General features: G+C 41.4%; 609 protein-coding genes, 5 tRNA genes and 1 riboswitch (1 of these 615 cut by a window edge). Of the genes, 308 read left to right on the forward strand and 306 right to left on the reverse strand.

From position 1 onward, the window contains the following. A protein-coding gene (locus tag G4420_RS03930; RefSeq protein ID WP_163322263.1) for a sensor histidine kinase crosses the window boundary here: on the forward strand, window positions 1-127 show its end. It extends 1343 nt beyond the left edge of the window; the window shows 127 of its 1470 coding nt (coding positions 1344-1470); the start codon falls outside the window, past its left edge; the stop codon is at window positions 125-127. 465 nt (window positions 128-592) lie between these two features. Beyond that, the gene (locus G4420_RS03935; protein ID WP_163322264.1) at window positions 593-1828 is read left to right on the forward strand and encodes a spondin domain-containing protein; all 1236 of its coding nucleotides are present in this window, start codon (window positions 593-595) and stop codon (window positions 1826-1828) included. 282 nt (window positions 1829-2110) lie between these two features. Here G4420_RS03935 and G4420_RS03940 read toward each other — a convergent pair whose 3' ends face one another. The 8 genes from G4420_RS03940 to G4420_RS03975 all read right to left on the reverse strand — a co-directional run bounded on the left by G4420_RS03940 (window position 2111) and on the right by G4420_RS03975 (window position 9246). Next, window positions 2111-2638 (reverse strand): hypothetical protein, encoded by a 528-nt coding sequence (locus G4420_RS03940; RefSeq protein ID WP_163322265.1) that lies wholly within the window; start codon window positions 2636-2638, stop codon window positions 2111-2113. Further along, entirely contained in the window at window positions 2635-3888 is a 1254-nt protein-coding gene (locus G4420_RS03945) for a DEAD/DEAH box helicase (RefSeq protein ID WP_045026121.1), read from the reverse strand. Before G4420_RS03945 ends, G4420_RS03940 begins: the two co-directional genes overlap by 4 nt. Window positions 3889-3953: 65 nt before the next feature. Continuing rightward, a complete protein-coding gene (locus G4420_RS03950) occupies window positions 3954-4814 on the reverse strand; it encodes a protoheme IX farnesyltransferase (RefSeq protein ID WP_163322266.1) in 861 nt (286 codons plus the stop codon). A 107-nt stretch (window positions 4815-4921) separates the two neighbouring features. Beyond that, on the reverse strand, window positions 4922-5872 hold the full coding sequence (gene coxB, locus G4420_RS03955) for a cytochrome c oxidase subunit II (RefSeq protein ID WP_163322267.1): 951 nt from the start codon (window positions 5870-5872) through the stop codon (window positions 4922-4924). A gap of 2 nt (window positions 5873-5874) precedes the next feature. Next, window positions 5875-6165: a cytochrome C oxidase subunit IV family protein gene (locus G4420_RS03960; protein WP_163322268.1), complete on the reverse strand. Its 291-nt coding sequence runs from the start codon at window positions 6163-6165 to the stop codon at window positions 5875-5877. A gap of 10 nt (window positions 6166-6175) precedes the next feature. Further along, complete coding sequence (locus G4420_RS03965) at window positions 6176-6805, reverse strand: cytochrome c oxidase subunit 3 family protein (protein WP_163322269.1); 630 nt, start codon at window positions 6803-6805, stop codon at window positions 6176-6178. A gap of 1 nt (window position 6806) precedes the next feature. Further along, entirely contained in the window at window positions 6807-8420 is a 1614-nt protein-coding gene (locus G4420_RS03970) for a cytochrome c oxidase subunit I (protein WP_163322270.1), read from the reverse strand. Between the two features lie 10 nt (window positions 8421-8430). Continuing rightward, complete coding sequence (locus tag G4420_RS03975) at window positions 8431-9246, reverse strand: SCO family protein (RefSeq protein ID WP_163322271.1); 816 nt, start codon at window positions 9244-9246, stop codon at window positions 8431-8433. 672 nt (window positions 9247-9918) lie between these two features. On the opposite strand from G4420_RS03975, the gene G4420_RS03980 reads away from it, so the two are divergent. From G4420_RS03980 to G4420_RS04065, 18 genes are all read left to right on the forward strand, one after another. Next, on the forward strand, window positions 9919-10836 hold the full coding sequence (locus tag G4420_RS03980; protein WP_163322272.1) for a 4Fe-4S dicluster domain-containing protein: 918 nt from the start codon (window positions 9919-9921) through the stop codon (window positions 10834-10836). A 19-nt stretch (window positions 10837-10855) separates the two neighbouring features. Next, window positions 10856-12214 carry an NrfD/PsrC family molybdoenzyme membrane anchor subunit gene (gene nrfD, locus G4420_RS03985; protein WP_163322273.1) on the forward strand — a complete coding sequence of 453 codons (1359 nt, stop codon included), beginning with the start codon at window positions 10856-10858 and terminating at the stop codon, window positions 12212-12214. A 6-nt stretch (window positions 12215-12220) separates the two neighbouring features. Beyond that, the gene (locus G4420_RS03990) at window positions 12221-13096 is read left to right on the forward strand and encodes a c-type cytochrome (protein ID WP_163322274.1); all 876 of its coding nucleotides are present in this window, start codon (window positions 12221-12223) and stop codon (window positions 13094-13096) included. Then, window positions 13097-13288 carry a cbb3-type cytochrome oxidase assembly protein CcoS gene (ccoS, locus tag G4420_RS03995; protein ID WP_163322275.1) on the forward strand — a complete coding sequence of 64 codons (192 nt, stop codon included), beginning with the start codon at window positions 13097-13099 and terminating at the stop codon, window positions 13286-13288. It begins immediately after the preceding gene. A gap of 11 nt (window positions 13289-13299) precedes the next feature. Beyond that, a complete protein-coding gene (ccoN, locus tag G4420_RS04000) occupies window positions 13300-15783 on the forward strand; it encodes a cytochrome-c oxidase, cbb3-type subunit I (protein ID WP_163322276.1) in 2484 nt (827 codons plus the stop codon). Then, the gene (locus G4420_RS04005) at window positions 15767-15955 is read left to right on the forward strand and encodes a cbb3-type cytochrome c oxidase subunit 3 (protein WP_163322277.1); all 189 of its coding nucleotides are present in this window, start codon (window positions 15767-15769) and stop codon (window positions 15953-15955) included. Before ccoN ends, G4420_RS04005 begins: the two co-directional genes overlap by 17 nt. Window positions 15956-15966: 11 nt before the next feature. Further along, the gene (locus G4420_RS04010) at window positions 15967-16539 is read left to right on the forward strand and encodes a cbb3-type cytochrome c oxidase N-terminal domain-containing protein (RefSeq protein ID WP_163322278.1); all 573 of its coding nucleotides are present in this window, start codon (window positions 15967-15969) and stop codon (window positions 16537-16539) included. 66 nt (window positions 16540-16605) lie between these two features. Further along, window positions 16606-17967: a cytochrome c oxidase accessory protein CcoG gene (gene ccoG, locus G4420_RS04015; protein WP_163322279.1), complete on the forward strand. Its 1362-nt coding sequence runs from the start codon at window positions 16606-16608 to the stop codon at window positions 17965-17967. Window positions 17968-18043: 76 nt separating this feature from the next. Further along, complete coding sequence (locus G4420_RS04020; protein WP_163322280.1) at window positions 18044-18484, forward strand: FixH family protein; 441 nt, start codon at window positions 18044-18046, stop codon at window positions 18482-18484. A 50-nt stretch (window positions 18485-18534) separates the two neighbouring features. Continuing rightward, window positions 18535-19296 carry a sulfite exporter TauE/SafE family protein gene (locus G4420_RS04025; protein ID WP_204273587.1) on the forward strand — a complete coding sequence of 254 codons (762 nt, stop codon included), beginning with the start codon at window positions 18535-18537 and terminating at the stop codon, window positions 19294-19296. Between the two features lie 20 nt (window positions 19297-19316). Continuing rightward, complete coding sequence (locus G4420_RS04030; RefSeq protein ID WP_163322281.1) at window positions 19317-21722, forward strand: heavy metal translocating P-type ATPase; 2406 nt, start codon at window positions 19317-19319, stop codon at window positions 21720-21722. 106 nt (window positions 21723-21828) lie between these two features. After that, entirely contained in the window at window positions 21829-22575 is a 747-nt protein-coding gene (locus G4420_RS04035) for a glycosyltransferase family 2 protein (RefSeq protein WP_163322282.1), read from the forward strand. Between the two features lie 9 nt (window positions 22576-22584). Continuing rightward, window positions 22585-24141 (forward strand): hypothetical protein, encoded by a 1557-nt coding sequence (locus G4420_RS04040; RefSeq protein ID WP_163322283.1) that lies wholly within the window; start codon window positions 22585-22587, stop codon window positions 24139-24141. A gap of 34 nt (window positions 24142-24175) precedes the next feature. After that, window positions 24176-25759, forward strand: a complete 1584-nt coding sequence (locus G4420_RS04045; protein ID WP_163322284.1) for an ArnT family glycosyltransferase — start codon at window positions 24176-24178, stop codon at window positions 25757-25759. A 38-nt stretch (window positions 25760-25797) separates the two neighbouring features. Then, window positions 25798-28065 (forward strand): hypothetical protein, encoded by a 2268-nt coding sequence (locus G4420_RS04050; RefSeq protein ID WP_163322285.1) that lies wholly within the window; start codon window positions 25798-25800, stop codon window positions 28063-28065. 96 nt (window positions 28066-28161) lie between these two features. Further along, window positions 28162-30378: an APC family permease gene (locus G4420_RS04055; protein ID WP_163322286.1), complete on the forward strand. Its 2217-nt coding sequence runs from the start codon at window positions 28162-28164 to the stop codon at window positions 30376-30378. Between the two features lie 65 nt (window positions 30379-30443). Then, window positions 30444-30920, forward strand: a complete 477-nt coding sequence (gene coaD / locus G4420_RS04060) for a pantetheine-phosphate adenylyltransferase (protein ID WP_045026106.1) — start codon at window positions 30444-30446, stop codon at window positions 30918-30920. A 5-nt stretch (window positions 30921-30925) separates the two neighbouring features. Beyond that, window positions 30926-32347 (forward strand): peroxiredoxin family protein, encoded by a 1422-nt coding sequence (locus tag G4420_RS04065; RefSeq protein WP_163322287.1) that lies wholly within the window; start codon window positions 30926-30928, stop codon window positions 32345-32347. Here the strand turns inward: G4420_RS04065 and G4420_RS04070 are convergent. Then, the gene (locus tag G4420_RS04070; protein ID WP_163322288.1) at window positions 32335-32961 is read right to left on the reverse strand and encodes an NUDIX hydrolase; all 627 of its coding nucleotides are present in this window, start codon (window positions 32959-32961) and stop codon (window positions 32335-32337) included. The two genes, G4420_RS04065 and G4420_RS04070, sit on opposite strands and share 13 nt — an antisense overlap. Before the next feature lie 22 nt (window positions 32962-32983). Here G4420_RS04070 and pyrE point away from each other — a divergent pair, with 22 nt between their 5' ends. Then, entirely contained in the window at window positions 32984-33616 is a 633-nt protein-coding gene (gene pyrE / locus G4420_RS04075; RefSeq protein WP_163322289.1) for an orotate phosphoribosyltransferase, read from the forward strand. 71 nt (window positions 33617-33687) lie between these two features. Further along, window positions 33688-34137 (forward strand): SRPBCC family protein, encoded by a 450-nt coding sequence (locus G4420_RS04080; protein ID WP_163322290.1) that lies wholly within the window; start codon window positions 33688-33690, stop codon window positions 34135-34137. A gap of 280 nt (window positions 34138-34417) precedes the next feature. Here G4420_RS04080 and G4420_RS04085 read toward each other — a convergent pair whose 3' ends face one another. After that, the gene (locus tag G4420_RS04085) at window positions 34418-35158 is read right to left on the reverse strand and encodes a biotin--[acetyl-CoA-carboxylase] ligase (RefSeq protein WP_163322291.1); all 741 of its coding nucleotides are present in this window, start codon (window positions 35156-35158) and stop codon (window positions 34418-34420) included. A gap of 80 nt (window positions 35159-35238) precedes the next feature. Between G4420_RS04085 and rsfS the strand changes: the two genes are divergently transcribed. The 5 genes from rsfS to G4420_RS04110 all read left to right on the forward strand — a co-directional run bounded on the left by rsfS (window position 35239) and on the right by G4420_RS04110 (window position 40019). Next, window positions 35239-35607, forward strand: a complete 369-nt coding sequence (gene rsfS, locus G4420_RS04090; protein ID WP_163322292.1) for a ribosome silencing factor — start codon at window positions 35239-35241, stop codon at window positions 35605-35607. 6 nt (window positions 35608-35613) lie between these two features. Further along, a complete protein-coding gene (gene ftsH / locus G4420_RS04095) occupies window positions 35614-37686 on the forward strand; it encodes an ATP-dependent zinc metalloprotease FtsH (RefSeq protein ID WP_163322293.1) in 2073 nt (690 codons plus the stop codon). Beyond that, complete coding sequence (locus G4420_RS04100; RefSeq protein ID WP_163322294.1) at window positions 37687-38301, forward strand: LutC/YkgG family protein; 615 nt, start codon at window positions 37687-37689, stop codon at window positions 38299-38301. A 130-nt stretch (window positions 38302-38431) separates the two neighbouring features. Continuing rightward, window positions 38432-39259 carry a phosphatidate cytidylyltransferase gene (locus tag G4420_RS04105; RefSeq protein WP_163322295.1) on the forward strand — a complete coding sequence of 276 codons (828 nt, stop codon included), beginning with the start codon at window positions 38432-38434 and terminating at the stop codon, window positions 39257-39259. 13 nt (window positions 39260-39272) lie between these two features. After that, window positions 39273-40019 carry a CDP-alcohol phosphatidyltransferase family protein gene (locus tag G4420_RS04110; protein ID WP_204273589.1) on the forward strand — a complete coding sequence of 249 codons (747 nt, stop codon included), beginning with the start codon at window positions 39273-39275 and terminating at the stop codon, window positions 40017-40019. Window positions 40020-40445: 426 nt separating this feature from the next. Here G4420_RS04110 and G4420_RS04115 read toward each other — a convergent pair whose 3' ends face one another. The 8 genes from G4420_RS04115 to G4420_RS04150 all read right to left on the reverse strand — a co-directional run bounded on the left by G4420_RS04115 (window position 40446) and on the right by G4420_RS04150 (window position 48186). After that, window positions 40446-41609, reverse strand: a complete 1164-nt coding sequence (locus G4420_RS04115) for a sigma-54-dependent transcriptional regulator (RefSeq protein WP_045026097.1) — start codon at window positions 41607-41609, stop codon at window positions 40446-40448. A gap of 249 nt (window positions 41610-41858) precedes the next feature. After that, entirely contained in the window at window positions 41859-42497 is a 639-nt protein-coding gene (locus G4420_RS04120; RefSeq protein WP_163322296.1) for a rhodanese-like domain-containing protein, read from the reverse strand. A gap of 27 nt (window positions 42498-42524) precedes the next feature. Then, the gene (locus G4420_RS04125; RefSeq protein WP_163322297.1) at window positions 42525-43136 is read right to left on the reverse strand and encodes a rhodanese-like domain-containing protein; all 612 of its coding nucleotides are present in this window, start codon (window positions 43134-43136) and stop codon (window positions 42525-42527) included. 14 nt (window positions 43137-43150) lie between these two features. Beyond that, a complete protein-coding gene (locus G4420_RS04130; protein WP_163322298.1) occupies window positions 43151-43753 on the reverse strand; it encodes a YeeE/YedE thiosulfate transporter family protein in 603 nt (200 codons plus the stop codon). Window positions 43754-43885: 132 nt separating this feature from the next. Then, window positions 43886-44422 carry a YeeE/YedE thiosulfate transporter family protein gene (locus G4420_RS04135; protein ID WP_163322299.1) on the reverse strand — a complete coding sequence of 179 codons (537 nt, stop codon included), beginning with the start codon at window positions 44420-44422 and terminating at the stop codon, window positions 43886-43888. A gap of 17 nt (window positions 44423-44439) precedes the next feature. After that, complete coding sequence (nrfD, locus tag G4420_RS04140) at window positions 44440-45381, reverse strand: NrfD/PsrC family molybdoenzyme membrane anchor subunit (RefSeq protein WP_163322300.1); 942 nt, start codon at window positions 45379-45381, stop codon at window positions 44440-44442. Window positions 45382-45400: 19 nt separating this feature from the next. Next, on the reverse strand, window positions 45401-45934 hold the full coding sequence (locus tag G4420_RS04145) for a 4Fe-4S dicluster domain-containing protein (protein ID WP_163322301.1): 534 nt from the start codon (window positions 45932-45934) through the stop codon (window positions 45401-45403). Further along, the gene (locus tag G4420_RS04150; RefSeq protein WP_163322302.1) at window positions 45931-48186 is read right to left on the reverse strand and encodes a molybdopterin-containing oxidoreductase family protein; all 2256 of its coding nucleotides are present in this window, start codon (window positions 48184-48186) and stop codon (window positions 45931-45933) included. The genes G4420_RS04145 and G4420_RS04150 overlap by 4 nt, the downstream gene beginning before the upstream one ends. Before the next feature lie 588 nt (window positions 48187-48774). On the opposite strand from G4420_RS04150, the gene G4420_RS04155 reads away from it, so the two are divergent. Together G4420_RS04155 and G4420_RS04160 are read left to right on the forward strand one after the other, a co-directional pair. Further along, entirely contained in the window at window positions 48775-49167 is a 393-nt protein-coding gene (locus tag G4420_RS04155) for a QcrA and Rieske domain-containing protein (RefSeq protein ID WP_163322303.1), read from the forward strand. Between the two features lies 1 nt (window position 49168). Next, window positions 49169-51874, forward strand: a complete 2706-nt coding sequence (locus G4420_RS04160) for a multiheme c-type cytochrome (RefSeq protein WP_163322304.1) — start codon at window positions 49169-49171, stop codon at window positions 51872-51874. 50 nt (window positions 51875-51924) lie between these two features. Here G4420_RS04160 and G4420_RS04165 read toward each other — a convergent pair whose 3' ends face one another. Genes G4420_RS04165 through sqr form a run of 4 tightly spaced genes read right to left on the reverse strand, consistent with a single transcriptional unit; the run spans window position 51925 to window position 54702 of the window. Then, window positions 51925-52428 (reverse strand): DsrE/DsrF/DrsH-like family protein, encoded by a 504-nt coding sequence (locus tag G4420_RS04165; RefSeq protein WP_045026088.1) that lies wholly within the window; start codon window positions 52426-52428, stop codon window positions 51925-51927. Window positions 52429-52447: 19 nt separating this feature from the next. Continuing rightward, on the reverse strand, window positions 52448-52759 hold the full coding sequence (locus tag G4420_RS04170) for a TusE/DsrC/DsvC family sulfur relay protein (RefSeq protein WP_163322305.1): 312 nt from the start codon (window positions 52757-52759) through the stop codon (window positions 52448-52450). A gap of 10 nt (window positions 52760-52769) precedes the next feature. After that, entirely contained in the window at window positions 52770-53450 is a 681-nt protein-coding gene (locus tag G4420_RS04175) for a DUF1641 domain-containing protein (RefSeq protein ID WP_163322306.1), read from the reverse strand. Between the two features lie 16 nt (window positions 53451-53466). Next, window positions 53467-54702, reverse strand: coding sequence for a type III sulfide quinone reductase, selenoprotein subtype (gene sqr / locus G4420_RS04180; RefSeq protein WP_163322307.1), 1236 nt, complete (start codon window positions 54700-54702; stop codon window positions 53467-53469). A 150-nt stretch (window positions 54703-54852) separates the two neighbouring features. Here sqr and G4420_RS04185 point away from each other — a divergent pair, with 150 nt between their 5' ends. Then, window positions 54853-55542, forward strand: coding sequence for a Crp/Fnr family transcriptional regulator (locus G4420_RS04185; RefSeq protein WP_163322308.1), 690 nt, complete (start codon window positions 54853-54855; stop codon window positions 55540-55542). Here G4420_RS04185 and G4420_RS04190 read toward each other — a convergent pair. Continuing rightward, entirely contained in the window at window positions 55528-56094 is a 567-nt protein-coding gene (locus tag G4420_RS04190) for a molybdenum cofactor guanylyltransferase (protein WP_163322309.1), read from the reverse strand. The two genes, G4420_RS04185 and G4420_RS04190, sit on opposite strands and share 15 nt — an antisense overlap. Window positions 56095-56148: 54 nt before the next feature. Continuing rightward, window positions 56149-56222, reverse strand: a tRNA-His gene (locus G4420_RS04195). A gap of 168 nt (window positions 56223-56390) precedes the next feature. Between G4420_RS04195 and G4420_RS04200 the strand changes: the two genes are divergently transcribed. The 6 genes from G4420_RS04200 to G4420_RS04225 all read left to right on the forward strand — a co-directional run bounded on the left by G4420_RS04200 (window position 56391) and on the right by G4420_RS04225 (window position 60607). Beyond that, window positions 56391-56954, forward strand: a complete 564-nt coding sequence (locus G4420_RS04200; protein WP_163322310.1) for an RNA polymerase sigma factor — start codon at window positions 56391-56393, stop codon at window positions 56952-56954. A 5-nt stretch (window positions 56955-56959) separates the two neighbouring features. Continuing rightward, window positions 56960-57466 (forward strand): hypothetical protein, encoded by a 507-nt coding sequence (locus G4420_RS04205; RefSeq protein ID WP_163322311.1) that lies wholly within the window; start codon window positions 56960-56962, stop codon window positions 57464-57466. A gap of 13 nt (window positions 57467-57479) precedes the next feature. Next, window positions 57480-58577, forward strand: coding sequence for a DUF4097 family beta strand repeat-containing protein (locus G4420_RS04210; protein ID WP_163322312.1), 1098 nt, complete (start codon window positions 57480-57482; stop codon window positions 58575-58577). Between the two features lie 146 nt (window positions 58578-58723). Then, on the forward strand, window positions 58724-59440 hold the full coding sequence (locus G4420_RS04215; RefSeq protein ID WP_163322313.1) for a head GIN domain-containing protein: 717 nt from the start codon (window positions 58724-58726) through the stop codon (window positions 59438-59440). A gap of 11 nt (window positions 59441-59451) precedes the next feature. Further along, a complete protein-coding gene (locus G4420_RS04220; protein WP_163322314.1) occupies window positions 59452-59943 on the forward strand; it encodes a hypothetical protein in 492 nt (163 codons plus the stop codon). A gap of 31 nt (window positions 59944-59974) precedes the next feature. Continuing rightward, entirely contained in the window at window positions 59975-60607 is a 633-nt protein-coding gene (locus G4420_RS04225; protein WP_163322315.1) for a hypothetical protein, read from the forward strand. Window positions 60608-60809: 202 nt separating this feature from the next. On the opposite strand, the gene G4420_RS04230 is transcribed toward G4420_RS04225, so the two are convergent. After that, entirely contained in the window at window positions 60810-61724 is a 915-nt protein-coding gene (locus tag G4420_RS04230; RefSeq protein WP_246241533.1) for a sugar phosphate isomerase/epimerase family protein, read from the reverse strand. A gap of 112 nt (window positions 61725-61836) precedes the next feature. On the opposite strand from G4420_RS04230, the gene G4420_RS04235 reads away from it, so the two are divergent. Together G4420_RS04235 and G4420_RS04240 are read left to right on the forward strand one after the other, a co-directional pair. After that, the gene (locus G4420_RS04235; RefSeq protein ID WP_163322316.1) at window positions 61837-62760 is read left to right on the forward strand and encodes a DMT family transporter; all 924 of its coding nucleotides are present in this window, start codon (window positions 61837-61839) and stop codon (window positions 62758-62760) included. An 11-nt stretch (window positions 62761-62771) separates the two neighbouring features. Continuing rightward, entirely contained in the window at window positions 62772-63272 is a 501-nt protein-coding gene (locus tag G4420_RS04240) for a YkgJ family cysteine cluster protein (RefSeq protein ID WP_163322317.1), read from the forward strand. 20 nt (window positions 63273-63292) lie between these two features. Here G4420_RS04240 and G4420_RS04245 read toward each other — a convergent pair whose 3' ends face one another. Beyond that, window positions 63293-65716 carry a TonB-dependent receptor gene (locus G4420_RS04245; protein ID WP_163322318.1) on the reverse strand — a complete coding sequence of 808 codons (2424 nt, stop codon included), beginning with the start codon at window positions 65714-65716 and terminating at the stop codon, window positions 63293-63295. Window positions 65717-65949: 233 nt separating this feature from the next. Between G4420_RS04245 and G4420_RS04250 the strand changes: the two genes are divergently transcribed. The 12 genes from G4420_RS04250 (at window position 65950) to G4420_RS04305 (ending at window position 78289) form a co-directional block, all read left to right on the forward strand. Further along, window positions 65950-66273: a hypothetical protein gene (locus G4420_RS04250; RefSeq protein WP_163322319.1), complete on the forward strand. Its 324-nt coding sequence runs from the start codon at window positions 65950-65952 to the stop codon at window positions 66271-66273. Window positions 66274-66305: 32 nt separating this feature from the next. Beyond that, entirely contained in the window at window positions 66306-67157 is an 852-nt protein-coding gene (locus G4420_RS04255) for an aldo/keto reductase (protein WP_163322320.1), read from the forward strand. Window positions 67158-67282: 125 nt separating this feature from the next. Further along, window positions 67283-67717: a GNAT family N-acetyltransferase gene (locus G4420_RS04260; protein WP_204273590.1), complete on the forward strand. Its 435-nt coding sequence runs from the start codon at window positions 67283-67285 to the stop codon at window positions 67715-67717. A gap of 139 nt (window positions 67718-67856) precedes the next feature. Continuing rightward, window positions 67857-68870 (forward strand): type IX secretion system protein PorQ, encoded by a 1014-nt coding sequence (gene porQ / locus G4420_RS04265; protein WP_163322322.1) that lies wholly within the window; start codon window positions 67857-67859, stop codon window positions 68868-68870. Between the two features lie 75 nt (window positions 68871-68945). After that, window positions 68946-69644 (forward strand): (d)CMP kinase, encoded by a 699-nt coding sequence (gene cmk, locus G4420_RS04270; protein ID WP_163322323.1) that lies wholly within the window; start codon window positions 68946-68948, stop codon window positions 69642-69644. Beyond that, window positions 69641-70504 carry a 4-hydroxy-3-methylbut-2-enyl diphosphate reductase gene (locus tag G4420_RS04275; RefSeq protein WP_163322324.1) on the forward strand — a complete coding sequence of 288 codons (864 nt, stop codon included), beginning with the start codon at window positions 69641-69643 and terminating at the stop codon, window positions 70502-70504. Before cmk ends, G4420_RS04275 begins: the two co-directional genes overlap by 4 nt. A 51-nt stretch (window positions 70505-70555) precedes the next feature. Continuing rightward, window positions 70556-73027 carry a replication restart helicase PriA gene (priA, locus tag G4420_RS04280; RefSeq protein ID WP_163322325.1) on the forward strand — a complete coding sequence of 824 codons (2472 nt, stop codon included), beginning with the start codon at window positions 70556-70558 and terminating at the stop codon, window positions 73025-73027. A 168-nt stretch (window positions 73028-73195) separates the two neighbouring features. Then, window positions 73196-74191 (forward strand): bifunctional heptose 7-phosphate kinase/heptose 1-phosphate adenyltransferase, encoded by a 996-nt coding sequence (locus tag G4420_RS04285; protein WP_163322326.1) that lies wholly within the window; start codon window positions 73196-73198, stop codon window positions 74189-74191. Window positions 74192-74314: 123 nt separating this feature from the next. Beyond that, entirely contained in the window at window positions 74315-75115 is an 801-nt protein-coding gene (locus tag G4420_RS04290) for a ParA family protein (protein WP_163322327.1), read from the forward strand. A 16-nt stretch (window positions 75116-75131) separates the two neighbouring features. Further along, a complete protein-coding gene (locus tag G4420_RS04295; RefSeq protein ID WP_246241535.1) occupies window positions 75132-75998 on the forward strand; it encodes a ParB/RepB/Spo0J family partition protein in 867 nt (288 codons plus the stop codon). A gap of 58 nt (window positions 75999-76056) precedes the next feature. After that, window positions 76057-76698: a DUF5683 domain-containing protein gene (locus G4420_RS04300; protein WP_163322328.1), complete on the forward strand. Its 642-nt coding sequence runs from the start codon at window positions 76057-76059 to the stop codon at window positions 76696-76698. Window position 76699: 1 nt separating this feature from the next. Continuing rightward, the gene (locus tag G4420_RS04305) at window positions 76700-78289 is read left to right on the forward strand and encodes a lytic transglycosylase domain-containing protein (protein ID WP_163322329.1); all 1590 of its coding nucleotides are present in this window, start codon (window positions 76700-76702) and stop codon (window positions 78287-78289) included. 6 nt (window positions 78290-78295) lie between these two features. Here the strand turns inward: G4420_RS04305 and G4420_RS04310 are convergent, their stop codons facing one another. From G4420_RS04310 to G4420_RS04320, 3 genes are all read right to left on the reverse strand, one after another. Then, window positions 78296-78880, reverse strand: a complete 585-nt coding sequence (locus tag G4420_RS04310) for a PepSY-associated TM helix domain-containing protein (protein ID WP_163322330.1) — start codon at window positions 78878-78880, stop codon at window positions 78296-78298. An 84-nt stretch (window positions 78881-78964) separates the two neighbouring features. After that, window positions 78965-80185 (reverse strand): glycoside hydrolase family protein, encoded by a 1221-nt coding sequence (locus G4420_RS04315; protein WP_163322331.1) that lies wholly within the window; start codon window positions 80183-80185, stop codon window positions 78965-78967. An 83-nt stretch (window positions 80186-80268) separates the two neighbouring features. After that, entirely contained in the window at window positions 80269-81063 is a 795-nt protein-coding gene (locus G4420_RS04320) for a hypothetical protein (RefSeq protein WP_163322332.1), read from the reverse strand. 87 nt (window positions 81064-81150) lie between these two features. Between G4420_RS04320 and G4420_RS04325 the strand changes: the two genes are divergently transcribed. The 8 genes from G4420_RS04325 to G4420_RS04360 all read left to right on the forward strand — a co-directional run bounded on the left by G4420_RS04325 (window position 81151) and on the right by G4420_RS04360 (window position 88937). Continuing rightward, a complete protein-coding gene (locus G4420_RS04325; protein ID WP_163322333.1) occupies window positions 81151-81666 on the forward strand; it encodes a TrmH family RNA methyltransferase in 516 nt (171 codons plus the stop codon). Between the two features lie 116 nt (window positions 81667-81782). Further along, on the forward strand, window positions 81783-82724 hold the full coding sequence (locus tag G4420_RS04330) for a LysR substrate-binding domain-containing protein (protein WP_246241537.1): 942 nt from the start codon (window positions 81783-81785) through the stop codon (window positions 82722-82724). A gap of 109 nt (window positions 82725-82833) precedes the next feature. After that, window positions 82834-82914 (forward strand) — tRNA-Leu (locus G4420_RS04335). An 80-nt stretch (window positions 82915-82994) separates the two neighbouring features. Then, window positions 82995-84356: a trigger factor gene (tig, locus tag G4420_RS04340; protein ID WP_163322334.1), complete on the forward strand. Its 1362-nt coding sequence runs from the start codon at window positions 82995-82997 to the stop codon at window positions 84354-84356. Window positions 84357-84473: 117 nt separating this feature from the next. Continuing rightward, a complete protein-coding gene (gene clpP / locus G4420_RS04345; RefSeq protein ID WP_163322335.1) occupies window positions 84474-85148 on the forward strand; it encodes an ATP-dependent Clp endopeptidase proteolytic subunit ClpP in 675 nt (224 codons plus the stop codon). Beyond that, a complete protein-coding gene (gene clpX, locus G4420_RS04350) occupies window positions 85148-86380 on the forward strand; it encodes an ATP-dependent Clp protease ATP-binding subunit ClpX (protein ID WP_317165261.1) in 1233 nt (410 codons plus the stop codon). Before clpP ends, clpX begins: the two co-directional genes overlap by 1 nt. A 260-nt stretch (window positions 86381-86640) precedes the next feature. Then, the gene (locus G4420_RS04355) at window positions 86641-87294 is read left to right on the forward strand and encodes a fasciclin domain-containing protein (RefSeq protein ID WP_163322336.1); all 654 of its coding nucleotides are present in this window, start codon (window positions 86641-86643) and stop codon (window positions 87292-87294) included. Window positions 87295-87461: 167 nt separating this feature from the next. After that, a complete protein-coding gene (locus tag G4420_RS04360; protein WP_163322337.1) occupies window positions 87462-88937 on the forward strand; it encodes a Gfo/Idh/MocA family protein in 1476 nt (491 codons plus the stop codon). A 77-nt stretch (window positions 88938-89014) separates the two neighbouring features. Here the strand turns inward: G4420_RS04360 and pyrF are convergent, their stop codons facing one another. The 4 genes from pyrF to G4420_RS04380 all read right to left on the reverse strand — a co-directional run bounded on the left by pyrF (window position 89015) and on the right by G4420_RS04380 (window position 93961). Then, the gene (gene pyrF / locus G4420_RS04365) at window positions 89015-89893 is read right to left on the reverse strand and encodes an orotidine-5'-phosphate decarboxylase (RefSeq protein WP_246241539.1); all 879 of its coding nucleotides are present in this window, start codon (window positions 89891-89893) and stop codon (window positions 89015-89017) included. A 10-nt stretch (window positions 89894-89903) separates the two neighbouring features. Then, window positions 89904-90989 carry a peptide chain release factor 1 gene (prfA, locus tag G4420_RS04370; RefSeq protein WP_163322338.1) on the reverse strand — a complete coding sequence of 362 codons (1086 nt, stop codon included), beginning with the start codon at window positions 90987-90989 and terminating at the stop codon, window positions 89904-89906. Between the two features lie 8 nt (window positions 90990-90997). Beyond that, entirely contained in the window at window positions 90998-92167 is a 1170-nt protein-coding gene (locus G4420_RS04375) for an AIR synthase related protein (protein WP_163322339.1), read from the reverse strand. Between the two features lie 129 nt (window positions 92168-92296). Next, window positions 92297-93961: an AMP-binding protein gene (locus tag G4420_RS04380; RefSeq protein WP_163322340.1), complete on the reverse strand. Its 1665-nt coding sequence runs from the start codon at window positions 93959-93961 to the stop codon at window positions 92297-92299. Between the two features lie 212 nt (window positions 93962-94173). Between G4420_RS04380 and G4420_RS04385 the strand changes: the two genes are divergently transcribed. Together G4420_RS04385 and G4420_RS04390 are read left to right on the forward strand one after the other, a co-directional pair. Beyond that, the gene (locus tag G4420_RS04385) at window positions 94174-94830 is read left to right on the forward strand and encodes an HD domain-containing protein (RefSeq protein ID WP_204273591.1); all 657 of its coding nucleotides are present in this window, start codon (window positions 94174-94176) and stop codon (window positions 94828-94830) included. 63 nt (window positions 94831-94893) lie between these two features. Continuing rightward, entirely contained in the window at window positions 94894-95283 is a 390-nt protein-coding gene (locus G4420_RS04390; protein ID WP_163322341.1) for a VOC family protein, read from the forward strand. Window positions 95284-95363: 80 nt separating this feature from the next. On the opposite strand, the gene G4420_RS04395 is transcribed toward G4420_RS04390, so the two are convergent. The 3 genes from G4420_RS04395 to gpmI form a co-directional block, all read right to left on the reverse strand. After that, on the reverse strand, window positions 95364-95699 hold the full coding sequence (locus G4420_RS04395; protein ID WP_163322342.1) for a hypothetical protein: 336 nt from the start codon (window positions 95697-95699) through the stop codon (window positions 95364-95366). A gap of 160 nt (window positions 95700-95859) precedes the next feature. Further along, window positions 95860-96435 (reverse strand): DUF3109 family protein, encoded by a 576-nt coding sequence (locus tag G4420_RS04400; RefSeq protein ID WP_163322343.1) that lies wholly within the window; start codon window positions 96433-96435, stop codon window positions 95860-95862. 89 nt (window positions 96436-96524) lie between these two features. Then, a complete protein-coding gene (gene gpmI / locus G4420_RS04405; protein WP_163322344.1) occupies window positions 96525-98057 on the reverse strand; it encodes a 2,3-bisphosphoglycerate-independent phosphoglycerate mutase in 1533 nt (510 codons plus the stop codon). A 234-nt stretch (window positions 98058-98291) separates the two neighbouring features. On the opposite strand from gpmI, the gene G4420_RS04410 reads away from it, so the two are divergent. The 9 genes from G4420_RS04410 (at window position 98292) to G4420_RS04450 (ending at window position 111855) form a co-directional block, all read left to right on the forward strand. Continuing rightward, window positions 98292-100694 (forward strand): hybrid sensor histidine kinase/response regulator, encoded by a 2403-nt coding sequence (locus tag G4420_RS04410; protein WP_163322345.1) that lies wholly within the window; start codon window positions 98292-98294, stop codon window positions 100692-100694. 75 nt (window positions 100695-100769) lie between these two features. Further along, window positions 100770-102047 (forward strand): MFS transporter, encoded by a 1278-nt coding sequence (locus G4420_RS04415; RefSeq protein ID WP_163322346.1) that lies wholly within the window; start codon window positions 100770-100772, stop codon window positions 102045-102047. A 67-nt stretch (window positions 102048-102114) separates the two neighbouring features. Further along, the gene (locus G4420_RS04420; RefSeq protein WP_163322347.1) at window positions 102115-103461 is read left to right on the forward strand and encodes a sigma-54-dependent transcriptional regulator; all 1347 of its coding nucleotides are present in this window, start codon (window positions 102115-102117) and stop codon (window positions 103459-103461) included. A 184-nt stretch (window positions 103462-103645) separates the two neighbouring features. Beyond that, window positions 103646-104554 carry a Cbp1 family collagen-binding glycoprotein adhesin gene (locus G4420_RS04425; RefSeq protein WP_163322348.1) on the forward strand — a complete coding sequence of 303 codons (909 nt, stop codon included), beginning with the start codon at window positions 103646-103648 and terminating at the stop codon, window positions 104552-104554. 128 nt (window positions 104555-104682) lie between these two features. Next, entirely contained in the window at window positions 104683-105546 is an 864-nt protein-coding gene (locus G4420_RS04430; protein WP_163322349.1) for a DUF4382 domain-containing protein, read from the forward strand. A 388-nt stretch (window positions 105547-105934) separates the two neighbouring features. Beyond that, window positions 105935-108067, forward strand: a complete 2133-nt coding sequence (locus tag G4420_RS04435; protein WP_163322350.1) for a TonB-dependent receptor — start codon at window positions 105935-105937, stop codon at window positions 108065-108067. A gap of 229 nt (window positions 108068-108296) precedes the next feature. Then, window positions 108297-108926, forward strand: a complete 630-nt coding sequence (locus G4420_RS04440; RefSeq protein ID WP_163322351.1) for a tetratricopeptide repeat protein — start codon at window positions 108297-108299, stop codon at window positions 108924-108926. 137 nt (window positions 108927-109063) lie between these two features. After that, window positions 109064-110116 carry a sensor histidine kinase gene (locus G4420_RS04445; RefSeq protein ID WP_163322352.1) on the forward strand — a complete coding sequence of 351 codons (1053 nt, stop codon included), beginning with the start codon at window positions 109064-109066 and terminating at the stop codon, window positions 110114-110116. A gap of 971 nt (window positions 110117-111087) precedes the next feature. Continuing rightward, window positions 111088-111855 (forward strand): LytR/AlgR family response regulator transcription factor, encoded by a 768-nt coding sequence (locus G4420_RS04450; protein WP_163322353.1) that lies wholly within the window; start codon window positions 111088-111090, stop codon window positions 111853-111855. 126 nt (window positions 111856-111981) lie between these two features. Here the strand turns inward: G4420_RS04450 and G4420_RS04455 are convergent, their stop codons facing one another. Together G4420_RS04455 and G4420_RS04460 are read right to left on the reverse strand one after the other, a co-directional pair. Then, window positions 111982-112866, reverse strand: a complete 885-nt coding sequence (locus G4420_RS04455; RefSeq protein WP_163322354.1) for a carbon-nitrogen hydrolase — start codon at window positions 112864-112866, stop codon at window positions 111982-111984. Window positions 112867-113002: 136 nt separating this feature from the next. Beyond that, window positions 113003-114040: an agmatine deiminase family protein gene (locus G4420_RS04460; RefSeq protein WP_163322355.1), complete on the reverse strand. Its 1038-nt coding sequence runs from the start codon at window positions 114038-114040 to the stop codon at window positions 113003-113005. A gap of 274 nt (window positions 114041-114314) precedes the next feature. Between G4420_RS04460 and G4420_RS04465 the strand changes: the two genes are divergently transcribed. Further along, window positions 114315-114698, forward strand: a complete 384-nt coding sequence (locus G4420_RS04465) for a VOC family protein (protein ID WP_163322356.1) — start codon at window positions 114315-114317, stop codon at window positions 114696-114698. A gap of 102 nt (window positions 114699-114800) precedes the next feature. On the opposite strand, the gene G4420_RS04470 is transcribed toward G4420_RS04465, so the two are convergent. The 8 genes from G4420_RS04470 to G4420_RS04495 form a co-directional block, all read right to left on the reverse strand. Further along, window positions 114801-115259 (reverse strand): hypothetical protein, encoded by a 459-nt coding sequence (locus G4420_RS04470; protein ID WP_163322357.1) that lies wholly within the window; start codon window positions 115257-115259, stop codon window positions 114801-114803. A 145-nt stretch (window positions 115260-115404) separates the two neighbouring features. Continuing rightward, window positions 115405-115560 (reverse strand): hypothetical protein, encoded by a 156-nt coding sequence (locus G4420_RS23230; protein WP_204273592.1) that lies wholly within the window; start codon window positions 115558-115560, stop codon window positions 115405-115407. Window positions 115561-115652: 92 nt separating this feature from the next. Beyond that, a complete protein-coding gene (locus G4420_RS04475) occupies window positions 115653-116183 on the reverse strand; it encodes a hypothetical protein (protein WP_163322358.1) in 531 nt (176 codons plus the stop codon). A gap of 36 nt (window positions 116184-116219) precedes the next feature. Then, on the reverse strand, window positions 116220-116801 hold the full coding sequence (locus tag G4420_RS04480) for a hypothetical protein (protein ID WP_163322359.1): 582 nt from the start codon (window positions 116799-116801) through the stop codon (window positions 116220-116222). A gap of 188 nt (window positions 116802-116989) precedes the next feature. Continuing rightward, the gene (locus tag G4420_RS04485; RefSeq protein ID WP_163322360.1) at window positions 116990-118723 is read right to left on the reverse strand and encodes a DUF2326 domain-containing protein; all 1734 of its coding nucleotides are present in this window, start codon (window positions 118721-118723) and stop codon (window positions 116990-116992) included. Continuing rightward, the gene (locus G4420_RS23510) at window positions 118714-118959 is read right to left on the reverse strand and encodes an ABC-three component system middle component 6 (RefSeq protein ID WP_394351176.1); all 246 of its coding nucleotides are present in this window, start codon (window positions 118957-118959) and stop codon (window positions 118714-118716) included. The genes G4420_RS04485 and G4420_RS23510 overlap by 10 nt, the downstream gene beginning before the upstream one ends. Further along, window positions 118956-119900, reverse strand: a complete 945-nt coding sequence (locus G4420_RS04490; protein ID WP_163322361.1) for an ABC-three component system protein — start codon at window positions 119898-119900, stop codon at window positions 118956-118958. Before G4420_RS04490 ends, G4420_RS23510 begins: the two co-directional genes overlap by 4 nt. 593 nt (window positions 119901-120493) lie before the next feature. Beyond that, the gene (locus G4420_RS04495) at window positions 120494-121375 is read right to left on the reverse strand and encodes a thymidylate synthase (protein WP_163322362.1); all 882 of its coding nucleotides are present in this window, start codon (window positions 121373-121375) and stop codon (window positions 120494-120496) included. 224 nt (window positions 121376-121599) lie between these two features. Here G4420_RS04495 and G4420_RS04500 point away from each other — a divergent pair, with 224 nt between their 5' ends. The 3 genes from G4420_RS04500 (at window position 121600) to G4420_RS04510 (ending at window position 127697) form a co-directional block, all read left to right on the forward strand. Further along, entirely contained in the window at window positions 121600-122868 is a 1269-nt protein-coding gene (locus tag G4420_RS04500) for a Gfo/Idh/MocA family oxidoreductase (protein ID WP_163322363.1), read from the forward strand. Between the two features lie 48 nt (window positions 122869-122916). Further along, the gene (locus G4420_RS04505; RefSeq protein ID WP_163322364.1) at window positions 122917-126318 is read left to right on the forward strand and encodes a DUF1080 domain-containing protein; all 3402 of its coding nucleotides are present in this window, start codon (window positions 122917-122919) and stop codon (window positions 126316-126318) included. Window positions 126319-126383: 65 nt separating this feature from the next. Next, complete coding sequence (locus G4420_RS04510) at window positions 126384-127697, forward strand: sulfatase-like hydrolase/transferase (protein WP_204273593.1); 1314 nt, start codon at window positions 126384-126386, stop codon at window positions 127695-127697. 93 nt (window positions 127698-127790) lie between these two features. Here the strand turns inward: G4420_RS04510 and G4420_RS04515 are convergent, their stop codons facing one another. From G4420_RS04515 to G4420_RS04540, 6 genes are all read right to left on the reverse strand, one after another. Further along, a complete protein-coding gene (locus G4420_RS04515) occupies window positions 127791-128033 on the reverse strand; it encodes a YkoF family thiamine/hydroxymethylpyrimidine-binding protein (protein WP_163322365.1) in 243 nt (80 codons plus the stop codon). 2 nt (window positions 128034-128035) lie between these two features. Further along, a complete protein-coding gene (locus tag G4420_RS04520) occupies window positions 128036-128680 on the reverse strand; it encodes a class I SAM-dependent methyltransferase (RefSeq protein ID WP_163322366.1) in 645 nt (214 codons plus the stop codon). Window positions 128681-128780: 100 nt separating this feature from the next. Further along, window positions 128781-129356 (reverse strand): PhnA domain-containing protein, encoded by a 576-nt coding sequence (locus G4420_RS04525; protein ID WP_163322367.1) that lies wholly within the window; start codon window positions 129354-129356, stop codon window positions 128781-128783. A gap of 109 nt (window positions 129357-129465) precedes the next feature. Then, the gene (gene trpS / locus G4420_RS04530; RefSeq protein WP_163322368.1) at window positions 129466-130467 is read right to left on the reverse strand and encodes a tryptophan--tRNA ligase; all 1002 of its coding nucleotides are present in this window, start codon (window positions 130465-130467) and stop codon (window positions 129466-129468) included. Window positions 130468-130625: 158 nt separating this feature from the next. Further along, entirely contained in the window at window positions 130626-131099 is a 474-nt protein-coding gene (gene ybaK / locus G4420_RS04535) for a Cys-tRNA(Pro) deacylase (protein ID WP_163322369.1), read from the reverse strand. 33 nt (window positions 131100-131132) lie between these two features. After that, a complete protein-coding gene (locus G4420_RS04540) occupies window positions 131133-131588 on the reverse strand; it encodes a hypothetical protein (protein WP_163322370.1) in 456 nt (151 codons plus the stop codon). A gap of 534 nt (window positions 131589-132122) precedes the next feature. Between G4420_RS04540 and G4420_RS04545 the strand changes: the two genes are divergently transcribed. Next, entirely contained in the window at window positions 132123-133499 is a 1377-nt protein-coding gene (locus G4420_RS04545; RefSeq protein WP_163322371.1) for a TrpB-like pyridoxal phosphate-dependent enzyme, read from the forward strand. 68 nt (window positions 133500-133567) lie between these two features. Here the strand turns inward: G4420_RS04545 and G4420_RS04550 are convergent, their stop codons facing one another. From G4420_RS04550 to G4420_RS04615, 14 genes are all read right to left on the reverse strand, one after another. Beyond that, window positions 133568-134515: a lipoate--protein ligase gene (locus G4420_RS04550; RefSeq protein WP_163322372.1), complete on the reverse strand. Its 948-nt coding sequence runs from the start codon at window positions 134513-134515 to the stop codon at window positions 133568-133570. A gap of 213 nt (window positions 134516-134728) precedes the next feature. After that, window positions 134729-135082: a carboxypeptidase-like regulatory domain-containing protein gene (locus G4420_RS04555; RefSeq protein ID WP_163322373.1), complete on the reverse strand. Its 354-nt coding sequence runs from the start codon at window positions 135080-135082 to the stop codon at window positions 134729-134731. 119 nt (window positions 135083-135201) lie between these two features. After that, complete coding sequence (locus tag G4420_RS04560; RefSeq protein WP_163322374.1) at window positions 135202-135660, reverse strand: toxin-antitoxin system YwqK family antitoxin; 459 nt, start codon at window positions 135658-135660, stop codon at window positions 135202-135204. A 253-nt stretch (window positions 135661-135913) separates the two neighbouring features. Further along, window positions 135914-137899 (reverse strand): hypothetical protein, encoded by a 1986-nt coding sequence (locus G4420_RS04565; protein ID WP_163322375.1) that lies wholly within the window; start codon window positions 137897-137899, stop codon window positions 135914-135916. Window positions 137900-138031: 132 nt separating this feature from the next. Then, window positions 138032-140773 carry a TonB-dependent receptor gene (locus G4420_RS04570; protein WP_163322376.1) on the reverse strand — a complete coding sequence of 914 codons (2742 nt, stop codon included), beginning with the start codon at window positions 140771-140773 and terminating at the stop codon, window positions 138032-138034. A gap of 548 nt (window positions 140774-141321) precedes the next feature. Continuing rightward, the gene (locus G4420_RS04575) at window positions 141322-143094 is read right to left on the reverse strand and encodes a sensor histidine kinase (RefSeq protein WP_163322377.1); all 1773 of its coding nucleotides are present in this window, start codon (window positions 143092-143094) and stop codon (window positions 141322-141324) included. Window positions 143095-143141: 47 nt separating this feature from the next. Continuing rightward, complete coding sequence (locus G4420_RS04580; protein WP_163322378.1) at window positions 143142-143825, reverse strand: response regulator transcription factor; 684 nt, start codon at window positions 143823-143825, stop codon at window positions 143142-143144. Between the two features lie 64 nt (window positions 143826-143889). Beyond that, window positions 143890-144573, reverse strand: a complete 684-nt coding sequence (locus tag G4420_RS04585; protein WP_045031467.1) for a phosphate signaling complex PhoU family protein — start codon at window positions 144571-144573, stop codon at window positions 143890-143892. A 28-nt stretch (window positions 144574-144601) separates the two neighbouring features. Then, complete coding sequence (gene pstB / locus G4420_RS04590) at window positions 144602-145384, reverse strand: phosphate ABC transporter ATP-binding protein PstB (protein ID WP_163322379.1); 783 nt, start codon at window positions 145382-145384, stop codon at window positions 144602-144604. 10 nt (window positions 145385-145394) lie between these two features. Beyond that, window positions 145395-146279, reverse strand: coding sequence for a phosphate ABC transporter permease PstA (gene pstA, locus G4420_RS04595; protein WP_163322380.1), 885 nt, complete (start codon window positions 146277-146279; stop codon window positions 145395-145397). Window position 146280: 1 nt separating this feature from the next. Further along, window positions 146281-147132, reverse strand: a complete 852-nt coding sequence (gene pstC, locus G4420_RS04600; protein ID WP_163322381.1) for a phosphate ABC transporter permease subunit PstC — start codon at window positions 147130-147132, stop codon at window positions 146281-146283. Window positions 147133-147217: 85 nt separating this feature from the next. Beyond that, window positions 147218-148288: a phosphate ABC transporter substrate-binding protein PstS gene (gene pstS / locus G4420_RS04605; protein WP_163322382.1), complete on the reverse strand. Its 1071-nt coding sequence runs from the start codon at window positions 148286-148288 to the stop codon at window positions 147218-147220. A 51-nt stretch (window positions 148289-148339) separates the two neighbouring features. Beyond that, window positions 148340-149329, reverse strand: a complete 990-nt coding sequence (locus tag G4420_RS04610) for a hypothetical protein (RefSeq protein ID WP_163322383.1) — start codon at window positions 149327-149329, stop codon at window positions 148340-148342. Window positions 149330-149967: 638 nt separating this feature from the next. Next, a complete protein-coding gene (locus G4420_RS04615; protein ID WP_163322384.1) occupies window positions 149968-150759 on the reverse strand; it encodes a peptidase associated/transthyretin-like domain-containing protein in 792 nt (263 codons plus the stop codon). 495 nt (window positions 150760-151254) lie between these two features. On the opposite strand from G4420_RS04615, the gene G4420_RS04620 reads away from it, so the two are divergent. From G4420_RS04620 to G4420_RS04650, 7 genes are all read left to right on the forward strand, one after another. Next, window positions 151255-152070 carry a DUF4405 domain-containing protein gene (locus tag G4420_RS04620; RefSeq protein ID WP_163322385.1) on the forward strand — a complete coding sequence of 272 codons (816 nt, stop codon included), beginning with the start codon at window positions 151255-151257 and terminating at the stop codon, window positions 152068-152070. A 39-nt stretch (window positions 152071-152109) separates the two neighbouring features. Next, on the forward strand, window positions 152110-152691 hold the full coding sequence (locus tag G4420_RS04625; RefSeq protein ID WP_163322386.1) for an RNA polymerase sigma factor: 582 nt from the start codon (window positions 152110-152112) through the stop codon (window positions 152689-152691). 48 nt (window positions 152692-152739) lie between these two features. Beyond that, window positions 152740-153171: an anti-sigma factor family protein gene (locus tag G4420_RS04630; protein WP_163322387.1), complete on the forward strand. Its 432-nt coding sequence runs from the start codon at window positions 152740-152742 to the stop codon at window positions 153169-153171. A 3-nt stretch (window positions 153172-153174) separates the two neighbouring features. Further along, the gene (locus tag G4420_RS04635) at window positions 153175-153705 is read left to right on the forward strand and encodes a Spy/CpxP family protein refolding chaperone (protein WP_163322388.1); all 531 of its coding nucleotides are present in this window, start codon (window positions 153175-153177) and stop codon (window positions 153703-153705) included. A gap of 130 nt (window positions 153706-153835) precedes the next feature. Next, window positions 153836-154402, forward strand: coding sequence for a Spy/CpxP family protein refolding chaperone (locus G4420_RS04640; protein WP_163322389.1), 567 nt, complete (start codon window positions 153836-153838; stop codon window positions 154400-154402). A gap of 51 nt (window positions 154403-154453) precedes the next feature. Then, on the forward strand, window positions 154454-155197 hold the full coding sequence (locus tag G4420_RS04645) for a DUF2202 domain-containing protein (protein WP_163322390.1): 744 nt from the start codon (window positions 154454-154456) through the stop codon (window positions 155195-155197). Between the two features lie 130 nt (window positions 155198-155327). After that, complete coding sequence (locus tag G4420_RS04650; protein WP_163322391.1) at window positions 155328-155987, forward strand: DUF2202 domain-containing protein; 660 nt, start codon at window positions 155328-155330, stop codon at window positions 155985-155987. An 83-nt stretch (window positions 155988-156070) separates the two neighbouring features. Here the strand turns inward: G4420_RS04650 and G4420_RS04655 are convergent, their stop codons facing one another. Genes G4420_RS04655 through G4420_RS04680 form a run of 6 tightly spaced genes read right to left on the reverse strand, consistent with a single transcriptional unit; the run spans window position 156071 to window position 162880 of the window. Next, the gene (locus G4420_RS04655) at window positions 156071-156697 is read right to left on the reverse strand and encodes a tetratricopeptide repeat protein (protein WP_163322392.1); all 627 of its coding nucleotides are present in this window, start codon (window positions 156695-156697) and stop codon (window positions 156071-156073) included. Further along, entirely contained in the window at window positions 156685-158004 is a 1320-nt protein-coding gene (locus tag G4420_RS04660) for a tetratricopeptide repeat protein (protein WP_163322393.1), read from the reverse strand. The genes G4420_RS04655 and G4420_RS04660 overlap by 13 nt, the downstream gene beginning before the upstream one ends. Then, complete coding sequence (locus tag G4420_RS04665; RefSeq protein ID WP_163322394.1) at window positions 157986-160211, reverse strand: urea transporter; 2226 nt, start codon at window positions 160209-160211, stop codon at window positions 157986-157988. The genes G4420_RS04660 and G4420_RS04665 overlap by 19 nt, the downstream gene beginning before the upstream one ends. Continuing rightward, window positions 160212-161552: an alanine racemase gene (locus tag G4420_RS04670; RefSeq protein ID WP_163322395.1), complete on the reverse strand. Its 1341-nt coding sequence runs from the start codon at window positions 161550-161552 to the stop codon at window positions 160212-160214. It lies immediately after the preceding gene. Window positions 161553-161564: 12 nt separating this feature from the next. After that, a complete protein-coding gene (locus G4420_RS04675) occupies window positions 161565-162611 on the reverse strand; it encodes an ATP-grasp domain-containing protein (RefSeq protein ID WP_163322396.1) in 1047 nt (348 codons plus the stop codon). Window positions 162612-162616: 5 nt separating this feature from the next. Beyond that, entirely contained in the window at window positions 162617-162880 is a 264-nt protein-coding gene (locus tag G4420_RS04680) for a PqqD family protein (protein WP_163322397.1), read from the reverse strand. A 301-nt stretch (window positions 162881-163181) separates the two neighbouring features. On the opposite strand from G4420_RS04680, the gene asnS reads away from it, so the two are divergent. The 3 genes from asnS to G4420_RS04695 all read left to right on the forward strand — a co-directional run bounded on the left by asnS (window position 163182) and on the right by G4420_RS04695 (window position 166741). Beyond that, a complete protein-coding gene (asnS, locus tag G4420_RS04685) occupies window positions 163182-164618 on the forward strand; it encodes an asparagine--tRNA ligase (RefSeq protein WP_163322398.1) in 1437 nt (478 codons plus the stop codon). 64 nt (window positions 164619-164682) lie between these two features. Continuing rightward, window positions 164683-166134, forward strand: a complete 1452-nt coding sequence (gene rpoN, locus G4420_RS04690) for an RNA polymerase factor sigma-54 (RefSeq protein WP_163322399.1) — start codon at window positions 164683-164685, stop codon at window positions 166132-166134. Between the two features lies 1 nt (window position 166135). After that, on the forward strand, window positions 166136-166741 hold the full coding sequence (locus tag G4420_RS04695; protein ID WP_163322400.1) for a phosphatase PAP2 family protein: 606 nt from the start codon (window positions 166136-166138) through the stop codon (window positions 166739-166741). Between the two features lie 294 nt (window positions 166742-167035). Here the strand turns inward: G4420_RS04695 and G4420_RS04700 are convergent, their stop codons facing one another. Then, window positions 167036-167734 (reverse strand): response regulator transcription factor, encoded by a 699-nt coding sequence (locus tag G4420_RS04700; protein ID WP_163322401.1) that lies wholly within the window; start codon window positions 167732-167734, stop codon window positions 167036-167038. 159 nt (window positions 167735-167893) lie between these two features. Next, a complete protein-coding gene (locus tag G4420_RS04705) occupies window positions 167894-168931 on the reverse strand; it encodes a sensor histidine kinase (RefSeq protein WP_246241542.1) in 1038 nt (345 codons plus the stop codon). 198 nt (window positions 168932-169129) lie between these two features. Between G4420_RS04705 and G4420_RS04710 the strand changes: the two genes are divergently transcribed. The 7 genes from G4420_RS04710 (at window position 169130) to G4420_RS04740 (ending at window position 181378) form a co-directional block, all read left to right on the forward strand. After that, window positions 169130-171400, forward strand: a complete 2271-nt coding sequence (locus tag G4420_RS04710) for an inorganic phosphate transporter (protein WP_163322402.1) — start codon at window positions 169130-169132, stop codon at window positions 171398-171400. 233 nt (window positions 171401-171633) lie between these two features. Beyond that, window positions 171634-173895, forward strand: coding sequence for an inorganic phosphate transporter (locus tag G4420_RS04715; protein ID WP_163322403.1), 2262 nt, complete (start codon window positions 171634-171636; stop codon window positions 173893-173895). A 187-nt stretch (window positions 173896-174082) separates the two neighbouring features. After that, window positions 174083-176824, forward strand: coding sequence for a TonB-dependent receptor (locus G4420_RS04720; RefSeq protein ID WP_163322404.1), 2742 nt, complete (start codon window positions 174083-174085; stop codon window positions 176822-176824). A gap of 93 nt (window positions 176825-176917) precedes the next feature. Then, window positions 176918-178033, forward strand: coding sequence for a phytase (locus G4420_RS04725; RefSeq protein ID WP_163322405.1), 1116 nt, complete (start codon window positions 176918-176920; stop codon window positions 178031-178033). An 18-nt stretch (window positions 178034-178051) separates the two neighbouring features. Then, a complete protein-coding gene (locus G4420_RS04730; RefSeq protein WP_163322406.1) occupies window positions 178052-179038 on the forward strand; it encodes a glycosyltransferase family protein in 987 nt (328 codons plus the stop codon). 491 nt (window positions 179039-179529) lie between these two features. Continuing rightward, window positions 179530-180975 (forward strand): hypothetical protein, encoded by a 1446-nt coding sequence (locus G4420_RS04735; RefSeq protein ID WP_163322407.1) that lies wholly within the window; start codon window positions 179530-179532, stop codon window positions 180973-180975. A gap of 1 nt (window position 180976) precedes the next feature. Next, on the forward strand, window positions 180977-181378 hold the full coding sequence (locus G4420_RS04740) for a hypothetical protein (protein WP_163322408.1): 402 nt from the start codon (window positions 180977-180979) through the stop codon (window positions 181376-181378). Between the two features lie 206 nt (window positions 181379-181584). On the opposite strand, the gene G4420_RS04745 is transcribed toward G4420_RS04740, so the two are convergent. The 5 genes from G4420_RS04745 to G4420_RS04765 form a co-directional block, all read right to left on the reverse strand. Continuing rightward, window positions 181585-184665, reverse strand: coding sequence for an efflux RND transporter permease subunit (locus G4420_RS04745; protein WP_163322409.1), 3081 nt, complete (start codon window positions 184663-184665; stop codon window positions 181585-181587). A 21-nt stretch (window positions 184666-184686) separates the two neighbouring features. Then, window positions 184687-185883: an efflux RND transporter periplasmic adaptor subunit gene (locus G4420_RS04750; RefSeq protein WP_163322410.1), complete on the reverse strand. Its 1197-nt coding sequence runs from the start codon at window positions 185881-185883 to the stop codon at window positions 184687-184689. 19 nt (window positions 185884-185902) lie between these two features. Beyond that, window positions 185903-187147, reverse strand: coding sequence for a TolC family protein (locus G4420_RS04755; protein WP_163322411.1), 1245 nt, complete (start codon window positions 187145-187147; stop codon window positions 185903-185905). Between the two features lie 219 nt (window positions 187148-187366). Further along, window positions 187367-188242: a pyruvate, water dikinase regulatory protein gene (locus G4420_RS04760; RefSeq protein WP_163322412.1), complete on the reverse strand. Its 876-nt coding sequence runs from the start codon at window positions 188240-188242 to the stop codon at window positions 187367-187369. Window positions 188243-188371: 129 nt separating this feature from the next. Next, complete coding sequence (locus G4420_RS04765) at window positions 188372-190759, reverse strand: penicillin acylase family protein (protein ID WP_163322413.1); 2388 nt, start codon at window positions 190757-190759, stop codon at window positions 188372-188374. Between the two features lie 83 nt (window positions 190760-190842). Between G4420_RS04765 and G4420_RS04770 the strand changes: the two genes are divergently transcribed. Next, complete coding sequence (locus G4420_RS04770; RefSeq protein ID WP_163322414.1) at window positions 190843-191286, forward strand: DUF2147 domain-containing protein; 444 nt, start codon at window positions 190843-190845, stop codon at window positions 191284-191286. A gap of 111 nt (window positions 191287-191397) precedes the next feature. Here the strand turns inward: G4420_RS04770 and G4420_RS04775 are convergent, their stop codons facing one another. Together G4420_RS04775 and G4420_RS04780 are read right to left on the reverse strand one after the other, a co-directional pair. Continuing rightward, entirely contained in the window at window positions 191398-192177 is a 780-nt protein-coding gene (locus G4420_RS04775; protein WP_163322415.1) for a radical SAM protein, read from the reverse strand. 96 nt (window positions 192178-192273) lie between these two features. Continuing rightward, entirely contained in the window at window positions 192274-193176 is a 903-nt protein-coding gene (locus tag G4420_RS04780) for a hypothetical protein (protein ID WP_163322416.1), read from the reverse strand. Window positions 193177-193368: 192 nt separating this feature from the next. On the opposite strand from G4420_RS04780, the gene G4420_RS04785 reads away from it, so the two are divergent. Continuing rightward, entirely contained in the window at window positions 193369-195702 is a 2334-nt protein-coding gene (locus tag G4420_RS04785; protein WP_204273594.1) for a TonB-dependent receptor, read from the forward strand. A gap of 262 nt (window positions 195703-195964) precedes the next feature. Here G4420_RS04785 and G4420_RS04790 read toward each other — a convergent pair whose 3' ends face one another. Together G4420_RS04790 and G4420_RS04795 are read right to left on the reverse strand one after the other, a co-directional pair. Next, window positions 195965-198334 carry a TonB-dependent receptor gene (locus tag G4420_RS04790; protein WP_163322418.1) on the reverse strand — a complete coding sequence of 790 codons (2370 nt, stop codon included), beginning with the start codon at window positions 198332-198334 and terminating at the stop codon, window positions 195965-195967. Window positions 198335-198501: 167 nt separating this feature from the next. Beyond that, complete coding sequence (locus G4420_RS04795; RefSeq protein ID WP_163322419.1) at window positions 198502-198855, reverse strand: hypothetical protein; 354 nt, start codon at window positions 198853-198855, stop codon at window positions 198502-198504. Between the two features lie 81 nt (window positions 198856-198936). Between G4420_RS04795 and G4420_RS04800 the strand changes: the two genes are divergently transcribed. After that, window positions 198937-199320 carry a DUF3859 domain-containing protein gene (locus G4420_RS04800; protein ID WP_163322420.1) on the forward strand — a complete coding sequence of 128 codons (384 nt, stop codon included), beginning with the start codon at window positions 198937-198939 and terminating at the stop codon, window positions 199318-199320. Here the strand turns inward: G4420_RS04800 and G4420_RS04805 are convergent, their stop codons facing one another. Together G4420_RS04805 and G4420_RS04810 are read right to left on the reverse strand one after the other, a co-directional pair. Further along, the gene (locus G4420_RS04805) at window positions 199321-199617 is read right to left on the reverse strand and encodes a hypothetical protein (RefSeq protein WP_163322421.1); all 297 of its coding nucleotides are present in this window, start codon (window positions 199615-199617) and stop codon (window positions 199321-199323) included. It lies immediately after the preceding gene. A gap of 60 nt (window positions 199618-199677) precedes the next feature. Then, window positions 199678-201633: an Ig-like domain-containing domain gene (locus G4420_RS04810; protein WP_163322422.1), complete on the reverse strand. Its 1956-nt coding sequence runs from the start codon at window positions 201631-201633 to the stop codon at window positions 199678-199680. A gap of 227 nt (window positions 201634-201860) precedes the next feature. Here G4420_RS04810 and rnr point away from each other — a divergent pair, with 227 nt between their 5' ends. The 3 genes from rnr (at window position 201861) to G4420_RS04825 (ending at window position 206801) form a co-directional block, all read left to right on the forward strand. Next, the gene (rnr, locus tag G4420_RS04815; RefSeq protein ID WP_163322423.1) at window positions 201861-204023 is read left to right on the forward strand and encodes a ribonuclease R; all 2163 of its coding nucleotides are present in this window, start codon (window positions 201861-201863) and stop codon (window positions 204021-204023) included. Between the two features lie 160 nt (window positions 204024-204183). Next, window positions 204184-204786: a TetR/AcrR family transcriptional regulator gene (locus G4420_RS04820; RefSeq protein ID WP_163322424.1), complete on the forward strand. Its 603-nt coding sequence runs from the start codon at window positions 204184-204186 to the stop codon at window positions 204784-204786. A 512-nt stretch (window positions 204787-205298) separates the two neighbouring features. Continuing rightward, window positions 205299-206801, forward strand: a complete 1503-nt coding sequence (locus G4420_RS04825; RefSeq protein WP_163322425.1) for a glycoside hydrolase family 10 protein — start codon at window positions 205299-205301, stop codon at window positions 206799-206801. Here the strand turns inward: G4420_RS04825 and G4420_RS04830 are convergent. From G4420_RS04830 to dnaG, 4 genes are all read right to left on the reverse strand, one after another. After that, on the reverse strand, window positions 206791-207546 hold the full coding sequence (locus G4420_RS04830) for an SOS response-associated peptidase (RefSeq protein WP_163322426.1): 756 nt from the start codon (window positions 207544-207546) through the stop codon (window positions 206791-206793). The two genes, G4420_RS04825 and G4420_RS04830, sit on opposite strands and share 11 nt — an antisense overlap. Window positions 207547-208127: 581 nt before the next feature. Further along, window positions 208128-209150 carry an NAD-dependent epimerase/dehydratase family protein gene (locus tag G4420_RS04835; RefSeq protein WP_163322427.1) on the reverse strand — a complete coding sequence of 341 codons (1023 nt, stop codon included), beginning with the start codon at window positions 209148-209150 and terminating at the stop codon, window positions 208128-208130. Between the two features lie 9 nt (window positions 209151-209159). Continuing rightward, on the reverse strand, window positions 209160-209642 hold the full coding sequence (locus tag G4420_RS04840) for a pyridoxamine 5'-phosphate oxidase family protein (protein WP_045026032.1): 483 nt from the start codon (window positions 209640-209642) through the stop codon (window positions 209160-209162). A gap of 4 nt (window positions 209643-209646) precedes the next feature. Continuing rightward, window positions 209647-211602, reverse strand: a complete 1956-nt coding sequence (gene dnaG, locus G4420_RS04845) for a DNA primase (RefSeq protein ID WP_163322428.1) — start codon at window positions 211600-211602, stop codon at window positions 209647-209649. 108 nt (window positions 211603-211710) lie between these two features. Between dnaG and G4420_RS04850 the strand changes: the two genes are divergently transcribed. Further along, window positions 211711-212445 (forward strand): SIR2 family NAD-dependent protein deacylase, encoded by a 735-nt coding sequence (locus G4420_RS04850; RefSeq protein WP_246241543.1) that lies wholly within the window; start codon window positions 211711-211713, stop codon window positions 212443-212445. Beyond that, window positions 212446-213054, forward strand: coding sequence for a porin family protein (locus G4420_RS04855; RefSeq protein ID WP_163322429.1), 609 nt, complete (start codon window positions 212446-212448; stop codon window positions 213052-213054). It abuts the gene before it with no gap. A 411-nt stretch (window positions 213055-213465) separates the two neighbouring features. Here G4420_RS04855 and G4420_RS04860 read toward each other — a convergent pair whose 3' ends face one another. Both G4420_RS04860 and G4420_RS04865 read right to left on the reverse strand, forming a co-directional pair. Then, a complete protein-coding gene (locus G4420_RS04860) occupies window positions 213466-213894 on the reverse strand; it encodes a globin domain-containing protein (RefSeq protein ID WP_163322430.1) in 429 nt (142 codons plus the stop codon). A 45-nt stretch (window positions 213895-213939) separates the two neighbouring features. Next, a complete protein-coding gene (locus tag G4420_RS04865; protein WP_163322431.1) occupies window positions 213940-214764 on the reverse strand; it encodes a hypothetical protein in 825 nt (274 codons plus the stop codon). A gap of 226 nt (window positions 214765-214990) precedes the next feature. Between G4420_RS04865 and G4420_RS04870 the strand changes: the two genes are divergently transcribed. From G4420_RS04870 to G4420_RS04885, 4 genes are read left to right on the forward strand one after another with little or no spacing between them, the layout of a single operon-like run. Further along, entirely contained in the window at window positions 214991-215500 is a 510-nt protein-coding gene (locus G4420_RS04870; RefSeq protein WP_163322432.1) for a YeeE/YedE thiosulfate transporter family protein, read from the forward strand. Window positions 215501-215536: 36 nt separating this feature from the next. Next, a complete protein-coding gene (locus tag G4420_RS04875) occupies window positions 215537-216139 on the forward strand; it encodes a YeeE/YedE thiosulfate transporter family protein (RefSeq protein ID WP_163322433.1) in 603 nt (200 codons plus the stop codon). A 6-nt stretch (window positions 216140-216145) separates the two neighbouring features. Then, window positions 216146-216757: a rhodanese-like domain-containing protein gene (locus G4420_RS04880; RefSeq protein ID WP_163322434.1), complete on the forward strand. Its 612-nt coding sequence runs from the start codon at window positions 216146-216148 to the stop codon at window positions 216755-216757. A 12-nt stretch (window positions 216758-216769) separates the two neighbouring features. Next, window positions 216770-217204, forward strand: a complete 435-nt coding sequence (locus G4420_RS04885) for a hypothetical protein (protein ID WP_163322435.1) — start codon at window positions 216770-216772, stop codon at window positions 217202-217204. A 24-nt stretch (window positions 217205-217228) separates the two neighbouring features. Here the strand turns inward: G4420_RS04885 and G4420_RS04890 are convergent, their stop codons facing one another. The 3 genes from G4420_RS04890 to G4420_RS04900 all read right to left on the reverse strand — a co-directional run bounded on the left by G4420_RS04890 (window position 217229) and on the right by G4420_RS04900 (window position 220161). Beyond that, a complete protein-coding gene (locus G4420_RS04890; RefSeq protein WP_163322436.1) occupies window positions 217229-218272 on the reverse strand; it encodes a rhodanese-like domain-containing protein in 1044 nt (347 codons plus the stop codon). 13 nt (window positions 218273-218285) lie between these two features. Further along, complete coding sequence (locus tag G4420_RS04895) at window positions 218286-219338, reverse strand: BRO1 domain-containing protein (protein WP_163322437.1); 1053 nt, start codon at window positions 219336-219338, stop codon at window positions 218286-218288. Between the two features lie 121 nt (window positions 219339-219459). Further along, window positions 219460-220161 (reverse strand): ComF family protein, encoded by a 702-nt coding sequence (locus tag G4420_RS04900; RefSeq protein WP_163322438.1) that lies wholly within the window; start codon window positions 220159-220161, stop codon window positions 219460-219462. 406 nt (window positions 220162-220567) lie between these two features. Here G4420_RS04900 and G4420_RS04905 point away from each other — a divergent pair, with 406 nt between their 5' ends. From G4420_RS04905 to G4420_RS04915, 3 genes are all read left to right on the forward strand, one after another. Continuing rightward, a complete protein-coding gene (locus G4420_RS04905; protein WP_163322439.1) occupies window positions 220568-222103 on the forward strand; it encodes an SUMF1/EgtB/PvdO family nonheme iron enzyme in 1536 nt (511 codons plus the stop codon). Between the two features lie 43 nt (window positions 222104-222146). After that, window positions 222147-223499, forward strand: a complete 1353-nt coding sequence (locus G4420_RS04910; protein ID WP_204273595.1) for a Gfo/Idh/MocA family protein — start codon at window positions 222147-222149, stop codon at window positions 223497-223499. Window positions 223500-223631: 132 nt separating this feature from the next. Beyond that, window positions 223632-224246: a hypothetical protein gene (locus tag G4420_RS04915; RefSeq protein ID WP_204273596.1), complete on the forward strand. Its 615-nt coding sequence runs from the start codon at window positions 223632-223634 to the stop codon at window positions 224244-224246. 328 nt (window positions 224247-224574) lie between these two features. Here the strand turns inward: G4420_RS04915 and G4420_RS04920 are convergent, their stop codons facing one another. The 3 genes from G4420_RS04920 to G4420_RS04930 form a co-directional block, all read right to left on the reverse strand. Beyond that, window positions 224575-225417 carry a sulfurtransferase gene (locus G4420_RS04920; RefSeq protein ID WP_163322440.1) on the reverse strand — a complete coding sequence of 281 codons (843 nt, stop codon included), beginning with the start codon at window positions 225415-225417 and terminating at the stop codon, window positions 224575-224577. Window positions 225418-225435: 18 nt separating this feature from the next. Further along, window positions 225436-226479, reverse strand: coding sequence for a porin (locus G4420_RS04925; RefSeq protein ID WP_163322441.1), 1044 nt, complete (start codon window positions 226477-226479; stop codon window positions 225436-225438). Window positions 226480-226544: 65 nt separating this feature from the next. Next, the gene (locus G4420_RS04930) at window positions 226545-227534 is read right to left on the reverse strand and encodes a rhodanese-like domain-containing protein (RefSeq protein WP_163322442.1); all 990 of its coding nucleotides are present in this window, start codon (window positions 227532-227534) and stop codon (window positions 226545-226547) included. A gap of 501 nt (window positions 227535-228035) precedes the next feature. Here G4420_RS04930 and G4420_RS04935 point away from each other — a divergent pair. Further along, on the forward strand, window positions 228036-228725 hold the full coding sequence (locus tag G4420_RS04935) for a Crp/Fnr family transcriptional regulator (protein ID WP_163322443.1): 690 nt from the start codon (window positions 228036-228038) through the stop codon (window positions 228723-228725). On the opposite strand, the gene G4420_RS04940 is transcribed toward G4420_RS04935, so the two are convergent. From G4420_RS04940 to G4420_RS04950, 3 genes are all read right to left on the reverse strand, one after another. Beyond that, on the reverse strand, window positions 228722-229414 hold the full coding sequence (locus G4420_RS04940; protein ID WP_163322444.1) for a Crp/Fnr family transcriptional regulator: 693 nt from the start codon (window positions 229412-229414) through the stop codon (window positions 228722-228724). The two genes, G4420_RS04935 and G4420_RS04940, sit on opposite strands and share 4 nt — an antisense overlap. A 377-nt stretch (window positions 229415-229791) precedes the next feature. Then, window positions 229792-230271 carry a rhodanese-like domain-containing protein gene (locus tag G4420_RS04945; RefSeq protein WP_163322445.1) on the reverse strand — a complete coding sequence of 160 codons (480 nt, stop codon included), beginning with the start codon at window positions 230269-230271 and terminating at the stop codon, window positions 229792-229794. Between the two features lie 129 nt (window positions 230272-230400). Continuing rightward, the gene (locus tag G4420_RS04950) at window positions 230401-231129 is read right to left on the reverse strand and encodes an MBL fold metallo-hydrolase (protein ID WP_163322446.1); all 729 of its coding nucleotides are present in this window, start codon (window positions 231127-231129) and stop codon (window positions 230401-230403) included. Window positions 231130-231269: 140 nt separating this feature from the next. Here G4420_RS04950 and G4420_RS04955 point away from each other — a divergent pair, with 140 nt between their 5' ends. Continuing rightward, complete coding sequence (locus tag G4420_RS04955) at window positions 231270-233219, forward strand: glycoside hydrolase family 97 protein (protein ID WP_163322447.1); 1950 nt, start codon at window positions 231270-231272, stop codon at window positions 233217-233219. 332 nt (window positions 233220-233551) lie between these two features. On the opposite strand, the gene G4420_RS04960 is transcribed toward G4420_RS04955, so the two are convergent. The 3 genes from G4420_RS04960 to G4420_RS04970 all read right to left on the reverse strand — a co-directional run bounded on the left by G4420_RS04960 (window position 233552) and on the right by G4420_RS04970 (window position 239582). Beyond that, window positions 233552-236443 carry a carboxypeptidase-like regulatory domain-containing protein gene (locus tag G4420_RS04960; RefSeq protein WP_163322448.1) on the reverse strand — a complete coding sequence of 964 codons (2892 nt, stop codon included), beginning with the start codon at window positions 236441-236443 and terminating at the stop codon, window positions 233552-233554. Then, window positions 236443-236802: a BlaI/MecI/CopY family transcriptional regulator gene (locus G4420_RS04965; protein WP_163322449.1), complete on the reverse strand. Its 360-nt coding sequence runs from the start codon at window positions 236800-236802 to the stop codon at window positions 236443-236445. The genes G4420_RS04960 and G4420_RS04965 overlap by 1 nt, the downstream gene beginning before the upstream one ends. Before the next feature lie 299 nt (window positions 236803-237101). Beyond that, window positions 237102-239582 (reverse strand): outer membrane beta-barrel family protein, encoded by a 2481-nt coding sequence (locus G4420_RS04970; RefSeq protein ID WP_163322450.1) that lies wholly within the window; start codon window positions 239580-239582, stop codon window positions 237102-237104. A gap of 491 nt (window positions 239583-240073) precedes the next feature. Between G4420_RS04970 and G4420_RS04975 the strand changes: the two genes are divergently transcribed. Next, on the forward strand, window positions 240074-240364 hold the full coding sequence (locus tag G4420_RS04975) for a CD225/dispanin family protein (protein WP_163322451.1): 291 nt from the start codon (window positions 240074-240076) through the stop codon (window positions 240362-240364). Window positions 240365-240370: 6 nt separating this feature from the next. Beyond that, entirely contained in the window at window positions 240371-240772 is a 402-nt protein-coding gene (locus tag G4420_RS04980) for a DUF2752 domain-containing protein (RefSeq protein ID WP_163322452.1), read from the forward strand. A gap of 55 nt (window positions 240773-240827) precedes the next feature. On the opposite strand, the gene G4420_RS04985 is transcribed toward G4420_RS04980, so the two are convergent. From G4420_RS04985 to G4420_RS05010, 6 genes are all read right to left on the reverse strand, one after another. Further along, the gene (locus G4420_RS04985) at window positions 240828-241760 is read right to left on the reverse strand and encodes a sugar phosphate isomerase/epimerase family protein (protein WP_163322453.1); all 933 of its coding nucleotides are present in this window, start codon (window positions 241758-241760) and stop codon (window positions 240828-240830) included. 20 nt (window positions 241761-241780) lie between these two features. Further along, a complete protein-coding gene (locus G4420_RS04990; protein ID WP_163322454.1) occupies window positions 241781-243187 on the reverse strand; it encodes a Gfo/Idh/MocA family protein in 1407 nt (468 codons plus the stop codon). 118 nt (window positions 243188-243305) lie between these two features. Further along, the gene (locus tag G4420_RS04995; protein WP_163322455.1) at window positions 243306-243734 is read right to left on the reverse strand and encodes a nucleoside 2-deoxyribosyltransferase; all 429 of its coding nucleotides are present in this window, start codon (window positions 243732-243734) and stop codon (window positions 243306-243308) included. Window positions 243735-243740: 6 nt separating this feature from the next. Next, the gene (locus G4420_RS05000) at window positions 243741-244694 is read right to left on the reverse strand and encodes a mechanosensitive ion channel family protein (protein WP_163322456.1); all 954 of its coding nucleotides are present in this window, start codon (window positions 244692-244694) and stop codon (window positions 243741-243743) included. Window positions 244695-244708: 14 nt separating this feature from the next. Beyond that, the gene (locus G4420_RS05005) at window positions 244709-245554 is read right to left on the reverse strand and encodes a mechanosensitive ion channel family protein (RefSeq protein WP_163322457.1); all 846 of its coding nucleotides are present in this window, start codon (window positions 245552-245554) and stop codon (window positions 244709-244711) included. 176 nt (window positions 245555-245730) lie between these two features. After that, on the reverse strand, window positions 245731-247398 hold the full coding sequence (locus G4420_RS05010; RefSeq protein WP_163322458.1) for a S41 family peptidase: 1668 nt from the start codon (window positions 247396-247398) through the stop codon (window positions 245731-245733). Window positions 247399-247652: 254 nt separating this feature from the next. Here G4420_RS05010 and G4420_RS05015 point away from each other — a divergent pair, with 254 nt between their 5' ends. From G4420_RS05015 to G4420_RS05065, 11 genes are all read left to right on the forward strand, one after another. Then, window positions 247653-248141 carry a Spy/CpxP family protein refolding chaperone gene (locus tag G4420_RS05015; protein ID WP_163322459.1) on the forward strand — a complete coding sequence of 163 codons (489 nt, stop codon included), beginning with the start codon at window positions 247653-247655 and terminating at the stop codon, window positions 248139-248141. A gap of 490 nt (window positions 248142-248631) precedes the next feature. Then, window positions 248632-249345, forward strand: coding sequence for a head GIN domain-containing protein (locus G4420_RS05020; RefSeq protein ID WP_163322460.1), 714 nt, complete (start codon window positions 248632-248634; stop codon window positions 249343-249345). Window positions 249346-249418: 73 nt separating this feature from the next. After that, window positions 249419-250132 carry a head GIN domain-containing protein gene (locus tag G4420_RS05025; protein WP_163322461.1) on the forward strand — a complete coding sequence of 238 codons (714 nt, stop codon included), beginning with the start codon at window positions 249419-249421 and terminating at the stop codon, window positions 250130-250132. 342 nt (window positions 250133-250474) lie between these two features. Next, a complete protein-coding gene (locus G4420_RS05030) occupies window positions 250475-251815 on the forward strand; it encodes a DUF5723 family protein (RefSeq protein WP_163322462.1) in 1341 nt (446 codons plus the stop codon). An 8-nt stretch (window positions 251816-251823) separates the two neighbouring features. Then, a complete protein-coding gene (locus G4420_RS05035) occupies window positions 251824-252096 on the forward strand; it encodes a DUF4834 family protein (protein WP_163322463.1) in 273 nt (90 codons plus the stop codon). 388 nt (window positions 252097-252484) lie between these two features. Continuing rightward, the gene (locus tag G4420_RS05040; protein ID WP_163322464.1) at window positions 252485-254020 is read left to right on the forward strand and encodes a glycine--tRNA ligase; all 1536 of its coding nucleotides are present in this window, start codon (window positions 252485-252487) and stop codon (window positions 254018-254020) included. Between the two features lie 141 nt (window positions 254021-254161). After that, window positions 254162-255319, forward strand: a complete 1158-nt coding sequence (locus tag G4420_RS05045; RefSeq protein ID WP_163322465.1) for a glycosyltransferase — start codon at window positions 254162-254164, stop codon at window positions 255317-255319. A 2-nt stretch (window positions 255320-255321) separates the two neighbouring features. Then, window positions 255322-256614 (forward strand): glycosyltransferase, encoded by a 1293-nt coding sequence (locus tag G4420_RS05050; RefSeq protein ID WP_163322466.1) that lies wholly within the window; start codon window positions 255322-255324, stop codon window positions 256612-256614. Window positions 256615-256675: 61 nt separating this feature from the next. Continuing rightward, on the forward strand, window positions 256676-257884 hold the full coding sequence (gene wecC, locus G4420_RS05055) for a UDP-N-acetyl-D-mannosamine dehydrogenase (RefSeq protein ID WP_163322467.1): 1209 nt from the start codon (window positions 256676-256678) through the stop codon (window positions 257882-257884). A 4-nt stretch (window positions 257885-257888) separates the two neighbouring features. Then, window positions 257889-259037: a non-hydrolyzing UDP-N-acetylglucosamine 2-epimerase gene (gene wecB / locus G4420_RS05060; protein ID WP_163322468.1), complete on the forward strand. Its 1149-nt coding sequence runs from the start codon at window positions 257889-257891 to the stop codon at window positions 259035-259037. Window positions 259038-259040: 3 nt separating this feature from the next. Beyond that, window positions 259041-260045 (forward strand): glycosyltransferase, encoded by a 1005-nt coding sequence (locus G4420_RS05065; protein ID WP_163322469.1) that lies wholly within the window; start codon window positions 259041-259043, stop codon window positions 260043-260045. Between the two features lie 21 nt (window positions 260046-260066). On the opposite strand, the gene G4420_RS05070 is transcribed toward G4420_RS05065, so the two are convergent. The 4 genes from G4420_RS05070 to G4420_RS05085 all read right to left on the reverse strand — a co-directional run bounded on the left by G4420_RS05070 (window position 260067) and on the right by G4420_RS05085 (window position 264515). Beyond that, window positions 260067-261566 (reverse strand): oligosaccharide flippase family protein, encoded by a 1500-nt coding sequence (locus G4420_RS05070; RefSeq protein WP_163322470.1) that lies wholly within the window; start codon window positions 261564-261566, stop codon window positions 260067-260069. Window positions 261567-261677: 111 nt separating this feature from the next. After that, complete coding sequence (locus G4420_RS05075; RefSeq protein WP_163322471.1) at window positions 261678-262613, reverse strand: glycosyltransferase family 2 protein; 936 nt, start codon at window positions 262611-262613, stop codon at window positions 261678-261680. After that, a complete protein-coding gene (locus G4420_RS05080) occupies window positions 262610-263569 on the reverse strand; it encodes a class I SAM-dependent methyltransferase (protein ID WP_163322472.1) in 960 nt (319 codons plus the stop codon). The genes G4420_RS05075 and G4420_RS05080 overlap by 4 nt, the downstream gene beginning before the upstream one ends. Further along, window positions 263544-264515, reverse strand: coding sequence for a glycosyltransferase (locus tag G4420_RS05085; RefSeq protein WP_163322473.1), 972 nt, complete (start codon window positions 264513-264515; stop codon window positions 263544-263546). Before G4420_RS05085 ends, G4420_RS05080 begins: the two co-directional genes overlap by 26 nt. Before the next feature lie 294 nt (window positions 264516-264809). Here G4420_RS05085 and G4420_RS05090 point away from each other — a divergent pair, with 294 nt between their 5' ends. Next, on the forward strand, window positions 264810-267308 hold the full coding sequence (locus G4420_RS05090) for a YfhO family protein (RefSeq protein ID WP_163322474.1): 2499 nt from the start codon (window positions 264810-264812) through the stop codon (window positions 267306-267308). Continuing rightward, the gene (locus G4420_RS05095; protein WP_163322475.1) at window positions 267292-268083 is read left to right on the forward strand and encodes a class I SAM-dependent methyltransferase; all 792 of its coding nucleotides are present in this window, start codon (window positions 267292-267294) and stop codon (window positions 268081-268083) included. Before G4420_RS05090 ends, G4420_RS05095 begins: the two co-directional genes overlap by 17 nt. Window positions 268084-268094: 11 nt before the next feature. On the opposite strand, the gene G4420_RS05100 is transcribed toward G4420_RS05095, so the two are convergent. The 4 genes from G4420_RS05100 to G4420_RS05115 form a co-directional block, all read right to left on the reverse strand. Continuing rightward, window positions 268095-268988 (reverse strand): Gfo/Idh/MocA family oxidoreductase, encoded by an 894-nt coding sequence (locus G4420_RS05100; protein ID WP_163322476.1) that lies wholly within the window; start codon window positions 268986-268988, stop codon window positions 268095-268097. Window positions 268989-269077: 89 nt separating this feature from the next. Beyond that, window positions 269078-270388 (reverse strand): nucleotide sugar dehydrogenase, encoded by a 1311-nt coding sequence (locus G4420_RS05105; protein ID WP_163322477.1) that lies wholly within the window; start codon window positions 270386-270388, stop codon window positions 269078-269080. Next, the gene (locus tag G4420_RS05110; protein WP_163322478.1) at window positions 270381-270953 is read right to left on the reverse strand and encodes an acyltransferase; all 573 of its coding nucleotides are present in this window, start codon (window positions 270951-270953) and stop codon (window positions 270381-270383) included. Before G4420_RS05110 ends, G4420_RS05105 begins: the two co-directional genes overlap by 8 nt. An 11-nt stretch (window positions 270954-270964) precedes the next feature. Beyond that, on the reverse strand, window positions 270965-272089 hold the full coding sequence (locus G4420_RS05115; RefSeq protein WP_163322479.1) for a DegT/DnrJ/EryC1/StrS family aminotransferase: 1125 nt from the start codon (window positions 272087-272089) through the stop codon (window positions 270965-270967). Window positions 272090-272192: 103 nt separating this feature from the next. On the opposite strand from G4420_RS05115, the gene G4420_RS05120 reads away from it, so the two are divergent. After that, entirely contained in the window at window positions 272193-272726 is a 534-nt protein-coding gene (locus G4420_RS05120; protein WP_163322480.1) for a DNA-3-methyladenine glycosylase, read from the forward strand. A gap of 233 nt (window positions 272727-272959) precedes the next feature. Here the strand turns inward: G4420_RS05120 and G4420_RS05125 are convergent, their stop codons facing one another. Both G4420_RS05125 and G4420_RS05130 read right to left on the reverse strand, forming a co-directional pair. Continuing rightward, window positions 272960-274402: an MFS transporter gene (locus tag G4420_RS05125; RefSeq protein WP_163322481.1), complete on the reverse strand. Its 1443-nt coding sequence runs from the start codon at window positions 274400-274402 to the stop codon at window positions 272960-272962. A gap of 490 nt (window positions 274403-274892) precedes the next feature. Then, entirely contained in the window at window positions 274893-275387 is a 495-nt protein-coding gene (locus tag G4420_RS05130; protein ID WP_163322482.1) for a response regulator, read from the reverse strand. A gap of 142 nt (window positions 275388-275529) precedes the next feature. Between G4420_RS05130 and G4420_RS05135 the strand changes: the two genes are divergently transcribed. The 15 genes from G4420_RS05135 (at window position 275530) to atpG (ending at window position 288262) form a co-directional block, all read left to right on the forward strand. Next, window positions 275530-276294: a type III pantothenate kinase gene (locus G4420_RS05135; protein WP_163322483.1), complete on the forward strand. Its 765-nt coding sequence runs from the start codon at window positions 275530-275532 to the stop codon at window positions 276292-276294. Window positions 276295-276393: 99 nt separating this feature from the next. Then, window positions 276394-278313 carry a 1-deoxy-D-xylulose-5-phosphate synthase gene (gene dxs / locus G4420_RS05140; RefSeq protein ID WP_163322484.1) on the forward strand — a complete coding sequence of 640 codons (1920 nt, stop codon included), beginning with the start codon at window positions 276394-276396 and terminating at the stop codon, window positions 278311-278313. A gap of 118 nt (window positions 278314-278431) precedes the next feature. Beyond that, window positions 278432-279613: a sensor histidine kinase gene (locus G4420_RS05145; protein WP_204273597.1), complete on the forward strand. Its 1182-nt coding sequence runs from the start codon at window positions 278432-278434 to the stop codon at window positions 279611-279613. A 173-nt stretch (window positions 279614-279786) separates the two neighbouring features. Next, window positions 279787-280323: a YceD family protein gene (locus G4420_RS05150; protein ID WP_163322485.1), complete on the forward strand. Its 537-nt coding sequence runs from the start codon at window positions 279787-279789 to the stop codon at window positions 280321-280323. Window positions 280324-280335: 12 nt separating this feature from the next. Beyond that, window positions 280336-280521, forward strand: a complete 186-nt coding sequence (gene rpmF, locus G4420_RS05155; protein WP_074780135.1) for a 50S ribosomal protein L32 — start codon at window positions 280336-280338, stop codon at window positions 280519-280521. A 277-nt stretch (window positions 280522-280798) separates the two neighbouring features. Continuing rightward, window positions 280799-281797: a beta-ketoacyl-ACP synthase III gene (locus G4420_RS05160; RefSeq protein ID WP_163322486.1), complete on the forward strand. Its 999-nt coding sequence runs from the start codon at window positions 280799-280801 to the stop codon at window positions 281795-281797. Between the two features lie 127 nt (window positions 281798-281924). Then, the gene (locus tag G4420_RS05165; protein ID WP_163322487.1) at window positions 281925-282347 is read left to right on the forward strand and encodes a bactofilin family protein; all 423 of its coding nucleotides are present in this window, start codon (window positions 281925-281927) and stop codon (window positions 282345-282347) included. Then, the gene (locus G4420_RS05170; RefSeq protein WP_163322488.1) at window positions 282310-282555 is read left to right on the forward strand and encodes an AtpZ/AtpI family protein; all 246 of its coding nucleotides are present in this window, start codon (window positions 282310-282312) and stop codon (window positions 282553-282555) included. The genes G4420_RS05165 and G4420_RS05170 overlap by 38 nt, the downstream gene beginning before the upstream one ends. A gap of 3 nt (window positions 282556-282558) precedes the next feature. Continuing rightward, window positions 282559-282939 carry a hypothetical protein gene (locus G4420_RS05175; protein ID WP_163322489.1) on the forward strand — a complete coding sequence of 127 codons (381 nt, stop codon included), beginning with the start codon at window positions 282559-282561 and terminating at the stop codon, window positions 282937-282939. Window positions 282940-283156: 217 nt separating this feature from the next. Next, complete coding sequence (gene atpB / locus G4420_RS05180) at window positions 283157-284311, forward strand: F0F1 ATP synthase subunit A (RefSeq protein WP_163322490.1); 1155 nt, start codon at window positions 283157-283159, stop codon at window positions 284309-284311. An 18-nt stretch (window positions 284312-284329) separates the two neighbouring features. Next, entirely contained in the window at window positions 284330-284593 is a 264-nt protein-coding gene (gene atpE, locus G4420_RS05185) for an ATP synthase F0 subunit C (RefSeq protein WP_038557555.1), read from the forward strand. 66 nt (window positions 284594-284659) lie between these two features. Beyond that, window positions 284660-285154, forward strand: a complete 495-nt coding sequence (locus G4420_RS05190) for a F0F1 ATP synthase subunit B (protein ID WP_163322491.1) — start codon at window positions 284660-284662, stop codon at window positions 285152-285154. A 2-nt stretch (window positions 285155-285156) separates the two neighbouring features. Beyond that, the gene (gene atpH / locus G4420_RS05195; RefSeq protein WP_163322492.1) at window positions 285157-285702 is read left to right on the forward strand and encodes an ATP synthase F1 subunit delta; all 546 of its coding nucleotides are present in this window, start codon (window positions 285157-285159) and stop codon (window positions 285700-285702) included. A 30-nt stretch (window positions 285703-285732) separates the two neighbouring features. After that, complete coding sequence (gene atpA / locus G4420_RS05200; RefSeq protein WP_163322493.1) at window positions 285733-287310, forward strand: F0F1 ATP synthase subunit alpha; 1578 nt, start codon at window positions 285733-285735, stop codon at window positions 287308-287310. Window positions 287311-287386: 76 nt separating this feature from the next. Then, window positions 287387-288262: an ATP synthase F1 subunit gamma gene (gene atpG / locus G4420_RS05205; RefSeq protein WP_163322494.1), complete on the forward strand. Its 876-nt coding sequence runs from the start codon at window positions 287387-287389 to the stop codon at window positions 288260-288262. A 222-nt stretch (window positions 288263-288484) separates the two neighbouring features. Here atpG and G4420_RS05210 read toward each other — a convergent pair whose 3' ends face one another. Further along, window positions 288485-289294: a ThuA domain-containing protein gene (locus G4420_RS05210; RefSeq protein WP_204273598.1), complete on the reverse strand. Its 810-nt coding sequence runs from the start codon at window positions 289292-289294 to the stop codon at window positions 288485-288487. Window positions 289295-289664: 370 nt separating this feature from the next. On the opposite strand from G4420_RS05210, the gene G4420_RS05215 reads away from it, so the two are divergent. Beyond that, window positions 289665-290579, forward strand: a complete 915-nt coding sequence (locus G4420_RS05215) for a nuclear transport factor 2 family protein (protein ID WP_163322495.1) — start codon at window positions 289665-289667, stop codon at window positions 290577-290579. Between the two features lie 125 nt (window positions 290580-290704). On the opposite strand, the gene G4420_RS23515 is transcribed toward G4420_RS05215, so the two are convergent. From G4420_RS23515 to G4420_RS05245, 6 genes are all read right to left on the reverse strand, one after another. Then, on the reverse strand, window positions 290705-290950 hold the full coding sequence (locus G4420_RS23515) for a GIY-YIG nuclease family protein (RefSeq protein WP_163322496.1): 246 nt from the start codon (window positions 290948-290950) through the stop codon (window positions 290705-290707). A gap of 94 nt (window positions 290951-291044) precedes the next feature. After that, entirely contained in the window at window positions 291045-291350 is a 306-nt protein-coding gene (locus G4420_RS23520) for a GIY-YIG nuclease family protein (RefSeq protein ID WP_394351184.1), read from the reverse strand. Then, window positions 291305-291379 (reverse strand) — tRNA-Val (locus G4420_RS05230). Before G4420_RS05230 ends, G4420_RS23520 begins: the two co-directional genes overlap by 46 nt. A 122-nt stretch (window positions 291380-291501) precedes the next feature. Continuing rightward, window positions 291502-292794 (reverse strand): NCS2 family permease, encoded by a 1293-nt coding sequence (locus G4420_RS05235; protein WP_163322498.1) that lies wholly within the window; start codon window positions 292792-292794, stop codon window positions 291502-291504. Between the two features lie 10 nt (window positions 292795-292804). Next, window positions 292805-293485 (reverse strand): DUF5020 family protein, encoded by a 681-nt coding sequence (locus tag G4420_RS05240; RefSeq protein ID WP_045025966.1) that lies wholly within the window; start codon window positions 293483-293485, stop codon window positions 292805-292807. Between the two features lie 250 nt (window positions 293486-293735). After that, the gene (locus G4420_RS05245; RefSeq protein WP_163322499.1) at window positions 293736-294386 is read right to left on the reverse strand and encodes a DUF2461 domain-containing protein; all 651 of its coding nucleotides are present in this window, start codon (window positions 294384-294386) and stop codon (window positions 293736-293738) included. A gap of 54 nt (window positions 294387-294440) precedes the next feature. On the opposite strand from G4420_RS05245, the gene G4420_RS05250 reads away from it, so the two are divergent. The 5 genes from G4420_RS05250 (at window position 294441) to G4420_RS05270 (ending at window position 301873) form a co-directional block, all read left to right on the forward strand. Continuing rightward, window positions 294441-295112, forward strand: a complete 672-nt coding sequence (locus G4420_RS05250) for a 2-C-methyl-D-erythritol 4-phosphate cytidylyltransferase (RefSeq protein ID WP_163322500.1) — start codon at window positions 294441-294443, stop codon at window positions 295110-295112. A 192-nt stretch (window positions 295113-295304) separates the two neighbouring features. After that, window positions 295305-295931: a TetR/AcrR family transcriptional regulator gene (locus G4420_RS05255; protein WP_163322501.1), complete on the forward strand. Its 627-nt coding sequence runs from the start codon at window positions 295305-295307 to the stop codon at window positions 295929-295931. Then, window positions 295915-297258 (forward strand): TolC family protein, encoded by a 1344-nt coding sequence (locus tag G4420_RS05260; RefSeq protein ID WP_163322502.1) that lies wholly within the window; start codon window positions 295915-295917, stop codon window positions 297256-297258. The genes G4420_RS05255 and G4420_RS05260 overlap by 17 nt, the downstream gene beginning before the upstream one ends. Window positions 297259-297282: 24 nt before the next feature. Further along, window positions 297283-298404, forward strand: coding sequence for an efflux RND transporter periplasmic adaptor subunit (locus G4420_RS05265; RefSeq protein ID WP_163322503.1), 1122 nt, complete (start codon window positions 297283-297285; stop codon window positions 298402-298404). A gap of 25 nt (window positions 298405-298429) precedes the next feature. Further along, window positions 298430-301873, forward strand: a complete 3444-nt coding sequence (locus G4420_RS05270) for an efflux RND transporter permease subunit (RefSeq protein ID WP_163322504.1) — start codon at window positions 298430-298432, stop codon at window positions 301871-301873. Window positions 301874-301996: 123 nt separating this feature from the next. Here G4420_RS05270 and G4420_RS05275 read toward each other — a convergent pair whose 3' ends face one another. Next, entirely contained in the window at window positions 301997-303085 is a 1089-nt protein-coding gene (locus tag G4420_RS05275) for a mannose-1-phosphate guanylyltransferase (RefSeq protein ID WP_163322505.1), read from the reverse strand. 166 nt (window positions 303086-303251) lie between these two features. On the opposite strand from G4420_RS05275, the gene G4420_RS05280 reads away from it, so the two are divergent. The 3 genes from G4420_RS05280 to G4420_RS05290 all read left to right on the forward strand — a co-directional run bounded on the left by G4420_RS05280 (window position 303252) and on the right by G4420_RS05290 (window position 305725). Further along, window positions 303252-303992 (forward strand): MlaE family ABC transporter permease, encoded by a 741-nt coding sequence (locus G4420_RS05280; RefSeq protein WP_045025958.1) that lies wholly within the window; start codon window positions 303252-303254, stop codon window positions 303990-303992. Then, window positions 303989-304744: an ABC transporter ATP-binding protein gene (locus G4420_RS05285; protein ID WP_045025957.1), complete on the forward strand. Its 756-nt coding sequence runs from the start codon at window positions 303989-303991 to the stop codon at window positions 304742-304744. The genes G4420_RS05280 and G4420_RS05285 overlap by 4 nt, the downstream gene beginning before the upstream one ends. A 132-nt stretch (window positions 304745-304876) precedes the next feature. Next, complete coding sequence (locus tag G4420_RS05290; RefSeq protein WP_163322506.1) at window positions 304877-305725, forward strand: damage-control phosphatase ARMT1 family protein; 849 nt, start codon at window positions 304877-304879, stop codon at window positions 305723-305725. A gap of 275 nt (window positions 305726-306000) precedes the next feature. Here G4420_RS05290 and porX read toward each other — a convergent pair whose 3' ends face one another. The 8 genes from porX to G4420_RS05330 form a co-directional block, all read right to left on the reverse strand. Then, entirely contained in the window at window positions 306001-307557 is a 1557-nt protein-coding gene (gene porX, locus G4420_RS05295; protein ID WP_163322507.1) for a T9SS response regulator signal transducer PorX, read from the reverse strand. Window positions 307558-307682: 125 nt separating this feature from the next. Next, window positions 307683-311378 (reverse strand): type IX secretion system periplasmic lipoprotein PorW/SprE, encoded by a 3696-nt coding sequence (gene porW / locus G4420_RS05300; protein ID WP_163322508.1) that lies wholly within the window; start codon window positions 311376-311378, stop codon window positions 307683-307685. A gap of 214 nt (window positions 311379-311592) precedes the next feature. Further along, window positions 311593-312708, reverse strand: coding sequence for an Mrp/NBP35 family ATP-binding protein (locus G4420_RS05305; RefSeq protein ID WP_163322509.1), 1116 nt, complete (start codon window positions 312706-312708; stop codon window positions 311593-311595). Between the two features lie 156 nt (window positions 312709-312864). Next, entirely contained in the window at window positions 312865-313188 is a 324-nt protein-coding gene (locus G4420_RS05310) for an MGMT family protein (RefSeq protein WP_163322510.1), read from the reverse strand. A 97-nt stretch (window positions 313189-313285) separates the two neighbouring features. Further along, window positions 313286-314026, reverse strand: a complete 741-nt coding sequence (gene trmB / locus G4420_RS05315; protein ID WP_163322511.1) for a tRNA (guanosine(46)-N7)-methyltransferase TrmB — start codon at window positions 314024-314026, stop codon at window positions 313286-313288. Window positions 314027-314070: 44 nt separating this feature from the next. After that, window positions 314071-314541: a gliding motility lipoprotein GldH gene (locus G4420_RS05320; protein ID WP_163322512.1), complete on the reverse strand. Its 471-nt coding sequence runs from the start codon at window positions 314539-314541 to the stop codon at window positions 314071-314073. Window positions 314542-314608: 67 nt separating this feature from the next. Next, entirely contained in the window at window positions 314609-315877 is a 1269-nt protein-coding gene (gene ricT / locus G4420_RS05325; protein WP_163322513.1) for a PSP1 domain-containing protein, read from the reverse strand. A 167-nt stretch (window positions 315878-316044) separates the two neighbouring features. After that, window positions 316045-317169, reverse strand: coding sequence for a DNA polymerase III subunit (locus G4420_RS05330; RefSeq protein WP_163322514.1), 1125 nt, complete (start codon window positions 317167-317169; stop codon window positions 316045-316047). Between the two features lie 824 nt (window positions 317170-317993). On the opposite strand from G4420_RS05330, the gene G4420_RS05335 reads away from it, so the two are divergent. From G4420_RS05335 to G4420_RS05350, 4 genes are all read left to right on the forward strand, one after another. Then, a complete protein-coding gene (locus G4420_RS05335; protein WP_163322515.1) occupies window positions 317994-319190 on the forward strand; it encodes a phosphoglycerate kinase in 1197 nt (398 codons plus the stop codon). A gap of 574 nt (window positions 319191-319764) precedes the next feature. Further along, window positions 319765-319953, forward strand: a complete 189-nt coding sequence (locus G4420_RS05340; protein ID WP_163322516.1) for a YgaP family membrane protein — start codon at window positions 319765-319767, stop codon at window positions 319951-319953. Between the two features lie 229 nt (window positions 319954-320182). Continuing rightward, window positions 320183-322777, forward strand: coding sequence for a beta-mannosidase (locus tag G4420_RS05345; RefSeq protein ID WP_204273599.1), 2595 nt, complete (start codon window positions 320183-320185; stop codon window positions 322775-322777). Window positions 322778-322960: 183 nt separating this feature from the next. After that, on the forward strand, window positions 322961-323488 hold the full coding sequence (locus G4420_RS05350) for a hypothetical protein (RefSeq protein WP_163322517.1): 528 nt from the start codon (window positions 322961-322963) through the stop codon (window positions 323486-323488). A 63-nt stretch (window positions 323489-323551) separates the two neighbouring features. On the opposite strand, the gene kbl is transcribed toward G4420_RS05350, so the two are convergent. Further along, window positions 323552-324739, reverse strand: a complete 1188-nt coding sequence (kbl, locus tag G4420_RS05355; protein WP_163322518.1) for a glycine C-acetyltransferase — start codon at window positions 324737-324739, stop codon at window positions 323552-323554. Window positions 324740-324942: 203 nt separating this feature from the next. On the opposite strand from kbl, the gene gltX reads away from it, so the two are divergent. After that, the gene (gene gltX / locus G4420_RS05360) at window positions 324943-326469 is read left to right on the forward strand and encodes a glutamate--tRNA ligase (protein ID WP_163322519.1); all 1527 of its coding nucleotides are present in this window, start codon (window positions 324943-324945) and stop codon (window positions 326467-326469) included. 74 nt (window positions 326470-326543) lie between these two features. On the opposite strand, the gene G4420_RS05365 is transcribed toward gltX, so the two are convergent. The 5 genes from G4420_RS05365 to G4420_RS05385 are packed head-to-tail and all read right to left on the reverse strand — an operon-like array spanning window position 326544 to window position 332550. Continuing rightward, on the reverse strand, window positions 326544-326789 hold the full coding sequence (locus tag G4420_RS05365; protein ID WP_163322520.1) for an LPXTG cell wall anchor domain-containing protein: 246 nt from the start codon (window positions 326787-326789) through the stop codon (window positions 326544-326546). Window positions 326790-326812: 23 nt separating this feature from the next. After that, window positions 326813-328756, reverse strand: coding sequence for a tetratricopeptide repeat protein (locus G4420_RS05370; RefSeq protein ID WP_163322521.1), 1944 nt, complete (start codon window positions 328754-328756; stop codon window positions 326813-326815). Beyond that, a complete protein-coding gene (locus G4420_RS05375) occupies window positions 328749-329666 on the reverse strand; it encodes a glycosyltransferase family 2 protein (RefSeq protein ID WP_163322522.1) in 918 nt (305 codons plus the stop codon). The genes G4420_RS05370 and G4420_RS05375 overlap by 8 nt, the downstream gene beginning before the upstream one ends. An 8-nt stretch (window positions 329667-329674) precedes the next feature. Next, a complete protein-coding gene (locus G4420_RS05380; RefSeq protein ID WP_163322523.1) occupies window positions 329675-331015 on the reverse strand; it encodes a Gfo/Idh/MocA family protein in 1341 nt (446 codons plus the stop codon). 11 nt (window positions 331016-331026) lie between these two features. Further along, entirely contained in the window at window positions 331027-332550 is a 1524-nt protein-coding gene (locus tag G4420_RS05385) for an SUMF1/EgtB/PvdO family nonheme iron enzyme (protein ID WP_163322524.1), read from the reverse strand. A 245-nt stretch (window positions 332551-332795) separates the two neighbouring features. Here G4420_RS05385 and G4420_RS05390 point away from each other — a divergent pair, with 245 nt between their 5' ends. After that, the gene (locus G4420_RS05390; RefSeq protein ID WP_163322525.1) at window positions 332796-335306 is read left to right on the forward strand and encodes a LamG-like jellyroll fold domain-containing protein; all 2511 of its coding nucleotides are present in this window, start codon (window positions 332796-332798) and stop codon (window positions 335304-335306) included. Window positions 335307-335315: 9 nt separating this feature from the next. Here the strand turns inward: G4420_RS05390 and G4420_RS05395 are convergent, their stop codons facing one another. Next, complete coding sequence (locus tag G4420_RS05395; RefSeq protein ID WP_163322526.1) at window positions 335316-336710, reverse strand: tryptophanase; 1395 nt, start codon at window positions 336708-336710, stop codon at window positions 335316-335318. 377 nt (window positions 336711-337087) lie between these two features. Here G4420_RS05395 and G4420_RS05400 point away from each other — a divergent pair, with 377 nt between their 5' ends. Further along, window positions 337088-337855 carry an HAD family hydrolase gene (locus tag G4420_RS05400; protein ID WP_163322527.1) on the forward strand — a complete coding sequence of 256 codons (768 nt, stop codon included), beginning with the start codon at window positions 337088-337090 and terminating at the stop codon, window positions 337853-337855. A gap of 42 nt (window positions 337856-337897) precedes the next feature. On the opposite strand, the gene folK is transcribed toward G4420_RS05400, so the two are convergent. The 10 genes from folK to G4420_RS05450 form a co-directional block, all read right to left on the reverse strand. Further along, a complete protein-coding gene (folK, locus tag G4420_RS05405) occupies window positions 337898-338281 on the reverse strand; it encodes a 2-amino-4-hydroxy-6-hydroxymethyldihydropteridine diphosphokinase (protein WP_163322528.1) in 384 nt (127 codons plus the stop codon). Beyond that, entirely contained in the window at window positions 338278-338631 is a 354-nt protein-coding gene (locus G4420_RS05410) for a dihydroneopterin aldolase (protein WP_163322529.1), read from the reverse strand. The genes folK and G4420_RS05410 overlap by 4 nt, the downstream gene beginning before the upstream one ends. A gap of 2 nt (window positions 338632-338633) precedes the next feature. After that, entirely contained in the window at window positions 338634-339362 is a 729-nt protein-coding gene (locus G4420_RS05415; RefSeq protein WP_163322530.1) for an SDR family NAD(P)-dependent oxidoreductase, read from the reverse strand. 105 nt (window positions 339363-339467) lie between these two features. Beyond that, a complete protein-coding gene (locus G4420_RS05420) occupies window positions 339468-340139 on the reverse strand; it encodes a riboflavin synthase (RefSeq protein ID WP_246241553.1) in 672 nt (223 codons plus the stop codon). A gap of 22 nt (window positions 340140-340161) precedes the next feature. After that, complete coding sequence (cysS, locus tag G4420_RS05425; protein ID WP_163322531.1) at window positions 340162-341634, reverse strand: cysteine--tRNA ligase; 1473 nt, start codon at window positions 341632-341634, stop codon at window positions 340162-340164. Between the two features lie 206 nt (window positions 341635-341840). Next, window positions 341841-342497, reverse strand: a complete 657-nt coding sequence (locus tag G4420_RS05430) for a lipoprotein signal peptidase (RefSeq protein WP_163322532.1) — start codon at window positions 342495-342497, stop codon at window positions 341841-341843. 85 nt (window positions 342498-342582) lie between these two features. After that, entirely contained in the window at window positions 342583-342957 is a 375-nt protein-coding gene (locus G4420_RS05435; RefSeq protein WP_045025927.1) for a TraR/DksA family transcriptional regulator, read from the reverse strand. Window positions 342958-343046: 89 nt separating this feature from the next. Further along, the gene (gene ileS, locus G4420_RS05440) at window positions 343047-346484 is read right to left on the reverse strand and encodes an isoleucine--tRNA ligase (protein WP_163322533.1); all 3438 of its coding nucleotides are present in this window, start codon (window positions 346482-346484) and stop codon (window positions 343047-343049) included. Between the two features lie 639 nt (window positions 346485-347123). Beyond that, window positions 347124-347438 carry an isoamylase early set domain-containing protein gene (locus G4420_RS05445; protein ID WP_163322534.1) on the reverse strand — a complete coding sequence of 105 codons (315 nt, stop codon included), beginning with the start codon at window positions 347436-347438 and terminating at the stop codon, window positions 347124-347126. A 401-nt stretch (window positions 347439-347839) separates the two neighbouring features. Continuing rightward, window positions 347840-348634 carry a BtpA/SgcQ family protein gene (locus tag G4420_RS05450; protein WP_163322535.1) on the reverse strand — a complete coding sequence of 265 codons (795 nt, stop codon included), beginning with the start codon at window positions 348632-348634 and terminating at the stop codon, window positions 347840-347842. Window positions 348635-348771: 137 nt separating this feature from the next. On the opposite strand from G4420_RS05450, the gene G4420_RS05455 reads away from it, so the two are divergent. Continuing rightward, window positions 348772-349476: a 3-keto-disaccharide hydrolase gene (locus tag G4420_RS05455; protein WP_163322536.1), complete on the forward strand. Its 705-nt coding sequence runs from the start codon at window positions 348772-348774 to the stop codon at window positions 349474-349476. Window positions 349477-349695: 219 nt separating this feature from the next. Continuing rightward, the gene (locus tag G4420_RS05460) at window positions 349696-350625 is read left to right on the forward strand and encodes a CPBP family intramembrane glutamic endopeptidase (protein ID WP_163322537.1); all 930 of its coding nucleotides are present in this window, start codon (window positions 349696-349698) and stop codon (window positions 350623-350625) included. Window positions 350626-350685: 60 nt separating this feature from the next. Here G4420_RS05460 and G4420_RS05465 read toward each other — a convergent pair whose 3' ends face one another. The 4 genes from G4420_RS05465 to G4420_RS05480 form a co-directional block, all read right to left on the reverse strand. After that, window positions 350686-351423 (reverse strand): hypothetical protein, encoded by a 738-nt coding sequence (locus G4420_RS05465; protein WP_163322538.1) that lies wholly within the window; start codon window positions 351421-351423, stop codon window positions 350686-350688. A 724-nt stretch (window positions 351424-352147) separates the two neighbouring features. Beyond that, the gene (locus G4420_RS05470; RefSeq protein WP_163322539.1) at window positions 352148-352909 is read right to left on the reverse strand and encodes a succinate dehydrogenase/fumarate reductase iron-sulfur subunit; all 762 of its coding nucleotides are present in this window, start codon (window positions 352907-352909) and stop codon (window positions 352148-352150) included. A gap of 37 nt (window positions 352910-352946) precedes the next feature. Next, window positions 352947-354887 (reverse strand): fumarate reductase/succinate dehydrogenase flavoprotein subunit, encoded by a 1941-nt coding sequence (locus G4420_RS05475; protein ID WP_163322540.1) that lies wholly within the window; start codon window positions 354885-354887, stop codon window positions 352947-352949. Between the two features lie 16 nt (window positions 354888-354903). After that, complete coding sequence (locus G4420_RS05480; protein WP_163322541.1) at window positions 354904-355593, reverse strand: succinate dehydrogenase cytochrome b subunit; 690 nt, start codon at window positions 355591-355593, stop codon at window positions 354904-354906. A gap of 443 nt (window positions 355594-356036) precedes the next feature. Here G4420_RS05480 and G4420_RS05485 point away from each other — a divergent pair, with 443 nt between their 5' ends. The 7 genes from G4420_RS05485 (at window position 356037) to G4420_RS05515 (ending at window position 362395) form a co-directional block, all read left to right on the forward strand. Next, window positions 356037-357068 carry a galactitol-1-phosphate 5-dehydrogenase gene (locus tag G4420_RS05485; protein ID WP_163322542.1) on the forward strand — a complete coding sequence of 344 codons (1032 nt, stop codon included), beginning with the start codon at window positions 356037-356039 and terminating at the stop codon, window positions 357066-357068. Between the two features lie 60 nt (window positions 357069-357128). Then, on the forward strand, window positions 357129-358256 hold the full coding sequence (locus G4420_RS05490) for a Gfo/Idh/MocA family protein (protein ID WP_204273600.1): 1128 nt from the start codon (window positions 357129-357131) through the stop codon (window positions 358254-358256). A 30-nt stretch (window positions 358257-358286) separates the two neighbouring features. Next, window positions 358287-359645 (forward strand): GntP family permease, encoded by a 1359-nt coding sequence (locus tag G4420_RS05495; RefSeq protein ID WP_163322543.1) that lies wholly within the window; start codon window positions 358287-358289, stop codon window positions 359643-359645. Window positions 359646-359657: 12 nt separating this feature from the next. Continuing rightward, a complete protein-coding gene (locus tag G4420_RS05500) occupies window positions 359658-360086 on the forward strand; it encodes an endonuclease domain-containing protein (protein WP_163322544.1) in 429 nt (142 codons plus the stop codon). Window positions 360087-360377: 291 nt separating this feature from the next. Continuing rightward, entirely contained in the window at window positions 360378-360830 is a 453-nt protein-coding gene (locus G4420_RS05505; RefSeq protein WP_163322545.1) for a GNAT family N-acetyltransferase, read from the forward strand. Window positions 360831-360833: 3 nt separating this feature from the next. Beyond that, complete coding sequence (locus tag G4420_RS05510) at window positions 360834-361568, forward strand: hypothetical protein (protein ID WP_163322546.1); 735 nt, start codon at window positions 360834-360836, stop codon at window positions 361566-361568. Window positions 361569-361651: 83 nt separating this feature from the next. Further along, window positions 361652-362395 (forward strand): hypothetical protein, encoded by a 744-nt coding sequence (locus G4420_RS05515; RefSeq protein ID WP_163322547.1) that lies wholly within the window; start codon window positions 361652-361654, stop codon window positions 362393-362395. Here G4420_RS05515 and G4420_RS05520 read toward each other — a convergent pair. After that, window positions 362392-362808: an LIM domain-containing protein gene (locus tag G4420_RS05520; protein ID WP_163322548.1), complete on the reverse strand. Its 417-nt coding sequence runs from the start codon at window positions 362806-362808 to the stop codon at window positions 362392-362394. The genes G4420_RS05515 and G4420_RS05520 overlap by 4 nt on opposite strands. A gap of 126 nt (window positions 362809-362934) precedes the next feature. Between G4420_RS05520 and G4420_RS05525 the strand changes: the two genes are divergently transcribed. The 8 genes from G4420_RS05525 (at window position 362935) to G4420_RS05560 (ending at window position 371946) form a co-directional block, all read left to right on the forward strand. Then, entirely contained in the window at window positions 362935-363495 is a 561-nt protein-coding gene (locus tag G4420_RS05525; protein WP_163322549.1) for a peroxiredoxin, read from the forward strand. 36 nt (window positions 363496-363531) lie between these two features. Beyond that, window positions 363532-363915 (forward strand): hypothetical protein, encoded by a 384-nt coding sequence (locus G4420_RS05530; protein WP_163322550.1) that lies wholly within the window; start codon window positions 363532-363534, stop codon window positions 363913-363915. Window positions 363916-363997: 82 nt separating this feature from the next. Continuing rightward, a complete protein-coding gene (gene mfd, locus G4420_RS05535; RefSeq protein ID WP_163322551.1) occupies window positions 363998-367339 on the forward strand; it encodes a transcription-repair coupling factor in 3342 nt (1113 codons plus the stop codon). Between the two features lie 191 nt (window positions 367340-367530). Then, window positions 367531-368238 (forward strand): hypothetical protein, encoded by a 708-nt coding sequence (locus tag G4420_RS05540; protein WP_163322552.1) that lies wholly within the window; start codon window positions 367531-367533, stop codon window positions 368236-368238. A 192-nt stretch (window positions 368239-368430) separates the two neighbouring features. Beyond that, window positions 368431-369147 carry a fibronectin type III domain-containing protein gene (locus G4420_RS05545; RefSeq protein ID WP_163322553.1) on the forward strand — a complete coding sequence of 239 codons (717 nt, stop codon included), beginning with the start codon at window positions 368431-368433 and terminating at the stop codon, window positions 369145-369147. A 169-nt stretch (window positions 369148-369316) separates the two neighbouring features. Next, window positions 369317-369694: a BlaI/MecI/CopY family transcriptional regulator gene (locus G4420_RS05550; protein WP_045025909.1), complete on the forward strand. Its 378-nt coding sequence runs from the start codon at window positions 369317-369319 to the stop codon at window positions 369692-369694. Window positions 369695-369696: 2 nt separating this feature from the next. Next, the gene (locus tag G4420_RS05555; protein WP_163322554.1) at window positions 369697-371283 is read left to right on the forward strand and encodes a M56 family metallopeptidase; all 1587 of its coding nucleotides are present in this window, start codon (window positions 369697-369699) and stop codon (window positions 371281-371283) included. Window positions 371284-371376: 93 nt separating this feature from the next. Then, window positions 371377-371946: a YdeI/OmpD-associated family protein gene (locus G4420_RS05560; protein ID WP_163322555.1), complete on the forward strand. Its 570-nt coding sequence runs from the start codon at window positions 371377-371379 to the stop codon at window positions 371944-371946. A 141-nt stretch (window positions 371947-372087) separates the two neighbouring features. On the opposite strand, the gene G4420_RS05565 is transcribed toward G4420_RS05560, so the two are convergent. The 8 genes from G4420_RS05565 to G4420_RS05600 form a co-directional block, all read right to left on the reverse strand. After that, entirely contained in the window at window positions 372088-372957 is an 870-nt protein-coding gene (locus G4420_RS05565; protein ID WP_163322556.1) for a sugar phosphate isomerase/epimerase family protein, read from the reverse strand. Between the two features lie 24 nt (window positions 372958-372981). After that, complete coding sequence (locus G4420_RS05570; RefSeq protein WP_163322557.1) at window positions 372982-374001, reverse strand: DUF6807 domain-containing protein; 1020 nt, start codon at window positions 373999-374001, stop codon at window positions 372982-372984. 127 nt (window positions 374002-374128) lie between these two features. Beyond that, on the reverse strand, window positions 374129-375466 hold the full coding sequence (locus G4420_RS05575) for a Gfo/Idh/MocA family protein (RefSeq protein WP_163322558.1): 1338 nt from the start codon (window positions 375464-375466) through the stop codon (window positions 374129-374131). A gap of 535 nt (window positions 375467-376001) precedes the next feature. Then, the gene (locus G4420_RS05580) at window positions 376002-377882 is read right to left on the reverse strand and encodes an alpha-amylase family protein (RefSeq protein WP_163322559.1); all 1881 of its coding nucleotides are present in this window, start codon (window positions 377880-377882) and stop codon (window positions 376002-376004) included. Between the two features lie 93 nt (window positions 377883-377975). Beyond that, window positions 377976-379814, reverse strand: coding sequence for a glycoside hydrolase family 13 protein (locus tag G4420_RS05585; protein WP_163322560.1), 1839 nt, complete (start codon window positions 379812-379814; stop codon window positions 377976-377978). Window positions 379815-379991: 177 nt separating this feature from the next. Next, window positions 379992-382301, reverse strand: a complete 2310-nt coding sequence (locus tag G4420_RS05590) for a family 65 glycosyl hydrolase domain-containing protein (protein WP_163322561.1) — start codon at window positions 382299-382301, stop codon at window positions 379992-379994. Between the two features lie 18 nt (window positions 382302-382319). Further along, a complete protein-coding gene (locus G4420_RS05595; RefSeq protein ID WP_163322562.1) occupies window positions 382320-383831 on the reverse strand; it encodes an MFS transporter in 1512 nt (503 codons plus the stop codon). A gap of 296 nt (window positions 383832-384127) precedes the next feature. Beyond that, window positions 384128-385144, reverse strand: a complete 1017-nt coding sequence (locus tag G4420_RS05600) for a LacI family DNA-binding transcriptional regulator (RefSeq protein WP_163322563.1) — start codon at window positions 385142-385144, stop codon at window positions 384128-384130. 348 nt (window positions 385145-385492) lie between these two features. On the opposite strand from G4420_RS05600, the gene G4420_RS05605 reads away from it, so the two are divergent. The 5 genes from G4420_RS05605 (at window position 385493) to G4420_RS05625 (ending at window position 395996) form a co-directional block, all read left to right on the forward strand. Next, on the forward strand, window positions 385493-388462 hold the full coding sequence (locus G4420_RS05605) for a SusC/RagA family TonB-linked outer membrane protein (protein ID WP_163322564.1): 2970 nt from the start codon (window positions 385493-385495) through the stop codon (window positions 388460-388462). Window positions 388463-388481: 19 nt separating this feature from the next. After that, the gene (locus tag G4420_RS05610; RefSeq protein WP_163322565.1) at window positions 388482-390044 is read left to right on the forward strand and encodes a RagB/SusD family nutrient uptake outer membrane protein; all 1563 of its coding nucleotides are present in this window, start codon (window positions 388482-388484) and stop codon (window positions 390042-390044) included. 19 nt (window positions 390045-390063) lie between these two features. After that, on the forward strand, window positions 390064-391146 hold the full coding sequence (locus tag G4420_RS05615; protein WP_163322566.1) for a SusE domain-containing protein: 1083 nt from the start codon (window positions 390064-390066) through the stop codon (window positions 391144-391146). Window positions 391147-391148: 2 nt separating this feature from the next. Beyond that, a complete protein-coding gene (locus G4420_RS05620) occupies window positions 391149-393173 on the forward strand; it encodes a SusF/SusE family outer membrane protein (RefSeq protein WP_163322567.1) in 2025 nt (674 codons plus the stop codon). A 72-nt stretch (window positions 393174-393245) separates the two neighbouring features. Beyond that, window positions 393246-395996, forward strand: coding sequence for an alpha-amylase family glycosyl hydrolase (locus tag G4420_RS05625; RefSeq protein ID WP_163322568.1), 2751 nt, complete (start codon window positions 393246-393248; stop codon window positions 395994-395996). A gap of 391 nt (window positions 395997-396387) precedes the next feature. On the opposite strand, the gene G4420_RS05630 is transcribed toward G4420_RS05625, so the two are convergent. The 9 genes from G4420_RS05630 to G4420_RS05670 form a co-directional block, all read right to left on the reverse strand. Beyond that, window positions 396388-397326: a PorP/SprF family type IX secretion system membrane protein gene (locus G4420_RS05630; protein WP_163322569.1), complete on the reverse strand. Its 939-nt coding sequence runs from the start codon at window positions 397324-397326 to the stop codon at window positions 396388-396390. After that, a complete protein-coding gene (locus G4420_RS05635) occupies window positions 397326-399329 on the reverse strand; it encodes a T9SS type B sorting domain-containing protein (protein ID WP_163322570.1) in 2004 nt (667 codons plus the stop codon). The genes G4420_RS05630 and G4420_RS05635 overlap by 1 nt, the downstream gene beginning before the upstream one ends. 33 nt (window positions 399330-399362) lie before the next feature. Then, window positions 399363-400178: a pilus assembly protein gene (locus G4420_RS05640; RefSeq protein ID WP_163322571.1), complete on the reverse strand. Its 816-nt coding sequence runs from the start codon at window positions 400176-400178 to the stop codon at window positions 399363-399365. A gap of 32 nt (window positions 400179-400210) precedes the next feature. Then, the gene (locus G4420_RS05645; RefSeq protein WP_163322572.1) at window positions 400211-400993 is read right to left on the reverse strand and encodes a hypothetical protein; all 783 of its coding nucleotides are present in this window, start codon (window positions 400991-400993) and stop codon (window positions 400211-400213) included. 26 nt (window positions 400994-401019) lie between these two features. Beyond that, window positions 401020-401985, reverse strand: coding sequence for a hypothetical protein (locus tag G4420_RS05650; RefSeq protein ID WP_163322573.1), 966 nt, complete (start codon window positions 401983-401985; stop codon window positions 401020-401022). A 572-nt stretch (window positions 401986-402557) separates the two neighbouring features. Then, window positions 402558-403055 (reverse strand): DUF4252 domain-containing protein, encoded by a 498-nt coding sequence (locus tag G4420_RS05655; RefSeq protein ID WP_163322574.1) that lies wholly within the window; start codon window positions 403053-403055, stop codon window positions 402558-402560. Window positions 403056-403141: 86 nt separating this feature from the next. Next, entirely contained in the window at window positions 403142-404716 is a 1575-nt protein-coding gene (locus tag G4420_RS05660; protein ID WP_163322575.1) for a PspC domain-containing protein, read from the reverse strand. A gap of 31 nt (window positions 404717-404747) precedes the next feature. Then, window positions 404748-405080 carry a PadR family transcriptional regulator gene (locus G4420_RS05665; RefSeq protein WP_163322576.1) on the reverse strand — a complete coding sequence of 111 codons (333 nt, stop codon included), beginning with the start codon at window positions 405078-405080 and terminating at the stop codon, window positions 404748-404750. A 63-nt stretch (window positions 405081-405143) separates the two neighbouring features. Beyond that, the gene (locus G4420_RS05670; protein WP_163322577.1) at window positions 405144-405575 is read right to left on the reverse strand and encodes a hypothetical protein; all 432 of its coding nucleotides are present in this window, start codon (window positions 405573-405575) and stop codon (window positions 405144-405146) included. 762 nt (window positions 405576-406337) lie between these two features. On the opposite strand from G4420_RS05670, the gene G4420_RS05675 reads away from it, so the two are divergent. The 3 genes from G4420_RS05675 to nadA all read left to right on the forward strand — a co-directional run bounded on the left by G4420_RS05675 (window position 406338) and on the right by nadA (window position 412256). Next, complete coding sequence (locus G4420_RS05675) at window positions 406338-409604, forward strand: TonB-dependent receptor (RefSeq protein WP_163322578.1); 3267 nt, start codon at window positions 406338-406340, stop codon at window positions 409602-409604. An 18-nt stretch (window positions 409605-409622) separates the two neighbouring features. Then, complete coding sequence (locus G4420_RS05680; protein ID WP_163322579.1) at window positions 409623-411119, forward strand: BACON domain-containing protein; 1497 nt, start codon at window positions 409623-409625, stop codon at window positions 411117-411119. A 144-nt stretch (window positions 411120-411263) separates the two neighbouring features. Next, window positions 411264-412256 carry a quinolinate synthase NadA gene (gene nadA, locus G4420_RS05685; protein ID WP_163322580.1) on the forward strand — a complete coding sequence of 331 codons (993 nt, stop codon included), beginning with the start codon at window positions 411264-411266 and terminating at the stop codon, window positions 412254-412256. A 295-nt stretch (window positions 412257-412551) separates the two neighbouring features. On the opposite strand, the gene G4420_RS05690 is transcribed toward nadA, so the two are convergent. From G4420_RS05690 to G4420_RS05715, 6 genes are all read right to left on the reverse strand, one after another. Continuing rightward, entirely contained in the window at window positions 412552-413010 is a 459-nt protein-coding gene (locus G4420_RS05690; RefSeq protein ID WP_163322581.1) for a helix-turn-helix domain-containing protein, read from the reverse strand. 1151 nt (window positions 413011-414161) lie between these two features. Beyond that, complete coding sequence (locus G4420_RS05695; RefSeq protein WP_163322582.1) at window positions 414162-415814, reverse strand: S41 family peptidase; 1653 nt, start codon at window positions 415812-415814, stop codon at window positions 414162-414164. 129 nt (window positions 415815-415943) lie between these two features. Next, entirely contained in the window at window positions 415944-416369 is a 426-nt protein-coding gene (locus G4420_RS05700; protein ID WP_163322583.1) for a deoxycytidylate deaminase, read from the reverse strand. A gap of 332 nt (window positions 416370-416701) precedes the next feature. Beyond that, window positions 416702-417199 carry an SPOR domain-containing protein gene (locus G4420_RS05705; protein WP_163322584.1) on the reverse strand — a complete coding sequence of 166 codons (498 nt, stop codon included), beginning with the start codon at window positions 417197-417199 and terminating at the stop codon, window positions 416702-416704. 139 nt (window positions 417200-417338) lie between these two features. Then, window positions 417339-417617 carry a hypothetical protein gene (locus tag G4420_RS05710; protein WP_163322585.1) on the reverse strand — a complete coding sequence of 93 codons (279 nt, stop codon included), beginning with the start codon at window positions 417615-417617 and terminating at the stop codon, window positions 417339-417341. 93 nt (window positions 417618-417710) lie between these two features. After that, complete coding sequence (locus G4420_RS05715) at window positions 417711-418535, reverse strand: 3'(2'),5'-bisphosphate nucleotidase CysQ family protein (RefSeq protein ID WP_163322586.1); 825 nt, start codon at window positions 418533-418535, stop codon at window positions 417711-417713. 160 nt (window positions 418536-418695) lie between these two features. Here G4420_RS05715 and amrB point away from each other — a divergent pair, with 160 nt between their 5' ends. Continuing rightward, window positions 418696-420123 (forward strand): AmmeMemoRadiSam system protein B, encoded by a 1428-nt coding sequence (gene amrB / locus G4420_RS05720; RefSeq protein WP_163322587.1) that lies wholly within the window; start codon window positions 418696-418698, stop codon window positions 420121-420123. Here amrB and recO read toward each other — a convergent pair. The 5 genes from recO to G4420_RS05745 all read right to left on the reverse strand — a co-directional run bounded on the left by recO (window position 420105) and on the right by G4420_RS05745 (window position 427262). After that, the gene (gene recO, locus G4420_RS05725; protein ID WP_163322588.1) at window positions 420105-420830 is read right to left on the reverse strand and encodes a DNA repair protein RecO; all 726 of its coding nucleotides are present in this window, start codon (window positions 420828-420830) and stop codon (window positions 420105-420107) included. The genes amrB and recO overlap by 19 nt on opposite strands. A 29-nt stretch (window positions 420831-420859) precedes the next feature. Beyond that, window positions 420860-423181, reverse strand: a complete 2322-nt coding sequence (gene porZ, locus G4420_RS05730; RefSeq protein WP_163322589.1) for a type IX secretion system anionic LPS delivery protein PorZ — start codon at window positions 423179-423181, stop codon at window positions 420860-420862. Next, window positions 423182-423760, reverse strand: a complete 579-nt coding sequence (locus G4420_RS05735; protein WP_163322590.1) for a non-canonical purine NTP diphosphatase — start codon at window positions 423758-423760, stop codon at window positions 423182-423184. 66 nt (window positions 423761-423826) lie between these two features. After that, window positions 423827-426823: a YfhO family protein gene (locus tag G4420_RS05740; RefSeq protein WP_163322591.1), complete on the reverse strand. Its 2997-nt coding sequence runs from the start codon at window positions 426821-426823 to the stop codon at window positions 423827-423829. Between the two features lie 136 nt (window positions 426824-426959). Next, the gene (locus tag G4420_RS05745; RefSeq protein ID WP_045025876.1) at window positions 426960-427262 is read right to left on the reverse strand and encodes an ArsR/SmtB family transcription factor; all 303 of its coding nucleotides are present in this window, start codon (window positions 427260-427262) and stop codon (window positions 426960-426962) included. A gap of 177 nt (window positions 427263-427439) precedes the next feature. Here G4420_RS05745 and G4420_RS05750 point away from each other — a divergent pair, with 177 nt between their 5' ends. Beyond that, window positions 427440-428414, forward strand: a complete 975-nt coding sequence (locus G4420_RS05750) for a polyprenyl synthetase family protein (protein WP_163322592.1) — start codon at window positions 427440-427442, stop codon at window positions 428412-428414. On the opposite strand, the gene G4420_RS05755 is transcribed toward G4420_RS05750, so the two are convergent. From G4420_RS05755 to G4420_RS05765, 3 genes are all read right to left on the reverse strand, one after another. Beyond that, window positions 428390-429187 carry a DUF2797 domain-containing protein gene (locus G4420_RS05755; protein WP_163322593.1) on the reverse strand — a complete coding sequence of 266 codons (798 nt, stop codon included), beginning with the start codon at window positions 429185-429187 and terminating at the stop codon, window positions 428390-428392. The genes G4420_RS05750 and G4420_RS05755 overlap by 25 nt on opposite strands. Before the next feature lie 63 nt (window positions 429188-429250). After that, window positions 429251-430027, reverse strand: coding sequence for a hypothetical protein (locus G4420_RS05760; protein ID WP_163322594.1), 777 nt, complete (start codon window positions 430025-430027; stop codon window positions 429251-429253). 64 nt (window positions 430028-430091) lie between these two features. Then, on the reverse strand, window positions 430092-431561 hold the full coding sequence (locus G4420_RS05765; protein WP_163322595.1) for a M28 family peptidase: 1470 nt from the start codon (window positions 431559-431561) through the stop codon (window positions 430092-430094). A 201-nt stretch (window positions 431562-431762) separates the two neighbouring features. Here G4420_RS05765 and G4420_RS05770 point away from each other — a divergent pair, with 201 nt between their 5' ends. Beyond that, complete coding sequence (locus G4420_RS05770) at window positions 431763-432164, forward strand: hypothetical protein (protein WP_163322596.1); 402 nt, start codon at window positions 431763-431765, stop codon at window positions 432162-432164. A gap of 60 nt (window positions 432165-432224) precedes the next feature. Here the strand turns inward: G4420_RS05770 and G4420_RS05775 are convergent, their stop codons facing one another. The 14 genes from G4420_RS05775 to hypD all read right to left on the reverse strand — a co-directional run bounded on the left by G4420_RS05775 (window position 432225) and on the right by hypD (window position 448862). Beyond that, a complete protein-coding gene (locus tag G4420_RS05775) occupies window positions 432225-433304 on the reverse strand; it encodes a PCMD domain-containing protein (RefSeq protein WP_163322597.1) in 1080 nt (359 codons plus the stop codon). Then, window positions 433301-434092 carry a hypothetical protein gene (locus tag G4420_RS05780; protein WP_163322598.1) on the reverse strand — a complete coding sequence of 264 codons (792 nt, stop codon included), beginning with the start codon at window positions 434090-434092 and terminating at the stop codon, window positions 433301-433303. The genes G4420_RS05775 and G4420_RS05780 overlap by 4 nt, the downstream gene beginning before the upstream one ends. Window positions 434093-434225: 133 nt before the next feature. Further along, the gene (locus G4420_RS05785) at window positions 434226-434630 is read right to left on the reverse strand and encodes a GFA family protein (RefSeq protein WP_163322599.1); all 405 of its coding nucleotides are present in this window, start codon (window positions 434628-434630) and stop codon (window positions 434226-434228) included. A 99-nt stretch (window positions 434631-434729) separates the two neighbouring features. Then, window positions 434730-434975 carry a hypothetical protein gene (locus G4420_RS05790; protein ID WP_163322600.1) on the reverse strand — a complete coding sequence of 82 codons (246 nt, stop codon included), beginning with the start codon at window positions 434973-434975 and terminating at the stop codon, window positions 434730-434732. A gap of 208 nt (window positions 434976-435183) precedes the next feature. Continuing rightward, window positions 435184-436311, reverse strand: coding sequence for an alpha-L-fucosidase (locus G4420_RS05795; RefSeq protein ID WP_163322601.1), 1128 nt, complete (start codon window positions 436309-436311; stop codon window positions 435184-435186). Window positions 436312-436542: 231 nt separating this feature from the next. Then, window positions 436543-437259 (reverse strand): RluA family pseudouridine synthase, encoded by a 717-nt coding sequence (locus G4420_RS05800; RefSeq protein WP_163322602.1) that lies wholly within the window; start codon window positions 437257-437259, stop codon window positions 436543-436545. 214 nt (window positions 437260-437473) lie between these two features. After that, the gene (locus G4420_RS05805) at window positions 437474-438004 is read right to left on the reverse strand and encodes an REP-associated tyrosine transposase (RefSeq protein WP_163322603.1); all 531 of its coding nucleotides are present in this window, start codon (window positions 438002-438004) and stop codon (window positions 437474-437476) included. Window positions 438005-438526: 522 nt separating this feature from the next. Further along, complete coding sequence (locus tag G4420_RS05810) at window positions 438527-438736, reverse strand: hypothetical protein (RefSeq protein ID WP_163322604.1); 210 nt, start codon at window positions 438734-438736, stop codon at window positions 438527-438529. A 47-nt stretch (window positions 438737-438783) separates the two neighbouring features. After that, window positions 438784-438981, reverse strand: a complete 198-nt coding sequence (locus G4420_RS05815) for a hypothetical protein (protein WP_163322605.1) — start codon at window positions 438979-438981, stop codon at window positions 438784-438786. 109 nt (window positions 438982-439090) lie between these two features. Continuing rightward, window positions 439091-439501: a hypothetical protein gene (locus G4420_RS05820; RefSeq protein ID WP_163322606.1), complete on the reverse strand. Its 411-nt coding sequence runs from the start codon at window positions 439499-439501 to the stop codon at window positions 439091-439093. An 863-nt stretch (window positions 439502-440364) separates the two neighbouring features. Further along, a complete protein-coding gene (locus G4420_RS05825) occupies window positions 440365-442689 on the reverse strand; it encodes an arylsulfatase (protein ID WP_163322607.1) in 2325 nt (774 codons plus the stop codon). Window positions 442690-442962: 273 nt separating this feature from the next. Beyond that, the gene (locus G4420_RS05830; RefSeq protein WP_204273601.1) at window positions 442963-444495 is read right to left on the reverse strand and encodes an arylsulfatase; all 1533 of its coding nucleotides are present in this window, start codon (window positions 444493-444495) and stop codon (window positions 442963-442965) included. Between the two features lie 820 nt (window positions 444496-445315). Then, entirely contained in the window at window positions 445316-446224 is a 909-nt protein-coding gene (locus G4420_RS05835; RefSeq protein WP_163322609.1) for a glycyl-radical enzyme activating protein, read from the reverse strand. Between the two features lie 178 nt (window positions 446225-446402). Then, window positions 446403-448862 carry a trans-4-hydroxy-L-proline dehydratase gene (gene hypD / locus G4420_RS05840; protein WP_204273602.1) on the reverse strand — a complete coding sequence of 820 codons (2460 nt, stop codon included), beginning with the start codon at window positions 448860-448862 and terminating at the stop codon, window positions 446403-446405. A 265-nt stretch (window positions 448863-449127) separates the two neighbouring features. On the opposite strand from hypD, the gene G4420_RS05845 reads away from it, so the two are divergent. From G4420_RS05845 to G4420_RS05855, 3 genes are read left to right on the forward strand one after another with little or no spacing between them, the layout of a single operon-like run. After that, complete coding sequence (locus G4420_RS05845; protein ID WP_163322610.1) at window positions 449128-450231, forward strand: AI-2E family transporter; 1104 nt, start codon at window positions 449128-449130, stop codon at window positions 450229-450231. A gap of 42 nt (window positions 450232-450273) precedes the next feature. After that, window positions 450274-450960, forward strand: coding sequence for a DUF4136 domain-containing protein (locus G4420_RS05850; RefSeq protein WP_163322611.1), 687 nt, complete (start codon window positions 450274-450276; stop codon window positions 450958-450960). A gap of 11 nt (window positions 450961-450971) precedes the next feature. Then, on the forward strand, window positions 450972-451559 hold the full coding sequence (locus tag G4420_RS05855; protein ID WP_163322612.1) for a hypothetical protein: 588 nt from the start codon (window positions 450972-450974) through the stop codon (window positions 451557-451559). A gap of 198 nt (window positions 451560-451757) precedes the next feature. On the opposite strand, the gene G4420_RS05860 is transcribed toward G4420_RS05855, so the two are convergent. Together G4420_RS05860 and G4420_RS05865 are read right to left on the reverse strand one after the other, a co-directional pair. After that, window positions 451758-452453 carry a DUF4956 domain-containing protein gene (locus G4420_RS05860; protein ID WP_163322613.1) on the reverse strand — a complete coding sequence of 232 codons (696 nt, stop codon included), beginning with the start codon at window positions 452451-452453 and terminating at the stop codon, window positions 451758-451760. A 12-nt stretch (window positions 452454-452465) separates the two neighbouring features. Further along, a complete protein-coding gene (locus G4420_RS05865; RefSeq protein ID WP_163322614.1) occupies window positions 452466-453539 on the reverse strand; it encodes a hypothetical protein in 1074 nt (357 codons plus the stop codon). Between the two features lie 191 nt (window positions 453540-453730). Here G4420_RS05865 and G4420_RS05870 point away from each other — a divergent pair, with 191 nt between their 5' ends. Continuing rightward, entirely contained in the window at window positions 453731-454405 is a 675-nt protein-coding gene (locus G4420_RS05870; RefSeq protein ID WP_163322615.1) for a hypothetical protein, read from the forward strand. A gap of 58 nt (window positions 454406-454463) precedes the next feature. On the opposite strand, the gene G4420_RS05875 is transcribed toward G4420_RS05870, so the two are convergent. Then, complete coding sequence (locus G4420_RS05875) at window positions 454464-456695, reverse strand: PT domain-containing protein (RefSeq protein WP_163322616.1); 2232 nt, start codon at window positions 456693-456695, stop codon at window positions 454464-454466. 19 nt (window positions 456696-456714) lie between these two features. Then, the gene (locus G4420_RS05880; protein WP_163322617.1) at window positions 456715-457317 is read right to left on the reverse strand and encodes a porin family protein; all 603 of its coding nucleotides are present in this window, start codon (window positions 457315-457317) and stop codon (window positions 456715-456717) included. Window positions 457318-457518: 201 nt separating this feature from the next. On the opposite strand from G4420_RS05880, the gene G4420_RS05885 reads away from it, so the two are divergent. Next, on the forward strand, window positions 457519-458208 hold the full coding sequence (locus G4420_RS05885; protein WP_163322618.1) for a porin family protein: 690 nt from the start codon (window positions 457519-457521) through the stop codon (window positions 458206-458208). Window positions 458209-458232: 24 nt separating this feature from the next. On the opposite strand, the gene G4420_RS05890 is transcribed toward G4420_RS05885, so the two are convergent. The 8 genes from G4420_RS05890 to G4420_RS05925 all read right to left on the reverse strand — a co-directional run bounded on the left by G4420_RS05890 (window position 458233) and on the right by G4420_RS05925 (window position 465002). Further along, window positions 458233-458856: a type 2 periplasmic-binding domain-containing protein gene (locus G4420_RS05890; protein ID WP_045025852.1), complete on the reverse strand. Its 624-nt coding sequence runs from the start codon at window positions 458854-458856 to the stop codon at window positions 458233-458235. Between the two features lie 14 nt (window positions 458857-458870). After that, a complete protein-coding gene (locus G4420_RS05895; protein WP_204273603.1) occupies window positions 458871-459662 on the reverse strand; it encodes a hypothetical protein in 792 nt (263 codons plus the stop codon). Between the two features lie 116 nt (window positions 459663-459778). After that, window positions 459779-460207 carry a DUF2541 domain-containing protein gene (locus G4420_RS05900; RefSeq protein WP_163322619.1) on the reverse strand — a complete coding sequence of 143 codons (429 nt, stop codon included), beginning with the start codon at window positions 460205-460207 and terminating at the stop codon, window positions 459779-459781. A 63-nt stretch (window positions 460208-460270) separates the two neighbouring features. Beyond that, window positions 460271-461287 (reverse strand): META domain-containing protein, encoded by a 1017-nt coding sequence (locus tag G4420_RS05905; protein WP_163322620.1) that lies wholly within the window; start codon window positions 461285-461287, stop codon window positions 460271-460273. Window positions 461288-461315: 28 nt separating this feature from the next. After that, window positions 461316-461495 (reverse strand): hypothetical protein, encoded by a 180-nt coding sequence (locus G4420_RS05910; protein WP_163322621.1) that lies wholly within the window; start codon window positions 461493-461495, stop codon window positions 461316-461318. 5 nt (window positions 461496-461500) lie between these two features. Then, window positions 461501-462370, reverse strand: coding sequence for a VOC family protein (locus tag G4420_RS05915; RefSeq protein WP_163322622.1), 870 nt, complete (start codon window positions 462368-462370; stop codon window positions 461501-461503). A gap of 270 nt (window positions 462371-462640) precedes the next feature. Next, on the reverse strand, window positions 462641-463621 hold the full coding sequence (locus tag G4420_RS05920; protein ID WP_163322623.1) for an HAD family hydrolase: 981 nt from the start codon (window positions 463619-463621) through the stop codon (window positions 462641-462643). Window positions 463622-463886: 265 nt separating this feature from the next. After that, the gene (locus G4420_RS05925; protein WP_163322624.1) at window positions 463887-465002 is read right to left on the reverse strand and encodes a formylglycine-generating enzyme family protein; all 1116 of its coding nucleotides are present in this window, start codon (window positions 465000-465002) and stop codon (window positions 463887-463889) included. Window positions 465003-465589: 587 nt separating this feature from the next. On the opposite strand from G4420_RS05925, the gene G4420_RS05930 reads away from it, so the two are divergent. Then, window positions 465590-466501, forward strand: a complete 912-nt coding sequence (locus G4420_RS05930; RefSeq protein WP_204273604.1) for an aldo/keto reductase — start codon at window positions 465590-465592, stop codon at window positions 466499-466501. A gap of 40 nt (window positions 466502-466541) precedes the next feature. Here G4420_RS05930 and G4420_RS05935 read toward each other — a convergent pair. Then, window positions 466542-466613 (reverse strand) — tRNA-Arg (locus G4420_RS05935). A gap of 209 nt (window positions 466614-466822) precedes the next feature. Between G4420_RS05935 and pheS the strand changes: the two genes are divergently transcribed. Together pheS and G4420_RS05945 are read left to right on the forward strand one after the other, a co-directional pair. Then, on the forward strand, window positions 466823-467842 hold the full coding sequence (pheS, locus tag G4420_RS05940) for a phenylalanine--tRNA ligase subunit alpha (protein WP_163322625.1): 1020 nt from the start codon (window positions 466823-466825) through the stop codon (window positions 467840-467842). A gap of 324 nt (window positions 467843-468166) precedes the next feature. Further along, window positions 468167-468334, forward strand: coding sequence for a hypothetical protein (locus tag G4420_RS05945; protein ID WP_157493528.1), 168 nt, complete (start codon window positions 468167-468169; stop codon window positions 468332-468334). Between the two features lie 69 nt (window positions 468335-468403). Here G4420_RS05945 and mgrA read toward each other — a convergent pair whose 3' ends face one another. Further along, window positions 468404-469387: an L-glyceraldehyde 3-phosphate reductase gene (gene mgrA, locus G4420_RS05950; protein ID WP_163322626.1), complete on the reverse strand. Its 984-nt coding sequence runs from the start codon at window positions 469385-469387 to the stop codon at window positions 468404-468406. Window positions 469388-469615: 228 nt separating this feature from the next. Here mgrA and G4420_RS05955 point away from each other — a divergent pair, with 228 nt between their 5' ends. Then, window positions 469616-470719: a universal stress protein gene (locus G4420_RS05955; protein WP_163322627.1), complete on the forward strand. Its 1104-nt coding sequence runs from the start codon at window positions 469616-469618 to the stop codon at window positions 470717-470719. 315 nt (window positions 470720-471034) lie between these two features. After that, window positions 471035-473176 (forward strand): tetratricopeptide repeat-containing sensor histidine kinase, encoded by a 2142-nt coding sequence (locus G4420_RS05960; RefSeq protein WP_163322628.1) that lies wholly within the window; start codon window positions 471035-471037, stop codon window positions 473174-473176. Between the two features lie 138 nt (window positions 473177-473314). Here G4420_RS05960 and G4420_RS05965 read toward each other — a convergent pair whose 3' ends face one another. The 12 genes from G4420_RS05965 to G4420_RS06020 form a co-directional block, all read right to left on the reverse strand. Beyond that, window positions 473315-473593: a hypothetical protein gene (locus G4420_RS05965; RefSeq protein ID WP_163322629.1), complete on the reverse strand. Its 279-nt coding sequence runs from the start codon at window positions 473591-473593 to the stop codon at window positions 473315-473317. A 131-nt stretch (window positions 473594-473724) separates the two neighbouring features. Further along, window positions 473725-474894 carry an alpha/beta hydrolase gene (locus G4420_RS05970; protein ID WP_163322630.1) on the reverse strand — a complete coding sequence of 390 codons (1170 nt, stop codon included), beginning with the start codon at window positions 474892-474894 and terminating at the stop codon, window positions 473725-473727. Window positions 474895-474994: 100 nt separating this feature from the next. Then, window positions 474995-477157 carry a hybrid sensor histidine kinase/response regulator transcription factor gene (locus tag G4420_RS05975; RefSeq protein ID WP_163322631.1) on the reverse strand — a complete coding sequence of 721 codons (2163 nt, stop codon included), beginning with the start codon at window positions 477155-477157 and terminating at the stop codon, window positions 474995-474997. 182 nt (window positions 477158-477339) lie between these two features. Then, entirely contained in the window at window positions 477340-478080 is a 741-nt protein-coding gene (locus G4420_RS05980; RefSeq protein ID WP_163322632.1) for a DUF6090 family protein, read from the reverse strand. A 3-nt stretch (window positions 478081-478083) separates the two neighbouring features. Next, complete coding sequence (locus tag G4420_RS05985) at window positions 478084-478839, reverse strand: DUF6090 family protein (protein WP_163322633.1); 756 nt, start codon at window positions 478837-478839, stop codon at window positions 478084-478086. Window positions 478840-478848: 9 nt separating this feature from the next. Continuing rightward, complete coding sequence (locus G4420_RS05990) at window positions 478849-479619, reverse strand: DUF6090 family protein (protein WP_163322634.1); 771 nt, start codon at window positions 479617-479619, stop codon at window positions 478849-478851. A gap of 3 nt (window positions 479620-479622) precedes the next feature. Then, the gene (locus G4420_RS05995) at window positions 479623-481665 is read right to left on the reverse strand and encodes an alpha/beta hydrolase family protein (protein WP_163322635.1); all 2043 of its coding nucleotides are present in this window, start codon (window positions 481663-481665) and stop codon (window positions 479623-479625) included. 170 nt (window positions 481666-481835) lie between these two features. Further along, window positions 481836-482585: a DUF6090 family protein gene (locus tag G4420_RS06000; protein WP_163322636.1), complete on the reverse strand. Its 750-nt coding sequence runs from the start codon at window positions 482583-482585 to the stop codon at window positions 481836-481838. 116 nt (window positions 482586-482701) lie between these two features. Further along, window positions 482702-483745: a DUF6090 family protein gene (locus tag G4420_RS06005; RefSeq protein WP_163321583.1), complete on the reverse strand. Its 1044-nt coding sequence runs from the start codon at window positions 483743-483745 to the stop codon at window positions 482702-482704. 48 nt (window positions 483746-483793) lie between these two features. Next, entirely contained in the window at window positions 483794-485131 is a 1338-nt protein-coding gene (locus tag G4420_RS06010) for an MFS transporter (RefSeq protein WP_163322637.1), read from the reverse strand. 15 nt (window positions 485132-485146) lie between these two features. Beyond that, on the reverse strand, window positions 485147-485653 hold the full coding sequence (locus tag G4420_RS06015) for an OsmC family protein (protein WP_163322638.1): 507 nt from the start codon (window positions 485651-485653) through the stop codon (window positions 485147-485149). Between the two features lie 454 nt (window positions 485654-486107). Then, entirely contained in the window at window positions 486108-486539 is a 432-nt protein-coding gene (locus tag G4420_RS06020; protein WP_163322639.1) for a hypothetical protein, read from the reverse strand. 489 nt (window positions 486540-487028) lie between these two features. Between G4420_RS06020 and G4420_RS06025 the strand changes: the two genes are divergently transcribed. Beyond that, complete coding sequence (locus tag G4420_RS06025; protein ID WP_163322640.1) at window positions 487029-488576, forward strand: acyl-CoA dehydrogenase family protein; 1548 nt, start codon at window positions 487029-487031, stop codon at window positions 488574-488576. A gap of 248 nt (window positions 488577-488824) precedes the next feature. Next, on the forward strand, window positions 488825-490306 hold the full coding sequence (locus G4420_RS06030) for a B12-binding domain-containing radical SAM protein (protein WP_163322641.1): 1482 nt from the start codon (window positions 488825-488827) through the stop codon (window positions 490304-490306). 312 nt (window positions 490307-490618) lie between these two features. Here G4420_RS06030 and tnpA read toward each other — a convergent pair whose 3' ends face one another. After that, window positions 490619-491077 carry an IS200/IS605 family transposase gene (gene tnpA, locus G4420_RS06035; protein ID WP_163322642.1) on the reverse strand — a complete coding sequence of 153 codons (459 nt, stop codon included), beginning with the start codon at window positions 491075-491077 and terminating at the stop codon, window positions 490619-490621. 271 nt (window positions 491078-491348) lie between these two features. Here tnpA and G4420_RS06040 point away from each other — a divergent pair, with 271 nt between their 5' ends. The 5 genes from G4420_RS06040 (at window position 491349) to G4420_RS06060 (ending at window position 495890) form a co-directional block, all read left to right on the forward strand. Beyond that, on the forward strand, window positions 491349-491567 hold the full coding sequence (locus tag G4420_RS06040; protein ID WP_163322643.1) for a Nif11-like leader peptide family natural product precursor: 219 nt from the start codon (window positions 491349-491351) through the stop codon (window positions 491565-491567). Window positions 491568-492023: 456 nt separating this feature from the next. Then, window positions 492024-492233 carry a hypothetical protein gene (locus G4420_RS06045; protein ID WP_163322644.1) on the forward strand — a complete coding sequence of 70 codons (210 nt, stop codon included), beginning with the start codon at window positions 492024-492026 and terminating at the stop codon, window positions 492231-492233. A 344-nt stretch (window positions 492234-492577) separates the two neighbouring features. After that, window positions 492578-494380, forward strand: a complete 1803-nt coding sequence (locus tag G4420_RS06050; protein WP_163322645.1) for an indolepyruvate ferredoxin oxidoreductase subunit alpha — start codon at window positions 492578-492580, stop codon at window positions 494378-494380. Between the two features lie 2 nt (window positions 494381-494382). Next, window positions 494383-495015 carry a 2-oxoacid:acceptor oxidoreductase family protein gene (locus G4420_RS06055; RefSeq protein WP_163322646.1) on the forward strand — a complete coding sequence of 211 codons (633 nt, stop codon included), beginning with the start codon at window positions 494383-494385 and terminating at the stop codon, window positions 495013-495015. Window positions 495016-495032: 17 nt separating this feature from the next. Further along, complete coding sequence (locus G4420_RS06060) at window positions 495033-495890, forward strand: hypothetical protein (RefSeq protein ID WP_163322647.1); 858 nt, start codon at window positions 495033-495035, stop codon at window positions 495888-495890. Between the two features lie 96 nt (window positions 495891-495986). Here the strand turns inward: G4420_RS06060 and G4420_RS06065 are convergent, their stop codons facing one another. Together G4420_RS06065 and G4420_RS06070 are read right to left on the reverse strand one after the other, a co-directional pair. After that, window positions 495987-496475 carry a DUF4395 family protein gene (locus G4420_RS06065; RefSeq protein ID WP_163322648.1) on the reverse strand — a complete coding sequence of 163 codons (489 nt, stop codon included), beginning with the start codon at window positions 496473-496475 and terminating at the stop codon, window positions 495987-495989. Window positions 496476-496690: 215 nt separating this feature from the next. Beyond that, window positions 496691-497023, reverse strand: coding sequence for a GYD domain-containing protein (locus tag G4420_RS06070; protein ID WP_163322649.1), 333 nt, complete (start codon window positions 497021-497023; stop codon window positions 496691-496693). 376 nt (window positions 497024-497399) lie between these two features. Between G4420_RS06070 and G4420_RS06075 the strand changes: the two genes are divergently transcribed. From G4420_RS06075 to G4420_RS06085, 3 genes are all read left to right on the forward strand, one after another. Further along, complete coding sequence (locus G4420_RS06075; protein WP_163322650.1) at window positions 497400-497885, forward strand: outer membrane beta-barrel protein; 486 nt, start codon at window positions 497400-497402, stop codon at window positions 497883-497885. A 10-nt stretch (window positions 497886-497895) separates the two neighbouring features. Further along, a complete protein-coding gene (locus G4420_RS06080) occupies window positions 497896-499464 on the forward strand; it encodes an FISUMP domain-containing protein (RefSeq protein ID WP_163322651.1) in 1569 nt (522 codons plus the stop codon). A gap of 944 nt (window positions 499465-500408) precedes the next feature. Then, entirely contained in the window at window positions 500409-501146 is a 738-nt protein-coding gene (locus G4420_RS06085; RefSeq protein WP_163322652.1) for a hypothetical protein, read from the forward strand. Window positions 501147-501525: 379 nt separating this feature from the next. Here the strand turns inward: G4420_RS06085 and G4420_RS06090 are convergent, their stop codons facing one another. From G4420_RS06090 to G4420_RS06120, 7 genes are all read right to left on the reverse strand, one after another. Continuing rightward, window positions 501526-501822: a hypothetical protein gene (locus G4420_RS06090; protein WP_045025796.1), complete on the reverse strand. Its 297-nt coding sequence runs from the start codon at window positions 501820-501822 to the stop codon at window positions 501526-501528. Window positions 501823-502445: 623 nt separating this feature from the next. Beyond that, entirely contained in the window at window positions 502446-503408 is a 963-nt protein-coding gene (locus G4420_RS06095; protein WP_163322653.1) for an HNH endonuclease, read from the reverse strand. Window positions 503409-503447: 39 nt separating this feature from the next. Then, complete coding sequence (locus G4420_RS06100; protein ID WP_163322654.1) at window positions 503448-504158, reverse strand: phospholipase D family protein; 711 nt, start codon at window positions 504156-504158, stop codon at window positions 503448-503450. A 30-nt stretch (window positions 504159-504188) separates the two neighbouring features. Next, complete coding sequence (locus tag G4420_RS06105; protein WP_163322655.1) at window positions 504189-506168, reverse strand: DUF2075 domain-containing protein; 1980 nt, start codon at window positions 506166-506168, stop codon at window positions 504189-504191. Between the two features lie 58 nt (window positions 506169-506226). Then, a complete protein-coding gene (locus tag G4420_RS06110; RefSeq protein WP_163322656.1) occupies window positions 506227-506484 on the reverse strand; it encodes a hypothetical protein in 258 nt (85 codons plus the stop codon). A gap of 57 nt (window positions 506485-506541) precedes the next feature. Continuing rightward, window positions 506542-507288, reverse strand: a complete 747-nt coding sequence (locus tag G4420_RS06115) for an N-formylglutamate amidohydrolase (protein ID WP_163322657.1) — start codon at window positions 507286-507288, stop codon at window positions 506542-506544. A gap of 58 nt (window positions 507289-507346) precedes the next feature. Further along, a riboswitch (SAM-I-IV-variant riboswitch) is annotated at window positions 507347-507445 on the reverse strand. A gap of 197 nt (window positions 507446-507642) precedes the next feature. After that, window positions 507643-508893, reverse strand: coding sequence for a PQQ-binding-like beta-propeller repeat protein (locus G4420_RS06120; RefSeq protein WP_163322658.1), 1251 nt, complete (start codon window positions 508891-508893; stop codon window positions 507643-507645). A 327-nt stretch (window positions 508894-509220) separates the two neighbouring features. On the opposite strand from G4420_RS06120, the gene G4420_RS06130 reads away from it, so the two are divergent. The 3 genes from G4420_RS06130 to G4420_RS06140 are packed head-to-tail and all read left to right on the forward strand — an operon-like array spanning window position 509221 to window position 512946. Further along, entirely contained in the window at window positions 509221-510018 is a 798-nt protein-coding gene (locus tag G4420_RS06130) for a hypothetical protein (RefSeq protein ID WP_163322659.1), read from the forward strand. A gap of 10 nt (window positions 510019-510028) precedes the next feature. Then, window positions 510029-511738: a hypothetical protein gene (locus G4420_RS06135; protein ID WP_163322660.1), complete on the forward strand. Its 1710-nt coding sequence runs from the start codon at window positions 510029-510031 to the stop codon at window positions 511736-511738. An 11-nt stretch (window positions 511739-511749) separates the two neighbouring features. Then, window positions 511750-512946, forward strand: coding sequence for a radical SAM/SPASM domain-containing protein (locus tag G4420_RS06140; protein ID WP_163322661.1), 1197 nt, complete (start codon window positions 511750-511752; stop codon window positions 512944-512946). Between the two features lie 215 nt (window positions 512947-513161). Here G4420_RS06140 and G4420_RS06145 read toward each other — a convergent pair whose 3' ends face one another. The 7 genes from G4420_RS06145 to G4420_RS06175 all read right to left on the reverse strand — a co-directional run bounded on the left by G4420_RS06145 (window position 513162) and on the right by G4420_RS06175 (window position 520750). Continuing rightward, window positions 513162-513968 (reverse strand): arsenite methyltransferase, encoded by an 807-nt coding sequence (locus G4420_RS06145; protein WP_163322662.1) that lies wholly within the window; start codon window positions 513966-513968, stop codon window positions 513162-513164. A 111-nt stretch (window positions 513969-514079) separates the two neighbouring features. Continuing rightward, on the reverse strand, window positions 514080-514649 hold the full coding sequence (sigZ, locus tag G4420_RS06150; RefSeq protein WP_163322663.1) for an RNA polymerase sigma factor SigZ: 570 nt from the start codon (window positions 514647-514649) through the stop codon (window positions 514080-514082). Between the two features lie 403 nt (window positions 514650-515052). Further along, window positions 515053-516075 (reverse strand): tocopherol cyclase family protein, encoded by a 1023-nt coding sequence (locus tag G4420_RS06155; protein WP_163322664.1) that lies wholly within the window; start codon window positions 516073-516075, stop codon window positions 515053-515055. A gap of 1 nt (window position 516076) precedes the next feature. Further along, complete coding sequence (locus G4420_RS06160; RefSeq protein WP_204273605.1) at window positions 516077-516607, reverse strand: CIA30 family protein; 531 nt, start codon at window positions 516605-516607, stop codon at window positions 516077-516079. 432 nt (window positions 516608-517039) lie between these two features. After that, window positions 517040-518329 carry an outer membrane protein assembly factor BamB family protein gene (locus G4420_RS06165; RefSeq protein WP_163322665.1) on the reverse strand — a complete coding sequence of 430 codons (1290 nt, stop codon included), beginning with the start codon at window positions 518327-518329 and terminating at the stop codon, window positions 517040-517042. Window positions 518330-518626: 297 nt separating this feature from the next. Further along, window positions 518627-519574 carry an alpha/beta fold hydrolase gene (locus tag G4420_RS06170; protein WP_163322666.1) on the reverse strand — a complete coding sequence of 316 codons (948 nt, stop codon included), beginning with the start codon at window positions 519572-519574 and terminating at the stop codon, window positions 518627-518629. Between the two features lie 63 nt (window positions 519575-519637). Further along, on the reverse strand, window positions 519638-520750 hold the full coding sequence (locus G4420_RS06175) for an acyltransferase family protein (RefSeq protein ID WP_163322667.1): 1113 nt from the start codon (window positions 520748-520750) through the stop codon (window positions 519638-519640). 286 nt (window positions 520751-521036) lie between these two features. Between G4420_RS06175 and G4420_RS06180 the strand changes: the two genes are divergently transcribed. From G4420_RS06180 to G4420_RS06200, 5 genes are all read left to right on the forward strand, one after another. Then, window positions 521037-521801, forward strand: a complete 765-nt coding sequence (locus tag G4420_RS06180) for a hypothetical protein (RefSeq protein WP_163322668.1) — start codon at window positions 521037-521039, stop codon at window positions 521799-521801. Window positions 521802-522078: 277 nt separating this feature from the next. Continuing rightward, window positions 522079-523368, forward strand: coding sequence for a citrate (Si)-synthase (locus tag G4420_RS06185; RefSeq protein WP_163322669.1), 1290 nt, complete (start codon window positions 522079-522081; stop codon window positions 523366-523368). 141 nt (window positions 523369-523509) lie between these two features. After that, window positions 523510-523713 (forward strand): YgaP family membrane protein, encoded by a 204-nt coding sequence (locus tag G4420_RS06190; protein WP_045025779.1) that lies wholly within the window; start codon window positions 523510-523512, stop codon window positions 523711-523713. 78 nt (window positions 523714-523791) lie between these two features. Continuing rightward, a complete protein-coding gene (locus G4420_RS06195) occupies window positions 523792-525057 on the forward strand; it encodes a T9SS type A sorting domain-containing protein (RefSeq protein ID WP_163322670.1) in 1266 nt (421 codons plus the stop codon). A 9-nt stretch (window positions 525058-525066) separates the two neighbouring features. Next, complete coding sequence (locus G4420_RS06200; protein ID WP_163322671.1) at window positions 525067-525909, forward strand: DUF5777 family beta-barrel protein; 843 nt, start codon at window positions 525067-525069, stop codon at window positions 525907-525909. Window positions 525910-525976: 67 nt separating this feature from the next. Here the strand turns inward: G4420_RS06200 and G4420_RS06205 are convergent, their stop codons facing one another. The 3 genes from G4420_RS06205 to G4420_RS06215 form a co-directional block, all read right to left on the reverse strand. Then, a complete protein-coding gene (locus G4420_RS06205; RefSeq protein ID WP_163322672.1) occupies window positions 525977-526771 on the reverse strand; it encodes a hypothetical protein in 795 nt (264 codons plus the stop codon). Between the two features lie 153 nt (window positions 526772-526924). Then, window positions 526925-527395, reverse strand: a complete 471-nt coding sequence (locus G4420_RS06210; protein ID WP_163322673.1) for an SRPBCC family protein — start codon at window positions 527393-527395, stop codon at window positions 526925-526927. A 2-nt stretch (window positions 527396-527397) separates the two neighbouring features. Next, window positions 527398-527970 (reverse strand): lipocalin family protein, encoded by a 573-nt coding sequence (locus G4420_RS06215; RefSeq protein WP_204273606.1) that lies wholly within the window; start codon window positions 527968-527970, stop codon window positions 527398-527400. Between the two features lie 367 nt (window positions 527971-528337). Between G4420_RS06215 and G4420_RS06220 the strand changes: the two genes are divergently transcribed. The 6 genes from G4420_RS06220 to G4420_RS06245 all read left to right on the forward strand — a co-directional run bounded on the left by G4420_RS06220 (window position 528338) and on the right by G4420_RS06245 (window position 532106). Continuing rightward, on the forward strand, window positions 528338-529030 hold the full coding sequence (locus G4420_RS06220; RefSeq protein ID WP_163322675.1) for a queuosine precursor transporter: 693 nt from the start codon (window positions 528338-528340) through the stop codon (window positions 529028-529030). 79 nt (window positions 529031-529109) lie between these two features. Next, on the forward strand, window positions 529110-529790 hold the full coding sequence (queC, locus tag G4420_RS06225) for a 7-cyano-7-deazaguanine synthase QueC (protein WP_163322676.1): 681 nt from the start codon (window positions 529110-529112) through the stop codon (window positions 529788-529790). A 53-nt stretch (window positions 529791-529843) separates the two neighbouring features. After that, a complete protein-coding gene (queF, locus tag G4420_RS06230) occupies window positions 529844-530314 on the forward strand; it encodes a preQ(1) synthase (protein ID WP_163322677.1) in 471 nt (156 codons plus the stop codon). Between the two features lie 117 nt (window positions 530315-530431). Next, complete coding sequence (locus tag G4420_RS06235; RefSeq protein WP_163322678.1) at window positions 530432-531022, forward strand: Crp/Fnr family transcriptional regulator; 591 nt, start codon at window positions 530432-530434, stop codon at window positions 531020-531022. A 150-nt stretch (window positions 531023-531172) separates the two neighbouring features. Then, on the forward strand, window positions 531173-531349 hold the full coding sequence (locus G4420_RS06240) for a MarR family transcriptional regulator (protein ID WP_163322679.1): 177 nt from the start codon (window positions 531173-531175) through the stop codon (window positions 531347-531349). 28 nt (window positions 531350-531377) lie between these two features. Then, window positions 531378-532106: an NAD-dependent epimerase/dehydratase family protein gene (locus G4420_RS06245; protein ID WP_163322680.1), complete on the forward strand. Its 729-nt coding sequence runs from the start codon at window positions 531378-531380 to the stop codon at window positions 532104-532106. A gap of 145 nt (window positions 532107-532251) precedes the next feature. Here the strand turns inward: G4420_RS06245 and G4420_RS06250 are convergent, their stop codons facing one another. The 5 genes from G4420_RS06250 to G4420_RS06270 all read right to left on the reverse strand — a co-directional run bounded on the left by G4420_RS06250 (window position 532252) and on the right by G4420_RS06270 (window position 540064). Continuing rightward, window positions 532252-533265, reverse strand: a complete 1014-nt coding sequence (locus tag G4420_RS06250) for an adenosine deaminase (RefSeq protein WP_163322681.1) — start codon at window positions 533263-533265, stop codon at window positions 532252-532254. 121 nt (window positions 533266-533386) lie between these two features. Next, window positions 533387-534700: a Gfo/Idh/MocA family oxidoreductase gene (locus tag G4420_RS06255; protein ID WP_045025769.1), complete on the reverse strand. Its 1314-nt coding sequence runs from the start codon at window positions 534698-534700 to the stop codon at window positions 533387-533389. 304 nt (window positions 534701-535004) lie between these two features. Continuing rightward, window positions 535005-536000 carry a sugar phosphate isomerase/epimerase family protein gene (locus G4420_RS06260; RefSeq protein ID WP_163322682.1) on the reverse strand — a complete coding sequence of 332 codons (996 nt, stop codon included), beginning with the start codon at window positions 535998-536000 and terminating at the stop codon, window positions 535005-535007. 82 nt (window positions 536001-536082) lie between these two features. Next, a complete protein-coding gene (locus G4420_RS06265; protein WP_163322683.1) occupies window positions 536083-537255 on the reverse strand; it encodes a Gfo/Idh/MocA family protein in 1173 nt (390 codons plus the stop codon). A gap of 427 nt (window positions 537256-537682) precedes the next feature. Then, entirely contained in the window at window positions 537683-540064 is a 2382-nt protein-coding gene (locus tag G4420_RS06270; RefSeq protein WP_163322684.1) for a TonB-dependent receptor, read from the reverse strand. Window positions 540065-540170: 106 nt separating this feature from the next. Here G4420_RS06270 and dtd point away from each other — a divergent pair, with 106 nt between their 5' ends. The 7 genes from dtd to G4420_RS06305 all read left to right on the forward strand — a co-directional run bounded on the left by dtd (window position 540171) and on the right by G4420_RS06305 (window position 545988). Next, window positions 540171-540626 (forward strand): D-aminoacyl-tRNA deacylase, encoded by a 456-nt coding sequence (gene dtd / locus G4420_RS06275; protein ID WP_163322685.1) that lies wholly within the window; start codon window positions 540171-540173, stop codon window positions 540624-540626. Window positions 540627-540643: 17 nt separating this feature from the next. Continuing rightward, window positions 540644-540982 (forward strand): nucleotide pyrophosphohydrolase, encoded by a 339-nt coding sequence (locus G4420_RS06280; protein ID WP_163322686.1) that lies wholly within the window; start codon window positions 540644-540646, stop codon window positions 540980-540982. Window positions 540983-541227: 245 nt separating this feature from the next. Continuing rightward, window positions 541228-542247, forward strand: coding sequence for a branched-chain amino acid aminotransferase (locus tag G4420_RS06285; RefSeq protein ID WP_163322687.1), 1020 nt, complete (start codon window positions 541228-541230; stop codon window positions 542245-542247). 16 nt (window positions 542248-542263) lie between these two features. Beyond that, window positions 542264-542845: an RNA polymerase sigma factor gene (locus G4420_RS06290; RefSeq protein WP_246241556.1), complete on the forward strand. Its 582-nt coding sequence runs from the start codon at window positions 542264-542266 to the stop codon at window positions 542843-542845. A gap of 15 nt (window positions 542846-542860) precedes the next feature. Then, the gene (locus G4420_RS06295) at window positions 542861-543907 is read left to right on the forward strand and encodes a hypothetical protein (protein WP_163322688.1); all 1047 of its coding nucleotides are present in this window, start codon (window positions 542861-542863) and stop codon (window positions 543905-543907) included. Between the two features lie 451 nt (window positions 543908-544358). Beyond that, on the forward strand, window positions 544359-545303 hold the full coding sequence (locus tag G4420_RS06300; protein ID WP_163322689.1) for an outer membrane beta-barrel protein: 945 nt from the start codon (window positions 544359-544361) through the stop codon (window positions 545301-545303). A gap of 88 nt (window positions 545304-545391) precedes the next feature. Then, entirely contained in the window at window positions 545392-545988 is a 597-nt protein-coding gene (locus G4420_RS06305; protein ID WP_163322690.1) for a methyltransferase family protein, read from the forward strand. Here G4420_RS06305 and G4420_RS06310 read toward each other — a convergent pair. Next, window positions 545979-547187, reverse strand: a complete 1209-nt coding sequence (locus tag G4420_RS06310) for an ATP-binding protein (protein WP_163322691.1) — start codon at window positions 547185-547187, stop codon at window positions 545979-545981. The genes G4420_RS06305 and G4420_RS06310 overlap by 10 nt on opposite strands. 578 nt (window positions 547188-547765) lie before the next feature. Then, window positions 547766-549400 carry an amidohydrolase gene (locus G4420_RS06315; protein WP_163322692.1) on the reverse strand — a complete coding sequence of 545 codons (1635 nt, stop codon included), beginning with the start codon at window positions 549398-549400 and terminating at the stop codon, window positions 547766-547768. 124 nt (window positions 549401-549524) lie between these two features. Between G4420_RS06315 and G4420_RS06320 the strand changes: the two genes are divergently transcribed. The 7 genes from G4420_RS06320 (at window position 549525) to G4420_RS06350 (ending at window position 557320) form a co-directional block, all read left to right on the forward strand. Continuing rightward, entirely contained in the window at window positions 549525-549860 is a 336-nt protein-coding gene (locus tag G4420_RS06320; RefSeq protein ID WP_163322693.1) for a hypothetical protein, read from the forward strand. Window positions 549861-549938: 78 nt separating this feature from the next. Further along, window positions 549939-552032 carry a TonB-dependent receptor gene (locus G4420_RS06325; protein WP_163322694.1) on the forward strand — a complete coding sequence of 698 codons (2094 nt, stop codon included), beginning with the start codon at window positions 549939-549941 and terminating at the stop codon, window positions 552030-552032. A gap of 1 nt (window position 552033) precedes the next feature. Continuing rightward, complete coding sequence (locus tag G4420_RS06330; RefSeq protein ID WP_163322695.1) at window positions 552034-553257, forward strand: MFS transporter; 1224 nt, start codon at window positions 552034-552036, stop codon at window positions 553255-553257. 19 nt (window positions 553258-553276) lie between these two features. Beyond that, entirely contained in the window at window positions 553277-554653 is a 1377-nt protein-coding gene (hemN, locus tag G4420_RS06335; RefSeq protein ID WP_163322696.1) for an oxygen-independent coproporphyrinogen III oxidase, read from the forward strand. Between the two features lie 5 nt (window positions 554654-554658). Beyond that, window positions 554659-556017: a protoporphyrinogen oxidase gene (hemG, locus tag G4420_RS06340; RefSeq protein WP_163322697.1), complete on the forward strand. Its 1359-nt coding sequence runs from the start codon at window positions 554659-554661 to the stop codon at window positions 556015-556017. Beyond that, complete coding sequence (gene hemH, locus G4420_RS06345; RefSeq protein WP_163322698.1) at window positions 556014-557030, forward strand: ferrochelatase; 1017 nt, start codon at window positions 556014-556016, stop codon at window positions 557028-557030. Before hemG ends, hemH begins: the two co-directional genes overlap by 4 nt. An 11-nt stretch (window positions 557031-557041) precedes the next feature. Then, window positions 557042-557320 carry a hypothetical protein gene (locus G4420_RS06350; RefSeq protein ID WP_163322699.1) on the forward strand — a complete coding sequence of 93 codons (279 nt, stop codon included), beginning with the start codon at window positions 557042-557044 and terminating at the stop codon, window positions 557318-557320. A 2-nt stretch (window positions 557321-557322) separates the two neighbouring features. Here the strand turns inward: G4420_RS06350 and G4420_RS06355 are convergent, their stop codons facing one another. The 3 genes from G4420_RS06355 to G4420_RS06365 form a co-directional block, all read right to left on the reverse strand. Beyond that, complete coding sequence (locus G4420_RS06355; protein WP_163322700.1) at window positions 557323-559794, reverse strand: glycoside hydrolase family 2 TIM barrel-domain containing protein; 2472 nt, start codon at window positions 559792-559794, stop codon at window positions 557323-557325. A gap of 18 nt (window positions 559795-559812) precedes the next feature. Beyond that, window positions 559813-561177 carry an NAD-dependent succinate-semialdehyde dehydrogenase gene (locus G4420_RS06360; RefSeq protein WP_204273607.1) on the reverse strand — a complete coding sequence of 455 codons (1365 nt, stop codon included), beginning with the start codon at window positions 561175-561177 and terminating at the stop codon, window positions 559813-559815. 84 nt (window positions 561178-561261) lie between these two features. Further along, window positions 561262-561678, reverse strand: a complete 417-nt coding sequence (locus G4420_RS06365; RefSeq protein ID WP_163322701.1) for an OsmC family protein — start codon at window positions 561676-561678, stop codon at window positions 561262-561264. A gap of 159 nt (window positions 561679-561837) precedes the next feature. On the opposite strand from G4420_RS06365, the gene G4420_RS06370 reads away from it, so the two are divergent. The 3 genes from G4420_RS06370 to G4420_RS06380 all read left to right on the forward strand — a co-directional run bounded on the left by G4420_RS06370 (window position 561838) and on the right by G4420_RS06380 (window position 563811). Next, window positions 561838-562539: a Crp/Fnr family transcriptional regulator gene (locus G4420_RS06370; RefSeq protein ID WP_045025746.1), complete on the forward strand. Its 702-nt coding sequence runs from the start codon at window positions 561838-561840 to the stop codon at window positions 562537-562539. An 86-nt stretch (window positions 562540-562625) separates the two neighbouring features. Beyond that, entirely contained in the window at window positions 562626-563462 is an 837-nt protein-coding gene (locus G4420_RS06375) for a GNAT family N-acetyltransferase (protein WP_163322702.1), read from the forward strand. A gap of 1 nt (window position 563463) precedes the next feature. Further along, the gene (locus tag G4420_RS06380; RefSeq protein WP_163322703.1) at window positions 563464-563811 is read left to right on the forward strand and encodes a hypothetical protein; all 348 of its coding nucleotides are present in this window, start codon (window positions 563464-563466) and stop codon (window positions 563809-563811) included. 109 nt (window positions 563812-563920) lie between these two features. Here the strand turns inward: G4420_RS06380 and G4420_RS06385 are convergent, their stop codons facing one another. From G4420_RS06385 to hemW, 5 genes are all read right to left on the reverse strand, one after another. Further along, window positions 563921-565123, reverse strand: a complete 1203-nt coding sequence (locus G4420_RS06385) for a murein hydrolase activator EnvC family protein (protein WP_163322704.1) — start codon at window positions 565121-565123, stop codon at window positions 563921-563923. Between the two features lie 89 nt (window positions 565124-565212). After that, complete coding sequence (locus tag G4420_RS06390; RefSeq protein WP_163322705.1) at window positions 565213-566088, reverse strand: DUF4292 domain-containing protein; 876 nt, start codon at window positions 566086-566088, stop codon at window positions 565213-565215. 6 nt (window positions 566089-566094) lie between these two features. Next, window positions 566095-567858, reverse strand: coding sequence for a tetratricopeptide repeat protein (locus G4420_RS06395; protein ID WP_163322706.1), 1764 nt, complete (start codon window positions 567856-567858; stop codon window positions 566095-566097). Between the two features lies 1 nt (window position 567859). Next, on the reverse strand, window positions 567860-568294 hold the full coding sequence (gene dut / locus G4420_RS06400) for a dUTP diphosphatase (protein WP_045025741.1): 435 nt from the start codon (window positions 568292-568294) through the stop codon (window positions 567860-567862). A 109-nt stretch (window positions 568295-568403) separates the two neighbouring features. Continuing rightward, window positions 568404-569531 carry a radical SAM family heme chaperone HemW gene (hemW, locus tag G4420_RS06405; protein ID WP_163322707.1) on the reverse strand — a complete coding sequence of 376 codons (1128 nt, stop codon included), beginning with the start codon at window positions 569529-569531 and terminating at the stop codon, window positions 568404-568406. A 39-nt stretch (window positions 569532-569570) separates the two neighbouring features. Between hemW and G4420_RS06410 the strand changes: the two genes are divergently transcribed. Next, a complete protein-coding gene (locus G4420_RS06410) occupies window positions 569571-569948 on the forward strand; it encodes a VanZ family protein (protein WP_163322708.1) in 378 nt (125 codons plus the stop codon). Between the two features lie 28 nt (window positions 569949-569976). On the opposite strand, the gene G4420_RS06415 is transcribed toward G4420_RS06410, so the two are convergent. The 4 genes from G4420_RS06415 to G4420_RS06430 form a co-directional block, all read right to left on the reverse strand. Then, window positions 569977-570420 carry an RrF2 family transcriptional regulator gene (locus G4420_RS06415; RefSeq protein WP_163322709.1) on the reverse strand — a complete coding sequence of 148 codons (444 nt, stop codon included), beginning with the start codon at window positions 570418-570420 and terminating at the stop codon, window positions 569977-569979. Next, complete coding sequence (locus tag G4420_RS06420) at window positions 570421-571788, reverse strand: lactate utilization protein B (protein WP_163322710.1); 1368 nt, start codon at window positions 571786-571788, stop codon at window positions 570421-570423. It abuts the gene before it with no gap. Next, window positions 571789-572241 (reverse strand): ribose 5-phosphate isomerase B, encoded by a 453-nt coding sequence (gene rpiB / locus G4420_RS06425; RefSeq protein WP_163322711.1) that lies wholly within the window; start codon window positions 572239-572241, stop codon window positions 571789-571791. Between the two features lie 112 nt (window positions 572242-572353). Further along, complete coding sequence (locus tag G4420_RS06430) at window positions 572354-573838, reverse strand: lipopolysaccharide biosynthesis protein (RefSeq protein WP_163322712.1); 1485 nt, start codon at window positions 573836-573838, stop codon at window positions 572354-572356. A gap of 103 nt (window positions 573839-573941) precedes the next feature. Between G4420_RS06430 and G4420_RS06435 the strand changes: the two genes are divergently transcribed. Next, on the forward strand, window positions 573942-575015 hold the full coding sequence (locus G4420_RS06435) for a glutaminyl-peptide cyclotransferase (RefSeq protein WP_163322713.1): 1074 nt from the start codon (window positions 573942-573944) through the stop codon (window positions 575013-575015). A gap of 117 nt (window positions 575016-575132) precedes the next feature. On the opposite strand, the gene ruvB is transcribed toward G4420_RS06435, so the two are convergent. Beyond that, window positions 575133-576155, reverse strand: coding sequence for a Holliday junction branch migration DNA helicase RuvB (gene ruvB / locus G4420_RS06440; RefSeq protein WP_163322714.1), 1023 nt, complete (start codon window positions 576153-576155; stop codon window positions 575133-575135). Window positions 576156-576166: 11 nt separating this feature from the next. Next, window positions 576167-576541, reverse strand: coding sequence for a response regulator (locus G4420_RS06445; RefSeq protein ID WP_163322715.1), 375 nt, complete (start codon window positions 576539-576541; stop codon window positions 576167-576169). 437 nt (window positions 576542-576978) lie between these two features. Between G4420_RS06445 and G4420_RS06450 the strand changes: the two genes are divergently transcribed. The 9 genes from G4420_RS06450 to G4420_RS06490 all read left to right on the forward strand — a co-directional run bounded on the left by G4420_RS06450 (window position 576979) and on the right by G4420_RS06490 (window position 589243). After that, window positions 576979-580266: a DUF4175 family protein gene (locus tag G4420_RS06450; protein ID WP_163322716.1), complete on the forward strand. Its 3288-nt coding sequence runs from the start codon at window positions 576979-576981 to the stop codon at window positions 580264-580266. After that, window positions 580256-580666: an ATP-binding protein gene (locus tag G4420_RS06455; protein ID WP_163322717.1), complete on the forward strand. Its 411-nt coding sequence runs from the start codon at window positions 580256-580258 to the stop codon at window positions 580664-580666. The genes G4420_RS06450 and G4420_RS06455 overlap by 11 nt, the downstream gene beginning before the upstream one ends. After that, window positions 580663-581100, forward strand: a complete 438-nt coding sequence (ybeY, locus tag G4420_RS06460; RefSeq protein ID WP_163322718.1) for an rRNA maturation RNase YbeY — start codon at window positions 580663-580665, stop codon at window positions 581098-581100. Before G4420_RS06455 ends, ybeY begins: the two co-directional genes overlap by 4 nt. Next, entirely contained in the window at window positions 581097-582977 is a 1881-nt protein-coding gene (gene mnmG / locus G4420_RS06465; protein ID WP_163322719.1) for a tRNA uridine-5-carboxymethylaminomethyl(34) synthesis enzyme MnmG, read from the forward strand. Before ybeY ends, mnmG begins: the two co-directional genes overlap by 4 nt. A gap of 27 nt (window positions 582978-583004) precedes the next feature. Beyond that, the gene (locus tag G4420_RS06470) at window positions 583005-583526 is read left to right on the forward strand and encodes an adenine phosphoribosyltransferase (RefSeq protein WP_163322720.1); all 522 of its coding nucleotides are present in this window, start codon (window positions 583005-583007) and stop codon (window positions 583524-583526) included. Continuing rightward, window positions 583527-585350, forward strand: a complete 1824-nt coding sequence (uvrC, locus tag G4420_RS06475) for an excinuclease ABC subunit UvrC (RefSeq protein WP_204273608.1) — start codon at window positions 583527-583529, stop codon at window positions 585348-585350. Between the two features lie 84 nt (window positions 585351-585434). Then, on the forward strand, window positions 585435-586484 hold the full coding sequence (gene mnmA, locus G4420_RS06480; RefSeq protein WP_163322721.1) for a tRNA 2-thiouridine(34) synthase MnmA: 1050 nt from the start codon (window positions 585435-585437) through the stop codon (window positions 586482-586484). A 519-nt stretch (window positions 586485-587003) separates the two neighbouring features. Next, window positions 587004-587741: an acetylxylan esterase gene (locus tag G4420_RS06485; RefSeq protein ID WP_163322722.1), complete on the forward strand. Its 738-nt coding sequence runs from the start codon at window positions 587004-587006 to the stop codon at window positions 587739-587741. Window positions 587742-587794: 53 nt separating this feature from the next. After that, window positions 587795-589243: a family 43 glycosylhydrolase gene (locus tag G4420_RS06490; protein ID WP_163322723.1), complete on the forward strand. Its 1449-nt coding sequence runs from the start codon at window positions 587795-587797 to the stop codon at window positions 589241-589243. 64 nt (window positions 589244-589307) lie between these two features. Here the strand turns inward: G4420_RS06490 and rsgA are convergent, their stop codons facing one another. From rsgA to G4420_RS06530, 8 genes are all read right to left on the reverse strand, one after another. Continuing rightward, window positions 589308-590258 carry a ribosome small subunit-dependent GTPase A gene (gene rsgA, locus G4420_RS06495; protein WP_163322724.1) on the reverse strand — a complete coding sequence of 317 codons (951 nt, stop codon included), beginning with the start codon at window positions 590256-590258 and terminating at the stop codon, window positions 589308-589310. 239 nt (window positions 590259-590497) lie between these two features. After that, a complete protein-coding gene (gene tdh, locus G4420_RS06500; protein WP_163322725.1) occupies window positions 590498-591526 on the reverse strand; it encodes an L-threonine 3-dehydrogenase in 1029 nt (342 codons plus the stop codon). Between the two features lie 177 nt (window positions 591527-591703). Further along, a complete protein-coding gene (locus G4420_RS06505) occupies window positions 591704-592936 on the reverse strand; it encodes an ABC transporter permease (protein ID WP_163322726.1) in 1233 nt (410 codons plus the stop codon). Window positions 592937-592974: 38 nt separating this feature from the next. Further along, window positions 592975-593319: a 30S ribosome-binding factor RbfA gene (gene rbfA / locus G4420_RS06510; RefSeq protein WP_163322727.1), complete on the reverse strand. Its 345-nt coding sequence runs from the start codon at window positions 593317-593319 to the stop codon at window positions 592975-592977. Window positions 593320-593414: 95 nt separating this feature from the next. Then, entirely contained in the window at window positions 593415-594935 is a 1521-nt protein-coding gene (locus G4420_RS06515; RefSeq protein WP_163322728.1) for an STN and carboxypeptidase regulatory-like domain-containing protein, read from the reverse strand. Continuing rightward, a complete protein-coding gene (locus tag G4420_RS06520; RefSeq protein ID WP_163322729.1) occupies window positions 594935-596503 on the reverse strand; it encodes an aspartyl protease family protein in 1569 nt (522 codons plus the stop codon). Before G4420_RS06520 ends, G4420_RS06515 begins: the two co-directional genes overlap by 1 nt. A gap of 12 nt (window positions 596504-596515) precedes the next feature. After that, window positions 596516-597559: a FecR family protein gene (locus G4420_RS06525; protein ID WP_163322730.1), complete on the reverse strand. Its 1044-nt coding sequence runs from the start codon at window positions 597557-597559 to the stop codon at window positions 596516-596518. 43 nt (window positions 597560-597602) lie between these two features. Beyond that, a complete protein-coding gene (locus tag G4420_RS06530; RefSeq protein WP_163322731.1) occupies window positions 597603-598184 on the reverse strand; it encodes an RNA polymerase sigma-70 factor in 582 nt (193 codons plus the stop codon). A gap of 144 nt (window positions 598185-598328) precedes the next feature. Between G4420_RS06530 and G4420_RS06535 the strand changes: the two genes are divergently transcribed. The 16 genes from G4420_RS06535 (at window position 598329) to G4420_RS06610 (ending at window position 622999) form a co-directional block, all read left to right on the forward strand. After that, complete coding sequence (locus tag G4420_RS06535) at window positions 598329-599708, forward strand: MFS transporter (protein ID WP_163322732.1); 1380 nt, start codon at window positions 598329-598331, stop codon at window positions 599706-599708. A gap of 61 nt (window positions 599709-599769) precedes the next feature. Next, window positions 599770-599853, forward strand: a tRNA-Leu gene (locus tag G4420_RS06540). A gap of 478 nt (window positions 599854-600331) precedes the next feature. Continuing rightward, on the forward strand, window positions 600332-600775 hold the full coding sequence (locus tag G4420_RS06545) for a phage integrase SAM-like domain-containing protein (protein ID WP_163322733.1): 444 nt from the start codon (window positions 600332-600334) through the stop codon (window positions 600773-600775). A 288-nt stretch (window positions 600776-601063) separates the two neighbouring features. Further along, the gene (locus G4420_RS06550) at window positions 601064-601579 is read left to right on the forward strand and encodes an IS982 family transposase (RefSeq protein WP_163322734.1); all 516 of its coding nucleotides are present in this window, start codon (window positions 601064-601066) and stop codon (window positions 601577-601579) included. Window positions 601580-602381: 802 nt separating this feature from the next. Continuing rightward, window positions 602382-602963 carry an RNA polymerase sigma factor gene (locus G4420_RS06555; RefSeq protein ID WP_163322735.1) on the forward strand — a complete coding sequence of 194 codons (582 nt, stop codon included), beginning with the start codon at window positions 602382-602384 and terminating at the stop codon, window positions 602961-602963. A 68-nt stretch (window positions 602964-603031) separates the two neighbouring features. After that, window positions 603032-604126, forward strand: coding sequence for a FecR family protein (locus G4420_RS06560; protein ID WP_163322736.1), 1095 nt, complete (start codon window positions 603032-603034; stop codon window positions 604124-604126). A 138-nt stretch (window positions 604127-604264) separates the two neighbouring features. Further along, on the forward strand, window positions 604265-607594 hold the full coding sequence (locus tag G4420_RS06565) for a SusC/RagA family TonB-linked outer membrane protein (protein WP_163322737.1): 3330 nt from the start codon (window positions 604265-604267) through the stop codon (window positions 607592-607594). Window positions 607595-607607: 13 nt separating this feature from the next. Further along, a complete protein-coding gene (locus G4420_RS06570; RefSeq protein WP_163322738.1) occupies window positions 607608-609062 on the forward strand; it encodes a RagB/SusD family nutrient uptake outer membrane protein in 1455 nt (484 codons plus the stop codon). Window positions 609063-609274: 212 nt separating this feature from the next. Beyond that, on the forward strand, window positions 609275-612241 hold the full coding sequence (locus G4420_RS06575) for an FAD-dependent oxidoreductase (protein WP_163322739.1): 2967 nt from the start codon (window positions 609275-609277) through the stop codon (window positions 612239-612241). A gap of 21 nt (window positions 612242-612262) precedes the next feature. Continuing rightward, entirely contained in the window at window positions 612263-613948 is a 1686-nt protein-coding gene (locus tag G4420_RS06580) for an FAD-dependent oxidoreductase (protein WP_163322740.1), read from the forward strand. 67 nt (window positions 613949-614015) lie between these two features. Next, window positions 614016-615704 carry an FAD-dependent oxidoreductase gene (locus G4420_RS06585; RefSeq protein WP_163322741.1) on the forward strand — a complete coding sequence of 563 codons (1689 nt, stop codon included), beginning with the start codon at window positions 614016-614018 and terminating at the stop codon, window positions 615702-615704. Window positions 615705-615869: 165 nt separating this feature from the next. After that, window positions 615870-618926: an FAD-dependent oxidoreductase gene (locus tag G4420_RS06590; RefSeq protein ID WP_163322742.1), complete on the forward strand. Its 3057-nt coding sequence runs from the start codon at window positions 615870-615872 to the stop codon at window positions 618924-618926. A 193-nt stretch (window positions 618927-619119) separates the two neighbouring features. Then, window positions 619120-620208: a hypothetical protein gene (locus G4420_RS06595; RefSeq protein ID WP_163322743.1), complete on the forward strand. Its 1089-nt coding sequence runs from the start codon at window positions 619120-619122 to the stop codon at window positions 620206-620208. A gap of 10 nt (window positions 620209-620218) precedes the next feature. Continuing rightward, a complete protein-coding gene (locus tag G4420_RS06600) occupies window positions 620219-621673 on the forward strand; it encodes a carbon starvation CstA family protein (RefSeq protein WP_163322744.1) in 1455 nt (484 codons plus the stop codon). Window positions 621674-621877: 204 nt separating this feature from the next. After that, on the forward strand, window positions 621878-622084 hold the full coding sequence (locus tag G4420_RS06605; RefSeq protein ID WP_163322745.1) for a DUF4981 domain-containing protein: 207 nt from the start codon (window positions 621878-621880) through the stop codon (window positions 622082-622084). A 180-nt stretch (window positions 622085-622264) separates the two neighbouring features. Then, window positions 622265-622999, forward strand: coding sequence for an ATP-binding protein (locus G4420_RS06610; protein ID WP_204273609.1), 735 nt, complete (start codon window positions 622265-622267; stop codon window positions 622997-622999). Window positions 623000-623259: 260 nt separating this feature from the next. Here G4420_RS06610 and G4420_RS06615 read toward each other — a convergent pair whose 3' ends face one another. Next, complete coding sequence (locus tag G4420_RS06615) at window positions 623260-626046, reverse strand: hybrid sensor histidine kinase/response regulator transcription factor (RefSeq protein ID WP_163322746.1); 2787 nt, start codon at window positions 626044-626046, stop codon at window positions 623260-623262. A gap of 267 nt (window positions 626047-626313) precedes the next feature. Between G4420_RS06615 and G4420_RS06620 the strand changes: the two genes are divergently transcribed. From G4420_RS06620 to G4420_RS06645, 6 genes are all read left to right on the forward strand, one after another. Next, window positions 626314-627657 carry a sugar porter family MFS transporter gene (locus tag G4420_RS06620; protein ID WP_214647205.1) on the forward strand — a complete coding sequence of 448 codons (1344 nt, stop codon included), beginning with the start codon at window positions 626314-626316 and terminating at the stop codon, window positions 627655-627657. Between the two features lie 12 nt (window positions 627658-627669). Continuing rightward, window positions 627670-628602, forward strand: a complete 933-nt coding sequence (locus G4420_RS06625) for a carbohydrate kinase family protein (RefSeq protein ID WP_163322747.1) — start codon at window positions 627670-627672, stop codon at window positions 628600-628602. A gap of 12 nt (window positions 628603-628614) precedes the next feature. Then, window positions 628615-631803, forward strand: coding sequence for a SusC/RagA family TonB-linked outer membrane protein (locus G4420_RS06630; RefSeq protein WP_204273610.1), 3189 nt, complete (start codon window positions 628615-628617; stop codon window positions 631801-631803). 26 nt (window positions 631804-631829) lie between these two features. Beyond that, window positions 631830-633566: a RagB/SusD family nutrient uptake outer membrane protein gene (locus G4420_RS06635; protein ID WP_163322748.1), complete on the forward strand. Its 1737-nt coding sequence runs from the start codon at window positions 631830-631832 to the stop codon at window positions 633564-633566. 81 nt (window positions 633567-633647) lie between these two features. Further along, entirely contained in the window at window positions 633648-635120 is a 1473-nt protein-coding gene (locus tag G4420_RS06640) for a glycoside hydrolase family 32 protein (protein WP_163322749.1), read from the forward strand. A gap of 39 nt (window positions 635121-635159) precedes the next feature. After that, the gene (locus tag G4420_RS06645; protein WP_163322750.1) at window positions 635160-636743 is read left to right on the forward strand and encodes a glycoside hydrolase family 32 protein; all 1584 of its coding nucleotides are present in this window, start codon (window positions 635160-635162) and stop codon (window positions 636741-636743) included. Window positions 636744-637007: 264 nt separating this feature from the next. Here the strand turns inward: G4420_RS06645 and G4420_RS06650 are convergent, their stop codons facing one another. From G4420_RS06650 to nirB, 10 genes are all read right to left on the reverse strand, one after another. Continuing rightward, window positions 637008-637721, reverse strand: coding sequence for a Crp/Fnr family transcriptional regulator (locus G4420_RS06650; RefSeq protein ID WP_163322751.1), 714 nt, complete (start codon window positions 637719-637721; stop codon window positions 637008-637010). 9 nt (window positions 637722-637730) lie between these two features. Continuing rightward, window positions 637731-638516 carry an ABC transporter ATP-binding protein gene (locus G4420_RS06655; RefSeq protein ID WP_163322752.1) on the reverse strand — a complete coding sequence of 262 codons (786 nt, stop codon included), beginning with the start codon at window positions 638514-638516 and terminating at the stop codon, window positions 637731-637733. Continuing rightward, window positions 638516-639391 (reverse strand): ABC transporter ATP-binding protein, encoded by an 876-nt coding sequence (locus tag G4420_RS06660; protein ID WP_163322753.1) that lies wholly within the window; start codon window positions 639389-639391, stop codon window positions 638516-638518. The genes G4420_RS06655 and G4420_RS06660 overlap by 1 nt, the downstream gene beginning before the upstream one ends. A gap of 59 nt (window positions 639392-639450) precedes the next feature. Next, window positions 639451-640545 (reverse strand): ABC transporter permease, encoded by a 1095-nt coding sequence (locus G4420_RS06665; RefSeq protein ID WP_163322754.1) that lies wholly within the window; start codon window positions 640543-640545, stop codon window positions 639451-639453. A gap of 153 nt (window positions 640546-640698) precedes the next feature. After that, the gene (locus G4420_RS06670; protein WP_163322755.1) at window positions 640699-642078 is read right to left on the reverse strand and encodes a CmpA/NrtA family ABC transporter substrate-binding protein; all 1380 of its coding nucleotides are present in this window, start codon (window positions 642076-642078) and stop codon (window positions 640699-640701) included. Window positions 642079-642127: 49 nt separating this feature from the next. Next, window positions 642128-643480, reverse strand: coding sequence for an alginate export family protein (locus G4420_RS06675; protein ID WP_163322756.1), 1353 nt, complete (start codon window positions 643478-643480; stop codon window positions 642128-642130). Window positions 643481-643666: 186 nt separating this feature from the next. Continuing rightward, the gene (locus tag G4420_RS06680) at window positions 643667-644380 is read right to left on the reverse strand and encodes a Crp/Fnr family transcriptional regulator (RefSeq protein WP_163322757.1); all 714 of its coding nucleotides are present in this window, start codon (window positions 644378-644380) and stop codon (window positions 643667-643669) included. A gap of 14 nt (window positions 644381-644394) precedes the next feature. Beyond that, the gene (gene cobA / locus G4420_RS06685) at window positions 644395-645198 is read right to left on the reverse strand and encodes a uroporphyrinogen-III C-methyltransferase (protein ID WP_163322758.1); all 804 of its coding nucleotides are present in this window, start codon (window positions 645196-645198) and stop codon (window positions 644395-644397) included. Between the two features lie 21 nt (window positions 645199-645219). Beyond that, window positions 645220-645573, reverse strand: a complete 354-nt coding sequence (gene nirD, locus G4420_RS06690) for a nitrite reductase small subunit NirD (RefSeq protein ID WP_163322759.1) — start codon at window positions 645571-645573, stop codon at window positions 645220-645222. A 5-nt stretch (window positions 645574-645578) separates the two neighbouring features. Further along, window positions 645579-648071, reverse strand: coding sequence for a nitrite reductase large subunit NirB (gene nirB / locus G4420_RS06695; RefSeq protein ID WP_163322760.1), 2493 nt, complete (start codon window positions 648069-648071; stop codon window positions 645579-645581). A gap of 81 nt (window positions 648072-648152) precedes the next feature. Here nirB and G4420_RS06700 point away from each other — a divergent pair, with 81 nt between their 5' ends. Beyond that, entirely contained in the window at window positions 648153-648731 is a 579-nt protein-coding gene (locus G4420_RS06700) for a DUF4202 domain-containing protein (protein WP_163322761.1), read from the forward strand. Between the two features lie 58 nt (window positions 648732-648789). Here the strand turns inward: G4420_RS06700 and G4420_RS06705 are convergent, their stop codons facing one another. The 3 genes from G4420_RS06705 to G4420_RS06715 are packed head-to-tail and all read right to left on the reverse strand — an operon-like array spanning window position 648790 to window position 655077. Further along, window positions 648790-650250: a rubredoxin gene (locus G4420_RS06705; protein ID WP_163322762.1), complete on the reverse strand. Its 1461-nt coding sequence runs from the start codon at window positions 650248-650250 to the stop codon at window positions 648790-648792. Continuing rightward, window positions 650237-653749, reverse strand: a complete 3513-nt coding sequence (locus tag G4420_RS06710) for a nitrate reductase (protein ID WP_163322763.1) — start codon at window positions 653747-653749, stop codon at window positions 650237-650239. The genes G4420_RS06705 and G4420_RS06710 overlap by 14 nt, the downstream gene beginning before the upstream one ends. Continuing rightward, window positions 653746-655077 (reverse strand): MFS transporter, encoded by a 1332-nt coding sequence (locus G4420_RS06715; protein ID WP_163322764.1) that lies wholly within the window; start codon window positions 655075-655077, stop codon window positions 653746-653748. Before G4420_RS06715 ends, G4420_RS06710 begins: the two co-directional genes overlap by 4 nt. A 680-nt stretch (window positions 655078-655757) precedes the next feature. Here G4420_RS06715 and G4420_RS06720 point away from each other — a divergent pair. Continuing rightward, window positions 655758-657926, forward strand: coding sequence for a TonB-dependent receptor (locus G4420_RS06720; RefSeq protein WP_163322765.1), 2169 nt, complete (start codon window positions 655758-655760; stop codon window positions 657924-657926). Between the two features lie 27 nt (window positions 657927-657953). On the opposite strand, the gene G4420_RS06725 is transcribed toward G4420_RS06720, so the two are convergent. Together G4420_RS06725 and G4420_RS06730 are read right to left on the reverse strand one after the other, a co-directional pair. Continuing rightward, on the reverse strand, window positions 657954-658148 hold the full coding sequence (locus G4420_RS06725; RefSeq protein ID WP_163322766.1) for a cysteine-rich CWC family protein: 195 nt from the start codon (window positions 658146-658148) through the stop codon (window positions 657954-657956). A gap of 149 nt (window positions 658149-658297) precedes the next feature. After that, window positions 658298-659137, reverse strand: a complete 840-nt coding sequence (locus G4420_RS06730) for an alpha/beta hydrolase (protein WP_163322767.1) — start codon at window positions 659135-659137, stop codon at window positions 658298-658300. A gap of 382 nt (window positions 659138-659519) precedes the next feature. On the opposite strand from G4420_RS06730, the gene G4420_RS06735 reads away from it, so the two are divergent. Continuing rightward, complete coding sequence (locus G4420_RS06735; RefSeq protein ID WP_163322768.1) at window positions 659520-660278, forward strand: hypothetical protein; 759 nt, start codon at window positions 659520-659522, stop codon at window positions 660276-660278. Between the two features lie 116 nt (window positions 660279-660394). Here G4420_RS06735 and G4420_RS06740 read toward each other — a convergent pair whose 3' ends face one another. Continuing rightward, window positions 660395-662011, reverse strand: coding sequence for a glycoside hydrolase family 43 protein (locus G4420_RS06740; RefSeq protein WP_163322769.1), 1617 nt, complete (start codon window positions 662009-662011; stop codon window positions 660395-660397). A gap of 475 nt (window positions 662012-662486) precedes the next feature. Here G4420_RS06740 and G4420_RS06745 point away from each other — a divergent pair, with 475 nt between their 5' ends. From G4420_RS06745 to G4420_RS06795, 11 genes are all read left to right on the forward strand, one after another. Next, window positions 662487-663062, forward strand: coding sequence for a hypothetical protein (locus G4420_RS06745; protein WP_163322770.1), 576 nt, complete (start codon window positions 662487-662489; stop codon window positions 663060-663062). 154 nt (window positions 663063-663216) lie between these two features. Continuing rightward, window positions 663217-664584, forward strand: coding sequence for a glycoside hydrolase family 27 protein (locus tag G4420_RS06750; protein WP_163322771.1), 1368 nt, complete (start codon window positions 663217-663219; stop codon window positions 664582-664584). A 12-nt stretch (window positions 664585-664596) separates the two neighbouring features. Then, entirely contained in the window at window positions 664597-666972 is a 2376-nt protein-coding gene (locus G4420_RS06755) for a glycoside hydrolase family 127 protein (protein WP_163322772.1), read from the forward strand. Between the two features lie 194 nt (window positions 666973-667166). After that, on the forward strand, window positions 667167-667577 hold the full coding sequence (locus G4420_RS06760; RefSeq protein ID WP_163322773.1) for a DoxX family protein: 411 nt from the start codon (window positions 667167-667169) through the stop codon (window positions 667575-667577). Window positions 667578-667730: 153 nt separating this feature from the next. Continuing rightward, window positions 667731-668324 (forward strand): RNA polymerase sigma-70 factor, encoded by a 594-nt coding sequence (locus G4420_RS06765; RefSeq protein ID WP_163322774.1) that lies wholly within the window; start codon window positions 667731-667733, stop codon window positions 668322-668324. A 75-nt stretch (window positions 668325-668399) separates the two neighbouring features. Next, a complete protein-coding gene (locus tag G4420_RS06770; RefSeq protein ID WP_163322775.1) occupies window positions 668400-669374 on the forward strand; it encodes a FecR family protein in 975 nt (324 codons plus the stop codon). A gap of 163 nt (window positions 669375-669537) precedes the next feature. Next, window positions 669538-672831 carry a SusC/RagA family TonB-linked outer membrane protein gene (locus tag G4420_RS06775; RefSeq protein WP_204273611.1) on the forward strand — a complete coding sequence of 1098 codons (3294 nt, stop codon included), beginning with the start codon at window positions 669538-669540 and terminating at the stop codon, window positions 672829-672831. Between the two features lie 18 nt (window positions 672832-672849). Further along, entirely contained in the window at window positions 672850-674361 is a 1512-nt protein-coding gene (locus G4420_RS06780; RefSeq protein WP_163322776.1) for a RagB/SusD family nutrient uptake outer membrane protein, read from the forward strand. Window positions 674362-674517: 156 nt separating this feature from the next. Continuing rightward, window positions 674518-676755: a cellulase family glycosylhydrolase gene (locus tag G4420_RS06785; RefSeq protein WP_163322777.1), complete on the forward strand. Its 2238-nt coding sequence runs from the start codon at window positions 674518-674520 to the stop codon at window positions 676753-676755. 11 nt (window positions 676756-676766) lie between these two features. Next, complete coding sequence (locus G4420_RS06790; protein WP_163322778.1) at window positions 676767-680375, forward strand: family 78 glycoside hydrolase catalytic domain; 3609 nt, start codon at window positions 676767-676769, stop codon at window positions 680373-680375. 111 nt (window positions 680376-680486) lie between these two features. Beyond that, entirely contained in the window at window positions 680487-682157 is a 1671-nt protein-coding gene (locus tag G4420_RS06795; protein ID WP_163322779.1) for a coagulation factor 5/8 type domain-containing protein, read from the forward strand. A gap of 96 nt (window positions 682158-682253) precedes the next feature. Here the strand turns inward: G4420_RS06795 and G4420_RS06800 are convergent, their stop codons facing one another. Together G4420_RS06800 and G4420_RS06805 are read right to left on the reverse strand one after the other, a co-directional pair. Continuing rightward, entirely contained in the window at window positions 682254-683606 is a 1353-nt protein-coding gene (locus G4420_RS06800) for a sensor histidine kinase (RefSeq protein ID WP_163322780.1), read from the reverse strand. Then, complete coding sequence (locus tag G4420_RS06805; RefSeq protein WP_163322781.1) at window positions 683603-684967, reverse strand: sigma-54-dependent transcriptional regulator; 1365 nt, start codon at window positions 684965-684967, stop codon at window positions 683603-683605. Before G4420_RS06805 ends, G4420_RS06800 begins: the two co-directional genes overlap by 4 nt. Window positions 684968-685258: 291 nt before the next feature. On the opposite strand from G4420_RS06805, the gene G4420_RS06810 reads away from it, so the two are divergent. From G4420_RS06810 to G4420_RS06880, 15 genes are all read left to right on the forward strand, one after another. Beyond that, window positions 685259-686611, forward strand: coding sequence for a TolC family protein (locus tag G4420_RS06810; protein WP_163322782.1), 1353 nt, complete (start codon window positions 685259-685261; stop codon window positions 686609-686611). Window positions 686612-686661: 50 nt separating this feature from the next. Then, window positions 686662-687918, forward strand: coding sequence for an efflux RND transporter periplasmic adaptor subunit (locus tag G4420_RS06815; protein ID WP_246241558.1), 1257 nt, complete (start codon window positions 686662-686664; stop codon window positions 687916-687918). Between the two features lie 81 nt (window positions 687919-687999). Continuing rightward, window positions 688000-688368 (forward strand): four helix bundle protein, encoded by a 369-nt coding sequence (locus G4420_RS06820; protein WP_163322783.1) that lies wholly within the window; start codon window positions 688000-688002, stop codon window positions 688366-688368. A 141-nt stretch (window positions 688369-688509) separates the two neighbouring features. Beyond that, the gene (locus G4420_RS06825) at window positions 688510-689208 is read left to right on the forward strand and encodes an ABC transporter ATP-binding protein (protein ID WP_163322784.1); all 699 of its coding nucleotides are present in this window, start codon (window positions 688510-688512) and stop codon (window positions 689206-689208) included. A gap of 87 nt (window positions 689209-689295) precedes the next feature. Continuing rightward, entirely contained in the window at window positions 689296-691644 is a 2349-nt protein-coding gene (locus G4420_RS06830; protein ID WP_163322785.1) for an ABC transporter permease, read from the forward strand. A 42-nt stretch (window positions 691645-691686) separates the two neighbouring features. Further along, complete coding sequence (locus G4420_RS06835; RefSeq protein ID WP_163322786.1) at window positions 691687-694011, forward strand: ABC transporter permease; 2325 nt, start codon at window positions 691687-691689, stop codon at window positions 694009-694011. A gap of 48 nt (window positions 694012-694059) precedes the next feature. Next, the gene (locus tag G4420_RS06840; protein ID WP_163322787.1) at window positions 694060-696453 is read left to right on the forward strand and encodes an ABC transporter permease; all 2394 of its coding nucleotides are present in this window, start codon (window positions 694060-694062) and stop codon (window positions 696451-696453) included. Window positions 696454-696535: 82 nt separating this feature from the next. Beyond that, a complete protein-coding gene (locus G4420_RS06845; RefSeq protein ID WP_163322788.1) occupies window positions 696536-698878 on the forward strand; it encodes an ABC transporter permease in 2343 nt (780 codons plus the stop codon). Window positions 698879-699056: 178 nt separating this feature from the next. Next, complete coding sequence (locus tag G4420_RS06850; protein ID WP_163322789.1) at window positions 699057-701390, forward strand: ABC transporter permease; 2334 nt, start codon at window positions 699057-699059, stop codon at window positions 701388-701390. A 63-nt stretch (window positions 701391-701453) separates the two neighbouring features. Further along, window positions 701454-703883: an ABC transporter permease gene (locus tag G4420_RS06855; RefSeq protein ID WP_163322790.1), complete on the forward strand. Its 2430-nt coding sequence runs from the start codon at window positions 701454-701456 to the stop codon at window positions 703881-703883. A gap of 18 nt (window positions 703884-703901) precedes the next feature. Beyond that, window positions 703902-706316 (forward strand): ABC transporter permease, encoded by a 2415-nt coding sequence (locus G4420_RS06860; RefSeq protein ID WP_163322791.1) that lies wholly within the window; start codon window positions 703902-703904, stop codon window positions 706314-706316. A gap of 176 nt (window positions 706317-706492) precedes the next feature. Next, entirely contained in the window at window positions 706493-707530 is a 1038-nt protein-coding gene (locus tag G4420_RS06865) for a metallophosphoesterase family protein (protein WP_163322792.1), read from the forward strand. A 387-nt stretch (window positions 707531-707917) separates the two neighbouring features. Then, window positions 707918-710260 (forward strand): ABC transporter permease, encoded by a 2343-nt coding sequence (locus tag G4420_RS06870; protein ID WP_163322793.1) that lies wholly within the window; start codon window positions 707918-707920, stop codon window positions 710258-710260. Window positions 710261-710366: 106 nt separating this feature from the next. Further along, entirely contained in the window at window positions 710367-711365 is a 999-nt protein-coding gene (locus tag G4420_RS06875) for an SMP-30/gluconolactonase/LRE family protein (protein WP_163322794.1), read from the forward strand. Between the two features lie 294 nt (window positions 711366-711659). Then, window positions 711660-712661: a DUF4097 family beta strand repeat-containing protein gene (locus G4420_RS06880; protein WP_163322795.1), complete on the forward strand. Its 1002-nt coding sequence runs from the start codon at window positions 711660-711662 to the stop codon at window positions 712659-712661. 3 nt (window positions 712662-712664) lie between these two features. Here the strand turns inward: G4420_RS06880 and G4420_RS06885 are convergent, their stop codons facing one another. Further along, a complete protein-coding gene (locus G4420_RS06885) occupies window positions 712665-713480 on the reverse strand; it encodes an SGNH/GDSL hydrolase family protein (protein WP_163322796.1) in 816 nt (271 codons plus the stop codon). A gap of 289 nt (window positions 713481-713769) precedes the next feature. Between G4420_RS06885 and G4420_RS06890 the strand changes: the two genes are divergently transcribed. The 6 genes from G4420_RS06890 to G4420_RS06915 all read left to right on the forward strand — a co-directional run bounded on the left by G4420_RS06890 (window position 713770) and on the right by G4420_RS06915 (window position 724811). Next, window positions 713770-716145 (forward strand): ABC transporter permease, encoded by a 2376-nt coding sequence (locus tag G4420_RS06890; RefSeq protein ID WP_163322797.1) that lies wholly within the window; start codon window positions 713770-713772, stop codon window positions 716143-716145. A gap of 213 nt (window positions 716146-716358) precedes the next feature. Then, entirely contained in the window at window positions 716359-718701 is a 2343-nt protein-coding gene (locus G4420_RS06895) for an ABC transporter permease (protein WP_163322798.1), read from the forward strand. Between the two features lie 16 nt (window positions 718702-718717). Then, window positions 718718-721135, forward strand: a complete 2418-nt coding sequence (locus tag G4420_RS06900) for an ABC transporter permease (RefSeq protein WP_163322799.1) — start codon at window positions 718718-718720, stop codon at window positions 721133-721135. Window positions 721136-721187: 52 nt separating this feature from the next. Then, on the forward strand, window positions 721188-721556 hold the full coding sequence (locus tag G4420_RS06905; protein ID WP_163322800.1) for a GxxExxY protein: 369 nt from the start codon (window positions 721188-721190) through the stop codon (window positions 721554-721556). A 57-nt stretch (window positions 721557-721613) separates the two neighbouring features. Next, window positions 721614-722282: an ABC transporter ATP-binding protein gene (locus G4420_RS06910; RefSeq protein ID WP_163322801.1), complete on the forward strand. Its 669-nt coding sequence runs from the start codon at window positions 721614-721616 to the stop codon at window positions 722280-722282. Between the two features lie 120 nt (window positions 722283-722402). Then, a complete protein-coding gene (locus G4420_RS06915) occupies window positions 722403-724811 on the forward strand; it encodes an ABC transporter permease (RefSeq protein ID WP_163322802.1) in 2409 nt (802 codons plus the stop codon). A 65-nt stretch (window positions 724812-724876) separates the two neighbouring features. Here the strand turns inward: G4420_RS06915 and G4420_RS06920 are convergent, their stop codons facing one another. The 6 genes from G4420_RS06920 to G4420_RS06945 form a co-directional block, all read right to left on the reverse strand. Next, on the reverse strand, window positions 724877-725872 hold the full coding sequence (locus G4420_RS06920) for a helix-turn-helix domain-containing protein (protein ID WP_163322803.1): 996 nt from the start codon (window positions 725870-725872) through the stop codon (window positions 724877-724879). A 443-nt stretch (window positions 725873-726315) separates the two neighbouring features. Beyond that, on the reverse strand, window positions 726316-727245 hold the full coding sequence (locus G4420_RS06925; protein ID WP_163322804.1) for a hydroxypyruvate isomerase family protein: 930 nt from the start codon (window positions 727243-727245) through the stop codon (window positions 726316-726318). 109 nt (window positions 727246-727354) lie between these two features. Continuing rightward, entirely contained in the window at window positions 727355-728929 is a 1575-nt protein-coding gene (locus G4420_RS06930) for a sulfatase (RefSeq protein ID WP_204273612.1), read from the reverse strand. Between the two features lie 10 nt (window positions 728930-728939). Continuing rightward, window positions 728940-730376: an arylsulfatase gene (locus G4420_RS06935; RefSeq protein WP_163322806.1), complete on the reverse strand. Its 1437-nt coding sequence runs from the start codon at window positions 730374-730376 to the stop codon at window positions 728940-728942. 15 nt (window positions 730377-730391) lie between these two features. Beyond that, window positions 730392-732830, reverse strand: coding sequence for a beta-galactosidase GalB (gene galB, locus G4420_RS06940; RefSeq protein WP_163322807.1), 2439 nt, complete (start codon window positions 732828-732830; stop codon window positions 730392-730394). A 287-nt stretch (window positions 732831-733117) separates the two neighbouring features. Next, entirely contained in the window at window positions 733118-735202 is a 2085-nt protein-coding gene (locus G4420_RS06945) for an ATP-binding protein (protein WP_163322808.1), read from the reverse strand. A 221-nt stretch (window positions 735203-735423) separates the two neighbouring features. Between G4420_RS06945 and G4420_RS06950 the strand changes: the two genes are divergently transcribed. After that, window positions 735424-736860: an MltF family protein gene (locus G4420_RS06950; RefSeq protein ID WP_163322809.1), complete on the forward strand. Its 1437-nt coding sequence runs from the start codon at window positions 735424-735426 to the stop codon at window positions 736858-736860. A gap of 360 nt (window positions 736861-737220) precedes the next feature. On the opposite strand, the gene fbaA is transcribed toward G4420_RS06950, so the two are convergent. Then, window positions 737221-738297: a class II fructose-bisphosphate aldolase gene (fbaA, locus tag G4420_RS06955; RefSeq protein WP_163322810.1), complete on the reverse strand. Its 1077-nt coding sequence runs from the start codon at window positions 738295-738297 to the stop codon at window positions 737221-737223. Window positions 738298-738548: 251 nt separating this feature from the next. Here fbaA and G4420_RS06960 point away from each other — a divergent pair, with 251 nt between their 5' ends. Both G4420_RS06960 and G4420_RS06965 read left to right on the forward strand, forming a co-directional pair. Continuing rightward, window positions 738549-739544: a class II fructose-bisphosphate aldolase gene (locus G4420_RS06960; protein ID WP_163322811.1), complete on the forward strand. Its 996-nt coding sequence runs from the start codon at window positions 738549-738551 to the stop codon at window positions 739542-739544. Window positions 739545-739879: 335 nt separating this feature from the next. After that, entirely contained in the window at window positions 739880-743119 is a 3240-nt protein-coding gene (locus tag G4420_RS06965; protein WP_163322812.1) for a ligand-binding sensor domain-containing protein, read from the forward strand. An 86-nt stretch (window positions 743120-743205) separates the two neighbouring features. On the opposite strand, the gene hcp is transcribed toward G4420_RS06965, so the two are convergent. Together hcp and G4420_RS06975 are read right to left on the reverse strand one after the other, a co-directional pair. Continuing rightward, on the reverse strand, window positions 743206-744861 hold the full coding sequence (gene hcp / locus G4420_RS06970; protein WP_163322813.1) for a hydroxylamine reductase: 1656 nt from the start codon (window positions 744859-744861) through the stop codon (window positions 743206-743208). Between the two features lie 90 nt (window positions 744862-744951). Further along, window positions 744952-745833: an ATP-binding protein gene (locus G4420_RS06975; protein WP_163322814.1), complete on the reverse strand. Its 882-nt coding sequence runs from the start codon at window positions 745831-745833 to the stop codon at window positions 744952-744954. Window positions 745834-745911: 78 nt separating this feature from the next. On the opposite strand from G4420_RS06975, the gene G4420_RS06980 reads away from it, so the two are divergent. From G4420_RS06980 to G4420_RS06990, 3 genes are all read left to right on the forward strand, one after another. Then, on the forward strand, window positions 745912-746589 hold the full coding sequence (locus G4420_RS06980; RefSeq protein ID WP_163322815.1) for a Crp/Fnr family transcriptional regulator: 678 nt from the start codon (window positions 745912-745914) through the stop codon (window positions 746587-746589). Continuing rightward, window positions 746582-747316, forward strand: coding sequence for a peptidoglycan editing factor PgeF (pgeF, locus tag G4420_RS06985; protein ID WP_163322816.1), 735 nt, complete (start codon window positions 746582-746584; stop codon window positions 747314-747316). Before G4420_RS06980 ends, pgeF begins: the two co-directional genes overlap by 8 nt. Window positions 747317-747384: 68 nt before the next feature. Beyond that, window positions 747385-748290 carry a PorP/SprF family type IX secretion system membrane protein gene (locus tag G4420_RS06990; RefSeq protein ID WP_163322817.1) on the forward strand — a complete coding sequence of 302 codons (906 nt, stop codon included), beginning with the start codon at window positions 747385-747387 and terminating at the stop codon, window positions 748288-748290. Window positions 748291-748493 lie beyond the last annotated feature (203 nt).

The following is a 748493-nucleotide window of genomic DNA, read 5'->3' on the forward strand; positions in this document are numbered from 1 at the left end:
CACCGGCCTCGGGCTGGCCATCGTTAAGAAAATTATCGATCTGCATCATTCAAACATCCGGGTGCAAAGCCAGTACGGAAAAGGAGCTAAATTTATTTTCGATCTGCCTAAGGCGTTTTCGGCATAAGATTCGTTCTACTATTCACTTGGCTCAATAAGAATGTTACCCTGTATGTCAGCTGACGGATTACGTGTCTGTTCTTCGAATCTGGCATTGCGAGACTCTGCCCAAACCGGGCATAATGAGTTAATGACAGGCGATTAAAACCACCTCCCACAGCTTCGCTGCGTACTCCTCCTGTAAGGAGGAGAAAATTCGTAAACCAATTTTGGCTTTACAATAAAAAACAATGTAAGTAGCCGGAAATTTAGCTACGCTGTTTTTAAATTCCCCTCCTCCCAGGAGGGGAGGACCGCGTTTACAGCGGTGGGGTGGTCTAATTTTTCACATCTGCTATTGGCAACAAAGTGAAGCAATCTTAAAGCATTACAAAACCCTGAAAAAAGTTTATAAAAGCTTGAAATTCTTGTGACTTTGCTGTGATACTTTCTTCGGAATTTTGATGTGAGTTAACATTAAAATCTAAAAAAAATGAAAGCATTAAAATTTACAATGGTCGCAGCTTTGGCTGTAATCCTTTTTACAAGTTGCGAGAAAGACGAAATGATGGAACCGGAAACAAAAAGCGGAATGTTACCCGATGTGGTTCCTGCAAAAATGTACACGATAACGGTTGAAAACGTTTCTGTACCCTACCACTATTTTGAAGCAGGAGCCGAATTTGGCGTTACAGGCGGCGATGCAACTCCTCCGGCACATCCCGGCGAAACCATTACGGCTCATTTTCATGCCGGATCAAGTCACAAATTATCTTTTGCCTCCATGTATGGCGCATCAAACGACTGGTTTTATGCTCCGGGCGACGATGGAATTGAACTATTTCCCGGAGGAACAGCACTGGAGGGCGACATTACAAGTATGATCTATTTGTGGGATGCCGGAACCGAAGTTGACGGATCGACAACCGACGAAGAGGAAAGTAACCCGGTCGACATGGTTTCAACAACTGAAGAAAATATTCAGGTGCTTCTTGAATACAACGGTGAAAGCATGTTTACACTAACAATCAATGTGCTTCCCGGATCGGCAACACCACTTTCACCAACTGCCTGGGTGGTTCATTCAATGGATCAGCACCCGATTTTTATGGAAGGCGAACTGGATTACGGAAAGGGACTGGAAGCTTTGGCAGAAACCGGAAATGCAGGTCCGCTGGGTGAATACCTGGAAATGCACAGCGGTTATGTTTCGCCTGTGGCTCCCGTACTTTGGGCGGTTCATGCAAAAGACGAAATGCCTATCTTCACCAACAACACAGCCGATCGTGGCGAAGGTTTGGAGTTATTGGCAGAAACCGGAAATCCAGGAGATCTGGCTGCCAGCCTGATTGGAATGGGATATCACGCAGGTGCTTACGCTGTTCCTGACGGAAAAAACAGTGCAGGTCCGCTTTTCCCCGGCGATAAATACACCTTTAGTATTGATGCCCAGCCGAACCAATACCTGAGTATTGCAAGTATGTTAGGTAACTCCAACGATATTTTCTTTGCCTTTGGCGACAGTGGCATTAAGTTGAACTTCGGTAACGAAGCCCAGGATATAACTGACGAAATTATGCTGTGGGATGCCGGAACTGAAGTAAACGAATACCCGGGAACAAAATCGATGGATGAAGACGAAGGCGGTCTGGTTCGTTTACTCGACGACGGCTTTATGTATCCTGACGTAGATAAAATTATTAAGGTAACAATCAGAAAAAGTAAGTAGGTGCGAGGGAAAATGAGAGCAAAGAATCCGTCGGTGAAAGCCGGTGGATTTTTTATTTCTTTTTTAAACGATTCGTACCGTAACAATCCATCCACCGTTCAGGGAACCAAACTTGAATAGAATTTCGAATGATGATTAACGATTTTTGATTGCAGAATGAGTAGGCAGTAAGCAAAAAACAGTCGGCAAAAGTAATTTGATCTTTGTGTCTTTGCGTCCTTGTGTTTAAACTCGTCTTCCAGCGATAATCAGCTAAATCAGTCTTATCAGCGTTCAAAACTTTTATTGTTTTTTCAATCGGTTGGTGCCAAAACAAGCCATTTCCCTTTCCGGGAAACCAACATCAAAAACAGTTTCTATCTCGTTATAGGCGATAATATTTATGGTGAAACGCGCCCGGCCTCCCGGAACAAAGTTTTCAATCCGCTCTGTTTCAAAAACCATCTTTTTAGGTGTTGAAATGGAATCATTCAAAGCATATTCAGTAAAATAACCTTCGTTGTGGTATTGACGGAACATCACCACTTTTCGGGCACTGTCGAAACTGATAATTCCTTTGTCGTCGTGTTTTTCACCTTCGGCATTTTGTGCTGTTGGTTCAAACTCTGAGTGGTGCTTTACTTCGATGTATTGTTTATTCATCAGCCACGAATAATCGGCTGTAATTTTTGATTTTGCATTTCCAAAACCCTCGCCGGTACCTTCCCACTTTCCAATTATGGTTTCAAAACGACTTAAAGGATTTTCCTGTGCAAACAAGCTAAATGAGGTTACAACCAAAATGAAAGTGGCTAATCCTTTCCAATTCATTGTTTCTTTTTTTTCTGGTACGACTGACGGTGTTTGTGCTGGCTGTTTCCTTTTTTGTATTTATGAAATTTCCCGTGTCCGTGCTTTTTCCCTTTCGAAGGAGTCCGCCATGCAGGGCCTTCGCCAAACTGCTCGGGTAGCGGAATTTTAAATACTTCGCGCTCGATCAGCTCCTCAATACGATGGAACTTGTACATGTCGTCTTCGTTCACCAGGGTAAGTGCCACTCCTGTTGAATCGGCACGCGCAGTACGTCCAACGCGGTGTACATAGTCTTCAGCATCGCCCGGCACATCGTAGTTGATCACCAGGTTAATATCTTTAATATCGATACCGCGGCTCATTACATCGGTAGCCACCAAAATACGAATCCGCCTGGATCGAAATCCGTTCAGCACATTTTCGCGCTCACGTTGTTCCAGATCCGAAGAAATAGCTTCGGCATCAAAACCTTTCTTTTTTAGCCTTTTTGCCAATTCGTTGGTTACGCGCTTGGTTGAGCAGAAAATGATTACACTGCTGTAATCCGGATTTTCCGAAATGAGGTGCGCCACCAAATCGCCCTTTTGTTTATCGTAAATAAGGTACGCGGCCTGTAACACGCCTTCTGCCGGTTTCGACATGGCAATGTTTATCTCCTTAGGATTATTCAGAATCTCCGAAGCCAGCTTCCTGATCTTCGGTGCCATAGTTGCACTGAACATCAGCGTTTGGCGCTCTTTTGGCAGGTACGAAATAATCTTTGTAATGTCCTCGTAAAAACCAATATCCAGCATCCGGTCGGCCTCATCAAGAATCAGAAATTCGATCTTATCAAATTTTACGTATCCCAGGTTCAGGTGCGAGATCAATTTTCCAGGGGTAGCAATAATAATGTCGGCTCCTTTGGTCAATGCCCGTTTTTGTTGGCCCCATTCGTCACCATCGCCACCGCCATACAAGGCAATGGAATGGATGCCCATGGTATAGCCAATTCCCTGCACCTGCTGATCGATTTGCATGGCCAGCTCGCGCGTTGGTACAATAATCAGTGTTGAGGTTTCTCCGCCGGGTAAATCGGCAATTAAATCAAGAATAGGGAGCAAAAAAGCTGCGGTTTTTCCTGTTCCGGTTTGGGCACAGGCTATAAGGTCGCTACCTTCCAATATAATGGGAATTGCCTGCTCCTGAATCGGAGTAGCATTTTTAAATCCCATGTATTCTATGGCATCTAATAAATCGTAATTAATGCCAAGTTCTTCAAACGTCATTCAATACTTTTAATATGTGCTTACAAATGTAGTTAAAATAAACGGCACAGTAGGATTACACCACCTTATGTATGAACCAAACTGTCAACAATTAAAAAGATCATCATAAAAAGGTAAAGGAAGTTGAGTTTGTAGAATGAGGGGCGTACTTTAAACTCGTCCTGAACAAAAACCGCCATGGTGAGCGACGACAGGAGGTAAAAGATGTAAAATAGTAGCAAGAACATGATGAGTTTGTTGCCGATAACAAAAAAGATAACCAGGAATGCGGATGCTATTGTTGTGAGAATCCAGGTGTAGGTTACCCGTTTTATTTGCAGTTCGGAAAAAAGCTGGTTCAGACTGGGCATTTTTGCCAGTTTATATTGCTCGCCAAACATCAACAGTAGCAACCAGAAATGCGGAATTTGCCCGATAAAAAAGAAGGCTGCTACCAATAATATTATTTCAGAGGAAAGACTTCCACCCGCTCCGGCCCAACCGATCATAGGTGGAATTGCGCCAACCATCGACCCGGGAATAACCGCAAAAGCCGATACTTTTTTTAGCGGGGTGTAAACGCCGTTGTAAAAGAAAAGCGTTAGCCAGCTTAAAGCCAAAGCCATCGGCGGATTGCTAATAATAAGAACGATTGAACCAACAAAAGCAAAAGCAATGGCCACCAATAAAGCATTTTGGGGGCTGATTTTTCCACTAGGCAGCGGCCGATCTTTTGTGCGTGGCATTTGAGCATCAACATCGCGCTCCTGCCAGTGGTTGAGAACACTCGAACTGCAAGCCATAAAAAATACGCCCAGCAACAACCACCACCCCTGTGCATCAACATCGTGTGTAAAAAGCACATAACCGGTTAATGCCGATAAAGCAATGGGTAACGATATTCGCACCTTGCCCAATTCGTATATTATTTTTAGCTGCTGTTTCATATTATTTGAACCACATTAGACACATAAAATACATTAGTATTTTGCCTATTGTATTTTGCCTACTGCCTACTCAATTTCAAATTAATCCTTTATCACTAATCCTTTATCTACTTCACCGTTTTCAGGTACTCAATAATATTATTAATATCGTCATCTGAAAGTTGCCCTTCGTACGATACCATTAAGCCTTTATTGTATCCGTCCACAACATCGGCATTTGGTTCGTATATCGATTTCCGAATGTAATCTTCGTCCACCGTAACCTGACGTTTTTCGCGGCCGGTTTGCACCGTTTGTTCTTCGCCCCAAATACCTTTAAAACTTGGGCCAACCAATTTTGTTCCATCCAGTGTATGACAGGCAAAACAACCGATATTTTGCATAATCCGTTTACCCGTTGCAGCAGGCGATTCTATTTCAGCCACCGAAGCAGCAACACTTGTTGTATCGGTTATCCACGACTGAAAAGCAGAATCTTCCATCACCTCCACATAAGTGTACATATAGGAGTGTTGCAACCCGCAATATTCGGCACAGAACAGTTCGTAGGTTCCCACTTTTTGCGGCTCAAACCACATGAAATTATCTTTTTTACCGGGTACCATATCCTGCTTCACACGAAATGCCGGGATGTAAAGACTGTGCAACACATCCATGGCCACCAGGTTTAATTTAACCGGCTGGTCTTTTGGCAGGAAAAGCGTATCGGTACGTCGGCCATTTTCATATTCAAAACTAAAGTTCCACATCCGTCCGTAGGCGGTAATTTCCATCGCGTCTTTTGGTGCGCGTTGCATGGGTTTCCACCCTGCCCAGCCGTAGTAAAACATCAGCATGGTAATAAGAAAAGGAATAACAGTCCAGATAATTTCCAATTTGGTGCTTCCTTCAATCTGTGTTGCTTTCGGATTTTTTTTCTTGTTGTATTTAAAAATGAAGACAAGCATTACCACCGTTAGCCCAATAAGGAACAAAAACGATATGCCCATTATGACAAGAAATGCAGTGTCGACACCCTGAACAAAATTTGAGGCTTTGGTTATTTCTGAGCTATACATAGTTATACTCTATAGAGGTAATCTAAAAAGGTTATCACAATCACAACCACAAAAATGGCAAACACAAAGGCCACCATAAGTTTAATGTATGGTTTGTCGTATTTAAGGTGCATGAAGTAAGTTAACACCAGTACCGACTTTATTACTGCAAACAGTAAAGCTGCGGCAACGGTATATTCACCCAGTTCTATTGAAGTTATTCCTATCGATGCAAAAGTTAGTGCCAACAGCGCCACCAAAACGATGACGTATAATCGGTATGGAACGATATGATGATGTTTATCTTCTGACATAGTGTTAGTTTTAATGGATGAGATAAAATAAGGGGAACAGGAAAATCCAGATCAGGTCGACAAGGTGCCAGTACAATCCGCAGTTATCGAGTAACGACGGGCGTTTGGCATTTACTTTTCCGTTGGCAACACCTCGCATTGCAAATCCCATAATTATGAGGCCCACAATAATGTGCAGTGCATGTAATCCGGTCATTACAAAGTATAAACCAAAGAAAAGGATTTCGCCCTGGCTCATTTCATTCAGCATCTGTTCCGATCCCGGCCAGATTCCGTGCGAGAATTTTACGCCCCACTCTATATACTTATTAACCAAAAAGCCAATGCCGATAAGAAATGTAATTACCAACAATGCAATGGCTACTTTTTTGTGTCCTTTCTGCAAAGCTGTTGTCGACATGGCAATCGTCATACTACTTACCAATAGAATAACGGTATTAAAGGCCCCAATAAAAGTGTTTAGTTCTTCGGCCGCCAGGTGAAATGCATCAGCATTCAGATAACGATAAACCGAGTACACGATAAAAAGGCCGCCAAACAACAGTAATTCTGTAAAAATAAACAGCCACATTCCGATTTTCGACGATTCAGGATCGTACATATCGGGGTGTTCGATATGAGCATGTTGATGTTCAGCCATATTAGTCATAGTTATAAGGTCCGTCTTTTTCTCCCAAAACAGGTTCTTTCTCAAAATTTAATACTGGTGGCGGCGAAGTAACCGTCCATTCCAGTGTTTTACTGTGCCACGGATTCATTTCTGCAGGAGGTCCTTTTCGGGCCGAGCGAACCAGGTTAACAACAATGATGATAAAACCGGTTACCAATACCCACGAGCCCAGTGTGCTCAGGATATTTCCTCCATGGAACTCTTCGAGGTAGTCGTAATAACGCCGTGGCATTCCCATCATTCCCAAATAGAACATGGGTGAATACAAGGCAAGAAAACCGATAAAGAAAACCAGCCAGCCAATATTGGCCCAGGCCTTATCATACATTCTTCCAAATATTTTTGGGAACCAGTAGTGCATTGCCGCAAAAAAGGCAAAGCCTGTACCGCCAAAAACAATGTAATGGAAATGGGCAACAACAAAGGCAGTGTCGTGCACATAAATATCGGTAGCCAGTGCCCCCAAAACAAGGCCGCTTAAACCACCAACCATAAACACAAAAATAAATGACACTGCCCAGTAAAAGGGCGTTTGGATATTGATCGATCCCTTATACATCGTCGATATCCAGTTAAAAACTTTTATTGCACTTGGTATGGCAACAATAAATGTGAGGAGTGAAAAATAATATTGTGCAGTTCCGCTCATTCCGGCAGTAAACATGTGGTGGCCCCAAACCAGGTAGCCCACAAATGCAATAGCCAATGTTGACGCGATAATTGCTTTATATCCAAAAATATGTTTTTGCGAAAATGTTGGAATAATCTCTGAAATAGCTCCCATAGCAGGCAGAATCATAATATAAACTGCCGGGTGCGAGTAAATCCAGAACAGGTGTTGATACAAAACAGGATCGCCGCCCAAAGCCGGGTCAAAAACGCCTACTCCGAATACCCGTTCAAGGGCAACCAATACCAGGGTGATACCAACCACCGGTGTTGCCAGCAATTGAATCCAGGCTGTTCCGTACAAAGTCCAAACAAATAGCGGAAGTTTTGTCCATTTCATTCCGGGGCAACGCAAGCGGTGAATGGTCACCAAAAAGTTTAACCCGGTTAAGATGGATGAGAATCCCAAAACAAATGCCCCGAATACGGCGGGCAGCAAATTGGTTCCGGTTTTAAAACTGTAGGGTGCATAAAAGGTCCAGCCGGTGTCGGGAGTTCCCGAACCAAACAACAGTGCGCAAAGCACCAAAACTACTCCGGCAATGTACAACCACCACGAAAGCAGATTCAGTTTCGGGAAAGCCACATCTTTGGCTCCGATCATTATCGGCATCATGAGGTTTCCGAAAACCGCGGGTAAACCGGGCACCACCACCATAAAAATCATTATAACACCATGAACTGTAAACGTAGCGTTATAGGTTTGTGCATCCATAATAGTTTTACCGGGAGCCAGCAATTCAAATTTCATGGCAAGCCCCAACAAAACACCTGTTGCAAACATGGTAGCTATCGAATACAGATAAAGAAGACCAATACGTTTATGGTCAGTGGAAAAAATCCATCCGAGCAAACCTTTGTATTTTCCCTGATAGGTTAAGTAGTTTGCTCCATTAACAGCATTTGTTGTATGCATAAAGTTTAGTTTAATTTACTTTTTTCTTTGGTTTTAATACCAGGAATAGCAGTAAAACCAGTCCAAAAAATATAATAACGATTCCGCTTACTTTAGTCACATTTAACACATATGTTTGTCCTTGCGGATCGTAGGAATAACAAAATCGTAATACTTTGTTCAGGGTAGGTCCCGATTGGCCCTTCGAGGCTTCAACAATGGCCATTTTCCATTCGAACGGCAAAAAGTACAGTCCATTTAAATAACGGGTAATTTTTTCATCGGGGCTTACAACGATTAACGATGCTGCATGCAGAAAATCGTTACCTGTTTTTTTGTATTTAAAACCTGTTGCTGTTGTAGCCCTTACAATACTTGCACTATCGGAAACAAAAAATAACCAGCCGGTTTTTGCTTCCTCCACTTTTTCGGGATTATTCATTAATTGCAGGTAATTTGTTTTTTTCCTGATTCCCAAATCGATTGTTTCTCGCGGATCAAAACTAATTGTCAAAACCTGGTAATCTTCCCCGGTAACAAGATCTGATTTGTCCATCACCCCGGCAACGGCTTCCATTAGCGGGCTACAAATTCCCGGACAGCGGTAATACACAAAATTCAGAATGGTTGGCTTATCTATTAAATCTGACAACCACACCTGCTCGCCGGCTTCATTTATCAGCGAAATACTATCGGGTAAATAATCGTCGAGATGTTCCACCACCCCTATTTCAACATCATCGTCGGTAGCGGCAGGATTAATTACGCTTTGAGAATTTGACACTTGAGCAAGTAGCAGAAAGACACCTGCAAGAAACGTTGTAATATAATTTACAGTCTTTTTCATAGAAGCCAGACCAATACGGCAAGGTTTATTTTAGTTTTTAAATGAATAGTACGTTATAACAGGTTTTAAGTTTTATCAATTTCGCGTCTCCGGCGAAATACAATAATACCTTTTTACCTTATTTCATATCTTAAAACCACAAAAGACTGATAATGTTTATGTAAAGAATAAGTTTCTTTTAATTTTTTGCGATTTTACTTCTTTCAGGTAATATATACGCTGAAAATACAGAATATTTAAAGCTTGAATTTTCAGGGAATCCCGTAACTTTATGCCATTCGTAGAGAAGCAGAGTCTTATTTAGAACATGTTTTGCAGCATATTTATATGTGACTTCAGTCACGTTCTTGCGGTATTCAGCTCTTCAAAAAAATCCTTTATAAACAACACGTAAATGCATTTGTTCATCCGAAAAATATATTTTTTTCAACCCCAAAACCTATCTCATCTGATATCAAGTTATTATACAAAAAATAAAATTTTACAAATACAGAAAAACACTGTAACTTACTCACTTATAACATTTAAAGTCAATTTGGTCTTTTATTATTGAGCGGACCGGATTAGTTTGCCGCTTTGCGCATATTTTATAAATTCGTAAGGTTGAGAAACTAAATTTAGCTGAAATAAGCATTGATTTCAGCACCATAGTTCTAAAATAAATGTCTGTTTATGGAAAATAAATCACGCAGAAATTTCGTGAAAAAGCTGGGTGTGTCAGTTGGTGCAGCCGGACTAGTTGGAGGCTCCAGTCTTTTAAGTTCATGTACCCAGGTGGAGACCGCCTCGGGAGACACAATTAAGCTGCTTACATCGAGTGGAGAACTTGTTGAAGTAAACAAGGCACAGCTGAAACCTGCTGACATGCCGAACCTTACGGAGCAACAAAAGAGGGGAAGAAAAGGCTTACCAGGCCGCAAATTTGTGATGGTAATCGACTTATCGAAATGCCGCAATGCCCGCGAGTGTATGAAAGGTTGCCAAAAGCACCATCAATTGCGTCCGGAGCAACACCATATTAATGTATTACAAATGCAGGATGCTGAAGATACTGCTCCGTATTACATGCCAAAACCATGTCAGCATTGCGATAACCCACCATGTACAAAAGTATGTCCGGTTAATGCAACTTTTAAACGCGAAGACGGCATTGTTCTTATTGATAATGAACGCTGTATCGGTTGTCGCTTTTGTATTGCAGCTTGTCCTTATTCGGCAAGGGTTTTCAACTGGTTTGAGCCACGCGATGCCGAAAAATACGAAGGCGTTACTTATAACATAGAAGCCAACGTTCCGCAGAAAAAAGGCACCATTTCGAAATGTTTGTTTAGCGCCGACCGTTTACGCGACGGGAAACTTCCAACATGTGTTTCGTCGTGCCCCAACGGAGTTTACTGGTTTGGCGACCAAAACGAAGATGCAGTTACAAACGGAACTACACACGAAACGGTTAGCTTCAGCAAGTTAGTTAGAGACAATGCAGCTTATACCTTAATGCCTGAGCTGGGTACCAAACCTCGTGTTTATTACCTGCCTCCAAAGGACAGGGCTTTCCCGTTTCAGGGCGAAATTGAAGATCACCACTCATAAACCGACTAATCTTTAAACGATGGAAAAAACAAAATCGCCGGAAGAATCCCGGAAATTATTGGATAAGATAACTTTCGACCTCACCCGTTCGATTGTAAAACGCGACGAGCTCACCCGTTTTTGGTATTTCATACTCATTATGTTTGCCGGCGTTGGACTGTGGGGATGGGGAATACAAATTCGCGACGGTCTGGGAGTTACCGGTATGCGCGACTACGTTTCGTGGGGAATGTATATTGCCAACTTTGTATTTTTTGTGGCAATAAGTTTGATTGGTTTTCTAATAAGCTCTGCATTGCACTTGTTAAAAATAAAGTGGTCGCACCCCATTTCGCGTGTGGCCGAGCAAGTTGCCATTGCCGGAGTAGCTTTAGCAGGTATTATTATTATTAACGACATGGGACGCCCCGACCGCTTTCTCAACGTATTTTTACACGGTCGTTTTGCCTCGCCTATCATCTGGGACGTAACAGTAGTTACTACTTACCTTACTATTTCAGTATTGCTATATTATCTTCCGCTTATTCCCGATCTGGCTTTAATACGCGACCGGGGTGGCGACGATATTCCGACCTGGAAAATGAAAGTATACAAAATCATGGCACTCGGCTGGAAAGGAAATGCAGAGCAATACAAACTGGTTTACCATGCCATGCGTATTCTTATGATTCTGATCATTCCGGTAGGTTTATCCATCCACACCGTAACATCATGGTTATTTGCAGCCACATTGCGTTCGGGTTGGGATACCACCATTTTCGGACCTTACTTTGTTGCCGGTGCTTTTGTAGCCGGTGCAGCAGCCGTGGTTATATTAATGTATGCCTACCGAGTTCGTTACCGTTTAGGCGAATATTTTGAAGACCTGCATTTCGATTATATGGGAAAACTGCTGGTTTTTGTTTGTTTGGTTTACCTGTATTTCAACATCAACGAATTTTGGGTACCGGCCTATAAAATGAAAACCGCCGAAGGTATTCACCTGCGCAACCTTTTTGTAGGAAGTTTTGCCCCCATGTTCTGGTGGACACAAATGACTGGATTAATATTACCGATTTTCCTGATGCTTTTCAGATTTTTCAGAAAACCGTTACCATTAACCATTATCTCCGTTTTCGTACTGATCGCATCGTGGTTAAAACGCTACATTATTGTTATTCCAACAATGGAACACCCGTTTTTGCCGGTGCAAAATGTGCCCGATTATTTCAAACATTATTCGCCAACCAGTATCGAGATCATGATTACCCTTTTCTCTTTTATGGCAGCACTGCTTATTATTACTGTACTGGCCAAAATGTTCCCTGTAATCACCATTTGGGAGTACGCCGAGGAAAAAGGTATTGACAAAAAAATTCTTGCTGAACCGAAAAAATAAAAGAACATGAAGATCAAATTATTATTTGCAGCATTAGTTTTTCTTGCACAGCAGGGAATGGCGCAGGAATGGTTGGTTCCTGAAGATCAGAAGAGTGTTCAGAATCCATCAGAATATAATCTCGACAACGTAAAAAAAGGAAAAGACCTGTATTTACAAAGCTGTAAATCGTGTCACGGAGATCCGGGTAAAAACAACGCATTACCATTGGTTCCTCCCCCACCCGATTTTACCAGCGACATCATGCAAGCCAACACCGATGGCGAATTATTCTATAAAATTACGCACGGCCGTGGTGGAATGCCACAGTTTGAGACCACAATTTCGGAAGACGACCGCTGGCGTTTGGTGAACTACATCCGTAACTTCAACCCCGAGAACGAACCGGTATTGGTGGAAGAACCGCCTAAAAAGGCTAAGATTTTGGCTTCGGTAAATGAAGAACAACGCCAGGTTGAAGTATTTGCCGAGTACCAGGATAAAGACAGTAATTATGTGGTGCTGGCCGAAACGCCAATTTCAATTGGAGCTAAAAAAGCTTTCGGAACGCTACCAATAGGGCAAGTGCTTACCAACGATGAAGGACGCGCGGAGTATCACATTCCTGAAAGCCTGATCGGCGATGAACAGGGAATGGTAACGCTGGTTATTGACCTGGGCGAAGGTTTTATTAACGAAGATGTTGTGCTCGACGCGGCAAAAGTAGGACAGCCAAAACCAACTCCAAAATTAATACAAAAGGAAGTGCTTTGGTCGACGAACGAAAATATACAAGTATGGCTGTTACTGTCTTACCTGGCAGCTGTTCTGGGAGCATGGGGAACAATTGGCTATGTGGTATTTCTGATTTTTAAAATTAGCCGAGCGGGCAAACAGGAATAAATGAACATTTTTTATCTGCTTATAGGAGTAAGTTTACTGGTAGCGCTCATTTTTTTGGGCGCATTTATCTGGTCGGTACGTTCGGGACAATACGACGACAACGAAACTCCATCGATGCGGATGCTGTTTGACGACGACGATGTAGAATCGGAATCTGAAACCATTGAAGAAAAAAAGAATAATAAAAAATAATTATCCAACTCATGGAAAATCAAAAATTTAATTACGACAACAAAATAGTTAAGTTGTTTATTCTGGCTACACTGGTTTGGGGTGTTGTTGGCGTACTGGTAGGCATTCTTGCTGCGGCACAGCTGGCCTTCCCGGTATTCAACTTTGGTCTGGAATATACCACTTTCGGAAGGGTGAGGCCACTGCATACCAATGCAATTATTTTTGCATTTGTAGGAAATGCCATTTTTGCCGGGGTGTATTACTCAATGCAGAAATTGCTTAAAACCAGAATGTTTAGCGATACCTTAAGTAAGATCCACTTTTGGGGCTGGCAACTCATTATTGTACTGGCGGCCGTTACGCTGCTGGCCGGATTTACCACTTCGAAAGAATATGCCGAACTGGAATGGCCAATTGATATTTTGATTACCTTAATTTGGGTGGTTTTTGGATGGAACATGATCGGAACAATTGTTGTTCGCCGTGTTCAGCACATTTATGCAGCCATTTGGTGGTACCTGGCAACTTTCCTTGGGGTGGCCATGTTGCACGTGGTAAACTCATTCGAACTTCCGGTTTCGTTGTTTAAAAGTTACTCTATTTATGCAGGTGCACAAGACGCGGTGGTGCAATGGTGGTACGGACACAACGCTGTGGCGTTTTTCCTTACAACACCGTTTTTGGGCCTAATGTATTATTACCTGCCAAAAGCTGCTAATCGACCGATTTATTCGTACAAACTGTCGATCATTCACTTTTGGTCGCTTATATTTTTGTACATGTGGGCCGGGCCACACCACTTGTTATACCAGGCTTTACCTGATTGGGCACAAGCTTTAGGTGTAACTTTTTCAATAATGCTAATTGCCCCAAGCTGGGGAGGTATGATAAACGGGTTGCTTACCCTGCGTGGCGCCTGGGACCGTGTTCGCGACAGCGCCGCACTAAAGTTTATGGTTGTGGCCGTAACTGCTTACGGTATGTCAACTTTCGAGGGCCCGATGATGTCGCTAAAATCAGTAAACCAAATTACCCACTTTACCGACTGGACAATCGCTCACGTACACATTGGTGGTATGGGCTGGAACGGTGGTCTTGTATTTGGTATGCTTTACTGGCTGGTTCCAAAACTGTTTAAAACAAAATTATTCTCCGAGAAATTAGCCAATACGCACTTCTGGTTGTCAACACTGGCAATTTTGGTTTATGCCATCCCGCTTTACTGGGCAGCTGTTACTCAATGGTTGATGTGGAGAAACTTCACCGAAGATGGTTTCCTTCAGTACCCGAACTTCCTGGAAACAGTAACACAGCTGATTCCGATGTACATAGCTCGTATTTTTGCCGGAATTCTCTTCCTTGTTGGATTCCTTATCATGGTTTACAACCTGGCAAAAACAATGGCTGCCGGAAGTTTTGTTAGCGACGAAGCTGCCGAAGCACCTGCCCTTGTACTGGCCGGAGCCCGCAACCCGATGAAAGAAACCTTACACCGATGGATGGAAAGAAAAGGAGTTCGTTTCTCTATCCTGGTATTTTTTGCACTGGCTATTGGTGGAGCTGTTGAGATTATTCCGATGATATTTATAAAATCGAACGTACCAACCATCGACTCGGTAAAACCCTATACGCCGCTTGAGCTGGAGGGCCGCGACCTGTATGTAAAAGAAGGTTGTTATGTGTGTCACTCGCAAATGGTTCGTCCCTTCCGTTGGGAAACTGATCGTTATGGCGAGTACTCAAAAATTGGCGAGTTCGTATATGACTATCCATTCCAGTGGGGATCGAAACGTACCGGCCCCGATTTGGCACGCGCCGGAGTGGTTGGCGGACCGATGTACAAAAATGCCGCATGGCACTACAACCATTTTATGGATCCGCAAAAGATGAACGAACAATCGATAATGCCGAATTATGCATGGCTGGCGGTTAAAAACACCGATCTTTCGCAAACACCGAAAAAGATCAGGGCCATGCAAACACTGGGCGTTCCTTACCCTGAAGGTTACGACGAAAAAGCTGTTGACGATTACCTGACGCAGGCGGAAGGAATAGTTGCCGACTTAAAAACTTCGGGTATTGAAACTGATGCGAAAAAACAGATCGTTGCATTAATTGCCTACATGCACAAACTGGGAAAAGATATTGCTGAGCAGCCGGAAGTAGCTCAAGTTGAACTACATTCCGAATCATTCACTGAGGCTGCCGCTCAAAAAGAGGTTAAGCTTTTAACAAGTCCTGAAGATCTGGCTGCCGGAGAGAAAATATTTAAAACAACCTGTGTCGTCTGTCATGGCCCGGAAGGAAAGGGGATTGCAACTTTCCCAAGTCTGGTTGATGACGAATGGCTTCACGGAAACTCTCCTGAGGAAGTTTTCCATTCTATTTCAGAGGGAAACGTAGCAAAAGGAATGGTGCCTTATAAAACGCAATTTTCCGAGAAACAGATCACACAGCTAACAAGTTATGTATTAACAACTTTACAAAATAAGGAAAATGAAGATCGTAAGTAATCTATTAACAAGTATCGAAGGAATCCAGATCTTTTACATCATCGGATTACTCATTTTTGTATTGTTGTTTATCGTGATCTTTATTCGCACTATGCGCATTCCAAATCAGGAAATGGAAGATATAAAGAATTCTATTCTAGCAGATGGTGATTCTAACCATATCAATACTTAAAAAATACAATTATGTCAGATAAAAATAAACAAATATTGGAGCAGGATGAGCACCTGATGGACCACGATTATGATGGCATTATGGAGTTAGATAATCCGCCGCCACGATGGATAATGATGTTATTCTATATCACCATTGGCTGGTCGATTATATACGCAGCTTATTATTTTTGGTTGAAAGAAGGCAACCTGCAAGATGCTGAATACGCAAAAAAATCGATGCAGCACGATGACAAATACCAGATCGCGGCAATTTCGGCTGACGACCTTGTAGCTTTCACCGATGAAGAATCGATTGCTGAAGGGAAGCAAATTTACACCGATTTGGCATGTATGGCCTGCCATGGCATGAATGGTGAGGGAAACGCAATTGGCCCTAACCTGACTGATGATTATACGCTGCATGGATGTGATTTCGAAAGCGCTTTTAATACCATAAAAGATGGTGTACCGGCAAAAGGAATGACCGCTTATAAAACGCAAATGAGCGACGAAAAAATCCAAAAAGTGGCCAGTTATATCATGTCGCTTAGAGGAACAAATCCGGCCAATGCCAAAGATCCGCAAGGAGAAAAATGTGAGTAAGATAAAATACCTTTAAAAGAATTGGGAAACATTGTTTCCCTTCTTTTTTACCTGCAAATTGAACATATGGCAAATCAAAAACTCGACTTCAGAGACTACCCCATAAACTGGAACGAGCGGGGAGGACGAAAATGGATATATGCCAAAAAGCCTTCGGGGAAATGGTTTACCCGCCGAACCATCGTTAGCTACTTTCTATTGTTGTTTTGGGTTGGTGTACCATTTATTCGGGTAAACGGCAATCCACTTATTCTGCTTGATATTGCCCACCGGAAATTTATCATTTTCGGAGCCATATTTTGGGCACAGGATACCTTTATCCTGGCACTTTTAATGCTCTCGTTTGTTCTTTTTGTGGTATTGTTTACGGTAACTTTTGGCCGGTTGTGGTGCGGCTGGACTTGTCCGCAAATCATATTTCTGGAAATGGTGTTTCGCAAAATTGAATACCTGATTGAAGGCGATTACCGCGAGCGCCATAAACTCGACAACAGTCCGTGGACCACAAAAAAAATCTTTAAGAAAACGCTGAAACACGGTATTTTCATGCTTATCTCGGTTGCCATGACCAATGTTTTTCTAATGTGGTTTATTGGCAGCGACAGATGGATTAAAATGATACAGGAACCGATCAATCAAAACATTTCAGGCTTTTTGATAATGCTGCTTGTTTCGGCATTTTTCTATTGGGTGTATTCCTTTTTACGCGAACAAATTTGTATCATGCTTTGCCCATACGGACGTATGCAAGGTGTTCTACTCGATTCGAAGTCGATTGCCGTTACTTATGATTATGTGCGGGGCGAACCACGTGGCGGGCAGGGCGATGGCGATTGTACCGATTGCAAACAGTGTATTTCGGTGTGCCCTACCGGAATCGATATTCGCAACGGTTCGCAACTTGAATGTATTAACTGCACCGCCTGTATCGACCAGTGTAACAAAATTATGCATGTTACCGGCAAACCTCCGGGTTTAATTCGTTACGCCTCAGAAGCGCAAATAAAAGGTCAGCAAAATTCGATATGGAATGCGCGTAACCGGGCCTATTCGGTTGTGCTACTACTTATTTTCTCGTTTTTTGTTTACACATTGTTTTCGAGACCGGTATTGGAAACGACTATTTTGCGCTCACCTGGGTTACTTTACCAGGAGCAGGACAAAACTTTATCGAACGTTTACAACATTAAAATAGTAAATAAAACACACGACGAACTTCCGCTTGAATTGCGTGTTATTTCTCATGATGGCAAAATTCAGATGGCCGGAAACACAATAATTTTGAAAGATCAGGATATGTATGAATCAACATTTATTCTTTTCTTGCCAAAAAGCGAAGTTACGAGTGACAAAACCGAGGTTGAGTTTGGTGTTTTCAGCAATAATGAATTAATTGAAACCTATAAAGCCAGTTTTGTAGGGCCATAAAAAAGCTGACAGTTGACAGTCGCAGTTTTTCAGTAAAAAATAAAGAAGGAAACAGGAATAATAAAAAAGGAAACAAATGAAGTTTAATTGGGGAACAGGGATATTTCTTTTTCTGGCGTTGTTTTTAGCCGGATCGGCTGTTTTTATTGTATTTGCAGTGCGCCAGCCGGTAAACCTGGTGCATAAAAATTATTACGAAAAAGGTGTTGATCATACCGAACAGATGAATGTAAATGCCCGCTCGAAACCGTTTGCACGATTGTTTGACGTGAACCTGAACAACGAAGCATTGGTTATTAACATTCAAAATGAACTGGCGACAAAAATCGATTCCGGCAATATGCAATTGTATCGCCCGTCGGATTACACAAAAGACATCAGGCACGAAATTTTAGCGGGAAACAGTCTGATCCAGTTCCCAAAAACCGAGCTGATAACCGGCCGGTACATTCTAAAATTCACATGGTATACCAACGGTTTACGTTATGAAATCGACCGCCCGGTAAATATTCAGTAAATTTACTACCTTTAAATCAATTACAACCTTTTGTTCAAATCAATAGCGCCATGACCATTTTTATATCAGCACTTATTTTAGGATTGATGGGCAGTTTTCACTGTGCCGGAATGTGTGGACCAATTGCCATTGCTTTGCCACTACATGGCAACACTGTTCCGCAAAAAATATTCGGAGGAACCCTTTATAACCTGGGGCGCACCTTAACCTACGGAATGATGGGAGCAATTTTCGGGCTTCTCGGCCAGGGACTTCAACTCATCGGATTTCAGCAAAAAGTATCGGTGATTATGGGAGCCTTGATGATCCTTTCGGTGCTGTTTCCCACATTGTTTAAAAACCAGTACAAGATGGATAAAAGCTGGTTTTCGGCAGTGGGTAAACTGAAAAAGAAAATCGGTGAAATGTTCTCGATCCGCTCCTTTCAAAGTCTGTTTTTTATTGGCATGCTTAATGGGTTACTTCCGTGTGGGTTAGTTTATATGGCCGTTGCCGGAGCCATTGGTACGGGCGGCGTTGCAGAAGGATCGCTGTATATGATCCTGTTTGGTTTGGGAACTATCCCCATGCTGCTGGCCATCTCGCTGGCAGGAAACGTATTGAGTTTAGCGGTACGAAAAAGAATCAACAAATTAATTCCGATACTGGTTGTTGTGGTTGGAATTCTGTTTGTATTGCGCGGATTAAGTTTGGGCATCCCCTATTTAAGTCCGCCAAAACAAAAAATAGAGCAGAAATTTGAAAAAAGTCTGGAGAAAGAAAGTGCTGCAATGCATACTGAAACAAAAGGAGATTGTTGTAAAGTAGATTAGCAGATAACAGATCTTGTGAAATGGGGAAAAAGGAGGAGAATAGCTGTGTACATTGTGGTGCCGATTGCGGAAGTAACCCGGTGGTGTGGAACGAACTGAATTTTTGTTGCACCGGTTGCAAAACGGTTTACCAGCTGCTAAACGAAAACAAACTTTACAACTACTACAAACTTGAAGAAACTCCGGGAATAAAGGTGGAGACCACCACCGAATTCGGCAATAAATATGCTTTTCTTGATAACGATGAAGTAAAGGAAAAGCTGATCTCGTTTTCTGAAGGCAGCATATCGAAAGTAAAATTTTATGTGCCGGTTATCCACTGCGCCTCTTGTATTTGGTTGCTGGAGCATCTGCATAAACTGCACAAGGGAATCCGTCATTCGTTTGTAAATTTTACCCGCAAAGAGGTAGACATAACTTTCGACGAAAAGGAAATTTCGCTGCGACAAGTGGTTGAGTTGCTGGCATCCATTCATTACATCCCCGATCTGTCGCAAAGCCTGTCGGACAAGAAAGACGACAAATCGTACAAAAAGCTTTTGTATAAAATTGGGGTTGCAGGTTTTGTTTTTATTAATGTAATGACCTACAGTTTGCCGGCTTATTTTAACGGCGAACCACTGAGCGAGAATCTACAATCGCTTTTTAGTATTCTTAGCTATATTTTGGTAATTCCGGTGGCATTTTACAGTGGCAGCGATTATTACATTTCGGCCATTAAAAACCTGATGAAAAAAAACATCAGCATCGACCTGCCCATTGCCCTGGGGATTATTGTGCTCTTCCTGGTAACCAGCTACGAGGTAATTTTTACCGGCGGGCCGGGTTACAGCGACAGTTTATCGGGCCTCATCTTTTTTCTGCTGGTAGGGAAATGGTACCAAAGCAAAACCTACGAAGCACTTTCGTTCGACCGGAATTACAAATCGTATTTCCCCATTGCGGTTACCAAAATCAATAAACAGATTGAAGAAAGTATTCTGATCGAAAAAATCGAGGTGGACGATGAACTGATCATCCGCAACAAAGAACTGGTTCCTGCAGATGCTGAGTTGGTTGATGGAGAAGGCCGAATCGACTATAGTTTTGTTACCGGCGAATCGACACCTATTGTTAAAAAGCCCGGCGACTTTATTTACGCTGGCGGACGACAAATGGGTGGAATCATACGCATTAAGGTAAAAAAGGAGGTGAATCAGAGTCACCTCACCAAACTTTGGAACCAGGATAAATCGTACGAAAAACCCAGCGACTCACTAAAAACTCTATCCGACCGGATTAGCCAGTATTTTACCCTGATTGTAATTGCCATTGCTATTTTCGGCTTTACTTTTTGGGCGCTTCGGGGAGAATACCACACGGCTATTTTTGTTTTCACTGCCGTATTAATTGTCGCTTGTCCGTGTGCGCTGGCGCTTTCTATTCCGTTTACCTTTGGCAACACCATGCGCATTTTTGGTAAGCGCGGATTGTACATTAAAAACACCGATGTAATTGAAAAACTTTCGCACATTAACAGCATTGTGTTTGATAAAACAGGCACTTTAACACAGCCCAACCAAAACAAAGTGGTGTATTCAGGCACCGAACTTTCGGCATCGGAAAAAGAAGCTGTTTTTTCGCTTACGCGTCAATCGACACACCCGTTGAGTACAGCGCTTTCGCAATCGTTCAACGGTTCGGCATACCATAATCCGGAACATTTTGTAGAAGTTGCAGGGCGGGGGATTTTTGGGAAAGTAAACGACTTGAATCTGCGAATCGGATCGGAAGAATATGTAACGAATGCACCTACCACAACAAAGAACAAAACATCAGTTGTATATGTGGCTATCGAAGATGAACTGAAAGGCTATTTTACCATTAGCAACCAGTACCGCCCAGGTTTCAAGAATGTATTAAGCTCGTTGAAACAAGGTTTTAACCTTTTCCTTATTTCAGGTGACAACGATGCTGAAGCTGAAAACCTGTCATCATTTTTTGATCGTGAACACATGCTTTTTGACCAGAAACCCGGCGATAAAGCAGCGTTTATAAAATCACAACAAGAGAAAGGAAATACCGTGTTGATGACCGGCGATGGATTAAACGATGCCGGTGCGCTAATGCAAAGCGATGTGGCCTTAACCATTGCCGATAAAGTCTACCATTTTTCGCCGGCCAGCGATGCAGTTCTGGAAGCCGAACAATTTAATCAGCTGGCTAATTTTATCCGCTTCACCAAAACGTCGCTGAACATTGTAAAACTCAGCTTCATTATTTCCTTTTGTTACAACATTGTCGGAATTGCCTTTGCCCTCAGCGGAAATCTTTCGCCGGTGGTAGCTGCCATTTTAATGCCCATTTCATCGGTATCTGTAGTTGCTTTTGCAACTTTTGCAACACGCCTGGCCGGTAGAATTAAATTGCGGAAAATCCTTGCATAAGGCTAAAAAACAAGGAGCTGAGAGATAACGAGCTAAACTAAACTTCACTATTAACAATAAATTCTGCCAACTCTTTTTATTTTTATGGGGTAAAACTATAAACCGAATGATTAACAACAAAAAAGTGGTAGTGGTGCTTCCGGCTTACAATGCAGCCAAAACGCTTGAAATTACCTATAAGGAAATTGATTTCGACATTGTTGATGATGTAATTCTGGTAGATGACATGAGCAACGACGACACCGTTGAAGTTGGTAAAAAACTCGGTATTAAGCACATTGTAGTTCACGAGCAAAACAAAGGCTACGGCGGAAACCAAAAATCGTGCTACAACAAAGCACTGGAAATTGGAGCTGATATTGTAATTATGCTTCACCCCGATTATCAGTACACCCCAAAGCTTATTCCGGCAATGGCCAATTTACTTGGAAACGAATTGTATCATGTGGTTTTGGGATCAAGGATTTTGGGAACCGGAGCACTAAAAGGCGGCATGCCCCTAATCAAATACATTGCCAACCGCGGCCTTACTTTTATTGAGAATATTCTTCTTAATGCCAAACTTTCAGAATATCATACCGGGTACCGGGCCTTTTCGCGCGAAGTACTGGAAACAATAAACTACAATGCCAACTCTGATAATTTTGTTTTCGATAACCAAATGCTGGCTCAAACCTGGTATGCAGGTTATGAAATTGCCGAAATAACGTGCCCAACAAAATATTTTGATGATGCCTCATCAATCAGCATTAAAAACAGTACGATTTATGCCATTGGTGTTTTAAGAACCGCCTGCCAATATCGTTTGCAGAAGTGGGGTTTGCTTAAGAACAAAATTTTTAATCATAAGTAGCAAGTGAGAATGAAAATCTTTGATCTTGGATTTCTTGATAGTCCGTCAGAAAGCAGATTTGTAGCAACTTTATACAAGATTTTGATTGTGGTTCTGTTTGCTTTTATCCTTCAGGCTGCATTTTTAAGGAATATGCAGAACTATACTGATCATGATGACAATCCTTATAATGCAGGAGCCAAGGTAACAGCTGAAGAAGGACTACTTCCCTACAAAGATTACCGGTTAATACACATGCCTTACTATGTTTTTACATACGCCTTAATTCTTGAGTTTACACCATCGCTTACATTAAGTGCAAGAATTATTAGCCTGGCATCGTTTTTTACTATGCTTGTACTTATTTTTTATTCTATACAAAACTCACTATATCATAAAAACCAAATATTCAGATTTGTTATTGGAGCTTCTGCTCTATTGTTTATAATGTACAATCCTTTTGTGCAATATGCCTTTGCAAGATTTACCTACGACTTCCCATTATTGCTTTCAATGCTGTCATTTTTAGTGCTTTCGTCAACCGACAGAAGCAGACGGCTTCCGCTAAAAGCAGCAATTAGTGGATTGTTGTTGGGAGTTGCAGTTGGGTTCAGAATGCATTTCATTTTTTTCATCATCCCGTTTGCACTGAGTATTTTATTGTTTCAAAAAGAGTCAACAACAGTTAAGTTTAAACAGTTCTTATACTTTTCGCTTGGTGTTTTTGCAGGACTGATTCCTGTGTTCATTCTAATTTCGATTGCCCCCAAAGGCTTTCTTTTCGACATCTACCAGTTTCATTTTAAAATCGATATGAAGGCTCAACCCGGAGCAGCACTTTCCTTAGGTGAAAAATTAACGGAACTTTTCGATAAGGTGCTGGAAAAATGGCAATCATCAGTTCTACTGGCAGGTCTAATTTTGGCACTGATACTCAAAGCTTTCAACCTTGTAAAAGACAACAGGTTAAATTTCAAGATAAATGTTCTGCTCATTACTTTACCATTTCTGGTATATCTCTCCGTTGGTAAATTACTTATTATTCAATACGTATATCCGCTATCGGTTTTTCTGATTGTTGTGATCTTTTATACTATTGGCACGCAAAAAAATTACTTTAACTATGTAGCCATCCTGTTTTTTGTGTTATCGATAATTCCGCCGTTAAAGGTGAATTATAAAAAAGCATATGACATGAAAACAACGGAATCATGGTATGCGCTTAGCCGACACAGAATAAGCACTTTGGTTGATGAAGCAATAAATGGTGAAGCAAAAGTGTTGACGCTATCGCCTGCAGAGATTTTAGAAAGTGATTCCATTAAAATTTATAAAGAATTTGTAAGCAGCCCTTTTATTTGGCGTACCTCACATTCGATTTCTGATGATACGAGAAAAGAGTTTAATATTATCTCGAAAAAAGAGGTGGATAATTTTATGCAAACCAATCAACCGGATGCCATTTTAACAGGCTATTACCTTGGAGATTTAGAGTTAAAATTTGTTGAGTTTGCACAAAAAAACGGGTATAAAAAAGTAGATCTGCCTACAGAGCGTGAACTAAAACTTTATATAAAAGAGAAGTAAGGTATAAACAATCTGCCAACTCAAACGAAAAAGGATGAAAGTGGAAATAAAAAATAAGAATGTACTATTTCTGTTCATTTTATTACTGGTTAGTTTACTTTACAATTACCACGAGATTATTCTAAAAGGGCCATGGTTTCCGCATATGTGGAGGGCTACCGACTGTTTGTCGATTGCAGTTAATTATTACAAAGAAGGCTTAAACTTTTTCGAACCTGAAGTTCACTGGACTGGCCCCAATGGAAATGGGAAAACCATATCCGAATTCCCGATTATATATTATACAGTAGCTAAACTTTGGACATTATTTGGCAAACAATATTTTATATACAGAGGGTTAAATATCTTACTTGTTTTTAGCGGATTATTTTCGCTTTATAAAATATCTTACAGAATACTTAAAGATAACTTTTGGGCCATATTTATTCCCATTTTTCTTTTTTCATCACCGGCACTGGTATTTTATACCAACAACTTTCTTCCCAATGCTCCGGCTTTTGGGCTTTCATTAACAGGAATATGGTGCTACTTTTTATATAACGATACCGGCAAAAAGAAATGGATCTGGATAGCGGTTGTATGTTTCACAATTGCCGGATTATTAAAAATAACTTCTTTAATCATCGTGGTTGCATTTTTATCATATCAACTACTACAAACCATATCTGATTTTCGAGAATACGGTATCCAGATAACCAAACAGCTTGGTAAATTCGTCCCATACATACTAATTGGTGCTATTATTTTTGTTTGGGTAAAATATACCGACCACTATAATTCAACCAACAATCGAATCTTTCTGCAAGATTTATTTCCCATTTGGGATTTAAATCAGGAAGAAAGAAATGAAATATGGAAAAGCTTGTATTTTACATTACTTCCGTCATTTTTCAATAAAAAAGCTTTGGCGGTTATTGGTATTCTCTTATTGACCAATGTTGTTTTTTGGGTAAAAAAGGGGAGCAACTACTTACTGATCATCTTTATTTCTTTTATCGGCGCTACACTTTACATCTTACTATGGTTCAAAGCTTTCGATGTTCACGACTATTACCTTATCAATTTACTCATTCTAATCCCTCTTATTTTACTGGGATTCTTAAGTGAATTTAAAAACAGGTTTACACTGGTTTTTAAGAGTAAACTCCTGAAATTAATTGCATTTGCAGGAGTAGTGACATTAATCTACCTAACAACTATGATGAACAGGTTGAAATATGATGTAAACGATCCGATGCTAAAATATGATATGGCCTTATCGGAAGCCGAGAAGGAATTATACGCTTATAAACAATACAAATATCGCAATACAACAGAAGCATTAGAATCAATAACTCCGTATTTGCGATCGTTAGGAATAAACAGGGAAGATCTCGTAATAAGTATTCCTGACAACAGTATTAACATCTCTCTGGTGCTAATGGATCAAAAAGGATTTACAGATTATGGTTATGTTCCTACTAAAGGGAAACCTAAAGAACGAATAGAAGAATTCAAATCAATCGGTGCGAAATATCTGATCGTTAACGACATTGACAAAATAGAACACCAGGAATTCAAACCCTATCTTCAAAATAAAATTGGCGAATATAAAAACGTCAGTATTTTTAAACTTTAATTTAAGCCATACCTAAATTGGTTCCTAAATAACTATCCATGAAAAAAAATGGGCTAATAATATTTTTCCTTACTCTAATAGCAATACTAATACTTTTCTTAAACCTTAAACCCGTTTTTCAACACCCAAATTCTATTTTATATTCGAAAGGTGGCGATGCGCTAAAAAGCTATTTCAATTTTTCTTACTATTTAAAATACGACGATGGCATTCGTCACGATGGAATTAACTATCCTTATGGCGACCATTTGCAATACATTAATTCGCATCCACTTTATGTGCAGTTTGTAAAGTTTATCGACAAGCATATTTACCCGCTTGCCAATCACGGTATAGCTGTTTTAAACCTGACAATGCTGGCACTCTTTCTTCTGGCACTACCCTTTATTTTTCTTATTCTCCGGCACTACTCGCTTCCGCGATGGTATGCCGGAATTATATCACTCATCATATTGTTTCTAAGTCCTCAATTCGATCGGATACATGGTCACTTCGAAATGGTTTATGCCGTTTTTCTGCCCATGTTCTGGTACTTCCTTATTCGTTGGCGGCAGAGCAAAAAACGAATACTTTGGTCCGCACTTCTGGTTCTTGCCGCCTTAATCGGAGGATTTACGAGCGCCTATTTTGTGGCTTTTTATACCATTTTACTCTTCGGCGTATTGATCGTCGAGTGCTGGAACCACAGAAAAAAACTCTCGGAATATTGGAAAACCGGTCTGTATTTATTTGCAATTGCAGTAATACCCTTGATTATTGTAAAAGGTATGGTTTCGGCAACCGATTGGGTAACCGACCGACCAGATAATCCCTATGGGTTTTACATTTTCCACGCCAACTTTTTTAGCATCTTCCTGCCTCCGGGTTCGCAACTTAAAAGTATTCTGGGAAATCATATCAATATGGATTTTGAATGGGAAGGACGCGCATATGTTGGGCTACCTGCCACTTTACTCGCTGTTTCAATGTTTATCATAGGACTTTTTAACCTGATCAGCAAAAAGAAAAGCAGCTGTAAGATTTTTAAACCCACAAAAAAAATCGAAGTATTTTTTTACGCTTCCATCCTGATTCTTTTATTCTCAATGTGTATTCCGTTTAAATACGGATTCGATTGGTTGCTGGATGTGCTGCCTCCGGTAAAACAGTTCCGGGCTTTGGGACGTTTTACATGGATTTTTTACTATGTGTTTACGGCTTACACCGCCTGGTTTATTTATCGTGTGTTCCGTGTATTAAAAAAGAAAGGATTGCCCGCGGTTGCAACTTTATTGCTGGTTTTTGTAATTGGCTACTGGGCCATAGATGCCGGAGTAAATATAAAACGAAGCACAAGCGGATTATTGAATAAGAACGACAAATTTGAATCGATCGATAGCGAATATCAGGCACGTTTTCAGGACGCAAAAGTGGATCCTAACGAGTTTCAGGCAATTTTCTTTTTGCCCTTTGCCAGCACATGCGGCGATAAACTAATTTTTGAGCACAGCCTGAATGGTTTTTCCGAAGCCATGAAATGTTCCTATCACACCGGATTACCACTTATTCAGAGCTTTTCGCCAAGGCTTTCTTTTTCGCAGGCACTAAGCAGTATTCAAATGCTGGCAGCTCCGGCAATTCGAAAAACCCGGCTCGACGATATGAACGATAAACCCATTTTGCTGGTCTGCACAAAAGAAAAGTTGAACGAGCGGGAAAAATGGCTGCAAAATAAAGCTGAAGTTTTTTGGGAAGATAAATATATCACGCTGTCCCATCTGCCGTTGTCCATATTTCATGACAATTACAAAGAGTGGCACGATAGAGTCAAATCGGAGATTCCAAACTTACAGTCGTTTGGAGAAATTGCAACAGACACATCTATAAACTCAATTCTATTTAATGGTTTTGAAGACGGTTCTGCTAAAACCGTTTTTAGTGGTAATGCCTCTTTTTACAGCAGAGAAGGTCAACAAGTTTTACTCGATAAAAAGATTGGCGCTCAATTTCAGGAAGGAAAATACGAATTGTCATTCTGGCTTTATGTCGACAGCCGAAAATACGAAATGCCCAAAGCAGAGGTGAAAGTGTTTAATACAGCGGGTAAGCAGAGGTTTTACAGACAAATGAACACCCGACACGTGTACGACACATATCAGGGATGGATTCGTGTTTCTGAGATCATAGAACTACACCACGAAGATACCCTCCAACTGGTAATTAACGACGAATATGTTTCGGTTGACAACCTTCTGCTAATGCCTTTAAATGCTAAAGTTCTGATAAAAACATCCAATCAGAATTTTTTCAACAACTACCCGTTATAAAAATGTTTCTTCTCTATATATATCCGACTAAATATCCTAAAATCGTTTGAAATTTCAGAATTATATTTCACCTTTAAAATCACAAACAGAGTTACTATGGCAAAATCGCTGGTAAACACAAATGCAAAATTTGGCACCCTGCCGGTTTTTTTAACGGCACTTTCTACCATACTCGGAGCAATATTATTTCTGCGTTTTGGCTGGGCTGTTGGGCAGGTTGGGTTTATTGGTGTTATTGGCATTATCGTTTTAGGCCATATAGTAACTATTCCCACAGCTTTTGCAGTTGCTGAAATTGCTACCAACCAACGCGTACAAGGTGGCGGTGCCTATTACATTATCAGCCGCTCGTTCGGATTGAATATTGGAGGCGCAATTGGAATTGCCCTATACCTTTCGCAGGCCATTAGCGTAGCTTTTTATGTAATTGCTTTTGGCGAAGCATTTGAGCCGGTGATAAGATGTATCGGTGAAACTTATAACTTTTTCATCCCCGACCGAAGGTGGATTTCCATTCCAACCATGGTGCTGCTATCAATATTAATCCTTACAAAAGGTGCAAATGTAGGAATGAAAGCACTGTACGTGGTAGTTGCCATTTTATTGACATCTATCGCCATGTTCTTTTTAGGCGATTCAACGATAAAACCCGAAGTGGTTAATTTCCACAGCAGAATTCCCAATAACCTGAATTTCTTTTTTGTTTTCACCATTATCTTCCCGGCATTTACAGGGCTTGCAGCAGGATTGGGACTTTCGGGTGATTTAAAAGATCCTAAAAAATCCATTCCACGAGGAACCTTGTGGGCAACCGTAGTTGGCATGTTGGTATATATTGCCGTTGCCTACAAATTTGCCGTTTCGGCAACACCCGAAGATTTGGTAGCTGACCAGTTAATTATGACCAAAATTGCCATTTGGGGGCCAATAATCCCAATCGGGCTGGCAGCGGCATCCTTAAGTTCGGCATTAGGATCGATAATGGTTGCACCCCGAACCTTACAAGCCATTGGCTACGACGATATTTTCCCACAAAGCCATATAAACCGCTGGTTTGCCAAAGGAAGGCAAAATGATAACGAACCCATTAACGGATCGTTGATAACTATTATTATTGCATTTGTTTTTGTTGTAGTTGGCGATGTTGACTTTGTAGCTCAAATTATCTCCATGTTCTTTATGGTTACCTATAGTGCCATCTGCCTCATCTCGTTATTGGAACATTTTGCCGCCGATCCAGCCTACCGCCCAACCTTCCGTTCAAGCTGGCATTTATCGCTTCTCGGAACACTTTCGTCGCTGTGGTTGATGTTTCAAATGAATGCCACTTATGCAGCTGTTTCGGTGGTAATTATGGCAATAATATATTACGTTATCATGCTAAACAACGAGGAGAACCAGGGACTTAACAAATTGTTCCGTGGAGTAATCTTCCAGCTTAGCCGCCAATTGCAAATTATGCTGCAGCGTGCCGACAGCGAAAAAGATAAAAGCTGGCGACCATTTGGTGTTTGTATTTCGCACGATACGTTTAAACGCCGCTCGGCATTCGATATTATGCGCTGGATTTCGTACAAATACGGTTTTGGAACCTACATTCATTTTATAAAAGGTTTGCTGAACGAGAAGAATACAACCGAATCGAAGAAAATTCTCGACCGCCTGATTCAACTATCAGCCGGAAGTCAGAACCGCGTTTATCTCGACACGATAATTTCGCCATCGTATACTTCTGCAATTGCTCAGGTGGTGCAACTTTCAGGAATATCGGGCAAAGGAAACAACCTTATTCTTTTTGAATTCTCGAGAACCGATCCGGGGAATCTGAAAGAAATTACGGGCAACTACCAGATTGTTGAATCGGCCGGTTTCGACATTTGTATTCTGAATACATCGTACAAAAGTTTTGGTTATAAGAAGGAGATACATATCTGGATAAGCCCGGAAGACTATGTAAACGCCAATTTAATGATTTTGCTGGGCTACATTATTTTAGGCCACCCCGAGTGGAAAAAAGGAAAGATTAAAATATTTGCGCTTTATCCCGAGCAGGATGTTGAGGAAAAACGCAATCAACTTTTGGAATTGATAAAAGCCGGACGTTTGCCAATCAGCCCGTCGAATATATCGATGGTGACGTTTGAGTCGGGCGACCGAAAAAGCAAAATCATGAAATACTCGGCCGATGCCGACCTTACAATCATTGGTTTTACCACCGATGCATTGAAAAATATTGAAGAATTCAGCGAAGGCTACAATGATCTGGGTAACATTCTGTTTGTGAGCTCAAACCGGGCAAAAGCAATAAACTAGCCGCCACCTTCGTTTTTTACACTTAGCATTTTTAGCTAATTTTGAAGCACTTTAAACGATTCAAAATGGAAAGAATAGCCATATTCCCCGGATCTTTTGATCCATTTACAGTAGGACACGAGTCGATTGTTCGGCGTGCCATTTCAATGTTCGATAAGATCTATATCATGATCGGTTTTAACGCCAATAAGAAACCATTCTTTCCCATTGAAAAAAGGATGAAATGGATCAACCAGGTTTTTGAAAACGAACCCACCATTGAGGTTCGCTTACACGAAGGTTTGACCGTAGATTTCTGTAAAGAGGTGGGCGCAAAATACATTTTACGAGGCATACGTACCTCCTCTGATTTTGAATACGAACGTTCAATTGCTCAGATCAATAAAAAAATGCACCCCGAAATTGAGTCGGTATTTTTGCTCACCCTGCCGGAACATACACCGGTTAACGCCAGTATAATTCGCGATATTGTTTCGCATGGCGGCGATGCAAGCCTGTTCCTGCCAAAGGGACTGGATATGAGCGAGTTTAAAATTGAATAACACCTATGAATCATAGCATACGTTTTCTGATAATCCTCATCGCGGCACTGAGCTTTTCGTTAAATGGAATGGCAACGAGCATTCGTTGTACTAATTCGGAATACGCCAACGAACAGCTAACTTTTTATGCCTTTGCCGATCCTATTTCGAACAACAATAAAGTGGCTTTCACTTTAAAATTCAACAGCAAAGGAACCTGCGAGACTTCTGTACAAATTGATGAGCCGTTTTTTACTTTCTCCGAGTTTGGCATTTACCGCGGGATGCTTTTACTGGAGCCGGGAGTAAGCATTGATTTAAAACTCCCTCCATTAAAAAAGAAATCGTTTGCCGACCAAAAGAATCCTTACTTTCAGCCAATTGCGTTTTGGATTTATACCAATAATGGCGATATGCTCAACGACAAGATCAGCCGCTTTGAGCAGAAACTAAACGAACTTACAGACAAAGATTTTAACGCATTATATTTTCAGCAATCCGAAGCTGCCTTTAACCGACTAAAAGCCGGTATCGACGAGGCTTTCCCTGAAAAAGGATCGGAGAGTTTTGAGCTGCATAAAACCTTGCGCTTAAAACTTATGGAAGCTGACATTTTTAGAATGAGCCCTGAAGATTATTCTGCTGTTTTCCAATCAATTTCGCCGAAATTCTGGGGACACCAGTCGTTTAAAACCTTATTCGACAAAACTTTCAACAAGCAACTTAGTTTTTCGGCAAAAGCCATTGGCGGAGCAAAAGTATCGGCTGCAGTTGCCGGTGAAAACATAAACGCCTTGCTTGATTTTATTTCGGAGAAATATAAACTCTCGGGAACAATGGCCGATTTGGTTTTATTAAAAATGTTGCACGATGGTTTTTACTCCAAAGAATTTCCGGTGAAAGCCATAAAAAATATGATTGCCAGCAAACACTTTACAGGCAACCGCGAATCAAAAATCCGTGAGGCAGCCAAAAACGTGTCTGCCAAAATCACATTTCTGGAAAAAGGAAGTAAAGCACCGACCATTTGTTTAAGCGACATTAACGGCAAAAAGCTTTGTACGAACGACAGCCAGGAGAAATTTAAATACATTGTTTTTGCCGATGTTGAAACGGTAATTTGTCAGGAGCACTTAAAATACCTGAGCCGCCTGAACGAACTGTTTAATAAAAACCTCGATATTTTTGTGGTGCTGCGAAACACCGACAGAGCGGGAATTGACAGTTTTTTTAAAGAAAATAAGGTGCCGGCGACCGTGCTAATCGATACCGAAAACATTGCCATTGCTGAATATAAAGTTCGTTCGTTTCCTCAATGTTTTCTGCTAAACGAAAAACACCAGGTCGTATTTGATGATGCCAAAGCACCGCTAAACGGTTTCGAGCAACAATTTGGCACCTGGCTGCGCAACGAACTTTTTATGCGTCAGCGCAATCAGGCCCGGTAAAGTTCTATCAGCGCTTTTAAGTTTTCATAGGTATTTTCGAACACCTCGTCCAACTCATTTGGAAAAAACCAGCGCACTTCGGTAATTCCTTCTTCTTGCTGAGGAATTGGCCTTTCCGAACCTTGATAGTCCATTTCAAACCAAAAGGTTTCTTTAAAAACCCACTGCCCCAGTGTTTGTTTGTACGGCGATTTGTAAATGTGATAGGTTGATGGCAGCGCTTTTACAATGGAATGATTTGTAATGTCACATTCTTCTTCCACTTCGCGTAAAGCAGCAGTTTCAACACTTTCACCTTTATCGATTTTTCCTTTTGGCAGATCCCACTTACCGTTTCTGAAAATAAACAGCAATTTGCCGCCTCGTTTTACAACACCGCCTGCTGCATCAACCGGCAAAAATGCCGTTCTAAAATTCTGAAACAGTTTCTCAACATCAGGATGTTCTACAACAGTTTCCTGAAAATCGCCGTTTTCAAAATCCTGCAACCAATCCAATATCGCCTCAAAGCCTCTGTTTTCAGTCAAAATCCAGCATAGTTTACTCAATGTTATATTCACGCCCGGCACAAAACCGATCTTCTTTTCATTCAAAAAAACTTTATACTTTTGCATTGAATTAAAATTGCACATTATTATGGAAGCCATACAAATTGAAGTAACTAAAAAATTACTTGAAATAAACACTATAAAGATACAACCCGATAATCCATTTACATGGGCTTCAGGTTGGAAATCTCCAATTTATTGCGACAACAGAAAAACGCTTTCTTATCCTGAAACCCGCTCTTTCATTCGCGATGCGTTTGTAAAGTTGATCCAGGAAAAATACCCGGAAGCGGAAGTAATTGCCGGGGTAGCTACCGGAGCCATTGCAATTGGTGCATTGGTAGCCGATAAATTGGGACTTCCCTTCATTTATGTTCGTTCGAAACCTAAAGGTCATGGCCTGGAAAACCTGATTGAGGGCGATCTGAAACCATTCAAAAAAGTGGTTGTGGTTGAAGATCTTGTATCTACAGGAATCAGCAGTTTGAAAGCTGCCGAGGCAGTTAACAACTTTGGTGGCGATGTTGTAGGAATGGTATCAATTTTCACCTACAATTTCCCGTTGGCAAAAGAAAACTTCGAGAAAGCGGGTATCGAACTGACTTCATTAAGCCGTTACCAGATCCTTATTGACCTGTCGCTGGAACAAGGCGACATTACAAAAGACCAGGTGGAGTCGCTGATGGAGTGGCGCGAAGACCCTGCAAACTGGGGAAAATAATCTGAAAGAAAAAGACATTAAATATTTCCCGCTCCTGATGGTTATTGGGGGCGGGATTTTTTATAACTACTATGGCACTCAACAAATACGTTAGCGAAGTAAAAGTTATCGAGCACAACCAGCAGGTGGTATTTAATTACCTGTCGAATTTCGAGAACCTGTCTACTTACCTTAATTCAGGACTGATAGAGAAAATAACTGAAAAGGTTCCGCAAATTAAAATTACCGATTTTGAGTCGGATCGCGATTCATGTAAATTCAACATCACCGGACTGGGACTTGCCGAAATTAAAATTGTTAACCGCGAGCCATTTAAAACAATAAAAGTTGAAAGTTCGGGTGGTTTACCGCTGAGTTTTACTTTCTGGATTCAGTTAATGCCGGTTAATGAATACAAAACAAAAATGCGCCTTACGCTGCATGCAGAAATGAGCATGATGATTAAAATGATGGCCGGAAGCAAACTGGAGGAAGGCATTAACCAACTGGCCGACACGCTCTCGAAGTTGCCTTATCAGTAACAGTTTTCAGTCGCAGTTTTCAGTTTTCAGCAGAGAAGGAATTTCGAATGATGATTAACGATTGTAGATTTTCGAAGGAATAGGCAGCTGGCAAATTAGTAGGCATTTTTTTTACCACAGAGTAACACAGAGATTTTCACAGAACAACACTGAGATATTATAGTTGAATGTAACTGATTATTTTGCAAAGTAGCATTCAACAATTTTTCAATTTGGCAATTTAACAATTCTTCAATTAATCACTCTGATTCAATCTTCCTTTCAATCCCATCAATCTTTTTTACACAACAAACTCCACCTCTTTAAACATATATTCCGTTACATTTCCGTCGGGCTCTTCCAACTGCAGTTGCCCAAAACTGCCAATGCCTGCAATTCTGGCGCTAAACTCTTTGCCGTCTTTCCGGTACGGATGCATACCCTCATTTCTGAATAAAGTTTGAAAATATTCCGCATCTACTTTTTCGAGTCTTCCCTCACGCAAAATCTCGATATAATTCTCAAGCTTCTGCAAAAAAGCTTTTAAAATATCCTCAATATCAAATTCTTTTTTCAAAAGCTGTTTCATCGATACCGGGTTGGGTGCATCCGACAGAAATTCCTCCTGATTAACGTTCACCCCCACTCCAACTATCGAAGAATCAAGCGCTATGCCCTTCACCGTGTTTTCAATTAAAATGCCGGCAATTTTCTTTTCGCCCACATAAATATCGTTGGGCCACTTAATTTTCACATCATTTAAATGCTGTTTAAGTACGTCAGCCAAAGCCAGGCTTACAACTTTCGAGATATAAAACTGCTTGCCGGCTTCTAAAAAACCGGGGTATAATAGCACACTGAAAAGCAAATTTTTATCGCGTTCGCTTTCCCAAAAATTACCAACCTGCCCACGTCCACTTTCCTGGTAATGTGCCAAAACGACAGTGCCTTGAGCCGCCTTTTCCCGCACCAGTTGCTTGGCATAGTTGTTGGTACTATCGAGCACATTAAAAACAATGATATTTTTGTCCGTTAAAAACATATAATTTCAAAAGTAAACCATTCTCTTAAAAAATGGTTAATGGACAAAAAGATTATCTTTGTAGGGTACAATAAATTTTTATGAATAAAGCAGAAGAATCAAAGGTTTTAATAGAAGCAATTCTTGAAGGTATTCATCGGATAAAAGGAAAAGAGATAAAACACGTTGATCTGGAAAGTATCGGCCACACTGAATGTGGACATTTTATTATATGCCACGGAACCTCCTCAACACATGTTGATTCAATTGCACACACGGTAGAAGAAACGGTAAAAGAAATTACCGGCGAAGATGTTTGGCATCGCGACGGCTACCGAAATGCACTTTGGATATTGTTGGATTACGGAGATGTAATGGTACATGTTTTCCAGGAAGAAGCACGCCGGTTTTATAACCTTGAAGGACTTTGGGCTGATGCAAAAATTACTAAAATTGAAGAAGAAGATTAAAAGACCATGACAGATAAACAAAATAACAAAAAAGATCAGAACAATCTGAACAACCCTTTTGGGAAACTAAATCCCAAAAACAACGGTAAACCGCCAAAATTCAATGCCTATTGGATTTACGGGATTATTGCTGTTGTTTTTCTTATTGTACAATACTACATCAGCACCAGCAAAGGCCCTGTTGACACATCGTGGCCCGAGGTAAAACAAATGTTGCAAAACGGCGATGTTAAACGTATTGTAGTAATAAATGAAAAAATTGCCCGGATATATTTGAAAGAAGACCGGTTAAAAAATTACGAATCACAGTTTGAAGGCAACTTTTCGAAACCATCAGATATTGGCCCGCATTTTAAACTAAATACCGGACCGATTGAAAATTTCGCCGATGACCTTAAGGTTGCACAAGAAAATATGGAAGACAAAGTCTTTCCGGTGTACGAAGATGAGCAGAATTGGGCACGCGACATTATTTGGTCGATTGGCCCGTTTGTTCTGATAATATTGCTGTGGTGGTGGATTTTCCGGAGGATGAGTCGTGGAGGTGCCGGAGGAGGTGGTGCCGGCGGTATTTTCAATGTTGGAAAGTCGCAGGCCAAAGTTTTTGATAAAGACCAGAGAGTATCGACAAACTTTAAAGATGTTGCCGGACTGGCAGAGGCCAAACAGGAAGTGGAAGAAATTGTAGAATTCCTGAAAAGCCCGGCAAAATATACCAAACTTGGTGGTAAAATTCCGAAAGGTGCACTTTTGGTTGGCCCTCCGGGAACGGGTAAAACCCTGCTTGCCAAGGCCGTAGCCGGCGAAGCAAACGTTCCGTTTTTCAGCATGTCGGGTTCCGATTTTGTGGAAATGTTTGTGGGAGTTGGAGCATCGCGTGTTCGCGACCTGTTTAAACAAGCCAAAGAAAAAGCACCGTGTATTGTGTTTATCGACGAGATTGACGCCATCGGACGTGCTCGTGGTAAAAACCCAAATATGGGATCGAACGACGAACGCGAAAATACGCTGAACCAGCTGCTTACCGAAATGGATGGTTTTGACACCAACAGCGGGGTAATCATTTTGGCAGCTACCAACCGTGCCGATATACTGGACCGTGCCTTAATGCGTGCCGGCCGTTTCGACCGCCAGATTCACGTTGAATTGCCCGACCTGAATGAGCGTGGTGAGATTTTCAATGTTCATTTACGTCCCTTAAAATTAAGCGAAGAGGTAAAAGTTGATTTTCTGGCCAAACAAACACCAGGATTCTCAGGTGCCGATATCGCCAACGTTTGTAACGAAGCTGCATTAATTGCCGCTCGCAGAAACAGAGATGCTATTGTTAAACAGGATTTCCTTGATGCTGTTGACCGTATTATCGGTGGTTTGGAAAAGAAAAATAAAATCATTTCCCAAGAAGAAAAGAAAACAATTGCTTTCCACGAAGCAGGTCACGCCACCATTAGCTGGTTGCTGGAATATGCACATCCATTGGTTAAAGTAACTATTGTTCCGCGCGGGAAAGCGCTGGGAGCTGCCTGGTATTTGCCTGAAGAACGTTCGATCACCACAAAAGATCAATTGTTGGATGAAATGGCATCGGCACTGGGCGGACGTGCAGCGGAGGAAATTACTTTTGGTAAAATTTCATCGGGAGCACAAAACGACCTGGAGAAAGTAACCAAACAGGCTTATGCCATGGTGAGTATTTTCGGGATGAGCGAAAAAGTTGGGAACATTAGCTTTTACGACTCAACCGGCCAATCAGACTTTACATTTACCAAACCGTACAGCGAAAAAACGGCAGAACTGATTGACTCGGAAGTAAAAGTTCTGATCGACAGCCAGTACAAACGTGCAAAACAGATACTACAAGAAAATAAAGAAGGGCACGCCAAGTTAGCAAAATTGCTGCTTGAACGGGAAGTAATTTTCAGTGAAGACCTGGAAGAGATATTTGGCAAACGCCCGTGGGACAAAAAACACGCTATCTCGGAAAATGGAAACGGCGATAAACCAGTAAACGCCGAGCTGAAAGAAACGAAAGAAACAAAAACCATAGAAAATCACGAGGAGGAAACAACAACAGAATAAATGGCATCGGCTCGCGAAGAAATACTGAACAAGCTAAAAAAAGCTATTCACCCCGAGCCGGAGATGCCAGATTTTGACGCTCCCGTTTATCACGCTATTGAAAAATCTTTAAGTCAGGCATTTAAAGAAAACCTTGAGGCGGTAAACGGGAGTGTTTATTTGTGCAAATCGGAAGAAGAGCTTATTGAGAGGCTGAAAACGGTGTTGCAGGATGTTCCAAAAACAGAAGTGGTTTGTGCTGAAAAAGAACTTCAGGAATTACTCACAAAAAACGAAATTGAACATCAAAATTACAGGGAAAGGCAACAAACAATAGAAGCAGGAATCACTTCCTGCGAGTTTTTAATTGCACACACCGGATCGGTTATGGTAAGTTCTGCATTACAGGGAGGCCGCCAGCTATCGGTGTATCCGCCGCAACACATTGTTATTGCCCGAAAAGATCAGCTGGTTGACTATCTGCATACCGCTTACGCTAAAATCCGCGAGAAGTATCGCGATCAGCTGCCTTCACAGATTACTTTAATTACAGGACCAAGCCGAACAGCTGATATTGAAAAAACGCTGGTTCTGGGCGCCCACGGACCGCGCGAATTGCATGTGTTTATCTACTAGCTTCACACTATTTAACTTATGGCAAACCATATTTTTTTAACTTTGCAGCATAAAACAAGCTTGGGAAATCATCTGTGCGCAAACACAGCTGCTTACACCAGAACTAAAGACCTAATCAAAGAATTAAAAGGTGAGTAATTTACTAAAACGCTCTTTAACAGGAGTTATTTATATAGCCGTAATGCTGGGTGGAACGCTGCTGCACCCCATCATTTTTGCAGTGGTGTTTGCAACGTTGTTATTTATCACCCAATACGAATTTTATGCCATGGTGGAAAAAGCCGGTCATCATCCTTCGCGAATTATCGGAAGTATTTTTGGCGTTATCTTTTTCCTGATTTGTTTTGGCTTATCGAATAACTATCTGCCGCGCCAGTTTGGCTTTAGTTTTATTGCCATTGTTGTTATCCTGCTTATTGTAGAAATTTTCAGAAGCGACAAAGACACCCTAAAGAATGCAGGTTCAAGCACACTGGGGTTTGCCTACATTGCGCTGCCGTTTAGTTTGATGAACTTTGTTGTGCACACATCAATTAACGGGCAAAATACCTTTTATCCGTGGATAATGGTTGGCGTATTTTTTATTTTGTGGATAAACGATTCGGCAGCTTACCTGGTGGGTACACAGTTTGGCAAACATAAAATGTGTAAAAATATATCACCTGCAAAATCGTGGGAAGGCCTAATTGGAGGTGCCGTTTTTGCCATAATTATGGGGATAGTAAATGCCGTTATGTTCCAGGCTGTAAGTATGCTTAGCTGGATTGTTATTGCAGTACTTACCGTGGCTTTTGGCACATTGGGCGACTTATTCGAATCGAAGATAAAACGCGAAATCGATGTAAAGGATTCGGGTACATTTTTACCCGGACACGGTGGCTTTTTAGACCGCCTGGATAGTTTGCTTTTTGTTATCCCTGCAATTTTTATTTGGCTCATTTTTACCGGAAACGTGTAAAGCGTAACAACAAATGAAGAACATTATTAAACAGATACCCAATTTCATTACCACCCTCAACCTTTTATCAGGAGTAATTGCTACCATATTTGCCATCGACGGGCACCTGATCTGGGCAGGAATTTTTATTTGTGCCGCATCGGTTTTCGACTTTGCCGACGGGCTGGCTGCACGAGCGTTAAAAGCCTATTCTGAAATCGGGAAACAGCTCGATTCCTTATCCGATCTGGTTTCGTTTGGTGTGGCTCCGGGTGCTATTCTTTTTACTTTGCTCGAATTTTCGTTATTCGCGGAAAACCAACCGATACACGAGATATCTGCAGATTGGTGGCAGTGGATTATTCTTTTCTCCGCATTTTTAGTTCCGGTTTTTGGTGCTATCCGTCTGGCAAAGTTTAATGTGTTTACCAGCGACGAACCATTTTTCAGAGGTTTGCCCATTCCTTCAAACGGAATATTTTGGGCTTCTCTGGGTTTAATGCTCGAATTTCCGAAATACCACGATATTTTTCAATCGCTGTATTCCACAAAAAACCTGGTTTTTCTGGGTATTTTCATGTCGGGGATGATGGTGATCAACATGCCCATGTTTTCGTTGAAAGTAAAAAACCTGCGTTTAAAAGATAACTGGTACCGGTACCTTTTCCTGACGATATCAGCCATTTTATTAATCGTTTTTATCGTTTACGGGCTGGCGCTGATCATCTTGCTTTACATTATTCTGAATGTGATTTTTTACCTGTTTAAGGTGGAATTTTAAAACGAGATAATATTGGTTATCCAACCCGTACCGGGTTGTTTGCTTTTTTCTTTCGAATCCCTATTATAATCGAACTCCTACGGAGTTTTTAAAGAGTAGTATCGTTTCACGCGAAGTAAAAAAAAGAAGCGCAAAGTTCGCAAAGGTGCTGAAATCTGATTTGCGTCCTTCGCGAAAACTTAGCGTTCTCTGCATGAAATTTCTATTTAATATCAGTGGGAAATTTGCAAAAGAAAAGCCTCTGAAAACGGAAGAAAATATTTTCCCGAGGGAAAGATTAATAATACGCCATGACAAATTGACTTCCGAAACCAGAGGCTAATATCTTTAGCAGCAAACGTTACAGAACGTTATAAACTACTTTGTTACATACTTAACAACAAATCAGTCAAGATGTTTTTAGATTGAGGAATAATTTAAAGAATTCTATTTTAAAGGAGCGGCGAATTTTAATACATCGGCTTCGGTAATTTCCTTATCGCACAAAATAATAAGCCTTTCAATTACATTCCGGAACTCGCGAATATTACCGGTCCAGTTAATTTTTTGCAACTCAGTTATACCCTTTTCGGTAATTGTTTTTTCCTGCATACCGTACTCGCCACAAATTTGTTTAATAAAATGATTGGCCAGTAAAGGAATATCATCAAGCCGCTCGTTAAGTGTTGGAACATGAATCAGAATCACACTTAAACGGTGATAAAGGTCTTCGCGGAATTTATTCTGATCAATCTCGTTGGCCAGGTTTTTATTGGTAGCAGCCACTACGCGTACATCAACTTTTATGTGTTTATCGCCTCCTACACGGCTGATAATACTTTCCTGCAGCGCACGTAACACTTTGGCTTGTGCCGAAAGGCTCATATCGCCAATCTCATCAAGGAAAAGTGTTCCGCCATTGGCCTGCTCAAATTTTCCTTTGCGCTGTTTTACTGCCGAAGTAAAAGCTCCTTTTTCGTGACCAAACAATTCACTTTCGATCAATTCAGAGGGAATAGCTGCACAATTCACTTCAACAAATGGCCCTGACGCGCGGTTGCTATGATCGTGAATCCGGCGGGCTACCAGCTCTTTCCCCGATCCGTTGGCACCGGTAATCAGCACCCGGGCATCGGTTGGAGCAACGCGGTCGGCCATTTCAATAATTTCGGTAATGGCTTTTGACTCGCCCACGATTTCAAATTTCTTATTAACCTTTTTCTTCAGAATTTTTGTTTCGGTAACCAGGGTTGATTTATCCATGGCATTGCGAATGGTGATCAACAAACGGTTCAGATCAAGTGGCTTTTCAATATAATCGAAGGCTCCTTTTTTTATCGAATCAACAGCGGTATCAATATTTCCGTGTCCCGATATCATTACCACCGGAGTATCGGGAGCCAAAACCACCAAGCGTTCCAAGACTTCAATGCCATCCAGTCCCGGCATTTTTATATCACAAAGTACAATATCGTACTCGGCCGAACGAATTTTCTCAATTCCTTTAGTTCCATCTTCTGCCAGATCTACTTCATATTTCTCGTATTCAAGAATATCTTTTAGCGTATTTCTGATGCTTCTCTCGTCGTCTATTACCAGGATCTTTGACATGTGTTTCTATTTTAATTTCGAATATAACAATTATTACAGGAGAACGCTTTACAAAAATGATTCCAATAAAATATCGTTGCGTATTTACTTATCAACCTGCTGACACTTCTCCAGTGATAGCCTTGCTTTGAGTGAGACCCTCACCAAAGTGCAGCGCATATCGGTGAGCAATTTCATTTCAGCGTAAGACAAAAAAAATCCCGATGAAAAATTTCACCGGGACTTTTAATATATACTAATATGGTTTTTTTAACACCCGCCAGCAGCAACACTGGATTTTTCGCGGCGACGCACCTGCACAGGTTTGTTATCCTGATCAGCATTTAGTTCAGAACCGTCTTTTGGAGCGGCCATTTCAGCATAGTTATACCGCGGAAATCCGCTAAAATATGCATCGTCGTCAATAGTACTGTACAAATCATCTTCATTGGCTTTGTAATACTCATAACCACCCAGTAACAGTTTGATGTTGTTAAATCCAACCTGGCGAAAAAACATCCACGGACCATTTGCCTGTAGCTCGTTTTCGCCATACAAAACAATGGTTACACCCATATCGCGAAGTGCTTCCAAACGTTCTAAGTTATCAGGGTCGGTCAAGGTATTTGCCGACAAATTCTCGGCTCCGGGAATATGTCCCTGCCCAAAAACAAAGTTATCGCGAATATCAAACAAAACGATACTATCGGGTTTATTGGCGATCACATCTACAAGCTCCCAGGGGTAGAAATAATCCTCACCATCAAGTAAAGCTTCGATACTTTCGTCCATGCTTTTTTCGTATTTAAACAAAGGATTTGGCATGGTTAAAAAGCCAATTGCAAGAATAACCACAAATACTGACACTGCGATTAATGTTCTCCACGGATTTAGTTCATGTATATGCATGTTTTTAATTTTTTCAATAGTTAGAAATTAGCAACCACCAGCTGCAACGTTTGATTTTTCTCTTCGGCGTACCTGCACTTCAACATTGTCGCCTTCAGGAGTTGCTGCTTCAGCTCCTGTAAAATAAATTTGTGCTCCTTTGCGAAATGCATAAAGTTTGTGATCAACAGAAGGCGCATCGGCATCAGGTTGCGAAGGTTCAATTATGGTTTGCATCCAGCAGTTTAAGCCACCTTTCATTACGTATGTGCCATCAACACCCAAACGTTTGGTTAACACCCATGTTTGATCGGCGCGGATATCGTCGTTGGAAATAAATACTACTTTAACTCCCGGTACTCCGAAGTATCCCATATTGCCTTCGTTTAAAAGTTCCTCAAGCGGAATATTTACCGAGCCCGGCAATGCATATTCGGCATACTCATCTGCCGGACGCACATCAATCATTAACAACGATGGATCGCCCTGGATGATCATCTTAGCCACCTGGTCGGTCGTTACATATCGTGTAGGCTGAATTATTTCCTGCAGCAGTTCCTCAGGATCAATTTGTTTTGGCTCATCATCGCTTGTTAAAAACAATGTTCCTACCGCCAACACAAGCATTAATATGGTTAGTAAAATATAATTTCGATTCATCACATTTCAGTCGTTTAGAATTTATATTGCTTCATGTTTTTACGCACGCGTTTCTCGATAAACATTGTTCCCCAGAAAGCTGCAAGTGCCACTACTGTAAATACTACAGCGAACACGGGTGCCGGAATACCTGTCAGATCGGTAAGCGTAACGTTTCCGAGGTTTCCACTCGTAAAGAAGTTTTCGAACAATGGAAATGCCAGCGAAAAACCGAAGATTCCCACGTAAAGTCCTATTGCAAAAAATACAGCATCGAGTTTACCAATGGCAATTCCGGTAAAACTGGTTCCCGGGCAAAAACCGCCCAGCACAAATCCAACTCCCATTATTACGCCACCAACAATCATTGGTCCTAAAAATGTTGGAAGAATAAATATTTGCGAGAGACTGATCCAGCCCACATAATCGAAATATAACAGGCCAACCATTGCTACGATTAACGCAGTAAAAAATACGCGAAGCACAACAAAGTTATAGCCGTAAAATACACCGGCCAGGTTTCGTGAAGAAGAAAAACCCGATGCTTCGAGAATAAATCCAAATGCGACTCCGAGCAAAATTGCGATAACAAAATCCCATCCGCCGCCAATTACACCATTAGGAATTAAAGGTCCCATATCTTAATTTTTTAATGTTCTATTATTTGAATGATAATTCATCCTTTTTTGATACCTGGTATTCAGTCTCAGTTCTCAGTCTCAGTTTTCAGGAATTGCTGCTAACTGCGACTGTTAAATGTCAACTTTCTACTATATCCAAAATTTTCTAAAAAAGTAAGCCACCAGGTACCCGGTACCAAAAATGGAAAACATTACAATTACTCCACCTAAGGCAAAAGTAGCGGTACCACTTAATGCGGCTCCACTGGTACATCCACGGCCAAACTGACTTCCCAATCCAAAAAGAGCTCCACCAATTAAGGCTAAAATGAGTCGTTTTTTATTGGAAATCTGTGGTCCTTTGTCAATTCTGAATTTCTTCATTCTTCCGAAAACAATACCGGAAAGAATTCCACCCAGTAAAAGCCCCAGCGATTCGAACACCAACCAGGTATTCATTGGCGAATGACCGTCGCTAAGAAACTGGCACATATATGCGTTAGCTTCAGTAGCTTTTGGAGCAATTGTATTTGATGTTGTTACAACTGCACTTTTAACCGCTCCGCTGGCACCCAGCCCGCGGCCCGTAATAAATACGGTTGCAAGAACCAGTAATCCGAGTAGTACACCGCCCAAATAAGGGTTGATGTATTTCGGCTCTTGTATATTTGTTTGTTCTGAACTCATATTATTATAGTTTATTTTTAGTAGAGATAACGTGTAATTTGTCCGGCTTCAACCATAATGAAACGGAACATAAATCCACCAAATAAGATCATTACCGGAGGCAACCATTTTGGTACGTGCATTCCCCAAATTTCGAGTGTCTCGAACAATGCAGGAAAGATTAAACCGATGGCCACAACAAATACCCAGAAACTTACAGTAAATTCTCCGCCCAGGAATAAGTTGGCAGCTTCGATTGCTGTTTCCGAACCGGCCAAAAATCCCATAAAAAGGTGAACGATCAGAAAGATTTCGATGAAAATAAAAACAAGGTCGATCCTGCTTAATATTTTCCGTTCGTTGGCATCTTTACTCATCCAGATAATGGTAGCTAGCCCGGTTGAAAATCCGGAAACAAGGAACAGTGGTCCGAGGATGGATGTATTCCACAACGGACGCGCATTAAATGCTGAAAGTAATATTCCGGTATAAACACCCAGAATAATTGCATAGATCATCATAATCCACGCCAGACTAACTCTGTGTTTTATAACAAAGGCTTCAAACTTCTCCAGAAAATCAAATTTCCAGTTCCAGCCCGGTATCAGTTCTTTCATGTAACTGGCCACCCAAATAAACGATATTGGAGTAATGATCATCAATGTCCAGGCTCCCCAACCCATCGGCGATTCCAATCGGATGGTGGTGTACAATTGCCAAAAGAAAAGTTTGTGTTTTAAATCAAGAAACAGCGCAAACAAGCCCAATATCAGTGCAATTGGAGCAATAATTGGCGCAATTTTTACTGTTGTTTTCATTTCTTTCTCTTTCCCCCTGACAACAAAATATCCGGCAAAAAACAATATGCCTGCGGCCAAACCACCTAAAAACAAATAGAGTGGAATTTGCCAGTGCCATATATTAAGGTATGGATCGATGTTCGGAATATTTCGTCCGCTTACAAATAATTCTTCTTTCATCTTCTATCAGGTTTAAGTGTTAGGTAAGAAAATACAATTGTGGTTTTGTTCCGGCTTCAGGGGCCAGTACTTTCCATGAACGGTCTTTGATAGCCAGCGAAACATCGCTGTTCGGATCGTCCAAATCGCCAAAATGCAAACACTTGGTAGGACACACATCAACACAAGCCGTTTTTTGTCCTTTCTGAACGCGGTGCAAACAGAAGGTACATTTATCAACATAACCATCGGGATGCGAGTAACGTGCATCGTATGGGCACGACTGAATACATGCGCCACAACCAATACATTTATGATGAGTTACAGTTACAATTCCACCTTCTTCAATATGACTTGCCCCGGTTGGACAACACCGCACACACGGTGAATTATCGCAGTGATTACAACGCTCCGAACGAAATTCAAGACTCAAACTTGGGTAAGTTCCGTCAACGCGTTCAACAATCCAGTCGCGACAGTATCCATGCGGTACATTATTTTCTGTTTGACAGGCCACTACACAGTCGCCACACCCAACACATTTTTTTGTGTCGATCGCCATTGCATATCTCATGCTTTAACCTCCTTTTCTTCCAGTGCAGGATCTTCTGTTAAAAATGTTATAAAGTTTCCTCTCATTCCGGTACCACCCATAATCGGATCAACGGCAACATTTGTTATCATTTCGGTATCGGCGGCTCCTTTTCCAAAAGCCCTTGAGAGTTTTTTGTTTTTATGACCAAATCCGTGAACCATATACACCGAGTCCCAGCGAATTCGTTCAGTTATCCGCACCTTAATTGGAAATGATGTGATGGCATCGTCCTGGTTTTTCAACCATACTTCCTGTCCGTTTTTCAGTCCCCACAAGTCGGCAACTTTTGGATTTACCCAAACGCTGTTCTCACTCATCAGGTCTGATAAATTCGGGTTGTTTGACGTACGGCTGAAAGTGTGCATTGGCGCACGACCGTAAATCAAACGATAGAAATTCTGTGGTGGTTCAGGATGTTTCGTATAGTTTGGAATCGGATCAAAACCGTGGTCGGCAAAATCAACTGAATACAGTTCAATTTTTCCGGTTGTGGTATTGAAATTATAATCTTCGCCATCACCCATATAAAGCGGGCCGGTTTTTCTCGGGTATTTTTTAACACCAATTTTCTTCATTTCTTCCAATGAAGTACCCAGCTGTTTTAACTGCCAGTCGATTACTTCTGAATAATCATCGTAGTTAAAGTAATCGTGTAAACCTAAACGTTCGCCAATTTGTTTGGCAATCCACCAACCTGGTTTCGAATCGTATTTTGGTTCGATAGCCGGCATACGCAATGCAATATTTGGCTCGCGGTTAGCTGCAGAACGAATTACATCGTAACGCTCGAGATAAGTTGCTTCCGGAAAAACCACATCGGCATAACCGGTAATATCCATCGGCATGGTATCCATTACTGCAATAAACTCAACCGAATCAGCAGCTTCTTTAAATAACGGTTTATCCGGCATCGACAGTGGTAGGTTTGTGCCGGCCACCAACCATGCTTTTAGCTGGTGTTTATAATTGTATCTTGGAATAGATGCTTTTAAGGCCTCAGTAGTAATCCCCATTGTTGCCAGTGGGTACCTGTCTTCATTCCAGTCTTTCCATGTCCATTTTGGCTCAGGGAAATGTGGGTGCGGATAAGCAGGAACAGAAACGCCCTCAGGGAAATATAATCCTCCGCGTTTTCCCCAGGAACCCAACAAGGCAGTAAGAATTGCCATGGCACGTCCGCGTTGTGTATCGTCGCCGTACCAAACCACGTGGCGTCCCGGGTGAATAATTACCGCAGGAGCTGCATCGGCCATCGCGCGTGCAGTTCTTCTGATTTCTTCCGGCTCGATGGTAGTGATACCATAAGCCCACTCCGGAGTCATATTTTTCACATGATCTTTTAAATAATCAAGACCAAATGTATATTGCTCAACGTAATCTTTATCGTATAAACCTTCGTAAATCAGCACATGGATCCATGCCATTAACAAAGCGATATCGGTTGACGGTTTAATGGGCAACCAGTGATTTGAATGCGCTGCTGCCGTTGAAAAACGCGGATCAACCGTAATAATAGTTGCGCCGTTATCAATGGCGTCCGACATTTCCTGCACCTGCGAATTGTGCATGTTCTCGCCCAGGTGCGAACCAATTAACACCAAACATTTGGTATCTCTGATATCGGTACATTCGGGCGAGCCAACATAGGCTCCAAATGTTGAAAAATAAGCCGACGAACGTGGACCACGACAATTGGCAAACGCAGGCTCGGCATTACTTTCCGAACCATAAGCACGTAGCAAATGGTGAAAATGACCTCCGGGAGTTCCGTGATTGAACAAACCAAAAGCTTCAGGACCGTACTTTTCTTTTACTTCCTTCATCTTATCGGCAACTTTGTTCAGCGCCTCATCCCATGTTGCTTCTCTGAAATATTGAGTACCATCCTTGCGAGTATCTCTTATCAGCGGTGTTTTTAAACGATCTTCGTCGTAAACCATACCAACGCCGCCTGTTCCTCGCGGACACAAACGACCGTTACAATGCGGGTCGTTCTTATTACCAACAACTTTTCGTATAGTTCCGTTTTTATCGACATAAGCCCACGCAGCACATTTCCAAAAGCATACTTCGCAATAAGTTGGATACGGAGTAAGATCCTCATCACTTACCGGACCTTCGGTCTTCGATTCGAAGAGCCCGAAACCTTTTGATCCCAAAGCCTTAAAACTTATGGCAGCAGCTCCGGCACCGGCAGTTGAAATTTTGATAAAATCCCGTCTTGTCTTCATTCGTCTAAATAGTTTATTTTATTGGTAACTCATGTAACACGCTTTCTTCAAACTCAGCATGAAAAATGCTTTCTCACATGGTTATTTATCTTTCTATTTCTTTAATGTTGAACACGTTTCTCATTCTTCCAAAACTGTTTCTAAAAAGCGCCAGAGAATAAGAGTTTAGCATCTTTTTACAGTTATTCATATATACCTATCTATATTTTTAGATATGGCCGCAAATATAGAAATCATTTTGTACAATGGTTATTAATGTGCTTAATTTGAAACCATTAAAAATAAGCACGATATCCTTGAAGGAACATCTCATCCTACCAATTCCATAGCACTTGTTTACAAACATTTACCCGAATCATTAAGAGGAAATAAAAATAGCCATAAATAACAGTGCGACCTTATCGGGAAACAGGTTTTTTAACATATAGCCCATTCTTTCGAAACGGAGTTTATTTGATCTGTTTAGCCACAAAATTTGACTTAATAGCACTATGTGATTTAGGTCACTTTCTTAACATTTATTAAACAGAAAAATTTCCAATTTCCTAGTTTTCTCAATTTATTACATTTGTCTCAAAGAAAATGGGAATGAAAACCAAAAACCGAAGAGTTTTTTTGAAAATAGTGGCGGTAGGATTTGTTTCGTTTTTTGCATTCATCTGGAATAAATTAACGCTCCAACATATTGCAACTTCCGGTGCAGAAGAAGTGTCGGTTCCGCTGAACATGAACAAGGAAGTGCAGTTTTTCGACAAATACATTATTGTAAATTCAGATCATCAAACAAAGGTTTTTTCATCGCATTGCAGCCACCTGGGATGTAAAATTGATAAAATGGAAAGCGGCAAACTGGTTTGTCCTTGTCATGGTTCGGAATACGATCTGCAAGGACAGGTTATAAAAGGACCGGCATACAAAAATCTTACGATACTCGACTCGACGGTTTCCGACGACGGAAAATCAATAACAATTAAAGGATAAAATGGCAAAGAAGAATGATAAAACAACGTTTGGAACAATAGCAGTGGCTATGTTCTGGCTAGTTATTTTATCCGGCATTTTGCTTGCCGTTCCTTTTAATGTTGAATCGCCTTACCTGAGTGTAAGCACAATGATCGTAGCCAATCCGTGGGCTGCGCTTATCCGTAACTACCATTACTGGAGCTCGCAGTTCTTCCTTGTTTTCAGCCTTATTCATCTTTACGATCATTTTCATTACAAAGAAAAAATCGGCCTAAAAAAAGGAATGGCATTCCGGCTGAGCATTGGTGTTTTAATCATATTCCTGGCCATGATCACCGGCTTTTTGCTGAAAGGGGATTCCGACAGCGAGCAGGCCCGGCAAATATTACAAACACTTGCCGAGCGCGTTCCGTTAATTGGCCAGTCGCTGGCATTTTCATTGCTGGGGCACCCGGAAAGCTACCAGCTAATTTATGTGCACCACATAGCCACATTTACCGTTTTTATTGCGGTAATAATGATTGAGCACAGCCGCAGAAAATACTGGCCCCCGGTGCTTGATTTTGTTATTTCGGCAATTGGCGTTTTGGCATTCAGCTACCTTTTCAGTGCACCCTTGCACGACAATCTGAATCCGGCAGTAAAAGGCCCGTGGTACTTTGTCGGTTTCCAGGAAATATTGCACTGGCTGAGCCACCCGGCCTGGTCGTTGTTACTTTTTTTGGTGTTGCTTGTTTTGCTTTACCTGGTTAATTCAGCCAAAGGTAAAACGATGTTTCTCAGCAAACGAAGTCTGCTTGTTTTCACCGGCTTCTACCTGGTCTTAACTATTATTGGTTTATTTTTCCGTGGAGAGCGCTGGCAATGGAAAAATCCGTGGCAGGAAAACTACCGCTACGAAGTACTGAATAATTTTAAATCGCCGAGAGTACAACTTACTCCCGAATTTGAACTGGGTACGGCAATCGCCTCCCCGGTTATCCAGGGACGAAAAGAAAGCTGCCTGGCCTGCCACTCGGAAACGCATGGCCTTACCGATTCGCATTCGCCTGAGGCCATTGGTTGTGTTTCCTGTCATGGCGGCAATCCGTTTGCAACCGGTAAAAATCAGTCGCATAATAATATGATCCTTATTCCGGGAAATCTGGCTACCGCGCCACAATCGTGCGGAACAACGCAGTGTCATCCGGAAATTGTTGAGCGCGTACCCACCGGTTTAATGGCTACATTAAGCGGAATGATCAGTGTTGATCGTTTTGTATTCAACGAACAGGATAATCCCGATGAACTGGCCAATGTACATCATCTCGGGAATTCGGCTGCCGACGAGCATCTGCGTAATTTATGCGTCCGCTGCCACCTTGGAAATCCAAAAACAGAATATGGCCCGGTTAACGAAAGCAGCCGTGGAGGAGGCTGCCTGGCCTGCCACCTGAATTACAGCCCCGAGGCAGAAATTGCACTTGCCAAGGTTAAAGACACCATTATTAATGCGCACCCGTCGATTAGTTTGGCCACTAGCAACAACCACTGTTTTGGATGCCACAGCCGCTCGGGCAGGATTTCAACCAATTACGAAGGTTGGCACGAAACAACACTTGAAGTCAAACAAATGCCTACTAACGACAATAACTATCGCCTGATCGAAGGAGAACGTGTATTTGTAAAAAAACAGCAAGACGTTCACCACGAGCTGGGAATGGAATGTATCGATTGTCATCATTCGTATGAAGTAATGGGCGACGGAACACTTTATGCCCACCAGGAAGATCAGGCGGATGTGCAATGTATTGATTGCCATTTTGACGGCGATGCAAGAACGATAAAAGCCGAAAATCTTGACAATGAATCGGCAATTATCGCGGCTTTACGACTTGGCAATATTTCAGGGAAAGAATTTTTGGTAACCGGCAAACGCAAGCACGCGCTGGTAAATACTTTTGTTGAAAACGACACGGCGTTTCTGCAAACCAAAAACAGCAAGATTAAAATGGCTTTAACCCGTCCGGCAGAAGTTTGTACAAGAAGCAATGCCCACTCTGACCTGGCCTGTTCAAGTTGTCACTCGTCGTGGGTGCCAACTTGTATTGGCTGCCACAACGAATACGATCCGAATGAGCCATCGTACAATATGGTAGCTAATAAAGAGCAAACCGGCGGCTGGGTTGAATTTTTTGGCGAGTATGAAGCGAAACTTCCGTCGTTGGGCATGCGAACTGAAGGCGAAAAATCAGAAGTTATACCTGTTGCTCCGGGAATGATTCTTACCATCGACAAAAGCGCTTACACCGACGACGCAGATAATTTGACTATTTTTCATCGTTTGTATGCGCCGGTTGCACCGCACACCACCACCAAAGAAGGACGGGATTGCAAAAGCTGCCACAACAGTTCGCTTGCCTTAGGTTATGGGGAAGGAAAACTGGAATACGAAATGGCAGACGGAAAGGGAAAATGGACATTTGCTCCGCTTTACCAGCGCGATGTTAACGACGGTTTGCCCGCCGATGCCTGGATCGATTTTCTGCAAACACGAACCGGCAAAGTAGCCACACGTTCGAATGTTTCTCCGCTAAGTGTTGAACAACAACAGGCCATATTAACAGTTGGCGCCTGCCTTACCTGCCATGATGATGACTCGAGAATAATGAAAGCTACGCTTAACGATTTTGAAGAGCAGCTACAAAAGCGAAGTTCTGCCTGTATTCTTCCCGAATGGAAATAAAAAAAGCGCCACCTGAAAACAGATGACGCTTAACTTCCTCGTATACTAGATTAAGTAAAAATAATCTGTGTTCCGTCGCCTCCCGACATAGCGTATAAGTCTCCAACTGTTATAATAGCTTTTACATGTTCACACAAATCATCTTTAGTGAGTTTGAACATATCGGCGGCCATTTTACAGGCATAAATCTCGCCGCCGCCTGCGGTTATCATATCCAAAAATTCGTCAACGGGTGGCACATCCAGCTCGTCCATTTGCTTTTTCATCATGGCCGAAACTCCGGCTTCAACTCCGGGAATTGCACCAAGCAAAGTTGGGAAAGCCCACCCGTTTGGCATTCGCATTCCCGGATTGCCAACTGTTGCCGTGTGCAATTTGTTCATCTGCTTTTTGGTAATGGCATCCAGTCCAAAAAATGTAAAAAACAATTTGGCCTCAATACCTTCCATGACTGCTCCATTCGCCATTATCAAACCTGCATATACATCTTCAATATTGGCTTTGGCTACAATTATCATCACCTTTTTTAAAGGCGTTTCTTTTACTTCAGTCATATTCTTAAGTTTTTGGTTTTTAAACGCAACTTGCCGGTTTTGAAATTCCGGCATATTTCGAAGATAATTTTAGCGGACCACCGGGAAACAATTCGTACAATCCCTTAATATCAACAATACCCGATTTACCAACTTTTCGTATTGTAAGGCTGGCACCTGATGCCTCCTGTTCACGCAAATAATCCAACACTTCGTAGTGTTTATCGGTCAGGTCAATACCATCTTCTTTTGCCATTTCTGCAGCAACTTCCTTGCTCCAGTCCGATTTGTTTACCAGGTAGCCTTCTGCGGTTACCTCAACAGTTTTTCCTGCGAAAGTTTTTTCTGCCATAATTTTATTTTTAATTGTTGTTTTTATTGGTTTCTGCAGCCATGTTCTTCATAAAGGTTACAAAGAATCCCAGCGCACGTTTCATCTCCGGTTGATTCATTTCGCGCATAACCTTAAAAATGGAATACTCAGGAACATTTTCCATTTCCATACTTCCGTAAATTTTAAGGCCATTGTTCATTGCATTCATCATTTCGGGTTGTGTTGCCGAGCGCACTGTCTCCATAATGGTTACAATGTTATCTGCCAGCTCTTTCACATCCGACGGTTTGTAATGTGCAATGATGTTATCAAAGATCTGTCCGGCCTCGGCAAAGAATTCGAAGTATCCTTTTTGATCCAGCTCATTCAGTTTTTTGGAGAAGTCGATGATCACCTCGTTAAGAATTGGCGAGGCATCTTTAACCAGATCATTCATACTTTCGAATAGTTCCAGAAAACGATTCATGTTATCGATGTTACGTAGAATACGCAACATTAGCCCCTTCACCTCATCAATATCAAGATGAACCATACGGTTATCCAGATCTTCCACCGCTGTATCGTACATGTCTTTTCCGACTATCGACAGGTCAGAGATCAAATCTTCAACTTCGTTGGTTTTAAGCCGCTGCTGGTTTACGTACTCCAGCAGCAAATCAACCTTTTGGTTCAGTTCCGATATTTGTACTTGTAATGATTTCTCTTCCATAATCAGGCTCCTTTCATTAATTCACCTTCTTTTTCCCGGCCATGGTCATCAGTGGTTCAACCGGAAGTTCTTTACCTTTTAGCAGTATGTGCCAGTAAATCCAGCGGAACATAACCTTACCATAGTGGTTGATTTTTGTATTTTTCAGCAAACCAAACGGCCCGATGCCCGGCAGCGGGAAAGTTCCCGGAAGTGGTTCTGTATCGTAATTAAAATCGATAAGTGCGCCTTTACCAAAACCTGTCTCGATGTAACAGTTGGCATGGCCATCAAATTTGGCGTGCAACGGACGTCCTTCAATGGCACTCATCAGGTTCTCGAATAAGATATCGGCGGCAAAGTGAGCTACCGATCCGGCTTTCGATGTTGGAATATTGGAAGCGTCTCCCAGTACAAAAATATTTTCGTGTGCCACCGACTGCAGCGTGTGTTTATCGGTTGGAACAAAATTCAGATCGTCGCCCAAACCGCTTCTTTCAATCATTTCGTCGCCCATGTTCACAGGCACTACGGTAAGCACATCAAAATCAATTTCCTTCTCGTCGTACGAAATAAGTTTCTTCTGGTCGTTGTCCACCCTTTCGATGTAGAAATCAGGAATTACTTCGATGTTCTTTTCAGCCAACAGCTCCGAAAGCATTTTGGTGGCTACCGGTTTGGTAAAAGCTCCCGGCATCGGGGTAACGTAAGCTATCTCCACCTTATCGCGCATGCCCAGTTCGGTAAAATAAGCGTCGGCCAGAAACACAAACTCCAGTGGTGCAACCGGGCATTTGTAAGGCAACTCGGTAATGGCCATTACCAGTTTTCCACCTTCCCAGCCTTTTAAGAACTTTTGCAGCGCCAAAGCTCCGTCGATGGTATAAAAATCGAATATTTCCTTGTACCACAACTTATCTTTCAAGCCCGGGGTTTCATCGGGATTGGTTTTGGTACCGGTTGCCACGATCAGGAAATCGTAATTCAATACCTGCCCACCTTCAAGATGTACTTTGTTGGCGTCACCTTCAATTCTGTCGATTGAAGAATAAATCATATTCACTCCGGCAGGAATAAAATCAGCCTTTGGTTTTATCACATCTTCCTTCTGGTAGATACCAAAAGGAATAAATAAAAATCCGGGTTGGTAATAATGTGTTTTAAACTGATCGACAATGGTAATCGCCCACTCTTCTCTGTCGAGGGCTTTTCGTAGCTTATTCGCCATCATTGTGCCCGCAGTTCCGGCGCCAAGAATTACTATCTTCTTCATTTTGAATCGTTCTATTGGTTTATCTGCGATTTAAAGTTACCAGAGCGCGAATAAGATGCTGTAAAACCTTCTATGATAATTATCAGAGAGTAATAAATATCATAATAAATTGGTACATTGCGGGTTAATGAAACACGAGTAAACCGGGCTATGGGAAACACAACTTGTACTTGCGAATATTGTCAGTTAAAAAACATTTTTTTTGCACATGTTAAAAGTGATGAACTCACCAATATCTGCGATTTAAAAGTTGAAAGAAGTTACTCTAAAGGAGAATCGATTATACAAGAAGGCGACCCGATTACCGAATTTGTATACATGAAAAAAGGTTTGGTTAAACTCTCAAAAGCTTCAATCGACGGCAAAGACCAAATTATCAGTTTCTCGAAACCTTTCGACTTTGTCAGCCTTTTGTCGGTATTTTCATCAACACAATACAAATATTCTGTTACAGCAATCGAACAAACTACTGTTTGTATTTTGCAATTGGATGTGGTGCGAAAATATGCCGAAGAAAATGCACTGTTTGCGATGGATATGATGTCGAATATTAGTCAGATGACCGATAAAATTATCCTCGACAACCTGGAGATAAAACGCAAACACCTGAAAGGACGTATTGCGCATGTGCTGCTTTATTTTTCCGACTACATATATAAAAAGGATGAGTTTGAACTTCCCATTTCGAGGCGCGAAATTGCTGAATATATTGGGATGACCACTGAGAATGTGATTCGCACTTTGTCTGAATTCCGCAAAGATGAAATCATAAAAATATTTGGAAAGAATATTCTTATTTCCGACAAAAAACGGCTGAAGAGTATTTCAGAGTTTGGATGATTCCAAATCTTCGGGTCGGTTTAAATTGGCAAATAAACGTTTGTTTTTGTTAAGGTATTCCTGCGCATCAACCCAATTTGTATTTACACTCTTCAGCAAATTGTGCATTTTGTACTCACCATTCTCTATCAACTTTTCCATTTTTGAGATGCAACTTCTGTTGTAAAGTGCAATAAGCGGTTCGCCACCTTTTTCAGAAAACGGAACCACGGCATCAAAATCACCGGTATTTTTTAAAAGAAACTGCAAAAAAAGTGCATCAACAAAAGCGGCATCAACACTTAAAACAAGGTTCCAATCGAAATTCGACTGTTTTAACCCAGAATAGATCCCTCCAATCGGACCACAGTCTTTCACCTCATCTTTAATAATCGGATAATTAAAACCGGCATGTAAATCACTATTCGAACTAATTAACAGTTCAGAAGAAAGTGGTTTACAAAGAGTAATTGCACGTTCGAGTAAAGTTTTTCCCCCGAGCTCCAACAAGGCTTTGTCGGTGCCCATTCGTTTACTTAAGCCGCCGGCTAGAATTATTGTGGTTATTTGCATGTTCTAAATGTACAGAAATAAAAAAAGCTTCAGAAAAATCTGAAGCTTTTATCGGGTGGATGATGGGATTTGAACCCACGACCTCCGGAACCACAATCCGGCGTTCTAACCAACTGAACTACAACCACCATTTTGTTTGCGGGTGCAAATATAAATATTTTATTCTTTCTACAATTCAAAATGAATTAAATTTTGAATGGTATTTTTGTTTAAGATTGTTTTCAAAACAAAAAAGATATCCTGCATTTTGCAACCACCGCAAAATATTCCTGTCATTAAAATTGAAAGATGAACAGTTGAGACAAAAAGAGCACATACATAAAAAAATTATCGAGGCCAGTAAGAAGGGAGATAACCGGGCACGATACGAGCTATATGGATTGTACTCGAAAGCCATGTTTAATATTTGTTACCGGATGATGAATAACCGGGAGGAGGCCGAAGACATGTTGCAGGAAGCATTTACACAGGCATTTACCAAACTGGAATCGTTCCGTTACGAATCGAATTTCGGGTCGTGGCTAAAACGAATAGTTGTAAACACCTGCATTAATGCCATTAACAAACGAAAAGTGGATCTTACCTATTGCGAGGAAATTTACGACTACGACAGTGAAGAGGAAAGCAACGAATACGAGCCGGAATATACAATAGCAAATATTACACAGGCAATGGAACAATTACCCGAAGGCGGACGAATGATTTTTTCACTTTATCTGCTCGAGGGGTACGATCACGGCGAAATTGCGCAAATACTGAAGATTAAAGAATCAACATCGAAAACCCAGTTTATGCGCGCCAAACGCCGTGTTGTTGAACTATTAAAACAAACCCATGGAGATGCTATGGATAAAATATAAGCCATATGGAGAAGAATAGATTGGAAGAATTTATAAAAGAAAACCGAGGGGAGTTCGATTTCAGAACACCATCGCCGGAAGTATGGGATAAAATTAACACTGCCACAAAGGAGACGAAAGTTGTTTCGCTGCGCCACTATTTTATGCGCGCTGCAGCAATAGCGGTTATTCTAATCGCTACAGGAGTGATACTTTGGCAAAATAATCTGAACAATCCTGTGCGCCTTGCAGAGAATGCAGATCCGGAACTAAAGGAACTAATCGAGGCTGAAGCATTTTACTCGTCGCAGGTGAATCAGAAACTGAAAGAAATACAAAAATGTTACTATACTTTTCCGGAACTGAAACACGAAATTGAAACCGATTTAAACGAACTGGAAGGTATGTACCAACTGCTTAAAAACGATTTGGAAGAAAATATTTCGAATAAAAGCGTAATTGAAGCAATGATTGAAAACAACCGCTACAGGCTGCAACTTTGCGACGATGTGCTGAACCAGGTTAAATGTTAGACAAGGAGGAAAAATGATAAAAATAAAGTGGAAATTAGTTGCCGGACTGTTTGTTTTACTTGCTCCGTTATTGGTAAATGCCCAGTTTACCGACACCAAAGAGATTCGGAAATCGTATGCCATTACACCCGAAACACAAATTGAAATTACCAACAAATACGGGAAAATCGATTTCAAGAGCTGGGACAAGGACTCGGTAAAATTCCTCATCAACATCAGGGTTGAAGAAAAAAAACTGTCGAAGCTGGAAGAATCGATTGAAGAGATTGATTTTGACATTACCAACAGCGAACACTACCTGATAGTGCGCACGATAGTTGAAAAAAACCTGGGCACACTGGGCCGCGAGATCAAAAAGTTTAAGGAGACCTTACTAAGCTCGGATGGAAATATCCAGGTGGATTACACGGTTTGGCTGCCCGACTCGAACCGCTTGAAAGTAGACAATAAATTTGGCGACATTTATATTGGCGACTATAAGGGTGAAGCTGACATCACCCTGTCGAACGGAAACATGAAAGCTCACGATTTCCGCCACCTGAATCTTACGCTGAACTTTGCCGATGCCACCATCAACAAAATAGAAAAGGGGCGCCTTGATTGTAATTTCAGCGAGCTGTTCACCAAAGAAATGGGAACCATACACCTGCAAAGCAAATCAACCGAGTTTGAGTTCCAGGAAGTGGAAAGCCTTTCGGCGTCATCGCGCCGCGATAAATTCAGAATCCGCCAGATTGAACTTCTTGATGCACAAAGCAGTTTTACCACGTTCCGAATAAACAAGCTTGTTGACCGTGCAAAAATTCAGGCGGAATACGGAGATATTGAAATAGAAGGAACCGAGGCTGATTTTAGTGGCGTAAATATCGAATCGCGGTCAACTGATATTAACCTGTATTTTAACAGCGAATCGGCATTCAGTTTCGATATTCAGCATACAAAAGCCGATGTGAGTTTTGACTCCGATTTTTCAATAGAAAAGGAAGACGTGTTAGATGAAAAAGAAAATGAAATAAAGATTACCGGAAATTTTAGAGAAACACAAAATCCTTCTGAAAAGCTTTATATCAGGGCGAACTCGGGCAATATTAACCTGCGTACCACCTATTAAATAAATTTTTAGCACGCATTTTGCAACCTCTCCCAAAAACACCTGTCTTTTAAAAGCAGAAAGAAAACAATTATTAACCACACGGGAATTGTTTGCCAAAGCCATGAAAACAATTAAGCAAACTTCCCACCAGAAGACTACTTGTTATGAAAACGATTAAATTATTCATTTGTGGGCTTGCTATATTCTTTAGCGCCACCAGTTGTATCGATGAATTTACTGTTGAAGGAAATGGAATCCGCGAATCGGAAAGCCGTATTGTTACCTCTTTTGAAAAAGTAAAATCATCGGGAGATTTTGAGGTACACATTACCGAAGCACAAAGCCACGATGTGTTAATAAGTGCCGAGGAAAACCTGTTGCAGTACATTGAAACGTATGTTTCGGGCGAAACTTTGCACATTGATGTAAAAGGAATCCGGAATTTGAAAAACCGTTTGCCCATGGAAGTATTTATCTCGACTCCAACCCTGCGAGGGATTAAACAAAGCGGATCGGGAATTATTACCACCGATTATTTTGTGAGCAACGAAATGGATGTAGTCCTGTCCGGATCGGGAAGTATAGTTACTGCCTTTGAAGCCGAAGAAGTTGATGCTTTACTCTCAGGATCGGGAACCATTGAATTCTCGGGCTTTGCCGACGATGCTGATTTTGTAATCAGCGGATCGGGAACGATTGATGCCCACCAGCTCGATCTGTACAATTGCACCACTTCCACATCCGGATCGGGCGATATGTATGTTACTGTTTCGCGGCATCTTCGCTCAAATATTTCAGGAAGCGGGAATGTATTTTATTACGGGAATCCGGACATTGAAACCCACATTTCGGGCACAGGCAGTGTAATCAGCGAAAACTAAAAATAACCACTATGAAACGTTTCCTCATTATCTTGTTATTTTGCCTGCCACTGGCCTTGTCTGCTCAAACTTTTGATAAAGCAATCGGTATCCGCGGCGGATACTCGGCGGGTTTCGAATACCGCTTTTACACCGACGATGCCAATTCGTACAAATTCCTTTTGGCCACCCGCGACGATGGGATTCAGCTGCATGCAATGAAAGAATTTCACGAGTACGACCTGTTTAGCTTCTCCGAGCAATTATCGCTGTTTTACGGACTGGGTGTTCATTTCGGTTACGAACAATGGGACAAACACTATGTGCAAAACAATACCAGCTGGTACGAAGAACGAACAGCACTGCTGGCAGGAGTAGATGCCGTTGTTGGCGTTGAATACCTGTTCTACGAGGTACCGCTCTCCATCGGATTCGAGGTAAAACCTTATGTTGATGTGCTGGGTCGCGATTTTTTCGACCTCGAACTATTCGATTTTGCCTTTACCATAAAATATCATTTTTAAGCCAAAACAACTATTTAACAAATTCAGAAAAATGAAAACATTAACACTTTTACTGGCCTTTTTAATGGCCGCCGGTTTTGCCATTGCGCAAGACGATTATCAAAACCACGAGGTAGAAACCATTTTTTCGAACCAAAGAAGTAACGGAGGTTACGGTGCTTTTACAATTGGTTATACTCAAATTGACGGGCGCGATGCCATGGTTGCCGGAGCTCGTGGTGCTTTTATTTTCGACCACTCGTTTGCCATTGGAGTGGCCGGATACGGTTTTGTTAACGACCTGGAGTACCACAACTACCAGGCAAATCCGGAAGACCGCTTCTTTTTAGCCGGAGGTTACGGCGGTGTATTTTTCGAGCCTATTGTTGGAGGCACAAAACCTGTACATGTTTCTTTTCCAATTGTAGTGGGAATGGGAGGAATATCGCTGGTAGAACACACCAACTGGGACCGGGATTACTACCACGATTACCAGGAATACGACACTGACCTGTTTTTTGTTTTCGAACCGGGTGTAGAGTTGGAATTCAACCTTACCCGCTTTTTCCGCATGGCAGCCTACGGAAGTTACCGCCTCACTTCCGACATTGAATTATACGATACCAATCCCGACGTACTGCGAGGTTTTAATGTGGGAATGACATTTAAATTTGGGAAGTTTTAAATTTTCTGAGAACAGAATGAGTTCCGGTTTATTATCCAATCCTCAAATTGATTGTCGCTCCCTTTAGGGATGGGGTAAACGAATTGATCTCAGGAATGATCATACATTTTTGGATATTGACAGGATACTCCCTAAAAACAAAAAGCGGCTGTCCGATAAATGTCGGGCAACCGCTTTTTTATTTCAATTGGTATAATTCCGTTTATTCGTAAAAATCAACATAATCCTGTGCTGCCAAATACTCAAAGCTTTTTTTACAGCTTTCAAGTGGCTCGAAATTGTAGCGCTCAACTTCCACAATACCGTATTTAGCACCTGATTTTTCGCGCTCAGCAAAAACTGAGGCAAAATCCATTTTTCCGCTTTCGCCCAGTTCTTTTTCGTCTTTTATGTGCCAAAGCTCAAAACGTCCGGGATATTTTTCGAAATAATCAACAGCGCTTTTACCACCTTCTGCAATCCAGTACAGGTCAAGCTGAAACATCACTTTTTCAGGGTCAGTCAATTCCAGCATCCAGTCGTAAAGCGGTTTGCCTTCGTATTCAGTTGTAAACTCTTTATCGTGGTTATGGTAGCCAAAACGAATGCCGGCGGCATTACATTTTTCGCCAACTGCGTTAAAATACTCACAGTATGCTTTAATTCCGTCGAGACTTTCGTATGCCGAACCACCCATCGATGGCTGAACGATCCATTTTGCACCGGCTGCTTTGTGTGCGGCAATACAGGTATCCCACCAGGCCATGGTTTCGTCCCAGGTTTCTTCAGTTGGAACCGATTGACCCGTGTGTGCTCCCAAAAATTGCAGGCCATTGCTTTCGCACAGGTTTTTAAACTCTACCGGATCGATGCCATACATTTTACCATCACCATAACCCGCAGTTTCAACAAATTTGTATCCGCTTTCGCCCACTGCTTTTAAGGTTGCAGCAACATCCTCTCCCATATTGTCTTTTACCGACCAGAGTTGTAGCCCGATAAAAAGTTCCTTTTTCACTTCGGTACTCTTTTCTTCAGCTTTTTTGGGTGCAGAATTGCAAGATGTAAGTCCTTGCATAAACAACACAGCAACAGCAATTGCTGCCACTAATTTTAAACTAATTCTTCTTGAAATCATTTTTAAATTGGTTTTAGGTATTTAATTATTATCACAAAGATGGCTTTTTTCAGCTATTATTCCCACAATCGAGTACACTTAATCGCTACTTTTGCCTCTTCAAATTTACAGCATGAAAAATAAAGACCTGACAGCGATACTTTCAGCCCTGGGCGCTGCTTTTTTCTGGAGTTTCTCGTTTGTATGGTTTAAAATCGCGTTTATTGCCTATAAACCAATAACAGTAGTAATATTAAGGCTGGCCATAGCCGCGCTGCTTATAACTGTTATTGCCTGGTTCTTAAAACGCTTACAAAGACCTGAAAGAAGAGACTACAAACTGTTTTTCTTTATGTCGATGTTTGAACCCTTCCTGTACTTTTTAGGAGAAAGTTACGGATTGCAATACGTGTCGTCAACAGTGGCCGCAGTAATTGTGGCTACAATTCCATTACTTACACCCGTAGCCGCCTGGTATTTCCACAAAGAAAAAGTAAGGTTAATGAACCTTTTAGGACTCCTCTTTTCATTTGTTGGTGTTGCTCTTGTTGTGCTAAACGGCAGTTTTAGGTTCGATGCTTCGCCATTAGGCGTTGGGCTTGAATTTATGGCCGTTTTATCAGCAATAGCTTATGCCATTATTCTTAAAAATCTGGCATCGCGCTATAACACGCTAACCATTATTGCTCATCAGAATTTTATCGGGGTAGTATTGTTTTTACCCATCTGGCTTGTCGTTGATGTAAAAGACTTTATTCAAACTCCTTTCCATCCTCAAGCCTTCCGGGCAATTGTTTTGCTGGCCGTTTTCTCGTCAACGCTGGCCTTTGTATTTTTCACCCAAAGTGTACGACAAATCGGAGTTACGCGCACAAATACGTTTATAAACCTTATACCAGTGTTTGTGGCCGTTTTGTCATTTTTTATTCTGAAAGATGAACTGGGACTTCAAAAAATCGTTGGTATAATTGTAGTTGTTACCGGACTATTCCTCTCGCAGATAAAGAAAAAGGATACGAACGGACGCTTAAAAGCGGTTGAGGTGCACCGGAAATAATTTGCGACAAAATGAACATCAATTATAAAACACCGGAAGAACTAAAACTGCTTACCGACAAAAGCCGGCCGGAAACCAATGCTTTGTTGAAAAAGCTGAAAAAGAAAAAACCCAAGCGGCTTGATGATGTGGTGCATGCGCTGCATTACGAAGCCTTTGATAATTTCGATTGCCTTGATTGCGCCAACTGCTGCAAAACAATTGGCCCGCGGCTGATCGACAAAGACATTGAACGACTGGCCAAACACCTGAAAATGAAAGTGGCCGATTTTATGGATCAATACATAAAAACCGACGAAGACGGCGACTTTGTTTTTAACGAACACCCCTGCCCTTTTTTGATGCCCGACAACTACTGCATGGTTTACGAAAGCCGGCCAAAAGCCTGTCGTGAATACCCACACACCGACCGAAAACGTTTTTACCAGATTCTCGATCTGTCGCACAAAAACTGCGAAACCTGCCCGGTGGTTTTGGACGTTTTTGAAGAGCTGAAGAAGGAAAATTTTTAATAGTTACTCCGGAAACGATGCTAGTTTTCGGCTTCCGGTGTAACCTCAAAATTCATTTCTCCAAAGCAAACGGTACCGGTAGTTGTAATCCCTTCCACCAAAACTTTGTAGCGGGCAATATCATCCGAGGTAAAAAATGAAATATTCGCCTCTCCGTTATAAAGTTTCACCGAAGGATTCCAGTATAGCGTAGTGCGATAATCCGGTTTTTCTGAATTCCTGTTTTCGGCAGTATAAGTTGGAGAATAGAACTCCCGGTATTTCGAAAAACCTTTTATCTTTTGTTTGATCATCCCCTTCAAATATTTTTCGCGCACCTCATCCGGAGCTCCGCGTTTGGTGTAAATAAAAACGGCACCTCCTGATCCTCTGGAACCCAATAAAGCCATGCCTGTTGGGTTATGCGTATTGATTATATCAATACGGTCAATACTCAAAATAGATATTGAAGACAGACCACGCGGTAGTCCATCTAACACACCATCAACATAGTATACAATAGGACTTCCAGCAAACATTGATAATGGCATAGGATTACTAAAAAATGTGGGCGCTTTTTCTAACAAATACTCCTCCAAATTGACAGACATAAAATCTCTATCTTTGGGTTTAATCATTATATCAGGTTCCGAATAAATCTGCGAAAATTTTACTTCCTCCTGCTCCGGGGCATTGGCCGTAACTTCTACCACATCAATCATTATCACATCTTTTTCAGGTTCAAATTCCTTTTCGGCCATACTTGCATAATAGTTCTGTCGGTAGAGTTCGAACGGAATTTTATTTCGTTCTGAATACTGTTTGAATATATTCGGATTAAAGGCCGCCGAAATGGTAGTCAACGGTTCAAGCGTTACCCTTGTGTTTTCACTTTCATCACTTTTTCGGGCCTGTAAGGTAATAGCTGCCGAATCGGCCAGATTGATATGCTGAAAAACGAAGCGGCCTTCTTCGTCAGTGGTTTCCCACGAGGAAAATAAACTATTGTTTTGCACCATAAGAAGGACTTCACTATTGCCCACCCGTTTCTTATTCCACAAGTTTGTTACATAACCTTCAATAGTAAAACCTGCAGTAAGAGGATACTTAAATTCCTTTTCATCAAAGTCCTCAATTTTATTCCAGATGTAGCTGCTCCAGCCGTGCGTTAACATCAATAAATCGAGTTTTTGTTCGGAAGAAATCTCGGGTTCATCGTTGAAATAATCGGCTGGCGATTCAATGTGACCAATAAGCTCAGCATCGAGGTACAACTGCGACAAAATGGTTTGCGATTCACCGAAAGCATTCAAACTATTTTCGTTAACAACAGCAACGGAAAGCCTCGCGCTATCCGATAGGAATTTTTCATCGGGAATCAACTTAAAATTTACCAAACTACGATTTGAATAAACTTGATCCTGCAATGCCACCCGGATGGAATTTGTTTCGATAATGTTGTTAAAATACAAACGCTCTGAAACCGGATTTAAATCTTCGTTTAATAACACCAGGCGGTTTATTCCGGTGCCAAATTTAGTCTTCTCAATATTTACACTAAAATCGTTTTGGTTTGGTTTTACCTTTTTATAGAAGATAACTTCTCCCCGATTCATGCAGGCCAGCGTGTATTTCTCGCGCAAATAATTTTTAGAGTTACTTAAAATACCAACATGCAAAAGATCTTCGGAATTGTTATACAGCTGAAGTTTTATGCCCTCTTTCTCCGGTTCCCAAAACCCAACTTTTAACCTTGGGAAGGCATTTAAAACCACAGTGTATTTTTCGCCGCTGTTTGGGTAAAAATCAAACTTGCCCAGCCCTTTGTAGTTGGTCTCGAAACGAGCTACAGTTTTTTTGTCTTCATTCAGCACCACTCCATTGGTGTTTATACTTTCACCATTCTTCCCCGTAATTTTTACGCCAATAACATTCGGCGTATGTTCCAGCAAGATACCACCTTCAGGGAAAAAACGAACCAGAGGTTCAACTTCCGAACTGTTATCTACTTCCGGTAAATCACCATCAATCTCAAACGAGTTTTTGGTTCGCTCAATGGTCAGCGATTTGGAAAAATAACTATCATCGCCAAAGTTTCGGAGGTAGTTGGTGTAAGCCCGGAATACAAGATTACCGGTGAGCACCGAATCAACAATTGGAATATTCCCTTCCCCGAATCCGTTGCACACAGGAAAAATTTCAGATTTGACTACCGTTCCTGTTGAGTCAATTAAATCAACATGCAAGTTCTGATCATTTTTAACCGGAATGTGTGTTTTCCCGTCGAGCAGATAAGCACTCAACCAAATGGTATCGCCCAGAAAGTAGATCTCACGGTCGGTTTGTACATACAGTTTTTGAAAATCAGGACGATTTTTAGCAGCATCGAAATCCGGATTACCTTGTGAGTAAAGGTTATGAGTGGAGAGTAAAAACAGAAATAACCATGTTAAAGGAGAGCGCATTGGTTTATTTTTTAGTTTCTGTTGATTCAGCTATAAATGTAGAAATAAATAACACAATGTTCAATTGCTTTTATTCATGAACAACCTTATTTCCAGTCTTTTCTTTATGTTATACACCATCTTTTTATAAATCAGTAACTAAGTCAAACTTTTCCTGAAAAGATGTGAGTCGTAGCAATCGACAGATTAAAAAGAAAATTTTTAACTTTAAGGCAAATCATAAAACCAACACCATGGGATACAACGGCCTCGGAATGCAACGCTGGATTTCAACGATGAAACCCAGAAAATACCTTGGAAGACGCAGTAAACCTGATGGAGGCGGCGGTGCTCCATCAGTAGGTCCGGAAGTAAACAGCTACTACCACATAAAAAAACGCGACTTTACCTTTCTAAAAAACAAAACTTATTCCGATAGCTACAAAAAAGAACTTCAATCGAAACTGCAAGAAGAGACAAGAATCAACAATCGGAAGATTATGATGAGTGTTGCAATTGGACTGGTAATAGTATTTCTAATATTTGTATACTTTAACGACCACTTCGATTTATTTTAAAATCCCCGTTATGTACCTAAAAATTACACCCTATGAAAAAACTACTATTAAACGACGGAAACGAACTACCAATAATTGGTTTCGGAACCTATAAATCAAACGAAGAAGAAGGAGTTGATGCGGTAAAATTTGCCCTGCAAAACGGTTACCGTTTAATTGATACGGCGGCCTTTTACTTTAACGAAGAAGCCGTTGGTAAAGGCATAAAAGCCAGTGGTATTCCGCGCGAAGAGATTATTGTAACCACTAAATTATGGCGCGATTGTTTAGGATACGGATCCGCCAAAAAAGAATTCGAAAAATCGCTAAAAAAGCTCGATCTGGATTACATCGACCTTTACCTGATACACTGGCCGGCCAATGCAAAAAACTACAACAACTGGCAAAAAGCCAATGCCGACACCTGGCGTGCCATGGAAGAACTGCAGGCCGAAGGAAAAATAAAATCGATTGGTGTAAGCAATTTCTGGCAGGAACATTTTGATGCCTTGTTTAAAACTGCCAATGTAAAACCGGCGGTAAACCAAATTGAGTTTCATCCGGGATACTGGCAGCCGGAATTAACCGCGTTTTGCAAAAATCACGATATTGTGCTTGAAGCCTGGTCGCCACTGGCGCGCGGACGTGTGTTCGATAATAAAACTTTGCAGCAAATTGCAAAAAACCATAATCAATCGATCGCAAAAGTTTGCCTGCGCTGGATCACTCAACACCATGTGGTGGTTATTCCAAAATCAACTACCCACGAACGAATTCTTGACAATCTGAACTTATTCGATTTCGAACTTACTAAGGAAGAGATGAACCAGATCGACAATCTCCCGGAAATTGGTTTTAGTGGCGAGTTGCCCAATATCTGGCCGGAGCGGCTTCCGGTTGATTAACTGCTGATGGTCTCACCCGGAGTAAGACTATCATTACTACCCGCTCATCAGTGTGCAAATACCGAAATATCATACCCACTTCAATGAAGATTAGAAGATATAAACCCGGGGAAGAAATTCAGTTGATGGAGGTTTTTGTTTCATCAGTAAGAGAAAATGCAGCAAATTATTACAGCCGGGAACAGTTACAAGCATGGGCTCCCAATTCTATTGATCGTGAAGAATGGAAAAATAAAATGCATCGAATCAATCCATTTGTAATACTTGATAATGACAAAATTCTTGGATACGCCGATTTGCAGTCCTCAGGCTATATCGATCATTTTTTTGTGCGCGGAGGATATTCAGGCAAAGGAATTGGAAAGCAGCTAATGAATTTTCTTCTCCAAAAAGCAAAAGAGAAACACATAACAGAATTAAGCTCTGATGTTAGTTTGGCAGCTCAGCCATTCTTTAAAAAATTTGGGTTCAAAACGATAAGAAGTAAAAAAGTTGAAGTCAGAGGAGTTGAGCTGGAAAATGCCTTAATGAAAAAAGATATGCTTACTAAAGGCAATTAAATGTTTTGATCGTTACATTACAGCGAATATCTTTTCAATCCGCGTCATAAGTGTTCCAATACCGATAATTCCTCCAATGTGTTTCCCCTATAATAATAATTAAATACCTTTGGCGTTTTAGAAAAAATGACGATCGCGCATGAAGCGAAAAATTTACCTTTTTATATTCTTTTGTTTTTCGATGTTTGCGGGAAAGGCCCAAATTGGAGGTGAATATACCTACCAGTTTCTGGAGCTGACCAACTCTGCGCGTATCGCTGCCTTGGGAGGTACTCAAATTGCCTTAAACGATTCAAGCGATCTGAACCTTTCCTACGCCAACCCGGCCCTGCTACAAGAAAACATGGACCACCGCCTTTTGGTAAATTACGTGAATTACCTTGCCGATGTAAATTATGGTTATGCTTCGTATGCCAAAACCTACGATGGAATTGGAAATTTTGCGGTGGGCATGCACTACATCAATTACGGGCAGTTTGATGAAGCCACAGAAGCCGGAGAACTTACCGGAATAACTTTTAAAGCGGCAGAATACGCACTTAACCTTATTTATTCGAACCGCTACAAACGGCTGAATTACGGGATCAACCTGAAACCTATTTTATCGTCGTTCGAAACCTACCAATCGTTTGGAATTGCTGCCGACCTGGGAGCAAGTTTCGCCAGCAAAGACGGTTATACAAACGTGGCTTTTGTGGTGCGCAACTTCGGTACGCAAATATCAAAGTACTATGATGGAGCCGATAGCGAACGCATTCCGCTAAATATTCAGGCAGGAATTAGCAAGCGTTTACAACACGCCCCGCTTGTTTTTTCCGCTACTTTGCAGCACCTTAACCACTGGGATTTGGCATCAAGCGATGAAGAAAAGGATTTTAACGGCGAAACCATTCACCAGCGCGAGGAGAGTTTTGCCAAACAAACCATGCGCCACCTGGTGTTGGGAGCAGAGATTCTTCCTTCCGAAAATTTTACCCTGAGAGTGGGTTACAATTACCAGCGGCGCCAGGAGCTAAAATTCGACAACAAAGCATCAACTGTTGGGTTTTCTGCCGGGTTCGGCTTAAAAATCAAACGTTTTCATTTTGATTATGCCATTTCCAGATTTCATTTGGCAGGCTCCTCTAACCTGTTTTCGGTTTCGGTTAACTGAATAACAACTTCTAAAATCAGACAATTGAATCTTAATTAAAATTTCCCCATATTTGCTCCAAATTCCTAAAGAAACATGAACGACAAAAAGATTATCATCGCCATTGATGGCCATTCATCTTGCGGCAAAAGCACTATGGCCAAGTCACTTGCTCAGCGACTTGGATACGTTTATATCGACACCGGAGCCATGTACCGTGTTGTAACCCTGGTTGCCCTGCGCAATGGATGGATTGAGAATAAGATTCCCGACACGCAAAAAATTATCGATGGATTGAAAGACATTAAAATCACTTTTAAATGGGATGAAAAAGCCGGAAAGAACACCACTTTCCTGAATGGTGAAAATGTGGAAGATGAGATCCGCCAGTTGGAAGTTTCAGAGAATGTAAGTCCTATTAGTACCATTGCCGAAGTACGTCATGAAATGGTACGCCAGCAACGCGAAAACGGTAAAAACAAAGGTATTGTTATGGATGGGCGCGATATTGGCACCGTAGTTTTCCCTGATGCCGAACTGAAAATATTTATGACCGCCTCGCCCAAAATCCGTGCACAACGACGCCACCTCGAACTCACTGAAAAAGGCGACAACGTAAACTTCGAGGAGATTTTAGCCAATGTTGAGGGGCGCGATAAAATTGATTCAACACGTGCCGTAAGTCCTTTAAAACAAGCCGACGATGCATTAATTCTTGATAATAGTGAGCTAACGCGCGAACAACAATTGGATTGGGCCGTTATGAAGGTAAAAGAAATTACTGAAGGAAAATGATTGTTGAGATAGATAGAAGATCGGGATTCTGTTTTGGCGTGATCAACGCAATCAAAGCAGCGGAGGATGAATTGAAGCAGGCGAACCAACTGTATTGTTTGGGCGATATCGTTCACAACGGAATGGAAGTGGAACGCCTCGAGAGAATGGGATTAAAATCGATCTCGAAGGAGGAATTTTTTACCCTCAGCAACTGCAAAGTTTTAATCCGCGCCCATGGCGAACCGCCGGAGACTTACGAATATGCCAAAGCCAATAACGTGGAACTGATTGATGCAACCTGTCCGGTTGTGCTTACTTTACAGGAGAAAGTTAAAAGCTCGTATTCCAAACATTCGCAAATTGAAGGGCAGGTAGTTATTTACGGTAAAAAAGGGCACGCCGAAATTGAAGGCCTCAACGGGCAAACCAAACACAATGCCATCATTATTGAAAGTATTGCCGATGTAGACAAGATCGACAAAAGCCGACCGGTTTCGTTGTATTCTCAAACTACCAAGCGAATTGAGGACTTTCATGAAATTGCCCAAAAAGTAAAAGAAACCACCGAGCCGGGCGTTCCGGTTGAAATAAAAGATACCATTTGCCGTCAGGTGTCGAACCGCGTTCCTAACCTGAAAAAATTTGCCGAACGTTTTGATATGATCCTGTTTGTTGCCGGGCGAAAAAGCTCGAACGGCCAATACCTTTACACCATTTGTAAAGAGGTGAATGACGATTCGTATTTCATTTCAAATCTCGACGAAATAAAACAGGATTGGTTTGATGGCGTTAAGTCGGTGGGTATCTGTGGTGCTACCTCAACACCTAACTGGCTGATGGAAGATGTGGAAAAATGGATCCACACCAACTTCGGTTAAGAATTTTAAGCGCATTCCATAAAATCCCGTACTTTTAGGCAAATATTTTTTATGCCTGAACTTTTTGCACAAGTAATATTACCCCTGTCGTTGCACGATAGCTTTACCTACAAGGTACCTGCATCGCTGGAAAACGAAATTGCTCCGGGGAAACGGGTAATTGTGCAGTTTGGCAAAAGGAAATTGTATGCGGCTTTGGTCATCTCGCTTTCGGATAAAAAGCCGGATGATATGGAAATAAAGGAAGTTCAGGAAATCCTTGATGACCATCCCATAATTTTTCCGGTAAATTTTAAACTGTGGCAATGGCTCGCGCAGTATTATTGTTGCACACTGGGCGACGTGTTTCGGGCAGCGCTGCCAACCGGGTTAAAACTGGAAAGTAAATCGAAACTTTTTTTAACCGGGGTTGACGAACCGGTACAACTGAGCGCAAAGGAAGAGCTCATCATACGGCAACTACAGGAAGATGTTTCACAACTTTCGGATATCGAGCACAAACTGGGAACTGAATTTTCGTACCAGGCACTGCGCTCGCTGATGAATAAAAAAGTGGTTTATGCCGAGGAAAAGATCAGCAGCAAATACAAACCAAAAACCGAAGCATTTATTAAACTACACAGCAGCATTTCTTCCGAGAAAGTGCTTCAGGAAAAGGCCGACTCGTTGAAGCGCGCAAAAAAACAACAGGAATTGCTTTTTCATTTTTGCACGGTTACCAATGCTTTTTCTGATGAGCAGATTAATGAAATTCCAAAAAAGGAGTTGCTGGTTGGTACTGCTTTTTCTCCTAATCTTGTAAAGGAGCTGGTAAAAAAGAAAATTCTTACTGAGCGCCAGAAACAGGTATCGAGGCTGGAGGAAGAAAAAATCGAACAGGTAAGCATTAATCTGCTGAACAAATACCAGGCAAAAGCTTACGAGGAGATTAAAACCACATTCGAAACGCAGCAGGTTACGCTGATTCACGGCATTACAGCCAGTGGCAAAACGGAGATTTACATTCATCTTATCGATGAGATGATAAAAACCGGAAGGCAGGCTTTATACCTGGTTCCGGAAATAGCACTTACCACACAAATTGTAAAACGACTGAAAAACGTTTTTGGCAACAAAGTGGGCATCTACCACTCGAAACTAAACAGCCAGGAACGTGTTGAAATATGGGAAAAAGTATTGCAGTTCAACGACAATCCGAAAGAAGGTTACCAGGTTGTTTTGGGTGCACGCTCAGCCGTGTTTTTGCCTTTCTCGAAACTGGGAATTGTTATCGTTGACGAAGAGCACGAAAATTCCTTTAAACAATTTGATCCGGCACCTCGCTACAATGCCCGAGATATGGCGGTAGTTTTGGGCTACCAGAACGATGCAAAAGTTTTGCTGGGTTCGGCAACTCCTTCGTTCGAATCGTATTACAACGCACTAAAAAACAAGTACGGACTGGTAAATCTGATGAAGCGCCACTCGGAAATGGAACTTCCCGAGATTCTGGTTGCCGACATAAAACGTGCTTATAAACGTAAACAAATGCGTTCGTTTTTAACACCCGAACTTTTCGAGATGATGGAAACTGCGCTGGAGAAAAACGAACAGATCATCCTTTTCCAAAACCGGCGGGGTTATTCACCGTACGTTGAATGTTTCTCCTGTGGCGATATTCCCAAATGCCGAAATTGCGACGTAAGTCTCACCTATCACAAGTACAAGCGGAGATTAAGTTGCCATTACTGTGGGTTTAGCTACCAGCTGCCCGACAAATGCGACAACTGTGGTTCGCCCGAATTAAAAACACGGGGTTACGGTACCGAAAAAATTGAGGACGAGCTGAAACCTTTGTTCCGAAATGCACGAATTGCGCGTATGGATTTGGATACCACGCAGTCGAAAAATGCCTTTGCCAAAATCGTTAAAAACCTGGAGGACCGAAAAACGGATATCCTGATCGGGACTCAAATGGTGACCAAAGGACTGGATTTTGAACATGTGAGTGTTGTGGGAATTTTAAATGCCGATAACCTGATCAACTTCCCCGATTTTAGAGCACACGAGCGTGCTTACCAGCTTATTTCGCAGGTGGCTGGCCGCGCCGGACGAAAGCACAAACAGGGGAAAGTGGTTATTCAAACTTCGCAGCCCGATCATCCGCTAATTCAACTTATTCGCGAGCAAAACTACCAGGCCACGCTAAAAGAACAGTTTGAAGAACGCCAGCTGTTTAAATATCCGCCTTTTTACCGCCTGGTGAAAATTGTGGTGAAACACAAAAATGTTCAAAGCGTCGACAGGGCTGCCAACCAACTGGCACAGCAACTAAAAAAACACAAACAGCTAATTGTTATGGGGCCGGAATATCCATTGATCAGCCGTATACAACTGTGGCACCACAAAGAGATCTGGATAAAAATTGATCGAAAACTTAACCTCGATCTGGTAAAAAAAGAAATCACCGCTGCCGTAAAAGCAGTCAGGCATCTCCCATCAAACAGCAGCTGCGTTTTTAATATCGATGTCGATCCGGCCTAACGATCAGATGACCACCAGAATCCAGTATCCAGTAACCAGTATCCATCTCACCAACAAAACATTTTCGATCCTTTAGCTTCCAGCGGTATCATAAAAACAGAATAAGTTTCGCTTTTTTACACTTCCTACCGTTGTTTTTTCTTAATTTTGTGCTCATAACATCGTTGTGTGAATAAAGCAGAAGTAGACGAAATATTCAACCGGTTTTCAAAAATACGCGCCATTGTAATTGGCGACGCTATGGTTGACACCTATCTCTGGGGAAAAGTTGACCGCTTATCTCCTGAAGCTCCGGTGCCGATTGTATCCGTTACAACACGCGAAAACCGTCTTGGCGGCGCGGCAAACGTCTCCCGAAATATTCAGGAACTGGGAGCTACTCCAAAACTTTTTGCGGTGGTTGGCGACGACGACAACGGTAAAGAATTCCTAAATCTTTTAGACAAACGTAAAGTCTCTTCCGAGGGGATATTTATCGATCCATCGCGAAATACAACGGTAAAAAACCGTGTAATTAGTTCCGGTAAACAAATCGTTCGAATCGACGAAGAATCAATTGATTACATTTCGGAAGAAATGGAAAACAAATTGATCGATGCCATAAAAACAGAAATGGAAACACATCCGGTTGATGTGATCGTTTTTGTTGATTACGACAAAGGTGTGGTTACGCCAAGTTTATTTAAAACCATTAACGAACTGGCGCAGGAAAAAGGCATCCCGACCTCTGTTGATCCAAAGAAACGCAACTTTAGCAACTATAAAAATGTATCGCTTTTTAAGCCCAACTTTAAAGAGTTTGTTGAAGGTACAAGGTTCCCGCTAAAAAAAGGCGACCTCGAAAACCTGAAAAAAGCAGCTGAAACCTTTAAAGCAGAGCACCAGTTAAAATTGATACTCATAACACTTTCAGAACTGGGAGTTTTTATCATCAATGGTGAAGAAGAACAATATTACCCGGTTGCAATTCGCGATATTGCTGATGTTTCGGGTGCCGGCGATACTGTAATAGCAGTGGCCAGTCTGGCAATGGCAGCAGGGCTCCCGCCAAAAATAATCGCACTGCTGTCGAACCTGGCAGGCGGATTAGTTTGCGAGAAAGTCGGGGTTGTTCCGGTTGATCAAACACAGCTGAAAAAAGAGATGAAATCTCAAAAAATTTGAGCGCTTTTCTGTTCAAATCCAAGCGCTTACCAAATTATCCCCCGGCCTGCCCCTAAAATTTCACTTTGGTTAATGGTAAATTGTTAACTTTGAAACCGCTCAAGAATAAAAAAGACGCTATAAATGGGAAAAATAATTTCGTTAGCAAACCAGAAGGGAGGAGTTGGTAAAACAACCACAACAATTAATCTGGCTGCAAGTCTGGCAGTACTTGAACAGAAGGTTCTGATTATTGACGCCGACCCGCAGGCAAATGCCACATCGGGTTTAGGATTCGACCTGAGAAATGTTCAATCGAGTATTTACGAATGTATTGTAAATGAAGTAGAAGCCGACAAAGCTATTTTAGCTACCGGTATCGATAACCTGGATATAATTCCTTCTCACATTGATTTGGTTGGTGCTGAAATTGAAATGCTAAACCTGCCGAACCGTGAGAAAGTGCTAAAATCAGCATTGGAAACGATAAAAGACAAGTACGATTTTATTTTTATCGACTGCTCACCATCATTGGGATTAATTACGGTAAATGCCCTTACCGCGTCTGATTCTGTTATCATTCCGGTTCAGTGCGAATATTTTGCATTGGAAGGACTTGGAAAACTGCTGAATACAATTAAGATTATTCAGAACCGTTTGAACCCGGAACTGGAAATCGAAGGATTCCTGCTTACCATGTACGACGGCCGTTTAAACCTGTCGAACCAGGTGTTGGAAGAAGTAAAACACCACTTCCAGGAAATGGTATTCGACACTGTAATTCAGCGTAACGTAAAATTAAGTGAAGCACCCAGCTACGGAAAACCGGTGGTACTTTACGATGCAAGCTCAAAAGGAGCAATTAACCACATGAACCTGGCGCGCGAAATATTACAGCGCAATGCCATGACTAAAATGTCGAAAGACAATGTTGTTATAAATTAAACATTCTTAAGTAAGTATGATGGCAAAAAGGAATGCACTTGGAAGAGGATTAGGCGCATTGATCGACGATGCTGAAAAAATGCAGCAAGGCGCCGGACTGGATGAAATTGAATTAAGCAAGATTGAAGCAAATCCTTTTCAACCCCGCACAAAATTTGACGAAGAGGCACTGGCAGAGCTTTCAGCCTCGATCAAAGAAATTGGATTGATACAGCCCATTACCTTACGAAAAGTTGGTGACAACAAATACCAGATCATTGCCGGAGAACGTCGTTTCAGAGCATCGCAACTGGCAGGGTTGAATAAAATACCGGCTTATGTGCGCAAAGCCAAAGATGATGGTATGCTGGAAATGGCGCTGGTTGAAAACATTCAGCGTGAAGACCTCGATTCCATTGAAATTGCACTAAGCTACCAACGCCTGATGGATGAGTTGGAATACACGCAGGAAGAACTGAGTGGCCGTGTAGGTAAAAAACGCTCTACCATTGCCAACTACCTGCGTTTACTAAAACTTCCGGCCATTGTCCAGAAAGGATTGATCGACAAAGAAATATCGATGGGTCATGCGCGTGCTATTATTAATATTGATGATGCTGATACGCAGATCATGATCTTCGAACAGATTATTAAACACGGGCTTTCGGTTCGGAAAGTTGAAGAGGTTGTTCGCGATTTAAATTCAGGCGAAGAAAAAGCAGGCGATTCAAAAAAACCTAAGTTCCCGAAAGAATTTAAGTTAATTAAAACGCAGCTTGACCAGATTTTTAGTAGACAAATCGACTTCTCGATGAACGAGAAAGGAAAAGGAAAGATTACCATCCCGTTTAGGTCGGAAGCCGACCTGGAAAGAATTGTTAAAATAATTGAAAATCAAAAATAAACCTTAAGAATCACACAATTACTAAGGGTATTTTCTATTTTTGCGCAAAATTATTAGTGTGATTAAACGCGTTTTTTTTTCTAAAATATTGCTTCTTAGCCTGCCATTGTTTTTCAGCATTACTATGTTGGGGCAAACCACTGCGCAGGATTCCGCTTTTATTGCACAGGCAAATGAAGTACCTACAAAGGTTGAACATTCGCCTAAAAAAGCCACCCTCTATTCAACATTTTTACCGGGACTTGGACAGGCTTACAACAAAAAATACTGGAAAATTCCTTTGGTTTATGCCGGTTTCGGGACCATTGGTTATTTTATTCACTGGAATAACGACAATTACAAGATTATGCGCCAGGCATATGCCGATTTAACGGATGGGGATGGACCATATGGAATAGAGGATCCAACAAATTCGTATATGGATTTGGAGGCGACGCAGTATTACGACTTAAATAATCCTACGCATTACAACAATTTTAAAACCGGGCTCGACAAACAACAAAGTTACTACCGGCGGAATCGCGACTTGCTAATTATCAGCATTATTGGATTTTACGGGCTGAATATTATCGATGCCAGTGTAGATGCGCACTTGTACGATTTTGACATCAGCGAAGACCTTACATTTAACTGGCAGCCTACAATGCAATACCAGGATTTTCAATACGTTTATGGTGTAAGCTGTACCTTTACTTTTTAACATGAGACACATTATCATTTATATATTTTCGCTATTTCTTTTTACCAATGCGTTGGCACAGGAAGCTGACACCGCACTTACATTAGATGACCTGAAACTGGAAGCAGATACCACCGGTTTTAACGCATTGGATGTTGAAGATATGCTGAATCCCATTTTTTCGGATCAGATGGACAGCATGATGAGCTCGTGGGATATTCAGAACCGCTTTAACTTCGATAACTCAGAAGTGCGAACACTTGATTTCCCTAAAAACCTGCCCGATTCAGTTTACATTAACCGTTTAAAAGAAATTGAGCAGGTTGTTGATCTGTCGTACAATTCGGTGGTAAAAAACTACCTGCAAATGTATACCGAAAAGCGTCGCGACCTGGTTGAAGTAATGCTTGGATTATCGGCTTACTACTTCCCTATTTTTGAGGAAACGCTGGACAAATACTATATGCCACTGGAGATAAAATACCTGGCTATTATTGAGTCGGCACTAAATCCAACGGCACGCTCGCGGGTTGGCGCAAACGGACTGTGGCAGTTTATGTACGGCACTGCCCGCAACATGAAACTGGAAATTACCTCGTTTGTTGACGAGCGCCGCGACCCGATAAAAGCAACCGATGCTGCAGCACGCTACCTTACCAAACTACACGATATTTATGGCGACTGGCATTTGGCCATTGCCGCTTATAACTGTGGCCCAGGAAATGTAAACCGTGCCATCCGCCGCTCGGGAGGAAAAAGAAATTACTGGGAAATCTATTACCGTCTGCCTCGCGAAACCAGAGGTTACGTACCGGCATTTATTGCGGCAACTTATACTTTCGAATATTACAAGGAGCACAACTTAGTCCCACGTTTCCCGGAGATCGAACTGTCGGTTGATACCGTGATGGTGAACGACTATCTGCATTTTGATCAGGTAAGTGCAAAACTACATATCGAGAAGGAAGAATTACGTGCATTAAATCCGATGTACCGCCGCGATGTGATTCCGGCTAAGGCAAGCAAGCCATATCCGTTGGTTTTACCGAATGATGTGATTTTGGATTTTGTTGACCTGGACACAGCAATTTTTGCTTTCGAGCGCAACAAATACTTCCCCAACAATACCTTAATGGACCCAACAAGCAGCAACAGCAGCTATTTTACGCCTGTTGATATTAAGGGAAAAGCAAAAGTTGTTTACACCGTTAAAGCAGGCGATAACGTTGGTTTTATCTCGTCGTGGTTTCATGTGCGTACTTCCGATTTGAGGTATTGGAACAACATTAACCGCGATATAATTCGTGTGGGCCAGAAACTGGCTATTTACGTTCCTGAAAAAGACAAGGAGAAGTACGAGCAGGTTGCCAGCATGAGTTTTGCTCAAAAACAAGCTTCTATCGGCAAAACATCAACACCTGCAACAACGAGCACTTCGAAACCACTTGATCCGAATTTCGAATATTACACCGTACGTAAAGGAGATACTTTGTGGGATATTGCTCAGAAATATGCAGGAATATCGGCTGATGAAATCATGCGGCTAAATGAGCTCAAAAACGATCGTGGATTGTATATCGGCCAGAAATTAAAGATCAAACGAAAAGGGTAATCCCAATTATTTTTGACTGTCGAGTTGCTTTCTTCTGCGTATACGTTTTGGTCCGTACCACAACCAAAATCCGGTTACACTAAACAACAATAACGCCAAACCAGTGATGCTGGAATAAAAAAGTTTCAGCCCGCCATCGGTGCGAAACCAGTGATCGAGCACCGAACCATCGTGTATATTTTCGATTAAATCCGACCAGCGGCGTTCAATTTGTAAAACGTCTCCCGTTGCACCGTCTAACTGAATACCCCAGTAGCCTTCGTTAAACACAAATTTTACCATCCCCTTCTTTTGCCGAACATCAATTTTATCCAGTTCGGGTACGGTTTCAGCAGAAATAGAATCACGGTAAACCTGAAGCGCAATACTTTGCAATCGTTCCAGGGGCAGCCATTCGCTCAACTCGGTTGAAGTTCCCTTTTGCGATTTGGGCAGAATAAGACCACCACTGTTCTTTTTCCACGTCAATAAAATTCCGGAAATGGCAACGAATAAGATAAATACAAATAATACAAGGCCTGTAATCCGGTGTATCTTTCTGAAATTCCGAATCAGTTTTGCTTGTTTTGCTCTGCTGGGATTTTGGCTCATACGAATAAACAAATGGTTAGTTGGCCGTAACTCTTTTTGGTTTTCCGGCTATAATTTTGGAGCCAAAAATAACAGAATTTCCCCTTATTTTACCTGAAGCGGAATTTGCACATTAAACGACTCACCTTTCTTTGTCGGGTTGATATTGATGATGGAACAAGCTGCGTAAAGAACCTGTGGATTTCCTTCTTCGTCAATTAACATTTGTGGACGCTCCAAACGATCGACCTTTATGGTGTCGCCCGATTGCAACACCACTTGCTTTTTCATAAAAAACGGATCGGCAGGTTTTGTCCATTTTATTCCGTCGATTGACTCAAGAATTGCCAAACCCGGATCGCCTCCTGTTATTTTGCCCGAAAAATCCTTAAAAACTGCATAAAATTTCTGCTGCGTTTTGTGGTACCAAACATACGGGTCTTCGGCCGATGCGATTTTCCCATCCTCAGTTCTGAAATCAAAAATAATGTCATCAAGTGGCGTAAACGGCCCTGTTGGAGAGTCGGAAAGTGCCACACCATGCACGCCGCGCCAGTTCGGATCGTAAAGGTTTCCTTTAAAGTACAGCAAGTATTTTCCATCAGCCGGGCGGTAAGTTACTGCCGGATTCACCACAATAATATTGTCGGGTTTTGGCTGCGTTCCTTCCGGCGACGGATTAACAATATTATCCGGTTTTACCCGGGTTCGGGGCGCCAACAATGGCTCGTCGGGGCGGATAAAATTACCTTCCACCAGATCCTCGAAACTATCAAATTCAATAACTGAAATTTTTTGGTTTTGCTGAACACGGTTGCGTTTACTCAGCTTTTCGCCGGGAGAACCTACGGGCTGCACCCCCGGATCTTTCGAGCCAATATAATAGAGGTAATATTTCCCTTTGAATTTTTTGAGGTGCGGATTCGACACCATTTGAGCGTCCCAGGCTGTGCTGTCGCCATTGAGCGCCTGCCCGCGCAATACTATCTTTTTAAACTTAAAATCACGGTCGGGATAATCCGAAACGGCATAAGCCAGCTTCGAATGCAGCACCCAACCATCGGTAAATGCCGGCAATGAGTCGCCACATTCAAAAACATTGTAAATCATGTGGTATTTACCGTCGTCGCCTTTTAATACGCTACCACCCCAAACAAAACGATCGGGATCGTTAAGCACTGAAGGCCCGGTAAGAATATTTCCATTAACCACAGCATCAATCGGCAATGCCTCAATACTTAATTTTTCAGAACTTTTATTGTTACATCCTGAAATGGCAAGGAGAAAAATAAACCCGATAAAAGTGTGCAATACGTTCTTTTGCATTTTATTCGATTTATTGGTTGAAAAATAACGTGCATGGTTTATACAAAAAACTCATATAAACACTTACAATTATTCCTGTGAAGCTATTGAATATTAATCTTCTGCCCCAGCGCTTTTATCTCCTGCTCCAGTTTATTGCGTTTTTTTATGGCTTTCGATAAAGCCAGTGCATCGCGAACAGCTTCTTTGTCGTAGGTTTCCAGAATAATATAATAGTATTCCTTACCCAGGAAAACAGCTTTCAGGTTCCGGTCAACATTGTTGGCAATAAACTCGATCACACCGTTGTCTTTTCCGTTTCGGTACGATACTTTTTCCCATTTGGCTTCCATAAAATCGCTGCGGTGGTTATCAACCGAACCAACCGGAATTTCCTCGGTCTTGGCATCGTCACCACTATCATACACCCGCAGCCCGGTATGATTAAGCCAGTTTTCGCCATGATAATTACTGCTTAAATACAATTCGCCTCGTTCATCCAAATGTACCTGAATATATGAGCGGTCCCACGCCCGTTTAAAGGTCTGGCGTTTGTGAATGTATTGTGCGTAACGATCGAATTCTGTTTTTTCTTTTACAAACGATTTCTCCAACTCTGCCACCTGTACTTCAACCGTATCAAGCTCGGCCTCTTTTCGCTGCATAACCTGGAAACGAACTTCCTGCAAAAGGTTTTTAGCTGCATTTGCCGAATACACCGCTTCGGGGTATAAAATTGAAATACTGTCTAACTGACCAATAGCAGCAGCAGTGTCGTTTTTCACCAGCAGATTTTTAGCCAGATCGATCTTTACACGCGCCTTATCTTCATCCGAGGGTCCACATGAAACAAAAATTATTAGCACTAAAAGCACCAGGTATTGAGCAGAAATCTTCATTCGTTTTTAATTGTTTATTTTTGGCAACTCACCTTTTGTACAAAAGTAGTATTTTAAATAGTAACGAAGAAAAGCCGGTTTATTATCATGAACACCAATTCCGTAGAGTTTTTTAATTCAAAGGACGAAGAGAAATTCCCTGAAACCAGTGCCATAATTATCGCTGCCTGGCACTTGTCGAATTCTGAGAATATCGGCAAGATCATTCGGCTGGCTCATAACCTCGGCGCTGCAGAGGTTTTGTTTGTGCGTGAATCGGAAAATCATCGTGAATCGAAAATTAAAAAGACTGCCGGTTTTTCGTACGATCAGATGAAGTGGCGTTTTATTTCGGAAAACGATTTTATTGAACTATTGAATGCCGGTTATCAGCTTACCATTTTAGAAACCTGCGAAGGAGCCACAAATATTTACCGCGAAAAATTGCCACAAAAAACCATACTGCTTGCCGGTAGCGAATCGCACGGGCTACCGGAAAACATTATCAAAATGGCCAATAAAAGTGTTTATATTCCCATGCCCGGAGGCTGCAAATCGTTAAATATTTCCAATGCATTGTCGGTTGCGGCATTCGAGTGGTACCGCCAGCAAACCTGTGTTTAAATTAGCGGTCTCATTGCCGGTTAATTCGTTATCATTTTACAAAATTGAAATAACTTTAACTTCATGCTCATAATTATAGATTTTTTCTATCTTTAAATCAAAAATCGACTTACGCCATGATTACCCTAACCCAATTAGAGTACATAACTGCCGTTGACACCCATCGTCATTTTGGCAAAGCTGCCGAGTCTTGTTTTATTACTCAGCCAACACTTTCCATGCAAATTAAAAAGCTGGAAGAAGACCTCGAAATCATTATTTTCGACAGAAGTAAACAACCACTTATCCCAACCGACGTTGGTGTTCGTATTATTGAACAGGCGAGGGTGGTTTTAAAACAAGCCGAAGAAATAAATAACATTGTAAAAGACCACAAAAACCAGGTTTCAGGAATGTTGCGCATTGGTATTATACCAACGCTGGCCCCCTACTTACTACCAATTTTTGTTGGAAATTACAAAAAGAAATATCCAAATATTTTCATTAAAGTTGTGGAAGCAACTACTGAAAATATTATCAATCTTTTGCATAAAGACCTTATCGATGTTGGTATTCTGGTAACTCCTCTACATGAAGAAAAGATACTTGAAAAGCCTTTATTTTACGAGGAAATGCTTATTTATGCCAACAGCGGACACAAATTGCACAAGCAAAAAGAAATTACGGTTGAGGATATTGCAACACCCGAAATTTGGTTGTTGAGCGACGGGCACTGTTTCCGCGACCAGGTGATCAATCTGTGTTCGTATATGGGAACTACCGATAGCCAGTTGCCATTTCATTTTGAGGCCGGATCGTTGGAAACATTGATGAATATTGTTGACCGCGAAGGAGGAATAACACTTATTCCGGAGTTGGCTAAAGCCACAATGTCGCAAAAAAGAGCTTACAACGTGGAGAACTTCACCAGCATAAAACCACTGCGTGAAGTTAGCCTGGTGTACTCGCGGCACTATGCAAAACACAAGTTGATTAACCTGCTTTGGCGTGAAATTAAAGATTCGGTTCCGCAAGAGTTACAAGACGAAAACCGTGGAACAATCGTAGAATGGCGCTAATTACATGTTGAAAACAGTAGTATTGATTGTTAAATAAAACTTACTTCCGAATTTTTCTTTCGGAATTTATTGCAAAATAAAATTTTTATATATCTTTGCGCCGCAATTCGCGGATGTGGCGGAATTGGTAGACGCGCTAGACTTAGGATCTAGTACCTATGGTGTGGGGGTTCGAGTCCCTTCATCCGCACTCAAAAAAAACCGCCGACCCTAATTTTTAAAAAGGGTTGGCGTTTTTTGCATTTTAGGGGTATAAATAAATTTATCATCATGAATATTAATATAGAAAACATCGACCAGGTTAATGCGGTAATCAATCTTACCATCGAGAAAACTGACTATGAAAAACAAGTTGCCGATGTTTTAAAAGACTATCGTCAAAAAGCTTCAATTCCAGGATTCCGCCCCGGTAAAGTTCCGGCAGGCCTTATCAAAAAAAGATTCGGAACCGCTGTTTTGGTTGAAGAGATAAATAAACTGATCTCTCAAAACCTGTCGAAATACATGATTGATGAAAAACTTCCTGTATTGGGCGAACCAATGCCAAACGACGAAAAACAAAAACCAATCGACTGGGAAAATGACGAGTCGTTTGAGTTCGCTTTCGATGTAGCTTTAGCTCCTGAAGTAAAAGTTTCGCTCGACAAACGCAACAAATACACTTACTACAATATTGCCGTTTCTGAAGACATGGTTCAGCAGCAAGTTGACATGGCAGCTTCTCAACTGGGAGAAAATGTTCCAGCCGAAGAAGCAAAAGAAGACAGCACAGTTCGTGGTAATTTTGTTCAGCTTGATGCTGAAGGCAACGAAGTGGAAGGCGGAATTGCTCCTGAAGGTGTACTTTTAGCGGTTGACAAAATCAAAGACGAAGAAATTAAAAATGCATTTATCGGTTGCAAAAAAGACGACATCATCGTTTTCAACCCGGTAAAAGCTTTCGAAAATAACCACGAAGTTGCGCACATGCTAAACATTAAGCATGAAGAAGCCGACACCTTGGAAAGCGATTTCAGATACACCGTTACTGAAATTCTTCAGTTCGAAAAAGCTGAATTGAACGAAGAGTTGTTCAAAAAACTATACGGAGAAGAAACAGAGATCAAAACGCTTGACGATTTCAAAGCAAAAATCAAAGAAGACCTGGCCAAAAACCTGGTATTCTCATCTGATCATAAATTTACATTAGACACCCGCGACGCGCTGGTTGAAAAAACTGAGCTGGAAATGCCGGAGGAGTTTTTGAAGCGTTGGTTAGTGGCTGTAAACAAAGAATTAACACAGGAGCAAATCGAAACCGAATTCCCTGCATTTATTCTTGATTTGAAATGGCAATTGATTAAAGACGCCATCGCAAAAGAAAACGAACTGAAGATTGAAGCTGAAGAGGCTGAAGACTTTGCCAAGAAAATGGCACTGGCACAATACCAGCAGTACGGAATCCACGATGTGCCTGAAGATCAGCTGGAATCGTTTGCTAAAATGATGCTTGATAAACCTGAAGAAAGAGAACGCATCTACAAACGATTGTTGGAAGACAAAGTGATAGAAGTGGTGAAAGAAAAAGTTACTATTCAGGAAGAAGAAGTATCGCAGGAAAAATTCAACGAAATGATGCAAGCCGCTCAATAGGCGCTGCAATCATCTGAAAATATTTTGCTGAGTGCATCAGCATGAATCTTTTTTATAACTTTGTGAATCGTGACAAACGTATTTACAAAGTTATTTTTTTACAAGCACTTATAAAAAATGGACAACAACGAATTTAGAAAATACGCAACTAAGCATGCTGGCATCAGCAGCTTAACAATGGACAGGTATACATCGGCATACAGCAATTATATTTCGCCAACAATTATCGAAGAGCGTCAGTTAAACATCGCGTCAATGGATGTGTTTTCGCGTTTGATGATGGACCGTATTATTTTCCTTGGTGTGCCAATCGACGATACTGTAGCTAACATTATTCAGGCACAATTGCTGTTCCTCGAGTCAACCGATCCGTCGAAAGACATTCAGATCTATTTCAACTCGCCCGGAGGCTCTGTTTATGCCGGTTTAGGTATTTACGACACCATGCAATACATTTCGGCCGATGTAGCTACCATTTGTACAGGTATGGCTGCATCGATGGCTGCCGTGTTGATGACAGCCGGACAAAAAGGAAAACGTTCGGCATTAACACATTCACGAATAATGATCCACCAACCAATGGGCGGTGCTCAGGGGCAGGCTTCTGATATTGAGATCACAGCCCGCGAGATCATGAAGATCAAAAAAGAATTGTACACCATTATTGCCAATCACTCAGGACAAACATTAGAACAAATTGAAAAAGACTCAGACCGTGACTACTGGATGACCGCACAGGAAGCAGTAGATTATGGCATGATCGATGAAATTTTAGTTAGAAATAACAAATAATGTCAAATAAAGAAAAGATGGACAAGTGTTCGTTTTGCGGACGGGAAAAGAAAGAAGTAAATCTTCTGATTGCAGGGATTGACGGACACATTTGCGACCGTTGTGCCGAGCAGGCTCATTCGATTATCCAGGAAGAGGTGAAGACTTCAAATTCTTTCGATTTGGATGATATCAAACTTCTGAAGCCTAAAGAGATCAAGGACTTTCTTGATCAATACGTTATCGGGCAAGACCGCGCCAAACGTGTGCTTTCGGTTTCGGTATACAATCATTATAAACGACTGACACAGAAAGTTGATGATGATGAAACTGAGATTGAAAAGTCGAACATCATCATGGTTGGCGAAACCGGAACCGGGAAAACGCTTTTAGCGCGCACAATTGCAAAAATGTTACATGTTCCGTTTACTATTGTTGATGCAACCGTACTTACCGAAGCCGGTTATGTTGGTGAAGACATTGAAAGTTTGTTAACACGATTACTTCAGGCTGCCGATTACAATGTGGAAGCTGCCGAACGAGGAATTGTTTTCGTTGACGAAATTGATAAAATAGCACGTAAAAGCGATAATCCATCGATAACGCGTGATGTTTCAGGCGAAGGAGTTCAGCAAGGTTTGTTAAAACTGCTGGAAGGTTCCATTGTAAATGTTCCGCCACAAGGTGGGCGTAAACACCCGGAGCAAAAGCTGATTCCTGTCGATACTAAAAACATATTGTTTGTTTGTGGTGGTGCGTTTGATGGTATTGAGCGCAAAATTGCTAACCGACTAAATACAAAAGTGATTGGTTACAGCGCTGCAAAAGATGCCGACCGCATCGAGCGCGAAAACCTGCTTCAGTATGTTTCGCCACAGGATTTAAAATCATTCGGGCTGATTCCGGAAATCATCGGTCGTTTGCCTGTGCTTACCTACCTGAATCCGTTAGACAAGGAGACACTGCGCAGCATTTTAACTGAGCCCAAAAATTCGGTTATCAAACAATACACAAAGCTGTTTAAACTGGATGAAATAGAGCTGAAATTTGATGAAGAGGCCTTGGAATACATTGTTGACAAAGCAATTGAGTTTAAACTGGGTGCACGTGGTTTGCGTTCGATTTGTGAAAACATTATGAACGACGCCATGTTTGATGCGCCTTCAGATGAAATTTCTGAGTTACGCATCACCAAAGAATACGCCGAAAATCAGATCGACAAATCGGGTATCCGACGATTAAAAGCAAGCTAATAGCTGATAAGATATAGTACTAAAAGCCGGACTTTTCAGTTCGGCTTTTTTATTGGTGTTGATTCGAATATCAAATCAAATTTTACATTTAACTTTTATTAACATTTTATCTAAATCTCTATACAACTAGGCATTTTAGACATATACATACTCTATATTCTCTTTTTTTGTTTATTTATTTTCACTTTTTCTTAAACATTATTTGATGAATTACTGTTTTTCAGATAAATACTTTTTAAAACTCATTAAAATCTACAACAATGAAAACAGTAAATTTGAAAAACATGTTGAACTTAAGAAGTTTGGCTATCGCCGCAGCAATAATTGTTAGTATGGCATTTGTTAGTTGCGAAAAAGAAAACGATGATTACATCCCTCAAAATGAACTCAGTGATGATTCAATGCTAAAAGCAGGAAAATCGCTTCCTCCTGGTGAAACTTCCATTGCAGCAATTGCGATTGATGCAGGTTTCTCAGAACTGGTTGGAGCCCTCTTTTACGTTGACGGAGAATTAGGCACCGAATTGGTAGATATGTTTTTAAATGGTACTGACCAGTACACCGTATTTGCACCAACAAACGATGCTTTCCAGGCATTATACGACAGTGAAGATTTGGAAAGTCTTTTAGGAGCCGAAGTAAATGGCATTACTGATATTCCGGCCGAAGTTGTGCTAAATGTACTGCTTTACCATGTTACCGATGGAAGAAGAGCTGCAAACAGCGTAGTTCCGAAAAACAATCCAAAAATGATTGAGACCTTACTGGAAGGCACCAGCTTTAATGTTGACAAAAACCTGAAAATTTGGGCAATTGGAAACACCGCTAACCTGGTTCCTCCATTCGTTAACATTTCAGCATCAAACGGAATCATCCATGTTATTGATGCAGTGATTCTGCCAATTGAGTTGTGATAGAAAATAAATATTTACGCCATGAAAAAGAAAAGAAGCGGCTTTTATAAGTCGCTTCTTTTTTTGTTGACAGCAAATTAGTGTTAATCTTTCTTCAAAAACCTTAAACAGTAGGTAAAGCCTAAGATTTTTTCTATTTTTCCGGGTATTTTTTCGAAAACAAGAAAATGAGCAATTTATCACGCAGAAAATTTATAGGCACAACAGCAACGAGTATTGCTGCTGCCACTATTCTTCCCTCGAATGTTATCGCGGGTTTAGGGCATAAAGCTCCTAGCGACAAACTCAACATTGCCGGAATTGGTGTTGGCGGAAAAGGTTTTACCAACCTGAAATTTATGGAGACCGAAAACATCGTTGCTTTATGCGATGTGGATTGGGAATACGCTGGCCGGAATGCTTTTGAACGCTGGTACCGGGCCAAACAGTACAAAGATTTCAGGGTGATGCTGGAAGAGCAAAAAGATATTGATGCCGTGATGATTGCTACTCCGGATCATACACACGCCCTGCCGGCATTGATGGCCATGCGCGAAGGCAAACACGTTTTTCTGCAGAAGCCATTAACGCATTCGGTTTACGAATCGCGGATTATGACTGAAACAGCAGCCCGTTACGGAGTTGCCACACAAATGGGCAACCAGGGAAACTCTGCTGACGGAATCCGACAAATTTGTGAATGGATTTGGGCCGGTACAATTGGCGAAGTTACTCATGTCGACACCTGGACGAACCGCCCGATATGGCCACAAGGATTAACACGCCCCGAAAAAGGAAAACGCGTACCAAAAACACTCGATTGGGATTTGTTTATCGGACCGGCAAAATTTACCGAATACAACCCCATTTACCACCCATGGAACTGGCGCGGCTGGTGGGATTTTGGAACCGGCGCACTTGGCGACATGGGATGTCATATTCTTGATCCTGTTTTTAAAGCACTGAATTTACAATATCCGAAAACGGTTGAAGGCAGTTCAACGCCTTTTAACAACGACTCCGCACCAAATGCAGAGTTTGTTCGTTACGAATTCGATCGTCGCGACAACCTGCCAAAAGTAGCCATGCCCGAAGTTACCGTTCATTGGTACGACGGTGGCTTTATGCCTCCCCGCCCCGATGAACTAAAAGACGGAGAACAAATGGGCGATGATGGTGGCGGTTGTATCTTTTACGGTACCCGGGGAAAAATTATGTGTGGTACTTACGCTGCAAATCCTACTTTATTGCCAACTTCGGAGATGGCGCATTTCCAGGAACCTGAAAAAACTATCCGACGTATTTCGAATGCGATGGAAGGTGGCCACGAACAAGATTGGATACGGGCCTGTAAAGAAAGTAAAGAGGCAAGAGTTGAAGCTTCGTCGAACTTTTCTTACGCCGGACCACTGAACGAAATGGTTGTTATGGGCGTGCTGGCCGTTCGTTTACAAAGTCTTCAGCGCAAACTGGAGTGGGACGGGCCAAATATGCGTTTTACCAATATCAGCCCTTCAGATACCATCCGCGTATTGAAAAAAGACAATTTTGAGGTAATAAACGGAGACCCAACATTTGATAAACAATACGAAACACTACCTGCATTAAAAATGGCTGAAGAGTGGATCAGACACACTTACCGAAGAGGTTGGGAGCAGATTTAGAATAATAATTTCGAATTAAATAAAAAGGAATGCCGTATAAACGACATCCCTTTTTTATGTTTGCATTTTTTTACAATCTAAATCAATCCGGCTTCCTGCAGCAATACTTCCATTTCTTTCTGAACTTCTTCGGCAGCAGCACCGGCTTTCTCTGCAAAATCAGCTTCCGACGATGCATAAATGATTCCACGCGATGAGTTCACCAACAAACCACATTTGCTGTTCATTCCGTTTTTAGCCACCTCCTGTAAACTGCCTCCCTGCGCGCCAACGCCGGGCACCAACAAAAAGTGATCAGGAACGATCGTGCGAATTTCTTTTAGTTTCTCGGCTTTTGTAGCGCCAACCACATACATCAGATTTTCTGTGGTTCCCCAGTTTTGCGAAGTTTTTAAAACAGTTTCAAACAGTTTGTCGCCGGTTTCTTTGTCCTCTATAAACTGGAAATCGTAAGCTCCTTTGTTCGATGTCAGTGCCAAAAGAATTACCCATTTGTCGAGGTAAGTCATAAACGGTTTCACTGAATCTTCTCCCATATACGGAGCAACTGTTACCGCATCAAAATCCTGATGATCGAAAAATGCCCTTGCATATAAATTCGATGTGTTACCAATATCGCCACGTTTGGCATCGGCAATCACAAAAATTTCAGGGTATTTCGATTTTACATACATCACCGTTTTTTCCAGGCTTTCCATTCCTTTCGATCCCAAACTTTCGTAAAATGCCAGGTTGGGTTTGTACGCCACCGAAAACTCGGCAGTGGCATCAATAATTTCTTTATTGAATGAAAAGATCGGATCTGATGTGTCTTTCAGGTGTTGGGGGATTTTTTGAATATCGGTATCCAAACCAACGCAAAGGAAACTGCGCTTTTTTTGGATCTGCTCAAATAGCTGCTGTTGATTCATGATAAAAAGTCGGAAGCCGGAAGACCGAAGTCCGAAGACTCCCATTTTATTGTTTTTAAATTTCTGCTTCTTTTAGTTTTGCGGCGTTTTCTTCAATCATCAGTTTGTCGATGATCTCATCGATTTCGCCGCCAATAATGGCCTGCAGGTTGTACAAAGTAAGGTTAATTCGGTGATCGGTTACACGTCCTTGCGGCCAGTTATACGTGCGGATTTTTGCTGAACGGTCTCCGGTCGATACCATCGTCTTACGTTTCGATGAAATCTCGTCGATGTATTTCTGGTACTCCATGTTGTACAAACGCGTACGCAATTCCGCCATTGCTTTGTCGAGGTTTTTCAACTTCGATTTCTGATCCTGACAAGTCACCACAATTCCGGTTGGAATATGTGTTAAACGAATTGCCGAGTACGTGGTGTTCACCGACTGCCCGCCCGGACCCGACGAACAATATTCATCACGACGGATATCTTCGGTTCTTAACTCCACATCAAACTCATCGGCTTCCGGTAAAACAGCTACAGTTGCTGCCGAAGTATGCACACGTCCCTGTGTTTCGGTTTGTGGTACACGCTGCACACGGTGTACTCCCGATTCGTATTTCATAATGCCATAAACACCTTCGCCGGTAATGTTAGCCACAATTTCTTTAAAACCACCTGCTGTACCTTCGTTGGCATTGGTAACTTCCATTCGCCAGCCTTTTTGCTCGCAAAATTTCGTGTACATGCGGAAGAGGTCGCCGGCAAAGATACTCGCCTCGTCACCACCGGTTCCTGCACGTATTTCAAGAATTGCATTTTTGGCATCTTCCGGATCAGCAGGAACAAGTAATAACTTAACTTCCTTTTCAATGCCCGGGATGCGCTTTTCCGAGTCCTCGATTTCCTCACGCGCCATTTCGCGCATTTCTTCATCGGTTTCTTCGGCCAGCATTTCCTTTCCGGTCAATATATTATCGACCATGTTCTTATACTCCTGAAATTTTGCAACTAACTTTTGCAGGTGTTTATATTCCTGGTTCAGCTTTACGTAACGCTGCATATCAGCAATCACCTCAGGATCGGTAATCTGCTGCTCTACTTCCTCGAAGCGGTGCTTTATCGATTCAAATTTTTCTAATAATGCGTATTCTGCCATGGCTTTCTTTAATAAATAAACTCGCCTTTCTCCGACTTAATTGTCAATTTCTTACCGTCGAAAGGTTCAACTTTTCCAATAATTTGTGCATCGATGTTAAACGATTTTGAGATTTCAATAATCTCATCGGCCACATCGGCACTGCAGTATATTTCGTAACGGTGCCCCATGTTGAACACCTTGTACATTTCTTTCCAGTCGGTTCCCGATTGCTCCTGAATCAGTTTGAACAGCGGAGGCACCGGAAACATATTGTCTTTTATCACATGCACATTGTCGACAAAGTGCAGCACTTTAGTTTGCGCTCCACCCGAACAATGAATCATTCCTGATATTTGCGTACGGTACTTATCCAGTACTTTTTTGATTACCGGGGCATAAGTACGTGTTGGTGAAAGCACCAGTTTCCCGGCATCAATATCCAAACCTTCAACTGCATCGGTTAATTTCTTTCCACCTGAATAAACCAATTCTGCAGGCACTGCAGGGTCAAAACTTTCAGGGTATTTATCAGCCAGGTAATTGGCAAAAACATCGTGACGGGCCGAAGTCAGTCCGTTGCTTCCCATTCCGCCGTTGTATTCTGTTTCGTATGTCGCTGTTCCTGAAGAAGACAAACCAACAATTACATTGCCGGAAGCAATTTTATCGGCCGAAACTACGTCGGCTTTTTTCATGCGGCAGGTAACAGTTGAATCAACAATAATGGTACGAACCAGGTCGCCAACATCGGCAGTTTCGCCACCGGTTGAATAGATGCTAACACCCATTTCGCGAAGGTTGGCAAGCAACTCTTCAGTACCGTTAATAATGGCAGCGATTACCTCGCCCGGAATATTGTTTTTGTTGCGGCCAATGGTCGACGACACCAAAATATTATCGGTGGCACCCACACAAAGCAGGTCGTCAACATTCATGATAAGTGCATCCTGGGCAATTCCTTTCCACACCGAAATATCTCCGGTCTCTTTCCAGTACAGGTAAGCCAGAGCCGACTTTGTTCCTGCACCATCGGCGTGCATAATATTGCACCATTCGTCGTCACCCCCTAAAATATCCGGAACGATCTTACAGAATGCCTTTGGAAAAAGTCCTTTGTCTACATTCTTAATCGCTTCATGCACATCTTCTTTCGAGGCCGAAACACCCCTCGCACTATATCTTGATTCCGTTACCATTTACTAAGAGATTTTTGTGGCTACAAAAGTAACAAATTCTAATAGATTGTCCTGAATTATTCCTATACAGGCAAACAAAAAAAGGAAAGACTTCATAAGTCTCTCCTTTTTGTTAAAATATCGTGATTGCTAAGCGTATAAAAAGCGCTTAATCTTTCTTGTCGGCGTACGTTCAAAAGGACTAGGCTGCAACACCACCTTATTGATCCTCGAGAACTTATTAACTTCCTGGTTCACTTTTTTCATGATTTCCTCAAGAATTTCATCCGATCGCTCCGAAATATAATTCTGGGCCTCCTCTTTCAACTGCTTAAAATGTTCTTCAATTTCCTCGGTATTCAAATGGATCATGGCAACCAGTTTCCCTTTTTTCTCCACTACCAGCGATTCCAATACAAAACGCATTTTGTTGATCACCGATTCTATTTCCTCCGGGTAAATATTTTCACCGCTGGCTCCAACAATCATTGTTTTAATGCGGCCTTTGATGTGCAGCAAATTGTTCTTATCGAACATTCCACGGTCGCCGGTGCGGAACCATCCATCTTCGGTAAACACGTCTTTTGTAATGTCCGGTGCTTTGTAGTAACCTTTCATCACATTTTCGCCTAAGGCCTGAATTTCGCCCTCGCCGGTTGCCGGATCGGGATTGGCAATTCGCAACGATACACCTTTCATGGCAATTCCGGTTGACCCCACTTTGCGGTTTTTGCCAACTGCTCCGGCCAAAAGTGGCGCCGTTTCCGTTAAACCGTAACCAATGGCGTACGGAAATCCTCCCTCAAACAGGAAGCGTTCAACTGTTTGGTCGAGTTTAGCTCCTCCTATTCCGAAAAAGCGCAATTCTCCCCCAAATGATTTATGCAATTTTTTTGCTGCAACCTTGTGCAACAATTTGCGTGTTGGTGCAAACGAAGTTAAAAAACGCATCGTTCCGCTTTTTTCGAAAGCAGGTTGAATTTTTGCCTTGTAAACTTTTTCGATTATCAGTGGTACCAACAACATTATTGTAGGTTTTACCTGCTGCAATGCGGGCATTAATACGGAAGCTACCGGCGGTTTACGCAGATAATGCACTGATGCACCGTACATCATTGGCAACAAAAATCCAACTGTATTTTCGAGTGTATGCGACAACGGCAGGATCGAAATAAACCGATCATCAGGATTAATTTCCTGCAGTGTGCGGCTTTGCTGTGCTGTCCACGCCAGGTTTTTGTGCGTTAACATCACACCTTTTGAATTTCCGGTGGTACCTGATGTATAAATTATCGATGCCAGTTCTTCTTCCTCCACATTTACCGGCAAAAATTTCCGGGTTGTTTGTGGCACCGAAGAAGTTAATTTCTTTAAATGACTGGCAGGAGTTTCTTTTGGAATAACAGCAAAACTATCCACCAGAATCATGTGTTCAACAATTGCTGCGACCCCCGGACTCACGGATTTATATAAACCTTCGGAAACAAAAAGTAATTTCGATTCTGAATGCTCTATAATAGTTTCAATCTCGTTCGAATGAAAATCGGGTAAAATAGGAACAGCAACCGCTCCAATTACCGAAACAGCAAAAAAGGCTTTCCCCCAATTGGGCATGTTAGCGCTTAATATGGCAACTTTATCTCCTTTTCCAATGCCCAGCTCGACCAGCAGTTCGGCCAAAAGTTCCACATCCTCTCCCATTTGCCTGTAGGTGAAATCCTCCTCACCGACAAATTTTACCGAGGTATTATTTGCAAATTTCTCTACCGAGTTATAAAACAATGCCGGCAAAGTCAATCTTGTTTTGTCAATCATATTTTATCTGTCCCTCTAAAAGCAAGTCTGTCTGCTCGAATAAACGCGGCAAAAATAGCAAAAAAACCATTCTTCAATGTGACTTCGATAACTAAGCGCTAAATCTCACCCTCGCGTAATACCTTTATATTCTGCATTTTACAGAATTCAAAATAAAATATTAACGTTTTTTATGGTTTAAAACATTAGTTTTAACAGCTAAAATTCGAATTATGGAGTCCAATATTCAACAAAAAGAGCTGATTTCAGCCACGGAAAACTTTATAAAACAGCACTTTGCGGCCGACAGCTCGGGGCACGACTGGTGGCATATTCACCGGGTACGAAATATGGCTGTTCACCTTGCAAAAAAGGAAGGTGGCGATTTTTTCCTGGTTGAAATGGCGGCTTTGCTTCACGACCTCGACGACTGGAAACTTAGCAACGGAGATAACACTTCGAAAACAAAAAGCTGGCTAAAGCAGATTTCCATCGATGAAAAAGATGCCGATAAAATTGAACAGATAATTGAACAAGTATCATTTAAGGGGGCCGGAGTCGAAACAAAAACCTCCAGCCTTGAAGCGCAAATCGTTCAGGATGCCGACCGGCTGGATGCCATTGGCGCCATCGGTATTGCGAGAACATTCGCCTACGGAGGCAACAAAGGGCGCTTACTCCATCACCCCGATATCGAACCTCAACTTCACAACAGTTTTGAAGAATACAAAAAAACCACAGCGCCAACCATCAATCATTTCTACGAAAAGTTGTTGCTGCTAAAAGACCGCATGAACACAAACGCTGCGCAGAAAATTGCTGAAGAACGCCATGTTTTTATGGAAATTTTCCTCGCACAGTTTTTTTCTGAATGGGATTGCAAAAAATAAGTGCCACTATTGTTTTTTAAGCGTTTGCTTTTGTAAATTTAGGAAGCCTAAAAACAATTATGTATGAAAGTCGAACATCTGGCCATTTGGACCTATAACCTCGAAGGAATGCGCAGTTTTTACATGCATTATTTCGATGCTTCGTCGGGCGATGTGTACCACAACCACAGTCGCGAATATCGCTCTTATTTTATATCGTTTAACGGTGATTGCCGCATTGAGCTAATGGAAATGCCGGGGATTCCGAAATCAAAAGATAATCCGCTAAAACAGTTTACCGGACTGATTCATTTTGCCATAAAAGTGGGATCGAGAGACAAAGTAAATGAGCTGACTGATACACTTCGGAAAGACGGATACAAAATAATTAGCGAACCGCGATCGACCGGAGATGGCTATTACGAGAGTGTTTTTCTTGACCCTGACGGGAACCGGGTGGAAATTATGGCCTGAAGAAGTTGCTCGCAGATATCGCAGATTTGCGCAAATGATTTTATAGCGTTTCGATAAAAAACAACCCTCTATAACGATCATTAATCCAGCTCATCACCACACTCCCAAACGATAACCGGGCGGTACTTGAGTGAATCAAAATCAGCAGGATCAACTGTAACACCCCACTCAACAAGGCTTCCGTTGTTGTGATAAACCTCGCAATTGGAACATGACCAGTAACCACAATAGAGGTGATAAAAATATTCTTCGTTGTAGGTCCAGCGCTGCACCCTGCAATCAAAACAGTCCCCCGAATTCTCCAATTCGGCCAGACGTGGTTTTATCCAATCAGGCACATTTATTGGATCAGGTTCGCGATCTTGGCAGGCTATCAAGGCCACAACAAAAAGTGCTATGTATAGAAGTTTTCGCATGTGCTCAGTATTTTGAATCTTTACGGCCGATTATTGACCAGAACATTTTTCAATCAATAAAGTTAATCATCATATATGGTAAAACCACTATTTAGCGTCCTTTATTCAACTACATTATTTCCGTGCTAAGATTCGCAGCACCAAACTTACAAATTGAATTCTATTTATCGGACAGAATATAGTCGGCTGCAATTTCAAGCTCTTTGTACCACTCGGCACCATATTTTGCGGTTAGTGGCTCTTTTAAGAATTTGTATAGCGGAAGTTTTTCCGAGGCACCACATTTACGCCCGGGCTTGCAGATATCGAGCTCCTGGTAGTTTACGGCATCAAAACGTTTGTATTCGGTAATTCGAATGGGAAATAAATGACACGACAATGGTTTGCGGAATTTTGTTTTCCCTTCAAAATGCGCTTTTTCGATGGCACATTTTAAAATACCTTGTTTATTGTAATAGGAGTAAACACACTGACGGTCGTCAACAAGTGGCGTTACCAAATCACCATCGCTATCGATTACCGAGTAGCCCTGTTTCTCCACTTCGCGTTTGTGTTTTTCTGGAAGCAAGTCTTCAAAAGTGTGATAATCTTCTTCAATAAGAATAGCCTCTTCATCGGTAAGCGGGGCACCCGAATCACCTTCAATACAACAAGCGCCTTTGCATTTTAATATATCACAAAGGAAATGTTTCTCAAAAACATCACGGCTTACTATGGCACGACCAATCTCTATCACCTCTTTTATTTTTTTTATTTACAAATATTAAAAAAACAAACCTTACTTGCAGCACAAGTAAGGTTTGAAATTATATCTAAAGTATCGCCTTATTTCTTAATAAGATTTTTACCGGTCATCTCAGCAGGAACTTCAAGTCCCATGTCGGCCAACAAAGTTGGAGCTACATCAGCTAAAATACCGTTATCCAATGTCACGCCCTCTTTTTCAGTTACAAAAATACAAGGAACCGGATTTAATGAGTGAGCTGTGTTTTCCGATCCGTCGGCGTTAACTGCATTGTCGGCATTACCGTGGTCAGCGATAATCATGATATCGTAACCACCTTTTTGAGCGGCAGTAACAACATCTTTTGCACAAGCGTCAACAGCCTGAACTGCTTTGTAAACCGCTTCGTAAACACCGGTGTGACCAACCATATCGCCGTTGGCAAAGTTCAGACAAACAAAGTCAGCCTCACCGTTTTCCAGTTTCGGAACGATAGCTTTTGCCACTTCCGGAGCCGACATTTCTGGCTGATGATCATAAGTAGGAACTTTTGGCGAAGGAATAAGAATGCGGCTCTCACCTTCAAATTCTGCCTCGCGGCCACCGCTAAAGAAAAATGTTACGTGGGCGTATTTTTCAGTCTCTGCAATACGAATTTGCTTTTTTCCTGCTCTTTCAACTATCTCACCCATTGTATTGGTAACGTTCTCTTTTTCGAAGATCACGTTAATACCTTTAAAATCGGCTTTGTAAGTTGTCATGGTGTACCATTGCAGGTTCATGGTGTGCATGTCATATTCATGCTTATCCTCTTGTGTAAATGCAATAGTTGTCTGACGCAAACGGTCGGTACGGAAGTTAAAGCAGATCACCACATCCTCATCTTCGATTTTTGCCAGTGGCTCGCCGGCTTCGTCAACCATTACTACAGGTTTCAGGAACTCATCGGTAACACCAGCCTCATACGATGCTTTCATCGACGCAAGAATATCAGTTGATTTTTCACCTTTACCTTGAGTATACAAATCATAAGCTAATTTCAAACGATCGTAGTTATTGTCGCGGTCCATTCCGTAGTAACGACCTATCAACGAAGCAAATTTACCAACGGTTCCTTCCAGCGCTTTCAGGTCGTTTTCAATAAAACCATAACCTGAACGTGGGTCAGTATCACGACCGTCAGTTAAACCATGGATAAAAACATCTTCCAGTCCCATATCAGTAGCAATCTGACAAAGCGCTACCATATGCGAACTTAAAGCATGAACTCCACCAGGGCCAATCAAACCAATCAGGTGAACCTTCTTTTTATTGTCTTTTGCGTAGTTGTACGCTTTTAAAATTTGCGGATGCTGCCACAACGACTTGTCTTTAATGGCACGTGTAATTTTTACCATGTCCTGGTACAAAACACGACCGGCACCAATGTTAAGGTGACCCACTTCCGAGTTACCCATTTGTCCATCTGGCAAACCAACATTTTCGCCACTTGCCAACAATTGCGAGTGCGGGTATTTTTCCATCAACGAATCGATAAAAGGAGTTGGAGCAGTTGCTACAATGTCACTTTTCGATCCATCACCGATTCCCCATCCATCGAGGATCATCAATAAAGTCTTCTGATTATCAGCCATTATATTCTGTTTTTATTAAATAACAATTTTAGAACGGACAAAAATATCCTTTTTTAAATCATTAAGGAAATTACAGCCGATATGTTCAGGTTGATTTAACAATCTTTTGGAATTAATTGCTACTAATAATTTAATTTTGCAAAGTGCGCTTTACGAAACATCGGCCACTACTAATTCATTATGGCAGGCAACTTCTAAAGCCGGCATCCGTTTTAGTTGTGAAACAGACTTTTTATGCAACGAATAAAAATTGAAATACCGGTAATTTTACTCACCATCGTAATCATTTCTTTATTGGGCTTGTCGGGGAATTTTGTGTACAAAAGTTTATCCGAAATTGTCAATTCCATGCTTTCCGAATCGAAACCCGACAACACACTCATCCTGGTGAAAGATGTGGCCTTAGATCTGAACGAAACCGAAAGTATGGTGAGACTTTATTCGCTCAGCAACGACAACGATTACCTCGACAATTACAGAAGCGTAAATGAATCGCTCGAAACAAAATTTGCAGAATTACAATCCATTTACAACCCAGACAGCAGCCGGCAAATGCTTGTTGACTCGGTATTGATTCTGGCCCGGCAAAAAGTCGTTGTTTGGGAAAAGATCCTAAACCTTCACTTTTCGCGCGGAAACGAGCACGAAGCTTTTAACCAGTATGTTGAAACGCTCGACACCGTATTAACAGTGCAGGACACCATACATTTTGAAGAGCCTGAGAAACGAGGCTTTTTCAAACGACTTCTTGGGAAAAAGCAGGAACCGCCAGAGCCTATAATTGTTGACCGCACTGTAGAGAAACAGCGCCTGCAACAAGAAATTGAAACCCTTGAAAATGAGCTAAAGCAACGTAACCAACGAATGAGTTCGGCCGAAGCGGTGTACATGCGCAAAAACTTTGAGATCAGCGAAAATCTTTCAGAAATTATTACTGCGCTGGAACGGCAGGAAGAAGAAAGTTTTCTGCAGCAGTCACAAGAAGCAGAATTGCTGGCAAACGAAACCTACGAACGTCTGTCATACTTTGCATTGTCTGTGTTTTTATTGCTGCTTTTGGTTTTGATCTTGTTTTTCCGCGACTTGCGAAAATCGCGCTCGCACCAAAAAGTGTTAAAGAAAGCCAAAATACACGCCGAAAACCTGGCACGTACCAAAGAATTGTTTGTAGCCACCGTGAGCCATGAAATGCGAACTCCTGTTAATGCGATTTACGGACTGAGCGAACAGCTGCTGCAAAAACAACACGATGAAAAAACACAGGAAGATCTGAGAGTAATCTTCGACTCCACCAAACATTTAGCCGAACTGGTAAACGATACCTTTGACTTTTCACGGCTGGAAAAACAAAATATCCAATTGATTCCGGTTCATTTTTCGTTGGACGATCTTCTCCATAAAATTGAGCTATACAACAAACCAAGTGCGGAGGCTAAAAACATCAGTTTTAAAATTGAGAATGATGTAGAAAATGAGCTGGTACTTTTTGGCGACGAAGGTCGGCTGAAACAGATATTGAACAACCTCATCACCAATGCTCTAAAATTCACTGATGAAGGAGAGGTTAAATTGGCCGTTACCGCAAAAGAGCAGAAAAAGCAAATACTCCTCGATTTTGAAATTTCAGACACGGGAATTGGCATACCCAAAGAAAGTCAGGACAAGATATTTGATGATTTTGTGCAGCTCGATACTGACATTAATAAAAAAGCAGGCGGCACCGGATTGGGACTTTACATCGTAAAAAAACTGGTCGATTTACTTGGTGGTAAAATATCGGTTGAGAGTGAAGTAGACAAAGGGACGCATTTTTATGTTTCCGTTCCGCTACAAAAAGGTGACAGTGAAAAGCTTCAGCAAACTTTTAAAAGTTTCGACACACCTGAAGTTTTAAAAGGAAAGGCTGTATTAATTGTAGACGACGAAGCGTTCAACCGCCACTTGCTAAAAAGTATTTTCACCAAATGGAAGGTTGATTTTGATGAAGCCGAAAACGGAAGGGAAGCAGTTGAGCTGGCAGCACAACACAATTACGCCCTGATTCTTATGGATATTCGAATGCCGGTAATGAACGGAACCGAAGCCGCACGTGCAATTACACAATCCGGACATAAAGCAAGGATCATTTCTTTGTCGGCAAATTCTGATTCTGCTAATCCTGATGAAAAAAGTGCGTTTGACAGTTCGCTGAAAAAACCTTTTGATGAAGCAGCACTGTACAATATTATTTGCAATACCGTTGAAGTAAAGCCGGCACAAGAAAAAACAAAACCGGCAACGACCTTGATCTATCGCCCTGATCTGAGCGAACTAAAACGAATGGGAAACGGCGATCCCAAATTCCTGAAAGAAATGATCGACCTGTTTTTAAAAACCAGTGCAGCCAGTATGCAATCGATCGACGAAAACCTGGAAAGTAAAAATTACGACGCTATTGCCGAGCTGGCACATAAACTGGCATCACCGGTAAAATACATGAATGTTACCGGTGTTTACAACACCATTAAGGAGTTGGAACGGCTTGCAAAAGAAGGAAGCGATTCAACGAATATCGAAGAAAAAACTACACAACTGCACCACGAAATCGAGGCGCTGAAAAAAGAGTTAGAAGCACTTCTCAACGAAAAGTTCGAATAAGCGGGAAATATTCCTTTCTGAATCCGGGCAGATTCAATACATTTGTTTTTTACTGAAAACCAAATCCAATTTTTTATGCACGAAAAACAAGTTACAATACCGGGATGGCTGCGATGGGTAGCACTGGTAGCCATCAGCCTCACAATGTTTGGAAGTTACTACATGTACGACAGTGTTGCTTATGTAGCCAAAGATTTTATTGAAATACTGGGCTTCAGCCAGACAAATATTGGCCAGTTATACACCATGTACAGTATTGCAGCCGTAATCGTTCTTTTCTTCAGCGGTGTTTTTATCGACAAATACGGCACACGCGTTTCCATGGTATTGTTTGGTGCCATTTGTAGTTTGGCAGGTTTTGTTACAGCTTTTAGCGACAATTTAACCATAATACTTATCGGCAGATTTATCCTAGGTTTTGGTAGCGAGCCATTAATTGTTGCGCTAACCGTTGCGCTGGCAAAATGGTTTAAAGGAAAAGAACTTGGTTTTGCACTGGGCATCAACTTGCTTATTGGCCGGGGCGGATCTTATTTTGTTGACCGCTCGAATACCTGGGCCAGTTCGATATACGACATGGGATGGCAGCCCGTTTTATACCTTGCTGCCGGAATCGGATTACTCTGCTTCTTTGGCGGTGTTATCTATTATTTTATCGAACGATGGACACAAAAACGTTATGTGCTTGGCAAAGCGGAAGAAACCGAAAAACTGGATTTTAAAGGCTTGTTCAAATACAGCCCTTCGTTTTGGTATGTAGTAATTCTTTGTTTAACGTTTTACTCGGCCATTTTCCCGTTCCGCGGATTCGCACCCACATTTTACCAGGATGCACACGGCGTATCCGAACAAATGGCAGGCAAGCTCAATAGTGTTCTTATTATGGCAACCATGTTTGCCACTCCGGTAATCGGGCTGCTGATCGACAAGATCGGGCGACGTGCATTAATGATGTTTATCGGATCAATAATTATACTCCCCGTTTATTTGATGTTTGCCTACGGAAACATGTCGTTGTACATTCCCGTAGCTTTAATGGGCATTTCATTTTCCCTGATTCCGGCAGTAATGTGGCCTTCGGTAGCCTATATTGTTGAAGAAAGCAAACTGGGAACTGCTTATGCATTAATGACTTTGTTACAGCAACTCGGTGTAGCAGCGATGGCTTGGTTAATCGGTGTAACCAACGATGTTTCGGGCGCATCGGCAAGCAATCCGGAAGGCTATATTCCCGGAATGTGGATATTTAGTATCCTTGGTTTTGTTGGTTTGTTATTCAGTTTTCTGTTGCGCCGTGCTGAAACAGGACCGAAAGGACACGGACTGGAAGAACCAAGCGGAAGTAAAGAATAATTTTAAACGTACAATACAAAACACAATACTGAGTTTAGAACCACAGAAGAGCTGATAGTAGCGAAAGATGGAAGTTAAGAACATTAAAATATTTGTTGTTGAAGATGATGAGTGGTACCGTCGTTTGCTGGTGCATAATCTTTCGCTGAATCCGGATTATGAGATACAAGCTTTCGGAACAGGGAAAGAATGTTTGAACAATCTTCACGAACTTCCTGATGTTGTTACGCTGGATTACCGCCTGCCCGATATGAAAGGTCTTGAGGTATTAAAGCAGATAAAAGCAATTAACGATGATATTCAGGTTATTCTCATTTCGGAACAAGACGACATTGAAGTGGTTGTTGACTTGCTAAAACATGGTGCTTACGACTACATTGTAAAATCGAAAGACATACGCGAGCGCCTGCTTAACACCGTAAATAATATCAGCAAGGAATTTAAACTGAAAGATGAGATTCGCTCGCTGCGCCAGGAGGTTAAAAAGAAATACAGTTACGAAAATACGATTGTGGGCAACAGTCCGGCTACGCAAAAAATTTACAATCTGATTGAAAAAGCCACCCGCACCAATGTTACTGTTTCAATAAGTGGAGAAACCGGAACCGGAAAAGAGTTGGTTGCCAAAGCCATTCATTACAATTCATCACGTGCCAAACAACCTTTTGTCCCGGTAAACATGGCAGCCATTCCGAATGAATTGATCGAAAGTGAACTTTTTGGCCACGAGAAAGGCGCCTTTACAGGAGCCGCGGCACGACGCATCGGAAAATTTGAAGAAGCACACTCGGGCACCTTGTTCCTGGATGAAATAGCAGAAATGGACATTTCGTTGCAGGCAAAACTTTTGCGGGCTTTACAGGAAAAAGAAATTATACGAATTGGTAGCAACAAAGTGGTAAAAATCGATTGTAGAATTATTATTGCCACTAACAAAAACCTTTTGGAAGAAGTAAAAAAAGGCAACTTCCGTCAAGACCTTTATTACCGGTTTTACGGATTACCCATTGATCTTCCACCATTGCGCGACAGGGGAAATGATGTTATTGTGCTGGCAAAAAGTTTCATCCAACAGTTTTGTAAAGAGAATAAACTGGAGCAGAAACAACTCTCTACTTCTGCCAGTAAAAAATTACTGACCTACCCTTTTCCGGGGAATGTGCGCGAGTTAAAATCGGTTATCGAACTGGCAGCAACGCTTGCCGATGAAAAAGAAATTACTGCCGACCATTTATTGCTCGAAGATGCCGAAAACATTGAAGGTTTGATAACCGAAGAGCTATCGTTACGTGAATACAATCTGCGACTGGTAAAACGTATGCTAGCAAAATACGACAACAAACCGAAAGTAGTTGCTGATAAACTGGATATTGGTGTTGCTACCATTTATCGTATGCTTAAAGAAGATCAATAGTTTCCTCAAACAATTATCATTTTGATAATTTCACTATCATATTGATAGATTTCCAATTTCCCCTATTTCTTCAACACCTTCATCTTCTGATTTTTAAGGATTCTGATTTTTAATGGCACAACAATTGGCTATTAAGAGACAGATTATTCAAAAAAAACTAATTCGGAGGAAAAAAATCATGAAAATGAATGGAAAAATACAAAATGCAATAAGCATTGTTTTAGTGGCAATAATAGTTGTTGCTGCTTTGGTTGGGATTTCAACTTTCACCCAAAAAACATCAGAGATTACCGAACTGCAAACACAGAATGCAGGAATAAACCAGGAGTTGCAGGATCGCGATTCGATGGTAAATGAGCTGGTTGGTGCTTTTGATGAAATTGAGCAAAACCTGAAGTTTATTAAAGAGAAACGCCAGGTTTTATCGGTGGAGTCGCAAAAAGAAGGAAACTACGACAGAAAGCAGGCGATTGTTGAGGACATTACTCTGATGAATGAAATGCTGGAAAAAAGTAGCGATCACATTGCCGAACTGGAGAAAAAACTTAAAAACTCAGGTATTCAGATCAGTTCATTCAAAAAGAAAATTGCGGCTTTAAATGCCAGCATTGAAGAGCAGAACAACCAAATTGTGGCACTTCAGGAGCAAATCCAGGAGCGCGATATAATGCTGGCCGACATGTCGCAGAAGATTGATACAATGCAGATTGCAATCCAGACCCAACAAGACTCATTACTTGAACAACAGATGTTAATCGACGAAAAGATTTACCAGTTGAACAAAGGTTTTGTTGCTTACGGTACATACAAAGAACTGGAAGAACATAACGTTTTGACAAAAGGCGGTGGTTTCCTCGGATTGGGAAAACAGATTAAGCTGAAAAGAAATCTGGACCAGGACTATTTTACCGAACTGGACATTCAGGAAACTAAAAGCATCCCATTGTTTTCGAACGAAGCAAAGATCATTTCAGAACACCCTGATAGTTCCTACTCATTTGTTGAACAAGACGGTGTAATTGCCTACCTGAATATTGATAATCCGGATGAATTCTGGAAGATCTCGAAATACGCGGTAATAGAAATTAAATAATATAGGTTTGCTGAAAGCAGGAGCGCGTGCAACAGAGGTTGTTCCCTTCTGCTTTCGTTTTAACAACCGCAGCCCCAAAACCGAAAGCAGGAAAACAAACATTTAGGAAAAACACAAATAAAGAAGATATGAAGAAAATTGGATTAGCACTTACGACGATTGTATTTGGAATCTTAATGATGGTGGCATGTAACGACGACAGCCAAACCACCAATTTTGCGGAAGGAAAAGGAAAAGTTAACGTGTATCTTACCGATGCTCCTTTCCCTATCGAACTGGTGTCTCAAACCATTGTAACAATCGACAAAGTTGAAATTAGAAAACAGGAAAATGACACAACAGAGTCTTCGTTCATTACCATTATGGAGGAACCTTTTGAAATTGACTTACTAAGCCTTTCAAACGGAATTACTGAACAACTGGCATCTGTTGAGCTGGAAGCAGGAACTTACGATATGATGCGTTTGCATGTAGTTGATGCCGAAGTAATACTGACTGATGAAACAGTATTTGACCTGAAAATTCCAAGCGGATCAAGCAGTGGTTTAAAAATTAAGATAGAGCCGGCATTAACAATTAACAGCGGCGAGACTTCTGACGTATTGCTTGACTTTGATGTAAGCAAATCGTTTGTAGCCAAAGGAAACTGGAAAGGTGGAATGATTAATGGTTTTAACTTTAAACCAGTTGTTCGCTGTGTATTGCTCGACCGTGCCGGAAGAATTGTGGGAACTGTCAGCGATACGGCAAATGTACTTTTACCTAACACAGCTGTAAGCCTTTTGACCGAAGTTAGCGACATGGAAGAAGACAGTTTAATTACCACCGCCTTTACCAATGAAATGGGTGCATATCAGCTGATTGGAATACCGGAAGGAACGTATTATATGATTGCAGAGCAGGATAGTTTCCTGACCGATACGATATGGAATGTGGATGTATTAAAAGGAGAGTCAACCCAGATTGACTTTGTTTTAACCCCTGAACCGTAAATGGTTGCAAGAGTGAGGATCAACCTGTAATCAATCAGTTTGGTTAAGCTTAGTGGTTTTCAAGTATGGGCTGTCCGTTAATTCGGGCAGCCTTTTTTCATGATAACGACCTCCGGATAATAAAAAGGAAAGTTCAGGCAGAGATCGCAAAGTTATTTGCAAAGCGCACAAGGCAGATTATTGCTGCTAAAACCTTTGCGAACTTCGCGCTTCTTCATCCCTTTGCGTGAAACGATAATTCTATCCTCTCATTCCTATTGGCCATCCTGTGAAGAATACATTTTTCTTTCCTTACAATTCATCCAACAAATTCCACAGTTCGGTAAAGCAAATTTCATGAGTTAATGTTTTCGCCGGAATTTTGAAGCGGAAAACAAAACAACAAGTCATGAAAACACTTTTAACATTTAGCTTCATTTTTCTGTCGGTCCTTGCTTTTGCGCAGATTACTATTTCAGGGAAAGTACTCTCCAAAAACGGCGAGCCCATTCCGGGAGTGAACATTTACCTTGAGAACACCTACGACGGAGCCAGTTCAGATGGTGAAGGAAACTTTAGTTTTGAAACAACAGAAACCGGAGAACAAACCCTGGTAGCATCTTTTATTGGCTACAAAACCTGGAGCCAAACTATCGATCTGCAAAACGACATGGTTGTGCAGATAGAATTACAGGAAAGTGTAAACAGTATTGATGCGGTTACCATAACAGCAGGAAGTTTTGCTGCCGATGATGAGTCGCGGGCTTCGGTAATGAAGTCACTGGATGTGTACACTACGCCAAGTGCCAACGGGGATGTTATGGCGGCCATTCGCACTATGCCCGCCACACAGGCTTCTGCCGACGACGGACGTTTACTGGTTCGCGGTGGCGATGCCTATGAAACTTCCACCTATATTGATGGATTGGTTGCAACAAAACCTTACTACTCCAAAACTCCGGATGTGGCTACCCGCGGACGATTTGCGCCATCTTTATTTAGTGGGGTTCAATTTAACACGGGTGGATACTCTGCCGAGTACGGACAGGCGCTGTCTTCGGTTTTGGTCTTGAAATCTACTGATCTTCCGGAAAGCGATAACACCGGTATATCGTTAATGACCATTGGAGCAGAAGCCAACCGCACGGAGCGCTGGGAAAATACATCGTTGAATGTTTCGGGTGGATATACCAACCTGAGTTTGTACGATAAGGTTTTTAAAAGCAATGTTGACTGGGAGAAACCTGTTGAATCGGTAAACGGAACTACAGTTTTTCGTCACAAAACAAGCTCAAGTGGTATGTTTAAAGCTTATGTTACGGCCGATTATAGTGATCTGGCTTACCTCGTTCCTGCCGGTAACGACGGAGAAAAAATGAAGATCAGCAGCAAAGGCGGAACCGTTTATTCCAATCTTTCGTACCGCGATTGTTTTTCAGAAAAATCGTGTTATCGTATTGGAGTTTCGTCAACCTACCAGGACAACCGTTTGGGATTCGGCGCCGACGATGTGAATACCAAAGAACTGAATATTGAATCGCGCTTTGCCCTTGTACACGATCTTTCCGAAGGTGTGAAACTAACCTGGGGAGCAAACGAAACTTACAACAAATATGATCAGGATTATATTGAAAATGAAGGTGCTGTATACAATGGCTCTTTCGACGACCATTTGCTGGGAGCTTTTATCGAGCCGGAGATCAAATTCACAAAAAACTTTGGTATCCGTCCGGGATTGCGCACCGAATACTCGTCGGTAATTAACAAATGGAACATAGCGCCACGCTTTGCCCTGGCTTTAAAAACGGGAGAAAAAGCACAACTGTCCGGCGCCTGGGGATTGTATTATCAAACGCCCCAAGCAGACTACCTGAAGATAACCACGGATCTGGATTTTGAGCAGGCTATGCATTATATTCTCAGCTACCAGTTTGGTGATAACTCGGAGCGTTTGTTCCGCACCGAAGCTTATTACAAAAAATACAACGACCTTATCACCTATTCGGCGGGCGAAAACGGATTGCCCGAAAACCTGCAAAACGATGGAAACGGTTACGCCGCAGGTTTAGATATTTTTTGGCGTGATCAGCTGAGCATAAAAGGATTCGACTACTGGATTACCTACTCTTACATCGATACTAAACGGAAATACCAGTATTACCCTGAAAAAGCCACGCCTTATTTTATCTCTGACCACAATTTTTCGGTAGTGGGTAAATATTGGGTGAATAAAATAAACACCCAGTTTGGCGCTTCGTTTACGGCTGCCAGCGGACGTCCGTTTAATGACCCAAACTCATCGAAGTTTAACGGTGAGCGCACCAAAATGTATTCCGATCTGAGCCTGAATATGAGCCATGTGTTTTACATTGGCAATCAATATTCGGTGTTGTACTGCTCGGTAAACAATGTTTTGGGAAATAACAATGTACTGAGCTACCGCCCTACAAACGTAGCCGATGCCCAGGGCAACTACTCACTTGTTCCGGTAAAACGCGATTTAAAACGTTTTGTGTTTATTGGTTTGTTCCTGAATTTTTAGACAGTCTCAAAAAAGCTGTCATTCCGACGAAGAATGAGGAGGAATCTCATGATTGAAACAGATTTCTCACACCTCGTGCCTCGGCATTCGAAATGACAATAAAAAGGAACCTACAATTCATCCCACAAAATCAACAGTTCGGTAAGGAAGAATTTCAAAAATGCCCGTTTCAGCGGAACTTTGAATCAACAAATAAATCAAACAGCAATAATCATTAATACTCAAAGTCATGAAAACAATTATCACCATCCTACTCGTAGTCCTTTCAACTACTGCTTTTTCTTCGAAGTACGAAGAAACCATGAAAACAAACATCGACAAATTGTACCAGCTGCACACTTCTGCCGAACTGCAGGTTTTAGCCAACCAGTTTGAACGTATTGGCAATGCCGAACAAGACAAATGGTTGCCCAACTATTACGCAGCGTATTGTTTTATCCGCTCAACCTTTTTTGATGAAATGGATGACGACAGCAAACATGCCCAACTAGACAAAGCACAGGCTTTAGTAGATCAGCTGATGAAAACAAACGACGACGAATCAGAAGTTTATGCTTTGCAGGCATTGTTGTATCAGATACGGATAACCGACATGAGCAAGGGTGCCAAATATTCGATGAAAGCATCGGATGCCATTAAACAGGCAGAACGTTTAAATCCGGAGAATCCACGGGTATATTACCTGCGCGGAAGCAATACTTTCCATACGCCGAAGTTTTTTGGTGGCGGTGCCGAAAAAGCCAAACCCGACCTGGAAAAAGCGGCAGTAATGTTTGAATCAAACCAACCAACCAATCCTCTGATGCCAACCTGGGGAAATGTGCACAATGCGCAGTTGCTTAGCCAGTGTGAGCAGTAAATTCCTTAGTTTTTAAGTATAAATAGAATGAGATGGGTGGAACTGCAAGTAAAATTCCGTTCCATCTTTCTCTTTTGATTTCTATCACTGGTAATTTTACTATCTTGAAAACTCAAAAATCAAATAAAACAAAACACATGCGCAAGCGCGTAATCATCAACTGGCTGGTAGCCATTGTTTTTTCCATTCTTATTGGCATGGTAACTTCTGTGCTTATGGGCGGATCGTTAAATGTTCCCTTCAGGCAGTTTCTGTGGAGTGCCGGTTATTCGTTAAGTCTGGGCCTCCCGTTATTTGCCAACGGTTATCTTTTCGGATGGTTCGAAAAACGGTATATCGATTGGGTAAATCGTCCGGGAACAAGCGTAGTTCGTGCCCTGCTTATGCATCTTTTATATTCCAGTTTTGTCATCTGGACCGTTAACTGGTTTTGGTTTATTCATGTAATGGATCGTGAGTGGGCCACATTTTGGGAATACAACCGCGGAACCATTATTGCGGAGTACATCATTTTTATTATCGTAGCATCGATTATTTATGCCATTTCGTTTTTTAAAGCCTGGCGTCACGAGGTTCAACAAAAGGAGGAGGTAAAACGCGAATCGCTCGCCCTGAAATACAAAGTGCTGCAGGATCAGATCAATCCGCATTTTCTTTTTAACAGTCTGAATGTGCTGGGAAGCCTCATCGATATTGATGTGGAAAAAGCCAAACAGTTTACACGCGAGCTCTCAAAATTTTACCGCGATGTGCTGCAGTTTAAAGACCTCGATATTATTTCGCTGAAAGAAGAGATCGATTTTGTGACGAAATACATTTACCTGCAGCAAATTCGTTTTGGCGAGGCGCTTCAGGTGGATATTATTGCCAACGAAAAGGTGGAAGGGAAAGTTATTCCGCTATCGGTGCAGGCACTGGTGGAGAATGCCATTAAACACAACGAAATATCAAAAGCCAATCCGCTAAAAATAGTGGTGGCTATCTCCGATGATTACGAGCTGGTGGTGGAGAATAACCTGCAGCCAAAAACACCTATTGAAGATTCGAGCAGAACTGGCCTTAAAAACATGGCCGGACGTTATGAATACCTTACCGGAAAACGAATGATCGTATCGAAGAACGGAGGTTATTTCAGGGTTAGTGTTCCGCTGATAAGGGTTGAAGAAGGAAGTGAGGAAGTGAGTAATTGAGGTGGTGAGTTAATGGGTGACTGAGGAAGTGGGGAAATGGAATTTCGATTGAAGAATGATGATTAACGATTTTAGATTTTGAAAGTTTTCAGTCGCAGTCTCAGTTAGCAGAATGTCATCCTGAGCGGAGTCGAAGGATGGAGGGAAATTAGGGAATGAGTGATTGAGGAACTGAGTTATTGAGTAATTGAGGAGTTGAGGGAATAAGTTATTGGGTGATTGAGGAATTTAGTAATTGCGGTGATGAGTTAATGGGTGATGAAGGATAAGCTCGAAGCTCGCAACTCGTAACTGATAGTTAATGAGTGAATGAGTAATTGGGTGATTGGGTGATTGAGGAAGTGAGGAGATGGAATTTCGATTGAGGAATGATGATTAACGATTTTAGATTTTGAAAGTTTGCAGTCGCAGTCGCAGTTTACAGAAGTCATCCTGAGCGGACCTGTCCCGATCGAAGCATCGGGAGTCGAAGGATGGAAGGAAATTAGGGAATGAGTAATTGGGTAATTGAAGTAGGGAGTTAATGGGTGATGAAGGAGAATCTCGCAGCTCGTAACTGATAGTGAATGAGTAATTGGGTGATTGGGTGATTGAGGAACTGAGAACTGAATTTCGATTGAAGAATGATGATTAACGATTGTAGATTTTGAAAGTTCTCAGTCGCAGTCGCAGTTTACAAAACGTCATCCTGAGCGGACCTGTCCCGATCGAAGCATCGGGAGTCGAAGGATGGAGGGAAATTAGGAAGTGAGTAATTGGGTGATTGAGGAACTTAGTGATTGAGGTGGTAAGTTAATGGGTGATGAAGGATAAACTCGCGACTCGTAGCTCGTGACTCGAAACTAAAATACAGGAATAACTTGAAGCTTGTAACTTGCAACTTGTAACTAAAAAGCAAATGCTTCAATCTTGAAAAGAATAATGCTAAAAACGAGCTTGTAGCTTGAAGCTAACAGCTAGTAGCTAAAAAAATGAAAATACTAATCGTAGAAGACGAACCATTGGCAGCGGCACAGCTGGCTGCGCATATTTCTGCCTTAAAACCGGAGGCGCAGATACTGGCAGTGTGCGATACCGTAAAAGCCACGGTTGAATGGTTGCAAAACAACGAAGCGCCTGAGCTGGCGTTTTTTGATATTCAGCTGGGCGACGGACTGAGTTTTGAAATATTTGAACAGACCACCTTCAACCAGCCCGTAATTTTTACTACGGCTTACGACGATTATGCCATTCGTGCTTTTAAAGTGAACAGTGTGGATTATTTACTAAAACCCATTGAACGCACCGAGCTAAAAAAGGCACTCGAAAAGTTTGATCAGTTAGCCAAACCGGCAACATCATCTTTTACTCCCGATATCCTGCACGAGGTTATGGCCTCGCTGAAAAAGAAAAATTACAAGGAGCGTTTTTTGGTGAAAGTGGGCGCCCATCTTAGGGTGATTGAAACCACCGATGTACTGTATTTCTACAGTTTTGAGAAAGGTACTTACGCCAAACTTTCGGATGGTAAGGATTACCTGCTCGACCAGAGCCTGGAGCTGGTGGAAACGATGGTTGATCCCAACCTGTTTTTCCGTATTAACCGCAAATACCTGGTGGCTTTAAAAAGTATCAGCGATGTTATTGCCTACAGTAACTCGCGTTTAAAACTAAAGGTACAACAGGGCAATGATGATGATTTCCTGGTGGCCCGCGAGAAAGTAAAAAGCTTTAAGAGCTGGCTGGAAGGATCAGTTTAGTTTTCAGTCTCATAAGACAGTTTTGCTGCCGCACGACTCTATCGTGTGGCTTTTGTTTTTTCTCTTACCACGCGAAAGGATTCGCGCGGTAGTGGATTTAAGTGAACGAATAGTTCGACAAGCTCTTTAATCGCGGTAACGTTTCAAAAGATCGTTGTAAGCATCGATGCGGCGATCGCGAAGGAAAGGCCAGATTCGGCGTACATCTTCGGTGCGTTTGCGATCGATTTCCACAACTTCTATTTGCTCGTCGTGTGCCGAGAGCTGTTTAATAAATTCGCCCTGAGGACCTGCAACAAATGAATTCCCCCAAAACTCGATGCCGTTTCCTGTTCCGGTTTCATCGGGTTCAAAACCGGTACGGTTAACGCTGATTACGGGCAAACCATTGGCAACTGCATGTCCGCGTTGCGAAATGATCCATGCATCCAGCTGGCGGGCTTTTTCATCGTCGGTATCTGCAGGATCCCAACCAATGGCAGTAGGATAAATGAGCATTTCTGCTCCGGCAAGAGCCATTAAGCGCGCTCCTTCAGGATACCACTGATCCCAGCAAACCAGCAATCCCAATCGCCCAACGGAAGTGTTAATGGGTTCAAAACCCATATCGCCGGGGGTGAAGTAGAATTTTTCGTAAAACCCGGGATCGTCGGGAATGTGCATTTTGCGGTATTTCCCTGCCGTCGATCCGTCTTTCTCAAAAACCACAGCGGTGTTGTGGTACAATCCGGCAGCACGTTTCTCGAAAAGCGAAGTAACCAACACAACGCCATTTTCTTTAGCTGCTGCGGCATATATTTCGGTATCTTTTCCCGGTATCGGTTCAGCCAAATCAAAAAGGTCGACATCCTCTACCTGACAAAAATAAAGACTGGCATGCAGCTCCTGCAACACAACCAATTCAGCTCCCATTTCGGCACATTTTTTAATGGCCTTTAAACTGTTTTGTGTGTTTTCTTCTTTGTTACCCGAACGTTTCTGTTGTATGATACCTACTTTTAGTTTGCTCATGATCTTTATTCAATGTTTTTTGCCGTTTCACTGACCCCCTGAATCCCCCAAAGAGGGACGGTTCCTCCCCGCCAGCTGGCGGAAGATTAGAAGGGGTTTTCGTAATGTATTAAGGCATTCAATTTTATAAGTTTACTTAACTCTTCAATTTTACCGCTTCCGGATACTGCATGGTTACACAGTGCAGCGACCCGTGTTGTTCGATCAATACCCTGCAATTTATTGGAATTATTTCTTTTTCGGGAAAAATCTGCTGCAAAATATCGATGGCTTCGGCATCTTGTTTTAACCCGTATACCGGTAGCAGCACTGCACCGTTGATAATGGTGAAATTTGCATAAGTTGCCGGTAAGCGGTTTCCTTCGTCATCAAAACAAGGATCGGCAAACGGAAGTTCAACCAGTTTGTAGGGCGTTCCGTCTTCGGTGGTGAACTTTTCCAGTTCGGCTTTCATTTTTTGCAGCGCTCCGAAATGCTCATCTTCCGGATTGTTACACCCCACCCAGGCAATGGTATTTTCGTTACACAGACGGGCAAGTGTATCGATATGCGAATCGGTGTCGTCGCCGGCCAGGTAACCGTTATTGAGCCACAAAACACGTTTTGCCCCAAAATTCTGTTTCAGAATAGCCTCTATTTCCTGTTGTGTATACTGCGGGTTACGGTTCTCTTCCAGCAAACAATCGGTGGTGGAAAGTATCGTTCCTAAACCATCGCTTTCAATAGAGCCGCCTTCCAATACAAAGTCGAAACTTTTTAATTCGCAATGCTGAAGAATTCCCTGATCAAACAAACTTTTTGTGATTCGATTGTCCAGTCCGGCTTCGAATTTTTTCCCCCAGCCGTTAAAAATATAATCCTGAACAATGGCCTTTCCATCCTCAAGAACGGTGATTCCACCATGGTCGCGTGCCCAGGTGTCGTTCGACGGAGCTTCAGCAAAATAAACATTCGAAGTATTTCGGAAATAAGCACGAACACGTTTCACATCGTCGCAAACCACCAGTACTTTCTGAAAGCGGGCAGCGGCTTCAATTATATCCACAAAACAGGCACTGGCTTCCTCTAAAAGATAAGCCCAATCGCTGTCGGGATGCGGAAACGTAAGTTGTAAAAACGACTGCGGCTCCCACTCGGCGGGCAAACGCAGACTCTGAACTGCTGAATTATTCATGCTTCTTTCTGTAAACTTTCGGCCTCAAAAATAAAACGAAATTACACAGTTTCAGCTATTCGGTAAAAGTTTCTCCACTCTTTTACGGGCAACATACAGATTCTCAATAAATCGTTATTTGAAACACCGAACCCGACCAGGATTTAAGTGATGATTTAAAACAGGTTGAGGGGGTGTAGTTTTTTTGAGAAAATGAATTAACTTTTAAACCGTAAAAATTAAAGAACCAGGAACAGAAAACCAATATTATTGATACTAACCTTAATACTAATTTATGCAAAGCAACATCGTTAGCTGGGTTGAAATTCCGGTAAAACAAATGGCACGCGCCATTAACTTTTACGAAACAGTTTTTAGTGTTGGATTGGAAAAAAATCGTGGCAGGGAATTCGACATGGCCTGGTTCCCTTATTCAGAAGGTAAATACGGATCGGGAGCGGCACTGGTTCTCCACAAGGAGTTTTACCAACCTTCGCCTAACGGAGTGGTTGTTTACTTGGCTTCGCCTGCGGGAGATGTAAACGTGGAACTGGAACGGGTGGAAGATGCCGGTGGAAAAATACTGCAGCATAAGAACAAGATCTCCGACGAATACGGATATCTGGCGGTTATCCTCGATACCGAAGGAAACAGGGTTGCATTGCACTCCAGGGAATAAGGGATTGATTACTGGATTCTGGATACTTGTTTCTGGTTACTGGATACTGGATTCTGGATACTTGTGACTTGTAGCTTGAAACTTGTAGCTAATGACTAGTGGCTAGTGGCCAGTGTTTACAATTTTATCAATTTGTGATTTTACTATTGAACACCCGATAAAATATGTAATCGAGGCGAATAGTAACCCAATAATCATTGAGATTAGTATCATTGAACTGACAAATAAGGTAAGCAAACCGATTAGCAGTCCGATTGAGATGGATAAAAACAATAATGCATCCAGCTTAACCTCCCAAACTATTCTGATTTTTGTTGTATCGATTCTTTCAATCCGAATTATTCCTTCTCTTACTAATTTCATCGCATCGATTTTATTCTGTCCCGAATGTGTCGTATTTCTCACTATTCGTTTGAATGTTATCGTATCGTTTTGAATTTCTGACTGGGCTTCAAAGGTTCTTAATGTTTCCTGAAGCTTTTTCTTGAAAGAATCAATATATAAATCTGAATCTTCATGAATTGTCTTTTCTGCTGTGTTCGAATATTTAAGTAAGCTCATATACTTTTCGATTTATGATGACATAAAATTTTTCTCTATTGTTGGCATTGAAAGTTAAATATCCAGACTAAGTCTGGTTGCCATTGTGTTCTATCCCTGCCTCACCCACGAAGTTTTGGGGGCGCGGTAGCGGAGAGCGGTGAAACTATTTCGAATCCATTTTTTTGATGATTTCTTTTAGCAGCTCGTTATGTTCCTGTTTTAGTTGAATAAATGTATTTACCCATTTAAAAATGAAATACAGAACGGCAACCACCAGGGCTACATAAATAAGAATTGGAAGAAAGATTAGTGTTTGCATTGTTTTGGTTTTTATTGTTTTTGAATTTTGTTCGTTATGTTTTGTCGTTACAAACGACTGTCTGTTTACCCCTCGTTACATACTTGAGGGAGTTAGAGAATTGAATCATCATTCTCTTTTATAATCTTTTTGACATTTAAATTTACCGCAACATTATTATACCTACACCATAGTTTTAAATCATTCTGCAACTGTTTGTCGTATAGGTTATCAAACCGGATAAGGCTATTATCTTTTAGTTTTATCTGGTAATAATCTGAATGTTTATCCACTTCTCCTCCAATATAAGCAGCCGCTGCACTAAACTCTGTTTTTATCTCGTAAACTAATTCTATACTGTCGATAGAATTCGCATTTATATTCGTTTGTTTAAATCCATTTACCATTTTCCCTAAACAGATATTGTTTCTATCGATTGAAATTGGTTTTGTTGTTTTGAGCGTTTGATAACCAAGGTATGCAACTAAAAAGAACAGAAGGGCTAATAGTAAGTTCTTAGGGAAAGTTGGGATGCCGAAAAGCATTAGAAGTCCAAATACAACCAGAACCCCGGCTACAGTAACATGTTTGTAGTTATTATAATACTTAAGCTGATGATATGTTTTTGAGTTGATTCTATTCATTTTAGGTTTTCCCTTGCAGTAACAATATTTTTAGAATTATACCTCATCGCTAATGCTCCATTTCCACCAGATCTTTGCTTCGCCGGTTGAAAATTCGGTATGGCGTTCGGCTTTAACTCCGGGTTTAAACTCGCTGCCAAATCGTTCGTCCATGTTTACAAAACCCATATCACGGTCTTTCATGCTACCGAGTATATTCCCGATCATGGGTATTGCCTTTTTGGCCACAACAAGCCAGGGTAATCCCGATCCCATAAGATCGGTTATAATCTCAAAAGCATCGCCGCCCAGTGTCTTCTGAAGGTTTGAGAGTGCTTCACCTACATTTCGTGTTTTATCTCTGCTTTGTCTCAGATAAACACGGGCTTTTATTTTTTTATCGGCAGGTAATCCGCGTTCGATTACAAACATTCCGTCGGCTCCCGGACTTCCTTCAGGCTCGAAGTTGATGATATTCTCTTTGTTGGGTTTTAGCCGGATATACGGATCGGGAAAAGTAGAAACAATCATTTTATCGTTATCCTCCGGATGTTCGGCAACCACGATAAAATACAGCCGCCATCTTTCTCTGTCTTTTAGAATCTGAAGTTTTGAGAATTCAAGGGTAATTGATTTCATTTGTTTTGTTTTTGGTTTTTATTCATTGTGTTTTGTTGTTGCAAACTTAGTGGAGTTGAAATTGAACGCTGATGACTTTGATTTTACTGATTATCGCTGAATCTTTTACTCGCGTAAGGAATTATGTTGTTGTAACTACAGCTTGCTTTCCCTTCGTAACAAACTAGGAGGAGTTGAGTTGAGGCAAACTATAAGTCATAATTTAAGTCAACCTGAATTCCAAGTAATTTATTTTCATCTGATTTGTCACTTAATTCAAGAACAATGTTATCTGTAATGTATTCTTTCATTTCCTCCGGTGTCAACTCATTTTCTAGACTGTCAGTTACATTTTGATTAATTGAGATAATATATTGAAAACCATTTTTACATTCTTTATTTGCAATTGTAAACAAAGTGCTTATTTGACGAGGATCCATACCATCTAAAATTCGGCTATCGTGAAAAAGAAAGTCAACGTTGTGATTGTTGCGAGCGGTTAATATTGTCCAATCATAGCAAAACAATTTTACTTCATTTACCGAATCCCCTGCATCATCAGCAATTTTGGCATTTATTTCGAATCTTTTTTTATTTACATTCTCATTGCTAAGAATTGTTATGCCACATTTTTTATCGTCATAAAACTGTTCAACAAATGATTTAAATCTTATTATATTATCGTTTGTTATAGATTTAATCTCATTTAAATACTTGCGAGTACTTGTGTTTTCATCAATAAAATCTTTGTTTATACCCTCAATTTTATCCTTATATTCTCCTTTAAGTTTTCGAAACTGATTGAGCTTAGTCAGTTTTTTATCGGTGTCTGATAGCTGTTTATTCAGTTTTGTGTATTCGTCTAATGCTCCATGCGCATTTAAATATTGAATTTTTTCATTTTCCCTTTTTGCTAGAATTTTGATGTTTGCCTGTATGTCGTGCAAATGCATTACAAACTTCTTCCTATCATCCATCAATCGCTTGATACGATTACTAATTATTTTATTATTGAAAACTTCTAGATCATCTAGTCGTTTAATTATCATGTCAGACAACTGGAATTTAGCTTCTTTATAGAGTTTCTTAATTTTTTGTTTCGATACATCAGGTTTGATTTCTAAACTTCTTTCGATATTTTTTAATGCATTTTCATATTTTGCTGCTTTGTTACTATATCTTTTGATCTCAGCTGAAAGGGCATCTGCTTCAAGCTCTATTTGTGCATAATCTTCCGCAATCTTAAAATTTGATAGATTAGTTTCAAGTTTTTTTAAAGTTGATTCAAGTTCAACTATTTTAATATCGATGTCCTCATCAGCATCTTCTCCTTCAAAATATGCTTTTAAAATTTCATCCTTCTCAATATTCTTCTTTTGTTGCTCAACTTTATCCAACGATTCTTTAAGCTCTGATTTCTTTAGTATTCTATTAATATCCAGGCCTAAAAGGAATGCATTGTTTATGGATTCAGTAATAGTTTTATCCTCCGCTTTAATGTATTTATCATACGATATATAACTGTATTTGTATGGTCTAATGAAGCGAGAGATTAATCCTCGGAAGCTAATATATTTTGAGTCCTCAGGAATATCAAATAGTTCGTTTTCTAGGTTCTTTCTAAACTTATCTAAAGTGAGTTTTTCTTCATTTAGGAAGATTTCAGATTGATTTTCACATGCTCTTCTAGCGGTATATTCAACGCCTTTAATCTTGAAGTCAAGAGAAAACTCCCATTCTTTTAGTTTTTCTTCAAACTCTGGATAGGGGTTTGACCCCAAACAAAAATGTATAAGTGCAATAGTTAGGGATTTTCCAACACTATTGAAAGTTTTCCTTTTTTCATCTGTCTCCTTGATTGCGCTAATTATTGATACGCCTGTGGGATTAAATGGAATTGTATTAAAACTCTCTTTGTTTGCTCTTAATTCAACTAATCGCATAACATTAATTTTCCTTTTTCATCAATATCGATTGCACCAATCAAGTATAGATAATTTAGAGCTAAGATTAAATTATCGAAATCATGATATGCGGGATATCGTTTACTGTTATTAATTTTAGAGTACTTGTGCCATAACTCATCTACACTTTGTGGGATTTTTAAATACCCTAATAAAATACCACCTAACCCTAACAATGATTCAGATAGACTTATATGTTTACTTGGTAAAATCATTCAAACAATGTTAGGTTTTTTATTTCTGGTGTTTCAAAAATATCACAATATTCAAAGTAATACGCCATCAAAATATAAACTGCGTTATGCACTGCTACATTGTTTCGGGGACTAGCTTGATTCCTAATGTAAAAGAAAAGTTCATCATTTTTAGTTTCACTTTCTGGTATTTCTGAAATACCTTTTTGGTAAATACTACTAAAACTTTTTCTCAAGTCATCTTTAACAAAATTGCTTTGCAAACTGAAGTATTCGCTGATAACATACGCTTGTCTTCTTCCTGCATTCAAATATTCACTTACAGATTTGCTCAAAGAATTGAAATTTATCTTATTATCAAAATTTGGGTCATCCGGTATTTTTTCACACGAATCGTTAACCTCTGATTGCAAAGTATATTTTATAACTTCAGTCATAATACTATAATCAGGTTCTTGTATATCCATGGTGTCAGGTAAGAAACCTATAATGTCAATAATTTTTTGGTCATCCATCCCGAGAAATAATTCCTCAAGATTCTTATTCCTAAATAACTCGGCAGTAATATTATTTCGCTGTGAAATATTATAAACATCAGCGATTAATGTAGGATAATTGCCTTTATATTTGTCATTAACAACGTAATAAAATTCTTTGATTGAAAATCCTCTTTTAGACCAATATTTCTGAAGTCCATCAAAATCTGCTATTAGTTTTTTTATTGCATCTCCCTCCTTTGAAGGTAAATCCTCTGGAGCATAAACCTGATAATACACTCCTTTTGTTTTGTCGAAACCATCATTCTTCCTATCACCGTATTTCCCTTGTGGCTTTACGGGTTCAAAGTTTGCATTATAGTTTTGCATTACACGAATAAAAAAGTCTTCATATGATTGTTTATCGCTTTCATAAACTTTATTCTTGAAAAGTAATCTAGCAATATGTTTTTCATCTCTGGTCATAAAATGATTTTAATTTGTTAGTCTCGTCGCTTGAGGGGGAAACAGCTTTTTGCGATCCGAAGAAACAGCCTGTATGTCGGGGCTTACAAATGAGCTATTTGTGTTTTGGTTTTTCATCAGTTTATATATGTTGCTGTGGTCTCATTGCATGAACGTCAACGCGCTTGTTTATATATTACATTAATGTCGCTAATTGAACATGTACTTTTAATCCCTGGGGTGGCAAAAAATCTCTCGCTGCTAATCGTTCTGGGTGTCACCGGATTAGGTGAGCCAATTTAATCATAATTATTATATAATGAAAATCGGTGTTGGGATTTGTTGTAAACATGTGTTGGGAATTGGGTGGTTATGGGTTGATTTACCCACCCTCCTGTCCCTCCCTTCGGGAATGGAGGGACGATTAGCCGGAGTTTCAAACAACTGTTTTGTTTACTTTTCGGGTAGGCGCTTTGAAATAAGGTTTCTCTTTTTCTATGCTAAAGGATTCGCACGGTAGCGGGGATAAACTGGATACTCGTTACTGGTTACTGGATAATTGTGACTAATGACTAGTGGCTAGTAGCTAGTAGCTAATGGCTAATGGCAAGTGACTAGTGGCCAGAAACATTTATCTTTTTAACAATCTCAGCCTCGGCATTGTCGTACACTTTACGGATTCGCGGATCGTTAAAATTCATGGTACGTTCTTCAAAAGCCATGTCGTTAATGCGCCCAAACAGGCGTTCTTTAGCACTGCGTATATCTTTTCCGTAGATGTGGTACGAATCGGCCTGCCAGTTCATGCGCCCCAGTTTTACAGTCCTACCCGTCTTCTCCGCAATCCCGGCAGCAACCACATCTTTGCTAAATTGAATAAATCCGAACATATTCAGGAATCCGGCATTCCAGGCATCGTTACTTCGGTAGCGGATATTGCTGTTTAGCCACCAAATGCCGTCTTCGTCTTCCAGAATGCGGTACCACAACGATTGTAAACTTGGCGGATCGTCGCAGGTAAAATCGATGTTCGGCATCCAGGTAATCATTTGCGCCTGTCGGGTAAAAGGCTGTTCGGCCAGTTTATTGATCACATTTTTAATCTGATCAACTTTAAAATCACCCACTTCTTTTGATTCTCCGTCCACCAGTTCTTTCCAAACACCATAGTTTTGCAGTCGCCCGTGATAGGTATATTCCGGACGTTTATCTTCCGGATCGTTCAAGTTTTTTACCAGGTGGTCTTTCAGTCCTTCCAGTTCCAGCACGTATTCGCGCAAATCTTCAACACCTCCGGGAAAGGCCATGTGAATCATCGGATCGGTCTCCGGCTCCAGAATCGTTAAATTCATGGTACAGTCGATACTCAGCGGATCACCCGGCCGGTCGTACTGCGTTTTAAAACGGGTTCCTTGCCCGTACAAATAAATAAGTGCTGTTTCATAAGCTTCGGCCAACGATCTTCCTGTTACCGATATTACCGGAATATTCTTCATCTTTAAAAGTTTAATCTATTCGATTGATCGAAAGGATTTAAAGATAGAAAAAAGGCAAGCGAATGAAACTTTGGCGCGTATAAAAAATGAATTGAAGCGACAATCAACTGATTTAGTTTTGCATTTTTTTAATAAGTCTTTAATTTCTTAGGAATTTATTTTCAAAACTTTTATACTTTTATCCGACTAAATGATTTTAAATTATAATCTATAACCAATTAACCATGAGTACTAAATCGACTTCGAGAAGAAGTTTCTTAAAAGGTGCGCTGGCTGCAGGAGCCGGCCTGGTTATCGTTCCGCGCCACGTGTTGGGCGGCAACGGATATCTCGCACCATCCGACCAGTTAACAAAAGCAATTATTGGTGTCGGCTCAATGGGCCGCGGTCATATTCCTTACGAAGGCACACGCGTTGTTGCCATTTGCGATGTGGATACCGAACACCTGAAACTGGCCAAAAACCTGATTAATCACGACGTAAAACAATTCACTGATTTTAGGGAAGTGTGCCAGCTGCCCGAAGTTGACATTGTGCACATTGCCACGCCGCCACACTGGCACGGAATTATGGCTGTTGAAGCCGCCAAAGCCGGGAAAGACATTTGGTGCGAAAAACCAATGACACGCACTATTGGCGAAGGTAAAAGAGTAATTGAAGCCGTAAATGCGCATGGCCGTATGTTCCGTCTGAACACCTGGTTCCGTTTTAAAGACCAGTTTTACGGACTGGGAACCGATGTAAAACCACTAAAAAAAGTGATCGATAGTGGCATTTTAGGATGGCCGCTAAAAGTTACTGTTAGCGGAATTACCGGCTACAACTGGAAGTTCTACTGGCAGGGCAAACATAACCTTGCTCCTCAACCGGTTCCGAAAAACCTTAATTACGATATGTGGTTAGGGCCTGCGCCATACAAACCTTACAATGTTGAGCGTGTTCATGCCAATTTCCGTGGCTACTGGGATTACGATGGCGGCGGATTGGGCGATATGGGTCAGCACTATCTCGACCCTGTTCAATACATGCTGGGCAAAGACGATACCAGCCCGGTAAAGATTGAGGTTGACGCACCACAGCAACATTATGATGCCGTTGGTACCTGGCGACGTGTAACTTATACTTATGCCGATGGATGCCAGATCATTCTCGATGGCGAAAACCGCGACAAAGATGCAGCCTATATTGAAGGTCCTAACGGCAAAATCTACCAGGGTTTCCGTTCGGATATTCCTAATCTGCAAAGCTTTATTAAATCTTTACCTGATCCTGAACCTCAGATCGGTGTTTTCTCTGAATCGGTGAAAACACGCAAGAAGTTTGCACTGAACGAGACCAACGGATTCCGGTCGGCAACGCTTGTAAACCTTGGTATTACCGCAGTCCGACTGGGACGCACACTGCATTTCGATCCTGAAAAACTTGAGTTTATTGATGATGAAGGAGCAAACCGTCTGATCAATCAGCCAATGCGCGCACCTTGGACGATTTAAAGGATGAAGGATTAGTTATTAAGGATTAATGATAAAGGATTAATTACAATGAAAAAATATATAGTTCAAATTACTACGATCCTGTTGCTGGCCTGCCTGAGTATGGCCGGAATGGCGCAGGATAACCGAACACTCGACACCAAAGTTGCCGATGTGCTGGCACAAATGCCAACCAAAAATCTGACTCACCGCGACAAAGCGATGAACGACATCTTTTTAATGGGTAACGAAGGTTACCAGAAACTGGCAGCACAACTTGTTCCGCTGGGCACCGGCGACGACACCGCCGTGCGTTTTGCGCTGAACAGTTTTTCGCGTTATGCCAGTCAGTTTGGTAAATGTGAAGAACGTGCTTTTGCCGAAGAGAACCTTTTAAAAGCACTCAACACTGCGAACGACGTTGAGGTAAAGACTTATCTTCTCAATCAGTTGAACCTGGTTGCCGGCGAGAAGACCGTTGAGCAGGTAAAAAGCTACTTAACTGATGAACAACTGACAGAACCGGCAGCACAAACCATTCTGTCGACCGAAGATCCGAAAACAGCAGAGGTGTTTCTTGCGGCATTCCCAAAAACTGAAGGGAATACACAAATGACCATCGTTCGGGCTTTGGGGCAGTTAAAATGCAAACGCGCCGTTCCGATGATTACTCCATTGGTTAGTTCAGATAGTGAGCCGATGCAAAAAACAGCTCTGGCCGCTCTGGCAAATATAGGATCTCCTGATTCGTATAAAACTTTGTTAAGTGCTGCGTCGGCTGTGGACTTTAATTACGATGCCACCAATGCAGCCGAAGCATTTCTGACCTACACCAAACGTTTGGGCGAGCAAAAAGAACTGGAGTTAATGGAAAAAGCTTGCAAGGCTATTTTTAAAGCCAATTCTGCAAGCGACCATTTACACAATTATTCGACAGCGCTTCGTATTTATGCCAACAACCTTGGCTACGAGGCTACCCCTCTTTTATTAGAGGCTGTTGACTCACCGGATAAAGCGTTTCGTTACTCTGCACTAAATATTGCCGAAAATCTGGGAGGTGTTGCCGATACGCGTAAATGGATTGCTAAAGCAGAGACTTCCAACGCCGAAGTAAAAGCAGAAATTATTGATATGTTGGGAAGACGTGGTTGCGCGCAGGCAAACGATTTTGTTTTGGCGAGCCTTAATTCAGCAAGTGAAGTTGTTCGCACAGAAGCAGTGACTGCTTTGGCAAACCTTCAGGGAAGTGAAGCTATTCCAACCTTAACTGCACATCTGGCGCAAGGAAAAGATATTGAAGCAACAACAAAGGTGTTAAACACGCTGCTTGACAAAGAGCATTTATACCTGAATGCAGGAAACCTCGATCAATCAGAAGGAAAAACCAAAGCCGCTTTTATCAATCTTGTCGGCGCTAAAGCAGGCTCGCAATATTTTGATGAAATACTGGCCGCCACTTCTTCTTCAAATGCAGATGAAACAGCAGCTGCTTTTGCCGCGCTGAAACAAGTTTCTTCTTACGAAAATACCGACGCACTATTAAAACTTTTGCTTTCAGTTTCTGAGCTTTCTGAAATTACTGAAACACAACTGGCGTTAATTTCGGCTGTTGACGGTATCGCCGAAGAGCAGAAAGCAAGCGGTAAAGTATTGAGCACATTGGAACAATCCAATAAAAAAGCCCGCCTCTTTCCTATTCTGCCAACAATTGGCGGAGAAACAGCCCTTGAAACTGTTACCGGATATTTTAATTCATCAAGCGGAGAGCAGAAACAAGCTGCATTTACCGCCTTAACCAACTGGCAGGATTATGCCGCTTCAAAGCCTTTATTCGAAATCTGTAAATCAGGAAATACAACTTTCAGCCAGCCGGCATTCGAAAGTTTTGTGCGTAGGGTTGCCGGTGCAGATCTTCCTGACGACCAGAAACTGCTGCAATACCGCAAGGTTATGCAATATGCTTCGTCAGCCTCCGAACAGAAAAACGTGATCGCTGCCATTGGACGTTTAAGAACATTCCTTTCGTTGGTGTACCTGGAGCAATACCTGGAAAAAGAAGAGCTGACAGCGACAACCTCGCGTGCGATTATGAATATCGCCATGCCAAACAGTGAAGGAGAAGGCGGTTTAACAGGCGACATCGTTCGTCGGATTTTGGGTAAAGCTGAACAGGCTTTGTCGGGCGAAGACAGTGCTTACGACAAAATAAATATTCAGAATTACCTGAAAGCGATGCCAAAAGACAAAGGTTATGTTTCGATGTTCAACGGCAAAAACCTGGACGGATGGCAAGGCATGCTTTTGGATGGCAACCCGATAAAAATTGCCAAACTAAGCGATACAGAGCGCGCCAAAGAGCAGGAATCAGCCAATATTAAAATGTTGGAAAACTGGAGCGTAAAAGATGGAATGATTATTTTTAACGGACACGGTGCGAACCTGGTTTCGAAAAAGATTTACAAAGATTTTGATATGATTGTTGACTGGCGCATTAGCAAAAAGGGCGACAGCGGCATTTACCTGCGTGGAACACCACAGGTACAGATATGGGATACCTCGCGTGTTGAAGTGGGTGCCCAGGTTGGCTCAGGTGGTTTATACAACAACAATCCTGAGAATGTACGCAATCCCTTGCTGGTTGCCGATAATCCGATTGATGAATGGAATACTTTCCGCATTACAATGATGGGAGAAAATGTAACCGTTTATCTAAATGGCGAACTGGTGGTTGACAATGTAAAAATGGACAACTACTGGGACCGCAGTATTCCGATTTTCAGCGAAGGAACCATTGAACTGCAGGCACACGGCAACGAACTGGCTTTCCGCGATGTGTATGTTCGGGAGATCAATACCAAAGAAATTGGGTTAACACAGGAAGAGATCGACGAAGGATTTGTTTCGTTGTTCAACGGTAAAAACCTTGATGGATGGCAAGGAAACAAGACCGACTATTACGCCGAAAACGGCGAATTGGTGGTAAATCCTAAAATGGGTGGCCATGGCAACCTGTTCACCGAAAAAGAATACGGCGACTTTGTTTTCCGTTTTGAATTTAAACTCACTCCGGGCGCTAACAACGGACTAGGAATTCGTGCTCCGCTTGAAGGCGATGCCGCATACGTGGGTATGGAATTACAAATTCTGGATAACACCGCACCTATTTATGCCAACTTGCACGAGTATCAATACCACGGATCGGTTTACGGAACTATTCCTGCCAAACGCGGCTTTTTAAATCTGGTTGGCGACTGGAATACACAGGAAGTTGTGGTGAAAGGAACTAAAATTAAAATCACTCTGAACGGTGAAGTGATTTTGGATGGCGATATTGCCGATGCCCGCGAGCATGGAACCAAAGATGGTAAAGATCATCCGGGCTTGCAAAACGACAAAGGTTTTATCGGATTTCTTGGACATGGCTCAGAATTGTGGTTCCGGAATATCCGGATTAAGGATTTGAGCGAATAATCAATTCAAAGAAATAAAGTGATGGTCTCGCACAAAATGAGGCCATCACTTTACAAAACTAACTTATGAAAATCAGTACTACCATTTTTACGCTACTGCTTGCACTTTTTGTTTGTGGCTGCCAAACAAACGACATGCCGACCAAACCCAATGTGGTATTGATTATGGCCGACGACATGGGTTACGAATGTATTGGCGCTTATGGTTCAACCTCGTATAAAACGCCAAACATTGATCGGTTAGCATCCAAAGGATTTCTATTCTCCAATTGTGTTTCTCAGCCTTTATGCACTCCTTCGCGGGTGAAAATTATGACCGGGAAATACAATTACCGTAATTACGATTTTTTTGGTCACTTAAACCTATCGGAGTATTCCATTGGAAACATCATGCAAGATGCCGGTTATGAAACTTGTATTGCGGGAAAATGGCAGTTAAACGGGCTGGCCTACCAAGACCAGATTGCCGACTGGAATGATAACACCCGCCCCAATAAATTCGGTTTTGATGAGTATTGTTTATGGCAGCTTACCAAAGGACGTGATCAGGGGGAACGATATGCCAATCCATTAATTGAACAAAACGGCCTGGTATTGGAGAGAAACGCCAACGATTACGGCCCTGATATTTTTGCGAACTATATTCTGGATTTTATTGAACGGAATCAAGACAAACCATTTTTTGCCTATTACCCGATGGTACTGGTTCACGATCCTTTTGTTCCAACACCCGCTTCGGAAGATTGGAACAAGCCTGAATTACGTTACAAAAATGATACAGCTTATTTTAAAGACATGGTTGCCTACACCGATAAAATTGTAGGAAAGATCATCGACAAACTTCAGGAATTGGGCCTGGAAGAGAATACCATACTAATTTTTACGGGCGATAACGGCACGCACCCAACTATTTATTCTCAATTAAGTGATGAAACAATTCAGGGAGCCAAAGGAAATACCATCGATGCAGGTATTCATGTCCCCCTTATTGTTTCGTGGCCTTCACAAATTCAAAACAACTCCGTTTTTGAACCCCTTATTGAATTCAGCGATTTCTTTCCAACCCTGGCAGATGTTGTGGGTGCCGAACTTGAATCGGATGGCAAAAGTTTTTATCCTTTATTACTTGGAGAAAAGTACGTTCCGCGCGAAACTGCATTTGTGCATTACGATCCGCAATGGGGAGCCAATGTAAACAAATACCGAAACCAGTTTATTCGCACATTAGACTATAAACTTTATCCCGACGGACGGTTTTTTAACGTACAAACAGATAAACTGGAAAAGGTTCCGTTACCTACTGATTCGTTGAATACGGAAGAGTTGGAAGTAAGATCGATGTTGGAAAAAGAACTGGAAAAACATCCAAAATGGCAATAACATTCAGATAGTGTCTGCATTAAACGTGCGAACCTCCCAAATTAAAATTTAAAAGGCCATTTTCCAGACTATTAGATGGTTTTTCAATACAGGTTACACCGGGCAGCAATTCGAGATCTTCAGATTAAAAACGGCCGGGCTTTGTGCAAAAACCTCTTCCATTGCCTGAGATAAGGCTTGCATAATATCAGCCAGCTCGCCGCTAATTATACTGCTCATTTTGCCGGGTTCCACTTCAATGGTTGGGTTGTTTGCCAAAAGTGACAAAAACGTATCGACAGGTTTTTCAAAGTCGTTGCTCAAGGGGTAAAGGCTTATTTCAACAGCAACTTGCATGGTTATTTTGTTTTCTGAACCAGCGCTACAATAAAAGCCGGTTCGTGATTATCTTTCTCAGCAGTTTGGTCCATTACCCGAAAATCGGGCGCAAAACGCACTCCGTAAGTCAACTCCGGAGCTCCAAACTTCGTTAATGCTTTCAATAAACTTTCAGGAGTATAGAATGCTGCATTTTTAAATACCGGATCGTTCTCAGCATTTTTTGCCAGCTGTGAGTTTCCATTCAGGCAACCCAGTAATAAATATCCTCCAGGTTTTAGTACACGATAGATTTCGTTCAACACCACATCTTTGCTGGTTACAAATTCCATCATCGTTACCGAAGCCACCACATCAAAACTTTCGTTTTTAAAAGGCAGATCTCCTGCATCGGCATTCAAAACCTCGGCATCCAGGTTTTTCTCAATAGCCTGGCACAACATCGCATCCGAAATGTCGGTGGCAATAACATCAAAATCCATGTTTACAAACAGCTCTGTCCAGTGACCGGTTCCGCACCCCAGTTCCAGCATTTTCCCTTTCGGGACTTTCTGCAGCGCTTCAACCAGTAGCTTTTTTTCTATCGCATCAATTTCTTTCCCTGCCTGAGTTTGGTAATAGTCATCGTACGCAACTGCTATTTCTTCATTTTTAAATACGTTCATCTTTATCGGTTTTGGTTCTCATCACACGAAAACAAAGATGCCATCTTTCTACATAAAGTAAAAAAAGATGGCATCTTTCCTGTTTCGATCAAGAGTTTACTTAATTCTTTTTCACATACTGCGTAAGAATTACGATCTGCTGGCCATTCACTTTCCCCTCAATTTGTTCGGGATTATCGTGTACCAACATGATATTTCGTACCGCAGTTCCGCGCTTGGCTGTGAAACCACCACCTTTTACGTTCAGGTCTTTTATCAATACAACTGTATCGCCGGCCTGTAAAACAGCGCCGTTGCTGTCGAGGTGTTTTACCACATCATCCGGGTCAATTCCTTCGCCTGTTGCTTCGGCCCACTCCTTTATTTCCTCGTCGAGGTAAAGCATATCAAGCAGGTCTTGCGGCCAGCCTTCGGCTTTTAAACGGTTTAACATTCTCCAGGCCACCACCTGAACGGCAGGAACGGTACTCCACATGCTGTCGTTTAAACAACGCCAGTGGTTGGCATCCATTGCTTCCGGGTCATTGACCTGACCAGAGCAGGTTGAGCAAATATAAATGCTGTCTTTTTCGCTTTCCTGTGTTGCAGGTGGCACAGTAAATACCCCCAGGTTATCTTCCGATCCGCATAATTCACAAACCGAAGTGCGTTTTTGTAATTCTCTTTCTACACTCATTTTGATTGTTCCTGTCATTTCGATGGAAGGATGACTGAGAAATCTGTTTCATACGGTGACAGATTTCTCCTCCTTCGTCGTCGAAATGACAATTTATTTAATGTTTTTCTTAGAACAGTTTTTTAAATCCGATTACGTCTTTTACTTCCTGCAAAGTTTTCGCAGCTGATTCCTGAGCTTTTTCAGCACCCATTTTTGCCACTTTTGCCAGGTAAGCATCGTCTTGCAGAATATCAATAATACGCTCGCGAATTGGCGATGTGTAAGCAATAATATCTTCTGCCAGTTGTTTTTTCAGATCGCCGTAACGAATTTCACACTTATTGTACAATTCATCAAAATGTGCCACTGTATCAGGTGTAGAAACGATATCCAAAAGCGTAAATAAGTTTTGAACAGCTTCCGGTTTTTCCTGGTTCATTTCAGTTGGGCCTGAATCAGTAACGGCACGCATCACTTTCTTACGAATCGATTTTGGATCTTCATAAAGGTTGATTGCATTTCCTTCCGATTTTCCCATTTTACCGCTGCCATCCAATCCCGGAACCTTGATCATGTCGCCACCACCGAAGGTATACGGACGCGGAATTGGAAATATATCACATTTATACATGCGGTTAAAACGTTTGGCAAATTTGCGCGCCATTTCCAGGTTTTGCTCCTGGTCTTTTCCAACCGGTACAAAATGTGCTTTGTGAATAATAATATCCGAAGCCATTAAAACAGGGTAAGTCAACAATCCGGCATTTACGTTGTCCGGATTCTGACGAGCTTTATCTTTAAACGAAGTTGTACGTTCCAGCTCGCCCAAATAGGCGTTCATGTTTAATAAAGCATACAATTCCGAAACCTCAGGAACATCGCTCTGAATGAATATCGTTGATTTTTCAGGATCAATACCACAGGCCAAATATTCGGCAAGCACCTGGCGCACTCCCGATTGCAAATTCTCTGGCGTTGGGTGCGTAGTCAGCGAGTGAATATCAGCAATAAAAAAGTAGCAGTTAAAATCGTCCTGCATTTTTAAGAAATTCTGCACGGCTCCAAAATAGTTTCCGAGGTGCAAATATCCTGTCGGTCGTATACCGCTTACAACTGTCGGTTTATTCATTATCTGTTTTTTATATGGTGATGTGCGCAAAGCGCAAAGCCATCTGATTTTTAAGTGAGTGCAAAAATAGAGATTCGTGGGGAAAGTAAAAAAATAAAATTCGCTACGGTCTAAAAATTAATACTGAAGAGGCGGTTTTGAATGAAAACGAGCAAAAATCACGAATCAATCAGGTCGGAAACCTGGGCTCCGGTACAAACGATCAGATCTTTTGGATTGATTTTTATCTGCATTCCGCGTTTCCCGGCACTCACAAAAATGTATTCGAAATTCAAGCAGGTTTCGTGAATAAAGATCGGGTACGGTTTTTTCATTCCCATTGGCGAACATGCACCACGAATGTATCCGGTGAGCCCCAGCAGTTCTTTCATCAGCACCATTTCCACGCTTTTATTCCCCGATATTTTTGCCGCCTTTTTCAAATTTAGTTCATCAGCTCCGGGAATTACAGCTACAAAAACTCCAGTGTTCTTTCCTCGTAGTACCAGCGTTTTAAAAACCTGCTCAACATTCTGCCCCAACGATTCGGCAACATGTGTGGCACTTAAATCGGCCTCATCAACGTGGTATTCAACCAGCTCGTATGCTATCTTTTTGCTGTCGAGTAAACGGGCAGCATTTGTTTTTTTCATGTTTACTAAATTCTTCAGTTTACTTTGGCTATTTTACTTTTCTACTCGAAATTCAGCATGGCCTGCCAACATAGAATTACTGATAATATCAACCTTCATTTCCTGATCGTCCAGCGACAGAACCTTCCATTGCATGTGACGGTACGGCACTGGGCTGATCAATTCCGGCAAGGTGATTAATTGATTATCATTAATAAGAGAAGTAAAATAAATTGTATTACCTTCAATAAAGTAGGGCCACTTGTTTTGAACAATCTCCTTAGGAGTTCTAACTTCATCGATAAGTTCATATCGGGGACCTGAAATAGTCACCGAATCGACATCAAAAGAATAGAAAAATTCATCTATCCCTAAATCAATATTTCGATAATCGCGATAGGCTTCGAAAACAAAACTGTACTCCTGCAACAAACTCATATTTACTGTTTCGTCTTTATCGCAAGAACTTACAAGCAATGCAATTACAATTATAAGGATGGTATTTTTCATTTGATGGTTGAATTTTACTTCTCTTCTGAGATTGTACTTTGATGCAGACAAAATTATAAATTCCAAAATATAGGGCAACAAAAGTACCATTTGAATACAGCAATAATTATCGAATATCAATTCATATCCACATGTTTGCCAAGCGTTAAAGAATCTGAAATATTTTTTCAGAAAAAAATATTAATTAGCTTTACGTACTGTTGATATAAATAGATGTACATGAATAACATATACGGAAAAGAATGGCACTGGCGTAACGTGAAAATGGAAACACGGGACGCTGCTTATTTTTTCTGTTATAAACTGAAAAGGGATTTGTCGTATTCGTAGGGCAAGTCCCTTTTTGTGTTTTGAATTGATAGCAAAATAGGAAAAGATTCCTCGCTTTGCTCGGAATGACACTTTGTATTGTGTTTTGGGAGTTTTGCAGGCTGTATTCCGCCTGCAAAACTCCCCGCTCCTAAATAAGCTTGTCATTCCAAACGTAGTGAGGAATCTCTTAACTGCATACATAAACCAATAAAATAACAAATCATGACTAGACAAAAGAAGATTTTGCTTGATGAATCGGAGATGCCCAAACAATGGTACAACCTGGCTCCCGATCTCCCATCGCCGTTGAACCCACCACTTGGCCCGGATGGAAATCCAGTGGGTCCTGAAATGCTGGCCCCGGTTTTCCCGATGAACCTGATCGAGCAGGAAGTTAGCCAGGAGCGCTGGATCGATATTCCTGAAGGAATTCGTGAAATTCTGGTACAATGGCGGCCAAGTCCCTTAATTCGTGCTTACGAACTGGAAGAAGCGCTGGGAACTCCGGCAAAGATCTATTACAAAAACGAAGGTGTATCGCCGGCCGGTAGTCATAAACCCAATACGGCTGTGGCGCAAGCATGGTACAACAAAGAGTTTGGTATTAAAAAACTAACCACTGAAACCGGTGCCGGACAGTGGGGTTCTGCCCTATCGTATGCCTGTGCTCAAATTGGCGGTATCGAGTGTAAAGTTTTTATGGTTCGTGTAAGTTTCGATCAGAAGCCTTTCCGCAAGATGATGATGGAAACCTGGGGCGGAAAATGTATTGCCAGCCCGAGCACAGAAACACAAGCCGGCCGCGATATTTTAGCACAGTTTCCTGATACCCCGGGAAGTTTAGGAATTGCCATTTCAGAAGCTGTTGAAGCTGCTGTTGCCGATCCAACAGGCGGCACTCGTTACTCATTGGGATCGGTGTTGAACCACGTAATGTTGCACCAAACTATCATTGGTTTGGAAGCCAAAAAACAGCTGGCAAAAGTGGGTATTAAAAACCCTGATGTGGTTATTGGCTGCTGTGGCGGCGGAAGTAACTTCGCTGGTCTTTCGTTCCCGTTTATGTACGATAAAATTCATGGTGCTGACATCCAGATTATCGGAGCCGAACCATTCAGCTGCCCAACTTTAACTAAAGCTCCGTTTATTTACGATAACGGCGATGTGGCACAAATGACACCGCTTTTGGCGATGAACAGCCTGGGACACAACTTTGTTCCGGCACCAATCCACGCCGGTGGTTTGCGTTATCACGGAATGGCTCCGCTGGTAAGTGCTGCGTTAAGAGATGGGTTAATGGAAGCGGTGGCTGTTCACCAAAGCGAATGTTTCGAGGCCGGTTTATTATTCGCCAAAACTGAAGGTATTATTCCTGCACCGGAAACAACCCACGCCATTGCTGCTACCATCCGCGAAGCTAAAAAAGCCAAGGAAGAAGGAAAAGAAAAAACCATTCTGTTCAACTTTAGTGGACATGGTTTGATGGACCTTGTTGGGTACAATAAATACTTAGGTGGTGAATTGCACGATTACGAATACCCGGAATCGGAAATTGCAGCTAACCTAAAAAAATTGGAAGGATACCCTTTGCCGAAATAGGAATATTGGAAGATTAGAATATTAGAATAGCGCACTGCAGTTTTGTAGTGCGCTTTTTTTTCTTTTTTTTAGAAGAAAGCGTAAATCAATTCTTCATTATCCGATTTTAAAACGTCGCGAATATCCTCGTAAAAATGTTGTTTCCCCACTAGCAATGCTGATAACTCAGTGGTGTAAGGTTCAACAAAATAGTTGCCTTGAAGATTTGCATTCTCAATATGACCTTTTTTTACTTCGAGATAGATTTCCAGTGTCCGGCCATCTATTTCCGCCTTATTGGTAAACGTGTATTTTGGTGAGTAGCCCCAACGCCAGTCCCAGGTTGTAAATTTTTCGTCAACCAGCTTTTTTATGGCTTCCTCATCATGTGCAGAAATCGTATAACTCTCAGCACCATCTTTTTTCAATTGCAAGTCAATAAGGAAATCGATAAATGCCTCAATATCCATTTCGTTTTTCAGGAACGGAGAAATATTGGCCACCTTGCTTCGGTTCGACTGCACCGCTTTACTTGTGTATTTCCCGGGGATAACTTTTATACTATTTCCCAGGTTTTCCAGATCGGAGTTAAATAACAAAGTACCATGATGCAACACCCGGTTTTTAAAAACATGCTCTGCATTGCCTGAAATTTTCAAGCCTTCAATCAGCAAATCATTTCTGCCCGATGTTGTGGCTTCAATATCCAGCTGAGCCAGCGCTTCAACCACCGGTTCGGTAAACTGTTTAAACGAAATCTCTGCCGGACTTTTTACATTTTTAATAAAGGCAAAATTTACATTTCCCGCATCGTGATAAACAGTGCCGCCACCCGAAATACGACGCGCTACAGTAATATTATTCTCACGTACGTAGCGGTAATTTACTTCGCCCAGCGCGTTTTGGTGTTTACCAACCACAACGGTTTTATCGCTTTGCCAAAGCATAAAAATATCGTCGTCGAAATTTTTTAGCAGGTACTCTTCAGTAGCCAGGCAGTAAAAAGGATTGTTGTTTTTAAGTACGATACAAAGCATAATCAAATTTTTACATTTTGCGAGTTACAAAATGTAAGTTACAAAATGTAACATTTGAGCATAAAAAAACCACCCGTCAATCGACGGATGGTATATAGTTAGCATATTGCTAATTCACGGGTTTAACTTAACACTCTGTTTCCGGTAAATATTAAAATGACAAAAACCGCCTCTGCTCTCAGAGGCGGATTCAATCTTAAGTTACCACAACCTTCAGTTCGAAGATTGCAGCTTTATTTTAATATTGTCTTTGTTAGCTTCTACATTTACAACTTCCGATTTTTTCTCGTACGAAATGTAAGTTGTAACAATTTTATATTCTCCCGGCTTAACACCTGCAAACGAGAAATTTCCATCAAAATCGGTGTAAGCTTTCATGTCGGTTCCTTCCAACTTTACTTCAACACCTACAAGCGACTCCCCTGATAATTCGTCGGCAATAGAACCTGAAATCATCATTGTTGCCTGGCTTTCGGTATCAGTACTTTTCGATTTGTTATCGTCTTCTTTTGCATTTACCGCTAAAACTGAAATAACCAGTAATGCTGCTATTAGTACCTTTTTCATAATATTCATTTTTTGTTTTGTCGATCTTGTAGTACAAAAATACAGGATGACAATTACGGAGTAGTTACACTTCTATTACAGTTTAATTAAATCCGTTTTTATTTTGTGCAGCCAAACAATTAGTATTTTCGCTCACTAATCAGGTTTCCCTGCTCATCGTATTTCTTCCAGACTCCGGTTTTTTCGCCATTGTCATATTCCAGTTCATACAACAAATGTCCGTAGTCGTTCCAAATCACCCATTTAGCATGTTTTTTCCCGTTTTTGTAACGTGCAACCGACACCTTAATTCCGTGCTCGTTATACATCACCCATTTGCCATGCATCTGGTTGTGTTTGTACGAACGTATTTCGTTAACATGCCCGTTTTTAAAGTAAATGGTTGCTTTTCCGTGTTTCTCGCCATTCTTTATTTTCACCTCGCTTTGCAGCGTATTATCGTCGTAATAGCCTTGGTAAGTTCCGGTGTACTTTTTGGAATTTTTGTAATAAATTCCATCAATTTCTTCAATTTTTTGCGCTTTCGATGCAGTGGTTATCAAAGCCAAAAATCCAACTAAAACCAATAATTTCTTCATCTGTTTAAAATTGTTAATCTGTTATGGTAACAGATGTAACTCTCGATGAATTTTAGTCATTCTCGTTTGTGTAATTTAGAATGCTAAAATTCATGGTCGTTTCATTCTAATTTATGTGAACTCAAAAAGAGGAAAGCCCCGGACTAAATCCGGAGCTTTTAAAATCGGTTTTTAGACCGACTTTAATAAACACTGCATTTTAAATGCTTTATATAACCTCTTTTGATTGTAGTTTAAATACATTAACAAGATCTTATAATTCAGCGCTGATCCATGTCCATCCTGAGATGTCGATAGGATCAGAATCTTTTCCTGAAGTTAAGGTGTAAGTTTTGGCGTCTGCATCAATTACAGTACCAACCGCATCAGAACCATCAATCTGTACATCCGATAATGCGCCTTCACCTTTCAGGTCAAGATCAACATCGTATCCAGTCAGGTGCAAGCTTGTAATTGTAGCTCCTGATTCTTTTTTGAGCTGTAGTCCTGTTCCGCCAACAGTTGAAATAGCAGTTACGTTAGTAAATATCGGATTGTTATTTACTTTATCACCTTCGAAAACTGTTGAGAAACCTGCGATAGTGTGAGAGATGTATGTGTTGGTAATTCCGCCACTCCAACCTTCAGTCCAGTCGATAGCATCATCTTCACAGTTTTCTACGTAAATATTTGTAACTGTTGCAGTACCGCCAAAGAATTCGATTCCATCATCAGAACCATCAAAAATTGCAAGGTTTTCGAAAGTTGTTCCCGATCCAACAGAGTACAATGAAACACCGTTGTATTGTGATTCTTCGTTGATTTGAGCACCGGTTCCGCGAATTACCAGGTTGGTAACAGATCCTGAATTGTCAGTATCGTCGGTTCCTCCATAGATAAATCCGCCAACTTCTGCTTCAGCATTTACACCGGCTGTAGTTGTTGCTTTTCCACAGATAGTTAAACCACCCCAGTCGCCCGGTTGGCTAAGGTCAGAAGCAATTACAACCGGATTGTCATTTTCTCCGTTAATAAAGATTTGACCTCCCATCAATACTGCAATGTAAACATCTGTACCACCGTTGTCAGCGTGAATTTTTGTTCCTGCAGGAATCGTCAGCGAAGCACCATCCTGAATGATGTACGAACCGGTTAAACGGTAAGTTTTACTTGCATCCAGGGTAACATCTGATTCAACGTTTCCATTCAACTCTACAACCTCTGCCAATTCTGCATCAATCCATGTCCATTCAGTAGGATCAACAGTTGCAGGAGCATTGTAAGATTTTGTCGGATCAGCAATTTCGCCATCAATGATTACATTCTCCAGCGGACCATCGTCTTTCATATCGATAGTTTTTGTGTAACCACTTAACGACAAACCGGTGATCGTCATTCCAGACTCTTTTTTGAACTGCAAAGCAGTACCGCCGGTAGTTGAAACAGCTGTAAGGTTGTTGATTTTTGGATTGTTATTGTCTTTATCGCCTTCGATTACAGTTGAAAAACCTTCGATACTGTGCTCAACGTAAGCGTTGTTTACTGTTCCGCTCCAACCTTCTGTCCAGTCGATCGCGTCGTCTTCGTTGTTTTGCAGGAACATGTTTGTTACTGAAACAGTTCCACCGAAGAATTCGATACCATCATCAGAACCATTGATTACAGCAATGTTATTCATTGTTGTTCCTGAACCGAGTGCATAACAAGAAACACCATTATATTGTGATTCTTCATTGATTTGGGCACCGGTTCCTTTTATTACCAGGTAAGTAACTGTTCCTGAATTATCCGAATCATCGTCGCCACCGTAGATAAAACCACCTACTTCAGCTTCTGAATTTGCTCCGGCAGTAGTTGTTGCTTTACCACAAATGGTTAAACCACCCCAGTCGCCAGGATTTGCATTAGGTGAAGACATTATAACAGGGCTGCTTGCAGTACCGTTGATTTCGATTTTACCACCCATTAATACAGCAAGGTAAACATCGGTACCACCTGCTTCGGCAACAATGTTAGTTCCGGCTGGAATAGTAAGTGTTGCACCATCGGCCACAATAAAAGAACCACTCAGATTGTACGACACACTTGCACTAAGTGTGTAGTCCTCTTCAAGCGTTCCATCCATAATACCATTGTTAAGATTTTCGATTACCTCGTCAACTACCGGATCAGGGTTAATCGGATCATCGTCGTCACAGCTCACAAATACTGCTGTTGCTAAAAAAGCAAGACCTAAAAATTTGATTGTTAATTTTTTCATTTTAAAATCGTTTAAATTATACGTTCCACTAATTTTTTAATTCATATGATTCATATAGCTTGTTTTTAAAGGCATCATATGTAATTCGCTAACCTCATTCATCATGCAATTGGCTTGAATTAATTATCTCGCTCATTTCAGATTTATTTTGAGACTTAAACTTAGGTTGATACCTTTTTTGTAAGAGTTAACCACGTCGGTGAAGGCCTCGCCCGACAAGGGCTTTATCTCCTGAGTTTGCTCTATTTCAGGATTTAACAGGTTCTTGGCTGAAAATTTTAGTGAGAATGTTTGATTAATAACCTTGCTCACTACCAGGTCAACTGTTGTAAATCCCTTTTCTATAATTTCGTTGTTGAACAGGGTGGCGCTGTTTACGAAGTCTTCAGGTGCACCCAGTGCCAGAATTTTATCTGATGAATAATTACCGGTTAAAGTGGCCTGAAACTCATTATCAGTATTGGTTGAATAACTTAAAGCACCGTTAAAAATAAATCCGGCTGCTCCCTGTAATTCGGTTTCGGTTTTACTGTTGTATTGGAAAATATCGTACAAATCCTGATTGTGCCACATTTTAGTAGCGTTCAGTGTCATGTTCAAATCCGGTGTTCCGGTAGTTTCTGCTTTAATGATATCGAAGCGAGCTTCAGCTTCCACTCCGTAAACGTCGGCACGTTCGCCCGTGTTGGCAAAGTAAAAGTTACCCGACGATCCGCGCGTTTGGGCCATGTTGATCGGATCGTTGATCATTTTGTAAAAACCGGTAACCGAGAATAACTCGCCACGATCAGGGAAAAATTCCCATTTCAGGTCGAAGTTATAATTGTCGGACTTTATCAGGTCGGGATTACCTTTTGTTACACGGCCGGTTGGGGAAACATATTCAAAGGGCGCTAATTCCTTAAACTCAGGAAGTGTAATTGTTTTACTGGCTACTAAACGCAGCGAGTGTTTGTCGTTAGCCTGGTATTTCAAAACCAACGCAGGCAAAATATTATCGTACGATTCTTTAAGGCTGCCAACTCTGCCTACATAGTTGGTTACATTCCAGTTCACCTCCAAATCATCGCGCTCGTAACGTACTCCAACATTACCGCTGAATTTATCCTTTCCGAAATCAACGTTCAGAAATCCGGCGTATACATTCAATGTTGCATCGTAATAATCAGGATCTACTTCGCGAATTCTCAAGTCTCCGCTATCATACAAGTCAAGATTCAGGAATGCCTCATCCATGTTGTCGATTGACTGTACTGTTACGTTTTTAGCGCGAACGCCGTAAGGCAGCGAATAGAAATCACGTCCTTTCATCCGGAAGTTTCCACCAAAATTCAGTTTCAGTGTTTTATCATCTTCATCAATAAAAGTGATGTTGTCTTTCAGGTAACCATTCAGTTCGTCGTCGCTAATGGTTTGCATCGACTTCTTTTGCTGGAAGTCGCCTACATAAGCAAAACCAACTGTATTTTCATCCAGCATATTTACTTCGTTGTGAATACGGTTCGGCTCGTCGGCGTCAACCATGTTGTAACCAGCTGCCCACTCCAGGCGGTTGATATCGGTAATTTCGTGTGTTCCGAGTAACTGGTTAATTATAATCTGCGTTTCTTTCAGGTTCTGGTCGCGGGTAAAGGCAGCCTCTTGTTGCGGCAACTGGTCGTAGGCGTAACCTTCTCCATTTCTACCTTGTTCGTACAACTCATCAACCGTTTTGAAAATTACCATGCTGTTGAAATTCAACGAATGCTTTGTATTAATATCGTAAGCCAGGTTTAGCAAACCGGTGGTGTTGAATTCGGTTTGAAATGTTTCGGCATCGGTAAACGAGTTATCCAATACATTCGAGCGGTATTTGCGGTAAGTACCGGTGCGGTATTCAAAATCGTTTGAGTGAGAAAGTGTAGCAAATACCGAGAAATCGTTATCAAACAACTCGAACTTTTTACCTCCCATTAACGATAGGCCGCGGTTTAACGGAAATTTCTGATCCTCGGTGTTCCAGCTTTGGTATTTTAAAGCGTCGCCAGTTGCATGAGTTCGGCTGTAACCACCAAATAAATTTACATCGTTGATATTTTGAGTGGCTTTAAAATCGCCGAATGTTCCATCTTTAATAATATTGGTTGATGTTCCGGTCGAAACTTCCAATTCAATATCTTCAGAATAGGTTTTCGACCCGATATTTACAGCTCCCGACGACTGGTCGCCGTAAGTGTCAACCGAAAAGGTTTTGTTGATTCCCACATTGCCGATAATATCTGTTGAGAACAGGTTCAGATTGATGTTTTTCTTTTCCACATCATCCGACGGAATTGGCAATCCGTTCATCGTTGTAGTTAAATAGCGGTCGCCCAAACCACGGATGTAAATATCGCCGCTACCTTCGTTTTTGGTTACACCGGTAATTTTTGATGTAGCCGTAGCCGCATCAGAAACTCCGAGGCTCGACATCCGTTTCGATCCGATACTCTCTTTAATACCCGAGGCATTTTTCTGATCGATAAGCAACATGGCTTCCGATTCGCGCTTGGCTTTTGCGACCACCTGAACTCCTTCAATTTCGAGTGTTGCCGGCAATAACGCTACATTTAATTCAACGTTATTGTCTGGTTTTACTTCAACCTGAAATTCCTGTGTATCGTACGAAATAAAAGAAACAGCGATAGTATGACTACCAACTGCTACATTTGGTATTACGTAATTTCCATCGAAATCGGTAATTGTTCCTTGTGTTGTTCCTTTGATTAAGACAGTGGTCCCGATCAGGGCCTCTTTTGTTTTGGCGTCGGTTACAGTTCCTTTAATTGTTCCTGTTTGAGCTGTAACTACCATTACCTGAATTAGCAATAGAATGCTAATAAAAAAACGTTTCATATATTTTAAAAGTTGCAGTGTTTATTTATAAACTCATAGAATTTATACAGGCAAAGCAACCCGATATATGTTACAGGCGAATTAAAGACTATTTAAACTTATATTACATTGTTTTAACGGTTTTGTAATTATCGGGGGAAAGGTGAAATGTTATTGCAATAAGTGATTTCGAATCTTAATCATCGGTATTCTCTTGCATTTTGAGAACAAAGCATACATGATTTTGGGCTTCAACACTGGAATGGAAGTGGATAATCTGTTGCTTAATTACCCTCTCTCCCTTGATGGTCCCATTTCATTTTCGTCCGGGAGTACGAACGATTTCTATCCAACTTTCTTCGCCGGACGAGATCTTTATCATTCTTCTACCCGGCGCTTCCTGACTGGCGTCAGTCACACCGGGTTAATGTCTGTCGTCCCGTTGGGGCTCTTAATAAAAAGCCATGAAAGTGTGTTCCGGAATAGCCCGGGGTTTCAATAAAAAAGGCCTCCGGAACTACCGAAAGCCTTCAATTTATCAATTTTGGCGTTTATATATTCTCTCGAATTTACTGTTTTGCCAGCGAGAACAGGAACTCAATACCTCCTTCGGGTTTATTGCGGGCCGAGATATTTCCTTTATGCAGCTGGATCGCATTTCTAACAATCGACAGTCCCAGTCCTGTTCCGCCCAATTCGCGGGTACGTCCTGAATCAATACGGTAGAAACGTTCAAAAATACGGTTAAGATGTTCCTCCGGAATTCCTCTACCGGTATCCGAATAACTGAAATAATGGAATTTGGTATCTTCCAGGTAATTCCGAATTTCAATTTTCACATTCTCTCCGGCATAATTGATGGAGTTTTCCAAAAGGTTCTGGAATACCGATGAGAGCAGCGAATCGTTTCCGTTTACCACCACATCTTTGTCAATATCCAGTTTACACTTCATGTTTTTGGCAGCCATTCTGCTCTCGAGGTTCTCCACCACATCCGAAACAATGTTTTTGATATAAACCGGTTTAATCTCGAACAATTCGCCGGCATCCTCAATATTATTCAACAACGAGATATCGTTTAACAGCAGATGTAATCTTTCGGCCTGTTTACTGGCTCTTTCGATAAAGTATTGCTGTTTCTCCTTGTCGATATTCGGATTCGACATCAGCGTTTCAATGTATCCTTTTATTGAAGCCAGCGGTGTTTTTAATTCGTGTGCAATGTTCGAAGTTAACTGCTGTTTTAGCAGGCGACGTTTTTCGGGCCGGGTAATATCGGTAATCAGAATCTCGAAACTTTTATCGGCAAACACAATACACATCAGTTTAAAATAACTGTCGTCTTTGTGAATCGTAAACTCGATTTGTGGCAACTCGTTACTTTGGAACTCAGTGTCTTTGTGCAGATTTTTTTCCAAAAATTTGTTGATCTTTTCAAACTCCGGAATGGTAAAAAAGTTTTCTGCCGAAATGGTCATTGTATCAGAAATGATACTTACAAACTGAATGAAGTTACTGTTCACCAGCATCTTCTTCTTTTGCGGCGTAAAAAATCCTATGCCTTCATTCAGAATGTTCATGTGATTGGCCAGGCGGTCTTTTTCCAGCGCAATTGAATTGTTGGCCTCGTGCAGGTTATTGTAGATTTTTACAATCTGCGAACCAATTTCACCCAACTCGTTATCAGGAAACTTGCCTTCTTCTTCGTTGATTGGCTCATTTTTACCGGCTTTTATCGCAAAATCCTTCAGTTTGGTAATTGATATGGAAAGACGTTTTGTAAGCTCATTAATCACCAACCAGATTACCAGGAAAATGGCGATGATAAAAAAGATGAATAAACGCTCGGCTTTCAGGAAGTTCTCCACGTTTACGTCGTACACCATGGCAGCCCGCACAAAATAGTCGTCGTAACTTCGGGCATAGTAATAAAAGTCGGTTCCGGTGGTTGCCGAGTGACGAATATTGGCTCCCTCGCCACCGAACAATGCTTTTTGCACTTCGGGACGCTCGAAATGGTTCTCCATTTTTTTGTATTCGTACACAAAACTGTCGTACAAAACAATCCCTCTCCTGTCGATAATGGTCAGGCGAATGTTGTCTTGCGGAATGAGAACTTTTAAAGTATCTGCACTGCTAAAGTTTTGCGTTTCCATTAAGTTGTAATGTTCGATGTAGTTGTGGGCTACCTCGGTAACATTGCGCAATGTATTTTCGAGCTGCGACGTTTTGTAGTTTTTCTCTCGCTGCAACTGAAACAACAATATTGCTACTGTAAACAGTAAAAATACTGCAATAAAGTAGTAAAAGATTTTCCGTCTGAATGTCTGCTGAATCGGCACCTTGTATTGTTTTAATTATTTTTATTCTGAACTGTTTACTATCGGATCTATGGCTGCTTAAACGCATAACCATAACCTGATTTTCCTTTTATATATTGACCGTATTTGCCAATCTTTTTCCGGAGTCGTGCAATGTTTACATCCACGTTTCGCTCGGTAACAATAACATCGTCGTTCCAAACCCGGTCGAGTATTTCATCTCTGCCAATGTATTGCCCCTGGTGTTTTAGCAAGAGTGTAATTATTTCAAATTCCTTACGGGTAAGACTAACGGGCTCGTCATCAATCTGCACGGTTTTACTGTTAGCATCCACCTCAAGGCTTTCCACCTTATAAACCTTGCTTTGTTTTATGTTTTGGTGTCCACGTTTCAGCACGGCTTTAATACGTGCCACCATTTCTTTAATCGAAAATGGTTTTGAGATGTAATCGTCGCCACCCACGTTAAACCCCGTTAGGATATCGTTTTCGGCGGTTTTGGCGGTCATAAAAATAATGGGCAGAGTAAGCTGCATTTCCCTTCTTATCTTATCGGCCATTTTGTACCCCGACATTTCTCCCATCATCACATCAAGCAAAATCAGGTCGAATTCCTCCAGCGGCAGTTTTAGTGCCTGCTCGGCCGAGTGTGCCACTGATGTTTCGAAACCTTCGCTTGACAAGTTGAACTCTAAAATTTCACATAAATCTTTTTCGTCGTCAACTACTAATATTTTCGGATTTGATCCCATGATAATTAATTTTCACTCTAACATTCAGGATACTAAAAATACATTATCCTTCATAAAAACAAGCTTACTTCAGGTCTTTATGTCGTATATCCTTGCCTTCGATGGAATAAATAGCCGCCTCTGCGATGTTTGTGGCCTGATCAGCAATACGTTCGATGGTGCTAACCATACTGTTCATATTAATGAAACTCATCAGTAGTTCTTTATCTTCGTTTGAGGACACACTTTTTTTAATGGCCTTTTTCAACATTTTTTTATTGAGCTCATCAACAACAGCATCGTTTTTTATCGTCCAGATGGCATAATCCTTATCATCGTTGGTAAATGCCAGCAACGATTTGTTAACCATATTGGAACTTTGAATAAGCATGTTTGAAACCACTTCAGAAAGTTTGGTGTACACTTCGGGGGTTTTAATGCTTTCAACAAAATTCAGTACATTAATTACCATATCACCTACCCGCTCAAGACTCATAATAATACGATAACAAGCCATAATTTTCCGGATATCGGAAGCCACCGGCTGGTATAAAGTGATGGTATTAATGATCTTGTCGCTGATTTTAACTTCCATCTTATCCAGCGTATTCTCGTTGTCGTACAACTCTTTGCTTTTTTCCTTCGGAAATTTTGTTTCGCCGGTTGAAATGAGCGTTTCCAACAAATCAAGCTGGTGAAGCACCAGGTTGGCAAACTCTTCAAAATCGCTCATTATCGCTTTTATGGCATCATCCTTCTTTAAAGTCATAACTGTAGAATTTTAATGAAGTTAAAAATTAACCGAACTTCCCGGTCAGGTATTCTTCTGTACGACGGTCTTTGGGGTTGGTAAACATATCTTTTGTTTTACCATATTCAACCAATTCACCAAGGTACATAAACATTGAATAATCAGAGATTCGTGCTGCCTGCGACATGTTGTGTGTCACCATCAGAATCGAATAATTCTCTTTTAACTTTACCAGCAGGTCTTCAATTTTTGAAGTTGCCACAGGATCGAGTGCGGAGGTTGGTTCGTCGAGTAAAATCACTTCCGGATCAAACGCCAGCGCCCTCGCAATACAAAGGCGTTGCTGCTGACCACCCGATAGAAATGTTCCTTTTCTGTGCAAGGTATCTTTTACCTCGTCCCAAAGTGTAACATCGCGTAATGAACGTTCAACCACCTCATCGCGTTCTTTTTTCTTTAAACGAATGCCGTTTAATTTATAGCCGGCAATTACGTTGTCGTAAATGCTCAATGTCGGAAACGGATTCGGACGTTGAAATACCATACCGGCCATACGACGTAATTGAATGGTTGGCATGTCGGTAATATCTTTGCCGTTTAAAATAAGCGATCCTTTTGTTTCGATGTTTTCGTACAACTCGTGCATGCGGTTAATGGCACGTAACATGGTACTTTTTCCACATCCCGACGGGCCCATTATTGCTGTTACCGCGTTTCGTTTAATATCGGCCGAAACGTCCTTTACAGCATAATTCCCCTTATCGTACGCAACCGATAGATTGCGGATAGAAAGTACAGGATCTTTTATATTTACACTATCTTCTTTCATTCTTCTATTTCTATTTCGTTCGGGCAGCTATTCGTTTCGATACCAGGTTCAGGGTCAGTACCATTCCCATCAGTAATAACGAAGAGCTCCAAATCAGGTCAACCATATTCGGGTCGTTGTAAAACTCCCATATTAACAATGGAATTGCACTTGTTGGTTTGGTAATGTCCAAATTAATGACTGAGCTACCGAGTGCTGTAAGCATTAATGGTGCTGTTTCTCCAAGAATACGCGAAATCCCCAACAGAATACCAGTTAGCAAACCGCTAAATCCGGTTGGAATAAGCACGCGCAGAATTACTTTGTAATAAGGTACCCCCAATGCTACAGCTGCTTCTTTTATCGATTGAGGAATCATTTTCAGCGTTTCCTCCGTTGAGCGTACAATCATTGGCAACATCATAATCGACAAGGATACACTTCCTGCCAGTGCTGAAAAACCGCTGGTAATGGGTTTTACGATCCACATGTAAGCAATAAGCCCCAGTACGATAGAAGGAACTCCCTGCAAAATATCCGAAATACTTCGGGTAAGATTTGCCAGTGGTTTACCCGGATTCTCGTACAGGTAAATGCCTGTAATTACACCAACCGGAATGGCAATAACCGAAGCCAGAACCACCATTAACAAGGTTCCGGTAATTCCGTTTGCAATACCTCCGGGAATTAACTCGCCATTGCTCAGTGCAGTCATTGCCTCAAAAGTGTTTGGTGGCGTTTTGATAATAAAATCCAGGCTGATCTGACGATAACCCTTTGCCACCAATTTGTAAATAATCAATACAATCGGCGAAATGGTTATCAGCGATAAAAAGAGCACCAGTCCTTTGAAAAGCTTGTCTTTCAAAGTTCTTCGGCTGAGGTTGGCCGCTGTTATTTTTGCTGCAGCATTCATGTTATCCCATTCGTTTTATAATGAACTTACCAATGGCATTTATTATACCTGTTAGCAGGAATAACAACAAACCTATCGCAATCAGAGAACTGAGCTTTAATCCATCGGCTTCGCCAAACTGGTTGGCAATTACCGAAGCCATTGTGTTTCCGGTGCTGAAAAATCCATCGGGGACGATATTGGCGTTACCAATTAACATGGTTACTGCCATGGTTTCGCCCAATGCACGTCCGAAAGACAGAATGTAACCGGCGATAATTCCCGATCGTGCCGATGGTACAACCACATTAAAGATCACTTCCGAGCGGGTAGCTCCAAGCGAATAGGCTGCTTCTTTCAGCTCATTTGGTACCATGGTAATAATCTCGTTACTAAGCGACGTGGCGTATGGAATGATCATAATTGCCAGAATAATACTGGCGGTGAAAATTCCAAATCCCTGATTGGGTAATCCCAAATCGATAAGCAACGGGCGAAGTACATAAAACCCCCACAAACCGTAAACAATTGAAGGAATTCCGGCAAGCAGATCAACCATGGTGCCCAGTATTTTTGCAATTCGGGTTCCGCGGTAATACTCGCCCAGAAACAATGAAACCGAAAACGATAAGGGTAAACTGATCAACAGCGCTGCTACCGACGTAATGATTGTTCCGGCAATAAACGGAAGCGCTCCGTAGTTTTCTTTCCCTTCCGTTGGATTCCAGTTGTTCGACCAAATAAAACTCAGCCCAAAACTTTTCAGTGCCGGAATGGCACCTTCAACCAATGAAAAGATCATTCCTCCGGCTACAAAAAGTATTACGAACGAAGAAAGCAGGAGAACGCCTTTTGTTATTTTATCGCTGTTCATTTGGTGGACTTTAAGAAGCTGAGAAAACTGCTTTGCCGGCAGCTTTCCCAGTTTCATTAAATCTGTTTTCTATAACTAAACCTAACTATTTTAACAATGGTTGCCCGTCGAAAGTAACCGAGCGCAAAATCGCTTTGGCTTTTTCGGCAGCTGGGTCAGGAAGCGGTGCGTAGTGTACCTTTTCGGCATCACCTTGTGCATCGGCACTTACCAGCCAATCAAGGAAAGTGACTGTTGCCAGCGCCTGATCTTTTGAGCGACCATCGTAGCTTTGCTCTTTGTAAAGAATGATCCAGGTAAATCCGCTGATCGGGTATGATTCAGGATCGTCAGAATTGGTCAGCATGATACGGGTATCGGCAGGAATTTCTCCTTTTGCAGCAGCACTAACCGAAGCAATTGATGGCTCGATGTAGTTACCGGCGCTGTTTTGCACCAATGCAGTTTGAATTTTCTGTGCAAAAGCATATTCCGATCCGATGTAACCAATGGCTCCTTCGGTTTGGCTGATGGTACCGGCTACTCCGGGATTTCCTTTAGCACCCATACCAACAGGCCATTGTAACGATTTCCCTGTTCCTACAGCATCAGCCCATTTTGTGCTAACTTTAGTCATGTAGTCGCTGAAAATGTAGGTTGTTCCGCTACCATCCGAACGATGTACGAAAGTGATTTCCATATCAGGAAGAGCCAGGCCTTCGTTGTTGGCTTTAATTGCCGGATCGTTCCAGTTGGTAATTTCACCCATGAAAATTTTCTCCAGCAATTCGTTCGACAGTTTAAGGCCATCAACACCAGGAAGGTTATAAGCAATAACAACAGCACCCAATACAGTTGGAATGTGAACTACTTCAGCAGGCATTTCAGCCAGTTTGTCGTCGCTTAAGTAAGCATCGGTTGCTCCAAAGTCAACCACTTTATCGGTTAAACTGCGGATACCTCCGCCAGAACCGATTCCGCCATAAGTAAGCAGTGTCCCAAATTCTGATGTATAGTTCTTAAACACCATATTATAATATGGCATCGGGAAAGTAGCTCCCGCAGCTGTTAAAGTCACTTTTGAAGTTCCGGCTTTTTCTCCACCTTGTTTGTTTGACGAGTTAGAGCAAGCTCCCAGAATAAATACTGTTAAAACCAGTAAGGCTAAATTCTTCATCTTTATTTATTTAAAATTTCCAGTTTTCTGTTTTCTGTTTTCTTTGGCTGATTAAAATTTAAACTCAGCACTTAAATACAGGTAGGTGATATTCTCTGCATCTACCTTGTCGGGGTTAAAGAAGCGTACGTTTGGTGTAAATTTCACACCTTTTACAGGAGCGTACTCCACACCTGCGATCATTAATTGGCCATCTTTGTTAATGTTCCATGCTTCAGCCTCGCCTTCCACTTTATCCGAGTTCAGATCATCGTAACGGGCAAACAGTTTCCACTTGTTGGTTGGTTTGTACCAGCTGTAGAACGATGTTCCGTAATGATTCTGACCGTCTACCATTTTGTAGTTCGACTGGTAGTTATACTCTCCGGCCAATGTAAATTTACCGTTGGTGTAAGCCAGCAGCGTAGCCAGCGACTTTTGTTTTACATCATCACCGGTTTGGTCAACAAACACTCGTGCCAATACATTTTTAACCGGCTTAATAGTTGCACCAGCTCCGTAGCGTAACAAGTCGTCGCCCTGAACTTTTTTGTAACCTTCGCCATTGATTACCGAAAAATCGGCACTGATAAAATCGGCAAATTTGTAATCGATGTTAAAACCAAGGTCGGCACTTGAGTTGAATTTGTATTCATCCTGGTACGATTTCATCATGTAACGGTTTCCCCATAATTTCTCCGATGCTTTAAACTGTGTGGTTGCAATCATTCCGAAATAAGCCTTTAACTTATCTTTTGAATATTCCACATAAGCATTTTTAAGAAATGCCGACAACTGGTGGCCACCTCCATCGTTCGGATCGCCAACATCAAACACAACCTTGGCGTAAAAATCTTCGCTAAAGTTGTAATCGTAACCTAAATAAGCACGGGTGTTTTCAAATTCGGAGGCTGTTTCCCCGTCAGAAAGCGCGGTATGAAAGTTGGTAAAAATCAACGCTAGTGGTTTCCCATTTGGTTTAAACTCTTCGGTTTTTTCCTGACTAAATCCTGTTAATACGATTCCTGGAATCAACAATAACAGCAATGACATTTTTTTCATTTATTACTTAAGATTGAATTTTGTCTATTTTACAATGGCAAAAGTGCGGTAACGCTATTACACGCGAATTACAATATTATTACAAAACGATTAATTTATTTCGCGCAATACAGCGTAAACCACTGTATTTCAACACCTGTTTTATTGCAATACTAAAATTACAAAAATGTAACACGCCATTTTTTAATTGAGGGAATAGAAATTATTGGATGGGATAGTTTGTTTTTGGCAGGCAAGGGAGCTTAGCGCATTCATTATCTCCGAGAATCACCAACAGAGATGAAAGTAAAACAAACTTTCAGCTAACTCTCCCTCACTCCCTCTCTACGAATAGAGAGGGACGATTGTGTCAAAGGCACAATCAGGGTGAGTCAATAAATTTTGAGCCAGATTTTGCTATTGGCTTTCACGTAACTTTCAGGGAAAAGAGTCCGGGGCTGTATAAACAGATAAACGTTGATTCAACCTCAACCTTGCTGGCTGAGGCACGATTTACAAAATCGCGCCAGCGGGGCGGATTTCGGAGAGCGTTCCTGTCCGCCAGCTGGCGGACATGGAACTGCGAAACGGGAATCCGCAGTTGGCGTACCACTGAACCCCGCCCTGCAATATGTACTGTGTTAACGAGCGTATTTTTTTTATTTATTAATTATCACGTCAAAATATTTCATCTCATATTTAAAATCACTACCTACGGTCAAATTCTTTCCTCCATATTCCAAGGAATCATAATTCTGCATTTCTGTAATTTTAATATTGAGAGTTAGTTTTCTCCTTTGTTTACTAATAATCTGCCCTGTAATTACGTAATCATAATCTTCTTCCGTGCAGTCTTTACAAAGTGAATAATGAGTACTTATTCTTTTTTCCGATGTATCTATTCCAAATGGGATTTTCACACTATCACCTATACTTAAATCCTTAAAATCATTTTTATTGGTTTTACTTAATTCTTTTAGTTCTTTTCTTATCGCATCCAGTTTCGGTTTATCAGGTTTAAATTCTCTTTCATAACAAATTGTCTTAGTTGTAAAGAGTCCTTTTTGTAAAGCATCGGAATGTATGTTGGGTAATTTTTCAAATCTTTTCTTACGTATTTTATCTATTTTTTTAAACGACATAAAATCGTAAGTTCCATCGTATATCATTACAACTTCTACTGTGTCACAATCTTTCTTCAGTCTAATGTCAGTCCACTCCATACCTACGAAGCGAAACAGCAAACTATCAGTTTCTTGTGGAATGCTAATTTTAAATTGACCATCCATATCTGTTTTCCCAAGGAGCACATTGTCAGAGTTTTCAATATGTACTCCTGGTAGTGGTTCTAAATATTCAGAAATCACTCTTCCGTAAATACTTCGAGTTTGTCCGTTAAGGTTCAAACTTGAAAGAAGTACAGCTAATATTGCGATGGTATTGATTCTCATTTTAGGTGATTTCAATATGGTTGCTAACGTATATGTTAGTACCAGCGCAACTAACATTCTAATATGCATCGAAGCTGTAAATTGCAGTTATTCTTACGCTTATCTATTATAACGTTATCCAATGTCCTATTTAATTTTGTAAGAGAAAATTTCAATGTATCGGGTATTTTGTTTTTAGTGCAATAAATAGAAATAAAATTTATGTAAATATCTGTTGGCAGGGTAAAAAACACAATCTGCTGTTGGCGGTATGCTTTCTGCAGTCAAAAAAAAGCTTCCGCAGGTGGTTTTTTGCTTTCCGCAGCCCCGGTAGTTGTCAAACTGTGATTACTACTTTCCTGATACAAATTGGATTTTTACAGTAGCCAAACGCTCTTAGCCATTCGAAACCGCTTAGCACATTCGCCACAGAAATTTTCTGAAATACCCGCGCAAGTTTTCCAAAGCTTCTGTGTCATACCTTAAAATTTAAACAAAGACATAAATTTAAAAGATATGAAAACGAAGTTTAGCTGGCGAGCCTTTATCAGTTTTGGGTTAACCTGGGGAATTTTAGTGATCCTGGTTTCGGGTGTAATTTTGTATGTAGCTCCCCCGGGGCGCTATGCCCATTGGGTAAACTGGGAGCTGGCAGGTTTGTCAAAAGAAGGCTGGCAGGCCGTTCATACCCTGTTTTCGCTGGCGTTTATCGTACTTTCCGTTTTTCACCTGTTTTCGGTAAACTGGAAAGCTTTTGTCTCTTATCTAAAATCGAAAAGCACAAAAGGCTTTAATAAAAAGAAGGAACTCATTTTTTCAATTGTAGTGGTGCTGGTATTCTTTTTTGGCACCGTATTTTCCATTCCTCCTTTTCAAACGGTTATGGATTTAAGCGAAACGGCCACCAACTCCTGGGAGAAAACCGAAGAGCGGGCACCTGTTCCTCATGCCGAGCTGTTAACGCTAACCGAACTGGCGCAGCAGTTGGATTTGGAATCGGTTGACGCCATAACCCGGAAACTGGACACGCATAAAATCGCTTACAACGATATTCATACCCAAAGTTTGCAGCAAATTGCCGGGGCAAATAATTCAACGCCTCTCGAGATTTACGAGATAATTGTTAAACAACCGGGCAATGCTGGACAGGGAATGGGTGTTGGGCGCAAAACCCTTGACGATTTCTCAAAAGAACTGAATAAAAGCACCGATGAGTTAATGCAAATTCTGGAAAAGAACAATATAGCGGCAAAACCAACAGAAACCCTGCGTGCTATCGGCGAGAATAATGACGTTACACCCCGCGATATTTACAAACTACTTTCTGAATAATTACAAGTACATTTACATAGTGGTTTTTTTCGAATCAGAATGTCCGACACCGATATAATTGATCAACTAAAACAGGGAAGTGAAGCGGCTTTTAAAACGCTGGTCGACACACATCAGAAACTGGTGGTGAATACCTGCTATGGTTTGGTGCAGAACCGCGAAGATGCTGAAGACATTGCGCAGGACGTTTTTGTTGAGGTGTACCGGAACATCGATAAATTCAGGGCCGATGCAAAACTCTCGACCTGGTTGTACCGTATTGCGGTTAACCGCTCGCTAAACCACATTCGCGACAACAAAAAGCGCAAGTGGTTTCATTCGTTCGAGGATGAGGTGGCAAACAAACGCCGGGAAGCGATGCAGGTAAGTACCTCGAATACCGACGAGCCGGAATACGAACTCGAGAACCAACAGCGGGCAATAATTTTAAAAGAAGCCATTAACAGTTTGCCACAAAACCAGAAAGTGGCTTTTACCCTGAGTAAATACGAGGAACTGTCGTACCAGGAAATTGCAGAGGTTATGGATCTTTCGGTTTCGTCGGTTGAGTCGCTGTTGTTCAGGGCCAAAAAAGGCCTGCAGAAAAAATTATACAAGTGCTTCAAAAAAAAGTGCCTGTAAGCGCAAGTTTTTAAAAATGAACGTGTCATACAAATAACAATACTGAAGATGAAGTGTAAAAACGTACATAACAAGTTGATTTTTTTCCTGGAAAAGGAGCTGCCGGTATCCGAAATGGAACAGGTTCAGAAACACCTGGACGAATGTTCGAAGTGTGCTCGTTTTGCAGCGGAAATGAGAAATACACTCCAAATTCTCGATAATGATAAGGTAAACGATGAAAATCCATTCTTTTATACCCGTGTAAAAGAGCGGCTATCGAAACAGGCCGAAGAACAGCCAGCGGTACGTCCGGTTTTGGTTCGTATTTTACAGCCGGTGGCCTTTTCAATGCTTTTGTTATTGGGTGTATATGGCGGGTTTATGCTGGGGCAGGCGCCTAACGCAAATATTGCCGGCAGTGGTTTCACTGAGCAGGAAGTGATTCCTTACTGGAACGAACTGGAAGCCGAACCAATCGAAGCATTTTTAATGGAATAACAAATGGCAACAAAAAATAAATATCGCATATTAATCTGGGTAGTTGTAATTCTGGCAGCCACAAACCTGTCGATGGGAATTTCGTTTTGGTACCACAAACAACAGGATAAAAAAGCAGCCGGAGCGCAACAACAAGTTGAAATGCCCTCGGAGCAACGGACGCGTTTTTTCCGCGAGCAGCTGAACCTGCAACCCGATCAGGTCGACTATTTTAGGGAATTGAACAGAAACTATAACCGGAGTGCACGCCGGATATCGGATCAACTTTCACTTCTTCGTGTTGAAATGGTGGAGGAAATGGGAAAAGCAGAGACTGACACCACGAAACTACACGCTATTTCAAGCGAAATTGGCGAGATGCACAAAACCTTAAAGGATTTGACGATAGATTATTATCTCGATATGAAAGCAGTTTGCGACGAGAACCAACAGGAGAAACTAAAAGAAATTTTCCTGTCGATGACAAAATTGAAAGAAGACGTTTCTTTACCTCAACGTGGCGGCCGTCGCTTTGGGCGGCAAAACAGAGAGTAAGTAACAACTTAAATTTTGAGAAGATGAAACAGGCATGAATTTTAGCTTTATAAAATCTGCAGGCAAGAATAATTAGAATTCATCGGGAGTTACATCTTATACCTTAAAAAAACTAATAAATTTTAATACGATGAAAACAAGCAAGTTAATTAACGTTGCCTGGGTGTTCTTTGCCCTAGTGTTAACAACAACAACTGTATTTGCTCAACGCGGAAGAAATGCAAATCAGGTACAAAACAACCCAAATCTTCCGTGTCTGGCTCAAATTTCTGACCTGACCGAGGAACAGAAAACAAGTATTCAGGAACTCGAAGCCAGTCACCAAAAAACGATGGCTGAATTACGTGAACAAAGGCGTTCAACCGTAAATGCGGTTGAGAAAAGCGAAATCAGAACAGAAATGCTAAAAAACGTGGAGGCGCACCGCAACGAGGTGAAATCGCTTTTAACTGAAGAGCAGCAGGCTCAATACAAGCAGCTTCAGGCTTCTGCCGGTTATGGCCGAAATCAAGGTTATGGGCAAGGTCGGGGAAATGGCCAATTCAACCGTCAGGGCCGTGGCAACGGTAATGCAGGTTTTCGTGCACAGGGTAACCGGTGTGGAAACCAGGTTTATGCCAGGGGTCAGGGTCAGGGCCGCGGCAATAAGAACGGGAACCAGGGACGACGTGGAAACTGTATCAGGTTGAATAACTAATCGCATTCTGCCGAATGGATAGTGATTAATAAACTTTAAAAATTTTGAAAGATGAAAACAAACATTGTATTTGGTTTAGTGGTAGTAATGGCAATGCTTTTAAATGCCTGTTCAGAGTCGGCAACCGGTGTTGCAGATGAAGAAATTATGGCCAGCGAAGAAGTAAAAAGTTCGGAAATAACAGCTTTATTGGGCGACAGCTGTAATTTCTCGGCAGACATAAACGATGCAGACATAGAAGGACTGTTGTTAATGCGCGAAGAGGAGAAGTTTGCACACGATGTTTATGTAACACTTTATGCAACTCATGGTCTTCCGGTTTTCAATAATATCTCGAAAAGCGAAACAGCACATACATCGGCAATTTTGTATTTAATTAACGGTTTCGGGCTGGAGGATTCTTATCTTGAAGGTGTAGGCAATTATACAAATGAAACATTTACAGTGCTTTATGCTCAACTAAGCGAACAGGGAAAAACAAGTGTGGCAGAAGCGCTGAAAGTGGGCGCATTTATCGAAGAATATGATATTGCTGATTTGAAGAACCGGATTGATGCTACAGAAAATGAAACGCTGAAACGGGTTTATGGTAATCTTTTGCGTGGATCGACATTTCACCTGAAAGCTTTTTCGGCTGTTTTAAACGCAATGGGAGAGAGTTATACGCCAACAGTTATTTCGCAGGAAGAGTATGACGAAATACGCAGTGGTAATTCAGCTGACGAAAATAGCGACAGTAGCAGCACATTTGTTCCCGGAACCGGAATTTGCGACGGAACCGGGCCGAATTTCTGACTCAGGGACGATGAAAATTTCATAAATAATTATTATGAAATTGGGCGAGCTCCGGATTTTAATCCGGGGCTTTTTTTTGCACAAGTTTTTTGTGTTTCCGGTGTCTAACTGGTAAATAAAATACTTAGAAATGAAAACATTAAAGTTTTATTCAGCATTGTTATTGCTTACGTTTTTTGTAGGCCTTGGCTCCCCGTTTGCTAATCCTTTAACCGAAAAAGAAAAGGCAGGTTTACAATTAATGCGTGAAGAAGAAAAGCTCGCCCACGATGTTTACACCGTACTTTACGAGAAATGGCAATTAATGCCTTTTAGTAATATTACCCGCAGCGAAACCCGCCATTTTGAGGCAATAGGTTTTCTGCTTGAAACTTATAAGCTGGAGGATCCGGCCTATGAAGAACCCGGAAAATTCAGAAATAAGGAGCTGGCAGCACTATATGATTCGCTCGTTGCAAAAGGATCAGAATCGTTGGTGGCAGCACTCGAGGTTGGCGCTTTTATCGAAGAGGTGGATATTAAAGATTTGCAGGAGCTGCTTGTAGCAAAACCCGAAGCACAGATTGCAACAGTTTACGAAAACCTGTTGTGGGGATCAGAAAATCATATTCGGGCATTTACCCGCAACTTATCGTTTCGCGATCAGGAGTATACACCAAAAGTTTTATCGGAAGCAACTTATGCCGAAATTGTTGGAGCTAATCAACAACATGGCCAAAATGGAAAAAGAATGGGCCAGCGGGCTTGTGGCGTGTGCAACGGAGGTGGAGCCAAATGCAGGAACAGGTAAACAGCGAATCGAAAACCGGCAGCGGTTGGTTTTATCCGGCTACCGGTTTTCAGGCTGAACTTTTTGCTTTAACAATACTGTTTTTACTTGATTAGCATTAATCCCTCGTTTGCCGAAGCGTCGTTGGGATTATTGAGTTTAACCTTGTTGAAAAGTACTTTTGCCTGGTTGTAGTTTCCGAGAAAATAAGAGGTCCATCCCAGCATCAGCAGTCCATCGTAGCCAAACGGATAAAGGTCGACCACCTTTTTAAACAAAGGATAAGCCTTGTCGTAATCCTTTCGGCCATAGTAAACCAGGCCAAGCCGATACATGGCCACCGTATTGTTCGGGTTGATTTCAAGTATTTTATTGTAAAGATCGATAACCTCATTCCATTTGCCCAGTGCAGCCAGAGGAAGAATCAGACCAAATCGTGATTCCTCGGCATAAGGTTTTAGTTTTTGTGCATTGCTGTAAAAGATAACCGACTCATCAAAAAGCCCGGCATTGTAATTCAGCCACCCTAAACGCAGATTTATTTCATACGACGATTCATCGTAAACTTTCTTTAACGGATCCATTGCCGCCGAAAAGTCGCCGTTTTTTTCAAACTCGTAACTTCTTCCGAAAGCGCTTTCCAGAGCTTCCTGGTTTGCCTGTGCAAAAACGTTTGTTGCCGTTGCCGCAAAAAGCAATAGGGCCAGTAATTTATTTCTTAAAATTTCCATGATATTCCTGCTGTAATTGTATGTTTTATGTAGTTGTACGCTTTCTCGTTAAAAAGGGTGGCGTTTTGGTAAACCCTGTACTGTTCGCTTACATCCTGATTCAGATAGCGCACCACAAACTGGTATCGTTTAGCAAAAGGGAAATAAATACTTCCCATGTATTTTCGGGTGGAACGGCCCGGAAAGTTGGCAATAACATAACCCCCCGACTCGATAAAGTTTTCCATTTCTCCGTTCAGGTAATTGCCGTAAAAGTGAAACTGCCCCAGCTGGAATCCGCCCGACAGGCCAAAAGTATTGTAGCCAAAACTGTTGTCGTTGTCGCTTCTAAAGTAAACACGCGGAGTTAAATACAGATTGCTGTTTGAAAGCGGGTATATGGTTAACCAGGCCGAAGCTTGTTTAAATCCCTCGTTGGCAATATTGGCAAGGTTAATTTCGGCGCCGGGCGAAAAATTACCCCAGTTGGTCCAGACAGACGTTGTAAAAATGTAATCGGAAAATTTATAGCTTGAAGTATAAAAGGTATTTGGATCGTAATTGCCCAGAAGTAATGCCGATTTACCCCAGGTAATGTTCATTGACGGGGAAAAATACAATTTTCCAAGCGCAAAAACCGGATTCAGGAAATACTGATTTTGTTTTACATCGATTTGGAAATTATAACGCGAGCCCCAAAAAAGTTGCTCCATCTTGTCAGTTCCAACATGCGTTAGATTATGATTCATAATTACCCCCGGTGCAATTTGATGGCTGTAATCCAACGATTCAAAATGGTAGTTCTTAAAAAAGAAAGCTTCTCCGTAGTCCGGGCCAACTTCCAAATCGTTATGCATGTTGCTTCCCAGCAGTTGATCAAAATCGGGATTCCAGCTGTAGCCTCCTTCAATTGCAATCTGCAGAGGTTTCATTTTTTGGAAATTGATTTTTTGTTGTAATTCATTGCTAAAATCCACTGCCAGTTTGCTGGCTTCCACATATCTGCCCGTATACACCAGACTATAATACAGGTACTCCTGCAGCCACTCAAAATGCTGGTCGTTTTCCCAAGCTTTAAAAAACCACTCACTGGCTTTCCGGTATTTTCCCAGGTTATACCAGGCAATTCCGGTGCGAGCCTGCAAATAAAAATATTCAATGCCTTTTTCGCAGGCCTCATTGTTGAATTCAATCAACTCTTTCCATTTTTTTTGCTGAAAAAGTTCGTACGACTTTTTGTCTACTTCGGTATAATTCAAGTTTGTTTGTGCATTTAATACCGAAAAAACAGCCATGAATAGTAGTACTGTTACAGTTCGTTTTGACATGTTATATTGATCTTTGCTTCGTTAAAATTCACTGAAATCTGAATCACATTCTCCTGCGAAATTTTGATTTCTATCTCATACGTATTCACCGTTTTTCCAAGTATCTTTTTGTTGATTTCGGCCTTCATTTGCACATCGCCCGATGAAAGAATATCTCCGGCATCTTTGATGACAAGTTTATAATCGATATTCAGAAAGAGATAAAGCGGTGCTATAAAATCCTGGAAGAACTTTAGTGCCCCTGTAAACATCAGGTTAATCGGGATGGAATCATTAATTCGGCTATTGGCAAGGAACCCGATTGGAACATTAAAAAGCGCCACAAAAAACCAGTAGAGTGGCGAATATTTGGTTCCGGTAAAATTGGTGAAATAATGCTGCTCGTCGTTGTTGTGGAGGTAAGCCAGACTTTGGTCTTTGTCGCATTTAATAAAAGTGCTGTTGTACACATCGGTTTGAACCAGCCACGAGAAATCGCCGGCCATTTTTTGCCACTTTTCTTTTGGCGAATCAACTTCAACGCTAATATTCATCCGTTGCCCGGGAATAAAATGCAGCGCCTTGGATAGCAACTCGTTTTTTACCGGATTAACTACAATATCGTCTTTCTTCGGAAACTCAAAATTCTTTTGTGTATAGCCATTGTTTTCTTTCAGCAGATAATTGACAAAAGGATAATCGAGCGTTACGGAACCAATATAAGGCGTAACCTGGAACTGAAAGTGCAAATGCGGGTAGGGCGAGCGGCCTGAATTTCCGCAGCGGCCCAGCAGCTGTCCTTTTTTTACCTGGTCGCCAGCTTTAACCTCCACCGAGTGATATTTTAAGTGGCTGAGTTTGGCATACAGGTAATCGTTGTGTTTTATGATGACTGTATTTCCCCAGTTTTCTTTAGTGTTTACATCGCCAATGGTGTTGTCTTTAATGTGATTTACAGCCTCAACCACGGTTCCATCGAACGGAGCCAGCACAGCCTTCCCGAAACAGTAATAATCTTCGTGAAAATCGCCCGAGCCGTTGTATTGTTCTCCGTTCCGATCGGTTATCACAAAATCCCAGGCATGACGCCAGGCATCTTTGTGTGTGTATTCGCCGCTGTGTCCCTGACTAACGGTCCACTCGCCTAAAAACGGTAAAGTAGCCGACACCGGATACGCAGCCGGAAACCGTTTTAAATTTCCAGAATACAGGTAGAGGTTTTTTTCGGGTTTACCTAATTGTACCGGAGTCTCCAGTAATTTTCGTGGTCGTTTTTCGCGTAGTTTCAAAGCATATAAAAACATTAAAACCACAATATTGAAGGGTAACGAATAGGCCGATACACGCAAAAGAATAAAAATTTGTTGCGTACTAGTGGTAATTAAAACCACTGCCGGTAACAGCAGGATGATCCAGCCAAAACTTACGCGCCCCGGAACAAGGTAGTAGCCGCCCAGTGCAATGGCAGTAAGAATATAATTAAAGCCAATAAACGTATAACCCAGCGAACTAAACTCGATGCCCACCAAGCGGTAAAAAAGAAAGGCCACCGAAAAACCAAGAATGGAAAGCACGAAGGTAATTCGAGAATAAATAAGCAATCCGATGGCAATGATAATACCTGCAAGCAAGTGACTTTGGAAGAAAATTGCTCCCAGCGAGTGAAAGTAGATCCTCACAAATGAATTGGAAATGTTTTTTTCCAGAAAGTCGTAAAAATCAACAAAATGTTGTCCGCCCAATGCATACAGTTCGTTGTAGGTAAATATGCCTCGTTCGCTAATATTCAGTGCTGTTAGGTCGCCTCCCGACAAGGCCACGATCCATATTCCGAACAAAAAAGGAATGCTCAGAAAAGGCAAACCGTATTTTCCGAGTACACCCTGAAAAACAATGGTAATAAAAAAAGTGACCACGGCAGCAATAACGATAAGCGCATAAACTTCAAAAGATGGCTGATAAAACAGCCCAACTCCCAGGCCAACAAGCAACGCATTATATCCATATATGCCGGAACTGATGAGGTATTTGTTATAGCCCAGACCATAGGCCAGCAGGTTTGCTACAAGCACCGCCAAAAGGCCGCCTATACCGGCACCGTAATCAAAAAAACTGATTATGATCAACAGCACCGCCAGAAAATTCGAACCTGAAAAAAATACCTGCGAGTAGCTGTTGAGTACCGACTGAACAATTTCTTTTCGTTTTATGGAAGGAAATGTAATCATTTATCTTTTCGGATTTTGTTCCAGACTTGTAAGCGTGTCAAGATTCTCTTTTTTGCGAACAATGTGCATTTTCCTCTCCAAATCGATCATCACAACATTGGGCCTGAAAGTAATGAACTGCATCCACTGTGTCATGTTGTAGGCACCTACCCGTTCGATAACCAGCTTCTCGCCGGTTTTTACCTGCGGAAAGTTAATGGCATCGCGGATTACATCGATGTTCATACAAAGCGGTCCGTAAATGGTGCTTTCTTCCAGGTGACTGGATAGTTGGCGTGTTGGGTAAACCCCCAGGTTATACCAGAAAGAGGTAAAAAGCAGGTTTACTCCGGCATCGATTACCATGGTTCTCCGCCCGGTAGTTGATCGTTTATTGGCCAAAACAGTTGTCAGCAGGTAGCCGGCATCGTCGATCAGTGCCCGGCCGGTTTCCAAAAACAGTACCGGAAGATTTTCGTGCGGAATTTCCGAGGAAATCAATGCATTTGAAATGGCTTCGGCATATTCATCAAACGACGGGCAGGTTTCTGTTCCCGGCATGTAAGCACCTTTTAGTGTGTTTTTCGATGCAAATCCTCCACCCAAATCGATGTATTTCAGCCAGTAATCGAACTTGCGATGCGTTGCCATGTAAAGGTTGGCCAGTTTCGATGCAGCAACTGCATAGGCATTTGCCGACATAATGTAAGTGCCGATATGTGTATGCAGACCAATCAAATCAAGTTTTTCAGCCAGCATAATCCGGTTAATGGCATTCCAGGCTTCTCCGTTTTCATAGTTAAAACCAAAACGGTCCCAAATGGGGTAAATTCCTGCATCGAGGTTAATGCGGATGGCCACCCTTGCTTTTTTATCCAGCTCGCGCGTTACTTTTATCAGCAAATACAGTTCATCAAAATGATCGATATGGATACAGGCATTATGTTCGATGGCCAGTTTCAAATCTTCTTCCGATTTTTCGGGGCCATTAAAAAGGATATTGGAACCGTTAACGCCTAGTGAAAGAGCTTTCTGAAATTCGAAAGCAGAAACTACTTCTGCCCAGGCACCTTGGTCGTGAAAAATACTGCAAACAGCATCGAGATAATTTGTTTTATACGACCATGCAAACTGTACTTTCGGGTAGCGGGTTTCAAAAGCCTGTTTGGCTTGGGCAAAGGTATTGCGCATCGTTTTTTCTGAAAGAACAAATACCGGAGAACCGTACTCTTCCATGATCATTTCAACCGGAATCCCGTCGATATCAGGAATAAACTTTTGCCTCGTAGGCAATCCAAATTTGGAGGGGATGCCAGCTGTAATCTTGCTGATTACAGGTTTTTCGTATGTTATTTTTGTCATGATTTCTGAGTTTTATATTTCCTTATTCATTGATATGGCCGCAAATTTTTCGAGGTCAACAATGGCATCGTACGAATAGCGGACGAACATTTTCCCGATTTTATATTTTGTCATCGCTTGTACGTCCATTCCGAGAGCAAGTTTTACAAGTGCCTCGGGAATATTTTGACCGGCACCAACGGCGAGGTAAACCCAGGCCGGAACGCGTGGATTAATCTCGATGAGGTAATATTCGCCTCCATTGGTTTTTATCAATTCGAGTTCCATACCGCCTTTCCATTTTGTTTTTGAAATAATGGAACGGGTAAGTTCCATCATCTTTTCGTCGGCAAGTGTGATGCCACCCCAGGCTTTTCCTTTATCGGTGATGTATTGTTTGCGCATGGGAACAGCGGCAATGGTATTTCCTTTTCCATCGCCCAGTGCAATTACGTTTACCTCGGTTCCTTTCACAAATTCCTGCGCAATTACCGGAAATCCCCATTTCGATGCGATCGTATGAAAAGCCTGTTTTGCCTGTTCTTCGTTGTGAGCTACATAAGCGTCGTAAAACTGGCCTTTTATCATCACCGGGTAGTCATATTTGTCTTCAAGGTCCTTGATCTGCCCCAGAGTACTCATGTTGATACTTCCCGGCACCTTAATGTCGTATTTCTTGCCAAATTCCGGGAGTTTGTCTTTTTCACGTTCCTGAAACTGTTTCAGGTTGGGCAGAAAAGTCTGAATTCCACGGCTTCGCAATCGCCCTTCATTTTTCATAAAAGAAAAAAGTTCGGCATCCAGATTTGGAATAAGAACATCGATTTGTTCCTGTTGATGAATATTTTCAATTCGCTCAATTAACTCATCCGAACCAGATGAAGGATAAGGTATCTGGAAAATTCGGTCGCACAGGTTTTCCATGTAAATTCCCGGTTCCAGGTTTTCATAAACCAGCCCGATAATGCGGGCATCAAACGCTTCCGATTCTTTAATGCCACGAATAAATGGTACGCCGGGCCCCGGATTATCGGTGTTGTTCAATCCGGTTACAGCAAGTGTGATTTTTTGCTTGTTCATGACTATTATTTGAAATCGAGCGGATTGTCTTGTAAAACAATTTGGTGATGCTTTAACAACGCGCAGAATTCGTAAAAATCCTTTTCAAACGAAAGGTCATCAATGTCGTATTTCTCCATAACCTCCGCTTTAATCTGATCAAAGCTTTTTTCAGCTTCAATATTTTTCATGAGTTCCAATGCGAAAGGATTCAGGTTAAATGAATCGCCGGTTCGTGAGTTGAAAACAAATCCGTTGTCGCTTATTTTTATATCCTCTGTGATTTTCATTTTACCGTCTGAATTAAATTATATCACTGGTTTGACACGGCCGGACTTAAAAACTTGCGTGGATAATAAAATTTTATCCAAAGGCACATTTTTCAGGAATTGTAGGGCTTCCTGTTAATTCAGCAGAAAGAAGTTGATTCGTAGGGTCAGTTTATTTCACGTAAGTATTAAAAATAGGACGAAAATGTTTCTTACAGCTACATAATTGCTAATAAAGTATAAATTTGTAAGCTCAAAATTCGAAAAGTTAAAAGGCTGTAAAAAGCTGAACAGACAAATTAAAGGCAGAAAAATATACATCATGGCACGTTTGAAAATTAAAGAGATTCTGAAGAATGGAGAAACAGGCAGCGAAGTTGTTGCCAAAGGTTGGGTAAGGACAAAACGCGGAAGTAAAAATGTAAACTTTATTGCGCTGAATGACGGATCTACCATTCATAATCTTCAGGTGGTGGTTGATGTTGAAAGTTTCGACGAAGCACTGTTACGCGATATAACAACCGGAGCAGCAATTGCAGTTACCGGAGAATTGGTAGAATCAGCCGGAAGTGGACAGAATGTTGAGCTGAACGCAAAATCAATTGATTTGCTCGGAAAAGCTGATCCGGAGAAATATCCGATTCAGCCGAAGAAACACTCGTTGGAGTTTTTGCGCGAAAATGCGCACCTGCGTTTCCGGACCAATACCTTTAGTGCTGTTTTTCGTATCCGCCACGCTATGGCATTTGCCATTCATAAATATTTTAACGAAAAAGGATTCAACTACCTGCACACACCAATTGTAACGGCCAGTGATGCCGAGGGAGCCGGACAGATGTTCCGCGTTTCAACATTGGATGCAAAAAATCCACCGTTAACCGAAGATGGCGAGGTAGATTACAGCCAGGACTTTTTTGGAAAAGCCACCAACTTGACGGTTTCCGGTCAGTTGGAAGGCGAGTTAGGAGCCTTGGCGCTTGGCGAGATTTATACTTTCGGCCCAACATTCCGTGCCGAGAATTCCAATACAACACGTCACCTGGCAGAGTTCTGGATGATCGAACCTGAAATGGCATTTTACGATTTGAAAGACAATATGGATCTTGCGGAAGAATTCTTGAAATATTGTATTCAGTATGCGCTCGACAATTGTATGGACGATCTGCAGTTTTTGGCACAGCGACTGAAAGAGGAGGAGAAAAATAAACCTCAGGACCAGCGCTCGATGGATTTGATCGAAAAGCTGGAGTTTGTTCTGAAAAACGATTTTATACGTTTACCATACACCGAGGCCATCGATATTCTGAAAAACTCGAAACCTTATAAAAAGAAAAAATTCCAGTTCCCTGTTGATTGGGGTGTTGACCTTCAAAGTGAGCACGAACGCTACCTGGTAGAGAAACACTTTAAGTGTCCGGTAATTCTTATTAATTACCCAAAAGACATTAAAGCATTCTATATGAAACAGAACACCGATGGTAAAACTGTCGGTGCAATGGATGTACTGTTCCCGGGTATTGGCGAAATTATTGGTGGTTCGCAACGTGAGGAAGACCTTGAAAAGCTGACGAAACGTATGGAGGAAATGAATATTCCGACAGAAGAAATGTGGTGGTACCTGGATACGCGCCGTTTTGGTTCGGTAGTTCACAGTGGTTTTGGCCTTGGCTTCGAGCGCCTTATGCTTTTTGTTACCGGAATGGGCAACATCCGCGATGTAATCGCCTTTCCGCGTGCACCTAAAAATGCTGAATTTTGATGGTGTAATTTAGAAAAGCTACTCCGAAAAAAATGTTATTTTTACGGAGGTAACAATTGGGATTATGGAGCAAAAACTATCACTACAACAGAAGCTGCTCCAAAAGTTATCACCTCAGCAAATTCAGGTGATCAAACTTTTGGAAATCCCAACTATGCAACTCGAGCAGCGGATTAAAAAGGAGCTGGAAGAAAATCCGGTTTTGGAATTGGAATCGGACACTCCTTCGTCGGATGACGAGCAATTGGATGACAGCCGTGATAATAATACGGATCTCGACAACGAAGAGTTTTCGATGGACGATTATTACGAGGATGAGGAAATTCCTACCTACAAGTTAAACGTAAATAATTATTCAAAAGACGATAAATACATTGATGTACCATTTTCGGTAGGTACAAGTTTTCATGAATTTTTACAGGAACAACTCGGGCTGGCCGATTTGGATGATGAGGAGCAGCAACTGGCCGAATATATTATCGGAAACATTGATGACGACGGATACCTCCGACGCGATTTAACGGCCATCAGCGACGATTTGGCTTTTAATATGAACCTCGATGTTCCGGAGGAAAAACTGGAGAAAATTTTATTGGCTATTCAGGACTTTGATCCTCCCGGAATAGCAGCACGCGATTTACGTGAATGTTTATTGTTACAACTCGAGCGGAAAGAGAACAAAGGATCTCAATTGGCAAAAACGATTGTAAAAGATTATTTCCCGGAGTTCACAAAAAAGCATTACGATAAAATCAGAACAAAACTGGAGCTTTCGGACGAGGAATTAAAAAAAGGTATCGACGAGGTACTTAAATTAAATCCAAAACCGGGCAGTTCTTACAGTAATCCTTTAAATAAATCAAATCAGCATATCGTGCCTGATTTTATTCTGGAATTGGTTGACGGGGAGTTAAGCCTTTCGTTAAACCAGCGTAACGTTCCGGAGCTAAAAATCAACGACACGTATACCGAGATGCTGAGAACCATGAGCCACAACCAGAAAGCGCAAAAGACCGACAAAGAAGCGGTAACTTTTGTGAAACAAAAGCTGGATTCGGCAAAATGGTTTATCGATGCCATACACCAGCGGCAAACTACTTTGTTGCTTACCATGTCGGAAATCATCAGCTTTCAGAAAGAGTATTTCCATGAAGGCGACGAAACAAAACTTCGCCCGATGATTTTAAAAGACATTGCCGAAAGAACGGGGCTCGATATTTCAACCATATCAAGGGTTTCAAACAGTAAATACATTCAAACACATTTTGGAATTTACCCGCTGAAATATTTCTTTTCCGAAGGTTTGGCAAAAGACGACGGTGAAGAGGTATCAACACGCGAGATCAAAAAAATTCTGCAGGAATGTATCGAAGGCGAGGACAAACGCAAGCCTTTAACCGATGAAAAACTGGCGAAGATTCTCAAAGAAAAATCATACAATATTGCGCGAAGAACTGTTGCAAAATACCGCGAGCAGCTGGGAGTACCGGTAGCTCGTTTACGAAAAGAATTATAAGATGTCGGAGAAAATAGCCAGGATAATATCAATAATATTTCACCCGGTATTGATTCCGACGATTGGCATGTTTCTGCTCTTGCACTCGGGATTTTATTTCGAACTACTTTTATGGGAAGCCAAACGTTTTGTGCTGCTGGTGGTGTTTTTTACTACCTGTATTTTGCCTATGCTTTCGGTGGCAGTACTCTCGCTAAATCCACGTTTTGATATTAATATGCCCGGCAACCGCGATCGTTTAATTCCCTTGTTAAGCGCATCGGTTTTTTACTACCTCGGTTTTATTTTATTACGTAAGGTACAGGCTGTCCCCGAGTTTAAACTGTTTATGCTGGCTTCGGTGCTGGTGCTTGTTGTGCTGCTTGTTGTTTCGCTAAAATGGAAGATCAGCAACCACATGGCAGCCATTGGAGGTTTAAGCGGAACCTTGTTTGCTCTGTCTTTCCGAAACGGGGTTAATCCGGTTTATTCGGTTTTAATTGTTGTTTTGCTATCGGGCTTAATCGGAACTGCACGGCTTATCCTTGGTAAACACGATCTGAAACAACTGATCGCCGGTTATGGGCTTGGTTTTATTGTACTTTATCTGGTACTTTATTTTGTTTGAGAAGCAAATAAGCATTCATAGCTTCAGGGATCACTTGCATTAATGAATGTTACAATTTGTCGTTAGTTTACCCTCTCTCCTGTCTCTCCCTTCAATTATGGAGAGATGATCAGTCTCCAATCCAAACAACGTTAAGCTTAAAAATAGATCTGATTTGATCCACCAGGCGCTCGCACTTCCTTGCTGGCAGGGAAGGATAAGAGGATGGGTAAAAACAGATATAGAACAGGATAGAAAACTTTTGCATAAAAAAAGGGACTTAAAAAGCCCCTTTAATATTAAAATATCTTATTGTTAGTCAACAAATTTGTACCCAATTCCTTTGAGCGTCTTGATGTGCTCGTTGCCGATTTTTTCGCGTAGTTTACGAATGTGAACATCGATTGTTCTGTCGCCAACCACAACGTTTTCGCCCCAAACCGAATAGTAAATCTCCTCGCGGGTAAATACTTTTCCAGGTTTCGAAACCAAAAGCGAAAGCAATTCAAATTCTTTTCTTGGCAATATCATTTCGTTGTCGCCAATACGAATAAGGTAGCGCTCTTTGTCAATCAGCAGGTTGCCAATTGTTACAGTGTTGGTGTCAACCACCTCAACAGGTTGCGTAGCTTCGCCGGTACGTTTTAACAGCGCTTTTACGCGGCTAACCAAAACTTTTGGGCGAACCGGTTTGGTGATGTAATCATCAGCTCCGGCCTCAAAACCTGCAATTTGCGAGTAGTCTTCGCCACGTGCAGTTAAAAAGGCAATAACGGTGCTGCTCAATGCCGGAATTTTTCGAAGTTCCTCGCATGCAGCAATTCCATCCATTTCGGGCATCATTACGTCGAGTATAATGAGGTGGGGTAACTGCTTTTCTGCAACCTTTATAGCTTCTGCACCATTTCTGGCGGTAAATACCTCGTATCCTTCTTTTTCAAGGTTGTAACTCAGAAATTCGAGAATATCCATCTCGTCATCAACCAATAAAACTTTAAATTGATTTTCACTCATAACATAAAATTCTTGACAAAAGTAAGTGCTACTTATTAAAGAACAATTAACTTTCCTTTAAACAAAAAATAAACACGAAACTAAAATAGTGCTTAATCGAACCAAAATACAAATTAATAGCCACTCTTACGTTTTTTTTTACGGAAAGTTTTGATTGGGCTACTTTTGCTTTTCGAGTGTAAAATTGAATGTAGTTCCTTGGTCAAGTACACTCCGTACGTTAATAGATTGATTATGAGCTTCGATAATGTGTTTTACAATAGAAAGACCAAGTCCTGTGCCACCTTGTTCGCGCGAACGCGATTTATCGACACGGAAGAAACGCTCAAAAATACGACGAAGGTCTTTTTTGTCGATACCAATTCCGTTATCGGCAACTTCAACAATTATATTGTCTTCTAAATCGTGAAACGAGATGTTTACATATCCGTTTTGTTTGCCATATTTTACGCCGTTAACAATAAGGTTGGTAATCACTTCGAGAATACGCTTTTTGTCGGCACGCACATAAATGGGCCTGTCGGGTTTGTTAATGATCTGCACCGTAATCTGGCTTTCTGATGCTTGCCAGTGCTCCATTTCAATTACTTCTTCAACGGTTTTTACAATATCAAAACGGGTCATGTTTAGCTGCAACTCTCCCGATTCCAGTTTGGTGATCGATTCCAGGTCTTCAACGATCGATACCATCCGGTCGATACTTTTTTCTGTGCGTTTCAGGTAAAGTTTATTAATCTTGGGGTCTTCCAATCCGCCTTCCAAAAGCGTAAGAACATAACCCTGTATATTAAAAATTGGAGTTTTCAGTTCGTGCGATACGTTTCCAACAAAATCTTTGCGGTATTTTTCCAGCTCTTTAAGTCGTTCAATTTCTTTTAATTGCGACTTGGCCCATTCTTCAACTTCGTACTTTACGTTTAGCAGCAAACTGTTTGAGTCGATCTTTTCCTCCATTTTTTTCCCACTCAGCGGTAAATCGCGAATGGTGTTATACAAGGGGCGGATACGATCGATGATGTATTTCTTGATAATGTATAAAATGGAAAAGTAGGCGGCGACAAAAAAGGCCACTGTAGAAATGGTAATAACCAAAATATTCTCGCCAAAGTAGTGTGCCAGCATTGCAATACCGAAAGCCAGCAGGGTTAAAATAATAGCAACCAGAATGGCAAGGAATTTTGAAGAATATGTTCTCATTTAATGTAGTTATGTTATATACTGTCTGTTATTCGAAAATCGAACTTTGCAAATTAAGGTTTCAAATGTCGTATAAAAAAGTGGTTATTAATTGGTTAATGGTAATTTCATGGTTAGTTAATATTTTATTAATATTACAAAACGATTAAACTTTTTACTTGCTTTATATTTGCCGACCTTTATCAAAACCAAAATTGAATGGAAAACTTTTACCTGATTCTCGTAATTGTACTTTTCGCATTAGCTATTTCAGACCTGATTGTAGGGGTTAGTAATGATGCTGTAAATTTTCTTAATTCTGCTGTTGGATCGAAAGCAGCTCCCAAATGGGTGATATTTCTAATGGCCAGTTTAGGGGTGCTAATCGGGGCTACTTTTTCGAGTGGAATGATGGAAGTAGCCCGAAAGGGAATTTTTCACCCGGAGATGTTTGTCTTTTCCGAAATCATGATCATTTTTCTGGCAGTAATGATAACCGATGTTATTCTGCTCGATATGTTCAATACCTTCGGAATGCCTACGTCTACAACCGTTTCCATTGTTTTCGAATTACTTGGGGCTGCTGTAGCCGTATCGGTTGTAAAAATCAAAACAGCGGGGGGCTCGGTATTGATGGAATTGTCGCAATACATCAATTCGAGTAAGGCACTGGCCATTATTACCGGAATATTGCTCTCGGTATTTGTGGCCTTTACGGTTGGAGCTCTCGTGCAGTATTTAACACGTATGTTGTTTACCTTTAAATATCGCGGACCGATGAAATATTTTGGTTCGGCTTTTGGAGGTTTGGCCATTACCGTAATTACCTATTTTATTGTGATAAAAGGTATGAAAGGTTCAACTTTCGCAGGTATTGAGTTAAGCAATGGCGAAACAATTCAGGAGTGGGTAAAACACCATACAGGTTTAATGCTAATCTATAGCTTTGCATTTTGGGTCGTATTTATTCAGTTGCTGAAATGGATTTTTAATATAAAAATATTAAAGGTTGTGGTGCTGGCCGGTACATTTGCGCTGGCTATGGCTTTTGCCGGAAACGATCTGGTAAACTTTATTGGTGTGCCGCTGGCCGGTTTTAATTCGTTCCAGGCCTGGGTTGCACAAGGAGCTACTGATCCGGATACTTTTTCGATGGCAATGCTGGCCGGAAAGGTTGGAACACCAACCTACATGTTACTGATTGCCGGACTGGTAATGATTGTAACGCTGATCATGTCGAAGAAGGCGAAATCGGTTATTGCAACTTCGCTCGACCTGTCGAGACAAAATGAAGGCGATGAGCGTTTTGGTTCGTCGTTTGCAGCCAGGGTAATTGTTCGAGGAGCGACAAAATTTAATAACCGCGTTGCCAATATACTGCCATCGGCATTAACCGGGGGAATAAGTTCTCGTTTCGAACCACATTCGTACGTTAGCGAAGATGATCAGGATCCGCCTTCGTTCGATAAAGTCAGGGCATCGGTAAACCTTGTTGTAGCCAGTATTCTTATTGCAATGGGTACTTCGCTTAAACTTCCGTTATCAACCACCTACGTAACCTTTATGGTTGCAATGGGTACTTCGTTATCCGATCGTGCCTGGGATCGCGAAAGTGCAGTATACCGTATCTCAGGAGTTTTTGCCGTAATAGGCGGCTGGTTTTTAACCGCCTTAATTGCTTTTTCAGTTTCGGGAATTGTGGCTTTACTAATTGCAGTTAGCGGTAAGTTCATGATCTTCGTTTTTGTTGTGGTTGCGATAATTATGGTTATCCGTACACACGCCTTAATAAAAAAACGTGATCAGCTGCAGGCTGAAGAGGATGAAGTTATTGAAGATGCTGATGCACAGGAAGAGATAATTGACAAGAGTTCGAGACAAATGATAAAGGCTGTAAAATCGAGCGATGAGGTGGTTAAAGATGGTATTAATTACTTCTTAAAAGAAGACCGGGCCGGCTTGAAAAAGGTACAGGAAACGTCCAGGAAATTCTCGAAACGGTCGAAACGAAATCGCGACAAGGTTTATTCAACAATTACAAAATTAGCTGAAGGCCCGTTTGATGCCAGTCATTTCTATGTACAAATGATGGAGCATAAACGCGAAATGGCACACGCCGTGCATTTTATGTTGGAGCCAATGATTAAACACATAGAGAATAACCATAAACCGTTTATTGAAGAACAGCATATTGAATTAAAAGATGTTGCAGCTAATATTGATAAGTTCTTTAAATCGGTATTGAAAGATATCGAAGGAAAGACTTTTGACGACATCGATCAAATAATTGAAGAGCGCGACAAGATTCTGGAACAAATTTACAAGATGGAGAAAAACCAGATCAAACGTATTAAAAACAAAATGGTTAATACACGAAACTCTCAGTTGTTCTTTAAACTGATTTCGGAGATGGAGTATTTGTTATTGCACACTATAAACCTGATTAAATCGTACCGCGATTTTATCACAAATACAGTTCAAAAGAATTAAAAATCAATACATAGTATTTTTAAAAGCCGGAATAGTTATTCCGGCTTTTTTATTTTGCGTAATTTGAAATCGATTATTGTTTATTCATATATTGCACCTGAGAGGTGAAAATGTAATCAAAATGTAATCGTTTTGTAACATTAATATTCTGTTTTTGGAACACCTTTGCCGACGATTACAAAATGATTAAAGTTTAAATTGAAATATCTGACAGCATAATTAAAAACGAATAAATGGAAAATTTTTATTTAATTCTGGTGGTCGTTCTTTTTGCTTTGGCAATTTCCGATTTAATTGTTGGAGTAAGTAACGATGCAGTTAACTTTTTAAATTCTGCAATTGGATCGAAAGCTGCACCTAAGTGGGTTATCTTTCTGATGGCCAGTATTGGTGTACTGGTTGGAGCCACTTTCTCGAATGGAATGATGGAAGTAGCCCGAAAGGGGATTTTTCATCCCGATCAGTTTTATTTTGCCGAGATCATGGTCATATTCCTGGCCGTAATGATCACCGATGTAATTCTTCTCGATTTGTTTAACACTTTTGGTATGCCAACATCAACTACGGTAAGTATCGTTTTTGAGTTACTTGGATCTGCCGTGGCAGTTGCTGCCGTTAAAATCAAGGGGATGGGACTTTCGGTAGCAGCCGAATTGTCGAATTACATCAACTCAAGTAAAGCACTGGCAATTATAACGGGTATACTTCTGTCTGTTTTTATTGCCTTTACGATTGGTGCGTTGGTAATGTACATTACGCGTTTTATCTTTTCATTCCGCTATCGCGGGCCAATGAAATATCTTGGATCCTTATTCGGAGGGCTTGCCATTACCGCAATAACCTACTTTATTTTTATTAAAGGAATGAAAGGCTCGTCGTATGCAGGAATCGAACTGGCATCGGGAGAGACCTTGCAGGATTATTTCATGCACAATGTAGGATTTATATTGCTGGTAAGTTTGGGTTTTTGGGTAGTATTTATTCAATTGCTGAAATGGATATTCAATATTAAAATCCTTAAGGTTGTTGTAATGGTTGGTACTTTTGCGCTGGCCATGGCATTTGCCGGAAACGACCTCGTAAACTTTATTGGTGTACCGGTTGCCGGTTTTAAATCGTTTCAGGATTGGATGGCCTCGGGAATGCCTGCCGACCAATTTTCGATGGCAAATCTTGCCGGGAAGAGCACTACTCCTCTTTACATGCTTATTGTTTCGGGGCTGGTTATGGTTATTACTTTAATCATGTCGAAAAAGGCACGCGCGGTTACCGAAACAGAGATTAACCTTAGCCGGCAGGACGCGGGTGATGAGCGATTTGGATCGTCGTTTGCAGCCCGGGTTATGGTTCGCGGATTTACGAACTTCAATAAAAAAGTACAGAAGAATATGCCGCCGGCCGTAAGCAATACGCTAAAATCACGTTTTGAAAAGCATTCCTATTATAACGACGACCCTGACGCACCGGCATTCGACAAAATTCGTGCATCGGTAAACCTGGTGGTGGCCAGTATTCTTATTGCAATGGGTACTTCGCTAAAATTACCGCTTTCTACTACTTACGTAACCTTTATGGTGGCAATGGGTACTTCGTTATCCGATCGCGCCTGGGATCGCGAAAGTGCAGTTTATCGTATTTCAGGTGTGTTTGCCGTAATTGGGGGCTGGTTTTTAACCGCTTTAATTGCTTTCTCGGTGGCAGGATTGATCGCTTTAATTATCTCGTTAAGCGGTAAGTTTATGATTTTCGTATTTGTTGCAGTAGCTGTATTTATGGTCATCAGAACTCAAATACTTTTCCGTAAACGTGCTAAGGCAAAATTAGCCGATGAAGAAGATAATATTGAAGAAGAGGATGAAACAGAAGTTATTATTGCAAAAAGTGCCAAACAAATTCTGAAAGGCCTGGGTAATACCGCCGAAATCCTGGATTTGGGAATGCAAAGCTTTTTAAAGGAAGACAGAGCCGGATTACGAAAAGCAGAAGAAGCTTGTAAGGTGTTGTCGAAAAAGGCTAAAAAGAATAAAGATAAGGTGTTTAAAATTGCAGAGAAGTTAATGGATAACTCGGCAGAAACAACACACTATTACGTGCAGATGATCGAGCATAAACGTGAAATGGCACATGCTGTACACTATATGCTGAGCCCGATGATAACCCATGTGGAAAACAATCACAAACCGTTTACGGAAGATCAGTCGATAGAATTATCATCAACAATTGTCAGTGTAACAGCTATCTTGAAAAAGATATCTAAAATGGTTAAAGAACAGCGCTTTGAAGGTATTGACGCACTGATTAATGAAATTGACCAGGTAATTGAATTGTTACGGAATAACGAAAAACAACAATTTAAACGTGTAAAACAACAGTTGGTGAATACGCGCAATTCGCAATTGTACTTTAAAATTCATACCGAATTAGAAAATCTGTTGCTTCATTCGATTAACCTGGTAAAATCGGAACGCGATTTTATTACGAATACAAGAAACTAGAAATAGTAAAACCTATAAGGAAAAGAGGAGATTTGCAGATCTCCTCTTTTTTTGTGCTTATTGTTAAACAAATATTGCAATTCTATTAACTCCGCTGCCTTTTTATTAATCCCCTTTTAATGGTTCTGCAATCGCTTTCAGAGAGCTAATGGCGAATTTTGAAGCCTATTAAATAACCAAATTCAAAATGAAAAAATTATCTCTCTTACTATTTATTCTGTTGTTTGTCAACGTGTTTAATGCGTTGGCAGAAGGTGAAGACGAAAATGCGGCGAATAAAGGAACCATTGCCGGACGAATTGTTGATACCGATAACCTGCCTCTGCCGGGGGCGGCTATTTTAATTGAAGATTTACAGAAAGGAGCCGTTACCGATGTAAACGGATTTTATCGGATTGTCGCGCTCGACCCGGGCGAGTATAAGGTCAGGGTTTCGTATATCGGGTTTAAAGAAGCGCTTAAAACAGTAACTGTTGCTGTGGGAAAAACCAGTACCCTAAACTTTCAGCTGGAAGCCGGTATCGATATCGAAGAAGTAGTGGTAAACGGTGCATTGCAGGGGCAATCAAAAGCCTTAAACCAGCAAAAAAACAGCATGAACATTACCAACATAATTTCATCTGACCAGGTGGGCCGTTTCCCCGACCAAAATGTTGGCGATGCCTTAAAACGTATCCCCGGAATCAATGTGCAGTACGACCAGGGTGAAGCGCGTTTTGGAAACATCCGCGGTACTTCGCCTGAATACAACTCAGTAGCTATTGATGGCGACCGTATTCCTTCGGCAGAGGCTGAAACCCGTTCTATTCAGCTCGACCTCATTCCTTCGGATATGATTCAAAGTATTGAAGTAAACAAGGTAGTTACGGCCGATATGGATGCCGACGCCATTGGCGGATCGGTAAACCTGGTAACGAAGTCGAATCCTTACTCGCGCCGTATTACGGGTTCGGTTGGCGGTACTTACAATGCACTGCGTGGCAAAGTGGCGCCTAATTTTTCGCTCTTGTACGCCGATCGGTTATTCAATAACAAACTGGGTGTTACACTGGCCGGATCGGTGCAGGATCACATGATGGGTTCCGACGATCTGGAAGCAGAGTGGAACGACGAAGGCATAATGAAAGAAATGCAGGTGCGTACTTACCTCATTGAGCGTTTGCGCCAAAGTTATTCGGGCGCACTTGATTATACTTTTGATGCCAATAATAAAATCGAGGCCAAAGTAATGTACAACCACCGTAACGACTGGGAAAACCGATATCGTGTTGTGTACAAAGATCTGGATGAAGATGTGGCAAAAATTGAACGACAGGTGAAAGGCGGTACCAACAAAGATGCACGTTTGGAAGACCAGCGTACTTATCATTTTTCCTTAGGCGGAGAACACCAGTTTGGCGCCCTTGAAATGAACTGGAAAGGATCGTACTCAAAAGCTAACGAAGATCGCCCGAATGAGCGTTACCTTCAGTACCGTATTAAAGATGTAGAGTTTAGCCAGAATCTTTCGGATACCGAAAAACCACAGGTAATTGTTACTACTCCGGAAGCGCAGGATTTTAACAGCAGCTGGGATTTTGACGAGCTGACTGAAGAACATCAGTATACGGAAGATATCGACAAAAAATTCAAAGTCGACTTTAAACTACCTTTTCAGAACGGAACCAGTGTTATACGTTTTGGTGCCAAGTACAAAGGCAAAAGCAAAAACCGAGATAACGATTTTTACGATTATTCGCCAAACGATGAAGATGCGTTTAATAGCGGTGCATTTAGCAATACCGTTGTTAAAACAAAAAGCGATTTTTTGGCCGGAGATTATATTGCAGGAACTTTTGTTGATGTGAAATATTTAGGTGGATTAGATTTGACTTCAGGCGATTTTGAAGGTGAAGAAAACCTGGAAGAGCTGGCAGGAAACTTTGATGCATCGGAAGATGTAACTGCCGCTTACCTGCGTTTCGACCAGTCGTTTGGCCGTTTGGATCTTGTTGCCGGTGTTAGGATGGAAAATACATCGATCAACTACTCGGGTAAAGAACTGATTTTGGACGAGGAAGGTGATGTGGAGGATTTGGTTGATACCGAGGAGGTAGATAACAACTACACCAATGTGCTGCCATCGTTGCTGTTGAAATACGAGATCGACCGAAACACGAATGTTAAAGCCAGTGTTACCAATACTTTGGCCCGTCCGAAATACATCGACCTGGTACCACGTGTGGAGGTGAATAACGAAGATGTTGAAATTGAAATCGGGAACCCTGATCTTACGCCAACTACATCGTGGAACTTCGATTTAATGGCCGAGCATTATTTTGAGTCAATTGGTTTGGTTTCGGGTGGAATCTTCTACAAAGACATCAGCGACTTTATTGTAAACGGAATTCAGTCGGATTACGAATACCTTGGACAAACCTGGGAGAAATTTACCCAGCCCATAAACGCCGGCGATGCGACCTTGTTTGGTGCTGAAGTAGCTTTTCAGCGTCAGTTCGACTTTTTGCCGGGCTTCCTTCGTCAAACCGGATTTTATGCCAACTATACCTACACCAAATCAACGGTGAGCAATTTCCAGATCGAGGATCGTGAAGATGATGACTTAACTTTGCCCGGAACACCTAAGAATACATTAAATGCATCGTTGTATTACGAAGGCAAAAAACTGTCAGCCCGTTTATCGTACAATTATGCCGGCGACTTTGTGGAAGAATACAGCGACAAGGCTTTTGAAGATGTGTACTACGATCAGGTTTCGTACCTCGATTTTAACACCAGCTATCATTTCAACAAAAACTTTATGCTGTTTGCCGAACTCAATAATATACTAAATACGCCGCTGCGTTATTACCAGGGCGAGTCGCAATACACTTATCAGGCCGAGTACTACGATATTAAAGTAAATTTTGGTCTGAAGTTTAATTTTTAGGAAACGTCATTTCCGCATAGAATAGATTTTAAAAGTTAAAGCTGAGGACACCCTTTGTTGTGTTCTCAGCTATTTACACAAAAACAAAAAACGATGAATTGTACTTGTAATCGTATTTTTTTAGCGAGTGTGTTACTGGCAATTTTGGTAGTAAGTATTGTTGGTTGCGAAATTAACCGCCCCAGCGAGGGTTCGCGTAATGCCGGCGAACACATTAAAAATACTGTTGTTGCGGTAGCCGAAACTGATCCTGTTCCGCAGAGTAAAAACGAAGATTCGGCTGACGACCCCGCCATTTGGGTCGATACAACCAATGTAATGAACTCGTTTACCATCGGTACCGATAAAAAAGGAGGTCTGGCCACCTACGATCTCAACGGGAAACAATTGAATTATTACGCCGATGGCAATATGAATAACTGCGATTTGCGTTACGGATTTCAACTGGGTGATAAAAGAGTTGATGTGCTGGCAGCCAGTAACCGTTCTACGCATTCTATATCCTTGTATGTGGTAAAAAAAGGCGGAGTGCTCGAGGAGGCTCATGCGCGGGTAATTACTTCCAAAATGCAGGATGATGTTTATGGTTTGGGCATGTACCGAAGTGCAAAAACCGGTAACTATTTTGTATTTCTGAATAGCAAAGCCGGTGAAGTGGAACAGTGGCTACTGATTGCCAAAGGTGATAAAATCGATGCCAATCTGGTACGTTCGTGGAGCCTTGGAACACAAACCGAAGGCGTAATTGCCGACGATAAACCCGGAGAGGTTTACATCGGAGAAGAAGTCGCGGGTATTTATAAATTCGATGCTGAACCCGATGACTCTACCGTAGGAAAACTGATTTCGATGAGTACGGAAAAAAATCCGGATATGCACTACGATATTGAAGGACTGGCGATTTATGCCACCGACAGTGTTAATGGTTACCTGGTGGCTTCGTCGCAAGGAAGTTACAGTTACGCTGTTTTCGAACGCCAGGGCGACAATAAGTACCTGGGAAGTTTCCGTATTACTGACGGTGACGTTGATGGCGTGGAAGAAACCGACGGAATTGACATCACGAACATTGCGTTGGGCGCACAATACCCTAAAGGAATGTTGGTGGTTCAGGACGGTTACAACTACGATGGCGAAGAACTGGTAAGCCAGAATTTTAAATACATCTCGTGGGAGGCCATTGAAAAGTTATTTCTAAAACAGAAATAAATCAGCCTGAATAGTTCGGTGAAGATTTTATATGCTATACAAGGCACGGGGAATGGTCATCTGGCGCGAGCCACTGAAATCGTTCCTTTGCTAAAAAAATTAGGAGAAACGGATATCCTTGTGAGTGGAATTCAGGGGGATATCCGTTTGCCATTTCCGGTAAAATACCGGCTTTACGGCTTTAGCTTTATTTTTGGAAATAAAGGTGGTGTAGCCATTTGGAAAACCATTACCAAAGCCCGTATTTTTCGGCTGGTAAACGATATCCACAAAATACCCGTTCACCAGTACGACGTGGTGATTAACGATTTTGAACCGGTAAGTGCCTGGGCCTGCAAACTGCGTAAGAAGACGTGTGTTGGACTTAGCCATCAAAACGCGGTTTTACATTCAAAAGCACCCCGGCCAACAAAAAAGGATGTTTTGGGCGAATGGATTTTAAAACATTACGCACCGGCAACATTTCGTTATGGTTTTCATTTCAAACAATTGGATGAGCACAATTTTGAACCGGTTATCCGCTCTGCTATCCGAAATGCAACTATTACGAATAACGGCCATTATACCGTTTATTTGCCGGCTTTTAGCAATTTGGAAATAGAAAAATTGCTTGGCCCTCATCAATCCATTCGCTGGCAGGTTTTCTCAAAACACTGCCCGAAAAGTTATACCAAAGGCTCCATTCAGTTTAACCCGGTTTCGCTCGAAGAGTTTAACCGGTCGTTTATCGCTTGCTCGGGAATAATGTGCACTGCCGGTTTTGAAACACCTGCCGAAGCATTGTTTATGGGTAAAAAGCTGTGTGTTATTCCCATGAAAAATCAATACGAACAGGCTTGTAATGCAGCCATGCTGGCCGATATGGGAGTCTCGGTAATTCAGAAAACCGGCTCTTGCCACGATATTCTTTCCAACTGGCTACAGTCGGGGCAGGCAATTAAAATTGCATACCCCGATAATACCCAAAGTATTTTAAAGCGGGTAATTCTAGCCATTACTAAATAGTGGTGCCCAAAACAAAGTACGGCTGCTTTATGCGCTAAGTGGTTTTCAAAGGTCTGTTACGCTTCTTTAGCAGGAGACTTTTTGCGTTCGATCCAAAAATAAGCAATGGGCAACACCATAGGGGTTAAAAATATCGCGGTTACCATGGTTGAGGTCATACTTTTAATGGCTGTGAAACCACGTTACATCTGCGGAGCAACAAAGGATGTCATCTTTTCGAAAAGATAGGAAACTATATACACCTCATCACTTTAAATACTTATTTATAAACACTTTAAATTACCCCCCCCCATTTTTAGTTTCTATTGTAATTAACAATAATAGTATTTATTTTAGGTGCTGTTGATTACAAACCTGTTTCTTTAAATTTATGAAACCCAAGCTGTAATTCCACTTGAAAAAACAATCCCGACTGAAGTCGGGACTGCAATACTATTTGTTTAACCGGGAAGTTGGGCGGCAACCCAAAATCCCACAAACTTTGTAAAATTATGAAAAAAATTGTCTGTTTATTTTTAATGGCCGGATTAATTCTGGCAATTAACTCTTGCAACGAATCGGAGCTTGAACAGGAAGAGCTCCTGAAATCTTCCGCTGGCTATGATGAACTTATTGAAAAAGCGGAAACATGGTACATTGATGCACCTGACGAAAATAGTTTTCCGGTCTTAGCTTTTGCCGATGAACTTATTTGGAATCAGGCTATGGTGCACGATGTTGATACTGCTTTTATGATTGAGGTTCCTATAAAATTGAAGAATCGTTACGGATTAGCAGATAAGAATGATAAAACCCAGAATGTTGAGCAACGAATGCTGTTTTGGTATGATGGTTGCGACTTCAAGTCGTATCTAGAATTAATTGTATCAACCGATAAAAAAGAGAATCTGCAGAACATCAAAAAAATTAATTTTGGTAATAAAGAAAATGGATTTACCGGTTCTTTTATTATATCCGATATTTCCAGGAAAAACATCAATGTTTGGAATTATACGGTTCAGGAAGACCAAGCTGTAGAAATGATAACAAAATCAATGCAAATGATCTGTATTTGGCTGGTATGGTATGATGAATTTGGAAATATTACCGAATACATCGATCTCTTGTATTGCTACCCAATTGGTGGTGGAAGTTCATCGGACACTGGTGGAGGTGGAGGTGGTTCTTCAGGTAGCTCACAAAATTTAGGAGAGATATGTAATTGCGAAATATGCTCCAATTGTGGATATTGTATTAAGGATAGTTTTCTTAAGTCTATCCCAAAGCCTGATGAAGGTGAAAGTGGAGAGGAAACGGTATATTGCCCAGAGTGTATTTGCCCTAAGGTTATTGAAGATCCTTCCTTTGAAGATACTAAAGCTGATTGTGTATATGATAAGTTAGTCACATCAAACCAAATGCAACAATTACTAAGCGAATATTTTGGATCTGATACCTACCACGTAACTTATAAAGTCGATTATTGGAGTACCCCTGGAGTAAACAGCACTGATCCAAGTTATGGTTTGGCCAAAGACAACGGTGACAACACTGTTACAATTAAAATCAACTCTTACTATTTTGATGAGGTTGCCCCTGTTACTACCGCAAAAACAATACTACATGAAACAATACATGCATACCTATATCAGGAGGTTAATAAATTGGGCGGTTTAGATAATTTGGAAAATACTACTTTTGAAAATCTGTTTGCTTACTATCAAACTTATGGATATCCTGATTATCAACATGATTACATGTCACAATATTACATCCCAAATATGGCACAAACATTGAGGCAGTATGATAACTATGCTCACGGGATTGATTATTACGAAGCGTTGGCTTGGCAAGGGCTTAGTTATACTTATGGTTGGCAACAGAAAACACAAGCTGAGAAAGATGCTATAAATGCAAAAGTAAATGAAATTAATTCGGGCAATAAAGAATGTAATTGATATGAAAACAATAATCAGCCTTCTTTTTATTGGAATCATTATTTCAGTAAGCAACGCACAGGATAAAATTCAGGAAAAACCCTTTTATATCCTTTTTGAAAACAATGTAGATGGTATGTTTAAAAAGACTGAAAATAATTCTGACAGCAGTTTTTACTATACGCCCAACCTTAACAGGGGTTTTTGGTTTGGTTTTCAGCCAATAGATGAAATGCAAATAATATCAAAACAATATTTCTATAGTAACCATAAAAATGAGCTCAAAGATATCGAATGGATAAGAGCCCTGATTGAAAATCGCCAAGATCCTTTACATGGAAAGAGAAACATTTATATTGTAGAAGAATTTGGTCAGGATAGTATCAAGCTAACCAGAACCAAACATTTCACTGTTATCGAATAATGCTGAAATAATATAGAACCGTTCTTTATGAATAAAGAACGGTTCCTGCTTTTATAAATTACAAATCGTATGAAAACAATATTATCCCGTTGGCGCGATTTTGTAAATCATGCCTCAGTCCGCAAGGCTGAAAATAGGTAAGAAAGCATTTTTATCAGAATAGTGATAGCCTCACCTTGAGTGAGACCATCACCGTTTTGCGCCGGCTACGCTTCTTTAGCTGGAGACTTTTTGCGTTCGATCCAATAATACGCAATGGGCAAAACCATAAGCGTTAAAAATGTAGAGGTTACCAGACCACCGATTACCACTGTTGCCAACGGGCGTTGCACCTCGGAACCGGGACCGGTATTAAACGCCATTGGAATAAAACCCAAACTCGCCACCAGCGCCGTCATCAACACCGGGCGTAAACGATCTACTGATCCTTCAATGATCAGCTTTTTGAGGTCGCCTTTTTTCTCCTTGCGTAACATATTTATATGGTCGACCAGCACGATACCATTAAGCACCGCAACCCCGAATAGAGCCACAAATCCAATACTTGCAGTTACCGACAAATACATTCCCCGAAGCCAGAGCAGGAACACTCCTCCCGACAAGGCAAATGGCAGGTTCAGCAAGATCAGAATTGCGTAGCGCATTTTACCAAAGTTCAGGTACATTAACCCGATAATGATAAAGATGGAAAGTGGCACTACGAGCATTAAGTGGCGCATGGCACGGCGCTGATTTTCGAATGTTCCGCCGTAATCGATAAAATAGCCTGACGGAATACTGGCGCTTTTATCGATCTGCTCCTGCAGTTGCGAAACATAGGTTCCCAGGTCAATGTCTTTTATGTTGATCCCAACGATTAAACGCCGCCAGCCATTTTCGCGCTGAATCTCGCGCGGGCCTTCCTGCAATTCGATATTCGCCACACGTTTTAAAGGAATATAACCACCACCCGGCAGATGCACCGGAGCCTCTGCAATTTTTGGTAACTGGTCGCGTATATTTTCGGGATAACGCACCACGATGCCGAAGTGTCGTTGTCCTTCGTACAATTGCCCGGCTTCCTGACCGCCAATACCGGCTTCAACTACTTTCTGCACATCATCCACATTTAAACCGAATGAGGCTACCGCTTCTCGATCGATATTTACGGTTAAGTAAGGTTGCCCCGCTGACTGCTCCACATAATAATTGTCAGTACCCGGTAAACCGGACAACAATGCCGAAATATTCTCACCAATTTCATCGAGCACATCTAAATCCTCTCCGTAAATTTTAACTGCCAGGTCGGATTTTACACCACTTGTTAACTCGTCAACCCGCATGGCAATTGGCTGGGTGAAGTTATATGCCAAACCCGGTTCGGTTTGCAAATAAGGTTCAATCCTGCTTATGATATCTTCTTTTGTTACGCCTTTCGACCATTCTTCGATGGGTTTAAGTACCACCCAAACATCGGTTTGATGCACGCCCATCCAGTCGTTGGCCAAATCCGAACGACCTGTTTTGGGAACCACGGTTTTAACTTCAGGAATATTTTCCATAATCTTTCCGGCCAGCCAATCGGCATTTTCCATCGATTCTTCCAACGTTACCGACGGCATCCTAACTTGTTCGATCAAAATAGATCCCTCATCCAATTCGGGCAGGAATTCCGTTCCCAACCGTGTCATTAAAAAAATCGAAACTAAAAAGATAGCCAAAGCTGAAGATCCCACAAACCAGATTTTGTTCATGTTCTTTTCCAGTCCTTTTTGGTAGCGCGGCCGCATCCATTCGATCAGGTAGTTTCGTCGTACTTTTACCTTTTTACGGAATACAACGGCCGACATAGCAGGAACAAAAATGAGTGCCAGCAACAAAGATCCAAACACAGCAGCTGCCACTGTTATCGCCATCGGGCGGAACAAAATACCTTCCATTCCCTTGAAGGTCATAATCGGAACATAAACCATCAGAATAATGAGTACACCAAAAAAGATGGGACGAACAACATGATTAGCCGCCTTTCGAATTATCTCATCTTTTGACTCTTTCTTATTCTTTTGCAGGTCGTGAACAATATTTTCCACCATTACCACCGAACCATCTACCACCATTCCAAAGTCGATCGCTCCCAAACTCATCAGGTTAGCAGCCAGACCAAATTCGCGCATTCCGATAAAGGCAAACAACATCGAGAACGGAATTACCATCGCAACAATCAGCGCTCCTGAAATTTCTCCCAAAAGCAAAAGCAACACAACAATTACCAAAAAACCACCTTCCAAAAGGTTGGTAGAAATGGTTGATGTTGTGCGTTCAATCAGATCCGACTGATCGTAAAATTTTTCAACGCTAACACCTTCCGGCAGACTCCGGTTTATTTCTTCAATTTTATCTTCGATCTCCGAAATTACTTCGCGGCCATTTCCTCCACGCAACATCATAACAATTCCGGTAATTACCTCACCTTTCCCGTCTTTGGTAACACCACCCTGCCTGATCTGCTTTCCTTCAACAACGCTTGCAATATCTTTTATAAAAATGGGCTTGTTATCAATGTTTTTTACGATGATATTCCGCACATCATCCATACTGGTAATTTGTCCAACTCCCCGAATAATGTACTGCTCGCCGTTGTGCTGAATGTAATTTCCGCCCGACACGCTGTTATTTTGTGCAATGGCATCCATCACTTCCGAAATACCGATACTGTAGGTGCGCAACAAACCCGGCTGAATGATAACATTGTACTGTTTTACAAATCCTCCAAACGAATTGATCTCCGTTACTCCCCGTACAATTTTTAATTGTGGGGCGATCAACCAGTCCTGAATTTCGCGCAGTTCCGACAGCGAATAATTTTCACCTTTAACTACGTACTGATATATTTCGCCCAATGCTGTTGAGATTGGCCCCAGTGAAGGACTTGAAACACCCGGAGGCAACTCATCGACAATGGATTGCAGCCGCTGACTTACGATCTGGCGGGCAAAATAAATATCTGTTCCCTCATCGAACTCAACGGTAACCGCCGAAAGTCCGAATTGTGAAATGGACCTAACTTCAGCCACATCGGGCAAACCGTTCATGGCCGTTTCTATGGGGTAACTTACCAGCTTCTCCACATCGAAAGGAGAATACCTGCCGGCTTTTGTAATCACCAAAACCTGCACCGGCGTAACATCCGGCTGCGAGTTAATGGGCAGGTTTATCAACGAAAAGTAGCCGGCAATAGCCATTAATACCACCAGGGATAAGGCTACGTATTTTTGACGAACACTAAATGAAATTATATTTTGAAGCATCAGCCGAGGATTTTTAAGGTTTTATTCTTCAGAAATGATATCGAAACGAGACAGCGCTTTCAGGCTAAAAACTTTTGTAACTGCCACTTCTTCGCCGGCCGTAAGCCCGGAGGCAACAAACACATAATCGCCTTTTATCTGATCCACTCCAATGGGCCGGCGTTCAAAAGTATTCGCATCTTTTTTCACAAAAACAATTGGCTGATCGCCATCATAAGTAAGCGCCTGTAACTGAATGGCCACTGTTTCTTTTTGCGACTCGGAAGTTATAGCCAACCGCAGGTTCTCCCCCGGTTTTGGCCAGCCATCTTCCGACGGTATGATAATATTCACCACTACCGAGCGGCTGGTTTCGTCAAGCCCCGGATTTACCGAAGTAATTTTCCCTTTTATTGTAACATCTTCCTGCTCGCGTTTCGAAATATCAACCGCATTACCCGGTTCCACCAATACCGCATCGCCGGGCGAAACATAACCTCGAATAAGCACCTCGTGTGTGTCGAGCACGCGGGAAAGGTTTTCCAACGCATTTACCGATTGCCCCAGTTCCACAAAATTCTTCTCAATTACACCATTTATCGGTGCCACAATTTTCAGTGTTGGTTCAACATTTCCTGATGCTGAAAATTTTTCAATTTCCGAATCTGGAACACCAACTGCCCGCAACTTGGCATAGGCCGCTTTTAACGACGCCGACGCCCGCTGGTATTCAGCTGTTGCCTGCTCTAATTCGCTGGTAGAACTAATTCGTTCTTCAACCAGTTGTTCCAAACGAGCCAGGCGGCTTTTCTGAAACGATTCCTGCGCATAAGCCTGCAAATATTCCGAAATCAGGTTCCCATATTCCAGACTTTGAATACGAAACAGTTCCTGGCCTTTATTCACCCAGCTGCCTTCGTAAACTTTAATGGCAGTTACCTGCCCGTTAATTGGCGTACTTATAATACTGGAATGCCCCGGTGACGGGAAAACAACGCCCGGCGCCAAAATCTGATGATCGACAAATTCGCTTTTTATCGCTTCCGTTTTTATCGAAAGTTCGTCGCGCTCTTTATCCGACAACTTGATTGTAACCACTTTTTCCGTTCCATCCTTTAACGATGGCGGAACATCGGTTTCAATCACTGCTTTTTCTTCTTTCGGCTCATTTCCTGAATTACAGGCGGCAAATGCGAAAAGGATCATTACAATTCCGAGGTGAATAAATTTGGCTTTCATATTTTTTGCTTGTGTATTGCTAATAGATTAATTCCTGATTGAGGTACTGCTCGAGGGCAGCCAATTGCATATAATAATCGCGGAGGGCAGTTAAATAACGCTGCTCACTTTTTAAATAGATCTGTTGCGCGTTCAACAATTCAAGGAGGTCAATTTCGCCCAGTTGGTAGGCTCGTAACGACATGCTCTGTAATTTCGAAGAACGCTCCTGCATCGAATCGTGATAACGGTTTACGATCGACCGGCTCACCGAATAATTGTGCCAGGCATATTCAATTTCCTTTTTCATGTTCAGCCGGATTTCCTTTTGGTTCCAGAGCAATTCCTCCTTTCGGGCGGTGGCCATTTGTATTTTTCCTTTCTGATCGAACGGATACCAAATTGGAATGCTTAAACCAACTTCGAAACCGTTAAAATCGTAGCCGGTTCCGTAATCCTGTTTGTATAAACTAAACCGAACATCGGGCAGAATGTTGCTTTTGGCTTCTTTCAGAAAATAATCGGAAGCATTCAGCATATTCATCGAAGCGCGGTAAGCAGGCTGCTCTTCCTGAACTGCCAGCGCCTGAATTTGCGAAATATCGATGTCGGTGGCATAAAGCGTGTCGGCAAACTGAATACTGTACTTCTGCTCTTCAACGGGCAATCCCATTACATTAAAAAGCCCGTAGCGTGCCTGGTGCAAAATCCACTCACTCTGGTCGAGATCATTCCGGGCTTCATCCAGCTGGATTTCGGCATTTGCCAAATCGATACCGTTTCCCAATCCCGTTTCAAACTTTGTATAAACAGCATTGTACAGGTCTTGAGCAAGCTTTAGCTGATTTTCGCGCGAGCGCTGCAGATAAAGCGCATACACCACTTCGATGTATTTACTTTTTACCTGCGAATTAATTTCCTTCTCTTTAGCAACAATAACATTTTGTTGCGCCTCCACTTCCTGCTTCAAAGCTTTTACACGATAAACCGACGTTAACGGGAAATCCACTTCCTGCGTTATGGCCACACGTTTTTCGGCAAACGGCGCCGTTGGATCATCGCTGATACCTTCTTTAAAATAACTGATTTCGGGAGCCGAAACGCCCGTGTTGGTTCTCCACTCGTTTTCTTTTTGAACCAAACGCGCCCGCATCTGGTTAAGCCCGGCATTTTTAGAAATAGCTTGTTCTACGGCCTGTTGAATAGTTAACAATTCGTCTTGTCCGTAAACACTACCAGCCAGAAATAACAGGAAAACTAAACTGAATTTTGTTAGTCTTATCATGGTTTTTTGAATTTACAATCAAGTTCTTGTGTATTAAGTTACAAAGACTTTCGCATTTTGTTTAACTAATAGCAGCAAAATTATTTATGACCCATAGTTAATAACAATGGTAACGATTGTAAACATTTGACACATTTTATTGAAAAAACCAGCACACCCGATGAAAGTAATTTTATACAGCATAATAATTTATGCCCGTTACCCCGGTGGTTTGCTCAATTATTCCTTCCCCGGTTCTGCCGGACCACTGTAAGGCGACACCAGTTTTCGCCCACGATATGAAAATCGTTTCGACATGTACGAAAGAATTTCGTTTGCTGTACTTTCAATGGGTTTATTGGAAACATTAATAACCGTAAATCCACCCCGGTCAAAAACAAACATGGCTTTCCGAATCTCTTCGCGCACGGCACGCTGATCGACATAGGATTCGACATGGTGATTCTCCCAACTGGCGATTCTTTTCTGACGATGTGCAAGTAACTGACTGGCTCCAATATGCAGGCCAAACACACGATTTGGATCAATTTGAAAAAGTTCATCGGGTGGCTGAACACCAGGCACCAGTGGTACATTTGCCACTTTCCAGCCATACATAGCCAGGTATACACTAAGCGGGGTTTTTCCGGCACGCGAAACACCGGTTAAAATTATTTCGGCATTACGTAAACGTTCGGGACTCATCCCGTCGTCTTGCGACAGCGTAAATTCTATTGAATCGATCCGATCGAAATACTGGTGGTTGATTTCGCGGTATAATCCCGGATGCACCATTGGCTCTACATCAAGCGTATCATCTAAATAGTTGGCCAGTTCACCCATTAAATCAATCACCCGAACCTTAAATTCTTCTCCCAGCTCATTGATTTTGTGTCGCAGGTCAGGGTTAACCATCGTATGAGCAATCAGTCCGTTATCGGCCTTAGCTTTCATGATAATATCGAAAACCTCGTCTTCGGTGGTCACTCTTCCGATAATCTCTACCGGAATTTTGTTTTCAGGATACTGAATTAATAAAGCCTGAACCAGGTTGTTACCGGCGATTCCTGTTCCGCCAGATACAACATAAATTGGTGCCGGTGAAGTTTTGCTCATAACGCTGCGCTTATCTTTTAAAGGGAACAAACAGAATAAGAACTTAGTTTATCACAAAAGCAAATTGAATTAACCCCTAAAGCCCCTGAAGGGGACTAGCTCCCCTTTAGGGGTTGGGGATAAGCGGCATTATTCCGGTTTTAATTGCATTTCAAAACGGGCGTTATTTTCTACATTTTGTTTTGAAAACAGATCCGGATGATAGTCGTTATCGAGGTATTTCGCGGTCTGATCGAGATAGAAGTCACTGGCCGGAATACCACTTGTCCCGGTTGGAATAATTGTCTCCGAATCGTCCCAGTTAGCTGTGCTGAAAATGTGTCGGTGTGATGCGCCGTGCACGGTTTCATACAAATTTTTGTACGAATACGAGTACGGGCATATGGTATGAAAACTTCCGGGTACCTCAAAAGGTCCACGGTTAAGTTTTAGTGCTTTATCCAAAACCGAAACAACGCCGAGCGGATGTTTTAAAGTGAACGAATGAATACTGCCCCACTTCCACAGTTCTACCTCAGTCCCAAATTTGTTAGTAAGATCAGCTACGGTTTCTTTGAATGATTGTGCAATAATATCATCAAAAGTTTCTATTTTATCAGTCATAACATTGTCGGTCCATTGCGATTGTCCTTCTGCCAACAGGTTTATCATCAGGTTTTGTAATAACATTTTCTGCCCTAACATTCCCTCAAATAATTCCGGCGACAGCTCATCTTTTACCAAGTTCTCCATCGATTTTCGGTACAGAATTTCAAAAATGGAAGCCGCCTGACTTTCGCGTGTAAGATTATAATCCCAGCTTTTTAATTTGCTGAAAGCCGCTTGTTCCGTTTCATTTAAATCCGATTGTTTTTTAAGCGATTCAACAAAAATCGGTGTCATCTGCTCTGCCGTTTTCGATTTCCAATCGCTTTGCATGGCTTTAAAGTCGTCGATACCCAGCTTCTCTTTTGCATCCAGCATTTCCCTTATCCTGTTGATGCGGCCTGGCATTGAAAACCAGTGACTGATGTAATAAGGATAATCATCGGGTACGGTTTTGTTATTGGCCGACGACACGTATCCCCTTTCCGGATTTAACTCGTAAGGCAGTTTCTCAAACGGCACCAAACCCTGCCAGTCGTATTTACTGCTGTCGCCCGGATAGATCTGAATACCCGAACCTTCGCGAATGGGTACTCCGGCGCTGCATTGCAAACCGATATTTCCTTTCACATCGGCGTAAACCACATTCTGGCTCACCGATATAAAAGTGCTCATGGCATCACGAAAATCGCTCCAGTTATTGGCACGGTTCAACAGGAAAACAGTGCGGATCTCGTTACTCATTTCATTGCCCAGCCAACGAATAGACAAGGGCGTTTCTTTTTCCTTTTTCATTCGATTCACCATCGGACCGCGGTGCGTGAACTTCAGTTCCTCTTCAAACTCCTCTCCTTCCTTGGTTTTTATGATTTCCTTTTTAATCAGTAAATCATGCCAGGCACCATCGAACCTGTATTTTGTTGAATCTTCGTTTAATTTCTCCGCATAAAAATCGAGATCGTCTACCATAACGTTGGTCATTCCCCAGGCAATGCTGTCGTTGTGTCCGCAAATCACAAACGGCTGACCCGGAACCACAAGACCTGTGACACTCCTTTTTCCCTCAACAACCTGGTGCATCTGGTACCAGATTCCCGGAGCGAATAAACCCAGATGCATGTCGTTAGCCAGAAGTGGCATTCCGGTTTGGCTTTTTTTGTCTGCAACCGCCCAGTTATTACTTCCGTTAAAAATCTCTGCACCCAGTTTCGTTAAATTTTCGGTAGCAGATAACAGAGTCTTCGATGCCTCAATTTCGATCTTCCCAAATTCAGGGTAGATTGCTGTTTTATGATTTTTAAGATCGGGAATCAGCTCGGCAATTTTCTCATCAGAAACTTCTGCACGCAACTGGTGCAGGAAATACTCGCTTCCCCATCCCATTGATAAATCCCACGACATGTAGCCAATCAGGTTGATACAATGCACCGGTTCCCACATTTCAGGTTTATACTGCAACACCTTAAATTCGGGTGGCAGCGGATATTTTCTGATGTATTGATTTATACCATCGGAATACGCTTCGAGCGCAGCAACAATTTCCGGCGATGAAGTTGCCAATATCTTTTCCGATTTTTCCTGAATACGAAGTGCACGCATCATCAGGTCGGTTTCCAGCTGGTCTTTTCCTAAGATTTCAGATAAACGCCCCTGTGTTACCCGCCGCAGCAAATCCATTTGCCACAGCCGGTCTTGTGCCATGGCAAAACCCACAGCACGGTACAAATCAGTTTCGTTTTCGGCGTAAATATGCGGAATGGCATGCTCATCGCGAAATATGGAAACCGGTCTACGGAGTCCTTCCAGTTTCAGGTCCTCGTTATAATCGGGCACTGCCGAAGTTTTGATATTTTGCAACACAAAGAAACCAACAACTAAAGCAAGAACAAGGAAGCCAAGCACCCCCAACAAAACACGTTTTAAGGTATTCATTTGAAATTGATTTTTTGGAACGGATGGATTACTCTCCGAATTTTCTATATTTAATCCTTAAAAATAATTCAAAATCAGACATTATGAAGAAGCTTGTAATTCTTTTTTTCCTTGGAGTTTATGCTTTGGCAGGTTTTGCTCAAGAGGCCGATCAAATTGTTGGCATTTGGTGGAACGATGAAAAAACTACCAAAATTGAAGTTGAAAAACAGGATGGAAAGTACATTGGAACCATCGTTTATATGATTCCTGAAAAATATGAAAACGGACAACCTCCGAAAGACGATGAAAATCCGGATCCGGCATTACGCGACCGGTCGATAATTGGTATACAAATTTTGAGTGGGTTTGAATACGATGCAAAAAAAGAAGAGTGGAAAAACGGCACTATTTACGACCCAAAATCGGGGAAAACATACGACTGCTATAGTTGGATGGAAAACAAGGATGTATTAAATCTTAAAGGTTTTGTTGCCGGAATACGAATGTTGGGCCGCAGCTCGGAGTGGTATCGAACAACGCTTTAGTTGTACATAGTTGTCATTTCGAAGGAGGCACGACTGAGAAATCTGTTTCTTAAATCATACAGATTTCTCCTCATTCTTCGTCGAAATGACAGCATTTGATGAACTCAAAAATTACCCCGAAACCTGAACATCAAAACCTTCTTCGCGAACTCTTTCTGCTATGGAATTCAGATCTTCCAACGAAACTTTTTCAAGTGTTTCAATTGGGGTATCGCGGGCAATCGTATAAATCATTACCTGCAGTGGTTTTATTTTTTTTAGCAAATCAATCCATGCCGAAATCTCTTTTTCAGTGGTATTATCAACGGTTTTGCCTTTATAAGTTCCGCGCACAAACATGGTTTGAATAATCACCTTTCCGTTAAAAGCAATCAATTGTTCGATGGTATCCGAGAGCTTGAAATTCCCTTTTGGGCAATCCAGCAACTTTACGGTTTCTTCAAAAGCCGAATCCAGTTTCTGAATGTTGTCTTTTATTTTCAATAAAGCCTCAAAAACCGATTTGCGGTGAATCATAGTTGCATTGGAAAGCACAGCAATTCGGGCATCCGGAGTGATCTCGTTGCGCAAGGCAATAGTGTCGTCAATAATTCCGGCAAACTCGGGATGCAAGGTTGGCTCACCATTTCCGGCAAAAGTAATCACATCGGGCAGTTCATTGGCAGCAACCATTTCGTGCAGTTTAACTTCCAGTCGCATTTTCACATCAGCCCGTGATGGGAATGACACTTTTTCCTTGTACTCGCCCGGTGTAAAACCACACTCGCAATAAATACAGTCGAACGAACAAACTTTGGCTTCGGTAGGCAGTAAATTTATACCCAGCGAAACACCCAAACGGCGGCTTTTTACCGGCCCAAATATTATTTTATCGAATAAAAATGTTGCCATAGAATAGATCTTTACAGTTAATAAATCACTGAAAAGGTTTGATTTTTAAAGGAAAGTCAGGCATTGCCTGCTGAACAAAATCTCGTTTTTTACCAATTACTGGATCTCAAAGGTTGTTTCGCCAATTTCGTTTCCATCGGCAAACAGGTTAATGGTATAAGTTCCCGGCATCAATTCAGGTTCGTTGGTATTGTCCCAGAAAATAGCCACCGGTAAATCCTGTCCTTCGTAAACTACCTCGCGCATTGCCGAATATTGAATTTTCAAATCTTCAAACTGAAAAACATCGTTTTCCGACTTCACCATTAACAGCTGATCGGGGCGCATAATTCGCACATATATATTTTTTGGACCTCGTTTGGTTGTCGTGTTCTGACCCAAAACAAAGTAAATACGCAATTTGGCAGTACGTTTGGCAAATTTGGTTTCCTTGCTTCTCTCATTTAAGGCCGTTGCTGTCAACTCGCGGGCTTCGAGCATAGCCGCACGTTTCAGGTTTTGTTGCAGCCGCTCTTTTTCCTGGTTAAGCTGTTGGTTGTGTTGTTCAACCTCTTTGTATTGCTGTTTTACCTCGCGGTTTTCGGCCATCAGCTCTTCGTTACGCCGGTTAAGCGAATCAATTTGTACCACAAAATCGCGCATAATTCCGCGCAAAGTGGTTACCTGTTTTTGGTAGTCTGAAATTTTCGAGAAGCTTACTTTTTTGGTCTGCTCCACTTCAATCAGCAAATCTTTAACCTTGTTTTGTGCCACAAACAGCTGTTCGCTAATTGTATCGTTTTCGGTTTTTAATGAATCGTAACTGGCAGCAATTTCGGTTAACTGATATTGAATGGAGTCTTTTTCAGCCGTGATTTCGTGCATTATCACTTTATGATCGCGTCGTTGCAAAAAGAACAACACTAACACTACGGCCAATACCACAGCAAGAACAACAACAATTATATTGTTTCTCATGTCTTTCGAATCTTTCTGCATTGCATCAATCTGACTACTCATAAACTTTATTTTTTTGTTCTGCCACCATTTAAAACGAAACAAAAATAACAATCTTTTATGCGGTGGCAAATCCGTTCAACAAATCAGTGTTTTTTATTGAATTTTAAGAAAAATGGTAAAAACAAAATTAAGATAAACAAGTGCGAACACGATTACAATTATTTTGTTTGAATAGACTAAACATTGATTATTATGAAATTTAAAATACTTTCCCTAAGTCTGCTTTTGCTTTTTATTTCGCCATTTCTCTTTGCGCAGAACGAACATTACGATGCCGTAATTATCGGGCACGTAGTTTCAAAAGGCCAGCATATTCCATTCGTAAATATTTATCTTGACGGAACCAACTACGGAACCACAACCGATGTTACCGGCCACTACATGATGGTCGACCTTCCTATCGGAGAGTTTACTATTGTTGCCAAGATGATTGGCTACAAGGAAAGCAAAAAACAGGTGGTTTTAAAGGCCGGTGAAACCGTTGAGGTTAAATTTGACCTGGAAGAAGACGTCATTCACATGGACGAAGTGGTAATTACCGGTACAAAAACATTTAAACGGCAAACCGAAAGTGCTGTGATTGTTAATGTATTGGATGCCCAGACCATTGAAAAAGTAGCGGCACAAACCATTGCTGAATCACTGAGTTTTCAACCCGGATTGCGCATGGAAACCGACTGCCAAACCTGTAATTACACCCAGTTACGAATGAACGGCTTGGGCGGTGCTTATAGCCAGATATTAATTAACGGCCGCTCTGTTTTTAGTCCGCTTATCGGACTTTACGGCCTCGAGCAATTGCCCACCGAAATGGTTGAACGTATTGAAGTTGTTCGCGGCGGAGCCTCTGCTCTGTACGGATCAAGCGCCATTGGCGGAACGGTAAATATCATTACCAAATTGCCGCAGCGAAATTCGTATGAAGTTACATCAAACAATTCTATTATCGGCAGCGATGCACTTGACTATAATGTAAGTGCTACACTAACCGCTTTATCGCAAAAACGAAATGCCGGAATGTCGATGTATGCTTTTCATCGCCAGCGTGACGCTTTTGATGCCAACGACGATAATTTCTCGGAGTTGCCGGAGATAAAAAATAATTCGTTTGGAATAAATTCCTTCTTCCAAATCGACGAAGACCAGAAGATTGAAGCCAATTTCTCGAGCACATACGAATACCGCTATGGCGGGGAAATGATTGACGGGCCGGCCTATCAGGCAAAACAATCGGAAGAACGGACGCATAATGTTTTAATGGGTGGAATTGATTACACTTACAACCCGACAATGCGCACCAGCTTTGTTCTTTACTCTGCCGGCCAATACACGCAACGCGACCATTTTACCGGCATTGCACCCGATGGCGGACAGGAATTACAAGACTATAACAATGCGCCACCTTACGGCGATTCAAAAAACTCAACCTTCCAGTTTGGAGCCCAGTTAAACCACGCCATAAACGATTTTGTTGGCGCCGGAACCAACATACTTACTTTTGGTACCGAGTTTATTTACGACGATGTTTTTGATGAAATTACGGCTTACGATTATTTGATCGATCAGCAAACCAAAAACTTTGGTGCATTTATTCAAAGTGATTGGTCGATTACCCAAAAAACAACGCTGCTGGCCGGAGTGCGTGCCGACAAACATAATTTTGTTGATAAACTGATTTTGAATCCACGTGTTTCCTTGCTTTTAAAACCCGATTCGTACACACAATTACGCCTGTCGTGGTCGACCGGATTTCGTGCGCCACAGGCTTTTGATGCGGATATGCACATTGCTTTTGCAGGCGGTGGAATTCAAACCATCGAACTGGCCGACAATCTGGAAGAAGAACGTTCGCAAAGTTTAAGTGCGTCGCTAAATTGGGATAAACCCACCGAAAAACACATTATTGGATTTACTCTGGAAGGCTTTTACACTCAGCTAAAAGATGCTTTTGTTTTAGAAGAAGTTGGAACCGATAACGCCGGAAATTCGTTGATGGAAAAAAGCAACGGCGGGAAAAGCCAGGTTTACGGTGCTACTTTTGAAGCGCGCGCCAATTTCGACCGCAAACTACAAATTGAGGGAGGAATAACTGTACAAAGCAGTGAATACGACAACGCGATTCAATGGTCAGAGGAATTACCGGGTGAGAAAAAGTATTTGCGTACTCCCGAAACTTACGGCTATTACACTCTAACCTGGACTCCAACGAACCGGTTCAGCGCATCGCTGTCAGGAGTGTACACCGGAACTATGCTGGTTCCTCATTACGGGTTGGCCGGCGATGCTGGGACGATCGATCAGGACGTTCTTTTTGATTCGCCATCGTTTATGGAAAACAACGTAAAAGTAGGTTACACTTTCGAGTTAAAACGAATCGATTCATCGGTTGAATTATTTGGCGGCGTAAGCAACATGTTCGATAATTACCAGGATGATTTCGACAAAGGTAAAAACCGCGACAGTGGTTATGTGTACGGCCCGGCAAAACCAAGGTCGGTTTTCTTTGGTATTAAGTTATTTAACTAGAAAACACAGTCGCCAAATTAAGATTATATACCCTCTCTCCTGTCTCTCCCTTCACAGAAGGGAAAGACGATTAGCCTCCAAAGGAATCGCCGTATGAGAATACATTGATTTGAAATTGCTACGAACCACAGGCCAATCGTCCTATCTTGCTGGCAGGGAAGGATAAGAGGATGGGTACGAATAAAACATCCGGCTACGTTGCAAACCAAAAAAAGCTGCCCGGCACATTCGTCGGGCAGCCTTAAAGCATGTATTTAAAAGTCTAATACAAGCTTCCGATCTTTATCCCAAAATAAATAGTTCTTGGAGATAATGGTCCATACACATACGATGGATCGCGATCGATGCCTGTATCAAAATCTTCCTGATAACTGTTAAAGATATTTTTTACACCTCCATTCAGCTCCACTTTCATATAATCCGACAAGCGGAAATGGTAACAGAGTTTTATTCCTGTATCAAAAAACGAATCGCTTTCGCGAAGCTCACCAACTTCAGGATTTGCTAGTTCCGGGCCAAAATACGGCACCAGCATTTTCCCGGTGTAATTTCCGGTAAGCGCAATATCAAAAACAGGTGTCGGGCTAATATTTGCACTTAGATAACCGTAGGTATTTGGCGTTCTGAAAAAGCGCTTTTCGCCAAATTCCTGTTCGGCCTCAAATTCACTTTTCTGAATGGTAAATCCCGATTGCAATTGGAATTTCTGCGATGGCGACGCGTTCAATTCAATATTAATTCCCTGCACGCGGGCACCGTCTTCGGCATTTACACGGGTGTAAACTACAGTTCCGTTTTCATCGGGCGTGCCGTATTCGTTGGCAAACGGATCAACCAATTGAGTGTAAAATCCTTCTACCAACAGCTGGTATTGCCAATCGCCAAACTCGTTAGAATAATCGAGCGAGGCTGTAAAACTGTTTGACGATTCCTGTTTCAGGTTCGGATCGTTTTCGTGAAGCACTTTTCTCGATCCCGACGTTTCAATGTGAAGGTCTTCATCAAAAATCTGCGGTGCTCGGAAACCACGCCCAAAACTACTTCTGAACTGCAGATGTTCAGCAATATTGTACAGCAAACTCACTCGCGGACTTATTACATCGCCATTCACATCGTCGTTGTTTTCAATTTTTTCTTCGATGTTGTAATGATCGAAACGCAAACCGGCACTAAAAACCACTTTATCAGTTTTCCACTCCGATTGCAAAAATGCGCCGTAATTGGTCATTCCCTGGTCGGCAATTTGAGTATTTCCGTAGTGCACATCCTCCGCAGCATCGTAGTAGCCCAGTTTTTCATCTTTCAATGAACTACCGCTTGTTTCTATTCCTGAAGTAATTGTTGCCGGAGAAAACAACAGGTAGTCAATATTTCGAATGTATTGCAAACCCGCGGCATAAGTTAAATCTTCGGTGTGGCCATATGCCGACGGATCTTGCTCGGCGCCGTAATACGAACCGCGGTCAACCCCCTGCATTGATATAAAAGCCGAGAATTTATCGTTATCGCGAAGCAGCAGATCGAAATTCAACGCTCCCGAATTAATCTGGTGCTGCACACTTTCCGAAATATCAGACTCGTGCAGCGGAAGCTCGAATTTATTTCCTCCACGGCGGTCTTCATTTATATTAAAATAATCGACAGTAATTTTTCCACGGCTCGCCACACGCTGGTAAAAACGGGCCCCGATGGTTGTATTGTTGATGCTTGCCAACTCCGAATATCCATCGCCGTTGGCATCAAAAGGATCGCGTTTGCGGTGAAATCCAAAAATGCTCATCCCGGTTTTATAATCGTCGGTTACAATCGAACCGTTAATGTTAATATTGTAATCGCTGGCTGCATCGTAGTCGCCTCCGGCGCCCACAAAACTATTGTTTACAGAGGTTTCGAAACTATTTGTTACCGGATCTTTTGTAATCAGGTTTATGGTTCCGGCAATAGCGTTACTTCCATACATCGACGAACCGCCACCGCGAATAACTTCTACCCGCTCAATCATGTTGGCTGGAATCAACTCCAGACCATAAACACCGGCCAATCCGCTAAAAACCGGGCGCGAGTTAATCAGAATCTGTGAGTACGGTCCTTCCAGTCCGTTCATACGTACCTGCGAAAAACCACAGTTCTGGCAGTTGTTCTCCATACGTAATCCGGGCGAAAAATTCAGTCCTTCGCTTAGCGTAACACTTTGCACACGGTCGAATAATTTTGGATTGATACTGTTTACAATTGTTGGCGTTTCTTTGCGGCTTTTGGCATTTCTGTCGGCCGAAACCACCACCTGTTCAATACCGATGTTATCAGGTTCCAGTTCGGCCAAAATGGTAACACTTGTTTTGGCTTCCATCTTCACTTCTTTCTCAAAAGTTTGGTAGCCAATGGCCGAAATTACAACCACTTGTTTTCCAAGCGGCAAATGGCTCATTTTAAAATGCCCGGTGGCATCGGCTGCAGTACCAATGGTAGTTCCTTTAATGGTTACAGTTGCAAACGGAATATGTTCTTCGCCCGATTTTACATCGCCAAAAAGCATGGCATCGGTTTTATTTTTATTGTCGTTCTCAGGCTCTTCTGCCGAGACAATCTGAAATGAAAAAAATAGCAATAGAATTGCATATATGGGTTTCATAATCTTTGTAATATGTTGTTTTCAAACTACTAAATCTGTTTTTTTTAAAAAGCGACAAATCATCGCTTCATCCATCGGCAAAACACGGATTAAATGGATTACAATCCGCTTAAACACTGATGACATGGTGGTTGCACATTTTGCAACGCTACTAAGTATTTTGAAAACTAGGCAGGAGGTGCCCGGGGAATGGTTTGTAATGAAACAGAAACTGGAATTTCCTGCTCATTGTAAACAATGTATTCGATATGATCTGCGGGCACTTCAAAATTGAAAGCGGTTAGTCCCGGAGTTTCATAAAGATCGGAATGCAGCGAGGAATAAAGATTAATCTCACGCTGCGAATGGTTGTGATTGTTTCCTGAACCATCCGAATCGGATGTTGGGTGCGAGTGGGTAACAACAATACCGTTAGCATAAACATGGGTATGCTTATTTTGTATTGATGTTTGAACGATGTACAAATACACCGGAAGAATCAGTACAAACAGTAAATTTGTATGTTTTCTTATTAAATTCACACAATCGATTAGAGGGAGCTAAATTAAGAACCTTTCTAAATAAAAAACATTACAATTGCTATTTTTGTATTTTATTTAACAATGGCAAAACGCAGACCAATATTTAAAATCTACAGTTACGGCGAGTACTCGAAATGGGATCGGGAAAGCAGGGACATCCCAAAGATATTGGATTTTACCACTGAAATTAAAGCTGAAATTGGAACTGAGTTTGGCTATGTGTTGCACATAAAAAATGGCAAGGGTGAGAAGGTTGATTTTCAGATCGATCATCCGCCGTTTACCGATGATGAAGGGAATTTGCGTCCTCCGTTTACCGGCGAACAGTTTATTCGCACCAACGATTACGAGTTTTATCTTGGCGATTGTATTTGGGAACCATTGGAAGACAAGCTGGGAAAATGGGAGCTAACCACCTGGTATAAAGGCAAAGTGGTTGCTCACAAAATTTTCACGTTGATTTAACTACCTGGCTACTTTTTTCACCTCGGCCGACAATCTTTCCAAAGCGGCATCGGCAGCAGACAGCATATCCTGAACGACCTCTTTGTAATATTGCTTCACCAGTTTTGGATTATCTTTTCCATCAGGATGAGTAGCACGCAAACGCAACTCGCGATGACTTTTTACAATATCGCCGGCAATTTCGTATACCGCTTTTTCGTCTACTTCATTGTTATATTCCATCACGTAAAAACAATCGCTTAAAGCCATCGACATAATCAAATCAATGTCCTTTTTAAGGTCTCTTACACTTGCCATAATTTTATTAATAAAGTTTATTAAAGGTAGATATTTTAACCGAAAATGTAGCTACCCAGCCTATCTCCGCTGAAAACCACCAGCGCCACTACCAGTGTCACCCGGTCGGATCATACTGTTATTTCGTTGCTCTTCCTCTTCTTTTTGTTGTTTCTCCAGTGCTTCTTCACGCTTCCGTTCTTCTTCTTCCTTATCGCGGATATTTTTACTAAAAAGCGGATCGGGCGTTAAATCCCAGCTGTGACTTTCGCTCCAGTTCGAGCGTAGCTTAATTACTTCCTGCACATACGCCACGCGTTCAGGTTGCACTTTGTCCTGAAAACTTCCGGCATCCCATTTGCCGTTTCCATTGGCATCGTAAATTACTTTTACCTTGTACTTTTCGGGTGCCAGGTATTCGAACAACACTGTACCATCTTCGGTAAAAGTTTTTTGGCGCAACACCTCTTCTTCATCGTTATTTTTCAGAACCTGAACAACCATTGGCATTGTTACATTCGAGAAATCAAATTCCAGGCTGCCGTAATAATCTTCTTCACGTGTTTTAAAACCTTTTGAAAAGGCCTTGCTTGTAATTCCAAAAATATTTACGCATGCTGCGGAGTCAATCACAAAGCTGTATTCAGTTTGTGGTTCCCAATTGTAACTAATTGAGTAACTCCGGTATTTTGCGGTGTCTTCTTGTACATTTATCGGGAGGGCATTTTCCAAGGTATCAGCAGTAAGATACATCTTCACCATCGAAGTGTTAAAACTCTGAACAGGCTCGGGCGATACAAAACGGATCACTCCATTCAACTCCATGGTTGACGGAATATCGGTTTGCCAGGTAAACTGCGGTATGGGTTCCGGCTTCTCTTCCTCTTCTTCCTCTTCCTTTCCCCGTCTGCGGCTTTTCTTTTCCTCCTCCACCTTTGGGTCGGCATAATGCATTAATATCGTATCGTTTTGCACGTATGGCATGCCTGCTGAATCCAGCTGCGTATAGCACAACTCCATATAAAGCGAGTCGTATCTCGAAACCATTGTGTCGGTAATCCACATCAGTATCGAGTCCTTATTCTGCCCGTATTCAAAAAGCTGCCAATCGCTTGCATCGTGGTCGATCAAATTTACCGAGAAGGTATCGGCAATCGATTCATTAAACTCAAAAAAACATTTATTGCGGCTCTGGCGTACGGTCGATTCAACATACTGTTCAAAAATATCTTCCATCACAAAGCGCATATAAAACGGCTCGGGAGAAAAATGTGTATGCCCCAAAACCAGCATCGAGTCAACGCCACTAACCATCGTATCGGCTTCGGCATGAAAATGCGCCTCAGGAATTACCAATGTATCCAGAAAAGCAATTTCCTCCGCACCTTCGTTATACATCAGGTCGTTGTTCATGTCGTTAATCGCAAACAAATTATAGGTTCCTTCGGCAATATTATCGATCATAAACAAACCTTCCTCATCGGTTTTTGCAATGTAATCGGGGCGTACCCTGAACACAGCCGAATCGTGCAAATTTGAATGCATAATCAATAACGAACCATCTTTATTTGGCTCAAGATTAAAGGCGTTTATAACGCGCCCAGCCACACGCAACGAGTCGTATTCGGGCCCAGTGCTAAACGAGAAACGCAGGTTTTTAAGCGGATTTTGCTCATTGTTATCTACAATCGCATTTTTAAAATCAAGCGAATACGTTACGCTGTCTTTTAAATCCTCGTTGAACTCAATAATCAGGGTTTTCGATTTGGTTTTAATTAACGGGCGTTTTTCCAGCGGAGGCGAAATGACCAGCTGTTCTGATATTTTATCCGTTTGTAAATATTCGTTGAATGTAAACCGGATATTGTCTTTATCAAAGTTCAATGCACGGTATTCCGGGCTGGTTTCCAGCAAAACCGGTGGCACCGAGTCGCGTGGTCCTCCGGCCGGCATCCCCATATTGGCACACGACGAAATAATAACAATCCAGGCCAGCATTGCAACAATAAAAAACGGTAGTTTCCCCTTTAACTTCATAGGCTTAAAATGTCTGTTTTCAAGGCGTTCAAAGGCAAGACACCGAACCCTTAAAATGGTTTACAAACATACAAATTCCTGTAAATATAGGAGGTGCCGAGTTGTTAAATATTCCGAAATAAACTTATAGCTACCTCAGTTCGATCTCATATTGTTCGCAACTTCCGCACTTATTATTAAAACATGAATAATAATTATTTTAACTTGCTTGTGATAATTAAAACAAAATGGGAAGAAAGAAAAAGAATAAGCTGCACAAAAAGAAACGCGGCGGCACATACAACAAGAAAAAGCTAAAAAACGCCATACTTTCAACACTTTACGAAAACCCGGGGAAGGCGGTTAATTACCGTCAGATTTCAGGCTCGCTGAGTATAAAAGATCCGGAGACTCGCAAATTGATAAACGTTGCCCTTCAGGAATTGGCCGACGATGGTTACGTTGATCAGATATCGCGGGGAAAATTCAAACTGAAAGCACGCACCGGAAAAGTTACGGGTATTATTGAAATGCAACCACAGGGTTTTGCATACGTCATCAGCGACGAACTGGAGCAACCGGCTGTTATTTCATCGCGTAACCTCAACCATGCCATGGAAGGCGACAAAGTACGAATCCATGTTTATGCGCGGCGCAAGAAACACGATTTGGAAGGCGAAGTTACCGAGATTCTGGAACGGGCAAAAACAATATTTGTAGGAACAGTACAAACCACCAAAAACTTTGCGTTTTTGATTCCGTCAGGGAAAGTTGGTTTCGATATTTTTATTCCGAAAGAAAAACTAAACGGTGCAAAAGACGGGCAAAAAGCCATTGCAGAAATTAAAGACTGGCCACAAAATGCGCGTAGCCCGTTTGGTGAAATTATTGAAGTGTTGGGCGACACCGGCGACAACGATGCTGAGATGCACGCTATTCTGGCCGAGTTTGAACTGCCACACAAATTCCCTCAAAATGTAGATAAGGCTGCCGAAAAAATTCCGCTGGAAATTCCGAAAGAAGAGATTAAAAAGCGGCGCGATATGCGCAATACCACCACATTTACCATCGACCCGGTTGATGCAAAAGATTTTGATGATGCCCTGTCGTTAAAGAAACTTGACAACGGAAACTGGGAAGTTGGTGTGCACATTGCCGATGTTACGCATTACGTGCGGCCAAATACCATTATTGAAAACGAGGCGCAAGACCGTGCAACCTCTGTTTACCTGGTCGACCGCGTTGTTCCGATGCTTCCCGAGCGCTTATCGAACGGTGTTTGTTCACTTCGTCCAAACGAGGATAAATTGTGTTTTTCGGCCGTTTTTGAAATTACCGAAGATGCAAAAGTAAAAAAACAGTGGTTTGGCAAAACAGCCATCCATTCCGACCGAAGATTTACCTACGAAGAAGCACAGGAAATTATCGAAACCGGACAGGGCGATTTTTCTGAGGAGATGCTAAAAATCAATGAATTGGCGATAAAATTGCGCGACGAACGTTTCGATACAGGATCGATTGCTTTTGAGCGTATTGAAATGAAGTTTGAAATTGACGAGAAAGGAAAACCAATATCCGTTTCATTTAAAGAATCAAAAGAATCGAACCACCTGATTGAGGAGTTTATGCTGCTGGCCAACAAAAAGGTGGCTGAGTTTATAGGCAAAGTTCCGGAAAAGAAAACGCCAAAAACCTTTGTTTACCGTATTCACGACAAACCCGATCCCGACAAACTTTCGTCGTTCAACACGTTTATAAAGCGCTTTGGGCATGGCATTCAACTGTCAACGCCGCGGGCCATTTCAACATCGCTAAACAAATTGCTTACCGAAGTAAAAGGTAAAAGCGAACAGAATGTGGTAGAAACACTGGCCATCCGCACCATGGCAAAAGCAGCCTATTCAACCCGGAACATCGGGCACTACGGGCTTTCGTTCGATTATTATACGCACTTTACCTCGCCAATCAGGCGCTACCCCGATATGATGGTGCACCGTCTGCTGGAAAAATATTTAGACGGCGCACGTTCGGTTAACGAGCAAAAATATGAGGGGCTTTGCAAACACTCGTCCGACATGGAGGCCAAAGCAGCCAATGCTGAACGGGCGTCGATAAAGTATAAGCAGGTGGAGTTTATGCAGGATCATATCGGAAAAACATACCCGGGAACGATTTCAGGTGTCACCGATTGGGGAATTTACGTGGAGCTGGAGAATAAAATTGAAGGCATGATTCCGATCGCACAAATGGATGATGATTTTTATATTTTCGACGAAAAAAATTATGCGTTGGTTGGACGTCATTCACGTAAGAGTTTTCAGTTGGGCGAAAAAATAAATGTACGTGTTTGGCGCACCAATCTTGAAAGAAAGCAGCTCGACTTCAGACTGGCAGAACAGGATAAAGAGTAGCTATTCGAATATTAGCAAAAAAGATTTCAACCAGTTACAGGGCATTCAACCAACCAAAGTAAATGTCGTCTGCCAGAGTAAAATGTTCTAAAAAATAATAACAGCTAAAATAAATAGTTATATTTGGCCAAGTTTTAACATAGACAAAACGTTTCAATTCATGCAAAATTCAGCGGATACTGCGAATAAAAAGGATGTAAACAGGGAAAATATCCTAAAGATTGCCCGTGAAATTTTCAGTAAATACGGCTACAAAAAAACCACACTCGACGACATCGCTAATGCTGTTCGTAAGGGGAAAAGCTCACTTTACTATTATTTTAAAAGTAAAGAAGACCTTTTTCAGGCAGTTATTATGAAAGAGGTTGATATTTTGGCGCACGAACTTGAGATTGTGATAAACAGAAACACCGATCCGGTGGACAAGTTACGCGATTACATTCTAACTAAAATGGCCACATTCCGGAATCTGGCGAATTTCTATCATGCCATTGAAAACGATGTTACCGCCGTTGGATTTATCGACGAGATAAAACTTAAATATGAGCAGGACGAAATCCGGATGATAAAACGGATACTGATAGAAGGAGTAAGGAAAAATGAATTTGAGATTTATGATTTTAACCTGGCAGCTATTGGTATTACCACCGCGATTAAAGGACTGGAAATGCCGCTCGCCGCAGGAAATTACAGCGACGTAAATCTGGAACGAAGCGTTGATATTATTCTGAAAATTATGTGTTACGGAATAATGAAAAGGTAGTTCTCAATCAAAAAAAAACTATAATCTAAGGCTGTTGGAGTAATCCGGCAGCCTTTTTATTTGAATATTGGAACGCAGATAACACAGATCAACAGGATTTTCATTGATTAATCGAAAATCCTGGATAACACTGACTGATTTAATTTATACGGATTAAGTTTAGTGGTTTTAAAAATTTATAAAAAAGAAAAGGCTGCCCTTCTGACAGCCTTTTTAACCTAAACCAACTAAACCTAATAAACCACAAACTTGTCAGAACGACAAGCCCGTTGTTTGTCTTAAATATCGTTTACTTTTTTACTTCGTATATCTGGGACAAAGATATCAATTTTTTTTAGTTGAAAGACTCACACAGTAAATTCTGCCTTTTTCGTTTCCCACAAGATAACATTCTCTTATTTTTGTGTGCAACAATGTCCATAATATGAAACGAGCATCTAAATCCAACACTCCGAAATTAATCATAGAGGTGCGGGTACATACGATGCCTTCAAACAATAAATTTTAATCGTATGAAAAAGCTATTAGTCCTTCTTTCTGCTTGCCTGTTCCTTTCTGTCATTGCCCGGACGCAACCCAAATACGAGTTCAGAGCCGTTTGGGTAGCCACCGTTGTTAACATCGACTGGCCCTCGAAACCGGGGCTAAGCACTGATGCCCAGAAACGCGAAATCATCGATATTTTAAATTTACATAAAAGTTTAGGCATGAATGCCATTATTTTGCAGGTTCGCCCCGCTGCCGATGCTTTTTATCAATCAGATCTGGAACCATGGTCGCGTTACCTCACCGGCGTTCAGGGACAGGCACCGCTGCCTTTTTACGATCCGCTGAAGTTTTGGATTGAAGAATGCCACAAACGCGGAATGGAACTTCATGCCTGGCTCAACCCCTACCGGGTAGCACAAAATCTTGATGATCCGCTTTCCATCGATCACATTGCATTTCGTCACCCCGATTGGATTTTAAAATACGGCAACCGTTTGTATTTCGACCCGGGATTACCGCAAGCCCGCGAATTTGTAACCGATGTGGTGCAGGACATTGTGAAACGTTATGATGTGGATGCCATCCATTTCGACGACTATTTTTATCCTTACCCCTTAAAAGAAGAATTCCCGGATACAACATCTTTCAAATACTACAACCGTGGATTTACTGCTGAGAACAAAGCCGACTGGCGCCGCGAAAATGTTGATATTACCATTAAAATGCTGAACGACTCGATTAAAACCACCAAACCCTGGGTTAAATTTGGCATCAGTCCGTTTGGTGTGTGGCGAAATAAAACCGACGATCCGATAGGTTCCGACACAAAAGCCGGAACAACAAATTACGACCACTTGTATGCCAACATAATAAAGTGGCAGGAAGAAGGTTGGATCGATTATACACTGCCGCAATTATACTGGCAAATCGGTCATCCAACTGTTGACTTTCAGCTGCTGGCCAATTGGTGGAAAGATCATGCCTATGGCCGCGCAATGTACATCGGACAGGCACCTTATAAAGTTAGCAGCACTTCGCAAACCAAAGAATGGACGGAACCTGACCAGCTTACAAAACAAATACGGATACTGCGTTCGATACCTGAGATTCAGGGCTCATCGTTTTATAGCAGCAAGTGGTTTAATGGTGATTTACTGGGATTGCAGGACAGTTTAAAACTGGACTATTACAAATCTCCGGCTATCGTTCCGCCAATGCCATGGCTTGACAACAAGGCACCACAGCCGCTGGTAAAAATAAACAAGCGGGGCAGCAAAATTAAATGGACACCTGCCGAAACACAAAACGAAATGGACAAAGCCTGGAGTTATGTGCTTTACCTGAATGAGGAAGGACAAAAGTTCGATCCGGAGAATTGCAAATATATTTATAGCATCACGAAAGATCAGGAAATTAAGTTTGAGCGAATAAACCGGAAAAAGAAAAAATACGAAGTACGTATTTCGGTGCTCGACCGCTTAAGTAACGAAAGCAGGCTGAGTGCCCCGATAAAAGTCAAGCTCTGAATTTAAGCTCGGGGTAAACAAATTCTTCGATTGCTTCCGGCGAATTACCAACGGCTTCTTTCCCGCGTAATCGCCTTACGGTGTGTGCTTTCAACAGGCCATCGGTGGCAGGTTGAATCATCGCCTTTGCCTCGGCAACAGTGCCATTCAGCCATTTATCGGCCTCCTCTTCGCTGAGGATCAATGGCATCCGGGCTTCGTTAAGTTTCGGGGTATTATGGATTTTTTTCATCAATGTATTGGCTTTGGTGGTAACAATCGTAAACGAGTTCACCACTTCACCGGTAGCTTTGTTGGTCCATTCGTCCCACAAGCCTCCCAAAATGATTGGCTCTCCATCCACCCGCTGAATATAAAAAGGATAAGTTTTGCCACCAAAATGGTGATGTTCGAAAAAACCATCGATGTAAACCAGGCAACGTTTTGATTTGGCTGAGGTTCGAAAGGAAGGTTTTTCAAAAATACTTTCGCCGCGCGCATTAATCGTTTTATTCCAGATATCAAGTTGTTGCTGTTCGTTTTTTACCCAAAACGGAATAAGCCCCCAGCTGGCAATGGCCGGTAATTCAAAATTCTCACTGGTATAAATCAGCATTTTGGGATGCTGAAAACCCGAAACGTGAAAAAACTCCTCTTCCAGAAAAGGACGAAACTGTTCAATCAGCATTTGTATGGCCTCTTCGTTGCCATAATGCCGTGCCCGTTTTAATGCTGCTTCAACCTTGGTTTTTATATCGTAACACATAATCTTAAAAACATTATTGAGCTCAGAATAGTTCTTCTAAAATTATAAAAAACTACCGAAAACAGCCTCTTTTTTAACCATCCAACCAGCGAAAGAATCGTTTCTTAAAAATCCACATTACGTTAAATACAATAGACCACAACCAACCTTTTGTTAATTTTGTTCTCCTCGTTTTTCAACCTGCCAGCAGATATGAACATTTCTATTCTTTTAGTATTTTATGATAAACTAAATCTAAAATCATTCTCTTTAAGCTGATTTCTTCCACTTTTTCGTTGAAATATTTGGAAATTAATAAACAACACTATACTTTGGCAGCTACAAACCCTTATTTTTTATCTTTTTGTTTTTATTATGGGCAGCTTTTTGTGGACGAAGAGTTGCCCATTTGTGCCCTTTTGCGAGGCTAACGGGCTGAAATTGAGTTAAAATACTACTTATTGAGAAGTAGATAACTATACCATTTTATTGCAATAAAAGTTTGGGAAGACTTTTATTGCCAACGGGCATTCATTAGGAATGATAAAAAATTAGAGTTTTTTGAAAGGCGGGGTTCACCTGCCTTTTTCTTTTACCGGATTTTAGTCCAGATCTTCTTTTAAAAAGCCGGCTGTTTTTTTAATCGACTCCGCAATTGGGAGATAATGGTAACCGGTCATCCGCGTTATTTTTGTGCCGTCAAAATTATTTACGGTATTACGGCCTGTTGCAGCTTCGCGGGTTATCAACGGTGGTTTGCGTGTAAACCAGCTGGCAAAAGTAGCTGCCCGCCAGACAAAACCCATCAAAAAGTCGTTGGCCCAAATCGTAGGTTTTGGTTTTTGTAAGGCTTCTGCAATTTGCGTAAACACCTGCTGGTAGCTTAAATTCTCTGCACTTAGAATATAGCGCTGGTTTTTGCTGTTTTCAAAGTTTTCCGCTTCCATCAATTTAATCATAGGTCGCACAACATCAAAAACATCAACAAAGCCGGTAACGCCTTTGGTGTAGAATTTCATGCGATCCCAAATGGTTTTGAAGATTTTTGCACTTCCGTTCTCCCAGTTTGCAGGGCCAAAAATTATCGACGGATTTACAATAATGGCATCCAATCCTTCTTCAATACCGCGCCAGATTTCGGTTTCAGAATAAAACTTACTTTCGGAATACGCCGAATTCTTTTTCGATGGCACCCAGTTCGTTTCCTCCGTAACCAGAGCACCATTTTGTAATTTCCCTAGTGCAGCAATGGAACTTACATGGCAGATCTTTTTCACACCATTTTCAATTGCAGCATCAACAAGATTGGCTGTTCCCTCCACGTTATTTGAGATCATCCGCTGCCGTTCTTTGCTTTCGAACGAAACGATGGCCGCACAATGGTAGATCTCCGTTACGCCGTTCAATAATTTTTCGAGTGAGAAATAATCCAGAATATCGCCATCCACCCATTCAATGGTGTCGAACAGTTGACGGGCATCGTCGGTGTAGTAGGCAAAAGTTTTGCGCACCTGCTCTAAATTGCTTGTGTTCCGCTTTAAAGCTTTAACTTTTTTGCCTGTTTTACAAAACTCATACAATAAATGAGCTCCAACCAATCCGGTTCCTCCTGTTACAAAAATCATTGAATTAGTTTATGAATTCCAGGGTGTTACAGCTTTAGCGCCAAACTCTTTCCCTGTAATGTTTTCAATATGCACTTTAAAAATCCCGACATTTTTTACCGCCGGTGTTCCGAATTTAAATTCGCGGTCGCTGTATTGTTTCATTAGCAATCCCAGACAACGGTATTTTTCATCAAAATCGTCGATAAACTCTACTTTCCCTTCCACGTTTACCGTTTTCGATTTTACCCTGTAACTACAGCCAACACGTACATCCTGCCAGGCCAGTTCTTCGCCCAGGGTCCAGTTAATACACACCTGCGGATTTTTCTTTATGGTTTCCCACATGCGTCCCTCCGGAGCCGAATGCAAAATAATAGTATCGCCTTCCAACGCAAAATTCAGCGGCAATACATAAGGTTTATCATCTACCGACATGGCAAAATAACAGGTTTTGCAGGCACGGATTACTTCGTCGATTTCTTTGCGGTCTTCGATAAAATTTGTTCGCATAACGTTAATTTATGGTTCGGCTGCCAAGGCTTTTTGCCAATTCTTTTTCAGCCCGTTTCAGATTCATATATATCGATTGTTCTTCAATCACTTTATCAAAATCGTTGTCCGCTGCTGCTTTATCAATGGCCTTTTCAATTTCGGCCATCATCATTTTAATTTTCCGCAGTTTGTACTCGTTAACGATCCGGGGAATGAGAACATCCAGAATGTCTTCTTCTTTTTCGGTAAAAGCACCGGCTTTGGTCCAGCGTTTACTCTCGGTATATTTTTCTGAAAGCAGATCGGTTGCAAACTTGCTCATCGAAGCATCGGGGTGATAAACAAAGTGTTTCCACGGATCGAAATTCTCTTTGTATAAATTCTCCCGAACTTCGTAAAACACCTTTTTAAACAGCGCATTTTCCGACACCAACTCATCGGCTTCCAGTTCATCAATCATATACTCTCCAACCGTCAAAGTGCGGGTTTCGTGAGTTTCCACATCCTCCTCTTCAATCAAATCGGTTATACAATATTTGAGCAGAAAACGCAAAAACTCCAGTTCTTCCACCAAAAGTCTTACAGGCCGAACTACCGGTTCTTCCTGAGCAGGTTGCGGAGGTGCCGCCTCCCGACGGCTTTGCTCGCGAAATTCCTTTTTACGAAACTCCTCGGTTTGCTGATGTTTTTGTTTCCTAACCTCGGTATACAACACTTCTTCGTCAACACCAAGCAAACGACTACATTCTTTTATATAAACCGAACGGGTAATGGAATCAGGTATTACGGAAACCGACCGGATAACGTCAGAGATCAGGCGCGCTTTGGCAACCGGATCATTCTCGGTACTTTTTAAAAGCAGTCGGGTTTTAAACTGAATGAAGTCAGTCTCGTTCTGCTCCATATATTCCTGGAAACCGGAAGCTCCCATCTTCTTGGCAAACGAATCAGGGTCTTCTCCATCGGGCAGCGGCAACACTTTAACGTTCATGCCCTCTTCCAGCACCATGTCAATTCCGCGTAAAGATGCCTTTATTCCCGCTGCATCGCCATCGTAAATTATCGTGATATTGGGCGTAAAACGGCGCACCATTCGGATTTGATCTGGCGTCAGCGAAGTACCTGATGAAGCAACAACATTCTCGATACCAACCTGGTGCAACGACATAACATCGGTATAACCTTCAACCAGATAACATTTATCGGTACGGGTCATTTCGCGTTTGGCCTGATAAATTCCGTACAACACCCGGCTTTTGTGGTAAATATCTGATTCAGGCGAATTCAGGTATTTGGCCGTTTTTTTATCGTTTGTTAAAATACGGCCTCCAAAAGCAATTACACGCCCTGCCAGGTTATGAATTGGAAACATTACACGTCCGGCAAAACGGTCGCGCAACCAGTCGTCGCGTTTTATGGTTAATCCTGTTTTTTCAAGGAAATCGAGTTTATAACCTTGCCTTTGTGCCGCTTCGGTAAAGGGTGTTTTGCCATCAGGGGCAAAACCTACTTCGAATTTTTTCAGAATATCGTCGCGAAAACTACGCTCGCGGAAGTATCCCAGTCCAATAGTTCTGCCCTCGTTTTCTTCCCACAAATAGCGGGTAAAAAATTTCTGGGCAAAGCTGGAAACGATCATCAGACTTTCGCGCGAATCTTTTAGCTGTTTTTGCTCTTCTGTTTCCTCCTCCTCACTAACCTCGATATGATATTTTTTTGCCAGCCATTTCAGCGCCTCCGGATAAGTGAGATTCTCGTGTTCCATAATAAAGTTCACCGAGTTCCCTCCTTTTCCGCATCCGAAACATTTAAAAATCCCTTTGGCCGGTGACACGGTAAACGATGGCGTTTTCTCGTTGTGAAACGGGCACAATCCAAGCATGTTTACACCTCGTTTTCGGAGTGTAACAAAATCGCCTACTACGTCTGAAATTTCCGCAGCGTCAATAATCCGGTCTATCGTGGAATGATCAATCATCAGTACAAAAATATCAGAAATAGCCTGAAACAAACATCTTTTAAGCCGAATAATATCCACAATTAAAAGCCGCTTCAAATAAGCACCAGATTATCAGCCCCGATTTGAATGCGATTATTATTAATTGTACATTTAATCGTTGGAACATTTTTAATGATGAAAAAATTGGTAGTTCTTTCGGGAGCCGGCATGAGCCAGGAAAGCGGATTAAAAACATTTCGCGATATGGGCGGAATTTGGGAGCAATACGATGTTACCGAAGTTGCCACACCCGAAGCCTGGGCACGTGATCCGGAGCTGGTTTTGCGATTTTACAACGAACGCCGAAAGCAACTTTTTGAAGCCCAGCCCAACGGCGGACACCGCGGAATTGCGGAACTGGAAAAATGGTTTGATGTTCAGGTTGTAACTCAAAATGTGGACAATTTGCATGAGCGGGCCGGAAGCACAAAAGTTACACATTTACATGGAGAGTTGATGAAAGCCCGAAGCACGCTGGATTCATATCTGATTTACGAACTTGACAACTGGGAGCTCAAACTGGGCGATTCTTGCAAAAAGGGAAGCCAGTTGCGCCCTCATATTGTTTGGTTTGGCGAGGCTGTACCTGAAATTTCAAATGCAATTGGCATTGTTCAGCAGGCCGATATTCTGGTGGTAATTGGTACTTCGCTGGCGGTTTATCCTGCCGCAAGCCTTGTAAACTACGTGCGAAAAGGAACACCGATATTTGTTATCGACCCCAACCGGCCGGAAGTTTACCAGGAAAATGTTACGTATATCGAAAAAAAAGCGGAAATTGGGGTTAAGATGCTAAAAGAGGAACTGGAAAAACTAAAATAAATGAAACGGATAGTTGTTGCCTTTGGATTTCTTTTGATTGCAAACTTTGTTGTGGCCCAGCGTTTCGATGCCGGAATAATTGCAGGATTTAACGGAACACAGGTTGAAGGAGACAATCTGAAAGGCTATCATAAAGCGGGTATTTTAGCCGGTCTTTTTGTTCAGACTGATATTGCTCCGGCAATTGTGGCCGGAATGGAAATAAAATATTCGCAAAAAGGTTCACGCAGAGCATTCGACCCTAAACAGCCCAATATTGACAAATACATTATGCGATTGGGATATATTGACATTCCAATTTTTATGGCATTCCGTACCAACGACCGAAGTATGATTATTGGTGGTATTGCGCCGGGCGTTTTAATCCACTCGAAAGAAGTAAACAGCGATGGAGAAATTCCTGAACCCGACCGGCAGGATTTTAATACCTTCGACTTGCAGCCTTTTATAGGTTTTCAGTTTGATTTTCTGGAACATGCATCGGTAGATCTGCGTTTTGCGTTATCCGTTCTTCCGTGCAGCGACAAATCGGAAACCAATTATTATTTCCACAACGGCTTGTTTAATAATGTAATTTCGCTGGCCTTGTATTACCGGCTGGGGCGGTGAGAATAATGGAGATTGAAAAATTGCTGAATTGCTGAATTGTAAAACTGTCAAATTGTTCTATTGCTAAATTGCAGAATGGTTAACTGCAACTGTAAACTTTCTTCCTGCTTCCAAATCTAAAATCGTTAATCATTATCCGAAATTCTTTAAAGATTTTTCTTGCAAAGACACGGAGATGAGAAGGTTTAACTGTTTGCATATTGCTATATGCCGATTGCCAATTCATACTGGCAAATTGTAATGTAGCCAAATTGTAAAACTGAAAACTGCGACGAAAACTGAAAACTTTCCTCCCCCTTCTGCAATCAACAATCGTTAATCGTCATTCAAGGTTCTTTATATGCTCCTCATTCACCCAATTACTCATTCACTTAATCCTATTTTCCACTCAATCCTTAAACACTAATCCTTTCAATAGCTATTTACCATCCACTTCGAAAAATCATCAAGGTAAGTCCAGAATGATTTCAGCGCCTCATCGGGCAAATCCAGTTTGCTTAAAACCTGTTTATAACAATTCAACCATTCGATGCGCGCTTCAGCGGTAATTTTAAACGGCAAATGCCTTCTGTTTAATTGAGGTTTCCCGCGGTGTTGGTTAAAGTAATCGGGGCCTCCGCAAATCTGAATAAAAAAATCAGCCGAGTGTTCTTTTGCTTTTTCAAGCGCTATCGGATTTTTCGGGAACAGATCTTTAATCGGGCTCTGCACAACCAAATCGTAATGATCGCTCACCATTTTCCGGATTCCCTCCTCTTTCAAAATCTCCAACATTAACGGCGAAGGAAGTGTAATGCCGGGGCGAACCCCCTTGAAATATTTACTGATCTCTAATTCCATCTTTGCTTTTTGTCCTGAAACAACTAAAAGCAAAAGTTGTTGAGATTACTTTCCAAAAACCCAACCAATTCGTAATCCGCTGGTAAGTGCGATCGGAAAATCATCCGGTGCAACAATAAAACCATATGGCAATCCCTCGTAATCATCGGCACCAAAACCATACCCTACTCCCCAGTAAATGTCTACTAAAAAAGCATCGTCGAAAACCCATTGTTTACCGAATTTTAGCATTATGGCTAAAGTTACCTGACTATCTCTTTCGGAACTTGAAGATGAATGATAATAACCGCTGGAATCATAATAATAGTTGTACGAATAATCATCATACGACATGTAACGCAATGCAATTTCCGGAGCAATATAGCCTCCTTTTAAAATATGTGAGTAATGCATTTTATGCATGTAATAATCAGGGTCGCGCATAAATTTATAAGCAAACTTTCCATAAACACCTCGGGGATCAATATCCTCGAGATCATTTCCAAGGCCAACAATTCCTAAAGCTGTTTCCCACGACCGGCCGGGCTTTAAGCTCTTTTCGTAAACAAACTCGGTAGTACCAAACAAAGGTGACAGAAAATTGACTTTTAAAGCATTTTTCGATTGATCGGAATAATACGCAGGATCATCAAAAGTATTCTTCTGAATTTCAACCACCTCACCAGTGCCAAATTCAACACGGGCCACCAGTGCATTATCAATTCCAAAAATAAGTTTGTCGTTTCCGTCGTAATAATATTTTACTTCTTCGGCTCCCAGTTCCGTAACTTTACAATTAATAACATCGCCTGTTTTTTTGATAATTTGATCTTGCGAATAGGCAGAAAATGCAACAATTAAGACCAAACATAGTGTAGTTAAGGTTTTCATGATTTTTGTTTTTAGTATGTTCCGTTGATCAAATATGGTGCCGAAATATATAAAACTCATGACTTACAAACTAATTATTTATGTTAGAATAGGTGCCGACCATGACTAACACAAACTCCACACTGGAGATTTTACTGTTGATTATTTCCGCATCCCACAAAACAATCAACTCCTTTGATTTGTCTTTAGAGTTACCGGTTAAGTTTAACCAAAACCTTTTACTACGATGAGAAAAAAATACATGAATCCATACCTGGCAGGGGTGCTACTTGGATTGGTACTTTTAACCGCGATGTTCTTTTCAGGGCGCGGACTGGGAGCGAGTGGCGGATTAAAATACGCAGTAGTGGCAGCTGTTGAAACAGTTGACCATGAACACGCCATGGAATCTTCGTACTACAGCAAATATTTCGAAGACGGTAAAAGTCCGCTAAAAAGCTGGCTGGCTCTTGAAGTCCTCGGCATGTTTTTAGGAGGATTTATCTCGGGAGCCATTTCGGGCCGTTTGAAATTTAAAATTGAAAAATCACCAAAAATTTCGAACGGGAAACGCTTATTGTTTGCCTTTCTTGGCGGTGTATTTTTTGTTTACGGCGCACAATTGGCTCGTGGATGTACCAGCGGCGCCGCGCTCTCAGGAATGGCAGTACTTTCAGTAGCCGGATTTATGACCATGCTCGGCATTTTTGGCTCTGCCTTTTTATTTGCATGGTTTTTCAGAAAACTTTGGATCTAAAATTCAACCCTTCAGTAACTCAGTAAATCAAAAATTATGGGACCGATTACAATACTTAACGACCTTCCTGAATGGATGAATCTCGGCATCGGATTTTTTATCGGAATTGGCTTTGGCTTTGCGCTGGAGCAGGCCGGTTTTTCATCGAGCCGTAAACTGGCCGGAATGTTTTACGGATACGACACCACTGTTTTGAAGGTGTTTTTTACGGCCGCAATAGTGGCGTTGGCAGGTTCGCAATTGCTCAGCTATTTTGGCTTGCTCGATTTAAACCTGGTTTATGTAAATCCTTACTACGTAACCGCAACACTCGTTGGCGGAGTAATTATGGGAGCCGGATTTATAATGGGCGGTTTTTGCCCGGGCACCGGAATCAGTGCAATGTCGATCGGGAAAATTGATGCCTTGTTTTTTCTGGTGGGCGGATTGAGTGGCGCATTTCTTTTTGCCGAAACTTACCCGATGATCCAGACACTGGCCGGAGCAAATTACAAAGGTCCGGTACGTGTAGATGAATGGCTCGGTGTTTCTCCCGGAGTTTTTACGTTTCTGCTGATAGCAGCTGCCATTGCAATGTTCTGGCTGGCAGAACTAGCCGAGAAGAAATATGCACGAAACGATATCACAACAGAAATTTAATCAGCAATGAATGCACGAATAAAAATATCATTATTACTGGCAGGAGTTGGGTTGATTCTGGCTTTTCTACCATTTAATGCGGCGAAGTCTTTTCAACTAAAACCGACAGAATTGCTGGATGTTTCGTCAAATTCCGACATGTATTTTTCGGTTGACGAAGTGGCGCGCTTTGTAAATAACGAAGACACAACTATTCAACTGATCGATTTGCGAAGTGCCTCAGAGTTTATGGAAAGTAACATTCCGGGATCAATCAATATTCCTTTCAACGATTTGCTAAATCCCAGCTGGGAAGGTTACTTGAATCAGGATAAAGTGAGAAATGTGTATTATGCAAACGGTGACGAAACGGCAAACATGGCCTGGACGATTGTAAGTGGATTGGGCTATTCGAATTCGTTTGTAATGAAAGGCGGAATGAATGAATGGTATAAAACGGTTATGTTGAGCAAATTTGAAGGTGAACGGATTACACCACGCGAGAATGCGTTATTTGAAAACCGTTACAAAGCGCGCAGAACATTTACACAAATTAATAGTTTGCCCGACAGTTTAAAGATGCAATACCTCGAAGCAAAACGTTTGGAAGAATCGCAACTGGATGGAGGTTGCGAATAAAACCGTTACAAAATGAAAAGAAATATACTTTGGATTTTAGGTGCTCTGCTTGTATTAGTTGTACTTGTTTTGGTACGAACTTTTAATACAAATCTTTTCAAAAGAAATGTGAGCGAGGCATTAACCACAGAAATGACAATTTCGGTGCAGGAGTTAAGCGAATTAAAAGAAAACTACTCAATAGTTGAGTTAGACGCCGAAAATCAACGCTTCCCAAATTCAGTGGTAATACCTTTTGATAAACTACTTGATAAAGATAATAAGGAAAAACTGGCTTCGATTGATGGTAAAACCCTGCTTTATTCCGGCGATATTGCCACAAGTTCAAAAGCCTGGGTAATTCTTAATCAATTGGAATTTGAGGCCGTTTATATTCTCTCGGATGAAGCAAATCCGGAGGAGTTAAAATATAAATTCCAGCCCGACACAAGGATCAGGCTGGAATAATATCTTTTAGAAAAAATCTCCTACTTAATTTTGAACGTACGGATAGTCGTGAATTTCGGCTTCGGTAAACGGCAGCCACGAAAGCGCACTTTCTTCTTCCTTCATTTTATCGTACATAAACGCATTGTTGCCATAGGTCAGCGTTTTGGCATCGTAGCCAAACAAACGCAGGTAAGCAGTTGCAAATCCGGAATTATGCCCGGTGTTACAATACAATACCACTTCCTTATCAACCGGAATAGTTTGCATTTCTGAAACAATACCAAGTGTACCACCCGGTTTGTAACGCACTGCACCCGGAATATGGCCCGAGTCGTATTTGTCTTTCCGATCGTAATTAATCGTGTAATAATTTCCGGAATTCTCAAACACATCCTTTGCATTTACCAAGGCATCGCGATAACCGGCGGCAAAAAGCGCATCGATTCTTTGTTGTAAAATTTCATCGCCAGTGCTTTTGTTCGTATTCAGTTTTGGGAAATCTGAAACCGGTGCTTTATCGTGATCCTCCGTTTCCAGCTGATCCTGATAATCGGAAGAAACTTTAGCAAGCCACGAATCTTCAGCAAAATGTTTGTTCCAGCCACTCATTCCCCAGCGCATTGCATAAACATTGCCATAACCTGCCAGTCGCAACAACGAAACTGCATAACTGGAAATCTGTCCGGAATAGCATACCACCACAATTTTATCGTATTCAAACGGCTTAATATCATTGGTAAGATATGCCGGTAAGTTGCTAAAATCAACCCGAACAGCACCTTTTATATGTCCGTCGTTATATGCTTCTTCATTGCGAAGGTCAATGATGTAAATGTTTCCATCCAGTTCTTCATAAACTGACGATGGTTTTATAAGAGAAGGGAAATTACGGCTATTGGCATAATCACCCATTTCATTCAGGGTTTTCAGCAGTAATTTTGCCTCCTCATTTACCTCAATTTTTGGTGTTGTTTCTGTTTCGCTGGTTTGTGTCTGTTCAGTTTTTTTCTGTCCTCCTGAACAGGAAATCAAAACGACAAAAGCAGCCAGTGAAAGAAATCTTAAAATCGGTTTTATCTGAATCATAAATTAAAAGGTATTAGCTCTGACTTTCAACAGGATTCATTTCTTTGTCGTAACGAAGAGTCTCTACTCTCCTTCCCTGATCATCGTATTTATATTCAACAATGGCTACACCGTTATTCGGATTGTTAACCACATTTCCGTCGGCATCTTTCGATACACTTTTTACCAGCGCTCCATATTCATCGTATTCATTCTCGGTTACAGGAATTCCTTTTCCGCCGAGTAATTCATTGTCCTGATCGTAAATAACCGTTTTAACTGCGTTGCCATATTCATCAACCTCATTTTGACGCTTGGCCCAACCCCAGTATAAATTGGAAAGCTGCCCGGTAGTACTGTGAACCGAAAAGCTCAGCACATCGCCTTTGTCGTTATTTTCGAATAAGAAATATGAAACACCAACATCGCCACAATTTTCGGCCGTACAATTGTACAATGTGTCTTCAATGTAATTGGCCATTCGGGTTACATATCCGTTCGCATCGTAGGTAAAACGCAATTCATAAAACGGGCAGAAAGGATTCATGATCGTTTCTTCTTTTGCCAGGTTGTAACGCAATTCGCGAATCATCCCGTCTTCGAGTTTCGACCAAACGTAATTATGAATGTTATTACTGTTCTCTGTTGGATTTCCCTCTTTATCGAGGAAACGCATTGCAACGCGCATTCCTGAATCATCAACCGTATACTCATGCGTAAATGCACCGGCGCTTTCGATTGGCTCTCCTTTATCATTAAAGAAATGCTTAAGCTGTTTATTGCCTTCGTAAGTGTAAGTAATTTTTGCTGCACGTAAACCCGAGTATCCCAACAATACTCCATTGCGGTTGTATTCTACTGATGCCAGTTTCCCGTCATCGTTCCATGTGAATTTATAATTATTCACTTTTTCAGCTTCTTCGTCCGAAATTTCGTGCGAACCACGCTCGGTATCCCAGGGCGTTTCACTAAACAGCAACTGTCGGTAATACTTCACATTCGCATCTTCAGTGGTTGCAGGCTTCTGGTTACATGCCACAAAACCAAGTACCACAAGGGCAAGGAAAAACAAATTTGTAATTTTCATTTCGTTGTATTTTAATGATATTTAGATCCGTTATTCTGTTGCTTTAACACATTGAAGGGAAACATTGTTTAATGGGAGTTCCGGAAGTATTGATAAGATTTTGAGGAAATATGATCGACTCTTAAATATCGGCAAAGGCAAGTGTGGCAATACTAACTTTTGTTCCGGCCTGTTTTAACAGGTGAATGGCACAGGCTTCGAGCGTTGCACCGGTGGTTACCACATCGTCAACCAACAGAATATGTTTGTCTTTCAGCGCATTAGTATCAGTCATTCCAAAAACGCTTTCAACATTCTGCCAACGTTCGTAGCGGTTCCTTCTTGTTTGCGTTGAGGTATATACTTTGCGATAAAGCGTTTTTGCATCGACAGGCTTCTTTAAAACCTCTCCAATTCCCCGGGCGATCCATTCACTTTGATTAAAACCGCGCTTCTTTTCTTTTCGTGGATGGAGCGGCACCGGCATTATAACATCAACATCAGCAAAGTCCGGTGATTCTAATAGCTGGTAACCATACTTTTTCCCGGTTTCATAACCCAACTCTTTTAGCCCTTTGTATTTTACAAAATGAATTAGCTGTTGGTATTTACTCCCCTTTTTGTAGCTGAAAAAAGCTGTTGCTGCTGAAATGTCAACCCTTCCCCAAAACAACTGAGCAACTTTATTCTCCGGTTTTAAATGAAAGTTTGTTAGCGGAAGATCCCGCCAACATTCAAAACACACGAACTTTTCCTGCGACACCAAACGTTTTCCGCAGGTTACACAAAGCTCGGGGAAAAACAGGCCCAGCACATCTGAAATACTTTGCTTGAGAAGGTTCATAGCTGAAAGTTACAAAATTCTCTATTTAACCATTTAATATTTAGTTAAAAGTTGATTGCTACCGATTAATAATTCGTTAACTCACTAGTAATTTTTACATAATCAGAGTTGGATAAAACATCCATAACTTGCAACTGTATAAAAAATATTTCCCTATCTCTCTTGTATTCCTCTCAAGAAATCATCTCCAAAGGTTGTCGCGTTCGAGACAACCTTTTTGTTTTGGAATAAATAGGTATTTTTCGAAGAGGCTGCGTCATAACAACAGACAAATGGCTAAATTATCTGTGACTTGTTGAAAAATATAGTACAATTGAAAATTTTTAAACATACAAAAGTCAGGATTTTCGCCATATAAATTAGTATTTTTACCAGCATTGTTAAATCAAGAAACCTATAATAACCAATGGCCATATTTCAACGTTTTGGTAACTACCTTAGAAAAAAACTGTTACTGATCATTTTTATCGGATTTATAATTGGTATCGCTGTTACCATTTCTTCTCTTAAAGTTATTGAAGCTACCTCAACAAATGAATCGTGCGAAGTGTGTCACGTACACCCTCATGTTTTTGATTCGTGGAAACTCTCTGTTCATCACGAGAACAGGACAGGTATGCATATCGGATGCGTGGAATGTCACCTCCCGCCAAAAGGACAAGGCTACCTAAAAGAAAAAGTAAAAGCCGGAGCCCGCGATGCGTATGGATATTTCTTTAAAGACAGTGCCGATTTTAACTGGGAAGCCAAGTCTTCGCTTGAGCAGGCGCAACATTTTGTTTTTGAAGAATCGTGCATTAGTTGCCACAATAATTTATTTCCGCTGACTCTTACTTCCGAAGGTCAGCAGGCGCACCTTTATTATTCGCAAAACGAGGAGAAACTGCGCTGTATTAATTGCCACCTGAATGTTGGCCATTACGACCCAAATGCGTTACATGCCAAAAATGTTGAGTTTGGAAGTACCGGTGCCGAGGCAAAAGAAATTTATATAGCTGCAGCCGAAGTCACGGCTCATGAAGATTATACCGAAACTATTCCGGGAACAACCATTGCCTTTAATATGAAAGCCATTCCGGGCGGAAGTTTCAAAATTGGAAGTCCTGAAGCGGAACAACTTCGCGAAATCGATGAAGGCCCGCAAAAAACGGTAAATGTAAGTCCGTTCTTTATGGCTGAAATAGAAGTTAGCTGGGATGAATACCTGGCCTTTTACAGTGCCACTGCCGCCGAAGGCAGAACCACCGACACCGAAGGTGCACGCACCAAAGCAGATGTTGATGCAATTTCAGGCCCAACGCCACCTTACGGACAACCCGACCAAAACTGGGGAATGGGAAGCCGGCCAGCCATTACAATGAGCTACCATTCGGCCGAAACCTACTGCAAATGGTTATCGCAGGTTACCGGAAAAACCTACCGCCTGCCAACTGAAGCCGAGTGGGAATATGCAGCCCGCGGAGGCACTGAAACTCCGTTCTTCTTTGAAGGTCAGCCAAAAGACTTTAAAGACAAAAACTTTATAGGAAAACTATTCGGAAAAGGAAGCGACATTATTAATAACTATGTCGTTTATGAGAAAAACAGTAGCCTGAAAACGGCCAAGCCCGATGTTGTTGAAGCCAATCCGTTTGGGTTGAAAAATATGCTTGGTAATGCAGCAGAATATTGTGCCGACTGGTACGCCGAAGATGCCTATTCGAAATTAAGCGATGGTGCTACCGACCCAAAAGGACCGGTTTCCGGCAACGAACACGTTATTCGTGGCGGAACATTTAAAAGCCCCGTTGGTGAAGTTAGAAGTGCTGCCCGCGATTACACCCGTAGCGAAGAATGGATGAAAACCGATCCGCAAATGCCGAAGAGTATCTGGTGGCTATCGGACTGTAATTACATTAGCTTCAGGGTAGTATGTGAATATGATGAGAATAACGGAAAATAACTTATAACGATTGAATCCTAAATTCAACTAAAACATTAATATCATGAGTAACAACAATTTTTCAAGAAGGAAATTTTTAGCCGGAGCCGCAACAGTAGGTGCAGCAGGGGCTATGGGAATCGGAACTTTGTCGTCGTGCTCTGGCGGAGGATCTTCTGAAAGTGGCGAATACGACTGGCTGCAACGAGAGTACAAATATCCACCTTTGCTGGATGAAGTGCCTGCCGGAACAGTTTTAAAAGCCGGTATTGTTGGTTGCGGCGGACGAGGAACCGGTGCAGCTCTTAACTTTTTGGAAGCCGGTGGTTCAACCGTTCAGGTAACTGCACTGGCCGATGTTTTTCAGGACAGGCTGGATAGCTGTGCCGAGAAAATTAAAACAGAAACCGGACAGGAAGTACCTGCAGAAAACTGTTTTGTTGGTTTTGATGCTTATGAAAAAGTTCTTGATTCGGGTGTTGATATTGTAATTCTGGCAACTCCGCCAAAATTCCGTCCTCAGCAATTCGAGGCAGCTGTAAAAGCGCGTAAGCACGTATTTATGGAGAAACCAATTGCTGTTGATCCGGTTGGAATTCGTCAGGTTTTGGCCGCTGCAAAAATGGCCGATGCTGCCGGATTAAAAGTGGTTACAGGTACACAACGCCGCCACCAGCATAAATATTTAAATGTATATAAAGAACTCAGCAATAACGCCATTGGTAAACTCACCACAGCCGAAGTATATTGGAATGGTGGACAATTGTGGTACAGAAACAGCAAGCCCGAATGGAGCGAAATGGAATGGATGATTCGCGACTGGGTAAACTGGTGCTGGCTTTCGGGCGACCATATTGTTGAACAACACGTGCACAATATCGACGTTGCCAACTGGTTTTTTGGCAAACACCCGATAAAAGCTTTAGGTTTTGGTTCACGTCAGCGTCGCCCAACCGGCGATCAGTATGATAATTTTGCCGTTCGATATGAACTGGATGACGGACGCCAGATTTTAAGCACATGCCGTCAGATTAATGGCTGTACAAATGCCGTAAACGAAGTAATGCACGGTACAAAAGGAAAAGCATTTACAGCTCAGGGTGGCACAGCAAAAATTACCGATCTGGATGGTAATGATCTTTTCTCGTACGAAGATCATGCAACCAGCCCATACGTTCAGGAGCATAAAGACCTGATTACCTGTATTCGCCAGGATATTCCGTTTAACGAGGCCGAAGAAACTGCCAATTCGGTAATGACGGCAATTATGGGCCGCGTTTCGGCATACACCGGAAAAGAAGTTACCTGGGATGAAATGATGAATTCGGACATGAAACTGGGTCCTGACACTTTCATCATGGGTGATATTGGCTTTATGGAAACTGCAAGCGTACCTGTACCGGGAACACTTGAATAGAGTAAAGCAACAGGCTCCTTAAGATTGATCAATCAATTCAAATATAAACCTTCGGCAATAGCCGAAGGTTTTTTTGGCACTATACTTGTTTTAACACTAAAAAATGAAGTTTAATTATAAAAGTCTATAGCTATGAAAACAATTGAAAACAAACAAACAATTACCTTCAAAAAAATTTCTGCGGTTCTTTTAATAATTGTTGCAACAGTTCTGGCCTCGTGCGAAGGCCCGATGGGACCTCCGGGAATCCCGGGAGAAGATGGTTACAATTTTATTGGAACCACATTTGAATTTACAGGAGACTTTACCCCCGCAAACAATTACCAACTGGTTTTTAACTTTTCGGATAACGGATTTGATCCTTATGAATCGGATGTAATTTTAGCCTACATTTTGTGGACCAACGAGGATGGATTGGATTTCTGGCGTCCGCTACCACAAACCACTTATTTTCAGTCGGGTGCTATTTTGCAGTATAATTTCGATTTTACCGGCGATATCCCCAACAATCTCATTAATGATATGTCGGTATTTTTAGATGGCGATGTGGACCTTTCAAGTTTGCCAAGCGATTACACCATGAACCAAACTTTCAGAGTGGTAGTTGTTCCATCTGATTTTATGAGTTTGGCCAATGTTGATGCCAGCGATCTGAACTCCATATTGAATTCATCCAGTATTCAGCTTAACTCCCTGGGTACACTTGAACCGGGATCGGTTATTGACACGAACATAGAGATCAAATAATTAGAAACAACAAAATAAAAAAACCGCTAGCCAGTTTTGGTTAGCGGTTTTTTTATGCTCTCATGTTAGCCTGTTTACTGATGAATCAGCGTATTATTTTAGTAAAAACAATCATGATTCCCGGAAATCATCAACAGGAATGAAAGTGAAACAATAGTCGACGAACTCTCCCTCACTCCCTCTCTTCGCGAAGAGAGGGACGATTGTGTCGAAGGCACAATCAGGGTGAGTCAATAAATTTTGAAGCATATTTTGCTATCAATTTTTACATGACTTTCAGAAAAAAGAGCGCCCGGTAAATACCAGGGCGCTCAGGACATGCGAAAGGCTAACCTATCTCATTCGAATCGACAGATTGCCATTCCAAATAAGCTCCGTCGTATACTTTTACGTTTGGATACCCCAAACCTTTCAATGCCAAATAAATAACTCCGGCACGTACACTGGTTTCGCAATAAACAATAACCGTTTTATCTTTGGTAATCCCCTTCGATTCAAACATCGAAGTAAGTGCTTCGTTCGATTTTAGCAAACTCTTTCCATCAACCAGGGTTTCGTAGTTCACATTAACAGCGCTCGGAACGTGTCCCGGTCTTGCCAGTTCTGTTTCCGCAGTACCGGCATATTCTTCCGGTGTGCGTGCATCAACAATTACATACGATGGGTTGTTAACCGCCTTTTTTACCTCAGCCATAGTAGCCAGCTGGTTGGCGTCAACATTGGCGGTAAATGTAGTTTTGCTGCCTTTTGATGCTGTCCCGATTGGTCCGCGTGTTGCTTTCCACCCCGTAATGTTACCATCCAACATTTTTACATTTGGTGCTCCCAAATACTTTAACATCCAGTACATCCGTCCGGCATATTTTGTTGACCCCTCATCGTACACAACAATGGTTTTATCAGCTGATATACCATTGTTTCCAAGCTCTGCAGCCATTTCTTCCGGCGATTTGATAATATTACGGATAGGCTCGTCGGTACACAGTGTGCCATGTGGTAGATCAATCGCACCACGAATAAACACTTTTTGATTTGCAGCAGCATTAAGAATGATGTAATTCGGGTTTTTCAGATTCTGTTTGAGCTCATTTGCCGAGATCAAATCCTGTGCTGACACAGCAGAAGCCATCAACAACACCAATCCTAAGAAAAATAATCTATTAAGTTTCATATCCTTTGTCATTTAAAATTAGAATCTTACCTGTAGCTGAACCATGATCATATCGTTCGAAATTTCATTGGCCCATTCAGCTTTATATTCGTAGTTCACCTGTAAACGAGTCCACTCGTTAAAGAAATAGTTGAAACCTACGGTTGTAATATGTTCCATGTTGTTATTTCCCAAACTCAAATCGCTGTTGTAATTCTCGTATTTAATAACAGGCTGGAAATTATAAGTCAGGTTATAAAGGGCCATAATTGATAAACCTTCGCGTTCAACACTACCCTGTACCAATTCAGGATCGCCGCCACATCCGCCGCCAACCAGGTACGAACCTTTGTCTTCGGCCCAGATGTATTCTCCCTGCACAAGGAATCCATATTTCTCCACTTCAAATTCAGCTCCCCAGCGAGTTCTTTCGTCGGGTTCTGTAACCGTTTCATCCTGGCTGGTAGCTTTACCAACACGGAAACTACCACCAACATGCATCCAGTCGAATGGCTGAACCAAAACTCTACCTACTAAATCTTTGTATTTGTCGGCATCTTTAACCAAAAGTCCGGTACCGTTCATCAAGGCAACCGAATATTGAATTAAAGTAGTATCCGATCCACCAAGTACCATCACCCCCATATCGCGATCGGGTGCAGTAAGTTCGTTTATAAATTTCGAACGATTGATAGTATACAAAGAGTGACAAGGTGTACCCAATTCTTGTCCGAAAGGAGATTTGAAGGAACCCAAACTTACCTTTGCAAACGAAAAACGTTTGTAAGTGATAAAAGCGTCAAGCAGATATGCTTTTGGCCCGTCTTTTTTAAACGGACTGGTTTCTACCAAAACATAGTAACTAAAGTCGTACGGAATATTTCCCATAACACCAATACGTGAGCGGTTAAAACCAAAAGTGTTGGTATTATCACCTTCTGCAAAACCATAATCGTATTGCGCCTGCAGGTATCCGAAAACAGAAACACCTTCGTCTGAGGCTGGCTCGGAGCATCCCTGTGCCTGTGCATTGTAAGCCAACAAGCAGGCTGCTGATAATATAAATAATAATTTGCGTAACATAATCTGTTCTTTTAGTTGATAATTAAGAGAGCGGACTGAAAAACCAGCTTCCCGCTCCTACACTTTTAGTTAGAAGATACTGTAGGAAGATCCTTAGGATTTGAATCGAATCCCCAGTGATTTGTTACGCCACCAGCTTCCCAGAATGAGTTGGTATGGCTTAAACCGTTCATACCGAAAAGAAGACTGTAAGCATCGAAACCAAGCACATTCAAGTATGCGGTAATAACTGCTGAAGTTTGTCCGGTGTAGCAGTATGTAACTACTTTACCGTTTGGATCAAGTTTGCTGCAATCGTCGATTAATAACGGGCTGATTCGTACAGCACCATTTACGTGTCCAAAACCGGTGTAATGGTCGGCCGAGAAATAGTTATTTACATAGTAATTAGCTGGGGTGGCTAAAACGTCGGCAGCTTTTACTGTTTTAAATCCTGCGGCAACAACTTCTTCAACTCTTTCGGCAAGAATATCAGCACCATTTGTTGATGTGCTTGTCCATGTTGGAGCGTCAAAACTTCCGGCTGTAGCTTCGTTGCTTGTCCAGTTATTTGCATCATCCAGAGATTTACAGTTTGGTGTCCATTTATCAAATGTTGTATTCCATCCACTCATTCCCCATTTTAAGGCTTGTGTATCTTCGTAACCGTAAAGGCGAAGTAATGAAGTAGCGTAGCAAGCAGTTTGTCCGGTGTAACAAACCACCAAAATAGGTTTATCGGCAGTGGCTGCAGCAGTTAGAATATCGCCAAAAGCAACGTTATTTGCACCTTCAATATGTGCAGCAGCAAAATCATCGCCCCCACGAATATCCATAATCCATTTTGATGAAAGATCGCCATCAGCAGGAGCAGCCATCACAAACTTCTGTCCTGCAGCATTAGTTAATATATGGTTTACATCCATATCAACCGATTTCAGGTAAGTGGTCAACGTTTCGTAAGCTACCGGTTCCGAACCTGAACAATCGCATTCTTCTTCTTCATATTTACATCCGGTAAACGTGACTGAAGCAAAAATTGCAAGTAGTAATGTGTAAAAAAAGTACTTTTTCATTTTATAAAATTTTAGGTTATTTAAGTGATAGTATAAACCCGGATAATTCTTGCACTAATGCAATATTGGCATCCCGGTTTTTACCTGATTATCTTGTCGTGTTATGATTGAGGTTGTGCAATAAACACAACTCCCGGTTAATAAATGATGATTGAATTTTGGTGAAAAGAAAGTATGTATTGAGAATAGCTGCGAATTCAAAAGAATATTTAGTGCTTTTCGATTAGCTGTAACAACTTTACTGAGCCATATAACAAAGCCTAACATCAACAAAATGAATGCCTTTCTCATGTCCTGTTAAAATTTACATTTGATGAATTAATCACCAATCCAAAAGTAACACAGCTACTTATACCAATTGGAAAACCGGCCTGTCACCACCTCAAAACGGATTCATATTGTGGTCAGTAGAATATTTGATTTAGATCAAATACATGATTGACTTACTGATTAAGTACCAACTTTTTAACTATATTAGCCCCCTTTATAACTTTGATAATTATGCCATTAAACAAACTGGATAAATGTGTTGGATGTAGGTGCATGTCAGCACCTTTTAAGAAACTTACGAACGAAGAGTTGATTCAGATTAACCGAAACCGGGTTGAAGTAAATTTCAAAAAAGGAGAGATTATCGCAAAGCAGGGTGCCTTAGCAGCACACATCATTTACATTAAAAGTGGCCTGGTGAAAGTTTACCGCGAACATGCCAACGATGAATTGATATTATCCGTCGAAAACCAGGGCAAAATATTAGGCTTGCAGGCGCTCTATTCAAAAAATATTTATCCCTACTCTGTCAAAGCATATACCGATACCAGCGTTTGCCTTCACGATATAAAAACAATTGATTCATTTATTCACAATAATGCTGCGTTCAGCGCAAGCATTTTGCGTCATTTAAACGATGAGTCGTTGTTCTCGTACAACCGAATGGCTTGCCTAACCCTGAAACAATTACACGGCCGTTTTGCCGACTTACTTTTGTGTTTCAGCCTTCGTTTGTTCAAGCGAAAAAAGTTCAGTGTTCCGATCAGTAAAAAAGACATGGCTGCTATTACCAACATGTCGCAGGAAAGTCTTTCGCGTGTGATTAAGGAATTTGTTTCTGAAAATATTATCGAATTAAAAGGCAAAGAAATTACGATTCTTGATTTCGACCGGGTGCGCCATCTCAGCCAGGTAGGTTAACCTTTTTGTTTAATTTCCTCCAGTTTTTTTTCGTTTAAAATGGTAAGCACATTCTGTTCAAGTGCTATAATTCCCATTTCCTGGAATTCCTTTAATATCCGTGAAACGCTTTCGCGCGAAGTGCCAATTAATGCAGCAATTTCAGTTTGGGTAAGGTTTAAGGCAAAAGTGTTCTCGCCATAAACTTCGTTGGCGAAATAACTTATGGTATTAGCCAATCTGCCGGGTAACTGTTGCTGCACGTTTTTCACCAATCGGTCGAAATAATTCATTTCGTCGCTAAAAACTGTTGATAATACCTTCAGGGCAAACTCGCCGTTTTGTTGTAACAGACTGGCAAAACAATGTCTGTCGATAAAACACACTTCCGAGTTCGTTAATGTAATGGCCGAGAAATAATTGGTTTTTATGTTTTCATCCAGGTTCTGAATCCCAAGGTACGATCCCTGTTTTGAAACGCTCAGAATAAAATCTTTACCGCCGGCACCTTTTTTTACCAGTTTCACAAAACCTTTCCGAATATAAATGATATGCTGAACCGGCCCACCCTCTTTAAAAATAAGTTCGCCTTTTTTGTACGCTGTTTTTGCACATCCTCCTTCAAGAACACATAACTCATTGTTATCCAGAACAGAAACAGCTCCCGATTTTAGACTGCAATCAACACAGGTATTGGCAATTAAGTTCATCTGCAAACTTAAAATGTAATTAATATCACAATTATACGAGATTTATCTCACATTGTTTAATAAACCAATGTTCTTTATTGGTCGTATAATTGTAAAAACTTAATACGATGAATAAAATAGTGACATTAATCTGCTACAATTTAGGACTCTGGGGAATTTTAGGCTTTTTCGTCACCATAATCCTTGGCTTTATTTCATGCTGTGCCAATTTATCAAGTCAGGTATTTTTTATCAGCCTGATTTCATTTGCAGCCATAGGATTAGCCGCCACCACATTTTGTGTTGTACGCGGATGTAAAAAAGTACGATAAGCACCCGGCCTGTACAACAAGCTGTTTGTGTACCCTGGTTACTCATTAGTCGGAGCGTTTATTGCCTTAAAACCTTTCCAGTTTCGGATAAGCCTCGTGCCATGCTTTCCATCCTCCGTTAAGCGAATACACATGATCGTAACCCAGCATATTTAGCGACTTTGCAGCTAGTGCCGATCGGCTGCCACTGCGGCAATACAAAATTATAGTATCTGTTTTTTTAGGTAGCGCGTGATGAAAACCTTCCCAAACAGTTTCCTTTTCAATGTGCGATTCTAACACACCGCGTTGCACGAGGTAAGCTCCCGGAATATGTCCGGCCCGGTATTCATCTTCTGTACGCACGTCGATTAAAATATAGCCGGGCTTTCGGCTTTTCAGTCCTTCCACATATTGGTGATGAAATCCTTCCGCATCAAGCTCATCTATTTCCTGTTTTACGGCAGCAACCAATTCTTTATATCCGCTGTAAACCTTATTTTCCTGAGCAGATAGCACAGAAAACATCCCCATCATCAAAACGATGATAACCCCAAATTTCTTCATAATATCAAAGATTTTTTAAAACATTAACCGGTGAGAACAAGCACCAATCGCGCTCCTTCTATATAGAAACGTACAATAGTGTTTGCTCAAAAACAATTTCGGGGATTGAAGGTATAAAGAATTTCTGCCTTATTTTAAATTCCGAATCCTTAATTCGGTTTTGTTTTGATTTTTTAATAATTCAGCCAGTTCGTCGGTATTTGTTTCGCCGAAGTGATACGGATAAAGCACTTTGGGTTGAAACATTTTAGTGGCATCAGCCACCATTTTTGGGGTCATTGTATAAGGTAAGTTCATGGGCAGAAAAGCCACATCAATGTCTTTTAACCCGGCCATTTCCGGAATGTTTTCGGTATCGCCGGCAACGTACACTTTCTTATCGCCAAAATGAAGCACGTAACCATTTCCCACTCCTTTTGGGTGAAAAGGTTTCCCGGCTTCACGTTCGTGTTTTATATTGTAAGCGGGTACAGCATCCACTTTAATTCCGGCAAAAGTTCCCGATTCGCCATTACTTAGCACTTTGGTTCCGGTGTATTTTTCGTTGCAGGTTTTTGTGAGCACCACCTGGGTTTCCTCTTTCTTAACCGCATCAATTGCTTTGGCATCCAAATGGTCGCCGTGCTCGTGGGTTATCAGAATCAGATCCGCTTTTGGCATTGTTGCATAATCGGCATACCAGGATACCGGATCAATATGAATTACTTTCCCGTTAAATTGCATCATCAATGTTCCGTGAGCAATAAATGAAATTTCCAAATCGCCTTCTGAAGTCGCAATAACATCCTTTTCAAATTGCTGAGACTGTGCCGAAACAACGAATAAAAATAATGTTATGAGCGTAACTATATTCTTCATAACCTTTGATTTAAAATTTACCGTAAGATAGGTATAAAATCATTTTTTTGCATCTTCCTTTATAAAAAACAGAACATATGTATATGTTTCTGACATCATTTAATTTGTACTTTCGGAACAAAATTCAAAAACTATCTGATATGAAAAGATTATTTCTAGTGATTGCCATAATTGGCCTTGTTTTCTCGCTTTCGGCCAAAGAATATACGGTTGAATCTTCATCGGGGCAACTACAGGTAAAGGTGAATATTGACGAAACCGTTACTTACTCGGTGCTGCTAAACGGAACCCCGATTATTGCGCCATCGCAGATTTCGATGGAATTGAACGATGGAACAGTCTGGGGAGTGGACGCCAAAGTACGAAAAGCAAAAACCAACAGCGTGTCGCAGGTGCTAACTCCGGTTGTACAGCGAAAAAGCGCTACCATAAAAGACGAATACAAAGAACTGACTTTGACGTTTAAAGGTTATGCCTTGCAATTCAGGGCATACGACGATGGCGCTGCTTACCGTTGGGTGTCGGACAAAGATGGCGAATACAAAGTTAAAAGTGAGCTGGCCACTTTTACGTTCCCGACTGACAACAAACTTTGGTTTCCTGAAGAAGAAAGTATGATGACGCACCAGGAACGCGAATACCTGCGCGAAACACTGTCGAATATCGGTAGCGATCGTTTTGCTTCGACCGGTTTATTGGTTGACTGTGGAAATGGTGTTAAAACCTACATTTCGGAATCGAACCTGATGGATTACCCGGGAATGTTTTTGCGTGGTTGCGACGATAACAAATTTGCGTTGATTGGAAAATACCCCGGTGTGGTACTGGAAACCGAACAGCTGCGCGACCGCGATGTAAAACCAACAAAATACGCTGATTATATTGCCGAATGTAACGGCCCGCGCGATTTCCCATGGCGTGCCATGGTAATTACTGAGAACGATGGACAGTTGATAGAAACAGAAATGATATACAAACTTGCCCCTGAGTGCAGATTGGAGAATACCGACTGGATCAAGCCGGGTAAAGTGGCATGGGACTGGTGGAATGCCAATAATATTTACGGTGTTGATTTTGTGGCAGGCGTAAATACCCAAACCTACAAATACTTCATCGATTTTGCGTCGAAATACGGATTGGAATATATCATTCTGGACGAAGGCTGGTATGAACTTTCTGATATTCTGAAACTGGAAAAAGATGTGGATGTAAAAGAGATCATCGATTACGGAAAAGAAAAAAATGTTGACGTAATTCTTTGGGTTGTTTGGAAAGCCATGGATGATAAACTGGAGGAAGCACTTGATCAGTTTCAGGCTTGGGGCGCCAAAGGTATTAAAATGGACTTTATGCAACGCGACGACCAGTGGATGGTAAATTTTTACGAAAAAATTGCCCGCAAATGTGCCGAACACGAATTGTTGGTTGATTTCCACGGAGCTTACAAACCAAGTGGTTTAGATCGTGCTTACCCAAACGTAATTTCGTACGAGGGAGTTAAAGGAATGGAAAATACAAAATGGTCGAACTTACCCGATCCGGAGCATGATGTAACTTTGCCTTTTATTCGTATGGTTGCCGGTCCGATGGATTATACTCCGGGGGCAATGATCAATAAAACAAAAGAGAATTTCGCGCAGGTATTTACCGAGCCAATGAGCCAGGGAACACGCTGCCACCAGTTGGCTTTGTACCCTGTTTTTGAAAGCCCGCTGCAAATGTTGGCCGATAATCCATCGAACTATTACCGCGAACCGGAATGTATGGAGTTCCTTTCAGCGGTTCCATCGGTTTGGGACGAAACCCAGGTGTTGGAAGCTAAAGTTAGCGACTACATTGCCGTTGCACGTCGTTCGGGAGAAACCTGGTATGTGGGTGCTTTAACCGACTGGGATCCTCGCGAATTGGATTTAAAACTCGATTTCCTTGCCGAAGGAACGTACACCATGAAAGTGTGGAAAGACGGACTGAACGCCGATAAACATGCTGCCGATTTTGCACAGGAAACTGTTGAAGTAACTGCAGGATCAACTGTAAAAGTTAAAATGGCTCCCGGTGGTGGCTGGGCGGCTATTATTGAGAAGAAATAGGTTTGAGTTTCGAGACACGAGTTTCGAGTTATAGAAAAATGCCATCCTTGATGAGATTTCTCATGGGGATGGCATTTTTTTGTCCCCCTTGGCGAAGTGCCTGTCCCGATCTCGGTATCGGGAGGGAATAAGGGGGATTGAAATTCGTTTACACAAAAATTTATACATCACAGTAATCCTCCGTCTCGATGCTGTGATCGGGACACCTCCTTTAAATAAAGGAGGATGAGATCAATGTAACTCGGCAGCGTTCAGCAACCAAACAAAAACAGCGGGCGACTAATAAATAATAGTCGCCCGCTGAATTATTTTATGTAAGGTAAATCTACTTTTTACTTTTCTTGCAGTACGTATTTTAGTGTAAATAAAAGGGTCTCTCCCTTGTATTCCGGAATATTTACTGTAGGGAGTTGCAATAACAAGGTTTTGGCTGCGCGATCAAGTTTTTCCTGTGCATCTTCAACTGTAGTTCCTGACACTTCTTTTGGTTTATAACCAATTGCTACCACCTCATCAACCTGAATTGCATTTTTACTTCCGGTCTCTTTAACCGATACTACAGCTCCTTGCTTATTCACTTTTACATACATTTTACTTTCACCGGTTATGTTGGCTTCCCGTAATTCAGCTGGATATTTCATCCGTTTCGCAATAAACTTGCGTAACTCCAAATCAGAGGTAATTTCTTCCGGTCTTGTGCTAATGAGTATCACCCCGTCTTTAGCTTCTGCACCATAAATACCAACTGCCGAAGCATCTTTTAAAACGTCGATTGACTGAATACTTTTAGGATCAATATCATCCATGTCGCCGGAATATTTTTCGCCGTCGAGAAAGATCAGTGGCGATTTTCCACCAAGATCAGCTGAACCTTTCAGTTTAATCGAAATGGCTCCGTTTTTAGCGATTGGTCCGTATATTTTAGTCGCACTTTCGTCTTTCAGCACTTCCATTGATTCAATGGTTTTCGGATCGATATCATTAATATCGCCATCGTAAGGAATACCTTCAACAAGTATCACAGCATCATCCATCATAGCTTTTGCAGCTTCTTTGGTTGTAACAATGACTACTCCGTTTTTCCCTCCAACCGATCCATATAATGCTGTAGCTTGTATTCCTTTTAAAACAGAAACACTTTCAATTTCGTTCGGATCAATTGATTTAATTTCAGCAACCGGTTTCCCATCAACAATATATAGCGGGTCCTCAGAATTACCTGCAATATGTACCCGAACGCTTTCCAACGGCTCATTCTTTGTTTGCTGTTTTCCGTAGCCAATCACTTTCACCTCATCAGTTTTTCCGCTGCTATCAGCTTTTAGTTTTACATCCAGCTGAGTTTTTCCATTTACTGCAGTTTCTTTCTTATCAAAACCAAGCATCATAAATACCAGTTCGCCAAATTTGTCGTCTGATTGTAATACATAATTTCCATTTATATCCGTGATGGTTCCAATGGATGTACCTTTCATTAACACTGCAGTTCCGGCAAGTGGTTTCCCGTTTTCATCGGTAACTTTTCCTTTTACCATATTGGCTTTGGTCTTCACGGCCATTACTTCCGCCGTTTCCGGTTTTCCGCTACCGTCGGCTTTTAGCTGAACATCAAGTTCTGATTTCCCATCAATTGCCACCTCTTTTTGGGCATAACCGATCATCATAAACACCAGCGTACTGTTTTTATCGGTTTCGATTTTATAGTTTCCTGAGAAATCGGAAATAGTACCAACTGTAGATCCTTTTACCAACACGGCTGCTGCCGGAAGTCCATCGCCATTTTCGTTGGTGATTTTTCCTGAGACAGTGTGTTCCGCCGCTACTACTATTCCATATGGCGATTGTTTCGATTCAATATCACTTTTAGTCAGCACCACATTGATTTCCTCACTGTTAGCCGGAACTTTTCTGAACTCATAACCCAACATATTAAAAACAAGTACTGCATCTTCGTTGGCTACATTTATCACGTAATTTCCTGAAAAATCGGAAATAGTACCGGTTGTGGTTCCTTCTATCAGCACTGCCACTGCAGGAATTGGTTCACCTTTGTCGTTGGTAATTTTTCCTTTAACGGTAAGTTCCGAAGTTAGTGTTCCGTTAACGGCCTGTTCAAAATCAGTATTGGTTCCGGGAACATAGTCGCTGGTTTGAATGTAGTAAACACCGTCCTCTTTCGGATTTATATCGAACGACAGCGCATTGGCAACCACTTTGTCTTCAAGGCCAAGTGCATTTATAACTTCACCCCCATCAAATCCATTGGCAAAATCAAGTTTGATCAAATCGGGGTGATCGGCAGGAAGTTCAACACCATCAACAACTACTTTTAGCTCTCCGGCATCGTGAAGCACTTCGGTTCGTACTTCTTTGTTCGACAAACCCATAACCAAAATGGCCAGCAGGGGCAGTACAACCAGCTGTTTCAGCAGGCTGTATCGATTTTCTGTTTTCTTTTTCATCATGATAATACGGTTTTTTAATTGTGAGCCGTTAAGCGCAGTCAAAAAGGGAGCTACTCCTTTTTTATGCGCTAATCCTACCATGGCCAATTGATAAGCTTCGGCATTATGATTTTGGGCTACCTGATGATCAGTCAGGTATTCCAGGTTATTTCGCATCGCATCGCGGGTTAACCAGGCAAACGGGTTAAACCACTGGAAGAGGAACAAGAGCTCGGCAAAAAGAATATCGAGCGTATGATGTTCCCTTACGTGAATCATTTCGTGATCGACGATCATTTTCAGATCGGGATTCTTCAATGTTTTTTCCGACAGCACGATTCGCGAGAAGAATGAGAATGGATGCACATCTTTCTGTGTAAGGTTAACTTGTGCTCCAAACAATTCTTTCAGGCGGCAAAAACGGATAATATTCATGGCTTTGAGGTGCCCGATCAACAGATTCAGGAGAAATACAAAGATTCCGAGTGCATAAATCGCCAACAGGTAATGATACCATTCGAAGGTAAATTGCGGTTCGGTTGCCACAGCGGCCTCAGGCAGAAAAGCAAAACCAGTTGAAGCAGCTGCAGGAATCGGCTGTATATAATTCACTTTGGTAAACGTAATCAGCGGAATAAGGAAACTTACCAAAAACGACACCGGCAAAAAAATCCGGTTGAACAGAAAATGTTTCTGGTGCTGGAAAAGAGCCAGGTAAGCCAGGTAAAAAGCACCCAGCGCCAAAGCCGCCTTTCCGATATAGAGGATAAAATCTTCCATTACTTTTTGTTTTTTATGAGCTTAACCAATTCGTCGATCTCGTCTTCCGACAGGTTTTTCTCTTTTACAAAAAAGGCCACGGCACTTTTGTACGAGTTATCGAAATAGTCACTCACCACCTGGTTCATAAACGAGCGGCGGTAATCTTCTTTCGAGATAAGCGGAAAATACTGATAGGTATTGCCGTATTGTTTAAAACCGATCACACCTTTATCCTGCAACAAACGCACCAACGACGAAATGGTGTTGTAATGTGGTTTTGGCTCGGGATACAACTCAACAATGTCTTTTACAAATGCTTTTTCCAGATTCCAGAGGATCTTCATCAACTCCTCTTCCTTTTTTGTTAGTTTTTTCATTTTTCCTTCTTTTCAAGTTTGTTGTCATTTCGAGCGAGGAACGAACTAGAAATCGTTTTCCTAAGAATTGAGATTTCTCCTCCCCTGTCGTCGAAATGACATTTCGCTCAACATGAAGACAAACATACAACTGATTTTTCAGTTTCGCAACTGATTTTTCAGTTATTAAACGAATTTATCAGTTGCTCTTGTACTGATCAACCTCAAAACCCCATGGAATAAGTACTTCTTCGGAGATAAAAAAATGCCATTCTTTTAAAAAGAACGGCATTTCATAGTATTGTTTTTGCGTATTATCGTTAAAATTCTCCTCCACCCATGTCCATTCCGCCATCGCCGCCACGGTCGCCGCCACGATCTTCTTTAAAGTTGTTAATCTTGTAGCTCAATGTAAGCATTACTACACGTGGTTCACGTTCAAAACGAAACCAGCTTTTAAAGTCGTCGCCATAGCTTGTACGTTCAAAACGACCAGTTCCCAAAGGATCGCGAACGCTAACGGTTGCCGATAGTTTTTTATTCATAAACTCCTGGCGATACGAGATATTGGTGAAGAACATGGCACCGCTTTCGCCCTGCGCTGATACTGACTTCCCGCGGAAGAATGCATTTACCTGGAGACGTGAACTTTCAGCGAGTTTAAATGTGGTATTCATACGTCCGCCCCAGTTGGTACTTTGCCGGTCGATTGATTCGCCATTCAACTCGCCGGTAATTTTATAATCGTAAACGTTCACACTGGTATTAACGGTTAACCATTTTTTGTAACTCAGGTTTCCGGTAACTTCAAGACCGGTGCTGTAGTCTTTATCAAAATTGTCGGTGTACATGTAAAAAATACCGTCTTCGCCCAATTCCTGTGTGCGGTCGATTTTATTGTTGGTTACCCTGCGAAACACATCGGCCGAAACAAACGAACGTGATTCACCAAAGCGTTTCATAAAACCAAGTTCGTACGAGTTGGTGTATTCAGGTTCCAAATCAGGATTACCAAAACGAATGGTGTAACGGTTGTAATAATTCGGTGTAGGGTCAAGATCTCTGCCACTTGGTCGGTTTATCCTTCGGCTGTAGCTGGCGGTAACATCAGCCGTTTGCGCTAAAGGATACGAAAAGTGTGCCGTTGGAAACAAATCGAAACGATTTAACGACGACACATTTTCAGCACTTGTATTTTTTATTTCACGAACGGTCAACTCTCCACGCAAACCGGCCATGTAAGCAAGTTTGCCCACCTTGTTGCTGTATGTAGAATAAGCTGCGTGTATATCGCGTTGAAAATCGGTAGCGCTCGAATATTTATCATTTATAATCCAGCTGTCGCTTGCCTGGTCGTAATCGCGAAATTCGAGTGTCTCGTTTTCGCTTTCCAGGCGCCCCTGGTAACCGGCCTCAAAACGGCCATCTTCGCTAAACGGATAGGTATAATCGAGTTTTAAACGAATATCTTGCTCATCCTCGGTTTCAAATGTCGAAACATTCGACAGGTACTCGTTGGTAGGATTAAAATTTTCGTCGGCCAGCAATTCAGCTTCTATTTCACTGTCAGTTCCGGTCTCATCCGAATAGTAGGCCGTAGCCTCAATGCGGTGTCCGTTATCATCGAAGTTATGTTGGAAATTCATGTTCAGCGTATAAAAGTCGTTGTTACGTTCCGAGGTCTCTTCGCTGATTGAAAGAATTTGTTCCGAGGCCGGAACCGTAAAATTTTCTGTTCGCCCACCACCTTCGTTTCCTCGTTCCGAGGTTCCGGTTTCTCCCGAGAGGGTTAAAGTTGTGTTGGTTCCTAAATAAAAATCGGCACCTCCCTTAAAACGGTGTCCGCCACGAATCCATTTGCGGTCGCCACCCATATTCAAAAATTCAGTAGTATCTTTGTAATACGTTTCACGTTCCGAAGCCATTTCTCCGTTGTTGATTTCATCACTCCAGTCGGCACCAAAAAACAGATTTAGTTTTTCAAAACGGTAATTCAGCATAAAATCGCCGCGGTATTTTTCGCCCGTTCCAACACTTGTGTTTACAATACCATTCAGTCCGTTCATCGAGTTCTTTTTCATTACCAGGTTAATGATACCTGCCGCACCATCCGGCTCATATTTTGCCGATGGATTGGTAATGATCTCAATATTCTCGATCGCCGAAGAAGGAATCTGACGCAATGCATCGCTTCCGCTCAAAACACTTGGCCGGCCGTCAATCAATACGGTAAAATTTCCCGACCCGCGCAACGATACATTTCCTTCGATGTCAACCTGAATCGAAGGCGTGTTTTCCAAAACATCGACGGCTGTACCGCCAATAGCACTGATTACCTGGCTAACATTCACCACTTTTTTATCGAGTTTGTATTCCACTGCAGCTTTGTCGGCCACCACGTTAACCTCGCCAATGGCAACGGTTGAAGGAGCGAGGTTAATTTCGCCCAAATTATATATACGGTTGCTGCGGTCGAGCTTAATATCTTCAACATTTTCCTCATTGAAACCAATAAAATTAGCCACAAGGTAATAATCACCATATTCTAAATTTGTTATTTCAAATACGCCTTTTTCGTTGGTAATACCTCCGGTTACAAGGGTTGAATCGGTCTCTTTGTAGACGGCTATATTGGCAAATTCCATAGGGGTTTCCGTATCCTTTTCTACGATCGTACCAACGATCTTTCCCTTACCATCGTCGTTTGGGTCGTTCTCTTTTACCGGGTCTTCAATTAATGCATAAGAATTCACCCCAATAAATAGAAGGGCGATTAAAATTACGTTCTTCAAGTACTTCATTTCTGTTTAAATTGTTTCCTTTTGTTTGTTTTCACTATAATAAGACCGTTTATTCTTTATTTAGTTTAATCCAAGCGTGTTAAATAGTTGTTAACGTATTTCAACGCTTTTGGGGCTAGTTAGAAGGTTTAGTTGTTCTGTTGTTCAGATTGTTTCGTGATCTTCCCATCTCGAAAAACCATTACAACTGCAAAATAGGTAGGCGCTAAAAAAAAAATGCCACCCCTCCGGATGGCATTCTACCAAAACTTAAAATCTATGGAAAAAGTGCCTTCTGCTCCTTAATCCATAAGGAGTGCAAAAGTAAAACGAATCGAATCATGACAAATTAAGACATCAGATTGATGCTTTATTTTAATAAATTTTAAGATTTAGGTTAACATTTAGGATATATAAGCCCCAAAATTCACGCTGCATTTTACAGCATATACTTTGTTATACTTATTCGTTCGTTTAACTTTGCTTTCATCAAGTCTTAAAAACTACTTATCATGAACGAACAAGTAAATCACCGGCAAGTACCACCACCTAATTACCTGGTATTTGCGATTCTTACCACCCTGTTTTGCGGAAAAATATTTGGGATTGTAGCCATTGTTTTTGCCGCGCAGGTAAATTCGCACTGGAATGCCGGAAATTACGAGGCAGCCCTGTCGGCAAGTAGAAATGCCAAATTATGGGCCTGGGTGTCGTTTGCAGCCGGTTTGGCCTGGATAATTTTAGCAGTAACACTATCGATTTTTGGTGTACTTGCAGGAATAATGCAGGGAGCTTTTAATTAATAATAAATGAAACGAACAATCAATAGCATACTGCTACTCGTAATTATTGGAGTAGCAGTTCTTTTTTTTGTACTCGACCCTGCCCAACACGAAATATTCCCGCAGTGCCTGTTTCATTCGTTAACCGGGGGCTATTGCCCGGGATGCGGGTCGCAACGCGCTTTACACAGTTTATTGCATTTAGATTTTGCCGGTGTGATTGGGTATAACTTTTTGTTTCTTCCGGCGGCATTATTTATTTTGTATCACTACTTGTATCCTCTACTGAATAAAGCTTTTGGGTGGAAACTACCTAACTTGTTTTACAAAAAACAAACGCCCTTAATTGTTTTAGCCATAGTTGTTCTGTTTTGGATAGCACGAAATCTTCCCTGGTATCCGTTTAATGTACTTGCACCTGTGGGATAGGCACAAAAAAACGGATGCGAAAACGCACCCGTTTATGTATTTAACTTGGTTAGGATCACTTCACGAATGAAGCGTCATTTAAATAATCGAAACATTTTTCAACACCTTCAAACTGTGTCATACTTCCGCCTCTGATTCCTTCCAGTTCCACATAAAAACCGTCCAGCCCATTTTCGTACGCTTTGTTAAAGATGTTTTTAAAGTTCATCATTCCCGACTGGCCAAGAACCGAGCGGTCTTTAATATGCAGTACAGGGAATCTGCCGGCATACTTTTCGAAGTATTCCAACGGATCGTTTGCGCCCATAACCGTCCAGTAAACATCCATTTCGAAGAATACCAAATCCGGATCGGTACCGTTCAGGAACAAGTCGTAAATTACATCACCCACAGGCATCCAAGGGTTACTTGGTTTATCCTTGTCTTCCGGTTTTACAACACGGCCGAATTCCATGCTGTGGTTGTGGTACCCGAACTTAATTCCGGCTGATTTTGCAATTTCACCGGCCTTGTTAAACGATTCGCAAACCACCTTTACGGCATCATGTGTTGGCACATTCGGCATCATTGGCTGAACCAAAGTTTTTACTCCAAATTTCACATGGTCTTCAACGGTTTGTTTCCAGAAATCGGCAATCTCACCGAGTTTATCTTTGGTGATATCGCGGGTAGGAGGATTTACGTGCGAGCTGGTTATTTTCAAACCTGCATCGTCGGCCAGTTTTTTGTATTCTTCAACCGAATATTCTCCCATTTTGCGATTGCCGTATCCGGCCAGTTCAATAGTGCTATAGCCGATATCTTTTATTTTTTTCAAGCCATTTGGAACATCGGCAGTCAATTCCCGTCCCAGAGAATAAATCTGTAACCCGATTTCCTTTTGACCCATGCCAACCATGGCGGCAGCACTGGCAGGCTTAATGGAGCCAGCTACCATACCTCCGGCAGTGAGCAGCCCCATCCTTTTCAAAAATTCTCTTTTATTCATTTCGTTTTTAGTTGGTTGATTTATAGTTTATACGAACCACGATATTGGTAATCATACAAACGGTGGTTCCATGCTTCTTTATCGGTTCCGAAGCTATGCGTTGCAGGATTCCATTTTACCGAACGTTGTAATTCAGTAGCCATATTTCCTAAACAACAAGTGATTGCTGTACTTGCACCTACTTCAACCGGAGCAATTGGTTTTTGTCGGGAACGTACACAGCTGATGAAATCTTCCATGTGAGGAGAACTGATCTCGAAGCTGCCACCACCTTTTGCCTGTGCTTTCTGCATTTCTTCGAACATCTTTCTGCGCTCTTCAGGAGTAAGGTTCTGTGGACGGCGGCCTCTTAACTTATCAGGAATCAAATCTGATTTTGAACAAGCCAGGTATCCACGAGCTACTTCAATCCAACCATCGTCGCCGATGAATTTAATACCCTGCGCATTTGGCATATCTTCCAGGTACGGTTGTTCTGTCATCACAACACCATTCAGGTACTTAAATGTCAGGTAATCTGCGCCATCAACTCCTTTAGGGATAATTTCTGCAGGACCCGAACCGTCCATACCAATAGCAGCTTGTGCAATATCGAACATGTGCGCACCCCAATCTGCGGTAAATCCGTTACCGGTTTCGCGGTACCAACGCCATGCCCCCCACAATTTTTCTCTTTCCGCGGGATCGAGAGAAATAGGAGGACAAAGATCTGAATGATAATGAATTTTAGGATCATTCAATGGTCCCATCCAAAGGTTGAAATTCAGGTTAGCAGGAACTTGCATCTCTGGTAAATCAAGCGGTGCTGGTGGATCGCCAACTTTAGCGTAAACTTTGTCGATATGACCGATAGCACCACTCTGAACCAATGCAATTGCTTTTTGGAATTCAGCACTTGAACGCTGCTGACTACCTACCTGAACAATACGTTTTGTATCGTTTGCCACGCGAACCATTTTTTCGGCTTCGGTAATGGTAAAAGAAAGTGGTTTTTGAACATATACGTCTTTACCGGCCTGGCAAGCGTGAATGGTCATTAAAGCATGCCAATGGTCAGGAGAACAAACTTCTACTGCATCGATGTCTTTGCGCTCAAGAAGTTCTTCATATTGTTCATACTTATCAACGCGAGGTGACAAACCCAACGATTGTTGCCACTCTTCAACAGTACGTTTAAAACGTTCTGTTTTCATGCTGTCAACATCGCAACCTGCAACAACTTCTACTCCGGGAACTGCCGAGAAACTGCGGAAGTCATTCATACCTTGCTGTCCAAGGCCAATAAAACCCATTGTTACTCTGTCGCTTGGAGCGATTTTAATACCGTTGATAGTCCAACTTGGAAGGATGGTCAAACTGGATAATCCCAGTGCTGAAAGACCCAGAAATTTCCTTCTGTCTAATTGATTCGATTTCTTTGAATCCATAGGTTTAGATTTTTATTAGTGATCAAATGTTTTTCGAAATTGGACACAAGATAATTTAATTTGTCAAAAAGACGCAATGAAAAATTAAAAAATGCATGCTCCTCTGGTTAACCTTAAGTTATTTAGAAACCTTCAAAGAAAACAAATATTGTTGAAGCGGTTTTTTAAGTTGCTCAAAATCTGAATAATGAATCAACCGGACGTCCTTACAACCTGCAATCATTGCCGACAGATTAGCATTAGCTCCTTCGCGAAAAAGGCACAACACCGGTTTACCCATTTCCACGGCACGGCCAATTTCGTAACCAACTCCCATCGACACTGCGGTTACTTCGGCCACAATTACATCGGAACTTTGCAGCCATTCCAAATCACGATCGTGAATAAACTGATCGTTTGGTCCGTCGTCGCCGGCATTTGTTAACGAGGGATCGCCAACGTGCTCGGTAAGTACTTCTCCAAAGGTTTTCAGGTACTGAATGATTTGTTCGTAAAGGCCGGCGTCTTGTCTGCCTCCACGTATTGAACCGGCAAAATAGATCTTCATTGCTATTTAGACTTTTTTCTTGCTTGGTATGTTAGTGGTTGACTTTTGTTCTCCCTGCTCAAAAACAACACGTGTACGCGGTAAACTCTCCGGGTAATTTTTCTGAATAAATTCGATCATTTTCTCGCGGAGAAAAACGCGCAAATCCCAAGCTGTTGGCGAGTCTTTGGCACTTACCAAAACACGTATTTCAACACCATATTCTTTGGCGTCGGTAACCTGCAATACGTTTACCCGTTTATCCCACAGCGGAGTGCTCTCAAGCAAGCGAGTCAGCTCTTCGCGCAAAGCATCAAACGACACATGATAATCGGTATATAAAAACACGGTTCCCAAAATCTCGGAGGTATTGCGTGTCCAGTTCTGAAATGGTTTTTCGAAAAAATAGGTTGATGGCACCACCAAACGGCGCTGATCCCAGATTTTTACAACCACATAGGTAAGTGTAATTTCTTCAATTCGTCCCCATTCATTTTCAATGACAACCACATCGTCGATACGGATTGGCTGCGTTATTGCAATTTGCAAACCGGCCAAAACAGTGGCAATAAGTTTTTGTGCAGCAAAACCAATAATAATACCGGCAACTCCTGCCGAGGCAAAAAGACTGATTCCCAACTGCCTCACATCTTCGAACAACATTAATGATGCACCAATTGAAATTAAAACGATCAGGAAATAAATGATGCTTTCCATGACATTGAACTGTGTAAGAAACTTACGTTGGCGTAAATTATCTTCTTGTGAAGTATCTAATTTGGAAAGGATAACTTTTTTAAAGGCACGCAAAATAGCCATCACCCCCCATGCAATACTTACAATTAGCAAAATGGAACCTGCTTTATTAAAAAAGTTAGACCAATCGGCTGAAACCAATTCGCTTTTTTCAACAAATAGTTTAAAGTATACCGCCAGAAGCAGCAATAAAAACGGGACAATAAATTTTATAATTTTCTTCATATAAACAGTGTGTTTTATTTTGCGTGTTCAACCGTACTTTTAATATGTATATCGCGCTGCGGAAAAGGAATTTGCACGCCGTTTTTCCGGAACTCATCATCTATGGCGTAGCGTATTTCGCTCTTGGTATTTTCTACCCAAAACGACTCGCGCACCCAAAAGAAAACCTGAAATTCGAGTGCCGAATCGCCAAAATTCTTAAACCTGACAAACGGTTTAGGCGAAAGCGAAACATTGTTGTTTCTTGCCGCGCAATCGAGCAAAATTTGCGTTACCAATTTCGTATCTGATCCGTAAGCCACCCCAACATCAACCGAAAAACGGGTGTTGTAATCCATGTGGCTCCAGTTAATTATTTTGTCGTTTACAAAATTCGAATTGGGAACGACCAGAATTATATCGTCGCGGGTTTTTAACCGCGATGTACGTAGCCCGATATGGATAACCCGCCCCACTGTACCATCTTGCAGCTGTATAACATCATTGATCTGCAGGTTTCGTTCTACCAGCAATACAATACCCGATGCTATATCGCTAAACAACTGCTGAATACCAAATCCAACACCCACCAACAGGGCCGTAATACTGGCCAGCAAAACCGAAACTTTCAGCCCCGATGATTCTAATAGAAAAACGATAATAATCACCCATACTACATACCTTAATATCAGGTAAATCGACCAGTATGAGCGCCGTTCGGCTTCCTGTTTATTGATAAAACGTTTGAAGAAGCGGCGGATAATCTTAAGCACTATTAAGGTGATCAGAACTACAACAAGTATTAGAAAGATGTTGTAAACGGTAATTGTAAAATCGCCTTTATGGTACAATTCAATATTTAAAATCTCTTTAAATGTCATAACTCTTTATCAATCAATTGGAGTTAGAAAAGTACTAAAATCTGTCAGATATGAAAAGTTTTAGGGAGCGATAATGATTTAGCTTTATTATACCAACAATGAAAGGAGTGTATGGTTGAAAAAAAAGGAGACCTTATAGAAAAGATCTCCTTTATTCCTGTGTCGAACAGTATCTCTTAGTTCATTCCAACTACCTGCCCTGGCATAAAAAAAGCAGCATATGCAGTTTCCGAATGTAATGCCTCTATAGTTTTTGTAATTCCTTTATCGTCGTTAATTGATGCTCTTATCGATCCTTTTTGGTAATAAAAACGCGAAACGATCTCGCTTTCGAGCAAATCGCTGATTTCCGGTCTGAATACCGATAAGTCTTTATCCAGATCAGGTTCAATTTTAGCTGCCAGTGCATCAAACTCTTCCTTCGCCAGTTCGTAATATTTTTCCTGTTTTGCAGTCTCCAGCAACTCTTTCAAATCGTCTTGCAATGCCGATTCGTAGTTAAACTCGCTTTGCTCAACAAAATCGGCAAACTGCTTGTAAATGTCGTCGGTAATCGTAAATTGTTCCGGCTCCGGTATACTTTCGTTCTCATTTGAATATTTCGTGGCAAAATCGAAAATCATAAAACGGGTAACCAGCTCGATACTTAAACTGCTGAGTCTGTCGCCTTCAATTTTTACATCCGGCACAACGCCACCGCCGTCGTATACTTTGCGGCCTTTTTTGGTTGTAAATTCAGTAATCAGCGAATCAGGAACATGTCCCACACTGCCGTCTTCGTTGCGGTGCGAATAATCCAGCGCCTGAATACAACGGCCACTCGGTATGTAATATTTAGCGGTAGTAACCTTTAGTTTTGTGTTATAGCTTAAATCGCGCGTGGTTTGCACCAATCCTTTTCCGAATGTGCGTGTACCCACAATAATTCCGCGGTCGAGATCCTGAATAGCCCCTGATACAATTTCGGATGCCGATGCCGATCCGCTGTTTACCAGAACAGCAATTTTCATTGTGGTATCCAAAGGTTCGGCCGTTGCTTTATACACTTTGTCCCATTGTGTTACTTTGCCGCGGGTGCTCACAATCTCTTCGCCTTTCGGCACAAATAAATTTACAATTTTCACGGCTTCCACCAACAAACCACCTGGATTACCACGCAAGTCGAGAATCAATCCGTCAGGGTTATTTTCTTTTAGTTCCAGGAAAGCCCTTTTTACATCTTCGCTACAGTTGGTCGTAAAATTCGACAAACGAATGTAGGCTGTATTCTGATCGATCATGCCGTAATAAGGGACGGCATCAATACTGATCTTCTCGCGAATAACATCAACCGTAAAAGGCTTTTTCTGGCCGGGGCGTTGCAATTTTATGGTAACCGGTTTATTGGCCGGTCCCTTCAACAGCGAACTAACATCCTCGGTATTCATGTCTTTGGTGTCTTTACCCGAAACCTCGAGAATAATGTCACCCGCTTTTATTCCAAATTTCTGTGCCGGAAATCCTTCGTAAGGTTCGGCAATAACAATGTTATCCTTTTGTTTGCTGATTAACGCACCGATACCCGCATATTCTCCGGTAGTCATGAAACGGAAATCTTCCATCTGGTCCTCCGAAATGTAATTCGTGTAAGGATCGAGCGACTCCAGCATTTTATCGATACTGGTTTTTACCAGGTCATTCGGATTCACTTCGTCAACATAAAACATATTCAACTCGCGAAACAAAGTATGGTAAATATCCAGATTTTTTGCAATTTCAAAATTCTTCTCGTCGCGGGTAAAGCTAAAAAAGCTAATACCAATTATCGCAACTATCGTTATTCCTATTAATAATCTTTTCTTCATAATTCCTTCTTTTCTGAATTCACTGTCTGCACAATTGCATCGAACTGCCAAAAGTAACAAATCTTGCCTGATATCAGTAATACAACCCGGCAATCCATTACGTTAATTTATATTAAAACCAATAGTTTATGCTTATGGTAGAACATTTTTCAGGCCGAAAAGTTAAAGGTGGTTAAAAAAAATGTTACGTTAAACCATTGCAAAACACGATCGTCAAAGCTCCTGAAAACGGAACAATTAAATTTTATTGAATCATGAAAACAAGAATTTTAAGTTTAGCATTAATTGCACTATTTGCTTTTTCGCTTACCGCAATCGCACAGCAACCGGAACGACAACGGAGATCACCCGAACAACGCGAAATGATGGCCAGGCATTTTGACAAGGAAAGGGCCAGTTTTAAAACCTTCTTTACTGAAGAACAACAGGAGAAACTGAAAGAACTTCGGCTTGAATCGACCAAAGAAATTCAGCCGTTGCGCAATGAATTGAACGAATTAAAAGCCAAACAACGCACACTAACAACTGCTGAAAAGGCAGATATGAAAGCCATAGACAACAATATTGAAAAAATGGCTGATGTTGAGGTACAAATTCAAAAAATAAGAGCTAAGGAACACCAGGAAATTCGTACGATGTTAAGCGATGAACAACGCATTAAATTTGACGAAAGGAAAAGTAGAAAAGACAGAGAATTTAACAGGAACCCAACAACCCGTAATAGTTTTAAACACGGTGCTTAACGGTTAATAGATAGATGTTTTGGAGCCGGCATTGTAGTTTGCCGGCTTTTTTTATGCTTAAATCTTTAAAAACGAAGACTCAAAGAATTGAACCACATTAGGTATATAGGACACAATAGATATTAGTTACAATTGCGAAACTGTTAAATTGTAAAACTGTCAAATTGTAAAACTGAAAACGTTCCTCCCACTTCTGAAATCAGCAATCGTTAATCGTCATTCGAAATTCATCATTCAATTGCTCCTCGTTCACTCAATAACTCATTCACTATACTACTGCTAAACTGTTCTATTGTCAAATTGTTAAACTGAAAACTGCGACTGAAAACTTTCTTCCCCCTTCCGCAATCTAAATTCGTTAATCATTATTCGAAATTCACTGTTTTCAATTCCTGCTTACCGACAAAATACCCCGGTTTAACGAAATAATTTCCTGCGTTCGTCAGGATTGCAATAATTTGCACAACAATTATAAACCAAACAAAGAATTATGAAACAGTTTGTAGTATTCCTCTCGGTGATCATTTTATCACTTTTTACTTCTTCGTGTTTATTGCAGTCAACCGTTAAAGGAAATGGCAATGTAACAACCGAGGAGCGGGACCTTGAAGATTTTAATGCTTTAAATGTCAGCCGTGGGATGAATGTTTACGTCACCATGGGAAACGATTATAAAGTGGTGGTTGAAGCCGATGAAAATCTGCACAATAGCATTGTAACCGAATTACACGGCGAAGAGCTTCGTATAAAAGCTATCGACATCATCCGAAATGCAAGCAGCCTAAAAGTATTTGTTACGCTTCCACAGCTCGAAGCGGCAAAATCATCATCGGGCAGCAATGTATATTCCGAGAACATTTTAAACGTAAAAAATATCGACCTTGCCGTTTCGTCGGGTGCCAATTTAACATTCTCGCTTAATGCCGACGAGGTGAATGCAAAGGCCAGCTCGGGATCGAATATTTTTCTCGAAGGAAATGCCGGTTCGATAAATGCCAAAGCCAGTTCTGGATCGAACATTAAAGCCGGAGATTTAAAAGCAAAATCGGCCCAGGCAAATGTTAGCAGTGGTGCAAACATTTGGCTAAGCACCGAAGAAGAACTGCAGGCAACTGCCAGCAGCGGTGGAAATGTATTCTATAATGGCAACCCGTCTGAAACCGAAATAAGCAAATCATCGGGCGGAAATGTGATAAAAAATTAGCCGGAACTGTAACTTTCCATTTTTGACAGCGTCTCTTCAACAGTCGAAATTCAAAAAACAAAAAACGATACACATGAAAACATTTTCAAAAATTCTATTCCTGTTTATGATAGCTGTTACCAGCTACGGAACTGTACTTGCTGGACACAGCGACGAAACACAAATGCGCCAAATCAGTGGTTTTAATGCTATAAAAGTCTCAACCGGAATCGACCTGTACCTGACAATGGGCAACACCGAAGAAGTAAAAGTTGTTGCCGACGATGATATTATCGATGACCTGATTACCGAGGTAGAAGGCGGTACCCTTAAAATTTACATGAAACGCAACAATTGGTTTAACTGGGGTAGCGGCAACCAAACAAGGAAAGTTTATGTAACCGTAAAAGAACTGAACGAACTTTCGGCATCGTCGGGTTCCGATGTGGAATCGACAAATACCCTGGAAGGCGAATCGCTTGAAGTAAGCTGCAGCAGCGGTTCCGATTTAAAAATAGAGGTTTTTTATAAAAATCTGTCGGTTGATACCAGCAGTGGCAGCGATGCCAAACTAAGTGGCAAAGTAAAAACACTTCGTGTTGATGCCAGCAGTGGTTCGGATATAAAAGCCAGCGATCTTGAATCGGCAATTTGTTATGCCAACGCAAGCAGCGGATCGGATATTACCGTAAGTGTTAGCAGTGAGCTTTATGCCAATGCCAGCAGCGGATCGGACATTAATTACCACGGAAATCCGGAAATCAGAGACATCGACGAATCGAGCGGTGGCGATGTTAGTCAACGATAGAAAACTAAAATACAAATAAAGAAGGCGGTCGTTTCCGCCTTTTTTTGTGCCTGTAATCTACTAATACCAATTTTTCTTTAAAATGCTGTAAGAAAATTTAATGTTTATCCCGCAATCATCGGGAGTTAATACAGATTAAACAAATTGAAAATATGCGACTTTTTGCAGCTACATTGCTACTAACTCAATAGAAACCATATTTTTGCGTTGTAATAAAACAAAAAGATAAAATGATTTTCCTGAAGGAAAAAGGTTATTCGCGTGTTTTTCGCCAGCGGCGGGTTACAACATGCAATAATCGTTTATAATCCAATGAAAAGCTTAGCCACAAAAATAGGATTCATGATAATTCTGGTTGCTGCAATTTGCAGGATACCAGCAATGGCACAAAACGGAAATCCACTGCAGTTTTTGTCGGAGGTTAGTCAATCGTCGCAATCAAATCCGGCATTTCATAATAAAACCGAAAAACTGGTGATCGGTCTTCCACTATTATCGGGTGCCCTAATTAACTGGAATGCTAATTTTTCTTCCGATTATTTATTTACCGAAAATTTTGATTATGATTTCGATCATTTTTATACGTCATTAGGCGAACCCGGCAATGCTAAAGCAAATGCAACACTTCCACTTGTATATTTAAGTCATCGAATCGATAAACGAACCTTGAGCTTTTCCCTGTCGGAACGGGTTCTGCTTTGGGGAAATTTCGATCACGAGTTTCTGAAGTTTATCGATCAGGGGCTTCTACCCTATTATGGGAAGGAAGAGGAATTTGGTCCCATCTCGTTTAAAACACAACTTTATAGGGAGTTGGCTTTCACGTATGCCAAACAAATTACTAAGAAGTTGAGCATTGGAATACGACCAAAAGTGATGTTTGGCCGCTTTTTTTACGACATCGAAAACCTGAACGTAATGGTACACACCGATGAAGACAGGAAAGTGCTGCAAGTTATTCCCAACGGAGATTATCGCATTTCAGGCCCCATCGATGTGCAGTACGATCCGCTAAAAGGTAAAACAACAATTAAAACCGATTTTACTGCCGGAGATTATTTTTTTAAGTTCAAAAATATGGGAGCCGGCATCGATTTGGGATTTACCTACCAACCGAACAAACAAACCACCCTGGCGGTGTCAATTGCCGATATTGGTTTTACCACGATAAACGACAAAGCTTTTAACAATACCTTTGTTGGTTCGATAGATTATACTCGTCTTTACCAGTCTTCCGACACGGCAGCAGCCTACTACTTTGAACCCAGAGCTGCCCTGGAGGCCCTAACCGATTCGTTGCCTTATAAAACAATCGCCGAAGCCTTTACCCAGCGCCAGTACGAACTGCTTCCGGTAAAACTGAACCTGATGGCAACACATCATCTAAATGACAAAATGAAGTTAAACTTTTCCGACAACCTTACCTACTACAACGGAGAAGTCAGTAATTATTTGGCTGCCTATTTCAATGTTCTTTTAGGAACCCGATTCGAATTAAGCAGTGGGCTAAATCTTTATAATTTAGGGCAGGTTATGCCCGGTTTTGCATGCAGCTATACGGCCAGAGGTGTACAACTTTACCTGGCAACAAATAATATTCCCCGGCTTGTGCAACCATCTAAAGCAAAAAATTTAAATTTGCGATTTGGTGTAAACTTATTATTTTCCACACAGCCAAATTAGTTTTTGATATGACTTTATTTATTACACTATACCTGGTAGGCTTCCTCCGAACACTCGTTATAATTGCGGTCATCTACTTCGGATTCCGTTTTGTTGTGCGCTATCTTTTCCCAAAAATAATCGATAAAGGGATGAAAAACATGCAGCAAAAAATGCAGGAGCAGCAACGTCAACAGCAACCAAAACGCCCTGAAGGTGAAGTTACTGTTGAAAACCGGCGTTCAAACCAAAGGAACAGCCAGGACAACAGCGAATATGTTGATTTTGAGGAAGTAGATTAAAAAATATACGATGAAGGACAGATTTGTTGAAGGATTGATCAGCAAGTTACATCAGGAAAAAGTGAATGGTTTTTCGAGTGAATGAGTCGGCAAATGGCAAATAACAGTTGGCAAATACGTGACACTTCTTCGTCTATACAGTTCAAATATCCAGAATGATAATACCTATTTGTCATTAGACAATAAACTACAATTTAACAGTTTTTCAATTTCTCAATCCATTCCGATCTCTGAAGATTTTTCGATCCTCATTCACTCATTCCTTGTTCACTCACTCACTAAATCTCCTATTAATCTTTAATCACTAATCCTTAATCTTGCGGCTCTCTCTCCTGTACTTTAGAATTTTATCCTATTTTTGCGTTCACAATTCAGAAATTATAGTTAGATGGCACAGGAAGATATTTTCAAGAAATTAGTAGCACACTGCAAAGAATACGGATATGTATTTCAATCGAGCGAGATTTACGACGGGCTTGGAGCAGTGTACGATTACGGACAAATGGGTGTTGAACTGAAAAACAACATCAAAAAATACTGGTGGGACAGCATGGTGCTGTTACACGAAAATGTGGTTGGTTTAGACTCAGCCATTTTTATGCACCCCACAATTTGGAAAGCATCGGGCCACGTTGATGCTTTTAACGATCCGTTAATCGATAACAAAGATTCGAAAAAACGTTACCGTGCCGACGTACTTATTGAAGACCAGCTGGCAAAGTACGAGGAAAAAATGAACAAAGAAGTAGCCAAAGCCGCAAAACGTTTTGGTGAATCTTTTGATGAAAAACAATTCCGTGAAACCAATCCTCGCGTATTGGCCAATCAGGAAAAATGGAATGAACTACATACTCGTTTTTCAAATGCACTGAATGATAACAATCTGGCAGAATTAAAACAAATAATTGAAGACGAAGGTATTGTTTGCCCGATTTCAGGCTCACGAAACTGGACCGATGTTCGCCAGTTTAACCTCATGTTTTCTACCGAAATGGGATCGACTGCTGAAGGCGCTTCAAAAATTTTCCTTCGCCCGGAAACGGCGCAGGGTATTTTTGTGAACTACCTGAACGTGCAAAAAACCGGACGTATGAAAATTCCGTTCGGTATTGCGCAAATCGGTAAAGCTTTCCGTAACGAAATTGTTGCGCGTCAGTTTATTTTCCGTATGCGCGAATTCGAACAAATGGAAATGCAATTCTTTGTTCGTCCAGGCAGCGAGCTCGACTGGTTCGAAAAATGGAAAGAGACCCGTATGAAATGGCACCGTGCCCTTGGTTTTGGCGACGAAAACTACCGTTTCCACGAGCACGAAAAGCTGGCTCACTATGCCAACGCTGCAGTTGACGTTGAATATAAATTCCCATTCGGATTTAAAGAAGTGGAAGGCATCCACTCGCGTACCGATTTCGATTTATCGCAACACGAACAATATTCGGGCAAAAAAATCCGCTACTACGATCCGGAACTTGGCGAGTCGTACGTTCCTTTTGTTGTTGAAACATCGATTGGTGTCGACCGCATGTTCCTGCAGGTAATTTCGGCAAGTTATTGCGAAGAACAACTGGAAAAAGATACACGTGTAGTACTGAAACTTCCTCCGGTTCTGGCTCCTGTAAAACTGGCTGTTATGCCGCTGGTGAAAAAAGACGGTCTGCCTGAAAAAGCCCGCGAAATTATCGATGAGCTGAAATTTGATTTCAACTGTCAGTACGACGAAAAAGATTCGATTGGTAAACGTTACCGCCGTCAGGATGCCATTGGTACTCCGTTCTGCGTAACTGTCGATCACCAAAGTGCAGAAGACAACACCGTAACCATCCGTTACCGCGACACGATGGAACAGGAACGTGTTGCCATTGCCGATTTAGGCAAAATTATTGGCGAGCAGGTTAGCTATAAGAAGTTGTTTGGGAAGATGTAAGAAAACAAGCCAAAAAAATATACAAAAGGGGAGTGCAGTTTTGCACATCCCCTTTTTATTTAATGACAAAATCCCAGAACTCATTCATCAAAATCTAATATCTTTATCGGATAGAAGCAAACAGCCATTAACATATCTAGGATGCACAAGCAAACTCAGGAGGAAAAAAAGATTGTAATTGTAGGTTCGGCTTACCCTTTACGAGGTGGTGGAATAGCTACTTTTAACGAACGGATGGCAAAGGCGTTTATGGATAATGGTGACGATGTAAAAATATACACTTTTAGCCTCCAATACCCATCTATCCTGTTCCCCGGTAAAACACAATATTCAGAGGAAGAACCTCCTGAGAGACTTGATATTGAAGTGATGGTTAATTCCATTAATCCTTTTAACTGGATAAAAGTTGGAAGATACCTTCGAAAACAGGCTCCTGATCTTGTCATTCTGCGCTACTGGATACCTTTTATGGGGCCTTGTTTGGGTACTATTTCCAAAATTGTCAGGAAAAACAAAAAAACCAAAGTAATTGCCATTACCGACAATGTAATCCCTCACGAGAAAAAGCCGGGAGACACTTTACTGTCGAAGTACTTTGTGAAAAATGTTGATGCATTTATTACGATGTCGAAAAGTGTTTTGAACGACCTGAACAACTTTGACACCGAAAAACCACGCAGCTATACACCGCACCCACTATATGACAATTTCGGAGCAATAATTCCCAAACAAATAGCAAAAGAACAACTTGGTCTCGAAAAGAATACAAACTACATCCTGTTTTTTGGTTTTATCCGCGATTACAAAGGACTGGATATTCTCCTGGAGGCTTTTGCCAATAAAAAATTGCGCGAACTTCCGTTAAAATTATTGATTGCAGGAGAGTTTTACTCCAAGCCGGACAAATACCTGGAGATCATAAAAAAGCATCAACTGGAAGAATATATTGAACTGCGAACCGACTTTATTCCCAATACTGACGTACACAAGTATTTCTGTGCTTCGGATGTTGTGGTACAACCCTACAAAACTGCCACACAAAGTGGAATTACTCAAGTAGCTTATCACTTTAACAAGCCAATGATTACCACCAATGTTGGAGGCCTGGCAGAACTGATACCAAACGAAAAAGTGGGTTATGTGGTAAACACCAGCCAAAAGGAAATAGCTGATGCCATTTATAAATTCTATGAACTGAATAAGGAAACGGAATTTAGCACCAATGCTGCCGAAGAGAAAAAGAAGTATTCGTGGGAGGTGTTTGTTGAAAATTTATTACATATCTACCAATCACTTTAGTAATGAAAAAAGTTCTGATCATAACTTATTATTGGCCGCCAAGTGCCGGAGGCGGAGTAATGAGGTGGCTTAAAATGTCAAAATATTTACCCGAACACGGCTGGCAGCCCATTATTTATACTCCTGAAAATCCTGACTCCTCGGTAGATGACGAAAGTTTACTACACGAAATTCATCAAGATAGCATAATAATCAAACATCCAATCTGGGAACCATACGATGTGTACCGACGTCTTTCCGGGAAAAAGAAAGGAACAAAATTCAAAGCCGGTTATGTTTCGGAAGCTTCTACAGGTAACTGGAAAAGTAAACTATCTGTTTTTATTAGGGGAAACTTCTTAATTCCCGATCCAAGAAAATTTTGGATAAAACCCTCAATCCGTTTTTTGTCAAAATATCTAAAAGAAAACGATATTGATGCCATTGTTTCAACCGGACCGCCACATAGCATGCATTTAATAGCTTTGGGATTAAAAAAGAAATTTCCGAACATTAAGTGGATAGCCGATTTTAGGGATCCCTGGACCAACATTGATTTCTATTTCAAATTAAGGTTAACTAATTGGGCCGATAAGAAACATAAAAGGCTGGAGAAGGAGGTTCTGATAAAGGCAGATCATGTGGTTACGGTTACTCCCCGTTGGCAAGAAGAATTAGCCAATATTGGGAATCGGGAAATTGACCTGGTATACAATGGGTTTGATCATATTGATTTCGAAAACCTAAACCCTGATATCGATGATAAATTTTCTATATCTCATTTCGGCTCCTTCAATAAAGACAGAAACCCGGACGCTCTTTGGATTGCATTAAATGAAATGCTGATTGAAATTCCTGAACTTAAAGAATCCCTTTCCATACAGTTAATTGGACAAACCGATGATTCGATCACTCATTCAATCAAAAAAGCAGGCTTAGATAAGTTTCTAACCAATATCGACTTTCTTCCTCATAATAAAGGAGTGGTCTTATTAAAAAAATCTCAGGTGTTGTTATTACCCATCAATAATGCCCCAAATGCTTTGGGAATCATACCTGGCAAAATGTATGAATATATAGCTCTTAACAGGCCAATACTTGCAATTGGTCCGACAGAATCTGACTCTGCACAAATCATTTCCGAAACAAATTCCGGTATTTGTAATAATTTCGAAGATGTGGAAGGCATAAAAAGTACCTTGCAATTGTATTTTAATCATTTTAAAAAAGGAACGTTAAAAACAAATTCAAAATCCTACGAAAAATACTCCAGGAAAAACCAAACCGCCAATTTCGTTAAGTTACTTAACAAGTAATGGGATTGTTATACCTTTTTTAATCTTCAAAAAATCTAAATTTGGCCTATAAACTTACCATATGAGATATTGTTTTGAAAATGCCGTAATGCTTGGCCTGGGTTATATCGGGCTTCCAACCGCCGCTTTAATGGCAAAAAACGGGATCAATGTATTGGGTGTTGATGTCAATCCCGAAGTGGTTGAAACTGTAAACAAGGGAAAAATCCATATCGTTGAACCGGAATTAGGCGGTTTAGTAAAATATGTCATCGAAAATCAATTCCTAAAAGCTTCAACAGCTGTTACCCAAGCTGATGTTTTTTTAATTGCCGTTCCAACTCCATTTAAAGGAGATCATCAACCAGATATTAGTTATGTGGAATCGGCAACCCGCATGATCATACCTTTCCTTCGTGAAGGAAACTTGTTTCTTATCGAATCGACAAGCCCAATATACACCACCGAAAAAATGGCTAACTTAATCTATCAGGAACGTCCGGAGTTAAAGGATAAGATCAATATTGCCTATTGCCCCGAACGGGTGCTGCCGGGAAATGTAATTTACGAGTTGGAAAATAACGACCGGGTGATTGGTGGAATCAATCCCGAATCAACGAAAGCTGCCAGTGCATTTTACCGCAAATTTGTAAAATCCGAATTACATGAAACCAATGCCCGCACTGCAGAAATGTGTAAACTGGTCGAGAACTCCTCTCGTGATGTAAGCATCGCGTTTGCCAATGAACTATCACTCATTTGCGATAAGGCCGACATCAACGTATGGGAATTGATTCAACTGGCCAATAAACACCCTCGTGTAAATATATTACAACCCGGCACCGGTGTGGGTGGACATTGTATTGCAGTCGATCCCTGGTTTATTGCTTCCGACTTCCCGGATGAAGCTCGCATTATCCGAAAAGCCCGGGAGATCAATAATTATAAAACGCTTTGGGTAATTGAAAAAATTAAGACTACCATACTCCAATTTCAGAATGAAAACAAACGCCAGCCCATTGTGGCATTAATGGGACTCGCGTTTAAACCAAATATTGACGACCTGCGAGAATCCCCGGCCAAAACAGTAGCTGATGCATTGGTAAAATTTGAAGAAGCAGAATATTTGCTGGTGGAACCTAATATTAATAAATACAATGGAACGGGTTTGACCGATTACATTGATGCATACGAAGACGCGGACATCATCGTTTATCTGGTAGCGCACAAAGAATTTCTTGAATTAGAACCAAAAACCGGAGAACTGGATTTCTGCGGGATAAGAAAATAGGTAAATGAAGAAGAAAATATTATCCGTTTTTGGAACCCGCCCCGAAGCCATTAAAATGGCTCCGCTGGTAAAAGAACTGGAGAAAAATAAAGATATAATCGACTCGAAAGTATGTGCGACGGCCCAACACCGCGAGATGCTTGATCAGGTGCTGGAAATTTTTGACATTCATCCGGATTACGACCTCGATATCATGAAACCCAACCAGGATCTGTACGAAATAACCAGCAGGGTTCTACTGAAAATGCGTGACGTCCTCGACGATTACCAACCTGATGTGGTATTAGTCCATGGTGATACCACTACTTCATCCACCGCTGCTCTTGCTGCCTTTTACAAACAAATTGCAGTTGGGCATATCGAAGCTGGCCTTCGTACAGGCAATATATATTCGCCCTGGCCCGAAGAAATGAACCGTAAAATGACCGGCGCCCTAAGTACCTGGCATTTTGCCCCTACACAACTTGCGCAGGAAAATTTACTACGTGAAAACATAAACAAAACCAACATATTTATTACCGGCAATACGGTTATTGATGCCCTGTTTCTGGCCACCGAAAAGATAAAAACATCGCCCGAACTGGAACAAAAAATTACGAATGAGCTAAACGACCTGTTCCAAACCGACTTAGAATCGGTAGTAAACTCAAGGTTTATTCTGGTAACCGGGCACCGCCGCGAGAATTTTGGCGATGGTTTTATTCAGATTTGTGAATCCTTACAGGAAATTGCCCGCGAATTCCCGGATGTAAACATTGTATACCCGGTACATTTAAATCCGAATGTAAAAGGCCCTGTTTACGAATTGTTAAACGGATTCAATAACATTCATTTGATACAACCACTCTCCTATCTCCCCTTTATCTATTTGCTGGAGAAATGTTACTTTGTTTTAACCGACAGCGGCGGTATTCAGGAAGAAGCACCAAGTTTTGGGAAACCGGTACTGGTGATGCGCAATACCACTGAGCGCCCCGAGGCAGTAAATGCCGGAACCGTAAAACTGGTTGGTACCAATAAGGATAAAATCCTTACCGAAACCCGCCGGCTAATTAACGAACAGAGCTACTACAACTCAATGGCCGAAGCCCATAATCCTTATGGAGATGGGAAAGCTTGCGAAAGGATTGTAAAACAACTCATCGAAATTTAACTGATGGCAGAAGCAAAACAAAAAATACTGTTTATTTACTCGCCTTGGTCCACCTTCATAAAAACAGATTATGACATACTTGCCTCTAAATACGAAGTTGCAAAATACCAGTTTAAACCGCAGAAAGGATTAATAAAAGTTTCGATTCAATTTCTAAAACAACTTTTTTATCTGGCATTCAATATTTGGCGTTTTGACATCGTTTATGTTTGGTTTGGAGATTTTCATTCTTTTCTTCCAGTGATATTTGCCAAAGTTCTAAAGAAAAAATCTTTTGTTGTCATTGGAGGTTATGACGTGGCAAATATCCCTGAAATAAACTACGGATCACTAAGCCGCCCTTTGCGTAAAAAACTAACACTATTTTCTTTTCGTTATGCAACTTTATGCCTTCCCGTTGTTGAAGGACTGGAAGAAAAACTAAAACAAATTTGCCCCAAAGCGAAAAGCAAAACAATACATACCGGTTACCAATTTCAGTTAAATGAAAGATTCGACTTTGATGCTCCTCGTGAAAAAATTGTTCTTACAGTTAGTATAACGGAAAATTACCAACGATATATGGTAAAGGGGCTTGACCGTTTTAAAGAACTTGCCGAGAAATTACCCGAATACAAATTTATTGTTGTAGGCGTTAAGGAAGCTGCAAAAAGTTTATTCGAACCGATACCGAAAAACCTCTTTCTTTTTCCTCCTGTTGAACAACACGAACTTATAAACTTTTACAAGCAAGCATCGTATTATGCTCAGTTTTCACGCAGCGAGGGTTTACCCAATGCGCTTTGTGAGGCTATGTTATATGGATGTGTTCCTTTGGGAATGGAAGTTGGAGGAATAGCAACAGCCATTAATACCGACGGCTTACTTCTTAAAGATTGGGCCCCAGAAATCTGTATGAATTATGTATTAAGCAATTCTAGGTTAAATCGTACTCAAATTTCGAATGAAATCTTAAATAAATTTGAATTAAAAAACCGAATAAAAATGCTGTTAGAAATAATTAATTGATACTTTTCAAACTATTGACATTCATCGAATACTCATTATACTTAATATTTTAACTAGTATTCGTCTTACGGCATTAGGTAACGATACATTATTAAACATTTCAATATCGTCCTTCCTGAACAAATTAAACTGCCTGGAAAAGAGTACTGCAAAAACCACTATAGCAATACTTAGAACCATTCTCATCCAATAATCAATCGGCAAAAGGTTAACAACAAGAACAAATACCGTTAGGCCACCATAAAACAATGACAGGTAACGTTTTATCTCAAATTTTCTAGAGATAATAATCAGTAATACAACGGGCCCCAAAGAAAAAATAAAAAATGAAGCAATTGCAGGTCCGATAATATTAAAGTAGCGAACCAAAATCAAGTCAGCAACAACATTAAATACTCCCCAAAAAACGCCCAATATTGAGATGGTCTTTGTCATATCAAACGCAAAAAAGAAACCAGTAATTAAACTCGATAACATCGTAAATGTGAGAGTAGAGCTTAATATTTTAAAAGGAACTACAGATGGCGCGAATTCATTCCCATACACCAACGCAAATATCGCATCGGCCCCAACAATTATTATGGTAACAAGAAGGAAAGCAAAAAAAGTTCCCTGAGGAACAATTCGCTTTATGTATTTGCTCATTATCTCTTGTTTACCCTCTGTTTTTAATGCAATAATAAGAGGTATGCTGATAGCCGTAATCCCGCCAACAAAATTTTTCAATGTTAAAAATATCTTATAAGCAGCCGAATAAATCCCAACATCTTCCATTGTCAGATAATAGTTAATTGTATAGGTATCGATGTAACTAACAACATAGCTTGACCAAGCTCCAAAAAACAGTGGGATCGAAAACAATAATATTAGCCTTAATTGCTGCCAGTTAATTTGTATCGGAACTATATATTTTCTTTTTACAAAAAATAAACCCACCAAAACTATTGACAAATCGGCTATCAGAAAAACACCAATAAGATACTCAACCGAAATCCAATCGAAAGCAAATACAACTGGGAATAGTACTGCAAATGCAATTACGAGTTTAATTCCTAATCGTTCTAATAGTGTTTGAAGTTTAATTAGACGAATAGCTTTTAGTGTTTCAAGAACGTACGTTTTTAAGATTTGAATACAAACTCCGACAACGATAATTAATAATGCATTTGGATGCTTCACCTCCAAGAAATTCAGAATCCATTCCCGAAACAAATAAAAAGGAACCAAGCCAATGGCCATACTAAAAAATGCTAAAATAAAATAACTGGATGTTGATTTTCGCAAATGTCCTTCGCTTATCATTTCCTCTTTCCCAAACCTCACCAAGCTCATTCTTAGCCAGCTAATCGAAACCAAAAACAAAAGCGATATAGCACTGTAAAACAAGGTTACTTTACCATAATTAGTTACTCCAAGGTAACGAGCCTGGATCACCTCAGAAACTAACATCAAAGGAATTACCAACACTGTACTTCCACTTAGTACAACAAAATCCCAAAACGATTTTTTTATTTCACGCATGATACACGATATAATACAAACGAACTGCCAAATTCAATGTAGTGAAATATATCACCATTATCAAAGAGTAGTACTGACAATTAATAATATCTGATCTTATACTTGATTTATTCACAACCTAAGAAAGTTCCATACCTTTTTTTTCAGATAAACTACCTGATGAGCAAAAAGAAAAAAGAATAATCCACTTTTAAAGAGTGTTGACCACATATGGAATTTCTGAGTGTTATTAACCTTTAATTGATTAAAAATACCGTTCGTATAAAAATATTTCATTTTTATAGTCCAAACCAATAGTTCAAAGGTAGAGACATGCTCCTTTAGATTCTTTGCAACACTTGTTATCCATTCTAAATTCTGAATACTCTTATCAATATCTATAGTTTGGCTTGCATTATTGCCCACATAATTCCATTGCCCAACCACTCTATTATATAAAAGCACGTTGCCACCTAAAGCTAATCTTAGTAGAGATTCCATATCAGAAGAGATAATTCCGGAACGATAAAAATTCATATCTAATGCCTTTTCTCTTAAATATAGAGTAGTTAAATGCGAAAATTTGTATTTATACAACAAACCCAACACAAAATCTACTCCGCTTATTGATCGGAATTCTTCCTCTATTTGATGCAAATTGTACTTTAATGTTTCTTCCTTATTGGTTCTTTTACAAGCGACTACAAGATTTGGAGTAAATTTAAATTTTCGTAATAGTTCAATTGAATCGGAAATAAAATTATTGTCTATTAATTCATCGTCTCCATCCAGATTGAGGACATAGTCCCCTTTAGCTCTTTCATACAATGTTTTATGGTAATTTTCAACTCTACCAAGATTCGTCTCATTTCTGAAATAATGTATATTCCCATTATTTAGATATTTCTTTACAATCTTTTCCGTATTATCACTCGAACAGTCATCAGATACAACTATTTCAAGATTGTCGTAGTTCTGACTCAAAGCACTTCTTAGTGCCCGTTCAACATACTTTTCCTGATTATATGTAGGTATCATAATTGATACCAAAGGTCTATAATTATTCATAATTTTATTAAACGAATATTAACCCTTGACGCTTTCCTTCCAGCTAAAACCATGAGGTGCCTGACTAGCCCATATAGATACCCAACAACTTCACTTTTTGCCATTAATCTGTTCTTTAATGTCCTTCTATCTCTTCTTTGAAATTGTGCCGATTTAACAAGATCGTTGATTGCAAACTGATATTGATAGTCAACAATCTTATAATTATCTGAGAACAATTCCCTTAATCCTTCCATAGTAGGAATAAATATGTGATATGGAGCTTGAGTGAGGTAACTATGTCGCATATCTTCTTTAAATTCCGCTCCTTCAGCTGCTGGAACACTTATCAACAACTCCCCACCTTCCCGAAGCCATGAAGAAATTTTACGAATGATCGTTTGTGGGTTTCTTAAATGTTCCAACACCATTCTCATGATTATCACATCAAATTGATTCTCCTTAAAATCGCATGAGTCAATGTCACTATTTATAATGTTCAAACCAAAAAGTTCTTTTGCCTTTTGAACAGATTCTTCAGCCAATTCAATACCGGTAACATCATAACCTCTATCTTTCAGTTTTGACAATCTTTCTCCATAAGAACAACCTATCTCAAGCACTTTTTTACACGGAGGTAAGGAAGGCTCAAGAAAAAGAGTTCTTTTTCTTTTCTTTGATAAAAACAACAGATCAATTAGCATGACAACACGAGAAATAACCTTCACGAAAACTGACCTGGATTTTTCTATTGGTTTCTTATATGTTAGAGACTGTGAATTATAACAATGATTTAAAAACGCCTGGCTAACAACTGGTGTTTGTATATAGCTTCTACAGAAAGAACATTCTTTATACAGATACGAACCTTCTACTGAGGTTAAATAATCCTTCGCTTCAAAACCTCTATCAGAAAGTTTTGAATTACACAAAAGGCAGAGACCTTTGTTTTTAAATTCTTCTGTTTTTGCTGTCATGAATAAAATTTCTCTTAATTATTTTAATAGCAACTTCAAGATTAAAGTATTTCAAGTTTCTTAGATATACCAGAAAAACAGTAAAAGAATAATGCTGTAAAGACAAGTACAAAGCGTTCATTAAAGGAGCATCTCTTTTGTCATATCTCATCAAAGATTCTTTTACCATTTTAATCGTATTTAAATTAATCTTTTCTCCACCATAAATTATCTTTTCAATATTCTCCCCATAAAGTGTCCTTATTACATCTTGCCGTATTTGATATGCTATCTTCTTTTGTTCCTGATTTCTATTAGAAATTTGCTGATTCGAGAGTCTATAATTCAATAATATCAATGGCAGATTAGCAAAAATTGTTACCTTCATTAAATCACTCCACAAACCGTAGTCCTGAGCAAATCTGTAATTTTCGTTATACCTGATTCTGTTTGTATCCAACACTGCCTTTCTGATTATTACCGATGGATGAATAAAGGGACTTTGCAAAACCATACTGAATTTCAACGATTCATCTTTAAGAGCTCTTTTCTCGATACCATTTCTTGCTCCGAATAATTTTGCCCAGGTTCCACATACTCCAATTTCAGAGTTTTGCTCCATAAATTTTACTTGTTCTTCAACTCTTGTTAATCCCGAAATATCATCGGCATCCATCCTGACGATGTACTTCCCTCTGCATTTCTCAAGTCCAGTGTTTAAACTTCTAGTTAAACCAAAGTTTTTACTATTCTCAATTAAACAAATGCGATCATCGCAGGTACTGTAATTATCTAAAGTCTTTTTTAAATCTGTTCGCTTTGGGGCGTCATTCACTAAAATAAACTCGAATTTTGAATAACTCTGATTTAAAATTGATGACACAGATTGATGAATCCACTCAAGTGGTTCAGAATACACACACATAAGAACAGAAACCAGTGGCTGAGACATGTCAAAATCTTTCATCCTCTAAAATTGTAATCACAAAACTAAAATAATTAATCTGACCAGCACTTAGATCGTCTTTAACTGAAGACATCAAGTTAATCTGTTTTTAATAATACATTGGTCTCTTGTTATACTCAAATAATCTAAAGCATAATAGAAAGCATTAACACACAGACAAGATCGTTGAATCTATAACTACTTTTGCGGCTCCCAAAAGAACAAAGAGATAGATATCCTCCATATTTAATTATTGAATTATAGCATATCACCAATCATTATTTATATTTGCTCTACAATCAAATGCCCGTCTCAATGAATAAAAAAATTGTTAGTTACATTCTTCCGGTAGTTTTACTTTTTATTACTTCTGCAATATATTTCGCACCAGTTTTTGAAGGTAAAGTTGTACAACAATCTGACATTATCCATTACAAAGGGATGTCGAAAGAGATTGCTGATTTCAAAAAAGAAACCGGAGAAAATACATTCTGGACCAGCACAATGTTCTCTGGTATGCCTACCTATTTAATTACAACCATTTACAAAGGCAACCTTAGCAAAAAGATAATCGATGTAGTTTTAAAAATTCCACGTCCGGTGAGTTATCACCTGCTCTTTTTAAGTTTGTTTTACTTGATGTTAATTTTACTCGGTGTAAATCCCTGGCTCAGCCTGGCCGGAGCTCTGGCTTATGGTTTTACCTCTTTCTTTTTTGTGGTATTCGAAGCCGGGCATAATAGTAAAAGCCTTACCATCACTTATATATCGTTATTAATTGCAGGTATCATTCTGGCTTATAAAAACAAACGTTTGGCCGGAGCACTTATCAGCACCCTGGCTCTGTCGTGGATGATTGCTGCCAACCACCTGCAAATGACTTACTATGCAGGCATAATGGTACTGATTATCGCCATCGTATATTTTATTTATGCCGTACGCGAAAAAACAATAATACCCTTTCTGAAAAGCTCAGGAATATTGGCAGCCGCTGCTGTGTTAGCCATTGGAATGAATATTTCTACTTTATGGCCTATCTATGAATACAGCAAAGATACTATCCGTGGGAAATCGGAATTAACCAGCGATTTGCACAAAAAATCGGATGGATTAGACCGCGATTATATCCTGGATTACAGCTACGATGTGGGTGAAGCATTAACGGCTTTTATCCCCCGTCTGAAGGGAGGTAGCATGGCCGAGCCTTTGGGAGAAAACTCTCAGGTATATGATTTGCTGGCCCGCGGACAAAACAAACAAAATGCTTTGCGTATTGCCAACAACCTGCCTTTGTATTGGGGCAGCCAACCCATTGCCGGCGGACCGTTTTATTTTGGTGCTGTTTTATGCTTCCTCTTTGTTTTTGGCTTATTCATAGTAAAAGGGAAAGACAAGTGGTGGATCGTGGCAACCGTAGTGGTTTCATTTGCCCTTTCGCTGGGGAAATATTTTCCTTCGCTTTCGAACCTGATGATCGATTACTTCCCGCTTTACAACAAGTTCCGCGATGTGAAAAACATTATTGTTATTCAGCAATTTGCTATGGCTTTTATGGGGGTGATGGCTATTTCGAAGGTTTATAAACGCGAAGTTTCATACCAGGTTTTTAATAAAGCATTACTGTACTCTTTTGCTATTGCCGGTGGTTTAGCCCTTGTTTTGGCAGTGATACCGGGGTTGGCAGGCGATTTTACTGCCGCTTCCGATGCCCGTCTCCTGCAAGCCGGATGGCCCGAGCAACTATTGGATGCCCTGAAGGCCGACCGGAAAATGGTGGCACAAAAAGATGCCTTCCGAACCTTTATTTTTGTAGCACTGGCAGCCGGTGTTTTATGGGCTTTCTGGAAAAAGAAATTAAAAGCTGAATATGCACTGGCCTTATGGGTTGCTCTAATACTGGCAGATATGTGGCCCACCAACAAACGCTACCTGAACAACGACAGTTTTGTGGCCAAACGCCAAATGAATAATCCGTACACGCTGTCGAAAGCTGATGAGTTGATTCACCAGGATGACGCGCTTTCCTACCGTGTGCTGAACCTTACTGTAAATCCGTTTACCGATGCATCAACCTCGTACTTCCACAAATCCATTGGCGGATACCATGCTGCCAAACTAAAACGTTACCAGGAATTAATTGATTACCATATTTCACCCGAAATTCAGAGTATGAGCAGAATGCTGAACAATGGCCTGGCTCCCGATCAGGTCAGCATGCTGTTTAACAGCACTCCTGCACTAAAAATTCTGAACACCAAATACCTGATAATAAACCCGAACGGAGCACCGGTAATAGATCCGGAACCATTGGGCAACGCCTGGTTTGTTAACAACTACGAGGTGGTTGAAAACGCCGATGCCGAAATCGATGCAATAAGCGAAATCAACCCTGCTGATAAAGCAGTAATCGACCAACGATTTGAACAATATGTTTCGGGCAAAACCTATCAAAAAAACGGAAACATTGAGTTGCTGGTTAGCGATCCGAATTACCTGAAATATGCCTTTAACTCCAGCTCCGAGCAACTAACCGTATTCTCCGAAATTTATTACGACAAAGGATGGGAGGCCTATATTGATGGCGAAAAAGCTCCCTATTTCAGGGTTAATTATGTATTGAGGGCCATGTCGGTTCCGGCAGGTGAGCACACCATTGAGTTTAAGTTCGAACCTCAATCCTACTTTTTAGGATCTAAAATATCGTTTGCCAGTTCAATCGTTTTTATAATCCTGGCTCTCGCCTTCCTTGCAATAAACATTAAAAATAACGGAGGGCTGTTACTCAAACCCAAAAAACATGCAGAAACGACATAGAGATAAATGGCAGTATTTTAACGAACAAGCCGACACCACCCGGAAATACGTTGTCCCCTATATTAAGAAACGGCTCCAAATTGGTGCCGAATCAACCGTTCTGGAAATAGGATGTGGCGAGGGAGGCAACCTTCTTCCCTTTGTGGATATGGGCTTTAAGGTAACCGGTATCGACCTGTCGAAAGGGAAAATCGATAAGGGAAAGGAATTTTATTCGACACATAAAAATCGGTCAAACCTAACGCTTATTGCTGATAATATTTACAATCGAAATGATTTGGGAAAATTTGATCTGATTATTCTTCGCGACGTAATTGAACACATCCCTAATCAGGAATATTTTATGTCCTATTTCAAATCTTGCTTTCATGCCAAAACCATCGTTTTCTTTGGTTTTCCGCCCTGGCAAAATCCCTTTGGAGGACATCAGCAGATTTGTCAGAATCGGATTCTTTCAACAATGCCGTATATTCACCTGTTGCCCATACCCTTATACAAAGGAGTTTTGAAACTATTTGGCGAACCAGAATCAAGAATCAACGAACTATTAGAAATAAAGGAAACAGGCATTTCCATTGAAAGGTTTGAAAACATTGTAAAAGAAAATAATTTCGAAATACTTGACAGGACTTTGTTTTTTATAAATCCCAACTACGAAGTTAAGTTTAAACTTCAGCCGCGAAAACAAAATAAAATCCTTGCAGGCATTCCTGTACTTCGGAACTATTTTTCCACTTGTGCATATTATTTATTGAGTGCAAAAGATCTGGTTTAATGTACCTGTGACTACCTAATGCTTCGTATAAGCGCAATTAAATCCAGACTCTCGCGTGCATCCTCAACCCCAAAACCATTCCCGGAAAGAATTTTCTGATAGGTTACCGTATGCAAATCTGTAAAACCATTGCTGAATTCAATTTCTCTACCATCTACTTTTATAGAGCGATAAGTCCGTTTACTGGCTTTTGTTGCAACTTCAGGCAGGTCGTTAGCATCCAGACTTAAAAACCAGTTGACTTTTGCTTTTTCAAGAACAAGTTCACCTGATGCTTTGGTAGCTTCATAAACCGATACGTTACTTTTCTGCACCTTCCCAAAAATCCAGGTAAGCATATCGAAAAAATGGATTCCAATGTTTGTAGCAATTCCCCCGGATTTTTCAAAATCTCCTTTCCAGCTTTTAAAATACCACTTGCCCCGCGAAGTGATGTAATTCAAATCAATATCAAAAAAGTCTTTGTCCGATTGTTCGATATCCTTTTTCAATTTCAGGATGGCCGGATGATGACGAAGTTGCAAGATGGCGTTGACTTTCTTTCCGCTTTCAGCTTCGCATTCTTTAATTTTTTCCAAATCTTTTGAATCAATGACCAGTGGCTTTTCACAAATCACATCACATCCGTTCTTTAAGGCGAGCTCAATATGTTTTATGTGAAGATTGTTGGGCGAGCAGATGCTAATGTAATCTACCGGCTTACCTTTTGGTTTTGCTTGCTGAAGAAACTGCACAAGTTCTTTCTCCGAAGTAAAAAACTCGGCCTCGGGGAAATAGCTATCCATCCGCCCCATTACATCAAAAGTATCCATGGCACAAACCAGTTCATTTTCGGTTTCTTTAATGGCCTTTATATGTCGTTCGGCTACAAATCCTGCCGCTCCTATTAGTGCAAATCGTTTCATATTAATACTTTACCGCTAAGACGCGAAGGTGCTAAGGCATTCTTTTGTAAACTTCACCTCCGCACTCTGCGTCTCTGCGGTTAACTTTATTATAGTTTATAAACCTTATCCGAAGCCTCCTTCATCATATTTCGCAGATCGACGACCAATTTTGAATTCTTCTCAATAAAATCGGCATCGAATGATTTATGATTGGTTGTAATAACCACACAGTCGGCAGCTGCCAAAACAGATTCAGCCATTTCAAGCGATTTAAACCGACTTCCACTTCCTAAAGTAACCGCAGAAATATAAGGATCGTGGTAACTCACCTCTCCTCCTTTGTTTTCTGCTTCCTCCATAATTTTTAATGCCGGCGATTCGCGCTCGTCATTGATATCCGGTTTGTAAGCCACACCCAAAAACAGAATTTTGCTGCCGTTAATGGCTTTTTTCTGCCGGTTGAGTGCTGATGTTATTTTAACTGTCATTCGGTGTGCCATAAGCAAATCGATGTGCCCTGCTGTATGTATCATCGACAAATCGAAATTAAATTTCCGGGCAATGTGCTCCAGATAAAACGGATCGAGTGGAATGCAATGCCCACCTACTCCCGGCCCCGGATAAAAGGGCTGAAACCCGAATGGTTTTGTCGCTGCAGCATCAATCACCTCCCAAATGTTAATATCCATTTTCCCGGCCAATAGCGCTAATTCGTTGATCAAACTTATATTAACCAAGCGGTAGGTGTTCTCCAAAATTTTTACCATTTCGGCAATACGTGGTGAACTCACCGTATGAATCTCCTCAACTGCAATCGAATAAATGGCTTTCCCGATCTCCAACCCATCGTTGCTTATGGCACCCAAAACTTTTGGTGTATTCTGCGTTGAATATTCCTTGTTTCCCGGATCAACCCGCTCTGGCGAATAAGCCAACCAAAAATCTTCTCCTTCCTTTAACTTCGATTCTTTTTCGAGAATAGGTAAAACAAATTCCTCGGTAGTAGTGGGGTAAGTTGTGCTTTCCAAACTAATAAATGTTCCGGGCTGTAAATTCGCCCCAATTTGCCCGCATACAAGCTCAATAAAGGACATATCAGGCTTTTTAAACTTATCGAGCGGCGTAGGAACACAAATAAAAAGAGCATCGCATTTGCTCAAAAGCGAAAAATCAGATGTAGCACTTAGTTGGTGTTGTTGCACCAAAGTAGCAAGTTTCTCATCGTTTACATCGGCAATGTAATTATTACCGGAGTTTATTTTTTTTACCCTCTCAGAAGAGGTATCGAAACCTAAAACCTGTACCTGCTTTGCAGCAAAACAAACCGCCAACGGCAGGCCAACATAGCCAAGACCGATTACTCCAACTGTAAGCGTTTTGTTGCTTATCTTCTGAATTATCGCTTCTTTATTACTCATTTTCGATAAGTTTCAATTCTCCGTCTTCAAGACAATACTTTTCTCCGCTCATTGGACAGCTCAGATCATCTCCCAAAATTTCTCCGCTGCGGCTTACCCACCCCGTTTGTCTGGCAGGCACTCCTGTAACCAAAGCGAAAGGCGGGATATCTTTTGTTACAACAGCACCGGCGCCAACCATACAATATTTGCCCAAAGTAACTCCACAAATTATGGTGGCATTAGCTCCGATTGTTGCCCCGCGTTTTACCAGTGTTGTTTTGAATTCATCTTTCCGCTCAACACTACTTCGAGGATTGATAACATTGGTAAACACCATTGAAGGGCCGAGAAAAACATCGTCTTCGCAAATTACTCCTTCATATACCGAAACATTGTTTTGCACTTTTACATTATTGCCCAGCTTTACCTTGTTACCAACAAAAACATTCTGCCCAAGAATACAGTTCTTACCCATCTGTGCGGAATCCATAACATGCGAGAAGTGCCATATTTTTGTTCCGGAACCAATTTGTGCTCCTTCGTCAATAATGGCTGTTTTGTGTGCGTAATATTCTTTATTCATAGTACTTTTTCTTAACTACTTTGCGAGAAACTTTTTATGGCATTAACAATGTACTCCATCTGTTCGATATCCAGCTCAGTATGCATGGGCAGCGACAAAACCGTTTGAGTAATACGTTCAGCGATTGGAAAATCTCCGGCTTTATACCCCAAACTTTTATAGGCTTCCTGCAAGTGCAATGCTTTTGGGTAATATCCCATCGAAGGAATCCCATGGCTTTCCAGATAGGTTTTTAACTCGTCGCGCCGCTCGGATTGAATGGTATATTGATGAAAAGTATGCGTGCTATAGTCAGTTCGCGCAGGAATTTTCAGCCCGTTCAAATTATTCAAATGCTCATCATAAAACCGGGCAGCCGTTTGTCTGGCATCTATATGCTTATCGATGTACCTTAGTTTCACCTCAAGAATTGCTGCCTGTATACTATCGAGCCTTGAATTTATTCCAATACGCTCGTATTCATATTTAGCCTTCATTCCGTGATTAGCAATAGAACGAATTGTGTCGGCCAATTTTATATCGCTCGAAAAAACAGCACCACCATCGCCAAATGCGCCCAGATTTTTTGACGGGAAGAATGAATTACAGCCGATATGCCCGATTGTTCCGGCTTTCTTTTTCGCACCGTCAGAGAACAGATAATCCGTCCCAAATGCCTGGCAAGCATCTTCAACTACATACAAATCATGTTTTTTTGCAATATCCAGAATTGCTTCCAAATTGGCACATTGCCCAAAAAGATGCACCGGCAAAATCGCTTTTGTTTTTGGCGCAATGGCCTTCTCAATTTGCGCTGCCTCCAGATTAAAAGTATCCGGACACACATCTACAAAAACGGGTTTAAGCCCCATCAACACCAGAACTTCAACGGTTGAAACAAACGAAAAAGGAGTAGTAATTACCTCATCCCCCGGTTTTAGATCCAGGGCCATAAAGGCCAGCCGAAGTGCATCAGTGCCATTTCCACACGTTATTACCTGGGTATTCAGGTAGTCGGCCAACTTCGCTTCAAAATCAAGCACCTTCCCACTTTTAATAAACCGGGTAGATTTAATTACCTCCTGAATGGCATTGTCAATCTCCGCCTTCATGGTGAGGTATTGCCCGTAAATGTCAGTCATGTGGATGGTTTGCATTCCGCTTAGCTTGTTTTTAATAAACTATAAAAGTATAATTTTAGTGCCAGAATAAGTCATTAGATTTTTATTTCGCATATTCCCGGTCAGTTAGCGATAAAATATGAGAACAGATTCCAGTCGAATACCAAATTCTTTCTTCCTACGCGATGTAACCCAGGTGGCACCCGAGTTACTCGGAAAATTACTGGTACGACGATTTGCAGATGGCACCATACAAAAGTTCGTGATCACTGAAACCGAAGCCTATAGCGGAGGCGAAGACAAAGCCTGCCACGCCAACAAAGGCTTAACGCCCCGAACCAAAGTAATGTTTGAAGAAGGTGGATTGGTATATGTTTACCTGATTTACGGAATGTATTGGATGTTGAATTTTGTCACCGGCGAGCCGGATGATTCTTCTGCCGTTTTAATTCGTGGTGTGGAAGGCATTTCAGGACCGGGCAGAGTGGGCCGCACACTACAGCTCGACAAAAGTTTTTATGGTGAAAATCTTGGCACATCAGAAAGAATATGGGTTGAAGACACGGGAGAAAACCCCAAATTCATAACCGCTCCACGTGTTGGAATCGACTATGCAGGCGAACCCTGGATTAGCAAGCCCTGGCGGTTTATTTTAAAAGAATCCTCAATGTAGAATTCTCAATATTGAATTCCCATGAAAAACAAGCTGAATATTCTAAATTGAGAATTGGTTATTGGATATTAAGTTCAACTAAATAAAAATTTCCAAAGTAGAATAATCAATTTTCAAGTTACGAGTATCGAGAATCAAATATCTGGCATCCAGCATCAAAATATCCAATATTGAATCCCCAATATTCCATTTTCACCAGAAACTGAAAACTGCGACTGATTACTGATAATTTCTTACTTCCCTCCCATCACAAAACGATCATACAACCACAAGAAAATAACTGCCGAAACCGCTATACCCGAGAAAGCCATCCAAATATTTGAAGGATTATAACTCTGCCACAAATAATTGGTCAGTTCCACTTGTGTCATGTTCATTTTTTCCGCAGCCTGGGCAAAAAAGTCGTTTTTAGTAAATTCGGTTGAATATTCGCCCGGAAACTGAATTCCACGATCAACAACTTCTTTTTGTAGCAGGAAATATTTATCGGCAATACCTTCATAAAAGTCACCGGAAAGCCAACCGGCCAGTTTATGGGCTGCCGCTATTGGCAAAAACGACGTTCCCATATACAAAGCTTTTTGATCGGCCGGGGCAATTTTACCCACATATTCGGTAAACTTTGGAGAGCTTCCCATTTCGCCAAGAGCAAAAATTAAAACACCCAACAAAATTAACCAGCCACTTTGTGTTGAAAACATTAACCCAATACCACCGGCAAGAACAAGAATTCCCCCCATCATGGCAGCCAGCGGCCGGAAGCGCATAACAAATGCTGAAACCATTAGCTGAAAGACAATAATAAAAAAGGAATCCATACTGGTCATCGACACGGCACTGATTGTTCCGTTATCTCCAATTGTTTCGGCCAGCCATGGCCATACAGCATGTAATCCGTTATAAACCGAAGTGGTATCAATCCACTGGTCTACAAATATTGGAAACGAATAATACAACTGGTTAAAAGCGGTCCAGAATAAGATCATGATCACCAGGAACAACACATACTTCCAGTTCTGAAGTGTGATCCAAATATTTTTAAACGCCTGTGCAATATTTTGTATTAACGATGTACCATCTTTTTCAACTCCGGGCTCGCGAAACAAGAAAAGTGTTAGCAATATATTTACTCCAATGGCAGCTACCGACATGTAAAATACCCATGCCCAACTTAACTTTAGCAAAGCTCCGGCGATGAAAGGACCTATAAATCCACCAATATTGATCATCATATAAAAAATACCAAAACCAATTGAAGCAGTTTTTTCATTGGTAGTTTTTGCGATCATAGCCGAAATAATTGGTTTAAAGAATGCACCACCAATGCAGGTCCACATAAAAGCAAAATAAACCGGCCAATAAGAGTTAAAGCTACTGATCATTAAAAACCCGGTGATATAAATGCTAAAGGCCAATAATAAAATTCGTTTATATCCTACTTTGTCGGCAATGGCTCCGGTAATCACTGGTAAAAAGTACAATAATGCTGAACTGGTTCCCATAATAGCTCCCTTTTCGGCATTCGAAAAGCCAAGTGCCCCGGTATCAGTCGAACCAACCAAAAACAGCGGAAAGGCCAGGTAAAAACCATACCATGCCCAACGCTCAAATAATTCGATGGTGTTTGAAGTCCAGAAACTTTTACTGTATCCTTTTAATACTGAAAGAACTGCCATTTTTCGATAAATTTAGATGAAGCGCGTAAGGTAACATTTTTCGAAATATGTTCATCACCTCAATCCCGTAGAGCTGACATAACACATAAAAAAAGTGAGGAAAGTTTTCAGTTGCAGTTTTCAGTTCTACAATTCGACAATAGGATAATTTTGCTATATCGTGAATGAGTTATTGAGTGAATGAGGAGCAATTGAATGATGAATTTCGAATGATGAATAACGATTTTAGATTTCAGAACCAGGAGGAAAGTAAACAGTTTTCAGTCGAAGTTTTCAGTTCTACAATTCGACAATAGGATAATTTAGCCATACTTTTCAGAAACTTATTTGGCGATCCATCTACTGTGTCCTATGAATCTACTGTGGTTCAATTCTCCGTGTCTTTGAGTCTTCGTGTTTAATCCAGTCGCAGTTGCCAATTTAGCAATTTAACAATAGAACAATTTAACAGTAGCATAGTCATTGAGGAGGTTTTCAAAACCATCACGCATCACATTCCTACATCAAAAAATACCGATAGAAAAGTGATTATCATTATAATAAGAAACAACACAATAAAGAAAACGACTACTCCCAGTTTGAAACTAAACCTTTTTTTCTCCTGTTTTGTAGTATCTTGAAGTCGCTCAATGGATTCAACCAGTTTTTTCGGCGCCTTATCGTTTTTAATGATGTAGTCGGCCGCACCCAACTTCATAATTTTCACGGCAGTATCCACTTTACTTTGCGCACTCAGAAAGATAAAATCAATATGGCTGTATTCGCGCTCCACCTGAAGCATAAATTCCAAACCGCTTGTTCCTTCCGATGAATAATCTAAAACTATAATATCAGGTTTTAAATGGATGTGCTTAAGACATTCTTCTCCGTTTTTAAAAACTTTCAGATTCGAAAAATTTTTCGATTGCAAATATCCAACAATAAGATCTTTGTACACGGTACTGTCTTCGATCAGAAAAATTAAAGGATTTTTTGTCTCTTGCATAATTTTAGAAATAGTGTTAGTGTTGCACTAAAAATAACATTAATTTATTTAGAAAACAACTGGACCGAACTGCTCAAAAAAAACCTAATCATTCGCATCTGACAGCAGAAAAAGGTACTTTTGAAAATTTAATACACAAATTATGTTACTGGCAATCGACATAGGAAACACAAACATTGTTTTTGGAATATACAAAGATGAAGAATGGGTAAACCACTGGCGCATTCAAACCGATCAACTGAAAACGGCCGACGAATATGAGGTTATTTTCCGATCGCTGTTAACCGCAGGAAAGATCTGCCGCACCGAAATATCACGGATTATTCTAAGCAGTGTGGTGCCTTCCCTTGTTCATCCTTTTCGCGAAATGTTATCGGGATTATTCGACAATGCGGTTATTAACCACCTTAATCCCGAGATTTACGATCGTTTACCCATAAAAGTTCTCAATCCTTACGAAATTGGATCCGATCTGGTTGCCAATGCCGCGGCTGCCTATCAAAAATATGGCAACAACACCATGGTAATCGATTTTGGTACTGCTTTAACTTTCACCACTATTGGTAAAAATTCAGCAATTTTAGGCGTGGCCATTGCGCCCGGTTTACGAACCGCCGTTGGCGCTCTTGCCGGGAAAACTGCACAATTGCCACAAATTCATATTGCGCCTCCGCCTTCGGTTTTGGGCGAAAACACCATTCATGCTATTCAGTCGGGGATAATTTTCGGTTACACCGGATTGGTAGATTCGATGATAGAACGTACCGAAAAAGAAGTAGGCGAATCGCTTAATGTTGTAGCTACCGGAGGACTTAGTGCGGTAATCGCTCCGTTAACCAAAAATATTAAATTCTGCGAGCCCATGCTAACGCTCGAAGGGCTGGCTCAAATCAATTCATTTATATAACATCTGAGATCTCCTACTTTTTTACAAGTAATTTTATTTCTTTTGCAGTGAACAAACTGTAGCAGAACAGTTGTTATTGTTTCAGTAATTTTTGGAAAAATGGAAGACGCGAAGGGGAAGCTGCTTGAATCAATAAACAATCCCGACGATCTAAAAAATATACCGGTTGACCAACTCGAAGACGTTTGTCAGGAGTTGCGCGATTATATTATCGATGTAGTTTCAACCAATCCGGGGCACTTCGGAGCCAGCCTGGGCGTAGTAGAACTCACTGTTGCTCTGCATTATGTATACAATACGCCTTACGATCAATTGGTGTGGGATGTTGGTCATCAGGCTTACGGGCACAAAATACTTACCGGCCGAAGAAATCAATTCGATACCAACCGGAAATACAAAGGACTTAGCGGATTCCCAAAACGTAGCGAAAGCGAATACGATGCTTTTGGCGTTGGACATTCGTCAACTTCAATCTCTGCCGCGCTGGGAATGGCCATTGCCTCAAGAATTAAAGGTGAAAAAGAGCGCAAAGTAGTTGCTGTTATTGGCGATGGTGCCATGACCGGCGGAATGGCTTTTGAAGCGCTGAACAACGCAGGTGGCGAAAATGCCGATATCCTGGTTATTCTGAACGACAACAATATGGCCATCGACCCAAGTGTTGGTGGACTGAATAAATACCTGCTTAACATTTCAAAGTCCGACACCTACAACCGGATGAAACACGATGTTTGGGAAGGTCTCGGAAAACTCGATGGTTTTGGAAAGAAAGCACGTCGGTTTATCCAGAAAAACCAGCATGCCCTGAAAAACATGATCCTGAAAGAGAACAATCTTTTCGAAGCATTCAACTTCAGGTATTTTGGCCCGATTGACGGACACGATGTGCGGTATTTAACCAACGCACTGAACGACCTGAAAGAAATTCCGGGACCAAAACTCTTGCATGTAATCACCCAAAAAGGTAAAGGTTTTAAACAAGCTGAGATTCATCAAACCAAATGGCACGCGCCGGGTATTTTCGATAAGGAAACCGGCGAAATTTACAAGTGCGATTGTAATGTTGACCAAGCACCAAAATTCCAAAATGTATTTGGAGATACTTTGGTTGAACTGGCCGAGAAAAACGATAAAATTGTGGGAATAACACCTGCCATGCCCACTGGTTGCTCTATGAATAAAATGATAGAACAAATGCCGGATCGTGCATTTGATGTGGGAATTGCCGAACAACACGCCGTAACTTTTTCGGCCGGACTTGCCGCTCAAGGCATGGTTCCGTTTTGCAATATCTACTCTACATTTATGCAGCGTGCCTACGACCAGGTGATACACGATGTGGCCATCCAGAAATTACCCGTAATTTTCTGTCTCGACCGTGGCGGACTGGTAGGAGAAGACGGACCTACCCATCATGGTGTTTTTGATATTGCCTATATGCGTTCGGTCCCGAATATGATTGTATCGGCACCAATGGACGAAATAGAACTGCGCAACCTGATGTACACTGCGCAGTTGGAAGAGATTAACCAGCCATTTTCAATACGTTACCCACGTGGTTGCGGTATAATTGCCGACTGGCAAAAGGAATTTGAAAAAATTGAAATTGGGAAAGGCCGAAAGTTAAACGATGGTAGCGACATTGCCGTGTTGTCGATTGGAAAGTCCGGAATTTTTGCTCAACGTGCAGTAAAAATCCTGGCCAACAGCGATATTTCAGTAGCACACTACGATATGCGTTTTGTAAAACCACTCGACACTGAAATGCTTACCGAAATCATGCAGAATTTCGATCAGGTTGTAACCATCGAAGACGGCAGTATTCAAGGTGGCTTTGGTAGTGCAATTCTCGAATTTATGGCCGAAAACGGCTTCACCAACAAAATTAAGATACTCGGAATTCCGGATAAGTTTATCGAACATGGAACACCCGAGGAACTCTACCACGAATGTGGCATCGATACACAAGGTATTGTTAAAACCGTAAGGGAATTAGTTGGCAAAACAAAAACTATATAACGTAACAACACTCGCTCATTCCAATATTCAACTATTCTCTTATTCTGCCATTCCACTTATCGGTATAATATTTTTATCTTTAAGTCGTTCTGAAGAATGTACTTAAAAACCATTTGCATTGGACATTTATCTTAAACGACGACGGGGGAAAATTTTACTGCTCATCTTTGCTGTTCTTATCGGAGTAGCATCAATGCTGTACACCAACTGGCTAACCAAAAAAATGGCCAATGAAGAACGTAACAAGGTTGAAATCTGGGCCGATGCGATAAAGGGAATCAATAATGCTACCATCGAAATCACCACTCCTGAAATGGCTCAGCTTCAGACACGCTATCTTCAGTTTTTGGGTATGGTTAGCGAGAAAAACACAACTATTCCCATCCTGATATTAAACCCTGACGGAACTTTTAATACCGACCGAAATATTGCCTACCGCATAGACCGAAAAGAAGAAGTACTGCAACGCGAACTAAAAAAAATGCAGGATTATGCGGCACCAATCCCAATCGATCTAGGCGACGACTATAAACTGATGTTGTACTACCGCGAATCAACAATTCTGCGAAATCTACAGTTGTATCCGGTTATACAGCTCGCGGTAATAATGATATTTATTCTGGTTGCCTATTTTGCATTTGTGGCTACCAACCGTGCCGAACAAAACCAGGTATGGGTGGGCATGTCGAAAGAAACAGCGCACCAACTGGGCACTCCTATTTCGTCGCTAATGGCATGGATTGAACTGCTAAAATTGAAAGATGTTGATCCAAATCTGATTAAAGAACTGGAGCAGGATACTTCGCGACTGGAACGCATTACCGAACGTTTTTCCAAGATCGGATCAAAACCGGAATTGCTGCGCGTTAACCTCATCGAAGTACTAAATTCGACGGTTTCATACCTGAAACGACGTTCGTCGGATAAGGTAAAATTCGAATTGAATTACGACACCAACGCCTACATTGAAACACCGCTAAATGCAGCTCTGTTCTCGTGGGTTATTGAAAATTTATGCAAAAATGCCATCGATGCAATGAGCAATCACGGTACCATCACAATTCAGGTAAAAGAAAAAGAAAAGCAGGTAAATATTGACCTTACCGACACTGGTTGCGGTATTTCTAAAAATCATCAGAAATCAATTTTCCATCCCGGGTTCTCAACCAAAAAACGTGGATGGGGATTAGGCCTATCGTTGGCCAAACGCATTATTGAAATATACCACAGCGGCAAAATTTTCATCAAATCGTCGGAAATGGGAAAAGGAACAACTTTTGGAATTATTCTGTACAAATAAAGCAAAATCAAAATGAGCATCCCCACAGTGTTTGATCACCGAACTTAGCACTCATGCAAATGGCTCAGGTTTAACTAATTTGATTTGGAAAGATTTTTGAAATAATTCAACGATTTCTTTAACTGTTAATAAAAAATTTATACTTTTGCATCCACTTTTTTGGAATCGTGAGCTTGAAAAGCAAATATAATATTGAGTTTAAAGGTCTTAAAGAAGGCCTGCACGATTACCAATTTGAGGTAAACGACAAGTTCTTTGAGCATTTTGAGGAGAGTCTGGTTGACAACGGGGAAGTTAGCGTAAAAGTTAAACTTGAAAAACGAAGTGCATTTCTGAGATTAAGCTTTGCACTCGAAGGATGGTTAGAGCTTGTATGCGACCGCTGTCTCGACAGCTACCAGCAGGACGTGTCTTTAGAAACCGAATTATTTGTAAAATTTGGAGAAGAAGATGAGTTTGAAGAAGGCGACAATGTTATTTGGGTTTTACCCGAAGAACACGCCATCAGCCTGGCTCAAATTATATACGAATACGTTACACTGAGTATTCCGTTGCGGCATGTTCATCCGGATGAAGGCGGAGAAAACAGCTGTAACCAGGAAATGATTGACAGATTAAACAATATTACACAGTTCGAAGCGGACGACGATGAAGAAGAAGAAATTGATCCGCGCTGGGCTGCATTAAAAAATTTAAAAAATAATAATTAAAAATACATAACAATGGCACATCCAAAGCATAAAACATCGAAAGCTAGAAGGGATAAAAGACGTACCCATTACAAAGCAGTTGCCCCTACTCTGGCGACTTGCTCAAACTGTGGAACAACTGTAAAATACCACACAGTATGTCCTGAATGTGGTTACTACAGAGGAAAACAAGTAATTGAAAAAGAAATTGCATTATAGTTAAATAAGCATCCGGAGTCTCCGGATTTAACTAACAAAAATCCATCTTTGGCAAGTTCCGAAGATGGATTTTTTGTGAACACCCACTCGCATTTCATATTTTCTGATTTTTCGAACGATGTTATAAATTGTTCTGCCATAAAGAACATTTTTTCACCTTCCCACACCATATCTGTTGGCATTTCTTTGCTGTCTCCTGTAAATCACTCTACATTTAACCCCGGTAAAAAAAGACCAGAACTTTTATTTTCAGTAAACAAAAATTAGTATTTGAACAATGGCTAACATCAGGGCAGCAATTACAGGAGTTGGAGCCTATCTTCCGGAATACCGGTTAACAAACGAGGAAATCAGCAAGATGGTTGACACTACAGACGAGTGGATCATGCAACGAATCGGGATCAAAGAGCGAAGGATTTTAAAGGAAGAAGGAAAAGCAACCAGTGACATGGGAGCAAAGGCAGTGGAGAATTTGCTGGAAAAAACCGGCACATCGCCCGAAGAAGTTGATATGTTGATTTGTGCAACAATTACACCCGACATGAATCTTCCGGCAACAGCCAATATTATTGCTCACAAAACAAATATTCACAACGCCTGGAGTTTCGATTTAAATGCAGCATGCTCAGGATTTATTTTTTCTCTGTCAACTGCAACACAATTTATCGAATCGGGCCGCTATAAAAAAGTAGTAATAGTTGCTGCCGAAAAAATGTCGTCAATTATTAATTACGAGGATCGCACTACCTGCCCGCTTTTTGGCGATGGTGCAGCTGCCGTATTGGTTGAACCAAGTACCGAAGATGTTGGTGTTATCGACTACATTAACCGCGTTGATGGTTTGGGACGCCACCACCTGCACATTAAAGCCGGCGGATCGTTAAAACCGGCCTCGGAGGAAACCGTAAAAAACAAAGAACACTATTTATACCAGGAAGGACAAGCTGTTTTTAAAGCTGCCGTATCGAGTATGGCCGACGTGGCAGTTGAAATTATGGAAAAACACAACATCAGTTCCGAAGATGTTGCGTGGCTTGTTCCGCACCAGGCCAACATGCGTATTATCGAAGCTACTGCCCGCCGAATGGGAATAAGCAAAAAGCAGGTAATGATCAATATACGTAAATACGGGAATACAACAGCAGCTACCATTCCGCTTTGTTTGTGGGATTACGAAAAGCAACTGAAAAAAGGCGACAACATTATTCTCGCTGCTTTTGGTGCCGGATTTACCTGGGGAAGCACTTATTTAAAATGGGCTTACGATCCGAAATAAGAGCGTACAATAGAAGTAAAATTTTGCCGTTCTGTTTTTGTGATTCTAAATCATTTTTTTGCTGAAGATTCATTTTGTTGTATATTCAGGCACCCAATTATTAAGGACAGTTAAGAAGTAATAAACCATGGCAAAACAAAACACAAGAACGTTTGGCGAAACCCCCGATCAAGCGATTAACATTCTAGGTGAAGGAACACTCATTAAAGGCGACATTTTGGCAAGTAGCGACATTCGCATTGATGGGCAACTGGTTGGTAACCTGGAAGCAAAAGGCAGAGTTGTTATTGGTCCAAAAGGCAATATCGAGGGCACGGTAAAATGCAATAACGTTGAGATCGCCGGTTTTATTAAAGGCAAAGTTACCGTTGATGAGCTTTTGAATATGAAAGCCTCGGCAAAAATTGAAGGTGATATTATTGCCGGGAAACTGGCCGTTGAACCCGGTGCAACTTTTACCGGCACATGCGCGATGGGAGGAGCCAGTGCAGTAAGTGCTCCTGCAAAAGAAGATGCAAAAGAAAAAACCTTATACAACCAAAAAAACTAATTCGTTTATTCGATACTCGAGCCTCGGTTTCGAGATGATGGCCATTATCGGAGGATTTACTCTTCTGGGCTACAAAATCGACCAATGGATGAATAACGAGTTTAAAGGTTTTACCCTTGCGCTGGTTATATTGGGTGTAATTGTATCCATTATTTATGGTATAAAAAGCCTGCTGAAACCGGATAACAAATCGAAAAAAACGAAATAGTAAATGAAAGCTTTCATTGTAAAACTTACCACGATAACTATAGCCATTGCCGTAATTGGCTGGTTGGTATTTTCACTGGCGTTCCCCGAATACTACCTGCCGGTACTTCCCTTTTTGTTGCTTTTCTTTTATTTGGCTACAATGGGCATTTATGCTTACCAGCTTAAAATGGCCAAAAAAGATATCGGGAAATTTACACGCAGCAATATGCTCATCACCTTTTTTAAACTTGTTTTGTACTCGGTGGTAGCCGTTGTTTACATTGCTATCGATAACGAAAATGCCATCCCGTTCGTTATCTGTTTAATGTTGTTATACCTGATTTTCACCTTTTTTGAAGTTACGGAGATTACCAGAATTACAAAATCGACAGCTAAAAAATAAACCTTCACTTCTTCCCCCTTCTCCTAAAAACAGGTTTTTAAACATTGTTAATTATCAAATGAAAAATGTCAATTTCCATTCACGGACCAAAAAATCTTATAAATTTGTGAACCTTAGAACAGAATTTTCGTTTTAACAACCTGACAAAATTCTTATCGAGAAGTGTTTGTTTATAATGTTTACAGACAAGTTAAAACAAAGAAAAACTGAATTAACCATGCTTAAGCTTACTAAAGCCGTCTTTATATTCTTTGCCTTTTCGTTATTAAGTTATGGCCAGCTTCAGGCTCAACACGGGCACGAGGAAGAAAAGATACTCGCAACAGAAAGTCATTCAGAAGAAATCGAAGCACATGCTTCAGATGCACACGCTGAAGAAGGATTTAACGCCGGAGAATTTGTGATCGACCACGTTTCCGATTCATACGACTGGCACATTACATCGTTTGGCGATAAACACATTAGTATTCCGCTTCCGATAATTGTTTACAGCAAACAACCGGAATTACACGACGGACAAGCATTTCATGTTTTTATGTCGTCGAAATTTCATCACGGACACAGTGCTTACAAAGGTTTCCGCATTGCGGAAAGCGAGGAATTTAAAGGCAAAGTAGTTGAGATGGATGCCGCAGGACACGAAATTGGAACACCCATCGATATTTCAATAACAAAAACAATTGCCGGTATTTTGGCATCGGTTGTTATTTTATTGTGGCTGGTTTTTGCAACAGCAAATTTGGCTAAAAAGAACAAAGGAAAAGCGCCAACAGGCGTGCAAAATGCCTTGGAACCGATTATCTTTTTTATTCGCGACGAAGTGGCAAAACCTGCCATTGGCGAACACAAATACGAAAAGTTCATGCCATTTCTATTAACCCTTTTCTTTTTTATCCTGATCAACAACTTCATGGGATTGATACCAATTCCGCCATTTGGAGCCAACGTTACAGGAAATATTGGGGTTACCATGGTACTGGCCTTATTCACTTTTGCAGTAACAACAATTAACGGTAACAAACATTACTGGAAAGAAATTTATAACCCGGATGTTCCGTGGTGGTTAAAATTCCCGATTCCCTTAATGCCTATCGTTGAACTTTCGGGTGTAATTACAAAACCATTTGTTCTGATGGTCCGACTCTTTGCCAACATGATGGCGGGTCACCTTATTGTAATGGTGTTTGTGAGCCTTATTTTTGTCTTCGGCAGCCTGTTTGGCCCGGCAGTTGGATTAGGCGCAAGTCCGATATCCATCCTGTTCTCGGTGTTCATTTTGCTGCTCGATGTTTTGGTATCATTTATTCAAGCGTATGTTTTTACTCTGTTGTCGGCACTCTATTTCGGAATGGCGACCTCAGAACATCATTAATATTTAAAATTAAAAGCTATGTTATCAGCTATTTTAACAGTATTGCTACAAGCGGCCGCCGGTGCGTCGGTTGGTAAAATGGGAGCAGCAATTGGTGCAGGTTTAGCAGCAATTGGAGCTGGTATGGGAATCGGTAAAATCGGTGCCAGTGCCATGGAAGCTATTGCCCGTCAACCAGAGGCAAGCGGCGACATCAGATCGAACATGATTGTGTCTGCAGCACTTATCGAAGGTGTGGCATTCTTCGCAGTTATTGTTTGTATCCTAATCGTTTTTGTATAGCAAAAAACTTTGGCAGCCATCCCGGGGATTGCCCGGGATGCCGTTGCCACTTTAAAATTTTAAATCATGGGATTAGTAATGCCGAATCCGGGCACCATTTTTTGGATGCTCATCATTTTTGGAGTCGTACTTTTTGTGTTGAAGAAGTTTGCATGGAAACCAATTCTTACCGCTTTAAAAGAGCGCGAAGATTCTATTGCAACCGCTTTAAACTCGGCCGAAGAGGCCAAGAAAGAAGTAGCCGGGCTAAAAGCCGATAATGAAAAAGTTATTGCTGAAGCACGCCGCGAAAGAGAAGCGATTCTGAAAGAGGCCAAAGAGTTAAAAGATAAAATTGTTGCCGAAGCCAAGGATAAAGCAGTTGAAGAAGCGCAAAAAACCATTGCCCAGGCACGTCAGCAAATCGAAGCGGAAAAAACAGCTGCCATTAGCGAAATTAAAAAGCAAGTGGCCGAACTTTCGGTAAGTATTGCTGAAAAAGTGATTCGTAAAGAATTAAGCAACAAGGGCGAACAGGAAAAAATGGTTGACGGATTAATCGACGACATCAAGCTGAATTAAGTATGGACCAGAGCGCAATAACTGTACGATACGCCAAAGCTTTCTTTTCAACAGCCAAAGAGAAAAAACTGCTCGATAAGCTAAAAGCCGATATCCAGTTGGTAATGGATGTCTGCAAATCATCGGAAGATTTTATTCTTTTACTGGAAAGCCCTATCGTAAAATCATCAAAAAAGGCAGCCTTGTTAAAAAGTATTTTCGAAGGCAAAATTGAAGAGATCAGTCTTAACTTTTTATTGCTGATCGTTCAAAACAAACGCGAAGTATACATTCCGGGTATCTGCCGCAATTTTCTGGACTTAACACGTAAAGACCTCAATATTAAATCGGCAGTTCTTACAACAGCTTCTGAAGTTAATGCTTCAACACTTAAAAAGGTGGAAGAACTGTTGGGAAAAGAACTAAATGCTACTATTGAGTTATCGGCTCAGGTAAATCCCGAAATTCTGGGGGGTTTGGTATTGCGAATGGATGATAAACAGTATGATGCCAGCGTGGCAACCCAATTACGCAAGGTTAAACAAACCTTGTTAGAAACCGAATTATAAACGATAGCGACAAGCAAAAAATAATAAAAGATGGCTAATATAAAACCTGCTGAAGTATCTGAAATTCTAAAGCAACAACTCGAAGGATTTAAATCGGTAGCCGAACTGGAAGAAGTTGGTACCGTTCTGCAAGTCGGCGACGGCATTGCACGTATTTATGGACTTTCGAACGTGGAATCGAATGAGATGATTGAATTCGAAAACGGAATGAAAGGCATTGTATTGAACCTTGAAGAAGACAATGTTGGTGCTGTACTTTTAGGTCCTACAGAACAAATTAAAGAAGGCGATACCGTAAAACGTACACGTCGAATTGCTTCGATTAATGTTGGCGAAGGCTTGCTTGGCCGTGTGGTAAATACCATTGGTGAAGCCATTGACGGAAAAGGTGCAATAAGCGGCGAACTTTTCGAAATGCCTTTGGAAAGGAAAGCGCCGGGTGTAATTTTCCGTCAGCCGGTAAAAGAACCTTTGCAAACAGGATTAAAAGCGGTTGATGCGATGATTCCGATCGGCCGTGGTCAGCGTGAGTTGATTATTGGCGACCGTCAGACAGGAAAAACAGCAGTAGCCATCGATACCATTATTAACCAACGCGAATTTTACGAACAGGGAAATCCGGTATACTGTATTTATGTGGCAGTAGGTCAGAAAGGATCTACCGTTGCAAACATTGCAGCAACGCTTGAAAAAGCAGGTGCAATGGCCTACTCGATAATTGTTATGGCGACTGCATCAGATCCGGCAGCATTGCAGTTTTATGCTCCGTATGCAGGTGCTGCTATCGGCGAATATTTCCGCGATACCGGTCGTCATGCGTTAATTATTTACGATGATCTTTCGAAACAAGCTGTTTCGTATCGTGAGGTGTCGCTGTTGCTTCGTCGTCCACCGGGCCGTGAAGCTTATCCGGGTGATGTTTTCTATTTGCACTCGCGCCTGTTGGAACGTGCTGCAAAAATCATCGAATCGGATGAGATTGCAAAAAACATGAACGACTTACCGGAATGTTTGAAAGATAAAGTAAAAGGTGGTGGTTCATTAACCGCGCTTCCTATTATTGAAACACAGGCCGGCGACGTTTCTGCCTATATCCCAACCAACGTAATTTCAATTACCGACGGACAGATCTTCCTCGAGTCGAACCTGTTTAACTCAGGTATTCGTCCGGCGATTAACGTGGGTATTTCGGTATCGCGTGTTGGTGGTAGTGCACAGATCAAATCGATGAAAAAGATCTCGGGTACATTAAAACTCGACCAGGCACAGTTCCGCGAACTGGAGGCGTTTTCTAAATTCGGTTCCGACCTTGATGCCGCTACGATGCGTGTACTTGATAAGGGACGTAAAAACGTGGAAATCCTGAAACAGGGACAATATTCTCCTGTAAAAGTTGAGCACCAGGCAGCTATTATTTATTGTGGAACCAACGAGTTGCTTCGTAGTGTACCAATCGATAAGGTGAAAGAGTTTGAAGCCGACTTCCTGGAAACAATGGAAATGTCGCACCGCCCGGTTCTTGATGAATTAAAAGCCGGTAAACTGACACCCGAAATTGAGGAGACAATTAGAAAAGTAGCTGCTGAAACGGCAGAGAAATATAAATAGTAATTGAGCGAATGAGTAACTGAGTGATTGAGGATTCCTCATTTACTAAATTACTCAATAACACATTCACTAAAAAATGGCTGGATTAAAAGAAATACGCACCCGAATAGCATCGGTAAAAACCACCCGACAGGTAACCAGTGCCATGAAAATGGTTTCGGCTGCCAAGTTAAAGAAAGCACAGGATGCCATTCTTCAGATCAGACCGTATGCAGAAAAACTGCACGAAATTCTTACTTCGTTGAGTGCCAGCCTCGAAAACGTTGAAGATTCGGTTTACACACAATCACGCGAGCCTAAAAAAGTGCTTCTGATTCTGGTATCATCAAACCGCGGTTTGTGCGGAGGTTTTAACAGCAATATCTCCAAGAAGGCGGTTGAGGTAGCCAACACAAAATATGCAAAACAATTGCAATTGGGCAACCTCGATTTTATGTGTATTGGAAAACAGGGAGCACGCCAGCTAAAACACCGTGGGTACAAAGTTGTAGCCGACGAAAATGAATTGTTCGACGCGCTTACTTTTGAAAACGTTTCGAGAGTTGCCGAAGAGTGTATGAAATCGTTTGCCGACAAACATTACGACCGTATTGAACTAGTATACAACCAGTTTAAAAATGCTGCAATTCAGGTTCAGGCTGCCGAACAGTTTCTTCCGGTTGAAATGGAAGAAGGTGAAGATAATGGCAACTTCGATTTCATTTACGAACCATCGAAAGAGCATATAATACAGGAGCTTATTCCGCGTTCGTTAAAGATTCAGTTTTACAAAGCTTTACTTGATTCGAATGCTGCCGAACACGGTGCCCGAATGACGGCTATGCATCAGGCAACTGATAATGCCACTGATCTTATCGGATCGCTTACTTTGGAATACAACAAAGCACGTCAGGCATCTATTACGGGAGAAATTCTGGAAATTGTAAGTGGTGCCGAAGCATTAAACGGATAATTCGTTTTTATAAAAATATCGAAAAACCGTTCTTTGAAGAAAGAGCGGTTTTTTTTTGAAAAAAAAATCAAAAAGATGCAATTTAATAACCCCTCCTGACCTCGCCAAAGGGGAGGAAATATCACCCTTCGGGCAATTATAGGGGGTCAGAATAAATTCGGTAATCAGAACTCAGGAACTTCCATTCCTGCATGCAATTTACACGAGTCATCGGTTTTTTTTTTATTTATAAACCGGACTCACCCACTTTTCTTTAGGAGCATATTTACTTTCTGCAGCCCAACGGATTCCGCGTTTCATAATTTCCAGTGCTTCCGGCACTTCAAAATCAGTCATAACGTGCCCCAGCGAACTGTAAAATATACGTCCGTTACTATAGTATTTTTTCCATACCACCGGTATTACACACTCATCAATCCACGACGAATGTTCAGAGGTAAATTCCGTTGTTGCCAACACTTTTACATTCGGATCGATATGCATGTAGTACTGTTCTGAATGCATACGAAAATCACTTAACCCTTTTGTTACAGCATCGTTCTTATCGGTAATTCGCACCGAATAATCGATTACTCCACCAGGATGCGCGACCCACTGCCCTCCAACCATAAACTGGTATTCGGTATTATTTCGGAACGAATCGCCAATACCGCCATGCCAACCGGCAAACCCGGCTCCGTTTCTAATGGCTTTTAAAAGGCCTTTTTCCTGCTCGTTTGTAATGGTTCCCATCGTCCAGGTTTGGATAATCACATCAACCGACCCCATTAATTCTTCATCCAGGTAACTATCCAGGTTGTCCGACACCGTAACCTCTGCACCTTCAGCTTTCAGCCATGGCACAAATACATCAACCGACTCTATGGGCTCGTGACCTTTCCAACCACCGTAAACATAAAGTACTTTCTTTCCTTTCAATGTGTTATCATTTTGCATTTTCTCCCAGGCATAACTTTTGGGAGTTAAAAATAGTAACCCTGCTCCCACCAAAGCGGCGGTTTTTATAAAATTTCTTCTACACTTCTTTAACATCGTTCAGTTGATTTAATACCTCGCTAAAATAAAAGAAAATGTTTTACCAAAAAATCGAAAACGAGTTTGTTCCTATTTCACTTTCAACTGCACAACACAATAAAATGCATAAACTAAAAATAAAATGGGTAAGTTTTCATTAAACTATTTCCTGATCCTTTTATCTTTTATACCACTCAATATCAACACGTTAATTCAATCATATATTAGACAAGCATTCCTCAAAACACGCTATCATGCTGTATTTCTGCGCTTTACAATTTTTTTATTTTCATTTTAATGAAGTATTGCGTAAATTGTATATACATACCAATTAAGTTAAGTGATTTGTAGCCAGAATTTTTCTAAACAATTAACTAAAGATTACATTATGAAAAATTTTGCTGTATTGCTAATCTTAACCCTCCTTGCAAGTACTTCAATCGCTCAAAAAAAGAATGGTACCGTGTTTAATGAACACGAAACCATAGACAAAACAAGAGGCTTTTGGGATGCTGTTAAAAATGGCGACACCGAAAAAGTGAAAACCTTTTTTGCCGACTCAGTAGTAATTGTGCGAAACGGTAATGACTGGAAAACCTCGGCTGAAAACTTTAGTAAAAACTCAAGTTACTGGACCAAAAACTTTGTGAATTTTAATGTTGAAGACTTGCCCGGCACCTATCCCGATGCGTTAGAATATAAAGACGGAAAAATGTGGGTTCAGGACTGGCTGCTGCTCACCGGAACAAACGAAAAAACCGGCATAAACCTGGATCTGCATATGCACTGTTTATACGCTTTTGACGATGATGGAAAAATTGCCACTTTCATTCAATACTATAACAATAATGTTTTCGAGGACATACGGAATGCGCAAACTACCCGCGAAAATGGGAAGGTGTACATCAACCATCCCCACATTGCTACGGTAAGAAAATTGCTGAATACCTATGTCGCAGAAGATGTAGAAAGTTTAAAAGGATTCTTTACTGAAGATGCCATTTTCAGTAGTTTGGCCGGAGGTTATGATGTAACTATGAACCTGGAAGAAAGAGCTGCAGATGTAGCCGACCATTTTGCCACTAGAAAAGATATTCACTTTGAGCAGGTCGGCTACCCCGATTGTATTTTTTACGAACTGAATAACGGCTATGTAGTTTATTCGTGGTGGAATTATTCATATACCGATGAAGAAAACGATAAAAAAGTGGAGATGCCTTTAATGCTTTCTCATTCATTTAACGATGACGGAAAAATAGTTCGGGAAATGGCTTATTTTAGCACAAATCACATAACAGAATAACACAATATATATGAAGAAAAAGGAAGCATCGGTATGATTGCTTCCTTTTTTGTGTGAGGCATACTGGATTCGAACCAGTGATCCCTACCCTGTCATCCGTCAGCTGACGGACTAAACCAACTGAGCTAACTCGGCAGAAGTGTACGAATAAAAGCACGCCCTCTGGATGATTTCAGTTGTTTCTCTCTCTTTAATGCCTCACTCTTTGTTTCAAATTTTTCTATATGAATAATCTGCCATGGTTGATACCTTTTAGTCCAACCCGTATTCCTCTCATCGTTATGAGAGAGCAAACGCTTTTCAGGATCACTTGAATAACCAATGTATATTTTATGATACTTCGAAGAATATAAAACGTAAGTATAATACATGTTTGGAAATTTTGTGGGTCGTGGCAGATTTCCGTCAGCTGACGGACCGACCTCATGCCTGTCATCCGTCAGCTGACGGACTAAACCAGCTGAGCTAACTCGGCAGAAGTGTACGAATAAAAGCACGCCCTCTGGATGATTTCAGTTGTTTCTCTCTCTTTAATGCCTCACTCTTTGTTTCAAATTTTTCTATATGAATAATCTGCCATGGTTGATACCTTTTAGTCCAACCCGTATTCCTCTCATCGTTATGAGAGAGCAAACGCTTTTCAGGATCAGCTGAATACCCAATGTATATTTGATGATACTTCGAAGAATATAAAACGTAAGTATAATACATGTTTGGAAATTTTGTGGGTCGTGGCAGATTCGAACTGCCGACCTCATGCCTGTCAAGCATGCGTTCTAAACCAACTGAACTAACGACCCCTACCCTGTCATCCGTCAGCTGACGGACTGAACCGGCTGAGCTAATGACTCAATGAAAAATAAAAGTACAAAAAAAGGATTGCCGTACGACAATCCTTTTAACTATTTTTTAGATGGGATATTTATACTCCAAACCACAGGTTTATTACTGACAATACAGCAATAACCCACATCAGCCACGAAACCTCTTTGTACTTACCTGCCACAGCTTTCAATACCACATACGAGATAAATCCAAACGATAAACCGATGGAAATACTGTAAGTTAAAGGCATTAAAATAATAGTCAGGAAGGCCGGAATAGCTTCTGAGAAATCTGCAAAATCAATTTGTTTGATATTCTTGAACATGTACACTCCAACAATTACCAATGCAGGTGCGGTTGCGTAGCTTGGCACAATACCGATTAGCGGAGCAAAGAACAGCGCCAAAAAGAATAAGGCCGCTGTAATAACTGATGCAAAACCTGTTTTAGCACCATTCGCAATACCCGAAGCAGATTCGATGTAAGTAGTTGTTGTACTTGTTCCTAACAGCGTACCGGCAACGGTTGCAATCGCGTCAGCTTCCAGAATACGGTCAACATTCTCCACTTTACCATCTTTATCAACAAAACCCGCTTCGTACGAACAGGCTACAATTGTTCCTACCGAATCAAAAAGGTCGACAAACATAAACGAGAAAATCGCACCGATCAATCCAAGGCTCAGAGCCGAAAGTATATCCAGTTTCAGTAAAAGTGGACTCATCGTTGGAGGCATAGAAACAAATGATTCAGGTGCCTGTACTTCTCCGGCCACAATTGCAATAATTGTTGTGATAATAATTCCGTAGAAAATTCCGCCACGAACTTTTTTCACTTCCAGAATGGCAGTTATAAGTAAACCGGCCAAACCGATCAACAATGTTGGAGTAAACTTACCTAAACCAACAAATGTAGCAGGATTGGCAACAACCAAGCCCATGTTTTTAAAACCGATGAACGAGATAAACAATCCAATACCAGCTCCGGTTGCCAAACGCAGTGCAAGCGGAATAGTATGAATAATTTTTGTTCGTATACCGGTAACCGTAAGCGCCAGGAATATTACACCTGAAATGAATACCACTCCAAGAGCAGTTTGCCACTCAACACCGGCTCCTAAAACAAGTGTGTAAGTAAAAAAGGCATTCAAACCCATTCCGGGGGCCATTGCATAAGGTACTTTAGCCCAAACACCGGCCAAAAGCGTACCAATAAGAGAGGCTACAATCGTAACTGTGATCAGTGCATTTCTATCCATTCCTGCATCGCCCAAAATCGATGGGTTTACAAAAATGATGTAGGCCATAGTTAAAAAAGTGGTTGCCCCACCAATGATCTCCTTTTTGAAAGAAGAACCACGGCCGCTGATATTAAAATATTTATCGATCATAATTCAGGTTTTAGAAGGTGTATTTAACTGCCAGCGTTGGCTTCACAGCAAACTCGTCACCAACGAAGTTGTTGCTAAGTTCTATTTCAGTACCAAACGAGAAGTTTTTACATGGGTTGTACCACAATTGAGGCTCAGTTAAGAAACGGTAGTCAGTTCCCCAGAACATTTCTTCTTTCCAGAAATCGGCAAAACCGGTAAAAGTGAATTTACCTTCAGCCATTTGTACTGTCCATACAGCTGTTAACTGAAAAGCTGCATCTTCTTTGTCTTTGATGTACTTGTAGTTAGCCTGCAAGGTCAAAATCTTCGAGAAATCAGCTGAAGCCCAGGTACGTTCCACACCGGCTAACCAGCAGTTTTCAATAGGAATCCAAACTCCACCGCCAATACTCATTGTACCGCCATTGTATTCAACACGTGGCATAAATTTTTGAGTTTCGTTCCATTTAAAAGCACGTGCAATTTCCCAGTAAGCCAACGAAATACCATTGTCGATTCCTGTTCCATCAGCACCATAATCCATGTCGATGAAAAAGAATGTCGAACCGTAAGCATCGGGACGGAACATTTCTACTGTTGAGGTCAACATTTTGCGGCCTTCGCCGAAATCGTAGTGTAACTGTACATTTTGGGCATTAACAGAAAACATAAATGCAACAAAAGCCATTGCAAGTAGTACTTTTTTCATAGTCGTTAAATTATAAGAATTTGATATTTAATGGCAGCAAAAGTAATTATTCTTTCCAATCTGAAAAACAAAAAATGCGGCTAACCACCTCTGTATTGAATGGTTATAAATAAAAGAACCCCGGTCAGAACAACCGGGGCATTTCATTGAAATCGGGAAGATAAAAAATAAGGGTCTTATATTATAATATTCTTTAGAGCCGTAAAAAGTAACCCTACGAACTTTTATTAAGAAACAATAAAAATAATTATTAGGCCAGGGCTTCGTATAAAAACACGTTAACCGGATACAACTGTTCGTAAAGCTGCACCACTTCTTTAATGTAACTATCACTCGTAACTACCTTATCTTCCAGCGGTTTTGAATAGATATACGATTTATATTTCAGCAAATCAATGTGCTCATGATCTTTCGGAAAACCCTTTGGAGCCAGCTTTAATTTATCGTCATACATTTCCGGAAACTGTTTTTTAAATTCGGGTTCATTGGTAATTTCCAGAAATTCCTCGGCATGGTCAGCCACATAATTCCTTATCGATTTTAGCACCGGTGCCGGTGGCATATATACTCCTCCGGCAATAAAACAAGCACCCGGTTCAATATGAAAATAATAACCCGGATTCATACTTTTCCGGCCGCCTTTACATATAAAACTGCCAAAATTGGTTTTGTATGGGCGTTTATCGTTTGAAAACCGAACATCACGGAAGATTCTAAAAACACAATCTTTGGGTTGTAATCCACGCACCGCCGGATCGAATTCACCAATCTCATTAATCAGCACATCGGTAAGAAAAAGTAGCTTTTCTTTGCTTTCATCGTACCATTTTCGGTTGTCGTTAAACCACTCACGATTGTTGTTTTCCTCCAGCTGCTTCAAAAATCCAAGAACTTTCTCCATAGTAGAATATTTTGCACTATTTTTAGCTTTCAATGTAAACAAAAAACAGAATTGATGCTAAAAAAGTTTGCTTTAATTGTTGCGGGTGGCAGCGGAAACCGAATGGGAGCTTCCGTTCCGAAACAGTTTCTCGAAATTGAAGGGAAGCCCGTTTTGATGTACACTTTTGAAGCCTTTTTACGTTTTGATCCCGACATTGAATTTGTACTGGTTTTACCCGAAACACAGCTTGAACACTGGAAGAAACTTTGCAAAGAACATGCTTTCGCAACATCGTACAAACTTGCTTTTGGCGGCGAAAATCGTTTTCAGTCAGTAAAAAACGGATTGGAACAAATAAATGACGACGGCATTGTTTTTATCCACGATGGCGTTCGGCCACTTGTTGCCCGGGAAACCATTGAACACTGTTTTTTGGAAGCCAAAAAATCGGGCAACGCCTTACCGGTGGTTCCTCCGGCGGAATCGATTCGGTATTCGGATGAACACGGCAATAAATCGGTTGACCGAAACAAATACTTTTTGGTACAAACACCACAAACTTTTGATGTACAAACCATAAAGGAAGCCTACCAAAAGGCTCAGCACGAAAATTTTACAGACGATGCTTCTGTTCTAGAAAACGCCGGACATAAAATTCATCTTGTTAATGGCAACCGCGAAAACATAAAAATTACCTGGCCTCAGGATCTTATCATCGCCAAAACCTTTCTCTTTCCACAATAGTATAATCGGCGTTTATTGGTAAATATTCGCCACTTACCGATTAAATCCGCGGAAACTTTTCGAAATGAAATAGTTTTGTGTAACTATTTTATTATTCAAAAGTCTATAGAATTGGGAAGTTTAAACACACTGACGTGTAAAAACTTTTTACACGTCTAAAGTTTCCAAAGAAAATAAGCATATTTTTGCCACGTGGAAGAAAAGAAGAAATACATTATAGAAAACGTGGGCCATCTTTATTTTAAGAAAGGCATACGTGCGGTTACCATGGACACCGTGGCTGCCGAATTCGGGATTTCGAAAAAAACGCTTTACCAATATTTTACCGATAAGGAAGACCTCGTGAATCAGGTGATCGAGTTCTTTATTGATGAGAGTGGAAAAACTTTTAAGGAGTTGGATGACAATAATGCTATCGACAGTATTCTTCTCATTCGCAAGCATGTGGCATTTATTGTTAAGTTCTATAACAATGGCATTGAGAAGGACCTGAAAAAGTATTATCCCGAATTGTACAAAAAAATTAACGAGGTAAAACGCGAGCGCATTTTTACCAGTACCATCGATAACCTGAAATTGGGAATGATGCAAGACCTGTATCGCACCGACCTTGATCCGTATCTGATTGCCAAACTTCAGGTGGGTCGAATGTTGTACACCATGAATCCGGATTATGGAATTTTTGAAGAGTACGAAGTAAACTCGCTCGCATTTTTTGATAGCATGATGGACTACCACATGAACGCTATTTGCACCGAAAAAGGAATAAAATATTATAAAAAACAGCTTAACAAAGTTCAGTATGAAGAAACAAATTAAACAATTAATCTTGTTTTTATTCTTGTCAGTTGTGGGACTGTCGCTGAAAGCTCAGGAAGAAGAAAATACCGGGTTTTCGCTCGACCAGGCCACGCAATATGCCATGCAAAACTCGTATGTTTTGTTTAACACTAAACAAGATGTAACAATTGCCCAAAAACAGGTTTGGGAAACCATTACAACCGGATTACCACAAGTATCAGGAACAGCAAATTACAACGCATTTCTGAACCTGCCGGTTTCGTTACTTCCCGGAGAATTTTTTGGAGAAGATCCGGGCACTTATATACCTGTAAAATTTGGACAGGACTACAGTGCCGACTTCGGATTCAGTGTGTCGCAACAAATCTTCGATGGTTCGTGGATTGTTGGAGTGAGTTCGGCCGAACTGTATTTAAACCTGGCCAAACAAGCCAACGAAAAAACAGAGATTGACATTCGCAGCGCAGTGGCCCAGGCCTACTACACCGTGCTAATTAGCCAACGCTATCGCGAGGTTATGCTTGAAAGTTTAGAGAACAGCACCCGTTTGTACGAAGAAACCAAGGTGTATTACGAAAACGGTTTTCGCGAACAACAAGATGTTGACCAGCTAAGGATATTGCAGAAAAATGCCGAAAACGAAGTACTTCGCTCGGAAAGGGAATTAATAATTGCCAAAACAGTTTTGAAATATACCATGGGATACGATCTTAACCAGGAGATTGAATTAACTGATGACCTGGATGTTTTCGTTTCACCATTGGTGCAGGAATTGAATACTATCGATCTCGATCTGATCAACCACATCGATTACCGTTTGGCCCAGTCGAATTTTGAAGTTTCAGATAAATTATTCCGATTGGAAAAGGTTGCTTATTTGCCAAAGCTTGATGCATTTTACAGTTACTCACGAACATCGTACGGCAACCAAGCCAACCTGTTTAAAGAACAGTGGTTCCCGTCTTCGCTGGTTGGAGTACAGGCAACTATTCCCATTTTCAATTCAGGCAATAAACGCGCAAAAGTACAACGGGCGCGCATCGAACTCGACAAAGCTGAAAACGACATGCGCTTCGCCGAGATCACACTTCAGAAAGATTATTTAACAGCATCGGCTGATATGGAAACAGCACGCGAACAGTTTTTAAACACTCGCGAAAACCGCAATCTGGCAAAAAGCATTTTAGATAAAACACAAATTAAATTTAATAACGGAATGGTTAGCAGTGCCGAGCTCACACAGCAGGAAACGCAGTACATAACCACTTCGCAACAATTGGTGACTTCAACTTTGTCGTTGCTGCAAGCCGATTTAAATCTGAAAAAAGCTGCCGGCGCATTATAAACGAAAAACAAAAAAACACATAAGATGAAAAAGATTTTATTCATAGTAACAACCGCACTTATAGTTTCGGCTTGCGGAAACACAAACGTTACCGACGAAGCCGCGAAACGAAAACAATTGCAGGAATTAAAGCAGCAGGTTCACACGCTCGAGCAACAAATTCATACACTTGAAACTGAACTTTCTGCTAACGAAACAGAAGAACTGGTTAACATTAAAGCCACTACCCTTGAAAACCAAAACTTTGAACACTTTATTGAAGTGACAGGAAAAGTTGAAGCCGAACAGGATGTGGATGTAAGTCCCGAATCGGCAGGCATTATTAAAGAAGTTCTGGTAACTGAAGGACAACAGGTAAATAAAGGGCAGGTTTTGGCCCGCCTTAACACCGATGTTCTGGAACGCTCGGTTGAAGAGTTGCAGGTACAATTGGATTTGGCCGTAACAAATTACGAACGTCAGAAAAACCTGTGGGACCAGAATATAGGATCCGAAATGGAATATCTGCAAGCTAAAAACAGCAAAGAAAGTCTGCAGAAAAGGATTAACAGCCTGAATACCCAGATTGAAATGGCCGATGTTAAGTCGCCAATAAACGGGATAGTCGATATTGTTTACCAGGAGAAAGGTAATATTGGAAGCCCGCAAACTCCGTTTGCCAAGGTAATTAACACCAGCAACATTAAAATTTACGGTGATATTTCCGAAACCTACATTACCAAAGTACACAAGGGCGACGATGTTGAAATTCGTTTCCCGGCCTTAGATGAAACAGTTGATGCAAAAATTAACCAGATTGGCAATACCATCGATCCGAATAACCGCACATTCCGCGTTCGTATCAATATCAACAATCCAACGAACATGATAAAACCAAACCTGGTTTCAATTCTTTCAATGCGCGACTATGTAAACGACTCGGCTATTGTTGTGCCTTCGCTTTATATAAAAGAAGATTTTAAAGGCCACTACCTGTATATTATCGAAAATAAAGAAGGTAAAAATGTAGCTAAAAAAGTATACGTAACACCGGGTGTTAGCAATAACAACATGACCGAGATTACAGAAGGTCTAACTGCCGGAACACAGGTTATTTCTGAAGGCTACAACCAGGTTGTTAACGGAACAGCCGTTAAGATCAATTAAACACCTATCAAAAAAATTCTTCAAAATGGAGAAAGAAACTGAAAAACATAAATCTGAAATAACGCGCAAGTTTCAACCAACGTTTCTTGCGCTAAAGAATAAAACCACGGTGTATATTTTTACGGCGATACTGGTTTTATTCGGAATCTTCTCGTACCAGCAAATGCCCCGCGAGGCTATGCCCGAGATTGTTATTCCATACATTTTTATTCAAACATTGTATCCCGGCAACTCGCCGGTTGACATTGAAAACCTGTGTACACGCCCTATCGAAAAAGAACTGAAAGGGCTTAAAGGAGTGAAAGAAGTAACGTCGGCATCGTACCAGGATGTAAGCACTATTATTGTCGAGTTCAACACAAATGTTACCATAAAACAGGCATTACAGGATACCAAAGACCGTGTTGACCAGGCTAAGTCGGAATTACCGGGCGATTTGCCCAGCGATCCGTATGTAACCGATTTCGACCTTTCGGAATTCCCGATAATGAACGTAAATGTTTCGGGCGAATACAACATGCGCGACCTGAAAAAGTATGCCGAAATATTGCAGGACGAATTTGAAGGCTACCGGGAAATTTCGGAAGCCAATATTCGGGGAATCGAAGAGCGCGAGATCCAGATCAATGTCGATCCGTATAAACTCGATGCTGTTGGGCTAACGTTTGAAGATGTGGCTTTTGCCATTCAGTTGGAAAATATCAGCATGGGAGCCGGTCAGTTTACTGCCGACCAAACCCGCCGAACCATTCGTACCGATGCCAATTACACCAGCATCGACCAGATTGCCAATACCATTATTAAAATAAATGGTGGCAAACCTGTTTACATTCGCGACATTGCCAACGTGGTTGACGACTACAAAGAGCAGGCAACCATTGCCCGACTAAACGACCAGCCGGTAATTACCTTGTCGGTTACCAAAAAATCGGGCGAAAATATACTTGCTGCTTCCCAGAATGTGCTCAACGGAATTGACCAGTTAAAAGCACGCGGGCAGATTCCGAAAGATCTTGATATTATTATTACCGACGACATGACCCACTACATTGAGGACACCATTTCGAACCTCGAGAACAGTATTATTTTGGGGATGATCCTGGTAACTTTTGTACTGTTTCTGTTCCTGGGCTTCCGCAACGCACTTTTTGCCGGTTTGGCCATTCCTCTGTCCATGTTCCTGTCGTTTGTTATTCTGCAGCAAAGCGGAATTACACTAAACTCCATGGTACTTTACGGGCTGATTCTCGCACTGGGTATGTTGGTAGATAACGCCATTGTAGTGGTTGAAAATGTCTACCGGCTTTTTAGCGAAGGAAATCCTCTGCAAAAAGCAACCAAACAAGGGGTAAGCGAAATTGCCTTCCCCATCATTTCGTCAACATTAACAACACTTGCCGCATTTTTCCCGCTATTGGCGTGGGAAGGCATTATCGGCGAGTTTATGAAAATATTACCGCGCACTTTAATTGTAGTACTGGCCTCATCGCTGTTTGTGGCGCTGATTATTAGTCCGGCATTTATTTCATCCTTTATGAAAGTGGATGACATTAACCGGAAAATGAATGCGAAAAAAGTGTTGCGAAATGCAGCTATTTTTGCCGGAGTTTCAGTAGTGTTCTACGTGGCCAAAATTTTCTTACTCGGAAACCTGCTGGCAACTGTTGCCTTTATAATGGTTGCCAACCTGTTCGTTTTACGTCCGGTAGCCCGCTGGTTCCAAACCAAATTCCTGGTATGGCTCGAGCACATGTACACCAAACAGTTGAGACACGCATTAACAGGTAAGTGGCCATACATCTATTTTGGTGCAACATTTTTACTACTGATCTTTTCGGTGGGCTTCTATTTTGGTAGCAATCCAAAAATGGTGACTTTCCCAAGTACCGACCCAACAACCGTTTACGTAACCATGGAATTGCCGTTGGGAACTTCAATTGAAAAAACCGACGAGGTTTCGCGCGAAGTGGAAAAGATTATAAAAGAAACCATTAAGCCGGTTAACCACATTGTTAAATCGGTTACCACCAACGTTGGTGTTGGAATGAGCGGCGGCATGTTCGACAGTAATGAACAAAGCCCGAACAAGTCGCTAACTTCGGTTTCGTTTGTTGAATACAAACTGCGCGATGGCATAAGCACATCGATAGTAATGCAGGATATTGCCAAAAAACTCGACGGGTTTGTTGGGGCTAAAATCTTTGTAAAGAAAGACGATCAAGGGCCACCAACAGGCGACCCGGTTAGTATTGATGTGTCGGGTGATGAGTTTGAGCAGTTAATCCAAATCACCGACGATTTTATGCGGATAATTGAAGAGGATAACATTCCGGGGATTGATGAGTTGCAATTGAACATTAATACCAACCAACCCGAAATGCTCATTCAGGTTGACCGCGAGCAGGCACGTTTGTACGAACTGTCGACACAACAAATTGCAATGGCTTTCCGGAATTCGATTTACGGATACGAAGCCAGCCAGTTCAAAGACGGTGAGGATGAGTACGATATTTTTGTGCGATTGGATGAAAAATACCGCAACGATGTATCTACATTGATGAACCAGAAAATTCCGGTTAACGGAAGTAAAATCCCAATTTCTTCGGTAGCATCATTTAAATATCAGACTTCATACGATAAGATTAGCCGTGTGGACAACAAACGAGTAATAAGCATTACATCGGGAGTTATGGAAGGCTTTAACGCCAACGAGATTAACAGCCGTATTGTCCAGTTGCTTGAAGACTATGAAATGCCCGAGGGCTACACCTACGAATTCTCAGGCGAGCAACAGGAGCAGGCCGAAAGTATGGAGTTCCTGCTTTATGCGCTGATTATTGCAGTGGCCATGATCATGATTATTATGGTTACACAGTTTAACTCGTTTATCCGTCCGGCAATTATTATTGCAACTGTACTCTTCAGTACTATTGGTGTTTTCCTTGGTTTGGGAATATTCCAAATGGAGTTTGTAGTAATTATGACGGGTATCGGTATTATTTCGCTGGCAGGAATTGTGGTGAACAACGGTATTGTACTGATCGACTACATCGACCTGACGCGGGAACGCAAACGTGACGAACTGGGCTATTCCGAAAAAGCTTTCTTACCAAAACAAGTACAGATTGATGCACTGGTAGAAGCCGGTAAAACCCGTTTACGCCCTGTATTACTAACAGCAATTACAACAGTGTTAGGTTTGCTTCCGCTGGCGGTTGGCTTAAACTTTAACTTCTTTACGCTGTATACGCGTTTCGATCCGCAAATATCGGTTGGTGGCGAAAGTGTAGCGTTCTGGGGGCCAATGTCGTGGACCGTTATATTCGGTCTTACCTTTGCCACTTTCTTAACCTTATTAATTTCTCCGGTGATGTATATGATTACCATACGGATAAATTACACCATAAAAAAATGGACCGGTAATTTACCGGAAGACAATATGCCGAAAAAAGCAGAAGTATCGGAATAAACCGGTGCTTTTTACAGAAAACGGGTAGCCTTTTTGACTACCCGTTTTTTATTGCAATTATCGAGGAGAAAAAATATCTTACTCCTGAAATCTGCGTTATCTGCGTGCAATTATTTTAGAATTCTATACCAGCGAATCGCCTTTCTGAATGCGAACATCGGTAACAAATTTCTTTATCTGATCTTCATCTTCGCGTCGGCAAATCATTAAGGTATCGTTTCGTTCGGCAATTATAAAACCATCGAGGCCCTGAATTACGGCCATTTTATTTTTTGAAATATCTACAATGCAGTTTTCGGTATCATACAGCATCACATTATCGGCCCGAATTACATTACCCTGTACATCTTTTTCCTTGTTTTCGTATAACGAACTCCAGGTGCCCAGGTCGCTCCATCCAAAATCAGCCGTAAGCACATACACATTTTTTGCTTTTTCCATAATGCCATAATCGATTGATATGGCCTGGCATTCGGAGTATGTTTTCCGGATAAAAGGCTCCTCACTGGCGGTATTCAACAGCTTTCGTCCATGTTCAAATTTTAATGCAACTTCGGTTAAATGCTGTTGCAGCGACTCGAGCATGGTTGACAGCGACGAAATAAAAATTCCCGAGTTCCAGTAAAACTCTCCACTTTCGATAAAAATCTTCGCCATTTCTTCGTTGGGCTTTTCGGTGAAGGTTTTTACTTTATACAGGTTGTCAAGATCCTTAAACTCCTTTTTCCGTTTCACCTGTATATAACCATAACCGGTTTCCGGACGGCAGGGTTTTATTCCCAGCGTTAATAAAGCCGGTTTTTCTGAAACAAATTCCAACCCGTTCCGGATTTGTTTTTTAAACTCCTCCTCTTTCAGTATAAAATGATCCGACGGCGTTATAATGATATTTGCGTCAGGATCGGTGAGGGCAATTTTATTGGCAGCATAAGCCAAACACGGTGCGGTATTGCGTCGCAGGGGTTCCAGCAAAATCTGCTCGTCTTTAAGCTCGGGAAGCTGCGTTTTTACAAGATCTTTATATAATGCGTTTGTTACAACAAGGTAGTTTTCTCTGGGTACGATCTCCTGAAACCGCTCGTATGCCTGTTGAATAAATGTTTTTCCTGTTCCTAAAATATCTAAAAACTGTTTTGGACGTGCTGTACGGCTAAGTGGCCAAAATCGACTTCCTACTCCACCAGCCATTATCACACAAAAATTGTTAGCCATCTGAATGTGTTTTGTTCGTATTATCAATCTTCCCTGAGATTGTAACTTTGAAAATACGGAATTATTTTGTTATTGTTGCCTCAGCCCGATTCAAATTCATAAAAATTTTGTTTCCGCATATTAAGTTGTAATTTTAGCCGATTACATTAGCAAGAAACTATAAACAATGGGGTTTTTCTTTCATATTGGTCGATATTTTTCGATGCTGAAACGGGTTTTTGCCCGACCCGAGAAACACAAGCTGTATATCAGGCAATTGTTTCACGAAATCGATAACCTGGGCGTAAACTCGGTGGGTATCGTAATTATCATTTCGGTTTTTATTGGCGGAATTATGACCATCCAGTTCGCCTACAGTATGGCAAACCCTCTTTACCCTGTTGAGCTGGTTGGCTTGGGTACACGCGATACGCTTTTACTCGAATTCTCGTCCACCATGCTGGCCCTTATTATGGCCGGGAAAGTGGGCTCAAATATTACATCCGAAATTGGCACCATGCGTGTTACCGAGCAAATCGATTCGCTTGAAATTATGGGTGTAAATTCGGCAAGCTACCTTATTCTTCCAAAGATTATTGCAGTGGTATTTGTCTTTCCGTTTTTGTATATCATCAGTGTATTTTTTGGTTTGCTGGGCGGTATGGTTACGGGGCCAATTGCAGGGGTAATATCTATTCCTGATTATATTTCCGGTATCCAGTGGCTGTTTTACCCCTATTACATTACTTTCTCGTTAATAAAATCTTTGTTTTTTGGATTTCTGGTGGCTTCGGTGCCGGCCTATTTTGGTTACTACGTTCAGGGCGGTGCCCTCGAAGTGGGTAAAGCCAGTACAAAAGCCGTGGTTAACACCAATATTCTTATCCTGTTTTTCGATTTAATTTTAACCCGCTTGCTATTGACATGATTACGCTTAAAAACATTGTAAAAACATTCGACGGCAATACGGTTCTGAATAACATTTCAACCGTGTTTGAACAGGGAAAAACCAACCTGATCATTGGCCGAAGCGGTTCGGGAAAAACTGTTTTGCTAAAATCAACACTGGGTCTTTTTGAGGTGGATAGTGGTGAGATTTGGTACAACGACCGCAATTTCACCCAGATGAATCAAAAGGAACGAAAAATTCTGCGCCGTGAGGTGGGAATGGTTTTCCAGGGTGGTGCCTTGTTTGATAGTATCTCGGTGGAAGGCAACGTTCGTTTCCCATTGGATATGTTTTCCAAAATGAGTCCGGCGGAAAAACAAAAACGTGTTGAATTTTGCCTCGACCATGTAAACATTGATAAACAGGCTTTTAATCTTTCGCCCAGCGAAATTAGTGGTGGTATGCAAAAACGTGTAGCCATTGCACGTGCCATAGCACTGAATCCGAAATACCTGTTTTGCGACGAACCCAACTCGGGCCTCGACCCCGAAACTGCAACGGTTATCGATCAACTCATTCAAACGCTTACCAAAGAATTTCAGATGACCACCATAATCAACACCCACGATATGAACTCGGTGATAGAAATTGGCGAGTCGGTGCTGTTTATTTCTCATGGACAGAAAGAATGGGAAGGCACCAAGGAAGATATTCTAAAATCGGACAACCAAAAACTCGAAGATTTTATTTTTGCAAATAAACTTTATGCGCAGATGAAGAAGGGGCAGTAATATAAAAAATTAACTCTATAATAAATATATTTTCAAACATTAGCTCAATACGCTTCAATTAAGAAACTTCTGTTACTTTTACTCCCAACTCGGAACCAGAACTTCTGACTTCCGGCTTCAAACTTTTTTAGCATGAACTACGAATGCCTAATCTGCCAGGTAAAAACGCTGCAAAAACGTATGGACAAGTACGAAATTGCAGAGGAAAAACGAAATAAAATTGTAAGTCAGGCCATTTCAACCATTGCCGGCATTGACCTCGACAAAAGTTTTTCGCCCGAGATTACCAGCAATATTTTAAGGGAACTGGCGAAAGAATCGGAAGTAAAAGATCCGTATAGCACTGAAAAAAAAGAAAGCAACCAGGCATTGTTGAGTCGCTACAACGAATTTAAAACAAAGGTGGAAACCTCCGTCGATAAATTCGATACGGCACTGCGATACGCCATTGCCGGAAACATTATCGACTTTGGACCAACACACCGTTTTGATGTGGATGAAACCATTGAGCGGGTATTCCAAACCACTTTTGCTGTTGACGATTCGAAAGCCTTAAGAACGGAGATAAAAAAGGCTAAAACCATATTGTACCTGGGCGACAATTGTGGCGAAATTGTAATGGACAAACTTTTCCTGGAAACGATTGATCACCCGAATGTGATTTTTGCCGTTCGCGACCAGCCCATTTTAAACGATGCCACTTTAAAAGAGGCCCGTGAAGTTGGTTTGCATGAAGTTGCTTCGTTAATTACCAATGGCGATAATACGCCGTCAACCTTGCTGCACCGGGTAAGCAAAGAGTTTTTGGATATCTACCGCTCAGCCGACCTCATCATTTCAAAAGGTATGGGCAATTTTGAAGGTTTAATGGACGAAAACGATCCGCGCCTGTTTTACCTGCTGATGATAAAATGCCCGGTTATCGGCCAAAAGGTTGGTGCCGAAAAAGGAGACTTTGTGGTGAAACGAAGCAAAAACTGAACACAAAGATTTGCGAATGATGATTAACGATTTTTGATTTCAGAAGTTTGAGAAAAGTTTGCAGTCGCAGTTTGCAGTTCTACCATTTGACAACAGAACAATTTAAAAAGGTATAAATTGGCAATAGGCAAATAGCAGTAAGCAAACAATAAAAACTTTAAAGTGTTTTCAAAACCTTGAAACGTTTAAACAACCTACTGTGTTCTATGTGCCTATTGTGTTTCAAAACCTTTACGCCTTAGCGTCTCTGCGGTAAAATTCTTTGTGTTTCAATTCTACTTTTTAGGATCCAGAGTAACTATCGGAATAATCAATTCCTCCATAGAAATACCGCCGTGCTGGAACGTGTCTTTGTAGTAATTCGCGTAATAATTGTAATTATTCGGATAAGCAAAAAAGTCGGTTCCCTGCGCAAAAACGTAGCTGGTACTCACATTTCGCGATGGCAGATAAATGCTCCGCGGGTCGCGAATCTCAAATACATTCTTCGATTTAAAATTCAAGTTCTTACCCAGCTTGTAACGCAGGTTGGTATTGGTTTCGCGGTCGCCAATAATTTTCACCGGATTATCAACACGAATGGCACCGTGGTCGGTGGTAATTACCACACGAATATTCTCATCGGCCAGCGCCTTCAACAACTCCAGCAACGACGAGTTTTTAAACCAGCTTAAGGTTAACGAGCGATAAGCTTTTTCGTTGTTCGCCAACTCGCGAATCATGTCCATTTCGGTGCGGGCATGCGAAATCATATCCACAAAATTCACCACCATCACCGAAAGATCGTTTTTCAGAATATTGTTGAGATTATCGTTTACCCAGCGTTCTTTTTTAGCTCCCGATCCTTTTTCGAAATACAGACTATCTTTGCATGAAAAACGCTGCAGTTGTTTACGTAACAACTCCTCCTCGTTGCGGTTTTTGTAGCCTTCGTTATCGTCGTCGAGCCACAGTTGCGGGTACAACTTTTCAATTTCCGAAGGCATTAAGCCGGCAAACATGGCATTACGCGCATACATGGTTGCTGTGGGCAAAATTCCACAGTACAACTCTTCCGATACGGTGCGGAAATAGGTATTTATCTCGGGACTAATAACACGCCACTGGTCGTAGCGCAAATTGTCGACCACCAGCACAAAAGTTTTTTTACCGTCGTTAAGGTTAGGAAAAACACGGTGTTTAAAAATATCGGGCGACAGCATTGGCCGATCTTCAAAATCGGCATCAAACCAATCCTGGTAGTTATCTTTTATAAAACGGAAAAACGCCTTGTTGGCCTCCTCCTTCTGCATGGTTAGCACCTGGTCCATGGCTGAATCTTCCGACTCGCTCAGCTCCAGTTCCCAGTACACCAACTGGCGGTAAATATCTTTCCACTCATCAAAAGTCAGGCGGTCGTTCAGTTTCATCCCGATCTGGGCAAACTGCATCTGGTATTTCGATGTGGTTTGTTCGGTAACCAACCGCTTCTGATCGATGTTCTTTTTCAGTGTCAGCAATATCTGTTTTGGATTGACCGGCTTAATCAGGTAATCGGCAATTTTAGCGCCAATTGCCTCATCCATTATATTTTCCTCCTCGCTTTTGGTAATCATTACCACCGGCACGTTGGGGGCAAGGTCTTTAATCTTTGTAAGTGTTTCCAAACCGGTAAGGCCCGGCATATTCTCGTCGAGGAAAATAATATCGAAATAACCGGCTTCAACTTTCTCAATCGCATCGAGGCCGTTGTTAGCTGTTTCAACTTCGTAACCTTTTTCCTGCAAAAATATAATGTGCGCCCGTAAGAGATCTATTTCGTCGTCTGTCCAAAGTATTCTTGGCTTATTCATTCTTTTTATGTTTTCTGTTTCGTTCGTTCCTATCAGTTAAAGATAAGAACAAAATGGGTGCCGTTAAAGTATGTGCTTAACAAACTTTAAGAGTTCTTTACCCCTAAGGGAAGTAATAAATGGTGCTATTTATTGAGGTATACCTGCTTGTAGAAATCCATGTATTCGGTAATGTTCTTCTCGCGAAGGAAAATACCGAAGTTCTCATCCGAAATCAGGAAATTACGGTACTGAGCTGTTCCAAGCGGATCGAACAGATCGCGGTTGCGCACCACCACGCTAAAATACTGGCGTGCCGTTGCCTCATCTTCCATACCTTTTACAATGATAAGCTGACGCACCTGATCAAGCTGCTGTTCTTCGATGACAAAACCCGAGTTGGCAAAATTCGACTGGTTATACGCTGCAATACCGTTAATAAACGCATCTTTAAATACACCTGTTGCCGGAATTACAAACACAATGCGGTGTGGCCCTGCAATGTTCTGGTTATACGGCGTATCGGCCAGCGAAACCGTTTCTGGCTGAACGGCAGGTGTAGGCTCAGCAGTTTGCGTTGTTGTTGTTTGTGTAGGCGTTGTAGCCTGGCTCTCGGTATCCGACGACGAATCGGAAGCCCTGCGCTGAATATAATTATCGCGGAAGAAAACGATGTACTCTTCCACTTTATTCTCGTCGAGCATAGCTTGCAGGTTATCATCGGTAATCAGGAAGTTGCGGTAAGTGGATTGCCCCAGCGGTTCGAACAAACTACGTGTGGTAATTGCCCTGCGGAAATACGACATCGATTCGTTGAGTGCCGGAATTCCGTGAACCACCAGTAAACGATAATCGCCCACTTCTTTTGCCTGCAATGCCAGTCCCCATGCCCGGAATTGGTCCCGGTTAAAATCAGCAAATCCACGCATTAATGGTCGCAACGACAGGTTTTTGTCTTTTACGGCAATCACAAAATTCTGTGTGGTATCAACATTGGTATCGTACAATCCGGCCGGACCTGCATTTACCGTAACAAAAGTACCACGTTCGTTCAGCGCATTGTCTTCGGCTGCGGCACGCGCCATCAGCTCTTCAGGCGAGATATCCAAATCGTCGTCGCTGAAATTTGAACGGATAAAGCGGCTGTAATTTTTTACAAAGAACTTCATGTAATCGGCTGTTGAGCGTTCCTGCATTACCGCCCGGTAGTTGGTCGACGATATCACAAAGTTCATATAATCAATTCCGTGTAAGGCTTTAAACACTGAAGCTTTTCTGATGATCGCTCCGTGATAGATCAGGGCATTTTCTTTGTTGGTCATCGAGCGCACCAGCACAAAAGCCAGTTTATCGTCGAGGTATTCGGTTTCAATATCGAAATCAATTTTTGTGTAGTGGTCGATGTTGTAATTGGCAATATCAAACTTCAGGCGATTCAAATCGATATTGTCTTCTTCGTCGCGAGGATAGGCAATTACAAAGTAGTGCAACAGATCTTCGTCGTAACTGAATTTTCCGCCAAACTCATCGTCGGCAAAGAAATTTTCGGGCAACAGTTCCTCGTTTTGAATCTCTTCGCTGATGTACCCCATTTCCACCAGTTTCTGGTAGTCGGTTAAGGTACTGTCCTGAATAAGCTTAAGTATTTCCCCGGCTAGTTCAGATGGTTCTTTTGCCGGATATTCAGCCAGGTAGCCTTTTAACAAGGCTTCAAAATTATGCACATCGGTTAACACACCATCGGCAACCATTTCCATAAAATCAATTTTCGGAAGGATCACTGTATCCGGCTCCATTCTTTTCATTTGCATGGTAAGCGACTGCACGGCCTGGTACCTTCCCTGCTTGTAATTCCGGAATGTTTCCTGATATAAGCGGTTCATGCTGTCGGTTTTGGCGGCCATCTCCACAAAGAAATTTGGATTTTGCAGAAACTGCGCGAACTTACTTTTCGGATACTGCGAAATAATGAGGTTACGGTAGTAGTTTGATTTTTCTTTATCACCCATCAGCTCATACAAATCGTACAAATCGAAATAAGCCGACAAGAGGTAAATATTGTTTGGGTAACGTTTTATCAGCTCTTCAAAAGCCTCGGCTGAACGTTCGTAATCTTCAAATTCCGATTTAAATATTTTTCCGGCGTTGTACAGTGCATCGCGAATTCGCCCATGCGACACGGTCATCATCGAGTCGGTTAAAGGCAAATCCTGCGTATAGAATTCCTTTTTCAGCGGGTCTTCCACACGCTGTTCTTCGGGTTCGGCCTCTGTCATTTCCTCACCTTCGGCTACCGAAACGGTATTTTTGTTCGATCGTCGCCAATCGTCTTCAAGTGTTCGTCGCCCCCATTGTTGCTGGAAAGTTACACGCCCGTACGACACCGTTTGCGGATTATAGAAATACCAACCTCCGCCACCTGTATTTCCCATTCCCATGCGGTAACGGTTTGAGCGGTAATACCCCTGACTTTGCGCATCCTGCAGGGTCAGATTCTCCATATTTCGCTGGCGCTCCTGCTCTTCTTTCATTAAATTAGCAATCAAAGCTTCGCGCTCAACATCCGACATTTGAGCTACTCTTTGCAGACTGTCTTCACGTTCAACCAGCAGAATATTGTCGACCAGGTTGGTTAAACTCCGGTAACGTGCCGACACATTGTCGTAATTCGGATATGTATCGTCGATAATGATCATCGCACTGTCGTAGTACGACTGCGCACCCCTATAATTAAAATCCTCGAAATAAATATCGGCCAAAGTAATTGACGACAAGGCCCGCTGGTATTGATTTTTAAAACTTGTAGCTACCGATTGTTTGTAGTTATCCTTGGCCACATCGCGGTTTCCTTCGCGGAAGAAAATGTTACCCAAGGCATAATAGATCTGATCGCGGAAATCGACATTCTTTTTGTCGCGCAGCATTTTATTCAACTGCTTTTTCAAATCTTCCGTATTTCCTTCACCCGAGAATACACCTGCACTATTTATCATCGCGTTAAACGCCATGGTGTAATCAGGATTCATTTTGGTAACCTTTTTAAAGGCTGCCGCTGCCGCCTCATTCTGCCCAAGTTCCTGGTACAGTTGCGCTACAATATATTGCAAACGCGCCTTATCCTTTTTCCAGAATGTTTTGTCGATGGCAATATCGAGCAGGCGAATGGCATTGTCGTATTCAAACTGCTTTTTGTAATAGAAAGCCGTTGCAATGGCAAAATCGCGCTCCAGGCTTTTTGGAAAATCATCGTAGGCCTGAATAGCCTGAATAACTTCGTTGGCTTCAATGTAACGTTCCAGCTCGGTATAGGCCCGAATCAGCCAAACCTGCGCCTCATCAGCAGTTTCTTCATCTGGGTATTTACGCACCACATACGAAAAATTATCGATGGCCGCATAAAAATTATGTTGATAGAAATAGGCTTTCCCCATTAAGAGGTAACTGTCGTCGATCCAATTGTTAAACTCGTCCTGGTTGGCAAACTCCTGGTATTTGCGCGAACCACCACCTCTTTTACGTTTTGGCTTTTTGGTAATGGAATGAATCTCAACCAGTTTCGAACATTTTATAACCGCATAATCCATATCCGATTTTACCAGTCGCGTAGCCGATGGGTCACTTTCTTTGTAGATGGGCAAAATTCGGGTAAAGTCGTCCTCAATACGCTCTTCAATCGTTGCAACACCCTCTTTTACTGCCTCGTTGGCATTAAAATAAACATTGTAACGCGAAGTAACATTATGGAAAGTTCGTGATGCACGGGTATTTTTTTCAGTAGAACAGCCGGCAAAAATCGAAACCAATAAGAACAGGAATATGGTATGTAAAAATCGTTTCTTCAAGCAGTTTTTTGTTAACTCATTGAATAAACTCAGGAATCACAAGATTATTGCCTGTACATCCTGAATTGTTGCATTTTGTAAACGCTGTAAAAATAAGAAAAAATGAATGTTCAACAGAATTAATTACCGGATGGGGAGGATAATACATTTTTAAGGGATTATGGCCCTGAAAAAAGGTAGAGATGCACGCCTTGTGCACCTCTGCTCTTTCAATTTATTTTCGTGAAATTTTTACCTTTTTAGTTGGCGCCATTTGTATATTGCGCACATGAACACGGTGTTTCACTTTATCCGCCACATCTGCAAAAGCCTGCCCCGTAATTGTATCGCCGTTGGCAGCTACCGGTATACCTTCATCGCCACCTTCGCGAATGCTCTGGACAATTGGAATTTGTCCCAACAGCGGCAAGCCCATTTTTTCGGCCAGTTTTATACCACCTTCTTTACCAAAAATGTAGTACTTGTTTTCGGGTAATTCTTCCGGTGTAAACCACGCCATGTTTTCTACCAAACCTAATACAGGCACATCAACCGATTTACTTTGGAACATGCTGGCTCCGCGCACCACGTCGGCCAAAGCCACATCCTGCGGAGTAGTTACAATCACGGCTCCGGTAACCGGAACACTTTGTACCAAAGTAAGGTGAATATCACTTGTTCCCGGAGGCAGGTCGATCAGCAAATAATCCAGTTCTCCCCAGTTCCCTTCCGAAATAAGTTGTTTTAATGCATTCGATGCCATTGGCCCGCGCCAGATAATGGCACTATCAGGATCAACAAAGAAGCCTACCGAAAGGAATTTTACGCCGTATTTTTCCAGCGGATTGATCATTTCTCTGTCGTCGATCTTTATACCTGCCGGACGTTCGCCTTCAACACCAAACATTTTTGGTATTGAGGGGCCAAAAATATCGGCATCGAGCAAACCAACTTTTGCTCCACTTTTTGCCAGTGCAACAGCAGTATTTACGGCAACGGTTGATTTTCCAACACCACCTTTACCCGATGCAATGGCCACAATGTTTTTAACGTTGGGCAAAATGGGGCGTTCCATGTCGTGAATAAATTTCACGGCAATGTTGCCTTCGATTTCAACCTGCTCGCCTACATATTTTTTTATGGCCGCTTCGCAAGCCAGTACAAGTGCTTCAATATTCGGGTCGTTGCTTTTCTGAAAAACCAGCGAAAAACTGATTCGCTGTCCTGCAATGCGGATTTCCTGTGGCATTTCCAGTTGCACCACATCTTCGTCGCTTCCCGGATATTTTACGGTGCGCAGGGCATCGGTAACATCTTTCGGGACAATTAATTTTCTTGGTATATCTGCCATTTTAAAATGCTTATTTCACTTTTTTGAAAAATTATTTGTAGCTGCAAATTTAATAATTGCAATTAGATGAACAGTTTAAACACGGAAATGTTTTGATTTTCAATTTGAACTTTTGATTGATTTGAATTGCTTTCTTGCGAATGAGAAAATGTTCAACTACAATTCTTTCATCGGATCCCAGAATTTTTCCTTGAAATCCAGGATTTTGTCGCCATCCAGTTTCAGCCCTTCAGCTTCAAGCAGTTCCTGCATGGCATTTGGATTATCAAAATGATGTTTACCAGTTAGCAGTCCGTTGCGGTTCACCACCCGGTGCGCCGGTACAAATTCGTGGTGCGAGTGACTGGCATTCATTGCCCATCCCACCATACGCGCTGCTCCCGGCGAACCCAGACAAGCAGCAATGGCACCATACGAGGTCACTCGTCCCTGCGGAATTTGTTTTACTACTTCGTAAACCTGGTTAAAAAAGTCGGACATCTCAAAATTTATTTGTCATTTCGAACGCAGTGAGAAATCTGTAAGTTCAAAAAATTATTGTAACAGATTTCTCGCGACGCTCGAAATGACAGGTTATTTACAAGTCTCTCGCACTACGCCCAAAGCTCCTGTACTCGTCGCGTTCAATATCTATCTCGGGCTCTGTGTATTCTCCGTCGTGAGGAATAAAGGCCAGGTATTTACTTGGTATTCCGCGATCGAGCCACTGTTTTTCGTAAAACGTACGGATGCGTAGCACATCGGTCAAACCTTCCCACTCGTACAAATTATCGGTTTCGGCCAATATTTCAAATTGATTCAATTTCGCCATTTCAAGCGTGTAGTTGTACTGAAAATTACTGTCGGTTTTTAAATGTACGATACCGCCGGCTTTCAGAAAATTCCGGTATTTATTCAGGAACGTTGTTGAGGTAAGGCGTTTCCGGGCTTTCCGCATTTGCGGATCGGGGAAAGTGAGCCAAATTTCATCCACCTCATCTTTGCCAAAAAACTGCGGAATCAATTCAATGTTGGTACGCAAAAATCCCACATTATTCATTTCGCGCTGAAAGGCCTGTTTTGCGCCTTTCCACAGCCGCGCACCTTTAATATCCACACCAATATAATTGATGTTCGGATTCATTGCCGCCAGCTCAACGGTATACTCCCCCTTGCCACAACCCAACTCTAAAATTATGGGCTGATCGTTTTTAAAAAATTCGGCCGACCATTTCCCTTTTAATTGAAAATCATCGTGCCCAACCTTGTGAAACGGCGCCTGAACAACATGTTCAAAGCCTTGCATTTCATTAAATTTCTTCAGCTTTCCTTTTCCCACCTCTAAAAAATAAACTATTGGTATTTATAATTTTTCTTGATCTTCTATTTGACCTTTTCCACACGCACACCCACGTCGGAAATTCCTTTTAGCTCGTCGTTGCGCATGCCCTGCTGCAATCGTATGGTGTAATCGCCCGAGCGAGGGAAAAACACATTGCGCCGATAAATGGCCTCACGGGTTTTTAATCCGCCAAAACCTTCGCCCAGCCATTTTCCCGATGGATCGGCCAGCACCATTTCGAAGGTATCTTTCACAGTTTCGCCACCGGGTTGCTCGATGGAAACAAACAGCCACAGGTTGCTGTAGCGGTAATCCACATTGTTGCGCACATTAATATAAAGATTGTGATTTTGAAGGGTATCGGTAACCGGCACACTAAAAACCACCAGCGAATCTTTGTCCCAAACGCCTTTGTTTATTGGTTTGTATTTATCGAAAACACTGTTCGAATCGCAAGCTGCCATTAACGCCACAATCCCCGCAAAAAGTATAACCTGAAAAAAACGATTCATTCTGCTTCAACTATTTTTTTTTCGAAAGATCACTACATCAAACGCCGTAAAACGTAAGTTGTTTTCTCTAATCACGGTTTTGGCTATGATTTTGATTGGATCGCCGGTTTTGATTGCCCCCTCGGTTTTGATTCGGTTTGCGGTTTTGTCCGGTTCCCTGGCTGCTATCTTGCCTGCGATCGGTGTTCTGTCCCTGCGCACTGGGCTGATTTTGATTTCTGCCTCGGTTAGGATTACGACGGCTGGTTCGTTTTTTCGAACGGCTGCTTTTTTTTGCCCGGTCGAAACGATCCAGATCTTCCTGTCCCACCACATTGTGGAACGTATCGATTTTTTCCGTTCCGGCATCGAATTTTTCAATTACCAGTTTCTCGGGTTTTTTGCCGTTACGGTTCAATCGCAACACCTCTTTAACACGTTTTACAGGAACTCCCACCAATGTTCCAGGACCTTCTCCGCGTGGTGCGTACCAGTATATTCCGCCAAAAATATCGGCTTTTAAAAAAGAATAGGTCTTGTGTTCCGTTTCGAGCGGAATATGGTTTGGCGGAAAATCTTTTTGTGCATCAATGTATGCATCCACCTCGAAATTGAGGCAACACTTTAATTTACCACATTGCCCGGCCAGTTTTTGCGGGTTTAGCGAAATCTCCTGATGACGTGCTGCATTGGTGGTTACCGACACAAAATTGCTCATCCATGTTGAACAGCACAGCGTTCGCCCGCAAGGACCAATTCCGCCAATACGGCCGGCTTCCTGGCGTGCACCTATCTGTTTCATTTCGATGCGGATACGGAAGGTTTCGGCCAGTACTTTTATCAGCTGGCGAAAATCAACACGTCCGTCGGCAATGTAATAGAATATGGCCTTGGTTTTATCGCCCTGGTATTCCACATCGCCAATTTTCATATCGAGGCGCAAATCCTGAACAATCTGCCGCGACTTGATCATGGTTTCGTGTTCCTGCGAAATAGCTTCTTTCCACTTATCGATGTCAACCGGTTTGGCGTGGCGGTATACTTTGCGGTATTCGCCGTTGTTCAGGGTAACTTTGTGGCGTTTCATTTGCTCAAACACCAGCTCCCCTTTCAACGAAATAATGCCAATGTCGTGACCCGGGTTTCCTTCAACGGCCACCAGTTCGCCAACTTTAAGTTTTAGGTTATTTACGTTTTTATAGTAGTCTTTTCGGGTATTTTTAAAACGCACCTCAACAATGTCTTCGCCTTTGTAAGCAGGCTGCACATCGCCAAGCCAGTCGGTAACCTGTAGTTTTCCGCAGTTTCCAACTTTCGTCTGACAAATCCCTCTATCTGTGGTATTTACTTCTTTCATTCTTTAGGCTTAAGTCCCCGGCTCTCCAGTATTCTTCAAAGGCCTGTTTTATCCGGCAATGCCAAGATAATCATTTAACCAACAAAAGTAATGATTAATAGCAATTTGATAGCTAATGGTTTGGTTTTTAAAATGAATCTAAAAAGGGAAATAACAAGACGGAATAACTACCGTTTAATCAACCGTACCATGCGTAAACCGGTATCCATAAAAACAATACGCGGATTTCCGTTCATGGAGATGTGTTTTATGGCCAGCTCAAATTCGTCGGCAAAAGCCACAATGTTGCGCTCGTTAATAAACGGTGCGAATTTTTTACCCCAGTCTTTTTCGGCGCGGTTCATATACACAATTTCGCTGCGTTTCATGTTCGACACAAAATACTCGCGCACCAAACGCAACGACGCTGCAAAAAAGGCTTTTTGTTTGTCGCGGCCAATCTTCGCCATTTCATCGGCCCAGTCAATCATTTCTTTCACCTGCCGGGCATAGGCAAAACGCATCATTTCCTGAAATTTCTGGAAATAAAACTGCTCATCATCCGATGGTGATAAATAGCTGAGCGCTTTCAGGTAACTTCCCGAAGCCAGGTGAACCGCATCGGGAATAATTGCCGGATCAACTCCCTCAATTTTCAGCAAAGCATTTTTTATCGATTGATTATCGACAAACGGAAACTTTACCAGTTGTGCCCGCGAGCGAATGGTGCCAATTACACCTTCTTCGTTTTCGGTAACCAAAATGAAAAGTGTTTTGCTGGGCGGCTCCTCAATCATTTTCAGGAGTTTGTTCGAGCAGGCGATGTTCATCTTTTCGGGTAACCAGATAATCATCACTTTAAACTCCGACTCAAACGATTTGAGGTTCAGTTTTCGCAGGATCGACTCGCTTTCGCGTTCGTAGATTTCCCCTTGTGCATTTCCGGCGTCGATGTGGCTCAACCAGTCGCTGAGTTCAAAATACGGGTTAGCCAAAACCTTCTGGCGCCACAGCGGAAGAAAATCGTCGCTAACCGGTTTGTTAAACTGTTTGGCGTTGAAAATCGGGAATACAAAATGCAAATCAGGGTGCGCCAGCTTTTGGTATTTGTGGCACGACGGGCAGGTGCCGCACGAATCGGTTTCGCTGCGGTTTTTGCACGAAACATACTGCGCATAAGCTAAAGCCATGGCCAGCTTGCCGGTTCCCGACGGGCCCGAAAATAACTGTGCATGACTGATTCGTTGCTCCTGTACCGACCTGATCAAGCGGCTTTTTATATTCTCTTGTCCTACTACGTCTTTGAAAAACATAAGCCAAAAATAGTATTTTCTGCCTGTTCGCGGTGGAAGAATAGAGAAATATGCCTAAAGAAAAAGTTGGCGGTTGGCAAAATGCAAGAGGCAAAGCCACGAGTTGCTAGCTACTAGCCGCTAGCTTTTCTTTTGGAGAAACTTTTAAACACAAAGACCCTATGACACGAAAACTTGAACCACAGTAGACACATAGAAATCATTAGGTTCTGGGTACTACTGCTAAACTGTTCCATTGCTAAACTGTTAACTGAGACGGAGACTCCAAACTTTCCTACCCTTCTGAAATCGCAAATCGTTAATCTTCATTCGTAATTCAACGTTTTACATTTCCTCCTCATTCACTCCATAACTCACTGCCAATATAACTGCTAAACTGTTCTATTGCTAAATTGTAAAACTGTTAACTGCGACTGAAAACTTTCTTCTCCCTTCTGTATTCTAAAATCGTTAATCTTCATTCGTAATTCAATGTTTTACATTTCCTCCTCATTCACTCAATAACTCATTCACACGTCTGCTGCTAAAGTGTTAAATTGCAAAATCGTTCCACTGTCAAATTGCAAAACTGTTGGGTGCGACTGAAAACTGTAAACTTTCCCCCCTTCTGCAATCACAATTCTAATGCTCACATTTATGCATTAAAGCATTTATGCATTTTCGCATTCCATTATTCCAACATTCTAATATTCAACCACTCCTCCACTCCTTGAAATCTTACCGCAACATTAAATTATGAAAGGCCTTAAAATTCCGCTGTTTTTTCGTGCTATTAATTTCTATCTTTGGTTGGATTTTTCAAAAAACACTAAAAATATAATATCATGCAAACTATTAGCAGCTATGACTTTAAAGGAAAGAGAGCTCTTATCCGCGTTGATTTCAACGTGCCTTTAAACGACAAATTCGAGATTACCGACGATACACGTATGCGTGCCGCGCTTCCTACAATCAAAAAAATTATCGTTGGTGGTGGTTCGCCAATCATCATGTCGCACCTTGGTCGCCCGAAAAACGGTCCGGAAGAAAAATTCTCGCTGAAACCATTGGTAAATCACCTGAGCGAGCTGCTTGGTGGTGCTACTGTAAAAATCGCTCCTGATTGTATTGGCGACGAAGTAAAAGCAATGGCGGAGTCGGTAAAACCGGGAGAAGTTCTTATTCTTGAAAACCTGCGTTTTTACAAAGAAGAAACTGCCGGCGACGAAGAATTTGCTGCTAAATTAGCTGAAAACGGCGACTGTTGGGTAAACGATGCTTTTGGTACCGCTCACCGCGCACACGCTTCAACTGCAGTTATCGCTAAGTTTTTCCCGAACGACAAAATGTTTGGTTACTTGATCGAAAGCGAAGTTGAAAGCTTAGACAAAGTGGTAAAAGCTCCACAACGTCCACTTACTGCAATTATGGGTGGAGCAAAAGTTTCATCGAAAATCACAATTATCGAAAATCTGTTGGATAAAGTAGATAACCTGATTTTGGGTGGTGGAATGAAGTTCACATTCATTAAAGCTCATGGAGGTAAAGTTGGTAGCTCAATTTGTGAAGACGATTTTCTGGAAACAGCCTTAAACATTGAAAAGCTGGCGAAAGAAAAAGGAGTGAATTTATACATGGCCAGCGATGTTGTTGCAGCCGATGCGTTTAGCAACGATGCCAATGTTAAAACTATTCCGGCAAACGAAATTCCCGACGGTTGGATGGGATTGGATGCCGGTCCTGAAGCGATTGAAAGCTTTAAAAAAGTAATCGAGAAATCGGGAACAATTCTTTGGAATGGCCCAATTGGTGTTTTCGAAATGGAAGCTTTCGCAGCAGGAACAAAAGCCGTTGGAGAAGCTGTTGTTGAAGCAACAAAAAAAGGTGCATTCTCGCTTGTTGGCGGTGGCGACTCGGTTGCTGCGGTTAATCAATTGGGATTTGCCGATGGTGTTTCGTACATCTCAACTGCAGGTGGCGCATTGTTGGAATACCTCGAAGGAAAAACGCTTCCTGGTGTTGCTGCTGTTCGTGGCGAATAATAACCCTTCTAAATTCCCCGATGGGAAGAACTGACAAGAAGGATACAATACTTTTCAAAAGCCTGGTTCGTTACGGACCGGGCTTTTTTGTGAGTCAATTTTGATTAAAAGCAGCTATTTCTTACCTCACTGCTTTTAAATGGAGCTGTTTTTGTTTTCGTCCGGAACAACCATCAGCGTTGAACAGCTCTCTTCGCCGGACGATTTACCTGACAACCTTTTACCCGGGGCGGCGTAATTCAAAGAATTACTTTGCCCCAGGCTAAAATAAACCGCACTTTCAGCGCTTTTAATTAAGAGCCCCAAAGGGGCGAAAAGCAATAACCCGGTGCGACTGACGACAGTCAGTAAGCGCCGGGAAAGAAAATGAAGTCAATCTCGTCCGGCGAAGAAAGCTGAATAGAGATTGTTCGCTGCCCCGGACGAAACAAACCGAAAGCAACTATAAACTGATTGTAGAAAAAAATAAGAATGGGTCAAATTTTTATTCTCCGACTTTCTTTGTCTGCCAATTCTTCTCCTTGAACATAACACCCCATCCAACTGTTCCATAACAAACTTAAAACAGGAAAAAATGAAAGGTAACGTAGGATCAATTGACAGGTTAATACGAATAATTGCAGGATTGATAATTGCTATTATCGGTGTTATTTTCGACAGCTGGTGGGGCTTAATTGGCATTATTCCATTGGCCACCGGGCTTTTTAGGTTTTGTCCGTTGTATTTCCCACTAAAAATTTCTACTACCGGAAAAGACGAATAAACTGCAACCCGCGGTTTTTGCAACTTCAATTTTTTAAAGTTTACCCGCTAAACAATTATCAGTACTCATTTCAGAATATTGCTGAATGTCAAAATATTGCCCCCTCCAATCTCTTTTTATCCTCGACTCAAATAGTCTTTAAAACAAGAAATTTAAATATATTTAGGAGCTATATTTAGGTTATTCCTTGTGTTTTTATCAATTTTGAAAAGTATTAAACTTTTATACTATGAATGCGATTAACCGCTGGCCGCTTCTGGCCATTTTTGCGCTGCTATTTTCGGTAGCTTGTGATACTAATGAATCTGGCCCCGACCTTATGATACAAAAAGAACTGAACACCAACTGGACCTTTAACCAGGTTGGTGAAAATGAATGGTTGCCCGCAACAGTTCCGGGAACGGTTCACACCGATTTACTGGCCAACGAAAAAATTGAAGATCCTTTTTATCGGTTGAATGAACTGGATCAGCAATGGATCGACAAAGTAGACTGGGAATACAAAAGCACTTTCACGGTTGACAAATCGTTTTTGAACCGCGACAAAGTGGTTCTTGATTTTGAAGGACTCGACACGTATGCCGATGTGTCGGTGAACGGAGAAAAAGTACTTTCGGCCGACAACATGTTTCGCGAGTGGCAGGTGGATGTAAAAGACCTGTTAAAAGAAGGCGACAACGAAATACACATTGTTTTTCGCTCGCCAATTGTTGAAGGATTAAAAAAATACGATGCCAACGGATTTGTTTATCCGGGTGGAGAAAACGATCAGGCAGAGCGCGGCGAGGTGGAAGGCAACAAACGCGTAAGCATTTACACCCGCAAAGCCGGTTATCATTTTGGTTGGGACTGGGGCCCGCGTTTGGTAACCAGCGGTATCTGGAAACCGGTTTACCTAAAAGCCTGGGACAATGCAACCATCGAAAATCTGCAAATCGTTCAGCACGAAGTTTCGGATGAAAAGGCAACATTTAGTGCAGTTTTCGAATTAGATGCTATTAAGAAAACAAAAGCTACCATTGCTATAAATAACGATGGACAAACTCTTGCATCAAGTGAAGTTAGTCTTACTCCGGGAGTAAATAAATATTCCGTTGATTTTGAAATTGCCAACCCTCAACTTTGGTGGACCAACGGTTTGGGAGAAGCACATTTATACAATCTTTCAGGAGTTCTGGATGTAAAAGGCCGTACGGTTACTGAAGATACCCGAATTGGAATTCGCACGCTGGAACTGGTGCGCGAAAAAGACGATGCCGGTACTTCGTTCTATTTCAAATTGAACGGGCACCCGGTATTTATGAAAGGTGCCAACTACATTCCGAACGATATGTTCCTGCCACGCGTTACCGACGAAAATTACCGCAAAGTGGTTATGAATGCCAAAAATGCAAACAACAACATGTTGCGTGTTTGGGGAGGTGGCATTTACGAAAACGATATTTTCTATGACCTCTGCGATGAAAACGGAATTCTGGTGTGGCAGGACTTTATGTTTGCCTGCGCCATGTTCCCAAATAATCCTGAGTTTTTGGATAACATTAAACACGAAGCTATCGACAATGTAAAACGCCTGCGCAATCACCCAAGTATTGCCTTGTGGTGTGGAAACAACGAAATTCTGACTGCCTGGAACACCTGGGGATGGAAAAAAATTGCAGCCGACCAGGGCGATGACGTTCCTGAAAAAGTTTGGCAGGCTTATGTTGATATTTTCCATAAAACCTTGCCCGACGTGGTGAATGAATTCGATCCTTCGCGCAGCTATTGGGGATCAAGTCCGTCATCTGGTCTTGGCGTACAAGCCGATCTTGTTAATGGCGACGAACACTACTGGGGCGTTTGGTGGGCCAAAGAACCGTTTAGCACTTATGCCACTCACCTGGCGCGTTTTATGAGCGAATACGGATTCCAGAGTTTCCCTGAAATGGCGTCGGTACGTAAATATGCCGAGCCTGAAGATTACGATATCTACTCGGAAGTGATGGAGTCGCACCAGCGCTCATCGATTGGTAACGGAACCATCGAATATTACATGCTTCAGGAATACAAAAAACCAAAAGATTTTGAGTCGTTCCTGTATGTAAACCACGTGCTGCAAGCTGATGGAATTAAATTCGGATTGGAAGGACACCGTCGTGCCATGCCGTTTTGTATGGGAAGTTTGTACTGGCAGATCAACGATGTTTGGCCCGTGGCTTCGTGGAGTTCAACCGATTACTATCAAAAATGGAAAGCACTGCAATACTACGTTAAAAAAGGATTTAGCCAGGTTTTGGTTAGCCCGTACGAAGAAGGAATTAAGTTTAAAGTGGGTATTGTTAACGACCGACTGGAGCCAATTCAAGCCGAGCTTCGTATGCAAATGGTTGATTTTGATGGCAAAGTGATTTGGGAAGAAGCTCACCTGGTTGATATTCCTGCCAACTCGAGCGACGACTATTTCGATGTAAACAAAAACGAGTGGCGTTACCAATACAGAAGAAATCTGAAAAACGTTGTATTCACCACCGAACTGGTTGAAAATGGTAATGTTCTTTCGAAAAACTACTACTACTTCCTGCCATTTAAAAACCTTAGCGTTAAAGCACCACAGGTTGAATATGCAATAACAAAAGCCGATAACGGTTTTGACATTGCGCTAAGAACCGACAAACTGGCGAAAAACCTGTTCCTGGAAATTGGCGACGAAGAAGGTTTCTTCTCCGACAATTACTTTGATTTACTGCCAAACGATAAGGTATCGATCCACTTAAAAACCGATATTTCGGAAGAAAAGCTAAACGAAGTACTTACCATTCGTACTTTGGATGATGCTTTTTAATCGATAGTCATGTTGAGCGTAGTCGAAGAATCTTAACATACGAGATGTTTCGACTACGCTCAACATGACTCCTCGTTAATAAACATTTCGGTTTGCTATACCCAATGTTGACATCCCGCTGTTTAAAACAAATCCTCCCGCACATTTTTATTCCCTTTCAATTTCCCGACCTTTAAGCTCAATATGAACTTATTTATTGTACTCTTTTATAGCATTCTGTCTATTTTCGTTGGCAAACCGGCCGAAAAAACCGAGGTGTACCTTGAAAAAGGAGGGCAACTGATCGCATTTCAGGCCACCGGCGAAAAAGGGAAAGTGAGCTTTAAACACCTCGACGAAGGCAGCTACAAACTACTTTTGGTTTTCCCGCAACAGGACGGAAAATACATAAAGGAAAAGCCCAAACACGAAACCATGACCAAAGCCACTTACAACCCGAAAAACAAAACTTACTATTACCAGGGAACTGAAGGTTTTTTCGCCATAAAATTCAGAGATCTTTCAAAGATTAAAAGCCAGAATTTTTCAGCGATATATCGGGAAGAGCAAGATGGAGAAGATACATTTAACGCAATTGCTGAATTTGGAATTCACAAGGCCGGAGGATCGATAGTAATTTTTGTAGAAGCTATTACTGCTGCACAATTCAAAAAAGCCTCTGATAAAATTGGACAGGATATTTCTACTCAGTCCATTCGGGGGATAAAATAGTTTTAAAGGATTCAGCGGGTGAGTTTAAAACGTAGATTTAACTCACCCGCTGAATTTCATTATTTAAATAATACCCAATTCTTTTCCAACCTTGGTGAAAGCATCAACAGCCCTGTCGATTTCCTCGAACGAGTGAGCAGCCGAAAGCTGAACCCGAATCCTTGCTTTTCCACGAGGAACTACAGGGAAACAGAATCCGATAACATAAACGCCTTCTTTTAAGAGTTCATCGGCAAATTTTATGGCCAGTGGTTCATCGTAAACCATCACCGGAACAATAGCGGTATCGCCTTTCACCAAATCAAAACCGGCAGCTTCCATTTTCGTTCTGAAACGATCGGCATTTGCCATTGTTTTGGCTGGCAGATCAGCTCCACCCGAAAGCATTTCGATAACCTTCATAGTTGCTCCAACTGTTGCCGGTGCCAAGGTATTCGAGAACAAATACGGACGCGAACGTTGACGCAACATGTCGATGATCTCACGGCGACCTGATGTACAACCTCCGTTACCACCACCCATGGCCTTTCCGAAAGTGGTTGTTATAATATCGATCTCGCCAAGTAAATCGTAATGTTCGGCAGTACCACGTCCGGTTTTTCCGATGTAGCCAGTTGCATGCGAATCGTCGACCATTACTAATGCATCGTATTTTTTGGCCAGCTTAACAATGTCGGGTAAGTTGGCAATATCTCCATCCATCGAGAAAACACCATCGGTAACTATTAAACGGTATTTCGCGCCCGATGCATCTTTTAAACACTGCTCCAGCTCTTCCATATCAGAGTGTTTGTAACGAAAACGTTGCGCTTTACACAAACGCACCCCGTCGATAATCGAAGCATGGTTTAACTCATCCGAAATAATCGCCGAATCAGCACCTAAAAGTGGCTCAAAAACGCCGCCGTTGGCATCAAAACAGGCACAGTATAAAATCGTGTCTTCAGTTCCCAAAAACTCAGAAACTTTTTCTTCCAACTGTTTATGAATGGATTGTGTTCCGCAAATAAAACGCACTGAAGAAAGTCCGAATCCCCAGTCGTTCATTATATCCTGCGCTGCTTTAACCACCTCCGAATTGTTGGCCAGCCCCAGGTAATTGTTGGCACAAAAATTCAGTACCGTCTCTCCGGTCGACACTGCAATTTCAGAGCTTTGCGAAGTGGTAATAATCCGTTCGCTTTTATATAATCCCTGCTCTTTTAATTCTTCGAGCGTGTTTCTTAGGTCGTTCTTAATTTTTCCGTACATGATTTCAATTGTTTGTTAAACCAGTACACAAAGTAATGGAAAGCAATAGTATTAAACATTGATAAAAGGCAGAAATTTCAAGTTGACAGTTATCAGTCTCAGTTTGCAGTATTCGTTCAAAGTTACATCAATAAAACTGCTAACTGCCACTGCTAACTGATCACTATTTTCTTCTATCTTTGCGCCAAATTAAAGAAAGAACAATGAGCGAAAGAAAAGTACGGGTACGATTTGCCCCAAGTCCAACCGGGCCGTTGCATATGGGCGGTGTTCGAACAGCCTTATTTAATTACCTGTTTGCAAAGAAACACGGTGGCGAATTTATACTCCGAATTGAAGATACCGACCAAACCCGTTTTGTTCCGGGTGCCGAAGATTATATTATTGAAAGCTTGAACTGGTGCGGATTAACGCCGATTGAAGGTCCGGGAATTGGGGGCGATTTTGGGCCATACCGTCAGAGTGAACGGAAAGAGTTGTATAAAAAATATGCCGATCAGCTGGTAGAAAGTGGCTGGGCGTATTATGCTTTTGATACTCCTGAAGAAATTGATGCTTTACGCCAAGCCGCGGAAGCCAACAAGGAAACTTTCTCGTACGGAATTGCCACGCGCGACAAGCTGAACAACTCGCTCAAATTATCGGAAGAAGAAGTTCAACAAAAAATAGCAGCAGGCAAAGCTTATGTTATTCGTTTTAAAATGCCTGCAGATACCGACGTTTCAGAGGACGATCTGATTCGTGGCAATGTAACGTTTAACACCACAAAAAGTCTCGACGACAAGGTGCTTTTTAAATCGGATGGCATGCCAACCTACCACCTTGCCAATGTAGTTGACGATCATTTGATGGAGATTTCGCACGTTATTCGTGGCGAAGAATGGTTGCCATCGATGCCGCTGCACGTTTTGTTATACAAAGCATTGGGCTGGGAGGCTACCAAACCTCGATTTGCACATCTTCCGTTGATTTTAAAACCTGTCGGAAAAGGCAAACTAAGCAAACGCGATGGCGACAAGCTGGGATTCCCCGTATTTCCATTGTTGTGGACTGATCCGAAAACAGGTGATGTTTCTCGTGGTTACCGCGAAGATGGCTATTTCCCTGAGGCGTTCATTAACCTGCTGGCATTATTGGGCTGGAATCCGGGAACCGAGCAGGAATTCTTCTCGTTGGAAGAGCTTGGAGAAATCTTCAGCTTAGAGCGCGTAGTGAAATCGGGATCACGTTTCGATCCGGAAAAAGCCAAGTGGTTCAACAAACATTATTTCCAGGAAAAATCGGTTGAGGAACTTTCAGAGTTATTCAAACCCGTACTTGAAGAAAAAGGAGTAGAAGCATCGGATGAAAAAGTAAATGCAGTAGTTGCCGAGATAAAAGAGCGCTGCGAATTTGTTTCCGAATTGTGGGATCAGAGCAGTTACTTTTTTGTGGCTCCTACCGAGTACGACGAAAAAACAGTAAAAAAACGCTGGAAAGAAAATACATCCGGCCAGTTAGCTGAAATAGTAAACGTTTTTGAAACGGTTGAAAACTGGAAAGCCGATGCCATAAAAGAAGTTTTCTCGGCTTTTATGACTGAAAAAGAATGGGGATTTGGAGCCATAATGAATCCGCTTCGACTGGCGCTTGTTGGCGGAAATATGGGCCCCGACTTGTTTGTAATTTGCGAGCTGCTGGGTAAAGAAGAAAGCATTGCACGCATTAAGACAGCAATCGAAAAGATATAATTGACACCACTTTATACCATAAAAAAACCGGCTTGAATCAAGCCGGTTTTTTTGTAATCAGATCTCACTCTACATTACTTTTTCTTTTTCTTCATAAAAAAGAAAACAGCTGCCGCGATAACTACAACTGCAACAACAATAATTATTACAGTAGTATTCGATCCTGAAGCTTGTTCTGCACCAGCCAACTGCACTTCTTCCAAATACGAACTGTCCTGAGCACCCAAATTATCAATGTATGTTCCCTGGTCTTGCGCCATTAGCAACATGGTTGGTAAACTCATAATAAACAATCCGATCATTGCAATCACTCTCTTCATTTCTCTAAATTTTAATATTTGTATTACTTATTTAATTTCTCTTTCACTCTCTTCAATAGTGGTGCCGCATTTTTGTAGCGCGGATTCACTGCTATTAGCTCTTCCAAAACCGCATAACTTTCGTCAAACTTTCCCTGATCGAATAATTTTTGCGCCTCGAGCAGATACAACGGTTCGTAGTAAGGATGTATTGTCCTGCCTTTTTCCAATAATTGGTCAAGCTCAGCATACTTGCGTTGCGCCAGTTTCAAATTCGCCAAATTTACAAACATCCAAACATTATTGGGGTCTGTTTCCAGTTCCTTATTTAATAATACCTCGGCTTCGTCCCATTTCCGGTGTTTCAAAAGGTCGATTCCTTTAAAATCATCCTTCGATTGCCTTTCCAAAAGTACCACCAGCGGATTGCCTTTGTGGTAGAAAGTCTTTACAATCCGCGTCGATTGCCAGGTGTCATTCTTCAGCAAATACGGATGAATATAATTAACCCCAAACAATGCATAATCCCAATCTACCGAACTGCGTTCGAGGTAACGTGTGTATTGAAAATCGATGTTGGGTAACTTTTCGAAATAATTGGGCAACTGGCAATTCATCGCTACTGTGGCTTCTTTTTCACCAATTTCGGAGATCAAATAATCAGTCGCTTCCTTCATCCCGTGGAAATAATAGTCGTATTCGTAATTACTCCAAGCCGTTTTATTTCCTCCTGAAATGGCGTTGAAATAGATATAATCTGCCGGAAAAGTTTTCGCCTGGTGTTGAAAAGGCAAAATCATCAACACAAAAAACAGCGCGATAGCCGGAATTTTCACCTTCTTGCTAATGTCAGATTTTATGAACTGAAACACTCCACTAACGGCCAAAATAACCATCACCGGAACCACAAATAACATTTGCCGCATACCGCTGTACAAGTTCGATCCGATAACAATTACATACACCACCGGGAAAAGCAGCGTAAAAAAGACGAACAACTCTATACTGAGTTGTTCGCTTAACGGTTTAGAAAACTTATAGGTTAAAAAGGCTATGAAGTATAGAGCCCCGAGCAAGATAAACTCGGGTGTTGCTATTAAAATCCATTTTATCAGGTAATGCCATGGCAGCGATGAACTCCAGATTACCTCGCCTTCGAACAACTGTTTGATGCTGATTTTGTAGTGCTCCATTACCGATAAACTTTCGAACGGATGGCGCACAACGTCCTGCAAGGAATAGGGCCAGAATAATAGTCCGAGGAAATAACCTGCAAATACTATTACCAGCCACTGGCCCATTAACCTTACAAAACAAGATTTAGTTGAAACGATATATTTAAGTAAAAAAGGCTTCGAAAGAACGATAACCACAATTCCCAATCCGAGGTAGGCAAAAAGAATTAACCCGCCAATCCGCACCGAACAGGTAAAAGCGATGGCCAGTCCAAGACCGGTCACGGTTTTCCAGCTCACTTTCGGAAATTGTTTTAAGTATTTTATTATGAAGTAAATGCCTGCCATATAACCGGCTGCAAACGGAACATCTTTTAAGTTGCCAAATGCCTGACCAAACAAACGTGGCGTGAGCATCAGCGATAAAACTACGGTTGCTGCCACCCAGTATGAATTGCTTATTTCTTTTCCCAATAAACCGGCAAAAAGCAGTAGAAGGAAGAAAAATACAGCTCCCGTAAAATGTCGAGTCAGAAATTCATTTTCGATGGAGAATACACGGTTGATCAGTGCAGTGAGGTTATCAACCGACTGACCGTAATATTTCAGGTTGTCAACAGGAGTATCAAGGCACGATGCATCTTCGCCACCGGTGTAATACCAGTTTACCACCCGTTTGGCGTGCGGGTAATGCAACATTTCATCGACATTAACAGCCGCCTTTGGCGCTAACGACAGCAAGATCGCAGCAGCAACAAACAAGCTGATGCAAAACACATTGCGTGCAGTTAATATGTCGGTTAATTTATTCATAAACCTCTTTTACCAGGTAAACCGGGCGCTTTTGCACCTCTTTGTAAATGCGGTAAATGTATTCGCCAATAAGGCCCAAAAAAGTAAGCTGCACCGAGCCAAAAAAACTGATGACCAAAAAGGTTGATGACCAACCGGTTGGTGCGAAATGTGCCAACTTTGAGATCAAGGTATAAACAATGGCCAGCAGAAAAACTACCACGCCCAGCAAGCCCAAATACAAACACAGTTTTATGGGCCACTTCGAGAACGAATAAATGGCATCGGCAGCCAAAGCAAACAATTTTTTACTGGTCATTTTAGCAATGCCTTCGGCTCTATCCGGACGATCGTAAACAATTGTATCGTGCTGAAAACCGATAAAATTGCGGATGCCCGGGAAATAACGGTTCTGCTCGGTAAATTTTAATATGGCCGAAACAGCCCGGCGGCTCATAATACAAAAGTTACCCGCCTGTTCCAGCTGCTGTTCTTCCGAAATATTCCGGAAAATTTTATGAAATACATTGATGTAAAAGCGCTTGCTGAACTTTTCGCCACGCTCCGAACGCACAGCCGAAACCACATCGCCTTTGGTGGCACTTACTTTTTCGAAAAGCTCTTTTATCAGCTCCGGCGGATCCTGCATATCACCATCCATCACTACTACATACTCGCCTTTAGTGTATTCCAAACCGGCAGCAATGGCGGCCTGCAATCCAAAATTCCGTGATAACGATATTACTTTTAACTCCGGCTTCCTCGATTTCATTTCAAGAAGCTGTTGAAGCGTATCGTCGGCACTTCCGTCGTCAACACACACCACTTCGAAAGCTTCACCCAAAGTCATCAGGTTATGGTGCACTTCGTTTATCAGCAGCGATAAAACGTCGCTTTCGTTAAATAATGGTATAACAACGGATAGTTTCATGGTATGCTTTATGCTTTATGTTGAGTCCCTTGCAGCGGTACCGGGAATTCCATATCAACCGACCCCATTTCGTACTTATCCGGCCCCAGCTTTTCGTTCGAAGTCATCATTTCTTCCCAGGTTACTTTTTGCCCGGTGTAAGCAGCTGTTCGTCCCATAACCGCTGTTAATGTAGACTCAGCAGTACGGAATGCCTCTACCACCGGCTTGTTTGTACGGATAGAAGTTACCAGGTGAATATGCTCCTGTACGTATGGAGAAACCGCCACAACTCCGGTAGAACGGCCATCCTTATTTTTTGGATATTCGTAAGTCCATTTCACCGAACCATCGTGGTTGAAGACCGTGTTTTTACAGTTGGTGTAACCTTCGGTTCCCATAATCACCTCGCCAAGTTGGTTTGCACAACCATCAATCTGACGTGAAAAACTGTGTGATGAAATACCATTTCCAAAGTCAAAATCAATGCTAAAGAAATCGTACTGGTCACCTGTTAATCTACGATGACGTCCGCCAAATCCGATAGCTGATTCGGGAGTTTTTCCCATAAACCAGTTTACAATATCGATGTTGTGTACGTGCGTATCCAGAATATGATCGCCACCCAACCAACAGAAGCTGTTCCAGTTACGTAGCATGTATTCCATATCGCTCCAACCTTCTTCGCGGGTACGGAACCAAACGTGCGACTGCAACCAATAGGCTTTGGCAGACACCAAATCGCCGATAGCTCCTGATGCCACCTGGCGGTAAGTTTCCAGGTAATCGCGGCTGTGGCGACGTTGTGTTCCGGTAATTACCGACAAACCCATGCTCTCGGCTTTTTTAGAAGTGGCCATTATCTGGCGCGCTCCAACCGGATCAACACAAACAGGTTTTTCCAGAAATACATGTTTTTTTGCCTGCACCGCAGCATCAAAATGCATTGGGCGAAAATGCGGAGGTGTAGCCAAAATTACCACATCCAAATCCACATCCAGCAAACTTTTATAAGCATCGAATCCCCAAAAACAATTGGCTTCCGGCACTTCAACGCGTTGTTTTAACAATTTATCGCGGCAATCCCAAACCTTATCTTCAAAAACATCGGCAAGTGCTACCAGATGTAAACCGTGCCCTGCTGCCAAAAAGTTCAATGCAGCGCCGGTTCCCCTGTTTCCACAGCCTACCAATCCTACTTTCAGGTCCTTACCATCGGGAGCCTGATCAAGTAACGGGGGAAATTCATAATCAACCTCTTTTGTTGTTTTTTTACAAGAACTCAGTGCATTTAAACCAATTACTCCGGCAGCACCGATTAATGCTGATTTCTCCAGAAAATTCCTGCGTGATAGTTGATCTTTACTCATTATATTTTGTTTTAATTTTTTTCTGTTGTAAACATTTCTTCATTGAACTCGCAAACCACTCTGAAACCAACACTTTTGGTATCAGAATACCACCAAATACTTTTTGGAATTTGTGGATCGGTTACTAACCAGGCGTCGGTTTGGGTGAAATCGCGGGCAGCCACACGCAAGTCTTTTGGCGAGTTGCGGAATGAACCTCCACGAACCACATGTTCCATTCCTGTTCGTGGGCCTCTCGGATTTTTCACTACTCCTTTTGGGTATTTACCATATACCTGCGGATCGTAATAATCGAGGCAAAATTCAGCCACATTACCCAACATATTTTTTAACCCAAAAGGATTGGCCTCAACGGCATCGGGCTGCTGAGTTTTATTCGGACTGTTTAATTGCGATATAACATACTGGTTGATCACTTCTTTATTGCTGCCAAATAATCTTTTGATAAATCCATCGGCTTCAAAATCTTTAGGCGATCCCTCGAAGAAATAAGGCATCTGTGTTCCTCCACGTGCTGCGTATTCCCACTCTGCTTCTGTTGGCAGACGATATTTTCTACCTGTTTCCTGAGTCAGCCACCTACAATAAGTTTCGGCAGCATGATGACTCATAGTGATGGCCGGACGTGTTCCTTTTCCCCATCCTTGGTCAGGTGCACCCCAAGGCGGTGTTGCACCTGAAACGCCATCGGTTTCTTCATCAATTTCTACAGCTTCTTTTCTTCCCTGCGAGCCGGTAGCGGTAAAGAAGGCCAGGTATTCATTCCACGAAACTTCAATTTCTGCCATCCAGAAATTACTCACTTCCACATCGCGAACCGGACCTTCATCTCTTTCGCGGTAAGGTTCATCAGCCGTGCTTCCCATTTTAAACTGGCCACCGGGAATGGCAACCATTTTAAACGATACCGCTGTTCCCGGTAATTGTTCCTCAAATGTTTCAAAAGCGTTTACTTTTGCAGGCTCAGTATAGATTTCTGTCGGATCTACCGTTTCTTCCAATCCAGCCAGCAAGTTAGTTTCGCCGCGGTAATGACCAACATCATGGTGGCACTGCATACATGAGTTATTCTCCGGATCGCGAATATATTTTATATGTTGCAGGGAGCCCTGCTCATTCAGTGTTGATGGAAACATATTAGTATGACATTTCAAACACCCATCTTCGTAAACAAAATGTTTTGAAGATTCAACCGATCGTTTAGCTGCCCAATCAATCTCTTCCGGGTCCAAAGTCAGGTAAGCGTATAAATCATGAAATCCGTGATAAGCTTTTCGGGTTATAAAACGTGTGGTTTGATCTTCAGGTGGTAAATGACAATCAACACAATTGATAGAAACACCACTGGAGGTATTATGATGAACGGATAGTTTCCAGCTTGTTTCAGCATGTTCGTGAACATGACATGAATTACAAAAATCGTTTGTTGAAGTATAATCTACTGTCTTATTAAATAACAGCAAAAAGAGTATAACACTCAGTCCTCCCGCAATAAACAGCATGTAGTGTTTGCGTTTAATCGTCTTATCAGTCATTCGTCGTCAATTTGGACGGCAATAATACGCGCGCACAATTAGTTGCTTCTTAATATTTGTGCTAAATGTGTCTTAGCGACGTCTTAATTTCATCTTAATTTATTTTGTAACATATTGATTAAAAAGTATTTTGTAAAATATAATTTTTAATTAAAAAATATAATTTTACGCATATTTTAATATATTTGGGCTGAAAATAATATCAAATTAAGGACATTATCATACCAGCCAGAAGAAAATATAAGATGCCATATTGGATTAAATTGAAGCTATTCTTATTGCTTTATGCCGGAGTTGCCTTTTGTTTGCCTGGCAAAGCCAATGATTTTGCCGACAACTCCTTTTTGATAGGGCAGTTAACACCAGCCGAATACCAAAACAACCGACTTTTCGACTTTATAAAAGTAAACAACTGGACAGGAATAGAACTGGCTGTCAATTCAGATAAAAATGGAATCAGTTTACAAAACAGTGTTGTTCCATTTTCAGATATTCTGGAAAAAATAGAATTGTTACTGGAAGAGGAAGAATCAAAGGTCATTCCTGTTTTTATCAATTTTTCGGGGAATGTTCATGTGCTCGATTCAGTAATTAATGTGAGTAGCCTATCCGATCAGATATTTTATTTACCACAGGGCGAACGATGGCCATCGATAGAATATTTGGTACAGGCCAACCGCAGAGTGATTTTTTTTGTTGACGGAGACATAGAAAACGAAAGCCGGATTTTGCATAAAACATCCAATTATGCGCTTGAGATTGGAGCCAGTCAAATCACACCAAACTCTGCTATCCTAAAACGGGAATCGAACATCAATAAAGAGCTTTTCAAAATCAGTAATTTCGATCGTTTACCAACCGGTGTCTCGACATCACAGGTAAACCGAAACCTGTTTCCTGAGTACATTAACTTTTTACTCGAAAGCTGGACAAAATACGGTAAGAAACCTAATTTCCTTTTTGTTGAAAGAAGCATCTACAATTTTGGATTTATCATTGAACAACTGAATTCTTTTGAAGCAGTAAAAGGGCAGGTACGAACAGTTGGAAAAAACTTTGATCGCGTTTTCTGGAAAAATGCTGAAACGTTGATTACCGGCGGGAAATTCAGTTTTCCCATTCGTGGTGGCGAAGAAATGATATTAACGCCGTTTGTTCCGGGTTTTAGTTTAACACCTTCGCAACTTACCATCACTGCCGAAATGCTAAAACCCGAACAATATTCAATACTGGCAACTCCGCTAGATCTTAACCGGGGTTTAATGGCCAGTTTTCATTTCGAGAACGAACTGGCGGACGTGGTGAACCTCGAACGTACTTTTGACGGAAACGGCTTTACCTTTAGTCAGGACATTGACCGTGGAAACGTACTTCGTTTGCCAGAAAATGCCAACGTTAACCTTGGTCATCCCGAGCTGTATGGACTGCCTAACAGTAGTTTTACAATTAGCTGTTTTGTAAAATTTATTGACATTCTGGAATTCGGAGATAATGCAATTCTCGGAAATGACGAAACAGGATACAGAAGAGGACTTCACCTGGTATTGCGCTCGGGGCATCCGTATTTCGGACTTTGGGCCAACGATTTTATGTCGGACGAACTGCTGGAAACCAACAAATGGTACCACCTCACCTGGCGCTATATTTTGGAAACAGGACAACAAGCGATTTTTGTTAACGGTCAGTATGTTGGTGGTTCAGACGGCCATCCACCCTATTCAGGCACCAATGATATTTTTATTGGGAGTGCCCTTTCCGGCGGAGCCAGTCTTAGAGGATATATCGACAACCTGTACATTTGGAACCGCCCACTGGGTAACGAAGAAATTAACCGGCTGGCACTCGACGAAGAGATCACTTACCAAACGACAGAAGCCCCGGCCACGCTACTGTCTACCAAAACAATTGTTGCAATTCTGGGATCCATCGCTTTTGTTTTCCTGGTGTTGATTTTTGTTCTGCTACGGAAAATGAATGCACGAAAACATTCGATATTAATCAACAAACCTGAAACGCCAACAAAAAATCAGATTCAGCTTTTTGGAGAATTCAAGGCAATTAATAACAAAAACGAAGATGTTACCGATCTATTCACTCCCAAAGTGCGCGAGCTGTTCATTTTTACACTCATCCATAGTATGAAGAATGGAATTGGAGCGCCTATTCCTGATGTTAACGAAACGCTGTGGTACGGAATTGAAGACAAAAAAGTGGCCAACAACCGCGCTGTTACACTCAACAAATTGCGCAAAATTCTGGCACATTTCAAAAAGGTTGAAATTACCTCTCAGAATGGTTATTTGCATTTAAATCTTTCGGAAGACTTTTTTTGCGACTACGTGGAGGCTTTTCAACTTTGTAAAATTCCGGAAGGAATGTCGCGGCAACAGTTGCAGTTGTTTTTCCATCTGGTAAAAAAAGGCCGGCTTTTAAAAGGAGTGGACTGGTTATGGCTTGATGAAGTGAGAGGATTTACCGGGAACCAGGTAATTGACAACCTGTTAAAACTGGCTTCGGATTATAAAAAGGAGAACAAAACTAAAGAAGTTGAAAAGGTATCACAGCGAATTTTGGATTACGACGACCTGAACGAAGAAGCGCTATACCTGCAAATATGGGCCTTACAAAAAGCAAATAACTCGCATTTGGCGAAGTTCAATTTCGAGTCGTTCCGTTCAAAATATGAAAAAGCAATGGGTGAATCCTATGCTTTAAGCTTTAAAGAATTCACCCATCATTACGCCGATCAATTATAATAAACCGGCTTATTTCTTACGCACTTTTTCGGCATGTTCCAATTCCACAGAAAAGTGGCGCATTATTGGCGCTTCCTTTTTAATGCGGTAACCGTGATCAATCTCTTCACGACGATCGAAGATATTTTTTAACGCTACCGCAACTACATCCATGTGATTATTGGTGTAAGTACGGCGCGGAATTGCCAAACGCAGCATTTCCAGTTTTGGATAGCGGTTTTCGCGCGTTTTTGGGTCACGGTCTGCCAGCAATGTTCCTACTTCTACGCCTCGAACACCTGCCTCAATATACAACTCAATTGCCAGTGTTTGTGCGATATATTCTTCTTTCGGAACATGTCCCAAAAATTTCTTCGCATCAACAAAAACAGCATGACCGCCAATAGGTTTCTGCACCGGAATTCCCCATTCGATTAAACGGTTTCCTAAATAGGCCACCTGCTGAATCCGGTTTTCCAAATAATATCCGGTTGTAACCTCATCCAGACCAACGGCAAGTGCATTCATATCTCGTCCGGCCATTCCGCCATAGGTGTTAAAACCTTCAAACATGATATTAAAAACCGAAGCCTGTTTTAACAGTTCTTCGTCTTTCATGGCAATAAATCCGCCAATATTTACAATGCCGTCTTTTTTACTGCTCATGGTCATAGCATCAGCGTACGAAAACATTTCAGACACAATTTCTTTGATCGTGCTGTTGCGGTATTCATCTTCGCGTTGCTGAATAAACCAGGCATTTTCGGCAAAACGCGCAGAATCGAACACCACTTTTATTCCGTATTTTTTCGACAAGGCATGCACATCTCGCAGATTTTGCATAGATACCGGCTGCCCACCTGAAGTGTTGCAGGTTAGCGTTACAATAACCATCGGAATTTGCTCCGCCGAATGTGTTGAATACACGGCCTCCAGCTTCTCCAAATCGATATTACCCTTAAACGGATGCAACGATTCAGTATCAAAAGCCTCGTCGATTGTACAATCAACCGCCGATGCTTTCCGGTATTCAATATGACCTTTTGTGGTATCAAAATGACTGTTCCCAGGCACCACATCATCTTCTTTTACCAGCACCGAAAACAAAACATTTTCGGCAGCGCGCCCCTGGTGAGTTGGCAAAAAGTAATCAAAACCCAGGATACTTTTTATTGCATCTTTTAAATGATAATACGACGATGATCCCGCGTAACTTTCATCGCCCGTCATAATTGCAGCCCACTGATTTTGGCTCATGGAGCCCGTTCCGCTGTCGGTCAGCAAATCAATAAAAACCTGCTCGCTTCTTAAATTAAAAAGGTTGTAATTCGCTTTTTTTATCCACTCTTCACGCTGTTCACGCGTACTTTTATAGATGGGTTCCACCATCTTAATTTTATATGATTCTGCAAATGGTAATTCCATAATTCTTTTTTTGATGGACAGATTTTCATTTTAATACTCAAGGAAAAATCTATCCGAAATAATACTGAAATGATATAGGACGTCATTCCGAACTTGATTCGGAATCTCATCTTAAAGATGCTGAAACAAGTTCAGCATGACGTAAACAAAGAATTACAGAATCGCGTAAGCGTCCCTGTTTTTGATATTCAGGAAACTTCGGTTGTGGAGGTAGATAGCCATTAAAAATTTAATCATGACCTTGTGATTTTTCTACACTACAAATTTAATGCGCTTGAACCGATTTGCAACACGATAAATATCAGTTTTAACCAATTTTAAATCCTTGTCTGTAATAAATGCCTAATTTTGCGGCAAATAAGAAAAAGAAATTGAAAATGGGAGACTTAGCATTTGAAGCAGTTATTTTCGACATGGACGGTGTGATAACCAAAACCGCCATCACGCACGCCGCAGCATGGAAGAAAATGTTCGACGAATACCTGCAAAAACACGCTGAAGAAACAGGGGAAACTTTTAAAGAATTTACACAAAGTGATTACCTGGCTTTTGTTGATGGGAAACCACGTTACAAAGGTGTAGCGTCGTTTCTGGAGTCGCGAAATATCAGCATTGAATTTGGCGATCCTTCTGACGCACCCGGTATAGAAACAGTTTGTGGATTGGGGAACCGAAAAAACGAAGCTTTTAACGAAGTAATTGCACGAGATGGCATTGAGGTATACAAATCGACAGCACAAATGCTAAACGACCTGAAAGAAGCGGGTATAAAACTGGGTGTTGCATCATCGAGTAAAAACTGTGCACCGGTTTTGGAAGCTGTTGACATGTTAAAGATGTTTGGCGCCCGTGTTGACGGTGTTGTTTCGGCAGAGTTGGGATTACACGGCAAACCGGAACCCGATATTTTTACCGCAGCCTGCGATATGCTGAAATCGACTCCGGCAAAAGCTATTGTTGTTGAAGATGCTGTTTCGGGAGTTCAGGCCGGAGCAAAAGGACAATTTGGCTTAACACTTGGTATCGCCCGCGAAGACAACGAGAAGGAACTGGCCGAAAGCGGTGCCGATTTTGTGGTTACCGATCTTGAAGAAGTTGGCGGAATTTCAGGTTTAAACGAACTGTTTCTAAAGAATAAAAAATAATAGCGGAAGGTCAAACTGCCGGAGCATACTGGTGGTTTGACCTTACTCTTTTGTTACTCCACCCAGCTCCTGCACACTTTTACGCAAAAAGTCGCGCGTATAATAATCTTCATCCACAACCTCGCCGTTCCACACCGCAATATCCAAATCGATACAACGTGGTCCGAATTTAGGCCCCGTTCGGTCGCGACCCATCCGGTCTTCAATTTGTTTGAGTAACTTTTTCAGCGACGACTTGTCTAAATCTGTGCTGATTTTTACTGCCCCGTTGGTAAAATCGGGTTGGTCTTCAATTCCAATTGGTTTGGTTTTAATCATAGAAGAAACCTCAAGTACCGCCACCTCTCGTTCCAGTATTTCAAGCATTTTGGCAATATTCTCATCTGCATTAATGTTCGAGCCGATGCCGATAATTACCGTGTTCATCGCCTGGCCTCCATTTCCATCGATACCGATTCGGCAAAACGCAAGGCATGTGGTTTATCCACTTCAACGCGGGCCCACTTTACTTTTTCGTCTTCCATTATTGTATCTAGAATACGCTTGGTGAGCACTTCCAGCAATTTGAAACGCCCCTCCTGAACGAGAGTAATTATTTTTTTGGTGATTACTTTATAGTTGAAAATGTCTTCGGGTTCGTCCGATTCCAAAGCTGATTCCGGAATATCAGTTTCAATCTCAAGATTGATTACCACATCTTGTTTATTCACCAATTCATCAGGATTAAATCCGATGTAGGTTCTGATTAGCAGATCTTTTACGCGTATTTTAGCCATATTTAAAGGTTTTTTCCAAGGTTTTCGCCACCATCGGCAAACAGCAATTGCCCGGTAAGGTGATCATTTTCCAAAATATAATCCAAACTTTTCAAAATCGGTTCCACTCCTCCCGGTTTTTTCATCGGGATGCCCTGTGCCAGCTTATCCAGGTAATCTTCATCCTCGTCTTCCGGAGGCAAGGTAACACCCGGTGCAATGGCATTAACTCTAATATCGGGAGCAAATTCCAAAGCCGCCATCTTTGTGAGCTCCCAAAGTGCTTTTTTTGAAATGGAATAAGCCGCAAAATTGGAAACATTTGATGTTATTCGTGTGTCAACAAAATTAATGATGTTGCCTGATTTGAAATAATTGGCGAAGTCGCGGATAAGGAAAAACGGAGCTTTTAGGTTGACATCCATCTGCGAATCAAAAAGCTCAACTGAGGTGCCTTTCAGGTAGCCACGATCGAATACAGAAGCATTATTTACCAACAGATCAACTTTAATGTTTCGGGCAGCCAGTTTGGGTATCAATGCAACTACCTTATCTGTTTCCGCAAGGTTGGCTTGCTCTGCCCGGAATTCCTGATCAGGATATTTTTTCTTAAGTTCTTCAACCAGCTCATTGGCCTCTTTTGCCGAAGAATTATAATGTACCACAACATTCCATCCTTTTTCGGCCAAGTGTTCTGTTAACGATCGCCCGATACGTTTTGATGCTCCGGTTATTAATGCTGTTCGAATCATTCTGAAAAGTTAGTTATTTTTTCTAATAAGAACAGGATGACCAGACTTATGTTCACAAAAAAAGGCCCGCATAACGGACCTTTTCAAAAACACTAAATGGTTTTTCTATTTGCTGTACGAATTTAATTTACTCAGGTATTTCCCGATAATATCAAACTCAAGATTGATAACCGATCCGACTTCAAATGTGTGGAAATTGGTAACTTCCTGCGTAAAAGGGATGATAGCCACCTGGAAAGAATTGTCTTTTGAGTTAACTACGGTAAGGCTTACACCATTAACTGTTACCGATCCTTTTTCAACGGTCATATAACCTTGTTTGGCTTTATCTACGTCGAACTCGTATTCGAAAGTGTAATACCAGCTTCCATCGGCCTCTTCAATTTTTACACACTCTGCTGTTTGGTCAACGTGCCCCTGAACAATATGGCCATCCAAACGGCCATTCATCATCATGCTGCGTTCCAGGTTCACTTTCGAACCTACTTCGAGCAAGCCAAGATTCGACTTAATAAGCGTTTCTTTAATCGCAGTAACTTTGTATTTCTTTTCGGCTTTATCTACCCAAACAACGGTTAAACACACACCGTTGTGCGATAAACTCTGGTCAACTTTCAGCTCGTCGGCAAACGAACAGGTCAGGGTAAAATGTACATTCTCCTGATCTTTCTCCACGGCTACTACAGTTCCGTATTCTTCTACAATTCCTGAAAACATAGCTTTATATTTTGATTTGCGAATTTCGATTAACGACTTTTGTTTTTCTTCATCAGTCATTAATCAACTCACCATTCTACAATTATTTTACACTCCACTCAACACCGTCTTTGGTGTCTTTCAACTCAATGCCAATCGCATTTAACTCATCACGAATTTTATCGGCAGTTCCCCAGTCTTTATTGGCTTTAGCGTCTTTTCTCAAGTTAATGAGTAACTCAACAGCTCCTCCCAAAACTTCGTTGCTACTGCTGCCTGCTTCGCCTTCTTCTTTTAATCCGAGCACATCAAAAACCACCGCGTTGTAAAAGGCTTTCAAATCCTCCAAATCAGCTGCTGAAATTTTCTCGGTTCCGGCTTTTATCGAGTTGATTATTTTAACGCCATCAAAAAGGTGAGCAATGGCAATCGGGCTGTTCAAATCGTCGCTTAGCGCCGCAAAACATTTCTCTTTTAAGGATGTAATATCAACTGTTGATGCTTCAGATGCAGCTAATTCGCCCAATGTTTTTAAGGCAGACATCAAACGCTCCAAACCTTTTTCAGAGGCTTGTAAAGCTTCATTCGAGAAATCGATGGTGCTGCGATAATGCGCCTGCAAAATAAAGAAGCGGATGGTCATTGGCGAATAAGCCTGCACCAGAATTTCGTGCGAGCCGGTAAACAACTCATCCAGGGTGATAAAGTTACCCAGCGAACGCGCCATTTTCTGCCCGTTAATGGTGATCATGTTATTGTGCATCCAGTAACGCACTGATTCCGTTCCGCGACAAGCTGTATTTTGTGCAATCTCACATTCGTGATGCGGGAATGTTAAATCCATTCCTCCACCGTGAATATCAAACTGCTCGCCTAAATATTTTGTACTCATTGCTGAACACTCGAGGTGCCAGCCCGGAAAACCATCACTCCAGCGTGAAGGCCAGCGCATAATATGCTCAGGCGCCGCTTTCTTCCACAAAGCAAAATCAAAGGAGTTTTTCTTTTCATCCTGCCCGTCTAATTTGCGGGTGTTGGTTTTTATATCATCCAGATTACGGCCGGAAAGTTTTCCGTATTTGTAATCGTTGTTGTATTTCTCTACATCAAAATAAACCGATCCGTTTGCTTCGTAAGCGTATCCGTTTTTCAGAATACCTTCTATCACCTGAATTTGCTCGATGATATGACCCGACGCACGCGGCTCGATGCTCGGCGGTGTAACGTTCAGATCGTCCATGTTACGATGGAAAGTATTCATGTATTTCTGAACCACCTCCATTGGCTCCAACTGCTCAAGACGCGCCTTTTTGGCAATGCGGTCTTCACCAACGCCTTCCACCTCGTCCTCAAGGTGACCAACATCGGTAATATTGCGCACGTAACGAACTTTGTTTCCGAGGAAAGTAAGGTAACGATACAACAAATCAAAAGTTATAAACGGGCGTGCGTGCCCAAGGTGCGAGTTGCTGTAAACCGTTGGCCCGCATACGTACAAACCAACACGACCTTCAACAAGTGGCTTAAACACTTCCTTTTTTCTGCTCAGCGTATTATAAATATAAAGTTGATTCATATGATTAAAATTGTCCATTTTCAGCGGTATCATATGTAACTCGTTGTTTAATGACTTCCATTAATTCCATGTAGTTATTAGCTCGTTTCATAATATTTCTGAAATCGTATGATTTTGCAAAGGTATAACAAAATGAGTGATTTTCTGACTGTTAGCCAGTCCCACTGCAGAAAGGTAAATCGTAATTAACCTGAGGTTCTGAATGCCTAAGCAGTTTGCTCTACTTCCGCCTCTTCACCATCGCTTTTGCTTTCTTCCAGTTTGTTAAAATACTTGCGATAGAAAAGTAAAATTGAAAAGATTCCTACGGTAATGGCCGAATCGGCAACATTAAAAACCGGTCGGAAAAAGATAAACGGATTTCCACCAATTCTTGGTATCCACTCTGGGTAACGACCTTCAAGTAGCGGGAAATAGAACATGTCGACCACTCTTCCGTGCAGGAAGCTGGAGTAACCACCTTCAGCAGGAAATAATGTTGCCACCTGCCCGTAGCTGTGGTTAAATATTATTCCGTAGAATAGGCTGTCGATAATATTTCCGATAGCACCGGCAAAAATCAGCGCAATACAAGCCACAAAGCCAAAAGGTACTTCTTTTTGTCTGGCCAGTTTAAACAGATACCAACCAATAGCCATTACCGCTACAATACGAAAAACACTTAAAAATATCTTTCCGTATTCGCCGGCAAACTCAAAACCAAAGGCCATACCGTTATTTTCGACAAAATGAAGGATAAACCAATCTTTAAACACTACAATCTCATCACCGATCGACAGGTTGGTCTTAATCCAGAATTTCAGAACCTGATCGACAATTAGAATGGAGAATATAATTATCAGTGACTTTACGGAACGCGACATATGCTAACCCTTTATAACAGAATTGCTCTTCGAAAATTCTAATCAGTATTTTCGAAGAGCAATTCCAACTCGTTTCTTTTACTTATTATTTTCCTTGTTTCGCATCAATACTAAGTGTTGCATGAGGAACTGCACGCAATCTTTCTTTAGCTATTAACTTGCCGGTTTCCCGGCAAACGCCATAAGTTTTATTTTCGATACGAATAAGAGCAGCTTGTAAGTGCTGAATAAATTTTAACTGACGCTGAGCTAATTTTCCAGCTTCCTCTTTAGAAAGTGTAGCTGCGCCCTCTTCCAATACTTTAAACGTTGGCGAGGTATCAGAAATATCATTACCATCGCTTTGAGTGATTGAATTCTTGTACATTGTATAATCTTCCTGCGCTTTTTCAAGCTTATCAAGAATGATTTTTTTGAATTCCATCAACTCTTCATCAGAATATCTGTTTTTGTCTCCCATAATTCGTGGGTTTTAAGTTCCTCTCTTTTTTCAACAAGGCCCTAAAGTAATAAAAAAGTCCATTATTTGCAGTCCTTGTTAACAAATATTTAGCTAACCTTTTCGATCTTAATTTTAGCTACTACCTCTTTGTCAATCTCCACCTCGGCGGCCTCTGCCAAATTGGTGCTATCAACCAATTCGAGCACATCGGCAAGAGTTTGTGTACAAATGTATTCTTTGTGGTTTTCAACCGCCACATTATACTCTTCGTGTTTTGCAATACGCAACTTAATCCGATCGGTTACCTCAAAATCATTATCCTTTCGTAAGTTCTGTATTTTGTTGATAAATTCACGGGCAATTCCCTCTTGTTTCAGCTCTTCCGACACATTGATATCCAAAGCGATAGTCATTTGTCCTTCGGTGGTTACTGTCCATCCCGGAATATCTTCGGTTTGAATTTCAACATCATCCAACGACAACATGATCTTCTCCTCTGCCACTGTCAACTCGTATTCGCCGGTACTTTCAAACTCCGAAATTGCATTCTGGTCCAGCTGGTTTACAGCTCCGGCAATTTGTTTCATCATTTTACCGTATTTCGGGCCGAGTGCTTTAAAGTTCGGTTTGATCTTCTTTTTGATCACACCGGCAGTGTCGGTTAAGAACTCAACTTCTTTAACGTTTACTTCTGCCAGAATAATATTTGAAACGGCTTCGAATTGCTCTTTAAAGTGCGGATTTAATACCGGCACCATAATTTTAGCGAGCGGCTGGCGTACTTTCAGTTTTTCTTTTCGGCGCAATGCCAAAATCATAGAAGAAGCTTTCTGCGCAATGCCCATCTTTTCTTCCAGATCTTTGTCAATCAACTCCTCGGCATAAGCAGGGAAATCAACCAGGTGCACGCTCTGGTCATCAGCTTTTCCTGTAGCTTTATTTAAATCGTTGTACAGCAAGTCGGCGTAAAACGGCGCGATTGGCGACATTAATTTAGCCACAACTTCCAAACAAGTATAAAGCGTTTGATAAGCCGAAATTTTGTCGGTAGAATATTCGCCACCCCAGTAACGTTTACGACTTAAACGCACAAACCAGTTACTCAGGTTTTCACTTACAAACTCCGAAATGGCACGGCCGGCGCGTGTTGGCTCGTAGTTTTCGTAGCTGTCGCCCACTTCTTTAATCAGCGAGTTCAACAACGAAATAATCCAGCGATCGATCTCCGGACGCTCTTCTACAGGAATTTCTTCTTCTGCATATTTAAAGCCGTCGACATTGGCATACAATGCAAAGAAATTGTAGGTATTATAAAGTGTTCCAAAGAACTTACGTTTTACTTCTTCAACACCTTCGATATCAAATTTCAGGTTATCCCACGGCTGCGCATTGGTAATCATGTACCAACGCAACGGATCGGAACCGTATTTATCGATGGTTTCAAACGGATCGACAGCATTACCCAGACGTTTCGACATTTTCACGCCGTTTTTGTCCAATACCAGTCCGTTTGAGATAATATTCTTGAACGCTACCGATTCATCGATCATTGTTGCAATGGCATGCAATGTAAAAAACCATCCACGTGTTTGGTCAACCCCCTCAGCAATAAAATCGGCCGGGAATACATCTTTAAAATTCTCTTTCCACTCGAAAGGATAATGGCGCTGTGCAAATGGCATCGCACCCGAATCAAACCAAACATCGATAAGGTCGGATTCGCGCTCCATTTTCTGTCCTGATGGTGAAACCAAAATGATATTATCGACATGCGATTTATGCAGGTCGATCTTTTCGTAGTTGGTTTTATCGTAATCGCCAACTTTAAATTCGGCAAATGGATTTTCCGCCATAAATCCGGCAGCAACCGCTTTATCGATCTCCGCCATCAGTTCTTCCATCGAACCGATACAGATTTCTTCCGAGCCATCTTCTGTTCTCCAGATTGGCAGCGGTGTTCCCCAGAAACGCGAGCGGCTAAGGTTCCAGTCAACCAGGTTTTCAAGCCAGTTTCCAAAACGTCCTGTTCCGGTCGACTTTGGTTTCCAGTTAATGGTGTTGTTCAGCTCCACCATTTTGTCTTTCACCGCGGTTGATTTTATAAACCACGAATCGAGCGGGTAATACAATACCGGCTTGTCAGTTCTCCAGCAGTGCGGATAACTGTGAACATGCTTCTCAATTTTGAATGCCTTGTTCTGCTGTTTCAGCATTACCGAAATATCGATATCAACAGTTGAAGCATCGTCTTCCAGTTTGTCGTCGTATTCGTTTTTCACCGAACGGCCGGCAAACTCGTGATAGGTTTCGGTATTTACATACTTTTCAACAAACTCCGGGTCCAAATCTATAGTGGGGTAAAAACGTCCTTTCCGGTCTACCAAAGCCTGACGTTTTCCTTCGGTATCAATTACGATCAGCGGCGAAATTCCGTGTTGTTTTGCTACCCGGTCGTCATCGGCACCAAAAGTTGGAGCAATGTGTACGATTCCGGTACCATCTTCAATAGTTACAAAGTCGCCGGTAATTATTTCAAAAGCTTTGCCTTCAGGTTTCACCCAGTCGATCAGCTGTTCGTACTGAACACCTTTTAACTGCTCGCCGGTATACTCGGCCATTACTTTGTAAGGAATATTTTTATCGCCCGGTTTGTAATCTTCCAGTGCCAACTCTGCATTTTTCGAGCTGAAATAAACCGGGAAAAGGTCTTTCGCCAGAATCAAAGTTACAGGATCGCCGGTGTACGGATTAAACGAACGAACTTTTACATATTTAATGTTCGGCCCCACGCACAGTGCCGTGTTCGATGGTAATGTCCATGGAGTTGTCGTCCAGGCGAGGAAATAAAGATCGGTTTCCACTCCTTCGAAAAGGAACTCCGACCTTTCGTTTCTTAAAGCTTTAAACTGGGCAATAGCTGTTGTATCTTTTACATCGCGGTAACATCCCGGCTGGTTTAGCTCGTGCGAGCTCAATCCAGTTCCGGCTGCAGGCGAGTAGGGCTGAATGGTGTAACCTTTGTACAACAAGCCTTTGTTATAAATTTGTTTCAGCAACCACCAAACCGACTCAATATACTGGTTTTCGTAGGTAATATACGGATCGTCCATATTCACCCAGTATCCCATTTTGCGGGTCAGTTCCTCCCACTCGCGGGTATATTTCATCACCTCTTTGCGGCAGGCATTGCTGTATTCTTCAACGGTAATTTTCTTACCTATATCGTCTTTTGTAATGTTCAGCGCTTTTTCAACGCTCAGTTCTACTGGCAAACCATGCGTGTCCCACCCGGCTTTACGGTGCACACGGAAACCTTTCATGGTTTTGTAGCGGCAAAAAATATCTTTTATGGCACGCGCCATCACGTGGTGAATACCCGGCATTCCGTTGGCCGATGGCGGTCCTTCGTAAAATACAAATGTTTCGTGCCCTTCGCGGGTTGAAATACTTTTATGAAAGGTATCATCATTCTCCCAACGCGTAAGCACATCCTTGTTTATCTGTGCTAAATCTAACTGCTTATATTCCTGAAATTTATTACTCATAAGAATACCTTATAATCCACTGATTTTAAAAAACATGCAAATATAGAAAAATTTTGATGGGTGGCGAGGATGAAACAGGCCTTAATTAAAACGGACTAATAAGCTTATTACAAATAATTTACATTGCAGCACAAAGCATTACAGGGTTGTTTGCACAGCACTGTAATTAACTGACTAATAGTGTCCTGTTACATCCTGAGCCGTCCTGTTAGTTTTTATGGCGTCCTGTATCATTTTTATTGCTTCCTGTTAACTTTTTGGCTTCCCTGTTGGATTTTGGGGCGTCCTGTTACCCTTTTGCCTCATCCTGTTAAGTTTTTGGGCGTCCTGTTAAACAGGATTCAGGGATTTTGTAACAGGATGGGGGAAATGGTTACAGGGAATCCTAATTCTCTCACAAAACCAGACAACAGAAAAAGCCGCTTTACCGGGAAAGATAAAGCGGCTTTGCGGAATACCTTTTTGGAAACCCGGATCAGACAGTCCGGACTAATTATTTTGTCAATCTGCAGTGACGCTAACCTTGCCGCTTTGCATCCCTTTGGGAAATCGGGCGTAACAAAACAACACTCTTAGTTCTGCGATAACGATCGTTTCGTCTGGCTACAGATCCCTTTGTTTTTAATTTCTTGATTGCTATTAATTCAGGTCGAGTACCGAATTAAATTCGCCTTCAACAATACCGGTGGGAGCAGTACTGTCGGCTTCGCTTTCGTTTTCCCAAACCGAATTGTCGATTAAATATTTAAACTGGTAGGTTTTACCGGTTTCCAGATTCAGCGTTTGTGTAAAATCACCGCTTTTCAGTTTTTTCATTGGCTCAACACTTTCGTTCCAGCCGTTAAATTCACCCACAATTTTAATTGTATCTGCATCCGGAGCTTCTTCTTTTGCTACTCTAAAAGATACTTTACACTCAGGTTTACTTTTTAAATATTGTTTTTTTATACTCATAATTCAAAGTTTTTTGTGAAACAGAACAGTTCCCGGCCTTGATTTTCAGAGAATGCTTTATGAATTGGCATCCGGCGCCTGATGTTAACTCAACAGCCTTCTTTCAATCACCGATCCGGCACGCTCTCCTGAATCGTTCTTGTTTTCAATCTTAAAATTTGTTTTAGTACGAAGTTGGTTTGGAAATGATGTTCTATCAATTTGTTAATCAAATGTATGGCATTAACATTAATTATTAATCAACCAGCAAAAAGAATATTCTGATATTTAACACTTAAATAAAATTAAAATTTTTTAGCATCTTATTGTATTTCAGACGTTTTAGACCATGCCCCAACACCATCCTCCTTGCCCCGAACAGACACACACGACTGATTTTAAGCAATTTAATCAAACGAATGTCAATAATTGTTTCGAAGATGATTCACCCGGCTCATAAACGACTGAACCCTTTCCAATTCCACTTCATTTTGCCAGTTGCCATCGTACTTAAATGATGATCCCACAATAAAGGCATCGGCATACGGCCAGAAACCGGCAATATTACTCTCTGTGATTCCGGAGCCAATCAGCACCGGAAGCCTAACCGCCTCAACTACAGCTTGCACATCCTTTATCGAGGCTTCTTCGCCCGTTGCATTTCCGGTAACAATAACACCGTCGGCTAAAAAGAACCCGGCAGCTTTCGCCATATCACAAATTGAAACATCGGCTGAAATGGCATGCGATGAGTGTTTCTTTTTAATATCAGTCCAGATTTTTATGTCGTCGGCACCGATTTGTTTCCGGTAGCGCAGAAGTTCGGCCGCATCGCTGTTCATCATTCCCTCATCGGCCAAATGCCCAAATACAAATCCTTCGGCCCGGATAAAATCGAAACCTGCAGCATAGGCCACAGCCAGCGCCTGTTTGTTGGCTCCGGCCAAAATCTGTATTCCCAGAGGATGTGAAACCTCATGCCTCAGTTTTGTTGCGATGGCGGTCATTGCAGCCACAATTTCGGGCCCAACTTTACGGTTCAGATAAGGCCGGTCGTGCATGTTCTCGATCATTATTGCATCAACCCCACCTTGCTCGAGCTTTTGTGCGTCGCTGATAGCGGCTTTAATAATTTCCGGTATGGAAAGGCGGTTTTTCGGAGTGCCAGGCAAGGCGCTTACATGCACCATCCCGATTATTGATTTGTTGAGTTCCACGCTTTATTATTTTGTTTCCTTAAAGTTAACTGAATTGAGGGAATTTCTGCCGATCACCAAAAACAATTCACTTATCGTTTTGATTGCCACTGATTTTGTACATTTACATCCTGTAACCTAAGTCAAAAAAACAAAAGATGAAAAATAGTTCCCTTTTGCTCGTTTGCTATGCACTAATATTCCTGTCATGTTCAACGGAGAAAAGCGAAAACACCTTAACAAAACAAGAAATTGAGGACGGCTGGGAATTGCTGTTCGATGGCAAAACCACCAATAACTGGAAAACCTTTAACGGAGGCGCAGTTACCGGATGGAAGGTAATTAACGGCGAATTGCACAATTCAGGCGTTGGGGCGGATCATGGCGGCGACATTATAACAAAAAAACAGTACACCAATTTTGAATTGTACCTGGAGTGGAAAGTATCACCTGAAAGTAACTCGGGTGTTTTTTACCACGTTCAGGAAGGACTTACAGACGTCATTTACGAATCGGGCCCGGAATACCAGTTGATTGACGACAAAGGGTGGCCAACCGAACTGGAAGGCTGGCAGCATTCAGGCGCCAATTACGGTATGAATCCACCTCAAAATGCAAAGGTAAAACCGGTTGACGAGTGGAACATAACGCGAATAATTGTTAAAGGCCCCCACGTTGAGCACTGGCTAAACGGCACCAAAGTAGTGGAATATGAACTCTGGACCGACCAATGGCTGCAAAATAAAGCTGCAAGCAAGTGGGCTGAAGTTCCGGACTATGGGATGGCAAAATCGGGGCATATCGGACTGCAGGATCATGGCGGACTAACCATGTTCCGGAATATTAAGATCAGGGAATTGTAGTTTCATCTTAATTGAAGTTTTCAAAAGCTATATTAGATGCATATCAAGACCCCACCTAACCTTCCGTCATCTGACGGAGAGGAATTGTCCCCCTTCGGGGGATTTAGGGGGTCAAAAAACTAAGATCAAATTTCAACTTGAGCCAACTATTATAAGCCCAATTTTTAGTGACTACAGGTTTCTCAATAAAAATTATCTTTGCCCGAAACATTTTTAAAAATGGAATTTACTGCATTCAGAGATCTGAAACCCTTCTCGCAATTGTTTTTTGCCGCATTTGTTGTGGTGGCCAGCATTTTAATCTTCTTTGTATTATCGCTTGTTGTGGCCATTCCAATCTGGGGATTCAACACTGTTTTGCACCTTCCGGCAATAAATTCCGAAACGCCACAAAATATTATTAACCTCTATAAATTCATCCAGGTTGTACAGGCAATCGGCTTTTTTATCGTCCCTCCGTTTATTTTGGGCTACCTATTTCATGGCAAATCAAACAAATACCTTTATCTCAATAAATCATTCAATTCGCAAAGCATAATTCTGGTTGTTGTAATGATGTTTTTTGCCTCTCCGCTTATTAACCTGATCGGGGAATTAAACAGCAACATGAGTTTCCCCGACTGGTTATCGGGTGTGGAAGAATGGATGCGCAATGCAGAAGAAAATGCTGCTGATATTACCGAAGCCTTTTTAAATGTAAAAACCATTGGCGGACTTGCTTTCAATGTGTTTATGATTGCTCTGCTACCTGCAGTTGGCGAAGAGCTTTTGTTCCGCGGAGTAGTACAGAACATTTTTAGCAAAATGACGCGCAGTCACCATTGGGGAATCTGGATTTCAGCCATACTATTCAGCGCTTTGCACATGCAGTTTTATGGTTTTGTACCACGGGTTTTACTTGGTGCTCTGTTTGGTTATATGCTGGTTTGGAGCGGCTCGATGTGGTTGCCCATTATTGCCCATTTCCTGAATAATGCTATTGCCGTAATTGCCATGTACTTTATAAATAACGGGATGATGAATCCACAATATGAAGAAATCGGATCTACCAGCGACAGTTATTACATGGCCGGAATCAGTCTTGCGCTAACATTTGTCTTTCTTCTGATGCTGAAACGACACAATGCAGGGAAGGAAATTCCTTTATAAAAAAATCCCGGATCAGTTTTCACCAAGCCGGGATCTAAAATATCAATACAATAATTTTCTCTAAGCAAATTCAAATAAGAGATCGGTCTGCATTTCTTCTGCCGAAAGCTTTTTCTTTTCGTTACGGCGAAATACATAAACAATACCGTATTCCTGCGCCAATTGACGTTTTACTTTTGGTGATTCCACCTCAAGACTCTCTTCAATCTCTGTCCACAGTTTGCTTATAAAGTCGTTGGTAATCTTACGCAGTTTCTGCATTTTATCGAACGAACGCAAGGTATTTCGTTTTAAGGTTTGTTGAAATACCGAAGCATCGTGCAATTCTTCCACCTTAAATTTTACCAGTGCAATTGATGGATTATAAATGGCACTCCCACCATTTTGTTTACGCTTTTGTTCGCCTTCCACCATTATTTTGCCCCATTCAATTATATCTTCTTCGGTGTTTAGTGGCGGCACCTTTCCTTCAAAAGAAGCCAGGTTTCCGTAATACTTAATTCCGCCGTTTATCTCGCCACGTTCTGATGCAAACTGCAGCACCTGTATAAAATGCGAAACATACATTTTAGCGCGATCAAAAGCTTCTTTGTACGCTTTTATATTTTCCGACTGTAGGCGTGTGTCTAATTCGTATTGTTTAAGGTGATTCTCAAAAGTGTTTTTCACATTCTGAAGTTCTTCAACCGAATGATTCGAGAACGCCAGTTTGTGTTCATTCTTAATCACCTTTGCCAGCGCTGCGTTAAGTGCGCGTATTCTGGCTTTATCCGTTGTGGGTAAACGTCTGTATGGCATAATGTTCCTTTGTGTTTATGCGAAGTTATGGATTGTGCATGGAGAATTCATGTGTTCGCCCTTACACTTATGCACATCTACTTGTTTATTAGTATGAAAAACAGGAGGCTGCTTTTAACGAATGGCCTTATTTTAATACCTTTCTGTCTCTATATTCGCACGAAGTTAACAGGGTTAGAAACATGATAAGTAACGTTTATTGAAGCTCAACAATAACAATGAAAGTGAAATTTCTCTTAACTTTTTCCTGCCGGAGGCCTTCATCTTTGCCTTAATGCAAAGACGAAGCAGAAAAATCAAGGCTACTATTAACCTTCACCTTACATTTTCATAAAACCTAAGCTCGGACGGGTGATCTCCTCAATTCTTCGGAGCTTCCCGCTCTCTCTAAGGTTTTATTTCAATTCCAGGCAAAGATTAATAGAGGCCGTTCCAAAGATGAAACGCCGGCAAAAAAAACTGTTTGTTTAAAGCTTCGTGTGGGCTCGTCAAAAATCCGTCAGTCGGGCTATCTGGTTACATTAAAAAAATGCAAAGGTTATTTTTTAATCCCGATAAATCGGCAGTTCCTTTTGAACGAATGCAAAAGGAACTGCCCGTCTGGCATGAAGACAAAAGCTACAAAAGCAAACTGAAGTTTTCTCGGATGAACCAAGTAATCCCAAAAAACAAAAAGCCTTCCCAGAAACTGAGAAGGCTTTTCAACTTTATAGCTTGAATTTTCTTATTCGCTAATTCTTGCTCTCAGGTATTCGCGGTTCAAACGCGCAATGTTTGTAATCGAAATACTTTTCGGACACTCGGCCTCGCAAGCCTGCGTGTTGGTACATCCACCAAAACCAAGTTCATCCATTTTCGATACCATGTTCTTAGCACGGCTTGCAGCTTCAACTTTACCTTGTGGCAATTTTGCCAGGTGCGAAACTTTTGCCGAAACAAACAACATAGCCGACGAGTTTTTACAAGCTGCTACACAAGCACCACAACCAATACATGCTGCTGCATCCATTGACTCTTCAGCGTCATCTTTCGGAATAGGAATTGTATTCGCATCAGGAACACCACCGGTATTTACCGATACGAAACCACCAGCCTGAAGAATTTTCTCGAAAGCAGTACGGTCAACCACAAGGTCTTTAATTACCGGGAAAGCACGCGCACGCCAAGGCTCAATAACAATGGTTTCGCCATCTTTGAACTTACGCATGTGCAACTGGCAGGTAGTAACCTCGGTGTCTGGTCCGTGCGGACGTCCATTGATGTAAAGACTACAAGTACCGCAGATACCTTCGCGGCAATCGTGGTCGAAAGCAATTGGGTCAATTCCTTCTTCAATGAGCTGGAAATTCAGGATATCCATCATTTCAAGGAAAGAAGACCCGGTTGAGATATTTTCGATTGTATATGTTTCGAATTTACCTTTTGATTTGGCATTCTTTTGACGCCAAACTTTTATTTTGAGTTTTTTTAGAATCTTATCAGCCATAATCTTACAGATTTATGATTTATAATTATTCGATCGATTATTTGTAAGAACGCTGCGTAAGCTTCACATTCTCAAATACCAAATCTTCTTTATGCATATCCGGCTCAACGCCCTCTCCTTTGTACTCCCAGCACGATACGTAAGTGAATTTTTCGTCGTTACGTTTTGCTTCACCTTCTTCGGTAGCCGACTCTTCACGGAAGTGTCCACCACACGATTCGTTTCTATCAAGTGCATCGCGAGCCATCAACTCACCAATATCGAAGAAATCGGCAACACGACCAGCTTTCTCCAACTCAGGATTAAGGTTATCCAATTCACCAGGAATACGAACGTCTTTCCAGAATTCTTCGCGAATTTCCTTAATCATATCGATCGCTTTTTGCAAGCCTTCAGCATTACGGGCCATACCAACGTAATCCCACATTACCTGTCCGAGTTTTTTGTGGAAATAATCAACCGGTTTCGAACCTTTAATGTTGTATAATTTCTCGATACGATCTTTTACGTCTTTTTCAACTTCAGCAAACTCAGGAGCGTTTGTGTCGGCCATTGGCGTCATAATTTCATCAGCCAGGTAATCACCAATAGTATATGGCAACACAAAATACCCATCGGCCAACCCTTGCATCAGTGCCGAAGCACCCAGGCGGTTAGCACCGTGATCAGAGAAGTTAGCTTCACCAATAGAGTACAAACCAGGAACGGTTGTCATCAGGTTGTAATCAACCCAGGTACCACCCATTGAGTAGTGGATAGCCGGGTAAATCATCATTGGCGCTTTGTAAGGATCAACATCGGTAATCTTTTCGTACATCTGGAAAAGGTTTCCGTAACGTGCTTCAATAACACCTTTACCCAAACGATCGATGGCATATTTAAAATCAAGGAAAACTGCTTTACCTTCCGAGTTTACACCAAATCCGGCATCGCAACGTTCTTTTGCAGCACGCGATGCAACGTCGCGAGGTACAAGGTTACCGTACGAAGGATATCTTCTTTCCAGGTAAAAATCACGATCCTCATCAGCAATATCGTTCGGGTGAAGCTCACCTTTCTGCAATTTTACTGCATCTTCTTTTTTCTTTGGAACCCAAACACGGCCATCGTTACGCAACGATTCCGACATCAACGTCAGTTTCGATTGCTGATCGCCATGAACAGGAATACAAGTAGGGTGAATCTGTACAAAACATGGGTTCGACATCAAAGCACCACGTTTGTAACACTGCCAAGCTGCCGATCCGTTACTTCCCATTGCATTAGTCGACAGGAAGAATACGTTTCCGTAACCACCGGTAGCTACAACTACTGCATGTGCACCAAAACGTTTAATTTCGCCCGAAACAAGGTCGCGGGCAATAATACCACGAGCTTTTCCGTCGATTTTAACCAAATCCAACATTTCGTGGCGGTTGTACATTTCAACGGCACCTTTCGAAATCTGGCGGTTTAAGGCCTGGTAAGCACCAATTAATAACTGCTGACCGGTTTGCCCACGTGCATAGAACGTACGACTTACCAACACACCTCCAAACGAACGGTTATCTAACAAACCACCGTATTCGCGGCCAAAAGGTACACCCTGTGCAACACACTGGTCAATAATATTTGGCGAAACTTCGGCCAAACGATAAACGTTAGCTTCGCGTGCACGGTAGTCGCCACCTTTAATTGTATCGTAGAACAAACGATAAACCGAGTCGTTATCGTTTTGATAGTTTTTTGCAGCATTAATACCACCCTGTGCAGCAATAGAGTGCGCACGACGCGGGCTGTCCTGGTAACAAAATGCTTTTACTTTGTATCCTAATTCTGCTAATGAAGCAGCTGCCGAGGCACCACCTAAACCGGTACCTACAACAATAATTTCTAATTTACGCTTGTTAGCAGGGCTCACTACTTTAATGGCAGCTTTGTGTTTGCTCCACTTCTCTGCCAACGGCCCTTCAGGTATCTTACTATCTAAAATGCTCATAATTCTTTCCTCTTTTTTATTTATACAATCCTAACATGAAATAAAGTGGAATAACGGCGTAACCCACTGCAATAAGAATTGCGTAAATCGTACCAATAACTTTCCAGCGCTTTAACCAATGTTTGTTGTTTAAACCTAAGGTTTGGAAAGCCGACCAGAAACCATGCGACAGGTGAAATCCCAGCAAAGCACCACCAAGAATGTAGAAAACACCCAGTGCAGCGCTGTTAATAAAGGCAGACGAAACCAAAGCGTACGCATTGTGCATGTGCTCGCCGTTGATGGTTACTTCGGCCAAAAGCGGATCACCCGTAAACTTCATCTTAACAAAGAAGTTAATGATGTGGATGATAAGGAATACCAAAACCAAACCGCCTAAAACCAGCATGTTACGAGATGCCCACGAGCTTGCTCCGCTCATGTTCTTTTTTGCATACTTAACCGGGCGTGCTTTCCAGTTTTGATACTCGAGGAAGAATGACCAAACAATGTGAATGATAAAACCTAATCCGAGGATAGGTTCCATAATCTTAATCAGGGGGTTAGTAGCCATAAAGTGAGCTCCCTGATTAAACAAATCACCGCTGTTGTCAAAAATCAGTAATAAGTTGAGGCCCAAGTGGACTGCGATAAACACTACCAGGAATAATCCCGACAGACTCATCACAAATTTTCTTCCAATCGAGGCTGTTAAAAATTTGCTCATAATCTATTATTTATTTTTGGTTGATTCTGAATTTTGCTTAAAGCGCCACAAATGTAGACGAACGCAAATATACCAGCAAAAAAGGCAATCTAAAATAGCTAATTTAAAATGTTTCTACAAATGATTTAATCTTGGGTTTAAATACAGCGTTTGAATAATGAGATTTTGGAAGTGAGTAAGGAGATAAATCGGAAGAAAGACAGAAATTTCAATCCCTTTTTTTGGACATGAGTTCAACCATCCAACCTCGATTCCTAATGATGTCTGTTAATTCACGGATTAAGATGCTTTGTATCACAGAAATTCCGAAACAAGGTTGGAATGACCTACCCGAAATTTAAGATGCATCCGTATTTATCAGAATGCAAAAAGAGTTCTGTTGTTAACTTGCTAACGTCCGTTCATATATCTATATTTAAATCCAACTATCAGATTAAAAAAGTATGAAGGCACTGGTACTCGAAAATTACAATGATTTGGTTTATAAAGAGGTTGCCGAACCCGTTCCGGCCCCAAATGAAGTACTCGTAAAAGTAAAAGCCTGCGGAATTTGCGGCTCCGATGTTCATGGAATGGACGGTAGCACCGGAAGAAGAAAACCACCGATTATTATGGGGCACGAAGCTTCGGGAGTTATCACAGCTCTGGGAAGCGAAGTGTCAGGCTGGAATATTGGCGACAGGGTAACCTTCGACTCAACGATATATCCTTTAAATGATTGGTACACTTTGAACGGACATTACAATTTAAGCGAGAACAGACAAGTGCTTGGCGTGTCGCCGGGTACATACAAAAAACACGGTGCTTTTGCCGAATATGTAACGGTGCCGGAGCATATTTTGTACAGACTGCCCGATAATGTTTCGTTTGAGCAGGCAGCCATGGTTGAACCAGCTGCCGTTGCACTTCATGCCATTAAGCAATCGGGATTACAATTGGGTGAAAGTGCTGCAGTCATCGGTACAGGAATGATCGGTTTGTTCCTTATTCAACTTTTGTCGCTTTCCAATGCCTCGCCACTTTTTGCTATTGATGTTGAAAGTTCAAAACTGGATATGGCAAAAAAATTTGGCGCTGAAGTCATTCTGAATCACAACAAAGATAATCTGATAAAAGAGGTTTTATCCCGAACAAATTCACGCGGAATCGACCATGTTTTCGAAGCTGTTGGTATTGAACCGACCGTTAATAATGCCATCGAAATTGTGAGAAAGGGAGGAAAAGTGGTGCTGGTTGGAAACCTTTCTGCCAACATCAATTTCCCTCTTCAAAGTGTGGTTACCCGCGAAATAAAAATATTGGGAAGCTGTGCCATCAGGGGAGAATATGAAACAGTGCTTCAACTTATTGATGCCGGAAAAATCAAGGTGGATGAAATGATCTCGGCTGTTGCTCCTCTATCAGAGGGCGCCGATTGGTTTAAGCGATTGTACAACAAAGAAGCCGGTTTGAAAAAAGTTATTCTAGTACCATAAAATCCTTCATTCCTTTCCGAAAATACCTAAATCAAAGTAAACCATAAAACTCAACTTATCTTGAAAAAAAATCTGTTCAACATAGCCATTCTGGGTTGCGGAAAAGTAGCTCATCTCCATGCCAAAGCCATCCAAAATATTCCCAATGCCCGGTTATCAGGCGTTTGGAGCCGAAACCCGGAAACGGCAAAAAGCTTCGCTTCCAAATACAACATCGAAGCCTTTACCGATATTTCAAAACTTGTTTCCGATAAGAAAATTGACCTGGTCATCGTTTGCACTCCTCATCCTTTTCACCTCGGACCAACCCTGCAAGCAGCTGAGGCCGGAGCGAATGTTTTGGTTGAGAAACCGCTGGCATCAACACTTGCTGATTCTGACGAAATTATAAGTGTCTGTAAAAAGAATGGTGTTAAACTTGGAGTTATCAGTCAGCGACGATGGTACGAACCTGTTAAAAGAATAAAAACCGCAATCGACGATGGTAAAATCGGAAAGCCTGTTTTTGGAACCGTAAACATGCTTGGCTGGCGCGATAAAGCCTATTACGATTCAGACGCCTGGCGGGGAACCTGGAAAATGGAAGGCGGTGGAGTTTTGGTCAACCAGGCTCCGCATCAACTGGATATTTTGTTGTGGTACATGGGCGAAATTGATGAGGTTTACGGCGTTTCGAAAAACCTGAATCACCCTTACATCGAAGTGGAAGACACGGCGGTGGCAATTATAAAATTCAAAAATGGCGGGATTGGCAACATTCTCGTTAGTAATTCGACCAAACCCGGGATTTACGGGAAAGTACATGTGCATGGCGACAATGGTGCTTCGGTGGGCGTTCAAACAGACGGCGGGGCTATGTTTATTGCCGGAATGTCGGGGATACTGGAACCACCTGTAAACGACATCTGGACTGTTCCCGGTGAAGAACAATACCTCGATAAATGGAAAAAAGAAGATGCTGCTTTTTTTCAATCCGTCGATCCAACGGTTTATTACATGGAAAAACAAATTGAAGATTTTTTGGCGGCTCTAAACAATAATACCGATCCCCTGGTAAGCGGAGAAGAAGGAAGAAAAACAGTTGAGCTGTTTACGGCAATTTATCGATCAACTCGCGACAACCGGCCGGTAAAATTTCCACTACAACCCGAAACAGGGCGACATGATATGGACGGAAGGCTGCGATAGCTGAATTTACACAAACTAAACCTAAAAACGATGTCAACATTTTTTATCTTTTTCCTGGTCACCTCAGCAGTTGCACTACTGCTTCTTATGGTGCTCAACTTAAAAATCAGTGCATTTATTTCATTACTTATCATTTCAATATATGTTGGAATTCTCACCGGAATGCCGCTGAAAGATATTCTTCAGAGCATTCAGGACGGTATGGGAAGCACGCTGGGTTTTGTGGCTACGGTGGTTGGCCTGGGCGCCATTTTCGGCCAAATGCTTGAAAGTTCGGGAGGTGCCATTTCGCTCGCCCACTCTTTGGTGAAAAAGTTCGGAAAAGAAAAGGCATCATGGGCGATGGTGATCACCGGATTCATTGTAGCCATTCCGGTTTTTCTCGATGTGGGATTTATCATCCTGGTACCTATTATTTATGCCTTGTCGAAAGACACCCAAAAGTCGTTGCTTTATTACGGCATCCCGCTTCTAGCTGGACTTGCTGTTACTCATAGCTTTATTCCTCCAACACCTGGCCCGGTTGCTGTTGCTGATATATTAAATGCCCAGTTGGGTTGGGTTATATTCTTTGGTGTTCTGCTCGGATTTCCAACGGCGGTAATCGCGGGTCCTCTCTGGGGAAAATACATTTCAAAGAAAATACACATTTTACCTCCCGCCGAGTTTTTAAATTCTTCCGAAGAAGAAAAAGAAGACAAAAACCTTCCTTCGTTTCGCGTTATAGCACTAATTATTTCAATACCACTTGTATTAATTTTACTAAATACCTTATCCTCGCTACTTGTTGAAAAAGGAGTGATCGAAAAATCAATGCTGACAGATGGTGTTGAGTTTATCGGGCATCCGTTTTCGGCGCTGATAATTGCCACTTTAATTGCCATTTATGTTTTGTGTGTAAAAAGAGGAATGTCAAAACAAAAGATTCTCGATCTGAGCACCAAGGCACTTGGTCCGGCGGGTATTATTATTTTAATAACCGGCGCAGGAGGCGTACTCAAGCAAATATTGGTTGATTCGGGAATCGGTAAAATGATGGCCGAATCGATGGCAAATTCCGCACTTCCACCTATTTTACTGGCCTGGATTTTAGCAGCTATTGTACGGGTAACACAAGGCTCAGCAACTGTTGCCATGATTACCGCAGCGGGGATAATTGCACCAATATTAAGCGAATTCGGGTTAAACGATCCGCAACGTGCACTGGTGGTACTATCTATTGCATCGGGAGCAACCTTATTATCGCATGTAAACGACAGTGGATTTTGGCTGGTTGGTAAATATTTTGGCATGAACGAAAAACAAACCCTGCAAAGCTGGACGGTTATGGAATCGATAATTGCGGTTTGCGGACTGGGTTTTACGATGTTGGCTAGTATGTTTGTTTAACTGCAACAGATTATGGATTCAGATAACCCAAACAACAAACCACGCTGGCAGACTGCCAACTCTGATTTCTATAAAAAGTATAAAGACGAAAGGGAAAAACTTAAAAATGAAATGACCAAAGCGGAAAATATGCTTTGGAAAAATCTACGAAATAAACAACTTGGCGTAAAATTCAGAAGACAACACATCATCGATTTTTACATTCCTGATTTTGTCGCACTTTCCATAAAACTGATCATTGAGGTGGATGGAAAAATCCATTTGTTCAAAAAAGCAGAAGACAACGAGCGAACCAAAAGGCTTGCTGCAATTGGATACAGAGTTGTACGTTTTACGAATGAAGAGATTGAAAATGATATTGAAGAAGTAGTTCTCAAGATAAAAAATGAAGTTGACAAATTAAACCCACCCAACCTCCCCGACAGCCGGCGGAAGGAATAAAGCCGATGGATTAAAGCTCGGGGCGTAAATTTTTGTAACCGCCCAAAAGTCCCCTTTGGGGATTTAGGGGTCAGAATGGTTATTGATAAAAACATTCAATTACTACACCCCACCTAACCTTCCGCCATTTGGCGGAGAGGAATCAGGCTGTGGTATAATTTCCAGACCGCCAATTCTATTCACCGGCCAAAAGTCACCTTTGGGGATTTAGGGGTCATATGAATAATCAAAATTTATTATCATTGCACAACAAATCGCTTTGCGCCTGGCGCCTTGCTCCAAGCTGTTACTATGACTTTTAAATTCAAACATTTCACCCAACTAACAACATCCGAACTCTATAATATTCTGCAGCTTCGAGCCGAAATTTTTGTGGTTGAGCAGGACTGTGTTTACAACGATTTGGATGGGTTAGATAAGGATGCCATCCATCAGTTCATGGAAAAAGACGGGGAAATTGTAGCCTACTCGCGTTTACTAAAACCGGGTACACGTTTTAACGATTATTCCATCGGGCGTGTTGTGGTTAAAGAATCGGAGCGCGGATCAGGGCTGGGAATTCAGATGATGGAAGAAGCCAAAACTTATATACTGGAAAACTGGAAGCCTGATAAAATAAAGATCAGCGCCCAAAAATACCTGCGTAAATTTTACGAAGACCTGGGATTTAAAATCGTAACCGACGAGTACCTTGAAGATGGTATTCCGCATTACGGAATGTTGTTTGAAAACAAAGTCAACTAACAGATGCAAAAAATTGTAATTCTACTATTTCTTATTCTGGGCAGTCAGGTTTTTGCCTCCCCGCAGGATAGCCTTGTTGAACGCATTTTTAACGAAATGTACAACCAGCATTATTCCAAAGCAGAAGAAATGCTTCGCACCAACAAAAACCATATCGACTCTGTTCTTTTCGCCGTTCTTTCGGTTGACATGAGTTACTGGAAAAATGTTACCGGCACCGACACGCCTGATTACCCGGCTTTTGAAAACGATTTGCAGCAACTTTCTCCAGGCATTCCTGCATCATCCACACAACAGGCGATTCGGCTGGTTACCTTGTCGTATCAGTTGCGTTACGAACTCAAACGTTTTAAACTGATTAAAGCTATTTCAACCCGGCAGGAAACAAAGGCGCTTTTTACCGCGCTGAAACCCAACGAAGCATTACCGCCCGGGCAGCAGGAAATGTACCAGTTGTATTCCGCCCTATTTCAGTATTTCGATAATTATCTGAAACCGTTTTTTGCTTCCGACAAAAAAGAAAACTGCAGCGCAGCATTAACAACCATGACCCGCTTATACCAATCGGAAAGCCGAATTACAAAAACCCTGGTTGCCTACTTCCTGGGAAAAACATGGCTGAAATACGAGAACAATGCGACAAATGCAGTTGAATACTTTCAATGGCTGCACAAAAACTTCCCCGAAAATATAAAGTTTAAAGAGCTGCTGGATGAATGTAATGAGCAGTTGAATTAGGTTTTCAAACATTTTGCACAATTTTCTCTTTCATCCGAAAGTTTTGATCAAAGAAACTTTTTACTTTACACAAAATTTTTGAGATGATTCAAAGGGTATTTTTTTCAATTTTTCTGGTGTGCTTTAGCCTGTCGACATGGGCAAATGATGCAAATAACGACAGCATTGCCAACCGCATTTTCACCTTAATCTACCAACAAAACCTTACCGAAGCTGAAAAAACTTACACAATCGGGAAGGACGAGCTGAGCGAATTCTACCGTACTTTTCTGAACCTCGATCTGCACTGGTGGAAATACCGCACCACCTATTCAAAAGAAAACTCGGAACAGCTTGATGAACTGATCGACGCATCGTTGCTGCCCGAAACCGATACTTACGAGAAAAAGATGCTACAGATTATTGTTCGCTCTTACCAGCTGCGTTACGAAAAGAAGAAATTCAACATATTTGGCATGCTTTCGGCACGATCGGATATCAGGGATCTGATTGCAGCTATAGAAAAGGAAGACCCGCCTTTTTCGGGCGACGAACAAAAGCTTTTCGAAAGTTATGTGATCATGTATCAATACATCGAGAACATTAACTTTTTTGCCAACGCCAAAAAATCGGAAGCCCGCGAAATGAAACTAAAGCGAATGGAAAAATTTGCTTCCGAAGATAATGTGATCTTAAATACAGTGGCCGATTTCTTTTTGGCTCGTATGTACCAGAAAATTGAGGACAAACCCGAAGTTGGTCTGCAGCATTTTAAAATTCTCACAAAAAAATACCCAACAAACCAAACTTTTGCCGAATATCAGGCCGAGTGTGAAGAAAAAATCTAATCCCAAAGTTCGTGCTGTGCGTAATCGCGATGAAAAGTACGCTGCCTGCAACGCGGACAAATTGCCTTTTTCAGCCGATGAATATTGGTAAGTTTTAGTCGTGAATTACAATCGCGGCACCGGAATTCGCTTTTATGCACCACTGCGTCGTCATCAAAAACAGTCACCTCAATTTTATCATACAAAGTTTTACAATGCGGGCATTTATAAACCTGGAAACCGGCTTTTAAATGCATCTTGTCCGAGGCCTGTGCCATCTTCCGGAGCAGATTGTGCGTTTTGTAATGAAATATCCGGGTGCGTAGTTTCAGGTAGCTGCTAACCGGCTGCGAGTGAACCAGAAATCCGTGCCCCTGATTAAACCTTTCGGTAAAACCACAATGATCGCAACGATATGAATAAGCATGTCCCATCGTTTAAAATTAAATAATTTCAAATGCCTTTTTGATGTTTTACAGTATAGTTCATAAAAAATTATACTTAGCAGAAACATTTTTTAAACTAATCTGTATTAATGACATACATTAAAATATTTAGTCATGAAATTAGTTGTAATTGCAGCACTTTTACTAAGCATATCTATTGGCAGTTTTTCGCAGGAATTAAATGTTGGCGACAAAGCACCGTCGTTTTCTACCGTGGCCGACGATGGCTCAACATGGAATGTAAACGATTATTTGGGCGACAAATTTATTGTGGTTTATTTTTATCCGGCAGCTATGACCGGTGGTTGTACTAAACAAGCCTGTGCCTACCGCGACATGAAAACGCAGATTGATGCAGCCAACGCCGTTGTAGTTGGAATTAGCGGCGACAATGTTGAGGGGCTAAAACTTTTTAAAAAGGCCAACGACCTTAATTTCCCTTTATTATCGGATGAAAATGGTGAGATTGCCAAAAAATTCGGAGTTCCGTTACGCGATGGAGGTACGATTACCCGCGAAATTGATGGCCATAGTTTTGACTTGGTTCGAGGGGCTACAGCATCACGCTGGACATTCATAATCGACAAAAAAGGAACAATTGTTTATAAGAATACAGAAGTAGATGCAATAAAAGACTCTGCCGAAATTTTAGATTTTATAAAAAACAATTCTTAAATTGCACTGATTTACAAACCCATAACTTAATAGAAGATGAGAAAATTATGTGCACTATTTACACTGGTTTTTGTTTTGTCTCTTGCAACTTCTTACAGTACATTTGCACAAAAACCAACGATTAACACGGATGTTACCATTACTTTCGGAAACGATGTGATTTCGTTTACGCTGGAATCAGGTGTAGAGATGATTAAAATTACTCCTTCGGGCAATTTTACGCGAATCCTAACTTTTCAATTAGATTCGGACGATCCTTTACTTAATTTGGCAATGCCATTCGCCGTCGTAAAAATATCGCTGAGTGCTGATACCGATGGAGATGGTGATGTTGATCTGATCTTAAAGGATGAACGGGCTGTTATTACACCAAGTGGGGTGGTAAAGCTTGTTTATCATCTCAATGGTAAAAAGAATTGACTAGAATAAAAAAGGGAGCAAATTTGCTCCCTTTTTATTTTCGTCTGTGTGTTAAAAATTATCTTTGCCAAAAATTTATAGTTTGGAAACAACCACGTTTCTAAAATATTTCGAGGGGCATAGCGCTATAGCCAAAGTTCTAAAAAAAGCCGCTGCCCCCCCGGGTGAAAAAATTCACCTGCATGGGCTTATTGGGTCTGCCAAAACCGTATTACTGGCCAACATCTTTCAGGAAACTCAAAAAAATTGTGTTGTATTGCTTAACGACAGAGAGGAAGCAGCCTATTTTTTCGACGATCTGAACAACCTGGGATTAGCTGAAAACACGCTGTTTTTGCCCTCGTCGTACAAACGATCGGTGCAATACGATAATCCGGAGCAGGAAAACATTGTGCAACGTACCGAGGTTTTGAACCTGCTCTCAGCTGCTGAAAAGCCTTACTTTGTTATTTCGTATCCCGAGGCGATCATCGAGAAAGTGATCTCTAACGAAAGCCTCGAAAACAATACGCTGCAGGTAAAAAGCGGCGATAAAATCTCTATCGACTTTATCAACGAGTTTTTGTACGAATACGGTTTCGAGCGGGTAGACTTTGTGTATGAACCCGGACAGTTTTCGGTGCGCGGAAGTATTGTCGATATCTTTTCGTTTTCGCACGAAGATCCTTTTCGCCTCGATTTCTTTGGAGATGAAGTAGATTCTATCCGCAGTTTCGATATCGAAAACCAACTGTCGAAAGAGCGCTTAAGCCACATTACCATTGTTCCGAATATTCAAAACAGCTCGGTTGAAGGCGAGCGGATTTCATTTATCGAGTTTCAGCAAAAAGAAAGCCTGTGGTTTGGTAATAATACTAACCCGTTTGTCGACCGGATGGCAGAACTGCACCGCCAAACAATTATTGCTCGTGAAGAGGAAGATATTGTTGATCTACTTTTAACTCCTGCCGAATTAGAAAAGCAATTAAAGGCAAAAACTATTTTTGATTTTGGTAACGACCTGGCTTTTTCTGCCAATGAAAAAATAGAAATTGCCACTTCGAGCCAGCCGGTTTTCAACAAAAATTTTGAATTGCTGGTATCGAATCTGACGGATCACCAAAAAAACGGTTACGAGCTGTTTATTCTCTCCAGCCAGGAAAAACAGATAGAGCGACTACAAACGATTTTTAAAGATACGGGCGTTAAAGTCAGCTTCAATCCGGTGAATTTTGTACTGCACGAAGGTTTTATCGATCACGAACTAAAAGCCTGTTTTTACACCGACCACCAGATTTTTGAGCGTTACCACCGTTTTAAATTGAAAAACCGAAAAGCGCAACGCGAAGCAATTTCATTAAAAGAACTGAATAAACTGCACCCGGGTGATTATGTGGTTCACATCGATCACGGAATTGGGAAATTTGCAGGGTTGGCGCGCACCGAAGTAAACGGAAAAATGCAGGAAGCCATTCGTTTGGTTTATAAAGATAACGACTCGCTGCTGGTGAGTATTCACTCGCTGCACCGCATTTCGAAATACAAAGGCAAAGACGGTAGCGAGCCCAAAATTAACAAACTGGGCACCGGTGCATGGCAAAAAATGAAAAACCGCACCAAGGCGAAGGTGAAGGATATTGCCAAAGAACTGATTGCCCTGTATGCCCAACGACGTGCTGAGAAAGGTTATGCCTTTTCGCGCGACTCGTACCTGCAAACCGAGCTGGAAGCATCGTTTATTTACGAAGATACACCCGACCAGGAAAAGTCGACTGCAGCCGTGAAGGAGGACATGGAAAAAACCATGCCGATGGACCGACTGGTTTGTGGTGACGTTGGTTTTGGAAAAACGGAAATTGCCATCCGTGCGGCTTTTAAAGCCGTTACCGACAGCAAACAGGTAGCCGTTTTGGTGCCAACAACCATCCTGGCATTTCAGCATTTTAAAACCTTTACCGAGCGTTTGCAGGATTTCCCGGTAAAAATTGATTACGTAAGCCGCCTGAAATCTACCGCCCAGGTAAAAGCTTCATTAAAAGATGTTGCCGACGGAAAAACCGACATAATAATTGGTACGCACCGTTTGGTGAGCAAAGATGTGAAGTTTAAAGACCTGGGATTGCTGATTATTGATGAAGAGCAGAAATTTGGTGTTTCGGTAAAAGAAAAACTGAAGCAGTTTAAAGTAAATGTCGATACCCTGACTTTAACAGCAACGCCAATTCCACGTACTTTGCAATTCTCGCTAATGGGTGCCCGCGACTTGTCGATTATACAAACGCCGCCACCCAACCGTTACCCCATTGTTACCGAGGTGCACGGTTTTAACGAGCAGATGATAAAAGAAGCCATCCTTTACGAAATAGATCGAAATGGGCAGGTTTTCTTTATTCATAACAGAGTTCAGAATATTTATGAGGTTGAAGAAACGATAAAACGTATTGTTCCGGGTGTAAAAACAGTGGTTGGCCACGGGCAAATGGAAGGGCCGAAGCTGGAAAAAGTGATGCTCGATTTTATGAATGGCAAATTCGATGTGCTGATTGCAACAACAATTATCGAATCGGGGCTTGACATACCGAATGCCAATACGATAATAATTAACCACGCGCAGAATTTTGGCTTAAGCGACCTTCACCAGTTGCGCGGCCGTGTTGGCCGCTCGAACAAAAAAGCATTCTGTTACCTGATTGCACCTCCACTTTCAACGGTTAGTGCCGAAGCGCGCAGGCGTTTACAGGCCATCGAGCAGTTTTCGGAACTGGGCAGCGGTTTTAACATTGCCATGCAAGACCTCGATATTCGTGGTGCGGGAAATATGCTGGGCGCCGAACAAAGTGGTTTTATTGCCGACATTGGTTTCGAAACCTACCACCGCATTTTAAACGAAGCCATTCAGGAGTTAAAGCACGACGAGTTTAAAGATTTGTTTGCCGAAGAAGACAAGGCGCAATCGCAGGCTTTCCTGAATATTAAATACGTAAACGACTGTACCATCGACACCGACATGGAACTGCTTTTCCCGAGCGATTATATTCCGGGAAACTCGGAGCGCATGATGCTGTACCGCGAGCTGGATAATATTGAAAGCAAGGAAGCGCTGGACAATTTTACCAAAGGATTGCAAGACCGTTTTGGAGAACTTCCGCGCGAAAGCCGCGAACTGATCGACATTCTGCCGCTGCGTTGGAAAGCCATCGATTTGAGCATGGAAAGGATCATTCTGAAAAACAAGAAAATGATCTGCTATTTTGTTTCCGATCAGAAGTCGTCGTTCTATCAATCGGGCGATTTTATTAAAATTGTGCAGTACGTACAAAAAGGAAAATCGAAAGGCCGGATGAAAGAAACAAATGGAAAACTAACACTCAGTTTTTCAAATGTTCCGAATGTAGAAACGGCTGATTACATACTTCGTGAGATTATTGATGAACTAAAAAGTTGATCGCCACTTCAAATAAAATGCAATTTATTGGGAAGCTTAACGTTTTCAATACACTCAAATTGATGCATTTAGTAGATGTTGTTTAAAAAAAAATCCCGATATTGGCATTTCAAGACAACCAAATCGATAAAAACTACATCAAACAAATAATTGAACTCAGCATAACTTTTAAAATTAGAAATATGGACACAATGATGAAAATTGGAAAAACACTAACGATCTTTTTAATTGTTGCCGGTTTTTTTGCCTGTAGCGATGATGACAACTCCGTGCCTTTCGAGGTGATTGGCGATGTTTATGTAATTAAACGTACCATTAACGATGAAGTAAAATACGCCAACGCTTATGTAGCCTGGGGTAACCAGCCAATGAGCCACGCAGAAGTTACAACTCCCACTGCTGCGAATTTTACTCTGGATCCGGCTTCTGAAAATCTAAATACTTACGCAAAAGAGCCTGCATTGGCCGAATACAGCACCGCTGCCCCTGTTCAGGGCAATTACCAGTTTTTAGTGATAAACGAGGACATTACCCACGAATCTACTGACTTGCTTGATTTCGATGATATTGATTTTACACCCATTTCTTCGGCAGATATGGTAAATAACGTTTTAAGCGTACAGTGGGAAACCAATAGCGTTGCAGAAGGTTATCAAATCAGATTGATTAACCAAAGTGGCGACATCGCTTTCTTTAGCGTAGCCTTACCAGAACAAATGGTTCGTTTAGATATTGGTACAAACGCAGCTTCAGGCGCGTGGTACGAAACCCCGGAGCCAGGTAATGTTTATACGATAGAATTCCTGACAATTAGATATGAAGATGATGCCACCAGTTTAAATGCGGCTAAAAACATTCAGGAAGTTGCTGTTACCGAGCAAGAAGTTACATGGCAATAAACAATTTGCAATAATAAATCAACCGTCTGTATTTCAGGCGGTTTTTTTTGTGCCTTTTCGTAAGCTCATCGCCGAAATTCATCACAATCGAAAAAAAACAATTTGCCAAGCAACTATTGTTAGCCCAATTGCATCTACCAATAGATAAAAGAAATCAGAATAACTCAAATTAAATTTTAAAAACAAAGACAAATGATTAACATTCAGAAAATTGGCAAATTAGTTTTACTAGCGTTTATTGTAACCGGGTTTTGGGCATGTAACGATAATGATCCGGAACCATTTAACTTTGGAGGTGAGGTTGTTACCTTTAAAAGAACAATCGATGGCGAAGAAAAATTTGCGTTAAGCTATTACGCCTACGCCAACATGAAAATGGATTCGGCCAGCGTTGACTTTCCCGGCGATTCAACGCTTACACTTTCACCGGCAGATGCGCAAAAACTTACCTATTCTTATGACGCTTCAACTGAAGACTTTTCCACAACTGCTCCGGCAACAGAAAACTATGATTTTTTGGTATTTAACAACGGTGTAGAATATACAGCCACTGAAAATCATATTTTTACAGATGTGGATATCCCTACGATCGATTCAGTTGGTGTAACAACCAGCAGCGAATCGGTTTACGTTGAATGGAGCAACAATGATGATGCGCAAGGTTATGCTGTTCAGATTTTAAATGAAGACGATGAAATAGTTTTTAACAGCTACATTCTGGCAGATGATGAGGATAGTTTCACTGCTAACCAAAGTACAGGATCATGGGAAACATCATTAACAACCGGCGAAACCTATACTATTGAAGTTCAGGCAATGGTATTTGAAGACGGTGCAACCAATGCTAATTTCTTCTATCAGATAGAGACAATTGCAATAGCTTCGGAAGAATTCATCTTTGAAGACTAAAAAAAAAAAATCAATACAACCGCTTGTTTTTCAGGCGGTTTTTTTGTGCTCTTTTTCTAATTACTATTTCTATAGTAGTTTTTCTATTAAAATAGTTTTGTTTCTAAATTTTTAGTACTATGTTTGTAGTAGAAAATAACTTTGTACGAGTATATAATCAATTTAAAGGATGAAAACATTAACAAAAGCGGAAGAACAGGTAATGCATATTCTCTGGAATTTAAAAGAGGGAGTTGTTAAACAGGTAGTCGACGAATTTGGCGATGATAAACCAGCCTACACAACTGTGGCAACCGTTTTAAATGTTCTGGAGAAAAAGGGATTTGTTACCCATAAAAAGATTGGAAATACGAATCTTTTTTCGCCTGCAGTTAGTAAAACCGACTACACAAAAGTCCAGTTTTCATCTCTACTGAAAAACTACTTCAACGGCTCGTTCCCGAAAATGGCCACCTTTTTTGCCAAAGAGAACAACCTGGGAATTGAAGAGCTGGAAGAAATGCTAAAGATGACAGAAAACGAATTAAACAAAGAAAAGAACGACTAGCCATGGAAACTTCTCTGTTCTATTTATTAAACGCATCGGGAGGAATTGTTCTTTTCTTCCTGGTATACTGGTTGTTTCTTCGCAACGAAACGTTTCATGCAGCCAACCGCTGGTTTCTGATAGGATCATTGCTTTTGGCCATTCTGCTTCCTTTACTACCGGTTCGTTACGAGGTTTTTATCGAAGCAACTGAAGGTGCAAAAACCGGCGCGCATACCATTGCCGATACCTTTAAAAATATTCCTGTTTTTAAAGCAACCGAAGAAAGTACCACAATATTTGGCTGGCAACAAGCAATTCTGTTGATATACCTCACAGGAGCAGCAATTTTTCTGCTTCGTTTGCTTACCCAAACTTTTGTTCTTATTCATTTAATGATAAAATACCGCGTAACATCTTTAAACGGCATGCGCGTGGTGGAAAACGAAAAATACGGACTCCCCTTCTCATTTTTCAACGTTGTATTTATAAATCCGAAATTTCATACACAGGACGACCTGCCGGAAATTCTGGCTCATGAAAAAGTGCACATTCGTGAGAATCACTGGTTCGACCTGCTTTTTATAGAACTGTTAACAGTCATCTTTTGGTTCAACCCATTTATTTGGATGTTTGAACGAGCAATTAAACAAAACCATGAGTACCTGGCCGACAAAGGTGTTCTTGCGCAGGGACACACTGTGGGCCGCTACCAGGCTTTATTAGTAAACCAGCTGATGGGCATGCAAATTATTGGCATCACCAATAACCTGAATTTTGCCCTAAGCACAAATCGATTAAAAATGATGACGAAAAAGAAAACATCGGCCCGCCGGCTGATACGATTTACCTGGGCACTGCCCGCACTTGCGCTGTTGTTATTCGCTTTTGCCGAACCGGATTACCGGATGCAGGAGTTAAATGAACCGGAAATAGCCAATCAGCCAACTTCAGTTACTAAAACATTGAAGATTTCAGGTCTGGTAGTTGATGAAAACGACGAACCTTTACCCGGAACCTCCGTGGTTGTTAAAGGTGGAACAACGGGATGTGTTACCGACTTGCAAGGCCGGTTTACACTCGAAATCCCAGAAAAGACAGCAATCGTGCTTTCCTTTGTGGGTAAAAAAACCATTGTTGACGATTACATGGGAATTCTGTCGGGGAAAGATGGTGAGGTGTACAAACGCAACTACAAAATGGAGGATGAAATAATTGGAATTGGACTTGCCACTGAACTACTTGCTGTGAACAACAATGACAAGATGGCTCCTCCTCCGCCACCTCCTCCGCCACCATCTGACGATGAAATGTTTTACATTGTTGAAGATATGCCAAGTTATCCGGGAGGATCAGAGGCCTTGAACAACTTTGTTTACAAGATGCAAAACAAATTGGCTTCTGCTAAAAATATAAAAGGAAAAGCTAAAGTGTTGTTTACGGTAAATGCTAAAGGCGAAGTAAGCGACATAAAAATTGTTGAGCAAGACAACGACGCTGCAGCAAAAGGAGCATACGCCATTGCAAGCCAACTGGAAGACTGGAAACCGGGTAAACAGCGCGGCAAAGCTGTTCCTGTTAAATACATGATGCATGTAGAGTTTAAATAAGAACAGAAAACAAGAATAACCATTTTGACGCCCGTTGACTTTTGGTCATCGGGTGTTTTTTTAAACTTGTGCCTATTCACCAAAAACCGAACCATGCAAAAAAAGTATTTCAGGAGCAATAGCGATTGGGAAAAGTGGCTGGAGCAGAACCACGATAAGGAAAAGGAATTATTTCTGCTTTACTACAAAAAGCACACTGGGAAACCGTGCATTTCATACGACGACTCGGTAAAAACTGCACTGTGCTACGGCTGGATCGACGGCTTGATAAACCGTATTGACGATGAATGTTATTCCCGGCGATTTACGCCACGAAATGCCAAAAGTATTTGGTCGGAATCAAACAAAAAACGTGTTGCCGAATTGTTGAAAGAAGGAAAAATGAAACCTCAGGGTTTAAAACTTGTAGAAGCTGCCAAACAAAACGGAAATTGGAAAAAGGGTTATTCTCATCTTAAGATTAGCCATACAATATCTGATGAGTTTAAAACAGCTTTAAACCAAAATCCTGAAGCTAAAGTATTTTTCGAGTCGCTGGCAACAAACCACAAAAACCAGTTTACCGCCTGGATTAACATGGCTAAACGTGACGAGACAAAAGAAAAGCGGATTTCGGAATCGATACAACTTTTAAAATCGGGGAAGAAACTTGGTTTAAAGTAAACTCACTGTGGTTTTCCGGTATAACTAGCAACAAAACATTAACACCATCCAAGAAAAAAAGAAAGGCGTACATATTAGCATGCACACCCTTCCTCTTGTTACAATATTCTTAGCAGAAATCCTGATAATATTTTAAAAATGCTAGGAAATCATTTTATTAAAAATATCCAGTTGCTCTTTCATTGCAGAAATTCGATCCGTCGGAGAAGTGCGGGCTTCCAGCAATATCCATCCATCGTATTTCATGCCCACAAATAAATCCATGAGCTGCTGATAAGGGTAGTCGCCTACATTGAGTTCGCGAATGTGCACCGTATGGCCAAAGTATTTTTTCACCGAATTAAAGTTGGCTTCCAGTCCCGGCGGAAGTAAATCCTGTTCGTTACAATTCCAGCACATTTTTACGCTTTTTTCAGTCACCTGATCAAAAATAGCTTTCATGTTTGGTATTTCCTGCGAAACATTACCATGCACTTCAACGCGAATTACCTGCCCCAAATCTTTAGCAGCTTTACCACACTCGTTTAAAGCAGCTGCAATTTGCGAAATAGTTTTTTCTCTTGGTACTTCGGTTGGAATGCCGTTTGGTTTCACTTTTACACCGGTGGCACCAATATCGGCACACAATTTCAGGTATTCAATGGTATCCTGAATATTCTTTTTTACAAGGTCCTGATCAACGTGGTGATAATCGAAGTTTGCCCCGTAGCCAACACAAGTTACCGGACTGTCGGCAAACCGTTTTTTAACTTCTAGCCGCTCTTTCTGGCTCAACACTGTTTCTACTCCGTGGGCATGTTCCGTACGAAGTTCGACACCCATAAAACCTGTTTTTTCGCAATTCGCAATTAAGGTTGGTAAATCCCAGTCTTTTCCCCACTGGTAGGTTACCAAACCCAGTTTCATTTTCGATTTGCGCAACATGGCCTGAGCCGCCATTGGATCGACCAAACTCAGTCCGGCGCCGGCAATAAAACTATTCTGTATAAATTTTCTTCGCGATTGATTCATTACTTTAATTTTTTAGCATGCCCATTATTTTCCGGCATATTCATCTGCCAGCTTATTAATTTCATCATCACTTAAATCGGCGGCAGCAACCACCAGCCGGTATTTAAACGTAACCGAGTCGCCTTTTTTCAGGCTGAAGTTCAATTCTTTTTCGCCATTCGAGAATATTTTCTGTCCCAGCGTATTGGCCGCAAACAAACCATAGTCGCGCGCATGCCAATAGGTAGGGTATCCCACATTTTTAGGATGATCGATAATAACCAATGAAACAGGTTCGCCCTTAATTTCGCTCGACAATTTCATCCAGCGACCGCGGGTGCCCCATACATCTCCGCCTTCAACACCTTCTGCACTTCGGTAATTGCCTTTCACATAGGTGTTGTCCATGTTTTTCACTTCGGTAACTACACCGTGAGAATCCATTAATTTGGTTGGTTTGTCGCTTGGTAACTCCAGTTCGCGAGCCACACGAATGGCAAACATACCTTCTTTATTGTCGGTAAATTTCACCTCATCGATAAGTGCTTTTAAAGTGGTTGTGCGGTCGATTATTCGAATGTTTTCTTTTGCCGTAAATGTGAATTCTGTATCGTCGGAAAGCATGGCCGTATTATCAGGAGATTTCCAAACCGATTCAGTTTCAAGAACTGCTTTCCCTTTGCCACCTTTGGCTTTTTTTACTGATTGATGGTAAATAACACCATAATCCCCCTTTTTATCAGCAGGAATGGCTTCTGAATTGTTCCAGAAATCGAGCCCGTTTACATCGCCGTAATTCAACCATATTCCAACATGGTGCGGATGATCTGTCCGATCGCCTTCCTTGTTTATCAGAGGGAAACTGCGTGTAAGCATATTTCCGGCAGGCGACATTACAGGCCACAACACCGGTTTCATAATATTGTCAGGATAGATGTATGACGTGAACAACTTTCCATCGATGTTTACGTCGATCTTCTTTGCGGCCTCATCAACCTTAATATCAATGATTTGTTGCGAATTACAATTACTAAACAGGAGTAAGGAGCCAGCTGTAATTGCCATTATCAGTAGCGTTTTAAATTTCATAGTTTTGGTATTTATATGGCTGGAAATGCGATGTAACCTCGGTTGGATTACATCGCATTTTGCTCAAGTTCAATTGATTAATTTAAATATAGAAAGGAGAGTGCTACACCATATTTGGAACAACATAACCTTCCCTGTAATTCCGCGTAAGCATTTCATCTGCTTCCGGATCATTTACAAACTGTTCGGCATGAGGATTAAACGTCAGCACTTTACCCAAACGATAAGCAATGTTACCCAAATGTGCCAACCCGGAAGAGAGGTGTGCTGTTTCAACCGGTGCATTTAACAGGGTTTTGTCGTGGGCACGAACAGCGTCAATAAAATTAGTAAAGTGTCTGTCGGTACCACCTGCTCCCCTGTCCATTCCGGTTGCTGCGATACCACCATCGTCGCCTGATTTTCCGGGTTCTCGGTTCTGTCCCAAATACGATTTGTATTTATCGTAACCATCCACTACAATAATTCCTTTTTCGCCGTAGAAAATATTACCAACAGTTGCTCCTTCTTCAGTATTGGTACACCAAGGGCGTACCTCAAACTGAATGATCTTTCCTTCATCAGGATAATGATAAATTGAAGTCAACACTTCAGGTACCTCTTTGCAATCGTCCCAAAGGAATTTTCCCCCCATCGATGTAATTTTTGTAGGCAAACCAACATCCAGTCCCCACATACATAAATCGGTTTCGTGAATTCCCTGGTTACCCACATCGCCGTTTCCATAATCCCAGTGCCAATGCCAGTTGTAGTGAACCAGATTTTTGGTGAAAGGTCGTTTAGGTGCCGGTCCTGTCCACAGGTCGTAGTCTAAACCATCGGGAACAGCAGAAAATCCCTGGTCGCCAATGTCGCCTCTCCAACGGAAAACCAAACCACGCGCCATATAAACACGTCCGATATAACCATCGCGCATTAACTGAATAGCTTCGTTTACGGCCGGCGAACTGCGTAATTGTACGCCGTGCTGAACAATACGATCGTATTTTTCGGCAGCTTCAACCATTTTGCGGCCTTCCCAAATATTATGCGAACCCGGTTTTTCAACATAACAGTCTTTTCCGGCTTGGCAGGCCCAAATTACAGACAATGCATGCCAATGGTTTGGCGAGGCAATACTAATCACATCAATGTCTTTGTCGTCCATCACCCTGCGAAGGTCTTGTTCCAGAGCCACATTGTCTCCATACTTTTCTTTGAATTCTATCTGACGTTCTTTTAAAAGATTCATGTCCGGATCACATAACGTCGTAACCTGAACATTGTCTTGCGCCATAAAACCCTGAATGTGACTTTTTCCTCTTCCATTCACCCCCAAAACGGCGGCATTTATACGGTCGTTTGCACCAAATACTTTTGCAGAAACAATGGTAGGCGCTACAATGGCTACCGTGCTTGCAGCGGCAGTTTTTTTAATAAATGATCTTCTTGATTCTTTCATTTTATTGGTTTATGTTGGTTTAATTTGAAAATGAACACCGTTAACGTTAACGCAGCTTAAAACTATTAACTTTATTCCAAAGAATTAACAACATTCGTATGCCTTTTAGCATATTATCAAAATTCGCTGGCTGTTATAAAAGCAGAAATTCTTTACTGCGCTAAGACTCTGGATCAGCTAAAACTCAATTTGACCTTATTGATATGATCTTTACCTTTTTATGAAGTTGAAGTCTTTAGAATGTCGGCTATAAAGTAACTTTTAAATTGCTAATCGTGTGATTTTTAGAACGAATAGAAGATGCTAAAAAAACGAAAGGCCGGTTCAATAACCAGCCCTTTCTCAATCAACCTAAACCTAAACTAAACCAAAAACCAAACCATCATTTATGGCGTGTAAATCTTCTTGATAAAGATTTGTAAGAGTAAAACACCAGTTTACTAAAAAGGTTTATCGAATTGTAATTTTTTTTGTTTGAACACCAAAAATATATCGTGGATTGCGCGGATAACCGCAGAAACTTGTCTAATCGACTTTATTCTGACATATCTGAAAGCACATCCATTTTTAAAATGTACGACTCAAGGCCTGACAATTCCAGTTCTAACTTACCCTTTCCATTTTTCACTTCCAGTACAAATTCATTTTCGTTGGCCAGTTGATCAGTTAGTTTGTAGAATCCGTCAGTTAAATGTAAAGCCTTTACGGTTGCTTCATTCAATTGAAGTTGAAATTTGTGTGGGTTATCTTCGAAGTTAGTCACCACTATCAAACGATCGTCCCCTTTCCAACGCACAAACGAAAATACTTTGTCGGTGTATCCTTCTGTATTTTTCCGATTGTACGAGTGAATTTCTTTGTATTTGCCCATCAAAGCTGCGGAATGAGCGGAGAAACTCAGGAGCGTTTTATAAAATTCGTTTAATTCTTTTTCTTCCGGTGTTGACTGCCCTCCATCAAATTTTCCGTCGTTCATCCAACGTTGATGTGCCGGTACACCGCAGTAATCAAAAATCGATGTTCGTGTTTCATCGCCAAATCCCATATCTCCATCGCCGGGTTCACCAACGTTTTGACCGAAATAGATCATGGTTGGCGAAGTGCTCAAACAGGTTGATACCACCATTGCCGGTTTTCCTTTTTCGGCACTTCCTGCAAATCCTGCACTGGCAATCCGTTGCTCGTCGTGGTTTTCTAAAAAATGTAACATGTGATGCTCGATATCAGCCAAACCATCGTAAATCGCCGGAAGATTATCAGTACTACCTTTTCCTTGCATAATGTGTTTTAAGGTATCGTACAACTCCACTTTATCGTACAAATAATCCATTTTCCCTTTGCGGATATAGTCGCGGTAAAGCGCAGGATTATAAACTTCGGCTAGTAGAAAAGCGTCAGGATTTTTCATTTTCAGTGCCGAGTTCATATAACTCCAGAATTCCACCGGAACCATTTCAGCCATATCGTAACGGAAACCATCCACGCCTTTATCTAACCAGTAGATGGCAATTTCTTTGAATTTCTTCCACGAATCCGGCACGTCTTTATCCTGCCAGAATTCGAAATGAGCTTCATAATCTTCCCTGTCATAATCTTCGGGAAGCAGATCAAAATCGTAAGTTCCATCAGGTTTTACACCGTAATTTACTTTTACCGTTTCGTACCAGTCATAAAATCCGGGTTGCGCTAAGCGTGCGCCATTACCGGTCCACTTGGCCGGATTTTCATCAAACTTTCCATCCGAAAGCGGGTGATCATCGCCTCCCAAAGGTTGGTAACCGTTCAAAAATTCCGGCACCTGAAAAGCTTCGCCGGGGATGTAATAAAAGTTGTTGTCGCGTTTGTATTCCACCGAAGTATCGTCGTTTTCACCAAAATCGGAAACTCCTTCGGGTTTCGAAATTGACTGGTAATTCCGGGCAACATGATTGGGAACAATATCGATAATCACTTTCATGCCGTGTTTGTGAGTTCGTTCGATCAGGGCCTCAAATTCTGCCAATCGGTTTGCCGGATCAATAGCCAGATCGGGATTTACGTTATAATAATCCTTCACTGCATAAGGCGAACCGGCGCGGCCTTTTACCACATCGGGATCGTCGTTTGAAATGCCATAGGCGGTATAATCGGTTATTACATCATGGTGCGGAACACCCGTGTACCAAATATGTGTAACCCCCATTGACTTAATTTCTTCCAACGCACGATCCGTAAAATCGTTGAACTTTCCCACACCATTTTCTTCAATGGTTCCCCACGGTTTATTGGTGGTGTTTGTATTCCCAAACAGACGGGTAAACACCTGGTAAACCACATATTTGCCTTTTGGCGAATCGGGTTGTGCGGGCTTATGCTTCTGTGTCGGTTGGCAGGCAAAAAGAGCCAGAATAAAAAGAATGGATGCTAGTTGTTTCATGATTGTACTACTCAGATTACACGGATTTAATCGAGAAACGCAGATATGATCAGAGCTAATCTGTTCAATCTGCGTTCTCATTGTTCAAATTTCTTATTTATTCAATTCAACTATTATAGCTGATTTTGCAGGAACAGTAACTTCCGAAATATCGGAAATTGTGTTCCCGGAAATAATTTCTTTACCCGACTTATAACCGTCGATCACTTCACTAAAACGATCTGTTTTAATGGTTTTTGCTTCGGTGTTTTTATTCAGAATGACCATCACGGCTTCGTTGTCACTATAGCGGAAATAGGTGTAAGTACCATCCTCAGGAACAAAATGCATCAATTTCCCATCGTGAATTACATCAGCATTTTTACGCCAGTTCTGGATTTTGGAAACATACTGCTGCATATCTTTTGCGGCATCGCTCAATCCTTCGCCGGTAAAAGCATTTACTTCATCGCCTTCCCAACCCCCGGGATAATCTGCACGAATATCGCCGTGTTCGCTTCCGTCGTGACGCATTAGAATTTCGGTACCGTAATAAATTTGCGGAATTCCCCGGGTAGTTAAAAAGAACACCACACCCATTTTCAGCAGATCTGCATCTTCACCCACCTGCACGTAAAAGCGAGACATATCGTGGTTATCCGGGAAAATGGTCAGATCGTATGGATTTGGATATAAAAAATCGTTGGCCAGTGCATTATAAATCTGAATCAAGCCAAAGTCAAAACTTTCTTCGTTGCGTAATCCTTCAGCAGCTGCACTCTGCAATGGGAAATCCATCATACTTGGAGCATAATTCTTATAGCCATCCTGATTGTATTTTCCTTTTTGCCAGTACGAAACAATAGCCGGATTGGTGGTCCACTCTTCTCCAACCACATTAAAATTCGGATATTCTTCCAACAATTGTTTTGTCCAGTCGCTCATCATATTCTTGTCGGGATAAGGCCATGTGTCCTGGCGAATTCCTTCCAAGCCAACATATTCAACCCACCAAATACTGTTTTGAATGAGGTATTTTGCCAGGAACGGATTTTTCTGGTTCATGTCGGGCATAGCACTTACAAACCAACCGTCAACCATTGCTTTTTTATCTGCTTCCGAAGCGTGAGGATCTTCATTCACCGTGCGGCGGTGGCTGGTAATTTTCATTTCGGGATAATTGTTAATCCAGTCTTTCATTGGCATATCGTGCATCCACCAGTGTTCCGATCCGCAGTGGTTAAAAATCAAATCCATAATCAGTTTCATGCCACGTTTATCCAGTTCTTCGTTTAGTTCCTGATATTCTTCATTCGATCCATATCTTCTGTCGACCTGGTAAAAATCGGTACAGGCATAACCGTGATACGACGATTCGGGCATATCGTTTTCCAGCACAGGATTTAACCAAACGGCTGTAAATCCCATATCTTGTAAGTAATGCAGCGAATTGATAATCCCGCGAATATCGCCACCGTGGCGGCCATAATTATAATCACGATCAAGACCTTCTTTCATTCCTTCAATCTCGTCATTGCTTGTGTCGCCATTTACAAAACGGTCAGGGGTGATCAGGTAAATCACATCCGATGAATTAAAACCTTCGCGTTTTGCGGATCCTTTTTCACGATCCCACAATTCGTAGTTGTAGCTGTCTACAACTTTATCGCCTTGTTTAAACTGAATTTCAAAGTCGCCGGGTTTTACATCCTTTGCCAGTTTCAGATCGACAAACAGGTAGTTTGGATTTTCCACTTTAGTGGTCGCTTCCAAAGTCACCCCCGGGTAATCGAGCACCACATCGGTTTTTGAAATATTCTCACCGTATATTAATAATTGTAAGTCGGGGTTTTTCATTCCGGCCCACCAGTTTGGCGGTTCAACCCGAGCAACTTCCTGCCCAACAACATTCAGGGTAAGCAGGATGATAAACAAAGTGATTAGTTTTTTCATTTTATAGTGTTTTATTCGTTTCAAATTTGCTTTACCCCTTACCCTGTCGGGAGTTCCCCTAAGAAGGGGAACAAGTATCAAACCAGCTTTTGACTCAATCAAAGCTCCGGCTTTTTTATAACTGTTTTCCCTCGCGAGGGAAAATGTCGACAGACAAAAGGGTAAATTATCTATTTTTTACTTCTTAATTTCAAGGGTCGAATTTCCGGCAATTATGTGTTCCGTTCCCCAAACCGTTGCTGCCACAACAACAGCGGAATGATTAATTATAAAAAACTCCCCATGTTTCATTTTTACCTCGAGGTGCGCACCTCCAAAATCGATTCGGAATCCGTAAGATTTCCACGATTCGGGCAGAAAAGGATTAAATGTAAGTTTGTTGTTCACCACACGCATTCCTCCAAATGCCATTACAAACGACATCCAGGTTCCACCCATACTGGTAATGTGCAGGCCGTCTTCGGTGTCGTTATTGTAGTCATCCAAATCGAGGCGTGATGTGCGCAAATACATTTCGTATGCTTTGTCCTGGTAGCCGATCTTCGCTGCTAAAATTGCGTGAACACATGGAGACAACGACGATTCATGTACCGTTAAAGGCTCGTAAAAATCGAAGTGTCGTTTTAGCTCTTCTGTTGTGAAATTCTCCTGAAACAGGTACAAACTCTGTAAAGTATCGGCCTGCTTGATGTACGGCGCACGCAAAATGCGGTCCCACGACCAGTTTTGGTTAATGGGTAAATCCTCAGCAGGAAGTTCTGCCACCGGAGTCAAATCCTTATCCAAAAATCCATCCTGTTGCAGATAAATACCACGCTTCTCATCCCTGGCGAAATACATTTTATCAATAATATCCTTCCAGCGCGCAGTTTCGTTCAACTCGTTGAATTTCCATTTTTTCACCATTTCCTCAAACAGGAAGGGGAATTCCTTTTTCAGGTAGTCGATGGCTTCAAGCGTATATTTTAAAGTCCACACGGCCAGGTAGCTGGTGTGGAAATTATTGTTTACGTTGTTCTCGTATTCGTTTGGCCCCGTAACGCCCAGCATTACATACTTTTCTTTGTCGGCCGACCAGTTTACACGCTGGCTCCAAAAACGACTAATGCCCAGCAACACCTCAAAACCCATCGGGGCAAGGTATTCTTTATCGCCGGTGTAATTTATATAATCGTAAATAGCGTATGCAATAGCTCCGTTCCGATGAACCTCTTCAAAGGTAATTTCCCACTCGTTGTGGCATTCTTCACCGTTAATAGTTACCATTGGGTATAAGGCAGCACCGTTTCTGAAGCCGAGTTTTTCGGCATTCTCGATGGCTTTTTCCAGATGCTTGCGACGGTAAACCAACAGGTTCCGCGAAACTTTTTGAGGCGCTGTACTCAGGTAAAAAGGCAAACAATAAGCCTCCGTATCCCAATAAGTTACACCGCCATATTTTTCGCCTGTAAATCCTTTTGGCCCAATATTCAACCGCTCATCTTCGCCCGAGTAGGTTTGATTGAGCTGAAAAATATTAAAGCGAATTCCTTGCTGGGCCGCAATATCGCCTTCAATTTTTATATCGCTGGTTGCCCATTTTTGCAGCCAGCGGTTTTTATGACTTTCGAACAGGGCATCGAAACCGGCTTCAACAGCCAAATCCACTGCTTCTTTTGCCTTTTCAGGAAGGGATTCCTTTTCATAATCAAGGGAAGAAACAGTAGAAGAGAATTTCTCAACTACTATTTCATCACCCTTCTCTACCGAGACACTTTGAGATGCCTCGACATATTTCTCCCTTTCCCCGTTCGTAATATCTGTTTCTACTTTATTTCCGTTTTTTAGTAGTTGAAACCACATCCCGGTACTTACATGAAAACCGGTTTTTAAGGTTTCAACTGTGAGATAGCCTTCCGGGCCGCCAACAGCACGGGCAACTTCTACCCAGAATTTCTCATCGTAATTCGAGTCTTCGTTTACCACATCGCCATCGAGGTATGGCGTAACTTTAATCTCGCCATCAAAGTTCAGCGCTTTTACCGTGTATCGGATAGCACCAATTTCGGTGGCTGCAATACTTACAAAGCGGTGCGAACAAACCTCCACCTGGTTGCCGTTTTGCAACTCGGCAACAAAACAACGCGTTAACAAACCGTGTTGCATGTCGAGCTCGCGTTTAAACGAAAGTACTTTTGCCTTTGCCAGATCGAGTTCCTCACCATTTACGGTAACTCCTATTCCAATCCAGTTGGTTGAATTGATAATTTTGGCAAAATACTCCGGATAGCCGTTTTTCCACCATCCCACGCGGGTTTTGTCGGGGTAATAAATACCGGCAACATATGTTCCGTTCAGCGTGTCGCCTGAATATTTCTCCTCGAAATTGGCGCGCTGGCCCATTTTTCCGTTTCCTATACTAAAGATACTTTCGGAAATCCGGTTATGTTCGGGAACAAAACCCTCTTCAACTATTTTCCAGTCGTGATGAATGATATAATTCTTCATCTCAGTGTTTTTAATTTTTTAATTTTCTGTTGCAACGTCTTTTACAAAAAGTACCAGCACGGCAGCTACCACCATGGATACTCCTCCAAAAACAAGTGCAAAAATCGACTCTCCTCCAAACAGATCTTTTACCATGAATCCCAAAATGGTTGCCGCCAGAATTTGCGGTATTACAATAAAGAAGTTGAAAATTCCCATGTAAATTCCCATTTTGTTCGATGGCAGCGATCCGGTAAGTATGGCATAAGGCATAGATAGTATACTTGCCCAGGCAATACCTACTCCAATCATTGGCACAATCAGCCAGTTTGGATCTTTAAAAAGGTAGATAGAGGCCAGGCTCACACCACCAACTATTAAACTAATGAAGTGTGTAAATTTTCGGTTGGTGTACTTTGCAATTACAGGCAAAGTAAATGCCATTAGCGCGGCAACTCCGTTATAAACACCAAAAAGAATGGTTACCCAGTCGGCGCCGTCGTTGTACAATTTTGTGGTTGTATCAGAAGTTCCGTACACATGGCTGGTAATTCCTGCTGTGGCATAAATCCACAAAGCAAACAATCCAACCCAGGTAAAAAACTGCACCAGCGCCAGTTGTTTCATGGTAAGCGGCATGCGTAATAAATCGCTGAAAATCTCCACCAGGGCATTCTTATCCTTTTTTTGCGATTTTAGCAAAGCAGCCGTCATCATCAGTAAAAAGAAAAGGAAAAGAATACCTCCAAGAATGTACAGCTCTTTTTCAAGGTCCATTAGTTGTGTAACTACTACAATCAGCAAACCCAGCAGCCCCATAATTCCTCCAACTTTGGCGAACCGGCTGCTTTCCACTTCCGCTTCATTCAGCACCTCATCTTTATTGGTTGTTTGTCGTTCACTTTCTTCAAAGGCTTCCAGCTCTTCGGGTGGGTATTCTTTGGTTGAAAAAATAGTCCACAGAATGGCCAGAAAGAAAACAACACCCCCAATGTAAAACGACCAGCGCACCGACGCAGGAATAACTCCTTCGGGAGCGGTATTGGGAATATTCAGCCAATTGGTCATTGCGTAAGGAAGCACCGATCCCACAACAGCACCGGTACCAATAAAAAAGCTTTGCATGGCAAAACCCCGGGTTCGTTGCTCGTTGGGCAGCATATCGCCAACAAAAGCACGAAACGGCTCCATTGAAACATTAATGGAAGCATCCATTATCCAAAGTGTACCGGCGGCTACCCATAGGGCGGGCGAGTTTGGCATTAATAAAAGGGCAAGGGATGCGAAAATAGCTCCGAACAAAAAGTAAGGCCGTCTTCGTCCAAGTCGGTTCCAGGTTTTATCGCTCATGTGCCCGATTATTGGCTGAACAATTAACCCGGTAACCGGTGCGGCAATCCACAAAATCGGGATGTCCTCAACATTGGCCCCAAGTGTTTCGAAAATACGGCTTACATTGGCATTCTGCAGGGCAAACCCAAACTGGATACCCAGAAAACCAAAACTCATATTCCAAATCTGCCAAAAACTTAACGTAGGTTTTTTGCGCATAATAGTAGTTTTAATTTGTAGCAAAGCTGTATGTATAAACAAGATAATACAGCAAAAGAACTTTTGCTGCTAAACACGAAGTATGTGAATTGAAAAATTGCCTGCACAAATATAAGTCAGAATCGAAGTAATTTCCAAACCGTGCACCATGCTAAACCCTGAAAAACAGGGCTTTTTAGCCAAAAATGATCATTTCAAACGTTTGCGGAAAGTGAAAATATATTCTACAACATGTTTTTGTGTAATTGCAGAAATCGGCCATTAACTACAAAAATCAATGAAATTTGAATGGTATATTATATAATAGAAGAGCCCCGAACAATCAGATCCGCATTCAAGACTTTTGTTTCAGCCGGATATTCATCGTCTTCCGAGGTGATGCGTTTTAACAGCATCTGTGTTGCCAGTGTTCCCATTTCGTAACCGTGCTGATCGACTGAAGTAAGCGTAGGGTCGGTAATTCCTGAAAAGCGGCCATCGGAAAAGCCAACAATTGCAATCTCGTCGGGTATTTTGTAGCCTTTTTTCTGAATGGTTTGCATGGCTCCAATGGCGGTAAGATCGTTGGTGGCAAACACGCCGTCAAACTTAATCTTTTGGTTTATCAACTTCATTATTGCCATCCGGGCTTTTTCAAACGAGTCGGCTTCCACAATCAGGTTTTCGTCGGCCGGAATACCGGCTTCTTTCAACGCTTTTAAGTAACCATCTTTTCGGTTTTGCCCAATCAGCAAAGCCATTGGCCCGCCCAAATGGGCAATCCGCGTTCTTCCGCTATCTATTAAATGACGGGTTGCCAGGTAAGCGGCATCAAAATCGTCGATAATTACCTGATCGGCAACTATATTCGGCACAACGCGATCATAAAATACAATGGGTACTTCGTTATTCTGGAAATTTTCTAAATGTTTATAGTCGGTGGTATGTTTTGAAATAGATACCAAAACACCGTCAACACGGCTCGCCAGCAATGTTTTAGCGTTTGCCACTTCGCGCTCGTAACGCTCGTTGCTCTGGCAAATAATTACGTTAAAACCGGCATCGTAAGCCACATCTTCGATTCCGCTAATAACTGATGAGAAAAAATAGTGGACAATTTCGGGAATGATAACCCCAATGGTATTACTGCGCCGTTGCTTCAAACTAAGTGCAACAGCATTGGGCTGGTAATTTAACCTTTCGGCCAGTTCCTGAACCGCCCGTTTTGTTTCTTTGCTGATATCGGGGTGGTCCTTCAACGCACGCGATACCGTAGATGCTGAAATATTTAATTCACGAGCCAAGTCTTTTATTGTTACCAGTCCGCTTTTCATATTCCTCTGACTCCCCTATTGTTGATTATTGATTTTTCCAGTTCCTTGCTTAAGGCTTTATACAAATGTAGCAATTTAGCCCAAATCTTTACATAAATTCGAACTACTAAATAAGCCAACCAGTAACCACCTGTTTTATAACATGTTGGGTGCAAACGTCACCGCAAACGTTTGCATAAACCGGTGTGTTAAAAAACGTAATTTTTTCTTAACAATTATTATACATTCGCCTCTGAATTTTAGTTTTTGTTGAACACAAAGTCTCTGTAACGAATTGATTTATTGCCTATTTAATGAGTTAAAGAGAATTTAACAAACAGGAAGATTCATAAACTAATAACATGTAAAATGAGGATTATTCGTAAAAACCTTAAATCAGTCTTGTTTTTGTTTGCCATGCTGAGCTTTAGCCTTGGTTATGCGCAGGTAAAAACAGTTACAGGTACTGTTAGCGACGCCGGTAACGGCGAGCCTTTACCTGGTGTTACCATTGTAGTTAAAGGAACTACACAAGGAACAATAACCGATTTTGACGGAAATTTCAGTATCGATGTTGAACAGGGACAAACCATTGTTCTTTCGTACATTGGTTACACACAGCAGGAAGTAGTTATTACCGCTTCAAATCTGGTAAATGTTAAGTTGGAACAATCAATGGAAAACCTCGACGAGGTTGTAGTAATTGGTTACGGACAGATAAAAAAGGACGATGCTACCGGTTCGGTCGCAACTGTTTCTTCTTCTGATTTTAACCAGGGTTCAAGTAGTTCTCCACAAGATTTGATAATGGGGAAGGTACCGGGGGTACATATACAAACCGAAGGAGGTGCGCCAGGTTCTGCTGCCAAAATCCGTATTCGGGGAGGATCATCAATGTCTGCGAGCAACGATCCATTGGTCGTAATTGACGGAATGCCGATTGATAACCGCACTATTAACGGAATGAGTAATGTTCTTACTTCTATTAATCCGAATGATATTGAAACCATGACCGTATTAAAAGATGCATCGGCCGCAGCAATTTATGGTTCGCGTGCATCAAACGGAGTGATTTTGATAACTACCAAACAAGGTTTGAAAAACCAGAAACTTAAAATTGAGATCGATTCAAAAATTAACATCAGCCAAATTAAAGAATACATTGATGTATTAAACGCCGACGAGTTCAGGACTTTGGTAAATGAAAGAGCTGCTATTAGTTCTGCCGTAAATCCTGAGTTGCTGGGCAATTCCAGCACCAACTGGCAAGATGAAATTTTCCAAACAGCCATAGGCCACGAGCATAATCTAGGTATCTCGGGGTCTGTAAAAAGTATTCCTGTTCGTGCCTCCATAGGATATACTGACCAATTTGGTATTCTAAGAACTTCGTCGATGGAGCGCAAAACCGGAACATTAAAAATCACCCCGAGCTTTTTTGACAACCATCTCTCAATTAATGCAGGTATTAAGTACATGAACATTGATAATAGTTTTGCCGATAAAGGTGCTATTGGAAGTGCCCTGCGCTTTGATCCAACAAAACCGGTATTCAACAATACAGGTATTTATGGTGGTTACACTACATGGTTAACAACCGATGGTTCAAGAAACATTAACGGAACCCGGAACCCTGTAGCCCAATTGCAACAAAAAAGTGATATTTCGGATGTTGACCGTTATATCATTGACGCACAGGTAAACTATAAATTACACTTCTTCCCGGATATTACTGCTACCTTAAAAGTAGGTTTAGACAAATCGAATAGTGATGGCTCTGTTGATACCGATCTGGATGCATCGTGGGTACGTACAGCATCTTCTGGTGTTGCCCGTGATTATACACAGGAAAGGAAAAACGAATTACTCGATTTTTACCTGACATACAAGAAAGATCTTCCGGGAATTGAAAGCCGGGTTGATGCAATGGCGGGGTACGAATGGCAGCATTTCTGGTCTGCAGCATCTGCCTACGAAGTTGACAGGTTTAATACTGTAATAGAAGATTCAAAAGATGAAACAGAGAACTACCTTGTTTCGTTTTTCGGAAGGGCTAATTACTCTTACAAAGACAAATATTTACTTACTGTTACATTAAGAAATGACGGTTCATCCCGATTTCATAAAGATAACCGTTGGGGATTATATCCCTCAACAGCACTGGGCTGGAGATTGATTGAAGAACCATTCATCAAAGAATTGAACACTTTCAGTAACCTGAAATTACGATTAGGTTATGGTATTACCGGCCAGCAAGAGCTAAACAGTGGCGATTATCCTTACCTTGGGGTTTACCAGCTAAGCGACTCAAGAACGCAATACATGCTGGGTGACCAATATTACACGCTGATCCGACCAAATGGTTTCGACTCAAGTCTTGAATGGGAAGAAACCTCCACTTTTAACGCAGCTGTTGATTTTGGGTTCATCAACAATCGTATTACAGGATCTATAGACGTTTACAAGCGCATAACCAAAAACTTGTTGAACACCATTCCGGTTCCTGCAGGCACTAATTTTACCGACCGCTTGCTAACCAATGTTGGCGACCTTGAAAACACAGGTATTGAGCTTGCAATAAATGCATTACCAGTGGTAACCAACGATTTAACATGGGAAGTTAGCTTTAATCTAACCCACAACAAAAACAAAGTTACCAGGCTAACCAATTACGACGATCCGAATTACACTGGTGTTGACGTTGGAGATATCAGTGGTGTTGGTGTTGGAAATAAAATCCAAAAGCATTCTGTAGGCCATGCACTTAATACTTTTTACGTATATCAACAAGTGTACGACACAAACGGCAAACCCATCGAAGGAGTATATGTTGACAGAAATAATGACGGTGAAATTAACGTAGACGACAAATATTACGCCGACTCTCCTGAACCTGACGTGTTTATGGGATTTTCGTCAATGCTTACCTATAAAAATTTCGACTTTGGCTTTAATGCAAGAGCAGCCATTGGCGGGCAAATATACAACAACGTGTTAGTTGGTGCCCGCTACCAGGAAATGACCGTGAATGAATACCTGACAAACCTGCCCTCCGAGATTAACAACTCGAAGTTTACGACAGCGCAGCAATATTCCGATTATTTCCTGGAAGATGCTTCATTTTTCCGGGTTGATAATATGACTTTAGGTTATAACCTTCGTGATATTCTAAAGAACTCATTTGGTTTGAACCTCAACGCAAGGCTCTACGGTTCTGTTCAGAATGTATTTGTAATTACCAATTACTCGGGATTAGATCCGGAAGTAAATAACGGTATCGACAACGACATTTATCCCCGTCCGAGAGTTTATCTGTTTGGGATGAACATTACCTTTTAACCGTTAAACTTTTATTACAATGAAGACAAAATATAGAATAACATATATAGTGATGGCGCTGGTAATGGCCTCATTCACTTTTGTATCATGTGTCAACGATTTAGACACAGTACCACTCGACGAAGATTTGCTTACTGCCGATAAACTGAACAATGACGAATCATATAAAGGAATGCTGGCCAAATGTTACGCAGCATTGGTAGTTGGCGGACAAAAAGGTGTTGATGCAGACCCCGACATTAGTAGTATTGACGGAGGTTTTTCATCGTACCTGCGCCAGTTGTGGAACCACCAGGAATTGACCACCGATGAAGCAATTTGTGCCTGGAACGACGGTAACCTTCGTGATTTACACGATATGGACTGGACTCCTTCAAACGAGTTTGTTACCGCCATGTATTACCGAATTACTTTGGAAATTGCCTATTGTAACAATCTTATTAAACTAACCAACGAACAGGATCAGTTTAAAGCATACAATACCGAGGCGCGTTTCCTCAGAGCTTTGTCTTACTGGCACATGCTCGATATGTTTGGCACTGGCCCGTTTGTTACCGATGCCCATCCGGTAGGTTCTTTCTTTTTCCCGGAACAGGCTACAGGACAACAGCTTTTCGATTACATTGAATCGGAATTGCTCGCAATAGAAAACGAATTGGCCGACCCGGGCACCAACGAATACGGTCGTGCCGACAAAGCCGCTGCCTGGATGTTATTATCGAAACTTTATTTAAATGCCGAAATTTACGTTGGCACAGAAAAATATACCGAGTGTATAACGTATACAAACAAAATTATTGGCGCAGGCTACAGCCTGGAACCGGATTATCAAAACCTGTTTTTAGCCGATAACTATCTGCGTACAAATGAAATTATTTTCCCGATTGTTTGCGAGGGAGAACATACGCAAACCTGGGGAGGAATGACTTTCATTATTCACTCCACCATTGGTGGCGACATGCCTGCTGCTGAATCAGGAGTTGACGGAGGATGGGGTGGAAACCGTACCACAAAATCGTTCGTAAACCTTTTTGATGATATCACCGGCGAAACAGACAGCCGCGCGCTATTCTGGGAAGAAGGACAAAACCTGGAAATTGGAGATATTTTTAATTTCAGAGACGGTTATGCATTACGCAAGTTTAAAAACATTACTTCTGATGGTGATGTTGGTTCGAACTTGTCACATCCCGACACCGATTTCCCGATGTTCAGATATGCTGATGCGCTACTAATGTATGCTGAAGCTGTTGTGCGCGGTGGAACAGGTGGCGATATGGCTACTGCTGTTGATTATATTAACGAGATAAGAGAACGTGCCTATGGTGATAACTCGGGAGATATTACCCAAAACGAACTTGATTTAGACTTCATTCTGAACGAACGCGGACGCGAACTTTACTGGGAATGTCACCGTCGTACAGATTTGCGACGTTTTGGGAAATTAAGCGGTGGCTCGTACATCTGGCCATGGAAAGGCGCTGTTGCAGCAGGTGCATCTGTTGATGCCAAATATGATTTGTTTCCGATTCCAAATTCGGATATAAATGCCAATCCAAATCTGAAACAGATCAATTATTAAAACTGAAAATTTGAATGAGATGAAAAAGTTTAAATACATAGTCGCACTGTTCCTGGCCATTTTGGTTTTCTCGTGCGAGGATGACATAATACAGCTGAATGATTCAGAGTATGTACCGGCAACCAATATTGAAGGGTTTGGTACCACCCTGGAGATTTCGAAAGATCAAAAAGCCGAAACAATTAATATATCCTATACACCGGCTTCGTATGGTGTAAATATTGTTGCTACACATAAATTGCAGTTTTCGGCTGCAAGCGATTTTTCAAATCCGGTTACTTTTGATGCTAATGCATCCGACAATGCATTCTCTTTTACAGTGGGTGCACTTAATGAGTTTCTTACTGAAACCTTAGCACTTCCTGTTGATGAAGAAGCTAACGTATCGGCAAGAATTATTACCTATTCACTTGAAGGGGTTGATACGCTGTATTCTTCTCCTGTTAATTTTTCAACCACTCCTTACTTAGACATTCTTTTTGCCCCTAATTCCTTCTACCTTTTTGGTGATGGTGTTGGTCGCATTGCGCAGAACAATAAGCTGAAATTTAATAAGGTTCACAGCGAGGAAGATGTGTGGACAATTGTATGGATGGAAGCTTCCGGAACATTTAAGCTTTGTTCTGATGTAAATTACAAAGGCGTAATCGGCAAAATTGGAGACCCGGTAAACGGCGAATATACGTTAGGTACTGTTGACAACCGGGGCGAAGATATACCTGTTCCGGGAACTGCAGGCTATTACACTGTTGGCATAAATCTGGCAACCAATAAACTGCTTATTGAACCTGCCAATATTTACATCTGTGGCGATAACGTAGGTGGGTGGCCTACCAGCACTGTTATTGAAGAAAACAGGTTTATGCAGAACACCGAAAACAAGACAATGACTTTAACAAAAAGTCTTGCTGGTGGTGAACTTAGGCTTCATGTTACTCACCCGTATATCTCCGGCCCCGACTGGTGGCATGCTGAATTCCTATTCTTTAATGGTAAAATAGCATACCGTGAAGATGGCGGCGATCAGGAGAGAGTAAGCGTGAATGCAGGAGAACGCACTATTACACTTGACTTTATTAATCAAACAGGTAAAATCGATTAAAAATGAAGAATCTAAAATATTTTCTAATAATTGTCCTGGCGGTTTTCACCTTTGCTTGTGAAGAGGATTTTATGACACCGCCGGTAACATCCGTGGTTGAGGGTACTCCGCCGGAGTGGACAACAGTACCTCCCTCTGATATAGATACTGTGCTATTTAAAAAGAATGAAAACGAGACGATTTTAAATCTCTCATGGTCAGCACCACTATATGCCGACAATGTGGGAGTACGCTACTACCTGCAAATAGATGCAAAAGGTAGTGATTTTGCAAATCCGATTGAATTTGACAGGATATCAGCAACTGAAATGGCGGTTACTATTGGCGATCTTAATGCCAAATTGTTAACACGCTTTGCCCCTGTTGAAGAAGTAGAAATCGAATTGCGGATTAGAGCTGCGTCTAACGAGGACCTGGCAGACTTGTACACCACGTCCTTCCCGATGATTGTTACACCATACCTTGATGTACCTGTACCTGAGGCCTTGTTTATTACCGGAACAGCAACATCGGTTGGTTTCGACAACTCGCTTGCTACTGTAAAAGACGGAGATGTATTTGTTAAATATCTTCAGCTAACAAAGGATGGAGCATTCCATTTTTCTGATAAACAAAGTGATGGTTACCTGTACAACTTTGGAAAATTTGCGAGCATATCTTCAAATATTGTTGCTGCCGGCGATGAAGACGGCAACTTCAAATTTACAGGAGAATCGGGTTGGTACGAGGTAAAAGTCGACTTTGCAAACAGCGAACTTGCCATTGCACCGTATACAATTGGCGCTGCAACTTACACAAACAACCCCGCTGAAGTATTCCTTGTTGGCGATTACAATGCGGATGTACCGGCATGGAACCCGGAAAATTCGCCACAAATGACTGAAAAAGCAGAAGGTATTTACTCCATCGAAACAACGATAAAAGACGGGGCAATGCTAAAATTTGTTGGCCAGCCAAGCTGGGGAGACCTCGACTGGGGTAACCTGGGCGGAGATGGTGCCGATGGTATTATTGGACCTAAAGGAAAAAATGGAAACATAACTTTCGATGGTGGCGATAAAACCTACATTGTAACGCTGGATTTAAATAAAGGTACATATACCGTAGAAGAAGCTGCCATTTACCTGGTAGGCGATGCAACCGAAGTTGGTTGGGATATCGCTAATGCAATTGAACTTAAATGGCGCTCGGGGCACAATGCTTACATGGGATATGTTCCGTTAAAGAGTGGTAATTTCAAATTTTTCCCGGTTAAAGGCAGCTGGGATAATGGAATGGGACGAATTAACGACTCGGAAGATCCAAAAGGTGGTTTATTAGGAGGCGAAAACAAGGATATCCCAAGTACAAACACCTCTTCTGACTATAAATTATACCGGGTTGCTGTTTGGTACGACAACGATGCAAATTCTTATAAATACTCGGTTTTAGATGCCGAAATGGTTCTTGTTGGAGATGCCACTCCTGCCGGCTGGTCAATCGACAATGGATTTAACATGGTTTATGCAGGAGAAGGCAAATGGGTAACATACGTTGACATGAACGCTTCGGGAGGTTATAAATTTTTCTACGAAACCGGAAACTGGAACTCTGGCTACAAAGAGTTTGATGCCGTAAATAATCCGGGAGAATTATCTCTTGAAGGTGGAGACCCAAATATATCCACTCCGGGAGAAGGTTATTATAAGCTAAGCATTGATACTTATAACATGACCTACACCAAAGAACCAATAGCTACAAGGAAAATGTATTTGGTGGGCTCTCCTAACGGATGGAATATAAATGCGGGTATTGAAATGACCTGGGACGATACGAATAAAGAATGGACTCTCACCACCGACCTGGCCGCAGACGATGCATTTAAGATTTTTGCAGAATCAGGCAATTGGGATAGTGGATTTAAGTTGAAGTACGGAACGTTAAATTTTGAAGGAGGAGACCCGAACATGTCAACTCCTGATGGTGCCGGAAATTACACCATCAGATTTAGCCTGGCCACAAAAACTTTAACTTTTACTAAAAACTAAATTTATAATTCAGCAGAAAGGGTTGTCCGCGCAATCGGGCAGCCCTTTTTTACCTCATATTTAACTTGTACGATGGCACATTTTCGTTTCCTTTTCGGCATTTATCTTTCGTTGCTGTTAAGTCCGGTTTTTGGGCAAATAACTACAACGCCAACACAACCGGTGGCCTCTCAAAATGTTATCGTAACTTTTGATTCCTCGCAGGATAGCCGCCTCGGAAGCTTTACCGGCGATCTTTACGCTCATGCGGGTGTAATTGTTGAAGGTAAAACCGACTGGCAACATATAATTGGCTCATGGGGCGACAACAGCACTCAGCCTAAGCTTACCAACAAAGGAAATGGAATTTATGAGTTCGAAATTACCCCCGATATTAATACTTACTATTCAGTTCCCTCAAACGAGAAAGTAGTTAAACTGGCCTTTGTATTCCGCTCTGCTGACGGATCGAAACAAACCAACGACCTCTTCGTCGACATTTACCCGGAAGGGCTTTGGGTTAGTGTTTCAACTCCTTCAGATCATTCAATACTGAAACAAAACGTGGAGACCACCATTTCGGCCAGTGCTTCTGTTGATGGCGAGCTTTCTTTGTGGCTTAACGATACTCAACTTTCGCAAACCACCGGAAAAGAAATTTCCACAAACACAACTTTCACATCAGGAGGTAACCATTGGATTATAGCCAAAATTATTACCGCTACCGAAACAGAATATGACTCGGTTCCGGTTTATATTAAAGATGATGTAAGCACACAGACCAAACCAACTGAGTACAAAAAAGGAATTAACTATACATCCGGCCAATCAGCAGCCTTGGTTCTCTGGGCACCTGAGAAAGAATTTGTATATGTAACCGGCGATTTCAACAACTGGCAACTTTCTGAAGATTACCAGATGAAAAAAGACGGCGACTATTTCTGGCTTGATATTCCAAATCTTGAAACTGGTAAAGAATACGCTTTTCAGTATTTAATTGATGGCAACCTGAGAATAGCCGATCCTTATACTGAAAAAGTGCTCGACCCGTGGAACGATCAATACATTGACAATGCAACATATCCGAACTTAAAAACTTATCCCACAGGTAAAACCGAAGGAATTAGTTCAGTGCTTCAACCCGGACAAGCAGAATACCAGTGGACCGTAAACGATTTTACTACCCCGGAAAAAGAAAAATTAGTCATCTACGAAATGCTTATCCGCGATTTTACCGAACAACACACTTATGCAGCAGTTATTGAAAAGCTCGATTACCTGGAAGACTTACGTGTAAATGTATTAGAACTAATGCCTGTAAACGAGTTTGAAGGCAACAGCAGCTGGGGGTATAATCCTTCGTTTTACTTTGCTCCGGATAAATATTACGGCCCCAAAAACGAACTGAAAAAACTAATTGATGAATGCCACAAACGAGGAATAGCAGTGGTTATTGACATGGTACTGAATCATAGTTACGGGCATAGTCCGTTGGTGCAAATGTACTGGGATGCAAGCAATAACCGCCCCGCAGCCAACAACCCCTGGTATAACCAGCAAAGCAATTTTCAAAACCCCGATGCACAATGGGGCTACGACTTTAATCACGAAAGTATTTATACCCGCGAACTGGTTGACAGTGTTAACAGTTTTTGGATGAACGAGTACAAAGTTGACGGTTTCCGTTTCGACTTTACCAAAGGTTTTTCAAACACTGTTTACGGCCCAACCGACTGGGGAAGTGCATACGATGCTGCGCGTATAGCTAACCTGAAACGCATGGCCGACGAAATATGGAAACGTAAACCGGATGCATTCGTTATTTTCGAACACCTGGCTGATAATTATGAAGAAAAAGAACTTGCCGCATACGATATCCTGTTGTGGGGCAATATGAATTACAATTACAACGAAGCATCAATGGGATTCAACCAGAATGGACAATCGGATCTGAGAGGAGCAATTTATTCTGAGCGCGATTGGTCGAAACCCAACCTAATTGCATATATGGAAAGCCACGACGAAGAAAGGCTGATGTATAAAAACCTCCAATATGGTAACAGCGAGGGAACTTATTCAACAAAAGAATTGGGCACAGCCCTTGACCGAATGGAACTAAACTCGGTATTTTTTATTCCGCTTCCAGGCCCTAAAATGATTTGGCAATTTGTCGAACTTGGCTACGATTACTCTATTGACTCGAACGGCGGACGGCTGAGCGAAAAACCGGTTCGCTGGGACTATTTAGATGAGAAAGACCGAACAGACTTGTTCCAGGTAATGGCCGGGTTAAATGAGCTGAAGCAACAATACGATGTGTTTTTGCCAGATAATACAAGTTACAGCCTGGCTGAAGCAACCAAATGGTATATACTAAGTAAGGGAAATAATCATGTTGTTGGCCTCGGAAATTTCGATGTTAGCGAAAATAATATTGCCGTTACTTTCCCTTCTGCCGGAAAATACTACGAATTCTTCAGCGGCGACTCGATTGAAATAGCAACAACAAATCAAACCTTTACGTTTGCTCCGGGCGAATACCGCCTGTATTCAACACAACAGTTTGAAGAGCCGAGTATCGTTACTGATATCGATGAACCGAAAATGATGAGTAGCGATTTGCAGGTTTATCCTAATCCTGCATCAAGTAAACTGACCATAGCTTCGGATCAAACCATTTCTACAGTTCAGCTGTATTCAATAGCCGGAACTTTACAATATCAGGCAAACGACTTACGCAAAAACAAGGTTGAAATTGATGTGCAGAATTTTACACCGGGTGTTTATTTAATCCGCGTTGTACAAAACGGAAACAGCATCACACAAAAGGTTTTGGTAAAATAGTTTTTAGTTAAAATACTGTTCAGAGGCCGGGGTAACTCCCGGCTTTTTTTATTCCCACTACAGCTGCAGTCCCGGTAACACCAAGTGCGATAGAGGGCATTTTTTTGTAAAAACACTGCCTTTCGCAGTTATCGGAGGCCATTTTCTTCAAGAAACATTGCCTTTCGCATGCGATAGAGGGCATTCGGGCGCAAAAACACTATCTGTAGCATGCGATAGGGGCCACTTTTTCGTAAAAACACTGCCTTTCGCATGCGATAGGGGCTACTTTTTTGAAAAAACACTATCCGTAGCATGCGATAGGATACACTTTTTTGCAAAAATGCCCGCTTTCAACTGCGAAAACATAGATTTGTGAAACATTTTTATGGCTGCGGTGAGCCATCAGGGATTACTTTTCAGCGGTTGCCTGGCCGCCACGGCCAAAGAGGTCGAGATTATAGCTAAACATGATTTCGTGCGTACCGCTGCTAAAGGCGCTTAACTCAGAAACGGTAATATCGTAGGCATAACCGATCGACATTTTGGGCGAGGGATTAAACTTAACCAGCATACCATACGCATCACCAAAACGATACATGGCTCCCACCCAGAATTTATCGCGGAAACCGCCCATCACAGTCAGATCAACCGAAAGAGGAGCACTTTTAACCCATCGCATCATTCCGTTTGTTTTTAGCTGAAAATCTTCGCTAAAATCAATTCGGTGTCCGGCCACAAAATACATGTGCCGCTGCTGTTTATTAATGTAATCGGTTTTTACGTCTTCGTTAATAATTATATTATCAATTAGCTTCGGAACCGATAAGCCGAAATAGGTATTTTCCGAATACAAAAACAAACCCACACCAACATTGGGCAGAAAGTTCTCGTAAATATCGTGGTTAAATACCGGGTCGGAATCAACTGTTTTAAGCGCAACAAGGCTGGCACGATAAAAACTCACCCCCCCTTTAAGTCCTAAACCCAACTTAAATTTTTCCGAAACCGGAAGAAAATAAGAGTAATCGGCATAAAATCCGGTTTGTTTCAGTGGCCCGATCTGGTCGGACATCAGCGAGAAACCTACACCAATATTCTGCTCTTCATACGAAGTATTGTAGGTAAACGAACGTGTTGCCGGAGCGCCATCGAACTCCACCCACTGGCTTCGTGCTACCATTAAAATATTTCCAATTCCCTGCGAACCGGCATATCCCGGATTTAGCACCTGCAAATTGTCCATATACTGCGTGTACATGGGATCTTGCTGAGCACTGGCCTCTTTTCCTTGTAGTAAAACCACAAGGGTAAGAATTAAAAATGCTGCTATTTTTGTTCGTCTTCCCATTATCTGTCAATATATACCGAGCCGGCAATTGGTTGTTCTCCGTTTCCTAAATCAAGTACATAAAAGTAGGTTCCGCTTGGCAGGTCGCTGTCGTCGCCACCCTGGTTCGATTTACCATTCCAAAATTGTGGCGATGTAGAAATGCCGTAACCACGAGCTTTGTAAACTGTTTTTCCCCAGCGGTTTATTATCGTAATCGAGTTCTGCTCAAACAACTCAATTCCTATAATTTCAAAATAGTCGTTTACGTTATCGGCGTTTGGAGTAAATGCTTCGGGAATAAAGAAATCGGCCGCCGTTACATACACAAAAACATTGGCATTATTGCATTTTTCGTAGGTGTTACAAATGCGGTACTGAAATACATCGCCACCCAAAAATCCATCATTTGGCGTGTAAGTTACCGTACCATCGCCGTTGATATCGACAAAACCATTAGCGGGATCCTGTAAAATTTGTAACGATAAAGGATCAAGCTCCTGCTGCGGATCTTCATCGTTCACTAGCAGATCGATCGTTACCGCCGTTCGATATTCGGTGGTATCGTAATCATCGCGGGCAATTGGCGCCGAAATAAAGCGGCTAACCACCACCGTGTCCATAGCAGTACAGCCAAAAATATCGGTAACCTGCAAATAATACGTTCCTGCAGAACCAATTTCAGGAGTTGCGGTGTTTTGTCCACTAACAAAGGTTCCGTTCGAAGTTGTCCATGCAAATTGTATTTGCTCGCCAACACTTCCCGTTCCGTTTAAAACTGCCGTTGATTCGTATTCGATCATAAAATCGTCGCCTGCTTCAGCTACTAAATCCGAAACGTTGATGGTAACCGTATCGGAATAAGTAGAATCAGGCGAAGTTGTAACCGTTAAAATGTAGGTTGTTGTTTCTCCCGGTGTAAACACTGGATTTGGAATTGACGGATCGCTCAATCCTGCACTTGGCTCCCACTGGTATGTATAGCTGTTTTCGGTAGGATAAACCGCGTTAAATAAGTAGGGCTGGCAGTTTCCGATCAAAGTATCGGGGCCGGCATAAACGGCTAGAGGTTGCCCACGTGTTTTTTCAATTTCAACTACCTGGCTGATGGTATCGGCCACACATCCGTTTCCGTCGGTAACCGTGGTGTAAAGCGTATACATTCCTTCCGGTCCGTCCCACAGAATAGTGGCTGTTGGTCCGGTTAAAGCCTGCAAATTGGTACTCGTACCAACCGATGGCTCCAATTTCCAGCTGTAAACAGCACCATCGGGATTTCCTCGTGTTAGTGCAGTTTCGTATATGCCTTCACCGCCGACTTTAATCATAGCATCGGCACTGGTGTATTCCATTTCAGGCTGCGCATAAACAGTTATCCGATGCACATCGTTTCCGCCAAGTGGTTTAATTTTCTGCCCGTTTGCATCAGTAGCTTCAAGTAATGTTATTTCAATCTGCACATCGTGCTCGGGCGCTTTCAGCATAAAACTATCGGGAACTGTAATTCCCCTGTTATCGTTATTTATCTGAAAATTAAATTCCGATCCGTTAATATCCACTTTTACCTCTACCGGGAATTTTGATGGATCGAGCTCTGCACCTTCATTATCGAGCAGTTGTAATAGCCTCGACTCATCAGGATCGGGAGTGAAACAAATTGCACTAAAACGGTTGGCAAAAGCCACGCTCCGCGCTGCCGGCAAAACAGTTACCATTACAACTTTGCGGTTGGTACAACCTGTTATATCGGTTTCAATAACATCAAGATAGTAGAGCCCGGCGCTTTTCCAACGCACACGAATTTCATTTTTATTGGCTGAAGAAGTTAGAGCGTAGTCGCTTGATTCTGCTTCGGTGTCTGGGTTAAAATTTGTCAAAACTCTCCAGGAATAGTCGCTTCCCGAATGATTTTCGACAAAATAATTTTGTTCGGCACCTTCAAAAACAACATAATCCTCCTGTGCTGCCCCGCACAGGGCAGCCAGAAAGATTATTATCAGTATGAAAAATGCCTTTGTTCTCAACTATTCAATCTGAAGTGAATGTTCGGTCTATTTCTAATTGTAGCCGATGCCACTGGTATTTGGTCGGGCAACATTGGTAGCATCACTATATGTTCCGTCTCCGTTATCGGAAACTCCGTTAATAGCTTTACCACCTGAAACACTTGCCGTTGCAGTAAAATCTTGAGCATCAGCTGCAGAGCTATTATCGTAAGTGTTTGTATTGTCAACTGCAAAGCTTACAGTAACCAGACTGTTATCTGTTACCGTTACAGTGGTACCATCCCATGATGCATTTGCAGAGAATGTTGGTGGAGTTGTTGTATAATCAAATCCTGTCGGAACTGCAAGTGCCAAATCAAATGTATAACCGGTGTAAGACGCCGATAGGTTGTTCGGCGTTATTGTAAAGTTTATTGTTGCAGTACCATGATCGTAATTAATCGTTGTTGGATCAGCAAGACTTACAACTACTGCACCATCGTAGCATTGAGTGGCATTTGCAGCAGCAATCTCAAGATAGAAATCGCTTGGCTCAGGATTAACAGGTAATACCTTTTCGTTCGAACATCCTGCTCCATCGGTTTCCAGCACATGCACATAATACATTACTGTGGTGTCAATACTTGTTGTCCAGGTAATGTTGGTGGAGGCTGCAGAAGGAGTTGCAATAACAACTTCTGTACCTGCAGAGGTTGTTAAATTTCCTTTTGTCACTGTCCACAAAATTGTGTTCCCGCCATCTCCGGGGGCAATGTTATAATTGTGAGTTGCCCCGGGAGCCGGCTCAACACCGGTACTTTGTGCGAAAACCCCCGAACTAAAAGCGGTCATAACCACCGCCGTTAAAAGAAAAATTAATTTTTTCATACTAATAAACTTTATTGTGTAATGTGTAATTTCTAATCGGTTATAATTGCTGATGTATTTGGTATGGGATTAATGATTCCGGTAGCAGTCCAATCGTCGTTATCTTTATCCGGAGTATTATATTCAAGTTCTTTTGCTTCAGTAATATTCACATCGGCACTTAATTCAGTAAATGCAGCACCTGCAAGCCTTACTGATATGGTGATTTCGTTATTTAATGATGAGGAAGGAATATCAGTTAAGGTATAAGACCCTCCACCATTATCATTTAATGTTCCTGTAGCAGACGATACATTATCAACCGTTGAAGAAACATTTCCTGAAGCTACGTTGAAAGTAATTTCCCAATTTGGATTCCATGAACTACTGCCAGTGGTCATATTCACTTTAAAATCGATTATAGAGAAATTATTACTTGCATCCGTTGTATCGTTTGCACTGTTGCAGGTTGCAACAGGATTGGAAATGCTAACATCAAATGTATTTGCCACAACATTCAGCGTAAGCTCTTTAGATGTTTCACAACCTGTTGAAATATCAGTCTCTTTAAAAGTTAACTTATACGGATTCCCGGTGGTGCTCAACCATGTAATGTTTAATGAATCACCTGTTAAATTCGCTGAGTTTACAACATAATCCACGTCCTCGGTACCTCCAGTTATTTCCCACAAAAAATCGTTTCCGGAATCCCCCGGAATTACTTTGTATCCATGTGTTGAATTGACCAATGGATTTCCTCCTCCTTGCGCCATAACCATTCCGCTTATAGCTATAAACGCTATGGTTGCAATTAAATAAGCTAATGTCTTTTTCATCTTTTTGTTTTTATCTTTTTGTTGTTTTAATCAGGTATTATTTGACCGGTATTCGGCGAAGGATTTACAGTTACTGTTGAAGAAAGATTGATATCGCAACTCACCGAGCCACTCTGAACCGAAATGACGTTTACTATTTGATCTGTCTGTGCATTTAATACGGAAACTATCACTGCTCCATCTTGAAGAACTACTGATTGATTGCTGCCCCCGTTAATCGTATAAATTACTGTTGCCCCCTCAGTACCCGCCAGGATAAACTCTGCAGTTGACCCGGAACAAACAGGGCTATTATTTGCCACGATATCAACAGCTAAAGAAGTACTAACAACCTTCGCTCTGTACGAAATGGTTGGATTTTGATCGAATGAAGAATCATAAATTTTTACGAAATACTCGCCAGGTTCAGCTACTTCAAAATCGACACCTGTTTCTCCACTAATTGCAACGCCGCTTGAATCGCACCACTGATAAGAATCTGCAGTAGTATAAATAGCAGAAAGAACAACCGAACTTTCGGCGCACAACTCTGAATGCACCGGCGTTACTCCCTTTTCAGCGTCGCCCGATACAAACAAATCGTAAATACCTGTACTATCGTTTTCATTGTCTTCCAACGAAATTATATCGCCATAATTACAAGTATTGTCGCCAGGTGGATCATAATTAGAAGTGTTGTCGCAACTAAAATCGCCACTATTATCTGAAACGGTCCCTAATATATAAAATGCAGCTTCCGGGTCAACATCCAAGACTACTTTATCACTACCGGAGGGCGCTTCGAGATTACCACCCACGATAAGCTGAGCCCCAACACTTAAATTCACTGAATTCTTAACAATTAAGTCTCCATAGATAATACAAACGGCATTCGCTTCAATAGTAAGTATTGCTCCCTGTTTCAACTCCAGGGTTCCTTTAATTATCAGGGTATCATTTTCTGCAATTACTCTTGTCTGGTTAGTTCCAACTATAACATCTCCATCAATCACAGTTTTTGTTTGCGCGGATGCTGCCAAACTTTGAAGAAGAAAAAACAAAATAATAAGGAAAAATATCAGGACAGACCGATTCCCAGTACCCGAAAGGCCTGGATCCATCATCCGCATATTGATAGCATGGGGAATAGTCAATATGTCCCTACAGCATACTGTTCGCACAATTCTTTTACTCTTACTTTTCTATCTTTTGTTCTTTCTGTTACTGCCTGCACATGACAATAACAGTTTTGCTGGCTCTCCGGGGAAGATGCAACAGTACCATTTTGGGCCTTTTTGCATAAAACCTCTTGCTTGTATTTTTACAAATCTAAAAACAACAATTACCAACATGCAATCACTCGTTTCAAATATAACAATTACAACTTGTTACACTTAAGCCGCCAAAGGTAAAGAATTAACAAAAACATGTGAATCCAGAACCCGTGACTGATGGGGTTTGTTTCATTTTGGGACAAAACTTAACATTGAGCCATGATTAATTAACACAGTTTACCACAAAATAAAAGGTCGTTATAAGCACTTTTGCTTATAACGACCTTCAAATAAAATGTAATTTTAACTTCTTATTCCGACATGTCCTGCCCTTGCGACTTAAGTTTGTTGATATCATTAACAGTAAAATCACCAAAAAATGACACAATAAAACTGTTGCCTTCCGGGTTTTCACTGGTGATAAAAACATGACACTCGGAATATTGCTTTTTCCCTCCCAGTAAATAGATCACCGCATCTGAATCATCGTCATCATCTTCGTATTTCTGATATTTAGCAGGAAGAAGCGCAATTGCTTTTTGGGTAAACTCGCTATTTTTCAAACTTCCTTTTTCAGGATTGTACGACATAAACCGAATCCGACTCAAATCGCCGGTAACATTCTTCTCATCATCATCGCCTAAATCGAGATCAATGGCATCGATCATATCTTTCGAGAACGAAAAGCTGGTTACGCCGTCTTTATTGGCAAAGGTGTCATACATTTTATCCGACTTGCTTTGTCCTGACGCCAGCAACCCGGCTAACATAAGACCAAGCGCAAAAAGTAATGTTGTTACTGTTTTCATAGCTACTTTTTTTAACAGGAAGACACTAGGTTACACAGCTAAATCTACGCTTTACACTTCGTGTCTCCGTGACTTTGTGTTTTTATTTAATCATTTTTTTCGGTCAATCCTTCCGGTTTCATTTCCCAGTATTTTCCAACCATATCGCCATCCCATGTATTCGAAACATTTTCAATATCATGAATAATTTCATCCATGTCGTTTCCAAGAAATACTGCTTTTCCTTCGGGCACCTTTACTTTTATATCCACTTCCTGGCCTCTCCATTTTGCCTCGTCGCCGATAAAGAAATACGGATCGAAATAAAGGATTGAATCGGTTCTTTCATAAGTGTACACCATTTCTTCGCACCACTGTTTTGCATTGTCGCGTGTTTTACCTCGTGATGAATAGCGAACGGTTACCACAAAATCATCGCCCGACGAACGGATAACATCCAATTGCGGATAGCCAACCACTACTTCTTCCCCATCAATAACAGCTACCTTAAAACCTTCCACATCCCAGTCAATTTCAGCGTAATCATCCAGTTTATCTTCGGCCATGCGGAGATATAAAGTCTGGCAAGAGTCGCACGAAATGGTTTCGCTTTTTGTTATCGATGAGCTTTGTTTATAGTTTCCAAACTGCCCAACCGAAAGAATTAGCAGGGCGAAAAGCGATACCAACCAAACACCTACCATCGACAAGGCAACAATTGCATTGTTCGATTTATACCTGAAAACCAGTTTGGTTCCGATATAAACAAGTGCCAATAACGGGAGGCCTGTAATCAGTCCAACCAATATCAATCCCCAGGTAACTGCACCTGGCTCAATAAAATGATTCAACATATTTGGGACATGAATTTCGGGTCCCCAAATCAGTGGCATTCCTTCAACAAACGAATGTCCAATAATCATCGACGACACCAAGCCAAGAATTCCGAAGAAACCGGACAAGATAAGGAATACACCAAACACGATTACAAATACTTTCAGAATTACCTTGAAAATATTATAAACCACGTCGCCGGCTCCTTCCATCGACTTTTTTCCTTTCGAGTAAGTATCCGATTCTTTAAACTTCTTATAGCTTTCTTTTACTTCTTTTACCTCTTCTTTAATCGACTTTTCGATGTTTTTCACGGTAGCTTCCTGGCCGCGCATTTCAAGGCGCTGTGCTGTGCTAACTGCTTTCGGCACGGCAATCCATAAAATCAAGTATGCCAGTCCGGCAGCACCCGATGTTACAAAAAACAGAATTACCAGAATGATACGCAAGATTACGGGATCCATATTAAAGTAGGCTCCCAAACCTCCGCAAACTCCGCCCAGCACCCGATGATCGGGATCGCGGTATAAACGGCGTTTGCGCTTGGCTTCCGATGCAATAGAAACATCTTCCTCTTCGCCTTCTTCCTCGGCAAAGTCTTCGGGCGTTCCCATTACCTCAACCATTTCATTTACCCACTCAACGGTAATCACCTTTTTCTCGTCTGTACTTTTCGAGCTGAAAATTTCAGCAATACGTGCCTCAATATCAGCAATAATCTCTCTTCCTTCCTCGTCAACTCCAAAATGATTTTTCAGATTGATAAGGTATTTTTGCAGCACCTCGTAGGCATCCTCTTCAATGTGAAATATTGTGCCGCTTATATTTATTGTGAATGTCTTTTTCATCTTGTTTTTTGTTTGAATTTATTAGGATGGACTAAGCTTTATTATCTCTAATTGTTTGAACTGCACTAACCAGTTCGCTCCATGATTCCTCAAGTTCGACCAAAAAATTGCGGCCGGTTTCGGTAAGCTCGTAATATTTACGAGGTGGTCCTTGTGTGGATTCTTCCCAGCGGTAAGCCAGCAACCCGGCGTTTTTCAGCCGTGTTAACAAGGGATACAGCGTTCCTTCTACCACTATCATTTTTGCTTCTTTCAACGATTGAATAATATCGCTGGCATAAAGTGGTTTTCCATCGAGAACGAGCAGGATACAGTATTCCAGTACTCCCTTTCTCATTTGTGCTTTTGTGTTTTCTATCTTCATTTTATGTCCCTTTCTATCTGTTAGTCCTCTATTTTCATCACTGTTAATTGGCTGTACCTGCTACTAAATAGCCCAGGTATTTTCCGAAACCATCCAGGCCTCCAGCTCCAGCGCTGCTTCCTTTTCTACCACCGGCTGAAAAAATGTTTCGTTCATCATCCAGTCTTCCAGCTCAAGGTTTGTTTCGGTTGCCTCGCTGTACACAAACTGAGTGGTGTTAAATCTTGAATCGTCGGTCATCCATGCTTCAACTTCCATGGCCGACTCAACTTCATTTACAAAGTAATAGTTAGCCTCGGCCTCTGCAGGAATTCCTTCCACATCTTCAATTTCAGCGGGTGCTGCCATTGCTATGGCAATATCGCCAAAACCTGTATTCTCCAATAAACGTTTCCAAAATGTTTGTGCGCTTACTGTAAAACTAATAAGAACAAAGCTAACTACTACTGCTGCTGAACGTAAAACTGCTTTCTGAACATTGTTTTTTGTTTTCATGACTTTGAGTTTTTGTTTTCTGTTTTGTTTTTTGGCTTTGCGATTTTTTCCGAAGTTCGCTCTTCGTTTCTGCTTTCTAATTGTTTTCTGTTTCCGTCATTAAGACGATTGTTTTTTGTTTCTGTTACAACTTGTAAAGAACTTTTTTTAAGAATGTACTTTTTTTTACATCGTTGTTTGCATTACAAATATATGTCATTAATCTAGTACTTTGCAACACATAGTACCATATTTTTTATTATTCCCCTGAATAATTATTTCTTTATTGCTGATTTACTGCTTCTTACAGAATTTAATATTTTTCAGAAATTTTTCAATAAAATGAAAATCTATTGGATTATTTAACAATAAGTGTCGATTTGGCCGAATACACAACGCTGCGGGACTGTTAAAATGTGAATAATATTGTTAATAACTCAAACAATTTGTTTAACAACTTAATTCGTGTTGGTTTGTTTTTACTCAGCATTAATTGGAATTTTATCTTGTTAGATGTGGGGGTAAAAGTTAAGGCATTATACACAATAAGATAACATCTATTTAACAAAAACAACTGAAAGAAAAGTTTCCTTTGCGGCATGTTTAGGAAACAAGGGTGGAGGGATTGATTTTATAGTCAATAAATAACTGCACACAAAAACAAAATGAGAACCACATTAGGATACACAAAACAATATGTTCAGTTAAGCCATTCATTGTCATTAAGCAATAAGAAAAACAAACACATACAATCCATTCAATAATTATTTAAATTCCAAATCTATGATTAAAAAAATCAGTTTTTTATTAGTAGCATTCATTCTCTTTTCTGCTACTATTATTCAGGCACAGGTAACCACATCCAGTATGAGTGGACGTGTTACTGATGCTGAAGGAGCTGTTATAGGCGCAACAGTGGTTGCCACACACACCCCTTCAGGAACGACTTATGGTACCGTAACCAACGTGGAGGGCCGGTTCAACCTAAACGGTATGCGTGTAGGAGGACCTTATTCTGTAAGAATTACGTTTATAGGATATGGTGCATTCACACAAAACAATATTACGTTGAGTTTAGGTGAAAACTATGTAATGAATGTTGTACTTACAGAAGAAGCATTATCATTAGATGAAGTTATTGTTTCGGCAACCCGCACAAAATTCTCGAACGAGAAAACCGGAGCAGTCACCAATATCACAAACGACCAGATTGATAATTTACCAACCGTAACCCGCAGTATTATGGACATTACCCGTCTTTCTCCCTATGGAGGCGATGGGATGAGCTTTGTCGGCTCCGATGGTCGTACGGCTAACTTTACAGTGGATGGAGCCAATTTCAACAATAACTTTGGATTAAGTGATGCCCTTCCTGGTGGAGGTAATCCAATCTCTATTGAAGCTATTGAAGAATTGCAGGTTGTAATTGCACCCTACGATGTGCGCCAGACCAACTTTATTGGCGGTGGTGTAAATGCGATTACAAAATCGGGAACAAATACCTTTAAAGCAAGCGCATACACTTATCACCGAAATGAAAACATGCGCGGAAATGCTGTTGATGGAGTGGAAATTGCCGGAGCACGCGAGAAAGACCGTAATACCTTATACGGATTCACTTTAGGAGGTCCAATCATTGAAAACAAATTGTTCTTCTTCGTAAATGCTGAAAAGGAAGAAACCCCCACAATTGCTAACCGCTGGAGAGCTTCAACTGATGGTGTTGCTGATCCTGACAATTTTATTTCCCGTACTACAGAAGACGATCTTCAGACTGTTTCTGATTTTGTAAGAAATAAATATGGATACGAAACCGGATCTTTCACCAGTTTTCCTGCAGATCAGAGCAACAAAAAACTGCTCGCACGTATCGACTGGAACATCACCGACAAACATCGTTTAGCCTTACGCTATAACTACACAAAGAATTCTTCGTGGAGATCGCCTAACGCATCTTCTATGGACGGAGGTACCCGTATGTCGGAGGCCAGGATGTCGAAGGCTTCAATGTCGTATGCCAACTCGATGTATTCGATGGACAACCTTGTCCATTCGTTCTCTTTTGACTTAAACAGCCGTTTATCGGAAAACATCTCGAACCAGTTCCTGGCTACCTTCTCAAAACTTGACGATGTTCGCGGAACAAATTCTGCACCGTTTCCTTTTATCGACATTTTGAAAGACGACCAAGCCTACCTTTCATTAGGCTACGAACTATTTACCTGGAACAACGGTGTTCATAACAATGTATGGAACATTAAAGATGAGATGACCTTTTATATGGGTAATCACAAAATTGTTGGCGGTATTGCTTACGAATATAAAATGGCTGACAATGCCTACATGCGTAACGGAACAGGTTATTATCGCTACTCAAGTCTTGACGACTTCTTAAACGAAGCAACTCCTGAGATTGTAAACTTAACTTATGGCTACGATGGTGAAATGAATCCTGCAGCTCGTGTAAGAAGTAACAAAATTGGAGCGTATGCCCAGGATGACTGGAGTGTTACCGAAAGATTTAAACTGTCGTACGGCCTTCGCATTGACGCACTTATCTTCAACAATAATGACTTGATTACAAACCAGGCAATTAAAGAGCTTGATTATTCAGGTCGTAGTATTGATACCGGAAAATGGCCTGATGCCAATATCATATTCTCTCCACGTGTTGGTTTTGTATGGGATGCTTCCGGCGACAAGAGCCTGAAGGTTCGTGGTGGTACCGGTCTTTTCTCGGGTAATTTACCACTGGTATTCTTTACCAACATGCCAACCAATGGTGGTATGGTTCAATACCAGGCTCAAATCAATGCACGGAATGCTGGGAACAATGGCTTCACAATGGATGAATTTGCAGGTGGTTTGGTAACCGATGCCGAAGGAAATGCAACAATAGCAGCATTACATGATAAACTGGCAGGTTTAGGTTATCCTACAACAATTTCACCTGAAGACGGTACTGTTCCTTCAGCAATTGCGGGTATAGCTTCAGATTTTAAGATGCCACAAGTTTGGAAAACATCATTTGCTGTTGATTATGCATTCCCAACATCTTTCCCATTGTCGGCAACAGTAGAAGGAATCTACAACAAAACGATCAACGGTGTTTCTATTTCCGACTGGAGTATTCCAAATGTAGGAGGTTTTGCCCGTTTCAACGGAGTTGACAATCGTCCGGTTTACCCGGCAGGTTACCGTACCGGAACCAAAGCATTTGTTTTGGATAACACAAGCCGTGGTTATGGCTGGTCAGCCAATATCACTGTTAATGCTAAACCGGCGGAATGGGTTAGCCTGATGGCTGCCTATACACACACCGTTGCTAAAGATGTAACCGGCATGCCGGGATCGAACCCGGAATCGGCATTTACTTACGTTCCTACAGTGGAAGGTCCGAACAACATTAAATTGCACAATTCGCAATATACCACACCCGATCGTTTGGTGGCATCGTTTACTGCCCACGACAAGAGTGGTAACCACTACAGCCTTATCTATGAAGGATGGCACGGTGGAGCAAACTACTCTTTTATGACGGTTAACGATATGAACGGTGACGGTTACAACTACGATGCAATTTATGTTCCAACCGACGACGAAGTGGCAAACAACGAATTTCGCTTTGTTTCAGCCGACGACCAAACTCGTTTTATGGACTATGTTCATGCCAATGATTATCTGAAAGATCAACAAGGCGATTATGCAGAAGCTTACAGCGTTTACTCTCCATGGGTACATCGTGTTGACTTGAGCTACAAACATGATTTTTCGATTAAAACAGGTAACAACGAACACAAACTGCAACTTAGCTTTGATGTTAAAAACGTGATGAACTTCTTCAACAACAGTTGGGGTGTAGCTAAATACCTGAATCCGGAAATTGGTTCCGATCCTCGTATCCTAAAATACGAAGGTGTTGATGCCGACGGTGTGGCTACATTCTCTACACCTGCTTCAATCCATGGCGATACCGAAACATTCAAACCTAGTTATACGTTGGGTCAGTGTTGGAATGCTTCTATTGGTATCAAATATATTTTCAACTAATTTAAAGTATAGAATAATATGAAACTTAAATATTTATTTCCAATATTCATCGCCATACTTGCCCTGATGACGAGTTGTGAAGATGAAGAAACAGTGACTTTGCTTGATGGGATTCAAGTATCGTCGTCATACGTGTCGATTCCTGTAGATGGTGGTTCTACCTCTATTACCATAATGGCTAAAGATAACTGGACAGTAGAGAATAGTGTTGCATGGGTAACGATCTCTTCAACTTCTGGAAGTGCCGGTGAATCAACGCTTACCTTTTCGGCTACTTCTGCTATTGATGGTCGCACCGGGGAAGTTTTAATCCAATGTGCAGGCGAAACTCAGCGAATCAATATCATTCAGGGGTTGGCAACAATTTCAACTGCCACATGTCAGGAGGTTATTGACGGACCTGACAGTAAAACCTACCAGGTAACCGGTGTTGTTACAGCAATAACTAATACAACTTATGGTAACTGGTATCTGGAGGATGAAACAGGTTCTATCTATATTTATGGTACGCTTGATTCAAAAGGTGGAGAGAAAAACTTTTTAAGCTGGGGGCTTGAGGTAGGTGATGAAATCACTGTTCAGGGACCAAAAACAACTTACAACGGAACTGTAGAATTGGTAAATGTAACCGTTATCGGCATCAATAAATCATTGGTAAAAGTTGATTCGGTACTAAATGCAGAGCTTCCGGTTGAAGGCGGCGAATTTGTAGCCTACCTTACTTGTAAAGGAGAAGGTGTATCGGTTGAAATTCCTGAGGATGCCGAGTCGTGGTTATCCATTTCATCGATCCAAACTGCAGGAACCAATACGGTTGTGACATTTAAAGCCGAAGCCAATGAATCCGGAGATCGTGAAACTACGCTTACATTCCGCACTACTGATGGTTCTAAAAACTATACATCACAAACATCGCTTAGCCAGAAAGGAGCCATTTTGGAGGTATCTATCGCAGAATTCCTTGCTGCCGAAGTTGGCAATATACAATATCGTTTATCAGGTGTTGTTGCCAGTATTTCCGATGCTACATCAGGTAAATTATATCTGCGCGATTTCTCAGGTGAAACCTATGTTTATAAAATTCAGGATTTTGCCCAGGCAAATGTGAAAGAAGGTGACATCATAACCATTGTTGGAAAACGTGCTGCTTACAATGGATCTCCACAAGTAAGTGGTGCTGTATTGGAAGAAGTTATTCCCGTAACTCCAGTTACTATTGCTGAGTTTCTGGCTAAACCAGAAGATTCCAATACATACTATATGATAACCGGTCAAATTTCAGACATTGATTATGCTCCGTATGGCAATCTCTATCTGAATGACGGCACCACTGAAGTTTATGTATATGGCTGCTACCCGGGTTGGGGAGCAACCGGCGATGACAGAAAAGGTTTGTTAGCCGACAAAGGCATTGTAGTTGGAGATACACTATCGGTAATTGGTATAAGGACTAGCTATAACGGACAAGATCAACTTGGATATGGTATCTATTTCAGCCACGTAAGTGCTCAATAAAGGACGATATTTGTCCAACTCAATATGAAGAAAGCCGCTTTAATGCGGCTTTTTTTATGCTTCAAAACCAAACATTTAACCGATATCACTGTTTTTTTTACAGGAATTTATATTTTTGCGCCCTGTTTATTCAGAAACTAAGAGATGGAACAGCTTCATATAGATAAAATGTTGGACGAGAAGGGTTATATTGAAGAGACAATTGATCCGAGCCTTAAGTTGGTTGAAGAAATTAAACGCCTGAAAAAGGAAAAGAACGCTGTAATACTCAGCCACTTTTACGTTGAGGGAGAGCTACAGGACATTGCTGACTACGTTGGCGACAGCCTTGGCCTGGCCCAGGCGGCAGCCAGTACCGATGCCGAAATGATTGTTTTTGTAGGGGTGCATTTTATGGCCGAAACAGCCAAGATCATCAATCCCGATAAAAAAGTGATCCTTCCCGACCTAAAAGCAAGCTGTTCGCTGGCCGAGTCGGCGCCGGCTGATAAATTTGCTGAATTCAAAGCCAAATATCCCGACCACAAGGTAATTACCTACGTAAATGCAACGGCGGCGTTAAAAACCATGTCCGACATTGTTTGTACATCGGCCAATGCCAAAAAAATTGTCGACAGTTTCCCCGCAGATCAGAAGCTGATTTTTGCACCGGATAAAAACCTGGGAAACTACATTAACAGCATAACCGGCCGCAGCATGGTGTTGTGGGACGGTGCCTGTATGGTTCACGAGCAATATTCGGTAGAAAAGATTATCGACCTGATGGATGCACATCCTGATGCCGAATTTATCGCCCACCCCGAGTGCGAAAAACCGGTATTACTGCTGGCCAAACATATTGGATCAACTACTGCCCTGCTGAACTACGTACAGAGCAGCGATGCCAGGAAATTTATTGTAGCAACCGAAAGCGGTATTCTGCACCAGATGACCAAAGCTTGTCCGGATAAGATATTTATTCCGGCACCATCGAACGATTCAACATGCGCCTGCAACGATTGCGAGTACATGAAGCTAAACAGCCTGCAAAAGCTGTACATCTGTTTAAAACACGAACAGCCGGAGGTTACACTTCCACAAGACGTAATTGAAAAAGCTCAGATCCCGATTCAACGGATGTTGGAAATATCGAAATAGTTTCGGTAGACATTAGTTACGAGATACGAGTGCCGAGATGCTGTCATTTCGAACACAGCGAGAAATTTGTTACTGGATACTGGATGCCCCGACGCTTCCGGTCGGGATTTCGCTTCGCTCAACTGGATGCTGGATGCTGGTTACTGGATACTGGATGCCCGATACTGGAAACTCATTACTGAATACTCAATACCAGATACTGATTTCTCATCACCTTCCTTTTGACTAATGTCTACTGACTAGTGACCAATGACTAATGACCAATGACTAATGTCTAATGACCAATGACCAACCTTCATCGCCGAAAATACCTTCTTTTTCGCCCATGCCGTTTAAGGTTCCGGTATTCCCACGCCTGCATTTTCTGATAGGCCCTGAAAAACTGCGAAAAGCTGCTTTGCGAAAAGCCCATAATCTTACCAATTTCCTTAAAACTAAAATCGGTGTGCTCTACCAAATCGCACGCTACCAGGCGCAGGTATTCAGTCATCCAGGCGTGCACTCCCATCCCCGACATCCATCGTACAGCACCATCCAAATGCCTGTAATTTACACCTAACAGTTCGCCATAGTCTGCAACGTCGCGCTTTCCGTAAACACGAACCGTTTGGGCAAATAAATCCATATAGCTATTTCCGCTGCTTTTGTTTTCGCTGATAAATTCTTTCATTCTCGATTTTTTATCCGGAAGTTTTTCAACCAAACCATCGTAAAGCAATTCGGGAGTAATCGGTGTAAGATTGTTTATAGCCATTACTTAATTCTCTTTAAACAAACTGTTATACCAATTGCATTTCAATGTGAGCCTTAAACGAAACAGTGAAATTGCAATAGCCTGTCCCGAACTTGATTCGGGAGTTAATGCCGATAATAAACGAAAGAGGCTTTGGGAGTAAGCGAACCAAAGGCTCATTTCGATATTTAATCGGTATTATGCCTCTGTAAGTTAATACATTTATTCCAATTACTTTTAATAATACTGAGTTGTTTGCTAAAATCTCAATTAAATGTTTTTAGAAAACAGCACCATTTCATAAAATGTATATTGTTAGATTTTAGGATACGGTGCTGTTTAATTAAATATTAACCTATACTTTTTAGGATACACCGCAGTTTCATTGAATATAACTTAGTACTTTTTAGGAAACAGTTCGTTTTCTTTAAATTTCAATGCCGACTTTTTAGCATTCAGTACTATTTCATCAATTATTTTTTGAAAATCAGCTCTCCCGACTGCCATTTCACGCTAAAAAAGGTGGTTTTGGTTTTGCCAATAAGGTAATAAGGTTTGATTTCTATGTTAAAACCTTACTACTAAGGTTTATTCTTTACAGATCAGGTTTTATGCATTGCAATCAAGTTCCGGAACCAAAAAGGCCGTTGATTCTTACGTGGTAAACAAAAACCTTATTCTTCAACCACAATCTTAGTAGCCTTTGCACCTGATCTATCCCAAAACTTATTGCATTCCACCACCTTGGAATTCTTAAAAAACCCGCTCCTGGTTTTCACACGAGCTTAATCATGTTTTATCCCTTCGGGATATCTACCCTTTGTACGCAAATATTTTACGTTTAATTTTCTAAAAAGGGGTCTCTATATGAGGCGCATGACACGTTTCATTTTCAATATGCTTTTGCATTTGCGCCTTTTCTAATGCTTAACATTAACCCCGGGCGACACTTCCGCCATCCGGCGGTGCGTTTACCCGGGGCTAAATTACTACGGACTTTCAGCCCTATAACATATTTGCTGTCGGATTAAAATAATAAAAAGAGCGCTGAAAGTGCGCTTTATTATAGCCCGGGGCGACGTAATTCAAAATAGCCTTTCAAAAAAAATCCGGGTCGTTTATCTTTTCAGATAATACGGCCCGGATCTTTCTATACCTGCGGATAAATTATCTTATTGCAACACCGAAACCACCGAATCGGTAGCCACCACATTCTGCACCATCAGGTTTTGCTGCGACACCTCGATGGCGCGCAACAGCGTTTTATCAATTTGTTTGATTATCGGGTAAAAACCTTCTTCGCCCATGATGTTCCGGGCAACATAAGCTTTCATTTGCGTGTTAATCACCTTCCCCGATATCTTTAAACCTTCAGCATTTCGTTTCACGCCCTTCTCCTCGGCATAGGCAATAAATTCGTTCATGGCGTTGTGTTGGTCCATATAATTCTCGAGCTCGCCGGCTGAGGGGAAATTCGAAAGTTCCTCGCGGTGCGAATCGGCATAAGCATAAGCAAACGAATAAATCAGTCCTTTTCGGTAAATCTGATTGAAATACTCCGAATTTCCTGTGGTATCAACCGGCACAAAGAAGTCGGGCATAATACCGCCACCGCCGTAAACCACGCGTCCGCCTTTGGTTTCGTAGCGCAACGAATCAACAAAATGAATGCTGTCGGCTACCAACTGCTCCATATTGTGAAAACGCTCGTAAATATGATCGTAATACTCGTCGTTGCCATCTTCGTACGAACTTTGAATACAGCGTCCGCTGGGTGTGTAAAAACGCGCCACTGTTAAGCGCAATGCCGATCCGTCCATCAACGGAATTTGCTCCTGTACCAGTCCTTTTCCGAACGAACGGCGCCCAATCACAAATCCACGGTCGTTATCCTGCATGGCGCCGGCAAAAATCTCGCTTGCCGAGGCCGAAAACTCGTCGATCATTACATAAACACCAATGTCGGAGAAAGTTGCTTTTGCCGAAGCATTGTAGGTTTTTCGTTGCTGATGCAGGCCTTCGGTGTACAAAATTGGTTCTCCTTTTTCCAGAAATTCGTCAACCATTTGCAACACGCCAACCAGTGCCCCACCGGGGTTGCTTCTTAAATCGATAATTACTTTTTCGGCACCTGCCTCTTTCAGCTTCAGCATTCCCTCCATAAACTCGCGGTAGGTGGCATTCGAAAAACGGCTAATTTTTATAAAACCGGTATGGTCGTCAATCATGTACGACACATCAACGCTGTAAAGCGGAATATCGCCACGGGTAATTTCAAACTCCAATTCGTCGGCGTAACCCGAGCGTACGATTCCCACCCGAACTTTCGAGTTTTTTTCGCCACGCAACAGCGACATCACCGTGTTGTTGTGCACTTTTACACCGGCAATCAACGAGTCGTCGACAGTAACAATGCGGTCGCCGGGCAAAACACCCACCCGGCTTGACGGGCCTTCGGGAATTACCTCAATTACACGTACCGTATCTTCCTGAATAGAAAACTGTACCCCGATACCTGAAAAATTACCACTCATTTCCTCCTGCACTTCGCTCATATCGCGGGCAGGAATGTAACTGGTATGCGGATCGAGATTTTTTAGTATCTCCGGAATCGTACTTTCAACAATTTCATTGGTATTTACACTATCTACATATCCCCTGTTAACCAAATCGAGAATAGTGGAGATTTTATTGGGTTGCGTAAAACCCATTCCGTGAAATGCCGGAGTAGCAGCATTTCGGCTTAAAAGGTTTCCGATTAGAATACCTGCTGCTACGGCAATGGCAATCAGTACAGGTAAAAGTATTGTTGTTTTCTTGTTCATAGGCTTTCTTTATTGGCCGGTATTGCTGATAACAAAACCCGGCCTAATTTTAATGTATAACACGGCGGCAAACAACCGGTAGAGTCCGGCAAAATTTCACTTTTGCCTTTTCTCTTGAAACTTTTGCCTTTATATATCAACCTGCGTTACTTCAATATCAGCACGTTTTAACAGGTTTATTCCATCCTCCAGGCGGTAGCTCTCGGTAAAAACCACTCGCTTAATTCCGGCCTGAATTATCAGTTTCGAACACTCTAAACAAGGCGATGAAGTAACGTACAAAGTGGCACCGTCGCTACTGTTCCCCGACTTAGCCACCTTTGTAATGGCATTGGCCTCGGCATGTAATACGTATGGTTTTGTTTTGTTGTCTTCGTCTTCGCAATTATTTTCGAATCCCGACGGCGTTCCGTTGTATCCGTCAGAAATAATCATTTTATCTTTTACAATTAAGGCACCTACCTGGCGGCGTTTACAGTAGGAGTTTTGCGCCCATATATCGGCCATCTTCAGGTAGCGTTGATCCAATAACGTCTGCTTTTCGTCTTTACACATATATGTTTTCTTTCTAGAATGGGTATTCGTTTTTTGCAACGATTACAAATGTAATACTGATTTCCAATAAATTCTGAATTTATAACACCCGTAAGCCCTTTGTTGTTGATTTTAAGAATTTTTAAACATTCCTGATATCCGCCAAATTCTCTTATTTCACGCTGATTACGCAGATATTCGCAGAAAAATATTCATTCCGGTGAAAGACAATCAGCGATAATTTGCGTCATCTGCGAGAAAAATATTTAACGCGCTTAAAATGAAGATTAATAAAATACAAAAACAAAAAACGCCGCATAAAGCGGCGTCTTCAAATCAATTTGAAATATTTTCTATTCTTTAATTAAAAGCCATACATCCGAGTATTTCGGGAAAGCATTACGTACCTGGGCAACTCTTCCACGCGCTTCGTTTTCGCTTTTGTACGAATTAACACAAACACGGTAATAACCGGTTTCGCTGTGCAGGATGATCGGTGTAAAACCTTCATCGATAAGTGTTGTACGGTAATTTTTTGCGTTGTCTAACTGGCTAAACGACCCCAAAATCACAAAGTAAGTGTTTCCGGCATTAGCAGTCTGATCTGTTTCGCTGGTAAACGAAACCTGCTCTTTACGTATTGCAATTGGTTTTTCGTCGGCCACCGGTTCGGGTTTTGTCACAGCTGTTGGCTGCGTGGTTGTTTCGCTACCCGGAACGGTAAACACTTTTGTTGGTGCTGTAGTGTCGGTAGTATAAGCCGATTCGGCCTGACCCGACGATTTTTGGAATATCTTACATGAAGATGCAGTTAATGCAAGAATCGCTAAAAGAACAACTATCCTATTCATCTGTCTAATAATTTTAAATCTGTTTTCCTGTTTAAAACTCACCACGAAGATACGCATTACACCTGCGTCCGTTTTTGTAATCAAACGCAAGTTTTGCACAGCATGTTGTTCGCAACTAAAAAATTTATTTTCGGGGAGTCTATTTTTTGCATTTGGCACCGGCGCCACCACCGCCAAAGAACATCATCACACCAATAAGATAACCAAAGTTATACCAGCCTCCTGCATTGGGGAAAGCATAAATTTCGTAATCGGTAAAAAGACTGGCAATAAAACTGAACAGCAAAATAAAACCGTGAAAAATGCCTTTTATAAATCCCGGAGGATCGCCAATATTTTCAAACGATTGTGTTGCGCATCCGGCAAAAAGGAGTGCTGCTGCTACTACCACTGTCAATAAAATAAATGTACGTTTCATCTTTTTTGTTTTTTGATTAATGCGACGAAAATATCCCGCGCGCGCTGAACAAGTTAGGTTTTATTTATTAAAAAGAAAAGTTGAGCAGGCGAGCTACTCTTGAATAATTTGTTGCATAAAAGCAACAAAATCCGGGGTATTAAGCCTTTCGTTAAGCATTACAAAATGCGGATTTTTAAGAATGGCTTTGTTATAGGCCATGGTTTCAAAGGTATCCTGACGAAAAACACTGCCGCCAAACTCTTCTACCATCAACTGGCCGGGTGCAGTATCCCACTCGGAGCACGGACCGGCTTTAAGGTACATATCCGCGTTTCCTTTTATGATCTCTATTTGCTTTTTGGAACTGCCGCAATGCAGGATCTCCAGCTCAAAAGTGCCTTTCATTTTTTCGATCAGCTCGGCTTCGCGGGGTTTAAAAAACGAGCGACTGGTGGCCACCCTTATTTTTCCGTTGTACGGCTCGGGCTTCTGCATTTCTTTGAAATTCCCTTTGCTGTCGAACTCATAAATCCCGCCGCCTTTACCGCAATACCAGCCTTTTTCTTTAAGCGGTTCGTAAATCCATCCGCTTACCGGGACTGTTTTGTTTATCAATCCGATGTTGATGCAAAATTCGCCGTTTCGTTTAATAAACTCCTTGGTACCATCCAGCGGATCGACCAAAAAGTAATTCTCCCAGGTTTTACGAATCTCGTACTCCGGGAAGTTGGTTTCTTCATCTAAAACAGGAATTTCGGGAAAAATTTGTGCAAGGCCTGCATTAATGATCTTACTCGAAGCTTTGTCGGCCCGGGTAACTGCCGTATTATCCGATTTTCGCTGCTCATCAAAGTTGTTACTCTCATACACTTCAATGATCGCTCTTCCGGCTTCGGCCAGCACATCAATAACGTTATGTACCTTGTTTATGTCCATTCAGATTTAGTATTCACGTAAATTTACGTTATCTGTTCCACCTATAAATTCGCTGCCCCCAAAAACAAACGCTATTTAAATGTTTCTTCACAAACCGGTCCGCAAACCAATTTCATTGTGTTGCGTAATAGAATTATTACCTTTTAGCAGAAAGGAAGCTATGCGATTCAATAATAAAAACCGCGAGCCCGCAGTGGCCGGACAATTTTACCCTTCATCTTCCAACACTCTGCGAAATGAGCTGGAAGAACTTTTTGACAGTGCCGTTACTGTAAAAACCTCGCAACCGCTGCGTGCCATTATTTCGCCGCATGCAGGCTATATTTTTAGCGGAGAAGTTGCAGCGGCCGCTTTCAAACAGATTCCGGCAAATAAAAGCTATCAGAATATTTTTGTGTTGGCATCGAGCCATCGTTATACTTTTGGCGGAGCCGCAGTTTATACCGAAGGAAATTACGAAACTCCGCTGGGCGAAATCACAGTGAATAAAAAGATCGGAAAACAATTGCTTGCCTCATCGTCGGTTTTTACCGAGAATGATGAATCGCACTTTTACGAACACAGTTTGGAGGTGCAGTTACCGTTTTTGCAATATCGTTTGGGAAATGATTTTACTCTGGTACCAATTATACTTGGAACCCACTCGGCCGGCATTTGCAAAAAGCTGGCAAAAGCACTGAGGCCTTACTTTACACCTGACAATTTATTTGTTATCAGCACCGACTTTTCGCATTTTCCGAGCTATGAAAATGCAAAGTTGGCAGACCAGTTAACGGCTGATGCCATTTGCAAAAACAAACCCAAAAAACTGTTAAAAGCTATTGAAAAGAACAAGGAGAAAAAGATTGGCAACCTTGCCACCTCGTTATGTGGCTGGACATCGGTATTAACGCTGCTTTACCTCACTAAAAACAGGGATTTTGAGTTCAAACAACTGGCCTACAAAAACTCGGGCGACAGCCGGCTTTACGGCGAAAAAGACCGCGTGGTGGGCTACTGGGCTATTGGTGTTTACGAAAAAGCCGTTTTTGAAATCAGTCCCACTGAAAAACAGGAAATTCTGCAGCTGGCCCGAAATTCAATTGCCCGATTTTTAGGCGAGGAAGTAAAAGAACAGAAGCCTAAAAAGACTGATGACAGCATCCTTGATCAGAAAGCCGGTGCTTTTATCAGCATTTATATCAACAATGAATTACGCGGGTGCATTGGCGGATTTGCCGGTAATAAAACATTGCGCGAAATGATTAAACGCTTTGCCGTCTCCGCTACAAACGACCAGCGTTTCGACCCGATTGAACCTTCCGATCTGGAAAATATGACACTGGAAGTTTCGGTGTTATCTCCACTGAAAAAGATTAAATCGATTGATGAATTTGAACTGGGGAAACACGGCATTTATATAAAAAGCGGTTTAAATTCGGGTACATTTTTGCCACAGGTAGCCGAAAAAACGGGCTGGAGCAAAGAAGAATTTCTGGGAAGATGCGCGAAAAACAAAGCCGGAATTGGTTGGGACGGATGGAAAACCGCCGAACTTTACACTTATGAAGTCGTTATTGTGAAAGACGATCAGGAAAAAACTTCCTGAAGCACTTTTAGCGATTTTATCTCACCCAACGTATCAAAATGCAGGCGGTAATAATCTACCAACTTTGCAAGCAGCGTATCGCGCATGGTGCGTTTTAATTTCAAGCTATCCAGTTCGTTAATTTTCAGCAAAGCCAGTTTTACCAAAACCGCCGTTGCTTCCTTATTGGCAAACATCGGGTGCGAAGGCTCAAAAGGTACCACTGCACCCTTTTGCAAATCGAGCCAGCCTTCAAAACCGGTTTGTGTGGTGTCGGGCATAAAACCAAGATACTCGGTTAAATGAAACAGAAAATAAAGATGAAAATTTGTTTTGCCTTCCTCCATCAGATCAAGATACAGCAAAGCGTTTTTTATAAACTCAAACAGTTCCGGGTAACTTTCCTGTTCGTGAATGGTTTTATAAAGCACTTCGGCCAGAAAAATGGCCTGCGTTGATTTTACAATGTCAAAAGGAATTTCCTGGTAGGTAGTCAGGCTTTTCATTGCCCTGATCCGTTGCAGGTCGCGCGATTGCTTCTGGTAAGCCTCCAGTTCAACCATAAACAGGGGCTGCAACAAACCGGCCTTATTTTTCGATTTCCGGCTTCGGGCAGCATTTATCAGGTAGCTTTGCCGCCCAAATTCTTTGGTAAAAACAGTGGTAATAACACTGCTCTCGCCATATTTTATTGTGTGCAAAACAATGCCTTCGGTAGCCGTAATCATAACTCAGTTAAGCTGCTTTTGAATCCCAATCAATGAATGAAAAGTATTTTTGTAATGTGGGTTTCTTCCCCATTCTCATCGTTACAAAACACCAGGTAAACGCCGGTTTTTACGCGCTTGCCATTCAGGTTCTTTCCGTCCCAAACTGCCTGTCCGCCAAACGATGTGGTTTTGTATACCAGGTTTCCGGTGATGTCGGTAATTTTCACATCAGTATTTTCAATTAGTCCGGCAACTGTAACCGGTCCGTCGTAGGTTTCGCGCACCGGATTTGGATAAACGTAAACATTACTGTACGTATCTGCTCCTCCCGTGGCTTCTCCCTGGTAAGAGATCAGTCCCTTGTCGGTTCCAAAAAACACCTCACCATTTTTCTGATTGATGGCAATTGACAGAATATTATTCGAAAGCAACGGGCTGTTTTCGGTGGTGAAATGCAACACTTCCGCCTCGCCTGTTTCCGATACCAAAAAGACTCCAGAGTTTTGTGTTCCCAGCCATTTCCGGTTAGCACCGTCAACCGCAATAGCTGTAACGGTCTCGGTTTCAAGCAAGGGATGGTAAATACCATCGTTTAAATCAAGCCCCGGGTGTGTGGCATAAAAGTTCTCCGAATTCCAGATTCGCGATGGGCTGCTATACACTGCCACCCCTTGCCCGCTACCAATCCAAATGGCTCCGTTCCGGTCTTCGGCAATGGAGAAAACATCATGCATCGGGGTAATAATATTGTCTGTACCATTGCTGAAATAGGTCTCCACCAACAGCCTTTTTTTCTGGTCGCCGGTTTTATTGATAACATACGCATCGTGTCCACCCGGAATAAGCATCCATTTATCATCGTTTGCATTCACAATAATATCAGAAACATTGTATCGGTTGGCGATTTCGGGCAACTCAAACGATTCCCACTCGCCTGAGGGCGTTAATTTGTGCAGGTTATGTGCGCACTCGGCATTGGTAATCCACAGGTTTCCTTCCGAGTCGAAACTCATACCACCAACACGTGTAAATGGCTCGTTGGGTTGTTCGGGTAAAGCGGTTTCCAACGGGCTGTTCAGGTTATAATAGCGTTCTACCAGCTCATCGTTACGGTATTCCAGCAATCCACCGCCCCAGCTGGCCACAAAAAAATGATCCGGATCGCGGGGATCCACTTCAACAGCTAATATATTATGAAATCCTCGCAGTTCGGGATGCGTCTGATCGGTAAAGTAGGTCCAGCCATCGCTGCCAAAACGCTGAAAAACCGGGCTTACATAGCCATTGGTACTTCCCGCACTCATCCATATCTCCGAATTAAAGGCCCCAACAAAATACATGTCGTTATTGATTGGCCCGGGAGGTAAGGTTTGCTCAAAATTTTCGCTGTAATAGCGTACCAGCACTTCTTTGTTGTCAGCAATCCAAACCGAGCCATCGGCTGACACACCCGCACTTTTTGGAGCGATACTTTCTACTGTTCGGTCATTAAATCTGTAGCTATCAATCCGTCCTATTTGCGTGTGATTGTTGTCGATGATAAAAACCACATCGCGACTGGCAATACTCAGGTAGTTTCCGTTACTCTGCAGGTCGAAAGCAAAGCGTATTTCAGGATTATAAGGCTCCCATGAGCCGTTATTCAGCATATACATTTCGTCTTGGTACCACTCTCCGGCTGAGAAGTTGGCAATTACGTTTCCGGCATGGTAAACCAAATGATTAAAAATACCATCGGGATGCGGAATATCATCCACATGAATCCAGTTGGCAAAATTGGCCAGGTTGGGTTCATTTTTATCCGCCCGATAAATTCCCTGGTTCGTAGTGGCAAAAATCGAGTTGTTATCCGTTTCAATGTCATTTACCTCCAACGACGAACCACCGTCGCCGATATAATAAGTATCTTTTACTTCCTGACGATCCAGGTCGAGCACGACAATTCCAAAACCACAGGCCAGATAGGCCACATTTTCTGAGAAAGAAATGTTGTTGATGACTTTGTTCCCTGCGATAGTTTTTCGCTTTATATCCGACAGGTTAACCACCTCGCCATTTTCGTAAAGCAAATCGATGTTACTGTTTGAATAAGCAATGACCAGTACCTGGTTCTGTTCGCTGTAAGCAATGGTGCTTACCCCAAAATCAGACAACTGAATGGCACCACCAAATTTATTTACACTATTGTCTTCCAGATCGTAATAAAACAGTCCGCCCTCGGTAACACAGAAAACCTTATCGGGTGAAACCGCAATTTTGCTGGCTTTATTATACGAAAGATAGTCTTGCCACGAACCCTGTTGGCGCTGGGCTTGCGAAAGAAAAAAGGTCAATAATAAAAATGCAGAAAGTATAAGTCTTCGTTTCATTTAATCGAGCTTTTTTAAATAGTCGACCAGCTTTTGTACGGCTCTGCCCCGGTGACTGATCTTGTTTTTATCGTCGAGGCCCATTTCAGCAAACGACTGGTTGAGTCCTTCCGGCTTAAAAATGGGGTCGTAACCAAATCCCGAACCTCCACGTTTTTCTTTGAGAATCTCGCCGTTTACAATGCCTTCGAATTGTTTTTCTTCGCCATCAATTACCAGCGAAATTACAGTTCTAAAACGTGCTTCCCGCTCATTTATTTTAGCCAGTTTTCCGAGCACCTTATTCATATTCGCCTCCGAATCTTTGTCTTCACCCGCATAGCGTGCCGAGAAAACTCCTGGCTCACCATTCAGGGCCTTAATTTCCAAACCTGTGTCGTCGGCAAAACAATTCATGCCAAATTTGTCGTAGATGTAATAGGCCTTTTGGCTGGCATTTCCTTCCAATGTGGGCTGTTCCTCAGGGATTTCGTCGAAACATTCAATATCTTTTAGGCTAAGCAGGGTAAAATGATCGCCCAAGATAGCCTGTAATTCTTCCAGTTTATGTTTGTTGTTTGTTGCAAAAACGAGTTTCATAATCGAATAATTTTAGGTAAAAATAAGAAAATGGCTCTACTTTGCAGGCTCATCCGGAGATTGGTTCTAATTACCATTATACATTTTCACTTTCAGGTTATCGACATCAAACCTGGCCTCTGTCCTGTTCCATAAGTAAATATGAATTACGTCACCTGAATGCAAGTTAAAATCAACCATTTTTACAACGGCGAACCGCGACCACACTCCAGTTTCGTACGTGAAATCACTTATTTCCCGGGTATAATATTCCTTTTGCTCTTTGCCCCGCGATATGGTAATAACCATGTTTACCTCCGAAAATACTTCGGGGAAACGTATATCGCCCAACACCGTAATTTTTTGCAGATCGCTATTAGTCTCATCGATGTTAATATTTAATACTGCTCCCCATCTTTGGCTTGGCATAAAAGTGTAATAACCATTCGCAGTAATCGAGTCGGTTTTTATCCTGCTCCTGTCTATTTCCCAAACACGTTTTGTTTCCTGCTCAAAATCTTCATCAAATTCAGACATTTTATCTTCGCCTTCCCGGGCCAGAATAAAACCCGAGTTCCCTGAGATTCTCTCTTTCACTACCTCAGGGAAATAGGAAGTAAACAACTCTTTCACCTCTATGCTAATGGCTCCATTAACCCAAGCCAGCGCAAATTGAGGCGTATGCGTTTCGGCCAGCAACTTTCCAAAAGTGGCCACATTCATATTTTCGTCCAGAAAAAATTGATGACCTGTATTTGGCACCTCAACCTGAGTGCCTGAGGCATAACTCAAAAACGTTGTAACATCGGTATTTTTTAACGCTTCGAATTCTTGTGTGATTTCAGGCAATAATTTGCTTTTACTTTTTTGATAGCGCCACCTGTTTATCCCACTAAAAACAACGAAAAGCAGCATAAACCCAAAGGCCAACCACAGAATAATTTGCCTGTTTTTTAAATGTTCTTTCCAATGAAAATAAATAAGCAGACTTGCCAGTACCATTAGTACCAGCATTGAGACAACAAAAAACACGACTATAAGCCTGTTACTGTATCTAAACTGAACAATATGTTCTCCGGCCGGAATAAGCGTGCCCATTAAAGTATAGTTTGCCCGAACTACTTTCTGCTCTTTTCCGTCGATTTTCACCTTCCATCCTGAAAAGTAATTCTGTTGAAAAACCAACAATTGCTCACTTTGTGTTTCGGTTTGCAAAACAACCTTATTGGGAGAGAAGCTCGTTATTTCTAATCTATCTGTCTGATGATGCTGAAGAGTTTTTCCGTTGATCATGTGCAAGTCAGAGGGTTCTACCAAAACGGTTTTCTGGCCAATGTTAGCAGTGTCTTCGTATACCCGGACATCATCGGAAAAGAAAAAAAGCGGCTGCTTTTTCATCACATCCAAAAGTTTCGGAAAATCATCGCTTAACGTGGAATAACCATCAGTTTTAAACGAAACCAACCCGTCAAATGTAGGTCGTTTTGGAAACACATTGTTGTTTCTCCAGGAAAATGTACCAGAAGCATTTTTGTCCGAATTTTCGCCAATCGGATGCAACTCCGGAATAGGAAATCCTTTGGGTTTTGAATCTAAATATGTCTTGAATTTTACAGGATCAACATCGCCTACAACCGTGTAATGCAAATTCAACTGTGTTGAAAGAATTCCATCGAAGACAAACAGAAATACAATAGCTACGGGTAAATATTTTTGTTTGAAAACCAGCACTACAACAAAGCACCCCAACAACAATAAATGAAGAATGCCCTGCAAAACAAAAGCCTCATTAATTGTTGTTTTTTGCAAACGATCGATCAATGACAATTCGAAGTCGAAAAATACAAAAGCTTCAAGCCGTGCCGCCGATCGCACAACAACGAACAAAATAATAATCGCTAACATACCATTAACTGTAAGCAGCTTCTTTCTATTTGCGGATGTAATATCATCAAACTTCAAGTTGAGACCCGCATAAGCCAGAAAACCAAAGATGCTAAGTGCCCTGAAAATCGATGGATACTTAAACATGTTCATAGATGGGAAATGATCGTACAGAAATTCCCTTAAAAAGAACTGACTGCCCAATGCGTTTAACAAAGAAAATACTGCAAACAACAAAAAGATCACACCTACTTTTTGTTTGATCTTACCGGTTAACGCATAAACCAGCAACGTTAATCCGAACAATCCGAAATATGCGTTCGACATGGACGGATCGGTGTTAAAAAAAGCCACATCCGTTGTTGTACTGTATGGAAACAGAAACGACCAGAATGAGTGCAAAGAAAACGGATGCCTCAAAACAGCTTCGAGCGTTAAACCGGAATATCGGCTTAAATAGGGGTGTGCCTGCGAATAAGCCAGCAGCAAAACGAAACTTCCAACAATTACGATACCTGCCAAAATCAGATGATAAACAAGAAAACGCTTAACACGCTCTTTTCTTTTGATGGATAAAACCAAATAGAAAAAAAACAGACACAGTAACAAATAGGAAATAATGATTGTAATACCCGGGTAGCTAGCGAAAACCATCAATAAAAATACGAGGGCCAAACGCAGCAAACTTTTTGTTTCAGGCTGCCTTGCAAACAGCACATAAGCGGCAACAACAAGGGGCAACAAAGCGTATCCGGCAATAAAACCAATATGCTGAGCATTGCCCACCGTAAAACCGGAAAGCATGAAAGCAATTGCCAGCGAAAGTGCAAGCGATTCGTCTACTTTGAACCTTTGCAGAAAATACCTGAAATTAACTCCGGCCAGAAATACATAAGCTAAAAAAACATACTGAAGAGTAATATTCGAATAACCAAACATATTGGCAACAATCCAAAATTCCGGATTAAAAACCGAAACCAGATCGGCATAAAACGGTACTCCATACAATAGATAAGGATTCCAAAAAGGAAAAATATTGTTTAACACCGCTTCAGAAAAAAAGTAGCGAGCCGGCAAATAGGCATCCACAAAATCCCATTTCATACCTTTTTGAAGAAAGGCTACCTGCCAAAAAGCTACAATACAAACAACAAATAACAATATGCTTCCGTACTTCCTGATAAATTGGTCGGTTTTCAAATTAGTTGAAAATTAGATTAAAATACCCGGGCTAATGTTTCATAAAAATGAACTACAAAATAAGAAAACCTTTAATTTTTCGCATAAAAAAACCGCTTGATCTTAATCAGCGGCTTTTCCTATCGTAATCATTTTTTTAATCGCAGGTGCAGGTTTCCAGACAGTCAACAATCTGGCTTAAAATATTGTATCTCAGGTAATAGTAGGTATTCTTCCCTTCACGCTTTGAGCACAAAACACCTTTGTCGCGCAAAATGCCTAAGTGATGCGATGTAGTTGACTGCTCTATCTTTAGCAGTTCGTGAATCTCGGTAACTGTTAGTTTTTTTCCCCCTTCCAGATGCTTCAGAATAGCAATGCGCATCGGGTGTGCCATTGCCTTCAACATACTGGCAGCGACCTCCAATCGTTCTACATTTATCTCCTTGATATCTACCATGGTTATACCTTTAAAAATGCAAATATATAAATATTTGAGACTTGTTTACTGCTTTTTTTCGCACGGATATCTAACATTTGTACAAAATCGGCAATTTTTAGAATTTTTAAATAAAATGTCTGTTTTTTATTTAAAATTATTCTAAGTTCGTTCATCAAAAGTGAAGCGGAAAAAGGAATGACCACGATAAATAAAATAAAGGCCCCAATTGAACAGGAACTGCATGATTTTGAACCTTATTTTAAGAAATCGTTGCAGAGCGATATTCCTCTGCTGGCAACCGTTTTAAACTTCCTTTACCGTACCAAAGGCAAACAACTGCGCCCCATGTTTGTGTTCTTATCGGCAAAATTGCACGGCGGAACCAATGAATCTTCGAAATTGGCGGCCTGTTCGGTGGAATTATTGCACACCGCCACGCTGGTACACGACGATGTGGTTGACGAGTCGTACGAGCGCCGCGGATCGTTTTCCGTAAAAGCGCTTTGGAAAAACAAACTGGCCGTTTTGGTGGGCGATTATATTTTAGCCCGCGGACTGCTGCTGCAACTCGAAAGCAAAAAATACAATTTCCTTCATCTTATTTCGCGTGCGGTTCAGGATATGGCCGAGGGAGAAATCCTGCAGATGAAAAAAAGCCGCAAACTCGACATCGATGATGAAACGTATTTCGAGATCATTCGCAAAAAAACAGCTTCGTTAATTGCAACCAGTATGGCTATTGGCGCTGCATCGGCAGTTGATGATGAAGTTATCATTGAGAAAATGTACAGCATTGGGCAGGATGCCGGAATTGCTTTCCAGATAAAAGACGATATTTTCGATTACCAGTCGAAAGGCCTTTTGGGTAAACCAACGGGTAACGACATTAAGGAAAAGAAAATTACCCTGCCGCTGCTTCATGTGTTAAACGAAGCCGACAGAAGTGAACGCAAACGTATTCTGAGGCTGATAAAACGCAAAAATAACAGTTCGGCAGTTGTTGAAGAACTGATTCAACTGGTAACCGAAAAAGGCGGACTTGAATACGCCGAGCAAAAAATGAATGAATTTAAAGACCGGGCAATTGCCGGCCTTAAAGAATTTCCTGACTGCGAGGCTCGCGAATCGCTAATCGAGCTGATGAACTACATTGCCACCCGCAAAAAATAACCGTTGTGCTTCCGGATATTTAAAACCCGGCTGTCATCGAAGATTAAATACTGCCCTTTTATGCCGGCCAGCGTTCCGGTAACTTCCGGTAGTTTATCAAAACCAATACTTTTTATCTTGTCAGGAAACTGCTCAACCGGATAATTTATTTCGGTTACCTCGTTTTCAGGATCTAAGTATTTCTGCAATTCAAGTGGTAATAAATTGGCAATACGTTCTTTTTCGGCTGCCAAATCAAAATCTTTCAGCACTTCGTTTTTCAACATCGACCGCCAGTTGGTTTTATCGGTAAAATGATCTTTCAGAAATACCTCTATAACACCGGCAATATGGCGGTTGGGTGTTTTGGCTATTTTCATGGCATAACTGGCTCCCTGGTCGATCCAGCGGGTAGGAATCTGATGACCGCGGGTAACACCAACTTTTAAAGCGCTCGACACGGCCAGATATACAAAATGGTCGATCAGATCGTGTTTTTCGGCCCATTCCATATCGCGTGCAATTCCCAAATGCGCCTTTGATAATTCGGGACGAATGATCGACTCGCTGGCTTCGGGAGCCGTTTGAAGGCAGTTATAACAAAATCCCTGGCTAAACGATGTTTTTGTTTTCTTGCCGCACGACACACAATTAATCTGTCCGTCGAATTGCATCGAGATTTCTTTCCCGATCAGCGCGTTCATATCAATTTGTTCGTCGCCGATGGGTAGTGTATATTTTACCGGCGCATGAAGCTCGGTGATCATTTTTCGTATGTTGCCTTCGTATTGCATGATTTGTATTTTTCTGATGTGAAAATAATACAGAAGGAGCAGGATACAAGTAAAGTTTGGAAATTAATCGTCAAAACCCGGTCTTTTGAATTCCATTACGCCCGGAAATGTTTTTAGCATTTGTTTTTTTATTTGCGACAGCTCGAGTAAAAACTGCAGGATTTCATCTTCCAGCTCACTAAAACCGGCGTAAAATACCGACAGCGCATCCATTGATCGTTTAATGCCAATAATAGCAATTTTTGCTGATCCCAGGTTATCGGCGTACAAGCCGTATTCATCCTCAGGATCGTTTTGCCGCTGTTCCAGCTCCAAATGAGCACGGTGAACTTTGGCACCGATAAAAGCACTGTACCACTGAATTACCTCTGCTGCATCGCGATATTTTATCATCGACTCATCGTCGTCGATCATCACCAGTTTTTCAGCTTTGGTCGCGAAAAACTCCTTGTTTTTATTCATCCATTTATGGATGTTGATTCCGTAATTCCTCGCTTGTACTTCCAGTGGTGTTTCTATGTGTTCGGGCAATTCAATATCTTCAACATCGCTTAGGTCAATCCCCTCTTTGTCGGCATCCTCTTCAATCATTTCAATGGTTACTTCCCAGGCCAGGCGTATCTGATCCCAAAAGTTTTTGTTCTCTTCGTCGGGATTTAGCGAATCATCTCCAATTTTGTTTTCCTGTTCATGCAAATAGGTCAAACATTTCTGCGTCATGGTACAACGTTCGCACCAACGATCGCAATAGTTGTAAATTCCCGGAACGAGATCTTTTCGTTTCGCCAGATCGAGCAGGGTTTGCTTAAAGTGTTCTTTTTTCGATTTCATAGGTGCCATACAAGTAGTATTAGCAGAGTAACAAGACAAATCGATAAAAAGTTGAACTGATCTTTTATCGCCGCTAGAGTTTCGTGTCGTTTGCCACACCCAAAACGCCCAGATAAAGCAGTTTTGCAGCATCTTCCATTATTTCGGGAGTTAACACATTTGTTTTGTCGGCGGGCATATGGTAATGCACCGGATACACCGAGTTGCGGGTCCACAGGCCAAATGTTTTTATACCGGCATCTTCAAAAACCGATGCATCGGAACGTGGCCGACCATAGTTTTTCGTAACTGCTGATGCTCCCATTTCGCGGTGGATAAAATCAGTATTGGCTTTTTCAAAATGGCTAAACAACTGGCTGTGCGTTTTTCCTCCCGACACATAAAAAGCGGTGCCGTTTCCAACCATATCCAGGTTGATCATCATTTTGGTTTTCTCCACCGGGAACAGCGGATTTTTACAGTAATATTTCGAACCGTACAAACCACATTCTTCGCCACCAAGAAGGATAAAAAGTACCGAACGTTTTGGCTTAACTTCTGATGTTGCCAAAGCTTTTGCCGCGCCCAAAATATCGCTGATACCCGATGCATTATCGAGTGCACTGGAGAACGTTACATCGCCCATTTGCCCCTGCCCGTCGAGGTGACCGCCGATAATAATTACCTCATCTTTCAGTTCCGGATCGGAACCTTCGATCATGGCAACCACGTTGCAAGCCTGTGCATCGGGGAAATATTTTGTTTCGGCGCGGATAAACACTTTTTGTTCTGCCGGCAGCTCAAACGATGGTGTTTCCATATTTTTCAACTGCTCGCGAATTTGCCGGTAATCTTTCCCGGCATCCGCCATAATTTTCTCAACAACTTTTGCATCGACGTGTGCATAAACAAAACCTTCGAGATTTACCGTGTTCGGATTGGCCAGCTTACTGGCATAGATCATTCCGGCAGCACCGTGTTTTACCGCATTCCTGAATTTATACCGGTGATAAGCGTAAGGCGTCCATTTGCCCAGTGTCTCATCGTTTTTGGTGTAAAGCGTTCCGCTTTCAAGAATGATAATTTTACCTTTTACATCAACATTCTTATAGTCGTCGTAATCCAGTTCAGGAGCTGTAATTCCGTGCCCAACATAAACCAGTTCGGCCTGAACAGTACCACTCGCCGAGTTGGAGCCCGGGATATAGTCTTCCGGAAAATCGAGGTAGGTTTTTTCATCTCCGTTAAAATAAACCACCGATCCCAGCGAGTTTACTTCGGAATATTCGTTCGGGAAATACTGAAAGTAACTGCCGTTATTTGCCGGCTTAACGCCCCACTCTTCGAACTTCGATGCACACCATTTGGCAGCTTCCATATACTCGGGGGAGCCCGACAAACGCCCCGCGTATTTATCAGTGCTTAGTTCGGTGGCAAACTCCATTAACTCGTTGCTCGAGATGGTGTGAAAGCTTTTTAAACGTAAATCATTATCACTCTGCTGTGAAAATCCATTCAGTGTAAATGCTGCCCATAGCAGCACGCAAAATAGTGTTACTCTCATCATTAAATTTTTCAGGATCGTTAAAATTATAATTTTTTGGGCCGAACAGCCCGTAATTGTAAAAAAGTTGAATGTAAAATTCGAAAATTGTTTTGGTTGTTGACACTAATAACCTAAATATAAATCTATTGACTCGTCTGTTAAGATTTATCGAAGCTTTTTGAATAAATTATCACCACTAAACTTTTAAAAAAAATAATTATGAAAATTTTAAGGGGAACTCTTTTTGGCGGAATCACCTTTTTCTTTCTCGGATGGCTGGTTTATGGATTCCTGCTGGCCGGTTTTATGGAAGCCAATTCCAACGCATGTGCCAACCGATTAGACACTGAAATGGTTTGGTGGGCCATGATCCTATCAAACCTGATTTTGGGATTACTTTTAACGCTGATCCTTAAATGGTCTGGTGCTTCGGGAATTGGAGATGGCATAAAAACAGGTGCTCTGGCTGGTTTGCTAATGGCGCTAACCATGGACCTGATGATGTACTCCATGACCACCCTCTACAACCTGAAGGTATTGGTAGTTGACGTAATTGCCTATTCCTTATTACTGGCAATTATGGGACTGGTTATTGTGCTCACCTGGGGAAAGAAAGATTGATAGCAAATAGATCCACTTCAGTTCAACAATTTAAAGCTTCTGCACGCGTAGAAGCTTTTTTTATTCCTCATCATAAACCATTTCCACATCGTCGATAATAAGTTTGCTGCCAACAGCTCCGGCAAAGTTGGCGCCATCGTAACTCGACGAAGCCACAAAGGAGATGTGTGTAGGCAACATATAAGTTGCGGAATCGCCCGACACAAAATTCCCGTCATCCGGTTTCATATAATCGGGGTACGAGTTATCAAGCGGACCATAAACCACATCCATTTCTTTGGTGATCATTTCCGGTTGGTTTACATCGCTGCGGAACCAGGCGGTTCCCAAACGTTGTATTTCTCCGCCCAAACGCACTTCCAGAAACACATAAACATCGCAGTTATCGTCGTAATCCAGCACATTTCCTTCGCGGTCTTTATTAGTAGCACCCGGCACATAAGAGTAGGTAAAACGGATTTTATCAGGCCGCCCCGTAAACGGCGTTCCAAATATCACGGCAGCTTCGGGGTCGGTCGGATCCAGTTTATCAGAATCAAAATAACCGGTAAACAACGATCCGGCGGCAATAGGTGTTTTTAAGGGAACACCGGCCAACCCCAGATCATAGGTCTCCATAAGAGCAGCAGTATTTCCATTACCCAAATCGTAAGGTGTTGTGGCAATTTTCCCCAAAATCTGGGTGCCCTGGTTTCCGGTGCCCCAAATGGTGGAAGCCGCATCGGTGCCTGGCTCGTAATAACCCGAACTGGTTTTATACCAGGTATTCAAATCGGCGTTATTCAGTTGCGGTGTGGCCGATGCAACAAACGATTCGATCGTCCACACATACGCACTGCCATCTTCGGCAACTACATTGATGGTGGCCTCACCGCTCAGGTCGATAACATCGCCAACAGTTTTATCGGCCGTGGCAAACGACGAAAGTTCCATTTCCTGGATTACCAGCGACGAAAGCTCAACGCCTCCGGGAATTTCAATGGTAACGGTTTGCTTATCGGTGTCGATTATGGCATTGCCGGCCTGGTTGCTTACCAGTAACTTTTTAATATTTCCGTAGGGCGACAGTCCGAAATGATCTTCCTTAACACAGGAGAACAACACCAAAAGAATTGCTGCTATGTATACTGACCTTTTCATTTGCCTGCCCCCTTTCTGTTTTTCTTGGCTCCAAAATAGTAGGCCAGCCCAAGGTCGAGCGAAAGCAGGTTAATCCGAAAGTCGACATTCTGACGCACCTGTTTTGATTCGGGGCCTTCGTTAACACTGCTTCGTGCAACATTTAGTTTGTAGCCCAACACGTTGTTCAGCTGCACTTCGAAAGCAAAATTTTCCATCGCAAAAAAGGTTATTCCCGGGCTTAATCCCACGCCAAAAATGAACTCCTTTTTGTGTGTTTTATTCATCTCGTCGATATTCCTGATATCACGTGTAAGCGAGCTGTTGCCGCCCAGCGTAAACCCAAATTCGGTGAAAAAACTCAGTCGTTCGTTTGGTGTTAACGGCACCGACGAACGAAACCCCGGACTAACTGCAAATCCACGTTTTAGGGTGTTCGACTGCACGGTGTCGGGATCCTGAAAAACGGTACCACCAAAGCGGTCCTGGAAATAATTGAAGTTAATAATCGCCATTCCGTAATCGCCGGTGTAATAACCGCCTTTTAACAACACATTGTAGTCGAGCCGGTCGCCCTCAACCACCTGTTGAATCAGGTAATTGGTATTGGTAAGGTTTTTATCGGTTACCGAAAAAGCCAGTCCCACATAAAAATTACCTTTCTGAAAGGGCTTAAAATCCTGGTTGTAATAGCTTGACAGCAGATCGTAGGGCGTGGTTTTCTGACCGGTCAGTAAATCTTCCTGTGCAAACAAAAGTGCCGGCAAGATCAACAGAAATACAAGTATTCGAATTTCTTTCAACTTCATGGATTAACAGTTTTGTCTATCAAATATAAAGCATTGATAGCAAAACAACTGCACAGAAATGGCAATTTATTCAATTCCCAGAGTTGGATTCATCTGCACTTCAGGGATTATTTCAGGTGCTACAAAATATATTCTACTGTTCAGGCAAACGCTCAAACTTTTTTATTTCCTCCAGCGCCTCATCCCACGCCGCTTTACTGGAAATAAACAGATGAGCATCGGGGCGTTTTACCAATTCACTATCCAAACATCCGGCCGGAACCACCAAAAGTTTACCGTTCATTTGTAAGTTGGGCAATGCCGAACCACATGTGGCACAAAAAGCTTTTGCATGATTTGTTTCGGGCAGCTGAAAAACCCGGATTTCGGTTTCTCGTTTTATCCATTCAAGCTTAGCTTTTGTTGAAAATAAATTGGCGGCATGCGCCGATCCGGTATCTTTCCGGCAATAGCTGCAATGACAGAGATAAAAACTTTCGAAATCGCCAATAACTTTAAATTGAACTCCTTTGCACAAACAAGATCCGTGGTATTCCATATTGTTATTCTTTTTGTTTAGATGTAGTTATTTTCAAACACCACGCGAAAGGATTCGCGCGGTAGCGTGGGACATTTCTCTTTGCCATTTTATCCCTTCTTACTTGTCTTTTTGGTAGAAACCCCACATACAGTTAGAAAACTCTCCAGCTGCAAATTCAATAACTTTTTCATTATGATGTATTTCATATATAGTCATACAATATTCTTGTCCATAAAGAGGGTCTTTCACAATTACTCTCTGATTTGTCGCAATCCAGTCATAGTCCCAAACGTTAAGCTTTTTTATTTTAAACTTAAACCCATCAGGTACCGTTTTTATATGTTTCCAATTACTTGACATCATTCTGTTCAAAATTACCGTTATCGGTTTGGCTATGAAGCGTGGCGAGTTTCGGAGAGCGTTCCTGTCCGCCACTGGTGCGAATCGAAGATCAGCTCCAAGCTAATTTTAATCCGTACTTCAGCCGGCGGCTGACAGTTAGATCATTTCAATTCTACCGAAGACACACCGTCCGTCGGCTGACGTATTGGCGCGAACGTGGAGTATGTATTTAAACAGGCCAGCCATCTTTTCTAATTGCTTGCCCAATTTCCTTAAGGGATTGAATATCTTGTTTGTCAATCGATCCATCAGGTAGCGGGGCGGTATTCAACAGCAGGTTTGCATGAAACTTACCGGCATATTTTAGATTTTCAATAATCGAATCGGCACCACGATGTGTTCCATCCAATTTTTCCGTATATCCCCAACCGGCAATATTGGTGCAAATTTCTATTGGCTTTCCTGATTGTACCATTTGGTTGGTTTTATCCGCATTATTTTCCAGCCAATGATATTCAGGTGCGTAATAATCTTCGGTTCCGGTATATCCCCACTTTGCCGATATCAATGATTGAGGTTGAAGTTTCCTGATTAATTCATAAGTTTCAGGAATTCTGAATTCTTCAATTGGACCGCTTACTGGCGTTCCGTATCCGTCGAGCCATATACTGGCAATGGGGCCGTATTGAGTAAGCAATTCGGTCAGTTGCTCGTGCATATAGTCGATATATTTATTCAAATCGTGGTCTTCACCATATGCATAATAAGGTTCTTCGCTATCGTATTTCGGACGTGCACTCCCTCCCCACTTGTCGTTATTTGGAGCATGCGGATGACGCCAATCTCTTCCGTGAGAATAATACAGGCACAATCCTAATCCTCTTTTTTCGCAGGCAATGGCAAGCTCTTCAACCAAATCGCGTTTAGCAGCCGATTGAACACTATTAAAGTCGGTTGTTTTTGTATTAAAAAGGCAGAAACTATCATGATGGCGAGTGGTAATGTTCACATACTTCATTTCTGCTTCTACGGCCAGGTTGGCAATAAAATCGGCATCAAATTTTTCGGCGGTAAATTTTTCCTTCAATTTTTCATATTCGCCTACATGAATGTTTTCTCTGTACTGCACCCATTCTCCTCTACCCGGCAAACTGTAAAGTCCGTAATGTAAGAATAAACCAAATTTTGCATCAACAAACCATTGCCTGGCAGCTTCCAGTTGATTTGTTGCATACAACCCGGCATAGTTTTTTAAATAGGCCGGCACCTTATCGCTTTCGCATGAGTTGAATAGCGAGGGAACCATTGAAAAAGTCAATCCCAGGCCTGTTAATTGTACGAATTTCCTTCTTTCCATTATCGTTTGTTATTAATGTCATTTAATATGCCATACAATGTTGGTGGTGGTGTAAGGCCGTTGCGGTCCTGATGCAATCCACCCACCGCTGGTGCGTCCCGAAGTTTCGGGAGGCGCTGGCGGAGATAAAGTTATTCTTTCAATCGTTTTATTTTCTTCTCATTTGTTTTTAACACCACACGAAAGCCCCGAGACTTCGGGTGGCGGTAGCCAGGTTCGTGGATGAAAACTTCATTTTTGGCTTTTGTTACCTTTCAAATTCATCAATGTGTTAAAATATTGGGGTATGCCAGTCTCAAAGGTCATTTCTTTTTGTGTATATGGATGAGTTATTGTGAGCGAGCAGGAATGCAAAGCCAAACGTTTTACCGATTTGTCAGTATTACCATAAACCTTGTCTCCTATAACAGGATGCCCCATATCAGCGAAATGAACACGAATTTGGTTCTTTCTCCCGGTAAAAAGTTCAATTTCCAACAGGCTGTACTTTTCGGTTTCTTTAATAACCCGATATCCTGTTTTTGCAAACTTTCCGATGGCCTTGTTTTTTGTTGAATACACCTTGAACATTTTATTTTCGGTAAGATAAGACTCAATTATTCCTTCTTTATCGTTGAAATTCCCTGACACAACAGCAACATATTTTTTCTTGAAATCTGACCAGTTTTCCTGTAAAAACATTTTCGCCTTTTCGGTCTTTGCAAAAACAAGTATCCCCGATGTATCTCTATCGAGTCGATGTACAATATAAACCCGCTCTTTTGATCTTGGATTCCCCTTTGTTACATAGTTATTCAAATAGAAATGGGCCGAGTTGTGTTTATCTCTGTCAGTACCCATCGACAACAATCCATTTATTTTATCAACCACAATAATATCACGGTCTTCATAAAGAATTTCAAGGCCTTTGGGCTGATGTTTTTTTGATACTAAATGATTGTCTGCCATACTTTTTTTTTTTGACTTTGTTGTTAAGTTCCACCGCTGGTGCGGATTCCTGCCTACCGCAGGCAGGTGTAATCCGTACCTCAGCCAACGGCTGAAAGTTAGTTAATTTTCAATACTACTGAAGTCACACCGTCCGTCGGCACCACCGCTGGCGCGGATTTATAATCCCACCGCTGGCGCGGATTTGTAATCCGTGCCATTGCTGAAAGCAATACTATTTTAATATAATTACATCCAGTAAACCATTTTCTCCGGCATAATCAATAGCACTGCTATAAACATAGTCCTCGGCTTTAAAAACCAAACCTTCTTCTACCGGGTTTTGGTGGATGTAGTCAATCTTTTGGTCAATCACTTTATTGCTCCACAATTCTATCGGTTTGTTATCTGTTCTCCAAAAACGAAAACCTTCCGGTGTTTCGAACTGTTTTAACAACCATTCTTTTCTACTTTCCCGGATATTTTCTGCTATAGCCGTTTTTATTGCCTTACTGGTATACTTCTTAAAATCACGTAAAATACCGGGCAAATCGGCACCTTCTTTTGCCCGTATTACCAAATGCAAATGGTTGCTCATTATACACCATGCGAACAATTCCAAACCTTTATGTTCCTGGCAATATTTTAAATTCTCAACAAGCAGATTTTTGTATTCGTTTCGTGTAAAAACATCAACCCAAGCCATCGTAGCGAAAGAAACAAAATAAACACCATCCGGATTATGAAACTTGTATTTTCTACTCATGTTATGCTTATTTTATTATCGATGAGTTACTACAAGGTTATATTATTAAAAATATATTTCTGGTCTTATCGACCAGGGTACGGATTACAAATCCGCGCCAGCATTGGGGCCAGCATTGGGCAATACTATTTAATACTACTATCCATTAACTCTTTGTTGGTTATTAGTCCTATTAAAATCACAGTAAATTGTACTTTCCTGGTCTGTTTGACCTGAGCACGATTACAAATCCGCGCCAGCGGGGGAAACGAAGATCAGCCTCAAGCTAATTTGTAATCCGTACCTCAGCCAACGGCTGAAAGTTAGTTAATTTTCAATTCTACTGAAGACACACCTTTTACATCCCGTCACCACCGCTGGCGCGGATTTGCAATCCGTGCCATTGCCAAAGGCAATACTATTTAATACTACTATCCATTAACTCTTTGCCGGTTATTAGCCATATTAAAACCACAGTAAATTGTACTTTCCTGGTCTGTTTGACCAGAGCACGGATTACAAATCCGCGCTAGCGGGGCTTCGTCACGCATTGAAGATTGACATAAATATTTCTGTAATCTCAGAGCGCATTGGTTCTTTAATTGAATTGTCTATTGTTAGATGAATTTGATTTGGAATCATCGTTGAGTATCCAACCAAGTCGGATATATTTTCTATTTTATCAAATTTTACCTCAATAGATTCAATAAACCTGTTCCACCTTTCGTCTCTGTTTGTATCTTTTGTAGTCATAATTTATAATTTTAAAGGTTAATTTTTATTCATAACTCAATAGCAGTTTACTCTGGGAATGAGTGGTACTTCAAGTCATGGTCTCTTATGTCGTATATATATCCTGTTCTTGTATCCATTATCTCATTATTGTCAAAAACCTGATATCTTCCATTTTTAGAGAAATTGTTAAAAATAATTAGGGCAATAATAGCTATTGTGACAAGTGCAATTTTAAATAATGGGATTTCTTTTATGGCTTTCATTTCAGTGCTTTTTTAAAGGTTGTTTTTTTAGTGCGTATCTTTGTTTTTATGAAAATAATCAAAGAAGAATATCCGATGACCGTTACAAAAAAGGTAGACAAGGACGGTCTTAGAGAGTGGAGGATTCATGCAAGTTCTGTAGAAGTCGAGTTAACTCAGGAAGAAGTTGATGCAATAGAAGAGAGGGTGCGGTTAGGACGTTCTCAACGAGGCGATAGTTAGCTTTTTCTTCGTTGTATTTTTTAACAGAAACATGAAAGGTATTATTGAATAATTCTATCATTTGGGTTTCGGTAGCCATTTTATCCCTGTCGTTTATTTCATAAATATCAGTGGTTTGAAACGAAAGTTCGTTGCATCCGTTTTGAGAGATTATCAAATCCCATCCTATTTCAAACGTTTCATTGTTTAATTCCTTGAATATAAACTCTAAGTCATGTTTTTGATTCCTATTAATGTTGGGATTGTTGTCTTGCTTGCTTATTCCTCTATTTCTGTTATCTATTTTAACAAATTCCATATCCTTTAATTTTCGTGTGTATCTTAATTTTAAACTGCACCATAACTACTGAGCATCATCATTGCTGTTATATCGCTTATAGCGCGATAAAAGGGGTTGTTATACCTCCATATCGGGATGATAACAACACATATTATGCTTACTAATTTTTTATCTGTTATTTCAGGGTATGTATTCAACGGCTATGGTTTTTATTCGGAGTTTAAAGTTAGCATAATAAGAAAATAAAACAACACTGGTTTATATCCTCACATATGGTTTATCTCTCAGTATATAAATACTTAGCACTGGGGGCTAAAGCCCATTTACTGGCGGGAATTCACTAACCCCAGGCTTAAGCCTGGGGTTAAGCAAATGGGCATCGATGGGTTTTAACCCCAAACTCAGACTCCACGCAGACTTTCGAAACTTCCACAATCAACAAAAATCCGTATCTAACTGATTTTAAAGCTTCCTCAGGTGACAGAAGTTGGTTTCAAACGCGTTTTTTTGCACCCTCAGGTGACAGAAGTCGGTTTCAAACGTGTTTTTTTTCTTCCCCAGGTAACAGAAGTCCATTTCAAACGTGTTTTATCGCTTCCCCAGCAGCTGGGGAAGCTTTCAAACCTGTTTTTTTACGCCAACAGGTAACAGAAGTGGGTATCAAACACGTTTTCTAAGGCCACCAGGTAACTGAAGTTGGTGTAAATCGTGTTTTTTCTTATACCCATAACACATCTGATGGTAGCTAAAGCTTTGGGCAGGGGCATTAACCTGATAAGTACACAAACAAATGTGTTTGAGATAGGGATCCGATCCATTTCGATCATAAAAAAGGGCATCCGTTTTGGATGCCCTTTTATAGTAGTACCAGAGTAAGCTTATTAATCCAGTTTAAACTTCACATACTCAATTTCTCCGGTGTAAGCAAAAGGTGCTCTATAGTCCGTAGAAACGGGTGAGCCCAGATCTTTACCAATGTCCATGGTTTCGGTGGCTGAATACCTTGCCGGTACTACTTTATCAATGACTCCCTCACCAACTTTTTGTCCATTTACATACAGTTGCGCACTTCCGCCACCACCGTATTCGGTCGATTCCTGTGTGTACTTCATCTGAATATCCAGTTCGCCTTCGGGTAAAGAGGACGATGCAACCTGATAGTGGTTCATATGGAAGAAGTTGTAATAGTAAATCAACTTGTTCTCTTTAATGTACAGCGAATATCCCGCAGATGTACCGCCGTTGGCAATGATTACGCCTTCATCTCCTTTTGAATAGTTAATTTTAGCGGAGATAGTATGTGTGCGGGCATAGGCCGGAGGTGCACTTCCTTCAGGAATCCGCTCAGTACCCGCCATGTACGAAAACGCTGTTTTCCCTTTGGTTACTGAAGGACGGTTCGGGTTGCTCGCCCGTTCGGCAAAACGATCGTCCAGCGGATACACGTTGTATTTTTTAGCCTCTTCATCAAAGGCTGCCTTTAACTCTTCCAGCTTTTCAGGATATTGCTCTGCCAGGTCGTTTGCTTCCGAGAAATCTTCATCTATGTTATAGAGCTCCCATTTGTTGTCTTTAAATCCGTACGAACCTGTGAGTGCCCAGGGAATTCCGTGAAACGAAGCCGCTACCCAGCCATCCTTGTAAATCGCCCGATGGCCCCCGGTTTCAAAATATTGCACCGTACGCGTGTCATTGGCAGCGGCATTATCAAACGAATAGTTCATCGGAACACCGGCTAAAGGAGTTTGCTCCACACCGTTCACGCTGGTCGGCATTTCAATATGCGCTGCTTCTAAAATAGTTGGCGTAATATCAATTACATGGTGAAACTGGGTTCTTTTTTCGCCTTTTGCTTTAATGGATGCCGGCCACGAAATAATTAAACCGTTTCGGGTACCGCCAAAATGCGAAGGTACACGTTTCATCCATTGGAATGGCGCACAGCCTGCCCATGCCCATGGCACTGCAAAGTGGTTCTCGTGTTCGGGGCCACCCAGGTCTTCCATTTCTGTTAACTGGCGTTCCACATTATCAGGAAAACCGTTTTGGGTCATCATGTTGTTCAGGGTACCGGTTAGTGTTCCTTCGGCACTTGAACCATTATCGCCGATAACGTAAATTACCATTGTGTTTTCGCCTCCGGGCAGGCTTCTGGCCGACTCAATTAGTTTACCGGTCCAATAGTCGGTATGAGACAGGAAACCTGCAAACACTTCCATTTGCCGGGCATATAATTTCTTTTCGTCGGCACTTAAGGTTTCCCAGGCCGGAATGGCATCAGGGCGTGCGGTAAGTTCCGTATTTTCGGGAACAATGCCCATTTCTTTCTGACGTGCCAGGGTGTGTTCGCGCATAGCATCCCAACCCTCGTCAAACTGTCCTTTAAATTTGTCGATCCATTCTTTAGGTGCGTGAAGCGGTGCATGTGCAGCGCCGGTTGCAAAGTACATGAAGTAAGGTTTGTCGGGATTGATAGACTTTTGCTGACTCATCCACGCAATGGCATCTTCTGTAAGATCTTCCGTTAAGTGGTAACCTTCTTCCGGAGTTATCTCTGGTTCTACAGGAGTGGTATTCTTAAATAACTGTGGATAATACTGGTTGGTTTCTCCCCCCTGGAATCCATAGAAATATTCAAAGCCCAATCCGGTGGGCCATTGCTCAAAAGGACCAATAGGGTTGGTTTCCCAGTCGGGTGTGTTGTGCCATTTTCCCCAGGCTGCTGTGCTGTAACCATTTTGTTTCAGGATTTCGGCAATACTGGCTACATCTTTCCCCCAAATACTGTTGTACCCGGGATATCCGGTTGATAATTCGGAAATGGTTCCAAAGCCAGACTGGTGATGGTTTCTACCCGTAAGTAGTGCGGCTCGTGTGGGGCTGCAAATACCCGTGGTGTGAAATCGTGTGTAGGTTATCCCGTTTGACGCCAGTTTATCCATGGCCGGCGTAGGAATGGGACCTCCGGTCACTTCGGGCTGACCAAAACCAACATCGTCTAAAAGTACAACGATAACGTTGGGAGCACCTTCGGGAGCTTTGAATGGTTGCGGATAGTCCTCTTCCGAATCTTCGAAAGTAGTTCCGATTTTCCCATTGAATTCGGGCGGAGGGTAAGGTAAGGTGTTTTCGCTTTCTGCTGGCTTCTGCGGTTGCGTGCATGATGCCACTAACGCAAGTAGGAGTAAAAATGCAATTTGTTTCATAATCTTTGGTGTTTACGCATTTAATCAGTGTGGGTTGTTAAATGATTTTTATGTTGATATTGTATAAGTTAAGAAGATCAGTTCAGAAATGCACAATAAAAACGGTAAAAAAGATCTTTTCAGCTATTCAACATATGTTAATGAGAAAGCCTGCAGGATATTCTCATAAAAAACAAGAGGGCATCCGTTTTGGATGCCCTTTTATTTTGGTTTTATAGTAGTGCTGTATCGTTTATCACGCGAAAGGATTCGCGCGATAGCGGGGAATTTACCCTACTGCTTTCCTTCACTCAATTGTTTCATCAGTTCAGAGAAATCCAGAGTGGCAGCTTTTTGTACCGGTGGATATTCAGCCAGCGATTGAATATGTTCTCCCAGAATTTCCTGAACCGGCTCATTAAGAAACTGCTTCCGTTGCACAATGTCCGATCGGTCGGTAAGGTTATCGAAACTTTCATAAGGATCGAAGTGCAGGTTGTAAATAATCGGAAATTTCTGTTTCACGTAAGGAGCATAATAATTCTCACTGGTCTGGAAATGTAACTTCCACTGATTTACTCGAATTGCCCGAATATCGGACTCGTGATAATAAATAAAATTATTCCGGTTACTTTCATCCGATTTACCCAGCCAGTAATCCAGGTTATTCACTCCATCGATATACTGATGGCGCTCCTTTTCCATTTTTTCCGCAACATCAGGCTCGCCGGCAGCAGCAGCCAGGGTAGTAAATATATCCATGTGCGATTGAATACCTCTTAACACTTTGCCTTCAGGAATATGGTTTTTCCACATCACCATCATCGGAACCCTCACTCCGCCTTCGTAGGTTGTCATTTTTTCGCCTCTGAACGGTGTAGTTCCCCCGTGTACGCGTGCGCTGTGCTCAGGACCATTATCGGTTGAATAAACAACAATGGTATTTTCCAGTACGCCCATTTTCTCCAGCTCGTCAAGCAGCTCTCCAATCATCATATCGTGTTCCATCATACCACTTCCATAAAAATCGTGCTCGGTAGTATATGGCAATGCCAAATAACGATGCTCGGGTTTCAAGTGGGTGAACATGTGCATTCTGCTCGGATTGAACCAGCAAAAGAATGGTTTTCCATCTTCTTTGGCTCTTTTCATAAAGTCGAGTGAAGCTGCCATAAACTCCTCATCAACGGTTTCCATCCTTTCTTTCGACAGTTGACCGGTATCTTCAATTTTTTGTTTGCCTACCTTTCCAAACCTTGGATCAACCGTTGGATCATCCACGTCGGTTGCCCAGGTATGCAACACACCGCGGGTTCCATACTTTTTAAAGAATTCAGGATCTTGCGGATAATCCTTTTGCTGGTACTCTTCCTGGGTATTCAGGTGATAAAGATTTCCAAAAAACTCGTCGAATCCATGAACAGTTGGGAGATGCGAGTTTCTGTCGCCAAGGTGGTTTTTACCAAATTGTCCGGTGGCATAACCCTGTTCCTTCAATACTTCTGCCAGTGTAGGCGATTCTTTTTTCAATCCTAACTCACCACCGGGGCGGCCAACAGTTGTCATTCCACTGCGAATGGGATACTGCCCGGTAATCAGTGCCGCACGACCAGCAGTACAGGACGGCTGAGCATAATGTTCGGTAAACATGATACCTTCATTGGCAATTCGGTCGATGTTGGGAGTGGTGTACCCCATAACACCGTTTCCATAAGCACTTACATTGCTCCAGCCCACATCATCAGGGAAAATGATTAAAATATTAGGCTTATCCTGAGCAAACGTTACAAATGGGAAGAAGAGCAGTAGTAATAAGCTCCTCTTCAAAATTCTAAAATTGTGTTTCATAGTTGTTAATGTTTATGCACTTAATCTGTGTGTTATTAAATGAATATTTATTTTGATGTTGTATAAGTTAAGAAGATCAGTTCAGAAATGCACAATAAAAACAGTTAAAAAGTTCGTATTTTTAATTAACATATGCTAATGTGAAAAGGTTGAGGGTATTAACATAAAAGTAAAAGGGCACCCGTTTTAAGTGCGTTTTACAACCATTATTCTCCTGCCGGAGGCCTTCATCTTTGCCTTAAAGCAAAGACGAAGCACGAGGAAGGCATTTCCGAGCCAAGGCTACTTTTGATCTTCACCCTCCGTTTTCATAAAACCTAAATTCGGACGGGTGATCTCCTCGCTCACTCGGAGCTTCCCGCTCTCATTAAGGTTTCATTTCAACTCTGGGCAAATACCAAAAGAGGCCGTTCACTAATGTAGCGTCAGCAACATCGGAGCCTGGCCTCGTCCGCCAGCTGGCGGACGGAAAACAAGCGGTGACAGCGTAAAAAAATTACTGATGTTTGAGGAGGTACGACAAGTTTCAGGAATTTTAGTTGGCATCGCGTAGCTTTTCCGAGGGAAGCGGGCGCAGCCTTGGGTTTTCTGTTTACTCTTTGGGCTAAACCAAAGAGTAAAATCCGCCTGATAAGGCTACACCAGTTTCTTATGGTTGGTTGCTCTACTCCTACTAAAACATCAAAAGATAAAAGGGCACCCGTTTTGGATGCCCTTTTACTTTTATTCTATGCGCTAAGCGGTTTGAAACCGCTAAGCGCGTGTTATTTCAATTCTGTTAGAGATTTGAAGAATTTTTCTATCCACCAATCTCCGCCTCAATACCATATTTTTCGAATATAGCTATTGCCCTGTTTTGTTCCTCTTCGGTGGGCTCTTCCATATTAAAGGCCTTGTATTCCGATCCCAGCTTGTTGTATTTATTGGCTGCAATATTATGATACGGCAATAAGTTTACCACCGGCTTTTTACCCGGCAATGCCGCAATAAATTCGGCCATCTCGGTAACCGAATTATGATCGGCATTTACATTGCGGATAAAGGGCACACGAATATTGATGTTCGCGCCACTTTCGGCCAGCAGCTGAAGGTTTTTCAGGATTAGCTTGTTGCTTACACCTGTCCATTTTTTATGTTTGGCCTCATCCATCAACTTCAGGTCGAACAGAAAAAGTTCGGTCCTTTTAGCTACTTCCTGCAAAGTGTCGGTGTCGGCAAATCCGCAGGTATCAACGGTTCGGTGCAGATTATTCTCGCCACAGGCATCCAGCATCTTCATCAGAAAGTCTGCGTGCATCAAGGGCTCACCACCCGAAAAAGTAACGCCACCGCCCGATTGCTCGATGTGTACGCGTTCGCGTTCAATAATCTGCATCAGCTCCTCCACCTCGTAGGGCCGCCCCGACATTTCGATGGCTTTCGTAGGGCATACGTCGGCACAAATACCACAAAGGGTACAGGCCTGGTAGTCGGTAACAATTCCTTTTGGCGTGAGTGTCAGCGCATCTTCCGGGCACATTTTTATACATTCCTGCGCCCCGATACATTTCGACTCGGTATATAGCTTTTGTACATCGGGCGACTGGCTTTCAGGATTATGACACCATTTACAACTCAAGGGGCATCCCTTCATAAAAATGGTGATCCGGATACCCGGCCCGTCGTTAATGGCGTAACGTTTTATATCGAATATTAGTGGTTGATTCATTGATTAATGTTTACCAAATGATTGTTGTATACCCCCCGTTTCGGCCTCGCTCCGTCAACGGAGCTTGCGGCCTCCACTGTCCCCCTGAATCAGGGGGACAGTTGGAGCCGGTGGTCCGTCAATTGACGGAGCCCGGCGGAAACGGGGGGTACTTATAACTTTATCCTCACTTGCTTCATTATAGCACCTCATTCTGTGTACGGTCAATTACTTCCTGTTGCAGATCGGCATTCATATCGTTGAAATAATCGCTGTAACCGGCCATACGCACCAGCAGGTCTTTGTAATCTTCAGGACAAGCCTGTGCCGCCAAAAGCGTTGCCGTATCAACAATATTAAACTGAATGTGGTGACCTCCCAACGAGAAATAACTGCGGATCAAGTGACCCAGCTTCTCCACGTCTTTGTCGCGTTTTAGCAAACTCGGCACAAAACGCAGGTTCAGCAGTGTTCCTCCCGATTTTGACTGGTCGAGTTTACCAAGCGAACGGATCACGTTTGTTGGTCCGTGTGTATCGCAACCGTGCGATGGCGATGTACCATCGGAAATCGACTTACCTGCAAAACGCCCGTTTGGTGTAGCTCCCAGCACCAGTCCAAAATACACATGGCAGGTGGTTGAAAGCATATTTAAATGAAATACTTCTCCTTTGGTATTTGGTTTGCCTTCAATGGCAGCCAGCAAGTCGTTGTACACCTGTACGGCAATGGTATCGGCATATTCGTCGTCGTTACCAAAGAACGGTGTACGGTTCAGAATTCGCTGACGCAACACTTCTTCGCCTTCGAAGTTTTTGGCTACAGCATCCAGAAGGGTCTCCATCGGAAAAGTCTTGTCTTCGAAAACATGCTTTTTTAGCACCGAAAGACTGTCGGTTACCGTCGCCAAACCGGTACACTGAATGTAGTTGGTATTGTAACGCGGGCCACCGTTGTAGTAGTCTTTTCCTTTCGAGATACAGTCTTCAATCACCACAGAAAGGAACGGTGCCGGTGCATATTTGGCAAACATCTGGTCGATGTAGTTGCTTACGCGTATTTTTTGATCAACCACAAAGTTCAACTGCTTCAGAAATGCCTCGTATAACTCGTCGAAACTTTTAAAGCTACGCGGATCGCCGGTTTCAATACCTGCTACTTTTCCGGTAAGAGGATCGATACCATTATTTAGTGTTATCTCCAGCACTTTTGGAACGTTCAGATAACCTGTCAGCAAATAGGCTTCTTTACCAAACGCTCCAACCTCTATACAACCACTGCAACCTCCTTCGCGTGCATCCTGCAGGGTTTTCCCCTGGTTCACCATTTCCTGGATATACATATCAGGGTTAAACACCGAAGGGTAACCGTGTCCCTGGCGGATCAGTTTACCAGCGGCCTGTAAAAAGGCATCGGGTGTAACTTTGGCAATGTGCACCGAGTTACCCGGCTGCAAAATGTGCAGCTCTTCAATAACCTCCAGCATCATATACGAAACCTCGCTTACTCCGTCAGTCCCATCCGGTTTAACACCACCAATGTTGATGTTGGTAAAATCGTTGAATGTACCACTTTCGCGCGCTGTAATACCCACTTTGGGTGGCGCAGGGTGGTTATTTACTTTTATCCAGAAACAGCTGATCAGTTCCTTGGCCTCATCGCGTGTCAGTGTTCCTTCGGCCAGTTCTTTTTCGTAGAACGGAGTAAGGTGCTGGTCGAAATGCCCCGGGTTCATGGCATCCCAGCCGTTTAGTTCGGTAACCGTCCCAAGGTGCACAAACCAATACATCTGAATAGCTTCCCACACATTTCGTGGCGCGTTGGCAGGCACCCAGCGACACACTTCTGCTATTCGCTCTAGCTCGTCAACACGTTTCGGATCGCTTTCGGTTTTTGCCAAAGCCTCAGCCAGATCGGCATGGCGCTCAGCAAAAACAATGGCAGCATCACACGATACGTCCATCGCTTTTAATTCCTCCAGCTTTTCGGTAGCTTCCGGGTCATTTAAAAAGTCGAGACGATTAATGTGATCGTTGATCTCCTTTTTATAATCGAGCATTCCCTTTTTGTAGATCGCCCCGTCAAGCGCGGTATGACCGGGAGCACGCTGCTCCATAAACTCGGTAAACACACCTGCTTCGTAGGCACGTTTCCATTCGTTTGGTACGTGACTAAAAATACGCTCGCGCATGGTTCGGCCTTCCCAGTATGGAATTACTTCCTGTTCGTAGGTGTCAATATCTTCCTGCGAAATAATGTAACGCTGCTGATCGCGTGTGTTTAACACATGAAAATCCTCAACGCTGTGACAGGTTAATTCCGGAAAGGTAGGCACCGATTTCGGAACCGGGCCACGTTCGGCAACAATCAATTCATCGTCGCCTATGTAAATGGTTTTTTGCTTACAAATCTCAAGAAAGTTAAGGGCACGCATCATCGGCTCCGAGTACTTGCCATAGTTTTCTTTGTAAAACTTTGTGGTGATCAAAGCGCGCTCAATCGACAGCGACTCCTGTGTTTCAACACTTAGTTTACGCAAACGCTGAATACGCTCGTTCATACCGGGACCAATAGCATTAGGGTGCGGTGTATAAAAATTACCTTCAGCGCCAGCCGGGCGCTCGGGTGTCTTTATGGTTAGTTCATCTGCTAAAGACATGACTTCAAAAAAATTAAATTAAACAATAAAGAAACAGGGGTAACTGTTGGGGGAAATTCTAAGCATACAAGATCCAGCACTCGAACAAGCACCGGTAGCTTATCAGAAGATTTGATATTTTCAATTTCGATGTCACTTGACAAATTTAATTTAATGCCGTAAATTTAGTCAAAAGTTAATTACGATATCACGATAATACACAATAGAGCATACTATTTCAGCAAAAAGTCAATCACCATGTAACATAACTAAATACAACTACATCATGTCAATAAAAAAAGCAACCAACACATTTGCACAAGAGAACATTGAGACCTACGTAAAAACTGCACTAATTTTCTTAATAGTAGTAATCTGCTTCCTCATTTTTAAGCCATTTTTGGTGCCTGTAATCTGGGGAATGATCATCGCAATTGCATTTTACCCTTTACACCTTCGTTTATCGAAATTACTAAAAGGTAAAACCGGATTGTCGGCAACAATAATTACACTTGTCCTTTTAGCCCTATTGCTCATTCCCGCTGGTACATTTGTCGATCACTTGTTCGAGAATGTAAAAGAACTGTCGGGGCACCTAAAAGCAGGCGACCTGGCAGTAAACGAGCCACCCGAAAATGTTGCAGGATGGCCGTTGGTTGGGAAATCGATATACAATTCGTGGCACCAGTTTGCTGTTGATGTTCGGGAGGCAGCCGAACAATTCAAACCACAGATAGAGGCGTTAGGACACAAGGTGCTAAACTTCTTTAAAAGTTTTATGGGAAGCATACTGGTTTTTATGCTGTCGATTATTATTTCGGGCCTGTTTTTGGCCAATGCAACTTCGGGCTATCCTTTTATCTACAAGCTTTTCAATCGTTTGGTGGGCGAAGAAAAAGGTACTGAGATTGTAGATAACTCAAGGAAAACCGTAAGTAGTGTAGTTACCGGTATTTTAGGAACAGCAGTTATACAAACAGCCATTATTTCTGCAGCATTTTTTGTGTTTAAAATACCTCTGGCAGCACTATTAACGCTGGTTACATTTTTCTTTGCAGTAGCGCAGATACCGGTATTTCTAATTATTATTCCGCTTATTATTTACATGTTTTCGGCAGTTGGCGGGGCCCCCGCAGTGTTGTTTACCATTTGGGGAGTTGTGGGAGCCTTAAGCGACAATGTACTTAAACCCATGTTGCTGGGCCGCGGACTTAATATCCCTATGCTTGTTATTTTAATTGGGGCAATTGGCGGCATGTTACTGATGGGAATGATCGGTTTGTTTATTGGTGCAGTAGTTCTGGCGCTGGGCTACCAAATCCTGCAGCTATGGCTAGATGGTGTTAAAGAACAATTGGAAGCCACAGATGTTAAAAATGCAGAAGATTAACATGTAAACCTATAATTATAGGTACAATTTAAACTGGTTACTATGAATAGAAATTACCCCATTTTTGCACTTCTACTCTTTGCTTCGGCTGTTCTTTTTTCGTGTCATCCTGAATACGATGCCACCGTTGAAGAATTGGACGTTGCCATTACGCAATACGATGAAGAGCAGGATTTTTCTCAACTCCAGACTTTTTACCTGGAAGATTCCATCATATACATTAAGGATGAAGAATCAGGATCGGCAAGTGTCGACCACTCGCAAAACGACCTTATTGTTTCTTTGGTAAGGCAAAATTTTCTTGACATGGGCTGGACAGAAGTTACCGGCCCCATCGACGGTGAGATAGACGCCGATGTATCGATAATGCTTTCGGTACTTGAAACCGATTTAAGCTTTTATTACTACTACTGGTGGGATTGGTGGTACTGGTACCCCTGGGATTGGTGGTATCCGTGGTACGGCGATCCATGGTATCCGGGATACCCGGTTTGGCCAAGCTATCCTACTTATCCTTCGCAAGGATATACGGTTGGAACACTGTTTATCGACATGTTGGATATGAACGGCGTAGAAATGCCGGAAGGCGACGACAGTTCGTTTAAAGTTCCAATGCCGTGGAAAGGTGCTGCTATTGGTATTCTGGCCGGATCGGACACATTTCTTCAGCAACGCCTGACAAACGAGATTAACCAGGTATTTAAACAAAGCCCATACTTACAAAAATAAACCCGGCAATTATGAAGAAATATATCATTTTATCGATTATACTTTTGGTTACCATTACATTAAAAGCGCAGGAAGGAACAAGTATATTTGTTCATTATCTGCCTTCGATTCCGATGGGAGGAACAGCCGATTTCAGCAATAAGATTAGCCCGCGCGGTGTTGATTTTGAAGTTGAACGGTTTTTAAATGAAGATCTATCGGTGGGTTTTAACATTGCCTGGAACTTGTTCAGGGAAAAAATTCCGGAAGAAACATTTTTTCATAACGACCTGACCATTACTGCTGTACAATTTCGTTACACCAATATAGTTCCGCTTCAGGTGAATGTAAAGAAATATTTCAGCGGAGAAGGCGATTACATTCCATATGCTGGTTTTGGTTTAGGAACTTCGTACAACGAAAGCAGAAACGATGTTGGCGTATTTACCTTAACTGAAGACAAGTGGCTTTTTAACCTCGCGCCCGAAATCGGGATGCTTTACGATATGAACTACAAAGCCTGGCTTTCCGCAAAACTAAAATACAATTACGGCTTTCAATCGGGAGAATTCCCCAGTCAGTCGTTTCTTAGCTTAGGCCTCGGAATTGGATTAAAATAGACTTATTAGAGTTTGAATACAAACGAAAGGTTCGGTTTTATCCCGGACCTTTTTTATTGAAGACCGGTTACAAAATTTCACCTCTGCTAACTTCCCCGAAGTGGAGAAAATATCCCCACCAGGGGATGACATGAGAACCTATTTAATTGACAGACTAATCATTCACACGAAAATAATAACCTCTGCAACTACGCTGATTTAATAGCTGCTGGTATCGTTGCTCTCCCAAATTGTGGGCGATTCGGCCGGCGGCAAACCTTCACCAGGGTTTTCAACAACCCTTTCGGGGTTATTTTCGTGAAAGTAGATCCAAACAGTTACTTCGTTTTTGGTTTTATTAATTTTATCCAGTTCAACCCGTAACACATCAATACCCGTATTTTGCCTGATCTCTTCCAGTAAACTCTGGTTATCGTTCAGCACTGAAAAATCAGACGGAGTAAAAACCAAAGCCCGTTTTAGCGCATAAGCCCGGGGTTTATAATATTCCATTAGCAGCGCCGAAACGTTTATCAACAGGTTGGCAAGTATCAGCCCGAAAAGGGTTTGCATATTAAATTCGAGTAAGGCGTTTATTATGGAAACACCAATAACCAGGAACAGGTAGGTCATTTCTTTCAAATCGATAGAAGGCGAGCGGTAGCGAATAATGCCAAATATGGCGAACAACCCGAGTGCAAATCCCATATCTAAACTCACCCGATCAAGGATTGATGCGATCAGGAAGATCATCATTCCCATGAGGAAAAAAGTGAAAAGGTATTTAATCCGGCTGTTTTTGGGGTAGTATACCACCCTGATAAGAAAGAAAATGGAAACAATATTTATTGCCAGCCGGATAAGAAACTCAGTCCAGGGTTCTCCGCTAATATGCATAAGTTGTTGCTCTGTCATTCTCTGTAAGTTTTAAAAATCAATATCTCTGCATTCATTTTTCAGCTTCCAAATCAGGTCCTGAGGTCGTTCAGCCAAAACGAAAAACTCATTAACGAACGATAATATATGCTTCTTATCCTTAACGTCGAGGTACTCAAAAGTTTCGATGGTATTTATTATCTCATCCTTTTTAGCATTAAATAAATCGATTGCCTCCCGGTAAACGTCCTCGTTTTCCTGGCAGTAGCCAAGGAAATCGCGATCGGTAACTTTCCTGGCACTGCTCCATGTCTGCGACATTGCGTAACTGGTATTCACAAATCCTGCGTGATCGAAATCATAGGGAACCGGAACGGGATAGGGTTTTAAAAGCTCCGACAACTTGATGTATTTCATGTTATGCCCACCGTTAAAACGCCAGTCGGTATTTCCCAGGAAATACTCGAACAGGGCCACGAATGTACTTTCTTCGGGTAACAGGTTCTTCCCCAGCATGATCTCCTGGCGTACTTCAACCGCACTCAGTCGTTTGGTTAACAAATCCATCGGCTCAATCAAAAAACCAATTTGCTCATAGTGGCGTTCTTTCTTTCCGGTATCGATATAATGAATATTCAACAACCTCACCCGAAAGCTGTTTTCGGTTAAAATAGTATAGACTTTGTAGGCCAGAAACTCGCGCAAAACATAAGCCCGGTAGGCTTTTGAGGCAGAACAATGAGTTACCATTTTTATTTTTTTAATTCCGGCTAACTCGGTTTGCTCAATGGGGTCGGTTTTAAAGTTCAGGTAAATCGGCGGAAAAAAACAATGCCCCCGACGAAAATTGCCACGTGCTTTCAGCCTTATATTTTTCACAATCGAGGTGCTGTCGGTTGGATGAATGATAAGCTCGGCCGGGAAATACTCTCCTTTGGCCTTTGTTCTGATAAATGATGAGATATCGTATTTTAAGGTAATGGTTAGTGCTTCTTCATTATCAAAAAAACGAATATCGGAAAGCGTATCAGCAACCGGATAAAAAAGTGCACTGTCGGCAGTTTGCTGCGCATAAGTAGATTTCAGGAGCAATAATAAAACCAGACTAAATAATAAACGCTTCATTGCTGTCTGTTTAGTTCAAATATAAGGTATTTAATTCACTGATTTACAACACCGTGATTAAGCAAAAATAATGTCATTCAGTTATTTTGTTGAAATAAGAGCTGCTGTTTACCATTTCTCTTCACTCATCATTACAACCACTCTTGATAAATTTTGTTATATTGTACATAACAACAACACATTTAGTTACAATGAAACAATTAAGTTATCTTCTAATCGCCGTAGGTTTTCTACTTACCAGTTGCGCATCAACCAAACTCATCAATTCATGGTCGGACAAAGACAGTACGCCAAAACACTACGACAATATTGGTGTTACGGTTCTTTTCCCCAATTCGTCGAACCGGTATGTTACCGAACACGCCATAGTTGATCAGTTAAAAGAAAAAGGATTAAACGGCATGTCAACCGTTGATGTATTTCCGTTGGCAGCGCGTATAAGCCAGGGCGAAGAGCTGTTGAAAGACTCGGAAGCTGTTAGAAAATCGGTGGTAACCAAAGTGAAAGAAAACAAGATTGATGCCCTGATGATTGTTACCCTTTTTGATATAACGCATGAAAAAAGATGGGTGAACGACCGGAATATTGCCGTTGGCGGAACCGGTTACTATGGTACACCCTACGGGATGAGCGGAATGTACCACGATTATTATGCCTACTCGCTCGGAACTATTTACAACTCGGGCTACTATACCGACAATGCTACCTATTTTATTGAATGTAACCTGTACGATGTTGAGTCGGAAAAATTGATTTACCGCGCTCAATCAAAATCTACCAATATTAAATCGGTTGAAGACGAGGCAAAAGCTTTGGCCTACCTTGTAACCAAACAACTGATTAACAAGAAAGTGGTTTCGCGCTAATAGAGTCGAGACAAAACGAAAAAGAGCAGATATTTTTGATATCTGCTCTTTTTATGCCTCATCGTCTCATACCGCCACCTCGTGTTGGCATTGGGCGGCTTCGCGGAGTAGTTGTCGGTCGGGTATTCCTAAAATTATTATACCGTGTTGTACCCCTGTTTCGGCTGTTAAAATCACGCTCCAAAGTATTTGGCCGCGTTGTTGGCCTTGCCGATGGACGCTGAGTGGGTTGCGTTGGCCTTGTTGCTGGCCTTTGCGTTGGCTGAGTTGGGCGGGTCGACGGGCGCTGCGTTGGCTGCGTGGGGCGTGTACTTGGCCGCGTTGCATTGGTATTTCCCGATTTGTTTGGCAGATCGGGACGTGTGCTTGGCCGCTTATTCTCTTGCTGCCAGTTGCCATTGTTATCACGACGCATGATGTTTCCATCGCGGTCGGTATACACGTTGTTCGGGCGCGATGACGGGCGCGACGAAACATTGTCTCTGCGGTTAGGCAGATTTGTATTTCGCACATCGCGTGTACTTCTTATTCCACGGTCTCTGCGGTTATAAATGTTTCGCGAGTTGTACCGGCCGTTGGCATAACCACCTGCGTAACCCCGCAAATAGCCATCGCGGTAACCATGATGATACCCGTGATGATAGCCATGGCGGTAGCCATGACGATAACCTGCCGGCCCCCACCAGCCATAACCTCCACCGTAATAATTCATATGAAACCATCCGTAGCTGAATCCTACATTAAAGCCCCAACCTGTGTACGGATTGTAGTGTACACCAAAACCAAAGGTCCAGGGGCGCGGATAATAGTAACTGCCATACCATGGGCGGTAGTAATAACCGGTTCCGTAAAAAACGCAGCCATTGTACCAATACGAGTGGCAATATCCTGGTGTGTAACCTACATAAACCACATCGGGCGTTGAATCGTAGATATACACATATTTTACGTTGTAAACCGGGGCGCTTGGCGGAATTTCGTCCACCTCTACAGGACGCGAATCGCTAACAATCCACGGGCCACTTGCTTTTGTTGATTCGAACCAGATTCCATCGTCGACACAATAATATTTTCCTTTAATGCGCAATACTGTGCTTGCCGTGTTTATAGCATATTCCACTTCTGAGTCTTCAATTTTCTCAAATTTAGGATCACCATCATAATCCACAGTAACCGTTGCTGTTTTACGGTCGACCACTGCAGTTTGCGGCATTTGCTGTTCATATTTTGCCTCTTTTGCCTCGGGTGTTCCCGGCACACTGGCTCTTACTGTTGCAATCGACTCATCTTCCGGAATTTTAGCAAAATCTTCGGGCAGATCATTCGGCTCTACAAATGCCCAATCGCCGTCAGCCAGTGTTTTTGAGCTAAACCACCTTCCATTCAGCAACACAAAATGATGCTGCGAATTGATGTCCATTATGATATCATTCTCCGAATTTTTCACGTACAAAAGCGATGTACCTTTTATGGTTTCGTACTCCAGTTTACCATCGGAACTGATGAGCTCGGCAGGCACCGAACTAACAATGATCTCCGGAATGGCGTCGCTTCCTTCAACTTCCGGATCTTTCTCTTTTTCCATCATTTTGTCGGCCACCTTTTTCACCTCTTTCGGAACCGACTTGGTTTGTTTCCAGTTTTTGCTCAACACATCAGTGGCCGTAAACCAATAATCTCCACCTTTCAGAAAATAATCGGATTTCCGTTTCAGAATCAGGAAAGGTGTATTCTGCACATATTCCAGGCTTGAGTTTTCCACCGTTTTCATAATCGGATCACCATCGATAATCACCAACACCGATGGCGACGAGCGATAATAAATTTCGGGCGGATTGTTGTTGAGTTGGTCATTCAACAATTCCAGGTTTTCCTCATTTTCGAGGTCGGCCAGAATACGATCGAGCGACATTTGCACATCCAGTGCTTCCAAATCTGCGATAACCAATTCCTTAAGCTTTTCCAGTTTTGATTCATCTTCCACATCAGGGAATTTTACCATTGGAATTTCCAGTTTTACCAGGTCGGCTGTCCGGTTTTCCATATCGGTTAAAAGCGTTGCGCTAAACCACAAGGCACCAAAAATCATTTCGTCGTCTTTCGTATTAATCGAAACAGCCATCCGGCCATCGAGCATGTTTCCGTTCAGCGACTCGAGTTGAGGCTGGTAGAGCGTAATTACATTTCCTGAGGCCTCAATTTCGCGTGGCCAAACAAGCTTTTCTTTGCTGTTTGCCGTAAAAGCGGTAAGCGTAGCCAGAATAAGGCAAATAAACCGTAAAGTCTTCATAGTATAAATTAATTTGTTTCTAGTCTTGTAAACGAATAATTAAACCGGCGCCTAAATCCCAATGTACAATAGGTACGTTAAAACTTACTCCGCCGGAACATCCACTCCCTCCGGTTCCGATTCCACACCAAAACCCGGCGCCATCAAATTCAAGTGGCAACATCAGGTTGGTAAACAAGCGCAGGCCAACCCTGTCGGAAAGAAATACCTTGGCACCTGCCCCGATTCCTCCGGAGAAAAGCCATGTGCGCTCGTCGCCACCCGACGTTTGCACATAACGCGATGTACCAAAACTTACTTTGGCAAACGGTATCACTGTTCCGGCCGAGAATTCGCGAAGCATACCAACCTGGTAGTGCTCAACGGCCATATCAACCGTTGTCAGAAAACCACTGCCTTTTGTATCGCTTCGTTCGTAACTCAATTCGGCATACATCATATCATCAAACTGCACACTTAATAAACCACCGTAAAGTGCATCGTTTTTTACATCGAAGTAACGCCCGTAATTTTGTACTTTCCCGGCAATTGAATAGCCGAAAATTGGTGTTACTTCAATGCTCTGCGCAAAAAGTGCCCATCCGGAAAAGAGGAAAAGCATTGTAACAAAGGTTTTTCTCATGAGAAGTTATAATTGATTATGTTTGATAAAATCACAATACAAAAGTTCGGACTTTTAATCCTGAATCGCAAATAAAATTACCCGCATACCCCTTAAACAAATGTTCTTTTTACTGTTCACAAGGCATTGCCCATCATTGGTTTTATTCCTATCTTGTATACACTTGTTTAATTCAGGACAAATCGTTTGTAAAACTGATAAATGAAGAGAACACTGATCATAAGCACATTTCTTCTGCTGGCTAACCTATCAGGCGCACAGATAATCATTTCTTTGTTGCTGGGCGACAAGTTAAACTCTCCTAACATTGAGTTTGGACTTGAAGGAGGATTAGACTTCACGAACGTTAACGGATTTGATAACACCGGAAACCTCCGTGCCTTTAACCTTGGAATGTATTTCGATATAAGAGTGAAAGACAACTGGTTTCTGCACACCGGATTTCAGGGCATTTCGAACCTTGGAATGCGCAATCTTTCGGCTTCCGATCTTGAATTTCTGGAAGCAGAGACATACAATGTGGAAGGCAGATACAACCAAAAGGTGAATGCTTTTATGGTGCCGGTTTTGGCCAACTACAAATTCGATAACCACATTTACGTGGAAGCCGGCCCTCAAGTGGGTTGGTTGTACAAAGGATGGGTAGCCTTTTCGTCGGACGAAGACAACAAAGACATCAGAATAAAAGACTATAATAAAGACTTGCTGAACTGGTTTAATGCCGGCGTTGCCGTTGGTGCCGGGTACAAACTTTTTCGCGGTACGGGCTGGAGCATTGGAGTTCGCTACTACCAGGGACTTACCGATGTGTTCAAAAACCGCTCATCAAGTCTTCATCACTCCTTGCTTTTAAAAGTAAATGTTCCGATCGGAGTAGCTAAGCCCGAATAAAAATTAATTTAATTCGTTTGACGATTATTGTTTTAAAACTCCTGATTTTAACAAAGTTTTCACCATTGAATACGCATGATCTTTTGCTCCCGATTCGTACGAAACAGGATCGATTAATTCGGATTGTCCCGACCAGATAATGGCATTTTCTTTTGTTGTTGCAGCCGTATCGAACAAACGCGATTCAATTACAAAAGAAGTTTCCTGCCGGTAATAACCCGGGCGGTAAACATAACCATAACCGTAATAAATGTGCCGTGGAAAAAAATAAGGATAGGGGCGATAGAAACTGTCGTACTCATAAACTTCCTGCGATTGCACATCCACAAGGCTCGATACAATTACAGCGTCGTAATCGGATGCTTTGATCTTCGACTCAATTCCCTCCTCACTTAGTTTGTCGATACTAACAACAGGCGGAAATAACTTCAAACTGTTCTCTGCCTGAAATCCTTCTTCCTGCAAAGCTTTCACAATGGTGTTTTCAAAAACTGTCCGGGCTTCCAGGTTTTGAGAAATGGCCAAAACCAAAATATTATCAAAACTTTTTGCGGTGTAATTCTCTTTTGTCCAGGTGTATTTCATTGTTGGAACACAAGCTGAAAATAACAGACTAATAAGAGCTGCAACTATCCATTTACGTTTCATAATTCAATATTTTTCTATTTTGGAAATAAAAATACAAGTACAGAACGTACACCAAATTTCGATTTGGCATGGTCGGGCGCAGCGAGATTAAATCTCGGACCAATAGCAAACTGCACTTTCTGTTTTCCCATGGAAGTAACTGCACTAACTACAGGATTCAGCCACACATTGGTAGTTTCGGCTTTCCAGTTTTGGGTGAGTTCCAGGTTAGCGCCAATACCAGCACCTGATTTCCAGTTATAGGTAAAAAATGGCTGAAGGAACATATTGCTCACAGTGTTGTTTTCATCCAGACTCCAGATCTGGTTTACCAATCCTCCAAACGTCATTCCATTTGTTTGATAGAGTGCCACAGCAGTAGGCCCAATCCCAAATTTGTCTGCAGAAAAAGCATCTCCTCCGGTTGGAAGCAGAAAAACAGGCCCCACTCCCCAGGTTATTTTCGACACTTTTGGACTTATAAAACCACTAATCACCGCATCACCAATCCCACTTTGGCTGGTACCTTCTCCACTGATGTCGTATTGGGTATACACCGGCAAAATAACACGCGTTATCAGATTAAGATTTTCAGAAAGCGACACAGGAATTACCGGCTGAATATTTAGTGTATTTCGGGATCCGTTAAATTCGCCAATTCCCACATCCAGGTTATTTTGTAGCGGAAGACTGATAAGGCTGGCAATCGGATTTGACAGCTTTTTTGCCAATTCCGCAGCTTCGTTTTTAGCTTCATCCTGCCCGGTAACAAGAAACGGACAAAGTGTAACCATAGCCAGAAATAATACTCGAGCAAATCGATACATATTTTTAATATTTGTTGTCAATAACATTTAAATTCTCAATTCAGGTACAGAATTTTTCGAAGGTTTTAGCACTAATTTAATCCACTCCGAAATTCATTATTCCTGAGAGTATAATACTAGTCCTTCTTTTTATCGTCCTTACGTTTTTTGCCCCAAATCTCCACCTTTGCACGCTTATTGGTTACAATGGTTCCCATCGAATCGTATTCCAATTCCAGGTCGGTTAGTTTATTGTCTTTTCCGGGCAAATCAAAATTCATGGTCGACATTCCCTTATTGAGCACTCCGGCAGCCGGATCGATTTCTTTCTTCTCGCCATCCGACATTTTTACATGAATCTTTTTGATTTTTACCGCTCCCTGAACACAGGTAATCTTAATTTTAGAGACATTACGTTCTTTTCCGGTTAAGGTAACTTTGTCTTTATCTGCTTTAAAAGCCACATTTTTTTCGCCCAGCTTAATCCAGTCGTCGCCGGGTTGTGCCATCGATTGAACGGCAAAAGCGATAATAATCGCAATTATAAATACTACTTTTTTTCCCATTTTAATATCTGTTTTGGTTATACATTGTTCACTACTGATCTACAATTTACGAAATCATACTCTTTAATCCACTTTTTTTAATACCAGCAAAACTTCGCCTTTTTCGTCAAGCAGCGTAAGTTTCATATTCGCAATTTTATAACTACGAACAAGAGGAATTGCTTTATTAAATTTATCGGCAAAGGTCATGTCGGGACACATTTTTCGGGTGCCGGCCAGCGGGCCAAACACCAGTTCGGTATTGGTTAAGGTTGTTATTGCCCCGGTAAAATTATTGCAGCCATCGCTTCCCATCGCCTTCATTTCCGTGCTGTTTATTTCCAGCCGCGGTGCTATACTTGCATCGCCTACTGTTTCTCCGTCAACGATTTCGGCCACCCAAATATCATTTAGCAAAACTATTGCTTCGGTAGCTTTGGTAAACTCCAACAACTCGTTGCCTGTTTCATCAGTAAATACCAAGTTGTTTTCTTTCAACTCATACTTTTTTGCAGCAAGCAGCGCTTCGTTAAACGCTTTTGAAATACTCATGTCAGGGCACATTTTCTGTGTACCGGCTATGGCACCCAACTCAATGGTATTATCACCAATTCCAGTAATTTGTCCGGTAAAATTGTTGCAGTTATCAATACCACTAATTTGCATGTCGCGAATATGAATCTGCAAATTGGGTAATACTCCGGCCCCACGCGACCGTGGTAATTTTATCACCGATCCATTTATTTTAAGTGCCTCCCAGCTTCCGTCCAAAGCAAGTTTGGTATCTTCTTTTTTCTCCAGTACTTCTACCAAAATATATTTAATCGATGAAGCATCGGCAGGAACATTTTCCAGCTGTTCCTCTTTTACTTTCAATTTGTAGATAAATCCGGGTTCGTAATCAAAACCTTCAATCTTTGAATAGAAGTTGGTCCATTTGCCGGGTTCAGGAGTTTCACCCTTTTGAACCAACATACATTTCATAGGGCCCACTCCAACACAGTCAACACGATAACTATTCACCCAGTAAATAGCTGCTTTTTCGCCCGTACTACAAGCAGCAAAAAGTAGAATAATTCCAACTATTAATATATTTTTCATTTCTTGAGTTTTAACGTTAAACAGTTTCTTATAACCGGCCTCCACTGTACATATCAAGACTGACGTGAGGATCAAGTTTCGGGCCATGCGGGCCAAAGCGAACATCAACACCGGCATTGGCTCCCCAACGCATGTTTGAGCAAGCTGACAAGGTAAATCCGGCTGCCAAAATCACTAAAACGATTATTAATTTTATTTTTCTCTTCATGACGCTTATCTTAAAATCCATTGTTGTATTGTAAACTGTGCTCCCGTTGGATCCATAAGTACGGCAACGGTTCCTTTACGAATTGATGGAGTAGGTTCCATCATTACATGAGCTCCGGCAGCTTTGGCTTTCTCTACGGTGGTATTTACATCTTTTACTTTTATGTATGGCATCCACGCGCTTCGGGCGCCTTCAACAGGATTTCCAATGGCTCCGGAGAAGGTATTCCCATCGTTGTTAAACAAATAATACGGCACTTTGGCCGCTTCAACTTCTTGTGATTCGGCTCCGGTTAATCCTTTGTAAAATTCTATTGACCCCTCGAGATCGTTCGTCCACAGCTCGTTCCAAAGCCACGAATTCATACTGATATTTCCAGCTCGTCGAGGATTTGGATCACCGCTTTCCGAATTCAGAAAAGCTATGAATGCACCTTGCGGATCTTGCACCAAAGCGGTTTCGCCACGGCCTTTAAAAGCTGCTTTTTTGAAAATGGTTTTACCGCCTGCTGCCTGATTATATTGCAGTGCAACATCAACATCCGGAACCGACATTGAGCCAATCCACTCGGCTGCTTTGCCATATTCATCGGCTAATTTAAACAGGCCGCCAATGGCTACACCATCATTTTTTATAACATAATACATGTTTTCGCCGGCGCCAACGGTTTCAAATTCCCATCCAAAAACATCGGCGTAAAAATCTTTGGCGCTTAGCGGATCATAGGTTGCCAGATCGTGCCAAACAAACTGCCCCTGATTATGATTGTTGGTTGGTGTTTGCGACACCGGGGGAAAGGTAATGACTGAATTACAAGCCATTAACACTATTGCCGAAACAATAATTGCGGAGATTACTTTAACTTTTTGTTTCATTTGATATTTGTAATTGTTGTGTACTTGTGTTTCATCGGAATAGTAAGTTCGGAAAATTTTCCCGGTTGCACCAAATGTTTTGGAGGTATTTAATACAAAATATGCTGTTTTGGTGCTATATTTTGATCCTTTCTTTTATTTAGCGGAGGTTTTTGAGCAAAAATTCACAACAAGGCCAGAATGATTGTGGAGCGTTCCGAAATGATTAGAATGCCTACAAAGACAAAGAGAGCTTAAACCGAAATTAGTTCAGATGCATACAAAAGGTTCTCAGTTGGCAAAAATCTCCTTAAAATCATCTTTCATACTTACCACATGCCAGCCTTTTACAGCGGCATCTTTAACGGCATTTTCGGTGCCGTGCATGTAACTGTATTCACGTACCTCGTCGTCGTGATGTACCAAAATAGCCATTGACGGTCCGTTGCCCGAAAGCGTGTATTCCAACATCTGGTAGTCACCATCGCTGTTTCCGGCGGCAAAAATAGGTTTGCGGCCAATATGTAGTTCAATATTGGTAGGCTTCACGGCTTTATCGTTATTTGAATTCAGCTGTGCTGTACGTACCAAATATGTTCCGTTTTCATCCGATACATACTTCAGCAAAACGCTGCTACCCACCACATTCTCCTTGGGAATGTTGTAAATTTCTTCTGAAATAGTACGCACCGAAGTGATTTCTCCACCGGTTACGATGTATACTTTAAAATCGTTGGACTGCAGGAAATGAACCAACTGAACCATTGGCGAGTAGGTGAGCTCTTTTAATGGCCGGTTATATTTTCGGTGTTTAACTTCAGAAAGCGTTTTGTAACAAAAGTCTTTATAATCTTCCTCTTTCATACCTGCCTGAGCACTAAATATTTTGGTGATAATGTCAACCGTGCTGTAATCGTTTAAAACAGCAAAATTATCGCCGGCCAATCCACTAAAGAACCTATCCTCTTCCCATTCCGGACGATTCGTATACTCACTTTTCACATAGGCCAACTCCAGCTCTACAGGAATGTAAATCGGTTTTTCGCACCACAAAGTACCATCGTTATCGAATACGGCTATACGGTTTTTTACTTCAACAAAATTGGCAGAATTAGAGTCGGTAACTTCCGATATAAATTTTGTTATCGATTCTTTCACAAGGCCATCATTCCACAATGACAGAGCCGGCGGTTTTGAAGTTTCCTCTGGTGAAACAGAACACCGTGTTAGAAGAAATACAAACAGTAAAAAAGACCAATAGTTGTTGCTCATTCTTTTTTAATTTAGGTAATTCAACATTTAATTTTCTTCGCTTAACCTCATGGAATTGCTTTAAAGTTGAAGAAATTTGGAATAAAAAGTTCGGAATAATTATGGAAACATACCAGCATATTTTCTGATTTTCTGCAAAAAGAGTGGTTGTTTTAGTCCAATCATTATGACTGGCTGCTTTTGGGGAGTTGAATTGACAGTAGCTCAGTTATAAAACCGATAAATAGCACCTTTGTCTCAGCTACTTGTTTCGTTTGCCGAACTGTTAGTCCTTTACACACCTGAACCCCGTATGGCTAATGCCTGTATTAATTTCGCCGGGCATGCGGGCTGCCACCCGGTAGCTCGAGCAATAACTGTCGTTACACAAAAATGATCCACCCCGAATGGTTTTCCGTTTATCGTAAGGATTTCTTGCGTCATTACTTTTCTCCGGTCCTTTCGGGTCGACCGTAACTTTATCGGCTGGCAGACTTTTGTAGTAGTCCTGGTCGTACCAATCGGCTGTCCATTCCCACACATTGCCGGCCATATCGTATAAACCATAAGAATTTGGAGCATACGACTTTATAGGAGCTGTAGCAAAATGTCCGTCTCTTTGGGTATTGATGTTCGGAAAGTGTCCGTTCCATGAATTGGCTTTTGGTGAGCCGTCTTCAATGTGTTCGTTTCCCCACGGATAAATATTGTTTTCCAGTCCGCCGCGCGCAGCAAATTCCCACTCGGCCTCGGTTGGTAATCTTTTTTCTGCCCATTTACAGTATGCAACTGCATCATTCCAGCAAATGTGAACTACCGGATGATTCTCGCGACCAAAGATCGTACTTTCAGGCCCTTCAGGATGTTTCCAGTTGGCACCTACCACCCACGACCACCACTGAGAAATATCGTTTAGGGGAACTGCCTGCAATGGCGGCGTAAAAACCATCGATCCTGCTTTTAACATTTCTGCCGGAGGCCTGGCAGTACCCGGCGGGACCTGTGTTTTCATCACTTCCCAGTCAATATCCTTTTCGGCTTCAGTGATGTAGCCGGTCTCATCCACAAATTTTTTGAATTGCGCGTTGGTTACTTCATGCTCATCCATCCAAAAACTTTTTACTTCTACCGCGTGCTTCGGGTATTCATCAGGTCGGGCCTGATCATTGTCGGCACCCATTTCAAAGGTACCCCCTTTAATAAAAACCATTCCCTCCGTCCCGGAAGTTTGTGGAATTATCTCAGACGAATCGGGCTGCACCAAAAACCGCGATTTGGAATTTACATTACAACAGGATAACTCTTCCTTAGCCACATCGGGTGCTGTTTTTGGTTCTTTTTTTGAATTACAGGCAACAGAAACAATAAACAATATGATTAGAAAAGGATATAATCGACACATTTTGTCCGTTTAAAATTTCTATCTACAACCTGAAAACAAACAAAAGGTTTATTAGTATTTTATTAAAACAAAGGCCGGTTCAATAACCGGCCTATCTTGAATGTGTTTCTCTTAATGCTTGCTAAAGTCTATATACAGCACATTAAGTTTAACATCTACAAGGTACAATAAATAAGTGTAAACACGTACAAAAACACATATGTTATTCCACCAAACATCTAACAACCAAATAGTTTGCAATATTATTGTTAAAAAATAACAGAAAAATTAATAATGATTTTAACGAAGAAAGGATGTATTTAAACGAAGAAAGGGCAGTTCAACAACTGCCCTTTTACTAATGTTAACCCCCAAACACACATCGTGCTGAACGCACGACAATACAAATGAACAAAAAAGTATTTAGTTATCAAAACAATGAGAAATCTTTTTTAGCTTTTTTAGCTTTTTTTAGTGTTTTTGTGCTTCGAAATCTACTTTTACAGGTATTTAATGTGCCTATTCTCAGAAGGTTTGCTATTGACAGGCTTTTTATATCCTTCAGAAAAATTGTAGTTTTGAAAGCAATTCGAATAATTTAAACCAGCATGATGAATACACTAATTTCTTCAATAAAAGAATTTGGCAAAGATTTTCCGGCCGATTATTCCATTCCCAAACGTAAATTAGGGAAAACCAACGAAAAACTTTCTATTATTGGATTCGGGGGCATAATGTTGAACGACAATCCACAGGAATTTGCAAACGAATTGGTTGCCAAAGCTTTTGATTTTGGTGTAAATTATTTTGATGTGGCACCCAAATACGGAAACGCCGAAGATCGTTTGGGGCCGGCGTTAAAGTCCTACCGAAAAAATACGTTTCTGGCCTGCAAAACCCGGCAACGCGATGCTGCCGGAGCACAAAATGATCTGGAAAATTCGCTGCGAAAATTGCAAACCGATTATTTTGACTTGTACCAGCTGCACGAGCTAACTACTGATGAAGAAGTACAAACTGTTTTTGGCAAAAACGGCGCGCTGAAAACCTTGGTAAAAGCCAAAAGAGATGGTAAAATAAAACATATTGGTTTTTCGGCTCACTCGGTTAAGGCAGCTTTATTTGCACTAAAAAACTTTGATTTCGATTCGATACTTTTCCCCATTAATTTTGCCTGCTGGAATGCCGGCGACTTTGGCCCCCAGGTTTATGCCGAAGCACAAAAACAAGGCATCGGGATTCTGGCTTTAAAAGCCATGGCACTTACCACGTTTGGTGAAAATGAAGACCTGATCTTTAAAAATTGCTGGTACAAACCCATCGACGACGAAAATGTAATGAAACTGGCACTTCGTTATACCCTTTCGAAAAAAGTAACGGCAGCTATTCCTCCGGGAGAATACACCCTGTTTTTAAAAGCGCTGGAGTTTATGCAGGATTTTAAGCCGATTGATGAAGAAGAGACAAAAGACCTGTTGGCACTTGCCAAAACTACCAAACCGGTGTTTATGCATGGCTGACTTAAAACAACAAAAGGCCACTGAATCTCAGCGGCCTTTGTAGTCCCGACGGGAATCGAACCCATATCTACAGTTTAGGAAACTGCTATTCTATCCGTTGAACTACGGGACCATTTTTTTATAAATTCTGTATTTCAACAAATCCCAACTCCTGTTTTCCGGATATCAAACAGGCAGGTATACATTGAAGTACATACCATAAATGTGGCGCAAAAGTAGTTAAAAACCTGAATCCCGGCAAATCAGTCTAAAATATTGTGCCCTGTTCTTATCCACTAAAACTGAATCATTATCTTTGCACCTCAGTTTAAACGAACAAGGATGTTAGACAAAATCAAAGCATTACAGGAAGAAATCGACGCTATTGTAGCTTCAAGCAAGGAAGAGGTAGAAGAGCTGCGCATAAAATACATCAGCAAAAAAGGATTGATCGGCCAATTATTCAACGACTTTAAAACTGTTCCTGCCGAACAGAAAAAGGAGGTTGGACAGGCCATTAACACACTTAAAACTTTTGCTTTAGAAAAAATTAACACGCTAAAAGAAGGATTTGAGAACAATGGCAGCGAATCGGCCGGACAGGATTTAACCATGCCGGGCGAGCCCATGAAACTGGGAACCCGTCACCCGTTGTCGCTGGTAAAAAATGAGATTATCGGTATTTTCGGTCGCCTTGGATTTACAGTTGCCGAAGGCCCTGAGATTGAAGACGACTGGCATGTGTTTTCAGCTTTGAATTTTCCGCCGGAGCACCCTGCCCGCGATATGCAGGATACTTTCTTTATTGAAAAAGATCCGGATGTACTGTTGCGTACGCACACTTCAAGTGTGCAAATCCGTGTAATGGAGCGCACTGAACCGCCTATTCGTGCTATTTTCCCGGGACGTGTTTTCCGTAACGAGGCTATTTCGGCACGTTCGCACTGTATATTCCATCAAATTGAAGGTTTGTATGTTGACGAGAATGTTTCGTTTGCCGACCTGAAACAAACCTTGTTGCAATTTGCCAAAGAGTTGTTTGGCGAAGACACAAAAATCCGTCTGCGTCCTTCCTACTTCCCGTTTACCGAGCCAAGTGCCGAAATGGATGTTAGCTGCTCGATTTGTGGTGGCAAAGGTTGTAACGTTTGTAAATACACCGGCTGGCTCGAAATTCTGGGCTGCGGAATGGTTGATCCGAACGTATTGGAACTGTGTAATATCGACAGCCGAAAATATACCGGTTTCGCTTTTGGAATGGGTATCGAACGTATTACCATGTTGCGTTACGGAATTAAAGATATCCGCCATTTCTTCGAAAACGATGTTCGATTCTTAAAACAATTCGAATCGGCTACTTAATAAGAAAATACATAAAAGATGATACGAAGAGGGGCTTTTTTAAGCTCCTCTTTTTGCTATATATTGCCCATATTTTCAAACGACTTTTTCACGAATCATTCCATTCTATTCTGCAACACCCACGTAACACGAATTTAACAAACAGCTCGTCGAAAACATGCTTTTTGGCATGTTTAACAAAAAAGCCATACCTTTGTACCATACTTTTAAGTCTTTTATTAGACTGGGAAGATAAAATTAGAAACAGCCCGATCTGCTAATACACAGAAAATAACAATTAAACTATTTACATTTTTTAGGATTGGGCAATTAAATATATCTTGAATGGAAACAAAAGCAAATCAGAATCAGATCGTCATTAAGATGAACACTGAGAATGAGAAAAAAATGCTGCCATTGAACTTTGTTTTTACTTTGGCCGCAGGTGCTATTGCCGGAATGGCAATTATTTTCAGTCTCTTCTGGGGATTGGAAAAGTTATTTGGAATGTAAACCAACGGTATTATAGAAAAAAAGGCTCGCAATTGCGAGCCTTTTTTTATGCTTTATACTCTTCAACTATCACTTTAATACCTTTTCAATGGCTGCCAATTCCTCATCCGAAAAACTAAGGTTATTTAGAGTTTCCACATTGTCATCAATTTGTTTTACCGAGCTGGCACCAATCAGTACCGATGTAATTCTTTTATCTCGCAGTACCCATGCCAGTGCCATTTGCGCCAACGACTGGCCACGTTCCTGAGCAATGGTATTTAAAGCCACAATTTTATCGTGTGCCGTTTCAACATGTTCTTTTTTCAGAAATACTTCACGGGTTGCTCTCGATCCTTCCGGAATTCCTTTCAAATATTTATTGGTAAGTAATCCCTGTGCAAGCGGCGAAAACGGAATACAACCAATTCCTTCTTCTTCCAGTACATCCAGCAGCTCGTCTTCCACCCACCTTACAAACATCGAATATTTAGGTTGGTGTATCAAACACGGCGTTCCAAGTTCTTTCAAAATACGTGACGCTTCTTTGGCCATATCAGCCGGATAATTTGAAATACCCACATGCAAGGCTTTTCCCGAGCGAACAGCACGGTCAAGAGCCATCATGGTTTCTTCAAGTGGCGTATTTGGGTCAGGGCGGTGCGAATAAAAAATATCCACGTACTCCAATCCCATACGTTTTAAACTCTGGTCGAGACTGGCCAGCACCGACTTGCGGCTTCCCCATTCGCCATAAGGCCCCGGCCACATCAGATAACCCGCTTTACTCGAAATAATCAGCTCATCGCGGTAAGCTCTAAAATCCTGCTTCAAAATTTTACCAAAATTCTCTTCAGCCGATCCCGGTGGCGGACCATAATTATTGGCCAGATCGAAATGTGTAATGCCCAAATCAAAAGCCCGGTGCAACATGGCCCGGCCATTTTCAAAAACATCAATTCCGCCAAAGTTATGCCACAAACCCAACGAAACGGCAGGCAGTTTCAGCCCCCATTTTCCGCAGCGGTTGTAGAGCATTTCATCGTATCTCGATTCATTTGGAACATAGGTCATACTATTAAATTTAATTGGTTATTGCTAAAAATACATTCTGAATCGTTGTTAAACAAACCCATTTGCAACCCTAAAGTTATTATTCTTTTGCCACTTCTCTAAATCAATACACAATCATTGTATTCACCCATTTCTTAAAAATAAGGACAGTACAAGATTTCAGTCCATTTCTGAAACTAATCGGCCTTAAAACCATATAAATAATATAGAAACTAAAATTAATTGGCCATGAGTGAAAAACTAGTTACAATCGTAGTATTACCTCTGGCGCGCGCCCATATTTTGAAAATGCGTTTAGAGGAAAAAGGAATTAAATGTGAGCTTGAAGACGTACATTTAATTGAAGGAGCAGCCACCTCAACCGTTCGGGTTAAAATATTGGAAAACGACCTGAACGAAGCCTTTAAAGAAGTTGATTTACTGCTGGGATTAAAAGCGGCGAAACAGAAAAAAGCCAGCAAACCCGGCCAGATCCTTGTCCCCATCGACTTTTCAGCAGTATCGGAGAAAGCTGTAGAAATGGCTTTTAACATTGCCGAACACCTGAAAGCGAAACTGGTAATTATGCACTCGTATATTAGTCCGGTGCGCTTTTCAATACCTTACGGCGACATTTATCCGTACGACACCACCCTTTTAAAACAAACCGAAGATGCTGAAGAAGAAGCCAACCAACAGTTTAAAAATTTTCTGACCCCTTTGGTGACAAGTATCGGATCTGATACCTGGGAAAAAGTGGATCCGGAATATATAGTTAAGCCCGGTTATGCAGAAGAAGACATTCTGGCCTTTGCCAGTGAACAACCTACACGTCTTATTGTAATTGGCCGCGGTGGCGACAAATCGTGGCCCGGCACAGTGGGCAGTGTAACCGCCGATGTAATGTACAACGCCCCGGTTCCGGTGTTAGTTGTTCCTGAAAATATGGATATGAAACCAGTTGAAGATTTTAAAGAAGTGTTATATGCTACCAATTTCGATGAAAAGGATTTTACTGCACTCGACAAACTAATGAGCATTGTAAAATCGTACGATGTAAGAGTTGTTTGTGCGCACGTTGGGCTTCCCGACGAATATGGCTGGGACATTGCCCGACTGGAAGGAATGAAAGATATTTTGCACAAGAAATATGAGAACAAGGAGTTTGAGTGCAAGCTGATTATGGGGAACAATGTATTAGAAACACTTGAAAGAACAATTAAAAACGACCCGGTGGATATTCTGGCACTCACTACGCATAAACGAGGTATGATATCGCGGCTTTTCAACCCCAGTTTAGCGCGTAAAATGGTATTCCATTCAGAAATACCGCTGCTGGTATTTCACGCTTAAACAGAGTTTTTATAATTAAATTCCGGCAATAAATAAAATTCATTTTACCCCCTTCCTTTCTGAGACTTAGCAACTTTTGGGAGAATTTCATATCAAAAAAAGATCATTGTAAAATTACAGCAGTCAGAGTTATTAAAGGCACTCATGAGATTTGTTTACTGCTGTTTTCTAGACGGACGTGCTATTTTTTGAGATTTATATATAAACACGTTTTCTATTTTTTTGTTGGAAAATCTGGTTAAATTGTATTTTTACGCAACAGACAATTAATGATTAAAGATTTTGATAAATTTCTCTGCTAAAACCGGAACTCTAATGATCGAAAACCGAATAGTAACTCAATTAATGGTTCTTTTGATGCTATTTATTGGGCAAAACATAAGTTACGGTTCTACAGCTATTGCTGAACATACAGATAGTTTGCGCCAGGTAATACAAAATAAACAGGGAAAGAAAAAAATAAACGCCCAGCTCGAATTGGCAATGCTTCTTTTCGAGAATCAAAATAACGATGCAATGACAGTGGCACAATCGGCACTGAGTGATGCAAAGCAGCTTAAAGATAAATCTCTTCAAATGCAAGCTTTTTTCATTTTAGGACGTATTGCCCACGAAGTCAGCAACATCAACCTTTCTCAAATCTACTTTGACAGTGCACTAACTTTCGCCAACCAATTAGATGACCTCTGGTATCAAAGTGATATTTTATTACGTTTGGGAATTAACCAGCACACCCTTGGAGATCACTTAGAAGCTCTCCAATCCTTTAACATGTCAATTCAGGCGGGACGCCAGGCAGAGAACTACCGTGCAGTTGGCGCCTCCTATTCAATGATGGGTACCGTTTTCAGAGTAAACGGCTTATACGATCGTGCGATTGAATACATTATTAAATCGCGGTTGAATTACGAAAAAGCCGATTATGTTGAAGGTTATGCCTGGGCTGCCTACCTGCTCGGACGGATTTACGCTGACCTTCAGCTAAACGAAAAAGCAATGGACTATTACAAGCAGTCACTCCAAACCTACGGAGAACTGGCAAAAGCCGACCAAAATAATAGCGGAGTTGTAATCTGTTACGAGCAAATCGGAATCCTTAATTTAAAGGCTGGAAATACTTATGAAGCCCGCAAAAACATTGAATATACACTTGAAATCCACAAGGCAAGTGGTTCGAAATATGGTATATCGAATGCCTACAAAAACCTGGGTCGTATTGAATATGCCTCCGGAAATTATGCCCTAGCAGAAAAATATCTAAAAGACGCTTTAGAAGGAAAAACCGACGTAGGTGATCAGCTTAGTAAACCCTCAATCTATCAATACCTTGGATTGTGCTATTTAAACACCGGGCGCACCAGCGAAGGATTAGATATGATTTTGAAAGGTCTCGACCAGGCCATTACCAATAACCAAAAACGCATACAACTTGATATTTACACAAAACTTAGCGAAATCTACCTGAATTTAAACAACCTCGAGAAAGCCATTGATTGCCAGCAGCAATTGATAAACATTCAGGATTCAATGCTATTGGGTGCAGTGAATATTAAAATGGAACAGCTACAAGGCATTTACGAAATTGATGCAAAAAACAGTCAGATTGCTGATTTAGAACAACAAAACGAAATAAACAGGCTCGAACTGCGACAACACCGCACATCAGGTATTTTGATGATTATAGCAGTTTTACTCGCCATAATTATTACTGGCATAATTTTATTTTTTTACCAGCGCATGCGCCAAAAAAATAATCAGCTGGAAGAAGCAAACCAGGCAAAGGACAAGTTTTTTGCCATTATCGCCCACGACCTTCGGGGCCCGGTTCACACGCAAACAGCCTTTCTCGACCACCTTCATGAGGAATTTGATGCGTTGGAAAAAGAGGAACTGAAAAAGCTGTTGAAACTACTTGTTTCATCATCAGAAAACATCAGCGACCTGCTCGACAACCTTTTACTTTGGGCGCAATCGCAGGTGAAAAAAATGGAGGTAAACACCGGGAAACTTGAGTTGAAAGGCGTGATACAAAATACGGTTGAAAAATTGCAACCCTCGGCAAGACTAAAACAAATAGCCATTTCACTTGATACCAATAATCAACTTAAAGTATTGTCTGATGCCAATATGCTTCAAACCATTATCCGAAACATTGTTAGCAATGCCATAAAATTTACTCCACGCGGGGGGTCAATCAATGTTAAAACTTTCGCCTCGGATCAAAATGAAGTTACCATAAAAATTACCGATACCGGTCTGGGAATGAATGCCGAAAAGTTGAATAAGCTGTTTGACATCAGCTCCAAGAGCCATTCACAGGGAACTGAAAATGAAAAAAGTAACGGACTGGGGCTTGTTCTTGTAAAAGATTTTGTTGAAAAAAACAAGGGAACAATAAACATTGAAAGCGAAGTGGGAAAAGGCACCTCTGTTGTTGTTACTCTCCCGCAGGCTTAGTTTCAGAAGTTTATTGAAACTCCTCGCAGCAGAGCTGACGAGGAATCCGATTCCGTTAAGGATTTTTTTATTGTTTTGTTCGCTTACCCCGAGGCAAAGCCATCGGTGAATGCGCTCACCGGAATTCAATCAGCAGCTTTATGCCACAACTAATATTCCCAGAACCAAAAAAAATGCAAATAAAAGGATGCTTATCCAAAACGTTCCATAGTGTTTACCCGATTTTCCCATCTCTTTTTGATTGAATTCACGGTATTTTTTAGCCATCGAAAAAATTTGAAAATGCATAGTTGCAGGATTGACTTTTTCGCCTCGTTGCTGCAAGTAGTCTTTAATTATCAAAACAATAATAAAATTCGACACCAAAAACAGCAAAGCCATTACTCCAAAAACAAGGGCCAGATTCTTTTCGAACATGATTTACTCCAATTTAAACTGTTCTACTATACGAATTGGTGGCAAAGGAGTTGCAAAACCTTCATAAATATGTGTGAATCTGCTTGTTCCAAAAATAATCGCTCTGCATCAACAACAATCTTTTAGCTCAATTATTCATGATCCGGGAAATCATTTGATAACAATATCCAGGCTTTCCCAAGTCTATCATACAGATTGCTGATATGTGTTCCGGGATTATCATACGTCTCGAACTGATGTTTAATATGCATAGCATCAAGCTGTTCATGCATCATGGTGTTAGCTTCAATGTAAAAATTGTCATTCACTCCACAATCAAAATAAACTTCTTTCAACTGTTTCAGCCCAATACGGTTTTTTTGAACCATTGACAGCAGGCCTTGCTCACTAATTTTTTGCATAAGCTCCGGAATGATAACAGCCTCTCCGTTAACAAATTCAAACGGTAGATCGCAATAATATGGAGGATTATCAGGATTGGGCAACCAAGCTTGTGCCAACATAACAGCACCATTGTTTACAAATGTGAAAGGAGCAAAAGGATCATACGCTAGCGGGCCCTCAACTCCCCACATCTCGTCTTCTACTGCCAAAAAATTAGCCATATATAAAATCAACGGTTCAGGAAAATGCGAAGGCGACAAAGCTCCCACATAACGAAATACTTTTGGGTGTTTCATGGCAATATTCAAAGAGCCTATTGCACCGGCGCAATGTCCGCTTATGGCGCGCCAGTTAAAGTGCGGTATCGTACGATACTTTTGATCAATAAAGCTAACCAATTCATTTACGATGTAGTCTTCGTAATTTCCCTCAACTGTGGAATTCACATAAAGACTCGGACCGTATTTGGTTTGTGCATCAGGCATAACAATAATGGCCTCTTTCATGCCCTCGTTGTCCACCAAATTATTGAGCCAGGGTAAAAATCCTTCTTCAGGGAAATCAACACGGGCCGGAAGTTGTGCCGACAGATAAAAGAACTCGTATGGTTCGGGTTCCATCAACATGCCACCCCAGGCGGGTGTACCATGCAGGAAGTAAATTACCGGAAAATGTTTCTCCGGACAGGTATAGTAACTTTTAGGCAGGTACACGCGAATCATTCGATCGGCCGGATCGCCCAAAAGATTACCTTCCAGGGCTTTTACATGCATCATTTCAGTAACGATAGTTCCCTCTCCTGCTGTTGCTGCTTTTTCAGGTAAAAAAGCATCAGTGTCGGGCGCTTCATATTCTTCCTGGCAGGCCGGCAGTAAGAATAAACTAAGTAAGATCAGGATTAAGACTTTTGTTTTCATTGTAGTACATTTTTTGGATTAAACTCATCTGCAATGTACTGTACAATGCCACAAGAAGCTTTCCGGTTTTTCCCAAATACTTCCTGAATTTTCCCGGCTATTAGTTATAGCTTTTTTCGTTTTCGTGCAGCAGAAATTCGCGCGGACTTTCGCCAAACTCCTCTTTAAACACCTGGCTGAAGGTGCTTAAACTTTTCATTCCCACCTCGTAGCCAATTTCGGTAATATTCATCGATGAAGTGCTTAACAGCTGTTTTGCTTTCTGCATGCGTAACGACCGTATATAACGCGCCACCGACTGGTTGGTAAGTGCCTTAAACTTTCGGTACAGCTGCGATTTACTCATGGCCATTTCTTCACAAAGTTCAGGTACGTTAAAATCTTCGTTGTTGAGGTTTTCACTGATGGCCGAATGCAGCTTTTTCATAAAACGGTCTTCGTGCTGCATCAACGGATCGGTGCTGTAATCAAAGCCATTGCCTTTACTAAATCGTTGGTAGAGGCTTTTACGAAGCTCAAGCAGTTTTTGCAGACGCACCAGTAATTCCTGCTGATTAAAAGGTTTAACCACATAAGCATCGGCACCATGCTCCAATCCTTCAATACGGGAAGGGATATCGGCTTTTGCCGTCAGCAAAACAACTGGAATATGACTGGTGCGAATATCTTCTTTTAGTCTTTTACAGAGCTCAAAACCATCCATTTCGGGCATCATTACGTCGCTGATCACCACATCCGGAATTTCATTCACCGCCTTTTCGTAACCTTCCTTGCCGTTTTTTGCCAACTGTATGCTAAAATAATCGCTGTAACAGGCTTGCAAATAACCTAAAACATCGGGGTTATCTTCAACAATAAGCAAACGCTCCTTGCCTGCATGTTTATTCTCTGCAGAATGCATTTCTGCCAACTCTCTATATTCTGTTTCCTGCTCGGGCAGCAGAAATTCTTTGATGTGCAAAGCACTTGTTACAGGCAATTTTACTTTAAACACAGTTACTTTTCCGGGTACAGAATTTACCTCGATAGTACCGTTAAGCAAAGCAACCAACTCACGGGTAAGTGCCAGTCCAATCCCGGCACCACCAACCTTTCGGGTATTTTTGTCATCAGCCTGATAAAAACGATCAAATATCTTATCCTGCTTTTCTGAAGGAATTCCAATACCGGTGTCACTCACAATAATATTCAACATTCCGTTTTCAACCAGCACATGCATTTTTACCGATCCACCCGCCGGAGTAAATTTTATGGCATTACCCAGTAAATTAGAAACGATAACCGTTATTTTTTCCGGGTCAAAATCCAGCACATAATGCTGTGAATCCGCTTCAAATGTCATTTTCAATTTCTTCTCTTCGGCATAATACTCCTGCAACTGAAACACATAGCGCAAAAACGGAACAATGTTGGCGTGTATCTTTTTTACCGACAGGTTCCCCGATTCCATTTTGCTCAGTTCCAGCAACTGATCGACAAGCTGCAGCAGGCTTTTGCCATTTTTAATTATGGTATCAGCTTTTGCCTGGAAACTCTTTTCTTTTTCTGAGCGCAGCGAATCGGCCAACCCCAGAATAACAGTTAAAGGTGTACGAAACTCGTGCGTAATATTGGTGTACAAACGGGTTTTAGCCTCGTTCATTTCCTTTTGCCTTTGTGCCTCACGCTCCTCCATTTTTGTAAACAAATTCACTGCATAAAGACTAAAAAAGAAGATGTATCCGGTTATAATGATCAGGCTTACAAAAAAGAAAAGCAGGTTTTGTTGCGGATTTAGTGCCTGTTCTTTTGGAAAATACGGATCAAATATTAACAAGCTCAACATGGCAACTCCAAACACAATACTAACCGGCAAAATAAGTTTCGGTTTACGCAAAATTACCGAGCTGGTTACCGCCTGAATCGATAGTAAAAACAAACCTCCGCACGTTAACAGCCCACCCATTCGGGCTACATACACCGACGAAATCACGATCATCAGTATTTTAAACAACTTAATTACCATGTCCATTTTCCGGGCGTAATAGAAAATAGTGGTCGACACACAAACAATAAGAATGTAAATCAGGCTGAATTCAAAGATAAGTTTGGCCGAAATACTCCACGAAACAATCAACATTATCGTTAAACCGGTAAAGGCAAATATGCCTTGTACCATCATGTATTTTTTCCCCAGTTTATCCCAGTCGCTTATCGTTTCGTTTTCGGTTAAACGCTGCAGGAATAGCTCAAAGCGCTCTGTAAGTTGATTTAACCGTAGCATCCGTTTTGTTTTTAGTGCATTTGTAATTCAATGGTTTACAGTACTATCGAGATAAAACTACTGTCCTCTTCCTTTATACTTTATTTTTTTGAAAAGGTTGGATGCTTAGGTAAGTTGAAAACGAAGTACGGCTTCCGAAGAAGAACAAAAAAGAGTAACCAATTAAAAGTTTTTCTCCTTTATCACTTTTTAGTACTGAGTTCGGCTTCTATCAAACCAAGTAACGGAATTAATCTGGTATTCACACGATCCATTCGCCGGTTAAGCGAGTATGCATAAGTCAGCTCCTGGTTCGAGAGACTTAAAAACTCATCCGACTTCATTTTTTGAAGCCCGCGTTCGTAATCTTTCCAATCGGGCTCATAACGTTCCTGCGGATTATAAGGGATCAAAGAATTTACAAATGTGGCATATTCACCTCGCAGATTATCCATATAAGTAATTGTTGTACTTATGGAAGTGTAATAGTCGATGATTTGTAACTGCAGGTGTTTGTTACGAATCAATTTTAAATTTCCGGTGCTGATAATGTCTTTATAGGTACTGGATTCTTCAAAAACAGCGGCACGGCTCAATTTCCCGCCTTTCCCAATGGAGGAAAAAAAAGCGACTGTATCATCAATTTCAACACCGTACTTCACATACTTCCGTGCCAATTCCAATCCTTTAACTTTTTCGGGGTAATCCTTCTCCCAATACACATTCAGAAACAACGAGTCCCGTTTTAATTCTTCCAGAAAATTTTCGAGGTATTCCCGCTCTTTTAACCGATCAATACGGTTTGAATTCCAATTGTTGATTTGCAGTGCGATCAAAATCCCAATAACCACCAACAAAATTTCACCAACGGCGTATCGCAGGTATTTGGCCACCCGGTTTTCGGCAGCTAGTTTGTAGCGCATTTTTGAGAAGAATCGGAACATAACTTAAGGATTTGGTGAATTGTTGTATTTATTGATGCGGACAAGAAACTCATTCGTTTTATCCAGAATTTCTTTCAGCTGATTAATCGCGTACAAATTCGTAACGTTTCGGATAGCAAGCATGGCGTTCAGGTAAACACCCAGTTCTTCAAATTCCGCCTCTGCCCAGATCGCATCAGCCAATTTCGAAACAGGAGAAATATTTCCATAGTCGGATAATGGATACTTCCTTGCGAAAGCTGTAATCTGACTGACATAGGCACCCGAATTAAGCTGGGTACGCGAAATGTTGGCATCGTGCATCTCATTGATTTGCAGAAGCTCATCCTGAATCCATGTTTCCAGTATTTTTAAACTTCCGGTTGACAATAAACTTTTAAATGTATTATCGTTGAAAGTTGCGTTGACATGAGTTCTTGGATCAAATTCAAAACGGGCAATCTGAACAAGCGTGTCGATGGTCACTTTGTTGTCCGACATTCTTTTAATAAATCCAAAAACCTTCGTTGTATCTGCTTGCAGAATCCTTAAGTTTTGGTTTATCATGAGCGTGTCCGATTTCAGATCAGAAATAATCGATTGAATCAGCAGTTGTTCCTGTATTCTTTCTTTTCGTCGCTCGTTCCAGTTATTCACCTGAACTGCAATCAAAATCCCGATAACAACCAGCAATATTTCTCCAATCGCGTAACGCAGGTATTTTGCAGCCCTGTTTTCGGCTGCCAGTTTGTAGCGCATTTTTGAAAAGAATCGGATCATTTGATTTAACTATTTTGTTTGTTCAAGTTCTTCGATTAATATTTCTGCTTCCTTATCCATGCTTTCCGAATTTTCCAGAATGTTGTAATAGATGGTTTGCATGTTATCAATTGCAGCAAAAACTTCCGGCTTTTTTATAAAAGCACGGTACTCCTCATCGCTTAGTTTATAGGCTTCAGAAACAATTTTTCTCGTTCCGTTATAACTCCGGCTCTCTCCCGCTAATGAAGCAAGGTTGCCAATTTGCTTGCGTATTTCCCATATCGATCCAAGATAGAATATCTCTCCACTGAGATCAACCGTGTGTTTATGCCAGGAATACGTTATTAAAAACTTAGACATATCATCTAAAAATTTCTTGTTCTGGATTAAGCCAATTTTACCGGTTGAAACAGCCTGGTTGTATGAGGTAAGTATGGGCTCAAAAGGCGGCATTACAAAAGCCCCCGAAAGGTAATATTGAAGCGAGTCAACCGATACGTTTGTATTATTTGTGTACGACAAAGACAGAAACCGGGAAGTTCTTTGAATACTTTGTTCAATTTCTGATTGAATGGATTCGATGCGTAAACGGGTAGCAGTAAAATCTGATATCAGCGATTGAATCAGTGCTTTTCGTTCCTTAGCCTGTTTTCTTTGTTCGTTCCAGTTATTCACCTGCACCGCAATCAAAATCCCGATTACAACCAGCAATATTTCTCCAACAGCATAACGCAGATATTTTACGGCCCTGTTTTTGGTAGCCAGTTTGTAACGCATTTTTGAAAAGAAACGAAGCATATTTTATTTGTTTCGGTAATGTTCGAACCAGCTTAAAATAGAAGCCACTTTATACGCCATACCACTTGGTTTGCTGGTTATGCCGTGCGAGGCTCCCGGAATACGAACCATGGCAGTTTCCACCTCCTGAAGTTTCAGGGCCATGTAATATTGCTCTGATTCAGGTATCGGCGTTCGTTGATCTGCTTCTCCCGTAAGTACCATGGTTGGCGTTTTAACATTACCCACCAACGACAAAGGCGAACGTCGGAAATATTCTTCAGGAATTTCCCACGGTTTATCACCAAAAACATATTTGGTAGCCCAGATTGCCAGGTCGGCATACAAGGCTTCACTTGCCCAATTGATAACGGGTTTGGCCGAAACCGCAGCTTTAAAACGATCGGTTTTACCCACAATCCAGGCGGTAAGCACTCCACCGCCGCTACCTCCGGTTACAAACAGGTTGTCGGTATCAATGTATCCGCGGTCGATAACGGCATCAACTCCCGACATCAAATCATCGTAATCGTTACCCGGATAATTGTGGTGAATCGCATTTCCGAAGGCTTCGCCATAACCGGTACTACCGCGCGGATTGGAATACAGCACTACATAACCGGCAGCTGCAAACAGTTGTATTTCGGCTGTAAATGAACTGCCGTACATCGTCCACGGGCCACCATGAATCTCAAGAATCATTGGGTATTTTTTATTCGGATCGAAGTTTGGAGGAGTAACAATCCAGCCTTGAATTTTTTGCCCGTCGTAAGATGATTCCCACCAAATCTCTTCCACATTTCCAATTTCGCGGAAGGCAAAAAGGTCGTTGTTCAGGTTGGTTAATCGTTGCGATTTTCCGTTTGCAAAAACCCCCAGATCAGCCGGGTGATCAACTGCGCCAATCGTATACGCAAAACTTCCGTTATTCGAAACACTAAAACCTCCGGCATTATACGGACGACCCAGCGAAAGTCCGCCAACTCCTTCAACAAGGGTTTCAACTTTTCCTGAAAGACTTACATAGGCAATCTTGTTATCGCCCTCATCACCATACAGAAAATACAGACCTTTGCTATCATTTTTCCAAATTACGTTTTCAACATCGCGATCGAGTTCAGCGGTCAGAATTTTTGGTTCCGAACCATCAGCGTTCATCACATAAAGTGCTGCTACCTGGTAGCCCTGAAAACGATCGTCAAAACCGGTGTAGGCAATTTTTTTCCCATCGGGAGAAACAGCCGATAAATCATCAGGTCCAAAACGGGTGGTAAGTGCAGCAATTTCACCACTTTCGAGACTAAGGCTATACACTTCTGAATTATAAGGAACCAGTTCATGATCATCATGGAGATTGGCTGTAAAATACATTGTTTTTCCATCAGCTGCCCAACTCGGAGAACTATGATCGTGTGCAGAAGTTGTCCACTGGCGCGGAGTTCCTCCATCCATTCCAATGGTAAAGATCTGACGATTTCCGGGTTTCAGAAAACCACGGCCATCAGCTTTGTAATACATTTCGTCGATATACACCGGCGGCTCGGCCCATTTGGCACCCTCAGGTTTTGAAGGCAGCTCTAGCAACGATTTCTTTTTCGAAGGTACAAACATGGTAAACGCCAGCTGACTGTCGTCTGGCGACCACTGAAACCGCCCCGGCGTTTGGCTGGTGTTGGTTAGTGCCACCATTTGTCGGGTATCGAGATACATTACATAGAGTTTCATTTTCTCATCTTGCCGGTTGGAGAGGAAAGCCACTTTGGTGCCGTCGTGCGACCACTGCGGACTTACATCGTTCTGATTTCCTTGTGTTAGCGGGCGCGGGTTAGTTCCGTCGGCATTCACAATCCAGAGATTGGCATATTTCCTGTCGGTCATAATATCCATAAAGGCACGTTGGTAGATAATTTTACTACCATCGGGCGAGATCTGCGCATCGGCAACCATTTCCATATCGAAAATGTCGTTGATCTGCAGCGGAGTTTTTAAGCTGTTTTGCGAAAATGCCGTTGAGCAAACTGCCACAAAAAGCAGAGTGAAAACAAAAAACAATGTAGATTTCTTCATGAGGTGATCTTTTATAAATTTTGTTATGAATAGTTACTTGTTTGTTTTTAAGTAAATATCGATGGTGTGAATTAACTCTGATGATTCTTCAAACATCGCTTCTGCTCAGTTTGTTATCGGCAACCAGTTTGTAGCACATTTTTGAGAAGAATCGTAGCATAAAATTTCGTTTATGTTTTCATCTGTTTCCTGATATAATTTTCCAGCGATTCTTTCACTTTCTCTGTTTCGCTTATTATAAACTCAATACGGTACCGGGCATTTTTGTAGGTATTTGAGTACAACTTTAGGCCATTAAGAAAGTCTTGATTATGAAAGGGATCTTTAATTTCTACCCTTCCAATAATCGACGCTTCCCCATTTGGCCCCACCTCAACACCGCTAAGCCAGAATTTATCTAAAAGTATTTTTGCTTCTTTGCCTGGTTGCCTATATTCATTATCAATCATCGCATTTATTCTCGGATACAGGAAATCATACAACCGAGCCAGATCTGCGCAAACAGAACCATCTGTAATCTTATCCAATCCTACAGATTTTAACGACTCGTACACACCGGGATCATAACCAAATCTTATTCCAATAGAAAGATAGGGCAGGTATTTCTGAAGCGAATCTGCAGAACTCTCATTTTTGCCCATTAAACGATAAAGGTTTGAAACCCCGAATTCCATGGAATCAAGGCGACCTAATAACATGTGGTAGATCCCCAAATCGTTATCAAGCGATATCACTAAATCACTTATTATTTTATGTTCGTAGATATGAATTTTTCGCTGCTCGTTCCAGTTGTTAATCTGCAGGGCAATTACAATCCCAATTACCACCAGCAAAATTTCACCAACAGCGTAACGCATGTATTTTGCAGCCCTGTTTTCGGCGGCCAGTTTGTAGCGCATTTTTGAGAAGAAACGGAGCATGATCTTGAGTTAAGTTTCAACTAATAACTTTAACAACGGCTTAAATGTTCAGTAACAATCTAAATACCAGCGAATAGATAACAAACAGTTCAATCCTGCAGGATATATACTGCGTTTTAATCCACCTGTTTATCCAATAACAAAAATCCGTTTCTTACCGGATAATACACCCTTTCGCAATCATCCCCCACTTGAATATATTCCTGGTCATTTATAGAGATTATCCTGCGAGATTCAGGATTTACCCTTGTTCTTATATTCTCGTTATTCTCTCTGTTGATTTTGTGTAATAGTACTTCTTTGGAAGATGGATTATAAACAATAAATACATTCCTGAAACCGATGAAATCAGGCTCGACCTGGCTTACTAAATCACAATCAAAACTCTTGAATGGAATTAATCCTCTGTCGGTAAGAAAGCTACCAAAATCAACATTGCTTTTCCCTTTATGCTGCAGATCCCACAGTAGCACAAGAGACATATTTCTGATGGTTGAAGCACCATAAAAATTTTCATTAAGCTGAAAGTTTAAATAATGAATAACCTTATTTCTGAAAATTTGATTGTTCTGTATATAGTTCTCCCTTTTTTCATTTGCGATACTATCTGTATCATAAAACCAGGGCAATTCATCCGAAAATTCTTTAAATCTTTGCAGACTCAGCTCTGTAGCTTTCGCCTCCCACTCCTGTCGCTGTACAATATTCTTTTTTAGATTTTTAGCAATAAAAAGAGTGAATTTATCGTTAGGCAACAGCCTTTTTTCAAGTGCAATTAAAGCATTTAAGTTCTCGGTCTGCAGATCATGTACATAGGTGTCGAAAATACCAAACTTGCCATAGAAAGAACCAAATCCATACTTTAGATCTCTGAGTGTCTTTTGGGTTTCAAGTTCATACAACACATCGCTTAATTCATAGCCCACATTTAGCAAATAACTGGTTGAAGAAATATTGTTTTCCAACTCTTGTTCCAACGACTTCTTAGTTTCTTCAATATCGTTTTGAATTTTGCGTTGTTCGTTCCAGTTATTTACCTGTAATGCGATTAGTATACCGATTACCACTAATAGAATTTCGCCAATGGCGTAACGCATATATTTGGCGGCCCGGTTTTCGGCAGCAAGTTTGTAGCGCATTTTTGAAAAGAATCGGAGCATAATCAATTCATTTATTTTTAATGGCAATTCTGCATTGGTAACGTCAGATCACCCGTATTTGATTTCAAGTTTCTCCATCTTATTTTTGTGTCTTTTAAAACTGACAAATGGTATTATTGCCAATACAACCACCATAAAAATCAGGTAGAACACAAATACCTGTTGCCAGTTTAAATAAACTTTTGCTTCGCCCATTATCCAGGCACCTGCCGACATTCCCAGATTGGCAATTGCCATATAAAGCGTAAACTGGGTGGCTGCAACGCGTTTCCAGCACAGTTGCATGGCCACAGCCAAAATCGCAATTGTTATAAAAGTATCGAGAATGGCAAAAACACCAATAAAGCCTATTATAAAAGTATCGTTGCTCCAATATTGAGGTAATAACGACATTACCATCATCAAGGTAATAAGCCCTAACACATAAAATACGATCATCCTTATTTTTCCGAAGATGTCGATCATTGCACCACCCACAAACATGCCCATAATACCTCCAACGAAAGCGGTTATCGAAAAAACATGTGAATAGCGGGCATCGCTCCAGCCCAGTTCCTGCACGGCAAAAATCGGCAGAAGCGTAGTAACATAAGCCGATGCTATCCGATAAACAAAAACGGCAACTCCCAGGATCAGACTCACGGGCAAACTAAAAGCCCTAAGCAAACTTTTTAGAATAAGCCTCCAGCTGTTGAGTTGAATCTTTTTTGCTTCGGGAGAAGCACTTCCGGCTGTCCATGGAGTAAGCTTTTCTCCGCGACGTTCTGTTAAGAGCAAAGGAAAAAGCATGATTGCCGAAATGACTATACCAAATAAATTCATGGCAATCATAAAACTATAATTGGTAAACAGCCAGCTGGTAACGGCAACAGTAGCTGAAATACTTGCAGCTTTGGCACCCCACATTAAACCATTGGCCCGGGCCTGTTGATCTTCCGGCAAAATGTCGATAGCCAGACTATCGATGGAAATATCCTGGAAAATACTGGCTAAACTGCTCATAAAACCGGCAATCATTAGAACAGACATACGGTTTAGTGGATCAGTTATAACTGCCAATAAAAGAAAACTGGCTACCAATCCCGCCTGACCAAACAAAATCCAAGGCCTGCGTCGGCCCATAGGCAAATACGTAAAGCGGTCCATTAAGGGAGCTGCAATAATTTTAAAACTCCATGGCAAACCCACTATGGCAATAAAACTGCCTATTTCGGCCGGAGTTTTTCCGTTTGCTGCCATCCATGCCGGCATTGCGAACATAAATAACCCGTTTGGAATACCCTGTGCGAAATACAAAGCTGCAAAGGTGACGTAGCGTAGAAAGGCGCTATCTGCCAAAGCCGGCAAACGTCTGTTGGAAGTCAAATCTTTTACTAATTGCAGCATAGGCTTACTTATTTGTTAGGAGGTAATAATTTCAGAATCAACAGGAGTTGCAGAAGTAATCGTCTGTAAAACCACACAATATCGTTCGGTTAATTTTAGCAGGGTTTTCTTTTTCTCCTCATCGGCATCGCAATCCAGCTCAAACATTAACCGGATGTTTCGAAATCCTACCGGCACTTCTTTCGAAACGGCGAGTGTACCTTTAAAATCTAGGTCGCCTTCGGCTTTTACCGTTCCGCTTCGGAGTTCTATTCCAATGGCAGTAGCTACCGAACGAAGTGTAACACCGGCACACGAAACCAGGGCTTCCAGCAATAAATCGCCCGAACAGGCCAGTGAACCGTCACCGCCCGTAGCAGGATGAAGTCCGGCTTCGACAAGTGCCCTTCCGGTTTCAACTTTACAAGAAATTCCTTCTCCAATTTTACCTTCCGCCTTAAGCGTGACAACTGCCGAATCGGGTTCGATTTTGTATTTATCTTTCAGGGGCGCCTGTATTGCTCTTAGTTCTTCGGAATTCATAATCACTAAGTTAAATTCGTTGATTTATTGACTGCTACTCAAATTATTTATCAGGGCTATTCTATCATTTCGGGAAAAATATTTGAGGTATTGCACAAGCCAAGCAAAAAGGAAAATGGTAATAAGATGATGAGTAATCTTAATCCACCCGGATGGTTTGTTGAGTATCTTCATGTTTTTTCAATTGTTGGTTGCTTTTCGAAGAAGACAAATCTTATTTAAGACATGAAAGTCTCAATTATAACCACAGGCAGGCAATTTTGTTTAAACCACTGGATAAAAGACAGTTTCACAAACCAAAACACCAATAAAACGGTGTGTATAAAACAAAGGCTCCGGGCGACGCCACGCCACCCGAAGCCTTCTAAATCCGCAGTATCGTCATTAAAAGTTTGTTATGTAATGTATCGTGCTCAACGAACGCTGCGGATGAATTAACAGGATATTCTCAAAATTATTTCACCCGTACATATTTCTCCATTCGATAATTGTCTTTGTCGTAGCTCCAGTCTACATTTACAGGGTTAATCTGAATCAGCGTATCGCCTTTAAACTCCAAAAGCAATCGTTCGTCTGTTCCCATATAATCCTCCGAAATATGAAAAGTAATATGTTCCGTATAGTGATTTCCATTAAGCGTATAAGTTCCGCTGCCATAATTAGGAGTGGTAGTGCCGTCGGAAATAAATTTACCCACAAACATAAAATATTCGCCCGACCAGCTTTTTAGTTGTTCCCCTTCAGCATTTCCGGGAATGGTCCAGGCAATTTCACCATCAACAATACTTTTATATTCAACCAATTTCCAGGTACCCTGCAGCTGATCGTGGTTTGCAGTGCAGGCAAATAGCAAAGCGGCAGCAAATAACAGAATTCGATTTTTCATGCTAATTTATTTTAGTAAATGCCAGGTACTAACAAGCAGGTAACCAGTTGTTTTGTTTTTTTTTATCTCAAAAAACCGATCAAACACCAAAGAGAATGATTCAGATACAGTCTTTTCATGAATTGAATTTTGGTTAAAATGGATCAGGATAATTATAGAAAAGGGATCTCCGGCTTTTGAAAATTGTTTTGCTACTGCAACCAGCCTTAGGTTTTCAGCTCTTATCACCAAAACAATCGGGGCATGACACGAATGTCGTTTTTGTACCTGTGTGCTAAAGTGTCAACATTTTCGTCCATGCAAAACAGGAACAAAAAGTTACGAAAAAACACTTAGATACGCAATAGAGCTTACTGTTGGGACTCGTTCGACTTTCAAAAATTTCGATCCTAATTCAGCAAAGAATGTTTTTGGGCAGAACAATATGGAGCCGATTTCGTTTAAGTAAATCCGTGGCGCTAAAAGCCACTATCATTATAAATTGAATTTATGCAAGTAGCTACAACCGGGACAACACCGGTTTCCAATAACAATCAAACCTCATCTATCCCGTTTTCAGAATTTTTAGAAAACCTGAAAGTAAAAATGAAACAGGTTTTTCATGTACGGGCCGATATCGATCAACTGAGTTTAAAACGCGGACTTCCACCGTTTGTAATGCGCGAAATTATGTCGGCAAATCCACTTTCGGTGGGTATTCCAACACAATATGGCGGACGCGGTGGAGTAATGAAAGAAAACATAGGCCTGCTGGCAGCAGCATCCTACGAGTCGCTGGCACTGTCGTTAACCTTTGGAATTAACTCGGCTTTGTTTCTGCAGCCTTTTGGAAAATTTGGACAAGATGAGGTAAAAGCAAACGTTTTTAATCGCTTTTTAAACGATAAAGCCATGGGCGGTTTAATGATTACCGAACCGGATTATGGCAGCGATGCCTTAAACATGCAAACGTCGTACACTGAGTCGGAGTCGAAATACCACCTGAAAGGAAAAAAACACTGGGCAGGATTAACCGGTTGGGCCGACTTTTGGTTGCTTTCGGCACGTCAGCAGTCAAAATCGGAGAAACTGCAGCGCGACATCGACTTCTTTTTATGCGATGTAACCGCTCCCGGACAAAATATTGTGGTGGAAGAGTTTTTCGAGAACCTGGGTTTGTATGCCATCCCCTACGGACGAAACCGTATTGATGTGCAACTGCCGCAAACGCATAAACTGGTGCCCGAAACAACGGGTGTTAAAATGATGCTCGACCTGTTACACCGAAGCCGTATGCAGTTCCCCGGAATGGGCATGGGCTTTATTCAGCGTATGCTCGACGAGGCATTAACACACTGCAAAGAACGAATGGTGGGCGGAAAAAGCCTGTTTAACTACGACCGCGTGCAACATCGTTTATCGAAACTGCAGGCTTCGTATACCATCTGCTCGGCCATGTGTGCCAACAGTAGCGAAAAAGCGGGGCTGGATGTCGACCTGTCGTCGCAGGGAATGGAAGCCAACGCCGTAAAAAGTGTGATTACCGATATAATGCAGGAAGCTGCCCAATCGGTGGTTCAGCTGGTGGGTGCAAAGGCGTATAAACTCAATCATATTGCCGGACGAGGAACTGCCGACAGCCGTCCGTTTCAGATCTTTGAAGGATCGAATGATATTCTTTACGCACAAATTTCGGAGGGGCTGGTAAAAATGATGAAACGCGCCAAAGAGCGTAACCTGTTTCAGTTTTTGAAAGGTTACGACCTGACCGATAAAGCAGTGCATTTTGTAAAAAACCAGGTTGATTTTAATCTTGACCTTCAGATACCACAGCGCAAGCTTGTTGAGATGGGCAAAATCATTGGCCGCGTAATTTCGCTGAACCAGGTTTTAGACCTCTCGGAGAAAGGATTTAACAAAGAGCTGATCGATGGTAGTGTGGCATTCCTGCAACAGGAGATCACCAAATTGATGTCGGCCTTTAACTTTAAAAACGAAGAAAAAGTGGTTGATGGCTACGACGAGAACACCTCGTGGCTGAATTTTGTGGCCGGATAACGGTGTAAAAGTTCACCATCTTTAAGACGTAAAAAATAAGACAACAAACAAAAAATAGCCCTTTCAACACCACCATACTCCTTAAAAAGACACGGGTTAGGGAAAACTGCCGTTCGCCCCTCATAAACGACAGTTTTCCCTAAATTCCTTTATCGGTCACTATTCCCGGCCTCTAATCCCATTAACTTTTTATTCCGGATCATCGTTACGAACTTTACAATTACGCAATCAAAAAAAAACAGTCGACGATGAAAATATTACTGGTATACCCGGAATACCCCGATACATTTTGGAGTTTTAAATATGCCCTGAAATTTGTTTCCAAAAAAGCCGCCTACCCGCCACTGGGGTTAATTACTGTGGCTTCGTTGTTACCCAAACATTGGGAAACAAAACTGGTTGACATGAATATTGAAAAACTACATTCATCAGACCTGGTCTGGGCCGATTATGTTTTTCTCAGTGCGATGAACACCCAGATTCTGTCGGCAATAACGGTAATAGCACGTTGCAATCACCTGAATATTCCGGTTGTTGCCGGCGGGCCAATGTTTACTGCCGATTATAAGAAGTTCAGCAATGTAAACCACCTGGTATTAAACGAAGCAGAAATTACCTTGCCTCGTTTCCTTAAAGATCTGGAAAACGGTACCCCAAAACACCTGTACCAAACCGAACAGTTTGCCACCATGAAGGATTCGCCGGTACCCGATTATTCGCTGGTTAAGCTGAATAAATACACATCACAATCTATCCAGTTTTCGCGCGGATGCCCGTTTAATTGTGAATTTTGCGACATTACAGCATTACTGGGTCACCAATGCCGGCTAAAACCTACCCAACAGATTATTACCGAATTACAAAATCTCTACGATCAAAACTTCCGGGGTTCGGTATTTTTTGTTGACGACAATTTTATCGGGAATAAAAAGCGCATAAAAACACAACTGCTTCCGGCCATTATTACCTGGATGGAGCAACACAATTATCCTTTTCATTTCACCACCGAAGCATCGATAAACCTTTCGGACGACGAAGAGTTAATGAACTTAATGACACAGGCCGGTTTCCTGAGCGTTTTTATTGGCATAGAAACGCCCGAGGAAATGTCGCTGAACGAATGCAACAAAGTGCAAAACAAAAACCGAAACCTCATCGACAGTGTAAAAAAAGTGCAAAAAGCCGGCATGGAAGTATTGGGCGGTTTTATTATTGGTTTCGACAGCGATACACCCAATATTTTCCAGCGACAAATACAGTTTATCCAGGAAAGCGGAATCATTTCGGCAATGGTTGGTTTGCTGAACGCACCAACCAAATCTCAGCTGTACAAAAGACTACAATCCGAAGGGCGGATTCTTGATGACTGGGATGGCGATAATACCAGCAATGCCATGAATTTTATACCGAAAATGGACAGCGAAAAGCTCCGGAATGGATTTAACCAGGTTATTCGGGGCATATACAGTGGCAAAGCATTTTACGAGCGGGTAAAAAATTTTCTGAAAGACTTCGAGCCAAAGGTAAAATCTAAAAACAAAATGAATGCTACCAAATTAAAAGCATTCTTCAGGTCGGTTTTTATTATTGGTATTCTCGACCGCGACCGGAAATACTACTGGAAACTGTTTTTCTGGAGTTTGATCCACCGCCGCGACATGTTTCCAATGGCGATAACCTATGCCGTATACGGTTACCATTTTAAACGATCGTATACAAAGATCTTTTAGGTGTTTATAGTTGATTTAAACTCATTCACACATTCTGGATGATACCTATATTCCGTCCCTATGGGTCTGTGAATTGTTTCGTACCTGCGGCACTACCGATATTTCACATCTACGATGCTACCGGCATATCGTCCCTCCGGGACTTTTATATTTTATCCTATTCTTGATATTGTTCCTCAAGAATAGCATTGTAGTGACGGAAAATTGCTAAAAATATAATACACATTCAAGGCAGTCCCGGAGGGACGAAAAGTCGGTAAAAGCAGCAAACATCTGCTGCAGAAGTGCCGTAGGTACGAAACAAAACCAGGGTTATACTGGCCTAAAAATATACCGCTCATCAAAAGGAATATCAAAATCCTCTAGAAACTTTATGTATTCTTCGGTAAACGATTTTGTTTTATGATGTTCTTTCTGATTTTCGATATAATCAACTACCTGGCTAATTTGCGATCTACTATACGAAAAAGCACCAAATCCTTCCTGCCACGAAAATCTCCCCGAAACAAAATTATTTTGATTGATCCATTTTGAAGAATTGGCTTTTACATCCTGCACCAGTGACGAAAGAGACTGGTTGGGTCTCAATCCAAAAAAGATATGGAGGTGATCGGACATTCCGTTTATGGCCAACAATTTATGTCCGTTGTTTTGGATAATACCAGTTATGTATCGATACAAATCGGTTTCCCATTGGGGACGAATAACACACAATCGGTTTTGAACTGAAAAGACGGCCTGAACATGAATTTGGGTGTATGTGTTTGCCATAACATTTGTGTTTTATGTATTTAAAATTACAAAATGTCAATTAATTGTTTCGTACCTAAGGCACTTTTGTTTTCTGATTAATTTTTTTCTACTGGGATTTCGTCCCTCTGCGACTGACAGGAAGGTAAGGAACCCCCGACTACAATATCAAATTGTTAACTCAAAACAATTTTTCAATTACTTTTTGACATCATATTGGGATTTATAGCGATTATTAGCAATTAAAACCATTGTTATAATTTCATTTTATTAATCAATTAATTGAATAACCATGTCAAAGGAAAGAGTTTTTGAGTTTCTGGATAAAGGTGCTGATGACCGTCAGTTTCGTGTTAAGTACGACAACTGCTTCTCGATGGAGGAATTTTGTAAAATGGCCGCTGAAGACGGATTTGAGTTTTCTGTTGATGACTTAAAAGCTGCGTTACGCGAAAACGGCGACGATTTTGACTCATACGGTAATCCGCCCAAAAAAGGAATCTGGGTATAAGTTTTGCCACCGATGAGCCCGGATTGCTTCAAGCATCAGAAGAAGCAATTTACTCTTGAACCACGTAAGGCCCCAGCCGTAACAAGATTTTTTCGGTCTCCGTCATCTGGTCACAACTTCCAACAAAAAAGAGGCATACAGGGTACGCCTCTTTCTAATCCATTTTGTTGTAAAGAATTATATGCTATGGATCGTCAAAATGTTTTTATGGTAATCGCAAAAACAAGCATGATGCCAACTCAGGCAGAAGAAATAAAGCTCACTCTAACAGGGGCTTAAGCACTTAAGCGATATCGATTAAATTATCAAAACGAAAATATTCTTATCATATTGATAATTTCATACAACCCCGGACTCTTTGATTTTCAAAACATTCTGGTTACGCAATCTGAACATTAAACTTCATTTGCCACATTAATTCCTTACATTTGAGGGTAACACTGAAAGCCGTAAAACATGGAAGAAAAGAAGAAGCCTACAGAAATGGAAAACACTCCCGAACAAAAGAAAGACCAAAACTGGATTGAAAAAACAGAAGCCAAAATAGACGAAGCGGCCGAAAAAATTCACCAAAGCGAAGCCTACCGCAAAGCCGATAAAAGAATGGAAGACGCCACCAAAAAGCTCTTTTGTAAAGCGGGGCGTTTGTGGGGGAAACTAAAATAACTGTTAGAACCACGCGAAAGGGTTCGCGTGCTTACTATTTTACTACAATAACATCATTCAACACGCCATTTTCTCCTGCTGACAATAACGTAAAGTGTCAGGTACAATGTTTTTGTACTCATTCCTTGTAAATACATCCAGCCAGTATACCACTACGAAAGCCCCGAGACTTCGGGGGCGCGTTAGCAGGGTTGCTCTCATGCAACATTTATTGCAAAATACAGATCATCTGTATCAATTTGATAGTAAAAGTTTTAATAAATCTATAATTAATATATTTTTGCCCGCATTTACTAAAAATCTATAAACGTATTCTCGTTGCGGAGAGGAATCACTATTGAACTATGGACATTGGAGTTGAGCTTGCAACAATGCAAATGATGAATGGTAACGAGGCAGTTGCCAGAGGTGCTTTTGAAGCAGGTGTAAAAATTGCTTCCGGATTCCCGGGAACACCTTCTACAGAGGTAATGGATTATACACATCTGAAACACCCGGAGATTTATTGCGAATGGTCGACGAATGAAAAAGTAGCTTTGGAGGTTGCCATTGGTGCTTCATTTGCAGGTTACCGGAGTATGGCAATAATGAAGACCGTAGGTTTACACGTGGCTGCTGATGCATTGGGCGGAGCTGCCGGTAGTCAAATCAATGGCGGATTAGTATTGGTGGTTGGCGATGATGTGGGCCGAATTGCTGGCGACGATTACAACGATTGCCGTCATTACGGGAATATGTTTAACATTCCGGTATTGGAGCCAAGCGATAGCCAGGAAGCCAAAGACCTTATGATAAAGGCCTTCGAGATAAGTGAAGAATACAGCACTCCGGTGATCTTTAAAATCACTTCTGTAATTTGCAAAACCAGCAGCGGCGTAAAAATTGATCCGGATTATACCTACGAAGAAAAATACAGAAATAAATATCCAATCAGTTTCAGTAAGGTGATAATGACTACCATTATGACCAAAGCAAAGGGTTCGGAGCATCCAAAACTGACCAAGTGCTTTAACGATTTTCCTGCGCATATGAACCGTTTGGCTGAAGACAGCAACGATTTCGAAATAAACAGGCTGGAGCTGAATGACAAAAAGATCGGGATAATAACTGCCGGTACTCCCTACTATTACGTAAAAGAAGTTTTGCCCGAAGCCTCTGTGCTTAAACTTGGGCTCGTTACGCCGCTACCGGCAAAGCAGATAAAACAACTGGCCGAACATGTAGACAAACTTTATGTGATTGAAGATGGCCACGATATTATGGAGAAGAATATCAAGGATCTGGGCATTTCGGTTATCGGGAAAGAACTGTGGCCAAAATTTCCGGAGATGATGCGTTTTACTCCCGATGTTATCGAGGAAAAACTGGTGCCGGATGCACCAAAGAGAACACCCCAGGAAGGCGTACCTTTTAGGTTGCCGGTGAGTTGTGCCGGTTGTTCGCACCTTTTTATTTCGCGCGTATTAAAGAAACATAAAATAAAGGCGGCGGCCGATGTTACCTGTGGTCTTATTGGTTGTTTCCCGCATATGGAATCGTATTCCCTGCAAAAATGTATGGGATCGAGTATTGCTTTGGCGCACGGTTACAACGTGGCAAAAAACAATACCGAGAATTTTGTGGCCATGATTGGTGATGGTGGCTTCTGGGCAACCGGAGTGAACGGGCTGATGAACCTGATATTCAACAATAGTCAATCGACAGTGATTATTGTGGACAACAGCTGCCTGGCAATGACCGGCGGACAGAATGTGGCATCCAGCGAATTTGGGTTCAATTACAAACCGGAGAACAAACTGGATATTGCCAAAGTATGCGAAGCTATCGGTGTAAAAGATGTTGTAACTGTTGACGCCTATGAATCTGAAAATCTTGAAGCATCAATACTGAAAGCGGTAAATTCTAAAACCAATTCGGTGGTGATTGTGAAAAAACCTTGTGTTACAAAATTCAAACTGCCAAAAGAAAAACAGTATTACATCGATCAGGATGCGTGTACAAAATGCCGCAAATGTGTGGGTGTTGGTTGTTTGGCCATTGAAAGTAAAGGAAATAACGGATCGACAGAAATAGTGATCAACGAAGATATTTGTACAGGTTGCGGATTGTGTTCTACGGCCTGCCAATTTGAAGCAATAAAAAATTAGATATGCAAGACTCAGGAAAGAATATCATCATTGCCGGTGTTGGAGGACAAGGGATTCTCCTTTTTAGCAATCTTTTAAGTAAGTTTTATCTGAAACGGGGATACCACTTGAAAATCTCAGACGTGATTGGTTTGGGCCAGCGTGGTGGAGGTGTCGAGAGCCATTTCCGTTATTCCGCCAAACCAGTGTTGTCGCCGTTTATTAAAGCAGGAGATGTTGATTACGTTATATCTTTTGAGCAAACGGAAACACTGCGGCATTTGCATGCGCTAAAAGAAGACGGTGTGCTACTGACCAGCACCTACGAGCTTACTTCAACCAGCGTTAATGCCCGGCTGCAAAAAGATTTGCCTGAGTGCAAAACCGAAATCATAAAAAGATCGGAGAATACGAAATTTATCATCGAACCGAATGCGCATAAAAACCTGGATTTCGATATCAACAAAATGATGAATGTGGTGATGTTGGGCTACTATGCCGAGTTGAGAAACTATCCGCACGACGAAATGATTCAGATCGTTCGGGAAAACGTTCCTGCAAAGTTTGTTGAAGGCAACATAAAGGCCTACGAGATGGGAAGCCAAATTGCCCGGGAAGAACTTGTTGCTGAGGAATGTGTAGCCATTCGTTGTTAAGTTGAAATTGTTCTGTTATGGAATTGCCTGAAGGTGTAGTACTACTCGACAGTTTAGGGGATTTACAATCCGATAATATCCACCCGATTCTTGTTTGTGGATCGCATTGCGGAGGCAGTAGCGATTTGGCCGCACACATAAAAAACTGCGGCGTAAAAGTTGCTTTTCTCAACAATGCAGGTGTTGGCAAAAATCAGGCAGGAATAAGAGGTATCACCCATTACGATGCAGCGAATATTCTGGCTTGTGCTGTGGATAATTACAGCGCCGAGATTGGAATTTCACAAGATACCTGGGAAAGCGGAATTATAAGTCACACCGGCCCAAAAGCAGAAGCTGCCGGAATAAAAGCCGGCGATTCGGTGAAAGAGGCCGTTGCCAAAATAAGTCATATTGCAAAGGCGCTTTCATTCGAAACAAAAAGTAAGAACGATGAATTCACTGCAGAGAATAATGTGCAGGACAAAAGCACTAAGGGAGACCTCAAAAAACAAAAACAAACACCAATTGCCGGAACAACTGTTACCGTAACTGACAGCATCACTTTTTTAAACAAAAGCAATGCAGGCGATATCGTGGTGTGTGGGTCGCATGGTGGAGTGAGCGCAGGTGCTTATGCACAAAAATACCACGTAAAAGCCGTGTTTTTTAACGATGCCGGAATAGGTAAAAACAATGCAGGCATAAAAAGCCTCGAATCGCTGAGCGAGGCAGGAATCCCTGCCTGCACGGTCGACTGTATGAGTGCAGAGATCTTCAACGGACAGGACGTTTTGGACAACGGCATTATAACGGTTTGCAACCAGCTGGCAAAGGCGGCAAACATCAGCGAAAAGATGACGGTAAAAGAGGCCATTCAATTCCTGTCGGTATAAATCCTACCCCACGCTGGTAACGCGGGGCAGCAGAAAATGGATTCGCGCGGTAGCAAGGACAGCAGGGGTTCAGTCACTAGGTGGCATACGAAAAACTTACTGAATTTTAATCCGAAACAAAAAGTTATAGATCATCGAAGGGATGCAAAGATCAATGGTGGCCACCAGCAGTGGTACACAAAACATAATTGCTCCTGAAATATATCCGGCGGTCGTTTGCCCGGAGGCAAAAAGGTAAATATTAATGGCCGTCCATGCGGCAGCCAGAAAACACGCAAATTTTAACTGGTTAGGGCGCGGGGCTAACTTTGGCTTACCCATTTTAAACCTCAGCCAGTGGTTGTATACGTAATCGAAAACATGGTAGGGCAATACAATCGACAGTACCGATACCACAAGCAAAGCTGAAAGCAGCGGAATATTTGCAAGTGCCACACCCACACCAAGCATAATCAAACAGATGATCACCGGAAAACGGTTAGCAAAGGCTAATTGCGAAATCTCTTCATCACTGTAACCGGTAAATCCCTGGCATTTGATCCGGTAAATGCGCCTGCGCGAAATCGTCGTTTTTGTCTTTTCCATGTTGCTGTTCTCCTTTTGTTTAGTTCTGAGGTAATCTATGCTATAATACTCAATAGGCCTCTCCTTCTCGTTGGCAACGAGGGAAAGTATATTGTTGTGTTACCACCTTATCCCTCTGCCCCTCGTTTGCACCTAGGGGAAAATATTTTGTCGTTTTTAACGACGTTGTACAACGCAAATGATTAGCCCGATTTGCCGGGAGAAGCAATCTTTGTTTACGGCAACCAATCCACTCCCGGAGCGCGGTATACGCCTGTTCGTTTTGCTGCCTCATCAATTTCTTCGGGTGTAAGCAATGGAATACTACTTACCGTTACCAGTCCACTCGATGCTGCCTGCAGCGAAAAGGCCGCCATACCGGCACTGTCGGGCATATCGAATATGCCGTAAATATCGTAATCGCCAAAAGCGTAATACACACACTCCACGGTGCCGCCCAGCGAAGCCACTAATTTTTCAATCTCAGAACGCCGGCTTGAGCCTCCCTCTTTCATTAATCCCCTCATTCCTTCGCCAATGTAATTTCCACAAACCAGGTACTTTGCCATACTATTTCAATTTAAGACAGAATTATCTGTTGTTACTTCTAAAATAACGATGCGAGCGATTTAAGGTTACGCCCGGGGTATTTTTATGCTGTAATAATTAACAGACCACGCGAAAGCCCTACAACTTCGGGGGCGCGGTAGCTCTTCCTGCCCCTTGTTTGCAACGAGGGGTAGACGAGAGATTACTTCGGTCTCCGTCGGCTGACGGATCCCTCGTATTGACATCAAAAAGCCGTTTGTTTTGTCAGTAACGAACTGCACAAAACCGATTGAAATATCAGTAAAAAGCAGTAACTTTCTTATACATTAATACCATTGAGCAATGAAAACAACATTGTTGCGATCGACTCTGCCAAAGAGCATTACAATTTTCACCATGGTTATATTGCTGAGTACTCCCTTGTTGTTTGGACAGTCCTCAAATCATGGCGATATCGGGGCAGGTGCGGGATTGAGTTATGGTGGATTTGGGACGCGATTGACCTATAGACCAGTCGAACAACTCGGTGTATTTGGCTCGTTGGGATACAACCTGGATGCCCTGGGATATAACCTCGGAGTACAGTATCATGTACCCTCCCAAAAAAGACTGAGTCCATATCTCACAGCTATGTACGGATACAATGTGGTATTGATTGTCGACGCCGTGGTAATGGAAACCAAAACAACTTATTTTGGCTTTTCGGCAGGTGTCGGTGTTGAATTCAAATTAAAGGAAAAATCATTCCTAAGTGCTGAGTTACTGGTTCCATTTCGACCTCAGGCTTATAAAGATGCTGTTGATGATCTTGAGTCAATGGAATATGATATTAAGGATCCCTTGCCGGTTGCATTTTCTATCGGTTATCATATAAAATTTTAATCTTAACGAAATGAATCCACGGCTCACTCGCTATAAAAGCAAACTCAATAAGTGTTTTCTTACACTTGTTATCGTTTGCCAGGGAATAGTTATGAATTCCTGTTTTGAAAATCCTTTCCCTCCGGAACTCACCACACAGCCCATCGAACTTATTGATGCAATAACAGTAACAAGCGGAGGAAATATTACCAGCGATGGTGGTACAGAGATCTTTCAAAAAGGTATCTGCATAGGTTTCGACAGCTCACCCACACTGCAAGGTATTTTCACGATGGATGGCGTTGGGAATGATGATTTTACAACAATCCTAAACCTGGCTCCTGAAACTACTTATTACCTTAGGGCTTATGCAATAAATGGCGCTGGTATTGGATATGGAGATGTTTTATCCATCACACTGGAACCACTCCCCTTTACTGAAGCTGTTATTGTGGATTTTGGTGATATTACCGGTAGCGAGGCTTTTATGAGAGGGCGTATTGAGTCTAACCAAACAGTTACTTCAAGAGGAGCGTGCTGGAGCACCACCATAAATCCAACCATCGCCGACAGTAAAACCGAAGCAGGAAGCGGAACCGGCATTTTTGAAACCACAATTACCGGACTTTTACCCGGTACAAGCTATTATACACGTGCTTATGCTGTTGCGAACGAGGAAGTTTTTTACAGTAGCAATTATGAATTCACAACCATAGGATTCCCACAACTTACTACCAAACAAATAAACAATGCAGGAACTTTCGTAATATCAACCGGGGGCGATATTTTGTCACAGGGCCTCATCCTAAACGCAGGTGTTTGCTGGAGCACTGATCCTTCGCCAACCATTGCTGATAACAAAACCGAAGACCAGCTCAATTATTCATCTTTTACCAGCGATCCCTATGGCTTATTACCGGCTACTACCTACTATATCCGAAGTTATGCAACCAATATTGCCGGCACCGGATATGGTAACGAACTTGTTGTTACTATGCCTGAAGCAACGGTTTTTGATCCGGATGGAAATCCTTACTCGTCAGTTACCATCGGAACACAAACCTGGCTGGTCGAAAATCTGAGGACTACAAAATATGCCAACGGAGATAATATCCCCAATATAATTGAGAATAGCGATTGGCAGAATGCTACATCCGGAGCCTGGTGCTACAACGAAAATGTTACTGCCCTTGAGGTTCCCTATGGCAAATTATATAACTGGTTTGCTGTAACCGACTCCCGTAATGTATGCCCGGCAGGATGGCACGTTCCCACCGATGAAGAATGGCAAACCCTTATTACCTACTTAGGCGGCAGTGATATCGCAGGCAATAAACTGAAAGAAACAGGAACGGCGCATTGGCTTCCATTCAACGATTTAGCGACGAATAGCAGTGGATTTACCGCATTACCGGGAGGAGCCCAGAGTGCCTTCCCCGGATATTCATATCCTGTTAACAGCCTGGGAATGTTCTGGACTACAACACCTCTTGATGGAGAAAATGCATACGGTTATTATTTATTCGATTCCTATCAATCCATTCACAAACAAGAATATATCAAACAAACCGGGCTTTCAGTTCGATGCATAAAAGATTAATTTGCGCTATAACATATAGTTCGTGGCCTTGCATTATTGCCCGTCGTTACAAACCAGGGGTAGAAGAAGTGATTATATCAATCACCACCCCATCCGTCAGTCGACGGATACCCCCATCCTGGCAGGAGGGGAATTTTTCGTGCTACCAATTAAATTCTCATTTTCAATATTGCTACCGGCCAAATTTAGCTACGCTGATTTTCAATTCTCCTCCTCACAGGCTACCCTTTATACACAAATATTTTACTAATAATTTCGGTAAAAGGAATTCTAAATGAGGCGCATGCTAGGTTTCATTTTCAATTGACTTTTCTATTTGCGCCTTTGTTATTACTTCCCATTAACCCCGGGCGGCACTTTCCCGATGAATCGGGAGTTTGCCCGGGGCTGAATTAATACGGACTTTCAGCCCGATATTCTATTTGATTAAAAGAATAAGCGCTGAAAGTGCGTAATATTTGAGCCCAGGGCAAAGTAATTCAACGAATTACGTCGCCCTGGGTCATGATGATGTGATTTGAATCGTCCGGCGAAAGAAAATGATCGAAGCTAATTGGTACTCCCGGACGAAATTTAAATCAGAAAAAGATATGTATAAAGGGTAGCCTCACAGGAGGAAAGCCTGTCCCGATCGAAGCATCGAGAGGGAAGTGATAGCAACTGCTACATAACATATTGACTTCCAAGTCTATTTTCCATAATTTTATACTCGTTAAAAACCAAAAAACACGGTTAACCCAGAACCCTCTGAAAATACCGTAAAAATTTTAACACTGATACGAGCACATGCTACAGGGATAGCATGTACACGCCACCTTACAATCCCGGCGTGCATACGAAAAAGGCCACCTGCAAGGCTTTCACAAACGGCCTGAGAACCGAAAAGCCTGCAGATGGCCAAAGTCAATAATCAATTATTACTAACTTTTTAAAAGTAGAAAAAAATGTCAAACATTGAAGACTACAATGCCAAATTAGCCGAGATTGAGGCTATTCCCAACGAGGAAGTAAAAGATCCCGGTATGCCTGTTAACGTTGCGTTGCAGGAAGCCGAAAACCTGTATCACTGGAGTTTAGACGATGCCGAAGAACTGGCCGTGGTAGGAATTGACCGAACCAAAATCGGAGATTTACCCGTTCGTGCAGGTGCCTGCCGCGAGGCACAATCCATTTGGAACAAAGATTTCAGGTCGCAACAGGAAGCCCAGGAAGAATGGGCCATACAGGCACCACTGGCCTACGAGTTCAAATACGATTTGCTGGCCTCCATGCGTTTTGCCTACCGTAAAAACGATGCGCTTTTAGGTCGTGTAAGCGCCATTGCCGATGGTAGTGGCCATGCCGATATGATTCAGGATCTGAACGACATTGCTGTTTTGGGCCGCGAAAATCCCGAGCCGCTGACAGCCATTAGTTTCGAACTTCCCCAACTGGACAAGGCTGCAACATTGGCCGATACTTTGGCCGACCTACTGGCTGAAGCCAATGGCGACAAAGCCGATCCAAACGAATCGAAGATCGTTCGCGACAAGGCCTATATTCACATGAAAGAGCTGGTGGATGAAATTCGTGAAGCCGGCAAATATGTGTTCCGCAAAGATCCGAAACGTTTAAAAGGGTACACAAGTGATTACTGGCGGAAACAAAACCGCAAAAAGAATGATGACGAAGTAACTGAGTAACAGCATCCTGTTACAGTTTGGGGCGTCCTGTTAGTAAATGGGGCGCCCTGTTCGTTTTTACCCTTCCCTGTTACACTTTGCGGCCTCCCTGTTAAACAGGACGGCTAAAAAGTTAACAGGATTCATAAAAAACCTAACAGGACGACAAAAAACTTAACAGGGGCGCTAAAAACCCTGCAGGACAGTGTAAAAATGGTACAGGACGGCGAAAAAACTTACAGGACGGAGCTTTTTGTTGACAGACAGGATAATGTGCCCCCGGTTTTAAAAGTTGCTGAAAGGCTTATGCCTGGCGGGATTGGGAAGAAATGATAGATTAAACGGAGTGTAACCGTTTATTCTTTTCGGGGCAGATGTACCGAACCCGGGAACCGCCCGCTTAATTCTGAATCGATTGGCGGAACTCCATCACTTTTTCAAAAAAAGACCGATCCTCACCCAGCTCCATTATGCGCACCACCTTATGCCCGCATGCAGCACAATGCCCTTCAATGCGGATATCGTTCAGATCGTCGAGACTTGCTGTGTAATCCACCACTCCTTTGGGGCAAACAGCTTTGCAGTTGTTGCAATACACACCATTCTCCAACAAAAATTGAAAATCCTGTTTCTCCTCCTCGTTTAGCAACACATTTAGTTGAAAGGGGTTCAGCTTTAACTCTTTTTGTTTTTTCACTTGAATGTAATTTAGTTAATATTTTGTGCTTCAAACATATGTGATCTCTGTTTAATAGTTGATGGTCGATACCCGTGGAACTCGCATGATAATTTATTTATGCCCTTTTGTGTTTCTTAGACCATGCTCCTTTCATCTTATTAAAATTGCTTGTTTTCAAAAGTATAGTAGGTAACTCGCATTACTTTTAATCAGCTTCTGTGTATAAACATTTCACTTGCTCGTTGCATAAACGCCATTTTTCTTCCCCCTAATTTAATCAATTTGCCTGAGAAATAGGTGTTGATAATAAAAAGGAAATACACGCTGAATGCAAATTTTTAAGGCACAGAAAAGATCAAAACAATACCAGATACAGCGTTTCTAAACCGGAGGTGTTGAAATTGATGCTATCAACCTTCTTGTTTTTGCCAAACAAAACACGAATTGCAGCTCTGCACGAGTGAGTTTAGCGGGGAATTAAAATTTTATTTCAAAGTATAATCGAATTGTGATAGAAAAGAATACTTTTGCCCCTGCTTTTTAGGGCTTGGCTTCCACCTGCTCTAATCAGTTTAAAACCTTATCATTTATTTGATAAGGTTTTTTTATGGGGTGCCCTTAAAGTGTATGCTTTAAAACTATTAATAGCCAAACCGCTGCCGGTGCTGTTGTAAACATTTTATTGAGGGGTGAAACCGTGACTCCTGAGGTACTAAAAGTTCTTGTTTTTCGTATTGCCTGATGCCGCATTTAAGGCTGTAATCTTTTAACGTGGGATGTACTAAAACTTTGTAGTTGTCAGAAATAGCAATCAGGCCACGGTCGAAAGCACGGTGAAAAGTAGGAGACAGTGCTAAGCCATTTCTTATTGAATCGTTATAACTTTCGGCGAAGGGTGTAATATGACAGGCATCAACCAGTGAACGGTTTTTGGCATCCGCAACTTTTAAACCTGTTATTGCACATTGATTTTCGTAAACCTCCAGAATCGCTTTACGGAAAACGGCACTTCGGGCAGCTACAAATTCATCGCGAACTTCTTTCGGTTGCTCATTAATGGTTTGTTTTACTATTCGGGCATAGTTTTGTTCAGGATCATAAAGAATTTGCTGCTTAATTTTTGTAGAATAGGCTTCTCGTTTTGCGTATTGTGCTACTTGATGAATGCCAAAATATCTGTCAAGTATTGCAGCTTTCAACGCCTCGCGTTTTATCGGATCAGTCAGGGAAATAAATAATTCATCCGAAAGTGTTGCCGCGCATACCGTTTCGGTTAATGCTCGATAACTTTTTATCGATTTACTCTTGGTAGTTGGAATTTCCCTGCCGGGATAAGTTATCAGTTTCCAAAACTGACCTTTTTCGTTTTTCAGGTGAAAAAATGGAAGCGCAAAAGTGGCAACATGAGGTGTTTTTACCAACGCATCCCAATTATCGAGAAAGTGCTGAACCAATGTATCTGTAATTTCAATCCAATTTTCGAAAACATCTCCTGCTTCAAACGAATCAATCACCGCCAATAAAAGAATTGGTTTATGGGGCGCTTTACCGTATTTAGTAATGCCTTGGTTTAGGGTGAGGATATGTTGGAGAATCGATTTCATCCTAATTACTTTACATCCATGCTAGACTATAATAAGCTCTTATTTTTCATACTTTTTATAACAATCATAGCAGACTGGTTTTGCCATTGTAGAATCTCCAAATTCGCCACAGCTATGACAAACATTCTCTTCATAATCAGGATTCTCAAATTGTGCCCATGTAGCAAAACAATCCCAACAATAAGGTTTCTCGATATCATAAGGAATCCTGGTTTCACATCTAATACAATATCCCCGTTTGGGTTTATTGTCTTCTTTTATATTAGAATGTGAAGCTTGATTTGTTGAAGTCTTTTTTAGCTGCCGATTTGTTTTATTCAATTGGATTATTTCCGAGGACTGAATAATTGAGGATGCTTCATTTAATGCTTTATCGTATAGAGCTGAATCCTTCAGCTTTGTGATATGTACTCCCATTTCTCTATTGTTCTTCTCTGAGAATTCATACATATTCATGGATGTGATTACCATTTCCATTTCGTTAAAATAACATTTAGCATGCAAATTCTCGAAATAATATAACTCTACATTATCAAGTTCTGCAAGAGAATTACGTTCATTTGGTTTTAAGTCATCTTTACCATAAATGATAGTAATCTTCACCTTCCTTTTAGAAGCATCTTTTAGTCTTTCGTAAAATGTTTTTGATAATTGCAAATAAGGAGAAACTAATGTCAAATCCTTTTTGGCATCCATGATTATGGTTTCAATTCTATATGATGTCCCATTTGTAGTTAAAAAATCTGCCATCTTATTATAATTGATTTGATAATATATTATTTAAATAAGTTCTTTGAAACCAATCGATTTCAGATACTCAAAAGTCTCATCATAAAATTCAGGAAGCCGTGTATGATCCTCCACATCGCCTTCCGGCACAACGATCACCATTCCTTGACGTGCGCGGGTTAAAAGCACTCGATAGGCATTTTTTAAATACAGCTTTCGGTCAGCTTTATTTATATTTTGCCATTTACTTCCCTTAAATGATTTAAAATCCCATCCTTCTTCTGTAAATCTGAAATCTCCATCCCATGCTACACATGCCCAATCGAGTTCAAGACCTTGAACATGAAACTCCGTTGCCACATCTTCCAGATAATATGATGAACGGATATCGTCTTTCTCATCTAAAAACCAATGTACCGGATCAATCGGCGATTTTACATCGATACAATAAGGTTTCAATCGTTGCGCTTGAGACGAAACTACAATTCCATATCGCTCTGAACCACGTGCTTTATCACGTAACCATTGTTTCGCCCTTTTAAAGTTTCGTGTTAATACAATGGGATACTTTTCGTTTAATTCGGTTAAAGTCGATTGAGCTCCGGTTTTGTCCAAGTCCAAAACCTGCTTAACCAACAACGAAACATTCTCAGCTCGAAACGATCGCATAGAAACAGCAAGATGGAGCGAATCTGAATGTATTACGTTAGCTCGATGTTTAATTCGTTGAAGAATTTGTTCGGCATTATACTCACTATCCGTCAACTTGGTTGACATGTAAATGTTCCAATCAGGGAAAGATCGCTCGAGTGCTTCTATCCATTCTGAGATACCAGCTTCACCTGTATTTATTTCTTGTCCGCCACCAACTAAACACACCACCACCGCCCAGTCGGGATGTCGGTCAAGACAAGAAATAAGAAATTCAGGTTCAGACTTATTAAAATCGGGAACGCCTTTCTTTTGTCGCATAAAGTTGGTAGTCTGCTCCAAAGTCCAAGCGCGTTGAGCTTCATCAAATAATGTAACGTGTTCAATTGGAGGATTGCTATCCCGTAATCCTTCATCTCTGAAATGATGTACATTTTGAATGAAAGCTTGCACTTCGCTGCTAGCAACTTTCTTTGTCAGCTTCTCTCCTTTTGCTTTTACTCTTTTTACTTTATCGCGAGCTAAGGCTTCCTGTAATATTTTTACTAAAGGTCCATTACCAGATAGAAATACACTATATAATTCGCTGTCTTTATCAAAATGAGTTGTAGCAATATTAAGCCCCACTAGCGTTTTTCCCGCTCCTGGCACACCTGTAACAAAACATATTGCCTTCTCTGAATTATCCCTAGACTTTTTTATAATCGATGCGACTTTATCCGAAGTTTGACTCAAATTAATTGCGCTGGCATCACTCCTTGAAATATCTTCAACTGAATGATTTGCGTATAGCGAAGTTGCAGCTTCAATAATTGTTGGCGTTGGTTGATATCGTCCATTTTCCCATTCCTCAGTATTAATTTGTGTATGTCCATCAAGAAACTGCAAAGCATGAGCGATGATACTACTTAGACTTTCAGTATTTGATTTTACCGGATCAAAAAGATTATCGTCTTGTTTCGATGTTGTTAAGAAGAAATCAGATTGTTTGGCTTTAGTCGCTAATAAAACAGGAACTATTACTTTATCGTGGCTAGTTTCGTGGAAGTTTTTTAAGTCCAAAGCATAATCCCATACTTGATCGATGGCGTATGCAGGATATTCCTTTTCTCCAACTTTAAATTCAACAACAAAAATGATCGATTTAATAATCAGAAGAACATCAATTCGCTTGCCCATCCTAGGTATGGCATACTCGAAATAAATTGAGCCAGTATGCCCTACTAACAGATTTTGTAAATATTCTATTTGAAATTTCCATGCATCTTTTTGGGCTTGTTCAGTAGCAAATTCATTATTATCTGCTAACTCTCCCAATATCTGGGTATAGGACTTCCATAGAAAAGATGTGATGGAATCTGAGTAATATGCTCGGTTCATTAGCTTATGTTGAAAATATCAACCATAAAACTAATAGAAATGAACATAAAATAATACGCTATTCTTTCTTTTCTTCCTTCAACAAAATAAATTCACACCAATCATGATCCAAATCCGCGTTATAAAAAGGAAACTGAGGCTTTGTTAATCCAAATTCATGCGGGACAAAATATAAACCATCAATTAATTTACTTCTGAACCATTTTTCAAATTCTTTGAGCGATAAATTTTTGGGATTACTAAATTCTGCTTCTTCATAAAGTTTATAGTTAGCTGCATCCCTGTATAGATACTCAATGATAATTCGGTGTTTCATAAATCACAAAACAACGTAAATAAAAATCTCCTGTCAACGGACTATAAGTAACATCCATTATTGGGTTTGTCGCATCACCTCCAAAAATTCCTGCACCAGCCTTTGCACCTGTTTGAAGTTGCTGCTTTTTTCATTGGTTCCGGTTTTCAGGTAAAGGCGGCGGTTTACTTCCAGCATCAGCGATTGTACCCTGTTGTTTTTGTTATACCAGCGCATGGGCACCAGCGTTCCGGCATAGGGGCGGTTAATTTCAACGGTAAATCCACGTTCAACAAAAAACCGCTCAGCAAAACTTGCCAGTTCGGGCGATGTATGAAAAGGATCGGTACCCAGGTTAAAATCGGGGCGCGGGGTGCTTTGGTGCAGGTCGCGTTTAAGCGGAATATCAGGAAACGAATGGCAGTCGATAAGCAAAGCACCGCCGCGCCGGGCCAGCTCCTTTTCAACAGCCTCCGTTAATCGTTGGTGGTGTACCATGTAATACTTTTCCACTACTTCTTTGCGTAAAGCGGCACTCACCTGTCGCATTGGATTTCCCGCATCCGTTTTTTCATACAGCACTCCCATTCCGTATAAGGCCATGGGCTCAAGGGAGTCGTCGGTAAATCGTTCCACATCGCAAAAAACCCGCGAGAATGGAGCTATAATGGCCTCATCCTGTTTATTGACAAACAACTCGTCGGTGTACCAGTCGGTGAGTTTCAGTATTTCTTCTTGTAAAGCTTCACTGCTAAACAAAAAGCCGGTGTAATCAGGGATTTGCGATGAGGAATGAGGAATGTGAAGAATAAGTTGTTGTTTCATAAAGCACAATTTTTAAATGATTAAACCTTGTGCATCAAGTGTAATCGGCTTATGTCTGAATTGTAATTGTTTTTGACAGACTGTCCGCATACTAAACCACCGTGGCTTTACTTGCTCGGTTGGTATCCCGATAAAATCGGGATTCATGATGCATTACAAATATGTTCAATAAAATTGAAAGAAACAACCCTTTTAAAAAAGGCAAAGGTTGAAAGCAAAAGGAAAAAGAGAGTTAGACACTGGTAGTTGTCTTGCAACTTGTGACGTGTAACTTGCAGCTGATTTCCTCATTCACCAACTCACTCCACACCCGGCGGTTAGCGCATTGTTTTGTTGTGTACGTCAGTCATTTGACTACTCCCCTTTAAGTGAGTAAATATTTAGCACATTCCCGTGGCGCACCAATAAATGCTTGTTATAAATTGAGGGGTGTGCCCAGTGTGGCCCCTGCCCGTCTTTCATTTGGAAAGTACTTACCACTTTTAGCCGGGTTCTGTCGGGCTGTACAAGGGCAATATTTCCTTGTTTTTCTTCGTAAAAATACAACATTCCATCGGCAGCAATTACCGAACCTTTGGTATGCCATTTTTCTTCCCACAGGGTTTGGCCGCTTTGCCAGTCAACCGCAGCCCAGTTGCCTCGTGTGTTGTCGATCATATTCGAGGCATAAATAACACCATCGAGCAAAACCAGTCCTCCGTGGTGGGTATCCAGTATATCGTTTGTCCATTTTAAGCTAATGCTTCGGGCATCGTCGGCAAGTGTAAAAAGCATACCCGGCTGTTCGTTTCCGTAGGTAATAAACAGCTCGCCATTATAAAACAGTGGTGTATTGGCGGCTTCGCCGTCTCCCTTTTCGGTGTGGTATTGTATGGTGTTGTAGGTCCAAAGCACATCGCCATTACTAACATCGATGCCAATAATATCGTTTGCAGTTTGTATAAGCGCTATTTGTAAACCTCCCCACTCAACCAGGGCCGACGAGGCATATGATTTTGGCCCTCCGGTGCTTTCGCTTTTCCACAAGAGTTCGCCCGTTTTTTTATGGTAAGCCACAACGGTAGTTTCTTCGCCCCCGGTAACATATAAGGCCGCATTGTCGGTTAGCAATACCGATTCAACTATTCCCCAGTATTGGTATTTCCCCGAAAAGTTACTGTGTGGATTTTGTTTCCAGATCAGCTCACCGTTGCCGGCATTTAAACACACCAAAGCCGCATCGCCACCAATCAGGTAAATGCGGTTGTCTTCAATTGTTGGGGTTCCGCGCGACTCGGGATAGGTACGCGGCCACGACCGGCTAAAATCTTTTTCCCAAAGTAAGCTCCCTTCCCAATCGTAAACCGAAAGCACATCTAAAGTATCGTGTTTTATGCCTGTAATGTAAATTTTGTTGTTGTAAACCAGCGGCTGCGACAAACCTTTGCCAACATTGGCTATGGAAAGCTCAAGTTCAGGACCATCGGCCGGCCATTCGTTTAACAGGTTTTTGTCGGGGTAAATACCATTTCGGGCGGGGCCACGCCACTGAGTAATTTCGTTGGAAGTGCACGAGCCTAACAGTAATACGGCGGGAAGTAAACAAAGGAGCAAGCTTAAACGCATAATTTGGTTTTAGTTGATTTTCCTTATAAAGAAACGAAAAAAGCCATGTGAAATCAAAAATTTCCGTACCTGCATCCCGGGTTTTGTGTTTTTGCGCTTAATGCGGCTCCTATTGTACGAGCGGGTTTTTGGATTGTTTAGTCGGCCATAATGCTGTTGAGCTAAAAGGCAAAGTTGCCAGTTGGGGTTTTCAGCTATGCCGGCGGGCCGTTTATTTTCTCAGACAAATGCCCCGGGCACTGAAAATCAGTCGTTTGCTTTTAAATTCAAGCAAAATGCACTAAATTTAATAGAGAAAACTGAGTCGTAAACTAACCACATTGTAACATGCCGGTAAATTACAAGGGTTACATTGCCAAACCCGTCCTTCCGCTTTTTCTGGTGCTGTTGCTAAGCATTTCCTTAACCAGTCAGAAAATTTATGCCCAGTCGGTGATATACAAAACCGACGGAACTACCATAAAAGCTTACCACTTAACAAAGACGGGCCACACCCGGTCGTATAAATTATCCGACGATCCGAACACACCTTTCCTTAACATCAGGCGAAGTGAAATGGACAGTGTTCGCTACGAAGACGGCAGCATGGAGCGTTTTTTTTCGAATATTATGCTCCCCGAAAGCGAAACTCCGCCTGTAAAAATGAGAAAAAACCTGATCGGAATAAATCTGTGGCCGGTGTTTTACGGAGACTTTGAAATTTTATACGAGCGCCGTATTGGTAAACACCTTGGTTTTAAGAATAACTTTTTATTCAGGCTGTCGAACAGTAACCTGTATGGCAATTATTACGAAACAGTGGATTATACGATAAACTCCGGATTGAATTACTATTTCCTGGAGTCTGACCTTTTTCGGCTCGGTGTAGGAGCCGCTTATAATTTCGGGCAGTACGAGTACATGGAATACCTGTATACCGAAGTATATGAGCCGTATAACAATTATTACTATAATGATTATACCACTAGCTCCGAAAAAGTGACCTCAGGCACCGTCGTTCTGAACGGGTCGGTATGCGCCAAGATCCACGACAGACTGTACATCACATTCGAGCTGGATGTTCCGCTTTATAATAAACCTCCGGCCGATGTAGTGTTTAAAACCGAATTTGCCATCAATTTCTAATAGCTCAAATATGAAAGATCAGATTTACCCAAAAGTACGGAATCAAGCCGGCAGCGATCAGCTAAAATTTCGCCGCTGGTCGACCGGATTCAAGCTTATTTCCTGGATATTGATCGTGTGTATGCTGAACCTGTTTTCGGGCTGCATGAACTATTTCAAGGTTAAAAAAGCAAGTGGTTCAGTGGTCGATAATATCGACAGTTATGCCAGTCAGCAAAAAACGATAGTCCTTCATTACGGAGATGATGCCTGGGTACTCAAGGCAATCGATCTGAGAACAGACACACTTAACGCAAATGCCTACAAGGACTACGTTCCTATTGTTCAAAAACCGGTTAACGCTGACAAAGCCAACCGCTACCGCACAAAAAAGCCTAACGAAAGTGCCGTATTAAACGAAGTGCATATTTATACCACCGTTTTAAACCGCTATGAGGGCACCGAAAAAGTAGCCGTTCCCTTAGACCGGATTCAGAAAATAGAGGTGTACGAAAAAGACAAGGCTGCCACAACCGGATCGTGGGTACTTGGAAGCCTGGGTGCCACAGCCGGAGCATTTCTTGTGCTGGGAGTTATAGTCGCGCTCACAAAATCGTCGTGTCCGTTTATTTATTCCTGGGATGGCGAACAGTATGCGCTCACCGGAGAAATCTATAGCGGGAGCATTCAGCCTCAACTCGAAAGGCACGACTTTTTGAAACTGCCGGTTTACAGGAATCAAAACAGCACTTATCAGTTAAAAATAGCCAACGAGGTAAAAGAAATTCAACATACCAATCTTATGGAGCTATGGGTTTTTGATCATTCATCCGATTTAAACATCTGGGTGGATAAATACGGGAAGTATCATACGGCTGAGCAGCTTTTATCGCCGGTGTCGGCCACCGGTTTCGATGGAACTGATCTCTCTGCGTTGATTGCCGAAAATGACAGCTTGTTTTTTACCGGCCGCATCAGCAACCAGGAATTACCGCTCACCGATGGAATGATCCTGGAATTTCCAAAACCGGAGAATGCTAAAACTGCGAAAGTAATGATCAGGGCGAAGAACTCGTTTGTGCTTGATTATATGATCAACCAGTTTTACGATCAGTTTGGCGACCGATACGAACGATGGAACAAAAAACAGCAGAGGGCACCCGAAGAGCAGCTACGGCAATGGTCGGCCGACCAGAATATCCCGCTAAGCTTATCGGTGGAGCGAAACGGCGAATGGGAGACGGTGGATTATTACAACGTGATCGGCCCGATGGCCTTTAAGGAAGACATTCTTTCGTTCGGGCTAACCGGAACAGAAAGCAACCCGGTAAAAATTAAACTCGAAGCGGGAAACTTTTTCTGGGACATCGATTATGTGGGGATCGATTATTCTGCCGACCGCGAGCTGGACTACACAGTTGTATCGGCAACATCAGCCGTCGATCAGTCGGGGAAAGACATTAAAAAGAAAATACAGGCCGACGATAACCGCTATTACAATCAGCCCGAAGTGGGCAACTATGCGGAGCTAAGTTTCGATCTTCCCGCAAATCTGGAAGAATCGCGTTCCGTTTTTCTGCACAGCAAAGGCTGGTACCATATCCTGCGCGATACTGAGGGCACTCCGGATATCGAATACCTGCAAACGTTCAGGGAACCCGGGCGTTTCAACCTTTTTGTGAATGAATACATGCAGCAAATGGTGGAGCTTCAGAACAAGGACCTGTTCCCTAAACAATAAAAACCTACAAGGTGAAAGAAAAGCAAGAAAGAATGCCGGAACTCATCAATGGCCGGAGAGTATGGTTCCTGGTGAAGCGGCTGCGTGTTTTTATCTTCTGGCAAATCCTGAAAGTCAACCGTAATCCGCTTACCGCGGTGAGGGAAGTAAAGCGGCTAAAAAAACTCAGAAGTTCAGTGCATGGAGATCAGCGGATACGTAAGCTGGTAAAATTGGGCAGGCTCTACTACTGGGTGACCGATTTCCCCGGACTTCCATCGGCCAATCTGAAAAAGGTAATGCAGCAGGAGTTTTTCCGGAATAAAAGCGGGGCCGGAAGCGAGAATCCGGCAATGATTCCACAGCAAACCATTATCTGGGGAATTACCAACCGCTGCCAACTGCAGTGTTCGCATTGTTACGACTGGGACAATATCGACAGCAGGGACCACCTTTCGCTCGATCAGCTAAAAGAGATTTTGCAAAAGATAGAAGAGCAGGGCATACGGCATGTGCAGCTGAGCGGTGGCGAGCCACTTACCCGCTTCAACGATATGATATCAATACTGGAGGAAGCTGCCTCGCGCATTGATTTCTGGTTGCTGACTTCGGGTTTTGGGTTGACGGAAGAAAAAGCCAGGGCACTTAAAAAAGCGGGTCTGGTGGGGGCAAACATCAGTCTCGATCACTGGGATGAAAACGAACACAACCGGTTCCGAAATAATGCCCGCAGTTTTGAGTGGGTGCTAAAAGCCGTTGAAAACTGCCGGAAAGCCGGGATACTGGTGAGTCTTTCGATGTGTGCCACCCGCGAATTCACGAGCAAAGAAAATCTTGAAAAATACATTCAGCTGGCCAAAAACATGGGTGCACATTTTATCCGTATCCTGGAAGCCCGTCAGGTGGGGCGTTTTTCAGACAAATCCGTTCATTTGGGAAAGGACAGGATCGACATGATCAGTGATTTTGTCATCCGGATGAACAACGATCCGCAGTTCAACGATTACCCCATTGTGGTGTTCTATGGCTATCACCAGCGAAAATTGGGGTGTATGGGGGCCGGGAACCGCTACCTGTACATCGATGCCAACGGCGATTTTCATGCCTGTCCGTTTTGCCGTGGGAGACGAGGAAATGCACTGACCGGTTCGTTTAACAGCTCGATTGAAAAACTAAGGACCGAAGGCTGCCAGGCCTTTAAAACGGTTTCGGTTGGTGAGAAGTTGTAACCGCAGTCACTAGTCACTAGTCACTGGTCATTGGTATTGAAGGGATTGCTTCAGTCTCCGTCAGCCGACGGATCCCTCGCAATAACAATCATTGGTATTGGAAAGAGCAGCGGACAACAATTATCCTCATCCGGGCATGGATGTCTCCTGTCCGCTGCCCAATACACCCCAACACCGCAGTCATTGCGATCCGTCAGCTGACGGAGAAGCAATCTTCAAGGCTTACGGGCTTCAATAGCTGCCGAAACGATATAATCGTGAATGGTAGTGCCCGGTGCCCATTCGCGGATAAACTCACGGCTTTCGTCTTTGGGCCTGATCTTGATGTCGGTAAATCCGGCGCGGGTAAGCATCGCCTCCAGTTCGTCGGTGGTAGAGGCTCCCGAGATACAACTGGAATACAGGGACATATCTTCCAGCACCTTTTCGGGTAAAACGGTGGTAGCAATTACATCGGAAACGGCAATTCGCCCACCCGGTTTTAACACGCGGAACACCTCATTAAAAACCTTTTGTTTTTCGGGCGAAAGGTTGATCACACAATTTGAAATAGCTACATCAACACTGTTGTCGGCCACCGGCAGGTATTCGATCTCGCCCAGGCGGAACTCCACATTGTTATACCCGCCTTTACGGGCATTTTCGCGTGCTGTGGAAATCATTTTCGGGGTCATGTCAACGCCGATTGCGAGGCCGGTATTTCCCAGCTGGTTGGCCGCCAAAAACACATCGAAGCCGGCACCACTTCCCAGGTCTAAAACCGTTTCGCCCTTTTTTATGGCAGCTATGGCCTGTGGATTTCCGCAGCCAAGCCCCAGGTTGGCACCTTCGGGAATGTTTTGTAACTCGCTTTCAGAGTAGCCCAGTTGTGCCGATATGTGGTAAAACGATTCGGCGGGTTCGGGTGCACAACAAACGTTTCCGTCTTCGGTAACACATCCGCAGTTGTTTGCATTATTTTCTACTACTCTGCTGTAGTTCTCGCGTACAGCCTCTCTGATCTCGTCGTGATTCTTTTTCATTGTAATTGTTTTAATAGACGGAGAATAAAAAAAGGTTGCAAACTAATTATACCTCTGCCCCTCGCTTGCAACAGCTTGTCCCGAATTTTTTGGGAAGGGATAGAAACTGCACTAATTATTGCACGACTTGCAATAGTTCGGATTGGATTCGTAATTCATGATATTGCCATATTTATCGGTGTAGAAAATACAACATTCAGTGAGTTTTTGTTTAAGCAGCAGGCGTCCCCTGTGCACCCTGGTTTTTGCCGCAGAATACGAAATTCCCAGATAAAGGGCCAGCTCTTTTTGCGACATTCCCTTTATTTCGGATAAGATGAGTGCTTCGCGGTATTTTTCGGGCAACCGGTTGATAAAAGGTGCCACCCAGCTTTCTACTTCGTCCATAACATCGTCGCTTATCTCGTCATTTTCTTCGGGTGGTAGCGAGGCGATGTCTCCCTGTTTTTGTGCTTTCCGGTAATGATCGACGATCGTATTCCGGGTAATCTGAAACAACCAGCTTTTAATTTTTGTACTGTCTTTTAACGACTCGATATTGGTGAGCATTTTAAGAAAAACATTCTGAAGCAGGTCTTCTGCCGTTGCCTTGTCCGTCACTCTTTTGCGTATAAACCGCAATAGCTGATCGTAATACTCATTCCAGACAGTCTCGATGTGGATGTAATCTTTATTTTCCATTGTTGTTCATTCTATACTAAGTAGACGATCTTTTTGAAAAAGGTTGCAAAACCCGTTTTGTTAATCAAACAACAGCGAATGTTTTGGCTAATTTACGGTTTTTTGGGGAGGGCTGGGGAGTTCAGATTGCTTCGGTCTCCGTCGGCTGACGGATCCTTCGCAATGAAAAGATATGACTTGCTTCGTTACAAACGAGGGTAGTAAGGAGCTTTGATCAGTTTGCTTCGGTCCTTCCTCCCTCGCAATGACATAACTCTAATACACAACCGGTAGCGGACAACTAGCACTCTTGTCCCGCACGATTGTCTCCTGTCCGCTGCCCAACAACTCCAAAATGGGTGTCATTACGATCCCGATGAGTAAAACGAATCGGGAGAAGCAGTCTAATGACAGTTGAGTAATATCAGAGAGCTTCCTTCACCAAAATTTCACTGATCTTTCCGGCCACTTCGAGGGCGGCATAACGGCCGGTATCGTGAAAGATGACTTTTCCGCTTTTTTTATCGCTCAGGGTGATGTCCATTTCAGCGGTCATACTTTCGCTGATGCGACCATCCATAAAACCGGCGATTGGTGAAGCCAGTTCGGTAGCAAAATGACGGAGTGCCACTACTTCGAGGCGGTAGTTTTTGTTTTCCATCAGCAATTCCACCTGCTTTTTGTCGGCCAGCGAGCGCAACAGATTGGTGCCGTTATAGGTGGTAAACTGAAACAGCTTCCCGTCTACATACAAACCGGCAATAAAGCCCACAAAGGAACTTCGCAACCACGGAATTTTTGCCACTGAAGCTTTAAAGGAAATTCCGGGTTGGGCAAAGTGGTTCGACTGCATCCAGAAATACGCCGATGGAAAGGAATGGCCCCAGTCTTTTTCGATATAACCGCGTCCGCCGCTAAAATCGACCGACCGCCCTTGGATGTTTAAGATGCCCTCCAACTCGTGATCCATGCTGACAATGCCGTGGTAGCACTCCATAAAAGGCACAAATGTATAGGGCCCCATTATCCCAGGCGAATACCACTTATTGGGCCAGGGAACCGTGTTTTTAAACTGCAGCGTTCCTGAATAGTTGTTGAGCGCCAGTTGCATGCTGTTGCCTGTAAATTTACTCCCGTCGACACCAACAGAGAACGAACCGGAATCGGCAGTAAAGGCTTTGGCCGGAAACTGAAGGTATTCTGCTGTTTGCGCCTTTCCATCGAGCACCTGTATAAAAGCATGCTGATTGCCCTGATCGTCCATGGCAATACCGGGGATAAAGGCAAAAGCCTCCTTCCCTCCCGCCGACAAAATTTTATAGTACCAGCCTTCGAAATATCGTTTGCTGCGCCCCCAGCCGTGGTAACGCTCGGGGTGAAACAATGCTTTTATTTGTTTTATTGGGTGCATAGTTGGATTCGTGTTTCGGTTGTCAGCCGCTGGCATTCTACTCTTCTAAAAGCTCAATTTTATCGATGGTTAAACGAAAAGCCTCTTCCTTTTTATTGCCGATTAACAGGGCGAATTCTTCAATTTTCCCTCCAGTAAAATTGGGCATATCGAGGGTGCGGCCCCGAAATGAAGGGTACATATCGCTTAATGGTACTTTGATATCCTGCCAGTCGCCATTGGTGGAAAAATAGGCAATGTATGAGTAGTAGTCGTCAGCCCGGTTTTTAATACGTACCTGGTAACGTTTTCCATCGCCTTTTATCCGCAACGAAAGAAAGTTATAGCCGGTGGTTTCAATAGCCGGAAAGCGGTAGTGCACCGATGAAAATCCGCCATTGTTTTCCAGCGAAACCTGCCCTTGAAAAACGGCGTTGCCCTGTGGGTCAATTTCAAAAGAACAGGTAGAACGCCCACCCATTACATCGTCGTTAACGGAGTACCAGCCATCGAGTGTGGCGGTTTTTGTAAAATCGTACAATACCATGGTGTTCATTTGTAAAAAAACAATTACGATAAATACTACCATTTTGCAGGGATTTCATTTACGGACGATCGGCTTCATTCAACGCCCGTAAACCATTTGTTATCCTTACTAAGGTAGTGAAAAATTGGGAAGATGGGAATGAGATTAATTCGGTCTAACTCTGCCACTCGTTTGCAACGATGGGCTAACTCACCGTCGATTGTATCGACACCTGAAAATATATATTCAGCTGGTAAGTTAGACCACGCGAAAGGATTCGCGCGGCAGCGATGGAAGAAAGATTGCTTCAGTCTCCTTCAAAAGGCGGATCCTTCGCAATGCCAAAACTTTGATATAAAGAAGGCAGCGGACAATGACCTCACTCATTCCCGCATAATTGTCTCCTGTCCGTTGCCCACTAATCCCTAACACATTCGTCATTGCTATCCGTCAGCCGACGGAGAAGCAATCTAACCTACGTTGAGTTTTATAAGCCTAACTATCCTTCAGCTGCACACAAACCAGCTTCTCATTGTCGCGGGCCAAAAGTTTGCCGTTGGCATAGGCCATTGGCGACCAGGCTTGCGAACCTTTCATGGTAAAAAACGAGGCTTTGCCCATTTCTTTGTAGCCTTCGGGTGAGGGCTCGATCAGGTGCAGATCGCCGTTTTTACCGTTTTGGTTGATAATCATTCCGTCGATCATGATGATGGCTCCCAACTCGAAACCCGGTGCTGATTTCTCGGGCCAGCAGCTTTCGCCCTGCCAGTTTAAACACGACATTTCATTTACACGGTGGTTGTTGTTCAGGTAAATATGCTCTCCGATCACCACCGGAGGATGCATTTTACATCCGGCCTCTTCGGTGCGGAAAAGCTCATTAAAGCTGAATGTTTCGTCCTCCTTTTTTACTTCCAGCATTATAGTTACCGGATCGTACGCGTCTTTGTAAGCACACGAGGTGAGCAGCAAATGGGTATCGTCAACCGCTACCGGAGGCGCAATACAGGCAAACGAATCGAAGCCTTTATAGCTCCACAGTTCTTTACCGGTTTGTACTTCGAAAGACACTACCTCATCAGTAGTAAATCCATCGCCTTTTACACACGAGCTGGTCATGATTACCTGCTCAACACCACCATAGTTGCCCAATATTGGCGACACATGAAAACGGTAGCCTGTTAAACGTCGGCTTTCCCAAACCACCTCGCCACTGAGTTTATTGTAAGCCACCACCCCGGCTTTTTCGCCTTGCGGAGCTACAATTACCAAATCGCCGGTAACAATTGGTGATGCCGAAAACCCCCAGTTGTCGAGTTCGCCACCATAATCGGCCAGCAGGTTATGCGACCACACGGCTTGTTGTGTTTTTTTGTCGATACAATGAAAGTGTCCGTGCGGACCAACACTCCACACATAGTTATCGTCAACCACCGGTACTGCACGCGAACCCGGATAAGGCAATTCGCCCTCAGCTGTGTAGGTAAAGTTCCATTTTTCGGTTCCTGTTTCCAGATCGATGCAGCGTAACACATCGCTTTCACCTTTAATGCGGTCGAGGACAAACACCTCGTTGTTATATACTGCAGCTCCGCCATAACCGGGTCCCAGCGGGAACTCCCAGGCTTTATCCGGGCCATTCTCAGGCCACTGGCGCAGTATTCCTGCATCGGTGATTGTGGCATTTCTGTCGGGGCCAAGGTATTGCGGCCAGTTGTTTCCTTTTTGCTGCGAACAGCTTACTAAAATAAATGTAAATACGGCTAGAAGTAGTCGATTCTTCATGATGAGATTTTAAAATGGTTTTTCTCAAAAATAACAAAAAAGTTGCTGGCGATCATGGATGTGAGGTTAATAGGTTGTTAAGGAAGATTGCTCGTCGTCCCTCCTCGCAATGACAGGGATTCAAGTATAAGTAGGTAGCGAACAATGCACATGTTCATTCCTGCACGATTCTATCCTGTCCGCTGCTGCATATACACCAACGAGTTAGTCATTGCGGCAATCTGATGCTTAAAATCATATCGAAAAGGTGTACAGTTTGGCGCTTGGCAAAGAAACAATCTACACCAAACTCACTTCCTACTTCAGAATCGCATTAAAAAACGCCACAACATCGTCTTTTACTTCCTGTGGGTGTTCATGCCCGATGTTTTCGTAAAGCCGGATGTCGGCATTTACACCTGCATCCTTATACAGCCTGCTACACGTTTTCCATCGTTCGGACAGCATCTGTTCGCCCAGCAGTTTAAAGATCTGTTCCCGTTCCGCTTGCGAAAATGCATCGTCATAGGGCACGGCATCATTATCGTCGAGCTGCCCCATAAAATAGAACTGTGGCGTTTTTATAAAGGTTTCTTTCTGAAAAGCACTACCGGTTAATTCTTTCATGTCGTTGGTGCCAATCGGATAGTTTAGCATTTCCTCATCAAGGCTGTTTTCAGGAAGCATTAACAAGCCATTGAGTCCTCCGGCGGCCACTGCTCGAACACGGTCGGGATGAAGCAGGGTAAAACGGTTGGCAAAAGTTGCTGAGGCAGAAAATCCGCATAGCAAAAACTGATCGTGCGAAGGAATACCTTTATCGGTTAGCAGGTTTTGTGCGTGTTTATACATTTCGATAAGTTGCAGATCAATTCTTTTTAAGGGCTGTTCCTCCTGCAACATCACATCGCGGTCGAGGGCATGCGTATAAATCTTCCAGTTTGTTTTTGAGCGGGGAAACACCGGAACCAGAAGCGGACAGTTGAGCTTTCGGGCTGCATAATTTCCCAGATAGAAGTCTTTCGTTGAGGTCCGTTTGGCCTTTTCAATATGATTTTGCAAATCATCGTCGGCAAATCCCGAATTATTGGGTTCTATTAACACAAAAGCCTTTTCATCCGTTGACACCCCCTTCGGAATAAACAGGAAATAAGGGTATTGAAACGCATCTGTTTCTTTGGGTTCGATAAAAAGAAGTTCTCCGCCGGGATTACTGCATCCGGCAATAAAACCCAACAGTACAAAGTAAAGTAGGCGTTTCAGCATGGTTTGTATTCGTTAAAAAAGTAAGCTAATTCGTCTTAAAGATTCTGGTTTTATTACTTGAATTTACACCACTTTTTTCACTCCCGGCACTTGTCGGATGAGCCAGGCCAGTGCAAAACAAACCACCAGGGCCAGCGGTGCCAGCACTACTAACTTAAGCAATTGATTGATGTTTTGCCAACCCACAAAAAGGGCACTTAATGCCACAATTATGGGTGCATGAAAAATAAAAACGCCGTATGCACTGCCGGAAAGTTGCTGTGCCAAAATACCTTGTTTATTGAAATATCTTTTTGCCAGGCCAAACAGTCCGATGATCATGGCCACACAAACCAGTTGTTCCCAAATGGCCCAGACAAAACTCTGCCAGGTTGCACCTCCCACAAAAGCCTCAATACCTTTTTCCTTTCCACCAACATAAAGCACTACAGGCAGCGCTAACCAGATCATTACCTGCGCAAAAATAAACCAGCGTTTGGTACTTTTAAAGCTAATGGCTTCGAGCCAGTTGTTGTTGTAGGCGATAACCCCAAAAACCAGCATAACAATGTACTGCACAAAAAACGGGAACTGTAAATTGGTATAAGGCATGCTCCATCCCACCGGTAGCCACAGCCGGATAATATACTGGCTTAAGCCAACAATAAATGCTCCCAACACCAACATTCCGGTACCGGGAAAACTCATTTTAATGTTCCATTTCAGCTTACTGAATGGCAGGTAAAGCAGGGTGAATATAAAAAGGGTTTCAACAAACCACAAGGGACCAAACCCCCAGGCACGCGGATTGGTGAGATAATCAGTAAAAGTTATAGCATGGTGGTTGATAAAATAATCGCGAATAAAATTGGTTAACGGATTCAGGAAAAAATAAAAAACCACCAAAGGAATTCCCAGGCGTACCAGGCGGTCTTTTAAAAACCGTCCCGTTGTTTTTCGTTTTATGGAGGCGGCGGTAAAATAGGCCGATATAAAAAAGAACATGCCCATAAAAAAGGCCTGGTTGGTAATATTAAACATGGCCTGAAGTATCATTTCCGGCATACCGGCTTCCGATTCATTGTAGTACCAGTCGCCCGGCGCTCCATAGGTGATGTTAAAATGTAACAATACAACCAAACAGATTAGAAAAATGCGAAGGTTATCGATGTAAAACAAGCGAGATGTTGATGACATGGCAGTGGTAGTTTTTAGTCTGTTAACTTCATTTTGGCTTTAACGGAATCCTCATTAAACAAGTTTCCCATAATTCATTGCAAAAATTACACGTATCATCCGTTTTACGAAATGATTTCGATAAACAACTACGAATGAAGGACTAACGATGAAGGATTAACGATGAAGGATTAATGGAAATGGCTTTAAATGTTTTAGAAGGAGGTGAACCTGACAGCAAAACACTTTGATAACCAATTCGATCTGATTACGTAAAGAGAAGAGTAAATCAAAAAAAATTAACCAAATGAAAACAACAGGAATTATTATTTGTCTCTTCCTTTTTATGGGAATTGTTTCACTACAGGCACAGGAAACACCTGCCATGCCCGAGAACTTTATAGTATTTGAAGAGTTTGTACAACCTGCCGATCTGCCATCGTTTAACAAAGCTCAACAGGAGGCAATTGAACTGTGGAAAAAATTTGAATTTGATGTCCCGGTGTATACTTACAGCACCGATGTCAGTTCATTTTACTGGGTAGTACCTTTCGAGAATTTTGCTGCTTTGGACCAGGTGTTTGCAAAAGTTGGCGAATTAACCGCTAAAATGAAAGATAGCGGTTACGATGCCAGCAAAAAATTCAGAGATCTTTCTACAACGCGCGAAACGATTATTCACTGGAATAAAGATCTGTCGTACCACACCGCCGACTATGCCGGTCAAACAACAGACAACAAGTATTGCGAATGGACCTTTTTCTATTTAAAATCCGGCCATGATAAAGAAATGGCAGAAGCGGTGAAAAAATACATTGAATTTAGCAAGAACATAGACGAAAACTGGGGTTGGGATCTGTATACTGTTTCTATGGGTTACGACTCGCCATGCTGGATCGTTATGGACCGGGCAGAGAACCCGCTGTCGATGCGCAAACTGGAATCAACACTTCAGGAAAATCATTCAGAAAAACTAAGCGAGTTATGGGGCAATATACAACCACACCTCCGCAAAATGGAAGTGGTAACAGGTTGGTTCCAACCCGATTGGTCTTTGAATTTTGAGCAATAAAAGTTGCATTGGTTTCTACAACCAAACGATAAGAACAGAGGCCGGGGCTGTAAAAAAGATTATACAGCCCCGGCCTTTTTATTTAATTTTTTACTACGCGTTTCTTCTTCTGAAGCAGGCTGCTATTTCCATCCGATTTTAATGTAAGAGTATACGATTGCAAGTAAGCCAGGATGTGAAACCATATCGTTTAAATCGCAGTAAATAAATATGTAACGGACAGCAAGATTGGGCAGCTCATAAAGTGGCCTAAACTTTCGTCGATAAATTGTAAGCCATGGAACTATTGAAAAAGAATGTAAACAAGCGAAAGGAAATTCTGGGCGGGGAAATTGCCGATATTCTGAAAAACCATGCAGATACTACGATTGGAGAAATTAAAGTAAAACAGTTGCTGGGTGGCATGCGGGGAATGACTTCACTGGTGTGTAATACATCTTTTGTTGATCCTTACAAAGGATTGTTTATCAGCGAATATTCAATTCCGGAATTTGAAGACAGACTTCCTGAAGAAATATTTTATTTGCTCTGTGCCGGAAAATTTCCCGATGACGATGAAATGGCGGAATTGCGGGAAGAAATCAATGCAAGATCGAAACTTCCGAAGTTTATGTGGTCGTTTATTCGCAGTTTGCCAAAAAAAATGCACCCCATGACCCTATTTAGCATGTGTATTCTGGCCATGGAAGGTCGGTCAGTATTTAAACAAAACTACGGCACACCGGAAATGACCAAAGCGCAATACTGGGAATATACCCTTGAAGATTCGTTGAATCTTTTATCAAAACTACCAACAATTGCCGCTGCTATTTATCGTATTCATTTATTGCAAAAGCAGCCTATAGATTACAGCCCGAGGCTCGACTGGAGCAACAACCTTGCTCAAATGTTAGGAGTAAATTCCGAGCGTTCATTTTCGGAGCTGTTAAGGCTCTACCTGGTTTTGCACTGCGACCACGAGGGCGGAAACGTAAGTGCCTTTACCTCGAGGGTAGTGAACTCTGCACTTTCAAATATTTATTACGCGGCATCAGCCGGGCTTAACGGGCTGGCCGGACCATTACACGGACTGGCAAACCAGGTATGTCTGCAGTTTATTCAGGGTATTCACGCTCAATTGGGCGATTCGCCAACAACCGACGATATTACCGCCTACATCAATAATGAACTGGAAAACGGAAGAGTTATACCGGGATACGGACATGCTGTGCTTCGGATTACAGATCCGCGCTTCTCAGCATTTATGGAATTTGGAAATAAGTACTGCCCCAATTCTGCTTACCTGCAAACCGTAAAAAAACTATACTATGTGGTACCCAACATTTTAAAAGATTATAAAGGAGGAAAAGTAGCCAATCCATATCCCAACGTAGATGCTATTTCCGGTTCGCTGCTTTATCATTACGGAATTAAAAAATACAGTTTTTATACCGTATTATTCGGCCTTTCCCGGGTTCTTGGATTTTGTGCCCAAAGTGTTCTTGCCCTGGGGTTGAATCAACCAATTATACGGCCTAAAAGTGTGACCAATAAATGGTTGAAAGATACGCTTGAAAAACAAGAATAGTGTTAACTAGAAATGATAACTCTCAACACTTTATACCTTTCACTTGTTTACAATGGCAGGAAAGGTTCAGGGACAACAGATGTATCAACAACAATGTATAAAAGTGACAATTAGATCGTTAACAAAATTAAAATATAAGAGATGAAGAAAAACATGGGAATCGTTGACAGGGTTTTAAGAATTATTGTGGCCGCAGTGCTTGCTGTACTCTATTTTACAGGAACTGTAAGTGGAACGCTGGGAATCATTTTACTGGTGGTTGCAATCGTTTTTTTACTGACCAGTATTTTTAGTGTTTGTCCAATGTATTTGCCACTTGGGTTAAAAACAAATAAGGACAATTAACAACAGATTTGCCTCTTTTTTTCTGCCGGTTATAGATATAATCATCTTCTATTCCATTAAAATCTAAAATTGAGGCCTATGAAAACAAATTTTACTTTACACAGAAAACTTAGCGGATTATTAGTAATTCTTGTGCTAATTTCGGCCGCAGTGAGCAACGCACAAACCACTCACGTTGTGCAGGTTACCAGCAATGTTTTTACTCCCAGTGAACTAACTATAAATGTTGGCGATGTTGTTGAATGGAAAAACACCGAGGGCTCGCACAATGTAAATGGCACTACATCCACGTATCCCGACAATCCGGAATCGTTTGGAAACTCAGTTGGAACGGGATGGACCTTTTCGCATACTTTTACCATTGCCGGAACTTACAACTACCAATGCGATCCGCATGCAGGACAGGGAATGCGTGGTACAATAGTAGTACAATCGGCAAACAACACCGGCAAACATATGCTAACCGTTCAGTTCTCGGGCATGAATCCACATGTTGGGCAAATGCTTTACTTATCGGTAGTTGAAAAGGATTCAGGGAAAGAGGTTGCCAGAACCACAGAAACTGTAAATGCTGAATTTCAGGTACAGGTTTCAGGGTTGGAGGCAGATCATTCGTACTTTGTAAATTTCTTTGCCGACCACAACGGAAACGGTGCTTATGATGCTCCGCCAACCGACCACGCCTGGCAAATGGAACTGAACAATGTAACGGGCGATGCCACGCTTAACTTTGCCCACAATACGAGCTTTACCGACATTATGTGGCAAAATAAACTTACGGTGCAGTTCTCGGGAATGAATCCTCACGAGGGTCAAAGTCTTCATCTTTGGGTAATCGATAAAAGTGATGGCACAGAGTTATATAAAACCGAAGTTACAGTTGAAGCCGAATTTGAAATTGTGACATACGGAATTGAAACAGGCAAATCATATACCATTGATTTTTATGCCGACCACAACAGTAGCGGCAGTTACGACGCTCCTCCAACCGATCACGCCTGGCGTTTGGAGCTCAATGAGGTACTTGGCGATACCATTCTGAATTTCAGTCATAATACAAATTTCACCGACATTTTTAATGTTACCAGTGTTCGTGAACAGCAACTTAGTTCATTTATCCTGTATCCAAATCCTGCAAGCGATAGAGTAACACTCGAGTTCCATGAATTTATTACAAACGTAGAGGTTCGGATGATCGATATCAGTGGAAAAACACGCTCGGTTCGCCAAACAAATAGGGGTAACAGAACTGAACTTGATATTTCTGACTTACCTCAAGGATTGTACTTTGTTCACGTACAGGATGGCGACGAATTGCAAATCAGAAAATTAATTAAACGCTAAACGAATAATATGAAAAGAATTAGTTTGTTTTTACTGCTTCATGTAATTCTAACGTGTGCAGCTTCGGGACAGGAAGAAGAGAATGTGATTGAAAATGCTTTCCAGGGAACGCGTATTGTAAATGGTCAATCGGCCAACCTGGCGGGCGATGGCGAATTACGACTGCTCATCCAACACCGTTTTGGCGACATCAGCGGCGGCCTTTACGAATTATTTGGCCTTGATGATGCCTCAATGCGACTGGGTTTTGAGTACGGTTTCGGCAATAACTTTAACCTTGGCGTGGGGCGCAGCACCTGGTTAAAAACTTACGACGCTTTTGCGAAATATCGGTTGGTTCAGCAAAAGAGCGATTTTCCTTTTTCGGCTGTGTTAAGTGTTGGAAGTTCTGTACCTACAATTCGCGATTATTTCCCTGAAGCTTCAGACAACTTTTCGGATAAATTATCGTGGAATGCACAACTTCATCTCTCAAAAACCATGGGCATATTTGCCTTGCATCTTTCGCCGGGCTTTTTAGAAACCGGGTATCTGTATGATGTTGGGGGAAACCTTTCGGTATTTACACTCGGAACGGCAGCTTCGGTTCGAATCTCCAAAAAAGTATCTGCAAACCTGGAATACCTGGCTCCGTTCAATTCAGATATTATGGGAGACAATGCGCTTTCGTTAGGTGTTGACCTCGACACCGGAGGACACCTGTTTCAACTGGTTTTATCGAACAACAACAGGATGTTTCACCAGGCTGTGTATACCAACAGTACCGGTAGTTGGGGCGATGGAAACCTGTATTTTGGTTTTAACCTGATTCGCGAATTCAAATTGAAATACGATCCGGGGTGGACAGAATAGAACTAAAAAAAGGCGCCTGAAGCGGAAATTTCTTCAGGCGTTTTTCTTTTATTTGATAAAGTATTCCTTAATCATCGTCATGACCGTCGTGATCATCATCATAACCATCATGCTCATCGTCATCGTCGTGATGTTTGTGTTTGTAATGCGTGCGATGATCGTGCTCCAGGTTACCGATAATGGTTTGATAAATTTCGGTATTGTGATCAGATGATATCAGCAACACACCATCTACCAACTCTGCATTATCAAGATCGGCCACATCTACATCGGCCATCAGCTCATCCAAATAAAGCTGAATGATTGAGGTAAAATCGATTTCCTCTTCGGTGACTTCCACGTTTTCTTTTTCGGTTTTAAAATATACATCGTGATTCACCATCACTACAATTGGCGTCGTTCCGGTGTCGTTGGTATAAGTTCCTGCAAGGTAGAACACGGGGTCGTCGCCGGCATTTTCCTGTAATCCGCTTACTTTTAGTTCAATTTCGTCGTAATACCCCGGCTGAAGCACAAAGTTACCCATGGTAAGTTCGTTGTTTAGCAAGTCAACCATTTGGGGGCCGTACCATTTGTATTCAATTTCAATCGAGTCTTCGCCGGTAACCACACTTTTTAATTCCGCCTCGAACTTAATGCTGGAAACCACAAGATGTGCCGAATCCCAGGCAATAGATTCAGCGTCTGTTGTTACAGATTTCATTGAAGTCTGAACCGGTAAACTAAATTCTGTATTCAGTGCTTCAATACGTACACCAAATAACGATTCGCCGTCGTTAATCATATCCCCATCATCGCTGCAGGATACAAAAATGGCCGTAATCAGGGCCAGTGCAAAAACTAATCTTTTTCCTGTTTTCATAAATTTTAATTTTATTATGACTGTTGTGTATTTACAAAACGAGAACCTTCTTAATATATTTTAAGACATTTTGGTTTTCTTTTTGTTCAAACGAGAAAAAACGGTTTTTCGCTGTAGCTTAATAATTTATGAAATAGAGAGGGAAATTCACGACTATCTCAACTTTTCAGGAAAGATCTCCTCAAAAGCCTTTGTTCGGTAATCGAATATCTCCTCCAGTTTTTTGCGAATAAGCAGTGTATTGGCCAGCTGCCCAAGAACACCCAGCGGCGGACTGTAGCTCACAATGTCTTTCATTAACACACCATCCTTAACTGCCTCAATATGATGTTCGTGATGCCATAGTTTATACGGCCCAACACGTTGCTCATCAACAAAATATTTTTGCGGTTCCACATGTGTAATTTCGGTTACCCAGGTGGTAGAAATTCCCAACAATGGCCGCACCGTGTAGGCGATGATCATCCCTTCGTAAGCTGCATTGGGTAAATCGGGTGTGCGGATATCAAAACCCATGTAAGACGGTGTAATACGTTTCAGATTTTGCGGCCTGGATATAAAATCCCACACCTCGCTGATGCTGCTTTTTATGAATTGTTCGCGTTTAAATTGATAGAATGCCATTGTTAACTATTTTCTTTTTGTTTTACCTTAATCAGTGCTGAAGTATCGTATCCCCGATCGGCAATTCGCTTCAACAAATCGTTGTACACTGCAGGTGCCATTTGCGGAGTACGGTTTAATATCCACAAATATTTATCTGAACTACTGCCAATCACAGCCCACTGGTAATCCTCATCCAGCTCCAGCACATAATAATCGCCATAGAATATCCAGAAAAAGGAGACCTTTAGTTTGGCCGGTTCATTTTTCGGATCCGGAATTTTGGCATTACCTATCGCTTCGGAATATTTACCATCAAGCGTATTTTCGTAACCACTGTTTACTACTTTTATTTTGCCATCGGGGCGCATGGAATAATTAGCAGTAACGCCCACCATTCCCCGCTCAAAGCGATGATCGTAACGGGCAATTTCGTACCATGTTCCCAGGTACTTTTCGAGGTCCAGTTCCTTAACTACACTATTATCTATCATTTGCTTTTGCCCTGAACAGCCAGTAATTAAACCACTTATTATAAAGCTAAGCAGAATTAGCGAAACAGACCAGCTACGTTGAACTATTGTTTTTCTTTTCATTTTTTGTTTAATCATATATATCAAAACAATAAACAAAGTGTTTGGTTCGTGAATAGGGTAACTATTCTCTTTTGGGGATTACTTCGGCCATTCTTCCCCTACCCGTCAGCCGACGGGAGCTCCCCTTGCAAGGGGAGCATGCTCTGAGCCGGACCTGCAACATAATCCGCTTAGGCTTTACAAAGCTGTTTCCCCTTCCGAGGGGAAATGGCCACAGCCAAAGGGGTAAATGATCTGGTTCTACCCCATCCAGTTTTAGCTTCATTATTCCCAAAATAAAAAACCCTTGTTTGCTGATATTGAAAATTTTATATCTTCGCGGCATATTAACCACGTGTTCTTGATAACCACGTAAAAAACAAGAGAAATGAAGAATAAAGTATCCGTTCTGTTTATGCTTGCAGGTATTCTTTTCGCCACCTGCTTATTGATTTCCAACATTCTTGCTTCAAAAATTATGATGATCGGTCCGTGGTCAGCCCCGGCCGGAGTATTGATCTTCCCATTGGCATATATTATTAACGATGTGCTGGTTGAAGTGTGGGGTTACCAAAAAACCCGCCTCATTATTTGGGCAGGATTTGGAGTAAATGTGCTCGCCGTACTGTTCTTTACACTGGCAATTTCGGTAAATGCCGCACCTTTCTGGGAAAACCAGGATGCCTTTGCAACCGTTTTGGGCAGTACCCCGCGCATTGTAGCGGCCAGTATGCTCGCCTACCTGATGGGCTCCTTTCTGAATGCGTATGTTATGAGTAAATTTAAGGTACTTACCAAAGGAAAAGGCTTTTCGCTGCGTGCCATTGTTTCAACGCTGGTTGGTGAAGGTGCTGATTCAGCTATCTTTATTACCATTGCATTTGCGGGAATATTTCCTGTAAATGCGCTGCTTACCATGATTGTAACACAGGCGATTATTAAAACGGTGTACGAAATTGCCATTCTTCCGCTTACCATTTGGGTGGTTGGCAAAGTGAAAAAAGTGGAAGGTATTGATACCTATGATTACCAGGTTTCGTATAATCCATTCAAATTGAAGTTTGAAGGACTGAGGGACTGATAAACTGAGGGACTGAGGGATTGATTTATGAATGCAGAAATGCTTCATTGCAAGAATGCTTTAATACACTTTAGGCAAAATGAATTCTACAGCTAATACAGATAAGAAAAAAGCGCTGGTGGTTTTTTCGGGCGGACAGGATTCTACCACCTGCCTGTTTTGGGCTAAACGCAAATTCGACGAGGTTTATGCCATTGCATTTAACTACGGTCAGCGCCATGCCGTTGAGCTGGAATCGGCAAAAATAATCGCCGAAACAGCCGGTGTGCCATTACAGGTTTTTCCGATGGATCTGATCTCGCAACTCAGCCGGAATTCGTTAACGCACCATAGCATGCAGGTAGATCGCAATAAACCGGAAGACACGCCACCCAATACGCTGGTGGAAGGCCGGAATATGTTGTTTTTAACCTACGCCGCTATTTTTGCCAAGGTGCATAATATACACCATTTGGTTACGGGTGTGGGGCAGGCCGATTTTAGCGGTTACCCCGATTGCCGCAACGATTTTATCGTGTCGCTGAATGAAACGCTGAACCTGTCGATGGATTATCCGTATCAGATTCATACACCGCTGATGTGGAAGAACAAAAGCGAGATATGGCAACTTGCTGATGAGCTTGGAGTTTTTGAACTGGTACAAAACGAAACCGTTACCTGCTACAATGGCGTTAAAGGAAAAGGATGTGGGGAGTGCCCGGCTTGTGAGCTGCGGAATAAAGGGCTTGAAAAATTTTTGGAAAAGAAGGAGAATACGTAATTGAGTGAATGAGTAATTGAGGATTTTTAGAACATTTATTACTAGACAGAACAATGAGCGAATTAAAACACCTGGGAAACGAAACGAATTACGATTTTAACTATCGTCCGGATGTACTGGAATCATTTGATAATAAACACCCTGAAAATGACTACTGGGTAAAATTTAACTGCCCCGAATTTACCAGTTTGTGCCCCATTACCGGACAGCCCGATTTTGCTACCATCTACCTCAGCTATATTCCTGATGAAAAGCTGGTAGAAAGCAAAAGCCTGAAGCTTTATCTGTTTAGTTTCCGCAACCACGGTGCTTTTCACGAGGATTGTATCAATATGATAATGAAAGATTTGATCGCGCTGATGAATCCAAAGTACATTGAAGTGTGGGGAAAATTTTTGCCACGTGGAGGCCTCAGCATCGATCCCTTTTCAAACTACGGAAAACCCGGAACGAAATACGAAGAAATGGCCTGGTTTCGGATACAAAACCATGATTTGAATCCCGAGGTGATTGATAACCGGTAATAGACTTGTTAAATGCATTATCATCAGAAGGCTTAACAGGAGCACCCCATTCTAACATAGCCAATTGCTTACCGAGAAAAATAGCAAAATATATTCTCAAATCAGAATCAGCAACATATGCAAATAACACTAAAAGAGCACATTAAACGATTTGTTGATTTCAGTGATGAGGATGAACAAATACTAAATGAATACATAAAATCATTCTCGGTACAAAAAAAGGAAGACCTGCTTTCGAATGGCCAAATATGCAGGTCGATGTATTTTGTTGAAAAGGGCTGCTTACGGATGTTTTTTATCAACTCAAAATCAGCAGAACAAATAACACAATTTGCCATTGACGGTTGGTGGATTTCCGATCTTTTCAGTTTTATGGACAATACACCTTCTGAATATACGATTCAAACAATAGAGGCATCAAAAATTGTAGCAATCGATAACCGTGTTTATAACATTTTGCTTGAAAAACTGCCTCAGCTGGAGCGGTATTTCAGAATAATTATGCAGAAAAACCTTGCAGCATCGCAGCTTCGTGCTAAGTACATGTACGAAATGACGAAAGAAGAATTTTACTTCCATTTCAGCACCTCGTTCCCTGAGTTTATGCAACGTGTTCCGCAATACATGGTCGCTTCTTACCTTGGGCTAACTCCCGAATATGTGAGTGAATTACGAAAAAGAAATACTGACAATTCTATTACGAAATAAGGTAAAGCTTTCACTCTTGTTAAATTTTGAAAGTAGAATAAGTCACTCTCCGATTTAGTTTTGATAGACTCCCCGATTTCTTAAGCCAGTTTAATTTTTCTGAAAAAACTTGCCAATATCTTTGCTGCGTAAATAATTAATGAAATTAGTATGGAAGCAAAAGAGATCGTTTTGGAGGCTATGAAAAAAAGCGGCACTCCGTTAAACGCGGGAAAAATTGTTGATATAACCGGTCTTGACCGGAAAGTTGTTGACAAAGCAATGGCACAGCTAAAAAAGGAAGATGTCATTGTATCGCCAAAGCGTTGTTACTGGCAGGCAAAATAATTCACTCACAAAATTTAAGAAAAAAAGTATGTCGAAAACTATATTTTTAGCAGGAGCTACCGGCGCAATTGGTCAGGTACTCACACCTCTACTGATCGAAAACGGATGGAAAGTGTATGGCACAACCCGTTCAAAAGACAAAATAACTCTACTTCAGGAATTGGGCGCTGAACCCGTTGTAATAGACGTGTATGAAGCCGGGCGCTTAAAAGATATTCTTATCGAAATAAAACCGGATGTTGTAATAAACCAGCTCACCGATCTTCCGTATGCCTTAAATGCCGATGAAATGCCAGTTGCATTAGTGCGTAATGCAAGGTTGCGTACCGATGGCACAAAAAACCTGGTAGAAGCTGCACTATCGGCAGGTAGCAAACGGATTATTGCACAAAGTATATCATTTGTATATGATGAGGGCCCAATCCCGCATCTTGAAGAAGATCCTTTACTGCCATTGTCGCACCCGGTTTATGGCGAAACAGCTGAAGGTGTCCGTAATTTAGAGCGTCAGGTACTTGAATCGGGAATGGAAGGAATAGTGCTGCGCTACGGTTTACTGTACGGGCCAAAAACCGGTTTTGATGCCCCGATAGCCCCTGCATCGGTTCATGTTGAAGCTGCCGCAAAAGCTGCGGAAATTGCTGTAATAAAAGGCAAAACGGGCATTTACAACGTTGCAGAAGCCGATGAGTCGTTGTCGTGCGAAAAATCCATTAAAGCTTTTGACTGGAATGCCAATTGGAGGGTAACGCAATAATTTTGTCTTCACGAATCCTTAACATTCAGCAAAAAAAATGAAGAAGCATATTATTTACCGCTTCTTCATTTTTGTACTCGCAGGGGAATCATTCATTACTGATTTGAAAACAAAATCCGAATTTAACAGGTGCCTGATGAACTGACTAGCTACTCAGCTTCGCAATCTCATCCAGCCAATTTTTTTTCTCCTCATCTGCAAGGAAACTGGCTTTAAACGAATTGGCCGCGAGTTTTACGATATCTTCGTTTGAAAGATTAAGCGCCTCGGCAACAGCATGAAAATTGGCATTCATATAACCGCCAAAATACGCCGGATCGTCGGAGTTAACGGTAGCAACAATGTTATGATACAGAAGCTTTTTTAGCGGGTGATCAACCAAATCATTCACCACTTTCAGCTTCAGGTTCGACAGCGGACAAACGGTTAACGGCATTTCAATACGCGCCAGTTCATCCAGTAATTCGGGATCATCGATAGAACGCACACCATGGTCGATACGCGCTACCTTTAGCATATTTATTGCATCCCAAACGTTTTGTGCAGGTCCTTCTTCGCCGGCATGAGCCACTGTCAGAAATCCTTCGGACCGCACTATTTCAAACACCTTTTTAAACTTGGCCGGTGGATGACCTTTTTCGCTTGAATCGAGTCCATAAGCGGTGAATAATTCACCAAACTGCAACGATTCTTTAAAAGTCTTGATGGCATCCTCCTCACTCAGGTGACGCAAAAAATTTGGAATAAGGCGGTAAGTTATGCCCCATTCATTACGGGCATCGATACAGGCCTGTAAAATGCCGTTAATTACATTTTCAAACGGAACGCCGCGCTGTGTATGTGTTTGCGGATCGAAAAAGATTTCGGTATGTACCACCTTATCTTCGTAGCACTTTTTCAGATAAGCTTTTGTGAGATCGTAGAAATCCCGCTCGTAAAGCAAAACATACGCACCTGCATAATAAAGATCCAAAAATTCCTGGAGGTTATTGAATTGATAGGCCGCATGCAGCTCATCAACTGATTTATATTTTAACCGAATATCATTCCTTTCGGCAATGGTAAACATCAGTTCCGGTTCAAAAGTGCCTTCTATGTGTACATGCAATTCGGCTTTAGGAATCGAATTTATCAGCTCAACTTGTTTTCTGTTACTCATGCTTTCAATCTTTATTCAAAGATAAGGATACGGCACCTTATTAAGCAAATAGAAAATCGGATTCATAAAAAAGCAGACCCGATATAAGCCTGCTTTTTCAAAATATCTGGTATTTGTCTTTTTATACTTTAGGTAACTCCCATGGTGCGCGGTAGGTTGGCACCAATAGTTCGTTAGCTGCATCGTTACCAATAAATTTGCTGTTATCGGCATCCCAGTAAAGACGCTGACCGGTTTTTAAAGCCAGGTTACCCAGATGGGCTACACGAGCGGTATTGGCAGCAATCCCAACATTACAGTTCGTATTCTGATCGCCATCTTTAATACAATCGATAAAGTTAGCCATGTGGTTGTTCAATCCCTGTCCATCGCCTTTTTTCAATTCTACGCGATCCATTTTGGGGTTTCTTCCACCTTCCGGAATAACTTCCCATCCGTTACGGTCAACCACCAAAGTTCCGTTGTTACCAACAAAACCTACACCGTGGCTACGGCCGTAGTAACCACCATCGATTCCCAGGCCATGATCCCAAAGTAATGTATAGTCGTCGAATTCGTATAAAGCCTGCATGCTGTCAGGAGTTTCGCAAGCATCCTCAGGATAGGCGAATTTGCCACCCATTGCCATGACCGATTTAGGCGCTTTGGCTTTCATTCCAAATAAACCGTAATCGATGATGTGTACTCCCCAGTCGGTCATTAATCCACCGGCATAATCCCAGAACCAGCGGAAATTAAAGTGAAAACGGTTCGGGTTAAACGGACGTGCTTTTGCCGGTCCTAACCACATATCGTAATCAACACCTTCAGGAACAGGTCCGTCGGGCATTACCGGAATTGATTTCATCCATCCCTGGTACGACCAGCAACGTACGGTACGAATTTTACCCAGCGCGCCGGTGTATACAAAATCAACCGCTTCTTTCCAGTGCTTATCGCTTCGCTGCCACTGCCCTACCTGGGCAATTGTTCCGTAACGTTTCCACGCACGTTCCATGATGTTGATTTCTTCGATGTAGTTTGCAAGCGGTTTTTCACAGTAAATGTGTTTTCCTTCCTGCGCCGCATAAACAAACGGCAAACAGTGCCAATGGTCGGGTGTACCAATAATGATCACATCAATACCGGGTTCTTCCAGTAATTTTCTGAAATCCTTGAATCCTTTTGGTTTGGTTCCCTGAATCTTTTCAACGTCTGCAATACGCTGATTCAAAACGTTTTCATCAACATCGCAAATGGCGCCACACTCGGTATTTTTTTGCTTTAAAAAGGCTTGCAAATCACTAAATCCCATTCCTTTTGCCCCAATCAAAGCACAAACCAGTTTATCGTTTGCTCCCGAGCACGATTCCATCGCTAAAGGCATTCCTGACGCAATCCCTACGCCAGCTGTTGCCATTGCCGATGTTTTGATAAAGTCTCTTCTATTAGTCATTTTATTTTTAGTTGGTATTAGAAAATAAATCTTAATTCATTTGTAATTCGTTCAGGAAGACCTTCCATCGCGTAACCGACCCCAAATTTGTAGAATAATTTTAAGTTATCCATTTTTAATGCCGTTTTTTTGGCATGCATCGCACACTTATTAATGTATTTTACAACAGATTTTTTGGCCCGGATTATAAATTCACTCTCCTTTTATTCAAACACTAGCTTAATATAGGCTTGTTTGTTCTACGTAATAGTTCGAAAAAAAGAAAGCCGGAAACAATTTGCTCCCGGCCTTACACGTCTTCTTTTTATTCTTTTTGCATGGCATCGTCAAATGCTACATCCGATGGCGCAAAATCAATCTTTTTAACAAACTCACAGGCTTCTGCCGCCCCGGCTTCACGGTTCATCCCGCTATCTTCCCATTCTACGGAGAGCGGCCCGTTATAACCGATATCATTCAGCGCCCGGATAATGTTTTCGAACTCAATTTTACCCCGTCCCAAACTGCGGAAATTCCAGTAACGACGGTTGTCACCAAATTCCATATGGCCACCAAAAACGCCCACTCCGGTTGGCACATCGCTCCAGTAAACATCTTTCATATGAACATGGAAAATACGATCGGCAAACTCGTAGATAAAACGCACATAATCAACATGCTGATAGCCAAAATGGCTGGGATCGTAGTTAAATCCAAATGCCGGATGATAATCCAATGCTTTTAGTGCCAGGTGTGCAGTGTGAATATCAAAAGCAATTTCGGTAGGATGTGCTTCTAACGCAAATTTTACTCCAAGGCTTTGGTACTCATCAAGAATCGGTTTCCAGCGCCGTGCAAAATCGGCATAACCTTCTTCAATCATTTCAGGTGATACCGGCGGAAACGAATATAACATGTGCCAAATCGGGCTTCCGGTAAATCCAGCCACGGTATCCACTCCCAGTCGCTTGGCTACTTCGGCTGTTTTTACCATTTCTTCAGCTGCCCGCTGACGTACGCCCTCCGAATCGCCATCTCCCCAAACATGCGGGCTGGCTATACTTTTGTGCCGTTTATCAATCGGATCGCAAACACACTGGCCATCCAAATGTGTTGAGATCGTATACAATTCGAGGTCGTATTTATTGAGTAATTCTCTTCTGTTGTCGCAGTACGCCTGATCGGCTTTTGCAACTTCCATGTGATCGCCCCAGGTACATAGTTCCAAACCATCGTAGCCAAATTGTTTTGCTTTCTGGCACATGGTTTCAATAGGCAAATCGGCCCATTGTCCGGTAAAAAGTGTTACTGGTCTTGCCATTATTGTTGTAGTTTTAAGTTCAGATTTTCATGTTATTTAATTGAGCAGGTGACTTGAAATCAGCTGCTCAATCGCTTCAAAATTAATCGATTGTTTCGCCAAATTTTACCCATTTCACCTCGTCGTTGTATCCGGCACTAACTACGGTATCGATAAACTGCATGCCGCGAATACCGTCTTCCACGCCCGGGAAATCCAGCATTTCGGGTGTAGGTTCTTCGCCGTTGGCTTTTGCACGAACGGTAAGTGCAAAATTGCGGTAGATATTGGCAAAAGCTTCCAGGTAACCTTCAGGATGTCCGCCAGGTGTTCGTGTATTATGCAAGGCTGCCGGAGCATCCAAACTGGTTCCGGTTCTTAAGATCTGTACCGGTTGGTCGATCCATTTTAAAATTAAAGTATTGGGTTCGTGCTGGTTCCATTCCAGGCCACCTTTTTCGCCGTAAACCCTTATTTTAACTGCGTTTTCTTCGCCGGCTGCAACCTGACTGGCCATAAGAACACCTTTGGCTCCGTTATCGAAACGCAACAAAGCAGCACCGTCATCGTCCAATAAACGATTAGGAACAAAAACATTAATTTCAGCACAAAGCTCTGTAACTTTTAATCCTGTAATATATTCGGCCAACTGATGTGCGTGCGTTCCAATATCTCCCATACAACCGGCTTTCCCAGATTTTTTTGGGTCGGTACGCCAACTTGCCTGGGCATTTCCTGCATCTTCCACTTTTGATGAAAGCCACCCCTGCGGATATTCAACATATACTTTTCTGATTTTTCCCAAACGTCCTTCGGCAACCATATGTTTTGCCTGTTTTACAGCCGGGTAGCCCGAATAAGTATGCGTTAATGCAAAAGTTAAACCTGTTTTGTTGATTTGTTCTTTTAGTTGATATGCCTCATCCAAGGTAAAAGTTATCGGCTTATCAAGCACCACATTAAAACCATGTTCAAGCGCCATCATGGCCGGTGCAAAATGCACAAAATTGGGTGTTACTATCGAAACAAAATCCATTCGTTCGCCTTCCGGAAGTTTGGCTTCCTTTTCAAACATTTCCTGATAGGTTTCATAGACTCTGTTTTCTGGCAAATAGTATAATTTTCCCGATTGTTTTGATATTTCAGGGTTTACACTAAAACAACCGCAAACAAGTTCAATTTGGTTGTCCATAAAAGCTGCCAACCGGTGTATTGCACCAATAAACGCGTCGGTGCCTCCACCAACCATTCCCATACGAAGTTTTCGATTCATCATGATCTATTTAGTTTATATTGATTCAGTATTATTTCATAAAATTAAGAACTCTTTTTAAGGAAGCAATAAAATACATCTACTTCTTTCTGTTCTATTCTGTTTACTTCCGGTACTCTATTGATAAATTTGGAGTACACGTATAAAATATCGTTATGAACTCCCAGTATAAGGATTCACAAAACACTGTCTTATACCTATTCGGATTGATTTATTTTACAAGACTCAAAAAGGTTGTATGAATGAACTACCCTGTCGCGGAGTAGACGGGTATCCACAAGTATGATGCTTCGCAATTGACCTCAGCGATCTGGTTATCAGACTACCGACAGGCAAGTTAACCCCATTAAATCCCAACGGCAGATCATTGGGATCAGCTCTACTTTATCATTTAAGGGCACTTTGTTTCTGAAATTAGCGTCTCACTGAATTAAAATTCAATAATAATTCCGATGGTTGGTAAAACGGTTCCCGACTTGCTTTCAATTTCATTCAGCACATAACGCGTTCCGTTGTCGGTTGTAAGGAAATTCCCGTTGGCATCTTCGGCACGAACTACAATATCGTTTTCCTGTGCCTGGAAATTGTAAAGGTTTTGAATATCGATGTAAAATTTAGCGGTGAGTTTTTCGAAATAATAGGATTTATCTACACGAATATCAAGCTGATGAAAAGGGTCAAAGCGTTTGACATTAAGCTGCGTATAATCGTAATACGGTCCGCCTTGCAGGTTCCAGGCTTCCACCAGCGATGATTTTTCTATATCCCACGGCGTATAAGGCAAACCACCCACAAAACGCCAGCGTGCACCTACGCGCCAGTTGCGTTTCAGGTCTTTTGTGGTGGTGAGTGTAATCAGGTGCTTCGCGTCCCAGCTTGATGGAATATATGAACCTTCTCCGTCATTAAATTCACTACGCACCAAAGTGTACGACAGGTTAAAATTAAATCCGTCGGTTGAATTAATACGCGCCTGAAACTCTGCTCCGTAAGCTCTTCCCTCCGATGTTGAAAGCACTTCTTCATCGCCAACCACGCCATAATCGGCTCCCAGATTCGCCAGACTTACCTGGTCGTTCACCGAATACGGATATTGTGAATAACCTTTCCAGAATGCCTCGGCCGATAACTGCACCGCTGGTCGGGGACGAAATTCCAAACCTCCAATAACATGATCCACTGCAATGTATTTCAGATTGTTGGCTTTATTTACCAAAACATCGTTCTGCTTGTAGCCCAGCGTTGTATAAGCCGGCAATTGGTAATAACGTCCGGTGTTAAAATTCAGGCTCCACTGATCTGTTAGAGTGTACGATGCTGAAAATCGCGGCGAGAACTGATCCAGCAAGTTCTTCATGCTCGACGAGTAATTGTTCGCATCAGCGCGCACGCCCAGCGAAAGTGCCAAACGCTCGCTAAAAACCGACTTGCTGATCTGTGCAAACAGTCCGTATTTCACGAGGTTAAGATCGGTGTTGTAACTCACATCAACCGGCTGGCCCTCGTAAAATCGGCGGAATTGCGAACTGTTTTTGTAACTCACAAAATCGAGATTGGCACCAAAATTCAGTTTAAAACCATCCATACGCGAAGTGTTCTCAAAACGAAACTTATTTTCCGCTTCTTGCGAATCGTAATCAAGAATTTTATTCTCATCCGAACTCTCGTCGTTATCAAGGTATTTGTAGGCGTTATTGTCTAAATGACTGCGACTTGCAACAAACGTCTGATAGCTGTTATCGCGATAATGTTTGTATACGGCACCCACCGTGTACGACCATTGTTTGTTCACCGGAATTTCGCTGAGAATATACTTTTGCTCGTCGTCGGGATCTTCAATATCTTCATTCAGTTCAAACAAATCATTGGCTCCCAAACCAATCAGGGTCAGCTCGTTCTTTTTATCAAAACGGGTGCGTACTTTAAACTGCATATCGGTAAATGTGGGTAGAAACGGCAATTCCAGCGCGCTAAACAAAAACTGCAGATACGACTGACGTATTGAAACAACAAAGTTTGTCTTTTCTCCAATGGGGCCATCCAAAGTTGCTGCAATTTCCGATGCACCAAGCGTTCCATGAAAATTTAGTTTCTCCTCGTTCCCATCGATCTGGTAAAATTCCATCACACCGCTTAAAGCATTTCCACGGTTGGCCGGGAAAGCGCCGGAGTAATAATTGACCTCGCGAATAAAATCGGCATTTAAAATACCGACGGGACCTCCGGAAGCACCTTGCGTTGCAAAGTGGTTGATAAACGGCACCTCAACACCATCGAGGTAAAAACGACTTTCCGACGGGCCACCACCACGGATAATAATATCGTTTCGGAAAGCCGGCGTTGACTGCACCCCGGGGAACGACTGAATGATCTTTGAAATATCGCGGTTGGCACCGGGACTTTTTTCAATTTCGCCAATACCAATACTTCGCAAGGAAACCGGGCTCTCAATGGTTTTTCGGAATGGCGAAGCCGTAACTGTAACCTCATCCAGTTCTGATACCGCTTTTTGCAACAATATTTCTACAAAAGCAGTGCTCGAATTATTTACTTCTACCTCCGAAGAAATGGCCTTTTTATAGCCAACAAAACTGGCTTCGATACGAATAAAACCCGGGGTCAGGTTTCTAAACTCAAAATGACCTGTCTCGTCTGTTACTGTTCCGTTTGAAGTTCCCGAAACCAGCACATTTACAAAAGGTAAGGGCTCGTTACTAACTGCATCTACCACTTTTCCGGTAACTGCAGCGTTTTGTGCAAGTATGCATATTGGCAATCCAAATAAAAGCAAAATTAATCCGACTTTTCTCATTGATTCTGTTTAATTTTTCCGTCAAAAAACCCAACAAAACTAATGAATAAAAGTTGAGAAAGGTTTATTGTTTTTATAAATTAGCCATCGAAAAATTGAAAAGCAAATGCGTGTTGTCATTCAAAAAGTAAAAGAAGCTTCGGTAACGGTTGAAGGCGAAAAAATATCGGCCATAAAAAATGGTTTATTGATTCTGGTGGGAATAGAAAACGAGGATACACAGGAAGACATTGATTACCTGGTAAAAAAGTCGACACAGTTGCGGGTTTTCGACGATGAGAACGGTGTGATGAACCGCTCGGTTATGGATGTTGACGGCGATATAATTGTGGTAAGCCAGTTTACGCTGCAGGCCAACACCAAAAAAGGCAACCGCCCATCGTACATCCGGGCTGCCAAACCCGATATTTCCATCCCGATGTATGAAAAATTTGTGGCCGCCATGGAAACAGCTCTCGGCAAAAAAGTAGGAACCGGAAAATTCGGTGCTATGATGGATGTGGCGCTGATTAACGATGGGCCGGTAACCATTATTATCGACTCGAAACAAAAGGATTTTTAATCCCACATGAAAGCACTATGAAAAACGAACTCACAATAACCGAAGCTCAAAAACAGGTTGACGAATGGATTAAAACCGTTGGCGTGCGCTACTTCAGCGAACTGACGAATATGACAATTCTTACCGAAGAAGTTGGAGAACTGGCGCGCATTATGGCCCGGAAATACGGCGACCAGTCGTTTAAAAAATCGGATGAAGAATATAACCTGGCAGATGAGATGGCCGATGTACTTTGGGTGTTGATTTGTTTGGCCAATCAAACCGGTGTTGATCTGAATGAGGCATTTCTGAAAAACATGGAGAAGAAAACGAATCGCGATGGCGACCGGCATAAAAACAATGATAAACTGAAATAAGCCTGTAAAACTGCACTTTTGTTATTTTGAAATCAAAATCCGTCCATCCGGATAAAATTTTAAGAAAAAACAGCAAAATCTTATTCAATTAAAAATATCAGAAATTACCTGTACGTTATAAAACATTTACTACAAACGGGTTTCATGATTAATTTCCTACTTTCATTAAAGAAAAATCGCTTACTTTGCTAATGCAACAAAAGTTGCATATAGAATACATTACAAGCAGACTTAAAACGTAAACAATGGAAAATCTCGATTGGAAAAACCTTGGGTTTGGATACCGCGATACCGACTATAATGTTCGTTGCTACTATCGCAACGGCAAGTGGGGAGAACTTGAAATCAGCTCATCAAACGTCATTAATATTCACATGTCGGCAACGGCATTGCATTATGGGCAGGAAGCTTTTGAAGGACTAAAAGCCTTTAAAGGAAAAGATGGCAAGGTCAGGGTCTTCCGCATGGATGAAAATGCCAAACGTATGCAAAATTCTGCCGATGGTATTCTGATGCAGAAACTTCCGGTTGAGAAATTTCAGGAAGCCGTTCGAATGGCTGTAAAAATGAATGAGCGCTTTGTTCCGCCTTATGAATCGGGTGCTGCGCTGTACATTCGTCCGTTGTTAATTGGTACCGGACCGCAAATTGGTGTTGCTCCGGCCGAAGAGTACCTGTTTATGGTATTCGTAATGCCTGTTGGTCCTTATTTCCCTGAAGGATTTAAACCGACCAACCTGGTAATTTACCGCGAATTCGACCGTGCTGCTCCGCAAGGAACAGGAAAATATAAAGTTGGAGGAAACTATGCTGCCAGTATGTACGAAGGCAAAAAAGCCAAACAGAATGGTTTTTCGGCTGTGCTTTATCTCGACAGTAAAGAGAAAAAATACATCGACGAGTGCGGACCGGCTAACTTCTTTGGCATAAAAAACAATACTTACATTACGCCGGAATCGGCTTCTATTCTTCCATCGATCACTAACAAAAGCCTTATCGTTTTGGCCGAAGAAATGGGATTGAATGTTGAGCGCCGCAAAGTTCCGTACGAAGAACTGGCCGAGTTTGACGAAGTGGGAGCCTGCGGAACTGCTGCCGTAATTTCGCCAATTAAAGGTATTTACGACAACGACAACGACAAGTGGTTTAATTACGGCAACCAGGAAGAAGCCGGCGAATGGTCGACAAAATTATACAACAAACTTCGCGCTATTCAATACGGCGACGAGCCCGACACGCATGGTTGGGTGGAGATAATTGAGTAAAACAAAAACTCTATAAATGAAAAGCTTCGAAAAAATTCGGAGCTTTTTTTATTTCTACTGTAACTATCCCGTAACTTGTCCGTCGTATTTTACGAACGAGGTTCAGAAACAAATGACAATTACCGAATATAACCTTGCAGTTGACAATTACTCAGATCGTCTGTACCGCTTTGTACTGAAAAATATAAAAGATGTGCATGCCGCGCAGGATATTGTGCAGGACAGCTACGAGAAATTGTGGAAGAACCGCGAGAACGTGGATGGCACGAAAGTAAAATCGTACCTTTTTACCACTGCCTACCACACAATGATCGACCGCATACGCAAGGAAAAGCGTTCGGCATTTGCCGAGGATATGAGCTTGCCGGAAGAAGGACACGAAAGCAACTATTCCGACTTAAGCGAAATACTGAAAGAGGCCGTTAACAAACTACCGGAAATACAACGAATGGTAGTGTTGTTACGCGATTATGAGGGATACAACTACCAGGAAATTGGCGAGCTGACGAATTTAAGCGAATCGCAGGTGAAAGTATACATTTACCGGGCAAGGTTGTTTCTGAAGAAATATATTGGCAGCATCGAGGCTGTAGCATAGAAAGAGGGGCGGAACATGAAGGAGATTAACAGAACAAATTACGAAGCTTATTTTATCGATTACCTGGAGGGCGACCTCGATGAAGGGATGATCGATAGCTTTATTGCGTTTCTGAAAGCGAATCCCGACCTGAAACAAGAACTGGAACTTTACGAACCGATTTCGCTGGAGCCCGAAAAAGTTACATTCAATAAAAAAACAGAGCTTTATAAAAGCAATTTTGATAATAGCGAAGGATTTGATAACGCTGCGATTGCATTGCTTGAAGGCGACTTAAGCGAACAGGAAAAACAGGATTTTGAAACATATCTGGCCAGTAATCCGGAAAAGGAAAAACAGGCTGCAGCTTTTCAAAAAGCCATATTAACGGCTGATGAAAGCATTGTTTTTGCCAATAAGAAAAAGCTGTACAAAAAAGCACCGGGCAAAACGATTTTGCTCTGGACAAGTCGTATGGCGGCTGTTTTAATTCTTGGCCTGGTTATTTTTAACCTGGTAAACCGAAACAGTATGGTTGAAGAAATCACATCGCAGCAAATTGCCGAAGTGGAAAAGGCTCCTCAGCAAACGAGTGAAGAAACGCCGGAAATAATACCTGAAAATAACGAACAAGTTGCAGTTGTCGAAAATACGCCAATCGAAGCTCCTGCTCCTGCAAAACAGATCAGCCCGAAAAAGCCGGTCATTGAAGACATTATCGAGGAAAATAACAGCACTTCGGCGCCCGATGAATTACTGGCCATGCGCGAGACAATTGTTGTTCCTGAGGAAATGCATTCTCTCAACGCCTCGATAGCTGTTGAACAGCCCCATGCATCGCTGGCTACAATGTATCTTATCTACCCTGCCGAAACTTACGATGATGAAATACTCTTGGCCGATCGTATTAAAGAAAAAATCAATTTGCGCAAGATCTCTCAGGCCGGTCTTGACCTGATTGCAAGTATTTCCGATGACCGTTTTGAGTATGAAACCAACAACAACGGCAAAGTGGTAAATTACACCTACGAATCGCGTTTGCTGGCCTTTTCTATTCCCGGAAGAAATGAGGCTGCTGAATAGCTATTTTGCAGAAAAGAAGCCGAATTATCTTCCTCGCTATTTCCGGCGAAAATGAAGCATTTAATTTTACGAGACTGTTTTCCGTGAAAATAAACTGACAAAACCCTTGAGCAGCTCATTTTCCGCGAAAAAACGTTGCTGGAATAAATTTTCATGCCATTTCCCGTGAAAATGAAACCACAATTCATTTTCTCATCGAATTTCCCGCGCAAAAAGGTTCGGAAAATAATTAGGCACGCTATTTCTCGTGAAAAAAGCTTTAAAAACCATTTTTCCATTCCTTTTTCCATGAAAATGAAGCCACCCCACATTTTTTCTATCCATTTCCCACGAAAATAAGTTACGGATTCAGGAAGCCACATTTTTTCCCGGAAAATAAATTTGTAATTTCCCTGTAACTTTTAAAACAAGTAGCCCGTCACAGCATCAGAAACATTTAAACTTTATACAGATGAAACAATTATTGATCTTGATTTTATGTTGCGTATTAAGCACAAATCTATTCGCGCAAAATGACACCACCGAGGTTAAAGTATTAAAAAAGAACGTAGTAACAGTAATTGAAGACAACGACAAAGTGCAGGTAGCTGTTGGCGACGGCGTTGAAGTAATTACCGACGACTGGGGCGACACTACGCATGTTCGCGTTGGCCGACGTACCTTTAAAGTTATCGAAGGCCACAACGGAACTTACGTTAGAGTCGAGAAAGATGTGAACCGCCAGAAATGGTCGGGCCGCTTTAACCCACACTGGGCAGGCCTTGAAGTTGGAATTAACATTATGACCGGAAGTGATTATTCCATCTACAATGATAATCCTGAATTTGCTGATTACGACGGTGATTTCCTTGACCTGAATCCCGGAAAATCATTAACATGGAACCTGAATTTTGCCGAATTCGCATTTAAAAACGAACGCAAAACCTTTGGCGTGGTAACCGGTCTTGGGTTGAGTTTTAACGACTACACTTTTAACGATGCAGTGACCATCGCAAAATATAATGGCGACGGAATGATTGTGCCCGTGCCGCTTTATCCCGACGGCGATGGACACGGCATAAAAAAATCGAAGTTACACGTTAATTATCTCACAGCACCTCTAATGCTCGAGGTTAAAACCCCACTTCGTATGGGCAGTTCGCGCCTGTACCTGGCAGGTGGCGTTATTGGTAGCTTGTACCTGGGTTCGCACACCAAATACAAGTATTATAAGGGTGACAAAGAAAAATCGAAAAGCGGTTACAACATCAACCAGTGGAAATACGAACTTACCGGACGTATTGGTTTTGGCGACTTCTGCGTATTTGCCAACTACAGCATGACATCTTTATTTAAAAATGGAAGAGGCCCAGAAGCTTATCCATTGATGATCGGCGTTTCATTCCCCAATATTTAGAAATCAAACAGCATCTATAACTCATGTCCCCGGTAATTTTTGCCGGGGATTTTTTTGCTTTAACAGTTGCTTCGTGTACATTTAATCCATGGAAATCATTCGTTTAATACCGCTGATCGGCTTTTTGCTTTTCTGTTTACAGATTGGTATCCGGGCTTTCGTTTTGCAACGAAAAGGAACGCGTTTATCTGGTGAAAAAAAGCAGTCCTCAAAAGGAATTAGCACGGTTTTACTTATCGCTTTTTTCATGGTGTTTTTAAACGAACTCGGCTACAAAGCAGGATTGATTCATTTTTCCTTCCTCCCAGAAGCTTTGCAACCTTTACTTACCGGAAAGATTATTCTCGTTATTAGCGGAATCGTACTTATTTTATTGGGTAACCTGTTAATGCTGCTAACATTGCGAGCACTAAAACAATCGCTGCGTTTTGGATTAAACAAGGGCAATCTGGGCAAACTGGTAACCTCCGGAATTTACGGCTGGTCGCGTAATCCGTTCTTCCTGGCTATTAACTGTTTATTTATTGGAATTTCGCTGGTATTCCCCACCCCGTTTTTTATTGCGATCAGTCTGTTAACGCTGCTCTCCATACACCTTTTTATTTTAAAAGAAGAGCGTTTTATGCATGAAAACTACGGGGAAGAATACAACAACTACGCAAAAACCGTAAGACGCTATTTTTGAGTGGCAAACTGGTGAAACGGCACCACATGAACAGTTTTATCGTCGCGAATAAAAGTGTCTGTTTGGTTTAAAGTAACCAATGTTCCCTCTTTGAAACCAAAGAAATCCATAGCTTCCAACAAACCATTTAATTCCTGCTCCAGTTTATCCTGCTCCAACGTTGCACACACCTGCACAGCAATTTTAGCCTGATCTTTTCCAAAGCCAATAAAGTCGCAGTACCCGTCTTCCGAGAAATAGAAGAGTTCTGTGAATTTCGATTTTAAGTACAGAAACACCAGGTTTTCAAGCAGCTGATCCGATTTTTCGGCGATATTAAAAGTTGCGGTACTTACAAAACCCGTGTCGGCCACATACACTTTGCGCGGATTTACCAGCTGTTTGCGCAGCGAATAGCTGAATTTTGGAACATAATACATTAAAAAACCGGTCTCCAGAAAATTCAGATAGTCAACCACCGTAGTTGTGGTTTTTATGCCTAATATATTCTTTAGCTGATTGGCGGTTATCATTTCCCCAACATGGCGCAATAAATGCAAACTGAGTCGTTTAAACGCCCTCAAATCGCGAATACCGTTGGTTAATCCAATCTCGCGCACAACAATGTCGTCAAACAACTGACCTAAAAATTCATCACGGTTGGTTTCAGGCACAAAAAAACCGCCTTTTGCCATGTAATCCAATACCGAACTTTCATCCCGTTCCAGCGAATGGTAGGCGCAGAATTCATCATACGACAGCGGCGCAATCACTCTGCTGATATACCTTCCTGTCAAACTCCTTCCCTTTTCATTATTTAGTACCCCTGCATTCGAAGTGGTGAAAATAACCCGAAAACCTTCATCCAGTTTCTGGCGAATATATTCCTGCCAGCCCTCCATAATTGTAATTCCGTCGAGCAGTAATATTTTGCTTTCAGTTGATTCAATGATTTCATCGAGCTTAAAAAAATCGTTCTGATCAAAACCATAAAATCCGGGATGCCTGAAATTAACGTAAAAAGCAGCATTGGAGTAGTGATTTTTTAACTGATAAAGCACCGATTTTTTCCCGGTCCGTTTTAATCCCGTTATAATAATTAACTCACTTTTTTCATTCAGTATCTGATCAACTAACTCTCTGTTTATATAGGAATTAATCAGTTCAGAAGAATTTTTATGTGAATCAATTAGTATTTTTAAGTCTGATTTTAAAATCATTACCATTTATTTATTACAAATATAATTCTTTTATTTTTATTAATATATATTCTTATCCATTTGTAATATACACTTCAATTTTTTCTTAATATAGTGCGATAAAAGTATTTAGCAGTTTAAAGAAATGAGGATTTCTTATACGTCAATAAAAGCATTTTAATTTTTGGAAGAAATGATATAGAAATCCCAGTTAAAAAAGGAGAGAAAAGAAGGAAATATGGAAGCCGGAGATAAAAGTTCGGGCTTGCGTTTATACAATCAGTTTATAGTTTCTATCGATTTATTTCGTCCGGGATAACGAACAATCTCTATCCAACTTTCTTCGCCGGACGAAATCGACCTCATTCTCTTTCCCGGCGCTTCCTGACTGCTGTCAGGCGCACCGGGTTATTGCTTGTCGCCCCTTTGGGGCTTTTATCAAAAAGCGTAGAAAGACCGTTTTGCTCCAACCCCAGACAGACTAATTCTATAAAAAATGTCGCCTGGTAGAAAACTCTAATTCAAAATAGACTTTTAATAAAAAAGGGATAAAAGCCAATCGGCCCCTATCCCTTTTTCCTAAGTGAATATTTTAATTTCTACAACTCAAACACTTTTTCCCCGGCACTCCAGGTACTCAATATTTTGGTGTTTAGTACTTCTTTTGGATCTGCTTTCATCAAATCGGTATCCAATACTACAAAGTCGGCCCACATTCCGGGAACAAGTTGTCCTTTCTCATTTTCTTCGAACGATGATTTGGCGGTCCAGCTTGTCATGGCACGCAGTGTTTGTTCGCGTGTAAGTCCTTCATCTTTTTGCCAGCCACCTTCTGGCCAACCATCATGATCGGTGCGGAATACCGCCGAATAAAAGGTATACAACGGATATATATTTTCAACCGGGAAATCGGTTCCGGCAGGCACCCATCCCAATTGTTTCAGCAAGGTTTGGTAGGCATAGGCACCTTTTATACGTTCCGGCCCCAAACGATCTTCTGCCCACGGCATATCGCTGGTGCAGTGCGTTGGTTGAATGGAAGGTACAATTGAAAACTCGGCAAACTTTTTAAAATCATCAGGATTAACAATTTGCGAATGTTCGATTCGCCAGCGACGGTCGTTTTTCCCTTTCAGAAACCTGCCGTATGTATCCAGCATTAAACGGTTGCCACCGTCGCCAATGGCATGTGTGGCAACCACGAAATTATTTTCATAAGCCAGCTGGCAAATCATATCATAATAATCCTGCGTTTCAATTTGCAGACCGCTGTTTCCTTCGTCATCCGAATAATCTGCCATCAGCAGTGCACCTCTCGAGCCCAAGGCACCATCGGCATAAACTTTTATGGTATTCACCAGCAAACGGTCGGTTTTGTAAGCTTCTCCTTTTTTCACAAAATAATCGAAGTTCTCCTGCGTAGGATTCAGCATGGCATTCACCCGCATTTTTAATTTGCCGGCCTCCTGCATTTCATCCATCAGTATAATGGTTGCTTTATCCAGCCCGCAATCGGTAACCGATGTAAGGCCCGCAGCAAAACAGTTTTTCTGTGCTTCAAGCAAGCCCTTTTCCTGCTGATCAGCAGTCATCTCGGGAATCAGTTTTCCAACAAAACCCATGGCGTTATCGATTAGAACTCCGGTAGGTTCACCATTTTTCAATAGCACTTCCCCGCCCTGAACTTTGCTATTTGCCGAAATACCTGCCAGTTCCAACGCTTTTGAATTGCACCAACCGGCGTGCCCGTCAACACGAACCAGGTAAACCGGAATGTCGGGGAATAACTCATCCAGTTTTGTTTTATCAGGAAAACGGGTGTCTTCCCAATCGTTCTGATCCCAGCTGCGCCCCAAAATCCATTCGCCACCAAATTTATCGTGATGTTCTTTTAAAAGCTCGTAAATTTCTTCCGGACTTTTTGTTCCGCGTAAGTCTGAATATTGCAGCAAGTTTACCGCATAACCATTAAAATGACAATGGGCATCGTTAAAACCGGGGTAAATAAACTTGCCCCCGGCATCAATAATATTATCCGAATCGTATTTATCCCTGATTTCCTGTGAAGTACCAACAGCTACAATTTTCCCTTTTTTAACGGCAAACGACTCAGCAACTGTGAATTCCTCATCAACAGTATAAACCGAAGCTCCTGAAACAATCAGGTCTGCTTTTTCTTTTTGTGTACACGATGTCATTACAAATAATAGGATTAATGCCTTAAAAAAATACATAGTTCATTTTTTGGTTAGACACAAATGTAGCCTTTTGCGGCATATTTTAAAACAGTAAAACTGAAGGGCTTTTCCAACTATATATTATTATATTTGCGCGACTTACAGAAACTTAAAGGCAAGAATGTTTACAGTCGGCATATTTACAACGCATTTCCCCTACCTGGTGTTTATTGCCTGTTATGCCTGGTTTTTGCTTTTTGGTGTTGAGCAGGCTCAGGAAGGAAAAATACAGATTGCCGAAAAATCGATCCAGATCGAATACCATGTAAATCATTCAAAAACTTCGTCAGTTAGTGTGTATCATTTTTTCCAGCCCGAAAACTACGACTCCTCGGGTTTCAAAAACTATAACAACCTAATAATCAAACAAAAATGGAGAACCTACTTCACTCCATTCGCCTGTCAGGATTGTTTTTTTGAAGGTTCATTTTGTCGTCCCCCTCCCGCAATGGCCTGATTATATTCAACCTATTATTTATACCATTAACCTTTGCTTATTGCAAGCAAATCATATTTATTCTGTTAAAGAAAATCCATGAAAAATATTTATGCCCTACTCTTTATGGCATTGCTGGTTAACAGCACAGTAAATGCGCAGCAAGATGAAAAAACCGACTCCATCAAACATTATCAGTTAGAAGATATTGAAATAAAATCGCCAAAATATAACCGGAACATTTTTAATATTCCGGCAGCTGCAACAATGGTTCCCGAACGGCTTATCGAAAACAACGGGGTAGAAGACCTGACCGGCGTATCAGCTATAGTTCCCAACTTTTTTATGCCCGATTACGGATCGAAACTTACTTCGCCGGTATACATTCGCGGGGTTGGAAACCGCATAAATACACCTTCGGTAGGTTTGTATGTCGATGGTATTCCGTACTTTGAAAAAGCTGCTTTTAACTTCGATTTTTTTGATATTCAGCAAATTGAAGTTTTACGTGGCCCCCAGGGAACTTTGTACGGAAGAAATGCAATGGGCGGACTGATTAACATCATATCGCGCCAACCGGGAGATGAGCGCTTTACCGAAATTACAACCGACTACGGTAATTACAACCAGCTAAATGCTCAGGTTTCTCACAATCAGCCTATCAGCAAATCATTTGCCGTGTTAGGTAACCTTGGGCTTCGCCATAACGATGGTTTTTTTACCAATCAATACAACAACAAAAAAGCTGACGAACTCGATTCCTATTCAGGGCGTTTAAAACTACTTTTTACCCCGGGAGACCGGTTTAAAGCAACAGGAAATGTGCAATACGAAGACAGCCGCCAAAGTGGCTATCCTTACGCTATTTATAACGACGAAACCAACGAAATCAGCGACGTAAATTACAACCGCGAAAGTGGTTACGACCGTAAACTTTTATCATCAGGTTTAAACCTTGCTTATGCTGCCGATAACTTTCAAATCCGCGCTGTAAGCAGCTTTCAATCGGTAAACGACGAACAGGGCATTGATCAGGATTTTACCACCACCGATTTATATTTTGTAACGCAGGACCAGGATATTGATATGTTCTCGCAGGAGATAAATATCCAGTCGTATGAAAACGAAACGTACGAATGGCTGTTTGGCGCGTTTGCTTTTCACCAGGGACTTGATAAAGAAGTGCACCTTGAAATGGGTGAAGATCAGTTGGCCAACATGCCTTTTACCGAATATTCGTACACCAAATATTACGACAACAGCAATTCGGGCCTTGCCTTTTTCCACCAGTCAACGCTCAAATTCGGAGAGTTTTCGCTAACTGCCGGAATTCGGGCCGATTACGAAAAAGCAACACTCGACTATGTTTACGATCGTTCGTTAAACGGAAATCTCAAGAATGAGGAAGCTTTTGAAAGCGACATGGATTTCTTTGAAATTCTTCCAAAACTGGCTGTAAAATACAGCATTTCAGAATATTTAGTTCCTTATGCAACAATCGCTAAAGGTTATAACTCCGGTGGTTTTAACTCAACTTTTGAACGTGAGGAAGACCGTTCGTTCGATCCTGAGCGATCGTGGAACTACGAAGCCGGGATTAAAACAAAGTGGCTAAAACAGCGCATTTACGCTAACCTCGCCCTGTTTTTTATCGACTGGGATAATCAGCAAATTTACCAAACCGTGCCCAGCGGAACCGGATCGATGCTAACCAACGCCGGAAAATCGGAAAGTAAAGGTGTTGAGTTTGAAATTAAAGCACTACCGGCGAAAAATCTTGAAACCTGGCTGGCCTTTGGTTACAACGATGCAAAATTTGTGGAATACGAAAAAAACGAAAACGAAATTTACAACGGAAACTACCTGCCTTATGTTCCCCGCTTTTCGTTTAACATGGGCGGAAATTATACAATTGCAGTTAATTCAGGCTGGCTTGAACAAATTCGCTTGCACCTGACTTATAATGGCTTTGGAAAACATTATTGGAAAGAAACGAATATTGCCTACCAGGATTATTACGGATTGCTGAATTCGCGTATCAGTTTCGATACAAAAAATATTCAGTTATCTTTCTGGGGTAAAAATATCCTTGATGCTGAGTACAATTCGTTTTATTTTCAGGCTGTTGGAAACTCGTATGCTCAATCGGGAAAACCGGCCACAATGGGCGTAAATTTGAAGGTAAACTTCTAAAATGAAACAAAGCGAAATAAAAAAATATTATACGCTGCTGAGCCTCTACCTGGCGCAGTCGATCCCGATGAGTTTTTTCTCTACGGTGATCCCCGTGATCATGCGAATGGAGAACTACTCGCTGGAATCCATCGGTTATATCCAGTTGATAAAACTGCCATGGATTCTGAAAATGCTGTGGGCTCCGATGGTTGATAAAACCAGTAAAAACAAACGGCACTACCGCAGGTGGATCATCATGTCGGAGGCTTTTTATGCGCTCATCATCATGTCGGTTGGTTATTTAAACCTTCAAACCGATTTTACCACCATTATTATTCTGATGGTAATTGCATTTACCGCATCGGCAACACAGGATATTGCCACCGATGCTTTTGCCATTCTTATTCTGAACAAAAACGAACGCAGCCTTGGAAACAGCATGCAATCGGCCGGTAGTTTTATCGGAACCATGATGGGCAGCGGTGTTTTACTCATTATCTACCATTATTTTGGTTGGTTGTGGTTGTTGCGCTCACTGGGTTTGTTTGTGTTGTTTGCGCTCATTCCGGTGTCGCTGTACAACGCACGCAACGAAAACGAACCCGATCGTTCAACAAAAAATGTATCACCACTGGAGTTTATCTACTTTTTCAGGCAAAGAAAAATTGGTGCTCATCTTTTGTTGCTCTTCCTGTTTTATTCAGGAATAATCGGGATTTTAACCATGATAAAACCCTACTTCGTTGATTTGGGTTACGACATTAAAGAAATTGGAATCATCTCCGGAATATTCGGAACGGCCTGCGGTGTAATCATGACCATTCCTGCAGGATTTCTGCTCCGTAAAAAGGGAATTACCAAAGCGGTGTGGATCTTTCCGGTAATTAATGTGCTGGTGGCCACTTTCTTTTTCGGACTAACCTATACCAATCATGCCTTGTGGCTGGTTTATTTGGGCGTCGCCCTGCTTTGGGGAGCTTACGCCATGTCGTCGGTATTTGTGTATACCATGAGCATGCACGTAGTTCGGAAAGGGCGCGAAGGAACCGATTTTACCATTCAGATAGTAATTACACACCTCAGCAGCCTTGTTATTGCCATAATGAGCGGAAAAGTGGCCGATGCGCTTACCTACCGCGGGCTGTTTGCCATAGAAATAGGGCTTGGAATACTTATCCTTGTCCTGTTGCCATTTGTCTTCAGAAAAAGTTTTTACCTGAAGTATGAACAAGAAACCGATTAAGACTCTTTAAATTAGTATTATGAAAGTATCACAAAAGCTAATAGAAAAATACAACACCCCGGTACCGCGATATACAAGTTATCCACCGGCCAACTTCTTTTCACCGGAATTTACTCCGGAAGAATACGTTAAAGTGTTGGACCAATCCAATTCAGAGAATCCTCAGAATATTTCCATTTATATTCATATCCCGTTTTGTCCGAAGATCTGCTATTTCTGCGGCTGTAACACGCACCTAACACGCGACAAAAACAAAATGGAGGTTTATGTTGATGCGCTGAAAAAAGAGATCCGCATGGTGAAAAAGCTGCTTAGCGACGACCGTAAAGTGTCGCAGGTGCACTGGGGAGGCGGAACCCCGAACTCGTTGTCGATTGAGTTGGTGGAAGACATTATGAATGTAATTCATGAGCTTTTCGAGTTTATTCCAAAACCGGAAATTGCCATGGAGTGCCATCCGGCGATGTTGGATAAGGATTATATCGACCGCCTGGTAGCGCTGAAGTTTAACCGCTTTAGTTTGGGTATTCAGGATTTTAACAAGCAGGTGCTGGACAATGTAAACCGCGATCCGTCGATTCTTCCCGAGGAAGATTTGGTGGCGATGATCCGCAGCCACGAGGGTACCAGCGTGAATTTCGATTTTATCTATGGTCTTCCGTTTCAGGATGAAGAATCGTTTGCAAAAACCATCGAACGCGCTATTAGTTTGTCGCCTGATCGTTTGGTAACCTTCTCCTATGCACACGTGCCTTGGGTAAAAAAAGCACAAAAAATACTGGATGCACGTGGATTACCATCAGCAACTAAAAAACTGGCCATGTTCGAGGTTGGTTATCGTTTACTGACTGAAAACGGTTACGATGCGATTGGTCTCGACCATTTTGCCCGCCCCGATGACGAATTGAGTATTGCCTTCAAAAATAAAACGCTGCACCGTAATTTCCAGGGATATTGCACCCGTGAAACTACCGGACAGGTTTACGCTTTTGGAGCCACCGGAATCAGCCAGCTGGAAAATGCTTACGCACAAAATGCCAAGGATACCAATACTTACGTTGACCAAATCAACGCCGGGAAATTTACCATTGAAAAAGGTTATCAGCTGAATGAAACGGAGAAGATCATTCGCCACGTCATCAACGAAGTGATGTGCAACTATTATATTTCGTGGGAGGAAGCGGCACAAATGCTAAAAACATCTCCCGAAGTAATTAAACAAAGCATAGTTTACGACGAATCGTTCCTTGCCGGTTTTGTTGAAGAGGGGCTTTTATCGCTTTCGAAAGACGAACTGCATGTGAGTAAACAAGGACGGTTTTTTGTACGAAACATAGCTGCCAGCCTTGATCCGAACATGCGGAATGCGACCTTAAAATTCTCAAAAGCGCTATAAAAACCATGCAAAAAAACCAACTAAACATTGCCGTAATTGGGGCAGGACTAACCGGACTTACAACAGCTTATTACCTTAAAAAATTTGGTTTTAAGGTACAGATTTTTGAAAAAGATGAACAAGCAGGTGGAGTTATTAAAACCCACCGAAGAAATGGTTTTGTTTTTGAATCGGGGCCAAATACCGGCTCGATGAGTCAGGAAGAGGCGGCTGAGCTTTTTGAAGATCTGGCCGATGATTGTACCTTGGAATACGCCAATAAAAGTGCCGAAGCACGCTGGATTTGGATGGGCGGCAAGTGGCACGAAATGGAAATGGGCGGTTTAAAAGCCATCACCACTCCCCTTTTTACGTGGTACGACAAGTTTCGTATTCTGGGTGAACCCTTTCGTAAACCGGGCACCGATCCGAATGAAACAATTGCTGATATGGTGCGCCGCCGAATGGGAAAAAGCTTTTTACGGAATGCTATCGATCCCTTTCTGTCGGGCGTTTATGCCGGCGATCCGGAGAAACTGGTAACCCGTTTTGCCTTGCCCAAACTTTACTGGCTGGAGCAAAATTACGGCAGTTTTATCGGCGGAAGTATCAAGCAAAAGAAAGCGCGTAAAAAGGAACCACCACGCAAAGCCAATCGCCAGGTGTTTTCGGTTGAAAACGGGTTGGATAACCTGACAAAAGCGTTGGTTAAAAATATTGGTGAGGAAAATATAAAGCTGGGCTGCAAAAACCTGGAGGTTAAAAAAGAAGGCGATTTTGAATATTCGCTGGATGGAGAAAGTTTTACCCATGTTATTTCGGCAGCCGGATCGCATGCTTTGCCAGGTCTTTTCCCATTTTTCCCAAAAGAGAAACTTCAGCCGATTAAAAAGATGAGCTATGCAAAAGTTACCCAGGTGGTGCTTGGTTTTAACAACTGGAAAGGCATCCCGATCAAATCGTTTGGAGGACTGGTTCCTTCGGCCGAAAAACGCGATGTGCTGGGTATTTTGTTGCCGGGATCGTTCCTAAAAAACCGCGCACCGGAAAAAGGAGCTTTGTTATCGGTGTTTATGGGCGGTATTAAAAGGCCCGAAATGTTTGAGTACTCCGATGATAAAATAAAAGAAATTGCAGAGCGTGAAGTTCGGGAAATGATGGGCCTCGAAAGTTTTGAGCCCGATCTGATGGAGATTTTCCGCTATCCAAATGCTATTCCGCAATACAGTTTCGAAAGCGAAGAAAAACTACAGGCCATTTCCGATCTGGAGACCGAATTTAAAGGGCTCACACTTGCCGGAAACATGCGCGATGGAATTGGAATGGCCGACCGGATAAAACAAGGTAGAACAATTGTGAACCAATTTGCAGAAGACTATAAATGATGGAGAAAACAGCTGTTTTGTTAATGAATGTTGGTAGTCCCGACGAGCCTACCGTTCCGGCGGTTCGGAGATACCTGACTGAGTTTTTGAATGATGAGCGTGTTATCGATCTTCCGTACCTGCTTCGGAAATTTTTGGTAAACGCGATAATCATTCCGTTCAGGGTGAAAAATTCAACCAAATTATATCAGCAGTTATGGACCAAAAAAGGATCGCCGCTGATTTATATTTCTGACGAGTTAAAACAAAAACTTCAGGAAGAACTGGGTGAGGATTACGAAGTTTTTATGGGAATGCGTTACGGAAATCCCGGCTACAAAGCAGCATTGGCAGACATAAAAAAGAAAGGTTTTGAAAAGCTGATTTTGCTGCCGCTGTTTCCGCATCATGCCATGTCAACCACAGAAACGTCGCTGGTTGCAGCCCAAAAAGAGATAAAAAAGCTGGGAATAAAAGCAGAAGTTTTTGAGATTGGTCAATTTTACCACGATCCAAAATTTATTGATGCTTTTGCCGAGCGGATTCAACAATACAATTTACAGGATTACGACCACATAATTTTTTCGTACCACGGTTTACCTAACCGGCATTTGGAAAAGTGCCATCCGGGAATTAAAGTGGAAAATTGCAGTTGCCAAAACGCGATGCCGGAGCACGGTGCTTTGTGTTACCGCGCTACAGTCTATGAAACATCGCGTTTGCTCGCTGCCAAATTAAAATTGCAGCCCGAAAATTATTCGGTAGGTTTTCAGTCGCGCTTGTCGAAAAACTGGCTGACGCCATTTACCGATGAACTGCTGGCAGAAAAGCTGGCAGAAGGCAAAAAGAAAATACTGATTGCTGCACCTTCGTTTGTTACCGATTGCCTGGAAACAACACTGGAACTTGGTGTGGAATACGGCGAAGAATTTCTGGAAAAAGGAGGAGAAAAATTACAATTGGTTGATAGTTTAAACACAGAAAAAAGCTGGGTGGAAACGCTTGCATACCTGGTTCGCAAAAGCATTTTATAAAATCAGAAACAATGCAAACTTACGAATGGCATCTTTTTTATACCTGCCTGGCTACTTTTGTGGTTAACCTGCCTTTTGGATACCTGCGTGGTGGTTTTCGTAAGCTATCCTTTTGGTGGTTTGTTGCCATTCATGCACCGGTTCCGCTGATTATTCTAATCCGGAAGTTTTTCGATATACAACTTAGCTGGAGCCTCGCTCCCTTTCTCTTCGGAAGTTTTTTCCTTGGCCAGTTTGTTGGCCGGAAAATCTATGGATTAAAACCCTGGCGTAAGAAAACAGACAATTAGAATTACTGAACTTTAACCGTGGAATGACCACTTTCTAAGCCTTCTGAAGCAGCAGTAACCTTAATTTCTGTACCGTCCTCTCCCGAACGAACGATTAACTGACATTTACCGCGAAACGTATTCACTCTAGGCTGCTGAAAGCTTTTCATATCCGATGGATTTCCGTTAGCCACAGCTTGCAGGCTACCATTTCCTTCAATCGTAAATTCAACAGGAAGTTCGGCATTTGGAACTAAATTTCCATTGGCATCAACAACTTCAATATTAAAATACGCCAGGTCGTTACCCGATGCTTTTCCACTTTCGTTTTCGGCAACTACTTTTAGTACTGCCGGCTTTCCAGCTGTTTTTAAAGATTGCCGAACCACTTCTTTTCCATCCTTTATTCCAATGGCAACCAATTCTCCAGCCTGGTAAGGCACATCAAAATAAGCTGCTAATGCTTCTATTTGGCGCGATTCAGAAGGAATATCCATTTGTTGAGCCCCGCTGTTTTTCTGAGCCACATCTTTTGTTCCGATCACCTCTCCGTTTAGTTCCAGTCGTACCTGATCGCAACGTGTATAAACTGCTACCTGTAGCGGTATTCCTTCGTTTCCTTCCCAGTTCCAGCTTTTCCATTCTTCGGGCCATCCCCACATACTAACCACTTCTGTTCTGCCATCAGGAACAGGTTCATGAACCAGCATTTCAAGCTCGCTGTTGCGCCAAACTACATCGCGGTAATACATTTGTGGTTTCTTGTAGCCAAGGATGCTTATATCGCCACAATATGCATTATACCATGGCCAGTCAGGCAAGAAGCCAACATTCTCATTATCGAGGTTATTATGTCCTATTCCGCTCTCACCAAGGTAATCCATTCCGGTCCATACAAAATCACCAATTATATTCGGATGTTTTTCAACCAAATCCCAATTATCAAATGCTTCTTTAGGGAAAGATTCCGTTCCCACAATTATACGTTCAGGATGCTTTTCATGATCAGGTTCATAGTTTTTCCATTGGTAATTATAGCTGTGAATATCCATTTGCGCAAAAGCCGGGATTGTGCGGTCCCAGTCCCATCCCGGATGATCCCAGAAATGACAAATGGCCTGTGTTACCGGACGCGTATTATCCATGGTGAGTACTTTTTCGCGAAGAAATTTAAATATTTCCAAACCTGAAGAATCGGCACGCTCGTTAATTTCGTTACCGACACTCCATACTACAATCGACGGATGATTTCGGTCGCGCAGTATCATCGATTCCAGATCCCGCTCCCACCAGTCGTCAAAATAAAGATGATAGTCCTGATCGTTTTTGCCGCGTTGCCAGTGATCAAATGATTCATCCATTACTAAAACTCCCAACTCGTCGCAGGCATCGAGGAAATGTTTTGAAGGTGGATTATGCGAAGTACGGATAGCATTAAAACCATTTTCCTTCATGGTTTTTACTCGTCGATATTCGGCAGCTTTAAATGCTGCCGATCCCAACGGGCCGTTGTCATGGTGTAAACACCCACCCTTTAGTAAAACGCTTTTGCCGTTCAACAAAAATCCTTTCCCCGGAGAAAAATCTATAGATCGGATTCCAAACCTTTCATCATATTCGTCGATGACCATATTGCCATCAAATAGCTGCATTTTTGCTGTATATAAAGCCGGACTGTCAGGAGACCACAACGATGGAAATTCCAATTCAGTTTGTAAAACAGCGGTTGCCTGATTTAAATCAACAGGTGAATTCCATTTTGCCACTATTTGTCCATCAGGGTTTAGCAACTGCCCCTTTAATGTCAGTCGTTCAACTGATTCGGCAGCTTTAATTTTTGTTTCAATTTTTACAGTAGCTTTTTCCTCAGAAACTTCCGGTGTAGTTACATAAACGCCCCACAAATCAATATGAACCGGATTCAGTTTTAACAAACTTACATTTCTGTAAATTCCTGATCCACTGTACCATCGTGAGTTTTTGCCTTCGTTTTTCACCTGAACAGCCAAAACATTATCATCGCCCGATGCATTTAAATACTCCGTTAAATCGTAAGCAAAAGCAGTGTATCCATACGGATGGTTGCCAAGATGATTACCATTGATCCAGAAATCGGCATTCATATAAACGCCATCAAATAGAATCTTAATCGTTTTGCCTTCATCTTCAGGTGCGAGTGTAAAATGTTTCCGATACCAGGCCGTTCCACCTACAACGTGACCGGTGGAAGCCTTTCCTGCACTTTCTTCCGAAAATGGTCCGATCTGTTTTACACCTTGTTTTTCAGGAAGGTCTTCAATACTGTAATCGTGCGGCAAGTCAAGTGTTTTCCAACCGGAATCATCAAGAGCCACATTCTGTCCACCTTGAACATCGGATCTGATAAATTTCCAGTCCTTATCAAATGATTCTTCACGACTAATAATTGTTTCCTTCTGAGTGCAGGAAACCAAAAGAAGCAGAGCGAATACTCCACCGTAAAAGGTTCTTAGCATAAGTTTAGGTTTAAAAGCTTATTTTACAAAAACAGTTTTTACATTCATAAATTCCTTGATACCGTGCACCGAAAGTTCGCGTCCGAATCCACTGGTTTTTATTCCGCCAAAAGGTAAACGCGGATCCGATTTCACAAAATCGTTTACAAAACAAGCGCCAGCTTCCAGTTCAATTTCGGCTATGTGTTCGCCCTTTTTAAGATTTTGGGTAAACACGGCTGCTCCCAGTCCAAAATCGGTGTCGTTTGCCACGCGAATGGCCTCTTCCTGGTCTTTTACTTTTATTACCGAAGCCACCGGACCAAACAGTTCTTCTTCATACGCCGGCATTCCCGGCTTCACATTTTCAAGAATGGTTGGCGGGTAAAAAGCCCCTTTACGATGCGGAATTTCGCCTCCAATAATTATTTCAGCGCCTTTATTTACCGAATCAACAACCTGCTGATGTAACTCGTCACGCAGATCTTCGCGTGCCATTGGCCCCATTGTACTTTCCTCATCGAACGGATCGCCAAAGTGTGCAGCATTCATTTCATGTGTAAAAAGCTCGAGGAAATGCGCGTAAACCTCTTCTTCCACGATAAAACGTTTGGCACCGATACAACTTTGTCCGGCATTTAGCAGGCGGCCTGCAGCACATTTTTTGGCAGCCATTTCCAGGTCGGCATCTTTTAAAATCAGGTACGGATCGCTGCCGCCCAGCTCCAGCACACATTTTTTCAATTCTGCTCCGGCCAGGGCAGCAACACTTTTGCCGGCAGGTGTACTTCCGGTAAGGCTCACTCCTTTTATGGCTTTGTGTTTAATCACTTTTTCAACCATCGGGCTGCCAATTAACAACGAACGAAATACGTTTTCAGGGAAACCAGCCTCGCGGAAAATCTCTTCGATTGCCATGGAACAGCCCGGCAAATTGCTGGCATGTTTTAGTACGGCTGTGTTACCCGCCATTAGCGTTGGAGCAGCAAAACGAAACACCTGCCAAAACGGAAAATTCCAGGGCATAACAGCTAAAATAGTTCCAATTGGCTGGTACGAAACGTATGATTTTCTGGCCTGTGTGGCTATTGTTTCGTTTTCGAGAAATGATTCGGCATTGGCAGCATAATACTCGCAAACCCAGGCACACTTTTCAATTTCGGCAATTCCTTCGCTTTTTACTTTCCCCATTTCCTGTGCCATCAGCAAAGCCAGCTCTTCTTTTTTGCTGCGTAAAATACTGGCTGCATTTTGCATCAGCTGCCCCCGGTGATGAAAGGAAGTACTTCGCCAGTGATGCCATATTTTATCTACTGAATTAATGATCTTTTCAACGCCTTCTTTAGAGTGTTTTTGATAGGTTTTTACTATTTCGTTTGTTACCGGATTAATCGATTTTAACATAGTGAATTCTTTAATGACCTATAAATTTATAAAAAAAGCAACCTTGTAAAAAGATTGCTTTCATATATTTTCACGAACCAGAATTTATTCCACTATCCTGATCTCTGTTTTCATTTCCATTGCCTGACGATACACGGCACTAACACCACAGTATTTCTCCTCTGAAAGTTTAACCGCTTTTTCCAGTTTATCCATCGGAAGATCCTTTCCTTTAAACTGGTAAACGATGGTCATTTTGTTGTAATATTTCGGATGATCTTCTGTTAGTTCACCCTCAACAATTACATTAAAAGCTTCCAATTCAACCTTCATTTTTTTCAAAATCATCACCACATCAATACCCGTACATCCGGCCAGAGCAGTTAACATTAATTTCTTCGGACGCGGTCCTAAATCGCTGCCACCCACTTCTTCTGTGGCGTCGATAACTACCTTATGTCCATCCATATCCGTTTCAAAAGCCAGCTTGTCGGTCCAGGCCATATCTATTACATGCTTCATAACATCCTTATTTTAAAATACTTTACATTAAATTTGTACACAAATATACAACATCTAACTATCTATATAAATAGTTTTTCGAATAATGCAGATAATTGTATTTTTAAGCCAAAATAAAAAAAGGTTATTCCAGTATTAAACGTATAATCAGTTCAGGAAATGAGAAGCGCAATTAAAAGGCCGTCGGACGAAGAAACAAATTTGAGTGGTTTTCAACTTTTTAAGAAGTTAACCGAAGAAGAATTTACGCGGCTGAATTATGAAAAAACTTGTTCGCTTTATAAAAAAGGCACCATCATTTATCGTGAGGGCAGCCGGCTAACCGGTTTTTTCTGTGTTACAAGGGGAATTATCAAAATCTTTAAAACAGGAATCGACGGCAAAGAACAAATTATTCGCTTTGCCAAAAAGGGTGAAATTATTGCCTATCGGTCGTTGCTGAGCCAGGAACTGGCATGTACAACTGCCAAGGTAATCGACGATGCCGCGTTATGTCATGTTCCTTATCAAACCTTGTTGTACCTTATCCAAAACAACTGGCAGTTTTCGCATCACATGTTACAAATTGTGTGTCGCGAGTTGCGCGAAGCCAACGATTACATTACCGATATTGCTCAAAAAACAGTTCGCGAACGACTAGCAGAAGTTCTTTTACTTTTGAAAGAAAACTTTGAGCTGGATAACCAAAATACACTTCAAATTTCGTTAACACGAGAGGAGCTGGCCAATATGGTTGGCACCGCAACTGAATCGGTAATTCGTTTATTATCAGAATTCAAGAGCGATAAACTGATTGAATTGCAGGGACGAAAAATTAAATTTTTAGATACTCCTGCACTAACACGGGTGGCTAATTTATAAGCACGCTACATATTTTCAGAAACCGGCTAATGGCCGGTTTTTTTGTTTAATACTTAAACCTCTTCCTAACCGTTCTAAACTATAAAATGCAATTTCAGACACTAGAAAACCAAAGTATACAAGAACTCAGCAAATTGTTTAATGCTGCATTTGCCGATTATCTGGTAAAGATTGAAATGACGCCCGAAAGTTTACAAGACAAATTTGATTCTGAGAATATCCGTCTTGAGCACTCGGTGGGTATTTTTAGCGAAGGCAAACCGGTGGGTTTTATCTTTCATGCTATACGCGATACTACGTCGGGAAAAACGGCGTATAATGCCGGAACCGGTGTTATTCCTGAATTCAGGGGTAAAAATGCAACGGTACTGATGTACGAATTTATACTTCCTAAACTGGTTAAAAGTGGCGTAAACGAAGTAGTTTTAGAGGTTATCGATAAAAATACTGCCGCAATAAAATCCTATAAAAAAGTGGGTTTTACCATACTTCAGGAACTGGAATGTTTTAAGGGTTACCCGGGCGTTTCAAAACCGGAAGATTCTATGATCAGGGAAGAATCAACCGGAGAATTTATTCCTTCCGAACACCTTTGGGACTGGCAGCCCACCTGGCAGAATACCATACAAACGGTTGTACAGTCGGGGCAGTACAAAACCTGGAGCATTTACAGCGATAACCAGCCAATCGCCTACCTTACCGGAAATCCTTATTCGGGAAAAATAGCTCAGTTTGCTGTCGATCCGGAGCATCGTTGGAAAGGTTTGGGAACGACGCTATTTTGTCATTTTGCCGGGCTGGCATCAAACACGCCGATGGTGATTAATGTGGCCGACCAATCGGGGCAAACACAGGATTTTCTGAAAGCTATTGGAATGACTCCTTTTCTGAGACAATATAAAATGAAATTAAAACTCAAATAATATGAAACTCTTTGGTATTCAACTAAACAGACGCACATTTATCCGTTGGAAAATTTACGTTGACCGTGCCCGGATGTACATTGGCTACATTAGTTTTGTAATGATCGCCTTTATGTTTTTAAACGATTTTAAAGACGAAACGATCCGTACTTTTCTCGATGAAAACAAGTTGATCACCTACCCGGTAATGATGGTTTTGTTTATGGTATTTTCGTTGATACTCGGGCGGCTGGACACCAAGCTGGGACTGCGAAAAGAGGAAATGCGCAACGCAGCCAGCGAAAACCCGGTTACGATGGAAATTCTGCAGAACATTAAAGAGATAAAAGCAAAGTTGAATGATGAATGATGAATTTAGATTAACTATTTCAGATGGATCTGTTTGAACAAACAATCAACTTTGTAAGAACGTACTTCTTAAATCTTCATTCGTTAATCATCATTCGAAATTCACCATTCTAGCGGCCAATCCAGTCCTCCGGATCAAGTTTGGTGCTTTCTTTCCATATCTGAAATTTCAGGATCGATTTGTTCCCGTCTTTTGTATCGGTAAAAACCGTGCCGATGGGTTGTTTTGTAGATACCTTATCGCCCTTTTTAACCACTACCTCGCGAAGGTTGGAATAAACACTCAGGTAGGTTCCGTGGCGGATTATAACGGCTGTATTACCACCTGATATACCAAACACGCGACTTACTTCGCCATTAAAAACGGCACGCACTTCGGCTCCCACATCGGTGGCAATGTTTATCCCGTTGTTTTGCACCTGTACATTGGTTAAAACCGGGTGTTGGTGTACACCAAAATGCTCCACAATTACACCTCTTTCCAATGGCCAGGGCAGGCGCCTTTTGTTTTGCTCAAAGTTATCGCCAATCAGTTTTTGCTCGGGTGTTAAGGCAAAACCTGAACCGCCGGCTTCCCGGTTTTTGCTTGCTTCCTCTTCAATTATAGCCTGAATTTCGCGCTCCAGTTGCTGCTCTACCCGCCGTTGTTGTTGCAAGGTTTTTTGCAGGCTGTTCTTTTGTTTTTGCAGTTCTTGCAATTCACTGCTTTGAGCACCTTTTTCCTGGTTCAGCGCCAACATTTCTTTTTCAGTCTGTTCTATCAGTGTTTGTTTTGCCACGGTTTGCTGCTCAAGTTTTTGTATACTTTTATCCAAAACTTCCTGCAAAGCACCAATCATCTGTGCCTGATTTTCGCGATAGGTTTTATACCGTTTGAAATACAGTAATCGGCGATACGCCTGGTTTACATTTTCGGCCGACAGCAAAAACAGCACTTCGTCATACGAATTCAGATTTTTATACGCCATCCTTATCATCTCTGCATATTCGTTTTTTAATTGCTGAGCATCGTTTTTAAGCATTTCCACAGCCAAATCGTTGTTGGCTATACATTGCTCATAAATTTCGATTTCGTTCTTTATATTCGAGATAAGCGTGTTTCTGGAGTTGATCTTTGTATTGATGAGTCGCAGCTTGCTTAACGACGAGCGTTCGTTTTTTTGCGTTTCGTTAAGCAAGCGGGTGGTGTATTCGATTTCCTTTTCAGCAGCAGCCTTTTGTTTTTGCAACTCTTCGATGGATTGTGCAAACACAGTTAGACTCACCAGCGATACTGCCAGCGTGACGAATAGTATTTTTATTCGTAAAATCATGTTTACGAATGTATTGATTTCGGATTGAACCTGAGTTCAACTTTAAAATATTTTCACAGAAAGTTATAATTCTGCAGGAAAAAAGGTTTCTAGTTTACACGAATCTCCTCGTATTTTTCCGGAATTTTAATGCTGAAAGAAGTGATCTTCTCGGTTGAAAATCCACTCATCCTTATTTTCATTTCTATTTCTTCTTCAGGCGAATGAAAGTTCATTTCAATGCTTCCCGGATAGTCTTTGTTTTCCACTTCGGTATAATCGTCGAAAACCAGGTTCATATTCCGGTCGTTTGTTTTATCGCTGATCAAAAGGCGGTTCAATGCAAAATTGCCAGGGTTAAAAAACATTTTTTGCAGTATAAGAGCCTGATCATCAAGTCGTTTTAAACGGCGCTCGGCTTTGTTTTCTTTCTCTTCAAGTTTGCTGAGCTTCCGTGTTTTTTCCGATTGCAAAACATACTGGTTGTCTTCAATTAAAGCATCGAACGTTTTAAAATCCTTGTCGCGCGGATCATTTCGATACGAGAAGGCATTGTTAGAAATGATGCTCTGTATGGTGGCAAAATCAAGGTCAATATTCAAAAAACTACTGAGGTAGGAATAATCGTCGATGAAATAATTGCGGTCGATATAATTCACATATTTCACGCTGTCGGGTGTCAGTAAAACGCGGCCAACGGGAATATTCAGTTTACTAATCGACACCAGAATACAATCGTCCTTTTTTGCTTTCAGATTGATTTTAAAAGCCGCTTTCGACTGGCTGCTTGAAAAGTTACAATTAATACGTTTTATGGTAAGGTAATCGTAATCGAATGCGTTTTGCTCAATACGTTTCAGCAACTTATTGGTGCTTATCGGACGTGCATCAACAACAGCTAATTCCGACGGTGTTTTACAGGACGAAACGGCAAGCAGAACAGCCGCCATAAACAGGGAAATCCTGAAATATCTAAAAAACTTCATCGCCTACTACTCTTCAATGTATTTTTTCTCTGCAATTTTGCGGTCCAAAGTTTCCGACTCGCTACCAATCTCTTTGGCTTTTATCCAATACTCTAAAGCCTTGTCAACTTTGCCAACTTTGTACAAAATGTCGCCGTAGTGCTCCAGCAAAGTATCACTTTCATCCTGGCTGTTTTTTATGGCCGAATCCATATAAAATTTAGCCAGCGTGTATTCGCCTTTTTTAAACAGCACCCAGGCATGTGTATCCAGGTAAGTTGCATTATCCGGAAAGCGCTCAACCACTCTGCCACTCATACGTTCGGCTTTATCGAGCTCAATACCGTCAACCGATAAATAATATGCATAATTGTTCAGGGTAAGGTAATTATCCGGATCAATCTGAACGGCTTTGTCAAATATTTTGAAGGCTTCGGTTCTGTTTCCGTTTTTGTAAACGGCCTCACCTTTAAGCATTAAAAAGTTGGCTTCCAGTTGTGGATTTTCAACCACATAATCCATTCCTTCTTCGCTTAGTTCAATGGTTTCATCATATTTTTCCAACTGAACACAGGCAATTGCTTTAAAGAAATAACCCTGCGGTTGATTGGGGAATAATTCGATGATCTTTCCGGTATGTTCGTACAATTTATCCCACTGTTGCAGGTCGTTGTCGATGTACATTATCCGTTCCCAAACCATATAATCGTTGGGTTCAATTTCAATGGCTTTTAACAAGGCTTCGCGACCTTCGGCCAGCTTATTTTCTTTCAGCAACGATTCCGCGTGAATGGTGTGTACCAAGGATTCATCGGGATGTTTTTCGAGTAAAATGCCAATCAATTCACCACGTTGTTGTTCGTTAAGATGCGACTGTGCCGGATTTGCCGTTAGCATCATATACAGCTGCATTTTTGTTTGAATATCAACTGCATCGCTTTCAAAACCGGCTTTTGTTTCTTCGAACGACTTTTCTGCATCGCCATTTTCGAGGTAATAATTGGCCAGCGAAAAGTGTACAAAACCATTTTCAGGATCCATTTCCTGAATCTTTTTGTAGTTGGCCAAAGCATTTTCCGAATCGCCCTGGCTCTGATACAAATCAGCCAGCAGACCGTAATATTTTGCTTCGTTCGGATCGTTTTCAATCAGTTTATAAATCTCTTCAAAAGCTTTATCTACCTGTCCTGTTGATACATAAATCTGCTGTTTTGCAACTGAAATCTGCTCGTTAACGCCGGTTTCCTTTTCCATACGTTCGTAGGCGGCAATAGCTTCATCGTAACGTTGTGCAGTGGCCAGCAGCGCAGCATTCATATAAATGTATTCCAGGTTTTCGGGCTCCATTTTCACCAACTCGGCATACAGATCGGCTGCCTCTGAATACTTTCGTGTTTGCTGATAGATTTGTGCCAGCAACAGTTTGTACCACGGGTTATCAGGATTTATACTGATGGCTTTTTCCAGCAGCAGTGAAGCGCTGGTAAAATCGTTATTTGCGGCGTGAATATTTGCCAACTCGTACATGGCTGACGACGAGTTTGGATCAATCTCTAAACAGCTCGACAATAATTGAATCGCTTTTTGTGCGTTGCCAAACATTTTCTGTTTTAGCGCCTCCACAAAAAGGTACTCAAACTCCATCTGTTTTTGATCTACTAATTCAGTAGAGGGTGTATTTATTGCAGCTTGTGCCACTTGCTGTTCGGTAACCTGTTTTGGTCCTGAACATGACAGTAAACTCAGCGTAAAAGATGCAATACCAAGTCCCTTTATAAAAATTCTCTTCATGTTAATGTTTTCCTGTGTGGCCGAAACCACCTGCTCCTCTTTCTGTTTCTTCCAGCACTTCTACCAAATCCCATTCCACAGTTTCGTGTGCGGCAATAACCATTTGGCAAATGCGTTCTCCATTCTCTATAACAAAATCTTCCTGCGACAGGTTGATGAGAATAACACCAATTTCTCCACGATAATCGGCGTCAATTGTTCCGGGAGTATTTAAAACCGTAATTCCTTTTTTCAAAGCCAAACCACTACGCGGACGTACCTGGGCTTCGTAACCCTGTGGCAATTCAATAAATAATCCTGTCGGTACCAATTTCCGCTCAAGCGGTTTTAAAACAACCGGTTCATCAAGATTTGCGCGTAAGTCCATTCCGGCCGAAAATGCTGTACTGTAGGCCGGTAGTTCATTCTTTGATTTATTAACGATTTTAACCTGCATCAATCTGTTTTTTTAAAAGAACCGCTAAGATAGATAAATAATGCGTCCGTTCAGTAGGTTTAACAAGATTTATGATAGAAGTCAAACGAATCAACTGATTGTATAACAATTATATAATCATGAGGTCGGCCATAATCTCGTCGGAAACAAAAAGCCCTTTTCGGGTTAGTGTAATGATTTCGTTATTGATTTGCAGCACACCCGTATCTTTGTATTTGGCTAACTGACGGGAAAAATAGCTTGCCTTTTCGAGACCAAAACGTTGTTCCAATTCCTTTTCCGATACTCCCCATTTGGTGCGGATCCGGGTTAAAATATACTCATTATACTGGTCGTTTTCGCTCAGTTTTTCTTCCTCGAAATACGTTTGATTATTGGTTTGTGCTTTTATGTAAGCCTCAACACTGGAGTCGTTCCAGCGGCGTGAAACACCATCGAACGAATGTGCCGACGGTCCAAGACCAAGGTATTTTTTACCCATCCAGTAAGCTGTGTTGTGGCGCGAGTAAAGCTGGTCTTTTGCCAGGTTTGAAATCTCGTAATGCTCAAAACCATTGGCAATCGACAGATCAACCAATGTGTTAAACTGAGCAACACTTTCAGCTTCTTTCAACTCTTTTAAAGTTCCTTTTTTCAGCCAGGTGTAAAAAGCGGTTCCTTCGTGATAAGTTAAATGATAAGCCGACAAATGTTTTACCGGGAGTTTGAACATTTGGTTCAGGCTTTCTTCCCATTCTTCTGGCGTTAAATCGGGAAGACCATAAATGAGATCAGCACTTAAATTCGAGAAACCGTTCTTTGCCGCATTTTCAATGGCTTCAACAGCCTGAGCAGCGTTGTGCCGGCGGTTCATTTTTTCCAAATGCCGGTTTTGAAAAGCCTGAATTCCGATACTTAAACGATTAATTCCCTCTTGTTTTAAGTCTTTCAGGTAAGCGTTGCTCAAGTCGTCCGGATTGGTTTCAAAGGTAATTTCAGCATTCGAATTAACTGTAAATTCCTTGTTCAACACAGCCAGTATTTCAGCAATTTCCGGTGCTGTAAGTACCGATGGAGTGCCGCCACCAAAATATATGGTATCAACCGCTTCGTTGTTCAGGTAGTTTTTACGTACTTTAGCCTCGTTTTTCAGGGCGCCGATAAAATCGTGCTGCAGCGAAGTATTTACTGTTTTGTAGAAATCGCAGTAATAACATTTCTGACGACAGAAAGGAATATGAATGTAAATACCCGCCATTACACGACCTGAAAAATTTTTAATAAAACAATTTTAAACATGAAGATAGATCCCTACTGGAGACTTGCAATTTGGTTTATAATAATGCTTTACCTGCTTTTTATGCCGGCAAATCAACTACCAAGCAAACCATTTTTACAAATTCCGAATTTCGACAAAATCGTTCATTTCGGGATGTTTTTTATCCTTTGTATGCTAAGCTTCAGGCCGGTAAAACAGTTCACACCGAACTTTTATTTCTGGACGCCATTATTGACACTTGTTGCTGCCATTGTACTTGAATACGTTCAACAAAAAATATCGCCAAGCCGCCACAGCGATGTTTACGACCTGTGGGCCAATGCCGCCGGATTATCGTTTGCCACCTTTTTTTATGCCCTCTTTGTAAATAAAAAGTGGCTGGAACGCTTTTTCTGATCTTCCGCGATTAGAATTTCTGCCGCACCTAAAGTTTTACCAGATCTTCGTATTTATCGATGTCTTTTCCAACCGTTTCCAACGAAGTGGTTTTGTAAAAATTAGAAATGTCCTGGCGTAACCTTTCGTATTGTGCGTGTACCGGACAAAGTGGTTTCGACGGGTCGTGCGTTTTACACGGCTCTAAACTGATCAGGCAGTTGGTGAAAAACTCTTCGCCATCAACCTTTATTACAATGTCCCACAACGAAATTTCAGACGCATCACGCGAAAGCGAGAATCCTCCATTTGGTCCTTTGGTAGAAACCAGTAGTTTTTGTTTTACCAGGTTTTGCAGGATCTTTCCTAAAAACGGTGACGATAAACCCAAATCTTCCGAAATCTTTTTGATTCCAACACGTTTGTCTTCTTTCGAAAATTTACCTAGATAAATCAACGCTCTGAGTGCATATTTGCATGTATTCGATAACATCTATTTTAAATTTAAGATTGTTTTACTGTATGATTGTTCTGCAAAAGCAGGAAACTTCTTTTGTTTTCCCAATACATTTTTGTTGGCTTTTAGCAGTGCATTTTTCACTTTCCCGTTTACCCGATCAAGGTTTTTTCGCTTTTTAAAAGCCCATTCATACGCTTTCATTCCCTTGTTCCAAGCGAAAGTTCCATGGTTTTCGTCAACCGCTATTTTTCGGTTTAAAAGCAACAAATTGTGCAGCGGAATTTTAACCGGGCAAACATCAGTGCAAGCCCCGCAAACCGTGCAGGCAAAACTCAAATGATTGTATTTATCAAAGCCTTTCATAAAAGGCGTTATTACCGATCCTATCGGGCCGCTGTAAGTAGTGTTGTACGTGTATCCACCCACATTTTTATAAATGGGGCAGGCGTTTAAACAAGCACCGCAGCGAATACATTTCAGTGCATCGACATGTTTGGGTTCGACAGCAATTTTTGTACGATTATTATCGAGCAGAACCACCACCATTTTCTCCGGTCCGTTGGCTTCATCAGCGCGTTTAGGGCCGGTAATCAGCGAATTGTATACCGTAACCTGTTGTCCGGTTCCCAAAGCCGAAAGCAAGGGAAACATCAGCTGTAAATCATCAATCGACGGAATCAGTTTTTCAATTCCTGCAATTACAATATGTACTTTCGGGAAGGCAACCGACATAAAACCGTTTCCTTCGTTTTCGGTAAGTGCCACTCCTCCAACATCGGCCACCAGAAAATTAGCCCCTGTAACACCCACCTCGGCCGAAGTGAATTTTTCGCGCAATACTTTTCGTACAAAAAGGGTTAATTCTGTTGGCGTAGAATCCTCGGGAGTATCGAATTTTTTATGAAAAAGCTCGGCAACATCTTCTTTCGATTTGTGCATTGCCGGTGTTAAAATATGATACGGCTTTTCGCCGGCTACCTGAACGATAAATTCGCCCAGGTCGGTTTCAACCGGTTCAAAACCAGTTTTTTCAAGATTTTCGTTTAATTCTATTTCTTCCGAGATCATCGACTTGCTTTTTACCAAAAGCTTAGCCTCATTCTCATCCAGAATTTTTATGATTTCCGAAACAGCTTCTTTGCTGTCGCGTGCCCAAACCACATCAATTCCGTTGGTTTTGGCATTTGTTTCAAATGTTTCGAGATAATGCGCAAGATTGGAAACTACTTTCTTTTTGAGATAAGAAGCACGGTGTTTCGCCAAATCCATATTTCGGTAACGAAGTTTGCCTTTAGCAACGGCTTCATCGTATTTCGAAATATTAAAATTTAAGGTCTTCCGGTGTTTTTTATCGAAAGCAATTTTTGAATCCTTCAGAAATATATTTTTTTGCGCTGTCATTTATTTCTCAAGAGGAATCTGATCTACTCGCTTGGCGTGTCGTCCGCCTTCAAAATCTTCGTTCAGAAAAGTTGAAACAATAGCTATGGCTTCTTCATCACTCACAAAACGACCAGGCACTGCACACACATTTGCATTATTGTGCTGACGCGCCAGTGCAGCAATTTCTTCTGTCCAGCAAACCGCCGAACGTACTCCCTGATGCTTGTTTGCGGCAATGCTAATTCCCTGTCCACTTCCGCAAAATGTTATACCAATTTCGTATTCACCACTTTCAATCGCTTCACCCATTTTATGGGCATAAATAGGGTAGTCTACGCTTTCGTCGGTGTAACATCCAAAATCTTTGAAAGCAATATTGTTATCGCTCAAAAATTTTATAATCACCTGCTTTTTAGCAAAACCGGCATGATCGCTTGCCAATGCTATTACTTTTCCCTCTAAATTCTTCATTTGCACAAAATTAATACTTTTTGATATTTATTTCATTTATTCCTAATATTTGTTGCACGAGAGGATAACATTAGTAGATTTTACCTTTAGTAATAACCTAATATTCGGATTATTATGACTTATTTATAAAGGGAATAAATCGCTTAAGCTCATTTATTTCCCATTTAAAAACAAGTGCAATAAATGCCAGTGATAAAACTATGTTGATGGAATATTTAATTATTACCTGTAAATCGAGTGTAAATTGAGCGATGCTCACAATTACCATTGCCGCCAAAAAATAACTGCCAATTCGTTTGAGATCGTATGGCACCGGAAAATGTTTTTGCCCCAAAAAATATGAGAGAAGCAGCATCACCAAAAAGCAGACAAACACTGCAATTGCCGATCCCATATAACCCATAACGGGAACCAGAGCAAGGTTTAAAACCAGCGTGATTGTGGCACCAATTAAAGCCATATAAGCGCCGTAGCGCGTTTTGTCGGTTAGCTTATACCACAACGACAGCGTAAAATACATACCATAAAAAAGATTGGCCATTAACACAAGGGGCACCACTTTTAATCCCTCGTGATATTGCGAGTCGACAATAACCTTTATTACATCGATAAACAATACCATTCCTATAAAAATAATAAGTCCGAAAATGACAAAGTATTTCATTACAACGGCATATATTTTTGGATCGTCTTTTGATCCTTCACGGGCAAAAAAGAAAGGTTCGAAAGCATAACGAAACGCCTGAATAAACATATTCATCAGCACTGCCAGTTTGTAGTTGGCACCATAAATTCCGAGCTGAAACATCGGATCCTGATTCTCTGGTACCAAAAACGGTATCAGTACTTTATCGATATTCTGATTCACCATTCCGGTTAATCCAACAATCAGAATAGGGAAACCATAACTCAACATTTGTTTCAGCAGCTTCTTATCAAACTGAAATGAGATTCTAAAGATTTCGGGAAGCAGTAAGACCAAGGTAATCAGTGAAGCCAGTAAATTGGAAATAAACACATATCCCACACCGATATCCGCTGAATAAACGGTTGAAATTATTGAATCGGGATTATTGGCTAAGATCCTTGGGCACAAGGAAATAAAGAACAGGTTAAAACCAATGTTAAAACTAATATTTACCAGTTTAATAAAGGCAAATTTTATGGGTCGATTCTTTAAACGGAGCCGTGCAAAAGGAATAGCTGTAAACGCATCGACACCCAAAATTATGGCAAACCACAAAATATACTCCGGGTGATCGGGATACTGGATCCAGGCGGCTATTTCGTTTCGGAAAGCTGCTGCCAGCAATACAAACGAAAAAGTGGTAAAAAACAAAGATACCATCGATGTGGAATACACCTTTTCCGGATTGTCGCTTTTTGAGGCAAAACGGAAATACGAGGTTTCCATTCCGTAGGTGAGTAAAACCAGTAAAAATGCCACATACGCGTACATGTTGGTTACCACACCATATTCGCCGGGCAAAAACATAAACGAATAATAGGGGACAAGCCACCAGTTTAAAAAGCGGCCCACAATGCTGCTAACCCCATAAATAGCTGTATCGCTTGCTAATTTCTTAAAAGGATTCAATTGTTGAAATTTTAGGCAAAGATAAAATCATTTGCTTTGATGCTTTTCTACAAAAGAATCTTTTACAATATGTTTTATCTTTGAAATCAAAAATTACAGTGTAATGAAGCGAAACCTCTTCCCAATAGTACTGATATTTTGTTTGCTTGTGAGCTTTTTTTCGTGCTCCAATAAATCGAATAAACGCCCACGAAAACCGGTAAGCAGCATAAGTATTAAACCGGCCAAACAACTATATACTTCAGGCGATAAAGTTACTTTAGAGATTAAAACCAAACTGCGCGACGGCGAATTAAAATCGGTAAAAGTTTATTACGAAGGCGACTTATTAAAAGAAAGCACCGACCTTGATTTTGAAATTACCGATGTAGAACTGGATCAGGTTGGAAACAGCAGTTTTAAAGTAGATGCTGAAAAAACCGACGGTTTAAAAAACAGCCGCACAAAAACGATTAATGTAATTTCGGATATAGCACCCAAACAACTGACTTACCAGGTGATTGAAAAATATCCGCATTTAAAAACTTCGTACACGCAGGGATTGGAATATTACAATGGTTATTTGTATGAAGGAACAGGTGAAACCGGCCATTCGAAACTGATGAAAATCGATATTAAAACCGGCAAACCTCTTCAATCTTTCGACATGGATGCCAAGTATTTTGGAGAAGGAATTACTATTTTAAATGGTAAAATTTACCAGCTTACTTATCACGCACAAAAAGGTTTTGTTTACGACCTGGAAACCTTTGCTGTAATCGATAGTTTTACTTACAAGTCGGAACAGGGGTGGGGATTAACAAACGACGGTACCAACCTGATAATGAGCGACGGATCCAATGTTTTAACCTGGTTAAATCCTGATGATTTTTCAATAGTCAAAACTGTGCAGGTGGCTAATAACCGTGGAAACATGAATGTTTTGAACGAGCTGGAATACATCGACGGAATAATTTACGCCAATATTTATACCACCAACTTCGTTGTTAAAATTGATGCCAAAACCGGTAAAGTTTTGGAAGAAATAAACATGGAAGGTTTAATCGATATGTATCACCAGGCAAACGACCGAATTGATGTTTTAAACGGAATTGCATACGATGCCAAAACGGACCGCATGTTTGTTACCGGAAAACTGTGGCCAATGCTATTCGAAGTAAAGTTTATCGAACAATAAAGAATTTCGAATGATGATTAACGAATGTAGATTTTAGAAGTATCCATCAACTGAAACTGTCTACTTCTTTTCCGATCATAAATCTAAAATCGTTAATCGAAATTCATCATTCCAACCTTAAAAAAGGCTGGGGGAGTCGCCGTACCGAACGCGTCCTAAATGTTTATAGGCTAAATCGGTAACTTCTCTTCCGCGTGGAGTTCGTTTAATAAAACCTTCTTTAATAAGGAAGGGTTCGTACACTTCTTCAATGGTTCCGGCATCTTCGCCAACAGCAGTTGCAATGGTAGTAATTCCCACCGGTCCGCCTTTAAATTTATCGATAATCGATTTTAAAATACGGTTGTCCATTTCGTCCAGGCCGTATTTATCGATGTTTAAAGCTGCCAAAGCATGACGGGTAATATCCATATCGATAGTACCATCACCTTTTACCTGGGCAAAGTCGCGAACACGACGCAGCAATGAATTTACGATTCGCGGAGTGCCACGGCTCCGGAAAGCTATCTCATGAGCCGCCTCTTCGCTTATCTCTACATTCAGTATACCAGCCGACCTTTTTACTATTTGCGTTAAAATATCGCCGTCATAATACTCCAGGTGAGAATTGATACCAAAACGTGCCCGCAATGGCGACGTTAATAATCCCGAACGTGTAGTAGCGCCGATTAACGTAAACGAATTCAGTTCGATTTGTACCGAACGTGCACTCGGTCCTTTGTCGATCATGATATCGATACGGAAATCTTCCATAGCCGAATACAAATATTCTTCAACAATAGGGGAGAGGCGATGAATTTCATCGATGAACAACACATCGTTTTCTTCGAGGTTGGTTAATAAACCGGCCAAATCGCCTGGTTTATCCAATACCGGTCCGGAAGTAATTTTAATACCCACTCCCAATTCGTTGGCAATAATATTCGACAGGGTTGTTTTTCCCAGTCCCGGAGGTCCATGCAATAAAACATGATCCAAAGCTTCGCCACGCATTAAAGCTGCCTTTACAAAAATCTCTAGGTTTTCAACAATCTGTTTTTGTCCGCTAAAATCATCGAATTGTAAGGGGCGTAAACGTTTGTCGAGCTCTCTTTCGGTATCCGTATATGAATTTCCTCTAATATCTAATTCATCTTCCATCAGCACAAATCTTATTCGGGAATAAAGATGCGTATTTTTTCAATAAGCTGGGCAGCTGTGAAGGGTTTTGATAAATACTCATTCATTCCAACGCTAAAACACCGCTCCCGGTCGTTGTCGAGTGTGTTAGCTGTTATGGCGATAATAGGAACAGGGGTTTCAATGGCATTTGCTGTTTCATATTCTCGTATGGCCGTGGTAATTTCATAGCCATCCATTTCGGGTAGCATAATATCCATTAACACCAGATCGTAAGCGTGCTGCTTTACCTGCTCAATAGCCTCGGGTCCGTTGGTAACTGCAGTAACGTTGTAGTTATATTTCTTCAAATTAAATATAACCACCTTTTGATTTAATAGGTTGTCTTCTACAAGTAGTATGTCCAATCTTCTTCTATTATAATTAATAATTAAACAAATTTAAAAATTAATACTAGTAATTATATCCTGTTGGTAATTGTTAATTACTATTTTTTACCAATTATGCAGAAACTGTAAACATGTTTGTTCTCCTGTTTTCAACAACTATTTTACAGGTTAAATTGTTCTTTGGTAATAAAATAACTTTTCTTTTCAACAACTGTTAATAGTGAATAGGAAAAGAGAACTAACGTTTTTAACAGGTGCATTTCCTGTGAATAAACAGGCATCAAAAAAATGTAAGATTAACGATGGTTTTTGGAAAGCGAAATTATATGATGAAAAAATTGAAGAAACCAAAAATTAGTATAAAAGATTACTTTTGTTTTTTTGACATGTTTGTACACACTTATTAACAATTGGTGTAAAAAATAAACGTTTGAACAATAAGAACTTTAAGCAGAATGACTGATAATTTCAACATACTTGTTAATAAACTAAACGCATTTAGGTTTAAGTATGGCTTGTACACGTTGATAAGAGGGGCGGCTTTGGTTTTTGTATTGTTAATTACCTTATATACAGTATTTTCTGTAGTTGAATACTATATTTATCTTTCATCGTTTACACGCAAGGTTATTTTCTACGGCTATCTGATTTTTACCGGTTTGTTAAGTACACAGTTTATTCTTATTCCATTTTTTCGATTGCTGCATATTTTAAAACCTATCGATCTGAAATCTTCAACTAAACTGATTCAAAAGTATTTTGGTGAGATTAAAGATAAATTATTGAATATCATCGAATTATCAGATTTGAACGACAATCAGTATTCCAGGGATTTATTAATTGCCAGTATCGATCAGAAAATTGATGAGTTAAAAGTGTTCGATTTTAATGAAGCAATTGAGTATAAGAATATTAAAGTTATTTCTATTTATCTGATATTTAGTGTTTTAATTACCTCTGGAATATTATTATTCAATAAAAGCATATTTACCGAATCGACAAACCGTTTAGTTCATTACAACCAGGAGTTTGTTAAACCTGCTCCTTTTTCTTTTCAATTAACAAACGAAAGTCTGAAAGCAAAAAAGGGAGATTCGTATACGGTAAAAGTAATAGCGGAAGGCGATGAAATTCCACAAATCGTATATATAAATATTGAGGGAAATAATTACCTGATGAAAACAACTGAAACCGGTAATTACGAGTTTGAGATGGCTTCAGTAATCAATCCCGTTTCCTTTTATTTTACCGATTTAAATTATAAATCAGAGAGTTATACGCTTCAATTGTTACCTAAACCGGGTATTAATTCTTTTACGGTAAATGTAATTCCGCCGAGTTATACATTAAACGAATCGCAGTTGCTTGAGAACATCGGAGATTTGCAGGTTCCATGTGGAACAATTTTGAAATGGGAGTTTTCAGGAATAGATGTTGACTCGCTGGCATTGTTGTTTAATGATTCGATTCGGGCAAACGCAACGCAAAATGAAGGATTATTCGAGGTAGAAAAAAGGGTTTATAAATCAAGTAATTACAATGTTTATATCCGCAATAAGGTTACTGAGGAAGAATTGGCGTTGTCGTATAATATTGACGTGATACCGGATATTTACCCGGATATTGAAGTCATGCGTATTGAAGATTCAACACGTTTAACACGTTTCTTTTTTAAAGGAGTTATTGGTGATGATTATGGTTTTTCGTCGCTTAAGTTTCACTACAATATTGCCATCGAAGACACTGCTATTTCTTTGCCATTCTCGAGAAATATGGCCGATCAGGAGTTCTATTTCAGTTACGATTTTAACGCCATTGAAACGGAAGGAGCAATTTCTTACTATTTTTCAGTATCGGATAACGACATAATAAACGGTTATAAAACCACCACATCTGATAGTTACACTTTTGTATTTCCTGATAAAGAAGAGTTAGAGGCAAACGAACAAGAGCAATTCGAAAACCTGGAGAAAATGATTGCCGAGAGCCAGCAATTATCAAAGGAAATTCAGAATAATTTACAGAATCTGCAGATTAAGAATATGGATACGAATATATCCGACTGGGAAAAATCGCAGATGGTAAACGACATTGTTCAGAAGCAAAATCAGCTGGAAAAACTATACGATAAAATAAAGCAGGATAATAAAAATCTTAATAATTACCTTAATTCATTTAATGACAATTCAGAGGAGATCATCGAAAAGCAAAAGCAAATTGAAGAATTGCTTAAGGAAGTTTTTACCGATGAGTTACAAGAATTAATGGACGAATTTAATAAACTGGCTGAAGAATTCGACAGTAAAAAGCTGAATGAACTTACCCGCGATATGAACGTGACCATGGACGATCTGCAGAAACAGTTGGACAGAAACCTGGAGATGCTGAAGAAGTTCAAGGTAGAGCAAAAATTACAGGAAATTACAGACGAAATGAACGAAATGGCCATGGAAGAGGAAAACATGGCTAAAGAGATAAGCGAAAAGAAAAATTTTGAAGAAATAAACGAAAAGGTAAGCGAACATCAGGAAAACCTAAAAGACCTCGAAAGGCGTTTAAATGAAGCTTTGGAGATGAATAAGGAATTGGACAAACCGATTGGTTTTGACGATTTTGACGAGGAATTTGATGAGCTTCAGAAAAGTACAGAGGAGAGTAAAGAAAATCTGGAGAAAAAAAGCCGTAACAAGTCAAGTCAAAGTATTCAGAAAACTTCAGAGCAAATGAAAAATGCAGCGTTTGCCATGCAGCAAATGCTTGATTTGAATAGTATGCAACAAAACCAGGAAAACATTCAAAATCTTAGGCAAATATTGGATAACTTGGTGTTGCTGTCATTTAATCAGGAAGATATATTAACCGGTTTAAGCGAAATAGGTGCTAAAGATCCGAGATTAACAGAACTGAATAAAGAACAGAAACGAATAGAAGATCAAAGTAAAATTGTTAGAGATTCGTTATACGCGCTGGCCAAACGAACACCACAAATTTCGAGTATGATAAACAACGAGTTGGTAGACATGGAGATAAACCTTAAAAAATCGGGTCAGGAGCTGGAAGAGGCCTTATTTCCGCAAGCCAGAAGTAGTCAGCAATTTGTAATTACCGCCACAAATAACCTGGCACTTTTATTAAACGAATCGCTGGAACAGTTAGAAAAACAAATGGCAAATGCACAGCCTGGCGATCAGCAATGCGAAAATCCCGGAGGAATGGGGAGTGGAATGCAAAATTTAAAAGAATCATCGGAAAGTATAAAACAGCAGTTACAAAAGATGATTGAACAAATGAAAAACGGTAATTCACAGGGATTAAGCCAACAATTGGGGCAAAGTTTGATGCAACACGAAATGATGCAACAGATGCTTCACGATTTAATGAATAACGGTCAGGTGGGTAGTCAGGCGCAGGAAACATTGAAAAAAATTGATCAAATGTTGGAGGAAAACCGGAAGGAGTTGATGAATAAATCGATTAATGCGGAAACCATTGCACGTCAGAACCTTATAACCACACGATTGTTAGAAGCTGAAAAGGCCGAAACAGAGCGTGAATTCGAGGATAAACGCGAATCGGAAAGCGCGGACGAGTTCTACAGTAACCCTGTTAAGTTTTTTGAGTATAAAGAAAAAGAGAATTTTACGCTGGAGTATTTAAACCGTAATTCAAATACATTAAATAATTTTTACAATAAAAAATATAAAGATTATCTAAACAAAATTCAAAACCAGAGTGAAGAATAATCCACCCAACATATTAGTTATAAGATCAGTAAGTACAGAAATTAGAAGGGTTGAAGAATTTGTAAAGGCTATTTTTAATTTTCACAATATGCCTGAAAAATGTTTTAATCCAGTGTTTTTATGTATTTCTGAAGCTACTACAAATTCTATTGTTCATGGTAATAAAGAAGATCATACAAAAACTGTAGAGCTAAATATTGATTGTAAAAGTCACCTCATTCAGGTGCGGGTTACCGACGAAGGAGATGGATTTGACGTTGAAAAAGTTCCGGATCCAACACATGAAGATAATCTGTTAAAAGAAACCGGACGCGGACTACACATTATAAAAAGCATTGCCCAAAACGTAGAATTTAACGATAAGGGAAATAGCTTAAGTTTTGAAATTATCTGTAAATGAATTCAATAGACTTTTATTTTGAAGATATCAAACCGATATCTTTCCATGAAGATTTTCTAAAAAATCAGATTGAAAACCTCGTTATCAATGAAAAGTATGAACTTGGAGAACTAACAATTGTGTATTGTTCCGACGAGTTTTTACTCAATATGAATAAACAATATCTTGATCATGATTATTATACAGATATAATAACTTTTGATTACGTAGAGAAAAATGTAATTTCGGGCGATTTATTTATAAGTATAGACAGAGTAAATGAAAATGCAGAAAATTACGGAATTTCACAATTAAAGGAGTTGTATCGTGTTGTATTACACGGAGTTCTGCATTTAGTAGGATATAAAGATAAAACGGAAGAGGAACAAGAGGAAATGACAAAAATGGAAGAGTTTTATCTTGCAAAAATAGATTTTAAAGAACTGAAGGTATGATGGAGAAATATGATGTGATTGTTGTTGGGGGAGGACATGCCGGATGCGAAGCAGCAACAGCAGCTGCAAACCTTGGATCGAAAACATTACTGATTACGATGGACATGACCAAATATGGTCAGATGTCGTGTAATCCTGCTATGGGCGGAATTGCAAAAGGTCAGATCGTGCGTGAAATAGATGCTCTGGGTGGTTACTCGGGTATTCTAGCCGATAAAACTACTATCCAGTTCCGTATGCTTAACAAATCGAAAGGACCTGCAATGTGGAGTCCGCGTGCTCAAAACGATCGCTTTCGCTTTGTTGAAGAATGGAGAAATATTCTGGAAAACACGGATAATCTCGATTTGTGGCAGGATGCTGTTATTCAATTGATAATCAATAATAAAAAGGTAACGGGCGTTAAAACGAAGATAGGTATCGAATTTGAGTCGAATACTGTTGTTTTAACAAATGGTACCTTTTTAAACGGTTTAATGCATATAGGGCAGGAAAAGCTCGCCGGAGGACGTATTGGAGAAGCGGCTTCGTATAATATTTCGGAACAGTTACTGGAAGCAGGTTTTAAAACCGGCAGAATGAAAACCGGAACACCTGTTCGAATCGATGGCAGAACCATTGATTTTTCGAAACTTACTGAGCAAAAAGGCGATGAAGGACATTATAAATTCTCTTATTTACCTGGTACAGAGACAAAGTTAAAACAGCGCTCTTGCTGGATCACACATACAAGTGCTGAAGTACATGAAGAACTTCAGCAGGGATTTGAAGATTCGCCAATGTTTGATGGTACTATTCAAAGTACCGGTCCACGTTATTGTCCGAGTATAGAATCGAAATTGGTAACCTTTGCCGAAAAGGAAAAACATCAGTTGTTTTTGGAGCCGGAAGGGGAGAATACAATTGAGTATTATCTGAATGGTTTTTCATCGTCTCTTCCGTGGCAGGTTCAGTTAAAAGGTTTACATAAGATTGCAGGTTTGGAAAAGGCAAAAATATTCCGTCCGGGTTATGCAATCGAATACGATTATTTTGATCCAACTCAATTGAATCATACTCTGGAAACCAAAATTATCAATAATTTATTTTTTGCCGGACAGATTAATGGTACAACCGGTTATGAAGAAGCAGGTGCCCAGGGAATCATGGCCGGTATAAATGCCCATTTAAAATCGGCAGGAAATAACAATACTTTTGTCTTAAAAAGAAACGAAGCTTATATTGGAGTTCTCATTGACGATCTTGTTACAAAAGGTGTAGACGAACCTTATCGAATGTTTACGAGTAGGGCTGAATTTCGAATTTTGCTGCGACAAGACAATGCTGACATCCGTTTAACGGAAAAATCGTATAAATTGGGCCTTGCTTCGCTAGAACGTCTCAATTTGCTGCAAGAAAAAACACGCTTAATTCAGGAAATTATCGACTATGTGAAGGACTTTTCTGTAAAGCCACGCTTTGTAAATCAGTTACTTACGGAGAAAGGAACCTCCGAATTAAAACAAGGAGTTAAATTATTTGACCTTATTTTACGCCCTCAGATTTCAATATTTGATTTGATTGAAGTGATGACCCCGTTTAAAACATTTCTCGAACGAGTTCCGGAAGCCAGAAAAACAGAAATTATAGAAGGAGCCGAAATTGTGATTAAATATGAAGGATATATTAACCGCGAAAAACAATTGGCTGAAAAGTTGGATAAATTTGAGAATATAAATATTGAAAATAAATTTAATTATAACGAGTTAAAATCAATCTCTACGGAAGCACGTCAAAAGTTAGATAAAATTAAACCAAAAACAATAGGACAGGCAAAACGTATCTCGGGTGTCTCACCGTCTGATATAAACGTTTTACTGGTACTTTTAGGACGTTAATGTTTCACGTGGAACAATTATGTGAAAATGGATTTAAAAAGAGAAATACGTGAGATTCCGGATTATCCAAAAGAGGGGATAAGCTTTAAAGATGTAACAACGCTGTTTAAAAATAAAGAGGCATTAAGATTTGTTACGAATACAATCGTGGAAAATTTTAAGGAGAAAGGAATTACAAAAGTTGTTGGTCTTGAAGCACGCGGTTTTGTTTTTGGTGGTGCAATTGCTGATCGTCTTGATGCCGGCTTTGTTCCGATTCGTAAGAAAGGAAAATTGCCAAGTGCAGTTTTGAGTGAATCTTATGAACTGGAATATGGAATGGATAGTGTAGAAATGCATAGTGACGCATTGGAAAAAAATGATGTGGTTTTGATTCACGATGATTTGTTGGCCACCGGAGGAACCGCTGTCGCGGCATTAAATCTGGCAAAAAAGTGTGGTGTTGAGAATATTTATTTCAGCTTTATTTGCGATCTTGAATTTATTGATACACCTAATAAGGCGATACTAAAAGAATACGAAACTCAGGTATTAGTAAAATATCAGTAATTGAAATATAAGACGGTAAATAAAAATATTGATCACTTAAAAACGCTTATATCGGTGTTGCCGAATAAGCCCGGGATTTATCAGTATTTCGATCAATCGAATACGATAATCTACATCGGAAAAGCAAAGAACCTGCGAAAGCGGGTTTCTTCGTATTTTACAAAGAATCACGATCACCGGAAAACGGCTTTATTGGTACGCAATATTACCGATATAAAGCACATGGTGGTGGAGAGTGAGCAAGATGCTTTGTTGTTGGAAAATAATCTGATTAAAAAGTATCAGCCACGTTATAATATTCGATTAAAGGATGATAAAAGCTATCCATGGATATGTATAAAAAACGAGCCTTTTCCACGGGTTTTTAAGACCAGGGATCTGGTTCGCGATGGCTCAAAATATTTCGGTCCGTACACTTCTATTTATACCGTCAGGACTTTGCTTGATTTGTTTAAATCGGAATATAAGTTACGGACTTGTAACTATAATTTATCACCCGAAAATATTACTTCAGGCAAGTATAAAGTTTGTCTGGAGTACCATATTGGAAATTGTAAAGGACCATGTGAAGGACACATTTCAGCAGAGAAATACGACCAGGGAATTGCTGATATTACAGATATTTTGAAAGGAAATATTTCAGGCGTTATCAAGCATTTGGAAGGCATGATGGCAGAAATGGCGGAGAATTTAAATTTCGAAGAAGCTGCTGCAATCAAAGAAAAGTATGATTCGTTAAAACGTTATCAGAGCCGTTCCACTGTAGTGTCTCCGGTTATTACAGATGTTGATGTGTATTCTATTGAGGAGGATGAAAATTTTGCCTTCATCAATTACCTGAAAATTATAAAAGGAGCCATTATTCAGACCTTTACTTTAGAGATTAAAAAGGGTCTGGACGAGAATACTGAAGAGCTTCTTTTAGCCGGAATTATTGAAATACGGCAGAAGATTTTTAGTAACGCACGCGAAATTCTTGTGCCTTTTAAACTGGAAAATGTGATTGAAAATGTCACCTTTAAGGTACCGCAAAGAGGGGAGAAGAAACAATTATTAGACCTTTCGATGCGTAATGCAAAGTATTTCCGTCTGGAAAAAGACAAACAAGCGGTACTGAAAAATCCTAAAATACGAACGGATCGTATACTAACAACGATTAAAAAGGATTTACAATTAAAGGAATTGCCCGAACGAATTGAGTGTTTTGATAACAGTAACCTGCAAGGAACAAATCCGGTTGCAGCGTGTGTAGTCTTTAAAAATGCCAAACCGGCAAAAAAGGAATACCGTCATTTTAATATAAAAACCGTTGAAGGGCCAAACGATTTTGCCTCGATGGAGGAGGTGGTTTACCGGCGTTACAAACGTTTAAAAGAAGAAAACAAACCATTACCTAATTTGATTGTTGTTGATGGAGGAAAAGGCCAGTTGTCGGCTACAATGAAAGCGATGGACAAGCTGGAACTACGCGGCAAAATTACGGTAATCGGGATCGCAAAACGGCTGGAAGAAATTTATTTTCCAGGAGATTCAGTTCCTCTTTATATCAATAAAAATTCTGAAACGTTAAAAGTAATTCAGCATCTAAGAGACGAAGCACACCGTTTTGGAATTACATTTCATCGGGATAAACGCTCGAAAGCTTTTATAACATCTGAATTAGGAAATATAGACGGAATAGGGGAGAAGACTACCGAGAAATTATTGAAGGATTTTAAGTCAGTTAAACAGATAAAACTACAAAGTCTTGAGGCTTTGGAAGCATCGATTGGAAAAGCTAAAGCTCGGGTTGTGCACAAGTATTTTCAGAAAGAAAAGGAATAAAAATACCGGATCCTATCAGCTGATCAAACCAAAACTTAGAAGTGAGTTTATTGAATACCGTTAAAAATTTACAATCATATTGAAATGAATAAGCGTGTTTTGCTGGGGATGAGTGGAGGAATTGACAGTTCTGTTTCGGCGATGTTATTACAAGAGCAGGGTTTTACTGTTATTGGAGTTACATTTCTTTTTAGTGGTACCGATGATCAAAATCATCACTTTTTAAAAGATGCTACTGATTTGGCTAATCGCTTAAAAATTCAACACATTACCATAGATCTGCGAAAGGAGTTTGAAGAATATGTTATTCGTTACTTTATCGACGAATATATAAACGGTCGCACACCTTTCCCGTGTGCATATTGTAACCCTAAGCTGAAATTTAAATACCTGGACAAATACGCGAATGCAATGAATTGCGATTCAATCGCTACCGGACATTATGTGAAAACCGGAATCTATAATGGACAGGAATATATCTTTCAGGGTGAGGATCCGGAAAAAGATCAATCCTTTTTTCTTTGGGGATTGCCTCGCGAGATCATCGATAAACTGATTTTTCCATTGGGTAACTTAAAAAAAACCGAGATTAGGAATCTGGCCCGGGAAAAAGGATTTTTATCCTTGTCGGAAAAAAAAGACAGCCTGGGGATATGTTTTATTGAGGGAAATGATTACCGTCAATTTCTAAAAAAGAGGGGCATAAAATCGCAACCCGGAAATTTTGTTGACCAATTCGGGAACATTTTGGGTGAGCATAAGGGAATTTTCAATTATACCATCGGACAACGTCGCGGATTGGGACTGAATCTTAATTTTCCGCTATTTGTAGCCGAATTTCGTCTAGATGACAACGAAATTGTGTTGGCAAAATACGACGATTTGTACCGCTCTAAACTCCTTCTTGAGAATTATTATATACTTGATAAAGAGATAGTTGATAGCGATTTGAAACTAATAGTAAAGGTGCGTTACAGGCTTCAGGAAACCCCCTGTAATTTGCATATTTTAAACGATACTGTGGCACAGGTCGAATTATTAGAACCTGAAGCCATGATTGCACCCGGACAAACTGCAGTATTTTATCATAACGACAGATTGATTGGTGGTGGATTTATAAAATCAGCAGAATAGATATTATCTATTAAAAGATCCGATCGGATACAGATTCTTTAAAGAATCGAATTTTGTTTATAACTGAAATAACTACCCTCAAGATTCAGAAAACAGTTTTCTCCATTATGATTTATTAAGACACAATTGGTATAAGAGCGAATCTTTAATTTTATATCAAGACTATTAAACTTATGTTTTTCTAAAAAGTCAGTTCTATTTAATACTAAATAATCAAATAATCGAACTAGTGGCCATTCACCCGTTTCCGGAGGTGGATTATAACAAATGGATCGATTGGCAATTGTCAGTTATTCAGTTTGAAGTGTCATAGAGTCTTTTTATTCCCTGAAATGATGAAATATGTGTAAAAATAGAAATCAAATATTCAAAAACTAAAATCCCAAAACCTACATCGACTTAATTTTGAAGAAAAAGTACACGGTTTCCATACCTGAAAATGAGGAGTAATGGAATTATGACCATTCGCAATATTGATTAATAAAAAAAATAAATCTTAAACTCTGAAAAGATGTAATTATGAACGTAAGACAAAAGACTTTTTTATTGGCGCTTAGCCTTTTTATTCTGGTTGGTTCTGAATTAAAAGCCCAACAAGGAAGACCAGGACGTCAGATGGATGATCCTGCTTTAACCGATACTACAGGAAGAAGTATCGATGCTTATTTTACTCCGGTATCGCTTGAAGAAAGTACCCCGGATAAGGATGGTTTTATTCAACGTTGGTTACTATTAGAACCAATTAGTAAACCCAACCGTAGTAATACTGTATTTACCGACAGCTATCTTCGTGCAGCATTCGATACGCTTTATTTCCCGAACCAGTTTACTATTCTGCCTAAAGATGGTGACATAGTAAAAGTGGGGGAAACTGAACTGGCCTGGCATGCATTGGACAGTAAGTTATTCAACGTTAAATTATTCCGTTTCGCTTATGGATTAACTAAACCCATTTACGGAGTGGTGTTTTGGGCAGTAACCGTTGTTAACGCGCCTGAGGACATGGAAAATGTGAGAATGGCAGTGGGTTCAAACTCAGCATCGATGTGGTGGTTAAACGGGGACGAAACATTACTGCTTTCTGGCGACAGACGTATGGTAATGGATGATTGTGTATCTTCCCGATTAACACTTAAGAAAGGGAAAAATATTGTCCGTGGCGTTGTAATTAACGGGCCGGGAATGAGCGATTTTTGTGTTCGTTTTCTGGATGAAAAAGGCGAGCCAATCAAAAACATCACAGTTACCTGTGAATAACATTGTTTAGTCAAACTATTTTAAATCTAAATTGAATCGAAATTGGAATTATTATGAAACAAATCAGAATATTGGGCTCAATAGCTCTTTTATCGCTGTTAATCTGCGAAACAGTAATGGCACAAGTAGGCAAACCATATATACATGACCCTTCAACTATAATGGAATGCGACGGTAAGTATTATACTTTTGGAACAGGTAGAGGTGGTTTAATATCCGAAGATGGTTGGGTATGGAATGGCGGGGGAGTAAGACCCGGTGGTGGTGCTGCTCCTGATGCAATGAAAATAGGTGACCGTTACATTGTAGTTTATGGCGCAACCGGTGGTGGCCTGGGAGGCGGACATAATGGAAGAATTCTAACCATGTGGAACAAAACACTCGATCCAAATTCTCCTGATTTTGAATATTCAGAACCTATTGAAGTGGTAAAATCGGAAGGAATGGAAGATAATGATGCCATTGATCCGGGATTGTTGCTCGATCCTACGACAGGGCGCTTATGGTGTTCGTACGGAACTTATTTTGGCTTTATTCGTCTTATTGAGCTTGATCCTGAAACTGGGAAACGTGTTGAAGGTAATGAGGCAATAGATATTGCCATCGATTGCGAGGCAACAACCATGATGTACCGTAACGGATGGTATTATCTGCTGGGTACACACGGAACCTGCTGCGATGGTGCCAACTCTACTTACAATATTGTAGTTGGCCGTTCAAAAGAAGTAACCGGCCCGTATGTTGATAATATGGGAAGAGAAATGCTTAAAGGCGGTGGAAAAATGGTTATTGCTGCCGGTGGAAGAGTTACCGGTCCTGGCCATTTCGGATTAATAACTATTGATGAAGGCGTTCAAAAAATGTCATGCCATTTTGAAGCTGATTTAGATCGTAGTGGCCGCAGTGTACTTGGGATTCGTCCGTTACTTTGGAAAAATGACTGGCCGGTTGCAGGTGATCCGTTTAAAGAAGGAACTTACGAAATTGAATCGGAAAGAAGAGGATATGCTTTGGAATTAGTGGTTGATTTTGTGCGTATGCCACGTGGAACACACCGGTTTTGGGAAGATGCAGACAAACCGGTTGAACCTATTCCTTCGCAAACTTTAGAAGATGTAATCGACACCTGGCCAAAAGGAGACATAGGTGTAAGAATTGGTGATTATATGTTCCGTCCGCACCAACGATGGACGATAACTGCAGTACCTGAAGCCGGTGGATATTTGGGTGGGCCTTACTATAAAATCGTTATTGAAGGAACAGAACGTGCATTGGCAGCAACAGCAGATGCTGAAGTAATTGCAGTACCTGAATTTACAGGCGCTGACGAGCAATTGTGGAGAATTGAGCAATTAATTGACGGTACGTACAGAATAATGCCTAAGGTAGTTCCAAATTCAGATAAAAAGCTGGCGTTGGTATCATCAGGTGACAGTACACCTACGCTTGCTGAATTTGATTTTAACAGTGACAATTCTAAATGGAATTTTAGGGATCACTAGAATAAGGATAAAAATATTTTAGCGAAAGGCGCTGGTTGATTCAACTTGCGCCTTTCTTTTTTGCTTAAAATGCAGGTCGGTGTTTATCATCCGGTTCCAGTAATCCCAGGTAACTTCTGAAACGGGAAGGAGCGATCTGATAGTTTTCCACGGCTTCTTTAACGGCACAACCGGGTTCGTGAGTATGCGAGCAATTGTTGTACTGGCAATGCTCCGAATATTTAAATATCTCAACAAAATAATGCGAAATCTCCCACGGTTCCATTTCCAAAACACCAAAGGCTTTAATTCCCGGCGTATCGATAATATACCCGCCAAAATTCAGCTTAAACAGTTGAGAATAGGTAGTGGTATGTTTTCCGGTTTTGTGTGAGTCGGAAATCTCCATGGTCCTCAGATTCAAACCCGGCTGAATAAGATTAATGAGTGTAGATTTTCCAACACCGCTATGACCGTTAATTACGTTGGTTTTGTCTTTTAAAGCTTCTTTAAACTCTTCGATACCGGTTCCTTCTTTAGCCGACGTTTTAAGGCATTTATAGCCGATATTGCGGTAGATCTGCATCAACAGGTCCATCTCTTCCGTTTCGTCTTCGTTATAGCGGTCTGCTTTGTTAAAAACAATCATAACCGGAATACGGTACGCCTCGGCTGATGCCAGGTAACGATCGATAAAAGTGGTTGTGGTAACCGGGTATTGCATGGTTACTACCAAAACGGCCTGGTCGATGTTGGCAGCAATAATATGTGCCTGTTTCGAAAGATTGATAGATCGGCGAATAATGTAATTTTTGCGTTCGTTGATTTTGGTAATCAAACCAACTTGTGCCACATTTTCGTCGGCAGACACGTTTTGGAGCGTAAATCCCACACGATCGCCCACGGCAACGGGGTTTGTGTTTCGAATTCCTTTAATGCGAAATTTGCCCTTTATTTTGCATTCGTAGGTATTTCCGTTTTCATCCTCCACGGTGTACCAGCTACCGGTCGATTTTATTACTAATCCTTCTTTCAAGCTCTTTAATTTTCTGCAAAGGTAGTTTTTCTGATGTTTATCAGGAAATTTCCCGAAACACCTGATGATTTTTCACGTGGAACAATGGTGGAACAACAAATGAAATGAAGATTATGTGTTTAGTATGGTTATTTATGAATATCGAATGATGATTAACGAATTAAGATTTTAGAAGTAAAGAGCTAATAGAACCATTCACATCTGAAATCAAAATTCGTTAATCAAAATTCATCATTCTCTTATTCCCAATCCAAAATGATCTTTCCGCAGTCGCCTGATTCCATAATTTCAAAGGCTTCCTGGTAATCGTCGGCTTTAAATCGGTGGGTAATAATAGGCGAGATATCGAGGCCGGTGGTAAGCATCATTTCCATGTGGTACCAGGTTTCGTACATTTCGCGGCCATAAATTCCTTTAAGTGTTAATCCTTTGAAAATGAGTTTACTCCAGTTTATTTGAGTACGTTCGGGCAGCAAACCAAGCAAACTGATCTTTCCGCCGTTGTACATGTGATTTACCATGTCGTTAAAGGCAATCGGCGAACCCGAGCATTCCAATCCAATATCGAAACCACTCACCATATGATGTACTTGCATGGCTTCTTTAATGCTTTCTTTGGTAGGATCGATAACACGCGTGGCACCCATTTTTCGGGCCAGATCGCGACGGTATTTACTTAAATCGGTGCCGATGATATTACGTGCTCCGGCAAATTTGCAAATTGCTGCTGCCATGGCTCCAATCGGCCCGCCAATGCCGGTAATTAATACATCCTCGCCCAGTAAAGGAAACGATAAAGCGGTGTGTGTGGCATTTCCCAGCGGATCCATAATCGCCATCATCTCATCCGAAATCCGGTCATCAACATGCAGCACGTTTTTCGCCGGAACTGAAATATATTCAGCAAAACCACCATCGCGGTTTACTCCAATTCCAATGGTATTGTCGCAAATATGCTGACGACCGCGCCTGCAGTTTCGGCAAAATCCACACGAAATATGACCTTCAACGGTAACACGTTCACCCACTTTTACGCGGTCAACTTCCGAGCCCACTTCAACAACGGTTCCCATGTATTCGTGGCCAATAGTTACCGGCGTTTTAATGGTTTGTTGCGCCCATTCGTCCCATTTGTAAATATGTAAATCGGTGCCGCAAATGGCTGATTTATGTACTTTCAGGAGAATATCGTTGGGTCTGACAGTAGGCATCGGAACATCTTCCATCCAAATGCCTTTTTCAGGTTTACTTTTTACAATTGCTTTCATTCGTTAGTATTTATATTTTTCGGCAACTCATGTAACTCGCTATAATCACAAGGTTTATCAGAAAAAGTTGTAGAAGCTCGTTTCATTTACATATAACTTGTTAGATGTTATCAGGTGCAAGTTAAAACAAAAATATGGCTGAAAATCTAAGGAAAGTCAGTTTTGAAAATTCTTCAATCATGCGATATTTGAAGGAGCTAACTGTTTGTTCGACATGAATTTAACGGGGTACCATGAGGCAATAAATCCAATAATTAAAACCGCGGCAAATGCCAAAATGATGTCGGTAAAAATGATATGAACCGGGTAGGCCGAAATAACAAATGAACCACCGGCACCCGGCAATTTTATCAGGCCAAAAGCATTTTGTAACCAGCACACAAAAACACCCAGGATGGTACCTAAAACTCCTCCTGCCAGCGAAATTAACCAGCCTTCGTAAAGAAAAATCCGGTTTATTTGTTCTTCCTGCAAGCCCATGCTTCCCAAAATAGAAATGTCCTCTTTTTTATCGATATAAAGCATGGTTAGATTGCCGATCATATTCCCCGAAGCCAGCAGCAAAATAAATACAAGGATAAAATATACCGCCCATTTTTCCGATTTCATGGTTTTAAATACCAAATCGTGTTGCTGTTCTTTATTTTTCACGTGAAACCCGGGGCCGACAATTTCTTCCAGTTTATCCTGAATAGCATCAACATCGGTTCCGTCGGCAACGGACAATTCAATGGCAGAAATGTTGTTTTCACTCTCAAAAAGCCGGGTGGCAAACGCTTTCGATACCAGCATGTATTTGGCATCCACATCTTCGAGCACAGCAAACACCGCCGACGGAAACAGGTAGTCGTGGTTAAAAGCCCGTGAAGGATTTAGTGAAACCTGTTTCCCTTTTTTGGGCACATAAACATGCAGCGGATCGAGAAAGGAAACGCCAACGCCAAGATTATTGGCAATTCCGCGGCCCACAACAGCGTAATCTATTCCGTCTTTTTTGAGGTAATATTCGCCTTCAATCAGCAATTTATCGATATTCGTATAATCCGGATAATTATCGGGAACACCTTTAATTGTTGCCGCAAACTGGCGTTTTCCATAGCGCAACAAAGCAACTTCTTCAACAACTTCTGCATACGAGACTACGTCGGGTAAGGCTTTAATTTGTTCAATATCAATAGTATTGGGATCAAACATTTTCCCTTCAACCGACGAAATTTTAATATCAGGATCGAAGTCGCTGTAGAACACGCCAATCAGATCGGTAAACCCGTTTAATACCGAAACAATGATGATAATTGCCATGGTACCTACCACAATTCCAGCCATCGAAATCCATGATATTATGTTAATAATATTTTGTTTCTTTTTCGAGAACAAGTATCGTTTTGCTATGAAAAATGGTAAGTTCAAACGCCGGTGTTTTGTTTGAAAACGAAAAGTTTTGGAAACTATTTTTTCAGCAGGTTATCAATATTGTCGATATAATCGAGGCTGTCGTCTATGTAAAATTCCAGATCAGGAATAACACGCAGGCTTTTTCCAGTTTTTCGGCCCAGTTCGCCACGCAATTGTTTGCCCGTAAGTTTGATTTCTTCCAATATTTCCTTGGCAAATTCCGAGGGAAAAATACTGAGGTGAATGCGCGCAATGGATAGATCTTTTGTAATGCGCACTCCGGTAACGCTAAGCAATTTACCCGGGAAACGTTCTTTGTTTACTTTTAAAAGGATTTCGGCCATCTCGCGTTGAATGAGCCTTGAGATTTTATTCTGTCTTGTGCTGTATTGTTCCATTGTTTCTGATTATAAGCCACAAAATTACGCAAAAACCTTGGAATAGTAAGATAATACCATTATTAACGCTCATTCGCCATTAAAATTGGAATAAATCAGTTAAACAGCGATTGTTTAAAAGCATTTCGCAGGCTTTCGTTCGGTTTAATGATGTTGTAGTTTTCCCAGAATTTTTCGTCGTAGGCACCCAAAACCTCCACAAAAATGTCGTTGCGGGTAAAACGTTCGTCTTTATTGAAACGCTTTAAATCAGTGGGTTGAATATTGGTGATTAACAGGTCGGAGACGCTGTGAAACTCGGAGTTTATGCGGTCTCTTTTGCTTCGGACTTTAAATTTTACCGAAGCTTTTGCCGAAGCCAAATGCCATTTTCCCTGGTATTGCCGGTAATTAACCTGGTAATTTACGTAGGTTGGCCGCGCTTTCACATTTCGTGGTTTCTTTTTAATCATAATCTCCTCGGCCTTTTTTAATCCCACCTTATCTAAGTGGTAATTGGCATGCACCAAGGCAAATGTTTCACGATGAACATACATTTCGCCTTCAAAAGGCGGGTAAAATTCGCCGGATTGAGCTTGAAATTTTACCACATAAACCGGTTGGTTTTCATACAATATCACATCGCTGATCTGATATTCATACACACGCTCGTATTCGGGATCAATAAAAGTTTCAACGGTTTTTACGGCATCCAGTTCGGTAATGGTAAAGGGGCCTCCCATCAGTTTGAAATTCAGCCACTTAAAAGGTTGAACTTCTCGACTTTTTCGCCCTTTTAACAAACGCACCAAATCTCCGCGAGAGGTGCCAATATAAGGTGCTTTTAACACTTCCATCACCGCTTCCGAAACACTTATATAATTTTTATCTTGTTTAACAGTTTCGCGGTAAAAGGCTGTCATCAGTTTGCTTGATGGCGTATAATTCTTTTCATAATTGGCCCGCATATTCTTCAACAATTTTTCGGGTGTGATTGCTGTAACTTTTATCTCCTTTATTTTTATTGAAGCCGGTTCAAGAATAAAAAGATCTTCATCGAGCAACTGGTTGGCCGGTAACAACTTTTGCTCGTACCCCATGCACGAAATAACAATGGTATCGGCGATATACGCCGGATGAACTTTAAGCAAAAACTCGCCATCGGTATTACTGATAGTACCAATTGGTTTATCTAAAATAGATATCGATGCAAACTCAACGGGCCGCCCTTTTCGGCTTTCAATTAACTTACCCGACAGAAAAAAATACTTAACCGGAACTGAATCCTGTACTGCCGGCAGCGTTTTATCGTCTGATATTCGGGTAATAATTACCTGGTTTTGCAACTCGCTAAAACGATATTGGGTGGTGTCGAGCAAAGTATTCAGAACGGTGTATAGCGACTTATCCTGGGCCGAAATACTTACTTTTTGCGCAGGATTGAAAATAGTGGCATCGTAGGAAAAAAATACATTTGCCTGCCAACTGATCTGTTCCAAAACAAAATCGAGCGACTGATCGGTTTGATAAATACTTATGCGGCGCTCGAAAATAGAGCCATCCTGTTGTTGGCCTTTTGTAGTAAAAGATAGCAACAGGATGGTTACAAATATGATCAGTTGTTTTACTTGTTTCATTAAAACATCTTTTTCAGCTCAAAAGAAGTTTTAAACTCTTCTCCATTACGTAATACAGTGAGTTTAATTTTTTTGTCTTCACGGCTTTGAAGCAGCAGGTTAATATCATTTAACTCCAACGACTGGTGATTACTGCTGTTAATACGAATAATCTGGTCGTTTTCCTGCAGCCCGGCAATGTGTGCGGGCGAATTTTCACGGATATCGGCAATGGTGAAAATGGGTAACCCGGGCATCGGATTGGTAACTTCCATTCCACTCATATTGTAATTAAAGTCCTCCTTAATTTTATTATTTGGGCGTAGTGTTAATCGGCTGTTTCTATAGTCGATTGTAACATAAAAGCGCCTTAAAATTTCTGCGCCAATGGTTCCGTTCCTGCCGTTCACGGATATCAGGCTATCGATATTTTTGGAGTTCGGAAAGGCTACAATTGGTTTTGTAAGCAGCAGTGGCCCAACCCAAATTGCATCAATACGTCCTTTTGTTCCGTACAGGTCGCCATTTAAACCGCGGCCCAAAAATGTTTCAATGTGTTTTTGCGGCAGATTAATACGTTCGTCTGAACTTTCTGATAACCAAAGCGCATCGCTGGCACCGGTGTCAACCAATAGTTTTACCGGAACTTCTTTCATTTCGTCGGTAACAATTGTGGTGCGCACAAAAGGTTTGTTTCCATCAAAATGTAAGGGCATAATAATGTCTTTGTCGCGGTCGCGGTACTTGTAATATTCAGGTTTGTACAATGTCAGTTTTTCATTCAGGTAATCAACTTTTACAATGTAATCTTTAAACAGGTTAAAGCCAATCAATCCGTGAACCGGAATACCTAACATGTGCGAAATCTGGAAGTTCTCATCGATAATCATTTGTACTTCCTGGTTACGCGCGGTTAATCCGTCGATATGCATAACGTTATTGCCCGAACGATAAGCTGTTAACGATTCTCCTTCTCCAAGTCCTTGTACCTTAACCGGCATCATGTAGTTCAAATTCAGTTTGTTAATAAACGGAAGCTCGGTAATAATCGGATATCGTACGCCTGTGTCGAGAATAAAATTCAGCGTATCCGAATCATTAATATTCACCGGAATGATAATTAAGTTACTGGCCGATTTAAATTTTATGGTGATTTGTTTATCACGCGGATTATCGAAAAGAAAACCACGATTGGTACTGGCAAATTGTTGCGTGGTATTTTCGTATTCCATACTCTCATCGATAGGAACGTAATCGCGCACTACCAGCAGGTTATCTTCAATTTCAAAAAGCAGGTAGAAATCTTTCATCAGTTTATCGAGCACATATTTTAATGGCTTGTTCGATACGTTTAAACTGATTTTTTTATCCGCAACCATTTCTGCGTTGTACGAGTAATCAATGTCCAGGTATTTACAGATCTTTTCAATAACATCCGAAAGTGGCTCGTCTTCAGCATAAATACTGATGTTTTGATCGAGCGCCTGGCTCTTTGTATCCTGGGCAAAACTGGTGTTAGGTACCACTAACAATGCCAGCAAGGCCATTAGGACAATAATTTTTATTTTATTCCATTTTATTGGTTTCATGACTTTAAAGCTTTACTGATTGTTTGTACGGCTCATTAAAGTGTAATGTTTGCCTTCAACCGATAAATCCAGATCAAATGTGAGCCGAATTACATTTAAAACGAAATCAACCGGTTTCTGATCAAAATGACCTTCGTATAAGAGGTCGTTTAGCTCCGGTTCCATCACGTCGATATCAATGTGGTAAGCTTTTTCAAGACATTCAACCACTTCGTGTAACGGAACAGTGTTAAAAATGAGGTCGTGTGTTTTCCAGGACAGGAAATTCGGATCGCTGTTCACCGTTTTCATCAGTTCGCAGTTTGATACATGCAGCGTTCCTTTTTCGCCGGGAGACAAAAATACCTCGCGGCTTTCCATTTCAGGAATATCGTTTTTGCTGATTACCTGAACTTTACCTGTTTTAACAATAACCTCAACAGTTTCTGCGTCCGGGTATGCACTAACGTTAAAAGAGGTACCTAAAACTTTAACCTGTGCATTGCCGGCATTTATTACAAACGGTTTTTCGGGATTACGCTGAACATCAAAAAATGCTTCGCCAATGATGGTAACTTCGCGGGTGTTGCCTTTAAACTTTTTCGGAAACAGCAGTTTCGAATCGTTGTTTAAAGTAACCACCGAACCATCGGGTAAAACATATTCGTTCAATACCTGATCTTTGGCCGAGATCGTTTCGCTGTAATAAGCCTTTTCCGGATTGTGGAAACCAAGGTAATATACAACTGAACCCAATAAAAGTGCGATAACAACTATTGCAGCATATTTGTAAAATTGTGCAATAACCTCCTTTCTTGTTTTTTGTAGCTGAATAGATCGAACTTTAGCAGGGCTTATTTGTGTATGTACAGATTTCCAGGCTGTTTCGTCATCGAATTTTTTTGCCTGGTAGTAGGAATCTACTTTATTGAGCATGTTTTTATACTGCTCAAACTCCGCCCGGTTTTTATCAGATTGATTTAACCAGGTCTCCACCTCATTATTTTCCTGCGAACTGGTTTCGTTACTCAAATATTTGGTAACCAGTTCCCAATCAAATTTTTCTATGTTCTCCATTTTTCCCATCTCGTTTAAATGACAATACACAAGTAATTTACCCCTAAATATTTTTTGTCCTGCTAACAAAAAAGTAGAAGATGAAGGTGTTATATTTGTTTAATTTATCTCGTAATGATTTGATTGCCAAACTTATTTGTGCTTCAACTGTTTTGATTGAAATATTTAATTTTTCGGCAATTTCGCGGTATTTTAATCCTTCTTCGCGGCTCAACCTGAATATTTCGCGACGTTTTTCGGGCAGTTCTTCAATGCTTTTGGCAATGTCGGCAGCCAGGTCAACTTCAATATAATCATTGTTAAAACTGTTTATTTCCGATTCGGCAATCATTTTTTGAGCATACAATAATTTTATATTACTATGTTTAATGTGATTCAGGCAAAGGTTTTTTACCGAACGAAAAAGATAGTTTTTTAGCGACGTTTCAACTTTAAGATCGGCCCGGCGCTCCCAAAACTTCACAAACAAATCCTGAACGATTTCTTCGGCAGCCACATCATCGTTAATTAGTTTAGTGGCAAAGTTGCACAGGTATCCGTAATACAGTTTAAACAGCTTTTCAAAAGCTTTTTCATCGCCCTGCTGAATATTTTCGAATAGATTGTTTTCTTCGAATGAGTTCATGTACAATTAGTTCTAACGGTATTTGCGAAGGTATGAAAAAGAAATACTTTGCAAAAGATTGAAATTATGTTTAAGAAATTTATATCATTTTGTGCTTTCGATTAAGCTGCTATTTTTGCTGATCTTAACTATCATTTAACAAGAATGGAAAAGAAAGTAAAAGTGAAGTTCCCCAAGGCTTTTTGGGTGGCTAATGCAGTGGAGTTATTAGAGCGAGCTGCGTATTATGGTGTGTTTATCGTTATCACACTTTATTTATCGCGAATTTTAGGATTTAACGATTTTCAGGCTGCAATTCTGGCCGGATCTTTTTCGGCAGGACTTTACTTTTTACCAACATTTGCCGGAGCTGTGGCCGATAAAATTGGCTTTAAAAAATCTTTGCTCATCGCTTTTACATTACTTTCTATTGGCTACTTTTCGATGGGTATACTACCAACAATGCTCGAATCATCAGGTCTGGTTGAATATACTAAAACAACCCAGTTTAATGGGCTTCGTGAAAGTAATTTGAAATGGATTATCATTCCGATAATGATAGTGATTATGATTGGCGGATCGTTCATAAAATCGTGTATTACCGGAACCGTAGCTCGCGAAACGACCAAAGAAACCCGCGCACAAGGCTACTCCATTTTTTATATGATGGTAAACATCGGTGCTTTTTCGGGTAAAACCATTGTAAAACCATTGCGCGATGCCATGGGTAATGAAGGACTGGTTACGCTAAACTACTTTGCCGGAGGAGTCACCCTTTTGGCTGTAATATTGGTGGCCCTATTTTACAAAGCAAGTCGTTCACACGAAGAACCGAAGAGCTTTTCACAGATATTCGATGCATTGATTAAAGTGCTTTCAAATGCACGTTTAATAATCCTGATTCTTATTATTACCGGCTTTTGGATGGTGCAACACCAATTGTATGCTACCATGCCAAAATATGTATTGCGACTGGCAGGCGAGGGTAGTGCCATTTCGTGGTTTGCCAACGTAAATCCGCTGGTAGTTTTCCTTACAGTTGGTTTTGTTACACAAATGATGCACAATAAAACATCGCTGTTTTCAATGAAAGTGGGAATGTTTATTATGCCGGTTTCTGCACTTTGTATGGCCTCAGGACATTTAATGGGCAGCGATCCTATATTAGGTCTTCATCCCGTTGCTTTTATGATGATTGTAGGTATTGTATTCCAGGGTCTGGCCGAAACGTTTATTTCGCCACGTTACCTGGAGTATTTTTCGCTACAGGCACCAAAAGGCGAAGAGGGTTTGTATCTTGGCTTTAGCCATTTGCACTCGTTCTTGTCATCTATCCTTGGTTTTGGCCTTTCGGGCTGGTTGCTTACCAAATATTGCCCCGATCCCTTACTGTTTGACACACATGCCGAGTGGGAAGCCGCTTCGGTAAATGCACATTATATCTGGTTTTATTTTGTAGGAATTGCTTCTGTATCAGCTATTTCATTAATTGTATATGGAAAAGTGGTAAAATACATCGACCGTAAAAGGCAAATTTTGAATTAATATTTTGCTGATTCGGGTTAAATAATTAGTTTTGCACACCAATTTTCCACAAAGGAAGTTTGCCCGGGTGGCGGAATTGGTAGACGCGCTGGATTCAAAATCCAGTTCTGGCAACGGAGTGCGGGTTCGATTCCCGCCCCGGGTACTTGGTGAAACACCAAAAAACATTAAAAGCGCTTAGATCATTGATTTAAGCGCTTTTTGTTTGGCATAAATATCAAAAAAAGTGCTTTAAAAGCATTTAAAATGCGACAAAATCGAGACCTATGGTTAAATAGATCCGACGGGTCTCGCTAAACGCTGTAACTCGCTGATTCATTTCATTTTAATTGGTTTGATTTGGTTCGTTTTACTGTTTCAAAAGTGGCATTTATAATGTATTTTTAGACAGTGAGCGAGACCTAAATTGTTAAAATTTATGGATTATGAGGATTACAATTGCATTTTTACTTAAAAAATAAAAGTAGCGGGAAGACAGAACTTGTCCCGTTAATGTCAGGTTTACGCTCAATGGAAAACGTGTTGAATTATCGACAAAGCTATTTGTTGATCAAGACTCATAGGATCTGGCCAAAGAAAGAATGTCTGGCTCGACAAATAGCGCGAAGACAGTAAACAATCGATTGGATAAGGTAGCATCTAATATTCTTAATATTTATAATCAGTTTGAAGCCGGGAACAAAAAGTTTGATGTAGTTGATATTAAAAACAAACTTTGCGGCATAGAAGAAGAGCATGGAATAGTTGAAATGTTTGGTGTTTACATGAACACAATAGAATCCAATATTGGCAAAGGTTTTTCAGCAACTACATTAAAACACTATAAAACCTCTAAAACACGTCTTTTAAACTTTTTATCTGACGTTTATGGGAAGAAGGAGTGGAACCTTAGCAACATAGGTTATAAGTTTATTAACGATTTTGATGTATACCTAAAAACCAAATACAACAACTGTGTAAATACTGCCTGGTGTTATCATAAGCACATGAAGAAAGTATTGAATATTGCAGTGGCAATGGTTAATATTGCAACGAATCCATATGTAAAGTTTCAGGTCAAAACATAACAACCGGAAACGATGGTAATAAATGGATTATTATAGACCGAACAAAAAATGGATCAAGATGCAGAGTTCCATTATTGCCTGCAGTTAAAAACATTTATATTCAAAGATAAAAAAGTTATGCATGAATATGATATTCAATATCTTAAAAGTATAACCTCTTGCCAAAAAACTTCTGATATACATAACTAGAAATCAAATTACGACAGATTCTTCCTCAGTACTAAATCTGTCTTTAAAAATCGGATCAACTCTTTCGACAATTTCTATTCTTATAGAAACCTGCCCAAAATGTCTGACTGTCAAATTATTGCTTTTGCTATTACTGGCGAATCGCTTGGAATCGATAGTGAAGCTTTCCTGTGGGCAAAAATCAAAACCGAACATGCAGATGATTTTTTCAACTTAATTGACCGAAGTAACTTTAATCGTAGGAGAAAGCGCTTGTACCCCTTTATTGAAGAGTTGAACAAGCCAATTGCCAGCTATCTCAATGAACGAGAAGACTGTTTCCTTGTCGATTCAGTATTTATATCGGTCAGCAAACATGCCTGTGAACAAAGAAGCAAGGTTTGCAAAGAAAACTTTGAAACGGCTCCCAATAAAGGATATTCTGCTGTAAATAAAACCTGGTATTACGGCCATAAGCTTCATTTACTAACCTCAGCAAGTGGTGTCTTTCACAGTATGAACTTAAGCAAAGCAAGCGTTCATGATGTTCATTACTTATCTCAGGTTAAACACTCTGGCTTAAACAACTGTATATTGCTGGGCGACAAAAGTTATTTATCCAACTCTCACACATGACCTGTTTTCTTCCTGCAATGTAAAACTGGAAACTCCAATGCACTCAAATCAAGAAGATTACACTTTGTATCCACCTGTTTTCAAGAAGTATACAAAAAGGATAGAAACATTGTTTTCTCAACTCGCCGACCAGTTTATGCTGAAACGCAATCATGCCAAGACTCTTATTGGGCTTTCTGTCAGGATATTTACAAAGGTTACTTCGGTAACTTTGTAACAATACATTAATTTATAGAAAGGTAAACCAATAATAATTTCAAATATGCGTTGGCGAGTTAAAGCGTACAACGGGTTAATCGATATATTACTCTGGCATACTATGGGCAACTCCAAGTATTCTAAATTGAGAATAGAGATTGATCAGAGTAGGCCCAAAAGGAATACTTCTGAAGCTTTGATTTAGAAATATCGCATTTTTTTATGAAAATGGATCCAGCAAATTTGAGATTTAGATATAGGTTACTTTAGTGTATGATAGGGAGGTAGATATTTGCTTAATGTTTGTATTTGTTTGGATGTTGGTTCTGTCGCATTTATTCAGCACGATTCTTGAAATAATATTTCACTTTGAATTATGAAGCCATGGAATAAAATGTTTTAAAGGTTGTGTATTTTGAATCAATAATTTCAAAAACGTTCATTTTTTCGGAAGTTATATACAAAATTTCTATATTAAGCCATTAAAACCGATTAAACTGTTGTAATAAAACCTAAATAAAGAAATACAATCAGCTCTTTTTGAAACGATTAGCAGACCTTTTATTTAAACATAATCTAACGTCTAAATTTTTAAACCAACTGTATGGATGAATACGAATTGATTAGCGGCATAAAAAATGGCAATGAACACGCTTATCGTCATCTGTATACAAAATTTTATATCCCATTGTGCTATCATGCACAAAAAATTGTTGCCGAAAAAGACCAGGCTGAGGAGGTAGTCCAGATTACATTTCTAAAATTATGGGAAAACCGTGAAAAATTTACAGTTATTGGTTCCCTTCACTCCTATTTATACAAAGCTGTTATTAATAACAGCATCAACCATATAAAAAGTAAATCGGCAAGATTAAGAAAAAACAATGTACAGCTCGACGACCTGTACGACTATCTGGCAATAAGTCAAGACAATGGCTATTCAATATATATAGCAACAGAGCTAAAAAACAAGATTGAAGATGCAATTGATTCGCTACCCGAAAAATGTCGGGAAATATTTAAAATGAGTCGTTACGAAGGGAAATCGAACGAAGAAATTGCCAACACCTTGGAAGTTTCAAAAAACACCGTTCAGAAACAAATATCGATTGCACTACAAAAACTAAAGGAATCGATAAAAGACTCAATACTAGTACTTTTAGCTATTCCCATAAAAAAAATGTAAATTTTTTCGACTTTTCTTTTACTGCAGCTTACATTTTTTTTGTCTTAATAGTGTAAGCCAGTAAAAAAATGACAAAATTAGACGAACTCATAATTGGATTTTTAAACAATCAACTTGATAGTTCTCAGAAAGAGGAGTTAAAAAAGTTGCTTGACGAAAGCTCTTCCAACAGAAAGCATTTTAAAGAGTTGGAAGGAATATACAATGCCTCTGAAATGGTTGGCAACCACAAAAAATTCAAACCGGATTTTTCCAATAGCCACCTTCGCACTCAAATTTTGGTTGACGAAAAAACCAGGAAAATAAGATCACGCTATCTATACTTTAACATAGCCTCTGTTGCTGCACTTATTTTGGTAGCTCTTATTTTCGCTATTGTTTCGCCAAAAACAAGTTTGTTTAATTCGAACAGCGAAGAAGTGGCATATCAGGAAATTAGTACCCCTAAAGGATCTCGTTCACAACTCGTTCTTATCGATGGAACAAAGGTATGGCTGAATGCCGATAGTAAACTTATTTATCCAAGTAAGTTTAGCGATAGCGAACGTGAAGTAAAACTCATTGGCGAAGCTTATTTTGATGTAAAAACAAATAAGGAAAAACCATTTTATGTTCGTGCAGGCGAAATTAATGTGAAAGCTACCGGAACCACTTTTAACGTTAAAAATTATCCGGATGAAAATCTAATAGAAACCACCTTACTGGAAGGAACTGTGATTATTGAAAAGGCAGCCTTTGAAAACAGCGAGGCAATTGAATTGATAACATTAAAACCAAACGAAAAAATAACCTTAACCAAGGGAGAAAATAGCAGTATAAAAGATTTGATCAGCCTTGCCGATCCAATGGATGAAAACCTTAACGTGGTAGCATTAAAGTCAATTAAAACTGCCGTTTTAACTAAAGATGCCAATGTTGAAAAATCGGTTTCGTGGAAAGACAACAAAGTGATTTTCGAGAAAGAATCATTTGAGATGATTGTTAATCAGCTCGAAAGACGCTTTGGAGTAAACTTCATTTTCAAAAATGAAAGTACGAAGAAAATTCTGTTTACCGGAACTTTCGACGAAGTGAGTATAGAAGGAGCACTGGAAGCAATGAGTTTTGCAACTCCTTTTGCATATGAAATAGAAAATGATTCGATTATAATTTCAAAAAACTAAAAATAACTTAACAATAATGCCTATGTAACAAACAAAAAGGCCAAAAAATGCTACCAACATTCTCTGGCCTTGAAAAATCTAACAAAATGTACACGCTTAAAATGTAACATTAGTGTTAAACAAAATCAAAACAAATTTATGAACAAAATTGAGAAACTTACATCTTTTTCGAAAGAAAAGGGTATTAATCAAACCTTACTTAAAATGAAACTATTAGGTTTTATCATCCTTATTTCTGTTTTACATGTTTCAGCAGAAAGTTACTCTCAGCAGACGAAATTAGACTTGAACTACAAGAATTACTCAATTAAACAGGTTTTGAGTGAGATTGAGAATCAGAGTCATTATAAATTTCTATATCCAAGCGACTTAATCGATGTGGATAAACGAATTGATGTAAAAATAAAGAACGAAGACATTATCCAGATCATGGAAGAAGTCTTTAAAGATGAATCAGGGATGATCTTTAAAATAGTAGAAGAGAATCTTGTGGTAATTTCATCGGAAGAGGCTCAGCAAAAAACTGTTACAGGGAAAGTTGCTGACACGGACGGTAACCCGTTACCTGGAGTTACAATTTTAATTAAGGGAACTACAAATGGTACCATTACCGATACCGATGGAAACTTTATTTTGCCCAATGTTGGTCCGGAAGAAACACTGGTTTTTTCATTTGTGGGATTAGAAACACAGGAAGTCCTTGTTGGTGGGCAGTCAAATTTGAGCATTACGATGCAAGAAGGTACTGTTGGACTGGATGAAGTTGTTGCAATCGGATACGGAACAATGAAAAAATCGGATTTAACCGGTGCTGTATCATCTGTTAAAAATGAAGATCTGGAAGCTGTTCCGGTATACAACATGGAGCAAGCTTTAAAAGCCAATGCATCAGGTGTTCGCGTTAGTCAAAACTCTGGTCAGCCCGGATCCAGGATTGAAGTTCGAATCCGTGGAGGAAACTCAATGATTGGTGATAACGGACCATTATATGTTATTGATGGTTTCCCTATAACCGGGGGCATTAATTTTATCAACCCTTCCGATATTGAATCTATCGACATTTTAAAAGATGCATCTGCAACGGCAATCTACGGAGCAAGAGGTGCCAATGGTGTTGTATTAATTACATCGAAAAGAGGAAAACAAGGTCAAAAAAGTAAAATTGAGGTGAATAGTTTTATTGGTTTTCAAACCGATACAAAACGTTACGACCTGTTAAACGCTCAGGAATATGCCATCGTTTCCAATGAATGGCTGAGAAACGGCAATCTTGAACCATTCTTCTCTGATGAGGAGATCGCCACCCTTGGAGAAGGTACAGACTGGCAGGATGCAATTTTAAGAACAGCTCCTATCCAAAACCATACGGTTACCTTCTCAGGAAGCTCAGAAAAAACACGTTATTCATTATCCGGAAACTACTACGATCAGGATGGTATTATCATCAATTCAGGAGTTAAAAGAGGATCAGTTCGCTTGAATCTGGATCATGAATTAAACAGCTGGCTAACCATGGCCGTTAATCTTAATCTTTCAAGAAGATCAAATACCAGTATTCCAGTTGATAACGGCTATCGTGGAACATCTACTTTATCTGCGGCAGCTTCTGCCCCTCCAACTTTGCCGGTATACGACGACGAAGGCCTGCCAACTCAAATTGAAAGATTCTACAATTTTGGTTCAGCCGATATGCGTAACCCAATGATTTTTGCCAGCCGTCAAACTACAACATTAGCAAATACCATTGTTGGTAACGGAAGTTTTGATGTAAAACTGACAAAAGATTTGACCTTCAGAACGCTCCTCGGATTGGAATATTCTTACGCATGGCGCGATTATTACAATCCAATTATTTATGACAACGACAGAGGAAGTGCGTCTCAAAGAACATCGTACAACAACTCATTTCTGAACGAGAACGTGTTGACTTACAAAAAAGAAATTGCAGACCTTCATGATATAACGGTAACAGGTGGATACACTTACCAAACATACATGAGCAGGGCTTTAAACGCCAGCGTTAGCGGTTTTGCGAATAATACTACTGAAAATTACAATCTTGGCGCTGCAGAAATCGTTGATCCGCCATCTTCGTACTATTCAGAATGGGTGCTGGCATCGTGGTTAGCACGTTTTAATTACTCTTTCAATAATAAATATTTAATCACAGCTAGTGTTCGTGCCGATGGATCTTCCCGGTTCGGAGCTAATAACAAATGGGCAACATTTCCATCAGCAGCTTTAGCATGGCGTGTTTCTGAAGAGTCATTCATGCAGGATGTTACATTCATGAGCGATTTAAAATTCAGAGCTAGTTATGGTATTACAGGAAATACAGCTTTAAGTCCTTATCAGTCGTTAGACCGTTTAGGAACTGTTAAAACCATATTTGCGAACCAGGCCGACGAAGTGGGTTTTGTTCCAACAGGTATTTCAAATGCAGATCTGAAGTGGGAAACAACGTCACAAATGGATATCGGTTTTGATGTAAGTCTGTTAAACAACAAGTTGCGATTAACAGCCGACTATTACAAGAAGAACACAACCGATCTGTTAGCTTCAGTTCCGCTACCTCCTTCAGTTGGTTTCGGTTCTATCCTTCAAAACATTGGTGAGATTCAGAATCAGGGTTTTGAATTCACTGCAAATGCAGAAATTATTAGAACTGCTGATCTCGTTTGGAACGTTTCTGCTAATTTCTCAACTAATAAAAATAAAGTGGTAGAAATTGCAGGTGGCAGTGATATTTTTGCTTCCGGACAGGGTGCTGCATGGTCAAGTACCAACATTGCCCGCGAAGGAGAACCTATTGGAAGTTTCTACGGATTGGTTGAAGACCATATTGGCGACGATGGATATATTGTGTACAAAGATTTAAGTGGCCCGGATGGAACTCCCGACGGGGTAGTAAATGCACTCGACCGTGTTATTTTAGGCAGTCCGCTTCCTGATTTCTTCTACGGTGTGAATTCATCTCTTTCTTACAAAAATTTTGACTTGAATATCATTCTGGACGGAGTTTACGGAAATGAGATTTTTAATGCAACTTTAGGAACCCATCTTAACTCTTTCCAACGCGGAAACAACCAGTTTAAAGACATTATGGGCAATTACTGGACGGCAGAAAACCCTGATCCAAATGCCAAATATCCTAAAATCAGTGCAGGCACTCAAATGGATGTTTCTGACCGCTTTATCGAAGATGGAAGCTACTTAAGAGTCAAATCGATACGCTTAGGATACAAAATCCCAACCGAGAAATTGGGTATTCCATGGTTCGATTTTGCACAGATTTACCTTTCCGGAACTAACCTGTTTACTTTTACAGATTATTCAGGACTTGATCCTGAAGTAAATACCAAAGGTGGAGATAGTCAAAATATTGCCAGCCGATTGAATATGGGCCACGACCAAAGCGGATATCCTAATGCGAAAACATATGCAATTGGTTTAAAACTTAATTTCTAAAAATTCCGAAATTATGAAAAGAATAACATTATATATTTTAATCGCAATCCTGTTTTCATCTTGTGAAAACATGTTAGACGAAGTTCCAAAGGATTTTGTTTCACGTGCTAATTTCTACCAAAACGAAATAGATGCACAGGGAGCTTTAAATGGAGCATATGATGCCACCGGACCTGATTTTTATGGCATAACCCACTACTTAATGATTGAATTACATGGTGATTATCTGAATGGTAGAGGTTCTCAGGCTCCGATTTCAATTATGGATCAGGTTTTAAATCAACAGAATATCGGCAGATGTGAAACCAACTGGCTAACGCTGTATCGTGCCGTTAACCGTGCTAATGCAGTACTGGATAATGTTGTGGATATGGTTGATATTACCGACGAAGCTAAATCGCGAATTTTGGCAGAAGCTCACTTTTTAAGAGCAATGGCATATTTCGAATTGGTTAGAGGCTGGGGACCAGTACCTATTAAAACAAAAGAAAGTACTGACCTTAGTGAACTGGAATCTCCAAGAATGCCGGAAAGTGAAGTATATAAACTAATTGTTGATGACCTGCTGGTTGCAGAGAGAGATCTTTCGGAAGATGTAGGAGCTGAAACCGGTCGTGCAGGGAAATGGGCTGCAAAGATGCTATTATCTCATGTATACCTTACATTAGGCCAATGGGCTGAGGCAGCAGAAAAAGCTGACGATGTAATTAAAAGTGGTATGTACGAAATGGTAAGGGTTACTGAGCCTAACGATTTCTACAAGATTTTTGCAGCTGAAACCAGCTCTGAGGATATCATGTCTATTCACCACTCAGAAACAAGTACATCAACCATCCCAACTTATTTGCACCGTGGAAGCGCTTATCCGTATAACAACAGCAGTACCGGTTACTTCGCCTGGTTACCGGATATGAATTCATTTATTGGAGACAGTTGGGATACCAATGATTTACGTAAGCAATTCAACTTTTATTACGAATATCAGGATGCAGACGGAAACTGGGTTTCACTGCCTTCAACTGTTCCTGTACTGATGAGAAAATTCATTAACAACGCAGATGGTCTAAGCATTTACAGTGTACCGATTTACCGTTACACCGAAGCTTTCTTGTTCTATGCCGAAGCTTCTTGTCAGGCTGAAGGAGGACCTTCTGCACTTGCTCTTGAGCGTTTAAATATGGTAAAAAGAAGAGCGTACGGTTACGATCCTACTGTTGCTTCTCCGGTTGATTATCCTTCTGGCATGAGCAAAGACGAATTCGTTGATACTGTTCTTCAGGAGCGTGCCTACGAGTTTATGGTAGAACGCAGACGCTGGTACGATTTAAAACGTACAGGAAAAGTAAAAGAAGCCTTCGCTGCCGTAGGTAAAAATATTCTGGATGAAAGAATGCTATTCCCTATTCCGGAAGATGAAATCAATAATAATCCTGCTATTAATCAGGAAGATCAAAATCCTGGGTACTAGATTTATGTCTATTAAGTGATTTTGGATTATATATACATACAGCAAAGAGTCCAAAAATTATTTTGGACTCTTTCTTTTTCTTAACTTAAGAAGGTTTTCAGCAATACTTAACAAATAATAACAGCACAGCTTAAACACGCTCTTATTTGCCAAACCAACAAAGGGCGACTAAACATTTTTATTTTCAAGTAAATACCTATACCAACTAAAACATGAACCAGAATAAAAATAGATTTTCGGAACAGCTTATAAAGCAAGTTATCAATATCCTTGTGTTGGTTTTGCTGTGCGCTAGCGTACAAGCAAGCAATAAAGTAAAAGAATCATCAGATTTTGTGCGTCAATCGGAAAGAGAAATTCCGCTTGAAAAATCAGTTGATGTATTGATCGTTGGGGGCAGCGTTCCGGCAGTTGCCGCAGCTGTTGAAGCCTCAAAAAATGGGGCCAGTGTATTTTTAGTAGCGCCAAAACTTTATTTGGGAGAAGATTTATGTGCAACCTTACGCTTACAGGTTCAACCGGAACGTGAACTTAAAACCGAACTGGAACGAGAGATTTTTGGAGATAGCCTTATCACCACCCCGTTAAAAGTAAAAGCGACGCTAAATAAAGCTTTGTTGGATGCAAATGTGGAATTTGTATTCGGCTCTTTTATCTCTGATCTTTTATGGACAACAGATGAGAAACTCGCCGGCGCTGTTATCTGTAACCGCGCAGGACGTCAAGCTATTGCAGCAAAGACAATCATCGATGCCACCGATAATGGATGGATATCGCAAATGGCCGGGGCACAAATGGAGCCATGGAACGGCGAATCGATTAACTTTGAACGTACAATCCTTCTCCCCGGAGCAAATGATAATTCACTAAAATACGAGGTGAAAAAGTTAGCGATTCCAATGCAGGATCTTTCTTTCTCGTCGTTTGCAGAAGCAGAACAACTGGCACGCCAGCAAACCTACGACAAAGAACAACTGCGAGCTGCGGAATCTCTTTTCTTCGTCCCTCCCTACTCCATAATTTGTAAGAAGAATCAAGATCAGTGGAATTCCTTTCCTAATTTGGATTCAGACTATTTTCAGTCAAAAAACGTCGAAAACCTGTTTGTGCTTTCAGGAATGGCAGGAGTTCCCCGAACAGTTGCTGCTTCTCTTCTAAAGCCTGCAGCTTTATGTGAAGCGGGAATAATGGTAGGGTACAAATCAGCGGAATTAGCTGCAACAACAGAACCGACTTCAGACATACATTTTAAAATTAATTCTGTTACAAATTCTAAGGGAGACATTGGAGAGATACTTACAGGTTTCCGGCCTGTACATGATACACCAAACAGTATTAAACAACCAGAAACAGGCTTGCCGGTATTGGCGAATTACGATGTGGTTGTTGTTGGAGGAGGAACCTCAGGAGCTCCCGCTGCTATTTCTGCGGGCCGCATGTGGATGAAAGTTCTGGTAGTTGAATACCAGGAAGGTCTTGGTGGTGTGGGCACCCTGGGTTTAATTGGAAAACCATGGCATGGTCGTAATGTAGGCTTTGCCAAAGAAGTACCGTTCCCAAAAACCAATATTGAACCGAAAATGGAATGGTACCGTTCCGAGATTAAAAAAGTTGGCGGTGACATTTGGTTAGGCGTTCTAGGATGTGGAGCATATGTTGAAGACGGCCATGTAAAAGGAATTGTTGTAGCAACGCCCGAAGGAAGAGGCGTTATTCGTGCCAATGTAGTAATTGATGGTACGGGCAATGCAGATGTGGCTATTGCTGCAGGTGCAGATTATATGTATGGCGATATTGAAAATGGGAAAATCGCATTACAAGGCACCGGCTTACCATCAAGAAAACCAACAGGGAACTATGTAAATACTGACTACCTGCTGGTTGATGAAACAGATGTTGTGGATGTTTGGCGAACTTTAATTAGCGTTCAGCAAACTAAAAACGCTGATAATATTTACGATGTTGGCTCTTTGATTCAAAGCCGTGAGCGTAGACGGATTGTAGGCGAATACGAACTAAACTACCTCGATCAGGTAATGGAACGCACCTTTCCGGATGTGATCGTTTTTTCGGGAAGTGATTACGATTCGCACGGTTATCCCAGTTCGCCCTATTTTGCTCTTTTGCCACACGACAAGGTATCCTGGAAACAAAATCATCCTGCGCCGGGAGGAACTTGCTATACGCCCTTTCGTAGTTTGATCCCCAAAAAACTGGACGGAATTATTGTTACAGGACTTGGAATTAGTATGCACCGCGATGCTTCCGCCATGGTTCGTATGCAACTCGACTTAGCTAACCAGGGATATGCCGCCGGAGCAGCCGCGTCAATGGCCATATCTTCAGGTAAAGAGTTAAGGGATATCGATATAAAAGAGCTTCAAAAAATATTGATTGCCAAAGGTAATCTTCCCGATTCTGTTCTCAATTTAGGCGACTCATTTCCGCTTTCAAATAAAACAGTTAGAGAAGCAGTTGCCGACTACGGAAAAGCAACCAATCCGACTGAAGCAGGCAAACCTTTGGCAATAATTCTAACGCATAAAGAAGAAGCATTACGCGAAGTAAAAAAAGTTTATAAAGAGTCGGAAGGAAAAGAAAAGTTACAGTATGCCAGACTTTTGGGAGTTTGCGGCGAAAAGGACGGTATCGAGACTTTATTAGCGGAAATTGAAAATTTTAAAGGCTGGGATGAAAAGATATTTCAGGGATCGATGGCAGATTATGCTCACCTTCCCACGCCGACCGACGGAATTATCTGGGCACTTGGAAATACCCTGGACAAACGGGCTTTACCAGCATTGTTGAAACTTACCGAACAATTGGATTCCGACGTTACTCTCTCGCACCACCGTGCGCTTGCACTTGCATTGGAGAAGCTCGCAGATCCTTCGGCGGCTAAACCTCTGGCCGACTTACTGGCAAAGCAAGGAATGCAAGGCCATGCAATGCTGAATTTAGACGATGCCATGACCGATCTGGAGAACGATGGTAAAGGCAAAAACAGTAGGCTTCCGTTGCCGAAACGCACAAAAGCTCTTCGCGAAATTATCCTGGCACGTGCACTATATAATTGTGGCGACTACAACGATGTTGGGAGAAAAATTCTTGAATCATACAGACATGACATGCGTGGACTATTTGCTAGGCATGCTACCAATATACTCGACAGTAAATAAGAACGAATTAAATTTAAAGACATGAAACAGCTATTGATTATTATTTTCTGCCTATTTTCTATAACTCACCTCCAAAGTCAACCTCAATATGACATTGTAATTTACGGCGGCACTTCTGCCGGAATATCAGCCGCAATCCAAAGTTCGAGAATGGGGAAATCAGTTTTATTGATCGAACCTACACGCCGCATTGGCGGATTAACAACCGGAGGACTTGGACAAACCGACATCGGAAATAAACAGGCAATTGGCGGAATTTCCAGAGAGTTCTATCAAAACATAAAAGCTTACTACGAAAATCCCGATAACTGGAAGTGGCAAACCGCTGCAGAATACCGAGATGGTGGACAAACCCGTACAAAAGCAGGAGAAGATGCAATGTGGACATTTGAACCGTCTGCCGCGCTAAAAGTATACGACCAAATGATAGCCGCTGAAAACATTGATTTGGTTTACGAAGAAAGATTGAACCGAAAAAATGGAGTTGAAAAAGATGGGACACAAATTGTGGCAATTGAGATGGAGAGCGGTAAAAAATACTCCGGAAAAATGTTTATCGACGCAACCTATGAAGGAGATTTATTGGCTACTGCCAACGTTAGTTATGTAATTGGCCGTGAATCGAATAAAGAATATGGCGAAACTTTAAACGGTGTGCAGGCAAACGATATTGGAATCACACTTCGGAAAACAATTTCACGTAACAGCGTTCATCATAACTTTATAGACAGAGTTGATCCGTATATCGTAAAAGGTGACCCGGAGAGCGGTTTGCTACCTTTTATTACAGAAGGTGGTCCGGGAGTAGATGGCGACGGAGATAAAGGCATTCAGGCTTATTGTTTCAGAATGACACTTACCGATGCTCCTGAGAATCGTATTCCGTTTGCAAAACCTGAAAATTACAATGAACTGGACTATGAGCTTCTTTTTAGAAATTATGAAGTTGCACCGGGGGCAATGGAAGAAATGTACGAGTACGGCGATCCATTGGTGCCATGGATTAACTCGGCAATGCCAAACCGGAAAACAGATACCAACAACCAGAAAGGATTTTCTACTGATTTTATTGGTCAGAACTACGATTATCCCGAGGCTTCATATGCTGAACGTGAAAAAATTGTAGAGCGACACCGCAGCTACCAGCAGGGCCTGATGTGGACACTTGCCTATCATCCACGCATTCCTCAGAAAGTAAAAGATAAAGTTTCTAAATGGGGTACCTGCAAAGATGAATACGAACGGGAAGACGGCTGGCAGCAACAGCTTTATATACGAGAAGCCCGCCGAATGGTAAGCGGATATGTAATGTCTCAGAAGAATTGTGAAGGTTTTGAAGTGGTGGAAGATCCGATTGGACTTGCCGCTTACGGAATGGATTCGCACCAGGTGCAACGCTATGTTGATGCCAATGGATTTGTTCAAAACGAAGGAAATGTGGAAGCTTCTGTGCCTGCCCCTTACCCAATTAGCTATCGTTCTATTGTTCCGAAAAAGGAAGAATGTACAAACTTATTGGTGCCTGTTTGCCTTAGCGCTACACACATCGCTTTCGGATCGATAAGAATGGAGCCCGTATTCATGGTTTTAGGGCAATCGGCGGCTACTGCTGCGGTTTTGGCGATAGGCAGCGAAGTAGGTGTACAAAACCTGAATTATTCGGAATTAAAGGAAAAACTATTAAGTGATAAGCAAGTATTGAAATAAAAAGAATCAAGTATCTAAATACTACTCGCTTTATTACAAAAAGAAATTACCAACTAAAAGAATAGACATGAACATAAAGTTAAACATTAGAATCTTAAGATCATTTATCGCAATATTTACCTTCTGCCTTGTTTTTATAGGATGCCAACAGGCACAGAAAACGGAAAGCAGTAACACAGCAGATGTTATCATTTACGGAGGTACATCAGCAGCCGTTACCGCCGCGGTGGAAGTAGTTCAGTCGGGCAAATCCGTTATTGTTGTCTCACCCGATATTCACCTCGGAGGACTTTCTTCCGGAGGACTTGGTTTTACTGATACAGGTAATAAATCAACCATTGGAGGGCTTTCTCGCGAGTTTTATCACCGCGTATGGCAACATTACAACGAAGATGCTGCCTGGGTTTGGGAGAAGCATTCGGAATACGGGAACAAAGGCCAGGAAACTGTTGCTATGGACGGTGAAAACCGAACCATGTGGATTTTTGAGCCTCATGTAGCCGAACAGGTTTTTGAAGATTTCGTTACTGAAAATAACATCCGTGTTGACCGCGACGAATGGCTTGATCGGGAAAACGGTGTAGAAATGGAAAACGGAAAGATATCAGCCATTACTACCCTTTCAGGGAAAACCTACAAAGGCAAAATTTTCATAGATGCCACTTACGAAGGAGATTTAATGGCAGAGGCGGGAGTGAGTTACCATGTTGGGCGCGAAGCTTGCTCGGTTTATGGCGAGGAATGGAACGGCGTTCAGGCAGGAGTTTTCCATCATGGCCACCATTTTAGTAATAACATTGATCCTTATGTAATTCCGGGAGATCCTTCCAGCGGACTGTTACCTAAAATATCAGCAGAAAAACCTGGGACAAATTGCAGCGGCGATAATAAGGTACAAGCCTATTGCTTTCGCATGTGTATGAGCAATCATCCTAATAACAGGGTGCCTTTCCCAAAGCCGGATAACTACGATCCGAAAGATTATGAATTGCTGGCACGTGTTTTTGATGCCGGTTGGCGTGATTGGTTCAATAAATTCGATATGATTCCGAACAAAAAAACAGATACTAATAACCATGGGCCTTTTAGCAGCGACAATCTCGGGATGAATTACGATTATCCGGAAGCTTCTTATGAAAGAAGAAAAGAAATCATTAAAGAACATGAAGATTATCAAAAAGGCTTGCTTTATTTCGTAGCAAATGATGAAGGTGTACCACAGGAAATTCGTGAAGAAATGCAAAACTGGGGCTTGGCTGCTGATGAGTTTACTGATAACGGTAACTGGCCGCATCAACTTTATATACGCGAAGCCCGCAGAATGATTGGCGACTATGTTACAACTGAAAATGATGTATTGGGAAAAAGAGAGGTTCCTAAACCTGTTGGAATGGGCTCTTACACCATGGACTCGCACAATATTCAACGTTATGTAACGGAAGAAGGCTACGTACAGAATGAAGGAGATATTGGAGTTCATCCTCATCATCCTTATCAAATTTCCTACGGGTCTATAATTCCTAAAAAGGAAGAATGCAACAACTTGTTGGTTCCGGTAGCAGTTTCATCAAGCCATATTGCATTTGGGTCTATCCGTATGGAACCGGTATTTATGATTCTGGGGCAATCAGCCGCTACTGCCGCTTGTATCTCAATCGATGAGAAGATTGATGTTCAAAATGTACAATACGAGGAGCTGGAAAAACTTTTGCTTTCAAAAGGACAAGTATTAAGTTCAGCTCAAACAGAACAATAAAAACATTACTCCGGCTGATTGTAAAGGTCGGCCGGAGCTTATAATAAACAACCTAAAAAACGTCATTAAGTTGATAAAAGACACCTGTTATCCACTACCAACTTTCTTAAAAATTAAAACTAAAAACTGATATTTAAGCAAAAATCAATCAAACCAAAACCAACAATGAAACGACGTAACTTTATTAGAACAACTGCGGCTGGTTCGGCATTATTATTTACCCCCGGCGCATTTACTTTTGGCAATACCTTAATCGAGGATAAGAAATTTTGCTATCAATCGGCAAGAAAAATACCAGTAGCTTATAACGTTGATGTGTTGGTAATTGGCGGTTCAATGGCGGCAGTAGCTGCAGCTGTTGAAGCAAAAAAATCGGGTGCTAACGTTTTTTTGGTAGCCATGGAAACCTATCTGGGTGAAGATGTTTGCGGAACTTTTCGCTTTTGGACAGACGACAACGGCGTTAATGATACCGAACTCGGAAAAAGTATTTTCGGGAATGGCCTCCCCACACCACTACATGTAAAGCGCACACTTGACAATGCGTTGATCGACAACGACATTAATTTCCTATATTCCAGCTACGTAACCGACATTTTAAGTGATAAAAACAATCAACCGGCCGGAGTGGTAATTTCAAACCGCTCAGGAAGACAAGCAATTATCGCCAAAACAATTATCGACACTACTCCACGGGCAATGGTTGCTCGCATGGCCGGAGCTCAGTTTGGAGTTTATCCTTCAGGCGAACAAACTTTTAAATTCACAGTAGTTGGAAATCATTTAAAAGAAGCGCCGGGCCTAAAAGGAAAAATACAGGATAAAAAAGTACAGTTGAAATACGCTTCCACCGGAGATACACAGGGAACTGGTTTTTCAGATGCAGATATTCAATACGATGCTATCGAATACTCTATTCAAATTAATATGAAGGATGGAAGTTGGGCATCGTTTGCAGAAGCTGAGCAGGTTGCCCGCGACCTTACCTGGGATTCGGATCAGGTTGAATCGTCTGACATAATTTTCCAGAATCCTCCGGATAAACTGGTCGGTCAAAAACGATGGAATAATACTGACGTTGATCCGGATAATATCAATCTGAAAGTCTTCAAACCCAGAAAACTGGAAAATATTTTTGTATTAAGCGGAAGTGCCAATTTAAGTGCCGCAGCTGCCGAAACGCTGCTAAAACCGGGGAAACTTATTCGAATTGGAGAGCGAATAGGTGTGGAGGCTGCAAGTGTTTCTGCTACCTTTGAAGAACCACAATCGGTTAAAATTAAAGGCGATAAAAACACTGGAGTTGTTTCGGGCGATGTAGGTGAAATTTTGGAAGGTTTGCGCCCTTCTCTCAATATTGGTGAGATTAACGCTGAAGAAACGACTCTGCCTGTTTTGGGGACCTATGATGTAGTTGTGATGGGTGCCGGCACTGCCGGAGCTCCCGCCGGTGTTGGCGCAGCAAAAAAAGGAGCGAAAACGCTAGTGCTCGATTACATGCACGGGATGGGCGGAATGGGAACGGTTGGTATGATTGGAAGATACTACCACGGCTACCGAAAAGGATACACCAACACCGTTGACGCGGGTGTGAAAAATATGGATGCTGACAATCCGCGCAAAAAGAAATCGATGGCAGAGTGGGTTTTCGACTGGAAAACAGAATATTTCAGACGGGAAATCCGAAATGCTGGTGGTGAAATTTGGTTCGGAGTGCTGGGTTCGGGAGCCTATGTTGAAAACGGAAGAGTTAAAGGTGTGGTTGTTGCAACCCCCGAAGGCCGGGGAATTGTACTGGCTCACACCGTAATTGATTCAACAGGAAGTGCCGATATTGCTATTGCAGCAGGTTCTGAATATAATTACACCGATGGATATTCAATTGCCGTTCAGGGCTCCGGACTTCCATTCAAAAATCCGAATGACTTTTACAACAATACCGACTGGACATTTATCAACGATTCAGACATGCTGGATGTATGGCGTGCCTTTGTGGTTGCAAAAGATAAATTTAAAGACCAGTACGATATTGGAAAAATACCGCAAACCCGTGAACGCCGAAGAATGGTTGGCGATTTCACTGTTGGAGTACTGGATGTATACAACGGTCGCACATATCCTGATATTATTTCAGCTCACCTCAGCTCTTTCGATACGCACGGATTTACAGAAGATCCGTTCTTCTCGCTAAAACCACCGGCTCACAGCGGAGTAGATGTTTTAGCTTTTGTTCCATTCAGAGCGCTACTCCCGAAAGGACTGGAAGGTATTGCCGTTACCGGGCTTGGTGCCAGCGCTCATCGCGATGCTATGCCGGTTATCCGTATGCAGCCTTGTTTGCAAAACCAGGGATACGCAGTTGGAATGGCTGCAGCACAGGCAAAATCGAATCAACAAAATATTCGATACATCGATATCAAAACACTTCAAAAAGAGCTTGTAAAAATTGAAAGTCTCCCGGAACATGTACTTACCGACATAGACAACTACCCACCACCTTATGAGAAGATACAACAGGCGGCAATCTCAGTTGTCGACAACCTGGAAGGGTTGGAAACGATTTTGTGGGATAAAGACCGGGGTATAACCGCACTGATTGACCAGTATCATCTCACTAAAAACGAGGAAAACAAACTGGTTTATGCGCGTATTTTGGGTATGCTTAGCGATCCAACCGGATGGGAAGACCTGATTAAAGCAATTGATACTTACGATGAATGGGACGAAGGCTGGAACTATACAGGAATGGGGCAGTTCGGAAAGAGTATCAGTTACCTGGATAGTTTAATAATTGCTGCTGGCAGGACGCAAAAAACAGAAGCTATACCGGCCATTGTGCGGCTGGCAGAAAAACTGACGCCGGAGAGTCATTTCTCTCATTTCAGGGCAGTTGCCATTGCTCTTGAAACAATTGGCGATAAAAAAGGAGCCGAACCACTTTTCAAAATTCTTGAAATGCCGGGAGTAAGGGGGCATGTTATGCCGGATATAAAAACAGCAAAAAAACTTGCACCTGCTTTTAAAAACGATGTATCGACCCGAAATAACGCGTTACGTGAAGTAATCCTGGGGCGTGCATTATACAAATGTGGCGATTATAACGGTGTCGGAAATCAAATTCTAAACGAGTATTCGAAAGATTTACGCGGACACTTCTATCGCCATGCAAGCGGAGTTTTACAGCTCTTTACTGCTCCGAAAGATGTGGAGGTTGAATTATAAACGAATACTTGCTTCCGATATAGCAAGTTTAATATCAATTTTCAACAGAGGAAGATTGTGATGCAGCAACATGGTTGGAAATGTGTTGATAAATACGATAAGGAAAATGCACAAAATTATAACGTAGGCAGGACACTGGGCTCCAAATAATAAACAGGTTTAAAAAAAGATAAATTTATCTAAGTGGCAGGATATGGTAAAGCAGTTTTGGATTTTGATTATGATCGTTTCCGGGGGATTATTCTGTCTTTCCTATTTCAATTTAAATAGTAGAGAAAACTTTCTGTCCTGGGAGGGAGAGCGTATGTCTCACGCCTTTAACGATACAGTTGATGAACTTTCTGAGCAACAGATTATTGAGTTGCAAAACGAGGAAGGGATGCCTGTTTATTTTGGCAGATACTTTTTTAAAGATGTTTGTATATCGGGAAAATGCAAGATGATTCGTGTTTGGCTGTTTTGGGATGGTGCCGGGAATTATTTGGGGCATCAGGTGCCCGTTGATGAGCCGCTGACAAAATCGGATCATACTGTTTTTGAGCCTAAGGATTATCAGAAGTTGGATAAAATTCTGGCAGATCGTTCTTCTATTTTGAAAGATTTGAAACAGGAGGATTTAGTAATTATTCCGGACTCAATTGAGAATCCGTATGAGTTAGATGGTTACACTGCGGCAACTCAACCCGCTTTATCAGAAGTTATAGTAAAAGATGCTGTTTATACTTGCCATACGCTTTGGCATACGGTTTACGGTCCTACTCAGCAGGAAGTATTACGTTTACTCGACGAGCGAACGAATGCCGATTTTTTGAGAAAGATGCTTTCATCAAAACAACCCGGCAAAATTATCTGGGTAATTGAAACAGTTGAGAAGCACCGAAAATATCACGAAGAGTTTTATCCCCATTTTATAGAGTATATAAAGTCGGAAGATGATATCCTGGCCGATAAGGCATTGGATTATTTCCAAAATAGTATGCTGAATGACGAATTGATACAGAAGCGTCTTGTCAGTGAAATGCCTTACTTTTCAGCAAGTACCAATGTTGAACTGATCTGGAGACTTATTGAACACGGAACGGTCTCTGACGAAATATTCGGAGAACTCATACAGTTTGTAAAAGAGGGAAAACTGCAGGTGACAGCACTTAACATCGTTTATCAGCTTTTTCAACCTGATTTTTTAAAAGACGAACAAATAAAAACAACAATGAATAACTTTTTGAATGGAGAAGATGCCTATGTGCGCCGATTAACTCAAAAGGTTATGGAAACAAAATAAAAAATATAGGATGATTACATTTATTATTTCCATAGCAGTACTTGTAGCAGGATATTTTATTTATGGTGGCTATGTCGATCGCAAATTCAAAAGCGATCCTTCCCGACCAACTCCGGCAATCGAAAAAAATGATGGAGTGGATTACGTGCCTTTAAAAACAGGCAAAATTTTCCTGATTCAGTTTTTGAATATTGCCGGCTTGGGGCCAATCTTTGGAGCAATTGCAGGGGCAATGTGGGGGCCTGTTGCTTTTATTTGGATTGTGCTGGGGTCTGTATTTGCAGGTGGTGTGCACGACTATTTCTCAGGTATGCTTTCTGTGCGGCACGGAGGAGAGAGTATCCCCGAAATTGTTGGAAAATATTTGGGAATTGGAGTAAAGAACTTTATGCGGGTTTTTGCTCTGGTCTTGCTGATTTTGGTCGGTGTTGTTTTTGTAAAAGGGCCAGCAACAATTCTTGCCGGGCTGTCAAGTGTGAGCTCGTTTTATTGGATCTTCATCATATTTCTATACTACATTTTGGCTACAATGATTCCTATTGATAAGCTAATTGGTAAGATCTATCCGTTCTTTGGCGGTTCCTTACTTGTTATGGCGTTAGGAATCTTTGCAGTATTGCTTTTCGGGAAATATACGATCCCCGATCTAACGCCTGCAACCTTTGCCAATATGCATTCGAATTCCGATAAGTTTCCGGTGTTTCCAATGTTATTTATTACCATTGCTTGTGGAGCAATTTCAGGATTTCACTCTACGCAATCGCCTCTAATGGCTCGGTGTCTTTCGAATGAAGCCGATGGTAAAAAAATATTTTTCGGAGCTATGATCACAGAAGGTATAGTTGCGTTGATTTGGGCTGCTGCGGCCATGGCTTTCTTCGGAGGTGTGCGCGAGTTGGGTGAAACAATGGCACAGCCCGGGCATAATGCAGCTTGGGTGGTCAATCAAATTTGTGATACGATGCTGGGAAAAATCGGTGGTTTGCTAGCGATCATCGGAGTGGTTGCTGCACCCATAACATCGGGTGACACGGCATTTAGAAGCGCTCGTTTAACCATTGCCGATACATTCGCTTTTAAGCAAGGTAAACTGACACAACGTTTGGTTATTACAATTCCCATTTTTGTTGTGGCTATACTTCTCACTACAATTAATTTCGATATTATTTGGCGGTATTTCGGGTGGTCAAATCAAACGCTGGCAACAGTTGTATTATGGACTGCAGCAGTTTATATGCTAATTAGAGGCGAGAATTTCTGGATTGCGCTTATTCCTGCAATTTTTATGACAGCAGTGGTAACAACATACATACTTGTAGCACCAGAAGGCTTGATGTTACCCTACGCTTTATCCGCATTTATTGGATGTATTGTAACGGTCATTCTGACAGGCTATTTTTTCTTTTTTAGATCGAGAAAAGTTGTAACCGGACGTGTAACAATGAGCTCTGTTCGAAGTAATTAATTGAATTTGTAAACGAACGAATAATAAGAACTGTCTCGGTCTTCAAATGAAGATTGAATGATTGCTTAATACTGAAATTATGGGAAAAACTACGATACAATTTATTGTTATTATTTCTCGTTTGGCCGATGTTTTGCCTTCAAATATTTGGGCAAAAAACAATTGAGAGAATTCAACAATTTTTGAGATCAAGAAAGAACCGGAATGAAAAAGAAGGTGAGAATACCTACTGCTTATGATCTGAAATCAGGAATGAAATATTTTTTAAGTGTTCTCTTTTCGTTGAAAGAAAATACCAGCTGGGCCGAAAGAGGTCATATTGTTGCCTGGGATCAGTTCCAACTATCAGAGAAGCTCCCGTATTCAATGAGTCTCCAGATCAGTTCAATATTTTTACGAGGATTCAAATAGGTTTCCCATCATTACCTTTCAAAGTCTTTAAACCCATCAAATACTATCATATTTTAGTGTTCTGATGCCTAACTTTATTTCTGTAAAAAGACCCTTTCGAGGAAGGATAGAAAGTTTATGTTTTGGTAAGACCAAAACCCATGTTTAGTATCCCGTTGGTCTAAAAAATGGTAATAAAATATGGTGCAATTTTCGTATAAAGTCAATTTTGATCCGGTAACGATTAATGATATCTATACAAATCACCGTAATCTTAGTCGCAAAATAAGTGAAAAGCTGAGGCCATTACCGGCATTCAGAAAATATACGGAGGTGGGCTATCTACCCATCTTTATGGAAGGAGAAGATTCCTATTTGTTGAAACTGAATCAAGTAATAAATACAATTGTTGATACCGATCTGGCCTATATTGCAGCTTATAATTCGGGCACGGCCAATAAAGTAAAAAAATTACTGGCAGTAATTGCTGAATCCGTACCCTTTAAACCAAACATCGCTGCGCTGTCAAGAAAACTGGATTTGAGTCGTGACAGTGTTTATCAATACATCTACCAGCTTGCAGATGCACATTTGTTAAATACTTTAAGCTCTGAAGGAAGAGGCGTTTCAACTTTACAGAAACCTGACAAAATATATCTTGAAAATACGAACCTGGCATATGCGTTAAAGAGTAAACCAGATATTGGAAATATTCGTGAAACGTTTGTATTTAACCAGTTACATAATGCGGGACTTCAAGTATATTTACCAAAAGCCGATGATTTTGTTTTCGACGGTTATACTTTGGTGATAGGAGGGAAGAATAAAACCACAACGCAGGTGAAACATTTAGATAATTACCTGATTGTATCTGATGATATTGAAGTTGGAACAGGTAATAAAGTGCCTATCTGGTTGTTTGGTTTTTTATACTAAGATGAGTTAAGAATCGGGATCACTATGGCTTGAATAAGACCACAGAATTTTGTATCTCTAAGCTATAAAATATTGAAAATGAACCAGTGAGAGACAAAAACGAGACCTCACTATTCGCATTGAAATAACACATTGATTATAAGTGTATTTGGGATGTGGTTCGATTCCCGCCCCGGGTACAACAAAAGCCTGATATTCGAAACGAGTATCAGGCTTTTTTGTTTTCAGTGGTGCCAAATATGGTCTTCTTATCATTTAGTTTATTTTTTTGCGTACTCACTAGGCGACATCCCAAACTGGTCTTTAAAACATTTTGTGAAATACGATGGCGATGAAAATCCAACTTCGTAGGCAATCTCAGCCATTGTTTTTCCACTGTTTTTTATCAGGTTTAACGAGAGTTTCAATTTTACCGAGCGTACAAATTCGCTGACTGACATTCCTGTAAGTTTTTTTATTTTCCGGTAAACATGCACGCGCGATAATCCTAACATCTGACTTAGTTCTTCTACCGAAAACTCCTCCTTGTCGCGGTGTTCTTCCACTATTTGCGAGATTTTATTCAGAAATTTCCGATCGAGGCGCGAAAGATCTTTATCGTCTTCTGCAATAAGTAGCTGACCTTTGTAGCGTTCCTGCATTTTCTTTCTGAGTTCGAGCAATTTCTTCACCCTGATTTGCAAGTGACGGCTGTTAAACGGTTTTGGAATGTAGGAGTCGGCTCCTTCTTCCAGTCCCTCAAATTTTTGCTCTTGTGAAGCCTTTGCGGTTAGCAGAATAACTGGAATATGACAGGTTTTTAAATCTGTTTTTAAGGTGCGGGTAAGTTCCAACCCATCCATTTCTGGCATCATGATATCGCTCACAATAAGGTCGGGTTCATCATCACGGATGATTTCCAGTGCCAGTTTTCCATTTTCTGCTTCCAGAATATGATAATGATCTTGCAAACTGTCTTTTATATATTCCCGAACATCGTTTTCATCCTCAACCAAAAGAAGCGTAGGTTTTTCCTCAAAATTTATTTCAATATTCTTTTCTCCGGTATTTAAAACCGGATTGATATGAATTTCGTTGTTTCGTTGAATCTGCTTCTTTTTCGTATCGTTTACAGGTGTTTCAATTTTTTCGGATGCACTAAGATGGGTATTTCCAAGTGGCAAATGAATAGTAAAAGTTGTTCCTTCTCCAATGTTGCTTTTAACCTCGATCTCTCCGTGGTGCAGGTCGACAAATTCTTTCGAAAGCGAAAGCCCCAGTCCTGTTCCCATAAAGCCGTGTGAGCTTTCTGCCTGGAAAAAACGATCAAAAATATGCTCTATCTGATCCGTTGGAATTCCGTTACCGTTGTCGGAGATTTTAATTTCCACTTCTTCATCCCAAATCTTCTGTGTTAAAGGCTTAATTACTTTTAGCGTGATTCGTATAGTGCCATTAACGGGTGTGAATTTAATGGCATTTGAGAGCAGGTTGAATATAACTTTATCAAGTTTATTCATGTCGAACCAGGCATTTAAATGGTTTTTTTCAGCTTCAAAAACAAGAGAGATATGCTTCTTCTCCGCCAGATCATAAAAGGGCATCACAATTTCTTTCAGAAAACCAACAATGTCGTAACTGGCGGCCTGCAACTGCATTTTATTGTTTTCTATTTTCCTGAAATCCATCAGTTGATTAATCATGTGCAGCAGGCGAAGTGAATTCTGGTGCATCATGGAAACCTGCTTCTTAAAACGCTCCGGAATATCTGTTGATTCGATCATATCCTCTAGCGGACCAATGATGAGCGTAAGCGGCGTTCTGAACTCATGCGACATATTAGTAAAAAAGCGAAGTTTGGTTTGTGTAGCCTCTTCCAGTTTTTCCGAAACTTCAAGAATTTGGTCTCTTTGTTTTATTATTTCCCGGTTTCTTTTTTCTATTTCTAGTTTCTGATGCTCCAGTTTTTCGTTGGCCGCACGTTTGTTTTGGTAAGCTCTGAAGGTTTGAATAACCAAAATAACAATAGCTGCCAGTAAAACCAGTACAACGATTAAAAAGCTCCGTTGACTTTTAAAGCGGGCAATCTGGTTTTCAAGAACAGATTTTTGGTTTTCAATTTTTCCCTGCAGGTCGTCAACAGCCTCGTATTGAAGTTTTAATATCTTGGCATTGTTGTTATCAATAACCACGGTTTCAAGAATGTTGATACGCTCAAAAGGCTGTTTGTTTAGAATTTTATCAGCCAGTTGGATGGCCTCGGCTCCACCTGTAGGATAAAGAAAGGTAGCATCAATTTTACCATCGATCACATCTTCTATTCCACCGTCATCTCCTAATAATCCGTCGATACCCAGGATAAATTTATCGCTGATATTATTGGCGGCAATTACTTCGTAGGCTGCTCTGGCAATTCGGTCGTTATGCGAAAAAACCAGATCAAAGTCCAGTTTTTGGTCAAGGAAATTTTGCATAACAGTTTTACTGTCGCTGTAATTCCATTTACCCGATTCCGATGCAACCAGTTCAATATCGGGATATTGCGAAATCACTTCCATAAAACCATTGTGCCTGTTAATGGCAGGCGAGGACCCCTGCAGCCCGGTAATTTCAACGATTTTACCTTTGCCGTTTAATAATTTTACCGCATAATCTCCGGCTTCTTTTCCAATTAAATAATTGTTGGCACCTACATACGCAGTATAAGCCTCCGAGGCTATTTGTCTGTCGATAACGATAACGGGAATTCCGCTATTATATACCTCTTCAACAATTGGTGTTATTGGTTCCGATTCGTTGGGAGAAACAATCAACAGGTCGATTTTTTCTTCCAATAACTGCCTGATGTCGTTTATTTGTTGGTCGCTATTGTCGTTGGCGTCTTTTATTACCAGTTCAAAATCGGGGAAAAAGGCCAGTTCTATCATCATTTCGCGGTGCATCGATTTGCGCCAGTCATCGCCTGTGGTGCATTGCGAAAATCCAATTTTGTATTTTTCTTTTGACGAAAGACTAAAGAAGGAGAATAACAGTACGAATAGAAATAGGATCGATAGTTTCTTCGTCATATAGTTTAGTCTGATTAATATACTTTTGTGAAAGTAATAAATTTCAAAGAACCAATATCTCAATTCGCGTGATAACGTGAAAGAAATTTACCATTATTTTTTCAAAGTGTATCATAGTTGACAGTGATGTAACATAATTGCAAACGTATTGATATTTAGGCTGATAATGTTACATGGTTTTAACATCTCGTAACATTTCTTAAAGCCGAAAAAAGGCTGCCCCCATACCTTTGATTCAGAGTTTTAAACCAATAATTCTGAATCGAAATGAAGACACAAAATGTATTTTCTGTTGCCATTATAATAGCCCTTGGCGGCTTTCTTTTTGGTTACGACATAGCTATGATGTCGGGTACCACTTCGCAACTGGAAACCTTATTCGACTTAAATAGTTTTTGGCTGGGTTTTACAGTTGCTGTTGCCATTATGGGTACCATAGTTGGTACTGTTATAATAGGTAAACCGGCTGAAAAATTCGGGCGCCGCAAATCGTTAATCGTATTATCCGGTCTTTTTGCCTTATCAACTTTGGGTAGCGCATTTGCCATTAACTGGGGAATGTTGCTGGCCTGCCGTTTTATAACCGGAGTTCTTTTAGGTTGTATTTCGGTGGTTACACCCATGTTTATAGCCGAAATATCGCCGGCAAAAAAGCGCGGACAGCTGGTTTTGTTAAACCAGTTTTTTGTGGTTACTGCCATCTTTCTGGCGTTTGCAGTAAATTATCTTTTGGCAAATATTTTCGAAAGTGGATCGTGGCGCTGGATGATCGGTGTGGAAGCTATTCCTGCTGCAACCTTCTTTTTATTGCTGAACCTGGTTCCTGAAAGTCCGCGTTGGTTGGTAAACCAGGGACATACCGATGAGGCATTGGCTGTATTTCAGCGTATCAAGGCTGAAAATCCAACGGAGGAAGTACGTATTGTAAAACAATCGGTAGGTGAAGAGGAAGCTATGGGGCACGGAAAGTTGTTTGTAAAAGCTTACCGGTTCCCGATAATGATTGCCTTTTTAATTGCCGCCTTTAACCAGCTGGCGGGTATAAATGCCATAATGATTTATGCACCACGCGTATTCGAAATGGCGGGTTTTGGAACCAATGCATCGCTGTTACAATCCATTTCGGTTGGTGCTACAAATTTGGTATTCACTTTCGTGGCACTTTTTCTTATCGATAAATACGGGCGAAGAACACTTCTTATGGCCGGATCAGTAGGAATGGTAGTGTTTCTTGGTCTGCTTTCCAAGTCGTTTTTTACCAATAACTACTCCGATTTTGGCGGCTACGGTGTAATGATTTACCTGATGGGTTTCATTGCTTTTTTTGCTTTCTCTCAAGGGGCAGTGCTTTGGGTGGTTATTTCCGAAATTTTCCCCAACAAAGTACGCTCGCAGGGACAGGCGCTGGGAAGTTTTACCCATTGGATTTTTGCCGCAGCTCTTATTTGGGGATTCCCGGTATTGAATAACACCGTTGGTGGCGGTATCTCCTTTGGCTTTTTCGCTGCAATGATGGTGTTGCATTTCTTCTTTGCCTGGAAAGTTCTTCCCGAAACCAAAGGCAAGTCGCTGGAGGAAATTCAACAGGAAATGAAATCACGAATCAAATAATACTAAACAGACATGGAAATTAAAAACAACGAAATATTGTGTTTTGGCGAGGTGCTTTGGGACCGTTTGCCATCGGGCGCAAAAGCCGGTGGTGCACCCATGAACGTGGCGCTTCACCTGAGTGCTATCGGTTTGGATGCTACTATTGCCAGTAGCGTGGGAAACGACGAACCGGGAGCAGAGCTAAAAAAATTCCTCGAAGATTCAGGTATGTCTACCGCATACATTCAAACCGATAACAATTTGCCTACCAGTGAAGTACTGGTGCATTTGGATGAAAACAACAACGCTACATACGAAATTTGTGAACCCGTAGCCTGGGATAATATTCAACTAACTGATTCGCTCATGAAAAAAGCCGGGCAGGCAGGTCTGCTGATTTACGGATCACTGGCTTCGCGCAATCCTTTAACACGTGAAACGCTAATGAACCTGCTGGATTACGATGGAGTGAAACTGATCGATGTAAATTTTCGCAAACCTTATGATTCTCAGGAGGTAGTTGAAAAGCTTCTGGAGAAATCGGATATCGTAAAATTAAACGATGACGAACTAAATGTTTTTGCAGCATGGCACAAACACTCGGACACTGATGAACACAGCCTAATTGAATGGTTTGTAAAACATTACAACATTAAAATGTTGTGTGTAACCAAAGGCGAAAACGGTGCTATGTTGTATTGTAATGGCAAATTCTTCGAACACCCCGGATTTAAAGTAAATGCTGTTGATACCGTTGGCGCCGGCGACGCATTTCTTGCCGGGCTAATTGCTTCCCTCCTCAATAAAAAGAAACCTGCCGAAGCGCTGGCTTTTGCCTGTGCTACCGGAGCTTTTGTGGCATCAAAAGCCGGTGCTACACCAAAATACGACATGGTCGAGATTGAAAAGATCTTATCGACTGACCAACCAACTATCGAAAGAAATAACATTCAAATTAATTAAACTAATCTGATTATGGTAAAAAGAATCAAACTTAAAAATGCGACTAAGGGAATGTTTTTCATTCTGCTTAGTTTGTTTTCAACAATCGCATTTGCCCAGGAAATTTCGGTTTCGGGTACTGTGAAAGACGCCTCGGGCATGGCATTGCCAGGTGTAACAATTGTTGAAAAAGGAACAACGAACGGTACCATTACCGATATTGATGGTGTTTACACCATTGAGGTAGCGGGTGCCGATGCAGTACTGCAGATTTCTTTTATTGGAATGAAATCACAGGAAATTGCAGTAGCAGGCAGAACCTCCATTAATGTTGCTATGGAGGAAGAAACCATTGGTTTGGCAGAAGTTGTAGCCGTTGGTTATAGCGTTCAGCGAAAAGCCGATTTAACCGGTGCGGTTGAAGTGGTAGAGATGGACGCAATTGAAAATATCAGTTTAAGTTCGGGTAACCCGATGCAGGCATTGCAGGGACATGTTCCTGGTCTTTATATTGAAAAAACCGGTACTCCAAGTGCCACCAGCAGCCGAATTCTTATTCGTGGAGTAAACACGCTGGGAGATAACAACCCTTTGTATATTATCGATGGAGTACCAACCAAAAGACCAGAGGTATTCCAGGGGCTAAGTGCCGGTTCAATTGTTTCGGTGCAGGTGCTGAAAGATGCTTCGGCTTCTTCAATTTACGGGGCACGTGCATCAAACGGTGTTGTAATTGTTACCACCAAAAACGGATCGGATAAAAAAGGTGAAGTGAATGTTCAGTTTAACTCTAACTTTTCGGTTCAAAGCGAAAAATCGCAACGATACAATATGCTGAATGCGCTTGATCGTGGCCGGGCCCTGTGGCAGGCATCGGTAAACGACGGTGTTGATCCAACAAGCGGATACGGCGAAATTTACAACTTCGACTGGAATGGTGATTATAATAATCCGGTACTGAATAGTGTAGGCGTTCAGCCTTATGTTGGTGGAGATACCAATGTTCCTGCGGGCGATACCGATTGGCAGGATGCAACTTACGAAACCGGTTTTGTAATCAATAATGACTTGACTGTTTCAGGAGGAACTGAAAAGTCTTCGGTACTGATGAATATTGGTTACATTAAAAATACCGGTATGCTGAAATTCACCAACTACGACCGTATTACGGCCCGTATCAACGGACAAACCAGCATGCTCGATGATAAGGTGAAGTTTGGAATCAATGCACAGGTTGTATCGTCGAACGAAACGCTGGAAACTCCCGACCTTGGTAGTGCTCCAACTCCGGGACTGGCAATTACTTTAGCGCCAACAATCCCCTTGTACGATTCAAACGGAAATTATGGTGGCCCTCTCGGATCAGGTTATTCCGACCGTAACAACCCGGTAATGATGCAGGATATCAACCGGTGGGATAATACCAATCGCAGGTATTTGTTTGGTAGTGTGTTTGCTGAAATTCAGCCGGTAAAAAATCTTGTATTGCGCACAACCCTCGGAATCGACTACTCGATGGTTAAAGACAAAGATATTGAACCCGCTTTTAGTAATGGTTTTATTGCACGTTCAGTAAATAACCTAAGAATTTACAACAGCGATTTCACCAGTGTAACCTGGTCGAACACTGCCAATTACAAGCTTGATATAGGTAAAAGTAAATTCGGATTCCTTTTAGGTATCGAAGCTGTAAGCGATAATTTTCAGGATTTCACCGGATATAAGGAAGGTTTTTCTTCGCAAACTGAAGAGTTTTTTGTGTTGAGTGCCGGAACCAGCAACGGAAATAGTTTTGGAACAGCTACAAGCAGTCGTTTATTCTCTCAGTTCGGTAAGATCGATTATAACTACAACGAACGTTTTCTGGCGTCGTTTACCCTGCGTCGTGATGGTTCGTCGCGATTCGGTGCCGATAACCGTTACGGTTTCTTCCCTGCGGCTACCTTCGGATGGCGTTTGAGTGAAGAGGAGTTTATGTCAGGAATGGAGAAACTTTCAAACCTGAAATTCCGCGCCGGTGTTGGTCGCGTTGGTAACCAGGATGTTGGTGATTTTGCCAGCCTCGGATTGTTTGAACCTCGTTACGGAGCAGTGGCCAGTCAGGTAGATGGCATTTTCCACAACGACTTTTTTGATGACTACTGGAATGTTGGTTCAGCTTATGCTTTAGATGGTCAGGATTCAGGAAACCTGCTTTCGGGTTTTGTATCGGTGCAAGCCGGAAACCCTGCCTTGAAATGGGAAACTACAGATGAATTGAACCTGGGTATCGATTTCGGACTTTTCGATAGTAAGCTGGTAGGAGCATTCGATTGGTATACACGTAAAACAACCGATATTTTGATTCAGCCACCGGTAGCTTCGGCTTTAGGTGAAGGACAATTGCAGTTCCTGAACGGTGCAACCAAGAAAAATACAGGTTGGGAATTTGCGTTGAGCTACAGAAAACAAGTGAACAGCGACCTGTCATACGAGGTCGCAGGTAGTGCCAGCCACTTTGCCGATAAAATCACTGAACTGCCGGAAGAAGTTAGAACAGCTTATCCCGGTAACTCCGAGCAAACGGTTCTTGGCCATTCAGAGCTTTCGATTTTTGGTTACGTAGCTGACGGTATTTTTAAAAACCAGGGAGAAGTTGATGCACATGCCAGCCAGGTTGGTGCTGCTCCGGGGCGTATTCGCTGGGCTGATTTGAATGATGATGGAGTTATTAACTCGCTCGACCAGAAATTCCTTGGAACACTGCTTCCAAAACTCGAGTACAGTTTAAGAATTGATGTGAATTACAAGGACTTCGATTTGTCAGTTTTCGGATCGGGTGTTGCCGGAAAAACCGGTTATGATCCTTATACTTACTATAACGATTTTATTCGTGGTCGCGATAACGTAGGACCTGGTGTTTTCAGAGCCTGGACTACCCAAAATCCGGATTCAGATGTTCCTGCATTAACATTGTCGGATAGCAATAATGAAACGCGTACTTCAAGCTATTTGAACGTAAATGCGTCTTATTTCAAATTGCGTAACATCCAGCTTGGTTACTCCTTGCCAAAAAATACATTGGATAAAGTTGGCATGGACAAGGTTCGCTTTTACCTGATGGCCGAAAACCTGTTTTGGATTCAAAGCAACGAATTTCAGGGACCCGATCCGGAACGTACAGATGTAAATACCATCCCTATTCCAAGAACTTTCTCTGCCGGTGTTAATGTTTCATTCTAATCAAAACAAACTAAAGAATAATGAAAATGAAAAATATTAAAATATATATAGTTGCACTGATAAGTCTGTTGGCTGTCTCGTGCGATAATTACCTGGAAACTGAGCCGCAAGGGTTCATTTCAGCCGGAAGCCCAACGGCCGAAGGCGCTGAAGGTTTGGTTACCGCGGCTTACGCCGGAATTGGAAACAACGATATGATTGGCCCTATAGCAAGTATGTGGGTTTATGGTAGTGTGCGCTCTGACGATGCTTACAAAGGAGGCGGTGGTGTTTCCGATGTTGAGCCTTACAACTTTTACGAGCAATACAACCTTACTCAACCATTCCAAAGTTGGTTGGCCGGTTTACCTTACACCTGGGAAAATTATTACCGCGCTATTTCGCGTGCCAACTCGGCATTACGCACCTTAAATGAGTTAACCGACGAAGAATTTGCTTTGCGCCAGACAAGGATTGCTGAAGCACGTTTCCTTAGAGGGCATTCGCATTTTATGCTGAAAGTGTTGTTCAAATATGTTCCGTATATCGATGAAAAGCTGAGCAACGAAGAGATTCTTCAAACGTCGAACCGCGAATATTCAAACGATGAATTGTGGAACAAAATCTCTGAAGACTTTGAATTTGCAATGAATAATCTTCCCGAATCTCAATCGCAGGTTGGTAGAGCCAATAAATATGCGGCTGCTGCTTATCTTGCAAAACTGAGGTTATACCAGGCTTACGAGCAAGATGAAAACAACCAGGTTGTAAACATTAACCAAAGCCGTTTGCGGGAAGTTGTTAACCTGTGCGAAATGGTTATTGCATCAGGGCAGTACAGTTTGCAGGCTGATTTTGGTGAAAACTTTACGGGTGGTTACGATAATGGTCCTGAATCGGTTTTTGCGATTCAGTTTTCGATTAGCGACGGAACAACATCAGGACGTTTGAACTTCGAGAATGGATTGAACTACCCACACGGAGCTCCTCAATACGGATGTTGTGGTTTCCATCAGCCAAGTCAGAATATGGTGAATGCTTTTGCAACCGATGAGAATGGTTTACCAAAATTCGACACGTTTAACGATGTTGAACTAAGTGCAGCCGATATTACTCCTGATGGAGTACCTGTTGACCCGCGTATCGACCACTCTATTGGTATCGACGGTCACCCGTACAAATACCGTAACGAGGAATCCTACATTTTCAGCAACAGCTGGGTGCGCGATCCGGGAGTATACGGTTACTTTCAAAGTATGAAAGAGCAGCAGGCTGCCGATTGTTCCTGCTACAAAAAGCAAGGTCCGTTTATGGGCGTATCAAAAAACATCGATATCATTCGTTATGCCGATGTACTGTTAATGCAGGCTGAAGCATACATCGAACTGGGACAGCAAGATATGGCCCGTCCATTAATCAACCAGGTTCGTAAACGTGCCTCTGAAAGTACCAGCAGAACGCGTTTTGCTGATGGTACTGCTCCATCAAATTATATGATCTCGGAATACGACGGATCGAATTTGGCATGGACACAGGATAACGCACGCAAAGCATTAAAGTGGGAGCGTCGTTTGGAGTTTGCTTTGGAGAGCCCTCGCTTTTTCGACCTGGTACGTTGGGGAATTGCAGAACCAACTTTGAATGCTTACCTGGCAAAAGAGAAAACAAGAAAAGACTTTTTGAATGATGCTCAATTTACTGCCGGAAGAGACGAATATTTCCCGATTCCGCAGCGTGAGATAGACTTTACAAAAGGTTTGTACGAACAAAATGTTGGCTATTAATACATAGAAAAAGATCATGGTTGGGAGACTTCTCCCGCCATGATCTGATTTTTTAACTTTACCAATTAAAACAGTTCACCTATGAAAAGTCTGGCTTCAATTTTATTGCTGATTTTGCTTGTTTTCTGGGGGTGCACAGGAAATAAAGAACAGAAAGCTGCTATTTCCCTGCATTTCAACCCGGAAGATTCGATACTTCATAATCCGATAGCATTAATTTATGCCGACAACACGTATCACCTGTTTTACAATCAATCGGTTGATGGTGAAGAGAAGTGTGGACAGGCTGAAAGTAATGACTTGGTAAACTGGAGCACTAAAGCAATTAGTTTTGAGAGGGAAAAAGCCGGAAATCAGAATATAAAAACCATTGTTTCAGATTGGAATCAAACAACAGATTATAGTGCAGAAACTTCTGCATTGATTGCTTTCGGAACTGAAACTGATAACAATGGAGAACTGACCATCTCATACAGCAACGACAATGGCTCGACCTGGAATACGGACTACGAAAACACGATTACGCTCGCTGATTTTTACGAATCCATTCAGGACCTGAAAGTATTTTGGAACGATGAAACACAGACTTGGATCCTGGTAACACTTTCAGGATATGAAGTGCGTTTTTATTCATCCACAGATTTGAAAAACTGGGAGTACCTAAGCCGTTTTGGCGATGATGTTGTGCTAAAATCGGGGCAATGGACAAGCGTTGATTTTTTCCCGATGGAAATGGCTGAAACCAACGAAACGAAATGGGTACTTTTTATCAGTGCCGATAGCGGTTCGCCAAACGAGGGCAGCGGTGTTCAGTACTTTGTTGGCAGTTTCGATGGCTTTGTTTACCAGGCCACGCACAATAAACCCAAATGGATCGATCATGGAAGCGATCTTTATCAGGCTGTTGTTTTATCCGATTACCGGATCGTAAACAAAAAGCCAGTTTTAATAGGAACCTTATATAATTCCATCTACGAAAAATTCAATATTCCAACTAATCCCTCAACCGAATTCTCGCTAGCCCGCCAATTAACTTTAAAAGAAAAATTTTACGATTACTATTTAACGTCAGAACCTGTAAAAGCCATTGAGAAACCGGCAACAGAAACAATTAACGAAACTGAATTAAGCGATGGCAAATCAATCGAAAAGAACCTGGATTTGCCAATCAGAATCGACTTGACATTCGATGTCAATAGTCGTTTATACTTGGGTATGGCAGAATCTTTTGGTGTTAAAATTACTACAAACGAAGGCCAGGAGCTGATCCTGGGTTATCAGGCCGAAAGAAGATATTTTTACATTGCTGACCCCTCGATACAGCGCGATTTCCCCGATAGTTGGGATGGTTTCTACTATGCACCTTATGTAACCAACGAGCCAGAAATGGATATGACGCTTATTATCGACAGTAACTCGGCCGAATTATTTGCCATGAACGGATTGATTTCCGTTTCGCGAAAGTTTTCTTTTAATGCAGAAAACGTGCAGCTGAGCTTATTTGGCGAGACAGGAACAGTCAACCTGTTGAAAGGTACAATTACTGAATTTTAATCCAAATAAAAAGATAAATAACCATTAAAACGAATAGAGATGAACCATAAGTATTTCAATTTTCTGGCTGCAATTTTACTGTTGTTTGCGGTGGCCTGTTCTTCCGGTCCAACTAAAACAACAGAAGTCGAAGAAACGACAAAACCATACACCGAAAAGTATCGTCCACAATTCCATTTTTCACCGGATTCGGCATGGATGAACGACCCAAATGGAATGGTCTATTACGAAGGAGAATATCACCTGTTTTATCAATATTATCCTGATAGTACAGTTTGGGGACCCATGCATTGGGGACATGCAATTAGCACCGATTTGGTGCACTGGAAACACATGCCCATTGCTTTATATCCCGACAGTTTGGGGTATATTTTCTCCGGTAGCGCTGTGGTCGACTGGAACAATACCTCTGGATTTGGTTCCGCTGAAAATCCGCCGTTAATAGCAATTTTCACCTATCACAATCCCGAAATTGCAAAGGCCGGTGGTGTTGATGTGGAATCGCAAGCCATTGCTTACAGTCTGGATAAAGGGCGAAGCTGGACAAAATATGAGGGAAATCCGGTGATTCCAAATGATGGGAACCGCGATTTTCGTGATCCGAATGTGATTTGGAATGAAGAAATTCAAAAGTGGAACCTCGTACTTTCCGCTCACGATCATGTTCAGATTTATACTTCTGACGATTTGAAAAACTGGACACACGAAAGTAATTTTGGAATTGATGCCGGAACCCACGATGGCGTATGGGAGTGCCCCGATTTATTCCCGCTGCAGGTTGAAGGAACCGACGAAACAAAATGGGTGTTGATCGTGAATATCAACCCCGGTGGGCCAAATGGTGGCTCGGGAACCCAATACTTTTTGGGCGATTTTGATGGACATGAATTTACTGCCGACTCGAAAGATACCAATTGGGTAGATTGGGGCCGCGACAATTACGCCGGTGTCACCTGGTCGGATGTGCCAAAAGAAGACGGTCGTCGGATTTTCCTGGGTTGGATGAGTAACTGGGCGTATGCACAGGTTGTGCCCACTGAGGAATGGCGCAGTGCAATGACTTTACCCCGTAGGCTTTCGCTGACTAAAAAGAATGAGCAATACGTTTTAAAGTCGAGCCCGGTAAAAGAAACAGAGCTGCTCACAGCTAATTCAGTAACAGTGAATATTGATGAAGCGCTGAAAATTTCGGGAGTTAAGGAGCTGGATATACAAGGTTTGACTTTGAATCAGAGTCACTTGTCGCTAGAGCTTGAAATGGGAGAAACGCTTCCCGAATCATTTGGTATTCTGCTTGAAAATGAATTGGGCGAAAATGTCACACTAAGTTATTCTGCATCGGCAGAGCAGTTTCAGTTTGATAGAACACAATCAGGAGACATGAGCTTTTCTGATCAGTTCTCCGGAATATCGGTGGCTCCATACAAAATCGGATCAACCGTAAAACTTGAAATATTTGTGGATGCCGCATCTGCCGAAATTTTTGTAGACGGCGGTGATCTGGTAATGACCGAAATATTTTTTAATTCTCAAGCGTTCAGCAAACTAAAGGTTTTTACCGATGGGCAACCCATTTCTTTGACAGAAGCAAAATTTAAAAATGTAAATTCCATTTGGCATTAAAGTAGGTCGATCTGTTTGATAAGGCTTTGTTTGTACCAGAACAAAAAATTATTACAATATCATTTATAAAGTACATAAAAGAGGTAGTTGTAAGCAAGGAAGATAGCTTTCGACTTGCATACTGGGGCGGTTCGATTCCCGCCTGGTTATAAAAAAAGAGTCCGTTAAAATCGGACTCTTTTTTTTGCAGTTTATCTTTCATTTGAAATCATGATCTGTTGGGATCATCTATCTATTGTAAAAGTCTATCGTAAATGCCAAAGTTTACCCTTCAAGGAAATAGCTTGATTGTTGCAATTGTGCAGCAAATTTGTTGAGATCCGGAATACCCAGTTTTTTGCCCTTTGCAATTAGTAAACCTTCCTTTTTCAGGGCAGATATTACGCGAATAACCTGATCGGTTGATGTTCCGGCAAATTCGGCTATGTCGCGTCTTGACAAAGTCATATTGATGTAGCCATCGGTTTGTCCAAACTTATTTTCGATAAAAAGCAAACCGTTAATTACCCGCTCTCTTACCGACATTTGGATAAATAATTTGCTGTTGGCTTCACTTTTTTGCAGCTGGTCGGCATAAAAAAGCATAAAGTCAAACATTAATGACGGGGCCTTGTGTAACATCTCAATCAATACACTGCTTGAAAAATTACAAAGTATGGTGTCCTTAAGTGCCGATGCGCTGATGTTGTACACATAGTCGGTTCCAAAACCACGATGCCCAACAATTTCCCCGTTTTTCGAGAAACGAATGATTTGCGATTCTTTACTGGCAGTTTGCCGGTAAACTTTTACTGCCCCGCTGTAAATAAAATAAAGTCCGTTAACCGGTGCTCCTTCCAAAATGAACTGTTGGCCCTGGTTACAGTTAAATGTATTCTTTTGTTGCAGATATGTTTGAATCGAACCATTGGCAATGTGCTTTTTTATAAGGCAGTTCGCGTTTTCGCAGGTCTGACAATCATAATTATTTTCGCGCATAGTCGTTTATTAATGATCTAAAAATGTGAGCAGTTGCTGACGATATTTATAAAAGTCAGGGTGTTCTACCACTGTTTTTCGGTTGCGAGGCCGTTCAAGTTTAATGTGTGCAACCTCGCCAACCTTTGCGTAAGGACCCGATGTCATCATAATTACCCGGTCAGATAAAAAGATTGCTTCATCCACATCGTGAGTTACCATAATGGCTGTAATCTTCTCTTTCGACCAAACATCAATCAGCACATCCTGTAGCTCAATCCGGGTCATCGAATCGAGCATTCCAAACGGTTCATCAAGTAATAAAACTTTTGGCTTTAATGCAAATGCCCGGGCAATTCCAACCCGCTGTTTCATACCCTGCGACAAGTCTTTGGCTTTTTTATAAAAAGAATCTGCCAAACCAACTTTGCTTAGGTAATATTTGCAAATCTCCAGGCGTTGGTTGGTTGTCGCATGCGGAAAAACCTGTTTAACACCTATTAGCACATTCTCCAACGAAGTCATCCAGGGGAACAAGCTGGGCGATTGAAATACCACTGCCCGGTCGGGGCCGGCTCCCTGAATGGGATAGTTAGCAACAGTAATCGCTCCGGCTGTAATATCGTTTAAACCGGCAATCATGGTCAGCAAGGTTGATTTACCACAACCGGAATGGCCAATAATTGATACGAACTCGCTTTCTTTTGCCTGTAACTGGAAATTCTCTAAAACAACAAAATCGCCTTTTGGTGTTGGATAAGCCTTTTTTATATCGCGGCATTCCAGCATTATTTTTTCTTCAGTTAATACTTCCATTACAAATTGGTTCTTGGATTAAATAAACGTCTTTCTGCGCCCGGAATGATGGGATCCAGGATGGGCAGATCGTATTTCTTATCATTGGCAACCACACGATGTTTGCCAATTTCCATCAGGTAAGCGTTAATAGCATTCCGTTCTTTTTTAAAATTCGGATCGGCATTAATGGTTGCTTTATCGCGCGGGCGTTTAAAACCTATCGGGAAATTGAGGCCAAGTGTGGCACGCGGCCCGGGTTTTAGCGGAATAACCCGATCGGCAAGTAAAATTCCTTCGTCCACATCGTTGGTTATAAGCAGTACGGTTTTTCTTGATTCGCGCCAAATACGCTCAATTTCCATTTGCAGCGACCCCCTTGTTAAGGCGTCGAGGGCACCCAGTGGTTCATCCATCAGTAAAATTTCCGGATCCATTGCCAGTGCCCGTGCTACGGAAACACGTTGCCGCATTCCTCCGGACAATTCTGACGGCCTTTTGTGCAAAGCCGGGTGCAGGTTAACCATTTTTATAAAATGTTCAACATGGCTTTTTCTGTCTGCTTTGCTCATTTTCGGGAATACCTGTTTTACGGCCATATCAACATTGCCCGATACACTTAACCAGGGTAGCAAGGAGTAGTTCTGAAAGATAACTCCGCGATCCGGCCCCGGCCCGGTAATGGGCTTGCCTTTTAGCAGAATCTCTCCTTCATCCGGTGTAATCAATCCGGCGATGAGGTTAATAAGTGTGGTTTTTCCGCTACCGGTGAAACCCACAATGGCAATAAATTCTCCTTCCTCAACAGTGAGATTGATATTTTTCAGGACTTCGACACGATTGGTGCCCTGTCCGAAACTTTTCGATACATTGCGTAATTCTAGAAATGCACTCATAATGTGTTCATTTTTAATCGGTTTTGTGCGTCATGTTTTGTCGTTCTTTCAAAATAGAATTACGCTTTGCTTTCGTAGCTTACCGCTTTCTGAACCAGCATCATTAACCTGTCGAGCGCAAAACCAATGCCCCCGATCACAAACATGGCCACAATGATTTTTGCGTTTGAATCGTTTGCTCCGTTCTGGAATTCTTCCCAAACAAACGAGCCCAAACCCGGGCTTTGTGCCAGAAGTTCGATAGCAATAAGCACCATCCATGCCACCGACAAGGTGATGCGTAATCCGGTGAAAATCAGCGGAACCGATGAAGGAAGAATAACTTTGAAAACATTGCTTACAACTCCGAGGCGAAGTACTTTGGATACGTTCAGGTAGTCTTTGTCAACCGACGAAACACCAACTGAAGTATTCACCAAAGTTGCCCACATGCTGCATAAACCAACGCTTATAAATGAAATGACAAATGATTTGTCCATATCGGCAGATGCCAGGATTGTTTTTACAACCATTGAAACCAACAGTAACCACACCACGGGCGAAACGGGTTTAAATATTTGTATTATCCAATTTAAAGCAGTGCGCAAGGTTTCGCTTAAACCAAGCACGATGCCCGCAGGAATAGCGAGAAACGCCGCCAACAGAAACCCGGCAAAAACCGTTTTGAGGCTGGTAAAAATCTGATCGACAAACGAAGGACGGCCCGTATAACGGATAGATGATAAGCCTTGCGCATGGCGCTGTGCATTAACAGCTGCAGTTCTTGTTTTAAACTCCGCCTTATCGGTACTTATCATCCGGTGGTCGGCAATTAAGGTTTGTGTTGCCCGCCACACATCGGCTGGCGAAGGCAGGGAATTGGGTTTGCAACTTATGTCGCCCGAATCGATACATTCCTGCATGGCCAATGCTGCTTCATCTCCTTGCGTTTCGCGGGTTTTTTCAATTTTTCGCTCGCGCTCGATATTGTACAGGTAGCTTGAAAAGAAATTGGCAACACCCAGAAATATCGCGATTGACAGGATTGGAATGATTGCTTTTTTTAGAAAAAGAGCTCCGTTTTTTTTCGGTTCGATTCCCTGAAACAGTTTTACTAAGGGGTCAAGAAATCCAAATCCGAGCCATCTGAATGAGGCTAAAATTGTTTGTCCCATGATGATATCTTTTAGATTGGTAAATTTTTGAGAATTGATTATTAACTAAGTAAGTAGCCGGTGAGTAGAAAGATACAGCTGCTAATCCGGATAGCCGTACCTTTCTGATATTCACCAACTAAAAGAGCGGGTCTTGAATTTTTTCACCCGTTTTTAGATGTCTTTATTGCCAATGTCAAATTTTGTGAGGTACTCATTTGGCTTTTTCCCATCGTACTGAATGCCATCAATAAAGTCGGTTGTTACAGACTTAAAACCATCGGTTTCAGGAATGTCGGATGCGGGAATTTTCCCTTCTTCAACAAGCAATGTTGCCGCTTTTTTCCAGATGTCGGGGCGGTAAACTTTTTTCGCTGTTTCCAGGTACCATTCGTCTGTTTTTGCTTCGGGGATCTGTCCCCAGCGACGCATTTGAGTGAGAAACCATACGGCATCAGAGTAGAACGGATAAGTTGCGTGATAACGATAGAAAACGTTAAAATCGGGTAACGACCGTTTGTCACCTTTTTCAAATTCAAAAGTGCCGGTCATCGAATTGGCGATAACAATGGAATCAGCGCCCACATAGTCAGATTTTGACAGAATTCCTACCGCGCTAGGCCGATTGGCCGGATCATCCAACCATTTTCCGGCACGAATTAAAGCTTTGGTTACCGCAATGGCTGTATTCGGATTCTCATCGATGAATTTTTGGGTCATCACAAACACCTTTTCAGGGTTGTTTTTCCAGATTTCGTAGTTGGTAACTACCGGTACACCGATTTGCTTAAAAACGGCCTGTTGATTCCAGGGTTCGCCCACACAATAGCCGTATATAGTACCGGCTTCGAGTGTGGCCGGCATTTGCGGTGGCGGTGTAACCGATAACAAAACGTCGGCATCAACCTGTCCCTGAATGTTGTCGGCTGTGTACATTCCCGGCTTAATACCGGCTGCCGCCAGCCAGTAGCGGATTTCGTAGTTGTGTGTAGATACCGGAAAAACCATTCCCATTTTAAACGGGTTACCGTTGGCTTTATATTCTTCAATTACGGGTTTTAGTGCATCTGCTTTAATCGGATGTATCGGTTTTCCGTCGGCATCCTTCGGGACGTTTGCTTTCATTTTATCCCAAATCGGATTGGATACGGTAATTCCATTTCCGTTTAAATCCATTGAAAATGGCGTTACAAGCTGCGCCTGACGGCCAAAACCTGCATTTGCGGCGATGGGTTGGCCTGCCAGCATGTGCGACCCGTCCAGTTCGCCATCGATAACCCGGTCCAGAACATTTTTCCAGTTTGATTGCGCTTCAATGGTTACAAACAAACCTTCTTCTTCAAAATAACCCAGTTCTTTGGCTATAGCCAGCGGGGCCATGTCGGTAAGTTTAATAAAACCGAAGGTAAGCTGTGGTTTTTCAATTAATAATGATGAGCCTGAAACTTCCTCTGAAGAGGTAGCAGTTTTGTTGCCGGAGCCGCCGCAAGCATACAGAATGATAGCCAGAATTGCCGCCACTCCGGGCATTAGTAATTTTTTGAATCGTAACATGATATTTTAATTTTAGTTGTTTGAATAAAAATGGATGGAAATGGTGTTTTTACAGGAACTTAGGTGTGAAAGCAATCATTAGCCAGCCCCAACACTGCATGTCACCGGTTTCGGTTGCAGGGTCGTTAAATTTTAATTGTTTCATCGTGTCGGAGATGCCAAATAGTTGGGAGTAACCGGCACTCAAACTCACACCTTTTGTCAGCGCGTAGTTGAATACCAGATCCAGCTCGGTCCCCAAATAGCCATCGTAACTTTGGCCGCTTGTTGCGTTTGTTCGTGCTTCGGGTGCTGAGAAGTAGTGCAAATGCCCCAACAGCTTACCTTTTTCGCCTAATTTGAAAGTAGTTTGCAGGTAAATATCCAACAGCCCGGCGCTTTTTGCATCAGCACCGCCGTGGCCATTGCCAACATAGAAATAGTCCATGAATCCATAAAATTTGTGATTGGTTCCGTATTTCGGAGCCCAGCCTTCAACTTTGTCGGTAGTTTCTTCGTCATCGCCACTCAGGTAATCGATTCCGAGCAGTGGCGTACCGGACAAGTTTGTAAACTGAATATAGGCATTGGCCATGTAGCCGCTCAAATCCGTTTTTTCGTAGCTCCCGTTGGTTTCTGTTTTACCGCTGGTACCGCCTGTATAGTAGACCTGGCCGCCAAATTTCAGTTTTTCTGTTTTGAAGTTTGGTGTGAATCCGATGGTCAGGTTCCCATAGTTTTCGCCCGAAGTGGCATCCACATCATAAATATCTTCCAGCAACATAAAAGCCACATCCCCCGATTTGAAGGTCTTTTTGTAATAAGCCATTGCCTGAGCCTTCGGGAGGCCAAGGTTAAATATTCGGGTGTTGGTGCCGCCACCGCTGGTAATTACATAGGAGTTTCCTACCAGTTTTGCCGGTTCAGGTGCGCCGTCGCCGTAACCGGTTTGGTTCCAGCTTGCCATCATATCGAATTGGTTGCCCTTCTCATCTTTGTATAAATACCGAATGGCATCCAGAGACCTGCCCTGCGCTGCCCAGTCGAGGCTTCCGAACAGGCGATGACCATCGTAAATCACTTCCTGGCGGCCAATTCGAAAGGTTGAGTTTTTCGAGGCATAAAATTCGCCATACGCTTCGTGGGTGCTCAGCAATTGGTCTGACTTATTAATCTGCCCGGTTTCTCCCCAAATACGAACATCTTGTACGGAAAATTTGAATCCATACTTTTCAGCTTTAAATCCGGCAATTAAACGCGAACGTTGTTCGGTAAATAAAGCCGGTTCCTGTCCGGGGAGTATCGGCTTTTTAAAACCGTTACGTAGTTCGGTGCGCGGACGAAGTTGTCCTTCAAGTGAGAATTGTGCGTAACCGGCACTGGCTGCAAACACAATTAGAAATAAGGTAAATAGTTTTTTCATTTTCTGTCCTCTTTTGGTTATGTAATTCTATACACCAAAAGTATGTGTTGCAAAACATGAAAAATATGGGATATGGATTGTTAGAACAGTCTTTTGTGCAGGTATTAACAGACGAGATGGTATAAAAAAAACTGCGAAAAAGCAGGTTGGATTTTGTAAGGTGCAGATAGCCAGAGAATAGTGAAGTTAGCTTTGTATAAAATAATGATGCTCGGCGATTTCCTTTTTCAGGATATTGATATCCGGAATTCCTATTCTTTTACCTGAAAGCGTGATGAGCTCCTCTTTTTTTAAGGCCGAAAGATAACGTATTACCTGTTCTTCAGTTGTTCCTGCAAAGTCGGCTATTTCTTTCCTGCTCAACTGCATCGAAATGTAATTTTTTCGTTGCCCGAATTTACGGTTGATATAAAGCAGTGCATCAATCACTTTCTCGCGAACAGTCATATGGGCAAACATGCGGACTTTGGTTTCGCTACGGTGCAATTCTTCAGCATAAAACGAAATAAAGTCATAAGACAGTTTCGGTAGGCTCATTAGCATCTCCTTCATCATTTCAACCGGAAAGTTGCACACTATGCTGTCTTGCATGGCAGTGGCGCCAATGGGCGAATATTGATGTGTGCTAAAACCACGTTGTCCAAGCATTTCGCCTTCTCGGGCAAAGCGCAGAATTTGTTCGCGTCCGTTAATCCCAGTGGTTAACACTTTTATTCGGCCGGAGAACATAAAATAAAGGCCATGAATAGGCGCTCCCTCAATGATAACACTCTGACCTTTTCGTGCGGGAATCGATACTTTTCGAGCCAGATATGGTTCAATGCCCGGGTCGTTGCAATGTTTTTTGATGAGGCAGTCGGTGTTTTTGCAATCTGTACAATCGATGTGGTGTTTTATCATGACGCGCTATTCCTTTAAATTGATACTAATTCCGCGGTGGAATTCATTTCCAATTGTGTTAAACCACAATTTATTTCTTCAGCGATGGGAGTGGCATACCTGCCGATAAAAAGTACGGCCGGCGAAACGGGCTTGTTTTTGTCAATATCTGATACAATACAAGCAATTGTACTGCTTAAAATGCTTTGTTCTTTTTGCCCAACCTGGCTCATTACCTGAACCGGCATTTCGGGTTCAATACCGGCTTCCATAATTTTTGCAGTGAGCAATCCAATGTTTTTAAATCCCATATAAATGGTTACGGTACCATCGCCTTTTAATACTTCAATCACACTTTCAATATTGCTAAGCGAATTATCGGTGCGATGGCCGGTATAAAAAAGTGCCATCGGGCTTTTATGACGTTCGGTTATTGGCACTTCCATCAGTCCCGATGCCGCAACTCCGGCGGTTATACCTGGTATCACTTCGTAGTTTAGCCCATGTGTTTTGCAAAAACGAATTTCTTCGGCACCACGTCCAAATACCATTGGGTCGCCTGCTTTTAAACGAACCACCTTTTTTCCGCGGACAGCCAGTTCAGCCATTTTATGGTGAATGTTATCCTGCCGTTCGTGCTGGCACTGGCCATCACCCTGGAATTTACCGACATAAATTAGTTCTGCATCGTTTCGGGCAAGTTTTAGCATTTCCTTTCCGTGCAGGGCATCGTATAAAACCACATCAGCTTCCGTCAGGCGTTTGTGTGCTTTTACTGTCAGCAACTCCGGATCTCCGGGGCCGGCTCCAACTATTGATATCAGGTGATTTTTGCTCATAAAAGTTACCTTTCTGATTTACTATTCAATACCGATAAACACGAAGCCGTTTTCTACTTTTACCGGATATGTTTTAAGCTGGTATTGTTCATCTGTCAGGCATTTGCCATCTTCCAGCGAGAATGTTCGTTTATGAAAAGGACAAGCTACTTTCGGATGCCCTTCCGAATCGCCTGTCAGGCCGCGGGATATTGCCATCTCGCCTTTGTGCGGGCACTGGTTTTGTGTGGCGTACCAGCGACCTTCGTTTGTAAAATTGAAAACGGCAATTTGCTCTCCATTAATCAGTACAGCTGCGCCTCCGTTTTCAGGGAAATCTTCAACGGCTGCTGCTTTAATCCATTCTTTTACCTCTGTAATAGTTTGTGTTTCCATAATTGTTAAACTTTGGCGGGCATTTTCTGGCCGCGCATTGGTACATACTTGATATTTTCGTCGATTTGATCGGAGTTAACAAAGTGGCGGAACTTTTTACGCATTTCCTCATTGCGAACAACGGTGGTCCACTCGCATTGGTAATGGGAGATGAGCTCCTTCATTTCCTGCTCCAGTTTTTCGCCAATACCCAACGAGTCTTTTACAATTACATCTTTCAGGTAGCCAAGGCCACCTTCCAGTTCCGACAGCCATTTGGAGGTACGTGTAAGCGGTCCGGCCGTTTTGATGTAAAACATTAAGAAGCGGTCGAGATACCTGACACAAGTTTCCTTATCCAAATCGGAGGCCAGTAAGTCTGCATGACGCGGGTTGGCTCCGCCATTTCCGCAAACAAATAGGTTCCATCCTTTATCGGTCGCAATAATTCCGAAATCTTTTCCGCGTGCTTCGGCACATTCGCGAACGCAGCCCGAAACGCCGCCTTTTAATTTGTGGGGAGAACGCAAACCTTTGTAGCGGTTTTCAACTTCAATGGCAAACGATACCGAGTCGTCCATACCAAAACGACACCAGGTTGATCCCACGCAGCTTTTCACCGTTCGCAGTGCTTTTCCGTAGGCATGTCCGCTTTCAAAACCTGCATCAATAAGCTCTTCCCAAATGTTTGGTAACTGATCAACACGTGCTCCAAACAGGTCGATTCGCTGGCCTCCCGTTATTTTGGTGTACAAATCGTATTTTTTTGCTACCTGTCCGATCACGATCAGCTTATCAGGGGTTATTTCCCCACCCGGAATACGCGGGACTACCGAATAAACACCTCGTTGTTGAATATTGGCTAAAAAGCGGTCGTTGGTGTCCTGAATCGTATCGTGTTTTACAATTACATCGTTCCAAATACTGGCAAGCAGCGAAGCTGTAAGCGGTTTGCAAAGCTCGCAGCCTGAGCCTTTTCCGTAAGTCGCCAGCAAATCGTTAAATGTCTTTATTTCATTCACTTTAATTAGATCATACAGCTCCTGGCGGGTGTAATTAAAATGCTCGCAAATGGTTTTACGAACTTCGCGGCCCTGCGATTTCATGTAATGGGTGAGCAAATCGTCGAGCATAGGCACACATCCACCACAACCTGTTCCGGCTTTTGTACATTTTTTTATCAGTGGTAAAGCTTCGGCTCCGTCTTGTTCAATGGCCTGCATAATTTGCCCTTTGCTGATATTTTCGCATGAACAAATACTCGCAGCATCCGGCAGGTCGCCAACACTAATGCCTGCAGCGCCTTCTCCTCCACGGGCTCCCAGGATAAAATCTTCAGGATTTTCGGGCAGCACCATTTTGTTGTTTACCACCTGCTTCAGCATGTTGTATTCTTCAGCTTCACCAACCAATATGCCTCCAAGCAGGTATTTGCCATCGGCAGTAAGGTTAAGTCGCTTGTAAATACCGCGTGCTTTATTTTCATACACGATGGTTTTTATGTTCTTATCCTCAACCAGTGCATCGCCAAAACTGGCCACGTCGGTACCAATCAATTTTAATTTTGAAGACAGATCGAATCCGAGAAATTCTTTTGAATCGCCCTGCAGATTCTGCACAAGCACTTCAGCCATTTCGTAACAGGGGGCAACCAGGCCCCAAACCATATTGTGGACCACCACGCATTCGCCAATGGCAAAAATGCCCGGGTCGGCAGTTTCCATTTTGCTGTTTACAACAATTCCTCCCCGGGGATGAACTTCCAGACCGGCCTGTTTTGCCAGCTCATCGCGTGGCCGGATGCCTGCTGAAATTACCAGTAAATCAGTGTCTAGTTTGCTGCCATCGTTAAACTCCAGACCTTGAACCGAACCGTTGCCCATGATGCATTTGGTGCTTTTGTTCAGCATCACTTCGAGGTTAAATTCTTCAAGTTTCGATTTTAGTATTTCAGCGCCTTGCGGATCAAGTTGCCGGGGCATCAGGCGAGGAGCAAACTCAATGATACTTGTTGGAAGCCCGTCATCCAAAACGGCTTTGGCAGCTTCAAGCCCAAGCAAACCGCCCCCAATTACCGCAGCCTTTTTTGCATTGGGAATGTAGGCTTTGATTTTATCAATATCATCGAATGTCCGGTATACAAAAACTCCCTTCTTTTCCACACCTTCAATTGGTGGGACAAAGGCTGAAGAGCCTGTTGAGAGTATGAGAATATCGTACGAATAACTTAAGTTTTTCTCGGAGATTATCGTTTTTGAATTTCGGTCAATCGAAGTAATTCGCTCATGTGTGCGTAGTTCAATGCCGTGTTCTGCGTACCAACCTGCAGGAGCCAGCAGAAGCTCTTCGGGTACTGTTCCTGTGTAGTAGGAAGTAAGGTGCACACGGTCGTAGGCAGGGTGCGGTTCTTCACCAAAAACAAGCAGTTCATACTCGTGAACCAATGAAGACGCTACAAATTTCTCGCAGAATTTGTAGCCGGTCATCCCGTTTCCAATTAAAACAATTCTTTTTTTCATGATGCACTTTATTTATTTGTTCTTTTTGTATTCAATTAACTTTTATGCTTTACCGCTGTTATCAACTTAAAACTGATAAGTATGTATAGTTCTGTTTATTCTTCGGCCATTGAGGCACTGAAATCCGCACACCAAAAAGATCCAAACCTTGAGTTGGATGGAACCCCGGCCGAGTTGTTGTATTGTCAGCGCCTGTCGGATTGCCTGAAAGAAGTTTATCCCGATGCTTCGGAAGCCTTGTCTGTGGCAGCCTGGTGCCAGCATTTGTACCGTTGGGAGATTGCCCGCAGCACCTATCCCGAGGGCCGGGTTGGTTATTACCAATGGCGTAATTTTTTGGGTGAATACCAGGCTGAAAAAGCTGCCGATATATTGAAAGAAGCCGGATATTCCGCCGATTTTATTGCAGAAGTGACCAATATTCTGAAAAAGGAAAATATCAATCGACTTGCTGATGCCCAGAAGTTGGAAGACATTGTATGTCTGGTCTTCCTGGAACATTACATGGCTGCTTTTATGCCCGGAAAAACCGATGAACAACTGGTTCTGATTGTTCAGAAAACGTGGCGTAAGATGTCTGCACATGGTCATGATATTGCTTTAAAATTAAACTTGCCAGAATCCGTAAAACGAATTGTTCATTTAGCACTGGCTACCTAATTATTTACCTGAAAATCGATTCTTCATCTGATCTTCAGTTTTGATACATTTTGTTATTCTATACACTTGTTGTTTCTGCAATTTCTACTGTTTTAAAAGTTGATTTTGGAGACTCGCATACCTGGCAACAATAGTTTTCAGGTAATTTGTTGAAAGCTGTGCCGGCAGCAATTTCGGCCAGAATATCACCATACCGTTCGTCGTAAACCGTTTGGCACAATGGGCACTGGTAAACATTATGCCCGGGACTTTTTGCCTGTTTTTGCTCTCCGGTAATATTCATCGAATTTTTTACAAACTGCTGATTATAATATTGTTTGCTAAGTTTGTTAAGGGCTTTTGGTAAATCCTGTTTGCTTAATGCCCGCTCGTACTGCATGTAAAAGTTGCTGTTTGGGTTAAAATCGTAAGCATGATCAATACTGTAGCTGGCGGTAAAATCGAAGCGGCCCAAAAAAGGAAGGCGCCCGTTTTTACGGATCACTACTGATGTGAAATTTCCCTTGTTTTTATTTTGAATGGCGAATGAAAGACCATAAGTGCGGATGTCGAATTTATCGAACTCAGCTACTAAAAATCGCTTAAGTTTAAAAGCCTCTTTATCCAGCAGCGGTAAATGCCAGTTCAATTCAAAAGAGGAGTGGCGCATGTTAATTCCGTAACGGCCGATCAAATCATCCCAGTAAATTTTGTCTTTGGTTTCTATATCCTTGATCAGGAATGTTTTCCAGGGAGTAAAACTGATTTTGGCGATGTTGGTTTTCATGCACAATTCGCAAACGTCTTTCAAAAACTGAATGGGGTACTGGTTGTTACGCCAGTAAAAACCTGCCCAGTATTTATTTTTGTTCTCCATTTTCACCAAACCTTCGTAATACGGCGAAGAGCCTTTTGGCAGCGTGAGTTTCGGATTTTTGTCGAGTGTGTTTTTTTGCAGATCGGAAATGGCCACGGATTGATGCAAGTCTTCGGTCGTACGAATTCCCTCCTCAAGGATCAGTTTCTCAAGTGTTTGGGCAAACAAGGCAATGTCTTCGGTAAATATAAGGCCCGGCCATGCTTCCGGTTGATGCATCTCTTCGATGTTAAGGTACAGGTGCCAGAAATTCGGGATTTCGGATGCAATAAAATTAAGCTCTCCGTAAAACAGCGGAACCATGTTTTGCTGCGGATCAACGATGTTTACACGCAGCCGGTGCTTATAAGTGAACTGATCTGCAATTTTGATAAATATACCCGAGTAAACCCAGTTGGTTGATGGTAAAATATCAACGCATACGAATGATGACACCACATTTTGGATTCCCGAGTTTCGGCTTTGAATTGGAATTGCTGTGGTTTCAATTTTTGGCAACGAATACTTTGGAAGGTAAAAAAGCATGTCTTGTCGTGATCCAAGCATAACGTATTTATTGCCTTCATTTTCTGCCAGCTTCAATGCTTCAGTAAACATGGAGGTAGATATCAGACCTCCTTTGCTGAGCACACGATAGAGATATTTGTTGTTAGCCTTTTTCATTGTAATTGCCGGTTACGGGTTCCAACTCTTCTTTTAATAATTTCTGAATTTCAGGTCGGCAGCTGCCGCAGCCAAGTCCGGCACCGGTGATTTCGCAAACAGCATCTTCATGGGAAGCCCCGTTTCTGATCGCTTTCTGAATGTTGCCTGATCCAACATTATTACAGGAACAGAGGAGCTTGCCAATCACCGGTTCCATTGGTTTTCCGGTTCGAAGCAGAGTATTTCGAAGTCCGGCCAGCTCTTTTTGCTCTACTATTAGTTTTTTGAATTCGGCAAATTCAGCTTTGTCACCCATTAAAATGGCGCCCATTAATACATCGTTTTTAACAATGCACTTTTTGTAATAGCGGGTGGCTTTATCAATAAAAACTATCTCTTCGAAACCTTCCGCTCCGGCAGGAACAGAAGTTAAACCAATGGAACAAAGGTCGATTCCCGGAAATTTCAGGATGTTCATTGGAACAGTTCCGTAGTATTCGCTAATTGGATTGCCAAGCAGGTGTTTGGCCAGTATATCAGCTTGTTCTTCGGCTGCTGCGGTTATGCCAAACAGGTTACCATTAAGCTCCGCAATTTCGCCAATGGCGTAAATATCCGGGTTACTGCTTTTCAGGTGCTCGTTAACAATTATTCCCCTGCGAACATTAACCACTCCTTTGGCAAAGCTGATATTGGGTTTTGTACCCACTGCGAATACAATAGAATCAAAAACCAGGCGTTTGCCGCTTTTAAAACTAACGCGATGTTTATCTTCCCAATCGCTGCTTATCTGGCTTAGTTCATCATTAAATAGAATTTCAACGCCTTTTTCGTTCAGTATTTCTTTCAACAACGTGGCTGATTCGTTATCGAGCTGGCGTTCCATTAAGCGTGGATTGCGGTTTACCAGCGTTACCTGAACATCCATTTCCAATAATGAAGCTACCATTTCAAGTCCTAACAATCCGCCACCAACAACCAGAACACGATGGTTAGATTTTGTCATTTTTCGGAACTGGTCGGCATCTTCCCGTGTGCGAATGGTATAGGTGGCGGGTAATGCAGCCCAATCGGGGTTCATAACATTTGAGCTCGATCCGGTGGCCAGAATTAGCTTGTCATAATGGTAGTCCTTCCCATCGGTACAATCAATGGTTTTATTTTCAGAGTCAATGGAGTTAAGGCTTACCCCGGTTTTAACCTGTATATTTAGTTTTTTGATTTCTGCTTCGCTTGTTTTCTGAAGGGCCTCCCAATTAAGACTTCCTGTAATATAATCAGGCAATAAAACGCGGTTGTAGAACGGATAATCTTCTTTTGAGATGACCAATATTTTGTCGGTTTTGTTTTTCTCCCGATAGCTCTTTACAAATTGAAGGGCTGCAGCACCTGCTCCAACCACAAGCAGTTGTTCTGTTGGTTTGTAATTCTTTTCAATGCGAACTGTGCTAAATTTAAAGTCGGGTTCTTTTGATTTTGGGTCTACCAAATCATTGGTTAAGTTGTTGGTTCGCGCTTTGTTTCCTGAGAGAACTTTTCCCCAGTGCATGGGCAGGAACACAACTCCCCGGCGAATTGAGTCAGTAACTTGTGCGGGTGCTTTTACTTCTCCGTTCCGGTTGCTGATCGTTAAAATGTCATCATTTTCGATGTTTAAATTTTTGGCATCAGCCGGATGGATTTCAACAAATGGTTTGTCGATATGCTGTTGTAGGCGTTTAACTTTTCCGGTTCGTGTCATGGTGTGCCACTGATCGCGGATACGCCCTGTTGTTAAAATAAACGGATATTCTGTATTTGGTTGTTCCGAGAGGTTGGTTCCCTCCACGGCAAATATATTTGCTTTTTTAGACGGAGTATAGAAGTTGCCATCCTCAAAAAGGCGCAAAGTACTTTTTCCATTTCTGAATGGCCACTGAACCGAACTGGTTGTGCGTAAATGCTCATAGGTCAGTTCTTCAATCGAGAGATTTGTTCCGCGGGTTAGTAGTTTATATTCGTCGAATATTTCCCGGGCATTCTTAAAGTTGAACCCGGAATAGCCCATTTTTCTTGCAACACGGCATATAATTTCGTAATCGGGGAGTGCTTCTCCCGGAGCCTCTACCACTTGGTTAAGATGCGTAATTCTGCGTTCGGAGTTTGTCATCGTACCTTCTTTTTCCAACCATCCGGCGGCGGGAAAAACCACATCGGCAAATTGTAGCGTATCCGATTTTTTAGAAATGTCCTGAACGACCACAAACCGGGCTTTTTTCAACGCTTGTTCCACTTTGTGTAAATTAGGCAAACTCACCATAGGGTTTGTGCAAATAATCCAGACCGCTTTTAACCGTCCGTCTTCAAGAGCGTCAATCATTTCAGTTGCGCTGTAACCCGGTTTGGCAGGTATTTCTTTCACCTTCCAAAAATCTGCCACTTCAGCCCTGTGGGCTTCATTATCTAAATTTCGGTGGGCAGGAAGCAGGTTACACATTCCACCAACTTCGCGTCCGCCCATGGCATTGGGTTGACCGGTAAGGCTAAACGGTCCGCAGCCGGGTTTACCTATTTTTCCGGTGATGAGGGAGAGATTGATAAGTGAAAGGTTCTTGTTTACGCCGATAACGCTTTGATTTAATCCCATGGCCCACATGGATATAAATCCTTTCGACTCTCCTATATATTTTGCTGCCAAACGAATATCGGCAGCGGGAACACCACAGATTTCAGCCGCTTCGTTTACGCTTTGTTTAACGACTTGCTTTTGCAATTCTTCAATACCATTGGTATGTTGGCGGATGAAATTCCAATCGGCATAACCGTCTTCAAGCAGGCAGCGGGCAATGGCATTGTTCAGGAACACATCAGTGCCCGGCTTTAATTGTAAATGCAAATCTGCTAATTCGCAGCTTTGCGTACGACGCGGGTCGGCTACAACAATTTTAACTTCAGGACTGGCCTTTTTACGCGCTTCTATCCTGCGAAACAAAATTGGATGGCACCAGGCCGGATTTGCACCTGTAATAAAAAAGCAATCGGCAAGGTCAATGTCTTCGTAGGATGCAGGAACAGCATCTTCTCCCAGTTGCATTTTGTAGCCTACCACTGCAGAACTCATGCATAAGCGTGAATTCGTATCTATATTATTGGTTCCCCAAAAACCTTTTGCGAGTTTTGAAGCCACATAATATTCTTCAGTCAGACATTGTCCGGATACATAGAACGCCACAGAATCAGGGCCAAATTTTTCGATTAAGCTTTTGAATACATTCGCAACACGCCCTATGGCTTCCGGCCATTCAACATTTTTTAAGGGATACCCTTTGGCCAAACGGACTTGTGGAGTGGTTAAGCGGTCCGTTTGATTGTTTACCACATAATGCAGGTTTAATCCTTTTGAACACAGCTTTCCCTTGTTGACGGGATGGTCCTTGTCTCCTTTTACGGCAACCTTTCCGTCAGCCGATTTTGAGACAATTATCCCACATCCAACTCCACAATAGGAACATGTTGATTTAAATTCTTCGGTCCTCATGCATTTAGCTTTATTATGCTATTCTCTGCGTAGCTGAACATAAATACCGGTTTGGGCTGAACGCTTCGGGCTTGGTATACCTCGCCAAGCTCTTTTCGTGCTTCCGCTTCGGCTTCCTCGCTAAAGCGAACAAGGAAAGCAAAAAGCGAAACTACACTGACGATGATTCCAATGATAAATAATGCCTGCGGATATGAGACTCCTTCCAATTTAAAGAGGAATCCGGCGGCAACAGCACCGGCGTTTCCGCCAGCACCTACAATCCCCGATACGGTTCCTATTGCTTTTTTATTGATAAAGGGAACGACTGAAAAGGTTGCCCCTTCCGACATTTGCACAAATAGACTAAACACGATCATAGTCGCAATGGCAACAGGTAAAATGGTCATTCTGCTAAACATGATCAATGCAATTCCTTCAAGGAACAAAGCTGTAAACAGAAAATAGACACGTCCTTTTAAGCCCCATCTGATCCCTGATTTATCGCCAAGAATACCGCCAACGGAACGGGCAAATATGTTCATCACACCAAATAACCCGGCGATTAATCCTGCGGTTTTTACATCAAGGCTGAAATAGTCTTTGTAATAAAGAGAGGCTATATTGTTAATGGTAAGTTCAATACCAAAACAAGCCCCGTAAATTATAAACAAGCCCCAAACACGGAAGTCTTTTATTGTTTCCACAAACTGGCCCTTTTCGGCTTTCTTTTTTATGGCAAAATCAGGATCTGCTTTTTTAAGGTCGTTCAAATTTCCTTCGGGAGTGTCCTTGGTAAACTTGTAATAAACCAGTCCCATTATTATCATCAAAATTCCGGGAACAATCATGGCATATCGCCAGGAGCTGGCGTTAGTATATCCAATTGCCACAAAAGCTGAAAAAATAAGTGGCATTACCATTTGGGTTACTCCGCCACCCAGATTTCCCCAGCCAGCTGTGGTTGCGTTAGCTGTACCTACAACGTTTGGAGCAAACATAAGAGATGTATGATACTGTGTGATTACAAATGATGCTCCGATTACTCCAATCAACAGGCGGAAAATCAAAAAAGACGTATAATCGTTGCTCAGTCCGATCAACATAACGGGGAGAGATCCAACAATTAGTAACCAGGTATAGGTAATTCGAGGACCTATTTTATCCGATATCCAACCGATTAGAAGGCGGGCAAAAATGGTAATCATTACCGAAGCGATAATAATGTTTCCGATTTGTGATTTACTTAGTAATAATTCTTCGCGGATTACTGCCATTAGCGGGGCTACTCCAAACCATCCGAAAAAACAGAGAAAAAACGAAAACCAGGTAATATGGAAGGTTTTCATTTGAATTGATTTAATACTGAATAAGTCAATTTTAGTAGCTTTTGAAGATTTTGAATGTTCCATATTTCTCTACATTTTTTTGATAAACGAATACGGGATCTTTATGTCTGTAAAGAAACTAAATGAAACTGTTCAAAAAGTGGAATCGGAGCTCATGTGCTCCTTGAAGGTATTTAAAAGACATAAATAAACATGTAAAAGCGCGTTTATAATTATGGGCAAAAACCATATAAAAAATAATGTGATCCAATGTGTAAGGTAAGTGTGATTTTTTAAGAGGCTGAAAGATAGTGTCTTGTGCGGCTTTGGCCAATTGCCGCAGATGAGTAGTTTTTTGAGAAAAGGAATTGAAAAAATCAAAAAGGCTCAAATATTAAATAAAAGTTATCAAAAAGATTTATAAAATCGAACAAATCGAACAAAAAGAAATATGTCAGTTAATTGTGTTATGAAATGGTAATTCTTAGCTTACTTGCTTACATTTTGTTAAAGTCGAACAACTTTGTGGATCACAAAAACCTTATATCGTGGATTTTTGCGTATGGTTTTTTAACAATCTAAATTGTTTGGGAATTGAACTGAAGCTTGATTTCTATGGTCATAATAATAAATCCACGGCATTGAGGATTGTCCTATCCATTTCGATGTATTTTTGTGGATTAGTTTTTTAAGCAACAGGTATGAAAAATCTTTTCTTAGTCATTTCAATTCTATTTACCTTTAATTCTTTAGCTCAGAATTCGATCATCTTTACTATTAAAGATGAAAATGATGAGCTTTTAACCGGAGCAAATATTCTCATTGAAGGAACTACAACCGGAACGGTTTCAGACGAAAACGGAGTGGCAAGGTTCAGCAATATTCCTAATGGAAAAACGGTGTTTCTTGTGTCTTTTATTGGCTATGAAACAACGAAAATAACGCTTCATTTTCCGCAGGACAACAATAAAAGTATCGTTGTGGAACTGGAAGAGGGTGAGGAGCTGGAAGAGGTGATTGTTGCCGCCACCCGTTCATCACGGACAATTGAAGATATTCCAACACGTGTTGAAGCTATTACCGGTGAAGAATTAGGTGAACAAGCTGCTATGAATTCAAGTAATATCGGCATGCTTTTAAGCGAAACCACAGGAGTGCAAATGCAACAAACTTCGCTGAGTTCAGGAAATATGAATATCCGGATTCAAGGCTTGGACGGCAGATACACCCAAATATTAAAGGACGGATTTCCGTTGTATTCCGGATTTGCCGGAGGTTTATCCATTATGCAAATTCCACCCCTCGATTTAAAACAGGTAGAATTGATTAAGGGAAGTAATTCAACGCTTTACGGCGGTGGTGCTATTGCCGGACTGGTGAATCTTGTTTCAATTACTCCCGAAGAAAAACCGGAGCTCAGCCTCATGTTTAATCAAACCAGCGCTTTAGGATCGACAGCTAATTTTTTCTATGCGCAAAAATTCAGTAAAACCGGAATTACAATTTATGGTTCGGCAAATCATCAGGTTCCTTACGACCCGGATGATGATGGTTTCTCAAACCTGCCTAAATCGACCACCTATAATCTGAATCCAAAGTTTTATTTCTACCCCAATAAAAACACCGAACTATTATTTGGAGTCACCTCTACTTTTGATAACCGAACCGGTGGTGATATGGAAGTCATTAAAGACAAGGCAAATCAGCAACATGTATTTTCCGAGAAGAATACTTCAGAACGATATTCCACTCAATTTAAATTTCAGAATTCAAACGATGTACGAAGTATCGTTGTAAAAAACAGTGTGAGTTATTTTAAACGAGAATTGAACATCCCTAATTATCAGTTTGGCGGAAAACAGTTATCTGGCTTTTCAGAGGTAAATTACAGCCTTTACAAAGAGGAAAATACTGACTGGCAATTTGGGGCAAATCATTATTTCGAGCAGTTTAAAGAAACGAGGACTGATGCGGATGCAAAAAGGGATTATACGCATAATACGCTGGGTGTTTATGCGCAGAATACTACCGATTTTAGTCCGAAGTTTACGCTTGAAGGCGGATTGAGAACGGACTACAATTTCGATTACGGAACTTTTGTACTTCCGAGAATTGCCTTGCTTTTTAAAGCCACAGAAAAACTGAGCTCACGAATTGGCGGTGCGATGGGATACAAACTTCCAACGATTTTTACGGAAGATGCCGAGAAATTGTATTTCCGCAATATTCAGCCGATATCAAGCGATCAAATGGATCCGGAAAGGTCGATAGGAGGGAATTTTGATGTGAATTACAAAACGGTGTTTTTCGATGCGGTAACCTTTTCTATCAACCAACTTTTCTACATTACACAACTCAAAGATGCACTTGTTTTAAGAGAGAATCAGATTGATAATACTTCTTTTTTTGAGAATGCCGACGGGAACATTTTAAGCTCAGGATTTGAAACTAATGCCAAGTTCTCGTACGCCGATTTTAAGCTGTATTTTAATTATGCTTTTATAAACACCAAGCTTCAATACGATAACATAAACAACCAGAAACCACTTACGCCAAAACATAATTTAGGAACGGTTTTGATGTACGAAACGGAAGAAAAATGGTCGATAGGGTATGAGTTGTATTACACCGGAACTCAGTTTGACGAACAATACAACTCAAAACCTGATTTTTGGGTAATGGGATTTATGGTGATGCGACATTTTAAAAACCTGTCGGCATTTATCAATTTTGAGAATTTTACCGATGTAATTCAGACCAATTATGAGCCGTTGGTTTTGCCTCCATACAATTCTCCGACTTTCCCTGATATTTGGGCTCCCTCCGACGGTTTTGTATTTAATGGCGGGATTAGAATAAATCTACTGTAGGGTTTACACTATTTGAAGATAGAATCCTTAAACAATTGTTTTTTTTAATTCCTCAATACAGTCGGGGCACAGGCAACCATCGAAACAAGCCATGATATAATCGCGCACTTTTTCGGGCATATCTACTTGTGCACACCAGCAGTGATAGTTGCCGGTGCAGGTATGCAAATTTCCACATTTGGCGCATGAATGTGGTTCGTATTTCGGATTGTGTTCCATCATTGTCCGGATTTTAGGAATACAAAAATGAATATTTCTTACAACATTGCAATTTGAGTTTGAAAAATGGTTGGAAAAAGAATTATTAACAGTAAAACAAAAGCCTGATATTCGCAAAGATTATCAGGCTTTTATACTATTTTTTATCCGTTTTAATCTTTCTTCCCTTTTTCAAAAAAGTGGTGAAAAAATACACTTTGAAAAGCGATAGCGTTTTTCCAATAATCCCAGGTATGTCCGCCGGGCCGTGTGGTAAAATCGTGTGGAATATTTCGCTCAAGCAGCTTTTCGTGCAAGTCGCAGTTAACGCCGTAAAAGAAGTCGCCTACGCCACAATCAATTGATATTTCAAGCGATCCGGGCGTTAGCTTGTAAACAAGATTGATGACGCTGTTTTCTTCCCAGTTGTCTTTGTTTTCCGCATAAGTGCCCAGTCTTTTCGAAAGATCCCAGTTGTTGGGGAACGGGCGAATATCAACTCCGCCACTCAAACTTCCTGCCGCGCCATAAACGTCCTGGTTTCTGAAAGCAAGATACAAAGCACCGTGTCCGCCCATACTTAATCCGGTAATCGCACGTCCTTCGCGCGAATCAATTGTGCTAAACGAGGCGTCAACCCGGTTTACCAGTTCATGTGCTACATAGGTTTCGTATTTTATGTCTTCATCAATCGGGCTATCGAAATACCAGCTCGAGAAAGCACCGTCAGGACAAACGATAATAAACTGATACAAATCGGCATAATCTTTAATTTCAGGTACGTTGTTTAACCAATCGTTTTGATTGCCACTATAACCGTGAAGCAGATAAAGAACCGGATAGGAATTGGTTTCAGAATAACCTTCCGGAGTAATTACCACAGTTTCTATGTCTTTATCCATCGACTGGCTGTGAGTAGTTAAGTATTGAACTTTGGCCGCTTCAGTTTCTAACACAAAGCCGGAAACAACAATCAGTAAGATGATTGCTTTAAGTATAAACGTTCTTTTCATCTATTCAAATTTTTTAGCTGGCGTTAAAATTAGGGACAAATAATTTATGTTAGGCACTGTTCACAATTAAATGCTTTCATTCTTCATTTTTTATTATTGCATCGTACTTAAAATGATTGATGTTGTCAAAGAGTACATCTTCGAAATCAGAAATCAATTAGTGAAATTTCCTTTGAAGTAGGCTTTAAGCACCTGCCTGCTTCATTTTTATAGATGTTGAAAACGCCGGTAGGAATACTGATCAAGTAATATCGTAATTTGTTTATATTTACTTGCAATGTGTCAGTATAACACTAAGTTTTTGATTTTTTGGCTATCTTTCGCCACTGATTTGTATTGACTAGCTGATAAATTCTAAAACTAACTGACTTAAACTAAGCAAATGAAACGAATACTAATTTTTGTAGTACTTATGGCTGCGGTGCAGTTTGTAGGTGCGCAAGACAATGAAAATAAATCCTCTGATAAACATTTTTCAGGTTCGGTATGGGCTACTAATAATGGCATTTCTTTAATTCCTACGTTTAACCTTGGGAAACCGGCATTTATGTTTAATTTTTCAATAGGCGGCGAAAAATTGAGTTTTGATCCGCAACTCCGATTTTCCATGGAAGGGAAACCTTGGTCATTTATTTTTTGGTGGAGGTATCAATTGGTAAATAGTGAAAAATTTCGGCTTAAGATAGGGGCTCATCCTGCTTTTTCGTTCAAGGAGATCGATGTAGTAAAAGATGGGGCAGAAATGGAGATAATAAGAGTCAGGCGGTACTTAGCCGGCGAACTTTCGCCAACTTTTAATTTATCTGAAAAGGTAACAGTGGCACCTTATTATCTTTATGCGCATGGTGTGGAAGATGATATAACGCAACATACTCAATACATTGCTTTACAGAGCAGTATTTCAAATCTTCAATTATCGGAGAATCTTCGTTTCAGCCTAACTCCACAGGTGTACTACCTGAGAATGGATGGCCTTGACGGATTTTATGTAGCTTCAAGTTTTTCACTGTCGTTAAAGAACTTTCCCGTATCCGCTTCTTTTATGATGAATCAGAAGATTGACAGCGAAATTGCCAGTGATGATTTTACTTGGAGTGCCAGCCTGGTATATTCGTTTAGTAATAAGTACAGAAAACGGTAAAGTTATAAAAATATAGATTTGGTGAGAATTCAATATTGGCCCTGTCAGTTCCGTTTAATAAAGAAAGACTGCCCTGTTATAACAGAGCAGCCTTTCAATTCGTAAATATATTTCGATTAATTTTTCAGGTATTCAATCCAGTCGAAATCGGCGTTTGCTTTTAAAACTTTACCATTTCTTGTGGCATACAAACCAACAAAAATACCGGTAAAGAAGCCAACTGTCTCGGTTGCCAGAAACTTCGCATCGGCGGTTTCAACGGGGACAAATTCGTCGTTACCCTGTGCAAACGAAAAGGTAAAAGTGGTTTTATCGCCGCTAACCCGCAGTTTTACCGGACCCGGTTTTAGCGTGTATTCTTTCGATGTGTAAATGGTTTGTCCAAACTGCAATTTTACGGTCAGAATTCGGTCGTTTCCTTTTTTGCTAACCAGTATATCGAAGTGCGAACCGTTGTTTAGCAAGATCAACCCTGCCTCCTCATTTTCATTTTTCGGATCAAACTCAAGTTGAGTGGTTGCCGTAAAATAATGGTGTTTTAGACGACGTCCCACAAAGGTTGATGAATTATTGGTACTGATTGTCTCGGCAGCTCCTTTTAAGCGCAGGTAACCTTTTCTTTCGGTAAGTGAAAAGTTACTTTCTACCGGTGCCTGAACATAGTTCCAGTCTAAACCAAGCTTGTCGTTATCAAACTCAATTTTAGCAGGAGGCTCGGTAACCGGTTTTAATGGTAGGGTGGGGCAGGTCATATCAATGTCAACAGTTCCGTTTCCGTTTACCACAGGCCAGCCGTTTTTGGGCCAGGTTACCGGTGCCAAACAGGTTTCGCGTCCTAAAATGTGGTGCGTTTTATCCGAAATATTGCGATAGCCGTGGAAAACGATCCACCACGAATTGTCGTGCGCCTGGATAATATCGGCATGGCCAATTCCTTGTATCGGTTTACCCTGACCAGCAGCGTTGCATTGTGTTAAAATTGGGTTGGCCGGATTATCAGTGTACGGCCCCCAAATGCTGTTACTGCGGGCAATAGTTTCGGAGTGTGCTTCCTCGGTTCCGCCTTCTGCGGCCATCAGGTAGTACCAACCGTCTTTTTTGTAAATGTGTGGTCCTTCGGAATATCGGCCACCCGTGCCATTCCAAACTTTTTTACCTACCGAAAGTGCACCGGTTTTTAAGTCTACTTCATACAAAATAAAAGGAGAACTGATGATGTACGCCTTCCCATCTTCATCCCAAAACAGATCCGGATCGATACCCGGAACATCCACCCAAATTGGATCGGACCACGGACCTGCAGGATTGGTTGCGCTTACAAAAAAGTTTCCTCCGCCGGTAATATTGGTGGTGATCATATAAAACGTTCCGTCGTGGTGACGTAGCGTTGCAGCGAATATATTCAGTCCGTTCGGAATTTGTTCTTTACGGTGAATACAATGACCGATCTGTTCCCAGTTTACAAGGTCTTTACTATGAAAAATGGGGACTCCGGGAAAGTATTCAAAAGTACTGGTGATGAGGTAATAGTCGTTGCCAACACGGCAAACACTCGGATCGGAATAGAAACCCGGAAGAATTGGATTATTGTAGGTTACTGTTGCATTTGGCTCGGGTGCTTTTGCAAACGGATTTGAGGCAATTTGCGCAAACACGTTCATGCTCAGGCAAAGTGCGAGTAGCAGAACAAAACTTTTTAATGCTGTGGTTGAGCACAATTCATTCTTATTCATGGTAATTATTAATTTTAGTTGGTTGTACAATTTTGTTAGATCAATAAGACTAATTTATAAAAATTAAGCTGATGTGCGAATCTAATTCATATTGTACAAAGTACAAAATTAAATTCTACTCTTCTTACAGAACACAACGATCTGATACTTGCCAGCATGTATTTCTATAAGATGGTAGTCCTGTGCCATAAAATTAAAGTAGAAAATCATAAGATAATATTTTTCTTATATCCTATGAACTTCGGCTGGAGTAAGATTGCTTTCGTGATGATACGATCATATCTATCCTATGGAAGACGTTTGGTGGCTTTTGTGCAGTAGTCTAAAATTAGTACAAGTTTTTTACCTATTTGTCTAAATAATACTTTGCTAATAATTCTGAAAAGGCAGGAGGATGTTTTAATTTTGAAAAGCCGCGTTCAGCTTTCTTTTCCAATAGAATAGTTGAGCCTAAAAAACTAAAGCTTTAACTAAAATGGAAAATTCTGGAAAGAACAACAGCCGCCGAAATTTTATCAAAAAAGCGTGTATATCCGGTTCCTGTTTTTGTGGTTTTCTGGCTCTGGTAAATGACGGGCGTGCAGAAGAACAACCCGATTCCGGGAAATTACTGATGCAGGAGTGGATTTCAACCCTCTTAAAAAGTATCGAAGATAACACCGAAGCTTCGCAACAGATTTTGAAAAATTGTGCCCATGTGCATTTTCGGCATTTGGAGATGGAAAAAGTGCTGAAACCGTACAAAGGTGATATCGACAAATTCATTTCATTTTTGGAAAAAGAGTGGGGCTGGAAGATTGAATACGATAAAAGTACCGGTGTGTTACTGGCCAACGAAAACAAGGATTTTTGTGTTTGCCCAATGGTAAACCCGGAAAAAGGAGTGGACTCATCGATTTTGTGTTATTGCTCCGAGGGATTTGCCGAACTCATGTTTTCATTTGTTTCAGAACAAAAGGTAAGAGCCGAAGTATTGTCATCAATCCATCGAGGGAATAATAATACCTCTATTTATAAGAAAAATACCTGTATTTATAAAGTGATGCTGTAATTTTTACTGAGATTTACACGAGAACGAATAGGTGCAAGTTTTTTACTGATTTGTCCACATAATACTAAAAAATGTCTTCTCGAAAAATAAGAGTTTGTTTTACTTTTGTTACCATGTGCTAAGCGTTTGTGTTGTAAATAAATTCAATAAAAATATGAAGAACTTTAAACTACTATTTGTCGCAATTCTTTTTGCACTTTTTGCATGTAATAATCAGAAACAAGCGGAGCCGTTTGCTAAAGGCGAGTTCAAAACCTGGGCTGAAACGCCACCAATGGGTTGGAACAGCTGGGACTGTTACGGACCAACCGTTGAGGAACACGAGGTAAAAGCCAATGCCGACTACATGGCCGAGAACATGAAAGATTATGGTTGGGAATACATTGTGGTTGATATCCGTTGGTTTGTTGAGAACGACAAAGCCGGTGGTTACAACCAAACCGATCCGCGTTATGTAATCGACGAATACGGACGTTACCAACCTGCCGTAAACCGTTTCCCTTCGGCTGCCTATGGAAAAGGATTTAAAGAGCTGGCCGAATATGTACACGGCAAAGGATTAAAATTTGGTATTCACATTATGCGCGGTATTCCGAAAGTGGCGGTTGAAAACAAATTACCGATTCTGGGAACCGATGGAATTACTGCAGATCAGATTTATTCAACTGAATTGCAGTGTCCCTGGTTACGGGATAATTACACCATTGTTGCTGATCAACCCGGTGCGCAGGAGTATTACAACTCAATTATGAATATGTATGCAGGCTGGGGAGTTGATTTTATCAAGATCGACGACTTGTCGCGTCCATACCACCAGGGAGAAATTGAACTGATCCGAAACGCCATCGATAATTGTGGCCGCCCGATCGTTTTAAGTACATCGCCCGGTGCAACCCCCATTACCGCTGCCGACCATGTAAAAGAACATGCCAACATGTGGCGTATGGTTGATGATGTTTGGGACACCTGGCATCATTTCGATAACCTGATTAAAGTTTGTGAACAATGGTATCCGCACATTGCACCCGGTACCTGGCCCGATTGTGATATGATTCCGCTGGGACGTATTTCAATTCGAGGCGAACGTGGGGAAGATCGTATGACACGTTTGACTTCGGATGAGCAATATTCGTTAATGTCATTATTTACAATTTTTAAATCGCCACTCATGTTTGGCGGCGATCTGCCAAGTAACGATGAATTCACCCTGTCGTTGTTAACCAACGAAGACGTGCTGAAAATGCACCGTGAAAGCATCGATGTAAAACAACTTTTCCAGGATGAAAGCAAGGTAGCCATAACATCAAAAAATCCAGATACCGGAGAAATCTACCTGGCACTTTTCAATATCTCGGATGGGGAAGAACCTTTAAATGTAGGTGTAGAACTTTCAGAACTGGGTATTGAAGGTGAATGTTCTGCAATAAATATGTGGACGGGAGAAGACCTTGGAACCTTCTCCGGATCCATCGATCAAAGCCTTTCGGCACACCAAAGTATCTTGTTAAAACTAAAACAGTAATTTATTATTAAAATGAAGTATACAGCATTATTCCTTTTGTTATTTTTTGCTCTGAATTCATGTGTAAAAGAAATAGATAACACACCCGCAAAGTATTTTGAGCTCAGCGATGTAAAATTGCTCGATAGCGAATTTAAAAACGCGCAGAAACAAGATATCGCCTATTTGATGGCCCTTGATCCTGATCGTTTACTGGCTCCGTTTTTGCGCGAAGCCGGGCTGGAAACCAAAGCCGAAAGTTATCCTAATTGGGAAAATACCGGGCTCGACGGACACATTGGCGGGCACTACCTAACCGGACTTGCATTAATGTACGCGTCAACCGGCGATAAAGAGATCAAGGAAAGACTGGACTATATGATCTCCGAACTAAAACGCTGTCAGGATGCCAACGGAAACGGTTATGTTGGTGGTGTTCCCGGTGGACAAACGGCATGGGATGAGATAAAAAGTGGCGAAATTCGTGCCGGAGGTTTCAGCCTGAATGGGAAATGGGTACCGCTTTATAACATTCATAAAACCTATGCGGGATTGCGTGATACATGGATTTATGCTGGAAACGAAACAGCCAAAACCATGCTGATCGACATGACCGACTGGATGCTGGATATGGTATCCGACTTAAACGATGAGCAGATACAAACCATGCTCGAAAGCGAACATGGCGGATTAAATGAAACTTTTGCCGATGTAGCCGAAATTACCGGCGACGAGAAATACCTCGAGCTGGCTAAAAAATTCTCACATCGTGAAATTCTCGATCCTTTAATCGAACATCACGATGAGTTGACTGGAAAACATGCCAATACACAAATACCAAAAGTTATCGGTTATCAGCGAATTGCCGAGTTGGGTGGCGATTCTGTCTGGTCGGATGCATCACTGTTCTTTTGGAATACGGTGGTAAACGGGCGCAGCATAGCCATTGGCGGAAACAGCGTCCGCGAACACTTTCATCCAAAAGATGATTTCTCCGAAATGATTTCATCGGTTGAAGGTCCGGAAACCTGCAATTCATATAACATGCTGAAGTTGACCAAAATGTTGTACCCTACTTTTGGCAACAACAGCAAGTTTATCGACTATTACGAAAAAACACTTTACAATCATATTTTAGCATCGATTAATCCGGACAACGGCGGGCTGGTTTATTTTACGCCTATGCGCCCCAACCACTACCGCGTGTATTCGCAGCCAGAAACCAGCTTTTGGTGTTGTGTGGGTTCCGGTATCGAAAACCCGGGAAAATATGGCGAGATGATTTATGCACATACCGATCAGTCGTTGTACGTAAACTTATTCATTCCATCGGTGCTCAACTGGGAAGAGAAAAGCACAGAAGTGGTTCTGGAAACCCAATTCCCTGATAATGATAAAGTTTATCTGACCATCAATCCAAACGAAAAAAACGAATTCGAATTGCACCTGCGTTACCCGTCGTGGGTTGAAAACGGAGCTCTGAACGTATTGGTGAACGGTAAAGAAGCAAAATTTCAGGTGTCGGAAAATGGTTATGCGGTGGTTAAGCGGGAATGGGAAAAAGGCGATAAAGTTGAGCTGGTTTTACCCATGAAAATTACGACAGAACAGTTGGAAGACGGCAGTAATAACTATGCTTTTAACTACGGACCTATTGTGCTGGCAGCTAAAACAGGCACCGAAGATTTGAAAGGATTATACGCCGATGCAAGTCGCATGGGACACGTTGCACATGGCAAGATGATTCCGCTAAAAGACCGACCCGTACTTGTGGCTTCTGCTGATAATTTGCCGTCGATGCTGGAAAAAGAAAGCGGAAATCAGCTGGCCTTTCAACTAAAGGGTTTATACCCGGAGCAATACCAGGACGGATTGGAGTTGTTGCCGTTTTACCGGATACACGAGTCGCGCTACAATATCTACTGGTCGCAGGCAAGCAAAGAAGAACTGAGCGATATGATTCGCGAAGTTGAGCAAGAAGAGCAAGCCCGAATTGCCCTTGAAGAAATTACAGTCGACAAGGTTGGATGCGGAGAGCAGCAGCCCGAATCAGATCACTTCGTAAAATTTGAAGGATCAAGAACCGGATATGCAAATGATTATCACTACCGTGAAACAAGACGGTTTTTTAGTTACAACCTGAAAAATCCGGATAAAACAGGTCGCTTTTTATACCTGAAATATTTTGACTCGCAATATCCGCGTACGGCTGAAATTCTTGTGAATAACAAATCTGCAGGTACGATAGAACTGAATGGAGGAGATGAAGATACGATTCTTGAAAAAGTGATCCCGTTACCTGACAGCGAGCTTGCAAAACAAGAGCTGATATTTAAAGTGCAGGCTTCGGATCAGTCCAGTATGCGGCTTATCGAAGTACGATTGCTAACGAAGAATGAAATTCCGTAATTGATTTTCGTATTAATCGTTGAGCCTATAAAAGGAATGTTGGGTTTTCGAAAAACGATTAGAATAAGTTGATTTATGTCAAGTTAAAAAGCCTGTTAACCATGTGGTTATCGGGCTTTTTATTTATAATTTCGAAAATTGCTGCCAACAATTTTAAAAGATGGCTGTTTGGTGTAAAACAAAATTTAGAAGTTATGAAGAAGTTATTTCAAACAAAATTAAACAATACCAGTGTTCATTTATCGTTGTTGCTGTTGCGTTTGGCAACAGGAGGTTTTATGCTTACTCACGGCTATCCAAAGCTGCAGCGTCTGTTATCGGGCGAAATGCAATTTGGCGATCCGCTTGGTTTAGGGCCTGAAGTCTCACTGGTACTGGCTGTGTTTGCCGAGTTTTTCTGTTCCATTCTTATTGTGCTTGGTTTAGGAACCCGCCTGGCCGTAATTCCTTCAATCGTAACCATGGCCGTAGCTGCTTTTATTGTTCATGGTGCCGATCCGTTTGGCCGCAAAGAAATGGCTTTGCTTTACCTGGTAGGCTATGTTGTGTTGCTGCTAACGGGTAGTGGAAAAATTTCGGTCGACCGTTTAATCAGCCGAAAGTAGAATCTACGATCACATATTATCAATTGGCTATCCATTGTTAAAGCGTGGGATTGACACTTAGTATATTTGTATTGCTTTCTCTTTATTTTATGTGTTTGTAGCAAGATAAAGTTTGAATTTCATAAGTTTATATTTATTTTGCTGAAAGAACTTATGGAGGACAGACAGAAATACCTACTGAAGAAGCTGAAGTCGGGTGACGAGGGAACCTATATATCACTTTTTAAAGAGTATTATGTTGGTTTGTGCGCTTACTCCAGAAGGTATGTGGGGAGAAAAGATATTGCAGAGGACATTGTCTCCGAGACCTTTTTTAAGATTTGGGAGAACCGGAATAAACTGGAAATAACCGGCTCGATAAAATCATACTTGTTTCAGGCGGTTGCGAATAATTCGCTCAATCATTTACGGAAACTGAAAAAGGAAGAAAAATTAGAAGATTATTTTTCGGGCACCGATAATGAAAATATTGGCTTTAAAGAAGTGGCGGAAAGGGTTACTGAAAATAGCCTGTTGATAAAGGAACTGAATTCAAGAATAGAAGAAGCTGTTAATCTTTTGCCACCTCAGCAACAAACAGCTTTTCGGCTAAAAAGATTTGAGGGTAAAAAGAACAAAGAAATAGCGGAAGAGATGGGATTGGCTGTAAAAACAGTTGAAATGCACCTCTCAAAAGCGGTAATTTCACTGCGGAAAAACTTACAGGATTATCTTCCTGCATTTCTTCTTTTTATGCTCTTGAAATAAATATTTCAAAAAATTTTATCTTCCATACAGGGTTTTTTGTCCTCAATGCATCATGGCAATAGAAACACAAAATTTATGTTGGAAGAAAACATACATAATCTGATTATTCGTCTCTTTAGTGGAGAGGCAACCACTAAAGAAAAAGCATCGGTGCGTCATTGGATAAATGAATCTGATGAAAATCGGGAAATGTATTCTGACTTGCAGGAAATCTGGTTAGCAACCGGAGATCACAACGAATATAACACCGAAAAAGCCATCCTTAAATTCAAGGATGAAATCCATCAAGAACAGAAAAAAAGCTATCGGATTGGCGAGATTTTAAAATACGCTGCCATTGCAGTGTTGCTACTTTCGCTACCATTTATTTACTACCTCGGCAAACAACAAAACCTTACCGAACCAACATTTACAACCATAACTTGTGCTTTGGGGGATAAGTCAACCGTTACACTGCCCGATGGATCGTTGGTTTATCTGAACTCTGGAAGCGAATTGCGCTTCAATAACGACTTTCACCAGGATTACCGCGAAGTGGAAATTGAAGGTGAAGCCTATTTTCAAGTAGAAAAGAACAAGGAAATTCCGTTCCGGGTTGAAGCCGGCGATATTACGGTGGAAGTGTTGGGCACTGAATTCAATTTGAAAGCATATCCCGAAGAAAATACCATATCAACCACTTTGGTTGAAGGAAGTGTACAGATCAAGAGTGCTTCGCAGCAGGCAATAATGAAGCCAAATCAGAAAATTGTTTTCGATAAGGAAAGCAACAAAATGACACTTCATAATTTAAAAGATGTTGATCCTGAAACCGAATGGAAAGAAGGAAGATTGGTGTTCAGAAATGAATCGCTGGGCGATTTGGAACTAAAGCTGGAGCGCTGGTTTGATGTTGATATCGTATTTAGCGACAATGAAGTAAAAGCCAGAAGGTTTACAGGAATTCTGGAAAGAGAAAGTATTCTGGAAGCATTGGCATATTTCAGTATTTCGGATAAGGTTGGATATAATATAAACAACAATGAAATAACTTTTTACACTAAGAACTAAAAGAGAGAGAATAGGAATGGTTTAAAAAAAAGAGGAAGTGTTCCCGCACCTCCCCTTAGTAAAAATTAAACCGAAGTTTAACTTTAAGACAATCAAATTTATGAATTTAAACCGAATTCTTTGGCCCTGCCATGGGCACAAAGTGAAAAACTATGTACGAATTATGAAATTAACGTGGTTTCTTGTTCTGGTTTTTACCTTACAAACCAATGCCAGCTTGTGGTCTCAAACCACAAAAATGGATGTTAATGTACAAAACACGACTCTTCTTGAGCTTTTTACACACATTGAAAAGAACAGCGAATACCGCTTCTTTTACAGTAATGATGAAGTTGATATAAATCAGCGGGTTACTTTGTATGCCAAAGACGAAGTGATTGGAGACATTCTTAAATCAGCCTTCGCCGAGTTGCCATATTCATTTAAGGAGCTGCAAAGCAATATGATATTGGTTGAGCTAAAAGATGAACCTGCAAAATCGGGTGCTCAGCAAAATGGTGTACGCGGATCGGTGAAAGATGAAGCCGGACTTCCTCTGCCCGGAGTAACAGTAATTGTAAAAGGAACTACAAACGGAACCGTTACCGACATCGACGGAAACTTTTCGCTTTCGGGTGTTGAACAAGGAACCGTTCTCCAGATTTCGTTTGTGGGGATGCGCACCGTTGAGCTTGAGGTAGGCGAAAAAACGGTTTTTGATGTTGTGATGACAGAAGAAAACATTGGTATTGATGAAGTTATTGCCATTGGCTATGGTTCACAATCGAAAAGAAATATTACCGGTGCTGTTCAGAATTTAAGTACCGACGAAATTGCAGACATCCCAACAGCGCAACTTTCACAAAAACTTCAGGGTAAACTGGCCGGTGTTCAGATTAATCAAACATCAGGAATTCCGGGACAGGGAATGTCAATCCGTATTCGTGGTCAGGCGTCTATCTCTGCAGGTAGCGATCCGCTCTACGTTGTTGATGGATTCCCTATTACCGGAGATATCTCGAACATTAACCCGGACGAAATTGAAAGTATTTCAGTTTTGAAAGATGCCTCTTCTACTGCACTTTACGGATCGAGAGCAGCCAACGGTGTAGTAATGATTACGACAAAACAGGCAAAATTTGGCGAGTCGAAAGTAAATGTAAGCGTTTACCAGGGACTTCAGCAAATTCCAGAATATTTGTTGCCCGATATGATGAATGCAAGAGAATTTGCCCGGTTCAAAAAGGAAATTCACGAAGAAAATGGTTGGGGAGTGCCAGAAATGTTTCAGAATCCGGATCAATATGGAGAAGGAACAGATTGGTTAGATGCCATTACCCGCACAGCATTAATTCAAAACTATTCTGTACAATACAGTGCCAGTAAAGATAAATTCAAATCATCGGTTGTTGGTGGATTCTTTAGCCAGGAAGGTGTTTTGTTAAACTCTAAATTTAAGCGCTTTTCACTGCGTGCGAACTCTGAATATCAGTTTAATGACAGAATTAAAGTTGGTGTAAACCTGTCGAATAATGTTACGCACAATAAAACACCTTCGAGTGATGGTGTTTGGTACGAAACAGGAGGTATTTTGCAGGGGGCATTGTTAACTTCTCCATTGGCACCATATAAAAACGAAGACGGATCTATTCCAATTAATGCCGGAGTATGGGGAAATGATTATGGCTCAATTGCGGGACCAAACTGGTACAACCAGGTACAGGTAGTAAAAAATACAGCTAAAAATATTGGTGTTTTGGCCAATGCTTTTGCCGAGTTCGAGCTGGCAAAAGGTTTAAAATACAAATCTTCAGTTGGTGTTGATCTTGGAAGTAATGTAGCTGATTCATTCCGACCTTCAACAGCCGGTGGAATTTTTGATCCGGGAAGCGCAACTGATTTCTCGCGTACTTCTGGTTCGCATTCCAATTCGTTTGGTTACTCGTGGTTATGGGAAAATATCCTGACCTATAAAAAGAGTTTCGAAGATCATAACTTTGATGTTTTGGCCGGTTATTCATCACAAAGTGCCCATGGCGAAAGTGGAGTGAGTTATGGTTCAAGCTATCCTGATAACAATATCCAAACTTTAAATGTTGCAAAAACAATTACAGGATCAACCGATATTCAGGATTGGTCATTGGTTTCTCTTATCAGTCGGGTAAACTACAACTATAAACAACGTTACCTCGTTTCGCTGGCTTATCGCCGCGATGGTTCATCGAAATTTGGTTCGGATAATCGTTGGGGAGATTTCCCTTCTGCATCTGTGGGTTGGATTGCTTCAGAAGAAGCATTTATGACTGTAGTGCCAGAAATGTCGTTTCTTAAATTAAGGGCGAGCTATGGTGTTACAGGTAACAATAATATTGGTAACTACACCCAGTACGCAAGTATGGTAGCTACCAACAGCCCGATGAATAATGTTCTTGTAAGTGGTAAAAGTTTGGCTGGTTTGAACAACACCGAATTGGGTTGGGAGAATACCTCAGAATTTGATATTGGTTTCGATTTGGGTTTCTTTAATAACCGTATTTACCTGATTTACGATTATTTCCACAGAACTACAGACAACCTGTTGTATACGGTTGATATTCCAATATCGTCAGGCTTTTTTAATTTTACAACCAACATTGGCGAGTTGGAGTTTTGGGGACATGAATTTACTTTAAATACCAAAAATCTAACCGGTGATTTTAAATGGAGTACTGATTTTAACATCTCATTTAACCGTAATAAGGCAGTGAAGTTAGGTACTTCAAATGCCGCAATCTACGGCGAAAATACAATCACCGAAGTCGGTCAGCCACTTGGACAGCTTTATGCGTTAAAATGGGAAGGTTTATACTATACTCAGGAAGAGATTGATGAAGTAGGCAGAGACGGTGCCCAGGTAGGAACAGTAAAATTTGCCGATAAAGACGGCGACGACTGGGTAAATAACGACGATCGTGATAAATTTGTACTTGGAAGTTCAACACCAAAAGCAACTTACGGTATTACCAACACCTTTAATTATAAAAATTTCGATCTTTCAATTGTTGGACAGGGAGCTTACGGTCATAAAATTTTCAACCATATCGAGCGCTTTTCTACAAACTTAGATGGGGCATTTAATGTACTTGAAGCAGTAGATCGCAGATGGCGTTCTCCGGAAGATCCGGGTGATGGCATTTACGGTAAAGTAATCTCAGGAACAACGTCTTACGAACGCGACTGGATGAGTTCAAAATTCTTATACGATGCGAGCTATTTTGCCATTAAGAATATCACCTTGGGATACCAGATTCCTTTTAGTAGAACAGGCATCATTAAAGGCTTACGTATTTACGGAAGTATTCAGCAAGCTTATGTATTCACCAAATATCCCGGTAATAACCCCGAGGTGTCAGCGGCCGGAGGTTTATTCTCTGGTAACGATAAAACCGCTTATCCGGTACCACGAACATTTACCTTGGGTCTTAACTTGAACTTATAATCCTAAATGATCAAAACAATGAAAAAATATAATTTAATATACTTGATAATTGCTGCCTTGCTTGGTGCAACTTCATGCAGCGATGACTTTTTAACGAACCTGCCGGAAACAGTTGTTTCGGCCGAGGATTTCTATAAGACCGAATCAGATTATGCACAAGCCATTATTGGCGTGTATCAGCCGGTGCGCTCACTTTATAACACCGGTTTGGCGGGTTACGGTGCCTGGACTATGGGCGAAATGCGATCGGATAATACCACATTTAGCTACAACGTATCAAACCGTGGTTACGCCGACAGAGAATTTGTTGATTTGTTTATTGATGATTCGAACGGCGGATCAACATCGAACAAATACAATAACGACTACATCATTATTGGAAGAGCTAACCAGATTTTGAGCCAGATTGACGACGCTGCTATCAGCGAAGCTTCGAAAAACAATTATAAAGGACAAGCTTTGTTTCTGAGAGCTTTTGCACATTTCGATTTGGTTCAGTATTTCGGCGATGTGCCGTTAATGACCGAGCCTGCAACAAGCTACGAGGAGACCTTGAAAAACAGAACGCCAAAAGCAGAGGTTTTAGATCAAATTATTGCTGATGCAACACTGGCTGCCGAGTTGTTACCCGGCCGCGATGCTCAAGCTCCTGGATATGTGGCTAATGGTGCTGCCTATACATTGTTGGGTAATGCTTACCTTGTTCTGGAAGATTGGGCAAATGCTGAAGCTGCTTTGAGAAATGTTACCGGTTATTCATTGTTATCGGATTATGCAGCAATCTTCGATCCAAATAATAAGAACAATGCCGAGATGATTTTCGAAGTTCAGTTTACCGATGATCCAACAGCCGGAGCAGCAAGTAACTGGGCGTATAACTTCTTGCCGATTTTAACCAATCCGGGTGTAATTCCTGGATTTCCCAGCGGAAGTACAAATAACTATGCAGGTTGGAACACTCCAACACCAGACCTGATTGCAGAATACGAAGAAGGTGATTTACGTCTCGACGCTTCAATCGGTTTTTACACCGGCGAAGGTTATGTTGATCGTCCTTACGTGAAAAAATATGTACACGGTGCGCAAATTGCACCAAATACAAATAACGACTGGCCGGTTTATCGTTACTCTGAGGTTCTGCTAATGTTAGCAGAGGCATTAAACGAACAAGGAGAAACCGGCGATGCGTTGACTTACCTGAATATGGTTCATGCACATCCAAGAACCGGATTGAGTGAGTTGTCAATAAGCAGCCAGTCGGAATTAAGAGAGGCGATTATGAAAGAAAGACAAATTGAGTTGGCTTTCGAGAATAAACGCTGGTTAGATTTAGTACGTTGGGGAATTGCTGTTGAGGTGATGAATGCCCAGGGAGCAAAAATCAAAGCAAATCCACAGGCTTATTATTATCCTGAAGGAGTTGCGCCAATCAACGAAGCTTATAACGTAACAAGTGATCGTTTACTCTTCCCGATTCCTGAAAGAGAATTACGTTTAAATCCGGATATGGTACAAAATCCGGGATATTAATTTGTAAGTCTAAAGTAGCGTAAGCAACCGGAGTATGAAAGTATACGATGGTTGCTTACTTTATTTTTTTGGATCATACCCTCCAAATTTTACCAGATAATTTCGGTAGTTTGTCAGTAAGTTTTGTGCAGCGTGTAATCTTTTAAAATGGATAAAATGAAGAAGTTAATACTAGGAATTTTTATCATAGTAGTTGGGCAGTTAATGGTTTTTAATCAGGCATGTTTTGCTCAGTTCACTTCCTCCGATTTTCTAAAAGCTGCAGGGCCGGTTATCCGCAATCAGTCGGGCGAAGGCGATGTTGTTGCTTTGCGCGGAACAAATTTCGGGTCGTGGCTAAGCATGGAACACTGGATCGGGCCATTGGGATATGGTTTGATCGACCGCTCGGAATGGACAATTTCGGCTTCTGCCAACGTTTCCAGCGACAACCTGAATTATATTATCGACGGAGATGAAACTACACGATGGAATTCAGTAACCAACCAAACTTCGGTGGTTGAGCAGTCGCTAACTTTCGATCTTAAGGAGAAAGTTGTTTTCGATAAAATTAGCCTGTTGGGTGGCGACAATGCAAATGAATCGCCATCGCAATACCGTATTGAGATTTCAACAAACGGAACAAGTTGGACTGAAATTACTTCGGGAAGTGGTTCTTCCAGTACGGTTGTTGATATTGAAATTGGTGCTGTTGAAGCGCAGTTCTTGAAAATCACGCTGGCGGCTAGCTCGCTTAACACCTGGACCATTTCGGAATTGTACCTCTTGATGAACGACGATTTCTCGGTAAGAAACGCGATGTACGACCGTTTTGGCGTGGCAAAAACTGATTCGATTTGGGATTACTACCAGGATTTGTGGATCACTACTGCGGATCTCGACAGTATAAAAGCGATGGGAATGAACATGGTGCGCGTGCCGTTTTACTGGATGGAAGTAATGAACAACGACGGTACCATTAAAGAAAATGCCTTTACCCAACTCGACTGGGTGGTTGAAGAATGTTCTCAAAGAGAAATATATGTGATGCTCGATTTGCACGGCGCACCCGGCGGACTGGATGGCTATATTACAAGTGGGCAGGCGGTAACTAACGAATTGTGGAGTAGTGTAGAATACCAACAAATGACCGTTGATTTGTGGAAAGCCGTAGCCTGGCATTTTAAAGGAGAACCTGCTGTTTGTGCCTACGATTTGATGAATGAACCGGTGAGTAACAATTCATCATTCTCAACCAGTACCATGTACGATAAAATTTATCAGGCAGTGCGTGAGATCGATCCCGATCATATTATTTCGGTTCAGGCATTTTATAATTTCGATATGATTAGTTCACCCGATCTTATAGGTTGGGAAAACATGCTTTACCAAGCGCATTATTACAATACTGATTTCTACAACTGGGATTCTCAAAACGGATTTATAAACTGGGCTTTGTCCGATCTTTCGTGGCACCAAATGCATTGGAATGTGCCGGTACTGGCAGGAGAGTATAACTTCTGGACGCATCTTGATCTTTGGAGCAAGTGGATGCGAGGACTTAATTCTTTCAGCGGATCGTGGTCGAACTGGTGTTATAAAAACAATACCAGCGAACGAAACTGGGGATTATATCTCGGGAACTTTAACCCGGCACCCGATTTGAATTTTGATACCGAAGAAGAGATAAAAGCAAAGTGGGATAAATTTACCACTCCCAATTTTATAAGAAATAATCAATTGATCGACACCATTGTAAACTTCACGCAAACCGCCTCTTACATCGGAATTGGAGATAACGTGTGGTTTGAAGCCTACAATGGTAGTTTCATCAGTTCTGAGAATGGAGCTTCGCCAATGACCTGCAATACTTTTACAGTTGGCGAAACTGAGGTTTTTACCATTGTTGATGCCGGCGATGGCAAAATTGCATTGCTCGGAAACAATGGAAAATATGTGAGTTCGAACAACGGTACCACCTCAATGACATGTACAAAAGATGAAATTGGCGAAACGGAAAAGTTTTACTGGATAAATCTTTCAAACGGCCAAATGGCTTTGTTAGGGAAAGGTGGTTTTGTGTCAATGGAGGGGGGAAGTAGTCCGATAAATGCCAACCGTAATGCCATCGACGGATGGGAAATATATTCGTGGGGAAAACAGGACATTCAAACATCGGTGATTGAATACAATCAATCGATCGAAATTTATCCCAATCCACTGGGAGCTGATCGTTTGCTGAATTATAACCTGAAAAACACCAACGATATTCCAATGCATATTTACAATGCGAAAGGGCAAAAAGTTTATACTGAAAATCTCTCCGGAAATGGAGTAATTAATCTGTCCTTTTTGTCTTCGGGCACGTATATAATTGGTCTTGGTTCAAAAAGAGAAAAACTAGTTGTTAGATAAAAAACCAGAAAATGAATAAAACTCGAATCTTACAAAAACATTTAACTGCATACCTGCTGGTAGTGGTTTTAGCTGCCATGTTTGGCTGTTCAAAAGAAAAGGTGGCAATTGATAAACTCACCGTTGAGTATATGCCAAATCCCTTGGGAATTGATGTAGAACTTCCACGCTTCGGATGGCAAATGGAAGCTCCCGAAGATCAATATGAAGTTTATCAGACTGCTTATCAGTTACAAGTAACGAGTGCCGATGACGAGCTTGTTTGGGATTCGGGTAAAGTGGACGATGCAAAAGCTTTGGCGATAGAATATGCAGGCAAACCTTTGAAAGCCGAGACAAGATATAACTGGACTGTAAATGTTTGGGATCAGAACAGTGAAATGCACGCGGCAAGTTCATGGTTCGAAACCGGTATGATGAACCCAAATATTGAAGCATGGGACGGCGCCCAATGGATTGGCGGAGGTGATGACGACCTTGTTTTCTTTGCAGATTATCAGTTGATTTTTGCATTGAAATATAAGGTGGCAATTGAAGAAGGAAGCACAAAAGCCGGTTTTGTTTATGGTGCTAACGACCTTCGTTTAATGGATAAATACAAAAATATTTACCAGCTCGAAAACAAACTCAACGAAAGTTATATTAAACTCGAGTTGGATATTTCAGACCTTGAAAAGTCGGCAAATGGATTGGCTAAATTGAATATTTATCGGGCCGGATACGCACCTAACGATGACGCAAATAAACGGTTTAAAACATATACGGTAAAATCCTCTGTAATCAATTCGAAGAATAAATATGCCCCTCATAATATCGCATTTAACAGTGCTTACGGAAAAATTACGGTAAGCATTGACGGAAAGGATGACTTTTTTGTAAGCAAAAAGACAGATGAGCCAAGTGGTGGAATGCCACAGTTTGGGCAGGGTAACAGTGGGGCAACCATAATCCTGAATCCAATAGGACACAATCACGATTATATTCCATTCGGAATGGTTTGTGATATGGGCTTCTCAATGGAGGCCGGACAAAAAGCTACTTTTTCCGATCTGGAGATTTTTAATGACCGGACACCAAATAATACACTTTTTAAAGAAGATCTTTCGGGCAATTATAATGGAATTTTCGCGGGTAAAGTGAAGGTGGAAAATGATGCGTATTTTGTTGAAGGAGGCGCGGCTGGTAGTTTTATTGTTGCCGATCCGAGCCGAAATGCGGCCCCCATGTTACGCACCGAATTCAATACAAAAAAAGGAATTGAAGCGGCCCGTTTGTATGTTACTGCCCGCGGTATTTACGAGGTGCAAATAAATGGAGAAAAGGTAGGAAACGACTATTATAATCCCGGGCAAACACAATACAACAAAACACATTTCTATCAAATTTATGATGTTACTGACCAACTTCAGGTAGGAGCAAATGCCATGGGAGCAATGCTTTCTGAAGGTTGGTGGAGTGGACTTTTGAGTTTTGGTGCCATATGGAACCATTTTGGCGACCGTCAGTCGTTGTTGGCAAAACTGGTAATTACCTACGATGATGGTTCAAAAGATGTGATTGTAAGTAACGATAAAGACTGGCAATTTTATAACGACGGACCAATACAATACAGTAGTCTTGATCTTGGCGAGATACATAATGCTGCGAAGGAGGAAAAAATTGAAGGATGGTCTGAGGCCGGATTTGATAATTCCGAATGGAAAACGGCTTCTGTTGTTCCAATTGAAGGAACTACTTTCGATGAAGAAGAAAGAGATTTTACAGGCGAGGTTACCCAGTTCAATTATGATGAAATGAAGCTGATCGGTCAGATTGGTAACAACGCGGGACAATACACCACATTAACGGCACAAAGCATGGAAGAAGTGCGGCCGGGTGTTTACGTATACAATATGGGGCAGAACTTTGTGGGTGTTCCAAAAATCGCTATTGAAAATGGTACTGCCGGCGATACAATGATTTTAAGATTCGCAGAAATTCTTTACCCTGATCTGGATGAATCCGGTGATAATGTAGGAATGATCATGACCGAAAATTACCGCGCAGCCATCAGTCAGGATATTTATATCATGAAAGACGGAGAACAGGTTTTCCAGCCAAAATTTACTTCGCACGGTTACCAGTATATCGAAATTACCGGTATCGATGAACCACTGCCATTGGAAGCTGTTCAGGGTGTTTCGATTAGTTCGGTGGTTGATCTTACTGCCGATTATAAAACTTCAAATTCAAAAGTAAATCAACTGTGGTCGAACCTTACCTGGTCGAATGTCGATAACTTTTTAACGCTTCCAACAGACTGTCCTCAACGTAATGAGCGCATGGGGTGGTCGGGCGATATCTCTGTTTTCTCGCGAACCGCAACATATATTTCCAATACTTCTCAGTTTTTGCGCAGACACATGATTGCCATGCGTGATGTGCAAAAAGCAAGTGGTAAGTTTACCGATATTGCTCCAATTGGCGGAGGTTTTGGAGGCCTGCTTTGGGGAAGTGCAGGACTAACAGTTCCATGGGAAGTTTATCAGCAATACAACGATGAAGCGCTGCTGGCTGAGCACTACGATGCAATGGTGGCTTATATTGAATATCTTGATAAGTCGATTGATCCGAAAACAGGATTGAGTAACGATGTTCAGTTGGGAGACTGGTTAGGGCCACAGAACAATCAGCTTGGGCCACAATTTCTGGCTACTGCTTATCATGTTTACGACTTATGGATCATTACAAATACTGCAGAATTGTTGGGAAAAGATCAGGATGTCAAACGTTTCGAAAACATGTATCAGGAACGAAAAGACTTTTTCAATAAGACCTTTGTGAACGACGAAGGAAAAACGCTTGGCTTAATTGGTGGTGGGGGTTTTGGTGCTCCAGGTGGTCAAAAAGCCGAGTTCAAACTGGCAGACACGCAAACCTCTTATGCGGTAGGTTTGGCACTTAACGCTTTTGATAAAGACAAGGAGCAGCAAATGGCGCAACAACTTGCCGAAAGTATTGAATGTAAGAATCTGGATGATGAAAGCATCAAACGCCCGGAATATTCATTAATGACCGGTTTTATTGGTACTTCGTGGGTGAGTAAAGCCCTTTCGGATTACGGCTATAACGAGCATGCTTATAAACTGTTACAAAATAGTCAGTATCCATCGTGGTTGTATTCTATCGATCAGGGTGCAACAACAATTTGGGAGCGCCTGAATGGTTACACCGTTGAAAATGGTTTTGGCGGGAATAATAGCATGAACTCGTTTAACCACTATTCGTTTGGTGCTGTTGGCCAATGGATGATTGCTTACTCGCTCGGTATTCAACGAGATGAGCCGGGATTCCAAAAGTTTATTCTTCAACCAACAACTGATCCAAGTGGCGAAATGAAATGGGCAGAAGGTTACTATGACTCAATGTACGGGAAAATTTACAGCAAATGGGAAGTAGAAGATGGTCAGTTAACTTACACTGCAACTGTTCCGGCCAACACTTCGGCTACCTTGTATTTGCCTGCAAAATCGGAAAATGATGTTATTGAGGCGAATGGTTGTGAACTGCTTAAGTTTGAAAATGGGAAAGCGGTTTATTCTCTGAAATCCGGAAAATATAGTTTCATTACAAACTTGTAACCTGAATTCCTGAAAGTTGATTTCGTCTATAGACGAAAGCTGAAAAAGAACACTAAAATGTATAAAATATACCTGAGTTTATTTCTTCTACTTCTTTTGAGTCAATGCAATTTGGCGGACAAAACGGAGAGCCATAATTATACTGATCTGGGCGAAAATGTATACCTGTTTTCACCCGAAATGGAAATTGGAGCTATCCAGCATTTAATCGATTCAGTCTACGCCATTCAAACAACAAATGAGAGTGAATTCAACGAGAATCGCTTTGCCTTTTTATTTCAGCCCGGCGAATATGAGCTCGATGTAAAAGTTGGATATTATACACATGTTATTGGGTTGGGTCAATCTCCCGATGATGTAATGATTAATGGCTCAGTAACGGCAGTTGCACCACCAACCTATAATGGTAGTGTACTCATAAATTTTTGGCGTGCAGTTGAAAACCTGGCGATAAATCCATCAACCGACTCGACCAACGTTTGGGGAGTTTCGCAAGCTGCTCCAATGCGCAGAGTTCATATAAAAGGTAATTTGCAACTTCACGATAATGGCGCTGCAAGCGGAGGATTTTTAGCCGATTCAAAAGTTGATGGGCAGGTAGTTTTTGGGGGGCAGCAGCAGTGGTTTTCACGAAACAGCGAATGGGAAAGTTGTAAAGGAGGCCTGTGGAACATGGTTTCTTTAGGCGTTATTGGAGCGCCTAAAACTGACTGGCCAAACAAACCATATCTTTCAATAGATAATACACCATTTGTAAGGGAAAAACCGTTTTGGACGATGAATGAATCAGGCGAATTGTGGCTTGAGGTTCCTGCATTAAAAGAGGAGACGAAGGGTGTTAGTTGGGGCGCTGCGAAAGAGAGCAGCAACAAAGAAATTAGTATTTCAGAATTTTATATTGCTCATCCAGAAGTTGATAATTCAGAAAGTATCAATGCCGCTTTGGCTAATGGGAAAAATATTCTTTTTACTCCCGGAATTTATTGGCTGAAAAACAGCATTGAAGTAACAAATCCGGGCACGATAATAATTGGAATGGGAATGCCATCGCTGATTCCTGAAGGAGAAAGTCCGGTGATAAAAATTGCCGATATTGATAATGTAACGTTAAGTAGTATTCTGGTGGATGCCGGTTTGACTAAAACAGATCAACTGATTCAGATCGGAGAGCCTGGCTCGGATTTGGATCACAGCGAAAATCCCACCTTTATTTATGATCTTTTCATTCGTGTAGGAGGTTTCCATGCAGGCACTACAAAAAATTGTGTGACAATAAACAGTAACAATGTTGTGGTTGATCATGTTTGGTTGTGGCGCGCAGATCACGGAAATGGTGTTGGTTGGGATGTTAACAAGGCGGCTAATGGTTTAACTGTTAACGGCAAGGATGTTACGATTTATGGCTTGTTTAACGAACATTTTCAGGAGTATCAAACGATATGGAACGGCGAAAATGGAACAGTTTATTTTTACCAGTGCGAAATGCCTTACTATGTGCCAACTCCTGAAGCCTGGCAACACGACGGCAAAAATGGATATGCATCCTATAAAGTAGCCGATCATGTTACAAATCACCATGCCTGGGGACTGGGTATTTACAACGTATTTTTTAATAGTGCCGCTATTGTTGATTGTGCCATTGAAGCTCCAGAGAATTTGGAACAAAACTTTCATCAGGTAACTACTATTTGGCTTGGTGGTAACGAGGGAAGTGAAGTTAAAAGTATTATTAACGGTAAGGGAGCTGCTGTAAATCAAAGCAACAGAAAGGCAACCTGGTAATGCTTGTGGTTTCGCATTCAAATTGAAAAATATAGTTTTCTAAAAATAGATAGTTTGGTTTGAGAGAGGTTGTTGGTCTGACAACCTCTTTTTTACCTAAAAAACAAGAACCGCCGAAGTATATTTATCAGGAACCGAGCTCATTTTCAGGCTGCCACTGTGCAATTGCATGATCTGCCTGGAAATGCTGAGTCCGATTCCCGAACCATTTTCTTTGGTGGTAAAAAACGGAACAAAGATCTTATCCATCAGCTCATCCGAAATTCCCGGACCATTATCGGTAACCGAAATGATAGGGTGTCCTGCTTCATTAACCGTTGCTATGATCTTGATTTTTGCATCCTTGTTGCCCTCGTTGGACTGATAGGCATTTTTTACGAGGTTGATCAACACCTGCGAAATCTGCTTTTCATCGGCATGTAACTCCAGTTCGGGAGGCACAACATCACACGATAACTCAACATGCTCGGCATTTTCGAACGAAGATGATAAAATCCGGATATGGTCGATGAGGTTACTTACCTGAAAGACTTTCTTTTCTGGAGCCGGAAGCCGTGTGATCTTCCGGTACGAATCAACAAAATTGATCAGTCCCTTACCTTGTTCGCGAATAACTTCCAGCCCGCGAATGGTGTTCTCAATCGTTTTTGTATTAATGTCTTCAGGAGATACCATTGCCCCGTTTTTGTAAAAATATCCGGCCAGACTTTCGGATAAAGAGGTTACCGGAGTGATTGAGTTCATGATCTCGTGCATCATTACGCGTATCAGTTTGCGCCACGATTCGAGTTCTTTTTCATCCAGTTGATTCTTAATATCATGCACCGAAATAAGCATCAACTCATCTTTGTCAGAAATAAATGAGTTCGACTTGATGAGCAACTGAAAGATGCCGCTTTTTAAATGTAAAGTGATCAGTCTTTGTTCTGAGGGGTGTATTTCTTTTATCGTCTGAAAAAGTTTGGGATCAATTCGCTCCAACTGGTTGATGTGGGTAAGAACATCCACCTCAAAAAGTTGTTTGGCAAGTTTATTCGAGTGCAGAATAAATCCTTTTCTGTTGAAGGTGAACATGCCGGTGGCAGCGTGTTCCAGCAGGGCCTGAAAATATTGTTCCTGCTTTTGGTTATCGAGATAGATTTGCTGAATCTGTGAGTTTACTTTTTGCAGGCTTTGGTTCAGGTCGTTTATAATTTTGTTGTTGACGTTATTCGGGAACCGAAGTGTTGAATCTTCGTTTTTTATGGCATCGAAAAAGTAAAATATGCGGCGATTGATTCGGTTCAAAAAATAGATGAGGTTAATAGTAACTCCCAAAATAAACAGGGTAGGAATGATGGCAAAAATGTACGCTTGCCGGTCAAATATCAGCCAACCTAAAAACAGGGCACCGGCCAGCAAAAGCAGGACTCTGACAAGAATTTTGACGTAAAGATTTTTACTGATCATAGCCCGTATTTTTTAATTTTATTGTACAGCGTTTGGCGTGTAATTCCCAGTTTATCGGCGGCCAGGCTCATATTTCCAGCATTTTTATCAATTGCTGAAACGATCATACGTTTTTCCATCTCTTCAATGGTTAGTAGTTCATCTTCAAACTTGGATGCAAATACTTGTTTAAAGAAAAAGTCTTCTGGTTTTAGCACCATCGAATCACTCAGAATTACTGCTTTTTCAATGGTGTGTTGCAGTTCGCGAATGTTGCCGGGCCAGTTGTTTTTCAACAGCTTTTCCTGGGCTGGCTGATTAATTTTTAATCCATGTTTTTCGTATTTCGAAGCAAACTTCTTCAGGAAAAAATCGGCCAGAACAATAATGTCGTCGCCTCTTTCGCGCAGCGGAGGAACTTCTATTTGAATGGTGTTAATACGATACAACAAATCTTCGCGAAACAAACCTTCAACAACCATATTCTCCAGTTTTTTATTGGTGGCACAAACCAGCCGGATATCAACCGGGATGTGTTTATCAGAACCTAAGCGCATAAACTCACGGTTCTGAATAGCTGCAAGTAATTTGGCCTGCAGATGAAAGGAAAGGTTTCCGATTTCATCGAGAAACAGCGTTCCCTTGTGAGCCGTTTCGAATTTGCCGGCGCGGTTTTCGCGGGCATCAGTAAAAGCACCTTTTACATGGCCAAAAAGTTCGCTTTCAAAAAGTGTTTCGCTAATGGCGCCCATGTCAACACTCACCATCACTTCGTTTCGGCGTTGCGAAAGGTGGTGTATTTCGCGTGCAATCAGTTCTTTTCCGGTTCCGTTTTCGCCGGTAATCAGAATGTTGGCATTGGTTTTTGCCACTTTTCGAACCATGTTCATCACTTGCGTAAGTTGTGGCGACGAGCCAATAATAAACTTCTGATCGCGGTTGAGTTCCTGTTTTAAACCGGCCTCTTTTTGCCTGAGTTTGCCAACTTCTGTTTTCGAGAAATTAAGCTGGACAGCCGCCTTAATCGTTGCCAGCAGTTTGCTGTTGTCCCAGGGTTTTGGCACAAAGTCGGTAGCTCCCTGTTTCAGTGCTTTTACGGCCAGTTCCACTTCGCTGTAGGCAGTAATCAGCACTACCGAGATATCAGGATAACTCTTTTTTATCTGTTCGAGCCAATATAAACCTTCGTTTCCCGTGTTAATTCCGGCTTTAAAATTCATGTCGAGAATGACAACATTGTAGTTGCCTGTTCGCAGCTCATTGGGAATGAGGTTAGGATTGGTAATTCCTTTCACTTCATCAAATTCCTGCCCCAGCAAAATTTCCAGGGTGCTGATAATGCTTTTGTTATCGTCGACTATTAAGATGTTTCCTTTTGGCATAGTGTACAATATTGATTGCCTTTCCACCCTCTGACTCCCTGAAGGGAGAATCGGAAAGGCTCTGTTTAAACCAACCACCTTAAGTCCCCTTTCGGGGATTTAGGGGTAAAAACTGATGGATCAAAATTAGACCAAGCCAAAAACAATTCCAATCAACTGTAAAAATATTTTACAATTTTCTGTAAATAATTTTAACGTTTTCAGAAAAGGGTGATTTGTAAAGTTCACGAAATCAGCATGAAAGGTTTGTGGCATTATAATGGCACGGGGAGTAGAAACAATTTTTACACGATGATAAAGAAACGAATAGTTCTCATTATAATTTTTTATTTGATTATAGGAAATACGGTTCAGGCCCAGCAAAAATGGAGCCTGAGCCAATGTATTTCTTATGCCATTGAAAACAACATTAATTTAAAGGAATACGAGATTCTTGAAAAACTATCGCTGGAAAATGAGCAACAGGCCAAACGCAATATGTTGCCGGGTATTGAAGCTTCAACCAGGGCAGGTTTAAGTTTCGGTCGTTCGGCGGACCCGAATACCAACGATTATATCAATACAGAGTTTTTTTCCAGCAGCTTCGATTTGGGGTCGACCATCGCTGTTTTTGACGGATTTCGTATTCAGAACCTGATAAAATATCAGAAATTCAGAAAACAGGCCTCGGAATACAATCGGATAAATGCAACCGACGATTTGGCGTTTAACGTGATGGTGGCCTTTTTTGATGTGGTTTATTATAAAGGAATGCTCGACATTGCCAACGAGCAGGTAGAAGCCTCAAAGCTAAGTTTGAAAACAACAGAAAAAAAAGTGGAAGTCGGTTTAAAAGCCAAGACCGACTTGCTGGACATGCGCGCCAATCTGGAGCGCGAAGAACTCAACAAAATTCAGATTGAAAACACCCTGGAAACAGCGACTTTGAAACTAAAGCAGTTGATGAATCTTATTTCTGCTGAGGAAATGGAACTGGTAGATGAATCGTCGGTGGTTATAAACGAACAAGTGGCTCAACCGCGACAACTTTTTGAACAGTACACCGGTTGGTCGCCCTATTACCAGTCGATTTATGCGAACGTGAAAGCTACGGAAAAAGGTCTTGCTTTAAGTCGCTCGGCACTTTATCCGTCGATTTACGCCAGTGGCTCGATCGGTACCGGTTTTTACGAAACCAACACCGATGCCGATGGTAACACCCTGGCATTTAGCGATCAGTGGAAAAACAACAAAAGCCAGTATCTGGGAGCCTCATTAAGTATTCCGGTTTTTAGCCGGTGGAGCAATCGTTCGGAGGTGAAAAAGGCAAAACTGGAACTGGAACGTGCCCAAAATAACCTGGACGATGAACGTCAAAAAATGTTTTTCGATATGGTGAATGACCTTACAGAATTGGAAGCTTTATACAAAGAACACAGTCAGTATGTAAAGCGCACCGAGGTTGATGAGCTGGCTTTTCAGGCTGCTGAAAAGAAATTCGACCAGGGACTGATTGACATTAACGATTACTACATAGCTAAAAACCGCTTGGCAAATACTCAGAGTCAGGTTTTACGCTCGCGCACGCAGTGGGAGATAAAAATGAAAGTATTGCAGTTTTACCGGGGACAGCGGTTTTGGGAATTGGACGAAAGTGCTCAGTAATCAGTAGCAGTTGACAGAAAATTAATTGAAAAAAGTAAAAGACCATAGATATGGGAATGGATAAAAAAATTGAAAAGAAGAAAGGCTTAAAAGCCAAGCACATTATTTGGATTGTTGGCGGATTGGCGTTTGCCTTTCTGTTGTATAAAGTGGTGTTAGGAAGCAGCGGTTCGGTATTTCGTGCCGAGAAAGACAAGCTGACTATCAGCTCCGTAACCGACGGCGAGTTTAACGATTACATTACCGTAATTGGCCAGGTGGAGCCTATTACAACCATTTTCCTCGATGTGGAAGAAGGCGGAAAAGTTGAAGAGATTTTTATTGAAGAAGGCGAGATGGTGAAAAAAGGTGACGTTATTCTTCGTTTGAAAAACAACGATCTGAATACCACAATTATGAACAGCGAGTCGAATATGGCCTATCATTCCAACGAACTTAGGAATACACAAATTGCCATTGAGCAGCAGCAGATCGGTAACCAACGTGCCAAGTTGCAGATCGATCTTCAGGTAACACAGGCCGAGCGAAAATACAAACAATATGAGGCCTTGTTTGAGGATGATCTGATTGCCCGCGAGGACTACTTACAAGCCAAAGAGGACTACGAACTGGCACTTAAAGAAAAGGAGTTGACCTACCTGAAATTTGAACAGGACTCGATTTTCCGTGCCAACCAAAAGAAAAACATGGACGAGAGTCTGGACAATATGCGTGATAACCTGGCAATGGCGCGCCTGCGTTTAGATAACCTGAATGTAAAAGCTCCTGCCGACGGTCAGTTGGGCTTATTAAATGCTGAGATCGGGGAGTCAATCGCCCGTGGACAGCGAATAGGTATGGTGAATATTTTAACCGACTTTAAAATCAATGCACTAATCGACGAGCATTATATAGACCGCGTGCGTCGTGGCCTGAATTCGTCGTTCGATCGTGGTGGTGAAAACTACAACCTCACTGTTAAAAAGGTATATCCTGAAGTGCGCGAAGGTCAATTTGAAATCGACATGATCTTCGAAGGGGCAAAACCGGATAACATCCGCACCGGGCAAACTTATCATACAAAATTACAGTTGGGACAACCTGAAAAAGCGGTGCTGATTCCCAAAGGCGGTTTCTTTCAAAGTACCGGCGGCCAGTGGGTTTATGTGCTGAACGATAACGGAACGGAAGCCGAAAAACGCAGCATCCGTATCGGGAAACAAAACCCACAGTATTACGAAGTGCTGGAAGGTTTAACACCGGGCGAGAAAGTGATTACTTCCAGCTACGATTTGTTTGGGGATAACGATAAGATTGTGTTTAAGTAGGTGCAAAGGGCTCGGAGGAAAGCGCTAAGCGATTCGTAGAACATTCAGCTGTTGTAAGTAAGAAACATTAAATATTTCGACATGGCACATTTTAGGTTTATGGATTTAGACATCTGGAAAGAAGCTATTGTTTTAAATGACGAGCTTTACGATTTGGCAGAAATCCTGGAGCAGGCAAAACATTTTCGAGCAGCCGAACAATTAAGGGCAGCATCATTAAGTATTTCTAATAACATTGCTGAAGGTGCCGGTTCTTTTTCTGACAAAGATTTTGCTAATTTTCTAAAGTTTGCCCGACGTTCAGTTTTTGAAACAGTTAATATTACTTATGTCACTTATCGTAGAAAATTTATTACCGAAGATGAGCTCAATAAAAAGCTTGATGACATGGATAAACTAAGTAGGAAAATAACAAATTTCAGAAAGAAGATTCTTAGCGCAGAGCGATAAGCGCATAGGGCATAGCGAAAGAAGCCAGTAACATATAAAAGCATCTTATAGTTCTAGGCATTTGGGGCATTGCCATTATTTTTCGCCATGCGCCACGCTCTCTGCGCCCGCAAATTGATTATACAACAAAACAAAAATATCATGATAAAGACAGAAAATCTAACGAAAGTATTTCGCACCGAAGAGGTGGAAACCAGTGCATTGAATGAGGTAAGTTTACATGTAAAAAAAGGTGAATTTGTGGCCATCATGGGACCTTCAGGTTGTGGAAAATCAACCTTGATGAATATCATCGGGTTACTGGATAATCCTACCGGCGGTGAATATTATTTTGATGGTGCCGAGGTTGGTCAACTAAAAGAACGCAACCGCACCATGTTGCGCAAGGGAAACATCGGTTTTGTGTTTCAGAGCTTTAACCTGATCGATGAACTGAACGTTTACGAAAATGTGGAACTTCCGCTAATCTACCTCAAACTGAAAGCCCGTGAGCGCAAAGAAATGGTAGAGAAAGTACTGGAGCGAATGAAAATTGCGCACCGCGCCAAACACTTTCCGCAACAACTTTCGGGTGGACAACAGCAGCGTGTGGCCATTGCGCGTGCCGTAGTTGCCAATCCGAAGCTGATTCTTGCCGATGAGCCTACCGGTAACCTCGACTCGAAAAACGGTTTGGAAGTAATGAACCTGCTTACCGAACTCAACAGAGAAGGAACCACTATTGTAATGGTAACGCACTCGCTACACGACTCTGAATTTGCTCACCGCGTTGTTAACCTGTTCGACGGTATGATCATTACCGAAGAAGTGAAAAAAGAAATGGGAGAGATTCTGCTATAAAAAAGAGCAGGACGCAAAGAGCCATGAGCAGGGAGAGCTGTTAGCGCTATGCTCTCTGCATCGTGCCCCTGACAAAATCGAAAAGCCATGAAAAATTTACGATTTATATTCAGAATGTTTCGGCGAAATCCCTTGCTGGTTTTTGTAAACCTGCCCGGATTGGCCATCGGATTAAGTGCAGTATTGCTGTTGTCGGTTTACCTGAAACACGAGCTAAGTTACGACCAGCATTTTCAAACTAAAAACAATGTTCTTCGTCTTTACAATGCAGTTGCCGAAAATGGAAACACCACTAATTACGCCATTTGTTTGCGCAAAGCTTACACCGAAATTCCATCGCGGGTTCCAGAAATAAGATCGGCCACTCAGATTTATAATGGCTGGAACACTACAGCAGAATTTGAGAAGCAAAAATTCCCAAACGTGCATATGTTGTTTGCCGACAAAGATTTCTTTGATGTGTTCGGACTAAAGTTGATTCAGGGAAACACCGATGATGCTTTGGTGGGTGAAAACAACGTGGTTATTACGCGGTCAACGGCACTGAAGGTATTTAATACCGAAGACTGTGTTGGCAAGGTTTTGAATGTTTCGGAAGAGCCGGCCACGGTAACAGGAGTGATAAATGATTTACCCAATAACACGCACTTTAATTTCGATTTGCTGTTATCGATGCAGACTGTTCATCCTGAAAACTGGGGAGGGCTGGAGTTTTACACTTATTTCAGAATTGATGAAAATGCCGATTTGGCTTCAGTTGGAGAAAAAATAGCCGCTGCAAACAACAAGCTTATGAAACCGTGGGGTGAGCCATTCAACCTAACTGTGGAAACAGGGACCGAACTTCTGGCCGATTTACATCTACATACCGTTGTTGATTTTGATCTTTCGCCAAAAGCCAATTTAACGCACGTGTTTATTATTGCCGGCATTGCCTTTTTGGTGCTGCTTATTGCCATGGTAAATTACATAAATCTGTATGTTTTGCATGGCGAAAAGCGGATTGCCGAAATTGCTTCAAGAAAATCGTTGGGCGCAACGCAAAGCACGTTGAGTCGTTTGTTCTTTACCGAAACATCGGTGATCAGCCTTTTGTCGTTTGTGCTGGCGTTGGGACTAACAGCACTTGTTCAGCCTGCGTTTGCCGGTTTAATGAAAAGCCAGATTGAGCTGTCGGACATGTTCTCCTTATCCGGCATTTTACTGGTTTTGGGAATTCTTGCCATTCTAATATTGGTTTCAGGTGCTTATCCAAGTTATTATTTGTCGAAGTTAAACCTGGTAAATGCGCTAAAAGGAAAGACCTCTAAAGTCAAACGAAAAAGCACCTTATCGCGCATTGCCGTTATTTCGCAGTTTTCCATATCGGTTTTTCTTATTAGTGCGCTGGTAATTGTTTTTGCCCAGGTGAACTATTTAAAGGAAGTGCCACTTGGTTTTAATCCCGAAAACGTAATCGGTATTACCAACCTGAATAACGAGGTGCGAAGAAGCGCGTCGTCTATCGCTGATGAATTGTCGCAACTGGCATTTGTTGAAGATGTGGCGTCTTCCGATCATGCAATGGGACAAGGCTCAAGCGGACAGGGAATAAAGAAGTACGGAGCTCCCGGAAATTTTAAAAGTATTGATGAATACCGTGTACATCCCGGATTTGCAAAAACCATGCAGATGGAATTGGTCGACGGTCGTTATTTTAATAATTCGGAAGCAGATAGAAAGGCAGTAATTCTTAATGAAGCGGCGGCAAAAATGCTGGGATCCGATGTAAAAGTGGGCAGCCTGCTCGATATGTTTGATGAACCTTTAACGGTAATCGCCATTGCTAAAGATTTTTACTACATCGATCATCCGGGGGCACCAATTGGGCCACTAGTTCTTACCAATTACCGAGGCAATGTAAACAATATGTATGTGCGAACAAAAGCAGGAGCCACACCGGCGCAACTGGCACAAATTGATGAGGTGATTAAAAGTTATTCGCCGGAATTGATCATCAGTAAGTTTCAGTTAACCGATGTTTACGCCAATAAATACACCAACGAAGAGCGTATGATAAAACTGGTTACTACCGGTGCCGGACTGGCGATTATCATCAGTTTTATTGGTTTAATGGCGCTGTCGGTGTTGAATGTAAACCGACGACGAAAAGAGATCGGAATCCGAAAAGTGATTGGCAGTACCGAAACACAGGTTGTTCGCGAGTTGCTTAAAGAAACGTTTGTCCTGGTGCTTATTGCTATTGTTATCGCTTTTGTAGGCAGCTATTTTACCATGCATCAATGGTTACAACATTTTGCAAACCGCGTTTCCATCAGTCCTGTATATTTTCTGGTTAGCGCTGCTTTTGCTCTGTTTATAGCGTTTATGGCAGTTAGTTGGCAAAGCTGGCGAGCAGCTACGCGAAATCCTGTTGAGGCACTCAGATATGAATAATTAAAACAAAACCAAATATAATCACCCTTACAATTAAATTTTATGAAGCATTATTTCTTAACGATTTGGAGTTCGATACGAAAAGCAAAACAAACCAACTTTTTTAATTTAATAGGCTTGTCCGTTTCGTTTGCTGCATTTGTATTGTTGTCGATTTATTTGTGGAATGAATTTACTTTCGACCAATACAATAATAATTACAAGCAAGTATACATGCTTGAAATGAATTCGGATGAAAACGGAGAAAATGAATCGAGTTATTTTCTGCCAAATCCGATGGCCGATTATTTTGCGGAGAACATTCCGGAATTGTCTACGCTTTGTTCGTTTGCCTGGGGAGCCAATACTTATTCTTTGCAAAAGGGTGGAGAAGCAAGCGTGAATCTTGCAACCAGGGCAGTTGATTCCACTTTTGCCCGGATGTTCGATTTGCGAATGAAATTCGGAGACCTGAATACCTTGGCACAAAATGATGGTATTATTCTTTCTGAAACAGGAGCTAAAAGGTTATTCGGGAATGAAAATCCGGTTGGAAAAACCATCTATGCCAATTTTGAAACGCCTTATATAATTGAAGGAGTATTTTTTGATCTTCCACAAAATAGTTCGTATCACGAATACGATGCTTTTTGCTCTTTCCCAACCGCTTCCTGGGCAACCAATTGGTCGGAATACAGTTTTAATCACTATTACCAATTACCCAAAAATGCTTCCGTATCCGAGGTGATATTGAAAATGAATGAATCGCAAGGCGTAAAAGATTGGAAAGAAAATTCGACTGAGGATTTTTCCTTTAGTTTGTTACCAATAAAAGAAAAACATTTTAATAAACAATTGGGTAGTGGGAACCTGCTTTTTACCCGCTCGCTGGTTGTAGTTGCTGTATTACTGCTATTTATGGCCTTTGTTAACTACCTGAATTTTGCCATTGCCAATGCTCCAAAACAACGTAAAGCAATCAACGTTCGTCAGGTTTTGGGAGAAACGAAAAAGCATTTATTGTTCTTATCCGTTTCAGAGTCGGCATTTATAATTACCCTGGCGTTTATCGGAAGTATCGTGCTGAGTTCAGTGGTGACTTATTTCTGGCCGGATATTTTTTCGTACGAATTTCATCTGAAAAATTACGTTTGGATTTTTGCCTTATGCTGGTTATTGGTCGTTCTTTTAGGAGCTCTAATTGCGGTGATACCGTCCCGAATGAATGGAAATATGGCCCCTGCAAGGGCTTTAAGCGGAAATGTGCCGCAAGGTCAGCAACGTAATTTCACCGGAAAGGTTTTAACGGTTCTGCAATTCGGTATTTCAATTTTTCTGATTATTGGTGTGTTGTTTATTGAAAAGCAAGTTCGTTTTTTCAAAAACTACGACCTGGGCTTTGATAAAGAAAACATTGTGGTCGTTGATATTCCTCAGTCGATACAAGAACACGAAGATGCGTTTGTAAGTGAATTAGTAAAGAATGGTAATATTACTGATTATGCTTTTTCTCAATTTGTACCCGGTGGAGTTGGAATGGGCTGGGGGCGCGACATAGATGGTAAGCGTGTAAGTTTTAAGTGCTGGCCGGTTGACGAGCGCTATATGAATTTTATGGGATTTGAGATTGTAGATGGCAGGGCATTTTCAGAGAATCTTAAGTCGGACGAAAATAATTTCATAATGAATGAGACTGCCCTAAAAGATTTTGGCTGGGAAACCGAATATTTGGGGAAGCAGATTCCGGGATTTGGCTTTAGCGGTACTTTAATTGGTGTTGTAAAAGACATGAAATATGCATCGTTAAGAGAAGAAGTTACACCCCTGGCATTTTGGCTCACTGAAACACGCCACAATAAACTCAATGTAAAAATATCAGGGCAAAATGTCTCTAATACAATTGCGCATATTAATGACGTTTATAGCCAATTCGAGAAAAAACGTACGTTTAATTATCGTTTCCTTGATGAACAGCTAAACAGCATGTACAAAGCTGAGGAGAAACAAGCACAACTCATTTCTATATTTTGTATTATATCAATCATCATTTCGGTTATTGGAGTTTTAGGATTGGCAATTTTATTGTCAGAATACAGAATAAAAGAAATTGGAATACGAAAAGTGAATGGAGCCAATATCGGCGAAATTATAACGCTGCTAAATAGTGGTTTTATTAAATCGATTTTAATTGCCTCAATTATTGCTTGCCCACTTGGTTACTACGCCATGAATAAATGGCTCGAAAATTTCGCCTACAAAACTTCGTTGAGCTGGTGGATATTCGCTTTGGCAGGGTTACTGGCTTTGGGAATTGCCTTGTTAACGGTTAGTTGGCAAAGTTGGCGAGCAGCCACAAGGAACCCTGTTGAGGCACTCAGGTATGAGTAAATCAATTTTGAACATTTGGATGAAGATGTAAATAGAAACCGGAAAACTATGTCAAAACTGAAAATACTATTTAGGAACTTACTAAGACGAAAACTGTCAACAACCTTTACTATCGCTAGTTTTATTATCGCCTTTTGCTGTGCCGTTTTGGTCTATCTATACGCAACCGATGAGTTTGCATTCGATAAGTACAACAGCAAATTTGGGCAAATTTACCGGTTAAATGTTAAATCTACTGACGGTACAGGAACGGTTAACTGTTCTTTCCCGGGAGTTTTTAGCGACAACCTTGGTCCGGTAAGCGGAATCGGGAATTATGCTCGTTTGCAGATTGGATCCGACGAAAGGTATATCTCTGTCAACAACGAACCGTTCGTTGAAACAGACATTTTGTACGGCGATCCTGATGTCCTGAAAATTTTCGACTTTCAGTTTTTGGCAGGAAATCCGGATAATGCGCTGGAAGCTCCTTTAAACATGATTGTCACCGAGTCGATGGCCAAAAAATATTTCGGTAATGAAAATGCGAAGGGCAAATTCATTCACCTAGACAACCATGATTTTACTATAACCGGGATTGTAAAAGATTTACCGCCTCAATCGCATTTTAAAATGAACATGTTAGTGTCAGTTTCAAGCTATAAGGTATTGAACAGCAACTTGCTCACGAAATGGTACATGACTGCATTTAACTACTATTTTATGATTCCTGATAACAGTAATATCGGTGGAATCGAAAAGCAATTAGCAGACATTTTTGCCACAGGCCATGAAATTGCTAACAATGACCGGAAATTTGAAATGTACCTCGAACCGCTGGGTGACATTCATTTACAATCGGTGGGAACGCGCTGGGATAATGCAATAAAAGGGGATTATAAAGTTGTTATCGGATTAATAGTTATAGCTTTTTTGATTTTGGGAATAGCCATTACCAACTATATCAATAATCTTACAGCTACATACCGAAAGAAAATAAAGGAAACGGGGATCCGAAAAATTAACGGGGCATCGCGTTTTAAGCTAGCACTTGAGCAGGTAATGGAAACATTCATCCTGCTGGCAGTATCGCTGCTCGGGGCAATTGTATTGACAATGTTTGTCCTACCTTATATTAATGCATTAGTCGGCAAATCCATTTCTTTTAATTTTTCTTTGGTTGTTTTCCTTGCAATACTGCTTCTGGCAACCATTCTGTTTTCTACAGTTTATCCTATTTTGTTCTTTAATTCGTTTAACCCATCGGATGCCATTAAAACCCAAGGAGGAATTTTAAAACGGAAGAATAAAAAACAGCAACAACGAATCCGTGGTTCGTTTGTCATTTTTCAGTTAGGCATTGCTTCTGTATTAATTGTTGCAAGTATTGTAATCAACAATCAGTTGCAACTTATGCTTAATGCCAAAATTGGTTTCGACAAAGAAAATGTACTTATTATAACCAACCCGTATAGTGAAAATATGCAACAACGGTATGTGCGGTTTAAATCGGAGGTTTCCAAAATACCATTGGTTAACACAATTGGAGTAACGCAAAATGCTCCTGCAGGTTACGTCAATAATTATTCGCCCGGAAGATTGCCAGGGCAGGATAAAAGTGAAAGCCAAAATATTGCCCAGATTGTAATCGATCACGACTTTTTAAAAGCCGTGGGTGCAAGGTTTACAGAAGGTCGTAATTTTGATGTAAACAGAGAATCAGACAAGAAAGATAAAATCATAATTAATCAATCGGCTGTAAAATTGTTCGGCCTGCAAAATCCGGTTGGCCAAAAATTGGCTGGCATAAACAACGCTTTTACCCCGGATGGCGAGCTTGAAATTATTGGGATTATTGATGATATGCAGTATTTTACATTGAGGGAAACGTCCAAGCCTATCATGTATTTCATTCGCGATTGGGGGTACTCTAATATTATCGTCAGACTTAATAAAGGAGATTATTCACAGGCTATTACCAACATAAAAAACGTATGGAATCAGATTGCTCCTGAATATCCTTTTAGTATGCAGTTTATGGATGACAGGATTAGTGCTAATTACAAATCTGAAATCAACACTGCCAAAATTATTACAACATTGTCAGGAATTGCCATTTTTTTGTCTGTTCTCGGAATTTTTGGGATGATTTCATTTACCATTCAAAACCGTACCAAGGAAATCGGCATCCGAAAAGTAAACGGAGCCAAAGTTTCGGAGATCCTTTCAATGCTGAATAAAGACTTTATAAAATGGGTTGCTATTGCTTTTATGATTGCTACACCCGTTGCCTACTACGCCATGAATAAGTGGCTCGAAAACTTTGCCTACAAAACCAACTTGAGTTGGTGGATATTTGCCCTTTCCGGCGTGCTGGCTTTGGGAATTGCGCTTTTAACTGTTAGCTGGCAAAGCTGGCGTGCAGCAACGCGAAATCCTGTGGAAGCTCTCCGATATGAGTAACAAAGCTTGCAATGAACCATTGTATATGAGATTACTGGCAAGAAAAAATGTATTAAAACACACAGATAAAAGAATTTGAAAGATGAAGAAATTGCGCACAATTATTATCCGTTTTATAAAACGAAATCCTTTGTACACCTCCATTAATTTTACCGGGCTGGTTATTGGATTTGTTTGTGTTGTTTTTATTGGTCTTTGGATAAAAAATGAACTGAGTTACGACAGGTTTCATAAAAATGCCGACCAGATTTACCGCGTTCATCGGTACTTCTACGATAATAACGGAACCGAAAATCTTCATTTGCCATATGTGGCACCACCCGTTGCTCCGTTACTGAAGGACGAATTTTCGGAGATTGAAAACATCGCACGGGTGTCTCATTCCGGAATGCTATTCCGATTGAACGATCAAAAGGTAGCTGAACCCGATGTTTGTTTTGCCGAACCCGATATTCTGAATATTTTCTCTTTCGAGGGGATTTCTGCCGATAACAATTTGCTAAACGAACCATTAACAGCTGTGGTCTCTGCAACTATTGCCAGTAAGTATTTTAACAATGAGTATGCCGTTGGTAAAACAATGGAATTTTTCGATGAAAATGCCAATAGCTATAATTTAAAAGTTACCGGAGTTTTCGAAGACTGGGGGCAAAACAACCATTTCCGACCTGAGATTATTATTTCGTTTTCTACCTATGCAAGTGCAGTTGGCGAGAGCGAATTACAAGATTGGGGCAGCAATAATTACGAAACATTTGTGTTGATGAGGAATGCACCTCGGCAATTGGATTCACGCCTCGATGAATTCATAAACAAACAATTTGAGAACGGAACCAGTTGGACCAAAATAAGGATGGAAAAATTAGCTGACATACATTTCAACTGGTATGGAAGCCGCTCGAGTATTTATGTGTTGTTGTCGATAGCTGTTTTAATCCTGCTATTGGGAAGCATCAACTACATCAACCTGAACACGGCCATTTACACCAAACGAATTAAAGAAATTCATATTAAAAAAGTTATTGGTGCAACAGCCAAACGCATCTTGTCGTTACTAATGCTCGAATCTGTTTTGTTCTGCATTGTGTCGTTAATTGTTGCACTGCTAATCGTAAGTGTGGCCATTCCTTATTTGGCCAATCTTTTTAACAGTAACCTGACATTTTCGGTGGGCGAAAACCTGGCGCTGATAGCTGTATTTTTTACACTCTCCATTTTTATCGGATTGATATCAGGGGTGTATCCGGCCAAAATATTACTTACCAGTAAAAAATTTAATTCCACACCAGGTAAAATGTCGTTTCGAAACGGGATGGTTATTTTCCAGTTTTTCGTTTCAATTGCCCTGATTATGTCTTTCCTGACAGTGAATAAACAGTTAAATTACCTGCAGACAAAAAATCTTGGACTCAATCAGGAGAATGTGATAACCGTGAGTGCATCGCCCAATCATATTGAAAAGCTGGATGTGCTCCGCAATCAGTTAACTAAAAACCCGAATATTATTGATGTTTCCGGTTCAAAAAGAATTCCATCGCAACGTTTGGCCGACAGTAACCAAATGAAAGCTTCCAACAATGGAATAATGGAACCGCTTGGTTTTCGTGTAGCCAATATTCGGGGCGACGAACATTTTGTTCCAACCTATGAAATGAAACTGATTGCGGGGAATAATATTAGCCCTCAGATAAAAGAAGAAAAGGAATATTTGGTAAACCGTTCGGCTGTGGAGAAAATTGGCTGGGAATCGCCCGAAGCAGCAATCGGGCAGTTTGTTGAGTACGGAGATGAAAAAGGCAGAATTGTTGGCGTGTTGGAAAACTTCAATTACGAATCTTTGCACAATGCTGTTTTCCCGATCATTCTGTACAAGGATGCTTCGAGCTACAATCGCATTTCAATACGCGTAACACCAACGAATCTATCAAACACAATAGATTTTATAAAAACTACGTGGGAAGAATACGATTTGGCAGGTTCTCCGTTTTCCTATCAGTTTATCGACGAACGGTTTGAACGATTATATCAATCGGAAAAATACACCAAAACAATATTCACCTGTTTTATGGTGCTGGCTATATCAATCGCTATTTTGGGATTAATCGGTTTATCGCTATTTGTAATGGAACGACGTACAAAAGAAATCGGCGTGCGAAAAGTAAACGGTGCCAAAGTCTCGGAAATCCTTTCAATGCTGAATAAAGACTTTGTGAAATGGGTTGCTATTGCTTTTGTAATTGCCACGCCAATTGCCTGGTTTGCCATGAATAAATGGCTCGAAAATTTTGCTTACCGAACAAACTTAAGCTGGTGGATTTTTGCATTGTCCGGGCTGATGGCATTGGGAATTGCGCTGTTAACCGTTAGTTGGCAAAGTTGGCGGGCAGCTACAAGGAATCCGGTGGAAGCACTGAGGTATGAATAAGTTTTGTTTTACCCCAAACCCCTAAAGGGGCTTATGGGAGCGAGTATTGAACAAGATTTTGTGAAGAACATGAAATGTAAAATTTTAAAATAAGTAACAAGTCAATCGGAGATGAAACAAGTCCCCTTCAGGGGATTTAGGGGTGAAGAAACTTGGTGTAAATTAAAAAACAAAAACTATGTTACGATTTAAAATAAAACTGGCATTTAGGAATTTGTTGAAGAATAAGCTGTACTCATCGCTTATTATTGGAGGGTTTGCCATTGGTTTTACGGCCTGTATTTTAATAGCCTTGTTTTACAGCGCCGAACACAATGTGGATAAACACTTTGCCCGGCATGAAAATATTTATCGCCTCTATGATGCTAAAAAGAATGAGTCGGGACTCGATTACAAAATCAATGCTGTAATTGCAGAACACTACCCAGATGTCGAAAAAGCCTGTCCGCTCGGGTTCTCTTATTTTCCGATTACACTTAAAGACCCTGAAACACGAAGTTACACACGAGTTGAGTACATAGTTTCCACCAATAATTATTTTTTCGAAGTATTCTCAATACCCGTTATATCCAAATTGGAAGAAAAGCCTTTTAGTCAATTGAATTCGGCAGTAATTACCGAGTCGGTGGCCAAGAAGCTTTTTGGGAATGAGAACCCGCTGGGAAGAACAATTAAAGAAGAATTCTTTACGGCAACGGTCACCGCGGTTATGCAGGATCTGCCTGATAATTCGAGCTTTAAAGCCGAGGTTCTTCTGAATAGCGAGAATGAAGATTTTCAGATGGCGCAAGCCTGTAATGACGGCGTTTGTATATTTCCTAGCGAACACTTTCTCTTGTTAAAAGACGATATTAAACCTGATGATTTCTCCATAAAAATGAATGCTTCCATCGGGCAATTTAATACCACTACCGACAGTCTGGCGCTGCAAAATTTATCCGATATTTATCTTTCTCCAACAAAATTGGGTTGGACTGATGATCATACCAAAGGCAACTCAAAAATGCTGTTCATTTTTATGGCAATTGCTATTCTTATTATTTTGCTTTCGAGCATTAATTACCTGAATTACACGGTTTCGATGCAGTACGCGAAAATGAAAGAAATTGGCATCAACAAAACCAATGGTGCCGGAAAACCACACTTGCTCGTAGATTCGCTGATTGAAGTTACTTTAGGAATTTTTATTGCGCTAACCATTTCAGTAGTGTTGGTGTCGCTGCTTTTACCGGCAACCGGGACGTTTTTCGGAAGAGAAATTCATATTTCCGATGTTAACCTTCAACATTTGCTGCCCGTTTTTCTGGGTACGATAGCCGGTATTATTTTTCTGAACAGCTTAGCACCTATCTATATTTTATCACAGTTTAATATTACCGATTTTCTTCAGGGAGGACGGAGAAGAAACGGTAGCCAATTTGGGAAACAGCTTATGCTCACCTTTCAGTTAACGGTTTCCATTGCCCTGATTGCTGTTGTGATGCTTATATTTAAACAGCTGCAATACGTTAAGCACTATGATTTAGGTTTTAATGAAGAACATTTGTTGAGGATAGAACTTCCGTGGCTAAGCAAAAACCAGACAGCATTGCGAAATGAGTTCAGCGATCTTTCTTTCGTGGCAAGCAGTGCTTTGAGTAACGGTTATCCCGGGCACATTAACATGAGCATGGGAAGCGGAGTGGAAGGCGATGAATTTATGGTAGAATGTATTTACGTAACTGAAAATTTCCTGAAAACAATGGGAGTTCAGCTACTTGAAGGACGAAATTTTTTGGCGGGCGATAAAGGAAAATCCTGTTTAATGAATGAAGCTGCTGTAAAACGTTATGGTTGGGAAAATACAATTGGCAAAAAATATAAAAACGGCAGGGAAGGAGGTTACGATGTAGTGGGGACAGTGAATAACTTTAACGTGGAATCGTTACATTCTGCACTAAGTCCGGTTGCGTTGATTTACGAATCCGACCGCGAGTATAATACACTTTCACTGCGACTGATTCCCGGAAATGTTGGTCAACAAATAAGTGAACTTAGGAAAGTTTGGGAAAGTATATTACCAGACGACCCTATGGAATTTACTTTCTACGACGACCAGTTTCAGGCTATGTACCAAAAAGAAGATAAACTGGCCAAATCCATTACTTTCTTTTCAATAATTGCAATTGTACTGACTTGTATGGGAGTTTTGGGTCAGATCTTCCTGATCAGTTTAAACCGGACCAAAGAAATTGGTGTACGCAAAGTGAATGGTGCGACCGTTTCGGAAATACTGGTGTTGCTGAATAAAGACTTTGTGATTTGGGTAATCGTGGCTTTAGTAATCGCCACTCCTGTTTCCTACTACGCCATGAATCAATGGCTCGAAAACTTTGCCTATAAAACCACTTTGAGCTGGTGGATTTTTGCATTGTCTGGTCTGCTGGCTTTGGGAATTGCATTGTTAACGGTGAGTTGGCAAAGCTGGCGGGCTGCTACCCGAAATCCGGTTGAGGCCTTGAGGTACGAATAATTGGAATTGAGAATATTCCGAAAGGGCATTCTGTATAAATAAACGAATAAAACCAAATCAAGAATGAGACAATTTTATCATCTTAAAATGGCATTCAGAAACCTAAGCCGCGAAATAAGAAATTCGGCTTTTCTTCTCATTTCCCTATGCATTGGTCTGGTTACGTTTATTCTTGTATCGGGCTATGTTTTTTATGAAAAAGGATTTGACCGTGTATTTCCCGGCAACAAACAAATTTACAGAGTAACCACCGATATGTATAGCGGAAATGAATTGAGTATTTCTATTCCACAATGCGAGCGTGGTGTGGCAGCTGCAATAAAAGAGAAATATCCCCAGGTTGTTGCCGCAGGTTACCTTACCGGAACAAATAATCCGCAATATAAAATTGGCGACGAGATTTTTACAAATAATCATATTTATCATGCGTCAGCCGGTTTTCTCGACGTGTTTTCAATCGCTTTAACGCAGGGCAATAAATCTGAAGTTTTAACCCGACCGTACGTGACAATTATTTCGGAGAGTACCGCCAAAAAATATTTTGGAGATGCCAATCCTGTCGGGCAGATTTTATTTAAATACCCGTCGTTCGAATATACCATTGAGGGTGTTTATAAGGATATTCCGGCACAGGCACATTTTAATGCCGAGGTTTTACTTTCTTATCATGACGATATGCACCTGCCGCCGCCGGCAAAAGCCCAGTGGGGTGAATCAGGATTTTATACCTACCTGAAATTGGATGAAAATACAGATGTAAGCCAGATTGAAACAGTAATTAACAAACTGGTTGCCGAAACTAAAAAGATACAGTTCGAAACAAATAATGTTACGCACATTTACCACCTCCAGCCATTGAACGAAATTCATCTTCATTCGGAATTGAAAAACGAACTGGAGACAAATTCGCGGGCACAATATGTAACCCTTATTTTTATAATCGGAATATTGATTCTTTGCGCATCAGGATTTAATTATATCCAGTTTGCTTTTTCGAAGTTGATTAACTCGGCAAAAAGAACGGGAATCAAAAAAATAAACGGGGCAACACGTTCCGAAATCCTGGGTGCTTTAATTTCCGAATCGTTGATTATTCATTTTTTTGCCGTTTCCATTTCGCTGAGTATTGGATGGATGCTTATTCCTGTTATAAAAAACCAGTTCGGAATTTTTCTAAGACCGGTTTTTTCCAATCCGTTTTTTCTGGCTACTTTATTTTCAATAATTTCATTCAGCATATTAGTTGGGGGAATGATTCCTGCATTAATGATTAACCGTTTTAACAGTCTCGAACTGCTCAAGCTAAGATATAAACCTGTTTCAAAAGGGCTTTCATTCAGACAGGTAATTGTTGTGGCTCAGTTTGTTATAGTTATTGTTGTCATGGCCGGAATTGCAGGAGTTAGTAAACAGGTAAATTTTTTGGTCGACAAAGAAAAGGGATTCGATGTGAGAAATACGATGGTTCTTAAAGTTCCTAAAAATCTTCGAAAAACTTCGCAACGAATAAATAATCTGCAGGCTTTTGAGGAAGAGTTGCTTAGACATAGTTCTGTTATCGGGTTCTCGAGCTCAAACGTGGTACCGGGAGATTTATCGGCATACAATTTTACTTTTACTGAAATGCAAACAGGAAAAGGAGGACAGGCAGCACTTATTGTTGCCGACGACAATTTTATAAAGAACTATAATATTCCTCTTATAGCCGGAACTAATTTTAGGAGAACCGGTACTTCTGCTGCAAATAATTTGTGTATTATCAATCGGGCCGGTGCAGAATATCTTGGATTCCTGAATCCTGATGAGGCCATCGGACGGACAATTAAAATGGAAGACGAAAGTGGCATGCAAAAGTTCGATGTTTCGGTAATTGGAGTTACCGGGAATATGGATTTTAGCGATGCAAAAGAAGGTTATAAACCAATCGTGCTTATCGATTGGACCGAAAATATGGTATGGGGAAATTACTCCGTAAAAATTGCCAGTTCCGATTTTGCTTCAGTTATTCCATTTATTAAAGAGCAATTTAACCGCACATTTCCCAATTATCCTTTCGAATATTTAATTGTTGAGGATTATTATAACAGGCAATTTGATAAGGAAATTCAGCTCGTTAAAATATTCAGGTTGTTTATTGTTGTTGCCATTTTTATAAGTGTTATCAATCTATTTTCTATTTCGTGGCTGATTTCGTTGGCCCGGGTGAAAGAAATCGGCATCCGAAAAGTAAACGGGGCAAAAGTCTCGGAAATCCTTTCCATGCTGAATAAAGACTTTATAAAATGGGTGGCTATCGCTTTTGTAATAGCTACTCCAATTGCATACTACGCCATGAATAAATGGCTCGAAAACTTTGCCTACAAGACCAACTTAAGCTGGTGGATTTTTGCGCTTGCCGGAGTGCTTGCTTTGGGAATCGCATTATTAACTGTTAGTTGGCAAAGTTGGCGGGCAGCTTCACGGAATCCTGTAGAGGCACTTCGATATGAATAAATAAAGCTCATAACTACCATGCTAAAATACTACCTGAAAACTACCATCCGTAATCTGATAAGAAATAAGTTTTATTCTGTTATAAATTTTATCGGATTGGCTATTGGAATAACTGCATGTATTCTGATTATGCTATATGTTCAGTTCGAATTAAGTTACGATAAATTTCATGAGAATTCGGATCGGATTTACCGGGTGAATTTGTTTTCTGCTCGGGATGGCAACATGAATAGATGGCCGGGTTCAAGTCCTCCACTGAGAAATACCATACAGAATGAAATTCCGGAAGTTGAAGAAGTGGTTCGTATATCGCAGTATTGGGAACCGGTAATGCAGTACAAAGACAAAGTGTTTAATGAAACAAAGTGGTGTTTTGCCGACGACAATTTCTTCAAAATCTTTTCTACATCTTTAATTTATGGCGATCCAAATACAGCTTTAATTGAGCCTTACACGGTGGTTTTAACCGAATCGACAGCCAAGCGATATTTCGGAAATGAAAATCCTCTGGGGAAAACGCTTTCACGAAAATATAATTACGATTGGACAGTTACCGGAGTGATTAAAGATTTTCCTGAAAACTCACATATAAGACCTGACTTTTTGGGATCAATAAAAAGCCGGCCAGACAACAATGACCAAAATTGGCTCAATAATATACTTTATACTTATGTACTTTTAAAAGAAGGTGCTTCCAATCAGGAGGTAGATTCAAAGTTGGAAGATTTGGTGAAGAAACATGTCGGGCCTTTTATGGCGCACGACAGAGGTGAATCACTCGAAGAATTCGCGGCAAAGGGAAATCAATACAGGTATTATACACAACCTTTAACTGATATCCATTTCAATAGGGATGTCATTGCAGGACCAGAACTTTCAGTAAATACAAGTTACCTGATCATCTTCTCTATAATTGCAGTTTTTATATTGGTCATAGCCTGTATTAATTACATGAATATGTCCACTGCCCGGTCAGTAAATCGTGCCAAAGAAGTCGGTTTGAAAAAATCGCTCGGTTCAAACCGAAATAATCTGGTTCTGCAGTTTTTATTCGAATCAGTTTTTGTCACTTTAATTGCATTGACACTTGCTACATTTCTAATTAAATTATTGCTTCCGCCTTTTAATAATTTAGTCGATAAACAACTTGTATTTAGTTTTGCCAGTAACCTTTACACTATTCCTTTACTACTTCTCTTTGGAATTGTAGTCGGAATAATTGCGGGAAGTTATCCGGCTTTCTTTTTAGCATCGTTTAATCCCTTAAAAGTTATAAACGGGATTCATAAATCAGAAGGCTCGCATGGAAATATTCGAAGTGGATTAGTGGTTTTTCAGTTGATTGTAACCATTGTCCTTTTTTCAGGTACCTTCTTTATCAGTAAACAGCTCGATTTTCTCCAGAAACAGGAATTGGGTTTTAATAAAGAAAACCTGGTAATCATAAAAAATGCACATTACTTGTGGACTCGAAAGCTGTCGTTTAAAAGCGATATGCTTGAACAACCGGGCATTTTGGAAGTTAGTAACTCCGTTGATATTCCGGGGCGAAGCAAATATAATAGTACATTTTTTCATGAATTGCCAAGCGAAGCAAGGTTACTCAGTCAGCTATGGATAGATGAGGATTTTTTAAAAGCCTATGAAATTGAGCTTTTGCAAGGTCGTTTTTTTGAGAAGGGGAATCCTTCAAATTCTAAATCGATTGTATTGAGTGAAGAGGCTTTAAAAGGTTTAAATATAAAAGATCCGATTGGCAAAAAACTATATAAAAAGCAAAAATCCAAGGCAACTACTTTTACCATTATTGGGATCATAAAGGATTTTCACCTCAGCTCGTTACATCAGGAAATCTGGCCTTTGGTACTGTTTGATAACGATGATGCATTAAGATCTGCAGGAGCATTCTTTAGTGTTCGCGTAACTGGAGATCTTCAACAAAATCTGAAAAATATCGAGCAATCATGGAATAAATATGCAGAAGGGCAACCACTGGATTATGTATTTTTTGATCAAGATTTTGGCCGTTTGTATGCTGCCGATCTGCAAACCCGAAAGATCGTTTCAATCTTTTCTGTGATAGCCATAGCCATAGCATGTTTGGGATTGCTTGCTTTTACTGCTTTTGTTGCCGAACAGCGAACTAAAGAAGTCGGCATCCGAAAAGTTAATGGTGCAAAGGTGTCAGAAATATTATCGATGCTCAACATAGACCTCGTAAAATGGGTCGTCATAGCCTTTGTCATTGCCACTCCAATTGCCTGGTTTGCCATGTATAAATGGCTCGAAAACTTCGCCTACAAAACCAACTTGAGTTGGTGGATTTTTGCCCTGTCCGGTGTGATGGCTTTGGGAATTGCATTGTTAACTGTTAGTTGGCAGAGTTGGCGGGCGGCTACCCGAAATCCGGTTGAGGCACTCAGATATGAGTGACGAAATCCCGATCGAAGTATCGGGGTCGAAGCTCTTTAATGCGAAGCGTATCGGGATTTAAGCCTTATGCTGTGATTAACAAATATCCAACGCAATTAAAAATCTATTAAAGATTTTTCCGTGGTGAATCAAAGCCGTATTTATCACTATATTTCGAAATAAAATTTACCAACTAAATGAAAAAAATAGCTTTGTTTCTCGCCATTCTGTATAGTGTTTCTGGCATTACTCAGGCACAGAACAATACAAATCCTGAATTGAAATTTAATGCTGAGGGGAAGTTCAAAATTCTTCAGTTTACCGATATCCATTTTCAATACAATTCATTTCGTTCGGATAGTGTTTTGTTGTTAATGAAAGCGGCGGTGAAAGATGAAAATCCTGACCTGGTGGTGTTAACCGGAGATGTGGTGTGTTCAAAAAACACAAAAAAAGCCTGGTTGAAATTGACAACAATCTTTATTGACGCAGAAGTGCCGTGGGCAGTAACACTGGGAAACCATGATATTGAAGAAGAACTCACTGGAAAAGAAATTATGAAAACCATTTGCGATCTTCCGTACTGTATAACGGAAGACGGGCCGGAAGAAATTTCAGGAAATGGTAATTACGTTTTAAAGGTGAAAGCTCACTCTTCAGAAAAAACGGAGGCTGTTTTGTATTGTCTCGATTCGCATTCGGGATTAGAAAAAGAACTGGGACTTGGAAGTTACGACTGGATAAAATGGGATCAGGTGAATTGGTACCGTGAAGAAAGCCGGAAACTAACTGCTGAAAACAACGGAAAGCCTTATTCAGCACTGGCGTTTTTTCATATTCCTTTGCCCGAGTATGACCAGGTTTGGGGAATGGAAACAACGGTTGGCGTAAAGAATGAAAAGGTTTGTTCGCCCGATATTAACTCAGGTATGTACAATGCTTTTGTTGAGTCGGAAGACGTAATGGCAATGTTTGTAGGCCACGACCATGTAAACAACTACATTGGCGAATTGCGCGGAATTTGTATGGTTTATGGACAGGCAACCGGCAGAGAAACTTATGGTGGAATTCCGAAAGGTTACCGCGTAATTGAACTTTACGAAGGGCAGCGGAAATTCGACACCTGGGTGCGCGAAAAATACGAATGCGACAATGATAAAGATATCTGGACTCCGGTAAATACCAGTGATAAAAAGTATTTTGTCACTTATCCCGACTCTTTCGCCGGAAGATAAATACGATTCCAGGTTTTAACATAGTAACGCTCAATAAAGATGACCTCCTTCTTTATTGATTTCGGAAATATATTTACGGTTAATGTCGAGCTATCCCCAAAACATTGACAAAAAATCTGACACCTTTTGTCTAATTTATTTACACCTGTTTCTTATGTGAGAATCTTAAAAGGCAGTAAATGAGATGGATGCGATTGAGGCATTGTTTTGGTAAACCATTTCTTTATAATTTTAATTGTCAATATCAGCAAGTTCCGGTTCCTAAAGCAGTCTAATCTGTTCCCGGTTTTAGTGCTGATTATTGGATATTTCGAAGTGAAAACTTACAGGGATATAATTCTCGTATCTTTATTTGGAGGAAGCTCTGCTAAAAATTAAATACTAAAAATGTTACAATACTTTTTTAAACTCGGATGGCGGAATTTAACGCGCAACAAGTTTGTTACGCTATTAAAAACTTCAGGATTTGTAATTGGTTTATGGGTTTTTATGGTTACGGGTTATTATGTGTTGCACGAAACCAGTTTCGACCATTTTCAGGAGAATGCAAACAACAAATATATGCTGGATGCCCGCGATCAGTTTGGCGATAACTATTTTGCATTTAGTTTGCCTTATCCGTTAACCAAAACCTTGCATGAACGTTACACGGAGGTTGTTCAGAATGTTTCGTTCGAAAGCCGCGAAAATTCGATATTTATTAAGGAACCAACCCGGATTATAAAATCGGATAAAACAAATATGGCTTTTGTAAACGAAGACTTCTTTAGCTTTTTTGCCTTCGATTTTATTGCCGGAAATGCCCGGAACAGCTTTACTTTTTCCAATCCGCTTATTATTTCTGAGGATGTGGCAAACAAACATTTTGGCGGTCTTGATGCGGTTGGGAAAACCGTAAATATTAGTCTGGAAGATCACCTTTATGAGTTTAATATTACGGGTGTAGTAAAAAATCCGGCAGATAATTCGAACGTTAATTTTCACTGGATCGCCGGTTTACCGCAATTTATGAAAGAGTCGGGGAATCCCGGGTACGAGGCAGACTGGGATTTTAAATGCCGAAGTTTTATTCAGCTGGCACAGGGCGTTAATCCTGATGATTTTATAGCAAAACTTACGGAAGAATACGTTGAGCAGGCAAAACTTGAAAATGCTCCAACGCTTGTTGCAACTTCACTCACTGAAATTCATATGGGAAAAAATATTCAAAAAAGGGTACGCATATTTTCAGCACTAGGCATTCTGATATTGCTAATTTCTATTGTGAATTATGTGTTGCTTTCCACGGTTGAGAGTACGCAACAAGTGCGTTCGCTTGGTATCGAAAAAATTTCGGGTGCGCGGCCAGCCGATTTTCTGGCAAAAAACATTATTTCCATTGTGATTTACACGGTTTTGTCTTTTATACTCACGATCGGATTGTTCTCGCTTTCAAAGCCTTATTTCAAGAACTTCTTCGAAGGATCGTTTTCTTCGAATCTGGATCTTACAGTCGTTATTTTTACGGGCTTGGGAGTCATTTTTAGCATCATCTTTTTGGCCGCTCTCATTAACCAGGTTATCAACGGAAGTCAAAAACCACTCGATATTTTAAAAAATAAATTCAGCAAAGGAAAAATCGGGAAAGTGGTTTTTAATTCGTTACTGACCTTTCAGTTGGTGGCTTTTATTGCATTGATTTCCTGTTCTGTTATCGTGCAAAAACAATTGGGATTTATGCAAAAAAGTGAGCTCGGATTTAACAAGGAATCTTTAGTCAGCATAAAAGTGGCCCCGGAAGATGTAAAGTCTCATCAGGCGTTTAAAGATGAATTATTACGTCATCCATCCATAGTAAAAGTGGCCGGTACCAGCGCTCCGCCGCTTTCAAGCCGGAGATCGATTTTCGGATTTGTAAACACAGATAGCCTTGGAAATAAAGAAATTAAAGTGATCGATTACGTAAATGTTGATCGCGATATTTTCGAAACACTGGAGCTAAAATTTAAAGAAGGTTCGGGTTTCCCTGAATCGGCTGCCGGGTATTGTGTGGTTAACCAGACTTTTATTGATGAACGAAATATCGAAAACCCGTTTTCCGACAAGATTGAACTGGGCGGAAGCGAATACCGGATTTGTGGAATTATGGACGATTTCCATTATCAATCGATGCAGTCGGAAATCACACCTTTTGTTGCTTTTTTAAATCCCGATCAGATTGCTTTTTCTGTCGTTCGTTTTAACGGAAATCCTGCGGAGGCGGTAAATTTATTACGCGAAACAGCTTCAAAATATTTGCCCAACACCGTATTCGAATATGAATTTATGGACGAAAAAATACGATCGGCCTACGATGCCGAAATACGTTTTAGTAACATCATTAGGATTCTGACATTCTTATCGGTACTGATTTCAGTTCTGGGACTTTTAGGCTTATCCTATTTCGCAGCACTGGTAAGAATTAAGGAAATCGGCATCCGAAAAGTAAACGGCGCAAAGGTGTTCGAAATCCTTTCGATGCTGAATAAGGATTTTGTGAAATGGATTTTAGTGGCTTTTATAATTGCCACACCGGTTGCGTATTACGCCATGAATAAATGGCTCGAAAACTTCGCCTACAAAACCACGCTCAGCTGGTGGATATTTGCGCTGGCTGGTTTACTGGCTCTTGGAATTGCATTGCTAACTGTTAGCTGGCAGAGTTGGCGGGCTGCAACACGTAATCCTGTTGATGCCTTACGGTACGAATAGTTTTATTTTACCCCAAATCCCTAAAGGAGCTAAAGAAAGTTACAATACAAATTTCGAAGGTTATTCATACCTTTATAGGTATTAGTCAAACTCAAAAGAGAACAAAATGCATCAATTTAGTTACCTCGTTTTATCATTATTTTTGGCATTTCCGGCTTTCGCTCAAAATTATCAAACCACTGGAAAAATCATTGTGGATGATCCACGCATGGACGAATTGATCGATGTTTCTGCAGGCATCGAAATTCTGGCCGATGGCTTTGGATGGTCAGAGGGACCACTTTGGCTGAGTATTGAGAACAAACTTATTTTTTCAGATATTCCTGACAATTCAATTTATGAATGGAGTGAATCCGATGGACTGCAGTTGTATCTTAAACCATCGGGATATACCGGGGAACAAGCTAGAGGGGGAGAGCTTGGTTCCAATGCCTTGCTTTTGGCTTCGGATGGGCGTCTGGTTCTCTGCCAGCACGGCGATCGCAGGATTGCTAAAATGTTAGCACCCTTGAGTGATCCGGTGCCAAAATTTGAAACCTTGGCTGACAATTATCAGGCAAAGAAACTAAATAGCCCTAACGATGCCGTTTTTAGTAAAACCGGTGAATTGTATTTTACCGATCCTCCATACGGGCTTGAAAAAAATGTGGATGATCCCACAAAAGAACTGGATTTTCAGGGGGTTTACAAACTTTCAAAATCGGGCGAAATTCAATTGCTCACAAAAGCATTGACCCGGCCAAATGGAATTGCTTTTTCGCCTGATGGAACAAAACTGTATTTGGCCAATTCAGATCCGAAGAGGGCAATTTGGATGGTTTACGATGTGAAAGAGGATGGAAGTATTGAGAACGCAAAAGTTTTTTTTGATGCAACAAACCTGGTTTTAGAGGATAATGGACTTCCCGATGGAATGAAAGTTCACAGAAATGGAACTGTATTTGCTACAGGGCCAGGCGGCATTTTTATTTTCTCTGCTGACGGAAAAATACTGGGAAAAATAGAAACAGGGAAAGAGACGGCAAACTGCGCATTTAATGACGACTACTCGGCTTTGTATGTGACGGCTGACAGTTATCTCATGCGCGTACACCTTAAAAAATGAATTCATTAAAACAGAAAGCTGCTATAAATACAGTTGAAACATTACGTTACGAGTTGTGAGAAGCACGAAAATCCCGACTGTAGCATCGGGGTAGAAGTTTTGAGTAATGAATAGTGTTTTTACATGCTAAACACTAAGGGGTTTATGGGAGTTATCATTGTCTTGTCCTAAATTGGTGTACACAAAAAGTTCCTTTTAAGTGATTTAGATGTACCACGAAAAATAATAGTAACTATTCCAAAAGTTTGTCGTCTTATAACTAATAATCAGATAAACAATTAAATCAAGCGCATTATGAAAACTCTGAAGAACTTCAAATTGTATACGTTGATTGTGATGTTCATGGTCGCATTCTCGTGGAATGGATTTGCAAAGGACGGCGAACCAACAATCATAAAAACCTTCGATTTAAACCAGCCGGGGCAGCTTAATGCTTCATCGTCGGGAGGTGGCGTAACCGTGCAAACACACGATCAGCCAAAAGTTATTATCCAGGCCTATGTTCGAAAAAACGGTAGTGTATTATCGCCAAACGACAAATCGCTGGATGAGGTTTTAGATGACTTCGTTATCGATTTCTCAAAAAGCGGATCTATGATTACTGCTGTGGTTAAACGCAAGGGACAGTTGAATTTCTGGAGAAATAATGTAGGCATTTCACTCACCATTATCGTGCCCGAAGAAATGTCGTGCGATGTATCGTCAAGCGGCGGTGGCCTGAAAATTTCGGGAGTGAAAGGAACACACGATTTCTCAAGCAGCGGCGGCGGAGTAAAACTGGAAAATACCGGTGGAACAACAAAAGCAAGTTCATCGGGCGGTGGTGTCCAAGCCATAAATCATGATGGGGACATCCGCTTAAGTTCGAGTGGTGGTGGCGTTTCCGTTGAGGGAGCTCATGGAAGTGTTTATGCACGTAGTTCCGGAGGTGGTGTTACCTTGGAGGATATCCATGGTTCCGCAGATGCATCGAGTAGCGGAGGTGGTGTAAGTGTAAGCGGAGAAGCCAGTTCGGTAACAGCCAAATCAAGCGGTGGTTCGGTTCGTGTTAATATTCGCAATCTAAGCGATGAGTTGTATCTGCAATCAAGCGGTGGTGGTGTTTCTGCTGTTATTCATGGCGGCGAAAATTTGGGCCTCGATCTTGATTTGCGCTCAGGCAAAGTAAATATCGATCTTCATAACTTTAATGGTACTTCGGAAAAAGACCGCGTAAAAGGTAAAATGAACGGGGGAGGAATTCCGGTTTATGCACACGCTTCAGGAGGCAATGTTAACATTAGTTATGAAGATTAGTAGCTATTTAACAAACGTTGCCGGAAGACTTATTAACTGATATTGGATTGTTTTGGCCACACGGTAATTTCCCAAAGAATTCGGATGTAAACGGTCGGTTTTGTCGTCCATAAAATACTTTACATTCGAATCTGCCATTGGGTAAAGTCCGCTCATGGAATACAAGTCGATAAGTGGGACAGCCCAAACTGAAGCTGCTTGTTTTAAGGTAACTACATAATCATCGATGTAAAAACCAAGATCGTTGGAAAAGCTTTCTTCAGGCTGAACATTGGTTTCACTAAACGTTGAAAAACCTCTGTGAATCGGTGTCATAATAATAATCTGCTGATCGGGATAATTGGTTTTTAAAAAGGCCATTACTTTGTTAATCCGGCCACAAAAAGTAAAGTCGTCTTCGTTCAGTGTCCGGTATTTTCGGGTAACCATTGTCCCGTTGAAATTAGTCTCTTTGGCTGTTTCGGTGTAAAAACTCCCCATCGGAGTATTGTGGTTGTAATCGTTAGTTCCCGCAAAAATCAGGATAGCATCTACATCTGTTCCGTGTTCTTCTCTGAGTTTCAGTGCCTGTCCGTATATACCTGTCCATTGATGTCCACTAATTCCATACACATACGGTTCAATGCCCATCATCTTGGTCAGATATTCCCAGTAAACGGTGCGTGGCGTGTTATCTCGTTCCCATTTTTGAGTCATCGAATCGCCAAGAAAAGCTACTTTTTTGTTTTTCCATTGCGAATCCTGAAAGCTTGTCTCTTGCCCGTGTGCTGACAAGATCATAACAGAAAATAAAAGGATGGTAGCGGTTAAAGTTTTCATCGTAAAGATTTTTACTGAGTTTGATTTAAGGATATAAAATTAATCGAATTTATGTATTCCAAAAGGAGCTTGTGGTAGTAATGATCTGATTTCTACAACTATTTCGGCTTCATCGTTGGAATTTAAAGTGGTAAGAAATTATACAGTTTTTGTCAAAAAAATTTACACAATAAAATTCGTACTTTTGTTAAGTATCTAAAAAACAGACATTAGTAATTCGGGCACGGAGTTGGTTATTAAAAGGATAAACAAAATAACCGGCAAAATGCCACTACTAAAATACCAGTAAATGTATAACCTGAAAATTACGATACGCCGCCTTTTTAAAGACAAGGCTTTTTCGCTGATCAACATCTCTGGATTGGTGATCGGTATTTCGTCTTTCCTGGTTTTATTCATTCACGTATCAAACGAAAAAAGTTTTGATAAACATTTTGCCGGTCACGAGAATATTTACCGCGTAACTTCAGTTCCAGGGGGGCTCGAAAATACGGCGTGGGCTCGTAGTATGGGAATTGTTTATGCAGCGTCTGAGGAAATTCCCGAAGTAGAGCTGGCTACACAGTTTACGCATTGCGATGAAGGTAGCATTAAAATGGGCGAAACTTCTATTGCGCAAAGGAACATTATGTCCGTTGATGAGGCGTTTATGGAATTGTTTGAAGTGGAGCCGGTGGTGGGAAATTTAGCTGAGATTTCGAAACCCAATACCGTTTTTATTACGGAGGATTTTGCCCGGAAATATTACGGAAATTTAAATCCCGTAGGTCAAAGCATAACAATTGAAGCGCTGCAATATACAAGAGATTTGGGCGATTACGAGATTCGGGGAGTGGTAAAAAATACCCATCCGAAAACTCATTTCAGATACGAACTGCTGATCTCTCAAAAAGGTGGTTTACAGGACCGTTTTGCTTCGTTGCCCGACCGAAAAATACAGTGGACCTACAACTATTTCAAACTTCAGAAAGATGCAGATCCAAAACTTGTAGCGGATAAAGTAACTGCCTTTTATGATAACAGCAGCCTGAAGACAACACCTGGTCCGCAGGAATATGGTTTTGCCTTATTCCCGATGGACGATATTCACTTAAAATCGGATTACCGTTTCGAGCTGCGCGAAAGTTCAAGCAAGATAAATATTGGTTTGTTTATCCTTATTTCGTTTGTAATCCTGACAATCTCGTTGTTGAATTTCACCAATCTTTCCATCGCTAAATTAATTAAACGATCAAAAGAACTTGGCCTGAAAAAATCGATAGGAGCAACAAAATCACAGCTGGTTCAGCAAGTTCTGATGGAGGTGATTTTGGTTTGTGCATTGGCAATTGGCATTTCGTTGTTAACAATTGAAGGTTTAAAGCCTGTAATTAACCGTTTATTCGAGATTGAATTCGATATCGATTTCTCGGAGCCGGTTGTATATCTCACCATCATTGGCGTTTTGTTTACCTGTTTGTTGCTCACTGCCTTTTTTGTAGCAGCATTTTTACTGGCGCGCAGTTCGGCCATTGATATTCTGGCGGGGCGAAACAACTTTTCGGGCAGTTATGTGCTGAAATCCTTGCTTGTGGTGCAGATAACAATTGTGATTATCCTCATTTCGGGAACTTTTTTGGTAAATAAACAGATCAGTTTTGTGTTGAATAAACCTCTCGGATTCGATAAAGAAAATGTGGTAGTTATAACAGTTAAAGATTTTTCGAAAGACCCGTCTGTTTTTGCCCGCGAGCTGAAAAAACAAAGCGCAATAGAATCGGTAGGTTTTACGCAACAACATTTCGGTTATCCGGCACAGGGTTTTGGGCTCGAAGGATTGGGGATTGAAGGCACAGCTGAATTTGTTTTTGCCAACTACGACTACCTCAAAACCATGAATATTAAGCTCATTCATAACTGGATAAAACCGGATGCCGATACGGTGCGGGGAATGGTAATTAATAATCATTTGTACCAGCGATTGATGGAACGTCATGGTGGTATGGAAAATCTTCTGGCTTATTCAAATGCACAGCCGTTGCAACCGGGAGAAACTCGCATTAATTACATTGGTGTTGCGGAAGATTTTAATTACAGTTCGGCCCACGAAAGTATTGGCGATTTTGTTTTTTGGTTGGATGAAGGAGGGAACCGGGCACGTTTTACCCATGTAAAAATTAACAATGTGCATGCCGGAATGGAGGTAATTAAAAGAACCTGGGATGAATACTACCCGAACCAGGAACTCGATTACTTTTTTATGGATGAAAAAATTGCTCAGCAATATAAAGCCGAAACTATTTTAAGTCGCATCCTTTTTGCATTCTCAACCATCGGAATACTCATCAGTATTATTGGAATCAGCGCCTTGGCCTTGTTTATTTCGCAGCAACGAACCAAAGAAATCGGTATCCGGAAAGTGAACGGTGCAACGGTTTCGGAAATATTGGGATTGCTTAACCAGAGTTTTGTAAAATGGGTGCTGATTGCATTTGTTATTGCAACTCCACTCGCTTTTTATGCCATGAGTAAGTGGCTTGAAAATTTTGCCTACAAAACCAACATGAGTTGGTGGATTTTTGCTCTGGCCGGAGTGCTGGCACTGGTTTTTGCATTGATAACCGTAACCTGGCATAGCTGGCGGGCTGCAACGCGTAATCCGGTTGAGTCACTCAGATATGAGTGACGAAATCCTCGATAGCGAAGCGTATCGGGATGAGAGCTTAAGATATGAGTAGTAACTGGGCTTTTGCACCCTCCGATTCCCTAAAGAGAGAGAACCAGCAAAAGCGCGAGAGATGTTAGTTATTAAAAAAGAAAATGGAAATACAGATTTAAAGTCCCCTTTAGGGGATTTAGGGGTGAAAAAATAGTAAGCTGAAAACGAAAAACAAAGACCATGATTAAACATTTTATTTTAATAGCCTGGCGGAATATCAGAAGACGGAAAACACTTTCTGCTATCCAGATTTTGTGCCTTGCGGTGGGGCTGGCTGCTTTTATTTTGGTTGCCCGCTATGTTCAGTATGAAATGGACTACGATAAGTTCAACGAAAATTTCGACCGAATTTATCGCGTTCAATCGTATAAAATGACGGACAGGATGGATGAAACCGGTCAATCCGTTGTTCCCATGGCAAAATTCATTCGCGATAATGTCCCTGAAGTTGAGAATGCCATTGCCACCAACGAAATTTGGAACGAGTATTTGTCGCCCGATGAGGAGCGTGTTTTTAAGGAGCAAACCGGACTGCTTGCGCCATCTGAAATTTTCGGTTTTTTCTCGTTTAAATTAATTCGGGGAAATAAAGAAGATGTGCTCGACGATCCCAATTCTATCGTACTTAGTGAATCGATGGCCGAAAGATATTTTCCCGGACAGGATGCGATGGGGAAAATAATTTTTGATGAGAAAAAACAGGAGCTCCGTGTTACCGGAATTATGCAGGATATTCCTGAACAATCGTCGATTGTAGCCACGTATTTTCGGTCGAATACCGACCTGGTAAAAAGATACAATGATAACTGGGACAATAGTTCGTTCGAGATTTTTGTGTTGCTAAAACCCGGTGCTCTGGCCGGTACGGTGAATGAGAAAATAGCGGATGTGATACGACGTTACGATAAGGAATCGAAACGGGTCAGCTTTCTTCAACCCTTAAGCAATTTACACCTGAAAGAACGTGTACGCGACGACCGGGGCTCTATTATTTACTTTTTCTCTTTCATTGGTATTTTAACCCTTTTGCTGGCCTGTGTGAGTTTTATGAATCTAACCACGTCGTTTTCTACCATGCGCGCAGTTGAAATTGGTATTCGCAAAGTGTCGGGCAGCAACCGAAACATTCTACGGGTGCAGTTTCTTACCGAGGCGGTGTTAATTGCACTTATCTCGCTGGCATTTGCAGTGTTCCTGGCTTATCTTTTACTGCCCTTGTTTAATAATGTAGTAAACCGGAATATCGAACTTCAGTTGCTGCAAAATCCTCTTTTTGTGTTGTTTCTTCTGGCAACGGTTGTTGTAACAGGTTTTATCGGAGGAAGCTATCCCGCCCTGTTTATATCGCATTTAAAGCCTGTAAATGTTTTAAAAGGCAGAGGTTCATTCAACAAAGGGAAAGTGCGTGGATTAACCGCCATGGTCTATCTTCAGTTTATACTTTCTGTGGTGCTCTTAACCTCAAGTATCTGGATGTACAAGCAGGTTACATTTCTGAAAAACAAAGATCTTGGCTACACAAAAGATAACCTGTTGCATTGTAAATTACCAAGTGTCAATAGCACGGTTTCATATCAGCAGGTTCGGGAGCGGATACTTGAAAATCCCGGAATCGAGAACATGACTATTTCGATTAATTCGCCACTGCATTCAAATTGGGGAACACGTGTTCATTACGAAGGTGGTCCGACCGACGATCATGCTTATGCACGATGGAACCAGGCTGACGAAAATTACCTGAATACAATGAGTATGACATTGGTGGATGGGCGTAACTTTTCTACCGACTATTCAGCCGAAACCAAAACGTGTTTGATAAACGAAACGGCGGTAAAACAATTTGGCTGGGACAACCCGATCGGGAAATGGCTTGAAATGATTGATGGACACTTTACAGTAATCGGTGTTATAAAAGATTTCAATATTGAAGATGTACATAATCCAATAATTCCGTATGTACTGTTGTATCGTAATGAAGGTTTTGCAAGTAATAACGATCTCACTTTTAAGGTGAATCCAAATACAATGACAAGTAGCCTTGAGCATATTAACTCGGTATTAAACGAGGCATTCCCGAATATTCTTTTTGAAGTGAATGGGTACGATGTAGGAACTTACCGGCTGGCACTGGAAATTTGGACGAGTGCCAAAAACACATTTGCTTTTTTTACCATAATGGCGGTGTTAATTGCGGCAATGGGATTATTTGGGCTGGTTGTTTTTGCCTCGCAGCGACGTATAAAGGAAATTGGAATTCGAAAGGTCCAGGGTGCGCAAGCTGCACAAATATTGCCGCTTATTACCCGGCAGTTTATTATTTTGGTTGTTGCGGCAAATATTATTGTGTATCCATTGGCCAACTTCCTGAAGAACGTAACACCGGGGCATTTTAAATATCAGTTTACAGTTTTTGATTTGCTGCTTGTGTTGGGAATTTCCGTTTTTGTAACTTTAGTGTCGAGTGGATACCAGGCATTAAAAGCATCGTTGTTAAATCCGGTTGAGGCACTCAGATACGAATAAAAATTTTATTAATAATATGTTTAGAAATTACCTGAAAGTTGCACTTCGTAGCTTGTTGAAAAACAAGCTTTTCACTTTTATAAATATCACCGGTTTGGTAATTGGTATGGTGGTGGCTCTGCTCATTTTTAACTATGTAAGTTTTGAGCGCAGCTACGACTCGATGCATGAAAATGCAGATCGTATATATCGTGTTGAAAGTAATTTCTACGAAGGCGAAACGCTCACCGACGATTGGGCAACAGCATCGTTTGGTTACGCGAGTGCCATGAAAGAAAACATTCCCGGTATTCAGGATTATGTGCGAATTGCCATTAACAGCACCGAACAAATGGTGAGTTACGAAGAGGAGAAATCGCGCGAAAATTCGGTTGTTGTTACCGAACCTTCTTTCTTTTCCATTTTCTCGTTTAAACTGATTGATGGAGATGTGTCAACTGCCTTAAACAGTCCGAATAAAGTTGTGATCTCGCAACTGGCAGCCCATAAGTTTTTTAAGAATGAAAATCCGCTGGGTAAAGTTTTAAAGTTCAGAACGCTAAACCAGGCTTATGAATGCGAAGTAAGCGGCGTGCTGGAAGATATTCCGGCTAACAGCCATTTTAATTTCGATTATTTTGTGTCGTGGGATACACAACCCGACTGGATTAAAAACTTCTGGTACCTGCACGAAACCTATTCGTATGTTCAGCTGGAACCCGGTATTTCGCCCGCAAGCATTGAGAAAGCTTTTCCGGCTATGTCGGAAAAATACAAAACAGCCGATGCACTAAAAAATAAAACCTGGGCCATTGAACTACAACCGTTGGCTGATATCCATCTGACTCCGCAAAAGCAGTACGAACGCGAAGCCAAAGGAAACGAAAAAGCGGTAAAAGCCCTGGTTCTGATTGCACTGGCAATTCTTCTTATCGCCTGGATCAACTATATAAATCTTACCACCTCACGGTCGTTGGAGCGTGCACGCGAGGTAGGTGTGAGAAAGGTGTCGGGGGCACAGAAAAAGCAACTGATCATTCAGTTTCTAATCGAATCAACCCTGGTAAATGTTATTGCCCTGGCTGTTTCAATTGGGCTGTTCCTGCTTCTTATTCCCTCATTTAACTCGTTTATCGGCAAAAACATTGGTTTTTCAATTTTATACATGCCGCGCTTTTGGGTGTTAATCACACTATTTCTTGTAACGGGTATCGTTCTTTCCGGGCTGTATCCATCGCTTGTGCTTTCGAATGTAAAACCTGCAGTTATATTGAAAGGAAAATACCTGAATTCGCAACGGGCAGGTATGGTACGAAAAGGATTGGTGGTTTTTCAGTTTGTGGCGTCGCTGGTTTTAATTTGCGGAACTCTGGTGGTTTATGCGCAGCTAAAATATATGCAGAATCAGCCGCTGGGAATAAATATCGATAAAACTTTGGTGGTGAAATTCCCTGCACAAACTCCTAATTTAATGGAGAAAGTGATGAGTTTCAAGCGCCAGTTAAAAGATTTGCCTGATGTAAAAAATGTGGCGATTTCAAATGCAGTGCCGGGAATGGAAGTGGCCTTTTTTGCATCAAATCGTTTGTATGAAGATGCCGCCAAACAAAACCGCCTGTACGAAATGCAAACAGTTGACTACGATTTTATTGATACTTACGAAATGAATATTCTGGAAGGAAGAGGTTTTGACGAAACTTTTACCAACGATATAAAAAAGGTTATTCTGAACGAAGAAACGGTGAAACAGCTGGGTTTTGCGAATAACGCTGATGCCATTGATCAGAAGGTTTTAATTGAAGGAGAAACAGAACCTTACCAGGTAATTGGTGTGGTTGAAAATTACCATCAGCAGTCGCTGAATAAATCGTACACCCCGATAATGATGATCATGTACAACAGCATCGGGTGGCTGCGACCTAAATATTTATCCCTGAAAATATCGGGGGCTGATGTTGCTTCTGCTTCGGGTAAGGTAAACGAAATCTGGAATCAGTTTTTCCCCGAATCAACTTTTGATTATTTCTTTTCCGATCAGTTTTATGAAGCGCAATATTCACTTGATCGGAAATTCGCTACCATTTTTGGTTTGTTTGCACTGATGGCCATTTTTATCGCCTGTTTGGGGTTATGGGCACTGGCGCTGTTTGCCGGATTAATTCGCAAAAAGGAAATGGGCGTCCGAAAAGCTTTGGGAGCCTCAACACCGAGTTTGTTTTATAACCTTTCCAGTGAGTTTATCTATCTAACATTGTATTCGGCAATTTTAGGTATTCCGTTAGCCTTTTTTATAATGAATGAGTGGCTGAAATCTTATGCATTCAGAACAGAAATGAATTGGTGGTTTTTTGCTTTACCCATTGTGGTGCTGGTGTCAATCGCATCGTTAACCGTTAGTTATCAAACACTAAAAACAGCACATTCGAGTGCGGTGGAAAGTTTGAAGTATGAGTAATGTCTGAATCAGGATGTGCAGGATTTAAGGATAAACACGATTTGAAAAAGAGATGATAGATGATGATTTGACATACAAAATTATTGGTTGCGCAATGAAGGTGCACAACACTCTGGGGAATGGATTCCAAGAGGTAATTTATCAAAGATGCCTCGCCATTGAATTAGACAATGCAGGAATCGCGTATCAGCGTGAACAAGAAATGCCCATTTATTACGAAGGGTACGAAGTTGGTAAGCGTAGAGCAGATTTTATAATTGAAGAGAAAGTTATGGTTGAATTAAAAGCAATAATTAGTCTTGAGGATGTGCATCTCGCTCAAGGTTTAAATTACTTAACAGCATACGATTTAGAAACTGGTTTGCTCATGAATTTTGGTTCTACCAGCTTGCAAACCAAACGACTGTATAAAAAACATTAATCCTGAAAATCTTTAAATCCTGATTATCAGGATTCAGACAATTAATAAGCAATTTTTATGATACAACTAAAAAACATCGACAAATACTACGACGCAAAGTTTCAGCGAACTTTTGTATTAAAAGGAGTAAACCTTGATATTAATCAAGGTGAATTTGTTTCAATAATGGGGCCCAGTGGCGCCGGTAAATCAACCTTACTGAATATTGTTGGTTTTCTGGACGAACCCAACAAAGGCGAATATTTGTTCCTCGATCAGCCGGCCAACCAGTTAAAAGAAAAACAAAAGGTGCAGTACCATCGTAGTCACATTGGTTTTATTTTCCAGGCTTTTCACCTGATTGAGGAAATGAATGTGTATGAAAACATCGAAACACCGTTGGTGTATCGCGGGGTGAAAGGCAAAGAACGCAAAGCTATGGTTGCCGAAATGCTCGACCGCTTTAACATTGTGGCCAAAAAGGATCTGTTCCCAAGTCAGTTGTCGGGTGGTCAGCAACAACTGGTAGCTATTGCACGAGCCATTGTGGGTAGCCCGAAACTTTTACTGGCCGACGAGCCAACCGGAAACCTGCACAGCGAGCAGGGACAAATGATTATGGAACTTCTGAAAAAACTGAACGATGAGGGAATGACCATTATCCAGGTGACGCACTCGGAAGAAAATGCAAAATACGGAAACCGTATTGTCCGTTTAAAAGATGGTTATTTGAAAGAAGACGAATAGCAAAGCAAATTTCACAAAAATGACATTTAGAACGCAGCGGGAAATCTGTAGCTGCATAGCAGATAAGTAACAGATTTCTCGTTCATGCTTCACTCGAAATGACAGCTTAATAAAGGATAAATGGTACTGAAAGTTGTATTAAGAAACCTGCAAAAGCATCCGTTTTTAAACCTGGTAAAAGTAATCGGACTTGGTCTGGCCTTAACCGGGATAATATTTATCGCACTGTTTCTGAAAAATGAGTTGACTTACGATTCGTTTCATCAGAAATCAGCTCAGATCTACCGCTATACAACCACGGATCCTGATTTTTTTAGTGGGAAACATTTTGCCCGCATCATCAATCCCGGGTACATTCACGAAATGAGTGATGCGCTTCCGGAGGTGGAGGAATTCGTCCGTTTACGTCCGGTGCGTGGTGGTTTAATGAAATACGATCAGCGGTACTACAAAGTGGCGCAGGCTTTTGAGTGCGACAGCACTTTTTTTAATGTTTTTGATGCAAAAATGTTGATTGGCAATAAACAATCGGTGCTTGAAAATCCGGCATCGATGGTGGTCACCCAAAGTTTTGCCCAAAAAGTATTTGGAGAAAAGAACCCGGTGGGAGAGGTGCTTACTTTACCGGCCGGGCAATATTACGGCGAGGATCAGGATTTTACCATTGCAGGAGTAATGGCAGATTTTCCGGCAAACAGTCACTTTCATCCCGATTTTGTGGCCACACCACTCACTGATCAGTTTACCTACGGCTGGGCCTGGACCTACCTGGTTTTAAACGAAAATACTACGCTTGAAAAGGTTAGGGCAGGAATATCCGATTACCTGAAAAACAATAACGAGACCAATCCGGAGGAAATGGATACCGAAGTGCATTTACAAAAGATTTCCGATATTCATTTAAACTCGCATAAACTCCGCGAGATCGAAGAAAACAGTAACATCAGAAACGTTTATGTGCTGGCCATTGCCGCTTTTATTTTGCTGCTAATTTCAATTAGTAATTACGCCAACCTGAATATTGGGATGAGCGGTTTCAGTGCAAAATACCTGTTTATAAACAAGCTGTTGGGCTCCTCAAAAAGTGCGGTGGTTAAGTATTTCTTTTTCGAGGGGATTTGTATTCTTGCGGCCGCCTTGTTTTTTACCGTTTTACTGTCGGTGCCGGTCAATGCCGGAATCATTCGTTTTTATCAACTGAATTTGCTGGCCGGGAATTCTACCACAATCATTTTGTTGGTTTTGGCATTTAGTTTATTAACGCTGGTATTTGGAATGCTTCCGGTTCTGAAATCGGTTTTCTCTTCTATTCGCCTGGGCGGAAACAGAGGATCTGCTGTGGCGGTTCACCGAAATGGTGTCAGCCGTGTTCTGATTGTCTTTCAATATGCTTTTTCCATTGCTTTAATCATTACCGTAATTGTTATTTCGCGGCAAACGAACTACGCGCTAAAAAACAGTATGGGCGTTCAGCAAGACAATGTGATTTGTTTTGAATCGGTACACGCCAGCATTCAGCAAAAGTTTGGCGTGCTTAAAGAGGAATTGCTGCAATACAATAGTATCGAGTCGGTTTCTGCCATGATGGAACCTCCGGGTGGCGAAGCAAACGATATGTTTCCGTTTGAAATGGAAGGTTACGAATCGGAAGATCCCGGGCAGAATTCTGATGGCATTGGTGTTTTCCCCTGCGATTATTCGTTTGCATCGATATTCAACCTGCAGTTTTTGGCCGGCACCAATTTTTCGGAAAACAACAAAGACAATGAAGGTTCGGGTGAATACATTATCAATAAAGCGGCGATGGGACGTCTGCATTATTCGAATCCGGAGGAGATTGTTGGCAAAGAATTCAAACTTATTTTTTCATCTCCGGGATCGGGAATTACCATCCCTAAAGGTAAAATTATCGGTGTGGTTGAAGACTTTCATTTGTCGAGTTTACGAAAACAGGTAGAGCCGCTGGTACTTTTTAAACGCGATAAATTATGGCTTTTAAACTTTGTGGTGTCGTTTAAACCCGGAATGAAAGATGAAGCGCTTGCCGATATGGGAAAGGTGTGGAATGATCTGTTTCCCGAATATCCGTTTCAGTACGAGCACGTTAATGCCATGTATAAACGCGTGTACAAAGCCGAGTTGCTACAGGCTCGCTTGTTATCGGTTTTTACGCTTATTGCCTTGTTTATTTGCTCCATGGGCTTGTTTGGCCTGGCACTGATTATTACACAAAACCGTACCAAAGAAATTGGTGTGCGAAAAGTAAATGGCGCGCGCGTTTCCGAAATTCTGACACTGCTTAATAAAGATTACATTAAATGGGTGGCGCTGGCCTTTGTTATTGCCTGTCCGGCGGCATGGTTTGCCATGGATAAATGGTTGGAGAATTTTGCCTATAAAACCACATTGAGTTGGTGGATTTTTGTGGTGGCCGGAGTTCTGGCATTAGCGGTTGCCTTGTTTACGGTAAGTTTTCAATCGTATCGCGCAGCCAGTCGAAATCCTGTTGAGGCGCTCAGGTATGAGTGACGAAATCCCGGCAGAATCGTCGGGGTCGAAGCCTTACGATATGAGTGACGTAATCCCGGTCTGATTTAAGTCATTTTTGAAGAATTTTTTTCGCGGTATTTCCCCGGAGTTAATCCTTCAATTTCTTTAAACACCCGCGAAAATGAAGCAACGGAACCAAAGCCGGCTTGCTGGGCAATATACTCCATCGTAAACTTGTTGTTTTCGCGTGAAAGTAATAGCTGTTTGGCCTCTGCAACACGGTATTTGTTTACAAACTCGTTAAAATTCATTTCAAATTCGTCGTTTATCAATTTCGAAATGTAGGTGCGGTTGGTAAGCAGCGATTCGCAAACCGTGCTTATCCTCAGGTCGTTAACCTGGTAGATTTTGTCGTGTTCGAATAGTTTTAAAAGGCGTGTTTTTAAATCATCTTCAGGGGGTTCCGGAATCTCCTCATCTGCATTGTTTTCCTCTTGTTCGTATAACATTTCAAAGATTTCGCGCTGCATATTTCCTTTGTAACCGATGAGAAAAAATATTGTGGTGAAAAAAACTGAAGGAATAAGAAGCGAAAGGTTATGATGTATAAAATAACTCCTTCCTAAAAGCGCAAAAGCTATAGCTGCAACCGATACGGCAAAAGCAAGGATACTCAGGTTACGTACCCAGTTCATTTTTTTGCCTTCGGTATTCGAGAAATAGTGGTTAATGGTTTTATTATGTTGGTTGGAGAGTCGAATTACCAGCATCAGATAAGCTATTGTTTGAAGAATAAAAACAATTCGGCTGAGCAGAAAGATGTATCCTTTTATTCCGGGTAAAGTGTTAAAATTTATTGCTTTCAGGTTTGTTTCGATGAGAACTTCCTTTACATAGTATATACGTTGTTCGGGCGAAAGTATAAAGGTTATTACCAGCGAAACTACTCCAAAAAGAACCCCGGGTATAAAATGATATAAATGACGGGGTGTTTTAAAGCTATGGGTTGTTAGTTTTAAAATATAAGTGTAAAAAAGAGGGTAGAGCGACAGTCCGGTGTATAAATAAATACTTTCGAAAAAGGCATAAAGGTGATACAATCTCGAAAAAAATATGGCATGAGAGATATATAAAAAGCATGCAATAATTAAAAACAGGCCAAGTGTCCACCGTGGGGCATTGTCCGATTTTTTTTGAACTAAAAATATTATGCCCCAAAATAAGGTAACGTAAACGGGAGACAATAGAGCAATAGTTTGAATCATTTGCGAATTAAGTTGTGCTATAAAAGTACAAATTATTGGTATAGGTATATGCTTTTTACAATATGGAGCTTAATTTTTACGATTTGAAGCTGCGTTTATCGAATGTCGAACGATCTTTGCAAAACGATAGGAGAAGGACATACTAACCAATACAAAATATTTGGCGGTTCTTCGGTAGTGTTGCCGTAAACTGCCTACCCTCCTCTTAGATTAAACATAAATGAAAAAAGGTGGTTTGTTAACAAACCACCTTTTTCAATTATCTACTTTTTTAACTCTTAAACTTCAAAAGAATCAGCTTTCCGGTAGGCTTCAATAAATGCTATTTCGCCTTCTTTTCCGGAAATACTTTTACCATGCTCGGCGCAAATTGTACCATTGTAGCCTTTGTCGTGCATATGTTTGAAGATATTGACAAAGTTAATTTCACCGGTTCCGGGTTCTTTACGTCCGGGGTTGTCGCCACAATGAAATGCACCAATATAATCCCAGCAAATATCCATGTTCATAATGAGGTTCCCCTCGGTAATTTGCTGATGGTACAGGTCGTCGACAATTTTACAGCTTGGATGATTAACGGCTACGCATATCATTTTAGCCTGAGCCATTTTTGTGAGGAATAATTTTGGATGGTCAACCTGGTGGTTAAGTGGTTCCATAACCATCTCCAGTCCGGTTGTTCCGGCAACATCACAACAAGCGCGCATATTATTGATTACATTAATGGTTTGATAATCCCAATCCATTTTTTCGTCGTAAATACCGAATGTTATCAGTCCTGTTGTTGCACCTGTTCTTTTTTGTACATCAAGTGCTTCTTTTGTTTTATCTACCAGCATTTTAGTTACTTCAGGATCGTCGGTAACCGCGTATTTTGCACCATGGTCGGCATAAACGATAAACGGGCCGATATCGAGACCAAGCCGTGCTGCTTCGTTACCAATTTTTTCCTGCATTTCGGCTGGTTTCCACATCAGGCCATTGTCAAAAAATGCAGTAAAACCCTGGTCGGCAATAAATTTCAGGTTCTCAATCGGGTCTTGTCCAACATGCTCGCGGAAGGTTCCAAGCCCGGGAGCATATTTCAACTTAAATTTAGCGGAATTTGACACTTTTGAATCTGGCGTTGCTGCACTTGCAATTCCGGAAATACCGCTAAATGCCAGGCTGCCCGCTACTGTGTTTCGAATAAAATTTCTTCTTTCCATTGGTTATGTGGTTTAAATTATGTGCTGTTTTGTCTGTTGTTTATAAGACATTAAAAGAATGTACTGTTTTATTAAGACGTAAAAGATATAAAATATGACTATATTTTGCTTAGTCAATCGTGATTTTACTTCCCCACCAGTTATTACCCGGATCGAAATCCTCTGAGAGCATCCAAAGCCGTTCTTTTTCAAGCGCCGGCCATCTTTTGTTGATGACATTTTGAAGATGTGCTTTTTCGCGCTCTGCTGTCCACGTTGGATCTTGTGTTGGGTAACGAGCTCCCATTTCTTCCAGCATTGCAAAAAGTTGTTGGCTCAATTGTTCCACTTTCTCCGGATTTTCAGCTGCCAGGTCATTTGTTTCGCTTAAATCGTTTTTCAAATTATATAAAGCTTCCCGACCGTCTTCGTAATAATGAATAAGCTTCCAATCGCCTAAACGGATAATTGATGATGGTTCGCCACCCTGGTTACCGTAATGCGGGTAATGCCAGATCAAGGGGCGTTCGGCAAGCGACTCGCCTTTTAAAAGCGGAACAAGACTTACCCCGTCATTGTGTTCTTCCGGTTTTAAATCGGCACCGCAAAGTTCCAGAATTGTTGGGTAGAAATCGGTTCCGGTAACAGGAGTGTTGCATGTTTGCCCGTTCCCCAATTCCGGAACTTTTATAAAGAATGGTTCGCGAATTCCTCCTTCGTATTGATATCCTTTTCCGCCACGCAATGGTTTATTCGAGGTGGCAAAAGCATCGCCGGCCTCCACTCCGCCATTATCGCCGGTAAAGCAGATAATGGTATTTTCTGCCAGGCCTAATTCGTCCAGGGCATCAAGAATGTATCCAACTGCGTCGTCGGTGCTTTCCACCAGCCCGGCATAAATGGGGTTATCCTGATGTTGGCGGATGGGCAGAAAATGACCCATTTCAAATCCGGTTTCGGCAATTCCCATTGCTTCGGCTTTATCGCGGTATTTGGCCCATTTTTCCTGTGTGGTTTGAATGGGGCCGTGTACCGCATAAAACGACAGGTAAGCGAAAAAAGCAGAGTCTTTATGGTTTTGAATAAAGTTAACCGTTTCTTTTGCCAGGCGCATGGTAAGGTTTTCGCCATCGGGGCCACTGGGCAGATTTGGGTTTTCCCATGGAGCGTAATAACCGCCCTTCGGACTACCAACATCCCAACCGCCTTTGTTGATGTCAAAACCATGATCTTCGGGCCACGATCCTTTTTCGCCCAAATGCCATTTCCCGGCAAAAAAAGTTTTATAACCAGCCTCTTTCATAGCTTCGGGCAATGTGGTGTAGCTGTGCTCAAGATGATGAACATACTCCGGAGGAAGCAGTTTTGTGGCCCGGCCTGTATTGCTCCAATCTTCGCCTGTTTTTGCTCCAATCCAGTCGGTAATACCATGTCGGGCGGGGAATTTTCCGCTTAAGATGCTGGCTCGCGACGGGCTGCATACCTGACAAGCTGCATAGCCGTCGGTAAACAGCATTCCTTCGTTGGCAATACGGTCGATGTTAGGTGTTTCGTAGTATTTGCTGCCCATTACGCTGCAATCGGTGTAGCCATAATCGTCAACCAGAATAAAAAGAACATTGGGTTTTGAAACCTCTTGTTTTTTGGGCTCACACGATAACAATGTAATCGTAATTAGAAGCAGAAATGTGATTTTGTTGCTCATAATGTTCCGTTTATTCTTCATTTCCGAATTTAAAAAGATCAGATTTAGTATGTGATTTTTCGATTAGCGTTATCATTTCCTCAACCAATTCAGGATGATCAGCAGCAACATTGTTCTCCTCACCCACATCGGTAGCCAGGTTGTATAGTTCGGTAGTTGTTTTTTCGGGTGTGAAAACGTTGTAGCGCACCAGTTTCCAATCGCCTTTACGAACTGCCTGCCGGCCTTTCAATTCATGGAATTCCCAATACAAATAATCGTGCTGAGCCGTTTGTTCTTCGCCAAGTAGTGTAGGTAAAAATGAAACTCCGTCAATGGAGTCGGGAGCAGAAATACCGGTAATTTCAGCGATGGTAGGAAATACATCCCAAAATGCAGAAATATGGTTGGATGTGCTGGCGGCTTTAATTTTTCCGTTCCACATTGCAATCATTGGTACCCGAATTCCGCCTTCGTATAAATCGCGTTTGTAACCTTTTAATGGTCCATTTGAGTTGAAATAATCAGGGTCGGCTCCACCTTCCAAATGTGGTCCGTTATCAGATGTAAAAATGATCAAAGTGTTGTCGTAAATCCCCAGTTCTTTCAATTTGGCAACGATTTCGCCAACTTGCATATCAAGGTAATCCACCATGGCAGCAAATGCTGCATGCGTTTCCTGCTGCGAACCGTAGCCACCCTGTTTGTAGTTGGGGCCATCATCAACTCCTTTGTAAGCTTTTTCGGGCTCAAGTTTGCCACGGTATTTGGCAATATACTCTTCAGGTGCAAACAATTCGGCATGTGGAATTATGGACGGATAATACATAAAAAACGGTTGGTTTTTGTTGTTTTCGATAAAACGAAGCGCTTCTTTATGCATGAGTTCCGGTCCGTACGATTCCGTTTTTTTACCGGAATTGCCTTCAAGAACAATTTTTTCCTGGTTGTGCCATAAGTGATAAGGGTAGTAGTTATGTCCCATTCGCTGGCAGTTGTAGCCATAAAACTCGTCAAATCCCTGCATGTTCGGATCGCCTTCCGAGCCGGGATAACCCAATCCCCACTTGCCAAAAGCACCAGTTGAATAACCTGCTTCTTTTAGCGCTTCGGCCACGGTGACAGCACTGGCCGCCATTGGATACTGGCCTTCGGGCTGCCATTCTTTGTTGCCTCTAACGGGAGTGTGGCCGGTGTGTTGCCCGGTCATTAACGTCGAGCGCGACGGAGCACAAACCGTTGAACCCGAATAATGCTGGGTAAACAGCATGCCATTTGCGGCCAGCTTATCGATATTGGGTGTTGAAAAATGCGTTTGCCCGTAGCAACTCAGGTCGCCATAACCCAAATCATCGGCCAGGATGTAAATAATATTTGGCCGCGCAGGCTGACTATCTGTTGTTTTAGTTTTAGGCTGGCATGCCAGCAGCAGCAAGCTTAGAATAGCTGGTAAGATTAGTTTGCTCATAATTAGTTAGTCGTATTAAATCTGTTTTGTTTGAATCGAAATTGTTGCAGTTTCAAGTCCTTCGCCACTTACTTCCAATTGCATTTCTCCGGCTTCCTCAAGCGATTGAACGGTTACTACCAGTTTACCGCTAAAAGCTTTCATTGTTGGCAGGTGGAACAGCTCTAGTGATGTGGCATCGCCGTTACAAACGGCTTTGTATTTTCCGGCACCGCTAACTTTAAAATTCAATTGATTAGTGGCAGTTGGGCAAAGGTTGCCGTCTTTGTCAACCACTGAAACGGTAATGTAACTGAGGTCATTTCCATCGGCAGATATCTGATCACGATCGGCTGATAATTGCAGGTGATGAGGCGATCCGGCGGTGTGAATTTCCTGTTCGGCAACGGCATTTCCATCATCGTCGAAAGCAACCACTTTTACAGTTCCCGGTTCGTATTTTACATCCATCCACATCAGGCGGTTCCGGTTTAGCAATGTCTCCTTGCTTTTCTTCTGAATGCCCTGACTTTTGCCATTTACAAACAATTCGGCACTGTTGTAATTGGTGTACACAAAAACAGGTGTTGTTTCTCCTTCGCGGCCTTCCCAGTTCCAGTGCGGAAGAATGTGTACGGTTTCGTCTTCCGTGTTCCAGCGGCTGCGGTACAGGTAGTAGCGGTCTTTTGGTAAACCTGCCAAATCGCAAATGCCAAAGTACGAACTGCGCGATGGCCACGCCTCGTTGTATGGAGTAGGTTCGCCGAGGTAATCAAACCCGGTCCAGACAAATTCGCCAATTACCCAGTCAAAATCATCCTGCCAGTAAAAATCTTCGTCAGGAATGTTCGACCATGAACAAGCTTCCAGATCGTATGATGAACTTTGGAAATTATCGTATCTCATCATCTTTCCCTCTATTACAGGAAACTTGTAAATTCCGCGTGAACTTACTGTTGACGCGGTTTCCGAGCCCAGAATAAAGCCTTGAGGAAAACGCTCGTAGGCTTCATCATATAAATGCAAACGGTAATTGAGACCGGGAATATCCATAATAGCACCAAATCCGTTTTTCAGGGTGTTGCCCACTTGGTCCATTCCTACGGTAACCGGGCGTGTTGGGTCTTCCCGGTGAAAAATATCCTGCAGCCATTTTGCCAGTTTTACACCTTCGTTGCCCCACTGGTCGGGAACTTCGTTGCCCGAGCTCCACATAACAATACACGGGTGGTTGCGTGTTGCCCGAACCAGATTGACCACATCTTTTTCGGCCCAATCGTTAAAATAAAGGTTGTAGCCATTTTCAACTTTTGGCCTTGCCCATTCGTCAAAACTTTCAGCCAGGAAAAGGAATCCCATTTCGTCGCAAAGTTCCAGTTGTTCCATCGATGGCATGTTGTGCGACGAACGGATGGCATTACAACCCATATCTTTTAAAATAGTGAGCTGGCGTTTTAATGCTGCTTTGTTAACTGCGGCGCCAAGCGGCCCCAAATCGTGGTGCAAACAAACACCTTTAAACTTGGTAACTTTGCCATTTAGCACCAAACCTTTACCACGTTCGTAAACCACACTTCGCACTCCAAAACGAATGTTTTGTTCGTCTTTTAGTGTGTTGCCTTCATACAATTTCATATTTGCGGTGTACAAATAGGGCGTTTCTGTATCCCATAGTTTTGGGTTCGGAATGGCAATGTTTTGTTCTGTTTTTGTGCCAAAAACTTCGTCCGTGGTGTTTGTTGCCACTACGTTTCCTTCGGCATCAATTATTTCGGTAACCACTTTAATGTTGCTTCCGTTAACTTCGGCTTTCAGGTTTACTTGTGCTTCTTTCTCCGAAACAAATGGCGTGGTAATAAATGTTCCCCACTGTTTAAAATTCACCTCGTTTTTTACAATAAGCTGCACTTTGCGGTAGATTCCTGCACCGGGATACCAGCGCGATGATGATTCTTTATTTTCAAGACGTACAGCCAACAGGTTTTCTTCGCCGGGATTTACATAGTCGTTGATATCAAAATAAAAATAGCTATAGCCGTATGGGCGGTTACCAACTTTCTTCCCATTGATGTATACTTCTGCATTGCTCATGGCACCGTCGAAAACAAGCAGTGCTTTTTTACCGGGACCAAAATCCGGAAGTTCGAATGTTTTGCGGTACCAGCCAATGCCAATGTGTGGCAGTGCGCCGGTGCGTCCGGTACGCAGGCGAGCCTCTTTTTCCATATCCTGAGTAACGCGAACTTCCTGTGCATCAATTTCTTTATCAAAAGGTCCTTTAATAGCCCAATCGTGTGGAACCTCAACGGTTTCCCAATTGGCTGCATCGGTTTGTGGCAGCTGCGCATCGGCAACTTCCTGATTAATAAATTTCCAGTCTTTTTGCAGTGTTTGTACACTTCGTGTTTCGCTACTTGTTTCAACACAGGCCGAGAAAAGAACTAAAATGGTTATGAAAGAAAATAATGATTTCATATTATAAAAACTGTTTGTTTTCTAATGGATAAATACGCCGGCGTTACAAAAGAGAACTTGCTTTTTGTAATAAAGTTGGTGCATTGCAACCGAATTTCAAATAAGGTTCTTTATACAACAGACGCCTTTTCATTAATACATACATACGCTCTCAGTAAAATATTTGTTGCTTCAGATTCAAATTTTACACTGGTAGGTACTGGTATGGTACAAATATGCAAAGAAATACGATAATTCAAATGATTGCAGAACCTATCCTGCAACACATTTGGTTAGGAAAAGAGCTATTACGACAACGAAAGCGGAAGACTGAAGTGGAAGTTGCTACCCTGGTTTATTTCACTGTCGACCCAGATATTGCCGCCGTTAATCTTAACAAATTCCTGACAAAGAATTAAGCCTAATCCTGTTCCTTTTTCGTGAGCAGTTCCTTCGCGTTGCACAGATTTTTCAATTTTAAACAGGTTTTCAATCATTTCCGGAGTCATTCCAATGCCATCGTCTTTTACCGTAACAATCAGCATTTCGCCATCCTTTTTGGCAAGCAGATCAATATTGCCGTTTTTATTCGAGAATTTTATGGCGTTGTTTAGCAGGTTGCGAACAATAAAGTTTACCATATCAAAATCAGCATAAACCATGGCTTTCTTTTCCGAGATGTTGATGGTTATACCTTTAGTTTTGGCCACTTCAAGATTGAGGTCTTTGTTAATTTCAAAAACTTTATGAATAAAGAAAGACTGTGGCTCGAATTTAATGGTTCCGGTTTGTGTACGCGACCATTCCAACAGGTTCTCGAGCAACTCGTAGCCGCTGGTGGCTGCCTGGTACATTCCGTTGATAAGTACATCAAAATCATCTGAGTTATTGGCTTTCTTTTCATTGCGCAGCAAATCGGAAATGCCAATTAAAACATTAAATGGATTTTTTAAATCGTGTGCAATAATCGAAAAGAACTTGTCTTTAGTGGCATTTAGTTTTTTAAGGTTTTGTTCGTCTTCAGCAAGTTTTACAAGGTTCTCTTCAAGCAATAATTTCTGACGGTTTATGGTGTTGTAGTTTGCTTTTAGCTCGTCGGTGTGTTTTTTTCGGAGGATGAGGAAGAAACTGAGTGTAACTAAAATAATTAGTAAAGCAGCAATGGCAAAAGCAGCTTTTACCCGAAATTTAAATTGATCGCTTTCGTTTTTTGCCGAAACCAGCTGCTGTTCAAGCAGAATCTTATTTCTTTCGGCTTTACTGGTTTCGTCGGCTTCGAAATTACCCAAAGCTTCAATAATTTCTTCGGGCTGTAACAGTTGGAATGCTTCTTTGGCCTTCGAACTCATTTGGTAAGCTTTTTCGTATTGGCCCAGGCCGGCATACGCTTCTCCAACTTCGGTATAATAATCGGGGAGGTAGTCAAGTTTTTCCAATTCAAGGCTTTTCGAAATGGCTTTGCTGTAAAAGTTTATAGCTGTATTGAAAGCTTTCTTTTTGAGGTAATATTTACCCTGCAAGTAATTAATTTCAACTTCGTATTTGGTCAGATTATTTTGGTTTTTCAGATTAATAACCCGTTCAATATAGGTTTCCGCTGTCGGGAGGTCTTCTGTTTCAAGGTAATAGGTGATAAAGCCTATAAGAACTTCAATCTCCCGCTGTTTGTCGTTAATTTGTGGCAAAAGTTCCAATGCCTTAGTCAAATGATGAAGGGCCTGTTCCTGCTGATTTAGTTTTAAGTTTGTATAACTCAGCGAAATGTGGTTCAGGCACTGGTTTCGGATGTTTTCGGTTTTTATATCAACATCAAGAGCTTTTTGGTAATAGAGTTGGCAGCTTCGGTATTCTTTCAAATTTTCGTAATACGTGGCAATATTACCATACGCTTCAGAAAGCCCGTAAGTTTTGTTTGCCTCTTCGCAAATATTCTTTGCCTTAATTATATAGTTAAGTGCTTGTACCTGGTCTTTTCCGTAGGAATATAACACGCCCAGGTTGAGGTAGCTCGCAAGTAATGAAGTTGAATCTTTGGTTTCGGTAAATATGGTAATGGCTTGTTCGAGATTGGAAATGGCAGGAAGCCAGTCGCCTGTTTGGTCGTACACATAACTGATAAGAAAAAGTGCCGTGCCTTCGCCGTATTTGTAATTTATTTTTTGTGAAAGCTCCAGTGCTTTTTTTGCATACGCTAAAGAACTATCCGGATTGATATAGTCGTATAAATCGGACAAATCAATATAAATATCGACGATATTCTCCGCATTGGTTTCCGTTTTAACAGCGGTTTTTAGCGAATCGATCTGTATGGTATCGTTTCCAAAAACAGGTAACCCGCCAACAACAATTGCGAACAATAAACTCAGTAAAATATGTTTACTCCGATTTCTCATAGGTTTGCACCGAGCTGCAAATATAATTAAATCAAATATATACAATAAAGAATATGAGTTGGAGGGCTTATTTTTAAAGAATCCTTTTATGTAAGGTGGCAGTTTGTGGCAACTGTAACTAAAATGTAAATGATGTGAGCGTGAAAACTGATAAATTTCATATTTCTAATTCTTTTTATACCTTGCCGGAGTAAGATCAGAGATTATAAACCGTAAAATATATGGTAAAACATTGTTTTGGTATTATTTGCATCGTCTTGCTTTTTATGTTGGCTGCATGCACCTCGAATAAAAATCCAAAGGACAACAAGAAAGAAGATCGCCCAATTATTGATCGTGATTTATCTGAAATTTTGGATGATGGCGTATTGAATGTTGTTACCACTTATAGCAGTACCAGTTACTTTTTGTACCGGGGGCAACCCATGGGTTACGAGTATGAACTGTTAAAACGTTTCGCCGAGCACCTTGGAGTTGAATACAAACTTGAGGTATCGAATGATTTTGAGACCATGCATGAAATGTTGATGAGCGGAAAAGTAGACCTTATTGCGCACGGATTAACAATCACCGGAAAACGTAAGGAGTTAGTACAGTTTTCTGATTATTTGTATCTCACTCACCAGGTTTTGGTGCAAAAAAAGCCCGACAACTGGCGAAAAATGAAATGGAGTGCAGTGCAAAGTTCTTTAATTCACGATGCCATTGAGTTGATAGGCGATACTGTTTCTGTGCGCGCCAACTCGTCGTATTTAAACAGGGTTGAAAACCTGATGGACGAAATGGGCGGTAAAATTTATGTTGATACACTGCCCGGCGATTTGTCGACAGATAAAATTATTGAAATGGTATCGAACGGTGAAATAAAGTACACATTTGCCGATAATAATATTGCCAGCATTAATGCATCGTATTATCCCAATCTTGATATTCGTGTACCGGTTAGTTTTTCGCAACGTATGGCCTGGGCTCTCCGTCCCAATTCTGATGAATTGCTAACAGAGCTAAACAGCTGGATCGACTCGATGAAAGACGGGGCGACCTATTACGTTATTTATAACAAGTACTTTAAAAACGAACGTTCGTACAGGCAGCGCGAAAACAGTGTTTTTTACAGTATAAATCACAACCGGATTAGTGAATACGACGATTTGATACAAACTTACGCAGATACAATGGGTTGGGACTGGCGATTGATGGCATCGATGATTTACCAGGAATCCAGGTTTAATCCGGTGTCGGAATCGTGGGCAGGTGCCAAAGGGCTGATGCAAATGATGCCGCAAACTGCCGAACGTTACGGAGTTGAAGACAGAACCGACCCTGAGGACAACCTTGATGGAGCTACCAAAGTGTTAAAAGTTTTGTGGGACCGTTTTATTGATATTCCTGATTCGGTGCAACGTATAAAATTTACGATGGCTGCCTATAACTGTGGTTACAGCCATGTGCTTGATGCACGCACACTGGCCGAAGAGGAAGGCGTTGACAGTTATCGCTGGGACGAGTGCGTCGAGGAGTCGATGTTAAAACTCAGTTACCCCGAAAATTACAATAAACCTTTTGTAAAATATGGTTATGTGCGCGGAATTGAACCGGTAAGTTATGTGAAACAGATTTTTAGTCGCTACGAGCATTATACCCAGTTGCTGGAATAAATACGTTATTCTCAAAACTCCCCGTTACATATACTTTATAAGAAACATTCATGATTTCTGGAAATCACCAACAGAAATATAAGAAAATAATCTTGTTACATAATACAGTTTCCGAAACTGACTCTCTTTTGAGGGGCTTCCGTCAGCTGACGGATGAGGGGTAAGGTATTTCCTTTACCCTTTTTATCCCCGACGTAAAGTACGGGATTTCGCAAGCTCAACTGTCGACATTTTCCCTTAAAAAGGGAAAAAAGCTTTTATGTTGGATTGTAAAAAAATGAAGAGTATTAAGGGATCTTCATAAAAAAACCGCTTCCCAAACGAGAAACGGTTTTTACTATTTTATATCGAAATTTGTTCTTACTGAACGTCGATAGCATTCAAATCTTCAAAAGCCTGTTTCAAACGGGCAATCATTGATTCTTCTGCTTTACGTAACCAAACACGTGGGTCGTAGAATTTTTTGTTTGGTTTTTCATCACCTTCAGGGTTACCAATTTGTCCTTGCAGGTAATCGTGGTTAGCAGCTTCAAAAGCACGAACGCCATCCCAGTACGCCCACTGTGTATCGGTGTCGATGTTCATTTTAACAACACCGTACGAAATAGCTTCGCGAATTTCTTCGTGTGTAGAACCTGATCCACCGTGGAATACAAAGTTCACCGGCTTTTCTTTAGTTCCCAATTTCTCCTGGATGTACTTTTGTGAGTTGTCAAGAATTTTTGGAGTCAGTTTAACGTTACCCGGTTTGTACACACCGTGCACGTTACCAAACGATGCCGCAATTGTGAAGTTTGGCGATACTTTGCTCAACTCTTCGTAAGCGTAGCAAACTTCTTCGGGTTGCGTGTACAATTTCGATGCATCAACATCGCTGTTGTCAACACCATCTTCTTCACCACCGGTAATACCCAATTCAATTTCCAGAGTCATGCCCATTTTGGCCATACGCTCCAGGTATTTTTTGCTGATTTCGATGTTCTCTTCCAATGGCTCTTCGCTAAGGTCAAGCATGTGTGAGCTGAAAAGTGGTTTACCGGTTTCTGCGAAGTGCTTTTCGCTGGCATCTAACAAACCGTCAATCCAAGGCAATAATTTTTTGGCTGCGTGGTCGGTGTGTAGGATAACACGTACACCGTAAGCTTCAGCTAAAGTGTGAATGTGTTTTGCACCTGCAACAGCACCTAAAACAGCTGCTTCCTGGCCTTCGAGTTTTAAACCTTTACCGGCGTTAAATACCGCACCACCGTTCGAGAATTGAATCATGACAGGAGCGTTTACCTGTTTGGCAACTTCCATAATTGCATTAACTGAAGAAGAACCTACAACATTTACTGCAGGCATGGCAAATTGATTAGCTTTGGCTTCTTCGAAAATAAATTGTACGTCGGCACCGGTAACAACTCCCGGCTTAACGTTTTCGGATATTTTTCCCATAATTAAATCGTTTTACTTTTAAATCAAATAGAATAAGAACACAAAATTACGATTTGAGTTTAGGTAAACCAATTTTTCCTTGTTAATGATCGTAAAAAACGGACAAAATTATCTGAAAATTAACGCTGTAACATTATTGTATTTAACGTTAAATATCGATTCGGGGATTTATCTAAACCTCTTCATTCTCTGATTTTTATTTACTTTCACGGCGCAAAAAAATTAAAAACCAAAGATTAATTCGAATAAAAATGGCAGTAAGTTACAAAGACTTAGGCTTGACGAACACGAAAGAAATGTTCGCAAAAGCAGTTGAAGGCGGATATGCTATTCCGGCCTACAACTTTAATAACCTTGAGCAAATGCAGGCAATTCTTCAGGCTTGTGTTGAAACAAAATCACCGGTAATTCTTCAGGTATCATCAGGTGCACGTAATTATGCTAACGCTACTTTGTTGCGTAACATGGCGCGTGGTGCTGTTGAGTATGTAAAAGAACTGGGTTGCGAAATTCCAGTCGTTCTTCACCTGGATCATGGCGATACTTTTGAATTGTGTAAAGACTGTATCGATAATGGTTTCTCTTCAGTAATGATTGATGGTTCACACCACTCATACGAAGAAAACGTAGCATTAACTAAAAAAGTTGTTGAATACGCACACGCACACGGTGTTTCCGTTGAAGGTGAGCTGGGTGTTTTAGCAGGTGTTGAAGACGACGTAGTTGCTGAAGAGTCAACTTATACAAGACCAGAAGAGGTTGAAGATTTTGTAAAACGTACTGGTGTTGATTCACTGGCTATTTCAATTGGTACTTCTCACGGAGCACACAAATTTACTCCTGAGCAGTGTACTAAAAACGAAGACGGCGTTTTGGTTCCTCCTCCATTAAAATTCGATATCCTGGAAGAAATTGAAAAACGTATTCCTGGTTTCCCAATCGTTCTTCACGGTTCTTCTTCTGTTCCAATGGATCAGGTAGAAATTATTAATGCAAACGGTGGCGATTTGAAAGCTGCTGTAGGTATTCCTGAAGAGCAATTGCGTAAAGCGGCTTCTTCTGCAGTATGTAAAATTAACATCGATTCTGATGGTCGTTTGGCTATGACTGCAGCGATCCGCAAAACGTTGAACGAAAAACCGGGTGAATTTGACCCACGTAAATATTTAGGACCTGCACGTGATTCATTAAAAGAGTTGTACAAGCACAAAAACGAAAACGTTTTGGGTTCGGCAGGAAAAGCTTAAGAAAGTAATTCCATATATTATAGAAAGGACGGTGAATTCACCGTCCTTTTTTTATGAAATGCTGTCGACAGGCCTCACTTTCATTTTTGTTTGTAAGCACTTTAATCCGAAAAGTATTATTCCCCAAAACTGACATTTTGCTATTTTTTGTGCGCTATCATAGGGTATAAGTGCGAAATAAGTAGGGAAAACATATGGTTGATAGAAATATATTTCTTAAGTTTGATTTCTCGAAACCCCTGACGCATAATAGGCAGTGAATTCCATTTCAATTATTTTATACGTCCTTGTAGAAGTAAAAGCATTGCTCTAAACTGGGTATTATAGGTTGTGTAATGATAGTAAAACAAGGGCATATAGGTATTCTTGGAATTCTTCTGATCTTTTCTTTTCAGATAAATCGTGTTGTTGCACAACCCGAATTTCTTCCACTACATCATTTAGGAACCGAAGAGGGTTTATCCTCATCATCTGTTACAAGTATCGTTCAGGATCAAAACAGTTTTATGTGGATTGGAACCCGCAAGGGGCTTAATCGTTTTGATGGTTACCATTTTAAAACCTACCGGCAAGATGAAAACAAGCTTGAGAATAATGCCTTGCCCGATAATTTGATTCTGGCCCTGTGTATCGATAATAATAACCGCTTGTATGTGGGATCGAATTCGGGCTTAAGTTTTTATGATCCTACACGCGATAAGTTGCACAGTTTTAAATACGATTCATTATCCTGTTTACACGATCTTCCCATTCAGGCAAGAGCCCTGCAAGTGGACAAAAATGGTTCGGTATACATTGCCAGTTCCAACGGAATCTTTTGTTTCGATCCGCAGAGAAATACCGTAGAGCATATAAATAATTTAGGCATTTCGGTTATTGATGACGTGTTTCTAGCCTCCGACGGACGGCTATGGTTTGGTTCGGCCAACGGACTTGCCGTATTAAATACCGAAACAAAAGAAATTGAGAGGGTAGTAAAAGGTGGTAACAATGAAAATTACTCCGGAACAAGAATCGGTAAAATTATGGAAGACCGTTCGGGAAACATTTGGGCGGCCAGTTTTTCGCAGGGATTGTTTATGGTGGTAAGGAATAACAAGGGTGAAGCGCGTTTAAAAAACTTTGGGCACGATCCGAACCAGCCGGGTACTATTTCAGAAAACCGTTTGTTAAGCCTTGTAACCGACAAGGACAATAATATTTGGGTAGGGGCCGAAAACGACGGTATTTATTGCCTCGACAAAAACCGGCAACATTTTAAACATTTTTTGTCTGCTAAATCCGATCCACTGGTTGCCAAAACCTATTCGGGCGAATGTCTTTTTATCGATAGCGGTAACAATTTATGGATTGGAACTTATGCAAACGGACTACAGATAGCTCCTGAAAATGGGGAGGCTATTGTTTCGTACAGTAAGTTTAAAGGAGGAGATTTAAGCAATACCAACAATATGGTAAATGCTTTTTTTGAGCTTAACGACAGTACCATTGCCTTGGCTACCGATGGGGGTGGAGTGAATTTTATGAATAAAAATACCGGTTTTTTTGCCAATCTGAATTCGTCAAATTCTGATTTACCCAACGATTATGTGTTGTCGATAATTGAAGATGAGGATGGCAACGGCTGGCTGGCAACCTGGGGATCGGGATTGGTACGTTATGACGGTAAAAGCGAGGTGTTTACAAAGTATGATACAGAGAGTTCTCCAATTCCTGACGATAACCTGTTTCACGTTTGCCCGGGAAATCACTCCGATTTGCTAATAGCTACATTTAGTTCGGGAGTTGTGCGGTATTTCCCAAAAGAAAACAAGTGGGAAGTGTTTGATACTGAAAACAGCGATCTTCCGGCTAATTATGTCAACGTAATTCGCAGGGCTGATGATGAGTCCTTTTTTATAGGAACGAACTCGGGATTGGTACGGTACTTTCCTGAAAATAATTTATTTACCAATTGTTCGGTTACAAAAGAAATGGAAACGCTGAGTGCGGCTCATATCTACGATATTTTTGTTGAAAGTCCTACTTCGGTTTGGGTGGGATGCTTGTCGGGTTTATATCATTTTAACCCGAAAACCGGAGATGTCCGCACTTTCACTGTAAATGACGGCTTGCCCAATAATACAGTGAATGGTATTGTAAAAGATGCCGACGGCTTATTGTGGTTTTCAACTTCTGACGGATTGTGTCGCTACAATGATAATCAGGATGTATTTGAATGTTATTACAGCGATGACGGCCTGCAGAGCAATGAATTCAGGCCGAGAAGCGTGTTGATCGATTCGGATAACAATTTGTATTTTGGAGGTATCAACGGCTTTAGCATAATAAATCCCGGGAAGCTGAAAAAGAACAAACATGTGCCGGTTGTAAAACTGACAGAGCTGGAGATCTTTAACAAAGTAGTTTATCCGAACGAACCCGGATCGCCGCTTGAAAGAGTGATATCAGAAGTTGCTGAGATTAAAATTCCTGAAAAACGATCGGTTTTAACCTTTCATTTTAGTGTTTTGGATTATGCCAGCCCCGCCAAAAATCAACATGCTTACATGCTTGAGTATTTCGACAAAGATTGGATTTATTGCGGAACACGGCATCAGGCAACCTATACCAATCTCGATCCCGGTATGTATATTTTGAAGGTGAAAGGTGCCAATGGCGATGGAGTTTGGAATGAAGAAGGGATTGCGCTCAGGATTATTATAGTACCTCCGTGGTGGAAAAGTTGGTGGTTTATTTTAACTCTGTTCGTAATTTTTGTTTGTATTTTCTGGTTTGTCAATCACATGCGTGTCAGGTCGCTCGAGCAGCAAAAACAGAGACTGGAATGGGCTGTGGCCAGGCGAACCAACGAACTTGCCGAAATAAATGCTACCAAGGATAAATTATTTTCGGTTATTGCCCACGACCTTCGAAACCCGTTTAATGTAATTTTGGGGTACACTGATGTGTTAATTGAGGGCTACCAGAAATTCGACAAGAAAATGATGGAGCAGATTCTTGAGAACCTAAAGGCAGCCGGAGACGGTGCTTTTGCTTTGCTCGAGAATCTGATGAACTGGTCGAGGTCGCAGCGGGGAGTAATTGAGTTTTCTCCAAAATCAATTGTTCTTGCTGATTTTATTGCACGGGCTCTTTTCGAGATTGAGGCAGTAGCAAAGAAAAAGGGAGTTGCGATTGAAAACCATATTCAGGATAAATCAATAGATGTGTTTGCCGATAACAATATGCTTTTGCTCATTTTTAGGAACCTGCTTACCAATGCGATAAAATTCAGCAATCCCAGCAGCTCGGTTCATATTGTAAATGGCAATTCGGATGATCGTTTTATAACACTGGGGATTCGCGATGAAGGTATTGGAATGGAGCCCGATAGAATGAAGAATCTATTTCAGTCGGAGAAACAGGAAACCACGCCGGGAACCAAAGGCGAACAAGGAAGCGGACTGGGATTAATGCTTTGCAAAGAGTTTATCGAAAGGCATAACGGTAAGATTTGGGTGGAGAGTTCCTTCGGAAAAGGTTCTGTTTTTTGGTTTACTTTGCCGTTAAACGAAAAGGTGTTTTGGAAATAAAAATGGCATCCGCCTTAGCAGATGCCATTGTAAAAACCTCAAAACAAACTGTCCCTCAATTTAAGGTTCGTCTCTCTCCTCAACTTCTAAACTGCGCTCATAAATAATTCCAAATCTTGTTCAACCTCGGTAATACCGCCAATTCCGAAATTCTCAACCAATACATTGGCAACATTTGGCGAAAGGAATGCCGGAAGTGTTGGCCCAAGGTGTATATTTTTAACGCCCAGGTGTAACAGCGCCAGTAACACAATTACTGCTTTTTGTTCGTACCAGGCAATGTTGTACGAAATTGGTAGTTCGTTAATATCGTTCAGCTCAAATACCTCTTTCAGTTTTAAAGCAATAACCGCCAGCGAATACGAGTCGTTACATTGTCCGGCATCGATAACGCGTGGAATGCCACCGATATCGCCAAGAGGTAATTTATTGTAACGGTATTTTGCACAACCTGCAGTAAGAATTACAGTGTCTTGTGGCAATTGCTCAGCAAACTGTGTGTAGTAATCGCGGCTTTTCATACGTCCGTCGCAGCCGGCCATTACAAAGAATTTTTTGATAGCACCCGATTTTACGGCGTCAACAATTTTGTCGGCCAGGGCAAAAACCTGTGCGTGCGCAAATCCACCAACAATTTCTCCGGTTTCAATTTCCTGCGGTGCAGCACATTTTTTAGCGTGCTCGATAATGGCGCTGAAATCTTTCATTTTGCCATCCTTGCGATCCGGAATATGAATCGCTCCGTTAAGGCCTGATGCACCGGTTGTATAAATCCTGTCGGTATAAGTTGCCGATGCTTTTGGCGGAACGATACAGTTGGTGGTAAACAGAATTGGTCCGTTAAAACTTTCGAATTCAGTATTTTGTTTCCACCACGCATTTCCGTAGTTACCCACGAGGTGTTCGTATTTTTTGAAAGCCGGATAGTAGTGAGCCGGTAACATTTCGCTGTGTGTGTACACATCAACGCCCGTTCCTTCGGTCTGTTTCAGCAATTCTTCCATGTCTTTCATATCGTGACCTGAAATTAGAATTGCCGGATTATTACGCACCCCGATATTTACTTTTGTAGCCTCAGGATTTCCGTAAGAACCCGTGTTGGCAGCATCCAGTAGTGCCATTACATCAACACCGAATTTCCCCGTTTCCAACGTTAAAGCAACCAATTCATCAACACTCAAATCTTCGGTAGTGGCTACCAGGGCACGTTGCATAAAAGCAAAAATCTCATCTTTCTGACTTCCCAGGTTGTAAGCGTGTTCGGCATAAGCTGCCAATCCTTTTACGCCGTAAATAATTAACTCGCGCAACGAACGGATGTCTTCGTTTTCAGTGCTCAATACACCAACTTCTTCCGCTTTGGCTTCAAATTCTTCGGTAGTATTTCCTGTCCATGTGGCAAAGGCCGGTAATTCTGCTGGTAAAACCACGCCGGCTTCTTTACTCAATACGTACAATTCATTTCTTAACTGAAGTGCTTTTATGATTCGTTTGGTGAATACCGCTGCATCAAAATTGGCATTGGTGATGGTGCTGAACAAACCATCGAAAACAAATTTATCAACTTTATCAGGGTTGGCACCAACGGCTCTTAATTTCTCGTTATACCAGCAAATACCTTTCAATACGTATAGTAAAGTATCTTGTAAATTAGCTACATCACTGGTTTTTCCACATACTCCTGCAATAGTGCAGCCGGTTCCTTTGGCTGCTTCCTGACATTGAAAACAAAACATACTCATTTCTACTATTCTTTATTTAGATTATTCTTTTGATTTTTTTTGTGAAAAGGGGCTGGTTTTATCACAACTTAATTGGGTAATTTTTGTGGTTTACATCCACTCATCACTTAATATATCGCCCTTAATTCCTATCACAACTTCTTTAACGGGTACCTTTCGCGATGCCATTTGGGTGGCCATTTTTACCATTTGCGACAATCCTCCGCAACATGGAACTTCCATAATTACTACGGTTATTGTGTTTACTCTCGATTCGTCAATTAAATTCACCAGTTTCTGAATGTAGATATCCTTTCCCTGGTCGAGTTTTGGACAGGCAATTACCATTTTCCGACCTTTGATAAAGTCGTTGTGGAAATTGCCGTATGCAAAACCTGCACAGTCGGCAGCTACCAACAAGTCGGCGCCCTGGAAATAACTTGCTGCCGGATTAATCAAATGCATTTGCACCGGCCATTGGGTAAGTTCCGATGGCATTTCTGTTGCCGGAGCGGCCATTTTTAAACCACCTGCATCAAAAGCCATTGGTGCCGAACCCGGACATCCGCCGCTGGCACAACCACCACCCGAAGCTTGTTCTTCTTTTGCTCCGTGAAGCAATTCGTGCACTTCGCTGATCTCGAAAGGCATGGCCTCGCGATTGGCTTTTATAAAACCCAATGCCTGCTGCAAATAGCCGGTTTCGTTATGATCCTGCAAGTGTTTTAAATGCGCAAACATGGTGGCTTTTCCTTGTTTTACCATTTGCGAAATGGTTGTAATTTCGTCGTAAGTATCGGCTTCACGCTCTTCAATGGTAATCGCTCCTTCCGGGCAATGGCCAATACAGGCGCCCAGTCCGTCGCACATTAACTCACTAATCAGTCGTGCTTTTCCGTCAATAATTTGCAACGCGCCTTCGTGGCAGTTGGGCACACAAACGCCGCATCCGTTACACAAATCCTCGTCAATTTTTATTATCTCTCGTATCATCTTTTTTATTCTTTTCTTTAAGTTTACGCAACAAAAGTAGGTTGCCGGTGTTAGGCAAAATGTATCAATTGTTACAAAATGATAGATTATTCAATTCTTGTTAAAAGTCCGTTGTTTAATGGCATTTCAGAAGAAGAGTGCCGGACGTTGTGCTCGAAAATTCATTACCAGGTACGTAAATTCGAAAAGGATGCGATTGTTGTGCAGGGAGGCGAGGAGGTTACCAACTTGTTTGTTGTGCTTTCCGGAAGTGTTCGGGGCGAGATGATCGATTACTCGGGGAAAACGGTGAAGATTGAAGACATTGAAGCGCCGCGCCCTTTGGCAGCTGCTTTTTTGTTTGGTAAAGAGAATAAATTTCCGGTTACGGTTACTGCCAATAAAAAGGCGGAGTTGCTGGCTATTCCCGTTGTTGAATTCCTGAAACTGTTACAGTTAAACACACGTTTGTTGCGTAACTATTTAAATAGCATTTCAACCCGTGCGCAGTTTCTTTCGCAAAAACTGCATTTTCTGAGTTTTAAAACCATAAAAGAAAAGGTTGCGCATTTTTTGCTTCAACAGGCGGGCGACCGGTTTCATTCGTTTGAACTAAAAAATACCCAGCAGCAACTGGCCGAATTGTTTGGAGTTACGCGGCCATCGCTGGCGCGTGTACTTGGAGAAATGCAGAGCGAAAACCTGATAAAAATTGAAAAGAAAACCGTTACCCTGCTCGATAAGCAAGGATTAAACAGCTTATTGCAAAATGGATAGAAATCCGGACTTGATCCGCTACAACATATTTCAGCCTTTCGATAAACTTTGTGCTTTTACCACCACTAAAAGTACCTTGCCTATTGAGCGGGTGCGCTATAGCAATATGCCCGAGAATAAGGCAAAACTGGCAGAAGTTCTGGACTTGAAAACGAATCAAATGGTTTATCCCGATCAAACGCACAGCAGCTGTGTTGCCGCTATTCAGGAGGTTCCCGATGCAGTTATTTCAGAAACCGATGCACTGGTTACCAATCAGGCTGAACTGTGTTTGTGTGTGCAAACGGCCGATTGTGTTCCGGTGTTGTTGTTCGATCCGGAGGCCAAAGTTATTGCAGCCATTCATGCCGGGTGGCGCGGTACCGTTGGCGGAATAATTGAAAAGGCGATTAGCAAAATGACGAATTATGGCGCTTCTGCAAAAAATATTGTGGCTGCCATTGGTCCGTCAATAAGTCCCGAAATATATGAAGTGGGTGACGAAGTGGTGGCTGCTGCCCGAAAATCGATTCCAAATGCTGAAACAACCCTGCATAAAAACGGTACGGGCAAATTTCATTTTAACCTTTGGGAGGCCAACCGGCAGTTGTTGTTAAGAAGCGGGGTGCAGGCACAAAATATCGAGGTGTTTGGAGCGTGTTCCTTTACTGAGGCCGAAAAGTATTATTCCGCGCGGCGCGAAGGGGTAGATACCGGGCGAATGGTTTCGGGCATAATGATTTTGTAACCTCACCGGAATAAACATTTAACAAAAAAATATATATTTACTCCTCAAACAATTAATATTAACCCAAAATGAATACTCAAAACACTGGTTTATTCCCCAAAACAATTCTTATTTTTTTAATCATTTTTCTTTCTCTTCAGCAAAAAAGCAGCGCCCAGGAAGGAGCTTATTGGATGGGACTATCATTCCAAAATCCGGCGGCAATTTCTACTCCATCCGATTGGATTTATGGATCCTTTTCTCACCTGGCCTACGATTTTGGAGACTTTGGGAAGGAATCCTATAATTTGTTTGCTGCTTCGTTCGATTATAAAATATCTCAAAAAGCCGGAACCATAGGGCTCGATTTTTACCATACAAAGCTCAGTCTCGAAACAGCTAATCTGGTGAAAGTAAATTATGCCTATGACTTCAATGTTTTTGATGCTGCTATTTTAAGTTTCGGAATTTCGGGCGGTACTACTTTCTACAAGAATGCCTTGTCTGAATATGTTTCTCTTGATCCCAATGATCCTTTTTTTGAAAATCCTCTGGATGAACATTACAAAACGTTTAATGGAAATATGGGTGTTTTTATTTATTCGGAAAGGTTAAGTGCAGGATTGAGTGTAACTGTCCAGGAACAAATTTCCGGTGAAGATAATTTGTCGATTGATATTCCTGCGGTTTTTACCGGAGTTTTTTCTTATAAAATTGTTAATACACAGAACTTTGCGTTCACCCCAAATCTTATGGTCGACTATTCCGATAAAGACTACACGTTTATGCCTGGAATTTTTGCAGAATACAAAAACACATTCTGGGCCGGGTATCAGAATTTTGATTTCGAGGATTTCCACTCACTCATGTTGGGAGTAGACTTGAAACAAAAATTCCGACTTGGATATAGCTATAGTTTTAATGATTTTCTGAAAAGTAAAATACTGAATACTCACGAATTTGTGCTCGGATACCGGCTTAACAGTAAAAGCTGAGTTCGGGAAATAAATTTTATGATTTTGTAATTCTTTCCGGCTTCATTTATGTAAAACCGCATGCAGCTCTAGTTCGAAGGCCACATTTTGGCAAAAATATCCCTCCTTCCGCATACAGAAGGCAGTGCTTTTAAACAAAAATGCCCTCTTCCGCATGCAGAAGGCAATACTTTTAAACAAAAATGGCCCCTTCTGCATACAGA

The sequence above is a fragment of the Draconibacterium mangrovi genome, assembly GCF_010586825.1.
Lineage (GTDB): Bacteria > Bacteroidota > Bacteroidia > Bacteroidales > Prolixibacteraceae > Draconibacterium > Draconibacterium mangrovi.

What these genes read in the sequence shown, in the direction of transcription:
- G4420_RS03935 (WP_163322264.1), top strand. Translation starts at nt 593, where the DNA reads ATGAAAGCATTAAAATTTACAATGGTCGCAGCTTTGGCTGTAATCCTT.
- G4420_RS03940 (WP_163322265.1), bottom strand. Translation starts at nt 2,638, where the DNA reads ATGAATTGGAAAGGATTAGCCACTTTCATTTTGGTTGTAACCTCATTT.
- G4420_RS03945 (WP_045026121.1), bottom strand. Translation starts at nt 3,888, where the DNA reads ATGACGTTTGAAGAACTTGGCATTAATTACGATTTATTAGATGCCATA.
- G4420_RS03950 (WP_163322266.1), bottom strand. Translation starts at nt 4,814, where the DNA reads ATGAAACAGCAGCTAAAAATAATATACGAATTGGGCAAGGTGCGAATA.
- coxB (WP_163322267.1), bottom strand. Translation starts at nt 5,872, where the DNA reads ATGTATAGCTCAGAAATAACCAAAGCCTCAAATTTTGTTCAGGGTGTC.
- G4420_RS03960 (WP_163322268.1), bottom strand. Translation starts at nt 6,165, where the DNA reads ATGTCAGAAGATAAACATCATCATATCGTTCCATACCGATTATACGTC.
- G4420_RS03965 (WP_163322269.1), bottom strand. Translation starts at nt 6,805, where the DNA reads ATGGCTGAACATCAACATGCTCATATCGAACACCCCGATATGTACGAT.
- G4420_RS03970 (WP_163322270.1), bottom strand. Translation starts at nt 8,420, where the DNA reads ATGCATACAACAAATGCTGTTAATGGAGCAAACTACTTAACCTATCAG.
- G4420_RS03975 (WP_163322271.1), bottom strand. Translation starts at nt 9,246, where the DNA reads ATGAAAAAGACTGTAAATTATATTACAACGTTTCTTGCAGGTGTCTTT.
- G4420_RS03980 (WP_163322272.1), top strand. Translation starts at nt 9,919, where the DNA reads ATGGAAAATAAATCACGCAGAAATTTCGTGAAAAAGCTGGGTGTGTCA.
- nrfD (WP_163322273.1), top strand. Translation starts at nt 10,856, where the DNA reads ATGGAAAAAACAAAATCGCCGGAAGAATCCCGGAAATTATTGGATAAG.
- G4420_RS03990 (WP_163322274.1), top strand. Translation starts at nt 12,221, where the DNA reads ATGAAGATCAAATTATTATTTGCAGCATTAGTTTTTCTTGCACAGCAG.
- ccoS (WP_163322275.1), top strand. Translation starts at nt 13,097, where the DNA reads ATGAACATTTTTTATCTGCTTATAGGAGTAAGTTTACTGGTAGCGCTC.
- ccoN (WP_163322276.1), top strand. Translation starts at nt 13,300, where the DNA reads ATGGAAAATCAAAAATTTAATTACGACAACAAAATAGTTAAGTTGTTT.
- G4420_RS04005 (WP_163322277.1), top strand. Translation starts at nt 15,767, where the DNA reads ATGAAGATCGTAAGTAATCTATTAACAAGTATCGAAGGAATCCAGATC.
- G4420_RS04010 (WP_163322278.1), top strand. Translation starts at nt 15,967, where the DNA reads ATGTCAGATAAAAATAAACAAATATTGGAGCAGGATGAGCACCTGATG.
- ccoG (WP_163322279.1), top strand. Translation starts at nt 16,606, where the DNA reads ATGGCAAATCAAAAACTCGACTTCAGAGACTACCCCATAAACTGGAAC.
- G4420_RS04020 (WP_163322280.1), top strand. Translation starts at nt 18,044, where the DNA reads ATGAAGTTTAATTGGGGAACAGGGATATTTCTTTTTCTGGCGTTGTTT.
- G4420_RS04025 (WP_204273587.1), top strand. Translation starts at nt 18,535, where the DNA reads ATGACCATTTTTATATCAGCACTTATTTTAGGATTGATGGGCAGTTTT.
- G4420_RS04030 (WP_163322281.1), top strand. Translation starts at nt 19,317, where the DNA reads ATGGGGAAAAAGGAGGAGAATAGCTGTGTACATTGTGGTGCCGATTGC.
- G4420_RS04035 (WP_163322282.1), top strand. Translation starts at nt 21,829, where the DNA reads ATGATTAACAACAAAAAAGTGGTAGTGGTGCTTCCGGCTTACAATGCA.
- G4420_RS04040 (WP_163322283.1), top strand. Translation starts at nt 22,585, where the DNA reads ATGAAAATCTTTGATCTTGGATTTCTTGATAGTCCGTCAGAAAGCAGA.
- G4420_RS04045 (WP_163322284.1), top strand. Translation starts at nt 24,176, where the DNA reads ATGAAAGTGGAAATAAAAAATAAGAATGTACTATTTCTGTTCATTTTA.
- G4420_RS04050 (WP_163322285.1), top strand. Translation starts at nt 25,798, where the DNA reads ATGAAAAAAAATGGGCTAATAATATTTTTCCTTACTCTAATAGCAATA.
- G4420_RS04055 (WP_163322286.1), top strand. Translation starts at nt 28,162, where the DNA reads ATGGCAAAATCGCTGGTAAACACAAATGCAAAATTTGGCACCCTGCCG.
- coaD (WP_045026106.1), top strand. Translation starts at nt 30,444, where the DNA reads ATGGAAAGAATAGCCATATTCCCCGGATCTTTTGATCCATTTACAGTA.
- G4420_RS04065 (WP_163322287.1), top strand. Translation starts at nt 30,926, where the DNA reads ATGAATCATAGCATACGTTTTCTGATAATCCTCATCGCGGCACTGAGC.
- G4420_RS04070 (WP_163322288.1), bottom strand. Translation starts at nt 32,961, where the DNA reads ATGCAAAAGTATAAAGTTTTTTTGAATGAAAAGAAGATCGGTTTTGTG.
- pyrE (WP_163322289.1), top strand. Translation starts at nt 32,984, where the DNA reads ATGGAAGCCATACAAATTGAAGTAACTAAAAAATTACTTGAAATAAAC.
- G4420_RS04080 (WP_163322290.1), top strand. Translation starts at nt 33,688, where the DNA reads ATGGCACTCAACAAATACGTTAGCGAAGTAAAAGTTATCGAGCACAAC.
- G4420_RS04085 (WP_163322291.1), bottom strand. Translation starts at nt 35,158, where the DNA reads ATGTTTTTAACGGACAAAAATATCATTGTTTTTAATGTGCTCGATAGT.
- rsfS (WP_163322292.1), top strand. Translation starts at nt 35,239, where the DNA reads ATGAATAAAGCAGAAGAATCAAAGGTTTTAATAGAAGCAATTCTTGAA.
- ftsH (WP_163322293.1), top strand. Translation starts at nt 35,614, where the DNA reads ATGACAGATAAACAAAATAACAAAAAAGATCAGAACAATCTGAACAAC.
- G4420_RS04100 (WP_163322294.1), top strand. Translation starts at nt 37,687, where the DNA reads ATGGCATCGGCTCGCGAAGAAATACTGAACAAGCTAAAAAAAGCTATT.
- G4420_RS04110 (WP_204273589.1), top strand. Translation starts at nt 39,273, where the DNA reads ATGAAGAACATTATTAAACAGATACCCAATTTCATTACCACCCTCAAC.
- G4420_RS04115 (WP_045026097.1), bottom strand. Translation starts at nt 41,609, where the DNA reads ATGTCAAAGATCCTGGTAATAGACGACGAGAGAAGCATCAGAAATACG.
- G4420_RS04120 (WP_163322296.1), bottom strand. Translation starts at nt 42,497, where the DNA reads ATGCATATACATGAACTAAATCCGTGGAGAACATTAATCGCAGTGTCA.
- G4420_RS04125 (WP_163322297.1), bottom strand. Translation starts at nt 43,136, where the DNA reads ATGAATCGAAATTATATTTTACTAACCATATTAATGCTTGTGTTGGCG.
- G4420_RS04130 (WP_163322298.1), bottom strand. Translation starts at nt 43,753, where the DNA reads ATGGGACCTTTAATTCCTAATGGTGTAATTGGCGGCGGATGGGATTTT.
- G4420_RS04135 (WP_163322299.1), bottom strand. Translation starts at nt 44,422, where the DNA reads ATGAGTTCAGAACAAACAAATATACAAGAGCCGAAATACATCAACCCT.
- nrfD (WP_163322300.1), bottom strand. Translation starts at nt 45,381, where the DNA reads ATGAAAGAAGAATTATTTGTAAGCGGACGAAATATTCCGAACATCGAT.
- G4420_RS04145 (WP_163322301.1), bottom strand. Translation starts at nt 45,934, where the DNA reads ATGAGATATGCAATGGCGATCGACACAAAAAAATGTGTTGGGTGTGGC.
- G4420_RS04150 (WP_163322302.1), bottom strand. Translation starts at nt 48,186, where the DNA reads ATGAAGACAAGACGGGATTTTATCAAAATTTCAACTGCCGGTGCCGGA.
- G4420_RS04155 (WP_163322303.1), top strand. Translation starts at nt 48,775, where the DNA reads ATGAAAACCAAAAACCGAAGAGTTTTTTTGAAAATAGTGGCGGTAGGA.
- G4420_RS04160 (WP_163322304.1), top strand. Translation starts at nt 49,169, where the DNA reads ATGGCAAAGAAGAATGATAAAACAACGTTTGGAACAATAGCAGTGGCT.
- G4420_RS04165 (WP_045026088.1), bottom strand. Translation starts at nt 52,428, where the DNA reads ATGACTGAAGTAAAAGAAACGCCTTTAAAAAAGGTGATGATAATTGTA.
- G4420_RS04170 (WP_163322305.1), bottom strand. Translation starts at nt 52,759, where the DNA reads ATGGCAGAAAAAACTTTCGCAGGAAAAACTGTTGAGGTAACCGCAGAA.
- G4420_RS04175 (WP_163322306.1), bottom strand. Translation starts at nt 53,450, where the DNA reads ATGGAAGAGAAATCATTACAAGTACAAATATCGGAACTGAACCAAAAG.
- sqr (WP_163322307.1), bottom strand. Translation starts at nt 54,702, where the DNA reads ATGAAGAAGATAGTAATTCTTGGCGCCGGAACTGCGGGCACAATGATG.
- G4420_RS04185 (WP_163322308.1), top strand. Translation starts at nt 54,853, where the DNA reads ATGGGAAACACAACTTGTACTTGCGAATATTGTCAGTTAAAAAACATT.
- G4420_RS04190 (WP_163322309.1), bottom strand. Translation starts at nt 56,094, where the DNA reads ATGCAAATAACCACAATAATTCTAGCCGGCGGCTTAAGTAAACGAATG.
- G4420_RS04205 (WP_163322311.1), top strand. Translation starts at nt 56,960, where the DNA reads ATGGAGAAGAATAGATTGGAAGAATTTATAAAAGAAAACCGAGGGGAG.
- G4420_RS04210 (WP_163322312.1), top strand. Translation starts at nt 57,480, where the DNA reads ATGATAAAAATAAAGTGGAAATTAGTTGCCGGACTGTTTGTTTTACTT.
- G4420_RS04215 (WP_163322313.1), top strand. Translation starts at nt 58,724, where the DNA reads ATGAAAACGATTAAATTATTCATTTGTGGGCTTGCTATATTCTTTAGC.
- G4420_RS04220 (WP_163322314.1), top strand. Translation starts at nt 59,452, where the DNA reads ATGAAACGTTTCCTCATTATCTTGTTATTTTGCCTGCCACTGGCCTTG.
- G4420_RS04225 (WP_163322315.1), top strand. Translation starts at nt 59,975, where the DNA reads ATGAAAACATTAACACTTTTACTGGCCTTTTTAATGGCCGCCGGTTTT.
- G4420_RS04230 (WP_246241533.1), bottom strand. Translation starts at nt 61,724, where the DNA reads ATGATTTCAAGAAGAATTAGTTTAAAATTAGTGGCAGCAATTGCTGTT.
- G4420_RS04235 (WP_163322316.1), top strand. Translation starts at nt 61,837, where the DNA reads ATGAAAAATAAAGACCTGACAGCGATACTTTCAGCCCTGGGCGCTGCT.
- G4420_RS04240 (WP_163322317.1), top strand. Translation starts at nt 62,772, where the DNA reads ATGAACATCAATTATAAAACACCGGAAGAACTAAAACTGCTTACCGAC.
- G4420_RS04245 (WP_163322318.1), bottom strand. Translation starts at nt 65,716, where the DNA reads ATGCGCTCTCCTTTAACATGGTTATTTCTGTTTTTACTCTCCACTCAT.
- G4420_RS04250 (WP_163322319.1), top strand. Translation starts at nt 65,950, where the DNA reads ATGGGATACAACGGCCTCGGAATGCAACGCTGGATTTCAACGATGAAA.
- G4420_RS04255 (WP_163322320.1), top strand. Translation starts at nt 66,306, where the DNA reads ATGAAAAAACTACTATTAAACGACGGAAACGAACTACCAATAATTGGT.
- G4420_RS04260 (WP_204273590.1), top strand. Translation starts at nt 67,283, where the DNA reads ATGGAGGTTTTTGTTTCATCAGTAAGAGAAAATGCAGCAAATTATTAC.
- porQ (WP_163322322.1), top strand. Translation starts at nt 67,857, where the DNA reads ATGAAGCGAAAAATTTACCTTTTTATATTCTTTTGTTTTTCGATGTTT.
- cmk (WP_163322323.1), top strand. Translation starts at nt 68,946, where the DNA reads ATGAACGACAAAAAGATTATCATCGCCATTGATGGCCATTCATCTTGC.
- G4420_RS04275 (WP_163322324.1), top strand. Translation starts at nt 69,641, where the DNA reads ATGATTGTTGAGATAGATAGAAGATCGGGATTCTGTTTTGGCGTGATC.
- priA (WP_163322325.1), top strand. Translation starts at nt 70,556, where the DNA reads ATGCCTGAACTTTTTGCACAAGTAATATTACCCCTGTCGTTGCACGAT.
- G4420_RS04290 (WP_163322327.1), top strand. Translation starts at nt 74,315, where the DNA reads ATGGGAAAAATAATTTCGTTAGCAAACCAGAAGGGAGGAGTTGGTAAA.
- G4420_RS04295 (WP_246241535.1), top strand. Translation starts at nt 75,132, where the DNA reads ATGATGGCAAAAAGGAATGCACTTGGAAGAGGATTAGGCGCATTGATC.
- G4420_RS04305 (WP_163322329.1), top strand. Translation starts at nt 76,700, where the DNA reads ATGAGACACATTATCATTTATATATTTTCGCTATTTCTTTTTACCAAT.
- G4420_RS04310 (WP_163322330.1), bottom strand. Translation starts at nt 78,880, where the DNA reads ATGAGCCAAAATCCCAGCAGAGCAAAACAAGCAAAACTGATTCGGAAT.
- G4420_RS04315 (WP_163322331.1), bottom strand. Translation starts at nt 80,185, where the DNA reads ATGCAAAAGAACGTATTGCACACTTTTATCGGGTTTATTTTTCTCCTT.
- G4420_RS04320 (WP_163322332.1), bottom strand. Translation starts at nt 81,063, where the DNA reads ATGAAGATTTCTGCTCAATACCTGGTGCTTTTAGTGCTAATAATTTTT.
- G4420_RS04325 (WP_163322333.1), top strand. Translation starts at nt 81,151, where the DNA reads ATGAACACCAATTCCGTAGAGTTTTTTAATTCAAAGGACGAAGAGAAA.
- G4420_RS04330 (WP_246241537.1), top strand. Translation starts at nt 81,783, where the DNA reads ATGATTACCCTAACCCAATTAGAGTACATAACTGCCGTTGACACCCAT.
- tig (WP_163322334.1), top strand. Translation starts at nt 82,995, where the DNA reads ATGAATATTAATATAGAAAACATCGACCAGGTTAATGCGGTAATCAAT.
- clpP (WP_163322335.1), top strand. Translation starts at nt 84,474, where the DNA reads ATGGACAACAACGAATTTAGAAAATACGCAACTAAGCATGCTGGCATC.
- clpX (WP_317165261.1), top strand. Translation starts at nt 85,148, where the DNA reads ATGTCAAATAAAGAAAAGATGGACAAGTGTTCGTTTTGCGGACGGGAA.
- G4420_RS04355 (WP_163322336.1), top strand. Translation starts at nt 86,641, where the DNA reads ATGAAAACAGTAAATTTGAAAAACATGTTGAACTTAAGAAGTTTGGCT.
- G4420_RS04360 (WP_163322337.1), top strand. Translation starts at nt 87,462, where the DNA reads ATGAGCAATTTATCACGCAGAAAATTTATAGGCACAACAGCAACGAGT.
- pyrF (WP_246241539.1), bottom strand. Translation starts at nt 89,893, where the DNA reads ATGGGAGTCTTCGGACTTCGGTCTTCCGGCTTCCGACTTTTTATCATG.
- prfA (WP_163322338.1), bottom strand. Translation starts at nt 90,989, where the DNA reads ATGGCAGAATACGCATTATTAGAAAAATTTGAATCGATAAAGCACCGC.
- G4420_RS04375 (WP_163322339.1), bottom strand. Translation starts at nt 92,167, where the DNA reads ATGGTAACGGAATCAAGATATAGTGCGAGGGGTGTTTCGGCCTCGAAA.
- G4420_RS04380 (WP_163322340.1), bottom strand. Translation starts at nt 93,961, where the DNA reads ATGATTGACAAAACAAGATTGACTTTGCCGGCATTGTTTTATAACTCG.
- G4420_RS04385 (WP_204273591.1), top strand. Translation starts at nt 94,174, where the DNA reads ATGGAGTCCAATATTCAACAAAAAGAGCTGATTTCAGCCACGGAAAAC.
- G4420_RS04390 (WP_163322341.1), top strand. Translation starts at nt 94,894, where the DNA reads ATGAAAGTCGAACATCTGGCCATTTGGACCTATAACCTCGAAGGAATG.
- G4420_RS04395 (WP_163322342.1), bottom strand. Translation starts at nt 95,699, where the DNA reads ATGCGAAAACTTCTATACATAGCACTTTTTGTTGTGGCCTTGATAGCC.
- gpmI (WP_163322344.1), bottom strand. Translation starts at nt 98,057, where the DNA reads ATGGCTGATAATCAGAAGACTTTATTGATGATCCTCGATGGATGGGGA.
- G4420_RS04410 (WP_163322345.1), top strand. Translation starts at nt 98,292, where the DNA reads ATGCAACGAATAAAAATTGAAATACCGGTAATTTTACTCACCATCGTA.
- G4420_RS04415 (WP_163322346.1), top strand. Translation starts at nt 100,770, where the DNA reads ATGCACGAAAAACAAGTTACAATACCGGGATGGCTGCGATGGGTAGCA.
- G4420_RS04420 (WP_163322347.1), top strand. Translation starts at nt 102,115, where the DNA reads ATGGAAGTTAAGAACATTAAAATATTTGTTGTTGAAGATGATGAGTGG.
- G4420_RS04425 (WP_163322348.1), top strand. Translation starts at nt 103,646, where the DNA reads ATGAATGGAAAAATACAAAATGCAATAAGCATTGTTTTAGTGGCAATA.
- G4420_RS04430 (WP_163322349.1), top strand. Translation starts at nt 104,683, where the DNA reads ATGAAGAAAATTGGATTAGCACTTACGACGATTGTATTTGGAATCTTA.
- G4420_RS04435 (WP_163322350.1), top strand. Translation starts at nt 105,935, where the DNA reads ATGAAAACACTTTTAACATTTAGCTTCATTTTTCTGTCGGTCCTTGCT.
- G4420_RS04440 (WP_163322351.1), top strand. Translation starts at nt 108,297, where the DNA reads ATGAAAACAATTATCACCATCCTACTCGTAGTCCTTTCAACTACTGCT.
- G4420_RS04445 (WP_163322352.1), top strand. Translation starts at nt 109,064, where the DNA reads ATGCGCAAGCGCGTAATCATCAACTGGCTGGTAGCCATTGTTTTTTCC.
- G4420_RS04450 (WP_163322353.1), top strand. Translation starts at nt 111,088, where the DNA reads ATGAAAATACTAATCGTAGAAGACGAACCATTGGCAGCGGCACAGCTG.
- G4420_RS04455 (WP_163322354.1), bottom strand. Translation starts at nt 112,866, where the DNA reads ATGAGCAAACTAAAAGTAGGTATCATACAACAGAAACGTTCGGGTAAC.
- G4420_RS04460 (WP_163322355.1), bottom strand. Translation starts at nt 114,040, where the DNA reads ATGAATAATTCAGCAGTTCAGAGTCTGCGTTTGCCCGCCGAGTGGGAG.
- G4420_RS04465 (WP_163322356.1), top strand. Translation starts at nt 114,315, where the DNA reads ATGCAAAGCAACATCGTTAGCTGGGTTGAAATTCCGGTAAAACAAATG.
- G4420_RS04470 (WP_163322357.1), bottom strand. Translation starts at nt 115,259, where the DNA reads ATGAGCTTACTTAAATATTCGAACACAGCAGAAAAGACAATTCATGAA.
- G4420_RS23230 (WP_204273592.1), bottom strand. Translation starts at nt 115,560, where the DNA reads ATGCAAACACTAATCTTTCTTCCAATTCTTATTTATGTAGCCCTGGTG.
- G4420_RS04475 (WP_163322358.1), bottom strand. Translation starts at nt 116,183, where the DNA reads ATGAATAGAATCAACTCAAAAACATATCATCAGCTTAAGTATTATAAT.
- G4420_RS04480 (WP_163322359.1), bottom strand. Translation starts at nt 116,801, where the DNA reads ATGAAATCAATTACCCTTGAATTCTCAAAACTTCAGATTCTAAAAGAC.
- G4420_RS04485 (WP_163322360.1), bottom strand. Translation starts at nt 118,723, where the DNA reads ATGCGATTAGTTGAATTAAGAGCAAACAAAGAGAGTTTTAATACAATT.
- G4420_RS23510 (WP_394351176.1), bottom strand. Translation starts at nt 118,959, where the DNA reads ATGATTTTACCAAGTAAACATATAAGTCTATCTGAATCATTGTTAGGG.
- G4420_RS04490 (WP_163322361.1), bottom strand. Translation starts at nt 119,900, where the DNA reads ATGACCAGAGATGAAAAACATATTGCTAGATTACTTTTCAAGAATAAA.
- G4420_RS04495 (WP_163322362.1), bottom strand. Translation starts at nt 121,375, where the DNA reads ATGAAGAATATTCCGGTAATATCGGTAACAGGAAGATCGTTGGCCGAA.
- G4420_RS04500 (WP_163322363.1), top strand. Translation starts at nt 121,600, where the DNA reads ATGAGTACTAAATCGACTTCGAGAAGAAGTTTCTTAAAAGGTGCGCTG.
- G4420_RS04505 (WP_163322364.1), top strand. Translation starts at nt 122,917, where the DNA reads ATGAAAAAATATATAGTTCAAATTACTACGATCCTGTTGCTGGCCTGC.
- G4420_RS04510 (WP_204273593.1), top strand. Translation starts at nt 126,384, where the DNA reads ATGAAAATCAGTACTACCATTTTTACGCTACTGCTTGCACTTTTTGTT.
- G4420_RS04515 (WP_163322365.1), bottom strand. Translation starts at nt 128,033, where the DNA reads ATGCAAGTTGCTGTTGAAATAAGCCTTTACCCCTTGAGCAACGACTTT.
- G4420_RS04520 (WP_163322366.1), bottom strand. Translation starts at nt 128,680, where the DNA reads ATGAACGTATTTAAAAATGAAGAAATAGCAGTTGCGTACGATGACTAT.
- G4420_RS04525 (WP_163322367.1), bottom strand. Translation starts at nt 129,356, where the DNA reads ATGAGTGTAGAAAGAGAATTACAAAAACGCACTTCGGTTTGTGAATTA.
- trpS (WP_163322368.1), bottom strand. Translation starts at nt 130,467, where the DNA reads ATGAATAAACCGACAGTTGTAAGCGGTATACGACCGACAGGATATTTG.
- ybaK (WP_163322369.1), bottom strand. Translation starts at nt 131,099, where the DNA reads ATGAAAAAAACAAATGCTGCCCGTTTACTCGACAGCAAAAAGATAGCA.
- G4420_RS04540 (WP_163322370.1), bottom strand. Translation starts at nt 131,588, where the DNA reads ATGAAAAATACCATCCTTATAATTGTAATTGCATTGCTTGTAAGTTCT.
- G4420_RS04545 (WP_163322371.1), top strand. Translation starts at nt 132,123, where the DNA reads ATGACTAGACAAAAGAAGATTTTGCTTGATGAATCGGAGATGCCCAAA.
- G4420_RS04550 (WP_163322372.1), bottom strand. Translation starts at nt 134,515, where the DNA reads ATGCTTTGTATCGTACTTAAAAACAACAATCCTTTTTACTGCCTGGCT.
- G4420_RS04555 (WP_163322373.1), bottom strand. Translation starts at nt 135,082, where the DNA reads ATGAAAAAGGTACTAATAGCAGCATTACTGGTTATTTCAGTTTTAGCG.
- G4420_RS04560 (WP_163322374.1), bottom strand. Translation starts at nt 135,660, where the DNA reads ATGAAGAAATTATTGGTTTTAGTTGGATTTTTGGCTTTGATAACCACT.
- G4420_RS04565 (WP_163322375.1), bottom strand. Translation starts at nt 137,899, where the DNA reads ATGAAAAAATTAACAATCAAATTTTTAGGTCTTGCTTTTTTAGCAACA.
- G4420_RS04570 (WP_163322376.1), bottom strand. Translation starts at nt 140,773, where the DNA reads ATGAAACGTTTTTTTATTAGCATTCTATTGCTAATTCAGGTAATGGTA.
- G4420_RS04580 (WP_163322378.1), bottom strand. Translation starts at nt 143,825, where the DNA reads ATGGGATCAAATCCGAAAATATTAGTAGTTGACGACGAAAAAGATTTA.
- G4420_RS04585 (WP_045031467.1), bottom strand. Translation starts at nt 144,573, where the DNA reads ATGACTTTAAAGAAGGATGATGCCATAAAAGCGATAATGAGCGATTTT.
- pstB (WP_163322379.1), bottom strand. Translation starts at nt 145,384, where the DNA reads ATGAAAGAAGATAGTGTAAATATAAAAGATCCTGTACTTTCTATCCGC.
- pstA (WP_163322380.1), bottom strand. Translation starts at nt 146,279, where the DNA reads ATGAATGCTGCAGCAAAAATAACAGCGGCCAACCTCAGCCGAAGAACT.
- pstC (WP_163322381.1), bottom strand. Translation starts at nt 147,132, where the DNA reads ATGAACAGCGATAAAATAACAAAAGGCGTTCTCCTGCTTTCTTCGTTC.
- pstS (WP_163322382.1), bottom strand. Translation starts at nt 148,288, where the DNA reads ATGAAGAATTTAGCCTTACTGGTTTTAACAGTATTTATTCTGGGAGCT.
- G4420_RS04610 (WP_163322383.1), bottom strand. Translation starts at nt 149,329, where the DNA reads ATGAAAAAAATGTCATTGCTGTTATTGTTGATTCCAGGAATCGTATTA.
- G4420_RS04615 (WP_163322384.1), bottom strand. Translation starts at nt 150,759, where the DNA reads ATGAGAATCAATACCATCGCAATATTAGCTGTACTTCTTTCAAGTTTG.
- G4420_RS04620 (WP_163322385.1), top strand. Translation starts at nt 151,255, where the DNA reads ATGAAAACGAAGTTTAGCTGGCGAGCCTTTATCAGTTTTGGGTTAACC.
- G4420_RS04625 (WP_163322386.1), top strand. Translation starts at nt 152,110, where the DNA reads ATGTCCGACACCGATATAATTGATCAACTAAAACAGGGAAGTGAAGCG.
- G4420_RS04630 (WP_163322387.1), top strand. Translation starts at nt 152,740, where the DNA reads ATGAAGTGTAAAAACGTACATAACAAGTTGATTTTTTTCCTGGAAAAG.
- G4420_RS04635 (WP_163322388.1), top strand. Translation starts at nt 153,175, where the DNA reads ATGGCAACAAAAAATAAATATCGCATATTAATCTGGGTAGTTGTAATT.
- G4420_RS04640 (WP_163322389.1), top strand. Translation starts at nt 153,836, where the DNA reads ATGAAAACAAGCAAGTTAATTAACGTTGCCTGGGTGTTCTTTGCCCTA.
- G4420_RS04645 (WP_163322390.1), top strand. Translation starts at nt 154,454, where the DNA reads ATGAAAACAAACATTGTATTTGGTTTAGTGGTAGTAATGGCAATGCTT.
- G4420_RS04650 (WP_163322391.1), top strand. Translation starts at nt 155,328, where the DNA reads ATGAAAACATTAAAGTTTTATTCAGCATTGTTATTGCTTACGTTTTTT.
- G4420_RS04655 (WP_163322392.1), bottom strand. Translation starts at nt 156,697, where the DNA reads ATGGAAATTTTAAGAAATAAATTACTGGCCCTATTGCTTTTTGCGGCA.
- G4420_RS04660 (WP_163322393.1), bottom strand. Translation starts at nt 158,004, where the DNA reads ATGTCAAAACGAACTGTAACAGTACTACTATTCATGGCTGTTTTTTCG.
- G4420_RS04665 (WP_163322394.1), bottom strand. Translation starts at nt 160,211, where the DNA reads ATGATTACATTTCCTTCCATAAAACGAAAAGAAATTGTTCAGTCGGTA.
- G4420_RS04670 (WP_163322395.1), bottom strand. Translation starts at nt 161,552, where the DNA reads ATGACAAAAATAACATACGAAAAACCTGTAATCAGCAAGATTACAGCT.
- G4420_RS04675 (WP_163322396.1), bottom strand. Translation starts at nt 162,611, where the DNA reads ATGAACAAGCAAAAAATCACACTTGCTGTAACCGGATTGAACAACACC.
- G4420_RS04680 (WP_163322397.1), bottom strand. Translation starts at nt 162,880, where the DNA reads ATGAAAATCACAGAGGATATAAAAATAAGCGACAACGGATTTGTTTTC.
- asnS (WP_163322398.1), top strand. Translation starts at nt 163,182, where the DNA reads ATGGCACGTTTGAAAATTAAAGAGATTCTGAAGAATGGAGAAACAGGC.
- rpoN (WP_163322399.1), top strand. Translation starts at nt 164,683, where the DNA reads ATGGAGCAAAAACTATCACTACAACAGAAGCTGCTCCAAAAGTTATCA.
- G4420_RS04695 (WP_163322400.1), top strand. Translation starts at nt 166,136, where the DNA reads ATGTCGGAGAAAATAGCCAGGATAATATCAATAATATTTCACCCGGTA.
- G4420_RS04700 (WP_163322401.1), bottom strand. Translation starts at nt 167,734, where the DNA reads ATGAGTGAAAATCAATTTAAAGTTTTATTGGTTGATGACGAGATGGAT.
- G4420_RS04705 (WP_246241542.1), bottom strand. Translation starts at nt 168,931, where the DNA reads ATGAGAACATATTCTTCAAAATTCCTTGCCATTCTGGTTGCTATTATT.
- G4420_RS04710 (WP_163322402.1), top strand. Translation starts at nt 169,130, where the DNA reads ATGGAAAACTTTTACCTGATTCTCGTAATTGTACTTTTCGCATTAGCT.
- G4420_RS04715 (WP_163322403.1), top strand. Translation starts at nt 171,634, where the DNA reads ATGGAAAATTTTTATTTAATTCTGGTGGTCGTTCTTTTTGCTTTGGCA.
- G4420_RS04720 (WP_163322404.1), top strand. Translation starts at nt 174,083, where the DNA reads ATGAAAAAATTATCTCTCTTACTATTTATTCTGTTGTTTGTCAACGTG.
- G4420_RS04725 (WP_163322405.1), top strand. Translation starts at nt 176,918, where the DNA reads ATGAATTGTACTTGTAATCGTATTTTTTTAGCGAGTGTGTTACTGGCA.
- G4420_RS04735 (WP_163322407.1), top strand. Translation starts at nt 179,530, where the DNA reads ATGAAAAAAATTGTCTGTTTATTTTTAATGGCCGGATTAATTCTGGCA.
- G4420_RS04740 (WP_163322408.1), top strand. Translation starts at nt 180,977, where the DNA reads ATGAAAACAATAATCAGCCTTCTTTTTATTGGAATCATTATTTCAGTA.
- G4420_RS04745 (WP_163322409.1), bottom strand. Translation starts at nt 184,665, where the DNA reads ATGCTTCAAAATATAATTTCATTTAGTGTTCGTCAAAAATACGTAGCC.
- G4420_RS04750 (WP_163322410.1), bottom strand. Translation starts at nt 185,883, where the DNA reads ATGAAAGCCAAATTTATTCACCTCGGAATTGTAATGATCCTTTTCGCA.
- G4420_RS04755 (WP_163322411.1), bottom strand. Translation starts at nt 187,147, where the DNA reads ATGATAAGACTAACAAAATTCAGTTTAGTTTTCCTGTTATTTCTGGCT.
- G4420_RS04760 (WP_163322412.1), bottom strand. Translation starts at nt 188,242, where the DNA reads ATGAGCAAAACTTCACCGGCACCAATTTATGTTGTATCTGGCGGAACA.
- G4420_RS04765 (WP_163322413.1), bottom strand. Translation starts at nt 190,759, where the DNA reads ATGAATACCTTAAAACGTGTTTTGTTGGGGGTGCTTGGCTTCCTTGTT.
- G4420_RS04770 (WP_163322414.1), top strand. Translation starts at nt 190,843, where the DNA reads ATGAAGAAGCTTGTAATTCTTTTTTTCCTTGGAGTTTATGCTTTGGCA.
- G4420_RS04775 (WP_163322415.1), bottom strand. Translation starts at nt 192,177, where the DNA reads ATGGCAACATTTTTATTCGATAAAATAATATTTGGGCCGGTAAAAAGC.
- G4420_RS04780 (WP_163322416.1), bottom strand. Translation starts at nt 193,176, where the DNA reads ATGAGTAGTCAGATTGATGCAATGCAGAAAGATTCGAAAGACATGAGA.
- G4420_RS04785 (WP_204273594.1), top strand. Translation starts at nt 193,369, where the DNA reads ATGAAATTTAAAATACTTTCCCTAAGTCTGCTTTTGCTTTTTATTTCG.
- G4420_RS04790 (WP_163322418.1), bottom strand. Translation starts at nt 198,334, where the DNA reads ATGAAACCCATATATGCAATTCTATTGCTATTTTTTTCATTTCAGATT.
- G4420_RS04800 (WP_163322420.1), top strand. Translation starts at nt 198,937, where the DNA reads ATGGCAAAACGCAGACCAATATTTAAAATCTACAGTTACGGCGAGTAC.
- G4420_RS04805 (WP_163322421.1), bottom strand. Translation starts at nt 199,617, where the DNA reads ATGGCAAGTGTAAGAGACCTTAAAAAGGACATTGATTTGATTATGTCG.
- G4420_RS04810 (WP_163322422.1), bottom strand. Translation starts at nt 201,633, where the DNA reads ATGAAGTTAAAGGGGAAACTACCGTTTTTTATTGTTGCAATGCTGGCC.
- rnr (WP_163322423.1), top strand. Translation starts at nt 201,861, where the DNA reads ATGGGAAGAAAGAAAAAGAATAAGCTGCACAAAAAGAAACGCGGCGGC.
- G4420_RS04820 (WP_163322424.1), top strand. Translation starts at nt 204,184, where the DNA reads ATGCAAAATTCAGCGGATACTGCGAATAAAAAGGATGTAAACAGGGAA.
- G4420_RS04825 (WP_163322425.1), top strand. Translation starts at nt 205,299, where the DNA reads ATGAAAAAGCTATTAGTCCTTCTTTCTGCTTGCCTGTTCCTTTCTGTC.
- G4420_RS04830 (WP_163322426.1), bottom strand. Translation starts at nt 207,546, where the DNA reads ATGTGTTACGATATAAAAACCAAGGTTGAAGCAGCATTAAAACGGGCA.
- G4420_RS04835 (WP_163322427.1), bottom strand. Translation starts at nt 209,150, where the DNA reads ATGATTTTTGTAACAGGAGGAACCGGATTGGTTGGAGCTCATTTATTG.
- G4420_RS04840 (WP_045026032.1), bottom strand. Translation starts at nt 209,642, where the DNA reads ATGCGAACAAATTTTATCGAAGACCGCAAAGAAATCGACGAAGTAATC.
- dnaG (WP_163322428.1), bottom strand. Translation starts at nt 211,602, where the DNA reads ATGATTGATCATTCCACGATAGACCGGATTATTGACGCTGCGGAAATT.
- G4420_RS04850 (WP_246241543.1), top strand. Translation starts at nt 211,711, where the DNA reads ATGCGATTATTATTAATTGTACATTTAATCGTTGGAACATTTTTAATG.
- G4420_RS04855 (WP_163322429.1), top strand. Translation starts at nt 212,446, where the DNA reads ATGAAACGGATAGTTGTTGCCTTTGGATTTCTTTTGATTGCAAACTTT.
- G4420_RS04860 (WP_163322430.1), bottom strand. Translation starts at nt 213,894, where the DNA reads ATGGAATTAGAGATCAGTAAATATTTCAAGGGGGTTCGCCCCGGCATT.
- G4420_RS04865 (WP_163322431.1), bottom strand. Translation starts at nt 214,764, where the DNA reads ATGAAAACCTTAACTACACTATGTTTGGTCTTAATTGTTGCATTTTCT.
- G4420_RS04870 (WP_163322432.1), top strand. Translation starts at nt 214,991, where the DNA reads ATGAGAAAAAAATACATGAATCCATACCTGGCAGGGGTGCTACTTGGA.
- G4420_RS04875 (WP_163322433.1), top strand. Translation starts at nt 215,537, where the DNA reads ATGGGACCGATTACAATACTTAACGACCTTCCTGAATGGATGAATCTC.
- G4420_RS04880 (WP_163322434.1), top strand. Translation starts at nt 216,146, where the DNA reads ATGAATGCACGAATAAAAATATCATTATTACTGGCAGGAGTTGGGTTG.
- G4420_RS04885 (WP_163322435.1), top strand. Translation starts at nt 216,770, where the DNA reads ATGAAAAGAAATATACTTTGGATTTTAGGTGCTCTGCTTGTATTAGTT.
- G4420_RS04890 (WP_163322436.1), bottom strand. Translation starts at nt 218,272, where the DNA reads ATGATTCAGATAAAACCGATTTTAAGATTTCTTTCACTGGCTGCTTTT.
- G4420_RS04895 (WP_163322437.1), bottom strand. Translation starts at nt 219,338, where the DNA reads ATGAAAATTACAAATTTGTTTTTCCTTGCCCTTGTGGTACTTGGTTTT.
- G4420_RS04900 (WP_163322438.1), bottom strand. Translation starts at nt 220,161, where the DNA reads ATGAACCTTCTCAAGCAAAGTATTTCAGATGTGCTGGGCCTGTTTTTC.
- G4420_RS04905 (WP_163322439.1), top strand. Translation starts at nt 220,568, where the DNA reads ATGGCCATATTTCAACGTTTTGGTAACTACCTTAGAAAAAAACTGTTA.
- G4420_RS04910 (WP_204273595.1), top strand. Translation starts at nt 222,147, where the DNA reads ATGAGTAACAACAATTTTTCAAGAAGGAAATTTTTAGCCGGAGCCGCA.
- G4420_RS04915 (WP_204273596.1), top strand. Translation starts at nt 223,632, where the DNA reads ATGAAAACAATTGAAAACAAACAAACAATTACCTTCAAAAAAATTTCT.
- G4420_RS04920 (WP_163322440.1), bottom strand. Translation starts at nt 225,417, where the DNA reads ATGAAACTTAATAGATTATTTTTCTTAGGATTGGTGTTGTTGATGGCT.
- G4420_RS04925 (WP_163322441.1), bottom strand. Translation starts at nt 226,479, where the DNA reads ATGTTACGCAAATTATTATTTATATTATCAGCAGCCTGCTTGTTGGCT.
- G4420_RS04930 (WP_163322442.1), bottom strand. Translation starts at nt 227,534, where the DNA reads ATGAAAAAGTACTTTTTTTACACATTACTACTTGCAATTTTTGCTTCA.
- G4420_RS04935 (WP_163322443.1), top strand. Translation starts at nt 228,036, where the DNA reads ATGCCATTAAACAAACTGGATAAATGTGTTGGATGTAGGTGCATGTCA.
- G4420_RS04940 (WP_163322444.1), bottom strand. Translation starts at nt 229,414, where the DNA reads ATGAACTTAATTGCCAATACCTGTGTTGATTGCAGTCTAAAATCGGGA.
- G4420_RS04945 (WP_163322445.1), bottom strand. Translation starts at nt 230,271, where the DNA reads ATGAAGAAATTTGGGGTTATCATCGTTTTGATGATGGGGATGTTTTCT.
- G4420_RS04950 (WP_163322446.1), bottom strand. Translation starts at nt 231,129, where the DNA reads ATGAAGAATATAGTTACGCTCATAACATTATTTTTATTCGTTGTTTCG.
- G4420_RS04955 (WP_163322447.1), top strand. Translation starts at nt 231,270, where the DNA reads ATGAAAAGATTATTTCTAGTGATTGCCATAATTGGCCTTGTTTTCTCG.
- G4420_RS04960 (WP_163322448.1), bottom strand. Translation starts at nt 236,443, where the DNA reads ATGGAAGATTTTATCCTCTATATCGGAAAGGCGGCTTTGGCGCTGGGT.
- G4420_RS04965 (WP_163322449.1), bottom strand. Translation starts at nt 236,802, where the DNA reads ATGAAAAAACTAACAAAAAAGGAAGAGGAGTTGATGAAGATCCTCTGG.
- G4420_RS04970 (WP_163322450.1), bottom strand. Translation starts at nt 239,582, where the DNA reads ATGAAGTACTTGAAGAACGTAATTTTAATCGCCCTTCTATTTATTGGG.
- G4420_RS04975 (WP_163322451.1), top strand. Translation starts at nt 240,074, where the DNA reads ATGAACGAACAAGTAAATCACCGGCAAGTACCACCACCTAATTACCTG.
- G4420_RS04980 (WP_163322452.1), top strand. Translation starts at nt 240,371, where the DNA reads ATGAAACGAACAATCAATAGCATACTGCTACTCGTAATTATTGGAGTA.
- G4420_RS04985 (WP_163322453.1), bottom strand. Translation starts at nt 241,760, where the DNA reads ATGAATAAAAGAGAATTTTTGAAAAGGATGGGGCTGCTCACTGCCGGA.
- G4420_RS04990 (WP_163322454.1), bottom strand. Translation starts at nt 243,187, where the DNA reads ATGGATTCAAAGAAATCGAATCAATTAGACAGAAGGAAATTTCTGGGT.
- G4420_RS04995 (WP_163322455.1), bottom strand. Translation starts at nt 243,734, where the DNA reads ATGAAGATCTATTTTGCCGGTTCAATACGTGGAGGCAGACAAGACGCC.
- G4420_RS05000 (WP_163322456.1), bottom strand. Translation starts at nt 244,694, where the DNA reads ATGAAGAAAATTATAAAATTTATTGTCCCGTTTTTATTGCTGCTTCTG.
- G4420_RS05005 (WP_163322457.1), bottom strand. Translation starts at nt 245,554, where the DNA reads ATGACATTTAAAGAGATTTTAAATATTGAATTGTACCATAAAGGCGAT.
- G4420_RS05010 (WP_163322458.1), bottom strand. Translation starts at nt 247,398, where the DNA reads ATGAAGAAAAGATTATTAATAGGAATAACGATAGTTGCGATAATTGGT.
- G4420_RS05015 (WP_163322459.1), top strand. Translation starts at nt 247,653, where the DNA reads ATGAAAACAAGAATTTTAAGTTTAGCATTAATTGCACTATTTGCTTTT.
- G4420_RS05020 (WP_163322460.1), top strand. Translation starts at nt 248,632, where the DNA reads ATGAAACAGTTTGTAGTATTCCTCTCGGTGATCATTTTATCACTTTTT.
- G4420_RS05025 (WP_163322461.1), top strand. Translation starts at nt 249,419, where the DNA reads ATGAAAACATTTTCAAAAATTCTATTCCTGTTTATGATAGCTGTTACC.
- G4420_RS05030 (WP_163322462.1), top strand. Translation starts at nt 250,475, where the DNA reads ATGATAATTCTGGTTGCTGCAATTTGCAGGATACCAGCAATGGCACAA.
- G4420_RS05035 (WP_163322463.1), top strand. Translation starts at nt 251,824, where the DNA reads ATGACTTTATTTATTACACTATACCTGGTAGGCTTCCTCCGAACACTC.
- G4420_RS05040 (WP_163322464.1), top strand. Translation starts at nt 252,485, where the DNA reads ATGGCACAGGAAGATATTTTCAAGAAATTAGTAGCACACTGCAAAGAA.
- G4420_RS05045 (WP_163322465.1), top strand. Translation starts at nt 254,162, where the DNA reads ATGCACAAGCAAACTCAGGAGGAAAAAAAGATTGTAATTGTAGGTTCG.
- G4420_RS05050 (WP_163322466.1), top strand. Translation starts at nt 255,322, where the DNA reads ATGAAAAAAGTTCTGATCATAACTTATTATTGGCCGCCAAGTGCCGGA.
- wecC (WP_163322467.1), top strand. Translation starts at nt 256,676, where the DNA reads ATGAGATATTGTTTTGAAAATGCCGTAATGCTTGGCCTGGGTTATATC.
- wecB (WP_163322468.1), top strand. Translation starts at nt 257,889, where the DNA reads ATGAAGAAGAAAATATTATCCGTTTTTGGAACCCGCCCCGAAGCCATT.
- G4420_RS05065 (WP_163322469.1), top strand. Translation starts at nt 259,041, where the DNA reads ATGGCAGAAGCAAAACAAAAAATACTGTTTATTTACTCGCCTTGGTCC.
- G4420_RS05070 (WP_163322470.1), bottom strand. Translation starts at nt 261,566, where the DNA reads ATGCGTGAAATAAAAAAATCGTTTTGGGATTTTGTTGTACTAAGTGGA.
- G4420_RS05075 (WP_163322471.1), bottom strand. Translation starts at nt 262,613, where the DNA reads ATGAATAATTATAGACCTTTGGTATCAATTATGATACCTACATATAAT.
- G4420_RS05080 (WP_163322472.1), bottom strand. Translation starts at nt 263,569, where the DNA reads ATGACAGCAAAAACAGAAGAATTTAAAAACAAAGGTCTCTGCCTTTTG.
- G4420_RS05085 (WP_163322473.1), bottom strand. Translation starts at nt 264,515, where the DNA reads ATGAAAGATTTTGACATGTCTCAGCCACTGGTTTCTGTTCTTATGTGT.
- G4420_RS05090 (WP_163322474.1), top strand. Translation starts at nt 264,810, where the DNA reads ATGAATAAAAAAATTGTTAGTTACATTCTTCCGGTAGTTTTACTTTTT.
- G4420_RS05095 (WP_163322475.1), top strand. Translation starts at nt 267,292, where the DNA reads ATGCAGAAACGACATAGAGATAAATGGCAGTATTTTAACGAACAAGCC.
- G4420_RS05100 (WP_163322476.1), bottom strand. Translation starts at nt 268,988, where the DNA reads ATGAAACGATTTGCACTAATAGGAGCGGCAGGATTTGTAGCCGAACGA.
- G4420_RS05105 (WP_163322477.1), bottom strand. Translation starts at nt 270,388, where the DNA reads ATGAGTAATAAAGAAGCGATAATTCAGAAGATAAGCAACAAAACGCTT.
- G4420_RS05110 (WP_163322478.1), bottom strand. Translation starts at nt 270,953, where the DNA reads ATGAATAAAGAATATTACGCACACAAAACAGCCATTATTGACGAAGGA.
- G4420_RS05115 (WP_163322479.1), bottom strand. Translation starts at nt 272,089, where the DNA reads ATGCAAACCATCCACATGACTGACATTTACGGGCAATACCTCACCATG.
- G4420_RS05120 (WP_163322480.1), top strand. Translation starts at nt 272,193, where the DNA reads ATGAGAACAGATTCCAGTCGAATACCAAATTCTTTCTTCCTACGCGAT.
- G4420_RS05125 (WP_163322481.1), bottom strand. Translation starts at nt 274,402, where the DNA reads ATGGCAGTTCTTTCAGTATTAAAAGGATACAGTAAAAGTTTCTGGACT.
- G4420_RS05130 (WP_163322482.1), bottom strand. Translation starts at nt 275,387, where the DNA reads ATGCAAGAGACAAAAAATCCTTTAATTTTTCTGATCGAAGACAGTACC.
- G4420_RS05135 (WP_163322483.1), top strand. Translation starts at nt 275,530, where the DNA reads ATGTTACTGGCAATCGACATAGGAAACACAAACATTGTTTTTGGAATA.
- dxs (WP_163322484.1), top strand. Translation starts at nt 276,394, where the DNA reads ATGGAAGACGCGAAGGGGAAGCTGCTTGAATCAATAAACAATCCCGAC.
- rpmF (WP_074780135.1), top strand. Translation starts at nt 280,336, where the DNA reads ATGGCACATCCAAAGCATAAAACATCGAAAGCTAGAAGGGATAAAAGA.
- G4420_RS05160 (WP_163322486.1), top strand. Translation starts at nt 280,799, where the DNA reads ATGGCTAACATCAGGGCAGCAATTACAGGAGTTGGAGCCTATCTTCCG.
- G4420_RS05165 (WP_163322487.1), top strand. Translation starts at nt 281,925, where the DNA reads ATGGCAAAACAAAACACAAGAACGTTTGGCGAAACCCCCGATCAAGCG.
- G4420_RS05170 (WP_163322488.1), top strand. Translation starts at nt 282,310, where the DNA reads ATGCAAAAGAAAAAACCTTATACAACCAAAAAAACTAATTCGTTTATT.
- G4420_RS05175 (WP_163322489.1), top strand. Translation starts at nt 282,559, where the DNA reads ATGAAAGCTTTCATTGTAAAACTTACCACGATAACTATAGCCATTGCC.
- atpB (WP_163322490.1), top strand. Translation starts at nt 283,157, where the DNA reads ATGCTTAAGCTTACTAAAGCCGTCTTTATATTCTTTGCCTTTTCGTTA.
- atpE (WP_038557555.1), top strand. Translation starts at nt 284,330, where the DNA reads ATGTTATCAGCTATTTTAACAGTATTGCTACAAGCGGCCGCCGGTGCG.
- G4420_RS05190 (WP_163322491.1), top strand. Translation starts at nt 284,660, where the DNA reads ATGGGATTAGTAATGCCGAATCCGGGCACCATTTTTTGGATGCTCATC.
- atpH (WP_163322492.1), top strand. Translation starts at nt 285,157, where the DNA reads ATGGACCAGAGCGCAATAACTGTACGATACGCCAAAGCTTTCTTTTCA.
- atpA (WP_163322493.1), top strand. Translation starts at nt 285,733, where the DNA reads ATGGCTAATATAAAACCTGCTGAAGTATCTGAAATTCTAAAGCAACAA.
- atpG (WP_163322494.1), top strand. Translation starts at nt 287,387, where the DNA reads ATGGCTGGATTAAAAGAAATACGCACCCGAATAGCATCGGTAAAAACC.
- G4420_RS05210 (WP_204273598.1), bottom strand. Translation starts at nt 289,294, where the DNA reads ATGTTAAAGAAGTGTAGAAGAAATTTTATAAAAACCGCCGCTTTGGTG.
- G4420_RS05215 (WP_163322495.1), top strand. Translation starts at nt 289,665, where the DNA reads ATGAAAAATTTTGCTGTATTGCTAATCTTAACCCTCCTTGCAAGTACT.
- G4420_RS23515 (WP_163322496.1), bottom strand. Translation starts at nt 290,950, where the DNA reads ATGTATTATACTTACGTTTTATATTCTTCGAAGTATCATAAAATATAC.
- G4420_RS23520 (WP_394351184.1), bottom strand. Translation starts at nt 291,350, where the DNA reads ATGCTTGACAGGCATGAGGTCGGCAGTTCGAATCTGCCACGACCCACA.
- G4420_RS05235 (WP_163322498.1), bottom strand. Translation starts at nt 292,794, where the DNA reads ATGATCGATAAATATTTTAATATCAGCGGCCGTGGTTCTTCTTTCAAA.
- G4420_RS05240 (WP_045025966.1), bottom strand. Translation starts at nt 293,485, where the DNA reads ATGAAAAAAGTACTACTTGCAATGGCTTTTGTTGCATTTATGTTTTCT.
- G4420_RS05245 (WP_163322499.1), bottom strand. Translation starts at nt 294,386, where the DNA reads ATGGAGAAAGTTCTTGGATTTTTGAAGCAGCTGGAGGAAAACAACAAT.
- G4420_RS05250 (WP_163322500.1), top strand. Translation starts at nt 294,441, where the DNA reads ATGCTAAAAAAGTTTGCTTTAATTGTTGCGGGTGGCAGCGGAAACCGA.
- G4420_RS05260 (WP_163322502.1), top strand. Translation starts at nt 295,915, where the DNA reads ATGAAGAAACAAATTAAACAATTAATCTTGTTTTTATTCTTGTCAGTT.
- G4420_RS05265 (WP_163322503.1), top strand. Translation starts at nt 297,283, where the DNA reads ATGAAAAAGATTTTATTCATAGTAACAACCGCACTTATAGTTTCGGCT.
- G4420_RS05270 (WP_163322504.1), top strand. Translation starts at nt 298,430, where the DNA reads ATGGAGAAAGAAACTGAAAAACATAAATCTGAAATAACGCGCAAGTTT.
- G4420_RS05275 (WP_163322505.1), bottom strand. Translation starts at nt 303,085, where the DNA reads ATGGCTAACAATTTTTGTGTGATAATGGCTGGTGGAGTAGGAAGTCGA.
- G4420_RS05280 (WP_045025958.1), top strand. Translation starts at nt 303,252, where the DNA reads ATGGGGTTTTTCTTTCATATTGGTCGATATTTTTCGATGCTGAAACGG.
- G4420_RS05285 (WP_045025957.1), top strand. Translation starts at nt 303,989, where the DNA reads ATGATTACGCTTAAAAACATTGTAAAAACATTCGACGGCAATACGGTT.
- G4420_RS05290 (WP_163322506.1), top strand. Translation starts at nt 304,877, where the DNA reads ATGAACTACGAATGCCTAATCTGCCAGGTAAAAACGCTGCAAAAACGT.
- porX (WP_163322507.1), bottom strand. Translation starts at nt 307,557, where the DNA reads ATGAATAAGCCAAGAATACTTTGGACAGACGACGAAATAGATCTCTTA.
- G4420_RS05305 (WP_163322509.1), bottom strand. Translation starts at nt 312,708, where the DNA reads ATGGCAGATATACCAAGAAAATTAATTGTCCCGAAAGATGTTACCGAT.
- G4420_RS05310 (WP_163322510.1), bottom strand. Translation starts at nt 313,188, where the DNA reads ATGTCCGACTTTTTTAACCAGGTTTACGAAGTAGTAAAACAAATTCCG.
- G4420_RS05320 (WP_163322512.1), bottom strand. Translation starts at nt 314,541, where the DNA reads ATGAATCGTTTTTTTCAGGTTATACTTTTTGCGGGGATTGTGGCGTTA.
- ricT (WP_163322513.1), bottom strand. Translation starts at nt 315,877, where the DNA reads ATGAAAGAAGTAAATACCACAGATAGAGGGATTTGTCAGACGAAAGTT.
- G4420_RS05330 (WP_163322514.1), bottom strand. Translation starts at nt 317,169, where the DNA reads ATGTTTTTCAAAGACGTAGTAGGACAAGAGAATATAAAAAGCCGCTTG.
- G4420_RS05335 (WP_163322515.1), top strand. Translation starts at nt 317,994, where the DNA reads ATGCAAACTATTAGCAGCTATGACTTTAAAGGAAAGAGAGCTCTTATC.
- G4420_RS05340 (WP_163322516.1), top strand. Translation starts at nt 319,765, where the DNA reads ATGAAAGGTAACGTAGGATCAATTGACAGGTTAATACGAATAATTGCA.
- G4420_RS05345 (WP_204273599.1), top strand. Translation starts at nt 320,183, where the DNA reads ATGAATGCGATTAACCGCTGGCCGCTTCTGGCCATTTTTGCGCTGCTA.
- G4420_RS05350 (WP_163322517.1), top strand. Translation starts at nt 322,961, where the DNA reads ATGAACTTATTTATTGTACTCTTTTATAGCATTCTGTCTATTTTCGTT.
- kbl (WP_163322518.1), bottom strand. Translation starts at nt 324,739, where the DNA reads ATGTACGGAAAAATTAAGAACGACCTAAGAAACACGCTCGAAGAATTA.
- gltX (WP_163322519.1), top strand. Translation starts at nt 324,943, where the DNA reads ATGAGCGAAAGAAAAGTACGGGTACGATTTGCCCCAAGTCCAACCGGG.
- G4420_RS05365 (WP_163322520.1), bottom strand. Translation starts at nt 326,789, where the DNA reads ATGAAGAGAGTGATTGCAATGATCGGATTGTTTATTATGAGTTTACCA.
- G4420_RS05370 (WP_163322521.1), bottom strand. Translation starts at nt 328,756, where the DNA reads ATGAATAAATTAACCGACATATTAACTGCACGCAATGTGTTTTGCATC.
- G4420_RS05375 (WP_163322522.1), bottom strand. Translation starts at nt 329,666, where the DNA reads ATGAAACTATCCGTTGTTATACCATTATTTAACGAAAGCGACGTTTTA.
- G4420_RS05380 (WP_163322523.1), bottom strand. Translation starts at nt 331,015, where the DNA reads ATGAGTAAAGATCAACTATCACGCAGGAATTTTCTGGAGAAATCAGCA.
- G4420_RS05385 (WP_163322524.1), bottom strand. Translation starts at nt 332,550, where the DNA reads ATGACTGATAAGACGATTAAACGCAAACACTACATGCTGTTTATTGCG.
- G4420_RS05390 (WP_163322525.1), top strand. Translation starts at nt 332,796, where the DNA reads ATGCCATATTGGATTAAATTGAAGCTATTCTTATTGCTTTATGCCGGA.
- G4420_RS05395 (WP_163322526.1), bottom strand. Translation starts at nt 336,710, where the DNA reads ATGGAATTACCATTTGCAGAATCATATAAAATTAAGATGGTGGAACCC.
- G4420_RS05400 (WP_163322527.1), top strand. Translation starts at nt 337,088, where the DNA reads ATGGGAGACTTAGCATTTGAAGCAGTTATTTTCGACATGGACGGTGTG.
- folK (WP_163322528.1), bottom strand. Translation starts at nt 338,281, where the DNA reads ATGAACACGGTAATTATCGGCATCGGCTCGAACATTAATGCAGATGAG.
- G4420_RS05410 (WP_163322529.1), bottom strand. Translation starts at nt 338,631, where the DNA reads ATGGCTAAAATACGCGTAAAAGATCTGCTAATCAGAACCTACATCGGA.
- G4420_RS05415 (WP_163322530.1), bottom strand. Translation starts at nt 339,362, where the DNA reads ATGATTCGAACAGCATTAATAACCGGAGCATCAAAACGTATCGGGCGA.
- G4420_RS05420 (WP_246241553.1), bottom strand. Translation starts at nt 340,139, where the DNA reads ATGACTGATGAAGAAAAACAAAAGTCGTTAATCGAAATTCGCAAATCA.
- cysS (WP_163322531.1), bottom strand. Translation starts at nt 341,634, where the DNA reads ATGAATCAACTTTATATTTATAATACGCTGAGCAGAAAAAAGGAAGTG.
- G4420_RS05430 (WP_163322532.1), bottom strand. Translation starts at nt 342,497, where the DNA reads ATGTCGCGTTCCGTAAAGTCACTGATAATTATATTCTCCATTCTAATT.
- G4420_RS05435 (WP_045025927.1), bottom strand. Translation starts at nt 342,957, where the DNA reads ATGGGAGACAAAAACAGATATTCTGATGAAGAGTTGATGGAATTCAAA.
- ileS (WP_163322533.1), bottom strand. Translation starts at nt 346,484, where the DNA reads ATGAGTAATAAATTTCAGGAATATAAGCAGTTAGATTTAGCACAGATA.
- G4420_RS05445 (WP_163322534.1), bottom strand. Translation starts at nt 347,438, where the DNA reads ATGAGTATAAAAAAACAATATTTAAAAAGTAAACCTGAGTGTAAAGTA.
- G4420_RS05455 (WP_163322536.1), top strand. Translation starts at nt 348,772, where the DNA reads ATGAAAAATAGTTCCCTTTTGCTCGTTTGCTATGCACTAATATTCCTG.
- G4420_RS05460 (WP_163322537.1), top strand. Translation starts at nt 349,696, where the DNA reads ATGGAATTTACTGCATTCAGAGATCTGAAACCCTTCTCGCAATTGTTT.
- G4420_RS05465 (WP_163322538.1), bottom strand. Translation starts at nt 351,423, where the DNA reads ATGCCATACAGACGTTTACCCACAACGGATAAAGCCAGAATACGCGCA.
- G4420_RS05470 (WP_163322539.1), bottom strand. Translation starts at nt 352,909, where the DNA reads ATGGCTGATAAGATTCTAAAAAAACTCAAAATAAAAGTTTGGCGTCAA.
- G4420_RS05475 (WP_163322540.1), bottom strand. Translation starts at nt 354,887, where the DNA reads ATGAGCATTTTAGATAGTAAGATACCTGAAGGGCCGTTGGCAGAGAAG.
- G4420_RS05480 (WP_163322541.1), bottom strand. Translation starts at nt 355,593, where the DNA reads ATGAGCAAATTTTTAACAGCCTCGATTGGAAGAAAATTTGTGATGAGT.
- G4420_RS05485 (WP_163322542.1), top strand. Translation starts at nt 356,037, where the DNA reads ATGAAGGCACTGGTACTCGAAAATTACAATGATTTGGTTTATAAAGAG.
- G4420_RS05495 (WP_163322543.1), top strand. Translation starts at nt 358,287, where the DNA reads ATGTCAACATTTTTTATCTTTTTCCTGGTCACCTCAGCAGTTGCACTA.
- G4420_RS05500 (WP_163322544.1), top strand. Translation starts at nt 359,658, where the DNA reads ATGGATTCAGATAACCCAAACAACAAACCACGCTGGCAGACTGCCAAC.
- G4420_RS05505 (WP_163322545.1), top strand. Translation starts at nt 360,378, where the DNA reads ATGACTTTTAAATTCAAACATTTCACCCAACTAACAACATCCGAACTC.
- G4420_RS05510 (WP_163322546.1), top strand. Translation starts at nt 360,834, where the DNA reads ATGCAAAAAATTGTAATTCTACTATTTCTTATTCTGGGCAGTCAGGTT.
- G4420_RS05515 (WP_163322547.1), top strand. Translation starts at nt 361,652, where the DNA reads ATGATTCAAAGGGTATTTTTTTCAATTTTTCTGGTGTGCTTTAGCCTG.
- G4420_RS05520 (WP_163322548.1), bottom strand. Translation starts at nt 362,808, where the DNA reads ATGGGACATGCTTATTCATATCGTTGCGATCATTGTGGTTTTACCGAA.
- G4420_RS05525 (WP_163322549.1), top strand. Translation starts at nt 362,935, where the DNA reads ATGAAATTAGTTGTAATTGCAGCACTTTTACTAAGCATATCTATTGGC.
- G4420_RS05530 (WP_163322550.1), top strand. Translation starts at nt 363,532, where the DNA reads ATGAGAAAATTATGTGCACTATTTACACTGGTTTTTGTTTTGTCTCTT.
- G4420_RS05540 (WP_163322552.1), top strand. Translation starts at nt 367,531, where the DNA reads ATGATGAAAATTGGAAAAACACTAACGATCTTTTTAATTGTTGCCGGT.
- G4420_RS05545 (WP_163322553.1), top strand. Translation starts at nt 368,431, where the DNA reads ATGATTAACATTCAGAAAATTGGCAAATTAGTTTTACTAGCGTTTATT.
- G4420_RS05550 (WP_045025909.1), top strand. Translation starts at nt 369,317, where the DNA reads ATGAAAACATTAACAAAAGCGGAAGAACAGGTAATGCATATTCTCTGG.
- G4420_RS05555 (WP_163322554.1), top strand. Translation starts at nt 369,697, where the DNA reads ATGGAAACTTCTCTGTTCTATTTATTAAACGCATCGGGAGGAATTGTT.
- G4420_RS05560 (WP_163322555.1), top strand. Translation starts at nt 371,377, where the DNA reads ATGCAAAAAAAGTATTTCAGGAGCAATAGCGATTGGGAAAAGTGGCTG.
- G4420_RS05565 (WP_163322556.1), bottom strand. Translation starts at nt 372,957, where the DNA reads ATGAATCAATCGCGAAGAAAATTTATACAGAATAGTTTTATTGCCGGC.
- G4420_RS05570 (WP_163322557.1), bottom strand. Translation starts at nt 374,001, where the DNA reads ATGGCAATTACAGCTGGCTCCTTACTCCTGTTTAGTAATTGTAATTCG.
- G4420_RS05575 (WP_163322558.1), bottom strand. Translation starts at nt 375,466, where the DNA reads ATGAAAGAATCAAGAAGATCATTTATTAAAAAAACTGCCGCTGCAAGC.
- G4420_RS05580 (WP_163322559.1), bottom strand. Translation starts at nt 377,882, where the DNA reads ATGAAACAACTAGCATCCATTCTTTTTATTCTGGCTCTTTTTGCCTGC.
- G4420_RS05585 (WP_163322560.1), bottom strand. Translation starts at nt 379,814, where the DNA reads ATGAAAAAACTAATCACTTTGTTTATCATCCTGCTTACCCTGAATGTT.
- G4420_RS05590 (WP_163322561.1), bottom strand. Translation starts at nt 382,301, where the DNA reads ATGAAGAATTATATCATTCATCACGACTGGAAAATAGTTGAAGAGGGT.
- G4420_RS05595 (WP_163322562.1), bottom strand. Translation starts at nt 383,831, where the DNA reads ATGCGCAAAAAACCTACGTTAAGTTTTTGGCAGATTTGGAATATGAGT.
- G4420_RS05600 (WP_163322563.1), bottom strand. Translation starts at nt 385,144, where the DNA reads ATGAAAAGCGGACTGGTAACAATAAAAGACTTGGCTCGTGAATTAAAT.
- G4420_RS05605 (WP_163322564.1), top strand. Translation starts at nt 385,493, where the DNA reads ATGAGGATTATTCGTAAAAACCTTAAATCAGTCTTGTTTTTGTTTGCC.
- G4420_RS05610 (WP_163322565.1), top strand. Translation starts at nt 388,482, where the DNA reads ATGAAGACAAAATATAGAATAACATATATAGTGATGGCGCTGGTAATG.
- G4420_RS05615 (WP_163322566.1), top strand. Translation starts at nt 390,064, where the DNA reads ATGAAAAAGTTTAAATACATAGTCGCACTGTTCCTGGCCATTTTGGTT.
- G4420_RS05620 (WP_163322567.1), top strand. Translation starts at nt 391,149, where the DNA reads ATGAAGAATCTAAAATATTTTCTAATAATTGTCCTGGCGGTTTTCACC.
- G4420_RS05625 (WP_163322568.1), top strand. Translation starts at nt 393,246, where the DNA reads ATGGCACATTTTCGTTTCCTTTTCGGCATTTATCTTTCGTTGCTGTTA.
- G4420_RS05630 (WP_163322569.1), bottom strand. Translation starts at nt 397,326, where the DNA reads ATGGGAAGACGAACAAAAATAGCAGCATTTTTAATTCTTACCCTTGTG.
- G4420_RS05640 (WP_163322571.1), bottom strand. Translation starts at nt 400,178, where the DNA reads ATGAAAAAATTAATTTTTCTTTTAACGGCGGTGGTTATGACCGCTTTT.
- G4420_RS05645 (WP_163322572.1), bottom strand. Translation starts at nt 400,993, where the DNA reads ATGAAAAAGACATTAGCTTATTTAATTGCAACCATAGCGTTTATAGCT.
- G4420_RS05655 (WP_163322574.1), bottom strand. Translation starts at nt 403,055, where the DNA reads ATGAAAACAGTAACAACATTACTTTTTGCGCTTGGTCTTATGTTAGCC.
- G4420_RS05660 (WP_163322575.1), bottom strand. Translation starts at nt 404,716, where the DNA reads ATGAAAAAGACATTCACAATAAATATAAGCGGCACAATATTTCACATT.
- G4420_RS05665 (WP_163322576.1), bottom strand. Translation starts at nt 405,080, where the DNA reads ATGAAGATAGAAAACACAAAAGCACAAATGAGAAAGGGAGTACTGGAA.
- G4420_RS05670 (WP_163322577.1), bottom strand. Translation starts at nt 405,575, where the DNA reads ATGAAAACAAAAAACAATGTTCAGAAAGCAGTTTTACGTTCAGCAGCA.
- G4420_RS05675 (WP_163322578.1), top strand. Translation starts at nt 406,338, where the DNA reads ATGATTAAAAAAATCAGTTTTTTATTAGTAGCATTCATTCTCTTTTCT.
- G4420_RS05680 (WP_163322579.1), top strand. Translation starts at nt 409,623, where the DNA reads ATGAAACTTAAATATTTATTTCCAATATTCATCGCCATACTTGCCCTG.
- nadA (WP_163322580.1), top strand. Translation starts at nt 411,264, where the DNA reads ATGGAACAGCTTCATATAGATAAAATGTTGGACGAGAAGGGTTATATT.
- G4420_RS05690 (WP_163322581.1), bottom strand. Translation starts at nt 413,010, where the DNA reads ATGGCTATAAACAATCTTACACCGATTACTCCCGAATTGCTTTACGAT.
- G4420_RS05695 (WP_163322582.1), bottom strand. Translation starts at nt 415,814, where the DNA reads ATGAACAAGAAAACAACAATACTTTTACCTGTACTGATTGCCATTGCC.
- G4420_RS05700 (WP_163322583.1), bottom strand. Translation starts at nt 416,369, where the DNA reads ATGTGTAAAGACGAAAAGCAGACGTTATTGGATCAACGCTACCTGAAG.
- G4420_RS05705 (WP_163322584.1), bottom strand. Translation starts at nt 417,199, where the DNA reads ATGAATAGGATAGTTGTTCTTTTAGCGATTCTTGCATTAACTGCATCT.
- G4420_RS05710 (WP_163322585.1), bottom strand. Translation starts at nt 417,617, where the DNA reads ATGAAACGTACATTTATTTTATTGACAGTGGTAGTAGCAGCAGCACTC.
- G4420_RS05715 (WP_163322586.1), bottom strand. Translation starts at nt 418,535, where the DNA reads ATGGACATAAACAAGGTACATAACGTTATTGATGTGCTGGCCGAAGCC.
- amrB (WP_163322587.1), top strand. Translation starts at nt 418,696, where the DNA reads ATGCGATTCAATAATAAAAACCGCGAGCCCGCAGTGGCCGGACAATTT.
- recO (WP_163322588.1), bottom strand. Translation starts at nt 420,830, where the DNA reads ATGATTACGGCTACCGAAGGCATTGTTTTGCACACAATAAAATATGGC.
- porZ (WP_163322589.1), bottom strand. Translation starts at nt 423,181, where the DNA reads ATGAAACGAAGACTTATACTTTCTGCATTTTTATTATTGACCTTTTTT.
- G4420_RS05735 (WP_163322590.1), bottom strand. Translation starts at nt 423,760, where the DNA reads ATGAAACTCGTTTTTGCAACAAACAACAAACATAAACTGGAAGAATTA.
- G4420_RS05745 (WP_045025876.1), bottom strand. Translation starts at nt 427,262, where the DNA reads ATGGTAGATATCAAGGAGATAAATGTAGAACGATTGGAGGTCGCTGCC.
- G4420_RS05750 (WP_163322592.1), top strand. Translation starts at nt 427,440, where the DNA reads ATGACCACGATAAATAAAATAAAGGCCCCAATTGAACAGGAACTGCAT.
- G4420_RS05755 (WP_163322593.1), bottom strand. Translation starts at nt 429,187, where the DNA reads ATGCAATACGAAGGCAACATACGAAAAATGATCACCGAGCTTCATGCG.
- G4420_RS05760 (WP_163322594.1), bottom strand. Translation starts at nt 430,027, where the DNA reads ATGGCACCTATGAAATCGAAAAAAGAACACTTTAAGCAAACCCTGCTC.
- G4420_RS05765 (WP_163322595.1), bottom strand. Translation starts at nt 431,561, where the DNA reads ATGAGAGTAACACTATTTTGCGTGCTGCTATGGGCAGCATTTACACTG.
- G4420_RS05770 (WP_163322596.1), top strand. Translation starts at nt 431,763, where the DNA reads ATGAAAATTTTAAGGGGAACTCTTTTTGGCGGAATCACCTTTTTCTTT.
- G4420_RS05775 (WP_163322597.1), bottom strand. Translation starts at nt 433,304, where the DNA reads ATGAAAAGGTCAGTATACATAGCAGCAATTCTTTTGGTGTTGTTCTCC.
- G4420_RS05780 (WP_163322598.1), bottom strand. Translation starts at nt 434,092, where the DNA reads ATGAAGTTGAAAGAAATTCGAATACTTGTATTTCTGTTGATCTTGCCG.
- G4420_RS05785 (WP_163322599.1), bottom strand. Translation starts at nt 434,630, where the DNA reads ATGGAATACCACGGATCTTGTTTGTGCAAAGGAGTTCAATTTAAAGTT.
- G4420_RS05790 (WP_163322600.1), bottom strand. Translation starts at nt 434,975, where the DNA reads ATGATGTCAAGTAATTGGAAACATATAAAAACGGTACCTGATGGGTTT.
- G4420_RS05795 (WP_163322601.1), bottom strand. Translation starts at nt 436,311, where the DNA reads ATGGAAAGAAGGAAATTCGTACAATTAACAGGCCTGGGATTGACTTTT.
- G4420_RS05800 (WP_163322602.1), bottom strand. Translation starts at nt 437,259, where the DNA reads ATGGCAGACAATCATTTAGTATCAAAAAAACATCAGCCCAAAGGCCTT.
- G4420_RS05805 (WP_163322603.1), bottom strand. Translation starts at nt 438,004, where the DNA reads ATGAGTAGAAAATACAAGTTTCATAATCCGGATGGTGTTTATTTTGTT.
- G4420_RS05810 (WP_163322604.1), bottom strand. Translation starts at nt 438,736, where the DNA reads ATGACTACAAAAGATACAAACAGAGACGAAAGGTGGAACAGGTTTATT.
- G4420_RS05815 (WP_163322605.1), bottom strand. Translation starts at nt 438,981, where the DNA reads ATGAAAGCCATAAAAGAAATCCCATTATTTAAAATTGCACTTGTCACA.
- G4420_RS05820 (WP_163322606.1), bottom strand. Translation starts at nt 439,501, where the DNA reads ATGGAATTTGTTAAAATAGATAACAGAAATAGAGGAATAAGCAAGCAA.
- G4420_RS05825 (WP_163322607.1), bottom strand. Translation starts at nt 442,689, where the DNA reads ATGAAACAAATTGCATTTTTACTCCTACTTGCGTTAGTGGCATCATGC.
- G4420_RS05835 (WP_163322609.1), bottom strand. Translation starts at nt 446,224, where the DNA reads ATGAATCAACCACTAATATTCGATATAAAACGTTACGCCATTAACGAC.
- hypD (WP_204273602.1), bottom strand. Translation starts at nt 448,862, where the DNA reads ATGTCTTTAGCAGATGAACTAACCATAAAGACACCCGAGCGCCCGGCT.
- G4420_RS05845 (WP_163322610.1), top strand. Translation starts at nt 449,128, where the DNA reads ATGTCAATAAAAAAAGCAACCAACACATTTGCACAAGAGAACATTGAG.
- G4420_RS05850 (WP_163322611.1), top strand. Translation starts at nt 450,274, where the DNA reads ATGAATAGAAATTACCCCATTTTTGCACTTCTACTCTTTGCTTCGGCT.
- G4420_RS05855 (WP_163322612.1), top strand. Translation starts at nt 450,972, where the DNA reads ATGAAGAAATATATCATTTTATCGATTATACTTTTGGTTACCATTACA.
- G4420_RS05860 (WP_163322613.1), bottom strand. Translation starts at nt 452,453, where the DNA reads ATGACAGAGCAACAACTTATGCATATTAGCGGAGAACCCTGGACTGAG.
- G4420_RS05865 (WP_163322614.1), bottom strand. Translation starts at nt 453,539, where the DNA reads ATGAAGCGTTTATTATTTAGTCTGGTTTTATTATTGCTCCTGAAATCT.
- G4420_RS05870 (WP_163322615.1), top strand. Translation starts at nt 453,731, where the DNA reads ATGAAACAATTAAGTTATCTTCTAATCGCCGTAGGTTTTCTACTTACC.
- G4420_RS05875 (WP_163322616.1), bottom strand. Translation starts at nt 456,695, where the DNA reads ATGAAGACTTTACGGTTTATTTGCCTTATTCTGGCTACGCTTACCGCT.
- G4420_RS05880 (WP_163322617.1), bottom strand. Translation starts at nt 457,317, where the DNA reads ATGAGAAAAACCTTTGTTACAATGCTTTTCCTCTTTTCCGGATGGGCA.
- G4420_RS05885 (WP_163322618.1), top strand. Translation starts at nt 457,519, where the DNA reads ATGAAGAGAACACTGATCATAAGCACATTTCTTCTGCTGGCTAACCTA.
- G4420_RS05890 (WP_045025852.1), bottom strand. Translation starts at nt 458,856, where the DNA reads ATGAAACGTAAATGGATAGTTGCAGCTCTTATTAGTCTGTTATTTTCA.
- G4420_RS05895 (WP_204273603.1), bottom strand. Translation starts at nt 459,662, where the DNA reads ATGTATCGATTTGCTCGAGTATTATTTCTGGCTATGGTTACACTTTGT.
- G4420_RS05900 (WP_163322619.1), bottom strand. Translation starts at nt 460,207, where the DNA reads ATGGGAAAAAAAGTAGTATTTATAATTGCGATTATTATCGCTTTTGCC.
- G4420_RS05905 (WP_163322620.1), bottom strand. Translation starts at nt 461,287, where the DNA reads ATGAAAAATATATTAATAGTTGGAATTATTCTACTTTTTGCTGCTTGT.
- G4420_RS05910 (WP_163322621.1), bottom strand. Translation starts at nt 461,495, where the DNA reads ATGAAGAGAAAAATAAAATTAATAATCGTTTTAGTGATTTTGGCAGCC.
- G4420_RS05915 (WP_163322622.1), bottom strand. Translation starts at nt 462,370, where the DNA reads ATGAAACAAAAAGTTAAAGTAATCTCCGCAATTATTGTTTCGGCAATA.
- G4420_RS05920 (WP_163322623.1), bottom strand. Translation starts at nt 463,621, where the DNA reads ATGAGCAACAACTATTGGTCTTTTTTACTGTTTGTATTTCTTCTAACA.
- G4420_RS05925 (WP_163322624.1), bottom strand. Translation starts at nt 465,002, where the DNA reads ATGTGTCGATTATATCCTTTTCTAATCATATTGTTTATTGTTTCTGTT.
- G4420_RS05930 (WP_204273604.1), top strand. Translation starts at nt 465,590, where the DNA reads ATGATGAATACACTAATTTCTTCAATAAAAGAATTTGGCAAAGATTTT.
- pheS (WP_163322625.1), top strand. Translation starts at nt 466,823, where the DNA reads ATGTTAGACAAAATCAAAGCATTACAGGAAGAAATCGACGCTATTGTA.
- G4420_RS05945 (WP_157493528.1), top strand. Translation starts at nt 468,167, where the DNA reads ATGGAAACAAAAGCAAATCAGAATCAGATCGTCATTAAGATGAACACT.
- mgrA (WP_163322626.1), bottom strand. Translation starts at nt 469,387, where the DNA reads ATGACCTATGTTCCAAATGAATCGAGATACGATGAAATGCTCTACAAC.
- G4420_RS05955 (WP_163322627.1), top strand. Translation starts at nt 469,616, where the DNA reads ATGAGTGAAAAACTAGTTACAATCGTAGTATTACCTCTGGCGCGCGCC.
- G4420_RS05960 (WP_163322628.1), top strand. Translation starts at nt 471,035, where the DNA reads ATGATCGAAAACCGAATAGTAACTCAATTAATGGTTCTTTTGATGCTA.
- G4420_RS05965 (WP_163322629.1), bottom strand. Translation starts at nt 473,593, where the DNA reads ATGTTCGAAAAGAATCTGGCCCTTGTTTTTGGAGTAATGGCTTTGCTG.
- G4420_RS05970 (WP_163322630.1), bottom strand. Translation starts at nt 474,894, where the DNA reads ATGAAAACAAAAGTCTTAATCCTGATCTTACTTAGTTTATTCTTACTG.
- G4420_RS05975 (WP_163322631.1), bottom strand. Translation starts at nt 477,157, where the DNA reads ATGCTACGGTTAAATCAACTTACAGAGCGCTTTGAGCTATTCCTGCAG.
- G4420_RS05980 (WP_163322632.1), bottom strand. Translation starts at nt 478,080, where the DNA reads ATGTTCCGATTCTTCTCAAAAATGCGCTACAAACTAGCTGCCGAAAAC.
- G4420_RS05985 (WP_163322633.1), bottom strand. Translation starts at nt 478,839, where the DNA reads ATGATCCGATTCTTTTCAAAAATGCGCTACAAACTGGCAGCCGAAAAC.
- G4420_RS05990 (WP_163322634.1), bottom strand. Translation starts at nt 479,619, where the DNA reads ATGCTTCGTTTCTTTTCAAAAATGCGTTACAAACTGGCTACCAAAAAC.
- G4420_RS05995 (WP_163322635.1), bottom strand. Translation starts at nt 481,665, where the DNA reads ATGAAGAAATCTACATTGTTTTTTGTTTTCACTCTGCTTTTTGTGGCA.
- G4420_RS06000 (WP_163322636.1), bottom strand. Translation starts at nt 482,585, where the DNA reads ATGCTCCGTTTCTTCTCAAAAATGCGCTACAAACTGGCCGCCGAAAAC.
- G4420_RS06005 (WP_163321583.1), bottom strand. Translation starts at nt 483,745, where the DNA reads ATGCTCCGATTCTTTTCAAAAATGCGCTACAAACTTGCTGCCGAAAAC.
- G4420_RS06010 (WP_163322637.1), bottom strand. Translation starts at nt 485,131, where the DNA reads ATGCTGCAATTAGTAAAAGATTTGACTTCCAACAGACGTTTGCCGGCT.
- G4420_RS06015 (WP_163322638.1), bottom strand. Translation starts at nt 485,653, where the DNA reads ATGAATTCCGAAGAACTAAGAGCAATACAGGCGCCCCTGAAAGATAAA.
- G4420_RS06020 (WP_163322639.1), bottom strand. Translation starts at nt 486,539, where the DNA reads ATGAAAAATCGAATTCTGTTATTTGCTGCCGCTTTGCTATTTGCCTGC.
- G4420_RS06025 (WP_163322640.1), top strand. Translation starts at nt 487,029, where the DNA reads ATGCAAGTAGCTACAACCGGGACAACACCGGTTTCCAATAACAATCAA.
- G4420_RS06030 (WP_163322641.1), top strand. Translation starts at nt 488,825, where the DNA reads ATGAAAATATTACTGGTATACCCGGAATACCCCGATACATTTTGGAGT.
- tnpA (WP_163322642.1), bottom strand. Translation starts at nt 491,077, where the DNA reads ATGGCAAACACATACACCCAAATTCATGTTCAGGCCGTCTTTTCAGTT.
- G4420_RS06040 (WP_163322643.1), top strand. Translation starts at nt 491,349, where the DNA reads ATGTCAAAGGAAAGAGTTTTTGAGTTTCTGGATAAAGGTGCTGATGAC.
- G4420_RS06045 (WP_163322644.1), top strand. Translation starts at nt 492,024, where the DNA reads ATGGAAGAAAAGAAGAAGCCTACAGAAATGGAAAACACTCCCGAACAA.
- G4420_RS06050 (WP_163322645.1), top strand. Translation starts at nt 492,578, where the DNA reads ATGGACATTGGAGTTGAGCTTGCAACAATGCAAATGATGAATGGTAAC.
- G4420_RS06055 (WP_163322646.1), top strand. Translation starts at nt 494,383, where the DNA reads ATGCAAGACTCAGGAAAGAATATCATCATTGCCGGTGTTGGAGGACAA.
- G4420_RS06060 (WP_163322647.1), top strand. Translation starts at nt 495,033, where the DNA reads ATGGAATTGCCTGAAGGTGTAGTACTACTCGACAGTTTAGGGGATTTA.
- G4420_RS06065 (WP_163322648.1), bottom strand. Translation starts at nt 496,475, where the DNA reads ATGGAAAAGACAAAAACGACGATTTCGCGCAGGCGCATTTACCGGATC.
- G4420_RS06070 (WP_163322649.1), bottom strand. Translation starts at nt 497,023, where the DNA reads ATGGCAAAGTACCTGGTTTGTGGAAATTACATTGGCGAAGGAATGAGG.
- G4420_RS06075 (WP_163322650.1), top strand. Translation starts at nt 497,400, where the DNA reads ATGGTTATATTGCTGAGTACTCCCTTGTTGTTTGGACAGTCCTCAAAT.
- G4420_RS06080 (WP_163322651.1), top strand. Translation starts at nt 497,896, where the DNA reads ATGAATCCACGGCTCACTCGCTATAAAAGCAAACTCAATAAGTGTTTT.
- G4420_RS06085 (WP_163322652.1), top strand. Translation starts at nt 500,409, where the DNA reads ATGTCAAACATTGAAGACTACAATGCCAAATTAGCCGAGATTGAGGCT.
- G4420_RS06095 (WP_163322653.1), bottom strand. Translation starts at nt 503,408, where the DNA reads ATGAAATCGATTCTCCAACATATCCTCACCCTAAACCAAGGCATTACT.
- G4420_RS06100 (WP_163322654.1), bottom strand. Translation starts at nt 504,158, where the DNA reads ATGGCAGATTTTTTAACTACAAATGGGACATCATATAGAATTGAAACC.
- G4420_RS06105 (WP_163322655.1), bottom strand. Translation starts at nt 506,168, where the DNA reads ATGAACCGAGCATATTACTCAGATTCCATCACATCTTTTCTATGGAAG.
- G4420_RS06110 (WP_163322656.1), bottom strand. Translation starts at nt 506,484, where the DNA reads ATGAAACACCGAATTATCATTGAGTATCTATACAGGGATGCAGCTAAC.
- G4420_RS06115 (WP_163322657.1), bottom strand. Translation starts at nt 507,288, where the DNA reads ATGAAACAACAACTTATTCTTCACATTCCTCATTCCTCATCGCAAATC.
- G4420_RS06120 (WP_163322658.1), bottom strand. Translation starts at nt 508,893, where the DNA reads ATGCGTTTAAGCTTGCTCCTTTGTTTACTTCCCGCCGTATTACTGTTA.
- G4420_RS06130 (WP_163322659.1), top strand. Translation starts at nt 509,221, where the DNA reads ATGCCGGTAAATTACAAGGGTTACATTGCCAAACCCGTCCTTCCGCTT.
- G4420_RS06135 (WP_163322660.1), top strand. Translation starts at nt 510,029, where the DNA reads ATGAAAGATCAGATTTACCCAAAAGTACGGAATCAAGCCGGCAGCGAT.
- G4420_RS06145 (WP_163322662.1), bottom strand. Translation starts at nt 513,968, where the DNA reads ATGAAAAAGAATCACGACGAGATCAGAGAGGCTGTACGCGAGAACTAC.
- sigZ (WP_163322663.1), bottom strand. Translation starts at nt 514,649, where the DNA reads ATGGAAAATAAAGATTACATCCACATCGAGACTGTCTGGAATGAGTAT.
- G4420_RS06155 (WP_163322664.1), bottom strand. Translation starts at nt 516,075, where the DNA reads ATGCCAGCGGCTGACAACCGAAACACGAATCCAACTATGCACCCAATA.
- G4420_RS06160 (WP_204273605.1), bottom strand. Translation starts at nt 516,607, where the DNA reads ATGGTAGTATTTATCGTAATTGTTTTTTTACAAATGAACACCATGGTA.
- G4420_RS06165 (WP_163322665.1), bottom strand. Translation starts at nt 518,329, where the DNA reads ATGAAGAATCGACTACTTCTAGCCGTATTTACATTTATTTTAGTAAGC.
- G4420_RS06170 (WP_163322666.1), bottom strand. Translation starts at nt 519,574, where the DNA reads ATGCTGAAACGCCTACTTTACTTTGTACTGTTGGGTTTTATTGCCGGA.
- G4420_RS06175 (WP_163322667.1), bottom strand. Translation starts at nt 520,750, where the DNA reads ATGTCATCAACATCTCGCTTGTTTTACATCGATAACCTTCGCATTTTT.
- G4420_RS06180 (WP_163322668.1), top strand. Translation starts at nt 521,037, where the DNA reads ATGAAAACAACAGGAATTATTATTTGTCTCTTCCTTTTTATGGGAATT.
- G4420_RS06185 (WP_163322669.1), top strand. Translation starts at nt 522,079, where the DNA reads ATGGAACTATTGAAAAAGAATGTAAACAAGCGAAAGGAAATTCTGGGC.
- G4420_RS06190 (WP_045025779.1), top strand. Translation starts at nt 523,510, where the DNA reads ATGAAGAAAAACATGGGAATCGTTGACAGGGTTTTAAGAATTATTGTG.
- G4420_RS06195 (WP_163322670.1), top strand. Translation starts at nt 523,792, where the DNA reads ATGAAAACAAATTTTACTTTACACAGAAAACTTAGCGGATTATTAGTA.
- G4420_RS06200 (WP_163322671.1), top strand. Translation starts at nt 525,067, where the DNA reads ATGAAAAGAATTAGTTTGTTTTTACTGCTTCATGTAATTCTAACGTGT.
- G4420_RS06205 (WP_163322672.1), bottom strand. Translation starts at nt 526,771, where the DNA reads ATGAAAACAGGAAAAAGATTAGTTTTTGCACTGGCCCTGATTACGGCC.
- G4420_RS06210 (WP_163322673.1), bottom strand. Translation starts at nt 527,395, where the DNA reads ATGGCATTCTATCAATTTAAACGCGAACAATTCATAAAAAGCAGCATC.
- G4420_RS06215 (WP_204273606.1), bottom strand. Translation starts at nt 527,970, where the DNA reads ATGAAAAGAAAAACAATAGTTCAACGTAGCTGGTCTGTTTCGCTAATT.
- G4420_RS06220 (WP_163322675.1), top strand. Translation starts at nt 528,338, where the DNA reads ATGAAGAATAAAGTATCCGTTCTGTTTATGCTTGCAGGTATTCTTTTC.
- queC (WP_163322676.1), top strand. Translation starts at nt 529,110, where the DNA reads ATGAATTCTACAGCTAATACAGATAAGAAAAAAGCGCTGGTGGTTTTT.
- queF (WP_163322677.1), top strand. Translation starts at nt 529,844, where the DNA reads ATGAGCGAATTAAAACACCTGGGAAACGAAACGAATTACGATTTTAAC.
- G4420_RS06235 (WP_163322678.1), top strand. Translation starts at nt 530,432, where the DNA reads ATGCAAATAACACTAAAAGAGCACATTAAACGATTTGTTGATTTCAGT.
- G4420_RS06240 (WP_163322679.1), top strand. Translation starts at nt 531,173, where the DNA reads ATGGAAGCAAAAGAGATCGTTTTGGAGGCTATGAAAAAAAGCGGCACT.
- G4420_RS06245 (WP_163322680.1), top strand. Translation starts at nt 531,378, where the DNA reads ATGTCGAAAACTATATTTTTAGCAGGAGCTACCGGCGCAATTGGTCAG.
- G4420_RS06250 (WP_163322681.1), bottom strand. Translation starts at nt 533,265, where the DNA reads ATGAGTAACAGAAAACAAGTTGAGCTGATAAATTCGATTCCTAAAGCC.
- G4420_RS06255 (WP_045025769.1), bottom strand. Translation starts at nt 534,700, where the DNA reads ATGACTAATAGAAGAGACTTTATCAAAACATCGGCAATGGCAACAGCT.
- G4420_RS06260 (WP_163322682.1), bottom strand. Translation starts at nt 536,000, where the DNA reads ATGGCAAGACCAGTAACACTTTTTACCGGACAATGGGCCGATTTGCCT.
- G4420_RS06265 (WP_163322683.1), bottom strand. Translation starts at nt 537,255, where the DNA reads ATGATGAATCGAAAACTTCGTATGGGAATGGTTGGTGGAGGCACCGAC.
- G4420_RS06270 (WP_163322684.1), bottom strand. Translation starts at nt 540,064, where the DNA reads ATGAGAAAAGTCGGATTAATTTTGCTTTTATTTGGATTGCCAATATGC.
- dtd (WP_163322685.1), top strand. Translation starts at nt 540,171, where the DNA reads ATGCGTGTTGTCATTCAAAAAGTAAAAGAAGCTTCGGTAACGGTTGAA.
- G4420_RS06280 (WP_163322686.1), top strand. Translation starts at nt 540,644, where the DNA reads ATGAAAAACGAACTCACAATAACCGAAGCTCAAAAACAGGTTGACGAA.
- G4420_RS06285 (WP_163322687.1), top strand. Translation starts at nt 541,228, where the DNA reads ATGGAAAATCTCGATTGGAAAAACCTTGGGTTTGGATACCGCGATACC.
- G4420_RS06290 (WP_246241556.1), top strand. Translation starts at nt 542,264, where the DNA reads ATGAAAAGCTTCGAAAAAATTCGGAGCTTTTTTTATTTCTACTGTAAC.
- G4420_RS06295 (WP_163322688.1), top strand. Translation starts at nt 542,861, where the DNA reads ATGAAGGAGATTAACAGAACAAATTACGAAGCTTATTTTATCGATTAC.
- G4420_RS06300 (WP_163322689.1), top strand. Translation starts at nt 544,359, where the DNA reads ATGAAACAATTATTGATCTTGATTTTATGTTGCGTATTAAGCACAAAT.
- G4420_RS06305 (WP_163322690.1), top strand. Translation starts at nt 545,392, where the DNA reads ATGGAAATCATTCGTTTAATACCGCTGATCGGCTTTTTGCTTTTCTGT.
- G4420_RS06310 (WP_163322691.1), bottom strand. Translation starts at nt 547,187, where the DNA reads ATGATTTTAAAATCAGACTTAAAAATACTAATTGATTCACATAAAAAT.
- G4420_RS06315 (WP_163322692.1), bottom strand. Translation starts at nt 549,400, where the DNA reads ATGTATTTTTTTAAGGCATTAATCCTATTATTTGTAATGACATCGTGT.
- G4420_RS06320 (WP_163322693.1), top strand. Translation starts at nt 549,525, where the DNA reads ATGTTTACAGTCGGCATATTTACAACGCATTTCCCCTACCTGGTGTTT.
- G4420_RS06325 (WP_163322694.1), top strand. Translation starts at nt 549,939, where the DNA reads ATGAAAAATATTTATGCCCTACTCTTTATGGCATTGCTGGTTAACAGC.
- G4420_RS06330 (WP_163322695.1), top strand. Translation starts at nt 552,034, where the DNA reads ATGAAACAAAGCGAAATAAAAAAATATTATACGCTGCTGAGCCTCTAC.
- hemN (WP_163322696.1), top strand. Translation starts at nt 553,277, where the DNA reads ATGAAAGTATCACAAAAGCTAATAGAAAAATACAACACCCCGGTACCG.
- hemG (WP_163322697.1), top strand. Translation starts at nt 554,659, where the DNA reads ATGCAAAAAAACCAACTAAACATTGCCGTAATTGGGGCAGGACTAACC.
- hemH (WP_163322698.1), top strand. Translation starts at nt 556,014, where the DNA reads ATGATGGAGAAAACAGCTGTTTTGTTAATGAATGTTGGTAGTCCCGAC.
- G4420_RS06350 (WP_163322699.1), top strand. Translation starts at nt 557,042, where the DNA reads ATGCAAACTTACGAATGGCATCTTTTTTATACCTGCCTGGCTACTTTT.
- G4420_RS06355 (WP_163322700.1), bottom strand. Translation starts at nt 559,794, where the DNA reads ATGCTAAGAACCTTTTACGGTGGAGTATTCGCTCTGCTTCTTTTGGTT.
- G4420_RS06360 (WP_204273607.1), bottom strand. Translation starts at nt 561,177, where the DNA reads ATGTTAAAATCGATTAATCCGGTAACAAACGAAATAGTAAAAACCTAT.
- G4420_RS06365 (WP_163322701.1), bottom strand. Translation starts at nt 561,678, where the DNA reads ATGAAGCATGTAATAGATATGGCCTGGACCGACAAGCTGGCTTTTGAA.
- G4420_RS06370 (WP_045025746.1), top strand. Translation starts at nt 561,838, where the DNA reads ATGAGAAGCGCAATTAAAAGGCCGTCGGACGAAGAAACAAATTTGAGT.
- G4420_RS06375 (WP_163322702.1), top strand. Translation starts at nt 562,626, where the DNA reads ATGCAATTTCAGACACTAGAAAACCAAAGTATACAAGAACTCAGCAAA.
- G4420_RS06380 (WP_163322703.1), top strand. Translation starts at nt 563,464, where the DNA reads ATGAAACTCTTTGGTATTCAACTAAACAGACGCACATTTATCCGTTGG.
- G4420_RS06385 (WP_163322704.1), bottom strand. Translation starts at nt 565,123, where the DNA reads ATGATTTTACGAATAAAAATACTATTCGTCACGCTGGCAGTATCGCTG.
- G4420_RS06390 (WP_163322705.1), bottom strand. Translation starts at nt 566,088, where the DNA reads ATGAAGTTTTTTAGATATTTCAGGATTTCCCTGTTTATGGCGGCTGTT.
- G4420_RS06395 (WP_163322706.1), bottom strand. Translation starts at nt 567,858, where the DNA reads ATGAAGAGAATTTTTATAAAGGGACTTGGTATTGCATCTTTTACGCTG.
- dut (WP_045025741.1), bottom strand. Translation starts at nt 568,294, where the DNA reads ATGCAGGTTAAAATCGTTAATAAATCAAAGAATGAACTACCGGCCTAC.
- hemW (WP_163322707.1), bottom strand. Translation starts at nt 569,531, where the DNA reads ATGGCGGGTATTTACATTCATATTCCTTTCTGTCGTCAGAAATGTTAT.
- G4420_RS06410 (WP_163322708.1), top strand. Translation starts at nt 569,571, where the DNA reads ATGAAGATAGATCCCTACTGGAGACTTGCAATTTGGTTTATAATAATG.
- G4420_RS06415 (WP_163322709.1), bottom strand. Translation starts at nt 570,420, where the DNA reads ATGTTATCGAATACATGCAAATATGCACTCAGAGCGTTGATTTATCTA.
- G4420_RS06420 (WP_163322710.1), bottom strand. Translation starts at nt 571,788, where the DNA reads ATGACAGCGCAAAAAAATATATTTCTGAAGGATTCAAAAATTGCTTTC.
- rpiB (WP_163322711.1), bottom strand. Translation starts at nt 572,241, where the DNA reads ATGAAGAATTTAGAGGGAAAAGTAATAGCATTGGCAAGCGATCATGCC.
- G4420_RS06435 (WP_163322713.1), top strand. Translation starts at nt 573,942, where the DNA reads ATGAAGCGAAACCTCTTCCCAATAGTACTGATATTTTGTTTGCTTGTG.
- ruvB (WP_163322714.1), bottom strand. Translation starts at nt 576,155, where the DNA reads ATGGAAGATGAATTAGATATTAGAGGAAATTCATATACGGATACCGAA.
- G4420_RS06450 (WP_163322716.1), top strand. Translation starts at nt 576,979, where the DNA reads ATGACTGATAATTTCAACATACTTGTTAATAAACTAAACGCATTTAGG.
- ybeY (WP_163322718.1), top strand. Translation starts at nt 580,663, where the DNA reads ATGAATTCAATAGACTTTTATTTTGAAGATATCAAACCGATATCTTTC.
- mnmG (WP_163322719.1), top strand. Translation starts at nt 581,097, where the DNA reads ATGATGGAGAAATATGATGTGATTGTTGTTGGGGGAGGACATGCCGGA.
- G4420_RS06470 (WP_163322720.1), top strand. Translation starts at nt 583,005, where the DNA reads ATGGATTTAAAAAGAGAAATACGTGAGATTCCGGATTATCCAAAAGAG.
- mnmA (WP_163322721.1), top strand. Translation starts at nt 585,435, where the DNA reads ATGAATAAGCGTGTTTTGCTGGGGATGAGTGGAGGAATTGACAGTTCT.
- G4420_RS06485 (WP_163322722.1), top strand. Translation starts at nt 587,004, where the DNA reads ATGAACGTAAGACAAAAGACTTTTTTATTGGCGCTTAGCCTTTTTATT.
- G4420_RS06490 (WP_163322723.1), top strand. Translation starts at nt 587,795, where the DNA reads ATGAAACAAATCAGAATATTGGGCTCAATAGCTCTTTTATCGCTGTTA.
- tdh (WP_163322725.1), bottom strand. Translation starts at nt 591,526, where the DNA reads ATGAAAGCAATTGTAAAAAGTAAACCTGAAAAAGGCATTTGGATGGAA.
- rbfA (WP_163322727.1), bottom strand. Translation starts at nt 593,319, where the DNA reads ATGGAACAATACAGCACAAGACAGAATAAAATCTCAAGGCTCATTCAA.
- G4420_RS06515 (WP_163322728.1), bottom strand. Translation starts at nt 594,935, where the DNA reads ATGAAACAAGTAAAACAACTGATCATATTTGTAACCATCCTGTTGCTA.
- G4420_RS06520 (WP_163322729.1), bottom strand. Translation starts at nt 596,503, where the DNA reads ATGAAACCAATAAAATGGAATAAAATAAAAATTATTGTCCTAATGGCC.
- G4420_RS06525 (WP_163322730.1), bottom strand. Translation starts at nt 597,559, where the DNA reads ATGGAGAACATAGAAAAATTTGATTGGGAACTGGTTACCAAATATTTG.
- G4420_RS06530 (WP_163322731.1), bottom strand. Translation starts at nt 598,184, where the DNA reads ATGAACTCATTCGAAGAAAACAATCTATTCGAAAATATTCAGCAGGGC.
- G4420_RS06535 (WP_163322732.1), top strand. Translation starts at nt 598,329, where the DNA reads ATGGAAAAGAAAGTAAAAGTGAAGTTCCCCAAGGCTTTTTGGGTGGCT.
- G4420_RS06550 (WP_163322734.1), top strand. Translation starts at nt 601,064, where the DNA reads ATGTCTGACTGTCAAATTATTGCTTTTGCTATTACTGGCGAATCGCTT.
- G4420_RS06555 (WP_163322735.1), top strand. Translation starts at nt 602,382, where the DNA reads ATGGATGAATACGAATTGATTAGCGGCATAAAAAATGGCAATGAACAC.
- G4420_RS06560 (WP_163322736.1), top strand. Translation starts at nt 603,032, where the DNA reads ATGACAAAATTAGACGAACTCATAATTGGATTTTTAAACAATCAACTT.
- G4420_RS06565 (WP_163322737.1), top strand. Translation starts at nt 604,265, where the DNA reads ATGAACAAAATTGAGAAACTTACATCTTTTTCGAAAGAAAAGGGTATT.
- G4420_RS06570 (WP_163322738.1), top strand. Translation starts at nt 607,608, where the DNA reads ATGAAAAGAATAACATTATATATTTTAATCGCAATCCTGTTTTCATCT.
- G4420_RS06575 (WP_163322739.1), top strand. Translation starts at nt 609,275, where the DNA reads ATGAACCAGAATAAAAATAGATTTTCGGAACAGCTTATAAAGCAAGTT.
- G4420_RS06580 (WP_163322740.1), top strand. Translation starts at nt 612,263, where the DNA reads ATGAAACAGCTATTGATTATTATTTTCTGCCTATTTTCTATAACTCAC.
- G4420_RS06585 (WP_163322741.1), top strand. Translation starts at nt 614,016, where the DNA reads ATGAACATAAAGTTAAACATTAGAATCTTAAGATCATTTATCGCAATA.
- G4420_RS06590 (WP_163322742.1), top strand. Translation starts at nt 615,870, where the DNA reads ATGAAACGACGTAACTTTATTAGAACAACTGCGGCTGGTTCGGCATTA.
- G4420_RS06595 (WP_163322743.1), top strand. Translation starts at nt 619,120, where the DNA reads ATGGTAAAGCAGTTTTGGATTTTGATTATGATCGTTTCCGGGGGATTA.
- G4420_RS06600 (WP_163322744.1), top strand. Translation starts at nt 620,219, where the DNA reads ATGATTACATTTATTATTTCCATAGCAGTACTTGTAGCAGGATATTTT.
- G4420_RS06605 (WP_163322745.1), top strand. Translation starts at nt 621,878, where the DNA reads ATGAAAAAGAAGGTGAGAATACCTACTGCTTATGATCTGAAATCAGGA.
- G4420_RS06610 (WP_204273609.1), top strand. Translation starts at nt 622,265, where the DNA reads ATGGTGCAATTTTCGTATAAAGTCAATTTTGATCCGGTAACGATTAAT.
- G4420_RS06615 (WP_163322746.1), bottom strand. Translation starts at nt 626,046, where the DNA reads ATGACGAAGAAACTATCGATCCTATTTCTATTCGTACTGTTATTCTCC.
- G4420_RS06620 (WP_214647205.1), top strand. Translation starts at nt 626,314, where the DNA reads ATGAAGACACAAAATGTATTTTCTGTTGCCATTATAATAGCCCTTGGC.
- G4420_RS06625 (WP_163322747.1), top strand. Translation starts at nt 627,670, where the DNA reads ATGGAAATTAAAAACAACGAAATATTGTGTTTTGGCGAGGTGCTTTGG.
- G4420_RS06630 (WP_204273610.1), top strand. Translation starts at nt 628,615, where the DNA reads ATGGTAAAAAGAATCAAACTTAAAAATGCGACTAAGGGAATGTTTTTC.
- G4420_RS06635 (WP_163322748.1), top strand. Translation starts at nt 631,830, where the DNA reads ATGAAAAATATTAAAATATATATAGTTGCACTGATAAGTCTGTTGGCT.
- G4420_RS06640 (WP_163322749.1), top strand. Translation starts at nt 633,648, where the DNA reads ATGAAAAGTCTGGCTTCAATTTTATTGCTGATTTTGCTTGTTTTCTGG.
- G4420_RS06645 (WP_163322750.1), top strand. Translation starts at nt 635,160, where the DNA reads ATGAACCATAAGTATTTCAATTTTCTGGCTGCAATTTTACTGTTGTTT.
- G4420_RS06650 (WP_163322751.1), bottom strand. Translation starts at nt 637,721, where the DNA reads ATGCGCGAAAATAATTATGATTGTCAGACCTGCGAAAACGCGAACTGC.
- G4420_RS06655 (WP_163322752.1), bottom strand. Translation starts at nt 638,516, where the DNA reads ATGGAAGTATTAACTGAAGAAAAAATAATGCTGGAATGCCGCGATATA.
- G4420_RS06660 (WP_163322753.1), bottom strand. Translation starts at nt 639,391, where the DNA reads ATGAGTGCATTTCTAGAATTACGCAATGTATCGAAAAGTTTCGGACAG.
- G4420_RS06665 (WP_163322754.1), bottom strand. Translation starts at nt 640,545, where the DNA reads ATGGGACAAACAATTTTAGCCTCATTCAGATGGCTCGGATTTGGATTT.
- G4420_RS06670 (WP_163322755.1), bottom strand. Translation starts at nt 642,078, where the DNA reads ATGTTACGATTCAAAAAATTACTAATGCCCGGAGTGGCGGCAATTCTG.
- G4420_RS06675 (WP_163322756.1), bottom strand. Translation starts at nt 643,480, where the DNA reads ATGAAAAAACTATTTACCTTATTTCTAATTGTGTTTGCAGCCAGTGCC.
- G4420_RS06680 (WP_163322757.1), bottom strand. Translation starts at nt 644,380, where the DNA reads ATGATAAAACACCACATCGATTGTACAGATTGCAAAAACACCGACTGC.
- cobA (WP_163322758.1), bottom strand. Translation starts at nt 645,198, where the DNA reads ATGAGCAAAAATCACCTGATATCAATAGTTGGAGCCGGCCCCGGAGAT.
- nirD (WP_163322759.1), bottom strand. Translation starts at nt 645,573, where the DNA reads ATGGAAACACAAACTATTACAGAGGTAAAAGAATGGATTAAAGCAGCA.
- nirB (WP_163322760.1), bottom strand. Translation starts at nt 648,071, where the DNA reads ATGAAAAAAAGAATTGTTTTAATTGGAAACGGGATGACCGGCTACAAA.
- G4420_RS06700 (WP_163322761.1), top strand. Translation starts at nt 648,153, where the DNA reads ATGTATAGTTCTGTTTATTCTTCGGCCATTGAGGCACTGAAATCCGCA.
- G4420_RS06705 (WP_163322762.1), bottom strand. Translation starts at nt 650,250, where the DNA reads ATGAAAAAGGCTAACAACAAATATCTCTATCGTGTGCTCAGCAAAGGA.
- G4420_RS06710 (WP_163322763.1), bottom strand. Translation starts at nt 653,749, where the DNA reads ATGAGGACCGAAGAATTTAAATCAACATGTTCCTATTGTGGAGTTGGA.
- G4420_RS06715 (WP_163322764.1), bottom strand. Translation starts at nt 655,077, where the DNA reads ATGAAAACCTTCCATATTACCTGGTTTTCGTTTTTTCTCTGTTTTTTC.
- G4420_RS06720 (WP_163322765.1), top strand. Translation starts at nt 655,758, where the DNA reads ATGAAAAATCTTTTCTTAGTCATTTCAATTCTATTTACCTTTAATTCT.
- G4420_RS06725 (WP_163322766.1), bottom strand. Translation starts at nt 658,148, where the DNA reads ATGATGGAACACAATCCGAAATACGAACCACATTCATGCGCCAAATGT.
- G4420_RS06730 (WP_163322767.1), bottom strand. Translation starts at nt 659,137, where the DNA reads ATGAAAAGAACGTTTATACTTAAAGCAATCATCTTACTGATTGTTGTT.
- G4420_RS06735 (WP_163322768.1), top strand. Translation starts at nt 659,520, where the DNA reads ATGAAACGAATACTAATTTTTGTAGTACTTATGGCTGCGGTGCAGTTT.
- G4420_RS06740 (WP_163322769.1), bottom strand. Translation starts at nt 662,011, where the DNA reads ATGAATAAGAATGAATTGTGCTCAACCACAGCATTAAAAAGTTTTGTT.
- G4420_RS06745 (WP_163322770.1), top strand. Translation starts at nt 662,487, where the DNA reads ATGGAAAATTCTGGAAAGAACAACAGCCGCCGAAATTTTATCAAAAAA.
- G4420_RS06750 (WP_163322771.1), top strand. Translation starts at nt 663,217, where the DNA reads ATGAAGAACTTTAAACTACTATTTGTCGCAATTCTTTTTGCACTTTTT.
- G4420_RS06755 (WP_163322772.1), top strand. Translation starts at nt 664,597, where the DNA reads ATGAAGTATACAGCATTATTCCTTTTGTTATTTTTTGCTCTGAATTCA.
- G4420_RS06760 (WP_163322773.1), top strand. Translation starts at nt 667,167, where the DNA reads ATGAAGAAGTTATTTCAAACAAAATTAAACAATACCAGTGTTCATTTA.
- G4420_RS06765 (WP_163322774.1), top strand. Translation starts at nt 667,731, where the DNA reads ATGGAGGACAGACAGAAATACCTACTGAAGAAGCTGAAGTCGGGTGAC.
- G4420_RS06770 (WP_163322775.1), top strand. Translation starts at nt 668,400, where the DNA reads ATGTTGGAAGAAAACATACATAATCTGATTATTCGTCTCTTTAGTGGA.
- G4420_RS06775 (WP_204273611.1), top strand. Translation starts at nt 669,538, where the DNA reads ATGAAATTAACGTGGTTTCTTGTTCTGGTTTTTACCTTACAAACCAAT.
- G4420_RS06780 (WP_163322776.1), top strand. Translation starts at nt 672,850, where the DNA reads ATGAAAAAATATAATTTAATATACTTGATAATTGCTGCCTTGCTTGGT.
- G4420_RS06785 (WP_163322777.1), top strand. Translation starts at nt 674,518, where the DNA reads ATGAAGAAGTTAATACTAGGAATTTTTATCATAGTAGTTGGGCAGTTA.
- G4420_RS06790 (WP_163322778.1), top strand. Translation starts at nt 676,767, where the DNA reads ATGAATAAAACTCGAATCTTACAAAAACATTTAACTGCATACCTGCTG.
- G4420_RS06800 (WP_163322780.1), bottom strand. Translation starts at nt 683,606, where the DNA reads ATGATCAGTAAAAATCTTTACGTCAAAATTCTTGTCAGAGTCCTGCTT.
- G4420_RS06805 (WP_163322781.1), bottom strand. Translation starts at nt 684,967, where the DNA reads ATGCCAAAAGGAAACATCTTAATAGTCGACGATAACAAAAGCATTATC.
- G4420_RS06810 (WP_163322782.1), top strand. Translation starts at nt 685,259, where the DNA reads ATGATAAAGAAACGAATAGTTCTCATTATAATTTTTTATTTGATTATA.
- G4420_RS06815 (WP_246241558.1), top strand. Translation starts at nt 686,662, where the DNA reads ATGGGAATGGATAAAAAAATTGAAAAGAAGAAAGGCTTAAAAGCCAAG.
- G4420_RS06820 (WP_163322783.1), top strand. Translation starts at nt 688,000, where the DNA reads ATGGCACATTTTAGGTTTATGGATTTAGACATCTGGAAAGAAGCTATT.
- G4420_RS06825 (WP_163322784.1), top strand. Translation starts at nt 688,510, where the DNA reads ATGATAAAGACAGAAAATCTAACGAAAGTATTTCGCACCGAAGAGGTG.
- G4420_RS06830 (WP_163322785.1), top strand. Translation starts at nt 689,296, where the DNA reads ATGAAAAATTTACGATTTATATTCAGAATGTTTCGGCGAAATCCCTTG.
- G4420_RS06835 (WP_163322786.1), top strand. Translation starts at nt 691,687, where the DNA reads ATGAAGCATTATTTCTTAACGATTTGGAGTTCGATACGAAAAGCAAAA.
- G4420_RS06840 (WP_163322787.1), top strand. Translation starts at nt 694,060, where the DNA reads ATGTCAAAACTGAAAATACTATTTAGGAACTTACTAAGACGAAAACTG.
- G4420_RS06845 (WP_163322788.1), top strand. Translation starts at nt 696,536, where the DNA reads ATGAAGAAATTGCGCACAATTATTATCCGTTTTATAAAACGAAATCCT.
- G4420_RS06850 (WP_163322789.1), top strand. Translation starts at nt 699,057, where the DNA reads ATGTTACGATTTAAAATAAAACTGGCATTTAGGAATTTGTTGAAGAAT.
- G4420_RS06855 (WP_163322790.1), top strand. Translation starts at nt 701,454, where the DNA reads ATGAGACAATTTTATCATCTTAAAATGGCATTCAGAAACCTAAGCCGC.
- G4420_RS06860 (WP_163322791.1), top strand. Translation starts at nt 703,902, where the DNA reads ATGCTAAAATACTACCTGAAAACTACCATCCGTAATCTGATAAGAAAT.
- G4420_RS06865 (WP_163322792.1), top strand. Translation starts at nt 706,493, where the DNA reads ATGAAAAAAATAGCTTTGTTTCTCGCCATTCTGTATAGTGTTTCTGGC.
- G4420_RS06870 (WP_163322793.1), top strand. Translation starts at nt 707,918, where the DNA reads ATGTTACAATACTTTTTTAAACTCGGATGGCGGAATTTAACGCGCAAC.
- G4420_RS06875 (WP_163322794.1), top strand. Translation starts at nt 710,367, where the DNA reads ATGCATCAATTTAGTTACCTCGTTTTATCATTATTTTTGGCATTTCCG.
- G4420_RS06880 (WP_163322795.1), top strand. Translation starts at nt 711,660, where the DNA reads ATGAAAACTCTGAAGAACTTCAAATTGTATACGTTGATTGTGATGTTC.
- G4420_RS06885 (WP_163322796.1), bottom strand. Translation starts at nt 713,480, where the DNA reads ATGAAAACTTTAACCGCTACCATCCTTTTATTTTCTGTTATGATCTTG.
- G4420_RS06890 (WP_163322797.1), top strand. Translation starts at nt 713,770, where the DNA reads ATGTATAACCTGAAAATTACGATACGCCGCCTTTTTAAAGACAAGGCT.
- G4420_RS06895 (WP_163322798.1), top strand. Translation starts at nt 716,359, where the DNA reads ATGATTAAACATTTTATTTTAATAGCCTGGCGGAATATCAGAAGACGG.
- G4420_RS06900 (WP_163322799.1), top strand. Translation starts at nt 718,718, where the DNA reads ATGTTTAGAAATTACCTGAAAGTTGCACTTCGTAGCTTGTTGAAAAAC.
- G4420_RS06905 (WP_163322800.1), top strand. Translation starts at nt 721,188, where the DNA reads ATGATAGATGATGATTTGACATACAAAATTATTGGTTGCGCAATGAAG.
- G4420_RS06910 (WP_163322801.1), top strand. Translation starts at nt 721,614, where the DNA reads ATGATACAACTAAAAAACATCGACAAATACTACGACGCAAAGTTTCAG.
- G4420_RS06915 (WP_163322802.1), top strand. Translation starts at nt 722,403, where the DNA reads ATGGTACTGAAAGTTGTATTAAGAAACCTGCAAAAGCATCCGTTTTTA.
- G4420_RS06925 (WP_163322804.1), bottom strand. Translation starts at nt 727,245, where the DNA reads ATGGAAAGAAGAAATTTTATTCGAAACACAGTAGCGGGCAGCCTGGCA.
- G4420_RS06930 (WP_204273612.1), bottom strand. Translation starts at nt 728,929, where the DNA reads ATGAGCAACAAAATCACATTTCTGCTTCTAATTACGATTACATTGTTA.
- G4420_RS06935 (WP_163322806.1), bottom strand. Translation starts at nt 730,376, where the DNA reads ATGAGCAAACTAATCTTACCAGCTATTCTAAGCTTGCTGCTGCTGGCA.
- galB (WP_163322807.1), bottom strand. Translation starts at nt 732,830, where the DNA reads ATGAAATCATTATTTTCTTTCATAACCATTTTAGTTCTTTTCTCGGCC.
- G4420_RS06945 (WP_163322808.1), bottom strand. Translation starts at nt 735,202, where the DNA reads ATGAGAAATCGGAGTAAACATATTTTACTGAGTTTATTGTTCGCAATT.
- G4420_RS06950 (WP_163322809.1), top strand. Translation starts at nt 735,424, where the DNA reads ATGGTAAAACATTGTTTTGGTATTATTTGCATCGTCTTGCTTTTTATG.
- fbaA (WP_163322810.1), bottom strand. Translation starts at nt 738,297, where the DNA reads ATGGGAAAAATATCCGAAAACGTTAAGCCGGGAGTTGTTACCGGTGCC.
- G4420_RS06960 (WP_163322811.1), top strand. Translation starts at nt 738,549, where the DNA reads ATGGCAGTAAGTTACAAAGACTTAGGCTTGACGAACACGAAAGAAATG.
- G4420_RS06965 (WP_163322812.1), top strand. Translation starts at nt 739,880, where the DNA reads ATGATAGTAAAACAAGGGCATATAGGTATTCTTGGAATTCTTCTGATC.
- hcp (WP_163322813.1), bottom strand. Translation starts at nt 744,861, where the DNA reads ATGAGTATGTTTTGTTTTCAATGTCAGGAAGCAGCCAAAGGAACCGGC.
- G4420_RS06975 (WP_163322814.1), bottom strand. Translation starts at nt 745,833, where the DNA reads ATGATACGAGAGATAATAAAAATTGACGAGGATTTGTGTAACGGATGC.
- G4420_RS06980 (WP_163322815.1), top strand. Translation starts at nt 745,912, where the DNA reads ATGATAGATTATTCAATTCTTGTTAAAAGTCCGTTGTTTAATGGCATT.
- pgeF (WP_163322816.1), top strand. Translation starts at nt 746,582, where the DNA reads ATGGATAGAAATCCGGACTTGATCCGCTACAACATATTTCAGCCTTTC.
- G4420_RS06990 (WP_163322817.1), top strand. Translation starts at nt 747,385, where the DNA reads ATGAATACTCAAAACACTGGTTTATTCCCCAAAACAATTCTTATTTTT.